Below are 922,746 nucleotides of genomic sequence, written 5' to 3'. Positions count from 1 at the left end.
TGGCGAACACACGACGCCCCTCTGGCGAATGCGCCAGACCGAGCTTCGCAATGCGATGCGAGTCGAGTCCGTCGATACGCTTCTCGCCGAGCGTGATTTCGCCCGACGAGGGTTTGATCATGCCGGACACGGCACGCATGGTGGTCGTCTTGCCCGCGCCGTTCGAGCCGATGAGCGTGACGACCTGACCGCCCGGCACATCGATGTCGATGCCGTGCAGCACCTGCACCTTGCCGTATCCTGCTTGCAGATTACGAATGGAAAGCATAGTGGTTCCGTTTGTCCGTCTATCCCGGTCAGTGCGCGGTCGATGCGCCGCCCAGATACGCCTCGATCACCTTCTCGTCGGCCTGAATCTGCGCGGGCAGCCCTTCGGCGATCTTCTGTCCGAAGTCCAGCACCGACACCGTCTGGCAGGTGCTCATCACCACGTCCATGTGGTGCTCGATCAGAATCACCGTGATGCCGTGATCGCGAATCTTGCGGATGATGGCGAGCAACTCGCGAATGTCGGGCGCCGTCAGACCGGCCGCCGGTTCGTCGAGCAATAGCAGACGCGGATCGAGCGCGAGCGCACGGGCGATTTCGAGCAGCCGCTGCTTGCCGTACGGCAGGTTGCGCGCCTCCTCGTCGGCCAGCGCCGCCAGCCCCACGAACTCCAGCAAACGCATCGCACGCGCACGCGCACCGTCTTCTTCGCGCGTGTAGCGCGGCAGACGCAGCGAGACGTCGACCAGCGTCGAATGGAACGTGTGGTGCAGACCGACCAGCACGTTTTCGAGCGCCGTCATTTCACCGAAGAGCTGCACGTTCTGGAAGGTACGTGCGACACCCGAGAGTGCGATGTCGGCGGACGTGCGTCCGGCCAACGACTCACCCGCAAACTCGATGCTCCCGGCCGTGGGCACGTAGATGCCCGTCAGCACGTTCATCATCGTGCTCTTGCCCGAGCCGTTCGGGCCGATCAGGCCGTGAATCGTGCCGCGCTTGACCGTCAGGTCCACCTGGTTAAGCGCCTTCAGGCCGTCGAATTGCATCAGCAACTGACGCACCTTGAGCAACTCCTCCGGACCGCTGGCCGCCGCCATGAGCACCGGGTCGTTGCTACTGGCAACCGTTTCGTCCACCTGCGTGGCCGACACCGTGAGCGTGCGGCGGCGATGCAGAACGCGTGAGCGCAGGAAACCGATGATGCCGTCCGGCAGGTAGTACACGACGAACAGGATCATCAGACCGAAGATCGTCAGACGCCAGTCGGTGATGCTGTCGCGCCACCAGGTCACACCGGCCAGTGCGATGGTGCCGATCACCGGTACGGCGGCCTTGGCGAGCGTGGTGCGCCCGCGTGCGACCGCTGCGACCGCCGCTACCGTCGTGACGGCAGCGATGGCCGACGCGACAATGCGGAAGATGTTGATGTCGTCGAGTAGCTGCGGCAGCAACACGATGATCGCCGCGCCCAGCAGCGAACCGCTGCGCGTCTTGCGTCCGCCCATGATGACGGCCAGCAGGAACAGAATCGTCAGCTCGAAGTTGTACGTGTTCGGCGAGATGTACTGCTCGGAGTAGGCGTAGAGGCTACCGGCCAGACCGGCAAACCCGGCGCTGATCACGAACGCATACACCTTGTAGCGATACACCGATACGCCCATACAATCCGACGCCACCGGCGAATCGCGCAACGCTTCGAAGGCGCGACCGAGGTGCGACTTCAGAATGCGGTGGGCCACGAGCATGCTCAACAGCAGCAGTACGGCGACGATCCAGTAGTACTCGACTTCGTCAATCGGATGTCCACCGATGACCGGCTTCGTGAGCTTGATGCCCATCGGACCGGACGTCAGGAAATCCATCTCGTTGATCAGGATCTGGATGATCGTGCCGAAGGCCAGCGTCACCATCGCCAGATACGGCCCGATCACGCGCAAGGCGGGCAACGCGAGCACGGCACCGAAGGCGGCGGTGACGAGCACTGCGGCAGGCAGCGCGAGCCAGAGCGAGAGTCCCAGCTTGGCGAAAAACACACCTGCAACGTAAGCGCCAATGCCGAACAGGCCCGCGTGGCCGAGCGACACCTGCCCCGTGTAACCCACGACGATATCCAGCCCGAAGAGCAGGATCGCGTAAATCATGATCGTCTCGATCATGTGGATGTAATACGGGTTGCCGATGGCCAGAGGAAAGCCGAATAGCGCGACGATGCCGAGCACGGCAGCGATCTTCGTCAATACGCGCGTGCCGCCGAGATCGCTGGCCCCGCGTGCAGTGGAGGTCTGTGCGGTCATGGTTACACCTTCTTGATGGCGGTCTTGCCGAACAGGCCTGCAGGCTTCACAGCCAGCACGAGCAGCAGCAGTACGAGACCCGGCACGTCTTTGTAGCCGGTCGAAATGTAGAACGCAGTCGTGGTTTCGGCCACACCGAGGATCACGCCGCCGACGAGCACGCCCATGCCGCTCGACAGACCGCCGATGATCGCCACGGCGAATGCCTTGAGGCCGAGTACTGCGCCCATCGTGGCACCTGTTAGCGTGAGCGGTGCGACCAGCACACCGGCAAACGCAGCGGCCATCGACGACAGCGCGTACGAGAACGTGATCACCAGACTGGTGTTGATGCCCATGAGCCCTGCCGCGTCGCGATCGTTCGCGGTGGCCACCACGGCCTTGCCGTAGATCGAGCGACGGTTGAAGAACTCGACGGCGGCCATCATGAGCAGCGCGCCCACGACCACGAGCAGTTCCATCGGCAGCACGTTCGCGCCGAGCAGACTGATCGGGGCTTCGGGCAGCGGCGACGGGAATTTGAGGTCGTCACGGCCCCAGAGGTTTTCCGCAACGTTCTTGAAGATGATGCCCAGCGCAATGGTGGACATGATCCAGCCGAATTCCGACTTGATCCGTAAGGCGGGTTTCACGCCGATGCGTTCGACGAACGCGCCTTGCACGAGACCGAACAGGCAGACGATGGGAATCATCAACCAGTAGTTCAGCCCGAGGGTGTCGACGAGCGTCAGGCCGACCAGTGCGCCGAGCATCAGCGCTTCGCCCTGGCCGAAGTTCAGTGTGCCGGATGTCGCAAACGTCAGTTGGTAACCGAAGGCGATCACGGCGTAAATCATCCCCAGCGCGATACCGCTGTAGATGAGTTGAATCAGGATGGTCATGCGGTCCTCTCTCGCGAGTGCGAGCCTACGAGCGATGCTCGGGAGGCATTCGGTACTTGTGCCCCACACCGGTCCCGAGTGCCGGTGGCAGGCGACAGTTGCGTGAAGACGGCACGCGCGCCTCGCCTGGAAACCCCGAAGCCAGTGGCTCGGGGCGCAGGCGTGGGAGGCGACGCGCGCCGTCGTTCACCCGTCATGGCTGCAACGGCAGCCTTGGGAGGAGGTACGGCTTACTTGGATGCCGTTGTGCCCGCCTTCTCGCGGACCTTGCTGCCCGCCTTCAGGTCGCTGTCGTAGGCATACACGACACGGCCGCCCTTCACTTCGCCGAACACCGGAATGTTGGCCGTGATGGCGTCGTGATCGTCATGCGTGAACGGACGATCGTAGGTCGTGACCACGCCTTCGACCGGTGCCTTCAGGTCTTCCAGTGCTGCGCGCACCTTCGGGCCGTCCGTGCTGCCCGCTTGCTTGATGGCGGCGGCCAGCAGGTAGATCGAGTCATAGCCTTGTGCAGCCGACACTGCCGAGTCGATGCGGTTGTTCTTCGGCTTGAACATGGCCACGTAGGCGTCGATGAAGGCCTTGCGCTTGGGCGTGTTGGGTTCCTGAATGAACGTCTGCGGCATACGCGCGCCTTCGCCGTTCGCACCCGAGTTGTCGATGTAGTTCGCCATCGCCAGCGTCCAGCTACCCACGATAGGCAGCTTCCAGCCGAGCTTGCCCATGCCGTTGGCGATCTGCGCCAGTTCCGGACCGATACCGTACGTGAGGATCACGTCGGCGCCAGCCTGCTTGGCCTTGAGCAACTGGGCCGTCATGTCGACGTCCTTGATGTTGAATTTCTCGACGGCGACCGGCGTGATGCCCTTGGCCTTGAGCGCTTTTTCGAGGTCTTCACGACCGAGCTGACCGTAGTTGGTCGAGTCCGCGAGAATGGCAGGCTTCTTGAAGCCACGACGCGTAATCGCTTCTTCCACGATCATCGGTGCCTGAATGCTGTCCTTGGCGGCGTTGCGGAAGACGTAGTTGTCCGGATACTGAGGCGGCTTGAACTGGTCGGTAATGACCGTGCCCGTAGCGACGTTGTTGAACACCGGAATTTTGGCGTCCTGATAGAAACGCTGCGACGCGAGCGCCACGCCGGTGTTGATGTAACCGACGGTGGCGACCACCTTTTCCTTGTTGATCAGTTCCTGCGCGACTTGCACGCCGCGCTCGTTCTTGGCTTCTTCGTCGCGCTCGACGAGTTGGATCTGACGGCCGAGCACGCCGCCCGACTTGTTGATCTCTGCAGCGGCGAGACGCACGCCGTCGCGCATGGAAACGCCCATCGACGACGAGCCGCCGGTGAACGGGCCGGACACGCCGATCTTGATCGGATCGGCCGCAATGGCCATCGAGGCGGACAGGGCGAACGCGACAGCGCCAGCCATGAGCTTGAATCGGAATTGCATAAGGGTCTCCTTCGGTGCGATGCGTTTCGATATGACGCTTTTTTGCTGCGATTTCCTTGGTGTCGCAGGCCCTGCCGTGGATGCGCGAATCCCGGGATGTCTCCCCCCCGTCGCACCGCCCCGGTCCTTGTATTTCGTGTCAGGGCGATACCGTCAAGCACGCGTCGAACGACCAACCTAGCGCGCCGATTATGTGATCGCTGAGTTTCGCCCGCAAAGGCGGGAATACCCCTACGGGGACGCGGGTTTGCGCCCCGTTATCGCCATTTGGCGCGGGTTTCCAAGGGGTTTTGTGTCACGCGCCCATGTACGGCGCGTGTCAGGAGAACGGCACGGAGTGCCAAAGAGTTCGACTCGTATGACGGGTCGTAAGCGAGTTGTAAGCGAAGGCGATTATTCAGCGCGCAGGCGACGCGCTATCGACGCGCCGGACGCGCCAGACACGCTATTCGCCCGGCGCGACCACTTCGCGGGTGCCGTTGCGGCCCATCGGCGTGACGAGTCCGGCCGCTTCCATCTGCTCGATCAGACGCGCCGCCCGGTTGTACCCGATGCGCAGTTGCCGCTGCACGGCGGAAATCGACGCACGACGTGAATTCAGCACGAAGGCCGCAGCTTCGTCGTACAGCGGATCGGCTTCGGCGTCTCCCGCCGTGTCGCCGAACAGATCGGCGGACGCTGCATCGGCCGGATCGCCCGCGAGGATGGCCTCGTCGTAATCCGGCTCGCCGTACTGCTGCCAGTGCTGCACCACGCGGTGCACCTCGTCATCGGCGACGAACGCACCGTGCACGCGTTGCGGATACCCCGTGCCCGGTGGTAGGAACAGCATGTCGCCCTGCCCCAGCAACGACTCTGCCCCCATTTGATCGAGGATCGTGCGCGAGTCGATTTTCGACGACACCTGGAAGGCAACCCGCGTCGGAATGTTCGCCTTGATGAGACCGGTGATGACATCGACCGACGGGCGCTGCGTCGCCAGAATCAGGTGGATACCGGCCGCACGCGCTTTCTGGGCCAGACGTGCGATCAGTTCCTCGATCTTCTTGCCTGCCACCATCATGAGATCGGCCAGTTCGTCGATGACCACGACGATGAACGGCAAACGGTCCAGCGGCTCGGGCGCGTCCGGCGTCAGCGAGAACGGGTTGCTGACTTTCTCGCCAGCAGCGCGCGCGGCGTCGATCTTGTCGTTGTAGCCCGCCAGATTACGCACGCCAAGCGCCGACATCAGCCGATAGCGTTTCTCCATTTCGCCGACGCACCAGTTCAGCGCATGCGCGGCTTGCTTCATGTCGGTGACGACCGGTGCAAGCAGATGCGGAATGCCGCCATAGACGGACAATTCCAGCATCTTCGGATCGATCATGATGAGGCGAACGTCGTCCGGCGTCGCCTTGTAAAGCAGCGACAGGATCATGGCATTCACCGCCACCGATTTGCCCGAGCCCGTCGTACCGGCCACGAGCAAGTGCGGCGCACGTGCCAGATCGGCGACGATCGGCTCGCCCGTGATGTCTTTGCCCATCGCCAGCGCGAGATGCGAGCGATGCGCATCGAAGACCGGCGCGGTCAGAATCTCCGAAAGACGGATCATCTGACGCTGAGCATTCGGCAATTCAAGCCCCATGCACGTCTTGCCGGGAATCGTCTCGACCACACGGATGGACGTGACGCCCAGCGCGCGCGCCAGATCCTTCATGAGACCGACGACCTGCGCGCCGCGCACACCGACCGCCGGTTCCACTTCGAAGCGCGTGATGACCGGTCCGGCGGATGCGCCGACGACCGTCACCGGCACCTTGAATTCGGAGAGGCGCTGCTCGATCAGTTGGCTCACTGCGGCGAGCGCTTCGTCCGAGACGACGTTGGCATGATCGCTGGCCGTGGCCGGCGCCAACAGGTCCACGGCAGGCAAGTCGTAGTCGACGGCGACACGCGGCGGCGGTAGCTCGTAAGGCGTGTCTGCGGTGAAGCTTGCCGTTTGCGACGCGGTGGACGGCGCTACGCCGAAGGGGGCAGACGGTGTCATGGATGCTGCACCGAACGACGGGATCGCGGGGATCACCGGCGTGGCAGGCGGCAGGTGTTCGGGTGTGGGCTGCGCGAGCGATGGCGTATCGTCCGACGTCAGCGGCAACCCATCCGCCCTCGCCCACGTGCCATCGGCGCGCAGCACGTAATGCGGCTTCGCGGAAGGCTCAAGGGCTTCGTCGATGTCCATCGGGACGACGCGCTCAGAGACGTCGAAAGTCTCCGCCCCGTCAGCCAATGTCGACGCCGCTTCATGGACCGGCGGCACGAACGCAGGAGCAACGTGGCCCACGTGCTCCGAAACGTCAGCAACGTCGATAACATCGATAGCGCCCGAAACGTCGAAAGGCGGAAGTGCATCGTCTTCACCCGATGCTTCAGCAATAATTTCTGCCGACGCGACAGCGGTTTCTGCGGCGACGGTTTGAGTTGCGGGTGCCGTGACGGTAGCGTCATACGCTTCGACACTCGCCAGCACGTCGGCAAAGACGAACGGACGCGGCGGCACAGCGGACGGCATCGCTGCGCCGTATGCCGGGGCGACCGGCTGCCGAAGTTGCATCAGCGGCGGCAAATTAAGGACTTCCGCAGGCGTGAGTGGGGCAACGGGTGGCGGCGTTAGCGGCCCAGCCACGACGACCTCGGGTGACGCCGCCAGTGCAGGAATTTCGGGGATTACGGTGTCGACATCGCTATCGAGCGACGTCGGCATGACGTCGTGCGCATCGACAGCGACAGCTTCAGACGGTAGCGGCAATGTCGGCGTCGGCGCACCACTTGCGTCTGACGACACAGGCGACGCCCAGTCTCGCAAGTCGCGCAGCAATGCCTCCGCTTCCTGACGCAGCGCAATCATCGCGTCGATCCTTGCCTGCTCGGCCGCGCGCGCGGCTTCTCGTGCAGCTTCCTGTTCGGCCAGCATCTCCGGGCTCGGGCCGTCGGGCACCGGCTCGGCGGACGGCTCCACGACGTCGTTGACCGACCAGTCGATGGGCGAAAACTCGGCAACGTCGGACGCCAGCGGGACAGCGGCATCGGCCGCCGACCATGAGGCTGCACCACGCATGACCGGCGTTGCGGGTGCAGAGGGTGTCGATGCAGCGGCATTCGTTGCACTCTGCGTTGCGGCCTCATCGCCCGCCACAGAAGTCGTTTGCGACGTCGGTGCTTGCGGACGCGGCGGCGCGCCACGCGGCGGAATATCTTCGAGACCCAACTGCGGCTTGCGGAACGGACTGTGCACGACCGTGCCGCGCAAGTGCGCCGGGGCCATGCCAACAGGGCGACGATAGCCGGTCGCGCCTGGCGTCGATGTGGAATCCAGCGGCTCGGTGGGCGAAGCGGTATTCGGTGTGGAGGTCGTGTTCGTCGATACCGAAGCGGGACGCTGCACGAACGGCGACGATGGCGACGCGGCCGGACGCGGCTCGCGAGGCGTCATGCCCGGCTCAGCGCGCACGAATTCCGTCGTCCGCAGCGCTTCGCCACGGCTCAGCTTTGCGGCATATGCACCACGCGGGAGGACGGCACGTGGCGTCGCACCCGTTGCAGCAGCAGCGCTTCCCGATGACGCGACCGCACCGGCAGCACCCACTGCCGCCGCAACCACTGGCGTTGTGCGTCCGACCGGAGTCCCCTTCCCTGCCGGACGCGTCGCCGCACTCGCGCCGAACGACGGCTCGGCACGCGGCGCACCGCGCGTGGTCAACGGCGGAGGTTGCATGGCATCCAGACGCGCACGCTCTTCGTCCGACAGCTTCCAGCGCGGTTGTGCCGCCAGGCCGCGACGACGCGGCACCGGCTCTTCGATCAGACTGCCGACGTTGTGGTGACCCTGTCCGACTGTCGGTGTGTAGCTGCCGCGCTCGCCACGATCCCCCGTGTCCAACGACATCTGCGACAGACCACGGACCGGCTCACGCGCGCTGGTGTCAAAACGGGATTCACGTGATTCCCGTGCATCGCGCGGCTCGAACGCAGGCGCGTCGTCCTCGTCGTCGGCCGATGGGCGACGCGAGAACATGCCCCACCAGGTGGTGCCAAAGACAAGCGGGAGAGAAAAGAGAAGGACGAAGCCGGAGAGTCCCATGGCCAGCGTGCCGCTGAGCGCGACGCTCAAACCGTGAGAGAGCGACTGGCCGATGCTGCCACCGGCAGTGTTGCCGTCGCCGCCCGTCAGGGCAGCCAGCGTGGCGCTGGACACCATCGCCAGCGGAACGCCAAGCAGCATACGGAGCGTGCCGGGGCCGAAGATTCGTATCTCACCGCCAAGCAGACCCCGTACGCCAGGCCAGCACAGTGCCAGCAACCAAAACGTCGACAGTCCGAACCAGCCAAACCCCATAATCGCTCATTGCTTCAGGAAAACCCGGAGAGCGATTGTAGCAGGTAGGCCACCGCGCGGCGGCCCTGCGCACGGACTTTTGCGCATCATGCGTGCCGCGGCGTGTGCCGCATCGCGCGCATGATGCGTCCGGCGATTGTCCGACGAATGTCAGGCGTGACCGTGCGTTCCCGTCGGACGCAGGGACGGCGCACCATCGGCGGCCACGCTGTCGAGCGTTGCGACCGGCAGCGCCTCGTCAGGCACGACCAGACTCAGATTCCGGCGACGCAGCGAACGCCAGTCGACCTTGGAGAAAATGTCCTCGCTCAGTGCACTCGTACTCGAGAGGTTCTCGACACGCACGCCACGTGCGCGCAAGACGTTAGCGGCCAGACGGAACGACGGCTCGATCAACGTCGAGAACTCGGCGTCCAGGCGCGTCGGCGCACGGGTTTGCATCGTCTCGTAAAAGCGCGGAGTCGCTGAGGCGTCGCGCAGATCCAGCCCGTGCATGTACATCTCGTTGAAACCCAGCCACGTCGCGACTTGCAGTGCAAAGTACGCGACCGTGCCGCCGTGGAAAAAGCCGTTGTCGATATCGAAGCTGAAACCCAGTCGGCTCTCGTCCCCGAAGAACGCCGCACTGGCCGAGACCTGTGCGTCTGCACGCAGCGTCTGCGTCGTGCGGGCCGCTTCAAACCCGCGCTTGAAAATGTCATCGACGAGGTAGAAGCGGCAGCCGAAGGCGGACATCGGGAACATGTCCAGCAAGCGGGCCAGCACGACCGGCGTGACGAACAGCACCAGATCACGCGCCACGATACGGCGCGCCAGATCGGGACGCTGGCGCACGAAGCCAGCGTCGAGAATGCAGTAGTAGTTGAATTTGACGGGCGCGCGCTCGGTCAGCGCGATGGCCCCGTTCACACCCATCACGTGATGCATCGGCAGCGCGTCGTAGTCGATGTCCGCGATGGAAGGACCGCTGGCGATGATGTGGCAAGGCAGTCGGCGCAGGCGTTGCAACTCGGCGCGACGCGCGAGCGGCACGTTGCGTCCGCGCCAGGTGAATCGTTCGATCGCCCCCATCGCATCTCGCGCAATCTGCGCGTGCGGCCACAGGCGTTCGTTATGCCGCCACTTCGCCGAATGACTATGGCGGTAGACGAGTTTGAGGAATGTCGAGAGCATTGTCGTTTTTTTGGTTAGGTGTTCTGGTTGCGCCACACTCACCTCGCAGTGGTGCGGTCCTAACCCCGTTCATATCGCGTGTCGGTCGATTGCCGAGCACCTGTGAGCCGACTGCAACCCCGCGACTCCCCCTGTCTCGCGGTATAGCTCACGATGGCATGGAGACCTGGCTCCATCACGTCGATGCACAAATTCTGCCATTCCAGCTTAATGCCGGACAAGATTTATTCCAGTTGGAATTCTTACGTCGAGTTACCTTTCTGCGTAGTTTTTAAATCACATGCTTGACAGCGAAATCCCCTGTTCATGCGGGTTTTCGTCGGATTGCATGTAACAAAACAGAGAAGGAAAGGAAATTTGCAGAGAAATAGAGCATTGCGAAAAATGCAGACAATGCTCAATGCCATTCGACGATTAATGCGTCGTCCGTAAGCGTCTTTGCGGGGAATGTGCGGGACGTCGGCGGGCCAATCACGCACTCGCGAATAGCCCGGACTTCAGCGAAACGATCAGTGCAGCGCCGAGCGGTTACCCGGGGAGCGATAGAAAGACTGCTCCAATTCACCGAGTAAAGTCGCCAGTTGCGGATCGCGAATGAAGCTTGCGGCGGAGTCGGCGGCGAGGATCGCTTCAGGCGTTTGCGGCCGGGCGATGAGAAAGCCCTGCACGTAGTCGACGCCTAGCTCGGAAAGCGCTTCCAGCGTTGCAGCGTCTTCGACCCACTCCGCCACGCTGCGGATGCCGAGGTTCTTGGCCAGCGCCACGATGGCCTCGACGATGGCCAGATTGGCCGGGTGCGCCGCCATGCTCTTGACGAACGCGCCGTCGATCTTGATCGCGTCGACCGCGAGGTCCTTAAGATAGGAAAACGAACTGAAGCCCGCGCCGAAGTCGTCGAGTGCGATGCGCCCGCCCAACTGGTGAATGCGGTCGACGAAGCGTCGTGTGTTGTCGAGGTCGTGCAACGCGACCGTCTCGGTGATTTCGATGCACAGCAGCCCCACCGACCGCTCATGCGCGGCCAGCGTCGCAAAGATATCCCGCACGAAATGCTCGTCGTTGAGCGATGCCCCAGAGAGATTGACGCAAACGAAACGCGTCTTGGACAACTGATCCCGATGCGTATCGATCCACGCCAACGTATTCGTGAGCACCCATTTGTCGATCATGCCGATGGTGCCGTTCTCTTCGGCCGCGCTGATAATGCGCGATGCAGGGACGATATTGCCGTCCGAATCGCGCATGCGCAGCAGCACCTCGAAGTTCAGCGAGTCACCCGGCGACGCCATCTCCATGATCGGCTGCATTTCCAGGAACAACGTGTTGGGCGTGAGACCAGCGTCGAGCGCGTCGATCAAACGCAACTCAGCCAGACGCTCCCGGAACGCCGCCGCCCCGCGTTCGTAGACAACCAGTTCGCGACGGCTCTTCTTCGCCTCGCGGCAGGCCCGGTCGGCGGACGAAATCGCGTCGGGCACCCGCATATCGGTCGTCAGCTCGATGACACCGGCCGACGCGCGTACCTGAAACGCCCGCTCGCCGATCTGATAAGGCTCCCCGGCGATGGCGTCCACCAGACGTCGTGCCACCGCCGCCGCCTCCTTGATAGTGGCATCGCGGAAGACCACGATGAACTCGTCTCCGCCGGTGCGTCCCACGCTCTGTTCCGTAGACAGCCGCGCACGCATCCGGTCGCAGGCCTGACGCAGCACCTCGTCGCCCGCCGCATGCCCGAACAGATCGTTGACGAGCTTGAAGCGGTCCAGATCGAGATACGCCAGCGCCGCCGGACGCGCGTCCGAGAGCGTGCGGATAGCTTCGCCCAGCGATTTTTCGATGCCACGCCGGTTCGAGACGCCCGTGAGCGGGTCGTTCTCCGCCAGATACCGCAGTTGCTCCATCGTGCGAGCGCGTTCCGTAATGTCCTGTAAGGACCCTTCGATTCGCCCGTCGGAGAAAATCGCCTTGACGAGGTAACGGCTGATACGCCCGTCGTCGCGAGGCAGCGAAAGGATTTCAAGTTCGGACTCATCGCTGTGCTGAGCGACGTCGAGCAGCATGCGCCATGTGCTCTGACCGAAATACTGATCCCAGCGGAAGATGCGTCCCTCGGTGTTGGGAATGCCGAGCATGGTGTGCAGCGCCGCGTTACCCCGGACGAACACCCCCTGATCGTTCAGCGTGAAGAGGCCGACCGGCGTCACGTCGTAGGCGTTGCGCAATTCGGTCTGGGCTTCGAGCTTGCCCTTGTGCTCCATACGCATCTGCTCGGCAATCGCCAGCGCGGCCATCAGGCTGGAGAACAGCGCCGCCGTCACGCTGTTAAGCGCCGACGACAACGCCCGCGCATTGAAGGCGGCGGCGATGACCTCGGAGAACGTCGCGAACAGAACGATGGCCAGTGACGCGCTGTACCAGACCGCCACGCGCGAGCGCGTGAGCACCAGAATTCGCACGAGCAGCACCAGCACAATCACGATGCCCAACGCCGCCACGGCCCACAGCACCGGAATGAAGTGCGCATACGGCAATGCAATTGCCGCGCAGCAAAGCACCACACCCGCCCATTGCAGCACCATCACCATCCAGCGCAGGCCGATCAGACGCAGTTCCTTCTTGAAGAGCTGCGTGAATAGCGAATAGGTCAGCACGTAATAGATGGCGAACGTCGCCTTGCGGACCAGTGCGTCCCACTCCATCGGAATGGCGCGCTCTAGTCACTGCGTGTCGGCGCCGAGCGAATTGGCGGCGAGTCGCAGATTGCCGATCAGCCAGGCGGCGAAGAGCACATACAACCATTCCTTGTTGATGATGGCGGTGACGAGCACGAACGCCGAGAGCGTCAGCAAACCGCCTTCGAGCAAACCGTTGCTGCGATGAAATTCCTTCTCGGAGATGCGCAACTCGGGCCCGGGCCATGCGACGAGCGACAGATGCGCCGGGCCTGAGAACGTGCCCTGACACAACAGCGTGACCGGCTCGACCAGATGACCGAGGTCGATGGCGAAGCCTGCCTTCGACACGCGAATCCCGCCACTGACATCGCCCCGGTCGGCGCGGCCGATGGCTGGGGTGTCGGGGCTTCGCCAGCAGGCAAGCGTCTGTGCATGCCGCGAGGGAAACTCGATGACGGTTCGCTCCTGCCCGCCCACCGGCGGCACCGAGAAGCGGAACCACACCGGCGCTTCGGACAGATGCGTGCTGAATTGCTGGACCAGCGGTGCACGCTCCAGCGCCCCCTGTGCCATCGGCGGATTGAACGTCGCAGGAAGATCGCCCTGCGCCTGAAAGCTCACCGGGGTGGCACCGCGCACGGCGTACTGACTTTCCTGGAACATGAGCACGATGCCAGAGAGCAGCATGATGGCTGCGGGCACCGCGTAAAGGGAAATGCTGCGAAAGAGTTCGTCGAGCCGGGCCGTGATGCGCCAACGGCGCCGCGTGCCGGTGAGTTCGCTCAACTCATCGGAGAAATCGTTCGTATTACGGCCGTCGTCGCGCTCGTTGCCGAGTTCCCCCGCCATATGACTTTTGTGCCCTTATCTCGTTGGTCGCCCCCGTGTTGGCCCCGGACAAGGCGAGCATCGAAGCTCGCCTCCCCGGCCGGGCCGGCCCTGTCCCGTGCGACCGTCTTCCGGCCGACACGGGCAGGTGTCTCTCGCCCGTCCTACGCGTTACCGCCGTCGTGCAAAACACTGCCTGTTGCAAACGACGGGATAACGTTATTTCGAATAACGGCATTACACCGCCAGGCTGTAGCCTGCTGCTACGCATCGTACCTCGTCGGCACCAAAAGATAAATCCCGCAAATGCGCGCCAACACTGGCTTCAACCGGCACTGGCCCGTCGTCATGCTGTACCTGCCCAAGCGTCCCTTCGCCCGGCATGCCGAGACGCAAGTCGGGGTGATGGGTGAGGCACATATAAGCGAACAACGGGTGACCTGCCGACTGCCAGCGCGTGCGTGCCTGCGCCACATCCAGCGCCAGCACCCGATGCCCGATTCCGCCGACATGCGCCATCGGGATCAGACCCTGCGACGGGAAGACGTCCGTAAACATCAGCGCTTCGTACTGCCGATGCAGCGGCGGGCGAGCCGTAATCACCATCCAGTCGATGCCCGAGACCAGACAGTACTGATAGAACGCCTTGAAAAGCGCCGTCTTGACGACGCGTCCCACCGGTCCCGCCACCACGCCAAGACGTATGGCTTCCGCAAGTGCCGCGCTGTCGAGCCATTCGGGCAACGGTGCGGAATCCTCGAGATGCAAGGCCTGATAGCGATTGGTCTGGATCCGCATCGTGCCGAGCACGGCGCTATCGAGCCGGGCGCGCGCCACCAGCACGACGGAGCCCGCTTCCCGGTCGCTGATCTCCGGCTCGCTCAGCGTTGCAGCAAGTTCAGGCAGATGACGGCCGTAGGCTGCCTGGCGCATCGCAACGGCGTCGCGCAACGACGACTCGTCGCTCGCGATGGTGATGACAAACGGCAGACGTTCTTCGCGCAGGGCGCCATTGCCGGACGTGGCTGATGCCGGGGCCCGGGCAGCTGCGGGTGACGATGCAGCACGAAGGTTTCCGGTCGGCCGGTCTGCATGGGTAATAGAGAGGACATCCGAAGCTTGTGCAAGGTCAAACATGATTGACACTCCTTAAGGTCAATGAAAGGGCTGGTGCCGTGCACGGGCATTGACGCCGGTGCATCGCACAATTCCTTTCTTGACCCGCCGAGGCGAAGTGTCAAGTGCTTATTTTCGTTAGGTTTTTCACAGTTTGACGGCACGGCTTCGCCCGCCCGTCGGTTCGTCGTGCCAACCGCCCGGGAACCCCCGTCGCACCGTATGAAACGCCCCACAACCCGGCGCCCCACCCTTTCCTTCCCATCCCCTTGTCACCTATTTGCGACAGTTGCCGTCCGAAGAAAGACTCTGGCAAAATGCTAAACCTGTTTACTAATTTACCGAGCCGACGCGACGTGCAGCTGTTCCGTTCGACGTCGGTCCGGTGATCGACCACGACATTCCAAGACATGCCGAAAATCGACTGGTCTTCCCGGTTTGGCACGCTGGTGCACGACACGGCACGGGTCTACTCGCGCCTGTTCGACCGGCGCGCCCGGGGTAATTTCGATCTGACACGCGCCCAATGCCGCGTGCTGGTGATGTTGCACCGCTATGGCGTGCAAACGCAGGCCGAACTCGCCGAGCGCATGGAACTCACGCCGATGGCGCTCGTGCGCCTCCTGGACCGCCTACGGGAAAAGGGGCTGGTGCGCCGCGAGCGAGATCCCAAGGACAAACGCGCCCATCTGCTTTATCTGACGGACGCCTCCGAAGCCAAGATCGACACCATCGTCGCCTTCGCCAACGTTGCAGAACGCGAAGCGCTGGCCGATCTCACGCCAGCGGAGCGCGCCGAACTGTCCCGACTGCTCGGCAAAGTGCTGGCCAATCTGACACGCGCCGAGGCGGAATGCCCGGCACCGGTGCGTCGACGTGAGGAGGCGGATCAGGAGTAAACGTCGGAGAACACGGCAGCAGGAGGAGACGAGCGCCATTTCGCGCTTAGCGACACATAACAACGTCGGGCACGACCAGAACGACGATCTACCAGAGGAATTACCGTGGCATCCCCCAAAATTGCTGACGATCCGGGCAAACATCGCGCCCTCGTCAGCGCGTCCGTCATGCTGGCAACGATCTTGCAGACGCTCGACAGCACTATCGCCAACGTTGCGCTGCCCCACATGCAAGGCAGTCTGGCGGCATCGCAGGACTCGATCACCTGGGTTCTGACGTCCTACATCGTGGCCGCCGCCATCGCCACGCCGCTCACCGGCACGCTGTGCGCGCGCTTTGGACGCCGACGCGTCTTCCTGTGGTCCGTCGCAGGCTTCACCATCGCCTCCGCGCTGTGCGGCATGGCCCACTCGCTCACGGAGATTGTCGCGGCGCGTCTGTTCCAGGGAATCTGCGGCGCAGCGCTGGTGCCGCTCTCGCAGGCGACCATGCTCGACATCAACCCGCTGAGCAAGCACGGCTCGGCAATGGCCGTTTTCGGGATGGGGGTGATGGTGGGACCGATTCTCGGGCCATCGCTCGGCGGCTGGCTCACTGACAGCTACAACTGGCGCTGGGTGTTCTACATCAACCTGCCCATTGGGCTGATCGCCTTCCTCGGGATTGCCGCCTATCTGAAGGAGCCGCCGGAACAGAAAGCGGGCAAGTTCGATGCGCTGGGCTTCGTCACGCTGGGTCTTGCCATCGGTCTGCTGCAACTCTTACTTGACCGGGGCGAACAGCAGGACTGGCTGAATTCGACGGAAATCTGGCTGGAAATGCTAGGCGCAATCATTTGCTTCGCGTACTTCATCGTCCACACATGGACGGCGGGCGAACACTCGTTCTTCAACCGCGCTTTGCTGCGCGACCGGAATTTCAACACGGGCGTCGTCTACATCTTCGTGGTCGGCATCATTCTCTATGCCACACGGGCGCTGCTCCCGCCGATGCTGCAAAGCCTGTTCGGCTACCCCGCAATCCTGACCGGGCTCGTCACGGCCCCTTCCGGCGCGGGCACGATGGCCGCCATGCTGATCGTCGGGCGACTGGTCGGCAAAGTCGACGTTCGCTATCTGCTTGGTTTCGGCTTCGCGCTGACTGCCTATTCGCTCCACATGATGGCCGGTTACTCGCTGACGCTGAGCCCGTCGGACATCGTCTGGCCGGGCGTGATTCAGGGCTTTGGACTGGGTTTCGTGTTCGTGCCGCTGACCACCGTCACGTTCGCCACGCTGCCCGGCCAGTTCCGCGCGGACGGTGCCGCGATCTACAGTCTGTCGCGCAACATCGGCAGCAGTATCGGCATCTCGGTCGTGCAGACACTCCTCACGCAGAACACGCAGGTCAACCACGCGGTACTTTCCGAGCGCATCACGCCGTTCACACAAGGCGTCGAGACTTACGTTCAGACGTACGGGGCGGCCGCGATGGCTGCGCTCAACGCGGAGGTGACGCGCCAGGCGGCGATGATCGCTTATCTCGACGACTTCCGTCTCATGCTGTTCCTGACGATTGTCGTCATGCCGCTATTGCTGTTCATCCGCATGAAGAAAAAGGCCCCCGGCGAAACCGAAGAGATGGTTCACGTCGCTGCCGACTAAAGCAATATTGGCAATACCGAAGCGCGCGAGTCATTAATAAATATCTTATAAATTCGACGCGCGCTTCTTTACGGATTTACGTGGCTTTCTAGGCTTTGGCTCAATGCTAATACGTGAATCTCCGGCAAGTACCAAATTCGTTACGCGCTCGACAACCGCTTCGAATTCAATTTTCGATTGCGGGATATAAAGCCATTTCCCCAGAACCGGATGCGGGCGTAACCCCGGCATCTCATCAATGAGCGACGCATGGTGTTCATGCGACGTGCACACCAGCAGGCCATCCCACGGCGGATCCCGATCGATCACCGCAACGCATTGGCGGCCATTCAGATACGCCGCCTCCGCCCCGAACATCCGCTTGTGCATGAAGGTATCGTCACGCTCGAACGCGTCGAAAATCCAGAGAAGCGAATTACGAATAGAGGATGGCATACGCTGTTCGCCTTAATAATCTTTAGAAGATCTAGATAACGGTAACAATTTCTTACAACTCACCGAAATACAACGGCGACATTTGTAATTATCGAGTTGAACATCTAATTTGAACTCACTCGAATTGCGCACGATGAATTAAAAACTCGCCACCCTCAGGAGTGCGATATGACAATCTCGCCACGTGCAGTTGAGTTCGTCCGGCGTTCGCCGTGTCAGTCGCCGCCTCTGCCACTCAAACCCCTGATTATCGCCCTGACGCTATGCATCACCGCTCAGGCACGCGCCGCATGCGATAACGTCGCACCCGCCAGTGGCACAACCGTGACCTGCACGGGCACCGACGGCGTGGTTGCTGCGCAAGCGGGCAGCACAGGCGTCAGCGTGAACGTACAGCAAGGGGCGACCATCAGTTCGGTCCGTACCACCGCCGACGTCGCCACCATCACCGTCGATTCATCGAGCACGATCACGAACTCGGGCACCGTCAGTATGACGGGGAGCAATTCGCCGCAGGCCGGACGCGGTGCCGCCATGCTCGGCGCACACGACAACAACACACTGATCAACACATCGACCGGCGTCATTTCGACATCGGGGTATGAGAACGACGGCATGGCCGTCAACGGCAACCACGGCTCGCTGACCAACAACGGGACAATCACAGTCAACGGCCCGATCGCCTTCGGCATGACCGCGGCCTGGGGGCAATCGTCCGGCCTCGGCCTGAATAGCACCTTCGTCAACACCGGCACGATCACCGCCAATGGCGGCGGCAGCCGTGCGATCAGCGTCGTGGGCGGACAAAGCACCGTGACGAACAGCGGTACGCTCATCACCACCGGCGGCACGGCATCGAACCGGTCATTCACCGTCTTCATGCAGGGCAACAACAATAACCTCACGAACAGCGGCTACATCGAAGCGCGTGGCGTCAACAGCGACGCCGTCGTATCGAACACCGCATCGGGCTTCACCTCGTCCATCGTGAACCAGTCGGGCGGTCAGATTATCAGTCGCCAGGGCTATGGCGTTCGCACGGTCAACGGCACGATCTCGATCACTAACGCCGGTTTGATCGAGAGCGATGTCGGCACCGCCATCGCTATGAACGCAGCGGCGAAATCCAATACCCTCACGCTGCAAACCGGTTCGCAAATTATCGGCACGGCGGATGGCGGCAACAGTGCGGTCAGCCGCGTCAACTTGCAGGGCACGGGCACGGCGAGCAACGCATTCGTGAACTTCGGCACGCTCAACATGCAAGGCGATAGCTGGACGTGGACCGGCAGCGGCAACTTCACGACCGCGCAGTTTCAAAGCGGCGTGTTCAATCTGAACAGCACGCTGGGCGGCGCGACGTCACAAGTCGCCGCCGGTGCCACACTCGCAGGCACCGGCACGCTCACGGGCAACCTGACCAACGCCGGGACCCTACACCCGGGCGACGGCAGCGGCAACGGCACACTGACCGTGACCGGCAACTACACCGGCAGCGGCGGCAAGCTCGCCATCGATACGGCGCTGGGCGACGACTCGTCCAAAGTCGCCCCGCTGACGGTCAGCGGCGGCACCATCGGCGGTAGCACGACGATTGCCGTCAACAATATGGGCGGCACCGGCGGACTCACGACCGGCAACGGCATTCCGATGGTCAACGCCGTGGGCGGCGCGACGTCGAGCGCGAGCGCGTTCGCCCTCGGCGGCACGGTCAGCCAGGGGGCATATACCTACTACCTGTATCGCGGGGGTACGACCCCCGGCTCGGAGAACAGCTGGTTCCTGCGCTCGACAGTGCCGGTGGCGACCGCCGTGACCTACGTCGACCCGGTGACCGGCCAGACAGTCACCACCGTGCTTTCACCTGTTGGCGCAGCGGGCAGCCCACCGACGGCCGCTGTAGGTTCGACGCCTATGCCCATCTATCGTGTGGAAGTCCCCGTCTATTCGGCGATGCCGGAAATCGCACGCGTCGCTGGCTTCGCGCAGATGGGCACGTTTCACGAACGACAGGGGCAACAGGGTTTGCTGACGGAGAACGGTGTGCTACCGGCTGGCTGGGCACGCGTCTGGGGGCAAACCGAACAGTTCCGCGCCAAGGGCGACGTGTCGCCGCAGTTCGACGGCAACATCGGCGGCGTGCAGGTCGGTCACGATCTCTTTTCGCGCAGCGCGGACAGCGGGCATCACGACCACATCGGCGTCATTGCGGGATGGACGCGTGCCTACGGCGACACGCAGGGCACTGCACTGGGATCGATGGACACGCACACCGGATCGCTGGGACTGGACATGTACAGCGCGGGTCTGTACTGGACCCATGTGATGCCCAACCTCGCCTACGTCGACGCGGTCGTCCTCGGCTCAGCGCTTCAATATGAATCGAAGCCCGTCAGCGGCATGAACACGAGCACGCATGGCAAGGCGGTGGCCGCGTCGCTCGAATCTGGCTGGCCGATTCGTCTGACGCCCGGCCTCATGCTGGAACCGCAGGCGCAGATCGTCTATCAGCATCAGTCGCTCAACGATCTGACGGATGCCGTCTCATCGGTGTCGTTCGCCAACACCAATAGCTGGCTTGCGCGCATCGGCGCACGTCTGGAGGGCAATTACGACGGCGCACGCGGATTGCTGCGACCTTACCTGCTGTTCAACCTGTTGCATACGTTCGGCAACGACGGCCGCGCCATCTTCGGCGGCACCACACCGATCGTCAGCAGCGCGAACACCACGGCGGCACAGTTCGGCATCGGCGTCGCCGGACGCTTCAACAAACACGCGAGCGTGTACGCCACGCTCGCCTACCTCACGCAAATCGACGATACCCGCCAGCAGAGCGTGTCGGCAACACTGGGATTGCGCTGGAGCTGGTAATCCCTTCGGAGGGGTGGATTGCCCCGCCCCTCCCTCTTCTGCGCTACCCCTGGGCCACGATGTCCTCCAGCTTCCAGCTTCGGTCGAACCACGCCTGAAGCGGTCCATAGAGCCGGAAGATCGTGAACCATGCCTTGCCGGGGATCGTCTGCATCCAGTTCTTCTCCTTGCCAGGCGGCGGTGTCGGTCCGAAGTAGACATCGACGGATCCGTCGGCATTTCTCAGCAGATCCTTCTCACTCGACAAACTCGGGAATGACTGGTCCGTTTGCAGCATCGAACGCGTTTGCGTGTCGTACACAACCACCGACCAGAAATCTTTGACGGGCACGTTCGGCGGCACGTGCAACACGTAATGCTTGCTGCCGTCGAACGCCTGCCCGTTGCGATCGGTATTGGTCGCCGCGTACTGCGAACCGATGCCTGGCATCGCAACGGCCATCGCCGGGGTATCGATGGTCGCGGCGTAGAAAAACATCGTACGGGCGTCAAAGTTCCGTGCCCCGTCGTTCAGCCACTGATAGCTGCCACCGATAAACGGTGTCGTCCACCGTCGGTCAGGATAGATGTATGCCGCCGGATTGCGATTCGCGAAGTCGATGGAGCGCGCCGTCGCGTTACCGACGGCCACCGCATCCGTCAGAATCTGCGTCATGCGAGCGTCGGGGGCAAAAGGTTTTCCCTTCTCCATGCCGATGGCGGCAAACAATCCCGTCATATCCGGCCCGTAGGCCCCGGCAGGCTCCTCTTGCACGATCTGATTGATCTCATGGTAGAACTCGATATTGTTCGCGTGCACCGTGTTCATGACACGGCCAGACAGGTCGATAAACTGTGTCGGCTGCGGATGGCTCGCCTGAGACAGCGGATAGACGCGCAGTCCGGCCTTGATGCTCGCCGTGGCAGGCTTCGGATCGCCGTGCTGCATGAACCCGCGGCCGAACAACAGATTGCCGTACGTCGGCGATTTCACGATGAAATAACCGCTCGCGGGCAGATCACCGGTGTACCCGGGCGGCACGAACAGATACTTGCCCCCTTTGCCCTTGTCCGGCCCGGCATTCCCCATGTCGGTCACATAGCGGAACCAGAAGTCGTCGACGACACCGAGAATGTTCGGCGGCGTCTCCACGACGACGGGACCTTGATTCAGATCCATCCAGTTGAAGAAATAGACGCTTTCCGTATTGGCCGTGAGGAACAGCGACTTCGAATCCATCAACGACTCGAAGATGCCGACCGTACTGCCTGTCGCGCCGGCGTCGCGCAGGCCCGCGCGAATCCCCGCCATCGACGCACCGGGCACGCCGTTGAGGAAGACTTCCACGCCGCGCAGGAAATCGAGATTGTCGTAGACGCGCGTAGCGGTCTGCGGTGTCGGTACGCCATCGAAATAGGTCAACGTGCCGATACGGGTGTCGACGGACGACGCTGTCGTGATCTTCGGCGGAATCGGCGTCGTCATCCGGTAGGAAGCATTGGGAGGCGTTCCTGCGCAAGCGCCGAGCGTCAGCGCGGCGAGCGCTGCGAAAATGCGAAGCGGAAATCTGTGGGTCGTCATGGTAGCTCCGTGCGGGAAGATCGGGACGGCAGCGGGAGCCAGCGCTCCCGCTCGATTCAACGTTCAGTGCAGTGTCATCGTCGTTCACTGACGAACGATGTCCCCCGGCTTCCATGACTTGTCGAACGCTGCCGCTTCCGGCCCGTAAATCCGGAAGTAGGCGAACCAGCCCCGGCCCGGCACCGTCTTGATCCAGTGCGACGCGTCGCCCTTCGGCGGTTTGGGGCCGAAGCTCAGCACTACCGGTTTCGTCGTATCGATATCCTTCAGCTCGAACAGTGAGCGCAACGCCGCCTTGTCCTGATCGGTCTGCACTTGTGAGCGCGTCTGCGCGTCATACAGCGTGACCGACCAGAAGAGCTTGCCCGGCACCGGCTGCGGCACCGTCAGCGTGTATTGCTTACCGCCGTCGAGATAAACGCCCTGACTGTCACGGGCGCTCAACCAATAGAGCGATCCTGCACCGGCGTCGCGACGGAACATCGCAGGCGATGTCACGATCGCCTGAGCGAACCAGCGGTCGCGAGCGTCAAGATCGATACCCGCAGGTGTTTCGAACTGTGCCGTGCCCGGCACCAGCCCAACCCACTCCCAATGGCGATCCTGCCAGTTCTTGATCTCAGGTCGCTGGCTGTCGAATGCCGAGACCAGCATCTGATCGCGTCCAAGCCGTGCTGCGCGGGTGAGAATGTCTTTCGTTGCTGCATTCGGCGCGAAGGGCTTCCCCTTCTGTATGCCCAACTCCTGCAACAGACCGTACATCGGCAAGAACTTTGGCTGGATGGGCTCTTCCTGAATGATCTTGTCGAGCTTCTCCCAGAACTGGATGTTGTCTTCCCACTTCAGGGAGGAGCTATCGAGCGCAAGCTTCGTCGTGTCGACCGCCTGCAATGCGGATCCGGTCATCCCCTGCGGCGTCCAACGCTGCACTTTGACACCGTCGAACGCTGCCATTGCCTTCGCCAGATTGCCGTCCAGCGGCAAAGAACGCAGCGCCAGAAGGTTTTTGAGCGATGGCGACTGCGCCACGTAGTAGCCCTCCGACTTGTCCGGCACCTTATCTTGATACCCCGGCGGCAGAATCAGATGTTTGCCGCCCTTGCCTGCGTCCGGCCCCGGCAATCCCATGTCCGTGACCCAGCCTTGATTGTGATCGTTGACAAGACCGATGAACGGTCCCGGCGGTATTTCGATGAGCACAGGCCCCTCCGAGAGATCGATGACCCCGGAACCGTAGGGTGTGTCGGAGTTAAGCGTGAACCCAATTTGTCTGGGCCCCGCCGCCGCAAGGCCCCATTGTTTTCCGTCCTCGATGCCAACCGATCGGTTGCCGTTAAAAATGCCTTCTATCGACACCGTCGGATACCAGAACCGGTAGGCCACGATGGCGCGCTGCAACACCTCGTCGGCACGGACATGCTGCGACGCAGCCTGTGTCGGATAGCCCTGCTTGAACGGGTACGGATTGGCATCGGCCGCATGCAACGGCGCGGCCGCGCCAAGCATTCCGATGGTCGCGAGCGCATAGACACAACGGTTCATTCGACTCATTGCAGATCCTCCGGCTTTTATCGGAACGTCAATTCAGAATAATATTTAAAGTAATTTAAATTACACTTTAAAATCTATTGCCCGCAACAATATTCTGACAACGCAAAATAAAAGTCAAACACCGCATTTGATAATTTTAATTATTACGCAACCATAAAATTTAAATAAGCATCGCAATTAATTATCAAAAAATCTAAAATTCGACTCCATCTGCATAGACAAAATCAGTCATTCACCGAATGGGGACCACGATGAAGCCAAGCCGTCGCTGCCTTGTTGCGGGAGGGTTGATGGTCGGCATGGCCGCTGCGCAAGCCCAGACCTCCGCAGAGGATGCCAACAAGAGCAATAACCCGCTGAATCTGGCGGCGTCGTTCAACGTGCAGAACTACTACACGCCGTCCCTCTTCGGGACCAACACGCATACGAACGACTTCCTTTTGCGTCCGACGGTGCCGCTTGGCCCGAATGGCATCGTGCCGGTGCCACAAATTCTGCGCGGCACGATTCCGATCAGTACCCGCCCCGATCCCAATGGGGGCTACAAGACCGGGCTCGGCGACATCAACCTGTTCGATATCTTCTTGTTGAACCCGGGAAGCGATGTGCAATTCGGCGTGGGTCCGCTGGTCACGATACCGACGGCGACGGACAAGTCTTTGGGGACGGGGAAGTGGCAGGCGGGTCTGGCCGCCGTGGGGATACATGCGAGCAAGGCGGGGTTGCTGGGTGCATTGGTGCAGTGGCAACACTCGTTCGCCGGTCAGGGCGACCGGCCGACGGTACAAACGCTCACCGGTCAGCCGTTCCTCATCTTTAACCTGCCCGAAGGCTGGTATCTGCGCTCGACCGGTATCTGGACATTCGATTTACAGCACGGGAGTTATTACATTCCCGTCGGTCTGGGCGCAGGCAAGGCATGGAAGATGGGGACGACTATCGTCAATGCCTTCATTGAACCGCAGTATTCCGTCGCGCATTCGGGCAACGTCCCCAAATGGCAGATCTTCGCAGGCGTGAACTTTACGTTCGGGCACTGAGCTAAGACGCCCCTCAACCACCTGCCGCTGCTTGCAACGACGTCGCCGCCACCTCGGCAGGTTCGGCACGGTCAGTACGGAAGGTTGACGGATCGACGACGGGCATGGCCGTCTCCGGTGTGTAACGCACACAGCGATTCCGTCCGGCAGCCTTGGCCTGATACAAGGCGCGATCCGCGCGTTGCACGAGCGACGACAGCTCACCCCGTGAGCGTTCGTCGCACGCGATGCCGATGCTCACAGTCGCGGCGACAGTCTCGCCCTGCACCATCCGTGCCGAACGCTCGAACGCTTCACGCACGCGCTCGGCAATCGTCTGCGCTTCGCTGGCACCCACGCCCGGCAGGAACAACGCAAACTCCTCACCGCCGTAACGTCCAAAGATATCGTCTGCCCGAAGCTGCTGCGACGCCGTGCGTGCGAACAGCAGCAGCACCGTGTCGCCGAACGGATGGCCGTAGGTGTCGTTGATGCGTTTGAAATGATCGAGATCGAGGAGCAGCAATGCGACGGGCGCACGGGCAGCGCCGTGACGTCGCAACTGCTCACGGGCAAGCCGCGTGAATTCCGGGCGGTTGAACGCCTGCGTCAATCCATCGCGAGTCGCCGCGCGGTGCAATGCAATCTCCGAGCGCTCCTTACCCAGCGACACCATCAGGAAGCTCGCCACGACGATCAGCACGAGCATCTCGGTGGTGGAGACCTGCGGTCCGAACCATGCGAGGAATTGCGAATCGGTCGGACCGAGCCACACGAGTGCGACGGCGCGCGCCGTGTAGAACGACCCGTGCAGTACTGCGACGACCGCCAGCACGATGCTGCTAGGCAGCCGCAGCCCCGAGGCCTGCCAGAACTCCCTGGCGGCCATCAGGCTGTAGAACGCCAGCAACGAGAAGAACAGCACGCCGCCGCTCCAGGCATCGAGCGGCCGCGCAAACAGCCACGTCCCCCAAAGCAGCACCGCTGGACCGCCGAAGACCGCAACCCACTGCACGCTTCGACCGTAAAAGCGCCGCGCACCGCTCCACACCATGGCGAACGCCAGTGTGGCGACGGCGTTGCCCAGTGGATAGAGCACCGCGAGCTGAGCGCTTCGGGATGCCAACAGATAGAGCACGGGGGAGAACGTTGCGAGCAGGAAAGCCAGACTCCACCATCGTGGCGATTCGGCTTCGTCGCGGCGTAAAGCGTCGAGCATGAACAGGATGCCTGTCGCAATGCTCAACAAGAAGGTCACAAACTGTAGCGTCGGCAGGTCTAGCGCCGGCAGCGACAAACCAAGAGCCATGGCTCCGTCCCCCGTACGCACGGCCGACGGGCGGTCATCACCGCCCCGGACACATGCGCAGTTTGAAATACGGGGGGTAAAACCTGACTGAATGATCAGCGGTTCGTTATTTTGGAGATGGCAAAACGTGGCAGCCGCTTGCGCGCCGTATGCGGCGCACCGTCTGGCCGCCCCGGTCCGGCCATCGGTTTCTCTAAGGAGTGTCCGTCGTCGCTGGCGTGTCTCGCGCTTCCCTGAAGCCCACACGGTCGTGGACCCGCTGTGTTTTTTGACGCGCGACGCCGGAATTCCCTGAATTCAGCACTGCTCCATGTCCATGCGGCGGGATTCTAGCACGCCAAATTGAGACGACAAGGCACGCTCAGCCCCGCCCGACAACGACATCTCAACCTTCCTTACACTGCCTCTCTTACATTTCCTGACGCCGCCGCGCCGACAATGCGCCTGCCGTCTGAATCACGAGATCGGCAAACCGGCGCTCGTCGCGCTCCGCATTCCAACGCACGCGCGGCACGGCGATGTTGATCGCGCCGATGGCCCGGCCATCCTGATTGACGACGGCCGCCGCCGTGGAGATGTCGCCCATGAAGAACTCGTCTTCGGTGTGGGCGTAGCCTTGCTTGCGGATGCGGGCGAGCCGCTCCTTGATCTTGCGCGGTTGGGACACCGTGGACGGCGTGAACTGGACGAGGTTGGTGCGCGCCAGAATATCGTCGATCTCTGCGTCATCGAGCGTGGCGAGCATCGCCAGCCCCGGCGCCGTGCAATACGCGGGCAGGCGCGAGCCGACGATGACGTTGGCGTTGAACACACTCCGGCTGACGATACGCAATACGAAAACGATATCCGTATCGAGACGCACGGTCAGATTGGTCGCCTCTTCCGTCTCTGCCGCCAACTGCTGCAAATAGGGTGCCGCGCGACTGACCAGTTCGTTCGAGACGAGATAGTGATACGTGAAGTCCAGGAGCTTCGGCGAAAGTTCGTACTTCTTGCTCTGCGGATCCTTCAGCAGATAACCCAGCGCCGAGAGCGTGAACGTGAAACGCTGCGCGGCGCTGATGTCGAGGCCGGTCGCCGCCGCAATTTCGGACAGCGACAGATGACGCTTCGAGCCATCGAACGCGGTGAGCACCTTCATCGCCTTTTCGACGGAATTGACGTACAGCGTAGACTCCGTCGACGACGCTGCCGACGGCGTCTCTGCTGAGACAGATGTCACGGCGGTCTTGTCTTTCGCGCGGCTGCGCGGGGTTTTGATGGTGGCCACAGTCAGATGGGTGTTTTGACGGATTTGGCTGGATTATCGCATAAAAATAGGACTCTATCTTTATGCGATAACTCTAAATCCACGTTCAGCCCTCGCGCACGCGCTGCCTCATTTCGTTGCGCCCCACTCCCACGCGCCTTGCGTGTCGCGCGACAACAAGTGCTTGCGGATTCGCTCCGATGGCGTTGTCTCGAACTGTGCGGTCTCGCGATAGTAGCGCGGCCGCTGATAGCTGGCGAGACGCTCTGCCGCCCACGTCGACAACGCAGTCCAGTCGACGGCCGATTCGCGGAACTGCACGTACAACATGACGTCCTGCTCGCCGATCTCGCTCGCCACGCCGATCGCCGCACATGCCGCCACGGCCGGATGTCGCGCAAACACCCGCTCGATCTCCCACGCCGAGACGTTCTCGCCCCGCACGCGCATGCTGTCCGTTCGACGTCCGATGAAAACCAGACTGCCGTCGGCACTGCGGCGCGCGCTGTCGCCCGTGTAAAGCTTGCCGTCGCGCAACGCTTTCGCCGTGGCGTCGGGATTATCGAGATACCCCGGTAAGAACACGCCCTCGACGTCGCTCGACAAGACGATTTCCCCCGGCTCCCCATCGACCACCGGCTGGCCCGCGTCGTCGAGCAACTCCAGCGTCAACCACGGCAACGCGTGACCGATGGAGCCGGGTTGATCGGCGTCGTTCAGCGTGGCAAAGCTTGAGCACTCGGTCATGCCGTAACACTCGCGAAGCACACAGCCCAGACGTTCGCGCGTTGCTTGCCAGGCGCTCGCCGAGACACCCGCGCCCCATGCCACACGCAGGGAATTCGTCGCCGGTTGCGCGTCGCGCGGCAACTGCATGAGGATGTCCAGAATGCCGCCAAGGTAGTGAAGATGCGTGGCCTGCGACTGCTCGCACTGCTGCCAGAAGCGGCTCGCCGAGAAGCGCTCGACCACGTGCATCTCGACATTGACGAGAAACGGGATCAACAACATTTGCGCGCCGCCAATGTGGCACAACGGCTCCCACAGGAACAAGCGGTCGCCGTCGCCTGCATCGGCCACGCGCAACGCCGCCTCGCTGGCAATGCGCATCATGCGGTGCGTGAACAAGACCCCCTTGGGCGCTCCCGTCGTCCCCGACGTGTAGATGATGCAAAGCACCGATGCCGGGGTGACGGCCGCCGCAACCGGCGCCTTCCCCGTATGCGCGGCGGCCTGCGCCATGACGTCCGACAGCCAGTGGCGCACGACTTGCGTGCCGTGGTGCCCCGGCTGCCCGACGGCCAGCGCGACGCCCGCGTCGAGTACGTCGGCGAACGACGGCTCGGCGATGAGCAGCTTCGGTTTGGCGTGCCCCAGCAGATACTCGATACCGTCGCCTTTCAGACGCGTATTAACCGGCACCCACACCAAGCCCGAGAGCATGAGCGCGTAGATCAAAGCGACTTGCGCGGCACTGTTACCCAGCATGACCGCCACGCGATCGCCCGGCACGAGTCCCTGCGCGGCAAACCACGCCTGCATCGCGCCGACGCGCGCGGCCATCTGCGCACGGTCGATGGCCTCCCCCTCGAACACAACGACCGGCTTCGGTGAAACTCCTTCACGCCGAGTAAGCCCTGCCATGAGCAGCGGCACGACGTCGAGCGAATCGCCCTCGGCCCGCTGCGGGAAGTACTGAAGATAGGGATGCGACGACATAGGTGATGCGTGTGACGATTCCGACGCCGAAGACGTCTGCGCACTCACCGGCGCAACTCGGGCAACGTTTGACATGGACATACGAGAATCCGCAGGTATCAGTAGCTCTTGCGTTTGAAGATGGAGGACAACCAGACGACGAACACCATCAGGAAGACCAGCGACGTGGCGACAGCGGCCAATGTCGGCGTGACGGCCAGTTGGATGTCGTCCCACATCTGCTTGGGCAGCGTGGTGTTGATCCCGCCGGAGACGAAGATGGCAATCGTCAGGTCGTCGAACGACACGATGAAAGCGAACAGGAACGCCGAACCAAGGCTTGCGGCGAGCAACGGCAACAACACGGTGCGTACGCGGGTGAAGGCCGACGCGCCGAGCATCTTGGCCGCGTCGTCGAGCCGCCAGTCGAAGCGCTTGAAGCTCGCAGACAACGTGACGACCACGTACGGAATCGCCAGCACGGTGTGACCGATGACGAGGCCCGCATTGGTGCCTGCCAGTTCCCACCGTGCAAACAGGTACAGCAGTCCGACGGCGACGACGATGCGCGGCACGATCAGCGGCGCGATGAACACGGCGAACAGCGGCTTACGCCAGCGCGACGGCAACCGGACGAGCGCCAGACTCGCCCCGAAGCCGAGCACGAGCGCGAGTGCGGCCGTTGCGAAGCCCACGCCCAGCGAGCGCCACAACGCTGCCTGCCAGACGCTGGATTCGAGGAATGCCACGAACCACTTGAAGGTGAAAAGCTCCGGCGGGAACGACACGAACGATTGCTTCGTGAACGCCAGCGGCACGACGAATGCAATGGGCAACACCAGCGCGAGCACGACCGCCCACGTATAGGCCTTCAGGCCCAGACCGCCCCCCGCCCGCTCGCCGCCTTGCGAGAACGACAACTTGCCCGCGAGACGTCCGACCGTCATCAGCACCGGCAACATCCGGCCGCCTGCCCCTGCGCGTCGCTCCGGCGCTTCCCCGGCCAACGACGACAGACCGACCACCCGGTCGTAAATAAAGAACACGACGATGGAGCACAGCAGCAGGACCGTCGAGAGCGCGCCCGCAAACCGCAGGTCGAACAATTCCAGCACGGACGAAATGACCAGTTGCGCCACCATCGACTCACGCGGCGAGCCCAGCAGTGCGGGCACGATAAAGAAGCCGAGACTGGTGATGAAGACGAGCAACCCGGCCGCCGCCGCGCCCGGTCCGGACAACGGCAGGAACACCGTGAAGAAGCCCGTCGAGCGATCCGCGCCGAGCGTTTGCGCCGCCTGCACGAGTTGCATGTTGATGCCGCGCATGATCGGCAGCATCGTCATGACGGCGAGCGGCAGCATCGCGTGCACCATGCCGATCAGCACGCCCGTCATCGACGGTGCGAGCGTGCCCGCGCTGTCGAGCAGACCGAGGTGCGTGGCGAGCGTCGTGAGCAGCCCTGTCTTGGAGAGCAGCAACATCCAGGCGTAGGTCTTGACGAGATAGCTCGTCCAGAACGGCAGCACAATCCACAACAGCCAGCGCTCGCGCGAGCGCGCCGACAGGCGAGCCAGCAGATACGCGACCGGATAGCCCAAGAGCACCGACAACGCGGCCGTCAGGAAGGCAATCCAGAAGGTCGAGCCGAGCACCTTGATATAGACGGCCGAGTGCGTCATGCGCGCGAATTGCGCGACGGACAGCACGCCGTCGGCATCGTAAAGGCCGCCCTGCAAGATCTCGACGACCGGCATGATGAAGAACACAGCGAGGAACAGCAAGGCGGGCAGCGCGGGCAACCACCGGGCCACGTGTTTCGGCCAGGCAATACGGGACCCCGCCTGGGGCAGGCGTTGAACAAGCCACATGGCAAATACTCCTGAAGCGGATGACTTGGGCGAAAGAGGACTCAGCGCGTGAGCAACGTGGCGCGGCCGTGATCCCACGCGAGCCCGACGCGCTCGCCTACGCGTGGCGTCAGCTCGCGCGGACAGCGCACAGTGAAATGCGCGCGCTCTGCATCGGCAGCGGAGCCGGATTCACCGCCCTGCCCCAGCGATACGATGGCGCGCGTGTCTGAGCCGAGAAAGACCACTTCGCGAATCGTCCCGGCAAGTGCACCGTCTTCCGGCGTCGTCAGCCGTGCTGCCTCCGGGCGTACGAGTAGACTCGCCGCACCTGCGGCTGGCAAATCGGGGCTCGGGCCAATGGGCACCAGACGCTCACCGACGCGCAGCGCGACGCGTCCGTCCGCCAGGCGCTCCACCACGCCGTCGAGCAGATTCGAATGCCCGAGGAAGTCGGCGGCAAAACGCGTGGCCGGACGGTCGTACAACTGCGCCGGTGTACCGATCTGTTCGATGCGCGCCTGATTCATCAGACAGATGCGATCGGACAGCGTGAGCGCCTCATCCTGATCGTGCGTCACGTAGATGAACGTTGCGCCCAGTTCCTGATGCAGACGCCGGATTTCCAGTTGCATGTGCTCACGCAACTTCTTGTCGAGCGCGCCGAGCGGCTCGTCGAGCAGGATGATCGACGGACGAAACGCGAAGCAGCGTGCCAGCGCGATACGTTGCTGCTGACCGCCCGACAGCTCCGACGGCAGACGTTGCGCGAACGCCTGCATCTTGACCATCGCGAGCGCCGAGTCGACGGCCGGTCCCAGCTCGGCGCGCGGCAGCTTGCGCATGCGCAACCCATACGCCACGTTCTCCCAGACAGTCATGTGCGGAAAGAGCGCATAGCTCTGGAACACCATCCCGATGCCACGTTTGCCCGGTGCGTCGTGCGTGGCGTCGCGCCCATCGATGAGCAACTGACCCGCGCTGGGTTCGACCAGCCCCGAGATCATTTGCAGCAGCGTGGTCTTGCCCGAGCCAGACGGCCCGAGCAACGTGAGAAATTCCCCTGCCGCGACGCGCAGATCCGTCGGCAGAAGCGCGGGCGTCTCGCGGTACGTCTTGGCAAGACCGATGGTTTCCAGTTTGGTGCTCATATTCGTGCTCATCCTGCTCCGGTATTCACAACACTTGCATCGATGCTTACGACAGCAGCCACGCGTTGAAACGCTCGGTCGCCTTCGTACGGTTCTCGGCCCACCACTGCGGGCTCGGCAGACGCATGCCCTTGAGGTTGGCAGGTGCGGTCGGCAGCAGTGGCGCGCGCTCCTTGGGAATGCCGTCGAATGCCTTGAGGTTGGTCGGACCGTACGCGAGATCCTGCGTGATGAGCGCTTGTCGGGCCGGATCGCCGCAGAAACGAACGAACTGCTTGGCGAACTCGGCGCGCGGCGTGCCCTTCGGAATCCCCCATCCTTCGATGGAATACAGCCCCTGATTCCAGACGATCTTCACCGGCGCTTTGTTGTCGATGGCCGCCTGCGCACGCCCGTTCCACGTCGACATCATGTCGACGTCGCCGCTCTGGATCGCCTGCATGGCCTGCGCCCCCGATGTCCACCAGAGGTTGATGTGCGGCTTGATCTTGTCGAGCGACTTGAAGGCGCGGTCGAGATCGAGCGGATACAGCTTGTCGATGGGCACGCCGTCGGCCATGAGCGCCTGTTCCAGCGTGTCGAGCGGGCTGCGGCGCAGCGAACGACGGCCAGGGAAACGCTTCACGTCCCAGAAATCGGCCCACGTCTGCGGCGCTTCCTTCTGAAACTTGTCGGTGCGATACGCCAGCACGGTCGAGTAGACGTCGACACCCAGCCAGTCGGCCGTCACGGCCTCGGGCATGATGCCGGGGAAGTCGGCGGCCTTCATGCCGATCGGCTCGAGAAAGCCCTTCGATTCGAGATACGGAATGTCAGCCGACAGCGTGAGCGTGGTGACGTCCCACACGAAGTTCTTCGTCTGCACCATCGCGGCGAACTGCGCCACCGGCTGCGAATCGCGCGCCACACTCACAACCTTGATGCCGGTCGCCTTCTCGAACGGGTCGTAGAACGCCCGGCGATAAGCGGCGGTGTACGGGCCACCCGGATCGGAGACGATCAACTGCTTGGCCTGAGCGAACACCGAGTGCGACGCGAGCATCGGCACCGAGCCAGCCAGTGCAGTGACACCGGCCATTTGAAGCAGACGGCGGCGGGACGGATTTTGCGGGTCGTGCGAGTGAGACATAAAGAACTCCGCTTGTGCGATGGACAGACGCAACACGCCTGCCCTGTGTGGGTTGCCGCCCGTCGCGCCGTTGTGACAATGTGTTCGCAGGCGGCGACGGGGGGTAACGCTTCAGTCGATGGCGATCTCTTGCGGATCGGCCGGGTGTGGCAGCGTCAGGCCTTTGCCGTTTCGGCCTTGGCAGCACGCTTGGCAAAGAACGCAGCCATCATGCGCGCCGGTTCGCCCGACTCGTACGACTCGCGTTGAATGCGCATGCCCGCTTCGATAGCGTCCTGGAACGTGCCTTCGGTCATTTCGCGGAAGCGCTGCTTGTCCAGACGCATCGCCACCGGCGGCTTCTCGGCGAGTTCCGTCGCGATTTCCAGCGCCTTGTCGAACACCTTGTCTTCCGGCACGAGGTGATGGATCAGGCCAAGACGATGGCTTTCGTCCGCGTCCATCAGACGGCCAGTAAGCGTCAGCTCGATCGTGCGCGACAGCCCCAGCATGTGATTCATGATCCACGGACCGGTCGTGCTCGCGATACCGGCGTTGATCTCCGGCTGCCCCATGCGCACGCCCGGGTGGCCGACGCGAATGTCGCCCAGCAGCGACACCTGGAAGGCCGAGCCTGCAGCCGTACCGTTTAGCGCCATGACCAGCGGCTTCTTCAGGCTACGAATCACGTCGTAGTAATGCTCCCAACCCTTGATCCACTCGATGGCCGTGTCGCCGTCGAAATGCTTTGCTTCTGCCAGATCCTGTCCAGCCGAGAACGCGCGACCGGCACCGGTCATGATCACGGCTGCCACGTTGTCGTCGGCATTGAAACGCTGGAGCGCGTCGATGATCAGTTCGCGCATGGCAATGGTCCAGGCGTTAAGCGCCTGCGGACGATTCAAGGTGATCACCGCCACCTTGCCAACCTGCGTGAAGAGGACTTCCTGCTCCGTTTGCTTTGCTGTCTCGCTCATTTGAACTCCAAGGGCACCGACGCGTGGACATCACGCGTGCATTGAGATGGCGACAATGCGATCAACGCATTTCTTGCTAAACAGTTATCTCAGTGCAATAACTGTTATCTGAAAGCAATATAGTTATTCCAAAAAAATGACGCAAGCGGAATCGCTTCAGGGTTTACCTCAAGCGGTTGCACCTTTGGGATCGGGGGGAGAAGCGCGGCGAGCGGTCCGGTGAGGACCGACTGGCTTTGACAGGCTGGAGGTCAGCCTAGGTGACGGTCGCCCGACGGGCGACCTGAAGACCAACTACGGTTACGGTTAATCGCCTTGCGCCCGCGACTTTTGTTTGCGTAGGCGGCGAATGGCTTGCAGTTGTGCCACGGCCTCGGCCAGTTCGGCCTGCGCCTTGGCGTAATCGATGTCGCCGGTCTGTTGCTCCAGCAATGCGGCCGCCGCTTCGCGGGCACGCTCGGCGCGCGCCTGATCGAGGCTGTCGGCACGCATGGCTGTGTCGGCGAGCACCGTCACCCGGTCGGGCTGGATCTCGACGAAGCCACCGGCGATGTACAGGAACGTCTCGGTACCGTCGGCGCCTTCGATGCGCACCGTTCCGGGACGCACCCCCGAGAGCAGCGGTGTGTGCCCCGGCAACACCCCCAGCTCACCTGCCGAGCCGGGGATTTCAACGAAGCGCGCCTCGCCCGAGAAAATCGCGCGCTCGGTACTGACCACGTCTACCTTGAGTAATGCCATGAATTTCACTTCTCCCTGCGACACGACTTCCATCGCCTGAGCCTGCTGCAGCGCTGTTGTCGCGCCGTGTCCTTCCTAAGGTCCGGCGAACCCGGACGCGAACCCTGTCGCGCCCCGAGTCCACCATGCACATCACAACGTTCGCGGCGTCGCGACACCGAGATCCGTCGACATCTTCAATAGCGACTCCCAAATCGGTGTCGTGAGGTCGATGTGATCATGGTGCTTCTTGCGGTTGTCTGCCTCATATTCGCCGGGATACTGCACGCGGTCGAAGCCAGGCTGCGGCGGGCATGACGTCAGATAGTCGATGAACGCCTCCACCTCGTGCGAGCGCCACGTCGCGGCGAAGTCGACTTGCGGGTTGAGCACGATGGCGAACATATTGTTCGTCGCCACACCCGCACGCGGGTGTTCCGGCTGTATCGTACCGCCGCCCGAGAGCACACCCGCCAGCAACTCCGTCACGATGCCCAGCGCGTAGCCCTTGTGCCCACCGAACGGCAGCAACGCACCGAACGGCTCAGTGAAGAGCGCGTTCGGATCGGTCGACGGATTGCCGTGACCGTCGATCAACGATCCCGGCGGCGCCTGTTTGCCTTCGGCCGCCAGCACACGCGCCTTGTTGATGGCGATGGCGCTCGTCGCCATGTCCACCACCAGCGGCGGACGGTTGTTCGGCAAAGGCCCCGCAAAGCACAACGGATTGGTCGTCAGGCGCGGCTCGCTGCCGCCGAACGGAGCGACCATCGGCTGGCGGTTCGTCACGTTCGTGAACGCCATGAACACCAGCCCTTGATGCGCCGCCATCTCGCCATACTGGCCCATGCGGCCCAGATGGTGACTGTTGCGCAGCGTCAGAATCGCCACGCCCTTGTCGAAGGCGCGCGCAATCGCATGCTCCACCACGAACTTGCCGACGTGCTGACCGAAGCCGCGATTGCCCTCGAACAACAACAGATTGCCGTGATCGGTGAGAACGGTCGGACGTCCAGTCGGATTGACCTGTCCGTCCTCAAGCACTTTGCGATAGGTCGGCAGAATCGACAGGCCGTGACTCGCATAGCCGACACGGTCCGATTCCACGAGATGCTCAGCGACGTCGAGCGCAATGTCGTCCGGCACGCCCTGCGCGAGCAGCAGTTGTTTGCCGAAATCGACGGCGTCTTTCAGGGGGATTCGCATAGTGACTCCTTATTCATCGAGCGCAGCAGGCGCGCATTACAACCAGCCCAGCCAGCGCCAGTACGTCGCGGCGAACACCAGCAGCAAGGCGTAACCCACGACAGTGACGATGATCCCCACCTTGGCGAATTGTTTCGCGGTGAACGTGTCGGTGCCCAGACACACCATGTTCTGCGGTGCGTTGATCGGCAGGATGAAACCGAAGCTGACCGTGAAGCCGAGCAACATGGTCATGCCCAGCCTGTTGAAGTCGCCCGGCAAGGTTTGCAGCACGGCAATCAGAATCGGCAGCATGGCCGAGGTCAGCGCCGTGGCGCTCGCGAAACCCAGGTGAATGAGGATGAGGAATGCGGCGAGTATCGCGAAGATCGACAACGTCGGCAGCGAATCGAGACCCGTTGCAGCCACCACGTGATTGCCCAGCCACTGCCCTGCCTGCGTCGTGAGCAATGCGGTGCCAAGACTGATACCGACCCCGAACACGATCACGGTGCCCCAGGGAATGCGCGACTGCACGTCCTTCCAGGTCATCACGCCAAAACGCGGCAGCATCAGCACCACCAGACCGACGTAGGTGACCGAGGTCGTATCGAAGCGGTGCAGCTTGCCTTCCGTCGCCCAGAACAGCAGCAGGCCGATCGACACGGCGAGCAAACGCTTTTGCGAACTCGTCATCGGCCCCATTTCGCGCAATTGCGCTTCCACGGCTTCTTTGCCGCCTGCAATGGCATCGGCCTCGGGCGGCATCAGCTTGAGCACGAGCACCACGAGCACCACCGACATGATGATCGCCCACGGTGCGCCAGCGACAAGCCACTCAGCCCACGTAATGCGGTCGCCGAGCATCTTGTCCATGAAGCCCACCGTCAGCAAGTTCTGTGCAGCGGCCGTCTGAATACCGACGTTCCAGATACTGGTCGCCTGCGCCACGATGATCATGATGCCCGCGGCAATGTTCGAGCGCTTGTCGACACCGAACGCGGCAATCACACCCATCATGATCGGCACCACACAGGCACTGCGGGCGGTGGCGCTCGGTACGACAAGCGAAAGCAGGATCGTGACGGCAACGGCGCCGATCATCACGCGGCGCGTGCTGGTCCCGATCTTGGAGAGGGTCACAAGTGCGATGCGACGGTCGAGCCCGGTGAGGGTCATCGCCGCAGCAATGAAGAGCGCACCGGCCACCAGCGCGAGGGCCGAGTTGGAGAACCCGGCAAGCGCCATGCTGATGGCACGCGACGTGCCGTACTCGACGCTCGGGTCCTGCACCGTGGGCGCGGTGCCCACGAGAAACGCCATCAGCGAAGTGATGATGATGGCGCTGGCCTCGTACGACACGGCCTCGGTAATCCACACCACCACGGCAAAGGCGAGAATAGCCAGCATGCGATGGCCAGCGACCGGCAGATCGTCGGGCATCGGAATAAAGAGCACGGCAATCATCACGATCACACCGGCAATTAGCCCGATGGGTATCGCTTTCTTCTGGGGAGGGCTTTGCACAGAAACGTCAGGCGTGCTCATAAGGGGGCTCCAGAACGGAATGGCATGCCGGCAGTCGGCATGTCTTGAGGAAATGCCACGCTTGAACTGCGGGTCAATCCTACCCGCATTGAACTTGGCGAGGCAAGCACGGGGCATGGGCGTGCACCGTCAACCGCAGGCCCCAACGTCGCGTGGGGCAAGACGGGCAAGGCATAGGCAAGCGTGGCGGGGAATGGGCGAAGTCCTGCAGTCCCGTGTGCATTCAGACGCACGGGACTGCGATCAACGCGGCGGTGAATGCGGCATGCGAGGCAGTCGGGGTGTACCGACCTATCAAAGGTCCGGACGCTCCGATTGCCTGAAATGCATCGCAAATGAAACGGTGACGCGATCAGCGCAGGCGGAACAGACAATACGACTCGCCGCGAAGCGCGAACGCCTAGAAATGCAGTCCGAAGTATTCCGGTGCACCGGCGAACAACTGGGTATTGAGGACGGGATTGGTCAACGCGCGATGCCAGAGCGTCTGATACAGCCCTGTGAGTCCGGCACGCGGTCCGGTCACCATGCCGTCCGTGCCCGACGTCAGCCCGGCATTGCCGAGCGTCCCACCTAACGTGCGACCGCTGACGATGACCGGATCTGCCGCCCACGCGCCCGCGTCCGCAAACACGTCGTGCCACGGCGCGGGGGCCGCGCCCACGAGCGCTGGCGGCGGTGAACCAGGCGGCGTATGGGGTGACACCCGGGCCGACGCCCGGGCCGCACGCTTCGAACGTGCGGCCCGTGTCGGCCGGGCGCCAGACTTGGCTTGCGCCGTTGCGGTCTTCGTCGCCGCGTGCACACCGGTGGAATTCACGGTCTGCGGCGGATTGGCGGCATGTGCCGATGCCACCATCCAGAAGCAACACAACAACGCCAGCGCCGAGCTGGCGCCCATGAGGCGGGTAAGCGACTTCGTCATGACATCCTCGTGTATCGGCGGTGATCCCCGCCTGTCTTAGGATAGTCAGAGCAAATTTCGGACCACGAGAGACAACTATTTGATTCTTATGCACTTCTTATTCCACCATTCGCAGATGTCCGAAGAATTCCCGAGATTTGTTTCACTTCAGAAACATCCGGTAACCGCGATTGATCATCGACGATACGTTTTGACCGCCTTATGGGCCAGTGTCCGCGCTCGCCGGTGAAGCATTGATCGACTTTCGACGCTTCGATTGTCGTCCTGCGTTTCGTCTGACGCATTGATGTGGATCAACAAAAGCGCACGACCGTGCGAAAACCCGAATTGACGCACGATGCGCCTTATGGCGAGGCACGGCGGGGTTTTAACGGCGGTCAATGGGGCGTTGACTGCCCCGGGACTCGGAGGCGTCCGAAAATCCCGGGGCCCTCCCGATGTAGGGAGCATGTCTCTGGCACAATCGCTCAACGCTAGCAGCACGGGGCCATCGACCGACTGTCCGGTGTGCCCAATGACAAAAAGGAGTCAGCAATGTCCCAGTTCGATGTGGATCTGTTCGTGATCGGTGCCGGTTCGGGCGGCGTGCGCGCCGCACGCGTCGCCGCGCAATACGGCGCGCGTGTGAAAGTCGCGGAAGAATTTCGCGTGGGTGGCACGTGCGTCATTCGTGGTTGCGTGCCGAAGAAGCTGCTGGTCTACGCCAGCCGGTTTGCCGACGAATTCGAAGATGCCGCAGGTTTCGGCTGGGAAGTGCCGTCCCCCAAGTTCGACTGGAAAACGCTGATCGCCCGCAAGGACACCGAGATTGCGCGACTCGAAGGCATCTACACGACCAACCTCGAACGCGCGGGGGCCGAACTCGTCGCCGCGCGCGCCGTGGTCGAAGGCCCGCACACCGTTGTGCTGCCCGCCACCGGTGAGCGCATTACCGCGCGCAACATCCTGATCGCGACAGGCGGCCGTCCGGCAGATCAGCCACACTTCGTCGGACGCGAGCACGCCATTTCGTCGAACGAAGTGTTTCATCTCGAATCGCTCCCCAAGCGCATCACGATCATCGGCGGCGGTTACATTGCACTGGAATTCGCGGGGGTTTTCGCCGGGCTTGGCTCGAAGGTGACCGTCGTACATCGCGGACCGCATCTGCTGCGTGGATTCGACGAGGAAGTCCGGACGTCGCTCGAAGCCGCATATCGCGAGCGAGGTATCGAGATCCTGCTGGAGCGTACGATCGAGCGCACAGAGAAGATGCAGGACGGCTTGCGTATTACGCTGTCGGACGGCACCGCACACGAAGCGGACGTGCTGTTGAGCGCTGCGGGGCGTGTGCCGTACACGCAAGGACTCGGGCTGGCGGCCAGTGGCGTGGCACTCAACGACAAGGGGGCGGTGATCGTCGACGAGTTCTCGCGCACGAATGTGCCGTCGATCTTTGCCGTTGGCGACGTCACCGATCGCGTCAACCTCACGCCGATGGCGATTCGCGAAGGCCAGGCGTTCGCAGATACGGTGTTCGGGGAGCGCACCACGCGCGTCGACCACAAACTGATTCCGACGGCAGTGTTCAGCACACCGGAGATCGGTGTGGTGGGACTGACTGAGAGTGAAGCCCGCGCACAATACCCACAGCTCAAGGTGTACAAGGCCACCTTCCGCCCGCTCAAGGCGACGCTGTCGGGCCGTCAGGAAAAGATGCTGATGAAGCTGCTCGTCGACGGTGCCACCGACAAGATCGTCGGCGCGCATATGGTCGGGGATCACGCAGGCGAACAGGTGCAGTTGCTGGGCGTCGCGCTGTCGATGGGCGCAACGAAGGCCGACTTCGATCGCACGCTGGCGGTACACCCGACAGCCGCCGAAGAATGGGTGACGATGCGCACGCCGGTCGCGTAAAGCGTCACCACCCGATGCGGGCGCTGACGCCACTGTCGTGGTCAGCGCCCGCGTCCAGCGATCCAAGTCGAAGCCTCAGAACGTCTGATACCAGACGCCGAAGATGGCAATCGGCGTGAGCACCAACAGCAGTACGCGCCATACCGGCACAAACCACTGCGTACGCGAACCTTCCAGCACAGTCCGCGCCTTGGGCCAGATGCACGCACCGACGAAGATCGCGATACAAAGCCCGCCGACCGGCATCAGCAGATTGACGGTGACGTAGTCCATCAGATCGAAGATCGTGCGGTCGAACAGTCGCACGTCCGACCAGATGCCGAACGAGAGCGCCGCCGGTGCACCGAACAGGAAGGTCGAGACGAACACGGCGAGGACTGCCGGACCACGCTGCCATTGATATTCGTCGATCAGAAAGGCCGCGACCGGCTCGTACAGCGAGACGGCCGAGGTCAGCGCGGCGAACAGCAACAGCAGGAAGAATGCGATGGCAATCGCGTGCCCGAACGGCATCTGCGCAAAGATGGCGGGCATGGTGATGAACGTGAGGCCGGGACCGGCGTCGGGCGGCACGCCGAACGCGAAAACGGCGGGCAAGATCATCAGACCGGCAAGGCAGCACGCCAGCGTCGCAAGCGTCGCGACCCAGACGGCCGAACCGGCGAGCCGTGCGTCGCGCGGCAGATAGGATCCGTACACCACGATCATCCCCGCCCCCAGCGACAACGAGAAGAACGCCAGTCCCAGTGCTTCGAGCAACGTGTCGCCGGAGATCATCGAAAAGTCGGGCGTAAGGAACCAGGCCACACCCGCCATCGCGCCGGGCAACGTGAGCGCGCGGGCAATGACCAGCAACATCAGCAGGAACAGCGCGGGCATGAGCCACTTGCCTGCCCGCTCGATGCCTTTCTGTACACCGGCTGCGACGATCAGTGCCGCCAGACCGAGAAACACCCCCATGCTTGCGAGTGACGCCACCGGATTCGCGGTGAACGCCGAGAACTCGGCGACTAGCCGCTGCGTATCGTTCGCGAGGATCGAGCCCGTGAACGCGCGCATCAGGTAAGTCACAGTCCAACCGCCGACCACGACGTAGAACGAGAGAATCGCGAATGCATTGAACGTGGCGACGCGCCCGACCCAGGCCCAGGCGCGTCCGCCGAGCGTGCGCATCGCGGTCGTGATGGACTGCCCCGTCAAACGGCCAACCGTCATCTCTGCCAGCAACAGCGCGACACCAAGCGTCAGCACACAGGCCAGATAGACAGCGAGGAAGGCACCACCGCCGTGCTGCCCGACGACGTACGGAAACTTCCAGACCGCGCCAAGACCAACGGCAGAGCCAGCGGCGGCCAGCACGAAACCCAGCCGCGATCCCCAGGTGGCACGGCTCGCTTCGCCCGAAGCGTCGGTTGCCGCGGGCGATGCCGCTGGGGCAGCAGGTGAGATGGGTAAATGGGACACGTGTCTCCTCCGGAAACGGACGTGCAGCCACCGGGTCCACGCGGCTTTGCACCGCGCGGGAGCGACACGTCACAGGTTCATGGAATGGCGTCAGGCAGATTACTGGCGCGGCACGGCATCGATATCGGAACGATGCGGCTCACGTGCGCCAGCGCCTGACACCACAAGGGTGGCCGGAGAGTCTACGCGGGAAAAGGTGCCTACCGGTTTAGGAAAGCACCCAAATTTGCGTCAGTGGCCGAGTTCAACCTCGCCTGCCGAGGCAGAACGGGTTCCCGGCTTGGGCGGATTGCTCTCGCCACGGTATGCGAACACGACCGAGAATTTGGTGGTGTCGCCTTCATTTCGGCCAGCTGCGTGAAACAGTCCGCTGTGGAACAGCACGACGTCGCCTTGTGCAAGCTCGACTTGCTTGCCGCGCGCCACGAGCGGTTGATTGTCCGGTTCGTCGGGACGCAGGAAATCCAGCGAATCGAGCTGATGCGGCTGAAGCTGCTCGCGGTGCGAACCCGGGATGAAACGAAGCGCGCCGTTGTCGCGCGTCTCCGGCCCCAGTGCCAGCCAGACCGAAACCAGTGAGTTCTCAGGGAACGACCAGTAGCGGATATCGCGATGCCAGCCGGTCGCCGTACCGAAGTGCGGATGTTTCGTCATCACGCAGTTGTGGTGCGCAAGCGTCAGCACCACGTCTTCGCCGAAGATCTGGGCAAGCGATTCGATCAGGTCCGGGCGCGTGGCCCAGTTGCGCAGTGCATCGCCGCGATCGTAAGCCTTGAGCAGACGGCGAACCGTCTGGCCACCCTCCGCATCACGCGATTGCGGCGCGCCCGCATAACCCACATCGGCTTCGAACTCGAGCGGTAGCGTGGCCGCCGCCAACTGCGCTCGCACATCGGCCAGAATCGCCTCGCAGTCGGCCTGCGCAACGTAGCGCGGGAGGATCAGATAACCGTCGTTACGGAAGGTTTCGAGTTGCGATGCGGTAAGCGCCATGATGGTCGGCGAAGCGGGCAATAAGCTGGCTGTTAATGGGAAATGACGAGGACTTGGAGTTTCGCTGTAACTGGATGAATCGGGAGGACTTGCAGGGTCATGTCCGTTGACGTCGTTGCTGCATCACATGACGTCGTGACGGCAATGGCGCTCAGGCGGCGCGTTTACGTCGTCGGGGCGGCAGATCGCTGGCCGTCTTGCGTTCGAGCTTGGGTTCGGGCTGTGGCACGTCGGTGCCGGGCAGCGACGCCTGCGGATTACCGGCGGGACGCGGCGTGTCGACCACGCTACGCAGACGGTCGAGCTCACGCGTGAGCTTCGCCAATTGGTATTCGAGCTGGCAGTTACGGCGATACAGCGTGCGCATTTTCTGGCTGAGCGCCTGCGTCTGTGTCCAGTATTCCGGATACATGACGAAACGCCCATCCGGGCGTTCGACGACGCCAAGCCCGCTCTGTCCCATCACGTCGATGGTTTCCAGCGCGTAGCGTCGAACTTTTTTTACCGTACCTGCCGCCATTTATTTCCTACAGTCCCAGCCTGAGAGAGTCAGGCGCGGCATTTTGCCACGAATTCGGCCCGCCCGGGCGGCAAACCCGCGTCGGACCGGAGATTTATTTTCTGCTGCTGCCCCGCCGGACGGGGCTGCGCTCGACTCACTTCGTCTCGCCAGGTCGCGACGCGGGAACCCGCTTCGGTTTGTCGACTTCGATGGACACGGGATCGCTCGCCGGAAACGTCTCCTCGAGCGCTTCGTCGAGATCGCGTTCCACGGCATCTTCCTTGTGAGGATGCTGTGGGCCGGGCTTGCGCGTGGGGGTATCGCTCATCAAGTCCTCCGCTGATAAAGCCGCGCCGGTGCGCGACCGTCACCCCTACTATACCGCGAGCTGCGTAGGCCCGCGCGACGCGTCAGGCCGCTGGCGTCAGGCGCGCTCGGTGGCGCGTCAGCGCTTCGCGCACGAGCGCGTGCATTTCCTCGCCGTCCGGGGTGTCGACGAGGGCGAGAATCTGCGAGCGCATGCGCGGATCCCAGAATTTATGCAGATGCGTGGCGACCTGATCCAGCGCTTCTTCGCGATCGGGCAACGAGTCGAAGAAGTCTGCAATGCGGTTGGCCATACGCACGAGGTTGTTGCCGTCCATCGAAAGTCTCCCGCTCCGTCAGGGTCAAGGCCGTCAGACGCGCTCGTCGAGCGCCGCCCCGCCGGTGTAAATCACGCACTGTTCGCCACGCACGAAGCCGACAAGCGCCACACCCGCCGCCTGCGCCGTACGCACCGCCAGCGCGGTGGCCGCCGACACGGCCGCCACCATCGGAATGCCGACCTGCGCCGCTTTCTGCACGATTTCCACGCTGGCGCGACTCGTCATCAGCACAAAGCCGCCGTCGAACGCACGCCCCTCGCGGGCCAGCGCCCCGATGAGCTTGTCGAGCGCGTTATGTCGGCCGACGTCTTCCCGCAGACAGACGATCTCGCCCTGCGGCGAGCACCAGGCCGCGCCGTGCACCGCACCGGTCACGCCGTTGAGCGCCTGATGTGCGGCGAGCCCCGCATGCGCCGCCGCTAGCGCCGCATGGGTCACACGCAACGGCTCGCCAGCGGACGGCAACGGCCGCAACACCTGATCGAGACTCTCCGTGCCGCAAAGCCCGCACCCAGTGCGCCCCGTCAGATTGCGACGCCGCTCCTTGAGCCCAACGAACGCGCGCGACGACACTTCGAGGTGCGCCGTAATGCCCAGCGAAGTCGCCGAGACGTCCACTCCGTAACACTCGCGCCGGTCGTTCAGAATGCCTTCCGACAACGCGAACCCCAGCGCGAAGTCTTCGATATCGGCCGGTGTCGCGAGCATCACCACATGCGAAATGCCGTTGAACTCCAGCGCGACGGGCACTTCCTCGGCGAGTTCGTCGCTCGCCGCCTGCCACGCGCCATGACGAAAACGCCGCACGGCGAATGTGGCGTGCGGCGAGAGGCTTTCGGGGTCGATGGCTGTCGGCGCGACGTCGCACACGGGGGCAGCGATGCCATCGATCTCATCGCCTGCCGACTCACTGGCTTCGCGGGCTTCAGCCACTTCAAGTAACGGGTTGGACATCGTCAAACACTGACTCCAGGTCATTCCAGGGTTCGCGCCCCCCTACTTCGCCGACACCGGTTCGGCAGGGTTGCGGGCCGCATCGAGCAATTCAAGCTGTGTGCGGTTGAAGGACGAATACTTGGCCTGCCATGCCGACGGCTGCACCACCGGCAGCACCTGCACGGCCGTCACCTTGTATTCCGGGCAATTCGTTGCCCAGTCCGAGTTATCCGTCGTGATGACGTTCGCGCCCGATTCCGGGAAATGGAACGTCGTATAAACCACGCCGGGTTGCATACGTTCGCTGAGCACCGCCCGCAGCACCGTCTCGCCCGCTCGGCTCCGGATACCGACCCAGTCGTCATCCTTGATGCCCCGCTCCTGCGCGTCGTGCGGGTGGATTTCGAGCCGATCTTCGTCGTGCCAGTGAACGTTGTGCGTGCGGCGCGTCTGCGCTCCGACATTGTATTGCGAGAGGATGCGACCCGTGGTGAGCAGCAGCGGATAGCGCGGCGTGACCTTCTCGTCCGTCGGCACGTAACGCGTGATGATGAAGCGTCCCTTACCGCGCACAAAGGCGTCGACGTGCATGATCGGCGTGCCATCGGGTGCTTCGTCGTTGCACGGCCATTGCAGACTGCCCGCTTCGTCCAGACGCGCATAGCTCACGCCGTGGAACGTCGGCGTAAGCCGTGCGATCTCGTCCATGATCTCGGACGGATGCGCGTACGGCATCTCGTAGCCCAGCCGCTTCGCCAATGCGATGGTGACTTCCCAGTCGGCCATGCCCGGCAACGGCGCCATCACCCGGCGCACGCGAGAAATGCGTCGCTCGGCGTTGGTGAACGTACCGTCCTTTTCGAGGAACGTCGTGCCCGGCAGCAGCACGTGTGCATACTTCGCGGTTTCATTCAGGAAGATGTCCTGCACGACGATGCACTCCATCGCCTCCATCGCCGCCGCCACGTGCTGGGTGTTGGGGTCGGACTGCACGATGTCCTCGCCCTGACAGTAAAGCCCCTTGAAGCTGCCGTGGATGGCCGCGTCGAACATGTTCGGGATACGCAGCCCCGGTTCGGCCTGTAACGTCACGCCCCACGCGGCTTCGAATTCCTCGCGCACCAGCGTATCGGAGACATGCCGGTAGCCCGGCAACTCGTGCGGGAACGAGCCCATGTCGCACGAACCCTGCACGTTGTTCTGTCCGCGCAACGGGTTCACGCCGACCCCTTCGCGCCCGACGTTGCCCGTCGCCATTGCCAGGTTCGCGATACCCATGACCGTGGTCGAGCCCTGCGCGTGCTCGGTCACGCCCAGCCCGTAGTAGATCGCCGCGTTGCCGCCCGTCGCATACAAACGCGCAGCACCGCGAATCTGCTCGGCAGGTACGCCCGTCACCACGGACACCGCCTCGGGCGAGTTCTCCGGCAGCGCCACGAAATCGCGCCACTGTGCAAACGCCCGGTCTTCGCACCGCTCGGCAATGAACGCCTCGGCCAGCAATCCCTCGGTGACAATCACGTGCGCCAGCGCATTGACCATCGCCACGTTGGTGCCGGGACGCAGCGGCAGATGGAATGCCGCCTTCACGTGCGGTCCGTCGACGATATCGATGCGGCGCGGATCGATCACGATGAGCTTCGCCCCCTCGCGCACACGACGCTTGAGTCGCGAGGCGAAGACGGGATGCCCGTCCGTCGGGTTCGCGCCCATCACGAGAATCACGTCGGCGTGTTCGATCGACTTGAAGGTCTGCGTACCGGCGGACTCGCCGAGCGTCTGCTTCAGCCCGTAGCCCGTCGGCGAATGACAGACGCGCGCGCAGGTATCCACGTTGTTATTGCCGAACGCGGCACGCACGAGCTTCTGCACGAGATACGTCTCTTCGTTCGTGCAGCGCGACGACGTGATGCCGCCAATGGCGTCGACACCATACTTCGCCTGCAGCCGACGGAACTCCGACGCCGCGTAGTCGAGCGCCTCGTCCCACGACACTTCGCGCCACGGATCGGTGATCTTGCTACGGATCATCGGCTTGGTGATGCGCTCCTTGTGCGTGGCGTAGCCCCAGGCGAAGCGTCCCTTGACGCAGGCATGGCCCTCGTTCGCGAGACCGTCCTTGTACGGGGTCATGCGCACGACCTCGCCACCCTTCATTTCCGCCTTGAAAGCACAGCCGACGCCGCAGTACGCGCACGTCGTCACGACCGCATGCTCGGGCTGCCCCATCTCGACGATGCTTTTTTCCTGCAACGTGGCCGTCGGGCATGCCGCCACGCAAGCGCCGCACGACACGCACTCCGAGTCCATGAATGGCTGATCCTGCCCGGCCGAGACGCGCGCCTCGAAGCCACGCCCGGAGATCGTCAGCGCAAACGTGCCCTGCGTCTCCTCACACGCCCGCACGCACCGGTTACATACGATGCATTTCGACGGGTCGTATGTGAAGTACGGATTCGACTCGTCTTTGGCGCTGTGAATGTGGTTATCGCCCTCGAAGCCGTAGCGGACTTCGCGCAGACCGGTCACACCGGCCATGTCCTGCAATTCGCAATCGCCGTTGGCCGCGCACGTCAGGCAGTCCAGCGGGTGATCGGAGATATACAGCTCCATCACGTTGCGCCGCAGGTCCTGCAACTTCGGCGATTGCGTGCGCACCTTCATGCCCGGCTCGACGGGCGTCGTGCACGAGGCGGGGAATCCACGCCGCCCCTCGATCTCGACCAGACACAGTCGGCACGACCCGAACGGTTCGAGGGAATCCGTCGCACAGAGCTTGGGGATGTTGACGTCGTTGCCCGCTGCGGCGCGCATGATCGAGGTGCCCGCCGGGACCGTCACGCTCAGCCCGTCGATCTCCAGCGTGACCTCGACTTCGCTCTCACGCCGCGGCGTGCCCATGTCCGGGCCGTGGCCCGGCGAGACTTGTGCATTCGGATGGATCATGTGTCGTTCTCCCATTCAGACGTGCAGGCTTCTGACGTTGACGTATCAAGCAGCTTCAAGCAGCTTCAGCGCATCCCGCGCCGTCGGGCAGACCGAAGTCCGCCGGGAAATGTTCGAGTGCAGAGCGCACGGGGAACGGCGTCATGCCGCCCATCGCGCAGAGCGAACCGGACACCATCGTGTCGCAAAGGTCATGCAGCAACTTCACCTGACGTGTGGACGTATCCCCGCGCCGGATCCGCTCGATCACCTCGACACCCCGCGTCGACCCGATCCGGCACGGCGTGCATTTGCCGCACGATTCGAGCGCGCAGAATTCCATCGCGTAGCTCGCCAGTCCGGCCATGTCGGCCGTATCATCGTGGACCACCACACCGCCGTGCCCGACCACAGCACCAAACGCCGCGTAGGCCTCGTAGTCCATCGGCACGTCCCATTGCGCGTCGGGCAGATAAGCGCCAAGCGGCCCGCCGACCTGGATGGCCTTCGCGGGACGCCCGCTCGCCGTGCCGCCACCGAAGTCGTCGAGCAGCGTGCGCAACGTCACGCCGAATGCCAGCTCCACCAGCCCACCACGACGGATATTGCCCGCCAGTTGCACCGGCAGCGTGCCCTGCGACCGGCCCATGCCGTACTCGCGATAGGCCTGCGCCCCATGCGCGAAGATGTACGGCACGCTCGCCAGCGTGATCACGTTGTTGATGAGCGTGGGCTGTCCGAAAAGACCGGACAGCGCCGGAATCGGCGGCTTGGCGCGCACAACTCCGCGCTTGCCTTCGAGGCTTTCGAGCAACGCCGTTTCCTCGCCGCAGATATAAGCGCCAGCGGCCTTCGCCACGCGCAATTCGCAGGCGCGTCCGGACCCGAGGACATCCGGCCCAAGCCAGCCCTCGCGGCGCGCTACGGCAATCGCCGCTTCGAGCGCCGCGATGGCGTGGGGATATTCGCTGCGCACGTAGACGATGCCTTCACTCGCGCCCACGCTCAGCGCCGCGATCACCATCCCTTCGATGAGCACGAACGGATCGCTTTCCATGATGAGACGGTCGGCGAACGTACCGGAGTCGCCTTCGTCCGCATTGCAGACGACGTACTTCTGCACGGATTCCGCACGACTCACCGTGCGCCACTTGATGCCTGCCGGGAATGCCGCACCGCCGCGTCCACGCAGCCCCGAGTCGAGCACCGTCTGACAGGCGGCCTCCGCGTCGAGCGCGAGACAGGCGCGAAGCCCCGCGAGGCCTCCGTTAGCCTCATAATCAGCCGGGTCCAGCGGGTCGGTCACGCCCACACGGGCAAACGTCAGACGTTGTTGGCGCGCCAGATAAGGAATCGCCTCGACGCGCCCCACACAGGCGGGCATGGCGGCCTCCCAGCTTCCGTCGGGGTCCTCTGCCGAGACGTCGCACTCAGCGTCCTTAGCCGCGCACGCGGGCCAACCGCCGTCGAACAGCGCTGCGATCTGCGACGGCTGCACGTTGCTGTATCCCACGCGCCCCGCAGGCGTCGCTACCTCGACGAGCGGCTCCAGCCAGAACAGGCCCCGCGAGCCATTACGAACGATATCGATGGCAACACCACGCCGGGTCGCCTCGGCGGCCACTGCCGCCGCAACTCTGTCCGCACCGAGCGCGAGCGCCGCGGAGTCACGCGGAATGTAGATACGGAAAGACTTCGACGCCTCAGTCATGACGACCCTCCTTGCTGGCGACGGCATCGGCGAGCAGCACGTCGAAGCGCGCCGGACTGACGCGCGCATGCAATTCGCCGTTGATCGTCACAGCAGGCGACAACGCACATTGACCAAGGCAGTAGACCGATTCGACGCCCACGCCATTGCATGCGTCGCCATCGATGTACGCGCCGGTACAAGCTTCGACATGGGCGACGAGCGCTTCGCCGTCGCGACTGCGACAAGCCTCCGCACGGCAGACCTGTACGATGGTCGACGGTGGCGGCGCGCTGCGAAAGTGGTGATAGAAGGTGATGACGCCGTGAACTTCGGCGCGAGAGAGATTCAGCGCGGCAGCGATGGCAGGCACGTGGGCGGGGTCGACATAGCCTTCGGTGTCCTGCAAGGCATGCAGCAACGGCAACAGCTCGTGTGCGCGGCCGGCGTGGCGAGCCAGCAGCGGCGCGAGCGTCGCATGAGGTGTGGGCACCATCTCGAATTGTCTCCTGGGGCAAGACCGCATCTCATATGTTCTTTATTGCATATGATGACAACAGGTCTTTCGGGGGCTCAGTCCTTACGACAGTAGACCAAACGCCCCGTCCCAACAAGCCTCGTGCAAATACCGATACCCTCACACGACCGTTCGCGCTGCATCGCAACATGATGCAGACATCCAGCCCATGCGGGCCGGGCATCAGTCATTGAAAAACATCCCGCATCGCATATGCATGCAAATACATATGAAACATCATCCCAGTGACGGGAATGCCTCGGACAGCGACGTCACTCGCCCCGTCGCTCCTTCGCTGTAGCCCGGGATGGCGTGAACGGCCTGCCGGTATTCACCACTCTGGAGAATCTCGAGCAAAGCCTGAAGATGCGGCGACTCGCTGCCGCTCTCCGGGAACATCAGGCAGTAACGCTCCGTGAGGATCGGGATGAAGTCGAGGCCGAACTGACTCGCGGCGGCTTCGATGGCGAGACCCGCGTCGGCGCGTCCGCTGGCAATGTAAGCAGCAACGGCGGCGTGCGTGAATTCGATGTTCTCGGCACCGGCCACCGTCGCGGGATCGATACCGTCCTGCGCCAGCAACAGGTCGTAAATGATGCGCGTGCCAGACCCACGCTCACGGTTCGCGAAGCGCGCGCCCGTGCGTGGCAGATCGGCCAGCGTGCGGATGCCGAGCGGGTTGCCGCGCGCGACGAGCAGACCGAGACGCCGCGACGCCACATCCGCGACGCGATACGACTTGCCCTTGAGCAGCGGCATGTACTGATCGAGCACCGGCTCGGCGAGCGCGCCAATCGGCACGTGAAAGCTCGCAACCTCACATTCGTGCTTGGCGAGCGCGGCAATCGCTTCAATGCTGCCGCGATAACTGACGTCGATGGGCAAACCGGCGCGTCCCGCGAAATCGACCAGCGCCGCCACTGCCAGGCCGTGACTCGCGAAGAGCCGCAACTGATCGGTTTCCTGAAGCAGCAAATCGTCGAGCTCGGTCTGCAGTTCGGACGCCATCGTCTCCAGCAACGGCCCGAGCCGGGCCTGCAGTCGCTTCTGCCCCCAGAGCAATCGTTGCGCCAGCGGCGTAAGGACCGCGCCGCGCCCACGCGCCATCGTGAGCAACGGCGCGCCCATCAGCGACTCCACTTCCTTCACGTGTCCCCATGCGCCACGGTACGACTGTCCCAGCACCTGACTGGCGGCTTGCAAGTTGCCGTGCGCCTGCACTTCCGTGAGCAGCGACAACACCTTGTCGAGCGGCAGGTCGTTGCCGTCATGGCGAAAACGAAGTTGCGGGGCAATGGAGATACGCTTCATGGGGCTCACCTTATATGCTATTCATTGCATAAATCAATTTATGCAAAATCCTGATAACATGCCTACAAACGTCGATTTAACGGGCACCTATCGCTCGACATTCGCACTCAGTTACGGGCGCAATGTTTCGCAATTATGCATCAATTTGCCTATGTGACGTCAACCGTTTCCGTTTCCTCCGGTCATTGCGCTCCCCCGAAGTTGGCGCAGTGCGCCGGTCACTCTTGCCAGAACTCGCGTCATGTCTGCCCCGAAAATTGCCCCGTACGATCGCCCCGCTGGCGGTTGGGGCGCGCTCAAGAACGTCGCCATCCAACTCGTCACGCAAGGCATCCCGCTCAAAGGCGCGCGAACGCTGCTTAGCGCGAACCAGCCCAGCGGTTTCGATTGCCCCGGCTGCGCCTGGCCGGACCGCGAACACGCGTCGACCTTCGAATTCTGTGAGAACGGCGCGAAGGCCGTCGCAGCCGAGGCGACCAAGCGTCGGGTGACGCCCGAGTTCTTCGCCGGGCGCACCGTCACCGAGCTGCTCGAGCTCGATGACTACACACTCGAAGGGTACGGCCGTCTCACGCACCCGATGCGCTACGACGCCGCTACCGACCGCTATTTGCCCATTGACTGGGATGCTGCGTTCGCCATGATCGGCGAGCATCTGCGTGCGTTGCCCAGCCCCGATCAGGCGGCGTTCTACACCTCGGGACGCACGAGTAACGAAGCGGCATTCCTGTATCAGCTGTTTGTCCGTCAGTACGGCACGAACAACTTCCCCGATTGCTCGAATATGTGCCACGAGCCGACCAGTGTCGGGTTGCCGCCGGTCGTCGGCCTCGGCAAAGGTACAGTCACACTCGAAGACTTCGAGCAGGCCGATACGTTGCTGTTGTTCGGGCAGAACCCAGGCACCAACCATCCGCGCATGCTCGGTGAGTTGCGCGAAGCGGCCAAACGCGGCGCGACCATCGTCTCGATCAACCTGTTGCATGAACGCGGTCTCGAGCGCTTCGCCGACCCGCAGAGTCCGGGCGAAATGCTGAGCATGGGCGGCACGGCCATTAGCGGCCATTACGTCACGCCAGCGAGCGGCGGCGACTTCGCTTTCGTGAAGGGCGTCATCAAACATGTGCTGGAGCGTGACGCCGAGGCTCGCGCCAACGGCGATCCCGCCTTGCTCGACGACGCCTTCATTGCCGAACATACGCACGGCTTCGACGACTTCGCCGCCGATGTGCGCGCCGAGCGCTGGGACGATCTGGAGCGCGCGTCCGGCGTGTCGCAGGCACAGATGTGCCAGATTGCCGACGTCTATCTGCGCGGCGAGCGGGTCATCGCGACCTGGGGCATGGGCATCACGCAGCACAAGCAGGCGGTGGCAACGATCCAGATGATCGTCAACCTCATGCTCCTGCGCGGCAACATCGGCCGTCCGGGGGCCGGACTTTGCCCCGTGCGCGGTCACAGCAACGTGCAGGGCGACCGCACCGTCGGCATCAACGAGAAGCCGACGGCCGCTTTCCTTGACCGGATCGGCCAGGTGTTCGACTTCACGCCACCGCGCCGCGAAGGCCTGGGCGTCGTCGACACGATCTCTGCGATGCTCGCCGGACAGATCCGGGTCTTCATCGGGATGGGGGGCAATTTCGCGATGGCCACGCCCGACACGCCACGCACGTGGGAAGGTCTGCGTCAGTGCGATCTGACCGTGCATGTGGCGACGAAACTCAACCGCAGCCATCTGGTGCACGGTCGCGACGCACTGATCCTGCCGTGCCTCGGCCGCACGGAAATCGATATGCAGAACGGTGCAGTGCAAGGCGTGACCGTCGAAGATTCGATGAGCATGGTGCACCTGTCGTACGGCATCAACGCCCCGGCGTCGGAACATCTGCGCTCGGAACCCGCGATTGTCGCGGGTATGGCGCAGGCGACGATGGGCCGCGCCGTCGGCGGCCATGACGACTGGCACTGGTACACCGAAGACTACGACCGCATTCGCGACGCCATCGCCGCCACGTTCGACGACTTCGCCGAATTCAACCGCCGCGTGCGCCACCCGGGCGGCTTCCGTCTGCCGGTGCCGCCGTCGGAACGACAATGGCTCACCGCCAACGGCCGCGCCAACTTCACCACGCACCCGCTGCCCGCCGAGTTACCCATCGACGTCGCCCGCAAACTGGCGGGAGATCGTGGCGCAGACGTGCTGCAACTCGCCACGATCCGCTCGCACGATCAGTACAACACCACGATCTACGGGTTGAACGACCGGTATCGCGGCGTGTTCGGTCAGCGTCGCGTCGTCTTTGCGAACATCGAGGATCTGGATGCGCGCGGGCTGCGTGCAGGCGAGCGCATCGACCTCGTCGGCGTATGGAACGACGGCATCGCCCGTCGCGCGGACGACTTCCTGCTGGTCGCCTACGACATTCCGCGCGGCAGCATCGCCGCGTACTACCCGGAGACGAACGGCCTCGTACCGCTCGACGCCATCGCCGATGGTGCAGGCACCCCGACCTCCAAGTCTGTGCCGGTGTTGCTGGAGCGCCGCCTTGGCTGACCTTTCCTCCCCCGCCGACGGCGAACTGGCACAGGCGGAGCAAGAACTCGCCCGCCTGCTGCAAACGCTCGCCGACGGGCGTCGCGAAGGCCGCGAGTCGATGTCACTCGCACGTCTGGCCAAGCGCAGCGCATTGCCCATGAGCGCGTTGCTGCGCTACCTCAGCGTGCTCACGGAGGCGGGGTGGGTTTCGCTGGAAGACGGCGAGCGCGGCCTGCAACTCGTCCGGCTGACGTCGGACGGCGCGGCGCAGCTCGATAGCCTTGGCAGTCCTCAGTAACCTGCCCGTGCGTTGAAAAAACTGACGCGTATGACGGAAATGCGACGAAAGTAAGGCGCTGCAATACGACTGACACATTTCCATCCCGGCACTCGGCATACACTCTCGTCGCTACGGGGCGGATCACCGCCCCGGGCGCTTACGCTGCCCGATGCGACCTGCGTGATCCAGCGATCTCCTCGACATCGGCGACGTCAAGCCACGTCATGTCCGCCATGCCCCGGAGACTTCATGGAGAACGTCGTTGCGCGCCCGGTCGAGATCGACGCCGCCACGCCCTGCGTCAGCGCCACCGTCGAGAGCGTTGCGACGCCCTCGCCCGCGCTATGGCGTCACGCGAGACCGTCGCGCTGGAACCCCGTGCTGATCGGCCTGACGACGCTTGCGGGACTTTGGCAATGGCTGGGGTTGGGATGGGCGCTGCGCCACTGGGGTGAGATGGCGTCGCTGACGCTACTGCCTGTGCTGCTCCTCACGCCGATGCACTGGGGACTGATTCACGAGTCCATCCACGGCCAGTTGCGCCTCAAGCCCCGCGCCAACGAACGCACTGGCCGCTCGCTCTCCCTGCTGCTCGGACTGCCCTTCGAGATCATGCGATTCGGGCATCTGATGCATCACCGGTTCACCCGCCAGCCCTACGACCGTCCCGACATCTCGACCTTGCCCGCCGACGCACCGTTCGCCGCGCGCGCCAAGCGCTGGCTCGGCTATCAGTCGCGCCTGTTGGGCGGCATGTGGTTCACGGAACTGTTCGCGCCGGTGATCGCCTGGCTGCCAGTCAAGCGCCTGCCCACGCTGGCCGTGAGCGCACTGGGTGCCGATCCGCAGGACGACGATGTGCGTCGTCGTGTGGTGATGTTCGCCTCCGATCCGGTGCGACGCCGCCGTATTCAGCGCGATTTCCTCCTGATGCTCCTCGCAATCGGCGCCGCGGTGTGGGCGTACGGTCCTTGGTGGCCGGTGTTCGCGGTGACGTTCGTCGCGCGCGGCGTCTGGCTGTCCATCGCCGACAACCTGCCGCATTACGGCGTGGCGATGGACGAACCCGCACGTTCGCGCAACTTCCGCTCGCCCGCGTGGGGACGTCTGCTCGTGCTCAATCATCATCTGCACCGCGTTCACCATCAGTACCCCACTGCACCCTGGCACCTTCTGCCGGAAATCAACGCCGCGCAACCTTCGTCCGGCCCCGTCATTCCCTACTGGCAAGCCATCCTTCGCCAGTTCCGCGGACCGTTGCCAGCCAGCAGCCTGACGGCCAACGTCCCCGCCGCGCACTAGCGCTTTCGCGCCTCAACGACAACGACGCCCCGTGCGTCGTTGTCTGCGCGCCACGCAAGACGTACGGCCTACTGTGGATTTCGGACCGATTCTTTCAGGATTTGTCCGAATCGTGCTATAAATGCGAATCGTTTTCGTTAACGTTTACATCATCATTCCGCTGAATGCTTGATCGTAACGAGCGACCGACACCGTCTGTGGATATGCGCTGCCAGCCACGTCGCCTCAGGGCGGCGTTTTCGTTTCCGTCGCGGCACAGCATGACAGCACGCGTAAGGCGCTCCGCTTGACGTCCGTATTCCAGCTTTTTGCGCTCACTTATCAGTTACTCGCGAGCATGTTGATTGCATTGGCCATTGCACTGGCATGGTTGGCAGGCGCTGCCTGCTACCTCACTTCGGAACACCAGCGATTGCGCGCGCAACGTCTGGCGGCACAGCCCGCGCGCGCGATAGCCCTGGTCGCGGCGATTGCAAGCCTCGTTTGCTGGTGGCTGGCCGCCGGGCCGTCGGCCGGTATCGCGTCCGCGTTCATGTCGCTGTGCTTTGGCCTACTGTTCTGGCCGTATGCGGCGGGTGGCTGGCACTGGCTGCGCGGAGACGCTCATGTGGAGTAGAACCTTCGCGGGCCTTGTGCTCGGCTTCTTCGCGGCCATCGCCTTGTGCGGTGCCATCGCGTACATGACACCGGCTGGCTGGCAAACCGCCGCGATCCCCGTCATCGCGCTCTTCCCGCTCGTGTGGCTGGGTCTGTTCGCCGTCGTCTATGCGAGCCGCACGGCGGCGCGTGCGTGGATCGGCATTGGCGCGACCACTGTCGTCGCATGGGCTGCGCTGCTGTTGGCGCGCACCGTCTGGTAAGGATCGCTCGATGCGCGCTCAAACGCTTCGTCAATACCTCAGTGTCCATACGTGGGCTGGCATCGTGGCCGGTTTCGCGTTGTTCGTCGCCATGCTCGGCGGCGCCCTGACCGTCTTTCATCACGAAATCGAACGCTGGGAGCAACCGGCGACGCGTCACGCGCCGCTCTCGCTCGCGCAGACGGAACAACTCGCCGAAATGGTTCGCGCGCAGTACCCTGCCGCTCGCGAGCAAATGGGTGTGGTGCTGCCCAGTCATTCGCCTATGCCTTTCGCCTACTGGCAACAGCCCGATGGCGAATGGATGCAGGCACGACTGCGTCTGAATGCGAACGGCACTGCATCGTCGCTCATCACGGGCGATGCGCGCCCCGGTCTGTCGAACACCGTCAATTCGCTGCATTACTCGCTCTCGATCCCGACCTACGGTCTGTATCTGATGGGCGTGGTGTCACTGTTCTACGGCATGGCACTGATTTCCGGCGTGATCGTGCACCTGCCGCGCGTCACGCGCGACATCTTCGCGTTGCGTCCGGGACGCAATCTGAAGCGCTTCTGGCAAGACGCGCACAACGCCATCGGCGTGCTGAGTCTGCCGTTTCATATCGTCTTTGCGCTGACGGGTGCGCTGCTGTGCCTGAGCTTGCCATTGATGATGGCGTTCAACGTGCTGACGTTCGAGAACAAGCTCGCCCCGCAGTTCTTGCAGATGACGGGCTCCGTGCCCGCCAAGATTGCACCGGTCGACGGCAGGCCGCTCGATCTTCAGGCAGTGCTGGCGCGTGCCGAACACGCCGCCCCTGATCTCGAGACGACGGCTGTCGCCTGGTCGCGCTACGGCAAACCGGACGCTGTGGCCGAAGTCTATGGCGAAGCGAACGACTCGCTGGGCGTCTTCGGTGCCGTGGCGGTCCGCCTGAACGACGGTGAGATCGTCGGCCAGCACAGCCCCGGAGTGCGCGACACGAATCACGCCGTGCTCAGCATGATCTACGGCGCGCACTTCGGTAATTTCGCGGGCGACGCCATGCGCTGGGTGTATTTCATCCTCGGTCTGATGGGTGCCGTGCTGGTGTACAGCGGCAATCTGCTCTGGCTCGAATCGCGTCGCAAGCGCAACACCACCATTCAGCCCGCAAATTTGCAATGGATGGCGAAGGCAACGGCGGGCGTATTCCTTGGCACCTGCCTCGGCATCGCCGTGGCGTTCGTTGCTGCCGTGGTCGCGCCGGGTGCGACGTCGCTGTCGATCTTTGTCGTCACGCTCGTGCTATCGATGCTCTTCGCCGCGCTGACCGTGCCTGCAGTGGCCGCGACCGGATTGCTCGTGGCGACCGCGCTTGCCTGCCTCGCGATTCCCGCCGTGGATGCGATGCTCACGTCCGACAATCTCGTGCGGACGCTGTCCAGTGGCGACTGGGTGCTCGCTGGCATCGATCTGATCGCCCTCGCCGGTGCCGCGATCTTCGCGCTGTTCGCACGCGCGACGTGGCGCCGTGCACGACGCGGCGCCCCGAACAGCGTCTGGGCGCGTCCGGCCGCGACCGCCCAAACTACGGCGCAAGTCATGCCGCAAACACCCCACAAATAAAAGATCGATTCACGACGGACGCGCTGGCACACGGCGCGTCATCTACAGGGAGATGTACCGATGTTGCAACACCGCCCGCTCGCAGGGCGCGGATTCGCTCGTCCTCGCGCCGCGCAAGACTTGACGCCTCACCACGTTCCCGCCCCCTCGCCCATCACACGTGCCATCGCTGGCGTGTTCGCGATCTGCGCCGCATCGCTGACCTTCGTGTCCGGTACGGCCTACGCACAGCAAGCGCCTCAAGCTTCGCAAGCGTCGGACGGACAACCCGCTGCAAAGGACACCGCGGCGTTGCCCACGACGACCGTGTCGAGCAATCGCGATGAAGACGTCAAGGTCGAACGGGTGACGAGCGGCGCACTCGGCACGCGGCGTGCCGTCAACACGCCGTTCTCGGTCGTCGGCGTGAACAGCGAGCAGATCAAGAATCAGATGGCGCAGACGGCGACGGATGCCTTCAAGTGGGACCCGGCCGTCACCACGCTCTCGGAAAACAAGCGCAACGAAAACTCGTACTTCGCGGTGCGCGGTATGCGCGTCGACATGCTCGACGGCACCAAGATCGACGGTCAAAACTTCGTCTCGTGGCAGGCCGACATTCCGCTCGAACCGTTCGAACAGGTCGAGCTGCTCAAGGGGCTGTCCGGCTTCATGTACGGCTTCGGTGCGCCGGGCGGCATCGTCAACTACGTGTTGAAGCGCCCGACGGACGAGCCGCTGCGTCAGTTCTCGGTTGGCTACGAAGCCAATAACGTGTGGAGCCAGAAGCTCGATCTGGGCGGACGCTTCGGTCCCGACAACCGCTTCGGCTATCGCCTGAACCTCGTCAACGAGGAAGGCAACACTGCCGAGCCGAACAATCACGTGCGCCGCAAGACGATCTCGTTCGCGACCGACTTCCGCATCACGCCAGATCTGACATGGTCGGCGGACATCGCCTACTGGAAGCGTCAGACGACGGGCACGCTGTTCGGCATGAGCTTCGGCGGCGCGACGGCAGTCGCCGACGCCAACAAGGTCGCACGCAATCTCGCCCAACCGTTCACATACTACGAAACCGATGCGCTGACGGCAGGCACCGCCCTGGACTACCGCATCAACGATCAGTGGAAAGCGAACTTCAAGTATCGCTTCGCCCGTCAGAATCGCCTGAACGGCGACAGCTTCCTCTTTGTCACGAACTCGGCAGGTGACTACACCGACACGCAGTACAAGTGGAAGACGGCGTACTACTACCAGGCATGGGACGCGATGGTCGAAGGCAAGTTTGCGACCGGCCCGTTCAAGCACAACGTGGTGTTCGGTGTGTCTTACCAAACGCAGGTGAAGCTCAACGACAACGGTCTGGGCGGCAACGGCATTTCGCTCGGCACGAGCAACATCTACAACCCGTCGCTGCTGCCGAATCAGGACATCGGCATGGATTACCAGCCGTATCGCAGCGAAAAGATCTCGCAACGTGCGATTTTCGCGAGCGACACCGTCGACATCACGTCGCGTATTTCGGCACTGGTCGGCCTGCGCTACACGCAGTTCAACGACGACCTGTACGACATCTCCGGGCAGACCGGCACGTCGTACAAGGCCAAGCCCGTCACGCCGACGCTCGCCTTGATGTACAAGACGGACAACGATTCGACTGCTTACGCGAGCTACGTCGAATCGCTGGAACCGGGCGGTTCCGCCAGCATTACCAACGTCAACTTCCCGACGACGTACGGCCCGCTCAAGAGTAAGCAGTATGAAGTGGGCTGGAAGGCCGACAAGACGTCATGGGGCGCAAATCTGGCACTGTTCCGTGTCGAGCGTGGCTACGGCTACACCAACGCGTCGAACTTCTATGTGCAGGACGGCACGCAGCGCTTCCAGGGGCTGGACGCCAGCGGCTGGGTGCGGCTGGCGCATGATTGGCGTGTGATGGGCGGCGTGCTGCTGCTCAACACCAAGGCGGTCGACGTGGACGATCCGACAGTTGCGGGCAAGCGCATCTTTGCCGCCCCGCGCTATGTGGTGACGGGCCGCGTGGAGTACGACACGCCGTTCGTGCGCGGCCTGACCCTTGCGGCGGGCGTCAAGGTGACCGGCCAGCAAGAAGTCGATGCCGCCAACACACTGTCGATTCCGTCGTTCACAACGATCGATCTGTCGGCCAAGTACGCAACGCGCATCTCGGGCAAGTCGGTGGTGTTCCGCGCCGCCATCAACAACCTGACGGACAAGCACTACTGGACGACGACGTACAACGGGTTCGTGCTGCCCGGCTCGACCCGCACGTTCCTCGCCAGCGCCACGATGGACTTCTGATCGATACGGCACTTTGGCCTCGCGCCGATGCCGGGAACGCCTCTCGATAATCTAAGGACCGAATTATCGGACGGTGTTCCCGGCGAGACATTTCATTTTCCGTCCGCCAGCAACACATGGCGTAGCCTTATGCGACGTCGGACCCACTCTCGATTTACCCTTCATTCGCTTCGAGAAGGCCCAATACATCTCGACTATCAAGACGCTGTGTAACGGGATGTGCCCGACCTTGAAACGCCATGACCTCGGCACTACGATTTTTTTAGCTTGACGGTAGCCATGCTTTCGTTCGCTTCTTACGGCCTTCGCCACGCTAAAGCGCGGGCGCTCAGTGCAACATTGATGGATTGAGTGCGGATACGCAGTCACCAATCAGTCAACTCAGTGGGGTCGAATATGCAAATAACGGTCAAGACGTTGACGGGCAAGGACATTGTTTTGGAAGTCAACCCGTCTGACACCATTGGGGGTGTTAAGCAAAAGCTTCAGGAAAAGGAGGGGGTTCCCCCGGAAAATCAAAGACTGATATTTTCGGGCAAACAACTCGAAGATAATTGGGCACTTGCCGACTACAACATCCAAGCGGGCAACACGCTTCACCTTGTCTTGCGCTAATGAGCCGTGATGAGCGCGAAAAACAAAAAGGTCGGATTCCATGAAAAGAACCCGACCTTTTGTCGAACCACCCGGTTTATCACGCCCGGGACAATCCAAATACCTTACGACAGCGACGCATGATGTATTGAATCAGCGCAAGTCGCCACCGCCGTCACACCATCGCTCGCCTTAACCGACGAACGCGCGCTCGACGAGGTAATGACCCGGCGCGTGGTTGTGACCTTCCACGAAGCCGCGCTTTTCGAGCAGTTCACGGGTGTCCTTCAGCATGGCCGGGCTGCCGCACAGCATGACGCGGTCGTGTTCCGGCGAAAACTCCGGCAGACCGATGTCCGAGAAGATCTTGCCCGACTCGACCAGCTCCGTAATACGGCCCTGGTTTTCGAAGTCTTCACGGGTGACCGTCGGGTAGTAGATCAGCTTGTCGCGGACATACTCGCCCAGATACTCGTGCTCCGGCAGATGCTGGGTAATCAGATCGCGGTAGGCCAGCTCGCTGGTGAAGCGGCAGCCGTGCACCAGAATGATGTGCTCGTAGCGATCGTAGACTTCCGGGTCGCGGATGATGCTCATGAACGGCGCGAGGCCCGTGCCCGTCGAGAGCAGGTACAGGTTCTTGCCCGGCAGGAGGTTGTCATCGATCAGCGTGCCCGTCGGCTTGCGGCCAACGATCACCTTATCGCCCGGCTTGATGTTTTGCAGACGCGAGGTCAGCGGACCATCCTGCACCTTGATGCTCAGGAACTCCAGCTCTTCCTCGTAATTGGCGCTCGCCATGCTATAGGCGCGCAGCAGCGGCTTGCCATCGACTTCCAGGCCGATCATCGTGAACTGGCCATTGACGTAACGGAACGAAGCGTCGCGAGTGGTCTTGAAGCTGAACAACGTGTCGGTCCAGTGGTGGACTTCCAGCACGGTCTGTTGATTCTGAATGCTCATATTGACTTGACGTTTAACGGAGGCGGCGGCACAGCGCTTCGGCACGACCACACGGGCAACTTCCCCACACGGCCAGACTTGCCTGAGTGACGCTTTCGCAGGCCATCCTTGACGGCCCTGATGCCAGAACTCCAGGCGCATCAGGTGTACGCACTATCGGTTATGGACGGGAAAACCCGATCATTTTACCCCAATTGGGAATTGCTTTCATTTGTCCCCAACGCCATTTAAGACATATCCATATGCCTGAGAGGCATATCGGACGGGGCTGCCCGATCAGCGATAGCCGTTCGGGTTCTGGTGCTGCCAGCGCCAGTGGTCGGTACACATGCGCGCCAGATCGTACTCGGTGCGCCAGCCCAGCAGCGCCTGCGCCCGCGCCGGATTGGCATAGGACACGCCGATATCGCCCGAGCGGCGCTCGACGATCTGGAACGGCACCTTACGGCCACTGGCGGCCTCGAAGGCCTGCACGACTTCCAGCACGCTGCGCCCTTCGCCCGTGCCTAAATTGACGGTGAACCCGGCGTCGAGCTTGCCCAGCCCGGCCAGCGCCGCCAGATGGCCGCGCGCCAGATCCACAACATGGATGTAATCGCGAATACCGGTGCCGTCCGGCGTGGGCCAATCGCCCCCATAGACCTTGAGGACCGGCTGCTTGCCGACGGCGACCTGCGCGACGAACGGCATCAGATTATTGGGCGTGACGCCCGGGTCTTCGCCGATCAACCCGCTTTCGTGCGCGCCGACCGGGTTGAAGTACCGCAAAACACCGATGCGCCAGCGCGGGTCAGATTGGGCCGTGTCGGTCAGCATCTGTTCGGCCATCAGCTTGGTATGACCGTACGGATTGGCGGTGGACAGCGCCGCCGTCTCCTCGACCGGGACGGACACCTGATTGCCGTACACCGCCGCCGACGAGCTGAACACCAGATGCCGCACGTTGTGACGGTCCATCGTCTCGATGAGCGTCAGCAGGCTGCCGAGGTTGTTCTTGTAGTAGAGGAACGGCTTCTGAAGCGACTCGCCGATAGACTTGAGTGCCGCGAAGTGGATCACGCCGTCGATGCGGTGACGGGCGAATACGTCTTCCATGACGCTCGCCGAGCAGGCGTCGCCCTCGACGAACACGGGCGCACGCCCGGCAATGCGTCCGATGCGCGCCACGGCGTCGCGGTGGCTGTTGCACAGGTTATCGAGAATGACGACGTCGTAGCCCGCCGCCAGAAGCTCGACGCACGTATGCGAGCCGATGTAACCGGCGCCGCCGGTAACGAGAATAGTGCCCAGATGGTTCATGAAGATGCCTTGGCAACGCCCGTGTGGCGTGGCCGATTCGCACAAATGTGCACGACGATTGCAATCGCGAGACCCGGCATCTTACTCCAGCCGTCCACGCCATGCCACTGGCGGTCGCTGTACCGGACCCCATAGACGTTCAGACGTTCGGCCCCATGTAAGTATCGTATTCGAGCGCCGCGAGTCGCCGCGTCAGCCGGTGTGCGCCGAGCGCCAGCACGCACAGCAGGGCCAGCGCAAATCCGTAGCCGTACAGCGCTGGCCCGTAGACCAGACTGACTCCGGTGAACAAGGCGTTCAGACACACCAGCATAGCCGTCAGGATCAGCACGTCGCGACGCCGGTCGAGATAGAACAGCACATTGAGCACACCGAGCAGGAGGACTTGCAAACCCGCCGAGACGACGTCGACACGCAACAGCGTCTGCCACCCGCCAGGCACGCCGACGAGCCGCAGCATGTCTTCACCGAACGCGAAGACGAGCAACGTCACGACGGCCTGCACCTTCAGGATCTCGTACAGACCTGTACGCACGGCACGCACCATCAGCACTCGCGACGCCGAAATCTGGCGCAGCGTGCCGCCGTGACGCACCGCATCGAAAAAGGCGGTGTAAGCCTCGGCGAAGTCGGTTTCGATGCGCAGCAGGAACACGGCCATCCCCGGGATCACACAAAGATAGGAAAGGAAGACGGGCAGATCGTAGAGGGGCGCGGCACGCAGCGGGCCGATCACCGTCATGCCGGTCGCGGGCCACGCCCAGAACATCAGCTTGTCGATCCACACGCCCAGCCCGAAGCAAACGCCGACCCCGACGAGCGAGAATCGCAGATTGCGCGGCACGAACACCGCCCATGAAAGCCACGTGGACGTGCGGTAATTGCGCGCGACGATGACAGTGAACCCGAGCAGCAGCGCCGTATGACCGATGACGAAGCCACCCAGCAGGCCCGTCAGGCCGAACCGTCCCAGTAGGACCGCACAGACGACGGTCAGGCTGTAGCCCGCGCAGAACACGCCCAGAATCGCCCGGTACTGCTTCACGCTCGTCAGAAACAGCACCACGATCCAGAGGTTACCCAGCAACACGAAGCCGATCCACATCAGCCAGCGATACGTCAGCGGCTGGTCGGCGAAGAGCGTTTGCGACAGCAAAAGGCCAATGCCGCCGAGCACGACCGTCGTCACCAGCGACACGGCGTTGAAAGACGGCATCACCGCCTGCGGTTCTCCGGCGAAGAGCCGGTCGCTCAGGTAACGCGTGAACGCGAGCTGGATCAGCCCGGTCACGATCACGCTCGACGCGATCAGGTGCGTCACCGACACCTGAAACTGCGTGAGGACGACCTGCGGATGCACGTGCGCGAGACTCATCAACCCGACCAGCACCACACCCACCATCGACAGCACCAGCGGCCCCGCACTGATGATCCCGGCGTAGCTGTAGGCCGCGAACGTGCCCGACAGCGTGTCGCTTCGCAGCAGACGCCGAAGCTCGAACCCGATCCCGGCCATCAGCGCTCGCCTCCCGGGGTGCCCGGCATGTCCGACGTAGGGTCTTCGTCCATCCAGCGCCGGTACAGCGTGCGATAGGCATCGCGAACGGTGTCGAGGCGATAGTGACGTTCAACGCGCGCGATACCGGCAGCGCTTGCAGCCTGCCATGCCGACGGCTCCATCACGTCGACGATGGCGGCGGCCAGTGCTTCGGGGTCGGCCATCGGCACAATGCGCCCCGACCGCCCGAGCGCGCGGTCTTCCGGATCAACGCCTTCGATCAGTTGACGGCATGCGCCGACGTCCGTCGCCACCACAGGCACCCCGGCGGCGGCCGCTTCGAGCATCACCAGCGGTAACGCCTCGGACACCGACGACAGCGCCAGTACGCCGATCTGCGGCAACACCGACTCGACGGCGCGATAGCCCATGAACCTCACCTGATACTCCATCCCCAGACTCGCCGCGAGGTCGCGGCACTCTTGCGCATACGCCCGATCCTCGGTGTCCGGGCCGACGATCCAACCCTGCACATCGGGCCGCGCGCGATAAGCGATGAAGAGCGCGCGCAGGAAGGTCTTGATGTCCTTGACCGGCACCACGCGCCCGATCAGCGCAACCACAGGTGGGATGTCGTCGTCCGCCGCGCCCCCCACACCTTTGACGCGTTTCTCCCGAAGCGCCGCGAAGCGTGCAATGTCGACGCCGTTGGCGATGCAGCGCGTCTTGTGCGCAGGCGCGCCATCGCCGATCTGGCGCAGCCGGTTGCCCTCGTAGAGCGACACGATCTCGTTTGCCGTGTCGTAGCAGACCCGCCCGATGGCTTCGAAGAACCGCATCCAGAGATTCTGGAAGTAACCCACACGCGAGATGTCGCGCTCGAAGGGCCCCCGGTTGTCGCGCAACCACTCGCTTTGCAGCAGGTCGAGCTTGCGCTCCTTCGTGTAGCTGCCATGTTCGGTCACCAGCAATGCTCGCCCGTTCGTCATGCGCAGCATGGCGCCGAGCAAACCCGCGTATCCCGTCGACACCGTGTGATACATGCGGGCAGGCGGCAACGCACTGGCGATGCGCGCAAGTTGCCAGATCGGACGATGCATCGCGCGAATCGTCCAGAAGTAGTCCGTGAACGACGGGTCATGGCAAAACCTTTCGTATCGCTCGGTGATGAATTCCCACGACCGTTCGCTGTGCAGGAACGCCGAGGGCGACAGCGGCTGGCCGTCACGCAGGAGCGGCAGGAGGTGCGCGAGCATGCTGCGCAGGCCATCGACTTTCATGTACCCCGCAGTGTCCGCCATCCCTGCATCAGCCACCCCGGCCACCCCGCCCGCCCCGCCCGACCGGCTCTCGTATCGCTGACGAAACAGATCGTGCATCCGGGCGATGCGGGCAAAGGCTTCGGCGTCGCCCGCGCTTTTCCGGGATGTGGTGCGCGCGCCCTCGACGTCTGTCGGCGTCGCGGACGACGCATCCGTCTCGTACAGGTAATGCGCTTCAAAATGTGTGACGTTCGCGGGCAACGGGTAGACCGGCGCGCCGTAATCCTCGCGACGGCTGCCGATGAACACGACGGAGAACGTCAGGTCGGGAAACGCGCGGATCAGTTGGTCGACCCAGGACGACACGCCGCCACGCACGTACGGAAAGGTGCCTTCGAGCAAGAGTGCAACGTCCGCCATCGCGGGCGTCGTTGCGAGGTCTGCCCCGATGCGGGACGACGGATCGGGCGTCGCGTGGAACGTGGACGAAGCCATGGGCGTCAGCGCGTCCAGAAGCGCACGGCGGGTTGAACGACCGGCGAGGCCGTGACATTGGACACGCCCTTCGCCCCGGTCACACCGGCGCCCAGCCCGCCCAGCAACAGCGAAACGCGGTCATAGCGACGCCGCTGGAACGCGGCTTCCGCCAGCCACGGCAACAGGCGCTCGGTCGGAAAGCTGTGGAACTGCGCCTGACGCAAATGCATTTCGGCCACGTCGGGGTTCTCACGCATCAGCGCACAGCGGCCCAGCAGATACCACATGGACGCATCGTCTTCGTGCTGCTCAAGTGCGTCGCGCGCAAACTTCTCCACGCGATCCAGCGTGAAGCGCAGCACCTCACCGCGCACGAGGTTCTGATAAATCAGTTCCCAATAGAGCTGCGCGAGACAGACGCAGGCATGTGCGCGTTCGTCGTCGTCCTCGGCCGACTCGTGCCGGTCGCGCATCACGAAGATCTGCTGCATGATCCGCTTCTCCATGCCGTCGAGAATGCCGTAGGCGAGCAGGCGCACCTCCTCCACCGGGTCCGCCAGCAGGTCGCGCGCAATCTCGCTCGTGACTCGCGAGGGCAGCGCCTGCACAGAGATCAGCGCGGCAACGCGGTCGTCCCGCTCGCCCTGCACGTTGCGCAGTCGGGCGCGCAGACGCATGCCCGCACCATGACGCACGCGCGCCACCAGGTGCGAGACGAAACCCGGTGTCTCGACGCGGCCCGCAGGCAGCGACTCGCGCGGCGGTGGGAACAGATAGCCCATCAGCAGCACGCCCATCACAACGACCATGCCCGCCACCGGGAGGAAAAAGGTCACCAGCGCGATATGCCCGAACACGCCACGACGGTCGCGATAGCTCGCAGGCAGCGCGCACGTCACGAACCCGCCCGCAAGCAGTGCCGCGATCGCTTGCCATGCCAGCACGGCGGGCATGGCATCGCGAACAAGGCCGGTGGCGGCTGGGGCGATGAACGGCGTGTCCCACGTTGCGGCTTGCAAAACAAGTCGCAGCACGTGCCACTGCGCTACGACGGCGAGCACCGCCAGGGTCAGCGTCAGCCCCCAGCGGATGACGCGCACACCACGTGCCGCGCCCCGTTGCCTGAGTCGCCAGACACCGCTTTCGGATCCGCTTGTCGAATGGCGCTCAGGCATGATCGACGCAACGCTCCATCAGCTTGAGCAGGCCGTCGCCGGGGGCGTCTGCATCGACGTGTGCGGTGTGCACCGCAATATGGCCGCTCTGAAAATCGACGTCGTACTGCTGACGCAGCAATGTCTCCACCCGCATCAGATACCCGTCGATGCCGTGCTCGTCCGTGATGGGCATGAGTGCGATGGCGATTTGGCGTCGCGGCGTGCCAATCGTCCACATGGCGTCGAGGGCCCGGCGCTGACGTACCGTCTGCTCGAACAACGAGTCGCCTCGTGCGCCCCGCGGAAACGCCAGCGCGACCAGCGACGACTCGATGCCGCTCGCGCGCTTTAGACGCGCGAGCCGTCCGAGTTCCAGCGCGAAGTCATACGGGGCTTGTGGCACCAATGCTCGGACGCTCGCCACGAGCGGCTGATGCGCGACACCATCGGCGTAGTACGCGAGCAGCACCAACAACAGTTGCAGGTTGTCGTGATTGAGCGCGAGGAACGGCATGCGTCGCACGATCAATACGCTGGTCAGCGCCCCTTCGGCGTCAAGCAGCGGCACACAGGCCAGATAAGGACTACCGTCGCTGGCGGCATCGTCGGCCTTCACGTGAGCCAGCGTGCCTTCGCGCAGACAGTGCCGCACCAACGGGTCGTCGACGTCCGGTTCGAACCCTTCCCCGACCCGTGCGATGGGCGTCGTCGTCAGCCGGTCGCCACGCACCGGGAACAAGGCGGCAACTTCGATCTGGCATGTCAGCGCAGCGAATTCGAGCATCGGTTGTGCGTTGGGCAGACCGCCGGGGGCGCCATGAACATCGCCCGAACGCCGTACGGTCAGATCGCGCAGACGCGTCAATGCATCGCGCAACGTGACGGGACGCGCCAGAAGATCGCGCTCCAGCCGCTCATGCGACACGCGCAGCAAATAGTGATTGTGGGTAATCGCGACGAGGCGGTCGCTGTAGTAAGCGTTGATGCCCTGCGATCTGAGCGCGCGATGAGACCAGATGTCGCAGAAGTGACCGGCAACGAGCGCCATCGTCATGCCGCCCGCAAAGTGCGCCATCGGAAACGGCGCGCCGGAAGGGCCGCACAGGACATGCCACGCCGCCATGAGCATGGCACCGCTTGCCGCCCCTGCCAGCGAGCCATAGCGCAAGGCACCAATGAGCGAAACGAGCCATAGCCACGGGAATTGCGTGGTGAGCAGCAATGGATCGTCGGGACGAAGGCGCCAGGCCACGAGCACCGCGATCAGCGTTGCGATCAAGACCTCCAGCAGCGCAAAGGGACGCGCCATGGCCGGTGCAACCCGCCGCCCCCAGCGTCCCAGATTTCCGAGCGGTTGCGATCGGCGTACGCGCGTCGTCGATGACGATGGCGACGATGATGACGTCGATGCGCCGGAAGCCGAAGAAGCGGAAGGAGATGACGAAGCACCGGCGCGATGGGCGCTCGCCGGTTCGGCATCGGTATGCATGATTCCCCGTTATCAGAAAGCGCCCTGCCCGGCCTTTTCATTCATGCCTGGGTCATGGGCCACGGATCGACAGTTCCTGTGAAAGACCCGTCGCTCCCGTCCCGCGAATCTTGCGCACCGGGACGGCCTTTGACTGCTGATCCGAACTGATCTCGTATGTTTGATGGAAAAGCACTTTACACACGCGCAGTCCTACTTTCGTCCCATTTCTTTCGCGCCGCCAACCCGCATGAATGCTCAGGATACCGATTTAAGCCCCCCCTTACTGCGGTTCACCATCGAACGAAAACGGTCCCTCGTGCGGACCGACGTATGCGAGATGCGTACGCACACCCGCGCCCGGTTGCCACAGGTGCATAGCGAAGCCCGGCGGCTCCAATGTGACCGATCCCGGCGCACCCGCGGCCAGCCCGAGCGTGATCTGATGCGCCGTCGACACACAGGTACTCGCCATGATCCCCGGCGCGCCCTCCACACTCGCATGAATGCTGCGATGCAGATGCCCGCAGATCACCCGCTCGATGTGACGATGCTGCGATACCACCTGAGCAAACCCTGCACGCCCCTGCGCCGAGAGGCCGTAGCCGTCCATGAACTCGATGCCCGTATCGAACGGCGGATGGTGCATGGCGATGATCGTCGGGCGTCCCTCGCAGGCGTGGAGCTGTGCGTCGAGCCATGCGAGTCGCGCCTCGCACAAATGACCGCCCGCGCTCGGCGGGTCTTGCGTGTCGAGGGTCAAAACAGTAAGCGGCCCGAGATCGACGCGGTATTGCACGAACGTATCGTTCGTATGCAGATAGGCATGTTCCGGAAAAGCATCGCGCAGCCCTTCGCGGTGATCGTGGTTGCCGACCACCAGGTAGAGCGGTATTTCAAGGTCCGCCAGGCACTCGCGAAGTACTTCGTATTCCGATAGATGCGGCGTGTCGATCAGGTCGCCCGTTGCGATGACGGCGTCAGGTCGTGGCGTCCAGCGATTGATGGTGGCGATCGCATTGCGCAAGGCGCGCGCGGTGTCGACACGTCCGCAAGCGAGCATGCCGGGACGCGTGATGTGGAGGTCGGTGATCTGACAGAGCAGCATGAAGCGATTCCTCAATGTCGAATGGCGGCGTCACGCTAGCCATCGTAAATGACACCCGAATGACCAACCAAAAGACGCCGGTCCGCGCAAGCCCTAAAACGCTAGGGAAACCCCCAAAGCCCGCCCAGCAAGGGATTGCGAGGGGGCATGACCGGAGATGCCCGCAGATACCGGGGTTTTGCCATCAAGAACAAGAAAGTACGCGGCATTGCACAACAAAATCGCCGCAAACCGTTGTCAGGACTGGCCCACAGCCCGCCGAAGGCTCTATAATGCGGCTGCCCGGCCAGTGCCGGCGCCCTCACGATGCGTGACGAAACCGGTCTTCGGATCAGGTTCGCGTAACGTGCCGCGAAGGCGACATTCTGGCGTGTGCCGCGTGCCTTATGGCGCGGATACAACACCGACACTCGTCAAATGGCGAAAGTGTTAGAGTTGTCGCCGGTATTCACCACCTCTCAAGGGAAACACACATGAACAAACAGGAACTGATCGACGCCGTCGCTGGTGTTACGGGTGCAAGCAAGGCTCAAACTGGCGAAACCATCGACGCTCTGCTCGAGACCGTCAAGAAGGCAGTCGCCAAGGGTGACTCGGTTCAGTTGATCGGCTTCGGCTCGTTCGGTTCGGGCAAGCGCGCTGCGCGTACCGGCCGCAACCCGAAGACTGGCGAAGCGATCAAGATCCCGGCAGCCAAGACCGTGAAGTTCACGGCTGGCAAGGCGTTCAAGGACGCTGTGAACAAGAAGTAAAACCAGTTGCGCGCAGGCCGGCCTCCGTGCCGGCCTATCTTTTTTGCTCGCATTCGGCCGTCGATTTCGACTGCGATTTCGACAGGATTCCTGTTGGATTCCGCACCAGAATCCCGATGTGCCAAGCGCAGCATTGAGAAGGCGTCACGTCATCCTCTCGCGAGGTCCACGACTGATGTGACGCTGCGTGCCTCGCGGGTGGCCTGTGCCCCGCTCTGCGGCAAAGCAGGCGCCCGCGACAAAGTGCTGCACCCGATTTGCCGCGTCATGCGCTCAGGCAACTATGCTATGTTGCGTAACATGACACGCGCGCCGCTAGCGGCTTCCGCCGCCTCTTCCGAAGTTTTCTCCGCTGCTGCCGACGCTCGTCAGGCAGAGGAAGTCGCACTGCCGTCGTCAGCCCAAATGCGGCGTATGTCGGCGTCTCGTCTGCTGGTCATGCATGTGGCGTCTGCTTTGGCGCAATGGCCCGCGCTGCCCGATGCGGCGGAAAGCGCGGCCAATACCGATACCATTCCCCCCGAAGCTGTTCATCAGTTGCGCATTGCGACGCGTCGTCTTCGTGCGCTGATCGACATCTACTCGCCGTGGCTCAAACCGCGCTGGCAGCGTCAACTCGTCGCCGAACTGCGTTGGCTCGGGCATTCGATGGGCCCCGTGCGCGACGCGGATGTTTTGACCACCGAGACACTCCCGGCCTTACGCCTCGAATATCCGGATGTCGACTGGATTGCGGTCGATGCGCATCTGTCGAAGGTGCGCAGCGACGCCCGGGCTCAAGCCGCCACCGCGCTGACCAGCGAACGCCAACGCGCGTTGCATGCGTTGCTGCGCGATGCCTTCGGTGTTCACGGCGACGGTACGGCCGATGCACGCGCAGCCAAAGCCCTGCGACGTCCGTCGCGTACGCCCGGCAAGCGGCCACGCGCACTGGCGAAGCACGCGCATAACGTGCTTCGCGAACGATACATTGGGTTATTTCCTGATTGTCGCCAGTTGGCCATGCTCGATACCGAGCAGTTGCACGCATTGCGCGTGAAGATCAAGAAGGCGCGCTACAGCGCCGAGGCGCTCACGCCGTGGTTGCGAAAGTCGGTTCGCTCGCCGTATCACGAAACATTGCGCACCGCGCAAACGTTGCTCGGGCATATCAACGACGCTGCGGTCGCGCAACGGGCGCTGGAAGACATGCCCATCTCGGCGAAACATCGCGAGACGCTGACGGGACGCCTCGACGCGATCATCGTCAACGCCACCAGCCGCGCCGCGCACGTGCTATGTCAATTGCCCGATGCCCATCGCCTTGAGCGCGGCATGCGCAAGGCGTAGGCATCACGCCACCCAACGTCACGCGAATCAGACGACCTTGGTGCGAAGCAGGCGCATGCCGTTGGCGATCACCAGCAGGCTCGCACCCACATCCGCAAATACAGCCATCCACAGCGACGCCAGCCCCATCACCGCGAGGGCAAAAAACACCGCCTTGATCGCGAGGGCGACAGCGATGTTTTGCTTGAGCACCGTCGCCGAGCGTTGCGAAAGCGCCAGAAACGCTGGCAATTTGCGCAAGTCGTCGTCCATCAACGTGACATCGGCGGTCTCGAGCGCGCTGTCCGTGCCCGTCACACCCATCGCGAAGCCAACGTCGGCCGCCGCCAGCGCGGGCGCATCGTTGATGCCATCGCCCACCATCCCTACGTGTCCGTACTTTTCACGCAGCGACGACACGGCTTGCCACTTGTCTTCCGGCAGCATCTCGGCACGCACATCGCTCACGCCGGATTGCTCGCCGATGACCTGAGCGGTGGCCCGGTTGTCGCCCGTCAGCATGACGGTGCGCACCCCCATTTTCGTCAACTGGGCAATGGCCTCTCGGCTTTCCTCACGCAGCGTATCGGCCACGGCCAGTACCGCCAGCGCCTGCGTTTCGCTCGCCAACACAATAGCGGTACGCGCCTGCGCCTCGAGACGCGTCAGTTCGGCTTCCACCTGGGCGTTGCACACGCCCAGCGATTCGATCAGACGATGGTTGCCGAGGTAGTAAAGCGTTTCGCCGACGCGCCCCTTCACCCCCATGCCCACCAGCGCCTCGAAATCAGTCACGGACGGCAACGCCCCAAGCCCCGCCTGCGCGTGACCGTCGACGACAGCGCGCGCAATCGGGTGAGTCGTCTGGGTGTCCAGTGCGGCGGCGAGCGTCAGGGCGTCGTCGCGAGACGTGCCGCGCAACGGCACGACATCGGTCAGACGCGGTTCGCCACGCGTGAGCGTGCCTGTCTTGTCGAGCGCGACCGCACGGATCAGGCGTCCACTCTCCAGAAACGCCCCGCCCTTGATCAGAATCCCGGCGCGCGCGGCGGCTGTCAGCCCGCTCACGACGGTGACCGGCGTGGAAATCACCAGCGCGCAGGGGCATGCGATGACCAGCATCACGAGCGCCTTGTAGATCCACGGCGACCAGGCCAGCCCGAACGCCAGCGGCGGCACGATCGCGACCAACAGCGCACAAAGCACCACAACCGGCGTGTAAATGCGTGAGAACTTGTCGACGAAGCGTTGTGTCGGCGAGCGTTGTTGCTGTGCCGTCTCAACAATGCGCACGATGCGCGCGAGCGTCGTATCGCCAGGGGCGACCGTCGTGCGATACACGATCAGACCGCTTTCGTTGATGCTGCCCGCGTAGACGTCGTCGCCAACCGTCTTGTCGACGGGCACGCTCTCACCGGTAATCGACGCCTGATTCAGTGCCGACGCACCCTCCTCGATCACGCCGTCGATGGCAATGCGCTCGCCCGGACGCGCCCGTACCCGTGCCCCCACAGCAAGCGTTGCAGCAGGGACATCCGCCCAGGTGCCGTCGACCTGCTGCACCGACGCCTGATCCGGCGCGAGACGCATCAACGCCTCGACGGCGCGACGCGCCCGGGTCAGCGATGCCGCCTCAAGCTTTTCGGACAACGCAAACAGCACGATCACCATGGCCGCTTCGGGCCACTGACCGATGAACATCGCGCCGATCACGGCAAGCGACATCAGGAAGTGGATGTTCAGTGTGAAGTGCCGCAGCGCAATCCAGCCCTTCTTGAGCGTCGGCAAGCCGCACGCGAGGATGGCTGCGACAACTATCGCACCCACCCACGGGCTGTGCTCAGGCACGCCGGACCAGACCGCGACTTCACTCGCGGCAGCCAGCACACCACCTGCCACGAGCCGGACGGCGTCGCTTGTCCGCTGGGCGGGCGGCGGTGCAACTGCACCTGCGTTCTCGCCGGAAAGCGGCACCGGCGTCATCCCCAGTTTGCGCAGCGTTTCCGCCACGGCATCGCGCTCACGGTCGACGTCGGACGCCGACGCGCGCTTGTCGAAAACGACGGTCAATTCACGCTTGAGCAGGTTGAAATACAACGTCTCGACGCCGGGACGACGCTCAAGCTGATCTCGAATCAGGCGCTCCTCCGTCGGACAGTCCATCTGATCGATGCGGAAGCGTGCCTGCGGGGCATCCGTCGTGGGGGCCGGTGCCGACGGCGCAAAACTCTCGCCGCCGGCACAGCACGACGCTTCGTCATGCGTATGCGCGGCGGTTGCACCGTGGCTGCCGTGGTCGTGGTCGTGGTCGTGGTCGTGGTCGTGGTCGTGGTCGTGAGCATGACCGTCGTGACGATGGCCGTGATCGTGGTCATGCCGATGCGCCTGTGACGGCGGCGTGTGCTCATGCGAATGCCCGTGACAGGTCTCGTGATCATGCCCGTGTGCTGGACCATTTCCATGGCCGGGCAACTCCCGATCCGTCGTCGCCGCGGTCGTCAGGCCCGCCAGACGGGCCGATTCCGAAGGGTTGGACATGTGAACTCCTGGTTACCTGATTCGTGTTACCCTTCATTCAAAACCCTGTAGTGACTACGGAGTCAAGCATGAAAATCGGAGAACTGGCCCGGGCGGCGGGCACCGATGTCGAAACCATCCGCTATTACGAGCGTGCAGGCCTGCTGCCACCGCCGCCGCGAACCGACGCGGGTTATCGCACCTACGGCGACGAACACCTGGAAGCCCTACGCTTCATCCGTCACTGCCGTTCGCTCGACATGCCGCTCGCCGACGCCAAACGACTCGGCGAACTGGCGCACGACACCCACGTGACGTGTGAAGACGCCAACCAACTGATCGAGGCACATCTGGCGCGCGTGCACGCGCGCATCCACGAATTGCAGGCGTTGGAGCAACAGCTTCTGCATCTGCAAGCGCAATGCCGCAGCCGCCATGAGACGAGCGACTGCGGTATCTTGCGCGCACTCATGCAAGGCGCACAGGGCGAAGCCTGCGCTTGCCACAACGAGACCGAGCCCATCGAAGTCGCTTGCGAGCACGACCACAAGCACGGTCACGCGCACGCATAAGCGGCAAACGTTCTCATTTCATTGCGCGTCGCATGACCCGCGACGCAAACCGATTCCGCACGTTACACAAGCGTTCCCGGGCATCACAAACGTGATGCCCGCGTCGACACACGCCCTGAACGTTTCACATTTGATCAAAACGTAAAAATTGTGAGAAATCGGCCTGTTTCCCGCGAAATTAGGGGCAAGTGAACGTAGAATGTCCCGCACGCTTCGTCACCGCCTTACACGGCGTGTGACGTGACGCTCGGGATACGCATCGATATGTCGTAATCCGTTTTAATTTTTGATCACTTGTCGGAGACCTTATGTCCAGCGATGTATCCGCGACGCCAGCACCCGCGACGGAGAGCAACGCCGACATCGTCATCATGGGTGCGGGGGCGGCTGGCATTTCAGTCGCAGCAAGCCTGCGCCGTCGCCGTCCGACGCTCTCGATCACGATCGTAGATCCGGCTGACACCCACTACTATCAGCCCGCCTGGACGCTCGTCGGTGCCGGTGAATTCGACGCTGCTCGCACGGCACGCTCCATGTCGAGCGTGATTCCCGAAGGCGTGAACTGGATCCAGGCCGCGGTCACGGCTTTCGCGCCGGAACGCCAGCAAGTGCTGCTCTCGGACGGACGTCGCCTCGGCTATCGCTTCCTCATTGTGGCCCCCGGGCTGCAACTGAATTGGGAGGCCATCGACGGCTTGAGCGAAACGCTCGGCCGCAATGGCGTGACCTCCAATTACCGCTTCGATCTCGCCCCGTACACGTGGTCGCTGGTTCGCGAATTCAAGGGCGGCAATGCTCTGTTCACGCAGCCGCCGATGCCGATCAAGTGCGCGGGCGCCCCGCAAAAAGCCATGTATCTCTCAGCCGATACGTGGCGTCAACGCGGTCTGCTGGACAAGACGAAGATCGAGTTTCATCTCGTGGCCCCCGCCCTGTTCGGCGTCAAAGACTACATCCCGGCGCTGATGGAGTACGTCCAGCGATATCGGATCTCGCTCAATCACCTCTCGCATCTGCGTGCGGTGGATGGCGAGCGCCGTGTGGCGCGTTTCGAGATTTTCGATGCGGACGGGCAATCGCAGTTCGTCGACAAGCCCTTCGATCTACTGCACGTAGTGCCGCCGCAAAGTGCACCGGACGTGTTACGCGCGAGCCCGCTGGCTGATGCCGCCGGTTGGTGTGAAGTCGACCCCGCGACGCTGCGCCACGCGCGTTACGCCAACGTCTTCGGTCTCGGCGACGCGATTTCTGCGCCCAACGCCAAAACCGCCGCCGCAGCGCGCAAGCAGGCCGTTGTCGTCGCCGAAAACTTGCTCGCTTCGATGGACGGCCGTCCCCTTTCGCTGCATTACGACGGGTACGGCGCTTGTCCGCTCACCGTGGAGCACGGCAAGATTGTGCTCGCGGAATTCGGCTATGGCGGGAAACTTCTCCCTACATTCCCCATCGACGGTACGCACGCGAACCGCTTTGCATGGGTCCTGAAGAAATACGTGCTGCCAAAGGTTTATTGGGACTTCATGCTTCGGGGCCGCGAATGGATGGCGCGCCCACGCTGAGCTGACCGTAGGTGAAACCCGCACTCAATTTTCAAACTTGGGTGCCGTTAAAGGTCAAAGGACCCGGTCTCGCGATCGGGAACGAGCTTCTAGTCGGGCCACGCCTTGCGCGCGGTCTGCCGCAACGCGAAGGAAAACGGCGCACCGGCCGGTGCGCACGATTCGCCCTCGCACGACGGCCGACACATTTACGCGTCTTATGCAGAACATGATTCAAGGGTTTTCTGGCGGCACGACCTGTTCGACGCGTGGGCTTTTCCTGCTGGATGGCCTCGCCAGCATTGAACGCGCCGGTGACAATCGCTCAACCGTTCAGGCGATGTTTGCCTGCCTGCAGAGATGAACGATACGAACGCGCTGCGACGGCAAGTCGTCCTCGCCGATTTGCTGCTGGATCGCCAGCGGCTTTTGCGCGCCCTCAGTCTTGAGCTGAGGACCCCGAGTCCGCCTAATAGTCACAGCGCGCTGGTCGTGCTGCATGTGGGCCGGGGCCAGCGTACGGCGTCCAGTCAACAAGCCATCTCCGACGCGGATCTGCTCGCGACGGTGGCATTTCGCATCGGCTCGCGCATTCGACGCCGCGACCTCATCGGCCGTGTTTCAGACCAGCAGGTAGCAATTCTGCTACGCGACCTGAGCAGCCGCGAGGCCGCCGTTCAGATCACACGCCGCTTCATTCGGGCTGGCGAATCGCCGGTGCCCTGCGGTAACGGGCTGCTCTATCCGATTGTCTCGGCGGGCATCACGCATCTTCCGCAGGTGCCCGTGTGGCCGGCCACCCTGCTTGAACATACGTCAGACGTCGCCGATCAGGCCATTCGCGAGAGCGCGTCGCGCTTTCTCGTCACCGAAGCTCCGGCTGCGCCGACCGAGGGTATTGCCCCGCCGGACGACGCAGGCAACGAGCATTACTGGCGCAGCGCCATCGGACGCGCGCTGTCGGACTCGGAATTCCGTCTGCACTATCAGCCGCAGATCGACATGCGCACGCATCGGCTGACGGGCCTCGAAGCCCTGATCCGCTGGCAACGGGATGACGAACTCATCATGCCGGGCGAGTTCATCCCGGCGGCCGAACGTTGCGACGTCATCGGTCCCATTGGCGACTGGACACTGCACGAAGCCTGCCGTCAGCTCGACAAGTGGCATACGGACGGCGAAGAGTACCCTCGCGTGGCCGTGAATCTCTCCGCTCAGCAAATGCGTGTGCAGACGCTGGAGACGGTTCGCTACGCCCTCAAACACCACCGCGTGCCGCCGGACAAACTGGAGATCGAAATCACCGAGTCGTCGCTGATCTCGCATCTCGACGAAGCCGCGACGCTGATGAACGAACTCGTCGCGATGGGCGTGCGTTTGTCGCTCGACGATTTCGGCACCGGCTATTCGAGCTTCGTACGGCTCAAGCGCTGGCCGTTCGGCACCGTCAAGATCGACTACCAGTTCGTGGCCGGGGTACTGCTCGGCGGCTACGACACCGAACTGATCCGCGCGATCATCGCCATCGCCCGCAAGCTCGAAATCGAAACGGTGGCCGAAGGCGTGGAGACCAGTGCGCAACGCGATGCGCTTGCATCGCTGGGCTGTCACGCGTGGCAGGGGTATCATTGCACGCGTCCCTTACCGCCCGGGCACATCGAAACGTTCATTCGAGAGTGGCACGGGCGCCTGTAAACGCGCCAGCAACCGCCTTTGCCGTTGGTCAACGCTCCTCTTTCCCGTCGACATGCCGCTACCGCCTTTCTGTGCGGCATCGTCGTCCTGCTGTGTGTCCTTATCGCCTGGGGTCTGGCGCGCTTCGCTGCCGACCAACTCGTGGCGAACCGCGCCGCGCGCCTGCTTTACGAGGAGCGCAGCATCGCCACGCGACTGGCTCACGGCACCGTTCATACGGTCAATCAGGACCTGATGCTCATTCGCGGCATCCCGCAGGTCCTCGCGCAGATCGAGCAGATTCAGTCCGCAGCCAACACGATTGCCACGCATCCTCTGACAGATGTTCCGCAGGACAAGGCACGCCAGATGCTGCTGGCAAATCCTGTCCTGAAGCCCGTCAATGAGCTGCTACGTTCCGCTCAGCTTTACTTCGGCGCGGATCTCGTCTGGTTAGGCACGCCCGACGGCATCACCATTGCGGCCAGCGATTTCAATACGACGAACCCGCTGATCGGCGACCGCTACGGCGACCGCAACTACTTCAACACAGCGGTGCTGGGCGGCGCGGGGCAGCAATACGTCACCGGCCGCAAGACCGGGATGCCCGGCATGTACTTCACCGCGCCGGTCTATCACGAGGGCATTCTGGTCGGTGTCGTTGTCGTCAAGCTCGGCATTCGCAGGTTGTCGCACTGGGTCGACAGCGGCGCGTCGTTCATCACGGACAAGAACGGCGTGATCGTGCTCGCCAACGACCCGACCTTCACCGGGCTCGCGGTGCCGGGTGCGGCGGTGTTCAATCTCACGCGCCCAGAGCGCCGCCACCTGTATTTGCAAGAAGACTTCACCGTCGTCCCCATCGAAAACTACGATCTTGCACCCGGCACCCCCAACTTCCTGCAAATGGGGCCGGACGACGAAGACACCAAACACACTGCGCGGCTGGTTCGCGTGCGCCCTGACAATCAGCCGTATTTGTTGGATGTCGAACCGTCGTCCGACGGCGACATGGTGATTTACACCATGAGCGAAGCACCAACGCTCGGCAGCCTCTCGATCGAACGACGACGCTATGCCTCGCTGGTGTTCGCGTTGCTGCTCAGCTCGGCGGGCGCGCTCTATCTGCTCGTGCGCTACCTGCGCCGCGAAAAGCTCCAGTTGACGGACACGCTGGCGAAAAATGCAGCCCTTGAACACGAGGTGAAGTACGATGCACTGACCGGTGCGCTCTCGCGCGGACACTTCCTCAAGCGCCTGCGTGCCGAAGTCGTGCAAGCGGATTCGGCGGACGTGCCGACGAGTGTCATCCTCGTCGACCTGGACCATTTCAAGCAGATCAACGACACCTGGGGACATGCGCTGGGCGACACGGTATTGGCCACCTTTGTCCGGCTTTGTCACGAATCGTTACGCGAAGATGACATCTGCGGTCGTTTGGGGGGCGAAGAATTCGCTATTATCCTGAGTGGCGCCACCGAGGCACGGGCGTTCGACGCCGCTGAACGCCTGCGTGAAGCCGTTCGCGAATCGCGCATCAACGTCGACGGACGAACGCTTCAGTTCACGATAAGTGCCGGTGTTGCCCAATGGCACACGGGTGACGACGACAACGCCTGGCTACAACGTGCCGACGCAGCGCTGTACCTTGCCAAATCTCGCGGACGCGATGGCTGCGCCCGCGAATCCGACCTCCGGGTACTCACCCGAGGCGGTTCTTAACCGGCTTCAGGCATCCCGGCCTGAAGTCGCCAACTCAGACCGGACCGATGCTCAAGACGAATCTCGCCACATTCGCCCCATCGCCGCTTCGCGCCATTCAGGTCGGCGCAGCCGCCCTCTGCCTGGCCCTGAGTAGCGCCGCACATGCGGATCTCTCGCTACTGCAACCGCCACGCGCCCTCACAGGCGGCGCGCCATTGCAGCTCATGCTGTTGGCCACACAGGATTCGCCAGGCAGCAAAACGATCCAGTTGCCGGAGGAAATCGTCGTTCGCATCTCTAACGACGACTTCAAGCCGACGCTGCTGCATCTGAAGCGGGCAGCCATCGTCCCCGCCCAGCTCACCCTGTCCAACGGACAGTTCCGTCGCGTCTCTTATTCAGCAGTCCTGCCGAAAGAGTTACGCGGCTCCGTCCGCATCGAGCCGGTCGACTGGGACGCCTCGATCACGACCGTGGTGCTGGATCGCGCCGCGCCTGCCGAACCGATGGTCGCCGCTGCGCCGATCTCGAATGAAAGTGGCGCGACCTCGGGCGCAGGGAATGGCACGGTAGCACCCGCGTCGGGCGCACTGGCGGCGGCACCCGCCGCCACATCATCCGAGGCCATTGCCCCGACGGCCGACACCGAGTTCGCCCGTATTTCGTCGAACGAGCCGATGTACATCGGGTTCGGCAAGAACGGCGACGCCAACGCGCGCTTTCAGCTCAGCTTCAAGTTCCACATCCTGAAGCCCGACAACCCCTCGTCGAAGTCCTTCCTCGACAATCTGTACTTCGGCTACACCCAGTTGTCGATTTGGGATCTGGAAGCCGAGTCCGCGCCGTTCCGTGACTCGAATTACCGTCCGAGCTTCTTCTAGTACGTTCCCGACACGGGCGTGCGTGCTGGCTGGTTCTCGTCGCTCGGTATCGCCGCCGGTATCGAACACGAGTCCAACGGCAAAGCAGGCGACGACTCGCGCAGCATTAACACTGTCTTCGTCAAACCGATCCTCACGTTCGGCAATCCGTCGGAGTATCACTGGACGATCGCGCCGAAGCTCTATGCCTATCTAGAGAAGAAGGACAACCCCGATATTCAGGACTATCGCGGCTACATGGACCTGCTCGTGTTGTGGGGCAAGCCCAATGGCTGGCAGATCGGTGCAACGCTTCGCAAGGGCATGAAGCGCAATTACGGCAGTGTGGACGTGCAGGTCACCTATCCGCTCGGCAAGCTGATTCCGGGCACCGGCGGCTACATCTGGCTCGGTTACTTCACAGGCTACGGCGAGGACATGCTCGACTACAACCGTCACTCGCCGTCGCAGGTGCGGATTGGTTACAGCGTGTTCCGCTGGTGAGGCGTCACAACACCAGCACGAGGGCACCGGCGACGATCAACGCGCCGCCGAGTGCCTCCTTAAGCGAAAACGGCTCACCGAGCACCACCCACCCGATCAGCATCGCCATCGCCACGCTGAGCTTGTCGAGCGGCGCGACACCCGACACCGGCCCCAGTTGCAACGCCCGGAAGTAACAGAGCCACGACAGCCCCGTGGCGACCCCCGAGAGGACGAGGAAGACCCACGTGTTGGCGCTCAGGCTTGTGGGCTTTTGCCACTCCCCGCGCATGCCGACGATGGCCAGCGTCACCCCGAAAATGATGACGGTACGAATCAACGTGGCCATGTTCGAGTTGACCTGCGCCACCCCGAGTTTGCCGAATATCGCCGTCAGTGCAGCGAAAAACGCTGAACCGAGCGCAAAGAGTTGCCAGCTACGCAGCATAACGATCGTCACCCATCAATGAATACCCTCGCCAACCTGAAACGGACGCAAATGTCCACCGTCCGCCCCCACCCGTAGGGGAATCAAAACCGCCCCGGCCATCGATGCGATAATGGCAACATCTTGTGTCACCCCCGCCATTCTTGGCCGAATTCTCCCTTATGTCCGAACTGCACGACCGCCCCGACAGCCCTTGCATTGGCGTTTGCTCGACACTTTTCGACGACGTCTGCAAAGGTTGCGGCCGCACCGCCTACGAAGTCTCCAACTGGGTGTTTTTCACCGAGGAGGAGAAGGCAGCGGTGTGGGAGCGCATCACCCGCGAAGGCACGGGGATGCGCTTTTGCGACAGCAGTTCTACGACTTCGCAGACTTGAACTGAAGCGACTTGTACTCCAGGAACTCCTCGAAGCCGTACACGCCGTTCTCCCGCCCGTGCCCCGATTGCTTGAATCCACCGAACGGGGCCTGCACATTGAACTCCCCGCCGTTGATGTCGACCTGTCCAGTGCGAATCTGACGCGCCACACGTACCGCACGCGCCTCGTCGCCTGACCACACGCCACCGCCCAACCCGTAGATCGAATCGTTGGCGATACGCACTGCGTCGGCTTCGTCCTGATAGGTAATGATCGACAGCACCGGGCCGAAGATCTCTTCCTGCGCCACCGTGGCGTCCGGCGTCACGCGCCCCAGCACCGTCGGTTGGACGAAGAAGCCTGCCTCGAAACCCTCGGGTACCGTGTCCCCGCCTGCGATCAACTCCGCGCCTTCCGACAAACCCTTGCGGATGTACGTCTGCACACGCTCGCGTTGCGCAGACGATGCAAGCGGCCCGAGACGCGTCGTTTCCTCACGCGGATCGCCCAGCGTAAAACGTGCCACCGCCTCTTTCGCCAGTGCCTTAACCTCGTCATAGCGCGACGCTGGCACAAGCATGCGCGTGTGCGCAGAACATGTCTGCCCTGAATTGAGGTAGCAGGCGTTGAGCGTGCCTTTAACTGCTGCGGCGAGGTCCGCATCGTCGAGCACCACCGAGGCCGACTTCCCACCCAACTCCAGCGCGACACGCTTGACGGTTTGCGACGCCACCTCCGACACGCGTTTGCCCGCGCGGGTCGATCCGGTGAACGACACCATGTCGACGTCCGCATGCCCTGCCAGCACTTCGCCAACGACCGGCCCAAGCCCCGTCACCAGATTGAACACACCCGGCGGCAGCCCGGCCTCTTCGATCACTTCGGCCAGAATGAAAGCGTTGAAGGGGGCCACTTCCGATGGTTTTAACACCACCGTGCAACCAGCTGCCAGCGCAGGCGCGACCTTGAGCGTGATCTGGTTCAGCGGGTAGTTCCACGGCGTGATCGCACCCACAACACCGACCGGTTCACGCACCACCAGTGAATTGCCGACGCGTGCCTCGAACTCGAACGATTCGGCCAGTTCGGCGTACTTATTCCAGTGATACACGGGACCGCCGACCTGAATAGCGCGCACGAGCTTGATCGGCATACCCGTCTCGCCCGTCATGACTTGCGCCAGCTCGTCGGTGCGCGCCTTCAGGCCCGCCGCAATCTTGCGCAGATAACCCGCGCGCTCGGCAGCCGGTGTGGCCGCCCATGCGTCGCGCGCCTTGCGAGCAGCGGCAATCGCAGCTTCCGTGTCGTCGGATGCCCCCTCGGGAATGCGCCCCATGAGCTTCGCGTCGGCGGAATGGAAGACGTCCAGCGTGCCACGCCCGAGCGGCGTCACCCACTGTCCGTCGATGAAAAACTTGTCGTACGTCTTCATGCATTGCCTCCTGCTGGCGTTGAGCAACGAAGGGTCATTGTAGTCCGCCCGCCGTCGTATCCTTCACCCTCACAAGGAAATCGGTCTGTTCCGATCGCTGACTTCACACATTCCGATAGCACTATCGGACGACACCGCCGATCCCGCAGCGCGCCGTAAACGCAAACAGGGCGCCTGTGATGCAAGCGCCCTGCTCCTGATACAACCGAGCGACTGAGTTGCCGAACGTCAGCGGACGTCGGCGAACGTCAGACTTCCACGCCCTGGCTGGCCAGGTACTCTTCGTAAGTGCCAGCGTAATCGACCAGCGTGCCGTCGTTCTTCACTTCGATGATGCGCGTGGCCAGACCCGACACGAACTCGCGGTCATGCGACACGAAAATCAGCGTGCCCGGATACTTGTCGAGCGCGATCTGAAGCGATTCGATCGATTCCATGTCCATGTGGTTGGTCGGCTCGTCCATCATCATGACGTTGTGGCGGCCCAGCATCAGCTTGCCCCAGATCATGCGGCCCTTTTCACCACCGGACAGCACGCGCACCGACTTGCCCACGTCGTCGCCACCGAACAGCAGACGGCCGAGCGAGCCACGGATCACCTGATCGTCGTCGCCTTCCTTGCCCCACTGCGTCATCCAGTCGGTGAGCGTCTGGTCATCCGGGAATGCTTCGGACGTATCCTGCGGGAAATAACCGATGTTCGCGTTTTCCGCCCACTTCACGTTGCCGCCGTCGACCGGCAGATCGGCCATCAGGCTACGCAGCAGCGTGGTTTTACCGGCACCGTTCTCACCGATGATCGCAACACGTTCGCCCGCGCGCACTGCGCCGGTGAAGTTCTTGAAAATCTGGCGGTCGTAGGCTTTCGAAATGCCATCGAATTCAAACGCGAGGTTGTGCAGCTTCTTCTCGAATTCGAAACGGATGAACGGGTTCTGACGCGACGACGGCTTGATGTCTTCCACCTTGATCTTGTCGATCTGCTTGAGACGGCTCGTTGCCTGACGTGCCTTCGACTTGTTCGCCGAGAAGCGGCGCACGAAGTCTTGCAGGTCGGTGATGCGTTCCTTCGCCTTGGTGTTCGCCGCCATCTGACGCTCACGGGCCTGTGCCGACGCCAGCATGTAGTCGTCGTAGTTACCCGGGTAAATCTTCAGCGTGCCGTAGTCCATGTCGGCCATGTGCGTGCACACGGCGTTCAGGAAGTGGCGATCGTGCGAAATGATGATCATGGTGGAGTTGCGCTCGTTGAGCACGTCTTCCAGCCAGCGGATCGTGTTGATGTCCAGGTTGTTGGTCGGTTCGTCGAGCAGCAGCACGTCCGGATTCGAGAACAGCGCCTGCGCCAGCAGCACACGCAGCTTCCAGCCCGGCGCGACGTTGCTCATCGGACCCTGATGCTGATCCGTCGGAATGCCCACGCCCAGCAGCAGCTCGCCCGCACGCGCTTCGGCGGTGTAGCCGTCGTACTCGGCGAACTTCGCTTCGAGTTCGGCCGCGTGCATGTAGTCGTCGTCGGTCGCTTCCGGATTCGCGTAGATCGCGTCGCGCTCGCTCATGGCGGCCCACATTTCGGTGTGGCCCATCATCACGACGTCGAGCACGCGCATGTCTTCATACGCGAACTGATCCTGCTTGAGCTTACCCAGACGCACGTTCGGTTCGAGCATGACGTTACCGGCGCTCGGCTCAAGGTCGCTGCCGAGGATCTTCATGAACGTCGATTTGCCGCAACCGTTGGCACCGATCAGGCCATAGCGGTTGCCCCCGCCAAACTTGACGGAGATGTTCTCGAAGAGCGGCTTGGCGCCGAATTGCATCGTGATATTGGCAGTAGACAGCACAGGCGGTATCCGGGGAGATAAGTTGCGGCGGCACGAAATTGCGCCACGAAACCTGACATTTTAACACCGATGCGTGTCACGCGCCCTGTGTACGGCGTCGCACCTTGTGAAGCTTCTTGAGCAGGGAGCGCCGGGCGACGGCTGGGCCGACGGATTCCCGTGACGGAAAATTGCATAAATTCCGAGTATCCATAAAAAAACCGCCAGCTTCGGCTGGCGGTTCTTTCATTGGCCTTGCCGCACGCAGCGGCGCAAACCATTACTGCTTCGGCAGCGAGCCCTCGACGCCTTCCACGAACCAGTTGATCTGGTGCTTTTCGTCGTCGTTGAGCGTCTTGCCCGCGGGCACGATTTCCTTGCCGTCCTGCCCCTTGAGCGGGCCGGTGAACGGGTCGTACTTGCCGTCGCGAATCGCGTCGTGACGCGCGGCCACCGCCTTGCGGGCAGCTTCCGACACGGCCTTGTCGTTGATGGCGACGAGGTTGATTTCGTCTTCCTTGATGCCACCCCAGACCGGCGTGTTCTTCCACGTGCCCTGCATGACTTCGTCGACCGTGCGGATGTAGTACTTGCTCCAGTCGATGGCGGCCGATGCCAGATGCGCGTTCGGGCCGAACTTGCTCATGTCCGAATCCCAGCCAAAGGCGTGGATCTTCTTCTCTTCGGCCACTTGCATGACCACGGCCGAGTCGACGTTCTGCATCAGCACGTCAGCACCCTGACCCACCAGCGATTCCGCGGCCTGACGCTCCTTGCCCGGATCGAACCAGCTATTGATCCAGACGACCTTCACCTTGACCTTCGGATTGACTTCGCGTGCGGCGATGGTGAACGCATCGATATTGCGGATCACCTCGGGAATCGGCACCGACGCCACATAACCGATCACGTTCGACTTCGTGGTGTAACCGCCGACGACACCCGCCAGATGCGCGCCTTCGTACGTGCGCACGTCGTACGTGCCCAGGTTCGGTGCCGACTTGAAGCCGGTGGCGTGCTCGAACGTCACGTCGGGGAAGTCGGCGGCCGTCTTGACCATCGAATCCATGTAACCGAACGACGTGCCGAAGATCAGCTTGTTGCCCTTGTTCGCCAGATCGCGGAACACGCGCTCCGAGTCCGCGCCTTCCGGCACGTTCTCCACGCGGGTCACGGTGACCTTGTCGCCGTACTTGGCTTCGACGGCCTTCGCGCCCTGCTCATGCGCGAAGGTCCAGCCTGCATCGCCCGGGTTGCCGATGTAGACAAACGCCACACCCATCGGGCCCTTGCCTGCCGATGCTGCGGATGCCTGCGCATCGGACGCTGCCGCCGGGGCGTTGGCGGTCGTGTTCTCCTGCTTGCCGCAGGCGGAGACCAGCATGGCGGCCGCCAGGCTTGCCATTGTGATCAGGACTTTACGTCGCATCGATTTTCTCCTCGTCATCGATTGTTTCAGTGAAATGCTTTTGTCGCTTACTGCATGCACCTTGTCGCCAACCCAGCATCAGGACCCGGCAAAGAACGGTTTACCCAGCGACGCCGGTGCGTTCAGTCGAATCGTCTGACGGTTGCGGGAAATGATCACCAGCACCACGATGGTCGCCAGATACGGCAGGCTTGCGAGCGCTTGCGACGGGATGCGAATGCCCATCGCCTGCGCCTGAAATTGCAGCGCCATGACAACGCCGAACAGTAGCGCGCCGAGCGCCGTGCGCCCGGGCCGCCATGTGGCGAAGACCACCAGTGCGAGCGCGATCCAGCCGCGTCCGGCTGTCAGGTTCTCCTGCCACAGACGCAAATAGCCGACGGAATAATAGGCACCGGCGAGTCCCGACATGGCACCACCGAACAGCGTCGCGAAGTAGCGAATCCGCACCACCGGATAGCCGATGGCATGGGCAACCGAAGGCGCTTCGCCAATCGAGCGCAGCACCAGACCGGCGCGGGTACGGTAAAGGAACCACGCAATCGCGGCGAGCAACGCGACCGAGAGATATCCCAGCGGATTGAGCGAGAAGATCGAAGCGCCCAGTACGGGAATCGACGACAACCCCGGAATCGGCATATCGCGCAGCATCGGAATCGTTGCGTCGGTGTACGGACGACCGACATACGCCGACAGGCCGATGCCGAAGATCGTCAGCGCCAGACCTGTGGCGACCTGATTGGCCATGAGCGAGAGCGTGAGCCATGCGAAAACGGCCGACATCACAACGCCCGACGCAATACCGGCGATAACACCCAGCCAGAGGCTGCCCGTCTGCACTGTGACGGCAAACGCGCCGATGGCGCCCATGAGCATCGTGCCTTCCACGCCGAGATTGAGCACGCCCGATTTCTCGGTGACCAGTTCGCCCAGCGCAGCGAGCATCAGGGGGATGGCGGCGATCACCGCACTTGCGGCCAGCGGCGTCAGCAGATTGATCCAGTCCATGCTGCGCTCCTCAGGCGTCGCGCGTCAGCGCACGAGCGCGCCGACGCAGTCGGTAGTTCACAAACACGTCGCAGCCCAGCAAGCTGAACAGCAGCAGCCCCTGGAACACGCCGCTGATGGCTTTGGGCAACTGGAGCGACGTCTGCACGGCTTCACCGCCGAGATACAGCAGCGCCATGAGCAGGCTCGCCAGCACAATACCCACCGGATGCAACCGGCCGACGAACGCGACGATGATGGCCGTGAAGCCATACCCCGGTGCCCACGTCGCCTGCAGTTGCCCCACAGGCCCGGCCACTTCGCCCGTCCCGGCAAGCCCGGCCGCCGCACCACCGATCAACAGTGCGAGCCAGACGGCGCGCGGTTCCGAATAACCGGCATAGCGTGCAGCGAGCGGTGCGAGTCCGCCGACTTCCATGCGGTATCCCGCGAAGCTCTTGCGCATGAAGAACCACGCGAGCGGCACCGCCGCCACGGCCATGAAGATCGAGGCATTCAGACGCGTGCCCCGCCACATCGCCCAATGCCAGTCGCCGAAGAAGCGCGGGAACAGCGCTTCGCGGCTGAAGTTGATGGATTGCGGGAAGTTCATCCCATGCGGGTCTTGCCACGGTCCGCTGACCAGATAGATCAGCAACTGCGTAGCGACGTAGGTGAGCATCAGGCTCACGAGAATCTCATTGGCGTTAAAGCGCACGCGCAGCAGCGCCGGAATCGCCGCCCACAGCATGCCGCCGAGTGCACCCGCCGCCATCATCAGCGGCAGTAGCCACGCACCGCCGTGACCGTCGAAATGGATCGCCACGCCAGACGCGAAGATCCCACCGAGCACCAACTGCCCTTCCGCGCCGATGTTCCAGACGTTCGCGCGATAGCCGATGGCGAGCCCCAACGCGATCAGGCACAGCGGCGACGCCTTGAGCAGCAACTCCGACCAGCCGTTCAGACTGCTGATCGGCGCGAGGAAGAACGCAGCCATCGCCTGCGCCGGATTCTTGCCGAGAAAGCTGAAGATGAGCACGCCGCCAGCCAACGTGATGAGCGTTGCCACCAGCGGCATAACGAGCCGCATGGTGCGGGAAGGACTTGGCCGTGGCTCAAGCGTGAGATCGAACATGGTGTCTGATAAATCGATGAAATCATTACGGTGTTCCGGCTGGCGAGCGGCCGCTCGTCACACACCGAAACACGTCGAAAACGGAAAATGCCGCGTTTGCCTGTCAGGCTGCCGCTGCGGTGCGTTCTCCCGGGCCACCGGGGAACATCCCCGCCATCCACAGACCGATCTCACGCGCGTCGGTCTGCTCGGGCTTACGCACGGGCGACAAACGTCCCTGTGCCAGCACGGTAATCCGGTCGCAAATCTCGAACAGCTCGTCGAGCTCCTCGGACAGCACCAGAACGGCCACGCCACGCGCCGACAGGTCCAGCAATTGCTGACGGATGAAAGCCGCAGCCCCGACATCTACGCCCCACGTCGGTTGCGCCACCACCAGCACCCGAGGCTCCTGCAAAATCTCGCGTCCGACAATGAACTTCTGCAAATTGCCGCCCGAGAGGCTTTGCGCAGCGGCGTCCGGGCCGCCCGCCTTCACGTTGAAGCGCTCGATGCACAACGTCGCGAACTTGCGCAACGTGCTACGACGAATCCATCCGCCGCGAAGCAAGCCAAGATGTGCCGTGCCCGACGCGCCCAGCAAGGCGTTGTCCGTGAGCGACATGCTCGGCACTGCGCCGCGCCCGAGACGCTCCTCCGGGACGAAGGCGAGTCCAAGCCGTCGCCGTGTGGCCGCGCCCATACGGCCGACCGCGCGGTCGTGCAGCACAATGGCGTCTGCATGCGGCGCGCGCGTCTCGCCCGAGAGCGCTGCCAACAACTCGGCCTGCCCATTACCGGACACACCCGCGATCCCCACGATTTCGCCCGCATGCACATCAAGACTGACGTCATGCAGCGAGGTCCCGAACGGATCTTCGCTCGTCATCGAGAGGTTCTTGAGAGACAGCAGCACGTCGCCCGGCTGATGCGCACGACGCTCGATCTGCGGCAATGCGCGCCCGATCATCATCTGCGCCAGCGTCTCGGCGGTTTCCTCGCGCGGCACGGCGTGACCGGAGACGCGTCCGCCACGCAGCACGGTCGCGCGGTCGCAGAGATCGCGAATTTCGTCGAGTTTGTGACTGATATAGACGATGCTGCATCCCTCGGCGGCGAGGCGGCGCAACGTTGTGAAGAGTTTCTGGACGGCCTGCGGCGTGAGCACCGAAGTCGGTTCGTCCATGATGAGCAGACGCGGATTCTGCAACAGGCAGCGCACGATCTCCACGCGCTGACGCTCGCCGACGGACAAACTGTGCACGTGGCGCACCGGATCGACCTCAAGCCCGTACTGGGTCGAGACCTCGCGGATGCGTTTGGCCAGCGCTTTGAGGTCGCGGCCTGCGTCGTCGAGCGCAAGAGAAATGTTCTCGGCGACGGTCAGCGTCTCGAACAATGAGAAATGCTGGAAGACCATGCCAATGCCGAGCTTGCGTGCCGCCGCCGGGCTATCGATGCGAACCGGCTGGCCTTCCCAGAGGATTTCCCCGGCGTCGGGACGCACGGCACCGTAGATGATCTTCATCAACGTGCTTTTACCTGCGCCGTTCTCACCCAGTACGGCGTGGATCTCGCCGGGTAATACTCTCAACGCGATGTCGTCGTTGGCCACCACGCTCGGATAGCGTTTGGTGATGCCGGTCAGCGCCAGACGTGGCGTCGATTGCATGGAAAGGGTCACTGGCGGAGTCTGACTGAGTCTGAGTTCGGGGCTTGGGCGGTCCGAAAATACCCAATTCGCGACGAAATGTCGAGTCTGTGTCATTAACAGGGACATCTAAGGCCACCTTACGAACGACGCGCGTTTGTTTTAGTGATAGGGACTTTCCGCTATAGAGGCCCCCGACCTTGTCCTTCATAATGATTTACTTATGCACTACAGGGTCCGACATATCCGGATCGTTATATTTCTCATGAGCCAAAACCGCGAACCGATTGACACCTATTTGCTGCGCGTTCTTCACACCCTGTTGATCGAGCGCAGCGTGACGCGTGCGGCCGTCAAACTGAATCAGTCGCAACCGGCGATCAGCGCTGCGCTGCGCCGTTTGCGCGACATTACCGGCGATCCGCTGCTGGTTCGCGGAAAATCGGGCATGGTACCGACCGAATACGGTCAGTCGTTGCTGGAGCCGACGCAAAACGCACTGCGCGAAATCGAGCGCATCACGGTGCAGCAATCGAATTTCGACCCGGCCACGACGGTGCGCACGTTCCGCATCGGCTCGCCCGACTATCTGAATACGCTATTCGTGCCGACGGTCGTCGAGCGTTTCCGCCAGCAAGCCCCCAACGCGCAACTGGAACTGCACTCGCTCGGCCCCGCCTTCGACTACGAACACGCGCTCGAAGACGGCAAGGTAGATATCGTCATCGGCAACTGGCCGGAACCGCCCGAGCAGCTTCACCTCTCGAATCTGTTCGTCGACCAGATCGTGTGTCTGGTCCGTAATACGCATCCGTACGCCAAGCGCGGGCTCACGCTGGAGCAATACCTCGGCAGCCCGCATCTCGCGCCGACGCCCTACTCCGTCGCCCAACGCGGCGCGATCGACATGCACCTCGCGCGCGAGCGCCTGAAGCGAAATGTGGTCGTCACGATTCCGTACTTCAATCTCGCGCCGTACGTTCTGCTGAAATCCGATCTGATCTTTACGACGACGCGTCTGTTTGCCGACCATTACGCGGAATTCTTGCCGCTCACGGTGCTGGAGACGCCCATCGATTTCCCGCCGATGCAGTACTACCAGTTGTGGCACGAGCGCACGCACTACTCGGACGAAGTGCGCTGGCTGCGCAGTGTGATTTCCGACGCAACGCGCACCCTGCTGGAATCGCGTACGCCGTCCTGATATCGAGTCAATCAAAGGGGCTGTGCCGTTTTTACCGGCGGAGCGGCCCCCACCGCCCCGCCGAACCGCACGGCAGCGTTCCCCATGCACAGGAACGCCACCCCGACTTCCCGCTTGCCCATCGCCACGCCGGAACCGGCTCACCCGAATCTGCCGATTAGGGTGAGCAGTCCCGCGGCCTCACACCATGAATGTGCGGCCGGTGTGGCAACGCCTTATCGGGAAGCCTCGGCCAGTTGCCGCGCCAACGTGTTGTGACGCGTGACGAGCGACGGCAGGTCGAGCGTCGTCAGACGCCCTTCTCGCACCACCACGCGTCCGTTCACCACGCTGTACGCAGCTTGTCCAGGATTACAGAAGACGAGCGCCGCCACGGGGTCGTGCAGACCGCCCGCCATGCCAACGCCACGCGTATCGAACGCGACGAAATCCGCCGCCATGCCTGCCGCGAGCACGCCGATGTCGTCGCGCCCCAGCACGCGTGCGCCGCCGACCGTCGCGATTTCCAGCGCTTCACGCGCCGTCATCGCGCTCGGGCCGAATCCCACCCGTTGCAGCAGCAGCGCCTGACGCGCTTCGTTGATCATGCTCGCCGCGTCGTTGGACGCCGAGCCGTCCACACCCAGTCCGACGGGCACACCGGCGTCGCGCATCCGGCGAATCGGGGCGATGCCCGACGCGAGCCGCATGTTCGAGCACGGGCAATGCGCCACGCCGGTACCGGTTTTCGCGAAGAGCGCGATACCCGCGTCGTCGAGCTGAACACAGTGGGCGTGCCAGACATCGTGACCGACCCAACCAAGATCCTGCGCGTACTCGGCCGGGGTCATGCCGAACTTCTCACGGCTGTAGGCGATGTCGTTGACGTTCTCGGCCAGATGGGTGTGCAACGACACGCCGTAGTGGCGCGCCATCGTGGCCGACTCGCGCATCAGATCGCGGCTCACCGAGAACGGCGAGCAAGGGGCGACGACCACACGCAGCATCGCGTAACGGCCTTCGTCGTGGTACGTCTCGATGAGACGCTGCGTGTCTTTGAGAATGTCGTCTTCACGCTCGACCACGCGATCGGGCGGCAGCCCGCCCTGACTCTGGCCGACGCTCATGCTGCCCCGGCTCGCGTGGAACCGCATGCCGATCTCAGCGGCGGCTTCGATGCTGTCGTCGAGCTTGCAGCCGTTCGGGTAGATATAGAGATGGTCGCTCGACGTGGTGCAGCCCGAGAGCAGCAGCTCGGCCATCGCCGTCTTCGTGGAGACGCGAATCATCTCCGGCGTGAGGTTGGCCCACACCGGATAGAGGTTCGTCAGCCAGTTGAACAGCTCACCGTCCTGCGCGGCCGGAATCGCCCGCGTGAGGCTCTGGTACATGTGGTGGTGCGTGTTGACCAGACCCGGAATGACGACGTGCCCCGTCAGATCGAGCACCTCGTCGGCGCTCGCCGGCAGCGTATCGCTGGTGCCGACGGCCACGATCCGGTTGTCTTCGATGTACAGCCCGCCGCGCGCGATTTCGCGGCGACCGGCGTCCATCGTGACCAGCACTTCGGCATTCTTGACGAGCAACGTTTTCATCAATGCGCCTCCAGGCCCATACCCGATCCGTTCTTCTCGCCGTGGCCGTTGCCATGCGTCACCGGCGCTTTGAAGCCGTTGAAGTAGGCGTTCAGGATCACGGCGGACAGCGTAGCGAGCAGAATCCCGCTATGCAGCAACGGTGCGAGCTGTTCCGGCATCTTCGCAAAGAACTTGTTCGACGCGACCGGAATCATCGCCATACCGATGCTGATGGCTACGATATACAGGTTGTAGCGGTTATGCGAGTAGTCGACCTTGGACAGGATCTTGATGCCTGTAGCGAGCACCATGCCGAACATGACGACACCCGCGCCGCCCAGCACGAACTGGGGAATGGACGCCACGATGACCGACATCTTCGGAATCAGGCCGAACACGAGCAGGATGACGCCTGCCGACGCACACACCCAGCGGCTCTTCACGCCCGTCACGCCAACGAGACCGATGTTCTGCGAGAACGAGGTATGCGGGAAGGTGTTGAACAGGCCGCCGATGACGGTAGCAACGCCGTCGACACGCAGACCAGCGACCAGTGCCTTCTCATCCACCGGTTTGCCGACGATCTCGCCCAGCGCGAGGAACATGCCCGTCGACTCGATGAACGTAATCAGAATCACGATGGTGAGCGTCACGATGGCCCACGGATCGAACACGGGCATGCCGAAGTGGAACGGCAGCACGACGTCGAACCATTTCACCTGATCGAGACCGTCGAAATTCACTTTGTGCAGCAACAGTGCAATGCCGAATCCGAAAAGGATGCCGAGCAGCACGGCGATGTTCGAGAAGAAGCCTTTCACGAAGCGCGTGATCAGCAAGATGAAAATGAGCACCGCGAACGACACACCGAGGTAGACGGGGTCACCGTAGTCGGGGTTGCCCACGCCACCGGCCGCCCAGTTGATGCCCACACCAATGATGGTCAGACCGATGGACGTAATGACAATGCCGGTCACGATCGGCGGGAAGAAGCGCAGCAGCTTGCCGACGAGCGGCGCGATCAGCGTGCCGATGATGCCGGAGGCAATGGTCGCCCCGAAGATGCCGGGCAGGCCTAGCGAGGGGTTCGTACCGATGGCGAGCATCGGTCCGACGGCGGCAAATGTGACCGCCATGATGACGGGCATACGGATACCGAAGCGGCCCACACCGACGCTTTGAATCAGCGTGGCGATGCCGCAGCACATCAGATCGGCGGAGATCAGAAACGCAATCTGATCTTTGGGCAGGCCCAGCGCGCCGCCAATGATGAGCGGCACGGCGACCGCGCCCGCGTACATCACCAGAACGTGTTGCAGGCCCAGCATGAACAATTTTCCGATCGGCAGTCGCTCATCGACCGGATCCACGGTATTGGTTGTCACACTCATTGCGTCTCCGTCCCTCGGGGGGCTGTTTAATGTCTATTTTTAGGGTGACTCAATGGTGCAGGTCGACGCACTTTGCGGCAAGACCACCGGAGGCTATAGTGTTTTTTTCATGGAACGTATGCATGAATGCTTATCTTGCGTCTCGGGTTTTCCCCAAGCATGCACGTAACCATTGGGCTTCCCGGGCGATCCGTCTCCTGTCGCGATAACAGCTCATACGTCATGCGTTATACGCTGGATAACAGAATCCAATAGTCCTCCAAAAAATCCCAATTCCGGTGCACGCGGCGTACGCTTCAGACGTCGGGAAGCCATATTGAAGCGCGTCATCTTTTTGTCCTGCATAACGGGGTATGTGCGCGTTTTTATCTTTGGTATTGCGCGCGTTACCGGGCCGCCATCTCCCTACAATGCACCCATCCATCACAGGAGACATCATGGGACGACTGACTACCCACGTACTAGATACATCGCACGGCAAGCCAGGCGCGGGCATCCGTGTCGAGCTGTGGCGCGTAGACGGCGAGCGCCGTTCGCTGCGCGACGTGCAGACGAATGCCGACGGCCGCTGCGACAAGCCGCTGCTCGAAGGTGAAGAGTTCGCCGCTGGCGAATACGAGCTGGTGTTCCACGCGGGCGACTATTTCGCCGCACAGGGCGTGGAAGTACCGTCGCCGCGCTTCGTGGATCGTGTGGTGCTGCGTTTTGGCATCGCGGAGCCTTCCCAGCATTACCACGTGCCCCTTCTGGTGTCGCCGTGGAGCTTTTCAACGTATCGCGGTAGCTAAATCGCGAACGTGAACGTCAGGCAGTTGAGGAGAACATAAGATGGAAGCGTTTATTACCGACTGGGTCAATCTGTTGCTGCGCTGGCTGCATGTGGTGGCGGCCATTGCCTGGATTGGCGAGTCGTTCTATTTCGTGATGCTGGACAATGGTCTGAAGCCGCCCAAAGCTGCCGAGGACAAGCAGAAAGGCGTGTTCGGCGAAATGTGGTCGGTGCACGGTGGCGGTTTTTACCACGCCCAGAAGTACCTGAATTCGCCGCCGCAGATGCCGGAAGATCTGCACTGGTCGAAGTGGAAGTCGTACACGACGTGGCTCTCGGGCTTCGCGCTGTTCTGCGTGCTGTACCTGCTGCAACCGCAGACGTATCTGATCGACAAGAACGTGATGGATCTGCAACCGGGTCAGGCCGTGGGCCTTGCAGTCGCGTTCCTGATCGGCGGCTGGTTCGTCTATGACTTCCTGTGCCGCATTCTGGGCAAGAGCGATCGTCTGCTGGGCATCGGTGTAGCGCTGTTCGTGGTGGCCGCAACGTATGCAACGACGCACATCTTCGCCGGTCGCGCTGCCTTCCTGATCGTTGGCGCAATGATGGCGACGTCGATGTCGGCGAACGTGTTCTTCTGGATCATTCCGGGCCAGCGCAAGAGCGTGGATGCGCTCTCGAAGGGCGAAGTCCCGAACCCGATCTGGGGCAAGCTCGGCAAGCAACGTTCGGTGCACAACACGTACTTCACGCTGCCGGTCGTGTTCATCATGATCAGCAACCACTACGCGTTCACGTACAGCAACCCGTACAACTGGGTGATCCTCACGATCATCATGGCCGCAGGCGCAATGATTCGTCAGTTCTTCGTGCTGCGTCACTCGGGCAAGAATCTGTACGCGCTGCCGGTTGCCGGTGCTGCACTGCTCGCCGGTGTTGCCGTGTTTGCCGCCCCGCGCCCCGCCCCGGCACCTGCCGCCGGTGCGCACGGTGAGGCTGCTGCCCCGGCCGTGAAGCTCTCGGAGATTCAGCCGATCCTGACGCAGCGCTGCGCCACCTGCCACTCGGCCAAGCCGACGATGATGGGTAGCGCACCGGCCGGTGTGATGCTCGATACGCCCGCCGAGATCTCGCAAAACGCACAACGCATTTATCAACAATCGGTCGCGCTCAAGTCGATGCCCCTGGGCAACGTGACGCAAATGACCGATGAAGAGCGCCAGAAGATTGCCGCGTGGTTTAACGGCGGCGCACAACAATAACGGCAATACCGTCTTTCTTGCTGGACCCATGTTGGGGCGCTTCGGCGCCCCTTTTTTCATGGTGACATTCCCATGATGTCAGCCATCGCTTGATCTCACTTGACCTCAAGCGAGGGAACTTCGGTGTGACACCGCCTGTCTGTCATACGCGCCCGGATTTCCGGGCCGAACGACAAACATCATGAATTTCCTCCTCTTCTGCTCCTCCCGGCAAGGCGTTGTCTGGGTGCATCTGCACCAGGCAATGTTCCCTCCGTCCGTCTGACTGCCTCGCTGACGTCCACCCGCCCGGGTGTCACGCAGCGGGGCGGAGCGCTTACGCCATCGCTTGCGCGTGAGCGACAACCCTCCCCATCCCGAAGTCTCTGAAGTTCTGAAGCCTTTGATGTGCAAGCCACGGTGAGCCGCGTCCCGACACGACGCGGTGCGAAGTCATCGGGGGGACCATGTCTCTTTCCACTTCTACCAATCATTGCAATCATTCGCAGGGCGCCCGGACGTCTCTGCTCAAGGAATTTACGTCTCTCGCGATTCCGACGATCCTCTCCGGCTGGGTCTACACGATCTACACGCTGATCGACGGGATCTTTATCGGCCGCTATGTCGGCCAACAAGCGCTGGCCGCGCTGAACCTAGTGGTGCCGTTGCTCTATGTGCCGTACGCAGTCAGCGTGATGGTCGGCGTCGGGGGCGCAACGCTCATCGCCCGTCTGCTGGGTGAGCAGCGTCATGCCGAGGCGCGGCGCGCGTTCTCACAGGTGCTGTGGGTGATGCTCGTCTCGGGCGTCGTGATGAGTGCTGCCGTGCTCATCTTCAAGCATGAGATCGCGGCCGCGCTGGGTGCGCAAGGCGCAATCACGGCGGATGTCGTCGCCTATCTGTCCGGCTGGGGCTGGTTCGTGCTGTTTGCCAACGGTCTCTACGCCATGGAGTTGTTCCTACGCGTGGAAGGCGCGCCCGCCGCCCGTTTCGGTCTGTATGCGATGTTCATGGGCGCACTCGCGAACGTGGCGCTCGACTATTGGTTCATCGTCGTTCGTGAGATGGGGATGCATGGTGCTGCGCTGGCCACCGGGTTGTCGATGATGGTGTCGAGCAGCGTGATGTTCGCGTATCACCTCTTCCTGGCGAAGCAAGTGGTGCCTGCCCGTCGCGCCTTCGGTGGTGGCGAAACACATGTGTGGCGCGCGATGTACAACGGCGCGTCGGAGTTCCTCGGCGCAATCGCACCGGCGGTGACGGTGTTCGTCTTCAACCGCGTGATTCTGGTGAGCTTCGGTGAGCCGGGGCTGGCCGCTTACGCCATCCTCGAATACATGACGCTCGGGGCCACGGTGACGATGGTCGCACTCGTGCAGAGCATGCAGCCGATGATCAGCTTTTATCGCGGCGCACAGAATGCGAAGGCGCTTCGGGGGTCGTTCCGTCTGGGTGTCATCGCGGTGATGGGATTCTCGCTGCTGGTCGCGCTGGCCATGGCGACGCTGGCGCGTCCGCTGACGTTCCTCTTCCTGCCCGCCGGTGGCGACGCGTGGTCGATTCTGGAACACGCCGTCATCTGGTACGCACTGGCGTTTCTGCCAGCGGCAGGCAATCTGATCGTTGCGGGCTATCTGACGGCGGTCGAAGCGCCGGGTCCGTCGGCGGCCATCGCGATGCTGCGCAGCTGGATTTTGCTGCTGGGCATTCTCTGGCTGCTCGACGCGCTCTTCGGCGGCGGCGCGATCTGGTACACGCTACTCGCCACGGAAGCGGCGACGCTCGCCGTCAGCGCATGGCTGTATCGGAAGCAACACCGCAATCTCGGGATGGCGTGATGGCTGCGCAGATGCGCGTCGTGCAAACGCCGACGCGCATCTGCATGCCGACGCTCAGGACGGCATCTTGAGCGATACGGTTTGCGCGAGCGACTGAACGCTTCCCGGCTCATCCGCACCGGGCATGCCTTCGGGCGGCTCGGCCCGCGGCGGCAACGACGCGGGCACGTTGGCCACGCTGGACGTCGCCCACTGCGGCTCGGGCAGTTCGTCGAACACCTGGCGCAGACGCGAGCCCCACGTGTCGTGGATCATCTTGTAGTAGACGTTCTCGTCGTCGAGCGACGCGAAGCGCGTCACGCGCAAACTATCTTCTTCGTAGACGAGCAGATCCAGCGGCAACCCGACGGAGACGTTCGAGCGCAGCGTGGAGTCCATTGAGATGAGGGCACATTTCGCGCCGTCGTCGAGCGACGTCGCGGGCGTGACCAGTCGGTCGATGATGGGCTTGCCATATTTCGACTCGCCGATCTGGAAGTACGGATTGACGGACGACGCCTCGATGAAATTACCTGCCGAGTACAACTGGAACAGACGGCTGCGCGCACCGGCGATTTGCCCGCCCAGCAGGAAGCTGCAATTGAAGTCGACGCCGAACGCTTCGAGCGACTTAGCGTCGCGCGTGTAGACGTCGCGAATGGCCTGCCCGACGACGCGCGCTACGTCGCTCATGGTCTTGGCGGTCCACAGCGTTTCGGTGTCGCGCGCCTCGACCAGTTGCTGGCGCACTGCCTGCGTCAACGCGAGATTCCCCGCCGAGAGCAGCACGATGACGCGTTCGCCCGGACGCTCGAAGACGAGCATCTTGCGGAATGTGCTCACATGGTCGACGCCCGCGTTGGTACGGGTGTCGGAAAGAAAGACCAGCCCGGCATCGAGCTTCATGGCCACGCAATACGTCATGTCGTTCCTGTCTTGCCGTGCAAGGCGCACTGCCTCGCTACGTTGAAAACTATTGTTGTTGATCGAGCGGTGTCGTATCGACACTGACCGATACGTGCAACTTCTCGGTCGCACCGCCGCTGCGCATCCCTCTGACGGGCGCTGCAGATTCGTAATCGCGTCCCACCGCCAGACGGCAGTAGTTGCCGCTGGCGAAGCAGGCATGCGTGACGTCGATACTGACCCACCCTGCCCCCTCCACCCACACGTCGACCCAGGCATGGCTGGCCGCGTGTGGCACGTCGCCCGGATCGATGTACCCGCTGACGTAGCGCGCTGGCACGCCACGCGCGCGGCAGACGGCCAGCATGAGGTGTGCGTGGTCCTGACAGACGCCGCGTCCCAGCGCGAGTGCCTGTGCGGCGGTGCTGGTCACGGCGGTGATCCCCGACTCGTAATCGACCTGCTCGCAAATGGCCGCCGCCAGCGCCAGCAACTCTCCCGGCGTGGCAACCCCGGCGTCGCCCGCCAGCGCGTCGATGCCGTCGCTGCGTCCCGTCAGGGGCGTAGGGCTGGCGAAGCATAACACTGGTACGGCATGGCTCGTTTCGCCCAGCCTGCCGTCGATGAGCGGTGTCGTTTCGACCTCGCCTTCGGCCAGCAGATGGATCTCATCGTGCGGTTGATGCAGCACGAGCGTATGCATGTCGTTGCCAAAGGCGTCACGCGCGGGCGTGAGCTTGCCCGGGGCGCTCAGTCGCCATTGCACGATGCGCTGCACTTCCGACGCACTCGGCGTGAGCCGAAGCTGCTGGATGGTGTAACGCACCGGCGTGTCGTAGCGGTAGGTCGTTTCGTGGCGGATGGTCAGGCGCATGGCATCAGGCGGCGAGCGGGATCAGGAAGGTCTGACTGATCTTGTTGCCGAGCACGGAAACTCGCTCGAGGAATTCGGTCAGCACGGGGTGCAAGCCTTGCTGTCGAATTTGCTGGATGTCGGTGTATTTGAGTTCGGACTGAAGTTTGCCCGCATAGCGTTCGACGTCGCCGGACTGGGCGTTGGAGAGCGTGGCGAGGTTCTCACACACGCCCGTGAGCGACGCGAGCAACGAGCGCGGCATGTGTGCGTTGAGCATCAGCAACTCGACCACACGCTCGGGTGTGATGACGTCGCGGTAGACCTTCCGGTAGATCTCGAAGCCGGAGACACTGCGCAGCACAGCGGACCAGTAGTAAAAGTCGGTCGGATGCGACGCATCGGGGCCCGCCTTGTCGGCACGCACGGCTTCGTGGAAACGGACGTCGAGAATGCGGGCGGTGTTGTCGGCGCGCTCAAGGAACAGGCCGAGCCGGGTGAAGTAGAACGCGTCGTCCTGAAACAAGGTGCCGAAGCTCACGCCTCGTGAGAGGTGCGAGCGCACTTTGACCCATTCGAAGAGGTGCGCGGGGTCGCGCTCCAGCAGATCGAGGATGCGCGGGAAATCCAGCCACGTGCTGTTGACGGTCTCCCATAGCTCGGTGGTCAATGTGCCGCGCACGGCGCGGGCGTTCTCCCGCGCGGCAGCTAGACAGCACGCGATGCTCGACGGATTCTCTGGGTCGCGCACGACGAAGTCGAGCACGTTGGCGCGCGTCGCGCGCCCATGTTTGCGATTGAACGCTGGCTCCAGCTCGGAGATGCGTAAGGTAGCGCGCCAGCCCGCTTCGTTGTCGATGCCGCCAGCGAGGACCTGCGTCATATCGGTGTCGTCTTCGTCGTCGATAGCATCCTGCGGGAGCAGGAGGTTTTGCAAATTGACGTCGAGCAGGCGAGCAGTGTTTTCGGCCCGCTCCATATAGCGGGCCATCCAGAACAAGTGGTCGGCGGTACGGCTGAGCATGATCTCTTCCCGATGATTTCGCTTACTTTTCCAATACCCAGGTGTCCTTCGTCCCCCCGCCCTGCGAGGAGTTGACGACCAGCGAACCCTCTGTGAGCGCCACACGTGTCAGGCCGCCCGGCACCATGGTCACGCCCTTGCCCGAGGACAACACGAACGGTCGCAAGTCGATGTGTCGCGGCGCGATACCGGCTTCTACGAACGTCGGGCATGCCGAGAGCGCCAACGTGGGTTGCGCGATGTAGCCGTCGGGTTTCGCGATAAGCCGCTGGCGGAAGGCTTCGATTTCGGCCTTGGTGGACGCCGGACCGACGAGCATGCCGTAGCCGCCCGCCCCATGCACCTCTTTGACGACTAGCTCGCCGAGGTTGTCGAGGGTGTACGCAAGGTCGTCGGGCCGACGGCACTGGTAGGTCGGCACGTTGTTCAGGATCGGCTTCTCTCCGAGGTAGAACTCGATCATGTCGGGGACGAACGGGTAGATGGATTTGTCGTCGGCCACGCCCGTACCGATGGCGTTGGCCAGCGTCACGCGTCCCGCACGATAGACGCTCAGCAACCCCGGCACGCCCAGCGTCGAGTCGGCACGGAAGGCCAAAGGATCAAGAAAGTCGTCGTCAATGCGACGATAGATAACGTCGACACGCTTGGGACCGTTGGTCGTGCGCATGTAGACGAGGTTGTCCTCAACGAACAGATCCTGTCCTTCGACCAGCTCGATCCCCATCTGCTGCGCCAGGAACGCGTGCTCGAAGTAAGCGGAGTTGTAGATGCCGGGCGTCATGACGACGACGGTTGGGTCATCCACGCCGATCGGTGCTACGGCTCGCAGACTGTCGAGCAATAAGTCCGGGTAATGCTCCACCGGTGCAATACGATTTCGCGCGAACAACTCCGGGAACAACCGCATCATCATCTTGCGATTCTCCAGCATGTACGACACGCCGGATGGCACCCGTAAGTTGTCTTCCAAGACGTAGAAGACACCGTCGTCCCCCGTCCCCGCTCTGACGACATCGACGCCCGCTATGTGCGAGTAGATATTGCCAGGAACGTCCACGCCCTGCATCTCCGGACGGTACTGTGCATTCTTCAACACCTGATCGGCCGGGATAACGCCCGCACGCAGGATGTTCTGGTCGTGATAAACGTCGTGGATGAACTTGTTGAGCGCCTCGACTCGCTGACGCAAACCCGTCTGCAAGGTCTGCCACTCATGCGCAGGAATGATCCGAGGGATCAGATCGAACGGAATCAGACGCTCCGTACCCGCCTCATTCCCATACACAGCAAAGGTGATCCCGACGCGCCGGAACGCCAGATCGGCCTCGGCTCGCTTATGGTGCAAGACATCGTCTGTCTGACATTTCAACCAGTCGTCAAACCGACGGTAGTGCGAACGCGTCGCACCCGTGATGCTCGCCATCTCGTTATAGCTCTCGACCATACGCTTCTCCGCAGATTGCTGTGTCGAGATCGAGCAATATCCATGCCCGAGCTGTTTTTCCGCCCTTTTTCTACCCTTTCCCCACCCTCTTCTAACCTTTTCCCCCTTTCCGCACGCTTTCGGTGCGCCCGCCCTCCTGCTCCACCCCCTACGCACCACATCGGTGTTTCGAAGTATAGGAGTTGGGTTTCGTCTCAGACTGTTGTGTTTACCCCCGGCCCCTAAAACCTCCCCCCTAACGGACCGGGGCCCCTTTCCGCCGCTCAGACATAAACCCAACTCGCTGCAGAAAGGGGCCCCGGTCCGTCTCCCTCATCGCACCCAGTGCCTCAACCGACACCGTCCGCTTCCCGCTTCCTATCTCGAAGCCACCGGTCCCGTCGACACCGCTCTACTCCAGCCCCATCGCGACGCCACACCCGCCCCGCACGTGCTCCGCAACTGCTGCGGGACGGCCGTGCCGTCGCCCACACGTTTTCAGTCCCTCTGCCCGCCTAACCGCTTTCCTCTGCGCCTCACTTCGCTTTCTCCCGCCCAATAAAAAACGCCGAGCAACGCCCGGCGTCTCTTGTTACCGCTTTCTTCTCTCTACTCACGCAGCTTTCTGCGCTCCCTGCACCGCATCCAACGCCGCCTGCGTCAGCAAATACACGCCCGGCAAATCCTGCTCGTCACAGTTGTGCCCGTCCCCACCACGATCCACCACCACGAAGTCGCTCACCTCATCCAACGCCAACAACGGGTGATGCCAAACGCCCTTCGCATAGTTCACACCCTGCCATCCATCCGAGACGAACGCACGCATCTTGCTCACGTCCAACTCGCCCGCCGGAGCCACAACCACCAGGTACGGCGTGGTCTTCAACGGGATGAACGCCTGACTGCCCAACGGATGACGCTCCAACATCTTCACTTCATACGGCAACTGTCTCGGCTGACCACGGAAGACGTTCACCAACGTGCGTCCGCCCTCCGGGCCCAGATCCACCGTCGCCAAATCATGGAAACGCTCGGTCGTCCCGCCGTTGATCGCGAAATGCTTCGCACCCTCCAACTCGATCACATCGCCAAACGGCGCAAACGCCTCTCGCGTCAACCGCTGGATCTTCAACGTCGGTCCCACCATGTCACGCTCCTTGTTCTCTCTGTTCGTTTCGCTCTGCTACTGCTAATCGATTACGCCTTCTTGTCGCTCAACCTTCCCCACAGACGCAGACGCGAGACGCCACCGTCCGGAATGATGTTGAAACGGATGTGCGTGATCGCCCCCAATTTCTGCACCTGCTCTTCGAAGTAGAACTGCTTGTCCATCGCCAACTTCTGCTCCGGCAACAACACCGGCCAGAACATCGATTGCGTAATCAGCGACTGTTCTGTGCCGCCCGTCACGTACGCGGCCTGGATGGAGCAGCGGTCCGGGAAGTTGCCCTTGAAGTGCGCGGTATCCACTTCGATCTTGCCAATCTCACCCGGCTGCGCCAACGCAATAATCGCCCAGTCATTACCCGGCTCACGACGACGGCGCGTTTCCCACCCATCGCCCATGTTCACGCCACGGCCCGGCATCAACAAGTTCGACGCCAAGCCGAAGTGCTGGTTGTTTGCCGCCACGACATAACCACCGTTTTCCATCGCGATCAGATCGATCAGCTCATCGCGCGAACGGCCCGCCCAGTCGCTCTGCGGCAACCCATACAAGCGCAGACGCGCCAGACCACCGTCCGGGTACAGGTTCACGCGCACGTGCGTCGCTGCGCGCTGCTGTGTGATGGCATGGTAGTGGTGCGAGTTGCCCTGCAACGTGGTCGACGGCAGCAGTTCGAACCATTCGGCCGACTCGTTCGGTGCGCCGTCCGGGCTGTAGCAACCCTCAAGCGACGCTGCAGGCGGGAAGTTGCCCGTGAAGTGGCTCGTGTCCAGATCGACGCCGAACAACACGCCCGGGCGCGCCAGCTTGACGATGCACCAGTCATAGCCGTTCACGCGCTTGCGACGTGTCTCCCACCCATCCATCCACTTGCCGTTCTCGTCGTACTTGCCCGGGATGAACACAGCCGGTTCTGGATTGAGCATGCGCTCTTTGGCCGCGAAGAATTCGTCGGTCGCGACGAGCGCTTCGGCACCCAGACGCGGGTCAGCCAGATTCACATAACGGCGCACGAAGTCCGGTGCGTTCGGGTCTTGCGGGACGAGGGCCATGCCAACTCCTTGATGCTCGGTAATGTCTGAAACTTGAGATATGACGGTGTCGTACGCTCAGTCGCGCACGAGGTCTTGCAGCCGGAAACCGGCGATACGGAAAATCTGGCGCAGGCATTCTTCGATTTCGTCCGCGCGGCTATTCTCCAGTCGCGTCGCGAAGTTCTCGATGATGCTGCTGCGGGTATGGCCACGCACGGCCAGAATGTACGGGAAGCCGAATTTGACTTTGTAAGCGTCGTTCAGCTCTGTCAGTCGCGCAAACTCTTCCGCACTGCACTGATCCAGTCCGGCACCTGCCTGCTCACGCGTCGATTCGGCAGTCAGTTCGCCACGCACGGCCGCTTTGCCAGCCAGCTCCGGGTGGGCACGGATGAGGTCGAGCTGCGGCGTCTCACCCGCATCGATCACGGCCTGGCACATGGCGTCATGCAGTGCATTGACGGTCGCGAACGGGCGATCTTCCCATGCCGCTTCGGCCACCCACGGGGAATGCTCGAAAATGCCGTCGAGCGCGGCAATGAACTCGGCGCGCGGGAGCGCCGACAGCTCGGCAACAGTACGTTGGGTCATAGGCAACGGGGCGTTCATTAACTGCTCTCCTGGAGAACAAAGGTGGCGCCCCGCCGCACGCTTCGCGCAGCCCGATGACGCCTGTCGGATTCGAATTCAATGTCGGGCGTCACGTCCCACCGGACATGACCACCCCATCAACGACCTGAGATGCGATTCAATCGCCTGCTCACGCCGCCACGAACGGATGGCGCTCTTGCCAATGGCGCGCCACGTCGATACGACGGCATACCCACACGCGATCGTGCTTTTCGATGTGATCGAGGAATCGCTGCAACGCCGCGAAACGGCCCGGGCGGCCCAGCAACCGGCAGTGCATACCGATCGACAGCATCTTCGGCGCTTCATCGCCCTCGGCGTACAAGACGTCGAACGCGTCGCGCAGGTAATGGAAGAAGTGGTCCGCCGTGTTGAAGCCTTGCGGTGCTGCAAAGCGCATGTCGTTGGTGTCGAGCGTGTACGGCACCACAAGGTGCGGCTTGACGTCGCCACTGCTGGTCTGCACCTGCGTCCAGAACGGCAGGTCGTCGCCATAGTTGTCGGAGTCGTACACGAAACCACCCTGCTCGACGACAAGACGGCGGGTGTTCGGACTGTCGCGGCCGGTATACCAACCCAGCGGCGCGCTGCCCGTCATCTCCTTGAAGATGTCGATGGCGATGCGCATGTGCTCACGCTCGGTCGCCTCGTCCATGTTCTGATAGTGAATCCAGCGCCAGCCGTGACACGCAATCTCGTGCCCAAGCGCCTGGAATGCAGCCGTCACTTCCGGATGACGCTGCATGGCCATCGCCACACCAAACACGGTCAGCGGCAAACCACGACGCTCGAACTCGCGCAAGATGCGCCATACGCCCGCGCGCGAACCGTACTCATAGATGGATTCCATGCTCATGTGACGGGCCTCGTAGGCGGCCGCGCCAATGATCTCGGACAGGAACTGCTCGGACGCCTTGTCACCGTGCAATACACAGTTCTCGCCGCCCTCTTCGTAATTCAGCACGAACTGGACGGCAATGCGCGCACGTCCCGGCCAGTCGGCAAACGGTACTTGACGGCCGTAGCCGATAAGGTCGCGGGGGTAATCCTTGGAATTCGTGTTGCTGCTGGCCATGATGTCTTGGCATCCTTCTGATGGCGGAACGATCGAAGAAGTTTAGCCAAATACATCCGCACGAAACATAGCCATATTCAGATATTCAGGCTGCGCTTAAACATATAGTCGCCCCCGCGACAGCACCGCCAACGCACCGGATCGCCATACTGAACGCACTCACAGCCCCCATTTCCCCGCTAATGCCCTGCGCCGCAACTCCACTCAATCCCCCGCCAAATCACCCTCAACATCAGCAAAATCACGGCGTTCTTCCGGACAACAAAAAAGCACGCCGGGCGACGAAGTCCTCCCGGCGTGCTTCTGTTTCCTGCGATTCCCGCATTTCCGGATGCCCGTGCACCCGGCGTTCATCCATCACCCGGCGATATAGGGATATCCCGTAAGCGTGAGCGCGACCTGCGCACCCGACGTCGACAATTTCACCTGCCCACCCACCGGCAAGGTCAGCTTGTCAGGGCAATGACCGAACGGCATACCGGTGACGATCGGGATGCCGATGACCCGGCGCATGCTCTCCACCATAGTCGCCATGTCATAACCGTTGTCGTAGTCGGTCAGACGATATTGCGAAAAATCGCCAAGCACCAATGCGCGCTGATGCGCCAGGATGCCCGACTGATGCAACTGGTACAGCATGCGCTCGACGCGGTACGGCGGTTCGTTCACATCCTCCACGAACAACACGCCACCGTCGATCTGCGGCAGGTATCGCGTGCCGATCAGGCTACACACCATCGCCAGATTGCCACCCCACAACGTACCCGATACATCAATGTCGCCGCTCGCACCGTCCCCCGCCCACTGGACGACGTGCGACTCGGACTGCAACACCGACTGGAACTGGGATACGGTGAACTCGCTTAGCGTCTCTGCCCCGAAGTCAGCCAGCAGCATCGGGCCCGCAAACGTCGTCACATGCGATTGCGACAACAACGCCAGTTGCAATGCCGTGAAATCGCTGTGCCCGACGATCGCGACGCGCTCGCCGCACAGGCGGTCATGCAGCGCCTTGTAGTCCAACTGGTCGAGCAGATGCACGGCGCCGTACCCCCCTCGCATCGCGAGCACGATGTCCGGCAGCGGATGATCACGGCGCGCAAGCGCGTTGATCTCCGCGACACGCTCGGCGTCGGTGCCCGCAAAACGCAGGAAGCGCCGCGATGTGACGTCGCGATTCCCGACGGTGTAGCCGAGTTGCTCCAGCGCCGCAATACCGCGCGTCGCAACGTCGGCATCCGGCGCATACCCGGACGGCGCAATCAGTTCGATAAGACGAGTCTGCGTCACTTAGAAGTTTCCGATGGGGGGACGGAAGTATCGCCAGCCACCTCGGCCGCCGACGACGACTGAGCCAGACGACGCGCTCTCGCTGCCGCACGACGCTCGCTGAAAAACGTTTGCAATATGCCGACGCACTCGTCGCGCATAACGCCACCGACGACGTCGGCATGATGGTTCAGACGCGGTTCCGCAAACAGGTCGACGACACTGCCGCACGCCCCCGTCTTGGGATCGGAAGCGCCGAACACGACCCGCTTGATGCGTGCGTGCATGATCGCGCCCGCACACATGACGCACGGCTCAAGCGTCACATACAACTCGCATTCGGGAAGACGGTAGTTGCCCAGCGCCTGCGCCGCAGCACGCAAGGCTTGCATCTCGGCATGGGCCGACGGATCGTGACCGCCCACCGGACAGTTGTGCCCGACGGCGACCACCTGCCCGTCACAGACGACCACGGCGCCGACCGGCACCTCTCCCTGCGCCATCGCGGCGCGGGCCTGCGCAAGCGCCAGCCCCATGTAGGTCTCGTCCGTCGCGGGTAAATCTCGGTTCATGAAACGTTTTGAAAATTGCGGAAGTTGCAGAAGCCCGGCGCAATGGGCCACAAGCGGCGATGCACTATTCTCGCACAGCGCCCGCTCGGGCAATGCACCGGACTCGCCGTATAGGTGATCGGCGTATATACGTCAGAACGACGCGCGCGACAGAAAGCTGAGATCTTCGCGGGCGAGCGCCTTGATCTCGTTGCGCGTTGTGAGGATGTGCGCTTCGAGCATCGATACGACGGCCGCCACATCTCGTCGACGACAGGCCGCAAGAATCTCGTAGTGATCGTGCTGCGGCTTTTCTTTGCCTGTCGCCTGAGACATCGCCAAATGCGAATATCGATCGGTATTCAAGCAATACTCTTCGATGAGGATCCGCAAACGGCGATTGTTCGCTGGTGCCGAAAGCGCCAGATGGAAACGGCGGTTGTATTCCGCCCATTCGGAGACGACCTCGGATGCCGAATACTCGGCCAGGATCTGCTCCATTAACTGGAAATCGCGCTCCGCCATATTCGGCACCGCCAACTTGGCGGCATGGCATTCGAGCGCCACGCGAATGTCGAGCATCTCCATAAGCTGTTCGAGATTCATGCTCGCAACCGTCGCGCCACGGTTCAGATGGTGCGTGACCAATCCCTCCGCTTCGAGCTGCCGCAGTGCTTCGCGCACAGGCACTCGGCTTGAACGAAAACGCTCGGCGAGCGCTTCCTGACGCAGTTGAAATCCACCCGGGAGCACGCCACTCAAGATCTCGTCTCGAAGCGTGTCGCGGATGGCCTGATGAAGTGCTTGGGGTCCGGGGGTTCGCATATGGCGCGATTAGAGCATATTTTTTACCCATATTGCGATTCTGGATCCAATCGTCTATCATTGGATCCAATATATTATTTTGGATCCAAATTAATCCTGTTTCGGCAGGTGCGAATGGGTTCCGCCAGAGGAGACAGTTCGCATGACGACGACGGTCATCATGCGGCGCTCACCTGAGCGTCGCCGTCGACATGTGGACGCACGGTCATCGGCTAAACGCTTTTTTCTGCAGGCTCAACTGACTTTTTTCGGGGGAAATTTATGTCATTGAAACTTCGCAAGTTGATCGTCCCGGCCGCTCTGGCACTCGCCTTTGCTTCGAATGTGCACGCAGCAGACGATACGGTCCGCATGGGGGCGGTACTTTCGCTGACCGGCGCAAACGCGACTGTGGGCGAAGATGTTCGCCGTGCCGTTGCGCTTGCCGTGGAAAAGGTCAACGCGCAAGGCGGCGTGATGGGTAAGAAGTTCGATGTCGTCGTCGAAGACTCCGGGGGCAATCCGACCACCGCCCTGAATGCCGCGCGCAAACTGGCCACCGTCGACAAAGTGCCAGTGGTCATCGGCGAATATTCGTCCGGCATTACGCTGCCGATGGCGCAGTATCTGGTGAAGGAAGGCGTAACGCACATCAACATCGCCAGCACGAGCGTGAAAGTTAAGGATCTCGGCGCGACGTCGTTCAACCTGATCGGTCTGGAGAACCTCGGCAACAAATTCTCCGCCAAGGACGCCTGGGATCTCGGTTATCGCAACATCGCCCTGATCGCGCCCAACAACGCCTATGGTCAGGGCGTGGCGCACGGCTTCCGCGACGAATTCGAAAAGCTTGGCGGCAAGGTCGCTACGGAACTGCTGTACACCGCTGGTCAATCCACGTATCGCCGCGAACTTCAGCAGGCGTCGCGTAGCAATCCGGACGCCTACATCTACACAGCGTACGGTCAGGAATCCGCCGTCCTCAATCGCGAAGCGTTCGAACTCGGCTTGCGTCAAAAGCCCTGGTACGCGATTTTGCTGTCGATGAGCCTCTCGGATACCCCCGCGAATATCGCCAACGGCCAACTCGGCATGGAAGTCGGCTCGGTTCAGGGGGCTGTCGGGAAGCAGTACATCGACGCATTCCAGGCGAAGTACGGTCAGGCACCGAAGACGTCGTACACGGGTTACGCCTACGACGCCGTCATGCTCACCGCCGCCGCCATCAACAAAGCAAAGTCGACCCAGCCTGCAGCCGTGCAAGCCGCATTGAAGAACGTCGGCAACAACTTTGCCGGGGTCACTGGCCCGATTTCGTTCGACGCGGATCGTCAACGTATCGACCCGCCGTACGCGAAGCTGAAGTACGACGGCAAGGTGGTGCCGCGCTAACTCGCTCCGCCTCTCGTTGGCCGAGTCAGCCACATCGGTTTGAACGTGATGCACATCGGCAACGCCATGACCGGCGTTGCCGATGCCGTATCCGGCGGCGTCGAACGACTGCCGCCCGTGCCCACGCTCCACTGCGAATTCATTTCATGCTCCAACTTCTTGTCGACACGCTGTTACGCGCGTCCGATCTGGCCCTGATCGCCCTCGGGCTATCCATGGTCTACGGACTCGTCAAGTTTCCGAATATCGCCCACGCGCAGTACGCCATGGCGGGTGCCTACCTGACCTATGCGATGGCGACTTTCGGTCTGCCGCTCTGGTCATCGCTCATGCTTGCGGCCCTCTTGACCGGCGCACTCACGCTGGTCATGCACCGACTCGTCTTTCGCAAACTGCTGCGCGGCGGACCGGCCATCGCCATGATCGGCTCGCTCGCCGTCTCGATGCTCGTGATCGCCTTCTGTCAGGGCGTCGCAGGCTCGTTCCCGAAAATGTTCAACTTGCCCCTCACACCACCGATGCTGATCGGCGACGCCCGCATCACGCAGTTGCAGCTCTATTCGGTGTCGACCACGGTTGTGTTGCTCGCTGTCTTTGCGCTGATCCTCTTTTACACACGCGCAGGACGCGCCATGCGCGCGCTCTCCACGAACCCGTCGCTCGCCGCCGCATCTGGCCTGAACGCAGAGTGGATCACACGAGGCGTCACCTTCGCATCAGGCGCGGTCGCCGGTCTGGGCGGCGGACTGCTGGCGCTGTCGGCCGGTGCCCACGTACAACTCGGCAACGACATGCTGCTTCCCGTGTTCGCCGCCGCGATTCTCGGCGGCCTGGGTAATCCTCTCGGTGCAGTGGCCGGAGCGGTGCTCATCGCGCTAACGGAAACGCTGGTGACGAACCTGAATTTCGGCCCATTGCTGGGCAAGACCGTCGCCTTCCTGCCGGTGGGCTACATCAATGCCGGTGCGTTTCTTATCCTGTTGCTGGCATTGCTCTTCAAGCCCTACGGGCTGTTCGATCGCGAGGTGCGTCGTGTTTGAGTTCATTGTTGCCACGCTCACAGTGGCGGGCATTTACGGGATCATGGCGCTTGGCCTGAACCTTCAGGCAGGCTACGCCGGGCTGCTCAACTTCGGTCACATTGCATTCGCCGGACTCGGGGCTTACGCCACCGCCATCACGATGCAGGCTGGCGGATCTCCGCTCCTCGGTATGGCGATCGGCGTCGTTGCCGCGGTCGCGCTCGGCGCGGGCATCGCGCGTCTCGGACGTCAGCTCGGTGCCGACTATTGGGGCATCGCCACCCTCGCGATTGCGGAAATCCTGCGCACCATCGCCACCAACGAAGGTTGGCTCACAGGGGGCGCAAATGGCATCAGCCCGATTCCGATGCTCTTCGAATCGCTGCCGCGCCCCTACGACACGCTGGCGTTTCTGGCCCTTGTGCTCGCAGTACTGGCAGCCTTCACGTGGCTCACTAAGCGCCTGGCCGACGGCCGTTTCGGTCGTGCCCTGCGCGTGATGCGCGAAGAGCCGAAGCTCGCCGCCTGCTTCGGCTACAACCTGCGCTCGCTCAAATCGCGCGCGGTGATGACCAGCGCCGCCGTCACCGCCGTCGCCGGTTCGCTTTACGCACACTTCATGAGCTTCACCGGCCCCGACTATCTGCTCTCCTCGGAGACGTTCGCGTTGTGGACGATCCTGATGATTGGCGGCATCGGCAATGTCTGGGGCGTCCTCGCAGGCACGGCCATCGTACAAGGGGCGTACACGCTGGTCCCATTTGCCAAGGACTACCTGCATTTCGGCTCAGACAGCGCTGGCGCGCTTCGACTGGGCGTCATCGGTCTGATCCTGCTGGCCTGTCTGATGTGGCGCAGCGAAGGGCTCGTGCCGGAAAAACTGAGGAAAATGGCATGACACATCCCGTCAAACTTCTGCTGGAAGTGCAAGGCGTCGCCAAAGCATTCGGCGGCAACAAGGTCCTCCAGGATGTGACGTTCGACGTCATGCCTGGCGAAATCGTCGGCCTGCTGGGCCCGAACGGGTCAGGAAAAAGCACACTGCTCAACACGATCACTGGCTTCGAAAGCCTCGATGCCGGACGCATTTCACTCGACACGGATCGCATCGATACGCTTCGGGCAGACCGCATCGTGGCGCAAGGCGTCGCACGAACGTTCCAGTTGCCTTCGATGCCCGCACGCATGTCGGTGATGGAAGTCGCCATGGCCGCCGCCACGGCGCACCACGGGGTGTTTTCGACGCTGCTCGGTACACGCGGCGCCCGCGAAGCGGAAGCCGCCGCGCGCGTCAGAGCAACGGCCCTGCTCGACGAACTGCTGCTCACCCATGTGCGCGACTTGCCGTCCAGCGCGCTGTCGGGCGGTCAAAAGAAGTTGTTGGGAATCGTCTGCGCTCTGATGGGCGCGCCCCGCATGCTGATGCTCGACGAACCGACGGCAGGCGTGCACCCGAATCTGCGACGCGACATCGTCGCGGCACTCAAGCGTCTGAACGCTCAGGGCATGACGCTCGTCGTGGTCGAGCACGACATGCACTTCATCCGGGAGCTTTGCACGCGCTGCATCGTGCTCGATCGAGGACACATCGTCGCCAGTTGCCATCCGGACGATCTATCGTCCAACGAACGAGTATTGCAGGCCTACCTCGGGGGTGGCGCTCAGACGGCCACGCCCGCAGCACGCATGAGAGAAACGGAGTCCGCATGATTCAGATCGACAATGTCGTCGCGGGATACACCGCCGAGGTCGACATACTCAAAGGGATGACGCTGCACGCAGCGTCCCACGAAATCGTCACACTGCTCGGCCCGAACGGTTGCGGCAAGTCGACGCTCCTGAAGACCATCGCAGGCTTCGTGCTGCCGCGTGAGGGCCGCATCGTTCTGGAAAACGCAGACGTGTCGCAGTTGCCGGTGCATCGCAAGATCCGCCAGTGCGGTGTTGGCTTCGTGCCACAGACGGATAACGTTTTCGGTACGCTGACGATTCGCGAAAATCTTCAGGTCGGCGGGCACTATCTGAGCGATCGCGAGCGCAGCCGACGCATCGATGAACTTTGCGAGCTCTATCCCGTGCTCGGTCGCAAGCGCAACGCCCCGGCGGCATCGATGTCCGGCGGCGAACGTCAGATTCTGGCGCTCGCGCGTGCACTGATGCCCCGGCCACGCTTGCTGTTGCTCGATGAGCCGTCTGCCGGTCTCTCGCCCAAAGTGCTGCACGAAGTCTTCGACGCCATCGTCCGTGTGCGGGATCAGGAGCAAGTCACCATTTTGATGGTCGAGCAAAACGCCATGGAAGCGCTCCGAATCTCGGATCGCGCCTATGTGTTGTCGATGGGAACGGTGGCGCTCACGGGCGCAGCGAACGCCCTGCTCGAAGATGAACAGGTACGAGAGTTGTATCTGGGAGGACGCGCCGCCTGACGCGGCAGGCATCGCAACGCACTGCGAAACGTGCGTTGCGATGCCGGTCGCCCGAGCTTACTTGCCCGAGCTTATTTGCCCGCGCGCGCTTCGGCCAGTGCGATGGTGAGATGGGCGACCTTCTTCTTGAGCGCGTCGCGCTCGGCCGTCATCGCTTTGAGTTCCTTCGACAACCGCGTCAACTCGTCGGACGGATCCACGCTTGTGTCCCACGGCGGTGTGCCGTCATCCTCCTCGGCAATCTCTTCCTCTTTCTTCTTGCGCGGCTTGACCGGACGCGCCTCACGCACCGAGCGCGCCAGCTCGCGCAACTCCTGCTTGCCCGCCACCACCGCAGCAACCTGCGCCGCCTGCGGCAAGGTCGACACGGCCGCGGCCGCATTGATCGACACTTCACCGCGCTTGACCGCGTCCACCAACTCCGGCGCCGCCGCATTGTGGATCTGCTCGATCTGCCCCAGCGTATTGCTCGACAGACGTGCCGCGCGGGCCAGCGCTGCACGCGTGAGCGCCATGGTGTGCGCCGGGATCGACGACTTCGATCCGTCCGCTTCCTGTGTCGATGCCTCACCCGCTACAGGAGGCGTCGGCTCAGACGCCGTTGCCGGTGCATCCGGGGTATCGCGTCCCTCAAGAATCGTCTTCTTGCGCAGCGCCAGCACGCCGCGCTGGTAATCGGAAACGCTGCGACGCCCCAGATGGTTGTCGATCATCCACAGATGCACATCGTCCATCGACTGGAACGTCGTGTTCTGGACAGTTCGGAATTCGATGTCGTGCTTGCGGCAGATCTCGTATCGATTGTGGCCGTCGACCAGCACGTCGCCCCACAGGACAAGCGCGTCGCGGCAACCTTCGGCAAGCAGACTCTGTTCTAGGGCAGCGTATTCGTCAGGCGTGAGCGGATCGATGTACGCCTTGAGTTCTTGGTTAATCTGGACTGTCATGGGTGTGTGTGACGATGCCGTCGCCCAAGGCAACGGCATGGAAAATCTGGGCAGGCGACATTATCGCCTGTCCGGCCGGGATTGACGAAATCGCCCGGCGCGCTCAGGACAGCACGCCGTGGTCCGTCAGGAATGCCTGAATCCGGGCAAGACGCGCCACCGGATCGGCAATGCCCAGCAGCGTCTCCTTCTCGTGCGCAGGCAATGGCAGCAGTTCGGCCCAACGGTCGGCGACCCAGCCGCATTCGTCCAGACGGTACGGCGGCGCCAGCGGCAGCTTGGCCGCACGGGCGGGATCGCGCTGCAACCCGGCAATCAGCTTGCCCAGCGTGTCCGCGCTGACTTGCAGCGTGTCGGGAATGGCGACGCTATCGTCGGCGGGTAACATCTCCGCCTCGCCCATCCACAACCCGTACTTGCCCAGTTCGACCGACGACAGCCGGAACTTGGTCGTGCCCCGGCACACCAGTTCGAGCAACGCGGGCATGGGCGCGCGCCAATCGTCGATCCGCGCCATGGTGCCGATCATCGCGGGCTCCTCGACGCTGTCCGGCAGCCTGACCTCGCTGCCCTGTCGCAGCACCACGACACCGAACTCGGTGCCGTCCGCCAGACATCGCTTGACCATGTCGAGATAGCGCACCTCGAAGATGCGCAAATGCAACACCCCGGAAGGGAACAAGGCGTTGCCGAGCGGGAAGAGCGGGATCTGTGCCATGCCATATGATGACATGAAGTTGTCCTCTGCAAGTGTCATGTCACGCGTCGCTGTGGCGCACCAGACAGACGTCCGGCAACGTGACCGACTCCTGCGCAAAACGCTCGATCAGGAAGTCGAGCAAGGCACGCACGCGCGGCACCATGTAGCGCGTGCGGTGCCGCACTGCATACACACCGGCCTCCTGCGCAACGAATGTCGGCAGCAGTATCTTGAGCCGACCGGCGCGGACGTCGTCGGCGGCGTCCCACAGCGTCTTGCGAACGATTCCCCGGCCATCGAGCGCCCAGCGGCGCGCAATCGTGCCGTCGTTCGTCTCCCAAGACTGCGCCATCGGCACCGAGAACTGCCACGTCGCCTCGCCCTTTTTGAAATGGAATTCGTTGAGCGGTCCCGAGGAAGTGACGAGCACAATGAACTGATGCGCCCCCAGCGCGTCCGGGGTTTCCGGCTCGCCGTAACGCGCCAGATAGTCGGGCGACGCACACAGCACACGGCACATCGGTGCGAGACGCCGTGCCACCAGCGTGCCGTCCTCCGGCTCGCTGAAGCGAATGGCGATATCGACATACTCCTGGACGAGATTGGAGATCGAGTCGGTCAGCGTCAGCGATAGCCGAATGTCCGGGTAACGCGCGACGAACGCATCCAGCCACGGCGAGAGCTTATGGGTACCGAAATCGGTCGACGCGGACAGTCGGATCTTCCCCCGAATCGCCTCACACCCCGCCTGAAGCGAGGCCTCGCCATCGTCGATGGCCTGCAATGCAATGAGGCAGTGCGACAAGTAGACGCGCCCTTCCTCCGTGAGCCGTAGCTGACGCGTCGTGCGGACGAAAAGACGGGTCTGCAACGACGCCTCCAGCTTCGCCAGCCGCGCACTCGCCGCCGCAGGCGACAACCCAAGCTTACGCCCCGCCGCCGAGAGGCTGCCCAGCGTCGCGGCCGTGGTGAACAGGCGCATGTCGCCCAGTTTGTCCGTCGCCATTTTCTATCTGGTTTTGAAAGTCATTCAAATTGGCGACAGATTATCAAATACAACGCGCATCGGCAGACTACGTCACATCGTCCCGCCGGGACACTCACGCTTAACGCCCGACCATGTCCGCTTCCTCGCCAGCCGTCCCACCTTCCTCTCCTCGAACGTCCGACAAGCAACAAAGCGACGCCACCGCTTGGGCATCACTTACGGCGCTAATGCTCGCGACCTTTGTCGCCGCCGCGAACGAGACCGTCCCCGCCGGATTGCTGCCGCAACTGGCGGACAGCTTTCACATTTCCGAATCGTGGGCCGGTCAGATGGTGACGCTGTGTGCGTTGGGCGCAGGCCTCGGTGCCGTGCCGCTCACTGTGCTGATGCATCGTTGGTCGCGTCGCACAGTCCTCGTTGTCGCCCTGCTCGGCTTCGTCGTGTGCAACGCCGTTACGGCGCTCTCGTCGAACTTTGTGCTGACGCTTGCCGCACGCTTCGTCGTCGGACTCGCGACGGGGCTCGCGTGGAGTGAAATCGCCACGTACGCGCGACGGCTCGTGAGCCCGTCACGGCAAGGTCGCGCGCTCGCATTCGCCATGCTTGGCGTGCCGCTGGCGCTGGCGGTCGGTGTTCCCGCCGCCACGACCCTCGGCCACCTGATCGGCTGGCGTTGGGTCTTCGGCGGCTTGTCGGCGTGCGCCCTGATCCTCGTCGGATGGATGCTGCTGATCGTGCCGGAGGTGACAGACGTGACAACTGGAAACGGCGACGCTACCAACGCCCCCGCAGCCCGCGCCTCCGTGATGGACGTATTGCGTTTGCCGGGGGTGCGTCCGGTGCTTGCGGTGGTCATGCTGTGGGTCGTCGCGCACTACACGCTTTACACGTACATCGCGCCGTTCCTTGCGTCGTCTGGCATGAGCGAACGGCTCGCGACAATGCTCTCGATGTTCGGCATCTTCACGCTCGTCGGGCTCTGGGGCGTTGGCCTGTGGGTCGACCGCTGGCTGCGTCGACTCGTATTGACGGCACTGGCAACGTTCGTGGTCGTGATCGTCGCCTTTGGCTGCTGGCCAACGTCGTGGTCCGTACTGATGGCGGGCGCTGTGCTCTGGGGACTGAGCTTCAGCGGTGCGCCGACGATCTTGCAGACCGCGTTAGGCAACGCCGCAGGCAAGCACGAGAACGTAGCGCAGTCGATGCTCGTGACCGTCTTTAATCTCTCGTTCGCCGCCAGCGGCGTGCTCGGCGGTGCAGTGCTGTCGACGTGGGGTGCCCCAGCACTGCCACATGTCCTCGTGACACTTGCCCTCGCCGCATGGGTCGTCGCGTTCGCTGCACGACGCCACGGATTTGCGACGCGCCCGTCGCACTAGTCCGCGACCACGCAACCAGCGCCCTCCTCAGCCTGCGGAAGCCGTCAGACGCTGTGCGAGGGCCATCGCCTCGTCGCGCGTGGCGACCGCTTCGTGCGGGATGCCGAAGGCCTTCACCGCCGTCTCCCCCATCGCGCGGACAGCCGCACGTCGCGTTTCATTCGGCTCGATACTCACCAGCGCTTTGCAGACCTCGGCCAGCGCCGCCTTGTGCTGCTTGAGCCAAATGGCGCGTTGCTTGCGATCTTCGTGGGTTTCGTCGCGCGTCAGTTGGTCATAGACGACCACGAATGGCTTGCCGTGCTTCAGTAATGCCGTCATCTCAACCTCCCAGTCACGCGCATAGCCCGGTTCGGCGGCCTCCTGATTGAAGAGGACGAACGGCAGTTCGCGGACGTCGTGGATCGAAAACAGATGGGGATCGAGTGTCATGAGGTTCGCTCCTAAGCGATGAAATCAAAGGGAAGCACGGGAAGCGGGTTGAGCGGGTGCCGTGTCCGGCGCCCACCCCGCGCCCAGTGCCTTGTAAAGCGCGATGGCGTTGAGCACTTCACCGCCCTGACTGATGGCAAGGGCGTCACGTGCGCGATTGGCGGCCCGTTGCGCCACCAGCACGGGGAGATAGGCACTCAAGCCGCGTTGGTAAAGACGCGTCGTGCGGGCCAGTGCCTGCTGGCTGTCGTCGACCGCCGAATGCAGCGCGACTTGCCGCACACGCTCGCCATGCAGGCCCGTGAGCGCGTCTTCCACGTCGCGCAACGCGAGCCGGACATCCCGTTCATATGCAAGCCGCGCCGCGTCGGTAGCGGCCTGCGCCATGGTGACACCGGCACGCGCCCGGCCGCCGTCGTAGAGCGTCTGGCTGCCGATCAACGCAGCGGACCACGCGACGCTCGCGCTGGAAAGCAAGTCGTGGATCAGGCTCGCCGTCGTGCCGAGACTCAATGGGATGCTGAAGTGCGGGAAGCGCTCGGCCTCCGCCACCCCGATCTGCGCCGTAGCGGCAGCAAGGCGACGCTCGGCCGCGCGAATGTCGGGACGCTGACGAATGACGTCGGACGGTAACGACAACGGTAGCGCTGGCATGACCGGCAATACGGCGGAGGGTACCGCCAACGTATCGCGCCATTGCGCAGGAAATCCGCCTGCCAGTACGCCTATCGCGTGACTCAACCGTTCAATGTCCGCCTGCAACCGTGGCGGCTCCGCCTGCGCGAGTTCGCGCTCTGCACGGGCCTGAGCAACTTCGGCGGATGTCCCAAGACCTTGCGCGAAGGCGCGTTGCGCCAGACGTTCCCCCTCGTACAGCGTACGTATGTTCTCCTGCGCGATGGACAACCTCGCTTGCGTAGTCCGCAACATAGCGTAGTCGGCAGCCAGCTCAGCAAGCAGGCTCACGCGCACTGCGTCCCGGTCGAACGCCACCGCCTCGACGTGCGCATCAGCCGATTCCACCGCCCTTCGCGTACCGCCGAAAACGTCGATTTCCCAGCTCGCGTCGAATCCCAATTGCCATGTGCGCGACTGCCCGATGCCCGGCGGCCAGTCCAGACGCTTGCTGGAGCGCAACGCCTGCGCCGTCCCGCCAGCCGAGATCGTCGGCCCCAGCCCGGACGCGATCTGCGTCCGCTGCGCGCGTGCCTGCACGAGATGCGCCTGGGCAATACCGAGATCGCGGTTGTTTTGCAGCGCTGTGTCGATGAGCTGGTCGAGCTCCGGATCTCCGAAAGACCGCCACCACTCGCGCAGCCGTGCGGCATCGGACGCAGGCGACGTATTGAACGTATCGCGTGCCTCATGCCACTGGGTAGGCACATCGGTCTGCGGCTCGCGGTAGTCGGGGCCGAGCGTCGTGCAGGCGGTGGCGGTCAGCAGCAGGCTCATCCCGCCCATCGAAATCGCTCGACGAAGCGCACGGCTCGACACCTTGGGAGATCCAGCTAACGCGGTTGAAGTCGCCAGCACGCCTGTTGGTTTCAATGCGAGTTTCATGACGTCACATCCATCGCATCAGCAGGCTGGCGAGACGTCCTTTCGGCAGGCCTGTGGCTTCGGGTTGGCCGACGTCTACGCTGCATGTCATGCCCGCAGACAACACCACCCCGGCAGGTACCCGGTCGATGGCGATGCGCACCGGAATGCGTTGCGCGAGACGCACCCAACTGAAGCTCGCTTCGACGCTGGGCAGCCCCTGTGCGTCGGCATGTTCGTTGGTGTCGGTGATGCCACGGCCGATGCCAGCGACATGACCATCGAGCATCTCCTCGAATCCCATCAACCGGATACGCGCAGGCGCACCGGTGCGAATGCCATGCAGTTTGGTCTCCTCGAAGTAGCCCGTCACCCAGAAGCTGTGCGCGTCGATCAGCGCGACATTGCCACGCCCCGCCACCGCGTAGTCGCCGGGACGCAGCCGCAAATGAGTGATGTACCCATCTGCGGGGGCCCGCAGCTCGGTGCGCGCCAGATCGAGACGGGCTACGTCGAGTGCGACCTGTGCGCGACGTTGCTCGGCCTGCGCGATAGCAACTGCGTGATTCGCGCGCTGAATGTCCTCACCGGGCACGAGATCGTCCATGCCGCGCCGACGCTTCGCGTCCTGCATCTTTTGCTGCATGACGGCCGTCGCCGCACTCAACTGCGCTTCGGCTTGTGCCACTGCATAACGGAAGCGCTCGGGGTCGATGCGATACAGCAACTCGCCGCGCTTCACGAGCTGGTTGTCAGCCACGGCGACGTCGAGCACCGTCCCCGACACTTCGGGCGCGATATGGACAACCTCTGCACTGACGCGACCGTCGCGCGTCCAGGGCGCGACGACATATGCCCGCCAGAGCGCCGCGACCAGCGCCACCGCGAGAGCTACCGCTACCAACGTACCTGCCGCTCTCGCAGCGGGACGCAACCAAATCATTCGATCAGACATAAATCACCAGCAGAGAAACCAGACAGAGAGAAACGGCGAACTCGAAGAGCGCCGCATGCCAGACGCGACGCATCACACCCGCGCGCGTCATGACGAAACGAAGACCTAGGAACACCGGCAAGGCAATGCAGGCGTAGACGAAGAACGGCGGCAGATAGATGCCCGCCACGGCAACTTCACTGAGCATGGGATTCGGGAGCTAAAGGTTGTGGTTGGCCGAAATAATCGGCGTGTGCGTCGAGCGTTGCAGCGATGTCGGCAAGCGCCGCCACGACACGCGTGAGATGGCTCTCCTGGGCTGGCGCTAGGTATAACGTCGTCTGAATTCCCGCAACCCGTCGCATAGCATTTCGTGCGTGGCGTGCCGCGAGCGCAGGTTTGGGGTGACGTGCCATCAAGCGGCGTTGCATCCGATCCAGCGCGTCGGCAACGATGCGCCTTACCTCCGCACACTGGGTATGACGACCCTCACCGGCCATCCACACGCGCACCCGCCACACCTCGCGCCCAAGATGAAGACTGGCCAGTGCGTCGGCGATATCGCGATGCATGGCGTCGGGCTGCGACTTGCGGAGTGCGCCCAACGATGCGATGCGGTGTTGCTGACGCCATTTCCATACGCGGGACGCAGTCAGCAGGCTGCGGAAAGACGCAGACGGCGTGGGTGAACGAAACGTACGCAGGGCTTCGTCGCGAATCCGCATCCGCAGCCGCATGACGTCCCGCGGCAATACCCGAGGCAGCAGCAAGCGGAACCCCATCCACGCAACGAGCGTCCCCACGATCCATGCGACCGACCAGTTGAGAAACAGCGGCAGGTTGTAGTGCATGGGATTGTCGGCCGCTGTGAGCGTATTGAAACCGACGAGGTACGCCAACGCCGCCAGGCCATGCTGCGGCAACGTCGTTGCGTAAATCCCGGGCAGCCAGAACAACGCCAGCACGACGAGCAGCAACGGCAGTCCGTCGATGTGCGGCAGAACGCCAAAGGCGCACACGAACGCGACAGGCACCGCAATCACCGACCCTTTGACGAACTGCCATGCACCGGCCGCAGGGTTCGGTGCAGCGGCAAGCAACGCACAGTACGGCGCGACGATCAGCAGCATCATGTCGCCGTGCGGCCAGCCGGTAACGATCCAGATGGCCCCCGCAGCGAACAAAGTCAGCGCGGAGCGCAGACCGTTCTGCCACGCAGCGCGCGGATCCCGGTGAAAGCTGACGACCGCCTTCGCGCCCGCCGGTCGCGGACGATGCAGCGATGCAAGTCCATCCAAAGCTGCGAGGTAATCGTCGATCTGATCGATCAGCAGGTCGATGGCGAGGTACGTTGCCGACGACGTGGCGGTAGCACTAACGCGCGCGTCGATGAGCCGCTGTCTCGCCGCACGCATCACACTCGCAGCGTGCTCAAGTCCCTGCGAACCGGTGCCGACGGCCTGCGCAGCTTCGCGCCATGCGGCGACCAGCATCGACGACACCCTCTTCCCGGGCGGTTCCCGCGAGCCACCGGCCAGTGCCGCAAAGAGCGACGCCATCGCATGCCGTACGGCATGTGCACGATGCGCGAGGTCTACCGACTCCGCCTTGCCGACGGCCAGCAGATCGTCCACGCCGTAGATCTCGGTCATCAACTGACGTTTGGCGTCGGTGGCAGCGGCGTGTGATTTCGCATCGTCGGCCACGTTGACGGCGGCCAACACCTCCGCAGCCCGCGCGGTCAGTCGCGTCAGCGCACCCTCCAACTTCCCCCGCACACTGCGGGCACTGAACAGCGCAGACACCAGAGACAGACACACTACCCCCACCATGACGGTCGAGGCACGACCGATGACGTGGTCGAACGTGAGATGCGGGTGTTGCAGTGCGCCGAATGTCGCCAGCCCGACGGTGTACCCCGCGACCACCACGCCCGACGCCCGGAAGTGCCTCAGCATCGTCATACCGGCAACGCACAACCCCAGCCAGACGGAGAATCCGAGGAGAAAGAGCCACGGCATTTGTCCGAAAGCGGACATCAGCAAGAACGACGCAACCATGCCCGCGAGCGTGCCGAGCACGCGCCATGCGCCTTTGCCGATCACGGCCCCCTGCACGGGGTTGATGACGAGCAGTACGGTCGTTGCGGCTGAGAACGGCATCTCCAGTTCGAGGAGATACGCGACGCACAACGCCAGCCATGCGGCGACGATGGACCGAAAGACATAGGTGGCGCGCGGCGACGTGAAGTCCGCGCGCGAGACGATGGCGGCAAGCCAGCCCAGCCGCGACGCTTTAGGCGCGACGGACCCGGTGACCGAAGCAGGTGTCGATGACACGATGACCCTTGAACACAGTGACGATGCTCATCACTGTAGGGTCGGGCTCTGCCATGCGAAAAGTGACTTGATTGGAATGAACGATTGCGTCTGACGCATCGATGACCGCATCAGTACATCTCGCAGATCCTGCGGACGGTGCGGCGCAGCCATTGGTGTGCCGGGTCCGCCTGAAAACGCGGATGCCATGCCTGCGTCAACACCACCGTCTCTAGCGGCACAGGAAAATCGAACTGACGCAGGCGCATCCCCGCTTCCAGCGCGCTCTGCGCAAGATGCGACGGCAGCGCGAGCAGCAAGTCGCTGCTAAACAACGCAAAAAGCGCTGCCGACGGCGTGGGGACGACCAGCGCCACGTGACGTCGCAACCCCAGCGCTTCCAGCGCATTGTCGATCGGTCCGGCGAACTTCCCGCGTCGCGACACCCCGATGTGTCCCCATCGGGTGATGCGCTCAGGCGTAATGTCCTCGTCGAAAATCGGATGATCGTGACGCGCCATGCCGACGAAACTGGTCGTGAACAGCGGTTGTACGCGAATCTCGGGGCCCAACGGTCGCGCTGCACTGATGAACAGATCGATCCGTCCGCTACGTAGTGCCTCGTCGTCCATATCGTCTTCTTCTGGCGAGAAGCGCAGCATGGCGCGCGGCATTTCGGCGGCCATCGCTTCGAGCAAGCGTCCCGAGTGCAGGCCGATGACGATATCGTTTGCGCGCACATTGAAGCGCCGGTCGAGTGTTTTGAGGTCGACGCCATCGCCGGGCGTGAGCACCTGTCGCGCCTGCTCGACCGCCAGCCGCACCTGCTCGCGCATCGCCAACGCGCGGGGCGTAGGCACCAGCTTGCGGCCCGCCTGCACGAAGACGGGATCGCCCAGCGTTTCGCGAATCCGGCTCAGCGTACGGCTCATCGCAGGCGGACTCAGATGCATGCGCCGTGCCGCACCGACAACGCTGCCCTCCTCCAGCAGGATATCGAGCGCGTGAAGCAGGTTGAGATCGGGAAGCGACATGGCGGCGTCCGTGGTCATTGCATAAAACGCAATGCTAACGCGTGTCGCGTGTCTCCCGCAAAAGCCACTCGTGGACGTCGGCGATTTGCGCGGCGTGCCGGGTACGACGGGGATAGACGATGTAGAAACCGGCACCGGTGCGGAGCTCGGTGTCGAATAGCTGCACAAGACGACCCGCCGCAATATCCGCTGCGACGAAGTCACGATGTGCGAGCGCCAGTCCTTGCCCTGCGACGGCAGCATCGATCGCCAGCGCCGTCTGGTTAAACCGTACGTTCTTCGCTTCCGACGTCTGAGCGTTGGGTAGCGTGAGATCGAGAAACTGCGGCCAGGCGTTGTGGGCATCGTGAAGCAAGGCATGACCTCGCAGGCGCCCCGGGTTACCTGAGCCATCCGTTTTGCCAGGATGACCGGCAGCCTCGATCACGGCAGGACTCGCGACCGCGACTTGCGCCTCCTCGAACAACGGCTCCACAACGAGGCCACCACCAAACGGCGGACGGCCGTAGCGGACGGCCAGATCGACGGCGTCTGCCTGAAAGTGTGACAACCGGTCCGTCGCGAGAATACGCAGATCGATGTCGGGATGCGTTTCGAGGAATGCGGGGAGTCGAGGGATCAGCCATTTCGATGCAAACGTCGGCGTCACGCTGATCGTCAGGCGCAGCGGTTCCGGGCGCAGCGCTTGCGTTGCTTCCGTCAGCATCTCGAAAGCGCGTCTCACGCCGCTTGCGTAGCGTCGGCCGTTCTCGGTCAGTGACAGCGCACGCGGATGCCGCTCGAACAACTTCATCCCCAACTCAGCTTCGAGGCCGCGCACTTGCTGTGCCACAGCACCTTGCGTCACGCCCAGCTCTTCCGCCGCGAGCCGGAAGTTGAGATGCCGACTCGCCGCTTCAAAAGCACGCAACGCGTTGAGCGACGGTAATCGGCCAATAGCATCCGTCATGGTGTAGTTTTTCTACTGAGTAAAGTGTCGAAATCTGATTCGTCGGCCGGTTCGCACGATGTTACGCTTTGGACACTTGAGAACAGTGTTAACCCGTCTGACGTGCCCATCGTGCGGCACCCGACGTCATCGGAGGATAGCAGCATGACAGTAGAAAAAGTGGCATTGATTACGGCTGGTGGCAGCGGCATGGGTGCGGCAGCGGCGCGACGTCTCGCAGCGGACGGCTTCAAGGTCGGCATTCTGTCGTCGTCCGGCAAGGGCGAGGCGCTGGCGGCCGAGCTGGGTGGCGTTGGCGTAACGGGCTCGAATCAGTCCAATGAATCGCTCCAGGAACTGGTCGATCTGGCAGTGCAACGCTGGGGACGTATCGATGTGCTCGTGAACAGCGCTGGCCACGGTCCGCGCGCCGCCATCCTGGAGATCAGTGACGAGGACTGGCATCGCGGCATGGATACGTATCTGATGAACGTGATCCGCCCGACGCGTCTTGTCACGCCGATCATGCAAAAGCAAGGTGCGGGCGCGATTATCAATATTTCGACGGCATGGGCCTTCGAGCCGAGCGAGATGTTCCCGACGTCGGCCGTGTTCCGTGCGGGGCTCGCATCGTTCACGAAGCTGTTTGCGGACAAGTACGCGAAGGACAACGTCCGCATGAACAACATTCTGCCGGGCTGGATCGACAGCCTGCCGCAGCAGGAGGTGCGCCGCGAAAGCGTGCCGATGCAGCGCTATGGCAAAGCCGAAGAAATTGCGGCGACGGTGGCCTTCCTCGCGTCCGAGGGGGGCGGTTACATCACGGGTCAGAACATTCGCGTGGATGGCGGTCTTACGCGTTCGGTGTGACGTCTAGCAGGAACGGGAGGACGTCGGCCAGCAGCACTTCCGGCGCTTCTTCCGCAATGTAATGGCCGCAAGGCAGCGGGTGCCCGCGCACGTCGGACGCCACCCGTTGCCACTCGTCGAGCGGCTTGAAGCAGCGGTGCACGACGCCCTGCTCACCCCATAACGCCAGCACCGGCATGGGCAATCGACGTCCGGCGTCGCGATCCGCACGGTCGTGATCGAGGTCGATCGTCGCTGCGGCCCGATAGTCCTCGCAGACACCGTGCGCTGTGCCCGGCAGGGACAAGCACCGCTGATACTCCGCCAGGGCGCGCGGATCGAACGGCGCCAATCCGGCACTCCGACGTCCCATGACATCGCGCAAATATGCCGCCGGATCGGCTTCGATCAGGCGTTCAGGCAACGGCGCGGGCTGAATCAGGAAGAACCAATGCCAGTAGGCGCGTGCGAAGGCATCGCTGGCTTGATCGTACATCGCAAGGGTTGGCGCGATGTCGAGCAGCACCATGCGCCGGACGATCTCCGGATGATCCGCCGCCAGCCGATGCGCGACGCGCGCCCCGCGGTCGTGCGCCAACACCGAAAACGTCGAATGCCCCAGCGCCTGCATGGCGGACACCATGTCCTGCGCCATGACGCGCTTGCTGTAGGCCACATGATCGGCGTCACCAGCGGGTTTGGCTGAGTCCCCATAGCCGCGCAGGTCGGCTAGTACCAAGGTGAAGTGCCGGGCCAGCGTCGGTGCGACCTTGTGCCAGATCGCGGACGTTTGCGGGTGCCCATGCAGCATCAGCAGCGCCGGGCCACTGCCACCCGTCCACGCGTGAATGTGCTGGCCATCGGGTGTCGGCAAACGATAAGCGGTGAAACCGGGGAACAGCGCTTGGGAAGTCATAGACCCTTTTACCTTTTTCTGCATTCGGGTTCGGTGCGATGCGCGCGATGCCTGTTCGGCATTTGCGCTCGGACGCGTGTCATGCACATCCTATATTTGATGCAAAACGACATAAAGTGACTCAGAATCACTTCATTGTTAATTGCAGGACACGAATCGCCATGTCAATCGACGGATTTTCCGATCTGCGCTTTTTCGCGACGCTCATGAAAGAAGGCAGCATGGCGGCCGCTGCCCAGCAAATGGGCATTACGCCACCGGCGGTGAGCCGTCGGCTCGCACAACTTGAGCATCGTCTTGGCGTGCGATTGCTGCATCGTACGACACGGCGCATCAGCCTCACGCCCGAGGGTGACATGTACTTGCAGGACGGTGCACGGATCCTCGGCGAGCTAGAAGCGCTGGAACATGCAGTGACCGGCGCACAGTCGTCGCCTCGCGGTTTGCTCCGGCTGGCGGCAACGCTCGGTTTCGGGCGGACGCACATCGCCCCGGCACTGTCCGCGTTTGCGCGCGAGTATCCGGAAGTGGAGGTGCAATTGCATCTGACGGACCGTCCGGTGAACCTCGTTGAACAAGGGTTCGATGCGGCGATCCGGTTTGGCGACTTGCCAGATTCGCGACTGACGGCGCGACAACTGATGCCGAACGCGCGAGTGTTGTGCGCGTCACCGGTGTATCTCGCCGCAGCGGGCGAGCCGGTGCAGCCGTCGGATCTGGCGGCGCATCAGTGCATTGTGATTCGGGAGAGCGACGAGACCTACGGCACGTGGCACTTCCGTCAGGCAGATCGCCAGGAGACGGTCAAAGTGCACGGCATGCTTAGTACGAACGACGGTGCCGCCGCGACGACATGGGCGTTGAACGGTCACGGCATGTTGATCCGGTCGATGTGGGATATCCGTCCGTATCTGGCTTCCGGGCAACTTCGCACCGTGATGTCTAACTGGACGTTACCGGCAGCCGATATCAAGCTCGTCTATCCGACGAAGAGTCACCTCTCCGCGAAGACGCGTGCGTTGGCGGATTTTTTGGTGGGGTGGTTCAGGGACGCAGTGACGTCGGCGGACTGATCGATTTCATCCGACGACAAAAAAGGACGGACGCCAACGCGTCCGCCCTTCACTCTTACGAGACTTTAACGAATGACCTCTGCGGTTTAACGCAGAGATTCGTCAATTACTCCCACTCAATCGTCGCAGGCGGCTTACCCGAGATGTCATAGACAACGCGGTTCAAACCACGGACTTCGTTGATGATGCGGTTCGAGACCTTGCCGAGCAATTCGTGCGGCAGATGTGCCCAGTGCGCCGTCATGAAGTCTTGCGTCTGGACAGCGCGCAGCGCGACAACCCACTCGTACGTGCGGCCATCGCCCATCACGCCAACGCTCTTGACCGGCAGGAACACCGCGAACGCCTGGCTCGTCAGTTCGTACCACGTCTTGCCGCTATTCGGCTCGACCGTGTTGCGCAGTTCCTCGATGAAGATCGCATCGGCGCGACGCAGCAAGTCCGCATACTCCTGCTTCACTTCACCCAAGATACGCACGCCCAGACCCGGGCCCGGGAACGGGTGACGGTAGACCATGTCGTGCGGCAAGCCGAGCGCCACGCCCAGTTCGCGCACTTCGTCCTTGAACAGATCGCGCAGCGGCTCCAGCAGCTTCAGACCCAGCGTCTCCGGCAGGCCACCCACGTTGTGGTGGCTCTTGATCGTCGTCGCCTTCTTCGTCTTCGCGCCGCCCGATTCGATCACGTCCGGATAAATCGTGCCTTGCGCCAGCCACTTCGCGTTCTTCAGCTTCTTTGCTTCCGCCTGGAACACTTCCACGAACTCGCGGCCGATGATCTTGCGCTTCTGTTCCGGATCCGTCACGCCCGTCAGGTGGCCCATGAACTGTGCCGTGGCATCGACGTGCACGACCTTCGCGTGCAGACGACCCTCGAACATTTCCATCACCATCTTGCCTTCGTTCAGACGCAGCAGACCGTGATCGACGAACACGCACGTCAGTTGATCGCCAATCGCGCGGTGAATCAGCGCCGCCGCAACGCTCGAATCCACGCCGCCCGACAGACCCAGAATCACTTCCTCGTCACCCACCTGCTCGCGGATCGCCTTGACGGCTTCCTCGATGTGGTCGCGCATGATCCAATCCGGCTTTGCGCCTGCAATCTCCAGCACGAAACGCTCAAGCAGTTCGCGGCCCTTCACGGTGTGCGTGACTTCCGGGTGGAACTGCACTGCGTAGTAATGACGCTTGACGTCGGCCATACCCGCGATCGGGCAGCTCGGCGTCGATGCCATCAGTGCAAAGCCTTCCGGCAGCTGCGTGACCTTGTCGCCGTGGCTCATCCACACCTTAAGCATGCCGTGACCGTCGTCGGTACGGAAATCTTCAAGGCCGTCGAGCAGCGGCGTATGGCCATGGGCGCGCACTTCGGCGTAACCGAATTCGCGATGGTTGCTGGCTTCGACCTGACCGCCCAACTGGACCGTCATCGCGAACATGCCGTAGCAGATGCCCAGCACCGGCACGCCCAGATCCCAGACAGCCTGCGGCGCACGCAGATCCTGATCCTCATACGTGCTCGCGTGGCTACCCGACAAAATGACGGCCTTCGGATTGAATTCGCGGATGAATTCGTCCGTGACGTCGTTCGGGTGGATCTCGCAGTAGACGTGCGCTTCGCGAACGCGGCGTCCAATGAGCTGGGTGACTTGCGAGCCGAAGTCAAGAATGAGGATTTTGTCGTGCATCGTGAGGTACGGATGAAGTGGATTCGTTGGACGTCGGCGCCGTGTCGGACGGCACGGGCGTGACAATGCCGGTGGCGCCCACAGGCGCGACCGGCGTGCTATTGACTGGTGCGGAGCCGCCGCGAGGCGTCTCCATGCGCGGCTCAGCGCGCGTGCCACGGGCCTCGTCGACGACCCGGGCATCGGCATAATCTCTCGGTGCATCGCGTCGCGTGTCGCTCACGACACCGCCACGCACCCGCTCGCCTGCCTGCTGCGCCGCCTGTACGCGCTCTTTTGTGCGCACACTCGACGCCAGCTTGACGAGAATCCCGCCCACTACCAGCAGGACAGCCCCGAGCATGGCAAGCATCCACTTGCCGCCGCTCGACACCACCAACTGGCCGGAGATCAGCCACCCCAGCACGAACGCACCGCTGATCCAGCTGATATGTCCCGTCACTTTCGCGACGGTCGACGTCAACTGGCCATTCACGGTGGCGTGCCATTGCAGCCAGGCCACGCCGATGAAGGCCACGCCAAGCACCTGTGCATACAGCACAGGCGATGGCGCAGGCACATCAATGGCCGCATACAGCGATGACCAGAACGACGCGATCAACAGCACGCCAAGTGCCAGATTCAACGCCGCATCGAGGAACAGTACCGTACGCAACATGGCCTTCATGGGCAATTACTCCACGTGGTAGTTGGGCGCTTCCTTCATGATCTGGACGTCGTGCACGTGCGATTCGCGCATGCCGGCGGCCGTGATTTCGACAAATTCTGCCTTCTCGTGCAAGTCCTTGATCGACGGGCAACCCAGATAGCCCATCGACGAGCGGATACCGCCGGTCAACTGGTGCAGGATCGCGTTCACGCTACCCTTGTAAGCCACGCGGCCTTCGATGCCTTCCGGCACGAGCTTATCGGCGTTGTTGGCCGGGTCCTGGAAGTAACGGTCTGCTGCACCATCCTTCATCGCGCCCACCGAACCCATGCCGCGATAGCTCTTGTACGAACGGCCCTGATACAGGAACACTTCGCCCGGCGCTTCTTCCGTGCCGGAGAACATGCTGCCCATCATCACGGTGTGCGCACCGGCGGCCAGCGCCTTGGCTACGTCGCCCGAGTAACGGATACCGCCGTCCGCGATCAGCGGAACGCCCGTTTCCTTCAGTGCCTCAGCCACATTCGCGATGGCCGTGATCTGCGGAACACCGACGCCTGCAACGATACGCGTCGTGCAGATCGAGCCCGGGCCGATACCGACCTTGACGGCGTCTGCACCGTGTTCGACCAGCGCCAGCGCGGCGCTTGCCGTCGCAATATTGCCGCCGACGACTTCAATCTGCGGGAAGTGCTTCTTGACCCACTGCACGCGGTCCAGCACGCCCTGGCTGTGACCGTGCGCCGTATCGACCACAATCACGTCGACGCCGGCTGCGACCAGCAGCTCGACGCGCTCTTCATTGTCCGCGCCCACGCCAACGGCAGCGCCGACACGCAGCTTGCCGTGTTCGTCCTTGCTGGCCAGCGGGTATTCCGTCGCCTTCGTAATGTCCTTGACCGTCATCAGGCCGCGCAGTTCGAACGCGTCGTTGACGACCAGCACGCGCTCGAGGCGGTGATCGTGCATCAGACGTTCGGCGTCGGCAGGCGATGCGCCTTCACGCACGGTGATGAGCTTTTCCTTCGGCGTCATGATCACGCGCACCGGCTCGTCCAGGCGGCTTTCGAAACGCAGGTCGCGGTTCGTCACGATACCGATGAGCTGCGCGCCCTCGACGACCGGGAAACCGGAAATGCCATGCTGGCGCGACAGCGCGATCACATCGCGCACCTTCATGTGCGGCGGAATCGTGATCGGGTCACGCAGAACGCCCGACTCAAAACGCTTGACCTTCGAGACTTCCCGCGCCTGCTCAGCCGGCTTCAGATTCTTGTGAATGATGCCGATACCGCCCTGTTGCGCCATGGCAATGGCCAGACGCGCTTCGGTCACCGTATCCATGGCGGCCGACAGCAAAGGCATGTTCAGGGTAATGTTGCGCGTGAGCTTGGTTTTCAGGCTGGTGTCGCGCGGGAGAACGGCAGAGTAGGCCGGGACGAGGAGCACGTCATCGAATGTGAGTGCTTTTTGGATCAGACGCATGGCAAATCCTATAGGCGCAAAACCGAATTATACAGAAATCGCGCGTTGCATGGCAGGTCTGCCCCACATGTCAAGGGGCTTTTTCCCCGAGGGACGGATTCGGCACCGACTGAGGGCAAAACGGGCCGTCTCCCGACCGGTCGTCACGACGCGGACCTCTCGCCCGCCAAGTGCCGGATTTCACAATAGGCCCGCGCGGAGCGAATGCTATTCTTGCGCCCTTTCCGGCCGGAATTCGACCGGACGCTTCCTGCATTAACCACCAATTAACCACCCATTAACCAAGCATTAACCACCAACCACGGGCTAGATTTCATGGGGAAAGGCATTTCGTACGGACTGGCGGCGGGCGCACTGTGGGGACTGGTGTTCCTCGCCCCGCGTCTGCTGCCCGGCTTCTCGCCGCTGGAGTTGTCGGCTGCGCGCTACGTCCTGTACGGGTTAGTCTCGGCGGTATTCCTCGCCCCGCTCTGGCCGCGCTTGCGGCATACCGTCACGAGTAACGACTGGCGGGCGTTATTCCGCCTGAGTCTCGTCGGCAATCTGATCTATTACCTGTTTGTCGCCGCGTCGGTACAGATGGCGGGCATCGCCCCGGCGTCGCTGATCGTGGGCGTGCTGCCCGTGACGGTCACACTGGTCGGCAGCCGCGATCACGGCGCCCTCCCGCTGTCGAAACTGGCGGGCCCGCTGGCGTTGGTCGTCGCAGGCATCGTCTGTATCAACGTCGACGTCTTCACGCACGCCGCCGCGAGCGGTGGCGACTGGCGGCTGACGCTTGCTGGCGTCGTTTGCGCGGTGGGGGCATTGGCAAGCTGGACATGGTATGCCGTCGCCAACGCCCGATATCTCGCGAAATTCGGACATTTCACGAGTCAAGAATGGTCATTACTGACCGGGGTGGCGACGGGGGTACTGGCGTGCGCACTGGCGATTGCCGCCTTGCTGCTGCCACATCCCGTGACAGCGGACGTGCCACGTGACTGGCAGATGTTTCTGATCGTGAATATCGCCGTGGCCATCGGCGCGTCGACCATCGGCAATGCCTTCTGGAATGCAGCGAGCCGGACGCTGCCGCTCACACTGTCAGGGCAACTGATCGTGTTTGAAACGCTGTTCGCGCTCGTCTACGGCTTTATCTATGAGCACCGGCTGCCGCGTCTGCTGGAGATCGCCGCGGTGGCGTTGTTGCTGGCAGGCGTCAGTGCGTCGGTGCGACTGCATTCGCGGGGATCGACACACTGATCGACGGCAGGCAGATCCGGGATGAAACGTCCGGCCCGCCTCAGCCAAGCGCCACAGGCCTTAGCTGCCCTTGCGGGCGCTGCCCAGCCACTTCTGCCCTTCGCGGCTGCCCTCGTTGCGGACTTTTTCGACGCGTCGCTGACGCGCCAGCTTCGGATCGGCCTTGAGCGTGCGGTAAATCTCGACACGATCGCCCGCCTCCACCGCAGCATCCAGCGCACGAATCTTACCGAACACGCCGACCTTCATGCGGTCGAGATCCAGCTCCGGAAACCGCTGCATCAGTCCGCTGCGCTCGATTGCGTCGCGCATCGTCGCGCCTTGTGCCAGCGTCAGGGGAACAATCGTTTGCTCGCTGGGCAGCGCATAGCAGACTTCGACGTTAAGCTCACTTGACATAAACCGTCTCCGCACGTTTCACGAAGGCGTCTACGAACGTGTTCGCAATGTGGCTGAACACCGGGCCGATGACCTTTTCGAGCAGGAAATTCGCAAACTCGTAGTGCAGACCGAATTCGATCTTGCAGGCGTTCTCGCGCAGGGCCGTAAACTTCCACGTGCCGTGAAAACGTTTGAAAGGCCCTTCGACGAAGGTCATCTGGATGGAGTGCGGACGCTCCTGGATATTGCGCGTCGCGAACGAATGCTTCAGGCCTTTGAAGTCGATGATCAGCGACGCTTCCATGCTGTGCTCGTCCTGATGCCGAATGTCGACACCGCCGCACCACGGCAGGAATTTAGGGTAATCGGCGACATTGGTCACCAGATCGTACATTTGCTCATCGGAGAAATGCACGAGAACGGTTTTACTGACTTCGGCCATCGTCTGTCGGGCTGTGAGTGCGAGCGAAACGTGCGCAGTCGATCCGCGTGTGTCGCAAGCCGCCTCTTGCCGAGACTCTTTGTTAAAATCGCTATTTTACCCGAGCCCGACTCACCGGGTCCGACCAAGTTACCCCGCCAAGGATCCATGAGCATCATTGACAACAGAAAGGCCTTCTTCGACTACTTCATCGAGGAGCGATTCGAAGCCGGGATCGCGCTCGAAGGGTGGGAAGTCAAGGCAATTCGCGCCGGGCGGGCGCAGATCAAGGAAGGCTATGTCGTCATCAAGAATGGCGAGATCTTTCTGATCGGCGCGCACATCAGCCCGCTGCAATCGGCATCGACGCACATTAACCCCGATCCGGTCCGCACCCGAAAACTGCTGCTCAAAGCCGATGAAATCAAGAAACTCATCGGCAAGGTCGAGCAACGCGGCTACACGATCGTCCCGCTTAACTTTCACTACAGCAAGGGCCTCGTGAAATGCGAGATCGGACTGGGCAAGGGCAAGAAGCTGCACGACAAGCGCGAGACGGAAAAGGAACGCGACTGGAATCGCGAGAAAGCGCGACTCATGCGTAACCCGACCTGAGATCGCCGCTGAACGACAAGCAAGGCGCGACAGCTCTCTTGCGCAAAAGAAAACGGCCCACTCGGGCCGTTTTCATTTCGTCAGTCATCTGCACGGCCTAGAGCGCCTCCCGCCCCCCCCACCCGCCAGCGCACGCTCAACGGCGTGGCGCAGAATTGCCGAAGCCGCCAGTGCTACCGTCGACGGGTGCATTCGAACCGCCCTCGGTGCCGCGCACGATCTTGAGCGCCGATGCAATCATGCCGCTCATGTCCGAAAAGTTGCCCGGCACGATCAGCGTGTTGCTCGTCTTGGCGACCTTGCTGAAGGCGTCGACATACTGCTCGGCGACCTTCAGGTTGACGGCTTCCATGCCGCCTTGCGTCTGAATCGCCGTGGCAATCTTGTGGATGGCTTCCGCGTTAGCTTCCGCCACCGCAAGAATGGCCGCCGCCTCACCCTGCGCCTGGTTGATCGCTGCCTGACGCTCACCTTCCGACTTCTGAATCGCCGCCTCACGCGCACCGGACGCCAGGTTGATCTGCTCCTGCTTCTTCCCTTCCGATGCCGCGATCAACGCACGCTTCTCACGCTCCGCGGTGATCTGCGCCTGCATGGCGTGCAGAATTTCCTTCGGCGGCGTCAGATCCTTGATCTCGTAGCGCAGGACCTTCACGCCCCAGTTCGCCGCCGCTTCGTCGAGCGCATTCACCACGCTGTGGTTAATGAACTCCCGCTCCTCGAACGTCTTGTCGAGTTCCAGCTTGCCGACCACGCTACGCAGGGTCGTCTGAGCGAGCTGCGTAATGGCCACGATGAAGTTGCTCGAGCCGTACGATGCCTTCATCGGATCCGTCACCTGGAAGTACAGAATGCCGTCCACCTGCAACTGCGTGTTGTCCTTGGTGATACAGATCTGGCTCGGCACGTCGAGCGGGATTTCCTTGAGTATGTGCTTGTACGCGACACGGTCGACAAACGGCACGACGATCGACAGACCCGGCGTAAGCGTCCCGTGATACTTACCGAGACGCTCCACCACCCACGCGTGCTGCTGCGGCACGATCTTGATCGACCGAGCCGCAATGATCACCGCGATGATGAAGAGAATGAATGCGACGTTGGATAACATGTTTTCCCCTGAAGCGCCGACCTTGATGGTCAGCTAGTTCCCCGATGCCCCGCATTGGCGGGACATGTCGTCAGACCGCAACGACGCCGAAGTGTTCTGCACACGAATCGACATCGGGCGAGAAGCTTCTGCATCGACCATCGAACCGTGCAATCCGTGCGATCTATGCCGCCACATGCGCGACGTACAACCGGCTACCGCGCACCTCTCGGATGACGAACCATCCGGCATCGGGCGCTTCTCCCGGCATCAATTCCACATCCCACTCAGCGCCCCGGTACATGGCACGCGCCTGACCGTCGGCACGCCATACATCGACATGCAAACGCTGACCGATATCGAGATTGGTGTTGGGATCGGCCGACGCGTCGACCTTGATGCGACGCTGCCCAAACCGGCTGCGTCTCAACAACCAGACCGCCACCCCGGCGACGATTGCCGCCACCACCCACTGCAACGGTGCGTCGGCACGCAGCAGCGCCGCAATGCCGCCAGCCGCCACACCAAGCGCCACCATCAGGAGATAGAACGTCCCGCTCGCTAGCTCCAGCACCACGATCAATCCGGCAACGCCGAACCAAAGCCAAGCCTGCTCCATCGCAACTCCCAGAAACGAAAAAACCCCGGTGTTATACCGGGGTTTATAGCACGAAACACACCGATCAGCGCACGCGTCCCAAAGGGGTCGCCCGGCATTTCAGTGGCGTCCGAGATGCCGCTCGGACGCTTCCCATTTCAGGTGTTTCTCGTGACGCTTACTTCGCCACCTTGGCGAGTTGTTGCCACGTTTCCACGACCGTGTCCGGGTTGAGGGACATCGAGACGATGCCTTCCTTGACCAGCCACTCGGCCAGATCCGGATGGTCCGACGGGCCCTGACCGCAGATGCCGACGTACTTGCCCTGCGCCAGGCAGGCCTTGATGGCACGGCTGAGCATGAACTGCACTGCCGGGTCACGCTCGTCGAAGTCCTTCGCCAGCAATTCCATACCCGAATCGCGGTCCAGACCCAGCGTGAGCTGCGTCAGATCGTTCGAGCCGATCGAGAAGCCATCGAAGTACTCGAGGAACTGGTCGGCCAGAATGGCGTTCGACGGCACCTCGCACATCATGATCAGCTTGAGGCCGTTTTCACCACGCTTCAGACCGTAGTCGGCGAGCATGTTGACCACGCGCTCCGCCTGACCCAGCGTACGCACGAACGGCACCATGATCTCAACGTTCGTCAGCCCCATTTCGTCGCGAACGCGCTTGAGCGCACGGCACTCCATCTCGAACGCTTCGGCGAAGTCTTCCGAGATGTAACGCGACGCGCCACGGAAGCCCAGCATCGGGTTTTCTTCATCCGGCTCATAACGCGAGCCGCCGATGAGCTTCTTGTACTCGTTGGACTTAAAGTCCGACAGACGCACGATCACTTGCTTCGGGTAGAAAGCCGCCGCAATCGTGGCGATCCCTTCAGCCAGCTTGTCGACGTAGAACGCACGCGGCGACGCATGACCGCGAGCCACCGACTCCACCGCCTTCTTCAGGTCGGCATCGATATTCGGGTACTCGAGAATCGCGCGCGGGTGCACGCCGATGTTGTTGTTGATGATGAATTCCAGGCGCGCCAGACCCACACCACTGTTCGGCAGTTGCGCGAAGTCGAAGGCCAGTTGCGGATTGCCCACGTTCATCGTGATCTTCACCGGGATCTTCGGCATTTCGCCACGCTGGATCTCGGTCACTTCGGTCTCGAGCAGACCGTCGTAGATCTTGCCTTCGTCGCCTTCTGCGCACGACACGGTCACGAGCGCGCCGTCCTTGAGCAGGTCAGTGGCGTCACCGCAGCCGACCACGGCCGGCACACCCAGCTCACGCGCGATGATGGCCGCGTGGCACGTACGGCCGCCGCGGTTCGTCACGATGGCCGAAGCGCGCTTCATCACCGGCTCCCAGTTCGGGTCGGTCATGTCGGCAACCAGGACATCGCCCGGCTGCACGCGTTCCATCTCGCTCGGATCCATGATCACGCGCACCGGACCTGCGCCGATCTTCTGACCGATCGCGCGGCCCGTGGTCAGCACCGGGGCGTCGCCCTTGAGCTTGAAGCGCTGTTCCGCCTTGCCGACCGACTGGCTCTTCACCGTCTCCGGACGTGCCTGGAGAATGTAGATCTTGCCGTCCTTGCCGTCCTTGCCCCACTCGATGTCCATCGGACGACCGTAGTGCTTCTCGATGATCAGCGCGAACTTGGCCAGCTCAACGCAATCGTCATCGGTGATCGAATAGCGGTTACGCAATTCCATCGGCACGTCGATGGTCTTCACACGACCCGGTTCGCCCGGTTGCGTGAATTCCATCTTGAGCAGCTTCGAGCCGAGCGTGCGGCGAATGATCGGGTACTTACCGGCGTTGAGCGTCGGCTTGAAGACGTAGAACTCGTCCGGATTCACCGCGCCCTGAACGACCGTCTCACCCAGGCCATAGCTGGCCGTGATGAACACCACGTCCTGGAAGCCCGACTCGGTGTCGATCGTGAACATCACGCCCGACGCGCCGCAGTCCGAGCGCACCATGCGCTGCACACCGGCCGACAACGCCACTTCGGCGTGCGTGAAGCCCTTGTGAACGCGGTACGAGATAGCACGGTCGTTATACAGCGACGCGAACACGTGCTTCATGCGATCCAGCACGTCTTCGATACCGACGACGTTCAGATAGCTTTCTTGCTGACCGGCGAACGAGGCGTCCGGCAGATCTTCGGCGGTTGCCGACGAACGCACGGCGAACGAAGCGTCCGGCTGGTCGGCCGTGATGCGTGCGAACTGTTCGCGGATGTCCTTCTCGAGCTGCGGTTGCAGCGGCGCGTCGACGATCCATTGACGGATCTCGGCACCGGCTTCTGCGAGCGCCTTGACGTTATCCACGTCGAGACCCTCGAGACGCTTGGCAACGCGCTCGGTCAGGTTGTTGTGCTGGAGGAACTCGCGGAATGCGAAAGACGTCGTGGCGAAGCCGCCCGGCACGCGAACCCCTGCGTTAGCCAGTTGGCTGATCATTTCGCCAAGCGATGCATTCTTGCCGCCGACCGACTCGACGTCGGTCATGCGCAGATGCTCAAACGGCACCACGTAGGCGCCGTCGTGTGCTGCGTTAGTCATAAAAGCCCCTAAGGTAAGAAAAAAAATTCTCGGCGGACCGGCTGGGACTGACGTGGGCCGGTCGACCTGTTGGATAAGAAATCGCGCCTTGGCAACGTCGAGTACCAGGGGCTAGCGCCCGACGTTCTGCATCGAACCACCGTCATTTCCCGGAGCGCCCCGTCAGGCGGGGCTGACATGGAACCGGGCCCGATGGCCGCGCAATTGCTTATCCAACAAGTTGCCGCTATTCTACCGTGCAATGCACCATTTTGCGATTCTGCGCATGAGCGACGCCCTCACTCCCGGAAATTCCCCTACACCCGCCCCTGAGGCCCCCGCTGCGCCGGTTAAACCGGTTGCCGCACGGCCCGTCTTCATCGTCTCCGATGGCACAGGGATTACGGCCGAAACGTTTGCGCACTCGATCCTCGCGCAATTCGAGATGCGTTTCCGTCAGATTCGCGTTCCGTTCGTGGATTCCGTCGATAAAGCCTATGAAACGGCCCAACGCATCAATGAAATGTATCGGACCGAAAACGTTCGTCCGATCATTTTCAGCACGTTGGTGGACGCCAGGGCCAACGAGATCCTGCGCAACTGCCAGGGCGTGATTCTCGACATGTTCCAGACGTTCATCGAGCCGCTGGAGCAAGAACTTAATCTCAAGTCGATGCATGCCATCGGCCGCGTGCACCAGAACGCGGACAGTGAGGCGTACAAGAACCGGATCGAGGCAGTGAACTTCTCGCTCGCCCACGATGACGGACAGTCCAACAAGAACCTGCAAAGCGCCGACGTGATTCTCGTGGGCGTGTCGCGCAGCGGTAAGACGCCGACAACGCTCTATCTCGCCATGCAATACGGCGTGAAAGCTGCCAACTATCCGCTAATCCCGGACGATTTCGAGCGCGAGAAACTGCCCTCCACGCTCGACCAGTACAAAGAAAAGATTTTCGGACTTTCCATCGATCCGCAACGGCTTTCGGAAATCCGCAACGAGCGTCGTCCGGGCAGCAAGTATGCGTCGCTCGAAAACTGCCGTTACGAGGTCAACGAAGCCGAGGCGATGATGCGTCGCGAAGGGATCAAGTGGCTCTCGTCGACGCACAAGTCGATTGAAGAAATCGCGACGACGATCCTTCAGGAAATCAAGCTGGAGCGCGACGTCTACTAACGTCGACCGACGCCCGCCTGATATCGATTCAGGACGATGGCAACGCAAAAGGGACGCATAAGCGTCCCTTTTTCATTCGCACCCGCCGCCGACTACGACAATCGCTGTCGTACCGCCTCAAACAAGCAAATCGCGGCGCACGCTGCGACATTCAACGACTCCATCCCGCCCGGCTGGGGAATGCGGATCGGCGTCTGCACGCGCTCGAGCCAATGGGGTGACACGCCCGCCCCTTCGTTACCGAACACCCACGCCACCGGACTACGTAAATCCTGCTCGTAGAGCGACGTACTCGCTTGCAAGCTTGTGGCCAGCAACGGCACCGACAGTCGCGGCGCCAGCGAATCCGGCGTGCAATGTTCGACGATGTTCAACGAGAAATGCGCACCCATGCCCGCACGCAACACCTTGCTCGACCACGTCAGCGCCGTGCCCGACATGCAGTAGACGTCGCGCACACCTGCGGCCGCAGCGCTGCGAAGGATGGAACCAACGTTGCCTGCGTCCTGCACGGCATCGAGAATCACGCAGTCGGTCGTTTGCGTCGCAGGCAGATGACCTGACGGCATCTCCACCACGAAGAGCACCGGCACACCGTTGACCAGCGTCGACAGCGGCTCGAACAGCGCCTCGGGCAAACAAACGCGTCGATCCGGATCGACCCGCGCCCAGATCCGCGCGACTTCGTCGTTATCCAGTGCCGATTCTGCCGCCACACAAACGAGCGGCTGTCCTAGCGCACCAAGATAAGCGTCTGCGAGATGCACGCCTTCGAGTAGCGTCTGACCGAGTTTGCGACGTTGCTGGTTCGATTGCGCCAGTTGCTTCAGGCGCTTATAGAACGGATTGTCTTTGGAACTGATGAGCTTCATGACGTACGGACCACGCGTGACACCGTCAACGTGCCGAAAATTTCAAACGCTTCGCGCACAGGCGCAAACGACTGGCGATGATGCGGACTCGGTCCATGCGTACGCAGCGCTTCAAGGTGCTTGGGCGTGCCGTATCCGACATGCTCGTCGAAACCGTACTGCGGAAACTCCTCGTGTAGTGCCACCAACTGACGGTCGCGCGTGACTTTCGCCAGAATCGACGCCGCCGAAATCGCGGGCACCTTGTCGTCCCCCTTGATCACGGCTTCGGCACGCATCGGCAATACGGGGCACCGATTGCCATCGATAAGTGCCAGTGCAGGCACACGCGAAAGTCCGTTCACCGCCCGCTGCATGGCGAGCATCGTCGCATGAAGGATGTTCAGGGAATCGATTTCGGCCACGCTCGCTTCGGCGATGCAAAATGCCAACGAACGCTCGACGATTTCCTCATAAAGCGCCTCGCGACGAAGTGCCGTGAGCTTCTTCGAGTCGGCTAGCCCTTTGATCGGGCGGGATGGGTCGAGAATCACTGCGGCCGTCACGACCGGACCGGCCAGCGGTCCGCGGCCGACTTCGTCCACGCCACACGTCAAATCGGCGGCGATATCCGCGAAAAGATCGAACGCCATCTGCGGAGGCGTCACTTTCGCCGTACGCGTTCGGGGCTTCACGGCGGGTGACGTCAAGCCATCGCTAACAGCAGTCTTGCGCGTCGTCCGACGCACTTTCACGTCGTCCGTCATAGCCGCCCCTTTTCGCGCAGTACACGCTCGATGACCTCCGCCGAACGGGCGGCCGTGTTCTGACGCAATTCCTCGTGAATCTTCGTGAAACGCGCTTGCAGCGATGCGCGCAGCGCCGGATCGGTCAATTGCTGCCAGACGGCATCGGCCAGCGCTTCGGGCGTTGCGAAATGCTGCAACAGCTCTGGCACGACGAATTCGCCGCACAGAATGTTCGGCAAGCCGACGTAAGGCAAGTAGCCCTGCCGCTTCATGATCTGCGCCGTCAGCCAGGGCACCTTGTACGAGATCACCATCGGCTTCTTATACAGCGCCGCTTCCAGCGTTGCTGTCCCGCTCGCAAGAAGCACGCTGTCTGCGGCTTCCAATGCCAGCGGCGCACGTCCGTCGATCACCGTCAGATTGAGGTCGCTATGCGCATCGAAAATCGGCTGCATCAGCACGCGCAGACGGGGCGTTGCAACCGGCAGGACGAATCGAATCGACGGCTCTCGCTTGGCCAGCAGACGCATCGCCGCGAAAAACACCGGCGTGAGACGCTGCACTTCAGACGTACGGCTGCCCGGCAGAATCGCCACGACAGGCCCGTCGCCCTGAAGCCCCAATGTGGCCCGCGCCCCTGCGACGTCGGGCACCATCGGAATCTTGTCCGCCATCGGATGACCGACGAACGTGGCGTCAATTCCGGCACGGTGATAGATCTCGGGCTCGAACGGGAACAGGCACAACATGTGATCGACGGCACGCTTGATCTTCTTGATGCGTCCGCCGCGCCACGCCCAGATCGACGGGCTCACGAAGTGAATCGTCGGAATGCCCGCTTCACGCAGCTTGATTTCGAGATCGAAGTTAAAGTCCGGCGCATCGAAGCCGACGAACGCGACCGGCTTTTCCGCCAGCCAGCGCTCGCGCAGTTGCTTTCGAATCGAGAGGATTTCGCGCAGATGCTTGATGACTTCGACGTAGCCCATGACGGAGAGCTTGTCGATCGGCCAATAGGCGTCGAAGCCCTCTTCCGCCATATGCGGACCACCGACACCCGCGTACGCGATGTCGGCCGGAAGACTCTGCTTGAGACCGGCAAGCACGTTGCCGGCAATGAGATCGCCTGACAGCTCCCCGGCCACCATCGCCAGGGTTCGCTGGCCGGCGCCGGGAAGGGTCGGCGACATAGGTCAGCGCACGATACCGCGCGTGCTTGCGTTGAGGAAATCGAGCAGTGCGCGCACTGCCTCGAAGACGTCCGGCGCACCGGCATTGCCGAAGGCTTCGATTTGCACCTTGGCTTCGTCCAACGTCAACCCGCTCTTGTAGAGCAGCTTGTACGCGTGACGCAGTGCCGTGATTGCATCAGCGGAAAAACCGCGACGACGCAACCCTTCGACGTTGATGCCGTACGGTACCGCGCGGTCACCCGACGCGATCACGAACGACGGCACGTCCTGCACCAGCACCGACGCACCGCCCACCATCGCGTGAGCACCGATGCGCACGAACTGATGTACACCGGTCATGCCGCCGATGATCGCCCAGTCGTCGACATGGACATGGCCCGCCAACTGAGCGTTGCTCGAGAACACCGTGTGATTGCCGACGTGACAATCGTGCGCGATGTGCACGTAAGCCATGATCCAGTTGTCGTTGCCGACACTCGTCAGGCCACCGTCCTGCACCGTGCCGGTGTGGATGGTCGTGAATTCGCGAATCGTGTTGCGGTCGCCGATGACGAGCTTGGTCGGCTCGCCCGCGTACTTCATATCCTGCGGACTGCCGCCGACCGATGCGAACGGGCCAATCTTGTTGCCCTCGCCCAGCGTCGTATGACCGTCGATCACCGTATGCGCAAGAATCTGCGTACCCGCGCCGACCGTCACGTTCGGGCCGACAATCGCGTACGGACCGACAACGACGTCGGCCGCCAGTTGCGCCTTCGGGTCGACGACGGCAGTGGAATGAATGTTCGTCATGAGCGTCTCAGTTCCGGTTATTCGCCGTTCTTCTTGACCATGCACATGAACTCGGCTTCGGCAGCCAGCTTGCCGTCCACCGTTGCCTCACCCTTGAACTTATAAAAGCCGCGCTTGTGGCTGATGAAGTCGACCGAGAGAATGAGCTGATCACCCGGTTCGACCGGACGCTTGAAGCGTACGTTCTCGATACCCACGAAATAATAGAGCGTGTTTTCGTCGTGCACCGCCTCTTCCGAGAAAGTGAGCAACGCTGCGGCCTGCGCCAACGCTTCAACGATCAGCACACCCGGCATCACCGGACGCTGCGGGTAATGGCCGGTGAAGTACGGCTCATTGATCGTGACGTTCTTGATGACCTTGATGTTCTTGTGCGGCTCCAGTCCGATCACGCGATCCACCATCAGCATCGGATACCGATGCGGCAGCAGCTTCATGATCTTGTGGATGTCGATAGTAATAGTGGTCTCGCTCATTTGTCTTGCAGGTCCTTGACCTTCGCTTCAAGTTGACGCACGCGGTCGCGCATCTTGTCCAGATTGCGCATGATCGCCGCGTTTTTATTCCATTCGGCGTTCGGGATCGCCGGAAACGCGCTGGTGTAAGTGCCCGGGCCGGGAATCGATTTCGATACACCCGACTTTGCCGTCACGATGACCTTGTCTCCAAGCGTCACATGGCCCGCGATGCCGACGTTGCCGCCCAGCATGCAGAACTTACCGATCGTGCTGCTACCGGCAATACCGGTGCATGCCGCAATGACCGTGAAGGCGCCGACACGCACGTTGTGCGCGATCTGCACCTGATTGTCGATCTTGCAGCCGCGCTCGATGACGGTATCTGCCATGGCGCCACGGTCGATGGTCGTCGACGCGCCGATCTCGACGTCGTCTTCGATCACCGCACGCCCCACCTGCGGAATCTTCACCCATTCGCCGCCTGTCGCGGAGAAATCGGGCGCGAAACCGAAACCGTCCGAACCGATAACGGTGCCCGCGTGAATCACGCAACGCGCACCGATCACACTCGTGTGATACAGCGTGGCATTCGGATAGACGAGTACATCGTCGCCCAACGTCGTGCCCCGGCCGACGAACACGTTCGCCATCAGACGGACACGCTCGCCCAGACGCGCCCCCGCTTCGATCACGACGTTCGGTCCGATCACGCACGAGGCCGGCACGACAGCCGAAGGATCGATGACGGCACTCGGATGGACGCCAGCAGGCGGCACCGGTGTCGCCGCGTCGGCGAACATCTGCGCCACACGGGCGAAGTACGCGTACGGATTCGGCGCGACGATCCACGCGCGGCCTTCATGCGAAGGCAGTTTGTCGAAGTCGGCTTTGGAGAGAATGACCGCAGCAGCGCCCGAGTTGGGTACTTCTGCGAGATAAAGCGGATTGGACAGGAAGGCCAGTTGCTTTGCATCGGCGCGATCAAGCGGCGCCAGGCCTTCCACGGCAACGTTGCCATCGCCCACCAGCTCGCCGCCAAAGCGTGCGACCAGTTGGGCTAGCGTGACGGAAGGAGTGGACGACGATCCCGACATGGAATGCCCGCCCGTCACTTGCCGCTGGTGCCGCCACCCGAACTTGCGTTCAGCGTCTTGAGCACCTTGTCCGTAATGTCGATACGCGGGCTGACGTAGACCGCTTCCTGCACGATCAGATCGTACTTGTCCGTCTCGGCAATCTGCTTGATGACGCGGTTCGCGCGATCGAGCACGGCCGCAAGTTCTTCGTTACGACGCTGGTTCAGGTCTTCACGGAACTCGCGTTGCTTGCGCTGAAACTCGGTGTCGGCAGCAGCCAGATCACGCTGACGCTTGGCGCGCTCGGCGTCGCTCAACGTCGGATTGTCCTTGTCGAGCTTGTCCGACATCGCCTTGAGACGTTGCGCCATGTCTTGCAGCGCCTTGTCTCGCGTGGAGAACTCGGCCTCAAGTTTGGCTTGTGCGGCCTTGGCCGGCGTGGAATCGCGCAAAATGCGATCCGAATTCACAGCGGCGATGCGCGCATCCTGAGCCGTGGCCGCAAAGGCCGCACCGGCCAGCAACGCCGCGGCGACGCCGCGAAGGCAATGCTTACGGATACCGTTCAATGTATTACCCCTTACAACGATGAAACGTTCGGAACCGGTCAATCTGCCGCTATTAGAACGACGTACCGACCTGGAACTGGAATTTCTGATACTGGTCGCCCGTCTTCTTGACGAGCGGGAAGCCCATCGAGAGCTTGAGCGGGCCAATCGGTGAAATCCACGACAGACCGAAACCGTAAGAATAGCGCAGGTTATTGAAGGTAATCGCCTGGCCGTTATCGAACACGTTACCGCCATCGAAGAACGTAAAGATACGCAGCGTACGATCGTAACCCGTGCCCGGCAGCGGGAACGTCAGTTCGACGTTACCGATCAGCTTCGATGCACCCCCCAGCGGCTCGCCATTGGTGTCCTTCGGACCCAGCGAGCTCGGCTCATAACCACGCACCGAACCGATACCGCCCGCGAAGTAGTTCTTGAAAATCGGGAACGGCTGACCGCCCATACCGTGGCCGTAACCCACTTCGCCGTTCAGTGCCAACGTGAAGCCACGGCTCACCGGGTAGTAGTACTGGTGCTGGTAGTACGCACGGAAGTACTTGGTCGTTCCGATCGGCGTACCGATTTCGATGTTCGCCTGTTGGTAATGACCGCGGTTCGGGATCAGCGCGCTGTCACGCGAGTCGCGCGACCAACCCACCGTCAGCGGATAGTTGTTGCTGACGTAACCGAACTGGTTGGCATAGTCGATGTAGCGTTGCGGCGTCGTGCCGTCGCTCGTCAGGTGCAGACGCGTCTGTTCGAAGCCCAGACCGAAGAAGACCGTGTCGACTTCCGAGAACGGCACGCCGAACTTCAAGTTACCGCCGAGCGTGTTGATACGGAAATCCGAATCGCTCGTCAGCAACAGCGGCTGATACGTACGGTAGTAGATGTCGGTAATACGGCTCACACCGTCAACCGTGAAATACGGGTCGACTTGCGTGACGGCCAACGTACGGTACGTCTTACCGGTGTTCACGTTCACGGACAGCGACGTACCCGAGCCGAACACGTTGTCCTGGCTGATACCGGCCTGCAACACCACCTTATCGGTCGAGGAGAAACCGGCACCGACGTTGATCGTGCCCGTCGGCTTTTCTTCCACCTTCACCTGGAGGTCGACCTGGTCGTTCGAACCGGCCACCGGCTCGGTCGTCACGTTCACGTCGGTGAAGTAGCCCAGACGGTTGATACGGTCCTGCGACAGCTTCAGGCGGTCGGCGTCGTACCACGAACTTTCGAGCTGACGCAGTTCGCGGCGAATCACTTCGTCACGCGTACGCGAGTTGCCCACGATATTGATCTTGCGCACGTACACACGGCGGCCCGGATCGATCGTCAGATTGAGCGCAACGGTGTGGTTGTTACGGTCGATGTTCGGCTGGGCGTTCACGTTCGCGAACGCGAAACCGTAGTTACCCAACAGGTCGGAGATAGCCTTCGTGCTCGCCTGCAGCTTGGCCGCCGAGAAGGTGTCGCCAGCCTTGAGCTGAATGAGCTTCTGGATGTCGTCCTGCTTGCCGAGCATTTCGCCCGTCAGCTTGACGTCCGACACCTTGTAGGGCTCGCCTTCGTGGATGTTGATCGTGAGGAACATCTCGTCCTTGTCCGGCGTGATCGAGACGTCGGTGGAGTCGATGTTGAATTCCAGATAACCGCGGTTCAGATAGAACGAACGCAGCTTTTCCAGATCGCCCGTGAGCTTGTCCTTCGAGTACAGGTCGTTCTTCGAGTACCACGACAGCCAATTCGGCGTGCCCAGTTCCATCTCGGCCGTCAGGTCGGACGACGAGAAGGCCTTGTTGCCCACGAAGTTGATCTGCTGAATCGTCGCCTTCGGGCCTTCCGTCACAGCGAACTGGATGCCCACGCGATTGCGCTCGAGCGGCGTGATCGTCGTCTTGACCTCAGCAGCGTAGTAACCGCGCGTAAGGTATTGACGCTTAAGTTCTTGCTCAGACTTGTCGAGCAGGTTGCGGTCGAAGGTGCGGCCTTCGGTCAGGCCGACCGAGCGCAGTGCCTTCTTCAGACCGTCTTTGTCGAATTCCTTGATGCCGAGGAAGTCGATGGAAGCAATTGCGGGACGCTCGTTGACGTGCACCACCAGCACGCTGCCCTGCGCTTCAACGCTCACGTCCGAGAACAGGCCCGTGGCATAAAGGGCACGAATTGCTTCGGTGCCCTTATCATCGTTGAACTTGTCACCGGGTTTGACCGGGAGGTACGAGAAGACGGTACCGGGTTCAATACGCTGCAAGCCCTCCACTCGGATATCCTTGACCACAAACGGCTCGACGGCCCGTGCCAGGAAACTGTGTGCCGCCAGAACCGCAATCACCAGGGTCTTCGGAACAAGGTGGTATTTATTCGACAACTTGCTTCCCCAAGAAACAATTGAATCGTAAAAAACTCGGATTTGCCTGCGACCGGCAGGCACGTGACGCTGTCCTAGTGCAACAACTTCGACAGGTCGTTGAAAAGTGCTACGGCAGAGAGCGCAAGGATGCAAACGATGCCCACTCGTTGCAGCGCGCCCTGCCACCGTTCGGAAACTGCCCGACCGGTTATCGCTTCGACCGCATAATATAACAGATAGCCACCGTCCAAAACCGGAATCGGCAATAGATTCAATACGCCAAGGCTAATGCTGACAAGCGCCAGAAAGGCGATGAAATAATCCAGACCGAGCCGGGCCGAACGCCCTGCGTAATCCGCAATCGTCACCGGACCGCTCAGATTCTTGAGCGATGCCTGCCCGGTGATCATCTTCCCAAACATGCGCACACTGAAGGCCGTCACATCCCACGTGCGCTGCGCCCCACGGCCAATCGCCTCGAACAGCCCGTAACGGACGGTCACCGAATCGACCTGACTGGCCAGCGCTGCGCCGATCTTGCCCACGCGCTCGCCGCCCGCCGTTGCCGAATCGACTTCCACATTAGGCGTCAGCGTGACGTTTCGAGGACTGCCCTCCCGTCTCACCGTCAAGGTCATCGGCTTGCCCGGGTGGGCGCGAACGGCATCGACGAGTGCCTTGGCCGAGGTCACGGGATTGCCATCCACCGCCGTAATCTCGTCGCCCACGCGCAACCCGGCGAGTCCCGCAGCACCGCCCGCGATGATCTGCCCCACCTTGACGCGCGCCGAGGGCACCAAGCCCAGACGCTGCATGAAGTCCTGTTCGCCGTCCGCATCGAAATGCTGCCCTGCCGCGTCCAGCGTGTATTCCGCACGGCCGTCGCGCGTGCGCGCCACCAGCGTCACACGCTGCCCTTCGATCATCGGGTCGACAAGCCGCCAGCGAAGATCTTCCCAGGAACGCACGGCCGCCTCTTCCCCGACGGCCTCATCGGGACTTCTGCCGTTTTCCCGAACCCCCGTGATCAGTTCACCGCCAGACAGCCCTGCACGGGCCGCGAGCGTGCCAGCCGCCGGCGGCGCGATGCGCGCGACAGGCTCCGTCACGCCAGCCAGATTCAGGCTCGCATAGAGGGCAATGGCAAGGAGGAAGTTGGCGACCGGACCGGCCGCCACAATAGCGAAGCGCTTGTAGACAGATTTTTGATTGAACGCACGCGCCCGGTCTTCCGGGGCGACGATCTGCGTTTCGTCGCGCTCATCGAGCATGCGGACGTAACCGCCGAGCGGCAATGCGCAGACCGTCCATTCGGTGCGGTCGCGCCCCATCGTCCATTTGAGGAGCGGCGTCCCGAAGCCCACGGAGAATCGCAGAACCTTCACGCCGCAAAGTCTTGCGACCGTGTAGTGGCCCAACTCATGGAACACCACCAGAACACCAATGGCGATGGCGAACGCTAGCAACGTGGTCAGCAGATTCATGAGCGAACGAGCCCCGGGGAAATTACGACATGGGCAGCGGCGTCAGGAACGCGCTGGTGCAGGCAAACCGGCAACGATCTCCGTCGCCAGTTCGCGGGCACGACGATCGGCTTCAAGCACGACCTCGAGCGAGGTGGCTTCACCCACGGCGACCGTATCGAGCACGCGCTCGACAACCTGCGCAATCGCGGTGAAACGGATGCGTCCTTCAAGGAACGCTGCGACAGCCACTTCGTTGGATGCATTGAGCAACGCACCCGCCGTACCGCCGCGATGCAGCGTGTCGAACGCCAGACGCAGACACGGGAAACGGCGCAGATCCGGCGCTTCGAACGTCAGCTTGCCAATGTCCGCGAGATTCAGTCCGGCAACGCCCGACGTGACCCGGTCCGGAAACGCCAGCGCGTGAGCAATCGGCGTGCGCATATCGGGGTTGCCGAGCTGCGCCAGTGTCGAGCCGTCGGTGTACGTGACCATCGAGTGAATCACGCTTTGCGGATGGATCAGTACCTCGATCTTCTCCGGCGGCATATTGAACAGCCAGTGCGCCTCGATCACTTCAAGGCCCTTGTTCATCATGCTCGCCGAATCCACCGAGATCTTGCGTCCCATCACCCAGTTCGGGTGCGCGCATGCCTCGTCCGGCGTCACGTTCTCGAGCGACGCCAGTTCGCGCTCGCGGAACGGGCCACCCGAAGCGGTCAGCACCAGTTTCTCGACGCCACGCGTCGAAATACGGCTTTCCCCGGCCACTTGCGGCAAGCATTGGAAAATGGCGTTGTGCTCGCTATCGAGCGGCAGCAACGTGGCGCCCGCGCGTTCGGCTGTCGCCATGAACAACGCACCGGAAAGCACCAGCGACTCTTTGTTCGCCAGCAGAATACGTTTGCCTGCGCGCGCCGCAGCAAGGGTCGACTGCAGACCTGCCGCACCCACAATGGCCGCCACGACCATCGTGACCTCGCCGACCTCGGCGATTTCGATCAGCGCTTGCGGACCGTACGTCACTTCGATCTTCAGGCCCGCCTCGACCAGACGCGCCGACAGCGCGCGTGCGCCATCCGCATCAGCCACGACCGCCACTTGCGGACGATGGGCAACACACTGCTCAAAAAGACGATCGAGATTACGGTGCGCCGACAGCGCGTAGACCGAGAAGCGATCCGGATGACGCCCCACGACATCGAGCGTGCTAACGCCGATGGAGCCAGTGGAGCCGAGAATGGAAAGACGTTGCGACATGATCAGACGAAGAGCATAGCCAGCGGGAGCGCCGGGAGCAGCGCGTCGATTCGATCGAGCACGCCACCATGACCTGGCAGCAGTGCGCTGGAATCCTTCACGCCCGCTTGCCGCTTGAGTTGAGATTCGAACAGATCGCCTACGACCGAGAAAGCGACCAGCACGGTCAACGCCAATGCGCCGAGTGCAAGGCCCAACGTGCTGGCGAGATGAGAAACGATGGTCGGCGCCTGCAATCCGCTGGCGAGCACTGCCGCAGCAATCGCGAGGACCAGCAGCCACCCGCCGACGGCACCTTCCCAGGACTTTCCGGGGCTGATGGACGGCGCGAGCTTGCGTTTGCCGAAAGCCCGCCCGGCGAAATAAGCGCCAGTGTCGGCGAGCCAGACGATGACGAGCACCGACAGCAGGAAGGCGACGCCGCGCTCACGTGCGAGACAAAGCGCCTGCCAGGCAGCAATCAGCAATACCGGCCCCGCCACCAGCAACAGACCGCGCCACGCCCCTTGCGTCGCAGGCTTACGTGCAAGCGTGTAGGGACCGGCGAGAATCCAGAAGATGGCGGCCGGTTTGAGCCACATTGACGACAGCGTCCAGCCGCCCACCCAAGTCAGCCCGACACCCAGCAGGGCCAGCGCACCATAAAAAACAGCGCCCGTGCCGTTCAGGCCGACCAGACGCCCCCACTCCCACCCGGCAGCCGCAACGATCACGGCCGCGAGCAACGCGAACTGCGCCGGCGTACCGACGAAGATCACGGGCAAAAGAATGGCGAGGAGTACGACAGCGGTAATAACGCGTGTCTTGAGCATCAGGCGGATTGTCCCGAGGGGTTCTGGACTTGCGCGCTGGTACGGCCGAAACGGCGTTCGCGCTGCTGAAACTCGGCGACTGCCCGCTTAAGCGTATTGGCGTTGAAGTCCGGCCAGAATTCTTCGGTGAAATACAGTTCAGTGTACGCCAGTTGCCAAAGCAGAAAATTACTGACGCGCTGATCGCCACCGGTGCGGATAAAGAGATCCGGCTCCGGCGCATAGGCCATGCTCAGATAGGGCGCGAGATCGTCTTCCGAAAACGATGTATCGAGCGCTGCAGCCCCCCCCTGCGCGACACGCACAGCGGCGAGCTTCTGAGCCGCCTGGAGAATGTCCCATCGCCCACCGTAATTGGCAGCAATGGTCAAGGTAAGACCCTTGTTGTCCTGCGTACGCTCTTCCGCACGCCTGACGAGTTCCTGAATGCGCGGCTCGAACGCTTCGAGCGCACCAATCACGCGAAGACGGATGCCGTTGCTATGCAGCTTCCCCACCTCGCGCTCGAGCGCAAGAATGAAAAGCTGCATGAGCGTCGAGACTTCATCCTGCGGACGACGCCAGTTCTCGGAACTGAACGCGAACAGGGTCAGGTACTCGACGCCAAGCTCGGCACATGCCGTCACGGCTTCACGCACGGCGTCAACACCACGCTTATGCCCCGCAACGCGAGGCAATTTACGACTGGTAGCCCAACGCCCGTTGCCGTCCATGACGATGGCAACGTGGCGCGGAATGCTCGCTGTCTCAGGAGCAGAAAGCGTAGAGCTGAGAAAACCCATTGAGTTACGGCGCAAAGTCGAGCGCGAAAGTCTGCGGAGATTGAGCGGTAAGTGCCGTGAGCACTTAAACCGTCATGATCTCGGCGTCCTTCTGCTTCACCAACTCGTCGATTTCGGCGACGAACTTGTCGGTGAATTTCTGGACATCGTCGCCACCACGGCGCTCGTCGTCTTCCGAAATTTCCTTGTCCTTCACCAGCTTCTTGAGTTGCTCATTGGCGTCGCGACGCAGGTTACGCACGGCAACCTTGGCGTTTTCGCCTTCCGACTTCACAAGCTTCGTCATTTCACGACGGCGCTCTTCGGTCAGTTGGGGCATCGGCACACGAATCAGATCACCCTGCGTCGCCGGGTTCAGGCCCAGATCCGACTCGCGGATGGCCTTTTCGACCTTGGGGACCATGTTCTTTTCCCACGCTTGCACGCCGATCGTACGCGCGTCGACGAGGCTCACGTTGGCAACTTGAGAGATGGGCACCATCGAACCGTAATAATCGACCTGGACGTGATCGAGCAGGCCAACGTGCGCGCGGCCGGTACGAATCTTCGCCAGGTTGTTCTTGAACGACTCGATCGAGCTCTTCATCTTTTGCTCGACATGCTTCTTGACGTCAGCAACGCTCATGGCAACCTCCAAACCTAAATTGTTACGCAAACATAAATGATACGGCGTCGACGCGCCAATGCGCGTGGACGCCGCAATTTGAACTCAAACGTGGACGAGCGTTCCCTCGTCTTCGCCGAGGATGACATGCTTGAGCGCGCCCGGCTTCACGATCGAGAAAACGCGCACCGGCATCTTCTGATCGCGGCACAGCGCGAAAGCCGTCGCGTCCATGACCTGCAGGTTCTTCGAGATCGCCTCGTCGAAGCTGATGGTCGAGTACTTCACTGCGTCCGGAACCTTCTTCGGGTCGGCCGAGTAAACGCCGTCGACCTTGGTCGCCTTCAGCACGACTTCGGCACCGACTTCCGAGCCACGCAGCGCAGCGGCCGTATCGGTCGTGAAGAACGGGTTGCCCGTACCAGCAGCGAAGATCACGACTTTACCCTCTTCGAGCTGACGAATCGCGCGGGGGCGGATGTACGGTTCAACGACCTGGTCCATACGCAGCGCGGATTGCACACGCGCTTCGATGCCAGCGTGACGCATCGCGTCCTGCAGCGCCAGGGCGTTCATCATCGTGGCGAGCATGCCCATGTAGTCGGCCGTCGCACGGTCCATACCTGCGGCACCGCCTGCCACACCCCGGAAAATATTGCCACCGCCGATCACGACGGCCAATTGCGTGCCCAGGCGAACGACTTCGGCAATGTCGCCAACCATCCGTTCGATGGTTGCGCGGTTGATACCGAACGAGTCGTCACCCATGAGGGCTTCACCAGAGAGCTTGAGAAGTACGCGTTTGTAAGGAGTAGACATGGCGGTCCTTAAGAAGTCTGGTCGGGCACTGTTGGGGTATTCTGGATGAAACAACGGGGACGGCACCGCCGCCCCCGGATACTACGGTACTGCGCGAATTACGACTGCTTGGCAGCGGCCACTTGAGCAGCGACTTCAGCAGCGAAGTCGTCTTGCTTCTTCTCGATGCCTTCGCCGACCACGAACATGGTGAATGCCTTGACCGTGGTGTTGTTGGCCTTGAGCATCTGCTCGACGGTTGCCTTGTCGTCCTTCACGTACGTCTGGTTGAACAGCGAGACTTCCTTCAGGAACTTCTGCACGCTGCCTTCCACCATCTTGGCGACGATCTCGGCCGGCTTGCCCGATTCCGCGGCCTTCTCGGCGGCAACCTTGCGTTCCTTCTCGATCAGATCTGCCGCGACCTGGTCGCCCGACACGGCAACCGGCTTCATGGCGGCGATGTGCATCGCGACGTTCTTGCCGACTTCAGCGTCAGCACCTTCGTACTCGACGATCACGCCGATACGCGTGCCGTGCAGGTACGAGGCCAGCTTGCCCGACGTTTCGTAACGCTGGAAGCGACGAATCGTCATGTTTTCGCCGATCTTGCCGATCAGGTCGGCACGGATCTGGTCAACGGTCTTGCCGTCGAGCGGCAGTGCCGACAGGGCCGCGACGTCAGCCGGGTTGTTCTCGGCGACCAGCTTGGCCAAGTTTTCTGCGAACTTCAGGAAGTCGTCATTCTTCGAAACGAAGTCGGTTTCGCAGTTGATTTCAACCACGGCACCCTTGCCGCCGTCGATGTAGGCCGAGATCACGCCTTCAGCCGTGATACGGCTTGCAGCCTTGCTGGCCTTGCTACCCAGCTTGACACGCAGGATTTCTTCAGCACGAACCATGTCGCCGTCGGCTTCGGTCAGCGCCTTCTTGCATTCCATCATCGGCGCATCGGTCTTGGCGCGCAGTTCGCCCACCATTGCTGCAGTAATTGCCGGCATATCGTTACTCCTGTATATCGAATCAGTCGGGAGAGGGTTTCACAAGAGCGGCCTCACTGCCCACCCTTGGCGCCCCACTCACCCGACGCGGGGAAATCGGACTAAAAAAAGGGGCGCCACAAGCAGCCCCTTTTGTTACGCAGCGGTGGCCGCTTACGCCTCTTCGTTCACTTCGACGAACTCGTCGCCTTCGCCGCGAACGGCTTCGACGACTTCCTTGACGGCGTTTGCACGGCCTTCGAGGATTGCGTCGGCGACGCCTTGCACGTACAGCTCGACAGCCTTGCTCGAGTCGTCGTTACCCGGGATCACGTAATCCACACCTTCCGGCGAGTGGTTCGTATCGACCACGGCGATCACCGGAATGCCCAGCTTGTTGGCTTCGGTGATGGCGATCTTGTGGTAGCCGACGTCGACGACGAAGATAGCGTCGGGCATGCCGCCCATTTCCTTCACGCCACCGATCGACTTTTGCAGCTTGGCCATTTCGCGATCGAACAGCAGCGCTTCCTTCTTGCTCATGCGCTCTTGCTCGCCGGCTTCCAGAGCCTGCTCCATGTCCTTGAGCTTCTTGATCGACGACTTCAGCGTCTTGAAGTTCGTCAGCATGCCGCCCAGCCAACGGTTGTTGACGTAAGGCATACCGGCACGTGCTGCGGCTTCCGCCACGATGTCACGCGCCTGACGCTTCGTGCCCACGAACAGGATCGTGCCGCGGTTTGCTGCCAGTTGACGCACGTACTTCAGTGCGTCCTGGTACATCGGCAACGTCTTTTCGAGGTTGATGATGTGAATCTTGTTGCGATGGCCGAAGATATAGGGGGCCATCTTGGGGTTCCAGAAACGGGTTTGGTGACCAAAGTGGACGCCCGCTTCCAGCATCTGACGCATCGTGACAGACATGTGATTCTCCGTGAGGGTTAGGTCTTAGACCGGCTGCCGTACCCGTTTCGTCAGACTGCCATACAGCTTTGCATGACCCGCCTGCGAAGATCGGGCACCCTGGGTGCGCCGGCCCGCGATTTCAAAATTTCCAAGCCGAGAAGACCGATCGTTGCCCGGCGAATCACCGAATTCGGCGCCTTTCAGCACCAACTTGGGGCTAAACACCCCAAAACTCCGGCGAATCGCACTAAAAACCAAGGGGAAACCCTTGACCATATTGACAACTCGTCCTCGACTTAGCCCGAGATTATAGCATCGCACTGCGCCATCACTCAAGAGGCTCGTGAACTTGCGATGACAGACCCCGAATGCCCGGTTTGCGCGGCATACCGGCCGGTTCGGCATCGCTTCCGACGACGCTATCGGAACCGCGGAAATTCACCGTCGGAATGCTCCGAAATCCACGCCGCGCAAGGCCGAAACCCGGCCAAAACCCTCCATTGGTGCGATAATGCGTCACTGTTTCCGCAATTTGTCCGATTCCGCAATGGCCATCACTCTCAAAAATGCCCACGACATTGAAATGATGCGCGTCGCTTGCCGCCTGGCGAGCGAAGTGCTCGATTTCATTACGCCGCACGTGCGCGCCGGCGTCACCACCGGGGAGCTCGACCGCCTCTGCCACGAATTCATGATCAAGGAACAGGGCACCGTCCCTGCGCCGCTGAACTACCAGCCGCCCGGCTACCCGCCCTACCCCAAGGCCACCTGCATCTCGGTCAACGACGTGATCTGCCATGGCATTCCCGGCGACAAGGCCCTCAAGAACGGCGACGCCCTGAACATTGACATCACTGTCATCAAGGACGGCTACTTCGGCGACACCAGTCGTATGTTCATCGTCGGCGATGGCACGATCCTGGCCAAACGTCTGGCGCAGGTTACCTATGAGTGCATGTGGCTCGGCATCAACCAGGTGCGCCCGGGCGCGCGTCTCGGCGACATCGGCCAGGCGATCCAGACGCACGCCGAGGCGCAGGGCTACAGTGTCGTGCGCGAGTATTGTGGGCACGGGATCGGCCAGGTGTTCCATGAAGATCCGCAAATCCTGCACTATGGACGTCAAGGCACCGGTCTGGAATTGCAGGCCGGCATGATCTTCACCATCGAACCGATGATCAACGCTGGCAAGCGCGAAATTCGGACGATGCCCGATCAGTGGACCGTCAAGACGCGAGACCGCAGCCTGTCGGCCCAGTGGGAACATACCGTGCTGGTGACGGAAACGGGCCACGAGGTGCTGACGCATTCAGCACAGACGCCTGCACCGCCGCCGGGCTCGTCGTACGTCACGTCGTTCGCAGCAGCGGCTTAACAACGTAAGAATCGTTAGATTCCAACGAAGCAGTAACGTCCGGCCGTCGGCAACTCTGACGGCCGCCCGGCCCGGCCTCGCAGCACTCCGCAGCGCGTTGCCGTGCCTGACTCGTTTATCCACCCCCTGGAAGCCGCCATGCACGCACGTGCACACGCCCCTTCTCCGCTACGTCAGGCCCTCAAGGACCGCAAGGCCGAACTCGTCGAACGATTTGTCGCAAACGGCAAGATCGACGGGCTTCTGCACGGTTTGTGCCACGCTGTCGATCAGGCCATGCGCGATGCGTGGGCCGAGTACCGGATGCCGGACGACTTCGCGCTCGTGGCGGTCGGCGGTTACGGACGCGGCGAGCTGTATCCGTATTCGGACGTGGACATTCTGTTGTTGCATCCAGGCACAGACGGCGAGGCGCTGACGTCGCACGTCGAGCCGTTCATCGGATTTCTTTGGGATATCGGCGTCGAGATCGGTTCATCGGTGCGCACTGTCGACGAGTGCATCTCCGAAGCACAGGCCGACATTACGGTGCAAACGAGCCTGCTGGAGGCGCGTCTGCTCACCGGCAATCAAGCGCTGTTCGACGAATTTCAACGACGTTTCGCCGACGACCTCGACCCGCTCGCGTTCTTCAGGAGCAAGCAACTCGAGATCCGTCAGCGCCACGCGAAGTATCAGGACACCCCGTACAGCCTGGAGCCGAACTGCAAGGAAAGCCCGGGCGGCCTGCGCGACCTGCAAGTGATTCTGTGGATGACGAAGGCGGCGGGGCTCGGTAATAGCTGGGCGGAGCTTTCCACGAGGGATCTGCTGACGGATCGCGAACTCAAGGAGCTGCGTCGAAACGAGCAATTCCTCAAGGGTTTGCGAGCGCGGCTCCATTTGCTGGCACGCCGTCGGCAGGACGTGCTGGTATTCGACCTTCAGACGGCCCTCGCGCAAAGCCTCGGCTTCGACGCCACGACGACGAAGCGCGCCAGCGAGCAACTCATGCGGCGCTACTACTGGGCTGCAAAGGCGGTCTCGCAGCTCAATACCGTGCTGCTGCTGAACGTTGAAGCCCGGCTGTTCCCGCAAACCAGCGGCGTCACTCGCGTGATCAACGAGCGCTTCGTCGAGAAGCAAGGGATGATCGAGATCGTCGACGACGAACTGTACACACGTCATCCGAATGCGATTCTCGAAACGTTCCTGCTGTACGAGCAAGTCGTCGGGGTAAAAGGGTTGTCTGCCAGAACCCTGCGAGCGCTCTACAACGCGCGCGAACTCATGAACGGACAGTGGCGTGCGGACCCTGAGAACCGTCGCACATTCCTCGAGATTTTGCAGCAGCCGCAGGGCATCACCCATGCATTGCGGCTGATGAACCAGACGAGTGTGCTGGGCCGCTACCTAATCAACTTCCGTCGCGTGGTCGGGCAGATGCAGCACGATCTGTATCACGTGTACACCGTCGATCAGCACATTCTGATGGTCGTGCGTAATATTCGCCGTTTCGCGGTCGCGGAACATACGCATGAGTACCCGTTCTGCAGTCAGTTGATCGCGAACTTCGACCGTCCGTGGGTGCTGACGATCGCCGCCCTCTTCCACGATATTGCGAAGGGCCGTGGCGGTGACCACTCGACGCTCGGCATGGTCGACGCGCGCACTTTCTGCACGCGTCACGGCATCTCGAAGGAAGACACCGATCTGATCGTCTGGCTGGTCGGTGAACATCTGACGATGAGCACCGTGGCACAGAAGCAGGACACCACCGATCCGGACGTCATCCGACGTTTTGCGGAGAAGGTCGAAAACGAGCGTCGCCTGACCGCGCTTTACCTGCTCACTGTGGCAGACATTCGCGGCACCAGTCCGAAAGTATGGAACGCATGGAAAGGCAAGCTGCTCGAAGACCTTTATCGTCTGACGTTGCAGGTACTGGGCGGTGCCAACCCGGACCCGCACGCGCAATTGAAGACGCGCAAGGAAGAAGCGCTCGGACTGCTGCGCCTGTACACCGTGCCGGAGCGCGCGCAGGAAGCGCTCTGGAACACGCTGGACGTCGCGTACTTTCTGCGCAACGACCCGGCAGACGTGGCGTGGCAAACGCGCCATCTGTGGCGACATGTCGACAGTGCATCGCCCATCGTCAAAGCGCGTCCGTCGCCCATCGGCGAAGGGTTACAGGTGTTGGTTTATGTGCGCGATCAGGTCGATCTGTTCGCGCGTATCTGTGGCTACTTCGAGCGCAAGGGACTGTCGATTCTCGATGCCAAAGTGCACACCACCAGCCAGGGCTTCGCGCTCGACAGCTTCTTGCTGACCGACCCGGGCCTCGACACCAGTTATCGCGACATCATCAATCTGGTGGAAAGCGAACTGGTGTCGTTGCTCACACGGGAAGAGCCTCTGGCAGAACCGAGCAAGGGGCGTCTGCCGCGCCGCTCGCGCAGCTTTCCGGTCACGCCTCGTGTCGATCTCCGGCCCGACGAACGTGGCCAGTACTACTTGCTATCGGTGTCGGCCAACGACCGCACCGGTTTGCTTTATGCGGTCGCTCGCGTGCTTGCGCGTCACGGCGTCAGCGTGCGAACCGCCCGCATCAATACCCTCGGCGAACGTGTCGAAGACACGTTCCTGCTCGACGGCAGCCGTTTGCAGGATAGTCGCCTGCAAATTGCCGTCGAGACCGAATTACTCGAAGCATTGGAACCATGAGCGATACCCCGCGCGCCAAACTGAGCGCCAAACACCCCCGCACCCTCGACAAGACGCGCGCCCCTGTGCGCTCGGCTGGCGCATTGAAGCGTCCGACCAAGTCCGTACCCGCGTCGATGCTCGATGCCAGCGGCGTGAAGAAACCTGCCGGAAAACCGGCACGTCCGCGTCCGGCGGACGATAACGCAACACCCGGTGGCGCTCGTCGCCCGGCCAGCAGCGGCACAGCACCGCGCAAGCCAGCAGGTGGCGGCGCGCCCTACGAAAAACGTCCGACGGGCGAACGTCCGCCCGCACGTGGTCAACGCGAACGCGTTGCCGGTGCACGCCCTGCCCGTTTTGACGACGAGTCCCGTGCACGTCGTGACTTCGATGATCGCGCGCCGCGTCGCTTCGACGAAGACCGTCCGCGTCGCAACACCGAAGGGGCTGCTCGTGGCGATTTCGCTCGCCCGGTGAAGCGTGATTTTGATAATCGTGCACCGCGCCGCTTTGACGAAGACCGTCCGCGTCGCAATAGTGAAGGTGGCGCACGTGGCGGCTTCGATGATCGCGCACCACGTCGCTTCGATGAAGATCGCCCGCGTCGCAATACCGAAGGTGGTGCACGTGGCGACTTCGCCCGTCCGGTGAAGCGTGACTTCGATAATCGTGCGCCGCGTCGTTTTGATGAAGACCGTCCGCGCCGCAATACCGAAGGTGGCGCTCGTGGCGATTTCGCTCGTCCTGTGAAGCGTGACTTCGATGATCGCGCACCGCGTCGCAACACCGAGAGCGGTGCACGTGGCGGCTTCGGTGATCACGCGCCGCGTCGCTTCGACGAAGACCGCCCGCGTCGTAATACCGAAGGTGGTGCACGTGGCGACTTCGCGCGTCCAGTGAAGCGTGACTCCGATAATCGCGCACCGCGTCGCTTTGACGAAGACCGTCCGCGTCGTAATACCGAAGGTGGTGCACGTGGCGACTTCGCACGTCCTGCCAAGCGCGACTTCGACGATCGTGCGCCGCGTCGCTTCGATGAAGACCGCCCCCGTCGCAATACCGAGGGCGGCGCACGTGGCGGCTTCGATGATCGCGCGCCGCGTCGCACGAACGAAGGGGCCCCGCGCGGCCGCTTCTCGCGCGACGATCGCGACAACCAAGCGAACCGCGCCGCACGTCCCTCGCGTGCACCGCGAGTCGAGCGCGACGACGATGACGACGATATCAAGATCCACCACGACGCCGAAGGCTCGCTGCGTTTGTCCAAGCGGATGTCCGAACTCGGCCTGTGCTCGCGTCGCGAAGCGGACGAGTGGATCGCCAAGGGCTGGGTCCGCGTCGACGGCAAGGTGGTGAAGGAGCTGGGCACGAAAATTCTGCCCACGCAGGAAATCACCGTCGTGCAAGCCGCGCAGAAGGAACAAGCCAATCGCGTCACGATCCTGCTGCACAAGCCGGTGGGTTACGTCTCGGGTCAGGCGGAAGACGGATACGATCCCGCTGTCGTACTGGTGACCAGCGAACATCACTGGGCCGAAGACGACGCCGGCGTGCGCTTCTCGCCGTCGCATCTGCGCAGCCTGGCACCTGCCGGACGTCTCGACATCGACTCCACGGGTCTGCTCGTCCTCACACAGGACGGCCGCATTGCCAAGCAGTTGATCGGCGAGGATTCGGACATCGAAAAGGAGTATCTCGTGCGCGTGTCGTACAACGAGCACTCGCAGAACGTTCAGGCGCACTTCCCGGCCGATCGCCTGGCGCTGCTGCGTCATGGACTTGAGCTTGACGATCAACCGCTCAAGCCCGCACAGGTCGACTGGCAGAACCCGGAGCAACTTCGCTTCGTGCTCAAGGAAGGCAAGAAGCGTCAGATTCGCCGCATGTGCGAACTGGTCGGTTTGCACGTGACGGGCCTCAAGCGAGTGCGCATGGGACAAATCACCCTAGGCAACCTGCCTGTGGGCGAATGGCGTTACCTGCGCACTGGCGAAGGGTTCTGATTCGGCGACGATTCACCCATCGCGGCCATGAAAAAGCCCGCCATTACGGCGGGCTTTTTTTGTGTCGTCTCCGGCAAGCGCCAGGGTGAAACGTCAATCGCAGATCAGCGATACATCAACCCCGGCGTCGCACTCAATCGTCACTATTCGGATCGAGCCCCGGGAAGAGGATCTCCGTAAAGCCGAATTTGCTGAAGTCGGTAATTCGCATTGGATAGAGCTTGCCGATCAGATGGTCGCACTCGTGCTGCACGACACGTGCATGAAATCCTTCTGCCACGCGGTCGATGGCGTGACCATGCTGGTCGAATCCTTCGTAGCGCAGCATCGAATAGCGGTTGACCATACCGCGCAGCCCCGGCACCGACAGGCAGCCTTCCCAGCCCTCTTCCATGTCCTGCGTCAACGGCGTAATGACCGGGTTGATCAGCACGGTTTCAGGCACTTCCGGGGCGTCCGGATAGCGCTCGTTGTGCTCGAAGCCGAAGATCACCACTTGCAGATCGACGCCGATCTGCGGTGCGGCAAGCCCGGCGCCGTTCGCATGCTTCATGGTCTCGAACATGTCGGCTATAAGCTCGTCCAACTCGGGCGTGCCGAACTGTTCGACGGGTTTGGCGATACGCAGCAAGCGCGGATCGCCCATCTTCAGAATGTCGCGAATCATCGGTTCGGTCCTCACATCAAAGCGCGGCCAACATCGCGCGCATAGCGTCCTCATCGAGCACGGGCACGCCCAGTGCCTCAGCCTTTGCCAACTTGCTGCCCGCCTCTGCGCCCGCGACCACGTAGTCCGTTTTCGCAGACACCGAGCCAGCAACCTTTGCTCCTTGCGCTTCGAGCATTGCCTTCGCGTCGTCACGCGAGAGCGTCGGCAATGTTCCGGTCAACACAAACGTCTTGCCCGCCAGCGGCAACGGTGCAACGGCCGCCGGTTCCGACTCCGGCCAGGTGACGCCCGCCGCCCGCAGTTGCTCGATCACTTCGACATTATGATCTTCGCAGAAGAAATTGTTGATCGACTCGGCCACAATCGGTCCGACGTCCGGAACGGCCAGCAGTTCCGTCAGATCGGAATCGCGTTTGCAGACGGCGATCAGGTTGTCGAGCTTGCCGAAGTGCCGCGCAAGATCCTTCGCCGTCGCTTCACCGACGTGGCGAATACCCAGCGCAAAGATAAAGCGCGCCAGCGTGGTGTGACGCGCTGTCTCCAGCGCCGTGACGAGATTGGCGGCCGATTTGTCGGCCATCCGGTCGAGCGCAGCGAGCTTTGCCACACCCAGCTTGAACAGGTCGGCCGGGGTCCGAATGATCTGCTGATCGACCAGTTGCTCCACCAGCTTGTCGCCGAGCCCCTCGATATCGAGTGCGCGACGCTGCGCGAAATGCAGCAGCGCCTGCTTGCGTTGTGCGGCGCAAATCAGCCCGCCGGTGCATCGTGCGATCGCTTCGTCCGGAAGCTTCTCGATGGCGGAACCGCACACCGGACACTCAGTGGGCATCACGAAAGCACGCGCGTCGTCGGGGCGACGGTCCAGCACCGATCCGACGACTTCGGGAATCACGTCGCCCGCGCGACGCACGATCACCGTGTCGCCGATCATCACGTCTTTGCGACGGATTTCGTCCTCGTTGTGCAGCGTGGCATTCGTCACTGTCGCGCCGCCGACGAACACTGGCGCGAGTCGCGCCACCGGTGTGATCGCCCCCGTACGTCCCACTTGCACTTCGATGTCGAGCAATGTCGTCAGCGCTTCCTGCGCCGGAAATTTGTGCGCCAATGCGAAGCGCGGGGCGCGCGAGACGAAGCCGAGACGATCCTGCTCGTCGCGACGGTTGACCTTGTAGACCACGCCGTCGATGTCGTAAGGCAACGACGCGCGCGCCTCACCGACTTCGCGGTAGAACTTCAGCAGTCCTTGCGCGCCCTGCACGACTTCCCGCTTGTCGTTGACCGGAATACCCAGCGTCACATACCAGTCGAGCAAGGCCGAATGCGTCTCGGGCATCGGCACACCGACCAGTTCCCCAACACCATAGGCGAAGAACGACAACGGACGCTTGGCCGTAATCTTCGAATCGAGTTGGCGCAGACTGCCCGCTGCCGCGTTGCGCGGATTGACGAAAACCTTCTCGCCAGCCGCCTCCTGCGCCTCGTTAAGCTTGTCGAAGTCTGCACGGAACATCAACACTTCGCCGCGCACTTCGAGCACTTCGGGCGGATTTTCGCTATCGAGTTTGAGGGGGATTTTCTTGATGGTACGGATGTTGGCGGTGACATCCTCGCCCGTCGTGCCGTCGCCGCGCGTCGCGGCTTGCACGAGCACACCCTGCTCGTAGCGCAATGCAATGGCCAGACCGTCGAACTTCAGCTCGGCGGCATACTCAACCGGCGCACCGAACAGATCGCCGGATGACGCATTACCCGCCCCCGCAGCACCCGCCGCATCGGGACGCAGTCCGTCGCTCACGCGCCGGTCGAACGCCTCGACGTCTTCATCGGCAAAGCCATTGTTCAACGAGAGCATCGGCACACGATGCACCACCGGTGCGAATCCGTCGACGGGCTTGCCCCCGACACGCTGGGTGGGCGAATCGGCCCGCTGCAACTCGGGATGCGCGCTTTCCAGCCCGACGAGTTCGCCAAAGAGACGGTCGTACTCGGCATCGGGAACGAGCGGCGCGTCGTCTTCGTAATATGCGCGGTTGTGGCGGGCTAGCTCGTTACGCAACTCGGCGGCACGTTGTGCGGCGGCCGTAGCATCGGCTGGCGTAGGGGCGTTCGCGCCCTGACCCGGAACGGAAGTTTGGGACATGCGTGCAAGACTCGGGATACGAGAAGTCAGAACATTATGCCTTCGACGTGCGCCATGCGCGCCGTCGATAGGAGCAATCCATCGGAACAAAAACGCCGCTCACCCGACGGTGAACGGCGTGCATCGAATGCGACGGCAGGCCACGTGAATCCGGCCTTGCCCGAACGCAGCAAATCGCCCTGAACTTACTGGCTGAACAGACGGCGCGTGACAGGCGAACCTGCCGGAAGACCACGCGCTTCAAGGCGCTCGTAAAGCTTGAGCAACTGTTTGTCGACGTTTTGCAGCGCAGCATCCGAGAGCGGACGGCGTTGATCGTCCACCACGCGGCCACCGATACGCTGCCCGATCGAACGCGCGTAATCGCACATCAGACGGAACGGCAGGAGGTCCTCGTCGGCCACTGGCACATCGAGCAGCATGGTGATCAGATCGCCGCCCTTGTACGTCAGGTCGTCGCGCAGGAAGTTGGTGTCGCCAAATTGCAGCATGAACACCGGGTTCTGACGCGAATCGAGTTTGACGAAACGCATGCCGTCGCGCGAAAGCAGCAAACCGTCTTGTGTCGCGACGGCTTGCACGTAGTTGGCCGACCACGGCGCGCCGTCCGACAGCACGTTGACCGACAACTGCGCGTCGCATTGCGCGGCAAAGCTGTCGAGTTCACGGCCACGGGCGACCGTTTCCATCATGTCGGGCAATTCAGGCAAGGCATCGACTGCATCCGCCAGCGTCTGCACGAGATTCGAGAACTCGGAGAACTCGACTTCGTTGAGAGCGCCTGCGCGATTGGCCAGTTGCACAGCCATGCGCAGTTGGTGATATCGGCCGCCCGTGCGAATCGGCTCCCATGCGGACGCTTCATCGACGCGGCCCTCCACGTTCACGGGCTTGCTGCCCGCACGACGCATGCGCACCGTCAGCGGCATCAGTCGTTCGGCGGCCACCACGTTCGCCAGCGGCAACTCGACGATGCAGTCGATGCGTTCGTCGATGATCGGCGGCGGACCGCTCGGCGCCGCCGGACGCGCGGCTGAAACCGGTGCTGCCGATGCTGCGGGTGCAGGCATCGCAGCGTCGTTGGATGTCGGGGCCGCATCGGCTTGCGGCGCCTGCGCTTCGGCATCGGGCGCCGCAGCGGCGTTAGCGGCAGCCCCCGCCGTGGCAGCGTCTACCGTGTCGTCGGCGGCCAGTTCGGCGTCGACGCGCGCGACTGCACTGGCCGCTGCCGCATCCTGCGCATCGCGGCGTTGCGCCTCATCGGCCTCATATGCGTCATGCGGCTGGACGGGCGCCGTGTCGGCAACCACGTCCGACTCGCCACCGTCCGCAGCCCGCGCAGCCGCTTCCTGCGCGGCACGCTTGCGCGCTGCCGGTGGAGCGTCCCAGGCATCTTCGTTGATGGCAAAGGCATCTTGCACCGACGTACCGGCGGCCGCCGGTCCAAGCGTCGGCTCGCGACGCTCGCCCGACTGTGCGGGCACGCGCGGCGGCGACAGCGTCGGTTCGATGAACGGGCGGTCGTCGTCGGCGTCGGGCGTGCCAGCGGTTGCATCGATACCCGCACCGTCGACCGGCATGCGACGCGGTATGCGCGCGCGTGCCTTGCTGCCTTGCCAGGCGTTATAGGCCACCACTCCCAGCAGTACCACTACCCCTGCGGCAATCAAGCTCAGCTGCAGTTCATTCATGCGCGGCGTTCCTCTCTCTTCTCCATCGTAGGCGCGGGGTCAGGCGATCTCGGCCAGATTGATCGCAGACTCCATGTCCACTGCCACGATCCGCGACACCCCTTGTTCCTGCATGGTGACGCCGATGAGCTGATTGGCCATTTCCATCGCGATTTTGTTATGCGAAATAAATACGAATTGGGTACGGTCCGACATGCGCGCCACCATCTTGGCGTAGCGCTCGGTGTTGGCGTCGTCGAGCGGCGCGTCCACCTCGTCAAGCAAACAGAACGGCGCGGGATTGAGCTGGAACATCCCGAACACCAGCGCAATGGCCGTGAGCGCCTTCTCTCCCCCTGACAGCAGATGGATCGTAGAGTTCTTCTTGCCCGGCGGTTGCGCCATGACCTGCACACCGGCGTCGAGAATTTCGTCGCCGGTCATGATGAGCTTCGCCTGGCCACCGCCGAACAGCATCGGGAAGAGTTCGCCGAAATGCTTGTTCACTTCGTCGAACGTGCCTTGCAGCAACACACGCGTCTCTTCGTCGATCTTGCGGATGGCACCTTCGAGGGTCTCGATGGCATCGTTCAGGTCAGCCGATTGCGCATCGAGGAAGACCTTGCGCTCGCGCGCCGTCTCCAGCTCTTCGAGCGCGGCCATGTTGACCGGTCCGAGCGCGTTGATCGCGTTGTTGATGCGCGTGACTTCGCCTTGCAGGTACGACGGCTTCATATCCGCCGTCAGCTTCGCGGAGAGCGCCTCTTCGTCCACTTCGGCCGTCGTCAGCTGCTCGACGAACTGCTCGCGATTCAGGCGCGCCGCCTGCTCCTTCAACTGCAATTCCGTGATGCGATCGCGCAGGGGCTGCAAACCCCGCTCTGCGGCCAGCCGCTCTTCGTCGCTTTGACGCAGTTTTTGCGTCAGTGCATCGAGTTCGATGCGGGCTGCCCCCAGAATCTCTTCCTTCTCGGCGCGCAGTTCGAGTGCGTCCTGCAAACCGTTTTCGGCGGTCTGCTCGGTGATCAGCGCGAGTTCTGCCTGCGCCTGCTCAATCGAGACGACGAGGCGCTCAGCCTGTTCGAGCGCCGTCTGAATGCTGCGGCGATGCTCGTCGATCTTGCTGGAGATGCCCTTCTGGCCGTACGACGCTTCCTGCGCCAGACGTTCCAGTTCACGGGCGCGATTCCGCGCATCGGACAACTGACTGTCGAGCGATTCGAATTCGAGCTGACCGTCTTCGAACGTAGCCTGCAACTCGGCCAAACGCGCGTCGCTTTGCTCGAAGTTCGCCTCCGACTCGGCGCGCATCGCCAGTTGCTCTTCGATCTGTGCGGCGATTTCACGCAGCTCTTCATCGATCTGCGTGCTGCGGGCGTTGTAGCGCTCGTAAGCCTGCGTGAGCTTGAGCACGTCCATCTGCAAGGCGTGAACGCGTTGCGTGGCGCGCTCGGCGCGGCCGCGCACTTCGCTGAGCGCCTGCGCAGCCTGACTGTAGGCCGCATCGGCACGTACGGCGGCCGACTTGGCTTCGTCGGAAAGCAATGCCTGCGCACGCAGTTGCTTACCCAGATTCTCGATTTCTTGCTGACGGGCGAGCAAACCGGCCTGTTCGGAGTCCGCCGCATAAAGCTGAACGCCGACACGCGTGACCTGATGGCCTGCCTTGACGACAATCGACGCGCCTTCCGGCAACTGCGCACGGGCGATCATGGCCTGCGCGAGATCGTCGGCAACGAACACGTGGCCGAGCCATTCCTGCAGTACAGCGCGCAGGCCCGGATCGTCGATGCGCAGCAACGACAGCAGCGGACGCAGCGACGCCGGCGCTTCCACCGGTCGCGCAGCCGGCGGCGGCGAATAGAACGCCAGCTTGGCTGGCGGCGCATCGCTCGCGAAGGCCTTCACCCAATCGAGATTGCTGATTTCGAGCGCAGCGAGACGTTCGCGCAGCACCGACTCGAGCGCCGGCTCCCAGCCCGGCTCGATATGCAGCTTCTTCCACAGACGCGGCAATTGCGCCAGCTCGTGCTTGTCGAGCCACGGCTGCACCTTGCCTTCCGTCTGGACACTTTCCTGGAGTTGCTTGAGGGCCGTCAGACGTGCCTCAAGCTGCGCGATCGTGGCCGCTTCCGACTGCACGCGCGCCTGTGCTTCGGCACGCTCGGCCTCGAGTCGCGGCAAACGCTCTTCGGCGTCGGCCAATTCGGCCTGCGCGTCTTCGAGCATCGCCTGATGTTCGGCGAGGTCGCCGCGCTGCAGCTCAAGCTCGGCTTCGTCGGGCTTGTCGAGCCCTCGCGCTTCGCCCTGCAAACGCTCCTGACGCTGCTGCAACTGCTGCAACGCCTGATCGGCATTGCGCTGATGCGCGGCTTCGAGTTTCAGACTCTGCTCGACCTGCGCGATCTCGCTGCGTTGCTCGTTGAGCAGGTTCTGCGCGTCGCGCCAGCCGGATTCGAGGGCGGGCAGCGCCTCGTTCTGATCGGCGGCCTGGTCCTGCGCAGTCGCCGCACGTTCCTCGGCGATGATGAGTTCTTCTTCGGCGAGTGCGAGTTCTTCTTCCGACTGCGCCGAACGGGCCTGCCACTGCTCGCGCTGCGAGGTCAGCGCCGCCAACTGGGCCTGCACGCGATTGCGCGACTCGACCACGTAACGAATTTCGGCTTCGAGACGGCTGACTTCCGAGTTCGCTTCGTACATGGCGCCTTGCGCGGCCTGTACGGCGTCGGTGGCCGTGTAGTGCGCGGCGCGCAGCGTTTCGAGATCGGACTCCGAGCCGCGCAGACGCGACATCTGCGCTTCCAGATCGACCTGCGCCGACTCGATGGCGCGCTGCTGGCGTTCCTGCTCGTTCTGCGCTTCGTTCTTGCGAAGCAGCCAGAGCAACTGCTGCTTTTCTTCACCGTCGCGCTGCAAGTCCTTGAATCGATTGGCGACGACTGCCTGCGATTCAAGCTTTTCGAGGTTGGTGCCGAGTTCGCGAAGAATGTCTTCCACGCGCGTCAGGTTTTCGCGCGTGTCTTGCAAACGGTTCTCGGTCTCGCGACGGCGCTCCTTGTACTTGGAGACGCCCGCGGCTTCTTCGAGAAACACGCGCAACTCTTCCGGCTTCGCTTCGATGATTCGCGAAATCATCCCCTGCCCGATGATGGCGTAGGCGCGTGGCCCAAGGCCCGTGCCGAGGAAGATGTCCTGAATGTCGCGGCGGCGTGCCGGCAGGTTATTGATGTAGTAACTGGAGGTGCCGTCGCGCGTGAGCACGCGCTTGACGGCGATTTCTGCGTATTGGCTCCACTGCCCGGCGGCGCGCCCGGCGCTGTTGTCGAACACCAGTTCGACGCTCGCGCGGCTCGCCTGCTTGCGGGCGGTCGATCCGTTGAAAATCACGTCCTGCATCGATTCGCCGCGCAGCTCGGAAGCGCGCGACTCGCCGAGCACCCAGCGCACGGCATCGATGATGTTGGATTTGCCGCACCCGTTCGGGCCGACGATCCCGACCAGTTGGCCGGGCACCGCGAAGTTCGTCGGGTCGACGAAAGATTTGAAGCCAGCGAGTTTGATGGAAGTCAGACGCACGGCAGGTTCGCTTTATCGGTCATTGAATGATAGGAAAGACGCAGACGCGCTAGCTGGTCCTGTCGGGCCTGCGCACGCTGGCGTGCACGGGCCACTTTTCTTGCTGCTGTCTTGCCGCATTTTTGCCGCTTTAGGCGTGCTTACGACGTTACAACGACGGTACGCATTATACCATCGCATCCCCCGCCGTCGCGGATTTACAACGTCGTGAATCGGGCAATATTCCGGACAGCACACCCGCCGCCACGATGCACAGCCCACCGGCGATTTCCCGCACCCCCAGGCCTTCGCTGGCCAGCCACCAGGACGATATCGCCGCCACCACGATTTCGAAGAGCATGATGAGCGCCGCCTGATTGGCCGGCACCCGCGCCAGACCGAATTGCACGATGACGTTAGTCACGGCGATGGTGCACCCCAGCGCCAGCGCGACCGCAGCTGTCGCCGCACCGGACGTGAGCGCCGAGACCGCCGCCTGCCCGGCCTGCGCCCCACCGTCGAACGGCAAGACCAGCAAGCCGCCCACGACGCAACCCAGATAGAGCGTCCAGCTGCGCATTTCGGCGGGAACGTCGGGCAACGCCTGGCTGACACGCCGCAACAGCACGTTATTGAGCGCAAACGCCGCCCCGGCGATAGCACCCGCCCACTCCCCCGGATTGTTCGGCACCGGCCAACCCAGCTCGGGCGACCAGAGCATCAGGCCCGCACCGCCCAGCGCCAGCGCAATCAGCCCCACACCGCGCAGGCCGACCCGCTCGCCCAGCAGCCAGTGGGCAAATAACGCCGTCCAGACCGGGGTCAGATAGAACAGCAGCAACACACGCATGACGTGGCCGTGCGTGGTGCCCCAGACAAAGGCGACGTTGGTCGTGCCCCCGGCGAACGCCACCCCCACAAGCAACCACGACCAGCGCAGCGTGCCGAGCGAGCGCCGATAGACGAGCGAGAGCAGCAGGATGGCCACGGTGGCCGTGCAGATCTGGGCTGGCACCGCTGCAACGCCCCACTGAGCCAGAACGCGATACGGGAACCAGGCCAGCCCCCAGACGGACGATCCGATGAGAATGGCCAGGGCAGGCGCTGCCCGAGTGCCGAAGGAAGTGCTGGAGGCACCGGATGCGGATTCCGGGCCGCCCGCGCCGTTACCGGCTACGGTCATACTCTTAACTCCTGAAAAACCTGAGATACTCCGCAGACTTGCCCCATTGGCGCCTCGGAATATGCTGAATTACGCGCTGGTCGCGCTTTGTGGGCGCCGTAACGGTATAATTTTCGCTTTGCCGATCTTGCCATTCTTGAACGCGTCCGGGAACCCCTTGGCGTGATGAAGCGGATAAGCGCCAGCCTATGCCCGGCCTGCGATCCGTCGAGTCTGAGGCAGGAAAGGCACGGCGTCGCGCAGCGCGCCGGTGCGTCCTGCCGGTGCGTCTTCTGTCTCGCCCAGCCGCCCTGTACGCTCCCGGGTGGCCCCGAATCCGCTCGACGACGCCTCGACTGGCGTTGCGAACCCTAGCCCTGAGTCTGTTTGAATCCAAGTGAACCCATTACTCGACAAGCTCCAGCCCTATCCCTTTGAACGCCTCAAGGCACTGGTGGCGGACGTCACGCCTGCCAACACCTACAAGGCCATCAGCTTCGGCATCGGTGAGCCCAAGCATCCGACGCCCCAGTTCATCAAGGAAGCCCTGATCGAAGGGCTGGGCGGTCTCTCGAACTATCCGGCCACGGCCGGTGGCGAGCCGCTGCGCGCGGCCATCGCCCAGTGGCTGGAACGCCGTTACGCGCTGCCCAATGTGAACCCGGCCACCGAAGTGCTGCCGGTCACGGGCTCGCGCGAAGCGCTCTTCTCGTTCGCCCAGGCCGTTGTCGACGGCAGCAAACCCGGCGCGCGCGTGCTGTGCCCGAACCCGTTCTATCAGATCTACGAAGGCGCGACGCTGCTCGCCGGGGCCACACCCTATTACGCCGACAGCGATCCGGCGCGCAACTTCGCGCCCAACTACGACGCCGTACCGGCCGACGTCTGGCGCGACGTTCAGCTTGTCTACCTTTGCTCGCCGGGTAACCCGACCGGGGCCGTGCTGAGTCTGGCCGACTGGAAGCGTTTGTTCGAGTTGTCGGACGAATACGGCTTCGTGATCGCGTCTGACGAGTGCTATTCCGAGATTTACTTCGACGAAGAGCGCGCACCGCTGGGCGGTCTGGCTGCAGCCCATCAACTGGGCCGTGGATTCGAGCGTCTGGTGGTCTTCTCGAGTCTTTCGAAGCGCTCGAACGTGCCGGGCATGCGCTCGGGCTTCGTGGCGGGCGACGCCGCCATTCTCAAGAAATTCCTGCTGTACCGCACCTACCACGGCTGCGCCATGAGCCCGGCCGTGCAGGCCGCAAGCATCGCCGCGTGGAACGACGAGGCGCACGTGCGCCTGAATCGCAGCAAGTACCTGAAGAAATTCCAGACGGTCACGCCGATGCTCGCCGAAGTGCTCGACGTGCGGCTACCCGACGCCGGTTTCTATCTGTGGGCCAAGGTCGACACGAAAACCGGCCTGTCGGACACGGAATTCACGCGCCAGTTGCTGGCGCAATACAATGTAGCCGTCCTGCCCGGATCCTATCTGGGACGTGCGGCGCACGGCGCCAATCCGGCAGAGAACTATGTCCGTATCGCCCTCGTGGCCGATGTGGACGAATGCACCGAAGGCGCCCAGCGCATCGTGCAGTTCTGCCAATCCCTTTAATTCCAACTGCAACTGATTCTCGCCATGTCGCAACAACTGCAAACCATCATCGATCAAGCCTGGGAAAACCGCGCCGAGATTTCGGCCAAGGCCGCGCCCGCCGACGTGCGTGAAGCCGTCTCCCACGTCATCGCCGAACTGGACAAGGGTGCGCTGCGCGTCGCCCAGAAGCAAGACGGTCAATGGATCGTCAACCAGTGGATCAAGAAGGCCGTGCTGCTGTCGTTCCGTCTGGAAGACAACGCCGTGATGCCCGCGGGCGGCTTCAGCCAGTTCTACGACAAGGTGCCGAGCAAGTTCGCCGACTACACCGCTGAAGACTTCGCCCGTGGCGGCTTCCGCGTCGTGCCGCCGGCCGTGGCTCGCCGTGGTTCGTTCATCGGCAAGAACGTCGTGCTGATGCCGTCGTACACCAACATCGGCGCGTACGTCGACGAAGGCACGATGGTCGACACGTGGGCCACCGTCGGTTCGTGCGCCCAGATCGGCAAGAACGTTCACCTGTCGGGTGGCGTCGGCATCGGCGGCGTGCTCGAGCCGCTGCAAGCCAACCCGGTCATCATCGAAGACAACTGCTTCATCGGCGCCCGCTCGGAAGTCGTGGAAGGTGTGATCGTCGAAGAGAACTCGGTGATCTCGATGGGCGTGTATCTGGGTCAGTCGACCAAGATCTACGACCGCGAAACGGGTGAAGTCCATTACGGTCGCGTGCCGGCCGGTTCGGTCGTCGTGCCGGGCAACCTGCCCTCGAAGGACGGCAAGTACAGCCTGTACTGCGCCGTGATCGTCAAGAAGGTAGACGCGCAAACGCGCGCCAAGACGGCCATCAACGATCTGCTGCGCGGCGAGTAATTCCACGCAAGCGCCAAGGAGCCAACGTCGCAGCGGGTGCTGCGGCGCTGGCTTTGGCCTTCGCGCTATGAAGTTCGCGTCGATGTTCGCATCGACGTTGTTGTATCTAATGTTTTGCAATCGCCATCTCAGGAGTACCGGCAATGACCGCTGTGCTGTACGGCATTCCCAACTGCGATACCGTGAAGAAGGCGCGCACGTGGCTCGACGAGCACGACGTGGCGTATGACTTCCACGACTTCAAGAAGGCGGGCGTGAACGACGCACTGCTGGGCACGTGGCTCGCACAAGTGCCGCTGTCCACGCTACTCAACCGCAAGGGCACGACGTGGCGCAAGCTCACGCCGGAGCAACAGGCGGCCGCCGCCGACGAGTCCGTCGCCCGCACCCTGATGATCGAAAACCCCTCGCTCATCAAGCGCCCCGTGCTGATGGCCGACGGCAAGGTTTCCGTGGGCTTTACGCCCGACAGTTACGCCTCACGATTCTGATTTCATGACTTCCTCCCAAGGCGCCACGCTGGCGCTTACCGAGCAACTGATCGCCCGTCATTCGGTGACGCCCGAAGACCGCGACTGCCAGGCCATTCTGGCGCGCCGCCTCTCGGCCATCGGCTTTGCCTGCGAAACCATCGCCTCGAACGGCGTGACCAACCTGTGGGCGGTCAAACGCGGCACACGCGGCACCGACGGCAAACTGCTCGTCTTTGCGGGCCATACCGACGTTGTGCCGACCGGCCCGGTCGAGCAGTGGCATTCCGATCCGTTTGCGCCCACGCATCGTGACGGCATGCTCTACGGTCGCGGCGCGGCCGATATGAAGACGTCGCTGGCCGCGTTCGTCGTCGCCTCGGAGGAATTCGTCGCGCAGCACCCGGATCACGCCGGTGCCATCGGCTTCCTGCTCACGAGCGACGAGGAAGGCCCCGCCACCGACGGCACGGTGAAAGTTGTCGAAGCCCTGACGGCCCGTGGCGAGCGTCTGGATTACTGCGTGGTCGGTGAACCGACGTCCAGCCAGCGCCTCGGCGACATGGTGAAGAACGGCCGTCGCGGCTCGATGTCCGGCAAGCTCGTCGTCAAAGGCGTGCAAGGCCACATCGCCTATCCGCATCTGGCCAAGAACCCCACGCATTTGTTTGCCCCGGCGCTCGCCGAGTTGACGCAGACCGTGTGGGACAATGGCAACGAATACTTCCCGCCCACGACGTGGCAAATCTCGAACATTCACGCAGGCACCGGCGCGACCAACGTCATTCCGGGCGAACTGACGGTGATGTTCAACTTTCGCTTCTCGACCGCCAGCACGTCCGACGGCCTTCAGCAACGCGTGCATGAGTTGCTTGACCGCCACGGCCTCACCTACACGCTCGACTGGTCGATCAGCGGCCAGCCGTTCCTCACGCCGCGCGGCGATCTGTCGGACGCGCTGTCGAGCGCCATCCGCGAAGAGACCGGTCTCGAGACGGAACTGTCGACCACGGGCGGCACTTCCGACGGTCGCTTCATCGCACGCATCTGCCCGCAGGTCATCGAATTCGGCCCGTGCAATGCCAGCATCCACAAGATCGACGAGCACATTGCGGTCGCCGACATCGAACCGCTGAAGAACGTCTATCGCGGCGTGTTGAAGCGTCTGGTGGCATAAGACACAGGCACACGAGGCGAATCCATCATGACGACTCAGAAGACACACCCATTCCAGACGTTGCGCGATCTGCTGCGCTACGCAGTCTCGCGCTTCACCGAGGCCGAGCTGGCCTTCGGACACGGCACCGCCACGGCGTACGACGAAGCGGCTTATCTGCTGCTGCACACGCTGCACCTGCCCATCGACACGCTCGATCCGTTCCTCGACGCCCGCTTGCTGCCGGAAGAAATCGAGCGGGCGTTGTCGGTCATCAACCGTCGCGCGGGCGAGCGCGTTCCCGCGTCGTACATCACGAACGAAGCGTGGATGCACGGTCATCAGTTCTATGTGGACGAACGGGTCATCGTGCCTCGCTCGTTCATCGGCGAATTGTTGGAAGACGCATTGCAGCCGTGGGTCAATCACCCCGACGACGTCGCCGACGTGCTCGAACTGTGCACCGGCTCCGGATGCCTGGCGATCCTCGCGGCCGAGACGTTCCCGGCCGCGCAGATCGACGCCGTCGATATTTCGCACGATGCGCTGGATGTGGCGAAGATCAACGTGGCCGACTATGGTCTCGACGACCGCGTCGCGTTGCATCTGGGCGACCTGTACGCGCCGCTGCCGGACGGCAAGCGCTACGAAGTCATCATCACCAACCCGCCTTACGTCAACGAAGGCTCGATGCAGGTGCTGCCAGCGGAGTATCGCCACGAGCCGCGCCTGGCGCTCGCCGGTGGCGACGACGGCATGGATGTCGTGCGACGGATCATCGCGGGAGCACGCGAACGCCTGACAGATAACGGCGTGCTGGTCGTGGAAATCGGTAACGAGCGTCACTTTGTCGAAGCGGCGTTCCCCGATTTGCCGATCACCTGGCTGGCCACCAGCGCTGGCGACGACATGGTCTTCCTGGTGCAAGCTGCGGATCTGCCGTAACGCTATTAACGCTACGCTACGTTTTGCCTCACGGGCTCGCGCGCCCTGACTTCAACGTCGATATTGTCGTCAGCGCCGCGAGCCCTCGCCTAAGTTCACGCACCCCGGTTACACTCAGGGTCCCGAGTCGGCGCGACTCACGGCATGGAGGTATTTGAACCGTCATGGTGCTCAACTGGCTCGACGTCGGCTTTGCCGTCGCCTGTCTCCATGCACTGGGGATCGCCGCCGCGATCCATGCCGTTCTGACGGTGCGCACTTCGCAGGGCGCCGTCGCCTGGGCCGTCTCGCTCGTGACGATGCCCTATCTCACGCTCATCCCCTATCTGTTTCTCGGACGCTCGAAGTTCATCGGCTATGTGGAAGCACGCCGAGCGCGCAATGAGGTGTTGCAGTCTCGAATGGGTGAGACGCAATGGAGCGGTGAGCCACCTGTCGCGATGGAAGCGCACCCGGAGTTTGCGGCACTCACAGCCATGACGGGGATGTCGTTCGTGGCAGGCAATCGCGTCAGATTACTCGTCAACGGACGCGCCACGTTCGACGCCATCTTCGCCGCGATCGACCGCGCGCGCGATTACGTCATCGTTCAGTTCTTCATCGTCAAGGACGACGCGCTCGGACGCGCCCTATCCGCTCGCCTGTTGGCGCGTGCTGCAACGGGCGTGAAGGTCTATCTCCTGTACGACAGCATCGGCAGCCACGACCTGCCGCGCAGCTATTGTCAGAAGCTACGCGAGGGTGGCGTGCAAGTGCATGAGTTCGCTGCCAAAAAGCGCGGCATCTTCGTCAATCGCTTTCAACTGAATTTCCGCAATCACCGCAAGATCGTGGTGATCGACGGCAACGAGGCGTTCATCGGAGGGCACAACGTCGGGGTGGAGTACCTCGGCGAGAAGCCGCCGCTCGCGCCGTGGCGCGACACACATATTTCAGTGCGTGGACCGGCAGTGGTGGGTATTCAGCGCGCCTTTGCCGAGGACTGGCACTGGTGTACGGGAATGGTGCCGGAACTCAATCGTCAACCCGTCGCGTCCGGCGAGGACATGCACTGTCAGGTGGTGCCGAGTGGCCCGGCGGATCGTCTGGAGACGTCCTCGCTCTTTTTCGTGACGGCAATCAATGCCGCACAAAAGCGTGTCTGGCTCACTACGCCCTACCTCGTCCCCGACGAAGCCGTATTCGCCGCGCTGCGCCTGGCGGTGCTACGCGGTGTCGATGTGCGCATATTGATTCCGGACCGAGCGGACCATTACGTGGTATTTGAGGCGACGACGTCGTATGCCTTTGAGGCGGCGCGCAGTGGCATCAACGTCTATCGCTATCACCACGGCTTTATCCATCAGAAGGTCGTACTGATCGACGACAACGCGGCAGCCGTCGGCAGCGCGAACCTCGACAACCGGTCGTTCCGCCTGAACTTCGAGCTCATGCTACTCACGGTGGACCGCGGTTTCGCCGATGACGTCGCCTTCATGCTCACGCATGACTTCGAACACGCCGGACTGATGGATAAAGACGACTTCCGGAAGATTCCGAGATGGCGACAGCTCGTGATGCGCGTTGCCAGGTTGTTTGCACCGATTCTCTAGGCGGCCGGGGGGGCTGCTCCCCCTTCCCCGTCATCGAGGTCGAAGCCCGTGATCGACGCCCCCCGCGCGCAAAACGGCGGAAGGATCTACGCAAGCCGTAGCACCCGACGCACGGCACTGTAAAATGTGCGTTTTCGCCGTGCGCGTGCGCTGGCCTCGTTCCATTACGCTTTTCGTCTGTCCCCAATTCCCCTTTCGCTGTGATCCGATTCGAACACCTCAGCCTCGCCCGCGGCACCAAGTCGCTCTTTGAAGACACGTCCGTGACGCTGAATCCGGGCGAGCGCGTCGGCCTCGTCGGCGCGAACGGCGCAGGCAAATCCACGCTCTTCGCGCTGCTGCGCGGCCAGTTGCACGCCGATAGCGGCGACGCCTTCGTGCCCAGCAGTTGGCGCGTCGCGCACGTCATGCAGGAGACGCCCGCCGTCGATCGCACAGCGCTCGACTACGTGCTCGATGGCGATACCCGGTTGCGGGAAATCGAAGCTAAGCTCGCCGCCGCCGAAGCCGCCCACGACGGGCACGCCCAGGGTGAAGCCCATGCAGCCTTCGCCGACGCCGACGGTTACACCGCCCCCGCACGCGGGGAGGCCTTGCTGCTCGGCCTCGGCTTCACGCTCGCACAAACGCAGTTGCCGGTTGCCAGCTTCTCCGGCGGTTGGCGCATGCGTCTGAATCTGGCGCAGGCGCTGATGTGCCCGTCAGATCTGCTGCTGCTCGACGAACCGACCAACCACCTGGATCTGGACGCCATCGTCTGGCTCGAAGACTGGCTCAAGCGCTACGCAGGCACGCTGATCGTGATTTCCCACGATCGCGAATTTCTGGACGAGGTCTGTAACGTCACCCTGCATCTCGAGAACCAGCAGATCAAGCGCTACGGCGGCAACTACAGCCAATTCGAAATCACGCGCGGCCAGCAACTGGCGCTGCAACAGAACGCCTTCGATAAACAGCAAAAGACGATTGCTCACCTCGAATCGTTCATCACGCGCTTCAAAGCCAAAGCGACCAAGGCACGTCAGGCGCAGAGCCGCATGAAGGCGCTAGAGAAGATGGAGCGCATCGCGCCCGCACACGTCGCGTCGCCGTTCACGTTCGAATTCCGACCGGCCGACAGCGCCCCGAATCCGATGCTCGTGCTCGAAGGCGTTCGCTGCGGCTATCACCTCGACGATGGCGGCGAAAAGGTCATCCTGCCGTACGTGACGATGTCGGTGCAGAACGAGCAACGCATCGGCCTCCTCGGCGCGAACGGACAAGGGAAATCGACACTGATCAAGACGCTGGCCGGTACGCTTGCAGCGCTTGCCGGAGACGTGAAGACGGGCAAGGGACTACAGATCGGCTACTTCGCGCAGCATCAGGTCGAAACCTTACGTCACGACGATTCGCCGTTGCAGCACTTGCAGCGTCTCGCGCCCGACACGCGCGAGCAGGAATTGCGCGACTTCCTCGGTGGATTCAACTTCCGGGGCGATATGGCGACGTCGTCCATCGCGCCCTTCTCCGGCGGCGAAAAGGCACGTCTCGCGCTCGCGCTGATCATCTGGCAAAAGCCGAACCTTCTGCTGCTGGACGAACCGACCAACCACCTGGATCTGGAAACGCGTCACGCGTTGACGATGGCGCTCGCACAGTTCGACGGCACGCTGATACTTGTCTCGCACGACCGACACCTGCTGCGCGCAACGACCGATCAGTTCCTGCTCGTCGCTGGCGGCGAAGTGAAGCCGTTCGACGGCGATCTCGACGATTACCGCGACTGGCTGCTGCAACACGCAGCCGATCAGCGCGCAGCTGCACGCGAAGCCAGCGGTGGCTCCAGCGATAGCGCGGGTGGCGACGACGGCGTCAATCGCCGCGATCAGAAGCGCGCCGAGGCGCAGGAACGCCAGCGTCTGTCGCAACTGCGCAAGCCGCTCCAGCGCAAGATCGAAAAACTCGAAGCGTCGATGAGCCAACTGTCAGACGAGAAGGCCCGGCTCGATGCCATCCTCGCCGACAGCGCTACGTACGAAGACGCGAAGAAATCGCTCCTGACCGACAGCCTCAAGCGGCAGGCCGATGTGACCGCCAGACTCGCCGACGTGGAAGCCGAATGGCTCGAAGCGCAGGAAGCCATGGAGCAGATCGTCTGACAGGTATCGTCGGCGATACCTTCTTCCGATCTGAAACTGAATTGAACACGATGTCGACATCGACAATTGATGCACGCATGGATGCGCTAAGCGCATCCATGACGGCGACCGAGACAGTGCTGACGACACTTGCTCAAACGGACCGCACGGCGCTTGGCCTCGCCCAGGCTGCACTGAGTGCGTCCAAGCCGCAGTCTGCGGGGAAGCCCACCAGCGCGGCCACGCTGGGTGAACTTGCCGGTGAAATGCACTTCTTGTCGCAAGTCTCAATGGATGACTTGCTCGACGAGTGGCGTCGCCTGTATGCGGAGGGCTCCACGACAGCGCCTCAAGCCGCCAACGATGTCGACTCAGCGCCACGGCTTGCCGAGCATCAGGCGATCTTCCGAGCGATGGTCGCGCATTTGAAAACAATGGCGACCGTGAGAAATCGGGAGGCAGACACCTTCCGCACTGCGTTCGCAACGCTGGCGGAACTGATCGGGCAAAACGCCCCTATCGAGAAGACGCTGATTGCGCGCATGCGTGCCGTCGGTACGCAGTTACTGCACAACGAAACGTGGCTAAGCGTTGGCACCGATGCTGGTGCTCAAGCGCGCAGCGTGACCTATCAATCGCTCCAGCGCGAGGGAATGACGTCCAATGCGCAAGCCGAGCAACTCGTGGAACTGATCCAGCTCGATTTGATGCGCTTGAAGTGGGTGAGCGAGTTCGAACCCGCCCTGAAGGCACAGACGGAGGCGCTTGCCTCCGCCAGCGCGGCACTCGGCGGCAGTTGATACCCTGAGACCGCTCACCTCGGCACGCGATGTTCCGAGGCGTCGTTCGACACTAAGGCGAACGTGAACTACAGTCCGGCCACGACCGAGATGGCTTGTTCCAGACGGTCGACGGCGTGGACTTCCAGTCCGTCGATCGGCTGCTTCGGCGCGTTCGCCTTCGGGATGACCGCAATCGAGAAGCCCAGCTTGGCCGCCTCCTTGAGACGATCCTGACCGCGCGGACTCGGCCGGATTTCCCCGGCAAGCCCCACTTCCCCGAACGCCACGATGCCGCGCGGCAGCGGTTTGTTGCGCAACGACGAATGGATCGCGAGCAACACCGCGAGGTCGGCAGCCGGTTCGGTAATCTTCACGCCGCCGACGGCATTCAGAAACACGTCCTGGTCGAAACACGCGATGCCCGCATGACGGTGCATCACCGCCAGCAACATGGCCAGACGGTTCTGTTCCAGACCCACGGCCAGACGTCGCGGATTCGGCACCTGCGCCGTATCGACCAGCGCCTGCACTTCGACGAGCAGTGGCCGTGTGCCCTCCTGCGTCACCAGCACGCACGAACCGGGCACGCTTTGCTCATGCTGCGAGAGGAATAGCGCCGACGGATTGGCTACGCCGCGCAGACCCTTTTCCGTCATCGCGAACACGCCCAACTCGTTCACAGCGCCGAAGCGGTTCTTGAACGCACGCACCAGACGGTACGACGAATGCGTATCGCCTTCGAAGTACAGCACCGTGTCCACGATGTGTTCCAACACGCGCGGCCCGGCGAGACTGCCTTCCTTCGTCACGTGACCGACCATGATGACCGTCACGCCACTCTGCTTGGCGGTGCGCGTCAGTTGCGCTGCGCACTCGCGCACTTGCGCGACCGATCCCGGGGCCGACGTCAGCGCTTCGGAATAGATCGTCTGAATCGAGTCGATGACGACGACGTCGGGCTTCTCCGATTCGATCGCACCGAGAATCTTCTCAAGCTGGATTTCGGCGAGCAGATCGAGTTCGCCACCGCCCTCGCCCGCCGCACCGAGACCGAGCCGCTGCGCACGCAACGCAATCTGCGCGCCGGACTCTTCCCCGCTCACATACAACGCACGGCGCTCACGCGCGAGATGCGCGAGCGATTGGAGCAGCAGCGTCGACTTGCCGATCCCCGGGTCGCCGCCGATCAGCACCACGCCGCCCGCAACCAGACCGCCGCCCAGCACGCGATCGAATTCACTCACGCCGCTGGAAAAACGCGGCACGTCAGAGGCTTCGCTTTCCGCCAGCTTGCGAATCGGCGTGCTCTTGGCAAGCGATTGGTAGCGATGACCGGTAGACGCTTCCGCCACCGATTCGACGAGCGTATTCCAGCCGTTGCAATTGGGACACTGGCCAGCCCACTTGGGGGTCTGGCCACCGCATTCGGTACAGATATAGACGGTCTTGGCTTTAGCCATGCAGGCAATCCTGTCGCGGGACTCAGACGGCGTGGATCGGCACGCGTCGCGCCACCGCACACATCAGTTCATAACCCAGCGTACCGGCCGAAGCGGCGACTTCGTCGATGCACAGGCCGCGGCCCCACAAGGTGACGGATGCACCCACGCGCGCCTGCGGCACCGGCGTGAGATCGACCGACAACATGTCCATCGATACGCGACCGAGGGTACGCGTGCGTACACCGTCCACCAGAATCGGCGTGCCCGTGGGTGCGACACGCGGATAGCCATCGGCATAACCGCATGCCACGGTACCTACGCGCATCGGCGTCTCCGCGACGAACGAACTGCCGTAGCCGACCGAACCACCGGCGGGCACGTCCTGAATGCCGATGAGTTCGGCTTCGAGCGTCTTCGTCGGCTGAAGGTCAAGTTGCGCGGCCGTCACTTCCAACCCCTTCGGCGACGAACCGTAGAGCATGATGCCAGGACGTACCCACGCACCATGCGCGGCCGGATGGAACAACGTGGCGGCCGAATTGGACAGGCTGCGCTCGCCCGGCACATCGCAGGCACCGCGCTCGAACGTCTCCATCTGATGCGCGATGCCGCGCTCGCCGTCGGCGTCGGAGAAGTGCGTCATCAGCACGATCTGGCTCACGCCAGCGATGGCACGTGCGCGTTCCCACGCGGCGCGAAAACGTTCCGGCGCGAAACCGAGACGGTTCATGCCGGAGTTCATCTTGAGCTGGATATTGAGCGGCTTGGTCAGACGCGTGGTCTCGAGCATGCGCAACTGTTCGTCGCTATGCACCGTGGTCGTCAGACCGTACTTGTCGACGATGGCGAGGTCTTCCGGCTTGAAGAACCCCTCGAGCAGCAGGATGGGACCGGCCCAGCCCAGCTCTCGCAGGCGCACGGCCTCTTCGAGGTCGAGCAGGCCGAAACCATCGGCGTCACGCAATCCGGGGTAAGCGTTTTCGATGCCATGTCCGTAGGCATTGGCCTTGACCACCGCCCAGACTTTGCTATTGGGGGCGTGACGGCGGGCGACATCGAGATTATGGGCGAGTGCTGCGGTATGAATCGAAGCTTTGATTGGACGAGGCATGTCAGGATCGAATCTTAGGAGAAGCTGCGCCAGCATGGGCCGGCGGCATAACGCATCGGCATATTTTCGTGTTATAAAGCCGTGCGCACAACTTGTTTTGCCGAAATCTTTTTCCCGATAACAATATCGGTCTCAGACCGAGGGCGACCGGGCGCCCGACACGGGGGCTTCAAGACCGAACATACGGTCCATTAGCGACTTTTGCATGGCCGATGAGCGCAGATACCCCTGTGTTTAAGCCCGGTTTCTTCCCGTATGGGTATCCCTGACGGGATACCGCGGATTCCGACAACCGAGACACGCAAGTTTTACGCCGCACGGGATCGACTCAAGTACCGATGAAGAAAGGCTTTTATACCATCATGGCCGCGCAGTTTTTTTCGTCGCTGGCCGACAATGCATTGCTGATTGCCGCAATCGCACTCCTGAAGGATCTGCATTCCCCGCAGTGGATGACACCACTGCTCAAACTCTTCTTCGTTCTCTCGTACGTCATTCTCGCCGCCTATGTGGGTGCGTTCGCCGACTCGATGCCCAAGGGCAAGGTCATGTTCATCAGCAACACGATCAAGGTCGTGGGCTGTCTGATGATGCTGTTCGGCTCGCATCCGTTGATCGCTTACGGCGTGGTGGGCTTCGGCGCAGCGGCATACTCGCCCGCGAAATACGGCATTCTCACGGAGCTATTGCCCGCCGAGAAACTCGTCGCAGCGAACGGCTGGATCGAAGGGTTGACCGTCAGTTCGATCATTCTCGGCACCGTACTCGGCGGCGCGCTCATCAGTCCGCACATATCCGCCTGGGTGCTGCATCACACCCCTGAGGTGATCAGCTCTCCGGCGATGGCCGCGATGATCATCACCATGGGCATTTACGTGATTGCCGCCCTGTTCAATCTGCGCATTCCCGATACCGGCGCACGTTATGCGCGTCAGGAACGCAACCCGATCAAGCTGATCTCCGACTTCGCCGATTGCTTCGTCACGCTGTGGCGCGACAAGCTCGGTCAGATCTCGCTTGCCGTCACCACGCTGTTCTGGGGCGCCGGTGCGACGCTCCAGTTCATCGTGCTGCGCTGGGCCGAAAAGGCCCTCGGCATGACACTCTCCGAAGGTGCGATCCTGCAAGCCGTGTCGGCGGTGGGCGTGGCCATTGGCGCGATCGTCGCCGCTTCGCGCATTCCGCTCAAGCGCTCGCTGTCGGTGCTGCCGGTCGGCATTGCAATGGGGATTGCCGTCATGGCCATGGCCTTCTTCTCGAAGGACTTGCTGCCCTGGGGCACCGAATGGAAGGTGCCGCTGTATCTGATCGTCTCGTATATCTTCCTGATCATCGTCGGCGCGCTCGCGGGTTTCTTCGTGGTGCCGATGAACGCCCTGCTCCAGCACCGTGGCCACGTGCTGCTCTCAGCCGGTCACTCCATTGCCGTGCAGAACTTCAACGAGAACCTGTCGGTGCTGATCATGCTGTGCCTCTACGCACTGCTGATCTGGTTCAACGTGCCGGTCGGGGTCGTGATCATTCTTTTCGGGGTGTTCGTGTCGGGCACGATGTGGCTCGTCATGAAGCGTCACCAGGCCAATCAGCGCGAATTCGATTCGGTCGCGCTCATTGGCGAAGTCAAGCATTGATATGAATTTGCGTCAGCCTTCCCAAGCACGTCAGTCGTCCATTCCTATCGCCCTCACCATCGCCGGTTCCGACTCCGGCGGTGGCGCAGGCATTCAGGCCGACCTCAAGACCTTCTCGGCCCTCGGTGCCTACGGTGCCAGCGTGATTACGGCGCTCACCGCGCAGAACACGCAGGGCGTAACGGGCATTCACACGCCGCCCGCGAGTTTTGTTACGGCGCAGATGGACGCCGTCTTTCAGGATCTGGAGGTCGACGCCGTCAAGCTCGGCATGCTCGCTAATGCGGATGTCGTGCGTGCCGTGGCCGCCGGGTTGCGTCAATACAAGCCGCGCTTTGTCGTCCTCGACACGGTCATGATCTCGAAGAGCGGCCACGCGCTACTGCAACCGGATGCGGTCGCCGCCTTGCGCGACGAACTGCTGCCGCTGGCCGATCTCATCACGCCCAATTTGCCGGAAGCGGCCGCATTGCTGGGGGTGGAAGCCGCCACGGACGAAGCCGAGATGGAGCGCCAGGCACAGGCACTGCGGGCGCTCGGCGCACGCAACGTCCTGGTCAAGGGGGGTCACCTGGCGGGGGATCTGAGCCCGGACTGGCTCGTGAGTGCGGCTGGCGTCGAGCGGTTCAACGCGCCGCGCATCGCAGCCCACAATACCCACGGCACGGGCTGCACGCTCTCCGCTGCGCTCGCCGCACTCCGCCCGCGCCGCAATGACTGGTCGGACACCGTGCGCGACGCGAAGGCGTATCTCAACGGCGCGCTTGCCGCCAGCGACGAACTTCGGATCGGCAAAGGCATTGGGCCGGTTCACCACTTCCACGCCGTCTGGCCGAAAGACTGAGCGATAGATCGGGAAGCGGATGCGCCACACGATCACGCCGCGGCCCCCGATCCGGCGTCAGATCGATGGCGCGTCGTCGGCACTCTGCGCCAGCGCGCGTCGCGCAGCGGCGTCTGCCCGCTCACTCAGTTCTTCGATGCGATGCCGCGCACGCGGCGCCCAAAAGTCAGGGACGATGAATCCCCGCTCGCATTCGAACCAGGCCTCGTCGGCCTCCGCGCCAGCGCCTCTTCTCAACGCAACGAGCAGCAGCGGCTCCGCCACGCCTCGCTCATGCCAGTGCGCCTCAATGCGTGCGCGCATGGCATCCAGTGAAAGCACCGCCGAATCTTCGACGCGCGCGGGCGCAAGCCAGCGCGCACGCGGCAGCATGGCCCACGCCTGATGCGGGGACGATTGCGCGTGCGACCACCACGCATCGGGTGTCGCCCACCAGCCTCTGCCATGCCCCTCGGACACCAGTTGCGGCAGTTGCCCCTGCTGTCCGAGCGGATGAAATAGCCATCCCTTGAGATACACCTGGGGCAGCCACGGCCCATCGGCAGGCAGCGCACTGCGCGCCGCCTCGAGCGTGGTCAGGCGCAATTGATGGCCGAGCAACCGCGCCACCTTGTCCGCGAGACTGTCGGCGAGATTAGGGCCCAGCCAACGGAACTGGAGCGCGCGCTCGTCGAGCGCACCTGACGTCTCCGGTGACTCTGGCGGCACGAACAGATACAGCTTCACGGCCAGTTCCCAGTGCAACAACCGGTGATCGGCGAGACGCGTCAGGAGAAAGTCGCACTCGCCAAGCGTCATGTTGCCGCGACGGGCGTCACGAACCTGCAACCCGGCAGCATGCAGATCGAAGTGCGGGCTATGCAGCAACGCGAAATGCAGCAGTTGCTCTGCATAGCGCCCCAGACGATGACTTTCTCCGCGCGCCAGCATCTCGTGCAGCGGCGCGGGATCGGCGTCACAGGCGAGCAGCCAGTCGTGAAGAATTTGGGAGGGGAAGACGGGTTCCGCACTGAAGTGCGCCAGTGCCGCCGGGAATCGGGCGGCACTGAGGAGATCGGCAGACAACAGTAACCACGCGAGGTCGCGCACCGGCGCCTCGCGCAGCGTTTCGATCAGTTCGCCGTAGGCTTGTGGTCCGGAGTCGTTTCGCACACGGCCTCATAGGTAGCCCGCGCCAGGCACCAATCCGTCCAGGCTTTGGCCTTGTCGGGCAGACTGCGCAACAGATAGGCCGGATGGTACGTCACGATCACCGGCACCCCTTCGTACTCATGCACACGTCCGCGCAAGCTGGCGATGCTCGCCTGCGTGCGCAAAATACTCTGCGCCGCAAAGCGCCCCATCACAACGATCACGCGCGGCTTGAGCAACGCAACCTGGCGCTTCAGATAAGGCTCGCAACTCGCCACTTCAGCCGGTTCCGGATCGCGATTGTTCGGCGGACGGCACTTGAGCACATTGGCGATGTACACGTTCTCGCCTCGCCGCAACGCCGACGCCCGCAGCATATTGTCGAGCAGCTTACCCGCCTGACCGACGAACGGCTCGCCCTGCAAGTCTTCCTGCTGCCCGGGCGCTTCGCCCACCAGCAGCCAGTCGGCCTCGCGATCACCAACGCCGAACACCGTCTGCGTGCGCTTCTCGCACAAGCCGCACAAACGGCAACCGGCAACGCGCTCCGTGAGCGCGTCCCAGTCCAGCGTCTCCACGCCCGGCAATGCAGGACGCGACGGCGCTTCGTCGCCCGCATCGCGCACGATCGACCACAGCGCGGCCTCGGCGGCGGCATCGCCATCGCCGTTGCCTTCACTGTCCAGCCACATCGGGATGTCGTCGGGCGGCATGTCGGAGGAGGCGCGACGTGAAGTCTCCCGTGCCACCGGCGTCGGCGCGAAGTCGCGCGGCGCGGGAGGTGTCGCAGACGCAGGACGCGCAGGCGCATCGTCGAACGCGGACGGACGTGCAGCGGGACGTGCAGCACTCACCGGCGCGCCTGATGGCACCGCCGACGGCGCGACATCCCACGGCGGCAAATCGTCGCTTTGCGCAGCACCCGGCGCATCGAGCATCGCCACGTCGCCGTGCTCGGCAGACGCCGCAGCCTCAGCACCGGCCACCTGCGCCGCATTCGCCACAGCGTCGTTGGACATCCATACCGGCCACAGCCCGAACTCTTCCAGAATCGCTTTAGGCCACGGCACGATCGGTCTCCCACGACAGACGCATCACAATGGCGTCTTCACGACGCCCACTCGCTGGATAGTATCCCTTGCGTCGGCCGATCTGCTCGAAACCGAAACGCTCGTAAATGCGCAACGCGCGCACATTGGACGGACGCACCTCCAGCAGCACCCCGCCCATGCCCTGCTCACGCGAAACGCGCACGATCTCCTGCAACAACTGCACGCCGAGCCCGTTGCCTTGCATTTCCGGCACGACACAGACATTGAGCAGATGCGATTCGTCGACGACCGGCATCAGCAAGAAATAGCCGAGCAACGTGCCATCGACAGCCCGCAGGCAAACGCCCTGATGCCCGGCATCAAGCGAATCCGCGAAGTTCTGGCGCGTCCACGGAAAGGGATACGCACGCACTTCGACCGCGACAACTTCATCGAGGTCTGCGGGCGTCATCGGCGAATAGTGGTTCGGTCCGGCCTGTCGCATCAGGACGCTCCCTTGCCGCTCGCCTGCGCCCCTGCCTGCTTGATGGCTTCGCGCTCGGCGGTCGTCTGCGCCACTTTGTTGCGGATGTAGACGGGCATGGCCTGATCGGCCGGAATGGCTTCGCCGCGAGCGAATGCACGGGCGGCGAGTTCCGCGACGTAACGAGCGCGCGGCATGGCGTCGGCCAGCACGGCCTGCGCCTGCACGCTCGCCTGAAGACGTTCACCAAAGGCCGTCACCGCGTTGCCTGCAATGACAAACTCGGCGTCCGGTGCGCGCACCTGTTCGGCCGCATCCAGTGAAGGGGCCTGCACTTCGCGCCAGTCGCCCGTCATGTCGTCCCAGACGTAATCGGCCCAGTAGGCCTCACTCATGCGCGCATCGAGCGCGACGAGCACGCGCTGCGTGCCCGCACGCATGGCGCGCGCCGCTTCTGCGCAGGCGACGAGCGTGCCGACGGGCACGACCGGCAACCCGGCACCGAACGCCAGCCCCTGCGCTACGCCACAGGCCGTACGCAGCCCGGTAAACGAGCCCGGCCCTGCGCCAAAGGCGATGGCGTCGCAATCGGCCAGCGTCAGACCGGCCTCGCGCAGAACGTCGCGAGCCGCGGGAAGAATGTGCGTACTGGAAACCGGGCCAGTGTCGAGATGGCGTTCGGCCACAAAGGCCGGTGCACCGCTGGCGGGATCATGGCGATACACGGCGACCGAACAGAACTCGGTCGAGGTATCGAGGGCAAGAAGCGTAATCGATGACATGGCGCTATTGTAATCGGCGGCGCGGCGCGCGATCCAGCGGGATGAACGGATTGCACGCAAGGAATACCGGGGCATGCCCGTGAGCACGCCTGGCGACGTCCCCGGCCGGTTTGCAGCGCATTTGCCCTGCCGTTGAACCCTCGTCTACGGACACCTCACCACTCCGTGCAAATCCGAACGTGCATTTTTTTTGAAATGGGTATATAATCCGCGCTTCGCTTCGCGGGGCACCAAGTGTTACCCCGTCTTGCGACGAAAAACTGCGTTTTGCCCCAATCCTGTGATAAGCCGCTGTAGTTCTTGCCGGTACTGGCGTTCTTAGGAACGACCCGCCACCGTCCCCCGGCTTACGATACGGATTTCGATCCGCTTTCTGCCCCATCCGCGATTTGCTTCCTGCTTGCGACGAATTGGGTTTGCCGATTGGCGCCAACGCCCCGACATAACCCTTAATCCGCAAGAGGATTCATGGAACAGCCTTCCAAGCTGTCTGCCATCGCGCAGACGTATTTCCCGTCGTCCGAAGAAAATGAAAACGGCGCTGCCGCATCTGTTGAAGTCGCAGTTGCCGACAACAACGACGGTAAGCCCACGTTCGCCGAACTCGGCCTGAACGAAGCCATTCTCTCGGCCCTGACCACCGCCGGTTACACCCACCCGACGCCTGTCCAGCAGCGTGCGATTCCCGCCGCACTGGCCGGTCGCGATCTGCTGGTGTCGAGCCCCACGGGTTCGGGCAAGACGGCCGCCTTCATGCTGCCGGCCATTCACCGCTTCGCAGAAATGCAAGCCAGCGGCGAGCTGAGCGCCCGCACCGCACCGGCCGCGCATCCGCGCAACCAGCCGGCCGCCCCGGGCGAGAAGCCCCGCAAGGGCCAGCGCGTGCGCCGTGTCGCCGCACAACCGCTGCTGCTCGTGCTCACGCCGACGCGTGAACTGGCACAACAGGTGTCGACCGCTGCCGATACGTACGGCAAGCAACTGCGCCGTCTGCGCACGGTGAGCATTCTGGGCGGTATGCCCTACCCGCGTCAGCTCGAAATGCTGGCGAAGCAGCCGGAGATCATCGTGGCGACGCCGGGTCGTCTGCTCGACCACATCTCCAGCGGCAAGATCGATCTGTCGCAACTGATGATGCTGGTGCTCGACGAAGCCGACCGCATGCTCGACATGGGCTTCATCGACGACATCCAGACCATCGTCGACGCCACGCCGGAAGCACGTCAAACGCTGCTGTTCTCGGCAACGATCGACGGCCGTATGGGTGAAATCACGCGTCGTCTGCTGCGCGATCCGGAAACCATCGAGATCACGCGCGGTAGCGACCAGCGCACCAACGAAAACATCGAGCAAACGCTGCACTATGTGGACGACCGCGCCCACAAGGATCGTCTGCTCACGCACCTGCTCGGCAACGATTCGCTCGACCAGGCCATCGTGTTTACGTCGACCAAGCGCGATGCCGACCTGCTGGCCGACCAGCTCGAACAAGCCGGTTTCGACAGCGCCGCACTGCACGGCGACATGCCGCAAGGCGTGCGTAACCGTACGCTGCGCGCTCTGCGCGAGCGTCGTGTTCGCGTGCTGGTGGCCACGGACGTCGCCGCTCGCGGCATCGACGTGCCGGGCATCACGCACGTGTTCAACTACGATCTGCCGAAGTTCGCAGAAGACTACGTCCACCGTATCGGCCGTACGGGCCGTGCCGGTCGTCGTGGCGTGGCCGTGAGCCTCGCCGCACACGCCGAAATCGGTGCAGTGAAGCGCATTGAACGCTACACGCGTCAGCCGCTGCCGGTGAACGTCGTGGCAGGCTTCGAGCCGCGCCGCTCGCCGCCGAAGGCTGGCGCTGGCGGTAAGCGTCCGGGCGGTCCGGGCCGTGGCGGTCCGCGCCATGGTCAGGGCAACGGCGGTGGCCGCTGGAGCAACAACGGTCCGCGTCAGGGTAATGGCGGCGGCTACGGTGGTGGCAACGGTGGCGGCTATCAAGGCGGTCAACGTTTCGGTGGCAACAAGCCGGCCGGTACGTTCGAGCGTCGTGAGAACACGGGCTACCAAGGTGGTTACCAGCAAGCCGAAGGTGGCAACACGGGCGGCAACGGTTTCTCGAACGGTAGCGCAACGGATCGCTTCGAGCGTCGCTCGCCGCGTCCGTTCGACGGCAACCGTCAGGAACGCGCCCCGCGCTCGTTCGAAGGTGGTCGTTCGTCTGAAGGCGGCTATCGCCAGGACCGTGGCACCCGCAGCTTCGACGGCCAACGTCAGGATCGCGGCTTCGGCGGCAATCGTGGCAACGGCGGTAACGGTGGCTACGGCGGCAACGGCGGCGGCTACAACAAGCGTCGCGGCGACTAAGCCAACGGATATCGGCGAGGCGGGCTAATCCCCGTCTTGCGCGAATCGACAAAACCCCGGCATTGACGGCTAACGTCATTTCCGGGGTTTTGTTTTATCTGCTGGCATGTCTTCCGAAGGCACCGTGACTTGTGCCACCGACATCTCCCCCGCTGCCTGCAGAATGTCCAGCACCAGTACACCTTCAATGAAATCGTCGGCACGCAGATTCCGGTGCATCGTCGGGTGAAGCCGACTTCCACGCGTTTGAAGCAACTCGACGGCCTCACCGCTGGCAACGTCGAATATCGCGTCACGTCCTGGCTCGCGCGCAGTCCTCACCAAGAGTCCCCATGCCTGGTTCTCGCGCGGATCGAAATCGTTGCGCAAGTACCGATCCTGCATATTGTCGAACCGGATCGAGGACCGATGCAGCGTCAGGCCCCCGGATTGCAATTGAATGCACCGCGCCCCGATCGCCGCGCGAACCTCATGATCGAGCCCGTCGCCTGCCACTAGCACGTCCGTGGTGACGCCACGCGCCTGACAGATCTCAGTCGCTGCAGACCGCATGGCCTCCGCCGTTTCCCGCCGATTCCACACATCGAATATCTGGTCGGCGAGCCGCCATCGTATCGCCGCAGCAAACAACCGCAGTTGCCGGTCTTCGAACATCTTGATGAGCTGCGCCCCCACTGCTTTTGCGGCGTCGATACTGCCAAAGGCCCGCAAACTGTCCAACGCAGCGTGGCAATTGATCGCAGCCATTCCCCAGGCATCTGCACGCAGTGCGGCCTCGCAACCGTCCCGAAACTCGTCGGCAGCGAATTCGTGACGTCCGGCCGCAGCGTAACGCACGCCCAACACCCAGGCCCAGTCCGCCATACTTCGAAGGTCCTCCGGCGCCGCACGCCCGGAGGCATTCGCGATGCTCTGACGAATCGTCTCGCCGGGCGCCACAAAGGTCTGCTGCAATCGCTCCATTTCCTCGGCGGTGACGCCCGCCTCGACGTCCCCGATACACGAAGGCATCAGTGCGAACCGCCATCGGGTGCCGGGAATGGTGAGCGAGATCAAACCGTAGCCGAAAGCGCTGGTCGATTTTGACGCCGTCCGCGCCGCGTCCTGCGTTTGGAGGAGCATTTCCGCTCTCGCCTCCGGCGTCAGACGCTGCAGCAACCGCAGGATGCGCTCTCCCGTCACGACAGGAAAATCCGGTACGCCAATCAAACGATGCATCAAGCTTTGCGACGATGTCCCAGGACGAAAATGACTGCCGATCGGAAAATTCCGTCCACCGTTGACCAGGTAGGCCTGCCCCACCGGAAACGAGGCAAGAAAACATTCGGCGAGCGCCACCCGGAACTCGCCCACCTCAAAATTGCCAGCGAGCAGCGGCTTCAGACCGCCCCAGCCGCCGATACGGGTCACGTCCGCGACGAACGCCTCGCAGGCATCCTCAAGCATTGCGCCGCTGAGTAGCTTCTCGTCAAGGCGATCGACACACGCGTGGAGCGACGACAAGTTGTCGTCCATGAACTGTTGTAACGCCGCGTTTTTCCATATCGCCGGTTGCGCTACCGCCCTTGTGTTCTGCTTTGCGACGTTCAGAATGTCGAGCATGAGCCGCCCGACATAGAAGTCACGTTTGCTCAATGTCTCACGGGTCAGCGGATGCAAACGATCCGACTCCTGACCGCCCGACGCGTAAAACCGACTCGCCGTTCGCGCCGAGACAACATCCAGTACGCCTTGCTGATCCGTGCTGCTCGGCAGACTTCGCATCAAACACCACTCGACCTCATCGTCCGCATCGGCATCGGCGTCGAAGCGGTCTCGTGTCCAGCGATCCTCCATGTCGTCGAAGCAGATGTCGTATGACGCGAACGTCAACCCGGATGCCGAGAATGCCGCCTTGCGCGCGGACAACGCATCTTGGATCACGTCAGCCGTTTGCCACCTGTCGCTCCCTGCCGGATCAGGCAACCCCGCAGCCTCGAGGCATTGCGTCGCCTGTTGACGAAGACATGCGGCGCTTTCCGCGAGTCCCAGAGGATCCAGGACATGCTCCGCTAACGCCCATGCTACCTCCGCCCCAGATAGCGTAAAGCCGCGCGCGTCGAACGCCTGCTTCAACCGGCTCCCCAGCGGCATTGCCAGGCTTGCGTCTGCACACACGTTGAGGCCACGCAGCGCCTCCTCGCAATACAGCACAGCCTCGCCCCAATCGTCGCCGCACATTGCTGCCTCACACGCCGATACGAACTCGGTGGCCGACAGATCGTGTCGGTCGGCGCGCGCGTACTTTTGCCCTTTGAACGCGTGCCAGTGCGCGAGCATTCGCCAGTCGTCCAATGTCAGTTCCGCTCGCAATCCTTCGATCGTTTGCACGACGGTCAATCCGTTGGCCAGCCGCCGTTGGAGCAGCGTCTGCATTTCGTGACGGGTCAGCGCACCGGCGGCGTCCGACACGCATTCCGGCATCAGTGGCAAAAGCCAGCGAGACTCCGGCAGTCTCACGATGACCGTGCCGTCGTAGTTCAGGCGGACGATCACCCACTTGGTTGCATCGGAGGGCGGTGTCAGGAGCGCAAGTCGCGACGTCGGACTCAAGTGCTGCAATACATGAAGACATTGCTGGCCGATATCGACGGGGAAGCTGCCCGGCACATCAGCAAGATAATGCCGACCTTCGGCGAACGACGCGACGTGGCAGTTCACCAACGCCCTGCGCAACGGGTCAGCATCTGCGCCCTCGGAGAAGAGACGCCCCGGTTGTGCCGAGTCCCCCCAATCGTCGATTTCCAGGAGGTCGTTGATGAAGTGCTCTATGGCTTGCGAATACGAGTCCTCGCAAGCGGCGAGTTCCGTTTCGAGGGTGTCGAAGCAAGACGCGAAGCGGGCGTCGGTTCGCGCAGGCGCTTCCCTTTCGGCATCCGACACAACGCTACAGGGAACCGTCTGGGTGGGCACTTCGGTGACTGAATTCATAGCGCAGGCCGCTGCGCACAGATGCTCGTTTGCATGGCAGGCGTGTCGTCGATCAGTGAGACGGTCCTACCATCTCACCGTGCGCACGCCTGTGATTGCAGATTTTGACGATCGGGGAAAATTCGCGTCTCGCTACCCCGCCGCAAACCGGTCCGTCGCCTCGATCAGCCAATGCTGGATCGTCGGCTCGCTGAAGGCGTGACCGGCATCCGGTGCCCAGTAGAAGTCGGCTTCAGGCCACGCCTTGTGAAGCTCCCACGCGGTGCGGGCGGGCGTCGCCATGTCGTAGCGTCCCTGCACGATCACACCGGGGACGTCGCACAACGCATGCGCGCCCCCGATCAGTTGGTTCGGCTTCAGGAAACCGTCGTGCACGAAGTAATGATTTTCGATGCGCGCAAACGCAAGCGCGTAATGTGGATCGCCGAACGCTTGGGCCAACTGATCGTCCGGCAGCAGCGTGATCGTGCTGCCCTCCCACATACTCCATGCGCGTGCCGCTTCGATACGCACCGACTCGTCGCGATGCGTGAGTCGCTTCTGATACGCGCGCATCAGATCGCCGCGCTCTTCGAGCGGAATCGGTGCAAGAAACTTTTCCCAACGGTCCGGGAACAGCCACGACGCACCCTTCTGGTAGTACCAGTGCAGCTCTTCGCGACGCACCGTAAAAATCCCGCGAACGACCAGTTCGCTCACACGGCTCACATGGGCCTGCGCGTAAGCCAACGCCAGCGTGCTGCCCCACGAGCCACCGAAGACGAGCCATTGCGCATAACCGAACTTCGTGCGCAAGGCTTCGATGTCGTCGACCAGATCCCATGTCGTGTTGTAGTCGAGACTCGCGTGCGGCAACGAGCGTCCGCAGCCACGCTGATCGAACAACGTGATGCAGTACTTCGAAGGATCGAACAAGCGCCGGCGCTCGGGCGAACAGCCGCCGCCGGGGCCGCCGTGCAGGAACACTGCGGGCTTGCCTTTGGGATTGCCGCAGCGCTCCCAATAAATGTTGTGACCGTTGCCAACGTCGAGCATGCCGGACTCGAAAGGCTCGATGTGGGGATACAAACCGCGTGGCGACGCAGGGATTTCCTCGACGATCTTGCCGGGTCCGCGAGGCGCGTGCGTCAGCGCTGCAGCATCGGAAGCATTGACGGAAGTCTCCGGAACCTCTGGAATATCGGGCGACATCGGCATCCTCTCAAAACGTGGACGAGTAGGACGAGGACCAGCACCTCAAAGTTCAGTGTAGCGCGGCGACTCAAACAAGACAAAGCACGTGTAAAACAAAATGGGACGATGTCACCATCGTCCCATTGCGTTACCTTTCTTCCGTTCCGGCGCCTGCGCGTCGCACCGTCACACCACCCGCGATCGGCTGAGCATGACGGCAGACGCGGCCATCAAACCTCTTCGTAAAGCGGCAGCGTGAGGAAGTCGACGAAGTTCTCGCTCGTGCTCATCGTCTCGAAAATCACGGCGGCGCGGTCGTACGTCGGTGCGACCTGTCCCACAAGTTCCTTGACGTTGGCGAGTTCCTGCGGAATCAGTTCGCGCACCAGTTCTGCGGTGACCTTGCGACCGTCGTCGAGCTTACCCTTCGGCGAACGGATCCATTGCCACACCTGCGAGCGCGAAATCTCGGCGGTGGCAGCGTCTTCCATCAGGTTGTGGATCGGCACGCAACCGTTGCCCGCCAGCCAGGCGCCCAGATAGTGGATGCCGACGTTGATGTTGTTACGCAGCCCGGCTTCCGTGATCGGCGCTTCCGGCTTGAACTCCAGCAGGTCGCGGCCCTTGACGCTTACGTCGTCGCGTTGCTTGTCGATCTGGTTCGGACGATCGCCCAGCACCTTCACGAACTCTTCCATCGCGACCGGCACCAGCCCCGGGTGCGCGACCCAGCCGCCGTCGTAACCGTCGGTCGCATCGCGCGCCTTATCGCCGCGAATGCCAGCCATCGCCTTTTCGTTCGCTTCCGGGTCGCCCTTGATCGGGATCAGCGCGCTCATGCCGCCAATCGCAGGCGCATTGCGACGGTGACACGTCTTGAGCAGCAGCAACGCGTAAGCGCGCATGAACGGCACCGTCATGTTGATGCGGCTGCGGTCGGCGAGACAGAAGTCGGCGTCGACCTTGAACTTCTTGATGCACGAGAAGATGTAGTCCCAACGGCCCGCGTTCAGGCCTGAGCTATGCTCGCGCAGCTCGTAGAGGATTTCGTCCATCTCGAACGCTGCGAGCACGGTCTCGACGAGCACCGTCGCCTTGATGGTCCCTTGCGGCACGCCCAGTTCGCTCTGTGCAAGCACGAACACGTCGTTCCACAGACGCGCTTCGAGATGGCTCTCCAGCTTCGGCAGGTAGTAGTAAGGACCGAAGCCGCGCTCAAGCGACGTCTTTACGTTGTGGAAGAAATGCAGGCCGAAGTCGAACAGGCTGCCCGACATGCGCACGCCGTCCACGCTCACGTGCTTTTCGTCGAGATGCCAGCCGCGCGGACGCACGATCAGCGTCGCGACCTTATCGTTCAATTGGTAGTGCTTGCCGTTCTGCTCAAGGCTGATGGTGCCGCGCACGGCATCGCGCACGTTGATCTGACCTTGCAGCTGGTTATGCCAGTTCGGGGTGTTCGAGTCCTCGAAGTCGGTCATGTAGCTGTCCGCGCCGGAGTTCAGCGCGTTGATGATCATCTTGCGCTCGACCGGCCCCGTGATCTCCACGCGACGGCATTGCAGCGCATCCGGCAGCGGCGCGATACGCCAGTCGCCGTCGCGGATGGCCTTCGTCTCAGGCAGAAAATCGGGCACTTCACCGGCATCCAGACGCGCCACGCGCGCTTCACGGGCGGCGAGCAACGTCTGACGTTGCGACTCGAAAGCGCGGTGCAGCTTCGCGACGAATGCCAGCGCTTCGGGCGTCAGAATGGATTCGTATTCGGGACGGATATCGGTGGCGTCGACATGCAGTTGCATGCCTGGGGGCAGACTCAAAGGCATCAGGGATCTCCAACAGCTTGTTTATGTTCGGAAGTACGCCGCAAGGAAGGGACTTCAGGGGCTTTGCACAGGGCCCTCACGCCTCATTGGGCGTGTAGGACGCGCACTTCCGTCAATGCCGGGGGATCACGCGATCCGGCAGCATCGCCCGCCGATTCTATTATTGATGCCGATCATCATAAAGATGCATAGAAATCACTTTATCTATGACTTTTTAGTACATAATCGGCGTCATGGATCGCTTCAAACAAATCGAAACGTTCGTTGCCGTGGCCGCCAGGGGCAGTTTGTCCGGGGCTGCGGCGCTGGAAGGCGTGGCCCCGGCCGTGATCGGGCGGCGTATCGACGCGCTCGAGTACCGGCTGGGCGTGAAGCTGCTCGTACGCACGACCCGGCGCGTGACGCTGACCTTCGAAGGCTCCGCCGTTCTGGAGGACTGCCAGCGCATTCTCAACGAGATGCACAACGCCGAAGCCGCCGTGTCGGCCGGTGGCGTGAAGGCCAGCGGGCATTTGCGACTGTCGGCCCCCGCCGGGTTCGGGCGACGTCATGTCGCCCCGTTGCTGCCGGTGTTCATCGCGTCGCATCCGGACGTCACCGTCACCCTCGATCTGTCGGACCGGCTTGTCGATCTGGTCAACGAGGGCTTCGACTGTGCGATCCGGCTCGGTGAGTTGCCCGACTCCAGCCTCGTCTCGCTGCGTCTCGGTGAGAACCGGCGCGTGTGCGTGGCGTCTCCCGAGTATCTTGCCGCGCACGGCCGTCTCGAGTCGCTCGATGACCTCGCCCGTCACAATTGCCTCGCGTTCGGCTCGACCGCCAACCAGCAGCGCGGCTGGACCTTTGCGCAGGACGGCAAGGTCGTTACCATCCGCGTGAACGGGACGATGGAATGCACCGACGGCGCGGTACTGCACGATTGGTGTCTGGAGGGCTACGGACTGGCGTGGCGCTCGTGGTGGGAGGTGGGCGACGACATTCGCGCCGGTCGGCTGACGACCGTGCTCGACGCATTCGCCGCGCCGCCCATCGGCATTCACGCCGTGTTTCCTCAGCGCCGCCACCTGCCGCTGCGAGTGCGCCTGTTCATCGACCATCTCAGGCATCACTACGGCAGTTCGGCGTACTGGCAAGATGACGCGTCTCAAAATTTGCACGAAAGCGTGCACCCAAGTGCGTAGCCATACGCGTCCACACGCGTCGATTTGACGCACGGCGTGAGACGCCCGGCCAGCACGGGCGCGGGCTGCAGGCCCCTCCTCGACGTAATGCGCGCGAGGAACGTTTGCTGCGGATAGCCCGTCTCAATATCGGGTTTGCCCCCGTTGTTGCGTCGCGCCGAAGCCATAAAATCGAAGCGAAGGGTCCGCAGGCGATGCCGGACAGGCATCGGAAGCTGCAAGACAGCGGACTGGGTGCAAGACCGTGATACCTGCGCGAGCCTGTGAACGCGTGTTCAGCAACGCCAACTGCGGGAGGTCATATGTTGTTTACCCACATCCTCATTCCGACCGACGGCTCGGAGCTATCCCAAAAGGCTGTGACGGGCGGGCTCGAACTGGCCCGCGCCCTGAACGCCAGAGTCACCGGCTACTGCTGTCTTGCCGAGTATCCCTACTCCCCATTTAGCGAATACGTGCTCGAAGCACCGGCCACGTTCAGTGAACGCATTGCCGAAGAAGCCTGCGCGCATCTCGACGATCTCGCACAGGCGGCCGCGGCAGCGGGCGTGCCCTTCGACCGCGACAGTTCGACCTTTCCCGCCCCTTATCTGGGCATCATCGACGCAGCGGAGCGTCACGGGTGCGACGTCATTCTGATGGCCTCGCACGGGCGGCGCGGTCTCACGAGTCTGCTGCTCGGCAGCGAGACGCAACGCGTGCTCGTGCACTCGAAGATTCCGGTCCTCGTCTACCGTTGATCGCGTTGATTGCGTTGACGAAGCGGATGACCTCGATGCCATCGACATCGTCGACACCATGAAAAAAGGCCCGTGAGCGGGATAAGCTCACGAGCCTTTTCTCGTTCAGGCGTGCAGCGCAGTCAAGACAGCGACGGGAACGCCGCCCCAACTGCCCCGGCCGGATAAGCCGGACGCGCGGTCCTGACGCGATACTGTTCCGCCAGCGTACGACGTGCCCCCACGCGCATCGCCGCTGACGGGCGCATCGCGCCCTCCCTCAGCCCTGTCAGGCTGCCTTGACCTGCGCCTTCTTTTCGTCGAAGAACTGTTCGTCCTCCGTCGACCCCTTCAGGGCCGTGGTCGATGCGTCGCGCTCAATCGTTTGCGTGACGGCATCGAAGTAGCCCGTACCCACCTCGCGCTGGTGCTTGACCGCCGTGAAGCCCTTGTCGGCGGCGGCGAATTCGGCTTCCTGCAACTCCACGAAGGCGCTCATCTGACGACGGGCGTAACCGTGTGCCAGGTTGAACATCGAGTAGTTCAGGCTGTGGAAGCCAGCCAGCGTGATGAACTGGAACTTGTAGCCCATCGCACCGAGTTCCTTCTGGAACTTGGCGATGGTCGCGTCGTCGAGGTTCTTCTTCCAGTTGAACGACGGCGAGCAGTTATACGAGAGCATCTTGCCCGGGAAGTGCTTGTGGATGCCTTCCGCGAATTGCTTGGCGAATTCGAGGTCCGGCTTGCCCGTTTCGCACCACACCAGATCGACGTACGGTGCGTACGCCAGACCGCGAGCGATGGCCTGATCCAGACCGTTACGCGTGCGGTAGAAGCCTTCGACGGTGCGCTCACCGGTGCAGAACGGCTGGTCGAGCGGGTCGACGTCGGCCGTGATCAGGTCGGCCGCTTCGGCATCGGTACGGGCGATGAGCACCGTCGGCACGCCGAGCACGTCGGCCGCCAGACGTGCCGCAACCAGCTTCGCGACGGCTTCACGCGTCGGCACGAGCACCTTGCCGCCCATGTGGCCGCATTTCTTGACCGAGGCAAGCTGGTCTTCGAAGTGAACGCCACCGGCGCCGGCTTCGATCATGGCCTTCATCAGTTCGAAGGCATTGAGCACGCCGCCGAAACCGGCTTCCGCGTCGGCCACGATCGGGGCGAAGTAATCGATATAGCCTTCATCGCCCGGGTTCTTGCCTTCCGACCATTGAATCTGGTCGGCACGCGTGAAGGTGTTGTTGATACGGCGCACGACTTGCGGCACCGAGTTGGCCGGGTACAGCGACTGGTCCGGGTACATTTCACCGGCGACGTTGGCGTCGCCAGCGACTTGCCAGCCCGACAGGTAGATGGCTTCGAGACCGGCCTTGACCTGCTGCATGGCCTGATTGCCCGTAAGCGCGCCGAGCGCGTTCACGAACGGCTTCTCGTTGATCATGCTCCACAGACGCTCGGCACCACGACGGGCCAGCGTTTGTTCCGGCTGGATCGAACCACGCAGGCGCACCACGTCTTCCGCCGAGTAGCCACGCTTGATGCCCTTCCAGCGCGGGTTGTTCGCCCAGTCCTGTTCGAGTTGCTTCACTTGCTCTTGGCGCGTCGTCATGATGATCTCTCCTGGTTTCTCGATACAAATAAAAGGGGGTGACTCTTTACTGCCATGTGATCGCCGGCCCTGCGGTTGACCGCGCTCGGCGTCTCCAAATCGGCAGGTCTTGTATAAGAGTTTAGGGATTTCTCACGCAACGCAACAGAACGAATCAGCGCTCAATCACATATTTTTTATTTATATAAATCAATTACATAACAAAATAATTTCTTGATGCGAAACGTTATTTTCCTTCCTGAAATCACCAAGTTGTGCCAAGCAGCGCAAATTTTTACGCACCGCAAAGACATTCCACATCATGAAAAAAGGCCGATGACACAGGTCATCGGCCTTCGGAAGCGGGATGCGGACAGGGTTTATGAGGCGGCGCGACTCGTCGACGGGAGCGCCTTCGGCGGCTTGCATACCAACCAGACGGCCATTGCAATGAAACATCCACCGAAGAAGTGAGCCATCGTGACGGCCTCGTTCAGGAACAATGCGCCCCAGAGCACACCGAACGGCGGAATCAGGAAGGTGACGGTCAGCGAGCGCAACGGTCCGAGATCAGCGATCAGACGGAAGAACAACATATAGGCGACGGCGCTGCACAGGAAGCCGAGCGCCGCCATAGCGGCCCATACACCGCTAGTTGCCGGTCCAGGAATACCGGACGTTGCCGAGACGTAACCGAAGAACGGCAGCAACACGATGGCCGCGCCGAGTTGGCTGCCGAACGCGACGAGCTTGGCGTCGAGACCACCGCGCTCGGTGATCCAGCGCTTGGTGAGGTAACCGGCAAGGCCGTAGCACGACGTGGCGACGAGACACGCGAGCGCCCCCATCACGACCGGGCCGGACATCGTGACCGGGCCGGTGCGCGTGAGCACGGCCACACCGATCAGCCCCAGCAGCACGCCCAGACTCTTCGCGCCCGTCAGACGCTCACGGAAAAACAGCGTGCCGATCACAACGCCCATCAGCGGCGTGGTGGCATTGAGAATCGCGGAGTATCCGGCGGGCAGCACGCGCGCGGCGAGGCAATACATGACGAACGGAATGCCCGAATTGATGACGCCGAGCACCATCGCGGCCCCGAGCAACCCTTTGAACTCCCACCGAACGCGCATCGCCAGCAGGATGACCGCGAGCCCGATGGCACCGAGCGTCACGCGAAAGAACGCGGTCGGTAGCGGCCCGAGCGCAGGCACGATGATGCGCATGAAAAGAAAGCTGGCTCCCCAGATGGCGGAGAGCGTCAACAAGCGAGCGATGTCGGATGAACGCATGGTCGGACAGACGGCACGAGTGGCCGTCATGAGAGGATCGGAATGCCTGAATCCTCCCACATCGGAACAGGGAGCGCTGGTCATAATCGGACATGGCGATGTCCATCCGACGAAGGTGCTGCGATGCGTCGGCCCGATCAAATGGTGAATCGCCCCATCCGCTTTTCGGAATCCGCGCATTGAAAGGCCAAAACGTCGTGCGATATGGTCGTGAGTCGAACCTCCGGAGCTTCACACGCTATGACGTATCGAAATTTGCAGGCGCTTTCTCATCGAACGACTCTCCACCCGATTCCCCGATCCCGTTTGCAGTGTCGCGCCCCCGCAAGCACAACTGTCCCGCGAGGATACGACTTGTGGAATCACTATGAAATCAGTTGGATGGACATGCATGAGCGCCCCCAGATCGCCGTCGTGGAACTGGTGATTCCGTGCGACTCGCCTTACACACTGGAGATGGCAGATGCGCAGCGCTATTTCCTCACGCTTCGAGAGTGCCGTTTCGAATCGTCGGAAGCACTGGAATCGCATATCGCGTCGGAATTATCGCGATGTCTTCAGGCCTATGTCCTCGTGCGTAGCACGCCGGTGCGCCAGGCGGTGCGAGCGACCGCCGCTTGTGGGCCGGTGGCGCGATCGCTGGATACTGAGTCCGTTGGCGTGATCCGAGGTGGCGTCGATGCCCATCTGTTGCGCATCCATCGCGACGCCAATATGTTGGAAGCGTCCTCGGCACGCGAATGTCTAACCTCGGATCTGTTGAGCGTACGGTGCCCCCTCAGCGGGGGCGTCGACTATGGCACGGTATGGTTTGACTACACGGGCCTGCCAATTTGCTCACGGTCGCTTATGGCGTACGTTCTCTCCTTTCGGGATAGCGAGATGTACATCGAGCAATGCGTGGAGACGCTCTTTGCCGACATCCTCACGCAATGCACGCCGTCACGTTTGTCCGTCGGGGCACGCTTTACCCGGCGCTACGGGCTCGACATCAATCCCGTACGCTCGACGCACGGCGTCGCCATCACCAATCAACGCACCATTCGCCAATGACCGTATGACTGATCTCGCTCCGACGCTATCTCCCGAGCGCCTCATCCCCTCGCAGCAGGCGACGCACATCACACCCGCCGTCATTGTGCTGGCCATCGGCTTTGTCAGCTTTCTCCTGATCTCGAATGCGCTGGGCGCGCGCGTGTGTGAAGTCACGCTGCCGTGGACCGTCGCGGGAGAGCCATTCCGGCTCACGTTTTCTGCCGCGCTGATCAGCTTCCCGTTTGCCTACGTCTTCTCGTCGGTACTGACCGAGGTCTACGGTTATCGCATCAGCCGGGTTGTGATCTGGAGCGGTCTTGCCGCAAATCTCGTGATGCTTGTCTTTCTATGGTTGATGGCCATGCTGCCAACCGATCCCACATGGGCCTCCGAAACCGGCTTCACCGACGAGGTGCAACGTCACTGGTTCGAGTCCATCGCACACATGTTTCTGGCGTCGGTGTCGGCGTGTCTCGTAGGAGAGTTCGCCAACGCGGCAACGCTGGCGCGCATGAAGGTCGCGATGCACGGCAGGCTGGCTAGCCTTCGATTCATCGTCGGCAGTGCACTGGCGGCGTTACTCGATTCCGTCGTCTTCGTGGTTGTGGCGTTCGCTTACGTGCTCGACATCGACGCCATGACGCGCATGGCCGGGCTCGAATTCGTCTTCAAATGTGCCCTGCAATGGCTGGTTCTGCCGATGACGGTCGGCCTCGCCCGATGGCTCAAACGCGCGGACGGTATCGATCATTACGACATCGGCACATCGCTGAACCCGTTCGGCTTTCGCCTGTCACGCGCGACAGCCTTGGGCGACCGTTAATAGCGACAGGTCCCGCCAACTACGCTGCGTCGGCGTCCCGTGTCTGGCGATAGGCGATCCAGTCGCCGTCGGGGATGCGGGGCAACTGGCTGACGGCTGCTGCGTCCACCGGATAGACGATGCATGTGTACGTGGCACCGTCGAACGCGACATCAAGCATCTCTCGCACGAATAGGCCTGCCTCGCCCGGATAGACGGCTTCGATTTCATCGAGCACCGGGATTAGCGCTGCATCTATCCGGTAGACGTCACCGGTCACGCTTCCCGCCTCAATCGCGCCAAGCACCATACCCGGATAGCTACCAAAGTCGTAAAGCTGCCCGCCTAGCGTCGAAGTGCCGACGTACGTCGGTGCCGCGATGCCGTGACGCTCCGCCGCACGCATCATGTCGTTGATCTCGCCCGCGCGCAGCGTGCCGTAGACGAAGACGTACACGGCATCGGGTCGCGCATCGACCGGAATGGATTCGACAGACACCGCTTGGGCAGCGGGCGCAACAGGCGCGAGGCTAGGCATGACTTGCATCCGGTTCGAAAGTGACTGACAACGAGTTTACACTTACAAAATTCCCATTGTCGCCATCACACGTCATGCCGACCCTCATGTCCGCGCAAGCCGATCCAACGGATGCCGAGCCGCCGGGCCTCGAACCCCTGCCCGCCGCTCAGGCCGAGTTCGACAATTACGTCGTACCGGACACCTTCATGCCGACACCGTCGCGCCCGGTGCGTCTGCGCGCCCGGCCGTTGCGCGATGGCATCCGTGTTCCGAATCATCGCCATGCGTGGGCGCAGGTGGCTTACACCCCGCGAGGCGTCATTCAGATCGCCGTGGCCGACGCCGCGTGGATCGTGCCGCCCTCACGTGCGATCTGGATTCCACCCGACATCGAACACAGCCTGCTGGTCAACGAGCCGTCGTATCTGCGCACGCTGTATGTGCATCCCGACGTGATCCCGTCGGGTCTCGATCAATGTCGTGTGGTGGAAGTCTCCGCGCTGCTGCGGGAATTGATCGCGGCCATCGACGTGCCCGGCCCCGATCTCGATCCGCCCCGCGAGCAATTGCTCGGCGCGCTGATTCTCGACGAACTGCGACGCGCCTCCCCGTTGCCACTGGAAGTCCCACTTCCCCGCGACAAGCGCCTGCTCACGTTATGTACGGCGATGCTCGCCGATCCGGCCCGCGCCTGGACGCTCGATCAATGGGCGCGCTTCGCCGGAGCCAGCCCGCGCACGATCGGACGTCTGTTTCGTCAGGAACTGAATATGAGTTTCGTGCAATGGCGTCAGCAGGCGTTGCTCGCGCAGGCGATTCCGCTGGCGTCCAAAGGCTATCCGCTTTCGCGTATCGCGCGCGAACTCGGCTATCGGAGTCAGAGCGCATTCTCCGCGATGTTCAAGCGCACCTTCGGACGTACGCCGACCGACTTCTTCGCCACCGCCCCCGACACTACATTTGTCGGAACAGATGAGCGTACTGACGACTGACCGCCACGCGGTCTTTGCGGCGTTTGAGTTTGAGTGTCAGACGTCCGAGCGGCGTATGTTGCGCGCTCACGACTTCCCCCACATTGACGACGGTGCTGCGATGCACCTGCCAGAATCGCGACGGATCGAGCTGCGGCAGTAGCTCGCGCAGACTCGTGCGGATGAGCAGGTCACCTTCGACCGTCGCCACAACAACATACTTGTCCGCCGCTTCGAAAAAGCAAATCTCCTCCACGGGCACGATCCGGATCTCGTCGCGCACCGATGCGCGCACGAACTGGAGATACTCGCGGGCATTCTGTCCGTTCTGATTCACCTGTCCCGCGGGCGCGGTCTGGGATGACGCAGACGGCTGCCCCTCTCGTCCTTCTCGTCCTTCTGCCGCCTCCAGATGCGTACGCAAGGTCGTCAACAACTTCGAGAGCGTATCGCCCGTCGGCGCTGCCAGCCGTTCGCGCACGCGCGCGACCGTGCGCGCCAGACGCTCCGGGGCCACCGGCTTGAGCAGGTAATCGACCGCCGCCGCGTCGAAGGCCTCAAGCGCAAACCGGTCGAACGCCGTCACGAACACGATTTGAGGCGGTCGGCTCAATCGCGCACACGCCTGCGCAACCTCGATGCCGGTCGCACCCGGCATTGAGATGTCGAGAAACACAACGTCCGGTTGCGACCGCGCGATCGCGGCAATCGCCGACGTGCCGTCGGGTGCTACGGGCAGCATCTGCAACTCGGGCCACGCCTGCGCGAGCATGGCGCGCAACGCGTCGGCGAGCAACGGTTCGTCTTCGGCGATCAGGGCGACGGGGGATGTCATGCACTCCACTCTCTGCGACTAGAAACCTCTGCCATTTGCGCTGCCCGCTTCGGCTCCCTGCCCGGGCGACGCCACAGGCAAGCGCAATGTTGCAACGACGCCTCGCGGTACGCCCTCGTTGAGCGTGAGTCGCGCGTCGTCGCCATAGAGCACCCGCAGGCGCTCCCGGATATTCGTCAAGCCGATGCCGAACGTACGTTCCGCCGCATCGCCGCTTGCATTCGCACCTGCGACGGGAAAGCCTGCACCGTCGTCTGTCACGCGCACCACGATCTGGTCCACGCCGGAGGTCGTCCGTTCGCACCACGCGCTTACCGCCACGCTCGCGCCACCCGACAGCGGTTCAACGCCGTGCTTCACCGCGTTCTCCACCAGCGGCTGCACGAGCATCGGGGGCACACGCACAGCGCGGCATTCGTCAGGCAAATCGAACGTGTAACGCAGACGCTCGCCGAAGCGCACCTGCTGGATGGCCAGTAATGCTTCAAGCAACGCGAACTCGTCTGCGAGCGGCGTGGTCTCCGAGCGGGTCGCCGCCAGCGACGCACGCAAGAAGCGATTCAAATGGCCGAGCAGTACACGCGCCCGGGCCGGGTCGCTCGCGATCAGCGAATCGAGATTCGCCAGCACGTTGAACAGAAAGTGCGGCTCCAGCTGTGCCTGAAGTGTCTGAAGTTGCGCGTACACCAGCTGACGGTCGGCCGCGGCTTCGCGCAACGCCTGATGCGCCGTCTCCTCACTCAACTGTGCGATACGCGCCCGCGACCAGCCGTGATAGCTGCCAATCGCCGTCGCGATGAGCGCGATCAGCAGGACGATGGGCATCGAATGGCCGTTGACCGGACGCCACATCGTGATCGGCAGGCCGAGCAATATCGTCCCCGTCGCAATGCCGAGCGCCAGGCCAGCTGCGCAACCGAATGCGACGAGCAGCAGGAACCCCACCATCGATGGCCGCGCATCGCGCCAGATCAACCGGCGTCCGCCGTCGATAAACACCGTAATGGCGATGCCGATGCACTGCGCAAACACCAGATTCTGGACGAACGAACCACCGAAACCGATGAACCAGAGTGCCAACGCGATGGCCGTGTTGAAAAGCAGCACACCCACGAGTTCACGTGCAAATCGAAGCCACAGGCCACGCGTCTCGATGACGCGGCCCGCCTGCGCGGCCTGAGCGGATTGCGATGATTTCATGGTCGACGTCATTGTTGTGCGCCTCCGGCTTCGCTCCAGCCCGATCCTGTGATCATGGCGAGCAGGCCCGGCCCTTTGTCCAGCGTCTCTGTCTGCGTCTGTTTTAATGTTCCTATTGGCCGTGCGTCATGTTGCCACATCTGCGCAAACGCGTTGCTGAGCGTGCGCCCGGGCACCGCCACCGCCGCGACGCCCGCGATGACCAGCCCGGTAAAGAGCCCCATCATCTGCCGCCGGTGCGCCATCACGTCGCCGCGCCGAATCGCCAGCACGGCAAGCGCCAGCCCGACCAGCACGTACACCGAAAGCGCATGCAGCCACGAAAAGTTGCCGTGCTCCAACTCCCGGATGCCGAAGCTCGTCGCGGCCGTCGCCGTCATCGCCGACACCCACACGCGTCCTGCCCACCGGTGCCGGGGTGTGCCGCGCCGCATGAACAAAATACCCGCGCCCAACAAGACGGCGGCCGTCGCTACGGCCACGTGGATCGCTACTATCGTCGTCATGACGTCCTCACAGGGTTCGAATCATGACCTGACGATAAGCCACGCACGGCGCGTCTCGCAGCCCGCTTGCGACGAACGGTTTGCCGTCGACGCCAACCGCAACCTCGTCGACGCGAATGGTGCGCGGTTTGTCACGCCACCACCCAGCCACCTGCAAGGCGATGCGGTGGTCGCGCATTTTCGCCGACGATTGTGACAGGACGACGCATCGCTTCACACACGAAAAAAATCCCCGCGCCTCTTGCGAAACGCGGGGATGGTTCGATCAGTCAGCCGGTCAGGCTTACTCGGCGGCAGCCTCGGTCGCCTTGCTCACCTGCGCGGCGGTCTCGCCATCGAAGGTGAAGCGGCCATTGCGCCAGTCGACCGGGATCGTGTCCTTCGGGCCGAACGTGCCTGCGAGCACCAGCTTGGCGACCGGGTTCTCGATCTCCTGCTGGATCGCGCGCTTGAGCGGTCGTGCCCCGAACACCGGGTCGAAACCTTCGCGCGCCACATGCGTGAGCGCCGCCTTGGTGACCTCGAGATTCATGTCGAGCTTAGCCAGACGCTGACGCAGGATCTCGATCTGGATAGTGGCAATCGACTCGATATGCTTCTGGTCGAGTCCGTGGAACACCACGACTTCGTCGATCCGGTTCAGGAACTCCGGACGGAAGTGATCCTTGATCTCCGTCCAGACGGCGTCCTTGATCCGTTCCTGCGGCTCACCCACCATCGACTGAATCATCGACGAACCGAGGTTCGACGTCATCACGATCACCGTGTTCTTGAAATCCACGGTACGTCCTTGCCCGTCGGTCATGCGGCCATCGTCCAGCACTTGCAGCAGCACATTGAAGACGTCCGGGTGAGCCTTCTCGACTTCGTCGAGCAGAATCACGCTGTACGGCTTACGACGTACGGCTTCCGTCAGATAACCGCCTTCTTCGTACCCGACGTAGCCCGGAGGCGCCCCGATCAGACGCGCCACGCTGTGCTTCTCCATGAACTCGCTCATGTCGATACGGATGAGGTGATCCTCCGAATCGAACAGGAACATCGCAAGCGCTTTGCACAGCTCGGTCTTACCCACACCGGTCGGCCCGAGGAACAGGAACGAACCGTACGGACGATTCGGATCCGCCAACCCGGCACGCGAACGACGAATAGCGTCGGCCACGGCCGTAATGGCCTCGTCCTGTCCGATGACGCGCTCGTGCAGCTTGTCTTCCATCTTGAGCAGCTTCTCGCGCTCGCCCTGCATCATCTTCGACACCGGAATGCCCGTGGCACGCGAGACGACGTCCGCAATCTCTTCCGTGCCCACTTGCGTGCGCAACAGACGCGGTTGCGACTGCTGACCCGCCGCTTCGGCGGCATCGGCATCCTTCAACTGCGCTTCGAGCTGCGGCAACTTGCCGTATTGCAACTCGGCCACCTTGTCGAGCTTGCCTTCGCGTTGCAGCTTGGCGATCTCGGCACGCACGCGATCGATCTCTTCCTTGACTTGCGCACTGCCCTGCACCGCCGCCTTCTCGGCCGTCCACACTTCTTCGAGGTCGGCGTACTCACGCTCCAGGCGCGAAATCTCTTCCTCGATCAGCGCCAGACGCTTCTGCGACGCTTCGTCCGTTTCCTTCTTGATGGCTTCGCGCTCGATCTTCAACTGGATGAGACGACGGTCGAGCTTGTCCATCACTTCCGGTTTCGAGTCGATTTCCATCTTGATCTTCGACGCAGCTTCGTCAATCAGATCGATGGCCTTGTCCGGCAGGAAGCGATCGGTGATGTAGCGCTGGCTGAGTTCAGCCGCCGCGACGATGGCCGGGTCGGTAATCTCCACACCGTGGTGCAGTTCGTACTTCTCCTGCAAGCCACGCAGAATCGCAATCGTCGCTTCGACGCTCGGCTCTTCGACCAGCACCTTCTGGAAGCGACGCTCCAGTGCAGCGTCCTTCTCGATGTACTTGCGATATTCGTCGAGCGTGGTGGCCCCGATGCAATGCAACTCGCCGCGCGCAAGCGCAGGCTTGAGCATGTTGCCCGCGTCCATCGCGCCTTCGGCCTTGCCCGCGCCGACCATCGTGTGAATTTCGTCGATGAACAGGATCGTGCGGCCTTCGTCCTTGGCAATGTCGTTGAGCACGCTCTTCAGACGCTCTTCGAACTCGCCGCGGAACTTCGCACCGGCCAGCAGCCCGGCCATGTCGAGCGCGAGCACACGCTTGTTCTTGAGCGACTCCGGCACTTCGCCGTTGACGATACGTTGGGCGAGCCCTTCCACAATGGCCGTCTTGCCCACCCCCGGCTCACCGATGAGCACAGGGTTGTTCTTGGTACGGCGTTGCAGGATCTGGATCGTGCGACGAATTTCGTCGTCGCGGCCGATCACCGGATCGAGCTTGCCGGACGCGGCGCGCTCAGTCAGATCGAGCGTGTATTTCTTGAGGGCTTCGCGCTGGTTTTCGGCATCCTGACTATCGACGGATGCGCCGCCGCGCACGCCTTCGATGGCGGCTTCCAGCGCTTTACGGGTGAGGCCACGGCCGCGGGCGAGCTTGCCCGTGTCGCCCTTGTCGTCGGCGAGCGCGAGCAGGAACATCTCGCTGGCGATGTAGCTGTCGCCATGCTTCTGCGCTTCCTTGTCGGCCTGATTGAGCAGGCCCGCGAGTTCGCGGCTGACCTGCACGTTGCCGTCGGTGCCCTGCACCTGCGGCAGCTTCGCGATGGCCGTTTCGATGTCGTGCGCCAGCGGCTGAACCTGCACGCCTGCGCGTTGCAACAACGAGCGCGCAGCGCCCTCGGGTTGTGCGATCAGCGCGGCGAGAAGGTGCAACGGCTCGATGTATTGCTGGTCGCGACCGACTGCCATGCTTTGGGCATCAGCCAGCGCTTCCAGGAACTGCGTGGTGAATTTGTCTTGTCGCATCTAGTGCTCCGGTAAGAAATCTCTCTGGATCGGATGTGCGGACAAGCCCCTGTGGTTTCAAGGGGCATTACAGCGCGACGTTTGACATTTCGCGCAACGCCGGACGAGACGCCGGCTTCAGGCTTGCCGGGCGGGGATGACGACGGGATCGTCGCCCTGCGCCGGACGCGTGATGCGTTGGGACAACCGCAGGACACGCCACGGTTTGAGGCTCATAATAGCTACTTTCAGCACGCCGCACCATGCGTCATCCGGCCATCGAAATGCGCCGAACGATACCGTTGCCGCCCCCTCACCCGACGAAATGTCAGCCGAATCCACGCTTTCCACGACGGCAAGATCCGCCAGCCAGCCCGCCATCGATCCGTTGGAATGGCCGACGGCCCGAATCGCTGAGATCGACGAGGACGCCGTGCGCCTGCTCGTCCACACGTTCTATGGACGCATTCGCGACGACAACCTGCTCGGCCCGGTATTCCGGCAAGCCCTCGAAGGCCGCTGGGACATGCATCTGGAAAAGATGGTCGCGTTCTGGTCGAGCATCGTGCTCGGGGCCAAACGGTATCGCGGCAATGTGACGCAGGCGCATCAGCCTTTCGGGCATCTCAGCGGCGAGCACTTCAGCCGCTGGCTCGCGCTCTTCTTCGATACGCTCGACAAGCTGTTTGAGCCGCAAGCGGCGTTCGCCTTCGCGGAACCGGCTATCCGCATCGCGGAGAGCCTTCAACTGAACCTGTTCGGTTGGGAGTACGCGTTGCCGCCCGCGCAGCGCGCCTTGCTCGAGAGCATCAAGCAAAGACGGCCGAATCGGCAGCACGATTGACACGATCGTCCAAAATTAGCGAATTTCGGCGACGTTGATTGAAATAAGCAGGAAATCGGAGGCTTGACAGCCTCCGAAGGCGAAATCAGGACTTCTCGCCGCTCGTCCAGCGCTCGCGGGCCGCCGTGTCGGTCTCGCGGGCATCGACCCAGCGCTCGCCTTGCGGCGTCGATTCCTTCTTCCAGAACGGCGCCTCGGTCTTCAAATAGTCCATGATGAACTCGCAAGCGGCAAAGGCGTCGCCCCGGTGCGCCGACGTGACCGCCACCAGCACAATCTGATCGCCCGGCCCGAGTTCGCCATAGCGGTGGATGACCAGCGCGTCGAACAAGCGCCAGCGCTCGCGCGCTTGCACGACAATCGCCTCCAGCGCCTTCTCCGTCATGCCCGGATAGTGCTCGAGCGTCATGCGCGAGACGTCCTTCCCGTCGTTCAGATCGCGCACCGTTCCGACGAATGTCGCCACCGCGCCGATGCGCAGATCGTCTGCACGCAAGCGCCGGACTTCCTCCGACAGGTCGAAATCCTCGGTCTGCACTCGAATCGGCATGGAATGACGTCTCCTTAGCTATGTACCGTGCGCGTGGTTCAACCGCCCGTCACCGGCGGGAAGAACGCGACTTCGCAGCCTTCCGTCAGGCGGGTGGACGCGGGCACCATCGTGTGATTCAGCGCCATGCGCAGCGAACGCTGCGGGCCGAGCGTCTCGGCCCAGACCGGGCCGCGCGCGCACAACCATTCCCGCACGTCTCCCACCGTAGCAATCCCAGCAGGCAGCGCGTCCACGCGCTCCTCGGCGACGTTGAGCGCCTCGCGGACGCTGGCGAAAAAGCGAAGATCGATCTGCATAGTCTGTCCGAGGCGCGGCCCGACACATCGGGCCACACATCTGTCTCTCAATATAGAAGGTCGGAGAACGGCAGGAACGCCACCGTCTGCCCCGCTTCGATGCGGTGTCCCGGCGGGTTGTCGATGAGGCCGTCGCCCCACACGGTCGACGTGAGGACCGCCGAGCTTTGGTTCGGGAAGGCGTCGAGGCCACCCTGATCGTTCAGTCGCGCCCGCACGAATTCGTTGCGACGATCCGCCTTCTTCTGCGTGAAATCGGCGCGCATCGCGATGCGACGCGGCGTCACGTCCGTCCCCCCCTGCAAACGCAGGATGAACGGCCGCACGAACAGCAGGAACGTCACGAAACTCGACACCGGATTGCCCGGCAAGCCGATGAAGTGCGCCGTACCGCCGCCCATGCGGTTGACATCACCGTACGCCAGCGGCTTGCCCGGCTTGAGTGCGATCTGCCACAGGTTCAGACGCCCCTCGGCTTCCACCGCAGGCTTGACGTGATCCTCCTCACCGACAGACACACCGCCGGATGTGATGATCAGATCGTTGCCGCGAGCGGCGTCGCGCAGAATCGCGCGCGTGGCCGCCAGGTTGTCGGGCACGATGCCGTAATCGGTCATCTCGCAGCCCAGATTCTCCAGCAGGCTGCGCAGCACGAAGCGGTTGGAGTTATAGATGCTGCCCGCACGCAACGGCTCACCAGGCATCGTCAGCTCGTCGCCCGTGAAGAACACGGCGACGCGCAAACGCCGGGCCACCTGAAGCTTCGCGATGCCGACGGACGCCGCCAGTCCCAGCGATTGCGCGCGCAGCCGGGTACCGGCCGCCAGCACCACACTGTCGCGACGAATGTCCGCGCCCTGACGGTTCACGAACTCGCCCGCTTCCGGGGTGTGACGAATCACAACCGTCCCATCCTCACGGGCCTCGCACTGCTCCTGCATCACAACGGCGTCGGCCCCCGGGGGCACCGGCGCCCCCGTGAAGATGCGCGCCGTAGTGCCGCTGGCGAGCGGCTCGGGCGCGTGCCCAGCGGGGATGCGTTGGGACACGGGCAACACGGTGGCGTCGCCCGTCAGATCGGCGGTGCGGACGGCGTACCCGTCCATCGCGCTCGTGTCCATCGGTGGGACGTCGAGCGTGGCGACGACGTCCGCCGCCAGCACGCGGCCGTTGGCCGCGAGCGTGTCGACCGTCTCACGTTCGTCGAGCGGACGCGCCGCCGCCAGCACGGCGTCGAGGGCTTCTTGTGTACTCAGCATGCAAATGGCCCGGGAGTCAGTCAATAAACGCAAAGGCGCGCAGAAAGCAACGCACCGTCTTACAGACCGGTGTGCTCGGCGATGTAGGCCTTCACGCGTTCGACGTCATTCGGCACGGTCTCAAAGCGCTGCGACAGCGATTCAAGTTGCTCGAAGCCTGCCGGACGCGGCGGCTCGCGATGCAGTGCCTCGCGAATCGTTTCAGCGAACTTCGCCGGTTGCGCCGTTTCCAGCACAACCATCGGCACGCCGGGTTCGAGCGCTTCGCGCGCGACCTTCACGCCGTCGGCGGTGTGGGTATCGATGACCACGTCGTAACGCTTGGCCACGTCCTGAATCGTCGCCAGACGATCCGCGTGCGTGCTGCGGCCCGACACGAAACCGAACTTTGCGACGCGCGCAAACGCCTCGCTGCCCGACAGATCGAAACCGCCTTCGCGCTCGACCTTCTTGAGCAAATCGGCCGTTGCCGTGGCATCGCGGCCCAGCAGATCGAACAGGAAACGCTCGAAGTTCGATGCCTTCGAGATGTCCATGCTCGGGCTGCTCGTGTGGAACGTCTCGGCCGACTTGCGCACGCGGTAACGGCCGGTGCGGAAGAACTCGTCGAGCACGTCGTTTTCGTTGGTTGCCACAACCAGCTTGCGGATCGGCAGACCCATCATGCGCGCGATGTGACCGGCGCAGACGTTGCCGAAGTTGCCCGACGGCACCGTGAACGACACTTCGCCATCCTGACCGGACTTGCCGCCCGTGGCCGCGAAATAGCCCTTGAAGTAGTACACGACCTGCGCCACGACGCGCGCCCAGTTGATCGAGTTGACCGTACCGATCTTGTAGCGCGCCTTGTAGGCGTGATCGTTCGAGACGGCCTTGACGATGTCCTGCGCGTCGTCGAACACGCCTTCGACCGCGAGGTTGAAGATGTTCGGGTCTTGCAGGCTATACATCTGCGCCGTCTGGAACGCGCTCATCTTGCCTGCCGGTGAGAGCATGAAGACGCGAATGCCTTCCTTGCCGCGCATGGCGTATTCCGCCGCGCTGCCGGTGTCGCCAGAGGTCGCACCGAGAATGTTGAGTGCGTCGCCGTGCTGCGCCAGCGCGTATTCGAACAGGTTGCCAAGCAGTTGCATGGCCATGTCCTTGAACGCGAGCGTCGGGCCGTTCGAGAGCGCGAGCAGCGACAACTGCGTGTCACCCTCAACGCCCAACGGCAGCAGCGGCGTGATGTCAGCAGCGTCTTCGCCCGGACGCACGTTGCGATACACCTCGGCGGTGTACGTACGCTTCGTCAGATCTGCCAGGATCTCGGCCGGAATGTCGCCCGCGAACTTGGCCAGCACCTTGGCGGCCAGTTCGGCGTACGACAGCTGACGCCAGGCGCGCAGCTCGTCGGCCGTCACCTGCGGGTACTCCGTCGGCAGATAAAGACCGCCGTCCGGGGCGAGGCCGCCGAGCAGAATGCTGGAGAACGACTGCGGTTCGCCAGAGGTCAGGCCCGCGCCGCGCGTGGAGATGTATTTCATGGGAATCGTGTCCTGTCGTATCGGTGACCTGTGCCGCTCAGCTCAGCGCTTCCATACGGATGCGCGTGACCTTGGACAGCACCGTGTCCATCGCTTCGATCTTCGCGATGGCCGAGTTGATGTGCTTCTCTAGCGTCTGGTGCGTCAGGATGATGATGTCGGTCTGGTGCTCGCCTTCGCGCGATTCCTTTTGCAGCAGCGCGTCGATGGAGATGTCGAGGTCCGCCAGAATGCGCGTGAGTTCCGCCATCACACCGGCACGATCCACCACGCGCAGACGCAGGTAGTAGCTCGTCGTCACTTCGTCGATCGGCAGCACCGGCGTATCGGACAGCGAGTCGTGCTGGAATGCCAGATGCGGCACGCGATGCTCCGGGTCGGCCGTCTGCAGACGGGTCACGTCGACGATGTCGGCCACCACAGCCGACGCCGTCGGCTCAGCGCCTGCGCCCTTGCCGTAGTAAAGCGTGGCACCCACGGCGTCGCCCTGCACCAGCACGGCGTTCATCGCGCCTTCCACATTGGCGATGAGGCGCTTGGCCGGGATCAGCGTCGGATGCACGCGCAGTTCGATGCCGTTTTCCGCGCGGCGCGTAATGCCCAGCAGCTTGATACGGTAGCCGAGTTCCTCGGCGTACTTGATGTCGAGCGCCGACAGCTTGGTGATGCCTTCGACATAGGCGCGGTCGAACTGCACCGGCACGCCGAACGCAATGGCACTCATCAGCGTGAGCTTGTGGGCGGCGTCGACGCCTTCGATGTCGAACGTCGGATCGGCTTCCGCGTAGCCCAGACGCTGTGCGTCGGCAAGCGCCACATCAAAGTCGATGCCCTTGTCGCGCATCTCCGAGAGAATGAAGTTCGTGGTGCCGTTGATGATCCCGGCAATCCACTGAATGCGGTTGGCCGTCAGGCCTTCGCGCAGCGCCTTGATGATGGGAATGCCACCGGCGACGGCGGCTTCGAACGCCACCATCACGTTGGCCTTGCGGGCGGCGGCGAAGATCTCGTTACCGTACACGGCCAGCAACGCCTTGTTGGCGGTGACCACGTGCTTGCCGTTCTCAATCGCCTTGAGGACCAGTTCCTTCGTGAGATCGTAGCCGCCGATGGTTTCGACCACGACGTCGATGGCCGGATCGTTCACGACCTCGAACGGGTCGCCCGTGACGACCGCCGCGTGGCCCACAAGCCCCTTGGCCCGTTCGACGTTACGCACTGCGACCTTCGTAATCTCGATACCCCGGCCGGCGCGACGTTGGATTTCTTCCTGGTTACGAGCCAGCACCTGGAAGGCGCCGTAGCCTACGGTGCCCAGGCCCAGCAGGCCCAATTTGATCGGTTTCATGCAGTTTTACTCAAAAGTCGGAATCGGTTGGCGCGCATCACTTGCTGTGGCGACGGCGATAACCGTCCAGGAAGCGGGCAATGCGACTCATGGCGTCTTTCAGGTCGCCCTCGTGAGGCAGGAACACTACGCGGAAATGGTCAGGGTGCATCCAGTTGAAGCCGCTGCCCTGCACCAGCAGGACCTTTTCTTCGAGCAGCAACTGGAGAATGAAGTCCTGATCGTTGGCGATGGGGTACACCGCCGGATCCAGACGCGGGAACAGATACAGCGCCGCCTTCGGCTTCACGCAGGTCACACCGGGGATGTCGGTGAGCATGCGGTAGGCGATCTCGCGCTGCTCGTACAGGCGTCCGCCCGGCACGATCAGGTCCTTGATGCTTTGATAGCCGCCCAGCGCCGTCTGAATGGCGTACTGACCCGGCACGTTCGGGCACAGGCGCATCGAGGCGAGAATGTTCAGCCCTTCGATATAGTCGCGCGCCGGACGCTTGTCGCCCGACACAACCATCCAGCCCGCGCGGTAGCCGCAGGCGCGATAGCTCTTGGACAGGCCGTTGAAGGTGATCGTGAGCACGTCTTCGGAAAGCGATCCGATGGACGTGTGCTCTTCGCCGTCATAGATGATCTTGTCGTAGATCTCGTCGGCGTAAATGATCAGCTTGTGTTCGCGGGCGAGCGAGACGATCTCCTTGAGGAGTTCGTCCGAATACAGTGCGCCGGTCGGATTGTTCGGATTGATGATGACGATCGCGCGCGTGTTGGGCGTGATCTTCTTGCGGATGTCAGCGAGATCCGGCTGCCAGTCGGCCTGCTCGTCGCAGATATAGTGCACCGGGGTGCCGCCCGAGAGGCTGACGGCGGCCGTCCACAGCGGATAGTCCGGCGCGGGCACGAGCACTTCGTCGCCGTCGTTGAGCAGCGCCTGCATGGCCATCACGATCAGTTCGGACGCCCCATTACCGAGGTAGATGTCGTCGAGCTGAACGTCTTTGATGCGCTTTTGCTGGCAGTAGTGCATGATCGCTTTGCGCGCCGCGAACACCCCCCGCGAGTCCGAGTATCCCGCCGAGTTCGGCAGATTGCTGATCATGTCCTGAACGATCTCGTCAGGCGGTTCGAAGCCGAACGGCGCCAGATTGCCGATGTTCAGCTTGATGATGCGATGACCTTCGTCTTCCATGCGCTTGGCATGTTCGAGCACGGGCCCACGAATGTCGTAGCAGACATTCTGCAATTTCTGCGATTTGAGGATCGGTTTCACGGCGATTGTGGTCTTGACGGGCGGCGCAGGGATCCGGACGGGCCGGCAACAGGCGGGATGAAGTGAAAAATGCCGCACTGCAACGGTTTTGCCCTGCTGCGTACGGCAAAAAGCTATAATTTAGCCAATTATGACAGACTTCGGCAATGCATCATTGACGGTTTGCGGCACGCAGGGCAAGATGCCCGCCCGTTACCCGATCTGCCGATCGCTCAGCCACCACTGGGTAGGGAATCTCCGAAAGTGAAACTGCATCAAGATCCGTCACAAGCGGCATTGAACACGGTCACCGGCTACGGCCCCGGCTATGTTGAAGTCAACAAGGTTCGTTACGACCACAGCGTGATGATTGCCCCCGAGGGCGATGTGACGCCGTGGCCGGTGTCGCGCTTCGATGCGCTCGACGCGTCCCACTTCGACCTGCTGCGCGCGCGCGAACCGGAAGTCGTCATCTTCGGCAGCGGCGAGCGTCTGCGCTTCGCCCACCCGCGTCTGACCACGGCGCTGACGAGCCAACGGGTCGGTGTCGATTCCATGGACACGCAGGCCGCATGCCGCACGTACAACATTCTGATGACCGAGGGACGCCGCGTTGTCCTCGCGGTGCTCATCGAAACCGAGGCGACTGAGTGAGCCGCCGCCCGCTCGCTCCCGGCCTGATGGCCGCAGACACAATCGCGCCGCCTCCTCCGCCTCCCGTGCCCACGCTTTCCGCCTCAGGCACACCGTCCACTGCCTATCCGCTATCCCCGGCCGCCTTCTGGCTGCTGCTCCTGGCGTTTGCGCTCGTCTGGTTCGGAGTGCTCGACTATCGCCACCTGATTTCCAGCGACGAAGGCCGCTACGCGGAGATGGCACGCGAGATGTGGACGACCGGCGACTGGATCACGCCGCGCTACAACGGCTACAAGTACTTCGAGAAGCCACCGCTGCAAACCTGGATGAACGCGCTCACCTTCGCCGCCTTCGGGCTGGGTGAGTGGCAGGCCCGGCTCTGGACGGTACTGACCGGCTTTGCAGGCGTGCTGATGGTCGGTTTCACGGGTCGGCGCCTATTCAATGCCCGCGTGGGCCTGTTCGCCGCCGCAGCACTGGCCGCAGCCCCCCTGTGGTCGCTGCTCGGGCACTTCAACGTGCTCGACATGGGCCTGTCGTTCTTCATGGGGCTGTCGTTGTGCGCCCTGCTGCTCGCGCAACGCCCCGGGCTGGAGCGCTCCGCCGTGCGCGGCTGGATGTGGCTGTGCTGGGCCGCCATGGCGCTCGCCGTGCTGAGCAAGGGCCTCGTCGGCATAGTGCTGCCGGGGGCCGTGCTCGTCCTGTATACGCTCGTCACGCGCGACTGGGCCTTGTGGCGACGTCTTTATCTGGGCAGCGGCCTGATCGTCTTCTTTGCCGTTGCTGCGCCGTGGTTCGTGCTCGTGCAGATGCGCAACCCCGAGTTCTTCGACTTCTTCTTCATCAACGAGCACTTCCGCCGCTTCGCGATGGAGGGCCACAACCGCGACGGCGCGCCGTGGTACTTCGTACCGGTCTTTATTGTCGGCTTCCTGCCGTGGCTGTCGATTCTGCCCGGCACGATTCGCGCCACACTGCGCATGCCGCGTCAGCCCAACGGATTCGCCCCGACGGCCATGCTGTGGGTGTGGTCGGTGTTCATCTTCGTGTTCTTCAGTGCGTCGCACTCGAAGCTGATTTCGTATTTGCTGCCGATCGCCCCGGCCATGGCGCTTCTGTTCGGGCTGTATCTCGCGCAATTGCGCCGCGACACCGTGCGCGTTCATATGGCGGGCTATGCCGTCTTCCTGATTGCCGCCCTCGTGATGGTCGCCATCTTTGCAGGACGCGCGGGCAGCGTGCGCAACCCCAATGAGTTGTACAAGGCCTTCCAGGTCTGGCTGTACTTCGCGGTGGGCGCGGGCCTCGTCGGCACGCTCGTTGCATGGCGACTCGCGCGCCACAGCGCCCGTCGCGCCCTGCTCGCGTTCTCCGCTGGCATGCTGCTGCTCGTGACCATCGGCGGCATGGGGCATGAAGTCTTCGGACGTCAAAGTACCGGCGTGCTGCTCGTGCCCGCAGTCAAGGCCGAGATGCAGCGCCTCGGGCCGAACGTGCCGTTCTATTCGGTGAATGTGCTCGATCACACCATGCCCTACTATCTGGGGCAGACGATGATCATGGTGCAACACCCGGACGAGCTGGAATTCGGCGTGAAGCAGGAACCACAGAAATGGGTGCCGACGCTCGACGACTTCTATGCGCGCTGGCGCGCCGATCCGAAGGCGCTCGCGCTGGTCGATCCGGACACGTTCAGTAAGCTCGAAGCGGCGCATTTGCCGATGCGTATCGTCGCGCGCGACGCCCGCCGGGTCGTAATCTCGAAACCGCAACCCGAAGACAACGTAAAATAGCGCGCTTGGGGTTTCCCGAGACTATTTGCGGTATCCATAATTATTCACAAACGTTCACAAACGTTCCATGAATCTCGCGACGTTTTCCCTTATTCTCACCGGCGTGCTGCTCAACGCGTGCGCCCAGCTGTTGCTCAAAGCGGGCGCCAACGCCATCGGCGCCCTGGAATTCACGCGCGCCAACATTGTGCCCATCGGTATCAAACTTGCCACGCAGGTGCCGATCATGGGCGGGCTCGTCTGCTATGCCATCAGCGTGGTCGTCTGGATTCTGGCGCTCTCGCGCGTCGAAGTCTCGATTGCCTACCCGATGCTCTCCCTGGGCTATGTCGTGAACGCGTTCGCCGCATGGTATCTGTTCGGCGAAACGCTTTCGATGCAGCGCGTGGTGGCCATCGGCATCATTCTTGTGGGTGTTTATATTCTGGCGCGCAGCTGAGTCTGCCGCCCGAGGAAATCGCCGTACGCGCACCCCACAGGGCTTGCGCGTTTTCCATGCACATTCGAGCTAATTTGAGGCTTAGTCATACATCATGAGCGACTCGGCAACCTCCCAACCGAATCAACCGTTCATCCCGTTCACGCGCCCGAGCATCGACGAGGCGACGATCGCCGGCGTGACCGAAGTGCTGCGCTCGGGGTGGATCACCTCGGGGCCGCAAGTCCAGGCTTTTGAAAAGGCGCTTTCCGAATATTTCGGCGGACGTCCGGTGCGCGTCTTCAATTCGGGCACCGCCACACTCGAAATCGGCCTGCGCATCGCTGGCGTGCAAAGCGGCGACGAAGTCATCACCACACCGCTGTCGTGGGTCGCCACGTCCAACGTCATTCTCGAAGTGGGCGCTACGCCGGTGTTCGTCGACGTCGATCCTGCCACGCGCAATATCGACCTCGACCTGCTTGAGAAGGCGATCACGCCCAAGACCCGCGCGATCATCCCCGTCTACCTCGCGGGCCTGCCGGTCGACATGGACCGCCTGTACGACATTGCGCGCCGCCACAAGCTGCGTGTGGTCGAAGACGCCGCTCAGGCGATGGGCGCGAGCTGGAACGGCAAGCGCATCGGCTCGATTGGCGATCTCGTCTCGTTCAGCTTCCACCCGAACAAGAACCTCACCTCCATCGAAGGCGGTGCGCTGGTGTTCAACACGGACGACGAAGCGCGTCTTGCCGAGAAGTACCGCCTGCAGGGCGTGACCCGTTTCGGCCTCGACGGCATGGATGTCGATGTGCTGGGCGGCAAGTACAACCTCACGGATGTGGCCGCACGTGTCGGCCTCGGCCAGATGCCGCATCTGGCGGCCTTCAACAACCGCCGCACCGAACTGGCACGCCAGTATTTCGACAAGCTCGCAGGCGGCGCCGCCGTCGCGCTGGGTGTAGGCCTGCCGCACGCCGATTTCACGAATTCGAACTGGCATATGTTCCAGATCGAACTGCCGCTGGCGCACCTCACGATCGACCGTGCGGGATTCATGGAACAGTTGAAGGCGCGCGGCATCGGCAGCGGCGTGCACTACCCTGCCATCCACCTGTTTACAATGTATCGTGCACTGGGTTTCAAGGAAGGCCAGTTCCCGCATACGGAACGTCTGGGCCGTGCCATCCTGACGCTCCCGCTGTACCCCGCCATGACGGATGCCGACGTTGCGCGCGTCTGCGAAGCCGTAAATGCTATTTGCGCTGATTACAAAAAATGAATCGACCACAACTCTCTGTCGTCATCCCGGTTTACAACGAAGAGGCTGGCCTCGCCGCCCTCTTCGCACGGCTTTACCCTGCGCTCGATAAGCTGGGTGTGACCTACGAAGTGGTGTTCGTCAACGATGGCAGCCGCGACCGTTCGGCGGCCATGCTTGCCGAGCAGTATCGCGCGCGCCCGGACGTGACGCGCGTGGTGCTGTTCAACGGCAACTACGGCCAGCACATGGCCATTCTGGCGGGCTTCGAGCACACACGCGGCGAATGGGTCGTCACGCTCGACGCCGACCTGCAGAACCCGCCGGAAGAAATCGGCAAGCTCGTGGCGCAACTGGCCGCCGGACACGACTACGTGGGCACGGTGCGCATGAACCGTCAGGACACGTGGTTCCGCCGTAACGCCTCGCGCGCCATGAACCGTCTGCGCGAGCGCATCACGCGCATTCGCATGACCGATCAGGGCTGCATGCTGCGCGGCTACAGCCGCCACATCGTCGATACGGTCAATCAGTGCCGTGAGATCAACACCTTCATTCCGGCGCTGGCTTATACGTTTGCCCAGAATCCGACCGAAGTGGATGTTGCCCACGAAGAGCGCTTTGCCGGAGAGTCGAAATACTCGCTCTATGCGCTCATTCGCTTGAACTTCGATCTGGTCACCGGCTTCTCGGTCGTCCCTCTGCAATGGCTCTCGGGCGTGGGTATCACGCTGTCGGCCGCCTCGGGTGTCCTGTTTGTCGTGCTGATGGCGCGACGCTTCCTGTTCGGCTCGGAAGTTCAGGGCGTGTTCACCCTGTTCGCCGTGACGTTCTGCCTGCTGGGTGTGATCCTGTTCGGCATGGGCCTGCTCGGCGAGTACATCGGCCGTATTTATCAGCAGGTTCGCCAGCGTCCCCGCTATCTGGTGCAGGCGGTATTGCAGGCCCACGAGTCGCATGACGCCCACCCCGTCGCCCATGGCGACAAGTCGGGCTCGCAGAGCGCCACGCTGAGCACCGGCGCGACCGAGCTGGGATCGCACACGTCATGAGCATCGGGTCCACAACGTCCGCAGCGAAGGCCGTTGTCTTCGCGTATCACAACGTTGGCGTTCGCTGCCTGCAGGTGCTGCTCGCACGCGGCGTCGACGTCGCGCTCGTGGTCACGCATCAGGACAACCCGAACGAGAACATCTGGTTCGGCAGCGTCGCGGGCGTCGCCGCCGAGCACGGCATCCCGGTCGTCACCCCCGACGATCCGGCCGATCCCGCGCTCGCCGAGCGTATCCGCGCCATCGCGCCGGACTTTATTTTCTCGTTCTACTACCGCCACATGATCCCGGTGGCCGTGCTGGATATCGCCCCGCGCGGCGCGTTCAACATGCACGGCTCGCTGCTGCCCAAGTATCGCGGACGCGTGCCTGTCAATTGGGCGGTTTTGCGAGGCGAAACCGAAACGGGTGCGACGCTGCACGAAATGGCGCTGAAGCCGGACGCCGGGGCGATCATCGACCAGACGTCGGTGCCGATCCTGCCGGACGACACGGCGGGTGAAGTGTTTGAGAAGGTCACGGTCGCAGCCGAACAGACGCTCTGGCGCTGCCTGCCGGGCCTGATCGCCGGGACCGCCCCTCGCCTGACCAACGATCTCACCGCCGGCAGCTACTTCGGGGGGCGCAAGCCCGAAGACGGCCGAATCGACTGGACGCAGTCGGCGCAAAGCGTCTACAACCTGATCCGGGCCGTCGCACCGCCCTATCCAGGGGCTTTTACCGACGTCGGCGAGCGCCGTTTCGTGGTCAATCGGGCCCGTCTGTCCCGCTCGCCCGCCCCCGCCGGTTTGCCCTGCGGACTGCAAGTAGTGGATAATGCGCTCCTCGGCATTTGCGGCGACGGAAATGCCATCGTCATTCATGAACTAACGCTGGACGGCAACCCCCTCGTGCCGGCACAGTTTTCCCAGCTCAATCACTGACCGTAATATGAAAAAAGTCCTGATTCTCGGTGTCAACGGGTTCATCGGCCACCATCTGTCGAAGCGCATCCTGGAGACGACCGACTGGGAAGTTTATGGCATGGACATGCTCACCGATCGCCTCGGCGATCTGGTCAACCACGAGCGCATGCACTTCTTCGAAGGCGACATCACGATCAACAAGGAATGGGTCGAGTACCACATTCGCAAGTGCGACGTGATCCTCCCGCTGGTCGCTATCGCAACGCCAGCCACCTACGTGAAGGCCCCGCTGCGCGTGTTCGAACTCGACTTCGAAGCGAACCTGCCGATCGTGCGCTCGGCCGTGAAGTACGGCAAGCACCTGGTGTTCCCGTCGACCTCCGAGGTCTACGGCATGTGCACCGACGGCGAATTCGATCCGGAAAACTCGCCGCTGATCTACGGCCCGATCAACAAGCCGCGCTGGATCTACGCTTGCTCGAAGCAGCTCATGGACCGTGTGATCTGGGGCTACGGCATGCAGGAAGGCCTGAACTTCTCGCTGTTCCGTCCGTTCAACTGGATCGGTGCCGGCCTCGACTCGATCTACACGCCGAAGGAAGGTTCGTCGCGCGTGGTCACGCAGTTCCTCGGCCACATCGCCCGCGGTGAGAACATCAGCCTGGTCGACGGTGGCAACCAGAAGCGCGCCTTTACCGACATCGACGACGGTATCGACGCCCTGGTTCGCATCATCGACAACAAGGACAATGTTGCGAGCGGCAAGATCTACAACATCGGCAATCCGACGAACAACTTCTCGGTGCGCGAACTCGCCAACATGATGCTCAAGCTGGCAAGCGAGTATCCGGAATACGCCGAGACGGCCAAGAAGGTTCAGCTCGTCGAAACGACGTCGGGCGCCTACTACGGCAACGGCTATCAGGACGTGCAGAACCGCGTGCCGAAGATCGAGAACACGATGCAGGAACTCGATTGGAAGCCGACGACGTCGATGGAAGATGCCCTGCGCAAGATTTTCGAAGCGTATCGCGGTCACGTCGCCGAAGCTCGTCGTCTGGTCGAGGGCGAATAACGCCAGTGCCCTGCGCCGGTTTGCCGCTGTGACGCGCTCGCGACATGGCGGCATGACTGGAACATTGCACGACACGCCCGGTGCGCCCTTGGCGCATCGGGCGTTTTTGACTCAGCAGTTTGACTCAGTAATTTGATTCGACATTCGAGACATCGCACACCTCGGCAGCGATGGCTTCGATGTACTACTCAAGGGCGGCTATGGCCAAGATTGTCCTGAAGATCGACGTCGACACGCTGCGCGGCACCCGCGAAGGCGTGCCCAATCTGCTCGCTGCGCTGGCCGAACACAAGGCGATGGCGACGTTCCTGTTCAGCCTCGGACCCGATCACACGGGTTGGGCGCTCAAGCGTGTCTTCCGCCCCGGCTTTCTGAAGAAAGTCTCGCGCACGTCGGTGGTCGAGCATTACGGCTTCAAGACGCTCATGTACGGCACGCTGCTGCCCGGCCCGGATATCGGCAAGCGCGCGGCTGACGTCATGCGCACCGTGCAAACTGCAGGCCACGAGACGGGTATCCACACGTGGGATCACACGTACTGGCAGGACAACGTGCGCACGCGCGACGCGGCATGGACGCAGCACCAGATGGCGCAGGCGCACGCACGCTTCGCACAGATCTTCGGTGCGCCCCCGCTCACACACGGCGCGGCTGGCTGGCAAATGAACAACCACGCGTTCCGTCAGATCGACGCCTGGGGCATGAAGTATTCGTCGGACGGACGCGGTGACGCCCCGCACTACCCGATCGTCGACGGCGTGCGACTGAACCATGTCCAGATGCCCACCACGCTGCCGACCGTCGACGAGCTGCTCGGCATCGATGGCCGCGACATCAACGGTGTGGCCGAGCATCTGCTTGCCCTGACCCGCGATCCGGCGCAAGATCACGTGTTCACGCTTCACGCCGAACTCGAAGGGCAGAAGTTGGCACCGCTGTTCCGTCAGTTGCTTGCCGGTTGGCGTCGACAGGGTCACGATCTGGTGACGATGGGCGACTATTACGCGACGCTGGATCTGACCGCACTGCCTGCACATCCGGTCGTGTGGGGCGAGATTCCGGGCCGCTCCGGCGACCTGATTCTGGAAGGCCAGGCCGCCTGAATCCCCTCCCCGTATTCGCAAGACTTTCCGAACCGGCCCTGCGAGGCCACCCAAGGAGACCATAGTGACGGTAGCCATCGACACTCCCGTGCCCGATTTCACCGCACCGGCCACCGGCGGCGATTTTTCGCTCAAGGCGCATCGCGGCCAGAAGGTGGTGATCTACTTTTACCCCAAGGACAACACGCCCGGCTGCACGACAGAAGGCATGAACTTCCGCGACAGCTACGACCAGTTTCAGGCGGCCGGAGCACAGATCGTCGGTGTGTCTCGCGACAGCCTGCGCTCGCACGAGAACTTCAAGAACAAGCTCGAACTGCCCTTCCCGCTGATCTCCGATGGCGATGAAGCGGTCTGCAAATTGTTCGGTGTCATCAAGCTGAAAAAACTGTATGGCAAAGAACATCTTGGGATCGAGCGCAGCACGTTTCTGATCGACGAGAAAGGGGTTCTGCGCCGCGAATGGCGTGGTGTGCGCGTACCCGATCACGTGGCGGACGTGCTGACCGCCGTGCAGGCGATCTGAGTCGACAAGCGTGCGCGACACTCGCATGAAGCGGGTCGTCGGGCACGCGTGCGAGCGCTATTCGGGCCGGTGTTGCGCAGGGGCCGATAGCGACCGCCAGTGAGGGCATTCGACGCTATACAAGCACGGCAAGAGACGTTATAGTCGGCCGTAATGATCAAGCGCATTGAACGAGACTATTGCAGGCGTCGCCACGGCGGCGCCTTCAGCCAAGCCGCCTCTCCGGTGCGTCCGGGCAGGCGGCTTTTTTGTTGCCGGGACGTGATGTATTGCCGTTTGTCCCGGCCGAGTAGTGTTGTGTTTTCTTGAACGGGAAATCTATGCCATTGCCATCGGCGCCGACCAAACCGGGCTCGCTGCTCGCCCCGGAACAATTCCCCACTCGCCTCAAACCTTCGCGCACGGAGGCCAAGAAACCGATCCCCTCGTCTGAACAACAAGCACTGGGCGATGCGTCCGGTGCCGCGGGAGCCGCCAGCGCGACTGAGTTGAAGGTCGTCCCCAAAACCGCTCCGGCGACGCAGACTGCACCACAGTCGTCGCCCGCTGCACGTTCGCCCCAGTCGCCGCCTTCGGCAGACTCCAGCGGCGCCAGCCCGTCCCTCAAGGCCGTGAAGTCGACGGCGACGGGCCAGGGTTCGAAACGTACACGCGGTAAAGATCAGGAACCGGCGAAACTTTTTGTGCTCGACACCAACGTGCTCATGCACGACCCGAGCAGCCTGTTCCGCTTCGAAGAGCACGACGTCTATCTCCCGATGATGACGTTGGAAGAGCTCGACAATCACAAGAAGGGCATGTCGGAAGTGGCGCGCAACGCGCGTCAGGTGAGCCGCACCCTCGACGGGCTGGTCGCAGAAAGCGGCACGAAGTCGATGGCCGAAGGCATTCCGCTCTCGCGACTCGGCAACAAGGACGCCACCGGGCGTCTGTACTTCCAGACCGATCTGCCCGACGTTCCGCCGCTCGAAGGTCTGCCGCAAGGCAAGGCCGACAACCAGATTCTGGGTGTCGTGCGCGCGCTGCAGGACAAGTTCCGCGATCGTCAGGTCGTGCTGGTGTCGAAGGACATCAACATGCGTGTCAAAGCGCATGCGCTCGGTCTGCCTGCGGAAGATTACTTCAACGACAAGGTGCTCGAGGACAGCGATCTGCTCTACTCGGGTGTGATGGCTCTGCCGCCGGACTTCTGGACGAAGCACGGCAAGGGCATGGAGAGCTGGCAGGACAACCGGACCGGCACCACGTTCTATCGCATCACCGGGCCGCTTTGCGCGAGTTTCCTCATCAATCAGTTCGTCTTTCTGGAGACGAACAACGGAGAGGCACCGTTCTACGCGCAAGTGCGGGAGATCAACGGCAAGACCGCGTTGCTGCAAACGCTGCGTGACTACGGCCATCACAAGAACAATGTGTGGGGCATCACGGCACGCAACCGCGAGCAGAACTTTGCGCTGAACCTGCTGATGAATCCGGAAGTGGACTTCATCACGCTGCTGGGTCAGGCAGGCACTGGCAAGACGCTGCTGGCGCTCGCCGCCGGTCTGGCACAGACGCTCGACGAGAAGCGTTACAACGAGATCATCATCACGCGCGCGACCGTGCCCGTCGGTGAAGATATCGGCTTCCTGCCGGGCACCGAGGAAGAGAAGATGCAACCGTGGATGGGCGCATTCGACGACAACCTCGAAGTGCTGCAAAAGACCGACGACTCCGCTGGCGAATGGGGCCGTGCCGCCACGCAGGAACTGATTCGCTCGCGACTCAAGGTCAAGAGCATGAACTTCATGCGCGGCCGTACGTTCGTGAACAAGTTCGTCATCATCGACGAGGCGCAGAACCTGACGCCGAAGCAGATGAAGACCCTCGTCACGCGCGCCGGTCCCGGCACCAAGTTGATCTGTCTGGGCAACATCGCGCAGATCGACACGCCGTACCTGACCGAAGGCAGCTCGGGCCTCACCTATGTGGTGGATCGTTTCAAGGGCTGGGGTCACAGCGGACACGTCACGCTCGCGCGCGGCGAACGTTCGCGTCTGGCGGACTACGCGGCGGAAATTCTCTGACGCCGGTCCATGCCATCGAGCGCTTCGACGCTCAACACGACGGCGCCTTCGGGCGCCGTTTTTTATGGTCGGGACACCGCGTGCGACACCCCATAAAGCATCGGCGCAAGATCGCGAAATCGTCCGGCAAGCAGCGAATTTGTGACGTCGATGCCACAGAACGCCTGGATTTGGGCACTTTTGCGATGCATTCGTGCGCTAAGCGTCGTAAACTCGGCGCATGCGAATCCAGCGCCCTCTGAGCATGTCTCGATCTCCGACTCGTCCGATGGCTCGATGCACGACGCAGCTCACAACGTCCGCCCAGACTTCATGGGTGCCGTGGCGCTCGGCAGGGATACTGGCGCTCACGCTGCTGGTCGCCGCATGCTCCTCTGGCCCGACGGTCCGGCAAGGCGGCAATGTGAACTTCGGTAATCGCACGGTCGGCCCCGAGCGCAGCGCCGGTCAGGAGGAAATCACGCTCGAAGCGATGAGCCTCGTTGGCATTCCTTACCGCTACGGCGGCAACACCCCCGACTCCGGATTCGATTGCAGTGGCCTCGTGCGCTATGTGGTGGCACGCGCTGCTGGCGTCAATCTGCCGCGCACGACCGCCGACATGAGTGGCATCGGCACCGTGCTCGAACGCGACGACCTCGCCTCAGGCGACCTCATCTTCTTCAACACAACGGGACGCGCCCACTCGCATGTGGGCATCTACGTGGGACAGGGGAAATTCGTGCACGCGCCGAATTCGGGCGGCACGGTGCGGCTGGAGAGCATCTTCATCCCGTACTGGGCGAAGCGTATCGACGGCGTACGTCGCGTCGCAGCCAATAAGGCACCGGCGGGCAACACGACCTACGTCAATCGCTCGGCACCCGATACGGTTGCGGCGGCGCCAGCAGTGGTCCCGGCACCGACGATCACGACAGCACCGATCAGCCCGGCGCCGAACCGTCCATTGACGGCAGCAACGCCCTCACCGCTCGGCACACCGCAGACCACGTCGCCGAGCAGCACGGCCAACCTCACGTCGTCGCCGTCGCAGGACGACGACCCGATCGCCCGCTTCGCCAACGGCGCGATGTAGTCACTGCCCCCCCGACGCGATATTACAGCCTCGGGGAATCAGCGCAGATGGGCCAGCAACGTTGCCGCACCGCCGATATTGATGGCCGCGCCCATCAGCATGCTCAACGGACGGTGGCGCAGGGATTGAATCAATGTCGTCATAGTAGCCTCCGGTGTGATTGAATAAAACACTATGACAAAATGATAATCAATCGCAATAAACTATTGAAATTGATTCTCCCGATGGCATCGATTGGCGCTTTCAATCCTCGAGACCCGCACTGAGCACAGACGTAAAAAAAGCGGCCGAAGCCGCTTTTTCTATTCGGTTGCCCGATCCGTCAGAGGATCTGCTTACCGACCCACCAGGCGATGGCGGAAATAAACGCCGATGCCGGGATCGTCAGCACCCAGGCCCAGACGATGTTGCCTGCCACGCCCCAGCGCACTGCCGACAGCTTGCGGGTCGCGCCCACGCCGACGATAGCGCCCGTGATGGTGTGCGTCGTCGAGACCGGCACGCCGAGCCACGATGCGAAGAAGAGCGTGAACGCCCCGCCCGTCTCGGCGCAGAAACCACCGACCGGCTTGAGCTTCGTGATCTTCTGACCCATCGTACGCACGATCCGCCAGCCACCGAACATGGTGCCCAGACCGATCGCCAGATAGCAGCCAATGATCACCCACAGCGGCGGCTCGGCAGCTTCCTGCGGCCACATGCCTGCAGCGATCAGCAGCATCCAGATAATGCCGATGGTCTTCTGTGCATCGTTACCGCCGTGTCCGAGGCTGTACATACCGGCGGACACCAGTTGCAGGCGACGGAACCAGCGGTCCACGCGTGCGGGTGGCGTGCGGAAGAACAGCCACGACACGAGCAGCATGAAGAACGAACCGAGCACGAAACCGAGCAGCGGCGAAACGAAAATGAATGCCACGGTTTGCAGCAGGCCGCTCGCCACGAGCGAGCCCGTGCCGGCCTTAGCCACCGCCGCGCCGACCAGACCACCGATCAGGGCGTGCGACGAACTCGACGGAATACCGTAGTACCAGGTGATGATGTTCCAGGCGATAGCGCCCACGAGCGCGCCAAAGATCACATAGTGATCGACGATCTCGGGGTGTACTGTGCCCTTGCCCACCGTCGCCGCGACTTTCAGGTGAAAGACGAACAGCGCGATGACGTTGAACATGGCGGCAAAAGCCACCGCCTGATGCGGTTTAAGCACGCCCGTCGAGACCACCGTAGCGATCGAGTTGGCGGCGTCGTGAAAACCGTTCATGAAGTCGAACAGGAGCGCCAGTGCGATCAATAGTCCGACCAGCCAAAGGCTGATGTGCAGCGTTGCCATCGAAAGTCTCCGCTCAGGCGTTTTCCAGCACAATGCCTTCGATGATGTTGGCAACGTCTTCGCATTTGTCGGTCACCGACTCGAGCAATTCGGACACAGCCTTCTGCTTGATCAGCTCTTTCACGTCAGCCTCTTCGCGGAAGAGCTTCGACAGCGATGCGCGCAGCAGGCGGTCGGCTTCCGATTCGAGACCGTCGATCTCTTCGCAGAACTTCAAGATTTCGCGGGCACGATCCATGTCGTTGAGCAGTGCGACGGTGCTTTGCACACGCTCGCAGCACTTCACGCAGATTTCGCCCAGCATGCGGGCCTCAGACGGCACGCTCTTGATGTCGTACATCCACACGGCCGTCGCCACGTCTTCCATCAGATCCAGGATGTCGTCCATCGTGCTGATCAGCTTATGGATCTCGTCGCGGTCGAAAGGCGTGATGAACGTCTTGTGCATCAAGTCGATGGTCTCGTGCGTGATGCGATCCGCTTTCTTCTCGTTGTTCTGCACGGCAACGGTACGTGCCTCGGCATTTGGCAAGTCGTTGAGCATGGCGGACAGCTCACGGCTGCCTGCGACCATGCACGCCGCGTGCTGGTTGAACAGGTCAAAGAACTTGCCCTCGGTGGGCATGAAGCGACCGAACATTATGGGGAAACTCCGGGTATTAATTGGGGACGGGGCGACACAAAAACGTCACATTCTACCTCGTCGGAGGCATGCGATGCCGCATGCCCATCCGAACAGATGGAAATCAGTGTGTCAGTATTGCGGACCGGCCAGATTGTCGAACTTCGTGTAGGCACCGATGAACGCCAGACGGACGTGGCCGATAGGACCGTTACGCTGCTTCGCGATAATGATTTCGGCCGTGCCTTTGTCTGGGGTGTCGGGGTTGTAGACTTCGTCGCGGTAGATGAACAGGATAATGTCGGCATCCTGTTCGATAGCGCCCGATTCGCGCAAATCCGACATGACCGGACGCTTGTTCGGGCGTTGTTCGAGACTTCGGTTGAGCTGCGAGAGCGCAATCACCGGCACGTTCAACTCTTTGGCAAGGCCTTTGAGCGAACGCGAAATTTCGGAAATTTCGGTTGCACGGTTTTCACCGCCGCCCGAGCCGCTCATCAGCTGCAAGTAATCGATGATGATCAGACCGAGCTTGCCGCACTGACGTGCCAGACGTCGCGCACGCGCACGCAGTTCCATCGGGTTGAGCGCAGGCGTTTCGTCGACGAACAGTTGCGTCTCGTTCATCTTCTGCATCGCGTGCGTGAGCTTCGGCCAGTCTTCGTCGACCAGCTTGCCGGTACGCAGACGATGCTGATCGAGACGCCCCACCGAACCCAGCATACGCATGGCTAGCTGCGTACCCGGCATTTCCATCGAGAACACGGCAACGGGCAAACCCTCTTCCACCGCGATGTGCTCGCCGATGTTCATCGAGAACGTCGTCTTACCCATCGACGGACGACCGGCCACGATGATCAGATCGCCGCCGTTGAAACCGGACGTCATGCGATCCAGATCGACGAAGCCCGTCGGAATACCGGTAATGTCGCTGCCACCCTCACGGTGGTACAGCTCGTCGATACGCTCGACCACTTGCGTGAGCAGCGGTTGCAGTTCGAGGAAGCCGTTGGTGCTGCGCGAGCCCTCTTCCGCAATCGCGAAGACCTTCGCCTCCGCTTCGTCGAGCATCTGACGCACTTCCTTGCCCTGCGGATTGAAAGCATCCGAAGCAATTTCGTCGGCCACGGTCACGAGCTTACGCAGCACGGCACGGTCGCGCACGATCTCCGCGTAACGGCGAATGTTCGCCGCACTCGGGGTGTTCTGCGCAAGGGCGTTCAGGTAGGCCAGACCACCCACGTCCTCCGCTTTGCCGGCGGAAGTGAGCGATTCGAAGACGGTGATGACGTCGGCAGGTCGGTCGCTGGAGATCAGACGCCCGATGTGCTGATAGATCTGACGATGGTCGTAGCGGTAGAAGTCCGACTCGGACAAGAAGTCGCCGATGCGATCCCAGGCGCTGTTATCGAGCAGCAAACCGCCGAGCACGGATTGTTCCGCCTCGATGGAGTGCGGTGGCACCTTGAGCGAATCGAGCTGGGGATCGGGCGCATTCATGCCGGGCATTATACCGTCCCCGCGATCCCGGTCAGCCCCGCCAAAATCACGCTTGCGCGACGACTTTTCAGGACGTTGTTTGTTCAGCAGTTTCCCTGGAGGCAGCATAAGGTGGCGCTATCGAACGATGACTTGGATGGAAGGGAGCGAGCAACCGGGAGGCGGTCGGCGTACGGCAATGCGAGACCGGCGACCGGATATTCCGGCAGCCAACACAACGGAACGGACAGACATAAAAAAACGGAAGCCGGTACTCCGACTTCCGTCTTTTATTCGCGTCGGGAAGCTGACGCGGGTACGACTTAGGCGTGCTCGCCCAGCACCGACACGGTGACATCGACCACGACGTCGGTGTGCAGCGCCACTTGGACCGGGAAATCACCCACGGTCTTGAGCGGGCCGTTCGGCAGACGCACTTGCATCTTCTCAACCTTGAAACCTTGGGTGCCCAGGGCTTCGGCGATGTCGAAGTTGGTGACCGAACCGAACAGACGGCCGTCAACACCAGCCTTCTGCGAGATTTGCACGGTCAGACCGGACAGCTTTTCGCCTTCGGCTTGAGCAGCGCCCAGCTTGTCGGCGGCAGCCTTTTCCAGTTCGGCGCGGCGAACTTCGAATTCGGCGATCGCGTCCTTCGTGGCGCGGCGAGCCTTCTTCGTCGGGATCAGGAAGTTACGTGCGAAACCATCCTTGACCTTCACGATGTCGCCCAGGTTACCCAGGTTGACGACCTTTTCCAGCAGAATCACTTGCATTATCTATTCTCCTTCGTCGACTGGCGATTAAGCACCGTGCAGATCGGTGTACGGCAGCAGCGCGAGGAAACGCGCACGCTTGATGGCCGTATCGAGCTGGCGCTGGTAGTGCGCCTTGGTGCCCGTCAGGCGAGCCGGGGTGATCTTGCCGTTGTCGCCGATGAAGTCCTTCAGCGTTTCGACATCCTTGTAATCGATCTGCTCGACACCAGCGACGGTGAAGCGGCAGAACTTCTTGCGCTTGAACAGCGGGTTTTGCTGTTGGCGGCGGCGATCAAACTTCTTGTTTTTACCGTTAGGACGCGGCATGTTCAACAATCCTTTTCAAATGCTTGCAATGCTGTGATGTGAAACACCAGGGTGCGGCTATTGCGATGCTTCTTAGCCAGAAACCCTGCCCACTGGGCCGGTTTCTCAAGTCCCAACGCCATAACTTTGGCACTGATGGGACCGATCGCAACTGCCGGTATCGAGAACTCGACCTGACGGGCCACGCCCGCCTCTTCGGCTGTTCCCTCGTGCGCCAGCGTGACATCGATCACGGGAAGCCCGGCCGGGGTATAGCGCAGCGTGCCGATTTCGACGATGCTGGCCTCGAGCCGTAAGCGATTCACGCGTTCAATGTTTCCGTTGGCACCCTGATGCGTTCCGGTGCGCTAATTACGAAGCGGCAGCTTCGGTCGCGGGCGTCGCGGCAGCCTTCTTGGCTTCTTCGCGGGCCACTTCCTTCATCATCGGCGACGGTGCGGTCTCAGCCTTCTTCATCTTGACGACGAGGTGGCGCAGAACGGCGTCGTTGAACTTGAATGCGTGTTCCAGCTCGTCCAGGGTTTCCTGGTCGCATTCGATGTTCATGCAAACGTAATGAGCCTTAGCCAGCTTCTCGATCATGTAGGCCAGTTGACGACGGCCCCAGTCTTCGACGCGGTGGATCTTGCCCTGACGGGTTTCGACCGTGCTGCGATAGCGCTCGATCATTGCAGGCACTTGCTCGCTCTGATCGGGGTGGACGATAAATACGATTTCATAATGACGCATAGGGTGCTCCTTATGGACAATGCTGCCTGGGCGTCAGAACCAGTGCAGCAAGGTTGCAGAACCCGCGATTCTAGCGGATTTCATCTCGAGCATCAACTCCTGCTCGATCAGCCGTTCTCCAGCCAGTAATTCGGACGCGCATAAATCTGCCGCAACTGCTCGATGAACAGCCGCACCCGCGCGGGCTGGAAGCGCTGCTGGGGGTACACGGCGAGGATGTCGTAATCGGGCAGTGCGTATTCATCCAGCACGGTCTCCAGCTCCCCGGACTGCAACTCCCGCTGGATTTCCCACGTCGAGCGCCAGCCGAGCCCCAGCCCTTCGAGCGCCCAGCGGTGCAGCAACTCGCCGTCATTGCAATCGAGACTGCCAGCCACACGAATCGTTACGAGCTTGCCCTGCCGCTTGAAGTACCACCCGCGCTGCTGTCCGCCCTGAAGGTTGAACGCCAGACAGTTGTGCTTCGCCAGGTCCTCCAGCGTTTTGGGACGGCCGTGGCGCGCGAAGTACGCCGGTGTGCCGCACACCACACGCCGGTTCTGCGCGAGTTTGACGGCCACGAAGTTCGGATCGACGGAGCCGCCGATGCGAATCCCCATGTCGTAACCCTCGCGCACGATATCCACCACACGATCCGTCAGATTGAAGGAGATCTGCACTTCGGGATGCAGACGCAGGAACGCCGGAGCGTGCGGGGCGACGTGCTTTCGACCGAACGCCGCCGGGGCCGAAACGATCAGGTGACCGGAGACGGCATGCCGACCGGCGCTGATTTCGTTCTCTGCCATTTCCCAGTCGCCGAGCAACTGCTTGCAGCGCTCCAGGAAAGCGCCGCCCTCTTCCGAGAGCGCCAGTCGGCGCGTCGAACGGTACATGAGCTTGATGCCGAGACGCTTTTCGAGCGCATCGATGCGCCGCCCGAGGATCACCGGGGAGACCCCCTCCTTGAGCGCCGCCGCGGCCAGACTGCCGGCCTCGGCCACCTGCACGAAGGTTTCGATCTGTTTGTAGCGGTCCATCACGTCTCCATTCGATACTTTTTGTTCTTAAAAAAACGATCTTTTGTGATCTTATCAAACAAATCGTACCGGCTTAAAGTGACCTCCAACAAGATTCATCCCTATAAGTCCCGTATTCGTCATTACCCATTGGAGGAGTCACATGGCCAAGATGACCGCCGTAGAGGCCGCCGTCCGCGTGCTGGAGAAGGAAGGCATCACTACCGCATTCGGCGTGCCCGGCGCCGCCATTAACCCGTTCTACTCGGCCCTGCGCAAGGCTGGCAGCGTCGAACACGTGCTCGCCCGCCACGTCGAAGGCGCGTCGCACATGGCCGAAGGCTATACCCGTGCAGAAGCTGGCAACATCGGCGTTTGTATCGGGACGTCGGGCCCCGCAGGCACGGACATGATCACCGGCCTGTACTCGGCACAAGCCGACTCCATCCCTATTCTGTGCATTACGGGTCAGGCGCCGCGCGCCCGTCTGTACAAGGAAGATTTCCAGGCCGTCGACATCGAGTCGATCGCCAAGCCGGTCACGAAATGGGCCGTGACGGTCCGTGAGCCGGCCCTCGTGCCGCGCGTGTTCCAGCAAGCGTTCCACCTGATGCGCTCGGGCCGTCCGGGTCCGGTGCTCATCGATCTGCCGTTCGACGTGCAGGTCGCCGAGATCGAATTCGATCCCGACACGTACGAACCGTTGCCGGTGTACAAGCCTGCCGCAACGCGTGCGCAGGCTGAGAAAGCCATTCAGATGCTGGTCGCCTCGGAGCGTCCGCTCATCGTGTCGGGTGGCGGTGTGATCAACGCCGACGCCGCCGAACTGCTCGTCGAATTTGCCGAGATCGTGAACGTGCCGGTCGTGCCCACGCTCATGGGTTGGGGCACCATCGCCGACGACCATCCGCTCATGGCGGGCATGGTCGGCCTGCAAACGTCGCATCGCTTCGGCAATGCCACGATGCTCGCGTCCGACTTCGTGATGGGCATCGGCAACCGCTGGGCGAACCGTCACACGGGTAGCGTGGATGTCTTCACGCAGGGTCGCAAGTTCGTGCACGTCGATATCGAGCCGACGCAAATCGGCCGCGTGTTCGGCCCGGACTACGGCATCGTCTCCGACGCCAAGGCTGCGCTGACGCTGTTTGTCGAAGTCGCCAAGGAACTGAAGGCCGCCGGTCGTCTGCCGGACCGTTCGCAATGGGTTGCCGACTGCCAGAAGCGCAAGCGCACCATGCTGCGACGCACGGACTTCGATCAGGTGCCGATCAAGCCGCAACGCGTGTATCAGGAAATGAACGCCTTCTTCGGCCGCGACGTGCGCTACGTCTCGACGATCGGTCTGTCGCAGATCGCTGCCGCACAGTTCCTGCACGTGAACAAGCCGCGTCACTGGATCAACTGCGGTCAGGCTGGCCCGCTGGGCTGGACCGTACCGGCCGCCATCGGTGCGAAGGTCGCATCGCCGTCGTCGGACGTTGTGGCCATCTCGGGCGACTACGACTTCCAGTTCATGATCGAAGAACTGGCCGTGGCCGCGCAGTTCAAGGTGCCGTACATCCACGTTGTCGTGAACAACTCGTACCTGGGTCTGATCCGTCAGGCACAGCGCAACTTCGACATGGACTACTGCGTGCAGCTCGCGTTCGAAAACGTGAACTCGCCTGAACTGAACGGTTACGGCGTCGATCACGTGAAGGTGGCTGAAGGCCTCGGCGTGAAGGCAATCCGTGTGTTCCAGCCGAACGACATTCAGCCTGCGTTCGCTCAGGCACGCAAGCTGATGGCCGAGTTCTCCGTGCCGGTGATCGTGGAAGTGATTCTCGAGCGTGTGACCAACATCGCGATGGGCACCGAAATCAACAACGTCAACGAGTTCGAAGAAATCGTCGACGTCGTGGAAGAAGACGACGCAGTGTCGGCATAAGCCTGCCAGCACTGCCAACGGCTTGCGGGGCGCGTGCGTCCCCTCCGCTTTCGGCTAGACCCCGTGAAACGGCCAAAGCATGCGCTCCGCAACCTTGCAGTACCCCGCGTGACCTTAGCTTCACCCTGCATTCACCCTTGCATCGAATCGTCGAAACCACCCCCTAAAAAGAGAGAGAGGAGTCAGCGCAATGCCGAAATTTGCCGCCAACCTGACCATGCTGTTCAACGAGGTGCCGTTCCTCGACCGCTTCAAGGCGGCCGCCGCAGCGGGCTTTCGCGGCGTGGAGTTCCTGTTCCCGTACGCGTTTCATCGCGACCAGATCGCCGACAAGCTGAACCAGTATCAGCTCGACCTCGTGCTGCACAACCTGCCCGCCGGTAACTGGGATGCAGGCGAGCGCGGCATCGCCATCTTCCCCGATCGCGTGGCCGAATTCCGCGACGGCGTGGGCGAAGCCATCACCTACGCCAAAGCGCTGGGTGTCAAGCAACTGAACTGCCTCGTGGGCAAGCAAGGCGCCGATCTGTCGACGCAAGCCGCCACCGAAACGCTCGTGGGCAACCTGCGCTTCGCCGCAGACGCTCTCAAGGCCGAGGGCATCCGCCTGCTGGTCGAGCCGATCAACACGTACGACATTCCGGGCTTCTTCCTGAACCGTACGAAACAGACGCTGGAAGTCTTCGACGCCGTCGGCTCGGACAACCTGTTCCTGCAGTACGACATCTATCACATGCAACGCATGGAAGGTGAGCTCGCCAAGACCATCGAGACGAATCTGGCGCGTATCGCTCACGTGCAGCTCGCCGACAACCCGGGCCGCAACGAGCCGGGCACAGGCGAGATCAATTACGCCTACCTGTTCGCGTTCCTCGACCGCATTGGCTACACGGGCTGGATCGGCTGCGAGTACAAGCCCGCAACGACCACCACCGACGGCCTCGGCTGGTTCAAGACCGCAGGCCTGCGCGAAGCCGCGTAAGCAGACGTAAGTCAGCGTAACCCTCGCAATAACCGACCGGGTTTCGACGAGGAAGGGCCCCGCCGGCCGCATGCAGGGGGCATGCGGCCGGAGCACGGGGGATGCGTGAACGCTCATTGCCTGTAGCACTCGCGCACTCATGCCCCACCCGTCCAACGGTCGGCAACAACAACTTCAAACTTTGGCAACAAGGAGTCTCGAAATGGCACAACTCGGTTTTATTGGTCTGGGCATCATGGGCGCGCCGATGGCGAAGCATCTGCAAAACGCCGGTCACAAGCTGTTCTTGTACGAGCGTCGTACGCCCCCGCAAGACCTGATCGACGGTCAGGCCACCGTTTGCACGTCGGCCAAGGAAGTCGCCAAGCGCGCCGATATCGTGTTCGTGATGGTGCCGGACACCCCTGACGTCGGTGCCGTGCTGTTCGGTCAGGACGGTCTGGCAGAAGGTCTGACGGCAGGCAAGATCGTCGTCGACATGAGCTCGATCTCGCCGATCGAAACGAAGGAATACGCCAAGAAGATCAAGGCGCTGGGCTGCGAATACCTCGACGCCCCGGTCTCGGGCGGCGAAGTCGGCGCGAAGGCCGCGTCGCTGTCGATCATGGTCGGTGGCTCGCAAGCTGCGTTCGACGACGTGAAGCCGTTCTTCGAACTGATGGGCAAGAACATCACGCTCGTGGGCGACAGCGGTGCCGGACAGACCTGCAAGGTCGCCAACCAGATCGTGGTCGCACTGACGATCGAAGCCGTGGGCGAAGCCCTGCTGTTCGCATCGAAGGCCGGTGCAGATCCTGCGAAGGTGCGTGCAGCCCTGATGGGTGGCTTCGCTTCGTCGCGCATTCTGGAAGTGCACGGCGAGCGCATGGTCAAGCGCAACTTCGAACCGGGCTTCCGCATCGCGCTGCACCAGAAGGATCTGAACCTGGCGCTGCAAACGGCGAAGGTCCTCGGCGTGTCGCTGCCGAATACGGCCACGGCGCAGGAACTGTTCAATGCCTGCGCAGCCAATGGCGGCGCAGCATGGGATCACTCGGGCATGGTGCGCGCGCTGGAAATGCTCGCGAACCACACCGTCGCCTGAGACTGAAAGACAGGCCCCGCCGCGACGTCACGTCATATCACGTTGCGGCGCGAGGCCCCACCGCGTATTTCGCGAGAAGACGAAGAAAGCGGCCAAAAGAAAAGCCGCAAGCAATAGCAGGGAGAGGTGAGAGATGGGGCGAGCGCGTCGACAGACGTCCCGCCGAGCGTCACGGCGCCAGTCAAGCGAAAGCGCGACTCGCGCCGTATTTTTTTCCGTCGATCAATACTCGTCGAACAGACTCTGCATGCGCTCACGCGGCACACCCGCTTGCAGCGCCAGCATCAGCAGCACGCGCGCCTTGTACGGATGCAGGTTGCCGGTGCTCACGAAGCCATACTGATCGTCCGGCGCAGCGCCGTTATGCATCACGTGTCCGCTACCCACACGCGACGCACGCACCACCGTCACACCGCGTTGCACCGCCTCGGCCAGCGCCTGCTGCAACAGCGAGTGCAGCGAGCCGTTGCCGGTACCGGCGACCACAATGCCCTGCACGCCCGCCTCCACCAACGCGTCGACCGCAATGCGCGACACGCCCGCGTAGCTCGATACCACTTCCACCGCAGGCAACTCACCGGACAGCCCGACGAATTCGCTCTCGACGGTGTGGTACTGGAGCGGCTCGCGCTGAAACGCCACGCGCTCGTCCTGCACCCAGCCGATCACGCCGATTTCCGGCGAATGGAAGGCGTCGACCTTGTAAGTGCTCGTCTTGACGACGTCGCGGGCGCAGTGGATTTGATTATTGATGGCGACCATCACACCGCGTCCGGCCGAAATCGGGTCGATCGCCACGCGCACGGCGTTGAGCAGATTGAGCGGGCCATCGGCCGAGAGTGCCGTCGCAGGCCGCATGGCGGCGGTCATGACGACCGGCTTGCGGCTGTTGATCGTGAGATGCAGGTAATACGCCGTCTCTTCGAGCGTATCGGTGCCGTGCGTAATCACGGCACCTGCCACATCGGGTTGCGACAGCAAGGCGTTCACGCGGGCGGCCAGCTTCTGCCACAGCGACACGCTCATGTCCTTGCTGTCGATCTGCGCGACCTGCTCGGCGTGAATGTGGGCCACGTTACCCAGCGCGGGCACGGCGGCGAGTAGATCCTGAACACCGAGCGCTCCGGCCTGATAACCGGCGGTACGCGTGGCGTCGGCCGCGCTGCCCGCAATCGTCCCGCCCGTGGCGAGCAGCGCAATGCGCGGCAATTCGCCCGAGGACACGGTGTAATGAGGAATCGGGTTGAATGAGGTCAATGTCATGCCAGCGATTGTATCCAATACTGCCCCGCTTCCCAATCCTCACAATCGCTGAAAACATCGATCCCGCCACCAGGGCGGGATCGGCTCAGCAGCACGCCAACATCCGACGGGAAACGTCAGGCCGCAAACTCCAGCGCCTCGCGCAACTGCGTCGAGATTTCCTGCTCCTTGAGCGCAGGCGCGAGCATTTCGATGAAACGATACGCGTACGAGCGCAGGAACGCACCGCGTCGCAAGCCGATGCGCGTCGTGCTCGGCTCGAACGCGTTCTCGAGATCCAGCACGGCCAGATCCTGATCCTTGCGCGGATCGACCGCCATTGCCGCCACAATGCCGATGCCCAGCCCCAGTTCGACGTACGTCTTGATGACGTCCGTATCGAGCGCGGTGAGCACGATGTCCGGCACCAGCCCCTGATCGGTGAACGCCTTGTCCACGTGCGAGCGGCCGGTGAAATCGCCGTCATACGTGATGATCGGGTATTCGGCGATGTCGGCCAGCGTCAGGTTCTCGCGCCCGACCAGCGGATGCTCTTTCGGCACGACGGCCACGTGATGCCATGAATAGCACGGGAACGTGACGATGTCGGGAAAGCGATCAAGCGCCTCGGTCGTAATGCCGATATCCGCTTCGCCGTCGATGACCATCTGCGCGATCTGACGCGGACTGCCCTGGCGCAATGCCAGATGCACCTTCGGGAAGACGCTCGTGAACTGCTTGATCACCTGCGGAAGCGCGTAGCGCGCCTGCGTGTGTGTGGTGGCGACCACAAGGTGCCCGCTGTCCTGATCGGCGAACTGACGCGCCACACGGCGCAGGTTCTCTGCGTCGAGCAGCATGCGCTCGATCAGTTGCAGCACCGCCTTGCCCGGTTCGGTCAGGCCCGTGAGACGTTTGCCGCGACGCACAAAGACGTCCACGCCGAGTTCGTCCTCCAGATCCTTGATCTGCTTGCTCACGCCCGATTGCGACGTGTACAGCGCACTGGCTGCTTCCGTCAGATTGAGGTTCTGCCGAACCGCTTCGCGCACGTAGCGCAATTGTTGGAAATTCATGATCTAACTCCGCCCTGTTGCTTGTCTGTCCGTGACGTCTATGGATGAAGTACCGCTTATAGTTTTGACGTGTACCGCCCCTACCGCTGGTTATGCCTGCGCCGAAAACACCCGCAACTGACGCGGCACCGCGCGCAAGGTCGTGCCCGCATCCGCGCCGAGTGCCTTCCAGCCCGAGCGCGTGAGTTCGGCCTCCCACACGGCGTCGCCGGGTGCGGCAAGCTCCACACGCACCGTACCGCCCAGTGGGATCGCGCGGCGCACCGCCACGTCGATGCCCGGGCCACCGTCGCCCGCTGGCACCAGTGCCAGATCGTGGGGACGCACATACGCAATCGCCCGCCTGTCCTGCGGCACAGCAGGCAGATCGTCCTTGTGTACGGTGACGCGATACTTGCCCGCATCCGCAATGAAGTCGTGCGTCTGCAACTCGCCCGACAGACGGTTCGCTGCGCCGAGAAACTCGTACACGAACGCACTCTCCGGGGTGTCGTAGACGTCCTGCGGTGCGCCGATCTGCTCAACCTTGCCGCGATTCATCAACACGATGCGATCGGCCACTTCGAGCGCTTCTTCCTGATCGTGCGTGACGAAAATCGTCGTGATGTGAAGCTCGTCGTGCAAACGGCGCAGCCAGCTGCGCAATTCCTTGCGCACCTTGGCATCGAGCGCGCCGAACGGCTCATCGAGCAACAGCACCTTCGGCTCGACGGCCAGTGCACGTGCAAGCGCAATACGCTGACGCTGCCCGCCCGACAGCTCGGCCGGATAGTGGTCGGCCAGCCAGTCCAGTTGCACGAGGCCCAGCAGCTCATGCACCTTGTTGCGAATCTGCGCGTCCGAGAGGCGATCGCGACGCGACTTCACGCGCAGGCCGAACGCCACGTTCTCGAACACCGTCATGTGACGGAACAACGCATAGTGCTGGAACACGAAACCGACCTGACGCTCGCGCGTACCCACCGAAGCGACGTCCTCGCCGTTGAGGACCACGCGTCCCGCGTCGGCAAACTCCAGCCCGGCGACGATGCGCAGCAGCGTCGTCTTGCCGCAGCCCGACGGTCCGAGCAGCGCGACCAGCTCCCCCGTGGGGAATTCGAGACTCACGTCGTCGAGTGCGGCGAAATCGCCGAAGTGTTTGGAAACCTGTTGTACCTGGATGCTCATTTGTCTTGCTCCTCGATGCTGTTCGACGCGACGCGTCTACCGTCCGTGGATACCTTCTCAGGCCTGCACGGCGTCTTCGCGACGCGCAGCTTTGTCCTGTGCCAGCTTGCGCTCCGCCCAGAGCTTCAGCCCCAGCGTGGCCAGTGCAAGCAGCGCGAGAATCGACGCCGCCGCGAATGCACCGACCGTGTGGTAGTCGTTGTATTCAATTTCAACGTGCAGCGGCAGCGTGTTCGTCTCGCCGCGAATGTGTCCCGAGACGACCGACACCGCCCCGAACTCGCCCATAGCGCGCGCGTTACAGAGAATCACGCCGTACAGCAGGCCCCATTTGATCTTCGGCAGCGTCACGCGCGTGAACACCTGCCAGCCGCTTGCGCCCAGTACACGGGCAGCCTCTTCTTCCTCGCTGCCCTGCGCCTGCATCAACGGAATCAGTTCGCGCGCCACGAACGGGAACGTGACGAATACCGTTGCAAGCACCAGTCCCGGCAATGCGAACACGATCTTCAGGTTGTGCGCGTCGAGGAAGTCCCACAGCGGACCCTGACGTCCGAAAATCAGCAGGAACGTGAGACCTGCGATGACCGGCGAGACCGAAAACGGCAAGTCGATGAGCGTCGTCAGCACACTCTTGCCCTTGAAATCGAAGCGCGCAATCGCCCACGACGCCGCCACCCCGAACACCAGATTGAGCGGCACGGCGATGAACGCGATGAGCATCGTCAGACGAATCGCGGAGAGCGCGTCGTCGTTCGTCAGTCCCTCCCAATAGGGCGCAAGTCCTTTGCCCAGCGCCGTCACGAAAACCGACGCGAGCGGCAGCACCAGAAACAACGCGAAAAACAGCAGCGCCACTCCGATCAGGAGGGCTTTGACGTACGCGGGCTCGTCGGTCGGATCGGCTTTGCGTGCCTTCACCGTTTGCGGCAGCGCCTGCGAGAGTGCGAGTGAATCGGACATGATCGAAACGTTCTCTTCGTGATTCTTAGGTCACACGCCGCTGGCGCGTCGGCCCGAATGACGGCGTTGCAGCCACCATTGCAGGGTATTGATGAGGAGCAACAGCACGAACGAAATCACCAACATCACCACGGCGAGCGCGGCCGCACCGGCATAGTCGAACTGTTCGAGCTTCGTCACGATCAGCAGCGACGTGATTTCCGACACCATCGGAATGTTGCCCGCGATGAAAATGACCGAGCCGTACTCACCGACCGCACGGGCGAACGCCAGCGCAAAGCCTGTGAGCAAGGCGGGCAGCACCGCCGGGAGAATCACGTGTCGCAGCGTCTGCCAGCGCGTCGCGCCGAGGCAAGCGGCCGCTTCCTCCTGCTCACGCTCAAACTCTTCGAGCACCGGTTGCAGCGTGCGCACCACGAACGGCAGGCCGATGAACGTGAGCGCCACGAAAATGCCCAGCGGCGTGAAGGCAATCTTGATGCCAAGCGGCTCGAACCAGCGTCCGATCCAGCCGTTCGGCGCGTAGATGGCGGCCAGCACGATGCCCGCAACCGATGTCGGCAAGGCGAAAGGCAGGTCGATCAGCGCGTCGACGATACGCTTGCCCGGGAACGTGTAGCGCACCAGCACCCACGCCAGGATGAAGCCGAAAAATGCGTTCAGCGTCGCCGCCGCGAGCGAGATGCCGAACGTGAGGCGGTACGACGCCAGCACACGCGGCGAACTCACTGCGGCGACAAAGCTCGCCCAGTCGAGCGAGCTTGCCTTGATGAAGACCATCAGCAACGGCACCAGCACCACAAGGCTCAGGTACGCGACGGTGTAGCCCATCGTCAGGCCAAAGCCCGGCAAGGCACTTGGCTTGCGCCACATTGGAAAGAGTGCGGTACTCATGCGATGGTCCCTGCCCTTACTTCTTGGTGTAGATCTGGTCGAAGATGCCGCCGTCGGCGAAGTGCTTCGCCTGCGTCTTCGTCCAGCCACCCAGATCGGCGTCCACCGTGTAGAGCTTGAGTTTCGGATACTGCGACTCGTACTTCTTGGCGATTTCCGGCGAGCGCGGACGATAGAAGTGCTTCGCGGCGATCTCCTGACCCTGCGGCGAGTACAGCCATTGCAGGTAGGCTTCGGCGGCCTTGCGCGTGCCGTGCTTGTCGACGTTCTTGTCGACGATGGCCACCGGCGGTTCCGTCAGGATCGACGACGACGGCACCACGATGTCGAACTTGTCCGGACCCAGGTCCTTCACCGACAGCAGCGCTTCGTTTTCCCAGGCGATCAGCACGTCGCCGATACCGCGTTCCACGAAGGTCGTGGTGGCACCACGCGCGCCCGAATCCAGCACGCCGACGTTTTTGTAAATGGCCTTCACGAAATCCTGCGCCTTCTGCTCGTTACCGCCCGGTTGCTTGAGCGCGTAAAGCCATGCGGCGAGGTAGTTCCAGCGGGCGCCGGCCGACGTCTTCGGGTTCGGCGTCACCACGCTGATGCCCGGCTTGGCGAGGTCGTTCCAGTCCTTGATGCCCTTGGGGTTGCCCTTGCGCACGAGCAACACGATGGTCGACGTGTACGGCGTGGCGTTGTCCGGCAGACGCTTCTGCCAATCCTTGTTCACGAGACCGGCGGCGGCCAGTTCGTCGATGTCGGCCGAAATACCGAGCGTGACGACGTCTGCGGGTGCGCCATCAAGCACGGTACGGGCCTGTTTGCCCGAGCCGCCGTGCGAAGCCTTCACCGTCACCGTGTCGCCAGCAACTTGCTTGTAGTGGGCCTCGAAGGCCTTGTTGTAGTCGGCGTAAAGCTCACGCGTCGGGTCGTACGACACGTTCAGCAGCGACAGGCTTGCGGCCTGCGCCTGAATCGTCATGCCAGCGGCCAGCGCCAGACCACCCAGCGCGACTGCCAGCTTCTTAGCTTTCCATCCCCGTGCTGCTTTGTTCATGACTTGCACTCCTTGTTTGCTTCTCGTGTGTAGGAGGCCAGTCTATGAGGGCGTCTAAATAATTAAAAATAATATTTTCGCTTTTGTTTATGCCGGAATAAGGATTAGAGAAATTGTGCTGACGGGGCCGCCATCAGACGTAGGGGGTGCCGGTTAGTGCGGCGGCAACACCTTCACACCCCCTGTCTACAAGGCTCAGGAAGGTTTTCTGTGCCGCAGCGGTGTCCTGTGTCAGACCGAATGTGCAATGGGCGTGAAGGAAAGCGACCGTACAGGCAGCGAGCAACAGACCAGCGGCCAGTTGGGCGTCGACGTCCGGCGCCGGCCGTTCGACGGTCTCGGCGAGCGCCTGCGCCACCACGTCGGCCAGTTCGTCCCGGATCGCCCGGGCGCGCGCCTTGAGCGTCTCACTGGCTTCGATCGTCTGGATGAAGCCCTGACTCTGAGCCGAAAAGTCCACGAAGGGGCTGTTCTGCGCCACCAGACGATGCGCCAGACGCCGCAGTGCCTCGACGGGCGAGACACCCGCCTCTCGCCCATGGATGGCTTGCCGAAGCGCATCACGCCCCTCCTCGTCCCGGTCGAAGAACATGTCTTCCTTACGGGGGAAGTGATTGAAGACGGTCATGCGCCCGACGTCGGCGGCTGCCGCGATCTGGTCGACCGTCACATGATCGAAGCCGTGTTCGTGGAAAAGCCGTGTCGCGGCATTGGAAATGCCCTGCCGGGTGGCAAGGCGCTTTCTCGATCTCAAATCGGTTGGCGTTGACATGAGGTTCCTGATGGCCTAGTTTACTTATACTCAGTACATATTTATACGAAGTATATGACAAACTCCATTGATGTTGTAGTGGCCGGTGCCGGTCCCGTCGGGCTACTCGCCGCCATCGAACTGACGCTCGGCGGCGCACGCGTGCTCGTGCTGGACCGGCTGGCGTCGCCCAGTCAGGCCATGAAGGCGCTCTCCTTCGGGCCGCTCGCAGGCGAAGCGCTGTTGCGTCGTGGCATGCGCACCGCCATTGACGAAGCGCAGCTACGCAGCGCACAGGCCATGCAGGCGTTCACCGAACAGACGGGGGCGGACCTGCGCGTCCGTGCTTCGAAGTTTAATGGCCATTTCGCCGGGCTTTCCCTCATTCGGCGCGACGCTCAGGTCGACCCCGACAGGCGGCCACGTCACGTCGATCAACCTGCACTGGAAGCCATGCTGGGCATACGGGCGCAGGCGCTTGGGATCGAGGTGCGGCGCGAGCATGAGATCACCGGGATCGAGGCGAATAGCGACGGCGTGGAAGTCTCGTGGATGTCGCCCGGCGGACAACGTCGAGTCAAGGCGGCATACCTCATCGGGTGCGATGGCGGACGTAGCACCGTGCGTAAGACGTGCGACTTCGCCTTCCCCGGCACCGAGCCGACGCTCACGTTCTATCAGGCGACGGCCGACATCGATTGTCCGGAGCGCTTGTTGCCTATCGGATGGAATCGCACGGAGCGGGGTGTGTTTTGCTACGGCCCCGTGCCGGGGCGCCTGTTCATGCTCGACTTTTCCGGGCCGCCTGAGGACCGGCAAGCCCCCGTCACGCGCGAAGAGATCGAAGCGGTCCTGCGTCGCACCAGCGGCCAGGAGGTGCGCGTGAACGCACTGCATGCCGCGAGTCGCTGGGCGGACAACACGCGCCTCGTCGACACCTACCAGCGGGGACGCGTGTTCCTCGCAGGCGACGCCGCACACGTTCACTCGCCCTTCGGCGGTCAGGGGCTGAGTCTTGGCCTGCTGGATGCGGCGAATCTCGGATGGAAGCTCGCCGCCGTCATTCGCGGCGATATGCCTGAAAGCCTGCTCGCCACTTACACGGCCGAGCGTCGCCCAGTCGCCGAAGCAGTGCTGGCGAACACGCGAGCGCAAGTCGCAATCCTGCGTCCGGACCCGCAATCGGGTGCGATGCGCGATCTCATCGCGAGGCTGATGGATTTCGACGACGTGAACCGCTACATCGGCGAGATGATGACCGGCGTGTCGATGCGTTATGACCTTGTGACGTCCGATGGCGCGCATCCGGATGTCGGTCGTCTGGCGGCCGATTGGCAACTCGCAGACGGCACGCACCTTTTCGACACCATGCAAGACGGTCGCGGTGTCTTGCTCGACGGCACCACTGATCGGCGTGCATCACAACGCGTGACGACGATGACGCATCAGGTGCGCTGCCTACCCGTTGCGGAAGGCCCTTCCTGGCTGTTGCGTCCAGACGCTTGCATTGCATGGTGCAGTGAGCCGAATGGCACCGACGAACTCGCCGGGCTCGAAAGTGCGTTGCGCCGATGGTTTGCCGCCTGAGTCTGGCACGCGGACGCGTGTAAGACGTACTTGGCGATACACGACGACGCACTCGGCGTTTCGATATTGGCGCTATACTCCGCGACGTGAAACTGCTCCGTCTCGTTCTCGTGCTGCTGTTGTGCGCCGTGCTTCCCCTTAGCGGGCTGGCGGCGAGCGGTATGGCGGGCGATTGTCCGATGCAGATGACCGCGATGTCGGACGATGCCTCCGACATCGCGGCCATGCCCATGATGGCGACGGCAGCACCTTCCACCATGGCCTCATTGGCAACGCCGACGCTGGCCATGGATCACTGCGACGGCATGTCGATGCCCGCCGGAGGAAAGCTCAAGGGCCCCTTCTGCAAGGTGACGGCGCAATGCAACCTCGGCAGCCTCTACCATCCGGCGATCACGCCTGAAGTTGCACGTCCGGTGAGCATCGCTCGCAAGACCGGCTTCCACTACACCGATTCCCTGCGCCTGCGCGCGCCTGACGGCCTCTGGCGGCCACCCACCTCGCTGTAACCCTCCGCAGGCGTCTGTCCATTTTGCTCGACCGTGTCACGCGCAGCCTCGACGGCTGACGCCACGCATGCGTTGACGCCATTGACAGCCCCTGCCCGGCTCCGGGTTCGTCGCATCAGCGACGAGATCGTCCTGATTAGGACGCGAATGCCACATGGCATTCGTACGCGTGGGGTTTCAAATGCATTCGATTTTCAACGTGCCGGGTTACCGGCACGCCGGCGCACGCACGTGCGCCGTCTTAGTTTTGCTATGCGTCACCGGCACGGTCAGTGCCGCCTCGGCGCAGGAAACGGGGTTATCGCTCGACGCGTCCCTGCAATCCGCGATGGACCATTCCGCCGCGCTGCGAGCAGCACAGGCATCTGTGCGTGCGAGCGCGCAAGCCGCAGTGCGCGCTGGCCAGTTGCCCGATCCCACCCTCAAGGCAGGCATCGACAACCTGCCGGTCAACGGCGATCAACGCTTCGCAGTGGGCAGCGACTTTATGACGATGCGCCGCATCGGCATCGAACAGGAGTGGGTATCGTCGGATAAACGTCGCTTGCGCTCCGACCTGGGCGAGCGCGTCGTCGACCGGCAGCGCTCCGGCTATCTGGCCCAAGTCGCCAATGTTCGTCAGCAGACCGCCGTCGCCTGGCTGAACGCCTTCTATGCCAAGCAGTCGGCAGCCGTCGCTCAGGCGTTGGTCGAGCACATGACGCACGAGCTCGACGCGACCACCGCGTCGTATCGCGGCGCAAAGACCACAGCTTCCGACGTCACGCAGGCGCGTCTCATGCTCGCGCAGGCTCAGGACCAGGCGCTCAAGGCACAGCAGGCCGAGCGCGCTGCGCTCATCGGCCTGACACGCTGGACGGTCACGCCGGTGAGCGATGTCTCCGGCGAGCCGCCGTCGCTCGACAGCACCGTCCCGTCGCTCCCCCCCGATCAACTGGCGCGCGTACAACCGATGCTCGTGACGGGGGCCGACGACATTGCCATGGCCGAAGCGGACACCGCCGTCGCCACCAGCAATCGCTCGTCGAACTGGACGTGGGAAGTGGCGTATCAGCAGCGAGGTCCACAGTTCTCGAACATGGTGTCCATCGGCGTCAGCATTCCCCTGCCGATCAACCGTTCGCAACGTCAGGACCGCGACGTCGCAGAGAAAACCGAACTCGCCGAGCGCGCTCGCCTGAGCTACCAGGACGCACAACGTCAGGTCGAAGCCGACATTCGCATGCTCGGCACCTCGCTCACGAACGGGCGCGAACGCATTGCGAATCTGCAAAGTTCGCTACTGCCCGCAGCCGCGCAACGCGTCGCGCTCGCGAATGCCGCCTATCGCGGCGGCACCGGCACCCTTGCCGACATCTTCGCCGCCCGCCGCAGCCTGCTCGAAGCCCAGTTGCAAGTTCTCGATCTCCAGCGCGATGTGTCGCTGGTCTGGGCGCAGCTTGAGTATCAGGTGCTCCCGCCTTCGATGGCCGCCCGTTGAGAGACATCCCCATGAAAAAGAAAACTGTGATTTACGCCGGTACCGCCCTCTTCGCCGCTTGCGGCTTGCTCGCATTGGGCTATGCCGGTGGACGGCATTTTGCGTCGGGCAACGTCGGCGTGAGCACATCCACCGCTTCCACCGCCTCCAGCAATGCCGACGGCTCTCCCGCCGCCGGTGAGCGTCGCGTGCTGTATTGGCACGACCCGATGATGCCAGCGCAGCACTTCGACAAGCCCGGAAAGTCGCCCTTCATGGACATGCAACTCATGCCCGTGTATGCCGACGAAGCCGGTGGTGACGGCGTCCGGATCGATCCCGGCCTGCAACAGAACCTCGGCATCCGTTACGCCAAAGTGCGACGCGCCGACGTCGCGCCGGGCTTTGATGTCGTCGGCACCACGCAGTTCGACGAATCGCAGGCCGACGTCGTGCAATCGCGCGTGACCGGCTACATCGACCGTCTGTACGCGAACGCCCCGATGCAGCATGTCTCGCAGGGTGCGCCGGTGGCCTCCCTGTTCGTCCCCGACTGGCTCGCACCGCAGGAGGAATACCTCGCGCTTATGCATAGCCAGATGAGCAGTGCTCTGCTCGACGCCGCACGCGCGCGCATGCGCGCTCTCTCCATACCGGACGCCCTGATTGCCAACCTTGCGCGCACCGGTCAACCGCAAACGCATGTCGTGCTGAGTGCACCACGCGCGGGTGTCGTGACGGAACTCAACGTGCGCAACGGCGCGATGGTCTCGCCGGGGCAGACACTGGCGAAGGTGGCGGGCCTGTCGAAGCTCTGGCTCGTCGTCGAGATTCCCGAGGCGATGGCGCTGCGCGTGCGTCCCGGTATGAAGGTCGACGCCACGCTCGCCGCCGACAACACGCAGCACATCGTCGGACGTGTGCGCGAAATCCTCCCTGGCATCAATCCCGGCAGCCGCACCTTGCAGGCGCGTCTCGAGCTGGACAACACCGGCGAACGTCTCACGCCGGGCATGCTCGTGCGCGCGCACATGAGCGATGCGAAGTCGGTATCGCAACTGCTCGTGCCGTCAGAAGCGGTGATCACCACCGGCAAGCGCAGCGTCGTCATCGTGCGCAATGCAGACGGCGCGCTGCAACCCGTCTCGGTGACGACTGGCAACGATGTCGGCGCAGACACCGTCGTCGTTCAGGGATTGACGCAAGATCAGGAAGTCGTCGCCTCGGGACAGTTCCTGATCGATTCAGAGGCCAGCCTGAAATCGGTGTTGCCGAAGATGAGCGCCAGCGGAGGCACCCAATGATCGCCCGCCTCATTCGCTGGTCGATACACAACCGGTTGCTGGTGCTACTCGCCTCGTTGCTCCTGGCGGTGTGGGGCGCCTACTCGCTCACACAGACGCCGCTGGACGCCCTGCCGGATCTCTCGGATACGCAGGTCATCATCAAGGCGTCGTATCCGGGCAAAGCGCCGCAGGTGGTCGAAGATCAGGTGACCTATCCGCTGACCACGACGCTGCTCGGCGTGCCCGGTGCGAAGTCGATCCGCGCGTATTCGTCGTTCGGCGATGCCTTCGTCTATGTGCTTTTCGACGACAAGACCGATCAGTACTGGGCGCGCTCACGCGTGCTCGAATATCTGAATCAGGTGCAGAGCCGTCTGCCGCAAGGCGCGAAGGTCTCGCTCGGGCCGGACGCCACGGGGGTCGGCTGGGTCTACGAGTACGCACTCGTCGATCGCACCGGGCGTCACGATCTCGGGCAACTGCGCGCGCTCAACGACTGGTTCCTGAAGTTCGAACTCAAGGCGGTGCCCGACGTCGCAGAAGTCGCCTCGATCGGCGGCATGGTGCGTCAGTACCAGATCGTGCTCGATCCGGACAAGCTGCGCGCGTTCGGCATTTCGCAGGCCACCGTCGCCGATGCGCTCTCGAAGGCAAACCAGGCGTCCGGCGGCTCGGTCGTCGAGATGGCGGAATCGGAATACATGGTGCGCTCGACGGCGTATCTGCACTCTCTGGACGACTTCCGTCGCGTGGTCATTCGCACGGATGCCAGCGGCACACCGGTGCTGCTCGGCGACGTTGCCCGCATCCAGATCGGCCCGGAAGCGCGCCGCGGCGTGGCAGAACTCAACGGTCAGGGTGAAGTGGCGGGCGGCGTCGTGGTGATGCGCTCGGGCAAGAATGCACTCACGACCATCGATGCGGTCAAGGCGAAGCTCGCCGACCTCAAGCGTTCGCTGCCGCCCGGCGTCGAGCTGGTCACGACGTACGACCGCTCGCAACTCATCGAGCGCGCCGTCGACAACCTGAAAGACAAACTCCTCGAAGAGTTCGTCATCGTCGGGATCGTGTGCGCCATCTTCCTGTTCCATCTGCGCAGTGCGCTGGTTGCCATCTTGTCGCTGCCGCTTGGCGTGCTCACCGCGTTCATCGTCATGCGGTATCAGGGCGTGAACGCCAACCTCATGTCGTTAGGCGGGATTGCCATTGCCATTGGCGCGATGATCGACGCGGCCATCGTCATGATCGAGAACGCACACAAGCACCTCGAAGCGTTCGCGCATGCACATCCCGGCGAGACCCTGAGCGCCTCGCGGCGTTGGACGCTCATTGCCGAATCGGCGGCGGAAGTCGGCCCGGCCCTGTTTTTCTCACTGCTCATCATTACGCTGTCGTTCATCCCGGTCTTCTCGCTGGAAGGACAGGAGGGCAAGTTGTTTTCTCCGCTGGCCTTCACGAAGACGTACACAATTGCCGCCGCCGCCGTGCTGTCGGTGACGTTGGTGCCGGTGCTGATGGGCTACCTGATTCGCGGACGCATTCCGGAAGAGGCGGCCAATCCGATCAACCGGGTACTGATGGCGATGTACCGACCGCTGCTCGACGCGACACTGCGGCGTCCGTGGACCGCGCTCGGTGTGGCACTCGTAGCGCTGGCGCTCACCGCGATTCCCATCTCCCGCCTTGGCGGCGAGTTCATGCCACCGCTCGACGAGGGCGATCTGCTTTACATGCCGACGGCGTTGCCGGGGATCTCGGCAGAGAAAGCCTCCGAGCTGTTGCAGCAGACCGACCGGCTCATCAAGACGGTGCCCGAAGTGGAAACGGTGTTTGGCAAGTCAGGACGCGCAGACTCCGCCACCGATCCCGCCCCGCTGGAAATGTTCGAGACGACCATCCGGTTCAAGCCGCGCAGTCAGTGGCGCGCCGGGATGACGCCGCAAAAGCTGATCGACGAACTCGACAGCCGCGTGAAGGTGCCGGGGTTATCGAACGTCTGGGTGCCGCCGATCCGCAACCGTCTGGACATGCTCTCGACCGGCATCAAGACGCCGGTCGGGGTGAAGATCTCCGGGCCCGATCTTGCGGGCATCGACAAGATCGCGTCACAGATCGAGGCGACTGTGAAGCATGCACCGGGCGTGACGTCCGCACTCGCAGAGCGACTGAACGGCGGTAGGTATGTCGACGTCGACATCGACCGACTTGCCGCGGCACGCTATGGACTGGCGATTGCCGACATTCAGGCGGTTGTCTCGTCGGCTGTGGGCGGCGACAACGTGGGCGAAGTCATTGCCGGACGCGAGCGCTTCCCGATCAGCTTGCGCTATCCACGCGAATTCCGTGACTCGGTAGAGAAACTGCGCGACTTGCCGATCGTGACGGATCGCGGCGCGCAGATTCGCCTTGGAGACGTGGCCACGCTGCGCGTCGAAGACGGGCCACCGATGATCCGAAGCGAAAACGCTCGGCTGTCCGGCTTCGTATACATGGATATCCGCGACACTGACTTGCAATCCGCCGTGACTGGCATGCAACGTCTCGTGGCCAACAAAGTCGTCGTCCCGGCAGGGTATTCGATTGCGTGGTCGGGGCAGTTCGAGTATCTCGAACGCGCGGCAGCGAAGTTGCGTACGGTGATTCCGATCACGCTCGCCGTGATCTTCGTGCTGCTCTTCCTGACATTCAACTCGGCGGTCGACGCGCTGATGCTGATGTCGACGATTCCCTTCGCGCTCGTTGGTGGCTTCTGGCTGATCTGGGGGCTGGGGCATGCCGTATCGGTGGCGACTTCCGTCGGGTTCATCGCGCTGGCGGGTGTGGCGGCGGAGTTCGGCGTCGTGATGCTGCTGTATTTACGCGGTGCGCTGGAACGACGAGTGGCCAACGGCGAGACGCTCGACGAAGCGCTGATAGTCGATGCGATTCGTGAAGGTGCCGTGCTGCGCGTGCGGCCCAAAGCGATGACGGTCGCGGTCATTCTCGCAGGCCTCATCCCGATCATGATCGGTCACGGCGCAGGCTCGGAAGTCATGCAGCGCATCGCCGCGCCGATGGTCGGCGGCATGATTACCGCGCCCCTGCTTTCCATGTTCGTCATTCCCGCTGCGTGGCTGCTGCTACAGCGGCGGCGTCTCAAACGCTCGGCGTCGGTCAATCCGGCTGATTTGCCGAATGCCCACGCGTCTGCGGTTGTCCCCCCTGTTGTTTCACACGGCACCGATGTGCCATCCACTTCCTTTGGAGAAAAGCAATGAAGCAAGTTCTTATCGTTTCCGGCGTTCTTTTGGCTGTCTCGGGTGCTGCGGCCTCGTCGGCGTTCGCGGCGGGTGACATGGGCAATATGGCGATGTCGGGCAAGCCTGCCGCTGACGTGAATGCCAACGTGGCACTGACTGACGCGACGGTCAAAAGCGTCGACACCTCGACCGGCATGGTCATGCTCGCGCACAGCGCGATGAGCAACATCGCCATGCCTGCCATGACGATGGCCTACAAGGCGAAGGACGCTGCCATGGCCAAAAGCGTGCATGCGGGCGACAAGGTCCGGGTACGCGTGGAGAACGTGGCCGGAACACTGACGATCGTTCGTATGGACAAGTAAGCGTTAGCGCTATGGCGCGATGGGCGGCAGGCTTCCCGTGACGGAAAGCCTGCCCTCCGGCCCACGACGACGGGCACGTGTGGCGGAAACTTCACGCAGTACATGAAGTTTTCCCTTGCGTTTTCGCAAACACTGTACAAAAATACAGCCACCTGTGCTTCCATACAGTGATGCCATGATCAAACTTACCGCCCGACAACAGCAGGTCTACGAACTGGTTCAGCAAGCGATCGAGCGCACCGGCTTTCCGCCGACGCGCGCGGAGATTGCCGCTGAACTGGGGTTCTCCTCCGCCAACGCCGCCGAGGAGCACCTTCGGGCGCTGGCGCGCAAAGGCGTGATCGAGCTGGCCGCCGGTCAATCGCGTGGCATTCGCCTCAAACGTCTTGACGACGCCGGTGGCACGCATCAGTTCACGCTGCCGCACATGGGCCTCATGCAGTTGTCGCTGCCGCTCGTCGGCCGTGTCGCTGCAGGCAGCCCGATCCTGGCGCAGGAACATATCGAGCGCAACTTCCAGTGCGATCCGAACATGTTTGCGCGTCAGCCCGATTACCTGCTGAAGGTGCGCGGCATGTCGATGCGCGACGCGGGCATTCTCGACGGCGACCTGCTTGCCGTGCAAAAGGCTGCCGACGCGCGCGAAGGTCAGATCGTCGTGGCACGCATCGGCGACGACGTGACCGTCAAACGTTTTCATCGCGTGAAGGGTGGCGTCGAACTGATCGCCGAAAACCCCGACTTCGAGAACATCAATGTCGACGAAGGCAGCGGCGATTTTGCACTGGAAGGGATTGCGGTCGGTCTGATCCGCAACAACGATCTATGAACGATCAATGAGCGGCCGCTGACGGTCGCCCATCGCGAACCGGGGCAGCGCGACACAGCGACTCGCCCCGCTCCCTGAAGATTTGCATTTGATTGCGCCGGGCTGGGTCCGGCGCCCGTGCCCTGCTGCGCCTGCGATTTGTGACACGAACGCGATTCGCAGCAAGACACGTCCCTCTGACCCGCTTTGAAAGAAGGATCGCATCATGGCTCGACTCTTTGGTTTGTTGCGTACGTCTCTCGGTCAATCGCCGGTTCGCGTGTCATCACAGACGCGACTCTCTGCGGTGTACGGTCTCTCGGCACTGTCCGGACCGTTCGCTTCGGCCCCCGCCGTTGCCCGCTCCTACACCGTGCCCACCCGCACTCGCACGACCACGCTGCCGCGCACGATTGCGGCTGCGGTGGCATCGGCCACGCGTCGGGGCTGCCCCGCGGGTAAAGCCGTGAAGGCATCGCGCAACGTTCGGGAACAGCAGGCACGCCATGAAGTGCATGACACGCAGGAAGGTCGCGATGTGCGTGTCTATCGCGACAGGTCGCACATCGTGATGGTCGGCACGTTCGCCGACATCTGCCGCAAACTCGATCAGGCCGTTGGCGAACAGTTCTGCCAGGCAGCGGTTTGATGTTTTGCGCTGGCCCTTTGGCTCGCTAGCGCGTCGTCACTGCCCCAGCGTAAGCAACGGATTATCGGCACTATGACGCTCGCCATCGAAGAAGCGCGCGACGTCTTCCGGCTTCACGGCTTCGATGTTCGCGTGCTGCCAGCGCGGCTTGTGGTCCTTGTCGATCACCATCGCACGAATGCCCTCGACGCCTTCGGCACCGGTGCGGCCGTCGAGATTGAAAACGCTGCGCATCATCAACCACTCTTCACGCAGTTCGTCCGCAAGTGACAACTTGCGGGCACGGCGCACCTGCTCAAGCGCCACGCATGTCATCAACGGCGACCGCTTGGCGCGCAACAGGTCTTCCGTCTCCTCCGCCCAGCCCGAGTACTCGCAACGCGCTTCGAGTTTGAGCCCCTTCAGAATCGCGGGCATGTCTGCGAGACCGAAGTGTTCATCGATCACGCTGCGCAACGGCGCGAGCTTACCGGGAGCGAGACCAGCAGGCGGCAGACTTTCGCGAGCGAACGTACGTGCGGCGTCAAGCACAGCATCGCTATCCTTCCAGTCGCCATTGGCCAGCCGGTCGCACAACTCGGGCAACGACGCGCGCGGCACAACCACGTCCGCCAGACCGATCTCACACGCATCGACTGCGCCGAACACGATGCCCGTGGTGCCGAGGTACTCACCGAGATGCCCCGCGAGATTCGCCAGGAAGAACCCGCCGCCGACATCCGGGAACAGACCGATGGCCGTCTCGGGCATCGCCATGCGCGTCGCCTCGGTGACGATGCGCAACGTCGCGCCTTGCGAGATGCCCATGCCACCGCCCATCACCACACCGTCCATCAGTGCGATGTACGGCTTCGGATAAGACGCGATCGTGTAGTTGAGCCGATACTCGTCGGTGAAGAAATCCATGATGTCCGTGCGGCCTGCGCTGATGGCTTCATGGAAGTAGCGAATATCACCACCCGCGCACAGCCCCTTCTCGCCCTCGCCTTGCAGCACGACACCCAGCACCTTGGGATCGTCGCGCCACTGATCGAGCGCAGCAGCCATCGCACGAATCATGTCGTGCGACAACGCATTGAGTGCCTTCGGGCGAGTCAGCGTGATGAAGCCGATACGGCCACGGATTTCGGTTCGAACAAAATCGGTCATGTCAGGCAAGGACTCCGGAAACGTCAACGGATTGGGGGGATTGAAAAACAAAAAAGCCGGCGCATGGCACCGGCTTTTCTTCCAACAGACAGATCCCGCAGCGCGACGGACTTTTCATCCGTTGCGCCGCGATTCCATCGCCGGCTTTACTTCTCTTCGCGCGAAGCGCGCTTGCGCTCGTGCTCGATCAGGTGACGCTTGCGCAGGCGAATCGTCTGCGGCGTGACTTCGACCAGTTCGTCGTCGTCGATGAATTCCACGGCGTATTCGAGGCTCATCGCGATCGGCGGCACCAGACGCACGGCTTCATCGGTACCCGACGCACGCACGTTCGTGAGCTGCTTGCCCTTGATCGGGTTGACCACGAGGTCGTTATCGCGGCTGTGAATACCGATGATCATGCCTTCGTAGAGGGCATCACCCGGCTTCACGAACATACGACCACGATCCTGCAGCTTCCACAGTGCGTAGGCCACGGCATCGCCGTTATCTTGCGAGATCAACACGCCGTTACGACGCTCACCCAGCGAACCATCCTTGACCGGTGCGTAAGCATCGAAAATGTGGCTCATCAGGCCCGTACCACGGGTCATCGACAGGAAATCGCCCTGGAAGCCGATCAGGCCGCGAGCCGGAATGCGGTATTCAAGACGCGTACGGCCACGACCGTCCGACACCATGTCCAGCATTTCGCCCTTGCGACGACCGATTTCTTCCATGACGCCGCCCTGGTGTTCGTCTTCCAGGTCGATGGTCAGCATTTCGTACGGCTCGTGCTTCACGCCGTCGATTTCCTTGATCACCACGCGCGGACGCGACACGGCCAGTTCATAGCCTTCGCGACGCATGTTCTCGATCAGAATCGTCAGGTGCAGTTCACCACGGCCCGACACTTCAAAGATCGAGTCGCTGTCGGTGTCCTTCACGCGCAGCGCCACGTTGTGATTCAGTTCCTTGTCCAGACGATCGCGGATCTGACGGCTCGTCACGAACTTGCCTTCACGGCCAGCCAGCGGCGACGTGTTCACGCAGAAGTTCATCGTGAGCGTCGGCTCGTCGACGGTCAGCAGCGGCAGCGCTTCCGGCGTATCTGCGTCGCAGATGGTCACGCCGATACCCACGTCTTCAATACCGTTGATCAGCACGATGTCGCCAGCTTCGGCGCCTTCGTCCGACATCACGCGCTCCAGACCCTTGAAGGTCAGGACTTGATTGATCTTGCGCTTGAGAATTTCACCGTCCGGACCCGAACGCATCACCACTTGCTGGCCGGGCTTGACGCGACCACGCGTGATACGGCCAATACCGATACGGCCGACGAACGTCGAGTAGTCGAGCGAGCTGATTTGCAGCTGCAGCGGCGCTTCCGGATCGGCGTCGCGAACCGGAACGTGTTCCAGGATCGCGTCGAACAGCGGCTTCATGGTGCCGTCGCGGACATCCGAATCGAGGCTTGCGAAACCGTTCAGGGCCGAAGCGTAGACCACCGGGAAGTCGAGCTGTTCGTTGGTGGCGCCAAGCTTGTCCATCAGGTCGAACGTCTGGTCGATGACCCAGTCCGGCCGTGCGCCCGGGCGGTCGATCTTGTTGACCACGACGATCGGCTTCAGACCGAGGCCCAGGGCCTTGCGGGTCACGAAGCGCGTTTGCGGCATCGGGCCTTCGACGGCGTCGACCACCAGCAGAACGCTGTCGACCATCGAGAGCACACGCTCCACTTCACCGCCGAAGTCCGCGTGTCCCGGGGTATCGACGATGTTGATGTGCGTGCCTTCGTATTCGACGGCGCAGTTTTTGGCGAGGATCGTGATGCCGCGCTCTTTTTCAATGTCGTTCGAGTCCATCACGCGTTCAGCGACTTGCTGGTTTTCGCGGAAGGTGCCCGACTGGCGCAGCAACTGGTCGACGAGCGTGGTTTTGCCGTGGTCGACGTGCGCGATGATGGCGATATTACGGAGAGCGCGGGTCATGAAAGGGTGCTCGAAAAAGCCTTTGAGGAATCCGCGATTCTACCACTTGCGCGTGTCTCACGTCATGGCCTTTCTGCATTGCAACAACGGCATGCGCCATTGATTCGACGATTGCCCCACATTTGTCACGAAGCAGACCGGCGATTTTCCTCCCCCCCCCTCCTCCCTCCCCGTCCCCGCGTTTTCGATGCTACGCACCAAATTAGAGCAATTCATCTAACTTCTACCGCAATATTTGCCTAGTCAACTATTGCATCGACTTGAAATTAATTAAGTAACCGCTATAATCGTGACAAGTCAACTATTGCAGCTGCACGAAAATGTCCGATCCTTCCGTCACATTCTCCGCGACCGCGCCGACGTCTCAGCCGGAAGCGCCGCAAGCCGATCCCCCGCGTAACGGTTACGACATCGACGATTCCCTCGGGTATCTCGTGGCGCGTGTGCGTCAGCTGATCCTGGCGGAACTGACGAAGGAAACCTCGCAGTACGGCCTCACCAGTACGCAGGCGACCATGCTTTACAAGGTGGCGACAGGCAAGAGCAAGACGGCAGCGGACCTCGCCCGTGACTACTGCATCGATGCGAGCGCGGTCACCCGCCTGCTCGACCGGCTCGAAGCGCATGGACTGCTCGTTCGCGAGCGCAGCAAGAGTGACCGCCGCACCGTGAACCTGAGTGCAACAGAGGCTGGCAATGCAATGGCCGACCGGATGCCCGACATCTTCACCCGCGCTGCCGACCATCTGATGGGCGGTTTCAGCGTCGAGGAAATCGGGTTTCTAAAGAGTTTGCTGCGACGGGTGATCGCCAACGGCGAAGGTGGATGACGGCGCGAGCGCCTGAGAAATCCATCCGAATTGCCTCGATTTCCGTTCAGAAAAGCTTGTCGAGTCCACTATTGCAAGTCCTCGTCAGCCCCTGATTCCCGATTATTGTCAGTACAAGACTTCACTCGTAAAGGTTTTGCGATGAAAGCGGCCTCACCTTTCCTCCCGCATCTGCGGGCCCGCTCAGCGATTTCCGCCCTCTGTCTGGCGGCTGTGACGCTGGGTTTTGCCGGTTGTGCGAACTTCGCCGGCATCCATAGCGACAAGCAGATCACCACGCCTGAGCACTATCAGACCCAGCGCAGCCTGCCCTCCGAGGGCGGCCAGTGGCCGGGCACCGATTGGGCTCAACGCTTCGGCGATCCGCAACTCGTCTCCCTGATCGACGAAGCCCTCGCGGGCAACCCCGATCTCGCCATGGCCGCCGCCCGACTGAAGGCTGCGCAGGCGCAGACGGAAGGTGCCGCTGCCGCGTTGCTGCCGTCGGTCAATTTCAACGGCGACGTGTATCGCGAGAAATTCACCGAAAACACCATCTACCCGCCGGGCTACGGCGGCACGTGGTTCACGCAGGGCGATCTGAATGCGTCGCTGTCGTGGGAACTCGATCTGTGGGGCAAGAACCGTTCGGCACGGGCGCAAGCCACGTCGGCCGAGCGCGCCGAAGAAGCCGAAGACCAGGAAGTGCGTCTCGCGCTGTCGACGGCCGTCGCCCGCTCTTATAACCAGCTCGCGCAGCAGTACGCGCTGCACGACGTGCTCGACCGTATCAGCAAGCAGCGCCAGAACCTTGGCAAGCTGACAGCCGATCGCGTGCGCGCCGGTCTCGACACGCAAGTCGAACAGAAGCAGGCCGACAGCAACAGCGCCGACATTCAGACGCAAATCGCACAGCTCGACGGCCAGATCCTGCTCACGCGTCACCAGCTCGGCGTGCTGCTGGGCAAAGGCCCGGATCGCGGTCTGGAAATCGCCCCGCCGAAGCTCGCGCAGCTCGCTACGCCAGCTCTGCCGGACAACCTGCCGCTCGCCCTGCTCGGCCGCCGCCCGGACATCGTCTCGGCCCGCTGGAGCGTGGAATCGCAACTGCAAGGTGTGGACGTCGCCAAGGCCCGTTTCTATCCGGACGTGAACCTGAACGCCGCATTCGGCTTCTCCACCTTCGGGCTGGGCAAGCTGATCGATCCGAGCAGCCAGAACATTCAGGCTGGTCCGGTGATTACGCTGCCGATCTTCGATGGTGGCCGCCTGCGTGCCAACCTGAAGGGTCAGTACGCCGCGTATGAAAGCGCCGTGGCGAACTACGACTCGACGCTTAACAAGGCGCTCGGCGACATCGCGGACCGCATGTCGTCGATCCGTTCGGCCGACAAGCAGATGGTGTCGCAACGCGTGGCTCAGGATGCCGCACAACGCGCCTACGACCTCGCCATCGACCGCTACAAGGCCGGGCTGACGCCGCAACTGACCGTGCTGACGGCCGAGTCGTCGCTGCTGGCGCAGGAACAAGCGCGTGTGAACATCGACAGCGCACGTCGTGACCAGCAAATCGGCCTGATCAAGGCGCTGGGCGGTGGTTTCGAAGCGCAGTCGGCGGGACTCGTCGTGGGGCAGGAACGCCCGGCGAAGACCGAAGGCGATGCCGCCAACGCGCAAACGCACTGAGCACACTGAACGTCACGCAAAACAAGACAAACGTCAAAAGCACATTGAGAGATTAGTACGGAGCAAATGATGAGCGACAACCAACAACAAGCGCCTGCCCAACCGGCACAGAACAATGGCAAGCGCCGCCGCATGATGCTGACGCTGACGGCCGTGATCGCGATTGCGGCCATCGGCTACGGCGCCTATTACGGCCTGTATGCGCGCTATTACGAGGACACCGACGACGCATATGTCGCCGGTAACGTGGTGCAGATCACGCCGCAAGTGGCCGGTACCGTCACCGGTGTGAAGGTCGACGACACGCAAATGGTCAAGGCGGGCCAGCCGCTGGTCACGCTGGATCAGACGGATGCACGCGTCGCCTTGCTGCAATCCGAAGCCAACCTCGCGCAGACCGTGCGTCAGGTCCGTACGTACTTCGTGAATAACGATGCGTACGCCGCCACGGTCGCCATGCGCCAGTCGGAACTCGCGAAGGCGCAGGCCGACGTGAAGCGCCGTGAAATGGCCATCGCCACGGGCGCAGTGTCGCGCGAAGAACTCGCCCACGCGCAAGACGCCGTAAAGTCGGCACAAGCCGCGCTCGAACAGGCACGTGCACAACTGGTGTCGAACAAGGCGCTGACGGACAAGACGTCGGTGACCACGCATCCGAACGTGCAACAGGCCGCCGCGAAGGTGCGCGCGTCGTATCTCGACTACGCCCGCACGACCATCCCGGCGCCGGTCGACGGCTACGTCGCCAAGCGCTCGGTGCAGGTCGGCCAGCGTGTCGCCACGGGCGCACCGCTCATGGCGCTCGTGCCGCTCAACGAAGTGTGGGTCGACGCCAACTTCAAGGAAGTGCAGATCTCGCACATGCGCGTTGGCCAGCCGGTCACGCTCACGGCAGACGTGTACGGCTCGTCGGTGGAATACAAGGGCACGGTCGCAGGCTTCTCGGCCGGTACGGGCAGCGCCTTCTCCCTGCTGCCTGCACAGAACGCCACGGGCAACTGGATCAAGGTGGTGCAACGTCTGCCGGTGCGTATCGCGCTCGACCCGAAGCAGTTGCAGCAGCATCCGCTGCGCGTGGGTCTGTCGATGCAGGTCAAGGTGAACGTGCGTAATACCGACGGCAAGGAACTGGGCGAAGCGCCGACCCTGCCAGTGTATTCGACCGACGTGTACGACAAGGTCGGTCACGACGCCGACGACATCGTCGCCAAGATCATCACCGAGAACGCCGGTGCCGCGGCTGCCAATGCAGGCGCGGGCGCAGGCGATGCCAACGACACGCGTAACCAGCCGGCCCGCGCTCGTCCCCTGTAAATCGGAGGGGGGTGCCCCCACCCCCTTTGACAACTCATGGCAACTCAAAACGCTCCTGCCCCGCTCTCGGGAGGGCAGCTGGTACTCGGCACCATCGCGTTGTCGCTCGCCACGTTCATGAACGTGCTCGACACTTCGATTGCCAACGTATCGATTCCCGCCATCTCCGGCGACCTCGGCGTCTCGTCGAGCCAGGGAACCTGGGTGATTACGTCGTTCGCCGTCGCCAACGCCATTTCGGTGCCGCTCACGGGCTGGCTGACCGAGCGCTTCGGTGCGGTGCGACTGTTCATCACGTCGATCCTGCTCTTCGTGCTGGCCTCGTGGCTGTGCGGCATGGCGCCCACGCTCGAAATTCTGCTGGCCGCCCGCGTGCTGCAAGGTGCCGTGGCCGGGCCGATGATTCCGCTGTCGCAGTCGTTGCTGCTCTCGAGCTATCCGCCCGCGAAGAGTTCGATGGCGCTCGCCTTATGGGGGATGACGACACTCGTCGCCCCGGTGATGGGCCCGATTCTCGGCGGCTGGATCTCGGACAACTACCACTGGCCGTGGATCTTCTACATCAACATTCCGGTGGGTATCGCGGCCGCTTACGTCACGTGGATGATCTACAAGAAGCGTGAGACGCCGACACAGCGCAAGCCTATCGACACCGTCGGTCTGGCCTTGCTCGTGTTGTGGGTCGGCTCGTTGCAGGTCATGCTCGACAAGGGTAAGGAACTCGACTGGTTCAATTCGTCGACGATTGTCATCCTCGCACTCGTTGCACTGGTGTCGTTCTGCTTCTTCGTCGTGTGGGAAATCACCGAGAAGCACCCGGTGGTCGATCTCACGCTGTTCAAGCGGGTCAACTTCACCGGTGGCGTGGTCGCTATCTCGGTCGGTTACGGGCTGTTCTTCGGCAACCTCGTGATTCTGCCGCAGTGGTTGCAGATCTATCTCGGCTACACAGCAACGGAAGCCGGTCTGGTGATGGCCCCGGTCGGGTTGTTCGCGATCATCTTGTCGCCGATCATCGGCAAGTTCCTGCCCAAGCTCGACGCCCGCTGGGTCGTGACCGTCTCGTTCCTGTTGTTTGCACTCGTGTTCCTGATGCGCTCGCACTTCAACACGCTCGTCGACACGCGCACCCTGATGATCCCGACATTCCTGCAAGGCGTGCCGATGTCGATGTTCTTCATCCCGCTGACAGCCATCATTCTGTCGGGTCTGCCGGGGCATCGCATTCCGGCGGCGGCGGGGTTGTCGAACTTCGTGCGGATTACGTGCGGCGCGGTCGGCACCTCGATTGCAACGACCGTGTGGGATAACCGCATCTCGCTGCACCACGCACAGCTGACGGAGAATCTGACGCCCTACGACGCCACGTTCAACGGCTCGGTCCAGTCGCTCAATCAGCTCGGCATGTCGACGCCGCAGGCCCACGGTTACATCGACCGACTGGTCACGCAACAGTCGGCGATGCTCGGTGCGAACGATATTTTCTGGATCTCGGCGGTGTTGTTCGTGCTGATGATCGCGATGGTGTGGATCACGCGACCGATTCGTGGTGGCGGTGGTGGCGGCGCAGATGCCGCAGCCGGCGCCCACTGAAGTCAAGGCTTCCCCCCGAGTGCCCGGCCCTGCTCTGTACTACCGGGCACTTCTTGAACCCCGCTGAAGTTAGCGGGGTTTTTTTATGGGCGCGGGGAGATGAGAAGACGAGGCGACGCGCAGTCCGCGCGCCGGGAGGAAGACAGCGATCAACCGACGAGATAGCGCAATGCCGCCGTCGCCACAATGCTGATGACGACGGTAGGCAACAGCGAAAAGCGCAGCGAGACGAGTAGCGTCACAGCCAGCGCCAGCAGATCGGCTGGGCGGTCCGATACGAAGGACGGCGCGATGACTGAGATCAGCACGCAACCCGGCAGGCATTCCATCACCGATCGCGTGCGCGGACTCAGCACGCGATCGCGCAACAACAGGAAGCCGACGATACGCGTGGCATAGGTGGTCGCCGCCATCAGCGCCACCGTCGCAATGGGCAGAAACACGGCGGTATCAATCATGGCGCGGCTCCATCAGCACGGCGGCCAGCAAGCCCGCGACCGCACCGGCGGCCACGTACCACGATCCCGGCACATACAAATACGTCAGTGCAGCAGCGACGAGACTCACCAGCCACGGCAGACTCTTGCGCATACCGCGCCACATCCCGCGAAGCAACACGAGGAAGACAGCGGTGAACGCCATATCGAAGCCGTACTGCTCGATGTCGCCGAGCACCGGCCCCAGTACCGCACCGAGCGCTGTAAAGGCAATCCATGCGAGCCAGAGATTGACGGCGACACCGAGGTAATACGGCAAGCTGATGCGGTCGGCCTTGCGCGCCTGCGTGTCGGCCAGCGCCATCGCCCAGGCCTCGTCACACATCAGAAACAACGACGGTAGCGCACGACGCAGCGGCACATGACGCAGCAACGGCGCGAACGCGGCCCCCATCAGAATGTGACGCGAATTGACGAGACACGACATGGCGACGATCAGCGCAAGATGCGGCGGCGAGGTCCACAAATGGACCGCCGTGAACTCGGAACCACCAGCGAAATTCATGCCGGTCATGAGTGGCACGAGCCACGCGGGCATGCCTTTCTGAGTGGCTTGTGCGCCGAGCACCATCGCGAATGGCACGAATCCCAACATCACCGGCAACGAAGCGCGCATCCCGCGCGCCACTTCAAGTTTGACATCGGACTGCGCTGTCGACGCAGCCGAAGAAGACATTCCAGACACAAACACTCCTGCAATAGCGACTAATAACCACTGATAACCACTGGCATCGCAGGATAGCGAACTCGGCTTGCCATCGTCTTGTATGTTCTTGCGCTTTTGGAACGGATGGCGCGGCGTTTGGGATCGTCAGCTATTAGGGAGAACAAATGTGTCGACGTGAACACTCTGAAGCGCCTCCGGATCTATGTCGCCACCGCCGCCAACGACTGCGTCGTCACCACCGCCGGCCTCTGCCTGCGCAGGCTTCACGAGCGACTCGGCGCTGGCCGCTGCCACTTTTGTCGCGGCCCCCACCTTCTCCAGCCATGTGTAGTAATCCAGCAGCCCTGCAGGTAGTGACACCGTGTCGCTGCTGAACGGCAAACGCGCAATCAGAATCACGAACGCAGCAGCAGATGCCTGGCGAATTTGCCTCGCGATGGACTTCTGCCATTCCGGATCGTCGTGATGCGCCAGCATTTTTCGAAGTTTGTCGAAGACCCCCGACAACGCGCGTTTGGGTAACGAGGTCTTTACGGGCACATCGTCTCCTGTGCTTTCATGCGCGCCCGGCCCCAACACATCCAGCACCTTCGCAAACCCGCCACGCGAATTGATCCATGCGATCAGATTCGCCAGACTGTCGCCTTGGAACGGCTGACTGCCGGGGTTCCGGAATTCCTTCCCCCAACAGACCAGATCGCCTAACGCGAGCACAGCAAAGTACGGCGCCACCATCATCCCCGGGGTAAATACCGCGTTGCCGACGCGCAGCACTTTGCAACTCGCCTCCCGGGTCACACTCGCCTTCCCCGGCCGCACCAGCTCACAAACCATGACGCTTGCCCATCGAGCGAACAGATCGGGCGCGATATACGGTGACAGGCAACTCAGCAGTTGACTGCCCAGATTAGCGACGTGGGTCGCCACCACAGCGATCCCGAGCAGCCTGGGATAGCGGGTCGGCATTGCGACGGGGGCGAGTTCGGATGGCCCGGTGGTCGCGAGGCCGTCTATGGGCGATGACAACGACGGTAGGGATACGCCCGTTACCGCCAATGGATGAGGCAGGTCCGAATCGGCTTCCTCGACTTTTGAATCGTTGCCGCCGCCATTGGTATGCAGGGCTTTGGCGGCAAACTGTCGCGCCTTCACTTCGCGCAGAATCTTGCTCATCCCGGCTTCGATGTCTGCCATTGAACTATCTTCGCCAAATGGCACATCGGACGTCGCAGGCACGCTCGTGTTGCGCGCGTAGTCGAAGTCGTTGAGCAAGGGAGCCGTTGAAGCGCCTTGCTCGTGCGGCGAGGTCTGCGTCTGCCGACACGCGATCTGAATGCAAACATGTGGCGAACTGCCTGGAGGCTGGATCATGACGCGCCGCCCTGCTCGTTGGATTCGGCCCTCACAAGCCTCGCAACGACCGAGGCCTGCGCTGGCACAACCGCAACACTCTGCGCCGCGCGTCATACCGGGCGCTTGCGGAATTCGCTCCCCGGTGGCGGGTCGGGAAAAGGTGGATCGGGCTGGGCATCGGCAGGTGTCACGCAATCGCAGTATCATTGCGCATCCCCCGGCCGGACGCCCCCACGGTCAGATACCGTTCGACGGCCGGGAAAGTACTATCCGTCAGCAAAAACAAAACACCATGAATACCCCGCAGAACCCGATCGAACGCTCCGAAGTCACTTTCCGCTTTCTGGCCGAACCGGCCGCCGTCAACTTCGGCGGCAAGGTGCACGGGGGCTCGTTGATGAAGTGGATCGACGAAGTGGCCTACGCTTGCGCCGCGACGTGGTCGGGCCGCTATTGCGTGACGGTCAGCGTCGGCAATATCCGCTTCCGTCGTCCGATTCTGGTGGGTAATCTGGTGGAACTGCGTGCACGTATCGTGGCCACGGGGCGCACGAGCATGCACATCCACGTGTCGGTGCATGCGGGCGACCCGAAGTGGGGCGAACTGCGTCAGACGACCGACTGCCTGATGGTGTTCGTCGCCGTCGACGAGAGCAATCACCCGGTGGGTGTGCCGTCCTTCGAGCCGAAAACCGACGAGCAGAAGGCATTGGCCAAGTACGCGATGGATGTGAAAGCCGCGCTCGATGCCATTGTCGAACTCAAGCCGGAAAACGTCGCCAGCTGACGCGTCCGATCAGGTCGTGCGGACGCCCCATCGTCCGCACGGAAGGTATGCCGCGCGTGGTGCGGCAATATCAGATTCAGGCATCGGGTTGCGATTTGTCGCTTCGAAGGAGAGCAAATCATGCCGCGCGGAACCGTCAAGGATTACTACCCGGAAAAGGGGTACGGATTCATCACGCCGCATGGGGGCGGTGAAATCGTTTTCGTCCATGAAAGCGAGATTTGCACTCCCGGCGCCTCCCAGCTTCAGACGGGTCAGGTCGTCGAGTACGAGACTACCCGCGGCGACGCCTATCTGCTTGCAACGAACGTTCGCAACGCGTCCGACTAAGGCCAGCGCGCCAGCTACCTGCCAACGTTGACAGTTACCGACGATTCGATCCAGTGCTGGAATGTCGCCGGTTACTGAGTCTTCAGCAACCGTTGCGGTGTGAGCAGAGCTTCACCATCCAGACGCGCGACGCCCAGCAGACGTGCGGCCGCATCGGCGGTGGCTTCCGCGTAGACCTTCACTTCGATGTCGTCATGCGACGCAGCGCACTCGCGCAGGGCTTGCGGGCATCGCACCTCGTCAAGACGCAGACGCTGGCCGTGACTGAACCGCTTGGCCAACGTTTCGTCGAGCGACACCACCGGCAGCGTCTTGAGTAACGCATCGACCGGCGCGAGCTTCTCCACGCGTTGTGCGTGATCGAGCGCGCTCAGGTCTTCGAGCGTCACCGCACCGTCGAGCGTCAGCGGACCGACCGCCGTGCGGCGCAACGCGCGCAGATGCGCGCCACATCCCAACGCTTCGCCGATGTCTTCCGCCAGCGTGCGCACATAGGTGCCCTTGCTGCACGTCACCCGGAAGGTGAACTCGTTCTCGTCCGGCAACGCGCATGCCGTCATCTCCAGCAGATGGATCGTGACGTTGCGGGCTTCACGTTCGAGGGTTTGCCCCGCACGCGCATATTCGTACAGCGGCTTGCCGTCGCGCTTGAGCGCGGAATACATCGGCGGGACCTGCGAAATCGGACCGGTAAAGCGCGGCAGTACCGCACGAATCGCCGCTTCGTCCACCGTCACTGGACGCGTTTGCAGCACCTCCCCTTCCGCATCGCCCGTCGTCGTCGTCTCACCCAGACGCACGCGTGCCTCGTAAGTCTTGTCGGCTTCGAGCAAGTCCTGCGAGAACTTCGTCGCCTCGCCGAAACACAACGGCAGCAAACCCGTCGCGAGCGGATCGAGCGTACCGGTATGGCCCGCCTTCAACGCCTGAAGCAGACGCTTGGCCTTGATCAGGGCGTCGTTGGACGACAGGCCCAGCGGCTTGTCGAGCAGCAACACGCCGTCGAGCGGGAAACGAGGGAGTTTTTGGCGGGGTGCCTGCGAACGCGGGTCCGTCATGTGCGGGAGTACTTGAGAAATTCTTGTGGGATGTTGCCAGGCCTCCGTCGCGGAGGCACAGGCATCGCAGGACTACCGGGCGCGCTTCGCGTTGGCCCGGTCGGTCCAGCAGGCGACGGTCGACGAGCGGCTTACTTGCCTTCGTCCTTGTTGACGTCCTTATTAACGCTGCCATCGTCGCTTTCGACGTCGTCACCGTCTTCGCCCTCGGCCGCTTCCGCGTCTTCCTTCGCCCGGGTCGCGTTGGCCGTGTCGATCAGACGCGACATCTCGATGGCACGCTCGATCGACTGATCGAAGTGGAAATGCAACGTCGGCACCGTATGGATGTGCAACCGCTTGAACAGCAGATTGCGCAAATAGCCGGCCGCTTCGTTGAGCGCTTCGCCGGTCGCTTTCGGATCGCCGGTGAGCGTCGTGTAAAACACTTTCGCATGCGCGTAGTCGGGCGTCACTTCCACGCTTTGCAGCGTGACCAGACCAATGCGCGGGTCCTTCACTTCGCGCTGAATCAACTCCGAAAGATCACGCTGGATCTGATCGTTGATGCGAAGATTTCGACCGGGAACGCCACGTTTCTTTGCCATAACAAACTCGCTAGTAAAGCAATGGCCCACGCCACCGGTTTCCCGGCTTGGTGGGCCATTCCACATCTGTTGTGCAAATCGCGTTACAGCGAGCGCGCAACTTCCGTGATTTCAAACGCTTCCAGTTGGTCGCCTTCCGTAATGTCGTTGAAGTTCTTCACCGACAGACCGCACTCGAAGCCTGACTTGACTTCCTTGACGTCATCCTTGAAGCGCTTGAGCGAATCGAGCTCGCCCGTGAAGATGACCACGTTGTCGCGCAACACACGCACGTGCGACGAACGCTTGACGAAGCCGTCGAGCACCATACAGCCGGCCACCGTACCGACCTTCGGCACCTTGAACGTCTGACGCACTTCGACCATACCCGTGATTTCTTCCTTCTTCTCCGGCGCCAGCATGCCCGACATTGCCGCCTTCACCTCATCCACTGCGTCGTAGATGATGTTGTAGTAGCGAATGTCGATACCGTTCGACTCGGCCAGCTTGCGGGCCAGTGCATCGGCACGCGTGTTGAAGCCGATGATGACTGCCTTCGAAGCCGTTGCCAGGTTGACGTCGCTTTCGCTGATGCCACCGACCGCAGCGTGCACGATCTGCACACGCACTTCCGGCGTCGAGAGCTTGTTGAGCGACTGGGCCAGTGCTTCCTGCGAACCCTGAACGTCTGCCTTGATGATGAGGGGCAGCGTCTTGACTTCGCCTTCGGCCATCTGCTCGAACATGTTCTCGAGCTTCGCGGCCTGTTGCTTGGCCAGCTTCACGTCGCGGAACTTGCCCTGACGGAACAGCGCGATTTCACGTGCCTTGCGTTCGTCCTGAACCACCAGCACTTCTTCACCGGCGCCCGGCACTTCCGAAAGACCCTGGATTTCCACCGGGATCGACGGACCTGCGTCCTTCGTGTTCTTGCCGGTTTCGTCCAGCATGGCGCGAACGCGACCGTAAGCCTGACCTGCCAGCACCATGTCGCCACGCTTGAGCGTGCCCGACTGCACCAGAATCGTCGCGACCGGACCCTTACCCTTGTCCAGCTTCGCTTCGATCACGATACCCTTGGCCGGGGCTTCCACCGGCGCCTTCAACTCCAGCACTTCGGCTTGCAGCAGCACGTTCTCGAGCAGATCGTCGATACCCGTACCCGTCTTGGCCGAAACCTCGACGAACGGCGAATCGCCACCGTACTCTTCCGGCACCACGCTCTCGGCCACGAGTTCCTGCTTCACGCGGTCCGGGTTCGCATCCGGCTTATCGATCTTGTTGATCGCCACCACGATCGGCACACCGGCCGACTTCGCGTGGGCAATCGCTTCCTTCGTCTGCGGCATCACACCGTCGTCCGCCGCGACCACGAGAATCACGATGTCCGTTGCCTGTGCACCGCGAGCACGCATGGCCGTAAAGGCCTCGTGACCCGGCGTGTCGAGGAACGTCACCGTACCGCGCGGCGTGTCGACGTGATACGCACCGATGTGCTGCGTAATGCCACCGGCTTCGCCCGACGCCACCTTGGCGCGACGGATGTAGTCCAGCAGCGAGGTCTTGCCGTGGTCGACGTGACCCATCACGGTCACCACCGGCGGACGCGGCAGCGCTTCGGCTTCCGTCACGTCGTTGCCGAGGTCCAGCAGCGTTTCCGGATCGTCCAGCTTGGCGGCGATTGCGCGGTGGCCGAGTTCCTCCACCACGATCATCGCCGTTTCCTGATCGAGCACCTGGTTGATGGTCACCATCTGGCCCATCTTCATCATCAGCTTGATGACTTCAGCAGCCTTGACCGACATCTTGTGCGCCAGATCGGCAACGCTGATCGTTTCCGGCACGTGCACGTCGCGCACCACCGGTTCGGTCGGTGCCTGGAATGCATTGCGATCGTCCTGCGAATGACGGTCGCCACGACGGCCGCCACGGCCACCGCCACGCCAGCCATCCGAACCGCCGCTCGCGTCGCCGCGGGTCTTCATGCCGCCACGCTTGTTGCGGTTGTCCGCATCCTTCTGCCACGCGCCCGGCTTCTTGTCCTTCTTGTCCGCTGCGCCAGCCGTCGTCGACGCCGGTGCGGCGGCCGGCTTCTTGTCTGCCGGTTTTGCTGCGGCACCTTCCGGCTTGGCCGGCTTGTGCAGCGTGCCCTTGGCGGCATCCGCCTTGGCCGGTGCGGCCGCAGCAGGCGCCGGCTCCGGTGCCTTCAGCACGCGGCGCGGGGCGTTCATCATTTCGCGAATAGCGCGCGCTTCGGCTTCCGCCGCAGCACGACGCTTGCGAATCGCTTCCTCTTCGGCGCGGGCCTTGTCCGCAGCAGCGCTCGCCTTTTCGGCGGCAGCGCGGGCTTCTTCGCTAGCCTTGCGGGCCTGCTCGCGCTCGGCGTCGGCCTTGGCCGCGGCCGCCTTGTCAGCTTCCGCTGCCTTTTCGGCGTCGGCCTTGGCAACCTTGTCGGCTTCTTCGCGGGTTTGCTGTGCCTGCTTCTCGGCTTCGGCGTCGGCCTTGGCTTCCGCCTTGGCCTTCTGTTCTTCCGCAGCCTTCGCAGCGGCAGCCGCGCGCTCAGCTTCCTCACGCACACGGCGCTCGGCAGCTTCCTTCTCTTCGCGCTCGCGACGCTCGACTTCTTCGCGTTCCAGTTGTTCCTGGCGACGCTTCAGCTCGGCCGCTTCCGCAGCCAGACGCTCCGCTTCGCGACGTGCGTCTTCCTCACGCAGACGAAGCGCTTCGTCTTCTGCTGCGGCGGCAGCGTTGTCCACGCCTTCGGCGACGTCGTCACGCTTGACGAAGGTGCGCTTCTTGCGCACTTCGACCTGAATCGTACGCGCCTTACCGGTCGCGTCGGCCTGCTTGATTTCCGAGGTCTGGCGACGCGTCAGAGTAATCTTCTTTTTGTCGCCGTCGCCAGCGCCGTGCGAACGGCGCAGGTGCTCCAGCAGACGGGCCTTGTCGGCTTCCGTCACGGAATCGTCGGCGCTGAGTTTGTCCACGCCGGCGGCTTTGAGTTGCTCCAGCAACACGCCGGCCGGCATTTTCAGTTCTTCAGCAAATTGGGCTACGTTGATGCTCGCCATTCAAACCTCTTCAAGCAAGGCCAGGCGCCTTGCGGTTAACTTCAAAGTTCACTGTTCCATATGCATGCCGGGGCAGGTCATCATTGGAACCAGTGCTCTCGCGCTTTCATGATCAGGGCCTTTGCGGCTTCCTCGTCGACGCCGGTCATCTCGGTCAGTTCGTCGACGGCCAGCTCGGCCAGATCATCGCGCGTCTGAATTTCATGCTCGGCCAGCTTGGCCAGCAACTCGGGCGTCATGCCGTCGAGGCTCTTCAGATCGAGTGCAACGCCCTCAACCTTCTCCTCGGTGGCAATCGCCTGCGTCAGCAGTGCGTCGCGTGCACGATTGCGCAGCTCATGGACCGTGTCCTCGTCGAACGCTTCGATTTCGAGCATTTCGTTCAGGGGCACGTAGGCGATCTCTTCCAGGCTCGAGAAACCTTCCTCGATCAGGATGTCCGCCACTTCTTCGTCCACATCAAGACGCTGCATGAACAACGTGCGCAGCGTGCCGCGCTCTTCGTTCTGCTTCTCGGCCGATTCGTCCGGCGTCATGATGTTGATCTGCCAGCCGGTCAGTTCCGACGCGAGACGCACGTTCTGACCGCTGCGACCGATCGCCACTGCCAGTTCGTTCTCGTCGACGACGACGTCCATGCTGTGCTTCTCTTCGTCCACGACGATCGACTGCACCGCCGCCGGCGCCAGCGCGCCGATCACGAATTGCGCGGGGTCTTCCGACCACAGCACGATGTCGACGTTCTCGCCGCCGAGTTCGTTACGCACAGCCTGCACACGCGTGCCGCGAATGCCCACGCAAGTGCCGATCGGATCGATACGCTTGTCGTAAGCCACCACTGCGATCTTGGCGCGCATGCCCGGGTCGCGAGCTGCCGACTTGATCTCCAGCAGACCCTGCTCGATTTCCGGCACTTCCATGCCGAACAGCTCGATCAGGAATTCCGGTGCCGTGCGCGAAAGTTCGATCTGCGGGCCACGTGCCGTGCGGTCCACCTTCACGATGTACGCACGAACGCGGTCACCGATACGCAGGTTTTCCTTCGGGATGAGTTGATCACGACGCAGCAGTGCTTCCACACGGCCCGACTCGACAATCAGGTTGCCCTTGTCGAGACGCTTGACCGTGCCGGTCATGATCTTCTCGCCGCGCTCCAGGAAGTCGGAGAGGATCTGCTCGCGTTCGGCATCGCGAATGCGTTGCAGAATCACTTGCTTGGCCGCTTGCGCGCCGATACGGCCGAATTCGACCGATTCCACCGCTTCTTCGACGAAGTCACCGACTTCGAGGGAGGGATCGTCTTCCTTGGCTTCGAACGACAGAATCTGCTTGTCCGGCTCCTGCAGACCCGCTTCGTCCGGCACTACCAACCAGCGACGAAAGCTCTCGTGCTCGCCCGACTCACGGTCGATGTGCACGCGAATGTCGACGTCTTCGCTGTAGCGCTTCTTCGTGGCCGAAGCCAATGCTGCTTCAAGCGCGCCGAACACGACATCCTTGTCGACGTTCTTTTCGCGCGCGAGCGCATCGACCAACAGCAATACTTCGCGACTCATCGTTTGCGACTCCTAAAATCAATCTGCGGCACAAGGCGCGCACGGTCAATATCCGCGAGGGTGAATTCGAGCAGCGCCGGGCCGCCCTTGCCTTCGAACTCAAGGCTCAAGTTTTCGCCTTGCGGTGCCTGCAAAATGCCGCGGAATTGCTTGCGGCCTTCGAGCGGCACACGCAACGTGAGACTTATTTCGACGCCGGCAAAACGCTCGAAGTCACGCAGCTTGCGCAGCGGACGGTCAAGCCCCGGCGACGACACTTCAAGTCGGTCGTAATTGACGTTCTCGACCATCAGGACGTGCGAGAGCTGACGGCTCACCGTCTCGCAGTCATCGATAGAGATGCCTTCCGGCTTATCGATATACACGCGCAGCAGTCCGCCGCCCGCGCGCTCAAGATCGACCAGCTCGTAACCCAGGCCTTCGACCGTGGTCTCGATCAGTTCTGGCAATTGCAACTTTGCTCACCCTAGAAAAACTCGCGCGCATCAGCAGCGCCCGACATGTCTGCGCGCCCCGCATGGGACGTCGCACGATACCTGCCTCGACCGTCCGGGCCGGTGTGCCTGAGTCGACACACCCACTCCCCGACGTGGCGGCATCGGCCGCGCTAAACGCTCGCGGCAAAAAAAAATGGGCGAAACGCCCATTTCTTACAGCCTCATTGCGCATGAGGTGCGCATCGCAGCAGAACGCCCGACACGCAAACCAGCTTATTCATTGATTTTATATGGTTTTGGGCCGATTTGCAACGCTTGACGCCCGAAATGCCTGAAGAACAGGCCACAGTGTCACATTGCCGCAATGCAAGATCGGCGCCCTTCAGCGAGACCGGTTGCCGCCGCGATTGCCACGGTTGCCCTGGCCTCCGCCGCCGCCCGTCCGGTTGCCGCCACGGCTGCGATTGCCGTTAGCGTTGCCGCCGCCATAACCGCCATTTCCGCCGCTGCCACCGTTGCCGCCGCTATTACCGCCGCGCGACTGACCACCGAAACCGCCCGTGCTGTTGCCACCGCCGAAGCGGCGACCTTCACCGCGCGGCGACGGCGTCTGAAAGCCGCCGCTCGGACCGACGAACGCGGTCAGCGGATTGGCACGCGGACGACGCGACTGCCCCGGCTCGCGAGCAAAAACACCCAGCGCCGTTTGCATCGGATCCGGCTGACGACGCGGCTCCTTCGCGGCACCGGCCTTCCCACCACGGCCACCGTTTGCGCCATTGCGCGCACCCTTTTCGTCCGAGGCTGCACCGGGCATCTTCATGCCGACAGCGGCGAACAGCGAGCGCACCTGCGCTTCGTCCATCTCTTCATAGCGACCGCGCTTGAGGCCACGCGGCAGCGTCAGCGGGCCGTATCGCGTACGGATCAGACGGCTCACCATCAATCCGGCCGCGTCGAACATACGACGCACTTCGCGGTTGCGGCCTTCGGCCAGCGCCACGTGATACCAGTGGTTCGAGCCTTCGCCGCCGCCATCTTTCAGGCGCAGGAAGTTCGCTTCGCCGTCGTCCAGCTTGATGCCGTGCAACAGTTGCTGACGCGACGCTTCGGTCAGTTGCCCCACGGTGCGCACGGCGTATTCACGCTCGATTTCGTAACGCGGGTGCATGAAACGGTTAGCCAGATCGCCCGACGTCGTCAGAATCAGCAGACCTTCCGTGTTGAAGTCCAGACGTCCGACGGCGAGCCACTTGGCCGTCTTCATCGGCGGAAGACGGTCGAACACCGAGGTGCGGCCTTCCGGATCGGCGTGACTGACGATTTCGCCAGCAGGCTTGTGATACAGCAGCACGCGCGGCGGCTTGCTGGTGATACGACGCTTGACGAGCTTGCCGTTGATGCGGACCTGATCGGTCGGCAAAATGCGCTGCCCGATGTGCGCCGGCTCGGAATTCACCGACACGCGACCCGCAAGAATCAGCTCTTCCATCTCGCGACGCGAGCCCATACCGGCCTCGGCCAGCACCTTGTGCAGCTTCGGTGCTTCGTCGTCGGGCGAAAGCACGCGACGATCGGCCGGACGGCGACCGCGCTTGGCGGCTGCGTTGTCGCCCTCGGCGTCTTCACCGTCGAAACCACCGGACGTCACGAAGGCGAACAGATCGCTATCGCCAGCATTCCCAGCGCCACCCTTGCCACCGGCACCGCTGCGAGCTCCGCCGCCTGCCGGGCCCTTGCGGCCACGACCCTGCGTCTTGCCTGCAGCACCCTGACCGGCTCGATCACCTCGATCACCTCGATCACCTTGGGCACCCTGAGCGCCGCGTTGCTGACGGCCACCCGGCGCAGCACCGCCGGCCTGCGCCGGTTGTGCGGCCTGCTGGGCGTCGTCACGCTTGCCGCCACGCGGCTTGCGCGTGTTGGCCCGGCCTCGCGTCTGCGCGGCAGACGGCGCAGCTTCGGCACCGGACGCCGGGCCTTGCTGAGCCTCGGGAGAAGGTTGACCTGACGAGGCGTCCGAGCCAGCGAATTCGCCGGTGTCGTCGCCTTCGCGCTTGGCTTGCTGAGCCGCACGGCGGCGAGCGATCAAACTGCGCGGGCCACGGCGTAAACCGCGGCGCGACGCCTTGTCATCGCCGCCCTCGCCTTCCGGCGAACGTGCTTCGGCACCGGCATCGCGTGCGTGCAGGTCCTGGGATTCTTCGTTTTGTTTCAACACAACCTCATTGGAAAACGGGATCGTCGTGAGCAGGCTTAGGTCGCTGCCCTGATCCGTGTTCGCACCATGAATGCGCGGCAAAAACTTGCCGCGACTTCGTTCTTATCGCTAACGGCCCCGAAGGTGTGCGCGGCGCAGAGCGCCGCCGCCTCAGGTACCGGTGACGAGATTCTTGTCGTCCCCGTCGTTCTCGTCGTCATCCATCGCACCGGGCGTAGGCTGCCCGGCGGCGGCTTCGTTCGCTGCCGGGTCGACAGCGTGCGGGGAAACCTCTTGCGTCAACGACGCTGCGGGATCTGCCGCCTGCGTCGCACCTTCTTGCGCGCCTTCTTCTATATCGACGCTCTGCACATCTTGCGGCGAATCGTCGCCGGCAGGAACCGCAGATTCCGATACTTCGGAAAATTCCTCGTGTTGCGCATCGGCATCGTCTTGCTCACTGACGTGCGCAGCGTCTCCGAGTTCCGCCACATCGGGCGAAATCTCAGCCGATGCATCGGCGTCGAGCGCCACAACATCGGTCGATGCCTGCACTTCGCCTTCGGCCAGCACGGCGTCAAGCAGCGCCTCTTCCGACAGCGCGTCGTCACCGACCGGCGCCGGACGTTGGTCCTCCGGCAGCCCCTGCGCAAGCGGCAGATCGTCGGCACGCGTTTGCGCCAGACGGGCCAGTGCCTCGGCATCGGCCACCGGCGCATCGTCCGTGGCTTCCGCTTCAACTTCTTCGCCCTCGGCACGCTCACCGAATTCGATGTTCTGCTGCGCCAGCAGATCGATCTGCGCCTGCGCGGCCGGGTCTTCCAACGGCGGCAACGCATCGAGCGCGCGTAGGCCGAGGTCGTCCAGGAAGTCCTTGGTCGTCACATACAGACCAGGGCGTCCCGGCACGTCGCGATGACCGATCACTTCAATCCAGCCACGATCTTCGAGCTGCTTGATGATCTGCGTATTGACCGTCACGCCGCGAATCTCTTCGATATCGCCACGCGTAACCGGTTGACGGTAAGCAATGATCGCCAGCGTCTCCATCACAGCGCGCGAGTACTTCGGCGGCTTCTCTGGATTGAGGCGGTCAAGGTATTCACGCATGCGCGGACGGCTTTGGAAACGCCAGCCGGTGGCCAGCGCCACCAATTCCACACCTCGGCCGTCCCATTGCACGCGGATTTCCTCGAGCAGCGCGCGCACCGTGTCACCAGACACGGCGTCATTGAAGAGCTTACGCAGATCGCCGACCTTGAGCGGCTCCTGCGCGCAAATCAACGCGGTCTCGAGGACGAGTTTCGCCTCTTGGGTATTCATGTGCGACTAAGCAGACCGGGGGCTTGGCGACCCGGTATCAGGAATAAATGGATGCTTGGAACCAGAAAACGGTCGTCGATGGAAGACTACCGTTTCGCATAAGCGCGCGCCCTATTGTGTTCGGTCGTAGTGACGGCGGCGCGACCAGAATGCTTCGAAACGACCTGCCGGGAAAACGCCCAGGCCGATAGTACGGCAAGACGGACGTCCGGTATGTGCGCAATTATTACTGAAACATCCACGTCCGTAAAGCGCCGTCACAAACCTTCGCGTCCCGGCTGTCGAAACGACGGGTCGACGCCTCATGGTAAACTCTCGAAATAACTTCAGGGGCCTCCATGACCACCGACATCGGTCGCATTCCCGGCAACCCCATCCCGGTTGCTCAGCCTCGTTGTTCCACGTGCTCGCTGGGGCAGTTCTGCCTGCCCGTCGGCATCCCTGAGCCGGAGCTGGAACGACTGGACGCACTCGTGAGCGAGCGCCGCCGCCTCAAGAAAGGCGAAGTGCTCTATCACGCCAACGATGACCTCACCGCCGTCTATGGCATTCGTTTCGGGTCGCTCAAAAGCTGCGTCACGGCCCCCGACGGCCGTGAACAGGTCGTCGGCTTCCACCTTCAGGGCGAGCTGATCGGCCTCGACGCCATAGCCGACAACCATCACCCGACCACTGCCGTGGCGCTCGAAGACAGCGAACTGTGCATCGCCCGTTTCGGCGAGCTGGAGACGCTTTCGCGCCAAGTGCCGTCGCTGCAACGCCAGTTGCATCGTCTGATGAGCCAGGAAATCCGCAACGAGCACCAGCAACTGCTCGCCCTGGGGACGATGCGCGCCGAGGAGCGTCTGGCTGTCTTCCTGCTGAATCTCTCCGAGCGCCTGTCCGCACGGGGTTACGCTGCCAACGAGTTCGTGCTGCGCATGAGCCGTGAGGAAATCGGCAGCTTCCTGGGTCTCAAACTGGAGACGGTCAGCCGCCTGTTCTCGCGTTTCGCACAGAATGGGATGATCGAAATCCGTCAACGCCACGTCAAGATCATCGACGGCGCCGCCCTGCGCGAACTCGCTGGCGTGCATCACTGCTGATCCGGCTTCCGGGGGCGCTGAGCGCCCCCGCTCATACGCCCCCGCCTGCTCGCTCACACTTCCCCACAGAACACCGTACCCTCTGCGCCGCGATTCTCCCGCGTTGCCGATCTGCCTCTAATGCGCTACTGATCCGTTACCGATAAGCTACCGGCCGGGCGCTCCCGGTGCCTTGCGCCAGATCAAAAGGACCGACGTTCGACAAGCCCCGGCAAAGGCTCCATAATCGGCGCGTTCGCCGCCCCGCCCGTCGGCCGAGGGCGACCACGCATACGACACGCGCTTGTCTCCGATGGAGGACGCCGTTATGCCCGCTGCCATATTTCTCAGTCCGGAAGACGCCGAACACGCGTTCTACGAAGCGCTGCGCGCTGGCGATACGGACTTGCTGATGGACGTCTGGTCGGAAGACGAGGAAGTCGTGTGCATTCACCCTGCGGGGCCACGGCACGTGGGCCCTGCGGCGGTCAGAACAAGCTGGCGGGAGGTTCTCGCCAAAGGCGGCCTGCAGGTGACGGCGAATCACCTTCAAGTGGCCCACAATCCGTTGTGCGCCGTTCACAACGTGCTTGAGCAGATTCAGGTCGAGAGCCAGCCGGAAGCGCGCTTCGCGTTCGTGCTCGCCACGAACGTCTATCTGAAAGAAGCCGACGGTTGGCGCCTGGTACTGCATCACGCCAGCCCGGCCATCGGCCACGAAGACACCGGCTCACAGATGCCGAGGACGCATCGGCTCCATTGAGCAAGCCTAAGTCGCCCGCCCGCCAGCACCCGTCGGCCACTGCGCCTCCCAGTACGGCACCGGGCTGAAGCGCGCCTGCAGGAACTCGATCATCGCCTGCGTCTTGGGCGGTACGAACACCCGGCTCGGATAGACAGCCCAGATGGCGACCTCCTCCGCGAGCGGATACGCCGGTAACACCGGCACCAGTTCCCCCCGCTGCAAGTGGGCCGCGACATCCCACGTCGACTTCAGCGCAATACCCAACCCCGCCAGCACCGCGTCGCGCAGCACCTCCCCGTTATCCGACACCAATCGCCCGGACACGCGCACGCTCATCGGGCCGCCCGGCGTCACAAACCGCCAGTCGCGCTGGTCGCCAAGCGTCAGACACTCGTGCTGCGCGAGATCGCCGGGGTGCTTCGGTGCGCCATGCGCCGCGAGATACGCGGGCGACGCGCAAAGCGTGCGCCGGTTCGCCGCGAGCTTCCGGGCGATCAGGGTCGAATCGCGCAATGCCCCGACGCGAATCGCCATGTCGACGCCCTCTTCCAACAGATCGACGACACGGTCCGTCAATCGGAAATCCAGCGAAATACCGGGATAGCGGGCCAGAAATTCGGGCAAAGCGGGTGAAATATGCTGACGCGCGAACGACGACGAACACGACACGCGCAACAGACCCTGCGGCGCGGCAAATCCCTGTCCAACGCTGGCCAGCGCCTGCGCCTCTGCCGCGAGCAACGTCTGCGCCTGCGCGAGGAATACCTCCCCCTCCTGCGTCAACGCCACGCGCCTTGTCGTCCGGTGCAACAGCCGGGCCCCCAGCACGCCCTCAAGCTGCACGAGCCGCGTACTCGCCGTCGCCGGTGACAGCCCCCGCTCGCGCCCCGCCGCCGACACATTCCCCAGCGCGGCAACCCGGACGAACAACGCTACGGTATCGAGGTCCAATGCCATTTGATGGATTTTCCAAAAAATCTTTTCCGCATTATGCGAATTATCAAAGCAATCGACTAGCCGTAGTCTCTCGCTATCGCATCCGGTGCGTCGCCAAATGACCCCACGCAGGCGCTGCACCCCACTTTCAGGAGAAAACGATGAAAGCCATTGCATTGACCCGATATCTGCCGATCGACGACCCGAAGTCGCTCGAAGACGTTGAACTGCCCACGCCGACCCCGGCCGGGCGCGATCTGCTGATCAAAGTCGAAGCTATTTCCGTGAATCCGGTCGACACCAAGGTGCGCGCCCCGAAGGACAAAGTCGAAGCGAGCCCGCGCGTGCTGGGCTGGGACGCCGCAGGCACCGTCGCGGCCGTCGGCCCCGACGTCACGCTCTTCAAGGTCGGCGATCCCGTGTACTACGCGGGTAGCATCACGCGCCCCGGCGCGAACAGCGAGTTCCATCTGGTGGACGAACGGATCACCGGCCATATGCCCGCGTCGCTCGACTTCGCGAACGCCGCTGCCCTGCCGCTCACGACAATCACCGCGTGGGAAGCCCTGTTCGATCGCCTCGGCGTGGCGCCCGATGGCAGCGACGAAGGTAAGTCGATTCTGATCGTCGGCGGTGCTGGCGGCGTGGGTTCCATCGCCATTCAGCTTGCGCGACGTCTGGCCAAGCTCACTGTCGTCGCCACGGCCTCGCGCCCGGAGTCTGCCGACTGGTGCCGTCAACTCGGCGCGCAACACGTCATCGACCACTATCAGGACATGCCGACGCAGCTCAAAGCAATCGGCCTTCCGCAAGTCGACTTCGTGCTGTGCCTGAACGACACCGATACGCACTTCCCGGCGATGGCCGAAGCCGTCGCACCGCAAGGCAAGATCTGCTCGATTGTGGAGAACGCCGGACCGCTGGAAATCGGTCTGCTCAAGAGCAAGAGCGCGACGTTCGTCTGGGAGTTCATGTTCACGCGCGCCATGTACGAGACGCCGGACATGATTGCGCAGCACAAGCTGCTGACCGAAGTCGCCCGTCTGGTGGACGCGGGCACGCTCCGCACGACGGTCGGCCAGGTCATCGGCCCGATCAATGCTACGAATCTGCGTCGCGCCCACGCGCAACTCGAGGGCGGACGCACCATCGGCAAGCTGGTGCTCGCCGGGTTCTGACCATCACTTGCCGGACGGCACCGTGCCCTCCGGCAACGCCACCGCCTCGGCGGGGTGGATGATTTCGCCGCCGAGCGCCTCCACCCCGGCGATCAGACGCTCGAAGGCCGCGCCGACCAGCGACGGGTCGCCCTTCACGCCGAGATCGATGTGGCGACGCGCATAGACCGCACCGCGCTCGGCATCGCCCACGCTCGGCAGGCTAAACACCTTGATGCCGTCGTACTCGGCTTCGATGGCTTCCATGAGCGGCGTGAGCGTCGATTCGGCCAGACCGAACACCAGCACCGAGCGTTCAGTGTGTTTCGTCAGGTGATGCAGATCCGCGTAGTACGTGTCGAGCGCCCACGCCATCATCGGCCACGCCATCACCGGAAACCCGGGCATGAAGTGGTGTTGCTCGACGGAGAACCCCGGAATCTTGTTGTACGGATTCGGCAGCACGCGCGCGCCGACCGGAAATTCGCCCATCTTCAGACGATGGCGATTGTCGGCCTGCGTCATGTCGGCGCGACCGTCCGGGCTCGTGTCGGCGATGCGCTCCATGATCAGCGCCTCGGCTTCCGGCGTGAGCACCAGCGGCACGTTGAGCGCCGCCGCCGCACATTGGCGTGTGTGATCGTCCGGCGTGGCGCCGATGCCGCCCGTCACGAAGACGATGTCGTCGCTCGCGAACGTACGGCGCAGCGTGGCGGTGATGCGCGCCGGATCGTCGCCCACATACTCCGCCCAGCCGAGTTGCATGCCGCGCTCGGCGAGCAATTCGATGAACTTGGGCAGATGCTTGTCGTGACGGCGTCCCGAGAGAATCTCGTCGCCGATGATGATGATGCCGACCGCCATGATGCTTCCTTTTCTCTTGTCGTCAGACCGTGGGGGCCCCGGGTGCCCCGGGTGATATTGCGGCGCTGCCCGGCGGCAGCGCGCAGTGTGACGATTGTGCCACTTTCAGGGCGAACCGTTCGGCGAGCCGGTCGACTCGGATGGCCCCGGCAGCAGCGGCGGCAAATCCTCGCTCTCCGGCGGCGGCGAACCCACTTCGGGCAGCACCGTCGCGGCGAAGGTCGGTTCCCGATGCGCGTCCTCAGCACGCATGCGCGACAGCGCGCGCAGGCAATAGTGGGCGAACCACAGCGCCGAGAACACGAAAATCACCACGTAGAGCCAGATCGCGAGCAGCGCAATGACCGGGAACAGCACGATCATGATGACGGACGAGACCCACAGCAGGGTCGGCAGCGAGCCGAGCAACCCGGTCGCCACGCCGATCACGAGCAACGGCAGACGCTTCTCGCGCACCAGCCGACGCCGCTCCTCCGGACTCGCGTGATACGCCAGCGCGTCGTACGTCATCACGCGGTACGTCAGCCAGCCCCACAGCAGCGGCGGCACGATGGCGAAGAACGGCGGCACGAGCCACAGCGGCAGCGTAATAAGCGCTGCAATCAGGAAGACCAGCGTAGCGCCGAGCGATTGCCCGAGGCTGCCCCAGAACGAGCCGCCCTGACGCGCCTCAAGATGAATGAAATGCCGCCGCGAGAGATGGCGCAACACCGCTGGCATCGACCATCCGGCAATGAGCAGCAGTGCAGTGACGACAATCAGTGGGACGAGCAGCGCCACGAGAATGAACGGCGCGAGTGCCATGCGCACGCTGTCGACGCCGAAATAGCCGAAGAAGCGGTAAATCCACTGCGTGAATTCCCACTGTTCGAGCCAGACGCGAAGGAAATCGGTGAACGGTTCCCATCCGAACCAGATCACAGCGCCCCAGAGAAGACCGGAGACGATGAAGGGCATTGCGGTGAGCCACAGCATGCGGGGATGCAGCAGGCTCACGAGCGCGCGGCCAAGCGCGCGAAGTATATCGTTCATGCAGGTGCGGTACGAACCGGTCCGGGTGTCTGCGCGACGCCCGGACGGTCAGGCCTTGGAAAGTAAGGTCTTGATGTTACAGCACCGGCGCGCGGTCGTAGAAATAGATACCGTGGGGGGAGCGTCCGACCGGAATGGTGTTGATCAGCTTGCGCGACGCCAGATCGATGATGCCGACCTTGCGCGCCCAACGGAACGTCACCCACAGTTGTTTCTTGTCGGCGGTCAGTTCCATATCGTCCGGCCCCGGCAGTAGCCCGGTGATGTTGCCGACGTTGGTCAGCGACTCCTGATCGATGATGCTGATCGTACTCGACACGCGGTTCGAGATCAGCACGTGCTTACCGTCGGCCAGCGAACGGAAGTTGTGCGCGCCCTTGCCCGTCGGAATCGTCTTGACGACCTTCTGGTTACGCCAGTCGACCACCGCCGCGTAGTCCGCACCGGTCATGCCCACGAGCAGGTACTTGTCGTTCGGCGTAAGCCACACACCGGCCGGGCTATCGCCCACCTTCATCTTCCAGATCACCTTTTGGGTCGCCAGATCGATGGCGGCGACTTCGTTCGATTCCTGCAACGAAATGAAGACGAGCTTGCTGTCCTGTGTGAACACCAGGTGGCTCGGCATCTTCTTGATGGGAATACGCTGCGCCACGCTCAGGTTCTTGCCGTCGAAACGGTACACGTCCACCCGGTCCAGACGCAGCGCGTTCGCTACGAACCACTTCTTGTCCGGCGAAAAACCGATCTGGTACGGATCTTCGATGTTCTCGATCTTGCGCTGAATCTGCCCCGTCTTCGGGTCGAGGAAGACGAGATTGTTACCGACCGAGTTGGCGACGATGAGCGACTGGTTGTCCGGCGTAGCCATCAGGTGATGCGGCTCTTTGCCGACCGGGAACGTCTGAATGACCTTCTGCGTGGCCTTGTCGATCAGGCTGACGCTCGCGTCGGCCGAATTGAGCACGACCACGACGCTGTCGGGCGTCGGCGTTGCAGCCCGCACGGGGCCGGCCAGCGCCGCCAGACCGAAGGAAGCCGCCAGACTGGCAGCGATCAGAAGTTTGCGCATTACGGAGTCTCTCGAAAATCGCTCGGAAAAGTCCCGCTATTGTAGGCTGGGAACGCCCTGCCAACCTGCATCCCGCGGACTTTTTTGATCAGGCGAAACACAATTCCAACACTTCATGACACAACGCAAACTGTCGCGAAGATCCGAGACGAATTGGATACAAAAATGGCGTCCGGCAAGACTGCCAGACGCCATCGAATGCTCACGTCACGCAACCCTCAGCGTTGCAACGCCTCCCAGACCTTGTGCAGACGCTTGACCGACACCGGCATGGGCGTGCGCAACTCCTGCGCGAAGAGCGACACCCGCAGCTCTTCGAGCAGCCACCGGAACTCATCGAGCCGCGCGTCGTGAGAGTCGCGGCGTTGCGAAGTCGCCCGTTGCCAGTTCTGAAGCAGCGGCCCGAGTTCGCTCATGGCGCGGGCGTCGCGCGTCGGATCGGCCTTGAGCTTGTCGATACGCCCCGCCATCGCCTTCAGATAACGCGGGAAGTGCGCCAGTTGCGCATACGGCGTGTCGATGAGAAAACGCTTGCCGATCAGACGTTGCAACTGCGCCGTCATATCGGCGTGCGCCTGCGCGAACGGCTTGGCCTGCGTCAGCTTCTTCTGGAGCGCGGCGTACTCGGTGAGGATCTGCCCCGCGAGCCGGGCAATTTCCTGCGCGAGCAACGTCAAACGGCCCCGCCCTTCGTCCTTGCGCGCGACGAACGACGCGTTATCGCCCGGCCAAGGCAGTTGCAGGCAGGCCCGCTCCAGCGACAGGTCGACGATCTGGTCGCGCAGTTCTTCCTGCGTCCCCAGGCCCATGTACTGCATCGCCATCTGCTGCAAGCCGGGGATGTTCTTCTCCAGATACTTCACCTGCTCGCGCAACTGAATGGCGAACAGACGTCGCAGCCCGGCGCGATGCTGGCGCTGCGCCTCGTCCGGATCGTCGAACACTTCGAGATCGCAATGGTCGCCACGGTCGACCAGCGCCGGGTAGCCGAACAGCGTCTGTCCGCCCCGACGAATTTCCAGCATCTCCGGCAACTCGCCAAAGCTCCAGGTCGTGAGGTTGTCGTAGCGGCCGGGTTCGACGGCGGCGGCCGGTGCAGCACCTTGCAGCGGCGACTTGCCACCGCCCTTGCCTGCCTTGCCCCCTTCGGAAGCCTGCCCACCCTTCGACACCCCGCCCGCTTGCGGCTCGGCGGCGACGTTGCCCGTGGGCGTCGCGCCGCTCTTGGCTGCGATTTGCTGGAACGTGCGTTGCGCCTGCTGGCCGAGTTCGGCCCGCAGTTGCGCCAGATTGCGTCCCATGCCGAGTTGACGGCCGTGTTCGTCGATGACCTTGAAGTTCATCGACAAGTGCGCCGGTAGCATTTCAAGCTTGAAGTCGCTCGACTTGAGCATGACGCCAGTCAGCTCGCGCGCGTCGGCCATCAGCGCATCGAGCAGCGCCCCCTGACCGAACGTCGCCCGGTCGAGGAAGCCCGCCGCGTATTCCGGCAGCGGCACGAAGTGGCGACGCAGCTTCTGCGGCAGCGACTTCATCAACTGATGCGCTTTCTCCTTGAGCATGCCGGGCACGAGCCATTCGCAGCGACGTGCGTCGACCTGATTGAGCGCGTAGAGCGGCACGGCGAGCGTCACGCCGTCGCGCGGCGAGCCCGGCTCGAAGTGGTACGTGAGCGCCATCTCTACGCCCGCGATGACCGTCTTCTTCGGGAACAGGTCGGTGGTGACGCCCGCCGCCTCGTGACGCATGAGATCGTCGCGCACGAGGTAGAGCAGCTTGGGCGAGCCCTTGGCCGTCTCCCGATACCAATGCTCGAAACTCGCGCCGTCGTACAAGTCGGCGGGCACGTGGGCGTCGTAGAACGCGTAGATCAGTTCGTCGTCGACGAGCACGTCCTGACGTCGCGACTTGTGTTCGAGCTGTTCGATGTCCGCAATGAGCTTGCGGTTGTGGGCGAAGAACGGGAGTTTCGTCTCCCACTCGCCTTCCACCAGCGCGCTTCGCAGGAAGATTTCCCGCGCACGACGCGGATCGCGCGGGCCGAAGTTCATGCGTCGACGCGCGTAAATCGTCAGGCCGTACAACGTGCCGCGCTCGTAGGCGGTGACCTGCGCGGGCTTTTTCTCCCAGTGCGCGTCGGACAGCGACGTCTTCACCAGATGCTTACCCACGCGCTCGATCCACTCGGGCTCGATGCGGGCGATGCAGCGCGCGTAGAGACGGCTCGTCTCCACCAGTTCGCCCGCCATCACCCAGCGTCCGGCCTTCTTCACTAGCGACGAGCCCGGCCAGATGTGGAACTTGATGCCGTGCGCACCGAGGAAGTGCGGATCGTCGTCGGCCTTGCAGCCGATGTTGCCGAGCAGGCCCGCGAGTAGCGCCAGATGCACCTGCTCATAGGTCGCTTCCGATTCGTTCAGACGCCAACCCTGCTCGCGCACCACGGTAAGCAACTGGCTATGGACGTCGCGCCATTCGCGCAGACGCAACTGCGACAGGAAGTTCTCCCGGCAGGCTTGCGCCAGCAGCCGGTTGGACTTCTTGTGCGCAATCGCTTCTTCGAACCACTTCCAGATCTTGATCCACGACAGGAACTCGGACTTTTCGTCGGCGAACTTCTTGTGCGCGTTGTCGGCGGCGTCCTGCGCTTCGATGGGACGGTCGCGCGGATCCTGCACCGCCAGACCGCTGGCGATGATCAGCACCTCGCGCAGCGACTGCTGATCGCGTGCGGCAAGGATCATGCGACCCACGCGCGGGTCGAGCGGCAGACGCGCCAGCTCGCGCCCAAGCGGCGTCAACTGGTTGGTGTCATCGACCGCGCCCAGTTCGTTGAGCAATTGGTAGCCGTCGGCGATGGCGCGTCCCGGCGGCGGTTCGATGAACGGGAATTCCTCGACCTTGGCCAGTCGCAGCGACTGCATGCGCAGAATGACCGCAGCCAGCGACGAGCGCAGGATTTCCGGGTCGGTGAAGCGCGCGCGCGACTGGAAGTCGGTTTCGTCATAGAGACGGATGCAAATGCCGTCGGCGACACGACCGCATCGCCCTGCACGCTGGTTGGCCGCCGCCTGCGAGATCGACTCGATCTGCAGTTGCTCGACCTTGTTGCGGTACGAGTAGCGCTTCACACGCGCCGTACCGGCGTCGACGACATAGCGGATGCCGGGCACGGTCAGCGACGTTTCCGCCACGTTGGTCGCGAGCACGATGCGTCGCGCGTTGGACGGCTTGAACACGCGCTCCTGATCGGTCGCGGACAGGCGCGCGAACAGCGGCAGGATTTCGGTGTGCGGCGGATGGTGCTTGCGCAGCGACTCGGCCGCTTCGCGAATCTCGCGCTCGCCGGGCAGGAAGACGAGCACGTCGCCAGACCCCTCGCGGCAAAGCTCGTCGACCGCGTCGACGATGCCGTCCATCAGATCGCGCTCACGGTCGCGCGCGCTGGCGCGACTCGTCTCGCGGCCCTCGGCGTTGGCGATACGGACGTCGTCCTGAATCGGGCGGTAACGCACTTCCACCGGATACAGACGGCCGCTCACTTCGATCACCGGCGCGGGACGCAGCGTCTCGCCCTCGCCAGTGCCGAAATGGCGGGCGAAGCGGTCGGCGTCGATAGTCGCCGAGGTGATGATCACCTTCAGATCCGGGCGACGCGGCAGCAGTTGCTTGAGGTAGCCGAGCAGAAAGTCGATGTTCAGACTGCGCTCGTGCGCCTCGTCGATGATGATGGTGTCGTACGCACGCAACAGCGGGTCGGTTTGCGTCTCGGCAAGCAGAATCCCGTCCGTCATCAATTTGACGGACGCGCCGTTGGAGAGCGTGTCGTTGAAGCGGACCTTGAAGCCGACGATTTCGCCTAGCGGCGTGTTCAGTTCGTCGGCAATGCGACGCGCGGTAGCCGATGCGGCAATCCGTCGCGGCTGGGTGTGCCCGATGAGCCCGGTGCCGCCTGCGCCCAGACCACGCCCGAGTTCGAGACAGATCTTGGGCAACTGGGTTGTTTTCCCCGAGCCGGTTTCCCCGCTGACGATCACGACCTGATGGCCAGCAATGGCGCGCGCGATCTCCTCGCGTCGGCCGGAGACCGGCAGCGCTTCGGGGAACTGGATCTCGGGCACGCGGTTGGCGGCGGCCTGACGGGCGGCAAGCCGCCCGGCGTCACGCGCCGCACGCTCTGCGGGCGACAGGCGCGGCCCGGCCGCTTTGCCCGGATTCTTGGGGTTATGAGTTTGCGAAGTGCCCGTTGTTTGGGCACGCGTCTGCCCCGGCGCCATCACTTTTGGCTTCGGGGGCTTAGATTGTCGATTTCGTTCATCACTTGCCATGGGCGCGCATTATATAATCTGCGCATGTTTGCGCACGTACACCCATGCTGACCGAACCCGACCCCGCCCTACAAGACGAAGAGACCGCCCATCAAGCCCAGTTCGTGGACTGGCTGCGCTCGGTCGCTCCTTACATCCATGCCTTCCGTGACAAGACCTTTGTGGTCGCCTTTGGCGGCGAACTGGTCGCAGCCGGTGGACTCGACTCCCTGATTCAGGACGTCGCGCTGCTGTGCGCCATGGGCATGCACATCGTGCTGGTGCACGGCTCGCGACCCCAGGTCGAGGAGCAGATGCGCCTGCGACATATCGAATCGCACTTCGCTCAGCAGTTGCGCATCACGGATGCCGCCGCGCTCGAAGCGGTGAAGGAAGCCGCTGGCGAACTGCGTCTGGATATCGAGGCATCGATCAGCCAGGGGCTGCCGAACACGCCGATGGGCAACGCGCGCATCAGCGTGGTGTCGGGCAACTTCGTGACCGGTCGTCCGGTCGGCATCGTCGACGGCGTGGACTTCCAGCACACAGGCGTGGTCCGCAAGGTCGATGCCGAGTCGATCCGACTGTCGCTCGCGAACGGCAAGATCGTGCTGCTCTCGCCGCTCGGCTTCTCGCCGACCGGCCAGTCGTTCAATCTGACGATGGAAGACGTGGCATCGTCCGCCGCCATCGCATTGCGCGCGGACAAGCTGATCTTCATCACCGAGACGCCCGGCGTTCTCAATGAATACAACGAGTTGCAGCGCGAACTGACGTTGGAAGACGCTCAGCGCATGCAGTCTCAGGGCACCATCGACCGCGACTCGGCCTTCTATCTGAAGTACGCGACGCGCGCCTGCCGCGCAGGCGTCGGTCGTGCGCACATCGTGCCCTTCTCGCTCGACGGCAGCATGCTGCTCGAACTCTTCTCGCACGATGGCGTGGGCACGATGATCTCGTATGAGAATCTGGAAAGCCTGCGCGAAGCGACGATCGACGACGTCGGCGGTATCCTGCAACTCATCGAACCGCTGGAATCGGACGGCACGCTCGTCCGCCGTGGCCGCCATCAGCTCGAACGCGACATCGACCACTTCTCGGTCATCGAGCACGATGGACGCCTCTTCGGTTGCGCAGCGCTCTATCCGTACCCCTCCGAGCGTATCGGCGAGATGGCCTGCCTGACGGTCGATCCGGAAGCGCAAGGCTCAGGCGACGGCGAACGTCTGCTCAAACACATCGAGCAACGCGCCCGCGCGCGCGGTCTGGAACGCCTGTTCGTGCTCACGACCCGCACGGAACACTGGTTCCTCAAACGCGGGTTCGTCAAAGCAGGCGTCGACGATCTGCCCGCCGACCGCCGCCGCCTCTACAACTGGCAGCGCCGCTCGCTGGTGCTCATCAAGAAACTGTAATCAGGGCGGGCAGGTCTCGCGTGACGCTCGGTCTCATCCCTTGCATCCCGCGCCCCTGCCCCCATATCCGGTTTTCGGCCGCCGCCGTTGGCCCTCGGGACGTGACTTTTGCGAGCTCCCCTCGCCCCCTCCCATCACCAACGCGCTGCCCCCCCATTCACACTACACTCGACGATCACGAAGGAGTTCCCACATGGCCCGCATGGTTCAATGCATCAAACTCGGCACCGAAGCCGAAGGTCTCGATTTCCCCCCGATGCCCGGCGAACTCGGCAAACGCCTCTGGGAAAGCGTCTCGAAAGAAGCCTGGGCCGGATGGCTCAAGCAACAAACCATGCTCATCAACGAGAACCGCCTGAACATGGCCGATCCTCGTGCGCGTCAGTACCTCGTGAAGCAAACCGAGAAGTACTTCTTCGGCGACGGTGCCGATGTTGCTCAAGGGTATGTGCCGCCGCCTTCCGAGTGAGCTAAAACCTCCCTCCGGGCAGATCGGCACCCTATTCCGGCGCTCAGACATAGACCCAACTCGCTCCAGAACAGGGCACCGATCCGCACCACATACGCCCTCAGTGCTTCTCCTCAGGACGTACGCCACAACGACAAAGGGCACATGCCATCACCCGGCATGTGCCCTTTGTCTATTCTGCTGACCGCCTGACTTACGGGGGCGGCGTTCCATCTCTTTATGCGGGATTCGCCTGCGATTGCGGATCGGCATTCACGCCCGTCGACCGCGCACCACATTGATGGCAAAAATGCGCAAACGCATTTTTGCGCGTCTTGCACGTGCCGCAATGGTCGAACAGACAGATGCCGCAGTGCACGCAGTAGTCCCGCGTCGGATCGTCCAGCTTCACCGCTCGCTCACATCCCGGACATACCGACTTCGCCAGCCTTGCCTGCGCCAGATCGTATGACAACGTCTTGCGACGCTGCTCGTCCGGCAATTGCTCTTCCGCTTTTTGTCGCGCGAGATAACGCTGCAACGACACTATGGCGTACCTGCCGATCAGCACCGTCAACACAATCCCGACGAGATACCGCACATAGCCGCCGTAATCCGGCAGGTACGGCACCAACTCGACGAAGAACGCGAACAGCGCGAAGAAGATGAAGCCCCAGACGAACGGCCACCACGTACTCTTGCGCTGACGCACGAACAACCAGCCGCCAATCGCCAGCAATGGCAATGTCAGCGCCAAGCGGATGCCGAAAACCTTAAGCTCCTGCGATCGCTGAATCGCTGCCAGTTGCTCTCCCGCAGTGACGTCGAGGGCGACGCGCGCTGTACGGGCCGCCTGCACAGCACGCTGCGCATCCAACTGCTTCGATTCGAGCGTGTCAACGGCCGTTTGTGCGTCGCGCTCTGCCGTCTTTAGCGTGTCGAGGGTGCGGGTGCGGGAAACGAGTTCGGCGTCCTGACTGGCCTGAGCCGTCGCGGTGCGCGTCGCCACCCAGTCGTTGAACGACTCGCGTGCATTGCGGTACGCAGTACTGCGTGCCTTGAGCTGTAAACGCGCGGTCTCCAACTTGGCGCCGACGTCTTCCTGCTGCGTCTGCGCCTGTTTGATCGCGGCGTCGGCACGTTCGGCCTGCGCCCGGTCAACGAAAGAATCGAGCGTCGGTGCGGGCGCAACACCCGGCAATTTGTCGACGACAAGACCGCCAAGCCCAATGAGGAACGCCGCGAACAACACGGCGATCAGCCACAGGCCACGACGGAACCAGGTTTCAGGGAGACGACGCGATCCAGCCATCCTGCCCTCCCGGGATCAGTTTTTATAGTCGATGGTGCGCACGCCTTCGGGTGTCCCCATGAGCGTAATGTCTGCGCCGCGTTGTGCGAACAAGCCAACCGTCACCACGCCGGGGATCTGGTTGATTTTGGTCTCGAACGTCACCGGGTCGAGAATCTGCAACCCATGCACGTCCAGAATAGCGCAACCGTTGTCGGTCATGTACGGGCTACCATCAGCACGCACGCGCGCCTGCGGCTTACCACCCAACGCTTCGAGCGCACGAGCGACGCTTGCCTGTGCCATCGGGATCACTTCGACCGGCAGCGGGAAGACGCCCAGCACAGCCACTTCCTTGGAGGCATCGACCACGCAGACGAATTCCTTCGCCACCGACGCGACGATCTTCTCGCGCGTCAGTGCACCGCCGCCGCCCTTGACCATGTGGCCGAGCGCATTGATTTCGTCGGCACCGTCGACGTAGACGGGCAGGCTGTCGATCTGGTTGAGATCGAACACTTCGATACCGTGCTTGCGCAGACGCTCGGTGCTCGCTTCGGAACTGGAGACCGCGCCGCGATACCGGCCCTTGTGGGCAGCGAGCGCATCGATGAAGCAGTTGGCGGTGGACCCGGTGCCCACGCCGATCACGCTGCCCTCGGGCACGTGTTGGTTCACATAGTCGGCAGCAGCCTGGCCGACCAGGCGTTTGAGTTCGTCCTGGGTCATGGGGAATTCCGGCAAAGTTTGGTAAAGTCGGAAGTTTACCGGAGTCGGGCGTGACGCGCCGTTTTTCGCTGTTTTTCATGTTGTACGTTGCCCCGTCCCCGTCTTGCTGTTCCGGCGACACGCCGGATGTCATGTCACGCAGTGCTTATCTCGCAAGGCCGCTCTCATGAATCTGCTCGATCAACTCAAGCGTCACACCATCGTCGTTGCCGACACCGGCGACTTTCAGGCGATGGATGCCTACAAGCCGCAAGACGCCACCACCAATCCCTCGCTGATCCTCGGCGCCGTCCAGAAAGACGCCTACCGCCCGATCCTCACGCGTGTGGTCGGCGAGCATCGCGCCGAGTCGACGGACGAGATCATCGACCGTCTGCTGATCGCCTTCGGCAAAGAGATTCTGGATATCGTGCCGGGCCGCGTCTCCACGGAAGTGGACGCCCGCCTGTCGTTCGATACGGCAGGCACCGTCGCGCGCGCCCGCAAGCTCATCGCGATGTACGAAGCCGAAGGCATCGAACGCGATCGCGTGCTGATCAAGATCGCCTCGACGTGGGAAGGCATTCGCGCCGCCGAGATTCTGGAACGCGACAAGATTCGCTGCAATATGACGCTGCTGTTTTCGCTGGTGCAGGCCGCCGCGTGCGCTGAAGCCGGTGCCCGGCTGATTTCGCCGTTCGTCGGGCGCATTTACGACTGGTACAAGAAGTCGGCTGGCGCTAACTGGGACGAAGCGGCGAACGCCGGTGTCAACGATCCGGGCGTTCGTTCGGTATCGGCCATCTATCGCTACTACAAGCACTTCGGCCACGACACGGAAGTGATGGGCGCGAGCTTCCGCTCCACCGGCCAGATTCTGGCGCTCTCCGGCTGCGATCTGCTGACGATCAGCCCTGCCCTGCTGGAACAACTGCGCACGACCGAAGGCGAGGTCAAACGTCAGCTCGATGTGAAGGACGCACGCTCGGCCGACATCGCACGCGTCAGAACGGACGAACCGTCGTTCCGCTTCGCCCTCAACGACGACGCGATGGCCACCGAAAAACTCGCAGAAGGCATTCGCGCGTTTGCGGCCGATGCCATCAAGCTCGAAGGGCTGATCGACTCAGCACGCTGAGGTCCGGCGGCCCCCCGGTCGACAAACGACCGCGGCCCGCCATCGCGACAGTCGGCGTTATTGGGCTGGCTCGAGGGGGTGTCTCGATGAGAGCGTGGAGCTGGGGGGGTCTGGGGCGCGCAACATCGCAAATCTTGTCTCAAGTTCGTTGGACGTTGGTAACCCGCTCAGCTCATTCAGTCTTTCCCGAAGCTCCACTTGTCTCGGATCTGCTCTCAAGGCTTTCAGCCGGGCATTCAGGCGATGGGTCTCTATTTCAGCCTTAGCGGCGGCCTCTTTTTTGGCGAACTCTCTCGCAAATTCCTGGGCAGATTGCTTCGCTTCTTTCGCCGCGGAATATCGGGCGTAGGCCGCTATGTCGATTCGAACCTGCGCTTCCACTTTCTTCTTCACCTCTTTACTTGCTTCGTTATAAGCGTGGAGCGATGCCGCTCTTGCTGCGTCCAGCGCCATGTTCTTTGCCTCACGTTCGGCGGCGTATTTCGCTGCGCTGCTCGATGCTTGCTCGGCCTGGGATTTGGCAGTTGTAGCCACTTCGCTTCGGGTCGCCTTCGCCGCCTCCTCGACTTGTTGTCGAACCTGTTGTTTGGCCAATGCGGTTTTCACGCTTTGCACCGCCTGACTTGCCGATGTCGTCAAGTTTTCCGACGCGGTATCGCTTGCTCCGGAAAGCACCGTCCGATACTCCTTGCGTGCCTCCCGGACCTGCGCATCGAACACGTCCTGAAGTACTTTCTGACTTGCGGAAGGATTGCGCTGTTGGAAATCGGCGTAGGCTGCGGTTCGCCGCGTGATGATCGCGTCAACAGCGGCTTTACGACCGTCGATGAGCGCACGTTCGTACCATGGACCGAGGTCCTCGATTAGGGTTTGGGCGATGTGTGACGGTGGCGCGGTGTCGGGAAGGACCTTGTGCCACTCCTCCTTCAAGGTGTCGTGAATCATCTCGCGAAACTCCCGCTGCTCCGCGATCGTTATCGTGGGCATAGCCTCTCGCAGTCGATTGGCCAGACGCTGGTTGTCTGCCTCGTCTAGCGCGGACAGGGAAAGCACTTCGCGTGCCTGGCTGAGGATCGCCTTGAGCGTAACGTGCTTGAAGTCAAGGCATTTCGCAGGCTGAATCTGAATGAGCAGACGCGTTGCCAATGTCAGCGTCCGATGCAAACTGACATAGTGCAGCAACTCCGTGATGCCCGGCACCAATTCGGCCTCGTCGAGCCACGCGACCAGCGAGTCGCGCCCATCGCGCGGCAAATGCGGGGCGCGCAATAGCTCTACGTAGAAGCAGCGTGCAGAGCCGCTCGGCTTGCTTAACAAGACTTCGAGCAGCGTGTCGCGAGGCACCCCGGCTTCCTTGAGTTCATGCAAGAGACTCGCCCATGCTCGGGCAAGCATGGGATTAGCGGCCACACGTCTTCCGAGCATCGACACATAAGCGCGACCTTCCGGGGATAGCAGCGCATCGGTGACACTGTCAGAGCGCACCACCTCCGTGCGCGTCAAAACCCCTAACAAGCGCAAGTAGTAGCTGTTGCCGTAGATTCCCAATTGCGCAGTGTTCGTGTAGCTGCCATTGGCCTCAAGAAGACTGTCCGTCAACGCACTCATCATCGCCGGTGTCGGCAGGCGACGGCCGATCTTGTACATCTGCGCAAAATTCCCCGTAATGAGATGTCCGTGAAGTTCGTTGATCGAGGCGCTGAATACCTGCAGGGCGCGGACTGCCGGATTCCGGCTGTTCGCGGTCGTGACGCCATAATCGCCGTGATAAACGACGCTGACCGGCTGCTGCGTTTTCGATTGCAGCCTCCCCAGCGCACCGGCGGACGAATCGCAGGTGTCGAGCAACGTGTTGAAATGGATGCTCCCCGTCACGGGATGCTCGCGCGCTTCGTATGCGATGACCGCAGCGAGAATCTGATCGGCGTCGTACCGGCGGTCGATGGTCGTGTTGCATTCGGGGTCCAGCACCGGCAAGTTCATCTGCACACCGGATTGACTCGATGTGTGCGAGGCCTCACGGGTGTACCTTTCCATACGGCGCTTGGCATCGATAAACGTGAGATGTTTGATACTGATCTCGTCGGCGTCGCCCATCGAATCGTGTATCGCGAGCTTCAGACCGTCTGCGCGAGCGCCCCCTGACAACGAGAAATAGACTTTTCGACCTGCGGCGGTATCGGCGGCGGCAAATGCAAAGTTGCTTTCGCGCAAACTCGCTTTCAGATCCGCAACCCCTGCGGGGTTCGCAATGTTCCACTCGCCATCGGTTTTAAACACCAAGTCGGTTCCGAGCACGGTTCGATAAACGGCCAGATCGAATGCGTCGCGCTCGGCGTCGAATACGTCACGGCGCGACATGCTGGCCTTGCCGCCATCGACGAATTTTCGCTGCGCTTGCTCCGAGGTAAATATCCGGTAGGCGTCGTCGGCAACGGCAGACGACGGCCGTGCTTTGCCTGAACGAACTTGTGCAGCCTCAAGCTGATGAACCACGTTGCGAAAGCCCTCCGAGCGATGGAGTGCCGTGGTGTCCGTTTTGATTTGATGCTTGATCTCCCGAAACTGGTCGATCAGACGTTCGTCTTCCGGGACGCCGGGATCCAGCCATTCGAAGGTCACCTGCCCAGCATGATCTTGCCGCATGCATGAGGCATGAAAGCGATCCGGCTCCACCTGGACAACCACTGTCGACGTTGTGCCCGGAATCCGCGCCCCAAAAATTTCCTTTTCGAATGGCACGCCCTGCACGATGTCGGAAAGCACGAGCGGCACCAATGAGGGCGCAGGACGCGACGCCCCTTCATCTCCCATCGGACCGGAACTGGCGGAACTCGGCATGGGGAGTTCGCTTGAAATCCTTCCTTTGATCGAATCATTGAAGGCCGGTGTTGGTGGAAGACCCATTGCGCTGGCGTCTTCCGAAGAGAATGCGCTAAGGCGAGAACCTGAGGGATTGACTCTGACGTATTGCTGATTGTTGACAAGCACCCCTATCGGACTCGCACGCTTGTCGCCACCGCCTACAACATGACGCGATGGGCCCGGCACTGGCTCCAGCGCACGCGACAGGGGCGACGCCGGGCTGACGCGCACACGCGATAACGCCGAGGTGATCTGGGTGCCGAGAGGCGACTGAAGGCGCTGACGCACCGCTTTGGGCGGCGCGCAAAAATCACTGACCTTTCGCGGAGACTTACTCGTGACCAGTTTCGGCCACTTGGGAGCGCGGGCGTGCGAGACGGCATCGCTAGGTGGCCGGACGAACTCCCTCGATTCCCGACGCGGCGTGGCGCGTTGCGGGGGATTGTCGAGCGTGTTGGCTGCCGCTAGCTGCGACGACGGGCCGACCACTGTGGAAGTTTGATCGATGGTAGGCAAAGTGTCAGCGCCGCTTTTCGGCTCTCGGGTGGACGTACTTGTGACACTAGAGTCGAGCGCGGCCGAGGCCTTCCATAAATCGCTGTGCGCCTCAGCGTGAGCGATTCGCTGCCGGACATCCAAGCCAATTTTGAAAGTCACCCATCGGGTCGAGGCGGACATTGGCGTTGTTCACAACTCATCAGGCGCCATGAAACTGCCCGGCGCGCAGCAAGCGGCTTGCGAGCAAGACTCGAAGCCAATCTGCCGCAGGGCGCTAAGCGCCAAGCCAATCATGCGCCTAAGTCCGATTGGAAACCCGCCGCCAACGCCCTTACACGGACGGACTTCAGATGAAGTCGACGCCTCCGCGCCCCGGACTCGCCTGAGCAGCGAATTCATTGCCTCAAGCGACTCATCGGGTGGCGAACATGCCTCGTCGCGGATCTGGCCGCCCCTTAAGGCAAGCAACTCGCACCCTCGGCTCGACGAGCTTATACACATGTGGGCAACGCCCACCGACCCCGATGTGGCCACCAGCAAGGAGGATCTTCCCGAGCGACTGTCCCGTGCCGGTTCGCCGGTCTCGGAAGTCAGAGTTGTCCCGGCCTCGTTACCCGAGCGGAAACGTCATGTGTCGGAGAGCGCGATAACGACAGACAAAAAGAAGCACACGGATCGCGCCTTCTTTGCCAACGAGGGACTGTTCGCCACGGTGTCGAAGGAGGACTTACGGCCGAGTGCCTTGTCCGCACACGGTGCACGACGTTTCGGACTGCCCCCCAAACCCCAATACCGCTCTCACATCACCGGCGTGGTCTCGGAGAGGAACCCCGCACCCGGCGAGGGGCAAGCCGATGCGACGCTCGTTCGCGTGGAATTGTCGGATATCGTCCACGGCGTGCCATATGAAAAATCAGTGGTCGGGGTCCAGCTCATGGATACCGGGAATATCGTCGTTTGTGCCGATGCGGACGTCTTTTACGCCACGAGTACGCTTCCCCCCGGCGCCACGCGGGTGCGCCTTCGACGACTGGACTCGAACGACCGGGACGACCAGCGAAAGGTCGAGAAGTACCTGGCGCTTAAGCGTCGGCTCAAAACTGACGCCATGATGGGGAACCCTCCGCTCACGGCAGTGAACGTGGCGCGCACGTTTACGCACCGCGCGGGCCCCCCCGACACGAATACGGTCCGCGAAGCGTTAAGCACACTCACATCCCCCGTCGATCTGATGAGCTATGTCGAGAGCTGTCGCGCACAGTTGCGTAGCCGTCAACGCTTTGACGCCTATTTCCACCAACGCGATCTGGAGATCTACAGGACCCTGTTGGGGGACGATCTGGTATTCCAGGAGAACGGCCAATGGAACTTATCCCACGATGCGGGCATTGCCGACGTACGCATGCATTTAATGCACGGCAACCTCGCGTTTGCGATCGTCGGCGCCGAGTCCGGCGTCAATGTTTACTTCGCTACTTCGGACAGCAAACGACTAGAAGGTTTGCGGCTGCACATCCATGAGGCCATGGGCGACGAGGATTCCGTCACTATCGGCGAAATCACTTTCATTGATGCAAAACGGCGACTCGCACGGATCGCGAAAACCCCCAACGCGTCGGGCCCCTCGCAGGCACGTGTCAATCTGCCCACCCTAACCCCGCCCGGCGCCCGGCAATCCGAGCGATGTCGTGACGCCGAGCAGATTATCGCGGCGGCCATCGAAGACAGTATGTCCGAGGACCCGATCATCACCGGCATTCACCTCAACAGCCTTCTCGATACTTGCGACTCTTGCTCAGTGGTCCTGCCCTTACTCGAATCGATCACTGGCCAGGAAATCAGCTTTGTCTATCACCGCGAATACGGTGTCATGAGTCCGAACAGCGAAGATCGTCGAATTCGTATGCTCAAGATGCTGGCCACATCCGCCAACCGGATGCGCGATGCACTCATCAACAACGATCACGCGACGCTACACGAAGTGTCGAAGACCCTACTAGCACCGGAGATGCTCGGCGTGATTGCGAGCACACTTCGTATCTCGTCGACGTCTCAAGCACATCCGAAAATCTACCCCATCGCCAACGCGCTGTACTTGCACTTGCTAGCGTCCCTCATCCGTGAGGACGCCACATTCGGTATCGATACCGTTGTCATGCTTCGTACCAATGAAGGCAAGATCTACGTCGCCCTGGTCGGCTATCGAATACGTAACGACCCGTACCTGGCACGCGCCTGGTGCACCTTGATGCGAGAACTCACGCTTTCGGGCGTCTCGGCCGAAACGTTGCAAGCGATTCTGCTTGCCAGGGCGAACCGGCACCTTAGCAGCTTCTGGTTGGAGCTGTTGAGTGCACGCTCGACCACGCGTGAGAATCATTTGGATCAGTTGTATCACCTTTTGAAGCAAGACGACCTGAACCCGTCGCTCACGAATGCGCGCCGCGTAAGCGGCTTTCTGGACGCACTGCGCCTTCGGGTGCAGCGTTATCTCAACGTCTCTCGTCGGGCTCCCGCTAACCTGGATCAATCGTTTAGGGCCCGAGATCCGATCCCCGAAGTGCTCGATGCGATCCGAAGGGTGATCTCCGAACGTAGCGTGATCGAGTTGGAGCAAGAACGTCTGCGGTGCGCGCTGAGTGAGGCGATGCCGACGATGACAGTCGGCGAACAGCGCAAGCTGAGAGAGATGATCGCAACAATGGTCAGCGAGGCCTGGCGAAAGGAGCTTCCCGGAGAATCGCCACCGTCCGATATTACGCAAAGCGTGCTTGCGAGCGTTGGGCCGAGTCTCGGCAGAAATCTAGCCGAACTCAGAGGGCCCGCCATTCGTGAAGTCATCGACGACACGATTCGGCACTACGGAAAGCATTTGTACCGATACCCCGATGCGACGGAAGAGCAGATGGCAGCGGCGTACCGTGAGCACCTGAAATCGGCGAACACCCGATATGCGGCTTTGCTCGCAGACGACGTGACGTACGACACCTCAAGCCCCAGTGGGGAACAGCCTGAAACGCAGTCTACCGTCAGCGTCGAGGCCCGTATCCTCAACGAAAGGCAGGCTCGCAAAGCAGCACGAACCGCCGAACATGCCGCCGCCCGGGCGCGAGCAGATGCGGCCACCAAGGCACGTGCAGACGCGGCTGAAAAGGCACGTGCAGACGCGGCCGCCCAAGCGTGTGCAGAGGCGCAGGCTTCCACATCGAATTACGCCAGATTACAGGCGCAGGCTCGCGCCAAAGAGGAAGTTCGCCAAGCCGCAATACGAGCGACGGCAGACGCAAATCGCAAAGTGATGGAGGACGCCCAAAAGGCGGCGCTCATCAAGAGTCAGCGCGACGCCCAGAAGGCAACAGAAAGAAGTGCGCGAGACCGTATCCAAGCGGCAACGGTCGATGCTAAACGACAAGCCCGCTTACGCGCGATAGCGGTTGTCAAACAGCGAGTCATCGACAGGCGGCGGGCTAAGGCCGACGCCGGGGCGAACCGCAGCCAACCGATGCACGCCCCGCTCACCGATTCGCATTTTGAAGCCAGGATGAGCATCTTGCGACACGGCGAGATTGGTGCGCTTAAGCGCCTCACCGTCCCATCGGGTCCCATCGGTGACACGGAAAAGGCCAAGGAGGCTTCCGGATCGCACTCAGGCGTGCCGCTAAGGTCGACGCAATGACTCAATACCCGCCCATCGCGGATTCGCCCTCGGCAGCCTCAACGCCTGCCGGAGGGCGATACAACGCTTACTTGCCCTTGACCGCGACCTTGCGCTGACGCACGGCCTCGTAAAGGCACACGGCGCTGGCCACCGACACGTTCAGGCTCTCACAACCGCCTGCCATCGGAATGCTCATGAGTTCGTCGCACGTCTCGCCCACGAGGCGGCGCATGCCCTCGCCTTCCGCGCCCATGACGATCGCCATCGGGCCGGTGAGTTTCGTGCCATAGATATCGGCCGGCGCGTCGTCGGAGGTGCCGACCACCCAGATGCCACGGTCTTTGAGTTCGCGCAACGTACGAGCGAGGTTCGTCACCATGATGTACGGGACCGTCTCAGCCGCACCGCTCGCGACCTTGGCCACGGTGGCATTCAGACCGACCGCGCGGTCCTTCGGGGCGATCACGGCGTGCGCACCCGCACCGTCGGCCACGCGCAGGCAGGCGCCGAGGTTGTGCGGATCGGTCACGCCGTCGAGGATGAGCAGCAGCGGGTCGCCCGAGATGCCGTCGAGCAGTTCGTCGAGGTTGAGGGCCAGCGAGATTTCTTCGGCCTGCGCCACCACGCCCTGGTGGCGCGACGTGCCGGTCATCCCGTCGAGACGTTTGCCGTCCGCCTGAACCAGCTTGATCTTAACGCCCGGTGCGTTCTTGTACGACTCCACGGCCTTGAGGAAGTCCGTCATACGACGGTCGCGACGGGTCGGATCGTAGTAGATCTCTTTGACGCTGGTGGCGTCGTGACGCAGGCGTGCGGTCACGGCATGGAAGCCGAACAGCATTTTCAATTTACTCATTTCATTTCCTCAAAATAGCGTGTGCCGTGGCGTCTGTTGCCGTGACGGGGAATGTTGCCGCTTGCCTCACGCACAACTGTCGTCGCCTAAAGCACGACGGCGGCGGGAGCCACATGGGCCGCCGCCGCCGCAATCCATCGCGGGTACCGGATGCCGGTGATTTCCGGCAAAGGCGCCCATCTTACTGCAAACCGCTCACTGCGCCGTCGTTCGATGCATCGTGGCGTGCGCAGCGCAGGGGCTGCGCACGCCACGCGTATCGATTAACGACGCGGCTTCTTCGTTTGACCACCGGGGCCGCCTTGCCCACCTTGTCCACCCTGTCGCTTTGCCGGTGCCTTGCCGCTGCCGCTGTGCTTCGCGGGGGCTGCACCGCGTTCGGCACGCGCGGCTTTCACCTTCGGGGACTTGGGCTTGGCGGGTCGTTTGCCAGCCGGTGCAGGTTGCACACCGTTGAGCAGCGCACCGCCCTTGGGCAGTTGACGGATGGTCGGCCCGGCGCTGGCGGAGCCTGCGACGCCGGGCGTACCGGCGGCGGGCGTCGGCACCGGGGCACCGCCGCGTTCGCTACGTCCGGACGTCTTCGCGAGCGAACGGGCGTTCGGTTCGCGCACGAGGCGGAAGTCGATCTTGCGGGCGTCCAGATCCACGCGGCTCACTTGCACGCGCACGCGGTCGGTGAGTCGATAGCGGATACCGGTGCGTTCGCCGCGCAGTTCGTGGCGGACTTCGTCGAACTGGAAATAATCGCTGCCCAGTTCCGTGACGTGCACGAGGCCTTCGATAAAGAGATCGTCGAGTTGCACGAAGATGCCGAACGACGTGACAGCGCTGACCGTGCCGCCGTACTCCTCGCCGAGCTTGTCGCGCATGAAGTAGCACTTGAGCCAGGCTTCGACGTCGCGGGACGCTTCGTCTGCGCGGCGTTCGTTCGCGGAGCAATGCAGGCCGAGTTCGTCCCAGATCACGTCGCGCTTTTTCGCGCTCGGCGACTTCTTGTTCTTCTCGTCGTCCTTTTGCAGCTTGCGTGCGTGGGGCGACAGACCCGTCGTCATTTCGACACCGGCCGGAATTTCCGGCTCGTACTTCTTGCCCGCGAGAATGGCCTTGATGGCGCGGTGCGTGAGCAGGTCCGGATAGCGACGAATCGGGCTGGTGAAGTGGGTATAGGCCGGGTAAGCGAGACCGAAGTGGCCGATGTTGTCCGGGCTGTAGACGGCCTGCTGCATCGAGCGCAGGAGCATCGTCTGGAGCATGGGCGCATCGGGCCGGGACTCGATTTGCGTCATCAGTTCCGAGTAATCGGACGTGGCCGGTTCGTCCCCGCCGCCGAGCGTGAGCCCGAGGGTCTTGAGGAAGGTACGCAGCACCTGAAGGCGTTCGCCCGAGGGTCCGGCGTGAATACGATACAGACCGGGTTGTTTGTGACGCTTGAGGAAGTCGGCTGCACAGACGTTGGCTGTGAGCATGCATTCCTCGATGAGGCGGTGGGCATCGTTGCGAGTACGCGGCAGTATCTGTTCGATCTTGCCTTGTGCGTTGCAGACGATGTACGTCTCCGTCGAATCGAACTCGATGGCGCCGCGCGACTTGCGTGCCTTGGCGAGGATCTTATAGAGGTCGTACAGGTTCTGCAGGTGCGGCAGCAGCGTTGCGCGGCGTTGCGCTTCGGCGCCCTTCGTATTGCCGAGGACGGCGGCGACTTCCGTGTAGGTCAGGCGTGCGGCGGAGTGGATAACGGCCGGATAGAACTGATAGGCCTTCACTTCGCCGTTCGGTGCGACGAGTGCGTCGCAGACGAGCACGCAGCGGTCGACGTCGGGGTTAAGGGAGCATAGGCCGTTCGAGAGCTTTTCCGGGAGCATCGGAATGACGCGTCGCGGGAAGTAGACGGAGGTGCTGCGCGTGAGGGCGTCGGCGTCGAGCGGGCCACCGGCGGCGACGTAATGCGAGACGTCGGCGATGGCGACGAGCAGGCGGAAGCCGTTCGTGCGGCCGATCTTGGCGGGTTCGCAGTAGACGGCGTCGTCGAAGTCACGAGCGTCTTCGCCGTCGATGGTGACGAGGGGGACGTCGCGCAGGTCGATGCGATGGCGCAGATCGGGGGCGCGGACTTCGTCGGGGAGTGCACCGGCGGCGGCGAGGGCTTCGGCGGAGAACTGGTGGGGCACGCCGTACTTGCGCACGGCGATTTCGATTTCCATGCCGGGGTCGTCGATATCGCCGAGGACTTCCGAGACGCGGCCGATGGGCTGGCTGTAGCGGCTGGGGTAATCGGTGAGTTCGACGGAGACGACCTGTCCGACCTTCGCTTTGCCTTGGGCGCGGGGTGGGATCAGGATGTCGTGGCTGATGCGTTTGTCTTCGGGCGCGACGACCATGACGCCGTTCTCGTTGAGGAGGCGGCCGATGACATGAGTGTTGGCGCGGCTGACGACTTCGACGATATGGCCTTCGGGGCGACCGCGGCGGTCATAGCCGGCGACGCGCAGGAGGACGCGGTCGTTGTGCATGACCTTCTTCATTTCCTCGGTGGGGAGGAAGAGGTCATCGCCGTCATCGTCGCGTACGGCGAAGCCGTAGCCATCGCGGTGGCCGATGACACGGCCTGCGATGAAGTTCGACGGGTGGGTCAATTGATAGTAGCCGCGGCGGTCGAGACGAATTTGGTCGTCACGTTCCATAGCGGCGAGGCGCTTGAAGAAGCCTTCGCGTTCCTGCTTCTTGATGGCGAGGGCTTCGGCGATATCGTTGGCGGACAGCGCGGAGTCTGCGGTGCGCAGGACACCGAGGATCTCTTCGCGACTCGGGATCGGATAGGGATATTTGCTCAAAGGTCGGTAGCGTTACTGTGCCGGTTGAGTCCGGCCGAGTGGCGCACCATGCGCCCGACGGTCCGTGGGGTTGTAAGGACGCGCGGATAGCGGCGTCTTACAGTCAGGGACAATCATACGGCAAACCTCACGAAAACTGCCACCTGTGCGGAATTTGAGCGTGGGGGTTGAGGTGGGTGAGAGAAACTAAATTTTTTTGCGCATAAGTGTTGACACTCCCGCGTCGTATCCGCATAATCTCACTTCTTCGCAGCGAGCAAGCAGTAAGCGAGCTGACGGGGCCCAGATGGCGGAATTGGTAGACGCACTAGTTTCAGGTACTAGCGGGTAACACCGTGGAGGTTCGAGTCCTCTTCTGGGCACCAAAAAAAATACAAAAAAGCCGATGATCGAGAGATCATCGGCTTTTTTCATACTTGCCCAGAAAGCAATGTGCTAATGCACATTGCGTGGGGACTCGAAAGGCATCGCTTGCAAGCGATGCCGGGGTCGCGGAACGTGACCGAGTCCTCTCGGCGCCGGGGGCGCCGTACGGGAATAAAGTGGCACTGCTGAGGCGGGGCCGTATCGACGGTTTTGCTTTCCCCTTCAGCCCCCCCCTACTCCTCCACAGTCTCTTTCAGCAAATCCCGCAGCCAGATCCCGAGTGGATTTCCTGAGCGTTTGCGGTGCCATCCCACTGCAGCGGCAAACGTTTCTGGCATCGAATCCAACTGCAGCGTGGTCAACCGAAATGCATCGGCGATGGCTGAGGGCACGAATGCGACCACGTCGTTAAATTCGAGAAACGGTTTAAGCGAGGTATAGCAGGCGAGCGTTGTGACGGGTTGAATCAGTGCGTCATGCGCGGCAAGAAATTGCGAGACTGCGTCATGCGAATAACTTGCACTGTCAGCAAAATCCACCCGAGGAAACGTAGCGACGTCGCTTACACAACGAAGCCCACCGCCAATCCCGGACCTCTCCCCGACCACGCAACAATACCGCTCATCTTTGAGCGAATTCCGCGCCAGAGAATCATCAAAAAACTTAGCAAACCCAACGGCGATATCCGCGTCCCCGCGCTCGAGTTGTTCCGAGTGCGTCTCCCGATAAAAATCCATCACCCGCACCGAAACCCTCGGCGCCTTTTCCCGGATCTTCGCAATAAACCTCGGCAATATCGAAAGCTGCGCGTACTCATTCGCAACAATCCCAATAGTTCTCTCCAGCGCGGCGGGATCAAAATCCGCGAGCACCACATCATCCACATCCGAGAGAATCCGCTCAAACTTCCGAGCAATATCCAGCGCGAAGTCCGTAGGCTCAATCCCGGTGCTATGCCGAACGAAGATCTCATGCGGCAGCGCCTCTCGAAGCCTCTTCAAATATCCGCTAATCGCTTGCTGCGACATACCCATTTCCGCAGCAACTCTGGAGGCACTTCTTTCACGCACCAGTCGCAGGAAAACGCGCATATGTTTGAGGTCGATACTGTGCACAACGAGTCCTTGTAACGGATACAACCGGCGCTTGATTTACGCGGGTGTCTGTCATTTTTAACATGCCACCTCATCTTCAAAAAACGAGGTAAGCAGAAATGAAAACTGTCATCGTCATAGGCGCCAGCGGCAAGATCGGTCAGGCGGCGATGAAGGGGCTTGGGAATCATCGGGTGATCACGGCCAGCCGTTCTGGCGAGGGTTGCGATTATCGCGTCGACACGACGGACAAGGCGTCGTTGCGCGCCCTGTTCGAATCCGTGGGCAAATTCGACGCCGTAATCAGCGCTGCGGGCCATTGCGAATACGCACCCTTCACTTCAATGACTGACGAGCAATGGGAAGCCACCATCCAGGGCAAACTTGTCGGCCAGATGAACATCGTAAAAGTTGGTCTCGACCATATCGAAGACGGCGGTTCGTTCACCTTGATTTCGGGCATTTTGAACGTCAAGCCGATGCCCGAGGGTATTGCGGATGCCACGACGAGCGGTGCGATCGATACGTTCGTGAAATGTGTCGCGTACGAATTACCGCGAGGCATTCGCATTAACGCTGTCAATCCGACGGTCATCGAAGAGGCCTGGTCGGTTTATGGCGAGATGATGCCGGGTTATCAGCCGGTGCCGGGTGCGCTGGTTGGCAAGGCATTCGAGCGATGCGTGGACAGCTTCATCACGGGACAGGTCATTTTCGTGGACGCTTAATCCGTCGTCCATTCCGCGCAAGAAAACAAGGGCGATTCCCAGCGGATCGCCCTTTTTGCGTTCCCGAACCCCATTGATCGACGACGTCCGCCTCGGCGGTGCTGCAGGCCGAAACACCCAGGTCAAAGCGTAGTGAGAATGTGTAGCGTTTCCGTCACGACGGCTATGGCGTCGTTCCAGAGCATAGGGAAATCTGTAGAATTTACCTCATAAAAAATTGAATATTGTTCAACGGACACTTAATTCGTTGAGCTTGTCGGGTGTTTTTGGTTTTTGTTGCTTGATACTTGTTGGGAAATACATGCCTGCCTTCACTCGCGGCGAGCTTGCCGATTTGAACGTGTTTGTCACCATCTGCCGCCGGCAGAGTTTCCGGGAGGCCGCCACTGAGTTGGGCGTGACGACCTCTGCCTTGAGTCATGCGATGCGCAATCTTGAGGCGCGTCTGGGCGTGAAGTTATTGAATCGCACGAGTCGTTCCGTGTCGCCGACGGCGGCGGGATCGGCATTGGCGAAGGAATTGGAGCAGGGGCTTGAGCAGATCGCATCGGCGATTGGTGCTTTGGACCGATACCGTGCGTCACCGGCGGGTCGGTTGCGTCTGAACGTGCCACGCGATGCGGCGCGATTGTTGCTGGACCCTATCCTGCCCCGCTTTGTCGCGTCTTATCCGGACATCGAGTTGGATGTCACGGTGGATGACCGGATGTTGGACATTGTGGCCGAGGGTTTCGACGCGGGGATGCGTTATGGCGACACGGTGCCTGGCGACATGATTGCGACGCCGTTGACGCCTGCGCTGAAGTGGATCGTGGTGGGTTCACCGGCGTACATTGCGCGTCATGGTCGGCCGAAGGTGCCGCAGGATTTGATGTCACACAATTGCATCCGGATGCGACTGGGTGATAACACGTTGTACAAGTGGGAGTTGGGCAATGGGTCGACGGCGGTGGAATTGGATGTGCCGGGGGCATTGAGCATCAACGAGAGTGACGGCGTGATTGCGGCGGCGGTGGGTGGTTTGGGGTTGGGATATGTGTTGGAGCGCAACGTGGCGGCCGAGTTGGCGAATGGCACGTTGGAGGCGGTGTTGACGGAATGGGCGGTGGATGGGCCGCCGTTGTCGATGTATTACCCGAGTCGGCGTCAGACGTTGCCGGGGTTACGGCATTTGATCGACATGATTCGTGCTGAGCATATGGGGCGAGCGGCTTGAGGTGTTTTGGGGGGTGAGTTGGGGGGGCTTTGAGGGATACGTGAAAGTTTTTTGAATATTTTGGCCCCCACATGTTGACAGCATGTAACACCCTCGGCATAATCTCACTTCTTCGCAGCGAGCGAGCAGTAAGCGAGCTGACGGGGCCCAGATGGCGGAATTGGTAGACGCACTAGTTTCAGGTACTAGCGGGTAACACCGTGGAGGTTCGAGTCCTCTTCTGGGCACCAAAAAAATACAAAAAAGCCGATGATCGAAAGATCATCGGCTTTTTTCATACTTGCCCAGAAAGCAATGTGCCAGTGCACATTGCGTGGGGACTCGAAAGGCATCGCTTGCAAGCGATGCCGGGGTCGCGGAACGTGACCGAGTCCTCTCGGCGCCGGGGGCGCCGTACGGGAATGTAGCGGTACTGCTGAGGCGAGGCCATATCGTTGGTTTGGGGTTTTCGACACGTCCATCTCCGGCGGCCTCTGCCTCCTCCCCCGTAGCCCCTGCATCACATCCCCCTGCCCCCCTCCCCATTCCCACCCAAGTAATAAGCATCCAACGAAAAAATAGTTGTCTGAGGGAATGTCGGTGGGGAGGATGAATGTTTTGCCGTTGAGGGCATGACAGCGTGGAGCGGGTTATGTTGCAGGGGGTGTTGGGAGCGAGCGAGACTGACCGCGTTGCCGACTGGTTGTTGGCGGGGTTGGAATTAAAGAGCACGTTATTCCACGTGGGCGAATACTGTGGTGTTTATCAGGCGTCGACGGGTGGTCATCAGCGGGCGAGCTTCCATGTGGTGTTGGATGGCGGGTGTTATTTGCACGTGGGTGCGGATGGGGGCCGTGAGGCGAGCACGACCGAATTAAACGCGGGGGACGCTGTTTTCTTGCTTTCGGACGTTCCACATGCGCTGACGCCATCGCCGACACCTCCGGCGGACCTAGCCGCCAGAATAGGCAAGATGACACCGCTGCCGCCTGAGCCTCGCGCAATCACCGCGACCACCCAGGCCTCAAAACCCTCCGTCGCCCTCGCCTGCGGCTTCTTCGAATTCCGCACCGATCTTGACACGCTGGTGTTGGGCTTGTTGCCGAACCCGATCATTGCGCGTCACGCGAGCGGTCGAATCGACGGCATGACGCAGGTTTTCGCGCTAATCCAGGCCGAAGCACGTCGCCCGGGCGACGCGCCCTCCCCGCTACTCGCCCGCCTCACCGACCTGCTTTTCTACTACGCGTTGCGCGAAGCGGTACATGCAGAGGACGTTGCTCCAGGGATGTGGCGTTTAATGCGCCGCGACGCTTTCGGGCGTCTTGCGGCAGCGATCATCGAGTCCCCGGGCGAGCGCTGGACGACGGATAGCATGGCGGACTTCGTGCACATGTCGCGCGCGCGATTTTGCAAACAATTTGCGGAGGTTGGCGGCCAACCGCCGGCGCACTTCGTGACGTTGGTTCGAATGAAGACGGCGGCGGCACTCCTGCGCGCGGGGGTTTCTCTGTCGGAGGCGGCCGAGCAGGTGGGTTACCAGTCGGAGTCGGCCTTTGCGCAGGCGTTCAAACGTGTAACTGGCATCCAGCCGGGGGCGTGGCGTCGTCAGGCCGCCAGCGCGGACGCTCAGTCCGCTGCCACCGCCTCAGCCGCATATCCAGTGCACTAACGCTAGCGAAGCCCCTCACCGGCAAACACTCACTCCGAGAGCACTCCCGCCCCTCCTAGGAATTCTCCGTCCCCCGATGAGACGAATCCGCAGAATTTCCAGACGGGCGCGCATTGAGCAAGTGCCCGGCCTTGCGCACAATGGAGGCTCGACTGTAAGGAGCCCGATATGAGCCGACTGCCATTGCACACTGTTGAGACCGCCCCGGAGGCGAGCCGTCCGTTTTTGGAGAAGTCACTGGCGGCGAATGGATTCCTGCCGAATCTGGTGGCGTCGCTGGCGAACGCACCGACGGCACTCGAAACGTATCTGACGGTGGGCGCGATCAATGGTCGCGCGAGCCTGACACTGGCCGAGCGCGAGGTCGTGCAGATCACGGCGGCCGGGATTCACGGCTGTGGCTTTTGCGTCGCCGGTCATACCGCTGTGGCGCTGAAGAAGGCACAACTTCCCGAAGCCCTCGTGAATGAAATCCGCGATCAGGCCAAACTCTCCGATGCCCGCCTCGACGCCGTCGCCGAATTCACGCGCGCAGTGATCGCAACGCGCGGCGCGGTGTCGGATGCCGAATTCACCGCGTTCAAATCAGCGGGTTTCGACGATGCCGCCGCCCTCGAAGTGGTGCTTGGCGTCTCGCTAGCCACGCTGTGCAACTTCGCGAACAATCTTTCGCAAAACGAACTGAACCCGCAACTGGCGGCTTATCGCTGGGAACCGAAGGCGCAAGCGGCATGAGCACCGTCGCCAGCCAGCAGGGTCTCACCGCCCGCGCACCGGCACTCGCAACGTGGCTCGACGCTCACGCGGAGACGCTCGACACGGACGCCACGCTTTGCGGTGAGGTGGTGCCGCAACTCGCCAGCGCCGGGTTACTCCGCGTTGGCGTTCCGGTTGAGCTGGGCGGCACTGGCGGCACGATTGCCGACGCGATCGACAGCGTTGCCGACGTAGCCGCGCATTCGTTCGCAGCCGCGTTCGTCCTGTGGGGACAACGCACGTTCATCGAATACCTGCTGCAAAGCCCGAATCAGGGGTTGCGCGATCGTCTCCTGCCTGCCTTGCTCTGTGGCGAACTCGCTGGCGCAACGGGCCTGTCGAACGCGATGAAATACCTGTCGGCCATCGAGCCGCTGCAAATCCGGGCGACGGACGTACGCGCCGCATCCTCGTCTGGCGTGGGTAGCGGCGGCACATCGTCGTGGCGCGTGAACGGTGGCTTGCCGTGGATCACGAACCTGCGCAAGCAAGGCTTCGTTGCCGCCGCGGCCGTCGATCACGAGGCAGGGGGTCCGCCGTCGATCTTCGCCATCGCGCATAATGCGCCGGGCGTACATCGCAGCGACGATCTGGATCTGATCGGTCTGCGCGGGACCAACACCGCCGCACTTCAGATGACCGACACGCCGTTGAGCGATGACGACCGCGTCACCGACAATGCGCCTGCGTGGCTCGTGCGCGTGCGCCCGGCCTTCCTGGGGCTGCAATGTGGCATGTCGCTGGGTCTTGCACAGCGTAGCCTCGACGCCACGAACGAAGGCGGCCCGGCAGCTCGTGCTGCGGTGGCGGACGACGTGGCCGCGCTGACCGATCATCTCGCGTCCCTCACGACGCGTCTGAAATCGGGCGTCCTGCAAGGCGAGTTTGTCGACACGCCCGCAAGCTTGTTTAAACTGCGCATCTCGCTCGCGGAACTCGTTCACGACGCCGCCACGCTGGAAGTGCAGACTGGGGGCGGACGCGGTTATCTGCGCGGACTCTCGGGCGTTGCCCGACGTCAGCGCGAGGCCGCTTTTGTGCCCATCGTGACGCCGAGTCTCGTGCAACTAAAGAACCAACTGGCGGCGCAACGCGCACAGCAACTCAAGACCGGAACGGTTACATGACCCAACCCACGGCGACGCAACGCGCGCACGCATCCGCACCCGAGCACGCACATTTCGCCGCAGCGCGCGAGGACACCTCGCGCGCGTCGCCATTCCTGACGCTTCGCAATATCGGCCTGTCCTACGGCGAACGGGCAATCCTTCGCGGCGTCGACCTTTCGGTCGCACCGGGCGAACTCGTCTCCGTTCTCGGGCCGAGCGGTTCAGGCAAATCCACGTTGTTGCGCATTGCTGCCGGACTGCTTGCGCCGAGCGATGGCACCGTCGACGTGGATGGCACACCGCTCATGGGTCCACGCCCCGACGTAGCCCTCGCCTTTCAGGACCCCTGTCTGCTGCCCTGGCTGTCGGTGGAGCGCAACGTGGCGTTCGGGCTCACGTTCTCACGCCAGCCCGCACTCTCGCGTGAGACACGGCGCGCGCGCATCGACGCCGCACTGACCGAAGTCGGCTTATCCCATGCGCATCATCTGCATCCTCGCCAGTTGTCTGGCGGCATGGCGCAGCGCGCGGCACTGGCGCGCTGTCTCGCGCGTCAGCCACGCGCACTGCTCCTCGACGAGCCGTTTGGCGCACTTGACGAAGTCACTCGCGCCGACATGCAGCGTCTGCTGGTGACCGTGGTGCGCGACACCGGCGCGGCGACGGTCCTTGTCACGCACGATATCGACGAGGCGTTGCTCGTCTCCGACCGGATCGTGCTGCTCGGCAATCAGGGGCGCACGCTTGCGCAATGGCAGATCGACGTACCCTCGCCGCGCGAAGCCCAGGTGCAGGCGCTCGGTGCGTTGCGCATCGAAATCCTGCAAGCGCTGCAACTTGCGATGTCCCGCGACACGACATCCACTTAGGCAGATCTTCACACAACACTTCACACCACACGTTAAATACCCACCTTCGGGGATTCTCAGACCATGTGCCAAATTTCCCGCCGCGAATGGCTCAAGCTCGCTTCGATGATGACCGTCGCAGGGGCGGCCCCGTTGCTCGCCTCGGCCGCCGCGCGCGCCGCCGCCGAGCCGGACGCACCGTTGCGCATCGGCTATCTGCCGATTACCGACGCCACGCCGCTGCTCGTCGCGCATAACAACGGCTACTTCGAACAAGCTGGCATCAAGGCGGAAAAGCCGACGTTGTTGCGCAGCTGGGCACAACTGATCGAAGCGTTTCTATCGGGACAGGTCAACGTCGTTCACCTGCTCTCGCCGATGACGGTCTGGGCGCGTTACGGCAGTCAGGCACAGGCCAAGGTCGTGGCCTGGAATCACGTCAACGGCAGCGCAATTACGGTGGCCAACGACATCAACAAGATTGGCGACCTGGGCGGCAAGACCTTTGCGGTGCCGTTCTGGTACTCGATTCATAACGTGGTGCTGCAAGGCTTGCTCGCCGCGAACGGTCTGACGCCCGTACTCAAGAAGAGCGGAACCCCCGCCGCCAACGAGGTCAATCTGATCGTGATGGCGCCGTCGGACATGCCGCCCGCTCTCGCCGCAAAACAGATCGCCGGCTATATCGTCGCCGAGCCGTTCAATGCGGCGGCCGAGAACCTCAAGGTCGGCAAGATACTGCGATTTACCGGCGACGTCTGGAAGAACCATGCGTGCTGTGTCGTGACGATGCACGAGCGTGATCTGACCTCGCGCCCGGAATGGTCGCAGAAGGTTGTCGACGCCATCGTCAAGGCGCAGGCCTGGACGCGCGAACACCCTGCAGATGCGGCTCGCCTGCTGTCCAAGGAAGGTCAGAACCGCTACACGCCGCACCCGTTCCAGGTGTTGCAGCGCGTGCTGGCGCCGGACGCGTCGGAGCAGGGCCGCTATCTCGCCGACAAGGCCATCGTGCATGCCGACTGGCACGAGAAGCGTATCGACTTCCAGCCCTATCCGTATCCGAGCTACACAGAAGCGCTTGTGCGTCACATGCAGAAGACGCAGGTCGAAGGGAATGCTCAGTTCCTCGCGAAGCTCGACCCGTCGTTTGTCGCACGCGATCTCGTCGACGACCGCTTCGTGAAGAAGAGCATTGCCGCTGCCGGTGGCATGAAGGCCTTCGGTTTGCCGGAAGGTTTCACCCGTCAGGAGGTGATCGTTGTCTGATCTCGCGTCCAGCCACGCGCAGCAACCGGTCAGCCCAGTGGAGGCTGCCTCCGGCACCGCAAACCCGTCCCCGTCGAGCACAGGCACGGTGACGCTTCGCCCTGCACGCCGCGCGTGGCTCGGCCTTGCGGGGCTAGCAGGCATCGTGCTGATCTGGTGGCTGGGCATTTCGCTATTCACGACGCCCGGCTCGCTGGCGTCGCAGTTCTCACCTGCGGCCGCACTGAACGCCCTGCCCGACCTGATTCGCGACGAACAGCTTGGCCTGCACATCCTCGCCAGCTTGCGACGTATTGCGGTCGGGCTGGCGTGGGCCGTGGTGCTGGGCGTACCGCTGGGCTTTCTGATCGGGCGCGTCCGATGGCTGGACAAGGCACTCACGCCATCGTTGCAGTTCCTGCGTATGGTGTCGCCGCTGTCGTGGATGCCGATTGCCGTCATGTCGCTCGGCGTAGGCGACCCCGCCGTGTATTTTCTGCTGGCCTTCGCCGCCCTGTGGCCACTGGTGATGAGCACGGCCGCAGGCGTGACGCATATCGATCGACGCTGGGTGCAACTCGGCGAAAGCCTTGCGGCGACGCGCTGGGAAATGCTTTGGCACGTCTATGTGCCAGGCATCGCGGCGCATGTCCTTACGGGCGTGCGGCTGGCCATCGGCATCTTGTGGATCGTGCTGGTGCCTGCGGAGATGCTGGGCGTGAACGCTGGTCTGGGGTATCTCATCCTCGACACGCGCGACCGGCTCGCGTACTCGGAACTCACCGCCGTCATTCTGGTGATCGGTGTGCTTGGGTTCGCGCTCGACTGGGCGGCACGCTTCATCTATCGGCGCTTCAGCGGCGCGATGCAGGACGAGTAAGCAAGGAATAAGCTCGAACGGGCATATGCGCGGACAGGCCGTTACAATAGCGGCCTGAATCCAGATGCCTGACGGAGACGCATCATCGAGCTAGATCGTTTACTGCAATCGCAGGGCTTCGGCAGTCGCAAGATGTGCCGCAAGCTCATCCAATCCGGTGCTTTCGCCATCGACGGCGTTGTGCACGACAACTTCCGGGAGTCGGTGGACCCGAAAGGCCTTCAGTTCACGCTGGACGGCGAGTCCTGGGACTACCGCGAGCACGTCTACATTCTGCTCAACAAGCCTGAAGGTTTCGAGTGCTCCACGAGCCCGACGCATCACGAGGGCGTGCATTCGCTGTTGCCGCTCCCGCTCGCCGTGCGTGGCGTGCAACCGGCCGGCCGTCTCGATCAGGACACCACCGGCATGCTGCTGCTCTCCGACGACGGCCCTTTCCTGCACGCCATGATGTCGCCGCGCCGCCACGTACCCAAACGGTATGTCGCGACGACAAAGCATCCCGTGACGGAAGAGATGTTGCAGGCACTGCGCGACGGCGTGCTACTGCGCGACGAGACCGAACCGCTCGCTGCAACCGACGTCATGAGCCCGTCATCCCACGAAATTGCACTCACGATCACGCAAGGTAAATACCATCAGGTCAAACGCATGGTCGCTGCTGCGGGCAATCGTGTGGAGGGTCTGGTGCGAACAGCCATCGGCGGCTTGCCGATGGGCACGCTCGAACTCGGCGAATGGCGTTATCTGTCGCCGGACGAATTGCTGTCGTTGCCGTACGAGATTCCGCTGACCGCCAAGTGAAAGTGATCGGAATCGGGGATGCGAACCATCCCCCGATCACGTCCAAACGCAAAAACGCCCAACGCCAGTATTGATGCCAGCGTTGGGCGTTTCCGTTCCGGCTCGCCGAAATCCGCGCTGATCGCCTCAGCTCTGCTTGCCTTCCAGCAAGAACTGCGCGCCCTTGTCCTGTCCGAGCGCCTTGACGAGATACGGCATCGTCGTCTTGAGCGTGTCCTGCAGCATGTACGGCGGGTTCACGATGAACATGCCGCTGCCGTGCAGGCCCATACCCCCCGGCACGGGATTGCAGACCGTCAGCGAAACGTGCAGCCAGTTCTTGATCGGCTTCTCGTCAATCGTCAGCCGCTTCATGCGCTCCGGCAGTTGCGCGGCTTCGCGACGTTGCACGAGCGGATACCACACGGCGTACATGCCGGTCGGGAAGCGATCGAGCCCTTCCTGCACCGTCTGCGTCGTGCGCGTGTAATCGCGCTTGTCCTCGTAGGACGGGTCGATGAGCGTGAACCCCCGGCGCGGTGCCGGCGGCAAAATCGTCTTGAGGCCTGCGAAACCGTCGGCCCCGAAAATCATCGTGCGACGTGCGACCGCACGCCCCTGCGCTTCGAAGTTCTCGCGCAGCACTTCCTGTTCGGTCGGATGTGCCTCGAACAAGCGCAGACGGTCGCGATCGCCCAGCAGTTGCAGCGCGAAGTACGGCGAGCCGGGGTAGTAACTCAGCTTGCCGTCCGGATTGAACTCCCGGACCAGCGCCACGTAGTCCGCCAGCGCAGGCGGCAGATCGTCACGCGTCCACAGACGGCCGATACCCGTCTCATACTCGCCCGTCTTGTCGGCCCACTTGCCGTCGAGCGCATAGCCGCCCGCGCCGGCGTGCGTGTCGATATACCAGAACGCCGTGTCTTTCTGGCGCATGTAATCGATGCATTCAACGGCGATGAAGTGTTTCAGTACGTCGGCATGGTTGCCGGCGTGGAATGCGTGGCGGTAGCTAAACATTAGGCAGATCCTGATTCGTCAGGCGCGATTGTAGCCGACGACGCCCCTGCCCGGCGTTTCCGGGCCGATGCGCCGCTGTTTTTAGCCTCGTTGGCCGCAAGCGTCTTCACCGCTTTATGACGCGGGCACGCGACCAGATGGTCGTTCACCATCCCGGCGGCCTGCATGAACGAATAGCAGATGGTGGAGCCCACAAACGTGAATCCCGCCTTCTTCAGCGCGCGACTCATGGCGTCCGACACGGCGGACGTTGCCGGGACTTCGCCAAGGGAAGTCCAGCGGTTTTGCAGCGTCTCACCGCCCACGAACTGCCAGACGAAGTCGCTGAAACGCGTTCCCGAGGCCTCCATCGCCAGATACGCCTTGGCCCCTTTGATGACGCCATTGACCTTCAGACGATTGCGCACGATGCCGGGATCGGCCATCAAACGTGCTTCGTCCTCCGGTCCGTACTTCGCAATACGCACCGGGTCGAAATTGTGGAAGGCCTTGCGATAGGTATCGCGCTTCTTGAGGATCGTGGACCACGACAACCCGGCCTGCGCCCCTTCGAGCATCAGCAATTCGAACAACTCGCGGGAGTCGCGCAACGGCACGCCCCACTCCTGATCGTGATACTGACGATATTGTTCGAAGCCTTCACTCCACGGACAGCGTTCCATTTGCCCCTCGATAGTTGTGCTCGCACCCCGATGTCACCGGGGTAAGCGGACGAATGGGGCAAGTGTGCCAGCAATTACCGAAGAAGCGAACCCGCAACCGCGTATCCCGGGCGAAATTGGGCCGCCAGGCAATGCCGATGCGGAACTTTCCGAGTCTCCGGCATCGGCCACACCTGCGTGTTACAGCATCAGTTGTCCGCCATTGACCTCGATGATCTGGCCGGTCACATAGCTCGCCAGCGTCTCCGAAGCGAGATACAGGAACGCCCCGGAACACTCGTCGGGTTCGCCAAGGCGTCCCATCGGAATGCTCTGACGGAAGGCGTCGATCTGCGCCTGCGTGCTGAACTGTTCGTGGAACGGCGTCATGATCACGCCCGGCGAGACGGCATTCACGCGAATACGGTCGGGCATCAACTCTTTGGCCATGCCTCGCGTGAGCGTGCTCACGAAGCCTTTCGCCGCAGCGTAAATCAGTGCACCGGGGCCGCCACCGTGACGCGCCGCAATCGACGTCACGTTGACGATCGCGCCGCCACCCTGCTTGCGCATCGCGGGTACGACAGCGCGCGAGAACGCGACGACGGAGCGCGCATTGACGTTGAGCACGTCGTCGAAATAGGCGTCCGTCACTTCCGTGAACGGCGTGCGTTTGACGAGACTGCCCGCGTTGTTGATCAGTATGTCGATACGGCCAAAGCCGTCGAGCACATGTGCCACGGCAGCATCGATGGCGCCGGTGTCCTGCACATCGGCCGCGACCGTCATGGCTTTCACGCCATGCGCGCGCACCGCTTCTGCCACTGCTTCCGCCTTGTCGGCCGAGCGGTTGTAATGCACCGCCACGTTCGCGCCCTGTGCGGCGAACGCCGTCGCCGCTGCCGCCCCGATGCCGGTACTCGCACCCGTGATCAGCACGAACTTGCCTTTCAAATCTTGCATGATGAATCGCTCCGAAGAATGTCGTCGATGTGTCGCCATCGCCCACTTCCATCAACTTACCGAATGGATGTGAAACGATTCGGACAGACGCTCAGTCGAGCAAGCGTGCGTCGTACGCGTGCACTTGCTGCGTCTGCTCGCCCAGCCCGTCGATGCCCAGTCGCATGACGTCGCCCGGCTTCAGGAAGACCGGCGGCTTCTGACCGAGTCCCACGCCCGGGGGCGTGCCCGTCGTCACGAGATCGCCCGGCTTGAGCGTCGTGAACTGGCTGAGGTAATGCACCAGATAGGCCACACTGAAAATCATGGTCGACGTGTTGCCCGTCTGGCGACGAACACCGTTGAGGTCGAGCCACAGGCCGAGTTGCTGCGGGTCGCGGACTTCGTCGGTCGTCACCAGCCACGGACCGACCGGACCGAAGGTGTCGAAACCTTTGCCCTTGTCCCACGTGCCGCCGCGCTCGATCTGGTACTCGCGCTCGGAGACATCGTTGACCACGCAATACCCGGCGACGTAATCGAGCGCGCGCTCCAGCGGTACGTAACGCGCCGTCGTGCCGATCACGAAGCCCAGTTCGACTTCCCAGTCGCCCTTGACCGAGTCCTTGGGCAGTACCACCGGGTCGTTCGGCCCCGTCAGGCAGTTGTCCCACTTCGTGAAGAGCACCGGCTCCGACGGCACAGCGAGTCCAGACTCCGCCGCGTGATCGCTGTAGTTCAGGCCGACGGCGAGAAACTTGCCCAGCCCCGAGAACGGCACGCCCAACCGGCCCGGTGACGCCACCACCGGCAACGCCTTCACATCGAGCGCCCGCAGCGCCGCCAGCCCCTGAGGGCTCAGCGCTTGCGGCGTAATGTCGGCCATCACACTGGAGAGATCACGCACCTGGCCGTCCGTATCGAGCAGGCCCGGCTTTTCCTGGCCCTTCGGGCCGTAACGCAGCAGTTTCAAAGCAAATCTCCTTGCGAAATCAGTTGGACCAGCCGCCGTCGATCAGATGGATGGCGCCGGTGGTGAACGAGGAATCGTCCGAACCCAGATAGACGGCGAGTGCCGCAATTTCTTCGGGCGTGCCCACACGCCCCATCGGCTGACGCGCCACGAACTGCTCGCGTACGGCCGTCAGACTTGTGCCCGCAGCATCGGCCTGCGTGGCAATGCGCTGACGCAGCGACGGCGACTCGACCGTGCCCGGGCAGATCGCGTTGCAGCGGATGCCGCGCGCGACGAAATCGGCCGCCACCGACTTCGTCAGCCCGATCACCGCCGCCTTGCTCGTGCCGTAGACGCAGCGATTGGCCACCCCCTTCACACTGGACGCCGCCGACGACATATTGATGATCACCCCGCCGCCTGCGGCCAGCATCGCGGGCAGAAACGCGCGCGTGGTGCGGTACATGCTCTTCACGTTCAGGTCGAACGAGAAGTCCCACGCGGCTTCGTCGCACTCGAGAATCGAGCCGTGATGTACGAAACCCGCGCAGTTGAACAGCACATCGATCGCGCCGAGTTCGCCCGCGAGCGTGGTCACGGCCGCGCCATCGGTCACGTCGAGTGCACGCCGCGTCAGGTTCGGGTGATCGTCCAGTTGCGCAAGCGCGTCGGCGTTCAGATCGGTGGCGATCACGTGTGCGCCTTCGCGCAGATAGGCCTCGGCGCAGGCGCGTCCGATGCCTTGTGCCGCAGCAGTAATGACGGCGGTTTTGCCCGTCAGTCGGCCAGTCATGAGTGTCTCCTCGTGAGCCTGTGGATAGTTGGGGATTTACGGAAGTGCCGGGTAAGCCGACTTAGATGTTCGTGGTAGCGTGCGCGGCCACAGCGGCGGCGTCGTCTCTTGCCGTCACGGTGGACGTCGCGGAAGCAGCATAGGCATCGCGCACGCGGCACAGATGCTGGCGCATTGCCTGCGCGGCCCGCTCGGGGTCTCTCGCATCCAGCGCGTCGAGAATGTGGCGATGGTCCTGCAAGCTGCGTTCGAGCACGCCATCGACTTGCGACGTGACACGGCGACTCTTCTTGCCCAGCAGATAGAGACTGTTCGCGATGCTTTGCAGGAAAGGGTTCTCGCAGGCGTCGATGATGGTCTCGTGGAAGGCCATGTCGGTCGCCGAGAACGTTTCGGGATTTCCTAGCAGCGCCTGTTCGTCATCGACGAGCGCGTGCAGACGTGCGATGTCCTCATCGCTGATGTGCGTGGCCGCCAACGCGGCGACGCCGGGCTCGATGACCAGACGCGCGTCGAACAGAGATTCCAGCGTGCCAGCGTTAAGCTCGATGACCAGTTCCAGCGGTTCGAGCAACTCCCGCATTTCGAGCGAACCGACGAAAGTCCCTTCGCCCTGACGAATCCGCAGCAACCCAAGCAGTGCCAGCCCGCGAATCGCCTCTCGCACGGCCGGGCGTCCGACGCCCAGCATGCTCGCGAGGTCACGCTCGGGCGGCAGTTGCTGGCCGGGCTTGAGCAGCCCGGTGCGGATCATCGTGAGCAAGCGCTGCGCGACCTGCTCCGAGACGGAAACCTGCACGATGGGATCGAATGACATGATGCCGCTCAGTGGTAAGACCAATGAACGGAATGTTGCGCCCGTCACCCATCGGGTGTCAACGCAAAATTTCGCCTAACCCACCAACGACATCACAGGCTTTCGATTCTTGGCCAAATCACAGGAATTAATCGATAGTTTCCGACTCGGAGTCAAACACGCGATCGCGCAAGATCGTTTGTTCATGCGGATCTCCGTAAATTTGCATCGCGAGATTGCACCGCGTCGCAAGTCAACGCCTTCTTGTTGTCTGGGTGTCACTTTTCTGCGACCATGATCTGTCGCTCCGAGGTTCTCATCGGGGCAATGTTCCCGCCGTCGCTTGATCTGCCGTACCCCTGGCTGCACCCGTTCCCCGAAATTCTGGAGTCTCCGACGATGTCCTCCTCAAAGACCGCCAAGCTGGGCCACTGGACGATGTACATGCCAATCCTGGCCCTCGTTGCCCTCGTCGTTGCCGCGTTTCTGCCGAACGCCGCAGCGCTCACGTTATGTGCAGCGGCACTCGCCGGGGCCGTGTTCTCGGCCGTGCACCATGCCGAGACCGTCGCCCACAAGGTCGGCGAGCCATTCGGCACGCTGGTCCTCGCCGTGGCCGTGACCATCATCGAAGTGGCACTGATCGTCTCAGTGATGCTCTCCGGAGGACCGGACAAAGCAGGGCTGGCGCGCGATACGGTGTTCGCCGCCATCATGATCGTCTCGACGGGGATCGTCGGCTTATGCCTGCTGTTCGGCGGGGTGCGTCACCACACGCAGGGCTTTCACGTAGAAGGCGCGAGCGCGGCGCTCGCCGTGCTGTGTGCGCTGTCCGTGCTTACGCTGGTCCTGCCGAACTACACGAATTCCGTGGTCGGCCCGGGGCTGACGGCGTCGCAACTGGCGTTCGAAGGCGTGATCTCGCTGGTGCTTTATATGGTGTTCGTGTTCGTCCAGACGGTGAGCCATCGCGATTACTTCCTGGCGAAAGCGCCGAGCGAGGAAGTTCACGTACCGCCGCCCTCGCGCCGTACGGCAGTGTTGAGTCTCGGCTTGCTGGTCGTGGCGCTGGTGGCCGTGGTGGGATTGGCGAAAAAGCTCTCGCCCGCCGTGGAACAGGCCGTGGCGACGGCAGGCGCGCCGAAGGCAGTGGTAGGGATTGTCATTGCTGCGTTGGTGCTGCTGCCCGAAGGGCTGGCCGCGCTGCGCGCCGCGCGTGCCAACAAGCTGCAGACCAGTCTGAATCTGGCGCTCGGTTCGGCGCTGGCCAGTATCGGCCTGACGATTCCGACGGTGGCTGCGGTGTCGCTGTTGCTCGATCAGCAGATCGAACTGGGACTCGCGCCGAAAGAGACGGTGCTGCTCGCCGTCACGCTGCTGGTTAGCGTGCTTACGCTGGGCACCGGACGCACGACCGTGCTGCAAGGTGCCGTCCACCTGGTGCTGTTCGCGGCGTTCCTGTTCCTGGCGATCGTGCCGTGATGCGTTGATGCGTTCGTGCCTGAAGCGTTGGCGTGTTAGCCCACCAGCGCTTCAGTACTGCAGTGCCCAAGTGCTTCAGGCCTTGGACGCCTTCTTGTCCGCCTTGGCGGCGTCATCCTTTACGTCATTGGTGTCGGTCGCTTCCGTCGCGTCCGACGGCGTGCCGAGCAGCGCACCCAGCAGCTTGCTGCCGCCAGCACCGCGCTTGCCCTGTGCGCCCACGCCCTTGCCCGTCGGCGGGCCGCGACGCACACCGGCGTCGATCTTCAGGCCGCGACGCTTCTGAATCTCAAATTTAGTCTGTGTCATGGTGTTGTCCGGGTGTTGTCCGTTACTTCAGGGATCGATGCCCAGGTCGCCCTCGGCCGCCAGCGCCTTGGCCAGCGCGTGCGCGGCTTCCAGCGCGTCGCTTGCCCAGCGGTAGGCGTCGGGCGTGGCGTGGGTGAGCGGCGGATCGAGCGATTCAATGACGTCGTCCACGTCTCGCCATCCGGTAAAGTGCACCACCCCGTAGAACTGTCCTTCCGGCGCGGGCGACGTCTCCGCCCAGTAATAAAAGTCTTCCGCCAGCAGGCAGCCTTCGAAACCCATAGCGATCTGTCGAGATCCCGTGAAAAGGCGGCATCGTAGCACGAGCCATGACGAGCGGCATACCGTCGCTACGCAGTAGAATACTGCGGCATAGCAACCTACGACTCTTTATACCGACATCACGATGTTCACCGGAATTGTTCAAGGCACGGCCACACTGTCGTCCATCGAAGATCGCGATGGCATGCGCACGCTCGAACTGGCGTTTCCCGAAGGCTTCTGCGAAGACCTGACCCTCGGCGCCAGCGTCTCGGTCGACGGCTGCTGCCTGACGGTCACGCAACTGCTCTCGCCCACCGCCGCGTCGTTCGACGTCATTCTCCAAAGTCTGAACGTGACAACCCTCGGCAGCTTCGGCGCGGGCGCACAGGTCAACGTGGAGCGCGCGGCCAAGGATGGCGCGGAAATCGGCGGCCATCCGCTCTCGGGCCACATCGACTTCTCGACCGAAATCCTCAGCGTACGCACCTCGGATACGAATCGCGTGCTGCGCATCGCGATTCCCGAAGCGTTCCGCAAGTATGTCTTCGCCAAGGGCTACATCGCGATCAACGGCGCGAGCCTGACGGTCTCTGAAGTGAACCGACAGGAAGGCTGGTTCGAGGTGTGGCTGATTCCGGAAACGCGCCGCATGACGACGTTCGAGGACAAGGGGGCCGGTTCGCGCGTCAATATCGAAATCGAACGTAGCACGCAGGTGGTCGTCGACACGGTCCGCGAAGCGGTGCAGGAAAGCCTCGGCCGCCTGCAACCGGTGCTCGAAGCCCTGCTCAAGGAAAAGGGACTCTCGCTCGACGACTTCGTCGCGGTGCCGAAGCTGCCCGCCGACAAGGCATAAGGCGGCTTAAGACCGCACAAGGGGTAAGACCCGAGCCCTGCGTTAACTTTCAAAGGATTTTCATGCAACTCGCCACCTGGAACGTCAATGCATGCTTCATGACGTTTCAGGGCGTCTTAAAAACGAACCTAAGCGACTGATTTTTAAAAACAATTAAAATCACACCGTCTCACAAAGTAGCAGGATAGCGCACCGGAAATTGGTAGCTAGACTGGTAGCTGGGCTTTTGATCGTGCCACTCACCACCACGAGAATATTCCGCGCTACCGTCTATCGGCTGATCAACGCCGAGAAGCTGAAGCTCGTCAAAATCGGCACCCGCTCCAGCGGCATCACCGCAGCAAGCATCGAAGCCCTTCTGGCCGGCAACGCGGCCTGCCCCATCTCGCCGAACGCCTGCGTTCGCCCCCTCCCCTGCTAGCATCCCGCGCAAGATTCATTGGGTTTTCCTCGCTCCCGCCGCACATTTGAGGTTTTCCCCATAGCCACCCAATAAGCCCTTCTGTATATGTACCCGCTTTCCACTCCAATACAAACGGTGAGGCGTGCGACGTTATTACTTGAGAAGAGGCGACAAATCAACCGCTGACGGGATCGTAATCGAAGGCGACTCGTCAATGAAGATATATGGCGTCGATGCGACATTCGTCGGTGCCAAAGTTTTCTGCCGAACCTGTAAATCAGACGGCAGAATTGTCGCTCATGGCCCACGCGTCAGCTCTATTGACTTGCATGGCCGCGAGGCAGCACTGGATGGAGACATCTGTGTATGCAAATGCCCCAGGCCGCCCAGCATGCTCGCGTCTCAGTCCTCGGCCTATATGCAGATGGATGGTGGCGCATTAATCCCGTCGTCCGGGAGTTCCGTCGCAGAACAGCTTCGCAAACCTATTGAGCGTCCGGAGCCAAAGCAACTGACACACTCTCGCCGCGTCTACGCTTGGAACAGTTCGACCGGCGAGCCGCTAGCGAATCAGAAATTCATCGCATACGTAGGCGGCGTTCAACAAATTGGGGAAACCGACGGTGAGGGGTACGCAACGATAGAGACCAGTGGCGCAAAGTCTTTCCGCATTCATTTCATCTTCTCAGCGCCCAAACGCCCCTTACGCGCCCAACAATCGGCCAAACAATGACGGACTATACGATCGAACATTGGACATCTGGGCAAACGACCGAGACTGGTGACAGTGAAGCGGCCATCTCCATCTCGGTAAATCATCGTGCTGCCACTCGACAAGCGATCATCGATCATGTTCGCCGCGCGGGCATGAACTTTGTAGAACGTTCTGACTGGGCTGCACATAAAGCAAGAACCCCGCGGATGCATTCCGATTGGAATTACACCAAGATTGCTATCCATCACGCAGGCAGAAGTTTCGCGTGCGGCCCTGGCGCGCTTCAGCTACAAGAAATCCAAGACATGCAGATGGGGAGACGTACCGCTGCAAGTGACGACATTGGCTACCACTACGCATTAGATTGCTTTGGAAACGTCTTCGAGGGACGCGACATTCGCTTCAAAGGCGAAAACGTTCACAACTACAACACTGGAGTTATCGGCATAGTCCTACTCGAAAACCTCGCTGACGTAGATGAAGGTCGTGATGCGGTCTCAATGGTTCGTAGGATGCTAGACAACTTAGGCTTGAAGCAAAAGCCCCCCCCTCCCGAGCGCCAAACGAAAGCGCTCTCGAAATTTGTGACGGTCCTGTGCGATTTCTTCGAGATACATACTCTCGGAGGACATCGAGAGTTCCCTAGACAGTTGGGGGAGGGAAAAATTTGCCCAGGCAACATCGGCATCGAAATCGTTAGTCAGCTGCGCACATCAACTGGGTTGAAGGCCCCATGATAAAGAAGCAACGAATACGGACAGCCGTGCTTGCCGTTAGTCTTCTGGCGGCTATCACCTGCTTCGCCTACGTTGGGGTTGTAAGGACGTATCTTGACGATGAGGTTCAAACCACGTTCTTTATTAAGCGGTATCCAACGTTCAAATTCGAATTTCATGACCCGTTTGGCAACGAGGGGGACGACTTACCAATCAATAGGCTACCTTCCCCACAACGTCAGGATTTTGCAGACTACTGCAAGTTTCGCTTCGGAATCGTCGGCGCAGACCTTACATCACTAAACGCCTGCAAGGCGCGAATTCCTAACTATTTGCGTTCGTCCTAATGAGTCAAAAAACAGAGTACATCGCCCCAGTATCGCTTTGGGTTGTAGTACGAAAGCGCTTCCTCGATACTGGCCGTTTTGTTGAACCAGCCTGGGTAGGCGGCGCGGATGAGAGGAGCGGACCTGCAATCTTCGTTTCACGGCTTCTCGCTGAACTGTACGCCCACCTACGCGACACATATCATGGCTCGGACGACACCAACAACTGGCGAGCAATTGCGCTGAGCGAATTCGATCTGCTAGGGCATGCCCATGCTCTAGACGACCCACTTCATTGCATGATGACCTTCGGATTCTCGATGGAAGATGCTCATAACGTCGTGTGCATCTCCGCTCCACGCATTAGGTACGTCCCCCTTACCTTCAACGTTTCCCGTGACGCAGGGGCGATAACGTTCTCATTCAACCAGTGGGTTTTCGACTTCGCACGAGAAGAGTGGGCGAGCATTGGCCTGTCGAATTACGAGGCGGAACTCGAATCGAGTGATGAGTTGGACGACACCAGCTTCAAACGCGTCTTTCAGATCGCGCTCGCACATCTCGGAGTGTGCAGGAACCCCACAAACGAACCAGGGCATTGGGGAGTTTTTAGCTCCCACCGGGGGAGCTGGGTGACAGGACGCGAAGAACTGACGACGGTGGACCGACACCTACACTAAACCGGTGAAAGCAGATATTCATAGGGCGGACCACCCGCCCTTTTTCATTTCTCCTGGTCTGGTTAGGTAGCGTTGCACGTTCTGCGCTACGATGCGTGCCACATTTGGTCGTTTTCTACCGCGCCCTCAATTGGTAGCTACACTGGTAGCCGGAGGGGTTAAAGCGACGGACAAACCCCGCAAACCCTTATCCAGAAAGGACAAAAGAATTTCATGCAACTCGCCACCTGGAACGTCAACTCGCTCAAGGTTCGTCTCGGACATGTGCAGGACTGGCTGCGCAGCAACCCCGTCGACGTGCTCTGCCTTCAGGAACTGAAGCTCACCGACGAGAACTTTCCGATTACGGAAATTGCCGCGCTCGGCTACACGTCGCACTTCACCGGACAAAAGACGTACAACGGTGTTGCGCTGCTCGTGAATCACGCCAAGGTCGGGGAAGCGACCGACCTCGTCAAGAACCTGCCGAATTTCCCCGATGAACAGCAACGTCTGATCTCGGCGACCATCGGCGGCGTGCGGGTCGTCTGCGGCTACTTCCCGAACGGCCAGTCGCTCGATTCCGACAAGTTCGTCTACAAGCTCAACTGGCTCGACGCCCTCACCCACTGGTTGTCGGACGAATTGCAACGTCACCCGCAGCTCGCGCTGCTCGGCGATTACAACATCGCGCCGGAAGACCGCGACGTGCACGATCCGGCGAAATGGGAAGGCAGCAATCTGGTGTCGCCTCAGGAACGTCAGGCGTTCGCGCGCCTGCAAGGTCTCGGTTTGCGCGACACCTTCCGCATGTTCGAGCAGCCGGAAAAGACGTTCAGTTGGTGGGATTACCGCATGGGCGCGTTCCGCCGCAACGCCGGACTGCGCATCGATCACGTGCTCGCTTCCGCCGCCCTGGCCGAGCGCTGCACCGGCTGCGAGATCGATCGCGTGCCGCGCACCTGGGAACAGCCGTCAGACCACACGCCGGTCGTCGCCACGTTCAAGGACTGACGAGGGGCTTGTCCGCGGTCGGGCAACGACCCGGCAGCATGGGCGGCAATGAAAAACGGCACCCGTGGGTGCCGTTTTCTTTAGCGCCGCGACGTGTTCCCTACTGACCCGCGCGCGGATCCGTGAGACGCGACTCATAGACGAAACAACGAATCGCGGCCTTGTTGCGCGTATCCATCTGCATGAATTCGAGACCGTAAGCCCACGTGCCATCGGCCCTTGGCCCCTCGACGCTGCGCACCGCCCCACGCCCGACGATCGGCACGATATCCGCCCCGATCGGCACCCGGAACTGCACTGCGACGTGAAGACAGCCCTCCGGCAACGGGGCCTTCGCCACGATGCCCGCACCGTCTGCACTGATGTCGCGCACCAGTACGAGCCACTCCGGTGTGTCCTGCGGATCGGCCAGCATGCGCGTAAGCGACGCACGCGACGTCTCGTCGATAGGCGACAGCCGCGCCACGAGTCGCGTGTCGACACGCGGCGTACGACGCACCGGCGTCTCCCTCACTTGCGACGGACGCGACAGCACCACGTAATCGAACGGGCCGTGGTGCACGCTATGTACGTCGCACGTAAATTCGTAGAGGTTGTCGCCCGGGAACGTCCAGAGCGCCAGCCGATCCCCCGCCACCATCGGCATGCGCGAGTCTCCCGCCATGGGAGGCGTGATGATCAGCATGCCATTGGGCGCCCGGCCGATCAGGCGGGCCCGCACGCGCGTCATCTCGGCGTCCGGTGCCACCCGCATCTGAATCCACGCACCGATCGGCAGCGGAACCGGCAAACCGTGCAAATAGACCGTCGATGCCCCCGCATCGAGCGGTGACGCCGAATTCGCTGCCTCCGTCCGACCGGCGGCCTCACCCGTTGTCGCGCCCTCAGGCAGCGGCCGGTGAGGCGCAAACATCGTGAAAAACCAGTCGAGATCGGCTTCGGACGGCAGGCGCTCACCCGCCGCCAGCAACGGTGTGCCATCAGCGTCGAACAGTGGCCAGGAGAGTGGGACGTGAGCGTCAAGCTCGCGACGATTGACCGCCACGAACCCCGGATAGCCTGACGCAATACAAGTCGAGTGCATGATGCCTGGAAGGGGTGTAACACCCCGGAAAGTCTCGGATTAAGGAGGCGCGGCTTACGAAATGTGGCGTCATGAAGCTCGGTGAGACGTCTCGCGACGCAATGTGACGCATGTCTGACGTAATGCAACGTAAGGCGCGTACGTATTTTTACCACGAAAGTGCGGTCGGGCTGATGGCGGAATATCAGGCAAAACGCCCCTCAATCCGCCGCAACGCTATCCGGGGATGAAGTACCGGCGTGAGTCGCCTCCGCGATGACGTGGGCAGGAAGCGGGAATCGGATGGCCCAGAACCATGGGAGCGTCTGGCGACAAGCCTCCGCCAGCCCGGGAAGTGCCATGATCTCAGGGCAGGTCAACCATTGCACCAATCGTTCGGCCAGATACCGCGACGCAACGGCATCGTCCGACAGGCAGGCCCTTAGCGCTATGGCCTGCGGCAACACGCGCCACGTGGTCTCCCCGGTCATCGTCTCGTTGAGCATCGCGAGTGCGTAGCGGTGGCAGACAAGGCGTACGCCGTCTGCGCTGGATCTGCTCACATCGATCGACGGAAGCGAGAGATACCACTCTGGTTGCGTCGCCAGCCAGGCTAGCCCGGCGGCGACGGAAACGAACCGGACACGGCGTGACAGGGAGATGTCCAACGTCACATGGGAGGCTGATGTCGAGAGCGGATGGTCGCGAAACACGTCGTCGATATCGACGCGGCCCGCTGAATGCAAGCGCACAAATGCGGGCGACTGTGACGTGCGAACCGTAGCGTCGAGACGCTCAGGTGGACTCAGTTCGGCATCTCGCGACAGCGGCACCGCGACGGGCAGTTCACTCACCGCGCTGGCTAGTGGGCTGACGGCGAGCGGCCAACCGCCCCCGCACGCGGCACTGGCGCGCACCTCCCCCGAATCGCCAAGCCACCGGCCAGTCAGCCGGACAAACGCGTCGAGCGGTCGCTCCACCGGCCAAAGGCCAGCGAGGCACCCAAACCCCCTCAGCAAACCCTGAAGTTGCCGCATGGTGCCGGGCACGTAGTCGCCGGGAGACGCCAAATCGCGCACGACCACTCTCGTACCTGCCCAGTGCCAGCCCGGGAGCGGGTGGCCCGCGAAGCCCACATCCCCCTCCTTCGGCTGGCTTGCACCCGCCGCGCCCCATACGCCCGCTGTCAACGCTTTCGGCAGACGCGCGGCCACCTCGCCGTCGGCCCGAATCCACACAAGGTAGGCCGGATCCAGCGCGTTGATGCCGTCCGCCGACAGCGCGACATGCACCTGCGCAGGCAGCGTGTTGACCCACGCCGTGCGCAAGGCCATCGTGCGCGAATCGCAGACACTGTCCAGCCCCTCCTCCGCCCAATAAAGCGTCTGGCAGATCGCGCCAGCATGCGACCAGACAGTCTCGGGAGACGCCGTCAGACACAAGCGGTGCAACGTCACCATCAGCGCGTCGGTCGCCCACGAAGCCTCGTCACGCGTCAAACGCACGTCGTTCAGCGTATCGACTTTGCGCGCCAGCCATTGCGCGCGCAGCGTCCCGAAACAATCATGTTCCGCCAGACCGCCCACCTCTCCCGGCGCAATCAGCAGACGGCCGAGCCAGTCGCTGCGCTGAACGGGCTCTGGTAAGCGATGTAACGGTGGCGCCATCTCGTCAGAGGCATCGGTGACGGCCGACAATGCAGACCGATGACGCAGCGCATTCAACAATTGCAGGAAGACATCCACGCGCGTTGCGGGTTGATCCACAGGAAAGGTCATCCATGATCGCACCACCGAATCCAGTTCGGATGGCATCAGCTGGCGTAGCCAAGCCCCATCCAGTCGAAGCCGGACGTCTTGCCATTGCGTCGCGCTCAGATCGCAGTCGCGCCCGATGCGCACCCGCTTGAGACTGGCACCGCAAAAACGCGCGCGGCGCATGTCGCACGACTCGAAGAACGCGCCATTGAGCTGCGCGCCTCGCGCATCCCACGCCACAAGGTCGCACTGACGAAACTCGGCATCCCGTAAGTCTGCGCCGGACGCCCGCCCGTGGCTCATCGTGACCGATGTCCATCTCGAACGTCTCGCCCGAGTGCCAACGAGCATCATGCGGCGCGCACTACCGTTCGTGAAGCATGCTCCGTCCATGCGCGCCCGGTGAAAGGACGCGTCATCGAGGCGCACCTTCTCGAACGTCACTCCCTGACAACGCGTCTCGCTCAGATCGGCTCCGCCCATCACGGTATGCAGAAATTCCGCGCCGCGAAGATCGGCCCCAACCACGCGGGCGCCGCTCAGCACCGCCGCGCGAAAACATGCCTCACGCAAATCCGTCCGTTCGAAGTCGGCATCCACCTGATTGGCGTAGGCGAACCCGGCGCGACGCAGCCGCGCACCCGACCAGTCTGTTCCGTTGAACTGGCCGCCGCAAAACTGCGCGCCCGGTGCGTGAACGCCTCGCAAGTCACTATTCGATAGCGACAGATCCGGCAGCGCACCATCCCTTAGATTCGTCAGCGTCAACGCCGTGCACAGGATGTCGGGTGGCCACTCGCGCAGCGGCAAGTCGGTCATTACCGCCGCCTCAAAGGGGACGGCATTCCCTGAGGGCAACCAATGCCACTGCTGCGCACGCGCACTGCCGTCGCGAGACGGCGAACACCACGCCACCATGTCGCGCGCGATCTCTGCGGGCCGCGCCCCGTGCAACAGATGCGAATAGCGCGTGCTCCATACCCGCGTCAACGCGGCTTTGTCGAAGGGTAAGTCGCCTCGTGCGGCGTCGGCTCTCGCACACAGACGTTCGATGCGGCCGCAGCCCGCTCGCCGACCTGCATCCTGCGCAAGTGCGTGCGTCAGCCACGAGACCAGCGATGCGATCGCACGACGCTCAGCCGGATCGGCCCGCAGAATCGCGCAACGCAGTGCCTCCGCGGGCGCTTCGCTTAAGGATGTCGGACGGGAAGACGGTAAGGCACCGTTGCCGTTTGCGCCGCCCTCGACGTGCTCCAAGGGGAACGAGGCTGTAGCGCCTGCCTGCGTGTGTTCGCCACGAGTGACAGCGGACTGTGACCACATGATGCGTCGCTCCTCGACACACGCTTGGGCGCGTGCGCAAAAAGCCACCATGTTGCCGAAAGAACCCGGGGCCGCGCGCTAAGGAATTTCCGAATTAGTCGCACAGCCCCGAAGGAGACAGTCGTCGCCTCAGGCGAGACAGAGTTGGAGAGCGTCGCGCCAGTCGGGCGCACGAACGCCGAAGTTGCGCGCGAGCTTGTCGTTGTCGAGCACGGAGAAGGCCGGACGCCTGGCCGGCAACGGATAGGCAGATGTCGGAATCGGCACAACGTTCGGACGCTTCTCCGGTGCCGTCAGATCGAGAATCGCTTCAGTGAAACCATGCCACGTCGTCTGGCCGGCAGCCGTCAGATGGTAGAGGCCACCGCGCTCGCGCCAGAAATCGGCATCGATGCCAGCCTCTCCTGCATTGCCCAGTCCCTGTACCAGCATCTGCGACGTGAGCTCGGCGATCGTGCGACACCAGGTCGGCGCACCATGCTGATCGGCGACGATACGCAGTTCGTCGCGCTCGCGGGCCAGACGCTGAACCGTCAGCAGAAAGTTCGCGCCACGCGCGCCGTACACCCAGCTCGTACGCAACACCAGATGGTTGGCGCCGCTTGCGGCAATAGCAGCTTCACCGGCGAGCTTGGTACGGCCGTAAGCGTTTTGCGGATTGGTCGGTTCGTCTTCGCGATACGGCGTGGATGACGTGCCGTCGAATACGTAGTCGGTGGAGTAGTGAACGACGAGCGCACCTAAACGCTTCGCCTCTTCCGCCATGATGCCGGGCACCACGGCGTTCACCTGATAGGCTGCCGCTTCTTCCGTCTCGGCACGGTCGACGGCCGTATAAGCGGCCGGATTGATGATCAGGTCGGGCGCGAAGTCGCGCACGGTCCGCACCACGCTGTCGGTGTCCAGCAGATCCATTTCGCTGCGTCCGGGGGCGTGCACGTCTCCCATGCCTTGCAGGCAACGTGCCAATTCCCAGCCCACTTGTCCGGTAGCGCCCGTCAACAGGATACGTCTTGCCATGATACGGCTCCCTTGTCGCGATGTGAGGAAACAAGGGAGCCTACCCGGTTTCGCTTCAGGTTTCTAGCCCGAGTTCCTGGATCTTGCGCGTGATCGTGTTGCGCCCGATCCCCAGACGACTTGCGGCTTCGACCTTGCGCCCGCGCGTGAAGTCCAGCGCTTCGTTGATCAGCGCGGTCTCGAAGCGGCGCGTGAGTTGGTCCATCACGTCCGGTGAGGCCGAGCGCAACAATCGCGCGACCTCGCGGCGCAGGATCGACTCCCAGCTCTCCACACCCTGTACGCCCGGGATACCCGCCACCTCGCCCGCGCTACCACCCATGCCACCAACCGGCACCGACGGCACCGCACCCACGCTGCCGTACCCCCCCGCCCCCTGCGTCGGGTCGACACTACCCGGCGTGGCGGCGCCGCCATGCGGCGCACCGTTCGCGTACGCAGGCATACCGGTCACCACCGCAGCGGGCGCGGTTGTCGTCTGAAATTCCGGCGGCAAATCCTTGATCTCGACGGTCTGCGCCGGTGCCATCACCGTCAGCCAGTTGCTAAGGTTTTCCAACTGACGCACGTTGCCCGGGAACGGGAAACGCGTCAGATGCGTGAGCGCCGCCTCGCTGATGCGTTTGGTTTCGACACCCAGTTCGCGTGCGCTCTTCTGCAGGAAGTGACGCACCAACAGCGGAATGTCCTCGTTACGCTCGCGCAATGACGGCAAGCGCAACCGGATCACGTTCAGGCGGTGATACAGGTCCTCGCGGAACAGCCCCTGACGCACGCGATCTTCCAGATTCTGGTGGGTCGCCGCGATCACGCGAACGTTCGCCTTGATCGGGCTGTGGCCGCCGACTCGGTAGTAGTTGCCGTCGGAGAGCACGCGCAACAGACGCGTCTGCAAATCCAGCGGCATATCGCCGATTTCGTCGAGAAACAGCGTGCCGCTCTCCGCTTGCTCGAAGCGTCCTCGACGCGTTGCCTGCGCCCCGGTGAACGCCCCACGCTCATGGCCGAACAGCTCGGATTCGAGCAAATCTTTCGGAATGGCCGCCGTGTTGAGTGCAATGAACGGCCCCGAAGCGCGCGGCGAATGTCGATGCAATGCGCGTGCGACCAGTTCCTTGCCCGAGCCCGATTCGCCGGTGATGAGTACCGTCGCGCTCGAATGCGACAAACGGCCGATGGCGCGAAAAACGTCCTGCATCGCACTCGCCTGGCCGAGAATCTCGGGCTCTTCGGTAATGCGCTCGTCGTCCGTCGCTTCGCGCAGGCTTTCTTCGACGGCGCGCAGAATCAGCTCGACGGCACGATCCACGTCGAATGGCTTGGCCAGATACTCGAACGCACCGCCCTGAAACGCGGCGACGGCGCTATCCAGATCCGAGAACGCCGTCATGATGATGACAGGCAGACCGGGATGCCGTTGCTTGGCCATTTGCAGCAATTCGAGGCCAGAGCCGCCCGCCATGCGGATGTCCGACACCAGCACTTGCGGCGAATCGTGTTCGAGTGCAGCGCTGGCTTCGCGCGGACCGGTAAAGCTGCGCACCGGCAGATTGGCTCGCGAGAGTGCTTTCTCCAGCACCCATCGGATGGATTGGTCGTCGTCTACTATCCAGATCGGCTTCATTGTTCACCGTGTAACGTCTATGCCCGGCCGCAGGTGTTACGGCCGACGGCGTGAGGGCCGCATCAGCCCAGGGGCAGCAGGATTCGGAAATCCGTCCGTCCGGGCCGGCTTTCGCATTCGATCAGACCGTCGTGGCGCTGAATGAACGATTGCGCCAGTGTGAGTCCCAGACCGCTTCCGCCCTCTCGCCCGGAGACGAGCGGATAGAAGATGCGATCTCGAATGTCGGCAGGTATGCCTGGCCCGTTGTCGATCACATGCAATTCCAATGCCAGCTTGTGCAATCGCTTGGCAATCGTGATCTTTCGCGCCACTCGCGTGCGCAATACGATGCGTGCATCGCCACGTGCGATCTGCTCGCGTAGCGCCTCGGCACCGTTGCGCACGATATTGAGTAGCGCTTGAATGAGTTGCTCTTTGTCGCCCCGAAAATCGGGCAGGCTGACGTCGTAGTCCCGCTCGATCGACAGGCCTTGCGGGAATTCGGCGAGTACCACCGAACGCACGCGCTCGCAGACTTCGTGGATATTCACGTCCGTCGCGATATACGGATGGCGATGCGGCTCCAGCAAGCGATCCACCAGCGTCTGAAGCCTGTCGGACTCCTTGATGATCACCTGCGTGTATTCGCGCAATTCGCGCTGATCCAGCTCAAACTCCAGCAACTGCGCCGCACCGCGAATGCCGCCGAGCGGGTTCTTGATCTCGTGCGCCAGGTTGCGGATGAGCTGCTTGTTCATCAACGCCTGATCGATGATCCGCTCTTCGCGCTCGTTCTTGAGCTTCTGCTCGTTCTCGATCAGCTCGACGATCACAAAATCGGGCGCAGCCTCGGGGGCGGCCACAATCGCGTGGGTGTGCAACGGCTCCTGCGCGGTGCGTTCCAGCACCAGATCGAGGCGCGTGGTCTGGAAGTGATTCGCGATGAGCTCAGTCATCGTCGATGACAACACTTCGCCGTTCGTGAACACATCGTTCCACGTCATCTGCGAGAGCGAGCGACGGGACAAGGCCAGCAACGCTTCGGCGGCCGGGTTTGCGAAGACCACGCGCAACGAGTGCTTTTCCAGCACCAGCAGCACGGTCGGCAACGCTTCCAGACCGGGCAGAATGCCGGTCGCGGCAAGCTTCACTTCCCAAGGGTCGACCACGGCATGCAACGCAGCCACGGGCGCGGAGACGCCTGCGGCGTCAGCCGTCAAATCGGCAGCAGCAACATCGGCGGCATCAGCGGAATGCGAGGCCCGCTTCGTCTGCCCTTTCTCACCAGCGCGGACACTTTTCATCAAGGATCTAGGCGTTAGGTTCGTGGCAGGCCGCTAGCACGATGCACTTCGGCGATGCATGGTGCGCGCGCTGCGGATAAAAAAGGGGACGGCCGCGGCCATCCCCTCGTGCTTGTCGAGCATGACGGTCGGCCGCAGGCGTTCCGTCATGCCGGCGCATTGCTGCGCAGCGACTCGATTACAGCGAGTAGTACATTTCGAACTCAAGCGGGTGCGTGGTCATGGCCACACGGCGCGCTTCGTCCGTCTTCAGTGCGATGTACGAATCGAGCATGCCGTCAGTGAACACGCCGCCACGGGTCAGGAACTCGCGGTCTTCGTTCAGGTATTCCAGCGCCTGTTCGAGGCTCGAGCACACGGTCGGGATCTTTGCATCCTCTTCCGGCGGCAGGTCGTACAGGTTCTTGTCGGCAGCTTCGCCCGGGTGGATCTTGTTCTGAACGCCATCCAGACCGGCCATCAGCATGGCGGCAAACGCCAGGTACGGGTTGGCCATCGGATCCGGGAAGCGCGCTTCGATGCGGCGGCCCTTCGGGTTGGCAACGTACGGGATACGGATCGATGCCGAACGGTTACGGGCCGAGTAGGCCAGCTTCACCGGGGCTTCGAAGTGCGGCACGAGACGCTTGTACGAGTTCGTCGACGGGTTCGTGATCGCGTTCAGGGCACGGGCGTGCTTGATGATGCCGCCGATGTAGTACAGCGCGAATTCCGACAGACCGCCGTAGCCGTTGCCTGCGAACAGGTTCTGACCGTCCTTCCAGACCGACTGGTGGATGTGCATGCCCGAACCGTTGTCACCAACGATCGGCTTCGGCATGAACGTGGCCGTCTTGCCGTAGCTGTGCGCCACGTTGTGCACGACGTACTTCAGGATCTGCGTCCAGTCGGCGCGCTCGACCAGCGTCGAGAACTTCGTGCCGATTTCGTTCTGGCCCTGGCCAGCCACTTCGTGGTGGTGCACTTCAACCGGCACGCCGAGTTGTTCGAGCAACAGGCACATTTCCGAGCGCATGTCCTGGAACGTGTCGACCGGTGCGACCGGGAAGTAGCCGCCCTTCGTGCCCGGACGGTGGCCGGTGTTGCCGCCGTCGAAGTCCTTCGACGAGGACCACGGGGCTTCTTCGGAGTTGATCTTCACGAAGGTGCCCGACATGTCCGTGTTCCACTGGACCGAGTCGAAAATGAAGAATTCCGGCTCCGGACCGAAGAAGGCGGTGTCGCCCAGGCCCGTGCTCTTCAGGTAGGCTTCAGCGCGCTTGGCGATGGAGCGCGGATCGCGGTCGTAGCCCTTGCCGTCGGCCGGCTCGATCACGTCGCAGGTCAGGACCAGCGTGTTTTCTTCGTAGAACGGGTCGATGTAAGCGGTGTTGGCGTCCGGCACCAGCAGCATGTCCGAGGCTTCGATGCCCTTCCAGCCAGCGATCGACGAACCGTCGAAAGCGTGACCGCTCTCGAACTTGTCGGCGTCGAAGTGCGACACGGGCACCGAGACGTGCTGCTCTTTGCCGCGCGTGTCCGTAAAGCGGAAGTCGACGAACTTGACGTCTTCTTCCTTAACCAGGTTCATCACATCTGCCACAGATTTGCTCATGCTATCTCCCGAAAGATTCAATCTGGCGCTGCTGGCGCTCATCGCCCGCGTCGCCGCACCCTCTTAACGAACTCCGTGTTCGGATTCGCCAGTGATAAGCAGGAAGCGTGCCAGCGCATCACTTCACTGTCGTGCCTCACCCTCGCCCACTGATTTCTAAGGAAATATTCGATGCTGGTGCGTCCAGTGCCGAATTCCCGCTCGTGGGCTTTAATTCTCCATTTCGGTGCGCACCGCACCAAAACATCACTAAATTGGTGCATTTTCCGATTATGCACCTTTTCAGTGCCAATTTGCCACGCCACTGATCCGAAGTTGTGCGCCATATTGCACCGTCGTCGGGCGAGCTGGATTCGGTCCACAAAATATCCAGACGACTCCCAATGCCGTGCGATGTCACTTAAAGCGCATCTTTGCGTGTGCTGCACGCTAGAATGAAGGACAACCATCGACTAACGAGATCACAGCAATATGACAAGCGCAAAAGCCATTCTCGACCAAGCAACGCAGCGTCGCGCCACGGGTCAGCTCGCCTACGCAGGCGCAGTCACGCCGGAAGAAGCGCTGGCATTGCTCAACGCCGACGCCAACGTTCGTCTGATCGACGTGCGTACGCGCGCTGAACTCGATTGGGTTGGCCGTCCGCAGGTGCCGGACGGGCAGTACGCCAACGTCGAATGGGTGCGCTATCCCGGTGGCGTGCCCAACGAACACTTCCTGGAACAACTGACGTCGCAGACGACGGACAAGACGACGCCGCTGCTGTTCCTGTGCCGCAGCGCCGCCCGTTCGAAGGCTGCCGCGAAGGTCGCTTATGAAGCCGGTTTCACGCAATCGTTCGACATCCTCGAAGGCTTCGAAGGCGACAAGGACGGCAGCGGTCACCGCAAGAATGTGAGCGGCTGGTGCTTCCGCGGCCTGCCCTGGCTCGGCGCATAACATCCGTGACACCGGATTACCGGTCATCGACGCGAGACCGCAATCGCGATAGTGACCGGTGACCGACCTGCAACGACTGCGCACCAACGACGTATCGACAAACACCGAACCACATCAACGCGGGGAGACGCCGAGATGGACTGGACTCACTTGCTGACTTTCGCGCTCGCGCTGTTCGTGGGCGCGGGCACACCGGGCCCCGGTATCGCAGCCATCGTCGCGCGCGTTCTCGGTCGCGGCACGCAAGGCGCGATTGCTTTCACCGCAGGCGTCGCGATTGGGGATGTTGTCTGGCTCACACTCGCCGTACTCGGTGTGGCTGCACTGGCGCATACGTTCTCCGGCGTGTTCCTCGCGATCAAGTACGCGGGCGCGGCTTACCTTCTCTATCTCGCCTGGAAGATGTGGAATGCCCCGGCCATCGCACCGACGGAGCCGCTGGCCGCCGCACCACGAGAGAAGTCCTGGCGTCTTTTTCTGGGCGGTCTCTCGGTCACGATGGGCAACCCGAAAGTCGTCGTGTTCTATTTCGCACTGCTGCCCAACTTGCTCGATCTGCAACGCGTAACGGCACTCGGTTATGTCGAAGTCGTCGGCGTCACACTGACGGTGCTCGCCATTGTGTTCGGCAGCTACATCGCGCTGGCGTCCCGCGCACGGCGACTGCTCAGCTCAGCACGCGCGGTCAAGCGCCTGAATCGTGCGACGGGTACCGTGATGGCCGGTGCGGCCGTTGCCATCGCCACACGCTGAACACCTCCGCATCGCCACACCAGGAACGCCACCTTCGGGTGGCGTTTTTCATTGATGCCGCGCCACCGAGCACCTCTCAACAGGCGAGAACGCACGTCGCATTGTTGCAGTTCGCGTAATGATTTATTCCCTTAATTGCCGTTTTTCCGTGATAGCCGGAGGCATAGACTGGCTTCACCGGTCGCGCACAACGCATACCGCGTCCTACCAACAGCCTCTCGGTACCGATGCATTGCGCGCCCCCGCAACACAGAAGAAAAGGAATTAACGTCATGAATCGCATCTTCAATCGCCAGCTCATTGCATCGGCACTGATCTCGGCCACGATGGCCACCGCAGCAGGTTCCGTTTTCGCGCAATCGCATCTGTCGAGCGACGCTTACCCCGACGGCTCGCCGTTCGGCTGGGTGTCCCAATCCTCTTCGGCGCCCCAGCTCACCCGCGCACAGGTGCGTGAGGAACTGATCGACGCACGCGCCAAGGGTCTGATTCCGCAGAACGACTACGACTACCCGGCGTTCAACACGATGAACAACGCCAACGTGCCGGGCAAGACGCGTGCACAGGTCTACGACGAACTCGTGCGTGCGCGCCAGAACGGCGAGATGAAGTACTCGAATCCGTAAGCTACCGAACCGGCCCTCGTCACGCTGCCTCCCTCGGGCAGCGTGACTGACGCACGCAGGCCGAACGGCATCTTCAGCCTGCGTTGCGTCACCTTATTACTTCGCTTGATTGCGTTGCTTTATGCCCGCTTAGTCCCGCCGACAGGCGCGCGCCCCCGCCCAACGACGTATTACCGGGCTATCTGTGGTGCGTCGGTCCAGTGCTTCCCCTCTGGCCCGGCAGTCACACACGGCTTCCCACGGGCGCCTCTCCTGTCGCCATGCGTTCCCCGTAATCGCATGGGACTTTCGCCCGCGCTCCCGCCCTGGAGCGCGGGCTTTTTTCATGGCGGCGTTGGTGGACGGCGGTGGACTGCGCAGGCTGCGTGCTACCATGCAGCCGTTTCAATTTGCATAGACAGGATCATCCGGTGAGTGACATCCAACTAGATATCGAGTGGACCGAGCGCGCAGCGAAGAAGGCCGAACGACTCGTTCCCAAGGACACCCCGCTCGGGTTGCCGCCGCTCGAATGCCTGCCGCAGGAAGGTGACGTGATGTTCCTCGGCAAGGGCGACAAGAAGCAACCGTTCGTTGTGGTGGAACGTCAGTACCACCACGAAGGCGAAGACGCCTGGACGATCATCCTGATCCTGGATCTTCCGGAATAACGACGACGTCCCCTGATGGGCATGCATGACGTTCGAAGCATCGGCAGCCGAAACGCCTGCCGGTGATTCGGACGGATCGCAGACCTGTCCGGAAAGCACGGCGCGGCCACTGGGGAAACCCCGGTTGTCGCGCCGCTTTGCTTGAGGGAAGCCGTTTTCTATACTTGAGACGCGACTTACCTCGTGCATCGCCTGGTGGCGACAGGGAGATCCAACATGATCGCGCCCCACCTTTCCAACGCTCAGCTGGTCTGCATGTTTGCGATTGCGGTATTCGGCGCAATCGTTGTCGGCGCAATGCCGTGCAAAGGGACCGTTCGAATGTGCTGGCGATCGCTGCTCGTGGTCGTGGGCGCCGTGCTCGCGGTACTGGCGTTTGAGATGGTTCCGCTTCTCGCCTGAGACCTTTTTTGCGGATTTTCACCATTAAGGGTTGACCCCATGCGGAAGAGCCGATATTATCTCGGTCTCGTTGGGGCGTTAGCTCAGTTGGTAGAGCAGCGGACTCTTAATCCGTAGGTCGAGTGTTCGAGTCACTCACGCCCCACCAAACGAATTTTTAAGAAAGGCTGCGATGCCGTGCAGCCTTTTTTATTCCCGGTAGCATCGGGGCGTTAGCTCAGTTGGTAGAGCAGCGGACTCTTAATCCGTAGGTCGAGTGTTCGAGTCACTCACGCCCCACCAAAGCATTACAGGAAGGCTGCGACGCTTGCAGCCTTTTTTGTTCCCGGTAGCACCGGGGCGTTAGCTCAGTTGGTAGAGCAGCGGACTCTTAATCCGTAGGTCGAGTGTTCGAGTCACTCACGCCCCACCAAGTATTGACGTAATGAAAAAGGGTCTGCGCTTGCAGACCCTTTTTCGTTACCGCTCGAAACTTCCCATGTCGTCCAATTCCTACAGCCAATTCAGTCGCTGCCGATAGTGCGCAAAACACCCGCGCACTAAGCTGAGGTCATGCTGCCGCGCGATGCGCGCCCGGCAATTGCTACAGGAGACGCATCATGAAAATGGCCAAGTCGATTCTCGTTGTCATCACCGCGCTTGCGATGGGTTCGTCCATCATCGGGTGCACGCTGGGTGGCGCAGCGGCAGGCGGCGTCATCGGTCACGAAGCCACCGGCGGCAGCACCGCCGGGACCATCGGCGGCGCCGTCGTCGGCGGCGTGATCGGCCACGAACTCGGCAAGTAATCCGAAGCAGTCCGCCGAAGCAACCCGCCAAATCAATCCACCGCCGAGCGCCGGATCGGCTACACCGTCATCGCCCTACGATGTATAGCGGGCCGTTGGCGGCGTAGCCGTACATGATCAGCACGTCACCCACCAACGTATCTCCCGCCGCCCTCGCCTGCGCCACGCTGGCGTAGCGCTTCGCGTGCGCCGTACAGGGTGCATAGTGACGCACGCCGCCTTTGAGCAAGCCCCGCGAATCGCGCGGTTCACGCGTATCACGCGCCCCGTCGTCGCGACCGATGAAGGCCGCCTGTCGCACGCTCCAGACGAAATGCCCCTCGCACTTCGCCAGCTCGGGTGGGCGCCGTACCGTCGGATCTTCCTTGGCCGACGGCTCTCCTTCCTTGTGCAAACGCCATTGACGCCTGGCCGCGTTATCCGACCAACGTCCTATCCCGATGTCCTTTCCTTTCGCTCTCGCCATTGTTTCCTCCTGGTTTCGGTGACGGCACCGCGCTCGCGGGCACTCCGATAATGGTGAAACATAACGGGGTGAATGGGGTTGGGGAGTGTCCGATATGCGAGGCCGCACCCTACGATCACGCTTCACGCGCTTCGAAACTCGTCGGCCGTCATGCAAAGGACACCAAATCGCGCCCCGCATGTCGCGCTCGTCCGCAACATGCGTTATTTCCCGGCATACATAGCGCGGCGCACACGCAACACTCGCGCACGAATCCGGGAGGCTCCCGCCGCAGATGATCCTCATTGTCTACACTGAAAGTCTCACTGCCGACGATTGACGGCCTCGCACCTCGAACATTCAGCGGCAGCAAGACAACGCACAAGCGAGCCACAACTCACAAAACATCCACAAACCCGACATGGCGACCGTCACCTTTGCGCCCGCAATACAGCGTCATGTATCCGTCGACGAGCAACACGTCGACGGCGCGAGCGTGCACGAAGCGCTGGCGCAATGTGTGGCGCAAGCCCCTGCCCTACGCGGTTATCTGTTCAACGATCAGGGACGTCTGCGCCCGCATGTCGCCGTCTTTGTAGACGGTCGGCTGATTCGCGATCGTCGCACCCTGGGCGATGCACTGACCGGCACGAGCAGCGTCTACGTCGCGCAGGCGCTTTCGGGCGGATGAGGAGAGACAACATGGAACACGTCATTGGCGCGACCCTTCTGGTCGCCACTCGCAAGGGATTGTTCACATGGCAGCGTGAAGGCGTCGAATGGCGATTGACGTCGAGCACACCGGACTTTCCCGGCGAGCCGGTCAGCATGGTGTTACACGACGCCCGCGACGGCACCGACTACGCCGCGCTCAACCTCGGTCACTTCGGCGTAAAGCTATGGTGTCGCGCGCGTGACGCAAGCACATGGACGGAACTTGCACCGCCCGCGTTCGCGCAAGCGTCCGATATGCAAGCCCCGCCATCCGAGCCTGCCGCATCAACGGCACAAGCGCCCTCGGTGGAGCTTCTCTGGTCACTCGAAGCGGCAGGCCCCGACGCGCCCGGCGTGCTGTGGGCGGGCACCATTCCCGGCGGCTTGTTTCGCTCCGGCGATCACGGGCAAAGCTGGCAACTGATCGAGAGCTTGTGGGATCGGCCGGAGCGTGCCGAATGGATGGGCGGCGGCTACGATCACGCGGGTATCCATTCGATCTGCATCGATCCGCACGACAGTCGACAGGTGATGGTCGCCGTGTCGACCGGCGGTGTCTGGCGCACGCGCGACGATGGCCAGTCATGGGCGCTCGCCGCGTCTGGGATGGAAGCCGACTACATGCCGCCCGAGCGACGACTCGATCCGAACGCGCAGGACGTTCACCGTCTCGTGCAGTGTCGCGACGCCCCCAACGCGCTATGGGCCCAGCATCACAATGGCATCTTCCGCACACTCGACTACGGCGCGACGTGGCGACGCATTCAGGCCGCACCGTCGAGTTTCGGCTTCGCGGTGGCGGTCGATCCGCATGACCCCGACGTCGCGTGGTTCGCCCCCGCGCAGCGCGATGCGTGCCGCATTCCCGTCGATGCGCGTCTCGTCGTCACACGCACACGCGATGGCGGCGAGTCGTTCACCGCGCTCTCGCACGGGTTGCCCGAGACCCCCTCCTACGATCTCATCTACCGGCACGGACTCGACATCGACGCCACCGGCCGCACGCTCGCGATGGGGTCGACCACCGGTGCGCTATGGATCAGCGACAACGCGGGCGAGCAATGGCAATCGCTATCGGCGCACTTGCCGCCGATCTATGCCGTACGTTTTGTCTGATCGCTCTAACTCGCACGCAGGTGCGCCGAAGCGCACGAATTCGGCGGCCACATCGCGTCGAGCCACCTGAATCGTTGCGTGCGACGTCATCGCGTGCGTCGCGCGCCGCGCGTCCCGATTTATTGCTCAACTCGTCGTTTACCCCTTCGCGCTAAAAGTAGCCTTCAGTTCGCATATTTCCGGTCGTATACGAAATCAGACGGACTGGCTTCATCGAATCCCCCCGTCACGCGTCGCCGGACATGTCACACGTGTCGCTCCCGGCGCGTGAGCTGCGTCGCGTCGCGCCTGATCCGGGCACCGATGCTTATACGCAGCCGACCGGCGACCACTCCTCGAAAACGCCGACAGTTACACGTCACCCGTGTTGTCCTGGCATCAAATCACTACAAGGAGTCTCTCCCTATGCGAATCGCCGACCTCAAGATCCGAACCCGACTGGCCATTGGCTTCGGCACCCTGCTGTTGCTGCTACTCACCATGCTGGTCATTGCGTTGGTGCGCTTCGTCGCCATCGAACGTTCTAACGAAGAGTTGCTCACCCGCGCGTGGGCGAAAGCCGACGCAGCGCACAGTATCGACGCCATGGTGCGCGGCAATGGCCGTCGCATGCTCGAAGTCGCGACCGCGCAGGACCCTGCGCAACGTAAAGCCTTCAACGAACGTATCGACGTCAATCTCGGCCGCATTGCAGCGGCGCAGGAAGTGCTCGACAAATATGTGACGTCGGGACGCGGCAAGGAATTGATTGCGAGTCTTCGCAAGCACAACGAGGCCTTCCAGGCGTCGCGCAACAAGGTCATCGCAGACCTGAACACCGACCAGCGCGCAGACGCCATCGGTCTCGTGGAACGCGAAGCGCTGCCCGCGCTCGACGCCATGCAGGCCGAAGCCGCCGATCTCGTCACGCTCCAGCAAAAGATCGTGGACGACACGGGGGCCGCCACGGCCGCCGACATCGCCTTCGCCAAATGGCTGCTGCTCGCGATTGGTGCTATCGCTGCCGTCGTCGGCATCGGCGCAGCGTACTCGGTCACGCGCAGTATCACGCGTCCGATCGCACGCGCCGTCGAAGTGGCCGAGCGCGTCGCGCAAGGCGATCTGACGAGCCGCATCGAAGTCACCAGCCGCGACGAAACCGGCCAACTGATGGCAGCCCTCAAACACATGAACGAAAGCCTCGATCAGATCGTGCGACGTGTGCGCAGCGGCACCGCCGCCATCGCCTCGGCCTCGGGCGAACTGCTCGCGGGCAACACCGACCTTTCGTCGCGCACGGAGGAGCAAGCCGCGTCGCTCGAAGAAACGGCGTCGTCCATGGAGCAGTTGACGGCCACCGTCAAACAGAACGCCGACAATGCGCGTCAGGCGAGCCAACTCGCAGCGAACGCCTCTGAGATTGCGGGCGAAGGCGGCCGCGTGGTCGAACGCGCCGTTAGCTCGATGCAGGAAATCGCCGCCAGCTCCACGAAGATCAACGACATCATCGGCGTGATCGACGGCATCGCATTCCAGACCAACATCCTCGCGCTGAATGCGGCCGTCGAAGCGGCGCGCGCCGGCGAACAGGGACGCGGTTTTGCCGTCGTCGCCGGTGAAGTGCGCACGCTCGCCCAACGCAGCGCCGCGGCGGCCAAGGAGATCAAGTCGCTCATCGAGACTTCTGTGGGCAAGGTCGAGGACGGATCGTCGCAAGTGCGCGATGCAGGCCGCACGATGACGGACATCGTGCAGGCGGTGCAGCGCGTGACGGACATCATGGGCGAAATCTCGGCCGCATCGAGCGAACAGTCGGGCGGTATCGAGCAGGTCAACACAGCCGTGATGCAGATGGATCAGGTCACGCAGCAAAATGCCGCACTGGTCGAAGAAGCGACGGCGGCCGCTGGCTCGCTCGAAGATCAAGCGCGCAATCTGCGTGAAGCGGTGGCGGTCTTCCGTCTGCCCGGTGGCGACACGGCAAACGCAGGTTACGACGACGATGCCGGTATCGCGTCCAATGGCCCGCGCGGTGCCGTGCTGGCATTTTCGCGTGAACGCCAGGTCGCTTGATGTTGTGCGCTTTGCGGCACACGTTGCCGCATTAGCGGTCGCTTAGACGTCAACCTGACCATCACCGCCAAAGCCCCGGCCTCCCCGCCGGGGCTTTGCTTTTTTTGCGCTCAGGCACTGTGCGACGCAAGGCCGCGCCCTCGCCGCAAAGCCCCGTCTGCGCTGGACTTGCGGACGATGTGACGCTCAGCGAGGTATCGGGACATTGGAGTATGATGGCTGCTCCTGTGCTTTTTCCTCACCGTCTGAAAAGAGGTGTACTGTGGCCCGAAAGACCCCCATCGAGCGCTACCGAAATATCGGCATCAGCGCTCACATCGACGCTGGCAAGACAACGACGACCGAGCGGATCCTGTTCTACACGGGCGTCAATCACAAGCTGGGCGAAGTCCACGAAGGCGCTGCCACGATGGACTGGATGGAGCAGGAACAAGAGCGCGGCATCACGATCACGTCCGCCGCGACGACCTGCTTCTGGCGCGGCATGGCTGGCAACTTCCCCGAACACCGCATCAACATCATCGACACGCCGGGACACGTCGACTTCACCATTGAAGTCGAGCGCTCGATGCGTGTGCTCGATGGTGCCTGTATGGTCTACGACTCGGTCGGCGGCGTGCAGCCGCAGTCGGAAACGGTCTGGCGTCAGGCCAACAAGTACAAGGTGCCGCGCATCGCGTTCGTCAACAAGATGGACCGCGTGGGCGCCGACTTCTTCCGCGTGCACAAGCAGATTCACGAACGTCTGCGTGGCAATGCCGTGCCGCTTCAGATCCCCATCGGCGCCGAAGATCATTTCCAGGGCGTCGTCGATCTCGTGAAGATGAAAGGCATCGTCTGGGACGAAGAATCGAAGGGTGTGAAGTTCGACTACATCGATATTCCCGACAACCTCAAGGACCTCGCGCAAGAGTGGCACGAGAAGATGATCGAGGCTGCCGCCGAAGCCGATGAGACGTTGCTCGAAAAGTATCTGGGCGGCGAAACGCTGACTGAGGACGAGATCAAGGCCGGACTGCGCAAGCGCACGGTCGCCGGTGAGATCGTGCCCATGCTGTGCGGCACGGCCTTCAAGAACAAAGGCGTGCAGGCCATGCTCGACGCCGTGATCGAGTACCTGCCCTCGCCGGTCGACGTGCCCGCCATCGCCGGTCACGACGAGGACGACAAGGAGATCGAGCGTCATCCGTCGGACGACGAGCCGTTCTCGGCACTCGCCTTCAAGATCATGACGGACCCGTTCGTCGGTCAGTTGATCTTCTTCCGCGTGTATTCCGGCGTGATCGAGTCGGGCGGCTCCGTGCTTAACCCGCTCAAGGGCAAGAAGGAACGTCTGGGCCGCATCTTGCAGATGCATGCGAACACGCGCCAGGAACTCAAGGAAGTGCGCGCAGGCGACATCGCCGCCGCCGTGGGCCTGAAGGAAGCGACGACCGGCGATACGCTGTGCGATCCGGACCACGTCATCATTCTGGAAAAGATGGAGTTTCCGGAGCCGGTGATCTCGCAGGCGGTCGAGCCGAAGACCAAGGCCGACCAGGAAAAGATGGGCCTCGCGCTCAACCGTCTGGCGCAGGAAGATCCGTCGTTCCGCGTGAAGACCGATGAAGAATCGGGCCAGACGATCATCTCCGGCATGGGCGAGCTGCACCTGGAAATTCTGGTCGACCGCATGCGACGCGAGTTCGGTGTGGAGGCGACCGTCGGTAAGCCGCAGGTCGCGTATCGCGAAACCGTCCGCAAGAAAGTCGAGGACGTTCAGGGCAAGTTCGTCAAGCAGTCGGGTGGACGCGGCCAGTACGGCGATGTGGTCATCACGCTCGAACCGGACAAGGAAAAGCCGTACGAATTCGTCGATGCCATCAAGGGTGGCGTGGTGCCCCGCGAGTACATCCCGGCGGTCGACAAGGGCATTCGCGAGACGCTCAACAACGGTGTCGTCGCGGGCTATCCGGTCGTGAACGTGAAGGTCACACTGACGTTCGGTTCGTACCACGACGTCGACTCGAACGAAAACGCGTTCCGTATGGCCGGTTCGATGGCCTTCAAGGAGGCCATGCGCCGCGCCGAGCCGGTGCTGCTCGAACCGATGATGGCGGTGGAAGTCGAGACCCCCGAGGACTTCATGGGCAACGTGATGGGCGACCTCTCCGGGCGTCGCGGCATCATGCAGGGCATGGACGACATCGTGGGCGGCGGCAAGATCGTACGCGCGGAGGTGCCGCTCTCCGAGATGTTCGGCTACTCGACGTCGCTGCGTTCGCTCACGCAAGGACGCGCCACGTACACCATGGAGTTCAAGCACTACGCCGAAGCCCCGAAGAATGTGGCCGAAGCGGTCATGACGTCGAAGAAGTAATCGACTAACGGCAAGGGCGATGGCCTCGCGCCACGCCCTTGCCGCCCTCTCATCCACATGAAAAACGTCCTCAGCATCCAGTCCCACGTCGTGTTCGGCCACGCAGGCAACAGCGCCGCCGAGTTTCCGATGCGACGTCTCGGCGTGAACGTCTGGCCGATCAACACCGTGCAGTTCTCGAATCACACGCAATACGGCAAATGGACGGGACAGGCGTTGCCGAGCGACGAGATCCTGCGACTCGTCGAGGGCATCGCCGACATCGGCGAACTGGGCAACTGCGACGCCGTGCTCTCGGGCTACCTCGGTGCGCCGGAACAGGCGGGCTTCGTGCGCGCGGCGGTGCAACGCGTCAAGCAGGCCAATCCGGCCGCAATTTATCTCTGCGACCCGGTGATGGGTCATCCGGAGAAAGGCTGTCAGGTCAAGCCGGGCATCGAACAGTATCTGGTCGAGCACATGCCCGAAATCGCGGACATCATGACGCCCAACCATCTCGAACTCGAAAAGCTCTCGCAACATCTCATCGATTCGTTCGACGACGCCGTCGCCGCCTGCCGTGCCCTGCTCGCGCGCGGACCGAAGATGGTGCTCGTCAAGCATCTGGAGTACGCCGGGAAACCTGCGGATCGCTTCGACATGCTGGTGGTGACGCGCGACGAAGCCTGGCACGGTTCGCGTCCGCTCTACCCTTTCTCACGTCACCCGGTCGGGGTCGGCGATCTGACGTCAGGCGTATTTCTGGCGCGCTTGCTCAAGGGCGATACGGTGCGCGCGGCGTTCGAACATACGCTCGCGGCCGTCGATGCGGTGCTGTCCGTCACGCACCTCGCGGGACGCTACGAACTCGAAATCGTGCGCGCGCAGGACGAGATCGTCACACCGCCGCGCCATTACGAAGCGCGGGCGGTGTGACGTCGCGGAACGAAGAAGGGAGAAAGGCGGATCAGTACGCGCGCAGATGCTCAGCGTGATGTGACAGATGATCTGCCATGAACGTCTGGATGAAGTAGTAGCCGTGATCGTAGCCGTTGTGACGGCGCAGATTCAGCGGCTGCCCCGCCTTCTGGCAAGCGCGCTCGAAGATGTCCGGATGCAACTGCGCTTCGAGGAACTGGTCGTTCAGGCCCTGATCGATCAGAATGCCGCCCGGGAACACCACAGTCCCCGCCTTCGCGATCAATTCGCTGGCATCGTACTGACACCACGTCTCGCGGTCCGTCCCCAGATAGCCGGTGAACGCCTTTTCACCCCACGGGCAATGCATCGGCGCGGCGATCGGTGCGAACGCCGACACCGAGCGGAATTTGTCGGGGTTGCGAAGCGCCAGCGTCAGCGCCCCATGACCGCCCATCGAGTGACCGAAGATGCCGATACGTTCGGCGTCAATGGGTAGCGACTGTGTGACGAGGCCGTACAGTTCGTCGACGATGTAGCTGTACATCCGGTAGTGCTTCGACCACGGGTCTTGCGTAGCGTCAAGATAGAAGCCTGCGCCGACGCCGAAATCCCAGTTATCGGTCTCGCCGGGCACGCCCGCGCCTCGCGGGCTGGTGTCAGGAGTGATGAGCGCCACCCCGTGTTCTGCGGCCAGCCACTGCGCGCCGCCCTTGATCATGAACGTTTCTTCCGTACACGTGAGGCCCGCGAGATAGAACAGCGCGGGCACGGCGCGTCCGTCACGCGCCTGCGGCGGCACAAACACCGAAAAGCGCATCGGCAGACCGATCACGGACGAAGTGTGGCGATAGAAGCGCTGCACGCCACCAAAGCAGCGGTGTTCGGAAATGAGTTCGAGCATGGCCAAATCCAGGAAATATGGCAGCTATCTTACCTCGCGATGTGACGCGTGACATTGGCTAGGCACTCGACGAGCGCATCTCGTCGATCAACGTACCTGACGGCGGTGGCTATGTCGCGCTTGTCGTCGCTTGTTGTCTTGCGACAGGTGAACCCGCGTCGCTACGGTGGGCCTCCCGTATTCGATACCAGGAGCACCCCATGCCGATGTCACCGTTCGACCTGGACGACGTCACCAATCTCGTACAACGCGACGGCATCGCCGCGCGCCTGTCGGAGCAGGAAAAGCGTTTGTTGGTCCTGCTCGCCGCCCGCGCAGGCACCGCGCTCGACAAGCATGCGCTGATGTCGGCCCTGTGGGGCAAGCGCGCGCAATGGATGGAAGACGCCGCGCTCGTGCAACTTGTCTCCCGTCTGCGTCGCTCGCTCGCCCCGCTCGGCCTGCAACGGGCCATCGTGACGGTGGCGCGCGTCGGCTATCGCTTCGACGTCCCGTCGTCCATGACCAAGACCGTTTCGGATACGAAGTCCCCGGATGTCGCAGCGCGCGACACCTCGCCGGTGTCCGTAGACAGCAGCCATGACGGTGTGACCGTCGTCGATGCAACGACATCCGCATCGTGCGCATCACCGCTCTCGCACGGAGTCGCATGCGATGGGCACGGCGAAGTGCGGCGACACGGCGTGACCGTCCGAATTCCGCAGATCGAGTACCGGCTGCTGTGTGCATTGCGCTCGCCCACCAACGTCGCGCATGACAAACGTACGTTGATCGCGATGCTGTGGCCGACGCGTCCCGATCAGGACGACACCAATCTGATGCAGGTGGTCTCGCGCCTTCGCCGCAAGCTGATTCCGCTCGGCTTGCATCGCCATATCGTCACGGTGCCGCGCATCGGCTATCGCTTCGAGCCTTGCATCGAGGCTGACACAACGCCCATGCCCGAGGCATCGGATACGTCATCGAGGTCAGCGACATCATCCACACCCTCCGCACCCCGCACGTCGACAGGCAGGCCCGACCGCCTTCGGGACTGGCTGCCGACGACTTTGCCGCGCGCCCTGCGCACGCTGACACGTCATTTGCGCTGGCGAAGCCGCTGAGCGAACGCGACGCTGGTCACGCCGATGTCGCCGCGAGCCTCATGTTTCATCGCCCGGCAACGGCACCTGTCCATTCACTCTCAGGAGCCACATCATGACTGCACCGCGCAATTCGTCTTCCGCTTCCGCCGCATCCCCTACCGACGCCACCGACGCCACTAGCGAACTCATCTACCCCACAGACCCGCTCGACGGCGCGACGGAGACCACCTACGCCCAGAACGGGTTCGATCCAGCGACGAGCACGACGCAACTGTCGTACACGTCGGCACGTGTCGCCAAGCGCGTCTACAACCGTTACGCGAAAAACGCGCTCGAAGTCTCCGGTTATTACACGGACTGGTCGCAATACGATGGACGCCTCGACGGCGACTTCAGCAACGACGCAGCCGGACGCGGCGTCGATCTGATGCTGCTCGATCCGTTTGCCTACGACCGGCTGATCATCGGTTTCGCGGGCATCGTGGGCGATCAGGGCGAGAAGGCGCAGACCATCGCCCGCGCGGCCACCGACTTCGTACGCAAGCCGGATCAGGCTACCTTCGTCGACAGTTGGGGGGACGTGCTCTCGTATCGCAATTGCGGCTTTCCCGGCTGGGTGAGCAACGACGTGATGCCGATGTTCCAACAGTCGCGGGCACAGGGCGTACTCGGCGGTTTGCGCCTGCTGCATGCAAAGAACCCGGCGTTGAAGCTCGCCATCGCCATCGGCGGCTGGACGATGAGCCAAGCCTTTCACGGGCTGGCGGGCAGCAGCGCGCGACGCAAGACGTTCTGCGCAAGCGTCGTCGATCTGCTGCGCCGCTTCCCGATGTTTACCGAGATCAACATCGACTGGGAGTATCCCGGCTCGCCGGGTGACGACGGCAACGTCTACGACGACTCGGACGGACCGAATTACGCGGCACTCGTGAGCGATCTGAAACAGGCACTCGTGGCTGCCGGTCGCAAGGATGTCGAAATCTCGATTGCGGCGTCGGCCAACGTGGCCGACATGCAGAAGGCCAACCTGCCGGGTCTGATCGCTGCGGGCGTGTCACGCCTGAATCTGATGACGTATGACTTCTTCGGCACGCCGTGGGCGCCCACGCTCGCCCATCACACGAATCTTCACGACACGGACCCGGCCGCGCCCGACGGCTTCTCGATCGATCGCGCCGTCAACTGGCTGCGTCAGGCAGGCGTCCCGCTTGCCAAGGTGCACATCGGTTATGCGGCGTACTCGCGTAATGCGCTTCAGGCGCAGATCGCGCAGGTCGCAGCCCTTTCCGGCACCTACTCCCCGGGCGACGACATCACCACCGGCACGTTCGAATCGGGGACAACGGAGTACTACGACGTGCTGCGCAATTACCTCGATCTGGAGCACGGTGCGGCGCGCAACGGCTTCGTTCTGTACACCGATACGGTGGCCGATGCCGATTTCCTGTACCAGCCGTCGACGGGTATGTTCATGTCGCTCGACACGCCACGCACCGTGCGGGCCAAGGGCGACTACGTCAAGCGTAACGGGCTGGGCGGCCTGTTCACCTGGACCATCGATCAGGACAACGGCGTGCTGGCGAATGCGGCACGTGAGGGGCTTGGGCAGAGGGCAACGGCCTCACATATCGACATGACGCCGTTCTACTTCAACGGGAAGACGTCGCTGGACGATTCGTCGACGGGAGACTGACCATGCGCTTCCTCTTGTCCCGGCTGCTGGAACCGTCGACGTGGGCGGGCCTCACGGGCCTCGCGGTCTCGCTCGGCACCTCGCCCGACGTCATGCATGAGCTGGCGCAGGCGGGGGCGGCACTGGCGTCGCTCGCGGCGATGGCATTGCCGGAGAATGCGGTACGCGCTCGCCAGAACGACGGCATTTCCCGGCAGCCGTGAGCGCTACCTTCCCTGCGTATGACGGGGTCGGCACGGGCCGAAGGCGCATCGCTGTCGTGCCATCGGCCCGTGTCGACAAAAAAATGTCACGATTTCTAAACTTTTCGCTGCGCGTGTCGCTATACGTTTCAAAGCGTGCTGCGCCGCTGCACGCCCTGAGTTTGGGAAGTCCGGGAAAGTTGTCACATTGACCGACTATGATGCCGTCGATGCGAGACGTCCCGAGGCCCCCGCCCCATCAGGCAGTTGCGGCACCGACGTACTACGACAAACAAAAGACAGACCAGATTCACCAGAGATTGACCGGGGGCTATATGAAACTGATCCTGCTGGCGCTTGCCGCCTCGTTGTTTACGCTCGTCATGATGGTACAGGCGCGCAGCGAAGCCAACGAGGTTGCCGCCTCCTCATCGCGCTCGCAGCCTGCGGGCATCAACGTCGGCGAACGCATCCGCACTCGCAAGGACATGGCGATGTGGAACGCACGTCGCAAGATGCACGCCGTTCGTCAGGAAGACTGAACAAGCGCAGCAACATGCTGCGTTGCACCAAATTTGGGCATCATCAAAGACCGTCCTATAGTGGAAAGGCACATAGGAGAGGAGATAAGAAAGATGCCCGCAATCCACTTCAATCTCTACGACCTGACCTTGTTCCTGCCGATGGCAGTGGCCGGTGCGCTACTCGTTGGCGGCATCCCCGTGGCCACGCGCTCGACCCGCTACGGTCTGCGTGCCGTCGGTGCGGTGGCTGGGGCGCTCGTCGCGTTCCTTGTGGTGGAGGCGTTGCCTGTGCTCGTGTAGTCGGCACACGCTTCAGTCGCTATCGAACGAGGTAGGGTGAAGGACGCGCGTTGCGCGCGCCCTCGGCCGAGCACGCGTGTGCGACGGTCATGGCACTGTCATCGCCACGATCTAATCTGAATTACGGCAACTTCGGTTGCGCTGTCACCCTCTCTGTTGCGCCGCCGACCCGCTCGGCGGCTTTTTTTATGGGAATGTCCGAGGGAATCGACGGTCTGTTTCCTCAGTGTTTCCACCGTCATCGTTTTGCCCCGACACGCGCCGCCCCATCGCCTACAATCACCGGAAGTGCAACGCCATGTGCATGCCTCCGACGTATGACGCCGGGGCATCGCGCCACGCAGACAGAGGAGGTTTCCGAATGTCCGACGCGTTCTCCCGCGCCTTTGCCGTTGTCGTCAATCAGTACCGTTCACCGCGTCAGTACACTGTCTCGGTCGAGCGGGCGAGTGAGATGATCGCCAAGAACATCGGCCTGTTTTCAGATGGCTTCGCTGCCGAACCGCATCTGATCGTGGGCCTGTTCGAGACCGAGGCCGAAGCCTGGGCACTGGCCCGGCGTCTCCAACGCACCCGCATCACCATGCAGACGCTGCTTCAGACGCCCGCGCGCGCCACATCCGTCTCACCGCCGGAGCTTGATCCGAGCGAGTAGCCTCTCTCCCCCAACGATTCCCCCAAACGGACGTCCACGGAAATAAACCGTGTCGACATCCGCCTTGAAGCGTAGAATTCGGAATTCCAGATATCACGGATACCGGCTGTCGCCGGAATGCCATGCCACACCCCGCTTCCGCTTCTGCCTCGCGCCCCACGGATACCATCGACGGCCCGACGACCGACGCGATGCCGTCACCCATTGCCCCGCATTCTCCGCTCGCCAGCACGCCGGTGCTCATCGATCAGGTGTACTCGAGGCTGCGCGACGCCATCGCCGACCTCACACTCCCGCCCGGCGAGCGCATCCGGCAGGCCGAACTGGCCGACTCGCTGGGCGTATCGCGCCAACCCGTGAGCCACGCATTGCAGTTACTCAAGCGCGACGGACTGGTGTGCGATAGCGGACGTCAGGGGCTCGAAGTAGCCCCGATCGATGCGGACCACCTGCGCCAGCTCTATCAGGTGCGCACGGCACTCGATAGTCTCGCCGCGCGACTGGCCGCCATGCGCCGCGCCGAAGGCACATTACCGGACGATGCCCTGCGTCGCCTGGAAGATGCCGTCACCGCGGGCATGGCGATGACGAAAGGGACGCCGGTGGCACGACAGGTCCGCATCGAAGTCGCCTTCCACACGGCCTTGCACGACGCGTCAGGCAACCCGCTGATCGCACAGACGGTGGCCCCACAGTGGCCGCACATCATGCGCGCGATGGCCGCCACGCTGGGCGCGATGCCGATGCAGGAAGTCGTCTGGCATGAGCACGGGGAAATCGTTGCGCGCATTGCGGCGGGTGACGCCAATGGTGCCGAAACCGCCGCCCGCGAACACACGGAAGCCGACGGCGGCAATGCGCGTCGCGAATGGCTGATCCGTCTCGCGCAATCAAACTGACGAACTGACGAAGCAACCCATGCAAGCCGTTATCTCTGCCGCCCTGCCCGTGTTCGGGCTGATCTTTCTGGGGTATCTGTGCGCCCGCCGGGCTTGGCTCGGCGATGCCGCGCTCGATGCGCTCAATCGCTTCGTCGTCTACCTTGCGTTGCCCGCCGTCCTGTTTCAGTCGATGGCACAGATCACGTGGGCTGAACTCGTCAATCCCGGATTTCTGGGCGCGTTCGGCGGCGGGATGGCTGCGACCTTCGCGCTGTCCTTCCTGCTCGACCGGACGGTGCGCGGACGCCTGACCGACGCGAGCATCGAGGGCATGGGCGCGGCGTACCCGAACGCGGGTTTCATGGGGCTGCCGCTGTGCCTCGTTGCGTTCGGCCCGGCGAGCGTCCCAGCCGTCGTCGTCGCCATGCTGCTCACGGCGACGGTGCTCTTCGCGATTTCCATCGGGATCATCGAAACGGATCTGCAAGCCACACCGAACTGGCGTCGCACGGCGGGCTTCGTTGCCCGTGCGCTCATTCGCAATCCGCTGGTCGTCTCGCCGTTCGCGGGTATGGCGTTCGCGGCGTTCGGCATCACACTGCCCGCCCCTGTGCTTCACTTCACGACGTTGCTCGGCGGTGCGGCCAGCCCGTGCGCACTGGTGGCCATCGGCATGTTCCTCGCCCAAAGCTCGGGCGCGGTGAAAGAGCCGCGGATCGCGCGCGCCGTGGGACGCCTCGTCGGCCTCAAGCTGATTTTCCAACCGGCCATTACCGCGTTTCTGGCGTTTCGCGTGTTCGATCTGCCGACGATCTGGGCACACAGTGCGCTGCTGCTCTCGGCACTGCCCATCGGCACCGGGCCGTTCATGCTGGCGCAGTTGTACGGACGTGAGGCGGCCGTCGCCTCACGCGCCATTCTGATATCGACGGTGCTGTCGGTGGTGACGGTGTCGTTGCTGATTGGTTGGTTCAGCGTGCGATAACAGCCCGGACTGACACGGCCCGGCTCGAATCGATGCAGGATCGGGTCGGCTAGCGCAAGCTCGCCGTCGGGGCGACGACCACGCGGTCGCGTCCCGAGCGCTTCGCGGCGTAGAGCGCGGCGTCGGCAGCGCCCAGCAGGCGCATGGGCAGCGATTCCGGATCGGCGATGTCACGCGGATCGACGCTGGCCAATCCAATCGAGATCGTAAGCGGCACGAGAATCCCGTCGTCGTCGGGCACCTCCAGCCGCGCTACCGCACGACGCACCCGCTCGGCCACCGTCCCCGCCCAGTTCTGCTCGGTCTGCACCAGGAGTGCGGCGAACTCTTCCCCGCCGTATCGCGCGAGGGTATCCGTCACCCGCAATTGCGCACGCATGCAGACACTTGCGGCACGCAATGCGCGATCGCCGGTCGCATGTCCGTGACTGTCGTTGACCCGCTTGAAATGGTCGATGTCGATGAGCAGGCACGCGAGCGGTGCGCCATAGCGCGCGCCCCGAATCACTTCCTCTCGCAGACGCTGATCGAAGTAGCGACGGTTCGACAAGCCCGTGAGCGGGTCCGTCAGACCGATACGCTTGAGGCGCTCGCGGTTCCACATGTTCTCGAGACACACGGCAACGACTGCACCGAACCGTTCGAGAAAATCGGTAGCCATGTCGGGGGCGAAGCGGCGTGCGTCGCGACTGCCCAGTGCGATCACACCGATGTAACGTCCGTTACGCGCGAGCGGCATGACGACTGCACTCGCCGGTGCACGCGCACCGAACAGCGCCGCGTGACGCTCACGCGGTGCGCCGATCCAGAGCTGACCGTTGCCGCAGACGGCGGCAAACGTCCCGGTGTCCTGCGCGATGCACAAACCGCCGTCGAGCGCGCGGATGCCCTCGGCCGTGTCGATCAGATCGCGAAGGGTATCGTCGACCTCGGCCAGCATCAGGCGGACACCCGACAGGTCGAAGTCGTGGCGCAGACGATTGAGCACCACCTCCAGGAATTGACCGAAGTCCGGCGCGCCCATGAGCGCCAGTTCGATGTCCTGAAAACGTTTTAGCGAGCGCTCGTTGCGCTGGACGGTCGCCAGCAGCGATTGCAAAGAGTCGAGCGTCGGTGCCTGATTGGTTGCCACGTAAGGTCTCGAAAGACACGCGGCACTGCGCGGCCGCCTAGCGTGTTTGCCCCACGATGATGGCCTCGCAAAATGCGCGTGTTGCAACGCCGTCGTGAGGCGACCATGAGGCCGTTAACGGCAGGCATTTACCAAAACTGAGGGTAATGAGAATCTATTTTGACGTCTCGAAAGCAAGCATTGGCGCGCGGTTTCTGTCTGACTAGGGAAAATACCTACGTTCTATGACGACCGTGTCGCGACGCACAAAACCCTCACTCGGCAGACATAGGATTGCCGGGCGGTCGGCAGACCGTCTTGCGTTCACCCCCTGTCTGATCGCCTCTTATCGGTCGGCTACGCCGGGGGCATAGCACGGTGACGACGCGGTGACACGTGGCGATGTCACTCCCCCGTTGTGCCCACGCCACATGCGCAATATCGGACGGGGGTATTCGTCGAAAGCTTAAGACGTTCAATGAAACGAAGGCAGACATCGACCGCTTCTCACTTCGCCATCACAACTTCCCGGCAAACGGGAACCCGTCACCCATCGACAATGCAAAACGCGTCGACTCGCAACCCAATGATTCAGAATCCGGATTACGGCAAAGCGAGGCAGCTGAACGTGGATCCCGGGAGGATAGGAAAGGACAGCGAACAGGATGACGTCCGGCCGTCCGGCATGACCGATTGCATGTCGCAACGCAGCGAAAATCGGCTGGAAACTGGCGTAGATCAACAATTCCACAGTTTCCCTGCTTGACACCTTCCCACCTTTCCCGTAAAAAAACGGGTGCATGAACGTTGTATGGCGAGTCTTGTGTCATCTAATGTCGCCCTCTGCGTCAACTCGGTTGTACCTGATCAGCTTTAATGTCATGCGCTCGCTGAGCATCTCGCTCGCTCATTTGAAAACTTTAAGGATTTAAGAAATGGCAACTGGTACCGTCAAGTGGTTCAACGACGCCAAGGGTTTTGGTTTTATTACGCCGGACGAAGGCGGTGAAGATCTCTTCGCCCACTTCTCGGAAATCCAATCGAAGGGTTTCAAGTCGCTGCAAGAAAACCAGAAGGTCAGCTTCGAAGTGAAGATGGGACCGAAGGGCCGTCAAGCCAGCAACATCCAGGCCATCTAAGGTCTGTGATTCGCTGAGCGGTCGCTAACGCGATCGACGCGCCTCGGGCAGTACGCTAAACCCTAGCGACTGCCCGAACTGAAAACCCCGCCAAGGCGGGGTTTTTTCGTTATGGCATGCAACCGGATGGACGCTCAGACAGCGCGCGGTTTCACCCGGCTCGCCGCTTCCACGGCGTTGCTACGCGCGACATCCAGATTCTCGTCGTACGCGAGCGCCACGCCCATACGACGCTTCACAAAGCTCTCCGGCTTGCCGAACAGGCGAATGTCCGTCTGCGGCACCTGCAAGGCCTGATCGACGCCATCGAACACGATGCCCTTGGCGTCCACGCCGCCATAGATCACGGCACTCGCACCCGGCGTCTTCAGCGTAGTGTTCACCGGCAGACCGAGAATCGCCCGCGCATGCAGTTCGAACTCGTTCTGCCACTGGGTGATCATCGTCACCATGCCCGTGTCGTGCGGACGCGGACTGACTTCGCTGAACCACACGTCGTCGCCCTTCACGAACAGCTCGACACCGAAGATGCCCTGGCCACCCAGGTTGTTCGTCACGTCGCGTGCAATGAGACGCGCACGTTCGAGTGCGACGGACGACATCGGATGCGGCTGCCAGCTCTCCACGTAATCACCACTCACCTGCTTGTGGCCGATCGGCGCGCAGAAGTGCGTTTCGACCTGTGCATCGGCGCCGCGTGCGCGCACGGTCAGCAGCGTGATCTCGTAATCGAAGTCGATGAAGCCTTCGACGATGATGCGGCCGTGACTCACGCGTCCGCCTGCCATCGCGTAGTCCCAGGCGGCTTTCACGTCGGCTGCGCTGTCGATCTTGCTCTGGCCCTTGCCTGAGCTGCTCATCACCGGCTTGACGATGCACGGATAGCCGATGCCGCCGTCGATGGCCGCTTGCAGTTCCTCCAGCGAATCGCAGAACTGATACGGGCTCGTCGGCAGGCCCAGCGTCTCGGCGGCCAGACGACGAATGCCCTCGCGATCCATCGTCAGACGTGCCGCGCGCGCCGTCGGAATCACACGCACCACACCGTCGGCTTCCAGCGCTTCGAGCATCGGCGTCGCGATGGCTTCGATTTCCGGGACGACGAGATCGGGCTTCTCGGCTTCGATCAGTGCTTTGAGCTGTTCGGGATCGGTCATCGCGATGGTGCGCGAATGATGCGCGACCTGCTGGCCGGGGGCGTTCTCGTAGCGATCGACGGCAATCGTCTCGACACCGAGACGCTGCAAGGCGATCAGCACTTCACGGCCGAGTTCGCCAGCGCCCAACAACATGACCTTCGTCGCGCTCGGCGACAGCGGGGTTCCGATAGTGGTCATTTGCGACCTTTGGAGAGTGAGAAATTAGGGAGAACGACGGGGGACGGCGAGCGCTCAGCCGCTTTATGGCCGTCGTACGTGAAAGCCGTATTGTAGCGAGCCATGCGCAAATCACATCAGCGCGCCGCGCAGCACGCGACGGCAGCTCGCCACCATGCACGCCTGCGTGTCCTGATAGCCCATGAGGACCCACGCCGTTCCCGCGTTGGTCATCGCGCCCACCAGCGCCAGCCCGACGATCCGGGCCTGTGCCTGCGCGTCGTCACCGGTCGGCGGCGGCGTCTCGGCCATGGCGAGGATCAGCTTCGCGAATTCGAAGATGTAGCGCTGATAGGTCAGATCCGTCTCCGGGCTCACGCCCATTACCTCAAGCAGCAGCACGCGGGCCGCATGTGGCTGACGCAGGAACGCGAAGAAGGCGTTCAGGCCAGCGTCGAGCCTCGCGTCGAGCGTCGGTGCGCTGTCGGCGATGGCCGTCTGCAACTGTTCGAGCAGCGTCTGCGCATGATGTGCGTACGTTGCCCGAAGCAGATGCTCCATGTTGTCGAACGCCGCGTAGAAGTACCTGTCGTTGAGCTTGGCAAGGCCGCACACCGAGCGCACTGTGGCGCGGCGAAACCCGACAGTACCGAACACCTCGGTGGCGGCGTCGATCAGCGCCGTGCGGCGCGCCTGTTCCCGCTGCGCTTGTGCCACGCCGCCATAGCGCCGCCCGCCCTCTCGGGCCGTTGGCGCGACATCCTTCGATTCGAGTGCTTGTTCCATTTCGCTATTTGACATCACCGGGACGAAAAACTAAAGTGGTGACACGCAACACCAAATTTGCGTGACCTCATTATAGGCAACGCGAGCGCCGCCGCAAGACGACTCAAAACCATAAATGGCGACGCGCGACAGGCATCCCCCAGGGGAGACAGGGAGACGGCACGATGAAGACGTTCACGGACAAGGTGGCGGCCATCACGGGTGCGGGATCGGGCATGGGACGCTCGCTCGCCCTTGAACTGGCACGCCGGGGTGCGCATCTCGCGTTATCCGACATCGACGAAGCCAGCGTCACACATACCGCCATCGCCTGTCGTACGCTCGGCGCGCGCGTGACGTCGCAGCGCCTCGACGTCGCCGATCGCGACGCCGTCTTTGCGTGGGCGCACGACACCGCCGCCGCACACGGCAAGATCAACCTCGTCTTCAACAACGCGGGCGTGTCGTTGTCCGTGCCGGTCGCGACCGCGCGTCTTGAAGACATCGAGTGGCTGATGAACATCAACTTCTGGGGCGTGGTGCACGGCACACAGGCGTTCCTCCCCTACCTCACCGCCTCCGGCGACGGTCACATCGTCAATACGTCGAGTCTCTTCGGCATCATCGCCATGCCGACGCAATCGGCCTACAACGCCAGCAAGTTCGCCGTGCGCGGTTTTACCGAAGCACTGCGTATGGAACTGGAACTTGCAGGCTCTCCGGTGTCGTGCACGTGCGTGCATCCGGGGGGCGTCGCCACCAATATCGTGACGGCATCGCGCATCGACGACAGCATTACCGCGTTCACCGGCATCGACGCGCAAACGCACCGCCGCCGCGCCAACAAGCTGATCGACGTGACGAGCGCCGATGCGGCCGCGCGCCAGATGCTCGCGGGAGTCCAGCGCAATGCGCGGCGCGTACTCGTCGGTGCCGACGCGCGCCGCGTCGACAAGCTTGCCCGCTTGCTCGGCGCAAGCTATCAGGCGATGGTCGTCTGGTTCTACCGGCGCTCGGCCATGTCGGGCAAACCGTCGGCGGCCGCTGCGAGCGCACGCGCCGCCGCGACCGAATCATCCACGAACTGAAGATCTCCGGCCGGAGGATTTCGTCATGACGGCAAATACAACCGTGTCCGATATCGCTAGCGCGTCCCGCACGCGCAAGGATCTGGACGTCATCATCGTAGGCGCGGGACTCTCGGGCATCGCCGCCGCGCACTATCTGCGCGAGCGCTGCCCCGGCACCCGATTCGCGATGCTCGAAGCCCGTCAGTCGCTGGGCGGCACGTGGGATCTGTTCCGCTACCCCGGCGTGCGCTCCGACTCCGACATGTACACGCTCGGCTTCAGTTTCCGGCCGTGGGCAAGCGATCAGGCCATCGCCGACGGCGGCAAGATTCTCGACTATCTCAAGGAGACGGCCCGCGCCGAAGGTCTCGACGAGGCGATCCGCTATGGACACAAGTTGAGCGAAGCGCGGTGGGACTCCGGCATCGCCCGATGGACGCTCGACGTCGAGCGCACGCATGAGGACGGTCATTGCGACACCGAGACGCTCACTTGCCGCTTCCTCTTCATGTGCAGCGGCTACTACGCCTACGACGCAGGCCACACGCCCACCTGGCCCGGCATGGAGACATTCGGCGGCACCGTGGTCCACCCGCAGCATTGGCCTGCCGATCTCGACTATCGCGACAAGCGCGTCGTCATCATCGGCAGCGGCGCGACGGCCGTCACCCTGCTGCCGAGCATGGCGACGAGTGCGTCGCACGTCACGATGTTGCAGCGCTCGCCGAGCTACATCCTGTCCATGCCGCAGCGCGACGGCGTCGCCGAACGTCTGCGTAAATGGCTGCCTGCAGGTGTCGCGCACCGGCTCGTGCGCACGAAGAACGTGCTGATCACACTCGGCTTCTACAATGCGGCGCGACGCTGGCCGAACGCCATCCGCCGCGTATTGATCAAACGCGCGGCACAACAGGCGCAGGGTCATGCCGACGTCGAGCGCGATCTCACGCCGCGCTACAACCCGTGGGATCAGCGGCTGTGCCTCGCGCCGAATGGCGACATCTTCAAGGCGTTGCGCAGCGGGCGGGCCGAGATCGTCACCGATGAAATCGCAACGTTCACTTCTGCCGGTCTCACGCTCAAGAGCGGCAAGACGCTCGATGCCGACATCGTGGTGACGGCAACCGGCCTGCGTGTGCAACTGATGGGCGGTGCGCGATTGCGGGTCGACGGCCAGCCCGTGACGCTCTCCGACACGGTCGCCTACAAGGGAATGATGTACAGCGGCGTGCCGAATCTCGCCTCTGTCTTCGGCTATACGAATGCTTCGTGGACACTCAAGGCGGAACTGATCGCGCAGTACGTCTGTCGTCTGATCAACCACATGAATGCACATGACGTCGACACGTGCGTGCCGCATTTGCGCGACGGTGAACACGGCGAGTTGCCCGCCATCGGTCTGACGTCGGGGTACATTCAACGCGCCGCCGGTGCACTGCCCCGGCAAGGCGGTCGCAAGCCGTGGGTGTTCTATCAGAACTATCTGCGCGACTTGCGACTGATGCGCTGGAGCAGCGTCGACGACGGCGCAATGCGTTTCGAGCGTCGCGCAACGCTGCGACGTGTCGTCGCATCGTCAGACCTCGCAACACCTTGATAGGATGCGTGCTGACGCGCGCGTCGCACACGTTTTATGCATCCCTCTTTGCCTGCTCTTCGGTTCGACACCATGCTCATCGTCTATTTGCTCGCCTGCCTCGTCATCGCCTTCGCCGCTGTGGTGCTCGTGCTGATGCGCTTTACGCGGCGCGTCGCCAAACGCGCCGAAGCGGCCGTGCCGCCGGACGGGCAGTTTCTCGACATCGACGGTGAACGACTGCATTACGTCGATTTCGGACACGGCCCGGCCATCGTGTTCATTCACGGGCTCTGCGGGCAGTTGCGCAACTTCGCTTATTTGCCGCTGGCCGCGCTGGCGCGCACGCATCGCGTCGTGCTCGTCGACCGCCCCGGCTCCGGCTATTCCATACGTGGACCGCGACACGACGCCGCCATCGCATGGCAGGCGAACGTCGTCGCACAACTGATCGATACGCTCGCACTGGACCGTCCGCTGGTGGTCGGGCATTCGCTGGGCGGTGCGGTATCGCTGGCGCTTGCGCTCGACCATCCGCAACGCGTGGGCGCGCTCGCGCTGATCGCGCCGCTGACACAGCCGGTGTCCGAAGTGCCTGCGCCCTTCCGTGCACTCGCCATTCGGAGTGCCTGGTGGCGTCGCTGGGTTGGACGCACGCTCGCCGTGCCGATCGGCATGATGACGGGACGCACAACGCTAGGGTATGTCTTCGGCCCTGAAGACGCGCCCAAGGACTTCCTCATTCGCGGCGGCGGCGTGCTGGGCTATCGTCCCGGCAACTTCGAAGCAAGCAGCGTCGACATCCTTGCCGCAGAGCACGACATGCCCGGGCTGGCGGCGAGATACGCCGATCTGGCGGTGCCCGTCGATGTGCTTTACGGCCGCAGCGACCGCGTACTCGACTACCGTCGGCACGGCGAGACCTTGCCGGTGGCGAGCCCGCGTGCACAACTCACGCTCGTCGACGGTGGCCACATGCTCCCCGTCACACAGCCCGAGCTGACCGCCCAGTGGCTGAGTGAGGTCGCTGCGCGCATGCCGTCTGCGCAGAACTATCGCCCTCGTCACGATGTGACGACGGTGTCGACGCACGCCGCGAACGACGCAGCCTGATACACACCACGCCGCAAGCTGGGGATCGCCCTGCCTACGGCGTCTCTATTCCGATGGCACACTAGGGACTTTCCGATATCGCGCGCCTCAGTGCGCACGTCTCATGGCAGATCGTCCCGAAGCGCAACCGTCTACGCCTGACGGCCAGCATCCCTCTCCTGCTCAGCCGCCCTCACTGCGCTCGCCAACGTCCCTGCGGATGGCGGCGAGTCTCGTTGTATTGCGCGAGCGCCCGAGTGGTCTGGAGGTGCTGCTGTTGCGGCGCGCCGTCCGGGCTGGTGACTTCAGCTCCGACGCCTACGTCTTTCCCGGCGGCGTCGTCGATGCGGCTGATCGGCATGGCCACGCCGTGTGCATCGGGCTGGACGACGCCACGGCGAGCGAACACCTCCAACTGACCGATCAAGGCCTCGACTATTACGTCGCGGCCATCCGCGAATGCTTCGAGGAAACGGGGGTGTTGTTCGCGGTCGATGCGGCGGGTCTGCCCATCGATCCCTCCACGCTCGACGACATGCGCGCGCAACGTGACGCGCTGCACGACGGCAAGATCGAAATCGCATCGCTTTGCCAGACGTTCAACGTTCGGCTCACGCCCGACCGTCTGCACTATCTGAGTCACTGGGTCACGCCGCTCGCGCTGCCGAAACGCTTCGACACACGCTTCTTTCTGGCGATGCTCCCCGAAGGTCAAACCGTCGAAGTCGATCAGATCGAGACCGCGGCACACCGCTGGATGCGTCCGCACTATGCGCTGACGCACGCGGACCAACTGCGTTTGCTGCCGCCCACACGCAAACTGCTCCAGTGGCTCGAAAGTATGGGCACTGCCGAGCGGGCGATGGCGACGGCATCGACGCTGGCAGCGCGGCATGAAATCCCGCGCATCCAGCCGCGCCTCGCCAACGGCAAACGCGGCCGCTGGCCCGTCACGCCGGACGAACCTGCGTGGGCCGAACTCACGCTGACCGATCCACAGGAGCAAGGCACCGGCAGCTACGACATCGTGCCGGGCAACGTCGTGACGCTCATGCCTGGCGTGCTTCGCGTCACCGCATCGAATCCGGGGATGATGACCGGCCCCGGCACCAACACCTATCTGGTTGGCGGCGGACCGCGGAACGAATGGGCGGTCATCGACCCCGGCCCCGACGATCCCGTGCACACCGAGACGATCCTGCGCGCAGCGCCAGGCGTCATCCGACAGATCCTCGTCACGCATACGCATCGGGATCATTCGCCCGGTGCTCGGTTGCTAAAGGCGAAGACCGGTGCCGTGACGTATGGCATGCAAGCACGTCATGACGAAGGGCAGGACACGGCATTCGTGCCGGACGTTGCCCTCTCCGACGACGACGAGGTACCGCTGCCGGATGGACGCATGCTGCGCACCATCCATACGCCGGGGCATGCGGCGAATCATCTGTGTTATTCGCTTGAGGACGCAAAGCTGGTCTTCACCGGCGATCACGTGATGCAAGGCTCGACGGTGGTGATCAACCCGCCGGATGGCCACATGGCGACCTATCTGGCGTCGCTCGAAAAGCTGGCGGCGTTAGCACCACAGTGGCTCGCGCCAGGGCATGGTTTCGTGATGGATCGTCCGGCGCAGCGCATCGCGCGGCTGGTGGCACATCGGCTTGCGCGGGAAGCGAGCACGCTGGCGGCGCTCGCAGACGTCGGTCCGGCTAGCATCGACACGCTCACGCCGGTGGTCTATGCGGACGTGCCAACGACGCGGCACGGTGTCGCGCGACGTTCGCTGCGCGCGCATCTGGATAAGCTCGCAGAAGACGGACGCGCCATCGTATCAGCGGACGGCGTATGGCGTTTGCGTGGCGAGGCGGAGGCGGGCTAAAGACGCGCGAAAGGTCACGCGTCCCCGTCACCCAGCAGCTCGTCGACGATGCGCTCACCGGCCTTGCGTCCGGCCATTTCGGCGTCGAGCCGGTTGTCGCGATGACCGTCTGGAGAGCGTACTTCCGGCCCTTCCGGCTTGTCGTGTCGCAGCACTTGCACCAGATAGTCCCACGGCCCGGCGTACTCGTTCTGAAACGCCTGAACGCGAATTCGATAGCCTGCGCGGTAATCGTAGACCTGCTCATGCGATGCGTAGCTCATGAAGGACTCCGTGTTTCCGGTTAGCGGGATGCCGCCTGTCCGGCGGCAAGGTGCTGCGACGTTCCGTATGAATATCAAACGCTCATTGCATGCCGACTTATTGCGTGCCGACTTCGATGGGCTCGACGTTAGCGCCCTGCGCAATCTCGCGCGCTGCGAGGTCGACGATTTCGTCTTCGAAGTCGACGAACTGATCGAATAGCGCTTCGCCCCCGGCATCGACGCCTGACAGGCGATTGAGCGCCGCGCGACCGATCTGGCACGTCCAGACCTTGCCGTCGACATGCACATTGAAACGCACGGACTCGCCGTCACTCCCCAAGCCGAGGCCACCGTGCAAAAAGGTACTCATTGCTGTCTCCACACTGTCCTGAAAGTCGAAAAACGCCCTGCGATGCCAAAAATCGTAGCACGTTCGAATTTCATAGGGGACATCGTAGCGTTACGCAAAGCGCACATTCCTGATCGCTCGGGACATAAAAAAAGCCCACCTGAGGGAGGTGGGCTTCAAAACCGGGACGCATGGGGCACCATGGGCACCGGGAAGACAGGGTCATGAAAACATGACGAATCCATTATGGGCGGCCCTGGCCGACCCGGTGGCCCCCATCGAGCGGGGAATTAGATGTAGATCAAACTTTGGCAGCATAAAAAGCGAATGACTGTCAATTTACGACGGGGCACTCAGGAATTATGGGAACTTGCACGCCTGCTAGAACGCCGTCACCTACGGCCCCGACGACCTTACGCGCCGCCCACTTGTGGCTGGGGCTTAAGTGCTCTCAACTCCGTTGGCGTCATGGCGTACGCAAGGGCGTCGCTTTGCGGCGCAATCGATTTGATATCGATCTTCACTTCGTATCGCTTCGCCAGCTTGGGAGGTGCGGCCGCCGCAAAGAATTCGCTATCGACGTCGGCTTGGAAAAATAGCGTACTGTCGGCTTGAGACCAATCCTCATAGTCCGTTTCGTGGTCCTCGACGACATCAAGTGATTTTGAGAAGTTGAACGTCTTTTTCAGGAGCGATGTCAGTTCAGTCTGAAGTAGGGTCCGCCCCGCTACGCTATCGAGATAGGTGAAAGGGTCCTGCTTCCAGAAGGTGTTAACGGCCTGAATGTCCCACGCGAATGTCGGAAGATAGTGGCGCTTGTAAATGTGACTCCATGTCTCGGACGGCACGCTTGCCGTCACCATAACCGGAACGTTGACCAGGGTCGGTCTGCTCCCGACCCGGGTCATGGATTTAACGGTGAAGGTGAACGTGAGATTGGTCCAGTCGTCCTGCTCCTCCACATCCTCCTGACCGATGTCCTCCGCCTCATCGCTTTCGCCCGTGAGCCACGTGGCACTCCGCTTCTTCACCCAACTTCCGTCGAATTGGTACCAATGCTCCTTCGTGTAAGACGAAATGGGGGCGGCATTGAGCTTGACCATTTGCGCGGTAGCCGCTTTCAGCAGCGTGACCAGATGATCCTCCACGTCTGAATCGTGATGCGTCGCCCTTTTCGAGTCGGCCACTTTCGTTGGCAGAAAATCGTGCACCACAAGCTGATTGATCTGACGTATCGCATCGTCGAGCTTACGCATCTCCAGGGAGAATGCCGTCTCCTGGACTGTCGCTCCCTTCCCACTCATTTCCGGATCGAAGAAGTTTTTTGCACCTTGCACCTGATTTGCCCGTCCCGGAACAATGTTTTCGGGAATGTTGATCAGGTGTTGCTCACTGAGTACCACGTGCGCTCCGGCGGTCTTGTTCGCCTCCGTTCTGAACGCCGCAAGTGCCGCTCCCAAGTCCACCCAACGACTGCTTCCATCAATCGTCATTGGCACTAGCGTCTTGGTTAGCGTTTCGCTGAATGTCCGCCAGCTCTCTTGCGACACCATATGGTCGAGCTGTACATCGTCCTTGTCGATGCCTTGCCCCCCCCCTGCGTTCGTCATTCACCGCATCGGGAAAATTGCCTTGCAGCACACGGGCCCCGCTCACGATTTCCCTGAGCGTAGAAGATGGCGCCTGCCCTTGCCCCATCGCCAGCGCCCCCATGCGGTCTGCTTCATGTTCGAGGGCGGGATCGTCGTTGATCTGCGTGGCTTGCAATTGCATGGTCGGCTGAACACGGCCCTGCGCCTGTTGCACGACGTGCCAGGCCTCATGCGGGAGATGCTGCTCTTGCCCAGGGGCCAGGTGGATGTCAGTGCCCTGCGCGTACGCGTGCGCATTGAGTTGCGCTGGCTGCGATGAGTTGTAGTGCACCTTCACCGTATCCATCGACATGCCGCTGAGGCTTTCGATGCCCGACTTTAGCGCGTCGGGAATACCGGTATTGTTCGCCCTTGCCTCGCGCTGAACGGCGGGATCGGCAGACGTACCGCCAGCCGTCAGTCCCTGAAGCGACTTCAGTTGCGCGGCACGGGGGCTATGGTGAGCGATCGTCTGGAGTTGTCGGAGCGCGGCCGTCGAAGGCCGGTTATCTGCCAATGGCGCGTCGGTGGCTTGCGCTTCGTCGCGCCCTTGGCTCGCTGCTTGCGTCCGATGATCTTCGTCCTTGCCCGAATCCGAATACGTTCTCATGAGTTCGCAATCTCAGGATTTCCGCGGTCAAACCACAAACAATCGTGAAGTACGACGCACTATCGACGCGATGGTCGATTGTGAAAATCATGGAGCGCTCAGCGCGATTCAGTCCCCGCCTTCGCCGCCTTTTGTGATTCTGATTGGCTGCGCGATATCTCGCGCAGACGGCAGCATAGCAGAGTTATTGGAATGTCCTGTGGACGCAAAACACGGGCATGGAATCTCTCGGAACGTTGCCGGAATAGTGTCCAAACGGGCGAGACGCCCCGGATTCCGCCCGCTTAACTTCAAAGGCTCTTGCGGTACATCACGAAGCCGGGCTTCTCGGCGACGTCATCGTAAAGGCGCATCGCCGTGCGATTCGTCTCGTGCGTGTGCCAGTACACCCGCGACGCATTGGATGCCCTCGCGTGCACGTAGACGGCCTCGATCAGCGCGCGTCCCACACCCTGCCCGCGCGCCGCTTCCACGGTGAACAAATCTTGTAGGTAGCAAGTCGGCCCGTCCATCGTCGTGCTGCGGTGATAGAGAAAGTGCACGAGCCCGAGCATGTGTTCGCCACGTTTGGCGATGATCGCGTGCATGGGCTCATACCCGTCGAAGAAGCGCGACCAGGTCGTGCGCGTGATGTGTTCCGGGAGCGCGGTTGCGTCGAAGCGCCCGTAGAAACGGTTGTAGCCGTCCCAAAGCGGTCGCCATGCGTCCAAATCTTCCGGTGTGACGGCACGGACTTCCAGCGTCGAAGAATCGGTCATGCGGTGTCTCCACTTGTCATCTGATTCAAGCCGTCAAGCGTAAGCGACACAGGGTCCCCGTGTTAGGCCCAGGAAAGTCAAAAACTGTGGAGCCAGGGCTGAAAATGGGGGATCCCTGTCCGACGACCGACGTGCCCATTCGCTACGCTCCTGCAATGGGTAACCACGCCCGGTTACCGTGCCCCTTGCAAGGGGCGTCTCAGGATCATTCAGGGCGAATCACGAGAGAGCAGCGCAATATGAAACGCGTCACAGCCTTTGCCTCACCTTCGTCATCCACACTCCCGGAAAGCAACCGTCGTCGCACCTTTTTACTGGGCCTCGGCGCTGCAGCCACAGCCGCCTACGTACCCACCATCGCCGCTGCCTCCGAGTCGCCAGGCACGCCCGCCCGTGGAAATGCGCCGCCGCCAAATCGCCTTGGCGTCAAAGCGCTGGTCTTCGACGTTTATGGCACATGCACCGATTATTGGTCGACGATTCTGGACAAGGGCAAGGCATTCAATCGTGTGAACGGTGTGGATGTCGATTGGGCGTCAGTAGCCAAGGCGTGGTACGGCCTGTACCCCGACACGTTCCGCGAGGTGGTTTCCGGGGCGCGTCCGTGGCAAAGTCCGTCGCTGCTGCGCGAAGAGGCGCTTGCGCGCGTATTGCAGCGTCAGGGCTATTCGCTCGCACCGACTCAGATCACCGAATTCAATACCCTCTGGAACGAACTGCGCCTGTGGGATGACGTGCTGCCCGGCCTTGAGCGTCTGCACCCCCGTTACCCACTCGCATGCCTTTCGAACGCCGACATGGCCAGCATGGTGGCGTTGTCGCGCCATCGCAAACTACCGTGGGATCTGGTGCTCACCGGAGAAATCGTAGAGAAGTTCAAGCCCGCCGCCGACGTGTACAAGCTGGCGCCGCGCTTCCTGAACCTGAAACCCGAAGAGATCCTGATGGTCGCCTGTCACAAGAACGACCTGACCGGTGCACAGGCCATCGGCATGCGCACCGCGTTCCTGCGTCGCCCGACGGAGCTGGGACCGGACGGGAAGCCGGACACCACGCCCGACAGCCGCTTCGACCTCAACGTCGACAACATGTTCGAACTCGACGAGGTGCTTCATAACGTCTGATCCAGCGATTACGGCGGCATACCGGGCGAAGAAGACTCGGGAATCCGCGCAGCAGACCCATACGATTTTGCTGCCCGGCAACCTGCATCGATGGCATCAGGCGCGTCCGTCGCGATCATTTGATAACTGCTTCGCTACGAATATCGAGACATTTGTAGTCGAATCGCAACAAGCATTTGATATCTCGACGCTAACCAAATAACGTCTACCCACACGGAATTCTTCTTCACCAAAGAGCACCGTACTGGGAGCAAGTCGATGAATGCCACGCCGCATCGTAGCCGTGCATGCCCTATCCCCCTGAAGCCCCTGTTCCTCGCGCTTTTATTTTGTGCCTTTGGCACAGCACGCGCTGCTTGCGACAACATCAATCCCGGCAGTAACACAACTGTCACATGTACCGGCACAGGTGGGCCCGTTCAGGCGCAAACCGGGAGCACCGGTGTCACGGTCAACGTCACCCCCGGCAGCACCGTCTCCCTGATTCGCGGCACGCCCAATCTAGCCGTAATTACAGTTGATACCTCCAGCACGATTTCCAACGCCGGCACGGTCAGCCTCGCCGGATCGTCGTCCACCGGTCGCGGTGCTGCCCTACTCGGTCAAAACAACGGCAACACCTTGATCAATACGTCGACCGGTACCATCACGACGAGCGGCGCCAATAACGACGCCATGGCGCTGAATGGCAACAACGGCTCGATCACGAACAACGGCACCATCTCGCTCTCTGGGCCCAACTCTTACGGCATGACGTCTTCGTGGGGACAGTCATCTTCTCTTGGGCAGTTCACGACGTTCGTGAATACGGGAACGATCACCGCAACAGGCTCCGGCAGCCGCGCAATGAGTTCCACCGGGGGACAAAGCACTCTCACCAATTCGGGAACCCTGATAACCACGGGCGGCACTGCATCGAACCGTTCGTTCACGGTGTACATGCAAGGGAACAACATCACCTTTACGAATAGTGGCTACGTCGAGGCGCAGGGTATCAACAGCGATGCCGTCGTCTCGAACACTGCCCTCGGCTTCACTGGGACCGTCGTCAATCAAGCTGGCGGGACGATTCTCAGCCAGCAAGGCTATGGCATCCGGACAGTCAACGGCACCGTCTCTATCACGAATGCCGGGCTGATCCAGAGCAACGCCGGAACCGCCATCGCGATGAATGCCGCCGCAAGATCGAACACGCTCACACTGCAAACTGGCTCGCAGATCATCGGTACGGCCGATGGAGGCGCCAGTGCCGTCAGCACCCTGATTCTTCAAGGGACCGGAACGGCCAGCAACCCGTTTGTAAATTTCGGCACGCTTCTCGCACAGGGAGACAACTGGATGTGGAGCGGCAGCGGCAACTTCAACACGGCTCAGTTGCAAACCGGCACATTCAATCTCACCGGCACATTGGGAGGCGCCACGACCACCGTGGCGTCCGGCGCCACGTTGACCGGCACCGGCACAATGACGGGCAATCTGACCAACCAAGGGACAGTCCATCCAGGTGACGGCAATGGCAACGGCACGCTGACCATTGCGGGCAATTACACGGGCCAGAACGGCACGTTGGCGGTCGATTCGGTACTCGGCGATGACAGCTCACGCGTCGCACCGCTGACAATTAGCGGCGGCACGATTGGCGGCAATACGTCGGTTGCTGTCCGAAATCTGGGTGGACTCGGGGCGCTGACCACAGGAAACGGTATCCCTGTCGTGCAAGCCATCAACGGTACGACCTCGTCCGCTTCGGCATTTGCCCTCGGTTCACCGGTCAATGCTGGCGCTTACACCTATTACTTGTACAAGGGCGGCACCACGGCCGACAGCACAAATAGCTGGTATCTCCGCTCAACCGTACCGGCCCCCACTGAAATCACAGTCATCGATCCGGTCACCGGCGAACCGGAAACCGAAATCCTCATGCCGACGGGGGCGGTCGGCACACCTCCGACGGCTACGCTTCATCCGGGCGATGCACCTCTCCCCATCTACCGCATCGAAGTGCCTGTCTACTCGATGATGCCCGAGCTTGGCAGGACAGCTGGCTTCGCTCAGTTGGCAACCTTTCATGAACGGCAAGGGCAGCAGGGATTGCTCGACGAGAAGGGATGGCTGACCGATGGCTGGGCTCGCGTCTGGGGACAGACCGAGCAACTCCGTGTCAAAGGTGATGCCACACCCCAGTTTGACGGCAACATCGGTGGCGTGCAGATCGGACACGACGTCTTCGCGCGTCGGGGTGAGTCGGGACACGCTGATCACGTCGGGATTCTTGGCGGCTGGACGCGCGCCTCCGGAGACGTTCAGGGGCTCGCACTCGGTATGCCGGATACGCACGCTGGCTCGCTTGGCTTGGACATGTACAGCGCCGGCCTCTACTGGACGCATTTGATGCCCGGTGGTGCCTATACCGACGCCGTCGTCCTGGCGTCCGCCATGCAGTATCAAGCGAAGCCATTGAGCGGTTTGAATCGGAACCTTAATGGCAAGGGCCTCGCGGCATCCGTCGAAACCGGATGGCCGATTCGACTGTCGGACATGCTCGCGCTTGAGCCGCAGGCACAACTCGTCTGGCAGCGGCAGAGCATCGACGATTTCAGCGACGGTATTTCCTCCGTGGGATTCAACAACGTCAACAGTTGGCTCGCGCGAGTCGGTGCCCGGCTGGAAGCCAATTATGATGGCGCCCGTGGATTGCTGCGCCCGTATCTGCTCTTCAATCTTCTTCACGCGTTCGGGAACGACGGGCGTGTCCTGTTCGGGGATACGACGCCGATCGTAACCGGTGCGAGTAGCACCGCCGCACAGTTTGGTATTGGCGTTGCGGGAAGATTCAACAGGTCGGCGAGCGTCTACGCGACGCTTTCCTATCTAACGCAGCTCGATGCGACGCGTCAGCAATCTGTCGCCGCAACACTGGGCGTGCGGCTAGTTTGGTGAGTAACAGACAAGAACCCGCACGCGGCGTCGCTTTAATTTTCTTCCCACGGCACCACAAAGTCCCCCCGCAGCTCTCAGAGGAAAAGAATGACCATTGCAAAGCGGTTCCTGTTCGACCAAATCTACGACGTTGCGCAGGCGAGCGGCGGCGTGGCGATGCCCGCAGGATTTCTTTATGCCCCCGGCATCTATCAGTTCAACGGCGTGAGCTACGACATGACCAAGTCGGGGGTTTATCGCTTTTTGGATCCGGCGTCAGGGTCGAATGCATGGCGTGCGGTCACTTGGAATGATCCGATGGAGATGTGTTCTGTGTTCGCGGAACTCTCGTGCCACGGCGGTGAAGACAATGCACAGCCGATCACGGCACTGAACCAAATCGCACGCAATCGCCGAGCCCGTATTACGTGCGGCGTTGTCGTACCCTGGGCGCAGTCCTGGCTCGCTTCTGCAGGTTTCCAATCGCGGATTGTTCGCTTCTTGACGATGACGACACCCAACGGCTTCGACGATGGCCACGTGTGCGTCGAAGTGAAATGGAATGGTTCGTGGGTGCTCGCCGATCTCGACTTGGGACGGTATTACACGACAGCGGGCAGTGCGTTGTCCGCGAAGGATTTCGTCGGTCTGGTGCCCAGTTTTGGCTTCACCATCGTCCCACTCGCACACGGGACGTCGAAACTCGATACATCACCGCTCTCGTCTGCGACGTTTAACTACGCGTCCTACAACGAGATCACATTCGCAACGCCGACGATGGCCCAACAGTGGGTTCAGCGAATCTGCCAGGCGGTGGGCATTGACGCGAGCGACGGCAACACTTACTGGCTCTTGCCAGCCGGTAGCCAATCGCGAGCGTCGTGGGTCACCGGACTCCAGTCCAATTACAAGGTGGATACCGATCCAGCAGTGTGGGCGGCACGCTTCTATCCGTAATGCCCTGAACTCGGCGGCAGGGTTGCACGAAGACGGCGACGATATCTGCGTTTCCAAAGGGGCCGTGGCTTCTCTGTCGATCAAAACTTACAAATCGCTCGACAACACATCGACACGACGGTCGACGCAAGACGAAGACCGCTTCCGCTACCGAATGAATTCCGAATTTTTGATTTTCGTTCCGAGTATTGCTTTGTGGAACGTAAGGTGTGCGCTGAGCACTTTGAACTACAAGGAGATTTTGGGGTGACCGATGGGACTCGAACCCACGACGACTGGAATCACAATCCAGGACTCTACCAACTGAGCTACGGCCACCGCCGTGATCAGCGCTTTGACTTGCTCGCTGAACAGAAACAAGATTATAGCGACGTTTTTATCGCGTTGCCAACTCTTTTTTCATTTCTTCGAAATATTTCTTCTCTCACGTGCACGATCGATGCGCGACATCGTCATCTCACGCGGCGAACGCTCGTCACCGAACGTCGCCACTTACACGCGACACGTCACGCCGCAATGATCGATTGCGCTTCGTCACGTTCGGAGAATGCGCCTGCACGCAGTTGAGCGCGCGCGTCTTCGAACGCACTCACGCCAGCCTTCAAACGCTTCGGATCCGACAGCACGCGACGCCATCCGCGCGCGCCCGGCACGCCTCGATACAGGCCCAGCGCGTGACGTGTGATCGCGCCGAGATACTGCCCCTTCTCCAGTTGCGACGCCGCGTATTCGATCAGCGCATCTTCCACTTCCTCACGCGACTTCACCGGCGACGCGTCACCATAAAAGCGCGCGTCGACCTCAGCGAGTACATAGGGGTTGTGATATGCCTCGCGGCCCAGCATCACGCCATCGACGTGCTGCAAGTGCAGCTCGACTTCATCGAGTGTTTTGACGCCACCGTTAATCAGGATTTCAAGCTGCGGGAACACTTGCTTGAGGCGGTAAGCATAGTCGTACTTCAGCGGAGGAATCTCGCGGTTCTCTTTCGGGCTTAGACCTTTGAGAATCGCGTTGCGCGCGTGGACGATGAAAGTCGAGCATCCGGCTTCAGCGATCTTGCCCACGAAGTCCTCGACGAACGAGAACGACTCGACGTCGTCGATGCCAATGCGATGCTTGACTGTCACCGGCACCTGCACCACGTCGCGCATCGCCTTCACGCAATCCGCGACCAACGTCGGCTCAGCCATCAGACACGCACCGAATGCGCCGCGCTGCACGCGCTCCGACGGACAGCCGCAATTCAGGTTGATCTCGTCGTACCCCCACTGCTCGCCCAACTTCGCCGCGCGCGCCAGATCCTGCGGCTCACTCCCGCCCAGTTGCAACGCGACGGGATGCTCCACAGCATCGAAATCGAGATGACGCGCGACGTCGCCGTGCAACAGCGCACCGGTCGTGACCATCTCGGTGTACAGCCACGTGTGACGCGAAAGCTGACGGTGAAAGACGCGACAGTGCTTATCCGTCCAATCCATCATCGGTGCGACGCTGACGCGGCGGGCAGGCAAGTTCATGCAAGTTCCTCAGATACGGCAAACGCCGCCTCGCGCGCCAAACACCGCTTGGGCAACTGAGACGACGTCTCTTAATAATCGAAACCCAAAGTATACGTCATGGCCTCATCGGCCGCCGGGACCGGGGGCACCGGGGAACGCACGTCCATCGTCCGACCAGCAAGCCTTCCGACAGGTTTTTCCTCACGACAGGTCGACGCACCGGGAGTACACTTTCGCCTTCCGTCGATAACAAATTAACTATTCGGCAACAGGAGACGCCATCATGGCACCGAAGGACCTCTTGCAGGCTCTGATCGTCGTACTCGCCTGGGGCGTGAACTTCGTCGTCATCAAAGTCGGCCTGCATGGCGTTCCGCCCATGTTGCTCGGCGCACTCCGATTTTTGCTTGCGGCGTTTCCCGCGATCTTCTTCGTCAAACGCCCGCAAGTGTCCCTCGGATGGCTGATCGCCTACGGTGCGACCATCTCGTTCGGCCAGTTCGCCCTCTTGTTTACTGCGATGTACGTCGGCATGCCCGCCGGACTCGCGTCGCTCGGGCTCGCTGCAATGTGCCTCGGCGAACGCTTTCGCGCGCAGAACGTCATCGGCCTGTTGATTGCGGCGGCGGGGCTCGCCGTCATCGGCATGCAAGGCGGCGGCGCCATGACACTCATCGGCTTCGTGCTGACGTTGTGCGCTTCGCTCAGTTGGGCCACCGGCAACATCGTCACGAAGAAAATCGGCAAGGTCGATCTCGTCGGACTCGTCGTGTGGGCCAGCCTGATTCCGCCGATTCCGTTCGTCCTGCTCTCGTACTGGTTCGAAGGTCCGCAGCAGATCGCACAATCGCTCGAGCACATCTCGGCGTCGTCGATCTTCGCAATCGCCTATCTCGCCTTCATCGCCACACTCGTCGGCTACTCGCTTTGGGGCCGCCTCATGACGCGCTACCCCGCCAGCCAGGTCGCTCCGTTCTCGCTGCTGGTGCCGATCATCGGACTGGCGTCGGCAGCATTGCTGCTGGACGAACAATTGACGACCCCGCAAATCGCCGGTGCCGTGCTAGTCATGACGGGTCTCGTGGTGAACGTCTTCGGCGCGAAGATCAAACAGCGTCTGCTGCCGGCGTCGCAGTAGATGCAGTAGGCGCAGGCGGCGCAACGGTTTTTGCCGTTGCAAGTCGCATATGCAAGATCGGGAACGGTCGCCCCTGACCATCGAGTTCGGAGCGTCCCGTCACCTCGAAGCCCTCGCGACGATAGAACGCCAGCGCCTGCGGATTCTGTTCGTTGACATCGACACCGACACAGTCCAACTCACGCACCGCATACGCGAGCAACGTTGCGCCGATCCCCTGTCGACGCGCCTCAGGGGCGACGAACAACATCTCCACATTGCCCGGCGACACGCCAAGAAAACCGCGAACGATGCCGTCGTCATCGCGGAACACGCGCAACGTCACCGCGCCGAGATACTCGTTGCGAATGCGTGGACGCAACCACGCAATATCGTCATCGCTCAGGAAGTCGTGCGTGGCACGCACGGACGCCTCCCAGAGTTCGGTGATAGTGTCGAATTCGTTTTCGCCGGGAGTAGAGATGCCAGACATAGAGACCCGTGGTTGGATTTCGTTAGCATGAGCGTTCGCGCTGCACCGTTTTGCAAACGATCCCTGGCGCAATCACAGGACCAAGCGCGGACATCGTGCAAAGCAGCAGCCGAAACGCAAAAAGCCTGATTTCTTGTGGAAATCAGGCTTTCGAATTTGGTTGCGGGGACAGGATTTGAACCTGTGACCTTCGGGTTATGAGCCCGACGAGCTGCCAGACTGCTCCACCCCGCGTCTGAAGAATTAGATTATATGACAATTGCCATCGCAGTGCAACATGAAGGGCCGAATATTTTTCCTGTGATGCGTTCGCCCGTCCCGCGCGCATCGTTGCAATCCGCCGTACATCGCCAATACCGGGGTTATCCCGGCACCCGGTGTGCGTCGCCGCACAGCGCGCGCCGCCGGTGATACACTCGCAGCAACCATGAACCGACGTCCTCCCATCCAATTCTGTTCCGCCTGCGGCCATACGGTCGAGTTGCGCATTCCGCCCGGTGATAACCGCGAGCGGCACGTGTGCACCAATTGCGGCACCATCCACTATCAGAACCCGCGCAACGTGCTCGGCACGGTGCCTGTGTGGGGCGATCAGGTGTTGCTGTGCAAGCGCGCCATCGAGCCGCGCCTCGGATACTGGACACTGCCCGCGGGCTTCATGGAAATCGGAGAGACGACGTCGCAAGCCGCCGCACGCGAGACGCTGGAAGAAGCTGGCGCCGTCGTCGAAGTCGGTGCGCTGTTCTCGCTGCTCAACGTACCGCACGTCAATCAGGTGCACATCTTCTATCTGGCACAGATGCGCGAGCCGCAGTTTGCCGCCGGTGAAGAGAGCCTGGAAGTCGCCCTCTTCTCTGAAGACGAAATCCCGTGGGACGACATCGCGTTCCCGACCGTCGCCAAGACACTGCGCTTCTTCTTCGAAGATCGCCGTGCGGGTGCCTTCGGCGTGCACGTCGAAGCTTCGGCAGACGCTGCCGTTCCGGGCGCGCCAGTACCCTCGCTGCCCGTTCACACGGCGCACACCGAGGACATCCTCACGCCGATGCTGCGTGTCTGAACGCACCGTCGCCCGCTGCGTCGACATCTGCGCCTGCCCTGTGATGTCGACGAAACCCCCGCAAGGTTGACGTCGTCATGGTCGTCTGGCTCGAAGCAAACGATCCCTTCCCTTCTGTAGACGAAGCGCTCGACGCATCGAGCGACGCGCCGGGATTGCTCGCGGCCGGACTCGACCTCTCACCGCAACGCCTGCTTGCCGCGTATCGGCAAGGCATCTTCCCGTGGTACTCGCAAGGCCAGCCAGTCCTCTGGTGGAGCCCCGATCCGCGCATGGTGCTGCGGCCCGAGCACTTCGTCGTCAGTCACAACTTCCGAAAATTGCTGCGCCGCGTGCTGCGCGACGACGCCTGGGAGATTCGCCTCGACGTCGACTTTCCTGCCGTCATGCAGGCGTGCGCCGAAGCGCCACGTCGCGGTCAGGACGGCACGTGGATCACCCCCGCCATCGTCAACGCCTACCGCGCGCTGCACGACGCCGGACTCGCGCACAGCGTGGAGACGTACTACGAAGGCGAGCGCGTCGGCGGCCTGTATGGTGTCGCGCTCGGGCGCATGTTCTACGGCGAATCGATGTTTGCCAAACGCACCGACGCCTCGAAAATCGCGCTGGCCGCGCTCGTCTCGTTTGCACGCACACACGCAATAGAGGTGATAGACTGCCAGCAAAGTACCGCGCACTTGGCGTCACTTGGCGGCGGTGAAATCCCGCGTCAGGCCTTTCTGGCGCATGTGCAAAAGGCGGTCGTGGCCCCCGCGCCGGTCTGGCGTCTGGACAAACAGATGCTCAGCGCACTGGCCTACGGTAACGCAGCAGACAAGGCTCACGAGGTTTCGCAGTGACCCATCCGAACGAACTGCCGCTCTCCCCGCTGTCCGCCCTTCAGTTCTACGCAACGGCGCCGTACCCCTGCAGCTATCTCGACAATCACACCGCACGCTCGCAGGTCGCCACCCCCAGCCACCTGATCAATTCGGACGTCTATAGCGAACTCGTGCGCTCCGGCTTTCGTCGTAGCGGCGTGTTCACGTACCGCCCGTATTGCGATGGCTGCCGCGCCTGCGTTCCCGTGCGTGTGCCGATCGCCCGCTTCGTCCCCAACCGCACGCAACGTCGTATCTGGAAGCGCCACGCGGCGCTTGCTGTCAACGTCTCCGGACTGCACTACACCGAAGAGCACTACCAGCTCTACATGCGCTACCAGTCGCGACGCCACGCTGGCGGCGGCATGGATCACGACAGCCGGGAGCAGTACGAGCAGTTCCTGCTGCAAAGCCGTGTGAACTCGCGTCTGGTGGAATTTCGCGAGCCGCCGGGCCATCAGGGGGCGGGCACGCTGCGCATGATCAGCATGGTCGACATCCTGAGCGACGGCCTGTCGTCGGTCTACACGTTCTTCGATCCGGATGTCGAAGGAGCGTCCTACGGCACGTACAACATCCTGTGGCAGATCGAACAGGCGCGCGCACTCGGACTGCCTCACGTCTATCTCGGCTACTGGATTCAGCAGAGCCGCAAAATGGTCTACAAGGCCAATTTCCGCCCGCTGCAAGGCCTGCTCGACGGCCAATGGCAAGACATGCCCGAGGCCATGCTCGACGCCGCCGGGCAGTCACCGGGTCAATAGTCTGCCCGCCCGTCGCACTGGCCGCGTCGCGTGAGTGCGCATCGCGCTCATCCGCCATCCGCAACTACGCAAAACAGGAGTACGCAGAGCGTAGAAAAAGACGCGCTCCGCGCCCGGGATACCGGTAAAATGGCGACTTTCCGATTCTGCCGAACCCGACATCGTGCTTGCGCCTCTCTACCCTCTGGCCCGTCGCGCCCTGTTCTGCCTTGACGCCGAACAAGCCCACCATCTGACGCTGGCTACGCTGCGCGGCGCTGCCTCGCTCGGCCTGGCCGGTCTCGTCGGTCAGACGCTCCCCGAATCGCCGCGCACGGTCATGGGTATCCGCTTCCCGAACCCCGTCGGCCTCGCGGCCGGTCTCGACAAGGACGGCAGTTGCATCGACGGTCTTGCCGCCCTCGGCTTCGGTTTCGTCGAAGTGGGCACGGTGACGCCGCGTCCGCAAGCGGGTAATCCAAAGCCGCGCATCTTCCGTCTGCCGCAAGCCGAAGCCATCATCAACCGCATGGGCTTCAACAACGGCGGCGTCGAGCAATTCCTGCAGAACGTGCAGTCCGCGCGCTACAAGGGGCCCCTGGGCCTGAACATCGGCAAGAACGCCGATACGCCCATCGAGCGCGCCGTCGACGACTATCTGATCTGCCTCGAGAAGGTTTATCCGTACGCCACCTATGTGACGGTGAACATCTCGTCGCCGAACACCAAGAACCTGCGTCAACTGCAAGGCGGCGACGAACTCGACGCCCTGCTCGGCAAGCTCAAGGACAAGCAGCGCGCGCTGTCCGACCGTCACGGCAAGTACGTGCCGATCGCCTTGAAGATTGCTCCGGATCTCGACGACGAGCAGATCAAGGTGATCGCCGGAACGCTCACGCGCCACGGCTTCGACGGCGTAATCGCAACGAACACTACGCTTTCGCGCGAGGCCGTCGCAGGCCTGCCGTACGCCAACGAAACGGGTGGACTATCGGGACGTCCGGTGTTCGACGCGTCCAACCGCGTCATCCGCGCACTAGCCACCGAGCTGGGCGGCGCACTGCCGATCATCGGTGTCGGCGGCATTCTGTCGGGTGCGGACGCACAGGCGAAGCTCGATGCAGGCGCCAGTCTGGTCCAGGTGTACAGTGGCCTGATTTACCGCGGCCCCGAGCTGGTGCGAGAATGCGTGCAAGCGCTGCGTACGGTCTGACAGGCCGAACGTCAGCGTCCCCTTCATTTGACACAGGGATAACCAGACATCATGAAATCCTGGCTCAAGACGCTTTGCCTCGTACCGCTGGCCGCCGCCGCCCTCATCGGCACGTCGCCCGCTCGCGCCGCTGACCTGCTCGACACCGTGAAGTCCGCGGGCGTGCTGAAGATCGGTATCGAAGGCACCTACCCACCGTTCAACTATCGCGACAAGTCCGGTCAGCTCGACGGTTTCGACGTCGATGTCGCCAAAGCCGTCGCTCAGCGTCTCGGCGTGAAGCCCCAGTTCGTCACGACCGAATGGAGCGGCATCATCGGCGGTCTTCAGGCAGGCAAGTTCGACGTCATCGTCAATCAGGTCGCCATCACCGACGAGCGCAAGCAGTCGCTCGACTTCAGCGAGCCCTACACGTACTCGGCGGCGCAACTGATTCGTCGCAAAGACGACAAGCGGGAGTTCAAGACGCTTGAAGATCTCAAGGGCCACAAGCTCGGCGTAAGCCTTGGCAGCAACTACGACAAGATGGCGAAGGCAGTGGCCGGTATCGACGTGCGCACCTACCCTGGCGCGCCCGAGTACCTCGCCGATCTCGCCGCAGGCCGTGTCGACGCCGCGCTCAATGACCAGTTGATGATGGCGTATCTGCTTCAGAACGCTAAGCTGCCGCTCCAGGCAGGCGCAGTGCTGCCGGGCACGAATCAGGCGGTCGGCATTCCGTTCCGCAAGGGTAATCCGGCGTTCACCAAGGCCATCGACGGCGCGCTGAACGGCATGAAGCAGGACGGCTCGCTCGCCAAGATTGCGCAGAAGTGGTTCGGCAAGGACACGTCCAAACCGGCGCAGTAATACGGTAACGACGGCGATAGAGACGATAATCGCGTCGGACTCACGGCCGGCATCACGCCCACGTTGCGGATGCCGGCCGTTGTCTATCCGTCGCAAGACATCCCCCTAAGACACTCCCCCCATGAATCCATTCGAACTCGCGGCCCAATCCTTGCCAGTGCTGTTGCAAGGCACCGTGCTTACCATCAAGTTCGCGTTGATGTCGATGGTGTTCGGTCTGGCGATCGGCATCATCGTGGCGGTCATGGGCATCGGCAAGGTGCGCGTGTTCCGGGCCATTGCGCGTGCCTACGTCAGCATCATGCGCGGCACGCCACTGCTGGTGCAGATCTTCGTCATCTATTACGGTCTGCCGGGCGTCGGCATCTCGCTTGAGCCGACGGCCGCGGGCGTGCTCACGCTCAGTCTGAACGTCGGCGCGTATCTTTCGGAGAGCATGCGCGGTGCGCTCGAAGGCATGCCGCGCGGACAATGGCTCGCCGCGTACAGTCTCGGACTCTCGTACTGGCAAACGCTGCGTTACATCATCGGGCCGCAAGCGCTGCGCATCGCTGTGCCGAGTCTCGGCAACAGCCTGATCAGCCTGATCAAGGACACATCACTGGTCTCCGTGATTACGGTGACGGAGTTGCTGCGTTCGGCACAGGAAGTCATCGCGTCGACGTATCAGCCGCTGCCGTTGTACCTCGCATGCGCCGCCATCTACTGGGTGCTGTCGACGGGACTGTCGGCATTGCAACGTCGCATTGAAAAGCGCCTTGCCCTGCCCTCACGTACCTGAGCGGAACTGAGCTAAGCCGACCAACGCCGACTTCGGTGGCACGTAAAAAAAGCTGGCACTCCGCAGGGAGGCCAGCTTTTTTATTGGCTGTCGACGCGATCAGCGCGGCGCGCGACGTTCGCGATACATCGCGCGGAAAGTCTTGCCGCTCGGCGCAGGCATCTCGCGCGTATCCGTCCATCCGCCAGCGAAGGGCAGCTTGGAAATACTCCCGCGATCGCGGCCCATACGCTTCAACGCCCACGAACCGAGGCTCGACAGCGTGGCGTACAGACGCGGTCGACGCGCAGTAAAGGCCCATGCCGCCAGCGCCGCCCGCTCGCGCCACGGACGCAGCCCCCGATCCACCTGACGCTCGCGCAACTTGCGCAGCAAATCAGAAATCGGAATCCCCACCGGACAAACGCGATTGCACTCACCACACAGGGTCGCAGCTTGCGGCAGATCGAGCGTCTTCTCCAGCCCGACGTAGCTCGGCGTGAGCACCGAACCCATCGGCCCCGGATACACCCATCCGTATGCGTGGCCGCCGATCTTCTGATACACCGGGCAGTGGTTCATGCAAGCACCGCAGCGAATGCAGCGCAGCATCTCCTGAAACGCGCTACCGATCAGACCGGAACGTCCACCGTCAACGATCACGAAGTACATGTGATCCGGCCCGTCGACCTCCCCCTCGGCACGCGTACCAGTGAGCAACGAGAAGTAGTTCGACGTGCCCTGCCCCGTGGCCGAGCGCGGCAACAGGCGCATCGCCGTGGCGAGATCCTCCAGCGTCGGCAGCACCTTCTCGATACCCGTGACAGCCACGTGCACGCGCGGCATGATCGTGCACATGCCTTCGTTGCCCTCGTTGGTCACCACCGCCACCGAACCGGTTTCTGCGATAAGGAAGTTACCGCCCGTCACGCCCATGTCCGCCGACAGGAACTGCGGACGCAGCATCTCGCGCGCTTCGCGGGTCATCAGCGGGATTTCGGTCAGACGCGGCTTCTGGTGCACACGCGCGAACAGGTCGGCGACCTCGTCCTTATCCTTGTGCACGACCGGCGCGATGATGTGCGACGGCGGCTCGTTGTCGTTGATCTGAAGAATGTACTCGCCAAGGTCGGTCTCGACCGACTGTACGCCCATATCGGCGAGCACCTTGTTAAGTTGCAGCTCTTCGGTGACCATCGATTTCGATTTGATCACCTTCTTGACGTCGTGCTTACGCGCGATCTCGGCGATCAGACGCGCTGCATCCTGCGTCGATTCGGCAAACAGGACGGTCGCGCCGCGTCGCGTGGCTTCGCGCTCGAAGATCTCCAGCCAGACGTCGAGATTCTCGATCCCGCGATTTCGACGCTCCTTGAGCGCCTCACGCGTCGACTCGAAATCGATCTCTTCCATGGCGCTCGCGCGCGCCGTCACAAACTTGGTCGAGAGCTTCTTGAGGTTGGCTTGCAGACGCTGGTCGGCAAGCTTCTGCCCGGCACGCGCCTTGAATTGCATCGATTGAACTTGCATCGCGACTCACGTGAAGTGATGACGGCCTGCGCGCGCAACGCTGTCGGCGCGCACAAGCCTGAAGGTCGGGAAGATGGCGGCGCGCTCAGGCATCGCCAGCGAGCACCTGCGCAATGTGCAGCACGCGCGTGCGCGTGTCGCCGGTACGGCGCAGTCGCCCTTCGATGTTGAGCATGCACCCGAGATCGCCCAGCACAACGGCCGGTGCGCCGCTGGCAGCAATGTTGGCGCACTTCTCATCGACGATGGCCGTCGAAATGTTGCCGTACTTGAGCGCGAAGGTCCCACCGAAACCGCAGCACGCCTGACAGTCCTTCATCTCCGTCATCTTCACGCCGGGCATTTTGGCGAGCAGCGCGCGCGGTTGCGTCTTCACGCCGAGTTCGCGCAGACCGGAGCAGGAGTCGTGATACGTCACCTCGCCGTTGTAGTCGCCGGGCACGGTGTCGACGTGCAGTACGTTGACGAGGAAGTCCGTGAGTTCATATACGCGCGGACGCAGACGCTCGTAACGGCCCATGAGTTCGGGATCGTCGGCAAAAAGATCGCCGTAATGCGCTTTGACCATGCCGCCGCATGAGCCGGACGGCACGACGACGTAATCGAACGATTCGAATTCGTCGAGGAATTTTTGGGCGAGGTCGCGAGCGATGGCGCGCTCACCCGAGTTGTAGCCCGGCTGACCACAGCAGGTCTGGGAATCGGGAATCACGACCTCGCAACCGGCTGTCTCGAGCAGCTTGAGCGTAGAAAAGCCAATCTCCGGCCGCATCATGTCGATCAGACACGTGACAAACAGTCCGACGCGCATTGGGGGAATCCTCTTTTCGGGAATAATGCGCCATTATAAGTCGCCGGGCCGTACCGGCCCAGCGTGGATTCCCGTATTCACCGCTCGCAGTCGGTGGCGCTTCACGCTCTGGGTTGCCCCGGTTTCTGCCGTGGGCGGAACGTTTCGAGCGACATGGCCCGCTCCATTGGGGCACGGGGTGGCACTTCGTCATGATCACACGCCACGGGCCTTCCCTCAGGAATCCCCGGTTGGCGAGACGATTTATCAAACAGGATCGTGTTGCGCAACGCCTCAAAATCCTTGCGCAACGTCGAGAAGTCGCCACGCAGCGACGTTGCAGTTTGCGCGAGCTCCTGCCTGATCGAACTGAATTCCCCTTTCATGCTACGCAGATCTTCTGAGTGCTGCTTTAGCGTCGCCGAATTTTGCTTTAGCGTCGCTGAATTTTGCTGGAGTGTCGCCCAGTTTTTTTGCAGTTGCTGCCACGCCAATCGGTCCTGATCGGCCTGCACCGTCGATATTTGTCCAGCTAACGTTGTGTACATAGCGGTCTCCTGATTATTAATGAACTCCTTCGTCTGATCGAGAAGGCCTTCTACGGCCTTCCAGCCCTTTTCTCTATCGAAACCTCGAATACTCCCCAAGCTCACACACCGAATCACCATGGTGACGCAAAAGCCAATGATCGCCACCACCCAGCCCGAAACGAGCAAAGCGACCCCCGAGACGATCGCCCCAGCAGCGTAGAGTCCCCCGTTGATCCCTTCACGCTTGCCGTGATGTTTCCTGTCCGGCTTCACACTTGAGCGCGCTACATCCACTGCGCGCCGCATGTGTTCGATAAACGGTGCCGTTTGCGCGCGAAACGTCATGCACCTACGCTTCAAGTCTTCCAACGCCTCCCAGTTGGCAACGACACCGTCAATCGCGTCACTCTGAAGATCACCGGTCTTTGACACGAGCGACGCATACTCGCGCAACATCGTTTGCTCGTGCTCAAGCGCCTCGCTAAGCGACGTCAGAATCGACAGCAACCGCCTGGCCGATGACGTCATGCGCTCCACACACGGTTCATCGAGCTGATCCGCGACCATCGAGCAAAAGAATCCTGGCGAATCCGGCACAGTGAGGCATCGCCAAAATGGATCCCGCAGGCCACCACGCCAGTATCCGGACGTTGCCTTGGTGTACGACTTCTCGAACGCCGATGACAGCCTGTCAACCGCATAGGTGCTCCCCCCCATGGCCAGCTGTGCGTTTCGAATTTGCGTGAGTTGCGAGGCAATTTCCTGGCGCTTCTGTGCGATAGATGCGCCCTTCTTGTACACCCTCACCGGCAGCGCCGATTGGTCGGCCGCCATCGAGAACATCGAATACCCCGAGTAACTTAAATATTCGCCATACATGCACTCCCCTCCTTGTTGGTGTCGGCCCCCTCCCTTGCTGCGACCAAGGGCGTGACATCGTCGCGGAACTGAAGTGCATGGTAATGAGGCGAACGCCCGCCCACTTTAGATTTCTGTCACCGAATGAACGCTACTCGTCACTCAACGCATGTTGTGGAGGGAGGCACCTTGTGTGTGTGGTAGCCGGTGAACGCCCGGCTTTTTACAGGAATCGTCTACCCGAAACCTGCGAATTTTTCACCATATGATATAGAATCGACGCTATACGAAACTCGGCCCTACCTCATGAAAGACGACACCAGTCAAGGCGCGGAGTCGCGCACGTCCATTCAGGTGATCGAGCGCATGATGCGTTTGCTCGACGCCCTTGCCGGACATGCCGATCCCGTGAGTCTCAAAGAGTTGGCGCAAGCCACCGAACTTCACCCGTCGACCGCGCACCGCATCCTGAACGACATGGTGGCGTGCCGCTTCGTCGATCGCTGCGATCCCGGCACCTACCGTCTCGGCATGCGCTTGCTGGAACTCGGCAATCTGGTCAAAGCGCGCCTGTCGGTGCGCGACGCCGCGCTCACGCCCATGCGCGGACTGCACCGTATTACCGGACAGACGGTCAATCTGTCAGTGCGTCAGGGCGACGAAATCGTCTATATCGAACGCGCTTACAGCGAGCGCTCCGGCATGCAGGTGGTGCGCGCTATCGGTGGTCACGCGCCGCTGCACCTCACGTCGGTCGGCAAGCTGTTCCTGGCGGCCGACGAAGCATCGCGCGTGCGCGCTTATGCCACGCGCACCGGACTCTCGGGCCACACGCGTAACAGCATCACCGATTTGCAAAAACTCGAACGCGAGCTGACGCACGTGCGCAAGTCAGGCTATGCGCGTGACAACGAAGAGCTTGAGTTAGGGGTGCGATGCATCGCTGCAGGGATCTATGACGACAGCGGCAAGCTCGTGGCAGGCCTCTCGCTCTCTGCCCCGGCAGACCGTCTGCAAGACGCCTGGCTGGCGAATCTGAACGAGACGGCGCTGCAAATCTCGTCGTCGCTCGGCTTTCATTCGCCGAACCCGGATGTGGGCGGCGGTATGTCGCACGTCGCAACGGCGGAGTGATTCGCCGCAGGGTATAGGGCGCGATCTTGTTGCGCCCTGCCGCCGACGCTCATCCCGTCGCACAAAACAAAAGGCGCTCCCGAGGGAGCGCCTTTCTTTTACATCTGCGGTGTGGCGCGAATTACAGCGCGTGTCCGTTGTTAGTCGCGACTTGAGCCGTCGGCGTTGTGCCCGCCGTACGTTGCGGCGTAGCGCCGCCGCCTTCCAGCAGCCACTTGCGAACGCGCGTGGCGTCGGCGAAGCGCGAATACTTGCCGGTCGAGTCCAGCAGAATCATGATCACCGGACGGCCTTCGACGTTGGCTTGCATCACGAGGCACTGCCCGGCTTCGTTGATGTAACCCGTCTTTTGCAGGCCGATCTCCCAGCCCGAATGACCGATCAGGTGGTTCGTGCTCACGTAGTGCAGTTCGCGACGACCGGTGTTCACATCGTAATTGCTGTCCGTCGAGAAACGACGAATCATCGGGTACTGATAAGCCGCCTTGACCATCTTCACGAGGTCACGCGCGCTCGACACGTTCTGGCTCGACAGACCCGTCGGATCGTTGAAGTGCGTGTCGTTCATGCCCAGTTGCTTCGCCTTGGCGTTCATCGCGGCGAGGAACGCCGGACGGCCACCCGGGAAGTAACGCGACAGCGCTGCGGCCGCACGGTTCTCCGACGACATCAGCGCGATATGCAGCATGTCTTCACGCGACAGACGCGAGCCGACCGACAGGCGCGAACCCGTGCCCTTCTCGTAGTCGCGATCTTCGTCGGTCACTTCCATGACGTCGGTCATCGGCACGCCGGCGTCGAGCGACACCATCGCCGTCATCAGCTTCGAGATCGAGGCGATCGGCAGCACGGCTTGCGAGTTCTTGTCGAACAGCGATTCGCCGGTGCGCTCGTCGACCACATAAGCGACCGAGGAACGCAGCGCAAGCGCGTCCGGCGTTTCATGCAGACCGAAAGCACGGCCCGTCGAGAGACGCTCCGGGGCTTGCGGCGCAAAGTTGACGGTGCGATACGACGTCACGACACGGCGCTTGCCGTTCTTGTAGACGACGCGCTTGACGGCGACCTTCTTCGCTGCGGCTCCGTCATCCTCGACGGCAGCGAGCTTACGGGCTTTGCCGCCAGCCTTGGCGCTCTTCGTTTCGCGAGCGGCAGGTGTGGCGGCAGCGCGTTTAGCACCGGATTTGGACGTGGCGACGGCTTTCGTCGCCTTGGGATTCGCGCACGCGCGTTTCTGAGCGGCAGTCTTGGCCGTCTTCGGCGAGCATTCGCTCGTCTTACCGGCGGCGTGAACGACTGCCGGGGCACCGGCGGCGAGCGAGATCGCCACGACGGCAGCACCCCAGAGACGGGAGCGGCACAGACGCGCAAGGGTGGTGATCGCGTACATAGATTGGGGGTAGCTTAAGGTTGGCAGGCAACGAGTTTGGGAGAAGTTTAGTAACTTCCGAAAAAATAAGCAATATGAATGACTTAGCTGAAATACTTAAACCGGCATCTGGCAGTTTTGTGCAGCGCAACGCGCCAAATTACACATCCGCCAAATTTTGCCAAATAACGCCAACCTCTTGATATACGTTAGGTCAAAAAGTGCGTCCACTCGTCGAGCGGCGCGCGTTCGGTAACGAGACCGTTTTCCACGGCGGCAGGGTCCGCATAGCCCATCGCCATGCCGCACACGACCATTCGGGTCTCCGGCAGATGCAGTTCCGCAGCAATGACCTGATGAAACGTGGCAAATGCCGCCTGCGGACAGGTGTCCAGACCCCGCGCCCGCGCCGCGACCATCACGCTTTGAAGGAACATGCCGTAATCCAGCCAACTCCCCTGCTCCAGATGGCGGTCGATCGTGAAGAGCAACCCGACCGGCGCGTCGAAGAACGTGAAGTTGCGAGCGTGCTGACCATGCATGCGCGCCTTGTCGGCGCGACCGATGCCCAGCAAGCCGTAAAGATCCCAGCCCACCTTGCGACGCCGCGCCTGATACGGCTCGGTCCATTCGCGCGGGTAGTACGCGTACTCCTCCTGATGCATCAACCGCTGCGCCGGATCGTTGAACGCGTCTAGCAGACGCGACGTCAACCGATTCAACGCCTGGCCGGTGAGCACATAGGTTTGCCACGGTTGGATGTTGCTGCCGGAGGGCGCTCGCGACGCCACCGACAGGATGTCCGCGATGGTGGCTTGCGGCACCGGCGTCGGCAAATAGGCTCGGATCGAACGTCGACTACGAATCGCCTCGTCGACATATTTCACGCGCAGCCCGGCGTTCTCGTTGACAGCCGAGGGATGCGTACTTTCCCCAGCAAGGTGTGTCGGCGCCGATGTCGCGGCTGGCGCGCCGTCGGCACGCGGATGGTGATGCTTCATAGCCAATACGCTCACTACAAATCGTGAATGGAAGGCGACGCCCTGCCCCGAACGATTGCGGCAGGGACGAGGCTCATGTCCTCGACGACGTCGCTGCGGCCGTCGTCGCACGCCGCTCGATGACGAGCGCGACGCCAAGGGCTGCTACGACCATACCGGCCGCGCTCAGTGGCGAGAGGGTCTCGCCGAACAACATCCACGCTATGACGGCGGTGGTCGGGGGCGTCAGATACATCAGACTGGAGACTTTGGTCGCCGCGCCATGACGGATCAGCAGGAAAAGCAGCGAAATCGCGCCGATCGACAGCGCCAGCACCGACCAGGCGAGCGCCCCGATCATCTCGAAATTCCATCGCACCTGCATCGTCTCCAGCGCCCACGCGGCGGGCAGCGTCACCACGAAGGCCGCGCCGAACTGCACGACGGTGCCCACACGCAAATCGAAATGCGCACAGAAACGCTTCTGGTAGAGCGTGCCCGCCGTAATCGCGAACAGGCTCAGCACGCACAACATTACGGCGCCAGCGCCGACGCCGCGAACGCCCACCTTGTTCGCCACCACCAGGCCGACGCCGATGAAGCCGCAAAGCAGCCCCAGCCACTGGCGACGCGACACCGGCTCGCCGACAACGCGCGCGAAAATCGCCGTCAGAAGTGGCTGAATGCCGACCACCAGCGCCGCTAATCCAGCGGGTGCGCCTTGTTTGATCGCCGCCCAGACGCCGCCGAGGTACACCGCCTGAATCAGGATGCCGGAGACAGCCAGGTGTGCGAGCAGCGGCCAGTCGATGCGTCGGTGGTGAGTCGCCGTCGTCGCAGACGCGCGCGTTACGTCACCGTCCGTCGCGACCGGACGCATCGGCCACGGCGTGCGCGTCAGCAGCGCAATCGGCAACATAACGACCAATGTGAAGCCGAAGCGCCACGCGAGGAACGTCAGCGGTTCGGCATTCGGCATGCCGTACTTCGCGACGATGAATCCGGTGCTCCAGATCAGCACGAACCACCACGGCATGGTCGCGCTCCAGATCGCCATGGCCGAGCCGGTCGATGCTATCGGTGCGTGTGCTGAACGCGATGCTGAAGTGGCCGACGAGGGCTGCGCAGGCGGAGCCGTTCGATGCTCGCTCATACGAGAACACCGCCAGCGCTTGCGTGAAATCTGCCGCGAGCGGTCCGATGGAACCGACTGGCGAGACGAATCGTGGCGAAATGCGCGGCAACCGTCTGGTCGATATCGCGACCGTACCCTCCCGCCATCGCAATCGCCACCGGCAACCCGCGCTCGGCGCAAGCCGTCAGCACACGGTGGTCACGTGCGAGCAGGCCATCGTGCGTCAGTGAAAGACGGCCGAGCCTGTCGTTTTCCAGCGGATCGGCGCCCGCAAGGTAAATGACGAGCGTCGGGGTGAATTGCGCGAACAGATCCGTCAGCGCATGACCGAGCGCGACGAGATATTCGTCGTCACCGCAACCGTCGGGCAACGCCACATCGAGGTCGCCGGTCACCTTATGAAACGGGTAATTGTGTTCGCCATGTAGCGAGAGCGTGAAGACGCTCGGATCGTGCTCGAAAATGGCTGCGGTGCCGTTGCCCTGATGCACGTCGAGGTCGATGATTGCCACGCGCGTCCCCGTCCCCAGCTCGGCTTGCATCGTTCGCGCCGCGACGGCGGCGTCATTGAAGACGCAGAAGCCCTCCCCGCGATCGGCGTAGGCATGGTGCGTACCGCCAGCCAGATTGGCCGCCACGCCGTCGCTCAACGCCGCGCGGCACGCCGCCACCGTCGCCCCAGCGGAGCGTCGGGAGCGCTCGACCATCTGCGGCGACCACGGAAACCCGATGCTGCGCTGTTCTTTCGGATCCAGCTCGCCTGCACTCACGCGGTCGACATACTCCCGCGAGTGCACTCGCCCGAGCATCACGTCATCTGCGGGCAGCGCCTCCGTCAATTCGACGTGCGGCAGCTCACCGGCGACGCGTTCGCGCAGCCGAGCGTACTTTTCCATCGGGAAACGGTGTCCGGGGGGAAGCGGCAGAACGAAGTGATCGCTGTAAAACGCTTGCATCGATGCGAGAGGCCGACGAAACGGCGCGCGAAAAAGCGTTGAATGACAGCGGCACTGGAGAACGGTAGTCGCGAGGCATTCCTCTAAACGCAGGTATGCCAGACGCAGGTGACCGCTCCGCCAGTGCCGGAACGAATCGATATTACCATCGGCCGTCGAGCGCCGCCCGAGCGCCAAAGTGGTGCAAAACCCGATGTCGGATACGGTGCAAAGCCGCACCAACACAGGATTTGCGCTTTGACGGGCGTTCGCCGCAACGCGGTGTCATCAATCCTTCACGGGATCCCAAGTCGCTGATTTTGTAAGCTTTTGTTGAATTTGTGCAACGCACAAAAATGACTTGACAGTCACAAAAATATCTCTAAACTTGCATTTGTGCGATGCACAAAAGAGATCGCACTTACTGAGAAGGCCCCAACCGTGTTTTCACCGGTATAAGGTGAGAACCAACGAGCGAACACGGAGTGGGTCGATATGTTGTGTATGACACCATAGGAGAACGCCATGTCGTTTCTGACCCCCGAGCAACTCGCCGCCGCACACAAAGCCAATCTGGAAACCCTGTTTGGTCTGACCAACAAAGCCTTTGAAGGCGTTGAAAAGCTGGTCGAACTGAACCTGCAAGCCGTGAAGGCATCGCTGGCCGAGTCCGCATCGACCGCACAAAAGGCTTTCGCTGTGAAGGACGCGCAAGAGCTGCTCGCCCTGCAAGCCAACCTGGTTCAGCCGGCTGCCGAAAAGGCACTCGCGTATGGCCGTCACCTGTATGAAATCGCTTCGTCGACGCAAGCCGAAGTGACCAAGGTGGCTGAAGCCCAACTGGCCGAAGGCTCGCAAAACGTGCAAGCGCTGTTCGACAACCTGGCCAAGAATGCCCCGGCCGGTTCGGAGTCCGCCGTTGCACTGGCCAAGTCGGCTCTGTCCGCTGCCAACAGCGCGTTCGACAGCGTCCAGAAGGCTACCAAGCAAGCCGTCGAAATCGCTGAGACGAACTTCGCTGCTGCGACGAACGTCGCCTCGAAGGCTGCGGCTCAGGCTTCGCGTGCTGCCACCGCCAAGAAGTAATCGATAGCGTCCTGCCAGTCGTTACCCGGGACGCCAACCGTTTGTCGCTGCACCCCAAGTTGTAGCAACACCCAGTTGTCTCCTCGGTACCGCAGGTACCTTTCGAACCCGGCCTTGAGCCGGGTTTTCTTTTTGTGTCGCCGCATTCGCGAACGCACGAGGCACGCCCACCCGCTTGCGACGTCCAATAAAAAACCGCCACTCCCAAGGGAATGGCGGTTTTTTGTTCCTGCGCGCTTGCGTACGCAGGATGCCGAGTGCGCAGTCTTACTTCTTGCGCGGCGGCGGAACGTCGGTGCAAACACCTTCGTAGATTTCGGCGGCCATACCGACCGACTCAGCCAACGTCGGGTGCGGGTGAATGGTCTTGCCGATATCGACAGCGTCCGCGCCCATCTCGACGGCCAGGCAAAGTTCGCCGATCAGGTCGCCCGCATGCGTGCCGACGATAGCGCCGCCGAGAATGCGGTGCGTCTCTTCGTCGAACAGCAGCTTGGTGAAACCTTCGTCGCGACCGTTTGCAATCGCGCGGCCCGATGCGGCCCACGGGAACACAGCCTTGCCGAACTTGACGCCCTCGGCCTTGAGCTGATCTTCCGTCTTACCGGCCCAAGCCACTTCCGGATCGGTGTAAGCCACCGACGGGATCTGGATCGCGTCGAAGTAAGCCTTCTCGCCATGTGCGGCTTCGGCAGCGACGTGCGCCTCGTGTACGGCCTTGTGTGCCAGCATCGGCTGACCGACGATGTCGCCGATCGCGAAGATGTTCGGTACGTTGGTGCGCATCTGGTTATCGACCGAGATGAACCCGCGATCGCCCACCACCACGCCTGCCTTCTCGGCGCTGATCTTCTTGCCGTTCGGGCTACGACCCACAGCCACCAGCACCAGGTCATAACGCTGCGGCTCTGCCGGAGCAGCTTCGCCCTCGAACTTCACGTAGATGCCGTCGGCCTTGGCTTCTGCACCCACCGTCTTGGTCTTGAGCATGACGTGACCAAAACGCTTTTCGTTCATCTTTTGCCAGACCTTGACCAGATCGCGGTCAGCGCCCTGCATCAGACCGTCGAGCATTTCGACGACGTCGATCTCCGCGCCCAGCGCGCTGTAGACCGTGGCCATTTCCAGACCGATGATGCCGCCACCGATCACCAGCATCTTCTTCGGAATCTGGCGCAGTTCAAGCGCGCCGGTCGAATCGACGATGCGCGGATCTTCCGGCAGGAACGGCAGCTTCACGGCTTGCGAGCCCGCTGCGATGATGGCCTGTGCGAACTTCACGACCTTCTTCTTGCCTTCCTTGTCGACGACTTCGACGTGATTCGCGTCGAGGAACGCACCGACGCCAGTCACGACTTCGACCTTGCGCATCTTCGCCATACCGGCCAAACCACCGGTCAGCTTGCCAACGACGCTTTCCTTGTAAGCACGCAGCTTGTCGAGATCGACCTCAGGCTTCGCGAACGAAATGCCGTGGTGACCCAGCGACTGCGCTTCTTCAAGCACGGCAGCCGTGTGCAGCAAGGCCTTCGACGGAATGCAACCCACGTTCAGGCAGACACCGCCAAGCGTTGCGTAGCGTTCGACGAGCACCGTCTTGCGCCCCAGGTCCGCGCTGCGGAATGCAGCCGAGTATCCGCCCGGGCCTGCGCCCAGCACGAGCACTTCACATTCGATGTCGGCGCTGCCGCTGTGCTTGGCAGCAACCGGGGCCGGTGCGCTCGCTGCAGCAGCAGGTGCCGCTGCCGGTGCCGGCGCTGCGGCCGGAGCGGCTGCGGGCGCGGCGGCCTTGGCGGCGCCTGCATCTTCCGCTTCCACGATGGCGATCAACGTCCCTTCGCTGGCCTTGTCGCCCACTTTGATCTTCACTTCCTTGACCGTGCCCGCCACTTCGGACGGCACTTCCATGGAAGCCTTGTCGGATTCGAGCGTGATCAGCGACGCATCCTTGGCAATCTTGTCGCCGGGCTTGATCATCACTTCGATGACGTCTACGCCCTCTGCGCCGATATCCGGCACTTTGACTTCAATGAGACTCATGCGGGGTCTCCCTGTCGCATTTATGACTTGATGGTGGTATCGATCGGAAACTCATGTACCTGAAACGGACCGGCCGAACTCTTGTCGAATTCCGCCCCCGCCTTCACGCCGGCTTCGGCGATGGCACGTGCGCTCAGATCCTGGTCGTAGAGGGCATACATGGCACCGAGCGCGAAATTGCGCCCCGAGCCGATCCCCCAGAACCGATCGAAAACAAACACTTCCCGGTAGGAATAAACCCCGTAGATCCCAGTCGGATTCGCAATCACACTCGTGATCTGCGACGACTCGTACGGGTCGTCTTCCTCTTCCTTGGTGTTGAGGAAATACTCTTCCTTGAGCTTCTGATGGACCCGGCAGAACGTGCGGAAAACTTCGTCTCGCGAATGGAGACGGCATTCATCCGCCATACCGGAAAGAATGGCGCGCATGACCGGAAAATGTGCCGTCGTGCCAGCCAGACCGACATAGGAATCCCCCACGAGAAAAACCTTGCGGTTCTCTTCGTAGGATTGCGACAGCCGGGTATCGCCGAACGTGACGAGCGAATCGGCGGCAATGGCGATTTCCCCTGCCTTCTTGACGACTACCACGGTGGTCATGATGCCCTCCCCGTCCAGAATCCTGAAGCTTGCGCGAATGCCGCCGGTGCGCTCACGCGACACCGGCGGCAAAAGCCATTACAGCATCGCGCGACGGAAGTCCGCCAACAGTTGACCCAGGTAGGCGTTGAAGCGAGCAGCTTCTGCGCCATCGATCACGCGGTGATCGTAGGACAGCGACAGCGGCAGCGTCAGTTGCGGCAGGAACTGCTGCTTACGCTCATCCCAAACCGGCTTCTGATACGAACGCGACAGACCCAGAATGGCCACTTCCGGTGCGTTGATGATCGGCGTGAAGGTCGTGCCACCGATGCCGCCGAGCGACGAAATCGAGAAGCAGCCACCTTGCATCTGATCCGGCTTAAGCTTGCCTTCGCGGGCGAGCTTTGCCAGTTCCGACGTTTCGCGAGCGATCTCGAACACACCCTTCTTGTCCGCGTCGCGAACGACCGGCACCACGAGGCCGTTCGGCGTGTCAGCAGCGAAACCGATGTGGAAGTACTGCTTGAAGACCAGATTGTCGCCGTCGAGGCTGGCGTTGAACGTCGGGAATTTCTTCAGGGCCAGCACGCAGGCCTTGATGACGAACGCAAGCATCGTGACCTTGATGCCAGCCTTTTCGTTTTCCTTGTTCAACTGCACGCGGAACGCTTCGAGTTCACCGATATCCGCTTCGTCGTTGTTCGTGACGTGCGGGATCATGACCCAGTTGCGATGCAGGTTCGCGCCGGAGATCTTCTTGATGCGCGAGAGCGCCTTCGGCTCGACCGGACCGTACTTCGCAAAATCAACCTTCGGCCACGGCAGCAGATTCAACTCGCCACCACCTGCCGGCGCTGCGCCTGCAGCGGCCGGACGGTTGCCGGAAAGCGCGCTCTTGACGAAGTTGCGCACGTCGTCGACAACCACTCGGCCCTTCGGACCCGTGCCCTTGACCTGCGTGACATCCACCCCCAGTTCGCGTGCGAACTTACGCACCGACGGGCTGGCGTGGCTGATCGGCTGGCTGCCTTGTGCTGCCACAGGCGCTGCGGCCGGTGCCGGTGCTGCCGCCGGAGCCGGTGCCGGAGCGGGCGCTGCAGCGGCGGGTGCCGGTGCGGCGGCCGGGGCTTCTGCCTTGGCGGGTGCTGCAGCCGGAGCGGCAGCCGCGCCTTCGAGCACGAGGATCAGCGAACCTTCGGAGACCTTGTCACCGACGTTCACCTTCAGTTCCTTCACCACACCTGCGGCCGGGCTCGGCACATCCATCGAGGCCTTGTCCGATTCCAGCGTCACGAGCGATTGCTCCGCGGTGACGGTGTCGCCCACCTTCACCAGCACTTCGATCACGGGCACGTCGTCATAACCACCGATATCCGGCACCTTGACGTCGATCTTGCTGGTACCGCCGCTAGCGGCCGGGGCAGCAGGCGCTGCCGAGGCGGCTGCCGGAGCAGCGGCAGGTGCAGCAGCTTGCGGTGCGGCAGCCGGAGCGGCCGTTGCAGCCGCACCATTGGCCTGTGCACCCGAGCCGTTGGCGGTCTCGAGCGTCAGAATCACAGAACCTTCGGACACTTCGTCGCCAACCTTCAGGCTCAGCGCTTTGATGACACCTGCGGCCGGGCTCGGCACGTCCATCGTGGCCTTATCCGACTCCAGCGTGATCAGGGCCTGCTCGGCGTCGATCTTGTCGCCCGCCTTCACCAGCACTTCAATTACGGGCAAGTCCTTGAAGTCACCGATATCCGGGACTTTCACTTCGATCACTTGACTCATTTTCCACAGTCTCCTCGAGGCTGCGCTTGACGTGCGGCACACGCCGGTCTGTCGCTGGGGGGCGACTCACCGGTGCGCTCACCGCACGCAGCGGCCTTTAGACGGTCATCGGGTTGGGTTTGTTCGGATCCAGGTTGTACTTGGCAATCGCCTCGGCAACCTTGCTGGCCGGCAGCGTACCTTCGTCGGCCAGCGCCTTGAGCGCAGCAACCGTGACCCAGTTACGATCCACCTCGAAGAAGTGACGCAGCTTTTCGCGCGTATCCGAACGGCCATAACCGTCGGTGCCGAGCACGACATAGCGGCCACGAACGAACGGACGGATCTGATCGGCATACGTACGAATGTAGTCGGTCGATGCGATGACCGGACCACGCGTATCGTTCAGGCACTTCTCAACGTGCGACAGGCGAGCCGTCTCGGTCGGGTGCAGCAGATTGTGGCGTGCCACGTCGTTGCCTTCGCGAGCCAGTTCCGTGAAGCTCGGGCAGCTCCACAGATCCGATTCGACGCCCCAGTCGTTCTTGAGCATTTCGGCAGCGGCGATCACTTCGTTGAAGATCGTGCCCGAACCCAGCAATTGCACGCGCGGTGCCTTGCTGTTGTCCGTGCCGCGACGGAACGCGTACATGCCCTTCAGGATGTCGTTCTCCACGCCTTCCGGCATCGCCGGGTGTGCGTAGTTTTCGTTCATCACGGTGAGGTAGTAGTACACGTCTTCCTGATCCTGCACCATACGGCGCAGACCGTCCTGAACGATCACGGCGAGTTCAAACGCGAATGTCGGATCGTACGGCAGGCAGTTCGGAATCGACGACGCCCACAGCAGCGAGTGACCGTCTTCGTGCTGGAGACCTTCGCCGTTAAGCGTCGTACGACCGGCCGTACCACCCACCAGGAAACCGCGCGCGCGCATGTCGCCAGCGGCCCAGGCCAGATCGCCGATACGCTGGAAACCGAACATCGAATAGAAGATGTAGAACGGGATCATCGTTTCGCCGTGCGTCGAATACGACGTTGCGGCAGCGATCCAGTCGCACATACCGCCGGCTTCGTTGATGCCTTCCTGCAGAATCTGACCGCTCTCAGATTCCTTGTAGAACATCAGTTGATCCTGATCTTGCGGGATGTAGCGCTGGCCGACCTGGCTCCAGATACCGATCTGGCGGAACAAGCCTTCCATACCGAACGTGCGCGACTCATCGGGCACGATCGGCACGATGCGCTGCCCCAGCGCCTTGTCCTTGAGCAACACGTTGAGAATACGCACGAACGCCATCGTCGTCGAAATCTCACGGCCTTCGGCGGTCGCCTTGAGCAGTGCATCGAATGCGTTCAGCGCGGGCACCGGCAGCGAAGCGGCCTTGGTGCGGCGTTGCGGCAGGTAGCCACCCAGTTCCATGCGGCGAGCGCGCATGTATTCCAGTTCCTTCGAACCTTCCTCGAACTTGATGTACGGCACGTCGGCGATCTGATCGTCCGAGATCGGCAGCTTGAACTGGTCGCGGAATTTCTTGAGCGACTCCACCGGCATCTTCTTCTGCTGGTGGGTGATGTTCATGGCCTGACCGGCCTCGCCCATGCCATAGCCCTTGATGGTCTTGGCCAGGATGACGGTCGGCTGACCCTTGTGCGTCGTGGCCGAGTGATAGGCTGCGTAGATCTTGTGCGGATCGTGGCCGCCACGGTTCAGCGCCCAGATGTCCTCATCCGACCAGTCGGCAACCATCGCCTTCAGTGCCGGCGTGTTGAAGAAGTTCTCGCGAACAAACGCGCCGTCCTTCGACTTGTACGTCTGATATTCGCCGTCCACGCATTCCATCATGCGCTTCATCAGCAAGCCCTGCTTGTCGCGGGCAAGCAGCGAATCCCAACGGCTGCCCCAGACCACCTTGATGACGTTCCAGCCAGCACCACGGAATTCGGATTCGAGTTCCTGGATGATCTTGCCGTTACCACGCACCGGACCGTCCAGGCGCTGCAGGTTGCAGTTGATCACGAACACGAGGTTGTCGAGCTGTTCACGCCCGGCCATGCCGATCGCACCCAGCGATTCCGGTTCATCCGTCTCGCCGTCGCCGAGGAATGCCCAGACCTTACGGCCTTCGGTCTTCACGATGTTGCGCGACTCGAGGTACTTCATGAAGCGAGCCTGATAGATCGCCATGATCGGGCCCAGACCCATCGAGACCGTCGGGAACTGCCAGAAGTCCGGCATCAGCCACGGGTGCGGGTACGACGACAGACCGCCACCGTCCACTTCCTGGCGGAAGTTCTCGAGCTGCGTCATTTCCAGACGGCCCAGCAGGAACGCGCGGCTGTACACGCCCGGCGACGAGTGGCCCTGCACGAAGATCAGATCGCCGCCATGCTTGTCGGACGGGGCGTGCCAGAAGTGGTTGAAACCAACGTCGTAGAGGGTTGCGGCCGAGGCAAACGAGGCGATGTGACCGCCGACGTTCGTGTCCTTACCGGCACGCAGCACCATCGCGATCGCATTCCAGCGGGTGTACGAGCGGATCTTGTGCTCGACGTCCTGATCGCCCGGAATACGGGCCTGCTGGTCGACGGGGATGGTGTTGATGTAGGGGGTATTTGCCGAGAAAGGCAGATGCTCGCCGTTGATGCGGGCGAATTCGATCAGCTTTTCGAGCAGGTAATGCGCGCGCTCCGGGCCTTCGGCAGCCAGCACGCCTTCGAGCGAGGCCAGCCATTCTTGCGTTTCTTGGGGATCGGCGTCCGCAGGGGATACGATCTTCAGGGCTTCTTCAGGTACGGCGGACATGGTGTCTCCTTGTCTGTCGTTAGCGGGTTGGCGTAATTGGTCGTAACCCGCTTCATGGACGGGCCTACCGGCATTTTTACCGGGGCATTGTACGAAGGTTATTCCCGCCTTCGCAAGCGAAATTTCAGATTACGATAGCAATTTTCATAATGCGGAAATCTGCTGCACTGCACATAAAATCAATGGGTTGCCGACACCATCAGATCATGATTATTGGACGTACCGATCGGTCTCAAGGGTGATTTAAGCGGCCGTCTTACCAAAAAGATCGGACGCTTCCGAAAAGCAGCGCCTGACAGACTCCGACAGCGGGAAACCGGTCGGCCTGCGCTACAATCTCGCCATGCTTTCGCCACGCCTCGCAAACTCATCCCCGCCGTCCCGGTCCGCTGCTACGCCAGCCCGCTCCAACCGTTGGTTGCAGGGGTTTGCGGAGTCGCACTACTACTTGCTGGTACCGCTCGTCTCCATTGTGATCTTCCTGGTGGTGATGAGCTTGATTCTGTGGAGCCTGAACCGTCGCGAAACGGAGCAGCAGCAGGACACGCTTTATCGAAACGTCGCGTGGGCGCAGCAGCAGATCCGCCTCAATATGCTGGCCATTCAGGACCAGATCAGTTCCCTTGCGCGCGATACGGCGGCTAAACCGCAGGACGTGGCGCACTTCCAGAACACGGCAAGCGAGCTGATGCAAAATCATGCAGACATCGTCTTCATGAACTGGCTCGATGCGTCGCAACGGCCTAAGTGGGCCGTTCCGGCGGACTCCCCTTTCGCGTCGCGGCTACAAGGCTCGGCCCAGCATCCCATGGAGGACGAGCTGTTGGTGGCGTTTCGCGCAGCGCGCGACTCGCGTCGCTCTGCCTACTCCACGCTGATCTACGACGCCTCGGGGGCCAGCTACATCGTCGTTCAGGTGCCGGTACTGCGCGAGCGCGAGTTCCTCGGCACGATCAGTGCGGTGTATTCGGTCGAGGGCCTGCTGATTCACGAGTTGCCTCAGGAACTCGGTGACAAATTCAAGGTGTCGTTCATCGACACGCACAACAACGAACTGGCGACGACATCCACGCGACCACCGCTGCCACGCGACGTGTCGTACGAGTTGTTACTTGATCCGCCCGGCCACAGCCTTGCCGTGCGCATCTACTCGTATCCGGCGGTCGGCAATTTCGTCAACAACACGCTGGTCTGGCTGATCGCCGGGTTGTCCTGCTTCGTACTCTGGAGTCTCTGGAGTTTGTGGCGCCACACGCGCCAGCGCTTCGAAGCACAGCAGGCGCTGTTTAATGAGACGTCGTTCCGCCGGGCGATGGAGAACTCCATCGTGATCGGTATGCGAGTCCTCGACCTGCAGGGCCACATCACCTATGTGAATCCCGCGTTTTGTCGGATGACGGGCTGGGACGAGCCGGATCTCATGAACCGTGCGCCGCCCTACCCGTACTGGCCGAAGGACGATATTCACGAAATGCAGCGCCGCATCGATATGACGCTGCGCGGCAAAGCCCCGTCGCACGGTTTCGAAATTCGGGTGCAGCGCAAGGACGGCACGATTTTCTACGCGCGCATGTTCGTCTCGCCGCTGGTCGATGCTCACGGCCGCCAGACTGGCTGGATGTCCTCGCTGACGGACATCAGCGAGCCCAAACGCGCCCGTGAAGAGCTCGCCGCTGCGCACGAACGGTTCACGACGGTGCTCGAAAGCCTCGACGCTTCGGTATCGGTGCTCGCCGTCGACAAGGCAGAGTTACTCTTCGCCAACCGCTATTACCGGCAACTGTTCGGCACGCGCCCGGAAGGCCACCTCGAGCTGTCGGGTGGGGGCGAGCTGTCGCCAACGTCGCTCGATCACATCGACATGGTCGATGCTTTTGCCGGACTGCCCGCAGCGTCGCTGACCGATACGGCGGCGGAAACGCAGGAAATTTACCTGCCAACGCACCAGAAATGGTTCGAAGTCCGACGTCAGTACATTCAGTGGGTGGACGGCCATCTGGCGCAATTGCAGGTGGCGACGGACATTACCGCGCGCCGTCATGCGGAAGAGTTGGCCCGTCAGGAAGAGGAGCGCCTGCAATTCACCGGCCGTCTGACGACGATGGGTGAAATGGCATCGTCGCTGGCTCACGAACTGAATCAGCCGCTCGCGGCCATCAACAACTACTGCATGGGCACGGCCGCGCTGGTGCGGGCTGGTCGCACGTCCCCTGAAACACTGTTGCCAGCGCTGGAAAAGACGTCTCAACAGGCGGTGCGGGCCGGGATGATCATTAAGCGGATTCGCGCCTTCGTGAAACGAAGCGAGCCGAAGCGACAACCGTCATCCATTTATGAGATCGTGGCAGACGCCGTCGGCCTTGCGGAGATCGAGGCACGTAAGCGTCGTATCCGTATCGTCACGGAGCTTCCGGCAGGACTGCCACAGATTAACGTCGACCCGGTGTTGATCGAACAGGTCCTCATGAACCTGCTGAAGAACGCCGCCGAAGCGATGCACGGCTATACGCCCCCGCCGGGACAACGACGCGACCCGACGGTGCGTTTGCATGTGGAACGGCGGGATAAATCTGTTGAATTCCAGGTATCCGATCACGGGCCTGGGGTTGACGAAGCGACTATCGAACGATTGTTTGAACCGTTCTTTAGTACCAAGTCGGACGGCATGGGCATGGGCCTGAACATCTGCCGTTCGATCATCGAATCGCACCACGGCCGTCTATGGGTAGAAAACAATGAAATCGACGGCGTGCGGAATGGTTGTACTTTTTGTATTCTGTTACCGTTAGAAAGCGATACGACATCCGGATCCGGGGGAGGACTATGACGACACCCAATATCAATACCGATCAAGAAACCGTCTTTGTTGTCGATGACGACGAAGCTGTCCGCGACTCGCTTCGCTGGCTTCTAGAAGCCAATGGATATCACGTGCGAGGGTTTGGCAGTGCAGACGATTTTCTGCAGTTTTGCGCAGACGTTACGCAAAGCAACCGCCCGAACAACCTGATTGGCTGCCTGATTCTCGACGTCCGCATGCCGGGCATGAGCGGACTGGAGCTTCAGGACGCCCTGATCGAGCGCGGCATCAACCTGCCGATCATCTTCGTGACGGGCCACGGTGACGTGCCGATGGCTGTCGAAACGATGAAGAAAGGTGCTACGGACTTCATCGAAAAGCCGTTCGACGAGGGCGAACTGCGCAAGCAGGTCGAAAACATGCTGAGAACCGCTCGCGAGGAAGCTGGCCGCCATCGCGAACAGCAAGCTGCGGAAGAACTGCTCAGGAAGTTGACGAGCCGTGAGCATCAGGTGCTCGAGCGCATCATCGCCGGTCGCCTGAACAAGCAGATTGCCGACGATCTCGGCATCAGCATCAAGACAGTCGAAGCGCACCGCGCCAACATCATGGAGAAGCTCAACGTTAACACCGTTGCCGATCTGCTCCGTCTGGCACTGTCCAAGCGATAAATCGGATGGCCCTGCACCTTAGGGTGCAGGGTATCGAGCCTTCGGGTACTGTACTGATTTCAAGTCCGGTGCCCCACCGCCCCCTTGCGCCGACCGACCACCGGTCGCGCCCGTCGGGTTGCGTCCTTCTTTCCCCTCCCCAACGGCACTTGCGCTAACGCAGGCTAACGCAGGCATTAACGCGTTACACCGCATGCCCCGCTCCCGTGAGCCCCAGCGCGCCGGTATAATACGGTCTTTGCGCTCGTCGCCCGCCCGACCCGCGTCGCTGTATACGGCTCCCTTGGGCCAGCCCCCTTCCTTCATACGATATCCACGCATCATGACCGCCACCCTCATCGACGGCAACGCCCTCGCCAAACGTATTCGTGCCGAAGTCGCCACGCGCGCCGCCGCACTCTCCGCTCGCGGCCATCAACCCGGCCTCGCCGTGGTTCTCGTCGGCGAAGACCCAGCCAGCCAGGTCTATGTGCGCAACAAAGTTAAGGCTTGCGAAGACAATGGCCTGTATTCGTCGCTCGATCGCTACCCGGCGGACCTGGCCGAGAGCGATTTGCTCGCTCGAATCGATGAGCTGAATCGCGATCCGAAGATCAACGGCATTCTCGTGCAACTGCCGCTGCCCAAGCACATCGACAGCCACAAGGTGCTCGAAGCCATTGCGCCAGAAAAGGATGTCGACGGCTTCCACGTCTCGAACGCCGGGGCACTCATGACGGGCGCTCCGCTGTTCCGTCCCTGCACGCCTTATGGCTGCATGAAGATGCTCGAATCGGTGGAGTTCCCGCTGCGTGGCGCCGTTGCAGTCGTGATCGGCGCGTCGAACATCGTCGGCAAGCCCATGGCCATGATGCTGCTTCAGGCCGGTGCCACCGTCACCATCTGCAACAGCAAGACGCGCGATCTGGCGGCGCACACGCGCAATGCCGACGTGATCGTTGCCGCCGTGGGCAAGCGCAATATCGTCACGGCCGATATGGTCAAGCCGGGTGCTGCGGTGATCGACGTCGGCATGAATCGTGACGACGAAGGCAAGCTCTGCGGCGACGTCGATTTCCACGGCGTCAAGGAAGTCGCTGGCTTTATCACACCGGTGCCCGGTGGCGTGGGCCCGATGACCATTACCATGTTGCTGGTCAACACGATCGAAGCGGCGGAGCGCGCGCTTGGCTGATCGCCAGGCGGACAGCTGACCAGAAGCAACGGTTTTTCCCGCAGCAACGCCTTATGGGGCGCGCACGGCCAACAGGTCGTACGCGCCCTCTTCATTTGTGCGCCAAGTCAATCCCACCAAGGCTTCGTGTGCAATTCCCGGTTGGTGACGTCAATGACATCAGTTGAAAAAAACGACTGGAAAATTCGACAGGTTGCCCCCACACTCTTCGTAAGCCCCTTCAAGTGGATAACGAACGCATGAATACGCCGAAAAGCAATCCTCTTCTCGACATCGAGGGACTCCCCCGTTTTTCCGAAATTCGCCCTGAGCATGTGACGCCAGCCGTCGACGTGCTGCTGGAGCAGGCACGCGCGGCCGTCGATCGTGCAGCCGACCCCGCAACACCCGCGACATGGGCCAATATCCTCGACGCTGTCGAAGACGGCACGGAAGGCCTTGGACGCGCCTGGGAAATCATCGGACACCTGAACGCAGTTGCCGACACTCCTGAACTGCGCGCCGCCTATAGCGAAAATCTGCCGCGCGTCACCGAGTTTTCGGCCAGCGTCGGCCAGAATCTCGCGCTGTTCGACAAGTACAAGTCGATTGCCGCCGGACCGGAATTTGCCGGACTGTCCACCGCTCGCAAGAAGATCCTGGACAATGAAATGCGCGGCTTCCGCCTGGGCGGCGCAGAACTCCCAGAAGATCAGAAGCCACGATTTGCCGAGATTCAAGAAGAACAGGCCAGCCTCGCGAAGAGCTTCTCCGATCACGTCCTTGATGCCACCAACAAGTTCTCCCTCGTCGTGACCGACGAAACGGAGATCGCGGGTCTGCCTGACGACGACAAGGCGGCCGCACGCGCCGCTGCCGATCGCGATGGCGTGGAAGGCTGGAAGTTCACGCTGCACTTCCCCTCGTACTTCCCCGTACTCCAGTACGCGGACAATCGCGCGCTGCGCGAAAAGCTGTATCGGGCGAACGTGACACGCGCATCCGAACTCGGACCGAAATTCGGCGATGGCGACGCGGGTTGGGACAACACCGGTATCGTTGTGGAGCAACTCGCGCTGCGTCGCGAAGAAGCGCAAATGCTGGGCTTCAAGAACTACGCAGAAGTCTCACTCGAGCCGAAGATGGCCGAATCGCCCGCGCAAGTGCTCGAATTCCTCGAAGACCTCGCGCGCCGTGCTCGTCCGTATGCAGAACAGGACTGGGAAGAGCTTCAGGCATTTGCGGCCAAGTCGCTCGGCATCGACAAGTTGCTGCCCTGGGATACGGCATACGCGTCTGAAAAGCTGCGCCAGCAACGGTACGCTTTTTCCGAAACGGAAGTGCGTCAGTATTTCCCGCTCCCGAAGGTACTCGACGGCTTGTTCCGTGTTGCAGGCACCTTGTTCGATGTGACGATTCGTCCGCAAGAGGCCGAGACGTGGCATCCCGACGTGCGCTTCTTCCGCATCGAACGCAATGGCGAACTGGTCGCGCAGTTCTACATGGACCTCTTCGCTCGCGAAGGCAAACGCGGCGGGGCATGGATGGATAGCGCGCGCACGCGCAAGCGTCTGCACGACGGCGCGCTGCAAACCCCGGTCGCCTACCTCGTCTGCAACTTCCCCGCCCCGGTCGGAGAAAAGCCCGCCCTGCTGCCGCACGACGATGTCATCACGCTGTTCCACGAGTTCGGCCACGGCTTGCACCACATGCTGACGCAAGTCGAAGACGCCGGTGTTGCTGGCATCAATGGCGTCGAATGGGACGCCGTGGAATTGCCCTCGCAGTTCATGGAGAACTTCTGCTGGGAGTGGGACGTCCTTGAGCACATGACGGCGCACGTCGATACGGGGGCCACCCTGCCGCGCGCGCTGTTCGACAAGATGATCGCCGCTAGAAATTTCCAGAGCGGCCTGATGATGCTGCGCCAACTGGTCTTCTCGGACTTTGACATGCACCTGCATTACGACTTCGATCCGCGTGGGCCGGAGTCGGTGCTTGAAGTGTCGCGACGCATCAACGATCGTCTGCACGTCACCCCGCAAGTGGATTTCTCGCGCTGGCCGAACACGTTTAGCCATATCTTCGCGGGCGGATACGCGGCGGGCTATTACAGCTACAAGTGGGCTGAAGTGCTGTCGGCCGATGCCTATGCCGCTTTCGAGGAAGCGGCCAAGGTGAGTGGCACGGTGCTGGATACGGCGACGGGTAAGCGTTATCGCGACGAGATTCTCGCCGTGGGAGGCAGCCGTGAGGCGATGGAATCGTTCATCGCATTCCGGGGTCGCGCGCCGCAAGTCGATGCATTGCTGCGCCACAGCGGAATGTCAGCGAGCTGACGGCTTACATCACATGAGGAATGGGGGCTGACGGGCGTCGGCCCTCACCCTTCAGCCCTCAGCTATCGTCGTCGCAACCGTTCGGTCGCCACGTATAGCTGTGCGTTTCCTTATCGAGGCAACGCGCGGCTTGAAAGCGAATGGTGCAGCCGTTCTCATACGTCCGCGTGCACTCACCGTTGATGCATTGAGTGCGCATTCGGACGACCTGTCCAGTGGGTATCCTGCACTGAGCCGGGGTTGCCTGGGCGGCCTGCGGTGGCGGCAAGCGCTTCCCTGGACGCTGACCACTGTCGAACCACACTTGCGCGCCGTCCGTCGAGCATTGTCCACCGCGCTGGCAAACGACAAACGCATCCTGCAACGCAGAATCCTGCGTGTCGCCTAGCGCTACCCCAACCTCTCCATTGCTGGCATGCACGACCGCCCAGTAGGCCGGTCCATTTCCCGCCATCAGGACTTCGCATCGCCCTCCTCGACTTCCCGATGCAAGTTGCGTTCTGCATCGGTTCACCGCGGCAATTTTGGCCTTCGCCATCGACGTCTGATTGGTGACGTAGACATATCGAAGCCCACTTGCCGTGTGGACGCCCGCCACCGCAGACGCCGCGAGACTCGACGGGCTCACCGAGGCCAGGAGGCCTGCAAGCACAATCGCGCACGTTGCGGGAAAGAGGCGAAACAACCTGATCATGGCAAGACGGCGAGAATAACGCTGCAAGGGATGGTGAGAGCCCCCATCAGAACACAGGGCGAAACGGACACAAGCGGCAATCAAAGGGGGAATTGCCCGCTTATTGCGCCTGAGGTGGGGGCTTCAGCCTAGGACCAAGGCGAATCAAAGGGAGACCAACGGCGGATGCAGCGATCCAAACAAAACAGGCGGTGCATCTTTCGATGTCACCGCCTGTATCGCCCGAAGTCTCCCCCGGGCGGGGCGTCACCTCACGGCGCGCCAAATGCATCGGAACGACTTAGGTGCCGCGCTTGATCCAAGCCGCCAGATTGTGCGGACGCAGCGTGTCGTACTCTTCGAACGGCTGGTGAATCCACGGATTCGTCGGCAGGAAATCGACCGCGTAATCCGGTGCCACCTTCGAACAGGCCTTATGCCACAGCACGGCCGAGCGCACGTCCGTCACCTTGGTGAAACGCTCCTTCAGGTGCTTGCCGACGCGCTCGAGCGTCACACCCGAATCGACCAGATCGTCGACCAGCAGCACACGGCCTTCCAGCTCGCCGCGCGTGATAGTGATGTACTGAGCGATATCGAGGTCGCCACGAATGGTGCCTTCGGCTTCGCGATACGAACTCGTCGCCAGGATCGCAAGCGGCACGTCGTAAATGCGTGCGAGCTGGTCGCCCACACGCAAGCCACCTCGGGCCAGACACAGGATCTTGTCGAACTTCCAGTTGGACTCATGGACCTTGAGCGCCAGGCGCTCGATCAGTCGATGATATTCGTCCCACGAGACCCAGAGGTTCTTATCGTCGTTTTGGGGCAGATTCATGGTGTGTCTTGCTTGTCGTGCTGTTTTTAGTTCTTGAAGGGGTGGCGCAGCAGGATCGTTTCGTCACGATCCGGGCCGGTCGACACCATATCGATCGGAATACCGCTCACTTCCTCGATACGCTTCAGATAGTTCTGAGCCTCAACCGGCAGTTGATCCCACTTCGTCACGCCAACGGTGCTCTGCGTCCAGCCCGGGAAATCTTCGTAGACCGGCTCGCAGCGCGCCACATCGACAGCGCCGCGCGGCAGAATGTCGATCGCCTTGCCGTCGATCTTGTAACCGACGCACAGACGCACCGTTTCGAGACCGTCGAGCACGTCGAGCTTCGTCATGCACAGACCGGTCACACCGTTGATCTGAATCGAACGCTTAAGCGCTGCGGCATCCATCCAACCCGTGCGGCGCGGACGGCCCGTGACCGAACCGAATTCCTTACCCACCGTCGCGAGTTGCAGACCAATGGCTTCCTGACGGGCGGGGTTATCCGCGTCGTACAGTTCGCTCGGGAACGGACCGGCGCCAACACGCGTGCAATACGCCTTGGTAATGCCGAGCACGTAGTGGAGTTGTTGCGGACCGACACCCGCGCCAGCCGAAGCGGCACCTGCCACGCAGTTGCTGCTGGTGACGAACGGATACGTGCCGTGATCGATGTCGAGCAGCGTGCCTTGCGCACCTTCGAACAGCAGCGCCTTGCCTTCACGATTGACGGCGTAAAGCTCTTGCGACACGTCGGCAATCATCGGACGCAGGCGTTCGGCGTAGCTGAGCATCTTGTCCAGCGTTTCCTGGAAGTCGACAGCCGGCGCGCCCAGATACTGTGTCAGGACGAAGTTGTGATAGTCGAGGTTTTCGCGCAGACGCTCGGCGAATGCCTTCGGATCGAACAGATCCTGCACGCGCAGTGCACGACGGCCAACCTTGTCCTCGTAGGCCGGGCCAATGCCGCGACCGGTCGTGCCGATCTTGCTCGCGCCACGACGTGCTTCGCGCGCCTGGTCGATGGCAACGTGGTACGGGAGGATCAGGGTACAGGCTTCGGAAATGCGCAGACGGCCGCAAACGTTCAGGCCAGCGCTTTCGAGTTCTTCGATTTCCTTGAACAGGGCTTCGGGCGACAACACCACACCGTTACCGATGTAGCACGTGACGCTCTTGTGCATGATGCCCGACGGGATCAGGCGCAGAATCGTCTTCTTGCCACCGATGATGAGCGTATGTCCGGCATTGTGGCCACCCTGGAAACGCACCACGCCTTGCGCGTGATCGGTCAGCCAGTCGACGACCTTACCCTTACCTTCGTCGCCCCATTGGGTTCCGATAACGACGACGTTGCGTCCCTGATTCAAAGCATTGCCGGACATAACAATAGTTGGTTTGGTTAAAAACGTATTCTACCCGTGTTGGCGCAGGGGAGTGCCGCTTTTTTCAGCGAATTCACCGGGGCGTCACAACCCATTGGCCATTTTTCTCGACAAGGACACGGTCCCCCGTGAACTCCTCGAAATCCTGATCGTGCCCCGGCAGCATGCGGATCACGACCTCGCCCGCGTCGCGCAGGCTGTCGATCTTGGCGCGCAGACCCGGCACATCGTCGGCCGGGGCCAAAATCGCGTTACTACGCGCTTCCACTGGCGAAATTGCCGCCAATTCACGCAAATCGAGCGAAAATCCGGTCGCCGGGCGGTCACGTCCGAACGCCTGCCCGACCTTGTCGTAGCGCCCGCCGCGCGCAATCGCGTTGGGAATGCCGTCGACATACGCCGCGAACATCACGCCGCTGTGGTACTGGTAGCCGCGCAGGTCCGCAAGATCGATCGACAGCACGGCCGGACCGTCCTTGCTTTGCGACGCCGCCAGATAGGCCAGATCGTCCAGCGCAGCCTTCACGCCCGGCAGATCCGGCAGAACCTTGCGGGCACGCTCCAGCGTATCCGCCGGGTCCCCGTACAACGTGGTCAGACTCAGCAAAGCGTCGCGCACGTGTGCCGGTAGGTCGCGTGTCAATTCCTGCAACTGAGGCACGTCCTTCGTCGCCAGTGCACCGAACAACTGGCTTTCGATGGCTTCGGCAGCCGGCACGCCTTCCAGCAGCGCCTCGAGCACGCCAGCATGGCAAAGATCGATACGAATCTGCTTCAGTCCAGCGAGTTGCAGGCAGAACAGCAGCAATTCCTGGATTTCGAGATCCGCCTCGAGACCGCTATGACCGAAGATTTCGGCGCCGATCTGGAACGGCTCACGGGTCGCCAGCAAATTACGCGGACGAGTGAACAGCACGCTACCGGCATAGCACAGACGCGTCACGCCCTTTCGGTTGAGCAAATGGGCGTCGATACGGGCGATCTGCGGGGTGATGTCGGCACGCAGACCGATCGTGCGGCCCGAGAGCTGATCGACGAGCTTGAACGTGCGCAGGTCGAGGTCGTGGCCGGTGCCGGTCAGCAGCGACTCGACATACTCGAGCATGGGCGGCATGACGAGCTCATAGCCGTACGTACGGAAACGATCGAGCATCAGTCGGCGCAGATCTTCGATCTTGCGCGCCTCGGACGGCAGCACGTCGGCGATATTTTCGGGAAGTAGCCAGTTCGGCATGGGTATTTCGGAATTCAGACGGCGCGTGAAAGCGCCTTTTAGTAATCGGCCAGCAGCATCAGAATCAGCCCCAGCAGGACGGCGGCCAGGCCGAAGAAGCGAATCTGGCCGGACGGCATTTCCGTTATTTTACGAAAACTTTGCCGCCACCGTTCCGGCGCGGCAAACGGAAACAATCCCTCCACGATCAGCATGAGGGCGAAAGCGAGAATTATCGTGCTGCTGGTCACAGGAGGGCTCGGCCAAAACGCCACCGCCCGCGTTGACGCGGGCGGTGGCAGCTACTCGGATGTCAGAAGGGCTATTTTCCCGCTTTTCCGGCTGACGCGCCAGCACCACCGGAACCACGCATAAATCGGAAGAAGTCGCTGTTCGGGTCGGCGATGATGACGTCCTTCTTGTCACGGAAGGTCGCCTTGTACGCTTCGAGGCTCTGATAGAACTGGGCAAACTGCGGATCGCGGCCAAACGCCTGAGCGTAGATACCCGCGGCAACGGCGTCGCCCTCACCCTTGACCTGCTGTGCCTTGGCATAGGCCTCGGCGACCACCACATCACGTTGACGGTCGGCGTCGGCACGAATCTGCTCGGCCTCGGCAGCACCCGTCGAACGCAGTTCGTTCGCCACACGCTTACGCTCGGCGGCCATCCGGCTATACACCGAATCGCTGATACCGGCTGCCAGATCCACGCGGCGCATACGCACGTCGACAATCTCGATACCGACTTGCGCGGCTTCGTCGCCCACCTTCTGCTTCACCCATTGCATGACCTGATCACGCTGCGTCGAGACCACTTCGGTCACGGTGCGCTTGGTGAACGCTTCCTGCAATGCCGAGCGAATCTGCTGCGTCAGACGATCCTGTGCGAGGCGGTTGTCACCCTTGAAGCTCACATAGAACTTGCGCGGGTCGATGATGCGCCACTTCACATACGAGTCGACGATCAGGTTCTTCTTCTCGGCCGTGATGAAGCGCTCAGGCTCCGGGTTGTCGATGGTCATGATGCGCTTGTCCAGATACAGCACAGTCTGGAGCGGCGGCGGCAACTTGAATTTCAGGCCGGGTTGGTTGTAGACATCCTTGATCTCGCCAAGCGAGAACACCACGGCAAAACGGCGCTGGTCCACCACGAACATGGTCGAGGCGAGCACGATCAGCAAAACGATCAGCGCGACGATAACGGTTCCAATACGGTTCATGCGCTTATCCCCTTAGCGTGAATCGCGGTCGCGGTTGCGCAGTGCCGCACGCGATCGATCATGGTCGACATCACTGCTGTCGCTCGCAGCAGGCGCACCTGCCGCAGCCCCCGTGCCTGCACCGGATGCCGGTGCCGGGGTCGATGCGTCGCTACGCGAACGCTCCATGATCTTGTCCAACGGCAGATACAACAGGCTGTTGTTCTTCGAATCCACCATGATCTTCGTGGTGCGCGAGTAGATCTGCTGCATCGTATCGAGATACATACGCTCGCGGATCACACCCGGCGCCTTGGCGTAGGCTTCCTGCACCGACTTGAAGCGATCGGCATCCCCTTGCGCCTGCGACACGACACGCGCCTTGTAACCGGCCGCCTCTTCCGTCAGACGCGACGCCGTACCCTTGGCACGCGGAATCACGTCATTGGCATAGGCTTGCGCTTCGTTCTTCGCACGTTCGAGATCCTGCCCGGCCTTCACGGCGTCGTCGAACGCGGCCTGCACCTGCTCAGGCGGCTGAACGCTTTGCATCGTTACGCTCGTGACGAGAATGCCCGTCTTGTAGCTATCCAGAATGCGTTGGATCGACGTGACGAGTTCGTTCGCGATTTCTTCGCGACCGGCATAGAGCACGAAGTCCATCTTGCTCTTGCCGACGATCTCACGCACGGCCGTCTGCGCAGCCAGATTCACCGACGATTCGGCGTCCACGTTATTGAACAGGAATTCGGTCGCGTCCTTGATGCGGTACTGCACAGCGAAGCGAACATCGATGATGTTCTCGTCGCCCGTGAGCATCGACGAATCCTTCAGATCGGTATCGCGAATCGTGTTCGAGCGGCCAATTTCCACCGATCGGATCTGCGACATGTTGACGATCTCGACCGACTGGAACGGGTACGGCAAGCGCCATTGAATACCCGAGGTGGTCGTGTACTTGTACTTGCCGAACTGGGTGACGACACCGACCTGACCTTCCTGGACGATGAAGACGCCCGTGGCCAGCCAGATCAGGAAGGCCAGCGCGACGACAACGCCCACGCCGATACCCGAACCACGCGAGCCACCGGAGAAATTGTTCGAGCCGCCATTGTTGCCGCCTCCGCCGTTCTTACGGCCGAAGATACGGTTCAGACGACGATTGAAATCGCGCCACAGTTCGTCGAGATCGGGAGGGCCATCCTGCTGCGGGCCTTGCGGTCCGCGCTGCGGCTCCTTCTGATCCTGCGAATTCGGATTGTTCGCACGATCGGGGCGGTTCGGCTCCTGATTGCCGGACGGCGAATCGCCGCCGCCGTCCCGCCCCCAGCGCGGGTCGTTCAGGGAGAAAATCAAGCCAACTCGTCGCATCAAAGCTCTTGGAAGCATAGGTAGAAGCGTGGTGACTGAAGCGGGTTGGGCGTTGCGACCGGCGCGCCTCATATCGGAGCGCGCATGCTGCCGGTTCGCGCGTGTTTCCCGAATCTGGTTTGCCGATCGGCGGCCTTACCCGGCCTCCGTCTAGTCTCTTGCCAGTTCGTCACCCGAGTCGAAGCGTGCTGCCGGTGTTCCCCGTGGCAACGCGCCCTTCACGGTGCGACGTCTCGTGTTATCTGTCTTCTGCGCGCGGCACATCGTCCCAACGGTCGATGAGCCGGACATCGGGCGCTTCGTGCTGCGATTGTAACCCACCAGTGCCAGCCACAACCGCCTCGCTGATGGCCTCGCGCAGCAGGTCGAGGCCCTGACCGGTGCGCGCGCTCAAGAAGACTCGCGTAATGCGCCCGGCCTCATCCCGTTCGATTCTCGGCCCTTGTGCGGCCAGTTCCGGCACCGCGTCGATCTTGTTCCAGACGAGAATCTGCGGGATATCGGCCGCGTCGATCTCCGCCAAAACGGCATTGACCTCGGCCATCTGCTCCTTGCGCACCTGACTCGACGCGTCCACCACATGCAGCAGCATGTCGGCGTGCACCGTCTCCTCAAGCGTCGCCCGGAATGCCGCCACCAACTGGTGAGGCAACTCGCGGATGAATCCGACAGTATCAGACAGCACGATGTTCCCGAGTTCACCAAGATAAACACGACGCGAGGTCGTATCGAGCGTGGCGAACAACTGATCCGCGGCGTAGGCGTTGGCTTTCGTCATCGCATTGAACAGCGTGGATTTTCCCGCGTTCGTATAGCCCACCAGCGAGATCGACATCGTGCCGCTGCGCTGACGCGCCCGGCGTTGCGTATCGTGTTGACGCTGAAGTTTTTCGAGTCGAATCTTGAGCGACTTCACGCGTTCGCCCAACAAACGACGGTCAGTTTCCAACTGCGTTTCACCCGGACCACGCAGACCGATACCACCCTTCTGACGTTCAAGGTGAGTCCAGGCGCGCACGAGGCGCGTGGACAGGTACTGCAGCTGTGCGAGTTCGACCTGCAGCTTGCCTTCATGACTCTTCGCACGTTGGGCAAAGATATCGAGGATCAAGCTGGTACGGTCCACCACGCGGCATTGCAGGAGGTGTTCGAGGTTACGCTGCTGGCCAGGTGTCAGCGCGTGATTGAAAATCACCAGTTCGACGTCGAATTCGGCGATGGCTTCGCGCAATTCTTCTGCCTTGCCGCTGCCGATGAACAACTTGGCATCCGGGCTATGGCGACGGCCGGTGATGGTCACGACAGGCTTGGCGCCTGCGGATTGCGTCAGAAGGTCGAGTTCTTCGAGACTGGCTTCGAAATCGAGTTTGCCGAAATCGACGCCGACGAGCGCGGCATTGATGGTCAAGCTACGCTGGGATTGGGAATTGGGACTGTTGGACAAGAGCGGGCGGTGGGGAAGAGAAATTCGCCCGGCCGGAGACTCCCGGTCGGGCGAGCCTGAATCAGGACTGCTCGGCTTCCGGATGGAAATTCACCGGACGCGCAGGCACGACCGTCGAAATGGCATGCTTGTAAACCATTTGGGTGACCGTGTTACGCAGCAGGACGACATACTGGTCGAACGACTCGATGTTTCCCTGCAGCTTGATACCGTTGACCAGATAGATCGAGACGGGAACATGCTCCTTACGCAAGGCGTTCAGAAACGGGTCTTGTAGAAGTTGCCCTTTGTTGCTCATAAGTTACTCCATTGTATTTTTAGCAAATGACCGTAAGCCAGGGCGTGTGCGCGCTTCCCACCCTGACCTCCACACTATAGCCGATTTTGCTAGCGTCGCCAGCAAAACCCCGCCCCAGGCGGGCTTTCACTCGCCCTTGGCGTAAGGGTTCGCGCTGTTGCGGAACTCTATGCGTAATGGAGTGCCCTTCAACTTAAAAGTTTCGCGGAAACGGTTCTCAAGGTAACGGCGATAACTATCGGTCACGCCATCCAGACTGTTCCCGTGAATGACGATGATCGGCGGATTCGAGCCGCCCTGGTGGGCATAGCGCAGTTTCGGACGCGAGAAGCCCGCACGCCGCGGCTGCTGGTGCTCCACAGCCTCGATCAGCGCCTTCGTGAGCTTCGGCGTCGGCAACTTCGTCATCGCCGCGGCGAACGCTTCGTCCACCGAACGCATCAACGGACCGATGCCCGTCGCCTTCGTGGCCGAAATGAAGTGGAAGTTTGCAAAACCGAGGAATTTGAGCTTTCTCTCCAATTCCTGTTTCGCCTGGTCGCGGGTGTATTCGTCCAGTCCGTCCCACTTGTTCACGCCCACGACCACCGCACGCCCCGACTCCAGAATAAAGCCGGCAATATGCGCGTCCTGATCGGAAATATCCTGACGGGCGTCGAGCATGAGGATCACGACGTTCGCATCGGCAATCGATTGCAGCGTTTTCACGACCGAGAACTTCTCGATCGCTTCGAACACTTTGCCGCGACGACGCAGACCCGCCGTATCGATCAGCGTGTAGTTCTTGCCCTGACGCTCGAAGTCGATGTGAATCGAATCGCGCGTTGTGCCCGGCATGTCGAACGCGATCACGCGCTCCTCACCCAGTAGCGTGTTGACCAGCGTCGACTTCCCGACGTTCGGACGACCGACGATGGCGATCTTCACACGGCCATCGTGCTTGTCGTCGTCCTCGCTCTCGTCCTGATTCGCATAGAACGGCGCGAGGGCTTCGTCGATGACTTCCTTCACACCGTCGCCGTGCGCGGACGAAATCGCCAGCGGATCGCCCAGACCGAGTTCGTAGAAGTCATTCGCGACCGCGGAGTACTTCATGCCCTCGGCCTTGTTGACCACGAGCATGATCTTGCGCCCCGTCTTGCGCAGATAGTCGGCGATGATCTGGTCTTGCGGCGTCAAGCCCTGACGGCCGTCCACGATGTAGATCACCACGTCGGCTTCGACCACGGCCTGACGCGTCTGCTTGGCCATCTCGTGGAAGATGCCTTCCTTGGCCACGGGTTCGAAGCCGCCGGTATCGATCACCAGATACGGATGCTCGCCAACACGCCCCTCGCCATAGTGACGGTCGCGCGTGAGCCCGGGCATGTCGGCGACGAGTGCGTCGCGCGAGCGGGTCAAACGGTTGAATAGCGTCGATTTGCCGACGTTGGGGCGCCCTACGAGCGCGATCACGGGTTTCATGAATAAGCCCTAAAAACGAAGACGGCCGGCGCGCTGCCGGCCGTTCCCGGAAAATGCCCGGGTGCTTGCCGGTTACCGGTTATTCCGGACGGAAGCCATAAATGTTGCCGTCGCGGGTTTGCACAACCAGCGTCTGACCGGCGATAACCGGCTGTGCGCTGATGGCTCCGCTCAGCTTGACGCGGGCGAGGAACTCGCCGTTGTCGCGAGACAGGAAATGCAGATAGCCCTGCTTGTCGCCCACGACCACCACACGGCCGAGCGCCAGCGGCGCCGACAGGTCGCGGTACTTGAGCTTGTCGTTCTGCCACAGTGTACTGCCATCGGCAGCGTTGAACGCGTACACGGCGCCATCGGTATTGACCGCAGCCACCACACGCTCGTCCTGCGACACACCGTTCGGCGACGAGAAATCACGCGCCCACAGACCGTTGCCGGTCTGCACGTCGGCGCAACCCACGCGACCCTGGAACGTCGCGCCGCACACCTGACGACCGAACACGACCGGCGAGCCCGTGACGTCATTCACACGCTCGACTTCCGTCACACCCTTCGGGTACGACAGCGGCGTGATCCACTGCGGATTGCCGGTATTGGCGTCGAGCGCCACCAGCTTGCCGCCCGGGAAGCCCGTGATGACCGAACGGTCACCCACGAACGCCATGCCGGTGCCAGTGCGCAGCGTAAGCGACGTGGCCGGCTGCGAGTACGACCAGCGCACCGAACCCGTGCCCGAATCGAACGCGGTCACACGGTTGTTGATGGCACGCACCACCACCAGACCACGCCCCACCAGCGGTGCCGTCAGCACTTCGCTGCCGGCGTTCGCCTTCCACGACTGCTTGCCGTCGTGATCGAAGGCGATCACATCGCCCTTGTGCGTGGCGACCACCGTCGTCTCACCATCGCTGCCCGGACCTGCGGTGATGTTCGTATCCGCCTTGGCCGACCAGGTCGACGCTCCCGTTTCCGCATCCACGCGCACGATGCCGCCGTTCGCGCCAGCCGCGAAGACGGCATTGCCCACCGCAACCGGCGCAAAGCTGTAGGCGCCTGCCTTACCGACGCTCGCCGTCCACATCTGCTTGACGGTCAGCGCCTGCTTGATCTCCGTGAGCGGCGTGGGCTCATGCGCCGGCTTGCTGCCGAACAGCCCGCAACCACCCAGCGTGCCCAACACTGCCAGCGTCAGCACAGCGGTGCTCGCGCGCTTGAAAATGCCACGGCGCGGCGAATCCGACTGGGTGACCTGCACGGACTGTGACATGGCCATCGTTTGCGGCATCGATCGACGGAAGTCGTTAAGGATCATCATGTACCCGGTTATGCGTTATGGGAGGGTAATACTTGCCAACGGAATGCCGACGCGCGTCAGGCCCCCAGCGCGTCGAGCTTGAATTGCACGAACTGGCGCATGCCCGAATCCTGCTTGTCGAGCTTGTCGAGCGCCAGCTTGTAAGCGGTCCGTGCGTCGGCCACCTTGCTCTGGGCGACGAGCACATCGCCGCGGCGATCGGCAAACAGCGCAGCGTACGGTGCCGGCGGGTTGTCGAGCATCTTGAGCGCTTCGTCGTAAGCCTTCTCGTCGAGCAGCACACCCGCCAGACGCAGCTTGGCCAGTTGCTTGTACTCATCGTCCTTGGCGTTCGACGCAGCCCATTGCAGTTGTGCCTTCGCGCCTGCCGTATCGCCGGCATCGGCCAACGTCTTGGCGGCGAGCAGCGCGGTCATCTGCGCATACGGCGTGCCGCTGAACTTGCTTTCCATGTCAGACGCGATACGGGCAACCTTCGCCTTGTCGTTCGCATTGACCGCCGTTTCCAGTTCGCCATACAGCACGCCGGCTTCTACCGCCTGCTTGCGCTCGTAATAGCGCCACAGGTTCCAGCCGCCATAGGCCAGCATGATGACGACGAGCGTCCAGATAACGTAATTGCCGTACTGCTTCCACCAGGCCTTTACGTTCTCGATCTGTTCCTGTTCCTCGTGATAGCTGCTCATTCGCCGGGGTTCTCCGTGTCTGGCGTCTTGGATTAATGAAGCGTTTCGTTGCCTGCGCCGGCATCGGCCAGGCTTTCGTTCACGCTCTCGTCTGCACTGGCGACGATCGCGTCGATCAGATACTCGGCGAGGCCTTCAAACGGCACGCTTGTCTGGTTGTTCGTCTGCTCGGCGGCACGCAGATGCTTGACTTCGGCAGTGCCCGACGCCACTTCGTTCTCACCGATGATGACGGCGAAGTTGGCACCGCTGGCGTTCGCGCGCTTCATTTGCGACTTGAAGCTGCTGCCGTTGCCGTCCGGGCTGCAATGGAACACGACGTTCAGACCGGCATCGCGCATGCGCTCCGCTGCAATCAGCGCCGGCGCCACGGCCGATTCGCCCTGGTGCACAACGTAGACGTCAGCGCCTTCGGCCTGCGGCACGAGATCGTCTTCGCGCAGCAGTTCAAGAATACGTTCAACGCCCATCGCCCAACCACACGCCGGCGTAGCATCGCCACCCAGTTGCTCGATCAGCGGGTCGTAACGACCGCCACCGGCGACCGTACCCTGCGCACCCAGCTTGTCCGTCACCCACTCGAACACGGTCAGATTGTAGTAATCCAGACCGCGCACGAGGCGCGGATTGATCGTGAACGGGATGTTGTTCGCCTTGAGCAGCGACTGCACACCTTCGAAGTGCTTGATCGACGCTTCGCCGAGATAGTCGATGAGCTTCGGCGCACCTTCGACCATTTCCTGCATCGCCGGGTTCTTAGTATCGAGCACACGCAGCGGATTGGTGTAGAGGCGACGCTTGCCGTCCTCATCCAGCAGATCGACGTGCTTTTCGAGATAGGCGATCAGATCGGCACGGTGACGCGCGCGCTCTTCACCCTGCCCCAGCGAGTTCAACTGGAGATGGATACCGGTCAGACCGAGATCGTCCCACAGACGCTGGCACATCAGAATGATTTCGACGTCGGCATCCGGACCCGCCAGGCCAAGCGCTTCCACGCCGACCTGATGGAACTGACGATAGCGGCCGCGCTGCGGCTTCTCGTGACGGAACATCGGGCCGAAGTACCACAGACGCTTCGGGCCACCGTACAGCAGATTGTGTTCGAGCGTTGCGCGAACCGCTGCCGCCGTACCTTCCGGACGCATCGTGAGTTGTTCGCCGTTGAGCGAGTCGGTGAAGCTGTACATCTCTTTCTCGACGATGTCCGTCACTTCACCGATACCGCGCGTGAACAGTTGAGTCTGTTCGAGGATCGGCGTACGGATCTGCTGATAGCCGTAGGCGCGCAACATGGCGCGCACCGATTCCTCGAAAAACTCCCACAGGGCTTCGTCCTGCGGGAGGATGTCGTTCATACCTTTGACCCCGGCCAGTTTGGCGGGGCGATTCTTCTTTGCGTCAGTCATATTCTCTTGTGTTCTGTCTGCGTCCCTGCGACGTGCTGCTCACGGTGTGTCGGCGCGCTTGGTGCAAGCCGTGCATGCCGACTCAGGCGCCGACTTAGGCGGCCACTGCACCTTCCGCCTGACCGTAATGCGACTTCACGTAATCGTCGACGATCTGCTGGAATTCCTCAGCAATGTGATCGCCACGCAGCGTGCGCACCTTTTCGCCATCGACGAAAACCGGCGCAGCCGGCGATTCGCCCGAACCCGGCAGGCTGATGCCGATGTTCGCGTGTTTCGATTCACCCGGACCGTTCACGATGCAGCCCATGACCGCGACGTTCATGTTCTCGACGCCCGGATATTGAGCCTTCCACACCGGCATTTGTTCACGCAGGTATGTCTGAATATTCGACGCCAGTTCCTGGAACACCGTGCTCGTCGTACGGCCGCAACCCGGGCAGGCAATCACCATCGGCGCGAACGCACGCAGGCCCATCGTCTGCAGGATTTCCTGCGCCACGACGACTTCACCCGTACGCGCGCCGCCGGGTTCCGGCGTCAGCGAAATACGGATCGTGTCGCCAATGCCTTCTTGCAGCAGCACCGACAGCGCGGCCGTCGAGGCGACGATACCCTTCGAGCCCATGCCTGCCTCGGTCAACCCGAGGTGCAGCGCATAGTCGCAACGCTTGGCCAGCTCGCGGTACACCGCGATCAGGTCCTGCACTGCGCTGACCTTGCACGACAGCAAAATCTTGTCGGCCGCGAGACCCACACGCTGCGCCAGTTCGGCCGATTCGAGCGCCGAGGTGATCAGCGCTTCGTACATCACGCTCTGCGCGTCCCACGGCGTGGCACGTGCGGCGTTTTCGTCCATGATCCGCGCGAGCAACGACTGATCCAGGCTGCCCCAGTTCACACCGATACGCACCGGCTTGTCGTACTTGATCGCCATCTCGATCATTTGCGCGAACTGCGTGTCGCGCTTGGCGCCCTGCCCGACGTTGCCCGGGTTGATGCGGTACTTCGACAGCGTCTCAGCGCATTCCGGATAGTCGGCGAGCAGCTTGTGGCCGTTGTAATGGAAGTCGCCCACCAGCGGCACCATCACACCCATGCGATCGAGTTGCTCACGGATATGCGGCACGGCAGCCGCCGCTTCCGGCGTATTCACCGTGATTCGCACGAGTTCGGAGCCAGCCTGCGCCAGCTCCTTGACCTGAATGGCCGTACCGATCACGTCTGCCGTGTCGGTGTTGGTCATCGATTGCACGCGAATCGGCGAATCGCCGCCAACCGTCACCAGTTGACCGCCCCAACGAATCCCGACTTTGCGGGACTGACGGCGGGGTGCCGGACCACCGATGATCGGCATGCATTCTACAGAAGCCATGATTACCCTCTTTCGGTCTTACTGGAGCGTCAGACGCGCCACGTTGCCCGCATTGCGGGACTTGATCTCGACCGGTTGACCGTTGAATTCCAGCGATTCGACGCCCGCGACGTTACCCACAACGATCTTGAGCGGCGCATCGCCCGTAATTTCTTGTTCGGCACCTGCACGCATCAGTTGGGAGAACAGCACCTTGCCGTCCTTCGAACGCACTTCCACCCAGCTGTCCGCCTTCAGATGCAACGCAATCTTGCCATTACCCGGCGCACCGACGCTCGACGCCTTCGTCTCAGCCGGTGCCGCAGGGGCGGCCACGCTCGTCGCGGCCGCAGCACTCGCGATCCCGGCGACCACGTGCGTCGGATCGACGGCAGCGATCAGGCCCGGGCCTGCAGCGGCGGCACTGGCCGATGCGTTATTGACCGTACTTTCGGTATTGCCGTTGTTCGTCGCATTAGCAACGTTCGTGGCGGCACCGCCCTCTGCCCCCGGCGGCGTGCCATTGGCATCGGCGACCACCGGCTGGCTTGCCGGCTCGGCAGCATCCACGGCACCTTGTGCCGACGCACCGCTTGCCAGGTCAGCCGCCTCGATGTTGCCGCGCCCGGCTTTGTGGGCATTGCCGAAGTACCATGCAGCGCCCGCGATGACGACCAGCGCAGCCAGTGCCCAGGGCCACTTGGCCTGAGACGCTGCGACCGGCGAGCGGAAACGCACCGGGCTCTTCGGGATGCTCGGCTGTCCCGACTGCGGTTGCGGAATATCGATGGGGGCCGTCGCCGTACCGCTCACACGACGCAGCGATTCGATCATCGGCTCGGGGTCACCCCCGACCATGCGAGCGTAGCTACGCACCACACCCTGAATAAACGGCATTTCCGGCAAGGCATCCCACTCGCCGGCTTCGAGACGCTTGAGCTTCTGCACCGAGACCTTCAAACGCGCCGACACGTCCTCAATGGACATGCCGCGCTTCTCGCGCAAAGCGGCCAGTTGCGCACCCACTTGCGCGCCCAGCTCAGCCCATCCGGCAGGTGCTCCCTGCGGCAAGCCCTGGCCTTGAGCCCCGGTTTGCCCGCCTGCATCCGCCTGATTCTGGTTATCCATCGATACGCCCCCGTTCGTAAGCAGCCGCCCGCAGCGGCTGAGGATATGCTCGCGACAGTTTCGCTACATCGTCCCCCGTGCGCGCGGCGTGCAGATCTGCGCGGCGCATCGGGCGATTTTGCATGTCACTGACGAAATTGCGCGGAACGCGAAACGCGCCCCGCGCAAGGAATGCTTTAGTGCACGACTGATCCGACGGAAGGCATGGCACGTGCGGGGCCGACGGCCCTCGCCACGGTCCACGCCCGCCCATGCGCAGCCTCATACGCTACGCACCTCGACCGCGATTTTCCCGAATTTGCCGCGCTGTGCAAGCCGCGTGCGATCCTGCACTTCGCCAGCCAGCTGACCACAGGCGGCGTCGATGTCGTCACCGCGCGTCTTGCGCACCGTCGTGACGAGGCCTGCGTCGAGCAAAATCTGGGCAAATCGCTTGATTTGCGGATCCTTCGAGCGCAGCAGGCCGGATTCGGGGAACGGATTGAAAGGGATCAGATTGAATTTGCACGGCACGTCGCGCGTCAATGCGACAAGCTCGCGCGCATGCGCTTCAGTGTCGTTCACACCGTCGAGCATGCAGTACTCGAACGTGATGAAATCGCGCGGCGCCACTTCCAGGTAACGCTCGCACGCGCCCATCAGTTCGCGTAACGGATATTTTTTGTTGAGCGGCACGAGCACATCGCGCAGCGCATCGTTTGGCGCGTGCAGCGAGACGGCAAGCGCCACGGGCAACTCCTGGCCCAGGCGATCCATCATCGGCACCACACCGGACGTCGACAAGGTCACGCGACGACGCGACAGCCCATAGGCGTTATCGTCGAGCATCAGGCGCATGGCGCCAACCACGTTGTCGAAATTGAGCAGCGGCTCGCCCATGCCCATCATCACCACGTTGGTGATAACGCGCTCGTTCTTACCTTCGCGCCCCAGATCGCGGCGCAATGCGAACTCGGCCATCCACAACTGACCGATGATTTCGCCAAGCGACAGATTGCGCGAGAAACCCTGCTTACCGGTCGAACAGAACCGGCAATTGACAGCGCAGCCCGCTTGCGACGAAACGCAAAGCGTGCCACGCGTCTCCTCAGGGATGTAGACGGTCTCGACGGCATTGCCGTTGCCCACGTCCAGCAGCCATTTGCGCGTACCGTCCGCCGACAGATGGTCGGTGATAGCGGCAGGCGCGGCGATGTGCGCGCGCGTTTTTAACTTCTCGCGCAGCGACTTGGCCAGATCGGTCATGCCGTCGAAATCGGCGGCGCCCATCTGGTGGATCCAACGCTGGAGCTGGCGAGCACGGAACGGCTTTTCGCCGAGCGTGCCGCAATAGGCGGCCAGACCGTCCGGATCGTAATCAAGCAGATTCGTAAGGTTGGTCATGGCCCTGGTCCGTCAACATCCCTTCGGTAACTTCCTGCGATTGAGCGACTATACGCGGCTTAGCGCGAGTAGACGTTCATGCCCGGGAAGAAGAAAGCCACTTCAGCAGCGGCCGTTTCAGCGGCGTCCGAGCCGTGCACGGCGTTGGCGTCGATGCTGTCGGCGAAGTCGGCGCGGATCGTGCCCTTCTCTGCCTTCTTCGGGTCGGTGGCGCCCATCAGTTCGCGGTTCTTCGCGATGGCGCTTTCACCTTCCAGAGCTTGGATCATCACCGGACCCGAGATCATGAAGTCGACCAGATCCTTGAAGAACGGGCGCTCCTTGTGCACGGCGTAGAACTGCTCGGCATCGGCGCGCGACAGGTGCACGAGCTTGGCAGCGGCGATCTTCAGGCCGGCGGCTTCGAAGCGGCTGTAAATCTGGCCGATCACGTTCTTAGCAACGGCATCGGGCTTGATAATCGACAAAGTGCGTTCGACTGCCATGAAAAACTCCAAAAAATTAAGCAGTTATATAACCAACATGAACCCGTAATTGTAGCACGAAGGCTGTTATGATGGGGACGGAACCTACAGTGCGCGTACCGCTCAAACGCAGGACGGCCGGGACGATCCGGCTTTTCGCGAAGTTGACACAAGGGTGTGATTCCGGTGCCTTCCCTCGATGGGAGGGTTTGCGGGCGTAACGACCGATTGAAATTGGGACTTTTGCCCCGAGATTTCAAGAATCGTCCGAGCGCTTTGCGCAGGAGATTTCGATATCCTTGCACTTCGACGACAAGCCAGACCAACGGCTGCGGGGGATTCGCCGGCAAGGGTTGCCGGTCATCGTATGCGTCATCAGGCGCCTGCCGGCCCCGCCAACAGGCACAACGACCACGGAGAACACTATATATGAACCAGGATTTCCAACGCTTCGGCTACGGCGGAACGGGGGGCGTCTCGACCGCACAGGTGCGCAACAAGGTGCTGCGCAATACGTATTGGCTGCTCGCACTGTCGATGCTGCCGACGATTGCGGGTGCCTGGCTGGGTGTGACCTACGGCTTCGCGCTGTTCGCGGGCAGCCCGGTGGTCAGCATGATCCTGTTCCTCGCGGTCGCTTTCGGCTTCATGTTCGCGATCGAGCGCTTCAAGAATAGCGGCGTCGGCGTGGCACTGCTGCTCGGCTTCACGTTCTTCATGGGCCTGATGCTCACGCGCCTGCTGAGTTTCGTGCTGGGCTTTTCGAACGGCGCATCGCTCATCATGCTGGCGTTCGGCGGCACGGCCGTGATCTTCACCGTGATGGCAACGGTGGCCACGGTCAGCAAGCGCGACTTCAGCGGCCTGGGCAAGTGGCTGTTCATGGGCGTGATCGTGATCTTGCTCGCCTCGGTCGCCAACATCTGGCTGCATCTGCCGGCACTGATGCTGACGGTCTCGGTCCTCGCCATCGCTATCTTCTCGGCGTACATCCTGTTCGACGTGCAGCGCGTGGTGAACGGCGGCGAAACGAACTACGTCACGGCGACGCTCGCGATCTACCTCGATCTGTACAACATCTTCACCAACCTGCTCGCCATCCTGGGCGTGCTGGGCGGCAACCGCAACTAAGCGGAGAGGCCAACGACCGGCGGTCAGCCCGATCGCCAGCGCCGCTGGCCAGCAGCAATAAAAAAGCCAGTCCTTCGGGACTGGCTTTTTTCTTTGGGGGACTCGAATTCGCGGTGAACCGTCTCCCACCCAGCGCGGGATATCCCGGCTTATCCGGCCGGGCCCGTCTGCGCCGCCCACGAATACTCAGGTGCCCTCGTGGATCACACCCTCACCACCGACCGCACCGGCAATCGCTTCGACGCCCTCGTCGGCAACCCCCTCGACGACATCCTCCGCGTCCTCCGACATGCGCACGCGCGGCACCCACGGCTGCCCGATGCTCTCGTGCTCGAAAACGGCCATCGATTCCACGTGCGAAGTGTGCGGGAACATGTTGACGACACCCGCAAGCGTCAACCGATATCCAGCCTCATGCACCAGCAAACCGGCGTCGCGCGCCAGGGTTGCCGGGCTGCAAGAAACATACACGATACGCTTGGGCAGACCTTCGTACCCTTGCTGTGCCAGTTCCGCCAACGCCTTCGACACCGCCAGCGCCCCTTCGCGCGGAGGATCGATCAGATAGCGGTCGAACGCGCCGAGCGCACGCATATCGTCCGCCGTGATATCGAACAGATTGCGGCACGCGAACTCCGTCCGCTCGGCCACGCCGTTGCGTTGCGCGTTGGCCAACGCGCGCTCGGTCAATGCCGTGCTGCCCTCAATGCCCATCACCGTGCCAGCACGACGCGCCAGCGGCAACGTGAAGTTACCCAGCCCGCAGAACAGATCGAGCACGCGCTCGTTCGACTGAGGCGCGAGCAGACGCAGGGCACGATGCACGAGCACGCGGTTGATCTGATGATTGACCTGCGTGAAGTCCGTCGGCTTGAACGGCATCCGGATCTGGTATTCCGGCAGCGTGTAATGGAGTTCCGGTTCGAGCGGATAGAACGGCACGGCCGTGTCCGGCCCCTTCGTCTGAACCCAGAACTGGACGTGATTTGCATCCGCGAACGCACGGAGAATATCTTCGTCCGCAGGCGTCAGCGGTTCGAGAATGCGCAGCACGAGCGCCGTGACATCGGCACCGATCGCCAGCTCGATCTGCGGCAGACGCTCACGAATCGACAGTGATTCGACCAGACGACGCAGCGGTACCAGCATGTCCGACACATGACGCGGCAACACTTCGCACGAATCCATATCGGCGACGTAGCTGCTCTTGCGCTCATGGAAACCGATCAGCACACCGCCCTTCTTGGGCACGTAGCGCACCGTCAGACGAGCGCGGAAGCGGTAGCCCCAGTCCGGACCCTGAATCGGACGAAGCATCGCCTCGGCTTTCACTTTCCCGAGTCGGGCGAGGTTGTCCTCAAGAACACGTTGTTTGATGGCGATCTGCGCGCGCGGCTCCAGATGCTGCATCGAGCATCCGCCGCACTTGCCGAAATGCGGGCATTGCGGCTTGGCGCGCATCGGACTCGACCGAAGCACGCTCACCGTTTCCGCTTGCTCGAATTTGGGCTTGCGGCGATAGCTCAGATACGTGACGCGCTCGCCGGGCAGTGCGCCTTCGACGAAAATGACCTTGCCGGGCTTGAATTCCGGCGTACCCGGCTCGCCCTCAGGAGCGGTGCGGCCAACGCCGCGCGCTTCCATGTCGAGCGATTCGATATCGATGATGCCGGGCTCGGCACTGGGCCGGCCGCGCGAGGAGTTTCGGGAGGAGCGGGTCACGTCTTTGTTCTCATATGCGACAGCAAACCCGGCATTTTAATCGATTCGTCCGCAAGTGAGACACGGCGAATTGTTGCTGCCCCGCCCAAATCGCCAAAATGGACGAAAGTGCGGGACGAAAGTACGACGGATTATCCCCAGGCGCCGAGATACTCCTTCCAGTGTGCGGCAGGCTCCTGCTCAAGCGAGCGCTTCACAAATTCGATCTCCTGTTCGTACTCAGCCTGACGCAGGCCGCCTCGCATCAACTGATACCGGCAATAGACCAGATACGTATTCACCACGTCGGTCTCGCAATAATTGCGAATCTCTTCGAGTTTGCCGCCGCGATACGCCTCCCACACCTTACTGCCGTCCATGCCTAGCTTGCCCGGGAAACCGCACAGCTTGGCGAGATCGTCCAGCGGCGCGTTTGCGCGTGCCTGATACATGGCGAGCACGTCCATCAGGTCCAGATGGCGCTGGTGATAGCGGCTGATGTAGTTATTCCATTTGAACTCGCGGTCGTCCTCGCCCAGATCCCAGTATCGCGGCGCCGAAATCCCGTGAATCATGGCGCGATAGTGCAGCACCGGCAGGTCGAAACCACCGCCGTTCCACGACACGAGTTGCGGGGCGTATTTTTCGATGGTGCGGTAGAAACCGGTTACCAGCGCACCCTCCCCGTCCTCCAGCGTGCCCAGCGACTTCACACGAAAACCGTCGCGGTCGCGAAAGACGCAGGAGATCGCCGCCACGCGCTGCAAATGCAGCGGCAAAAAATCGTGCCCCACTTTTTCGCGACGGGCAGCAAATGCCGCCTCAGCGACGGCGTCGCCCGACAGCCCGGCGTACGCGGGCTCGAGCCTGCGAAGGCCATCGACATCGGGGATCGTTTCAATATCGAAGACGAGAACGGGAGATGGCATGATGAAAATCAGAAGAAAAATCAGAAAACATCGGCAATCGACGCCGATGCATCAGAGAAATGAGCAGCAAGTAACGGCCACGCACGCGACGGCGTTGCACCGGATATCAGAGCACCGCGTCCTTGCGCACGCCGTTCGAGGCGAAATAGCGCTTGAGCTTCACGAGTGCCTCTTGCTGGATCTGACGCACGCGCTCACGCGTGAGGCCCATTTCGTCGGCCAGTTCTTCCAGTGTCGCAGGCTCGACACGGTTGAGTCCGAACCGGCGCTCGATGACATAGCGATGTTTGGTCGACAAACGCGACAACCATAGCCGCATGAGATCTTCCAGCTCACGATGCTGAACCTCGTGTTCCGGCGCCTCACTGCGATCGTCGGAAAGCAGATCGAGCAGACTGCTACCGGGGTCGATTTCAAGCGGGGCGTCGAGCGACGCCACATGCTCGTTGAGCGCAAGGATGTCGGTGATTTCCTCGGGCGTCTTCCCCGTCAGATCGGCGATGTCTTCGATACGCGCGTCGCGCTGCTCGCCACCATCGGCATAAGCGGCACTCTTCTCAAGGTGACGCTTCGCGCGCAACACCTGATTGAGTTCACGAATGACGTGCACCGGCAAACGCACCGTACGCGCCTGATTCATGATGGCGCGCTCGATGCTTTGTCGGATCCACCAGGTAGCGTACGTCGAGAAACGGAAACCGCGCCCCGGATCGAACTTTTCGATGGCGTGCATCAGACCGAGGTTGCCCTCTTCGATCAGGTCGAGCAACGGCACACCGCGATTGAGGTATCCCTTGGCGATGCTCACGACGAGCCTCAGATTGCGCTCGATCATGACCTGCCGTGCCGCGAATTCGCCTGCTTGCGCGCGCGTGGAGTAGTCGAGCTCCTCCGCAGGCGTTAGCAGCGGTTTGACACTGATGCGATTGAGATAGTGCTGAACGGTGTCGGCCGTGAGTTCGGCCTGCAGCACGGTGCCGAAGTCGTCGCCATCGGCGGATTTGCGCTTGCGTCCGGTGGCGGGAGAGGACGAGCCCTCTTCACCGCCCTCGGATGACGAGGCGTCGTCATCCTCCGCCTCGCGCTCGTCGAAAGCGTCGTCCACGTCCTCGTCCTGCCGGGACTGCCGATCGTCTGCTTCCTGATCGGACTCCGGGACAGCGAGGTCTTCCTCTTGCGAAGTGCGACGCTTTCTCTTGAGCATTCGACCCTGCCTATTTTATCGAGGCGGCAAATACTTCTCCGGATCCACAGGCTTGCCATCTTTACGTACCTCGAAGTGCAGCATCACGCGATCTGCATCCGAGTTACCCATTTCGGCAATTTTCTGACCCCGTGTCACGGAGTCGCCTTCCTTGACCAACAGTTTGCTGTTGTGCGCATACGCCGTCAAGAAGGTGCCGTCGTGTTTAATGATGACGAGGTTGCCATAGCCGCGCAGACCCGCCCCCGAATACACGACTTTGCCCGCACCTGCGGCAAAGACGGCGTCGCCGACCTTGCCACCGATATTCACGCCCTTGTTCTTCGAGTCGTCGAAGTGGCCAATGACGGTACCGGCGGCCGGCCACGACAATTGCAGCGCGCCGCTGGAGACGGCCGAAGGCGCGGTAGCGTTCGACGACGTCGCAGGCGGCGGCACCACGGCAGGCGGCACGGCGGCCGGGCTGCTGCTATTGCTCGGCGGCGTGCTGGCCACCGGCGGCGGCAGCGGCGTACCGGTATCGCCCGCAGGCGGCTTCACGCGCAATACCTGGCCGACCTCGATCTGGTCCGGGTTCTGGATGTTGTTCCAGCGCGCAATATCGCGGTAGTTCTGCCCGTTCTCCAGCGCGATGCGATACAGGCGGTCGCCCGGCTTGACGCGATAGAAACCCGGCGGCACCGGCGTATTGTCGATCACCGGCGCAGTCGCGCCCGGCAGACTGCTGTCGGTCGTCGTACCGCCTACGGTACGGTCGACGACCGGCGCCCCGACTTGTCGCGATGCGCACGCTGCCAGCATGCTCAGCAACAGGACACTGGCGACGCGTTGTTGGAAACCCGCTCGCAAATTCACTCAATTCCTCCGCAGAATAGACCCGACGGGCTCAAATAATGCCCGATTTTAGGGGGACGAATAACACCCTATCAAGCTGCGTCTCGCGCCACTGGCGCGCACCGATGCGCTCGATGAGGGTCAAAATTTGTTGCTCGCCGCCCACCGGGGCGACAAGCCGTGCGCCGACGGCCAACTGATCGACCAGCGCGTCCGGAATTTCCAGGCCGGCGGCAGCAATCACGATGCCGTCAAACGGCGCGACTGCAGGCAATCCAAGCCGCCCATCGCCGTAATGCAGGCGAATATTCGGCACGCGCAACGGACGCAAATTGGCTTTGGCACGTTCATGTAACGGACGAACCCGCTCAATGGAGTACACGTCCCGCGCAACACACGACAACACGGCCGCCTGATACCCACATCCGGTGCCGATTTCCAGCACCTTTTCCAGTGGACGTCCGCTCGCGAGCAGCAGCTCGATCATGCGCCCCACGACCGACGGCTTCGAGATCGTCTGCCCATGACCGATGGGAAGCGCCGCGTCCTCGTAAGCCTGATTGGCAAGCCCGGCGTCGACGAAGCCATGACGTGGCACGGTGGCCAGCGCCGCCAGCACGCCCGGGTGTTTGACGCCCGATGCCGCGACGCGTTCGGCCATGCGTGCACGCACGCGCTCCGACGTCAGTCCGATGCCTTCCGGCGAATTCAGGACCGATGCGGTATTCGTACGAACGATGGCCCCCGCGCCAACGCCCGCTGAAGGCTTGGCCTTCCCGACTGGCGTCGTGGCCGCCTTCGTCATCGTCTTGACTGTGGCTTTGCCCACGACACTGCCAACGGCACCGCCCTTCTGGCCGACACCCGCGCCGTGCGCCTTGGCTACCGCCTTCGGCGCGTGCTTAGCGACATGTGAGCCGTGCGGTGCCGGTTGCGCATGCGGCGCGACGGCCGGCCGCGCCAACCCCTTTGGCACGACCGCGTGTGAGGTCTGCGCACCAGTGGGTCGCGCGGACGCGCCCGACATTGGCGTCGACGCCACCCGCAAATTGTTAGGGTTACCGCCGGTCGGCGTCTTCCCACTTCCCTGATTCGCTTGCGACGGACCCCGCGTCATCGCGGCGGGCGGCGCACCGGCCGGGCTCGCACGCGACGCCTTGTCAAGCACCGGCGCTTTGCGCTGCCGGCGGGTCATCACTTCGGCCAGAGGGAGAGGAAAACGCTTCGGCGGTGTCGTCATCGTTGGGCCACCCCTGCGCTGGCCAGCCAATCGTGCACGACGCCAAGTCGTGCGGTATGCGTGAGATCCAGTTGCAAGGGGGTGACCGAGACGTAATCGTGCGCCACGGCATGGAAGTCGGTGCCTTCGCTGCTGTCGCGCGCGTCGCCAGCCGGACCGATCCAGTAAATCGCTTCGCCGCGCGGATTCACCTGACGGATGACCGGCTGCGATTGATGTCGTTTCCCAAGACGCGTCGACAGTGCACCTTTGAGGCGCTCGTACGGCAAATTGGGAATGTTCACGTTCAACAGGAAGGGCGCGCCCAGCGGCCGCTCCATATAGCGCTCGACCACCTCACGCGCCACACGAGCCGCGCTGTCGAGATGATCCCAGCCTTTATTGACTTGCGAGAAGGCGAACGAGGGGATCCCGAACAGGAAACCCTCGGTCGCCGCTGCCACCGTACCGGAGTACAGCGTGTCTTCGCCCATGTTCTGACCGTTGTTGATGCCGGAGACCACGATATCGGGCAACTCGTCGAGTAGCCCGGTCAACGCCACGTGGACGCAATCGGTCGGCGTGCCGTTGATGAAGGTGAAGTCATTGGGCGCTTTGAAGACAGAAAGCGGCCGTTGCAGGGTCAGAGAATTGGACGCACCGCTACAGTTCTGTTCGGGCGCCACCACGGTAATGTCGCCAAGCGGCGCCAACGCTTCGTAAAGCGCGGCCAGGCCTGGCGCCTGATACCCATCGTCGTTGCTGAGCAGGATTCGCATGCGGCAATTGTAACCGAGGAAAGGTGCTCTGATATGACGCCATCAAGGCATCGGTGGCGTTGCGCCCCGTCCGCTTCATGGCGCCATTCCGTCACATCCGGTTACATCTTTTCAGTCTCTCCGGCTTGCGGTTGCCAGACCAGCAGACGCCGCTCCACGACGCCGACAAGCCCATCGAGCACCAGCGCAAAGGCCGTGAGGATCAGCACCCCGGCGATCACCGCATTGATATCGAACGTGCCTTCGGCCTGCAAGATCAGATAGCCGACGCCACGCGACGACCCCAGATACTCACCGACCACCGCACCGACGAACGCGAGTCCGACCGAGTTGTGGAGACTGGAGAACACCCAACTGGTTGCACTGGGCAAATACACACGGCGCAACAACTGACGTTGATTGGCCCCCAGCATCCGCGCGTTGGCGAGCACCACCGGGCTGACTTCCTTCACGCCCTGATAGACGTTAAAGAAGACGATGAAGAACACCAGCGTCACGCCTAGCGCCACCTTCGACCAGATCCCGAGCCCGAACCACACGCCGAAGATCGGCGCGAGAATCACGCGAGGCATCGAATTGGCCGCCTTGATGTACGGGTCGAGCAAAGCGCCCGCGCTCGGCGAAAGCGCCAGCCAGAGCCCCACACCGAGCCCGAACACGGTGCCGATGGCGAACGCCAGCACCGTCTCGAGCAACGTCACGCCCAGATGCAGATAGATCTCTCCGCTGGCGAACCATTGCCAGACCTGGAGCAGCACCTTCTGCGGCTCCCCGAAGAAGAAAGCCGCCTTATCGGGGCTATCGAAATAGAACGCGGGCAGCAGCGTCGGGCTGGTGAGGACATACCAGACGAGAAATGCCACGACGAGCAGCAGCCATTGCCACAGGCGCAGGTGCCGCATGATGGAACGATTACGCATGACGAACGAATTCCGGGAATATCAGACGTGCGGCCGGACCGGTCATCAGACCAGCCAGTCGAACAGGCCAAAGCCGTCCGGCAAATCGAACCAGTCCATCCAGTCGAGCCACCCCGGCCAGTTCAGCCAGTTCAGCGAGACCGTGAGAATGCCGGCGATTTGCCACATGACCACTCAGACCGCCTTTAACTGTTGTGCGTAGCCCTTGAGGACTTCCTCGCGAAGCACATCCCATATCTGGGCGTGCAACTCGGTGAAGCGCGGATGGTTACGAATTTCCGCCACATCGCGCGGACGCGGCAGATCGATCCGGAACTCCCCTATCGGATGCGTGCCCGGTCCTGCAGCCAGCACCACCACCCGGTCGGACAACGCAATTGCCTCGTCGAGGTCGTGCGTGATGAACAGCACGGCGCGGCGCTTTGCGGCCCACAGCTCCAGCAACTCGTTTTCCATGAGCTGACGCGTCTGGATGTCGAGTGCAGAGAACGGCTCGTCCATCAGAATGATGTCGGGATCGAGGATCAGCGTCTGCGCCATGGCCACACGCTTGCGCATGCCACCGGAGAGCTGATGCGGATATCGATCGCCGAAACCGCCCAGCCCCACGCGCTTGAGCCATTCATGTCCACGCGCCTTCGCCTCCTCCGGTGCAACACCGCGAAACTCCAGCCCCGCAGTCACGTTGTCGATCGCGTTGCGCCAGGGCATCAGCGCTTCGGCCTGGAACATGTATCCGGCACGCGAATTGATGCCTTTGAGCGGCTCGCCGAAGACCTTGATCGATCCGGAGGACGGGGTGAGCAAACCTGCGGCCACATTGAGCAACGTGGATTTGCCGCACCCGGTCGGCCCGACGACCGACACGAACTCACCCGGCGCGATGTCGAGCGACGTGTCGGCCACGGCCGTATAACGCTTCGCGCGATCGTCGCGAGCGACGAAGGTGCACGTAATGCCGTCGAAACTCAGAGCCGGCGCAGTCATCATTTGTACTTGGCGTCGGCCTTCTTCGTGAACTCGTTCGTGAACGTCTTCGACAGATCGATCGTCTTGCCCTTCACCGTCTCGTCAAACGCCTGCAAGGTGCGCAGCGCCGTCGCCGGACCATCTGCCGGAATCAGACCGTCCGGAGAGATCGCCTCTTTCACGCGGCTCCATGCATCGAGATACAACGCGCGGTCGCCCAGAAGATACGCTTCAGGCACCGTCTTGATCAGGTCGGCCTGTCCGGCAGTCTGCAGCCAGCGCAGCGCACGCACCATCGCGTTGGTCAGGGCCTGCGTCGTATTCGGATTCTTCTGGATAAACGACTCGTTCGTGTAGAGGCAACCTGCGGGCATATTGCCGCCGAACACCGACACCGTCTCCTTGAGCGTGCGCGTATCCGAGATCACGCGGATCTCCTTGTCGCGCTCCAGCATGGTGATGACCGGGTCGAGGTTGACGATGGCATCGATGTTGCCCGAACGAATCGCAGCCAGCGCGCCGGACGACGCGCCCACACCGACGAAAGCGACCTCATTGGGCTTGATACCGCCCTTGGCCAGCACGAAGTTCGCCATGATGTTGGTCGACGACCCCGGTGCCGTCACACCGATCTTCTTGCCGCGCAAGTCGGCAATCGACTTGTAGTTCGGCATCGTCTTGTTCGACACGCCGAACACGATCTGCGGCGCGCGGCCTTGCAGCACGAACGCACGGATGTACTGGTTCTTCGCCTGCAACAGGATCGTGTGCTCGTAAGCGCCCGACACCACATCCGCACTGCCGCCGACCAGCGCCTGCAGTGCTTTGGAGCCACCGGCAAAGTCCGAAATTTCGACGTCGAGCCCTTCGTCCTTGAAGTAGTTCAGGCGCTCGGCAATGGTGAGCGGCAGGTAATAAAACAGGTTCTTGCCGCCGACCGCAATCGCGACCTTGGTCTTCTCAAGCTTGTTTTGCGCGAAGCCGGGGCGAATGCCTGCGCCGATCAGGCCGGTCGCGGCCAGTGCCGTGACGAATTGACGTCTTTGCATGGTGTTGTTGTCTCCGTGGTTGCAGCGTTCTTTCTTTGTAAGTTCGACGTGCTTTATGACGGGACGCGGTCGTTGCCGCGCCCGTGGCGCTTTGCGCGTAGTGCCGTGTCAGATGACACCGTTCTCGCGCAATGCTTTGATTTGCCCGGCATCATAACCCAGTTGCCCAAGCACTTCGTCCGTGTGTGCGCCGAGTTCCGGGCCGAGCCACTGGGTCTGTCCGGGGGTCTCCGAGAGCTTCGGCGAGATGTTCGGCAAATCGATCGGCGTGCCATCCGGGAAGGTATGACGCTGGATCATCTGGCGCGCGATGAATTGCGGATCCTTGAACATGTCGGCCACGGTGTAGATGCGGCTCGCGGGCACGTCGGCACCCTGCAGCACCGCCAGCGCTTCATCGATGGGACGCGTTTGCGTCCAGCCGCCGATGGCGTCGTCGATCTCCTGCGTGCGCGGCACGCGACCGTCGTTATGCGCCAGCCCTGGATCTTCGGCCAGATCGGCACGACCAATGGCATGCATCAGCCGCTTGAAAATCGGATCGCTGTTGCCGCCCACGACGATCATGCCGTCAGCGCACGGATAGGTGTTCGACGGCACGATCCCCGGTAGCGACGCCCCGGTGCGCTCGCGCACCATCCCGGCGACGCTGTACTCGGGTACCACGCTCTCCATCAGGTTGAAGACGGCTTCGTAAAGCGCAACGTCGACGACCTGCCCTCGCCCGCCATTCACGTTGCGGTGATGCAGCGCCATCATCGCGCCGATCACCCCGTGCAGCGCGGCAATCGAGTCGCCGATGGAAATGCCGATGCGCGGCGGCGGCAACTCCGGATAGCCCGTGATATGCCGCAATCCCCCCATCGACTCGGCAATGGCGCCAAACCCCGGCCGGTCGCGATACGGGCCGGTCTGACCGTAACCCGACAGGCGCACCATCACCAGCCCGGGATTGTCGGCGGACAACTGTTCGTAGCCCAATCCGAAACGCTCCAGCAACCCGGGGCGGAAGTTCTCGACGACGATGTCCGCCTGCGCGGCCAGCTTGCGCACGATGGCCTGACCTTCCGGCGACTTGAGGTTGATCGTCACCGACTTCTTGTTACGCGCCTGCACGGCCCACCACAGCGACGTGCCGCCCGCGTCGGGGTGCAGCTTGCGCCATTTGCGCAACGGATCGCCGTGCTGCGGATCTTCGATCTTGATGACCTCGGCGCCAAACTCGCCCAGCATGCGAGCCGCGAACGGACCGGCGATGAGCGTGCCGAGTTCGAGTACCTTCACGCCAGCGAGCGCGCCGAAGCCGGGCATACCGGTCGATGGCTTTGCTGCGTTGGCCGATTCGGAAGTTTGACGGGATGCGTCGGAAGACTGATTGGCGGGTGCCGCAGACGCATTGGCGCCCTGTGGCGAAGTGGATGCGAACGGCGTAGACGACTTGGACAACGCTTGGACTCCTGAGCCTCGTCGACGGCCATCACCGTCGAGTTCGGGACGCTGCCGTGAAGGCGGCATCCGTGCAAATGGGTGGCAAATGAAGTTCGTATAGTAATTCGGCAGTCGGGGATCGGCCAATAGCCTCAAGGGCAATCCCGGACGATTCCGATGCAGTTCGTCGTCGATTCCGAAGATTGCGCCGAATCTGGGTCAGCGGTCGATCACGTCTCGAACAGATGACGCGCGCCACGTTGCGCTGCAATATAAATGGCCTCGCCGCGATTGCGCGCCCCCAGACGCCGGTAAAGCGCTGAGACGTGCGTCTTCGCTGTGCCTTCCGAGATCACGAGCTGCTGGCAAATGGTCTTGATGGACAGCCCTCGGGAGAGCAGCGCCAGAATTTCGTATTGCCGTTGGGAGATGCCGAGCAACGCGGACTCGGCCAGTTGCGTCGCCTTGTCCCCGCCGAGCGGAAACACCGGCAGTCGGGAAAGCGGCAGCGCCTCGCCCAAAGCCTCCTGGCGCCACAACACCAGCAACGCCGAGAGCGCCTCCTCCGGCACGAAGCGTCCGCCGGAGAACGCCAGATCGAACACCGAACGAATACGCGCCACCGAGTTCGGCCACGGCAGACACGCCGTGACGCCAGCTTGTAGCCAGCGGATGATCTCATCGGGAAAACCCGCATCGCCGACGACGATGACCGGCACGGGCGGAACACACTCGGCGGCCGCCGAGCACAAGGTGTCGAGCGCGGGCGTACGCGCCACGGACTCATCGAGTACGAGCGCACGACGCGAAGGCAACTCGCGCAGCCATACCCAGTCCTGCGTCGCCACGCTATCGACGTGACGCAAGACCGGTGGCGTCGCGTTCGCTTCGGTTTGCAACGCGACCTGGAGGCCGCTCAGCCAGGCGGCAACCTCACCTAGGACCAGCACACGCATGATTTCCCCTGTCATTCCGGTCGGCATCCCCATGCCGCCGCCCCGCTTTCTTCTCGAACGTGCTGCGCCTTTGGCGTTGTTTTTAGCAGGACGAAATTGAAAAAAATCCGAAGAAATCCTCCAACCTTCGTCGCGGTTTACGCATAAGGCGTCATCTTGCTTTCAAGCCAGTTTATGCGCTAAGCCCGCATGGCGGCGAATACGTTTCTCGCGGAGCCTTATCCCTGTTGCCTCAGCGCGACAATCCGCGATTTGCGTAAATTATTTACTCAAATTTCGGAAATTCCGCTATTACTTTTTCCCCTTTCTTTTCTCATCCGACGCAATAAAATACAAAAAGTCTGAGAGGACAGTCAGCGGAGGCCGGGGGGCACGCCATGTTCAAAATTTCCGTCAGCACGACGCGCAGAGCGGTGTTTTGTCTTGCCGCCGCGTGCTTTGCGAGTACCGCGCAGGCCGACATCGTCGGCATCGGCGGTATGCCGGCGACAGTGAGCGACGCCTTGCTCGCCAGCACGCACGCCGCCAACGTTTCGCGAAGCCTGGTCACCAGCATCGGCAGCGCCGGTCCGACCACCATCGCACCCGTCAATTCAACGACCGTCGCCAATAACGTTCGACTCTGGGACGAAGTGATTCCACCCGCCCCGTCGCCCAAACCGACTCAGGCATCGCTGCCTGCCACCGCGCAGCCGCGCACGACGATTGCCGTTTCCTCGATGCCGCAGACGACCGGCATGATGGCCACCAACTTCAAGATCAACGCAAGCGGCCGCATGGGATCTGCGGCCGCTCGCTGATTTCGCTTACCCGATCAAGCCTCAGAACGTGTACGGGAAACGAACCCCGATCACGTAGTTCGGGGCGTCCGGCGACATACCGGCATTGACGTACCCGTTGACCGTCCAATGCTTGTTGATGGCGTAGTTAATGCCGAAGTTGAGCGAAGCGGCGTTGGTCGTACTTCCCGCCACCGTCGTCCACGGTCCGCCCGGCGTAGCCGTCTTCGTTGCACGCGAGATCGCGGTCGAGTACGAGATCGACAGCGCCGTCTTGTCATTGAGCGCCAATGCCATCCCCGCCCCGACCTGCACGATGTCGCCAAGCTTGACCTTGGCAGGCTGCGTCGTGCCTTCGATCGTGGAGATGTCGTCGAACGACTTCGCGATGTTGTACGTGTAAGCCACGTTCGCGAACAGCACGATCGGGTCGTAGGTGCGCAGGAACGACAAGCCGGCCGTGACCGCCCAGATGCCGTTACCCGTCGGGAGCCGCGACGGCGTGGTCAGGTTGTTGTTCGTCGGGTCGGGCGTCCCCAGCTTGATACCGAACGGCGACGTACCCGTCGGTGCGGTCACGCGCAACGACGCCACGATATCGGGCCAGTTGGCGTTTTCCTTGACGATCTGGTAGTACAACGACGCGTTCACGTCGCCGATATTCGCCGAGTTCTTGCTGATGTCGCTGATCGACGACGCCGCGCCACCCACCCCGCCGGAGATGAAGTCCGAATTGCGGTACAGGTACGGCACGTCGAACGCCACGCTCAACCGGTCGGTCACCCCGTAACGCGTGTTGACGTCGAACGTCCACACGTTGGCCTTGGTCTGGCCGAGGTTCAACTGACCGAGGAAGATGGCGTCGAGGGCGAGAAAGCCGCTCAGCACCAGTTGGCGCCGGTCGTAGTAGCTGTAGCTGATACCGGCATCGATGGTGAGCTTGCGGTCGAACAACGGCGCGTGCTGCGCCTGAACGACGGCTTCTTCGGCAGGTGTGCGTTGCGAGTCGGTCTCGCTCTTCTGCATCTGCTGCGTCTCGCCGATGGGCGTGGCCGAGGTCGGTCCGGCCGCCCCGGCAGCGCCGCCGCCAGGTGTGCCTGCAGAACCGGCGGCTGAGCCATCGCCCGGCGAGACTTGCGCGATCTGCGCGGTATCCCACGCGGTCAGACCTCGACCGCGTTGCGCCATCTCGATATCCGTGAGGCGCTGCTTCAGAGAAGAAATTTCCCGCTGCTGCCGGTCAACCATGTCCATCAACATCTGGAGACGGTTATCCGGCGATGGGTCCGTATGCTCCTGAGCCTGGGCCGATAGCGTGAAAAGCAGTACCCCCAACGGAATAGCGGCAACGGGAAAAAAGCGGTGAGTGTTCATGATCCCCCCCGGGTGATTAAGCGGACGGATGTCCGCGCGCAATCCAACAAACACGTGTTGCAACAACGGTTGTCCTTGCTGCTCGACTGCGGGGTGATGCGTACGGAACACGAGACAGAGATCGAAAGCGTCAACAGCATCGCAGATGCACCCTGCCCGGGCCCTGCCGACATCACCTTCTTGTACGCCGCGAGTGTTTTGCGGCGGCGCCCCACGTCTAGTTGTCATGGCGTCCGGCAAAGACCTGCCGGACGTTGCTGCCGGCGTCGCGTCGAATGCATCGACCACGACGCCGTCACTGCGCTTGCTATGCCTTACCTGTCACTTCACTTCGAATGCGTTCACACGCGCTTGATGCGCTCAATGTCGAATGGCCACCATGTTCGCCATCGCGTTCTGAATACCGAGCTGACGCAGTCCGCCCGACGTCAGCGCACTCGTCTGGAGGTTCAGCGTCATGGTGTTCATCACCTGCTGCGCATTCCCTGCCACCTGGACGACCTGCATGATCTGATTCATCGCCCCGCCCGCGCCGCCTGCGACGCTCTGACCGAGATTGCCGTTCGGGGTATTGAGCGAGAGCTGCATGCCAGCCGAACTGATCGCCACGTTCGCGCTCAGGTTGCCGACCGTCGTACTCGAATTACTGGTCGACTGGTTACTAATGGGCACCAGCAGCGCGAGCGACACGCCCGGACCGTACTGGATGATGGCCTTGTTCAGCGCGTTGTTGGCATCGCCCGCAACCTGCGTAATCTGTGCGACGCCGTTGACCAGTGCGTTGGCGGCGCCGGTCACCGCTTGCGTGGTCGGCGCGGTGGCATTCACCACGCCCGGGATGACGGTCGTCGACGAGCCGGTCTGCACCTGGCCCTGGTTCACGCCAAGCACACCGGTGGCGAGCAGGCTCGCGCCGGTGGGCATCTGCCATTGCGACTGCATCACGAGCTGAAAGCCCGAGATCATGTTCTGTTGTGCGTACTTGCCGGTCGCGTGCGAGAGCACTTCATCGCTCACAGGCGTCCAGCCCTCAGGCATCACGTTCGAAGCGAACGCCGGCACGGCGCTTGCAAACAACGGGATGGCCAGCATCGGGACGTATCGATTCATGATGGTCTGGTCTCAAAACAGGTCCGCCCGGATGATGCCGAAGTCCACCATCGGGGTCGGTGACGTCCCGGTCGCCAGCGCGCCATCGCGCAACTTGGCAGCCAGGGATTCGTTTCCTTTGAGCAGCGGTGAGTCCTCCAGGAACGGCTTGCCGATGACCGCCAGCACCAAGCCATTCCACTGCTTGGCAAAATCGGCCTGCTCGATGATGCGATTGCCCAGCGCCGGATCGGACACGAACACACGTCCGTCCTTCGCTGCCTTGACGACCACAAAGTGCTGATAGCCGTTGACGTCGATAAGCGCGATGACCGGGATCTTCAGGTCGTAAAGCGCACTCACGTCGACTTTGAATCCGCGCCCCTCGAGTCCGAGCGTCTCCACGAATTTCTTCATGTCGAGCATCGAGAACCCGTTTTTAATGACGGTGTCCGGGTTGGAGAACGCCATCATTCGCTGAATCATTTCGGTCTCGGGAATGTTGATCCCGTACCCATAACGCAGCAGCGTTGCCAGTGCTGCGGAACCACAACTGAAGTCGTATTCCTGCTGGACCAGATTCACGTAGTGCATCGATTTGAACGAGCGCATCTTCTTGACCGCCGGTACACCAGTCGAAGACTCCAGGTTCACCGAAGCAAACTGCGCGTGCCCGGCCACGCTTGCGCACGCCAGAGCGCAAACAGTAGCGATCCTCACTGCGGCACGACGCGCATCATTCATGACACACCTCATGAAAAAACCGGTCCGGAAGATTCTCCGGACCGGTTAGCTACATCACTTGATTGCCGAGATGGCGAGGTTGTTGGACTGAACGTTGCCGATACCGGCTGCCACGTTCACGCCCACGTTGCCGCTAGCCCATGCCAAGGCATTGGTGCCGAGCGAAGCGTTGGCAACGAAGTCACCCGCAGCGTGCATACCCGCCGACTGATCGGTCTGCACCGTCGAGTTGGCTGCGCCACCCGTGTACCAGCCCTTCGCACCTTGCGAGACTGCTGCTGCCAGGCTGTTGCCCTGCACGTTGCCGACACCCGAAGCCACGTTCACACCGACGTTACCCGTCGCACCGGCAAGGGCGTTGTCACCCACGCTGGCGTTGACCATGAACTGCGAGATGCTTGCCGAGCCCGCCGACGACTGGTTCGAGAACACCTGAGCCGAGGCATACACCGGCTGGGCGTTGAGCGAAGCGATCGCGACGTTGTTGGCCTGCGCGTTGTCGGCACCTGCTGCCACGTTCACGCCGACGTTGCCGTTGGCGTTACCCAGCGCGCCAGTACCGAGCGTTGCGCCCATCGTCTGGTATTGCGCCGTGTTGACATGCAGGGTGATCGCACCCTTCTGCCACGTGGTGGACTTCATGTACGTATCCTGGAAGCCCCACAGTGCGCCAGCAGCGATCGACTCGCTCGACACCGAAGCCTGACCTTCGTTGAACACGCCATGGAAGGCTGCATCGAAGCTCTTCTGGGTATTCAGGAAGCCAGCGGCGAGGAAGCCAGCCGCTTGTTGCGACTGCTGACCGTAGGCATAGCCGCCCCAAGCCGAGCCCTGACCTGCACCGAAGTTGCCGACCAGGTAGCCGCCATAGAGAGCCAGACCGCCAGGAAGCGGAATCACGCCGCCACCGATGATGCCTCCGCCACCGGCGATGTTCGAGTATTGATACCCGCCACCAGCGATGAAGCCGCCCGAGCCGGAGCTCGATTGACCTGCCACATACCCGGCACCGGCCTGGAAGGACTGGCTGGTGTTCAGGTGACCGTTGGCTTCTGCATTGACCCACGACGTCGTATTGTTAAACGACGTGGTGGTGGCGCCGCCGATCAGGTACGCGCTACCGGTATTCGAGACGGTGGTGGTCTTCGAATCGACACCCGTCGTCACGTGCCCCGTGTAGTAGGTACCCATCAGCGGTCCCTTGAGGCTCACTTCACTTACGTTGACGCTCTGATTGCTTTGCACGACGGCGTTGCCGGTGTTATCCACCGTGACGCAGCCGCGAATGCCGATCAGACCGAAAATGCCGACCAGGTTCAGAACGTTGGTCTCGTTGCCGATGAACGAGAAGCTATATTGCTGGTGATTGGGTGACGCCATGGCGGTACCCGTTGCTACCAGCAGTGCAGCCGCTGCAATTGCTTTCGTTTTCATGACCATCTCCTTGACGAGAGAGTTACCCAGTTAAAAAGATGTGCCCGCCGGGGGACGGAGCACAAAAACATTTGCGGTTACATTGCCTATCCCAGCCGACTGGTTCACCTGCAACACACCGCTCACCCCGCGGAAGGCGTCACCGGAAATCGACGCCGTGCGGAACTGATCGTTGAGGTTGTTGTGGCCAGTCGGGCCACCCTTGGAGATCGCAGCGGATAGTGCCGTATCCGATACGCTCGCCACTCCAGACGCATCGCCACTCACAATGACGGTCGCGTTGCGTTGAAGATTGCCGGCACCGCTCGCCTGGTTGACTTGCGTCACCCCCGAGGTGCCTGAAAATGCATTGCCCTGAATTGCGGCGCTTGCTGCACCCGTCGTCGTGGTGACGAGTGCCTGTTGATTCGTGCTCGACGAGCCAGCCGTCAGACCGCCACCGTTGGAAATCACAGTGCTGTTGGCCTGCGCGTTGTTCACGCCCGCTGCCTGGTTCACACCGACGGCACCGACAGCGCCGACGGCGACGCCGTTCTCGATAGTGGCGTGCGTGCCGGTCAGTTCACCGTTTGTGATCCAGATGTCCTGTGCCTGCGACACGCCGCTGATGACAGTCAAAGCCGTCGTCGCGGCCAGCGCGATGGCGCGCAAGGCATTGCGTTGTGCGCTCATTTCGCCGCTCCTGCTGCACCGATCGACGTGAGCGGCGCAAGCGCCGAACTGATCACCGACGGAACCAGCGTGCCGATGCCACCGATACCGCCGCCACCGCCCGCACCTGCGCCGAAGCCGCCGCCGACACCGTTGGAGGTGTTCAGCGCGTTGCCACCGCGAGCGTTTCCGACGAGCACCCCCATCACCGGGTTGATGCCCGACTGCACGGCGCTTGTGATGAGACCGGCGTTGCCACGAGCGTTAAGCTCGCCATCCGTCACCTGAGTGACCGCGCCCATCGCCGTATTGAACGGTCCGGTCGGGAAGGCCGGAACGGCGATGCCGATCGGGTTCTCCACACGCGGCAGGCCGCGATACGCGATTTCCGGGCCGATGTTGCGCTCGATCACCAGATCGCCCGGCGTTGCCGGTTCGGCCTTGGCCTGGCCGGGGAGCACTGCCGGTGTGAGCGCCACGAGCAACGTGGCGAACACAGCGGGCGAGAATGAAAGATGGGTCATGTCGTTCACCGCGTGGTGTAGGTCACACGCGTCACCTGGACATTGCCCACGCCGTTCGACAGTTGCTGCGGACGCGGCGTCGGCGTCACACCGCCGGGCAGTTCGTCCCACAACGTCACACCATTGGCGAGTGCCATGCCGGGCGACTTGACCATCGCGGCGCCCTGCAGATTGCGGCCGCGCTGGCTTCCCAGTTGTTCGTCGTCGATACGGGCGGCGGCGAGCGGCATACCCGACGCGCCGATGGTCTGGCTGTCGTCGTTGCCTGCCACTGCGGGGACTTGCTCCGGCGCTACAGCGGTGGCGTCGGCGACCGGGGCCGCAATGGCGGCATCCGCATCGGAAATCGGGGCGGTGGGCATCGACGACGTCGTGAACGACGCAGGTACCATCGAGCCGGTAAGCATTGCCAGCTGCATGAGCGGCGAGCGCGAGATGTTGTCCTGCGCTTGTGCCGGTGCAGCACACAGTCCGAGTGCCACAACGATGGCTGCACTCAGTGCGCCTGCGCCGTGTCGTACGCGGTACTGCATTTCGGTGGTGAGAATTCGCATCGCTGTGTCCTCCTTGCCCGGACCAATAAAGCGACTTCCGTGCCACCCCGCTTAAGTGATTGAAAACATTGACGTTAAATTTTCTGCCCTGCTGGCACACGAGGACGAGTGGCCGAAAACGTTTCAGCATTGATACGTGGGGGGTGCCAGGCGGGGTTTGTCACGTCATCGACGCACATCTCAAACATTCCGAACTACGAACGATATCGGCGCGAGCAGCGACGCATGCCGCAAACGCCCTGTTTACAAGGGTCTCGCGTGACAGATTTGCGGCAGATTGCTGGGGTCGGAACGAAACGACACGGGTCCGTCACAGTCGCCCGATTTTTTCGACGCCGCGTTTTTCACCCCGGATGTTTCATCTTTGATGTGTGTTCGGGACAACCCTCGCAGGCGATATTTCGAAACTTGAGGCAACGCAAAGCGTATGAAACGGCGGCGTCGAAAGACACCATGGGAATGCCCGGAATCGCCCGTCGTTATTGGCGATGGCAGCGGTCGCGAAATGCGACGATGGGGAAAAACGGGAGGGGGAAATGCGTTTGACGCGTGATGTTTTCACGCCTTGCGGACGCATCGGTCGACGCATCGCGCAGTACATTGCATAGCACATCGAGCGCGCAATATTCAGGACCCCAAAAAGAAACGACCGCCCTGCTCATCACAGGACGGTCGCCCTCTCTTCGCCAGAAGATATCAGGCCGGCACGCCCGATTCGTCACCGCGCAATCCGTACCGGCACATGAGGCGGTACAGCGTAATGCGCGAGATTCCCAACTCTGCGGCCACTTCCGTCAGACGGTGACAGTGGCGCAGCAACGCCTGCTCGATGGCCGTTTTTTCGGCCTCCGCGCGAATTTCCTCTAGCGTGCGCACCAGCGTGGGTACCCACGGCAGAAGATCGAGATCCTTGGCCGAAATCATGCGGCTATCGGCCATCACGATGGCCCTGCGCACGCGGTTGATCAACTCGCGCACGTTGCCCGGCCAGTGATATTCGTACATCGCCTGCACCGCGCACTGCGTGAAGCCGCGGATCTTGCGATGGTTATCGCCTTTGAAACGCTGGAGCACGTGATGGGCAAGAATTTCGATGTCCTGCCCGCGCGCGCGCAGCGGCGGTTCGTCCACACGCAGCACGCACAGACGATGGAACAGGTCCATGCGGAAGCGCCCTTCTTTCACTGCCGTCTCGAGATCGACGTGCGTCGCAGAAATGATGCGCACATTGACCGGAATGACTTCGTGGCCGCCCAGACGCTCGATTGCGCCCTGCTGCAGGAAACGCAGCAGACTCGCCTGACTCTCGATGGGCAGGTCGCCGATTTCGTCGAGGAACAGCGTGCCGCCGTTGGCGGACTCGACGCGACCGACTTTACGCGCGTTGGCGCCGGTAAAGGCACCACGCTCGTAGCCAAATAGTTCGGACTGCATCAAATGTGGAGGAATCGCGCCACAGTTGATGGCGACGAAGGGCCCCTTCGCACGCAACGAGCGCTCGTGGATCGCCACCGCGCTCAGTTCCTTGCCCGTGCCCGACTCGCCCGAGATGAAGACGGGGGCATCGGTATTGGCCACCTTGCGAATCGTGCGAAAGAGTTGCTGCATCGCTTCACACGTGCCGACCATTTCCTGGTCGCCGCCGACTTGCGGCGTGATGATCGGCACTTCACACAGCGATGCCATGCCCCATGCATGGCCGATCGAATGCGCGAGCTGATCGTTCGTGCAGGGCACGTTGACGTAGTCGAAGCAATAGTCGCGAATGAGGCGACGGATCGACGTCGTCGAAAGTTGTTCGGGATTTGTCGCGGCAACCCAGCCGACCGTGGCCGGTTGCATGCAGGACTCGAACGCGCCCATCTCGCGGTCGCTATAACCGCTCGCCAGGTCGATGAGTGCTGCGCTGGTGACCCCCGGATTGAGAATGCGACCGACGTCGCTGGCGCTCTTGGCCGGCACGACTTGCCAGCCTTGCTCTCCCAAAAACGACAGCAAGCCATCGTTGTGCTTTCGGGAAGCGTAAATCAGGGTGCGCCCGGTATCGTTAGCCATACCTTAACTCCCTGCCTAAGCAGTGCCTGCGCGCAAATTATTGGGTCTTAGACCGGGATATGCGCAACAGGTTAAACGGCCCCACGCCGCTCGGGAGTAATGGTGTTCCCCGTGTTGTTGGGTCCCCAAGTCGGCAGGTTCAGAATAGAGGACGGGGATATGCGCAGATATAGCGAATAACAGCTAATCCGATTGGATGAGAGTACGAGTACCTACGCGCAAAGGCGGACGGCGTCACGTCCGCGTCATGCTCAGAGCGTATGTCTGTCGAGGACGGCTCGGGCGATTGTCCCGGCGTCTACATACTCCAGTTCGCCCCCGACCGGCACGCCTCGCGCGAGTCGGCTGACGCGCAAACCGCGCGCCTTGAGCGTCTGTCCAATGTAATGGGCGGTGGCTTCGCCTTCGTTGGTGAAGTTGGTGGCCAGCACCACTTCTTTCACCACGCCGTCGGTGGCGCGGCGAATCAGTTGCTCGAAATGGATCTCGCCCGGCCCCACGCCGTCGAGCGGCGACAGATGGCCCATCAGGACGAAATACAGACCCTTGAAGGTCATCGTCTGCTCAAGCATGTTCTGATCGGCGGGCGTTTCCACCACGCACAGCAGGCTTGTGTCGCGCTCGGGATCGAGACACGTCTCGCAGATTTCCACCTCGGTGAAGGTGTTGCAGCGCGCGCAATGGCGGATCTGCTCGGAGGCATGCACCAGCGCCTCGCCCAGCCGCACCGCGCCTTTGCGGTCACGTTGCAGCAGATGGTAGGCGATACGTTGGGCGGACTTCGGGCCGACACCCGGCAACGCGCGCAAGGCGTCGACAAGTTCCTGAAGGCTCGAGAGCTGGAGCTGGGGCATGCGTCGTCTTTCTATGGAAGCTGACCGGTCAGGCTCAGAACGGCATCTTGAAGCCCGGCGGCAGCGGCAGACCGGCGGTCAGGCCACCCATCTTTTCTTCAGCCGTTGCTTTAGCCTTGCGCGTGGCGTCGTTGATCGCCGCCGTCACGAGGTCTTCCAGCATGTCTTTGTCGTCGGCCAGCAGGCTCGGATCGATGGTCACGCGACGCGCTTCGTTCGCACAGGTCATCACGATCTTCACCAGACCCGCACCCGACTGACCCTCAACTTCGATCTGAGCCAGTTGCTCTTGCGCCTTCTTCATGTTTTCCTGCATTTGCTGAGCCTGTTTCATCAGACCCGCGATGTTTCCTTTCAGCATCTTGACTCCTGAGTAAATCGTGTGGGGTGCCTGTTGGGGGCTTTCACGCAACGCGTTCATGGCCTGTCGCGTCGACAGGAAGACACCAAACGCGCGTTTAGGGAGAAGGATTCGAAAACCCGTCGCCCATTTCCGAAAGCGAACTTGCTTATTGTACCGGGCGAATGCTTCCCGGAAGGATCTGAGCGTCGAATTCCTCGATCAGTTCTCGCATGAGCGGATCGTCGGCAATCGCCTGTTCGGCGGCCCGTTGACGCGCTGCTGCCGCTTCCGCAGCCAACGAGGCGGCCGTCGTGCCGACCTGCCCCAGTTCGACGTGCAATTGCACGTCGCCGCCGAAGTGCTCCGAAAGCACCTGACGCAGTTTGTCGGTGGTCGCCGCGTCCGCCAATTGGCGCAGCGGCACGCGCAAGTGCAAGGCGCGCCCCGCCACTTCCGTCAGCTCGCTCTGGAAGGCCAATTGCTGTGCGAGACCCCGTGCCGGGATCTCTGCGGCCAGTGCCGGCCATTCGCCCGTAAAGACCGGGGCGACGCCGTCGGCTTCGCGATAGACGCAGGCGCGCGGTGCTGCCGCCGGTGTGGGTGCTGCGGCTGACGCCTCCGCAGATGCGGCAGGCTCGGGCTCCGGATCGGCACCGGCCGGTGCTTCGTCCGACGCCCTCGCCGTGCCAGCGCGATTGGCGTTGGTTGCACCGCCGGTGCGCCCTGCCGTGCCCTTACGTCCCGCGTTCAGCGCAGCGAGCGCGGCACGTGCAGGCGACATCGGGGCACCGTCGGTCGGTGCGCTACTGCGTGCGGCCGGGGCTCGGCGCGCTTCCGGTTGTGCTGCCGGTGCCGCCGATGCGGCTGCTGGTGCGGACGGCGCAGCCGATGCGCGCGGTACCGGATCGCCGCCCATCGGGGCACGCGAAGGTGCTGGCGCGGCGGACGCGCTGGCAGGCATCGCTCGCGCAGCGCCTGCAGCCTGTGGCGTCGGCGGCTCGGCGAGCGTGCCGCCCGCGAGCAGCGGCGTGAACGCCGCCATGCGCAACAGCGCCATCGAGAAACCGGTGTATTCGTCGGGTGCCAGACCGAGTTCGCCACGCGCGCGCGTGGCGATCTGGTAATAGAGCTGAACCGCTTCAAGCGACAGCGCTTCGGCCAGACGTCGCACGTCCGCCGCTTCGGGCCAGTCGTCGGACACGGCCTGCGGGGCATATTGCGCCAGCGCGATCTTGTGGAGCAGGCTGCCGAGATCCTGCAGCCCCGACGCGAACGAGAAACTGCGCTCGGCCATTTCGTCGGCAATCGCGAGCAGATCGGTGCGCGACTCGTCTTTGAGCGCGTCCAGCAAACGCACCAACACGCTCTGGTCGATTGCACCGAGCATACCGCGCACGGCCGTCTCGGTGAGCGGTCCGGCAGCGTAGGCGATGGCCTGATCGGTGAGCGATAGCGCATCGCGCATGCTGCCGCCCGCCGCTTTGGCGAGCAGACGCAACGCCTGCGGTTCGTTCTCGATCCCTTCTTCGCCGAGGATGTTCGTGAGGTGCGACACGATGTGCCCTGCCGGCATCTGCTTCAGATTGAATTGCAGACAACGGGAAAGCACGGTGACCGGAATCTTCTGGGGATCGGTCGTCGCGAGAATGAATTTGACGTGCGCAGGCGGCTCTTCGAGCGTCTTGAGCATCGCGTTGAAGGCGTGCCCGGTGAGCATGTGCACTTCGTCGATCATGTAGACCTTGAAGCGCGCGTCCGCCGGTGCATAGACCGCCTTTTCGAGCAGCGACGTCATTTCGTCGACGCCACGGTTCGAGGCCGCATCCATTTCGACGTAATCGACGAAGCGCCCTTCGTCGATGGCCTTGCACGCCTTACAAACGCCGCAAGGTTCCGCCGTAATCCCCGTCTCGCAATTGAGCGCCTTGGCCAGAATGCGCGAAAGCGTCGTCTTGCCGACGCCGCGCGTGCCGGTAAACAGATAGGCGTGATGCAGGCGCTGTTGCTCGAGCGCGTGCGTCAACGCACGCACGACATGCTCCTGGCCCACCAGGGTCGAGAAGCCTTTGGGGCGCCATTTGCGCGCGAGTACTTGATAGGTCATGCCAAATTGTAACAGTTCGGCGTTGGGCTTCAGCACCGATGTCAACGCCCGATCGGACGTCGATCGAGCACGATTTCCCCGCCAGATTCGGCAGGCTATCGATGCGATAGAAAAAAATGTTGGGCGATTCTACCAAGCCCGTCGAGACCACGCGAGACGCGGGACAAGATGCGCGCCGCCATCGCAAGCGACATGGCACATACCGACGACGAACGCATCCCGTCCATCGACAATGAGGGCAACGCGACGAGGCTTCAAGGGGAATCGAGAGTGCGCAGAACGCGCGAGGAACATCGGTAAAACAAGGAGGTAGGTGACGAGCCTGACCCTCGGCACTGGTAGAAAACGGCTGTGGCTGCTTCGTTCCCGACCTGACCAGATTGGCCGCGCCACCATGCGAGGAGGCCCGTCAGGGAGAGATTCTATCAGAGTCGACGCGTCAACAGAAGCCCAACGCGCAAGAAAGTGGGACGACAAGCGCTCGCGGGCGCGTCGCCGCGTGCGGGAGCAGCGCGCGCAAGCCTCGGCAATTTCCGCTAAGATGAGCACAAACTGCATTGGCGAACGCTATTGAAGCCCGCGATTGCAGCCTCCATATGGAGAATGCACGCCCGCGAAAGCTGGGTGACATCTCCAGCGTCGGTGAAAACAAACGGCGTATGGCGCCATTTTCATCGGACGTTTCCGAATAGTCAGACGAGGCAACAATACTCATGAGCGAAACTATCAAGCACATCACCGACGCCAGCTTCGACGCGGACGTTTTGAAATCCGACAAGCCGGTGCTGCTCGACTTTTGGGCAGAATGGTGCGGCCCCTGCAAGATGATCGCCCCGATCCTCGACGAAGTGTCGAAGGAATACGGCGACAAGGTGCAGATCGCCAAGATCAACGTGGACGAGCACCAGGGCGTGCCGGCCAAGTTCGGCATTCGCGGCATCCCGACGCTGATTCTGTTCAAGAACGGCGCTGTCGCCGCTCAGAAGGTCGGCGCCCTGTCGAAGTCGCAACTGACCTCGTTCCTCGACGGCAATCTGTAAAACGTCGACGGCAAGTGCCGGGGCCTTTGTCGCCACAGTGCGACACCCCGGTACGGGCCAAGTGGCTCAGTGCTTGCGCCTGACGCTGCTTGCTATATAATCCGCCCAAAAGCACCCCAAAGTTCTTCGAGCGTTCGCTCACTTTTCCCTGATCATTCACTTGTCGTCCAGCGGACGGCACCTCCGTATGCATTTATCCGAACTAAAGTCCCAGCACGTCTCCGAGCTGCTAGAAATGGCGAACGGTCTCGAAATCGAGAACGCCAACCGCCTTCGCAAGCAGGAGCTGATGTTCGCCATTCTTAAGAAGCGCGCAAAGTCCGGCGAAACCATCTTTGGCGACGGTACGCTCGAAGTGCTGCCGGACGGCTTCGGTTTCCTGCGCTCGCCCGAGACGTCGTATCTGGCCAGCACGGACGATATCTACATCAGCCCGTCGCAGATCCGCCGCTTCAACCTGCATACCGGCGACACGATCGAAGGGGAAGTGCGTACGCCGAAAGACGGCGAGCGTTATTTCGCGCTGGTGAAGGTCGACAAAGTCAACGGTCACCCGCCCGAGGCCTCGAAACATAAGATCATGTTCGAGAACCTCACGCCGCTGCACCCGAACAAGCCGCTGCTGCTCGAGCGCGACATTCGTGGTGAAGAGAACGTGACGGGCCGCATCATCGACATGATCGCCCCCATCGGTAAGGGCCAGCGTGGTCTGCTCGTCGCTTCACCGAAGTCCGGTAAGACCGTGATGCTCCAGCACATCGCCCACGCGATCACGGCCAACCACCCGGAAGCCAAGCTCTTCGTGCTGCTGATCGACGAGCGCCCGGAAGAAGTGACGGAAATGCAGCGCTCGGTGCGCGGCGAAGTGATCGCGTCGACGTTCGACGAACCGGCCACGCGTCACGTCCAGGTCGCTGAAATGGTCATCGAGAAGGCCAAGCGCCTGATCGAAATGAAAGAAGACGTGGTGATTCTGCTGGACTCGATCACGCGTCTGGCCCGCGCCTACAACACCGTGATCCCGGCATCGGGCAAGGTGCTGACCGGCGGTGTGGACGCCAACGCCCTGCAACGCCCGAAGCGCTTCTTCGGTGCGGCGCGTAACGTCGAAGAAGGTGGCTCGCTCACGATCATCGCCACGGCGCTGATCGAAACCGGCAGCCGCATGGACGACGTGATCTACGAAGAATTCAAGGGCACGGGCAACATGGAAGTGCACCTTGAGCGTCGCCTGGCGGAAAAGCGCGTCTATCCGTCGATCAACCTGAACAAGTCGGGTACGCGTCGCGAAGAGTTGCTGATCAAGCCGGAAATCCTGCAAAAGATCTGGGTGCTGCGCAAGCTCATCTACGATATGGACGAAGCCGAAGCAATGGAATTCCTGCTTGGCAAGATCAAGCAGACGAAGAACAACGCCGAGTTCTTCGACCTGATGCGCCGCGGCGGCTGATCGTTACGATCCCTCTCCCGCGCATCACGAAAAAAGCCGCGACACCCCGTCGCGGCTTTTTCATTGCACCGCTACGGCGCGTGCCTCCCCTGCCCCGAACACCCCACCGTGCCACCCACGCATTGCCCCGCGCTGCGACGATGCTGGCTGTCACGATGCCTGTTATATGATGGGACGATACCGCGCGCTCGCTGCCGGTACGCCTTCCCCCAAAGCGGTTCCCGAAGGAGAAATTGCAATGTCCGAGAAAGACGAATTGATGGCGGAAGCCTTCGCCCACCTGGAAGCCGGAGACCCCGAAACGGCCCTGGAGATCGGCAAACGGCTTGAGTCGATGCAGTACTCGGGCGCCTATGAGGTGCAGGCCATGGCCTACGCCGACATGGACGAAATGGAACAGGCCGTGACGGTACTCGAAGCCGGTGTCGCCCACGCACCTGGCGTCTGGCTGCTCTGGCAGTTGCTCGGCAACTATCGCTCCGATCTCGGACGCTTCCCCGCCGCCATCGAAGCCTACGAGGCCGCAGGTAATTGCGCGCCGGACGAAGACCTCGTCATCGTCGACTTCAATCACGCCAACGCGCTCACCCGTCAGGGCGATTTCGCAGCCGCACAAACGCGCCTCGACCGTACGCTCGAAAGCCCGCATCTGGCGCAAACCGGACGCGCTTTCATCGAGAACGCGATTGCACTTCGCATGCACCTGTTCAACGCTCAGGGCGAGCCAAAGGCGGCCATCGCCACGTACGAAGCGCTGCGCACGCAGGAGCACGGCGAAGAAGGCAGCAATGTCTCGATGGCCGACGTGCTGGCCGAGCTCTCGCACGCGTACAAGCAGTCCGGCGACCACGACAAGGCGCTCTCGACCGCGCTGGAAGCTGTGCAACTCTACAAGTGGAGCGACGCCGCCCTGTGGGCCCTGCGCGCCGCGCGCAACGAACAGTCGGACACCGCCCGCGCGATGCATCTGATTGTGGAAGGCCAATGGTACGAGCCGCTGGAAGACGAAGATCCGGATGGCCCCGCCCCTGAGTTCGTGACTACCTACGACGTCGTGGCGGACGACGAAACCGAGGCGCTGCGTCTGATCGCCGAATGCGAGCCGCCGCAGGTGCGCGAGTCGCTTCGCATTGCCGAGACGCACCCCATCGAGACCGATGACGCCGAGGATGCCGAAGCCGCCTCGTCGACGGCCTACAAGGGCGTCTACGCCACCGGCGATTACCACATGTATCAGCCGGGCGAAGAAGGCGACTTGCTCGAAGAGTGAGCCGACATGACGTCATCGGGCATCGCACGATCGACGTCATGAGCGAGCGACACCCCAAACGAAAACGGGCGCCGGAATCTCTCCGGCGCCCGTTTTTTTCAGGACGTCGTCACTTCACGACGCCCTTCCCATCACTTCATCACTTATAGCCGGCACGATCCAGAATGCGCTGCGCTTCCGGCAGATTCTTGGCGATCGTGCCGATGGGCACGTCTTCCGCCTTGAACTCGCCGAGGGCGGCGAGCGCCGCGTTGTCGACCTTGGTCGTCGGCACGGCCGGCCATTCGTTGTTGCCGTTGGCGAAGTATTGCTGCGCTTCGTCGCTCGCCAGATATTCGAGGAACTTGACCGCATTCGCATGATTCGGTGCGTGCTTGGCAATGCCCGCCCCCGCCACGTTCACGTGCGTGCCCTTGCCCGCCTGATCCGGCCAGATGAAACCGACCTTCGACATCAGCGCCTTGTCTTCCGGCTTGTCCGAGCGCGCCATGCGCACGTAGTAATAGGAGTTGGCGAGCGCTACGCCGCACTCGCCCGTCGCCACGGCCTTGATCTGATCGGTGTCACCACCGCGCGGCGCGCGAGCGAAGTTCGCCACCATGCCTTCCGCCCACTTCTGCGTCGCCTGAGCGCCTTCACGCGCGACCAGCGCGCCGACCAGCGAGAGCATGTACGGGTGCGATCCCGAGCGCGTGCAGACTTGTCCCTTGTGGGACGGATCGGCCAGCGACGCGTACGTCTGCACCGTCTTCGGATCGACCTTGTCCTTGTTGTAGACGATCACGCGCGCACGCGTGGAGAAACCGTACCAGTCGGTGCCTGCCTTCGAACTCGCGGCGTGCAGCTTGGCCGGAATACGCGCATCGAGCGTAGCCGACTTGGTCGACTGGAACAGCCCGGCTTCGTCCGCCTTCGCCAGACGTGCCGCGTCGACCATGAGGATGACGTCCGCCGGGCTCTTCGCCCCTTCGCTCTTCAGGCGCTCCAGCAGCGCCGCGTCGTCCGCCTCGATACGATTGATCTTGATGCCGGTCTGCTTGGTGAATGTGCCGTAAAGCTGCTCGTCGGTCTGGTAGTGACGTGCCGAGTACAGATTCAACACGCCTTGGGTGTCCGCTTGCGCGCCGAATGCCGCGGCCATCGTGGTGCCGAGCACCGTCAGTCGCGCCAGTTTGCCGATCGTCTTCGCCTTCATGGGCTATTCCCCTCGCAGTCATGGTTTTACAGAGAGGAACAGGATAATGAAAAATCATTATTAACGCAAATGATTCCCATTCGCGTTTATTCACATATTCACTATCGGGGACGGAAAAATCGAGAGAGGGAGGAAAGATGCCGAACGGCGATGAGGGATGGAGCGAAACCACGCAGGTAACGGCAGATAAGACGAGGCACCGCGCCAAAGGTTCCGCGTCAGGTCACCTTCCATTGATGACACCCTCGAAAAGTGAACTGATGAGTGTCTTCAACGCTCCAATCGCCGTAAAATTGCGCGTCGACGCACCGGCCACCCCATCACAACGATTCAAGGTGCCGCGAGCGTCTGTCCTGCCCTGCCGGAGTTTCCCCTTGTTGTCGTTGATCCCAAATCTGCGTCGCGCACGCACCCCGTTCGCCGCGCTCGCCGTGGCCGCCCTGATCGCCGGGTGCGCCAGCGCACCTCCGATGAATTCGCAAGGCCCGTCGGCCTCGGCGCCGACTACGGTCCCGCCGGTCGCCCAGACGCCGACGACACCCGTCACGCCCATCACCCCGCCCAAGATCATCCGTCCGCTGAAGATCGGTCTGGCGCTCGGCGGCGGTGCCGCGCGCGGCTTCGCGCACGTCGGCGTCATCAAGGCGCTCGAAGCCCGTGGCATTCATGCCGACATCGTCGTCGGCACCAGCGCCGGGAGCGTCGTGGGGGCGATGTACGCCTCGGGCCTGAACGGCTTCCAGTTGAACCGTCTGGCATCGACGATGGACGAGGCCTCGATCAGCGACTGGACGATGCCGTTCCGCTCGCGTGGCATGTTGCGCGGCGAGGCGCTTCAGTCGTACGTCAACAAGGTGCTCAAGGACCGCACGATCGAGCAGATGCCGCGTCAGTTGGGCATCGTCGCCACCGACTTGCAGAGCGGCGCACCGATTCTGTTCCGTCGCGGTAACACTGGGCAGGCCGTGCGCGCATCGAGCAGCGTGCCGGGCGTGTTCGAGCCGGTGCATATCGGCAATCGCGATTACGTCGACGGCGGTCTGGTCGCACCGGTGCCCGCGGAATATGCGCGTCAGATGGGGGCGGACTTTGTCATTGCCGTCGACATCTCGCCCAATCCGACGGCGCAAGCTACACAAGGCCAGTTCGACATCCTGATGCAGACGTTCACGATCATGGGACAGTCGATCAAGCAGTACGAGCTGGAGAAGAATGCGGACATCGTCATTCGTCCGTCGCTGGCGAAGATGGGCGCCTCGGACTTCCAGGGGCGCAACCGCGCGATTCTGGCGGGCGAGGAAGCCGTCGCCAAGATGTGGCCGGAGATCCAGCGCAAACTGGCCGACGCCCAGTCGGAAGCGCCTAAAGGCATGCCGCAGGCATCACGCTAAGCCGGTACGCCGCACACGCCCCTCGCCCCAAACAAAAATGCCGCCCAATGGGCGGCATTTTTTCTGCATCGAACCCCGCACTGTTCGCGGGGATCGACGACTTACATCGGGTGGTCGTTCTTGAAGAGCTGCTCGACGCGCGTGAGTTCGGCGCTGGCCTTGAGCGTCTCGACACGGCGAGCGCCGTTGTAGCGAGCCGACCAGTACGATTCGCGCAGGTCTTCCACGCGGATCTTGCCGCCCGTTGCCGGGGCGTGCACGAACTTGTCGCCGCCAATATAGATACCGACGTGGGAGAAGCTACGACGCATGGTATTGAAGAACACCAGATCGCCCGGCTTCAGATCGGTCTTGGCAATGCGCTCGCCCACCTGGCTCATTTCTTCCGAGCGGCGCGGCAGCATGAAATTGAGCGTGTCCTGGAACACGTAGCGCACGAAGCCGCTGCAATCCAGACCGCTGTCCGGCGTGTTGCCACCGTACTTGTAACGAACGCCGATGTAGTTCAGCGCGCCAAGTACGACGTCCGACGCCTTGTCAGTCACATTCGACAGCAGCTTCTGCGCACGTTGCACACGCGACTCTTCGACGACCGGCTGAGCGGCGTCGGCGGACACAGTGGTGACGTTTGCGGTGTTCGGGGAAGCGTTGCTGGCTTGAATGGCCGCTGCGGCAGCGCGGGCTGCGGCGGTCGGGCCATTGTTGTAGTCGTCAGCCTTCGCCGTCAACGAGGCGGTGACGAGGCCAGCGGCAGTGAACGCGAGAAGGAGTGTCTTGCGGGTGCGCGGAGGTTTCGTCTGCATTGGTCGCCGGGTTGGTTGAGTCGGATGGCCGATGAGTAGCTCGTCAGTTGCAACAGGATGCTGCTGTGTTGAAAACCTTCGAGTCACGCCCGGCTGACCCACCGCCGAACTTGTTGTCTTAACCGACCTCTGACGAGACCGGTTAACTCGTTGAATAATCAACTTAATTGGTACGCGATAGTAATGTGAACGTCACATGATGTCAAAAGGTAATAGAAAAAAACAATCAGCGCAATCAGGAAATTTTCATTAACAATCAAGCGTTTGCAATTTAGCCGATGTTCTGCGACGTTATATGACGTTTCACGGCAATGTCACGGACCTACAGCATGGCCGCCGCGACCAGTTCCCGGGTGTAGGCGTTCTGCGGATCAAAAAATACCGATTCCGTATCGCCCTGCTCCACCAGATGCCCGTCCTTGAACACCAGAACCCGGTGTGCCATCGCCCGCATGACCGCCAGATCGTGGCTGATGAAGAGGTAACTCAGGTTGTACTTGATCTGCAATTGGGCCAGCAGATGGAGCACCTGCTGCTGAATCGACACGTCGAGCGCGCTCGTCGGCTCATCGAGCACGAGAATTTGTGGATCGACGATGAGCGCCCGGGCAATGGCAATCCGTTGCCGTTGACCACCGGAAAACTCATGCGGGTAACGCGACATGGCACGCGCGTCGATGCCGACCTCGCGCAACGTTTCCGCCACTTTGGTCCGCCGCTCGTCCTCGCTCATCTGCGGGCGGTGTAACGCCAACCCCTCGCCCACGATTTCCTCGATCGTCATGCGCGGCGACAACGAGCCGAACGGATCCTGAAACACGATCTGCATGCGTGAGCGCAAGGTGCGCTGCTTCGTGCCGCGATACGACGCAAGCGGTTCGCCCTGAAACTCGACTTGCCCCGCGCTCGTGTGCTGAAGACCGAGCATGGCCATCGCCAGCGTCGTCTTGCCCGAACCCGACTCACCGACCACCCCGAGCGTCTCGCCCTGACGCAGCGACAAATCGACCGGATGCACGGCCCGGAAGCGACCGCGCCGGAACCAGCCGCGTACGCCCGGCTGCGCCGTCGCATAGTCGACGGTCACGCCCCGCCCTTCGAGCAACACCGGCGCAATCGGAAGCACCGGATGAATCTCCCGCTGCGGACGGCTGTCGATGAGCTTGCGCGTGTACGGATGCTGCGGATTCGTGAATAGCGTCTCGGTGTCGGCGCACTCGACCAGCACGCCCTTCTCCATCACCGCCACGCGCTGCGCGAAGCGTCGCACCAGATTCAGATCGTGCGTGATGAGCAGCACTGCCATACCGCGCTTCTCGGCGGCGTCGCGCTGCAACTCGAGCAGCAATTCGATGATCTGCGCGCGGATGGTGACGTCGAGCGCCGTGGTCGGCTCGTCCGCCAGCAACAGCTTGGGACGGCAGGCAAGCGCCATCGCGATCATGGCACGCTGACGCTGGCCGCCCGACAGCTCATGCGGGAAATGCGACACGCGACGCTCCGGCTCGGGAATGCCCGTGCGGCGCAGCAGTTCGATGGCGCGCGACTTGGCGTCCTTCTTGGACAGCCCTTCGTGCAGCTCCAGCGCCTCGGCAATCTGCTCACCGATCGGATAGAGCGGGTTGAGCGCCGTCATCGGCTCCTGGAAGATCATGGCGACGTCGTTGCCGCGCAGCCCGCGCATTTCGCGCTCGCTCACCGAGGCGAGATCCACGCCGTCGAGCAGAATGCGCCCCTGAATCTGCGCGTCCTGCAACAGACGCAGAATGGCGAGCGCCGTCACGCTCTTGCCCGAGCCCGATTCGCCGACGAGCGCGACCCGCTCGCCGCGCTCGATGGCAAGGCTCACATCCTTGACGGCTTCGGTGTCGCCGAAGCGCACCGAGAGGTTTTCGATACTGAGGAGCGGCGCGTTCACATCGCCCCCCCGGCCGCGGCCTGCTTGTCCGCGACACGCGTGTCGAGCGCATTACGCAAGGCGTCTCCCATGAACGTGAGCAACAACAACGTGAGCACGAGCACGACGAACGTCGCCAGCGAAATCCACCAGGCGTCGAGGTTCGCCTTGCCTTGATTGAGCAGCTCGCCAAGACTCGGTGTCGGCGGCGGCACACCGAGCCCGAGGAAGTCCAGACTGGTGAGCGCCAGAATCGCCCCGCTCATACGGAACGGCAGGAACGTGATGACGGGCGTCATGCTGTTGGGCAACACGTGACGTCGAATGATCTGCCAGTTCGACAGCCCCATCGCCCGCGCCGCGCGCACGTAATCCAGTTGACGGTTACGCAGGAATTCGGCCCGCACGTAGTCGGACAGGCCGATCCAGCCGAACAGCGACAGCAGCACGAACAACAACCACAAATGCGGCTCGAAGATCGACGCGAAGATGATGAGCAGATACAGCTCGGGCAACGATCCCCAGATTTCGATCAGCCGCTGCAAGGTGAGGTCGATGCGTCCGCCGTAAAAGCCCTGCACCGCACCCGCGAGCATGCCGAGCAGCGTGCCCGAGACGGTGAGCGCTAACGCAAAGATCACCGACAGGCGGAAGCCGTAAAGCAGCCGCGCAAAGACGTCACGACCTCGGTCGTCCGTCCCCAGCCAGTTCTCCGACGACGGCGGTGCCGGGTTCGGCACCTTCGCAAAGTAGTTGATGGTGTCGTAGCTGTAGCGCACCGGCGGATAGATCGCGAAGTTTTCGCCCGCGCGAATACGGTCTTCGATGAAAGGATCGAGATAGTCCGTCGGCGTCGGGAAGTCACCGCCGAAGGTCGCTTCGGGGTACGTCTTCACCAGCGGGAAGTACCACTGCCCTTCATAGCGCACGACCCATGGTTTGTCGTTGGCAATGACCTCCGCAAACAGGCTGATGCCAAACAACACGACGAAAGCGACGAGGCTCCAGTAACCGAGCCGATGGCTGCGAAAGCGCCGCCAGACACGCCAGCGTGGCGAGCGCGATGCGGCAAAGGACGTCGGGCGTTGCGATGGCGTGGCGGATCGGGTCACGTCAGTGCTCCACTCGATCGAATTGAATACGCGGATCGACCAGCACGTAGCAGAGGTCGGAGATGAGCTTGGTCACCAGCCCGATGAGCGTGAACAGATACAGCGAACCGAGCACGACCGGATAGTCGCGGCGCTGCACCGATTCGTACGACAGACGGCCGAGCCCGTCGAGCGAGAACAGCGTCTCGATCAGCAGACTGCCCGCAAAGAACGCGCCAATGAACGCCGCCGGAAAGCCGGTGATGAGCGGAATCAGCGCATTGCGGAACACGTGCTTGAACAACACCTTGCGTTCGGACAACCCTTTGGCGCGCGCCGTCAGCACGTACTGACGACGGATTTCGTCGAGGAATGCGTTTTTCGTCAGCATGGTGATGACGGCAAAACTACCGACCACGGACGCCGTCACCGGCAACGTGATGTGCCACAGATAGTCCATGATCTTCGCTGGCCACGACAGATCGCTCCAGTTGTCCGAGACGAGTTCGCGCAACGGGAACAGTTGCCAGAAGGTGCCGCCGCCAAACAACACCAGCAACAACACGCCGAGCACGAAGCCCGGGATGGCATAGCCCACCAGCACCACCAGACTCGTGAGCGTGTCGAAGCGAGACCCGTTGCGCACCGCCTTGGCGATACCCAACGGCACCGATATCAGGTAAGTGAGGAAGAACGTCCATAGCCCCAGCGAAATCGACACTGGCAGCTTCGAGACGATCAGCGACCACACGCTCTGATGATGGAAATAGCTCTGCCCGAGATCGAAGCGCGCGAAGCGTTTGAGCATGAGCCAGTAGCGCTCCATCGGCGTCTTGTCGAAGCCGTAAAGTGCTTTGATCTGGGCGAGTTGCTGGGCGTCGATGCCACGACGTCCCCGATAGTCGCTGCCGCCTCCGCCACCACTCGCCTCACCACCGCCGCCACGCCCTTTGAGTTCGAGCATCACCTGCTCGACGGGGCCGCCGGGCACGAATTGAATCACCGCGAAGGTCAGCGTAATCACGCCGAGCAACGTCGGAATCATGATCAGCAGTCGTTTGAGAATGTAGGACCACATGATTAACGGGTCACTCCTTGCGAAGCTGCTGAGGCTGCTGAATCTGCTGAAGTTGCCGGGGCGGGCGTGCCTTGCGGTTCACCCTTCGCCCCCTTCTCGCCACCGTCCCACCACATCGCCACGAGCCAGCCTTCGGCGGTGAAGTACAAAGGCAATTTTTCAGGGAATTGCAGATTGCGTTTGTACGCCATGCGATGCGTCGACGAGAACCAGTGCGGCACGATGTAATAACCGTGCATCAGCACCCGGTCGAGCGCACGCGCAGCGGCGACGAGATCGTCGTAGGAGTGCGCACGCACGAGGCTACCAAGCAGCGAATCGACCGCAGGATCCTTCAGGCCGATCACGTTATCCGACCCATCCACGTTCGCCGATTGGCTGCCGAAACGGTCGAGCAGTTCGGTGCCGGGGATCTGCGAGTCGGGATAGCGCAGCGAGATCATGTCGAAGTCGAATGTCTCGATGCGCTTTTGATAGAGCGCGAAATCGCTCTGACGGAAGTTGAGTGTGATGCCGAGCTTCGCGAGATTGCGGGCATACGCCGACGCCACCGGTCCCATCGCCCCACCATCGTCGAGAAACTCGAAAACGAACGGTTCGCCCTTCGCGTTACGCAGTGCGCCGTCGCGATACGTCCAGCCCGCCTGCGCCAGCAGTTCGCGCGCCTCGCGCAGGTTGTCGCGCAGGCTCGCGGGAGGCGTCGTCGTCGGTTGCACGACCATCGGCCCGAACACGGCAGGGTCGAGCTTCTTGCGCAGCGGTTCGAGCAGCTTCAACTCCGCCTCGCTGGGCATACCGCGCGCGGCGAGGTCGCTGTTCGTGAAGTAGCTGTAGATACGCTGATACTGGTTGTAGAACAGTTGACGGTTCAACCACTGATAGTCGAGCGCGAGATCAAGCGCCTTTCGCACGCGCACATCTTTGAACAAGTCGCGGCGCGTGTTCACAATGAAGCCTTGCATGCCCGCCGCGTTGTGATGCGAGAACTCGCGCTTGATCAGTTCACCATCCTTGAAGCGCTTGCCGACGTAACTGCGCACCCAACTGCGGGCACGGTATTCGGTGATTGCGTCGAACTCACCCGCCTTGAAGCCTTCGAGCCGCACGATGTCGTCGGAGTACAGCTTGTAGACGATGCGCTCGAAGTTGTACGTGCCGCGTCGCACCGGCAGGTCGTTACCCCAGTACTTCGGATCGCGCCGGAAGGTGATGCGACGCCCGCCGTCGTACGATTCGATCAGATAGGGGCCACTCGCCACCGGACGCTCGAAGGTCAGCGCATCGAACGCCTTCTTCTTGCCGTCCGCCCCCACGATCCACTTGGGCGAGAAGACCGGCACCGACGCCACGAGCAACGGCAGATCGGGGCTCACGCGTTTGAAGTCGAACCGCACACGACGGTTGTCGAGCACGCTCACGCTCTTCACATCGGCCAGCATCACCTTGAAGCCGGGGGCCGACTGCGGACTCATCAGCGTATCGAAGGAATATTTGACGTCCTGCGCCGTGACCGGGTCGCCGTTGTTGAAGCGCGCCGCCGGGTTGAGGTGGAACGTGACGGAGGCGCCGTCGGGCGCGACGGCGATGTCATCGGCAAGCAGACCGTAGACCGTCGCGGGCTCGTCGGCGCTGCCGATGCCGAGCGTCTCGAACATGAGACCGGACACGCCGGGCGCTGACGTGCCGCGCAACGTGAACGGATTGAACTTATCGAAGCTGGTGCGACGGTCGGGGTTCGCGAGCGTCAACGTGCCGCCGCGCGGCGCATCGGGATTGACGTAATCGAAGTGCGTGAACCCCTGCGGATACTTCGGCTCGCCGTACTGGGCGATGGCGTATTTCGCGTGCGCCGCGGACGTCGCCAGCAGACCGGCAACCAGTGCCGCCGCGACGGGCGCAGTGCGCGACACCGTCAGTACTCGAGAAATGCGCCGGAAACCGAAGCGTACGGCACGAACGGAAGAGACAGCGAGATCGGCGCGCGGCGTCGGGAGAATCGATGACGCCAGAGAGGTCACGAAACTGCGGAGCGAGCCCCGCGTCGTGTGTGGATGCCGTGTTGTGCGCGCGTTCATGCGTCTCCTGTGTTGGTCGGCCAGCGCCAGCCTGCCCCGGGGTCCGGACGCATCCAGCCCCACCCCTTCGGTCCGCCCGAAACATCCCGTAACCACTCCCTCACGCACATTTCCCGCATGAGGCTTGGCGTCACGGCCGGACCGCGCGACAATTGTACCCAAAAGCCCGGCGTTCACCGCACTGAAAGACACAGGTTCGCCGGCCCGGTTCCCTCATTTCCGCCCTGGAGGCCGACGTTGAGTGCCACACGATCGCCCGTGCAGAACCCCAACCGTACCCTGCCCCGCTGGCTCGCCAAATTTTTCTTTCAGTGTGTGGAAGCGGCGCAACGCAGTATTGCCCGTCACTCGCTGGTTGGCGACAAGCCCATCTTCGATAACGCCCAGTTCCCCTGGGTCGAAGCGATCGAGGCACAGGCACCGGCCATCGCCCGCGAACTCGAAGCCGTACTCGCCACACCAGGACGTCTGCCCGCGTTCCACGAGATCTCTCCCGACGTCGCCACCATCACGCAAGACCATCAATGGCAGACGTTCGTCTTCCTCGGCTACGGCATGCGTGCCGAGCGCAACCTCGCCCGCTGCCCGGCGACGGCCGCCGCACTCGATGGCATTCCCGGCCTTCGCACGGCCTTCTTCTCGATCCTGTCGCCAGGCAAGAAGATTCCGCTGCATCGCGGCCCGTATAACGGCGTGCTGCGGCTGCATCTGGCTTTGAAAGTGCCGCGCGAGCGCGAGAAGTGCTGGATCGAGGTCGACGGACAACGCTATGTCTGGCAAGCGAATCGCGCTGTGATCTTCGACGACGCCTACGAGCATCAGGTGCATAACGACACCGACGAGACGCGCGTGGTGCTGTTCGTCGACTTCGAGCGTCCTTGCAAAGCGCCCGTCTCGTGGCTCAACAAACTGCTGCTATCGTTTGCCCCGCTCACGCCGGAGTTGCAGCAGGCCAAGACCAATCACGAGAAGTGGGAGCGCGACTACTACGCGACGCCCGCGCCAGCGGCACCGACGTCAACATCGACGGCCGTGCCGCCATCGAGTGCGCCATCCGCCAACGCGCCGACCCAGAGCGGCGCAGCGACGGACACGCATGCAGAAACGGTGGCCGACGAACGCGCGCATGGCTGATCGCAAGCCTTAACGACAAATCCGTCGCCCATAAAAAACGCCAGCGAATCGTCTTCGCTGGCGTTTTTCATTGCGACGAATGAAACCGTCGTGCTACGTCGGCATTACCTGAGCCTCACGCCTTTCGCGCGGGCTGCGCGAGCACGTCCTGCGCAGGCGGCGGAACGAAATTCGCCGCGAGCACCGCAACAAGCGCCGCCGCCAGCATCGCACCGATGCCAAGCGCGGCATCGCCGAAATGCAGGTAGGCGAACTTCACCGCTTCGATCACGGCTACGGCAACGACGATGGTGATCATGCTGAGCATGCCTGCGACCGTCGCCCGATTGGGACTATCGACAGCGAACAGCGACTGGCGATACACCACGCCGTAGCACATACCCATACCGAACGCGTGCAGCGTCGTGCCGATGAGCAACGCCGGATAGCCCGGTGCCAGGATGGCCGTACCGATGAGCGACACCGCTGCTCCGATCAGCATGGCCGCCACGCCTGTCGCCAGCAGACGCCCGTTCGACCAGCGCCCCACCTGACGCGCGAGTAGCACGTTGCCGAGAATCAGCGCCGCGAACACCGGCACTTGCAGCATGGCGTACTGCATCTGCGACAGCCCGGCACGCTCGATCAGGAACACCGGGCCTAGCGCGATCCAGGAGAGCAACGGCGTCACCGCCAGCCCCGTGAGCACCGCGCCGCGCCAGAATCGTCCACTGGACAGCGGCAGCTTATAGCCCGCCCACAACTGCTTTGCGTTCAGCGCATTCCGATCGTGACGCGACAGCTCGGGCATCGTGCGATACAACCCGACGAACGAGAACACCGCGACAATGGCGATGAGCCAAAAGATGCTGCGCCACGGCCAGAACGACACGACAGCGGCACCGGCGAGCGGCCCGAACAGCGGCGAGAGCAGCGACACGTTCGCCATGAGCGCCATCACACGCACAGCGGTCTTCTCTTCGAACGCCTCATGCACCGTCGGATACCCCACCGTCAGCACGAAGCAGCAGCCCATGCCTTGCAGGAAGCGCAGCGCAATGAACTGCGGCATCGTCTGCACGTAATGCACCGCCAGACACGCGACGATGAACATGGTGAGGCCGGAGAGCAGCACACGACGGCGACCGAAGCGGTCGGCGAGCGGACCGAGCAGCCATTGCAGACTTGCGTTGCCGAGCATGGCGGCGGTCAGCGCCAGCGTGGTCATTTCCGCAGACGCGCCGAACTCGCGCGTAACGAGCGGCATGCCGGGCATGATCATGTCGTTCGAGATGTAGACCGCGAACTCGAAGAGCACCAGCGAGAAGGGGAACCAGAATCGCGAGACGGGGGACCTGGGGGAAAGCGGACTTACAGAGTGAGACACCTCGTAAAGGCTCCTTTGTGCAACCCACGCTCGTGACGTCGGCACACATGTATTTGAACTCCAAAAGACAACACCCCCGGCGCCTGCGAGGCACCGGGGGTGTCTGTTGCTTCGACTGTGCCGCCTCAGTGTGGTTCGGGCGGCGTTTCGATGCTTCAGACGTCCAACAGATCAACCTCGAAGACCAGGGTGGCGTTCGGCGGAATCACGCCGCCTGCACCGCGTGCACCGTAGCCGAGTTCGGCCGGAATAATGAGTTTGCGCTTGCCGCCGACCTTCATGCCGGCAACGCCTTCGTCCCAACCGCGAATGACCATGCCGCCGCCAAGCACGAAGGCGAACGGATCGTTACGGTCTTTGCTGGAATCGAATTTCTTGCCGTCGGTGAGCCAGCCCGTGTAATGCACGGTCACGGTCTTGCCCGGGGTGGCTTCTGCGCCATCGCCCATTTGCAGGTCTTCGTATTGCAGGCCGGAATCGGTAGTGACAGTCGACATGGTTGTTCTCGCTCGAAGAAGAGAGGATATCGACGCGCGAGGTATCGCCAACGCGCGAACTCGGGAAAGAAAAAACCCCCGGCTCTCCGCGAAGAGCCGGGGGTGTTCCGCCAAGGCGACTTGGCGGAGACGGAGGGATTCGAACCCTCGATCCAGGTTTTGGCCCAGATGCTCCCTTAGCAGGGGAGTGCCTTCGACCTCTCGGCCACGTCTCCCAAACTTGTCGTCGCACCAGGGAGGTGATGCGACGAGACCGTGATACTACCGGCTGTTCTCGATGCCGTCAAACATTATCCGCATCGAAACCCAACTTTTTTTGCGTACCTGTCATGCACCCGACACGTACACGGGAATTTTCCCGCATCGCTGCCCGAAAATTCCGTTGCGCGCCGCATGCATCACGCTCACATACGGCACGTCTTTTTGCCGTCCGAAGCGACGGCAAGTAATCAATGACGATCGCTACGATCGCCAACCGTCACTTACGCCTGATCGAGTTCGAACGCCTTATGCAGCGCGCGCACGGCGAGCTCCATGTACTTCTCGTCGATGAGCACCGAGATCTTGATTTCGGACGTGGAGATCAGCTGGATGTTGATGCCCTCTTCCGACAGCGTGCGGAACGCCTTGCTGGCGATACCCACGTGCGAGCGCATGCCCACGCCGACGATCGACACCTTCGACACCTTCGGGTCGCCGATGACTTCGGCAGCGCCGATATGGCCTTGCACGTCGCTTTGCAGCAGCGTCATGGCGCGCTGGTAGTCGCCACGCGGCACGGTGAACGTGAAGTCGGTCTTACCTTCGACGCTCAGGTTCTGGATGATCATGTCGACATCGATGTTCGCGTCGGCGATCGGGCCGAGAATCTGGTACGCAATGCCTGGGCGATCCGGCACGCCACGCACGGTGATCTTGGCCTCGTCGCGCTGGAATGCGATACCCGAGATGATGGCCTTTTCCATTTGTTCGTCTTCCTCAAAAGTAATCAGCGTGCCCGAGCGCGCTTCTTCGTCGAGCGCGATCATCGGGTCAGTCAGGCTCGACAACACGCGAGTCTTGACTTGGTACTTGCCGGCGAATTCCACCGAGCGGATCTGCAGCACCTTGGAACCGAGGCTGGCCATTTCCAGCATCTCTTCGAAGGTCACCTTGTCGAGGCGGCGAGCCTCGTCGACCACACGCGGGTCCGTCGTGTACACGCCATCGACGTCGGTGTAAATCAGGCACTCGTCGGCCTTGAGTGCGGCAGCGACTGCCACCGCCGAGGTGTCCGAGCCACCGCGACCGAGCGTGGTCACGTTGCCGTTCGGATCGATCCCCTGGAAACCGGTGATGACGACCACGCGACCCGCATTGAGATCGGCCATGACGCGCTTGTCGTCGATTTCCGAAATGCGAGCCTTGGTGAAAGCGCTGTCGGTCTTGATCGGTACTTGCCAGCCGGCGTAGCTCACGGCATCGACGCCAGCCTCTTTGAGGGCCATTGCGAGCAGGCCAACGCTCACTTGCTCGCCCGTGGCGGCAATGGCGTCGAGTTCGCGCGGATCCGGATTGGCCGAAATCTCTTTGGCCAGGCCCAGCAGACGATTGGTCTCGCCGGACATCGCCGACGGCACCACCACCATCTTGTGACCGGCTTTATGCCACTTGGCCACGCGCTTGGCGACATTCTTGATGCGCTCCACCGAGCCCATCGACGTGCCGCCGTATTTGTGTACGATCAGAGCCATAACATTGCTAACACATTGATTTAAAACCGTTTATGAATCCTGCGCGGATACCCCTTCATGGGTATCGGTGACGTTTCGATTCGCGGAACTTTTGATTATCGCACGAATGTATCGCGTTGGCGTCGGTTTGACGCACATTGCGCTGCGATGAACCCATGAAGCCGCATCCGGCAGCAGGTTATGCTGAATTTCGCGGAAGTTTTAGTTGGCGGTGCCTCGTTGTTACTTAGGCTCCGCTCAATTCCCTTGAGCCCGAGGTACACCCAGGTTTGTCGCTTCGGCCAATTCCCGCTCAGCCCTCTCAACCTTCCGGGCCGCGGGGACTGGCAGCACCCCGCTAGGCTCCATTGAATGCCTGAACACGCAGGGCGGTCGCTCCGGCCGTCTCCCGCCCAGCTCTCTCAACCTTCCGGGCAGCGGGGATTGGCAGCACCCGGCTAGGCTCCACTGAAAGTCGCTACGCCAGGGTGCCACCAATCCCCGCCACTCAAACTTCCGAATCCCACTTCACGCCTCGTCGCGCCACGCCATCACCCATCGCGTGCCACCCTCTTCCCGCTGCGCTGCGCCGTCGACGCCAAGCCTCGGGACGAAGACGATCGCGCCCGCCTGCCACACGATCGGCACATTTCTCAACCACGCCGCAACACCACGGCTCTGATACCAATGCTTCAACGACCGCGAATGTCCCTGCGCATGCTCCCGCCAACGCTCGCCACCCACCCTCGCCTTCGCCACCAACGCGGATGCGCGCAATACCTGCTCGCCGATGCTTCCTGACGTCTCTTCGTCTTCGCTCACCGGCGTGAAAACGATGCTGCCCTTCCACTGCGGCAAATGCCACTCTCGCTCACCCGCCCAACGCAGCACGACGTCGGACACCACATCGTCCGGATCCGCCATCTCGTAGATCGCCGTCCACTGCAATTCGTCGCGATACAACCGCAGCACCGCTTCGCCATGCGGCAATTCGAGCGACGCTTCCGCCTGCGCATCGCGAATCTGACGCACCCACTCATCAAGACGCGCTTCCGGTGGCGTCGCCAAGCCACGACGTGCCGTCCAGTAACGCAGCAGGTTCGCCAGACGCGCAGCATCGAGGCCCTGCAAGCGCGTTCGCTGCAAACGCTCCTCGTCGCCCACATTCGGCACACGCGCCATTTCGAAGTCGAGCTGCGCCAATTGATCGAGCAATGTCTGCGCCTGCGCAGCATGACGCGCAAATCGCGCCAACGTCTCGCGATATGCAGGCACATGCGACGCAATCGCAGGCATCACGTCGTGACGCAACGCGTTGCGCAAATAGTGACGATCTTCGTTGGACGGATCTTCGACCCACGTCAGCGATCGCGCCTTGGCGTACGCACGCATCGTTTCGCGCGAAACGTCGAGCAACGGACGCAACAGACGCACACGATCCGCGCTACGCCCGACGACCGGCAGCGCCCCTTCCAACGCCATCGCGGCGACGCCCGGCAACCCGGCACCGCGCAACATCTGCAAGAGCACGGTCTCCGCCTGGTCGTTGGCATGATGCGCCGTCAGCAACCAGCCGACGTCATGCGTCAGACAGGTCGACGCCAGCGCGTCGTAGCGCGCCGCACGCGCCGCACCTTCGATGCCCTGTCGCGCATCGCTCGGCACACTCACATGCCGCGCCTCGAAGGCGAACCCACGCAAGCGCGCCTCGCGCTCGCACACGGCGAGCCACTCGTCGGCATGTTCGGAAAGTCCGTGATGGATGTGGATGGCCAGCGGCTGCGGCATCGGCTCGACCGCTTCGCCCGACGGCCCGGTTTCGCGGCGCTTTTGCACCCAATGCGCCAACGCATCGAGCAGCACCATCGAATCGAGGCCGCCACTGAGCGCGATGGCCAGACGTGGCGGTGACGCGGGGGAATCGCGATGAGGTAGGACGTGCGCCGTCAATGCAAGACGCAAAGCGACGTCTACATGTGCAACTGCCGCGTCGCATCGGACAGATGCGAACGCGGCAGCAGAAGATTCGTGATGAGGCATCGGATTCGGCGTCATCGCCACGACAGGCGACGACGCATCGGCATGCGCTTTACTTCGCGCCGGCTTCCTTGAATTTGCCATAGCTCATCAGGCGCTCGAAACGACGCTCAAGCAGCTCCTTGTGGCTCATGCCCTGGAACTGACGCAGCGAATCGGCCAACGCACGCTTGAGCATACCCGCCATACCGAGCGGATCGCGTTGCGCGCCACCCAGCGGCTCGTTGACGATCTTGTCGATCAGACCCAGCGCCTTCAGACGATGTGCCGTCAAGCCCAGCGCCTCTGCAGCCTCAGGGGCCTTCGCTGCGCTCTTCCACAGAATCGACGCGCAACCTTCCGGCGAAATCACCGAATACGTCGAGAACTGCAACATCATGACCGTATCGGCGACAGCCACGGCCAACGCGCCGCCCGAACCACCCTCACCGATGATCGTGGTGATGATCGGCGTTTTGAGTTCGGTCATCGCGTACAGGTTGTGACCGATGGCTTCCGACTGACCGCGCTCTTCGGCATCGATGCCCGGATAGGCACCCGGCGTGTCGACGAACGTGAAGAGCGGAAGGCCGAACTTCTCGGCCATCTTCATCAGACGCAAGGCCTTGCGATAGCCCTCCGGACGCGGCATCCCGAAGTTGCGCATGGCGCGCTCTTTGGTGTCGCGCCCCTTCTGATGACCGATGACCATGCAGGCCTGGCCGTTAAAGCGTGCCATACCGCCCACAATGGCGTGATCGTCCGAGAAGGTACGATCGCCATGAAGCTCATGAAAGTCGGTGAAGATGTCGCGGACGTAATCGAGCGTGTAAGGACGCTGCGGATGACGTGCGATCTGCGAAACCTGCCAAGGCGACAGGTTTGCGTAAATGTCCTTGGTGAGCTGCTGGCTCTTCTTGGAGAGGCGCTCGATCTCTTCGGAAATATCGACGGCTGAATCGTCTTGCACGAAGCGCAACTCTTCAATCTTCGCGTCGAGTTCGGCGATCGGCTGTTCAAAATCCAAAAAGGTGTTCTTCATCAGGTTTCCCCGGAAATGCGGCAGCGTATTGTACCGCCGGTAACGTCTACCCGGATGAGATAGGCAACTTTCATCGCCTGTCGACCCGCAATAGCCGTCAAAAATGACTGGATGAGACAGAATGGACGCGGATTATACGTCCTCGCGTCTATAGAAACCGTAAATGATCGGTATCGATCAATATTCGACCGGCACCGGTTCGAGACTCCGCCACATGTACCACGTGGCGACGGAGCGCCAGGGCTCCCAGTTGGCAGCGACTTCACGTGCTTCGCTGCGCGTGACAGGCTCGCCGCTGAAATAGTTGACGCTGATGGCGTTGATCAGCCCGACATCGTCGAGCGGCAGGACGTCGGGACGCAACAGATTGAACATCAGGAACATTTCGGCCGTCCACCGGCCGATGCCGCGGATACCGGTCAGCTCGGCAATGACCGCCTCGTCGTCCATGCTCGCCCACGCATCGACGTGCAGCGCACCGGACTTGAAATGCGTCGCCAGATCGAGAATGTACTCGGCCTTGCGACGCGACAGCCCACAACCGGCGAGCGCATCGTGCCCCGCCTTGATGAACTGCGACGGCGAAAGCTTCGGACAGATCGCCACGACGCGATCCCACACCGCCTGCGCCGCCTTCACGGAAATCTGCTGACCGACGATCGAGCGCGCGAGCGTAACGAACGGCTCGCCACGTCCGGTCAGATGCGCCGGGCCAAACTGAGGAATCAGCTTCTTGAGAATTCGGTCGCGCTTCATGAGATCCGCACACGCCTGATCCCAGAAGTCGGGACGCGTTGCACCCGGCGCAACCGGCAAGGGCACAACGCCCGTCACCGCCTGCTCGACCACCTCTTGTTCGAGACGCTCGATCTCCGGCGTGACGATGCGCGTCTCGCCATCGCGCTTGGCGATAACGCGCCGCGTGGTGGCCGCGCTGGACGCGTCCGGCTTTGCGTTCGGTTTCGCGTCCGATTTAGCGGTAGTCTTGCGCGGCGTCTTCACAGGCGGCTTCGAAGCGGCCTTCTTTGCGACGACCGGCCCGGTCTTCGGCACCGACGCCTTGCGGGCTGCGCCCACGCCGGACGACTTCGCAGGCGCCTTCGCAGTCTTGCCCGCCGCTGTCTTTCCGGTTGGCTTGGTAGTCGGCTTGACAGCCGCCGTTCGCGTTGCGGTCGACGCAATCGAGCCGGTCGACTTCAGCGGACTGCGACGCGCGCCGTCGACCGGTGCCGACACCGGCTTCGCCGTCGTCGAACCTTTTGCCGAACGCTTGGGCGCCGGGGTCCCGGTTGCGACCTTCGCGGCTACGGATTTACGAGTCACCATGAGTGTTTTGCCTCGATGCGTCGCGCTCAGGCACGACGCCATTCGGTGGCGCCTCCGGGACGGTCTTCCAGCACGATCCCCTCGGCCAGCAATTCGGCACGAATGCGATCGGCTTCCGCAAAATTACGATCACGTTTGGCCTGAGCACGCGCTTCGATGCGCGCCTCGACCGACGCGCGCAGCGCATCACCATCGCCTGCACCCTCGTCGCCCGCCGCCCCTTGAAGGAACGACTGCGGATCGCGGCCGAGCAAGCCCAAGGTCGCCGCCAGCCCCTGCAACTGGCGCACCAGCACAGGATCGCGCTGCTTGTTGATTTCGCCTGCCAGCTCGAACAACACCGCAATGGCGACCGGCGTGTTGAAGTCGTCGCTCATCGCTGCGGCAAATCGCTGCGCGAATGGCTCGTTCCAGTCCAACGGCGCGCCGTCGCTCGCCGCATCCTTGAGCGCCGTGTACAGACGCGTCAGACCGCCGCGAGCATCGTCCAGATGGACATCGCTGTAGTTGAGCGGGCTGCGATACTGGGCGCGCAAGATGAAGAAGCGCACGACTTCCGCGTCGAACTTCGCCAGCACTTCACGAATGGTGAAGAAGTTGCCGAGCGACTTGGACATCTTCTCGTTGTCCACGCGCACGAAACCGTTGTGCATCCAGTAATTGACGAACGTCTCGCCCGTCGCCCCTTCGCTCTGCGCGATCTCGTTCTCGTGATGCGGGAATTGCAGATCCGCACCACCGCCGTGAATGTCGAAATGGTTGCCGAGCAACTGGCAGCTCATGGCCGAGCACTCGATGTGCCAGCCCGGACGGCCAGCGCCCCAAGGCGACGCCCACTTCGACTCTTCCGGCTCGGTGTCCTTCGCGCGCTTCCACAGCACGAAGTCGAGCGGATCCTGCTTCGCCGTATTGGCCGCCACGCGCTCACCTGCGCGCAGGTCTTCGATGGACTTGCCCGACAGCTGGCCGTACGTCGAGAACTTGCGCACGGCATAGTTCACGTCGCCGTCTTCGGCCTGGTAGGCGTAACCGTTGCGTTGCAACGTGCCGATCATGTCGACCATCTGCGGAATGAAGTCGGTGGCACGCGGCTCATGGTCGGGACGCTGAACGCCGAGCGCATCGGCATCTTCATGCATCGCAGCAATGAAACGCGTGGTCAGTTCGCGCATGGTCTCGCCATTCTCGACCGCGCGTTTGATGATCTTGTCGTCGATATCCGTGATGTTGCGCACGTACGTGACGCGATAGCCGAGCGTGCGCAACCAGCGCTGCACCATGTCGAACACCACCATCACGCGCGCATGACCAATGTGACAGTAGTCGTACACCGTCATCCCACAGACATACATGCGAACTTCGCCGGGAACGAGGGGTGCGAACGACTGTTTATCTCGCGCGAGCGAGTTGTAGACACGGAGTGAATCCATAGATATGCGCTTGACCGGGCGGCAACAGCGCTGGACGCTGCGACGATATCCCCGCGTGAAACGAGAGCGATATCGCGAGGCGGGCTGCGCGCCGTGCGGTAGAAAAAACGAACCTGCGAACCGCCTCCACCGCCACATCGAGAAATGGCGCGGGCCGGGCGCAGGTGTTTTGTTAGAATGCGGCCGAGTATAGCATCTCTTGCGCACCTCTCAGGTATCCCAAGCACCCACTATGACGCAACGAAGCCGGTCACTTTTGTCTCCCCTGACGCACGTTCCTTCGCGCCTTCTTTCTCATGTGCGCCCGCTCGCCGCTGTCTCGCGCAGCGCACGCGCACTCTCGCTCGCGGCCGCAACGCTCGGCGTGGCCAGTGCGCTGTTCGCACTGCCCGCCGGTGCGCAGGCCATCACCGATCCGCCCCCGCCCAAACCGCTGCAAACGCCGCAGCAAGCGAGCGAATCGGCCATTAACAAGCTGGTCGATGCGGACAAGTTCAACGACGCCCTGACCAAGATCGACGAGCATCTGAAGCAATACCCGCGCGACGCGCAGGTGCGCTTCACGCGCGGTCGCGTGCTGATGGAAATGGGCCGTAATGCGGAAGCCATCGACGTCTTCACGGCGCTCACGCAGGACTTCCCGGAACTGCCCGAGCCGTTCAACAACCTGGCCGCGCTCTACGCGCAGGCGGGCGAGTACGACAAGGCCCGCGCCGCACTCGAGAGCGCGATTCGCAACAACCCGAACTTCGCGGTCGCGTATTCGAATCTGGGCGACGTCTACGCCAAGCTCGCGCAGCAGGCATATCAGAAATCTCTGAAGCTCGCGCCGACGGCTCGCGTGTCGAACCGAGAAAAGCTGCTGTCCAATATGCTGACCCCGCAACGCGCCGCGCCGGTCAGCCAGACGCCGTCGCCGCAAAAGCCCAGCGAGGACGCCGCCGTGAAAAACATCGGCAAGTCGGGCAACTAAGCCCGGGGCAGCGACTCGAACTCCGTTCCACCTTCCCCCTTCATATCGATACAGGGAGACACGTATGTCCTTTCCGAATCGCCTGCGTCGCGCCATGCTCGGCGGCGTTGCCACCGTGGTGGCGGCCGCAGCCCTAACGGGCGCGAGCCTGCCGGCCTTTGCGCAAAACGCGCAGCCCCAGGTGCAATTCAAGACGTCGCTCGGCAATTTCGTGGTCGAAGTCAACCCGAAGGCAGCACCGAAGACGGTCGAGAACTTCCTTCAGTACGTCAACGATGGTTTCTACAATGGCACGATCTTTCATCGCGTGATCAACAGCTTCATGATTCAGGGCGGCGGTTTTACCCCGAACATGGACCAGAAACCCACGCGCGCCGCGATTCCCAGCGAATCGAAGAACGGCCTGAAGAACACCATCGGCACCATCGCCATGGCCCGCACCTCCGATCCGAACTCCGCGACCGCGCAATTCTTTATCAATGTGAAGGATAATGCGTCACTGGATTACCCCAACCCGGATGGCTTCGGCTATACGGTATTCGGCAAGGTGGTGTCCGGCATGGACACCGTCGAGAAGATCAAGGGTGTGGCCACGACCCGCAAAGGCATGTATTCCGACGTGCCCGCCACGACGGTCGTGATCGAATCGGCCAGCGTCGTCAAACGCTGAAAATCCTCCGGCCCGCCGGGATCATTTCATTAGAAGGAAAGCATCATGGTTGAACTGCACACCAATCACGGCGTCATTCGCATCGAACTCGACGCAGCCAAGGCACCGAAGACGGTCGAGAACTTCCTGAACTACGTCAAGAACGGTTTCTATGACGGCACGGTGTTCCACCGCGTCATCAACGGCTTCATGGTCCAGGGTGGCGGTTTCGAAGCCGGTATGAAGCAAAAGGCGACCGAAGCGACCATCGAGAACGAAGCCAACAACGGCCTGAAGAACGACAAGTACACGCTGGCCATGGCCCGCACGAACGATCCGCACTCGGCCACGGCCCAGTTCTTCATCAACGTGAACGACAACGACTTCCTGAACCACAGCTCGCCGACGCCGCAAGGCTGGGGTTACGCCGTGTTCGGCAAGGTCGTCGAAGGCCAGGAAGTGGTCGACGCCATCAAGGGCGTGAAGACCGGTTCGAAGGGCTTCCACCAGGACGTGCCGGTTGAGGACGTCGTGATCGAGAAGGCTGTGATCGTCGCGTAAGCGCCCTCACGCGAACTGCGACACTCGATGCCAGTATCGACTGCGCGGTGCCCGCAATGCCCCGTGATACCACGGGGCGACGGGCCCGCGCTTTTCATTTCCGATCTTCACCTCTCGCCGGCCCTGCCGCAGACGGTGCAAGTCTTCGAAGACTTCCTGCGCGGTCCCGCGCGTGAAGCGTCCATCCTTTTCGTCCTCGGCGATCTGTTCGAATACTGGATCGGCGACGACATGCTCGATGCCGACCGCGACGCCGAAAACGTGCCCGCCTCGGCCACGCCGGTCAACGAACCGCTCGGTGTATTCGCACGCCGCATGACGGCCGCGATGGCGGAACTCTCGGCCAGCGGCGTGCCCATCGCGGTGATGCGCGGCAATCGCGACTTCCTGCTCGGCAAGCGCTTCGCACGGGCGGCGGGCGCGGTCATGCTCGACGATCCCTGCGTGTTCTCGTTCCTCGGTCAGGCGCTTGTGCTCAGCCACGGCGACCAGTTGTGCACCGACGACGTGGGTTATCAGCGCTTTCGCCGCGTCGCGCATTCGCCGCTCGGTAAGGCTTTTTTCCTGACGTTGCCGCTGCGCGTGCGCATGGGGATTGCGGATCGCATCCGCCGACGCAGCGCCGCCAAGGGCGCACATCGCATGGCCTACGCCGACGCCGACGCCAACGCCCATGCCATCGCCGCGCTGCTCGAAGCCGCCGGCGAGCGCACGCTGGTGCACGGTCACACGCATCGTCCGGCACGTCACGTCGACGGACGACGCGTACGCTGGGTCCTGCCAGACTGGGAATTCGATGTGGATCCGCCACGCGGCGGCTATCTGCAATGGGACACGCACGGCTTACGCGCCGTCGACCTGGCACCCTCCGCGACATAAGCGTTGCGATGTAAAAACGGCTCGTTGCTAAACGAGCCGTTTTTGTTTGAATCCGTGACGACGACGATTCGCTGCCGTCGCCCCACCACGTCACATGTCCTGAATTTCCTTGCCTAACTTGCGCAACTCGGCCGTATCGATCTTGCTTGCGCCGAGCGCTTCGAGATGCGCGCCGAGCTGGTTAAGCGCCGCCACCATGACATCGATCTTGTGCGACTGATCCGTCGCGTTCTCGATCAGGCCATGAATCGCGAGTGAGACCGGGTCATCGGCGTTGGGCGTAATGCCGTAGGCCGAGAACTCCGGCACTTCCGGCGTATTCGGTTTATTGGGCTGATTCGGCTTACACTCGCCTTCGCCAGCCTGTGCGTCTTCGCGCGGCGCACCGGGACGCACGACGCGCGCCGGATTGCCCACCGCCGTGCCACCCGCCGGGACCGGTTTGACGACCACCGCGTTCGAACCGATCTTCGCGCCCTCACCCACCGTAAAGCCGCCGAGCACCTTCGCCCCCGCACCGACGATCACGCCTGCCTCCAAGGTCGGGTGACGCTTCGCGCCGCGTGTGAGCGACGTACCGCCGAGCGTCACGCCCTGATAGATCGTGCAATCGTCGCCAATCACCGCTGTCTCACCGATCACCACGCCCATGCCGTGATCGATGAACACGCGACGGCCGAGCGTCGCCCCCGGATGAATCTCGATGCCGGTCAGAAAGCGAGCGTATTGCGAGATGTAGCGTCCGCTCCATTTGAAACCCGACGTCCAGCAGCGATGCGCCACCCGATGCAACATCACGGCATGCAGGCCGGGATAGCAAGTGAAGACTTCCCAGTTGCTACGGGCAGCGGGGTCTTTTTGCCGGATGGCGGCGATATCTTCGCGAAGACGAGTGAACATAAGCCTGAGTTCTGTCCTGTCGTGCGGCGTCCGACCGTCTTGGGGACGGATCGTCGCGTATTAGCGGGTGATTCCGGGAGTGCTGGAATGCAGCGATGTGCGCTGCGGCGGCCGTGGTAGGCGCCGCATTGCGAAATGGCGAAGCGGTGACGCGCGCCGACGAGGCAACGCATCACGCAGGTCAGCGCATGGCTAACAACAGTGGACGTGGTAAGGCAGAGAGGCGGCGCAACGCTGGCGCAAACGATTCATATCCGCGAAAGGCGTATAAGCATATGACAGCCGATTGTAGGACCTTTTCGCGATATTTGCAGCAATCAGCGGCGCACCTTGCGCTCCAGAATGTGCTTCGAGATGCCGCGCAGGATGTTGACCTCCTCGCGCTCAAGATGGCTCTTCGCGAACAGACGACGCAGTCGCGTCATCAACTTCTTGGGATTGTCGGGGTCGAGAAAATCGAGCTCGACGAGCGCGCGCTCCAGATGCGTGAGCATGCCTTCGACGTCATCGCGTGTCGCCAGCGCGTCATGCGAAGCGGCATCGGCGACCGGCGTCGCCACCGTCACGACCTGAGGCGCATCACCGCGCGCCTGCGCCAGACACGCCATGCGCATTTCCCAGGCGATCAGCTGCACGGCCTGCGAAAGGTTGAGCGAGCTATAGACCGGGTTCGCGGGAATGTGCACGAGCGCGTTGCACCGGTCCACGTCCGCATTCGACAAACCGGTGCGCTCGCTGCCGAACACGAACGCCACCGCTTCGCCCTGCCCCGCATGTTGGACAGCGATGGCCGCACTCTCGCGCGGCTCGGCGTTCGGCGGTCCGTACTCACGTGAGCGCGCGGAGAGCGCTACTGCCCAGCTCACGCCCTGCAATGCCGTGACGAGATCCGGCACGATCAGCGTGTTGGCGAGTACGTCGTCGGCACCGCTGGCGAGCGCGATCGCTTCCGGATCACGCAGCACGTCCGCCCCGGCACGCGGCGCTGCCAGCACCAGTCGGCCAAAACCCATCGTCTTGATCGCTCGCGCGGCCGAGCCGACGTTACCCGGATGACTCGTCTCGTTGAGCACGAAACGCACCTGATCGAACAACGGCGACGGGGAATGGGGAGCGGACGAAGCAGACTGGGACATGAGACGGCGATAGAGGGGAATCGGGAGCGGGACCGGAAACGACAGCGGACAGCGCAGCGCAGGAGCCTGCGACAGCGCACAACGGCGCTATTTTGCCTGATTCGGCGCGGCGGAGGGCTAACGCCGGACGCAACGCCGCCGAAATGTCCGGCAAACACCCGCCGACCGCGCGGCTAAAAGTGCATGGCATGGGGCAAAAGCCGAAAAAAGGGTCGGAACATACAGGTTCCGAAGCGCACCCGCCGCATTTTTGCTAAAATACGCGTTTTCGCCCCTGCAAACGAGCCGCCACACAGTGCGCGGCGCTTGTCGGGGCATCGCTCTTGCTCAATTTGTTCGCTTTGTCTGCCACGCTTGCCGACCGACCCAATGGGGGTCGCGCGTCTCGCCAGCGATGGCCTTAACAGGAATCTGTCATGCAGCATCCCATGCTCAATATCGCGGTGAAAGCCGCGCGCCGCGCCGGCTCCATCATCAGCCGAGGCTCCCTGGACATCGAGAAGGTTCAGGTCAGCAAGAAACAGCACAACGACTTCGTGACGGAAGTGGACAAAGCGGCAGAGCAAGCGATCATCAGCGTCCTCCTTGAAGCCTATCCCGACCACGCCATCCTCGCCGAAGAATCGGGCGAAGAGCACGGCAATTCCGGCTCGGAATTCCAGTGGATCATCGATCCGCTCGACGGCACCACCAACTTCATCCACGGCCTGCCCTACTACTGCACGTCGATTGCCCTCGCACACAAGGGCGTCGTCTCGCAAGCCGTGATCTACGATCCGACCCGCAACGAACTGTTCACCGCCTCGCGCGGCCGCGGTGCGTTCCTCGACGGCAAGCGTATTCGCGTCTCGCGCCGTGATCGTCTGGCCGACGGCCTGATCGGCACCGGCTTCCCGTTCCGCGATCTGCAAGGCGTGGAAAACTACCTGAAGATGTTCGGCACGATGACCGAGCATTGCGCTGGCATCCGTCGCCCGGGCGCTGCCGCGCTGGATCTGGCCAACGTCGCCGCCGGCCGCATGGACGGTTTCTTCGAGCAAGGCCTGAACCCGTGGGACATGGCCGCAGGCAGCCTGCTGATCACCGAAGCCGGTGGTCTGGTCGGCAACTACACGGGCGAATCCGACTTCCTGTTCGAAGGCGAAATCCTCGCGGGCAACCCGAAGATCTACGCACAGATGGTCAAGCTTCTCGAAGGCTATTCGCTCACGAAGCGCCCGGCCCCGTCGGCCAAGTCGGGCACGCTCTCCGTCTCCGCGGAAGGCAGCTCGCAGGCGTAAGTCACTGCAAGGCCTCAGGGACGCGGCACTCGCGGCGTCCCCAACAAAAAACCCCGGCAATGCTCACGCATCCCGGGGTTTTTTGTGTCCGGCGCCGCCGTAGCTGTACCGGAATCTCGTGCCTTGACGTCGAACCGGTCAGGCGGCCAGACGCGCCAGCACTGCGTCGCGGCCCAGCAGTTCCAGCACCGCATCGATGGCTGGCGTGTGCGTGGTGCCCACGACGAGCAGACGCACCGGCATCGCGAGTTGCGGCATCTTCATGCCGTGCTGCGCGAGCGTCGCCTTGAACGCCGGTGAAATGGCTTCCTTCTTCCATTCGGGCAACGCGGTCAGCGCAGTTGCCAGATCCTTCACGGCGGCGCGTGCGGCATCGGTCATGTGCTGCTTCATGTCTTCAGCCGACGGGGCGGGTGCACGGTAGAACATCTCGGCGCTCGCTGCGATGTCTTTGATCGTGTTGGCGCGATCCTTGAACAGACCAACGACACCGGCCAGCGACGGGCCACCCTCGATCGACACGCCCGCCTTTTGCAGGAACGGCTCGGTCAGCCCGGCCAGACGGTCGTTGTCCGCCTGCTTCAGATACTGGTTGTTCAGCCACTGAAGCTTTTCCGGGTTGTGCTGTGCGGGCGACTTACCGAGATGCTCCAGATCGAACCACGCCACGAACTGCTCGCGCGAGAACACTTCCGCGTCGCCGTGTGCCCAGCCCAGACGCGCCAGATAGTTCACCACGGCTTCCGGCAGATAGCCTTCTTCACGGTACTGCACGACACTCATCGCGCCGTTGCGCTTCGACATCTTCTCGCCCTGGTCGTTGAGCACCGTGGGCAAGTGCGCGTACACGGGCCACTTCTTGCCCAGCGCTTCGAAGATGTTGATCTGACGCGGCGTGTTGTTCACGTGGTCGTCGCCACGAATCACGTGCGTGATGTCCATGTCGATGTCGTCGACGACCACGCAGAAGTTATACGTCGGCGTGCCATCGGGACGCGCGATCACCAGATCGTCGAGTTCTTCGTTCGAGATTTCGATGCGGCCCTTGACCGCGTCTTCCCACACGACGCTGCCGGTCAGCGGGTTCTTGAAGCGCAGCACCGGCTGCACACCGGCCGGCGGCTCGGGCAACACCTTGCCCGGCTCCGGACGCCAGCGGCCGTCGTAACGCGGCTTCTCGCCACGCACGCGTTGCTGCTCGCGCAGTTCGTCCAGTTCTTCCATGCTCATGTAGCACGGATAAACGTGACCGCCCGCCTTCAGTTGCTCCAGCACTTCGCGATAGCGATCCATGCGCTGCATCTGATAGAACGGACCTTCGTCGTAATCGAGGCCGAGCCATTCCATGCCTTCCAGAATGACGTCCACGGCCTGCTGCGAGGAGCGCTCGAGGTCGGTGTCTTCGATGCGCAGCACGAACGCGCCGTTGTTGTGACGCGCGAAGGCCCACGGATAGAGAGCGGAACGGATGTTGCCCAGATGGATGAAACCGGTCGGGCTAGGCGCAAAGCGGGTGCGGACAGTGGTCATGGTTTGGCTTCGGTGCATCGCGTCGGCGACAAACAAAAACGCCCGCAGCGGAGGGATTCGCGCAGGCGGGTCGCCAACATTTGGAAGCCGTCATTATATCAGCCGAGTGCGTGCATTCGCGGCACAGTCCGAGACGGGACTCGGAATTTCCTGAAACCTGCATCGGACGTCGCCCCCGCGCGCGCCCGATGCAGGCTGACTTCTCAGGAAAAGCGGGACGGACAGCCCGTCAAAGTTTGGCGAGCGACACCTCGGTGGCTTTGACCAGCGCCACGACCTCGGAGCCGATATCCAGACGCAGTTCGTCGATCGAGCGCGTGGTGATGACCGACGTGACGATGCCGCTCGGCGTCTCGACGTCCACTTCCGAGAGCACAGGGCCGCGCAGGATCTCGCGAATACGGCCCTTGAACTGGTTACGCACGTTGATGGCAGTGATACCCATGATGAACTCCTGTGTTCGAAAAGATGTGATCGAGAGGTTGTTGAAAAGTGTGTCGACGCGCGACTAGATCGCCCACCGCACCGCGGCCGCTGGCCACAGCGGCTCGGACACCGGCACATGCGACGACGGCGCGACTTCGGTTTGCAGCACGCGTGCGAGCACCTGAGCTTCGAGTCCGGCAAATTCGACGCTGCCGCGCGCTCGCGGGCGTGCCAGCGATACTGATTGATCGAGCCCCAGTTGCCCTTCCTCGATGAGCACCACGCGATCCGCCAGCGCTACCGCCTCCTGCACGTCATGCGTGACGAGCAGCGCCGTGAAACCGTGTGCGCGCCACAGGCGCTCGATCAGCGCATGCATTTCGATGCGGGTGAGCGCGTCGAGCGCACCGAGCGGCTCATCCAGCAGCAACAGATCGGGCTGATGCACCAGCGCACGCGCCAGCGCCACTCGCTGACGCTGACCGCCCGAGAGCTGACTCGGCCAGTCGTCGGCACGCTCGGCCAGCCCCACTTCGCGCAGCACGTCGAGCGCCTTCGCATGCGAAGACTTCGGCAAACCGATGGCGACGTTCTCCAGCACGGTGCGCCACGGCAGCAGACGCGCGTCCTGGAACATGATGCGCGTGGCCACCTTGCCGGATGCGTCGCCCAGCGCATGCCCATCGAGCGTGATGCGCCCGGCGTCCGGCGTCTCCAGCCCGGCAATCAGACGCAGCAGCGTCGACTTACCGCAACCGCTACGCCCCACGATGGCCGCGAATCCGCCGCGCGGAATCGTCAGCGAGAAGTCCGACAGCACCGAACGTGCGCCGTAACGTTTGCCCACGGCGTCGACACGCAACCCGCCGGACGCTTGCGCGTCACTCGCCGGATGCACCACTTTAAGATTCGTCCCCACCGCGCCACGTTGCGCAGCCACGTTTGCTCCGAGCGGCAATCGTGTACCGAACGGATCGACCTGCGGATCGAGCGTCAGCCGGTGCGCGTGGCCGGTGGCCCGCTGTTCGGCCGTCCATCCGGCTTCGATGTCGGCACCCGCGACCGGGGCCAGTTGTTGTGCGCTCATGCGGCGGCTCCTCGTTGAAAGGCCGGATGCCAGCGCAACCAGCGAAATTCCAGTTCCTTGGCCAGCACGTCGGCCAGCTTGCCCAGCAGCGCGTAAAGCAGAATCCCCACGAGTACGATGTCCGTTTGCAGGAACTCGCGAGCGTTCATCGTCAGATAGCCGATGCCCGATTGCGCCGAGATGGTTTCCGCCACGATCAACGTCACCCACATCAGGCCGAGCGAAAAGCGCACGCCCACCAGAATCGACGGCAACGCCCCGGGCAGAATCACGTCGCGATACAGCGCCCAGCCGCGCAATCCGTAGCTGCGCGCCATCTCGACCAGGGCCGGATCGACGGCACGAATCCCCGCGTACGTATTGAGATACATCGGGAAGAACACCCCGATGGAGACGAGGAACAGCTTGGCTTTCTCGTCGATGCCGAACCACAGAATCACCAGCGGTATCAGCGCCAGGTGCGGGATGTTGCGCAGCATCTGGAACGACGAGTCGAGTGCCGTTTCCGCCACGCGCGACAGCCCTGTCAGCATGCCCAGCAGCAGCCCGAGACCGCCGCCGATGAGAAAGCCGATGACGGCGCGTCCGGTCGATACACCGATATCGCGCCAGATCTGCCCCGTAATCGCGAGTTGCCACGCAGCTTCCACGACGGCGGACGGTGCGGGCAGCACCCGCGTCGACAGCCAGCCCTGCTCGGCGGCGAGTTGCCAAAGCGCAACAAGAACGACAGGCACGGCCCACGGCGCAAGGCGTCGGGCAGCGACGCGCCCGTAGCGTTGCAACGCGCCGGGTGTTGCCGCACGCGTAGTAGCGTCGGTGGGCGAAGTCGTCAGCGTAGATTCGGTCATGCGAATTTCCCCCGGGGCATCGCGGCCCCGATTCCGTTCAATCCAATGAAATCGATGTGTATCGGCGCTCAGGTGCGCGAATCAGCTTTGCGACGCCTGCGGCACGATGTTGTTGGCCATCACTTCGCCAATCGGCCCGGACAACGGACCGTGACCGTTCCCAAGCTTCTCGCGCACCTCGCGCGGCAGATGCGGGAACACCAGTTCGGCAAAGCGATACGCCTCTTCGAGGTGCGGATAGCCCGACAGAATGAACGTGTCGATACCCAGATCCGCGTATTCGCGCAGACGCTGCGCCACGGTCGGGCCATCGCCCACGAGCGCCGTGCCAGCGCCGCCGCGCACGAGTCCCACACCGGCCCACAGGTTCGGTGCGATCACGAGCTTGTCGCGGCGCCCGCCATGCAACGCGGCCATGCGTCGCTGCCCTTCCGAATCCATCTTCGCGAACTGTGTCTGCACGCGCGCGATGGTCTCGTCGTCGAGCTTGCTGATGAGCGAGTCGGCGGCACGCCACGCTTCGTCTTCCGTCTCGCGCACGATCACATGCAAGCGCAGACCGAAGCGCAACGTGCGCCCGAGTTTGGCGGCGCGCGCACGCACGTCTGCGATCTTCTCGGCGACATCGGCCAGCGGTTCGCCCCACGTCAGATAGACGTCGAGCTGCTCGGCCGCAATCTGACGCGCCGCCTCCGAAGATCCGCCGAAATACAGCGGCGGATGCGGCGTCTGCACCGGCGGATACAGCAGCTTTGCGCCCTTCGCGCGCAGATGCTCACCGTCGAAATCGACGCTCTCGCCGCGATGCGATTTCTCCAGAATCGAACGCCAGATGCGAAGGAATTCATCCGTCACTTCGTAGCGCTGCGCATGGTCGGCGAAGAAGCCGTCGCCTTCGAGTTCACCGGCATCACCGCCCGTGACGACGTTGATCAATAGCCTGCCGCCCGAGAGGCGATCGAACGTCGCCGCCATGCGCGCGGTGAGCGCAGGCGATGCGATGCCGGGGCGAATGGCGACGAGAAACTTCAGGTGACGGGTCGCACCGATGAGGCTCGACGCCGTCACCCAGGCGTCTTCGCAGGAACGCCCCGTGGGCAGCAGAACGCCCTCGTAGCCGAGCGTGTCGACTGCACTCGCGATCTGTCGTGCGTAGTCGAAATCGAACACGCGCCCGCCGTCGGATGTGCCGAGATAACGGGCGTCACCGTGCGTCGGAATAAACCAGAAGACTTGCATACGGACTCCGGCACTCAGGCAGCGAGTGTGGCGCTGGCGGCGCCCACACCGAGCGCTCCGCGTGCGTTCCGGATGCCTTCGGCCACCTTGCCCGGCCACTGACGGATCACCTCGCGCTCATGCAGCCATTGCGAGAGCTGATCGACGGTCGCGCCCAGACGTTCGGCGATGGCGGCGTCAAGCGTTGCGCCCTCTTCCTTCGGTACTTGCAGATCGACGGCAAACACGCCACGCAGAATGTGCTGCGCACCGAGCGCCGAAAGCACCGGCTTGAGCGCGTAGTCGAGCGCGAGCAGATGCGCGGGGCTGCCGCCGGTCGCGAACGGGGCGACGAGCTTGTCCGCGAGGCCGTCTTGCGGCAGCACGTCGAGGAAGGCTTTCAGCAAGCCGCTATAAGCCGCCTTGTAGACCGGCGTAGCGACGACAACCGCCTGTGCACCGGCCACTTGGGCAAGCGCATGACGCAGATCGTCGTGCGAGGTGTCGGCGGCGAGCAGCGCGGCGGGCGAGAGTGCACGGATGTCGATGCGGCGCACCTCGATACCGGCCGAAGCCAGATCGGATTCGACGAAACGCAACAACCGGGCGCTGCGTGAGGCGGCCGACGGGCTGCCCGAGATCGTGACGGCGTATGTCATACTTCCCTGCCTAAGACGGGCCGCAGCCCTGTGGAATCGAAGCGCGCCACAGGCACCTGAGCGGTGCCCGCGATGCCAGCCGGGACGCCGATGAGTACGCGCCGTCGGCCACTGGTGAACCAGTGTAGCGAGGCGTCCCGCGCGCCCGAACCAATCAATCCGGGATAGCTTTGCGCGTTTTCTCATAACCTGAAGTCATGCACCTTTGCCGCCTTATTCCATCCGGCGGTGATAATCGCGCCACCTCATTGCCATGTCCGCCCCGATCCTCGAATTTCGCGAGTACCGTCCCACCGATAGCACCGACACACACGACTTCCATCAGGTCGTGATCGGACTGTCGGGACGCATGTCGCTCTCGCTCGACGGCGACGCCACCCAGCACGGACGCGTGGGCGCGCGCAACGGCGTGGTCATTCCGGCGGGCGTACGGCATGGCTATCGAGGCGACGGGCCGAACCGGCAAATCGTGCTGGATGTCCCTGCCGCGATTGCGAACGCCACCGGCACGTCGCGCGCCTTCGCGCGGGAGGCGTTCTTCGCGCTGGATGCCGGGCTGCTGGCGCTGGTCCATCGGGTGAGCGCCAGCGTGGATGACGGACGCCCACTCGATGCCGACGACCCCGTCGTGCGGGAATGGCTCGCCGCGCTCGCGCCCCGACTGGCACCGGCACGTCATGCCTCGCGCACTGTGCGGCTGGATCTGTCGCAGGTCGACGCGCGTCTGCAAGCCGACCTCGCCACACCGCTCGACACCGCCACGCTCGCGCGGGAAGCGGGCATGAGCGTGCGGCATTTCCACGACTGCTTCGTGGCGATGACCGGCGAGACGCCTCACCGGCATCTCATGCGCCTGCGGCTCGCCCGCGCCGCTTCGCTGCTGCTCGATGAGGACGCACCGCTCGCCGACATCGCACTCGACGTCGGCTTCAACGATCAAAGCGCCCTCACCCATGCCTTCCGTCAGCACTTCGGCCTGACGCCCGCCGCCTGGCGACGTGCCCGGACGGCCAACTGACAGACGCGTCGGACTGTCTGCCGTATTTCACAAGCCTCTTCCACGCGCGACGCGTTACGCTCTCCCGTTCCTTCCCTATCTCATCGCGAACGGAGCAGCAAATGACGGATTCCGAGCACAAGACCGAGACCCCGAGCACCATCGAATGGCAGGACTTCGAGAAGATCGAGCTGCGTGTGGGCACGGTCGTGTCGGCACGCGTCAATGAAAAAGCGAAGAAGCCCGCATACGTGCTGGAAGTCGATCTCGGCGAGTTGGGCGTAAAGACATCGAGCGCGCAGATCACGGTGCACTACACGCCAGAGGCCCTCGTCGGCCGACAGGTCCTGTGCGTGTGCAACTTCGGGCCGAAGCGCATCGCGGGCATCGTGTCAGAGGTGCTGGTGACAGGCTTTGCCGACGCCGACGGGGCCATCGTCCTGGCCAGCGTGGAGCGCAAGGTACCCAACGGCGCACGCTTGCACTGAGCTTCAGCGACCTTCGCCGCAACAAGTTCCTGAGTTATTTCGGAATACCGAACGGCATTCGTCCCAAAAATAACGTCCCCACGACACCAAATACGCGAACTACGGTCGAAGCTGCGATGCAATTGCTGCCATGAACGGACGGGCCATCCAAGCCCCCCCTCGGCAGCGATCGACAGACACGCCCTGACGTGTCGGCAGCTTTGGGGGACGACCATCTTGAAATCACTGTTTTATCGCCTCGGGCTCGGGCTCGGCGGACTCGCCCTGTTCTGGGCGCTCGGTATGCTCAGCGTGAACGAGTTCGGCAAGAGCGCGGCGATCATGGCAACGGCCCTGCCGGGACTCGGTGGCCTGTGTCTTCTGCTACGCGCAAGACCTGCGTGGCTCAGCGCCACCACGCTGAGCGTCATCGCCGTGTTCTTTCTCGATGCGGCAACCAAAGGATTCCTGCGCGATTATTTCGGCCTGCGTCCGAATCACCTGCTTGTGTTGCAGGCGGTGTTCAACACCAATCCGGCCGAGACGGGTGAATTCTTTCGCCATAACTGGCGCGACGTGACCGAAGCCAGTGCCGTCTTCACGATGTTGATGACGGCAGTGGTCGTGCTGGAGCGCCGCCTGTCGCGCGCGGAGGCTCACGGCCCGCTTCGCCCGCTGCGACGCCGCAGCAAGGTCGCCGTGGCCACGCTCTTCACCGGCTTCGTCGCGCTGCATCTGAACCCGACGATGGCCAAGGAAAATCCCGTCCTCTACTGGCCGCTTCGTTACCTCGACTACAAGGGACAGTTGGCGCACGCCGACGAATTGCAGCGTCAGCTCGATCGCAACATGGCGCTGCGTGCCGACTGGCAGGTGCGGTATCGCGGACCGACGCAAAAGACGGTGGTGTGGGTGATCGGCGAGAGTTCGAACCGCAACAACATGTCGCTTTACGGCTACGCACGCAACACCACACCGATGCTCGACACGATGCGCGACGACCTCATTGTGTTCCGCGATGTCGTGTCCTCGGAACCGGCGACGATGGCTTCGCTCATGAAGATGCTCACACCCGCTCACCTCGACGACCCCGACGCCTGGACGAGCAAACCCGACCTCGTGATGCTCGCCAAAGAGGCCGGATTCCGCACCTACTGGATCTCGAATCAGATGCCCAATGACGGTTGGCTCGGGTTGGTCGCCAACCGCGCGGACGAACGTGTCTTCATCAACAAGGGTGCCGGACGCGGCGAGAACAACTTCGACGGCAATCTGCTGCCGGACTTCGAAGCGGCGCTGGCGAGCGACGCGCCACGCAAGCTCATCGTCGTGCACTTGCTGGGCGCGCACCCGACCTACGATATGCGCTACCCCGACGAGTTCGCGCGTTTCGACAATACCGAAGACAGCGTGATGGCCACGCTCGAAGCGCAGGGGCGCTCGCCCTGGGTACGTCATGCGCGCAACGACTACGACAACGCTATCGCCTACAACGACTTCGTCGTCTCAAGTCTGATTCGCAAGACGATGTCGGCGACCGGATCGTCGGACGCGAGTCTGCTGTTCAGCTCGGATCACGCGCAAGAGGTCGGCCACACACGCAATCACTCGGGCCAGTCGGTGGCCGACGCCTCCGGTTACGAGATTCCGATGCTGGTCTGGTCACGCGGCGCCATCAATGCCGTCGATGCGAAAACACGCGCCGCGCTGGAGCAACGTCCCTACCAGACCGACCGTCTGGACCACACGATGCTCGGCCTGCTCGACATCGACACGCCGTACTACAACGCGTCGCACGACGTACTGAGCGATGCGTTCGTGCCCACGCCCCGCCGCATCAACGGCCGAGCCTATGTGCCGTCTGAGGTGCCTTCAGAGGTACCGCCAAGGCACGCATCCCCATCGGCCGAGGCGAGCTGACCGCAGGAAACGTCAATTCAATAGCAAGAACCGGAGCGTCTGCGAACCGGGATCTGCCTAGACTCCCTTCGTGATATCGATCTCGAAGGGACTCCCATGTCAGACGCTCGCCCGCCGCTCTCGCCCTGCCCGACCGCCGCCACAGCCAAGGCGGATACGCCCATCGCATCCGACACTGTGTCGCCCGAAGCACGCGTCGTGTCGCTCGTCACGTCGCTGTCGCGTGCGAGTCTCGCCGCACAGTTCAGCGAACAGATGACGTTGGCCGTCATTCCGATTGTGGCGGTGATTGCATTGCAGGCGTCCGCAGAACAGACGGCCTCGTTGCAAGCCGCCACGACGCTGCCCTTCTTGCTGCTCTCACTGCCTGCGGGCGTGCTCGCCGACCGGTACCGACGCAAACCGCTGATGATCGCCACGGAACTGCTGCGTGCCGTCGCATTACTGCTCCTGTTCGCGCTGTTCCAGATGAAGTGGCTGTCGCTCACAGCCCTCGGTGCGTTGGGCTTCGCGATGGCCTCGGGGACGGTCGTCTTCGGGGCGGCTGCGCCGTCGCTCGTGGCCATGCTCGTCGGCCCGGCGCATCTGCTCGCCACGAACCGGCGGCTCGAAACTGCACGCAGCATCGCCTTCACCGCAGGGCCAGCGATTGGCGGTGTACTCGCCGGGGTAGCTTCGGGGATGTTTGCGTTTGCGTCGGCCTTCGCGTTATCGCTTGGCAGCGCGTTCTGGCTGTCGCGTCTGCCTCAAGAAACGCCCCGCGCGCCATCGCATCGCGATTTCAAGCGCGAACTCGCCGAAGGCATTCGCTTCATCGCGACAAATGCCTATCTGCGATCGATCGTCGCTACGGCTTTCGTGTTCAACACGTCGTGGTATCTGCTGCTGGCGATCTTCGCGTACTACGCCATCGACGCGCTCGCATTTTCTGCGCAGGCCGTCGGCGCAGCGTTGGGCGTGTACGGCTTCGGGATGGTGTGCGGCGCGATGGGTTACGCGCGCATTGCGCAACGTCTGTCGTTCGGACGACAGATCCTTTTGGGGCCGGTTTGCGCGGCGGTCGCGGCGATATTGATGGCATCGACATCGGTGCTGGCCGTCGGCGATAAGCACGGCGTTGGCCACGCGCTGGTCTTCGTCGCGTTCTTTCTGTTCGGCTTCGGCCCGATTGTGTGGACGATCTCGACGACGTCGCTGCGCCAAGTGGTCACGCCAGGCGGCCTGATCGCACGTGTGTCGGCCGCGACTATGACGGCGACCTTCGGCGCACGTCCGCTCGGCGCGTTTCTGGGGGCGTGGGTCGCATCGTCGCTCGGCATCAAAGCGTGCCTGATCGCGATGGCCTTGGGCTTCGCGCTGCAACTCACGATCATCCTCCGCTCGCCCGCGGCGCGCTTGAGATCGCTCACCTCACCGGTCAGCGTTGCCAGCGGATCGAACTGATCGCCGTGATGCTTGGCCGCCTGGCGTATGGCACGCCGAAAGGCAAATGGGGGAAGGATGCGACATCGCATCCTTCCCCCATCATTTCGTGCAGACAACCATTGCACCGTCGCACGGATGTGCGCTTATGGCGCTGATCGCTTACGTGCCGAGCACTTCCTTCAATGCGTCCGTCAACGCCTGACACTCGCTCTCCGTCCCCACCGTAATCCGCAGGAACTGGGCGATGCGCGCGTGTTTGAAGTGACGCACGATGATCGAACGCTCACGCAACGACGCTGCCAGTTGTGCCGCATCATGCGACGGATGACGCACAAACACGAAGTTTGCCGTCGACGGCAACACGTCGAAGCCGAGTGCCGACAGCCGCACTGTGAGCGCATCGCGGCTCGCGATCACAGCCTGACGCGTCTCGTTGAAATACGCCTCGTCTTCGATGGCCGCAACGCCTGCCGCTTGCGCAAGTCGGTCGAGCGGATACGAGTTGAAGCTGTTCTTCACGCGCTCCAGCGCTTCGATCAGGTCCGGATGACCGATGGCGAAACCCAGACGCAACCCCGCCAGCGAACGCGACTTCGAAAGCGTTTGCACGACGAGCAGATTCGGATATTTCGCGATCAGCGACGCCGCCGTCTCGCCACCGAAGTCGATGTAAGCCTCGTCGATCACCACCACCGAATCCGGGTTGCCTGCCAACAGACGCTCGATCTCGCCCGACGCCAGCGCGCGCCCGGTCGGCGCGTTCGGATTCGGGAAAATGATGCCGCCGTTCGGCTTGAGGTAAGCGTCGACGTCGATCTCGAACGTGTCGGTCAGCGGCACGTTCTCGAACGCCACGCCGTACAACCCGCAGTACACCGGGTAGAAGCTATACGTGATGTCCGGATACAAGATCGGCTTGTCGTGCTTGAGCAGGCCCTGAAACACGTTGGCCAGCACTTCGTCCGAACCGTTGCCCACGTGAACGTTGGCCACTTCCAGACCGAAGCGCTTGGCGATGGCCTGCTTGAAGCGACGTGCATCCGGGTCCGGATACAGCTTAAGGGCATCGGCATCCGCGCCGAGCGCGTCGCGAATGGCGGCAAGCACGCGCGGCGACGGGCCGTACGGATTCTCGTTGGTATTGAGTTTGATGAGCCGCTGCATCTGCGGCTGCTCACCGGGGACATAGGGCGTCAGATCGGCGACGCCCGCACTCCAGAATTTGCTCATGACGTGTTCGACCCGCTCAGCTCACGAAACCGCGCGCCAGATCGGCCTGAATGTCGGCAGGCGACTCCAGACCAACGGCCAGACGAATCAACCCTTCGGTGATGCCCGCTGCAGCACGCGCTTCCGGCGTGATGCGGCCGTGCGTCGTGCTCGCCGGATGCGTGATGGTCGTACGCGTATCGCCGAGGTTGCCGGTGATCGAGCACACACGCGTGTTGTCGATCAGACGCCATGCGTTCTCGCGCTGCTCGGCAGGCGTTGCACCCTTGAGTTCGAAGGCGACAATCGCGCCGCCCGCTTTTTGCTGACGCTTCGCGAGTTCGTATTGCGGATGCGACGGCAGGCCCGGGTAGTACACACGGCCGATCTGCGGCTGCTTCTCCAGCCATTGCGCGAGTTCCAACGCGTTGGCCGATTGCTTCTCGACGCGCAGCGACAGCGTTTCCATGCCCTTGAGCAACACCCATGCGTTGAACGCCGAGAGCGTCGGGCCCGCGCTGCGCACGAACGTGAAGACCTTGCCCATGATGAAGTCCTTCTTGCCGACGATCGCACCGCCCAGCACACGACCCTGACCGTCGAGGTACTTCGTTGCCGAGTGCACCACAACGTCTGCACCGTACTCGATCGGACGCTGCAACACCGGCGTGCAGAAACAGTTGTCGACGACGAACAGTGCGCCCGCTTCCTTCGCGATTTTGCCGATGGCTTCGATGTCGGCGATGTCGGTGAGCGGGTTGGACGGCGTCTCGAGGAAGAACATCTTCGTGTTCGGACGGATCGCGGCGCGCCAGGCATCGAGGTCGGTCGGGTCGACGAAGGTTGTCTCGACACCGAAGCGGCTAAATATCTGCGAGAACACGTTCAGCGTCGAGCCGAAGATGCTCTGCGAGCTGACGAGGTGATCACCGGCGGAAAGTGCCGTCATCACCACCGAGACGATGGCGCTCATGCCCGACGCCGTCGCCATGCAGGCCTCACCGCCTTCGAGCGCAGCCAGACGGTCCTGGAACATCGATACGGTCGGGTTGGTGAAGCGCGAGTACGTAAACCCTTCTTCCGAATGGGCGAAGCGCTCGGCGGCCTCGGCAGCGCTCTTGAAAACGAAGCTCGAGGTCAGGAACAGCGCCTCGGAGTGTTCACCAAACTCGGAGCGTTGCGTGCCCGCGCGCACCGCCAGGGTATCGAAGTCGAAGGAATCCATCGTGTGTCTCGTCATTGGGTCGGCGCACTCGCCAGCCAAAAAAAGAAAAGCCCGTTTCGCTTGTCAGCAAAACGGGCTCGAAATCCATCTGTCTAGGCCTCGCTTTAGCTGTTTCGGGGATGTTCCCCCACGTCCGCAAGCTGAAATCAAATCGACGTGAGAAGCAGTGTAGCACGTTGCCGGAGGAGAAGGAAAAACTCCACCGACCGCTCCGGCGGCCTCGGCAGCCCCGGCCCGACAAGCCTTCCGGCCATGTCAGACCCGGCTGTGCAAGGCTTACAGGCCCAGTTGCGCGCCGCGCGGCTCGCCTTCATCGCCTTCGCTCGCTTCCACGGCCGACGCCTTCGGCGCCTTGCGCTGCTGCTCCAGACGGTTCAGGTACTCGGGCGTGATGTCGCCGGTGACGTAGTTACCGTCGAAGCACGAAGCATCGAAGTCGGAGAGCGCCGGGTTGATGTCGCGCACTGCGGCCTTCATGTCCTCGACGTCCTGATAAATCAGTTCGTCCGCACCGATGATGCGAGCCACTTCCTCGTCGCTGCGATCATGGGCGACCAGTTCGCTGCGCGTGGGCATGTCGATGCCGTACACGTTCGGGAACTTCACGGGCGGCGCCGCCGACGCGAAGATCACCTTGCGGGCACCGGCGTCGCGCGCCATCTGCACGATTTCCTGGCTGGTCGTGCCGCGCACGATCGAGTCGTCGACGATCAGCACGTTCTTGTCCTTGAACTCGACGCGCATTGCATTGAGCTTCTGACGCACCGACTTCTTGCGCATCGCCTGGCCGGGCATGATGAAGGTACGGCCGACGTAACGGTTCTTGAAGAAGCCTTCGCGATAGTTCAGACCCAGACGCTTGGCGACTTGCATCGCAGCGGGACGGCTGGAATCCGGAATCGGCATGACGACGTCGATGTCCTTGTAATCGATCTCGCGGCGAATCTTCTCGGCGAGGTAGTCGCCCATGCGCAGACGGGCGTCGTAGACGGGCACGCCGTCGAGCACCGAATCCGGACGCGCCAGATACACGAGTTCGAAAATGCAGGGATGCATCGACGATGCCGGGGCACATTGCCTCGACTCCAGGTCGCCATCGTTGCTGATGAAGATCGCCTCGCCCGGCTTGACGTCGCGCTCGAACGCGAAGCCCATGCCTTCGAGTGCCACCGATTCCGATGCAATCATCCACTCCGTGCCGTTCGGGCCGTCGAAGCGGCCGATACACAGCGGACGAATGCCGTGCGGGTCGCGGAAGGCGAGCAGACCGAAACCGGAGATGATGGAGACGATGGCGTAAGAGCCGCGCAGGCGCTTGTGCACCTTGCCCACGGCCTGGAACAGCGAGTCGACGGACAGGCCGTCGCGCGAGCTTTCCTGCAGTTCGTGCGCGAGCACGTTGAGCAGGACTTCAGAGTCAGACGTGGTGTTGATGTGGCGACGATCGACACGGAACATCTCGTCCTTGAGCTGTTCCCAGTTCGTCAGGTTGCCGTTGTGGGCGAGCACGATCCCGTACGGGGCATTCACGTAGAACGGCTGAGCTTGTGCGGCGCTCGACGAGCCTGCCGTCGGATAACGCACCTGACCGATGCCCACCGTGCCCGGCAAGTCGCGCATGTTACGCGTGCGGAACACGTCGCGCACCATGCCGTTGCCCTTGTGCATGTAGAAGGACTGGCCATCCGTCGTCGCGATACCAGCGGCGTCCTGGCCGCGGTGCTGCAACAGCAGCAGACTATCGTAGATGAACTGGTTGACCGGGGATTTGGAGACTACACCGACGATGCCACACATGGCATGAATCCTTCAAAAAACATCGAAATCTGCATCAAACGGACTGTATTATCCGTCATTCGGAAACCTTGTGCAGGCCGGTCGATGGCGTGGGCGATCCGTTCGATCCGCCACTGCGCATTCCCCATCCCTGCTGCTGACCATTCGCCGCGTCGGCAGTACCCTGCGCGCTCAATCCCGTCCCCGCGCCGCCCATCAGGTTCGACAATCGGGTCGAGACAGCCTTCGTAGCGCCTGCCTTCACTTCGTTCACCACTTCGGCGGTCACGCCGCGCGTCACCTGATCGACGACGCCATTCGCCGCGCCGCTCTGCCCATTCTGTCCGCCCGACGGCTGCCCCGGAGTGCCGGGCTGCGCGCCTTGGCCACCCTGCCCGCCCTGACCACCTGACTCAGGTGCGCCGCGATAAGGTTCCATCTGTGGCAAGGGAATCGTCTTTCCCAATGGATTGGCGCTCGGCACGGCGGCGTCCGGCTTGCGCAGGTAGTACTGCACGGGCTCGGGCAGATACGGCATCAACCGCTCCAGACCGGCCTCGACCCACGGACGTGTCACCGAGTGCTGCCAGACCGGTTGTTGCGGCAACGTCGTAAACTTGGCGGCGACCATCAACAACATCAAGAGCAGAACGCCGCGAACAATGCCAAAAAGCATGCCCAACCCGCGATCGGCCGGACGCAGGCCGATCATGTCGGTCATGCGTCCCACGAGCGCGCTGACGATCCCGGCACCGAACACCACGGCCACCAGCACCAGCAGAAAGCCCAGCGCCCCTTGCGTCAGTTCGCCGCCCGGCAGATCGGCCGGAAGCCAGTGAGCGACACTCGGACCGAAGGCGCGCGCAACGAAGAACGCCACCACCCAGCCCACGAGGTTGAACAACTCGCGCACCAGACCGCGCAACATGCCCAGCAACATCGAGCCGACCAGAATGGCAATGGCTGCGTAATCCACTACGGTCAACAGACCGCTATGCACCGTATCGCCCAACTCAGCCCGCCTCGGCGACCTGCGCCGTCAGACCGGCGTCGCGAATCTTCTTGCCAGCCGCTTCGGCCGACGTGCGATCCGGGAATGGGCCTGCCCGCAGCAAATACAACTCACGGCCGTCGACCGAACTCTTGACCATGTAGCTCGGCACGTTCACCAGCTTGAGTTTGACGAGCCATGCCTGCGCACGATCCTGCGTCGAGAACGCGCCGATACGCACCAGGAACTTACCGTTCGAGGCGGTCTTCTGCGCGGTGTCGTGATTGTCCGGCTTGGCGGCGGGTTTGGCGGCCGTGTTGTTCTGCGCGAACTGCGCGATCGGATCGGCAACGTTGTTGTTGGCTTGCGCAGGCTTGGTCTGCGCCTTGGCCGTGTCATGCGAGTCCGGCTTCGTTGCGGGCTTCGCGTCGGCGTGCTGTTCCGGCTTCTTGACGTCGGGCTTGGCGTCCGGCTTGTGCTCCGGCTTGGCCTGCGCCACTTGCGGCTCAGGCACCACGCTCGGCGCGGGCGTCGGGGCGGGTGTCGGCACAGCGGCAGACGGCGGCACGGCGGTCGGTGCCGGTGCGGGCTTGGCGTTGTTCGCCAGCGTGGTGCTGTCGACCGCCTCCTCACCCTTGTCGAGCGATGCATCGGACGGCGGCACGGCAGCCGCTTGCGGCTTCACGCGCACGGGCGGCGAGTTGGCGTCCTTACCGGGAATCTGAATGGCAATGTCGTCGGCCGTCGGCTTCGGCTCGGGCGCGAGCACCATCGGCAAAATGATGACGGCCGCGAGCACCAGCGCTAATGCGCCGACCAGACGGCGGCGCGCGCGTTGCTTTTCAGGCAGCAGCGGGTCGAGTTGCTCGTGCTCGCTGTACTCGCCCCCTCCTCCCGCCGTACGGGTGCCGGTGCGGCCGCTCCTGCGGCTACCGCGCTTCGGGGGAACGGCTTCGGCGTCTTTCTTGCGGAAGGAAAACAATCCCATAGGCCCTTGGCTCAGGTCGAAACTTGCGTCGTTGGATTGATCATCGCGCATCCGGTGCGTCATGCGCATGACATTTCTCGTAAGCAAATGTCACGGCATGCGCGCTTTTGCGCTCAATGGCGTTGCAATTTGCGGTGCGACATCACACCTGCCACCGTAAAGAACGATCCAAAAACCACAATTCTATCATTCTCGCCGCACTGCTCGAGCGCGGCAGCATAGGCTTTCTCAGGGGATTCGAAGGTTTCGACCGAATGATCGGCATCTTCGACAAATCCGACCGCACGAAGCTTCTCTTCGAGCAGCGCCGGACTCGCGGCCCGCTCCGTCGGCAGCGCGCACAAACGCCAGTGATCGACCTTGTCGACCAGATGCCGCAGCACGCCTTCGATATCCTTGTCGGCCATCGCCCCGAACACGGCATACGTGTACGGAAAGAAGCCCATGCCGTCGAGGTTGTGACCCAGCGCTGCGGCGGCGTGCGGGTTGTGTGCGACATCGAGCACCACGGCCGGACGCCCCGGCAGCACCTGAAAACGTCCCGGCAGCTCGACCGATGCGAGCCCGAGTCGAATGTCCTGCGCTGAGACCGGCAGCACGTCGCGCAACGATTCGAGCGCTGCGAGCGCCGCCGACGCATTGAGCAACTGATTCGCGCCGCGAAGCGCCGGATAAGCGAGCGCTGGACGACGCATCTGACGTCCGCCATAGCTCCACTGCTGCTTGTCGCCCTGATAGTTGAAGTCGCGACCGAACAGCCACAGATCGGCACCGATGCGCTCAGCTTCGGCTAGCAGCGTCGCGGGCGGCATCGGGTCGCCGCAAACCGCCGGTTTGCCCGCACGGAAGATGCCCGCCTTCTCGATGGCGATCGCTTCGCGCGTGTTACCGAGATATTGCTGGTGATCGATGTCGATGCTTGTGATGACGGCGCAATCGGCATCGATGATGTTCACGGCGTCCAGTCGGCCGCCCAGGCCCACTTCGAGAATGACGGCATCGAGACCGGCCGTCGCGAACAGATGCATGATCGCGAGCGTGGTGAATTCGAAGTACGTGAGCGAGATCGGTTCGTCGAAACTCGTGCGGGCTTTCTCCACCGCTTCGAAATGCGGCAGCAGCGTGGCGTCGTCGACGATCTCACCGTTCACGCGCGCACGCTCGTTGAACGAGATCAGATGCGGCGATGTATGGCAGCCTACGCGGTAACCCGCCGACAGCAGAATGGCTTCGATGATGGCGCAGGTTGAGCCCTTGCCGTTCGTGCCCCCGACCGTGAAGACGGGACACGGAAATTTCAGGCCGAGGGCGTCTTTCACGCGACCAATGCGCGTAAGGCCCATGTCGATGCCCACAGGGTGAGCGGTTTCAAGATGGGCGAGCCAGGCGTCGAGAGTGGAATATGTCGGCATGATGTGCGGGCAGAAAAACAAAAACGCGGACGTCACGAACGTCCGCGCTTCATATCCTGCTAAGTGATGCTTTCAGGCGCCGCTGGTGCAGCGCTTGCGTGGCGTTGCGTCATTCTACGCCGTTGCACCGCCCTTTGGGGCACCGCAACCGCGCGCCTAACGTCATCGCCAGAGTGAGCACGCGCAAGTCATGTGCGACTCGCGCGCGTCGGGCATCCAGTATCAGGCAACGGCATCCGCCGGCTGACGCTGCATCAGTGCGATCAGGCGCGCGATCTCGTCACGCATGTCGCGACGATTGACGATCATGTCGATCGCGCCCTTCTGCAACAGGAACTCCGAACGCTGGAAGCCTTCCGGCAGCTTCTCGCGCACAGTCTGCTCGATGACGCGCGGGCCCGCGAAGCCGATCAGCGCCTTCGGCTCTGCAATCACCACGTCGCCCAGGAAGGCGAAGCTGGCCGACACACCGCCCATCGTCGGATCGGTCAGCACGGAGATGAACGGCAGCTTGGCATCGGACAGCTTGGTCAGCATGGCCGTGGTCTTCGCCATCTGCATCAGCGACAGCAAGCTTTCCTGCATACGTGCGCCGCCCGAAGCGGTCACGCAGATGAACGGTACGCCCTGCTCCAGTGCGTTCTGCGCACCGCGCACGAAGCGCTCGCCGACCACCGAGCCCATCGAGCCAGCCATGAACGAGAACTCGAAGCACGCCACGACGACCGGCAGCGTGTGAATCGCGCCGCCCATCACCACCATCGCGTCGGTCTCGCCGGTGTCGTCCATCGCTTCCTTGATGCGATCCGGATACTTGCGGCTGTCCTTGAACTTCAGTGCGTCGACCGGCACGATTTCCTGGCCCAGCTCATAGCGGCCTTCGGGATCGAGCAGCGCATTCAGACGCGCGCGCGAGCCGATACGCATGTGATGGTCGCACTTCGGGCAGACATGCAGATTCGCTTCGACGTCGGCGCGATACAGCACGGCTTCGCACGACGGGCACTTGATCCACAGCCCTTCCGGGATGCTCTTGTTGCGCTGCGTCGGATCGGTTTGCTTGATCTTCGGGGGCAGCAGCTTGTCGAGCCAGCTCATAGTTTCTCCTTGCCAAACGCCCGCCCCACAAGGGGACGGGCGTTTCCGGGGCATTTCAAGGCGACCGTGTAATACGGTCGTTTCAATTCAGCGTTTCACCGAGCGGATCTGCGTCGTGCAGCGCCATTCGGGCAAATTTCTGCCGCGAATTTACGCCGATTTGGCGCCCGAGTCGAGCGCCTGACGGATACCGCCGATAAATTCAGCCAGCGATTTTACCGCGTTCTGACCCTCCAGATCACGCGGCGTGTTTTCCAGACGCTGCACGATGGCACTACCGATCACCACGGCATCGGCCACACTCGCCACCGCGCGGGCCGTTTCGGCATCGCGAATACCGAAGCCCACGCCCACCGGCAGGTCGGCGACCGCCTTGATTTGGGGGATCTTCGACGCCACGCTCTCGAGATCCAGACTCGCTGCCCCCGTCACGCCTTTCAGCGAGACGTAATACAGATAGCCGCTGGCCTGACGCGCCACCGCAGCAATACGCGCATCGGTCGACGTCGGCGCCAGCAGGAAGATCGGATCGATGCCCTGCGCGCGCACGGCACCGGCGAAGCCTTCGGCCTCCTCGGGCGGGTAATCGACGACTAGCACGCCGTCCACGCCAGCCTTGGCGGCGCGCTCGGCAAAGGCCTCGAGCCCCATCGCTTCGATCGGATTGGCGTAGCCCATGAGCACGATCGGCGTGCGATCGTTGGTCTGACGGAAGACGGCGACATAGCCCAGCACTTCGGCCAGGCTCACGCCACGGGCGAGTGCGCGCTCGGAGGCGCGTTGAATGACGGGACCGTCGGCCATCGGGTCCGAAAACGGCACGCCGAGTTCGATGACGTCGGCGCCGTTGTCGGCCAGTGCATGCATCAACTTGACCGTCCACCCCGGCTCCGGGTCACCGGCGGTAATGAACGGAATGAGGCCCTTTTTACCCTGCGCTTGCAAGGCTTGGAACGTCGCTTGAATGCGGGACATGATCGGAAAGTCTCTGAAGTCGTTGGTTTGCGAGCGCGTGGTAGTGCGCGTTCAGCTCGTAGCCGACAAAACGTCGGCCGTGCAGCGCGCAAGCCACGGCAGTCGTGCCGCTGCCCATGAACGGGTCGAGCACGAGACCGCCGGGCGGGCAACTGGCCAGCACCATGCGCTCGATGATATGCAGCGGTTTCTGCGTCGGATGATCGACGCGTTCGGGGTCTTGCCGGTGCAATCGCGAGATCGACCACAGATCCTTGGGGTTATAGCCCAGCTCCAGCCACTTGCTGCCTTCGAAGATGCGGCGCGAGCGCGCCTTCTTCGTGGCGGCGTCGTACGGCACGCGCACGGCGTCGAGGTCGAAGTAATAGTCCTTCGAGATCGCGAAAAAGCCGATATTGTCGTGCACGGACGAGAATCGCCGCGTACTGCCGCCCATGCTGGGCACGCGGCGATCCCAGATGATCTCGTTGATCATCAGCATGCGCTGCTTGAGGAAGACGAACAGTTCCGGGGCGTACTGCCACGTGCAGAACAGGTAGAGCGAGCCGCGCGGCGCGAGCTTCGGAATCGCCGCTTCGAGCCAGCCGTACGTCCAGCCGAGGAAGTCCTCGCCGGAGCGTTTGTCGGAGTCGTTGCCGTAGTCCTTGCCGAGCCCGTAAGGCGGGTCGGCAAGGATCAGGTCGACGCTGCCGTCTTCCAGTTCGTGCAGATGTTGCAGGAAGTCCGCATGACGCAACGTGATGTCGCCCGGCGCCCAACGCGCGCGCAACTCACCGGCCGCTTCCATGGCCTCGAGACGTGCGGCGGCGGCTTCGGTGGCGTCCACGGGACGCTCGGTCCCGAGGACGTCATTCTGTGCCTTGCGATCAGTCAGATCGGTCATGCTGGTTCTGTTGTCCTTAACCTTAGGATCGATGGAGTCTCGCCGCGCCGCTCAGGTGCCCGAGGGTTCCGGCTTGGCCAGCGCCATCACGGTGTGCATGTCCTTGTCGCCACGCCCCGAGAGATTGACCAGAACGATCTGATCCTTCGGCAGCGTCGGTGCAAGCTTGCACGCGTAAGCGAGCGCATGGCTCGACTCCAGCGCGGGGATAATGCCCTCGATCCGGCAGCAATTGTGGAAGGCCTGCAGCGCCTCGTCGTCGGTAATGCCCACGTATTCGGCGCGCTTGATGTCGTGCAACCAGGCGTGCTCGGGACCGACACCGGGGTAGTCCAGACCGGCCGAGATCGAATGCGTCTCGGTGATCTGACCGTTGGCGTCCTGCAGCAGATAGGTACGGTTGCCGTGCAGCACGCCGGGCGTGCCGCCGATGATCGACGCCGCGTGACGACCGGTCTCGATGCCGTCGCCAGCCGCTTCCACGCCCACGAGCTTCACGTCCGGCACGTCGATGTACGGATAGAAAATCCCCATCGCGTTCGAACCGCCGCCCACGCAGGCCAGCACGTAGTCCGGCTGGCGACCCGCAAGTTCAGGCATCTGCACCTTGCACTCTTCGCCGATCACGCTCTGGAAGTCGCGCACGAGCATCGGGTACGGGTGCGGGCCCGCCACGGTGCCGATGATGTAGAACGTGTTTTCGACGTTCGTCACCCAGTCGCGCATGGCTTCGTTCAGGGCGTCCTTGAGCGTCTTGGAGCCGGATTCCACCGGCACGACGGTCGCGCCGAGCAGTTGCATGCGATACACGTTGGCGGCCTGACGCTTGACGTCTTCCGCGCCCATGTACACCACGCACTCCATGCCGAAGCGCGCCGCGATGGTCGCCGTGGCCACGCCGTGCTGCCCTGCGCCGGTCTCGGCGATCACACGGGGCTTGCCCATGCGACGCGCGAGCAGCGCCTGCCCGATCACGTTGTTCACCTTGTGCGCGCCCGTGTGGTTCAGGTCCTCGCGCTTGAGGTACACCTGCGCGCCACCCAGTTCCTGGCTCCAGCGCTTGGCGTGATAGATCGGCGACGGACGGCCGACGTAGTGCTTCAGTTCGTAATGGAATTCTTCGAGGAAGGCCGGATCGTGCTGATACTTGGCATAAGCCGCACGCAGTTCGTCGAGCGCGTGGATCAGCGTCTCGGCCACAAAGACACCGCCGTATTGGCCGAAATGGCCGCTGGCGTCAGGTAAATCGTACATGGTCGTCACTCATCGGTTGCCGGAGGGCGGGAGAGCGGGAGAACGGCCCCTGTGCCCACCCCGGCGGGTTGCTTCACTGTGCGTCGGCAGCGAGAACCGCTTGCACGAACGCCGTCATGCGGGCGTGATCCTTCACGCCCCGCGACGCCTCCACACCGCTCGACACGTCGACGGCATAGGGCGCCACCCGGCGGATGGCTTCAGCAACGTTGTGTGCGTTCAAGCCACCACTCAAAACGGCCCGACGCGCGATGTCTTTTGGAATAAGTGACCAATCGAAAACCTTTCCTCCACCGCCGTAGCCCTCGACCAGGGCATCGAGCAAGATGCCTTGCGCGGCGGTGTATGTATTGGCGAATTGTAGCAAATCGCCACTGTCTTTCGTGTCCGGGCCAATACGCATAGCGCGCATGTACGGACGGTTGCCCGCCGCCGCCGACAACGCCGCGCATTGCTCAGGCGATTCGTCGCCGTGGAATTGCAGCGCGGTGAGCGGAACGGCGTCCACCGTGCGGGCGATCTCGTCGGCGCTCGCGTTGACGAACAGCCCCACGAGGCTCACATACGACGGCACCCGGCGCGCCAGTTCAGCCGCTCGCGCGAGGTCCAGGTAACGCGGGCTCGGCGGATAGAAGACGAAACCGATGGCGTCGACCCCCAGCGCCACGGCGTGGTCGATGTCGGCGGCCTGCGACAGGCCACAGATCTTGATACGCGTACGAGACTTCACGGCATTCGGGGATTTCATGACTTGGCCCACGGCATCGGGAACGGCCACGCAGCCCAATTGGGCTCGGGTACGTCGAATCGCTCAGGATACCCGACGCGCGCCAGGTACAGGCCGTCCGGCATGAACGTCGGGGCGGCCTGACGGCGGTCGCCGCTCGCGAGCACGTGCGTCATCCAGCTGGCAGGCTGACGCCCACGCCCGACCGCCACCAGACATCCCATGATGTTGCGCACCATGTGATGCAGGAAGGCGCTTGCGCGAAAGCGGAAGAGGAAGAAGTCGCCGTGCTGTTCGATATCGATGGCGTACAGATGTTTTACCGGTGTCTTGGCCTGACATTCGGACGAACGAAACGCCGAGAAATCATGCTCGCCGACCAGCACCTGACTCGCCTCGCGCATGGCCGCCAGATCGAGCGGCGTATGCAGCCAGCCGCAACGACCTTCGAGTAACGGCGAGCGCACCGGATTCGCGTACAGGACGTAGAAGTACGTGCGCTCGAAAGCGGCGAAACGGGAGTGGAAATCGTCCGGCATAGCCTTCGCCCACTGCACGGCGACGGTCTTCGGCAGGAAGGCGTTCACGCCGCGCACCCACGAGAACATCGCGCGATCCAGATCGGTATCGAAATGCACCACCTGACCGATGCCATGCACGCCGGTGTCGGTGCGGCCCGCGACCGTGGTCGGCAGCGCTACACCGCCGAATTCCCGCAGCGCGGCTTCGAGCGTCTGCTGCACGGTGTTGCCATGCGGCTGCGATTGCCAGCCGGAGAACGCCGTGCCGTCGTAGTGGATGCCCAGTGCGATTCGCATATGAAAAAGAAAAACGGGCGCTCAACCAACGAGCGCCCCAAACTACGGTCAATCAGTCTTGTTCGGGTCGAGTCTCGCGACTCACCGATAGGCACGTTGCGAGACGTGAGGAACAGGGATTACTTGCCCAGCTCAGCCAGTCGCGAGCGTGCGACGGACTGCTGTGCGGCGTCGCCGCCTGCAATCACTTCTTCGAGCAACTCGCGCGCGCCGTCGTCGTCACCAATCGTCTGGTAAGCCGTCGCCAGTTCGAGCTTCGTGTGGAACTCGTCGGGCACACTCGGATCGGTCTCAGCCGCAGCGCTCGGCCGGGTCTCGACTTGGTGCGGGACGATCGCTTCCGGCGCGTGCGCCGATGCCTCGGGTGCGGCCGCTTGATGCTGCGGCGCTGCGGGCACTTCGGCGTAAGGCGTCTGCGGTGCCGACGTATCCAGCGTCTCGTGTTCGACCAGCGCTTCCTCGCCAGTCACGTCCGGGAGCGTCGGGGCGCTGACGAATGCGGGTGCGGCGGCCTGGGCGTCGTCGCCCTTCAAATCGAGACTGAAGTCCGACAGATCGAACGACATCGGACGCAGCGACGGGGCTTCATGCGCCGCATCGGTGTAGCTGCGCGGCGCTTCCGTGGCGCTGGCGGCCTGCTGCATCGCGGCGTCGAAGTCTGCGTCGCTCAGCTCGCCGTCGAGATCTTCCGGCTCGTCGCCAATATCGGCCATGTCCGTCATATCGCCGGAATCCGCCGTGTGGGCAGCCTCCAGACGCGGGTCGCCCGGAGGCGCCATCGTGAACTGTACCGAGCCGATGCCCTTGCTCAGTGACGGCAAGGCTTCACTCGAAATCGTGCCGACATTCGCGGGCTGGCCCGGAATGCCCAAATCGAGATCGCCGAGCATGCCCGCCACACCGCCTTCGGGGGTGGCATCCACATGCTCCACATGCTCGACATGCGACAGCGTCTCGGCGGCGACACCACCCGTCGCGGCAGCCGCGCCCAGCGCTTCGAGCGATGTCAGGGCATCGTCAGCGTGCGCATCGTGGGAATCCTGCGGGGCAGACGTCTGACCGGCTTCTTCGGCAAATGCCGCGTCCCAATCGATTTCCGGCTCGCTGGCGGCGTCCGCCACCGGTTCCGACTCGTGGGTCGGCGCGTCATCCATCACCGGCTCAGCGGGCGCGTCGAAGGCTTCGGACGCGGCTTGCTCAGCGTGCACTGCGTCCTGCGACTCGCCGAGGCCTTCGGCATGCGCCGTTTCAGCCAGTTCGTCGGTCACGGGGGCTTGCTCGGCGTCCCACGCATCCAGCTCGTTCGACGCAGCGGCCGTGGAATCCAGAGCGACTTCGTCGTGTGCAGCCGCTTCGGTCTCCGGCTCCGACCACGCTGCGTCGGCTTCCGGATGCAGATGTTCGTCAGCCTCAGCCTGATTCGCGGCATACAGCGCGGCAGCCCCGGCAGCACCCGCAGCGGCGACACCGGCGGCCGTCGCAACGCCATGCGACGGCTCGACGGCATCAGCCGCTTGTGGCTTGTCTTGCGAGGATGTGGGCTCGACGTTGCCACCCTGACTGTCACGACCGTCGTCGTAAGGTCCCGGCTGGCCGACCGGCGGCTCAGCGCGGCGACGACGCATCAGCCACCACAGGCCGAGCAACACCACCAGCACACCGGCGCCTGGCAGCACATACGGATTCTGCGTGACCGCGCGCCAGTTCATGGCGGCATTCGGCGTCGGCTTCGATTCGGCCACCGGTGCGCTGGCCGCTGCCGCAGACGCTGCGGCTGCATCGCTTGCCGGTGCAGCCACCGCCGTTGCCTCGGAGGCGTTCGCGTCAGCCGATGCGGCCGAGGCGGCATCACCCGCCGCAGCGCCGGACGCAGCCGCCGCCGTCGCATTGCTCGCGGCGGCATCTCCCGGTTTAGCGTCGGCATTTGCAACTGCATTCGTCGCCGGTTGGGTGCTTGCGGCCGCAGGTGCGGTCGTCTTGCCATCGGCGGATTTCGCCGTCTTCTCTTGCGCAGACGCCCCGGAAGCGGTGGCGGCCTGCTGCTCCAGATTAGCGACGGCCTGATTCTTCATCGCCAACAGCTTCTGGAGATCTGCTACGTTCTTCTGCAACTCATTCACCCTGCCCTGAGCCTCGGTCTGGGCCTTGCCCTGGGCGATTTGCTCTTCTTCGTTGCCGCCGGCACGGCCCGCCGTGCCTCCCTTGCCGGGTCGCGACAACTTCAACTCATCGCGTGTGGCGGGGGCGGCAGCTTCCGGTGCCTTGCCCGCCTCGATCGCGCCCTGTGCACTGCGGCCACCGGCCGGTGCTGCCTGCTGCGCCGTGGAATCGGCCAGCCGCGCGCGATACGCGTCAAACTGTTCCCGCGCAGCCGACACGAACTTGCGTGCCTGCGCAGGCGGAATGCTCTGCACTTGCGCATCGGCGGGACGATTCAACGTCGCCCCCTGGCGCAAACGGTTGGGATCGTTGCCGATGAACGCCGAACGATTCGATTCGAACAGCGCGGTCATCATCTGGGCCAGCGTCGTGCCGCCTTCCCCGCCCGTGTACTCCCGGGCAATCGACGACAGCGAGTCGCCGCGCGTCACCGTGCGGGCATTCTCGCCCGAGGCCGCGGCGCGTTGCTCCGCGCCGTTACCAGCGGGTGCGGGCGCGGCAGGCGTAGCAGCGACGGCTGAGCGAGATGTGGAAGCCGATGCGTCGGCAGTGGCGGCAGAATTAGCCGCAGCGGCAGGCACAACAGCCTGCGGCTGTGCAGCGCTGGCTTCCGGAATGGCGGACAGCGTCACGGCATTCGACTGACGACCCGTGCGCCATTCGAGGACCAGCAACAAATCGAGGAACGACGTGCTGACAGGCTCGGCCGAATCGACGTGCACGAGATACGTGCCGCTGTACCCGGCGTCTCGACCGCCCGTGGGCGTCACCGACACGGACAGCTTGTCGAGCGTGGGATCGTAGCGCAGCCCGGCCTGCTTGAAGGCATCGCGCGGCGCGAGCTTCACCGACAATCCGTCGGCCTCGGCCTGCGAGACATTGCCCAGCACGATCACGGCGCGCAACGGCTGGCCCGGACCCGAGCGAACCTGTTGCGGACCGAACTCGGCCGCGCCGGCGTTCAGGAGCCCGAGGCTCCACAAGACAGCCGCCGCCGCACTCAAGCGAAACGAATTGCGGGACGAATTTGCGCGCTTGCCGGTCGAGTATTTCCGCACTGTGTCTTGTCTAGCCTGTCAGTCGTTTTTCACTGGTCACTCATGCAATACGAGTGACCTCCCAAAGCGCGGACGGCGGCCTCGCGGGCCGCCGTTCTTCACGCCTTACCGATACGCTGCAACGCTTACGCGTCGAGCAGGATCCGCAGCATGCGGCGCAGCGGTTCTGCCGCGCCCCACAACAGTTGATCGCCCACCGTAAATGCCGACAGGTACTCCGGACCCATCGACATCTTGCGCAAGCGCCCCACCGGGATCGACATCGTGCCGGTCACAGCCGCAGGCGTCAAATCGGTCATCGACGCTTCGCGCGTGTTCGGCACCACCTTCACCCAGTCGTTCGCCTGGCCGATGATGTCGGTCAGTTCGTCTAACGGCACATCTTTCGTAAGCTTGATGGTCAGCGCCTGGCTGTGGCAACGCATCGCACCGATACGCACGCACAGACCGTCGACCGGAATGGCACGCGTGCCCGGGAAGCCGTCGCCCAGACCCAGAATCTTGTTCGTCTCGGCACCGCCCTTCCACTCTTCCTTCGACTGACCATTGCCCAGATCCTTGTCGATCCAAGGAATCAGGTTACCGCCCAGCGGCACGCCGAATTGCTTCGTTTCGTCAGCCGTCAGCGCGTGTTGCTTGGCGAGCACCTTGCGGTCGATCTCGAGGATCGCCGAGTGCGGATCGTCGAGCAGCGCCTTGACTTCGGCGTTGATCGTGCCGAACTGCGTGAGCAGTTCGCGCATGTGCTGCGCACCGCCACCCGATGCTGCCTGATACGTCATCGACGTCAGCCAGTCGACAAGACCGTGCTGGAACAGACCGCCCAGGCCCATCAGCATGCAGCTGACCGTGCAATTGCCGCCGACGAAGTTCTTCGTGCCCTTGGTGAGCGCGTTCTTGATGACGTCGAGGTTGACCGGATCGAGCACGATGATCGCGTCGTCCTTCATGCGCAGCGTCGACGCGGCATCCACCCAGTAACCGTTCCAACCCGCTGCACGCAGCTTCGGGAAGATTTCTGTTGTGTAGTCACCGCCCTGGCAGGTAATGATGATGTCGCATTTTTTCAGCTCGTTGACATCATTGGCGTCTTTCAGCGAAGTTTCGTTCTTCGCCATCGACGGGGCTTTGCCGCCCGCGTTGCTGGTGCTGAAAAACACCGGCTCGATCAAGGCAAAGTCGTTCTCCTGCTGCATACGCTGCATCAGAACCGAACCGACCATGCCCCGCCAACCTACCAGACCTACGGTTTTCATTTATCCACTCTCTTATCGTTGCAATTGCGCCGAGGGGCGTCTCCCGACGCCCCGTCAACGTTACAGCGCAGCAACCACTGCTGCGCCCATTTCGCGCGTACCGACCTTGGTCGCGCCTTCCTGCCAGATGTCGGGCGTGCGCAACCCCTGCGCCAGCACCTTCTTCACCGCGTTTTCGATACGGTCGGCCTGTTCGGCACGACCCAGCGTGTAACGCAGCATCATGGCAGCCGACAGGATCGTTGCCAACGGATTGGCCACGCCCTTACCGGCGATATCGGGGGCCGAACCATGCGACGGCTCGTACAACCCCTTGTTATTGGCATCCAGCGAAGCCGACGGCAGCATGCCGATCGAACCCGTGAGCATCGCAGCCTCGTCCGACAGGATATCGCCGAACATGTTACCCGTCACCACCACGTCGAAGTTCTTAGGTGCCTTGACCAGTTGCATCGCGGCATTGTCGACGTACATATGCGACAGTTCGACCTCAGGATACTGCTTCGCGACCTCGATCATCGTGTCGCGCCACAGTTGCGACGTCTCCAGCACGTTGGCCTTGTCCACCGAGCAAAGACGCTTGTCGCGCTTGGCTGCGGCCTGGAAAGCCACGTGGGCGATACGCTCCACTTCGGGCACGCTATAACGCATGGTATCAAAACCTTCGCGTGCACCTTCGAAAGCCCCATCCGGCGATTGACGGAAGCCCTTGGGCTGACCGAAGTAAATGTCGCCGTTCAGCTCGCGAATGATCAGGATATCAAGACCGGCGACGATCTCCGGCTTCAGGCTCGACGCGTCGGCCAGTTCCTTGTACAGAATGGCCGGACGGAAGTTGGCGAACAGTTGAAGGTGCTTGCGCAGCCCCAGAATCGCCTGCTCGGGACGCAGTGCGCGCTCCAGCGAGTCGTACTTCCAGTCGCCCACGGCGCCGAACAGGATGGCGTCGGCTTCCTTGGCCAGCTTGAGCGTGGCGTCCGGCAGCGGATGCCCCGCCGCCTCATAGCCCGCACCGCCCACCGGCGCTTCTTCCAGCTCGAACTTCTCGCCAAGCGCGTTCAGCACATTGACGGCTTCCGTCACAATTTCCGGACCAATGCCGTCACCCGGCAACACAGCGATTTTCATGCAATCTCCTTGGATGTGTGCTCAGCAGCGCGGGGCTCAGCCCGGCAGACGCGTTGCGAGCCACGGCTGCTTGGCGAGCCGCTCAGCCTCATAGGCGCGAATCTTGTCGGCGTGACGCAGTGTCAGGCCAATGTCGTCGAAACCGTTCAACAGGCAGTACTTGCGGAACGGCGCGATGTCGAACTCATAAGCGCGACCGTCGGCCGTCACGACCGCCTGCTTGTCCAGATCGATGGTCAACTGATAGCCGTTGAACGCGGCCGTCTCGTTGAACAGATGGTCGACCTGCATCTCGGACAGCGCGATCGGCAGCAGCCCGTTCTTGTAGCAGTTGTTGAAGAAGATGTCGGCGAAGCTCGGCGCAATCACGGCACGGAAACCGTATTGCTGCAACGCCCACGGAGCGTGCTCACGCGAGCTGCCGCAGCCGAAGTTCTTGCGTGCGAGCAGCACGGTCGCGCCCTGGAAGCGCGGCTGGTTCAGCACGAAATTCGGGTTGAGCGGACGCGTGCTGCAGTCCTGCCCCGGCTGACCGACATCGAGATAACGCCACTCGTCGAACAGGTTCGGGCCGAAACCCGTGCGCTTGATCGACTTCAGGAATTGCTTGGGGATGATCGCGTCGGTATCGACGTTTTCGCGATCCAGCGGTGCCACCAACCCCGTATGGACGGTAAATTTTTCCATCACGAACCACCTGATCAAAACAGTTCGGCCACGGCCTGCCGCTTGCGTGCAGCGACCGTCAAACCGGAAATTTGTAGGTGTGCGTGCGGGGCTCCTGCCCGCGCGACGCACACCGTCGCATCACTTCTTCGCGGCGTTTTCGAGCGCCGAGCCAGCGGCTTGCGTATCTTTGCCGAGGCCCGCCATCGTGTTGCAACCCGCCACGCCCAACAGCAGCACCGCACCGATCAGCATCCACAGTTTCTTCATGGTCTTGTCTCTATCAAAGAAAATGTCCAACAACGGATAAATCGATGCTTGCCCGTCAGACGAGACGACGCACGTCGACGAAATGGCCCTCGATGGCGGCAGCCGCCGCCATCGCCGGGCTCACCAGGTGAGTACGTCCACCCGCGCCCTGACGGCCTTCGAAGTTACGGTTCGACGTGGAAGCGCAACGCTCGCCCGACTCCAGACGGTCGGCATTCATCGCCAGACACATCGAGCAGCCCGGCTCACGCCATTCGAAACCGGCCGCCTTGAAGACCTGATCCAGCCCTTCCTGCTCGGCCTGATGCTTGACCAGCCCCGAGCCCGGCACCACCATCGCCAGACGCACGTTCGACGCCACGCGTCGGCCGAGCTTCTTCACGACGTAAGCCGCCGCACGAATGTCTTCGATGCGCGAGTTGGTACACGAGCCGATGAACACCTTGTCGACATTGATGCTCGACATCGGGGTGTCCGGCGTGAGCGCCATGTACTCGAGCGCGCGCTCCATGGCGCTGCGCTTGACCGGGTCTTTTTCCTTCTCGGGATCCGGCACGCGATCTTCGATGCTCACGACCATTTCCGGCGACGTCCCCCAGCTCACCTGCGGACGCAGCGTGTTGGCGTCGATCTCGACCACGTGGTCGAACACGGCACCGGCATCGGTATGGAAACCGCGCCAGTAGGCTTCGGCCTGCTGGAACTCCACACCGGTCGGCGCAAACGGACGGCCCTTCACGTAGTTGATGGTCGTATCGTCAACGCCCACCAGACCCGCGCGCGCACCGGCTTCGATTGCCATGTTGCACACCGTCATGCGGCCTTCCATCGTGAGCGAGCGAATCGCCGAACCAGCGAACTCGATCGTGTAGCCCGTGCCGCCGGCCGTGCCGATCTTGCCGATGACGGCCAGCACGATGTCCTTCGCCGAGCAGCCACGCGGCAGCGTGCCTTCGACCTTCACGAGCATGTTCTTGCTCTTCTTCATGAGCAAGGTCTGCGTCGCGAGCGTGTGTTCGACTTCCGACGTACCGATACCGAACGCCAGTGCGCCGAAAGCGCCGTGCGTGGACGTATGCGAGTCGCCGCACACCACCGTCATGCCCGGCAACGTCGCGCCCTGCTCCGGCCCGATCACGTGCACGATGCCCTGACGGACGTCGTTCATCTTGAATTGGGTGATGCCGAAGTTATCGCAGTTCGCGTCGAGCGTATCGACCTGCAAACGCGAGATCGGATCGGCAATGCCTTGCGTGCGATCGGTGGTCGGCACGTTGTGGTCCGACACCGCGAGGTTGGCGGACAAACGCCAGACCGGACGCTGCGCGAGTTTTAGACCCTCAAACGCCTGCGGACTGGTCACCTCATGCAACAGATGACGGTCGATGTAAAGCACAGTCGTGCCATCGTCCTCGGTATGCACGACGTGTGCATCCCACAACTTGTCATACAGCGTCTTGGCCATGATAAAAAACTCGGGGGCGCAATATAGTTCTGAGAACGCAAATTACGGTTCTGTGAACTTTTGATTATGCCATAGCGCTTTCGCGCCGGCGGAATACGAAATCCCCGGGAAACCGGGCGGTAAACGCACGATGAACCGGGGATTTGTGCGAATCACGGCAGCTTGTGCCGTTGATTCGAATATAGCGCAACGAGGGCTCGTTGCGGGCCGCACGGCCTTGCCGTTTCGGCAAGGTTGCGGTGCCGGCACGGCAAGCGGGGGCCGTGCCGGACGCCTCGACAGGCTTAGCGCTTGTCGATCGGCGCGACTTCGCGCGGCGTGTGGCCGATGAACAGCTGACGCGGACGGCCGATCTTCTGATCCGGCTCGCCGATCATTTCGTTCCACTGCGCGATCCAGCCCACGGTACGGGCCAGCGCGAAGATGCAGGTGAACATCGACGTCGGGATGCCCAGCGCGCGCTGAACGATGCCCGAGTAGAAGTCGACGTTCGGGTACAGCTTGCGCGACACGAAGTATTCGTCTTCCAGGGCGATCTTCTCGAGCTGCATGGCCAGCTTGAACAGCGGGTCGTCGTGCAGGCCCAGTTCGTTGAGCACTTCGTAGCACGTCTCGCGCATCAGCTTGGCACGCGGGTCGTAGTTCTTGTACACGCGGTGACCGAAGCCCATCAGCTTCACGCCCGAGTTCTTGTCCTTCACCTGCTTGATGAATTCGGGGATCTTGTCCGGCGAACCGATCTGCTCGAGCATGTTCAGCGCGGCTTCGTTCGCACCACCGTGCGCCGGGCCCCACAGACATGCGATACCGGCAGCGATACAGGCGAACGGGTTCGCACCCGACGAACCGGCCAGACGGACGGTCGACGTCGAAGCGTTCTGCTCGTGATCTGCGTGCAGGATCAGGATACGGTCGAGCGCGCGCACCAGCACGTCGTTGACCTTGTACTCTTCGCACGGGTTGGCGAACATCATGCGCATGAAGTTCGCGCTGTACGACAGGTCGTTGCTCGGGTACACGAACGGCTGACCGATGCTGTACTTGTACGCCATGGCGACGAGCGTCGGCAGCTTGGCGATCAGACGAATCGCCGAGACTTCGCGGTGGTTCGGGTTATTGATGTCCAGCGAGTCGTGGTAGAACGCCGACAGAGCACCCACCGAACCCGTCAGCACGGCCATCGGGTGAGCGTCGCGACGGAAGCCACGGAAGAAGAAGTTCATCTGCTCGTGAACCATCGTGTGACGGGTCACCGTGTCGACGAAATCCTTCTTTTGTTCGGCATTCGGGAGTTCGCCCTTGAGCAGCAGGTACGAGGTCTCGAGGAAGTCGCAGTTAGTGGCCAACTGCTCGATCGGGTAGCCGCGGTACAGCAACTCACCCTTGTCGCCATCGATGTAGGTGATGGCCGAATTGCACGACGCCGTCGACATAAAGCCGGGGTCATACGTGAACTTGCCGGTCTGGCCGTACAGCTTGCGGATGTCAATCACATCCGGGCCCATCGTTCCCTGATAAATCGGCAGCTCTACGCTGGGCGAATCGTCGGAGAAAGATAGGGTGGCTTTAACATCAGACGGAGTCATATCGCTTCCTCAAAAAAATTCCAAAACCCCTACACGGCACGCAAAAGCGCCAGCAGGCGCTGCACGTCCGGCCCGTCCAGATCCGCCTCGGGCTCTTTACGCGCTAGCAGCAGATCCATCAAATCGTTGTCGCTCAAATCGAGCAGCTTTGTGAGGGCGCCCACATCCTCGTCAGTCAGCGAAGCTTCGTACTTGGCGAAGAATCGTTCGAGGATGAGGTCGTTTTCCAGCAAACCGCGGCGTGCCCGCCAGCGCAGGCGGGCACGTTTTACCGGATCGGACTGGTGATTGATATCCGGCATGATCGTTGGGTCAGACGGCGCGACGCACCATCAGCTCCTTGATCTTGCCGATGGCCTTCGTCGGGTTCAGACCCTTCGGGCACACATCCACGCAGTTCATGATCGTGTGGCAGCGGAATAGGCGGTACGGATCTTCCAGATTGTCCAGACGCTCGCTGGTCGCCGTGTCGCGGCTGTCCGCGATGAAGCGGTAAGCCTGGAGCAGACCGGCCGGGCCGACGAACTTGTCCGGGTTCCACCAGAAGCTCGGGCACGACGTCGAGCACGATGCGCACAGAATACACTCGTACAGACCATCGAGCTCATCACGCTGTTCGGGCGACTGCAGACGCTCCTTCTCCGGTGCCGGCTCGGGGTTGATCAGGTACGGCTTGATCGAGTGGTACTGGTTGAAGAAGTGCGTCATGTCGACGATCAGGTCGCGAATGACGGGCAGACCCGGCAACGGCTTCAGCACGATCTTGTGCGGCAGATCGTTCATGTTGGTCAGGCAGGCCAGACCGTTCTTGCCGTTGATGTTCATGGCGTCCGAACCGCACACGCCTTCGCGGCACGAGCGGCGGAAAGCGATGCCTTCGTCGATCTTCTTGAGCTTCACCAGTGCGTCGAGCAGCATGCGCTCGTGACCGTCGAGTTCGACCTCGTAGGTCTGCATGTACGGTGCGGCATCCTTGTCCGGATCGTAGCGGTAGACTTCAAAAATGCGTTTCATGATCTTGCGAATCCCTTAGAACGTCCGCGCCTTGGGCGGAACCGAGTCGACGGTCAGCGGCTTCATCTGCACCGGCTTGTAATCCAGACGGTTGCCTTCGCTGAAGAACAGCGAGTGGCGCATCCAGTTGGCGTCGTCGCGCTCCGGGTAGTCGCTGTGCGCGTGCGCACCGCGGCTTTCCTTACGGGCTTCCGCTGCGATCATGGTGGCCTTGGCCACTTCGATCAGGTTGTCGACTTCCAGCGCTTCCATACGCGCCGTGTTGAAGACCTTCGACTTGTCCTTCAGGTGGACGTGCGACACGCGCTCGGCCACTTGCTTGATCTCGTCCACGCCTTCCTTGAGCAGGTCCGACGTACGGAACACGCCAGCGTGCTTCTGCATCGTCGCGCGGATGTCGTTGGCGATGTCCTGTGCGTACTCGCCCGAGCTCGAAGCTTCCAGACGGCCGAGGCGTGCCAGCGCGTTGTCGCCGGCATCGGCAGGCAGCGGCTTGTGGTCGCCGTGGTTCTTGACGAAGTCGACGATGTGGTTACCGGCAGCACGGCCGAACACCACGAGGTCGAGCAGCGAGTTCGTACCCAGACGGTTGGCACCGTGGACCGACACGCACGAGCACTCGCCCACAGCGTAGAAGCCGTTGACGGGCACCGACGAGCCGTCCTTCTGGAGCACGACCTGACCGTTGTAGTTCGTCGGAATACCGCCCATCTGATAGTGGATGGTCGGCACGACGGGGATCGGTTCCTTGATCGCGTCGACGTTGGCGAACTTCAGTGCGATTTCGCGAATCGACGGCAGGCGCTTCATGATCGTCTCGGCACCGATGTGCGAGAGGTCGAGCAGCACGTAGTCGCCGTTCGGGCCGCAGCCACGGCCTTCCTTGATTTCCTGGTCCATCGAACGCGACACGAAGTCACGCGGCGCCAGATCCTTCAGCGTCGGAGCGTAACGCTCCATGAAACGCTCGCCGTTCGAGTTACGCAGAATACCGCCTTCGCCGCGCACACCTTCGGTGATCAGCACGCCCGCACCGGCCACGCCGGTCGGGTGGAATTGCCAGAATTCCATGTCTTCGAGCGGAATGCCTGCACGTGCAGCCATGCCCAGACCGTCACCGGTGTTGATGAACGCGTTGGTCGAAGCGGCGTACACACGGCCGGCACCGCCGGTCGCGAACAACGTGCACTTGCCTTCGAGCAGGTAGACTTCGCCGGTTTCGAGTTCCAGTGCCGACACGCCGAGGACATCGCCCTCTTCGTTGCGGATCAGGTCGAGCGCCATCCACTCCACGAAGAAGTGGGTCTTGGCAGCGACGTTTTGCTGGTACAGCGTGTGCAGCAGGGCGTGACCGGTACGGTCAGCGGCCGCGCAAGCGCGCTGGACGGGCTTCTCGCCGTAGTTGGCCGTGTGGCCACCGAACGGACGCTGGTAAATCGTGCCGTCCGGGTTACGGTCGAACGGCATGCCGAAGTGTTCCAGCTCGTAGACGGCGTTCGGTGCCTGACGGCACATGAACTCGATCGCATCCTGGTCGCCGAGCCAGTCGGAGCCCTTGATGGTGTCGTAGAAGTGGTAATGCCAGTTGTCTTCGCTCATGTTGCCGAGCGAAGCGCCAATGCCGCCTTGAGCAGCAACGGTATGCGAACGGGTGGGGAACACCTTGGACAGCACTGCCACCGACAGACCGGCCTTGGCCAGTTGCAGCGAAGCGCGCATGCCCGAACCACCTGCGCCCACGATGACTACGTCAAAGCGGCGGCGCGGCAGCGAATTTTTAATTGCAGCCATTCTTTACACTCTCCACAAAATCTGCGCGGCATAGCCGGCACAAGCCAGCAGCCAGACGATCGTCAGCGCGTACAGCGCCAGTCGCACACTGACGGGCTTGACGTAGTCCATCCAGATGTCGCGAATGCCGACCCACGCGTGATAGAACAGCGAGAGCAGCGTAACGAACGTGGCCAACTTCATCCATTGATGCGAGAAGATGCCGGCCCAGCCTTCGTAGGAGAAGTTCTTGGCGGTGAAGAACCACACCAGCAGGATCACCGTGTACACGGCCATGATCACTGCGGTCATGCGCTGCGCAATCCAGTCGCGCAGGCCGTAGTGGGCGCCGACGACCAGGCGCTTGGAACCGATATTGTTCTGTGCCATCTTAGAACGCTCCGAACAGCTTGAGGGCGACGGCCAGCGTCAGCACCAGCGACACGGCCAGTACGACCACAGCCGAATTCTTGCCGCCTTCCTTGCTCACTGCGTCGTGATTGAAGTCCATGCGCAGGTGGCGCACGCCAGCACAGAAGTGGTGCAGGAAGCCCCACGACAACGCCAGGATGACGAGTTTGACAAACCAGTTGGAGGCAACGCTTCGAAGAGTTTCGAAGGTCAGTTCCGACGTGAGGCTCTGTTCGAACAGATACAGCGCGAACGGCAACAGAAGGAACAAGATGACACCGCTAATACGGTGCAGGATCGAAACGATACCAGCCGGCGGGAGACGGTACGAGACAATCTGTCCGATACCGATATTCCTGTAGACTGGCCGCTCTTTTTTTACCACTTCAGCCATGCTAGACCCCATGTAGTTACATCAGCCCCGGATTTTAGCGCCGATTCTAGTGCATTGCACCATACCGGTTCCAACGCTCCGGAAATTCCTGCCAACGGCGCACGACACGCCGCCCCCAAGCCTCGACTTTCAGGCACTTGCCGGCCACGACACCGGCGCATCCCTGGGGAAAGTCGCCCTACCCTCTCAACAATTTCACGTCAGACTCGACTTCGTCTTCAACTTAGTTCGTTCTGATAATGATGTTCCGTGGTGACATACCAACCCCGGCGCACTTCCACCGGTTTGTCTCCATAAGTGTAGGAAACGCGCTCCACACTCAGAAGAGGAAAACCCTTCGGCACCTTCAGCAGATCCGCCGTCATGTCGTCTGCGGCCACGGCGCGGACTTTCTCCACGGCGCGAATCATGCGCGTACCGAATTCGTCTTCGAACAGGCCATACATCGGCCCCTTGTATTCATTGAGCTTTTCCGCCGTCAACCCACGGAACAACGACCCGGGCAGCCAGATTTCGTCGAGCACCGTCGGACGGTCCGAGAAATCCATCATGCGACGGATCAGAATCACGCCGTCACCCGCACGCAGATCCAGCTGACGTGCGATTTCCGCCGGTGCGCGCATACGGCGGCACTCGATCAGGCGGCTGGGCGGGTGATGGGGTTCGCCCGAGTCGGGCGCAAGACGCAGAAACCGGAATTGCACCCGGTCTTCATGATGGGTGGCGACGAACGTGCCGCGGCCCTGACGGCGCACCAACAGGTTCTCGGCCGCCAGCTCGTCGATGGCTTTACGCACCGTTCCCTGACTGACCTTGTAACGGCCTGCCAGATCGACTTCGCTGGGAATGATTTCGCCGGGCTTCCACTCGCCGGCTTGCAGGCTCTGGGTAATGAGCCCCTTGATCTGCTGGTACAGCGGGCTGAAGGTCGGCGACGCTCCAGCGGTCACGCCACCCTGCACGGCCTGTGCAGACGGGGAGACCTGAGCGACATCGCGCGCGCTGTCCGATCGCTGCGGCGCGTCGACAGGCGGCGTGGTGTTGGATGTGTCGCGAACGTTCGCATTCATGGCGGGGATTTGACCACAAATCAAGACCTTCGTCCATCGAATAACAGCAATAATCCTATGTCTTATATAAGACATAAGATAGAGTTGACATTCGTTCTGGCGACTCCTACACTGGCGCGGGCTAACAGGGGCCTGCAGCCGCAGCACGGCTATCTTATAAGATAAGAGAGTCCGGTGCTTCGCACATGTCGACGGCAGCACTCCCCGCGCAGCCCGCAAGCTTCCGTAGGTCAAGGAATTTTAGAAGCTTCATGTGACGCGGCGCTGTCAGCCTGGCAAAAATTTGCCCCCCGGACGGTGAGCCCATCCTGAGCTTCGCAGGATTATTTGTACACGTCTGGAGAGATTCTCATGGCAAAACCCGCAATGCGTGTCGCCGTCACCGGCGCCGCTGGCCAAATCGGCTACTCCCTGCTGTTCCGTATCGCCAATGGCGACATGCTCGGCAAGGATCAGCCCGTCATCCTGCAACTGCTCGACCTCCCGCAAGCTCAAGCCGCCGTCAAGGGCGTCGTGATGGAGCTCGAAGACTGCGCGTTCCCGCTGCTGGCCGGCGTGGTCGTGACCGACGACCCGAAGGTCGCCTTCAAGGATGCCGACGTCGCCCTGCTGGTTGGCGCCCGTCCGCGCTCGAAGGGCATGGAACGTAAGGATCTGCTCGAAGCGAACGGCGCGATCTTCACGGTGCAGGGCAAGGCCCTGGACGAAGTCGCCAGCCGCAACGTCAAGGTGCTGGTCGTCGGCAACCCGGCGAACACCAACGCCTACATCGCCATGAAGTCGGCCCCGAATCTGCCGAAGGAAAACTTCACCGCGATGCTGCGCCTGGATCACAACCGTGCTCTGTCGCAACTCGCCGCCAAGACCGGCAAGCCGGTCGCGAGCATCGAAAAGCTGGCCGTGTGGGGCAACCACTCGCCGACGATGTACGCCGACTACCGCTTCGCCACGATCGACGGTCAGGGCGTGAAGGCCATGATCAACGACGACGTGTGGAACAACGACGTGTTCCTGCCGACCGTCGGCAAGCGCGGCGCCGCCATCATCGAAGCCCGTGGTCTGTCGTCGGCTGCTTCGGCTGCCAACGCTGCCATCGATCACATCCATGACTGGGTGCTGGGCTCGAACGGCAAGTGGGTCACGATGGGTATCCCGTCGGACGGCTCGTACGGCATCCCGGAAGACGTGATCTACGGCGTGCCGGTGATCTGCGAAAACGGCAAGTACAAGCGCGTGGAAGGCCTCGAGATCGACGCTTACTCGCGTGAAAAGATGGACTTCACGCTCAAGGAGCTCGAAGAAGAGCGCGCTGGCGTGGCCCATCTGTTGGGCTGATTTCCCAGGAATACCCCGGGATCCGGCCCCGCGTGACGCCAAAAGCGTCGCAACGGGCCGAAACTGCGCCGGCGGCTACCCCCAGTGCCGGCGCAACTCCCCCGCTTCACCAGCAGCACCCGTAAGTTCCTTGAATCCAGAGTGACGACATATCGCACCCGGTAGCACGCTAAGTTGCTACGGCGTTATGATCCCGCCACTCCCTCACGCATCATCGAGCGATTTCTTGGCCAAGCGAATGCAGCGTCCGATTGCCGCAAGCAGCACACTGCGCCGGATCTCCGGCGTCGGCGTAATGCCCGCGGCGAACGCAGTGAACGCCCTGCCGCACGCGCTGCGGAACGCCGTCCCCCGCACACCCTTGCGTTCGTTTCGCCAAGCACTCCACCCGCAGCGCTTTCCGTTTTCCGAACGGAACGGTTTCCGACCGATGCGCTGTCAGATTCGGTCAGACGGCGATTTGGCCAACCTCTCAGCTTTCCGCACCGCAACACAATCCATCGCGACGCCGGTTTTGACCGCCGTCGCTTGTCGCGCTTGCGTGAAAGGAATTGAAAAAATTTGTGTGGTGACGTCGAACGACGCAGACTTCGTACGATAATCTGCGCTTTTGCAAACGACGGTTCTTACCCTCTGGAGAGACTCACCATGAAGAAGCTTTGTCTGACTGCGCTGGTTGCCCTGTGCTCCGTTGCCCTCGTCCCGACGGCATTTGCCGCTGAGTCGACCACCACGACCAAGAAGGCTGCTCCGAAGAAGAAGGCCCCGGCCAAGAAGAAGGCCGCTGTCGCTGCAGCCCCCGCGCAACCGGACGAAGGCTCGGAACTCTGGAGCTGCAAAGAGAACAATAAGTTGTACATCAAGGGTGACATGAAGCGCGACCAGATCCTGACGATGTTCTGGGAAGGTCGCAACTACCGACTGCCGCGTCAGCAAACGACGACCGGCGCGGACCGTTTCTATGACGCAGCAAGCGGCATGGATCTGGTCGTGATTCCGACCAAGGCCATGCTCTTTACGCACCGCGATGGTGGCAACCGTCTGGCTGACGAGTGCATGACGCAAGCGATGGCGGAACAGAACAAGGCAGCACCGACGCAATCGAACGAGTTGATCAAGGTGACCAACTGAGCTGGCGCCGGGTCGACACCGGCGCAGTTCACGTGATGCGCCAGCCGCTTTCCTGATGCACTGCTTCACTGCTGCACATTTGGTTTTACCGGTAATTTTCGGAAGTCTTCGCAGTACCCGGCACGCCGGACGCATGACCTACCGGCATCGTAGCGGGCACCCAGGCAGGTGCCTGCGCGATACCGGCCCCCACTAATAGCTTCACCACGCTTTGTTTTTCTGTATCACTCGAGGAAAGATCATGGCCCACAACCTCCACAAAACGCTTAAAGAGTTCAAGCTCGGCGGCAACAAGAAAGGCAAGTTCTACTCGCTGCCCCAACTGGGCAAGGCCCTGGGTGTGAATGTCGAACGCCTGCCGGTGTCGATCCGCCTCGTGCTCGAGTCCGTGCTGCGCAATTGCGACGGCAAGAAGGTGACCGAAGAGCACGTCAAACAACTGGCCAACTGGAAACCGAACGCCGAGCGCACCGACGAAATTCCGTTCGTCGTCGCGCGTGTCGTGCTGCAGGATTTCACGGGCGTGCCGCTGCTGGCCGACCTGGCTGCCATGCGTAACGTCGCCGAGCGTCAGGGCACGAACCCGAAGCGCATCGAGCCGCTGGTGCCGGTGGATCTGGTGGTCGACCACTCGGTCACGATCGATCACTTCCGCGAGAAGAAGGCGCTCGATCTGAACATGAAGCTGGAATTCCAGCGCAACAACGAGCGCTACCAGTTCATGAAGTGGGGGATGCAGGCGTTCGACACGTTCGGCGTCGTGCAACCGGGCTATGGCATCGTCCACCAGGTGAACCTGGAATATCTGGCACGCGGCGTGCACAAGAAGGACGATGTGTTCTATCCGGACACGCTCGTCGGCACGGACAGCCACACGACCATGATCAACGGTATCGGCGTGGTGGGCTGGGGTGTGGGCGGCATTGAAGCCGAAGCTGGCATGCTGGGTCAGCCGGTGTACTTCCTGACGCCGGACGTCGTCGGTGTGGAACTGACGGGCCGTCTGCGCGAAGGCGTGACCGCCACCGACCTGGTGCTGACGATCACGGAAATGCTGCGTCGCGAGAAGGTCGTGGGCAAGTTCGTCGAATTCTTCGGCGAAGGCACGTCGAGCCTCGCATTGCCGGACCGCGCCACCATCGCCAACATGGCACCGGAATACGGCGCGACGATGGGCTTCTTCCCGGTCGACGAAAAGACGATCGATTACTTCAAGGGCACGGGTCGCACGAAGTCGGAAATCGATGCGTTCGAATCGTACTTCAAGGCCCAGAACCTCTTCGGCGTGCCGAAGACGGACAGCATCGATTACACCAAGACGCTCAAGCTGGACCTCGGCACGGTCGCACCGTCGCTGGCCGGTCCGAAGCGTCCGCAAGACCGCATCGAAATCGGCAACGTGAAGTCGACGTTCAAGGACCTGTTCACGAAGCCGGTCGCCGAGAACGGTTTCAACCTGACGCAAGAGCAGCTCGACGCCACGTACAAGACGGCCAGCGGCATCGACGTGAACAACGGCGATGTGCTCATCGCTGCCATCACGTCGTGCACGAACACGTCGAACCCGAGCGTGCTGCTCGCCGCCGGTCTGCTGGCGAAGAAAGCCGTGGAAGCCGGTCTGAAGGTCGCGCCGCACATCAAGACGTCGCTCGCCCCGGGAAGCCGTGTGGTCACTGAGTATCTGCACGCAGCTGGCCTGCTGGGGTATCTCGAGAAGCTCGGCTTCGGCGTGACGGCTTACGGCTGCACGACCTGTATCGGTAACGCTGGCGATCTGACGGCCGAACTGAACGAGACGATCACGAAGAACGATATGGTCGCGGCCGCCGTGCTGTCGGGCAACCGTAACTTCGAAGCGCGTATTCACCCGAACATCCGCGCCAACTTCCTCGCCTCGCCCCCACTGGTCGTTGCCTACGCCATCGCAGGCAACGTCACGCGCGACCTGATGACCGAACCGGTCGGCAAGGGCAAGGGTGGCCGCGATATCTTCCTGGGCGACATCTGGCCGACCAGCGAAGAAATCCACAAGCTGATGAAGTTCGCCATGAACGCGAAGGTGTTCAAGGCGAACTACGACTCGGTGAAGGAACCGAGCCCGCTGTGGGCGAAGGTCAAGGGCTCGAAGGGTCAGGTCTACGACTGGCCGACGTCGACGTACATCGCCGAGCCGCCGTTCTTCGACGGCTTCTCGATGGAACCGAACGCCGACATCAAGCCGATCCAGGGCGCACGCGCACTGGGCGTGTTCGGTGACTCGGTGACGACGGACCACATCAGCCCGGCAGGCTCGATCAAGGAAACGTCGCCTGCTGGCAAGTGGCTGCTGGAAAACGGCGTGCTCAAGGCCGACTTCAACAGCTACGGTTCGCGCCGCGGTAACCACGAAGTGATGATGCGCGGCACGTTCGCCAACGTCCGTATCAAGAACCTGATGATCCCCGCAAAGGCCGACGGCTCGCGCGTGGAAGGTGGCCTGACGATTCACCAGCCGAGCGGCGAACAGCTCTCGATCTACGACGCCGCCATGAAGTACGTCGGCGAGAACACCCCGACGGTGGTGTTCGGTGGCGAAGAGTACGGCACGGGTTCGTCGCGCGACTGGGCAGCCAAGGGCACGCAGTTGCTGGGCGTGAAGGCGGTCATCACCCGTTCGTTCGAACGCATCCACCGCTCCAACCTGGTCGGCATGGGCGTTCTGCCCCTGCAATTCAAGGGCTCGGACAGCGTGGAATCGCTCGGCATCACGGGCGAAGAAACGTACGACATCGAAGGTCTGACGGCCGACATCAAGCCGCAGCAAGACGTCACGCTGGTGATCCATCGCAAGAACGGCGAAACGCAAAAGGTGCAGGTCCTGCTGCGTATCGACACGCCGATCGAAGTGGATTACTACAAGCACGGCGGCATCCTGCCGTTCGTGCTGCGTCAATTGCTTGCAGCTGCTTGAGTTCGGTAGCGCTGTTGTGACGCAAGGGGCTGGATGGCGATGTTTTTGTCCTCCAGCGCCCCGAAAGACGAAACCCGGCCTCCGTGCCGGGTTTTTTCTTGGGTTTTCGATCTCTCACACTCTCCCTTGAAAACCCTCTCGCCCTCACCGCCTCCCCCCTCCCACAACGCAGCGGGACAGACGCAAGGGAGCCCTTCCCGGCGCTCCACTGAAAGTCGCTTCGGTAAGCGCTCCCTTGCGTCTGCCTGTATTGCCCAGGGCCGCAAACCTACCCCTAATCCGCTTTTCCCCTGCGTGCTGTCATGTCCGAAAATGACTAGCCGGACGTCCGGCTCGCGCGTAGAGTGACATCATGTTTTCCCCTCCCCCAAACTCCATGAAGCTCGATCCGGATGTCTGCTACAAAGCAGTCTCAGCACGCGACCGACGCTTCGACGGCTGGTTCTTCGTCGGCGTCTCCTCGACCGGTATCTACTGCCGCCCCGTCTGCAACGTTCGCACACCCCGCTTCGAGAACTGCTCGTTCTACGGGAGCGCCGCCGCCGCAGAAAAGGCCGGATACCGCCCCTGCCTCAAGTGCCGCCCCGAACTCGCGCCCGGCGGCGCACGCTTCGACGCCTCACGCGAACTCGCCGACGCTGCCGCCGCCATGATCGACGAAGGCTTCCTCAATCACGCCCCACTCCCCGATCTCGCCGCCCGCATCGGCATCACGGAGCGCCACCTGCGCCGCATCTTTGCCGACGAATTCGGTGTCTCCCCCGTCGAATACGCGCAGACGCAGCGACTGCTGCTCGCCAAACGTCTGCTCACCGACACCGCGCTACCCGTGACGGAAGTGGCGCTTGCCGCTGGCTTCGGTAGCGTCAGACGCTTCAACGGACTCTTCAAGTCACGCTATGGCTTCGCCCCCGGACGCCTGCGCCTGAGTGCGCACAACGCCCGCATGGCCGCCATTCCCGACGGAGATCTGGTTTTTCAACTCGCCTATCGCCCACCCCTCGCATGGCACGCCCTCCTCGACTTTCTCGGCGATCGCGCTATCGACGGCGTCGAGTCCCGTGAGGGCGACGTCTATACCCGCACCCTGAGCCTTCAACGGCAGGACGGGCAGACGGTCGCAGGCTGGTGCCGCATCTCGCCGCTCACGAATCGCCACGCCTTGCAGGTGACGCTCCCTCCCGCCCTCGCAGGCAGCGTGCCGCAAGTGCTCGGCAAACTCCGTCATCTGTTCGACCTCGGTGCGCGCCCCGATGTCATCGACGCCCACCTCGGCCCCCTCGCCCTCGCCACGCCCGGCCTTCGCGTGCCCGGAACGGTGGATGGCTTCGAGATCGCCGTGCGTGCCATCGTCGGCCAGCAAATCACCGTCAAGGGCGCACGTCGTCTGCTCGGGCGACTCGCCGAGCGATTCGGCACGCCACTGCCGACACCCGTCCACGGTCTGACGCACACGTTTCCGAGTGCCGCACAAATGCTCGCCGTCCCCGTCGACGCCCTCGGCGAAGCCGGTATCATTCGTAGTCGTATCGCCGCAATTCACGGTGTTGCTCAAGCGATTGTGGACGGCAAGCTGCGGCTCGATCCACTCGCGCCGCTGGACGCGACGATGGCGTCGCTCCTCGCCATCAAAGGCGTCGGCCCGTGGACAGCGCAATACATCGCGATGCGCGCCCTCGGCTCGCCCGACGCCATGCCGGTGGACGATCTGGTTCTGCGTCAGGCGCTCGGCGTGCCCAACGGCCGCGCCGTCGCGACGCGCGCCGCTCAGTGGGCACCGTGGCGCGCGTACGCCGCATTGCACGTCTGGCGTGCTGCGGCACAAGGACCGGCTGGCCAGCCGGTCATGAATTTGCAGGAGGTGGTTGCATGACCCGCACAACGACACGCACGACAACGCATTACGAAGCCTTTTACGACAGCCCGCTGGGTCAGATGCTCCTCGTCGCCAATGGCGACGCGCTGACCGGTGTCTATTTCAACCAGCAGAAGTACTTCCCGGGAGATGGCGAAACGCGTCGCGACGGCGCAGGCATCAAGGTACTCGACGCCGCCAAGGAACAGCTCAACGAGTATTTCCACGACGGACGCCGCCTGTTCGAACTGGATCTCGCACCGGACGGCACGCCGTTCCAGAAAAGCGTCTGGGAGGAACTGCGCCGCATCCCGTTCGGCGAGACGCGCAGCTACGGCGATCTTGCCCACTCACTTGGCGATGCGAACAAGTCGCGCGCCGTGGGCGCCGCCAACGGGCGCAATCCGATAACGCTGATCGTGCCCTGCCACCGGGTGATCGGCGCAGACGGCACGCTGACAGGCTACGCAAGCGGCGTAGAGCGCAAGCTCGCCCTGCTCTCTCTCGAAGGCGCAGCACTCGCTCCCGTCACCGGCGCAAGCGCCGCCACGACGCGTCACACGCGCCTGTCCGCCCCGGCGAATCTGGCATTCGACTTCTGATTCGACGTCAAACGCCGTCGGCACGCTGCCCGTTTGGCACCGGCTCATGGATGGCGATCCCCCCCATCGCCATCGGAGTCGACGCGTTTGGTGACAGCGTCCCATCTATCGCGTTCACGCATGCCGTACAATCGTGAGTTCATGTGTTTCTGCTTTGCACGACTATGCGCTCACGCACCGCCAAACGACTGACCCCCGACGCCGAGAAGCTGGTCGGCCACGCGCTCGCGCTGGCCGCCTCGGGTAGCCGCATCGAAGACCGTTTCTGGGAAGCCCAGCTCGACACGCTGCTCACGCGCGTGCTGCGCACCGGCAACCAGCCGGCCATCGACGCCGCGCTCGACCATCTCCAGGCCAACCATAGCGAAGCCTATGGCGCACTTGCCGATCTGATCGAGTCGCAAAGCGAATCCGCCGAACCCGAGGCCGACGGCCAGACGTGGGACGGCCTGCTCGTCGCGATTCCGATCCTCGCCTGGACGCGTTACGCCATTCCGTCCGGCGCAGTAAAGGCCGACGCGCTCATGCCGGTTCGCGCCCATCTGCACGCGCATGTCCTCGCCGAATCGGCACGCGTGGCCATTTCGCCGTACCTCTACAGCATCGACCAGCTCCCGCGTACGCACTGCGAATCGTGGAAGGTGACGCAACAACTCGTGCAGGCCGCCGTCAGCAATGCAGAGGTCAAGCATCCCGGCAACGACCTGCCGGAGACGGCCCCTATCCTCGCCGATCCGCGTTTCCTGCTGGCCGCCGTCGCCGTGCCCAAGGGTGCCGCCATGTTCCGCTGGCAGGAAGACGGTCCGCGTCACGCAGAACGCGGCCAATGCCAGGAAGCTTGGTCAGCGCAAGGCGGGCCGAATCTGAATGCGCTGCTGCCCGGCTGCGAGATCGAATGCCTGCTGCCCGACGCTTACTACGCCAGTTGCCGCGAAGCCGACGAACGCATTCGTCCACACACGATTCGCACGGCCCTGCGCTATCTGGAAGACGTCCTCACACTCACGCCGCCGGAATTGCGCGCCGTGGTGGCTGGCTTCGGCGAACAGAATATCGACGAGTACCGCATCGGCTTCACGCAACGCGGCAGCAACGACGTGATCTACGGTGTGGTGTGGCCGCTCTACGGGCGCGAGAACGGTGAAGTCGAAGGCGGTGCACTCGACGAAGTCACCGACCTGCTGAAGGCTTGCGGCGTGACCGAGATTCGCAAGCATCCGGGCCGCTTCGATCCCGAATATTGCGACGACTGCGGCGTGCCGCTCTATCCGGACCCCGTGGGGGAAGTCGTCCATGCGGAAATGCCGGAAGACGCCGAACCGAGCCGTCCGCACTTCCATTGATCGTGCATCAAAATAAATCGGCCGTGCGTGATGAGCGCACGGCCGATTTGTTTTTTGCGATGCTCAGCGAGGTGCCAGCGTCACCACGCAACGATGCAACGTATGCCCTGACGCCAGATACTTGCGCTCGAACGGCGTCATGGTCGCAGCACTGTCTTCCGGCACCCACGCCTCCACCTGAGCAGCCACACCGCTCAGCCATTCGACGGCAAGCGCGAATTCCTCGATGTAGATACCCCAGTTGCTGCGGCATTCGAGCACACCACCGAGCGCGACGACCGTCGGAAACACGGCGTGCGCATGCCAGCGACGCGAGAGCTGTCCGATCTTCGGCCACGGATTCGGATAGAGGATGTAGTGACGCGCAGGGCGAATGCCCGCGTCGTGCAGTTGCCGCCAGAAGTCGACGAGATCGGCGCGTACCCACACAAAGTTCTCGGGCCATTCGCCGTCCCACCAGTCCTTGCCGCGCACAATGCGGCTCTCCGACTGATCGATGCCGATGATGAAGTGATCGGGATATTGCGCCGCGAGCCGCAGCGTGCTTTCACCGACACCACATCCGGCGTCGATGATCAGCGGTGCTTCGCCCGCGCTGCGCCATGCAGCGATCGCCGCGTCGAAGGCCGCGGCGCTGTAGGCTGCGAGTGGCTTGCGAAAAGCAGCGTCGCGATGACGGTTCACCAGCTCCGCCAATTTGTCGTGTGGACCGGTCTGAGTACTGCCAACCGTGCGTGAATTTGCAAACATGCCGAATAAAAAAATCGCGAATGCACAGCGGGCGATGCACGAATGCATAGCGCATGAACGGCACGATCCGCGTGAAAACCCCCGAAATGTGCCGCTGTTCGAGCGATTGCGTCAACGCCTGCGATGACACAATGCGCCCCCTGTTACCGCATCACCGCGTTAGAAGCTGCGAGAAACCTGCAAAAACGAGAAGCGATTTCCACGCCGATGTTCGTGTCGAGAAACGTCACTACGCAGCGTGGATGGCCCGCATTGTAGCGCGCTGTAACTTTCACGCGCGGCGCAATGAGGTCTACGGGCTTACCCGGCGGGCGTGAGCGGCTTTTTTTCGGTTAAGATGGATGCCGCTTCGCCGCTGTCTTTCAAAATGCGGTCAAGCTTCTTCGCGAGCGGCGCATGCCAGCGACTCATAAGATGAGGGAAACGCATGCCCGCATTGCTCTGCAATGCTCAGGGCCGGTTCATATACACGGCTCTTACGCCCCCGAGAATACGTCAAGCAATGTCGAATCGATTTTTCCAACGCGCCGCAGGCGTCGTGATGCGTGCCGTGCGCCAGGTCGCAGGCATCGCATCCATCGCTGCGCCGCTCTGCCTGTCGGCCTTCACGGCCCCGGCACAGGCCTTCACGCTCGAACAGCATCGTGCGCTGGTCGAGCAATTTGTCAACACGCGTCACGCCGATCCGATGGTGGCCGACTGCGCTGCGCACGCGAGTTTCGTCGTCGCCACGCTCCCCGGCTATGAGAGTGTCGAGTACGGCGAGACAGCACTCGATCCCGAACACGCGAAAATCGAACCCTGGAATGGCCCGTTCGACGATCGCAAGCAACGGGTCGACGTCACGCAGATGGTCGAACTCGATGGCGTCGGCAAGCGCACGACCGGCCAGACCGACAACATCCACATTCGCTGCGGATACGCCGACGGCCGCATGATGGGCTTCGACTACACGTCGCCGCTCTCTCAGGTCGAGCAACCGGTGAAGCGCGCTGCACGCGGCAACACGCGCGGCAAGGCCGCTCACGCCACCGCGAAGTCGGGCAAGAAAGGCACGACGGCCAAGTCGTCGGCAAAAGCCTCGTCTTCGAAGTCGAGCAGCACGAAGAAGAGCACGACGAAAAAGAAGAACTGATCGCCACGCGCGGACTCGTTGGCGCGAAGTGGTTTCAGTGAATGTCGGAACGCGTAGCGCGAGAAATCGCGCTACGCGCCGTCACGCCTGTTCGCGCGCATTCGAGAGGCCGTCACTGTCGCGTGGTGCGTGCAATGCGCCGACGTTGTTCGACTCAAATCGCGCCATCGTGATGCGTCCCGGATGTTTCAATTTTCCGCTGAACGTGACGTAGTGCCTCAGAATGTGCGGCGCAACGCCTCGTTTGCTCGCCAGGGCATCCAGTCCGCCCTCGGACGCGATGCCCTGCTTGCCCAGCGTCTGGATCTCCCTGAGCAGCGTCGGCGTGACTTTGGTGGTGTGGGACGGATCGACGCCGTAGAGTCTGACCCGCCCGAGGGGGGTCAACTGGCCTCGGCAGTCGATGTAGCTTCTTAACGTATCAAACGCTACGTGGTTCGCCCTCGCCACGGCGGCAAGTCCGCCCGCCGCCTTGATGCCTCGCGGACCCGACACCTCGATATCGCGCAACAGTTCGTTAGATATCTTAAAAATGCGCGCGCGCCGCCCGACCTTCATCACCCGCTTTCCGAGGTGTCCCAACACGCCTTTGCCATTGATGTGACTTCTCAGGCTGCTCAGGAAGACGTTATGCCGGTCAGCCAGAACACGCAGTCCGCCTGCAGCGCGAATACCGCTCGCGCCAAGCCGCAGAATGATACGCAGCAATTCCGGCGTCACTGGCACTTTGGTGGCGCGGCGAGTGGGATCACCGTCGTCAAGAATTCTTTCGCTCCCCAAATCCGTCGGCTTGCCGTGCCGGTCGACATAACTCTTCAGGATGCGGAACGGAATCCCCTCGTTCCGGGCAATGACACGAAGGCCGCCCCTCGACTTGATACGATGAGTCCCCATCTTTTCAAGGGCCCGTAACAAACCGACGGTCACCTTCCCAGTGCGGAACTTACCGGTTTCGGCCGCCCGGTCGCGCGCCTCCGAGTACAGCTTGCCGCATTCGGAGACATAGGTTCTCAGCGTGCTTCGCGCGATGCCATGCTCGTCCGCTATCCGACCGATTCCGCCCTCGGTCGCGATACCGCTCGCACCCAAGGCCTCAATGCGGAGCAAGAGCTCGCCTGTCACTTTGGGGCCGCGCCTTCTACGCGTGTCAGTTGGCGCTGCACTACGAGGTTGGTCGGATACGGTCCCGGCGTCCGTGCCAGACATCCGCGGTGGCCCTGAGGGGGTCGTCGCAGGGCCTACGAGGCGATCGCCTGCATGGACCATTCGCTGTTCACACAAGCGCGCCACGATCCCATGAATGTCGGCGGGCGCCAGAATCCGTCCTGCGCGCGGGACGTGAGGCGACGTCGTTGACCGTGAAGCACCGTCGGAACGCAACGCTCTGGCCTCGTGAGCTGCACGGACATTGGCCATGATTTGCGTGAACTCCACAGGCGTGGCGACCGGCGGCGGCCTCTCATGCGCCGCACGGACTTCGGCCATGATTTGCGTGAACTCCACCGGCGTGGCGACCGGTGGCGGCCTCTCATGCGCCGCACGGACTTCGGCCATGATTTGCGTGAACTCCACCGGTGTAGCGACCGGGGGCGGCCTCAACGGAAGGTCGTGCGACAGATTGGGTGCGTAAGAAAGCGCGTAATGGTCTTCCCACGTACCCCCTTCGAGGCGCTCGATGTGTGCATCGGCTTGACGCAGACCTTGCCAGGCCGATGAGAATGTGGAGAACAAAGTCGCGGGCGCTTCAGACGCCCCTTGAACGGACGGAGCGAGGAAATGCCCGTTGCCCGCGTCGAATCCGATACGCATGCTGCCCCCTGACCCAATGAAATGGGAACGCACTGCGTCCCCGTCATCTGTCAGATTCTAGTAACGCCAAGGACACGTCCTCGGCGTTACATCACGCGTTTTGGGCGTTTCGACTGCTTTTTACGCCTGATCGGCTTGCATCTGTGCCCAGATCGCGGCGAGCATCGACGCGCCGAGCGCCGCACTTCGCGCACCGCTCCAGCCGACTTGCGAATCGGGCCGGTTGGCGTTGTCCTTGAACGGCATCTCTAGTGTGAGCGACAGGCAGCCAAAGCGATGCGCCACCCACTTCGACGCCAGCTTGAGCGACTCCATGCCGTGCTTGCCCGGGGGATAGCCGAACTTGTCCTGGAAGTCGAGACTGGCCGCCTTGAAGCGCTCGCTGAACGCCTTCTCGCGCGCCAGCACCGCCTCCGTGCCCCACTCGACACCGTCGTTACCCGCCAGGAAGACATAGGGCAGCGCTTCGTCGCCGTGGATGTCGAAGAACATGTCGCAACCGGTCGCCTCGATGGCCGCGCGCACGTGATGCACTTCGGGACTACGCACGAGGTCCGGCTCAAGCCATTCGCGGTTGAGGTTCGCGCCCGTCGCGTTGGTGCGCAGATTGCCGCGCGCCGAACCGTCGGGATTCATGTTCGGCACGACGTGGAACACTGCTTCGTCGAGCAACGCCGTCGCGAGCGGATCACCGGCCCAATCACCCGCACCGAGCAAACGACGCAGCATGCCTTCCACGAACCACTCCGCCATCGTCTCGCCGGGATGCTGACGCGCAATCACCCAGATATTGCGCTTGCCCGCGCGCGGCTCGCCCACCGTGAGCAACGTCATGTCGCGCCCGTCGACGGTCTGCCCCAGTGAGCGCGAACTCACGCGCGACGAATTCTGTGCGGTGCCGAGCAACGCCAGATGACGCTCCTCCGCATACGGCTCGAAATACGCGAGATAGACGCTGTCGTGTTCAGGCGTGAAGGCCACCGTCATCACTTGACCGTCGTAAGACGTCGGCACGCGGAACCACGTCACGCGGTCGTACGATGCCACCGCGCGATAGTTCTCCCAGCCGCGCGGATAGGACGTTTGCCCCGCGTTGTCGAAAACGATGCGGCAAGGCACACCGCCCACGCCCTGCACACGGAAATGGAACCACTGCGCGAACTCGGCCGCGCCGTCTTGCGCGATGCGCACATGGATGTCGTCGGCGCGCTCGGCGCTCACCACATGGATGGCACCGCTGTCGAATCGGCTGCTGATTTGGACGGTCATGACGGATCTCGCTGGCGAATATGAAAAACCCCGGGATCTTGTCCGGGGCGGGGGGCTGTCTGGCGTCAGGCCACGCGGCGGCGGAACACCCAGAGCGAATCGTTCGACACGCTGTCGTCGAACGCGTAGCCCTCGGTATCGAACGCCTTGAGTTGCTGCACGTCGGTTACACCACGCTCGATGGCGTAACGAGCCATCAGTCCGCGCGCGCGCTTGGCGTAAAAGCTGATGATCTTGTACTTGCCGCTCTTCCAGTCTTCGAACACCGGCGTGATGACCGGCGCATTGACCAGACGGCGTTTGACGACCTTGAAGTACTCCTCGGACGCCAGATTCACGAGCACACGGCGCGTTTCGTTATGCTCGGCGAGCGACGCGTTGATCGTCTGCGTGACACGCTCGCCCCAGAACGCATACAGGTCGCGGCCGCGCTTGTTCACGAAGCGCGTGCCCATCTCGAGACGGTACGGTTGGAGCAGATCGAGCGGACGCAACACGCCGTACAGGCCCGACAGGATACGCAGATGCTTCTGGGCGAAGTCGAGCTGCGTGGCGTCGAGCGTGCGGGCGGAGAGGCCTTCGTAGACGTCGCCGTTAAAGGCGAGCACGGCTTGCTTGGCGTTGGAGGTATCGAAGCGCGGCGACCATTCGGCGTAGCGCGTAGCGTTGAGCGCGGCGAGCGGGTCGGAAATGCTCATCAGCGAGCCGACCTGTGCCGGGCTCAGTTCGCGCAGGCCTTCGATCAATTCGGCCGCGTCGTCGACGAACTGAGGCACGGTGTGCGTGCTCACGTGCGGCGGCGTTTCGTAGTCGAGCGATTTGGCCGGCGAGAGAACAATTATCATATCGGGTGAGGCGTTCCTGCCTGCGCAGGAAATTAACGTAAAACCGTCATTCTATCCAATGCTTCAAAACGCTGTTGCCACGCCCGCCGAGCGGGCCTTCGCCGAGCATCTCGACACCCTCGCCACGCCGCCGCGCGTGGTGCTCGACACCAATGTCTGGATCGATCTGCTCGTCTTCGACGACCCGATTGCCCGCCCCGTGCGCGATGCGCTCGTCGAGCACCGTCTCATGGCCCTCATGGCTCAGCGGTGCCGCGACGAACTGGCTGTCGTGCTGACCTACCCCCAATTCGCCTCGCGTGAGATCGACAACGACGCCGCCCTCGCCTGGGTCGATGCGCACACGCACCGGATCGTTGTCCCGGAAGATGCCGCGCCGCCCGCACAACTACCGCTGTGCCGCGACCGGGACGATCAGAAATTCCTCGAAGCAGCGCGCGACGGACACGCGCACTGGCTCGTCAGCAAGGATAAGGCGGTACTGAAGCTGCGTAGCCGCGTGACGCGTCAGTTCGGCTTTCGCATCGTGACGGCGAGCGCGTTTACGTCATTGCTCGTGGTTGGCGGTTAAGCGTTCGCCACCGCAGGCCGGGCGCGACGGCGGTAGAATGGCGGCCTGATCACTGCTTCGTCCACCCACGAAATGAACGCGCCTCACACTGGATCCACCACGCCTGCGCTGGTTGCCCCGCCGCTCGCGTCGCGTCTGCCGAACGTCGGCACCACTATTTTCACCGTCATGTCGGCGCTCGCTGCCGAGAAGCAGGCGGTGAATCTGGGTCAGGGCTTCCCCGATTTTTCGTGCGATCCGAAGATCGTCGACGCCGTGGCACGCGCCATGCGCGAAGACCACAACCAATACCCGCCGATGGCAGGCGTGCCCGCGCTGCGTCAGGCCATCGCCGACAAGATCGGCAAGCTTTACGGGCAGCACTACGACTGGAACACCGAGATCACGGTGACGGCCGGGGCGACGCAGGCGTTGCTCACCGCGATTCTCGCCACCGTGCACCCTGGCGACGAAGTGATCGTGTTCGAGCCGACGTACGACAGCTATGTGCCGTCGATCGAGCTGGCTGGCGGCAAGCCGGTGTTCATCACACTCGAAGCGCCCGAGTTCCGTATTCCGTTCGACAAGCTGGCTGCGGCCATCACGCCGCGTACGCGTCTGATCCTGTTCAACACGCCGCACAACCCGAGCGGGACGGTGTGGCATGAGCAGGACCTCGTGAAGTTGTCCGAGATCGTGGCGGGCACCGACATTCTGCTGATCTCGGACGAGGTCTACGAACACATGGTGTACGACGGCAAGCGTCACGAGAGCGTGGCGCGCCACCCGGAACTCGCACGCCGCAGCTTCATCGTGTCGAGCTTCGGCAAGACGTATCACGTCACGGGCTGGAAGGTCGGTTTCGTGGCCGCACCGGCAGCCTTGTCCGCAGAATTTCGCAAGGTACATCAATTCAACGTGTTCACCGTGAACACGCCGATGCAGGTCGGTCTGGCCGACTACATGCGCGATCCGTCGCCGTATCTCGAACTGGCGGGCTTTTATCAGAAGAAGCGCGATCTGTTCCGCGAAGGTCTGGCCGGTACGCGCTTCAAGCTGCTGCCCTGCGAAGGCACCTACTTCCAGTGCGTGGACTACAGCGCGATCAGCGATATGAGCGAAGCCGACTTCGCGCTGTGGCTGACGGGCGAAATCGGTGTGGCCGCGATTCCGGTCTCGGCGTTCTATCACGAGCCGCATGAATCCGGCGTGGTGCGTTTCTGCTTCGCGAAGCAGGACGACACGCTGCGTGAAGCACTCACGCGTCTGGCGAAGATCTAAGCACGCCGGGTCGCTCAAACCATCCCAAACGAAAACGGCCGCCATCCCTCGGATGGCGGCCGTCTCGTTTTACGGGCCAACAAACTTACCCGGCTTTCTTCGCCTGCTGATAAGCCTTCTGTTCGGCGCGCATACGCTGGAACGATTCACGTTCGGCAAGCCGCTTCGTGTACGCCTTCCAGTCGATATCGGCGGCTTGCAGGAAGTCCTCGCCATAGACGGCTTGCGTCGCCATCCCGAGAATCGGCAGATGGATGCCTGCCGCGATGTCGGCCATCGTGAACGTGTCGCCCGCGACGAACGGTGCAAATTTCGCGAGTCGCTTGAAGGCGACGATGTTCCGGCGCAGCAGCTTCTCCGTACGGCTGCGCGTGCCTTCCGACGCCGTGCCGCCAAAGAACGCCTGCCCGTAAATTTCACGTACCACGAGTTCCAGGTGCAGCTCCAGCATCGTGAGCAACTCACGTTCCTTCGCCTGTCGCCACGGATCGCTGGAGAAAAGCGCGGGCGTCGGATGCGTCACCTCAAGGTAATCGCAGATCACCTGCGACTCCGACAGGAAACCTTGTTCCGTTTGCAGATACGGCACCTTGCCGAGCGGCGAGCATTGCAGCAGCGGCTCGTCCTGACACGGAATGGATTCGGACTCTTCGAAGGGCACGCCCTTCTCGTAAAGCACAACCTTAACCTTGTTGTAATAGTTGCTTACCGGAAAGCCGTACAGCTTCAACATGATGTCTCCCATGTGAGTGAGCCGGTGGACGCGTCCACCGGGTACCGGAAGTGTACCGGCACGCCCCTGCCATGCGTGAATTGAATTCAACCGCAGGCGTCCCGAATTCCGGCGCTCGGCCAGTGCGCACGCCCTTTCCGTCCACCGGACAGGCATCCACGTCAACGACCGCCCAGCGGAACAAGCGCTGGCAACGGCGGCGAGATCGGCGACAATAGCCGCAACGCGTTTTGGGCATCGGTTTGCATCGACTCGCAATTCGGTAGGAAATTCATTTCCCGACCGACCGGTCGGACGATAGAATGACAAGTCGTGCGCAAGCTCTTAGCGCCCACAAAATACCGATCGACGACATCGACACCAACTTCGAGACACTCCGAATGACTGCATCCCCCTCGTCTTCCTCGTCTAACGTGGCGGCCGCTGCCAGCAAAGCCATCGACGTTCTGGGCATCGTCGGTGCCGGCGCCATGGGGCGTGGCATCGCTCAGATCGCCGCGCAAGCCGGTCTGAAGGTCAAGCTGTACGACACCAACGCCGCCGCCGTACAAGCCGCACTGGGTGCCCTGCGCGACACGCTGGACAAGCTCGCCTCCAAGGGCAAGATCGACGCAGCGAGCGTTGAAGCGACGATGGGACGCCTGCACGCGTGCAACGCGCTGGAGGATCTGGCGGACTGCCAACTCGTCGTCGAGGCAATCATCGAAAAAATCGAGATCAAGCGCGACCTCTTCCGCGCGCTCGAAGGCATCGTTGCCGCCGACGCGATTCTGGCGTCCAACACGTCGTCGCTGTCGATTACGGCGATTGCGGCGGCGTGCGAGCGTCCCGAACGCGTGGCGGGCTATCACTTCTTCAACCCGGTGCCGCTCATGAAGGTGGTCGAAGTCATCGACGGCCTGCGCACCGCACCGGAAGTCGGCGACGCCCTGCTCGCCCTCGGCCAGCGCATGGGCCACACGGCCGTGCGTTGCAAGGACATGCCGGGCTTCATCGTCAACCACGCCGGGCGCGGCATGAACACCGAAGGCCTGCGTGTCGCGAGCGAAGGCGTGGCGAGTTTTGCAGACATCGACCGCATCTTGCGCGAGCAGGCAGGCTTCCGCCTCGGCACGTTCGAACTCCTCGACCTCACGGCGCTCGATGTCTCGCACCCCGTGATGGAGTCGATCTATCACCAGTTTTACGAAGAAGCCCGCTTCCGTCCGTCGCCGATCACCGCCGTGCGCTTCGCGGGCGGACTGCTCGGCCGCAAGGTCGGCGAAGGCTTCTATCGCTATGTCGACGGCAAGCAGCAGGTGCCGCCCGAAGCGCCCGCGCCGGATGCGCTGCCCGCAAGCGTCTGGGTGAGCCGTGCGGATACGCGCGGCTTTGCGGCGGTCGTCGAGCTGCTGGGTGCGACAGGGGTCACCATCGAGAACGGCGAGAAGCCGTCTGAGACGGCCCTGATCGTCGTCACGCCGCTCGGCTTCGACGCCACGACGTGCGCCGTCGAACAGGGTCTGGACGCGACGCGCACCGTCGCCATCGACACGCTCCTGCCGCTCGCGGGCGCGAAGCGTCACACGCTGATGACTACGCCCGTGACGACGGCCGACGCACGCAACGCCGCCCACGCGTTGTTCGCCCACGGCGGCACGCCGGTGACGGTGATCCGCGATTCGGCCGGGTTCGTCGCACAACGCGTGATCGCCACCATCGTGAACATCGGTGCCGATATCGCGCAGCAACGCATCGCGACGCCGGGCGACATCGACCGCGCCGTCACGCTGGGGCTCGGTTACGCCAAGGGGCCGCTTGCACTGGGCGACGCCGTCGGCGCACGCCAGTTGCTCACCGTCCTGCGTAATCTGCAATCGTTCTACGGCGACCAGCGTTATCGTCCGTCGCCGTGGCTTACGCGTCGCGCGCAACTCGGCGTGTCGCTGCTCACCGAAGAAGCGTGATCCGGAGACCGACTCATGGCTGCTGAACTGCTCGCCGAACGCGTCGACCAGACGCTGGTGCTGACGCTGTCCAATCCCGGCGCACGTAACGCCTTGCATCCGGACATGTACGCCGCCGGTGTCGAGGCGCTGGCTACGGCCGAGCGCGACGCATCCGTACGCGCCGTCGTGATCACAGGGGCCGACAACTTCTTCTGCGCTGGCGGGAATCTGAACCGCCTGCTGGACAATCGTCAGAAGGACCCGTCGGTGCAGGCCGCCAGCATCGACGCGCTGGCCGAATGGATCGAGGCGCTGCGTGCGTGCCCGAAGCCGATCATCGCCGCCGTCGAAGGCGCGGCCGCCGGGGCGGGCTTCTCGCTCGCGCTCGCCTGCGATCTGCTCGTCGCCGCCGACAACGCCAAGTTCGTGATGGCGTATGTCAAAGTCGGTCTCACGCCCGACGGTGGCGGTTCGTGGTTCCTCTCGCAGGCCCTGCCCCGACCGCTGGCCACCGAGATCCTGCTCGAAGGCAAGCCGGTGTCGGCCGCGCGACTCGCCACCGCAGGACTCGTCAACCGGGTCGTCGCCCCCGGACAAGCCCGCGCCGAAGCGCTGAACTGGGCGACGGATCTGGCGCAACTGTCGCCGAACGCCGTCGGCCGCATCAAGTCGCTCATCGACAGCGGTGCCAGCGAGACGCTGACCTCGCAACTCGGTGCCGAGCGCGACAATTTCGTCGCCTCGCTGCACCATGCCGACGGTCTGGAAGGAATCAGTGCCTTCCTTGAAAAACGTCCGGCAAAATACCCCTGAAACGCGTACCCGCAGAGGGCGTACCCGAACCATCGGCGTGCGCCCCTCTCTATGCCCTGCCGCAGCACCTGGCCACCAAGGCTCGCTAGCCTGCTAGTCCGCTGCCCGCATTCGTTCAGGAGAACCCTCGCATGAGCTCACTCGGCCAACTCGGTGCCCAGACCGGTCCGCTGACCTTCACGCCGTCGTCACGCCGCCGCATCTATCTGATGCGTCACGGCGACGTCACGTATTTCGACGACAGCGGCCACCCGATCGATGCCGACACCGTCCCGCTCAACGAACTGGGACGCACGCAGGCCAGCGCCGCCGGACGCGCCTTCGCGGCCGAGAGCATCCGCTTCGACCGGGTCATCGTGAGCGGCCTGCCGCGTACGCGCGAGACCGCCGAGCGTGTGCTCGCAGAAACGGGGCAGGACATCGAAATCGAGACGTGGCCGTGCTGGCAGGAAATTCGTGCGGGCAAGATCTCCGACCTGCCGCCCGCCGAACTGGCACAAGCGTTTCTCAGCGCGTTCGACGGTCTGGTGCCGGAAGACACACGCTTCATGAACGGCGAATCGGTGCGAGAACTGCTCGATCGCGTCGTACCGCCGCTTGCGGAGCTGCGCGAAGATAAGTCGTGGGACACCGTACTGCTGGTGTTGCACGGCGGCGTGAATCGCGCGATTCTGTCGCATGCCCTGCATCCGCTTGGACGCCTCTTCCTCGGTCAACTCGCCCAGACGCCCGCGTGCATCAATGCGCTCGACGTCGGCGACAAACCGCAGGACTGGGTGGTGCGTCTGATGAACTATGCCCCGCCGCAGCCGCTGCATCGCGATAACCGGCTCACCGTCATGGAGAAGATTTTCGCGTCGTTCGTCCGTACGCGCCAACGCAGCTAAACGACACGCGTCACCGTCATACCGGGCCGGGATCTCCCCGGCCCATCACGTTTTATCGAACGTCGCCGTACAACAGCAAAAAGCCGAACTCACGAATCAGTCTCGATCAACGCAGCACCGGAAATGCAGGAGACAGCATGGCCGAGGAGCTTGTACAGGACTTTTCCGCATTCGCAGGCGAACGGGCGCTGGGCAGTCGCGCGCCGTTCGACACCGCCGCGCTGGAGCGCTGGCTGACCGCTAACGTCGAGGGCTTCTCCGGGCCGCTGACGCTCACGCAGTTCAACGGCGGCCAGTCCAACCCCACCTACCGTCTCACCACGCCGTCAGCCGCTTACGTGCTGCGCACCAAACCGGCCCCTGCGGCGAAGCTTCTCCCCTCAGCGCACGCCATCGAACGCGAATACCGCGTGATGGATGCACTCGCCGGGACCGACGTCCCTGTGGCCCGCATGCGGGGTCTGTGCGAGGACGAAAGCGTGATCGGACTGGCGTTCTACGTCATGGATTTCGTGGACGGGCGCGTGCTGTGGGATCCGTCGTTGCCGGGCATGACGGCGACGCAGCGCGGTGAGATCTACGACGAAATGAATCGCGTCATCGCAGCGCTGCATCGTGTCGATTACCGCGCCGCCGGTCTCGAATCGTATGGCAAGCCGGGGGACTACATCGCGCGTCAGATCGCGCGCTGGAGCAAACAGTACCGTGCGTCGGAGACGGAACCCATCGACGCGATGGACCGGCTCATCGAGTGGCTGCCCGCCCATCTGCCGGTCAGCACGCCGGACGCGCCCGAACGCACGACCATCGTCCACGGCGACTTCCGTCTCGACAACCTGATCTTCCATCCATGCGAGCCGCGCGTGCTCGCCGTCCTCGACTGGGAACTGTCGACGCTGGGCGACCCGATTGCGGACTTCAGCTATCACTGCATGGCTTGGCACGTGAGCCCCGGGGTGTTTCGCGGCATCGCCGGGCTCGACCGGAAAGCGCTCGGCATTCCGGATGAAGACGTCTACATCCGTCGATACAGCGAGCGCACGGGCATCGTTCCGCCTGCGCAATGGCACTTCTATCTCGCGTACAACATGTTCCGCATCGCCGCGATTCTGCAAGGGATCATGAAGCGCGTGAGCGACGGCACGGCCGCCAGCCAACAGGCGCTCGACGCAGGCAAACGGGCTCGCCCGATGGCAGAGCTCGCCTGGACGTATGCGCAGCGCGCAACGGACGCGACGCGCTCGCGCGATGCCTGACCCCGCGCCGACGCGCCCCGACTCAGCAGACAGTCACCGCACGGAGACCTCATGAACTTCAGCTACAGCCCGAAAGTCGACGCGTTGCGCTCGCGTCTTTCATCGTTCTTCGACGAGCACATCTTCCCGAACGAGCAGCGTTATCTCGAAGAGATCGAGATCGCCCGTCGTAACGGTGATGCATGGCAGCCCTCGCAAGTCATCGAACGTCTCAAGCCGCTCGCGCAGCAAGCCGGACTGTGGAACCTGTTTCTGCCCGACTCCGGGCGTGGCGCGGGCCTGACCAACGTCGAATACGCGCCGTTGTGCGAGATCATGGGACAGGTGCCCTGGGCCCCGGAGGTCTTCAACTGCAATGCGCCCGACACCGGCAACATGGAGACGCTCGAGCGCTACGCCACCGACGCGCAAAAGGCGCAATGGCTGGAGCCGCTGCTGCGCGGCGACATCCGTTCGGCGTTTCTGATGACTGAGCCGGACGTCGCATCGAGCGACGCCACCAACGTGCAATGCCGTATCCGTCGCGACGGTGACGACTATGTCGTCAACGGCCGCAAGTGGTGGTCGACCGGTGCAGGCGATCCGCGCTGCGCGCTCTACATCGTGATGGGCAAGACCGACCCCGACGCCCCGAAACACGCCCAGCAGTCGATGATCCTGATCCCGGCCGACGCGAAAGGCGTCTCGCGCGTGCGTCCGCTCACGGTCTTCGGTTACGACGACGCACCGCATGGCCACATGGAGATCGTGCTCGACGACGTGCGCGTCCCCGCAAGCAGTCTGCTGCTCGGCGAAGGGCGCGGCTTCGAGATCGCACAGGGACGTCTCGGCCCGGGCCGCATCCACCACTGCATGCGACTCATCGGACTGGCGGAGCGTGCCCTGTCGCTGATGTGTCAGCGCACACTGTCGCGTGTGGCGTTCGGCAAACCGATTGCGGCGCAGGGCGTCACGCGTGAGCGCATCGGCGAGGCGCGATGCCTGATCGAACAGGCCCGTCTGCTCACGCTCAAGGCGGCCTACATGATGGACACGGTCGGCAACAAGGCCGCGCGCGCGGAAATCGCGATGATCAAGGTCGTCGCACCGAACATGGCGTGTCAGGTCATCGACTGGGCGATTCAGGCCCACGGGGCGGCCGGGCTTTCCGGCGATTTTCCGCTCGCGTATGCGTACGCCAGCGCCCGCACGCTGCGTTTTGCGGACGGCCCCGACGAAGTCCATCGCAACGCCATCGCTAAGTTGGAACTGGCGAAGTATCTGGACATCGCCGCCGAGTGACGGCGACCGCCCGGTTGCACCGGGCGAGGCCCGCCGGACACCGCTGAGCGGGCGTCCGGCAGGGAAAAACGTTCTGTGGTGTAATTTCCCGGCAGTTTTCCCCGGGGGGACGATGCCGCCCTCCCGGCCCGTTTGCCATTTGCGCCATCACCGTGCCTCCGGAGCCGCCTGAGCGACCCACGCACGACGTGATCCGCCGGCGTCGCTCGACGCCTCCCTGAGGAGCCGCAATTGATTCAGGTCTACTCCTGGGCCACGCCCAACGGCCACAAAGTCCACATCATGCTCGAAGAATGCGGGCTGGCTTATCACGCACACGCCGTCGATATCGGTGCGGGCGACCAGTTCAAGGACGCATTTCTCGCCATCTCGCCTAACAACAAGATCCCGGCCATCGTCGACGAGGACGGCCCGGACGGCAAGCCGATCTCCCTGTTCGAATCCGGCGCCATCCTGCTGTACCTCGCGGGCAAGACCGGCCGTTTCCTGCCGGAGGACGTGCGCGGTAAATACGAAACGCTCGAATGGCTGATGTTCCAGATGGGCGGCGTGGGGCCGATGCTCGGTCAGGCGCACCACTTCCGGATCTATGCGCCCGAGAAGATCGACTATGCGATCAAGCGCTACACCAACGAAGCGCGACGTCTGTACGGCGTGCTCGACAAGCGTCTTGGCGATCATCCGTACGTCGCGGGCGACATGTACACCGTGGCGGACATCGCCATCTGGCCGTGGCTGCGCTCGTGGAAGAATCAAGGCGTGGAGTTGTCGGACTTCCCGAACGTGCAGAAGTGGTTCGAAGCCATTGAAGCGCGCCCGGCTGTGCAACGCGGTATCAAGGTGCTTGCAGACGCCCGCAAGCCGCTTCAGGACGACAAAGCCCGCGAAATGCTGTTCGGCGCGACGCAATACGCGCGCCGCTGAGCGCTGAATAACCGTCGAACGGCGGCGTCCCGGGCCGTTCGGCGGACCGTCACTCAAAGTGGTTTACACTTCGAAACAAAGTGCGGTTTCGCCAAAGCGCTGGCGGTGCTAATCTAGGCGCATTCTTCGACGCGACACTCTGTCGTCGTCACTTGCAGTTCGCAGTCCCTCGCCGCTGGCCATTGGAAGATCCGGGAGATCCACAAATGTCAGGCAAGTTCGAACTCAAGCGCAGCCCCAATGGTGAATTCCACTTTCATCTGCTGGGCGACAGCGGGCATACCATCCTTTCCTCCGAGACGTACAAGGCGCGCGCGTCTGCGCAGAACGGCATCGAGTCCGTTCGCAAGAATTCCGCCGAAGATCACCGGTTCGAGCGTAAGACGTCGACTTCCGGGCGCCCTTACTTCGTGCTCAAGGCGCGCAACGGCGAGATCATCGGCCAGAGCCAGATGTTCTCGACCGCCGAGCAAATGGAGGACGGGATTTCCCAGGTCAAGCGAGATGCGCCAGCGGCGTCGGTGAGCGATTTGTCGCATTGACGATTTGTGCGCCAAACCTGCGTGACGCGTAAGTGCGAGGGGCATCACATTGTCACGTCGTCACGCCACGTCGGCCCGATCATGACGCCCCTCGTCCCCATCACTCCTTGGTGAATATCGCCTCGTCACGCGCGCTGTCAGATGCATCGACGATCGGATGCCGTGTCATTGGGTGTCACGCAAGGGCACCCGCTCCCGGATAAACACTTCGTCATCTGGAACTGAACCTGAACAATCTCGCGTGAAAAGCGAAGCCGGGGCGTGGGCAAACACGCAGTTGATTTGGTATCGGAAGCGCCCATCACTGCCGAATTCAAGCGGCCTGACCTGCCTGTCCGGCGTGACTCGCACACGCAACACATCACTAAACTGCGCATCCAGACCAAGTGCCGGAGTGAACGTCTTGGTACGCGGAATCCACGCCGCATAGATTATCGGTGTGCCTGAGGAAAGCGTGCTGTAGAAGGCTGCTGTCGGGTCATCGCAATTGCCCAGGTGCACCGTCAAAAAGTTGGTGAGGGATCCGTTGAGCACACATTTGTCCGGAATCGTCTTCGAGCGATACCGGAACGGCCCGTCGGGCAGTAGCTGCCCCACCTTCACGCACGACACCGCGCCCTGCAAGTTGCTGCTGCCGCGCCAACCGTCTGCCAGCAGGTAGGGCTTGCCTTCGCCATCGAGCAGACGCGTGCCCACATCCTTTTGCTGCGAGAGCTGCACTTCGGTCTTGCCGATGTCGCCGGTCTGCTGGTCCTGAAACGACACCTTGTAGAACGCGTACGACTCGTTGTTGCCGCAATCCGGGTTGTTCTGAATCTCTAGCCACATCCCTTCATGCGCCCCCAGGATGCTGAAGAAGTAGTGCTCGTCGTTCGGACACGACGAACTGTCCTTGAAATTGATCTTTTCTCCGTCGTACAAGCTGAACGAGCACGGCTTGTCGGCGTTCTTCTGCCACATCGTGATCTTGGGTAAGGCATGGTCGTGCTGCGGCACCGCCGCAACCTCCGACGTCGCCGCCGCGCCGGTGATTGCACCGGTCACGGCCCCCGACGCCGAGTCGGCCGCAATCGCCACGCCCTGGTACGCCGTCAACAACCACGCGCCCACCACAAACATCGAAACGGCCCGCAAAATCCGAGGCCAACGCTTGTTTTGGATTCCTCGCATCACACACCTCCGTCCTTGACCCAATCCCTTCAAGATCTCCCTGCTCGCAACATCACATCGTCTTGCGTGCCGGGTTGATCACCTCGAACGACACACGCCATCCGTCCTGTCGCCCCTGATCGTGGAATCCGACCTGATAGTTGATGCTCAGGCGCGAGCCGTGGGCCAGTGGCGCGAGCCACGATGCCGGAATGCGTTCGTCGAAGCCCGTCTGCGCCTCCATCGCCGTGACGCGATGTCCGTCCTTGAGGAAATACTGGTACGTCTGGCCAGGCCGATCCTCGTGTTCACCCTCGCACCAAAGCCATAACTGCTGACGCTCGAAGGCGAGGTACCAGGGCTGAAGCTGCACCTGGGCACCGTTCGGCAGCTTGTCGGGCTCGATGCGATCGCTGCCCGCGAGATCCGGCAATTGCGGCACCCGCATGTCGGTCGGCTTGAACGGCAGCACACTCAGCGACAGCACCGGACTCGTCTGATCGCCACCCGAGCGCGACACCACGTAGCTCACGTTCGACGACAAGCCGACATTGGCCGCAATCACCGCCGGGGCAATGTCGAACGAAAGGAATTCGGGCACGGGCTCGGGGACCGTCTCGAAAGCCGTCTCGATCGTGCCGTCGCCAACCGTGCCATGCCAGCGAACTTGTACCCGGTGGCCCGCCTGCATACCCTGATAGCGCACCTGCACCCGGGCACCTTGCAGCGCGAGCATCGGGTTCAGGAAACCGTCGAGCCCGTTTTCGACTTGCGGGGCTAAAAGCGTGAGCGTCGGCGTGAGATCAACAAGGATCGACTTGTCCGCTGACACACCGATGACCTCGCCGTTCGGACGCTCACATCGATACGTGAACACATACTCGCCCGGTGCCAGCGCTCGCAGGACCTCGCCCGGGAAATTGACGACGATCGCTTTCCCGACGTCGTCGGCAGTCAGGGGGCGTGTCATCGACACGATGTCGACGCCATTGATCGTGCAGAACAACATGTCGCCAGACGCGGAAAACGGCGGGAACATCTGCGTATCTGCAGGCAACGCGTCACCGTGATGTGCCAGATACTCGTCGGTGACGCCGTTCGCTTCGACCTCGACATCGACGCGAAATGCAAGGTACGGTAGCGCTGCATCGGGCGCCGTCCGGTGATGGTCGATCTTCATTTCAATACCTCGCTATCCCGATTGCCGCGATTGGAAAGGGCGTAACGCGCGTGGGGTGCACGAACTGGGCTGTTTGCCGTTGGCACGCTTGAGCTCACAACCGAGTCTCTTCCACCGAATCAGCTCGCCGCACAGACAGTGGACGGTCAGACGAGCGGGAACGCACGCTTCTCGCTTGCGAGTTTCTCCCGCTCGCCCCGGAATCAGGCCGGGACCCCGACTGTGAGCGGACTAATGGCCCCACAAAATGACCCGCAGACCGGGCCGTCATGAAGGAGTTGGATGCGTTGAATATTGGCGGGGGCGACATCGAGGATCGCCCGCTCGATACGACCGAACCACTGCCGAACGACACGTCGCTACGGACCTCGCTAATCACACTCAAACCGGAAGGCGGGCGACCGCCAGGCGAAGAGCTTCGTACGCTGCGAGACCCCCTTGCCGCCGTGCCGCCAGGACCACCTATCGGCGTATTCCGCCCGCTTCCAGCAAGGTCCAGCATCGAATCGGGTCTCGTCAAGCTGCCTCGTGCGCCCTCCATGCCAGCATTCATCGCACGCGCCGCAATGCGTGCATTAGCGACGGCAAACCCGAAACCCGACGCAATGTCGATAGCACCGAGTACGCTGGCGGCGATGCCAAATCCGGCCGCAAGATCGTCATCCCCTCCGGCCGCCGCAATCGCGCTCCCCGTGGCGGTTACGAAAACCGCTGCATTGATGCTTACGGTGCTGACGAACGACGCCTGCCCCACCGTGCCCAGCGCGGCGAAGTTCGCGGATATGCTGGCGATCGAAATGCCCGATGTCGCCACAGTTGCCGCCGATGTTCCCGTCGCCACAGCGACGCCTCCCGACACCGCTCCCGCCGTCGTTGTTACCATTGCACCGCTTACCGGCGCTAACAGCCCCGCCGAATACACCGTGGCCAGGATGCCTATCACGGCGGTCACCGCCGTGATAAGCCCGCCCAGCCATGACGGGATGTGTCCCGACGGATCGATCGAGTTGAGCGGATCAAGACGCGCATAGGCGTTAAAGCCACCGCCATCGAACGGAACATAGGTGTCGGGCACAAGAAAGCGACACAGCACCGGGGAATACAATCGTGCATTGCCCAGCCAGAGGCCTTGTGTCGCCGGATCGACAAGCTCGCCATCCTGACCGGGAACGCTATCCTGCACGTCTGCACGGCGATACCCGCTTGGGGAGTATGTAATGCCCCGCGTCGCGTCGCTGCCCGAATGCACTTCGAGAACGCTCGACTTGGCATCGGTGGCGTACGCGAGAAACTGTCCCGCGGAGTCCAGCGTGCCCCCGGTGCCATCGAGATAACTGCGGGTGATCGTGCCCTCCACTTCCACGGCCAACCGGTTGCGACGGAAGGTCCGTCGACGCGTCGGCCGCCCCGCCTGCACGACGACCGCCTGCTCATCGAGCGGGTTGTAGCCGTACTCGGTCTTTGCCTCTCCACCACGCTGGGCAGACATCATCTGGTCCTGCGCGTTGTACGTGTAGGTGTTGCCCAAGCCGTCGTCGATCACGCGACCGGCCGCATCGTAGCCGAGCGTGAAACGCCCATCCCCAGCGCCATAACCGCGCCGCTCGAACGCCGTGAGCTGAGTGGGATCGTCGTCGTTATCGAAGTGATATGTGACTGTGGCGGGCGTGCTCGTGCCGTCGTGCCACGTCAGGATTTCGGTCACGTTGTCGAACGCGTCATGCGCCCACTGCTGCAACGAAATCCGTCGTGAAGGATCGTGTGGATCGGGAGGACTTTCGGGTCCATCGGTATAGTAGGCATCGAGCCGGTCACGCCTGTCGTAGGCCATCCCCTCCATCAATCGCAACGTGCCGCCCTCGGAACGCGTGCGATTGATCAGCAAATCGAGGGCGTTGTACCCCTGAGTCAGCACGAGCGCAGCGCGCCCCGGCGCGATCGTCTCACGCGACGTCTCGCGACCGAAGTCGTCGTATCCGAGCGTTGTCGTCAGACGTAACACACCGGCCTGCCACACGGTCTGTTTGCACAATCGGCCAAGCGGGTTCCACGAATATTCCACAACAACATCGCCGCAGGTGTACTCCATCAACTGACCGGTGGAAAGGTTGTAGCGATATTGATGGATGTTCCCCGCCGCATCCTTATACGAGGCAGGCAGACCCTGCAACGTCCATTCGTACGTCGACTGACGCTCGCCCGCGTCGTCCGTCCACGTTTCGATATGAGGAAAACCGGTTGCGTAACGCTCGCAACCATAGGTGGCTCCTGCAAGCGATGCCCCCACGAGCAACCCAGTGTTCGGGTCATGCTCGTAATCGGTTTGCACAGTTCCCGCCACACGCTGTCGAGGCACCTCGGTCAGCGAGGGATTGAGCGTGAATGTCAGCGACTGTCCGGCGGCGTTGGTCTGTTCGGTCGGATGCCTGCGATCGAGCTGGAACGACCAGACGGTGGTGCGCCCCCCTACCGTCTGGTCGGTAACGCGCATCTGACCATCAAACGTGCGAGCCCCGACCTCGGTGCCGTTCACGCACACTTGTGTCGCGCTGTTGTCGAGCGAATGCGGTACGTAGGCGTAGTCGAACGTATCACCGTTGCCGAGATCGACGTGACTCGTACGGTCCGCAAAGTCGTAGGTGTACGTCGTCTCTCTTTGTGACGAGTCGACCGCACTGACGCGACGGCCCAATCCGTCGTAGGCAAAGGTCCACTGACTCACCAACCTTTGCGCCGTATCGGTGCGTGTTTCCTTTTCGATCTCGGCAAATCTGTTGTACGTACGCGCTGTGACCCCAGAGCGTTCCTCGCCGCCCTCGAGCCAACGTCTCTCCGTTTGCGTCACGGCATTCCACTCGTCGTGTTCGATCACACCGTCCGGTCGCGTCACGGCGCAGCAACGTCCCCATCCGTCGTAGGTGAAGTGCATGGTGGTGACCAGCGACGCGTCCTCGATGCGATCGGTCGTCGTGCTTTTTATCTTGCGTGCGCGCGTATCGAACTCGTACCGCATCACCTCCAGCACATCACCTCCGGCGATGTCGGGGTCGCTTCGTGTGGTACGCACGGTCAACCCGGTGCCATCGAAGTAGGCGGTATCGACGATGCCCGAATCGCGGGTGGTCTGTTGCGACACCGCGCCACCGGTTTCGCCCATGAGCGTATAGACATGCCGCAACGTGGCAGTGTAGGTGGTATCTCCCGATGTCGGCGTCGTCGACTCCTCGACCACGCGGCCAAGCACGTCATATCGCGTCACGACGATCGCGTCGTTGCCCTGCACAAGGGTGTCCAGCCCGGTGTGAATCGACGTATGCGTGATGGTCGTGCTGTCGGTGTCGTCGAAATCGGTATGCTGCCTGCGCGTTGTCACCAGTTCATCGTTCGCCTTCGCATAGGTGTAGTCGGTCGTGGTCGTGTTCGCGGCGAGGGTCTGCACTCGCTGGCGTGCGCGCCCATGCAATAGTGCCGACGCCGGATCATTGATGTACGCGAACGTCACCTCGTCGAAAACATCTCCCTCCGCCAACTGTCGTTGCTCACTCACGGCCAGAAAATCGGCCGCACCGGATACGAGCGACGGATAGCTCGCGTACCGATATTCCTGAACCCGCGTCGGCGCCAGTGCTGTCGGCTTCATGCCGGGGGCGCGGGGCGTCGGTTCACCCGGCACCATCGTGCGCGACTTCACAGAGCGCGGCGTCTTCCACACGGGGTCGGGCGGGCATCCGTCCTCGCCAGCAGGATCGTAGTACTCGGTCAGCTCACTAACACGGTCCGGCATAACGAGCTCGATGGGGTTGCCCCACGTGTCATACCGGTGAGTCGTGATCTCGTCACGCGCCACCCCGTCGCGACGCCAGCGCACGATCTCCTCTTTCGGCAATTGCACGATGGCAGGCTGTTCGTCATAGGGCGCGCCCGTCACGTCGTGATAGGTATTCAAGGTGGTTTGCTCGCAGCCGTCCTCTTCGCGCCGTTCCTCCATGAGCAGGTGAAAGCGGTTGAACTCGCGGTACACCGTGCCCAGCACCTGCGGTGGCGCGACGGTTTCGTCGATCTGCGATTCGGTCGACCAATAGCGATAATCCGTCCTGACCTTGTAAAGCGCGTCGGCGGCATCTTCCCAGTCGACACCCGCGCCATAACCCAGGAAATTGTTCGTCGAGAAGGCGTACGTCGTCACGCGCGAGGGTTGATCGGCACCCGGGTCGATCTCATGGCGCACCACATAAGGAAGATGGGCCGGTGGCGTACCCGGCGCTTCGTTCGAGCGCGACGGAAAGCGATGCCCGTCCGTTCTGTAAGCCATCCGCTCCACACTTCCGGTCGGCGACCTCACCTCGGTGAGGAACGCGAGATCGGCATCGGTCAGACGTTCATAGTCGAAGACCCATCTGGGCTGACCGGGGAGCGGGAGGCGGATCGAAGACACGAGGTCGCCGCTGAGCGTCATCTCGTAGACGACCGGTACCGGCCCGGCCACCGTGATGGAAACGGCCAGCCCCGTGCGTGTCACGTGCAGCAACTCTCCGCGGTCTTGATCGCGCATCGTCGCTAGTGCCGGTTCTCCCTCGAACGCCTGCCACGTCAGGAACACCGAGCGACCGTGCGGTGACACGATTTCCACCGGCACCCAGGGGGTGAGCGGATCCGACGGCTGGAAGGGTTCCAGAATCTCGCGTTGCCCCGAACGATAGGTCACCACCACGCGCGTAGCCTGCTTCTCTACGATTGCGGTGGGCAGCTTCTGGTCGGGGAGCGTGATGCTCGCATCCGTCATGATCGCGAGGTGCGTCTCGCCGTCCGACAGGCGCAAACGCTTGGCAGCGGGTTGCAGTTGCGAGAAGCCCCAGCTCCAGCCGCGACCAAGTCCGATGTCGACGTTCTGCAACGGATCAAAGCCGAGCGAGAGCTTCAGTTCCGGTCCGGCCAACGCATTCATGGACATGGGCGGCAACGCAACGCGAACGGTGTATATACCGGTTCGCGGGTCCACGCCCTTTTCGAGGAAGCTCAGAAAACTTTGTGCCCCGGAATACAGCGCGTTGTGGTCCGCCTGAGAGCGTTCACGTACTGGCTCGTCCATATCTGACTCCTTGCGATTGCAAGTGCGAGGTGAGGATCGCAATGTGAGGCCCGGTCCTGTCACACAGGAATACCGGACATCGCCACGTCCTCAGGCTTGCGTCAGATCCATTTGGTCGAGCGACGTCAGAATGTTGACGCGCAAACGATGGGTCGTTCCGTATTGGTCGCGCACGATGTAAATGGAGCCCATGTTGTTGACCGCCCCCGCCCACGGGAGCCCACCTACGCGTGAGACGAACGCCACCGACGCGCAGTCGGTGCGGGCGTAATTGTTGGTGTCGGGCCGGTAATCTCCCATGTGCTGTGTATGGGAGTAGATGAAACGCTGCTGCTGCGTCTGCTCGTCGGGGGGCGGCGCGTAACCGCAGAATGCGCCGGTCGATGAGTTGGGAGACAACCATCGGAACGTGCTTGCCCAGCTGTCTGGCGCAACATCGATGGTGCGGACTGCATAGCGCCGACCGTTATCGACCATGCCAAGATGGTAGATCGTCACCTTGATATTAGGGCCAACTTCAAATCTGTTCGGGTTGTCCCATTCCACTTTCCAAGCAGCCAAACCCGGCCGCTCAAACTGCACCGGCACGACGTCGACTATCCCCTTGTCACCCGTCTTGTCCATCGAGTACACATCGATATTGGACACCGTAATACGTGCCCCGACGGACTTGCGAGTATTGGCAAAGTCGGCTGTCTGCAGGTACTGATGGAGCGTCTCGGACGCCACCGGCTCTGGCCCCACCGCCCCTGGCGGGCAAAAGTCGTAGTCGTTTTTCTTCGTGGATGCACCCCAGCCGTCGGTGACCGGCACGTTCGAATCAGTGACCACAGGAATCAACTGACGTGTGCCAGCATCGACCAATCGCAGACTACCTCTTTCCTCTGGCGTCAGCGCGACATCGGACTCGATCGTGATCTCGATCCCTACCTGACTCAACCCATTGTTGTAGAGACGCTCGGTGCCGGATGTGATTTTCAGCTCGAAGGTCTCTATGGCCGACGCTCGGGTGCTTGCATTCATCTCAACCTCCGACACAAGAAGTGTGGAATGAATGTTAGGCGTCATACTCGCTGGCCACACCTGTCAACCTTGACAGTCGACGCCCGCGCTGCGGGCCATCGACACTGGCGGAGCGAGGGAAAATCGAAGAGACAAAAAAGCGGCGACACTTGGTCGCCGCTTATTCACACCGATTGGCTGCGTCGCTCAGGCCGGACGTTTGAGATACAGCCCGGTCCCGCGAAAACGACACACTTCTTCGCCATGCTGATTCGTTGCGGTCCACAACTGACGCACGATGCCGCGATCCGGACGGCTCTTCGACGCACGCACTTCGAGCGTGCTGCTCGTGACCGTCACCGTGTCGCCGGGACGCACCGGTTTGAGCCATTCAATCTGCTCCACCCCCGGCGAACCCATGCTCGACGAGCGCGACAGCAACTTGTCGACATTCATTCGCATCATGATGCTACACGTATGCCAACCGCTCGCGACCAACCCGCCGAAGTGCGATTCGCGTCCTGCGGCTTCGTCGACGTGAAAGGGCTGCGGGTCGAACTGACGCGCGAATTGGACGATCTCGTCGGCTGTAAATGTGTATTCGCCGAGATCGAAGGTGTCACCGACTGCGAAGTCCTCAAAGTAGTACTCAAGCGTTGCCATGCCAACCTCCCGCTGTACGAATAGTCCGAGTGGATTCGAGCAATTTCGGCCATTCCTGTGATGCGATAGGCACTGAAAATCGCCGCGCGTGAGGGACATTATGCATGACCGCACGACGCTCCCCCTGGCACACTTTTCACGTCGCACCTCCCCCTGAAGCCGCCCGGCAATCGACAAGCGATATCTGAAAGTGCGTGCGCTATTGGCGCATTCACCATGAACGCCATTGCCATCAGCGCTCGCAGCCCTACCCTAGCGGCAGCACCCCCCTCTCACAGGCAGGAGCCGTCGAAAAATGATCCGCTCGACTCAGTTTCCGTTAGCGCCCGTCTCACTCCCCACCGTAACGGAACCCCCGCACCCTGCCTGCACCGCAACGGCATTCCCCCCCGATCGGTCACCCACGCTGCAAACGCTGCTCACCGCATCGCTGCCCTTCGATGCCCCGTACTGGGCCGACAAGATGACGCAAATCTGCGAGGACCATCCGGCACTGAGCACGAGCCTTCGATGGTTTCTCGGCAACGTCCCGCTCGCCGAGATCGCGCAGTTTCTCGACAGCGGCATCGAGGTGCTTGCCGACGCACTCGATGACTTGCCCGATCTGGCGCACGGCATCCTGATCTCATGGGAGAACGCGTTGGCGAGACGGCATCCCGCCGAGTCTCTCGAAGCGATTTGCCTGCGTGTGACGTCGCCCTCGAATCTGCGAGACGTCAGACGGTCGATGACCCGGGCCGCCGCGCGCGATGGCCAGCCCGAGAATCTTCACGTGGCGGTCTGCGGTAAAAGCTGGGCGCAGAGCGTATCGGACACATTCCAATGGTTGCGAATGGCGGGCAGCGGATTCGATCCGAACCTCCGTGAGGTCGATTACGAACGACGTGCGCGCGAACTGGCGCACGAAGTGAGTTGCGCGAGGCCGACGCTCCGCTTCTACAGACGCGGTGCCATCGGCACGTTGACCGGTTTGCTTTACGCCTACGCGAGCGCCTCGTGCCTCGTGAGAGACATCGGCATCACAAGCCACTTGAGCGCACCTCACCGTGTCCCGCCCGACGACAGCGGGAGTCCCTCCTTTCGAGAAGTCATCGGCGATGTTGTCGATGCCTGTCTGAATGCGATCTCCGAGGGCACCGACCGACTGACGAACGCCGTGCCGATTTACGATCCACTTCGCTTTCCGGCAACCGCAAGCGCAGCGATCCCGACCACGCCCCGTGATATCCCGAATCCCGCGCATGAGGGTGTGGATCCCCCGCATCATGTGCGCCATGCGTCGCATCATCCGAGCGAGAAGCCACCGCCGAAACTGTCACCGCTAGACAATTCACCCGCGATGCAACGGGTTGTCTCGCTCGCCAACGCTCAGGAAAATCGCGCCCTGACCCGGGAAGCCGTGATCGACGCAATTTCCCCCATTTTGGATCTACGGCAATTCATCGATCGTGAACTGATCTCGGCCCTCGCCGACGTCGGCATCACGCGACATCCCGATCTTCTCTATCTGAATCGATTCAAATACTTCGGTCGCCCCTCCAAAATGGCGCTACCGCCGGGCACCCTCGCGCGTAGCGGCCTGATCGAATCGCTGACGCTGAGCGAGGCTGCACGACAGTTTGCGACCAAGCAGAACGCCATCAAGGAGACCCCGCTCGCCTATGGCATCTATCGACATAACCGCACGCTGGGAAATCACTTTGTCCCCGAGGACGAGGTCGACGAGATAACGATCCCGGCGTTCGAGCGGATGATCGACGCTTGCAGGCAGCGCTGGCTTGACCATCTGAATCGGCTGGAAGGCCCTCGCGTCGAGGCCGATTACGTTGAGGCGCTTTACGAGCGTGCGCGCACGGCACTCGAGCAGCAGGCTGCCATCGAATACAACGCCGGACGAATCTCCGGGGACGGTCTCGTCCTGGCCCAGATCGTGGCGTATGCGTCCGATACCAGACACCGTCGATTGAACCGCGACGCGTACCTCGGCAACATCCGAGGACACGAGATCATCATCGACATCAACGGTAGAGGCCACGTCCGACCTGCGGGTGCGTTTGCGATTTCTGAGTATCCCGCACGGATGACACGTCATCCGGGAAGGGTACTTGTCGCCGTGCTGGGAAGTGGTTTTCCGCTGAGGGAATACGAATCGGAACTGAGTCTCGAACGGGATCTGGCCAGAGGTGAAGGCTCGGTCATCTACCGGGAACTGGTCGGTCGGCTTCCTCTCGATATGCAGCCCGCGTGCTTCGCCAACGTCCCGTGCCAGGTCATGCTACCGGCTACGCGGGACGACGTGATCCGTCGCGCACTGAGAGCGAGCTTCAGCGTCATTCATCACGACTTCGACCACGGTGGCAGTGCGCTGTTCGACGGGCGGCGGAGCGCCGTCTGGACAACATGGCTGGCCGGCGCAAACGCCACCGACTTCGACACGGGAATTCGGGAAGCCGCGCCCGGCAATACGGGCTTTCCTGCCGGGTTCCCCCCCGACACGCTGCCCCGCGAACGGCGTCTGCACATCGACCGCTGCGCTATCGAAGCGGTTCACGAGGTCGGCCGACTGCGAGTCCATGTCGCTGCGGCCCTGCCCGATTTACCACGCGCGACCGAGGATTACATGACCGCGCTGATCAAGACCTTGAGCGGTCAACGGGTCGCCACATCGCAGACTTACCTTCATGTCTACCGGCAGCGTGTGAGCACCGCGCTCGATTTTCCGACCATCGACTGGACCGGCCCGGAGACCCCGATCGAAACGTTGTCGCTGGCGCAATACCTGGCGAACCGGGTCAGCGGCGCAAAAACCGAGGCGCTCTCACCCGGCACCCGAACCATCCTCTCGAACGATGCAAACCCCGTCGGCGCGCGCGAACTGAATATTCCGAACCTGACACCGGAGGATTTGCTTAACGCCATCGATACCGAATCTTTCATCGATCAGCAAACCGATGCTTTCGATACCTTCTGGCAAGACCAATTGCAGAACATGTACGTATCGCTCAAGGGCGCCTTCATCATCGAGGCCTTTGTACAGCAGCAGGAACGTCGCTTGCCTTCCGCAGCGGCGGACATCGCGCGCCGCGTCGCCGGATGCGCCAGCATTTATTCACTGGATCTCGAACCGATGCACATACCGTCGATTCCGGATGCGGGTATTCGCATGTCATGGCTACACATCGGCGGCGCGAAATCGGACATTCAAATCTTCGAGGATGTCGGCACCGGTTGGCTGCTCGTTTATGCGCCTCGCGTGCTGTCGGATCATCTGGTCGCGTTTCATCGGCACGCGGCGTTGCACAGCTGGCTCACCGAACAGCTCGGTGATACGAGTACCCGCGAACGGCTGGTGAGCGCGTTCTCCGCAGCCGATCGCGACAATGCGGTACGCACCGGACTCATCGGTGTGCCAGCGCCCCGCAGGGGAATCATCCCCGCTTTGGCATTCTCGACGTCACTCATTTCCGGCGACCCCTTCACCGCATACCTCGATCTGTTCAGGGCGCGCGTACAGGAAGAAACGCATAGCCGGACGCCGAGCCACCCCGGTAGCGTCGTCGCCCCGCTACTCGACACGCTTGCCGCCACCAACTTTGTATTTGGCCTGACGTCCATCGCCGGGGCCGCGTTGCCGGGCATCGGCGTGACTTCGAGCACGCTCTCCGCAATTACCTTCACGATGGGCGCCACCGCCGTTGCCTTCGGCGACCCCCCTGTTCGAAGTGCGGGCTGGAATGCCATGCTTTCCGGAGCGGCCGGGCTGCCCATCGGCTGGTTTACGAATGCAGCCGCTACGGTTAGCGCGCAATTGCGGCCCTTTCTGGCGTCCGCCTCCACACAGCGGTTGCATCCACTGATGCCGAATCTTTATCGCGGCGAACAAGGCATGGTGGTGCGCTCAGGGGACCTTTACTTCAATGTCGATTATTTTCCCGAGCGCGGAACCTGGAACGTGATCGATCATGCCAGGCCCGGCTCGCCCGGGCCGTCGATCTCGCAAACCGCGAATTACGACTGGATTCTCGAAAGCACCAGCGTGCACGCCACGCCCGATGGCTTAGTCGGTGCAACGGTGTTCCATGACGATGTGAGCCTGAATTTCATCGAGGTCGAATACCGCTCGAAGCTTTCGGCGCAGCGTCATGCGGCGTCGGCCGAGCGTCGGAAAGCCTTCCTGGCAGGCCGAAGCGAAGCGGGGAAAAGCCCCTTGAACCTGCCACCGGAAGCGCGACCGTCGGCGCTGCTCAAGCTGGATTTCATCGATTCGGCGACCCGCGATCCCCGACTGCTCGGCATCCTCTCGCGCCGCGTCGAAGAAGTCATGCGCGTCGAAGCTACGGCACGCGCTGCGCTCAACGCACGGCTCATTGCAGGCGACATTCGCGCCGCATCGGGAGAATTCAGACCCCTGCCGCAAATGGCCTATACGGCAAGCAATGCCGATGGGCGGACCGGATTCTGCTTGCCTCTGGTGCGCATGATGGCGGTCGCCCAACATCGAGGGGACATCACGTCGTTCATCCAGACGATAGAAGGTGCCGTTCAATGGCCTCAATCCCCTCAAGCACTTTCGCTTCGAGAGCAGCTCGTACGATTGCATTCCAGTGTGGAAGCCAGCGCGGCGGAAACGCATCTCGGGCTGCTCGACCTCAACAGGCTCGAACAGACGATCGAGGGCGGTCCCGCCAGTGCGACGTATCTCGTCACCACGCGGAGTCATTCCATGTCCATATCGGTCGAGCTTGCCGGCACCGTTGTCTACGATCCGAATTTCGGCGTTGCCGAATTTCGCTCGACCGGCGATGCGCTCAAGGCGTTTGGGGCGTTGATGCGTCGAGGCGATCTGGCGCGTCTCTACGGGGCGTTCGACGGCTTGGGCGAGATGCAGTTCATCCTCAAGCGAGTGGACGTAGACAGACTCGCCCGGGTCGACGTGGGGGGAACGGAGGTGGCCGAGATGGCGATTTCGACGTGGGGGTGAAATCGGCGCAAAGCGATGACCGCCGAAACGCCCCCCCCGATGACCCCCTATTGGAGGGTTTCCTTGACACCGTCAGGCAGCGGCAACGACATGATGTCGATACCTTCGTCGGCGAGCGCCTCGGCTTCCTCTCGCGACGTCGTGCCGCGAATATTGCGCTCCGGGGCTTCCTGATAGTGAATCTTGCGAGCTTCCTCGGCGAATTGGTTGCCGACGTCTTCCGTGTTCGCCATGACGTGGCGCACGGCCTTCATCCACAACGTCTGCAATTGACGCTGCGCTTGCGCAACTTCCGGAGGCAGGGCATCGGTACTTACCGGCGAGCCGCCCGCCTGCATCGTCGAGGTCTCGGCGCGCGACGTCGTCCCCGACAGATTCAGACGCGGTGCGGACGGCATGCGCGCGACCGCCGTATCGCCGCAGACCGGGCAACTGACCAGCCCGCGGGACTGTTGCGAGAGGTAATCGTCCTCCGAGCCGAACCAGCCCTCGAAGGTGTGCTCATGGGCACAACGCAGATCAAAAACCTTCATGATGCAACGGATATGTCCCTGCCCCGCCGTTCGAATACGTCAGCGGGACTGGGATCGAATAATGACCGTTAGACGGCGAATCAGCGCATCGGCGTACGTTCACCGGGCTGCCAGACTCCCGATAATATCTTTTCCAGCCAAAACGCGCCGATAACCGATTTCACGTCCGTGACGCGCCCTTCGCGCACCCACTGAAGCAATTCCGTCGCAGGCATCTTGAAGACATCCAGAAACTCGCCTTCATCCAGCTTCTGCTCGCCCTTCGTCAGATCGCGTGCCAGCCAGATGTCGATGAACTCCGTCGAGTACGAAATCACCGGGTGAATGCGGGTCAGGTAGTCCCAGCGCTCGGCCCGATAGCCTGTCTCTTCCAGCAACTCGCGCTGACCGCACACCAGACCACCCTCGGCCTCGTCGAGCTTACCCGCGGGCAGCTCCGTCATCACGCGCTTCAACGGATAGCGATACTGACGCTCCATGAGCACCTGGCCGTCTTCGAACAGCGGAATCACCATCACCGCGCCCGGATGGGTCGTGTACTCGCGAATCGCCGTCTTGCCGTCGGGCAGACGCACGCGATCGCGCTTGATGGTGAGGAACGCGCCTTCGTAGACGGTATCGCTCTCGATGCCGGTCTCAATCAGGTGCTGGTCGTCTTGCTGTTGGGTCATAAGCCCTCCACGGCTGAAAATTGGCGAACCCAGAATACAAAACGCCGCCTCAGGGGCGGCGTCTTGCGAAGCATCCATCTCATGCGGCAGCCGCCGGTCGATGGCGCCACAAATACCGGTAGACGAAGCCCGGAAACGCGAACACGACAAACAGGCTCGCCGTCACGGCATAGAACTCCCAGCCCTGCGCGAACACATTACCGATGCCCGACTCGATCAGATAACCCAGCGCACCCACGACAAAGTACGCCACAACCATCTCGATCAGGCGAAGCCACAGCGGTTTGACCGCCGACTTGCGTCCGAGAATACCGAACAACCGTTGGTTCACGAACGGCAGGTTCGCGCCCAGCACGGCAAGCAGAATAACTAGCGTACCGCCTGCGGACATCCCCATCGTTCGTCTCCCCTATTCACCTTGCGGTGTCTGTCAAACGGCAAGGCAGATCGTGTCGATCTGCCCTGTCCGCGTTTCCCTTCACTACTATGGCTTCCCGACTGGCGAATCAGCTCGCCAGCGTCAGCTTGATCGTGCGCAGGCACCAGTCCATCAACGAACCCGGCATCAGGCCGAGATACAGCATGGCCAGACCGTTGATCGACAGCACGAAGCGCATCGTACCGCTGCCTTCAATCGCATTGGTGTCGTCGGCTTTGTCGAAGTACATCAGCTTCACGACACGCAGGTAGTAGAACGCACCGATCAGCGAAGCGATCACCGCGACCACTGCCAGCCAGACCATACCGGCGTTCACGACGGCTTGCAGCACGGCCAGCTTGGCGTAGAAGCCTGCCAGCGGCGGAATGCCGGCCAGCGAGAACATCAACATCAGCATGACGAAGGCAAACCACGGGCTGCGCTGGTTCAGACCCTTCAGATCCGAGAGGTTCTCGGCTTCGAAGCCCTTACGCGAGAGCAGCAGCACGATACCGAACGTGCCCAGCGTCGTCAGCAGATAGATCACGCTGTAGAACAGCGACGAACCGTACGCGTCGGCGATGCCGTCGATCTTGCCGCCCACCACGCCCGAGAGCATGCCCAGCAGCACGAAGCCCATGTGCGAGATCGTCGAGTACGCCAGCAGACGCTTGACGTTGGTCTGCACGATAGCCGTCAGGTTACCGATCACCAGCGAGAGCACCGCCAGGATGATCAGCATCTGTTGCCAGTCGATCGCCAGCGGCAGCATGCCTTCCACCAGCAAGCGCAGCAGCAGCGCGAAGGCACCCAGCTTCGGTGCGCCACCGATGAGCAGCGTGACCGGGGTCGGTGCGCCTTGATAGACGTCCGGCACCCACATGTGGAACGGTGCAGCACCCAGCTTGAAGGCCAGACCGGCGACCACGAAGACCACGCCGAACACCAGCACGATCTTGTTCACGGCGCCCGAGGCGATCACTTCGAAGACCTTGGCGAGTTCGAGCGAGCCCGTCGCGCCGTACATCATCGACATACCGTACAGCAGGAAGCCCGAAGCCAGCGCGCCCAGCACGTAGTACTTCATGGCCGACTCGGTCGCGTTCGTCGAATCGCGCCACACGGCAGCGAGCGCATACAGCGACAGCGACATCAGTTCCAGACCCAGATACAGCGTCAGGAAGCTGTTGCCCGAGATCATCACCGACAAGCCCAGCAGCGAGAACAAGCTGAGGACATAGAAGTCGCCACGGGCAAGACCGCGGGCTTCCAGATACTTCTGGCCGTAGATGAACGTGACGAACGTTGCCAGACCACCGAAGGCCTTGAGCAGGTTCGACATCGGGTCGGCGACGAACACGTTACCGAACAAGTAGTGCGAAGCCGGGTCGGCGGCGTTACAAGCCCACAGCACCGACACGACAGCCGACGTAATGCACGCCAGCACGTAGTTAAGCTTGCGCGTCTGGCCGAGGAACGCGTCGCACATCATGATCACGAGGATCATGAGTAGCAGGATGGCCTCCGGCAATGCAGGCAGCAGATTAATGTTTTGCATGATCTAGATGTCCTCCCCGATTACGGCAGCTTGGTCTGCGCCACGTGGGCGAGGAGGTTAACCACGGAGGTATGCATCAGGTCCGTAAAAGGCTTCGGATAGATACCCATGAACAACGTGAGCGCTGCCAGCACTGCCAGCATGAAGAACTCGCGCTTGTTGATGTCGACCAGTTCGCGCACATGATCGTTGGCGATGGCGCCGAAAATCACGCGCTTGTACATCCACAGCGAGTAGGCCGCACCGGTGATCAGCGAGGTGGCCGCCAGCAGGCCCACCCAGAAGTTCAGCTTCACAGCGCCCAGAATCACCAGGAACTCACCCACGAAGCCCGACGTTGCCGGCAGACCGCTGTTGGCCATCGCAAACAGCATCAGGAACGCGGCGAACTTCGGCATCGTGTTCACGACACCGCCGTAGTCGGCGATGTTGCGCGAGTGCATGCGGTCATACAGCACACCGATACACAGGAACATGGCGCCCGACACGAAACCGTGCGAGATCATCTGCACCAGCGCGCCCTGCATGCCGATTTCGCTGAACATAAAGAAGCCGAGGATCGCGAAGCCCATGTGAGCGATCGACGAGTAAGCCACCAGTTTCTTCATATCCGTCTGCACCAGCGCCACGAGGCCGATGTAGACGACGGCGATCAGCGCAAGCGCGATCATGAAGCCCGACAGATAGTGACTGGCGTCCGGAGCGATCGGCAGCGAGAAGCGCAGGAAACCGTACGCACCGAGCTTCAGCATGATGGCGGCCAGCACGACCGAGCCACCCGTCGGCGCTTCCACGTGGGCGTCCGGCAGCCAGGTGTGCACCGGCCACATCGGCACCTTCACGGCGAAGGCCATGAAGAAGGCCACGAACAGCAGTATCTGCACGTTCATCGGCAGCTTCGCGGCGTACCAGTCGGTCAGCGTGAACGAACCCGTCGCGTTGTACAGATAGATCAGCGCGACCAGCATCAGCAGCGAGCCGAGCAGCGTGTACAGGAAGAACTTGAACGCGGCGTACACGCGGTTCTGGCCACCCCAGATACCGATGATCAGATACATCGGGATCAGCGTGGCTTCGAAGAACACGTAGAACAGCAAGCCGTCCTGTGCCGAGAACACGCCGATCATCAGACCGGAGAGGATCAGGAACGCGGCCATGTACTGCGCCACACGTTCGGTAATCACTTCCCAGCCCGCGATCACCACGATCACCGTAATGAGGGCGGTCAGCACGACAAGCCACAGCGAGATGCCGTCGATGCCGAGGAAGTAGTTGATGTGGAAGCGTTCGATCCAGCTCGATTTCTCGACGAACTGGAACGAAGAGGCCTTGGCGTCGAAGTTCGAGATCAGCGGCAGCGTGACCAGGAAGCTCAGCAGCGAGCCGATGAGCGACAGCGCGCGTGCGACGCCCGGATTGCGGTCGTTACCCACCGCGAGGATAACGATCCCCGAGACGATGGGCAGCCAGATGGCCAGACTCAGAAGCGGTAGCGATTGCATTGTTATTGGCTCCCCCTATTACTTGCCGTTCAACGTCACAAACAGCGTCAGGAGCCCGAGCATGCCGATGATCATGGCGAACGCGTAGTGATAGATGTAACCGGATTGTGCGAAGCGGATGACACCGGCGAACCAGCCCACCAGACGCGCGCTGCCATTGACGACGGCGCCGTCGATGAGACCCTGATCGCCCGCCTTCCACAGGCCGCGACCAATCTTGAGCGCGCCCTTGGCGAAGACCACTTCGTTGATCTTGTCCATGTAGTACTTGTTATCGAGCAGGTTGTAGACGCCCGAGAACCGGTTCTTCAGCGCTTCCGGAATGTCCGGACGCTTGAGGTAGAAGAACGCCGCCAGAATGATGCCCAGTGCCGACAGTGCGATCGGCAGCGTGCCGAACGAGTGCAGCGCCATCGCCACCCAGCCGTGGAACTCGTGGCCGATCTCTTCCATCGCCGGGTGATTCTCGCCGACGAAGATCACGTCCTTGAACGCCACGCCTTGCTTGAAGAACTCGCCGAAGAGCATCGGAGCAATCGCGATGGCACCGATGATGACCGACGGGATCGCCAGCAGGATCAGCGGAATCGTGACGACAGCCGGCGACTCGTGCGGCTTCTGACCCGGGGCCAGACCGTGGTGCTCGTCGTGCGAATCCTCTTCTTCCTCGTGGTGCGCGTCGTGATGATCATGCGCATGCGCCTGACCGAAACGCTCCTTGCCGTGGAAGACCAGGAAGTACATACGGAACGAGTAGAACGCCGTGACGAACACGCTCGCGACCACTGCGAAGTAGGCGAAACCCGAACCCGGCAGATGCGAGGCGGCGACCGCTTCGATGATCGAGTCTTTCGAGTAGAAGCCTGCGAAGAACGGCGTGCCGATCAGCGCCAGCGAACCCAGCAGCGACGTGATCCACGTGATCGGCATGTACTTCCACAGGCCGCCCATGTTGCGCATGTCCTGATCGTGGTGCATACCCATGATGACCGAGCCGGCACCGAGGAACAGCAGCGCCTTGAAGAACGCGTGCGTCATCAGGTGGAAGATAGCGACCGGGTAGGCCGACACGCCGAGCGCGACCGTCATGTAACCGAGCTGCGAGAGCGTCGAGTAGGCCACGACACGCTTGATGTCGTTCTGGATCATGCCCAGGAAGCCCATGAACAACGCCGTGATCGCACCGATGATCGTGATGAACGACAGCGCGGTGTCCGACAGTTCGAACAGCGGCGACATACGGCTCACCATGAAGATACCCGCCGTCACCATCGTGGCCGCGTGAATCAGTGCCGAGATCGGGGTCGGGCCTTCCATCGAGTCCGGCAGCCAGACGTGCAGCGGGAACTGCGCCGACTTACCCATCGCGCCGATGAACAGGCAGATACAAGCCACCGTAATCAGACGCCAGTCGGTGCCCGGGAACGACAGGGCCGCAAAGTCGTTGGCCTTGGCGAACACTTCGCTGTAGTTCAGCGTGCCGGTGAACGCCAGAATCAGGCCGATACCGAGCAGGAAGCCGAAGTCACCGACGCGGTTGACCAGGAACGCCTTCATGTTGGCGTAGATCGCGGTCGGGCGCGTGTACCAGAAACCGATCAGCAGGTACGAGACCAGACCCACCGCTTCCCAGCCGAAGAACAGTTGCAGGAAGTTGTTGCTCATCACGAGCATCAACATCGAGAACGTGAACAGCGAGATGTACGAGAAGAAGCGCTGGTAGCCAGGATCTTCCGCCATGTAGCCGATGGTGTAGATGTGCACCATGAGCGAGACGGAGGTGACCACGCACATCATCGTGACGGTGAGCGTGTCGACGAGGAAACCGATCTCGAGCTTGAGTTCGCCGATGCGCGCCCATTCGTAGACCGTGGCGTTGAAGCTCGCCCCGTTCAACACGTCGATAAAGGTCATGACCGACAGGACAAACGCGACCAGCACGCCGAGGATCGTGACCGTGTGGGCGCCCGCGCGTCCGACTTGCTTGCCGAACAGGCCGGCAATCATGGAGCCGACGAGCGGCGCCAGCGGAATCGCGAGCAGCAGGTTGGGATTCAATGTGGATGCCATAACAGCGTTCGCTTTAACCCTTGAGGCGGTCGAGATCTTCGACGTTGACCGTTTCGAGCTTACGGAACAGCGTGACCAGAATAGCCAGACCGATCGCAGCTTCTGCGGCGGCCACCGTAAGAATGAAGAACACGAATACCTGGCCGGCAATGTCGCCCAGGTAATGCGAGAACGCGACGAAGTTCAGATTGACCGCGAGCAACATCAGCTCGATGGCCATCAGCAGCACAATCACATTTCTGCGGTTGAGGAAGATACCGGTAATGCTGATCGCGAACAGAATCGCGCCCAACACCAGGTAATGCGCTAGCGACAACGACATCATGCTGTCTCCTTATTCCGCCGCCGGCTTGTCAGTGCCGGTGGATTGCTGCCGGGCTTCGGCGGGCATCGACACCAGACGCACGCGGTCGCGTTTCTTCACGCGCACCTGCTTGCTCGGGTCGGTCTGTTTGTGGTCCTTACGGGTACGCATCGTGAGCGCAACGGCTGCCACGACGGCCACCAGCAGGATCAGACCTGCCACTTCGAAGGCGAAGATGTAGTCGGTGTAGAGTGCAACGCCAAGGGCCTTGGTGTTCGACACGTCCGGTGCCGACACGGCCTTGACCGGGGCACGCGTGGCGCCGTAGCCGCGCATCAGCACGAGTGCTGCTTCGACGATCATGATCGCGCCGACGGCACTCGCCAGCGGAATGAACTTACCGAAGCCGCGACGCAGTTCGTCGAGATTGATGTCGATCATCATCACCACGAACAGGAACAGCACCATCACCGCGCCGACGTAGACGAGCACCAGCATGATTGCCAGAAACTCGGCTTCGAGCAGCATCCAGATCGCCGCAGCATTGAAGAACGCCAGCACCAGGAACAGTGCCGACTGTACGGGGTTGCGCGAGGTCACGACCTTCAGGCCGGAGATCACGAGGATCAGCGCAAACACGTAAAAAAGAAAAGTTGTGAATTCCATAATCACCGGGTGTGCCGAGAATTAGCCAACGTCTGTTGCCGTACCGGGCGCGCTACCCAAGCACCGCGCCCTGCCCTGCTTTAACGGTACGGCGCATCGGCCGCCTTGGCCGCCGCGATTTCGTTTTCGTAACGATCGCCCACCGCGAGCAGCATCTCCTTGGTGAAGTACAGATCGCCACGCTTCTCACCGTGATACTCGAGAATGTGCGTTTCGACGATCGAGTCCACCGGGCAGCTTTCTTCGCAGAAGCCGCAGAAGATGCACTTGGTCAGATCGATGTCATAGCGCGTGGTACGACGGGTATTGTCTTCACGCACATCCGATTCGATCGTGATTGCCATTGCCGGGCACACGGCTTCGCACAACTTGCAAGCGATGCAACGTTCTTCGCCGTTCGGATAACGGCGCAGTGCGTGCAGCCCGCGAAAACGCGGCGACAGCGGCGTCTTCTCTTCCGGAAACTGCACCGTCACCTTGCGTGCGAACGTGTAGCGCCCTGTGAGCGCCATGCCCTTGAGCAGTTCCAACAACAGGAAACTGCCGAAAAAGTCTTTGATTGCCCTTACCATGGGATTCCTCTACTCCGTTCGCCTCAGCCCCAGATGTTCCAGGGAGACATGATCCAGCCCCCAACCACGATCACCCAGAGGATCGTCAACGGCAGGAACACCTTCCAGCCCAGACGCATGATCTGGTCGTAGCGGTAGCGCGGGAACGTCGCACGCACCCAGATGAACACCGACAGCAGCAGGAACACCTTGAAAGCCAGCCAGAACACACCCGGGATGAACGACAGGAAGCCGAACGGCGCACTCCAGCCACCCAGGAACAGCACCGAGGCCAGCGCCGAGATGATGATCATGTTGATGTACTCGGCCAAGAAGAACAGGGCGAAGCCCATGCCCGAGTATTCGATCATGTGACCGGCCACGATTTCCGACTCGCCTTCCACCACGTCGAACGGGTGGCGGTTCGTTTCCGCAATGCCCGAGATGAAGTAGACGACGAACATCGGCAGCAGCGGAAGCCAGTTCCACGACAGCAGGTTCAGCCCCATGCCCGCGAACATGCCGTGCTCTTGCGAGCGCACGATGTCCGACAGGTTGAGCGAGCCGGCCGTCATCAGCACCGTAACCAGCGCAAAGCCCATGGCGATTTCGTACGAAATCATCTGAGCCGATGCGCGCATGGCACCGAGGAAAGCGTACTTCGAGTTCGAGGCCCAGCCGGCGAGAATCACGCCGTAGACACCGATCGACGAAATGGCCATCGCGTAGAGCAGACCGGCGTTCACGTCGGCCAGCACTGCGCCCGGCTGGAACGGGATCACCGCCCAGATCGCAAACGCGGGCAGCACGGCCATCACCGGAGCGATGGCGTAAATGCCCTTGCTGACTTGCGACGGCGTGATCACTTCCTTGAGCAACAGCTTCAACACGTCGGCGATCGGCTGGAGCAAACCTGCCGGACCCACGCGATTCGGACCGAGACGCACGTGCATCCAGCCGATGAGCTTACGCTCCCACAGAATCAGATACGCCACGCACAGCAGCAGAATCACGGCGACGACGAGAATGCGGACCAGCGCCCACACCGTCGGCCAGGCAACGCCCAGCAGCTGCGTGCCGTATTGATTGATGACTTCGTTCAGGCTCATTTACGCCTTCTCCACCGAGATTTCACCGAACATCGCGCCAAGCGCGGCGGACGCCGGCGTGGCTGCCGGTACGCGGACCACGTTGGCGGGCAGCGTTTCCGAGCGAGCGGCCGGCAGCGTGACCACGGCGTCGCCCTGACGCACGCGAACCGCGTCGCCCTTGGCAAGACCCAGGCTGTCGAACAGCGCAGCCGGCAGCGTTGCGCGCAGCGCAGCCTTGGCATCGTTGGTCAGTTGCAGCGACGGTGCGCGGCGCACGAGCGCGTCGGCAGCGTAGATCGGCACATCGGCCAGACGCTCCAGACCCTGACCTGCGGCCTTCGGTGCTACCGGTGCCGACTTCGCGCGGTTGTCGAGCGACGCAGCCGAGAAACCGGCCAGCGCTTCGTCACGCACTTGCTCTGCGGTGTCTTGCTCGAAACCTTGCAGCTTGAGCAGGTTGCCCAGCACGCGCAGCACCTTCCAGCCCGGACGCGTTTCGCCCAGCGCACGCACCACACCGTTGAAGTGTTGCGGCAGACCTTCGGCGTTGACGAACGTACCGGCCGTTTCCGTGAACGGAGCGATCGGCAGCAGCACGTCGGCGTATTCGAGGCCGTGCTTGAACGGCGAGAGCGAGACGACCATCTTCGCGGCGGTCAATGCCGTGAGTGCTTGCTTCGCGTCGGCCGAGTCGAACTCCGGCTCAGCGTTGAGCAGCAGATAAGCCTGACGCGGTTGTGCGAACAGTGCCGCAGCGCCCTTCGCGTTCGTGGCCTTCACGGCATAACCGCCCACCGTGTTCGCGCCTTCCGTCAGGAAGCCCAGCTTCGCACCGGTGATGTCAGCGATCACTTGCGCGATGGCGTGCAGTTGAGCGAATTGCGGATGCTGGACAACAGCGTTACCCAGCAGAATCGCACGACGCTCGCCGTTGATCAGCGAAGCGGCGATCGCCTTGGCGGCGTCGCTGGCGTTCACACCGGCCAGCTCTGCCGGGGCGGCAACGCCCTTGGCAGCGGCGGCGGCGACAGCAATACCTGCCAGTTCGCTCACCCAGGCGCTCGGCGCAGCGATGATCTTGTTGGCGAGCTTCACCAGCAGATCGTCGTCCGAGGCGTGCAGCAGATTCAGTTGACCACCGGCCTTCACAGCCGAGCGCAGACGCGAGGCGAACAGCGGATGATCCTTACGCAGGAACGAGCCGACGACCAGCGTGCTTTGCAGCGTATCGAGTTCGGCGATCGGCAGGCCGAGCCACGGGGCACCCTGGGTGCCGCCCGACACATCCGTCTGACGCAGACGGAAGTCGACGTTGTCGCTACCCAGTGCACGCACGAACTTCTGCAGCAGATGCAGTTCTTCGATCGTGGCGTGCGGCGAGGCCAGCGCGGCAACGGCGTCGGCGCCGAAGTCGCGGATGATGTCCGTCAGACCGTGACCGACGTACTCAAGCGCCGTCTGCCAGTCGACTTCGTGCCACTCGCCGCCCTGCTTGAGCATCGGCTTGGTGAGACGTTCGTCGCTGTTCAGGCCTTCGTACGAGAAGCGATCCTTGTCCGAGATCCAGCACTCGTTGACCGCTTCGTTTTCGAGCGGCACAACGCGCATGACCTTGTTGTTCTTCACTTGCACCACGAGATTCGCACCCACGCCGTCGTGAGGGCTCACCGACTTGCGGCGCGACAGTTCCCACGTACGGGCGCTGTAGCGGAACGGCTTCGAGGTGAGTGCGCCGACCGGGCACAGGTCGATCATGTTGCCCGAGAGTTCGGAGTCGACCGTCTTGCCGACGAACGACGTGATTTCCGAGTGCTCGCCACGACCCAGCATGCCGAATTCCATGACGCCGGCCACTTCCTGGCCGAAACGCACGCAACGGGTGCAGTGGATGCAGCGCGACATCTCTTCCATCGAGATGAGCGGGCCCACGTTCTTGTGGAACACCACGCGCTTTTCTTCCTGATAGCGCGAAGCCGACTTACCGTAACCCACTGCCAGATCTTGCAGTTGGCACTCACCGCCCTGATCGCAGATCGGGCAGTCGAGCGGGTGGTTGATCAGCAGGAACTCCATCACCGATTGCTGTGCCTTCACAGCCTTCTCGGAGTTCGTACGCACGATCATGCCGTTGGCCACCGGCGTAGCGCATGCCGGCACAGCCTTCGGGGCCTTCTCGACCTCGACCAGGCACATGCGGCAGTTCGCAGCGATGGACAGCTTCTTGTGGTAACAGAAGTGGGGAATATAGGTGCCGTTCTTCTTGGCAGCCTGTATCACCATGCTGCCTTCGGGCACCTCGACCTTTTGGCCGTCAATTTCGATTTCAACCATAGCGGTTCAATGCCAAGCGTCAAAAGGGATTAGTGAGCGCCGACCAAGCAATGCTTGTGCTCGACGTGGTAGGCGAACTCGTCCCAGAAGTGTTTGAGCATGCCGCGCACCGGCATCGCTGCGGCATCGCCCAGCGCGCAAATGGTACGGCCCATGATGTTCTCGGCCACCGAGTTGAGCAGGTCCAGATCTTCCTTGCGGCCTTCACCATGCTCGATACGATTGACCACGCGCCACAGCCAGCCAGTACCTTCACGGCACGGCGTGCACTGACCGCACGATTCTTCGTAGTAGAAGTACGACAGACGCAGCAGCGACTTCACCATGCAGCGCGTTTCGTCCATGACGATCACCGCGCCCGAACCCAGCATCGAGCCAGCCTTGGCGATGCTGTCGTAGTCCATGGTGGTTTCCATCATCAGCCCGGCCGGCACGACAGGTGCCGACGAACCGCCAGGAATCACTGCCTTCAACTTCTTGCCACCGCGCATACCACCGGCCAGTTCGAGCAGTTCGCCGAACGGCGTGCCCAGCGGCACTTCGTAGTTACCCGGCAGCTCGACGTCGCCCGACACCGAGAAGATCTTGGTGCCGCCGTTGTTCGGCTTGCCCATTTCCAGATACTGCTGCGGGCCCGTGGCCAGCAGGAACGGAACGGCTGCGAACGTTTCGGTGTTGTTGATGGTCGTAGGCTTACCGTACAGACCGAAGCTCGCCGGGAAAGGCGGCTTGAAACGCGGCTGCCCCTTCTTGCCTTCGAGCGATTCGAGCAACGCCGTCTCTTCGCCGCAGATGTACGCACCGTAACCGTGGTGAGCGTGCAACTCGAACGAGAAGTCCGTACCCAGAATGTTGTTGCCCAGATAACCGGCTGCGCGCGCTTCGTCCAGTGCCTCTTCGAAGCGTTCGTACACTTCGTAGATTTCACCGTGGATGTAGTTATAGCCGACCGAAATGCCCATGGCGTAAGCACCGATGGCCATCCCTTCGATCAACGAATGCGGGTTGTAGCGCATGATGTCGCGGTCTTTGAACGTACCCGGCTCGCCTTCGTCCGAATTGCAGACGAGGTACTTCTGACCCGGGAACGCACGCGGCATGAAGCTCCACTTCAGACCGGTCGGGAAGCCTGCGCCTCCACGACCACGCAGGCCCGACGCCTTGACGTCGGCAATCACCTGCTCAGGCGTGATGCCCTCTTTCAGAATGCGTGCGAGCTGCTGGTAACCACCGCGCTTGACGTAATCTTCGAGGTGCCAGTTCTCGCCGTTCAGATCGGCAAGAATCAGCGGCTTGATGTGACGGTTGTGCAGCGACGTCATGCTTTCTCTCCTGCAGCGCCCTTGGCCGTCAGCTCGTTGATGAGCGCGTCGACCTTTTCTTCGTTCATGAAGCCGCACATGCGATGGTTATTCACCAGCATGACGGGAGCGTCGCCACAAGCGCCCATGCACTCGCCTTCCTTGACCGTGAAGAGGCCGTCGGGCGTGATGTCGCCATACTCGACGCCCAACTTCTCCTTCAGGTACTTGGCCATTTCTTCGCCACGCGTGAGCTGGCAAGGCAGGTTCGTGCACACGGTCAACTTGAACTTGCCCGTCGGGCTCGTGTTGAACATGGTGTAGAAGGTTGCGACCTCTTGCACCGCGACTGCGGGCATCTCGAGGTAGTCCGCCACGAATTGCATCACTTCGGGCGACAACCAGCCTTTTTCGACCTGCGCTACGGCAAGGGCGTGCATCACTGCCGACTGCTTCTGCTCGGCAGGGTATTTGGCAACGGCACGGTCGATTTTCTTCAGGGCTTCGGGAGAAAGCATTTCCGATCCGACTGTTCTCTAAAACGTTATCCCCGCTCGTGCCAGCGCGGGCGCGCCGATTTTGTCGACTGCCCACGCACAACTGGCACGGCTACTGGAACGGCAACGGTATCGACCTGCGAAACCCTGCCGAAAAAACTCGCGGACGCACAAGGCGCCCGCTGCGCACTTAGCGATCGATCTCGCCGAACACGATGTCCTGGGTACCGATGATCGCCACAGCATCGGCAATCATGTGACCCTTCGCCATCTCATTGAGCGCCGAAAGGTGGGCAAAGCCCGGCGCACGGATCTTCAGGCGATACGGCTTGTTGGCACCGTCCGACACCAGATAGATACCGAACTCGCCCTTCGGGTGCTCGACAGCGGCATACGTCTCGCCGGCGGGCACGTGGAAGCCTTCCGTGAAGAGCTTGAAGTGGTGAATCAGCTCTTCCATGTTCGACTTCATTTCGACGCGCGACGGCGGAGCCACCTTGTGGTTGTCGGTGATCACCGGACCCGGATTCTCACGCAGCCACTTCACGCACTGGCGGATCAGGCTGGCCGACTGGCGCATTTCTTCCACGCGCACCAGATAACGGTCATAGCAATCGCCTTCCTTACCCACCGGAATTTCGAAATCGAGGCGGTCGTACACTTCGTACGGCTGCTTCTTGCGCAAGTCCCAGGCAATGCCCGAACCGCGCAGCATCGCGCCGGAGAAGCCGAGCTGCATCGCGCGCTCAGGCGACACCACGCCAATACCCACCAGACGCTGCTTCCAGATACGGTTGTCGGTGAGCAGCGTTTCGTACTCGTCGACACACTTCGGGAAACGGATGGCGAAATCTTCGATGAAGTCGAGCAGCGAGCCTTCGCGTGCTTCGTTCATCTTCTTGATCGCGCGCTCGTTGTGCATCTTCGACGCACGATATTTCGGCATCGTGTCCGGCAGGTCGCGATACACGCCGCCCGGACGATAATAGGCCGCGTGCATACGTGCACCCGAGACGGCTTCGTACACGTCGAACAGATCTTCGCGCTCACGGAAGGCGTACAGGAACACGGCCATCGCGCCCACGTCGAGGGCGTGCGAGCCGATCCACATCAGGTGGTTCAGCACGCGCGTGATCTCGTCGAACATCACACGGATGTATTGTGCGCGAATCGGCACGTCGACGCCGAGCAGCTTTTCGATCGCCATGACGTATGCGTGCTCATTGCACATCATCGACACATAATCGAGACGATCCATGTACGGCACGGATTGCAGGAACGTCTTCGATTCGGCGAGTTTTTCGGTCGCACGGTGCAACAGGCCGATGTGCGGATCGGCGCGCTGGATGACTTCGCCGTCCAGCTCGAGCACCAGGCGCAGCACGCCGTGCGCTGCCGGGTGCTGCGGACCGAAGTTCAGGGTGTAGTTCTTGATGTCTGCCACAAGGCCACCTTAATGTTTCAGACCGGCGTAATGCTCTTCGCGGATGATGCGCGGCGTAATTTCGCGCGGCTCGATCGTCACCGGCTGATAGATCACTCGCTTCTGCTCCGGGTCGTAACGCATCTCGACATAACCCGACGTCGGGAAGTCCTTGCGGAACGGGTGACCGATGAAACCGTAGTCCGTGAGAATACGGCGCAGGTCCGGGTGACCTTCGAACACGATACCGACCAGATCGAATGCTTCGCGCTCGAACCAGTCGGCCGAGCTCCAAAGATCGATCAGCGATGCCACGACCGGCAGATCGTCTTCCGGTGCGAACACGCGCACACGCAGACGCCAGTTGTGGGTGAGCGAGAGCAGATGCGACACGGCGGCGTAACGCGGACCGTCGTAGGCGCCATCGCCGTAAGCCGAATAGTCGAGACCGGCAACGTCCATCAGTTGCTCGAACTTCAGCTCGGGATGATCGCGCAGCGTACGCGCCACTTCGAGATAGTCGCTAGCCTTGACGGTGAGCGTGAGCTCGTCGAGGGCTTCCACCAACTGCTCGGCCCGGGGGCCAAGCACGTTTTGCAGGGTGGTCTTGAGTTTTTCTAGTGTAGACATGGGCGGTAGCGGTTATTTACGCGCGATCGTCGCAGTCCGCTTGATCTTCGACTGCAACTGGATGATGCCGTAGACCAGCGCCTCGGCCGTCGGCGGACAGCCCGGCACGTAGACGTCGACCGGCACGATGCGATCGCAACCGCGCACCACCGAGTAGGAATAGTGATAGTAGCCGCCGCCGTTAGCGCACGACCCCATCGAGATCACCCAACGCGGCTCGGCCATCTGGTCGTAGACCTTGCGCAGCGCAGGCGCCATCTTGTTGCACAGCGTACCGGCCACGATCATCACGTCCGACTGACGCGGGCTGGGGCGGAACACCACGCCAAACCGGTCCAGATCGTAACGCGCCGCGCCGGCGTGCATCATTTCGACCGCACAGCACGCGAGACCGAACGTCATCGGCCAAAGCGAACCCGTACGCGTCCAGTTGATGAGTTTGTCAGCCGTGGTGGTGACGAACCCTTCGCGCAAAACCCCTTCGATGCTCATATGCTTACCCTGAATCCTTCTGCAATGCTGCCAGTTACGTTGACGGTCTTATTCCCAGTCGAGCGCACCGCGCTTCCACAGGAAAACGAAACCGACCAGCAGTTCAAGCAGGAAACCCATCATGGAGATAAAGCCCACCCAGCCGATATCGCGCAGGGCGACGCCCCACGGAAACAGAAATGCCGTTTCGAGATCGAACAGGATGAAAAGGATGGCGACGAGATAGTAGCGCACATCAAACTTCATGCGCGCGTCTTCGAATGCCTCGAAGCCGCACTCGTACGGAGAGAGTTTTTCGCTGTCGGGATTGTTGGGGCCGAGGAATTTACCGACGCCAATCAGTACCGCCCCAAGACCGCCACCTACCAGAATAAACAGCAGGACGGGATAATAGGTTCCGAGGTTCAACTCTACCCTCTTTCGGTTAGTTCAAAGAACCGCTCTCGTCGATGGTGTGGGGACCGGAAAGCGGATGAACGGTGAGCACAAAATAAAATGCCAGCCAAAGCATAAACGCAAGGCTGGCATCGTAGAACTGTGGTGCCGACGGCGAGACTCGAACTCGCACAGCTTTCGCCACTACCCCCTCAAGATAGCGTGTCTACCAATTTCACCACGTCGGCATTCATAGTCTGCAATCCGCTGTCACTTACGAATCGCTTCAAGACCGCTATATTAGCGCCCTTCGGCATTTTGTTCAATGCACAAATCGATTTTTTTTCAACTTTCTTTACAACGTATTACTTGTCACAAACGCAATGCGAATTACTTCGGCACGTCTTGCGGATTCGCAGCCGAAGCGGGTGCCGGAGCACTTGCTGCAGCGGGTGCGGAAGCCGTTGCCGGCACAGTCGCCGCAGGCAAATTACCAAGGACACCGATGTTTGATGCCGGCTTGTACGAACCCATGTAAGTCAGGCCCAGCGTGGTCACGAAGAACACTGCAGCCAGTGCAGCCGTGGTGCGCGACAGGAAGTTGGCCGAGCCCGATGCGCCGAAAAGACTACCCGACGAACCGCTGCCGAATGCCGCGCCCATGTCGGCGCCCTTGCCATGCTGCAACAACACCAGACCGATGATGCCCAGCGCGGAAAGCACCTGCACCACGATCAACAACGTTTTCAACAACCCCATCTCACCACCCGTATAGAAGAATCCAATTCATCCGATTCGCAGCGAAATTGATGCACTGCGTCATGACTATTTCATACCGTTACAACAAACGGTATTGGCATTAGCGCGACAGACCTGCCTCGCAAATCGCCAGAAAATCTGCCGCCTTCAATGCCGCACCGCCGATCAAACCCCCATCGACGTCCGCCATCGAGAACAGCTCGGCCGCGTTGTCCGGCTTCACACTGCCGCCATACAACACCGCCACATCCACAACCGCCTCACCCTTCGCACGCAGCAGCGAACGCAGATGCGCATGCACTTCCTGCGCTTGCGCCGACGTCGCCGTCTTGCCCGTGCCGATCGCCCAGACCGGTTCGTAGGCAACGACGATCTGCGCAGCCTGCTCGACGGTCAGTGCCGCAAGCACCGTTTCGAGCTGACGCGTGACGACTGCCGTCGTCTCACCGGCTTCGCGCTCGGTCAGCGTTTCACCAATGCACACGATCGGCGTCATACCGGCGTCGAGCACGCGCAGCGTCTTGGCCGCCACGCTCGCATCCGTCTCGCCGTGATACGCACGACGCTCCGAGTGGCCGACGATCACGAACTTCGCGCCGAACTCGGCGATCATCTGCGCGGCGACTTCGCCGGTGAACGCGCCGTTCACTTGCGCCGATACGTCCTGCGCGCCGAAGCCCAGCACCTGCCCCGAGAGACGGGTCTGGCATTGTGCGAGATAGGGGAACGGCACACAAACGGCTGCGGTCACGCCCGGTGCGCTCAGCACAGGCGAAGCCAGCAGGTCGCCCAGCAGCGCCTCATTGCCGGCCAGACTGCCGTGCAGTTTCCAATTGCCCACGACGAGCTTGCCAGCCTTACGGCTGATGGTGCGAGCCGAAGCTGCGGTACCAGTTGTCACGCCTTATCCCCCAATGCGTAGAGACGAAAAACCTCTCATTCTAGTGCGTCCGGGGCATAGGGGTCAATTTCGCCGGTTTTCCGACGTGCGAATCCGCATAAAATGGGGCATTCACGCGGATTCACAGCATCGCCCCCGGCGAATCGGGCAGAACGTGCTTACCAGGTCAGCACGATCTTGCCGACGTGCGTGCTCGTTTCCATCAACGCATGGGCTTTGTCCGCCTGCTCGGCCGGAAACGTCTGATAAATCACGGGACGAATCTTGCCTGCGGCGAGCAACGGCCAGACCTTGTCGTGCAGGTTCTTGGCAATGGCCGCCTTAAAGGCCACCGAGCGCGGACGCAGCGTCGAGCCCGTCACAGTGAGACGGCGACGCAGTAGCGCCCCCATATCCAGCGTCGCCTTGCTGCCGCCCAGTAGCGCGATGATGGCGATACGTCCATCGAACGCCAGCGCCTGCACTTCGCGCGGCAAATAATCACCGCCCACCATATCGAGGACGACGTCCACGCCGCGGTCCTTAGTGAGCTCCTTCGTCACGGCGACAAAGTCTTCCGTCTTGTAGTTGATGCCGCGCTCGGCACCCAGCGTCTCGCAGGCACGCGCCTTGTCTTCGGAGCCTGCGGTGGCGAACACGCGATGGCCGAGCGCCACAGCCAGTTGAATCGCCGTCACACCGATCCCGCTCGTGCCGCCCTGCACCAGCAGCGTTTCCTTCTCACCCGCTTCTGTCTCGCCGAGACGCGCGCGATCGAAGACATTGCTCCAGACCGTAAAGAACGTCTCAGGCAACGACGCCGCCTCGACATCCGACAGCCCATCGGGCACCGGCAGCACCTGCGCCAGCGGCGCGGTGCAGTACTCGGCGTAACCACCACCCTGCACCAGCGCGCACACCCGCGAGCCAACCTTCAGGCCCCAGCGGTTGTCCGCGCCTTCGAGCACGCCTTGCGCGCCTTCCACGATTTCGCCCGCCACTTCCAGCCCCGGCAGGTCCGATGCGCCCGGCGGGACCGGGTACTGCCCGATGCGCTGAAGCACGTCCGGGCGGTTCACGCCCGAGGCGCTCACCTTGATGAGCACCTCACCCGGTTTGAGTTCGGGACGCGCACGCTCGGTGAGCTTGAGCACTTCCGGTGCGCCGTACTGGGTGATCTCGATGGCCTTCATCGTGTCTGTCCTCGATTCCTGGAGCGGTCTCGCCACGCAAGCAAAGCGCCGCCCCTTCTTGTTGGGGTGTCGACGGTGACGCACAAACATTCGGACCGACGCTTCGCGCGCGGCTCGTCCGTCATGACACGCACCTTCCGTGAAAATTTTGTTGAGCCTGCACCATATCACCGACTGCAAAATCGCGTCGGCTGTGAATGCACGCGCAGCGTGACGGCCAAGTCATTCCGAATTAATCGGGACGTGGGATGCGATGTCGAACGAACGGAAGACGGCGCGGGCATAACGAAAGCAACGACAACACAAAGGAAGCGCCCCGCAGATACCGATGTGACGGGCGCGCCGTAACGATCATGACGACCGTTGGCGACGCGCCGGGTTGACTTGCCATGTGAGGGCCCGCTTCGCACCGAATACACCTCAGGCGACGCCCTCGCTCCCCTCATCGATCAGACCGTGCCGGATGGCGTAGCCGATCAGTTCCGCGCTGTCGCCAAGCGCGAGCTTATCCAGAATATGGGCGACGTGTGATGCGACCGTCCGCTCGCTCAGATGCAGCGCGTGGGCGACCTCGTTGACGGCCAGGCCGTCGACCAGCATATGAAACACTTCGTTTTCACGAACCGACAGACTGCAATGTCTCGCATCGTTGTCCTGCGCGTCGGTCTCCGAGCGCGCTCGTGGTCTGCGATGCAAGGCCCGCGGTGGATCATGGCGCGCACCCTCACCGGCCGCCTTGCCTGTCCGGCCGGCGTCGCGCCACCCTGCGTCGGAAGCCGCCCGCGTGACTGCACGGCCTCGTCCGCTTTCCAGTTTCATGCCCGCCTCCTTTTACGAAGACTTTCGAAACCTCCTGAAGACATCCCCACACCCGACCGGCAGCGGCGTCGAAAACGGCCACCGAGCGCATCGCCGACGACGGGCGTCGCTCATTGTGCGTCAGACAATCGACGCTCGTAACTTCAGGGAAGATGATCGCTGACGCGCTTTCGATTGCCTGCGCCTAACGCAAGGAAGCCGTCGACGCAACGACGCGCCGCCCCCAGTGAGCGCCCGCTTACAGCATCTGATTAGGGCATTTGCTTAGGGCACCTGCTAGGCAACTGCTTACGGTGCGCGTTCGGCGTTGCCGTTGCTGAGGACGAACCGCCCACGTCCACCGTGCTTCGCCTCGTAGAGGGCGCGATCGGCTGCTTCGAACAGCATGTCGGGCGTCTTGTCCTCGTTGCGCGCGACCATCGCCACGCCGACGCAAGCGCCCACTGACACTTCACCGACCGAGAGCATCATCGGTCGCGACGCCGCATCGAGAATGGCCATCGCTGCGCGCTCGACGTCGAGCAAGTCCTGCACGTCGCGCATGATCACGGCGAATTCGTCGCCCCCGAAGCGGGCAATCACATCCCCCTCGCGCACGCTCGCGAGCAGTCGTTTGGCGAGACGCCGAAGCAACTCATCACCCAGCGAATGGCCCCACGTATCGTTGACCACCTTGAAGCGATCCAGATCGACGAACAGCAGCGCCTGTGCGCCCGCCCCTTCACGCGCGCGGCGCACCGCTCCCGACAACGCCTGATCGAAGCCCTTGCGATTGAGCAGCCCCGTCAGGTGGTCCGTGTGCGACTCGCGACGCCAGCGCCGCTCGTTTGAACGCTCGACGGTGATATCGCGCACAAACACGTGAACACCGGCCAGCACGTTATGCGTCGCCCACTCCGGCTGATAACTCACTTCAAAGCATCGATAGGCCGAGTCTTCACCGAAGTCCCAGACGAACGTGGCCACCTCACCAGCAAAGGCGCGCGCGAGATGCGGCGCGAACTCGCGATACAGCGACGGCCCGAGCAACTCGCGCGCCGTCACGCCAAGAATGCGGTCTCGCGAACGCCGCAGACGCACTTCGCATGCGCGGTTCACAAAGGCAAACCGCTCGTCGCCGTCCAGAAACGCGACGAGATACGGCACGCGATCCGCCACTTCCTGCATCCTTCGCACGTTCGCGCGCGCCGCCTCACGCGACATCTCAAGCGCTTCCGTGCGTTCGCTCAGCTGCTCCATCATGGTGCGGAACGTGTTCGCGAGCGCCCCGATTTCGTCGGCGCGCTGCACGGGCAACGACTGCACCGCCCGCATGTCGCCAGCGCTGCGCTCGACCAGGTCGCGCAGCGTGTCGAGCGGACGCAGCAAGCGCCGCGCCACCCACCACATCACGAGTGCCGCAATGCCGATCGCGGCGATGGCCAGCAGCACCACTTGACGCCGAACGTGCGAAATCGGATCGAACGCTTCCGCACCCGGCAGCACCGCCACAACGTTCCAACCGGTTGTCGTCATCGGGGCACGCGCCACCAGCGGATGCATATGGACGATGTCGTTCGAGCCGGGATCGCGCACGCCGCACATCGTCTGCACCGGACCGACGGGCGTAAGAATCTTGGTGACGTCCGCCTGAATGACGTAGCGCGGCGGATTCTCGTTCGTGATCAGGCAGTAGCGCCCTGTCTCACCGACACTGTTGCTGGCGAGATCGACGATGAAGTTCTGACGCAACAGATTGACCGCGCCGCCGACGACGGCGATCACCTTGCCCTGCGCGTTCGTGACGGGCACCGCGAGGACAATACCCGGTGAGGCGGTGATCTTGCCCGCAATCACGCTGGACGCCGATTGCGGCGCGCCCGCCAGCAACTGCCGGAAATAGTCGCGGTCGGCGATATTGATGGGTGTTGCAGCGAAGGTGGAATCGTAGAAAAGATGACCGTCGGGCGCGGCCACGAAGATCGTATTGAACGTCTCGGGCATCGACACCGAGAGACCCACGAAGGTCTCGAACTGCGCGGGCGTCATGGCGGCCGGGTCGCCGATATTGCGGGCCATGCGGTGCAGTTCGATGAACTTGGCGCGCAACTTGTCGTCGAGCTGATCGGCCGCGAGCTTGACGTGCGTGTCGAGCTGCGCCTGCATCGAGCTTCGCAACTCTCCATAGACGAAAAACTCGATCCCGACGGCCAATCCGACGATCAATATCATCGAGACGAGTGCCGTCGCCGCTGCGACCCGTCCCTTCAACGACTTCACCATGCTGGCCCGTACGAGAGTAGCTTTTGTCTTGCTTTCGCTTATTTTTGCGAGAGATTACCACCCGAAACGGCACATTTTCAGGAAACTTGAGAAATATTCGATGCCCGATTGACGCCTGTAAGCAACATCTTCATCGGTGCCAATGAGTGACATCCATAAGGGATGGATAACGGCGCAACCCGAACCCGTCGTAAAATTGCGCATCCAACGCGCCACGATGGTGCAAAACGGCAGGACCGACGAAATTCTCCCTGCCGCCTCACCGAGAGATGCGCCGGGCGGAAATCCCCGCCGACGCACATCGTGACCCGACTTGCCCGACCCGAATTCATTCATGACGAGCACCCAAGCGACTCCCGCGGCACCGGCCGCAGCCCCTGCGACACCCGCCATGACGCCGATGATGCAGCAGTACACGCGCATCAAGGCCGAGCATCCGAACATGCTGGTGTTCTACCGCATGGGCGATTTCTACGAACTCTTCCACGACGACGCCGCCAAGGCCGCGCGCCTGCTCGACCTCACGCTCACCGCTCGCGGGCAATCCGGCGGCCAGCCGATCCGCATGGCTGGCGTGCCGCATCACGCCGTCGAGCAATATCTCGGCAAGCTGGTCAAGCTCGGCGAATCCGTCGCCATCTGCGAACAGATCGGCGACCCGGCGACCTCCAAAGGCCCGGTTGAGCGCAAGGTCGTACGTATCGTCACCCCCGGCACGCTCACGGATGCCGCGCTGCTCAGCGACAAGGTCGATCAGTACCTGCTCGCCGTGCAGATACCGCCTGCAAGACGCGCTAGCGAACGCGTGGCCGGTCTGGCATGGCTGTCGCTGGCCAGCGGTGAGCTGCGCCTGATGGAAGTGGCCGCCGACAAACTGCCGCGCGAACTCGAACGCATCCGTCCGGCGGAAACGCTGGTGCCCGACAGCGCCGTCGAAGCCTTCGGCAACTTCTCCCTCGGCACCACGACGCGTGTGCCCGATTGGCATTTCGACACCGCCGCGGGCACACAACGACTGCGCGACCAACTGGGCGTTGCCAGCCTGACCGCGTTCGGTTGCGACGGTCTCGATCCCGCGCTGGGCGCAGCAGGTGCGTTGTTGCAGTACGCAGCCGCGACGCAAGGTCAGTCGCTGCGACATGTGCAAAGTCTGAACGTAGAGCGAGAAGCGGCCTATATTGGCCTCGACGCCGCCACACGCCGCAATCTGGAGCTCACGGAGACGCTGCGCGGCACCGAATCGCCCACCTTGCTCTCGCTGCTCGACACCTGCGGTACGACGATGGGCAGCCGCCTGATGCGTCACTGGCTGCACCACCCGATGCGCGATCAGCAAGTGCCGCAGTCGCGTCAGTTGGCGATTGCGACGCTGCTCGAAGGCCCCGGCACGTGGCGCGCGCTCAATAGCGAACTGCGTCACGTCGCCGACGTCGAGCGGATTACCGCGCGTCTGGCATTGCTGACAGCGCGTCCGCGCGATCTGTCGAGCCTGCGCGATGCGCTGCGCCGTCTGCCTGAGTTGCACACCACCTTGCGTGCCGTCGAAGCGCGTTCGCCGCTGCTGGCGATCCTGCATGAAGACCTCGCGATTCCGGACGATGCGCTCGCCCTGCTGACGAGTGCCGTCGCCGAAGAACCTGCGGCCATGCTGCGCGACGGCGGTGTCATCGCGCGCGGTCACGACACCGACCTCGACGAGCTGCGCGACATTTCCGAGAACTGCGGCCAGTTCCTCGTCGATCTGGAAACGCGCGAACGTGCGCGCACCGGCATTAACAATCTGCGCGTCGAGTTCAACAAGGTGCACGGCTTCTATATCGAAGTCACGCGCGGTCAGACCGACAAGGTGCCGGACGACTATCGCCGCCGTCAGACGCTCAAGAACGCCGAGCGCTACATCACGCCGGAACTGAAGACGTTTGAAGATAAGGCGCTGTCGGCGCAGGAGCGCTCACTCGCGCGCGAGAAGATGCTCTACGACGCGCTGCTGCAGTCGCTGCTGCCGCACATCACCGAGTTCAAACGCATTGCGCAGGCGCTCGCACAGCTCGACGTGCTGGCGTCGCTCGCCGAGCGCGCCGAAACGCTCGGCTGGGTCAAGCCCGAACTGGTGCAGGACCGTGTGGTCGACATTCGTCAGGGCCGCCACCCCGTCGTCGAACAGCAAGTCGAGCGCTTCATCGCCAACGATTGCTCGTTGGGCGATCCGCGTCGGTTGCTGCTGATCACCGGCCCGAACATGGGCGGTAAGTCGACGTTCATGCGTCAGACCGCACTCATCGCGTTGCTGGCGTACGTCGGTTGCTACGTGCCTGCCGAAGCCGTGCGACTCGGGCCGCTCGACGCGATCTTCACGCGTATCGGCGCGTCGGACGACCTCGCGGGCGGTCGCTCGACGTTTATGGTCGAGATGACCGAATCGGCGGCGATTCTGCACACGGCCACGGATCAGAGCCTTGTGCTGATGGATGAAATCGGACGCGGCACGTCGACCTTCGACGGTCTCGCGCTCGCCTGGGCTATCGCCCGTCACCTGCTCGGCCACAACCGTTGCTACACCCTCTTCGCCACGCACTATTTCGAACTGACGCAATTGCCCGACGAGTTCCCGCAATGCGCGAACGTGCACCTGTCGGCGGTAGAACACGGCGAAGGGATCGTGTTCCTGCATGCCGTACAGGACGGCCCAGCGAGCCAGAGCTACGGCTTGCAAGTGGCGCAACTCGCGGGCGTTCCGATGCCGGTCATTCGCGCGGCACGCAAGCATCTCGCGCTGCTCGAACAGCAGGCACTCGACCCCGCCGCGCCGCAGCTCGATCTTTTTGCGCCGCGTGCGGCCGTTGAGCTTGCCGGAGAGGACGCGGACGACGACGCCATCGCACCGGGCGCAAACGGCGCGGGAGCGCACAGCGCCCCTGCCCTCGACGCCGCGTCGGAAGCGGCGCTGGCACGTCTGGCGGAAATCGATCCGGACGATCTGCGTCCGCGCGAAGCGCTCGATCTGCTGTATGAACTGCGCGGCCTGATGCGCGGCCGCACGCACGACTGACGCCACGGCCGCCCCCGCCCATATGTCGAGCCTTCGTCGCCCACACGTCACGCATGACACCTGCATCGGCCTGCTGGCCGCGTGTCTCGTGACGTTGGCACTCGCGCTTGGCCCGACATCGGCGGTTGCGACGTCTAGCAGCGCGAAGGCTTCGACCCGTACCGCAGCGAAGGCACAACCCAAGGCACCGGCGAAACCGCCGCCTTTCGAGTTCGCAGTGCTCGGCAATACGCCGTTCAACAGCACCGAGGTGCCCGTCACGCGCAGTGTGCTGGCGAGCATCGGCGATACGCCGGCGGCGTTCGTCGTCCACGCAGGCAATCTGAAAAGCGTTTCGGAATCGTGCCGCGACGACCTCGTCACGCAGCGTCTGAGTCTTCTGGCCAGTTCGCCCAAGCCGATGATCTACGTGCCCGGCGCGAACGACTGGGCCGATTGCGAGCGCGCAACGGACGGCAGCTACAACCCGGTGGAGCGGCTCGACTTCCTGCGCGATCACGCCTTCGACGACGACGCGTTACTGGGCCCCGGCCCGGTCGGCTACGCGCAGTTCGACCTCACGCGTCAGAGCGACATGGCGCGCTTTCGGCAGTATCACGAGAACGTGCGATGGTTTTATCGCGGCGTGGTTTTCGTCGGCGTGAATCTTCCGGGCAACAACAATAACTATCGCTCGGCTGGCGGACGAAACGGCGAGTTTGAAGATCGGGTGATCGCGACGCGCGTCTGGCTGCAACACGCGCTCGTCTACGCGCAGCAGAAGGACGCGCTCGGTATGGTCGTCATCGCGCAGGCCGACCCGGAGTTCGAGCCAGCGCGCGGCGGCGGACTGGGCGGCATCTTCTCGGATCGTGCGGGGCGTCGCGGCGTGGATGGCTATAAGGATTTCCGCACGCAATTGCAACGTCTGGCGGCCCGCTTCAAAGAGCCGATTCTGCTGATCGACAGCGGCAAGACCATGCATCACTCGCAACCTTTGCGCGACACTCATGGCGCACCGGTGAAGACGTTCACGCAGCTAAGCACCTTCGGGTCTCCCACGAGCAATCGATGGGTGCGCGTACACGTCGATCCCCGAACGTCTCAGCTATTCCGCTTCGAAAGCGCACTCCTGCCGCCGAACAGCACCGCCGCGCCAACGGCCAGCGGTCAGCGCAGTAGCGGTGCGACAGCCACACAAGGTGCAGCCTCGGGAGCGGACGCGGGGCGAGCGACGACAGGAGGCGGCGTGTTTCCACCGGCTGCGGTGCCTGCGCCGCCCACAGGCCATGTAACGCCATCGGCCACACCTGCATCGACGTCCACCGCAACACCCACCTCCGTGCCTTATGCGGTGCTCTACCCAACCTCCGGACTGACAACCAACACCGCCATCAGCCTGGACCCGAACGAGGGTGTCATGCCGATCGGCCCCGCGATGCTCCCGAAAGCCTCGTCTCGCAGTACGGCGCACGGCAATTGAATTGAAGCGATTCGCGTCGCAGATTCGGATCAGGCCCGCGCTTCGGCTCTTGTAAGCCGACCACTTATTACGCAAATACACGTCCGGAAAATGCAAACGCCGGACAGGCGCATCGCATATCACGATGCACCTGTCCGGCGCTTTTGCTCATACTGCTCACGGGCTTCGCGTCACGAGTGACGCTCAGCGTGTCCCGCGATTAATGCAGCGTGGGCGCGTCGTCTTCGTCCTCGTCGACGATCTCGAGACCCGACGCGCCGTGCGCGTGCTGGTGCTCGATTTCCTCTTCGGTGGCCTGACGCACGTCAGTCACCTTCAGTTCGAAGCGCAGTGCCATGCCCGCGAGCGGGTGGTTGCCGTCGAGCACGACCTTGTCGTCGGCCACGTCGGTCACCGTGTAAATCAGCGCGTCGGCCTCTTCGTCGCCATCTTCCGGCGTGCCTTCGAACTGCATGCCGACTTCGAGCGGGTCCGGGAAACGGCCACGCTCTTCGATCTTGATCAGCTCGGAATCGTAGTCGCCGAAGGCGTCCGTCGGTTCCAGTTGCAGTTGGGTCTCAAAGCCGACGTCCTGACCATCGAGCGCTTCCTCGATCTTGGGGAACGTGCCATCATAGCCGCCGTGCAGATAGACCATCGGCTCGGCGCCGCTTTCTTCGATCAGGTTGCCCTGAGCGTCCGACAACTTGTAAGTCACCGAGACGACGGTATTCTTTTCGATCTTCATCAAACTCTCCGAAAAACAGCCCGCATTATACGCGCAGCCGTATGACAGCGCCCCGGCTCCTACGCATGACGACATCTCGCTCCCCACTGCCGTTGCTCGGCGACCTCGCTCCCGACGCTTTCATGAAGCGCTACTGGCACAAGCGCCCGTTGCTCATTCGCCAGGCGATCCCGGGCTTTTCCGCACCGCTCTCGCGTGAGGCGCTGTTCGCCCTTGCTGCGCAGGACGATGTCGAATCCCGCCTCATCACCCATGCGCGCAAACGCTGGCAACTCGATCACGGCCCGTTCGACACCGACGATCTGCCGCCGCTCACGCGCAAGCAATGGACGCTTCTCGTGCAGGGCGTGAACCTTCACGCGCCCGCGGTCGACGCCCTTATGCAACAGTTTCGCTTCATTCCCGACGCGCGTCTCGACGACGTGATGATCAGCTACGCGACCGATGGCGGCGGCGTCGGCCCCCACCTCGATTCGTACGACGTGTTTCTGCTGCAAGCGCACGGCAAGCGACGCTGGCGTATCGGACCGCAACGCGACACGACATGGCTGGAAGACGTGCCGCTGCGCATCCTGAAAAACTTCGAAGCCGAAGAGGAATGGGTACTGGAGCCAGGTGACATGCTGTATCTGCCGCCGGGCTACGCACACGATGGCGTAGCCGAGGGCGAGTGCATGACGTACTCCATCGGATTCCGCGCGCCGCTCGAACAGGAGATGCTTCAGAACTTCCTGTATTACCTTGCGGAAAATGCAGCCGACCTGCCGTTTGCGCGTCATTTCGCTGGGCGATACGCGGATCCGAAGCAACCCGCCGTCAAACATCCGGCTGCATTGCCCGATGCGATGATCGACACGCTCATTTCGCAGCTCGAACGTGTGCGCTGGGGGCAAAAGGAAGTCGAAGATTTCCTGGGACGCTGGCTCAGCGAACCGAAGTCGCACGTGTTCTTCGATCCGCCTGAGAAGCCGCTTTCGATGTCACGTTTCGTGCACGAAGTATCTTCACGAGGCCTGACGCTCTCCCCGAAGACGCAATTGTTGTATCGACGCAACCGCTACTTCGTCAACGGCGAACCACTTGAAGTGCCTGTCACTGCGCGCTCTACGTTACGAACCCTTGCAGATCGGCGCGAGCTGAATGCAGCGGAATGTGCGAATTTCGAGCAAAAAGGCCAAGAAATCGTTGAAATTCTGTACGATTGGTATGCTTCGGGATGGCTGCTGCTTGGACCCGACGCGAAAGGCGTGCGAAAGTTGCGCGCCGTAAGGAAAAAAGCGGGGTAAAACCGCGAGATTGACGTGACGCGTTGGGGAAAACCCAATATAATTTCTCGCCAAGCAGCTTGCATGACCAAGGGTAATCCTCAATTGCCAATGTCTCGCAATCGGCTTTGCGCTGGCAAGAGCGTATTACCGTAACTAATATTCAATTCGCTTGTCTTCTACCATAAAAGGACGTGATCATGAAGAAGTCTCTCCTCGTCGCTTCGTTGTTGGCTATCGCCCTGACCGCCTGCGGCAAGAAGGAAGAAGCCGCTGCTCCGGCTGCTGACGCTGCCGCTTCGGCTGCTACGGCTGCTTCGGACGCCGCTTCGGCTGCTGGCGCTGCTGCTGATTCGGCTGCTTCGGCTGCTGGTGCTGCTGCTGACACGGCCGCTTCGGCTGCTGGTGCTGCTGCTGACGCCGTTGCTTCGGCTGCTGACGCTGCTGCCAGCAAGTAAGCTCTCACTGCCGCAAGGCAGTTGAGCAAAAAAAGCCGGTCTTCTGACCGGCTTTTTTACGTCTGTACACTTCGTACACCTCGCTAGCACGTCAGCCAGTCGAATCCCCCTGTCTGCGTCGCCACGAGGATCTCCGTCGCCTCTGTGCCGATGACAGCCGTCATCGCCGCCATCGCCAGCTCTGGCGTATTGTTCTGCTCGCTCAAATGCGCACAGACCACACGCTGAAGTTTTGCCCGGTCGATCGCCCCGAGAATCTCCGCAGCCGCGTCGTTCGCCAGATGGCCATAGGTGCCACCAATGCGCGCTTTGAGCGACGGCGGATACTTGCTGTTGGCCAGCATCTCGCGATCGTGATTGCATTCGAGCACCAACGCATCGCAGCCGCCCAGCGTGGCGATGACGTGCGCCGTTGGACACCCGGCATCGGTCAGCACACCCAAGCGGCGAGCACCATCGGAAAACACGAATTGGAGAGGCTCACGCGCGTCGTGGGGCACGGTATAAGGATGCAGCTCCAGACCGCCCACCGTCAGCCGTTCGTCGGAACGACACCATCGCACGAGCGCATGGCTGTCTTCGACAGAGAGCGTCGTGGCGACCTTGACGGCCAGCCCCGTTCCCCAGCTCATGATGAGCGGGATTCGGTACTTGCGAGTGAGGGAAAGTGCACTGCCGATGTGATCGGCGTGTTCATGCGTGATGACGATGGCGTCGAGTGACGCCACGTCGATCGAGCGCGCCGTGAGGCGACGCTCGACCTCTCGCATCGAGAAACCGCAATCGAGGAGAATGCGTGTCGTGGAGGCGCCTTCCGACGCCTCCACCAGCAGGGCATTGCCTTCGCTGCCGCTGCCTAGACTGGCGAACCGCACGCCCCGCCTTAACGGAGCTGGTTGCCGATCACGCTGATGATCGTCTGAGCGATCTGCGAGTTGTCGACGTTACCCTTGTCGTCGAGCACCTGCACGCGAGTCTGGCTGTCGCCGCGACCCTGCACGTTCACGCTGTACTTCTTGGCCTTCTTCTGATCCTGCACTTCCTTCGCATGGAACAGGCTGTAGAAGAAACCGTTGTCCTTCGCCAGCGATGCCGGATCGACATAGCTCACGAAGTACAGACCCTTCGCGCGGTCACGGTCGTCCACGGTGAAGTTACCGCGGTCGAGCGCCACGCCCACACGACGCCATGCGCGGTCGAACGGCTCGTTGATGTCGAGGTACGAAGCATCGGCCGTCTTCACGACCTGGCTGGTCGGTCCGCCCGCCTTCGCGCTTTCGACTTGCGCCTTGGCCTGATCGGCCTGCGCACCGAAGCGCTGCATCAGCTTCGTGAGCATGATGGCTTCGAGACCCGGATCGTTCGGTGCCGGTTCCCACTTGGTCGTGTCCTTCTGCGAGTTCGTGAACACTTCCACCATGCGACGATGCGTGATGTAGATGTCCGTGCCGCCATTCGGATCACGTTCGACGCGCGTACGGAAACGATCGCGCTCGCCCGTCGAATACAGACCGTCGAGCACCTTGCCCAGCAGATCGCGGATGATGTCCTGATTCAGCTTGGCGCGGTTCTCTGCCCAGTCGGTTTCCATCACACCGGTATCGGACGAGTCGATCGTCAACACGAAGCCGTTTTCCTGCCAGAACTCGCGCAGCGTCGGCCACAGTTCACCGGCCGGCTTCTGAATCACGAGCCAACGCTCGTTGCCGTCGCGCACGACCTTCATGCCCGGCACGTCCGGCAGCACCGTATCCGTCGGGTTGGCGGCAACGACCTTCTGCTGCGTCTCGTAGGTCGACAGCGTGGCGGTACCGCCCGGCGTCACGTACTTGCGATCAGCGGCCTGAACGTTCGTCAGATCCGGCGGGACGTCGAGCGAGGGGCCGGTCTTCGAGCTCTTGTAGTCGACCTTGTCCGAAGACAAGGCACTCGACAGCGAGCTACATCCGGCGACGAGGGCCAACGAGGCAATAGCGGCCCATGCCAGCACGGGACGAGCTACGGAATTACTGACGATTCGTTTCATGAGTCGCAAAAAAATGGGTGGGCAATCGAACCCGGGTGCCTGAACGACAGCTTAGACAACGGCGATGTTGGCCGACTTGAGGGCTTCGAGCACCGTGTCCTGATACGGCTGCGCAAGCGGCGTGAGCGGCAGGCGGATGCCCGACGCGATCATGCCCATCTTTTGCAGCGCCCACTTCACGGGGATCGGATTGGCTTCGACGAACATGGCACGATGCAGTTCGAACAGCTTGAATTGCAGTTCACGTGCCTTGGTCACGTCGCCGGCCAGCGCAGCCACGCACAGATCGTGCATTGCACGCGGTGCCACGTTGGCGGTGACCGAGATATTACCCTGACCGCCCATGAGCATGAGCGCAACAGCCGTCAGGTCGTCGCCGCTATACACGGCGAAGCTCTTCGGGGCGCGCCGGATCAGGTCGATGCCGCGATCCAGGTTGCCCGTGGCGTCTTTCACGCCAACGATGCCAGGCACTTGCGCCAGACGCAGCAGCGTATCGTTGCTGGCGTCTGCCACGGTACGGCCGGGCACATTATAGAGGATGACCGGAAGCTCAACGGCTTCGGCAATGGCGCGGAAGTGCTGGTACTGGCCTTCCTGCGTGGGCTTGTTGTAGTACGGCACGACTTGCAGCGACGCATCCGCACCGACCTTCTTGGCATGCCGGGTCAGTTCGATAGCTTCGGCCGTCGAATTACCGCCGGTGCCGGCGATCACGGGCACCTTGCGTCCACGCGACTGGCCAGCTTCTGCGGTTTGCTGCACGGCGATCTCGATGAGTTCGCAGTGCTCTTCCACGTTCACCGTCGGGGACTCGCCCGACGTGCCGACGATCACGATGCCGTCCGTGCCTTCGTCGACGTGCCAGTTGATCAGGTTACGCAGTGCTTCACGGTCAAGGCTGCCGTCCTCTGCCATCGGGGTGACAATCGCGACGATACTGCCTTGAATCGGAGTTTGGGTAGTCATGGTTGATCGAACAATTCAGCGATAAGGGTGGATTGTAGCGGATTACGCTGTCGCCTCGTACAGGGCGGCGATGCCGGGGTTTTCCCCGGGGACGGCGGCACGTGTCGCGCACAGTCGCTGCACACACGCCGCACGCGGCGCAGGCAGCGTGACATCCTCGTAAGCCGTGACACGCAGGCCCGCTGTATGCGCGACGTCGAGCAACTCGCCCGGCCCCAGCAGAAACAGCGGATTGGACGGTTTCCCGTGCCTTTCGTTTCCTTGGGCAAAGGTTTCGTAAATCAGCACGCCGCCCGGCGCCACGCTCGCGGCGATCTGCGCAAACAGCGGTCGATGCAGATAGTTTGTGACGATGACGGCGTCGAACGGCGCGTGCGCCGTCAGCGGCCACGGCGCACCTTCCAGATCGGCGCTGAGCGTCGTCACGTTTGCGAGCGTTGCCATCGTGGCAAGCGCCGCCTCGTCGCGATCGACAGCCGTCACATGCACACCCCGCCCGGCGAGCCAGCGGGTGTGACGTCCGTGCCCGCACGCAAGATCGAGCACGCGCGCACCCGGCGCGATGAGATGTGCCCAGCGCACCAGCCACGCAGACGGCGCACCTGTGCCATGCACAGCACCCGACGCAGCGACAGTCACGACGTCAGCCGTCATGAATACTGGAGCCCCATGGCTTCACGCACGTCGCGCATGATTTCCTGCGCCGACTTGCGGGCCTTCTCGCAGCCGTCGGCCACGATGGCGCGCAGCAGCGACGGATCGTCCATGTACTTTTGCGCGCGCTCAAGCATCGGCTGTTGTTCACGCAGGATGCCCTCGATGACCGGCTGCTTGCATTCGATGCAACCGATGCCCGCACTGCGACAGCCCTTCTGGACCCACTCGCGCGTATCGTCGTCGCTATAGACCTGATGCAACTGCCACACCGGGCACTTGTCGGGATCGCCCGGGTCGGTGCGACGCACACGCGCCGGATCCGTCGGCATCGTGCGCACCTTCTTGGTGATCGATTCCGCGTCTTCGCGCAAGCCGATGGTGTTGTTATAGGACTTCGACATCTTCTGACCGTCGAGCCCCGGCATACGCGACGCAGGCGTCAACAGCGCTTGCGGCTCCACCAGAATCAGTTTGCGTGCGCCTTCGAGGTAACCGAAAAGACGCTCGCGATCGCCCATCGACAACGACTGCGATTCGGACAGCATGGCACGCGCCTGTTCGAGCGCCTCGTCGTCGCCCTTCTCCTGATACGCATTGCGCAATTCGAGATAGAGCTTCGAGCGCTTGCCGCCGAGCTTGCGTGCGGCCGCCAGCGCCTTCTCTTCGAAGCCCGCCTCGCGACCGTACAGATAGTTAAAGCGCCGTGCGATCTCGCGGGTCATTTCCACGTGCGGCACCTGATCTTCACCCACCGGCACATGCAGCGCGCGATACAGGAGAATGTCCGCCGCCATGAGCACCGGATAGCCAAGGAAGCCGTACGTCGACAGGTCCTTTTCCTTGAGCTTTTCGATCTGCTCCTTGTACGTCGGCACACGTTCGAGCCAGCCCAGCGGCGTGCTCATACCGATGAGCAGCGCCAGTTCGGCATGCTCGGGCACCTTGCTCTGGATGAAGAGCGTGGCTTGATTCGGATCGATCCCTGCGGCCAGCCAGTCGATCAGTACGTCCCATACGTTCTGTTCGATGACGTCGGGCGTCTCGTAGTGCGTGGTGAGCGCATGCCAGTCGACCACGCAGAAGTAGCACGGATACTCCGACTGGAGCTGAATCCAGTTCTTGAGCACGCCGTGATAGTGGCCGAGGTGCAGACGACCGGTCGGTCGCATGCCGGAGAAAACGCGTTCGGGGTACATGGTCTAGTTATAAGTCTGCAAAAACTTCAGGAAGCCAGCGACAGCAGCGGCGTGAGCATCCACACGATCAAGTCACGCCCCCACTGAATCAGCGGCCACAGCCAGACACGGCCGAGCACACCACTGACAACCAACGCCATCACAATGAAAAAGCCGTAAGGCTCGATGCGTGAGAGCGTATAGGCCGCACGCGCAGGCAGCAGCGAGACCAGCACGCGTCCGCCGTCGAGCGGCGGCACCGGAAACAGGTTGAACATGCACATCACGAGGTTCACCACGAGACCGGCCTGCGCCATCATCAGGAAGAACGGTTCGCGAACCTCCGCGATCTGGAGCCCGACGGTGACCAGGGCCCAGAGAATCGCCTGCGCGAAGTTGCACAGCGGACCGGCCAGCGCGACCCAGATCGTATCGATGCGCGGATTGCGCAAGCTGCCGAACGCGACCGGCACCGGCTTCGCGTAACCGAACAGGAAAGCCCCGCTCGTCATGAAGTAAAGCGCCAGCGGCACGAGGATCGTGCCGATCGGATCGATGTGTTTGAGGGGATTGAGTGTGACGCGCCCCATCAGAAATGCCGTGGGGTCGCCGAAATGCTTGGCGACATAGCCGTGCGCCGCCTCGTGCAACGTAATCGCGAAGAGGACTGGGAGCGCGTAGACCGCGATGGTCTGGATCAGGTCTGCATTCATAGCCGACTATTGTAACAAGCAGACCTGCACGCCAGTATTACCCACCCTTACAAAGATTTTGGGGCCACGGCGGGCAGGCACAGCGACATCCACGCCATCACGACAGACCGAACGGTGTCAGCGACCCGCGTCCGCGACGCAAGACTTCCGGCGGCGTCACCGTCAGATCGACCACCGTCGACGGCTCCTTGGGGCACGCCCCGCCGTCGATGACGAGGTCCAGTTGCTTCTCGAGCCGCTCCCGGATTTCCTCCGGGTCGTTCAGCGGCTCGGTTTCATCGGGCAGAATCAGCGTCGTGGCCAGCAGCGGCTGGCCTAGTTCTTCGAGCAGCGCCAGCGTAATGGCATGTTCCGGCACCCGCAGGCCGATCGTCTTTCGCGACGGGTGCGACAGGCGTCGCGGCACCTCTTTCGTCGCTTCCAGAATGAAAACGTACGGCCCCGGCGTCGTCGCCTTGATCAGCCGGTACTGCCGGTTGTCGACGATGGCAAATTCGGCCAGCTCGGACAAATCACGCACGAGCAGCGAGAGCATCTGCTTCTCGTCAAGGCCGCGAATACGCCGCAGCCGGTCGACGGCCTGCTTGTCGTCGATATGACAGGCAATCGCGTAGCTCGAATCGGTCGGCAACGCCACGATGCCGCCTTTGTCGATGATCTGTGCCGCTTGTTTGATGAGACGTGGCTGAGGATTTTCCGGGTGAATCTGGAAGAATTGCGACATGTTGGCGGTAAGTTACTGCCAGCGGCTCCAGACCGGGGTGAGATCGTCGGGCAACGGTGGCAGCTTGCCGAGCAGCGCACGGCTCTCGGTCGGTCCATGGAAATCCGAGCCGCGCGACGCCAGAAAACCGTACTGACGCGCGACATCGGCATACTCGCGGTACTGATCCGGCGTATGGCTGCCGGTCACTACTTCAATCGCTTCGCCGCCCAGTTCGCGGAACTGATCGAACAGCGCGCCGAATTCCAGCTGCGTGAATTTATAGCGCCCGGGGTGGGCCACAACGGCAATGCCACCCGCGCCGCGAATCCACTTGACGGACTCCTCGAGCGTCGCCCATCGATGCGGCACGTAGCCCGGACGTCCCTCCGAAAGATACTTCGCAAAAACGTCGGAGACCGACGCGCATTTGCCGATTTCTACCAGAAAGCGCGCGAAGTGCGTGCGGGAGATCAGGTCGGGATTGCCGACGAAGCGCAGCGCGCCTTCGTATGCGTCGGGAATGCCAGCGGCCGCCAGTTGCTCGCTCATCAGTTGCGCCCGAGCGGCACGACCGCCGCGCGTCGCCGCGAGGCCGTCGATCAGCGCCGGGTTGTCGGGGTCGATGTTCAGTCCGACGATATGCACCGTGCGGTTCGCCCACGTAATCGAGATTTCGACGCCGCTCACGTAACGCATGCCCAGCGCTTCGGCCGCCGCCCGCGCTTCGCGCTGGCCGCCGATTTCATCGTGGTCCGTCAGCGCCCATAGGTCGACACCGGCCTCGAAAGCGACCTGCGCCACTTCGGACGGCGTCAGCGTGCCGTCCGACACCTTGGAATGACAATGAAGATCCGCGTTGAGCATGATGAGCCGCCGGGCGATGGCGCGATACCGGATTTCAGGGGCTTCGGCAGCCCTGCTGCCCCTTCAGCCCCCTCGCCCCGTGATCGCCCTCCAGACACTGGCGTATGACGTGGTAATGACGCCCTCATTCTACCGCTCAAGTGCACGCGACGCGAGTTGCCGCGTGCTGCCCGAACTTGTCCCGCTGCGCTGGACCGCCCCTAGTTGCGGCAGAAATCCTCAATCAGGCGCGCGACAACTTCCGGCTGGTCGTGATGCAGCATATGCCCCACATCGTCGACGAACGCCTCCGTCAAATTCGGAAAGACCTCGAAGCGTTCGCGAAAGACCTCCTTACCCTGCGCCCCGGAGAAATGTTGCAGCACGTCCGAATCCGTCGCCTCGACATGCAGGACGGGTGCGCTTACGTTGCTCCACACCGCCATCGCTTCGTCCAGCCGGTACGGATAGGGGTTGGCCATCTTGTGAGCGGCATCGGCAAGCAAATGCCACTGACCGTCGCTCGCCTGACGTGCCCAGCGCGGCGCAAGCCACGCCGCCCGTTCGGGCGTGAGGCGCGGGTTTGTCTTGCGCAGGCGCGCCGCCACGTCGTCGAGCGACGCGTAGGGACGCAGCGTCGGCTGCGTCTGCACATCGTCCAGCCAGCGACTCAGTTGACGAATTGCCGCAGCCGGTGGCGACGGCGGCAGGCCGAAGCCTTCGAGATTCACAAGACGCCGCACCCGCGCCGGACGTACACCGGCGTACAGGCAGGCCACGTTACCGCCCATGCTGTGGCCGATCAGATTGATGGCTTCGCCGGGTTCCGTGTAGACATCGACGAGCGCGTCGAGATCGGCAATGTAGTCCGGGAACCAATAGCTGCCAGCGCGTCCGTCGGCGACGGGCCAGTCGGTGAGGCCGAAGCCTCGCCAGTCGGGCGCGAGCACGTGCCAACGCTGCGCGAGCGTCTGAGCGACAAACTGGAACGATGCAGACACGTCCATCCAGCCATGCAGCGCAAACAGCTTGGGCGCGCCGGGCGTGCCCCACTGGCGAACGTGGTGGCGCAGGCCGCGCACCGTCAGAAACTCGGATCGGGAATCGGTCATTTCGGTCACATCAGTCATGACGCAGGCAGAAAGTGAATATCTGAACGAATGGAGAACGTCGAGTATATCGACGGACGTCGCCACCTCGGAAGCAGCGTCAAAAATGCGGATCGCGCTTTCATGCGCTTTCACGAGTACGCCGCCCTCATTCACCGGCCTGAAGGGCCGCGAGTTCGGCATCGTCGAATCCGGCGGCCCTGCGCGCTTCGAGATTGAACGGTCCGCGCAGGCGTGGCGCGCCGTACTGTGTAGCCAGGCGCGCGTACGTCTCGACCGGCTCGCAGCCCGCGCGCTCGCAGCCCCAGCGATACCAGCGGTTGCCGATGGCGACATGTCCGATCTCGTCGCGCAGGATGATGTCGAGAATCGCCGCACCGGCCTTGTCGCCCGCGCTGGAGAGTTTTGCCTTGATGGGCGGACTGGCGTCCAGGCCGCGCGCTTCCAGCGTTCGCGGCACAAGCGCCAGACGCGCCAGCCAGTCGCCGGACGTGCGTCGCGCCATATCCCAGAGCCCATCGTGCGCCGGGAAGCAGCCGTAGTCGTACTGATCGCCCAGCGTTCGCAGATGCGAGACGAGCAGCGAGAAGTGATACGCCTCCTCCGCCGCGACCTGAAGCCAGTCGTCGTAATAGGCGCTCGGCAGGCCGTCGAAGCGCCACAAGGCGTCCAGTGCGAGATTGATGGCGTTGAATTCGATGTGAGCAAGCGCGTGCAACAGCGCGGCACGCCCGTCGATCGACGTCACAGCCCGCTGCTTCAACTCCCTGGGCGAAACCAGTCGCGGTGTTGCCGGACGCCCCGGAATCCCGGCCTCGTGCTCACCGTCCGCAGACAGGAATTGACGTGCCGGATACCAATGCGCCGCCCCGTCGCGAACGGCGTCGCGCAGCGCCGTGACCCCCGTAGCCTTCTCGAACGGATCGCAGACGCGCAGCAGTTCGAGCGCACGTTCGCGCGCGCAGCCAGACACATCGGCCGACGACGGCACAGCAGCGGAAGCAGAGGAAATTTCGACGGATTTGCCGGAAACGGCGTGGCGCGCGGCATCGGCGCCGGGGGCAGGAGTGAAATCGGCCATGACGTTACAATAGCGGTTTCGTCGATTTTAACCGCGAACCGAAGCCGCCATGCCGATCTATAAACTTGGAGACAAGACCCCGCAGATCCACGAGAGTGCTTTCGTGGCCGACACCGCCACCATCATCGGTGAGGTGGTACTCGCGGAGAACAGCAGCGTGTGGCCGGGCGTGGCGATTCGCGGCGATAACGAGCCGATCAAGGTCGGCGTCGGCACCAACGTGCAGGAAGGCGCTGTGCTGCATGCCGATCCGGGCTATCCGCTCACGCTGGCCGATGGCGTCAGTGTCGGCCATCAGGCCATGCTGCACGGCTGCACCGTCGGCGAGAACTCGCTGATCGGCATTCAGGCCGTGCTGCTCAACGGCGCCGTCATCGGCCGCGACAGCCTGGTCGGCGCAGGCGCGCTGGTCACCGAGCGCAAGACATTTCCGGATCGTTCGCTGATTCTCGGCGTGCCCGCCAAGGTCGTGCGCGAACTGACCGATGAAGAGGTCGCCAATCTCAAGCGCAATGCCGACGTCTATGCAACGCGCCGGCAGGTTTTCAAGGAACAGCTGGTGCGCATCGGCTGAACGCACGTCCGGCAGTGGCGCGCGCGGCCAGTCGGGAGCGCGAGCGTGCGCTGCCGACGTGTTGAAAATGCGGCGCGCGCCCCCAGATATCGCAACATTGACGCGCCAATCATCGGCAATTGCGCGCTGATGGGTCAGCCAGAACGAGCGAATGCAGAAGGACTTGTGCGCTTATTGCACTAGAGAGCAATAGGCGTCCTCAAGGCATATCTCGCCCGTCGGGCCCGTCCGTACCGACCGCCGTTGCCGCATTTTTCAGGAATTCGACCGTGTCCGACCAACTTCAGAAATTCATGTTCGACGCCGCCCCCGTGCGCGGCGAATACGTCAGCCTCGACGCTACCTGGCGCGCTGTGCTGGAACGTCACGACTACCCGACCCCCGTACGCAACCTGCTCGGCGAAATGATGGCTGCGGCCGCGCTGCTGACGGCGAACGTCAAATTCGACGGCGCGCTGATCCTGCAACTGCACGGTGACGGCCCTGTCAGCATGGTGGTCGTGGAATGCAATGCCGACCTCACGATGCGCGCCACGGCGAAGTACAGCGGCGAGATCCCGGAAGACGCGTCGCTCAAGTCGATGGTCAACGTGAACGGCCGCGCCAGCTTCGCCATCACGCTCGATCCGCGCGTGAAGCAGCCCGGCCAGCAGCCGTATCAGGGCGTGGTGCCGTTGTCGGACGAACACGGCCCGCTGCCTGATATGGCGTCGGTGCTTGAGCATTACATGCACCATTCGGAGCAGCTCGACACGCGTCTTTGGCTGGCCTCAGACGAAAACCACGCAGTCGGCGTTCTGCTGCAAAAGCTACCGGGCCACGGCGGCACGGCTGGTAGCGGCGCCGAACGTGCGCCCGAGGAAGACGAGGACACGTGGAATCGCGTCTGCCATCTCGGCAACACGCTCAAACGCGATGAAATGCTGAGCACGGACCGCGAGGAAATGCTGCATCGCCTGTTCTGGGAAGAAACGGTCCGTGTGTTCGACCCGCTGCCGACGGCGTTTCGCTGCACATGCTCGCGTGAACGCGTATCGAACATGCTGCGCACGCTGGGCGAAGCCGAAGTCATGAGCGTGTTCGACGAGCGCCCCAGTGTCGAAGTCGCTTGCGAGTTCTGCCGTCAGACCTATCATTTCGACAAGGTCGACGCGGCCCAACTCTTCACCGAGCAGTCTCACGCAGCCCCGGCCGGGCAGCACTGAAACACGGATTTCCTGCGGCCCGCGGAACACCCCGCGCGCCGGGGACTCTGAGTTCACATCCGGCGAGATGCGGGACCGCCCCGCATCGGATGCCATTGCCCTCCGTCCACGGATAGGATGGAACCACACCGGGTTATCGCGCCATCATGCCCCGAGCCACTGCCGAAGCCTCCCCCGATTTCGCCGCACACACTGCCCGCCTATGGCGAGCCCCAGCTTGCGCAATGGCGCTGCTCGCGCTGACGTTGGCCACCGGCTGTGCGCAACTGCAGTTGCCGCCGCCCGACGCCCCTTCGGCACGGCTTCCAGAATCGCAGGAAGGGGAGCCAGCCATGACGGACGCGCAAAAGCAGGACCTGACGCGGCTGAACAAGCGCATCTACGACGAGCAGGAATCCACGATCGAGCGTGAGCGCGCCCAACGCGCACTGGACGATGCCATCCGCAGCTACAACAGCAACGCCTACTTCTATGGCGGCTGGGGTGGCCCTGGTTGGTACGGCCCCGGCTGGTACGGGCCGGGATGGTACGGTCCCGGCGGGTATGGCCCGCGATCCTCGGTTGGCATCGGCATCGGCTTCTGAAGGCCGGATTCCGACGGTCAAAAAAAAGGCACTCCTGAGGGAGTGCCTTTTTTGTGCTACGTCTGCGCGAGATTGCCGGGGACGGCAGCAGCGGTCAGTGAGGATCAGTGATGCTGCGCCTTGTGCGCCGACTGCGTCTTGCCCTTCGTCTGCGACGGTGGGGGCGGCGGCGCGGCGGCGACCGTCTTGTGAGCCGGCTCGGTCGACGAGACGAGCGGCGCGTCGGCACCGGATGCGCCTTGCGGCGCGCCAGCCCCATCCGCACCGACGAATTGCACGAACAATTCGCCGTCCTTGACCATCCCCAACTCGAAACGAGCGCGTTCTTCGATCGCCGACGTGCCGTCCTGCAGATCCTGCACTTCGCCGGCAAGGCGATCGTTACGCTCTTTCAACTGCTCGTTTTTCTGCTGTTCGGCGCTCAGCTCGTCGCGCAGTTCGTGCACGTACAACCAACCACCGTGGCCGAACCAGAGCGGATACTGGATGACAACCAACAACGCCACCAGTACCAAGGTCACCATTCGCATGCTTTCGCCTGGCAAGAATTCCGGGAAGGCGGGCCTGACGACCATCAGGCCCTAACTGCCCGGGGAAACGGAATTAGCGCAGATTGTAGAACGTTTCCTTGCCCGGGTACGAAGCGATATCGCCGAGATCTTCTTCGATGCGCAGAAGCTGGTTGTACTTGGCGATACGATCGCTGCGCGAGAGCGAGCCGGTCTTGATCTGACCTGCATTGGTGCCCACAGCGATATCGGCAATCGTCGAGTCTTCGGTTTCGCCCGAACGGTGCGACACAACAGCCGTGTAACCCGCGCGCTTGGCCATTTCGATGGCGGCGAACGTCTCCGTCAGCGTACCGATCTGGTTGATCTTGATGAGGATCGAGTTGGCCACGCCTTGATCGATACCTTGCTTCAGGATCTTGGTGTTGGTCACGAACAGATCGTCGCCGACGAGTTGCACCTTCTTGCCCAGCTTGTCCGTCAGGATCTTCCAGCCAGCCCAGTCGTCTTCCGACATGCCGTCTTCGATCGAGACGATCGGGAACTTGTCGCACAGGTTGGCGAGGTAGTCGGCGAACTCTTCCGAGGTCAGCGACAGGCCTTCACCGGCCAGTTCGTACTTGCCGTTCTTGTAGAACTCGGTCGACGCGCAGTCCAGCGCGAGCAGCACGTCGTCGCCCAGGCGATAGCCGGCCTTTTCGACGGCTTCCTGAATGGTGGCGAGGCACTGTTCGTTCGATTCGAAGTTCGGTGCAAAGCCGCCTTCGTCGCCCACAGCCGTGCTCCAGCCCTTCTCGGCGATCAGCGACTTGAGTGCGTGGAAGATTTCCGTGCCGCAGCGCAGGGCTTCACGGAAGCTCGACTGGCCGACCGGCATCACCATGAATTCCTGGATGTCCAGGCTGTTGTTGGCGTGCGCGCCACCGTTGACGATGTTCATCATCGGCACCGGCATTTGCATCGCGCCCGAACCGCCGAAATAGCGGTACAGCGGCAGGCCCGCTTCTTCGGCGGCTGCCTTCGCGACGGCCATCGACACGGCCAGCATGGCGTTCGCACCGAGGCGCGACTTGTTGTCCGTGCCGTCGAGTTCGATCAGGGTCTTGTCCAGGAAGGCCTGCTCGGCAGCATCCAGGCCCATGATGGCTTCCGAAATCTCGGTGTTGATGTGCTCCACAGCCTTCTGCACACCCTTGCCGAGATAGCGCGACTTGTCGCCATCACGCAGTTCGATCGCTTCGCGCGAGCCGGTCGATGCACCCGACGGCACTGCCGCGCGGCCCATCACACCCGACTCCAGCAGCACGTCGCACTCGACCGTCGGATTACCGCGCGAGTCCAGCACTTCGCGCCCGATGATATCTACGATTGCACTCATGTATTCCTCGGTATCTATAAGACAAAAACGCTAAAGGGAACCAGCTGCGCGCCGCGATCCTGCCTGCCACCTGCCGCTTCCACGCCGGGCGCTGACCGCAAACCGACAGCGCGCCGAATCCTGACGTGGAGGCCGATGCCGCGCTTGCGCGCGCACCGGTGGGCAATACGTAGACGGGGGAACAACGGCGCCTCGAAATGAGGCACGGCGGCCTGTGGGGTGACTTCGATGTCGACGGTGCACTCGGCGTGCTGCACGCGGACCTCTCCTCCGAGGACTCGCCTTCGCGGCGGCCATTGACGACCGCTGCGCGACAAGCTTAACGACTCGACGCCATGCTGCCAAGGCGTCCGGCCGCTATACCCGTCCTGTGGGCGTGCTGATAGTGGCCCCAGGACGGTGTGTCTCATTTCAGTTGAAATTGTTTTCCAGGAACTCGCCCTGCTTCACCGCCATGTCAATCGTCTTGAGCGTGGTGAGCAGTTCGCGCATGCGTCCCAGCGGCACAGCGTTCGGACCATCCGAGAGTGCGCACGCCGGATCCGGGTGCGTCTCCATGAAGAGGCCCGAGACGCCGACGGCCACGGCGGCACGCGAGAGCACCGGCACGAATTCGCGCTGACCGCCCGAACTGGTGCCTTGTCCGCCCGGCAGTTGCACCGAGTGCGTGGCGTCGAACACCACTGGCGCACCGGTCTCACGCATGATCGCCAGCGAGCGCATGTCCGAGACCAGGTTGTTGTAGCCGAACGAAACACCCCGCTCGCAGGCCATGAAGACGTCATCGGGAAGGCCGGCTTCGCGCGCAGCGTCGCGGGCCTTGTCGATGACGTTGATCATGTCGTGCGGCGCGAGAAACTGCCCCTTCTTAATGTTCACCGGCTTGCCCGACTGGGCGCAGGCGCGGATGAAATCGGTCTGGCGGCACAGGAAAGCCGGCGTTTGCAGCACGTCGACGATCGGCGCGGCAACCGCCACATCCTCTTCGGTGTGCACGTCGGTGAGCACCGGCACGCCGAGCTGGCGACGCACTTCTTCGAGGATCTTCAGGCCTTGCTCGCGACCCGGGCCGCGATACGACTTGCCCGAGCTACGGTTCGCCTTGTCGAACGACGACTTGTAGATGAACGGAATGCCGAGCGCGCTCGTGATTTCCTTGAGCTGCCCCGCGACGTCGATCGTCATTTGCTCCGACTCGACGACGCAGGTACCCGCGATCAGGAAAAACGGCTTGTCCAGGCCAACATCGAAACCGCACAGTTTCATGGGAACTCCTTGTTTCTCGCTCGCTGCGCGTCTTAGGCGGCCTTCTTACGCGCTTGCTGACCAGCCAGCGCTGCTTCAACGTAAGCCTTGAAGAGCGGGTGGCCATCGCGCGGCGTCGAGGTGAACTCGGGGTGGAACTGAACGCCCACGAACCACGGGTGCACCTGTTGCGGCAGCTCCATCATTTCCGGCAGATTCTCGGTCGGCGTGCGTGCCGAGATCACCAGACCGGCGGCTTCGAGCTGCGGGACGTAATGATTGTTGACTTCGTAACGGTGGCGGTGACGCTCGTTGACCGTCTCGCCATAAATGCGCGAGGCCATCGTATCGGCCTTGATCGGCACGCGTTGCGAGCCCAGGCGCATCGTGCCGCCCAGATCCGAGTCTTCGGTACGCTGCTCGACCTTGCCATCGCGATCTTGCCACTCGGTAATGAGTGCAACGACCGGATGCGGCGTCGCCGGCTCGAATTCCGTGCTGTTGGCGTCGGCCAGATTGGCGACGTCGCGCGCGAATTCGATCACGGCCAGTTGCATACCGAGGCAGATGCCCAGATACGGCACGCGGTTTTCGCGAGCGTAACGGATCGCCTTGATCTTGCCTTCCGTACCCCGACGGCCGAAACCGCCCGGCACGAGAATCGCGTCCAGATGCTTGAGGGCATCCGTGCCGTCCTTCTCGATCTGCTCGGAATCGATGTACTCGATATTCACGCGCGTTTCCGTGTGGATGGCAGCGTGACGCAGCGCTTCGATCAGCGACTTGTACGACTCGGTCAGATCGACGTACTTGCCGACCATGCCGATCGTGACATCGTGCTTGGGATTCTCGACGGCATGCACCAGACGCGTCCACATGGACAGGTCAGCCGGCTTGGCTTCGATCTTCAGCTCGTCGCAGATGATCTTGTCCATGCCCTGGTCGTGCAGCATTTGCGGAATCTTGTAAATCGTGTCGACGTCCCACACCGAAATCACGGCGTCTTGCGGGATGTTCGCGAACAGCGAAATCTTGGCGCACTCGTCTTCCGGAATCTGACGGTCGGCGCGGCACAGCAGCACGTCCGGCGAGATACCGATTTCGCGCAGCTTCTGCACACTGTGTTGCGTCGGCTTGGTCTTGAGTTCACCGGCCGTCGCAATGTACGGCACGAGCGTCAGGTGCACGAAGGCCACGCTGTTGCGGCCCAGGCGCAGGTTCATCTGACGCGCAGCTTCGAGGAACGGGAGCGACTCGATGTCACCGACCGTGCCGCCGATTTCGACGATGGCGACGTCGGGATGGCCGTCCCACGTCGAACGCGCACCGCGCTCGACGAAGGCCTGAATTTCATTGGTGATGTGCGGAATGACCTGAACGGTCTTGCCGAGGTACTCGCCACGGCGTTCCTTACGGATCACCGACTCGTAGATCTGGCCCGTCGTGAAGTTGTTCGCACGACGCATCTTCGCGCTGATGAAGCGCTCATAGTGACCCAGATCGAGGTCGGTTTCCGCACCGTCCTCGGTCACAAACACCTCGCCGTGCTGGAACGGGCTCATCGTGCCCGGGTCGACGTTGATGTAGGGGTCAAGCTTGAGGAGGGTGACTTTGAGGCCACGCGATTCGAGAATCGCGGCCAGAGATGCGGCAGCAATTCCCTTACCAAGAGAGGAAACCACGCCGCCCGTGACAAAAACGAATTTGGTCATCGCAGTAATTGCTCGCGGGAAAGCCGGATTATACCCGAAACCCGCCCCGTCCTCGAGGGGCTGCGCGGCAAATTTTGGCCTTGACAGGCACCCGGCGCGGCGTCCCGTCACGACCGGCGCGCCCCGGCACGAATCTCTGCGATCGCAGACCCCGCTCAGCACAAACCACTGCCGGTGCCGACGGACAGACGCTTTGGCGAGCCCCCGACCCTCAGGCTGCCAGCGGACGGCGATGCTCGCCGCGCAATTCCGCGAGCATGTCGCTGATGGCTGCTGCCGTGTCCAGCGGACGCTCCATCGGGAAAAGATGGGTGCCGGGGACATAACGCAGATGCGTGCCGACAATCCGGCGCGTCGCCCCGATCCCGGCCTGACGCAATTCACGAGACTCGGTCCCCGCGAGGAAGCCGACCGGCACCGGCACGCCTCGCATTGCGCGCACGGCGAGCAACGGCGGCAACGTCAGATAGATCCGGTACTCGATCTCGCGCGCAAAGGCGAGACGCCGCGCTTCGCCCTCCCCCGTCGGCAAGGTCCCGCAATCGATGTAATCGCGCAGCACGTCCGGATCCCAACTCGCGAACGCCGGTTTGCTCGCAAAATGCTGCCACGCACTTTCCCAGTCCGGCCATTGGTCGCGACGCTTCTTGGTCACCCCTGCGGGCGACATCCGTTCGTAAAGTCCCGTCAGCATGCCAAGACGAAGCATCTGCGTGCGCCAGCCCGGCGTCACGATCGGCGAGTCCACCATCACGACACCACGCACGCACTGCGGGGCTTTGAGTGCCGCCATGAGACTCAGGAAGCCGCCAAGCGAATGTCCGACAAGCCAGACCGGCTCGCCCTGATACTGACGCACCAGCGTGTCGACCAGTTCGTTGCGCAGATACCGCCAACCCGGCGTCACCGGATAGCGCGGGTCATGCCCGATACGGTCGATGGCACGCACGTCGTACTCGTCGGCCAGCGCACCGAGCATCTTGCGATAGACCCCGGCGGGAAAGCCGTTGCCGTGCGAAAAATGGATGATGTCTCTAGTCATGGAATTCGTTGTCTTGGCGAGCGTGCGTCATGCGCCTCAGGGAGGCAGTGCACGTTGGTGCACGGCAGTGCATTCGGCACGAGGATCAGGCCGCATGACATTCGCCAGACCATTCTAGCTAACCGCTGCTTGAGTATCCGTAGAGGTTTCCGTCGAATTGCCGCGCGGTGTCATCCCGAAACGGGCGCACACACAGCACAAGCCGCCACCGCTTTTCAGGACGCACCCGGCGACAACGCGTGCCAGTAACGCCGATAACTCGCACGGTAAGCTTGGGCCGTCATGCCGTCCGGCGTGCTGGAAAACCGAATCCCGCCGTGCGTCACGCTGTGCCAGATCGTCGCGCCCGCTGATCGATAGCGGGCGACCACGGCCGGCCTCGGATGCCCGAAGCGGTTGCGATACCCCGCTTGAAACACCACGTGGGATGGCGATATCGCCGTCACGAACGCCGAGGTCGACGACGTCAGGCTGCCGTGATGCGGAGCAAGCAGCACGTCCGAGCGCAGGGCTCGCCCATAGCGGGCCACCATCGTGCGTTCCTGTGCACTTTCCGCGTCGGCCGCGAGTAGTGCACTGTGCCGTCCGTTTGCAATTCGCAGGACACAGCTCACGCTGTTCGGCCCCGCCCTCCCGTTCCGTCCGTCACGCAAGGCTGCCTTGTCCGGGTGCAGAAACCGGAATGTGACGCCCTCCCACTGCCATTGCTGCCCGGCAAGACAGGTGCGATGCGTTGCCGACGCGCGCCGAACCCGATGCCCATCAGGCAAGGACGACAGGACTTGCGCCTCCGGAAATGCCCGTAACACACTCAACGCGCCGCCGAAGTGATCGTCGTGCGCGTGGCTGATAACCATCCGATCGAGCCGTGTTATCCCCATCGAGCGCAAGTAGGGAACGATGACACGCCGTCCCGCATCGCTGCGCCGCCCCAGCGGCGGGCCGCTGTCGAACAGCAGCGTTCGTGTTGCAGTTTCGACCAGCACAGCGTTGCCCTGACCGATGTCGAGCATGGTCACGCGAAACTCGCCCACCGCCGGGCGCTGCGGGGACGCCAGGGCCGCCGGCCCCATCAGCGCCACACCAGCGAGCCGTATGCCGAACACCCATCGCTTCGTTGCGGGAACCCACTGCGGCAACGGCACGAGACACACCACTACACCGACGACGGCCGCCATCTGCGCCCAAACCGGTGCGACCGGCGCGCGCCAGACAGCCCAGGGCATCGCCGCAAGTGTGCCCAGCCAGTCTGCCAGCCAGACAACCACCGTGTGTGCAGCAACGAGCGCCCAGTGCGCAAGACCGGAAGGCAACAATAGGCTTGCGAGTGCGAGCGGCGTCACGATCAACGTCATCACCGGAATGGCGACGGCGTTCGCCAATGGTCCCAGCAATGGCACCGCGCCGAACCACGCGAGCGTCAACGGAATCAGACCGATGGTGACCGCATACTGTGCGCGAGCAGCAGGTGCCAATCTGCGGCCTAACTCGACGCCCCACCGCCCCATCCACTCGACGACGCGCCAACCGGCCGGGGTACCGCCCGTCGCATCATGCTTCAGCGCATCCGCAGCAACCCGCGCACCGTCTGCGCGCCCACTCGACTTCGAGCGCGCCCTGTCACCCCGCCTCGCGGCCAACACGAGCGCCGCCACTGCACCGAACGACAACCACAAACCGGGTGTGACGACGGCCCACGGATCCAGCGCAACGATAATCGCCAGCGCCCACGCCAACACATAAGACGGCGCGGCGATTCGTCCCGTGAGTAGCGCCAGCACTACGATCGCGACCATGCCAACGGCTCGTCTCACAGGCACGCCCCAGCCCGCAATCGCGCCATACGCCACCGCCGCCAGCAACCCTGCGACAGCCGCCGCCTTCGGCGCTGGCCACCACAATGGCAAGCGCAATCGCGCAAAGCTCGCTCGACGCCACAGCCCGCCCACCATCGCAGCCAGCGCCCCGGCGACAAGCGAGACGTGTAACCCCGAGATCGCCAGCAAATGACTCACGCCGGTGTCGGCAAACATTTGCCAGTCGTCATCCGCGATATCGCCGCGCTCTCCCAGCGCCAACGCCATCAGCACGCCGCCATATCTCGCCGACGGGTCCAGGGCGGCCCGAAAATCGTCTCGCAATCGCTCGCGCCACGCTGCGAATCCGTACCCTGGCAACGGCCCCGCATGCAGGCGACTTGGGCGAACCGCGCTCGCAAGCGCACCTTTGCCAAACGACGTCCGTACATATCCTGAGGCCCGAATGCCCCGAACCAGCGCCAACAATTCCGCATCGAATCCATGCCAGTTCGCGAAGCCACGCGGCGCCTTGAGACGAACCGGCATTCGCCATCGCTCACCTGCGCGAGGCAGTTGCCGCCCTGCCACCACCACAGCGCTCTGCCATGCATCCCCCGAGCCGACGCCGACGGCGCTGCGCGCATCGCGTTTCGCACGGAAGGGCGAGCGCATTGGCCAAACCAACTCGATGCGCTTCGGCACGCGCACCGCACCGCATACCGAGCCATCGCCGCCCGTGTGCCGTGTCGGCAAAAGCGATACCCCTTCGCCATCCCCTTCTCCGCACACCAACGACGCGCCACACGCATCGCATCCGCCGAGGCCCACATCGCCCCGCGCAATGGCGTGCGCGCTTTCGACATCGAAGACGAACCGCACACCATCGCCCGTGGTGATAGGCAGTCCCGCCACCACGCCGGTCACCAGCACGTCCTGCCCCTCAAGCGCAGCGGGCAAGCTGTCCCCGAGCCGCAGGTCCGCCCGGTAGGCCGCCCAGGCGTATCCTCCAACACCGGCACTCAACGCGAATACCGTCACCGCAAGCCATCGCAGCCAGCTTTGATTCGCAGACGCTCCGGCACTGAATGGAGGGCAATCGACACCGCTACCGATAAGTACTGCCCTGCCCTCACAATCGCCACGCCCGCGCTTCGCCCCCCACCGCCGTGCGTATGACCTAGGGCGCCCTGCCACCCAAATCACGCGCAGCGCACCCACGACGAATACACACCCGGCAATGGCGACCGCCACCGAAAATCCGTGTCCCGAGGGCAGCACCGAGGCTTGTTGCAGCCACCAGACGCCCGCCACCCAGGCGAGCAGCTCCATTCTCATGACGTCACCACGTCATGTTTCGACAGTCGCGCGACGCCTCGGCGTCAGCGCGATTGCCCGGAAGGGTTGGGGGAAATCAGAGAGAAGTTCGTGGCAGGACCGTCACCCGGCGCCATCGCCATGGCACCCGACAAGCGCGGCAGCACGCGCCAGGCGTTGGCGGACGTCGCAAGAGACAACATCTCAGGGGCGACGCCGCGCAGCTCCGCCAACACCTGTGCGATGCGCGGCAATTCCACGGGGCTATTGCGTTGTTTGTAGCGCCATTCCGGCGCAATGTCGGGCGCATCCGTCTCCAGCACAATAGATTCCAGCGGCATATCCACAGCCAGACGACGAATCTGCAAAGCGCGATCAAACGTCATCTGTCCGCCGAACCCGAGGCAAAAGCCGCGCTCGACGAATATGTCCGCCTGCTGCCGACTGCCATTGAATGCGTGGGCGATGCCGCCACGCGGCGTGAAGATCCGAAGCTGTTTGAGCAGGGCGTCCTGAGAGCGACGCACATGAAGAATGACCGGCAGATCGAAATCGCGTGCGATCTTGAGTTGCTCGACGTAGAAGAACTGCTGACGCTCGGGGTCAAGCGTTCTGACGAAGAAATCCAGCCCGATCTCGCCAATGCCGACGAAGCGCGGATCCCCCATGGCAAGCTCGACCGCCCGGCGCAGGGTCGCGATGTCCTCGTCGCGTGCGCGCGGCGTGTAGAGCGGATGAATGCCCAACGCGTACGCGCCGCCCGGAATGGCGCGAGCGGCCGCACGCGCCGCGTCGAACGTCGCACATTCGACCGCCGGCACAACAAGCCCGGCCACCCCCGCAGCGACGGCGTCGGAAATCACGGTGGTGCGGTCGGCGTCAAACTCGGCCGCATCGAGATGGCAATGGGTATCGATCCACATGGTCAGGTGTCCTTAAGCGTCAATTCTACGGGGCGATGACAAGGCTCGCACGTCGTCGTTGTCGTGACCATCGGACAACACCGCATCATGGTCTAGGACGTTGCCGAAAAACGCATGCGCGCGGCGTCCCGAAAATGCAAAACGCCGGGGAAATCCCCGGCGCTTCTCCGTCAGTCATGACGAGCAACCACCCGCCTTACACGGCCTTGCACGACCTTAGGCGGACTCCAGAATCCCTTCGCGAAGACGCAAGGCGCGGTCGCAGCGACGTGCCAGATCGATATCGTGCGTGACGATCACGAAGCTGGTCTTGAGCGTCTCCGACAACTCCAACATGAGCTCGAACACGGTCTCGGCCGTGTGCCCATCGAGGTTACCGGTCGGCTCGTCTGCCAGCACGCATGCGGGTTGCGTGACCAGCGCTCGCGCCATCGCCACTCGCTGACGCTCACCGCCCGACAGTTCCGACGGACGATGCTTCATCCGCGAACCCAAACCGACGCGCTCAAGCATCACCTGCGCGGCGGCCCGTGCCTGCTCGGTCGGCAGACGGCGGATACGCAGCGGCATGGCCACGTTATCCAGCGCGGAGAACTCGGCCAGCAGATGGTGAAACTGATAGACGAAGCCGAGCGACTGATTGCGCTGCGCCGTCTTGTCGCGCTCGCGCAGCGACGAAAACGGCTTGCCGAGCAACGACACCTCTCCGCGCGAAGGATCGTCGAGCCCGCCCAGCACATGAAGCAAAGTGCTCTTGCCGGAGCCCGACGCGCCGACGATCGCCACTTTTTCGCCCGGCGCAACGTCAAGACTCGCCCCGTTGAGCACTGTCACATTCAACTGACCTTGCTTGAACGTCTTATGCAGATCGCGAGCCCGCAACACAGGGCCGTCGTACGCCAGATTCGGCACCGGGGCCATCGATTGATTTGCGTTACTCATAGCGCAGGGCCTCCGCCGGTTTGACGCGCGAGGCACGCCAGCTCGGATAGATCGTCGCAAGCGCCGAGAGGATGAAGGAGATCACCCCGATACGGATCACATCGGACGATTGCAGATCCGAGGGCAATTCGGAAATGAAGTAAATGTCTTGCGGCAGGAAGTGAATTCCCAGCAAACGCTCGATGAACGGCACAATCGTCCCGATATTCACCGAAATCAGACAGCCGAGGCCGACACCGAGCAACGCCCCGGCAAAGCCAATTGTCACGCCCTGCACGATGAAGATCTTCATGATCGAGCCGGGCTGCGCACCCAGCGTTCGCAGAATGGCGATGTCCGCATACTTGTCGGTCACCGTCATCACCAACGAGGACACCAGGTTGAACGCAGCGACCGCGATGATGAGCGTCAGGATGATGAACATCATGCGCTTTTCGGTCTGCACCGCCACGAACCAGTTCTTGTTCTGCTGGGTCCAGTCGCGCACCCACATGTTGCCGGAGAGCGTCTTGGCCAGTTCGCGCGCCACGAGCGGCGCCTGCTCCATATCTTGAATTTTCAGTCGCACGCCCGTCGGGCCGTCGAGTCTGAATAGCGTTTCCGCGTCATGCAAGTCGATCAGCGCCAGCGAACTGTCGTATTCGTAATGCCCTGCCGTGAAGATCGCGACCACGGTGAACTGCTTCACGCGCGGTAACACGCCTGCGGGCGTGATCGTCCCCTGAGGCGCCACCAGCGTGATCTTGTCGCCGATGCTAACGCCCAGCGCCCGCGCCAGTTCGCGGCCGAGCACGATGCCGAAGCTGCCCGGCGTCAGGTTAGTCAGGGTGCCGTCCGTAATCTGCTTGCCGAGGTCGGAGACCTTCGCTTCCTCACTCGGCACGATGCCGCGCAGCACCACGCCGCGCACGTTGTCGTCGCGCGTGAGCATGGCCTGCTCGCCCACATAAGGTGCCGCCGCAATAACGTTCTTGTTTTGCAGCGCCTCAGCGGCCGTGCGCTGCCAGTCCGGCAGGTTGCCGTCGACCGCGAAGACCTCGATGTGCGCCAGCACGGAGAGCATGCGGTCCCGAACTTCCTTCTGAAAGCCGTTCATCACCGAGAGCACCACAATGAGCGCTGCCACGCCCAGCGCAATGCCGGCCATGGAGATGAAAGAGATGAAGGAAATGAAACCGTTGCCGGATGATCGCTTGCCGGTGCGCGTATAGCGCCAGCCGATCTGCCATTCGTATGGGAATTTCAAACGGATTCCTGATTCTTGATAAGGATCGATCGGAGCGTACCGGCGCCGGTTTGCACCCGCGCGGGTCCAGTACCCAAACTCCGCCCCCGGCCCCTGCCCGGCGCGGTGAATGGTACGTTCCGTACCTGACGTCAGGGTCACCCAACTGCCAGCGCGAAGTTTGCCATACAATTCGCCTCGACATGGATACACCTGCCCTGCACTTTCTCTTGCCGTTCGCGCTCCCCGCGTCGGCCCATTTGCCCGCACTGCTGGCCGAATTGGAGTTGCCCGCGCTCGAAAAGTTGCTCGCGCGCGGCGTTCAGTCGGCGCAGGACGTGCCTGAAGACCCGTTTGTCCCCACGCTGCCGCACGAACGCTGGCTCGCCGACGCTTTCGGGCTGCCCGGCGGCCCCGCGCGCGCGCCACTCGCGCCGTTCATGCTGTTTGACGACAGCGGCGCACTCGACACCCGGTTCTGGTACTGCGCGCAACCCGCCCACATCCACATCGCCACCGACCATCTCGTGCTGACGGACCCGGCCGAACTGGAATTGAGCGCGGAGGAATCTGCCGCCCTTTTCGCGACGGCTCACGCGCTGTTCGCCGAAGAAGGCGGCGAGTTGATCGCACCACGCCCCGACCGGTGGTATCTGAGCGCCCCGGCGCTGGGCGACCTTCTCACGGCGTCGCCTGCGCGCGCCGCCGGGCGTAACGTCGACATCTGGCTGCCGCAAGGCAAGGCCGAACTGACGTGGCGCAAGTGGCAAAACGAAGTGCAGATGGCCTGGTACGACCATCCGGCCAATCAGGCCCGCGAAGCGCGTGGCTTGCCGCCCGTGAACGCGATCTGGCTATTCGGCGGCGGGCAGCGCATTGCCGCGCCCCGCATGAATCGTCCGTGCGTCACGGTCTTGGCTGACGCCCCCGCCACGCGCGGACTGGCGAACCATATGCAGATCGCACTGCACCCCACGTCGGCGGGTATCGACTCGGCCGACGGCCGCACGCTGTTGCAGATCGACACCCTGACATCGTATTTCCTGGTGGAAGACTGGGCACGTTGGCGCGACGCCCTCGTCGACTTAGACCGTCGCTGGCTGGCCCCTGCGTTGGAGCGCCTGCAAAAGGGGCAAGCGCGTGAAGTCGCGCTCACGCTGTGTGGCGACAGCCACTCCGTGACCCTTCGCGCCCGTAGCGGCGACCTGCGCAAGTTCTGGCGGCGCCAAGGGCTCACTGCACGCATGGTGCCGCTGGCCCGGCTGGGTGAGGAAGTGGCATGACCGATATCGTCACCCGTCTCGTCGACGAGACGACCGCCGACACCCTCTCGCGTGACGGCGTCCACCCCGTGCTGGCGCGTCTGTTCGCCTCGCGCGGCGTGGTCGAGAGCACCGAGACCGAAACAGCCCTCGCTCGCCTGATCCCGCCCACGCAGCTCAAGGGGGCGCAAGAGGCGGCCGCGTTCCTCGCGGACGCCATCGCCGCCGGTAAGCGCATGCTCGTCGTGGCCGACTATGACTGCGATGGAGCGACGGCCTGCGCCGTGGCCGTACGCGGGCTGCGCATGTTTGGCGCGAACGTCGAGTATCTGGTGCCGAACCGCTTCGAATACGGTTACGGACTCACACCGGAGATCGTGACGCTCGCCGCACGCGGCAAACAAGGTCCGCCCGATGTCCTGATTACCGTCGACAACGGCATCGCCAGCCTCGATGGCGTGGCCGCCGCACAATTGCTTGGCATCGAAGTCGTGGTCACCGACCACCACTTGCCGGGTAGCGAACTGCCCAACGCACGCTGCATCGTCAACCCGAATCAGCCCGGCTGCGAGTTCCCCAGCAAGAATCTGGCGGGCGTCGGCGTGATGTTTTACGTGTTGCTGGCGCTGCGTGCCGAGTTGCGCGGACGTGGCGCTTTCGACGCGCGCGAACAACCGCGACTGGATACGTTGCTGGACCTCGTCGCGCTGGGCACCGTTGCCGACGTGGTCAAGCTCGACACCAACAATCGCATTCTGGTGGCACAGGGCCTGTCGCGTATGCGCGCCGGGCGGATGCACCCCGGCATCAACGCCCTCTTTCGTGCGGCCGCCCGCAATGCGCGGCAGGCCGGAAGTTTCGATCTCGGCTTCGGTCTGGGCCCGCGCCTGAACGCCGCCGGACGTCTCGCGGATATGTCGCTCGGCATCGAATGCCTGCTGACGGACGACGACGCCCGCGCCTGGACCCTTGCGCAGGAACTCGACGCGATGAATCGCGAGCGTCGCGAAATCGAAGCAGGCATGCAGCAGGAAGCGCTGGCCGATCTGGCGCGCTTCGATCCACGCGCCGCAACTACACTTTGCGCGTTTAACGAAACGTGGCATCAGGGCGTGATCGGTATCGTGGCGGCCCGCCTCAAAGAGAAGTTCTACCGTCCGACCATCGTGTTCGCCCCGGGAGACGACGGCCAGATCAAAGGATCCGGCCGCTCGATCCCCGGCTTCCACTTGCGCGACGCGCTCGACCTCGTCACCAAACGTGAGCCTGGTCTGATCGGCAAGTTCGGCGGTCACGCGATGGCCGCCGGTCTCACGATCGCGGCCGACGCATTACCGCGTTTTCAGGCCGCGTTCGAAGCTGTCGGACAGGAATGGCTCGACGAGAAGACGCTTTCCCGCGTGATCGAAACCGACGGCGACATCGGTGACGATTGCTTCGTCCCGCCCTTCGTCGCCATGCTCGACGCGCAAGTCTGGGGACAGGGCTTTCCGCCCCCGGTGTTCTCCGGCGAGTTCGACGTGCTCTCGCAGGCCATCCTGAAAGACAAGCACCTGAAGCTGCAACTCGGACGGGGTCGCATGCGCTTCAACGCGATCTGGTTCAATCACGCCGACACGCTGCCAAGCCGCGCGCAATTCGCGTATCGCTTAGCTGCGGACACCTTTAATGGCGTATCGCGTGTGCAGATGATCATCGAGCACGCTCAGGGCTGAGCACCAGCTTCGCCGAGACGTGCTTCGGCCCCATCACACGCTGGCCTGTCAGCACGATCGTGCGCATGGCCTCCGCCCACCCCTGCATCGACGCAAGCGCCAGCTCGGCATGAACGACACTCGTTCCCGCCGAGCTGGCGCGCTGCGGAGCCTTGCCCGTCGGCCACGCGCGACGCAACTCGTCGTCGACCGGCGTGTCGTGAAATCCACCGCTCATCGTGACGTCGAACGCCAGCGTATCGTTCGCCTTGCCTGTGCAGTACGCCATCCCCGTCACCCCGAATCGATGCTCACCCTCGGCGATCAGTCCGGTGACCTGAAACAGTCGTGACGGCGTCCCCTCGCGTGACGTCAGCACCAGTTCAATGGGCAACGCCCCTTCCCCCGCCAGTTGGTACGTACCCCGCAATACGGTGTTCGCGGATGTCTGATGGCACACGTTTTGCACCGCAACCTGCGCTGCTTGAGTGGGTACATGCGTGGGTACCTGCGCGGGCACCTGTGCCGACGCCGTCGGCAAGCCGATTAGCCACGCACCCGCAGCGAGCGTAGCCGCCCACGTCAATTTGTGGAGAGTGCGCATCGGGGTTGTCGAGTGAGTCATGAAATGCTCCTTAGTAGTCGGCACGCAAGGTCAGCATGACGCTACGCGGTGTGCCGTAATGGTTGTTCCAGCTCGTGTTCGAGAGGCTCTGGTAATAGCGGCGATCGAATACGTTGCTCACGTTCAGCGCGGCCGAAAGATGCTTGTTGTAGCGATAGCCCGCGCGCAGATTCACGGTGGCGTAGCCGCCCTGACGCAGGCGAATGCCGTTGGACGTGGCCGACGTCTCGCTCTGCACATCGACGCCGCCCCCCACGCTCCAGCGGCGACCGTCGAACGGCAGGTCATAGTTCGTCCACAACCGGAACAGGTGACGCGGTGCAAAGTCGGCGAACGACTGACCTTGCGAGGTGGCGTCGGTCAGATATTTCGTCGTGTTGAAGGTGTAGCCCGCGAATACGTTCCATGCGTCCGTGATCTGGCCGCTCGCCTGCATCTCGACGCCCTGACTCTGCACCTCGCCGGACGCGATGTAGCGACATGTCGTGCCTACGCAAGGAACGCTGGGGTCGGTCTGGGCACGGTTCTTCTGACGAATGCGGAAAACGGCGAGCGAGACGTCCATCGCGCCATCAAACAGTTGGCCTTTAACCCCCGCCTCGTAGCTCGCGCCGGTGATCGGCTTGAGCAGGTTGTTGCCTGCATCGAGCACGGTCTGCGGCTGGAAGATGTCGGCGTAGCTTGCGTAGAGAGACCACGTGTCGTTCAGGTCGAACACCACGCCACCGTACGGTGTCGCCTTCGCGCCAGTACGGTAGCTGCTTGCTGGCGCGTGCTGATCCCACCACGAAACGCGTGCGCCCAGCACAAGCGTGAGCGGCTGTGCAAGACGGATGCGGCCCATCGCATAGGCACCGTTTTGTACGGTGCGCGTCGGTGTCACGTTCGAGAATGGCCCTGTGGCAGGTTCGGCAACGCTGTTGGGGTCCCATCGGAAGATGTTGACGGGCCTGCCGTTGATCGAGGGGACCAACGCTGCACTGCGTTGCTGCGTTGTCGCCTCCAGCCGTTGCAAGCCGAATAGCAGATGATGCTCACGCCCCAGCAACCGGACGGGGCCGTCGACCTGGAGATCCACGCCCGTCTGCGTGTTGTCGAACCGGTACGCGGCCCCGGTCAGTTGACTGCCTGCCCCGGTCGCCGGGTTGATCGCCCCGAACGCCACGCCGTACTTCAGATCGCCACCGGCATCGAGATAGTTCGCGGAAAGCTTCGCCGCCCAGCCGTCGCCGAGCTGCTGCTCCAACGTACCGAATACGCGAGTCTCGGACCAGTCGAAGGTGTCCCACGACGAGCCGAGGAACGTTGAACGCGGCAGATTGAGATCGCCGCCGGTGGTCGAGAAAGGCACTCCCGCAAGATTCGGTGTCGACGTCGTACGTTGATACTGAACGCCAACACGCAGCAACGTCGTCGACGAGAGGTCGGCTTCCGTCACGCCATAAACAGTCGTCGCATGCTGACGGCCAACGTCGTAGTACATGCGTTGCCGGTCATCGGACACCGCAACCCGCGCACGAAGTGATCCGCTCGGATTCAGCGGCCCGCCAATATCGACTTCCTCGCGATAACGATCCCAACTGCCGAGCGTCACGGCCGCCGAGGCCGCGAATGCCTTGCCGGGCCGTTTGTGCACCAGGTTGACCAACCCGCCCGGGTTGCCCGTGCCGTGAAACAGGCCAGTGGACCCGCGAATGATCTCCACGCGCTCGTAAGGGGTCATATCCTGCGGACCCGCCGCCGTGTTGGCCATGAGTACGGGGACACTGTCCTGCTCGAAGGCGTCGAGTTTGAAGCCGCGCGAATAGTAGGCGGTCGTCAGCAGGACATAAGGCTGGACGGTGATGCCGGGCACCTTTTGCAGTACGTCCTCAACGGTGTGCGCACCCTGCTGCTCGATGAGCTTTTCGTCGACGACGGTCACTGTTTGCGGAATATCGCGCACCGACGGCGCAACGCGCCCTAGCAACGAACCTTGCGTAGCTGCAGCGCGCGCATCACGCTCGGCGGTGTCAGTGACTTGCGTCACCGGCAACGCAGCGACGTCGTGCGTCCCTTGATCGGATGCTTGCGCCGCGGGTGGCAACGCCGCAGACGCAGCAGACGCCACTTGCGCATACGCTGGCGCCGTCCCTGCTGCCACGGCAAACGCCGCGACCGCAACGGCGCGCCTGACCCCGGGCGTCACCGTCAAAAGCGTAGTTGACGGGTATTGCGCCTCATCGGCGCTGAAACGATTTGTTTTTTTGGAAGACATCGGCAACACACCAACGAGACTGAAATTCAATCTCGTTATCGTGCCGACGACCGCACTACGTCACTCGCGTTTGCATCACCAACGGTGCCGATGGCATCACAAAGTGACGCGAGCGTGCTTAGCCGCGCAGCGTTGCGGTTTCGCGGGTCAGCGTGTTGGGCAACATACCGAAACGCGCGCGAAAGACCTTGGCGAAGTGCGAGTCCGTGTAACCGCACTGCCACGCGGCTTCGCTCACACTGATGCGCCGCGCGCTCAGCAATTCAAATGCCGTCGCAAGCCGACGCTCACGTACGTAGCCGTGCACCGTCGTGCCGAACTGCTGACGAAAACCCGCACACAACTTGTTGACGTTGATCCCCACTTCTCGAGCCAGCAAGGGCAGCGATGGTGGCGCTTGAAGGCGCTCGTTGAGGACGTCGCGAGCCGCGAACACGGCACGACGCGTGACCCGGTCGCGAGGGGATTCGATGTCATACGCCATGGCGTGCGACGCGACATGCGCGACGCCAGTTGCGGAGGAAGTGATAGGTACGCTCGCTGCGCTGACCGCATTCGGCGTATTCGAAATACCTGGCACTCGGGAAGTATCGGGCGCCCCCGACGCCCCCGGCGTATAGGCAGCACATCGCGCCAACGCGTCGAACGTCTGTCCGATCAGCGCAAGGCGCTGCCAGCACGTGTCGTCATCGTTGCCGTCTGCGTGCAGCGACGTCATCGCACTCGCCCAACGCCATTCGTCTGCACTCATCGCACGCGTCAACACGGCGCTCGTCCCACACCAGTCACCTTGCACGCCGCTCATTTCCGACGTGTTGGCAGCGCTCTCGCGCCAGCCTCGCGTAAGCGCGTGTGCGTCCAGCCCGCAGGCTGCGATGAGATAGCGCTCGGAGAGCCGCAAGCTGAAGTACCGCAATGCGCTCGATTCGCCGTAGAGGTTATCGATGTCGAGTGGCGCGTCGCCAAAGCAAACATTGACGCTCCCCGCCCCCGCGTCGAGTAGCGGCGTGCCGCCAGCGGCCCACTGCAATGCGCCGTCGAGCAAAAACACGACCTTGATATCTCCGCCCGCCAGCGACTCGCGCACCGAAGCGCCTGCCTGCGCCTGTTGTATGCCACGCACCACCGACAACCCGTCGAGATCGACGGCACGCCGCCACGGCTGAGAAGTGACCATTTGCGAAATGTCCAAATCAAATGTTAATGAGACACATTATCATTTGAGCATTCGCTTTGCGCAATTGGCGTGACCACACTTCCCGTATCGCGAGAAGTGCACCAGGTTACGTATCTACGCGGGCTGCGCCTCTGCGACGTATTCACGCATCACGCGCAGGAACGCTTCGCGTGCCGGATGCACCTCGACGCCCCGATGGCGAACGAAGAAGTTCGGTACCGCCGCGAGGTCTTCCATCGCATGACCGACGATGTTCGCCTCCTGACGATAGCGCAGGTAAATCCCGCGCGGCACCAGCGAATAGCCGACGCCTGCACCGACACACGCCACGATGGTTGCGTAGCTGCCATAGCTGAGGATGCGCCCCGGTGTGACCGCATTCGCGGCGAGCCACTGCTCCATCGTGCCGCGGTATGGGCACCCTTGCGGCCACATGAGCAACGTAGCGCCCGAGAGATCGGCCGCTTCGTGAACCCGCCCTGCGCGTGCTGGCGCGACCAGCACGATTGGCTCCCGGTAGATCTCGTCGGCCACGACCGACATTTGCGCCTGTGCCTCCAGACACGCGGTGCCCGCAATCAACGCAGCGTCGACGCGACCGTGCTGAATTTCGTCGAGCAGATTCAGCGACGTATCCGTCACCAGATTGAGGCGCACTTTCGGATAGGCCGCGTGGAACCGTGCGAGCACGGCAGGCAGTCGCGAGGTGGCGGACGATTCGATCGCGCCCAGCGAAAAGTCGCCGGCCGGCTCGTTTGCCGGATTGAGCGCCGCGCTCGCCTCGCGCGACAACGCCAGAATCCGGTCGGCGTAACCGAGCAGCGTACGTCCGCTTGGCGTGAGTTGCAGACGGCGTCCCTGACGATGGAACAGCTTCACGCCGACCGTGTGTTCGAGCGAGCGGATGCGGGCCGTCACGTTCGACTGAACGCAGTGCAATGCCTCAGCGGCTCCCAGCACGCTGCCTTCGTCGACGATGGCCTTGAAGGTCTGAAGTTGCAGAAAGTCCATGAGGAAGCTCCGATCACACGATGCCGAATGTTAAGCGAGCCGCGACGCCACTTCAATAATAGTGAACAAAATCAGCTAAACAATTCACTTTTTTAGCGCATTGGAAAGGAATAAGCTTCGGGTTATCCCTAATGCGACGTCTGCCATGACATCCCGTCTCCGGTCAGCACACCGCGCCCTGTGAAGGAAATCACATCATGTACCGCCCTCTGTCCGCCGCTGCCAATCTGAACGCTACCGCTCCGGTCGTTGTTGCGGCGCCGGTCACGCCGCTCGGCCTGTTCTTCCGCGCCGTCGATCAATGGCGTCTGCACTACGAGCAAAAACTTCAGGTCGAAGCGCTCGCCACGTTCGACGATACGTCGCTCGCGGATGTCGGTTATGCGCGCGATGCGTTCGGTCTGCGTCAGACGTCGCACTAAGCCATCGTCCGAAAGTCGTTAAAAGCCCCCGAAAAATGGGGGAAACGGGGGCTTCGCTGCGTTATAATTCCGGTTTTCCCGAATTTGCAAACGCCCTAGCTCATGGAAGCCGAACGCCTCAACGCCCTCGAATCCCTGCTCGCCGACCTGCGCACTCGCGTTGGCGAGCTCAGGGGGTATCTTTGACTTCGATGTCAAGCAAGCTCGCCTGACGGAAGTCAACAAGGAACTCGAAGATCCCAACATCTGGAACGATTCCAAGCGCGCCCAGGCACTGGGCAAGGAAAAGAAGGCGCTCGACAGCGTGGTCACCAACCTGACCGAGCTCGACACCGGCCTTTCCGACACGCAGGAATTGTTCGATATGGCCCGCGACGAGGGCGATGAAGACTCGCTGCTGGCGCTCGAAAGCGACACGCAGGGTCTCGCCGCACGCGTGGGTGACATGGAGTTCCGCCGGATGTTCAACAATCCGGCCGACCCGAACAACTGCTTCATCGACATCCAGGCCGGCGCTGGCGGCACCGAAGCCAACGACTGGGCCGGCATGCTGCTGCGCCAATACCTCCGTTATTGCGAACGCAAGGGCTTCAAGGCCGAAGTGCTCGAAGTGTCGGACGGTGACGTCGCTGGCATCAAAAGCGCCTCGCTCAAGGTCACGGGCGACTACGCCTACGGCTATCTGCGTACCGAGACCGGCGTCCACCGTCTGGTGCGCAAGTCGCCGTTCGACTCGTCGGGCGGTCGTCACACCTCGTTTGCCAGCCTGTTCGTCTATCCGGAAGTGGATGACTCGATCGAAATCGACATCAATCCGGCCGACGTCCGTACCGACACGTATCGTGCTTCGGGCGCGGGTGGTCAGCACATCAACAAGACCGACTCCGCTGTGCGTCTGACGCACATTCCGACGGGCATCGTCGTCGCCTGCCAGAACGACCGTTCGCAGCACCGCAACCGCGCCGAAGCGTGGGACATGCTCCGCTCGCGTCTGTTCGAACACGAAATGCGCAAGCGTCGTGCCGAGCAGGACAAGCTCGAATCGAGCAAGACCGATGTGGGTTGGGGTCACCAGATTCGCTCGTACGTGCTCGACCAGTCGCGCGTGAAGGATTTGCGTACCAGCGTGGAAACCGGCAACACCGGTAAGGTGCTCGACGGCGACCTGGACGACTTCATCTCGGCGAGCCTCAAGCAGGGAGTGTAAGGAATGGCGTTTGTCCGCACGCTAGCCGTGTGGGTGGTGAGTGCGCTGTGTCTGCAGCGCGCCGCCGTGGCTGCCCCGGCGAGTACGCCGGGTGCACCGGGTGCGAGTCCGGAGACGGGACCGTATCTGCATGAACTGCTCAAGCGCCCGGATTTCTCGGGCGCTTATGCACGCATCGTTGCACCGCGCAATGTGCCCGCGTGGGTGCGTCAGGGGGGAACCTCGACGCCGTCGCAACGGGTGAGCGTCGCCGGCAAGCCCTGGTTGCTGGTGCAGAGCTGCAAGCCGCACGACTGCCCTAGCGAGTACGTCCACATTTTGTATGAGCCGCGCTCGCAGTCGATCGCGGCGCTGTTTGTGCGGGACCCGAGTGCTGCGGCCAATGCCAGCCCGCATCAGGATCGCACCGAACTGATCTGGCTGGGCGCGCCCGATGGCTCGCTCAAGAATGCGCTGCTCCACACGCTGCGTTTTACCGAATAACTTCATCGTTCGCATCATGACCGATCAAAACACTCCGGCCGACTCGGCCAATCAGGCCAACGACCTGCCGCAGGACGACAACAAGCTCATCGCCGAGCGTCGCGAGAAGCTGACGGCGATCCGCGCGGGCGGCGTCGCGTTTCCGAACGACTTCCGTCCCGAACAGCACGCTGGCGATCTGCAAGCTCGCTATGAAGGCGTGGAGAACGAAGCGCTCGAGGCCGAACCCGTCCCCGTGTCGGTCGCCGGTCGCATGATGCTCAAGCGCGTGATGGGCAAGGCGGCTTTCGCCACCGTGCAGGACGGCAGCGGTCAGATCCAGTTCTTCGTGAGCCGTGACGACGTCGGCGTCGACTCGATGACCGCCTTCAAGGGCTGGGACATCGGCGACATCATCGCTGCCACCGGCACGCTGTTCCGCACCCGCACCGGCGAACTGTCGGTCAAGGTCAAGGAACTGCGACTGCTCGCCAAGGCGTTGCGTCCCCTGCCGGACAAGTTCCACGGTCTGGCCGATCAGGAAACGAAGTACCGTCAACGCTACGTCGACCTGATCACGTCGCCGGAAACGCGCAACACCTTCCGCGCCCGCGCGAAGGCCATCGCATCGATGCGTCAGTACATGACGAACGCCGACTTCATGGAAGTCGAAACGCCAATGCTCCACCCGATCCCGGGTGGTGCGGCGGCCAAGCCGTTCATCACGCACCACAACGCGCTCGACATGCAGATGTATCTGCGTATCGCGCCTGAGCTGTACTTGAAGCGCCTGATCGTCGGTGGCTTCGAGCGTGTGTTCGAAATCAACCGTAACTTCCGTAATGAAGGCGTGTCGCCGCGTCACAATCCGGAATTCACGATGATGGAGTTTTACGCAGCCTACACGGATTACCGTTGGCTGATGGACTTCACTGAAGCGCTGATTCGCCAGGCGGCGACCGACGCACGCGGTACCGCGACCATCGAATACCAGGGCCGCGAACTCGACCTGTCCAAACCGTTCCATCGCCTGACGATCGTCGAAGCGATCCGCAAGTACGCACCGGAGTACACCGACGCGCAACTCGCCGATATCGATTTCGTACGCGGCGCACTGGGCAAGTACGGCGTGAAGGTCGATGCCCCGCAATTCAAGAACGCAGGCCTCGGCGCGCTGCAACTGGCGCTGTTCGAAGAGACCGCCGAGAGCCAACTGTGGGAACCGACGTTCATCGTCGATTACCCGGTGGAAGTTTCGCCGCTGGCGCGCGCTTCGGATACGCAGCCGGGCATCACCGAGCGTTTCGAACTGTTCATCACGGGCCGTGAAATCGCCAACGGTTTCTCGGAGTTGAACGATCCGGAAGATCAAGCCGCACGCTTCCGTGCCCAGGTCGAGCAGAAGGATGCAGGCGACGAAGAAGCCATGTACTACGATGCCGACTATATTCGTGCACTCGAGTACGGCATGCCCCCGACGGGTGGCTGCGGCATCGGCATCGATCGTCTGATCATGTTGCTCACCGACAGCCCGAACATTCGCGACGTGCTGCTGTTCCCGCACTTGCGCCGCGAAGACTGATCGGAGGACGCATCGCGTTGGCGCGGTATCATGCGTCAACGTCCGCCTCAAACCGAGCAGCAACGAAAAAGCCGCAGCCCTTTCGGGGCTGCGGCTTTTTTTATCGCCACGCGTAATTTAAGCGCTGCGAGATCCACGAATGTTCATCGTTTTCCAACGTCCGGCCATCCGATTCGCTTGTGGTCTCTGCCTCCGCAGGCGCCACCGTCGTAGAGATGTTCGTTGCCGCCTCTGCGCAGGCTTCACGACGACGTGTCAATGCATCCTCCCCCTCCCGCCCGATCAATGATTTCCGCCAGTCGGTGCCCCCACATTCGACGAGAAAGTCGTTGATCTCGATGGCCGCCACGCGTGCAGCTTCGCCATCCTTCCCCATGCGCTCGACCGATCGGGTCACGTTCGCCAGACAGTCGACAAGCCCGCCTGCATGCATGTGGAACGCCACGATGCGTGCGCAGATGGTGTCCGCGACGTTCCCCGCCTCGCGGGTGGCAAGATGTGGCAGGACAGCGCGGCCGACGGCACAAAAGAGCTCCGTATTCGGATCAGCGGACCACACGGCTTCGTCGATCATCGGCATGACTGCGCGCCACGACGGGGCCAACGCACGCCACCCCAGGTCGTACTCAAGCGCTGCCATCGTTCCCGGCTCGAACCCCGGCTCACGGATGTACACCGACGGTAGCGATAACGCCTCGACGGTTGCAAATTCACTGGCGTCCACGTTTGGACTCGAGGCCCGAGGCAAGTCCGAGACCACTGCGAAATTGGCCTCCAAAGGCGAATGGACATCGGTGCGCCCCCGCCCCCCCGAGCCAACGCCCAGGCACGCCATGCGTGCCGAAATATCCGACGGCACATCGCCCGCGTGAACGTCGGCCGGACATCCATCCGCAGCACGCGTCGCGTCGAGCATTTCCATCCAGAGCGCGCCGACCCGGTTCTCGTCCAGAAATGCCACGCGATCCGGCTCGGAATGCAAATGCATGATGGTGCGACCATCGACCTGAACCTCCACTGGGGACGCTTGTGGCAGGAGCGTCCGGCATGGTGCCCGCAACACAGGTTTTACGACGGCACGCAGGATGCGAGCGCCATCGAAATCGGTCGTCAGGGCGGAATGCGAAAGACGCTCGGAGGCGATCGGCGAAACGGCGGGAACCCCACCACCTCCGATTGAATTGAGCGTCGGAGCGGCATAGGCGCTTGCAGCATGGCCAGGTACTGATGACAAGGCTGGCATACGTAGTCTCCGGTGATGGCAGCGAAATGTGCCGTCAATGAGTCTAGGTAGCCCTCGATGTCACGTTTTGGGGTCGAGAGCGGCAGCTATGTGAAACGAGTCAATACGAAAGTCCGGTTTTAGAAAGCCGGACTTCCGCGATAGGCGGACGGCCAGTCCCCATCGAGACGCAACCAGCTACGCGAGATGGGGAGCACCGCACCGTTCGCTGCGCCCTCGATCAATTGGCGCAGCGCCAGCGACGAAAGGGTCTTCGTGTCGGTGGGAAACGCCACGACGAAGGTTCGGTTCACGGCGATGGCTGCGAATTCCGTCGTCTCAAAATGCTCGACCATCGACTGGTACAGATTGCCCAGCACGAGCGCACCGGCGGGTGCCATCCAGTTGCCTCGAGAGCCGCCGACCATCGTGCCGTCGTCCAGGCGCGCAATACCGAATTCGAAGTGACGCGCCGTCCATGCCCGCGAGAGATTGGAGGCCGCTTGCGCGAATGCCGCCTCAAAGGTCAGGTCAGCCGCCTGCAGATCGTTGCCGCGCAGGCGTCGAAGTCCCGTCGAACTGTCGAGCACGAGCGTGACGAAGACGTCGTCGGAAAATGGCTCGGTGACATCTCCCTCCGGATCGTGCGTGTCAACCCACGCACGTTGCACGACGTACGGATAGATATGCGGATGGCTGGCCGCATCGAGCGGCGTTTCAAGAGCAGGTAGCGTATCGATCATGACGGTGGGACAGGTCGAAGGGAATGACGTTCACAGACAATGCGTGCCATTATGCGCGCGTCACGTCAGGCGCGGATGCCTCCATCGACGCGCGCGCACCACGATCAATAGCATCAACGCAGGCAGTATCCACACGCCCCACTGCCCCATCGGCGTCCACAGCACAGCGAGATACGCTTGCAGCGGCAGCACCCAGGCGAGGGCCAGCAGCAAGTCACCCAGCCTGTTCCACTGCCCGCGCGGCACATCGGGGTGACGCGAATCTGCTGGGGCCGGATCTGTTGGCACGGCAAGGCATAGCAACGGCACGATCAACCACGCAAGCTCGTAATAGAGCAAATACGGCTGAATGAGAAGCGTGGCGATCATGGCGGCAGCTACGCGCAGTGGCAGCGGTGCCTGTTTCACCCACAGCCACGCCGTGAAGAGCACGGACGGTACCGCTACGAGCCCGTACACCACGTACGCCGTAGGTAGCGTCGCGCCCTGCAATCGCGCCATCGCAAACACCGTAGGCATTGCATGCCAGATGTCTCCCGCACCTTGCTGAACGATTTCTGCGTTGAACGTTGCCACGGCCGCAAAAAACGCCTCCCACAACGACCATCCGCCCCACAGCAGCGCGAGGACGCAACAAACACCCCCGGTCAGCACCATCGTGCCTAGCGCTCGCCACTGTTTGCCGCATAGCCACCACAACGGCAACAGCAGCGCGAATTGCGGCTTGATGACGAGCAAACCGGCGCATACGCCCGCTAACAACGGGCGCCCCCCCGACTGAGTCAGTGCGACGGTCATCAGCAACAACGTCATGATGGAGTTCTGACCAACCATCACGGCCACCCAAAGGCCGGGAAAAGCCATCACCATGAGCCACGGCCAACCGGCCCATCGTCGCCATTGCATCACTGCCAACGCAAACAACGCGACGCTCGCGGCGAAGTAAATCGCATACGTCCGCGGATAAGGCAACCAGGAGAGCGGCTGGATCAGCCATTGGAATGTCGGGGGGTAGAGCCAATGCCCGAGTTCGGTGTACGCAGGAAAGAACTGGAGTTGTGCGGCGTCGAGCATGTCCGGGTGAAATGCCGACATCGCACCGAGATGCGTCGTCATCCAGGACACCGTCCAGTAGACACGCAGATCGTGTCCGAGCGGCGGCATGCTGTTCTCGCCGCTGCCGTCGCTCGTCAACCAACTGGCGGCCCACGCGCCCAGTGCAAGCCATTGCACCAGCAAAACGACGACGGCGGCGATGACGACCCCGCGTGGCAGCGTGGTAGCCCGTGAAGCCGTGCTCCGTTGCCGGAGTGCTCCACTTGACGTCACCGTCTGTCGATTCACGTCTTGCCTCCCCCACGACTTGTTTCTTTTGTTAAGTCCGCCCCGTCAGACTTACGGGGCGCGCGCTGTCACAGGAAAAGAAATATTCATATTTTTCATTAACTTAGGACAACTCCAAGGGTCCATCAATACACGTCACAGCGATGCACATCTTACATCGCGTTACAAAATGAAACGGATGCCGCGCTTGCCGTGACGGAAACTTTTCTCATGCGAAATCGCCCGTGCACGCCAGCACGCAGAAGGGGATTCGCACTTACCGCACGATGGAGAAAACAACATGGATAACGATCTGCAACCGCGCCGCATGCATCCCTTGGTCGCTGCCGCTGCTGGCAGTATCGTCGTAGTCAGTCTGCTGGGTGTCGCCGCCATTACCGGCGTGCTGCCCGTGGCCAAGAGTACGGACGGCCCCGCGCCGTCGGGCAACAGTTCGCAATATGCGCTGACGTCGCCGCAACCGCCGTCGCTCTCGGCACAATCGCAATCACAACCGTCCGCGACAACCGCGCAGCAGCAAGCGCAATACGCGGCGCAGCAACAAGCGGCAGAGCGCGCTCCGGCTCCGCAGCCCTCGCAGCCGACGTATGCGCAACAAACGGCGGCCCCGGCACAACCGACACAACAACAAGCCGCGGCTTGCTCTACGTGCGGTACGGTGCAATCGGTGCAGCCGATCCGCACGGAAGGCCACGCCTCGGGCTTGGGTGCCGTGGGTGGTGCTGTGGCCGGTGGTCTGCTCGGCAATCAATTCGGCGCAGGTAACGGCCGTACGGCCATGACGGTGGTCGGCGCGCTCGGCGGGGGGCTGGCCGGTAACGAAGTCGAAAAGCGTGTGCGCTCCGACACCGTGTATCGCGTCTATGTCCGCATGGATACCGGCAAGACGCGCTACTGGACCTATCAGTCCGCACCGGGCGTACAACCGGGTGACCGCGTGCGTCTGGAAAACAACGGACTCGTCCGCGCAAGCTGAGGCTTCGGCGGCAAGTCGGCATGTCGCCGCCCGCTCGCGTATTCGTCTCGCAGAAACACAAAAGCCGCTCTCCCGAGCGGCTTTTGTTTTGGGATGCGATGACTGCCAGCGCATCCTTTCGTCTCTTACGACATCCCGACTCAGTCGGCTTCGTCGATCCATGCCAGTTGAATGGCTTCCAGGATCTTCTCGCCGGAACGATCCGGTGCATCGTCGAAACCATCGAGCGCGACCACCCACTTGTGCAGGTCGGTGAACCGCACATATTGCGGGTCGACATCGGGATGCGCTTCGGTCAGCGCAATCGCGATTTCCAGGCTGTCGGTCCATTTCATGGGGAAGCTCCTTTGTTATCTCGTCACTGCGCGAGGCCGGACGGCGTCGATCAGTGATTTTCCTTGGCGTGGTTGATCGTGTACTTCGGAATTTCGACGACCAGATCGGTGTCGTCGGGCATCAACGTCTGGCACGACAGTCGCGACGTCGGCTCCAGACCCCAGGCCTTGTCGAGCAGATCTTCCTCTTCGTCTTCTGCGGCTTCCAGCGATTCGAAACCTTCGCGCACGATCACGTGGCACGTCGTACACGCGCACGACAGTTCGCAGGCATGCTCGATCTCGATGTGGTTATCGAGCAGCGCACGGCACACGGACGTGCCCGGCGCAACCTCCAGCACAGCGCCCTCCGGGCACAACTCTTCGTGAGGCAATACAACGATTTGCGGCATGGCTTTGAATTCCGTGTGTGTCTTACAGTTTGTCGATATCCGCAACGCGTCGGCCGGCCAGCGCGGCACGGATACTCTTGTCCATGCGGCGTGCGGCGAACTCGTCGGTGGCGTGCGAAAGCGTTTCGGTGGCCGTCTTGATGGCGACCTGATCGTCGCCGCCAGCCTTCTGGCGCAGATCGGCCAGCAGAGCGTCGATCTGCGTACGCTCCTCGGCATTGAGCAGTTCCGGATCGGCTTGCAGCGCGCTGTCGATGGCGACCAGCAGACGTTCGGCTTCTACCTGCTGCTCACGCAGCGCGCGGGCACGCATGTCCTGCTCGGCCGAGCCGAAGCTGTCCTGCAACATGCGCGAGATGTCCTCGTCGGCCAGTCCGTAAGACGGCTTGACCTCGATGGACGCCGCCACGCCGGAGTGCATTTCCTGCGCGAACACGGACAGCAACCCGTCGGCATCGACCTGATACGTCACACGAATGCGTGCCGCGCCAGCCGTCATCGGCGGAATGCCGCGCAGCTCGAAGCGCGCCAGCGAACGGCAGTCCGATACCAGTTCACGCTCGCCTTGCAGCACGTGAATGGCCATGGCCGTCTGACCGTCCTTGAACGTCGTGAATTCTTGCGCGCGCGCCACCGGAATCGTGGCATTACGCGGAATGATCTTCTCGACCAGGCCGCCCATCGTCTCGACACCGAGCGAGAGCGGAATCACATCGAGCAGCAGCCAGTCGTCGCCTTCGGCCTGATTGCCTGCCAGCAGATTTGCCTGCACGGCGGCACCCAATGCAACGACCTGATCCGGATCGAGGTCGACCAGCGGTTCACGACCGAAGAAGCTCGCCACAGCGGCCCGCACTTGCGGCATGCGCGTCGCGCCGCCCACAAGGACAACGCCCTTGACGTCTTCCTGTCCCATCCCCGCGTCACGCAGCGCCTTGCGCATCGGGCCGATCGTGCGTTGCACGAGCGGTGCGCCCAACGCCGTGAACTGTTCACGCGTGAGTTCCAACGACAGGTTGCGGTCCCCGGACAGCGTCACGCTGAGGGTGGCTTGCTCGGCATCCGTGAGCGCTTCCTTCACCGTACGTGCGTGGTCCAGCAAACTGCGAACGTCTTCGGGCGTCAGCGACGCCGTTTCGATACCGGCGCTCTGCACGGCCCAGCGATAGATGGCCAGGTCGAAGTCGTCGCCACCCAGCGCCGAATCGCCACCGGCCGCGAGCACTTCGAACACGCCCTTCGTCAGACGAAGGACGGAAATGTCGAACGTACCGCCGCCAAGGTCGTAGACCGCGTAGAGTCCTTCCGCTGCGTTGTCCAGACCGTACGCAATCGCAGCCGCCGTCGGCTCGTTGAGCAGGCGCAGGACATTGAGACCGGCCAGACGCGCGGCGTCCTTGGTCGCTTGCCGTTGCGCATCGTCAAAGTACGCAGGCACCGTAATCACAGCACCGACGAGATCGTCACCAAGGGTATCTTCGGCGCGCTGACGCAGCGTCGCGAGAATCTCGGCAGACACTTCCACGGGGCTCTTCACGCCACCGGCGGTGTTCATCTGCACCATGCCCGGCGCATCGACGAAGTCATACGGGGCGTTGTCTGCGTGGGCGACGTCCGCGAGACCACGGCCCATGAATCGCTTGACGGAGACAATGGTGTTGCGCGGATCGGTGGCGGCAGCCGTCTTGGCGTCGTACCCGATCTGCGTGCGGTGACCGCCCAGATAACGGACGACGGACGGCAGCAACACGCGGCCCTGATCGTCGGGGAGGACTTCGGCCACACCGCTGCGCACGGAGGCCACGAGCGAATGCGTCGTGCCCAGGTCGATGCCCACGGCGAGTCGCCGCTGGTGCGGCGCGGGGGACATGCCGGGTTCGGAAATTTGCAGAAGGGCCATGACTTTGCAATACGGGCGACGCGTGAGCGCGTCCACCCTGTTCTCAAGCAGTTCTCAATGACATGTGACGGCGCCGCACCGGGCCGTCACGCGTTTTCCAGCATTTCGATGCGCTGCGCGATATCTTCCTCAGCGCGCGCAATGAACATCAGTTGTCGCACGGCTTCCGCCGCAGGCTGCCAGGCCGCGCTGCCCAGCCAGTCGCCCAGCTTCGTCAGCCGCACACGACGGTCGTCGCGCAACGACTTGGCGAGCGCGTCGAGTGCGCCAACATTGCGCGCCGCGACGGCGTCGTCGATCGCTTCGCGCCACTCCATCTGCTGCATCAGGAAATCGGGGGCCATCGCGGTATTGTTCTCCGCGCCCACGTCGATGCCCTGCAGCGTCAGCAAATAAGTCGCGCGCTGCAACGGATCACGCAGCGTGCGGTACGCCGCATTCGCCTGCGCGGCCCATTGCATGGCCACGCGACGCTCCGCATCGCTCGCACTGGCAAACCGATCCGGATGCACGCGCGATTGCACCGCACGATAGGCTGCCTCCAGCGCTTCGGCATCGAGCGCGAAGCCCTGCGGCAGATCGAACAGCGTGAAATAGTTGTCAGTCAATGCACTCATCGCGCTTCGGGCTTACATTGGGCCCGTAAAAAAAGCGGCTCGCGCCGCCTTGTTGCCTACGCTACTACGCCCCGCTTGCCAGACCGACCCTGCTTCACTCGTCGACTGGCTCGCCGCGCTCGCACTTGCGGCACGGCAACTCGCTACCCACCATCGCTTCGCGGCCTTCAGGGCTTTGCGTCCATGTCCGGATCTGCCACGGGGGAAGATGCCGGACATGTTGCCGATGCCCGCATGCGAGTCGCGCGACCCACTGGCCTTCGTCGTCTTGCCGAAAACCGATGATCTCGCGCAGCGGTACAGCGTCAGACGCGGAACGACTCACCGCAACCGCACTCGTCCTTGACGTTCGGATTGTGGAAGCGGAATCCTTCGTTCAGGCCTTCGCGCGCGAAGTCCAGCTCGGTGCCATCGATGTACGGCAGACTCTTCGGATCGACGATCACCTTCACGCCGTGGCTTTCGAAGACCGTGTCTTCACCCGCCACGTCGTCGGCGTACTCCAGCTTGTAGGCCAGGCCCGAGCAGCCGGTCGTCTTCACGCCCAGCCGCAGGCCCACGCCCTTGCCGCGCCGCGTCAGATAACGCGTAACGTGCTGCGCGGCCTTCTCGGTCAATGTAACGGCCATCTTGCCTGATTCCTTATTCGTCGCGCTGCTTAGGCAGCCTGAGCTGCATCGGCCGACTGGCCGTGCTTCTGCTTGTAGTCGGCAACCGCCGCCTTGATGGCGTCTTCAGCCAGAATCGAGCAGTGAATCTTCACCGGCGGCAGGGCCAGTTCTTGCGCGATTTCGGTGTTTTTGATGTCGAGCGCCTGATCCAGCGTCTTGCCCTTGACCCACTCGGTCACCAGCGACGACGACGCAATCGCCGAGCCGCAACCGTAGGTCTTGAACTTGGCGTCTTCGATCACGCCGGCTTCGTTCACGCGGATCTGCAGCTTCATCACGTCGCCGCAGGCCGGTGCGCCGACCATGCCCGTACCAACGGCGTCGTCGCCCTTCTCGAACGAACCGACGTTACGCGGGTTTTCGTAGTGATCCAGAACTTCTTTGCTGTACGACATGGCTAACTCCTTGAATACTCAGTGTGCGGCCCATTGGATCGAATTGAGATCGACCCCGTCCTTGTACATTTCCCACAGCGGCGACAGATCGCGCAGCTTGCCGATCTTGCCCTTGAGCAGTTCGATCACATAGTCGACTTCCTGCTCGGTCGTGAAACGACCCACCGTGAAGCGAATCGAGCTGTGCGCCAGTTCGTCGTTGCGGCCCAGAGCGCGCAGTACGTACGAAGGCTCGAGCGAGGCCGACGTGCACGCCGAACCCGACGACACCGCCACGTCCTTGATCGCCATGATCAGCGACTCGCCTTCGACAAAATTGAAGCTGATGTTCAGGTTGTGCGGGACACGTTGTTCCATGTCGCCGTTCACATACACTTCTTCCATCTCCGTCAGGCCCTTGAGCAGACGGTCGCGCAGCATACGCACGCGCTCGTTCTCGACGGCCATCTCTTCACGGGCCAGACGGAACGCCTCGCCCATGCCGACGATCTGGTGCGTAGCGAGCGTACCCGAACGCATACCGCGCTCATGACCGCCACCGTGAATCTGTGCTTCGATACGCACGCGCGGCTTACGACGCACGTACAACGCACCGATACCCTTCGGGCCATACGTCTTGTGCGCCGAGAACGACATCAGGTCGACCTTCAGTGCGGCCAGATCGATCGGCATCTTGCCGGTCGCTTGCGCAGCGTCAACGTGGAAAATGATGCCCTTTTCGCGGCAGATTTCGCCGAGCGTGGCGATGTCCTGAATCACGCCGATCTCGTTGTTCACGGCCATGATCGACACGAGAATCGTGTCCGGACGCAGCGCCGCCTTGAAGACTTCCAGATCCAGCAGGCCGTCGTCCTTGACGTCCAGATAGGTCACTTCGAAGCCTTCACGCTCCAGTTCACGCATCGTGTCGAGCACAGCCTTGTGCTCGGTCTTCACGGTGATGAGGTGCTTGCCCTTGCCTTGATAGAAGTGCGCCGCGCCCTTGATGGCGAGGTTGTTCGACTCAGTCGCGCCCGACGTCCACACGATTTCGCGCGGATCGGCATTCACCAGCTTGGCAACTTCCTCGCGTGCCTCTTCCACCGCCTGCTCCGCGGCCCAGCCGAACGAGTGGCTGCGCGATGCCGGGTTGCCGAACTGCTCACGCAGGAAAGGCAACATCTTGTCCACGACGCGCGGGTCAATCGGCGTCGTGGCGCTGTAATCCATGTAGATGGGGAGGTTGAGGGTGTCGTTTTTCATGGGGTGCTCCAGGATCGTGCCGTGGCGCCTGTTATGAACGGGCCATATCAAAGACCGAATTGGGGATACGCGTCGTCACCGTCTGGCTGTTGTTGCCAGACTCGCGCGTGTCGCGCAGCACGGCCTGTTGGGCCTGCTTGCTGCGCTGCTGCTCGACGAGGTCACGCAGGGAAACTGAATCGAGATACTCAACCATCTTCTGATTGAGCGTCGCCCACAGCTCATGCGTCATGCAGTGGCCGCGATGGCCGTCCTGGCCCTTCTCGCAATTGCCCTTGCTGCCGCACTGTGTGGCGTCGAGCGGTTCGTCGACCGCAATGATGATGTCAGCGACCGTCACCTCTTCTGCGCGGCGCGCAAGGCTGTAACCACCGCCCGGACCGCGCACGCTCTCCACGATTTCGTGGCGGCGAAGCTTTCCGAACAGTTGCTCCAGATAAGAGAGCGAAATTCGCTGACGCTGACTAATGCCCGCAAGCGTCACGGGACCCGCGTCCTGGCGCATGGCCAGGTCGATCATCGCCGTGACGGCGAAACGGCCTTTCGTGGTAAGTCTCATGATGATGCAGGGGATTAATCTCGACTATTTTCGTCAAGTATAAATTCCCTACGAATTTAGTCAAGTACTTCTGGCCCATTTTTTGCGGAAGTTCCGTCGTCCGCTTGTGAAATTTCTTATTTTTCGGGACGAGCTTCCGGCCGGGGCGAGCCCAGAGGAAACAGCAGCACCAGGGGATTGCGCAGCACGGCGCGCCAGATGGCACGGTGGATTTGCCGACGGTCGCCCAATCGCAGTGGACGCGATCGAAGCGCCATGTGGAATGCTAACGCAAAACTGACACCGACGTTGAGCAGCCCCATGGTCGCCACACCGGCGAACGCCAGCCACAGCGCCGGGTCGCGAAGCACCGAACCGCCCAACACGCCGATCGAGGTCGCAATCGCCCCGGTCGACAGGGTCACGTGACGGACCTCGAACGGCAAAGCAAATGCCGTCAGCACAGCAGGCACAAGTCCCAGCATGAAACCGAGCATGAGATTGCCCAGCACCGGCGCGATGTGGCGTCGGCACCAGTCGGCGAGCCGCGCCGCCCCCTGACGCCCAAAAACGAAACGTAGACGACGGTTGTACGCAAGGACGTCGCCGATGCCATGCAAGGCGAACCAGTTATCCGCCCACCCGGAAATCAGGCTGGAGCACCACAAGAGCACACCGGTCAGCGCCGCAAAGAACGGCGTCACGCCGAGAATCGAGAACGAATTCAGCGTCGCGTGCGCTTTTTCCGGCGAGATGGTGTTTGCGCCAAGCGCCGCCGACACCGCCCACTGCACCAACAGACAGAACGGGAAGACCATCGCCAGATTGCCGAAGATGGCGGCCGCCTGAGTACGCACCAGCGCAATCACCTCACCGACGAAAGCATCCATCCCCGCGGGCGTATCGACATCGTCGAGCTTGCTGGCGATGGCGGGTGCCGTCATGGCCGGTTGCTTGGTGGCCAGCGTGAAGTGGCAAAAGTGCATGAACAGGAAGCACAACGCGTAGTTGGCCCCGGCAAAGAAACCTTCCACCACAGTCGGAAAGTGGGCCCCGGCAATCATGAACTTGATATAGACGGTCACGACCGTGACCAGTCCGCCGCCGCAGGCCATCTTCAACATCGAGAAATACTCGCTGCGATTGCGCGCGATGTAATGCTCGCCGGTTTCCGCACTGCGTTCGACGACCTTGCGCGCCAGCAAGCCAAACGACGTACGCGCCAGTTCGCCCACGCTTTGGCTCGCCCGGTTGGCCCTTACCAGGTCCGCGAGCAACTGGACGCGCGCTACGGCCCTATCGCCGCGATCCCCGTAGGTCAGCCACGCCTCCAGCAAACGTTCGAGACGACGAATCCGTGCCTTCGCACGCTCGACCTGAAACACGATATCGACACTGACACCGTTCTCGTCGAGGTGCGCATACACGTCGCGCACCGCGCGGCCACAGTCGTCCAGCAGTGCGCGGAATACGTTGATCTGCTGCACGAACAATTGCGACGGCGGCGCGCCGTGCGCGAACTCCTGACCGGCATCCTCAAGCGCCTGCATCGCGCGCCCGAGCCGGTAAAAGGGCGAATCGGTCGCGCGGGAATACGAAAGACGCGAGCGGACGGCCTGCGAGAGCCCCGTCGACGCGATCTGGTCGACAAGGTGATGCATCGCGGCAAGCAGATCCTCGGCGAACGGATTCCAGTCCACGTCGGCGTCGTCCACCTCGCCGTGATGAAGCAGCGCAATCAGATCGCCCAGCAACTCGGCGGGTAAGGCAGCGATCCAGTCGGCAGCGTCCCCGTCGGGAAACATCAGGGAACACAACGCGGAGAGGTCCCGCCGAGTCGGCGGCGGCGGAATCAGTGCCTTTTCGATGCGCTCGACCAATGCGCCCCAAAAGCCGGGCCGCACGGGCATGCCGGTGTCGCAGAGCAGCGAAATGGCGTCGCTCTCGTTGATGACGCTACGCAGCGTGCGCGCGACCGACAGTCTCCACTGCGGATTGCGCTCCAGCATTTGCAGCAAAAAGCGTAGACGGGTATGCGGCCGGTATCGAGCGGCCTCCCCCTCCCCGCGCACTTCGTTGGCAATCGCGCCGCGCTTTTGCACCCAATGCGCCAACTCGATCAACCATTGATTGCGTACGGCCAGCGGCGCTGCCGGATCCGCGTGCGCGAGCAGTTCGTCGAGTTGATGGCCAGCATGGCGCGAGGCGCGCCATTTGCGCCAGTACAAAGTGAGCGAATTGAACATGGATCGGAAAGTGCGTAGTCAGCTACAGCGTCAGCGACAGGAACAGAAACAGAAGGGACACGGGAGTCACCGGCAAGTCTGGCGTACGAAAAATCGCACGGCCCGGCCTCATCCCGTCAAAGAGGGCCGAATGATAGCCTTGTTGGGGCAACTCGCGAAGCGATCTCGTCACCGATCGCGACGCACCCGCCATTCCCGGGGAGGATACGCGCGCCGACGACCGATCAGTCGGCCTGCCCCAAACGCACGAGCAGGCCGTCAAGACCGTCTTCAATATAGTCGAGCACCGTCTCGAACCCTTGCGCGCCGCCGTAATAGGGATCGGGCACTTCAGTCGCGTCATGACGCGTCGCAAAATCCATCAACCGGACGATCTTGTGACGAAACGCTGCGGGGCTGCGTGCCGTGAGCTCCGAGACGTTTGCGTCGTCCATGGCCACGATCCATTCGAAGCGCTCGAAATCGCTCGCTTCGACGCGACGCGCCCGAAGCTCACTCAGATCGTACCCGCGCCGCTCGGCCGCCGCCTGCGTACGCGCATCCGGGGCGTGACCGATGTGATAACTGTGCGTCCCCGCCGAATCGACCTCGACGAGATCGGACAAACCCGCTTTAGCGAGTCGGTCGCGAAAGATGCCGTCGGCGCTCGGGGAGCGGCAAATGTTGCCCATGCAGACGAACAAGACGGAGGTTTTCTTCATTTGAATTCAGTCCATCGAAGGCCCGAGGCATCGATTTGCCTCGCCGCCATCATCTTCAGGCCTTCGGCCCCAATTCCGCCTCGCTGGCACCATCGGTACCGAACACCAGCGCCTTGACGTGCAGCAACTGGTCCCGCACCTTGGCCGCCTTCTCGAACTCCAGATTGCGGGCGTGTTCCTGCATCTGCTTTTCGAGTTTCTTGATCTCGCGCGCAAGTTGCTTCTCGGACATGTCCTGATAGTGCGCCTGCTCTTTCGCCTCGGCCATTTCCGCCTTGGCATCTTCCGGATCGTAGACACCGTCGATGATGTCCTTGATGCGCTTCTTCACGCCTTGCGGCACGATCCCGTGCGCTTCGTTGTGCGCCATCTGCTTGGCGCGGCGACGATCCGTCTCGCTAATCGCCCGCTTCATCGATTCGGTCATCTTGTCTGCGTACAAGATGGCGGTACCGTTCACGTTACGTGCGGCCCGCCCGATCGTCTGAATCAGCGAACGCTCGGCGCGAAGGAAGCCTTCTTTGTCCGCGTCCAGAATCGCGACCAACGACACTTCCGGAATATCCAGCCCCTCGCGCAGCAAGTTGATGCCGACGAGTACGTCGAACGCGCCCAAACGCAGGTCACGGATGATTTCTACGCGTTCAACGGTGTCGATATCGCTGTGCAGATAACGGACCTTCACCCCGTTATCAGATAAGTACTCGGTCAATTGCTCGGCCATTCGCTTCGTGAGCGTCGTCACGAGGACGCGCTCCCCCACCGCCACGCGCTTGTTGATTTCCGAGAGTACATCATCGACCTGCGTACGGGCCGGACGCACATCGATCGTCGGATCGATCAGCCCCGTCGGACGCACCACCTGCTCCACAATCTGACCGGTACGCTTGGCCTCGTAATCTGCGGGCGTCGCAGAGACGAAGATCGCCTGACGCATCTTGCGTTCGTACTCGGCGAACTTCAGCGGACGGTTATCCAGCGCCGACGGCAGACGGAAGCCGTAATTGACCAGATTTTCCTTACGCGCGCGGTCGCCGTTGTACATGCCGTTGAACTGGCCGATGAGCACGTGCGACTCGTCGAGGAACATCAAAGCGTCCGGCGGCAAATAGTCGACGAGCGTCGGCGGCGGCTCGCCGGGCGCTGCGCCCGACAGATGTCGCGAGTAGTTCTCGATGCCCTTACAGAACCCCAACTCCTGCAACATCTCCAGATCGAAGCGGGTACGCTGTTCGAGGCGTTGCGCTTCGACCAGCTTGCCATCCTTATAGAAGAAGTCGAGTCGCTCGCGCAGTTCGTCCTTGATCGTTTCGATCGCGCGCAGCACCGTCTCTCGCGGGGTCACGTAATGTGAGGACGGATACACCGTGAATCGCGGCACCTTCTGACGCACGCGCCCCGTGAGCGGATCGAAGAGTTGCAACGTGTCGACTTCGTCGTCGAACAACTCCACGCGCAGCGCCAGCTCGGCGTGTTCCGCCGGGAAGATGTCGATGGTGTCGCCGCGCACACGGAACGTGCCGCGCCCGAAGTCGGTCTCGTTGCGCGTGTACTGCATCGCGATCAGTCTTGCGATGATCTCGCGCTGCCCCAGCTTGTCGCCCTGACGCACGGTCAGAATCATCTGGTGGTACTCACTCGGATTCCCGATACCGTAGATGGCGGATACGGTAGCGACGATCACGACATCGCGGCGTTCCAACAGGCTTTTCGTCGCCGACAGCCGCATCTGCTCGATGTGCTCGTTGACCGACGAGTCCTTCTCGATGAACAGATCGCGCTGCGGCACGTACGCTTCCGGCTGGTAATAGTCGTAGTACGAGACGAAGTACTCCACCGCATTTCGCGGGAAGAACTCCCGAAACTCGGAATACAACTGTGCCGCCAGGGTTTTGTTCGGTGCGAACACAATGGCCGGACGTCCCATGCGGGCAATCACATTCGCCATGGTGAACGTCTTGCCCGAGCCGGTCACGCCCAGCAGCGTCTGGAACGCGAGCCCGTCGTCGATCCCCTCGGTCAACTGAGTGATCGCCGTGGGCTGATCGCCTGCCGCAGGAAACGGGCAATAGAGCTGATAAGGCGAGTCGGGGAACGTCAGGAACTTGCTTTCGTCGAGATCGGTGTCAGCCGCAGGGGTCATGGCGGGGGCGCGAGCATGAGGGACGTAATCCGGCATTTTAGCGCGTCGGACGATTCCCTGAGTCCGATGGGTGACAGCCATCCCATCGGGCCACCGCAAGCAACGCAGACACAGCCTGCGGGAGGTGCGCGCGCGTCGCGTACCCGGCGATTTCGTCAAATTCTGGCAATACGTGGCAGTTTTCGTGCCGAAAAGGCACGATTTCGTGCACAGCGGGCCGGTGTTTACCACAAGCGCGGGTAATCTTCGCTAAAATAGCCCGCTGGGCCGAACCTGCGTAAGTTGCGGCCGACCCGCTGCATTTTCCTACTACCTGCCTCGAGCCGTCGAAATGACTCTCTTTTCCGCTGTCGAACTCGCCCCGCGCGACCCCATTCTTGGTCTGAACGAAGCCTACAACGCCGACCACCGCACCGATAAGGTGAACCTGGGTGTTGGCGTGTATTTCAATGCAGAAGGCAAGCTGCCCCTGCTCAAGGCCGTGAAGGCAGCGGAAGAACAACGCGTGGCGGCTGGCCTGCCGCGCGGCTATCTGCCGATCGAAGGCATTGCTGCGTACGACAAGGCCGTCCAGGAAATGCTGTTCGGCAAGGAATCGCCGGTGCTGGCCGAAGGCCGCGTGATCACCGCTCAGGCACTGGGCGGTACGGGCGCACTGAAGATCGGCGCCGATTTTCTGAAGCAACTGAACCCGAACGCCACGGTCGCCATCAGCGATCCGAGCTGGGAAAACCACCGTGCCCTGTTCACGACGGCTGGCTTTAACGTCGTGTCGTACCCGTACTACGACGCCGAATCGCACGGTGTGAACATCGCTGGCATGCTGGACATGCTCGGCAAAGAACCGGAAGGCACGATCGTCGTGTTGCACGCTTGCTGCCACAACCCGACCGGCGTCGATCTGACGATGGATCAGTGGGCGCAAGTTGTGGAAGTCGTGAAGGCCCGCAAGCTGGTGCCGTTCCTCGACATCGCCTATCAGGGCTTCGGTGACGGCATTGACGCGGACGCCGCCGTGGTGCGCCTGTTCGCCTCCACCGGCCTGAACTTCTTTGTCTCGAGCTCGTTCTCCAAGTCGTTCTCGCTGTACGGCGAACGCGTTGGTGCCCTGTCGATCGTGACGGGCAGCAAGGACGAATCGACCCGCGTGCTCTCGCAGCTCAAGCGCGTGATCCGCACCAACTACTCGAACCCGCCGACGCATGGCGGCTCGGTCGTCGCCGCTGTGCTGGGCAACGCCGAACTGCGCGCCCTGTGGGAAGAAGAGCTGGCTGAAATGCGTGAGCGTATCCGCGCGATGCGTCTGGCACTGGTCGAAAAGCTGCGTGCCCACGGTGTGGAACGCGACTTCTCGTTCGTGATCAAGCAACGCGGCATGTTCTCGTACTCCGGTCTGACGGCCGATCAGGTCGAGCGTCTGCGCGAAGAGTTCGGTATCTATGCCGTGAGCACCGGCCGTATCTGCGTGGCCGCGCTCAACGACAAGAACATCGACACCGTGGCGTCCGCCATCGCACAAGTGCTGCGCTGATCGATTGACGGTTTGCCGCGATCAGTGATCGCGGCTGCCGTTGCAACAAGAAAGGCCCGCCCACCAGCGGGCTTTTTTTGCACCCCGAATTGTTGCATCGCAGCAACGATAGTTAATAACAATGGTCCGAATAAGCTAAGACTATCGACCTGATGCAGAAATGCCATATATCAGGGTTATGCTGCGTTGCACACCCGCGATAAACGGTTGCATAATTCCCCCATCATCCGCCTCTGGGCACACAACATGCTGTATCAGATTCATGAGTACAACCGTGCGTGGCTGAATCCTCTCACCACGTGGGCAAAGGCGGCGGCGACGACTTTCGTCAACCCGGGCAGCCTGCTTGCCATGATGCCGGGCGCGCCCCGCATCGCCGCCGGATACGAATTGCTCTACCGGCTTGGCAAGGACTACGAAAAGCCCGAATTCAACATCAAGGCAGTCGAAGTGGACGGTCACAACATCCCGGTCGTGGAAATGACCGCGATGGAGAAGCCGTTCTGCCGTCTGCTGCGTTTCAAGCGATATGCCGACGACGCGAGCGCCGTGGGGCAACTCAAGGACGACCCGGTCGTGCTGGTCGTGGCCCCGCTCTCGGGTCACCATGCCACGTTGCTGCGCGACACTGTCTCCACGTTGCTGAAGGACCACAAGGTGTACATCACCGACTGGGTCGATGCGCGCATGGTGCCGCTCGATGCGGGGTCGTTCCATCTGGACGACTACGTTGCGTACATCCAGGAATTCATCCGCCACATCGGCGCTGAAAATCTGCACGTCATTTCGGTGTGCCAGCCGACGGTGCCTGTGCTCGGCGCGATCTCGTTGATGGCGTCGAACGGCGAGAAGACACCCAAGACCATGACGATGATGGGTGGCCCGATCGACGCTCGCAAGAGCCCGACGTCGGTCAACTCGCTCGCCACGAACAAGTCGTACGAATGGTTCGAGAACCACGTGATTCATGCGGTGCCCTCGAACTACCCCGGCGCGGGACGCCTCGTGTATCCGGGCTTCCTGCAGCACGCCGGTTTCGTCGCCATGAATCCGGACCGTCACCTGAAGTCGCACTGGGACTTCTATCTGGATCTGATGCGCGGCGACAGCGATGACGCCGACTCGCACCGCCGTTTTTACGACGAGTACAACGCGGTGCTGGATATGGCGGCCGAGTACTATCTCGACACCATCAAGACCGTGTTTCAGGACTTCAGTCTTGCAAGCGGTACGTGGGATGTGTCCGGTCAACGTGTGCGTCCCCAGGACATCAAGACCACGGCGCTCTTCACGATCGAAGGCGAGCTGGACGACATCTCCGGTAGCGGGCAAACGCAAGCCGCACACGAGCTTTGCACCGGTATCCCGGCCAAACGTCGCGCGCATTTCACCGCGCCGAAGTGCGGACACTACGGGATTTTCTCCGGCAGCCGCTGGCGTAACGTGATCTATCCGCAGATCCGCGACTTCATCGCGAAGAACGCCTGACCGTCATTCGATCACCCTGACGGACATACGAAAACCGCCGCGAGGGCTTCGGCTCTCGCGGCGGTTTCGTTTTGCAGCCTTCGGATCGGACGCCGCAGATCGCGGCCATCCACTTGTCACGTTGTTTATCGCGTACGCAGCGAATCCAGCAGCATCTGCGTATTGAACGACGAGTACGTCTTTCGCGACTCGTCGCTCATGACATCGCGCCCCATCACGATGGAAAGCGTATGTCGATTCGACATCACGTAATACCCCATCGCCGAGATCGTCACGTACAGATCGACCGGATCGACGCCCTGACGAATTTCGCCACTGGCCTGGCCGCGCTTGAGCGTCTGCGCGAGCAGCTCAACGATCGGCGAGACCTGCTGACGAATTTCCGTCGACTGACGCATCGACTTGGCTTCGTACAGATTTTCGTTATTGATGAGCTGGATCAGCTCCGGGTGATCGGCGTAGTAATCCCACACGAAGTGGGCGAGTTCCGCCACGGCGTCGAGCGGCGCAAGCAGATCGAGCTTGAGCGCGTGTTCGGCGCGATTGAACTCGCCATAGACCTCTTCGAGCACGGCCAGGTAAAGCTGATCCTTGTTGCCGAAGTAGTAATAGAGCATTCGCTCATTGATGTCGGCTCGGCGTGCGATGCTGTCCACGCGAGCACCACTGGAACCACGTTCCGCAAATTCCTCGATCGCAGCGGCAAGAATGCGCTGGCGGGTGCGTTCCGGGTCACGTTTGATCTTGGTTTCTGATGTTGTCATGATCGGCCGGTCGTTCTCATCGGGCGGAATTATGGCACAACGGTTTCAGTGTTTCTGCAAAATGCAGGATAATTCTAGTTTCCGCCGAATCCCCCACAAAAGACGTGTCCGAAGTCAGCGCGCTCGCTCAGCGCATCGATGCCCTATTGCCCCAGACGCAATGCACCAAATGCGGTTACGCAGGTTGCCGTCCGTACGCCGACGCTATCGCGAGCGGGCAAGCCAGCTATAAACAATGCCCGCCGGGCGGGGCCGAAGGTGTCGAGCGCCTTGCGAAGCTGCTCGGCCGCCCCGTCATTGCACTGAATCCGGAGAACGGCGTTGAACGCCCGCGGCCCCGAGCCGTGATCGACGAATCGCTCTGCATCGGCTGCACCTTGTGCATTCAGGCCTGCCCGGTCGACGCCATCGTCGGCGCGGCCAAGTTGATGCATACGGTCATCGAAGACCGCTGCACGGGCTGCGATCTCTGCGTACCGCCCTGCCCCGTCGACTGCATCGACATGGTGCCGGTGACCGGGGAGCGTACCGGATGGGACGCCTGGTCGCAAACGCAAGCCGACGAGGCTCGCATCCACTTTGAGGTCCATCAGGCGCGTCTGGAAAAGGATAAGGCGCAGCGTGAAGCCCGTCTCGCGGCACGCGCGGCGCGCGTTGCACCGGGACCGCAAAGTACACCCACCGCCGATAACGTCCAGCCGCAGATCGCGACACCTCACACGGAGGTATCGCCGGTTTCGAATGACGGAACCGCAGGCGCTGCGCCCGCTGCCGACGAAGCGGCAACAGCCGCGGCACGCAAACAAGCGATCATTCAGGCTGCGCTCGAGCGTGCCCGCCAGAAGAAGGCCGCGTTGGCCGCCGAGGGACTCGGCCCCAAGAACACCGAGAATGTGTCTGCGTCGGTGCAGGCGCAGATCGACGAAGCGGAAGCTCGCCGTAAGCGGCTGGGACTTAAGGCAGGCAGCGACGCTCCGGGTACCGGAAACGCTAAAGATAACGATTGATGTAGGGCCTGTTCGCAAGAAGTGCGAAGCCCGGACGCTTCGAACGGGCGGCTAACCGGCCACCAACGGGCTTTCCAGCTTCTCCCATAACAAGACAAGCGCCACGCCACACGCGCCCCCGCCATGAACGACGCCAAACGCCGTGCCCTGTTCGAGACGCTGCAAGAGCTCAATCCCACGCCGACGACGGAGTTGGAATACACGTCGCCCTTCGAGTTGCTGATCGCGGTGCTGCTCTCCGCACAGGCGACTGACGTCTCGGTGAACAAAGCGACCCGCAAGCTTTACGCCGCGGCAAATACGCCCGCAAAAATGATTGCGCTCGGCGAGGCAGGCGTGTCCGATTTCATCAAGACGATCGGGCTGTATCGCACGAAGGCCAAGAACGTCATCGCCACCTGCCACTTGCTGCTCGACAAGCACGGCGGGGAAGTGCCGCGATCGCGTGAGGCGCTCGAAGCGTTGCCGGGGGTTGGCCGCAAAACCGCGAACGTCGTACTCAATACTGCGTTCGGCGAGGACACGATTGCCGTCGACACGCACATTTTCCGTGTCGCTAACCGCACGGGACTGGCCCCCGGCAAAGATCCGCTGGCCGTCGAACTGGCCCTGGAACGCGTGACACCTCGCGAGTTCAAACACGACGCGCATCATTGGCTCATCCTGCACGGCCGCTATGTATGCAAGGCACGCAAGCCGGAGTGCTGGCATTGCGCCCTCGAGCCGCTCTGCGACTTCCGGCCGAAGACGCCCGCGCCGAAAGCGTGACACGCCATTAACGCTCGCCCGCGTCAGCCGAGGCGGCAGCACAAAACAAAACGGGCGGCCCGATATCGGGACCGCCCGTTTTGTTTGTACGCTTCACACATCGGATGATGCCGTGAAGCGTCACCGAATTTGCGTTAGATGATGCGCGCAGCTTCGTCGAACGACAAACGCGGATTGCGGGGGAACAGCTTGTCCTGATCGCCGTAACCCAGATTGCAGATGAAGTTCACACGCCATTCGGTGCCCGCAAAGAACGTATCGTTGACCTTCTGAGCGTCGAAACCGGCCATCGGACCGCAATCCAGACCCAGCGCGCGTGCAGCCAGAATGAAGTAGCCGCCTTGCAGCGAGCTGTTCATGTGCGCTGCGCCTGCGGCCTTGGCGGCATCCCCCGAGAACATCGGCACCATCTTCTCCGCACCGTTCGGGAACAGCTTGGGCAGGTGCTCGTAGAACTTCAGGTCATACGCAATGATCGCCGTCACCGGTGCCGTACGCGTCTTGTCCACGTTACCGGGTGCCATGCATTCAATCAGTTTCGCCTTCGCTTCCGGGCTCTTCACGAAGACAATCCGGGCGGGCGTCGTGTTGGCCGACGTCGGGCCCCACTTCACCAGATCGTAGAGTTCGCGCAGCGTCTCGTCGCTGACCGGCTTGTCGAGCCACACGTTGTGCGTGCGGGCATCGGTGAACAACTGGGCGATGGCTTCTTTGGCAATGATGCTCATGACGAATGACCTCGGGTGTTGAATAGCGAACGAAGGGCGATTGTACCGTTGCCGCCCGGTGGGCGCAGGCGCGCCAAAAATGCACGTGAAATCAGGTGTTTGCCGATGTCCCACGCGCGGACAGCCAGAGCACGCCCGCCAGAATGAGTGCCCCGCCCGCCCACTGTCCCGCCGTGAGCGTTTCACCGAGCAGCATGGCTGCAAGCAGCACCGTCACGACGGGTTCCAGCGTCGAGAGCATCGAGGCGCGTCCCGCGCCAAGACGCTGCAAACCGGCAAAGAAGGTCAGAATCGCAATAACGGTAGAACAGACAGCAATTGCGGTGAGCGCCGCCCATCCACCGATCTCTGCGGGCCAACGCAACGGCAGTCCCTGTGAGCTGCGTAACACCGCCAAGACGCCGAAGGATACCGTCGCTGCGAGACAAACGAGCGTTGCCGTCGCCCGTGCGTCAACGCCCCGCGTTAATCGTGCGCCCACGATGATGTATCCCGAATAGATCAACGCAGCGGCAACGGCCAGTGCCATGCCCAGCGGCTGTCCCTGACCGCCGCCGACGGTCAGCGCCGTCCCCAGCGAACAAAGCACCAGCGCACCGAGCTTTACCGGCGTTAGGCGTTCATGCAGAAAAACAGCCGCCAGAAGCGTGACGAATACCGGGTAAAGGTAAAGCAGCAACGCGACGAGCGACGCCTGTGCATACTGCAACGCACCGAAGAAACACAGCGATTGGCCGACGTAGCCGATGCCCCCCATCAGCGCGATATGCAACGACTGGCGGCGCGACGGAAAGCGGACCCGCTGTATGCGGCACCAGATAAGCAGCAGCGTGGCCGCAACGAAAAAGCGAAACAGCAGCATGGCAAACATGTCTGCCCCGGAGGCCGTGGCCGCGCGCGCGAAGATCGCCATCGCCCCGAACGCCGACGCCGAGATGGCGATCAACGCGATGCCGCCCCAGGCCGACGGCGGGGTGTGAGGCGCGGCGGGAACGCCGCCCGGTGCAGTGCTTGCGCTGGGGGTACGGGGGCTTTGCGACATGATTACGCGATTTGGGGGACAATACGACGTGTTTTACATGCGTTACTGGCGCGTTCCGTCCATCACCGGCACGCCCGACGTCTTTCGGTATCGTGCGAACGGATTCGCCATTGTAGCCACGGCAAGGCGCGCCGCAAGACGCCTCAAAAGAACCCCACGGAGTCCCCATGTTCAATCCGAGCCGTGACGAAGTCCGGCAATTCTTCTGCACCACCTGGCAAAAGCAGCGTGACGGCAATATCCTGACGCCGCTCGAAACGATTGCCGCCGACTGGATCAACGAACACCCCGAGTACCACGACGCGCTCGCCGATACCGAAGATGCCAGCGCCCGTGATTATTCGCCGGAAGCGGGCCAGACCAACCCGTTCCTGCATTTGTCCATGCACCTGGCGATCAGCGAGCAGGTCTCCATCGATCAGCCGCCCGGTATCCGCGCCGCGTACGAAAAGCTGACGAATCGCCTTGACTCGCCGCACGAAGCGCAGCACCGCATCATGGACTGTCTGGGGCAGACGCTGTGGGAAGCCCAGCGCAGCGGTCAGCCACCCGACTCGGACGCCTACCTCCAGCGTATCGAGCAGCAGGCATCGCGCTAAGCGCCGTCCGGTGGATACGGCGGCACGCACGTTACAACGAGCGCACGAAAGCAAACGACGGTTGCCTTGACAGCAACCGTCGTTTTTTCATGCAGACGTCGAAGCGCTTACTTTTTCGTCACGAGATCGCCGGGCAGCGACTCGATGTAAGCGGAGATGTCCTTGAGCTCCTGCGACGTGAACGGACGCGGCTTGCCATCCTTGTCGAGCGTCGCCGGATTCGACATGACCTGCGTCTTCATGATCGCGTTGCTGCGGCCATAAACGAGGCTCGTCTCATTCTGGTACGCACGCAGCGCGTTATAGATGTAGTCGGCGTACTGCCCGGCCAGCTTCGGGTATTCCGGGGTGATTGGCGCGTTCAGGTTGGCGCCGTGGCAACTGACGCACATGCCTTTGTCGACGAGTGCCTTACCGTTGGCGATATTGCCCGCGGCGACGGCATTGCCGCTCGTTACGGCGAGCATCGCGCCCAGCGTCAGGGACACCGCCGCAGCGGCCTTTGCCATCGAATGCATCGAATGCTTCATCGTGTTCTCCTCAGCCACGCACGTTTTACTTCTGGGGATTGACCGGCGTCGACGCCGTCTGCGCCGCGTAGTACGCGGCGATATCGACGATGTCCTGTTCGGTCAACGTGGCTGCGATGCCATGCATCGTCTGGAACTTGCGATCGCCCTTCGCGTATTCCTTCAGGGCGTTTTCGATGTACTTCGCGTTCTGTCCACCGATCTTGGGGACGTGATACACCTCGGGGAACGCGGTGCGATAGTCGGCAATGCCGTGGCAGCCGATGCACATGGCCACCTTGCTCTTTGCCGCCTCCATATCAGGCTTGAGTTCGGCCGCATGAAGGGCGCTGACCGACATGAACGACGTGCTGCCAAGCGCCAGCGCCATCATCGTGAGGAACTTTTTCATGGTCTTCTTGGGAACGTTTTTGGTTGGAATACCGGCCCGCAACACGCAGATCGACGTCCCGGCTCCAAGGCGGTCGACCTGTGAAAAAAGCAATCGATTGTAACCCACACCCTCCGAGGCGCAAACTCGGTGCTGACCCGCACAGTTCTCCGAAGTTTTTTCGCAAGCCATTGATGTCAATGCACATTTTCAACGTGTGAGCGAGCCATATGCGCAATGTCTTATACTGAACTTTTTCCCTGCCCGGCCGGTTGGCCGGCTGTTTGCGGACGGCTCTGACAATGCGCTTTGAAGGCTCTTCCCAATACGTCGCCACCGACGACCTCAAGCTCGCCGTGAACGCGGCGGCCACGCTGCAACGACCGCTGCTCATCAAGGGCGAACCCGGCACCGGCAAGACCATGCTCGCCGAGGAAGTGGCCGCAGCCCTCGACATGCCGCTGCTGCAATGGCACGTGAAGTCCACGACCAAAGCGCAGCAGGGGCTCTACGAATACGACGCCGTCTCGCGGCTGCGCGATTCGCAACTGGGTGACGAGCGCGTTCGCGACATCGCCAACTACATCGTCAAGGGCGTGCTCTGGCAAGCGTTCGAGGCCGACCAGCCGGTCGTGTTGCTGATCGACGAGATCGACAAGGCCGACATCGAATTCCCCAACGACTTGCTGCGTGAGCTCGATCGCATGGAGTTCTACGTCTACGAGACGCGAGAACTGGTGAAGGCCCGCCACCGTCCGCTCGTCATCATCACGTCGAACAACGAGAAGGAACTGCCCGACGCCTTCCTGCGCCGCTGCTTCTTCCATTACATCAAGTTCCCGGAACCGTCGACGATGCAGTCGATCATCGACGTCCACTTCCCGAACATCCGTCGCGAACTGGTCAACGCCGCGATGGCGACGTTCTTCGAAGTGCGCGAGATCCCGGGCCTGAAGAAGAAGCCGTCGACATCGGAGCTGATCGACTGGCTCAAGTTGCTGATGGCCGAGGAAATCGGCCCTGAAGCGCTTCGCAGCGCCGACAACAAACTGGCCATTCCGCCGCTCGCGGGCGCTTTGCTCAAGAATGAGCAGGACATGCACCTGTTCGAGCGGCTCGTCTTCATGAATCGCGCCAACCGATAAGCGCGCCCACGTCATGCTGATCGACTTCTTCTACACCTTGCGCGCAGCAAAACTGCCGGTCTCGGTCAAGGAATATCTGACGCTGCTCGAAGCGCTGCAGCGTCAGGTGATCGCGCCCTCGCTCGACGAGTTCTACTATCTGGCGCGCCTCTCGCTCATCAAGGACGAGAAGCACTACGACAAGTTCGATCAGGCGTTCGGTGCGTACTTCAAAGGCGTGCAGCAAATCGTCGACGCCTCCGGCGAAGTGCCGCTCGACTGGCTCAAGAAGCGGATGCAACGCGAGTTGTCCCCCGAAGACAAGGCGCGTATTCAGGCGCTAGGCGGACTCGACGAGCTCATGGAACGTCTGAAGCAACTGTTCGACGAGCAGAAGGGACGACATGAAGGTGGCAGCAAGTGGATCGGCACGGGCGGCACATCGCCGTTCGGCAATGGCGGCTTCAACCCCGAAGGCATTCGTATCGGCGGCGAGAGCAACGGCAACCGAACCGCAGTCAAAGTATGGGACCAACGTACGTACCGCGACTACGACGACACCGTAGAGCTAGGCACGCGCAACATCAAGGTGGCACTACGCCGTCTGCGAAAGTTCGCGCGCGAAGGGGCGGCCGAGGAACTCGATCTCGACGACACGATTCGCTCCACTGCGGCCAATGCTGGCTGGCTCGATCTGAAGCTGGTGCCCGAGCGTCACAACAACGTGAAGGTGCTGATGCTGCTCGACGTGGGCGGGTCGATGGACGATCACATCGCGCGCACGGAAGAGCTTTTTTCGGCCGCGAAGTCGGAATTCAAGCATCTCGAGTTCTACTATTTCCACAACTGCGTGTACGACTATCTCTGGCGGCAGAACCGCCGCCGTCACAACGAGCGATTCGAGACGTGGGACGTGTTGCGCAAATACCCGGCCGACTACAAGCTGATCTTCGTGGGCGACGCGACGATGAGTCCGTACGAGGTGCTGCAAGCGGGTGGCTCCGTCGAGTACAACAACAAGGAAGCGGGTGCGGTCTGGCTGCGTCGCTTCATCGACCGGTACCCGCATCACGCGTGGCTCAACCCCGAGCCGGAAGCCATTTGGCAATATCGTCAGTCGATTTCGGTGATCCGCCAGCTCTTCGCGAATCGTATGTATCCGATTACGCTTGCGGGGCTGGAATCGGCCATGCGGGTGCTAAGCAAATAACCACGAAGTCCCCGCATCACGGCAGATACACCACAGATTCACTGCATAGAGCGCGCCGTCCGCACACAACGGCGCGCCGCACAACGCGGCACGCAGCACAACGCGGCACGCAGCACATCACAACAACAACGTAACCAAAGAGACAGCACGCCATCATGACGTCGAGTACCACTCCCCTGCCCCCGCTGCGCCCGCTGGCGGACACGTCGCCGTCGGCCATCGTGGCCGGCTTCGTGGCGATGATGACCGGCTACACCAGCTCGCTCATCCTCATGTTCCAGGCCGGACAGGCCGCCCATCTCACGCCGGCGCAAATTTCGTCGTGGATCTGGGCGCTGTCCATCGGCATGGGATTGACGACCATCGGGCTATCGCTTCGCTACCGCACACCCGTCGTTATCGCGTGGTCGACGCCGGGTGCCGCCCTGCTGATTACGTCGCTGCCGGGTGTGCCGTACGGTGAGGCCATCGGCGCGTTCATCGTCTGCAATGCGCTCATCGCAATCTGCGGACTGACGGGGGGCTTCGAGACGATCATGCGGCGTGTGCCGCCCGCGTTGGCGTCCGCGCTGCTGGCGGGCATTCTGTTTCGCATCGGACTGGAGATTTTCGTCGCGGCGCAGCACCAGACGGCACTCGTGCTCTCCATGTTCTTCACGTACCTCATCGTCAAACGACTCGCCTCGCGCTACGCCATCTTGTTGGCGCTGATCGTGGGCACGGCCGTTGCGGGCGGACTGGGTCTGCTCGATTTCAGCCACTTCAATGTGTCGCTGGCAAAGCCGGTATGGACCACGCCGTCGTTCTCGTTGTCGGCAACGATCAGCATCGCGATCCCGCTGTTCGTGGTGGCGATGGCGTCGCAGAACGTACCCGGACTCGCGGTCCTGCGTGCGGACGGTTACAACGTCCCCGCATCGCCGTTGATTTCGACGACCGGTATCGCGTCGGTGCTGCTCGCGCCGTTCGGCTCGCACGGCATCCATCTGGCGGCCATCACAGCGGCCATCTGCACGGGACGCGAAGCGCATGAAGACCCCGCAAAGCGTTACACCGCAGCAGTGTGGTCGGGCGTCTTTTACCTGATTGCCGGGACGTTCGGCGCGACCATCGCCGCATTGTTTGCGGCGTTTCCGAAGGCACTGGTCGTCTCCATTGCAGCACTGGCCTTGTTCGGCTCGATCATGAACGGGCTGGCGAACGCCATGCACGACACGAAGCAGCGCGAAGCGGCGCTCATCACGTTCATGGTGACCGCCTCCGGCCTGACGTTGCTCTCCATCGGGTCCGCCTTCTGGGGACTGATCGCCGGGGTGGTGACGCTGGCGATTCTGCAATGGCGACGCGCCTGATCCCGCCCGGGCCGGAGTGATAACATTCGGCCCGCAACGATTTCAATTCATCTGACGTAACCGCAGGAGCAGTACAACCATGGCAGTCATCGAACCGACCCCGGTGTTCAAGGAAAACCTCGCCCGGATGGCCTCCATCGGCAGCATCGAAGGCATCGCGCGCATCGACCTGCGCAATGCTGACGGCGCCGTCGTGGGCACTATCGAAAATGCACCGGGCAAGCAAGGCTCGCTCGCCGTCTACCACTACCTCAAGCAAGCCTTCGGTACGCTCGACGCCAAGGCTGCCGAGCATGCACTGGCCGTCTTCGGCGAGCACACCGCCGATGCACGCAACCGTCCGGGCGCGCACCCGAACGTCGACCGCCTGCTGGCGATCGCCGCCGGTGGCGAAGCGCTGACGATCGACGAAGTCGCCGCCTGACGCAGGCGGGCGCACGGTCCCCACGCTTCGGGACCGCACGTCGCGCAAAAGAAAAAGCCAGCCTCTCGGCTGGCTTTTTTGCGTCTGCCGCAAACTGCGGCTTCTGCGATACAAAGGTGCGTAGCTACGCGAACAACGTTAGACCGTCAGTACCGGACCGCCGTCGCCATTCTTCTCGCGAAGCTGCTTGACCCAACGCTTTGCAGGCAGGCCGGTCGCGGCTTCCACCACCTTGGCGCGCGCTTCCACGTCCTTCCATTCCACCGACAGCAGCGGACCGTTGAAGGCCAGCACGATGACGTTGCCGTCATGCACTTCCGGGAACTCGATCACGCGGTTGTCGAACGCCTGACGCAGACGACGGATGTTCTTCGGATAGCTGTCGTGATCGCCGAAGAGGTTCATCGTCAGCATGCCCGGCTCGCGCAACGTGGCACGGCATGCCTTGTAGAACGCCGGGGTGTCATGGACCGGGCCACGCGCGGTGGCGTCGTACAGGTCGATTTGGAGGACGTCGACAGTACCGTTATTTGCGGTATCGGTGACGTAGTCCCACGCATCCGCTTCCAGCACCTTCAATCGACGCGAATCGCTCGGCAGATCGAACATCGTGCGGGCGGCGACGACCACCGCCGGGTTCAGTTCAACCGCCGTCACTTGCGTGCGCGGGAACTGCTTGGCCGAGAACTTCGTGATCGAGCCGGTGCCAAGGCCCAGTTGCACCACGTGCCTCGGTGCACGCATGAACAGCAACCAAGCCATCATCTGCTGCGCGTATTCCAGCTCGATACGATCCGGCTTCGACAGACGCATCGCCCCTTGCACCCATTCCGTGCCGAAATGCAGGTAACGCACGCCACCGATTTCAGAGAACGTCACCGGAGCGAAACGCGGCTTGTACGTGGGACGCGGTGAACGGGCGGCACGGTCGTCGGCGACGAACGCTTCGGCTTCGATGGATTTGCGTTTGATCAGGGTCATGTGTCCTTCAGTATTGCTCGGGATATTCCGATGGGTTCGCATTGTACCGGGTTCACGCGCTTCGCCTGTCGGCGACACGGTTCTCCCCTACGCTCTCCGACGCAAGCGCGACGTTTCAGGCCGTCTTCAGGGTACAGATGAGACGTCCGGAGCGCCCAGCCAGTCACGCAGTACTAGCCAGGCGTCACGTTTGATCGCGAACGGGATCGTATAGGCGGGGCTGCTCGACGGTAGCAGCACGACCGGCAACGGCACATTGCCCTGGGCGAGTGCACGCTGGCCGATGCGCGCAGCCGTGCCGCCATTGAAAGCGACCGCTCGCAGCGACGGCAAGGTGCCGATCAGGCCCGCGAGGTCGCTGCCCGCATGCAAGCGGATGTTGCTATCGAGACTGCCCTCTCGACGCGCCTCTGCCACCACATCCCAGAGCCCCACGCCGTGCGCGCGCAGCACGTCGAGGCGGGCATCGTAGGGCAGCGTCGGCAGGGATTCGCCCAGGACCTCGCCCACCAGATGCCAGAAACGATTCTGTGGATGTGCGTAGTACTGCTGGTGCGCGAGCGAAACCTCGCCGGGCAGACTGCCGAGGATCAGGACACGCGTGTTGGCGTCCACCACCGGCGGGAAGTTGCGTTTGAGTTGGGGCACGGACGGCGTCGGCATGGCGCTCAATCGCTCACCGTCTCGCCATGCAAGGCTTGCAAACGACGCCAGAAGCGCGGCAGAAACGCCTCAGTGACGAGCAGCGGTGCACCGTGACGCAAGAATACCGAACGACGCGCCCACAACCGCGCGCGCGGGTTGGCACCGACGAGTGGGTCGCGAGCATCGCGTCGCGCACGACTGTGCAACAGATGGCGTGGACCGAGCGGACTGGACACCAGTACGGAACGCGTGACCGTGGGATCGTGATAGAGCAGGTCGGCGAGCGGACGGGTACGCAGACGACGCATCGCCTGCCAGATCGAACGGCTATGCGTGAGCGGTGTGACGCTGTGCGCCACAACGACCGGCTCGTCGTCGACCAGCAGGATGACGTCGCGCGCCCACATCGGCGTACGCAGCGGCACACCAATCGCACGGCATTGATCGGCGTCGGCGGGCATTACCCGTTCGGCCACCACCCGCACGCTCACCCGGCCGAGCGTGGACAAATGGTGCGTGAGCGCACCACCCCGGGTCAGCCAGTCCTTGTGACGACGCGACAGCGCCGGTGCCGGGACAGCCTGCCAGCGCCGCCCGCTTACATCGAATCGGAAAGTCATGGCTCGGCATTATAAGGGCGCAACGTGTCGGCGCGCCGCTCACGCGGCCACCGTCTGCGGCGCGCTGTGGCCCCCGCCTCAACGACCGTTGCCGGATTCCATCTGACAAGAAAAAGCCCCCGCGACATTTCGTCACGGGGGCCTTCGTCGCTACGAGAACAACACTACGCAATCAACGTGCGGACAGCAGCAACGCGTTGGTACGCTTCACGAACGCCGCCGGATCTTCCAGATTGCCGCCTTCGGCCAGCAACGCCTGCTCGAACAGGAGCTGCGTCCAGTCGGAAAGGTCTGCGCTCTCTGCCGTGAGACGCTTGATCAGCGCATGCTCCGGGTTGATCTCGAGAATCGGACGGAACTCCGGCATCTTCTGACCAGCCGCCTTCATCAGGCGTTGAAGCGTGCCGCTCATGTCGTTCTCGTCGGACACCAGACACGACGGCGAATCGGTCAGACGGAACGTCACCCGCACATCCTTGGCCTTGTCGGCGAGCACTTCCTTCATCTTTTCGACGAGCGGCTTGAGGTCGTCGCTGGTCTTCTCCTGCGCTTCCTTCTCGCTGGCGTCTTCCAGCGAACCCAGGTCGAGATCGCCACGCGCCACGCTCACGAGCGCCTTGCCGTCGAACTCGTGGACGTAGGAGAGCATCCATTCGTCGACACGATCGGTCAGCAGCAGCACTTCCACGCCCTTCTTGCGGAACACCTCAAGATGCGGGCTGTGACTTGCGGCCACCCAGTTCTCTGCCGTCACGTAGTAAATCTTGTCCTGCCCTTCCTTCATGCGGCTGACGTAATCGGCCAGCGAAACCGTCTGCTCGGCCGAATCGTTGTGCGTGCTCGCGAAACGCAGCAGCTTCGCGATGCGTTCGCGGTTGGCCTGATCTTCGCCCGTGCCTTCCTTGAGTACCTGACCGAATGCGCCCCAGAACTGCGTGTACTTATCCTGCTGGTTCTCTGCCAGATCTTCCAGCAGACCGAGCACGCGTTTCGCGCACCCTTCGCGGATGGCCTTCACGTCGCGGCTTTCCTGAAGAATTTCGCGCGAAACGTTCAACGGCAAATCGGCCGAATCGACCACCCCACGCACAAAGCGGAGGTAGTTCGGGAGGAGTTGCTCCGCGTCGTCCATGATGAAGACGCGCTTCACGTACAGCTTCAGGCCACCTTGCGAATTGCGATCCCACAGGTCATACGGCGCGTGGCCGGGCACGTACAGCAGTTGCGTGTATTCGCTGCGACCCTCTACGCGGTTGTGCGTCCATGCCAGCGGCGCTTGCATGTCATGCGCGATGTGCTGGTAGAACTGCGTGTACTGCTCGTCGGTAATCTCGCTCTTGCTGCGGGTCCACAACGCGCTCGCCTGATTGACGGTCTCGTCCGTCTCAGCGGGGACCATCGCCTGCTTTTCTTCGTCCCACGACTCGCCGCGCATCACGATCGGCAGCGAAATATGGTCCGAATACTTGCGGATGATCGATTGCAGTTGCCACGACGACAGCAGCTCGTCTTCGCCCTCACGCAGATGCAGCGTGATCGCAGTGCCGCGCGGCGCGCGTTCGATGGTCTCGACGGAGAAGTCGCCCTCGCCTGCCGACGACCAACGCACGCCCTCTGCGGCGGGCAGCCCGGCGCGACGCGATTCGACCGTCATGCGGTCGGCGACGATGAAGCCCGAGTAGAAACCCACACCGAACTGACCGATGAGGGCCGCGTCCTTCTGCTGATCGCCGGACAGGTTCGAGAAAAATTCTTTGGTGCCGGACTTGGCGATGGTGCCGAGGTGTGCGACGGCTTCATCGCGGCTCATGCCGATGCCGTTGTCCTCGATGGTGACGGTGCGGGCGTCCTTGTCGAACGACACGCGAATCTTGAGTTCCGGATCCTGCTCGTACAGCGCTGCGTTGTTGATCGCTTCGAAGCGCAGCTTGTCGGCGGCGTCCGAGGCGTTGGAGACCAGCTCGCGCAGGAAGATTTCCTTGTTGCTGTACAGCGAATGAATCATCAGTTGCAGAAGCTGTTTGACTTCTGCCTGAAAGCTCATGGTTTCTTGCGCCATGGTCGGGAACCCTCATGAATCGGTGAGATGAATGGAATGTCCGGCGTGTCCGCCTGGACCGCCGCCGGGCGCACTTGCGCGCGCGCTGCCGCAACGGCGGTACAGGTCGGAACATAGGGACGGGCGGCGCGCATTTCAAGGCCGCCAGCAAGGTTATTTCGCAGCTATTTTGCTGACGAATGGGCCAAGTTCGCGAAAAAAGCGACAAGACCCGGCAAAAGCCCAAAGCAAGGGGACGAATACGAGCGTACCGGCCACCGTCGCTACCGGCTCACTCAGCCTTATGCCGCCAACTCCAATTGCCGCGACAGGAACGACAACATAGACGGATCGCTGCAACACGCGATGTTCATGCGCATCCATGTGCTGGGCGCCTGACGCGGCGAGAACAACGCCCCCGGCGCAAACAGGAAACCGGCCTCGTGCCCTGCGGCCGCAATGGCGTTGGTGTCCATGCCGGTGTCCGCCCAGAAGAACATGCCTGAGGTCGGTTCGCCGAACATGCGCAACCCCATACGCTCCAGATTGCGACGCGCGCCGTCGCGGACCTCGTCCAGACGGTTGCGCAACCGCTCCACGTGACGCCGGTAATGCCCTTCGGTCAGCGCTTTGTAGACGATGCGTTCGTTGATTTCCGGCGTGGTCGATCCCGACAACATCTTGTGGTCGACGAACGTCTTCGCCAACTCGGGTGAGCAGGCGACGAACGCCACACGCAGATTCGCCGCGAGGGTCTTCGAAAAGCTCCCCAGGTAGATCACGCGCTTTAGCTGATCGAGACTCGCCAGACGCGCCACTGGCTGATGCGGCGGACACAAATCGCAATAAATGTCGTCCTCCAGCACCATGAAGTCGTACTGCTCGGCGAGACGGAGAATCTGGAATGCACGAGCGGGCGTCAGCGAGGTGCCTGTCGGATTCTGCAGAATCGAATTCAGAATGAGCAACTTAGGACGGTGCTGCTGCACGAGCCGTTCCAGCGCCTGCATGTCGAGACCGTCCGGCGTATAAGGCACGCCGATCGTATTGGCGCCCTGTGACGCGATACGGCCGAACACGACGAACCACGCCGGATCGCCGACGAGTACCGTATCGCCAGCATGTACGTACAGACGCAACAGGAAGTCCACGGCCTGCGTAATCCCTGACGTCAACACGATCTGGTCGGGACGCGCGCCGATTTCAAGCTCCGCGAGTTGCGTCTGGAGTTGAACGCGCAGCGGCAGAAAGCCAAGCGGATTGCCCGTCTGGAGCAGATGCGCGCTCGACTGTCGACTCATCGAACGCATCGCGGACGTCATCATGTCTGCATCGAGCCACGTCGCAGGCAGATACCCCATGCCCGGGCCACGCTCGGGGGCTACCTGGTGCAGCATGCTGCGCACGAGCCAGGCGACGTCGAGCGGCCCCTGCGTGACCATCGGAGCAGCCGCATTTTGCGGCGGCATAACCGGTCGCTCGCGTACGTAGAAACCGGACCCGCGTCGGGCTTCGAGATACCCCTGTGCCACCAGTCGCTCGTACGCTTCGACAACGGAGAAACGCGAAACGCGTTTGTCTTCCGCCAGTGAGCGGATCGACGGCATACGCATGCCAGGCAGGAAAACCCGCTCCTCGATACGCAGCCTTGCCCAGTGCACCAACTGATCGACAAGCGTCATTCGCGCGGTGTCCAGCGCGGCGTTGTCCGCAAGAATCAGCGGAGAAATGCGGTTCGTTGTCGTCATTGTCATTCACCTGTGTCGCGCTCCGGCAGGCCACGCGAGATGCGCATCACGCGCCGGTCGTGCCCGCGCGTGCAGTGCTTTGGGAAGCAGCGATCGGCGCTCCCCACTCGGTTGACAGCCCCATTCGTATCGAAGTGTCTGCCCCTGCCGCTCATGGATCGCCACTCTACGCCAGCCAGTTTCCCTGTCAACTCATAACTGTACCGAGAATTACATCACCATCTGTATCGGTACTGTACCGGAGTTAACCGATAAAGTGTCCTCTCAACTGGAGACCGCCATGCGTGAAATCCGACTCTTCGAACTGGACCGGGAACAGACTGTCGTCTGGCAGCGCCCGGCTGCCGAACCGCCGCAGTCGCTGCAAGTGTTGCAGGGCCTGCTCTGGCTCACCGTGGAAGGCGAGCCGCACGACCATTGGCTGCGTGCAGGCGAGAGCTTCGAGATTCGCGGCGGGCAGCGCGTGTGGCTGGGCACCTGGCAGGATGGCGCGCGCATGCGTGTGAGTCAGCCTGCGAAGACGCTTTCTGCGTCTGGCAGCGGACGCATGCTGGGTACCGGATTGCGGCTGGTGTGGCGCAACCTTGCGATGCGCCTGGCGAATCGTACGAAGCGGTCCGATGGGACGGTAGCGCGACTCTCTCGCGGGTAACCCAGGTAACACTGGACGCACAAGTCGTGCTGCGGACCGTTCCTGCCGAACTTACCGATGCAGGTCTCGGAAGACGCGGCATCGGCGCGCAGGCAGAGTAAGCTATCGTTTTTTGTCGCCCGTCTTTGCTGCCCGAATCGAACATGACCGCACCTCACGCCCTGAAACTGGACCACCTTGTCGTTGCCGCAGAAACGCTGGAAGCGGGCGAAGCGCACGTCATCGAGCAACTTGGCCTCACGGACGTCGTGCCGCAACGCGGCGGTAAGCACGCGCGCATGGGGACGCATAACAGTTTGCTGGGCCTGTGGGGCGGTGCCTATCTGGAGATCATCGCCATCGATCCGGAAGCCCCTGCACCGGGCCGTGCGCGCTGGTTCGGACTCGACGACGAAACCGTTCGAGCGCGCCTCGCACGCGGTCCGTACCTTGCGCACTGGGTGGCGCGCGTCGATCGTCCGCGTTCGCTGCCGCGCTGGCAGGCGCAGTATCCGCAACGTCTGGCACCGGTCGTGGCGATGCAGCGCGGCGCACTGACGTGGCAGATCGGCGTGCCCGACGACGGTAGCCTGCCGTCGTGGCAAGGTGCGGGGCAGGGTCTGCTGCCTACGCTGATCCAGTGGGATTCGCCGCAACATCCGGCAGATGCGTTGCCGTCCGCCGATTGCGCCGTCACCACGCTGCGTGGATTCCATCCGCAGGCGACGGTGATCGCAGAACAATTGCAGTGGTTGGGTGCCGATGCCCTCGTCAACGTCGAAGCGACGCTGGTCGAGCCGTCGCTCGCCGCAGAAATCGAAACCCCCAACGGCCCGCGCACCTTGCGTTAGGCCACAACCGATCCAAACGCCCGGCACAGTGCATGGCGGGCGGACAACATAGCAACAGAGAACTACGAGGCGACACCATGAATTCGCGCGAATCCCGGGGCATGCTGATCGGATTGATCGGCGTGCTCATCTTCAGTCTGACGTTGCCCATGACGCGCATCGTCGTGGCGGAGGTCAATCCGCTGCTTAACGGACTGGGACGCGCGTTGGTGGCGGCCGTCTTCGCGGGCGCGCTGCTCTGGTGGCGCAAGGAACCGTGGCCGACGTGGCCGCAGGTCAAGAGTCTCGCCATCACCTCGCTCGGCGTGATCATCGCCTTCCCCGTCTTCTCCGCGTGGGCGATGAAAACCATCCCCGCGTCTCACGGGGCCGTGGTCAACGGCCTGCAGCCCTTCTTCGTCGCGATCTACGCTTATTGGCTGGGTGGGGAACGTCCTTCGCGTGGCTTCTGGGTGTTTGCCCTGCTCGGCAGCGCCCTCGTCATTGCGTTCGCGCTTCGTGCCGGTGGCGGTAGCCTGCATGCGGCGGACGGACTGATGTTGCTTGCCGTCGTCATTGGCGCACTGGGTTATGCGGAGGGCGGCAAGCTCGCACGCGACATGGGCGGCTGGCAAGTGATCTGCTGGGCACTCGTCGTCTCCGCACCGGTGTTGCTGGTGCCGGTCGGCTGGCTTGCGTGGCAGCAACCGTGGCCGGTGAGCGGCAAGGCCTGGGGCGCGTTCGCCTACGTCACCCTCTTCTCGCAGTTCATCGGCTTCTTCGCCTGGTATGCCGGTCTCGCCATGGGCGGAATCGCGCGTGTAGGCCAAGTACAATTGCTTCAGATTTTCTTCACGATTGCGTTGTCCGCGCTCTTTTTCGGCGAACAAGTCGATGCGGTCACCTGGCTGTTTGCCGCTGGTGTCGTACTGACCATCGCACTCGGCAAAAACATGAAGATCGGCGCCTCGCGACTCACGGGCAAACCGGTCTGACGACACGTCGCGGCGCATGCGATCCCTGCGCCGCGATGGGTCAGCCCCCTGACGTTGCGCCTGCCTCCACGCGCCCGGCACTCGCAACGCTCGATACTCGCGGCCGCTCAGAAAAGGCCGCACTCTCAAAGCGAGACCATCATGCACGATTGGCAATATTCCGAACGCGCCCGCAATCTGACCAGCTCGGCCATTCGCGAAATTCTCAAGGTCACCGAGCGCCCGGACGTCATTTCCTTTGCTGGCGGCCTGCCCTCGCCCGCCACGTTTCCCGTCGCACAAATGCGGGCTGCCGCTGATCGCGTCCTGACCGAATCGCCGCAAGCGGCGTTGCAATACAGTGCCACGGAAGGCTTCGCGCCCCTGCGCGAATGGGTCGCCAAACGTTACTCACGCGACGGTCTGACGGTTGCACCTGAGAACGTACTGATCACCACCGGCTCGCAGCAAGGTCTCGATCTGATCGGCAAGATCTTCATCGACGAAGGTAGCCGCGTCCTCGTCGAGGCACCGAGCTATCTGGGCGCACTGCAATCGTTTTCGCTGTTCGCACCGAAGTACGTGCCAGTGCCGACCGATGATCATGGCTTGCTGCCCGAGGCACTGACGCCGGAAATGGTGGCAGGCGCGCGCTTTCTGTACGCCATGCCGAACTTCCAGAATCCGACGGGACGACGTCTGCCGATGGCACGACGCGAGGCGCTGGCCGCCATCGCCAAACGCGACGGCCTGGCCATCATCGAAGACGATCCCTACGGCGAACTCGACTACGAAGGCCAGCGTTTGCCGAGCCTTATGTCGCTCGCGCCGGAGCACGTGTTGTACATGGGATCGTTCTCCAAGGTGCTCGCGCCCGGATTGCGACTCGGTTTCATCATTGGCCCGAAGGCAGTGATCGCCAAGCTCGTGCAGGCCAAGCAGGCCGCCGATCTGCATACGCCCAGCCTGACACAACGCATCGCATACGAAGTGGTCAAGGACGGCTTTCTCGACACGCACATCCCGTCGATCCGCACGCTCTACGCCGCACAGGCGCAGGCCATGCTCGCTTCGCTGAAGAAGCACATGCCAGCCGACGCCACATGGACCACACCCGCAGGCGGCATGTTCATCTGGTTGACATTGCCCGCAGGCATCGACACCATGCAGTTGCTGCAAAAAGCGATCGCACAGAATGTCGCGTTCGTGCCCGGCGCGCCCTTCTATGTGGGGACGCCGCAATCGAACACGCTTCGACTGTCGTTCGTCACGGTGCCGCCCGAGAAAATCGAAATCGGTGTCGCGCGTCTTGGCGCGCTGATCGCCGACGCGCTCACGCGCCGCGCCGCCTGACCCGCCATCGGAATCGATTGATCCGCGATTTTGTTCCATTAACGAATTTGCAAGGAAGCCGTACATGTCCGTCTACGACAAACTGAAGCAACTGGGTATCGAACTGCCGTCGTCCGCCGCCCCCGCCGCCGCTTACGTGATGGCCGCACAGACCGGCAACACCGTGTTCCTCTCGGGCCACCTGCCCAAGAAGGACGGCAAGATCTGGACCGGCAAGCTCGGTCAGGACGTCAGCGTCGAAGATGGCAAGGCTGCGGCACGCGCCACCGCCATCGAGCTGATCGCCACGTTGCACGCCCACACGGGCGACCTGAACAAGGTCAAGCGCATTGTGAAGCTGATGAGCCTCGTGAACTCGACGCAGGAATTCACCGAGCAGCATCTGGTGACGAACGGTGCATCGGAACTGTTCGGCGAAGTCTTTGGCGACGCAGGCAAGCACGCCCGTTCGGCCTTCGGCGTGGCGCAGATTCCGCTGGGCGCGTGTGTCGAAATCGAACTGATCGCCGAACTTGCCTGACGGCATCTCGGCATCGCAGCATACGACAACAGCCACCCTCGGGTGGCTGTTGTTTTATGTGGATGCAGGTGAAGCGTAACGGTTACGCGATGGCGGCCGGTTTTCCCGTCCCGTACGCACGGCGCATGGCGATCGCCACGCCCAGCGACAGCACCACAGCCACCGACAGCAACGCGACCACGCCATGCCAGCCATGCGACTTGAGCATGACGCCCGAGAAGCTGCCCAGCAGGCTGGACCCCAGATAGTAGAAGAACAGATACAGCGCGGAAGCAATCGCTCGCCCTTCCGTGGCGCGCCGTCCGACCCAGCTACTGGCCACGGTGTGCGCACCGAAAAAGCCGAACGTGAAGATCGCCAGACCGATCACCACCCCGGACACTTGCGACGCGAGCATCGTGAAAAGCCCCACCATCGCCAGCGCAACGAGCGCCCACAACAGACGGGGGCGTCCCACACGATCCGACAGCGGCCCCGCGATGAACGAACCGACGACGCCGATCAGATACATGGTGAAAATCGCGCCGATGGCAGCATGCGGCAGATGAAACGGCGGTGCCGACAGATAGAACCCGAGATAGTTGTAGACGCTGACAAAGCTGCCCATCATCAGGCCAGCGAACAGGTACAGACCGAGCAACGCCGGGTCGCCCAAATGTCGGCGTGCATGCCCCAGCGCTTCACGCACCGTCATATGACGCGGGGTAAAGCGACGCGAATGCGGCAGACTCCGGGCAAATTCGAGGCCCATTGCGAGACACACAAGGCCGATCAGCCCCACCGACACGCGCCACGAGAACATGTCGGCGACAAATGCCGCCATCACTCGACCGGCCATCCCACCGAGGATGTTGCCGCCGATATAGAGTCCCATCGACATGCCGAGCGAGCGCTGATCGATTTCCTCGCTCAGATACGCCATGGCGATTGCCGGTAATCCGGACAAAGCCAGCCCCTTGAGCGCCGCCAGAATCACGATGGTCTCGAAGTTCGTCGAGAATGCGCTGGCCAGTGTCAGAACGGAAGAACTGAGCAGCGCAATCGTCATCATCCGCTTGCGACTCACGCGATCGGCCGCGACACACGTCACGAGCAAACCGAGCGCCATCATCATCGTGGCCGCAGACACGGACCAACTGGCCTGCGCCGGGCTAATGCCGAACGTGGTCGTCAGCAAGGGCAACAGCGATTGCATGCAGTAGAGCTGCGCGAACGTCGAAAAACCACCGAAGAACAGCGCCCGGCTGATGACCGCGTATTCGCGCGTGCCGCGCGCAACGCCCGCCGGGAGTTTGGGGGCAGACGCACTAGCGGCGGACGCGCCGCCGGAAGACAAAGGTAGGGAGTTGGTTGATGCCATGACGCTGGCTCGCCTCGCGCGAACCAAGGGTGAAATGTATACAACGAATGATAGGTTTGCCGTTACCTCGCGTCCAATATATATTTAAGCCTCATTTCTATATATAAAACAGATCAATCGAGGCCCGAGGTATGGAACTGCGTCACCTTCGCTACTTCGTGACCGTTGCCGAGGAGCTGCATTTCAGCCGGGCCGCGCAGCGCCTTAACATCGGGCAGCCGCCGTTGTCGATGCAGATCCGGGCGCTTGAGGATGAATTGGGCGTGCCGCTTTTCGAACGCTCACAACGACGCGTCTTCCTGACACCGGCCGGTCGCGCGTTTCTCGTGCGTGCGCGACAGATTCTTGCCGACGCCGAAGCGGCGCGACTCGAAGTGCAACAAATCGCCGGGCTCGATGCCGGGGAGTTGCGTATCGCGTTCACGACCTCGGCGCCCATGACGAACCTGATGAAACGCGTGCTGACAACCTACCGTCAGCGGTATCCGCGTGTGACGCTGACGCTCAGCGAGGCACCATCGGAGCACCAACGGGAAGCCCTCATCGAACGGACGCTGGACATCGGTTTGCTCCGTCAGGCAGAGAACGCGCCACCCGTGGCAGGACTCAGTTTCGAGACGTTGATCGACGAAGCGCTGGTTGTTGTCATGCATCAGGGACATGCGTTGGCCAAGCACGCCAGCGTGTCGATTGCCGATCTGGCAAACGAAGCGTTCATCATGCATCCCAACGGCGTGGGCACGGCAGTCGACGGACAGATTCGGAGGATGTGCGAGCGCGCGGGTTTTACACCGCGTGTCGTTCAGGAGGCGCGCGAGTCGACGACTATCGTCGCCCTCGCGGCAAGTGGATTGGGTGTTGCCGTGCTACCGGCCGCCGTGCGTTGCATTCAGATCGAAGGCGCGCACTTCATGGACTTCAGCGAACCGGATGCGCACTCGGCGCTGCTACTCGGCAAGCGCCGCGATGACAACAGCCCTCTCGTGCAAGCGTTTGTCACGCTGTGTCATGAGGTGGCCGGGAACGTCGACAACGAAACCCGGCCAGTCTGAATCACGTCAATCGCCAAGATCAGCCGCGAAGCGACGCCGCCAATCCGATCACGACGATCCCGAGCACGAGATTCAGAATCACGAGACGACGGATACCGTTGACGGCCGCCGCACCGTCCGGCCACGACTGCGCCTGCACGGCCCGTTGCAAACGGGGGAACAGTGCGAAGCGAATGTGACCGAAGACGAGCATCATCAGCACGCCGATCCCCGCCATGGCATGCACAGGCCAACGGGCATGCAGACCACCCATGCCCATCATCATGTGCCCGCCAGATAGCAGGATCAGCACGATGGCAACGCCCACCCAAGTGAAGAAGCGCGTGAGTGCCGCCTCCCACAACGGCAGACGCTGCTGCGGCGACAGCTCCGACGACGCTGGCCGCAGACAGGCCAGCGCAAAGAACATCCCACCGATCCAGACGGCCACGCTGACCAGATGCAGGAACAGACTGAAGGCGTAAACGCTCATGCGGGACTCCGTCAGGATGCCTTCGGCGCGGCCGGCAACACCGGCTCGAGCGAACGCGGTTTGAACGTCGCAAACTTCACATTCGGCGAACGGCCCTTGCGCGCACGCTTGCCGATGTTCGGTGCGAGCGATGTGCCCGACAGCGTCTCGGACTGAATCTTGCCGCCGCGCACCTCGCCGTACACCGTCACGCCCGCCTCGCTGATCGGCACGGCCGACACCAGCGTCTGCTTGGCTTCGAGACCGATCAATGTCACGCCGCGTCCACCGCCCGTCAGCGCCTTCATTTCGTCCATGCCGAACACGAGCAGCCGCCCGTCGCTCGACAGACACGCGACCGCACTGGCGCCCTGCCAGATCGGCGTCGGTGCGAGCGGTTCAGCCCCGTCGTCGATGGTCATGAACGACTTGCCCGCCTTCACGCGGCTCACCATATCGCCGAGCTTGGTCGTGAAACCGAAGCCGGACGACGTTGCGAGCAGCAGCGGTTGATCGCCGGACGCTGCGTAGTAATGCATCAGACGCGAACCCGACTCCAGTTCGATCAGCGACGTCAGCGGCACGCCGTCGCCACGGCCGCCCGGCAGCAGGCCCACTGCCACCGAATAGACGCGCCCGTTGCTACCCCATGCGATCAGCGGGTCGACGGTGCGGCATTCGAACGCGCCGTACAAGGCGTCGCCTTGCTTGAACGAGAAACCTTGTGCATCCAGTCCGTGCCCCTTGAGCGCACGTACCCAGCCCTTGGCCGACACCACGACCGTCACCGGCTCATCGACCACACGAGCTTCTGCAACCGCACGCTTCTCTTCCTGAATCAGCGTGCGACGATCGTCACCGAATTGCTTCGCGTCGGCTTCGATTTCCTTGATGATCAGACGCTTCATCGCGCTGTCGTTGGCGAGCAGATCTTCGAGTTTCGCCTTCTCGTCGCGCAACGACGCCAGTTCCTGCTCGATCTTGATCGCTTCCAGACGTGCCAACTGACGCAGACGAATTTCCAGAATGTCTTCTGCCTGACGCTCGCTCAGCTTGAACGCACTCATCAGCGCAGCCTTCGGCTCGTCGGACTCGCGAATGATGCGAATGACTTCGTCGATATTCAGGAAGACGATCATCCGGCCTTCGAGAATATGGATACGGTCGTCGACCTTGCCCAGACGGTGACGCGTACGACGCGTGACTGTCTCGAAGCGGAAGCCGATCCACTCGGTGATGATGTCGCGCAGCGACTTCTGGCCCGGACGGCCGTCGGCACCCACCATCACGAGGTTCACCGATGCGCTCGACTCCAGGCTCGTATGCGCGAGCAGCATCGTGATGAATTCTTGCTGATCGATGCGGCTCGACTTCGGCTCGAACACCAGACGAACGGGTGCGTCTTTACCGGACTCGTCGCGCACGGCGTCGAGCATGGCCAGCATCGACTGCTTGAGGTTCTGTTGCTCCGGTGTGAGCGACTTCTTGCCGAGCTTGACCTTCGGGTTGGTCAGTTCCTCGATCTCTTCGAGCACCTTCTGGCCCGACGTATTCGGCGGCAACTCATACACCACTGCCTGCCACTGGCCGCGCGCCATTTCTTCGATCTTCCAGCGCGCACGCATCTTGAGGCTGCCGCGTCCGCTCTCATACGCGGCGCGAATCTCGGCTGCGCTCGAAATCAGTTGCCCGCCGCCAGGGAAGTCCGGTCCCTGAACGTGAGTCATCAACTCAGCGTCGTCCATCTTGGGATTGCGGATCAGCGCCACGGCCGCCGAGGCCACCTCGCGCAAGTTGTGCGACGGAATTTCCGTGGCGAGACCCACGGCAATGCCCGACGCGCCGTTGAGCAGCACGAACGGCAAGCGCGCGGGCAACAGGCGCGGCTCTTCGGTCGAACCGTCGTAGTTCGGCACGAAGTCGACGGTGCCCGCATCGATTTCGTCGAGCAGCAGCTTGGCGATCGGCGTCAGACGGGCTTCCGTGTAACGCATGGCCGCCGCGCCGTCGCCGTCGCGTGAGCCGAAATTGCCCTGACCGTCGATGAGCGGATAGCGCATCGAGAAGTCCTGCGCGAGACGCACCAGCGCGTCGTACGCGGACTGGTCGCCGTGCGGGTGGAACTTGCCGAGCACGTCGCCGACGACGCGCGCCGACTTGACCGGCTTGGCATCGGACGCGAGGCCCATTTCGTTCATCGCGAACAGAATGCGGCGCTGTACCGGCTTCTGGCCGTCGCAGACGTCCGGCAGTGCCCGGCCCTTGACCACGCTGATCGCGTAGTCCAAATAAGCGCGCTCGGCATACGCGCCGAGCGTTAGCGTGTCGTCATCCGACGGTTGCGTAAAGAGATCTTCTACTTGTTCCATAAAACCTGTGGGTTTGCTGCGAACGTTTGACGAGAGTTCGGGTGGACGTTGACCGCGAGATCATACCAAGCTCACCGGCACATTTCGGCAAAAACGCGTCCGAATGGCAAAGCAAGACGTGATTTCAGCGCGACGGCCATCGAAATTGCCGACATTCCGCGCGGATTTCAGAGAATTCTGAGCCGACCAACGGAAGACGCGCGGGACTTCGGCTTCGGAGGCGATTCCGAAGACGCCACCAAGCGGCGTCAACCGATGCCTCAGTCCGTGGCCGGCGGCGCGGACAGTGTCGACGCAGCCGAGTCGCGTATCGAAGCGTTCGGCATGGTAGCAGGCACGACGGGCAGGCCCTGCGGTGCGCCCAGAATGACGTGGATGCGGCCGTCGCGCGAGCCGTTGACACGCGCGTTACCAATCTTCCCGCCGTCTCCGCTCGCGCGGATGACGCCATTGCCCGGCGCGGCGTCAGCACCGTCCGGGTTGAAGCGTCGGTAGAGTTCAAGCACGGCTGCGACGTAATCGCGCGTCTCTGCATATGGCGGGATCTGGTCGGCGTGACGTGCCACAGCCCCCTCACCCGCGTTGTACGAGGCGAGTACGAGTTCGAGACGATCGGGATAACGCGCTTGCAGATCACGCAGATAACGGGCGCCTGTCAGCACATTGGTACGCGGATCGGTGAGTTTGTCGGCGACGGTGCGGCGCGCATCGGCCCGCAAGCCATAGCGCTCCCCGGTCGTCGGCAACACCTGCATCAGACCGACGGCGCCTTTGGGCGATACCGCATTGCTATCGAAACCCGACTCGGCCGCGATGACCGCTTTGAGCAAGGCCGCGTCGACATGAAACTTCTGCGCTGCCTGCGCAATGACGGGTGCGAGCTTTTTGAGATTGGGATGTCGGGCCAGCGCATCGTAGAGACGCGAGCGGTCTGCACCGGTGACGACCGCGCCCTGCTGCTGCGCACGCAGGTCGACGTTGCCGCCGTTACCGCCGTTACCCACCACGAGCCGATAGCGCGCATCGAGCTTGCGTGCCGCGAGATGCGCGACACCGTTCTCGTCGACGTAACCGTAGAGTTCGGCGTGCGCGAGCGGCGTCGCGACAAGCAGCGCGGCTGCCAGCGCGGGCCCTGCGAGTTGCCGCAGAGAGAGCTTTCGGCGCAGCGCCTGGAGGCACTGCGCCGTCGAAACCTGTTTATTGCTGACCTTTGACACGCACCTTGATCGTCTGGCTCATGGCCGGACCGTATGAGCGATGGGCACCGTCAGCGAATTGCATCGTCAACGTGTGATCGCCCGGCGTCAGATTGACGCTCGTTTCGGTCTGACCTTTGCCGAAATGCAGGTGGCTGTCGTCGGTAGGAACGACCTGACCTGCCGGAATCGAATCGCCGTCGATGATGAGATGGTGATGACCGGTATTGGGCGATATCTCGCCCGCCGGTTTGATCGTCATGCCTTCGACGCCGAACTGGACCTTTACCGGATTGGACACCGTTGCGCCGTCCGCAGGGGCAACGAAGAAGACGCGCGGCTGGGCCGACTGTGCCAAGACGGTGGCGCTTGCGCTGGCAAGCAACATCGGCACGAAAATGCAACGCATAGAACGCAACATAACGCGACTCCCGGAAGGGTGAAGGGTGGATTATCCCACTATGTGAGCGCTCACGCTGGTTTGCCCTGCGTGAGCGCGACTTCGCTACGATTCAAGTGCTGTATCTGCAGTGCCGACGCCGCGCCTGCGGTCCTTCCTGTGTTGTCAGGCTCAGATGTCGGCTTCCACTTCATTGCCCTTGGCTTCAAGCCAGCTACGGCGTTGCGCCGCCTCGCCCTTGCCCATGAGCATGTTCATGCGCGCTACGGTCGTGTCGAAATCCAGATGGCCGAGCGCCACCGGGCTCAGGCGGCGAGTGTCGGGATTCATCGTCGTTTCCCAAAGCTGTGCGGCACTCATTTCGCCCAGGCCCTTGAAGCGGCTGATGGACCATGCGGTTTCGCGCACGCCGTCCTTGCGGAGCTTGTCGAGAATGGCTTCGAGTTCGCCTTCGTCCAGCGCATAGAGCTTCTGTGCGGGCTTCTTGCCGCGCGCAGGCGCATCGACGCGATACAGCGGCGGACGCGCCACGTACACGTGCCCCGTAGCGATGAGTTGCGGGAAGTGACGGAAGAACAACGTCAGCAGCAGCACCTGAATGTGCGAACCGTCGACGTCGGCATCGGAGAGGATACAGATCTTGCCGTAACGCAGATTGGACAGATCGGGCGTGTCGTTCGCACCGTGCGGGTCGACGCCGATCGCCACCGCGATGTCGTGCACTTCATTGTTGGCAAACAGGCGATCGCGCTCGGTCTCCCACGTATTGAGGACCTTGCCGCGCAGCGGCAGAATCGCCTGAAATTCCTTGTCGCGGCCCATCTTCGCCGAGCCGCCTGCCGAGTCGCCCTCGACCAGGAACAGTTCGTTGCGGGTGATGTCTTCCGTCTCGCAATCGGTCAGTTTGCCCGGCAAAACGGCCACGCCCGAACTCTTCTTCTTCTCGATCTTCTGGCCAGCACGCGTACGGGCTTGTGCCTGACGAATCACGAGTTCGGCGAGCTTCTTGCCGTGCTCGACGTGATGATTGAGCCACAGCTCCAACGCAGGACGCGTGAACGACGACACGAGCCGCACGGCGTCGCGACTGTTCAGACGTTCTTTGATCTGCCCCTGGAACTGCGGATCGAGCACCTTCGCGGAGAGCACGAACGACACGCGGGAAAACACATCTTCCGGCAACAACTTCACGCCCTTGGGCTGAAGGTTGTGCAATTCGATGAAGCCGCGCACCGCCTGGAACAAGCCTTCACGCAGCCCCGATTCGTGGGTGCCGCCAGCAGGCGTGGGAATCAGGTTGACGTACGACTCGCGGACCTGCGCGCCATCCTCCGTCCAGGCTACGACCCACGCAGCGCCTTCGCCTTCGGCAAAGCTGTCTTCGTCGCCCTCGGCAAAGCGCTCGCCTTCGAAGAGCGGAATCAGCGGCTCTGCACCGCCCAGCGATTCCACGAGATAGCCGCGCAGGCCGTGCTCGTAGAACCACGTCTGTTCTTCGCCGTTCTTTTCCTGACGCAGCGTGACGCGCACGCCCGGCAGCAGCACCGCCTTCGAGCGCAGCAGACGTTGCAGTTCGCCCAGCGGCAATGCCGGGCTGTCGAAGTATTTGGCGTCCGGCCAGACAGTCACGCGCGTGCCGCTCTTCTTCTCGCCGCGTTGCGACGCACGCGAGTGAAGCGCCACGTTGACGTTGCCGCCGTCTGCGAATTCGAGTTCCGAGACCTGACCGTCGCGCCAGACGGTCACGGCCAGCCGGGTCGCCAGGGCGTTCGTCACCGACACGCCAACGCCGTGCAAGCCGCCGGAGAAGGTGTAAGCGCCGCCAGCGGCCTTATCGAACTTGCCGCCTGCGTGCAGGCGCGTGAACACGATTTCAACCACCGGCACACCCTCTTCCGGGTGAATGCCGACGGGAATACCACGGCCATCGTCCTCGACGCTGACCGAACCGTCTTTGTTCAGGGTGACGAGAATCTGCTTGCCGTAACCGCCCAGCGCTTCGTCCGAAGCGTTGTCGATGACTTCCTGAATGATGTGCAGCGGATTCTCGGTGCGGGTGTACATGCCCGGGCGCTGCTTGACCGGCTCAAGGCCCTTCAGGACCTTGATGGACGCTTCGCTGTACTGGGCAGGCGTATTTTTTTTCGACATAGCGTGACTGAATTGGGGTACGACGCCCGGCGCTTATCCACATTTCCTGTGGACAACCACGGGGAAAACCCATTAACACATGACAAAAGTGACGCCGGATCAACGACTTGTGTTGCGGCGCCCACATAATGGGCACTTCGAATAGGCACTTCGGGTGCGCGATGCCTGCCGACGGACTGGCAGGCCCATCGCGTCCGATGAATCGCGGCCTATTGTACTGTCACTCGCACTGCACTCGAATGACATGGACCATTGGCCCAATGAAACGCGGCCGGAAAACCGGCCGCCAACGACGTTGTCACGACGAGAGCGTACTCACGCGTTCTCGCCGCGCTGCTTGGCTTCAAGCACTTCCCAGCGTTCGAGCGCTTCGAGCAATTCCAGTTCAATCGCTTCGAAACGTTCAGACAGCGCCGCACCCGCAGCCGGATCTTTCACAAAGATCGAACCGTCTTCGATCTTCGCTGCGGCGTCCTTCTGCTCGTTTTCCAACGAGGCAATGCGCTCCGGCAGTCCGTCCAGTTCACGCTGCTCTTTGTAGCTGAGCTTGACGGTGCGGTTCGTGCCGCGCTTGGGCGCTGCCGCCGATTCCTTCGGTGCTTCGTCCACCGGTGCACGCTGCGCAGCCAGCGCAGCCGAGCGCTCGCTCTGTACTTGCCAGTCGGTGAAACCACCGACGTATTCGCGCCAGTTACCGTCGCCTTCGGCTGCGATCACCGACGTCACCACGTTGTCGAGGAATGTCCGGTCGTGGCTCACGAGGAACACGGTGCCGGTGTATTCCTCCAGCAGCTCTTCGAGCAGTTCGAGTGTCGGGATGTCGAGATCGTTGGTCGGTTCGTCGAGCACCAGCACATTGGCAGGACGCGCGAACAGACGAGCGAGCAACAGACGATTTCGCTCGCCGCCCGACAGCGATTTCACCGGAGAGCGCGCGCGCTCGGGGGAGAAAAGGAAGTCACCGAGATAGCTCATGACGTGCTTGCGCGCGCCATTGATTTCGATCCAGTCGCTGCCCGGGCTGATGGTATCGAGCAGACTGCGTTCGGGATCGAGCTGTGCGCGCATCTGATCGAAGTACGCCACCTGTAGGTTCGTGCCGACGCGAATTTGCCCGCTGTCCGGCGTGATTTCGCCGAGGATCAGCTTGAGCATCGTCGTCTTGCCTACGCCGTTCGGGCCGACCAGGCCGACCTTGTCACCGCGCATGAGCGTCGCGGAGAAGTCACGCACGATGGTGCGTCCACCGTACGCCTTCGTCACGTTGGTGAGTTCGGCCACGATCTTGCCGGACTTCTCGGCCTGCGACACGTCCATGCGCACATTGCCCTGCTGCTCACGACGTTCAGCGCGATCGTTGCGCATCGTCTTCAGACGCTCGATACGTGACACGCTGCGCGTGCGGCGAGCCTCGACGCCCTTTCGGATCCACACCTCTTCCTGCGCGAGCAGCTTGTCGAACTTCGCATTCTCTACGCGTTCGATTTCAAGCTGTTCGGCCTTGCGCTCCTGATACTGCGTGAAATTGCCGGGATAGGAGAGCAGACGCCCGCGATCGAGTTCGACGATGCGCGTGGCCACCCGGTCGAGGAAGCTCCGATCGTGGGTGATGAACAGTAGCGCGCCGCGATAGCCGACGAGCAGTTCTTCAAGCCAGCGGATGGCGTCGAAATCCAGGTGGTTGGTCGGTTCGTCGAGCAGCAACACCTCGGGTTTCGCAACCCACGCCTGCGCGAGCGAGACGCGCTTTTGCATCCCGCCGGACAGCGCGCCTACGCGTGCATGGCCGTCGAGTCCGAGTTGCGCGATCGTCGTCTCCACGCGGGTCTTCAACTGCCACGCATCGGCAGCATCCAGCGACGATTGCAAGGTGTTCAGGCGGGCGAGCAGCGCGTCATGTTCTGCGCCTTCCGGTGCTACCGACAGCGCTTCCGCGGTGCGGTCGTACTCGGAGAGCAAGACGTGCGACTCACCAAGGCCGAGCGCCACGGCATCGAACACGGACTGTTCGGGATCGAACTCGGGCTCCTGCTGCACGTAGACAGTGTGCAAACCGGCCTGACGGGCCACCAGGCCATCGTCCGGCGTGGTGAGGCCCGCCACGATCTTGAGCAGCGAGGACTTACCGGCGCCATTGCGTCCGATAAGCCCGACGCGCTCACCGGCTTCGAGCGAAAAATCGGCATTGTCGAGCAATGCCAGGTGACCGAACGCCAATTGGGCGCCGGTGATGGAATACAAGGCCATGTGTCGGGAAACGCGTGAACTACGATGGGAGATATTGTAGTGCCGGGCGCGATGGCCCGGCCGATATTGCATTTTGCTGCTTGGCTCAGCGTGCGATTGCGCGATTCGCAAACGCGCCGTCGGCCACTACTGCGGCTGCACTGCGGGGCGCACCATTTCGATATGCATGATGCCGTCTTCGTCATACGGCTCACTCGCCTTGACGAAGCCGAACCCGCCATAAAACGCCTCGAGATGCGCCTGCGCGCCGATGCGCACCGCAGCGGTCGGCCATTGCGCTTCGGCAATCTCCACTGCGCGTGCCAACAGCTCTCGACCGAGGCCGGTGCCGCGATGCGAAGCGGCGGTGATCACGCGTCCGATCGACGCTTCGTCATAGGCCAACCCGGGCGGCAGAAGTCGCAAATACGCTGCGATTCGCAGGTCGCTTGCCGGGTTCGCGCTGTCGCGCACTTGCGCGACCAGATGCAGGCTGTACGGATCGCGACCGTCGATGTCCTGATACGGGCACGCCTGCTCGACCACGAATACCGCGTTGCGTGCGGCGAGGACTCGGTAAAGCAGCGCGCTGCCCAGTTCATCGAACGACTTGCACATCCATTCCATTACCGACTCTCCAGCCAATGCAGTGCGAAAGGCCGGACTATAGCACCGTCGCAAAGCGACGATGCCAGCATCGCGCACATCAGGTATGGGGGAATAAGCGGGAAAAACGGGGACGAGGTAATGCGGAAGCGGCCGTCGACCTTATTGGTAGTAGACGATGCCCTGTTCGATATCCGCGCGAGCGTTGCGTTCGGCGTCGTCGAGGGCGTTACCTTGCGTGGCAAAACCGTAGGCGCTCTGAACCTGATAGGCACCCACTTTTTCCATGCCGCGCTGTGTCGGGCGGTGAATCTCGTAGAACGCGTCCCAACGGGCGTTGTCTCGCTCGACTGCATGGACGCTGTACTGGAATTCTTGGTATTGCGATGTTTTCATTTTGTATCCTTCTTTACTGCAAAAAATTTGACTAATAACTATCCCTCTCGAATCGGCTTACGGTGATGAGAGTGCAATTTTGCACAAATGTTTCCGTGAAGTGCACGCAGCCTATCTGCCCAATATGACGGTAATGCGACATAAGCATGACTGACATACGACAGACGACGCTGCTGAACGTCGCACACGGCAAAAAGACCGGGTGCGTTCCGTCATGCGCACGCAAGGCGCAATTCCGGTGTTCTGTACGACTTCCTGTTTCGGGGATCGATGGCCAGCCGTTTTGTCGTAACGGCGGCGTGAACGTCTAAGCGTTCAAGGTGACATGTGTCGGCACATCGTGCGACACATCTGTAGTGATTTTCGTGCCACACGTTGGCTGATGATGCCGGGCGGGTGGAACACCTGCCGGGCGCTTCATGCCACGGGAAACTGCCTTCAGCACATCCGAAGATGACGGACGGACGAATGCAGTTGACGCATCATAACAGAAAAATATGTTATTTGCACCAAAGTGCGTTCACCCGACATATTGACCGACCGACGGCATCACGCGCGGACGCCCGTCAGTCGAGTGAAGGCCCCGTCCCGCAAGGGTTTCCGGGGCATTCATGAGGCGTTCAGGCGGTCTCTGCCCGTTCCTCCATCTGACGCAGCACCCAGTACATATACCCCGCGAACGCACCGAAGATGATGTGCCCGGCCAGCATCGTCCAGCCACGCGACTCGGTGAACCACGGGAACATCTGTGTCATGACGTAGAAATTGACGACGTACACGATCAGCCCGAAGACGCCACCGGCAACCGAGACCGTGACGACATCCGAATCCAGCCGGAACGGCGCAATGATGGCCCCGAGAACCACGCCGAGCACGACACCGATGGCCGCATGCACCATCAGCGCCATGGCCACGATCGACACGTCGAACGTCGCGGGCTGCGACAGGATGCCGGGGCCAAGCACGATGGCCGCCACCATGCGGGGCGGCACCCACGGGCTCTGTCCCGAAACGAGCAGCACCATGAGCATTTCGACAGCGGAAAAGAAAGCGCAGGCGACAAAGCCTGCGACGGCGGCCGCCGCCCAGTCCGGCGAGCGGTGCGTATAGCGATGCGAGCTGAGATGCAGTTCCATGACTTCCTCCCATGAGGGGGGCCGAAGCACGATTGGTACGATTGGCCCCACCGGCGCGACCGGCAGTGTTTTCAGGATAGGACACAATCCGGGAACCGTTGGGAAGGCGGGAAAAGCCCCCCTGCCCGTCTGCCTATACTGCCGGTACGCCCTGCAATGGGTGGGGCGCTTCGGGAGACATCTCATGGCTAACTCGTCAGGCTTGCTTGCTCTGCTCGTCAGCATCGTGCTCATCGGCTTCCCCGTTTGGCGGATTCTCACCCGGCTCGGCTTCTCCCCCTGGTTCACGGTGCTGGCGTTCATTCCGGTCGTGAATGTCGTCTCTCTGTGGCTGCTGTCGTACGCCAACTGGCCGATCCAGCGCACCACGGTGCAGACGACCTGATCAGGGCCCCGCGCGGTCCCGGATCCATCGAATGTGAACCACGACGACCGGCATCACGGTGTGATGCCGCGTCGACGCCCGATCAGACGCTCGCCCGTGGTGCAATGCGGTACGGTAGAATATTCGCCAAACTCCGAACACTGGACAGGCATGAGCACAGAGCTGAACGCGGCATCCAATTTCATCCGCAACATCATTGACGAAGACAACCGCTCGGGCAAATGGGGCCAGCGCGTGGAAACGCGCTTCCCGCCAGAGCCCAACGGCTATCTGCACATCGGTCACGCCAAGGCGATCTGCGTGAACTTCGGCATGGCGCGTGATTACGGTGGCGTGTGCCACCTGCGCTTTGACGACACCAACCCCGAGAAGGAAGAGACCGAATACGTCGACTCGATCATCGACATGGTCAAGTGGCTCGGCTTCAGCTACCAGACGCCGCAGAAGGAACACCTCTATTTCGCCAGCGACTACTTCGAGCAGCTTTATCAGGCAGCCGAAATCCTGATCCAGCGTGGCAGCGCCTACGTCGACAGCCAAAGCGCCGACGACATGCGCGCCAACCGCGGCACGCTCGTGGAGCCGGGGAAGGATTCGCCGTTCCGCAATCGCACGGTCGAGGAAAACCTGGACCTGTTCCGTCGCATGCGTGCGGGCGAATTCGCCGACGGCACGCACGTGCTGCGCGCGAAGATCGACATGGCATCGCCGAACATCAACCTGCGCGATCCTGCGATCTACCGTATCCGTCACGCACATCACCACCGCACGGGCGACGCATGGTGCATCTATCCGATGTACACGTACGCGCACCCGCTCGAAGACGCCATCGAGAACATCACGCACAGTCTCTGTACGCTGGAGTTCGAAGATCAGCGTCCGTTCTACGACTGGGTGCTCGGCCAGTTGGCTGACGCGGGCATGTTCTCGCGCCCGACCCCGCAGCAGATCGAATTCGCCCGCCTGCAACTGACGTACGCCATCACGAGCAAGCGCAAGCTGCGTCAGCTGGTCGACGAAAAGTACGTCGACGGCTGGGACGATCCACGTATGCCGACGCTGGTCGGCCTGCGCCGCCGTGGCTTCACGCCCGAGAGTCTGCAATTGTTCTGCGACCGCATTGGCGTGGCCAAGTCGGCGTCGTGGATCGACATGAGCATTCTCGAGCAAGCCCTGCGCGACGACCTCGATCCGAAGGCCCCGCGCGCCACGGCCGTGCTCGACCCGCTCAAGCTCATCATCGACAACTATCCGGAAGGCCAGCAGGAAGATTGCCACGCCCCGGTGCACCCGCACTTTCCGGAGCGCGGCATGCGCACGTTCCCCATCTCGCGCGAGCTGTGGATCGAACGTGAGGACTTCCAGGCAGAACCGGTCAAGGGCTTCTTCCGTCTGTTCCCGGGTAACAAGGTGCGCCTGCGCTACGGTTACGTCGTGGAATGCACGGGCTTCGATACGGACGCAGACGGCAACGTCACAGCCGTGCATTGCAACTACTTCGAAGACAGCCGTTCGGGCACGCCGGGCGCAGACACCTACAAGGTCAAGGGCAACATTCACTGGGTCAGTGCGTCGCACGCGCTGGCGGCAGAAGTGCGCATCTACGACCGTCTGTTCCTCGATCCGAATCCGGACGCTGGCGAAAAGAACTTCCTCGACGCCCTCAACCCGAACGCCAAGCGCGTGACGCAAGCCTATGTCGAGCCGGGCATGCTGAACTTCGCGCCGGACGATCGCGTGCAGTTCGAGCGTCACGGCTATTTCGTGGCCGATCGTCACGATTCGGCCCCGGGCAAACCGGTGTTCAACCGTATCGTCTCGCTCAAGGACAGCTGGGCAGTGAAGCCAGCCAAGGGCGGCGGCAAGTAAGCCGCTCCCCTGTCGTCCGCAAAAGCCCGCGCCATCAAGCGCGGGCTTTTTGCATTTTGGCGGGCAACGGGGCGAGGCGTCCCTTGGCCCGTCGAAATCTGCAATACCGACTATAACGAGTCCGCGCGCCCGCTCATCGGGGTTCGGCGTAACCTCGCGCCCTAGGCTCTGCGCCACGCTACGTGCGCTATGACGCGACGGACAGTGGTCGCTTGTGAGCCGGTCATCCGACTCGCCCGATCCATCGTCACCCTCATGTCCCTGCCTCATCCGTCGTCAGTTCCGGCATCGCCTGCGTCGATGACCACGCCATCGCCTACCGATCAACCGCATGGGTTGATCGACGAACTGCGTGGAACGATGGCCAACTTCGCCCAAATCTATTTCATTCCGTCGGCCGGTATCGGTGCTTTGCTGCTGGCCGTGCTAGCCCTCTCGGATCTGGCCGCTGCCGTGACCGGACTGGCTGCCAGCGTCACGGCATCCGGAGTCGCCATCGTGATGCGCTTGCCGCAGGCGCAACGTCACACGGGCTTGTTCGGCTACAACGGGGCGCTGACAGGGATTGCCTTCGGTGCCCTGTGGCATCCGGACGCAATATTTGCCGCGTGGCTGGCCGTTTGCGTCGCCCTGACGGTCGTGGCAACGGCGGCCCTCGTCCGACGCGGACTTCCCGCGCTAACGGGGCCGTTCGTCGCCGTCATGGCCCTTTCGTGGGCCATGTTGCCGTGGCTCGAACTCTCGTCGCGTGTGGGTTCGCTCGCTTGCGACGTGGGTTCGCCAGGCTTCGTGTTCTGCTCCGTGGGACAAGTCGTCTTCGTGGCACCGCTGGTGCTGGGCTTGCTGACGTGGTACTTGCTGGCGCTCTGGAACGCTCGCGCCACCGTTTGGGCGCTAGCTGCCGGGGCGGCGGTCTGGGCGATTTTGGTCGTGCTGGCTTCACGTTGGCCGTCAATGGCGGCTCAGGCAGGCGGTGTCGGAATCAATGCTTTCCTTGCCGCGCTGGGTCTTGGCGTTTTCGGACGCCGCCCCACAATGCGACTCACCGGTGCCGCGCTCGCGGCTGTGATTTGCGTGATTCTGGGTGGTTGGCTAACGCCGCGCGGATGGCCGTACTTCACGTTGCCGTTCAATCTGGCCGTGTGGATCGTACTGGGTGTGACGACCAAGGATCGGCAGGGGCGACGCGCAGGCGACGCATAAAAAAATACCCGGAACGCTGCCGTTCCGGGCACTCGCTCAACGCGAACCCCGTGGTTCGAAGCTGCCGTCTGTGCGGCGAAGGATTTTCTCCAAGCTTCCCCGTGTGGTTTTGGCCTGCCCTTGCTCATTTCAGAGCATTTTGAGCACATCGCTATTGTTTTACTGCTTCCTCCCTGACGCCCACTAACGCCCCCCGACGTTGCGAACCGATACCGAAGCCCAGGCCTCTTGCGTGCCATAACCGTATAAACGGCCGATAACGGAAAAAGTTGACCGGGGTATACACGTATCGGGGTAAACCGGGGACCTAGTCCTCTTCGTCGCTGCCTGCAGGCCGGGATGAGACCGCTGGCGTCTTGACGACCGCGTACCTCGCCAGCGTCTCCTTGCGCGCCACGTCGTGGGCCACCACCGGTTGCGGGTAATCGCGTCCGAGCGTCACGTTGGCGTCGGCCAGCGTCTGTGCGTCGGCGCGCCAGGGCGCGTGGATAGCCTTGTCGGACAGGTTCGCCAGCTCAGGCACGTACTTCCGGATAAAGCGCCCCTCCGGGTCAAACTTTTCGGACTGGGTAATCGGATTGAAGATGCGGAAGTACGGTTGGGCGTCGCACCCGGTGGAAGCGGCCCATTGCCATCCGCCGTTGTTCGCGGACAAATCGAAATCGTTCAGTTGACGCGCGAAATACGCCTCGCCGCGGCGCCAGTCGATGCCGAGATCCTTGACCAGAAAGCTGGCCGTCACCATGCGCAGCCTGTTGTGCATATAGCCGGTCTGGTTGATCTGGCGCATGGCCGCGTCGACCAGCGGATAGCCCGTACGGCCCTCGCACCACGCCTTGAAATCGGCATCCGCCGCATCACCCGTGGCCCACTCAATGGCGTCGTATGCCGGTTTGAACGCGTTACCGACGACCGCCGGGTGATGATGCAGGATCATGAAATAGAACTCGCGCCAGATCAGCTCGCTCAGCCATGTTTTCGCGCCGTTGCCCGCGTCCCCGCCCTTGAGCATCGCAGCGTGCGCCTCCCGGGCTAAAGTCCGGATCGACACCGTGCCGAAGCGCAGATGCACGGACAAATAGCTCGGACCGCGCACCGCAGGGTAATCGCGCCGTTCGTGATAGTGCGCCATGCGCGGCAGGAAATCGTCCAGCAACTGCTTTGCGCCGGACTCGCCCGCAGCAATGGCCATGCGGCGTGTGTCCGGCACGTCGAAGCCCAGCGATGCCATCGACGGCACCTCTCCAGCGCCATGCGACGGCTTTGCAAGCCGGTGCCAATCCGCCTTCCGTCCGTGGGGCGCGAGGTCGACCAGACGCACCTGCTTCAGCCAGGCGCGCGAGTACGGTGTGAAGACACTGTACGGCTCACCCTGCGCCGTCAGAATCTCGCTCATGTCGAAAATCACCTGATCCTTGACCGTCTCGAAGGCAACGTCCAGGGCCTCCAGCGAGCGTGCGACCGAACGGTCCCGTTTGACCGCGTCCGGCTCGTAATCCCGCCCGGTAAAGACAGCCTGCACGCCGAGCGACTTCGCCAGTGCGGGAATCTCCTCGGTCGGGTCGCCGTGCCGGACGATCAGCCCGCCCCCCATGTCCGCCAACGTTTGCGCCAATTCGCTCACGCTATCGTGGATGAACGCGACGCGTCGGTCGTCTCGCGGTAATCCGCCAAGAACTGTCGTATCGAAGACGAACACGACGGACACTTCACCGCAGGTCGCAAACGCCTGTGCCAGCGTCGCGTTGTCGGTACAGCGCAGATCGCGCCGCAGCCATACCAACCCTTTTTGAAATTCGCTCATGTCTGATTGGCGCCGCAGGGACGCGCCGGATCCGTCAAATCCCGTACCATAGCGAGATCGTGGACTTTACGCCATCGGCCTCGATTACCTCATGACTCGGAAGTTTCCGATTTTGGCTTTTCCCCGCCGCGCAGCCCCGGTGCTGTGTTCCCTTGCCATCGTTGCGATGCTCGCTGCTTGTGCCGCCCCCTCGGGCCCTCGTGCGAACGCGAACACCTCGTCGGCACAACGCCCCGCGGCTGTCGATCCAGCCACGTTGCGCGAGCGTCATCTGGCCGCTGCAGACGCGGCTGCGGATCAGTACCGCACCTGTCTGTATGGCCACGTCGCGCGCTACGTGAATCTGGTACCCGACCCGATTCGACTGGCCGACGAAGCCGCCACTGAATGCGCCCCGATTACCCAACGCTTCCATCGCGAACGTCAGGCGGCCATCGTGACGTACACCTCCCCTGCAGATGCCGCACAGCAAGCCGACGCTGCGACGCTCTCCCTACAGGCTGACGGATTGCGGGTGGCCCGTGCCAGGGCGACGGAGTTGCGTGCGCTTCAATGACGCAACGCGCGTGGCGTCACGCTTCAAACGCCTGGAAGAAAGTTGGTCGCTAGAGTGGGCGTCGATTACGTAGTCACCCGAACGTGCTTTCCCTAATCGGGCAAGCCCCGATTGGCGAAAGATGTTCCGGTGACCAAAATGAAATCGCCCTCTTACGTCCTTTTGGGGGTACTGCGACAACGTCATTTGCCCGCTTCGGCGGGCATTTTTCTTCGGTATCCGCAGGAATTTGCCCTATGACGTCGAGGGCGAGGAGGCAACGATGTGTGTCTTCTGTATCAACCACGTGGATGTCACTTGCCGTCGTGCCCATGCTGCGCCGACGCGTCCTCGTCCTTCGAGTCCTTCGCCGGTTCGTCGTGCCCCAGCCAGCGGTGCGCGAGCGATTCGATACGCCCGCCGATTGCCAGCACGATAAGTAGCAAGACCATCGCGACAAGGGCGATATGCCAGCGGCCCAGCCCACAGATGATGCCGATGCCTGTGGTGCTCCACAGCGCTGCCGCCGTGGTGAAGCCATGCACCGAGGAACCGCGACTCGGTCGGATGATGCACCCAGCCCCAAGGAACCCGATCCCCGCCACAATGCCCTGCACAACCCGGCCCACGGACGAGCCGTCGTAAGTCAGAGTTGTTCCCGGAAACGGCACGACGGCAAGCACGAACAACGCGGATCCGAACGACACAATGGCGAGCGTTCGCAAACCGACCGACTTGTGGTGCAAATTGCGATTGAGCCCGACCAGTCCGCCGAGAATCAATGCCGCCGTGAGCCGTAATGTGACTTCGATGATCTCCGCCATCCCTCACCTCGCTCGTCTATGCGATCTAAGTTTCCGATGACGCATTATCGCCTGATGCGGGCGATGTGAGGGAGGCCCCGTCATCCCAGTCGTCGAACAGGCGCAACTGACGTGTCGCCTGCGCTTCGAGCAACCGCACCCCAACGCCCATCAATCGCACCGCACGCCGCTTGCGTCCCACGGCTTCCGCTAGCAGCTCACGGCATTGCGCCGGATCGACGCCCAATGCGCCTGCCTCGGCCGTCGTCCGTGAGAAATCGGCAAATCGTATCTTCACGAAGACCTTCGCGATCGCCAACGGCTCGCTACGGCGCGCGCGCCCGATTCGCTCGGACAACTGATGAAGCAGAGGCTCCAGCGCCGTTTCGCACTCCGCCAGCGTGCGCAGGTCGCGCGTGTAGGTCGTCTCGACGCTGATCGATTTTCGCTCGCGATCCGGGCTGACCTCGCGGGTGTCGATGCCACGACAGCGCTCGAACAGCCGCTGCCCGAACACGCCGAAACGCTCGGTCAGATCGGCCATCGAATGGCTGCGTAGGTCACCGCAGGAATCGACGCCCAGCGCCCGCAACTTTTCCGCCGTCACCTTGCCCACGCCAAACAAACGCTCGACCGGCAGTACGGCGACAAAGGCATCGACCTCGGCAGGCCTCACGACGAACATGCCGTCAGGTTTGCGCCAGTCGCTGGCGATTTTGGCGATGAACTTGTTGGGCGCGACGCCAGCCGACACGGTCAACCCGACTTCATCCGCGATACGCGCACGGATCTCACGCGCAATCAACGTGGCCGAACCACCGCAGTGTTCACTGTCGGTAACGTCGAGGTAGGCCTCGTCGAGCGACAACGGCTCGACCAGATCGGTGTAATCGCGATAGATCGCCATGATCCGCTTCGACGCTTCCTGATACCGATGCATCGACGGCGGAATGATGCGCAAGTCGGGACACAATTTCACGGCCTGCGCGGACGGCATGGCCGAACGCACCCCAAAGGCACGCGCTTCGTAATTACATGTCGCCACTACACCGCGCTGATCCGGCTGGCCGCCGACGGCCAGTGGTATCCCGCGCAACGACGGATCGTCCCGCATCTCGACGGAGGCGTAGAAACAATCGGCGTCGCAGTGGATGATCTTGCGCTGAGAGGAGGTCATGGTGGCAGGTGAAAACACTGTGCAAATATACAGCATTCGCGCATTTTTCGCGTTCTATCCGTAACACCACCGCACACCACATCAACGCACTGGCAAAAACTGAAGGAACTGTGCCCCCAGCAAGTTCTGCACATAGCCGATCCCTGCCCGTCGATATTTCTCGTCCAGCATCTCCGCCAACAGATCCAGTCGCCCGATGATTTTGCCGAACTCCCGTTCGAAGCTCACGTTGCGCACGTCGGCCATTTCGTTGGCCAACAGCAACGGCTTGCCTGCCATGTCCCGGCGACTCCCCAGCAGCCACGCCGCGATCTCCACGTTGCGCGCCGCGTTGTAGATACGCTGCCCATCGAGACCGTCGCTCAGATAGAACACCGTCGTGCCGCCATGCGCCGCGATGATCGTGTCCGAGAGACTGAAGACGAAGGCTGCAACACGGTCGCCGGTGAATGTCGGATCCAGCGACAACGACAGGGCGCGGACATCGCGCAAGTCTTTCAGATCCGCCAAAGTGCGACGCCCCTCAATCGCCGCACGCAACTGCGCCATGGCTTCGGCTTGCGTCGCCGCGCCACCCTTTCGCCATTCGCGGGGATTGCGCTTATAGAGCTTGTCGGCCAGAAGATACAAGCTCTCCAGATTCGCCCGCATGCCCAGCGTCGCCATGCGATTGATATCCGTTTGCGCGAGATCCGCCGTCGTCATCGACGTGGAGCGGACCTTTCCATGATCCACGGGGGCGTCCTGATACGACACGCATCCGGTCAGGATCGCGAGCGTCGGCACGGCGCAGAGAACGGCAACCGTCGCGAGCCGTCGTCGCACGAGTGGGTGAATCTGAGTCGGTGATTGGGGCAAGTCGAACCGTCGGGTCATGAGCATGTCGTTATCGATCAGCAACGACTCTACGCGATGGGCCTCCGGACTTCGCGTCTCCCGACGTCGAAAAATTGTGACATTCGGTAACGTGCCCGCAGTCGTCGAGTCATCCGCCTGGCGACCATCGATGTCATGGCAGCAGCGCCTCGCGCAATTGCGCAAACAGCGGATGCATCATCGCCTCCTCCAATCGGAGCACCGGCGTCACGCAGCAATCGGCATCGGCGAAACGCGCGACCCAGTCGGCTTGCGTCGCGCCCGCAAACACCGCCATCAGTTCAGCACGCAATGCGAGCGCGTCGTCTCCCCCGACCTCCTGTCCAAGCGACCAGTGCCGAGTCTTCCATTCGCTGCGGCCAAGCACATCGCACAACGATTCCCAGAACTTCAGTTCAAGCGCACCGACCGCCATGTACCGGCCGTCCTTCGTGCGATAGACCTGATAGCAGGGCACGCCGCCGTTAAGGAGATCCTTTCCGGCGCGCGACACATGCCCCTGACGATGCATCGCCACCGCAGGTACGACATTCGAGCGAAACACCTCGTGCGTCATCGAAATGTCCAGCCAGCGCCCGCACCCGGTGCGCTGCGCGGCGACCAGCGCGGCCAGCACCTCCTGAACCGCAGCCTGAGCGCCGCCGTACAGATCGCCGATCTGAAAGTTGGGGACGATGGGGGCGTCCCCCGCATCGCAAAGCTGATCGAGTACGCCCGCGTACCCGATGTAGTTGATGTCGTGTCCGGCTGCTTGCGCCATCAACCCTTGCTGGCCGTAACCGGAAATCGACGCCATCACCAGCGACGGCCGCACACGTGCCAGCGCCTCGTACCCGAAACCCAGACGCGCCATCACGCCCGGGCGAAACCCCTCAAGCAGTACATCGGCATGCGTAACGTGGTCGAGGAACGTCTTCCGATCCGCGTCGCTTTTGAGGTCGAGGCGCTCGACAGTCTTACCGCGATTGAGCAGTCGCCAGAAAGCGCTGGGGGGCGCTTCGCCATCGCCCAGCATCATTTCCCGGGCGTAGTCGCCTGCGCCCTTGTCTTCGATCTTGATGACGTGTGCCCCCATTTCCGCAAGACGCAACCCGGCGAGCGGACCGGGCAGCAGACGTGTGAGATCGAGCACCGTCACGCCCGATAACGGCCTATCGGGCTGTTGGGACGGCGACGACAATGGAGACAAGGAAGACGAAGCAGACAATGCAGACGTTTCGCGTGAGTGGGCAGCGTCGAGCGGTTCAGTCATGACAGTCCGGGTGGCGTGTTGGCGGTAGACGTTCATACCGTACCGCGCCCCACCCGGTACCCGCAAGCAGACAACACGCCGACTTCCTTCGGAAAACTCTTATTTCAGCGCGTCCCGCGTTGATTTGCGCTGCCCTTCCAAAAAACGGGACCGGCGGTATCGCCCGCGCCGGATGCATCGTCCGGCGTCGATCCGTCCTCCGGTCCCGCCACCACCCCCTCGTTCAACAGGCGCTCGATCTGGTTATCGGGATACCCCAGATCTCTCAGAATTTCGCTTGTGTGCTCACCCGCCACCGGCAACGCACGCCGCGCGGGCAACCGTTGCCCTGCCATCGTAATCGGCAGCAACGGCACTTGCGTTTGTTCACCCGTTTCCGTCATCAGGTCGCCCAAGCCACCGCTGGCGAGCAAATGCGGGTCGTCGAACAACGCGGCAGGCTGCACGATCGGCGCAAAAGGCAAACCATGACGCTCGAACGCCGCCGCAAGATAGCTGGCGTCGAAACCCTGCATCATTTCGCGCAACAACGGGAGCAACCAGTCACGTGCCCTCACGCGGTCATTGTTCGTGGACAGTCGCGGGTCGTCCGCCAGATCGTGACGGCCAAATACGTCGCAGAAAATGCGCCACTGCGTATCGCTGACGACGGCGAGGAAAATCTGCACACCGTCGCGCGCAGCAAAGACGTCGTAAATACCCCACGCGGATACACGCGCGGGCATCGGGTCGGGCGCCACCCCCGTCACTGCGTACTGTTGCATGTGCTGTGCCGCGAGCAGTACGCAATTCTCGAAGAGCGCGCCTTGCACTTCCTGCCCGCGTCCCGTGGACTTTCGCTCGTAGAGTGCGGCCAACGCAGCCAGCGCACCGAACACACCGCCCATGATGTCGTTGACCGATGTCCCCGCACGCAACGGTTGGCCCGGGGGGCCCGTCATGTACGCAAGTCCCGCCATCATCTGCACGACCTCGTCCAACGCAGTGCGCGTAGCGTAAGGCCCTGGCAGAAAACCCTTCAGCGAAACGTAGACCAGCGCCGGATTCAACCGTGACAGCGTGGCGTAGTCGAGTCCGATTTGCCGCATCCGCCCGGGCTTGAAATTCTCCGTCACCACGTCCGAAGTACTGATGAGCCGCAGTATCAACTCTCGCCCTTCGGGCCGCGTGACGTCCACGACCAGGCTCCGCTTGTTGCGATTGAAGGCACGGAAAAAGCCCGCACCGGTTCCCAGCAGATGACGCGTGGCGTCGCCACCGATGGGCTCCACTTTGATGACATCGGCCCCGAGGTCGCCCAGCACCATGCCGCACGCCGGCCCCATGACCATGTGTGAGAATTCCACGACACGAATACCTTGTAACGGCGTCGGTGCCGCAGAGGTGACATCCGGCATCTGCTACCCTCCCCTGCCCGCGTGCGACGCCCCTCCGCCCCCCCGGCCCGGCGCAGCAAGCGTGCCGGGGTGAGAGACCGGATGAGACGTAAATCCATCGCGTTGTAATTGATCGAAACCCACGATATATCCCGCCAAAGCGCTCGCGGCCACGGTAGCCGGGCTGCCGAGCCACATCTGGCCGGGTCCGGAACGACCGGGGAAATTGCGATTCTGGGCGCTGATGACCACCTCGTCCGACGTTTTGGAAACGCCCGGCCCCGCGTTGACACATGCACCGCAACCAGGCGAGAGCATCGTCACACCTGCCGCCTTGAAAACGTCCGCATACCCCTGCGCCTCGCACCATGCGCGCACGTCTTCGCTGCCGTATTGCAGGTAGAAGCGCACGCCGTCCGCGACGCGATGCCCTTGCGTCAATCCCCACGCAAGGACGTCATGACAGGCCCGCAGATCGTCGCGCTTGCTGCCGGTGCACGACCCGCCGTAAGCAATATCGATAGCGACCTCTGCAGACAAATCCGCCAGCGCGATGCCGTTGCCCGGATCTCCGGGACTCGCCACCATCGCGCCCAGCGACGCGCAATCGATCTCAATGACATGGGCGTACGATGCTTGCGGATCACTGTCCATCCACGCGTCGAGCGTGAAGTCGATGCCGCGCCGCTCACGCAGGTAACGGACAGTCTCTGCGTCCGGCACCACCAGTCCGGTGAGTCCGCCGATTTCGGCGACCATGTTGGTGAGCGTCGCACGCTCGTCGGTCGACAGGTGCGCAACGGCTTCACCAGCGAACTCGATGATCTGCCCGATGGCACGTCCGTCGCGAATGTAGGGAAGGTGAAGAAGGTGCAACGCAAGATCTTTCGCGCCGACGCCCGCAGGCAAGCGCGAGCGCAGATGCACAAGGCACGTGCCAGGCACAGCAAGTCGTGCGTCCCCGGTGAGCCATGCATTCGCCATTTCGGTCGCACCGACACCGAAGGCGAACGCACCGATGGCACCACAATGCGGTGTGTGCGAATCGGTACCGACAATCACCTGTCCCGGCAACGCATAGCGCTCAAGCATCAACGCGTGGCAGATGCCCTCCGAACCTCCCGCTGCGGCGCGGCCGTGCAGGCGCAGTCCGTGCTGGGCGCAAAACTCGCGCTGTACCGTGCCAAGACGTCGTGCGGCGTCCAAGATTTGCGGGGGCCGACTGCCATCGGCGGAGACGGCATCGAGATGCGTCAGATGATCTTCAAAGCACAGCACCGAAGCGACGTCGCGTAGCGCAGGTATCTCGTCGCCATAGGCGTGGCGCAGGAAACTCACCGCCATCGGCGTCACGTATTCATGAGAGAAGCGCCAGTCTGCGGGGACGAACACTGCGTCTCCCGCCCGTACGCGCGCAACGCCCAGCGCTCGCGCGATAATCTTTTCTCCGTAAGTCATCGCGCCGGGGGCATGCGCAGGCTGCGGCGGTACGAGATCTCCGGACAACCTTCTCTGCGTATAACCGAATAGCCCACCGCTACGCACGATGGCTTCGGCCAGTGGATCGCAATCTTCGAGAAACGCTTCGATGGGGATCGCCTCGCCGTCCTGCAAACGCTCAGCCAACGTCAGATCGGTCGACATCAGCAGACCGAGGTTCTGACAGTTCTGCGCGTAGATGCGCTCGAAGCTCTCGGCGATCACGATGCGGATACCGGCGCACCGTTCCGCGAACGGGCTGGCTTCACGCGACGACCCCTTACCACGTCGCAGCCCTGCCACGGACAACGCGAAACCGCCTTCGCGCACCGCCTTCTGCGTGACAGGAAACACGCCTGCTGCATCGCTCGAATCGTCATGGCATCGCAACCCTACGTAGACGTAGTCGCCAAGCGATTCGTCGAACGCCAGACAAGCGCGCGCCGGTGTCATTTCGTCGGTGGAAATCTGGTCGCGCAGTGTTCCGGCTTCGGCGCGCGTCAGCGTTTCCCCCGTCAATTGACGGGTCATGGCTTCGGCGCTTGCGCTCAACCACAACACACGGCCGTTCAGTCGCACGGTGGCTTGCATGAGATCGCTCCTCGAATGTTCCCGCATGGGTTCACCCATTTCGATCGCAAGTTACGTGCCGACGCAGCATGCGGCAGCGTGGAAAAAGTGAAGTCATTTCGTCCAAACGCACGTTCGTCGGATAGCGCTCAGGGATATTGGCGATTCGCCTGCGTGGCGAACGCGTTGGTCCAGGTGTCGCCCAACCGGATCTGCGACGGCTTGACCTCCGGCGTGAACGACGCCAGCGCTTTCAATGCAGTCGCAGGGCCATCGGCGGGCATCATGCCGTCCGGGGAAAAGGCTTCGCGACAGTTCGCGAACGCCTTCAGATAGAGCGTCTTGTCACCAAGGAGATAGGGCTCCGGCACCGTTTTGAGCAATTGCGCTGCCGTTGCGTGTTGCAGCCATTTGTCCGCACGCACGATCGCGTTGGCCAGTGCCTGCACCGTACGCGGGTTCTTCTGGATGAAGCTCTGCGGTGCGTACATCACTGCCGCAGGCATCGGACCGCCGAACATTGCGCGGGTACCAGCCTGCGTACGCGTGTCGATGAGTACTTTCACGTCACCCGACTCCTGCAACAACGTCATCATCGGGTCTACGTTGGAAACGGCATCGATCTGTCCGTTGCGGGTCGCCGCGATCACCGTTGCGTTGCTACCCACCCCGACGATGGAGACGTCGGTGGGTTTGAGGCCCGCTTTGGTCAGGGCCACGCTCACCAACATATGCGTACTCGATCCCGGCGCGCTGACACCGACACGCATCCCTTTCAGATCCTTTACAGACTTCACTTCGCTCGCCTTGCTCTTGACGACGCCAAGCACCAGTTGCGGCGCAGCGCCCAGCACAACGAACGATTGGTAAGTCAACCCTTTGGTCTGCATGAGCAGCGTGTGTTCGAACGCCCCAGTGCCGACATCCGCGCTTCCGCCAACGACCGCTTGCAGCGCTTTGGAGCCCCCGGCGAAGTCGTCGATCGTGACGTCCAGGCCTTCGTCCCTGAAGTAACCGAGTTGTTCGGCAATCGTCAGGGGCAGATAGTAGAGGCCGGGCTTTCCGCCCACGGCGATGGTGATCTTCGGTTTTTCGAGAGGTTGAGCCGGTGCAGCGGAGGCTCCCCCGCTCAGGCTGAGTGCTATGAGGCCCAGCGCCATCAGCGTGAGAACGAGAATCAGACGTCCCACGGCTTCGCGCACACGGCGCGCTTCGGCATGTGTCATCGCGTGTCTCCTCCCGCACAATGCGAGATACGGCGCGCCCCGGCTCGTCGGCCGGAATCGCTATCGGCCCCCAGAGCATCCGTCGGCCTAGCGGCGACGGCAAGAGGTGTTTCGGCATGCCAGACATCGCGGTTCACGATGTTTGCCGCGTCAACGTCCCCTTTGACACGGTCTGATGAGGGTTTGCACCCACCAACGAGCGCGTCGTCGTCGCGAGGAAGCTCAGGCGTTTTCCGCCCCCTGGGCGCGTCCGCAATCGTCCGCTATCTCCGTTCCCCCCGGTGTTCCCGTTACGTTACGTGCGCACAAGTGATCGACCAGCATGCGCGACGCAACGGGTAACGCATCGTACCGACGGACGCACACGACCAGTCGCCGCTCGGCCCAGGGATCTGTCAGCGGTACGATGCGCAGCGCCTCCCCGTCCGGCACCTGAGAATAGATGCCTACCGCCTCGCGCGGCGCGATCGCGAGGCCAAGCTGCGCCCTCACCATGCGGCACACCGCTTCGAACGTTGAGACGTGGATTCGGAATTTGACCGTCTTGCCCTGTTCGGCGGCAAGGCGCCGGAAGACGGTGTACATCGCGCTGTCCGGATGCACGCCGATCTGATCGAAGTCGAGCGTTTCGATGAACGCGAGCTGCTCGGCGCAGGCGAGCGGATGATCCCGATGAAGGACCGTGACGATCTGATCGTGGCGATAGGGGAAGACTTCGACGTCGCGGGTGTCGACCGCGTCCCAGCAGATACCGATGTCGGTCGCCCCGTCCGCCACACCGCGTACCACTTGCGCGCTCGTGTGTTCCTCAAGGTCGACCTTCACCCCTTCGTGGCGACGCAGAAAGGCGCCCAGTTCGTCGGGTAATGTTTCGACAATCGAGGAAACGTTGGCAAAGATGCGAATGTGGCCACGTACGCCACTTGTGTACTCGGACAGATCGCCCTGCATCTTCTCAAGACTGCGGAGTACGTTGCGTGCGTGATGCAGCAGCGCCTCGCCCGCCGGCGTCGCCCGCACCCCCCACTTGTGGCGTTGGAGGAGCGCCGAACCGACCAGCGACTCGAGATCGTTGATCCGTTTGCTGACGGCCGACGGCGCAATGAACTCACGCTCGGCTGCCCGGGCAATGCTGCTCTCTTCACAGACAGCGACAAACAGCCGCAACGAGACAAGATCGATCCGCCATAGCGCCATGCCGGTCTCCCGAAGGCACTGCATTGCCAGCGATTTTGCGGCGCGGGTGACAAAAACGCCACTCCGGGCCGCCCCTGACGACACCGGAAAACAACACTTATCCGGCGACCAACGTCCGCCAATCTACGTCTACCTACGTCAACTGATGCCGTCGACGCCATCAAGGCGAATGCCGAAGCGTCCAATAGGGTGCGTAAAGCCTCTGGGGGAAAGGGTTTCGGGCATGCGAGGGTGCGTGACGTCGATGACACGAAACCGACACCGGACCAACAGGTTGCACGCCACCATCGGACGTCTTGCGTCCGGTGAAATGTCCTCGCGTCGGTCCCTCCCAGGACAACCGCCTAGCGCATCGCTCCGGTCAGCAACACGGCACTCCAGCCGCCGTCAGCCGTATTGAGCGGTGCCACCTCGGGCGGTGGTGCCAACGCCAAGGCCATGAACAGCCAACATTTGCAAATGACGATCGCAATCATTTTTGTTGACGCTCAATCATCCCGGCTTAGTTGCCGGGATGATTTGACTATAGTGCGGCGCTATCGGGGCGGCAACTGTGAAACGTCTCTAGATTTGATAAAACGCACGGCGGATGATCGTTCCGCCCCTGTCTTCGATGCGGAATTTTGCGTGAAGAAACCGGCAGACCGATCGCCCCTCAGGCGCGTCGGGCAATGGCCCGGGCCAGCACCAACACCGGTAGCAAGCCCACCAGCACCAGCGTCAGCGCCGGGACAGCGGCTTCGGCGAGCCGTTCGTCAGCGGCGAGATGGCTGGTGACGACGGCGAGCGTATCCATGTTGAACGGCCGCAACGCGAGCGTGGCCGGTAGTTCCTTCATGACGTCGACGAACACCAGCAGGGCTGCCGTCAATACGCTGCCTCGCAACAGCGGTAAATGCACGCGACGCAGCATCGACCAACCGCCCACGCCGAGACTGCGTGCGCTGGCGTCAAGATTGGGCGCGATACGGGCAAATCCCGCGTCGACGCTTTGCAGTGCCGCAGGCAGGAAGCGTACGAGGTACGCATAGATCAGAACGCCGCCCGTACCGGCTAATACCAGCCCGTTTGCCCCGAGCACGTTCCCCATCCATGTATCGAGATGCAGCACAGGGGTGAGAATGCCCAGCGCAATGACCGCCCCTGGAATCGCGTAGCCCACCCCTACGAGGCGTACGGCAATACGCGTGATACGTCCGGGCGCAAGTCGCTGCGCGTAGCCAAGCACGATGGCGAACGCGCACGCGACCACCGCCGCCACCGCCGCCAACCGCACCGTGTTGTAAACCCACTCACCATAGCGTGGCCAAGGCACCTGATCCAGTTCCGAGACAGCCAGGCGCAGCATGATGATCGCAGGCAACGCAAACCCCACGATCAACGGCAGAGCACAACCCGCGGCAGCCAGTACGCCCCGCCACCCGCGCAGTGTCGTTCGGCGTGACGTCGTCAGTGCACGCCCCGGTGCCCCGTAATACCGCAATCGCGTACGGCTACGCGCTTCTGCCATCAGCAAAAGCAGAACAGCGAATAGCAGACATGCCGACAGTTGCGCCGCCGCGACGCGGTCGCCCATCGACAACCAAGCACGGTAGATGCCGGTTGTGAACGTCGGTACCCCGAAGTAGGCCACTGCGCCGTAGTCGGCCAGCGTCTCCATGAGCACGAGCGCGATGCCCGCCACCAGCGCGGGACGCGCTAGCGGCAGCGCCACGCGAAAGAACGCTTGCAACGGTGTGCACCCCAGCGTACGTGCCGCCTCAAAGAAGCGCTGGCTGTGTTCCGCAAATGCCGTACGCGCCAACAGATAGACGTACGGATAAAACGCTCCCGCGAAGACCCATGCCGCGCCGTACCACGAACGAATCTCGGGAAACCACGTCACGCGATCGACGGCCAGCGCTCGACGAAGCGCGCTTTGCACCGGTCCGGCGAATTGAAGGAAATCTGTGTACGCGTAGGCGGTGACATATGCGGGCATGGCGAGCGGCAGAATCAGCGCCCACTCCAGCACGCGACGGCCGGGAAATGCATAGTGAACGACCAGCCACGCAGTACCGACGCCCATCACCAGCACCCCGCCGCTCACGGCCAGCGAGATGCGTAGTGAGTTCAGCGCGTATTCAGGCAGCACCGTATCGAGCATGTGGACAAGCACGGCGCGCGTGTCGGCATCGCCCGCCCCCAGCGCCACCACGATGCCGAACATGGGCACAAGCACGATCAGCGCGGGAATCCATGCCACGAGCCGCCAGCCCAAGACGCTGGCAGAGCGCCAGCCTCGTCTACGATTGCCGAGGTTCGACCATGGGCCAGAAGACAAGTCGGGAGGAACAGAATCGGTGGCGGCGCGTGACTGGGGCGTCGATGACATCGGAACGGTTAAAGTACGTATTGCCTGAGGGAACCGAGAGGTATTCTCCGGTCTAAAGCGTTGCAAATACGTTGTAAATTATACGCATTCGCAACTGCGACTCTGACGCGGCCACTCACGGAAAGTGCCCGCACTTTGCGCAAAGCCGCCGTTCGCTCACCTGACTTCCTCCGCGACCCAGTCCTGACCTACGTTCGTTCCGACGCCAATGCCACTGCCCTATCTGCTGCTCGACCACATCTCCGTCAGTTACGACACCACCGGCCAGACGCATATCGCAGTCCGCGATCTGTCGCTGTCCTTGGCTCGCGGTGAGATCGGCTGCCTGCTGGGTCCGTCGGGATGCGGGAAGACGACCGTGCTTCGTGCGGTGTGTGGTTTCGAGCCGCTGGCTGGCGGCCGGATCGTGCTTGACGGCCACGAAGTCGCCAACGCGCAGTTGAGCGAGCCGCCTGAGCGGCGTCACGTCGGCGTGGTGTTTCAGGACTACGCGTTGTTTCCGCACCTGAACGTCGCGCAAAACATCGGCTTTGGCATTAGCCGCATGGCGCGGGCGGAGCGTCAGACTCGCGTCGAGATGCTGGCCGAGCGGGTCGGTCTGGCGGGCACGTTGAAGAAGTACCCGCATGAACTGTCCGGGGGGCAACAACAACGCGTCGCGCTTGCCCGTGCCTTGGCACCCGCGCCTGCATTGCTTCTCCTTGACGAGCCTTTCTCGAACCTCGACCTCGACCTGCGCGAGCGTCTGGCGGTAGAGGTTCGGGAGATCATTCGTGCCAGCGGTGCGACGGCGATCCTCGTCACGCACGATCAGCACGAAGCCTTCGCGATGGCCGACCGCATTGGCGTCATGCATGCGGGTGCCATCGCACAGTGGTCTCCGGCACGTGAACTCTGGCGGTCCCCGGCCAATCGGGTCGTTGCAGACTTTATCGGGCGCGGCGCGCTCATTCCCGGCACCTTCCGGGGCAACGCGGACGGTGGCGGCATCTCGCTTGAAATTGGAGAAATCTCCGTCTCGCCCACGCTCGCGGACAAGCTGATCCGAAGCGCCGCCCGCGATACCTATCCCGTGAGCGTCGACGTCCTGCTTCGCGCAGACGACATTGCTCACGACCCCGCCAGTCCGTTCGAAGCCACACTCGTACGTCGTGCATTTCGCGGGGCCGATCAGTTGTACACGCTGCGTCTCGCGTCCGGCATCGAAGTAGTCGCGCGGGTCGATGGCGAACTGGGGCACGAGGCGGGCGACCGCGTCGGACTGCGACTGACGGTGCAACATCCGGTGGCATTCGCCGCCGCTCAGGCCGCCATCTGACGGCGGGCGAGTACCACGTCACTCAGAGGCTGGTAAAATCCCGCAAAACGGATGGGCCTATGAAACAGTACCTAGACTTCATGCGCCATGTACTCGAACATGGCACAGACAAAACCGATCGCACGGGCACGGGCACGCGCTCGGTGTTCGGCTATCAGATGCGCTTCGACCTGCAGGAAGGGTTCCCGCTCGTCACCACGAAAAAAGTGCACATCAAATCGATCGTGCACGAATTGCTGTGGTTCCTGCAAGGCAGCACCAACGTGCGCTATTTGCAGGAGAACGGCGTCTCCATCTGGAACGAATGGGCGGATGCCGAGGGTGAACTCGGCCCGGTCTACGGCGCGCAATGGCGCTCGTGGCCGACACCCGATGGCGGTCACATCGACCAGATCACGCAGATCGTGGACCAGATCCGCTCGACACCGGACTCGCGCCGCCTGATCGTGTCCGCATGGAACGTCGGCGAGATTCCGCGTATGGCACTGCCCCCGTGCCATGCGTTCTTCCAGTTCTACGTTGCCGACGGCAAGTTGTCCTGCCAGCTCTATCAGCGTAGTGCGGACATCTTCCTCGGGGTGCCGTTCAACATCGCCAGCTACGCATTGTTGACGCACATGGTGGCGCAGCAAACGGGCCTGGACGTGGGCGACTTCATCTGGACCGGTGGCGACTGCCATCTGTACAACAATCACCTCGAACAGGTGCAGACGCAGCTCGCGCGCGCGCCGTTCCCGCTGCCGAAACTGGAGATCGCGCGTAAGCCCGATTCGATCTTCGATTACAAGTTCGAGGACTTCCATATCACCGGATACGAAGCGCATCCGCACATCAAGGCGCCGGTGGCCGTATGACGATTCTGACGCTTGTGGTCGCCCGCGCCGAGAACGGCGTGATCGGGCGTGACAATCAGTTGCCGTGGCGTCTGCCGGAAGACCTTGCGCACTTCAAGCGCACCACGCTGGGCAAGCCCATCGTCATGGGACGCAAGACGTTCGACTCGATCGGCCGTCCACTGCCCGGACGTCGCAACATTGTGGTGTCCCGCAATCCCGACCTGAAAATCGACGGCTGCGAAGTCGCTGGCTCGCTGGTGGATGCCATGCGGCTGTGCGTCGGTGTGGAGGAAATTTGCCTGATCGGCGGTGCGCAGCTGTATGCCGAATCGCTTGCCAGTGCGGACAAGGTCGTCGTGACGGAGATCGCCAAGGCATTCGAGGGCGACGCGCACTTCCCCGACCTCCCCGCCGCCCAATGGCGTGAGACGACACGTGAAACGCATCACTCCCCTGCCCCGAACGATTTCGACTATTCGTTCGTGACTTACGAGCGCGTCTGACGCTGCTCGCTTCGCGGTGTCTGTGCCGATCGGCTCAGACACCTACCCACGCACTAGCTCACGCACTCAGATTGGCGCGCGGCGCATCGGCTGCCGCGCCGCTAACGTCCTCACTATCGGACGGCAATCCCTGCGCAACTTGAACACGATCGCGGCCAAGACGCTTGGCTGCGTAGAGTGCCTCGTCCGCTAGCGCAATCAACCGGTCAGCCGTGTCTCTGGCGTTCCCCTGCTGCGGTACGTGGGTTGCGCATCCGACACTGACGGTGACACATCCTTGCGGCCCCGGGCCGGGCTTCGCCAACGCGCGTACGCTCTCTGTGACCCGCGTCGCCACGAATAGCGCGCCGCGCTCATCCGTATCGGGCAATACGATCACGAACTCCTCGCCGCCGTAGCGGGCGACGAGATCGGCCGGCCGATGCGTCGCCCGCATCAGCGCAAGCGCGACGTGCTCAAGGCACTCGTCGCCCACCGGGTGACCGTAGGCGTCGTTGTAGCGTTTGAAATGGTCGACGTCGATCATCAGCAGCGAAAGCGGTCGCCCCGCACGGCGCGCCTGCTCGTAATCGCTGGGAAATCGGTCGTTGAAATACCGACGGTTGTAGATGCCGGTCAGCGCGTCACGATTGCTGTATTCGATAAGGCGCAGGTGCGCCCGGGTGAGTTCGCGATACAGCCGCGTCACTTCCCACACGAGCACGCAGACCAGCAGGCCCGGTGCCGACATACTGAAGAAGCGTGCGAGATACCAACCCAGCGAGAAGCGAACCGTACTCATCAAACTAAGTACCGTATCCGTCACACAGGCGAGCACGGCGAGCGCCACCCAGAGGTCGAGTACCGTGCGCAGCCTTCCGATGCCCAGCACGGCACCCAGCGCAACGAGGTTCAGCACCAACAGCACGATACCGACACCACCACTGGAGAAATCGCCAGGGGACGTGGCAGGCGAGAGCGCGGGTGGGAGAGGGGCAGTCAATGCTGCCAGACAAAGCAGGACACCCACGGCAAGCGGAATGCCGATATAGAGGCCGATGCCCTTACCCGGTGAGGGCAATTGCGTGATGGATTGGGGCGCAAACAGGCGTCGCGAGATCATGGCGATCAGGACGAGCGTAGGAAAGCCCGCGTGCCAGAAAACCCAGATCCACCCGGAGGTCGTTGGCCTTGCGCCGAATAGCCCGCCCGGCGCGAAAAGCCCCGGAAAGGTGAGCAACTGCATGGCGACGGTGAGCGCTGTAAAAGCGTAGGCGCCAGCCAGCAGGCCGAAGACCGGCAGACGTGCCACCTGGAACTGCCCGCAGAGCAAGTACGCCACGATAGTGGCCGTCGTGAACACCGTCAGCCCGCACATGGGCAGGAACGGTGCTACGGCGGGCAGCACAGCCGTGGCTTGCGGTGCCGCGAGTATCAAGGCAGAGAGGATGGCGATCGCCAGACAACCGGCAAACGCCCGTTGCCCTCGCGATGCACGCTCCATCAGAAAGCCGTCCATGGAATCCCTCTTGCTGTGCCGAACAGGATGCCGGTATGGCATCTCCTAAAACGACGCCGCGCAGACGTCTCGCGGGCAATTAGCGGCAGCATGCACCAATTCCGACTGACTGCCAATCTGCGGCCGCAACAGCACCCGTGCCGTCCGCATGAAGCCCGTGATACACCACATCGAGCACCAACAAAAATCGGCGTCGACGAGGCATCCGCAGATCCCCCGTCGACGCCGTTAGCGTCACATCGTCTGGTGTCACGACGGCGTCTCATCTCAAACCCGCGTACGTTCGTACGCGCGTTTCAAAGACACCGTTGCGTGGAACTCAACCGCCCAGATACGCCTCCAGCACTCGCGGATTGCCCAACAGATTCCGGCCGGTGTCGTCGAGCACAACTTTGCCCGTCTCCAGCACATAGCCGTGCTGCGCAATCTTCAGCGCCTGACGCACGTTCTGCTCGACCAGGAAGATGGTCAGGCCGTCAGCGTTAATCTCTTTGAGCGTAGCGAAAATGCCCTGAACGATGATCGGCGCGAGGCCCATCGACGGTTCATCGAGCAGCAACAGTTTCGGGCGCGCCATCAACGCGCGACCGATCGCCAGCATCTGCTGCTCGCCACCCGACAGGTTCCCGGCCATCTGGTCGATCCGCTCGGCGAGTCGCGGAAAACGCTCCAGCACCTTGTCCAGATCGGGCTTCACGTTCTGCTTGTCGCGGCGCGTGTAGGCTCCGAGTTCAAGGTTTTCGCGAACGGACATCGTCGTGAGCGTCGCGCGCCCCTCGGCCACCTGCACCAGCCCGCGTTGCACGATCTTGTTGGGGGCCAGCCCGCCAATGTCTTCACCTTCGAAGAGAATCGTGCCAGCCTGCTTCTTGATGAGGCCGGACAACGCCAGTAGCGTGGTGGACTTACCCGCGCCGTTCGCGCCCACGAGCGAGGTGATTTCGTGCTCGCGCAATGCAAAATCGACGCCCTTCACAGCCTCGATATGCCCATAGGCCACTTTCAGGCCCTTCACTTCGAGCAGCGCGCTCATGCCTTGTCCTCCGCGCCAGCCGCCAACGCAGCCACATCGTCGTCGTCATCGCGGCCCAGATAGGCTTCGATAACCTGCGGGTTGTTCTTGATCTCGTCCGGCTTGCCTTCGGCGATGATGCGTCCGAAGTTCAGCACCGCGATACGCTCGCACAAGCCCATCACGAAACGCATGTCGTGCTCGATCATGAAGATCGTGTAACCGCGTGCCTTGATGTTCTCGATCTCGCTCATGAGATCGACTTTCTCGCCGGTGTTCATGCCCGCGACCGGCTCGTCGAGCAGCAGCAGCTTGGGCTCGGTCGCCAGCGCACGCGCCAGTTCGAGCTTGCGCTGATCGCCGTACGAAAGATTGTCGGCAATGTCGTACGCCTTGTGGTCGAGCTTGACCCACGACAGCAGTTCGTGGGCGCGCTCGCGCGAACGCTTCTCCATGTCGCGGAAGCCCGGCAGCGAAAGCAGCAAGCCCGCCGGACCATACGAGAGGTGACGGTGCATGCCGACCACCACGTTCTCGATCAGCGTCATCTCTTTGAAGATGCGGATGTTCTGGAACGTGCGGGCAATACCGCGCTGCGTAATCCGGTGCGGCTTTTCGCCGATCAAACTCTCACCGTTGAACGTGATGCTGCCGCCCGTAGGCTGCAACAATCCCGTGATCAGGTTGAAGACGGTCGTCTTGCCCGCACCGTTCGGGCCAATCAGGCCGAAGATGGTGCCCTGCGGCACCTCGATGTTGACGTCCTGCAGCACGTGCAGACCGCCGAATCGCTTGGAAATATTGGAAAGCTTAAGCATGTCGTGTTCCCCGTCCGCTTACGTGGAAGACGCCGAACGCGTCTTGTCGGCACGGAACCAACGGCGAAAACGCATCGGATCCCAGATGCCCTTGGGCAGGAACAACACGATCAGCACCAGAATCAGGCCGTTGACCACCAGACGGAAGTCGTTGAATGCGCGCAGCAATTCGGGCAGGAGCGTCAGAATCGTGCTGCCGAGCACCGGACCCACGAGGCCGTTGATGCCGCCGAGGATCGCCATCGTCAGAATCTCGACGCCGCGATCGAATCCGAATTCGTTCGGTCCGATGAAGAACGTCAGATGCGCATTGAGGGCCCCGGCAAGACCGGCCAGCACCGCACCGAGCACGAACGCGAGCATCTTGTAACCCGTCACGTTGATGCCCATCAGCCCTGCGGCCGTCTCGTCCTCCTTGATCGCCTCGAACGCACGGCCAACCTTGGAGCGACGCAGACGCCACAACACGGCAAGCGCGATCACGACTGCACCAGCCACATGCCACCACTGCGTGAGTTGCGGGATGCCGTTCAGACCGAGCGCGCCGCCCGTCAGATCTTCCGTATTGAGGATGAGCACGCGCACGACTTCGCCGAAACCGAGCGTCGCCATCGCCAGATACACCCCCGACAGACGCAGCGTCGGCTTGCCGATGATGAACGCGACCAGCGCAGGTGCGGCCATGCCGCCTGCCAACGACACCGCAAACGGTGTGTCGTAGTTCATCGTCAGCAATGCCGCGGTGTACGCACCGATTCCCATGAACGCGGCATTGGCCATCGCCAGCATGCCGCACGAGAGCGTGAGATAAATCGACAGGGCCAGCAGCGCATTGGTGCCGAGAGTCAGCACCAGATTGCTATATACCGCCCAGAAATTATTGAACCAGTCCATTGCGCCCCCGTGATTACGCTTTGCGTTCGAGCACTTTGCCGAACAACCCCTGCGGACGCACCAGCAGGATCAGGAACAAGAGGCCGAACGCCACGGCGTCGCGCATGTTCGAGCCGATGTATGCCACCGACAACACTTCGGCGAAGCCGAGGAACAAGCCGCCGATCATCGCGCCGCGAATATCGCCCATGCCGCCGAGAATGATCACCGCAATGCCCTTGTGCAGCATGGGTTGCCCCATGAGCGGGAACACGGCGTTGGAGTACAGACCGATCAGCACACCGGCCATACCGCCCAGACCCGCTGCCGCGAACGACGTGGCGAGGAACAGGCCTTCGACGTTGATGCCGAGCAGATACGCCGCCTTCGGCGACTCCGCGATTGCGCGCAGCGCGCGTCCCAGCTGCGTCTTCTTGATCGTGGTGATGAGCACGGCCATCAGCGCGAACGAAATGAAGATGATCGCAAGTTCGAGTACCGTCATATGGACGCCCGCCACCGTCAGGGTGTCCTGCGAGACGAGGTCGTACGGGAAGCGCAGGTTTTCTGCACCGAAGATGCCCTGCACACCGTTGTTGAGCAAAATGCCCACGCCAATGGTGGCGATCATCGGAATCAGGTGAGGCGCACCGCGCTTGCGCAACGGTTTGAGCACGAGCACGTCGATGACCAGGCCGAGCAGACCCGACACGATCACGGCCGTCACGATGGCCGCCCACAGCGGCAGATGCAGATGCACGACGGCTTGCAGTGCCGCGTAGGCACCGACCATGAAGACCGCGCCGTGCGAGAGATTGATAACGCCGAGGATGCCGAACACGAGTGTGAACCCGAGCGCGAACAAGGCGTACACGCACCCGAGGGAGAGCGCGTTGACGAGTTGCTGTTCCAGCATGGTGTGTATTCCAGCCTGAGGGACGGAGGCACGCGTCGCAAGGGGGTGCGACGTGTACCAGAAACGCCGATGGGCGTAGCGCCTTTCGGCCCTACGCCCATGCGGACTTCTTCAAGTACTGCCGGGCTTACTTCTCGATGACGTACTTGCCGCCCTTCGTCACGCTGACGATCGGCGCTTGTTGTGCATCGTAGCCAGCCGGCTTGCCGCCCTTGCCCATTGCCTGACGGAACGCAAACTTACCGGTCGCGCCATCATGCGTGACCTTCGGCAGCGCATCGCGCAGTGCCTTACGGTCGGCGTCGAGGTTGCCGGAGATCTTCACGTTCTTGATCGCGCCCGCAGCGATGTACATCGCATCGTACGACTGTGCCGCGAACTGATCCGGCGCCACGTTGTACTTCGCCTTGTAGGAAGCGATGAACTTCGTGTTGGCCGGCGTGTTGTTCTCGATCGACCACGGGCTACCCACCCACAGGCCGTCCGAGCTGCCCTTGGCCAGATCGAAGATCTTGACCGAGTTCATGCCGTTGCCGCCGATGAACGGCACATTGATACCCAGTTGACGCGCTTGCACCATGATCGGTGCGCCTTCGGCGATCAGCGCCGACAGCACGATGGCGTCCGGGTTCGAGGCCTTGATCTTCGTGAGCTGTGCCTTGAAGTCCACGTCGCCCTTGGCGAACGTTTCGGTCGTCGTGACCGGGATCTTCAGGTCTTCGAGCGCCTTCTTGAAGTTGTCGTAGCCGCTCTTGGTGAAGACATCGTCGTTACCGTACAGCACGGCAACCTTCTTGATACCCGTGTGCTTGGCCGCGACCTTGATGGTCTCCGGCAGCACGTCGGCTTCGGTCACCGAGTTGCGGAAGATGAAATCGCCGATGGAGGTAATGCCGTCAGCCGTGTTGGACGTACCGAACGCGACCGTCTTGCCGGCTTGCGCGATCGGATCGGCTGCTTGCGCCGAGTTCGACAGCGTCGGGCCGAAGACCATGAGCACCTTGTCCTGGAAGATCAGCTTCTTGAAGACGTTGATCGCCTCTTCCTTCTTGCCCTGCTCGTCTTCGATCTGAAGCACGAGCTTGTTGCCGTTGATGCCACCTGCGGCATTGATCTCGTCAGCGGCAAGCTGGAAACCGTTCTTGATGGCCGCGCCGTATTGCGCAGCGCCACCCGACAGTGCTTCGGCCACACCGATCTTCAGATCGGCTGCGTGGGCCGCAGCCACCATCCCCGTCGCGACAAGTGCGCTCAGCAACTTGGTCATGGTGCTTTTCATGAGTCCTCTTCCTCCAATACCTAGTCTCTAGTTATGAGAAGGCGCGCCTTATGAGCGCGCCCATTACCCTAACTACCGTGTCCGTTCTTAAGCCACGGCTTAAGAAAACTCCTAAGCATATCGCAAACGGCTTGTGACGGACACGATAATTGAGCATTTGCCCCGCAATGGCGCACAAATGCAACGCGTTTGTGGCGCCATAACGGATTTTGGCAGCATCAATGACCGGCGATGGTCATTTGTTCAATCAGGATTGACCCGACCTCCTTCGTGCCACGCACCAGCGTGTCCGCGCCGATGGCCACGATCTGTCGGAACATGTCGTTCAGGTTACCTGCGAGCGTGATTTCCTCGACCGGGTACTGAATCTCGCCGTTCTCGACCCAGAAACCGGACGCACCACGCGAATAGTCGCCCGTCACGTAGTTCACGCCCTGCCCCATCAGCTCGGTCACCAGCAGGCCGGTGCCGAGCTTGCGCAGCATGGCGCGGAAGTCGTCCGTCGGCGCCGTGAGCTTGCTGTACATGCGCAGGTTGTGCGAGCCGCCCGCGTTACCGGTGGTCTGCATGCCGAGCTTGCGAGCCGAGTAGGTCGACAGGAAGTAGCCTTGCACCACGCCGTCGCTGACGACGTCGCGAGCACGCGTCTTCACGCCCTCCTCGTCGTACGGCGCACTGCCCATGGCGCGCGCCACGTGCGGGTCTTCATGGATACCGACGTGATCGGCAAACACCGGCTTGCCCAGCGTGTCGACGAGGAACGTCGCCTTGCGGTACAACGCGCCACCGCTAACACCCTGCACGAATGCACCGAGCAGCCCGGCCGCCAGCGGCGCTTCGAACAGCACCGCGCACTTGCGCGTCGACAGCTTGCGGGCGTGCAGGCGCGCCAGAGAGCGCTCCGCCGCGTATCGGCCTACGGCCTCGGGCGACGCGAGGTCGCCAGCTGCGCGCTTCGACGAATACCAGTCGTCGCGCTGCATGTGGCTGCCCGAACCCGCGATAGGCGAAACGGAGAGGTAATGGCGCGAATACGGGTACCCGGAGAGGAAGCCACGGGTCGTACCGAGCAGGAATTGGGAATGCTGGGCGGAGACACCCGCGCCCTCGGAATTCTTGATCATCGGGCTGACGTCCAGCGCCGCTTTCTCAGCGCGACGGGCCAGCTCGACGGCTTCGTCGGCAGTGATATCCCACGGATGGAAGAGCGACAGGTCCTGCGGGTGCATTTCGAGCAGTTCGGACTCCGCAAGCCCTGCGCAGTCGTCTTCCGCCGTGAAACGGGCAATGTTGTAGGCCGCGTCGACCGTGTCGTGCAGCGCCTTGCGGGAGAAGTCGGACGTGCTTGCGTTGCCACGGCGCTGGCCGATGAAAACCGTCACGCCGACCAGCTTGTCGCGATTGCGCTCGATGGTCTCGACCTTGCCGCGCCGCACCGAGACCGACAGACCGTCGCCCTCGGAGATCTCCGCTGCTGCGTCCGTTGCGCCGAGCGAACGGGCGTACTGCAACACGTCGCTGACGATTTCCTTGAGTTGATCCTGGGTATGCGTGAAGTGCTGGGTCGCTTGGGACATCGGCGCGATTCGGTCAGTGGCTAAATAGGAACCGCCATCTTAGCGCGAGTTGCGCACCGTCGTGCGGAGGTCCGGCAACTATTTGGACGCCGCGCGTCGCGTTACAATAGCGGCTATGACGCACATCAACCGCTTTAACCATATCGCCCACGCCGAGCTTTCCGACGAAGGCCCGAGCAAATCCCAGCGCAAGCGCGAGTCGCATGCCTTGCAGGATCTGGGAGAAGAACTGGTCAACCTGGCCAAGGACGCGCTCGCCCGCGTGCCGATGCCCGAAAACCTCGAACGCGCCGTCCGGGACTGCCGCACGATCACTGCCCACGAAGGCCGACGCCGTCAAATGCAGTACGTGGGCAAGCAAATGCGCACGTTGGATGAGCAGGAAATCGAGGCCATTCAACGCGCGCTGGACGTGATCAAGGGCGTCTCGAAGGCGGAAACGGCCAAGCTGCACGCTCTGGAACGCTGGCGCGAACGCCTGTTGGCCAAGGACGAGGCACTGACCGAGCTGCTCACCCAGCATCCGGATGCCGACGGCCAGCAGCTTCGCACGCTCATTCGCAATGCGCGCCGCGAACAGGCTACACAAAAGCCGCCCAAGGCCTTCCGCGAACTGTTCCAGGTGCTCAAGGATCTGCTCGGCACGGGATCGGCTGCTTCCGAGACTTCGGACGATGCCGATAACGATCTGCCGGAATTCCCAACCCGTGAGGATTATTGATGGTCGCCCGCGCACATCCGGACGAACTTCGCGTAGGTCTCGTCTCGATCAGCGATCGGGCGAGCCAGGGCACCTATGAGGATCAGGGCATTCCGGCCCTTGAGGCCTGGCTGGGCAGCGCGCTCACCTCGCCTTGGGTGACGGAAACACGCCTGATTCCCGACGACGCCGAGGGCATCACCGCCACGTTGATCGAACTTGTCGACACGATGCAGTGCGATCTGGTGCTCACGACCGGCGGAACGGGTCCGGCGCGCCGCGACGTCACGCCGGAAGCGACGTTGCGCGCGGGCACCAAGGAAATGCCGGGATTTGGCGAGCAGATGCGTCAGATCAGCCTGCGCTTCGTGCCGACGGCGATTCTGTCCCGTCAAGTGGCCGTGATTCGTGAGACGCCGGATCATGCCGCGCTCATCATCAATCTCCCTGGCCAACCGAAGTCGATCAAGGAAACGCTCGAAGGTCTGCGCGACGCCGATGGCAAGTCGATCGTCCCCGGCATCTTTGCCGCCGTGCCGTACTGCGTCGATCTGATCGGCGGTCCGTACATCGAGACCAACGAAGCCGTCTGCAAGGCTTTCCGCCCCAAGAACGCGATTCGAGCGCCGAAATCCGCTTAATCGGCGTCCTCTGCCAGAGTGGTCGCCCCCCTTCTTTCTACGAGTCAAAACAAAACGCCAGCGAATTCGCTGGCGTTTGCGTTTGGATACCGCAGAACTTATGCAGCAGCGCCCGGCACCGCCGTCTTCAGGAAGTGCTCGCGGTAGTACACGAGTTCGTCGATCGACTCGTGAATATCCGCCAGTGCCGTGTGCGCGGCGCGCTTGGTGAAGCCCTTGTACACCGTGGGCTCCCAGCGACGGCACAACTCCTTGAGCGTGCTGACGTCCAGATTCCGGTAGTGGAAGAACGCTTCGAGCTTGGGCATGTAGCGCGCCATGAAACGGCGATCCTGGCAAATCGAATTGCCGCACATCGGCGACTTGTTCGGCGGCACGTACTGGTTCAGAAACTCGATCAGTTGCGTCTCGGCGGACGCCTCGTCCACCGGCGATGCCTTCACGCGGTCGATCAGTCCCGAGCGGCCATGGGTCGATTTGTTCCAGTCGTCCATGCCGTCGAGCACGGCGTCCGACTGGTGGATGGCGAAGACCGGGCCCTCGATACGACGCGTCAGCGCCGAATCGGTGACCACGACCGCCACTTCGATGATGCGGTCGCTGTCAGGCTGCAAACCGGTCATTTCCATGTCGAGCCAGACCAAATTGAATTCGGCGCGCGCGAGCGTCTTCTCGGCGTCGGCAGGCGTGGGATTTTGGGATGGAATGGAGGACATGATCGGAAGACTCTGGAAAACGCATCGGATGGCGACCGGTACGGCGCCCCGCCGGTCGAAAGAACTTATAATTCTCGCATACTTCAGATTCCTCATAAGCGCATGTTCACTTATCTCTTCGTGATCTTCCTGCTGGCAATGGTCATGACCAAGCTCTGGCTGGCGGCCCGGCAGGTCCGCTATGTGGTCGCCCATCGCGCCGCCGTCCCCGAGCGCTTCGCCGATACGATCACGCTGACCGATCACCAGCGTGCGGCCGATTACACCGTCGCCCGCACCCGCCTCGGCATGGCGGAGATCTTCGCCCAGGCGGTGCTGCTGGTCGCCTTTACGTTGCTCGGCGGCCTGAATCTGCTGCACATCGGCATCTCCGAATGGCTTGGCGAAGGCTACGTCGGGCAAATTGCCCTGATCGCTGCCGTACTGCTCATCTCGGGCATCGTCGACCTGCCCTTCACCTACATTCGTCAGTTCGTCATCGAGCAACGTTTTGGCTTTAACCGTATGTCGCTCGGGCTGTTCATTGCCGATATGGCCAAGGGCACTGCCGTGGGTGTGGCGCTGGGATTGCCGCTGCTGTTCGTCGTGCTGTGGCTGATGGACCGTGCCGGCCCGTTGTGGTGGGTGTACACGTGGGTCGTGTGGGTCGCGTTCAATTTGTTCGTCCAGTTCATCTTCCCGCACGTGATCGCGCCGATTTTCAACAAATTCGAACCGCTGTCCGATGCCTCACTGGCACAACGAATCGAAGGGCTGATGCAGCGTTGCGGTTTCGCGGCGCGCGGTCTTTTTGTGATGGACGGGTCGAAGCGTTCGGCGCACGGCAACGCCTATTTCAGCGGTTTTGGCCGCGCCAAGCGCATCGTCTTCTTCGATACGCTGATCGAGCGTCTCTCCCCGGCCGAGATCGAAGCCGTGCTGGCGCACGAATTGGGGCACTTCAAGCGCCGTCACATCACCAAGCGTCTGGTCGTCGCCTTCGCGCTGTCGCTTGCCTTCCTCGCGTTACTTGGCTGGCTCATAGGACGCACCTGGTTCTACACCGAACTGGGCGTCATGCCGTCGATGACCGGCAGCAACAATGCGCTCGCGCTTGTGCTCTTCTTCCTGGTGCTGCCCGTATTCGGGTTCTTTGCCAGTCCACTGAACAGCCTGACGTCGCGCAAGCATGAGTTCGAGGCCGACGCCTTCGCTGCGAGCCAAACGCAAGCAGGCGATCTGGTGAATGCCCTCGTGAAGCTGTATCAGGACAACGCGTCAACGCTTACGCCAGACCCCGTCTACACGGCGTTTTACTACTCGCATCCGCCCGCGTCGCAACGCATCGATCGTTTGCTGGGGCATGCATGAAGCGCGGCGTGAAAGGTAAGGCTGCGCCCGTCGAGACGACTACGCAGGAACGACGCCACGGCCGTGTTGCCGCAGCGCACGGCCGCCACTACGTCGTTGAAGCCGACGATGGCGAAACGGTGCTGTGTTTCCCGCGCGGCAAGAAGAGCGAGATCGCCGTTGGTGATGAGGTGGCTTGGGCGCGCACAGGCGATCAGGGTGTCATCGAGGAGATTCTGCCGCGTCGCAACCTGCTCTACCGTTCGGACCAGTTCAAGAGCAAGCTGTTCGCCGCCAATATCGATCAGTTGGTGATCATGCTGGCGACGGAGCCCTATTTCAGCGAAGACCTGCTCGGGCGCGCGCTCGTAGCCGCCGAAGCGAACGAATTGCGTCCGCTCATCGTGCTGAACAAGACGGATGTGACAGCGGCATTGCCCGCCGCGCGGGAACGTCTTGCGCCGTATCGCGCACTTGGCTACGAAGTGCTGGAACTCTCCGTTCGCGCTGACCCCGACGCCGCCACCGCGCTTCTGTTGCCGCGACTGGCCCATCAGTCGTCGTTGCTGCTCGGTCAGTCCGGCATGGGGAAGTCGAGCCTTGTGAACCTCGTCGTCCCCAATGCCGACGCTGCGACACGCGAAATCTCTACGGTGTTGAACTCGGGCAAGCACACGACGACGTTCACGCGCATCTTCCATCTGCCCGAAGGCGGATTGCTCATCGACTCGCCGGGCTTTCAGGAGTTTGGACTGCATCACCTGAAGGAAGGCGCACTTGAACGTGCGTTTCCCGAGTTTCGTCCGCTGCTCACCGGGTGCCGATTCTACAACTGCCATCACCTGAAAGAACCGGGCTGTGCGATTCTCGAGGCCGTGGAGGACGGGCGCATTTCTCGTCAGCGTCACGCACTCTATGCGCAACTCGTTCACGAGTCGGAGCAGGAGATCCCTTATTGAAACGGCGTGCCGACGCGTGCCGTATCTCGCAGCAACAAAAAACCCCGCCTCGGCGGGGTTTTCTTTTGCGCTATCGCAATTCGCGCCTAAACATCGGCGCAATCGACCCGATCAGCCCAGCCATACGGCGAGCGTCAGCAGAAGCAACAACAGCATCCACAGCAGCACCGCCCGCCAGACCAGTCCGACGGCGGCCTGCAAGGTCCGCGGCGTGCATTCGCTGCCGACCGGCAGAACAGCGTCATCCCCCTGATTGAGCGCGTCGACGCTAGAGACTTCGGCGAGCGGGCCCGTCAGTCGTGCGCCGAGCGCGCCACTACCTGCCGCCAGCAAAATGCCTTCGTTCTCGTTCGGCCACTGCTTGGCATAGTGACGCCAGGCGTAGATGGCATCTTCGAAGTTACCGACAATCGCGAAGCCGATGGCCGTCAGACGCGCCGGCACCCAATCAATCACATAGAACGCCTTACGTGCAAACGCACCGAAAGCCGGGCTGCGATCGGGTGCCGCTTCCGTCCACCGGCGCGAGAGATACTCGGCGAGACGATACAGCACCGCTCCGGCGGGGCCCACGGGCATCAGGAACCAGAAAAACACACCGAACACGTGACGATGCGAGGCGATCACAGCATGCAGCAGCGTGTGACGCACAATCTCGTCCACCGGCATATCGACGGTGTCGATGCCAATCCACTGACGCAGAATTTCGCGCGCTTCGTTGACGTTGTCGTTATTCAGCGCAACGTGGATATCGGTGAAATAGTGGCTGAACTGTCGAAACCCCATCGTCAGGTAGACGATGAGCACGTTCCAGGCGAAGCCAAGGAAAATATTGACCCGCATGAGCAGGTAATAGACGACGCCGACAACCAGGACGAACGGCACCACTACGACCAGCCACGCAAGGACACCGTGACGCGGCTGCCCGGCGTCAAACGACTGCGAGGTATGGGTCGCGTGGGAGCGGATCAGGTTGTAGATCGGGTTTTGCGTGGAGAGGGCACGCACCTGCTCAAAGATCAGCGCGAGGAGTACCGAGAAGAATGTCATGCGTGCGATCAGATCACCGGACGGAATGGTGTAACGATAGCACAGCTTCTCGCAAATGCCCGCCCCGCATGCCTTCGCGACGCACTTGCCTGTCATTTCAAGCAGGCAATCTGCAGAATCGAATCGACTTTCGCATTGCGTCCGCAGCTAAGTCTGCTGTTGGGTCCCCGGCTAAGCCCGCAGAAGTCGATAGAAATTTCTGAGCATGCCCGCCGTCGCGCCCCAGATGAAATACTCGCCACCCGCGGCCTTCGGATAGGGCATCGCATAAAAACGACGCTCACCGACCTGATAGTTGAAGACGCGAATCTGATGGTGTGCGGGATTCATCAGGAAATCGAGCGGCACCTCGAAGATTTCGTCCACCTCGCCCGTATCCGCGACCAGATCGAACGGCGGCTTGACCAGCCCAACGACCGGTGCGACGCGAAACCCCGTACCCGTCACATAATCCGGCAGGCTACCGATGACCTCGACCGCTCCGGCGTCCAGCCCGATTTCCTCGCGCGATTCGCGCAACGCGGTCGCAATCGGCGTCGGATCGTCGGGCTCACGACTCCCGCCCGGAAAACTGACTTGTCCGGCGTGCGTACTCAAATGCTGCGTGCGCTTCGTGAGCAGCACAGTGGTGCCGTGCGGACGCATCACCAACGGCACCAGCACCGCTGCGGCTCGTGGCGTGAACATCGAGGGGGAGACCAGGTCGCCAACACCCGACTCGGGCGTCCAGATGGGCGGACTGGCAAGACGGTCGCGTAACGCTGAGGGGGTCAACCGCTCTGCCGGCACCGGCTCCCCTTCCCCCGTCGAGACGATGGGTAAGGCTTCAGGATGCAGGATGAGAGGTGGCGCCACGTAGACCTTTGGAGATAAAGAATCTCGCTATTTTAGCGAGGATGCGCAAAGCGCGTGCGCACGAAGAAAATGCCATTCCCCCGGCAATTCGCGGCATACCGTCGTTATGACGCAGCGCCGCATCTCAATCGAGGCACGGCACTGAAATGAAAAAAGCACCCCGAGGGGTGCTTTTTCCATGCGGCTTTGCTGCGCCCGGCCACGAGGTCGCCAGGCGAAGCGGCGTCCGACTTACTCGGCAGCAGCGACGGTCTTGCTCTTGAACGTGAGCTTTTCCTTGATACGTGCCGACTTGCCCGAACGCTCACGCAGGTAGTACAGCTTAGCGCGACGAACGTCACCACGACGCTTGACTTCGATGCTGGCGATCAGCGGCGAGTACGTCTGGAACGTACGCTCAACGCCTTCACCCGACGAAATCTTACGAACGATGAAGCCCGAGTTCAGACCACGGTTACGCTTGGCGATCACGACGCCTTCGTAAGCCTGAACACGCTTGCGGGTACCTTCAACCACGTTCACGTTAACGATCACGGTGTCGCCCGGGGCGAAGTCGGGGATCGTCTTGTTCGCGGTCAAACGCGCGATTTCTTCCTGCTCGATCTTAGCGATCAGATTCATTTACCACTCCTTGTGCCATCGTGTCGACGTTATATACCGGCGAGCCGGCCCCGACAGAGGATGGGTTCAAACCGAATGCCGTCCCCATGACGACATCCGCCGCCTACTTGGCCGACGTATCGGCCCGCAGGCTTGTCAGCCACGCCTCGTCGGCACGGCTGAGCAATCCGTTGGCACGTGCACTCTCGATCAGATCGGGACGCTTGTGCCAGGTATTGGCCAACGCCTCACGGCGTCGCCACTTTTCAATCTCTGCGTGATGCCCGCCCAACAGCACATCGGGCACACGCACGCCTTCATATTCTTCGGGCCGCGTGTAGTGCGGGCAATCCAGCAAGCCATTCACGAAGCTGTCTTGCTCTGCCGACTGTTCGTCGTTCAGCGCGCCCGGCAGCAGCCGGATCAGCGAATCCATCAGCGCCATAGCGGGCAACTCTCCACCCGACAGCACGAAATCGCCGACGCTGACTTCTTCGTCGACCACGCGATCGATCAAGCGCTGATCGATTGCCTCATAACGGCCGCAGAGCAGAATCAAGCCTTGCTCCTGCTCACGCAGCTCGACCACCCGGCGATGCGTCAACGGCTTACCTTGCGGCGACATCAGCAACACGCGACCGCGCGAGACACCCGCTTGCGCCTGAGCGGCCTTTGCGGCGGTAATCGCATCATCCAGCGGCTTGGCCAGCATCACCATGCCCGGACCGCCGCCGTAGGGGCGATCGTCGATCGTGCGGTAATTGTTATGCGTGAAGTCACGCGGATTCCAAAACCGCAGATCGTAGCGCGACTGCTTAAGCGCCCGGCTGGTGACGCCCCAGTCGGTCAGTGCCCGAAACATCTCGGGAAAGAGCGTGACGACGTCAAACTGCATCAGACCGGTTCCGTCCAGAGGTGCCCGGACGCAATAACGACCAGGCGGTCAATCGGTATCTCAGTAATCGAGACCCCAGTCAGCCACAATGCGTCCTGCCTCGGTGTCGACGGTCTGGACGTACTGGCCAACAAACGGGATCAACCGCTCAGCGGTCTTCGCCGGATTGCCATCGGTAGCAGGTACGTCGTACACCACGCGCAAAACGGTGTGTACGCCGTTGTCCAGCAGACCGACAACCTTGCCGAGCGATTCATCCTGCAAATTCGTCACCTGGGCGCCGATCAGGTCGACCCAGTAAAACTCGTCTTCGCCGGCCGACGGGAATGCACTGCGCGGCACCCAGACCTGAAGGCCCTTGAGCGCCTCGGCGGCCGACCGGTTCTCGCTGCCACGCAATTGCGCGACAACCGTTCCCGAATGCCCCCGACTGTGCAGCACGTTGGCCTTGGTGTAGGCCGACTCGCCGGGACGACGGAAATACCAGCAATCTGCGGATAACAGGCCTTCGCCGTCACCCGTGTGCGGCTGCACCTTGATCCAGCCGCGAATCCCGTAGGCATCGCCGATATAACCGAGCTCGACGAGATCGTCGGGCACCTCGGTTACCGGGGCGAGCACCTGCTCGGCGCGCATGCCGGAGGCGCGACGCGCTTCTGCACCGATTTTCAGCGGTACACGCTCACGTGCGGAACGAACCATGCAATCCAACCTTGTGACGAACACACGGCGATGCTTGCCCCAGATTGCTCGGGAGCATGCACCGCCGTTCAATTCTCATGCCATCGGCAAACCGACAGCAATGCGTACCACTCGACTATCTGAAAGCTTAGGCAGCAGCCTTGGCGCCTTGCTTGATCAGACGAGCCACGGTCGGCGACAGTTGTGCGCCAACGCCTTGCCAGTACGTCAGACGGTCTTGAGCAATACGCAGACCTTCCGTGCCTTCGGCAGCGACCGGGTTGTAGAAGCCAATACGCTCGATGAAGCGACCATCGCGACGGTTACGCGAGTCGGTTGCAACGATGTTGTAGAACGGGCGCTTCTTCGCGCCGCCGCGAGCCAGGCGGATAACGACCATATTAAATCCTTGTGAATCCAGAAGTGTTCGGACAGAAAACGCGTGATTATAGCGCAAAACCCTCGTCAAAACAAACACTTCGCCAAAGGGAAAGTACACTCCATTTAGGCACGCCTATATTAGAGGGCTTGTGCGGCGGTGCCGCGCCCCAATAACCGCTGGTCTACAATGCACGCATCCTTGGTGTGAAGCGAGCCCTGCATGCGACGATTTCCCGATGGATACTCATTCTCCTTCCTCCTGACATGGCCCATGCGGATTGCCGCGCGGGTGGTCATCCTAATCGGCACCGCGCTGGTCTGCACCCCACAATTGGCGACGGCGCGCGACGCCCTGCCCATCGAGCGCCTCTCGCTACCTCAGGGCTTCTACGTCGAAGTCCTTTCCGATCAGGTCCCCGGGGCCCGGGGCATGGCGCTAGGCCCAAAAGGCACGTTGTTCGTCGGTAGCCGGGCGCAAGGCAACGTCTACGCCATCACGCTCGATCCATCGCGCGCCTACGCGGCCAAAGTCCGTACAGTGGCGTCAGGCCTGAACATGCCCGTTGGCGTCGCGATGCGCAATGGCGCTTTATATGTCTCGGCCGTGTCGCGCATCGTCAGACTGGACGACATCGAGAACCATCTCGACAACCCCGGCAAACCGGCCGTCGTCTACGACAAGCTTCCCACCGAAAGCCACCACGGCTGGCGTTACATCGCCTTCGGTCCGGACCAGCGTCTGTATGTGGGGGTCGGCGCACCTTGCAATGTTTGCAAGCGCGACGAAAATCGTTACGCGATGATCGGCAGCATGAAGCCCGACGGTACGGACTGGCGGGTCGTCGCCCGCGGCGTGCGCAACACCGTGGGATTCGACTGGCAGCCTGGCACCAATACGCTATGGTTCACCGATAACGGTCGCGATCTGCTCGGCGACGATGTTCCCGACGACGAACTCAACCGGTTGACGCGCATGGGGGAGCATTTTGGGTTCCCGTACTGCCACGCCGGCGACGTCCCCGACCCCGACTTCGGTCGCGAAAAGCCGTGCCGCACTTTTTCGCCGCCCATGGCCAAACTGGGTGCCCACGTGGCCGCCCTCGGCATGCGCTTCTATACAGGCAAGCAGTTCCCGGACGATTTTCGCGGCAGCATCTTTATTGCTGAGCACGGTTCGTGGAATCGGAGCAGCAAAGTGGGATACCGGGTCGTTCGCGTGGTTCTGGACGCGAAAGGCAACGTCAGCAAGCAGGAAGTTTTTGCGCAGGGGTGGTTGGGGGACGACGAGGCCGTGTGGGGTCGCCCTGTCGACCTGCTAACCCTGCCGGACGGATCGCTCCTGATTAGCGACGACCATGCCGGAGCCATATATCGAATCACGTACCGAAAGCCATGAGGTCCCTCGATGACACATTTCATGCCAACGGGAAATATCATCAGAACTACGCAAGGAACTGACCCCTGGCCTGCCCGGTCAACAATGAATGGTACTCACGGCACCGCTAGAACACATCGCCCCACGTTCAGCGCGACGTTTTCGCCGTCCCTGCCCTCTCCGCAACTACGCCCATACAACATCATGACTCAACGCCTACTCTCGTTCCTGCCCTCATCGTTGACTTCGTATCTGGTGACGCTCCTCGTGCCTGCCGCCATGCTGGCCGGTTGTGCAGCGCCATCCGGTGGCGGTGCCAATCCCGCATCGGGTACGCCGGATAACACCGCAGCAGCGACCGCCCCTGCCGACATTCTCGGCACCTGGCAGTTGATGAAATGGGAAGGCACGAGCGACGCGCCGAACCTGCCGGAAGGCCGCACCATCAATCTGACGTTCAACGACAAAGGGGCTTATTCCGGCACCGGCGGCTGCAATCGCATCTTTGGGCAATATACGATCGGCCCCGGCAAGGGACAGCTCAGCATCCAATCCCCGGCGGCCACGCGCATGGCCTGCCCGGATTCGATGGCTTTCGAAGACCGCTATCTCAAGACGCTCGCGAGCATGACCCGCTTCGAACGCCGTGACACGCAATTGATCCTGAGCGCGCCGAACGGCCAGACACTCACCTATGCATCCCAAACGTTGCTCAATCGCACGGTGGCAGGTGCGAGCGGGGCGGCGAAGACGGAAGATCGCGTTCTCGACGTCGATTCGCAGATGGCGGACTGTGTCGGCGTGGCACCGCGCAAGTGCTTGCGTGTGCGCACCGCCGACGACTCCGGCAAATCGCAATGGGAACTCTGGTATGCCCACATCGATGGCTTCGAGTGGAAGCCCGGCGTAGAATACCGCGTGAAAATTCACGGTGAACCTGTCGCCAATCCGCCCGCTGACGCGTCGAGCATGCGCTGGACGCTCGTCGAAGTCATTCGGGAAACGCCTGCTCGATAACCATTCCAAATGAACGCAGTCGCTTACAAGTCCAAAACTCTGACCGCCGGTCTCGCCATGCTGTTCGGCACGCTCGGCCTGCATCGCTTCTATCTGTATGGCATGCGCGACCGCTTCGGCTGGGCCCACATTGTGGGCTCGGCATGCGGCGTAGCCGGCTGGGGACTTCTGGTGACGAGCGAACTGCATTCCCTCGCGGGATGGATACTCACGATTCTGGGTGCCATTTCGCTGTTTTCGGCGTTTCTCGCCGCGATCGTCTACGGCTTGCGTCCGGACGAGCGCTGGAACGCGCAGTTCAACACCCACGTCTCGAACAAGTCGCAGTCGGGATGGATCGCGGTCATCATCGTCAGCGTGTCGCTGTTTGTGGGCGCCATGCTGATGATGGTCGGTTTGGCCGTCGCATTTCAGACTTACTTTGAAATCCACGACACGCCGAATCGCTTGTCGCAGTAAAAACCGATCGTGACGCCCACTCCCACCGCCCCCTCCCATCGACCGACGCTGGGCTTCATCGGTGCCGGACGTGTGGCTCGCGCGCTCGCACAAGCCGCGACCCGCGCCGGATACGAAGTGACGATCGTTGCTAGCCGCCATATCGAAAGTGCGAGACGCATTGCGACGACCTTGCCCAATTGCGAGGCCCTCGCCATTGAACGTTCGGAGGACACGGGCGACGTCGTTTCGCGAGCCGATCTGGTCTTCCTCACGGTGCCTGACGACGCCATAGCGACTTGCGCTGCGCACCTCACGCCGCGAGCGGGACAGGCGCTGGTGCATTGCAGCGGCGCGTCCGAGGTTGGGTTGCTCGCGCCTGCGACGCGCGACGGCGGGCAAATTGGCGGCTTCCATCCGCTGTTTCTTTTTGCCGGACTCGACGACGATGCGAGCCGCCTGCAAGGGTGCGCCATCACCATCGAGGCCGAAGCGCCGCTGAACGACCTGCTTCAGCGTCTCGCGAGCGATATTGGCTGCCGCCCCTTGTCGATTCCGGCAGGCGAGCGCATGCGATACCACGCGGGCGCCAACTACGCCGCCAGTTTTCTGCTCTGCCTGCTCGACGAGGCGACTCACCTCTGGAATTCCATCGGCATGCCGGAGGGCGATGCGCAAGACGCTATGTGGCCGCTGGTCATGGGCACGCTCAACGCTGCGCGCGAACGCGGGCTCTCGGGCGCGCTTGCCGGACCGGTGTCGCGCGGCGACGCCAATATCGTTGCCCGCCACGTCGAAGCGCTCGCCACCATGGGCGGTAACCATGCAACGCTCTACTCGCTGCTGACCCTTCGCGCCATTCATCTGGCGCGTCAGCGTCCGAACCCGGACAACGCTGCCCTTGACGACATCGCACGGGCGATCGCGCCCTTTATCCCGCCGGTCTCCCCCGGAAGTCACACATAGCTTCAGCCACGCCTCGCAAAAGGCCCACCCTATCGCCGCGGCCCGGATCGTCAGCGCCGCCGGGCCGACCAGCGCCAGCGGAATACCGCTCACCCCATTCCCTCCATTCGCCATATCTCTCCTCCGCTCAAATACTGTATAAAAACACAGTATAATGACAAGCATTCCCTGCGGCTGCCCGATGGCCGTGACAGGGACAGCTCTTCAGGAGATGAGTCATGGCATCCTCATTCGCGCCGCCCCCGTCGCGTAAGGGCCGAGGCGCCACCGCCAATCTCGAATCGCGCTTTTCAGCGTTCCGTCGCGAGAGCGATGAGACCCGTCATGAATCGGACGCTGCCCAAGAATGCGAAGTCAAATTCGTGACCCAGGTCGCACTGGAAAATGCGAGAACGATCATCTCCCGCAACACTTCGGCGGACATCCCCTTCGATCGCTCGATCAATCCCTACCGTGGATGCGAGCACGGCTGCACCTATTGCTTTGCGCGCCCCACGCACGCCTACCTGGGACTCTCTCCGGGTCTGGACTTCGAGACCCGTTTGTACGCGAAACACAATGCGGCAGAGCGTCTTGACGTTGAGTTGCGCAAGCGCGGTTACCAACCCGCTTTACTTGCGCTCGGCGCAAACACGGACCCTTATCAGCCAATCGAGAGGGAATACGGGATCACGCGCAGCGTCCTGGAAGTGCTGGAGCGTTTTGGGCACCCTGTCGGCATCACCACCAAGTCGGCGCTCGTCACGCGCGATATCGACATTCTTTCGCGCATGGCCGAGCGAGGTCTTGCACGGGTCTTCATTTCGGTGGGAACGCTCGATGCGGATATCGCCCGCAAGATGGAACCGCGCGCGAATACGCCGTCGCGACGCATCGACGCCATCCGTAAGCTGACGGATGCGGGTATTCCGACAGGTGTCATCGTCGCGCCGATCGTGCCTGCGCTGACCGATTTCGATATCGAACGCGTGCTGACGACCGCAGCCGAAGCCGGCGCAACTTACGCTGCGTATGTGATGTTGCGGCTTCCCCGAGAAGTGCACGACGTCTTCGTCGAATGGCTGGAAGCCAATTACCCGTTGCGGGCACGCCACGTCATGAGTCTGATCGAGCAAGTGCGTGACGGAAAGCACAATAGCTCGGAGTTCGGTACACGGATGAAAGGCACCGGATTACACGCCGAATTGATTCGGCAGCGCTTTCACCTGGCGGCGCGCAAGTTGGGACTCAATCAGGCCAGACCGCCATTGAGAAACGATCAGTTCTGCGTCCCGGAATTGCCGTCACAGGCCGGTGACGGGAACGGGGCGAATCAAGGTCGGCGTGCGCGTCCTGACCGGCAAACCGCGAACAGCGGACCGGCGAACGCGGCAGATCCGCAAATGCCGCTTTTCTAGGCAATACGCTCACTCATCAACATGAACGGTGAGCGTTTCCTTGATCTCCTCCATGACGACGTAGCTTTTCGACTGCACGGCACCTGGCAGTTGAAGAAGAATGTCGCCCAGCAACTTCCGGTACTCGGACATCTCGCGGATGCGCGCCTTGATCAGATAGTCGAAATCCCCGGAAATCAGATGACATTCCATGACCTCCGGAATACGCAGCACCTCCCTGCGGAACTGATCGAACATGTTGCCGGATTTGTGATCGAGCGTGATTTCGACGAACACCAGCAGTGCCGCGCCCAAAGCCGCCGGATTGACGCGGGCGAAGTAGCCCATGATCACGCCGTCCCGCTCCATGCGTTTCACGCGCTCGATGCACGGCGTGATGGACAAACCGACCTGCTCCGACAGGTCCTTCATCGACATCCGTCCGTCCTGTTGGAGCAGCGTCAGGATACGTCGGTCGAGCCGGTCCAGTGTCCGGACGGATTGCTGCTGAACCCTCATGATTTTTTCCTGAATTCAGGCCATATACATTAACTAAACCTACGATTCCGAGAATAGCATGCGAATTATTACTGCATAACTATGGTTTTACAGGAGTCAACGCAATGAAGGTCATCGTTCTCGGCAGCGGCGTCATCGGCGTAACCAGCGCCTACTACCTGGCAAAGGCCGGGCATGACGTCACGGTGCTCGACCGTCAGGCAGGACCGGCGCTCGAAACCAGCTTCGGCAACGCTGGTCAGATTTCGCCCGGATACGCGTCCCCGTGGGCCGCACCGGGGATTCCGGCAAAGGCCGTCAAGTGGCTGTTCCAGAAACATGCACCGCTCGCCATTCGTCCGGACGGCACCCTCACGCAACTGAAGTGGCTCTATCAGATGCTGCGCAATTGCACGCCCGAGCGCTATTCCGTCAACAAGGAACGCATGGTGCGGATCGCCGAATACAGCCGCGACTGCTTCCGTGAGCTGCGCGCCGAGACCGGCATCGCCTACGAAGGCCGTCAGGCGGGCACGCTCCAATTGTTCCGGACCGACGATCAACTCGAGAACGCAGCACGCGATATCGCTGTGCTCGAAGAGGCTGGCGTGCCGTTCGAACTCCTGGACAGCAAAGCGCTCGCGACTGCAGAACCGGCGTTGGCGGCCGTGTCACACAAGCTGACCGGCGGCCTGCGTCTGCCGAACGACGAGACCGGCGACTGCCAGATGTTCACGACGCGTCTCGCGGCCATGGCCGAAGCGCTGGGCGTGAAATTCCGCTACGACATGCCGATCGACGGCCTGAACGTGGTCGGCGACAAGATTGAGGGCGTGGTTTGCGCCGGTTCGCTGCAACGTGCGGACGCGTATGTCGTTGCGCTGGGCTCGTACTCCACGCCGTTCCTGCGCGGGATCGTCGATATTCCGGTGTATCCGCTCAAGGGCTACTCGATTACCGTACCGATCGTCGATGCGTCGCGCGCCCCGGTTTCCACCATCCTGGATGAAACCTACAAGATCGCTGTGACGCGCTTCGACGACCGTATCCGCGTCGGCGGGATGGCAGAAGTCGTGGGTTACAACAAGCGCCTTAACCCGGCGCGCCGCGCCACGCTGGAGATGGTCGTGAACGATCTGTACCCGGGCGCAGGCAACACGGCGGAAGCGTCTTTCTGGACGGGCCTGCGTCCGATGACACCGGACGGCACGCCGATCGTCGGCGCGACGGCGTTGCGCAACCTGTTCCTGAATACCGGACACGGCACGCTCGGCTGGACGATGTCCTGCGGTTCGGGCCAACTGCTGGCCGACCTGATGTCGGGACGCCGCCCGGCCATTCTGGCCGACGATCTATCGGTGGCGCGCTACAGTGGCGCGTCCCATGCGCAGGCCGAACCGGCCTTCGCCTGATCTTCCAGACGGCACCTTCGGGTGCCGTTTTTGTTTGGGCATCACGTGTTGTCGAATTCGCTGTTCGTAGTCACATCACAACAAAGGAGACGCATCATGAAGATCGGTGTACCCAAGGAGATCAAGAACCACGAGTATCGCGTAGGCATGACGCCCGCAGCTGTACGCGAAGTGGTGGCACGCGGGCATGAGGTGTGGATCGAGACGCAAGCCGGTGAAGGCATCGGGATGGACGACACGGTCTATGCCGCCGCGGGTGCCCGCATCGCTGCCAACGCCGTAGACGTTTTCGATCGCGCCGAACTCATCGTCAAGGTCAAAGAGCCGCAGGCTGTCGAGCGCGCCAGACTGCGGCCTCATCACACGCTTTTCACGTATCTTCACCTCGCTCCCGATCCCGAGCAAACCAACGATTTGATCAAGAGCGGTGCCACGTGCATCGCGTACGAAACCGTGACGTCCGCAAATGGCGGCCTCCCGCTGCTCGCGCCCATGTCCGAAGTCGCAGGACGCATGTCCATCCAGGCTGGCGCAACCGCGCTTGAAAAAACGCACGGCGGGCTTGGCCTGCTGCTTTCGGGTGTGCCCGGCGTCGAGGCGGGCAAGGTCGTCATTCTCGGCGGCGGTGTCGTGGGTACGAATGCCGCGACCGTGGCCGTCGGCATCGGGGCGCAGGTCACGGTCATCGACAAGTCGGTAGACGCTTTACGACGCCTGAGCGCCCAGTTCGGGGGACGTGTGCAAACGGTCTATTCGACGCAGCACGCGATCGAAACGCATTTGCGCGATGCCGACCTGGTCATCGGTGGCGTCCTGATCCCGGGCGCCGCCGCACCCAAGCTCATCACACGGGCGATGCTGGGTCTGATGCGTAAGGGTGCCGTGATCGTGGACGTCGCCATCGATCAGGGCGGTTGCTGCGAGACGTCGCATGCGACGACACACGCTGACCCGGTCTACGTGGTGGAAGGCGTGGTGCACTACTGCGTCGCCAACATGCCGGGGGGCGTGCCGCGCACGTCGACCTTTGCACTCAACAACGTGACACTTCCGTTCATCCTGCAACTGGCCGATCACGGTGCCGTGGCCGCCATGCGCGCCGATCCGCATCTGCTGGCAGGACTGAACGTAGCACGTGGCATGGTGACGAACCACGGGGTAGCGGACGCGCTCGGACTCGTGTACCACGACCCACACGCCGTATTGGCGAACCTGCCGGCCGCCGCCTGAGCTTAGGCCGGACGGTGAGCGCCGTCGGGGTGACACGCGATGCTCGTCATCGGGCGTCACCCCGGCCCGACGCAACTCCACCGTCTGACCGCGCGCCGTACACCCCCGCCACGCCTTGCGCTTTGGACATGGGCGCACTCACTTCGTTATACTTCCTCCATCTCGACGGCGCCCGCCGACCAACCGGCATGGAGGGCACGCCCAGCCACTCGGCATTCCGCCTGCCCGAGCCGTCAACGTCTATGAGCAAGTGATGAACGCCGACCCGCAAGAACTCAATAAATTCAGTGAATTGGCCCACCGCTGGTGGGATCCGCACAGCGAATTCAAGCCGCTGCACGAGATCAACCCGTTGCGCCTCGACTGGATCGAACAGCACGTCCAACTGCAGGGCAAGCGCGTGCTCGACATCGGCTGCGGCGGCGGCATTCTGTCGGAATCGATGGCGCGTCAGGGTGCGCGCGTCAAAGGCATCGATCTGTCGAAAAAGGCGCTCGGGGTTGCCGATTTGCATAGCCTCGAAGCTGGCCTTTCCATCGAGTACGAAGAAATCGCCGCCGAAGCACTCGCTGCGCGTGACGCGGGTACGTATGACGTGGTGACCTGCATGGAAATGCTCGAACACGTGCCGTCGCCTGCGTCCATCGTCGCTGCGTGCGCGACGCTCGTGAAACCGGGCGGTCATGTGTTCTTTTCCACGCTCAATCGCAATCCGAAGGCATGGCTGCTCGCCGTGGTTGGCGCAGAGTACGTACTGCGGATGCTGCCGCGCGGCACGCATGATTACGCCAAGTTCATCCGCCCGTCGGAGCTGGCATCGTTCACCCGTGCGAGCGGCCTGACAATCCGCGACATGCGTGGCCTGACCTACAATCCGATCAGCAAACGTTACGCGATCAATCGCGATACCGACGTCAACTACATGGTCGCTTGCACCCGCGACGCCTGATATGTTCGAGCCCCCCGTCCGCGCCCCTTCCCCTCTCGACGCCACGTCAACGCTGTTGCACGGCGAGATTCGCGCTGTCCTGTTCGATCTGGACGGCACACTCGCCGACACGGCCCCCGATCTCGTCGCGGCGGTCAACAAGGTGCGTACCGATCGCGGTCTGCCGCCGGGCCCTTACGAGACGTTGCGCCTGCAAGCGTCACACGGTGCTCGCGGATTGATCGGCAGTGCGTTCGGCGTGCCCCCCGACGATGCCGCCTTCCCTGCCCTGAGAGACGCATTCCTTGCCAACTACGAAGCCGCGTTGTGCGTGCAAAGCCGCTTGTTCGAAGGCATTCCGGACTTGCTCGCTGCCTTGCGCGAACGTGGCATGCCGTGGGGCATTGTGACGAACAAGGCCGCGCGCCTGACCAATCCGCTAGTCAAGCTGATCGGACTCGCGGACGGCGCAGCCTGCGTTGTCTCGGGCGACACAACGCCGCATAGCAAGCCGCACCCTGCGCCCCTGCTCTACGCAGCCGAGTGTATTGGCATTGCGCCTGCCCATATCGTGTACGTTGGCGACGACCTTCGCGATGTGCAGGCTGGCAAGGCCGCCGGTATGGCGACGATTGCTGCGGCCTACGGTTATTGCGGCGACTCGCTCGCGCCTGCTCAGTGGCAGGCGGATGCTGTCGTCGAACGCGCGGGCGCGATCGCCCCGCTGGTGATGTCGCTGGCGTAAGCCATCGAACCTTCGCCCGCCAGGACGTCGCCGCGACACTCGCGGCGCGTTCTGGGAATGTCCCGCCGCGCCCCCGTGGCGTTGCGTATGCTTCACAGGCTACTTACGGGAGACCGCATGGCCGAGCAAGCGAACGATCGCGAATCCTCAAAAAATACCCCCGCAGGCGGCACCCGCCTGCAGCAAGGCCTCGCCCGCGCGCAAGCGCTTGGACGCGACCCGGACGTGCGCCGCCGCGCGCGCAAGACCGGGCTGTGGGCCGCAGGGATCATCGCCGTATTTGGTGTGGTCGGCTACTTCACGGTGCCGGCCGTACTTAAGCATTACGCCGTCGACAAGCTCTCCGCTTATCTCGAACGGCCGGTGAGCGTCGGCGACGTCAGTTTCAATCCCTATACGCTGCGTCTCGATCTGCGTCAGGTGCATATCGGCGACAAGACACCCGGCCAGCCGTTCGTCGATATCGGCGAATTGCGGGTGAACGCCTCGTGGAGCTCGCTGTTCCGCTTTGCCCCGGTAATCGGCGAGTTGTACGTCGACACCCCCGTCGTGAACATCGTGCGCACCGCGCCGCAGCGGTTCAACTTCTCGGACATCATCGATCGCGCGACGTCCGGTCCGCCCTCGCCCGAACCATCGAAGCCTGCGCGCTTTGCACTGAACAACGTGCAGATCAAGAACGGCACGATTCGCATCGACGACGCCTACCAGAACGAAAAGCACGTTGTCGACAACCTGCAGGTCGGCGTGCCATTCATTGCCAATCTGCCTGCCGACACCGATATCTTCGTACAGCCGCTGCTGCAGGCGTCCATCGACGGCTCGCCGCTGCACATCTCCGGACAGACCAAACCGTTTGCCGACTCACTCGAGTCGACCGTCGACATCAAACTCGACCGGCTCGACGTGCCGAAGTACCTCGGTTACGCCCCCATGACCGTTCCCGCGCAAATCAAGAGCGGTGCGGTCAGTACCGATCTGAAACTGCGATTTACGCGAGACAAGGACGGCAACCACGTAGTCCTGACGGGCACTGCGGGGTTGGCTGATGCGGTGATCAACGAAGCTAACGGCTCGCCGCTCGTTGCGGTCAAACAAATCGACGTCAAGCTGGGCAAAGTCGAGCCGCTGAGCAACATCTACCACGTCGACAGCGTACGGATCGATGGACTTGACCAGCACGTCACGATGGAAAAGGACGGATCGATCAACGTCGTAAAAGCCCTGCTGCCGCAACGGCCCGTGTTGAAGGCTGTCGGCAAAGCGGTCGACGAAGCGGCGGCATCGCCCAAGGCGAGCGAAGCGGCCAAGTCCGCACCGAAGGTCGCTGCCGAACAAACGGCCCGCCCCGCCACGCCCGCGTCGGCCGCTGAAGCGGCACAGGCGAAGGCTGCGGCCGCCGAGCAACCGTTGCCGCTCGACCTGCTCGTCGGCGAGGTTTCGCTGGTGAACAGCAAGCTGCGTTTCACCGATGAACGCGGTGCGAAACCCGCGAGCATTGCGCTGGAAAACGTCCAACTCGGCGTGAAACAGTTTTCGACGCTGGGTAAGGACCCCGCAACTTACGATGCGTCGCTAGGTATCCAAAGCGGTGGCTCGCTCAAGGCCCACGGTCAGTTCAGCCTGCCTGCGTATAACGCCAGCGGCGAACTGGACGCACAGTCGATTGCGCTCGCGCCGCTGCTGCCGTTTGCACAAGGCGCGCTCGCAGGCGACTTGAAGAGCGGCACGGTCGGTGCGCAAGCAACGTTCAATGCGGCGTTCGCCCCCGACAAGCAGCCCAATGTGCAGATCGCACCGGCGACAGCAACGCTTGAGAAGATCGAATGGCTGACCGGTCAGAAGGGCGATGCCCCGCTGAAGCTGGCCAAGGCACAGGCGAAGCTCTCGCACTTCGACCTCGGCGCCCGTCAGGCGGTCGTGGACGAAGTGACGGTCAGCGGATTGGACGTAGCCGCACGCCGCGACAAGGATGGCAAGATCAACCTGCTGGCGCTGACCGGCGACGGCCAGCCGAAGGCGTCCGCAAGCAACGGCAACGGGATCAACGCTCGTGTCGGCACCGAACGCGGTCGACGTACGTCTGCCAAAGCCCCCACATCGAGCACGCAAGCCGCGGCCGGATGGCAGTGGAAGGTCGGCAAGGTCTCGGTCGAGAACGCGAGCATCGGGTTTGAAGATCGCGCGGTCAAAGGCCGTCCGATCAATGCGAAGTTCGCGCCGCTCAACATCAAGGTCCAGGGCGCGTCGCAAGACATGACCAAGCCGTTGCAGCTTGAGGTGAACGGCACGCTTAACAAGAAGGGCTCGCTCAACGCGACGGGTAACGTCACGCCGCAGCCGTTGTCGGGCGATCTTCAAGTCAAAACCCAGCAGCTCGATCTCGCTGCGTTCGATTCGTACATGAGCGACGAACTGAACGCGAGCATCGCGAGCGCTCTGCTCTCCAGCAACGGACGCGCCACCTTCGCGATGAAGGGCGACACCCCGCAAGCGACGTATCGCGGTGATGCCACGCTTGGTAACGTACGCCTGCTCGACAAGGTGACGACAGACGACTTCGTGCGCTGGAATGCGTTGGCGGTGCAGCAGATCAATCTGGCGGTGGGCAGCGGCAAACCGAGCGTCCAGTTGGGCAGCATTGCGCTGTCGCGCTTTTACGCGCGTCTGATCATCAATGCGAACGGCCGCCTGAATCTGGCCGACGTGGTGGGCAATAACCAGGCGCCCCGCTCGCTCACCCGCGCCAATGAAGGCATACCGCTGGATGCGGCGTCCGCAGCAAAACCCCCGCTAGATGCGGCGGCTTCAGCCGTAGAGGCAGGACAGCCGACGGAGGTCGAGAAGAAGGAGCAATCGCCCGGCAAGACGACGGCCGAACGTGGCCCAGGCTACGGAACGGGCAAGGCGCTACCTGCGGACGTCCACATCGGACGTATCACCCTGCAAGGCGGCAACATCAACTTCACGGATAACTTCGTCAAGCCGAACTACACGGCCAATCTGACGGATATCGGCGGACGGATCGGTGCTTTTGGCACCGCCACCACCGAGCCTGCCGAAGTGGCGTTGCAGGGCAAGGTGAACCGCAACGCGCCGATCAATATCAACGGCAAGATCAACCCGCTGGCGCCGATGGCGTTCGTGGATCTCGGCGCGAAAGCGGACGGCATCGAGCTGACCAACCTCACGCCGTATTCCACGAAATACGCGGGCTACCCCATCGAAAAGGGCAAGCTCACGGTCGACGTGCACTATCTGCTCGATCAGGCGAAGCTCACGGCGAACAACCACATCTTCATCGACCAGTTGACGTTCGGTGACCGCGTGGAAAGCCCGACGGCGACCAACCTGCCGGTGCGTCTGGCCGTGTCGTTGCTAAAGAATTCGCGCGGTGAAATCGACGTCGACATTCCGATTTCCGGCTCGCTGGACGATCCGCAGTTCAGCCTCGGCGGCGTGATTTTCAGGGCGTTCGTGAATCTGATCGTCAAGGCAGCCACGGCACCGTTCAGCTTGTTGGCGTCCGCATTCGGCGGTGGCGAGCAGGAGCTGGGGTACGTTGAATTCGCCCCGGGGAGTGCACGGCTGTCGCCTGCCGACGAAAAGCGCCTCGAAACGCTGGTCAAGGCGCTGACCGATCGCGAAGCGCTGAAGCTAGACATCGTAGGTCGCGTAGACCCTGCCAAGGACACCGACGGCTTGCGTAGCGTGGCGGTCGAGCGCGCCATCAAGGCACAGAAGGTCAAGGCGATGGTCGGCAAGGGTGAGAGCATCGACGTCGACAGCATGACGGTGACGCCGGAGGAACGTAGCAAGTACCTCACTGCTGCCTACAAGGCGGCCGACTTCGCGAAGCCGCGCAACATGATCGGACTTACCAAGTCGCTGCCGGATGACGAGATGGAGAAGCTCATGGAGACGAACGTCAAGGTGAGCGACGACGATTTACGGGCGCTGGCAGAGCGTCGCGCCCAGCGGGTGCGGTCTTGGCTGGACGGCAAGATCGCGTCCGACCGGCTGTTTGTGGTGGCGCCGAAGCTGAACGCGGACGGCATCAAGGACAAGGGGGCTACGACACGTGTCGACTTCGCACTGAAGTGAGGCATTTGTGTCATAATCGACCATTCCACTGGGGCCGACATGGTTTCGACGTGGGTATAAAGCGATGCAGGGCATACCGAGGACCCGTCACCTCGTTAATCAATGGGAAAATCGTAACTGCAAACGACGATACGTTCGCACTGGCAGCCTAAGGGCCGCCGTCCTCTACCTAGTTCACTGACGGACTAGTGTCGCAAGACCGGTAGCAATACCGCCAGAGGTCATATACGTCAGTTAAGCCTTTGCGGCGTCACGACGCCAAGGTCGAAAATTTAGTGAATCGCTGTTGCGTAGCGTGTTCGTCCGCGACAAAACAGTTAAATCAAATGACTGAACTAAGTATGTAGAACTGGTCGTAGAGTGCTTGCGGACGCGGGTTCGATCCCCGCCGGCTCCACCAATATTCTGACTGTCGACGACAACGAAAGACGGTCAAACCCAAATGAAAACGGGCCTTCGGGCCCGTTTTTCATTTCTACCATCACCTAATCGGGTTTCACCCCGCCTTCCCCGACTTCAACCCAAGGAACGGGAACGGCGGTGCGACCTTGAAGCTGGCCGAGACTTCCCCGCTGAACGTGTTTCGCTGATCTTTCCCGAGATCCAAACGCTTGACTGGCGCACCAGCCGAAAAGTCGACCTTGTTGAGATCCACCCAGAACGTATTCGGCGTGAGCGCCGACTCGAAGAAATAGAGCATGCGCTTGTGATCGACGACCGTTCGCCAGCGCGTCGACGAGATATTCGGCTGGCCCGGCGTCGTAATGCCGAACGGCACCGACGCATTGCGAATCACGCCAAACATGCTCGCCAGCGCCTCCACCGGATCTTCGCTCTTCGGAATCGCATTGACGTAAAACGACGCCCGCGCAAAACGGTCCGACGCGCGGTTGGTCCCCGGCAGGAACGTCGTGCCGCCGATTTGCGTCCAGTACGCATTCAACGCAAGCTGCTCGTCGAACGTCGGCGAGTTTGTCATCACCTGATACTGCTTGCCGTGATGAATCACCTGCCGACCATTGATGTATTCGACGATGGCGCTATCCCCGGTCTTGTCCGACATCGACAGATGCAGTGTCGTGAGCCGATCCTCGCCCGGCACGTTATCCGACACAACCGTGAACGGCTCCTTCTCCAACGCCGAGACGGCCTCGGCGACCGTCGCGAAATTGTCCAGGACGTACTGCGCCCACGCGGCAATCGTCAAACCGGGTTTGGAATCCTTGTCGAACTTCGGATATTGCGACTCTACAAGCCACAACAGTTGCGCAGACAAACCCTTCTCGTTGACCCCATCGGTCGTCGACACGTCGTAACCGGTCGCCACGACACTGCCGTACTTCGCCGTCCAGCGGATGGAGTTGGGCCCGGCCTCCCCCGTACGTGCGATGCCCCGGGGCAGCACATACAGATTGGTCGCGACGTCCTGCTTCCAGTCCATCGAACGGGCAGTAATGACGTCGTCGTTCGCACCGAGATAGACCACACGGGTACAGGCCAGCGACGACAGGGGAGACAAGGCGAGCGTTGCCGCAGCAACGAGAGACGGCAACGTCCTGACGAACTTACGGGGCATGGCGATACCTCACATTGGGGGAAGGGTACGCAAGAACCGTCAGTATAACGATGGAATTAGCGACGGAATTACCGATGAAATCCCGTCACTCCACCAGAATCGGATACAACGAAGCGACGAGCAGCGCCGCGGCCACGCCGTTGAAGATACGCACTGAACGCGCGTCGGTCAGCACACGGCGCATCGCCACGCCGAATCCTGCCCACAGCCCGATGCAGGGCGCGCCGAGCATGCCGTAGATCACGGCGAGCAAAGCGACGTCGGGCAAATGCGACGCGTTGGGGAGATACGTGCTGATCGCGCCCACGGCCATCACCCACGCCTTCGGGTTCACCCACTGGAACGCCGCCGCGCCGATGAAGCCCATCGGGCGCTCGCGACCGCGCCGCTCGTCGTCCATCGGCCCCGAGCGCGCCAGATGCCATGCCAGCCACAGCAGATACGCCGCGCCAACGTACTTCAACACCGTATGGATGAGGGGGAAACGCACGAAAACCGTATGCAGACCGGCACCGGTCAGGAACACCATCAGCGCAAAGCCGAAGGCGATACCCGCGAGATGCGGCAGCGTGCGCACGAAGCCGTAATTCAGCCCCGAGGCGAGCACCATCATATTGTTGGGTCCGGGTGTCACCAAGGTGATGACAGCGAAGGCGCAGAAGGCCAGAAGTTGTTCGGTCGTCATAGTCGTCAATCTGAAACGCCGCGCCGGCGCCGCATTCTGCGAACACGCGAAAAAGACACGGTGTAACAGCATAGTCACGCGTACCACCGCACGCCCGATACACTTCACCGAATCCGCACGGGCCTGTACCGGTCGTACACCATGACAGTTGAGCCACGCGGCGCATGGCAATAGATTGCTCGACGTCACGCGACACCGTGAAATTCCGGCAAACGCCCCACACGCGGCAACGTCGTGCGAAAATCGACGGCATCCGAACGACCTCTCGAAGCCGTCGCCCTACGCCTCAGGCGCGTCAGGGCACCATCGAACGCTCGACACTGATTCCATGCCGCCACGTCTGCCACCGTTGTCCGCCCTGCGCCTGTTCGAAGCGGCGGGACGTCATCAGAGTTTCAAACGTGCCGCCGCCGAATTGCATCTCACCCCGAGTGCGGTCAGCCACGGCATCGTCGGACTGGAGCAGACGCTGGGCGTGGCGCTCTTCACGCGCTCGCCCCAAGGACTGACGCTCACGCCGGAGGGCGTGGACTATCTCGCGTACGTGACCGAGGCGTTCTCCCTGCTGCTCACCGGCACGCGACGTCTGCCAACCCCGGACGCCTCCCGCGCCATCGCCATCACCTGCGCCCCCACCCTCGCCTCACGCTGGCTGCTGCCGCGTCTGGACATGTTCATGCGTCGCATGCCGGGCGTCGACATCACGGTCGACACCTCGCGCCGTCAGGTCGGCTTTCCCACCGACGGCTTCGACTTCGCCATCCGTCTCTCTCGCGCGCCCGTCGCCAGCGACACGTGGCACCGCCTGTTCGGCGAACGGTTCGTTCCCGTGTGCAGCCCGGCCTATCTCGCGATGCACGCGCGTGAGGACGGCACCATCGATCTGCGCGAGGCGACGCGCATACATGTGAGCAGCGCAAGCGAAGACTGGCAGGTCTGGGTCGAAGGCGCAGGCATCGACGACTTCGACACCCGTGGTGGGCTGAGTTTCGACAGCATCCAACTGGCATTCGAAGCCGCCATGGCGGGCCTCGGCATCGTGATCGGGCGCCGCCCGCTGGTCGACGAATATCTCGCGAACGGCATCCTCGTTCCCGCCCACAACGTCACCACGCAATCGCAAGGCGCGTACTGGCTGATCAGCGCCCCCGACATCGAGCCGCACCCCGAATGTGTGGCGTTCCGCAACTGGGTCATCGAGCAGGCAGGCACCCATCAAGGTGAATAAAATTCACCTGTACGCTCACACAACTCCTTTGCCAGACGGAGACTTCATTGCGACACTTCGGTGAGGAGGATTCACCATCATGTCGCAAATTACCCCACCCGCATCGGCGTCGCTACAGGGACGCGTCACCCTCATCATCCTCGCAGGCGCGCTCGTACTCAGTGCCGCGATGGGTACGCGTCAGACGTTCGGTCTCTTCATCAATCCGTTTTCCTACGACCGCGGCGTGCCCGTCACGCTAGTCGCGTTCGCCATCGCCCTGCACAACCTCGTATGGGGCTTCGCGCAGCCGTTCGCGGGTGCGATGGCGGACCGTCATGGTCCGGCCCCTGTCGTCGCGTTCGGCGCTTTTGCCTTCGCCGCCGGACTCGCGATGGCTGCACTCGCACCATCCGGTGTCTGGCTCGTGATCGGGCTGGGTGTGCTCGTCGGCCTCGGCATCAGTTGCACGACGTTCGGTGTGATACTGCCTGCCGTGAGCCGTGCCGTCACGCCCGAGCGGCGCACGATGGCCATGGGACTCGTCAGCGCGGGCGGCTCGCTCGGACAGGTCGCCCTCGTGCCCGTCGCACAGGGGCTGCGCGAAACGTACGGTGTCTCCACGTCGCTCTTCGTCCTCGCCCTGGTGTTGTGCTGCGCCGCGCCGCTCGGCTTGTTCATGACGATGTCCCGTCGCAGCAAGCCCACGCCCGGCAACACCGCCCCCACCCCAACGGCCCAACCGACCAAATCGGACGACGGCGAGCACCTGTCGCTGCGCGAAGTCCTTCGGCAGGCCCGCTCGCATCGCGGTTACCAACTACTGACGCTCGGCTTCTTCACCTGCGGCTTCCAGCTCGCGTTCATCGCAACGCACTTGCCCGGCTATCTGCTGATGTGCCACATGCCCGTCGGGCTCGGCGCGACGGCGCTCGCGCTGATCGGTCTGTTCAACATGCTGGGAAGTTGGGCCTGCGGCTGGCTCGGCGGACGGTACCGTCAGCACCATGTGCTCGGCTGGCTCTATCTCGTGCGTGGCGCGGCCATCGCCCTCTTTTTCGTGCTGCCGAAAACCGATACAAGTGTCGTGATCTTTGCGGCCGTCATGGGCCTGACGTGGCTGGGCACCGTGCCGCTCACCAGCGGTCTGGTGGCAAAGGTGTTCGGCACGCGGCATCTGGGTACGCTCTTCGGCGTGTGCTTCATGAGCCATCAGGTCGGCTCGTTTCTCGGCGCGTGGCTGGGCGGATTCGTGCTCGACGTCACCGGGTCCTACAACCTAATCTGGGCCGCAACGGCGATTCTCGGTGCGGTCGCCGCGGCGCTTCACTTCCCGATCAACGACGAAAGTATTGTGCCGCCGCTTCGCCAGCCGATGCCCGCGAACGCATAAGCGCCCGCGCGAAGCCTTAGAGCCGGTGCGCGTTCGCGAGACGGAAAATCTTCGTCCAGCGTTGCGCGAGCGCGCGGCCCGGCATCGGCACACGCCAACTCGGCTGCGCGTTGTGCGCGAGTTCGAGCGTCAGCGACCAACGTCCGCCCTCGTTCACCGGATGGGCGGACGTCACATCCGAAAACACGAAGCGCGTCTCGTGACCGTCCACGCGTAGCGTCCCCATCTTGCGGTCAGCGTCGAGCGTGAGTTCACCCCACTCGCCCGACACGCTCACCAGACGCTTGCCGTCACGCCGCACACCATGCACCGCGCGATAGCGGCGCACCGCGTCGACCATCAGCCACACCACGATCAGTACGCAGACGACGATCGTCGCCACCGCCGCGAGCGTACCGAAGCGCAACGCCACAGCCGCGTACAGACGCACTGCGCCATACACAATGCCCGCCAGTACGACGAGCGCCAATAGAATGAACGGCACGCGTGCCTCCCTGCATCCAGAAAGAAAAGCCCCGCCGACAGACTTGCCCGGCGGGGCTTCATTTCATCACAAGCGCGGTATCCGTGCCGACGTGAATCGGCACGTCACCGCAACCCGCACCACCTGAACGATCAACGCTGCGGTTGCGGCGCGGCGGCGACGTCCTTACGCACCTTGGCCACTTGCGCGGACGTCACAGCCGGGGCCTTGTTACCCCAGCTCGAACGCACGAACGTGAGCACGTCGGCCACATCCTGGTCGGTCAGACGGTCGTCGAAGCCCGGCATCGCGTAGTGCGTCGGGGCCGACTTCGTCGAGGGCATCTCCGCCCCGCGCAGCACGATGTGGATGAGCGAAGTCGGATCGACCGAGTTCACCGTCGAGCTGAGCGCCAGCGTCGGGAAGGTCTGCGTGTAGCCCTTGCCCGTGCTGCGGTGGCACGCCGCACAGTTGTCGAGGAACGTGAGCGCACCGTTGCTCTTGTCCGACCCCACACGCAACGCCTTTGCAGCGGTGTCGTCGTACGCGAGCGCCTTGGCGTTCGGATCGACCGGCTTAAGCGTCTTCAGATACTTCGCAATCGCTGCGAGATCGTCGTCGCTCATGTGCTGAGTGCTGTGCTGCACCACGTCCGTCATGCCGCCGAACACGGCGGAATGGTCGTTACGTCCCGACTTGAGGAACGCCGTGATGTCGCCTTCGCTCCAGTTGCCCAGACCGTCCGTCACATCGCCACGCAGATTCTTCGCGAGGAAGTTGTCGACCACGCCGCCCGACAGAAACGCCGTGCTGTCGTCGGTCAGCGCCTTCTCCTGCAGCGCAAAGCCGCGCGGCGTGTGGCAGGCACTGCAATGCGCGAGGCCTTCGACGAGATAGCGTCCGCGCGAGATTGGATCGTTATCGGTCGATGCCACATCGGCGACTACAGCGGGGGCGAACATCTTGCGCCAGAGCGACAACGGCCAGCGCATCGACATCGGCCACGGGATATCCGTCGCCTTGTTCGCCTGCGCGACCGGCTGCACGCCGTTCATGAAGTACGCGTACAGCGCCTTCACATCTGCCGGACGCACCTTCGCATACGACGTGTACGGCATGGCGGGATACAACGTCGAGCCATTCTTCGCGATCCCGTGACGCACCGCTTTGTCGAAGTCTTCGAGGCTGTAGTTGCCGATACCGGTGTCTTTGTCCGGTGTGATGTTCGTCGAGTAGATCGTGCCGATCGGCGACGCAATCGGCAGACCACCCGCGAACGGCTTGCCCTTGGGTGCCGTGTGACATGCCGCGCAATCTGCGGCGCGCGCAAGGTATTCGCCCTGCTTGAGCAATTGCGCCTGCGGGTCGTTGGCGGCCGGTGTCTGCGGCGCGCTACCGCCTTCCACTGCCACGGCGGGCACAGCAGGCGTGGGCACCGGGGAGACGGCAGCGCCGGAGGGCGCGGCCGCGTTCTGCGCCCAGACAGCAACGGCCGCGAGCGCCAGCGCACCGGCAGCGACCACGCCAGCGGAGCGTTTCATCATCGTTTTGCGGATCATGGTTGCGCTCCTCAGGCCTGAACCAGCGGGCCGGCGTTCTTGAGGTACTGCTCGCGAATTGCCTTCGCGGACCAGTACGCCAGCGCCGCCACCACGCCCGTGGGGTTGTAACCCATGTTCTGCGGGAACGCCGAAGCTCCCATCACGAACACGTTGGAGACGTCCCAGCTCTGCAGATACTTGTTGACCACGCTGTTCGACGGGTTCGTGCCCATGATGGCGCCGCCCGTGGTGTGCGTGCTCTGATAGATCCGCGTGTCGTAATGCGTGCCCTTCTTGCGAATGGCGCGGAATACCTTCTCGGGATTCATCGCGCGGCCGACTTCTTCCATCCGGTCGCCCATGTAGCCGAGCATGTTGTATTCGTTGTCGTGCCAGTCGAATGTCATGCGCAGCAGCGGCACACCATAGGCGTCCTTGTAGGTCGGGTCGAGATCGAGACACGCATCGCGATACGACATGACCGAACCGGAAATGCCGATCGTCATGTAACGCTGATATGCGTCGGCAATCCCCGCCTTCCATTTGCTGCCCCACGCCGGTGTGCCCGGCACGGTCGGCGTCATCTTGATCGGACGTCCACCGTAACGAATGTGACGAATGCTCGCCCCGCCGACGAAGCCGAGCGGTCCGTGATCGAACTGGTCGCCGTTCAGGTCGTCCATCGACACGCCGCCTGCGCCCGTGCCGACGAACGGGTTGAGCTGCGTGCCCTTGGGCAGCAGCACGTTCACCGCGCCGTTCATCTGGTACGCGTAGTTCTTGCCGACCACGCCCTCGCCCGTCTTCGGGTCGTACGGCTTGCCGATGCCCGAGAGCAACAGCAAACGCACGTTGTGCATCTGATACGCCGCCATGATCACGAGGTCGGCAGGCTGCTCGACTTCACGGCCTTGCGCGTCGATGTAGGTAACGCCGGTCGCCTTCTTGCCGTCGCTGTCGAGATTGACCTTGATGACGTACGAATGCGTACGCAACTCGAAATTCGGCTTCTTGAGCAGCACCGGCAGAATGGTCGTCTGCGGCGATGCCTTCGAATACATGTAGCAACCGTAGTTCTCGCAGAACCCGCAGAAGTTGCACGGCCCGAGGCGCACGCCGTACGGATTCGTGTACGGCTCGGACGTGTTCGCGGCCGGTGCGGGGTACGGATTGAAACCCACTTCGCGTGCGGCCTTCTCGAAAAGCTGCGCACCGTAGGTGTTTTGTAGCGGCGGCGTCGGAAACTCGCTCGAACGCGCGCCTTCGCGCGGATTGCCGCCCGGCACGATCTTGCCGTTCAGGTTGCCCGCCTTACCCGACGTACCGAACACTTTTTCGGCGAAGTCGAAGTGCGGCTCCAGTTCTTCGTAGCTCACGCCGAAGTCCTGAATCGTCATGCCTTCGGGGATGAACTTCTTGCCGTAGCGCTCTTCGTAATGACTGCGCAGCTTCAGCTCTTCCGGCAGGATCCGGTAATGCATGCCGTTCCAGTGAAAGCCTGCGCCGCCCACACCGTTGCCCAGCAGGAACGAGCCGTTTTGACGGTACGGCACTGCGAGATCGTCGGGTGTGTGGCGAATCGTGACGGTCTCACGCGCAAGCTCCTGAAAGAGCTTGCCGCGCACGGAATATTCGAGTTCGTCGATGACTTTGGGGTACTGCGCGTCGGTAGGCGTGTCGCGCATCGCGCCACGCTCAAGGGCGACGACATTGAGTCCGGCGTCGGTCAGTTCCTGGCCGAGAATAGCCCCGGTCCAGCCGAAGCCCACGATGACGGCGTCGACCTTATCTTTCTTGATTGCCATGAGTTAGCCCCGCTTTCCGGAAATCGACACGGGCCCGTACGGGTATTTGACGTTGGGCTGATCCGCCCAGTCCATGAAGTCGGCGCGTGCGCCCGGGAAGCCCACAAGCTTCCAGCCGACCATGTCCTTGTTGCCGCCGTGGATCGGGTCCGAGAGGAACCCTTCCTTCGTGTTGGCCAGCAAGTAGGAGAAGAACGTGCGCGCGGGCACTGCGTCGAATTCGATCTTCGCGTGCTCCAGATCGCCGAGTACGGCTTCCTGCGTCGTGTGATCGAGATCGGCAAACGCTTTGTTGTACTGCTTCTTGCAGTGCGCGTCGCAGGCGGCAATGCCGTGGCGATAGATGTCGCGCGGCACAAGGCTCAGTTGGTAGCCCATCTCGGGCGGCTGGTCGGTGTGGAACGGCCCCTGCATGTACCAGAGCTTGCCGTGACCGAACGGCGTTTCCATCTGGCCGTCGATAAACTTCGGCACGTCGGCCTGCAACGCGCCCGGACCGAGATCGTCAGCAGGAATCAGACGGTCGACGGCAGCGTTGACGAAACGCCATTCGTCGGCAGTGAAGTATTTGGGTTCGTAAGCTTGGCCTGAGGCGGCGGGCGCAGCGGACTGGCTGCTGCAGGCGGACTGTGTGAGCGTCGCACCGGTGGCGAGGGTCGTGGCAGGCACGATCGCCAGCACCTGGCGCAAAAAGCGCCGGCGCGGTTCCTTGTCCTGTGACATGGAGTTCTCCGTTTTGTGGGGGACGAATCACGCATGACAGTCAAGCGGGGGCGAGCCATGCGTGAAGAAAACCTGACAGGCTATTCACCTCGCGTAGCGCTATTAACAACGCGGCCATTCTACTGACAAGTTCCCTACATGGCAAAGAAAGAGATTGTTGCGTCAATCGCGCAACTTATTGATTAAAAAGGCTTGCGGATAATTAAAATATTTACTATTACGCGTGCGCGCAGGGTTTCGCCAAGCAAAATATGCGGCGAAATTTGCATGCGATCCGAGAGGATTTGCGAGGCCCGAAATTCGGTGAATACGATGCGTGCACGCAAAAAAAAGCCACCAGAGTCCGGTGGCGTTGGGTCGTACATTGATGACCGGGAGGTGACTTATTCCTGGTCGGGCGGCGGCGTCATGGGCAGCGGAGGCGCCTGCGTATCCGACGGGTCCGCAACGGGTGGCAGCCCACGATAGGTCTTCGGACGCGCGCCCGTTCGCAAGGCCATTTGCTCAGGCGTTTCGTTGATCCAGTCCACCGTCGGACCGGCAGGACGATGGACCGACCGCGACATCGAAGGCCCCACCTCCCCCGAAAGGCGTCGCACGCGGGGATGGGCGCGCTGGGTTTCGCGATCCCGGTCGTCCTGCTGCTCGGCCAGCCGCTCGACCGACTGGCTATGTTCGAGGATGACGCTCAGACGTCCGGCACGTCCCGGATGGGCACCGATGAACTGCTCGACAAAGTGTTCGCGGCGGGAGGTCGACTGCGCCTTCGGCCCCGCGGATTTCGTGGCAGGGTCTGTCGGGGGCACCTGGTGCGTATCGAGGCGCTTCGGTGTCGTCTCATTCAGCGGACCATCGATGGGCGCTAGCCCGGACACGCCTTGCGGCGAATCGACTTCGTCGAACTGCGCGTCGTCATGCGCCGACTCGGACGGTGCACCGATCATCCGGCCGCCATCCGTATGCTGAAGGTCGTCCCGCAACTCGCGCGCGGCAAGCTTCCATTGATCGATCTCCAGCGCACGCGCGCCAAGCCACGACGCCGTCGTCCCCTCTGGCGAGCCTTTGGCATCCGCGAGCACCGCCGAATACTCGTACAAGCCAAGCCCTTTCGCGCGAATGTCGTTCAACGTCACCGGTCGGTCGGCCGGATAGCCGAGCAGCAACGCGAGCCGCGCCGCATCATTGCGCGCACGAATGTGGTTCTTCTGGAAGCGCGATTTCGACGTCGCCGGTTTGAGCACCACCTTATCGCCACGAATCTTCAGTCGAAGCGGGACATCGGCACCACCTCGGGACATTTCGCGTTGCGCTTCACGCGCCATGTCGTTCAGCGCGATCAGCAGATTGCGCTCGGCCGTCAGTTCGTTGAATTTCCGGTCGTGGATGTTGACGGTGAGTGAGAGCATGGTGTCGCGCATCCTCGCCATATCGGCGAGGTGTTGTAGCCCCATCGCCTTTGCCGAGCCCTTCGACAAGCGACCCGTTGCACGCGCCATTCGGTCAAGTTCGTCGTTCACATGCGCGATTTCGACCAACTGATCGACAACCGGCGTTGAGTCGAAGGTGCGCACGAACGCCCTGTTTTCCGGTGGGACGCCGTAGCGCACCTGCTGCATGGCTTCGGTGCGTTTATCTTCGAATGAAATGTCGCGCTCGATGCAGCGCTGAAACTGCGTGTGCCAATTTTCGATGCGCGTCTTCATGGCTTCGGCGACCAGCGGCTGGGCCATCAGATCGTCGGCCTTCAGTCTCTCGATCTCGCGATACGCCTGCCAGCGACCGATCGGTACACCCCCGCTGTCTTCAACCGTTCTGGTGCGCTGCGGATAGGTCTGCCATGACTTGCCGAGCGAACCCGCCACTGTCGGCGGCGCAGCGCCCAGCCGCCTGAAGTCCGAACCGAAGCTGTGACCGCATTCGCATGCGAGCGGTCGGCCTGAAAGCAGCAAAGGCACGGACGACGCCCGCTGCGAATAGTCCCCGAAAGGTGTTCCCATCATTCATCTCCCGTTAGTAAGGTGATTAAGGCGAGTAAGGCCGGATGACCTTCGGGCACGGAGACTAGACGGGATGACTGCGAACGGATTTCGATTCCGTGGGAAAACTTCGCTTTGTGGCACCTATTGAGAGTGCGCCGGTACGCGACTATCGTCGTCGGCGACGCACCATACGTGATCAACGCAGGATCAGCGTATGAAGCCGACCGTCAGAATCGCGCGAGCAACTGGCCGAGCAACGCGGCCCCTTCTTTGCCCTTGGCGGAATCGGCCCACAGACGGTCGATCATGGCGCGATACATGCCCACGCCATCGGGCGACGTAGTAATCGTGGCGATACCGGTACGCAGGTTTGGCAACTCGCCGAGACGGAACGGCGACACCGCAACGTACGCCTCGCCCTGCGCTTCGAAAATCTGGAAGGTTTCGTTGGGCATGTTGTCGCTAACGATGCCGATCTGCACGCCCGCCGTATCGGCTTCGAGGAATTCGACGATACGCGCCACTTCGCGTCGCGCTGCCATCTTGCGCTCCAGTTGCACGCCCGGCGGCAGCCCCAGTCGCCCGACCAGCCCGTGATGCAGGAACTGTTCGATCTGGCGCAGGCCGATCAGACTGGTCACGGCCAGACGCTGACGCGAGAAGCTCGACTTACGCTCCTGCAAGATGCCCAGCACGCGATCGATCGTGTTTTCCCAATGGCGGTCGACGAGCGTCGGCGGAATGCTCTCGTCGAGCATGTGACGCAGCCAGACGTCGTAGTCGTCGGACGTCAGCAGAAACGAAATCGGATCGAAGTGCGCGACGATGCGCTCGGAACGGCTTTCCAACTGACGCATGCGCTCGAAGTAGCTCACGGCCGAGTCGTGGTACTCGACTTCCACCCCGAGCAGGTTCGCGAGCGATACGCCCAGCAATGCGGCCAGCCGCTCCAGCGTATCGATCTTGACGATCTCGCCACGCTCCAGCTTGTAGATGGCGGCGCGCGAGATATCGAGTTGCTCGGCGACATCCTCACTACGTAATTCCGCTGCCAGCCGATAGGCGCGCAAGCGTTCGCCGATGGCGCGGAAATTGAAGCGCGCGCCTCGTGGCGCCCGGGATGTCGTTGCAGCTCGAGTCAAATCGCCCCCTGTTGGATACCTCGTGAAACCGCCTTCGTGCGAGACATTGCGGCACATTGCGAAACGTTGAAATGCCGCAGATCGCGTCGTGCCGCGTGGCAGTGCCGGGATTATACCGGTCGCCTCGCGCGCCTGAAGGACTGTGCATCGGACGTCGATACGAAATCCTTCCCTGAGCAATTCGCCCTTGCCGTGCCGCCTACGCCACACATCGACCGGTCGAATATTTTTCCGATTGTCTAATTTTTTAGATTTACGCACGATTCGGGACACGGCGCCCCCATGCCGTGAGAATGCCGTCACTCGCAGGCGGCCTGACAGCTTTCCGGGGATGACCCAACGCGCTGGCGGTGATAGCCTGCGCGCCGTCCAGAAATTTATACAAACAAAGAGGGAATGATGAAGACCTGGCAAAAGGTGTTTGGGACGACTCAGGTAGCGCGCAAGGCCAGCGCCATCGCGTTGGGTTCTGTTGCCTTGGGTGCTGCGGCACTCGCAAGCACGGCACATGCGCAGTCGAGCGTGAGCTTCTACGGCCTGGCGGATGCCTACGTCGGCTCAGTGAAGAACCCCGGCGGCAACGCGGCCGCGGTGCAGCAGGGCGGCGGCATGACCACGTCGTACTGGGGCTTGTCGGGCACGGAAGACCTTGGCGGCGGAAATAGCGCGCTCTTCGTGCTGGAAAGCTACTTCCAGCCGAACAACGGCACCTACGGCCGCTTCGCGGGCGATAGCTTCTTCTCGCGCAACGCCTACGTCGGTCTGTCCAACACGCGACTGGGCACCTTCCGGATCGGCCGCATCACCACGCCGATGTACCTGGCAACGATCCAGTTCAACCCGTTCAACAACTCGTACACCTTCTCGCCGATGATCTTCCACACCTACAAGGGTCTGGGAACGCAAGGCGTCGTGGGTGACTCGGCCTGGAACAACGCGGTGGCCTACACCACGCCGTCCTACGCAGGACTGGCGGGCACGCTGCTCTACGCCACCGGCAACAGCGCCACGGACCACAGCGCGAAGAAGTGGGCCGCTGCGCTCACGTACGCCAACGGCCCGTTCGCCGCCGCCGTGAACTATCAGTACGTGAATTTCAGCGCTACGCCGGGCGACTTCGGCGCGCAACTGCCGGGTGTGACTGGGCTGACGAATCAGAACACGGTGCAGGTCGGCCTCTCATACGATCTGGCTGTTGTGAAGTTCTTCGCGCAGTACATGCTCGTCGCGAGTCAGGCCGCCAGCGGCAACTTCCATGCGAACACGGGGCAGCTCGGCGCGTCGGTGCCGCTCGGTCTGGGCAGCGTGCTGGCGTCCGTGGCCTACACCGGCTCGAACGGCTCGGGCGACAACCAGCGCCGCACCACGTGGGCCCTCGGCTACGACTACCCGCTGTCCAAGCGGACCGACGTCTACGTCGCGTACAAGTACGATCACATGAGCGATATGTCGACGGGCCAGACGTACGGCGCAGGCATGCGCGTGCGCTTCTAAAGCGTCGCAGCGAAACTGTCGGCACTGTCGAGCCCCCGCTCGTCAGTGCCGCCCTTCCTCCGCCAGGCGAGCAAACGACTCACGTGCCGTCGCCGGATCTCCCCTTCGTCTCAGGGTTAGCCCCGATTATTTTCGTCTTGCCTGCCTTTTGATGTTCGATTAGTCTAAATATTTAGACAGATGGAGAGCACGATGGATCTGCAACTCGCATGCGCCTGGTTACAGCGCGACACGGTCGGTCTGTCCGACATCGAAGATTTCGCGGCACGGTGCCTGAATGCATCGCGCACCGCCACGCGCGAATCCGCCGCGTTGCTGCTGCTCGCACAGGCCGCTCAGGCTTTCGTAGAAAGGCAGTCCGGCATTGCTACCAACGGCGAAACGTTCCACGCCTTTCTGACCCGCAGTAAAACGTACGCGACGATGTTGCGCGACGCTGCCGCCACTTCCGACGCCAGCTTTCTCGCTACGCTCAACCAGTTCGCGGCTCAGCTGACGACCGAGGTCTACGCGTGACGTCACGCGTTTTTTTCACCTGATCGTCTAAAAATATAGACACTTTGACGAATGCGACGGCGCAATCGATCGCCACGGCATTCGCCTCCCACGGGAACCGATCATGGAAGCCAACTTGAATTCATCGCGTAGACAACACGCGAGCGCCTCGCCCAACGCCGGTGACGACACCGTCACCCCTTACGCATGGAAGGCGTTGGCGGGCTCTGCCATCGGCTATGCGATGGACGGCTTCGATCTGCTGATTCTCGGCTTCATGTTGCCAGCGATCACGATCGGCCTGCACCTCACGGCGGGGCAAGCCGGTGCGCTCGTTACATGGACGCTGATCGGCGCTGTGGCAGGCGGCATTCTGTTCGGCGCGCTCTCGGATCGTTACGGCCGCGTGCGCATGCTGACGTGGACGATTCTCCTGTTCGCGGTCTTCACCGGCCTGTGTGCGCTGGCGCAGGGCTTCTGGGATCTGCTGGTCTATCGCACGATTGCAGGCATCGGCCTCGGCGGCGAGTTCGGTATCGGCATGGCGCTCGCAGCAGAAGCATGGCCCGCGTCCAAGCGGGCACGCGTGTCGTCCTACGTCGCACTCGGCTGGCAGACGGGCGTGCTTGCTGCTGCGTTGCTCACGCCGCTGCTGCTGATGTACATCGGCTGGCGCGGCATGTTCCTCGTGGGTGTGCTGCCTGCGCTCGTCGCCTGGGTGTTGCGCAACAAGCTGCACGAGCCGGAAGTGTTCGTGCGCCGCACGGACAAGACGCAAAAGCACAGCAGCTCGAATGCGTTTCGTCTGCTCGTGAAGGATGCCCGCACCACGCGGGTGAGCCTCGGCATCGTCATTCTGTGTTCGGTTCAGAACTTCGGCTACTACGGCATCATGATCTGGCTGCCGACGTTCCTCTCGCAGAAGCTCGGCTTCTCGCTGACGAAGTCCGGCCTTTGGACCGCCGCAACGGTCATCGGCATGATGTTCGGCGTATGGGCCTTCGGGCAACTGGCCGACCGCATCGGACGCCGTCCCACGTTCTTGCTGTATCAGGCGGGCGCGGTGGTCATGGTGATCGTCTATTCGCAACTGACCGATCCGGGCGTGATGCTCTTCGCCGGGGCGTTCATGGGGATGTTCGTCAACGGGATGGTCGGCGGCTACGGCACGCTGATGTCCGAGGCATACCCCACGGCAGCACGCGCGACCGCACAAAACGTGCTGTGGAACATCGGACGCGCCATCGGCGGTCTCGGCCCGCTCGTGGTCGGTGCGCTCGCCGCACGCTACTCCTTCCAGATCGCCATCGCGCTGCTCGCGAGCCTGTACGTGCTCGACATGATCGCCACGCGCTTCCTGATTCCCGAACTCAAAGGCACCGAACTCGAATAACGCATGCGTCGCGACGCACGCTCTCATACGCGCTTCGTACTCGGCAAGCCCTCGCCCCCACTATCCGGAGCCCCCATCCATGTCCGTCGTCTCTCTGACGCCCAACAACGTCACCCGCCCATTGGCGCGGGTGCCTTCGCCGACGTGTCATTCGCATGATGCGCATGAAGCTCATGAAGCGCAGCCAGACACTGCCACGTGCGCATCGCCCGCCGGGCACATCGTCGCTACGCATCACTGCCGCGTGCTCACGCATCACGCCGTCAACGCGCGCTATCGCTATCTGCGGTTGCAGGCCGATGCCGCCGTCGCGCTCACCACGCGCCCCGGGCAGTTCTATCAACTGAAGTGTCCGGTGACGGAGAGCGAAGCGCCGTTCCTGCTGCGTCCGATGAGCGTCTACGGCACAGGCCCCGAGCCGGACACCATCGAGTTTCTCTACAACGTGACGGGCGTCGGCACCCGCGCACTCGCCACGCTGACCGAAGGCGCATCGCTCGACATCGTCGGCCCGCTCGGCAATACGTTCACATTGGACACGCAATGGCAGCGCGTGATGGTCGTCGCCCGTGGCGTCGGTCTGGCGACGATGGCCCCGCTGGTGCAACGCGCCGCTGCGGCCGGTCTTCGTCTGACGGTCGTCATGTCGGCGCGCAGCGAAGCCGATCTGATGCGCGACGAATTTCTGCGCTCGCCCGAAGCCCGTGCACTGGCCGACGTGCATTGCGTGTTCGACAGCGACGGTTCATCGGCGGTCGAGGCGCTTGAGCCGCGCATCCGCGCCCTGCTCGCCGCAGCCCCCCACGACGCGGTGTACACCTGCGGCTCGCATCGTCTGCTGATGCTGCTTCAGCGTGTGCTGACAGCGCACCCGGAGATCACGGGCGAAGTCGCAATGGAGCAGCGCATGGCTTGCGGCATGGGCGTGTGCCTGTCGTGTGTGCGCCTGTTCGATTGCGACGGTGACAAGCAATTCCTGCGCGTGTGCCGCGAAGGCCCTGTGTTTGCCATTCGCGACGTTGTCGGGGAGGTGGATTTTGGCTGATCTTTCCGTTCGCATCGGGTCGCTCACACTGCGCAATCCCGTGATGCCCGCGTCGGGCTGCTTCGCTGTCGAGTATGCCGAAGCGCTCGATCTGAATCGTCTTGGCGCACTCGTCGTCAAGAGCGTGTCGCCCGACGCGCGGGCAGGCAACCCGACGCCGCGCGTGGCCGAGACAGCCAGCGGCATGCTCAACTCCATCGGCATTCCGAGCAAGGGGCTCGACGCATACCGTCGCGACGTGCTGCCCGCCTACACGCGCTTCGACACACCGGTCGTGGTCTCGGTGTCGGCCGACACGGCCGAGTCGTTCGGCGAAGCGTGCGAGACGCTATCGCTGCCGGAAGTCGCAGCCATCGAAGCCAACATCTCGTGCCCGAATCTCGAAGCGGACGGCATGGCCTTCGCGATGCAGGCCGAGAGCACGTACAAAGCCGTGAGCGCGATCCGGCGTCGCACCTCGCACCCGCTGTGGGTGAAGCTCACACCGAACGCCGGTCAGATCGCGTTAATCGCGCGTGCCGCCGAAGATGCCGGAGCCGACGCCATCGTCATGGGCAACACAGTCCTCGGCATGGCCATCGACGTGCGCACGCGCAAACCGAAGCTCGGCAACGTGATGGGCGGCCTCTCCGGCCCGGCGATCAAACCGCTCGCCGTGCGACTCGTGCATCAGTGCCACCGCGCCGTGCGCATCCCGATCATCGGCTGTGGTGGCATCGAGACGGCCGACGACGCCGTGGAATTCATGCTTGCCGGTGCGACGGCGGTTCAGGTCGGAACGGCCTCGTTCCGCGATCCGGCGGTCATGGGTCGCATCGTCGACGGGCTTGCCGCGTATTGCGACGCGAACGACGTCGAACGCATCGCAACACTCACCGGCGCTGTCGCGCTCGACACACAACTGTCCGACCGCTGGCTGCGCTTTGCGCAGCAGTCCGGCTGATTTATTCCGTAACTCCCCCTCGCATTGCATCACGCGAAAAGAAGCACACTCATGGAACTGAACGCGCTGGCCCCGCTGGCCGAGCAACTTTTCACCGACCTGCGCCGTCTCGGCAACGACGGCGTCGGCATCACCCGCGACAGCTATGGCGACGGCGAGAACGCCGCCGCAGCGTACCTGACGGAATGGGCTGGCCACCAAGGCCTGACCGTCACACGCGACCGCGCCGCCAATCTCGTCTTCGCGTTGCCGGAGGACGACGGCAACACCCCAGCTACATGGATCGGCTCGCACCTCGACTCCGTCCCACAAGGTGGCAACTACGACGGACTTGCCGGTATCGTCGCCGGGCTGCTGTGCCTCGTCGAACAACAGCGCAGCCAGCGTCACACCACAACGCCGGTGCGCGTACTCGCACTGCGTGGCGAAGAAAGCGCGTGGTTCGGCCGCGCCTACATGGGATCGAGCGCGCTGTTCGGTAAGCTGACCGACGCCGATCTCGCCATGCCGCATCGCAGCCACGGCCGCTCGCTGGGCGACTGCATGGCGCAGGCCGGTGCGGACGTCGACGCCATTCGCGAAGGCGAGATGCTCTTCGACGCGTCACGCGCGAAGGCATGGCTTGAGCTTCACATCGAACAAGGTCCAGTGATGATTGCGCGCAACATGCCGGTGGCGATCGTGCCGGGCATTCGCGGCAACGTGCGTCACAACCGCGTGACGTGTGTCGGCGAGGCCGGACACTCGGGCGCGGTGCCGCGCTGGCTGCGCCACGATGCGATGTTTGCCGTAGCCGACCTCATCACGCGGCTCGACGAGCACTGGCGTGCGTTGCTGGAGCGCGGTATCGACATGGTGGTCACGGCCGGCATCGTCGGCACCGATCCCGCCGAGCACGCGATCTCGCGTATCCCGGGCAAGGTCGATTTCAGCTTGGAAGTGCGCAGCCAGAGTCTCGATACGCTCGACGTCTTCTATGAGCTGATGCGCACCGAATGCCGCGCCATCGAGCGCGACCGGGGCGTGAAGTTCGTCTTCGACCGACGGTTGGCGTCGGCACCGGCCGTCATGGACAAGCATGTGTCCTCGCTGCTCGAAGACGCCTGCCGGTCGTTCGATCTGCCGCAAGAACGTGTGCCGAGCGGTGCCGGACACGACGCCGCCATCTTCGCCAACGCAGGTATCCCAAGCGGCATGGTGTTCGTGCGCAACGCCAACGGTTCGCACAATCCCGCCGAGCGCATGGAACTCGACGACTTCATGCGCGGCGTTCAGGTGATGGAAGCGGCAACGCACCGGATCTGACGACGCGTCACACCCATAAAAAAACGGGTCGCTTGATGCGACCCGTTTTGCCTTTCGCGCGAGCTGTGCGGACGACTTACGGCGCCAGCGCAATCACCTCGGCCACGGCGGCCGTCAGCTTCTTCGCGTACGGCACGTGCAGGAACTCGTTCGGTCCGTGCGCGTTGGACTTCGGTCCGAGCACACCGCACACCATGAACTGCGCCGTCGGGAAACCGGCTTGCAGCGTGTTCATCAGCGGGATCGTGCCGCCCTGCCCGATGTAGGCGACATCCTCACCATAGTGGCGTTGCGACGCCGTATTCAGCGCCGACGTGAGCCACGGTGCGACATCGGGCGCGTTCCAGCCGGAGGCCGCGCCCGCGTCGGACTTGAACGTCACCTTCGCGTTGTACGGCGGGTCGACTTCGAGCAGCGCCTTGAGCTCTTGCACCGCCTGCGCGGCATCGATGAGCGGCGGCAGGCGCAGCGACAGCTTGAAGGCCGTGCGCGGACGCAGCACGTTACCGGCGTCGGCCAGCGCGGGCAGACCGGCCGCGCCTGTCACCGACAGCGACGGACGCCACGTCGAATTGAGCAGCGCCTCCTTCGGATCGGTCGTGGTCGGCAGCACGGACAGGCCGTCCTGACCGCAGGCCCACGGCATCTTCTTCCAGACGTCGTCGCCGAGAATGTGCGCGGTGGCTTCGGCTTCTTTCAGACGTTGCAGAGGGATCGGGCTATGGAAGCCCTTCGGCAGAACATTGCCGCTGCCTGCATCTTCGAGCCGTTCGAACAACTGACGCATGATGCGGAAGCTCGACGGCGCGATGCCACCGTACCCCCCCGAGTGGATGCCTTCATCCAGCACCTGCACTTCGAGACTGCCGGAGATCAGGCCGCGCAGCGACGTCGTGAGCCAAAGTTGGTCGTAGTTGCCTGCGCCGGAGTCCAGACAGACGACGAGACTCACGCGGCCGAGGCGGTCGCGCAGCGCGTCGACATACGGCAGCAAATCGTAGCTGCCCGATTCTTCGCAGGTCTCGATGAGACCGACGCAACGCGGACGCTCCACGCCCTGCGCGTCGAGCGCGGCGAGTGCCGTCACGCTGGAATAGATGGCGTAGCCGTCGTCAGCACCGCCACGGCCGTAGAGCTTGCCGTCTTCAAACTTGGGCGTCCACGGCCCGAGATCCTTGCGCCAGCCGTCGAACTCGGGCTGCTTGTCGAGGTGACCGTACAGCACGATGGTGTCGGTACTGCCCGACCGTGTGGCGGGCACTTCGAAGAAGATCACCGGCGTGCGACCTTCCAGACGAATCACTTCGAGCTTGAGGCCCTTGACCGGCTGACGCTCCGCCCACTGCGCGGCGTCGCGCACCACGCGGTCGATGTAGCCGTTGCGCGCCCAGTCGGCGTCGAAGCCGGGGCTTTTGGCCGGCACTGCAATGTAGTCGGTGAGCGCATGCAGAATTTCGTCGTTCCATTTACGTTCGACGAATTCACGCAGTGCGGCCGTGTCGAGCGACGGCTGAGTCGGGGTGACGATGTCGTTCATGGGGGAGTCCTTGGGGATGTCGTGTGTCAGTGACGCGCCGCGCCACATCGCGGCAATCGGGCGGCCCGTCAGTGCAGCCAGATCCGGCGCCGTGAATTCAAGACAATAGGAAATCAGTCGGGCGCGTGCTGACCGTATGGCGTCATGATAGCCATTCCGGGCCGCTTCGGTAGCCGAAGTTCACGCCATTCAGTTGCCCGAGCCTGGCGGCCCGAACCGGAACACGATCTCGCCCGCTGCACCGCTCGCCTTCACGCAAGCGACCGATTGCTGGCCTCTGCCCGGCACGTCGACCGAATGCTCGGTATCGGCCGCACTGCAACGCCAGTAATAGGTCACCTGGCGCTCGCAGCGATTCGTGACTTCGTAGCGGTAGTCTGTGACGTTGGCGGGCAGCGCGCGAATCGCGCCGCACGGCTGACCGCTGTTGTCGAGCGGCTCCGTGGGCATTGCAGATGTTTGCGCGTGCGCCGTGCCGCTCGCCGCGAAGGCGAGAAGCACCAGCAAGCCTGAAATCCCCGAGTGCCGCTTTCCGTGGGTCGACATCAGATCCAACGCCATGCAATGGCGATGGCGCCAATGGCGACACCAATGGAGATGACCACCCCGAACCATGCCAGCTGCGCACGCCGCGCACGGCGACGGCTGGATTCCGACGTGTCGTAGAAACGACCCAATCCGCCCGAATACAGCTTTTCCCAGCGAATTTCCATGGCGCACCTCACAAATCGATCAAACCGGCCCGCACTGCTTGTTCTTTTCTTCTTTATCGAAAGTTTTGAGGCGCAAGACAATTCGGATAAATCCGGGCACATTCCATAGCATGAAATACCGTGGAATCTTCCTAAAATTCCGACACTGCGCCGTCGCTTCAAGATCGCACTATTCTTTAGGAATTGCAATAGCGTGAACTCGCAGAATACGACGCCAAAGCCACGAGAGACCACGTCATCGACGATGGTTATCAACGTGCAAACGGATCTTTGGCGCGCTTTATCGCAGCGCACAGAATAGATTTAACGGGGAATTGCGAAGACTTTGGAGAATTGTGCCGGAACGGCTTTTACGCAGACACTGCGCGCTTGTAACAAAACGTTTCAATGAGGGGACAAGCGGCTGTTCGAATCGGGTGATTGAACGCGCGCGTCAAAACGCAGCGGCGAGTGGTAAAGCGCCGCGACAATGGTGGAGAAAACCGGAGGCCCGTCAGCTCACATGGCTGAAGGCAACGTAGCGCGGCGATCCGCCGGAGGCGGCGCCGCGCACGAAAAGGAAGGGGATGTGACTTTAGCGTCCCAGGAAGGCCGCCCCTACTGACAACAGCACGAATCCGCCGACACTACAGGCGATCGCGATTGCCAACAGGCGTTGAAAGAGTTGCTCGCGCTCACTCGCGCTGCGATGGGAACGGGGTGCATCGTGATGAATCGTTCCCCACCCACTCGAATACACTTTTTTCCAACGGATGTGCATAAGTTACCTCGCGTTGTTTAGTGCTCGTAGCCTTGCCGGTCATCGATTCTCGCTATCGGAATCGACGAGACGCAGGGCTAGTATGCGCTTTGTCTGCGAACGGTAAACCCCTCATCCGTGCTGCGTCGCCGCAAGCCAAACGGTTGATTCGTATGGTTTTCGAGACGGGAAAGTGCGACACCGAATACCGTCACAATGACGCGATTCGAGATTTTTGGCTGGATGTGTCAATGCGACAGAATGTCGCAGGTGCGACAAGTTGTCGCGCAAGCCGCATGAACCGTGGAATCCATCGATTTAGTGGCTGCGACACACGCTGGCATGTCGCAGGTCGCACTCGGGCGATCAGGGCCGCAGCGACAGACGACTCGCTGGGGAAAAGGCATCGCGCACCGCGTTTCGTGCGGCGCAACATCGATTTTTTAAATAAACGACAAATCTGGGGTAAATCCGGGGGAAGCGATCTGACCGGGGCGTGACTTCCCCCATTCCCGTCAAGATTCAAACGGGTTTTTGACTTGTTTCGCGGTCGTCCCGGCGGGCGTTTCGGCCGCCGTGTCGGCATGCGCGGGCAAGTCCGCGTCGGCAAGCTCGCTCACCACGGCATCCAGCACCGCTTTAAGCACCTTCGCGTGACGCAACCCTTCGGCGTCGCGGCGCAACTCCAGATTGCCGAAGATCACAACGTGATCCGTGTGGTTTTCGACGTTCAACTCGCCGAGCGAGAGGGCATCGGCATCGTTGGCGAACGGCGAGAAGCGGTCATTGGCGGAAGACGATGACGTCATGAGGACTCCTGAATCGGGGGGGAAATCAGTCGTAAAACCGGTTTGGGGGGGGGGCGGCGCACGGCAGCATCCGAGGGATATCCCAGATGCTGCCTGTGAGCTTAACGGATGATCGTACGCAAGAAGTCGAGCACCGTCTGCACTTCGCGGTACGTCGGCACGTCCTGCTCGCGTTTTCGCTTGCTGCCACCGCCCGCCGCCTTGGGTTTAGGCAGCGACATCGCCGTGCTCTTGACGCTCGCGGGCATACCGGGGAAGAAGTCGATGCCAGCGAGCTTTTCGAGTTCGGCCACGCTCACGACCGAATAGTCGCCCGTCGCCTCGTTCGCCACCAGATACGCGCCCGCCTGCTTGCGCTTCGGGTCGTAGACGACCTTGAAGAGCTGCGTGGGCACCATCACCCGGTCACCCACCTGCGTGATCGTCTTGCCCTTGAAAAGCGGCCCGGTGATCACGAACAACTCGCCCCGGTCCTGCGCGAGCTTGCGCACGCTCGACTCGATGCCCGCCCACAGGTAGCGATTGTTCTCGCTGTTCTGCGGCACCATGTTCGACAGCGAAAAACTTTCGGACTGTGCCTGCGAGTCCGGCATGTCGGCGGAAGGTGCCATGTGCCCACGGTCGTAGCCCGAGCGCAGGTAATCGCGCAACTCGGCACGCTCGCTCGCGGGCAGTTGCGACTCGGCGTGGAAGTTGTTCACGCGCGAGATCTGACGAGCGTCGCTCAGCCCGGCGCGCGTGAGATGTTCCGCAGACCAGAGCGGCGTGCGCGTCAAACCCGAGTGCATCACGCCGAACGCACTGAAGCACACCTCGCGTGCGGCACGCGTCATGGCGCTATTGGTGATGTCGGGGGCCGTACCGGACCAGTAGTGATCGCCACAGGCCGATGCCGCAGCATTGGCCGCGTTCGGGAACGCTGCGACCGCAGCGACAGCCCCGACGGCGAGTACGGAAGAAAGGGAAAGAGAGATTGCCAACTGCCCGGCCATCGCGCGCAAGCGGCTTGCGCGCACTGCGGTGACCGTCCATCGAGACTGCTTCATCGCACTGCTTTGGGGAAGACGTAAGGGGGTGCGATTGTAGCGGATGAACGACTATTCGGGGACGACGTTCCCCGCGCCGTAAGCGGCGCATTGCAATGTCTGGGCAGGACCGAGATTGTCACACTCGTCCGCCTGCGCGCTCGGCATCCAGGCCTGCTCAAGGAAGAGCAGGCAGAGCATCAACGCGAGCATGAGAAGCAGCGTCTTCATTGCGGCATCCGGGTTGGGTTGCCGCATTGTATGCGGGGATGTCCGCACAAAACCCATCCCCGAGGCACTGAATTGTTTCGTTTCGTTACCGGACGTGAATGAAGTTGGCGACGCGAGCGCGCCGCCGTGCGCGCCCGATCAGGCGTCAGGCACATCGCCACGCTGCGCGACGAGCGCCGCCAATGCCTCGCCGTCCGGCCCCAGCGAGCGCAGACCGTTCACCACACCGACGCGGTCGGGCATCGCGCGGTTCTGCGACATCTTGAATTTGCCTTCGATGCGACGAATCGGAATCTCCACACCCACAATGGCGCGCAGCATGCCGTCGATGAAGTCCTCCGGGGCATCCTCGACCGCCCACGGCGCGGGCAGGCGCAGTTCCTGCGAGTTCGTCAGGTCGCCCACCAGACGCCGCAGCCAGGCCGCGTCGTCGATCACGCGCGGCTTGCCCCACACGTGCACGGCCGCGTAGTTCCACGTCGGTACGACCTTGCCGTGCTCGGCCTTGGCCGCGTACCACGACGGCGTGATGTACCCTTGCGGCCCCGTGAACGCGATCAGGCAATCGTCCACATCGCGCAACGCCGGTCCATGCGGATTGGCGCGCGCCAGATGTCCGCGCAGCGTCCCGAACTCGCCTTCGTCGGCGTACATCAGAAACGGAATCGAATCGGCGATCAGTCCCTGCGCACCGGCGCTCACGAGCAACCCGAGCGGATGCGTACGAATGAGATCGTGCAGGACTTCAGGGCGATCTTCGGTGAAGGCGGCGGGCTGATACATCGATGACTCCGGACTTGGCGGTGGGGTTGGAATAACGCTAAGCGTACGTCCGCGCGTGGCTCTGGGCCAAGACCCAATATCGATGATTTTTTTGATGCCACGCTTAGGCTTCGACAAGCGACCTGACGGAGGGCACTTGCCGCCCGTCAGGCATCAGTACCGCACTTTCAGAGGAACGGTCAAAGGAACGACTTGGCCTGATCGAGCACCTTGTCGCAAACCTTACGAGTCAGTTGTTCCTTGAGGCCGCCGCCGTTCAGATCGACGGTCTTGCCGTCGGGTGACGACAGCAGTCCCTTCGCGCCGTCGAGATAGCCGGGGCTGGCGGCCGGTGAGCCGGACTGCGTGCCGATCTTGCCGAGCAGCTTGTCCTTCACGTCCGTCGCCGAATTCAGATTCGCACCGCCGAGATAGTTGTTCTTGATGCAGAACTGGAGAACACCGGTCGCGTTGCCGATGCTGCTCGACGTGAGCGAGCCGCTCCCGCCCGACGCCAGGCCGCCCAGGCTGCCCGCGAGACCGCCCGTATTGCCACCGCCCGAGTTGCCACCGCCGACGGCGTCCATCAGGTTGCCGATTTGCGCATAGGCGGCCATCGGCATGCCAGTTGCCACCACCAGTGCGACGCTCGCAGCGCCGACACTGGCCCATCGTTTCAGGCCCGCTGTCGTTACGGGGCTTGCCTTGCATTCCATGCGTCGGGACATACGATCCTCCGGGATGTGAATGACGTGGGGTCAGGTCGAGCCACTATAACAGGCCGTCTCCCACGGTCTTTCACACGTCCCGCGCGCCTCAGAACAGCGCCGCAGTCGTATCCACGGTTTCCGGCACGACGACACTGGCGTCGACACCGGCATTTTCCTTGAGCAGGAAGACGAGATGATGTCCGGAGAGCAACTCGATGCGACGGTCGCGCGCGAACTCCTCCACGCCGTCGTCGAACTCGCCGGTGGTGATCAGCATGCCGCGTGCGGCGCCGATCTGTTGCATCTCGGAGAGCATCGCGCGCGCCGCCGTCAGTTCCAGCCGCGCGTTGCGATCCATCTCGCGGAAGATGTGGACGACGACGTCGCCGCCGAAAATCGGATGCGGGTCCCATGCGCGGCACGTCAGCATGCCTTCCTGCTCGCCGGGCACCAGCGGCGGGCCTTCGAAACCATGCGAGCGCAGCAGATGGAACATCACCTGCGTGAAGTCCTTGTCGCTGAGCGTCATCAGATTGAAGCGGCGGTCGACGGCCACATCGGCATCGGTGATGACTTGCGTCATATCGACACCGGCCACCGGCGTTACCGACTGCAGTGCGTCGGGTCGCGCCGATACGCGCGCACCAAGCGCAGCCAGATGCGTGGCGGCGTCGCCTTCGGTCAGTACGAGCGCCGCGAAATCGGCGCGGGCTGCGTGCACGCTCGCAAGACAGATGCGCGCGTCGCCGTCATTCGCATAGAGGTTGAGGACGATGGCCCCCACGTGACGCAGCGGATCGGCGGCGAACAGTTCGTGCAGCGAACGTAACACGATCTGTTGCAGCGCACCGGCATAGGCCTGTGCGCGGATGGCGTCACCCGCGGGCGCACCTTGCACGGCGTCTTCCGCCGCGTTGTAGTGATAGTCGAGCGCCGTCGGCACGGCAGCGTCGAGCGTCGGCACGTCGTACCCGATGGCCAACAGCTTGAGGTTCTCGACGTAATGTGCGGCGAGCGTTTGCTGGAACGCTTCCGGATACGGACTGCGGCTGAGCACGATGCGCGCATACCCCGTCACCGCAGCGGCCTCGCCGCGTAGCAGTGCGCCTTCGAAATCGGCCACGGCCGCGTTTTGACGGGCGCTCTCCGCACGCGCCGCTTCCGTCGCCTTTTGCTGCGCGATCTGAAGGATCATCGACCCTTGGGTCCGGCGAATCTTCGACGCCTCGTATTCGCGCTCGGTGTGGACGAACTCGCTGCGCGCCTTGGCGACGGCTTGCTCATAGCGTCCGGATGCACCGGGCATCGCCAGCGCCAGTCGCCCCGGCTTCTCCGGTGCGAACGTCTCCCACTCGGGCTTCGCCAGAATCTTCGGCAAATGCCGCGTATCGAGCACGGGGGGCGTATTGCGCGCGCGCAGATCGGCCGGAGGAATGCGCAGGTCGCGGGTGAGTCCATCGGTAAGCAGACGCGCCAGTCGCGCCACTTCGAACTTCGCGCGTGCGCCCTGCGCGGCGGCTTCCGCCTGTCGCCATGCCAGCCGCAAGCGCTCGCTCGCGACCGGATCGGCGGCCGGCGCCTCTTCCCAGGCGCGTTGCGCCTGATCCAGCGCGCGGACTTCCGCCAGCGAGCGTGACTGCGATTGTGCGTGCTGCTGTTCGCGCGTGTGTGCTGCGCGCCAGAACTCGCGCGCAAGACGATCGATGATGCTCTCGAATCCCCGATTCACTACTGCCCCCGCATGCAATTTTGATTTTGTTTTGACGAGCGAATTGACTGCCATACCTCGACCATGCTCAGACCGTGGCCGAGCTGCGCCGGACGGTCTGTCGTTCTCTCGGTATCGTCATGCGGTCAAGCCATCCACCGCCGACCATTTCCAACCCATTTCCAACCATTACGTAGGGGACGATTGTAGGACGTTGCCCCGGTTCGCCGCAAAAAAATCTTTGATTCTCAAGAGATCGGAGCATGTCACGGTTGCAACGCCAGCATACTGATCGTCATCAAACCGCCATCGCTTCCGGGCAAGCTCAGCGGTCAGGCCTCGCCATCGCTGCCTCCCTGGACAGACGGCCGCCGCGCCGGTCGCCTGCACCAACGGCCTTCGATGACCTACCTCGTCGAGTTCGCGTACCGAACGCCGCTCAACGCCGCGTGAATATCCCGCTTTTGGGACGAGCCCGTCTCCGGGACACCAATGGCGACTACCATGGCGCGATCTCGCCGAACGTCGCTCAGTGCTCTTTGCTCACGACGTCCGGCGGTTGCCCCCTCTTCTCCGAAATCGCGTCATGACCGAACTCGCTCCGAACGCCGCCCCCGCCACCCCGCCCGCCCCTGCCACTTCGACGCCCTGTCTGCGCACCGCATGGTTCAGCGCGCTGGCCTGCCTGCTGCTCGCCCTCGTCGCGATTCCGTGGATCGACCGCCCTGTCGTCGACTTCGCGCATGCGCACACGCAAGGCACTCGCTGGATTCAGCACATCGCAGAGTTGCCCTCGCCGCTGTTCGTGTTGGCGTGGCCGACGTTTCTGATCGTCGGCGCGGTGTTGTTCTTCCGCCGCAAGCTGCCGTCGTGGGCGGTCACGTTGTGGCTCGCGGCGGGCGCTGTCGGCGTTGGCAGTCTGGCCAAGCAAGCACTGAAATTCGTCTTCGGACGTACCTGGCCCGCCACGTGGATCCATGAGAATCCGTCGTATTTGCGCGACGGCGTTTTCGAATTCCGGTTCTTCGGTGGCAGCAGCGCGGCCTATGCGTCGTTCCCCTCTGGCCACCTCACCGTGATTCTCGCGTTCACCACCGTGCTCGCCTTGCGTCATCGCGTGCTTCGCGTGCCGTGTGCCATCGCCATTGCACTGACGGCCTTCGGGCAACTCGCCGCCGCCTATCACTGGACGAGCGACGCGCTCGCCGGGGCCGCACTCGGTATCGCCGTCGGCTCGCTCTTCGTCATGGCCTGGCAGCACTGGCAGGCCAGCCATCACGCCTGAACGGCGCTTACGACGCGAACGACAGTCCGACCAGCGCATAGCGCACTACCTCCCGCACGCCACGATCCCGTGCATCTGCGCACGGGATCGCCGCATAATGTCGGCGGAAAACTAAAAATATGACCGCCGATCCACTGCTTCCCCTCCTCCCGCTCATCGCCGGTGCCTGTATCGGCGGCTTTGTCCAAGGCTTGTCCGGCTTTGCGTTCAGTCTGGTAGCGCTGTCGTTCTGGGCGTGGTCTCTGCCGCCCACGCTCGCAGGTCCGCTCGCCGCCTTCTGCTCGCTCGTCGGCCAGATCCTCGCGCTGCGGACGGTGCGGCGGGCCGTGCCGCTGGCCCGTCTTGCGCCGTTCGTGTTGTGCGGACTGGTAGGCGTGCCGGTTGGCGTTTGGATTCTGCGCTACCTCGATCCGGTGTGGTTTCGGGCGGGTATCGGCGCCATCCTCGTCGTCTATTGTTCGATCCTGCTGCTCGCGGCGCACCTGCCACGCATTGCGCACGGCGGCCGTGCGGCCGACGGCGTCGTCGGTTTCATTGGCGGTGTGATGGGTGGCATCGGGGGTCTCGTCGGTGTGGTGCCTACGCTGTGGTGCACGCTGCGTGGATGGGACAAGGACATGCAGCGCGCCGTCATGCAGATCTTCTTCATCGTCATGCACACGCTCACCATCACGCTGTATGCCGTGCACGGCGTGATCACTGCGCAGACGCTGCACGTGTTCGCGATTGCCGTACCGTCGATGATCCTGCCGACGCTCGCGGGCGCGTGGGCTTACAAATTCCTCTCCGATCACATGTTCCGGCGCATGGTGCTGGCGCTGCTGGCCTGCTCCGGTGTGACGTTGCTCGTCGGCACGGTGCCCGAACTGCTGGCGCGTTAAGACGTCGCAGCAAGGACAAGCGAAGACAAGCACGTCCAAAGCACGTCCGATGCAAACGAGCATCAGGCCACGGCGTTACGATGGGATGATTCCCGTCGCCTGCCGGGTTCGCCCCCGCGCCCTTGCCATGTCTGCCGTAGCCTCGTTTCTCGATCGTGCCGCCGCGGGCAATGCGCTGGCCGAAGTGCTCGCCACGAACGCGTTGCTGGCGAGCTGTGCGCCTCCCCTCGTGCTCGCCATCCCGCGTGGCGGCGTGCCGGTCGCCATGCCGATCGCGCGCCAGTTGAACGGCACGCTCGACGTGTTGCTCGCGCACAAGCTGCGCGCCCCCCATCAGGCCGAACTCGCGGTCGGCGCAGTCGACGAATTCGGTGGCATCTTTCTCGCCGACCATGCACTCTCGCTCGGTGCAACCGGCACGTATCTCTCGCATGAGAGCGCCCGTCAGCGGGCGCTGATTCAGCAGCGGCGTCAGGCCTATACGCCGGGACGCGGCGCACCGCACGTGACGGGACGCCCCGTCGTTATCGTCGACGACGGCATTGCGACGGGAGCGACGATGACGGCCGCATTGCGCGCCATGCGACGACTGGGCGCGACGCCGCTCGTCGCTTGCGCACCGGTCGGCGCACGCGACGCCATCGCCCGTCTGAGCGCGCTGGCCGACGCCGTCGTCTGTCTGGAAACGCCGCAGCCGTTCTATGCGGTCAGCGTGGCGTACAGCGACTTCGCACAGACGGACGACGCCACCGTCGTGGCGCTACTGGCGATGGCGGCGGATCGTCCTTGATTCGTGAGCCTCATCGATCCGGTAGCGCCCGCCAGCGTCCATCGGACACCGTCGCACGATCCTCTCCGACGACGCCCGCGCATCCGGCGTTGCCCGCCGTAGCGGCGCACCCCGCGATTGCACTACACTTGAGCCTGCTGCGCGTAACGTATCGGTCGACTCACCTTGAGTGACTGATACATCCCGAATCACGAGCGCGCGGCATGCGCCGCCTCTTGCCCCTCAGTGTCGATGGAGCCTGTGATGACGACGTCCCTGATTCTCAACGTGATCGGTCCGGATCGCCCGGGTCTGGTCAATGCGATCGCCGATCGCGCCACTGCCGCCGGTGCCAACTGGCTGGAAAGCCGTCTCGCCAATCTTGCGGGCCAGTTCGCGGGCATCATCCATCTTCAGGTTCCCGACGAGCACACCGCAGCGCTCACCCAAGCGCTGCACGCGCTTCAGACGCACGGCCTGCAAATCTCCGTCACCCACGCGCAAAGCGCCGCCGCCGATCCGGGCGCGCGCGCACTTCAGCTCGATCTGGTCGGACAGGACCATCCGGGCATCGTCAAGGAAATCTCGCACGTCCTGTTCACGCGCGGCATCTCCATCGACGAACTCGCCACTGAGTGTGTCGAGGGCTCGATGTCCGGCGGCACACTGTTTCGTGCGACGGCGCGCCTGCACGTGCCCGCGAGCGTGAGTACCGACGCATTGCGCGAGGTTCTGGAAAGCCTGGCCGACGACCTGATGGTCGATGTCGAACTCGATTCGCCTCCCGGTGCGTGAGCGCGTGCCGATGAAGCGAGTCTTCCTGTTCCTGCTCGGGGCGGTGGCCATCGTCGCCCTGCTGTCTTTGTTGCCCCTGCCGTTCGGGCGCCAGACGCATGTCGTCAACGTGGTCACGCTGCGTGCGCCGCCGCAAGACGTCTACAACTACGTGACGACGCCTGCGAACTGGCCGAAATGGCATCCGGCATCGCTCGCCGTGCAAGGCATGACCGATCATCCGCTGACGGTCGGGGAAGAAGTGGCAGAAGAATTCCGGCTCGCGGGGCGTCACGGCATCCTTCACTGGAAGGTCGTGGAGGCAAAGCCGCCGTTCGAGTGGCGCATCGAAGGCGAGGTCAACCGGCGGCCGTCGGGCGCAGTGCGCTACACGCTGACGCCGGACGGCACGGGCACGCGCTTCAAGCGCGACTTTATGTATCGCACCCCGAATCTGCTGTTTTTGATCCTGGATCCGGTCTTTATCGGCCCGCGCATGCGTGCCGAGTCGGCGCAGGGGGCCAAGCAGCTGGAGCAGATGTTCGAGGCGCTCGCGCCGGGCGTGCCGTCACCGGCCTCTGTGCCGGACGCCGCCAGCAGCGCAGGGCAAGCAGGGCAGTAGACGACGCCCTGCCCTCCCTGCACGCGGATGATTACTCGTTGAAGGTCGCCGCCATGGTCTCGGCAGCATTCTGAAGTTCAGGCAGGAATGTCATGAGCTTTTCGAGCGTGCAGTGTTGCGCGCTGGCCTGCACGGCGATGGCCGCACACGCGCGGTTGCGGTCGAGCATCACCGGCACCGCGACGGCGATCATGCCCGGCACGTGCTCTTCGTTATTCGTGCCCACACGGCGCTTGCGCGTCTCGACGAGTTCCTCACGCAAATCTTCCAGATCGGTGATGGTGTTCTCGGCGCGCGGACGCAGCGGCAAGTGCGCGATCAGCTTCTCGCGCCGTGCTCTCGGCAGGAACGCCAGCAACAGCTTGCCGCTCGCCGTGCAGTGCAGCGGCACGCGCGAGCCGGGCGAGAGCTTGAGCTGACGCGACCAGTCGGTCTCCACGCGATCGAGATAGACGAGGTCGTCGCCCGACAGCATCGACAGATTGCAGGTCTCGCCCAGCTTGTCGACCAGTTGCTGAAGCACGGCATGGCGCGCCGCCGCTGGCCCCACATGCATCAGGGCATTGATGGCCATGGCACGCACACGCGACGACGGTTCGTAGTGTCGGCTGCCCGCTTCACGGGTCACGAGCCACGCGGCTTCGAGTTGTTTGAGGATGCGATGCACTGTCTGCTTGGGCAGACCGATCGCGGCGACGATCTCCGCGAGTGTCATCGGGGCGCCTGAGGCGCTGAGGATTTCGAGAATACGAAATGCGCGGACGGCCGCGGCGTTCGACTGATTGCTCATGCCGGTTGGGTCTCGGGTTCGAGTTGTGTTCTAGATCGTTATCGCTCGCGGCGGCTCCCTCCAGTCCCACATCGACACGCCACCGCGCCAGCCCGCTCCCAAGCTTCCACGTCGCCGTGCCGTCGCGCCGCGACGTCCCGTTTTCCGCATTCTAGTGCCAATCGTCTATTCAGACGATTGGAGATAAACCCGGAGAGATGTCTGATATTTCATACCAACGGCCGGAGACCGGAGGACGGCACTTCCGGAACGGCCTGCGACCGGCGTCACAAACCGTCCCCACAGTAGCCCAATAGCGCTACAGCGCCGGACGCCCGATCCCGGACGCCCTGACCCGCTGACAGTTACGCCTTGCCCGACAACACACGCAGACGGTGGATCAGGCTGGACGTGTCCCAGCGCGAACCGCCCAGCGCCTGAACGTCGCCATAGAACTGGTCGACGAGCGCCGTGACCGGAAGCGTTACGCCGTTGCGCTGCGCTTCGGCCAGACACAGTCCGAGGTCCTTGCGCATCCAGTCGACCGCGAAGCCGTAATCGAACTTGCCGTCGATCATCGTCTGGCCGCGATTGTCCATCTGCCAACTGGCTGCTGCGCCCTTATTAATAACGTCGAGCACGAGCGGCATGTCCAGACCGGCGCGCTGACCGAAGTTGATGGCTTCCGACAGCCCTTGCACGAGGCCAGCGATACAAATCTGGTTGACCATTTTGGCCAACTGACCGGCCCCGGCTTCGCCGATGCGCGTGACGGCACGGCCATAAGCCCCGAGCGTGGCGGACACGCGGTCGAACGCTGGCGCATCGCCACCGCACATGATCGTGAGCACGCCGTTCTTGGCGCCCGCTTCGCCGCCGGAGACCGGGGCGTCGACGAAATGCAGGCCCTTCTCGCGCGCGACGGCATACAACTCGCGCGCCACATCGGCCGAGGCGGTGGTGTGGTCGACAAAGACAGCATCCGCCTTCATACCCGCGAATGCGCCGTGCTCGCCGAGCACGATGCTGCGCAGGTCGTCGTCGTTGCCCACGCAGGCAGCGACGATGTCGGCGTCGCGCACGGCCTCGGCAGGCGTGGCCGCCGCATTGCCGCCGTGCTCCTTGGCCCATTGCTGCGCCTTGGCCGCCGTACGGTTATAGACCGTCACCGAGTGACCGGCACGTTGCAGATGGCCAGCCATCGGGTATCCCATCACGCCCAGACCGAGGAAGGCGACGCGAAGGGATGCGGCGGGAGATTGCGTTGTGGGGGAAGTCAATTCAAGGGCCTCGCAGGTTGGTTCACTATGAGCGACCGGAGGGCACGCAGTGCAGGCGTGCGCATACGGCGGTCTTGTCTGAAATACAGGGGGCTTGCGAGCCGTCATTATAGAGACGGCCGCCGCCCGCACGCCAGCGCCATCCCCCGTCGCACGGGGCATCGCGACGATTTCGCCCCAGTTTGGTGCTCGCCCGGACGGTCCGGACGCCTTTCAATAATCGCTCGTAACAATCCGGGGTTCCGGCCTGTTTGAAAAATTGTGTTTCCGTGACTGGCGTTACCGCTCCGTTCCGATACAATGCGCGGCATGGCTGATTTTGATACCTGTTGGTCAATTCGCGTTTACTACGAGGACACGGACGCCGGAGGCGTCGTCTTCTACGCCAACTATCTGAAATTCTTCGAACGGGCCCGAACCGAGTGGCTCCGTTCGCTCGGCATCGAGCAACTTGAACTGGCCCGCAATACCGGAATGATCTTTATTGTGCGCGCCACGGCACTCGATTACCTGAGCCCTGCCCGGCTCGACGATCTCGTCGTCATCAAAAGCCGCATCGAACGTATTGGCGGCGCCTCCGTCGACTTCCTTCAGGAAGCCTGGCGCGACGCCCCCGACGGTAGCAGCGAACTGTTGGCGCGCGGTAGCATCAAAATCGGCTGCGTGGCCGCAGACACGTTGCGCCCGGGCAAGATTCCCGCGCACGTGCGTCTCGCCATGCAATCGGCAGCCAGGACGGCTCAAGCCTTAGCGGACGCAGCTGCCCAATCGGCAGCCGCCTGAAGCCAAGACAATAATTCCGGTCAGTCAATAACCACACCATGCCCGATCAAGACCTTTCCATCATTTCGCTGGTCATGCATGCCAGCGTGCTCGCCCAGGCAGTCATGGGCCTGCTGCTGCTGCTCTCGCTGCTCTCGTGGACGCACATCTTCCGCAAGATCTTCGCGATCCGCCGCGCGCGCGCCCAGACCGAGCGCTTCGAGCGCGACTTCTGGTCCGGCGGCGATCTTCAGGCGCTGTATCAAAGCGCACTGAACAACCGTCACCAGACCGGCGCGCTGGAGCGCATCTTCGAATCGGGCATGCGCGAATACATCAAGGCGAGCGAGAAAGGTCTGAACGATCCGCACGCGATTCTTGACGGTGCGCGCCGCGCCATGCGGGCTTGCTATCAACGTGAAATGGACTCGCTCGAAGCGAATTTGCCGTTCCTCGCGTCGGTCGGTTCGGTCAGCCCGTACATTGGTCTGTTCGGTACGGTGTGGGGTATCATGAACGCATTCCGCGGCCTCTCGAACGTGCAACAGGCAACGCTCGCCAACGTGGCGCCGGGTATCGCGGAAGCGCTGGTGGCCACGGCCATCGGTCTGTTCGCCGCTATCCCTGCCGTGGTTGCCTACAACCGCTTCGCCACCGACATCGACCGGCTGTCGATCCGCTTCGAGAGTTTCGTCGAAGAATTCTCCAACATCCTGCAACGGCAGATTCACTAAGCATTCCGGGAGCGCCGAGACATGGCAGGTTCTATGCGCAACGCTCGCCGCGGCCGTCGCGCCATGGCGGACATCAACGTCGTACCGTACATCGACGTGATGCTGGTGCTGCTCGTCATCTTCATGGTGGCCGCCCCGCTGGTCGCGCCGTCGATCGTCAATCTGCCGAGCGTCGCCAACGCGAGCCCGCAGCAGCAGACGCCGCCGGTGGTCGTCAATATCGAAGCGGACAATCGCATGCTGGTGCGTTACAAGGATGGTGAAAACACCATCGAGCAACGCATGAGCGCGGGCGATCTGACCGGTTTCCTGCAAGGCCGTCAGGCGGCGAATCCGGATCAGCCGGTCGTCATCGCCGCCGACAAGTCGGTGCGGTATGAAATCGTCATGAACGTGATGTCCGATCTCAAGGCTCAAGGCGTGAAGCGCGTGGGCCTGCTCGTCAAGCAGAAATGAGTCGCACTGTAGCTCGCTCCGACCTTCCCATCGGTCCGCGCAAGGATGAGCGCGGCACGGGACGGGCATTCCTTCTCGCGCTGTTCATGCATGCGCTGCTGTTCGCCCTGCTCTTCTATGGCATGCGCTGGCAGAACAGCTCGCCCGCCGGTTCCGAAGCGGAATTGTGGACGCCGACCGAAGTGGCCGAGCCCACGCCGCCCGTCGTGACGCCACCGCCCACACCGGCCCCGCCGGCCGTGGCAGCCCCCACGCCGCCGGCCGAAGACGCCGACATCGCCCTCCAGCAAAAGAAACGCAAGCAGGAACAGCAAGCCGCCGAACAGGCACGCCTGCTCGAAGCGCAGCAGGAGAAGGCGCGTCAGGAAGCTCTCAAGCAGAAGCAACTTGCCGAGCAGCAGGCGGCTGCCGAAATCGCGCGCAAGAAGGCGGCAGACGATGCGGCGCGCCAGCAAAAGCTGGCCGATCAGAAGAAAGCTGACGAACAGAAACGTCAGAAGGAAGAAGACGCCAAGAAGGCCGAACAATTGAAGCAGCAACAATTGGCAGACGCGCAGAAGAAAGCGGATGCCGAGAAGAAGGCTGCGGAAGACAAGGCTGCCAAGGCCAAGGCGGCGAAGGAAGCCGCTGCGCAGAAGGCGGCGGATGCGGCGCGAGCCGATCGTCTGGCTTCGTTGCGCGGCATGGCGGGTGGCACTCCGGGCGCGACCGGCAACGGTCTGGGCTCGCAGGCGGGCGGTACCGGCTCGGGCGCCGGCGGCACGGCATCGGCGGGTTACGCCGACCGGGTGCGCGCCAAGGTCAAGCCGAATATCGCTTATGGTGGCGACACCGAGGGCAATCCCACGGCGGTCGTGACGGTACGTCTGGCACCGGATGGCAGCGTACTGTCGATGCAGTTGGCCAAGTCGAGCGGCAACCCCGCGTGGGACGCCGCCGTACAGGCCGCCATCACCAAATCCGACCCGTTGCCGCGCGACACGAACGGCAAAGCCCCCCCGACCGTCAACCTGCGCTTCAGTCCAAAAAACTGAGTGTGTTGTCAAACGGGAACGAAAACCGAGCGATGCGAGTCCATTTTCATTCGAATGTGGTAAAAATGGCCCTTGCAACGCGTAACTGACCAATCGAACGCATGCGAATCTCCAGTCAATATGCATGGCGTGCGCTGGTGGCCACCTGGCTCACCGCGGCTTGCACGATCGCCCATGCGCAGACACCGCTGACCGTCGACATTACGGGTGTCGGCTCCAACCGATACCCGATCGCCGTGTCGAACTTCAAAGGCACGGCGCCGACGGATATCGTCGCCGTCGTCAAGGCCGACCTGAGCAATAGCGGTCGCTTCAACCAGATCGATACGGGTGGTGCCACCGTGGGTGTGGACGATTCGGTCGATCTCGGCACGTGGCGCGCCAAGGGCGCGAATGCTTTCGTCTCCGGCACCATCACGCCATCGGGCAACGGCAACTTCCAGGTCAGCTTCCGTCTTTACGATGCCGTGAACGGCCAGCCGCTCGGCGGTCTGGCGCTGACGTCGTCGCAAGCCAACCTGCGTCTGACCGCACATAAGATCGCCGACTACATCTACCAGAAGTTGCTGGGCGATCGCGGCGTGTTCGCCACGCGTCTGTCGTACGTGCTGCACAACGGCCCGAACTACCAGCTTCAGATTTCCGACTCCGACGGTCAGGACGCACGCGTCGCCCTGAACAGCCGCGAGCCGATCATCTCGCCGGCCTGGTCACCGGACGGCACGAAGGTCGCTTACGTCTCCTTCGAGAAGCGCAAGCCGGTCGTGTACATCCACGATCTGCCGAGCGGCCGCCGTGCTGTGCTCGCGAACGAGAAAGGCAACAACTCGGCACCGTCGTGGGCGCCGGACGGCAGCAAGCTGGCCGTGGCCCTCTCGCGCGACGGCAACACGCAGATCTATCAGGTCAACGCCAATGGCGGTGGCCTCAAGCGTCTGACGCGCAGCGGCGCGATCGACACCGAACCGCAGTATTCCCCGGACGGCAAATGGATTTACTTCACGAGCGATCGTGGAGGTGGTCCGCAGATCTACAAGATGCCGGCCGGTGGCGAGAGTGAAGGTGGCGCGCAGCGCGTGACCTTCAAGGGGAGTTACAACGTCAGCCCGCGAATCAGTCCCGACGGCAAGTTGCTCGCGTTCATCGCGCGTCAGGGTGGCGGATTCAAGCTGAGCGTGCAGGATATGAGCACTGGCGATGTTACGGCTCTGACCGACACCAGCCACGACGAGTCACCGAGTTTTGCCGCGAACGGCAAGTACATTCTTTATGCAACGCAGTCCGGGGGCCGGAAGGTTCTCGCGGCAGTCTCGGTGGACGGGCAAACCCGGCAGATTCTTCAGGTTCGAGGAGGGGAAGTTCGCGAACCCTCCTGGGGCCCTTTCATGCAATAACATCAACAGCAACATCAAACGGAGGCTCATATGAGTTCCCTGCTTCGTAATATCCTCGCCATCTCTTCGCTGGCCGCTCTGGCCGCTTGCTCGTCGGGCGTGAAGCTCGACGACCAGGCTAACGCCAACAAGGGTCAGACCACGACCGACGCACGCGCCGTCGCCCCCGTCGACGCATCGGCTGACGAACTGAACAACCCGAACGGCCCGCTCGCCAAGCGCAGCGTGTACTTCGGTTTCGATTCGTACAGCGTCGATTCGCAATACACCCCGCTGCTCCAGGCTCACTCGGCCTTCCTGTCGAAGTACTCGCAACGTCACGTGCTGCTGCAAGGCAACACCGACCCGCGCGGTACGAGCGAGTACAACCTGGCCCTGGGTCAGAAGCGTGCTGAAGCCGTCCTGAAGACCATGACGGCACTGGGCGCCAACGCCGGCCAGATGGAAGCCGTGTCGCTGGGCAAGGAAAAGGCTACGGGTACCGACGAAGCCACCTGGGCCCAAGACCGTCGCGTCGACCTGGCTTATTGATTGAATCGTCATGACGTCTCGTTTGCTTAAAAACATGATCTGCGCGGTGACGCTCGGCACTTCGGTGCTGAGCCCGCTCGCGCATGCCGGATTGTTCGACGACGACGAGGCGCGCAAAGCGATCCTCGATATCCGCAGCCGTCTGGATTCGGACAAGCAGCGGATCGAGGGGCTCACGCGCAACGTGCTGGATTTGAACAACCAGATCCAGCAGTTGCAACGTGATCTGGCCGATCAACGCGGCCAGAACGAAGATCTGAAGAACCAGCTTGCGAACCTGCAACAGAGTCAAAAGGATTTCTACAACGACCTCGACGGCCGTCTGAAGAAATTCGAACCGCAGCAGATGACCGTCGGCGGCGTGACCGGCACCGTCCAACCGGGCGAGAAGGAAGTTTTCGACGCCGCGCTGACGAAATTCCGCAACGGTGACTACAAGGGTGCGCAAACGGATTTCCGGACCTTCACGGCGAAGTATCCTGCCAGCCCGTATCAACCCGAAGCTCAGTTCTGGCTTGGCAATGCGCAGTACGCCAACAAGGATCTGAAGGGTTCGACTGCGACGTTGCAAGGGATCGTGACGAAGTACCCGACGAGCCCGAAGGCTGCCGAGGCCATGCTGGCAATTGCCAGCAACCAGGCGGAATCCGGGCAGACTGCGGCAGCAAAGAAAACGTTGCAGGATCTGGTGGCCAAGTACCCGGACACCGAATCGGCAGCGGAGGCCAAGAAGCGCTCGGCCAAGCTGAAGTAAGACGCCCCCTGGGAGGTTGAGCGAACCAACCTTCCGTGTGAGGTCACTCGTCAAACGAACGACGCCGCCCCTGGGCGGCGTTGTCGTTTCCGGCGCGCACTTTGCAAGCGATGGGCATGACCTCAAGTAGAATACGGACTTTCCAAACGTTCGAGGCGCGGCGTCTCAGGGGATGCGTGTGGACCGTCAGTGTCCTGCACGTCATGGCGACCGTACCCGCGATGTGATCGTGCACAGGTTGCGCATCACGTCTGATAACAACACTGCCGGCCGCGCCCCGTGGCTCGCGTCAACGTATCGAACGGCCAGCCCGGCCGCTATCGTCTTCTCGCCTCATGACCGACGTCGATCTGAACGCCCTCTCCCACACTGTCGTGTGGCTCACCTTTGGCCTGGCCTTCGTGTTTGGTGCTGTGCTCCAACGCACGCATTTCTGCACGATGGGCGCACTCTCCGACATCGTGAACATCGGCGACTGGAATCGCATGCGGATGTGGTGGCTCGCCATCGGCGTCGCGACCATCGGCACGGGGGTGCTCGCATCGCTGGGCATCGTCGATCCGGTCAAGGCGATTTACACGACGCCGCGCTTCACCTGGCTCTCGTATCTCGTCGGCGGCTGGTTCTTCGGCTTCGGCATGGTGCTCGCGTCCGGATGTGGCAGCAAGACACTCGTGCGCATCGGCGGTGGCAATCTGAAATCGTTGCTCGTCTTCGTGATGATCGGCGTCTCGGCATACATGACGCTCAAGGGCTTGTTCGCCGTCTTCCGCGTGGCCGCGCTCGATAGCGTGCAGACGACGTTTGCGACGTCGCAGGATCTGCCCACACTCCTTGGCGGTCTGTTCGGCGGCGACGTGCACCGTGCGCAACTCGTGCTCGGCCTGATCGTTGGCGGTGCATTCGTGATTGCCGCCGTTGTCCGGCGCGAATTCTGGACGTTCGACAATCTGCTCGGCGGGCTCGTGGTGGGCGCGATCATCGTGGCGCTCTGGTACGTCTCGGGCAAGATCGGTTACGTCGCCGAGAATCCGAACACGCTCGAAGAGAGTTTCGTTGCGACGAACTCCGGCAAGATGGAAGCGCTGTCGTTCGTCTCGCCGCTGGCTTACACGCTGTATTGGCTGATGATGTGGAGCGACACGAGCAACGTCATCACGCTGGGGATTTCGAGCGTGCTGGGCGTGATCGCCGGTTCGTTTGTGTACGCCCTCGTATCGCGCAACTTCCGCTGGGAAGGTTTCCACGGGACGGAAGACACGGCGAATCACATGGTCGGCGGCGCGTTGATGGGGTTCGGCGGCGTGACGGCGCTGGGTTGCACGGTCGGACAGGGGCTGTCGGGTGTGTCGACGCTGGCGGTCGGCTCGTTCGTCGCCATCGCGGCGATTCTGGTGGGCGGCGTCTGTGCGTTCAAGTATCAGATGTGGCGCATTGAGCGCAGTGTTTGAGCGTAATTCGCGCGCAACTACGAGAAATAGCCCTGAAATGGACACATCCGCGTCACAGAAGTCTTGACACTATAACGACCGCAACGCTATAATCTTTTTCTTCGTTGGGTCGTTAGCTCAGCTGGTAGAGCAGCGGACTTTTAATCCGTTGGTCGCAGGTTCGAATCCCGCACGGCCTACCAAACGAATTCGAAGGGCTGCACACTGTGCAGCCCTTTTTCTTTTGCGGTCGGAAATGTCGCGGGCTTGCTTACCGCGCCGACCCTGATGCGTTCGGCGCAGTGCCTGCGATCACCGGACACAACGTCGGCAACGCGCGACCGAACAACACAGCGAGACCGCAGGCGGATGTGAACATGCCAAGTCCGTCATGTCCGACGCCGGGCACTTCTACGACCTTCTGCGCGAGGCCATCCGGATGCCGCTGCTTCAGGTAGTCGAAATAGGCCAACCCTCGCGCGAGCCGGTACGGGCCCTGCGCCATTCCAGCACATGAACGATCGATGAAGTGCGTGTACGGATTCGTGTCGGCCTGCCCGAGCAGGTACACGACATCGCGTGATACGTAACGCGCTTCCAGGTCGCGCACGTCCTGTGACGCAACGTAGGGAGGCGCGGACTTCAAACCGTACTTCCATTGCGTCGCACGCGGACAACTGCCGTTCGCCATCGCCTGCTTGTTCGGCCGCTCGTCGTCGAAATACAGATAGCTCGACGGATTCGCCACCACATAGCGCAGCGCAATGCCGACACGTGCGAGTGAATCCCCCTCCCGCCCCGTCACGGCATAGCGCTGCAACAACTGCGCCCCCGCAGAGTGCCCCATCATGACGACGGTCGATAACGACGGATACAAGCGACGGTCGGCGAAATGCGCGAGCAACGCGTCGAGCGCCTCGAACGAGCTGATAGGGCCCGGAGTGCGTGCGGGCTCGCCGCCTTTCCATCCTTCCTGAGACCACGCGAGTGTTGAGGCGGGCAATGAAAACGCCCGCGTATCGGCGGGCGTCAGAAACTGGGGTGCTACGACCATCGTGCTCTTGCGGTCCTCGTCAGCCTTCTCGACAACTTGTAGCCCCGAGGCGTAGTACACGTCGGCATTGCGCAGTGTGCCGTGAATGACGATGAACACACGCGTGACGTCGGGTGCAGGCTGATCCACCGGATGGTCCGCATAGACGGGCAACGTACCGTTACCGTGCGACGTATCGACGGCAATACGCTGATCCGCGACCGCTTTGACGGGCGCCTCAAGACGCGCCTTCTCGCTGGACGTCGCCGCCTGAACAGGCTGTGCGAAGACCACCACACCAATGACTGCGACGGCAACAGAAATGAATGACATGGTGACGGACCGGATGAGTTGATTGGACGAAACACGAGAGACACGGTTCAAGCACCCGCGTAGCTTACTCCGGCGGTTGCTCCGTCGCTCGCCCGCCCACCATCAGTCACTGCATCGTCCGGCTATAACGCTCCAACTTCGGCAACATCTGCGCATACACCGCCGGGTTGCCCGCGACGATTTCGCCTAGGCGCAGGAAATCGCCACCGCCCGCGTAATCGCCCACCCGGCCGCCTGCCTCGGTGATCAGCAGACTCCCGGCGGCCATGTCCCATGCGTTCACGCCCTGCTCGAAGAAGCCGTCCAACCGCCCAGCGGCAACGTTCGCGAGATCCAGCGCGCAAGCCCCCGGGCGGCGCAATCCAGCGCACGCACCGCTCATCTCGACGAACAAGCGCGTGTAGGTCTCGACGTCGTCCGTCTCCCGGAACGGGAAGCCAGTGCCGATCAGCCCATCGGCCAGTTCCGCCCGCGCGCCCACCCGGATCGGACGCTCGTTCAGAAACGCCCCGCCACCACGCGTCGCCGTGAACAGCTCGTTTGCGTTCGGGTCGTAGACCACCGCCTGAACCACCTCGCCCCGATACGCCAGCGCAATCGACACGCAGTAATAGGGAAAACCGTGGATGAAGTTCGTCGTACCGTCCAGCGGATCGATGATCCATTCGAAATCGGAACCGCCCGCCTCACGCCCTGATTCTTCCGCCAGAATCGCGTGATCCGGATAGGCCCGCCGAAGCATCTCGATAATCGCCGCCTCCGACGCCTTGTCGACCTCCGTCACGAAATCGTTGTGCTGCTTCTTGCTGACGGTCAGCCGGTTGAGATCGCCCGAGGCGCGATGGATGATCTGTGCCGCGCCGAGCGCAGCATGGATCGCGACATTAAGCATGGGATGCATGGAACGAAATCCTGATGAAGAACGGCGACAACAGCCGCCCGAGGGATAAAACGAAACACAAGCGCGCGTGACGGAGCATCACGCCTCCATTGAACGCGGGGCATCGTCGACATCCGACGAGTCACGCCGCCAGCGCACGTTTCGCGCCACCAGCTCACGCACCAGCGCCCAATCCGCGTGCTCGCAGAAATCGACCATCATCGTGCCGCACGCCCCGTCGAACACGGTCAGCCGCGCGCTCAGCATGTCGTTGATGCCGCGTTGATCGGGCCTGACACCGCCACAAGCCACGCGATACGGATTCGCGCCCATGCCGGTACCGCTGCAAAAACTGACCACCCAACGCTCAGCCGCAAGCGCATCGCTGCGAGCCAGCAGCGCATCGATCCTCTGCCACTTGAAATCGATGGACGCTTCCACCGGCACACGGTACTCATCCTGAATCGTGAACGACGCACCGGCCCGCTCAATATCGAACGTCGCGTTATCCAGCCACGCCGTGAGATCGATCCCCATCGGCGCAATCGCTGTCGGCGCACAGGCAAAGCGCCGCAACAACACAATCGCCCCGCGCACGTCCCCCAGACGAGGAATCGTGTCGCCCAGATACCAGCGGACATGCGCCGCGTAGCGCTCGACGTACGACGCAAAGGTCTGCGCGAAACTGCGCGAACAGTGCCGGTCGCCGCACTCGTCCTTCACCGACATCACGATGCATTCGCCCGGATGGCGCACGAAAAACGCCGCACATGTTGCGATGACGTCGTCGAACATCAGCCCCAACGCAATGCGCTGATGATTGATGTGAAACACATCGTCTTCGTGACGACAGCGAATATCGAGCACCCGCACGCCGCGCGCCAGTTGAACGGCGAGACTCGCACGCTGCGTCCGGGCAAGCGCGTCGTCCACGGTGTAGGCGCATGTGTCGTGACTGCCGGGCATCGTCAGGCAGTTGAGTGGGATGTCGTCACGCAGATCCGTCATCCAGGCGGCCGGTGCGACACGTGCTACCGTTGCATCTTGTTCGTTCGTCATCTTCTTGCCCTTTTCGTCGTGCACGCTGCGCGAAGCAAGCTTTGCGTCCCCTTACTCGCCACGCCATGCCGAAGAAACAAACGTCCTGGGTCACCGCCGCCGACGTCGCCCGCCGCGCGGGAGTGTCGCGCTCCGCCGTCTCGCGCGCGTTCTCGCCGACCGCCAGCATCGCCCCGGAGACCCGAGAGCGCGTCATGGAAGCCGCACGCTCGCTCGGCTATCAGGTCAACCTGATCGCCCGCGAAATGATCATGCAGCGCAGCAGCATGGTCGGCGTTGTCACCGCAGGCTTCGAAAACCCGTTCCGCGCGAAGCTCCTCGCACAAATCATTGCCGCCCTTGGTCGTCACAAACTCACCCCCATCGTGGTGAACGCGGAAGATCCCGTGCAAATCCAGCAGTCGCTCGACATGCTGCTGAGCTACCGGATCGGCGGCATCATCATGACGTCGGCCTCTCCCCCGCTCGGACTCGCCCGCCAGTACCTCGAAGGCGAGATTCCCGTGGTGATGATCAACCGCGCGTCGAACCTGCCCGGTGCAGACGTGGCAGTGAGCGACAACGCCGAAGGCGCCGCACTCGCGGCCCGGCTCCTGATCGACGCCGGCGCGACACGCCTCGCCTTTGTCGGTCCGACCAAACCCAGTTACAACGGTCGCGCCCGCTGCGCTGGCTTCCTTCGCGCGACGCAACTCATCGCCAAGGAAGACCCGAAGCTCGCTCATCCGGTCGAAACCCACAGCACGCCGGGCGACACCTACGAATGCGGCGTCGCCGCTGCGCACGCCCTGCTCGCGCCGCTCGACTGGCAAGCCCCACGCCCCGACGGCGTGTTCTGCTCGTCCGATCTGCTCGCGCTCGGCTTCATCGACACGGCGCGCCTGCACTTCGGCATGCGCGTACCGGAGGACATCCGCATCGTCGGCTTCGACGACATTCCCGCCGCGAGCTACGACAACTACCAGCTCACGACCATCGTTCAGGACACGCATGCGCTGGCGGACACCGCCATCGAACTGCTCATCGACCGCATGAACGCGTTCTCAGGTGTCTCGCGAACGCGCATCGTCCCGGTCACGAGCGTCGTGCGGAAAACCTGCGCCTGACGACCTCGACCTCGACCTCGCCCATCACTTGAGTCCACCGGAGAACCCGTGCAGCAAATAGCGCTGCACGTATCCCGCAACAGCCAACGTCGGCAGCGATGCGATCATGCCCACGCTCATCAGATCGCCCCAATCGATGCCGTTCTCCGTGACGTAGCCCGCCACCGCGAGCGGCAACGTGAACTTGCTCGGCGACGAGACGAACAGCAGCGCAAGCAGAAACTCGTTCCACGCGGCGATCAGCACGAAGATCGCCGTCGCCACCAATCCCGGCGCACACAGCGGCAACATGATGTCCACCAGCCGACGGAACAGCCCTGCCCCATCGATACACGCCGCTTCGTCGTAATCGACGGGAATCTCACGCACGAACGACAGCAGCATCCAGATCGACAGCGGCAGCGTGTACACCTGATAAGCGAGCATCAGCCCGACTTCCGAGTCGAGCAGATGCAACGTCTTCGCCAGCGAAAACAGCGGCACGGCGACGGTAATCGGCGGCATCAGCTTGACCGCCAGCACCAGCATCAGAAAAACCACGTCGAGCCGCCCCGGAAAGCGCAAACGCACGAGCGCGTAGGCCGCCGGAAACGCCAGCGTCAGCGACAGCAGCGTCGTGCCGCAGCTCACCAGCAGGGAATTGAGCACCTGACGGCCGATGCCGCTCTCCCATACCGTCTGAAAGTGCTGCAAGGTCGGTGTCTGCGGCCACAGCGCCAGCGGATGATCGAGACGCTCCAGCGTCGGCGTGAACGCCGCGCCGAGCATCCAGACACACGGCAGCAACAACATCGCCAGCGCAGTGATGCGCAACGTCCAGAGCAGCGTTTGCTGCCCCGACCGGCGGAACGTAAGCGACGCGGGCGACCTGGGAGACGACGTACCTGCACTCATCGCGCCCCCCGCTTACGAATCGACATCCAGACATTGACCGAGACGAGCACAGACGCGACGAGCAACATCAGCACCGACGCCGCACTCGCGGGCCCCACGCTGAAAAAGCGAAATCCGGTGTCGTAGACATAGGTCGACAGTGTCTGCGTCGCATTGCCGGGGCCACCGCCGGTAAGCGCGTAGACCTTGTCGAACAACTTGAACGTATCGATCGAGCGCAACAGCATGGCCAGCACGAACTGCGGCACGAGCAGCGGCAGCGTGATGTCGCGCAGACATTGCCACTCGCTCGCGCCGTCGGTGCGGGCCGCCTCGAACAACTCCGGATCGATGGACTGAATACCTGCGAGCACGATCAGGAAGGCCATGGGCGTCCATTGCCAGACGTCCACAAGAATCAGCGACCAGATCGCCAGCCCCGGATCGGACAACCATTGCACGCCCGGCAGACCGAACTTCGCGAGCAACGCGTTCAGGAACCCGCTGAAATTCAGCCAGTTGCGCCAGATGGCCGAGCACACCAGCGTGGAAAGCATCATCGGCAGGATCAACAGCGGCATGACGAAACGCCGCCCGCGAAACGCACGGGAGAACAGCAACGCCAGCGCTGCGCCGAGCACCACCTCGCACACCGATGCCACGATCGTAAAGTGCACCGTGTTGAAAAAGCTCGCGGTGAAGTTGTCGTCGGCGAGCACCGTCCGATAGTTCTTCAGCCCGGTGAACGCCCGGTGCCCCGACGCGTAGTCGACCTGGAAGAACGAATCGAACAGCACTTGCAGTACCGGATACAGCGCCAGCACAGCGATAACAAGGAAGGCTGGCCCCACCAGCCAGATCAGGGGCCACCAGCGACGTGCAGCATGCATGGAATCGTCGGGACGTTAGTTGGCCGCAGTCGTGAGCACCGGCGCGATCTTCTGCGACGCCTGACGCAGCGCAGCTTCCGGCGTGAGTTGCCCCGTAATCACGAGTTGCAGGGCGTCGCCCAGCAAGCTCTCGATCTGCTCCCAGTTCTTCACGCGCGGACGCGCACGTCCGGCTTCAAGCGCCTTCAATTGATCCGGATACCAGCGGAATTGCTTCACGAGCGCGGGATCTTCGAACACGCTCTTGCGCGTGGGCGGAATGCCCATGACGGCCAGACGCGTCTGCGTATCGCGCGACGTCAGATACGCCAGGAATTCCTGTGCGAGCGCGGCATGCTGCGCGTCTTTCGGAATGGCCATCTGCCAGATGCCGAGCATCGGCGCCGGCCCCTTGACCTGTCCCGGCGGCGCCTGCAATGCGACCTCGCCAACGACTCGCGACTGCTTCGGATCGTCCAGCGCGGGCACCCACGCAGGCCACACTTCGATGGCTTGCGCCGCCGCGCCCTTTTGCAAGGCATCGCGCACTTCGGCTGCGCCGTAGACCGCGACATCCTTCGGGGCATGCGCCTTGAGCGCGACGAACATCTTCAGTGCGGCAAGCGCCTGCGGCGAATCGATGGCAGCCTTCCCATTCGCGTCGATCACGTCGCCGCCATACGCCCATAGAATCGGCAGGAACCCCGTCACGACGGGATTACCCTTCGTGCCGCGAAACACCACGCCGGACACGCTAGCGTCGGTGCCGGTCGTCTGAGCGATCTTCAGCACGTCGTCCCAGTTGCGCGGTGCTTGCAGCTTGTGCTTCGCGAGCAGATCGCGACGATACGCAAACATCTCGACGTTACCGACCACCGGCAGCGCGTACAGATTGCCGTTCGGCGCACGGCCGAGCGCTACGGTCGAAGCCACCATGTCGGCGTCGACCAGCGTCGCAGGCAGCGGTTTGAGCCAGCCGTTCGCCATGAATTCGGGCGACCACGTGTCGTCCATCATCACGAGATCGTAGGCACCCGTGCCTTCGCGCATCGACAGCTTCAGCTTCTGATAGAGGTTCGCGTTCGGCAGCTTCAACAGCTCGATGTCTGCGGACGGATGAGACTTCTTGAAGCTCGCGACGGCCTCGGCAAGGCCCTTGCCGTAGATATCGTCACGCCCGGCGATCACGAGATCGGCCGCGCTCACGCTCGTCGCCACGACGAACAGGCCAACGGCGGCGGCAACAGCGGCTGACAAAGCGCGCAGACGGATAGACAGTTTCATGCGATCTCTCACTGGGTTGACGATGGCATCGAGCGTTGTTTGCACACGTGTGCAAACTCATCACTGAAAAATGCCACTTGCATGGCATGACCGTCATTCTGGCGAGGGATCGTTAAAGAATTGTGGCAAGCGAGACGCCCGCCCTCGCTAAAGTTTTCGGCTCAGGTGCCGAAGAGAGATTTCATGCCCCGAAAAGTTGAGCATTGACGTCGCCCCCTCCGAGGTTAGCGATGAAATACCCGACTTCGGGGTACACGGGGAAAGGCAGCGGTACGCCTTGGAAGTCAGATGTCGAGGAGAAAAATTATATGTGGGTGAAAGCAGTGCTGGGCACGCTTGCCGGTGTGGTGATGATGCAGGCGGCGCATGCCGACGACGCGGGAGACTGGATGACGGTGGCGGAAACGCCGAAGTTGGTCTGGCAGGGAAAGCGCGGTAGCGGCTCGATGACCAATGTCGACGGCAAGAAGAACAACGGTTACAAGTACCTCTATCAGAAGAAGAATAAGGCCAACAATACGTACGATTACGGTCAGGCCGTGGTGTTGCTCGAAGCGTGCCGCAAGGGTTACGGGTTCGTGTACTACAACGGCATGGAAGGCCAGTACGTGAGCAAAGACCAATTCGTGCGATTCGGTCCGACGGTGGCCGACAATATCGGCACGATGGCCTGCCTGAGCTGGGACAACGAGACCGGGCACGTCTCGCTTGCCGAGAAGAAAGATGCGTGGGAGTTCATCGTCTCGGTCAAGGACTCGGGCAACAAGGTCTATCTGAAGAACGATACCGCACGCAAGCGTGCATTCAAGGGCAAGCCGTCGGTGTCGATGCTGTCGCGCTTCGACAATCTGCGTGAGAACAGTTTCGACTACAACGAAGTCATCATCGCGTCGTCAGATTGCGAGCGCGGTTACGGCACGCTTTACGAACTGAATTTCGACGGCAGTGTTACTGACAAGTGGGACATCGCGCTGAACGGCAAGTCAGTCGCTTCAGCGATCGGCGACGCCGTTTGTGGCAAACGATGAGCCATTGATTCGTGAGCGGCGAATAAAAAATGGGCGCTTCATAGCGCCCATTTTTATTGAGTCACGACGGATTACGCATCCGGTCGCGCGCCCTTCACCACCACGGCCGCGTGTCCTGCAGCATCACCGTGGCGACGCCCTGCCATCTCGCTGCTGCCAGGATCGCCAGCAGGCAAACGGTGATTTTCGATGTCCTGCACGACCTGAATCGCCGTAGCGTCGATGCCATCGGTCAGCGGCTTCGGATCGAGGCCGATGCCCAGCACCATCACGGCCATTGCGCCGAGCAGCGCGAACTCACGGCGGCTCACGTCCTTGAGCGACGCCACGCGGGCGTTGCCCACACGACCGAAGATCACGCGCTTGTACATCCACAGCGTGTAAGCCGCGCTCAGCACCAGCGTGAGCGACGCGAGCGCGCCGATCCAGAAGTTCGCCTTGATCGCGCCCATCAGCACGAGAAACTCGCCAACAAAGCCCGACGTGCCCGGCATACCGACGTTCGCCATCGAGAACAGCATTGCGAAGGTCGCAAAGCGCGGCATCGTCGCGGCCACACCGCCATAGGCATCGATGGACGAGCTACCGGTGCGGTCATACAACATGCCCGTGCACAACAGCATGGCGCCCGACACGATGCCGTACGAAATCATCTGCATCACGGCGCCGTCGGTCCCCATCTCGGAGAATAGGAACAAGCCGAGCGTCACCAGCCCCATGTGCGCCACCGCCGAGTACGCCAGCAGCTTGCGCAAATCGGTCTGCACCAGCGCCACCAGACTCGCGTAGATCACCGCGACCAGCGAGAGCACCACCATCAGTGGCGCGAGGAAATGGCTGGCGTCCGGCAACAGCGGCAGGTTAAAGCGCAGCAGCCCGTAACCGCCCAGCTTCAGCATGCCGAGCATGACAGCCGCACCGGTCGGTCCGTCGAGGTGCACCTCGGGCAGCCACGTGTGGACCGGCCACATCGGAACCTTGACCGAGAACGCCCCGAGAAAGCCGATGAACAGCATCACCTGAATCGCGAGCGGCAGATGTAGCGCCTGCCAACGTGCAATGTCGAAGCTCTGCGTCTGCATGTACAGATAGAGCATCGAGACCAGCATCATCAGCGAACCGGTCAGTGAAAAGAAGAAGAACTTCACCGCTACGCGCGTGCTGTTAGCCCGGCCGTAGACACCGATCAGCAGGTACAGCGGCAACAGCGTGGCTTCGAAGAAGACGAAGAACAGCATGCCGTCCTGCGCCGTGAACACGCCCTGCATCAGGCCGGAGAGCACGAGGAAGCTACCGAAGTACGAACTCATGCGCGTGGTCACGGCGCGCCACGATGCGAGCACGACGATGATCGTCGTCACACCGGTCAGCGCCACAAGCCACAGCGAGATGCCGTCGATGCCCACATGCCACGACGCGTCGAACGAGTCGATCCAACGGAAGCGCTCGACGAATTGCAAACTGGACACACTGGTCCGGAATCCGCGCACGAGCGACACGAGCGGCGCAGCCGAGATGACGGCGGCGACGAGCGACGCCCAGCGAACGGTATTGGGGAATCGATCCTGGCCGAGCAGCATGACGAGCGCGCCAGCCACGATGGGAAGCCAGATCAGAAGGGACAGGATGGGAAACATTGGGGGGTCCTGGTGTGCCGCAACAAAAAACGAGCGCAAATGCGCTACGTTGACGGCGCCAGGGACGAACCTACTCCGCGCGTGTCGCGAGAGCGAAACGCGCAAATCGAGGCTGTTCAATGCCTGCGGGAGGGGACGCCGGGCGCAGGGGCGTCAACGAAGGTGGCAAGCATACGCGTCCGAAATACATTTTGCATCGCAGCAAATTTTACAAATGATTGCGAGCGCTATGTCCGACCGGCCGGTCGGGGATTACCGCATCGACGAGAACACCGCGTGACAAAGGGCCGGAGTCCGGATGCGCACGCACATGACAAAGTCAATCGATGCGCGCGCCGATTTCGTCAATAACGCATTGTGGAATTTGAGGACAGTGCGGCGAGTTGCTCAGGCCTTCGGACGACGCAGATCGAACATCGGCCCGATCTCGGCATAGTCGCCGAGATAACCCGCGCGCATGACCGGATGTGCTTTGGCCGTATCGAAGAGCCCGTCTTCGCGCAGGAACTCGCGACGGATGTGCACGCCGACCACCTGCCCCAGTGCAAGCCAGTTGTTCATCGGCTTGCCTTCCAGATCGTGCATGCGCACGATCTGCAGCAACTTGCATTCGAGCGACGCGGGCGACTCGGCCACGTGCGGCACGTCCACATTGACGCCGGGGGCTTTGGTCAAGCCCGCCAGTTCGAATTCGTCGACCTCATGCGGCACGGGGGCGGACGTCCGATTCATCTGCTCGACGAGCGACTTGCTCGTCAGATTCCAGACGAACTCGCGCGTGGCTTCAATGTTTGCGATGGAGTCTTTGTAGCCCTCGCTGCAAAACCCGATGATGGCCGGGAACGACGCGAAAGCACCGAAGAAGCTGTACGGCGCGAGATTGACGCGACCTTGCGCGTCGCGGCTCGAAATCCAGCCGATCACGCGCGGCGCGACAATCGCCTTGAACGGATCGTGGGACAGGCCGTGGCCTTTGGCCGGGTCGTAGAAGTGAACGTCGTCGGGATGGGACATGGGGGTCAGTCATCAGCTGTGTTGCGGGATTGCGTCGATGCTATCGCACTCTGCGAGGTTGCGTCGGCAGACCGTTACACCATTCCAACGTTACACCGATGCGCCGCGCCCAAGTCGCGCAATCAGTTCGCCGTACGCTGGCCACTGCGCGGCGAGCGCCGTCGGGTCGGCCATCTCGAAGTCCTCGAAGGCGAAGCCCGGCGCGACGGTGCATCCGACCAGCGCAAAACTTGTCGACGGTGCGGGCTGTGCCGCGAACCAGTGGCCTGCGGGAACCACGTGCTGCAACTGCTCGCCGTTCTCAACATCGTGTCCGAGACACGTTGTCGTGAGCCGACCGGACGAATCGATCTCGTGAATCCAGAGCGTGCCGCCGAGATGAAAGTGCCAGACTTCGTCACTGCGAATGCGATGAAACGCGGAAAAGTCGTTCGCTTCGAGCAAATAGAGAATCGCAGTGGAAATGCTGCGCGGACCGGAGAAGCCACCGGGCAGCGCGTCGGCGGCGACCGTGCCAGCGGCGCGATACGTCTCGCGATAATGCCCCCCCTCGGGATGTGGCATAAGGCCCAGCGAGGCGACGAGATCGGCGGCAGACGGCATATCGGACTCCTTGTAGGTCATTCGGGGGGAAACAATGGAGGTGCTCACGATGCCGATTCACCAGCCGAAACAATCATTCCGACGATCAAAACATCCATCGACATCACGCGCCCCCGTCACATTAGCCCAAAATGCGCGCGGGTAAAGGGTTCTGCACATGACGGTGCGGGAATCGGCGAGATTTATCGATTTGTGCGACGATTGCCATGTTGCGTCGCGCAAGGCGACGCGTTTTTCATTGCACGCGCCGCGTTGGCGCCGTCAGATCATGCCTGCCACTCTCAAGATTGACTTTGTCTCCGATGTCGCCTGCCCGTGGTGCGCCATCGGTCTTGCCTCATTGAAGACGGCGCTCGCCCGTCTGGGCAACGAGGTCGAAGCCGACCTGCACTTCAGCCCATTCGAACTGAATCCGGACATGCCTGTCGAGGGCGTGCCGCTTGCCGACTACATGTCGCGCAAGTACGGTCTCTCGCCGGAGCAAATGGCGCAGAACCGAGCGAACATCAGCGCCCGTGCTGCCGCCGAAGGTTTCCCGATGCGCATGGAGTTGCGCACGCACGCCTACAACACGTTCGATGCGCATCGTCTGTTGCACTGGGCGCAGACCGTGGGCAACGACAAACAGCTCGCCCTCAAGGAAGCGCTGTTCCGCGCGTACTTTGTCGACGGCAAGCGCACGAGCGATCCCGAAGTACTCGTCGATGCCGTGCAACAGGCCGGACTCGACGCCACTCGCGCGCGCGAGATTCTGTCGACGGACGAGTATGCCGATCAGGTGCGTGCGCTGGAGCGCCACTATCAGAATCTCGGCATCAGCTCGGTACCGGCGATCATCTTCAACAACCGCCATCTCGTGAGCGGCGGTCAGCCGCCGGAAGTCTTCGAGCAAGCCATCCGTCAGATTCTGGCCGAGGGCTGATCCGTCATGTCGTCGTTGCCTCCGACCGCCGACACGTCGACGGTAAGCGCGCCGCCCGCCCCTGCCGCGGCGCAATTGCACGAGCCTCCTGCCACCGGACGCGGGCTCGCCATGACGGCGATTCTGCTCGCCGTATCGCTCGCCAGTCTCGATACCGCCATCGCCAACACGGCCTTGCCGCAGATGGCGCTCGATCTGAATACGACGCCGTCCGCCTCGGTCTGGATCGTCAACGCCTACCAGTTGGCGATGGTCGCAACGCTGCTGCCCTTCGCATCGCTGGGTGAACGCGTCGGCCACAAGCGCGTGTTCATGTGGGGCGTGGCCGTGTTTCTCGCAGCGTCGCTGCTGTGCGCGCTCTCGCCGTCGCTCGGCTTCCTTGCGGGGGCACGTGTGCTGCAAGGCGTGGGCGCTGCGGCGGTCATGAGCGTGAACATTGCGCTGATCCGCTTTCTGTATCCGGCGGCGCAGTTGGGACGCGGGGTCGGGCTAAACGCGTTGATCGTCGGCATTTCGTTCGCCATCGGGCCGACGGTCGCGTCGCTCGTGCTGGCATTCGCGAGCTGGCCGTGGCTGTTCCTGATCAACGTGCCGACGGGATTGCTGGCGCTGGCATTCTCGCGCCGCAACCTGCCCGACACGCCGCGCAGCGAACACAAGCCGGACATGATCGCGGCATTGCTCAACGTGCTGACGTTCTCGTTGCTGATCTTTGCGCTGAGCCAAAGTGCGCAACAAGCCGACTGGCATCTGACGCTGACCTGCTTCATCGGCGCGCTCGTCTTCGGCTGGGCGTTGATCCGACGCGAGCGCGGCCATCGTGCGCCGATGCTACCGGTCGATCTGATGCGTCTGCCTGCGTTTGCGTTGTCGACGCTCACAGCCATCTGCGCCTTCGCGACGCAAGGGTTGGGACTGGTCTCGCTGCCCTTCTACTTCGAGAACGTGCTGCATCGCAGCCCTATCGAGACGGGTTTCCTGATGACGCCGTGGCCGTTCTTCGTGGCCGCGATTGCGCCGGTCGCCGGACGTCTGTCGGACAAGTATCCGCCGGGGGCGCTGGGGGCTATCGGTCTGGCAATGCTGAGTGCGGGTATGGCGTTGCTGGCGATCATGCCGGAGCACGCGCAGTTGTGGGATATCGGCTGGCGCATGGGCCTGTGTGGGCTGGGCTTTGGCTTCTTCCAGTCGCCGAACCTGAAGGCATTCATGCACAGCGCACCGCCGGAGCGCAGCGGCGGCGCGAGCGGCATGGTCGGAACGTCGCGTCTGCTGGGGCAAGCGACGGGCGCCGCGCTCGTCGCACTGGCGCTGGGCCTGTTCGGTACGCACGGTTCGACGTGGGCGCTGGCATGGGGCGCAGCGTTTTCGGCGGCCGGGTGTCTGGCGAGTGGGTTACGACTAGTAGGAAAGCGCGCGCACTGATTTCGTTTGCTCGCATCGCAAAGCAAAGCCCCGCCAAGCGCGGGGCTTTGTCGTTTCTGAGCCTCCCTTGTTGACAGGTCGAGATGAGAACCATTAGCATCACGACTGATCAATTGATCAGTCCACTAATTGATTAGTTAAGTTCTCATCACTGAATGACACCCTAGCCATTCGCCGGTCATCGCAGGACAGGCATCGCAGCCATGGGATTCCCGTGTGGGATCGTTCAACACATTCAAGGAACACCATGCTTACGCCGACTCTGTGCGGGCCTCGCGCTGCGCAGACCCTGCTCCCGTCCAGCATTGCCCTGGCGGTCATTGCCGTCTTGATGGCGAGCCCCGCCCCAGCTCACGCGGAAGACAACCTGCAGAACGATTCGGCAGACACTGCCAACGCAGCCGCCCTGGCCGCCACCGCACTCCCCGCCGTCACCGTCACCGCGCGCAAGCGCGAGGAATCGGCACAGGACGTACCGATCAGCATCAAAGTCCTCGACAGCAAAGCCGTCAAGGAAGCGGCATCACCGTCTGACGGCAACGGTGGTCTCGCCCGCTCCGCACCCAACGTCTCGTTCGTCGACAGCGGCGGGTTGTTCGGCAACCTGTTCGTGATTCGTGGCGTCGGCGCATTCGCTCCGCTCTCTTCGGATGACACGTCGGTCGTCATGTACTTCGACGAAGTCCCGCGCTCGGTCTACGGCGCGCCGCCCACGCTCTTCGACATCAACCGTGTCGAGATCCTGCGCGGCCCGCAGGGAACGCTGTTCGGCCGCAACACGCAAGGCGGGGCCATCAACGTGATTCCGAACACGCCTACCTTCAAGCGCGCGTTCTCTGTCAACGCCGAAGTCGGCTCGCATGGGCATCGTGTGGGGGAAGCCGTCGCCAATGGCGCGCTGTCGGAAACGGTGGCCGGTCGCGTGGCAGTGCGCTACTCGAATCTGGACGGCACCGTGCCGAATCTCGCGGCGGGCGGCAAGGATGGACGCGTGCAGGTCGGCGCCGTTCGCGGCTCGCTGCTGTGGTTGCCAGGGGACGACACCACCGTCACGTTCACCGGCTTTTATGACGACCGGAAGTCGGATGCCGCGCGCTTCCTCTGGTATCAGAATCCCGACTTCCCGCAAAGCGCTGTCAATCCGCGCAGCGACATTCGCTGGCGTGACACGGGTGCATCGTTGAAGGTCGAGCACGAGTTTTCAGCCATGCGTTTGACCTCGCTGACCAGTTTCCTGAACAGCCGCTCGACGCAGCCGTTCGATCTGACCGACGGACTGATTTACTCTGCGATGACGGGTCGGCCTCAGAGCGTTTACAACGTCCCCAACGCCGACCTCGCAGACATCCATTTCAGGGAAAACACAGTACAGCAGGAATTCCGTCTGTCGTCGCTGGACGGTGGCCCGTTCGCGTGGACCACGGGCGTCAATCTGTTCCACTCGAACTTCAGCAACGAAACGACGGCGGTCGCCTCGCCCGCCGCATTCAATTTCCAGACGCAAAACGGCGCGCAGAACAACCGCATCCGGACCACCAGCGCCGCCGTTTTCGGTGAAGGCACGCTGGCGCTTACGGAACGTCTCAAAGCGACGCTTGGCCTGCGTTACACGTACGAACGAAAGAACGCCGACTTCGAATTCACGGGCAACGGCAACCCCGCAGTGGTGCCCTACTCCGACCACAACCAGTCTCTGTCCGACAGCTTCCTCACCGGTCGCGCCGGGCTCTCCTATGCGTGGACACCGAACGCCATGACCTACGCGACCGTGTCGCGTGGTGCAGTGGGCGCAGGCTTTCCGAACACGCAAACGAACGGACAGACGGGCAAACCCGAGACGCCTTACGACACCTCCACGAGCTGGACGTACGAGGCAGGATTCAAGACCTTGTGGCTCGACCGCCGACTCGGCCTGAACGGTTCGGTCTTCTACAACGACGTGAAGAATGGGCACATGATCGTCTTCGATCCGACTCGGGCGCTGTTCACCACTGCGTCGCTCGACTATCGCAGCAAGGGTGCGGAGCTGGAGGCCATCGTCGGCATCACGCCGCACCTGCAACTCACGGCGAATGTCGGCTACACCCAGTCGGAGTTGGTCAATGTGCCGTCGGGCAGTTCAACTGGTGCGAAGAACGGCAACCGCGTTCCGAACATGCCGGAGGTCACTGGATCATTAGGGTTGCAGTACGACGCACCGATGCACATCGGCAGCATGTTCGGACATCTGAAGGGATCCGTGGCGTGGCAATACGTCGGGCGACGCTCCGTCGATGTGAAGGAAAGTTTCGACCTGCCCGCGTACGGCGTCCTCAATGCACGCGTGGGATGGCAGCAAGGCGATTGGGAAGTCTATGCATTCGCCTGGAACCTGCTGAACAAGCAGTATCTGGTGGCCGGGCAGGCATGGACGCCCACGGTCAGCTCTGTGCGCATCGGGCAGCCGCGCATTGTCGGCGTCGGTGCGACCGTGCGCTTCTGAGCGAGGTGATGCACCATGCGAGCGACTGATCTTTCGTCAGATACGAATGCAACGACGCGCGGCGAGGGGCGATTGATGCTCCTGGCCATCGCGTTGGCGTACGTATCGCTGGGCACTATTCTCGGCTTCGTGCAGGGCGGCGTCGCGCCCATCATGCGTGCGCAGGGCATGGAGTTGTCTGCCCTGCGGTGGGTGTACGCGCTTTACCTGCCGTTCGGCCTCGCCTTTCTGTGGGCACCCGTGGTCGACTCCCTGCGCTGGCCGTGGCTCGGTCGACGTACCGGCTGGATAATCCCGATGCAGGGCGTCTGCGTGGTGGCCATTGTCGTCATGGCATTCGTCCTGCCGGAAGCTAGCGGCTGGGGCGTACTGCTGGCGCTGGGCTTCACCGCCACCGTCGCTGCCGCTACGATGGACGTCGCCCTCGACGCGCTGACAGTCGAAACGATGCCAGCGGATCTGCGCGCCGCAGCCGCCGGTGCCAAGATGGGCGGCATCTCACTGGGCGCCGTGATCGGCGGCGGCGTGCTGGTCGCGTGGTATCCGCAACTGGGATGGCACGGCACGCTTCTCGTCATCGCACTCGCCACGGCACTCTCGTGCCTGCCGGTGCTGACGCTGGTGACGAAGGAGCGCGAATCGTCGGCTCGCACATTGCCAACGTCGGCCAGCCTGATACAGACGCTACGTAAGCCCGACATGCCCCGGCGGTTCCTGCGCCTGACGCTGCTGGTGTGCACGCTACTGGCCTTGTTCAGCTTCAATCGCCTGCTGCTGGTGGATATGGGCGTGTCGCTGGAGCGCATCGGCAGCATTCTCGGCGTAGTTGCACCGCTCGCCAACGCTGCGGCCTGCTTTCTTGCAACGGTGTTGATGCGCGCAATCCCTGTTCGACGAGTGGCGTGGTTCATGACGGGGATATGCGTCACGAGCGCATCTGTGGTGTGGTTGGGCCACGTTCAGGCCAACGTCACCATGGTGATTGCAGGCAGTATCGTGACGACAGCAGGTGCTGCTGGACTCTATGTCGTGTTGGGCGGTCTGATGCTGGAGTGGGCCTCCGGTCGGCAAGCCGCCACCGACTACGCCCTGCTCTACGGCACAGGCCGATTCATCGGGACCGCGGCCTTGATGATCCTGCCGGGACTCATTCAGCAGATGGGCTGGTCGGCTTTTCTCGGTCTTATTATTCTGGCGTTCATGCTTTGTGCCATAAGCTTCCTCCGCCTGTTCAGGAAAAGTGACGCGCTCTCCTCGGCTGGACTATGATGCGCAGTTGACCATACGATCAGCCGACTGATCGTATGTCGCTGAGTCCATCATCTATCGGGAGTCTTGCATGTCCGAGTTGCGCCGAATCTATACCACTGTCGATACCCGTGACCGCATTCTTGAGGCGGCACTTGCGGTGTTCGCGCGACGGGGTTTCGACGGGGCAACGACGCGTGAGATCGCAAAGGAAGGCGGCTTCTCGGCAGCGTTGATCCACCATCACTTCACGGACAAGGAAAATCTGTGGAACCTCGTGGGTCAACGCATTTCGGAAGAGTTCGTTGAAGCGATCACGTCGTCCATTGCGCCCGAACTCAAAGGCACCGGCGAAGGTGCGCGGCAAATGGTGGCGGCATACATGCGCTACTGGCGCGAGCATCCGCAGGCGCTTCGCTTCCAGCTCTGGCGCGTGCTGGGTGCGCCGGAGGACGAACGCAAAGCGCGCTCAAAACAGCTCAACAAGATGTTCGTGCCCGTGATGAAAGCCGCTCAGGACGCTGGCGATATCCGTGGTGACGTGCCCGCCGGTTTACTCATGGTGACGATGGGCGGTCTGATCCAGTACTTCCTGCACAGCAACATGGAAACCAACGATGCGCTGGCCGTCACCGGCGCGCCCCCGATGACCGACGATCAGGCGCTGGATTATCTGTGGGGACTGGTGACGACGACGCCGTATGAAAAGGCGTCTGCGCCAAAGAAACCTCGGACCTCAGCGAAGGTAAAAAAGGGCTAGACGCCGCGAGTACTTCTATCGCTTTGCACCCAATTGGGTTAAAACGTCTTCGCATCTGACTATCGTCAGTGCGGCGTCCTCGCGTACACGCTTGTTATGGTATCCGGAGATCTTCGCCACTCTGTCGTCTTCTGCAATCAAACCCCGAGCGTAGGATATCGTTTCACGGCACGATTTGATTGCCTCGTTGTTTTGAGCGCGCTTGTATTCGTCAGATTTCAGATAGGCGGCTTGCGCCTCCGCCGCTTCGTGTCGCGCTCGGGCAACCTTCATATATTCCTCCGCACGCGCACTACCGAGGGGAGCACTTGCGATGAACTTGCTAAGTGCGGCCCACACGATATCGTCCTTTCCGCTCGAGACTTCGAGCGCTCGCACCGTCGACGGACCAAGGGAGCGCATGACAACGGTCCGCGCCACGTAGTACTCAGTGCCTGTGGCATCTATCCGTCGATCAATCAACACCCGCCCACAGAAATAACTGCCCAAAGCCAACTCAGGAAGACTCTTTCGATCTGTGGGTACGGGAAGAAGCCTGTTAACGCACCATCCCATTGATTCAAACGACGGAAGGCGTTTGGCTACTTTGGATGCTCTATCGCGCTCCGGAAAAGCATCTTCACAAGAGATTCCGACTGAGCTCACATCATCCAAACAAGCATTTTGGATTTGATATCGATCCGCCAAAAGCATACGCTCCGCTGTCTCTGAGTCCGCAGCCACTTCGGGACTGGCGACTGACGCGCACCCAGACACCACTGCTACGATAAGCAAGAGCCAAAGTATTCTCAGCATTGATTACCCTCGAATTTTCGGGACGCCTTGGATTAATGACTTATTGCCCGCCTGAAGCCCGACGAATATATCACCTCAACTGCAATCTGTAGATGCGCTAGACCATCTGCTGGACGCCCTCGTCGGCACCTACTCCACCGTCACCGACTTGGCCAGATTCCTCGGCTTGTCCACATCCGTGCCACGCGCGACGGCTGCGTGATACGCCAGCAACTGCATCGGGATGGTGTGGAGAATCGGGGACAGCAAGCCGTAGTGTTCAGTCAAACGAATCACTTCAATGTCCGGTCCCGGCGATAGCCCGCAATCGCTGTCGGCGAAGACGTAGAGCTTGCCGTTACGCGCGCTCACTTCATGCATGTTCGACTTCAGCTTCTCCAGCAGACGGTCGTTCGGTGCGACTGCCACCACCGGCATCTCGTCGCTGACCAATGCGAGCGGCCCGTGCTTGAGTTCCCCCGCCGGATAAGCCTCCGCGTGGATGTACGAAATCTCCTTCATCTTCAGCGCCCCTTCCATCGCGACCGGAAAGTGCAGGCCGCGTCCTAGGAAGAGAATGTCCTGACGCCGCGTCAGTTGCTCCGCCCACGCGATGATCTGCGGCTCCAGCGCCAGCACCTTGGCAATCGCATCCGGCAAGTGACGCAGTGCTTTCAAATGCTGCTGCTCGTCCTCGTCCGACAACCGGTTACGACTCTGCGCCAGCGTCAGCGCCAGAATGAACAGCGACACCAGTTGCGTCGTGAATGCCTTGGTCGACGCCACGCCAATCTCTACCCCCGCCCGCGTGAAGAACGTCAGCGCACACTCGCGCGCCAGTGCGCTCGTCGCTACGTTGCAGATCGCCAGCGTGTGCAACATGCCGCGTTGCTTCGCGACGTGGACCGCGCCGAGCACGTCTGCCGTCTCCCCGCTCTGTGAGACCGCGACGACCAGCGTCTTCGGATTCGCCACGCTGTCTCGGTAGCGATACTCGCTCGCGATCTCCACATTCACCGGCACCTGCGCGAGACTCTCGATCCAGTACTTCGCTGTGAGCGCCGCGTGGTAGCTCCCACCGCAAGCCAGTAGCAACACCGAGTCCACCGCGTTGAACACGCGCCACGCGTTATCGCCGAACAATTCCGGCATGATCGACGTCACGTCCAGCAGCGTGTCGGCCACGGCGCGCGGCTGCTCGAAGATCTCCTTCTGCATGTAATAGCGATACGGTCCGAGATCCGCCGCACCGCTATGCGCCGCCACGCGATTCACCGCCCGCTCGACGCGCTGCCCCTGCGCATCCACTATCCAGTAGCGATGCAGTTGCACGTCCGCGACATCGCCGTTCTCCAGATACACGATCTGATCGGTGACGTTGGCTAGCGCGATGGCGTCGGACGCGATGAAGTTCTCCCCCTCGCCCACGCCGAGAATCAGCGGCATGCCGTCACGCGCACCGACGAGACGATGCGGCTCGTCGCGACAGATCACCGCAATCGCGTAGCTGCCGCACAGCCGGGCGGCCGCAGACTTCACCGCTTCGAACAGGTCGCCGTCGTACAGATGATCGATCAGATGCGCGATGACCTCGCTATCCGTCTGGCTCGCAAAGACATAACCTTGCGCCTCAAGCACCGAGCGCAGTTCCTCGTGGTTCTCGATGATGCCGTTGTGGGAGAGCGCAATGCGCGGCGTTTCGGCGTTCGGCGAGAAGTGCGGATGCGCGTTGTCCGTGACCGGCTTGCCGTGTGTCGCCCAGCGCGTGTGCGCGATGCCGGTGTATCCCGTCAGACCGAGTCGGCCGACCTCGTCCTGAAGATTCGCCACGCGCTCCACGCTGCGTGCACGCACCAGTTCACGCTCGCGATACAGCGCGACGCCACAAGAGTCGTACCCGCGATACTCCAAACGCTTCAGACCGTCGACCAGGTTCGGAACGATGTCCCGCTGCGCGACCGCGCCGATGATTCCACACATAACGCCTCTCCGAAATGATTCGTTGCCAGCCAGTGAAGCGATGGTAGAGTTGACGCATTGAAATTAATCGTCAATTTTTCATATTCAGTGAAATTTAAATTCATTCACATACACATATGAAATTAAATTTCACATCTTCTCACTCGCCCGACAATCCCATGACAAGCCTCACCCTCGACGATCTGGACTTGCGAATCCTCGGCGCACTGCAAACGGACGCGTCGATCTCGAACCTGGAACTGTCGCGGCGGGTGCACGCGTCCGCCCCCACCTGCCTGCGACGTGTGCGCGCGCTACGGGAAGCGGGTGTCATCGCCCGTCAGATCGCTATCGTCGACGCTGCGAAGCTCGGCCCGACACTGACGGCCGTCGTCGAAGTGAGCCTCGACCGGCAGACCGCCGAGGATTACGACACCTTTGAGACCTACATCTGCGACGAACCGGCCGTCACGCAGTGCTATCGCGTCTCACCGGGGCCGGACTTCGTCGTCATTGCCGAAATCCGCGACATGGCCGCCTATGACGAACTCGCCCGGCGGCTCTTCAAAAGCTCAGCCAACATTCGCAACGTGCGCACCTTCTTTTCCACGCGCTGCGCGAAGTTCGAAGCGAATGCGCCTGTGACGCCCGCTCATCCGAACCTTTCCCGCTGAACGAAAATGTTCATTTGAACATTCGAGATCGTCATTTGAATGTCACTCTCGGCTGTCAAAGTGGCGCCCATTCCAGAACGAATGTGCACATCACGACCGCCCGATGGACCTTTCAGACCGCCAGACCCGCATCGTCGCCCTCTTCCGCCAGCACGGCGAAATGAGTGTCGACGCCCTCGCCGAGCACTTCAGCGTTGCCACGCAGACGATTCGTCGCGACGTGAATGCGCTATGCGACGCGAATGTGCTGCGCCGCTATCACGGCGGTGCGCGTCTGATGACGCCGGGTGCCAACCAGCCCTATGAAGTGCGTCGCGTGCGCAACCTCGAAGGCAAGCTGCGCATCGGGCACGCCGCGGCCGAACGCATTCCGGACGGTGCGACCGTTCTGCTCGGCATCGGCACCACGCCGGAACAGGTGGCCGTGGCGCTCGTGCATCGCAAACGTCTGTGCGTCATCACGAACAATCTTCGTGCCGCACTGGTGCTGGCGAGCAACCCGGAACATCGTGTGATCGTCCCCGGCGGCGAACTGCGCTCGCCCAACCCCGAGATTCTGGGCGACGAAGCCGACCGACTGTTTCGCGCCTATCGTGCCGACGTGGGCGTGTACAGCGTGGGCGGCATCGACGACGATGGCACGCTCCTCGATTACGACCGCGTTGAAGCGGCCTCACGCGAAGCGCTGCGCGACGCCAGCCGCTATCGCATTCTCGTTGCGGACGCCTACAAGTTCACCCGCAGGCCCAGCGTGCGCGGCGGGCAACTCGACGAGCAGGATCTCGTCATTACCGACGCCCCGCTGCCCGACCCGCTGAGCCATCGCGTTTGCGGGGACTCGCCCGAAATTCTCGTCGTTTGATCAGACCGCTTCGAACGCCCCGACACTCATCGCTCACGCCCTCGCCAGAGACCGCACATCATGTCATCCGCTTCGTTTCGCGCTTCCACCGTCCGCCTCGCCGCCATTAGCGTGGCCGCCTTCGCCTGCGTCTTCGGTGCACTTGCATCGTCTGCCGCCAGCGCCGCCCCGTTGATCGTCGCGCATCGCGGCGGTACCGGCGACACCCCCGAAAATACCGTGCAAGCCTTCACCAACGCGCTGCAAAACGGCGCGCAGGCGTTGTGGATGACGGTGCAGGTCACGCACGACGGCGTCCCCGTGATGTACCGACCGGCCGATGTCTCGGCACTGACTGACGGTCGCGGCAAGCTCGCCGATCTCGACTACGCCGACGTGAAGAAGCTCAACGCCGGTTACACCTTCTCCCGCAAGGACGCCAACGGCCAGACCGTCTACCCCTTCCGCGACCACCCATTGCCGATCCCCACGCTGCGCGAAGCGCTGGCCGCCGTGCCCGCCAACGTGCCCGTGCTGCTCGACATGAAGCAGACGCCTGCCGCACCGCTGGTCGAAGCCGTCATCAAGGTGCTCGACGACACGAACGCCTGGTCCCGCGTGCGTCTCTACTCGACGGAAGCGGAGGCGACGGACCGCATGCGCGCCCGCCGTCCGCAAGCGCAACTCTTCGAGTCGCGCGACGCCACACGCAATCGTCTGGTCGCCGCCGCCCTCGCGGGCCAGTGCACCACGCCACCCGCCCCGGGCACGTGGGCAGGCATCGAATTTCATCGTCAGGTCGAAGTGGTGGAGCGCTTCACACTCGGCGAAGGCGTGTCGAAGATCGTCGCAAACTGGTGGACACCGGCCGCCGTGCAGTGCTTCAAGTCGCGTGGCGACGTGCACCTCGTCGCCTTCGGTGTCGAGACGCCGCAAGACTTCGAAGCCGCATCGCAATTGGGCTTCGACGCCGTGATGACGGACTCCCCGGCGCGTTTGCGCGCCGCGCTGGCGAATCAGGGGAAAGACGCCGCGAAGTAATACGCGCATTCAAGACAGAACAACGCAACAACGTAACGCCCGGGTTGCGCGTCGATATCTGACGCGCGATCCGACTTCCCGCTGATCCTTCGTCTTACGCATGCGGAAAGTCGAGCTTCATATTTTTAGGATTCCTAATTTCTCATGTGACGCGAAATCCCGGGACACGACACCGGGACGCGCCTCACCCTTTAGCCTTACCTCGCTCAGGAAACACGCCATGAAGGTTTTCGTCCACTCGCCCCTCGCCCGTGCCGTCGCACTGGTCATCGGCTGCGGCGCCGCTACGCTCGCGCACGCCCAGTCCAACATCACGCTTTATGGCATTGTCGACGGCGGCGTCGGCTACGCCAGCAATGTCGCCACCGTCACCCGCGCAGGCGCAGCCGGTCGCCCGGCCACCATGACCGGCGCATCGAACTACGCGTTCCAGAGCGGCACTTGGCAAGGCAGCCGCTGGGGCATGCAGGGCACGGAAGATCTCGGCGGCGGCCTGAAGGCGCTGTTCCGTCTCGAGAACGGCTTCAACCTCGGCAACGGCACGGCCAGTCAGGGTGGCGCAGAGTTCGGCCGTCACGCTTATGTCGGCTTGCAGGACAAAGCGTACGGCACCGTTACGCTCGGCCGTCAGTACGATCCGCTGATCGATCTCGTCGGCTCCGTCGGCGGCACCGCGCTGCTCTCGGGCGTTGCCGCACACCCGGGCGACGTCGACAACCTCGACCACAGCTCGCGCGTGAACAACAGCGTCAAGTACCGCTCGCCGACATGGGGCGGCTTCACGTTCGGGGCGATGTACGGCTTCGGCGGGCAGCCCGGCACGATGGGACGTCAGAACACCTGGGGCCTCGCAGGTCAGTACGCGAACGGCCCGCTGACGTGGGGCGTCGGCTTCTCGCACGCCAACAACGACAAGGCGAGCGCCACGGACACGACCATCGGTAGCTGGGCAGGTTCGTCCGAGTCGGCTTTCGCCTCGTCGATCAACGCCGGTTACGCCAGCGCCAAAGCGCGCGACGTGATCGCCACGTCGATGACCTACCAGATCGGCGACACCACGCTGGGCGCGAATTACAGCCACACCGAATACTCGGCGGGCACGTACTCGCGCTTCACACGCACGGCGAAGTTCGACACGGTCGGCGTGCTGGGGATGTATCGCTTTACGAACGCCTTCCGTCTGGGCGGCGGCTATAGCTTCACGAACGTGAACGCCCCGGCGGCGAACGCTTCGGGCGCGAAGTATCACCAGTTCAACCTCGCGGCGTTCTACAACCTGTCCAAGCGCACGGAGCTGTATGCGCTGGCGGGCTACCAGAAGGCCTCGGGCAGCACGCTCGACGCCTTCGGCAACGTGATCGACGCGACGGCCTCGGTCGGCGACGCCGCAAACGGCATGTCGTCCGCCACCAACTCGCAGACGGTGGTGCGGTTGGGCGTGAGCCACGTCTTCTAAAGCGGGAAGGTTTGTTGAGCGCAACGGCCGGGATGGTCCCGGCCGTTGCCAGGCAGAGCAAATCGCATCCTGCCCCGTCCGATGCCTCTCGCCTTGCGCAAAGGGGCACCCATCGGACATCGCCGGAAAACAGCCGCAAAGAATGAGCGGCGCCAGCGTCCGGACTAAGCCGCCTGCGCAGGCAGCGCGGGCACAATCTCTACGCGCGGACGCGGCAACGTCGTGACTGCGTGCATCTGCGCACGCAGCCAGTCGCGCGGACTGCAGCCGGTCTTGCGACGGAAGGCGCGCGCGAGCGCCGACGCGCTGTCGTACCCGACCTCCTCCGCCACGCGAGCAATCGGCTGACCGTCGCGCAGACGCTTTTGCGCCAGACCGATGCGCCAGTCCAGCAGATAGTCTGCAGGCGACTGCCCAACCACTTCACGAAATTGCGCCGCGAAATTCGCGCGCGACATGTTGGCAGTGCTCGCCAGCGACTCGACCGTCCACGCTTCGCCAGGTTGGTTGTGGATGACATTCAGGGCGCGCGCGAGACGCGGATCACCCAGCCCGGCCAGCATGCCGAAGCTCACCAGGCGATGCTCAAGCACGTGGCGCAGCAACTGAATCACGAGCAGCTCAAACAGGCGGTCCATGACGGCCAGCCGTCCGCAGCTCTGCCCGAACGCTTCTGCGAACAGCCAGTTCAGTGTGAGTTCGAGCGTGGAGAGCGATTTCGTCGGCAGAACGAGGAACTCAGGCAGTGCCGCGACGAGCGGATTGTTGTGGCCACCGTCGAACGACAACGACCCGCACACCAGTTCCGTGCGGTCCGCTTCGCCTGAGAGCAGTTGATGATGGTTGCGGCGCGGGAAGAAAATCAGCGACGGCTCGGCAATCTGCTGCCGCACACCGTCTTCCGTCACCAGCGCAACTTCGCCCGAACGCAGCAAATGCAGGTGACCGCCATCGTGGGCGTCGACACCATAGCTGGCAATGCCGCACATGCCGCCGCTATGAAACACACCGGCGCGAACGCCGAAATTCGAAATCAGGGTGGAGAGCCGGTCCATGGCGCACTCATCGAAATAACCCGGTGCGCCGATTATGGAGGATTTATGCAACCCTTGCTTGGACCGTCCCTCGCCTTGCTCCTTGCCCTTGTTATGCCTTGGCAGAAGCTCAACTAACTTGTTCACCCGACACGCGATCAGGCGCGGTTGTCGGCGGCAGCGGCAACCGGCGTAGCCGTCCCGATTTCCGAACGCACTTCAGCGCGCGAGCGGCCAACGGACGCCCCTTGTTGCAGCAGCGACGGATACGTTTGCAGCGATTGATCCAGTTGGCCCGATGCGCGTGCTACACGCAATTCTTCAAGCACTTGCGCGCGGGTCACACCTTGCGAAGCAACGGGTTGACCGGCGTCTGCGGTCTGGGTTTCGGCAAAAGCCGAAGCGGAAGTCAGCGATGCGGTGGCGATAAGGGCGGCGGCAAAAATACGAGCGTTCATGATGAAACTCCTTTCGGTCGGCAGCGTGTGCCGTAAGTCGTTTTCCCTTGTGCGTCCATCCGAATCACCGGGGGAGCGCTAGCGGGCATGACTAGAGATTACGAAAGGACAGCGCGGCTTGCACGGCAGGACGTCTGCAAGATGCGACCATTCGTCCAGTTCTGACGAACGTGATTGGCGCGCGCTATAGCATCGATAGCGAACGCTGATCGGATGGCCGAAAAAGGGGGGATTGTGGCGCTCGCGCAGCGTCTTAGACGCTGGTGGTCCGCCGTCTGACTTTGATGTCCGAGACCGGGACGACCGCCGCCGCTGCGTCACCGAGAAGACGGCGCAACACATTGGGTTGGTTGACGAGATCGGCCAGCGTGTAGCGGTCGAGCACCGCAAAATACGAACGCAGCGCCTCGCCCAGCACGCCGCGCAGATGGCACGCCGACGTGATGACGCATGCGTTATCGCCCTGATGGAAGCATTCCACCATCGCAAAATCGGGTTCCATCGCGCGCACCACTTCCCCGAGGCCGATGCGCTCCGGCGCGCGGCCCAGACGAATGCCGCCCGAGCGTCCGCGCACGGTGTGCAGAAAGCCCAACTGGCCGAGCTTCTGCACGATCTTCACGAGGTGATTCTTGGGAATGTCGAAGGCGTCCGCCACGGACTGCACGTGCACAAGCTCGTCGGGATGAACCGCGACGTAGATCAGGGTGCGCAGACTGTAATCGGTATGGTCGGTAAGTCGCATCGACGGCGGACGTAGGCGAAAAGCGGATTGGAAGCGGAAACGAATCAGGCGGCGCACAGTGCGCCGCCTCTGATGATTTTGCGAGCCAGTTTAACATGGCATCGGCATGCATCTTATGTCCCGCACTCGCCGTACGTCACCCGATTTTTACAGAATGTTCGGACGCGTACGGCGCGCAAATTCCCCTGTCGCCAGAAGGACTTACCGTCAAGCGCTTACCAACGCATCGTCAGCCCGCCCATCCACGAATAGTCGTAGGTTTGCGGGTTCAGACCGCGTCGATAGCCGACGTCGAGATCCATCCATGACGTCGGGCTGTAAATGGCCCCGAGGATCATGAAGGCCGGGTTCGTCTTCTGCGCAAAGTCGGGGTTTTGCGACGTGCCAACGTCCAGAATCAGTTGCGTCGACGGCAATACGCGATACAGCACTGCAGCGGACGCCTTCCACACCCCCTGCCGCTGCCCCTGACGGTTCGCCTGATAAGCGCCGCCAGCGTTAGCCAGGAAGGTCCAGTCGTCGATCTGATATTGGGCGAGCAACGTTGCACCGGCGTTCACCCGGCCCGTGCCCAGTCCGCGCTGATCGTTGCCCGTCGGGAAGCTCAGATACGGCTTGAGGCCGATGCTGAACGCTCCGTCGTCGTACATGCGCCACTTGGCCCCCGCCTCCACGTCGCCAACGCCGCTACCCGCGCTCTCGGAGCGGTTCTGGATATTCGTGTAAGGCACGTTGACGTACAGATCGAGCGCCTCGCCGACACCGCGCGTGAGCGTGCTGTTCCAGAGCGTCTGACGGCCGATGTCCTCCTGCTTCGAAGTGACTTCGCCGTTCGTCTCGAACTGCCAGTTGCCGTCGCCCTGCGTGCCCGTGTCGTCGGAGGTCAGCGGGTGTGCCGCGAACGCGCTGAGCGGGCAGAACAGCGCGAGATACATCAGTTGCTTCTTCATGAGTCGTTCTCTTTTTTCGTATGCCGTCCGGGCGGCACGCCAACGCATGCGCCAGGACCAAAGTGTGTGGGAGCAGCGCCCCCGCCCCAGTGGGACGGGAGGCATTGCAACTGCAATGTGTGAGGCGAGCTTTCAGACTTCGCTCATGAATCAGAACCAGCGGCCGAAGCGGCGGATGTAGACCGTCTTCACCATCTGCGCCAGCGCGATGTACCCAAGCATCGTTGCCACGAGCCAGTAGAAGTACGAGAACGGCAGGCTGACGAAGCCGAACGCCTCGGCAAACGGCGAGTACGGCAGCCAGCAAGCGATCGCAATGGCGACGGACGTCGAGAGCATGATCGGCAGCGCAGGCGTGCTTTGCAGGAACGGAATCTTCTGCGTGCGCAGCAAGTGCACGACCAACGTCTGCGAAACGAGCCCTTCGATGAACCAGCCCGAATTCATGATGACCTGACCGGCATCGCCACCATGCGCGTGATACAGCGCACCCGCGCCGAAGACCGTCCACATCAGCGCATAGGTCGTGATGTCGAACACCGAGGAGGTCGGCCCGATCCACAGCATGAAGCGGCGGATGTTGCTGGCGTCCCATTTGCGGGGTTTCTTCAGGAACTCCGGATCCATGCGATCCCACGGCAGGAACATCTGCGAGATGTCGTAGATCAGGTTCTGGATGAGCAACTGCATCGCCAGCATCGGCTCCCACGGCAGGAACGCGCTCGCCACCAGCACCGAGAACACGTTGCCGAAGTTCGAGCTGGCCGTCATGTTCAGATACTTGAGGATGTTGCCGAACGTCTCGCGGCCCTTGATCACGCCCGCTTCGAGCACCATCAGGCTCTTTTCCAGCAGGATGATGTCGGCCGTTTCCTTGGCGATGTCCGCACCGGTGTCCACCGAGATCCCCACGTCGGCATCGCGCAGCGCCGGGGCGTCGTTGATGCCGTCGCCCAGGAAGCCCACGGTGTGGCCGTTGGCCTGCAACGCCTTGACCACACGCGCCTTGTGCAGCGGGGCGAGCTTGGCGAACACTGTCGTGCGTCCCACGACTTCGCGCAGCGTGGCGTCGTCCATCGGCTCGATGTCGGCCCCGAGCAGCGGCGTGCCCGGTTCCAGTCCGACCTGACGGCACACCTTGATCGTGACAATGGGGTTGTCACCCGTGAGCACCTTGACCGTCACCCCATGCTCGCGCAGCGCGGCAATCGCCGGGGCTGCGGAGTCCTTGGGCGGATCGAGGAAGGTCAGGAAACCGCACACCGTCAGTTCGCGCTCGTCGGACGTCTTGTACTGCGTCTTCGTCTCGCCCGCAGGAATGTCGCGGGTGGCCACGACCAGCACGCGGAAGCCGTCTTCGTTGTAAGCCTCGGCGCGCGCAATCAGCATGGCGCGTGCCGTGTCGTCGAGCGCACGCACACCCTGCGGGGTCTTCACGTGTGTGGCCACCGACAGCATTTCTTCGACGGCACCCTTCGTGATCATCTGATGCTCACCGCGGTCGTTCGCGACCACGACCGACAGACGGCGACGCACGAAGTCGAACGGCAGTTCGTCGATCTTGGCAAACGCGCGCGGCTGTACCGATTCGCCGATCTCGTTCGCGCGTCGAATGATCGCCACGTCGATCAGATTGCGCTGGCCGCTCTGGTGATAGCTGTTGAGCCAGCCCAGACGCAGCACATCTTCCTGCTCGTCGCCCGCCACATCCAGATGCTGTTCGAGAATGATGCGGTCCTGCGTGAGCGTGCCGGTCTTGTCGGTGCACAGCACGTCCATCGCACCGAAGTTCTGCACCGAGTTCAGACGCTTGACCACCACCTTGCGGCGCGACATCGCCAAAGCACCGCGTGCGAGGTTGGCGCTCACGATCATCGGCAGCATTTCGGGCGTCAGGCCCACGGCCACCGCCAGCGCAAACGTCAGGGCGCTGACCCAGTCGCCTTTGGTCAGGCCGTTGATCATGAAGACGATCGGCACCATCACCAGCATGAAGCGAATCAGCAGCCAGCTCACGCTGTTCACGCCACGGTCGAAGCTCGTCTCCACACGCTTGTGGCTCACGACGTTCTTCGCCAGCGCACCGAAATACGTGTCGCCACCGGTAGCAACGACCACGCCCACGGCCGTGCCGCTCACGACGTTCGTCCCCATGAAGCAGACGTTGGACAGGTCGAGCAGGCTGGCATTCGCCTCACCCGCTGCGATGGACGCCGACTTCTGCGCCACGGCACCGAGCGTGTCGTACTTCTCGACGGGCAGCGCCTCGCCGGTGAGCACCGCCTGACTGATGAACAGGTCACGCGATTCGATCAGACGCAGATCGGCCGGAATCATGTCCCCTGCCTGAAGCGTCACGATGTCGCCCACGACCAACTCACGCATGGCGACCTCGTGACGCTCAGACTTGCCCGACGCCGACAGACGGCGGCGCACGCTGGCCGTGGTGCGCACCATCGCCTTGAGCTTCTCGGCCGCCTGCAGCGAGCGGAACTCGGAGAAGAAGCGCAGCAGGCCGCTGATCGTCACCATCGTCGAGAGGATGATGATGCCCTTGTAATCCCGATCGCCCGGATCGGCGAAGTAGACGTCGGTAAAGAAGCTGATCGTGACGAGCGCGAGCAGCACGAAGACAAACGGATTGTTGAAGGCGCTGACGAGTTGGCGCGTCCAGTGCGGCGGCTTGTCGTGCGCGATTTCGTTGGGGCCGTAGCGCGTCTGGCGCTGACCGACGTCGGCGAGCGGCAGGCCGCTGACATCGGTGCCGAGCGTATGCAGGACCTGGTGCAGCGGTTCAGTCGCGAGACGTGCGACGACTTCAGGGCCCGAGAGCGGCAGGTCGGACGCTGTTGCGTTATCGACGAAGCCGCGCTGCTTATGGCGGGAGCGGTGGTTATTTGTCATGACGATTTCCTGGCGCGACTGACGCTTGCCCTTGATGGGCAGTGCGGCCGGCCGGTCTCGTCAGTCGCTACCGAAGATCATCTCTTCGGAAAAAAAGCGCGAACGCACCCAGCCGCGCCGCGCAGCGCGCGGTCGGTGAAAGCAAAAAAATAGGTAGTTCTGGCATCGGATCGCCCGCCGGGAAGCCATACGTCAAAGGTACGGTCCCGACGGGCCACATTCGGCTACTTCCGTCTTCCATTTCGGACTCCTTATATTTGTTGATTCGGTACGCCGAAAAACACGCGTTGCGTTATCCGGCAGTGACGGGGCGGCCCGGTCAGCCGCGCGGCACTAAGCGTGCGCGGGCATGCCCTTGGTAGCCGCGCGACGCGAGGCGTCGTCGGACCAGAACACGCGGCGCACGCTGTGCTCGCCCGACAGGCGCATGACGAGCGACGTGAGCGAAGCGCGCGAACCCTGCGGGCAGTCGAGCGTGACGGTGGCGGACGCCTCGTCGCGGTCGCTCCAGCGGGTGATGCTGACGTGCGTGGCGCGCAGTCCGAGCGCGGTGAGATCGATGAACATCTGCTTGCGCAAGGCCCCGAGGGCCTCGGCCAGGCAAACGATGGTCAGATGCGACACCGGTGTGGTGCGCGTCGGTTGGCTCTGGAAAGCCTGAAAGGTTTGAAAAGCTCGCATGATTTCCTCGCATGGCTGCGAAGTGTCGGTGCCGCATGTGAGCGCGCGGCACGGACGGTCGGCTCGCGAGAACGCATCGTTGCAACGCACGGCACAAAACGCATGCGCAAGACGACAACGCCCATCACAGGCACGACAGTGGAAACTTTTGCGGGAATGGCGCCGGAAACATACGCTCAGGGCGAGCGTTCAAGTGGCGCGAGACACCGCATCCTGCATGAGGACGCGGCACAGGGAAGGCTGTGGATCCTCAGGCAATCAATCGATCAAAGATCGAGGACTACTGGCATCGGAATTCACGGACAACCCCTTAAATTGAAGACAGGGCGGATGGTAACTGAGGCCAAATTGGAGCGTCAAGCAATAAATGCTGCATCGCAAACATCTTCAGAATTCTCCTTAATACAACACAGACGTCGACCGCTCGCGCCCATCCCACGGCCCTGAGCGACGACACCCCGAATTCGGCACTCCGATGTTTTGTCTACGCCAAAAGCACTTCCGATTGACAGGGATATTTCCCATAAGTTATTAATAATGATTATCATTAACAAATTATTGGCATTTGTCTCACCTGCTGCATGACCGTTGTCGGCGTTCGCGCCGGTCCTGGGCGTCGTGAGTAGACCGAGCATCAGGCTGGATCATGCAAATCCCGGGCACCCTCCCCTCTACCGTCGAGATGTTGTACAGCCATCACCATTCGTGGTTGAGGGGCTGGTTGCATCGACGTCTGGGCAGTGCCGAACAAGCGGCCGACATAGCGCACGACACCTTCGTGCGATTGCTCGGCAGCGAGCGGGTCCCTGCCTCGTTCGACGAACCGCGCGCGTATCTCACGACGGTTGCACAGAATCTCGTCTCGAATCACTGGCGACGTCAGAAGCTCGAACGCGCCTATCTCGAAGCGCTCGCACAGGTGCCGCGCGACGTCGAATGGTCGCCTGAAACGCGCGCCATCATGCTTGAGACGCTGCTCGAACTGGATCGACTCCTGGACGGCTTGCCGACCATCGTGCGGCAGGCGTTTCTGTATTCGCAACTGGACGGACAAACGCACGCCCAGATCGCGGCCACGCTCGGCATCTCGATTCCGACGGTCAAGCGCTATCTCGCGAAAGCCTTGCAGCGCTGCTATTTCGCCGACCTGTCGTTTCTCGACTGATGCCGACACGTCAACCACGGCCGTCCCGGCAACCCGACAACACCATGCCTGCCATTCGCTCAAGCTGGTACGACGCCACCACCGACGCCGCCAATCTACCGGCGGACGTGGCCGAGCGCGCAGTCGAATGGCTTATCGAGTTGCAGGGCGACGACGTTTCACCGCAGACCGTCGCCGACTGGCACGCGTGGCGCAACGCGCACCCCGATCACGAACGTGCGTGGCAGCGCATCGAGTCCGTCAAAGGCAAGCTCGCGCCGCTCGCCGCGCCCGTGAAAGCGGGCGTCGCAACGGCCGCGCTGGCACCGCCCGCCTCACCTCAACGTCGCCGCGCAGTGAAGTCGCTGGCGGTGCTGCTATTCGCTGGCGCGGGCACATGGAGCGTGCTGCATTCGTCGCCGTGGCAACACTGGTCGGCCGACGTGCAAACCGCCGTGGGCGAGCGTCGCAAGTTGCAACTGGATGACGGCACTCAGCTCGTGCTCAACACCGATAGCGCCATCGACATCGTCTATCGCGACGACGAACGCCGCGTCAGGCTGATCGGGGGCGAAGTGCTGATCACGACCGCGCCTGACAACCACTTGCCGCCGCGTCCGTTCCTCGTCGAAACATCGCAGGGCACGGCACGCGCGCTCGGAACGCGTTACACCGTGCGTCAGTTCGACGACGGCACGCATGTCAGCGTGTTCAAGGGCGCAGTGGAGATTCGTCCGCGCGCGACGTCTGAAAAGTCGCTGATCGTGCAGGCAGGACACCATGCGAGCTACACGATGGACAGCATCTCCGAGGCGACCGAGACGCCGACGGACGACGCAACGTGGGCCGAAGGCTTCATCGTCGCGCGTAGCATGCGGCTCGGGGATTTCGTCGCCGAGCTGGCGCGTTACAGCAATGCATCGCTCTCGTGCGACGCCAGCGTGGCCAACTTACGTGTGTCGGGCACGTTTCCGCTCGACGACGTCGGCAAGGTGCTCGACACACTAGGCACCACGCTCGCAGTGCGCACGGAAGCGGTCACCCGCTTCTGGGGCACCCGGGAAATCCGGCTCGTTCCGGCCTGAAGCAAAGGTACTGAACGACCCAATCCAGCCGCATTCCAGCGGCTCAACAAATTTTTTTGAAAAAGGTGATCCGTTTCTGTTTTTCGCGGGTCATGGAAGTCGAGCACCACCGCTCTACTTCCACACGAAAGGTCAGATCATGGGTCACGTCCGTGGGCAGCAACAGCGCCCCAGCCAACCAAATTGGGTCCATCGCCGCACGCGGATGGCCTGCGCATTGGGCCGCATCGCCCTTGGCGCAGCCGTTGCCGCACCCACGGGCGCGGTCCTCGCAGTCGTCCTCACGCCGCTCACCGCGCAGGCCCAGAACGCGGCTGCACCGGGCGCACGCGCCTTCGACGTTCCCGCTGGCTCGCTCGAAGACGCACTGAGCCGCTTCGGGCGCGACGCAGGCATCATGCTGTCGTTCAAGCCCGAAGTCACGGCCGGACGTCACAGCAATGGCCTCAAAGGCACCTATACGCCGCGTAACGGCCTCGACGCGCTCGTCGCAGGTACAGGCGTGGAAGTCGTCCCGCAATCGAACGGCAGCTTTCTCATTCAGCCTGCAAGCAGCGCGGCGAGTATGGACGGCGCAGTCGCCCTGCCGACGACCCACGTCACCGCCACGTACGACAACGGTCTGCAACCGGCCTACGCGGGCGGCCAGATCGCGCGCGGCGGCAGCCTCGGCATGCTCGGCTCGGCCGACGCCATGGACGTGCCGTTCAGCACGATGAACTACACCGAGCAAATGGTGCGCGACCAGCAGGCGCGCACGCTGGCCGACGTCGTCGTCAACGAGTCGTCGGTGCGCATGCTGACCTCCAGCGGCGGCTTCGGCGAAGACTTCCAGATTCGCGGCTACACCGTCTCGAGCAGCGACGTGGGCCTGAACGGCCTGTACGGCATGGCGTCCGCAAGCCGGGTGCCCGCGGCCATCGTCGAGCGCATCGAAGTGCTGAAAGGTCCGGGCACGCTGATGAACGGCATCGGCCCGAGCGGCAGTATCGGCGGCGCGATCAACGTGGTGACCAAGCGCGCCACGAGCGAGCCGATTACGCGTCTGACAACCACCTTCCAGAGCAAATCGGAACTCGGCGTCGAAGCCGACGTGGGGCGTCGCTTCGGCGAAAACCAGGAATGGGGCGTGCGTCTGAACGGCGTATTCCGTGGCGGCAACACCACGCTCGACAACGGCAAGCAGAACATCGGCTTCGGCTCGGTCGGCCTCGACTACACCACACAACGTCTGCGCTGGACGCTCGACGCCTACACGCAGCACGAAGGCGACGACAACTTCCGTCCGCAGATCGGCTTCCAGTCGTCCGTCAAGAAGATTCCGGACGCCCCCTCGGGCTACCGCAACTTCTACCCCGGCAGCGAGCTGCATCTGCATGACTCGGCCGTGACCACGCGCCTCGAATACGACGTGCTGCGCAACGTGACGGTGTGGGGTGCCGTGGGCTATCACTACGCCACGGCCTATCAGACGTTCCCGAGCGGCCCCGCCGACGCGCTCGGCAACTTCACCGTCATGAATTCGTATTACGACTCGTACACGCGCTCGCGCACGGGCGAAGTGGGCGCACGCGTGAACTTCAAGACGTTCGACGTCGGCCACACCGTGACGGTACAGGCGTCGCGTCTGGAGCAGGACTCGGGCAATGCCTATGTGCCGGGCTCGACGTCGGTCGCTTCGAACATCTACAACCCGTCGCCGCTGCCGGGCATTAGTGCTGCGCGCACCGAAGCCAAGAAGGCGTCGGAATCGGCGCTGACCAGTATCGCCGTGACCGACACCCTGTCGTTCTTTAACGACCGCGTGCTGCTCACCGGTGGTCTGCGTCACCAGCGCGTTGCGCTCGACAACTACAGCACCGCCACCGGCGCGCTGACCGGAACTTACAACCAGAGCGCCGTTTCACCGCTCGCGGGCATCGTCGTCAAGCCGCTCCAGAACGTGTCGGTGTATGCGAACTTCACCTCGGGTCTGTCGCGTGGCGGCACCGCGCCCGTCGGCACCGTCAACGCCGGACAAGTGTTCCCGCCGTACAAGTCGAAGCAGTACGAAGCCGGTGTGAAGACCGACTGGGGTCCGGTGACGACGACTGTGTCGGTGTTCCAGGTACAGCGCCCGAACGCCGTGACCGATCCGTCGACCAACCTCTATAGCTTCGACGGCGAACAGCGCAATCGCGGCATCGAACTGTCGGCGTACGGCGAGGTGGTCAAGGGTCTGCGCCTGATGGCCAGCGCCACGTTCTACGACGCCAAGCTCACCAAGACCGCAGGCGGCACCAACGACGGCAACGATGCAAACGGCGTGCCCAAGCGCGCGTTCAACCTCGGCGTCGACTGGGATACGCCGTGGGTGCCGGGCCTCTCGCTCAACGGTCGCATCATCAACACGTCGCGCATGTACTTCAACGCCGCCAACACGCTCGAATTGCCTGCGTGGACGCGCTACGACATCGGCGCACGTTATCGCACGCGCGTCGCGGGCAAATCGGTGGTGTTCCGCGCCAACATCGAGAACCTTTTCAACTCGAACTACTGGCTCATGAGCGGCACCTACGCCACCGTGGCCGCACCGCGCACGTTCCTGCTCTCCGCGCAAATCGACTTCTGAAGACGAACGAGATGCCGATGAGCCTCCCTCCATTCTTTACGTTCCGCCACCTCTCCAAGGAGACCGCAATGAAGACGACTGCCACCCACCGTTTGAAGCGACTGCCCCAGTTGGCCAAGCTCACCGCCGGTGCCCTCATCGCCTTCGCCGGTGCTGCGCAAGCACACCAGATCTGGATCGAGCAGCCTGCCGGTCAGAACGCCGTGATCCGCTTCGGCGAATTCGGCGAGAACCTGCGTGAAGCGTCGCCGGGCCTGCTCGACAAGTTCGTCGCGCCCACCGGCACGCTCACCTCGGCACAGGGCGAGAAGACGGCCGCCGCCACCAAGACGGCCAACGGCTTCGCACTCCCGTTCAAGGCAACCGCCGGTGAATCGTTGATCGCCGAAGAAGCGAAATACCCGCTCTTCACGTCCAAGCGCGACGGTCAGGAAGTCACGAACTGGTACCGCCCTGCCGCGCGTCTGGCGACCGACTTCTCGAAGCAGAAGCCGCAACTGACGCTCGACCTCGTGCCCGCAGGCAAGCAAGGCGAGTTCCAACTGTTCTTCCAGGGCAAGCCGTTGCCCAAGGCGAAGGTCTCGCTCGTCACGCAATCGGGCTGGGCCAAGGAAGCGCATACGAACGAACAGGGACTCGTGACGTTCGACATGCCGTGGAAGGGTGTGTATGTTGCCGAAGTCAGTCACAAGGACATGACGCCGGGTGAGCGCCCGGGTGCCAAGGGTGCCGAGCGCTATCAAGGCGTGAGCTATGTGACGACGACGACCGTCATGCAGGCCGACGGTATCGAACCTCTCCCGGCGGGCCCCGCCGCCACGCCCAACAAGTAAGCGACACGCATCATGGCTCAGGCTCGTCGTGCCTCGTCCGGAAAGGTCGGCAACACTGGACTTTCCGGACGCATCGTCAACATCGGGGCGCTCCTCTCGCGCATCGTAGCGGCCATCGGCGGCGGTTACGCCGTGGCCGCGCTTGCGAGCGTTGCCGTACTCGCACTGCCGATGAACAAAGCGCAGGCGGTCATCACCGGCGAGTTGGCGAGCTTCGCCATCTATGCCGGTGCGGTCGTCTGGGTGTTCGCCGTGCGCAGTGCGTGGCGCGCCTGGGCCGGTCTGCTGATCGTTGCCGCACCGCTCGCGCTGGCCGCGTGGGCGGTGGCTTCGGGCCACCTGACGGGAGGTGCGGCATGACGTCCACGCCTACACCGAAAGCAAAGCCACAAGCACGCGGCATCCGTCAGACGATGTCGGACCTGCACACATGGTCCGGCCTGCTTGTCGGCTGGCTGCTATACGCCATGTTCCTCACGGGCACAGTGAGTTACTTCAAGGACGAACTGTCGCAATGGATGCGCCCCGAGGTGCCGCATCAGCAATCGTTGCCCGATCCGGCCGTGGTCGCTCAGAACGTCGGCGATCAACTCGTGACACTCGCTGCGGGCAGCCCGCAGTGGAGTATTTATCTGCCGACCGAGCGCAATCCGGTCGCGGGCGTCTTCTGGCGCAATCCGCCTGCGCCGAAGGGCGACGTCAAAGGTGGCGCAAGCGCCCCGCGTCGCACGTTCGAAGAAGCGACGTTCGACCCGTCGACCGGTCAGACGCTCAAAGCGCGTGAGACCCTCGGCGGCGACTTCTTCTACCGGTTTCACTTCCAGTTTCACCCGCTGCCAGTCCTGTGGGGACGCTGGCTCGCGGGCTTCTGCGCGATGTTCATGCTGGTGGCAATCGTCAGCGGCGTGATCACGCACAAGAAAATCTTCATCGACTTCTTCACCTTCCGATGGGGCAAGGGGCAACGCTCGTGGCTCGACGCGCACAATGCGCTCTCGGTCTTCGGCCTGCCCTTCCATCTGATGATCACCTACACGGGCCTCGTCACCCTCATGGCGATGTACATGCCGTGGGGTGCACAAACCGCGATCAAGACACCGATGGACCGCGCGCAACTCAGCGCGCAGCTCAGCGCCTTCCCGCCGCCGGGCAAGGCCACCGGCGAGAAAGCGACGCTGGCACCGATTGCGCCGATGGTGCGCGAGGCGCAGGCGCGCTGGGGTGCACGCGATGTCGGCCGCGTGACCGTCACCAATGCCGGTGACGCGGCGGCACGCGTGGCCGTCACACGCGGCGAAAGCACGCGTGTCTCGATGAGTCCGCAATACCTGCTGTTCGACGGCACGACCGGCAAGCTGATCGACGTTCACGACGGCGTCGGCCCGGCGGCCGAAACGCGTGGCGTGATGTACGCCCTGCACCTCGGGCGCTTCAGCGATCTGCATCTGCGCTGGCTGTACTTCCTCGTCAGTCTCGGCGGCACCGCAATGGTCGGCTCGGGCTTGGTGATGTGGACGGTCAAGCGTCGCAGCAAGCTGCCCGATCCGACACGTCCTCACTTTGGCTTTCACGTGGTCGAACGTCTGAACATCGCAGCGATTGCGGGGCTCTCGATTGCCATGACGGCTTTCCTCTGGGGCAATCGCCTGATTCCGGCCGATGCGCTCAAGCGCAGCGTCACCGAAGTCGACGTGTTCTATTGGGTATGGGCGGCGACGTTGCTCTATGCGCTGGTGCGCCCGGCCAAACGTGCGTGGGTGGAATTACTGTGGTTCGGCGCTGCCGTGCTCGCGCTGCTGCCGGTGCTTAACGCCGTCACGACGACGCGCGGCCTCTGGCATAGCCTCACGACCGGCGACTGGGTGTACACAGGCGTGGATCTGATGCTCTGGGCCTTCGCGGCGCTGCATGCGTGGCTCGCGATTCGCACCGCGCGTCACAAGCCGAAGACGAAGCCCGCACGCGTTACGGCACCGGCCCGCACGACGGCCAGTCCGGCGATCAATGCCCCGTTGAACGAGGACCGCGCATGAGTCATTTCGTCACTTTCGCGCTCTGCCTCGCAGGCTTTGCGGCGCTGGCAATGTCGACGGAGCGTCAGCAGGAAGCGCTCTTCAAGAGTGTTTCAACGGCGCGCACGCGCAATGGCCGGATCGTCGGATGGACGGCACTAGCCGTGGCGCTCGGCGCAACGGTCACGGATCAGGGATGGGGATTCGGTCTGGTGAACTACAGCGGACAGACCAGCACGGCCGCCGGTCTGGTGTATCTGACGCTCATTCTGGCGGAGCGCCGCCGCCAGTCTCGCTAAGAGACTGGCCGACAGGTATCGGGGAATCGTCGAGTGATCGTCAGACGACGATCACTCGTTCTCTTCGAAGTAGTGTCCGAACTTGGCCTGCTTGGTGCGGATATAGCGTTCGTTCTCTTCGCGCATCGGAATGTCGAGCGTAACGCGCTCGCTCACGGGGATGCCGTGCTTGATGAGCGTGTCGAACTTCTTCGGATTGTTGCTCATGAGGCGCACCGAACCCACACCGAGAATGCGCAGGATGGCGGCGGCGGAGTCGTACTCGCGCGCGTCGTCGGGCAGGCCGAGATCGAGGTTGGCTTCGACCGTGTCGCGCCCCTGCTCTTGCAGCAGATACGCACGAATCTTGTTGCTTAGCCCAATGCCGCGCCCTTCATGGCCGCGCAGATACAGCATCACGCCACGCCCTTCTTCGGCGATCTTGCGCATGCCCACGTCCAACTGCTCGCCGCAATCGCAGCGGTAGGAACCGAAGACGTCCCCCGTCAGACATTCCGAGTGCAAACGCACGAGCGGAGGCAGTTCGCCGCCCGCGCCCGACACGTCGCCCATCACCAGCGCAAGGTGCTCATTGGCGCTGTCTTTGACGCGAAACGCGTGGGAAGTGAAGGTGCCGTAACGAGTGGGCAGCGTTGCCGTAGCGACAAGCTCGACGCATTCGCCAGCGTCGCAATTGAGCGTGGCAGAGGCAGTACCAGGGGACTTCATGTTGACGTTCGAACGGGCTGAAATTGGAGTTGCGTGCCACCGCACAACGATGGCGTGTGCTCGGAGTGTAACGCCATTTCCGAATTTCAGCCGACAGCGCCATGCAACAGACTGTTGCACGACGCTGTCCAATCGGCCGGACGCCGCGCCGACGGGGACTTGACGATACCTCCCCCGTCAGCCCCGACTGGCCGATTCCCGCCGATTCCCGTAGCGATCAGTAGTCGGCGCGCAGCGTGAGCATCACGTTACGACGGTCGCCGTAGGTGCCGAAGAACGTCGACGGCACGCGTTCGTAGTAGTCGCGGTTGAACACGTTGTTCACGTTCAACTGCGCTTCCAGACGGCGATTGAAGCGGTACGCCACCATCGCGTCCCACACCGCATAGCCCCCTTGTGCCGAGCCAGCCGTGCGATACGTCGAACTCTGGATGCGCACGCCGCCGCCCACGCGCAGGCCGTCGAGCCAGCCACCGAGCAGGTTCGGCGAGAACTTGTACGTCGTGTACAGCTTGAACAGATGCTGCGGCTCCTCGCCGTCGAGCGCCTGACCGGCCAATGACGGGTCGTTGTCGTAACGCGTATTGAGCAGCGTGTAGCCCGCGTAGACGTTCCAGTTGCTCGTGAGTTGGCCCGTCAGCTCCGCTTCCCAGCCCTGACTACGCGCTGCCCCCGCCGCGACGGAGCCCAGCGGGTGGAACGGATCGGCCACCGCGCGGTTGGTGTCCGTCATGCGGAAGGCCGCGACATTCGCCGTCAGGCGGCCGTCGAGGAATTCGCCCTTCACACCGAGTTCGTATTGCTGGCCATCGCGCGGCGGCAGCCCTTGCCCGTCGAACGTGGTCGCCGTTTGCGGCGAGAAGATCTTCGCGTAGTTGAAGTACGCGTTGATCTGCTTCGTCAGCGCGAGGACGACGCCGCCGTACGGGATGAACTTGTGGTTCGCGCTCGACGACGTGCTCCATGGCGTCGCGGTCGGCAGCGTGTTCTGCGCCTGCTGCTGATACCACGCTTCGCGTCCGCCCAGCACGACGGTCAGCGGGTCCAGCACCCGCACGCGCGCCTGTGCGTAGGCGCCGAACTGCTGCGTATTCAGGTTATCGCCCGAGGTCAGCGCCAGCGGCGGCTGGATCGACGGCGGCGAGAAGATATTGAACACACCCATCGTCTGGCCGCCCGAGAGGCTGCGCTTCTGCGTGAGCTGATAGTTCATGCCGACCATCCACTCATGCTTGCGGCCAAACGCTTCCACCGGACCGGACACGTGCGAATCGACACCCAGCATGTTCTGCTCGACACGCTGAATCTGCGCGAAATATCGGGCGTTGTACGTGGTCGGATCGATCCCCGGGCCGAGGTAGGCGTAGCGGCTGTTGTTCAGAATGTGACGGTAGTTGACGGTCGTCGTCGACGTAATGCCGCCGTCAAAGCGATGGTCGAGGCGCGCGTTGACCTCCTGCATCGACGTCCACGTGTGGTTCCAGTCCGGCGCGAAGTTGCTGTTGTTCGGCGCGTTCAGGAAACGGCGGTTGGTCAGCAGCGACTGGCCGTAGTCGAACCCGTTGAGCGAGTTGACCTGATACGAACCCGAGAGCGACAACAGCGTGCGCGGCGTGATGTCGAACTCCAGCGCGCCGTACGCGAGGAAGTTGCTGTTGTTGGTGCGCGTTACCGACGCGTTGCTCGTGTCCCCCGTCAGCACAGCGCGGCCGCGAATCGTACCGCTCTGATTCAGCGGGCCAGTCACGTCGATCATCTGACGGTAATGCGCCCACGAACCGAAGCCCGTCTCGCTACGCAGTGCAAACGTATCGCCCGGACGCTTGCGCACCAGATTCACAGTGCCACCCGGTTCACCCGTCCCGTCGAGCAACCCCGCCGGGCCACGGAACACTTCCACGCGGTCGTACATCGACAGATCGAACTGCGGCTGGTACTGGATGCCGCTCAGGATCGACACGCCGTCGAACTCCACGCCGACAGGATAGCCACGCGCATTGAAGTAGTACGAGCCGTCGCCGTATTTCAGCGCGGAAATTCCGGTGGTGTACTTCAACGCGTCGGTGACGGACTCCATGCCCTGATCGTCCATGCGTTGACGCGTGACGACCGACACCGAATTCGGAATGTCCTTCAACGCCTGAGGCGTCCTGCCGATGGTCGTCATGCTCGAACCGTACGAGCCGGAGCCTTCGGTTTGCACGATGTCGCGCTGGCCGGAGACATTCGCGGCCGGAAGCGCGGCAGCGGGTGCGACTGCATTAGCGTCCGTCGCCGCTGCGGCGGCAGTCTGAGCATGGGCCGCTGCGGCGCTCAGCATCAGCATGGCGACGGCGGCGGACGTCAGTGCATAGTGAAACTTCGGCGACTTCAGCGACTGCCCTGCGCGCGTTACGTCGAACATGCGGCCCCGTGCGGCTTGCGTCCGGCAAGAATTCTGATTCGTTTGCATCGTTGACAACACTTCCCCTTGTTGCCGGGTTCTACCGGCGATCCAAAATTAACGTTCGTATGCTTTGTGTGGCGTCCGTCCAATTCCCGCTACACTGGCGGAAATATCGCAAATGAGACTCATTACTAAATTTGCATGTGATCCGGCACAACACATTGATAGCTATGGAGAATATCGGGTTCGAAAAAGGTAAGGACGACAATAAATGTCGATTTTTTGACAATCTTCATCCGATTGGCGACATCCTGACGCGAGACCCGCATTACCCCCATGAGTGACTTCCTGCGCAAACGATTTCCCAATGCAGTGCGGCCCTTACCGCGCGATGTCTTTGCTCAGGTCACGCCCTTTCGTCATGGCGAACGGCTGATCTGGCATCGCCATCGACACGGCCAACTGGTGTTTCCGGTGCGCGGTATCGTGCGCGTGCTGACGCCGTCCGCCATCTGGACGTTGCCGCCCTCGCGCGCGCTCTGGCTGCCGTCGGACATCGAGCACGAACTGCATGCCGTGGGCGACGGACAGATGGGCAACATCTACATGGAGCCGCGCGCGTTCCCCTGGGACTGGACCAGCCCGACGGTCATCCTCGTTACGCCGCTGATTCGTGAACTGGCGGTGACCGTCAGCCGCGACGGCGATACCTACGGCCCCACGAGCCGTGCAGCGCTCTCGGTGCCGCCATTGATGGGTGTGCTGCACGACGCAGCCCCTGTGCCCGAACGTGGCGTGCCGGTGCCGAGGGACGAGCGCTTACAGGCAATCTGCGAGCATCTGATGAACGAGCCTGCCAGCAAGCTGACGCTCGACTTCTGGGGGGAACAGTTCGGGGTTAGCGGGCGCACGCTCGCGCGTCAGTTCCAGACGGAGACGGGCATGACGTTCGTGACGTGGCGTCAGCATCTGCGCGTGTCCGAAGCGATTTCGACGCTGGCGCAGGGCGCATCGGTCGCGGCGACGGCGGACGCCTTCGGCTATGCCAGCCCCAGCGCCTTCATCGCCATGTTCAAACAGGTCACGGGACGCTCCCCGCAACGCTATCTCGCAGACGCCTGAGCCGGACGCGGGCGTCTGCCTTCACGGCACTCAGCGCGCGACGTCAGCGTGCATAACTCACCGGCATCCCGCCATCGGGATTGGGCAAGACGCCCATCGGCACGCCATAGATGGTCTGCAACGTGTCGGGCGACATCAGTTCCGCAGGCGTGCCACGCGCAATCGGTTTGCCTTGCTTGAGCGCGAGCAGTGCGTCGCAAAAGCGCGCGGCCATGTTGACGTCGTGAAGCACGATCACGACGCCAAGGCCATGCGTATCGGCCAGTTCGCGCACGAGTTTGAGGACATCCAACTGATGCGCCACGTCGAGCGCCGAGGTCGGTTCGTCCAGCAGCAGACACTGCGCCTGCTGCGCCACGAGCATGGCCAGCCACACGCGCTGACGCTCCCCGCCCGAGAGCGACTCCACGAGACGGTCGGCAAAGCCGAGCACATCCGTCTGCGCCATCGCGTGTTGTGCGGCGTCGTGATCATGGACGTCGAAGCGTCCGAGCGCGCCGTGCCACGGGTAACGACCGAGCGCGACCAGTTCGGACACCGTCATCCCGGCTGCGGCGGGCGGCTGCTGCGGCAGATACGCCACACGCCGCGCAAACTCGCGTGCGCCCCAGGACGCCAGCGCCCGTCCCTCGAACGCAATGTTGCCGCTCACCGGCTGGAGCTGGCGTGCGAGCAACTTGATCAGGCTCGACTTGCCCGAGCCGTTGTGGCCGATCAGTCCGTGCACCTGTCCGGCCGCGAGTTCCAGCGTCAGCGGCGCGAGCAGCGTGCGCCCTTCTACCGCAAACGAAACGTCTTGCAAAGCGAACATCGGGATATCAGTCATGAGTATTCGGTGAATCTGGTTCGGCAGGTTCATTGGGGGCCTCGACGTCGGTTTGCGGCTCGCGTGATTGACGCAGCTGACCGTAGTCGAGACGAATCAGACGGTCCGCCAGATCGAAATAGCGGTCGTCGTGGGTAATGACCAGCACGCTCTTGCCGCGCGCCTTGAGCGCGGGCAGCATCTGGCGGTAGAAAACATCCTTGAACAGCGGGTCCTGATCCGCAGCCCATTCGTCGAAGACGTAGAACGGCCGGTCTTCCAGATACGCCACCAGCAACGCGAGACGCTTGCGCTGTCCCTGCGACAGATCGAGCGTGGAGAAGCGTCCGTCCGAGATCGTCACCTTGTGATCGAGTTGCAGCGACTTGAGCAGCGCGTGCGCCTGCGCGTCGAGTCCTTCCGGCGGCAAGCCGAGCAGATGTTCGAACAGGAAGAAGTCGCTGAACACCACGGAGAACAGTTGACGGTAGTGGTCGCGCTCGGCGTCGCCCACGGGCACGCCGTCGACCATGATACGACCGTCCTCGGGGGCATACAGACCGACGATCAGCTTGGCCAGCGTGGTCTTGCCGCTCCCGTTACCGCCGACCAGATAGACGAGTTCGCCGGGACGGAACGTGAGCGTCACCGGCCCCAGCGTGAACACTTCGTTTTCCTGCTCGCGGAAGTAGCGATGCGTGACGCCTTCGAGCACGATCTCGTGGAACGCCGGTGCCTCGTGCTTGGCCCGAGCAGGCAGCAGTTCGCGCGGCAGTTCGTTCTCGACCTGCGCGATGCGCTCCAGCGCGACGCGCGCACTACCCAGCGACGGCATCGCCGAGAGCACGCCCTCGATCGGCATGATCATGTAGAGGAACACGAGCGCGTAGCCGGACACCACCTGCGGCGGCAGGTCGACGTGACGCAGTACCACGAACAGCGTGAGGCCGATGAAGGCGAACAGAATGAAGCTGCCCCAACTGGCCGCTGCCGCATACAGCACGTAACCGCGCGTGCGCTGCACACGCACCGCCTCGACATTGCTCGCGAGACGGTCTTCGATGAAGGCGTCGCGACGGGCGCGATGCAGCTTGAGCTCCTTCGCCCCGTCGAATAACGCGCGGAAGTCCTTCACCAAGGATTCCTCACGCTTGCGCGAGCTGCGCAGATGCAGCAGCGCGCGCTGGTTGGCAAAACGAAATCCCGCCGCGCCGATGAAGATCGTCACCACAGCGAACACCAGAATCTGCCACGACAGATAGCCGAGATACGCAAGACAGCCCACGATCACCGCACCCTGCATCGCCAGCACCGGCAAACTCACGAACAGAACGACAATCGTGTCGAGGTCCTGCGTGAGCACCGCAATCGCGCGCGCGATGCCGTGACGCTCCAGACTCGCATACGGCGCTGCGCCGATGCGGCGCACGACTTGCATGCGCAACGTGGCTTTCGCACGCTGACCGAGCGACATGAAGAGCGTTTGCGACAACGCGCGCGTGACCAGCACGATCACGCCGAGGCCGAGGAATTGCATGCCGAGCACACCCAGATGCTCGCGCGGCGTTGTCAGCGCGCGATTGATCAGCGCGACGAGACCCGCGTTGCCGAAACCGCTGATAAGACTGCCCGCGAACGCGATGGCCAACGGCCATCGGGATGCACGTACCAGTTGCCAGAACAAGGACATAAGAGATCTCTGTTTTTATGGGGATGTCGGTAACTTCAGGCCACCTGACGACGCAGGTGCCATAGCAAATAAGGTGCGGCAATCAACATGGCGAGCACGCCCGCCGGAAGCTGTTGCGGGAAGAGCAGATTGCGTCCGAGCCAGTCGGCGGCGATCATCAGCAACGCACCGGACACGGCTGACGCCACGGCTTGCGAGCGTCCCTTGCCGAACCCGGCCATGCGCGCCAGATGCGGTGCGAGCAGGCCGACGAACGACAGCGGGCCGATGACGAGCGTCGCCACGGCGCTGAGCGTTGCGGCCAAACACCACATCCACAGCCGCGCACGCCGCACGTTCACGCCAACGGCGGTCGCCGTTGCGTCGCCCATCGGCAGCAGATCCAGCCAGCGCGATGCCAGACACGTCAACAGCAGCCCCGCCAACGAAGCGACGACAGCGCCCAAGGCAATGCCGGGACCGACGATGTACGTGAGGCCAAGCATCAGCGAGCGCAGCAGGAAGGCATTCGCCGTGCCGCTCGCGCTCCCGATGGCCACCAGCGACTGCGCCATGCCGGAGATCGCCACGCCCGCGAGCAACATTCGCGTGGGCGAGAAACCGCCTTTGCGCGAGAGCGTGAGCATGACCGCGAGACTAAGCGCAGCGCCTGCAAAGGCGGCGATGAACAGGGCCGACGCCGACGGACCGGCCATCGCGAACGTCACGATCAGTACGCCCAGCATCGCGCCGCCGCTCACGCCCAGCAATTCGGGACTGGCCATCGGGTTGCCGCTGATCCGTTGCAACAACGTGCCCGCCAGCGCCAGCGCGACCCCGGCCGCTGCCGACGCCAGCATGCGCGGCAAGCGCCAATGCGAAATCGATACCCATGACGCGTCCGTCGCCCATTCCCAGCCGTCGAACGAACGTCCGAGATGCTGCGTCAACCAAACGAGCGCGACGCCGAACACGAGCGCCGACGCGAGCCATCGGAACGGATGACGCGCGCGGGCGGGCGGCGCAGCATCGGCGGTCGCCACTTCTCCGGCACGCGTGCGCCGCAAGAGCCACAGCAACAGCGGTCCGCCGAACAACGCGGCGGCAGCCCCCGTCGGCAACGACGCGCCGTCGAACAGCGGCAGCCATTGCACGAGCTGGTCGGTGAGCAGCAGCATGAGTGCGCCGATGAACGGTGCCCAGATCAACTGATCGCGCAGACGTCGCGCACCGGCAAGCCGCACCAGTTGCGGTCCGGCCAGACCGACGAAACCGATGATGCCGACGACGCTGATGATGCACGCCGAAAGCGCCACGGCCACCACCAGTCCGGCGGTGCGAATCCATGCAACACGCGCGCCGAGCTGGGTCATGCTGCGGTCGTCGAGCGTGAATAGCGTCAGCGGTCTGAGCAGCAGCGCAGCCGCAACGACAGCCACGACCACGCGGGGCAACAGCCATCCGAAGTCGTGCCAGCCGTTTTGCACCAGCGACCCGGCGCCCCATGCGAAGACACCGACGAGTGCGCGCTCATGCGTCATCGACACCATGATCGACAGGCCGCTGCAATACAGGTTGACGATCATGCCCGCGAGAATCACCGGGATGGGGGCGAAGCGGCTACGCCACGTCAGTGCCATCACCACGGCGATGGCCGCCGCCGAGCCGAACAACGCGACGCCTGAGCGCCACGCGAAGGCCACCGCAGGCAGCCAGATCGTGGCCGCCGATAGCGCGAGCGACGCGCCTGACGCCACGCCGAGCGTCAGCGGCTCGGCGAGCGGATTGCGCAGCACCTGCTGGAACATCACGCCCGCGAGCGCAAGCCCGGCACCGGCCAGCACCGACATCGCCAGTCGCGGCAGCCACGCGAAGTTCACTAGCAGGCCCGACATCGCAGCGGCCGAAGCCAACGCATTCGGGTCCAGCGTCGGATGTGTGACTGCGTGCCAGACGGCAGCGAGGAACGTGCCGCTGTCGACGCCCGCCGGGCGTAGCGACAGCAGCGTGACGACGGTCAGCACCAGCGTGGGCACGCCGACAATCGTCGCGAGACGCCAGAGATGACGCGGCTCAGTTGACGTCGCGGCCCCATGCGTGTTGCCTGCCGTCATCGGTTGAAGCGGATTTCCCGTGCTCATGCCGCCGCTCCCGTCAGTGCAACGCTCAGCGCGTCAGCGAGCTTCACCGCCGTGGGCGTGCCGCCCGTCGGCAACATGATCGGCAACTGGCCGACACGCGCGCCGCGCACGAACGGCAGCGCCTGCCACAGCGGGCTCTGCCCGAGCATGCCCAGCAAGCCGGGACGCGCACCGATCAGCATCGCGCGCGCCGAGGCATCTGCCCCGAGTTGCGTGTAGTCGATCTGCGCCATGCCCTCCGTATCGCTCGGACGTCGCCACGCGTTGGTCAGCCCCACAGCGGCCAGCGTCCCGCCAAACACACTCTCACGACCAAAGACGTTCGTCAGACGCGTGTCGATAGGGCTCATCAGATACACCGGACGTTTCGTGACGTCGTGATTCGTCAGACGGTCGCGCACCTCGTTCAGATGCGCGTCCGTCGCCGCCAGCAACTGCGACGTTTGCGTCGGACGCCCCAGCGCATCGCCCAGTGCCCGCGCCCGACGCAACGCAAGTTGATAGCCGTCTTCATGCGGATGAGGCTTCGGCGCGACGAATAGCGGCGCAATGCGTGCAAGCGAATCGGCGAGCGCAGCGTGCGCTGGCGTGATGACGATCAGATCGGGACGCAGCGCCTGCACCACTTCGAAATTCGGTTGAAAGAGGAGACCGACGTCGACGACGTCGTCGGGCATCGAGGGCGTGCCCGAGAGCAGTCGATACCAGAACGGACGCGACGCGCCCACAGGCGTCACGCCCAGCGCCAGCACCTGCGCTGCCAGCCCCCAGTCGAGCACTACCACGCGCGGCTGACGGCCCGAGGCCGTGGAAGACGCAGCCGATGAGGCCCGGACAGGCGACGCAAGCACGCCCCCCGCCCCCATGAACGGTGCCAGCGCACCAACGCCAAACGCCGCCAGAAGGCGGCGTCGTGCGGCAAACGATTGTCGTTGCATCACCATTGATATCGGGCTGTCCCCAGAACGGTTCGTGTCGCGCCCCAGTAGCACAGCGATGACGATGTGCAGTACGAGAGGTATTCGCGGTTGAAGAGGTTGCTGACGTTCACGGCGAAGCGCCATTGCTGCCAGTCGTAGTGCACGGCGGCGTCGACCAGCGTGCGGCTCGGCACTTCGAACGTGTTGGCGGCGTCGCCCGCCGACGAACTCATGTAACGCACACCGGCACCGAACCCGAGATTACGCAACGCGCCTTCGTGCAGCGTGTAATCGGCCCAGAGCGCGACGCTGTTACGCGGCGTGATCTGCGGACGCTTGTCCTGCGCCGTCGTGCTTTGCAGGTTGACCTGGTTGATGTACGTGTACGACGCGATCACCTTCAGATCGCGGGTGACGTTGGCACGCGCTTCGGCTTCGAACCCGCGCGAACGGATTTCGCCCGTCTGCGTCGGGAAGGTCGGATGTGCCGGATCGACCACGCTCACGTTTTCCTGACGCAGGTCGAAGGCCGACAGGCGCAGCGACGCGTCGTAGTTCTTCGGCTGATAACGCACGCCGACTTCGTATTGCTTGCCTTGGGTCGGCGAAAGCGCATCGCCTGCGAAGTTCGTCCCCAGCACCGGCGCGAACGACTTCGCATAGCTCACGTAAGGCGCGACGCCGTTGTCAAAGGCATACGACAGCCCGGTGCGCCAGGTGAACGCGCTGTTATCTGCCGAGCGCTGCACGCCGTTCGTGGTCGAGCGCGTCGTCGCCCAGTCTTCACGCACGCCGAGCGTGAGCACCCAGCGGTTGTACCGAAGTTCGTCCTGCGCATACAGCCCCGCCTGACTCAGCGAGTAGTCCAGTCGCGTGTTCGGACTCACGCCTGCCAACGCGCCGTAGTTCGGATTGAACAGATCCAGCTGACCGACGACCGCACCGCCGTAGTTATCGCCTTCGAGCACGCGGCGATAGTCGAAGCCGAAGAGCATCGTGTGTTCGACCGGACCGGTCGCGAACTTCGCCTGCGCGTTCGTATCGATCTGCCACTGACTCACGTGCTCGAAGTCGGTGTTGCCCCACATCGCCACCGTGCGTTGGTCGGCCGCAAACGGACTCGTGACCGACGTCTGGTAGTAGTTCTGGTCGATGTGAAGATAACGCGCATTCTGCGAAATGCGCCACGTGTCGTTCAACTGCTTCGCGAACTGATAACCGAACCAGTATTGCGTGCGCTGCATGCCGTCGCGATTCGGGTCACCGAAGTACTGATCCGGGCCGAGACGGCCGTTCGGATTGACGAACAGCGTGCCGCTGGCGGGCACCGGATTGAACATCCCGCCCGCCGGGTCGCGTTGATATCCTGCGAGCAAGGTCAGCGACGTGTCGCGATCCGGCTTGAACGTGATCGAAGGCGCAATCGCCAGTCGCTGATCCTTGATGGCGCTGACCTGCGTCTTGGCGTCCCGCGCCAGACCCACGACGCGATAGAGGATCGTGCCGTCGGGTGTCAGCGATCCACCGAGATCGAATCCGGTCTGATACGTGTCGTGATTGCCGATCTGGAGCATCACTTCGCGCACCGGCTGGTCCGTCGGCAACTTGCTGCTGTAGTTGACGATGCCACCGGGATTGCCCTGCCCGTACAGCACGGAGGACGGGCCGAACATCACGTCGATGCGTTCGAGCAGATACGGGTCGACACGGGCGGTCGCGAAGCGCGGCGACGGGAAGATGCCGAGGCCGTCGAGATACGCGTCGATATCGAAGCCACGGGCGCGAAGCTGGTCGAAGCGCACGTCGGTCCCGTCCTGCGTATTGACACCGGTCGTGTAGCGCAATGCCTGATCGATTGTGATCGCGCCCTGATCGTCCATTTGTGCGCGCGTGACCGTTGAGGTCGCTTGCGGCGCGGTCAGTGTCGATGCGTCGGTCTTGGTGACGGTCGTCATGCGTTTGGCGACGTAACCCCGGCCCGGCCCGTTCGGGTTCTCGGCAAGCGCGCTGTCGCGCACTTGCGTTGCGGGCAGCGTCACCGCGCCCGCTGCATTCGCTGCATTCACTGCCCCCGATGCATTCGTTGCACCGGCCGACGACGTCTCGTTTGCGTCCGCCGCCATCGCGGCGTGCTGCCCAAATATCGCTGCGGCGAGCACTGCCGCCATGACCGTCATTCGTCGCCCACTGTTCGAATGGGTCGCCTTCCCCGTGTGATTTCGTTTCACTTTACGTCCGCTTCCCGCGTCAGAGCCATTCCAAAGGAATGAATTAAAATAAATGAGACGCATTACTATTATCACTTGTATCTGCCACCTGAACCCCGATGGCTGTTGGTAGAATACCGGGGATGCTTTTGCTGTGAATCGCAAAAAATGTTGAGAAAAGGACAACTTTTGTCCTTTTCTCTATGCTTTGGCGTGTCGGGTCCACCTCACAAGGGGTGACGGGACAAACGGCACGTCATCTGACCGAATAGATCGGTCCGGTTGGGAAGTCGTCATGAAGGAATTGCTGCTGCGCCGCTATCCGGAAACGCGCCGTCATTTGCCGCGCGACGTCACGCTTAGCGGTATGGAATGTGAGGATGGTGAGCGTCAGCCGTGGCATCAGCACCAGCACGGTCACGTGGTGATGGCGCTGCGCGGTGTGGTGCGCGTGCTCACGCCTGCGCACACGTGGACACTGCCCGCGTCGCGTGCGCTCTGGCTGCCGCCGAATACGCCGCACGAACTGCACGCCGTCGGACGCATGCAGTTCTGCACGATCAGCGTCGAGCCGGGCACGGTGTCGTGGTTGTGGCCGAACGCGCTCGTGCTGACCGTCGGCCCGCTCCTGCGCGAGCTGGCCGTCGACATGTTGTCCGACGGTTTCCACTACGCCCCCGACAGCCGCACCGCCCTCTCCATCCCTCTGCTACTGCGTTTGCTTCGTGAGGCGGCTGCACCCGGCGAGCACGGCCTGCCCCTGCCCAGTTCCGCGAAGCTGCTAGCGATTTGCGAGCACATGATGATGGCCCCCGCGACCGATTACTCGCTGGAGCGCTGGGGAGAAGAACTGGGGCGAGCGGCAAGACGCTCGCGCGCCGCTTCAAGGACGAGACGGGGATGACCTTCGGGCGCTGGTGCCAGCATATGCGGGCGTCCGAGGCGATTACGCGGCTGGCGCTCGGGGCGTCGGTCGGCGACGTGGCGCTCGCGCTCGGCTATCAGAGCCCGAGCGCTTTCATCGTGATGTTCAAGCGGCTGTTCGGCCGCGCACCGCAACAGTATCTGGCCGTGGCGGAACGCTGAGCCGAATCAGCATCGCCCGATCAGGAGACGCCGAGCGGCGTCGCGCGCGACGCAAACGTATCGCGAATCGACGCGATGGCCGCGATGGTTTCGTCGATATCCTCGTCGCCGATATGGCGATGCGTCACAAGCCGCAGCATCGCCGTGCCGCTCGCGCGCGCCAGAATGCCGTACTCCGCCAGCGCGGCTTCCCACGCACGAGGATTCGCCTCGTGTTGCTCGCCGACACGCAGACGCACGATGTTGCTCGTGGACGGTACCGCATCGACCAGTTGCGGATCGATCTGCGCGAGTCCGTCCCACAGACGTTGCGCACGCGCGTTGTCGTCGGCCAGTCGCGCAACCATCGTCTCCATCGCCACCTTCCCCGCTGCCGCCATGATGCCCGCCTGACGCAAACCACCGCCCGTCATGCGACGGAACGTGCGCGCCTGTTCGATCATGGCGTGCGAGCCGACGAGCATCGCGCCCATCGGGGCAGACAGCCCTTTCGAGAGGCAGAACGTCAGACTATCGCAATGCGCGGTGATCTGGCCGACATCGACACCCAGCGCCGCCGCCGCGTTGAACACGCGGGCACCGTCCATATGGACCGGCACACCCGCACGCGACGCGAGCGCATGAACGTCCGCCAGATACGACAGCGACGGCACATAGCCGCCGGAGTGGTTGTGCGTGGACTCAACCGCGACCATCGCCGTCGGTTGCCCATAACGCGAAAAGCCGGGACGCAACGCCCCGGCCAACTGATCGAGATCCATCTCGCCGCGCGCCGATGGAATGAGCACCGGATACAGATGCGCGAGCCGCGACATGCCGCCCGCCTCCGACTTCGCCATGTGGGCCTGCGCGTCGAGCACCGCTTCGCCGCCACGTGTGGCGTGGCACAGCGAAGCGATCAGATTCCCCATCGTGCCGGAGACGACGAACATCGCCTCCTCTTTGCCGGTGACGACCGCTGCGAGATGTTCCAGCGCGCGTACGGTCGGATCGCCTTCGAGGGTGTCGTCACCCAGCGACGCGGTTTGCATCGCCTCCCACATCAGTGCGGTGGGCCGGGTGACGGTATCGCTTCGCAGATCGACGAAGCGTTCGGTATTGCCTGAAGTCATGCGAACTCCTGACCGTGGGCATGGCTGCCATTGCTCGCGGATTGCGCGGTTTGCGACTCGGCGGCGAGCGCCGCTTGCACGGCTTCGGGCGATTCGTACGGAATACCGGCGAGCTTCATGACGAGCTTGATGGCCACGGTGTTGCTGAAAACGTTGATGGCGGTACGGCCCATGTCGAGGAAGGCATCGACACCGGCAATGATGGCGAGCGCTTCGATGGGCACGCCGATCGTCGTGAGCACCATCGCAATCGCCACGAGACCGCCCGAAGGCACGTTCGCGCTGCCCTTGCTGGCGAGCGTGGTAACGAGCACGATCGAAAGCAGCGTCGGCATGTCGAGCGGCACGTGGTAGGCATCGGCAAGGAAGCCGACGGCCAGCGCGAAGTACATGATCGAGCCGTCGCGATTGAACGCGTAGCCCAACGGCAGCACGACCGATGCGATGGCCTTCGGCACGCCCATCGCGATGAGCTTTTCCATGTGCAGCGGCAGCGTGGCTTCAGACGAACGCGTGGCGAACGCGAGAATCACCGGCTCACCGATGGCGCGCGTGGTCGCCCACGGCTTTTCGCCAATCGCCTTGAGCAGAATCCAGAACAGCACCAGCAGCACGCCGAGGCCGAGGTACATCGTGCCGACGAGCTTCACGAGCGCGAGAATCGTGCCGATGCCCTGCGTGGCGAACAGCCACGAGATGATCGCGAAGATCGCCAGCGGCGAGAGCGAGATGATCCAGTCGGTGAGCTTGAACACGGCGCCCATGAGCGCGTCGAGCACACCGACGAGCGGCTTCGCGCGCTCACCGATGGACGACAGCGCCAGTCCGAGCAGCACGGCAAAGACCAGCACCGGCAGCAGATTGCTGCCACTCATCGCCGCAAAGATGTTCGACGGAATCATCTCCAGGAAGAACTTAGTCCAGTCCACCGAGGCGGCAATCGGCTTGGCCGACGCGTGCGCCGCCGCGAGATTCGCGCCGAGCCCGGGGTGGAAGATCGCGTTCAGGCCGAGTCCGATTACGATCGACACGAGCGTCGCGATGAAGAAGTAGATCAGGCTGATGGCCGAGACACGGCCGAGGGCGCGCGCGTTGTGTCCCATCTGATAGATGCCGAGCGTGATCGCCGTGAAGACGAGGGGCACGACGATCATCTTCACGGCTTGCACGAAGGCAGTGCCCACAGGCATGAGCTTTGTGGCGAGCGCCGGGGCGACCATGCCGCAGCCGATGCCCAGCGCCAGACCGATCAGCATCTGGATGGGTAACGGAAGGAGGCGCTTCTTCTTGCTGGCAGTGCTTGACGACATGACGACTATCTCCGGAAATTACGTGGCGTTGCGGCGCATCTGAACTGGCACGACATCACACGCCGCGGTGCATTCACCGCTTGCGGCTTTTGCCTGCGGGTGCCGCAGTGGGTGTCACCGCCGACAGCGCGGCGGGCACCACGGACGGCGCCGCAGGAGGAACGAGCGCCTGCAAGCGAGCCTGCATGGCGTGCGTGAGGTGGTCCCAGACATGACGCTGAGCCTCCTCGGGACGCCCGGCGGCGATGGCATCGAAGATCGCGAGGTGTTCGCGAACGGCGGTGCGGGTGCGCTCGGCGTCGTAATGCGGAATGCGTTGCAGCGCCAGACCGTTCTGAGTGCGCAACGCGTGATAGGTCTCGGTGAGCCGCACGTTGTCGGCCGCAGCGAACATCGCTTCGTGGAACTGCCAGCCCACACGCTGGGTGATGTCGACGTCGAGTTCGATGCCTTCGATCCCCTGCGCGTCGAGCGCGCGCAGGCGCACGGCGACTTCTTCCAGTGCAGGCGTCACGCCCTTTTGCGCCGCCAGCCATGCCGCCATGCCTTCGAGGGCCAGCCGCACCTCGTGAATTTCGCTCAGATCCCGCACCGACAACTGACGCACGAAGGTGCCGCGCATGGGCACGATCTCCAGCAGGCCGTCGTTGGCGAGCGCGCGAATCGCTTCGCGCACGGGCGTACGGCTGATGCCGAAGCGCTCCGAGAGCGCGCGCTCGGACAGCGCCTCGCCCGCGCGGATTTCGCCGGAAACGATCAGGTTGCGAATGGCGCTGTAAGCCGATTCGCTCAGGGCCGGGGTGCGTTGGGTCTGGTTCATAACTGGTATACCAGCAAAAAACAATTTGCCGGTCAACGACAAAAACTGTGGGATGGGGGTGTTTGCGGGTAAACGATGAGGCGGAGCTGGGCGCTCCGCCTCCGGCTAAACCATTGCCTCAGTTATCGAGGAAATGCGTGATTGCGAAGTTGAACATCTTTGGATCCTGAATGAACGCGAAGTGGCTCACGCCCGGCAGGATCATCAGTTGCGCGCCCGGGATCGTGTGCGCCATGTAGATGTTGTGTTCAAGCTTGATGCCTTCGTCATGCTCGCCGTCGAGGATCAGCACCTTCGACTTGATCGTCTTCAGTTGGGCGTCGGTCCAGTTCGGTTGTCCTTCCCACATCTTGCCGATCTGGTTCAGGAAGGCGTCGTACTCCTTCGGCGTGGACGAGAGCTTCGCGTAGTCGTTGGCCGCACGCTTGATGAACTCGGCGAACACCGGGTTCTTGTCGAAGTCCGGCTTCAGGCCGTCCGTGTTGGTGTTCACGCCGAATGCCACGATCTTGCCCACACGGTCCGGATAGCGGATCGCGAGGTCGATGCCCTGAATCGCGCCATCGCTCCACCCCACGACGTCGGCCTTCTTGATGTGCAGTTGATCGAGCAGCGCGATGACGTCGTCGGCCATCAGGTCATAACCGTAGGGACGGTCGTCACGCGTGCTGCGCCCGTGCCCGCGCGTGTCGACGGCGATCACGAGGTGATGCGCCTTGAGCGCTTCGACCTGTTTGGCGAGATAGTCCGAGTTCGCCAGACCGCCGTGCAGCAGCAACACCGGGCTGCCCTTGCCGACCTCGGCGTTGTACAAGCGAATGCCGTTCACATTGGCGAAGCCGGTGCGGTCGAATTTGGCCGGGGCCGGAGTCGGCGGCAACGTCTGCCATAGCTCGGCGGCCATGGATGGCGCGGCTTGCAGGGCGGCCACTGCGGCAACTACGCCCAGCATGGTCAGTAACGGTTTGAAGGAAGACTTGATGATTTTCATGGTGAAGAATGGGGGGGTGAGATGCCCGGCCACTGTATCCCGATTCCTGCTTGCGAAGGTGCGAGGAAAGGGCGTACACGGACGCCTGACATTCAACGCTGCGTTGCGATGGCACTTGAGAGTTGAGCATTCGTCCGAAAACACTCACGCATGTCTGAACCGACGACGTACCCGGTGTTACGATGCCCCTCTATCCGTCTCGCGTATTCCGGCATGATCGACCTCCACGTACTGCCCTTCTTTCTCGCCACCGTGCTCATCATGGTGGTGATTCCCGGTCCGACGACCATTTACATCTCGACGACGAGCGCCAGTCAGGGCTTTCGCTTCGGCCTCGCATCCTGTTTCGGCGTGATGCTCGCCACGCTCGTGCACGTGAGCTTCGCCGCGGCCGGTCTCACGGCGCTGCTGCTGGCGTCGCCGTGGCTGTTCAATGCCATCAAGTTGCTGGGTGCGGGCTACCTGGTGTATCTGGGCATCAAAGTCATTCGCAGCAAGCCGTCGACGGCGGGGACGACTGCCGCACCGCAATCGCAATCCCGTGCGCTCGGCGAGACGATCAAGAAAGGCTTCCTCGTCAATCTGCTCAATCCGAAGACCGGCCTCTTCATCGCGGCGTTTCTGCCGCAGTTCGTCACGCCTTCGCTCGGTCATGTGCCGCTGCAAATTGTCACGCTGGGCCTGTTGCTGGTCCTCGTAGGCGGTATGAGCGACACGACCTACGCTGCCCTCGCGCGCACCATCGGCCGCGCACTCGCCAACCGCAGCAAGAAGCCCGGGATCGGCAAGTACATCGCGGGCCTGCTATATATGGGGCTGGGCATCGCAGCGCTGGCAACGTCGAACGGCACGTCGAAGTAACCGCCCCCCGCTCCCCCCTAAAACCCGCTTCGGCGGGTTTTTTCTTATTCGTCGCCTCGCGTCCCATGTCTTCGGCCGATGAGACGGGACGTTCAGGGTCTCAGGGTTTTCACGCATCACAAAATAAACACATGTGCTATACGCTTTCGAAAATTGAACAATTGTTCAATTCAATGTTCAGCTTTCCGTTCAGTCGTCTTTCCGCCCTACCGTCTTACCGCCCCCGAGCCCCCTGACATCATGAGTCAAGCTTCTTCCAGTCACGTCTTCCATCGTCACCTGCGTCACCAGCCGCCTATCGCCGTCGGCGGCCAGGGCGTCAATCTCAGGGACGCCGAAGGTCGCGAGTACATCGACGCCTCCGGTGGCGCCGCCGTCTCGTGTCTCGGCCATGGCCATCCCGACGTCATCGCCGCCATGCACGCGCAGATCGACAAGCTGGCCTATGCGCACACCGGCTTCTTCAGTTCCGAAGTCGCCGAAGCGCTGGCCGACAACCTGATCCGCAACACGCCCGCCGACTCGGACCTGAGCCACGTGTATTACGTGAGCGGTGGCTCAGAGGCCGTCGAAGCCGCGCTCAAGATGGCTCGCCAGTACTTCGTCGAGATCGGTCAGCCGCAGCGCCGCCGCTTCATCGCGCGCCGTCAGAGCTATCACGGCAATACACTCGGCGCATTGGCCATCGGTGGCAATCGCTGGCGACGCGCGCAGTTCGAGCCGCTGCTGATCGACGTCACACACGTCTCGCCCTGCTACGCCTACCGCGATCAGCGCGATCAGGAAACCGAGGTGGAATACGGTCAGCGTCTGGCCAAAGAACTGGAAGCCACGATTCTCGAACAGGGTGCCGATTCGATCATCGCCTTCGTCGCCGAGACGATTGGCGGGGCCACCGCTGGGGTAATCACGCCGGTGGCCGGGTACTTCAAGGCGGTGCGCGAGGTGTGCGACCGCTACGGCATTCTGCTGATTCTCGACGAAGTGATGTGCGGCATGGGTCGCACCGGCACGCTGCATGCCTGGGAGCAGGAAGGTGTCGCGCCGGACATCCAGACCATCGCCAAGGGCCTTGGCGGCGGCTATCAGCCGATCGGTGCAGTGCTCGCGAGCAAGCGCATCGTCGAGACCATGAGCGCCGGTAGCGGCTTCTTCCATCACGGCCACACCTACCTCGCGCACCCGACCGCCTGCGCTGCCGCGCTGGCCGTGCAACAGGTTATCGAGCGCGACGGTCTGCTCGCGCAAGTGCGTGCACGCGGTCAATACCTCATGGACCAACTGAACGATCGGTTTGCGCAGAACCCGTACATCGGCGACGTGCGTGGCCGTGGCCTGTTCGCCGGTATCGAACTGGTGGCAGATCGCGCCTCGAAGGCCCCGTTCGACCCGTGCTTCTCGGTCCATACGGCCGTGAAGCGTGAAGCGATGGCACGCGGGCTCGCCTGCTATCCGGCGGGCGGCACCATCGACGGCAAGCAAGGCGATCACATCATGCTCGCGCCGCCATTCGTCATCAGCGAGGCGGAAATCGATCAGGTCGTCGAGCGTCTCGACGGCGCCATTCAGGCGGCCATCGCCCCCGCGTTGCGCTGACATCCCCCCACGTGACACGAGGCACCGACGGAGACAACGGTGCCCGGTCGCGTCGCTGTCATCGACATCGCACTGTCGTCCCATAAACCTTACACAACAGGGAATTCGACCATGCAGCAGAACTCGCTGAGTCAAAGCCTTAAACAGCGACACATCACCATGATTGCCTTGGGTGGTGTGATCGGTGCCGGTCTATTCGTCGGCTCGGGCGCCATCATCGCCACCGCTGGCCCAGCGGCCATCCTCTCTTATCTTGTCGGCGGGCTGATCGTCACGTTCGTGATGTTCATGCTCGGCGAGATGGCCTCGCGCAACCCTGACGCAGGCTCGTTCTCGACGTATGCCAGCACCTATCTCGGCGAGTGGGCGGGCTTCGCCGTCGGCTGGCTGTACTGGTTCAAGTCGCTCATGACGATCACCATCGAGGCGATCCTGCTCGGCGCGATTCTCAACGAGTTTCTGCCCTGGCTGCCGGTCTGGGGCGGGGCGGTCGTCATGCTCATGACGCTGATCGTGAGCAACGCCTACTCGGTGCGCTCGTTCGGTGAAGCGGAGTACTGGCTCTCATTCGCCAAAGTCGCGACCATCGTGATCTTCATGCTGTTCGGCCTGTCGATCCTGCTCGGTTTCCAAGCGAAGATTCCCGCACCCGGCTTCGTCAACCTTACGGGCAACGGCGGCTTCATGCCGAACGGTCTTTCGCCGGTCATTGCGGGCATTATGGTCGTGATCTTTTCGCTGGGTGGCAGCGAGATCGCCGCCGTCGCGGCCGGGGAGTCAGAGAATCCGCGCCAGAATGTGGTGCGCGCAATTCGCAGCGTGATCTTCCGCGTGCTGGTGTTCTATATCGGCTCGGTGTCGATCATCATCCTGTGCCTGCCGTGGACGGATAAGGCCAACCTCGCGTCGCCGTACGTTTCGCTCTTCAGCATGGCTGGCTTCCCGAATGCTGCGCTGGCGATGAAGGCGGTCCTGTTCGTGTCGTTCATGTCGGTGATGAACTCGTTCCTGTTCTCCAACTCGCGCATGCTGTACTCGCTGAGCCAGCGCGGTTATGCGCCGCCGATGTTCGCCCGCACAAACGCGCGCGGTGTACCGATCAATGCGCTGGCGTTCAGCTTCGCGATCTGTCTGGGCATTCTGGCGGTGCACTTCGTGAGCGGCGGCGACCTGTTCCTCATGCTCGCCAAGAGCAGCGGCGCGTTCGTCATGACCGTGTGGATCTTCATCATCGTGGCCCACTTCGTCATGCGTCGCAAAATGGCGCGTCAACCGGTGCAGCAGCAGGAAGCGTCGAGCTTCAAGGCGTGGTTCTACCCGTACTCGAACGCGATTGCCTTCCTCACGCTGGTGGCTGTGCTGCTCTCGCAGGCGTTCAATCCGGATTCGCGCTTCCAGTTCTGGTTTATGGTCGCGACGGCGGTGATGATCGTGGGGCTGTACTTCGTGCTGCGCCGACGCCCGAACTTCGGGCTGATCAAAGGCGCTCAGAGCGCTCAGTCGTCGGCGGTGTAGATGTTGAACTCGTGCAGTTGCGCGGCGCTGTTCGCCACTTCGGCCAGCGTCTCTTCGCCGCCGTGGGCGATGAGCAACTGCGCGAGCGTCTGCGCCACGGCGAGCGCGGGCAGAATCGACGGGAACAGCGACAGGCTCGTATTCGGTGCCACGATGCACGTATGGGCCTGCGTCGCGACGGGCGACAACGCACTGTCGCTCACGGCGATAACGGTCGCTCCGCGTTGCCGGGCGAACCGGGTGGTCTCCACGCTCGCCACGGTATAGGGACGCGCCGTGAAGCACAGCAGGACATCGGTCTTGCCGATACGTCGCATGTCGTCGATCAGCGCCCCGCCCTCGCCTGAGATCAGCGTGACGTTGTCCTGAAAGGTCGACAGCACGTAGTGCAGGTAAAACGCGGGCGGGTACAGGCTTCGCAGACCCAACACGTAAATGCGGCTGGCGCTACGCAGCAGATTGACGGCATCGTGAAAGGCCTTCTCATTGCGCTTTGACAGCGTAGCTTCGAGATTCCCGTATTCGTTGGCCAGCGAATCGGCGAGCATCCGGTCGTCGCCCGACGCACGCGAATGCTCGCGCACCTGTTCCGCACGCTCCAGTATCCCCGACGGGCCGGACGGCCCGGCCGAGAGCCAGTCGATATAGACGGAACGGAAATCCTCGTAACTCGAAAATCCCAGCTCCCGCGCGAGACGCAGCATCGACGCCGGTTGCAGTTGCGCGCGCGCCGCGACGGTACGCATGGATTGCAGCGCGACTTCCTTCGGGGAATCGAGCACATACCGGGCCGCCTGACGAAGCTTCGGCGGCATCTCCTGGAAACGCATCGAGATGGCCTTTTCCAGTTCGTCTTTGGTCATCGTTGTGACTCGGCGTGGGAAACAATAGAGAGGACGCAGGGAACGCCGTGCGTTACCACGGCGCGCTGCCATCTGGCCGCAGCGCAGAAGGAATTTCCGATTTTATCGCTATCTGCGGCATTCCTGCGTACTCTTTCCTGCCCTCAGAACTGGAACGTCTTCCCGAACACCGAAATCGCGATCGGCTGCGTCAGATCGAAGTTGCCGGTGTGGTACAGCGTGATCATGGCGTCAGCGCGACCGACTGATTTCTGCCATTCGGCGGCCGAAGCGGTGTTGGCGGGACTGAGCAGATCGGCACGACGCATCTGCAAGAAGGTGAGCAACCAGGTTCGCTCGTCGACGCCAGCGGCCGGGGCGCCGCCCGCCTGCGCCGACGCGCGCTCGGCAATCTTCTTCACCGAGTCCGGGTCGTTGCCGTAGCCGTGCTGAATGCCAGCTTCGTACAAGGCGGCGCGCGAGAGCGGCAGCACGAGACCCAACTTATTTGCGAGTTTGTGTGCGGGCACGCGATAGAGCTGATCGTTGACGGCGTCCTGCGCGGCGATCATCTGCGGATCGGCAGCGCTGGCGCGCCACGCTTCGGGAAAACCGCCGAGTCCGGACGTCGAGTCGCTGCCGTTCACTGCGCGCAGTGCGCTCAGGTACGACGCCAGCGCATTATCCGGCTTGCGCACCGTGTATTCCTGTACCACCTGCAGCAAATCGTCCGTGCCGGACGTGAAGCCCGCGCGCCCCGCCGTGAATCCCCGACCGTCGTTCAGATTCTCGATGTAGTCGTAACGGATTCGGAGCGTGAGATTCTCGAAGATGCTGACCAACGCGTCTTCGACCTGTGTCTGGCGGTCCACAGCGGCCGCAGTGGCACTTTCCGCAGCATTGGCAGCCTGCGCCAGGCCAACACCAGCGTATCCGCAGGACAATGCCGCAGCCATCAGACACGATATCGTGAGCTTTTTCATCAGGGTCCTTCCTTACGAGCGATTCGAATGGGGGGGCTGCCGAAATTCACTTTGAAAGTATTGGTAAGCATTCCTTATCAAATGCCCCGCCAATACCCGGCGAAAAAATTCTGATCGAACCGCATGGATTCCCGCAATCGCGCGAGTTGAGTAAGTTGAGGATCCTGCGTGAAACTTAACGTGTCCCGAAGGCCTTCCCCATCGGTGGAAGCCACACCAGGGAAGGCGCGCAGCGATGTTGGCGCATTCGTGTTTCAGCAAACGAAATCATCAGGTCGTTGAAGGCAGGGCCTACGCTTTGAGTGCGATGCGCGCCAACGCCTCGAAGACATCTCGCCCTGCACCGAAGGCCGGGTCGAATTGCAGCGCATCGCGCGCGCATTTCGCCGTGATTTCGGGCGCGATGGCCAGCGACGGCCCCATCATGCTCGTCGCCAGTTGAATCTCGCAGGCACGGTTCAGCGTCCAGAGATAGGTGAACGCTTCCGAAATGCTGCCGCCCCACGAGAGCAGGCCGTGGTTTCTCAGAATCACCGCTTTCCTGTCGCCGATGCTCCGAAGCAGTCGCGGCCCTTCGTCGGCATGCACCGTCACGCCTTCGAAATCGTGATACGCCACGCGCTCCTGCAATTGCGCGCTGTAGAAATTGTCGCTGCGCAGACCCGCAGCAGAACATGCGACGGCAACGCCCGCTGTCGTGTGCGTGTGCATCACGCAGTGCGCCCCCGGCAACCCCTGGTGCAGCGCCGCGTGCACGGTGAATCCGGCCGGATTGATCGGGTAGTCGCTGCCGCCGAGAATATTGCCCTGCCCGTCCACTTTGACGAGATTGCGCGGCGTCACTTCCGAGTAATGCAGACCGAACGGGTTGATCAGGAACGCAGGCGGACTGGCGTCCGTCACACGAAGCGTGATGTGGTTGTAGATAAGCTCCGTCCAGCCGAGATAGTCGAAAACGCGGTAGCAGGCGGCCAGTTCGCGTCGCGCCGTCCATTCGGCGTCGCTCATACCGTCCGGTCGTGCCAGCGATGCGAAAGCGGAATATGGGGAATGTTCGTTTTTCATGGTTCTGCGTGTCTCCTGATCACCCGGAGGAGTCTACGCGGCCCCACTGCCCGCTTCGCGATTTCTACTTAGGCATTCGTTAAGGGCGCTTACGAATGTGTAACCCCGGCGCAAATCCGGCACATCACCGTGTCAGCGCCCGATACCAGTCATCGACCCAGCAACAAGGAAGGTGTGGAACCCTGCCGCCGCTGGCGACAACTCACGCTCTTTGGCGTGATAGAGACAGATCTGCCGGATCGTTTCCGGTTTGCCGGTGCGCCGCATGACCAGTTCCTGACTGCGGGCAAAGCCCTGCACATAGTCGGGTGCCAGCGTCACCGACAGTCCGGCACGCGCCATACCGAATGCCGTGGTGACGTTCTCGACGATCTCGACGGGAAATACACGGTTGTCCTCGGGCTGATCGCTGAGCATGCGCGTGACACTGTACTCGTGGTCGCGTCCGGTGGCGACGATGGCCGTCTCACGCAACACCTCCCACGGCACGACGTCGTACCGCGCGAGCGCGTGTCGGGGCGAACACCAGACAACCCACGGACTATCGAACAGCGGCGTCGCACTCACGCGATCGCCCAGCGGCTGATTGGGACCGAGCGCGATATCGATTTCCCCGTCGGCAACCGACGACACGAGATGCTCGACTTCGACGTCCGTCGGTCGAATGGTCACCTTCGGATGAAGGTCGCGGTACGCCGCGATGGCATCGGGCAACACGGCCGCACACAATACGAGTGGCGCACCGACACGGATAACGCCGGACGCACGGTCCCGGATATTCTTCGCAGATCGCTCCGCCGCGTGGAGCTGCGTCATGGCGGCGGTGGCGGCGGGTAGAAAGTCAGCACCCGCGACGGTCAGCGTAACGCGTCGCGTCGTCCGGTCGAAGAGTCGAAAGCCGACTTCGCGCTCCAGTTCGCCGAGCAACTGACTCACGGCAGACGGTGTCAGACACACCCGATCCGCTGCACGCGCGATGCTCCCGCAATCCACAATCGCGAGAAACGTTTCCAATTGACGCGCATTCAGTCGACTAAGCGGCATAAGCGAAACAGATACCTACAAATCCATGAAAATCGATTCGGAGTGCTCATTTACCGACAACGCCTAACATGTTAATGTGTCGAAATAATGACAAAAATACAATAACCTCTTCAATATTTTGCAATGCTGACGAAACTGAATCACGGGGAACCCGAGGACCCAGCGGTCCCTCAATGGGTGCATCAGATCATCGCTCAATGGCGCATTTTGTACCGCTCACCATCGTGTTTGCCGCCGCTGCATACATCGCCGGACATACCTTTGGTTATTCCTACGAGAGTAAGGGCTTTATAAGCCTGCATCGCGACGTTTCGCAATACAACGCGCAACGGCCTGCATTTTACGATGTCGCGCAATTGCGCCGTTTTCTCGAGCATAAGAACAAGCTGAACACACCGGAAGGTGCGTTCTTGATGAATTCACTGAACGTAGCGTTCATTGCGAAAAATGTCGTTCTGACGATGCCGTATGGCAAGGACGATGTCCGATATTTGGGCGACAAAGATAAATTGCCTTCGGTGTCGACGGGCCTGGAACTCACCATGAGAAGCAAAGACTCGGGCGAACAGGCGGCAGCAAGCATGAAGCTGCTCACCGACTTTGTCATCGATCAGATGTTGAAGCAGACACTCACATCGGAGTTTCGCAACAAGCTGCTTTCCGCGAAGGGCAAACGCCAAACGTTGGACAACCAGTTGATCGGCATCGATCAGAATCTCGTCGAATTGACGGCGCGACTTGACGATACGCGTCAGATCGCTGCGCGCTATCCGGAAGCGGCGCGCCTGAATGAGCGTCAATTGCTGACGACCACGGGGGAGTCTGGACGCTTCCTCTCGCCAATGGCACAGATGATCGGATTGGAAGCGGATATCGCCGCACTGAAGACATCCCAACAGCGGTTGAAGCGCACCGAACAAGCCAATACGATCACCTTGGAGTTCTACGAAAGTCTGAATAAGCGCCTTCCGACCAACCCGACCGGGGATCAACTTCTGAACGGCCTGATTGCCGAGATCAAAACGCATTTCGGTGAAACGCCGCCTGAGGACGATGTCACGCGCGAGGTCTACAACAACGAATTGTTGCTCGTGCAAAGCATGCGCACGCAAGGGCTCGCACAACCAAGATTCACGTCAGGGCCGACGGTGCCGTCGAACAGGCAGGGGTTGCCCCGCCACCTTCTGCTGGCGCTGTCGCTCGCGTTGGGTGTGGGCGTCGCTGGCGTCACCACGCTGCTCTACGCGATTGTCAAAGCGTCGCGCGCAACGTCGAAGTCCCCTTTCGACGGCCCCACTGGCGGTGCTGAGTTCGCACCGATCTCGGGGATTGACGGTTCGGCAGGTGAGCCAGCCAATCAACAACGGCGCGCCTGACACGCACAGATAGACAGACTCCGGCAGCCAGACGCAAGAAATATGGCGGAAAGCAGCCGGAGTCGAACCGACCTGGGAGCGTCTGACGCCCCCAACCGGGTTTGAAGCCCGGCCGCATCACCGGATACGGATGCCTTCCTTCAGACGAAGCAATTTCACTTGCTCGATGATGAGGTGGATGTCCACGCACCGCGCGAAACCGTCACCTTTGATGCCGCGACCGGCCAACATCGCGAATCGTTTATCGTTACGATGCGCCCCACTCCACACCGGGACGCCGCACATGCCGGTCACCAACGCGGCGAGTATATCCCGCACGGTCGAAGAACTCCAGAATCTGAATCGCGCGCTTGCGCCCCAGCCCCGTCGCATCCCGAAACGCTCCGGCCTCGACCCGACCGTCGCCCTGCGCAACGATGTCCGCGAGCGTCTGCACACACGCATCGTCGTAGAACAGATCCTTCACGATCTGATGCACCCGCCCCTGACGCGCAAGCTTACGCAGCACGGCACGCACGCGCTCCTCAGGCACATTCAGGTCGCGCCCCATATCGCGCACCCACGGCGGATCGAAACGGCCCTGCGCCACCTTCGGCAACAAGGCCTCGGCCAACATCGTCTCCTCGGCCGTCATTTCGACACGATGGGTCGGCAGATGCCACCACGCGCCCGTGCGCGCCACCGCGCCCTCGCTTAGCAGCGCCTGCACGACGATGCGCCAGCGGCTCGCATCCAGCGACGGCCACGTCATGCGCCCAAGCCGCGCCGCATCGAGCCCCGGCTCGTCAGGCACGCGTGCGTGATAGTCGCCAAGCGACGCCAACACACGGGCACGCATCGCCTCCCACGCTTGCGGCGAGAAGGCCAGCGATTCACCCTCACCGCCCGACAGCACAACGGCGTCCGGCGGCCACGACCATTGCGACGCAGGCAAACCGCTGATCGCCACGACCTGCTGACTCGTCAGACCGAACGGTGCCTGTGCCAGCAGCGCGTCGAAGCCATCTCCATCGAGATACTGCGCCACGGCGTCCAGCCACGCCAGACGTCCCGCAGAGCGACGCTTACGCTCAGGTGCCGCCGGATCGAGCACGCGCCCACCGCCAACGGTTGCCGTTGCCTGTGGATTGCGCACGATGAAGCGATCGCCCGGCATCGTGCACACCGGCGTGTCGAAGACCAGTTGCACGCGCATCGACGTGCCCGGGGCTAGCGTGTCGCCCCCCAGCAGTACGGTGCGGGCCTGCACATGCGTCGTGCCTAAATGCACGTGCAGCGGAAACCATTGTGTGAGCGGCGCGCTGCCGTCCAGCCAGTGCATGTCGACGTCCACATGCGTGGAGGGCGACGACAATCCCGACGCGACGATCCAGTCGCCACGACTCAGCTGATCGCGCTCAATACCCGCCAGGTTCAGCGCACATCGCTCGCCCGCCCTGCCCGCCTCGACCGGCCGGTTCTGCGCATGGATGCTGCGCACGCGCACCGGCAAGCCCTGCGGCATGACCGTGAGGCTGTCGCCCACGCGTACCGTACCGGCGAACGCAGTGCCCGTCACGACCGTGCCATGCCCCGCCAGCGTGAAGACGCGATCGACGGCCAGACGGAACAACGCATCGTCGCGACGCGTCGCATTGCCAGACTCACGCAATGCGTGGGCCGCCTGTGTCAGATGCTCACGCAACGTCGCCACACCGGCGTCGCCGGGCGTGGTCGCCGACACCGGCACCACGTCGGCCTGCGCGAGCGGCGTATTCGCGAGCCATTGCGAAATCTCTTGCGTCACGGCGTCCAGACGCGCCGCGTCCACACGATCAGCCTTCGACAAAGCCACCACACCGCGCTTCACACCGAGCATCGTCAGAATGGCCAGATGCTCGCGCGTTTGCGGCATGATGCCGTCGTCGGCGGCAATGACCAGCAGCGCGAAGTCGATGCCGACCGCTCCCGCCGCCATCGTATGAATCAGTTTCTCGTGCCCGGGAACGTCGATGAAGCCCAGCACCTCGCCATCCGGCAAAGGTGTGTAGGCATAGCCCAGTTCGATGGAAATGCCGCGCGCTTTCTCTTCCTTGAGACGATCGGTGTCGACACCGGTCAGTGCGCGAACGAGGCTCGTCTTGCCGTGGTCGATGTGACCCGCGGTGCCGACGATCATGCGCGCAACTCCGCAAACTGCCGCGAAAGACGCATTTCGTCATGCGCTTCGAGACAGCGCAGGTCGAGCCAGAGTGTCTGATCGGCAATGCGCCCGATCACCGGATACGGCAGACCTCGCAGTGCCGCTTCGAGCGTCGCGAGCGCACGACCACTGCCGCGCTTGCCGCCACCCGCCGGGGCAATCGCCAACCCGTAGCTCGGCAACTGCTCGACCGGCAAGGCACCGCTGCCGATCTGGCTGACCATCGGCGCGGCGGTGACGGTGTAGGCGTCGCCCAGCGACTTCGCCAGTACCGGCACCAACCGTTCCGCCTGCGCGGCCATCTCGGCGCGCGTGCGTGTCAGCAAGCGCAACGTCGTCAACCGCTCCGGCAGATGGTCCGGATCGCGATACAGACGCAGCACCGGCTCCAGCGCCGCAAGCGTCAGCTTGCCAACGCGAAGCGCGCGTTTCAACGGATGCTTCTTGATCTTCGCGATGAGATCGCGGCGACCGACGATCATGCCCGCCTGCGGCCCGCCGAGCAGCTTGTCGCCGGAGAACGTGACGAGATCGGCACCGGCCGCAATCGTCTCCTGCACGGTCGTCTCATGCGGCAATCCCCAGCGCTCCAACGGCGTGAGCGTGCCGCTGCCAAGATCGACGGCCACCGGCACGCTATGCGGCTTCGCGATCTCCACGACTTCCGACACGTCGACGCTCTTGGTAAAACCCGTCACTTCGTAGTTACTGCAATGCACCTTCATTAGCAGCGCCGTCTTCTCGCCGATGGCGTTGCGATAGTCGGCCGCATGCGTGCGGTTCGTCGTGCCGATCTCGACGAGCTTCGCCCCCGCGTGCGTCATGATGTCGGGGATGCGAAACGCCCCGCCGATTTCCACCAGTTCGCCGCGCGAGACCACCACTTCGCGACGCTTCGCCAGCGTCGCCAGCATCAGCAGCACGGCCGCAGCGTTGTTATTGACGACCGTGGCCGCTTCGCCGCCGGTCAGTTCACAGAGCAACGGGGAGATGAGGTCGTCGCGATCGCCGCGTCCGCCCGTCGCCAGATCGAATTCGAGATTGGCCGGTGTCGTGAGCGCCTGCACGACAGATTCGATGGCCGCCTCGGGCAGCAACGCGCGCCCGAGATTCGTGTGCAACACCGTGCCGGTGAGATTGAAGACGGGACGCAGCGTCGCGCGATTGCGCTCGGTCAGTCCCGTTTTGATGCGCTCGCCGAAGGCCGCCGGGCGCAACGCGTCGTGCGAAAGCGTGCCCGCGAGCGCCGCGACACGGCATTCGTCGAGATCGCGACGCAACGCCGCCGTCACCTGAGTGCGTCCGAAGTCGGCCACGGCCGCGTGCAGCTCGGACATCCCCAACAGGCGGTCGAGCGACGGGAGATCCGCAGCGCCCGCGCGCGAGCTACCTTCGTCGGCCACTGGCATTGCCCCGCTTGCGTCTTTCATCAGGCTTCCTCGGCGTTTTGCCAGAGCAACGGATTGCCGTTGGCGCGTGCGTATCCCGCCTCGCCCATCAGCACGTCGAGCGCAAGGCTCGCGAGATCGTCGGCGACCGGTTCCACGAACGGGTCTTTGTCCTGATAGAAGATCTTGCGGTAGCTATGGCAGTCGTCGCACGACTCGGCCCGGATGGGCTCCGATGCCACGCGCTTGGCGGCTTCGTCGAGCTTCGGCCGTCCGTCCTTACCCTTGAGAAGGCCGCCCTCGACTGCCGCCACGTCTTCGCCCGAGGCAGAGGCATCGCCCGCCGTGTCGACGACGTGATACGCCACATGCTCGCTCGCTTCGCAGTGCGTGCACTTCACCCGCACCATGTGCCACTCGGTCGAGCACAGACCGCAGGCCAGATAGCGATAGCCCTCGTGCGCGCCACCAATGCGAACCACGCTCGCCACCGGCAAGGTGCCGCACACAGGGCACACATTGGGCACGTCGAGCATCGGTACTTCGCCTGCGTCGAACGTGCTGGCCACGCCCGTCCAGAGCACTTGCAGCGCCGCCATGAGGAACGGCGCACTCGCTGCATCCACGCCCTTGCCGTGACCGGCCAGCAGCGCCTGCGCGCCCGCTTCGAGCGACGCCGGGTCGGCCGCGCGCACGCGATCGATCACCGCCTTCACCGCCGGGGACACCCCGGGCTGCGACGCCACCGCGTCGAGCAGCGGCGTGAGCAGCGGCTGCCAGCGACCGGCATCGTAGCCGCCGCTCGCGGGGACGAGCGGCATGCAGTGCTGCTGTGCCTGTTCAATCGATTCGGGGGACGGGCGCTCGGCCTGAAAGTTGTCGAGCACACGTTGCTGCGCGTCGACCAGTGCGGCCATCAGTCGCAGGTAATCGCCCAGTGGATGGCCGTCGGCCAGTTGACGCAGACGTGCTGCACGGGCCGAAAAGACTTCGGCGCGTTGCGGCATGCGCAGACGGGGGATGGAGGTGCGATCGAGCGACTCGATCTGTCCGGGTTCGAGAATGCGTTGCAAGGTGGCCGGCCTCGTAAGAGCGTCCGGCCACCAGCAGGGCCGGACTTATTTGTTGAGCTGCTTGTACCAGGCGCGATGGTGTTTCCACGCCCAGCCGCGGGTGACGGTGCCGCGCGTCATGGCTTGCACGGAACCCTTGATCCAGATCGCCGCGTAGATGTGCGTAATGATGCCGCAAATCAACACGAATGCACACACCGCGTGCACGTCGGAGGCGAGACGGATCACCCAGATCGGGAAGTAGAACGCGAAGTACGCGCGCCAGATCACGATACCCGAGAGCAACAACCCGAGCATGCACAGCACCATCACGTAGAACAACAGCTTCTGCCCGGCGTTATAACGCCCGACTTCCGGCAGATTTTCTTCGCGATTGTTGAGCACGTCGCCGATGTTCTTCATCCACTCGGTGTCGCGCTGTTCGAACTTGTTGTAGCGCGCAAGCCGCATGGCGAGCCACACAAAAGCCACGAACATCACCAGACCGACGAACGGATGCAGAATCCGCGTCCACGGCCCGCCGCCGAACAGATTGGTGAGCCAGAACATCGACGGGTGGAACAACGCCAGCCCGGACAGCGCGAGCAGAATGAACGTGCCCGCGACGATCCAGTGGTTGATGCGTTCCGCCGCGTTGTAGCGCTCGATCAGTTCGTCCTTGCCGTGCTTGTGATCACTACTCGAATCAATCGACATGGTCAGACCTCCTCGTGCGTGACAACGCCCTTCTGGCCGTCGGGACCGTCTCCCTTGCGGGAGGCATCGTACCGGCGCGCTTCCTCTTCATCTTCCTCGGTCGTTTCGTTCGGACCGGTCTTGATGTAGTGGAAGAAACCGGCAATCGCCGTGAGCGCCATCGCTGCCACGCCCAGCGGTTTGGCGATGCCCTTCCAGAACGTCACCATCGGACTGATGCGCGGGTTGTCCGGCAGACCGTGATACAGCGACGGCTTGTCGGCATGATGCAGCACATACATCACGTGCGTGCCGCCCACGCCCGCCGGGTCGTACAGCCCGGCATTGTCGAAGCCCCGCGACTTCAGGTCTTCGATGCGCTCGGCCGCCTGATCCTTCATGGCGTCCTTGGTGCCGAACATGATCGCGCCCGTCGGGCACGTTTTCACGCAGGCTGGCTCAAGACCCACCGACACGCGATCGGAGCAAAGCGTGCACTTGTATGCCTTGTGATCCTTCTGCGAGATGCGCGGGATGTTGAACGGGCACCCGGTAATGCAGTACCCGCAACCGATGCAGGCCTCTTCGTGGAAGTCGACGATGCCGTTCGCGTACTGCACGATCGCACCCGGCGACGGGCACGCCTTCAGGCAGCCCGGGTCCTCGCAGTGCATACAGCCATCCTTGCGGATGAGCCATTCGAGGTCGCCCTTCGGGTTCTCGTACTCGGTGAAACGCATGAGCGTCCACGAGTCCGCCGTCAGGTCGGCCGGGTTGTCGTACACGCCGACGTTGGTCCCGACTTCGTCGCGCAGGTCGTTCCACTCCATGCACGCCGTCTGGCAGGCCTTGCAGCCGATGCACTTCGAGACGTCGATGAGTTTGGCGACATCGCCCGTGTGCGCTTCACGCACCGAGGGCGACGGCAAGGTCGTTGCCGAGCGCCGTTTGATATCCAGTGATTGCAATGCCATGGCGCCTCCTTATGCCTTCTCGACCTTCACGAGGAACGACTTCACCTCGGGTGTCTGCGAATTCGCGTCGCCCACAATCGGCGTGAGCGTATTCGCGAGGAACCCGGGCTTGGTCAACCCCTTGAAGCCCCAGTGAATCGGAATCCCCACATGGTGAACCGTCTTGCCGTCGATCTTCAGCGCACGCAGGCGCTTCGTGACGACCGCCTTGGCCTTGATGTAGCCCCGGTTGGACGACACCTTGACCATGTCGCCCGCCACCACCCCGACTTCCTTCGCAAGCGCTTCGCCGATTTCGACGAACTGCTCGGGCTGGATGATCGAGTTCAGCAACGCGTGCTTGGTCCAGTAGTGGAAATGCTCGGTCAGGCGATAAGTCGTTGCCACGTGCGGGAAGTGCTCGGCCGTCCCCATCGTCGCCAGATCGTCCGGGAACACTCGGGCACCCGGGTTTCGAGTCGCCTTGGGTTGCTTCGGATGGAACGGGTTGTAGCCCAGCGGCGTCTCGAACGGCTCGTAATGCTCGGGGAACGGGCCCTCTGCCATCGCCCCCTTGGCGAAGAAACGCGCCACGCCCTCGGGGTTCATGATGAACGGACTCATGCCACCGGCCGGATCCTCGTCGACCTTGAAGTCGGGCACGTCGGCACCGGTCCACGCCTTACCGTTCCAATAGACCAGTTTGCGCTTCGGGTTGAACGGCTTGCCCGCGAGGTCGGACGACGCACGGTTGTACAAGATGCGACGGTTCGCGGGCCACGCCCACGCCCAGTTCAGCGTCTGACCGATGCCGGTCGGGTCGCTGTTATCGCGGCGCGCCATCTGGTTGCCTGCCTGCGTCCATGCACCGGCGAAGATCCAGCAACCGGACGAAGTACTGCCATCGTCCTTGAGTTCCGCAAACCCGGACAACTGCTCGCCTGCCTTGCGCGTGACCTTGGTCGGATCCTTCGGATCGACGATGTCCTTGAGCGCACGGCCGTTGTACTCCTTGGCGAGTTCTTCGGGGGACGGGCTCTCCGGCTGGGCGTACGGCCATGACAGATTGACGATCGGGTCGGGATACTTGCCGCCCTCCGTCTTGTACATCTCGCGAAGGCGCAGGAATAGCGCCGACATGATTTCGATGTCGGTACGCGCCTCGCCCGGCGGCTCGCCGCCCTTCCAGTGCCATTGCAGCCAGCGCCCGGAGTTGACCAGTGCGCCGTCTTCTTCGGCGAAGCAGGTCGTCGGCAGACGGAACACTTCCGTCTGAATCTTGCTGGAGTCGACGTTGTTGTGCTCGCCGAAATTCCGCCAGAACTCCGACGTCTCCGTCGCCAGCGGGTCCATGATGACGAGGAACTTGAGCTGGGCGAGCGCCTTATCCCACTTGACCTTGGCCGGTGTCGCCGCGATGGGGTTGAAACCCTGCGCGATGTAGCCGGTCATCTTGCCCTTGCTCATCAGCTCCTGCACTTGCAGCATGTCGTACGGCTTGTCGAGCTTGGGCAGATAGTCGTAGCCCCAGTTGTTCTCGGCAGTGGCGGCATCGCCCCACCACGCCTTCATCAGGCTCACGTAGAACTTCGGATAGTTCTGCCAGTAGCTCAACTGATTCGGACGCAGCGGCTTTTGCGTGCGGGCCGTCAGATATTGCTCGACGGTCTGCTCCGCCTGCTTGGGCAGCGACATATAGCCCGGCAGCAGATCGGTCATCAGCCCCAGATCGGTCAGCCCCTGGATGTTCGAGTGACCGCGCAGCGCGTTCATGCCGCCGCCCACCGCACCGATATTGCCCAGCAGCAACTGCACCATGGCGCCGGTACGAATGATCTGCGAGCCGATCGAGTGCTGCGTCCAGCCGAGCGCATACAGGATCGTCATGGTGCGCGTCGGGGTGGAGCACTCGGCGATCTGCTTGTAGATGTACTCGACCTTGTCGGCCGGTGTGCCGCACACGCGCTCCACCATATCGATGGTGTAACGCGAGTAGTGCTGCTTCATCAGCTGGAACACCGTACGCGGGTGTTGCAACGTCGGGTCGGTGAGGACGTAACCGTCCGCGCCCTTCTGGTAATCCCAGGAGGACTTGTCGTAGGTATGTTTCTCTTCGTTGTAGCCCGAGTAAATGCCGTCTTCGAACGAGAACTCGTCTTTCACCAGGAAGGTGAAGTCGGTGTAGTTCTTGACGTACTCGTGCTGGATCTTGTCGTTCGTGAGCAGGTAGTTGATCAACCCGCCGAGGAACGCAATGTCCGTGCCGGTACGGATCGGCGCGTAATAGTCCGCGACCGATGCCGAACGGTTAAAGCGCGGGTCGACGACGATCAGGCGCGCCTTGTTGTGCGCCTTCGCCTCGGTCACCCATTTGAAACCGCACGGGTGTGCCTCGGCTGCGTTGCCGCCCATGATGAGTACCAGATCCGCGTTCTTGATGTCGACCCAATGGTTCGTCATCGCTCCACGGCCAAACGTCGGGGCAAGACCTGCCACCGTCGGGCCGTGTCAGACACGTGCCTGGTTATCGAATCCCAGCATCCCGGTACTGCGGATGACTTTGTGCGTGATGTACCCGACTTCGTTGCTCGACGCCGACGCGGCCAGCATGCCGGTGGTAAGCCAACGGTTGACCGTGAGACCGTCGTCCGTCTTTTCGACGAAGTTGGCATCTCGGTCGGCCTTCATCAGCTTGGCGATGCGATCGAGCGCGTCGTCCCACGAAATGCGTTCCCACTTGTCGGACCCCGGCTTGCGGTACTCTGGATGCGTGAGACGGTTCGGGCTGTGGATGAAGTCGATGAGGCTGGCGCCCTTGGGGCACAACGTGCCGCGGTTGACCGGGTGGTCGGGGTCGCCTTCGATGTGAAAGATGCTCTTCTTCGCATTCTTCGCACCGTCGCCGTAGCTGTACATGAGCAACCCGCAGGCGACAGAACAGTACGGACAGGTATTACGGGTCTCGGTCGCTCGCGCGAGCTTGAACTGACGGACTTCCGCCAGCGCCGCGTCGGGCGCAAACCCGAGCATTGCCAGGCTGGACCCTGCCAGCGTTGCGCCACTCACTTTGAGGAACTGGCGCCTGGACATATTAAGCATGGGGGAATTCTCCTCAAATTTTGGGTAACTTTGCGGGAGTGTGTTGAGTATAGAGCAAAGAAGTAATGATTTCCGTGACTTAGCACAAACCATGCCGCATATTGCGTTGAGCGCCATTACGGCTGATTTCGTGGGAACTTCCTTGACAGTTTGGTATTCTGAGCGTCACTCTGGTCACCGTCCCCGGTAATGGACACATTGCCCCCTGAAGATGACGTGACGAACCTGATCGCATGTCCGAATTGCGATACGCTCCACCGTCGCATGGACCTGCCGCCGCGCGAGACTGCTCGCTGCGTGCGTTGCCACTCGGTTCTTTACCGCTCCCCCGACCTGCGTCTGTCGCGCGTGCTCGCGCTCACCCTGACGTGCCTGATCGTGTTCGCCATCGCCAACGCGTTCCCCATCGTCGAGATCGAGGTGCAGGGCATCTATACCGAGACGACGCTCGTGGGTGCCGCCTGGGCGCTGTATCGCGAGGGCATGTGGCTCGTCGCACTGCTCGTGTTCGCCACGACCGTGCTGTTTCCCCTGTCGCAACTGCTCGCGCTGATCCACCTGGTGACGCCGCTCTCGCTCGGCCGACGGCCCTATGCGGTCTTTCAGGTGATGCGCGCCATCGAGTTCTGCCGCCCCTGGGGCATGATCGAAGTATTCATGCTTGGCGTACTGGTTTCGCTGGTCAAACTCTCGGCCATGGCGAGCGTGTTGCCCGGCATTGCACTGTGGGCGTTCAGTGCGCTGACGGTGTTGCTCGCGCTGGTGCTGTCGTACGATCTGCGCAATCTGTGGATCGTGATCGACCGCACGCCCGATCCGGCGGTAGAAGCGCTGAAGGCGCAGAAGGCCAACGAATCCCGGACGGTGACGCGATGAAATATCTCACGGCCAAAGCGGCGGGACTGGTCGCCTGCCACGTCTGCGGGCGTTTGTCGCGCGAAGTGCAAACCGTCGAAAAGGAGCGTTGCCCGCGATGCGGCGCGGTGCTTCATCAGCGCAAAGTCGACAGCCTCACGCGCACGTGGGCCTTGCTGATCGCGGCGGCGATCCTGTACATTCCCGCCAATGTCCTGCCCATGATGCAGACGCGCTCGCTGTTGGGTAACTCCAGCGACACGATCATGAGCGGCGTGATCTATTTCTGGACGAGCGGCGAGTACGATCTGGCCATCGTCGTCTTCACAGCGAGCATTCTCGTCCCGATGCTCAAGCTCATTGCCTTATCGCTGCTGTGCTTTACCGCGCAGCGCGGCACTCGCTGGAAACCGCACCAACGCACCAAGCTGTATCACATGGTCGAGTTCATTGGACGATGGTCCATGCTCGACGTCTTCGTCGTCGCGCTGATGGTGGCGCTCGTGAACATTCAGTCGCTGGCCGTGATTCAGGCCGGTCCGGGCATCGTGGCTTTCGGCACCGTGGTCGTGCTCACGATGGTGGCCTCCATGCAGTTCGACCCTCGCCTGATCTGGGATCAGATTCGCGACGACGATACCGAACAGGACGATCATGACTGACCCGAAAGACGCGCAAGACCCGAAGGCCGTGCCCCCCCCCGGAGCAGGCAATCTGCCGACACCGGCCATCGAACCGCGTAAGCGCTGGGCGCCCTCGCTCGTCTGGCTGATTCCCCTGGTCGCCGCTGTGATCGGGCTGTCGCTGGTGGCCAAGGTGCTCATCGAGCGCGGGCCGAGCGTGACCATCGACTTCAAGACGGCCGAGGGACTCGAAGCGGGCAAGACCAAGGTCAAGTACAAGGAAGTCGATATCGGCACGGTCAAGAGCATCGAACTGTCGGAAGACCTCTCGCATGTGCGTGTTACCGTCGATCTCACCAAGAACGCGAAGAACTTCGCCGTAAAGGATTCGCGCTGGTGGGTCGTGCGCCCGCGCGTGGCCGGTGGCAGTGTCTCCGGCTTGTCGACGCTGCTCTCCGGGGCCTACATCGGGGCAGATGCGGGCAAGGCGAAGGACTCCGCGAGCCACTTTATCGGGCTGGAAGTGCCGCCGGTCGTCTCAAGCGGCCAACCCGGCAAGCAGTTCGTGCTGCATGCGAGCGATATCGGCTCGCTCGATATCGGCTCACCGATTTACTACCGGCGCATTCAGGTCGGTCAGGTCGAAGCGTACTCGCTCGATTCGGATGGCAAGGGCGTGACGCTGCGCGTGTTCGTGCAGGCACCGTACGACCAGTACGTCGGGTCCAATACGCGCTTCTGGCACGCCAGCGGCATCGATCTGCGACTCGATTCGAGCGGCTTCCAGGTCAATACGCAGTCACTCGCGTCGGTGGTCATCGGCGGTATCGCCTTCCAGGCCCCGAGCGACTCGGGCGCTGGCGTCATGGCCAAGGCCGGGCAGGAATTCCGTCTGGCCCCCGACGAATCCACGGCCATGAAGGCCCCCGACACCCATCCGGTGCGGGTCGTGTTCCGCTTCCAGCAGTCGCTGCGCGGGCTGGTCGTGGGTGCACCGGTCGACTTCCGTGGCATTACGCTGGGTGAAGTGACGTCGATCGGCGTGGAGTTCGATCAGGCCACCAAGCAGATCAACATGCCGGTGACGGTCGACGTCTATCCGGATCGTCTGCGCCGTCGCGATCCGAAGAACAGCGTGCCGCCGACGGAACTGAACAGTCACAGGATTCTCGACGCACTCGTGCAGCGCGGTCTGCGTGGCCAGTTGCGCACCGGCAACCTGCTGACCGGTCAGTTGTACGTGGCACTCGACTTCTTCCCGAACGCGAAGCCCGCCAAGGCCGAGATGGTCGACGACGTGCTGACCATGCCGACGGTACCTAACACGCTCGACCAGTTGCAGCTTCAGATCGCCGACATCGCGAGCAAGCTCGACAAGATTCCGTTCGACAGCATCGGACAGAATCTGGACTCGACGCTGCGCAAGCTCGACAAGACGATGGATAGCGCACAAGGGCTGTTCCGTCAGCTCGACGGCGAGATCGCGCCGGAAGCCAAGGCCACGCTGGGTGAAGCGAAGAAGAGCTTCGGTGCGGCCGAGCGCACGCTCTCCGAAGACGCGCCTGTACAGCAGGACGTGCGTCAGGCCATGCAGGAACTGACGAAGACGCTGCGCTCCCTCAACACCCTCGCCGACTACTTGCAACAGCATCCCGAAGCGTTGCTGCGCGGCAAACCGAAGGACCCGCAACCATGACGAGGCCGACCGACATGACCCGTAGCCCGCGCCCGCGTGCAACGCCGATGGACGGCGACATCTCTGCCCCGCCCGTACTCGCCGGGAAAGCAGGACTCGCGGTAGCGGCAGCCCTCGTGCTGACGCTTGCTGGCTGTGCCTCGCCGTCGTCCACGTTCTACACGCTGACGGATGCGACCACCGGGACGGGCAGCGCCGCCGCCAACGCCACCACTGGCGCAGCGGCTCCGGCAACGCCGTACGCTTTGGAAGTGTCGCCCGTGGCCGTGCCCGAACAGGTCGACCGGCCGCAGATCGTCGTCACCCGGGGGGGCGGACGCGTCGATATTCTCGAGGAATCCCGCTGGGCAGCCCCGCTCAAGACCGAGCTGACGTCGACGATCTCTCGCGACCTGACGCAACGTTTGGGCGCGATGGACGTCTATGGCTTGCCCCGTGCCGACGGTCTTGCGGTCTACCGCGTGTCGACGTCCGTCCAACGGTTCGAATCGACGCCGGGCGAACAAGCGGCGCTCACGGCCGTCTGGAGTGTGCGAAAGGTGCCGGGCGATATCGTGCTGACGTGCCGCTTCTCGGGGACGGAGCCCGCCGCGTCGGGCATCGCAGACGTTGTCGCGGCGCAGCGCAAGCTTGTCGACCGTCTGGCCGACGGCATCGGCAACGCCATCACCACCAGTGCACAGGGCGCTACGCCCCGCTGCCAGAACTAAGCCCGATCGCAACCGGCATCGGGCATTCGATTAACGGAATGCCTGCCGGATGCCCAGCGCGATCATGAGCCCGCCACAGGTCAGGTCGATCCACGCCTTGGCGCGGCGATACGCCGTCGCAATCGATGCGTGCGACAGCACGAGCGCGACGGCCCCGTACCAGCAAGTCGCCGATGTACCGACAGTCGCCAGCATGGCGAAGAACGTCGGCGTGGACACGTGGGTCGGCACCGCAGAAGAAAACACCGCCGCATAGAAGGCGATGGATTTCGGGTTGGCAATATTGGTCGCGACACCTTGCAGGAACGCACCGCGAAACAGAGGCGCCTTCGGTGAATGACTTTCGGCCGAAGCGGTCGCCCGCGCCGACACGACGAGCCGCAGCCCGAACCAGACCAGATAGGCCGCGCCGACCAACTTGACGCCGACGGCGAGCCACGGGAAAACCGCGAACACCGCGCTGAGACCCAGCATGGCACACGTCGCCCAAAACAGATTCACCGTCACGATGCCAGCGACGAGCGCGAGCGCGTCGACACGTCTGCCGGTCACCGCCTTGTGGGTGATGGCGACGAAGTTTGGTCCGGGGATGACCACTGCGGCCACATAGATACCCAAGACCGTCACAACAGCAGACCAATCAACCATTTGTCACCCCAAGTGGGTTGTAGTTGCGCAACACGCGCAGACGCTTGCCTAGTCAGCATTCTGCGGCAATTCGCGGATGACCGCGCTTAGTAGAAAAAATTACGCATAGATTCCGATCATTACGGATTGCGCAATCGATTACGTGATGTTTAAGATGTTCGAGACTCGCCGCACACGTCCTCCGGCAGAGATGGGCGGCAGCGGGTCGTCATAACTCGAACATTGGAGACAAGCCATGTCCAGCATTACCGGCCTTAGCGGTCATTTGCGCCGCACGATTGCCGTCGCCGCGTCGTTTGCCGTTGCATCCCTCATCGCCCTTCCCTCCCCGGCACAAGCGGCCGCGATCTCCGACGGTGTCGTGAAGATCGGCGTGCTCACCGACCTCTCGGGCGTGTCGAGCGACAACGCGGGCAAAGGCAGCGTGCTCGCCGCCACCATGGCCATCGACGACTTCTCGCACGATCACAAAGTCCTCGGCGCGCCCATCGAACTGGTGTCCGCCGACTCGCAAGGCAAGACCGACACCGGCGCGACCATCGCCCGCGAGTGGTACGACCGGGGCAAGGTGGACATGATCACCGACCTCACGTTCTCGAACGTGGCGCTGGCCGTCGACCGGATCGCCGACGAAAAGAAGAAGATCGCACTCGTGACCGGCGCGGGGTCGTCCGCCATCAGCAACGAGCAATGCACGGCACATAGCGTGCAGTGGATGTACGACACGTACGCGCTGGCGAACTCGACCTCGCAGGCGTTGCTGCGTCGTGGCCTGAAGTCGTGGTACTTCATCACTGCCGACTACGCGTTCGGGCAGGCGCTGGAAAAAGATGCGAGCGAGATCCTGACGCGTCAGGGCGGCAAAGTCGTCGGCTCGGTGAAGCACCCGGTGAACTCGCCGGACCTGTCGTCGTATCTGCTGCGCGCCCAGACGTCCGGCGCACAGGTGATCGCGCTGGCCAATTCCGGCACCGACACGCTCAACACCGTCAAACAGGCCTCGCAGTTCAACATCATTCAAGGCGGCAAGCAGGTGTTCACGCCGCTGCTCTCGCTCATCACCGAAATCCACGGCATGGGCCTGAAGAACGCGCAGGGCATGATCCTCACGAACGGCTTCTATTGGGATCAGGACGACCGCTCGCGCGCCTTCGCGCAACGCTTCTACGCGCAGCACAAGAAAATGCCGACGATGATGCAGGCCGCCGTGTATTCGGCGGTGCTCAACTATCTGAAGGCGGTTCAGGCGGCGGGCACCGACGAAGCGGACGCCGTGATGGCCAAGCTCAAGTCGATGAAGATCGACGACCCGGTGATTCGCAACGGCCAGATTCGCGCCGACGGCAAGCTCGTGCACGACATGCTGCTGGTGCAGGTGAAGACGCCCGCCGAGTCGAAGTCGGAATGGGATCTGTACAAGATTCTGGAGACGATTCCCGCCGACAAGGCCTTCGCCCCGCTGGCCGACTCGAAGTGTGCGCTGGTGAAGAAGTAAGTGGCAACCGAGCGTCAGCCAACGTGATGGGGTGGCTTGACGCTCAGCGCTTGAGATCGGTGGCCGACGCGGCCCGCGTCTGACCACCGTCGTGCGACGGCCCCGCCGCCGGATCTTCCACGCGACGGAACACCAGCGCCGAGGCCAGCGTAATCAGCCCGACGCACACGAACGTCATGCGAAAGCCTGCGACGGTGCCGCCTACGCCCAGCTCGCCCGCCTGTCCCGCCAGATGACCGAACAGCGCCAGCAACTGGCCGCCGATGGTCACGCCCAGCCCAAGGGCGAGCATCTGCGCCATCGAGAACAGCCCGTTGCCCGCACTTGCGCGACGCGTGCCGAGATCCTTCAGCGTCACACTGTTCATCGCCGCGAACTGCATTGAGTTCGCCCCACCGAACACCGCCAGTTGCACGAGCCCCAGCCAGATCGGCCAACCCGGCCCGAACAGCGCGAAGCTCGCAATCGAGCCGCCGACGACCGCCGTATTCACCATCAGAAAACGCGTATAACCGAAGCGCACCACAAGCGGCGTGACCATACGCTTGACGACGATCCCCGCGAGGGCCACCGGCAACATCATCAATCCGGACGCCAGCGGGCTGTAACCCATCGCCACCTGAAGCAGCAGTGGCAGCAGGAACGGCACCGCACTGCTGCCGATCCGCGCGACGAGATTGCCCAGTAAGCCGAGACTGAAACTGCGCGTCTCGAACAACTCCAGCGGGAACAACGGCGCAGCGCGACGGCGCGCATAAGGCCAGTAGCCGAGCGTCGTTGCAACGCAAAGCAGCGCGAGGACGGCAGACGGCACCCATCCGGCCTCCGAGAACGGATGATCCAACGCGAGCGTGAACGACACCATCGCCACCGACAGCAACGCGAACCCACCCCAGTCGAAACCGGTATCGATGACTTCGTCCTTCGCGGGACGCGGCAGGTAATGACGCACGGCGAGGCTGCCGATCAGGCCGATGGGCACGTTGATGAGGAAGATCCAGTGCCACGACGCCACCTGCACCAGCCAGCCGCCCAGCACCGGGCCGATCATCGGACCGACCTGCCCCGCAATCGAGACGAAGGCGAGCGCCGCCAGATACTCGCCCGCAGGGAACGTCCGCAGCACAGCAAGACGTCCGATGGGCAGCAGCATCGAACCGCCCGCGCCTTGCAGCACCCGCGCGACCACGAGTTGCGGCAGCGTGTGCGCCATCGCACAGGCAATCGAGCCGAGCACGAACAGCAGGATCGCCACGAAGTACACGCGTCGCGTGCCGAAGCGGTCGGCCAGCCATCCCGACGCGGGCGTCAGCATGGCCATCGTGAGCGAGTAGGAAACAACCACCGGCTGCATACGCAGCGGGTTCTCGCCAAGGCTCGCAGCCATGGCGGGCAGCGCCGTATTGACGATGGTCGTATCGAGCGCCTGCATGAAAAAGCCCGCCGCGACGATCCATAGCAGGGCGGTGAGCGTCTTGTCTTGCTTCATGCGGCACGGGGACGAGGCGCAGCCGTCAGCCGGGCCTCGGGGATGAATTAAGCGAGAGCAGAATTTTAGCGCGCTTCGGGCACGCGGATCGTTGCATGTTTTGCAGCAATCGATCCGTCCGGCGCATCACTGCGGTGAGAAAGATGCACAGCGATGCGTCGGACGATGGGGGCGATCCCGGCGTCAGGCGGTCGTGTTGACGTTGTTGCCGGTGGGCTTGGCCGGTCCCATCAGTGCAAGAATCTGGGCCTGAATCGACATCGCCTGCGAGGACAGGAGCGTCATTTGCTGAAGCTTGTCTTCCGGCGGGAGACGGTCGTTGGTGCGCACGGCATCCAACTGCTTCATCACCTTCGCGAGCATTTCCTTGAGCTTCTTGATGGTCTGCGCAACGATTTCGTTACCGGAACCGGCGCCGTCGGTCTCGGTGATTGCCTGCCCTTGCTGCTTGGCGCTTTGATTCGCCGAGCGCAAGTCCACCAGCGTCTTGTCGCCCAACTTGTTCACGCCGTTGCTTTCAGTGGCATCGGTGGTGGTGTCAGTGTTGGACTGCGTCGGCTTGGCCGCGTCGTCGGCACCGGCCGACTTCGTCGAGGCCGCCTGATTGACAGTGCCCGTAGCAGCTGCCGTCTTGGCCGCCGCCTGCGCCTTGTCCGCCTGCTGTTGCTGGATATGCGACTGCCAGATCTCGAGCATGCTGGACGTCGCGTTGCCCTTGGTCGGAATAATGATCGTCATGGAGCGAGGGGGTCTCCGTGGAATGAGAAAATGAGAGAAAGTAAGGATTCGAAAGTATTACGGCATATTTCACGAAATCCTTTAATTCCCTACATTCCCCCTACCTCGCACCGCCGCAATGCGATTCAGACAAGATAGCCGGAGATGCCGTCCCACAGCAGCTTGATCGCCGTGACAACTAGCAGTCCGTAGCAAGCGCGGTAAATCTGGCGTTGATCCAGACGCGCGTGTAGACGCCAGCCCGAGAACACACCCGCAGGAATGGCGAACAGACAAATCCCCATGAGTGCCCATACCGGTCCCGTCGGACGCACCAGCAGAAGCCACGGCACCGCTTTCGTCGCATTGCCGACGGTGAAGAACAGGCTGGTGGTCCCGGCATACACCTCCTTGCTCAAACCGAGAGGCAGCAGATACATCGCCAGCGGCGGTCCGCCTGAGTGCGCAACCATCGTCGTCACCCCGGACGCCACGCCCGCCGTAATCGCCTTCGGTGTCGACCGTTCGCGCACCCCCTGCTTCGCGCCCGAGATCAACCACAACCCCACGAACGCCAACGTGATCAGCGCCATGACGATGGAGATGGCGCGATGGTCGAGTACCCGGAAGAGCAAGTAGCCCATTGCAATCCCCGCGAGCAATCCGGGCACCAGCCGCGCAAGGTCGGGGCGCGACCACGTTGACGGCTTCCAGTAGCGCAGCGCAAACAGATCCATCGCGATGAACAACGGTGCGAGCAGACCACCCGCGCTCACCGGGTCCATGACAAACGACAGCAACGGAATGCCGACGATGGAGAAGCCGCCGCCGAACGCCCCCTTCATGAAGGAAATCAGGAACACGGCGACGAATGCCACAACGATGGTGGCAAGCGTCAGTTCAGGGACGAATGGCAGTACAGACACGGAGCCTCTCCAAAGCGATCAAACATGCGGCGTGAAGGTCATCGCCGGGATCAGGTGCAATCAGAATGCTCCGATGTTAGAGTCGGTGCAATTGAAACATTGCTCTCGGTGCAATATATGACGAAGGCCGAATATCTGACGCTTGCCGACCGGATTGCGACGGACATTGCGCAGGGTGCGCTCAAGCCCGGCGACCGGCTCCCGCCTCAGCGCGACTTTGCCGATCTGCACGGCATTGCGGCATCGACAGCAAGCCGCGTCTACGCCGAATTGCTCCGGCGCGGGCTGGTCGTCGGTGAGGTCGGACGGGGAACGTTTGTGTCGGGAGAGGCGAAGCGCGGCGTCGCGGCACCTGGCGAGCCGCGTGGCGTTCGCATCGATCTGGAATTCAATTTCCCGATCCTCCCGGAACAATCGGCACTGATCGCGAAGAGTCTTGCGGGGCTGGAACGGCCGGTGGATCTCGAACTGGCACTGCGCCCGGCGACCAGTGGTGGCTCGCTTGCCGTGCGCAACACGGCGGCGGCGTTTCTCGCGGCAGGACCGTGGACGCCCTCCCCGGAGCAACTCGTCTTCACCGGTGCAGGACGGCAAAGCATCGCCGCAGCACTCACCGCCGTCGTGCCGCCGGGCGGGCGATGCGGCGTCGAGATGCTGACCTACCCGTTTATCAAAGGCATTGCGGCGCGACTGGGCATCGCATTGGTGCCGCTGGCGATGGATGGGTCCGGCGTGCGCCCCGAGGCGATTCAGCGCGCCCACCGGGAAGGCAATCTCTCGGCGATCTACCTTCAGCCGTCGATACAAAGTCCGCTGGGGATGACCGATGCCTCCGGTGCGACGTGCCGAGCTGCTGCGCATCGTAGAAAGACTGAACATCACGGTGATCGAAGACAACGTCTACGGTTTTCTCGACGACGCAACGCCGCTCGCGGCAGATGCGCCCGATCATTGCATCGTGGTCGACAGTCTGTCGAAGAAGGTTGCACCTGGGCTCAATCTGGGATTTCTGGTGACGCCACCGAGGCTCCGGGATAGCGTGATGGCCGCCGTGCGCTCAGGGGGATGGACAGCGTCGGGCTACGCTTTCGCCGCCGCGCAACGCATGATGAGCGACGGCACCATCGATACGCTCGTGCAGCTCAAACGCAGCGACGCACGCGCACGCCAGCAAATCGCTGCCGCATGCCTCTCGGGATTCGATGTGCGTACCAGCGGCAAGAGCTACCACCTCTGGCTGACGCTGCCCGCGCACTGGCGCTCGCAGGCGCTGGTGGCCGCGGCCGCCCGACATGACATCGGGCTGACGCCGTCGACCACGTTTGCCGTCTCACACGGTCATGCGCCCAACGCCGTGCGACTGGCGCTGGCCGGACCGTCCATCGAATTGCTCGATACAGGATTGCGCATGCTCGCCGACATTCTGAACGCGAAGGAAGATGATTTCGATCTGACCGAATAAGGCGTCAGGCTCTGACCGCCTTATCCGCGCGATAGCCCACGTGCTCGTAACGCGCTTCGTCGTCGGTCTCTTGTGCATCGGCGTCGACAGCCCGGTCGTCATCGGCAAGCGCATCGAGACGAATCGCCGCATGCACGAGCGCGATATGCGAGAACGCCTGCGGGAAGTTGCCGACCTGACGCTCATGCGTCGTGTCGTACTCCTCGGCCAGCAGACCGACGTCGTTGCGCAACGACAGCAAGCGCTCGAACAACGCCCGGGCATCGCGATGACGGCCGATCATCACGAGGCAATCGACCATCCAGAAGCTGCACGCGAGGAACGCGCCCTCGCCCGCTGGCAACCCGTCGTCGACGCGGCTCGTGCGGTAGCGCTGCACCAGCCCGTCGCGCATCAACTCGCGCTCGACGGCCTCGATAGTGCCGATTACGCGCGGATCGTCCGGAGGCAAGAACCCCACGAGCGGAATCATCAGCACGCTCGCATCCATCTCCGACGAGCCGTATGCCTGCATGAACGCGTTGCGCTGCTTGTCGAACCCGTTGGCGCAGACGTCTGCGTGAATCTCCTTGCACAATCGACGCCAGTGATCCACCGGCCCCGGCAAACCGAAACGCTCGGCGGACTTGATCGCGCGATCGAACGCGACCCACGCCATCACCTTCGAATACGTGAAGTGCTGACGGCCACCACGCACTTCCCAAATGCCCTCGTCCGGCTCGCGCCACACGGTTTCGAGATGCGCGACGAGCTTCGTCTGCACCTCCCAGGTGGCGTCGACCGGCGGCAATCCGCCGAGACGGGACTGATGCAGCGCGTCCATCACTTCACCGTAGACGTCCAACTGCAACTGGCCCACCGCACCGTTACCGACTCTCACCGGCTTCGCGCCTTCGTAGCCCGGCAACCAGTCGACTTCCCACTCAGGCAGACGTCGCTCGCCGGACAAGCCATACATGATCTGCACTTGCGACGGCGCACCGGCCACCGCACGCACGAGCCAGTGACTCCAGTCGTTCGCCTCGGTGTAATAGCCCCCGAGCATAAGCGCCTGTAACGTGAGCGTGGCGTCGCGCAGCCAGCAATAGCGATAGTCCCAGTTACGCTCGCCGCCCAATTGCTCCGGCAGCGATGTCGTGGGCGCCGCGACCACGCCGCCCGTCGGCACGAACGTGAGTGCCTTGAGCACGATGAGGGAGCGACGAATCGCCGACGACCATCGCCCGTCCAGTTGGCAACGATTGGCCCAGGTGCGCCAGTAGCGTTCGGTATCGGTAAGTGCTGCGAGCGGATCGATCTCGCGGGGATCGGCGTGATGCGAGGGCACGCGCGACAGCACGAACGGCACCGTCTCGCCAGCCTTCACCTCGAAGCGTGCGCGCAGGCTGCCCGGTACATCCTGAATCTCGACGGGCGTGCGCATCACGACCTTGTCCGGACCGGCGATAAGGCGCATGCCGGGGCCAGTCGGGTCGTCGGCATCGAGCGGACGCGACCACGGCACCGATGCGCCGTAATCGAAGCGCAGGATCAGTTCCATCGACATCGTCACGGTGCCGTGCACGCCTTTCACCAGACGCACAAGATCCGCCGCGCCATCGCGCAACGGCATGAAGTCGATCACGGCGACGCAACCTTCCACCGTCTCGAAACGGGTCTCGAGAATCAGCGTGTCGTCGTGATAACGGCGTGTGGATGTGGCGTGCGGATCTTCGGGGGCGATTCGCCAGCGGCCATGCTCGGGGCCGCCGAGCAATGCGGCGAAGCACGCCGGGGAATCGAAGTATGGCCAGCAGAGCCAGTCGATGGAGCCGTCGCGCGCCACCAGCGCGGCGCTTCGGCAGTCGCCAATCATTGCGTAGTCTTCAATACGTGCCGGCATGCTCACCTCGCGAACAGGAGAGGACCAACGCCCCCGATGCCGTCACGGTGCGCGACGTCGTCGCCAGTGACCGGGGGAGCGCAAGCGTATGAGGCTCAATGGTACGCGTCTCGCGGACGCAGGACCACCGTTCGGGCGATGCAATGAGCGAATTGCCGGGGATTCTGCCAGGGGTCATGCCTTCCCTCCTTACGACGTTGCGTCGGATCGGATTGATAGGGACTGGCGACCGCCTCCACTTCGCGCGCGTCGTCGAGAAATGAAGCTATCGCCGGCCAGTTCAAAAACCGACCGGCGACCGGAAGGGAAGTTCGCTGAAATTACGGCTCGGTGACGTTTCGCGAGTCAACTCGCGGAGAATCCGCACTGCGGCAGCAAGACATACATCATGCCGTCACCGTAGCGCCCTCTTCCAGCGCATGCACCGCTCCTTGCGCGATCAGGTCGCGAACGTACGCGGCATCGAAGCCATATTCGGCCAACACCTCGGAAGTGTGCTCACCCAGACGCGGAGCAGGACCGCCCGTGCACTTAGGCGTCTCCGAGAATCGAATTGGCAGGCCGATGCTGCGCGTGGGGCCATCGAGCGGATGCTGCGTTTCCACCACCATCTCGCGCGCCACGATCTGCGGATGCGACACGGCCTCGGAAATCGGCAGCACCGGCCCGACCGGCAGACCGACCGCGTCGAGTCGCTCTACCCAGCGTTGCGTCGTATCGCGCATCAGATAGGCGGTGAGGCGCTCGACGAGTTCGTCGCGATGGGAGGTGCGTCCCGCATTGGTAGCGAAGCGCGGATCACTGGAAATTTCCGGCGCGTCGAGCACGTGCAGCAGACGTTCGTAATTGGCCTGATTCGCGGCACCGATGTTGATCCAGCCGTCCTGCGTGCGAAACGCCTGATACGGCGTGCTCGTCGGATTGGCGGAGCCGAACTTCGGCGGATTCTCGCCGCTGGCAAAGAAGTTCGCGGCGGCCCAGTACATCTGCTGAAAACCCGCTTCGAGCAGCGATGTGTCCACGATCTGCCCCTGCCCGGTGCGCAACCGGTGCGCGTAAGCGGCCGAGATGCCGAGCGCCGCCAGAATGCCCGCGTTGATGTCGGCAATCGGCGAACCGGCCTTGATGGGCGCTTGCCCCGGTTCGCCCGTCACGCTCATCAACCCCGACAGGCCCTGCGCGATCAGATCGAATCCGCCTTTGTCCGCATGAGGCCCCGTGCGTCCGTAGCCCGAGATGGAGCAGTAGATCAGCCCCGGGTTGGCTTCGCGCAACGTTTCATAGCCGAGGCCCAGCTTTTCCATCGTGCCCTTGCGATAGTTCTCGGTGACGACGTCGGCACTCGCGAGCATCTTGCGCAACACGGCCTTGCCGCCCTCGGTCTTGAGATTGAGCGCGATGCCGCGCTTGTTGCGGTTGAGCATCATGAACGACGCCGACTCGCCATGCGAGAGGATCGGCGCGAAACGCCGCGCATCGTCGCCTTCCATCTTCTCGACCTTGATGACGTCGGCGCCCATGTCCGCGAGCATCATCCCGCACACCGGGCCGGACATGATGTGCGACAACTCGATCACCTTGACGCCCTGTAACGGCCCACCCTTTTTTGCCGTGTCTGCTTTCGTATCGGTCATCTCAGCGGCCCTCGAATACCGGCATCGTCTTCGCAAGGAACGCACGATAGCCCGCCTGAAAATCGGCGGTGCCGAAGCACGCGAACCCTTCGTCGATCTGCGCGGGCGTGAGGGGCTTGCCGCTCATCAGCTCACGCACGAAGCGCTTGTGCCAACGCGCGACGAGCGGCGCACCGGCGGCAACGCGATCGGCCGTTGCGAGTGCTTCGCGGGTGACGTCGCTATCCGCCACCACACGCGTGACAGCGCCAATGCGCAGTGCTTCCTGCGCGTCGAAGATGCGGCCTTCGAGCAGAATCTCCAGCGCCTTGGTCGGGCCGAGCAAGCGCACGAGGCCGGACAGCTCCGCGTGTGCCATCACCAGACCGAGTTTGTTGATCGGTGCGCCGAAGCGGCTCGACTCGCCGCAAATGCGGATGTCGCACGACGCCGCAATCTCCATGCCGCCCCCCACGCAGATGCCATGAATCATGGCGACGAGCGGCACCGGGCAGTTCGTCAGCGCATCGAGTGTGCGATGCATGAGCGCGCCGTACGTTCGCGCCTGCTCCACGTTGGCGCGATCGGTCTCGAACTCGGCAATGTCGTTGCCCGGCGCAAAGGCCTTTTCACCAGCACCGCGCAACACGATGCAGCGCACGTCGGGCGACTCGGACAGCGTCAGAATCGTGTCGCCCAACGCCTGCCACATCGGCTTGGTCAATGCATTGAGCTTTTCGGGACGGTTGAGCGTAACCAGCGCAATCGCGCCGTGTCGCTCGGTCAGAACGGTCGATGTCACATTGCCTCCTGGAGTCGCCGACAGGTGTGTGACGTCGGCGGATAACGATTTTTGGTATACCAATTTTTCGTTAACGATAGAAGCAGACACCGTCGATTGACAAGCATCAATCGAATAAATCAGGGTTAACGTTGAAAATCAGGCGATTGCCGATTGACGCCTTTGGCCATCACCATCAAAATTGGCATTCCAATTTCACCCCCTCCCGCACATGAGCACCACCGCTTCGCTGAACGTCGCCGCGTATGACGCCCTCAAGGCGCGCATCGTGCGCGGCGACCTGCGCCCTGGCGCACCGCTGTCCGAGCGCGCGCTATGCGATGAACTCGCGGTGTCGCGCACGCCGCTGCGCGAGGCGCTCAAGCGGCTGGCCAACGAAGGGCTGGTGGAAATCTCAGAGACGCGGCGGGCGCGTGTGGCGCGAGTGAGCGTCGACGAAGTCGTGAACCTGCTGGCGGTGATGGCAGTGTTGGAAGGACTCTCCGGAGAGCAGGCTTGCGAGAAAGCCTCGGAGGCGGATCTCGACGAACTCGCCCGGCTACAGGACGAGATGGAGTCAGCATACGCACGCACCGATCACGCCGCCTACTTCGCGCTCAATCAGCAGATCCACCTCAGCATTCTGCGCATGGCTGACAACGGACCGCTGGCCGAGTACTTCCACAATCTCAACGCGCGCTTGCGCCATGTACGGGAGCGTCTGACACCGACGCCCGAACGGTGGCGTCAGGCCGTGCACGAGCATGCGGAGATGCTGGCGTTGCTGCGCCGACGCGATGGAAAGCGGCTGCGCCCATTGATGGAAGCGCACTTGCGCAGCAAGACGGACGCCTATGTGGCGGCCATGCTCAACGAAGGGCTCGTGAGCATGAGTCGCGCCGCGTGATAGTAGATCAGGCAGCTACGCGCTTATTGGCAAGTACCGCCGCGCACTTCGCCATCAGATGTGCGCGCAGCAGTCGGCCGAGCGCGGCGCCGTCGCGTTGACGCAAGGCATGCAGTATCTCGACGTGCTCTTCGATAGCGCGATCCCATTTCCCTGCGTGCAGGTTGGAGCGAAAGCGGAGCGCCTGAAGCCGGTGATTGACCGACTGATACATCTGCGTGAGGGCCGGATTGCGCGCCGCCGCGTTGATGCGGTCGTGAATGCGCTGGTTGCAATCGAAATAACCCGGCAGATCGCCATTGGCATGACAGGCGTCCATCGCACTATGAAGCTCCTGAATCTCGTCGATCTCAGCTTGCGTGATGCGCTGGCATGCCAGCTCACCGGCCAGTGCTTCCAGACCGCTCAGGAGTTCGAAGGCATCGGAAATATCGCTCGCGGACAACGTCACGACGCGCGCCCCGCGATTCGGCAGCAGATCGATCAGACGCTCGACGGCAAGCATCTTCAGCGCCTCGCGCAACGGCGTGCGCGACACCCCCAACTGCTCGCACAGCGCGCGCTCGTTCAGATGGGAGCCGGGCGGCAGAACGCCCTCGGTGATCATCTTGCGCAGCCTGTCCATCACGGCAAGATGCAGCGCCTGACGGCTGATGGGTTGACTCCCGCCCGTGTCTGGCGGATGAATCGCGGGGTCGCGTACGGCGTTCAAGGTCACGGAGTGCATAAGCTTGCCCTGGTCATTCGTTTTAGGAAGAAAGACAGCGACTGCCTGCAAAGCACCTTCGCGGACGACGGCATACCCGACCGAAGTCTCGTCACACGAAATATTTCGGTTTGCGATGAAATATTACGAAATATTACGAAGCCCGATTCTCGCAGATCGATGCAGTTTTGACTACGTTATGTGGTGTTTTCACTGAGTACGCGACATGTTTGCGCCGCACCGCAACATCGCTCTGATTTTGGATACGATGTGGATAACGGTCGTCGGCCATCCACTGACGCCGCGCCCTTCCCTCTGGAGATTTGCAAGATGTTCGAGACCCAACCCGCCGTCGAGTCGCTGGCTCGCCTGCTCGCCGACACGCGTCGTGGCGACACGCCCATCGAATCGCCTGCCGCGGCGCTGCTGCCGGTCGACGCCAACGCCGCGTACGCAGTGCAACTGCGCACCCTCGATCTGCTCGGCGATACGATTGCGGCATGGAAAGTCGGCGCGAAAGCCCCGATGGACCTGCCCAATTGCGCGCCGATTCCGGCGTCGGTGGTCAGCAACGCTGGCGGTGCGCTGGCACTGAACGACTTCTTCCGCCCCGGGCTCGAACTGGAAATCGCCTTCCGCCTGTCGCGCGACATCAAGCCGGGTCGCTATGACGAACGCGAAGCCATGATGTACGTGGACGACATGCTTGCCACCATCGAAATCACGGACAGCCGTTTCGCGGAGAAAGGTCTCGATAGTCGCTATGCGCTGGCCGATCTTCAGAACAACGGGGCGCTCGTGATCGGCAGCGGTCGCGGATACGAGGCACGTTTCGATTACTCGCGCCCGAAGGCTGTCTTCTCGCTCGACGGTCGCGACATCACGCCCGCCAAGGTCTTCAACACGGGCGGCGACCCGCGCACGCTCCTCACGTGGCTCGTCAATCACAACGGCAAGCGCGGCATCACGATGCGCGCGGGCGCGATCGTGACCTGCGGTTCGTACGTCGGCATGATTCCCGCCACCGGTCCGGGTGAGCTGCGCGGCGTGATCGACGGCGTGGGCGAAGTCGCCGTGACGTTGAAGTAACTAGTATCGGCAGCGCGTTGCGAAGCGTCGATGCTTCGCAACGTACCGCCTCGCCAGTAGAAGCAATGCGAGGCGCCTGACTCAGTGTCGCGCGGTGCGTCCGTCCACACCGGCCAGCATCTTCGGCGCGAGCAACGCGATAGGCACAATGCACAGCAGCCCCGCGCCGAGTGCGAACGGCAGGCTGATGCCGTGTGCGATGGCACCGATCAGCACCGGGCCGATCAGCAGCCCGAGATAAGCGAGCTTCGCCATGACGGCAATCGCTTCCGCGCTGGCCATTCCGGCACCGCGCGCCACTTCGCCCGACGCCGCAAACATCACCGGCATCACGTTCGACAAACCGAGCCCAGCGAGCGCAAAGCCCGCCACAACTGCCGCCGGTTCGCGCCAGAACAGCGCGAGTAACACCCCACCGACACACAGCAAACTGCTCACGCGCAGCAAACGCGCGCCGCCCATACGTGCACGCACGGGATCACCGCCGAAGCGACCGGCGGCCATGCCGACGGAAAACGCCGCATAGCCCGCGCCGATCCACGCGCCCTGCGCCAGGACCACCTCGCGCATGTACACGGCCGTCCAGTCGTACATTGCGCCCTCTACCACCAAGCCGAGGAACGCGAGGATGCCGAAGCCCGTCAGTTTGCGATGCAGCTTGCGACGCGACGCCTCGTCCAGCGCGGGCGGCGGCGTGTGCTTGTGTGCCGCGCCACCTGACTCGCCCGTGTTTGCCTGCGTCACCGGCGCCTCACCCGGCATCATGTCTCGTTGCATGAAGCGCGCGCCGACGACGATCACCACTGCGCAGCCGAGCGCCGCCAGTCCGATATGCCACTGCGGCGAGCCGTGATGCGCGAGCCACGCGCCACCGACGAGCGCGCCCGACATGCCACCGAGACTGAAACAGCCGTGCAGCGACGCCATGATCGGCTTGCGATAACGCGCTTCGAGCGTTGCGGCCTGCGCATTGACGGCAACGTCGTACGTCGCGTTCGCCGCGCCGTAGAGCGCCAGCCAACCTACAAGCCCCCAGTAGCTGGGCATCGACAGAATGAACGCGCTCGTGAGGGCCAGCGCAATGCCGGAATGCAAGCTCGCGCGCTGGCTACCGGCGCGTCCAACCCAGCGGGCCATGCGCGACATCGTGACGATGGCGCCGCCCGCCACGGCGAACATCGCCACCGACAGGCTCGCGTCATTCAGGTCGAACATCGCCTTGACGGTGGGCACATGCACGCCCCACGTCGCATACAGGAATCCACTGCAAAACAGCAATGCCATCGTTGCAGCGCGCGCAGGCCAAAAGCCCGTGCGCGGCTTCGCGATTTCAGAAGTCATGGGAATTGAAGAAGTGCGGGAATGTCCGAGCAGAGAACACTGCCAGGCCGTAATGAACGTTTCGATGCGGTCGACGAGCGTCCGGCGTTGCGGATCTCGCAATCGATGTTGAGAATTCTAACGCACTCTATGTGACAGCACAGTGCACTTTCGGCAACGTCGTCGCGAACCCCGCTCAATGGGGGCGCGCGCGCACCGTCAAGGCGACGGCGAAAAAAGCTGGCCGCCGCGCCACACCGGTCAAGTATGCGGGCGGCAGCCAGCAGGGGAAATCGACGCCCGGATGCTTCGTTCACCGATCCAGTGAATGCCTCGCGGTCAGTGGACCACGCGTCGATGGCATTTCGGTGACGTTCGGGCAGGCGACTCCACTACTGTCGGCGGACGAGGCAGCGCTGACAAGGCGACCTCCCACGTCGTGAGAAGACGAGGCGTGCATTCGTTAGCGGGCGCACGACCGCGCATGACTTATCCACCGTTTTTGTTCACAAGGCTGTGGACAACGAACGGAGACAACGTGCCAAGCACTTGATCGATATGGAGTTTTCGACGGAGGCGATCAGACGGCGGCACCCGCAGGCAAACGACAGGCAGGCACCGCCGATTTATCCACAGATTTTGTGTTCAAGTCTGTGGACAAGTCCTTAATGAGAGGACCCAAGTGGTTGATTCAGTTCAGAGATTCATTCGGCCGCGAGCGTCGAAGCAGCGCTGATCTGCTCCGGCGTCAGCGCAAATCCCTTGTTGCGCTCGCGCACTACGCGGTGAATCAACTCCCACACCGTATGCGCGACGGGCGAAAGCGAGCGGTTCTTGCGACGCACGAGCACGATGTTGCGCTCGAAGGCCGGTAGCAGCGGGCGCACGGCAAGCGTGGAATTCTCCGGCAGCGGCAACGCCAGCGGCGGCAGCACGCTCACACCCAGTCCTTCCTGCACCATGCGGAAAATCGTGCTCACGTGCCCGAGCTCCTGCGTGATAGTCCCCTGCACCTTCTGCGTGGTGAGCGCACGGTCGATCAGCGGACGGCTGCCGGAACTCTGATTGAGCAGCACGAGGTTCTCGCCCGACAACTCCGACCAGTGCACAGCGCCTTGCGATGCGAGCGGGTGATCGTTGCGGCACACCAGACAGAACGGCTCGCTCATCAGATGCTCGGTCGTCAGATCGTCGGCGCCTTGCGGGGCCACCACGATGCCGAAGTCCACATCGCCCGCGCGCACGCTATCGAGCACCGCGCGTTGCATCTGGTCGACGAGTGCGAGCGCGATGTCCGGATAGGTGGCCTGCGAAGCGAGCAACACACGCGGCATGAGCGTCGCGGAGATGGTCGGTGCTGCGCCAATGCGCACACGACCGGTGGTGCGCGCCTCCGCCCCGTGGGTCTGGAGCAACGCGATTTCGAGTTCGTCCAGCACGCGGTCGAGGTTGGTAGCGAGCGTGACACCCGCGTCGGTGAGCGCGACCTCTCGCGTCGTGCGGTCGACGAGGCGCAGGCCGAGTTGTCCTTCGAGTTCGTTGATGCAACGGCTGATGGCCGGTTGTGTCAGGCCGATCTCGGCGCCCGCGCGGCTGAAGTTCTTGCTGCGCGCTACGACCATGAAGACCTTGAGTTGTCTCAGCGATACGTTCATAAAGCCTGCCCGTAAGTGTTCGAACTAGCCACAAATGACTCAGGCGCGCCGCCCACGGCGGCGCGCCTGAGTACGTGCTTCGATCAAGCCGCTGCCTTGACCATTTCCTCGATCACCTTCTTCGCATCGCCGAAGACCATCATGGTCTTGTCGAGATAGAAGAGATCGTTATCCAGCCCGGCGTAGCCCGCCGCCATCGAACGCTTGTTGACGATGATCGTCTTGGCCTTGTAAGCCTCGATGATCGGCATGCCAGCAATCGGCGATTGCGGATCGTTCTTCGCGGCCGGATTCACCACGTCGTTGGCACCCAGCACCAGCACCACGTCCGTCTGACCGAATTCGCCGTTGATTTCGTCCATCTCCAGCACTTGGTCGTACGGCACTTCGGCCTCGGCGAGCAGCACGTTCATGTGACCCGGCATACGACCCGCTACCGGGTGAATCGCATAACGCACGCTCACGCCCTTCTCGATCAGCTTGTCCGTCAGTTCCTTGAGGGCATGCTGGGCACGCGCCACGGCCAGACCGTAACCCGGCACGATCACCAGCGATTCGGCATTGCTCATGAGGAACGCTGCGTCGTCGGGCGAGCCGGACTTCACCGGACGTTGTTGCTGTTCGCCCGCCGCAGCACCTGCGGCCGGGGTCGCACCGAAGCCACCGAGAATCACGTTGAAGAACGAGCGGTTCATCGCCTTGCACATGATGTACGACAGAATCGCACCGGACGAACCGACCAGCGAACCGGCGATGATCAGCATCGGATTGTTCAGCGAGAAGCCAATGCCTGCCGCCGCCCAGCCCGAGTACGAGTTCAACATCGACACCACGACCGGCATATCTGCACCGCCAATCGGGATGATGATGAGCACGCCGAGTACGAAAGCGATGGCGGTCATGATGACGAACGGCGTCCAGCTCAGCGTCGTGAAGAACGCAATGCCGAAGCCGAGCATCGCAATCGCGAGCGCCAGGTTCACGAAGTGCTGGCCCTTGAACACGACCGGCGCGCCCTGGAACAGACGGAACTTGTACTTGCCCGAGAGCTTGCCGAACGCAATGACCGACCCCGAGAACGTGATCGCGCCGACGAACGTGCCGATGAACAGTTCGATACGGTTGCCCGGCGGCAGCGCCTCACCTGCGGCGACGATGCCGAATGCAGCCGGTTCAGCGACCGCAGCCACCGCGATACACACCGCCGCCAGACCGATCAGCGAGTGCATGGCCGCTACGAGTTCCGGCATCTTCGTCATCTCGACCTTGCGAGCGACGTAGGCACCGATACCGCCACCGACAACGAGACCCGCGAGGATCAGCCCCAGACCGGAGAAGTTGCCGCCCGAGAGCTTACGCAACTCGAAGATCAGCGCCACGGTCGTCACGGCCGCAATCGTCATGCCGATCATGCCGAAGGCATTGCCGCGACGCGCCATGCGCGGGTTCGACAAGCCCTTGAGCGCCTGAATGAAACAGATCGACGCGACCAGATACAACAGCGTCACAAGATTCATGCTCATGTCAGTGCGCTCCCTTTGCTGCCGCTTCGTCATTGGCCGCCTTGGCAGGGGCCTTATCCTTTTTCTTGAACATCTCCAGCATGCGCTGCGTGACGAGGAAGCCCCCGAACACGTTCACCGCTGCGAGCGCCACCGCCACGACACCCATCGTCTTGCCGAGGTTGCCTTCGGTGAGACCAGCGGCGAGCATCGCCCCCACGATCACGATGGCCGAGATCGCGTTGGTCACCGCCATCAGCGGCGTATGCAGTGCCGGTGTGACGTTCCACACCACGTGATAGCCGACGTACACCGCCAGCACGAAGATGATCAGGTTGATCACCGTGTGATTAATCAATTCCATGGCAGAGCCTCCCCTTATGCCGCACGCAGCACTTGACCGTCGCGGCACATCAGGCACGCGCTGACGATGTCGTCGTTGGTATCGATGACGAACTGACCTTCCTTGTCGATCACGAGCTTCAGGAAGTCGAGCACGTTACGGGCATAAAGCGCGGAAGCGTCCGCAGCGACCATACCGGCGAGGTTGGTGTAACCCGCGATGGTCACACCGTGGACTTTGACGACCTCGTCGGCCACCGACAGCGGGCAGTTGCCGCCGCCGTTGGCACCGCGTCCAGCCGCCAGATCGATGATCACCGAGCCGGGCTTCATGGCCTTGACGGTGTCTTCGCTGATGAGCGTCGGCGCAGCGCGCCCCGGGATCAGCGCGGTGGAGATCACGATGTCGGCCTGCGTCAGACGCGTGTGCACCAGTTGGGCTTGACGAGCGAGCCACGCAGCAGGCATCGGACGCGCATAGCCGCCCACGCCCTTGGCAATCTCGCGTTCTTCGTCGGTCTCGAACGGCACGTCGATGAACTTCGCGCCGAGCGATTCGATCTGCTCACGCACCGCCGGACGCACGTCCGACGCTTCGATCACCGCGCCCAGACGCTTGGCCGTCGCAATGGCTTGCAGGCCAGCAACGCCAGCACCGAGCACAACCAGACGCGCAGCCTTCACCGTACCGGCGGCCGTCATCAGCATCGGCATGAAGCGTTGATAGAGGTTCGCAGCGAGCATCACGGCCTTGTAACCGGCGATGTTGGCCTGCGAGGACAGCACGTCCATGCTTTGCGCACGCGTGGTGCGCGGCGCGGCTTCGAGCGCAAAGCCGATGATCCCGGCCGCCGCCATACGCGCATTGTTCTCGGCATCGAACGGATTGAGCATGCCGACGACCACCGCACCGCGACGCATCTGCGCGATCTCGGCCACCGACGGCGCGCGGACCTTCAGCACCATCTCGGCACCGAACGCCTCGGCAGCGCTGCCGGTCGATGCACCCGCTGCGACATACGCCGCATCCGGTACGCTCGCCGCCTCGCCTGCGCTCTGCTCCACGGTGACGCGATGTCCTGCGCTCACCAGCTTCTTCACCGTTTCCGGTGTGGCCGCGACGCGGGATTCGCCGTCGGCCGTCTCCTTTGGAATGCCAATATGCATAGTTATTGTCTCGGGGTCTGAGCCCCTGTCGTGTTGTGAAACTCAGGCCGCAGCCATATCTCTGTTGCGCGGCGCCTGCATCGAACGACCTTCGTTGGCCGCTTCGAAGCAACGCACTTTGGTGCAGTGAATCAGATCGCACAGGAATTCCGGCTCGTAAGCGCGCAGCAGGTGCGGCTGATGTCCGTCGAGGTAGGCCCCGATCATCACCAGCTCGGCCATGCGCAACGCTTGCGCCGAAACGCCTTCGAGATAAGCCAGCGGCAAATCTTGATTGCCAGTGGTGTGCAACAAACGGGTGTAGGTGTGGTTATCCCAATACCAGTCCAGACCCAGTTCGACGAATGCGTTGTTGAACGCATGCAGATGAGCGTTGGCAACCGGTGCCAGGGCGGCGGGTTTGATATGCGACTCGATGACCGACATGATGGCGTCTCCCAAAATAGTGATCGTCCAAACCCGCGTGCTTCTCTGGCGTGACGCGTCCTCCAACGCTTTGCTGTCACACCGCCTTCATGCGGGCTGCCATTGCAGATTACGCAGCCCGACATATAAAAGACAGTTAAAGTTAATTATGCAAACCATCAACGATTACTTATACTTCGCGAAGCACATCATGCACATCGATCAAACATGAGACACGCCACACTCCGTCAGCTGAAAGTCTTCGAAGCCGTGGCGCGCCATCTGAGCTTTTCGCGCGCCGCCGAAGAACTTCACCTCACCCAACCGGCTGTCTCGACGCAGGTCAAGCAACTTGAGACACACGCCGGACTGCCGCTCTTCGAGCAACTGGGCAAGAAGATCTTCCTGACGCCGGCGGGCGCGGAGATGCTGCATTACAGCCGCGCGATCATTGCGCTCTTTCGCGAAACCGAAGAGGCGATGGATCACCTCAAAGGCATTACCGGCGGCAAGCTCAACGTGGCCGTCATCAGCGCGGGCGACTACTTCTTCCCGCGTCTGCTGGCAGCGTTCACTGCGCGCTATCCCGGCGTCACGCTCAACCTCACGGTGCATAACCGCGAGGAACTGCTGCACCAACTCACCGAAAACCTGACCGATCTGGCGGTGATGGTGCGTCCGCCTCACGAGATCGACACGATCAACGAAGCGTTCGCGCCGCACCCTTACATCATCGTGGCCCCGCCCGGCCATGCGCTGGCCGGTCAGAAGCAGATTCCGTTCTCACGGCTGACGCAAGAGCCGTTCATCAGTCGCGAGCGCGGCTCCGATACCTGGAACTCCTTGCAGGACGCTTTCGGTCATCGCACACAGCAACTGAAAATTGCGATGGAAATATCCAGCACGGAAACCATCAAGCAAGCGGTGATTGCGGGCATGGGGATCAGCTTCCTGTCCGCGCACACCGTCGGCATGGAGTTGCAGACGGGGCAATTGACGGTGCTCGACGTGCAGGGCTTTCCGGCATGGCAAAGCTGGTACGTCGTGCATCGCCGTAGCAAACGACTACCGCCGGTCGCGCTCGCCTTCCGTCAGTTCCTGCTCTCGGAAGGCGCGGCGCTGATCGACGGGATGATGGCCTACAAAAGCACTGTGCCGCCGCCCTCGGGCAGCGACACGAAATAAGCCACCAACGTCCTCACTACTCCCACGCCCTGGCAGATCGCGAGATCTGCTGAATGAAAAAGGGCGATCGGCTCAGGCCATTGCCACCCCGGCCGACCACCGTGAAATCGCTTGCGAGGTGCCGGTCAGCCGCCCATGCGGTTGGCCAGCGTGCCGAGTCCGTCGATGCTCACTTCCACCAGCGCGCCCTCTTTCATCGAGCCCACGCCAATCGACGTGCCCACCGCGATTACATCGCCGGGCAGCAACGTCATGTCCTGCGACAGACGCGCAACGAGCTGCCACGGATTGAAGATCATGTCGGCGAGCGGGTAGCGCTGGCGCTCCGTGCCGTCGAGCGTCGTGATCAGTTCGGCCTCGCGCCAGTCGAAGTCCTCGGCAATGAACGGGCCGAGGCAGCCGAAGGTGTCGAAGCCCTTGGCGCGCGTCCACTGTGCGAAGTTTCCGTCCTGCTCGATGATCTCAGCGGCCGTCACGTCGTTGACCAGCGTGTAGCCGAGGATGTAGTCGCGCGCGGCTTCCTCGCTGACGTTGCTCGCCGCCTTGCCGATGACGATGCCCAGCTCGCCCTCGAAGACGATCTTCCCGGCATACGACGCCGGGCGACGAATCACCGCGTCGGGCCCGTTGAGCGTGGTCGCAGGCTTGATGAGGAAGAGCGGATGCGACGGCGCGGCTTTGCCGAGCTTCGCGCCGAGCGCGTGATAGTTGTTCCAGAGCGCCACGATTTTCGAGGGCTCGCACGGGCACAGCAGATCGACCGCGTCGCGCGCAATCGTCGCGCCCGTGGCGACCGGCTGATCGTAGAGATCGCCGCGATGTTCGAGAATCTGATCGCCCTGCAGCAGGCCGAAGCCGATGCGGCCATGTGAGGTCTTGAAACGGGTCCAGAGCTTCATGCGTTTGCCATTCCTGTAGCGGCCCGGCAGCACGGCAACGTTTGCCATGTGCGCGCCGGGCACGATGTCTTGAAGTCATTCACATCTGCCTCTTGCAGACACTGGGGCGCTTGCTACACGCTTTGCACCCATTCGGCCCATTCGGCCCATTCAGATCTGTCAGACCGCGCCGACTTCGCGCAGCGCCGCGATCTGTTGCAGGCTGTAGCCGAATTCGCCGAGCACGTCGTCCGTGTGTTCACCCAGCAGCGGCGAACGCTCCACATGCGTGGGGCTGTCGGAGAGCTTGATCGGGTTGCCGACGGTGAGGTACTTGCCGCGCTTCGGATGGTCGACTTCGACGATGGTGCCGGTCTCACGCAGCGACATGTCTTCGGCGATTTCCTTCATCGACAGAATCGGACCACACGGAATGTCGTACTCGTTGAGAATGCCCATGACCTCGAACTTGGTCTTCGTCATGGTCCATTGCTCGACGGTGTCGAAGATCTCGCGCAGACGCGGCAGACGCGCACGCGGCGTGGCGTACTCGGGATGCTCGACCCACTCGGGCTTGCCGATCACCTTGCAGATCGAGCCCCACACGGGTGCCTGCGTGATGAAGTAGATGTACGCGTTCGGATCCGTCTCCCAGCCCTGGCACTTGAGAATCCAGCCCGGCTGACCGCCGCCCGAGGCATTGCCCGCACGCGGCACCGCATCGCCGAACTGGCCGTTCGGGAACTGCGGATACTCTTCCATCACGCGCGCTCGCTCAAGGCGCTGCTGGTCGCGCAGCTTCACGCGGCACAGGTTCAGCACGCCGTCTTGCATGGCAGCCAGCACGCGCTGGCCCTGTCCGGTCATGGTGCGCTGATACAGCGCCGTCACAATGCCCAGCGCCAGATGCAAGCCCGTGCCCGAGTCGCCGATCTGCGCACCCGTCACCATCGGCGGGCCGTCGTCGAAACCGGTGGTGGAGGCTGCGCCGCCCACGCACTGCGCCACGTTCTCGTAGACCTTGCAGTCCTGATACGGACCGGGGCCGAAGCCCTTCACGGAGGCCACGATCATGCGCGGGTTCAGCGAGTGAATGTGCTCCCAGGTGAAACCCATGCGGTCGAGCGCACCGGGTGCGAAGTTCTCCACGAGCACGTCGCAGTCGCGGATCATGCGCTCAAGCACCGCCTTGCCTTCCGGATGCTTCGTATCGAGCGTGATCGAACGCTTGTTGCTGTTGAGCATCGTGAAGTAGAGGCTGTCCGCGTCAGGAATGTCGCGCAGCTGATCGCGCGTCACGTCTCCGTGCCCCGCGCGTTCGATCTTGATCACGTCTGCGCCGAACCAGGCCAGCAATTGCGTACACGTTGGCCCGGACTGCACGTGCGTGAAGTCGAGAATGCGCACACCTTCGAGTGCCTTTCCCATGGTTTGTCTCCTCCTGATGCGACGGCGTTTATGTAATGGGTGCGCGAGAGTCCCCCGATAGCCGTTCTGAATGCAGCCTCACACGTGGGTCTCACCGGATCTAACGGCGGTTGTCGCCTCTTCGGGCGCCATCCCTTTCATCGATCCAATCTTGTGATATACGGTATTTCATACACGATATTTTATCAACGGCTTTTTGTTGCCGATACGATTTGCTGTGTCGCGGCATTTCGTCGCCAGAATCCCTCAAATCCCTATGAATAAAGGGACTCCGCATTGCAACATCGTCCGACTTCTCCCAGCGGAATACGGGTTTACAGGCATGTGTCACGCAGATGAATCGGGGCGATGGAAGGGTTGGATTTGTATTGCATCGCTTTAAATATATTGAATACAAAATACTTGTCGATTGATGCCCTCACCTTTCACCGTCGCGAAAAACAAAAAAGCACCGGTGCGCATGGCGCATCGGTGCTTCGTTTGCAGCGTGGGAAGATAGGCGTCGACGTTATGCCGACGGTCTCTCCCCAACGGTTATCAGTCCATCAACTTGCCGTAGCGGCGAGTTTGGCTTCCAGTTCGGCCACGCGCTTGCGCAGCTGACGGTCCTCCTGAAAACGAGCGGTCTCGTCGCGGATCACGGCAACGATGCCGGTCACTTCGCCACCGTCACCGTGCAGCAGTGCGACGGTGAAGGCAATCGACATGGCGCGGCCGTCCTTGTGCGCAGCGGGCACCTTGAGCAGATCGCTGCCGTATTTGGTCTGACCGGTCTCCATCGTCTTGGCATAGCCTTCGTTGTGACGTGCCCGCAGCCGATCCGGAATGATGATGTCCAGCGGCTGACCGACTGCCTCTTCGGCCGAGAAACCGAACATCTTCTGCGCACCGGAATTCCAGAGCGTGATGATGTTGTCCGGGTCGGCCACGACAATGGCGTCGCCCACCACTTCTACCAACTGCCCGACGTCGACGGATGCGCTCATGATGTCTCCAATAATTTTGTGGGGAATGCGGTTGGCATCGTTGATTGACAAAGTCGCCAAACATGCCAATAAAGTACATCAATTAGAGGACAACACGGTCCCGAAAATAAAGATGGGTGCCGACTCCGCAGGGAGCCGCACCCATGAACACCTTGCCTGCTTGCGAGATGCCCGCACCGCCGCCGCCCGCAGGCGGCGACGGCACGTGCGACATCGCAATGTTGCGTGACGGTCTTAGACCGAGCGCGACGTGTGCAGGTTAGCGATCTGGTCCTTGCTGTAACCCAGCTCGGCCAGGATCTCGTCGGTGTGCTCACCCAGCAGCGGCGAACCCGTGATTTCCGGCTTCAGACCCGAGAACTTGATCGGGCTGCCGACGGTCAGGTACGAACCACGTTCCTTGTGCGGCACTTCCACGATCGTGCCCGATGCGCGCAGCGACGGATCGTTGGCGATTTCCTTCATCGAGAGCACCGGAGCGCACGGGATGTCGAACTTACGCAGGATGTCGACCGCTTCGTACTTCGTCTTGTCGGCCAGCCAGGCTTCGATGGTCGCGAAGATGTCGAAGATGTGCGGTTGACGGGCTTGCGGCGTTGCGTAGTTCGGATCGCTGATCCACTCCGGCTTGCCCAGCGCGCGGCAGATCGGTTCCCAGGCGTGACCCTGAATCGTGAAGTAGATGTAAGCGTTCGGGTCCGTTTCCCAGCCCTTGCACTTGAGCACCCAGCCCGGCTGACCGCCACCGCCGGCGTTACCGCCGCGCGGCACGACGTCGCTGAACTCACCATGCGGGTACTGCGGATACTCTTCGAGGTAGCCGATACGGTCCAGACGCTGCTGGTCGCGCAGCTTCACGCGGCACAGGTTGATCACCGAATCCTGCATCGAGACAGCGACCTTCTGGCCACGGCCCGTCTGACCACGGCCGATGATGGCCGTCAGAATACCGATCGCGAGGTGCATACCCGTGTTGCTGTCGCCCAGTGCTGCGGCCGACACCGTGGGGGGACCGTCCCAGAAGCCCGTCGTCGACGCTGCACCGCCTGCGCATTGCGCCACGTTCTCATACACCTTCAGGTCGTCGTAGTGGTGACCGTCCGAGAAGCCCTTCACCGAGGCCATGATCAGCTTCGGGTTGAGTTCGTTCAGACGCTCCCACGAGAAGCCCATGCGGTCGAGGGCGCCCGGGCCGAAGTTCTCCACCAGCACGTCGGATTCGCGCACCAGCTTTTCGAGCACTTCCTTGCCTTCCTGCGTCTTCGTGTCCAGCGTCAACGAGCGCTTGTTGCTGTTGAGCATCGTGAAGTACAAGGCATCGGCGTCGGGGATGTCGCGCAGTTGGTTACGCGTGACGTCGCCCGAACCCGGGCGTTCCACCTTGATCACGTCAGCGCCGAACCAGGCCAGCAGCTGGGTACAAGCCGGGCCGGCCTGCACGTGCGTGAAGTCGATGATCTTGATTCCTTCGAGGGGTTTGCTCATGTCATGTCTCCTTGATTGACTCGGCTCTTACTTTTTCATCGCCGCGCTTTGCGGATTCAGGTTCGTCAGACGACCGCTTTCGGTGCCTGCGGATTCATCGATCACGGCGTTGATCAGGACCGGCTTGCCCGAAGCAATCGATTCTTCGAGGGCCTTCGTCAGCTCGGCCGGCGTGGTCACGTTGCAACCAATGCCACCGAATGCTTCGATCATCTTGTCGTAGCGCGCGCCCTTGACGAACACCGTCGGGGCCACGTCCTTGCCGCCCGTCGGGTTGACGTCGGTGCCGCGATACACACCGTTGTTGTTGAAGATGATGGTGGTGATCGGCAGCTCGTAACGGCAGATGGTTTCGAGTTCCATGCCGCTGAAGCCGAAAGCGCTGTCGCCTTCGATTGCCACGACCGGCAGGCCGCTCGTGACCGCTGCGCCGATGGCGAAGCCCATGCCGATACCCATCACGCCCCACGTACCCGAGTCGAAGCGCTTGCGCGGCTGGTACTGGTCGATGATGCTGCGCGCATAGTCCAGCGTGTTCGCGCCTTCGTTGACGAGGTTGATGTCCGGGTGCTTCTTGAGCACGTCGCGGATCGCGCCGAGTGCGCTGTGGAAGTTCATCGGCGACGGATTCTGCGCGAGCGTCTGCGCCATCTTCGTCAGGTTCTTGTTCTTGCGCTCGGCGATAGCGCCAGTCCATTCAGCCGACGGCTTGCCGAAGTTGGCATCCACACCGGCGAGCAGTGCCTTGACGCACGAACCGATGTCACCGATCACCGGCGCGGCGATCGCGACGTTGCTGTCGATTTCCGTCGGCGAGATATCGATCTGCACGAACTTCTTCGGTGCGGCGCCCCAGGTCTTGCCCTTGCCGTGCGCGAGCAGCCAGTTCAGGCGTGCGCCGATCAGCACGACAACGTCGGCTTCTTGCAGCACGAACGAACGTGCAGCGGCCGCCGATTGCTCGTGCGTGTCGGGCAGCAGGCCCTTGGCCATCGACATCGGCAGGTACGGAATGCCGGTCTTTTCGACCAGCGCACGGATGTCTTCGTCGGCCTGGGCGTACGAAGCGCCCTTGCCCAGCAGAATCAGCGGACGCTTGGCGCCCTTGATCACGTCGAGTGCACGTTGGACTGCGTCCTGTGCCGGGATCTGACGCGGTGCGGCGTCGATCACACGGATCAGCGAATCCTTGGCTTTCTGTGCGTCGATGGTCTGCGACAGCAGCTTGGCCGGCAGATCCAGGTAGACGCCGCCGGGGCGACCCGACACGGCTGCGCGGATTGCGCGGGCCAGGCCCACGCCGATGTCTTCGGCGTGCAGCACGCGGTAAGCCGCCTTGCAATACGGCTTGGCCGCATTGAGCTGATCCATTTCTTCGTAGTCGCCCTGTTGCAGGTCGACGATTTCACGCTCGCTCGAACCGCTGATGAGAATCATCGGGAAGCAGTTCGTGGTGGCGTTGGCGAGTGCCGTCAGGCCGTTCAGGAAGCCAGGTGCGGACACCGTCAGGCAGATGCCCGGCTTTTGCGTCATGTAGCCAGCGATCGCGGCGGCGTGGCCGGCGTGCTGTTCGTGACGGAAGCCGATGAAGCGCAGGCCTTCGGCTTGCGCCAGGCGGGCCAGATCGGTGATGGGAATCCCCACCAGACCGAAGATGGTGTCGATGTCGTTCGCTTTCAGAGCATCGATAACCAGATGGAAGCCATCGGTCGTTGCTCCCTCGGACACGATGTTCGCGTGTCGGCTGTTGTCTTCGAGCGTCTCGTTTTCCGCCTTGCCGACTGGCACGGTCATCGCAATGGACATAATTCTCTCCTCCAATTTTTCCGGTTTCAGTGTTGCGTCGTCTTGTCTGACGATTAGTGGGTATTCCTGTACTGCTTCTCTACTTGCTCACCCGGCCGTGCAACCGAACCCGCGAGAGCCCGGGTTGCACGCCGGTTAAACATGTTGCTAATCAAGCCAGCCAATCTGCCTCTAATTAGTACTGCTTAACGTCACGATGACGTATCGAACTCGCTTTACGTGGTGCTGCGGCTCAGGTCCGCGGCTTTCACGACCGGCTCGCTCGACTCTGCCTTGTAGTCGCTGGCGTAACGCTGTGCCAGACGGGCACGCATCGGCTTCAAGACAAACAAGGCAAGGAAGGCGGCGAAGGCGTTCATGGCGCAAGCGACCATGAATACCGCCTGCCAGCTACCCGTCATCGAGGTGATGACACTGGAGAACGGCACCAGCAAGGCGGCGGTCCCCTTCGCGGTGTACAACATCCCCGCATTGGTCGCGGCATACTTCGAGCCGTACGTATCGGCGCAGGTTGCCGGGAACAAGCTGTAGATCTCACCCCAGGCGAAGAACACCAGGCCGGTCAGCAGCACGAAGGCCACCGGATGCTGGCCGTACTTTGCCAGTGCGTAGATCCCCACGGCTTCCATCGCGAAGGCGATGAACATCGTGTTCTCGCGACCGATCTTGTCCGATATCCAGCCGAACACCGGACGCGTCACCCCGTTGAGCACACGGTCGATGGCCAGTGCGAAGGTGAGTGCGGGCAGTGTGAGACCGAGAAGCGAGACAGGTGCCTGATCCAGACCGTAGTCCTTGGCAATCGGGCCGAGCTGTGCCGTTGCCATCAGACCGCCAGCGGCCATCAGCACGAACATCAGATACATCAGCCAGAACACCGGGGAGCGCATGACTTCCGTCGGCTTGGCGTTGTAGCGCATTGCGCCCGGTGCCAGCTTCTTGAGCGCTTCGATCGACGCAGGCGGACTGGCGAGCGCCAGACCCAGCACCAGCACGATGATCCCCTGTCCCAGACCGAAGGTCAGGAAGGTGTTCTCATAGCCGCTGGACTTGATCATGTTGGCGATCGGTACCACGGTCAGGGCCGAACCGGCGCCGAAACCGGCGGCGGTAATACCTGCGGCAAGACCACGGCGGTCCGGGAACCACTTCAGCGCGTTACCCACGCAGGTGCCATACACCGCACCGGCGCCGACCCCGCCCACCGCTGCTGCGAAATACAGCATCGGCAGCGACGAAGCATAGGCATTGAGCACCCATGCGATACCGCACAACAGACCACCACCGACCACGACCGGGCGCGGGCCGAACTTGTCGACCAGATACCCTTCGATCGGCACCAGCCAGGTTTCCGTCACGACGAAAATCGTGAACGCCACCTGAATGGCCGTACGGCCCCAGTGATACTTCTCATCGATCGGGTTGACGAACAGCGTCCACCCATATTGCAAGTTGGCGATCATCGCCATGCAAATCACGCCGAACACGAGCTGGGCCCACGGGCTCGCGAACACGGATTGCTTACCGTGTTGATTTGTCGTCTCCACTTGTACCTCCTCCATCGGTTTTCAGTTGTTTGGCAGCTTCACAACAACAACACCTTCCGGATGGGGTCTGTGCCCCCTGGGTATGCTTTACGAGGTCTATGCCTCGTCGACTTGTCTCTGATGCTTACGGGAGTCCATTGCGTTCCCCGTAAATATACCGAACGAAATATACGATATATCAGATATAAGTCAACACTAATTTATTGCTGTCCTCGTTTTCCACCTCGCGTGCCGAAGTCGTTTTCGTCCATTGCATCGAAAACAACTACGGCACGCGAGGCACTGTCCTAAGTGGCGGCTAGATACAGTAACGCAACTGTAGGACGGAGCGGCGCAACAACGCAATGCGAAAACACTAAGGAGTTAACCTGATCCAAGAACCTTGCCCAACAAGGCGCTCAGGCCTTTTATATCGGGCTCCTTGCGATTTTTTAAAACGGGCACAAGGCGATATTTTTGCTAATTTCCCTCACAACACAACATCCCCCTCCATCCGCCCCACCCTCTGTAACACACCGTAATAATTCACTCGCACGCAGTCCCCGGACATTTCATAAGTGCAGTTCATGACCGCAAAGCTCACACATGCGGAAGCCCTTTTTTCGGGCCTGTGCGGGGAAACCATGAGGGCAAAAGGGCCAGGAAGGCTTGGCGCTATTCTTCTTGTGATATACGATATACAACATTTGGTATTAGAAGAATCAGAAGAATAAAGCGGCCAGTACCAGGCCCGGGTTTCGATTGACCTTTGGAGGGAGAGACTTCATGAAGATTTGCATCTATGGCGCCGGTGCCATCGGTGGCTATCTCGGCGTGCAACTCGCGCGCGCCGGAGCCGATGTCAGTCTGGTGGCACGTGGACCGCACCTCGCGGCCATGCGCGAGCACGGACTCAAGCTGCTCATCGATGGCGAAGAGCGCGTCGCCCACTTGCGTTGCACCGACGATGCGCGCGAACTCGGGCATCAGGATTACGTGATCATCGCCCTGAAAGCGCACTCGGTACCGTCGGTACTCGACGCGACGCAGCCGCTGATCGGCCCGAACACGGCCGTCGTCACGGCCGTGAACGGCATCCCCTACTGGTACTTCTATAAGCACGGCGGCGCGCTCGAAGGCACGACGCTGGAGAGCATCGACCCGGGTGGCCGTCAGTGGCGCGAACTCGGCCCGGAGCGTGCGATCGGCTGCGTGGTGTATCCGGCCACGGAAGTGGTCGCGCCGGGTGTGATTCAACACGTCTACGGCAACAAGTTTCCGCTGGGCGAAGCCAGCGGCGAGCGCACCGAGCGGGTGGAGAAGCTCTCGCAGATCATGATCGCCGGTGGGCTCGACGCCCCGATTCGCGAGAACATCCGCGACGAGATCTGGCTCAAGCTCTGGGGCAACCTCTGCTTCAACCCCATTTCGGCCCTCACCCACGGCACGCTCGACATCATCGCCAGCGATCCGGGCACACGCGCCATTGCGCGCGCCATGATGCTAGAAGCGAAGGCCATCGGCGACAAGTTCGGTGTGCACTTCCGCGTGGACGTCGAACGTCGCATTAATGGTGCAGGCGCGGTTGGCGCACACAAGACGTCGATGCTGCAGGATCTTGAGCGCGACCGCGCGATGGAGATCGACCCGCTCGTCTCCGTCGTGCAGGAGATGGGACGACTGGCCAACGTGCCGACACCCACGCTCGACGTCGTGCTCGCACTGATCAAGCAACGTGAGTTCATGACGAAGCCGGATGCCGTGGCGGCCGCGCAGGAACGTCTGGCTAAAGCGGCATAACAAGCCCGCATGCCGTAAGCGTTGTTTGTTTGAAACACCCGATCGCAGGGCACCGTGGTGTGCCCCGCCCGAATCGGCACTGACTATTTATATAGAGGGCAATGCGACGGGTCTGAAAAACGCGTCGTCGGCCCCGCCCCGCAAGCGCTTATCCGTGCCGCCACCGGACCTCCGGTCGCGGCCGATTTTTTGCCGGAAACCTCGGCGCTGTATGGCCGATGCAGGGAATAACGGCTGTGGTTTCGCGGCAACGCAATAACGTCCGTTTGGCCCACCCCGAAAGCAGCACCCGAATCACTGAAAACTGCGTGCGCCACTGGCGTCCCGAAATCCGCACCATTGCAAGCCAGACGGACATCCGAGGAGGTTCATCGCCATCATCGATCCCACAAGCACTATCGGAAAAAGAGACAAATCCGAGACGTGTAAGTGCAGTGAGACCTAAAGAACGTCCCGAAAAACGATAAATTTTGATATTCGGTATGTGGTATATCTTGAGACTTGTTGCGGCGCGACATACAATGCAAAGCAAGTTCTCCCCCACATTACGACCCGTCAACCTTTATCTGGAGTCTCACCATGTTAGTCGCTGCCCTTACGCTTCTCGCCCTGGCTTCTGCCCTCGCCGCCGGTGTTGCAATGGTTCATCTGTTCGTCGCCCTGCCCGCCAAAATGCTCGAAAAGGCTGAAACCAACGGCCGTTTCGCCTATCTGGCAGAAACCACGCAGGCAAACGAATCGGGTAAACTCGTCACGAAGCCGGCAACCATCGTGGGGCAGCAAGCATTGCGCCTCTGAAGGGGCCGTAATACCTAGGAGACTATTGCATGTCCCTGATCACCCCAACTCCGGTGCGCGTGACGCCACTCGCACTGGAGCCGATCGACACCACCACGAGTTTTCGTAATCAGGCGTATGCGCTGCTGAAAAAAGCCATCGCCGATGCCGATATTTATAACCAGAAGGACGAAATTCGCCTGGACGAGCGTCAGCTCATCCAGGTGCTTGGCGTTTCGCGCACCCCGATTCGCGAAGCCATGACCTTGCTGGAACAGGAAGGTTTTCTGCGCACGGTGCCGCGCCGGGGCATCTTCATCATCCGCAAGACCAAGCGTGAAATCGTGGAAATGATTCAGATGTGGGCCGCCCTGGAAGGGATGTCTGCACGTCTGGCCACGCTGAATGCGAGCGACGAAGAAATCGCCAAGCTGCGTCATTTGTTCGACGAGTTCGTGAATGCACCGCCGACGGATCACATCGAAGAGTATTCGGACGCGAACATCGACTTCCACCAGGCCCTGATCAATCTTGGCGGCTCACAAGCCATCGCCAACACGATCAAGAACCTGTTCATTCACGTGCGCGCCATCCGTAAGGTGACGATTGCTCAGAACGACCGGGCAGCGCGCTCGATTGTCGATCACCTGAAGATCATCACCGCGCTCGAAAAGCGCGATACGGAACTCGCCGAGAAGCTCGCGCGCGACCACACCCTCGGTTTGGCCGCGTTCGTCGAAGAGCACTGCGACTTCCTCGAATAAGCGCTTGATCGGGATTTGATCCGCGTTTGACGTCTCCACGACGCGCTCATCGCGCGTCTGCGAAAAAGCCAGTGATATGGAAGTGTCACTGGCTTTTTTTCTACCCCCTCCTCCCGCCTGTCACGCCCACCGGCATTGCCTTTCCGGATTCGGGTAAACGATCCCGCGAAACCGCTTGCCTCGGTATTGCACGTATACCGTATATGATATATCGTGTTTCACATACTGACCGAAGGTTGACGAAGTAAGCACCGGGCGAGAGGCCGAGCCCGTGCGGCATATGGTGGGGGCTATGTGTCGCACGCTCATCCGGCATCACGCTGATCGACTAGACCCGAAAAGCATCGTCGTATGCGACCAATGGGTCTCTCGCCCCCGGGGCAGGACAAGAACATATAACCACCCTCAGGCGCGCCGTTCCCCACAGTGCGCCAAACAGGAGACATCAGCCATGCGCGAGGCTTATTCCATCGCGACGGTGCAAGCGATTCTGGACAATCATGCTGCTCAGGAAGGCCCCCTTCTGCCGATCCTCCATGATGTTCAGGAAGCTTTCGGCTACGTTCCCCCGGATGCCGTGTCCGTCATTGCCAACGCCCTCAACCTGTCACGCGCCGAAGTGCATGGCGTGATCACGTTCTATCACCATTTCCGCACCACCCCGCCGCCGCGACACGTCATTCAGATCTGTCGCGCGGAGGCCTGTCAGAGCATGGGGGCCGACGCCCTTGTGGCGCACGCAGAACGCGCGCTGGGTTGCGCGATGCACAGCCACAGCGGCGACGTCGCGCTCGAACCGGTGTTCTGTCTGGGTCAGTGCGCCACGTCCCCCGCGATCACGATCGACGACAAGCTGCACGCGCGCGTCACCCCCGAGAAATTCGACCGTCTGGTCGCCCGCGCCAAGGAAGCCGTATGAGCCAGTCCACCACTTCCGCCAAGGCAGCTGTGCGCCTCTACTTGCCGCGTGACTCCGCCGCACTCGCCCTCGGTGCCGACGAAGTCGCGGATGCCATCGCCACCGAGGCCGCCAAACGCGGCATTGAAATCGAGCTGGTCCGCAACGGCACGCGCGGCATGCTCTGGCTCGAACCGTTGCTCGAAGTCGTGACCCCGGCGGGTCGCGTCGCCTATGGGCCTGTCGAAGTCGACGACGTCGCCGCTCTGTTCGATGCGAACGTCACCGCAGGCGGCGATCACCCGCTCGCGCTCGGTCTGACCGAAGAGATTCCGTATTTCAAGAAGCAGGAACGCCTGACGTTTGCACGCGTGGGCATCATCGATCCCGTTTCGGTCGACGACTACGTCGCGCACGACGGCTATCGCGGCCTGCGCAACGCCCTCGCGCTGGACGCCGCAACCATCGTCGCGCAAGTGACCGAATCGGGTTTGCGCGGACGCGGCGGCGCAGCGTTCCCGACTGGCATCAAGTGGAAGACGGTGCTCAACACGCCCGCCGCGCAGAAGTACATCGTCTGCAACGCCGACGAAGGCGACTCGGGCACGTTTGCCGACCGCATGCTGATGGAGGGCGACCCGCTCGTGCTCGTCGAAGGCATGACGATTGCTGGCATCGCGGTGGGTGCCACGCGTGGCTACATCTACGTGCGCAGCGAATACCCGCATTCGATCGATGTGCTCAACGAAGCCATCGTCAACGCGAACAAGGCGGGCTATCTCGGCGAGAACATTCTCGGCTCTGGCCACGCGTTCCACCTCGAAGTGCGCAAGGCCGCCGGGGCTTACGTCTGCGGCGAAGAAACGGCGCTGCTCGAAAGCCTCGAAGGCAAGCGCGGTGTGGTGCGGGCGAAACCGCCGCTGCCCGCCATCGAAGGTCTCTTCGGCTTGCCGACGGTCATCAACAACGTGATCTCGCTCGCTTCCGTGCCGATCATCATGGACCGTGGTGCGGAGTTCTATAAGAACTTCGGTATGGGACGCTCGCGCGGCACCCTGCCGATCCAGCTCGCGGGCAACATCAAGTACGGCGGCCTCATCGAGAAAGCCTTCGGCGTGACGCTGCGCGAGATCCTGTACGACTACGGCGGCGGCGCCATCACCGGTCGCCCGCTGCGTGCGGTGCAGGTCGGTGGCCCGCTCGGCTCGTACCTGCCGGAATCGCAGTGGGATACCCCGCTCGACTACGAAGCGTTCGCCGCGCACTGGGCCGTACTGGGTCACGGCGGCATCGTGGCGCACGACGACACCGTCGATCTCGCCAAGCTCGCCCGTTACGCGATGGAGTTCTGCACCATCGAATCGTGCGGCAAGTGCACGCCGTGCCGCATCGGATCGACGCGCGGCGTCGAAGTGATGGACAAGATCATCGACGGTCGCGACCGTCCCAAGCAAATCAAGCTGCTGCGCGACCTGTGCGACACGATGCTCAACGGCTCGCTGTGCGCCATGGGCGGCATGACGCCCTACCCCGTGCTGTCTGCGCTGAATCATTTCCCAGAAGACTTCGGCGCGGCCGAATCGTCGAACTTGCCGACCAAGGCCGCCTAGGAGACCCCCGATCATGATGGATCCGATGTTTGAGAAGGATTACGGCACCCCGCGCCGCGAATCGACGAAGGAAGTCACGCTGGAGATCGACGGCGAACAGGTCACCGTGCCTGCGGGCACGTCGATCATGCGTGCTGCGTCCGAGGGCGGCGTGAACGTGCCCAAGCTGTGCGCAACTGACTCGCTGGAGCCGTTCGGCTCGTGCCGTCTGTGCCTGGTGGAAATCGAAGGCCGTCGCGGCTTCCCTGCATCATGCACGACGCCGGTCGAACCCGGCATGAAGGTCCGCACGCAATCGCCGAAGCTGCAAGAGCTGCGTAAGGGCGTGATGGAACTGTACATCTCCGATCACCCGCTTGACTGCCTGACGTGCGCCGCTAACGGTGACTGCGAGTTGCAGGACATGGCCGGGGTGACGGGCCTGCGCGAAGTGCGTTACGGCTTCGACGGCGCGAACCACTTCGACAGCGAGAAGGACGAATCGAACCCCTACTTCACGTACGACGCCTCGAAGTGCATCGTCTGCAACCGCTGCGTGCGCGCCTGTGAAGAAACGCAGGGCACGTTTGCGCTGACGATCTCGGGACGCGGCTTCGAAGCCCGCGTGTCGCCGGGTCAGGACCAGCCGTTCATGGATTCGGAGTGCGTGTCGTGCGGCGCCTGCGTGGCCGCATGCCCGACCGCAACGCTTCAAGAGAAGTCCGTCATCCATCTCGGTCAGGCCGAGCACGCCAAGATCACGACCTGCGCCTATTGCGGCGTGGGCTGCTCGTTCAAGGCGGAAATGAAGGGCAACGAAGTCGTGCGCATGGTGCCGCACAAGGACGGTCAGGCCAACGAAGGCCACGCCTGCGTGAAGGGCCGCTTCGCCTGGGGCTATGCCACGCACAAGGACCGTATCCTCACGCCGAAGATTCGCAAGAAAATCACCGATCCGTGGCAGGAAGTGTCGTGGGACGAGGCGCTCGATTACGCCGCGTCCGAGTTCAAGCGCATTCAGGCCAAGTACGGCCGTGACTCCATCGGCGGTCTGGTGTCCTCGCGCTGCACGAACGAAGAAGACTACCTCGTGCAGAAGCTCGTGCGCGCCGCGTTCGGCAATAACAACGTCGACACCTGCGCCCGCGTGTGCCACTCGCCGACCGGCTATGGTCTGAAGGCGACGCTCGGCGAATCGGCCGGTACGCAGACGTTCAAGTCGGTCGAGCATTCGGACGTGATTCTCGTGATGGGTGCGAACCCGACCGACGGTCACCCGGTGTTCGGCTCGCGTATGAAGAAGCGTCTGCGCGAAGGCGCGAAGCTGATCGTGATCGACCCGCGTCGTATCGACCTGGTGAAGAGCCCGCACATCCAGGCCCAGTATCACCTGCAACTGCGTCCGGGCACGAACGTGGCCATGGTCAACGCACTGGCGCACGTGATCGTCACCGAAGGTCTGATGGCCGACGACTTCATCGCCGAGCGTTGCGAAGATCGCGCGTTCCAGCAATGGCGTGAGTTCATCGCCCGTGCCGAGAATTCGCCGGAAGCGACCGAAGCCCACACGGGTGTGCCTGCCCACCTCGTGCGCGGCGCAGCCCGTCTGTACGCGACCGGCGGCAACGCGGCGATCTACTACGGTCTGGGCGTGACGGAACACGCACAAGGCTCGACCACGGTCATCGGCATCGCCAACCTCTCGATGGTCACTGGCAACATCGGCCGCGAAGGCGTGGGCGTGAACCCGCTGCGCGGTCAGAACAACGTGCAGGGCTCCTGCGACATGGGCGCGTTCCCGCACGAACTGCCGGGCTATCGTCACGTGTCGGACGCGAGCGCCCGTGCACTGTTCGAAGCCGAATGGGGCGTCGAGCTGCAATCGGAGCCGGGCCTGCGCATTCCGAACATGTTCGATGCGGCGCTCGCGGGCACCTTCATGGGCCTGTACTGCCAGGGCGAGGACATCGTCCAGTCGGACCCGAACACGCAACACGTCACGCATGCGCTGGAGCAAATGGAGTGCATCGTGGTGCAGGACATCTTCCTGAACGAAACCGCGAAGTACGCCCACGTGCTGCTGCCGGGTTCGTCGTTCCTGGAGAAGGACGGCACGTTCACCAACGCCGAGCGTCGTATCTCGCGCGTGCGTCAGGTCATGCCGCCGCGCGCCGGTTACGCCGATTGGGAAGTGACGATCCAGCTGGCGAAGCGTCTGGGCTACGAGATGAACTACTCGCACCCGTCGGAAATCATGGACGAAATCGCGCGTCTCACGCCGACGTTCACCGGCGTGAGCTACGAGAAGCTCGATCGTATGGGCAGCGTGCAGTGGCCGTGTAACGAAGAAGCGCCGGACGGCACGCCCGTCATGCACATCGACGAGTTCGTGCGCGGCAAGGGCAAGTTCCTCATCACGCAATACGTGCCGACGGACGAAAAGGTCACGCGCCGCTTCCCGCTCATCCTCACGACCGGGCGGATTCTGTCGCAGTACAACGTCGGTGCACAGACGCGTCGTACGGACAACAACTACTGGCACGGTGAAGACCGTCTGGAAGTGCATCCGCACGATGCCGAAGAACGCGGCATCAAGGACGGCGACTGGGTCGGCATTCAGAGCCGGGCAGGCGAGACGGTGCTGCGCGCGATCGTCAGCGACCGCATGCAGCCGGGCGTGGTGTACACGACGTTCCACTTCCCGGAGTCGGGCGCGAACGTGATCACGACCGACAACTCGGATTGGGCGACGAACTGCCCCGAGTACAAGGTGACGGCGGTGCAGGTCACGCCGGTGGCGCAACCGTCGGAATGGCAGCGTCAGTATTCGGACTTCAACCGTCAGCAGGAAGCGTTCCTCGGACACGACCAGACGACGGCGGCCAGCGCAAGCTGAGTCGGCAATCAGGCACGCGACGGCGCAGGTCGAACGACCGCACCGCCGTGTGCCGCCACGGACAATCCGCGTCCATCGTCGGAAACGCATCGTGCCGACGAGCTTCGCCGTCTATTGCCAACAGACGGCGCGGCGGACGCGAGATTGGCCAAGCGAACCGGTGCAACGCATCGACAGAGAACGATCACAGGGGACAAGACAGATCATGGACACCGACAATCTGGTCAAGATGGCCAATCAGATCGGGGATTTCTTCGAGACGATGCCCGATCGCGGCGAAGCGCTCGAGAACATCGCGGGTCATCTGCGTCGCTTCTGGGCGCCGCGCATGCGCATGACGATTCTGGAGCATCTGGAGACGACGGACGGGCATGGCATGCGCGAGATCGTCGTGGCCGCCATCACCGCGCATCGCGCCGAACTCTGGCCGCGCAGCTGACATTCATCAAGACCTCAAGGCTTATGGGCGGGACGCAAGGTCCGGCCGTGACATCAGGCGCAGTTGTGGAAACGATTGCGCCTGATGTCGTTGGCAGACGCCAACACCGCTTCAGGCACCCAGCTTGATCAGCACCGCACCGCCGACGACCAGACTGCATGCCACGAGACGCCGCGCGTTCAACTTCTCCCGCATGAACAGCCAGCCCAGCAGCACCGCAAAGATGGCGCTCGATTCGCGCAACGCCGACACCACACCCATCGGCAGAAATTGCAGCGCGAAGACCACCATGCCGTAGGCGCATTGCGCAACCACGCCAGCCCCCAGCGCTTCCGCTACCCGACGGCGCGGCGCGAGGAACATGCCGCGCCATCCGCCCCGCCATTTCCACACCGCCCCGACCAGCGGCACGCTCGCAAACAAGTACGCCCAGGCGATGTATGCGAAACCGTTCCCGCCACTGCTGTTCGTCAGGCGAATGCCGAAGCCATCCACAATCGTATAGGCCGCAATGAACACGCCGGTGAGCAAGGCGGCAGGCACGCTGTCGCCGGACAGACGCCGCCCACGCAACGCGAGCGTCAGAATGCCGATACAGATGCACGCGATGCCGACCACCGCAATCCAGCGCGGCAGTTCGCCCGCGAGCAACAGCGCCGCCCCTGAGATCAGCAGCGGCGAGATACCACGCGCAATCGGATAGATCTGTCCGAACTCGCCCACGCGATAGGCGCGGATGAGCGCCGCCGTGTACGCCACCTGCGCACAGGCCGAAAGCAAGATGAGCGGCCAGACCTCGACCGGCGGTATCGGCAGCACCGCAATGCCGACGACGGCCGTGAGCAACTGCGGCACAGCCATCATGCCGACTTGCCAGAGACGATCGGGACTCGCGTGAAGGAAAGCGTTCCAGGTGGCGTGCATCAGCGCCGAGAGCAGCACGAGAAGCACGATGGGGGTGGTGGTCATGTCAATCGGACGCAGCGGCGGTGTGTCGGAAATGGGATGACAAGGGTGCGCCGACGGCATGGGGGTCGGCAACCAAAAAGTTGTCCACACCCTTTGTGGATAACCCACTGGATAACCTGACGTCGACTTCCGAATCGCCCCGTGAACAGGGGCTGTCAAGAGCCTTGCTCAAAAAACGATCAGAGAAGGAACAAATATTCGGCTTGACGGTCTGCCCCCTCCCTGCTCAACGGCCCGCCTCCTCGTTTGCCGACACATGAGACGACATCTCGGCATCCTTCTCAGTTTGGGTCGGCGGGTGCGCTGCGCTTTCAGGCGTCGGGAGCAGGCGACTGCGGCGTAGCACGCAACGCGGTCATCACCTGGCTCTGGCCCATGCCAGCTTCCGGCGACTTCTGTAGCGCCAGCAGATAGCGCTCGCCGAACTCGTCTTCCGCGCCACCGGTACGACGGAACAGTCTCGCGGCTTCGTCGGCCAGTGCAATACCCGCCTCAGCCTGCGGCGGCTCCTGCTCCTGCCATTCGTCGAGTGCGACGATCAGGCGCGAGACCGGATCGAGCCAGCGAAACCAGGGGTCTTCGGTGAACAACTGGACGAAGCGACCGGTCGGCACCGCGCCGAAAACCGCTTCGTATTGCTGACGGTCGTAGTCGATCAGCACCTTGTGCTGGGCAAGCAGCGCGGCGCGCAACGCCTTCAGTGCAGCGATCTGGGCGGCACTGGCCGGTGTGGTTTCGGTCGGTTCGGTCATCTCTGGCAACGGGTTACGTCAGAAAGGATAGGAAACAGAATTGGAAAGCGTCTGACATGCACTTTAGGACTTAGCCCATAGCCAACAGACGTCTGGATCACGATACTACACGGGTCTCGCAAACACCTCGCGAGACCAGGCTTTCACTTCCCCGTGAGAGGCCTGCTTCCTCACCCGCCAACCCGGCGGGTTTTTTTTTGCCCGGAAGCTTCATCCGCGCACTTCGTTTATCATCGGCAGCGCCCTGACCTCCCCCACTCTGCGTGGCTCACGTTCCGATATGACCCTTCCCCTGCATCCCAAGACGATTGGCGTGATGGGGTCCGGCAAACAGCCGTGGCCCGAACTTGCCGTGCCGCTCGGCCGTGCGCTGGCGCTCGCTGGCTTTCACTTGCTTACCGGCGGTGGACAAGGGGTAATGATGAGCGTGAGCGAAGCGTTCTGCGCTGTGCCGCAACGCATCGGTCGTAGCATCGGCATCGTGCCGACGGAGGCCGTGGGTGGCGCGGAGGATGCCGACGATGAGCAGACTGGCGTACCTCTCACCTTCCGCGCAGTGCCCGGCTATCCGAACCCGTTCGTCGAAGTGCCGATCCTCAGCCCGCTGCCGCGCCATCTGCCCGACGCGCCGCCCGGGACCCTTTCGCGCAATCACATCAACGTGTTGTCGAGCGACGCCATCGTCGCCCTGCCCGGCAATCACGGCACGCGTAACGAAGTCGGGCTCGCCGTGCACTACGGCAAGCCCGTGATTCTGTTCGGGGAGAGCGAGCACTTCGCGGACATGCCCGCGTCGCTCGTGAGAACGGTATCGCTCGATACCGTAATGGACTTCGTCAGAACGGTACGGTGAGCTTCGCGTCGATGGACTGGAAGCGGTAGGACCATCCCGGCGGGCCGCTCGCTGCGGGCATCCACGGCGCATTCAGACGCTGCATCACCGACAAGTCGAGCTTCGACGTCCCCAGATAATGCGTGTGACTCAGCCCCACCTCGGCGTAACTGTCGTAGGTGTGGATCGCGTTCGGATCTTCGGTGCGACTGCGGTTGTAGCGCAGCTCGACGCCGGTCGTCCCGTTGGACGTCACATCGAACGCGCGGCGCACACGCCATTGGAGCGTCTGCGTCTGCGTGGTGCCCGTCGCAATCTGATCCGTGGCGGCATTGGTGGAGCCAGTGATGCCGACGGTCCAGTCGGCGTCGATGGGTAACGAATAGTTAGCCGTCAGATCGCGGTTGGTCGCGTCACGCCGCGCATTCTGCAAGTCCTGACTGAGCTTCGTATCGAGCTTGCCGTACATCCCCAGCGGGTTGTTCATCAGCAGATTGGCGGTGCCCTGCATCTTGCCGGTGGTCGTCATGCCGCTGTTGTTCATACCGACATTGAACTGATACGGACGGTCGTTGAGTACCTGAAGCCCGATAGCCCCCTCGCCCGGCGTGCGGCTGCGAGTCGCGACAAAAGGCAGTTGGTCGTCGCGCACCACGAGTCCGCGACGCATCAGCATGCGGATGTTGCGGTTCGCCAGACTCTCGTGGCGTGGCATGCCGCGCAGGCACGACGCGCGTGCGAGGAACGCGTTGGGCGGTGCGACGTCGGGCAATGGCTGCGGCTCGGCGGTGGCGGCCGTAGCACCCGAGGCCACCGCATCGATATCGACGGCATGGATCGCGGTGCCGTCCGCGCTCAACTCGGGTGCGACGGCAAACTCGCCTGCGGGCAGCGGCGGCGAAGGTGGTGTCGGGGAGACGACCGGTGCCGCGTCCGCAGTCTCGGCAGATGCGGCACTCGCGCCGTCTGCTGCGACCGTTTGCGAAGGATCGGATGACGTAGATGCGCCGCCAGCGGTTGCCGCAGTGTTTGAAGCTGCTGCGGCTGCGGCTGCATCGGCCGCACGCTTTGCGGCGTCGCGATCCACGGCCGCAGCAACCGCATTCGGGTCGTCGCCCGCGAACAGTGCAATGGGATCGGTGGCTACACCCGGGTCCTGCACCAATGGCGGTGCAGGCGGTGGTGGGGGCGGCAAAAAATACTGAGGCGCCAGTCCGCGGTCCCACAGTCCGTAGGACACAGCATTCTGCTCAGTGAAACATGGCGGATTAGGATCCGAGAAGAGAGATTGTGCGTGCGTGCCCACCGGTATTCCGGCACTCAGACACGCGGCCAGCAGGAGGCGACTCCGCACGACCGGCTTTACCGACATTCGACACCTGAAAATCCCACCCGCACCGTTGCCGTCCGCAAGCGTCGTGCGCCACTTTCGACATGAGGGGGGTGATGTAGCGACAAGGGGCTATTTTACGTCGATCGGGTGACGCTCTGCCAGTCACGAAACGCCCAGAATCTCCGGGAACTCTTTCATGAGATTGCCACTCATACCGCGTGACTTCCCCTGTAGTGATTTTTGCCCGCCTCGTGCGGGCGTTTTATTTTGCGATTCCACATCGCAAAAAAAGCCCGGGAAGTGGGTTCCCGGGCAATGGTCGATCGCCATGGAGGGGCGACCGAGGGGGGGCCAGCCGATGCCGCGTCCCGGTCAGGACGCAGCACCGTTGTCATCCCGTCAATTACTTCTTCTTCCCACCTTTTCCGCCAGCGAGGAAGCGCTCGTTGTACTCGTCCATAAGCTTGCGCACCGTGGCACCGATCTGGATGTAGTCCGGTTCGTTGAGGTTCGCGAGCGACACGCGGCCTGAGGGGTGCAACGTACCGAAGCCACGTCCCGGCAGCAGCACGACGCCGCTTTCCTTGGCCAGACGGAACAGCACCTCCGACGGATCGATGTTCTTCATGAACCAGTCGACGAACGCCTTGCCGTAGATCTTCGTACCCAACACCTCCAGATCGAGGATGTTGTAGTAGTCGACGGTGTTCGGCCCGCTTTCTTCCGAGATCCCCGCTGCGCGATACATCACGGCCTTGCGGCGGCGGATGATGCGCTTCACGGCATGCTTGTACGCATCCGGCTCGTCCATCAGGCAGAACAGCGAGAAGAGCGCCATCTGCACCTGCTGCGGCGTCGACAGGCCTGCCGTGTGGTTGAGTGCCACTGCGCGGCTGTCGGCCACAAGACGGTCGATGAACTTGAGCTTTTCCGGCTCCGTCGTGATCGACGAATAGCGTGCATTGAGCCCTTCACGCTGCGCCTTGGGCAATTTGGCGATCTTGTCGTCGAAGACATTCTTCTCGTGCGTGGCAATCGCGCCGAGACGCCAGCCCGTCGCCCCGAAATACTTCGAGTACGAATACACGAGGATGGTGTTGTACGGCGCAATCGCGAACAGCGAGCGGAAGTCGTCGGCAAACGTGCCGTAGACGTCGTCGGTCAGGATGATCAGGTCCGGGCGCTTCTTGACGATAGCGGCGAGATGTTCGAGCGAAGCGTCGTCCATCTTCACCGACGGCGGGTTGCTCGGATTCACGAGGAAGAACGCCTTGATCTTCGGATCGAGCAGCTTGTCGAGTTCCTTCTTCGAGTACTGCCAGCCCAGATCCGGATCGGCATTCAGATTCACTTCGTGAAGCTGATAGTCGGCTAGTTCCGGAATCTCGATGTACGGCGTGAAGATCGGCATGCCCAGCGCAATCGAATCGCCCGCTTGCAGCAGATGGTTCGTCTTGAGCGTGTTGAACAGATACGTCATGGCCGCAGTGCCGCCTTCGACCGCGAACAGGTCGAAGTTGCCCACGAACGGGTGACGTCCGACCATCTCGCGACGCAGATACTTCGCCGAGATCTTCTCGGTATTGCGCAGCATGCGGTCCGGCACCGGATAGTTACAACCCAGAATGCCGTGCACCATCTCCGTGAGGAAATCCTCGACGACGAGCCCCATCTGATCGCGTACGTACGAGATCGATTTCTCGAGGAACTTCACGCCCGGTGCGTGCTGGTTCTCACGGGCGAAATCTTGCCAGCGAGCTTCCACGCCCTTGCCCGGCGGAATGCCGCCCACGCCTTCCGGCATGTACGTGAACTGGCGCTCGGCTTCGGACAGCGCGAACAGGCCCAGTTGGAAGAAGCCGTGACGCGGTTCGAGCGCCAGGAAGTTCGGGTTGCCGCGACCGGCGTTGAGCATCGAGCGCTGTGCGCCATTTTCCTGCGCGAGTTCGATCAGCGTGTCCTTGAATTCGAACGGGCTGAGTTTGGCGAGTGCGTCGAGTTCCTTCGATTTCATAGCAATTTCTCCATGAACAACCACTTACAACCCATAGCGATGCCGTCTTGCGGGGGCAGCGACGGACGATCGGGACGAATGCATCAATCAGATAAACGTAATAAGGGACGGACGAGGCCTCAGGTCAACGACACCACCAGCGGTCCGAGCAGCGTGAGCAGCACGTTGGCGATGGCGTAGGTGATGGCGAACGGCACGGTCGGCACGTTGCTCTCGGCCTTGTCCAGGATTTCGCCGAAGGCCGGGTTCGCACTGCGCGAGCCGGACAGCGCACCCGCCAGAATGGCGACGTTGTCGTAGCGCAGCACATAGCGTCCGAACAGATACGTGAGCAACAACGGCACGATGGTGACGATCACCCCGGCGAGGAAGATCGAGATGCCGCTTTGCTGCAACGTCTGCCAGGCCTGCGCACCGGCGGAGAGCCCCACGCAGGTCACGAACGTCGCCAGCCCTAACTCCTTGAGCAGCGAACTTGCGGCGAGCGGCATTGCACCGAACGTCGGGTGCTTGCCTCGCAGCCAGCCGAACACCAGCCCCGCGAGCAGCGCACCGCCACCGCTGCCCAGCGTGAGCGGAATGCCACCGACCTTGACCACGATGTAGCCGATCAGCAAGCCGACGACGATGCCGATGCCCATGTACACGTAGTCGGTCTTCACCGAGTACGCGACCGGATAACCGGCTTCCTTGGCGGCACGTTGCACGTCGCTGTCGGCGCCGTACAGCGTGACCACGTCGCCGTGATAGATGATGGTGTCGTCGAGAATCGGCAGGGGCTGGCCCATCCGCATGATCTTCGCGATGTACACGCCATGCTTGACGTCGCGCTCCACACCGGCCTTGAGTTCGCCGAGCGTCTTGCCGTTGCCGCCCTTGCGCGCGAACACGACTTCCTGCATGCGCAATGCGATGTCGAGATCGGCTGACGGACGTTGTTCGTCGCCGAGCAGACGCCAGGCCTCGGTGGCCGCTTCACGTCGACCGATGAGCATGACGTCGTCGCCCGCTTCGAGCACGAGATCGTCGGTCGCGATGATGATTTTGCCCTTGCGGCGCAGCCGTTCGATGGTCACACCATCGGTCAGTTGCTTCTCGATCTCGATCACGCGCTTGCCCGCGCCGGTCGTCACGCGATAGACGCGGCCCACGAGCGCAGGCAGCGAGTCGACCTGATCGGCGGAAAGGACCGCGCGGCCACCGGCCATTTCAAGTTCGGCCTTCTTCGAATCTTCCTTGAGCGTGCGCCCCATGAGCTTCGGCACGAGCGACGCGCACACGATGATCGCGCCCAGACTACCGAAAATGTACGTCACCGCGTAGCCGATGGCGACTTCGGACTGCAGGCGCTTCACTTCGTCCGCAGGCAAGCCGAGGCGCGAAATGGCGTCGCCTGCCGTGCCGATGATGGCGGACTGCGTGAGACCGCCACCCGCCACACCGGCCGCGAGGCCCTTGTCGAAGCCGAAGATCTTTGCGCAGATCAGCACCGTCACCAGCCCGGACGCAGCAAGAAACACAGCCATGCCGATCTCACGCAGCGTTTTGCGCGAGAGCGAGCTGAAGAACTGCGGACCGCTTTCGTAACCCACGGCGTAGATGAACAGCGCGAACATGATGCTCTTCACGCCAGCGTCGACCGAAATACCGATTTGGGAGACGACCACGGCCACCAGCAGCGAGCCACCCACGCCCCCTAGCTGGAACGAACCGAACTTGATCGCCCCGATGGCGTACCCGATGGCGAGCGATAGGAAAATCGCGACCTCCGGGACATGATTAAGAATCGTATGCACCAGTTCCACGGCAGAACCTCCGTCAAAAAGATGAATGCGGCCACTGGCGGGGGAGCCAGCGCCGACTCGCTAACGCGAAAACTGATGGGCGACGAAAACCACCGCCGGTCCCATAAGCGGCAGCAGCACGTTCGACAGGGCGTACGTCACCGTGTACCCCACGACCGGCAATGCGCTGTTCGCGGTTTGCACCACTGCGCTGATGGCAGGCGTGCTTGCCTGCTGACCTGCGATGGCGCCGATCAGAATCGGGCCATCGATGCGCAGCAACTTGTGGCCCACCCACAGCGACACGAGCGCCGGAATGAGCGAAACGCAGATCCCCACGACCGGCAACGCCATGCCGTGTTCGCGCAGCAGCACCGCCGCCTGCGGCCCGGCCGACAGGCCGACGCACACCACGAACACCGCCAGTCCAAGGTCTTTGAGCAATTCGTAAGCGGCCGGGGGGAACGTGCCCCACGTCGGCCGACGCGACAGCAGCCAACCGCTCGCCAGCCCCGAGACCAGCGCGCCACCGCCCGAGCCGAGCGTCATCGGCGCACCGCCGATGTGCACCGACAAGTGCCCGATGCAAAGGCCGACGATCAGCGCGAGGCCCACGAAGATCAGGCTTGTCTTGTTGCCGTACGGCACGGGCTTGCCCATGACGGCACCCGCGCGTTCGACATCCTCTTGAAGACCTTGCAGCGTCACCACGTCGCCGCGTTGCAGCGGAATCTTGTTGAGCGACGGCAACTGCATGCCCATACGTTTGACGGCTTTGACGAACACACCGTGGCGCAGCTCGACCGGCGCTTCACGTCGCAGATCGGCTACGGTGCGCCCTTCGGCTTCCTTGTTCGTCATGATGAAATCGCGCTCCACGAGCACGATGTCGCTCGTCTCGGTGCCCGCGACTTCCGGGCCGATGAGCGCGTGTGCTTCGAGCATGGCGTCGCGACGGCCAACGAGCAGCAGCTCGTCGTTCACCTCCAGCGTGAGATTTTGTGCGACCGCCACTTGCGTCGCGGCGCGGCGTACCCGCTCGATGGCGACACGGCCGTCCAGCGCGGCTTCGAGCGCAGCGACGGTGAATCCGGGGTGCGCCACGCGATAGCTGCGCCCAACCAGATCGGGCGCGGCCGGTGCGCCAAGTTCGTCACCGTTCTCGTCCTCCATCTCCTTCGCGAGACGTGCACTGTCGGCTTTCAGATCGATGCCGAGCAAACGCGGGGCGAGCAGATTGGTGAACAGGACGATGGTGATGAGGCCGAACACATAGGTCAGCGTGTAAGCCGTGACGACGTTGGCCTGCAACGCCTTGAAGGCTTCGGGATCGAGTCCGAGGCGTCCCAGCGCTTCGATGGCCGTGCCGACCATCGCCGACTCCGTTGCCGCACCGGCTGCAAGGCCACCCGCCGTGCCCGGATCGAGACTGAGGAAGTTCACGGCCAGCATGACAATGCCGAACACGAACACCACTTCGATGATGGAGAGCACACCGAAGCGCAGGCCGCGCAGGTTCAGGTTCTCAACGAACTGCGGACCGGCGGAAAAGCCCATCGCGAAAATGAACAGCGCAAAGGCGAAATCCTTGAGCGAGCCTTCGACCATGCAGCCGGTCTGTCCCACGAGCAATGCGACAAGCAGCGCGCCGCACACGCCACCGAGCTGAATAGGGCCGAACTTGATTCGCCCGAGCAGTTGGCCCAGGACGACGCAGACAAACACGGTGATCAACGGCACGGCATCGAACAGCGGAACTGAACACTGCATACAGGCTCCTGCCACATGTCGCGCTTCGGCGACGGGCTACCGCACTTGGCGGCATACGTCCGGCATACGAGACTTCAGAAAACGACAGATCGTCGTGGCAGTGACCACGCCGATCGAGAGACAGCAGACCGTGTATCGGTCGTACGTTTTGCACCTGTGCGGGAACCGCCAGGCGTTTATGTAGGGAGGGCGCACACGGCGCACTTATTACCCGCGCAAATTGCACGATCGTCGCGCAATCGGGTAGCACAAGTAATTAAAATTACGCTATCTGCGACTGTTCCGCATTTCGAGGCGACGCGGTGTGGGCATAGTGTTGTTCAACGTTCCGGACGTGTCAACAGGTTTCGCGTAAGGTCTCCACCTTGTGCGCGTCAAGCCCACAATTCCACCCACTATGTCGGAATCCTGATTAATAGTCGACGAACGTCGGCCACACGGGCGGCACGTCGACAGCGCCCGCGAAATCGCGTGATCGCGCCGTCTGGCGTGAGGAAAATCGCGGAGAGGATAGATGAAAATTTTTCAAGTTCCGCGACAGGATGCCGCGGGGGTACGGCAGCCGAAACGCGCGCGCGGAGTCGCCATCGCGTGACGGATGGCGCATGACGTCGTAGGACGATGGACGAGGGCGTTACTTCGGTGCGCGGATTTCGTGGATGGTGCCCGGCCCCCAGCCGGTGGCGTCCCACTTGCCGTCGCGCAGCGTCCATTCATGGACACCGGTCTCTTCCCAGTGCGGCGGGGTATAGCGCATGCCGGGGCGCTTGGCTTCCATGTGTCCATCCACCCAGTCGTAGCGGCCGTCCTTCCATTGCCAGTAGCCCGGCACCCAGAACTCGCCCGTGGGCGCGGCGTGCGGATCTTCGAAGCGCGGCGGCGGCGGACCGCGTTGCAGCGTCACGTCGGCCAGCGCAGGCAGGCTTGCCAGACACAGTGCGGCCGCAAGCACATGACGGCGATGTGTGGCGAGGAAGGTCATGACGGACGTGACAGGCGAGACGATTGAAAGCGACGAAGACGACATTGCGCGGACTTTCAGTGAAGACAGAGAAGTGACACATTGTACCGTCCGCTTCCCCGCATCTTCAGTCCACATTGCGCGGGATGCGCGGCATAACGTCACGAAACCTTATAATCGGCGCACTCACAACCTGCCGCCCCGTGCGGATACCGACGGTGCCGCCATGAACGGTTGCCGCAACGCTCACTCATGAACCCTGCCCCTGCGGCCGCCGGTCACCGGCAATTGCTTCGTCTGGCGGTGCCGATCGTGCTCGCCAATCTCACCCAGCCCCTGCTCTCGGCCGTGGACACCGCCGTGGCTGGTCATCTTCCCGGCCCGGCCTATCTGGGCGGCGTCGCGCTCGGCGGTCTGTTGCTCAACCTGATCTTCTGGGGCTTCTCGTTCCTGCGCATGGGCACGACCGGTCTCGCGGCGCAGGCCTTCGGCGCACGGGACGCACAACGCCTTCGCGACACGCTCGCCCGTGCGCTGGCGCTGGCCTTCGCCATCGGTGCGGTGTTGCTCGTGTTGCGCGTGCCGCTGGTGTCGCTCGGCGTCTCGTGGCTCGGCGGCAGCGAGCAAGTGCAAGCGCTTGCACGGGAGTACGCCAGCATCCGTATCCTCGCTGCGCCCTTCGCGCTCGGCAATTACGTGGTGCTGGGGTACCTGCTCGCGTGTCAGCGTGTGCGTCAGGGACTGGCGGTGCAAGTGTTCATCAATGTGGTGAACATTGTCGCCGTACTCGCTTTCGTGCGCGGCTTCGACTGGGGTGTAGCGGGCATTGCGTGGGCGACAGCGCTGGCCGATCTGCTCGGGTTCGTGCTGGGCGCGTGGCTGCTCTGGCTAGCGCGCACGCCGGGTCTGCCGCCGCTGCGCGTAGCCACGCTCGTCGAGCGCACGGCGCTCTGGCGTCTGCTGCGCCTGAATCTCGACATCTTCCTGCGCACACTGTTTCTGCAACTCGCGTTCGCATGGTTTGCACGCGTGGGTGCACGTCTGGGTGACACCACGCTCGCCGCCAACGCCTTGCTACTCAACTTCCAGACGTTCATGGCTTATGGCCTCGACGGCTTCGCGCATGCCGCCGAAGCACTCGTAGGCGCTTACATCGGGGCGCGGCAACGGCAGGCGCTCTTGCATGCGATCCGGCTCTCGCTGGGATGGGCGCTCGGATGCGCTGTGGCGTTCGCGCTCGTCTACGCGATAGCAGGTGGCGCGATCATCGACGCACTCACCGATCAGGCAACGCTGCGCGAAACCGCACGCGAATTCCTGCCATGGGCGGTGCTCTCGCCCATCGTCGCCGTCTGGTGTTTTCAGTTGGATGGTGTCTTCATCGGCGCGACGCGTACGCGCGAATTGCTCACGTCGTCGCTGATCGGTCTGCTGGTGTTTGGCACCGTCATGCCCTTCACGCTGGCGGCGTGGGGCAATCACGGCTTGTGGGTCGCGCTGATGGCGTTCCTCGCCACGCGCGGTGTCGTGCTGGGTGTGCTGCTGCCGCGCATCTGGCGCGGCATGCCCCGTCAGGCGGCTTGATTCAGATGATCTGAACGGGACGAGCCTCCGAGGCCCGTCCGTTCACAGCGCGGCCTGCTGCGGCCTCAGCCGCGAATGCAAGCCAGCGCCGCCGCGTGCAGTTCGGCGTTGGCGGCCGCCAGCACCTGTCCCTGCGACGTGAGCGTCAGCGGCTTGCCTTCCCAATCGGTAATGACACCACCGGCCGCCTCAACCACAGGCGCTACCGCCAGATAGTCGTACGTCTGCAAGCCCGCTTCCATCACCAGTTCGATATGCCCACTCGCGAGCAGCCCGTAGGCGTAGCAATCGCCACCGAAACGACGACGGCTGACCGCCTTCGTCAGGCGTTCGAACTGGGCATACTCCGCCGTATCGAAAATGTCGGGCGACGTGGCATAGACAGTCGCGTCGGCCAGCGTCGTGACCGGGCTCGTCGCGCACAGCTCGCCACCGAAGCGCGCTTCGCGCACGCCCGCAGCGACGTCGTTCACTCCCACCCAGCGCTCGCCCGTGGCAGGCATATCGATCACACCGACGACCGGGTTGCCGTTCTGCAGCAGCGCGAGCAACGTGCCCCACAGCGGATGCCCCGTGATGAAGCTGCGCGTGCCGTCGATCGGGTCGACCGACCAGACAAACTCGGCGTCCACGCCGGTCTTACCGAATTCCTCGCCCCAGATGCCGTGCGACGGATAACGTGCGGCGATCTTCTCGCGCAGCGCCGTTTCGACTTCGCGGTCGGCAATCGTGACGGGGCTTTCGTCGGCCTTGTCGTCGACCGCAAGACGGCGGCGGAACCAGCCCATCGACAGCGGGCGGACGGCGTCGGCAAGCGAGGCGGCAAACGCCGCATATTCGGCAACAGCGGAAACGGACGACATGCACGAATCTCCTGCAAAGGTGCCGCACGGTGCGGCAAATGGTGAAAACACTCAATGAATCGCGATGATACGCGTTCGCCAGTGACGCCGCGACGACATTCCGCGCACAAATATACCTGGCGGCCCGTGTACCGGGAGCGCCCAATACTGGTGCAAATTTGCTATGCTCGCGGCCTGATTTGCCCCCTCTCACAGGACTCCCATGCTTTCCGGTCGCGGCGTGATGCTTTCCGTATCGGCGTCGGTCATGTTTTCCGTCATGCCCGCGCTCGTGGCGCAATTGTCGCCCCTCTCGGGACTGGACGTCTTTGCATGGCGCATCCTGCTCACCCTGCCCGGCACGCTGGTCATCGTCACGGCGTTGCGCCGCTGGGAAGTCGTCGGCAGCACGTTCTCGCACGTCTTTCACCGCCCTGCACTGCTCGGCGCAGTCCTGTTGTGCGCCGCGATGCTGGCCGTTCAGCTCTGGCTGTTCGTCTGGGCACCGCTGCAACAGCGCATGCTCGACGCCTCACTCGGCTACTTCCTGCTACCGCTCACGATGGTGCTGGCGGGTCGCACCGTCTACAAGGAACGCCTGAGCCCGTTGCAGACGGCCGCCGTTGTCTTCGCCGCAGTCGGTGTTGCGCATGAACTGTGGGCGACGCGGGCGCTGTCGTGGGTGACGGCCGTGATCATGTTCGGCTACCCGCCCTACTTCCTGCTGCGTCGTCGCCTGCATCTGGACGCCCTGAGCGGCTTCATTCTGGAGATGCTCGCGATGGCGCCGGTCGCCGTCTTCCTGGTCTGGCACGCGTGGGCGCAAAACGCGCCGGTGCTCGCAGAGCCGCGTTTCTGGTTCTGGCTGCCCGCGCTGGGGCTGCTCAGCGCAAGCGCGCTCGCCAGCACGTTCGCCGCCGCACGCGTGTTGCCTATCGGGCTTTACGGCATTCTCGGTTACGTGGAGCCGGTGCTGCTGTTCGCCGTCTCGATCACGCTGTTGGGTGAGCCCTTCACCGAGCGCGGGCTATGGACGTACGTGCCGATCTGGATCGGTGTGGCGCTCATCGTGTTCGACAGCGTGCGCACGCTGCGCCGCCAGCGGTTGCGCCGCCCCACAGACGAAGCGGCACCTCTGTAAGGCTCACTGTCGGGCTGGCTGTAGGTTGTTAGGCACGACGTCCTGCAAGGCAACATCGGCGCGCTATACTCGCGAAAGCTTGTACGACAACGACTATGAAAAATCTCGCCAGAACCGCCATTCTGCTTTCCTCGGGGCTTCTCACGGTGACGCTGTCCGCCTGCGGCACGTCGGCACCGCTATTCACCTCCGACGGACGCCCCACACAACAAATCCAGTGCTCTGCGACCAATTCGGGCGACTGCGACCAACGCGCCCGCACGCAGTGCGCGCAAAAGGGATACGACATCCTCACGCGCGACGTGAACGGTGGCGTCGCCAATCTCGTGATCGCCTGTCGCCCCAACTAAGGCGCACTTCCTACGACGTTTCGACTACCGGCACCGCGCCCCACACAGGCGCGCGCTGGCCGTTGGCATTCCGATGGGTTCTTGCGTGCGATCAAAGTCCCTCCCCGAGTCTGGGATGACATTCGCCGCACGCGGTGCGAGAATGGGCTGAGTTTTCCCGATTGCCGCACGAATTTTCAGCCCCAAGAGGACACCATCATGTACGAACGCATTCTGGTTTCGATCGACGGCAGCACGCCTTCGAACCGCGCCATCGACGAAGCGGTCAAGCTCGTTGCACTCAGCCAGGGCAAGATTCGCCTGGTCTCGGTCGTGCCGTCCCTCGCCAACGCTTACGCTGCCGGAGCCTACAGCGGCTTCGTGCCCCTGGAGAGCCAGGAGTCGTTCGAGAAGGAAACGGACGAGATTCTGGCAAACGCCAAGGCCGAACTGCAAAAGCGCGGCGTCGATGCCGAGACGAAGATGATCACGCTCGAAGCAGGCACCGACGAAATCGCCGACGCCGTGCTGCGCGAAGCGCAAGAATGGAACGCCGATGTGATCGTGCTCGGCACTCACGGACGTCGCGGCATCAACCGTCTGCTGCTGGGCAGCGTGGCCGAGACACTGCTGCGCATCACCACGGTGCCGGTGCTGCTGGTCAAGGCCGCCGACAAATAACTTCGAAAACGCATCCTCCCTCGCGCTGACGTCCGCCCTTCTGGCTCGTTGAACGCAGTCCGGAAAGGTCGCTACGTCAGGCGACGATAGGTCAGACAACAAAACGGCACGCGCCCCCGCGTGCCGTTTTGCTTTCAGCGCGGGTTTTAGCGAATACCTGCGCGCATGAACGACTGCACGAACTGACGCTGAAACAGCAGGAATGCGATGAACAGCGGTGCTGCGGTCATGAGCGTCGCGGCGGTGATCAGCGACCAGTCGATGCCCTGATCGGTCGCCGCGAAGACTTGCAAACCGACCGTCAGCGGACGCGTCTCCACCGAGTTCGTCACGATCAGCGGCCACAGGAAGTTGTTCCAGTGGTGACTGATCGACACGAGCGCATACGCCACGTACACCGGCCGCGCGAGCGGCACGTACACGCGCCACAGCACCTGCCACGCGTTAGCACCCTCCACGCGCGCCGCATCGTCCAGCTCGCGCGGCACCGTCTTGAACGCTTGCCGCAGCAAGAAGATACCGAACGCCGACGCGAAGTACGGCAGCGCAATCCCCAGAATCGTGTCGCGCAGCCCCATCCATGCGATGGTGCGGTAGTTCTCGACGATCAGCACGTCCGGCATGACCATCAGTTGCAGCAGCACGATCATGAACGCCACTTCGCTGCCCCGGAACGTGAAGCGTGCGAACGCGTAGGCGGCCAGCGTGGCGAGTACGATTTGCGCGGCGAGGATCACCGTCACCAGCACGAACGTATTGATGAGATAGCGTCCGAACGGCGCAGCCTGCCACGCGTGGACGAAGTTCTCCAGCGTGAGCGGCGCGTCGAGCACGAAGCGCGTGGCGTAGGCGGATGGATGGATCGCGCTCCAGACACCATAGAGCAGCGGCAGTAACCACAGCAGGCCGAGCAGCCAAGCGCCGGTCACGTCCAGCAGGTTCGCATGCCCCGTTGCGGAGAAGGCAGGAAGCGACCCAGACGATTTGCCCGCACGGGCAGATGCGTCCGACGTCTCCGTCACGGAAGAGGGATTGGCAGAGGTGGTCATTGGTAATGCGTCCGTGAGTCGAGCAGACGGAATTTCACGAAAGCGACGATGGCGAGCAGCGTGAGCAGCACCACCGTGAGCGCCGCCGCGTACGACGTATCCCAGAAACTGAAAGCCACCTGATAGATGTAGTACAGCAGCAACTGCGTGGCGTTGTCGGGACCGCCACGTGTCATCACCACCACGTGATCGACCAGACGGAACGCGTTGATGATCGCATTGATCACCACGAACACGGTCGTGGGCATCAGCAGCGGCCACTGCACGCGACGGAAGAACTGCCAGCGCGACGCCCCTTCGAGCGCTGCTGCTTCGGCGAGCGTCGGCGAGATCTGCTGCAACGCGGCCAGATAGAAGATCATGAAGAAACCGGCTTCCTTCCAGATCGTGACGACCATGAGCGCAGGTAGCGCGGTGCCCGGCTGTCCGAGCCAGTTGTGATCGCCCCAGCCGAACGCCTGCGTTATCTGCGCGATGAGTCCGTACTGCGGTGTGTAGAAGAAGAGCCAGATGTTCGCGACAGCAATCATCGGCAAGATCGCGGGCGTGAAGTACGCCAGACGCAGCAGCGCGCGACCGGGCACCTGACGATGCACCCACAGCGCCATGACGATCGACAGCACGATCGCCACCGGCACCGTGATCAGTGCGAACAGCAGGTTATTGCGCAGCGCCTGCCAGAAGACGGGATCGTCGACGAGCGCCTGATAGTTCTCGGCACCGACATACACGGACGATGCACCGGCGCGCGCCGTCGAGAACACGCTATGCCATAGCGTCGCAACGGCAGGATAGTGGGTGAACGCGACCAGCAGCACCAACGCCGGTAACAACAGCAGCCAGGGCACCCATGAGGCGGAAGAACGGTTCATCGTCGGTCCATCGGTTCAGCACCCGGGGCCAGGCCCCGGGCTTCTACAGACTAATTCACTTCCAACATCGACACAGGATCAGCGAGCGTACGGACGCAGAATACGATCCGCTTCACGCTGCGCATCGTCCAGCGCTTGCTTGGGCGACTTGGTGCCGGTGAGCGCAGCTTGCAGGCCGTCGCTCAGCGCCTTCGTCACGCGTTGGTTGTCGTGGGTCGAGAACTCGGCAACGCTCACGCCGAGCTGATCGCGCGCCACTGCCGCAGCAGGCACCTTCTGCACGTAGGCCTTCATTGCCGGGGTTTCCCAGGCAGCAGGCGTCACAGCGACGTAACCCGTGTCGATACCGAACTGGGCAGCACGCTCAGGCGTGGTGGCCCACTTGATGAACGTCATGGCCGCCTGCTTTTCTTCCGGCGTCGACTTCTTGAAGACGTAGAAGTTGCCGCCACCCGTCGGGCTGCCGCCGCGCACCTTCGTCGGCATCTTGCCCACGCCGAACGGGAACGACGCATTGGTGCGGATGTTGGTGAGGTTGCCGGTCGTCGTGTAGATGATCGCGGTCTTCTTTTCGAGGAAGTCCTTCGGCGTGGTGCCCCACTCGATGGCGCCCGTCGGCATGACCTTGTACTTGGTCGTGAGGTCGACCCAGTATTGCAGCGACTGCACGGCTTGCGGCGCGTTGAGGAATGTCTTCGTACCGGCCGGGTTCATCAGCTCGATACCTGCGGGCGTGGTGAATGCCTGGAACAGCCAGTAGGCGAAGCCGACGGACGGCACCTTGATGCCCCACTGCGTCACGTTGCCCGAGGCATCGCGCTTGGTCAGCTTCTGCGCGTAGCTCACGAGTTCGTCCCAGTTCGCCGGGGCGCGGTCCGGATCGAGACCGGCTTCCTTGAAGGCGTCCTTGTTCCAGTACATGACGATGGTCGAGCGCTGGAACGGCACGCCCCAGGTGTGACCGTTGATGCGCGAGTTCAGCATCAGCGCCGGGTAGAAGCTGTCGAGCCACTGCTTGTCGGCAGCCGTGTTGGCAATGCTGTCGATGGGTACGACGGCGTCTTCGTCGATCAGCGTGAAGACGTCGGCGGCGGCGAGCACGGCCAATTGCGGCGGCGTACCGGCCTTCGCGGCGGTCAGTGCCTTGACGACCGAATCCTGATACGAACCGGCGTACACGGGCTTGATCTTGATGGTCGGGTGGTCCTTCTCGAAATCCGCCACCAGATCGTTGATGATCTTCGTGACCGGGCCGCCCACGGCGACCGGGTAATAGAACTGGAGCTCAACCGGCTTCTGTTGCGCGATGGCGTGGGTCGTCAGACCGCTGAATGCCAGCGTGGCCAGACTGGCCGCAAACGTTTTCAGAATCGTGCGTCGCATGTTCCTGGGTTCCCCATGAAAGCGTAGTGGTGATGTGACTGGTAGTGAAGATTGGCCGCCCAACCGTGTGTCCGGTCGATGCTGGCCCCCGCCCTGATTCAGGCGTGTTGTTCCGGCGTCAGTGCCATGGCCTGCATGGTTTGCGGGGCTTGTGGCGACGTGGCGTCCGGTGTCTGTGTCGCGACGGGCGATGCAGGCAACGGCGCCGACGGTGCGATCTGCGAGGTTGCGTTCAGCAACGCATCGGCCAAACGCTCGCCCGACGTCGCGTCGAACAAATGCTGATCGGCGGCATCCCACTGCAAGCCGATGGCGTCGCCCGGCAGGAACGGCCGATGGCCCGGCACGCGCGTGGCGATCTCGCCCGCGTCGCCGAGCGCGCACGCAACAAGTGTGTCGGCGCCCAGATACTCGACGGCACTCACCGTCGCGAGCACCGCGCCCACGGCGGTCGGCGCGACAGCGCGAACGTGTTCAGGACGCAGCCCGAGCAGCGCGGCGTCGCGCGAACCGGCGGTCGCGAGCGCGGGACCGGTTTGCCCGGCGGGCACGAGGGCGTCTCCATGACGCACCAGCTTGAGCAGATGCATCGGCGGCGTACCGATGAAGCTCGCGGCGAACCGCGTCGACGGCGTGGCGTACAGCGTGTGCGGTGCGCCGTGCTGTTCGATCCGGCCGTGGCGCAGCAGCACGACCTGATCGGCCATGCTCATCGCTTCGGTCTGATCGTGGGTGACGTAGATGAGCGTCATGCCGAGCTGCTGTTGCAGCGCGCGGATTTCACGACGCATTTCCTGACGCAGTTGCGCGTCGAGATTCGAGAGCGGTTCGTCCATCAGACACACGGACGTCTCCGCGATGACCGCACGCCCCAACGCAACACGCTGTTGCTGACCGCCCGACAACTGCGACGGCTTGCGGTCCAGATACGGTTCTAGCCCGAGCAATGACGCCACGCGGGCGAGGCGCTGCGGGTAATCGCGGGTCGGCTCGCGGCGCACGCGCAGGCCGAACAGCAGGTTTTCGCGCACGGAAAGATGCGGGAACAGCGCGTAGGACTGGAACACCATCGAGAGCTTGCGACGCGCAGGCGGGAGCGCTGTGACGTCATCGCCGCCCAGCAGGATGCGGCCGCTCGTCGGCGTATCGAGACCGGCGATCATGCGCAACAGTGTCGACTTGCCGCAGCCCGACGGGCCGAGCAGGACGACTAGCGAACCCGCGTCGGCCGAGAAACTCACATCCTGGAGCGCGTGTGCGTCGCCCCACTGCTTGCTGACGGATTCGATGACGAGCGATGACATTTGCGGATATGCGCTGGCCGCATTAGGTGCACGTATTAAGTGCATTAAGGCGGCTGGATCTGAAAAACCCGACCTTAACCGGCTATCGATGGCAGTTTGATGACATCGTGTGCACTAGCACTGGCGCGGCTCTCACGGGACAGGAATGTCAGGCATCCGATCAGATGTGTGCAGACACACGCAGGCCCAATACCGCTCCCGCCACATGAGAATTCAGGTATCCGAACGAAGGCCGCACACGCTTGCGAATGCGTGTGCGATTTCATGAACTTCAGGGATGTCGGGCGTCAGGAGACGACGCCCGAGCGATGGCGATCAGGCTGCGGCCTGACGACGCTTGGCGCGCAGCAGCGCCTTGGAGATGATGCGGGTCTCGGAAGTGGCAGCGCCGGTGCGACGCGCCACGGCATCGCGGAAGAAACGGCGCGTCTCGTCGGCGACGGTCTCGCGTTCGTTGTCCATCGTGAGGATGTGATAGCTCTCGCCGAGCAGGCATTTCTGCTTCACTTCCGACGACACGCCGTTGTACACGATGCGCGCGTTATGCGGGCTGGCCGTATCGTCGTCCACCGCATGGACGATCAGGCAGTCCGCCGTCACACGATCGAGACGGTTGCGCACGTGAGAGGCAAGGCGTCGCGCGTTATACAAATGCTCGATGGGCAGCGACGCCGAGCCGATTTCCGAGGCGTCGTGCATCGACATGGATTTCTCCACACGCGCACGCAGCCGTTCGTTCTTCAGTCCGAACGGCGCTTTTTCGTGGTAGCGGTAGCGATTGCCGAACGGCAGGTGATACAGCAAATCGAGCAGCGGGTACGCGAGCGGAATGGTCCAGCCGTCGTACACGAGCGTGACGGCCAGCACCGAGATCGCCGTGACGTCCGGCTCCTCTTCGGCCACGGCCAGACTGAGCGTTGCGCCCATGCTCAGCCCGCAAAGCGAGACGGTTTCGTGCGTGTCACGCAACTCGCGATACTTCGCGCGCGCGGCAGCGATCCACTCGCGCCAGTGCGTGCACGGCGAGCCGAGGCCGTAGCCTTCGATGTGGGGCACCGACACGGTGTACCCGTCGCGATGCAACGCCTTGGCGACCGGACGCATCTCGAGCGGTGTGCTCGAGAGTCCCGGTAACAGCAGCACGGCGTGTTCGCCGCCCTTGTAGAAAATATCTTCTTGAAACATCGTTAAACCCCGCCGGAGACGACAGGCGCCTCCGAAACTTCGGTCACTCCGCGCCGTTCAGGCGAACTGGTCTTCGATTCATTCGTATTGCTGGTCGTGCTATCGGAACGGTTGGCCATCGACGCCTGCGACAGCGTATGCAGCGACGTCACCGGGCGCACCGTCGGCCCCGAGTGCAGTCGCAGAATCACATAGGTCCCCACGTGCGCGCGGAAATGCTGAAGCTCGCAGTGGATCAGATCGTAGCCACCGTCACGCGTACGCACGCGCAAGTTGTAAGCGCCATGCGGCGGCGGCTCGACGTCGAGCGAGAAAAGGCCCGCCATGCGCTTCGCGTCGTCCGGATGCAGCAGTGCGCGCAGGCCCTCGCGCTTGGCGACTTCCGGCGCCACGCCCGTCTCGCGACGGAAATGCTCATCGATGAAGACGTAATGCGAGGCCGGGTTCGCTAGATAGAAGATAGAGTCCAGGTGCTTCGTCAGGTACGTCATCAGGGCGTTGCCCAGTTGCACCGAATCGGTCAGCACCATGCGCTCGTTCTCGGCACGCAGCAGCATTTCGTAACGCGTCTGCGCCACTTCGGCGATCAGCTCGGCGCGATATTGCGCGCGACGCAGCCGCTCGATCAGCGCCACGGCGAGCGGCGTGATCATGAGGAAGCCGGTGACGATGAGCACATCGCGACGATCCAGTTGGGCAACGTCGCGAAACGGCGGCACAAAGAAGAAATCGAAAATCGGGATGCTGATGACCATCGCCATGATCGCGGGTCCCAGACCCCAGACGAACTCGACGATGATGGCCGCGCAGACGAAAAAGAGACCTGGCATCGAGTGATCGAGCACCGGATGCAGGAGGCTGCGAACAAGAAACGCAGCAAGTACCACCATTAATGCACCGACATACCGCTTGGCGCCGGGCTCCGCCCAACGTCGGGCGTTTCTGATTTCCATGATTCACCGCCGACGTTTGCCGACGCTCAATAATCCGAGGTTGTGCACTAAAGAGCGGCACACCTGTTACAAAATATTACGGATTATCGCACGTCCGCTCTCGGCGTTCGGGGGCATCAAACCCTAATTCAGTCGCGCCTTAACAACGTGAAAACGGCGGATCCAGCACTGGCGCGGCTGTGCGGCCAGTGCCGGTTCGGTTGACAGGGAAAAACCGGTGACAAAACTCGACAAAACCCTGCAAATCAAAAGGATACGGGGCCTTTTGGGGGACGCATTTTGCGGATTTCGACGCCTTCAGCGCAACATGGAAGACATTGCGGAGAGGCAGTTGAGCATACGAACGGCCGCCTCGACGGTGGGTGCTTCGAACTGCAGCGTCACGCCGTCGACGCGCTCCAGCGTCGGCCATTGACAGAAGAGATCGGCCAGCGCCGTGGTTTGCGTTTGCAGACGCACTTCGACCGGTGTTTCCACCTTGAACGTATGCCACTTGCGCGAGTCGGCCAGCGACATCTTGGCCGCTTCGCGAATCAGTTCGCACGACTGCGCCGGGTTGAGCGTCATGCCGCTGCCCTGCCCCCACGCCGACTTCGTCTGCACGAAATGGGCGGACGGGAAAATCGGTTGCGTCTCCTCGACGAACACGTCGTCGCCGCTGGCCATGACCACCGGCACGCCACGCTCGCCTGCAAGCGCGCCGTAAATCATCGCTTCGCCCGCTTCCACACCGCCCAGCCACACGCGTGCGAAGGCGAAGCTGTTGATGGTGTGAGCCAGAATGCCAGCGCTCTGTGCCTTGCCGTGAAAACCGATCATGAACATCGCGTCGCACCCGGCTTCCACGCCAGCGGCCATGCTCAGATAGCGCGGCTTGCCCAGTACCAGACGGGCGCGCGGGTCGAGTTCGTCCGGCAGCAGATTGCGGAAGCTTCCGTGTGAGTCGTTGACCATCACTTCGGTCGCGCCGCCCGCAAATGCGCCTTCGACGGCGGCATTGGCCTCGCGCGTCATCCAGCGGCGGGCAAGTTCGTACTCGCCGTTACCGGCGCGCGTTTGTTCGGCGTGAAAGACGCCCGCGACGCCTTCGATGTCTGTGGAAATCAGGATACGCATAGTGTCATCAATATCTCAGCAATGTCTCGGCAGTTTCATCGATGGGGTTCCCCGGGCTCGCCGGACTGCACCGGGCTGTATTCAAAGCGTCGCCCAGTCGGGCAGTACGTCGGCCAGCGCGCGTCGCACGTGACCATCGCGTCCAAGGACCGACTCGGCGGCAAACAATGCGTGCAGGATGGCCTGCTCAGTGGCGTCGGCCGTCGCCTGGAAAATCGGATCGAGTAACGCATCGGGCACCAGCGCTGCGGGCGCGACACGCCCCAGCGCGTCGTGCGGCACCGTGTAACCGGTGGTGAAGGCGAGTGCGACGTCGCCGCTGCCGTGACCGTAGACGGAGCCGGTGCGGGCAAGCCCTGCCCCGGTGCGGGTCGCGACGCGGCGCAACTGGCGCGCGTCGAGCGGCGCATCGGTGGCGACGAGCATGATGATCGAGCCGCGCTCGGGCGCAGCACTCTGCTCAGGCTGGGCAAGGCGTTCGTCGAGCACCGGGCCGACGTGGCGTCCATCAATCGTCAGTTGCGAGGGACGTCCGAAGTTCGACAGCACCAGCACGCCGACGGTAAACGTCGCCCCGGCCGTCGCCACCACGCGCGACGCCGAACCAATCCCGCCCTTGAGGCCAAAGCTGGACATGCCTCGCCCGGCCCCCACTGCGCCCTGTTCGAACACCGGCGACGCATTCGCCAGCGCCTGCGCGTAATGGGCATCCGAGACGGCGAACGCCTGCATATCGTTGAGGTAGCCGTCGTTGCATTCGAACACAGTCGGGTTCAGCGACGGACCGCCGCGTCCGATGTCGGGGTTCGCGGCAATAGCGGCGCGCAGTTGCCCCAGCACGACCTGACTGACGGAGAAGGTGTTGGTGAGTGCCAGCGGCGCTTCGATCACGCCGAGCTCTTCGATCTGCATGAGACCGACGCTCTTGCCGAAGCCGTTGATCACGGCGGCGGCAGCGGGAATCTTGTTACGGAACGGGTCCCAGCGGGCGTGGGGAGCGGAGGCGTCGGGTGCGCCGCCCACGTCAGCCGTGGAGGCCGGTGTCGGGCACACGACGGTGACGCCGGTCTGCACCGGACCGTCCTCAAGGGTGACCTGCCCGACGAACACGCCGGGCACATCGGTGATCGCGTCGCGCGCCCCGGCGGGCAGTTGCCCCACGTGAGGCGCGCCGAACAGGGCTTCGCGAAATTCTGACGGGGGCATGGCTTCGCGCTCCTGCGGGAATATCAGTGCCGGTCGAGCTTCGGATCGAGCGCGTCGCGCAGACCGTCGCCCAGCAAGTTGAAAGCGAGCACGGTCAGGAAGATGGCCAGGCTCGGGAAGATGGCGATGTGCGGTGCGTTGACCATGTCGGCGCGCGCTTCGTTGAGCATTGCGCCCCACTCAGGTGTCGGCGGCTGTGCGCCCAGACCGAGGAACGACAGGCTCGCGGCCGTGATGATCGAGGTTCCGATACGCATCGAGAAGTACACGACGATGGACGACACCGTGCCCGGCAGAATGTGCCGCATGATGATCGTCCAGTCGGACGCCCCGATGGAGCGCGCCGCTTCGATATACGTCAGATGCTTGAGCACCAGCGTGTTACCGCGCACGAGGCGGGCGAACGCCGGAATCGAGAAGATGGCCACTGCCACGATCACGTTGATCATGCCGTTACCCAGCACTGCCACCACACCGATAGCCAGCAGAATGCCCGGGAATGCGAACAGCACGTCGGAAATACGCATGACGATGCGATCCCACCAGCCTTCGTAGTAACCGGCCAGCAGGCCGAGCACCGTCCCGATAACCGCGCCGAGCGCGACCGAGCCGAAGCCTGCGGCGAGCGAGATACGTGAACCGGCGAGCACACGGCTGAAGATGTCGCGGCCGAGCGAGTCGACACCGAACCAGTGTTTCGACGACGGTCCGGCATTCAGCGCGTCGTAGTCGAAGAAGTTCTCAGGGTCGAACGGCACGAGGTGCGGCGCGAGAATCGCAACGATGACCAGTGCCAGCACAAACGCCCCGGCGACCATCGCGATGTGTTGTTTCTTGAACTTGCGCCAGAATTCGCGCCACGGCGTGCGTACGCGGGTGTTGCTGGCGGCAGCCGCGTTCGCGGCCGTTGTCGGTTGGCTTGCGCTCATTGTGCTTGCCTCACTTGTAGCGAATGGTCGGGTTGATGACGGCGTACAGCACGTCGACCACGAGGTTGATCAGAATGAACTCAAGCGAGAACAGCAGCACCAGCGCCTGAATCACCGGGTAGTCGCGCATCTCGACCGAGTCGATCAGCAGGCGTCCGAGTCCGGGCCAGTTGAACACCACCTCGACGACGATCGAGCCGCCGAGCAGAAAACCGAACTGCAACCCCATCATCGTGACGACGGGGATCATGGCGTTACGCAGCGCGTGCTTGAACACCACGCGCATTTCGTTGAGGCCCTTCGCACGCGCAGTGCGCACGAAGTCTTCATGCAGCACTTCGACGAAGGCCGAGCGTGTGAAGCGTGCCATCACGGCGGCCACGGCCGCGCCCAGCGTAATCGAGGGCAGGATGTAACTCTTCCACGAGTCGGCGCCGATGGTCGGCAACCAGCCGAGTTGCACCGAGAAAATCTGCATCAGCAACATGCCCAGCGCGAACGCCGGGAACGAGATGCCGGAGACGGCAAAGGTCATGCCCAACCGGTCGGGCCAGCGATTGCGCCACACCGCCGAGGCCACACCCAGCCCCATGCCGATCACCACCGACCACACCATGCTCACCAGTGTGAGCCACAGCGTCGGCAGGAAGCGGCTGGAGATCTCTTGCGAGACCGGCTGCTTGCTGCGCATCGACAGACCGAAATCGCCGCGCACGGCGTTCGTGATGAACGATGTGAACTGCGTGAGCAGCGGCTTATCGAGGCCGAGATCCTGACGCACGAGCGCCACGGTCGCCTCGTCCGCCTGCGGACCGGCCGCCAGTCGCGCCGGATCACCCGGCAACATATGCACGAAGGCGAACACCAGCACTGCCACGATCAGCAGCGTGGGGATCAGGCCGAGCAGGCGTTTGAGAAAGTAATTGAGCATCGCAGTCTTGCCGAACGTCTTGCCGAAACCATGTCTTGCGGTAGACCGCGCCGCCAGCGTCGAAGCTTCTTCGCTGGACCGGGCGGCGCGGGGAACATCACACTCGCATCGCACGCGCGCCGCCCCGGCATTCCGGAGCGCACACGCGCCACGCGATTACTTCATCGAGATGTCGGTGAAGTTGAACGAACCGTCAGGCATCGTGTACACGCCGGTCAGGTTCTTGTTACGTGCGTACAGCAGCTTTTCCGTCACGAGGAACGCCCAGGGCGCGTCGTTCCAGATCTTCTGTTGTGCGTCCGTGTACAGCTTCGTCTTCTCGGCACGGTCCGTCGTGAGCAGCGCCTTGTTGAAGTCCGCGTCGACCGCGTCATTCTTGTAGTACGCCGTGTTGAACAGCTTCGGCGGGAACGATTCCGAGCTCAGCAGCGGGCGCAGTGCCCAGTCGGCTTCACCCGTCGACGACGACCAGCCCACGTAGTACATGCGCACCGGGGCCTTGTCGGGGTCCGGTGCGGACTCGACCAGTTCGACACGCTGACCGGCTTCGAGCGCGCGCACTTGCGCCTTGATGCCGACCTGCGCCAGTTGCTGCTGCACAAACTGGATCACCTTCTGCGCCGTCGTGTACGTGTAGGCGGACCAGAGCACCGTCTCGAAACCGTTCGGGTAACCGGCTTCCTTGAGCAGTTCCTTGGCCTTGGCCGGGTTGTACGGCCACGGGCCGGTCTTGACCGCGTAGTCGACGCCCTTCGGCACCACACCGTCGGCCGGGGTGGCGTAGCCTGCGAAGGCCACCTTCACCAGCGCTTCCTTGTTGATGGCGTAGTTGATGGCCTGACGCACACGCACGTCGTCGAACGGCTTCTGCTTCGTGTTGAAGCTCACGTAGCGCTGGATGATCGACGGACCGGCGATTACGTCCACCTTGCCGCCCGACTTGAGACCTTCGGCCTGCTCATACGGCACCGGGAAAGCAAAACCGGCTTCGCCCGTCTGCATGACGGCCGCGCGCGTGTTGTTGTCCACCACCGGCTTGAAGGTGATCGTGTCGACCTTCGGGTAGCCCTTCTTCCAGTATCCATCGAACTTCTTCACCTTCACGTAATCGGTGCGGTTCCATTCGACGAATTCGAACGGGCCAGTGCCGACCGGGTGCGAAGCGATGTCCTTACCGTACTTCTTGAGGGCTTCGGGCGAGATGATCACAGCCGACGGGTGCGCCAGCGTGTTGATGAACGGCGAGAACGGCTCCTTGAGCGTGAACTTCACCGTGTGCGCGTCGACGGCTTCCGTCTTGGCGATTTCCTTGTACAGGTTGTAGCGCTTGAGCTTGTTGTCCGGGTTCGTCACGCGGTCGAAGTTCGCCTTCACGGCGGCGGCGTCGAAGTTCGTGCCGTCCTGGAACTTCACGCCCGACTTGAGCTTGATCGTGTAGACGAGACCGTCCGGCGAGACCGTGTAGCTATCGGCCAGCACGTTGATGAGCTTCATGTCCTTGTCGAAACCGAACATGCCCTCGTAGAACGACTTGGCGATGGCTTGCGACAGCGTATCGTTCGCGTCGTACGGATCCATCGTCGTGAAGGTCGACTGCACGGCCATCACGACATCCTTGGCGGCGAACGCCGGGGCTGCACCGAACACGGCGGACGCCACAGCGACGGACGCGAGCGCGGTTTTCCAGCGAGCGCCCAACAAAACGTTTTTCGACATCTGTCTTTCTCCTTCTGGTCTGACGGGTTCGCCTTGAGCGAGTCGTAGGACTGCGCCACTTGGCGGGCATTATGGTGACAACATGAACAGCAAAAGGTACCGCCTGAAACTGCTTGAAACTACCGGGAGCGAAGCCATCGCTCCCGGGAAAACGGGTTCGGCTTATGACGTCCGCGTCATGCGAATCAGTAAGCCCCGGCCACGCGATGACGCGCGACAAAGTGCCCCGCGCCGACTTCGACCAGCGGCTGCACCTGCGGCTCGTCGCCCAGCGCACGGATCGGGCTCGGAATCTCTTCCGTGAGCAGTTCGCGTTTGGCGTGACGACGCGCCGGATCGGCAATCGGCACCGCCGACATCAGCTTCTTCGTATACGGGTGTTGCGGGTTCTCGAAGATCGCACGACGCGGACCGATCTCGACGATCTGGCCGAGGAACATCACCGCCACACGGTGGCTGATGCGCTCCACGACCGCCATGTCGTGCGAGATGAACAGGAACGCGATGCCGAACTCCTTTTGCAGGTCGAGCATCAGGTTGATGATCTGGGCCTGCACGGAGACGTCGAGCGCCGAGACGGATTCGTCGGCGATCACGACCTTGGGTTTGAGCGCCAGTGCACGCGCAATGGCGATACGTTGACGCTGACCGCCCGAGAATTCATGCGGATAACGCTGGGCGTACTCGGCGGGCAAGCCCACGCGCTCCAGCAATTCCGCCACGCGCTTTTCGGCTTCGGCACCGGTCGCGACGCCATGCACCAGCAGCGGCTCCATGATCGAGAAGCCCACCGTCAGACGCGGATCGAGCGACGCGAACGGGTCCTGGAAGATGAACTGGATATCGCGGCGAAGGGTCTGCAAGGCGCGGCCTGCAAGATCGTGAATCGGCTTGCCGCCGAACTCGATGGAGCCGCCCTGACTAGCGACCAGACGCAGCAGCGCACGGCCGGTCGTCGACTTGCCGCAACCCGATTCGCCCACGAGCCCCAGCGTCTCGCCGGGGTACAGATCGAAACTCACTCGCTCGACCGCATGCACGCGTTGCTTCACGCGACCGAAGAGGCCCGACGGCACGTCGAAGCGCGCGACGAGATCCTTCACGCGCAGGATCGGACCGGCATCGGTCTTGACGGTCGGCTGCGGCGTCTCAGCTGCGGGCTTAGCGTCCGGCGGTGCGTCGTAGCGCAGTAGCGGGAAGCGCGCGGGCAGATCGGTGCCGTGCATCGAACCGAGACGCGGCACGGCCGAGAGCAATGCCTGCGTGTAGCGCTCGCGCGGCGCACCGAAGATTTCCGCCGACTTGCCTTCTTCGACCTTGTCGCCACGATGCATGACCAGCACGCGGTCGGCCACCTCGGCGACCACCCCCATGTCGTGCGTGATGAACACCACGCCCATCTGCATCTCATCTTGCAGCGCGCGAATCAGTTGCAGGATCTGCGCCTGAATGGTCACGTCGAGGGCGGTGGTCGGTTCGTCGGCAATCAGCAAGCCCGGCTTGCACGAGAGCGCCATCGCGATCATCACCCGCTGACGCATGCCGCCCGAGAGCTGGTGCGGGAAACGACCGAGCACGCGACGCGCTTCTGGAATGCGGACGAGTTCGAGCATGCGCAGGGCTTCCGCGCGCGCGGCGGCGGCATCCTTCCCCTGGTGCAGACGAATCGACTCGGCGATCTGCTCGCCGACCGGGAACACCGGGTTGAGCGACGTCATCGGCTCCTGGAAGATCATCGCCATGTCGGCACCCCGAATGCTGCGCATGGTGTGGCCGCTCGCACGCGTGAGGTCGACCAGCTTGCCGTTGCGACGGCGCATGATCATCGTGCCCTGCGTGATGCGTCCGCCGCCGTTTTCCACGAGGCGCATGGCGGCCAGCGACGTCACCGACTTGCCCGAGCCGGATTCGCCAACGATGGCGAGCGTCTCGCCCCGGTCGACATGGAAGGACAGGTCGCGCACGGCCGTGACCACGCGCTCGGAGGTCGCGAACTGCACGGAGATGCCGCTCACGTCGAGCACGCGCTCGTCGGGCAACGAAATGGTTGGGGTTGTCTTACGCTCAGCCACGCCTGTCCTCGCTAATCTTCACTTGCCGAATCTGTTGCCAAGGGCGTTGCCGTCTCCGGTGCCGCCCTGTCCTGCCTGTCGTCCGGGGACGTCAGGCGTTATTCATGAACGTCATTCGTGAATGGCCGTCACCGGCGTCTCGCCGACACGGGCCACACCGCGATACATCCCTTCCGTGTTGAACGGCAGCGCCACGTTGCCCTGTGCGTCCACGGCGATCAGACCGCCGCGGCCGTCCACGCGCGGCAGACGCTCGCGAATGACACGCTCCGCGGCATCGGCCAGTGACAGGCCCGCATAGGCCATCAGCGCGCCCACTTCGTAACATGCGACGGCGCGAATGAACGCCTCGCCGGTGCCCGTCGCCGAAACGGCGGCCGTGGCGTCGTTCGCGTAACAGCCCGCGCCGATCAGCGGCGAGTCGCCCACTCGGCCGATGGCCTTGTTCGTCATGCCGCCCGTGGAGGTCGCGGCCGCTATATGGCCGTGCATGTCGCAGGCGACTGCGCCGACCGTGCCGAACTTCGTGTCCGGATCGATGGGCTCTTTCTTGAGCGGCATGTCGTGATCGAGCGACACGGCGGCACTCGCCAGCGCGCGCTGCAACTGGGCGTAGCGCGCTTCGGTAAAGAAGTACTCGGGATCGACCAGTTCGGCGCCGTTCGCCGCAGCGAAGGCTTCCGCGCCCGCGCCCACGAGCAGCACGTGCGGGCTGTGCTCCAGGACCGAGCGGGCCGCCAGAATCGGGTTGCGCACACGGTGAACGCAGGCGATGGCGCCGGCGTCGAGCGTCGTGCCATTCATGATCGCGGCGTCTAGCTCGTGCGTGCCTTCGTGGGTGAAGACCGCACCCCGTCCGGCATTGAAGCGCGGGCAATCTTCGAGGTGCTGCACAGCCACGGTGACGGCGTCGAGCGCCGAGCCACCGGCTGCCAGTACTGCCTGACCGGCGCGCAGCACTTCAGCCAGAGCCTCGTGATACGCCTTGAGTTCTTCGGGCGACGTGTCGCGGCTGATTGTTCCGGCACCGCCGTGAATGGCGATGACCGCGCGTTGGGCGTGGCTCATGATGCTTTGTCCTTTCTGTCCAGACTGACAGGCGTCGCGCTGGACGCCGTGCTGGCATGACTCGAATGTCGGGATGCGGTCTGATGGACCGGATTCGGTGCGCCCTGCGTGCTGGCTGTCGCCGCTGCGGCGGCGTTCGACAGCGACTTCACGGTGTTGGTGGTGGTTGCGGTGGCGGCAGTAGTCGCGACGCGTCCCACGACGGGCGACGGCGCTCGGGCCACCGCTCTGGCCACATTGACCGGCGCGTTCGACGGACTCTGCGACGCCGAGTCGATCCACGGCAGCAGGAAGTCGGTCAGTTCGGTGGCGCGGTCCACAGCGTGTTTCGCGCGTTGTGCAACGGCGTCGCAGATGGCGTCGATCATCGCCAGCACGCTCGCTTCGGAGTTGCTCGACAGACGCGGCTTGCTACGCACGAAGATGACGATATCGCCCAGCGGCGCCAGCGGCGACGTCGGACTGTCTGTCAGCACCATCACCGACACGCCGCGCCCGCGCAGGCGACGGCACAGCGTCACGGTGTCGGAGACGTAGCGCGGGAAGCCAAGCGCGATCACCAGATCGCCCTCGCGCAATTTAAACAGTTGACGTGCGGCATGCGTCGATCCGCCTGCGCCGACGACAGACTGCACGTTTTCACAATAGGGGTCGAGACCGTGATGGAGCAGACCGGCGAGATAACCGCTCGCCCCCAGTCCCAGCACGTAAATACGGTGCGCTTGCAGAATCGACTCGATGGCGCGCTCGCAAGTCCCGGCGTCGAGCGCGCGACGCGTCCAGTCCAGATTCTCGATGGCCTGCGCAAGGGACGCGGCCATCACGTCCGCGCTGTCGCTCGCCTGCGCCTTGCTCGTGCGCAGGCTTTCGATAGGGGCCAGCGTCGCCTCATAGCCGCGCACCATGGCCGCACGACATTGCGGGTAGCCATCGAAGCCGAGTGCGCGGGCGAAACGGTTGACGGTCGCGAGCGACACGCCAACGGCGTCGGCAAATTCGTCGATGCGCATGGTCGCGGCACGAAACGTATTGTCGAGCACGAACGCCGCCATGCGCTGCTGCGCGGGCGTCAGTTCGGGCATGGCTCGCACGATGCGCTCAGTGAGCGGCAAGTCGGCGGGCAACGAATCGGCGTCGATCATGAAATTGAAATGCATCCTTCCTTCGGAGTGAAGGAAAGTATATTTTCATCAGCACCCCGTCAAAAGAAAAAAAATAGTTCAAATGCTGCCAGCCGAGCTTCCAACACGCCCGCATTTCCCCCTCACAGTCCGCAAACCCTGTCAAAACAAGGGGGCATGACCTCCGTCATACGCAAAAAGCGGGCATACTAGGGGAAACCCGAATGCACGAACTTGCCGGCGGCTTTGCGATCCGACGCTGGAGTACGGTTTCACTGCGCGCCGGTGCAAAAGCGTCGCGCAGCGTCACTCAGATATCGCTTCGATATCACTCAATCGTCAGGTAACAGATTCACAGGAAGTCACTGGACCGCCTGGGGAGGCTTGGTCGGAGGCGAGTCGTAACGTGCAGTAAACATGGCGTAGTCGCGGGCTTACATTCGTCCGTTACTGTGATCGAACGAATCGTGCCGACGTGAACGCCATAGCCTCAAGGAGCATGACCATGCTGAGCCCGCATGAAATCGCCACACTGTTGCTGGCGGCCGCATCTCTAGGCCCCATCGATGCCGACGCGCTTGAACCGCCCGACCTCGCCGCGCTGGAGCAAGCGCGTCTGGTGCATGTGGCAGTGGACGAAGGACAAACGAAAGTGAGCGTGACCGAAGACGGCCACAGCGTGTTGCGTCGTCTTGGATTGGAACGTTCGGGCGGAGAGCGCATGGAAGCGCCGCGTCTGGCGACGACTGCCGCGCGACGCGCGGAGCCCGGCATGAGCGAGTTTGCGAGTGAGGGAACGGTGACGCCTGAGGCATCCTAAGTGCCGCAGGCAGCAACGCTGCCCGCGAACACGAACATCAATGCGTCAGAGCATCGCGAAGAACAAGCTTAAGCGCGCAAGGACGATCAGCAGAATCTGCATCAGCAGGAACAGCGCCAGCGGCGAGAGATCGAAGCCGCCGACCATCGGAATGACACGGCGAAGCGGGCGCAGTAGCGGGTCAAGCAAGTGCTGGAGAATCGGCATCGCCGTGGCACGCGGATTGACCCACGACAGCACGGCCATCAGCAGCGTGAGCCACATCACCAGATTCGCGCCCCACTTGGCGACGAGCACCAGCGCCACCAGCAAGCCACGCGGGAACACCGTGACCGGCGACACCCCCACCACGGCCGTGATCAGCACCAGATAGAGAATCGCCGCGATCCACGCGCCGATTACACACGCCCAGTCGATCCCGCCAACGCCCGGCACGACACGCCGCAGCGGCAACACGATCCAGTTAGTGAACTGGAACACCCCTTGAGAGAGCGGATTACGCGGGGGCAGTCGTGTCGCCTGCATCCACACACGCAAAAGCAATAAAGCGCCGAATAGCGAGAAAACAAGGTCTAGCAGCAGACGGGCGATTTCGACGAGCATCTGGACTCCAACGGATTGTGCGGTCCCCCGCAAAACCGGCATTGTCGCACGCGTTTGCCCGACTTCAATCCCTGCCTAACGCATTCAGTGGATGCTGCCCTTCCGGCCACGGTGAAACGAAGAAGGCATCCACCTCGGTCGTCGGCACGTCGTCCAATGTGGGGAAGCGCCAACGGGGTTGCTTGTCCTTGTCGATCAACAACGCACGGACGCCCTCGACGAAATCTCCGGACGCGAATGCGTGATAACCAAGCACCAGCTCCATCCTGAAAGCGTCGGCCAGATCGAGGCGTCGCCCCTTCTGTAATTGCCTGTCGGTGACGCACAGACTGAGCGGGGAGCGTTGGCCAAGCAGCGCCAGTGTCTCGGTTGCCCAGGGGTTGTCGGCGGCGGCCGTCAGCGAAGCCACGATGCCCGGCACGTCAAGGGCGCTGAAATGCCGGTCGAGCGACGCTCTCACGTCCGCAAGCGGCGCGGCGTCCGACGACGTACGCCCCAGCGGCAGAATGGCGGCGCGCAGACGCGCGAGCAACGCGTCGTTACCGTGATCTTCTGCGCTCGGGTCGTCCTTGGTCCACTCGAACTTCAGCAGCACTTCACGCAGTTGCGCCAATGCATCGCCTTCGAGCCAGACATCGGCGAGTCCACAGTAGAGCGTATCGGCCGCTGCAATGGTGGCCCCGGTCAGGCCGAGATAGCGCGCCAGCGTCGGCGCGAGATGCCCGAGGAACCAGCTTGCGCCGACGTCCGGGAACAAGCCGATGGCCGTCTCCGGCATCGCCAGCTTCGTTCTGTCGGTCACGATGCGCAGCGCAGCACCCTGCGCGACACCCATGCCACCGCCCATGACGATGCCGTCGAGCAAGGCGATATATGGCTTCGGATATCGGTGAATCAGATAATCGAGCTGGTACTCGTCGACGAAGAACGCCTGATGCGCGTCAGCGTTATTCACCCGGCTGTCGTATAGCGCGCGGACATCGCCGCCAGCGCAGAAGGCCTTCTCCCCCGCCCCTTCGATCAGCACCGCGCGCACGGTGGGGTCATCTTTCCCGCCATGAGCTGCCGCCACATCGCACGCACCATACCGTGGGTGATGGCGTTCAGCGCCTTCGGCCGGTTAAGCGTGATCACACCGAACCCGTTGATCACGGCGAACAACACTTCGTCTTGCGCCTCGACAGCGCCATCGTGCAGATTCACTTGCCCTCCTCTTCAATCCAGTGCGCGGGCGATCACCTGCCGTTGGACTTCGCTGGTGCCTTCGTAGATTTGCGTGATGCGCGCATCGCGGTAGAAGCGCTCGACCGGATAGTCCTCCAGATACCCATAGCCGCCATGAATCTGAATGGCGTGCGTGCACACCCACTCCGCCAGTTCCGACGCGAAGAGCTTGGCCTGCGACGCCTCCGTCAGGCAGGGCAAGCCCTGTGTGCGCAGGGCTGCC

At 62.5% G+C, this 922,746-nt stretch carries 798 protein-coding genes, 11 tRNA genes, 2 other RNA genes and 6 pseudogenes (2 of these 817 running past the window's edge); 307 read left to right on the top strand and 510 right to left on the bottom strand.

Annotated elements, in window-relative coordinates; all coding sequences use genetic code 11:
- The 9 genes from ACIQWO_RS04255 to ACIQWO_RS04215 form a co-directional block, all read right to left on the bottom strand.
- Nucleotides 1-268 carry the 5' end (the start) of an ABC transporter ATP-binding protein gene (locus ACIQWO_RS04255; RefSeq protein ID WP_039398548.1) on the bottom strand. The gene continues 455 nt to the left of window position 1, outside the view, so 268 of the gene's 723 nt are visible here — the first part of the coding sequence; the start codon lies at nt 266-268; its stop codon lies beyond the left edge, outside the window.
- Between the two features lie 28 nt (nt 269-296).
- Complete coding sequence (locus ACIQWO_RS04250; protein WP_402819583.1) at nt 297-2,285, bottom strand: ATP-binding cassette domain-containing protein; 1,989 nt, start codon at nt 2,283-2,285, stop codon at nt 297-299.
- Between the two features lie 2 nt (nt 2,286-2,287).
- Nucleotides 2,288-3,166 (bottom strand): branched-chain amino acid ABC transporter permease, encoded by an 879-nt coding sequence (locus tag ACIQWO_RS04245; protein ID WP_242561325.1) that lies wholly within the window; start codon nt 3,164-3,166, stop codon nt 2,288-2,290.
- 230 nt (nt 3,167-3,396) lie between these two features.
- Nucleotides 3,397-4,623, bottom strand: a complete 1,227-nt coding sequence (locus tag ACIQWO_RS04240) for an ABC transporter substrate-binding protein (protein ID WP_402819578.1) — start codon at nt 4,621-4,623, stop codon at nt 3,397-3,399.
- A 445-nt stretch (nt 4,624-5,068) separates the two neighbouring features.
- Nucleotides 5,069-8,887 carry a DNA translocase FtsK gene (locus ACIQWO_RS04235; RefSeq protein ID WP_402819575.1) on the bottom strand — a complete coding sequence of 1,273 codons (3,819 nt, stop codon included), beginning with the start codon at nt 8,885-8,887 and terminating at the stop codon, nt 5,069-5,071.
- Between the two features lie 264 nt (nt 8,888-9,151).
- Complete coding sequence (locus ACIQWO_RS04230) at nt 9,152-10,174, bottom strand: hypothetical protein (RefSeq protein WP_402819572.1); 1,023 nt, start codon at nt 10,172-10,174, stop codon at nt 9,152-9,154.
- Between the two features lie 509 nt (nt 10,175-10,683).
- Nucleotides 10,684-12,873 carry a putative bifunctional diguanylate cyclase/phosphodiesterase gene (locus tag ACIQWO_RS04225; RefSeq protein WP_402819569.1) on the bottom strand — a complete coding sequence of 730 codons (2,190 nt, stop codon included), beginning with the start codon at nt 12,871-12,873 and terminating at the stop codon, nt 10,684-10,686.
- An 18-nt stretch (nt 12,874-12,891) separates the two neighbouring features.
- Complete coding sequence (locus ACIQWO_RS04220) at nt 12,892-13,698, bottom strand: hypothetical protein (RefSeq protein WP_402819566.1); 807 nt, start codon at nt 13,696-13,698, stop codon at nt 12,892-12,894.
- Nucleotides 13,699-13,914: 216 nt separating this feature from the next.
- Nucleotides 13,915-14,814, bottom strand: coding sequence for a hypothetical protein (locus ACIQWO_RS04215; protein WP_402819563.1), 900 nt, complete (start codon nt 14,812-14,814; stop codon nt 13,915-13,917).
- Nucleotides 14,815-15,203: 389 nt separating this feature from the next.
- Between ACIQWO_RS04215 and ACIQWO_RS04210 the strand changes: the two genes are divergently transcribed.
- Both ACIQWO_RS04210 and ACIQWO_RS04205 read left to right on the top strand, forming a co-directional pair.
- Nucleotides 15,204-15,692 (top strand): MarR family winged helix-turn-helix transcriptional regulator, encoded by a 489-nt coding sequence (locus tag ACIQWO_RS04210; RefSeq protein WP_402819560.1) that lies wholly within the window; start codon nt 15,204-15,206, stop codon nt 15,690-15,692.
- 168 nt (nt 15,693-15,860) lie between these two features.
- Complete coding sequence (locus ACIQWO_RS04205; protein ID WP_402821809.1) at nt 15,861-17,336, top strand: DHA2 family efflux MFS transporter permease subunit; 1,476 nt, start codon at nt 15,861-15,863, stop codon at nt 17,334-17,336.
- A 45-nt stretch (nt 17,337-17,381) separates the two neighbouring features.
- Here ACIQWO_RS04205 and ACIQWO_RS04200 read toward each other — a convergent pair whose 3' ends face one another.
- On the bottom strand, nt 17,382-17,771 hold the full coding sequence (locus ACIQWO_RS04200; RefSeq protein WP_402819557.1) for a hypothetical protein: 390 nt from the start codon (nt 17,769-17,771) through the stop codon (nt 17,382-17,384).
- Nucleotides 17,772-17,939: 168 nt separating this feature from the next.
- Between ACIQWO_RS04200 and ACIQWO_RS04195 the strand changes: the two genes are divergently transcribed.
- Nucleotides 17,940-20,645, top strand: a complete 2,706-nt coding sequence (locus tag ACIQWO_RS04195) for an autotransporter outer membrane beta-barrel domain-containing protein (protein ID WP_402819554.1) — start codon at nt 17,940-17,942, stop codon at nt 20,643-20,645.
- Nucleotides 20,646-20,688: 43 nt separating this feature from the next.
- On the opposite strand, the gene ACIQWO_RS04190 is transcribed toward ACIQWO_RS04195, so the two are convergent.
- On the bottom strand, nt 20,689-22,206 hold the full coding sequence (locus ACIQWO_RS04190; RefSeq protein WP_402819551.1) for a DUF1254 domain-containing protein: 1,518 nt from the start codon (nt 22,204-22,206) through the stop codon (nt 20,689-20,691).
- Between the two features lie 84 nt (nt 22,207-22,290).
- Entirely contained in the window at nt 22,291-23,757 is a 1,467-nt protein-coding gene (locus ACIQWO_RS04185) for a DUF1254 domain-containing protein (RefSeq protein WP_402819548.1), read from the bottom strand.
- 251 nt (nt 23,758-24,008) lie between these two features.
- On the opposite strand from ACIQWO_RS04185, the gene ACIQWO_RS04180 reads away from it, so the two are divergent.
- On the top strand, nt 24,009-24,797 hold the full coding sequence (locus tag ACIQWO_RS04180) for a hypothetical protein (RefSeq protein WP_402819545.1): 789 nt from the start codon (nt 24,009-24,011) through the stop codon (nt 24,795-24,797).
- 13 nt (nt 24,798-24,810) lie between these two features.
- Here ACIQWO_RS04180 and ACIQWO_RS04175 read toward each other — a convergent pair whose 3' ends face one another.
- The 11 genes from ACIQWO_RS04175 to ACIQWO_RS04125 all read right to left on the bottom strand — a co-directional run bounded on the left by ACIQWO_RS04175 (nt 24,811) and on the right by ACIQWO_RS04125 (nt 38,496).
- A complete protein-coding gene (locus ACIQWO_RS04175) occupies nt 24,811-26,085 on the bottom strand; it encodes a GGDEF domain-containing protein (protein ID WP_402819542.1) in 1,275 nt (424 codons plus the stop codon).
- Nucleotides 26,086-26,494: 409 nt separating this feature from the next.
- Complete coding sequence (locus ACIQWO_RS04170) at nt 26,495-27,307, bottom strand: IclR family transcriptional regulator (RefSeq protein WP_402819539.1); 813 nt, start codon at nt 27,305-27,307, stop codon at nt 26,495-26,497.
- Between the two features lie 156 nt (nt 27,308-27,463).
- A complete protein-coding gene (locus tag ACIQWO_RS04165) occupies nt 27,464-29,053 on the bottom strand; it encodes an AMP-binding protein (protein ID WP_402819536.1) in 1,590 nt (529 codons plus the stop codon).
- A gap of 98 nt (nt 29,054-29,151) precedes the next feature.
- A complete protein-coding gene (locus ACIQWO_RS04160) occupies nt 29,152-30,903 on the bottom strand; it encodes an ABC transporter permease subunit (protein WP_402819533.1) in 1,752 nt (583 codons plus the stop codon).
- 41 nt (nt 30,904-30,944) lie between these two features.
- Nucleotides 30,945-32,033, bottom strand: a complete 1,089-nt coding sequence (locus tag ACIQWO_RS04155) for an ABC transporter ATP-binding protein (RefSeq protein ID WP_402819530.1) — start codon at nt 32,031-32,033, stop codon at nt 30,945-30,947.
- Between the two features lie 46 nt (nt 32,034-32,079).
- A complete protein-coding gene (locus ACIQWO_RS04150; RefSeq protein ID WP_402819527.1) occupies nt 32,080-33,162 on the bottom strand; it encodes an ABC transporter substrate-binding protein in 1,083 nt (360 codons plus the stop codon).
- Nucleotides 33,163-33,317: 155 nt separating this feature from the next.
- A complete protein-coding gene (locus tag ACIQWO_RS04145; RefSeq protein WP_039398566.1) occupies nt 33,318-34,118 on the bottom strand; it encodes an enoyl-CoA hydratase/isomerase family protein in 801 nt (266 codons plus the stop codon).
- Between the two features lie 306 nt (nt 34,119-34,424).
- Nucleotides 34,425-34,859 carry a F0F1 ATP synthase subunit epsilon gene (locus ACIQWO_RS04140; protein ID WP_402819523.1) on the bottom strand — a complete coding sequence of 145 codons (435 nt, stop codon included), beginning with the start codon at nt 34,857-34,859 and terminating at the stop codon, nt 34,425-34,427.
- A 132-nt stretch (nt 34,860-34,991) separates the two neighbouring features.
- On the bottom strand, nt 34,992-36,044 hold the full coding sequence (locus ACIQWO_RS04135) for an Ldh family oxidoreductase (RefSeq protein WP_402819520.1): 1,053 nt from the start codon (nt 36,042-36,044) through the stop codon (nt 34,992-34,994).
- 36 nt (nt 36,045-36,080) lie between these two features.
- Nucleotides 36,081-37,571, bottom strand: a complete 1,491-nt coding sequence (locus ACIQWO_RS04130; protein ID WP_150738012.1) for a DASS family sodium-coupled anion symporter — start codon at nt 37,569-37,571, stop codon at nt 36,081-36,083.
- A gap of 400 nt (nt 37,572-37,971) precedes the next feature.
- Nucleotides 37,972-38,496, bottom strand: a complete 525-nt coding sequence (locus ACIQWO_RS04125; protein WP_402819516.1) for a hypothetical protein — start codon at nt 38,494-38,496, stop codon at nt 37,972-37,974.
- Between the two features lie 534 nt (nt 38,497-39,030).
- Between ACIQWO_RS04125 and gor the strand changes: the two genes are divergently transcribed.
- Nucleotides 39,031-40,392, top strand: coding sequence for a glutathione-disulfide reductase (gene gor, locus ACIQWO_RS04120; RefSeq protein WP_402819513.1), 1,362 nt, complete (start codon nt 39,031-39,033; stop codon nt 40,390-40,392).
- A 75-nt stretch (nt 40,393-40,467) separates the two neighbouring features.
- Here gor and ACIQWO_RS04115 read toward each other — a convergent pair whose 3' ends face one another.
- The 10 genes from ACIQWO_RS04115 to ACIQWO_RS04070 form a co-directional block, all read right to left on the bottom strand.
- On the bottom strand, nt 40,468-41,856 hold the full coding sequence (locus ACIQWO_RS04115; protein ID WP_402819510.1) for a sodium-dependent transporter: 1,389 nt from the start codon (nt 41,854-41,856) through the stop codon (nt 40,468-40,470).
- A gap of 231 nt (nt 41,857-42,087) precedes the next feature.
- On the bottom strand, nt 42,088-42,849 hold the full coding sequence (locus tag ACIQWO_RS04110; RefSeq protein ID WP_402819507.1) for a phytanoyl-CoA dioxygenase family protein: 762 nt from the start codon (nt 42,847-42,849) through the stop codon (nt 42,088-42,090).
- Nucleotides 42,850-43,000: 151 nt separating this feature from the next.
- Nucleotides 43,001-43,369, bottom strand: a complete 369-nt coding sequence (locus ACIQWO_RS04105; protein WP_402819504.1) for a hypothetical protein — start codon at nt 43,367-43,369, stop codon at nt 43,001-43,003.
- A 136-nt stretch (nt 43,370-43,505) separates the two neighbouring features.
- Nucleotides 43,506-43,679, bottom strand: coding sequence for a hypothetical protein (locus ACIQWO_RS04100; protein WP_233325616.1), 174 nt, complete (start codon nt 43,677-43,679; stop codon nt 43,506-43,508).
- Between the two features lie 82 nt (nt 43,680-43,761).
- Nucleotides 43,762-43,995, bottom strand: a complete 234-nt coding sequence (locus tag ACIQWO_RS04095) for a formate dehydrogenase subunit delta (RefSeq protein WP_150738017.1) — start codon at nt 43,993-43,995, stop codon at nt 43,762-43,764.
- Nucleotides 43,996-44,028: 33 nt separating this feature from the next.
- Nucleotides 44,029-44,952 (bottom strand): formate dehydrogenase accessory sulfurtransferase FdhD, encoded by a 924-nt coding sequence (gene fdhD / locus ACIQWO_RS04090; protein WP_402819499.1) that lies wholly within the window; start codon nt 44,950-44,952, stop codon nt 44,029-44,031.
- A 42-nt stretch (nt 44,953-44,994) separates the two neighbouring features.
- Nucleotides 44,995-47,880 carry a formate dehydrogenase subunit alpha gene (fdhF, locus tag ACIQWO_RS04085; RefSeq protein ID WP_402819496.1) on the bottom strand — a complete coding sequence of 962 codons (2,886 nt, stop codon included), beginning with the start codon at nt 47,878-47,880 and terminating at the stop codon, nt 44,995-44,997.
- Between the two features lie 55 nt (nt 47,881-47,935).
- Complete coding sequence (locus ACIQWO_RS04080) at nt 47,936-49,570, bottom strand: formate dehydrogenase beta subunit (RefSeq protein ID WP_402819493.1); 1,635 nt, start codon at nt 49,568-49,570, stop codon at nt 47,936-47,938.
- Nucleotides 49,563-50,045 carry an NAD(P)H-dependent oxidoreductase subunit E gene (locus tag ACIQWO_RS04075; protein WP_402819490.1) on the bottom strand — a complete coding sequence of 161 codons (483 nt, stop codon included), beginning with the start codon at nt 50,043-50,045 and terminating at the stop codon, nt 49,563-49,565. Before ACIQWO_RS04075 ends, ACIQWO_RS04080 begins: the two co-directional genes overlap by 8 nt.
- A gap of 258 nt (nt 50,046-50,303) precedes the next feature.
- Complete coding sequence (locus ACIQWO_RS04070) at nt 50,304-51,377, bottom strand: substrate-binding domain-containing protein (protein WP_402819488.1); 1,074 nt, start codon at nt 51,375-51,377, stop codon at nt 50,304-50,306.
- Nucleotides 51,378-51,618: 241 nt separating this feature from the next.
- Here ACIQWO_RS04070 and ACIQWO_RS04065 point away from each other — a divergent pair, with 241 nt between their 5' ends.
- The 8 genes from ACIQWO_RS04065 (at nt 51,619) to ACIQWO_RS04030 (ending at nt 60,865) form a co-directional block, all read left to right on the top strand.
- Complete coding sequence (locus ACIQWO_RS04065; protein WP_402819485.1) at nt 51,619-53,931, top strand: FdhF/YdeP family oxidoreductase; 2,313 nt, start codon at nt 51,619-51,621, stop codon at nt 53,929-53,931.
- Complete coding sequence (locus ACIQWO_RS04060; RefSeq protein WP_402819482.1) at nt 53,924-54,211, top strand: helix-turn-helix domain-containing protein; 288 nt, start codon at nt 53,924-53,926, stop codon at nt 54,209-54,211. Before ACIQWO_RS04065 ends, ACIQWO_RS04060 begins: the two co-directional genes overlap by 8 nt.
- 231 nt (nt 54,212-54,442) lie before the next feature.
- Nucleotides 54,443-55,495 carry a fatty acid desaturase family protein gene (locus tag ACIQWO_RS04055; protein WP_402819479.1) on the top strand — a complete coding sequence of 351 codons (1,053 nt, stop codon included), beginning with the start codon at nt 54,443-54,445 and terminating at the stop codon, nt 55,493-55,495.
- A 286-nt stretch (nt 55,496-55,781) separates the two neighbouring features.
- Nucleotides 55,782-56,111, top strand: coding sequence for a hypothetical protein (locus ACIQWO_RS04050; protein ID WP_402819476.1), 330 nt, complete (start codon nt 55,782-55,784; stop codon nt 56,109-56,111).
- The gene (locus ACIQWO_RS04045) at nt 56,101-56,355 is read left to right on the top strand and encodes a hypothetical protein (RefSeq protein WP_150573939.1); all 255 of its coding nucleotides are present in this window, start codon (nt 56,101-56,103) and stop codon (nt 56,353-56,355) included. The genes ACIQWO_RS04050 and ACIQWO_RS04045 overlap by 11 nt, the downstream gene beginning before the upstream one ends.
- A 10-nt stretch (nt 56,356-56,365) precedes the next feature.
- The gene (locus tag ACIQWO_RS04040) at nt 56,366-57,946 is read left to right on the top strand and encodes a PepSY-associated TM helix domain-containing protein (protein WP_402819473.1); all 1,581 of its coding nucleotides are present in this window, start codon (nt 56,366-56,368) and stop codon (nt 57,944-57,946) included.
- A gap of 60 nt (nt 57,947-58,006) precedes the next feature.
- Nucleotides 58,007-60,250 carry a TonB-dependent siderophore receptor gene (locus tag ACIQWO_RS04035; protein WP_402819470.1) on the top strand — a complete coding sequence of 748 codons (2,244 nt, stop codon included), beginning with the start codon at nt 58,007-58,009 and terminating at the stop codon, nt 60,248-60,250.
- A gap of 396 nt (nt 60,251-60,646) precedes the next feature.
- Nucleotides 60,647-60,865 (top strand): ubiquitin-like protein, encoded by a 219-nt coding sequence (locus ACIQWO_RS04030; protein ID WP_402819467.1) that lies wholly within the window; start codon nt 60,647-60,649, stop codon nt 60,863-60,865.
- A 171-nt stretch (nt 60,866-61,036) separates the two neighbouring features.
- Here ACIQWO_RS04030 and ACIQWO_RS04025 read toward each other — a convergent pair whose 3' ends face one another.
- From ACIQWO_RS04025 to ACIQWO_RS03995, 7 genes are all read right to left on the bottom strand, one after another.
- On the bottom strand, nt 61,037-61,807 hold the full coding sequence (locus tag ACIQWO_RS04025; protein WP_402819464.1) for a ferredoxin--NADP reductase: 771 nt from the start codon (nt 61,805-61,807) through the stop codon (nt 61,037-61,039).
- A 276-nt stretch (nt 61,808-62,083) separates the two neighbouring features.
- The gene (gene galE / locus ACIQWO_RS04020) at nt 62,084-63,106 is read right to left on the bottom strand and encodes a UDP-glucose 4-epimerase GalE (RefSeq protein ID WP_402819461.1); all 1,023 of its coding nucleotides are present in this window, start codon (nt 63,104-63,106) and stop codon (nt 62,084-62,086) included.
- A 139-nt stretch (nt 63,107-63,245) separates the two neighbouring features.
- A complete protein-coding gene (gene pelG, locus ACIQWO_RS04015) occupies nt 63,246-64,622 on the bottom strand; it encodes an exopolysaccharide Pel transporter PelG (protein ID WP_402819458.1) in 1,377 nt (458 codons plus the stop codon).
- The gene (gene pelF, locus ACIQWO_RS04010; RefSeq protein WP_402819455.1) at nt 64,622-66,361 is read right to left on the bottom strand and encodes a GT4 family glycosyltransferase PelF; all 1,740 of its coding nucleotides are present in this window, start codon (nt 66,359-66,361) and stop codon (nt 64,622-64,624) included. The genes pelG and pelF overlap by 1 nt, the downstream gene beginning before the upstream one ends.
- A 5-nt stretch (nt 66,362-66,366) precedes the next feature.
- The gene (locus ACIQWO_RS04005) at nt 66,367-67,518 is read right to left on the bottom strand and encodes a lipopolysaccharide N-acetylglucosaminyl transferase (RefSeq protein ID WP_402819452.1); all 1,152 of its coding nucleotides are present in this window, start codon (nt 67,516-67,518) and stop codon (nt 66,367-66,369) included.
- Nucleotides 67,511-68,809 carry a PelD GGDEF domain-containing protein gene (locus ACIQWO_RS04000; RefSeq protein ID WP_402819449.1) on the bottom strand — a complete coding sequence of 433 codons (1,299 nt, stop codon included), beginning with the start codon at nt 68,807-68,809 and terminating at the stop codon, nt 67,511-67,513. The genes ACIQWO_RS04005 and ACIQWO_RS04000 overlap by 8 nt, the downstream gene beginning before the upstream one ends.
- Before the next feature lie 442 nt (nt 68,810-69,251).
- Nucleotides 69,252-70,076 (bottom strand): phosphodiesterase, encoded by an 825-nt coding sequence (locus ACIQWO_RS03995; protein WP_402819446.1) that lies wholly within the window; start codon nt 70,074-70,076, stop codon nt 69,252-69,254.
- 473 nt (nt 70,077-70,549) lie between these two features.
- Here ACIQWO_RS03995 and ACIQWO_RS03990 point away from each other — a divergent pair, with 473 nt between their 5' ends.
- Both ACIQWO_RS03990 and ACIQWO_RS03985 read left to right on the top strand, forming a co-directional pair.
- Nucleotides 70,550-70,828: an HU family DNA-binding protein gene (locus ACIQWO_RS03990; protein ID WP_039398613.1), complete on the top strand. Its 279-nt coding sequence runs from the start codon at nt 70,550-70,552 to the stop codon at nt 70,826-70,828.
- A gap of 288 nt (nt 70,829-71,116) precedes the next feature.
- Nucleotides 71,117-72,157 carry a CHAD domain-containing protein gene (locus tag ACIQWO_RS03985; protein WP_402819442.1) on the top strand — a complete coding sequence of 347 codons (1,041 nt, stop codon included), beginning with the start codon at nt 71,117-71,119 and terminating at the stop codon, nt 72,155-72,157.
- A gap of 27 nt (nt 72,158-72,184) precedes the next feature.
- On the opposite strand, the gene ACIQWO_RS03980 is transcribed toward ACIQWO_RS03985, so the two are convergent.
- Nucleotides 72,185-74,674: a heavy metal translocating P-type ATPase gene (locus ACIQWO_RS03980; protein WP_402819439.1), complete on the bottom strand. Its 2,490-nt coding sequence runs from the start codon at nt 74,672-74,674 to the stop codon at nt 72,185-72,187.
- 68 nt (nt 74,675-74,742) lie between these two features.
- Here ACIQWO_RS03980 and ACIQWO_RS03975 point away from each other — a divergent pair, with 68 nt between their 5' ends.
- The 6 genes and pseudogenes from ACIQWO_RS03975 (at nt 74,743) to ACIQWO_RS03950 (ending at nt 81,505) form a co-directional block, all read left to right on the top strand.
- On the top strand, nt 74,743-75,225 hold the full coding sequence (locus ACIQWO_RS03975) for a Cd(II)/Pb(II)-responsive transcriptional regulator (protein ID WP_402819436.1): 483 nt from the start codon (nt 74,743-74,745) through the stop codon (nt 75,223-75,225).
- Between the two features lie 308 nt (nt 75,226-75,533).
- Nucleotides 75,534-76,784, top strand: a complete 1,251-nt coding sequence (locus ACIQWO_RS03970) for an FAD/NAD(P)-binding oxidoreductase (protein WP_402819433.1) — start codon at nt 75,534-75,536, stop codon at nt 76,782-76,784.
- Between the two features lie 199 nt (nt 76,785-76,983).
- Complete coding sequence (locus ACIQWO_RS03965; protein ID WP_402819430.1) at nt 76,984-77,127, top strand: hypothetical protein; 144 nt, start codon at nt 76,984-76,986, stop codon at nt 77,125-77,127.
- Nucleotides 77,124-78,458: a putative bifunctional diguanylate cyclase/phosphodiesterase gene (locus ACIQWO_RS03960; protein WP_402819427.1), complete on the top strand. Its 1,335-nt coding sequence runs from the start codon at nt 77,124-77,126 to the stop codon at nt 78,456-78,458. The genes ACIQWO_RS03965 and ACIQWO_RS03960 overlap by 4 nt, the downstream gene beginning before the upstream one ends.
- A gap of 24 nt (nt 78,459-78,482) precedes the next feature.
- The gene (locus ACIQWO_RS03955) at nt 78,483-80,159 is read left to right on the top strand and encodes a GGDEF domain-containing protein (protein ID WP_402819424.1); all 1,677 of its coding nucleotides are present in this window, start codon (nt 78,483-78,485) and stop codon (nt 80,157-80,159) included.
- Between the two features lie 47 nt (nt 80,160-80,206).
- Nucleotides 80,207-81,505 (top strand): annotated as a pseudogene (locus ACIQWO_RS03950) (phospholipase A).
- Nucleotides 81,506-81,509: 4 nt separating this feature from the next.
- Here ACIQWO_RS03950 and ACIQWO_RS03945 read toward each other — a convergent pair.
- Entirely contained in the window at nt 81,510-81,932 is a 423-nt protein-coding gene (locus ACIQWO_RS03945; protein ID WP_174989817.1) for an EamA family transporter, read from the bottom strand.
- Between the two features lie 161 nt (nt 81,933-82,093).
- Here ACIQWO_RS03945 and ACIQWO_RS03940 point away from each other — a divergent pair, with 161 nt between their 5' ends.
- Nucleotides 82,094-82,309 carry a DUF1289 domain-containing protein gene (locus tag ACIQWO_RS03940; RefSeq protein ID WP_150662452.1) on the top strand — a complete coding sequence of 72 codons (216 nt, stop codon included), beginning with the start codon at nt 82,094-82,096 and terminating at the stop codon, nt 82,307-82,309.
- On the opposite strand, the gene ACIQWO_RS03935 is transcribed toward ACIQWO_RS03940, so the two are convergent.
- The 6 genes from ACIQWO_RS03935 to ACIQWO_RS03910 form a co-directional block, all read right to left on the bottom strand.
- A complete protein-coding gene (locus tag ACIQWO_RS03935) occupies nt 82,290-83,723 on the bottom strand; it encodes an aldehyde dehydrogenase family protein (protein WP_402819419.1) in 1,434 nt (477 codons plus the stop codon). The two genes, ACIQWO_RS03940 and ACIQWO_RS03935, sit on opposite strands and share 20 nt — an antisense overlap.
- Before the next feature lie 248 nt (nt 83,724-83,971).
- Entirely contained in the window at nt 83,972-85,567 is a 1,596-nt protein-coding gene (locus ACIQWO_RS03930) for an ABC-F family ATPase (protein WP_402819416.1), read from the bottom strand.
- A gap of 259 nt (nt 85,568-85,826) precedes the next feature.
- A complete protein-coding gene (locus tag ACIQWO_RS03925; protein ID WP_402819413.1) occupies nt 85,827-86,975 on the bottom strand; it encodes a BMP family ABC transporter substrate-binding protein in 1,149 nt (382 codons plus the stop codon).
- A 78-nt stretch (nt 86,976-87,053) separates the two neighbouring features.
- Complete coding sequence (locus ACIQWO_RS03920) at nt 87,054-87,983, bottom strand: ABC transporter permease (protein ID WP_150573919.1); 930 nt, start codon at nt 87,981-87,983, stop codon at nt 87,054-87,056.
- Nucleotides 87,984-87,993: 10 nt separating this feature from the next.
- Complete coding sequence (locus tag ACIQWO_RS03915; protein ID WP_402819408.1) at nt 87,994-89,100, bottom strand: ABC transporter permease; 1,107 nt, start codon at nt 89,098-89,100, stop codon at nt 87,994-87,996.
- A 103-nt stretch (nt 89,101-89,203) separates the two neighbouring features.
- On the bottom strand, nt 89,204-90,751 hold the full coding sequence (locus ACIQWO_RS03910) for an ABC transporter ATP-binding protein (RefSeq protein WP_402819405.1): 1,548 nt from the start codon (nt 90,749-90,751) through the stop codon (nt 89,204-89,206).
- 244 nt (nt 90,752-90,995) lie between these two features.
- Here ACIQWO_RS03910 and ACIQWO_RS03905 point away from each other — a divergent pair, with 244 nt between their 5' ends.
- A complete protein-coding gene (locus ACIQWO_RS03905; protein ID WP_039398644.1) occupies nt 90,996-91,934 on the top strand; it encodes a LysR substrate-binding domain-containing protein in 939 nt (312 codons plus the stop codon).
- Nucleotides 91,935-92,149: 215 nt separating this feature from the next.
- Here the strand turns inward: ACIQWO_RS03905 and ACIQWO_RS03900 are convergent, their stop codons facing one another.
- Nucleotides 92,150-93,508, bottom strand: coding sequence for an 8-oxoguanine deaminase (locus ACIQWO_RS03900; protein ID WP_402819401.1), 1,359 nt, complete (start codon nt 93,506-93,508; stop codon nt 92,150-92,152).
- The gene (locus ACIQWO_RS03895; RefSeq protein ID WP_402819398.1) at nt 93,508-94,881 is read right to left on the bottom strand and encodes a nucleobase:cation symporter-2 family protein; all 1,374 of its coding nucleotides are present in this window, start codon (nt 94,879-94,881) and stop codon (nt 93,508-93,510) included. Before ACIQWO_RS03895 ends, ACIQWO_RS03900 begins: the two co-directional genes overlap by 1 nt.
- A gap of 437 nt (nt 94,882-95,318) precedes the next feature.
- On the opposite strand from ACIQWO_RS03895, the gene uraH reads away from it, so the two are divergent.
- The 3 genes from uraH to ACIQWO_RS03880 all read left to right on the top strand — a co-directional run bounded on the left by uraH (nt 95,319) and on the right by ACIQWO_RS03880 (nt 98,732).
- Nucleotides 95,319-95,669: a hydroxyisourate hydrolase gene (uraH, locus tag ACIQWO_RS03890; RefSeq protein WP_039398651.1), complete on the top strand. Its 351-nt coding sequence runs from the start codon at nt 95,319-95,321 to the stop codon at nt 95,667-95,669.
- Between the two features lie 40 nt (nt 95,670-95,709).
- Entirely contained in the window at nt 95,710-96,915 is a 1,206-nt protein-coding gene (locus tag ACIQWO_RS03885; protein ID WP_402819393.1) for a urate hydroxylase PuuD, read from the top strand.
- Nucleotides 96,916-97,361: 446 nt separating this feature from the next.
- A complete protein-coding gene (locus ACIQWO_RS03880) occupies nt 97,362-98,732 on the top strand; it encodes an MATE family efflux transporter (protein WP_402819390.1) in 1,371 nt (456 codons plus the stop codon).
- Nucleotides 98,733-98,786: 54 nt separating this feature from the next.
- Here the strand turns inward: ACIQWO_RS03880 and ACIQWO_RS03875 are convergent, their stop codons facing one another.
- The 11 genes from ACIQWO_RS03875 to ACIQWO_RS03825 form a co-directional block, all read right to left on the bottom strand.
- Complete coding sequence (locus ACIQWO_RS03875; RefSeq protein ID WP_402819387.1) at nt 98,787-99,635, bottom strand: peptidase; 849 nt, start codon at nt 99,633-99,635, stop codon at nt 98,787-98,789.
- Nucleotides 99,636-99,684: 49 nt separating this feature from the next.
- Nucleotides 99,685-100,491 (bottom strand): transglutaminase domain-containing protein, encoded by an 807-nt coding sequence (locus ACIQWO_RS03870; protein WP_402819384.1) that lies wholly within the window; start codon nt 100,489-100,491, stop codon nt 99,685-99,687.
- 4 nt (nt 100,492-100,495) lie between these two features.
- Complete coding sequence (locus ACIQWO_RS03865) at nt 100,496-101,494, bottom strand: alpha-E domain-containing protein (protein ID WP_233325583.1); 999 nt, start codon at nt 101,492-101,494, stop codon at nt 100,496-100,498.
- 22 nt (nt 101,495-101,516) lie between these two features.
- Nucleotides 101,517-102,941, bottom strand: coding sequence for a circularly permuted type 2 ATP-grasp protein (locus tag ACIQWO_RS03860; protein WP_402819380.1), 1,425 nt, complete (start codon nt 102,939-102,941; stop codon nt 101,517-101,519).
- Nucleotides 102,942-103,533: 592 nt separating this feature from the next.
- Nucleotides 103,534-104,067, bottom strand: a complete 534-nt coding sequence (locus ACIQWO_RS03855; RefSeq protein WP_402819377.1) for an ureidoglycolate lyase — start codon at nt 104,065-104,067, stop codon at nt 103,534-103,536.
- Between the two features lie 50 nt (nt 104,068-104,117).
- Entirely contained in the window at nt 104,118-105,140 is a 1,023-nt protein-coding gene (gene alc, locus ACIQWO_RS03850) for an allantoicase (protein ID WP_039397131.1), read from the bottom strand.
- A 57-nt stretch (nt 105,141-105,197) separates the two neighbouring features.
- Entirely contained in the window at nt 105,198-105,713 is a 516-nt protein-coding gene (gene uraD / locus ACIQWO_RS03845; RefSeq protein ID WP_150666443.1) for a 2-oxo-4-hydroxy-4-carboxy-5-ureidoimidazoline decarboxylase, read from the bottom strand.
- A gap of 169 nt (nt 105,714-105,882) precedes the next feature.
- Nucleotides 105,883-106,827, bottom strand: coding sequence for an allantoinase PuuE (gene puuE, locus ACIQWO_RS03840; RefSeq protein WP_402819371.1), 945 nt, complete (start codon nt 106,825-106,827; stop codon nt 105,883-105,885).
- A gap of 357 nt (nt 106,828-107,184) precedes the next feature.
- Nucleotides 107,185-108,117: a muramoyltetrapeptide carboxypeptidase gene (gene ldcA / locus ACIQWO_RS03835; RefSeq protein WP_402819368.1), complete on the bottom strand. Its 933-nt coding sequence runs from the start codon at nt 108,115-108,117 to the stop codon at nt 107,185-107,187.
- Nucleotides 108,114-108,668, bottom strand: coding sequence for a tRNA adenosine(34) deaminase TadA (gene tadA / locus ACIQWO_RS03830; RefSeq protein WP_402819365.1), 555 nt, complete (start codon nt 108,666-108,668; stop codon nt 108,114-108,116). The genes ldcA and tadA overlap by 4 nt, the downstream gene beginning before the upstream one ends.
- 132 nt (nt 108,669-108,800) lie before the next feature.
- On the bottom strand, nt 108,801-109,472 hold the full coding sequence (locus ACIQWO_RS03825; RefSeq protein ID WP_039398668.1) for a GntR family transcriptional regulator: 672 nt from the start codon (nt 109,470-109,472) through the stop codon (nt 108,801-108,803).
- Between the two features lie 261 nt (nt 109,473-109,733).
- Here ACIQWO_RS03825 and ACIQWO_RS03820 point away from each other — a divergent pair, with 261 nt between their 5' ends.
- Nucleotides 109,734-110,843, top strand: a complete 1,110-nt coding sequence (locus tag ACIQWO_RS03820; RefSeq protein ID WP_402819362.1) for an ABC transporter substrate-binding protein — start codon at nt 109,734-109,736, stop codon at nt 110,841-110,843.
- Here ACIQWO_RS03820 and ACIQWO_RS03815 read toward each other — a convergent pair.
- Entirely contained in the window at nt 110,840-110,986 is a 147-nt protein-coding gene (locus tag ACIQWO_RS03815) for a hypothetical protein (RefSeq protein WP_402819359.1), read from the bottom strand. The genes ACIQWO_RS03820 and ACIQWO_RS03815 overlap by 4 nt on opposite strands.
- Nucleotides 110,987-110,989: 3 nt before the next feature.
- Between ACIQWO_RS03815 and ACIQWO_RS03810 the strand changes: the two genes are divergently transcribed.
- The 4 genes from ACIQWO_RS03810 to ACIQWO_RS03795 are packed head-to-tail and all read left to right on the top strand — an operon-like array spanning nt 110,990 to nt 114,291.
- Nucleotides 110,990-111,883 (top strand): branched-chain amino acid ABC transporter permease, encoded by an 894-nt coding sequence (locus ACIQWO_RS03810; protein ID WP_402819356.1) that lies wholly within the window; start codon nt 110,990-110,992, stop codon nt 111,881-111,883.
- Nucleotides 111,876-112,763 carry a branched-chain amino acid ABC transporter permease gene (locus tag ACIQWO_RS03805; protein ID WP_402819353.1) on the top strand — a complete coding sequence of 296 codons (888 nt, stop codon included), beginning with the start codon at nt 111,876-111,878 and terminating at the stop codon, nt 112,761-112,763. Before ACIQWO_RS03810 ends, ACIQWO_RS03805 begins: the two co-directional genes overlap by 8 nt.
- Complete coding sequence (locus ACIQWO_RS03800; protein ID WP_402819350.1) at nt 112,760-113,575, top strand: ABC transporter ATP-binding protein; 816 nt, start codon at nt 112,760-112,762, stop codon at nt 113,573-113,575. Before ACIQWO_RS03805 ends, ACIQWO_RS03800 begins: the two co-directional genes overlap by 4 nt.
- Nucleotides 113,572-114,291 (top strand): ABC transporter ATP-binding protein, encoded by a 720-nt coding sequence (locus ACIQWO_RS03795; protein ID WP_402819347.1) that lies wholly within the window; start codon nt 113,572-113,574, stop codon nt 114,289-114,291. The genes ACIQWO_RS03800 and ACIQWO_RS03795 overlap by 4 nt, the downstream gene beginning before the upstream one ends.
- Before the next feature lie 71 nt (nt 114,292-114,362).
- Here the strand turns inward: ACIQWO_RS03795 and ACIQWO_RS03790 are convergent, their stop codons facing one another.
- The 3 genes from ACIQWO_RS03790 to ACIQWO_RS03780 form a co-directional block, all read right to left on the bottom strand.
- Nucleotides 114,363-115,238, bottom strand: a complete 876-nt coding sequence (locus tag ACIQWO_RS03790; RefSeq protein WP_402819344.1) for a hypothetical protein — start codon at nt 115,236-115,238, stop codon at nt 114,363-114,365.
- 103 nt (nt 115,239-115,341) lie between these two features.
- Nucleotides 115,342-115,956, bottom strand: a complete 615-nt coding sequence (locus tag ACIQWO_RS03785; RefSeq protein ID WP_402821805.1) for an LON peptidase substrate-binding domain-containing protein — start codon at nt 115,954-115,956, stop codon at nt 115,342-115,344.
- A gap of 40 nt (nt 115,957-115,996) precedes the next feature.
- A complete protein-coding gene (locus ACIQWO_RS03780; RefSeq protein WP_402819341.1) occupies nt 115,997-116,944 on the bottom strand; it encodes a LysR family transcriptional regulator in 948 nt (315 codons plus the stop codon).
- A gap of 209 nt (nt 116,945-117,153) precedes the next feature.
- Here ACIQWO_RS03780 and ACIQWO_RS03775 point away from each other — a divergent pair, with 209 nt between their 5' ends.
- Nucleotides 117,154-118,305 (top strand): MFS transporter, encoded by a 1,152-nt coding sequence (locus ACIQWO_RS03775; RefSeq protein WP_402819338.1) that lies wholly within the window; start codon nt 117,154-117,156, stop codon nt 118,303-118,305.
- A gap of 27 nt (nt 118,306-118,332) precedes the next feature.
- Here the strand turns inward: ACIQWO_RS03775 and ACIQWO_RS03770 are convergent, their stop codons facing one another.
- The 7 genes from ACIQWO_RS03770 to gcvA all read right to left on the bottom strand — a co-directional run bounded on the left by ACIQWO_RS03770 (nt 118,333) and on the right by gcvA (nt 125,511).
- The gene (locus ACIQWO_RS03770) at nt 118,333-118,737 is read right to left on the bottom strand and encodes a hypothetical protein (RefSeq protein ID WP_402819335.1); all 405 of its coding nucleotides are present in this window, start codon (nt 118,735-118,737) and stop codon (nt 118,333-118,335) included.
- Between the two features lie 24 nt (nt 118,738-118,761).
- Complete coding sequence (locus ACIQWO_RS03765; protein ID WP_402819332.1) at nt 118,762-120,297, bottom strand: efflux transporter outer membrane subunit; 1,536 nt, start codon at nt 120,295-120,297, stop codon at nt 118,762-118,764.
- 4 nt (nt 120,298-120,301) lie between these two features.
- The gene (locus ACIQWO_RS03760) at nt 120,302-121,231 is read right to left on the bottom strand and encodes an efflux RND transporter periplasmic adaptor subunit (protein WP_402819329.1); all 930 of its coding nucleotides are present in this window, start codon (nt 121,229-121,231) and stop codon (nt 120,302-120,304) included.
- Nucleotides 121,224-121,418, bottom strand: coding sequence for a DUF1656 domain-containing protein (locus ACIQWO_RS03755; RefSeq protein WP_402819326.1), 195 nt, complete (start codon nt 121,416-121,418; stop codon nt 121,224-121,226). The genes ACIQWO_RS03760 and ACIQWO_RS03755 overlap by 8 nt, the downstream gene beginning before the upstream one ends.
- Nucleotides 121,408-123,549 carry an FUSC family protein gene (locus ACIQWO_RS03750; RefSeq protein WP_402819323.1) on the bottom strand — a complete coding sequence of 714 codons (2,142 nt, stop codon included), beginning with the start codon at nt 123,547-123,549 and terminating at the stop codon, nt 121,408-121,410. The genes ACIQWO_RS03755 and ACIQWO_RS03750 overlap by 11 nt, the downstream gene beginning before the upstream one ends.
- Nucleotides 123,550-123,659: 110 nt before the next feature.
- Nucleotides 123,660-124,562: a LysR family transcriptional regulator gene (locus ACIQWO_RS03745; RefSeq protein WP_402819320.1), complete on the bottom strand. Its 903-nt coding sequence runs from the start codon at nt 124,560-124,562 to the stop codon at nt 123,660-123,662.
- A 34-nt stretch (nt 124,563-124,596) separates the two neighbouring features.
- Complete coding sequence (gene gcvA, locus ACIQWO_RS03740) at nt 124,597-125,511, bottom strand: transcriptional regulator GcvA (protein ID WP_402819317.1); 915 nt, start codon at nt 125,509-125,511, stop codon at nt 124,597-124,599.
- A 144-nt stretch (nt 125,512-125,655) separates the two neighbouring features.
- On the opposite strand from gcvA, the gene ACIQWO_RS03735 reads away from it, so the two are divergent.
- Entirely contained in the window at nt 125,656-126,360 is a 705-nt protein-coding gene (locus ACIQWO_RS03735) for an SDR family oxidoreductase (protein WP_402819314.1), read from the top strand.
- Here ACIQWO_RS03735 and ACIQWO_RS03730 read toward each other — a convergent pair.
- Complete coding sequence (locus ACIQWO_RS03730) at nt 126,344-127,255, bottom strand: alpha/beta fold hydrolase (protein WP_402819309.1); 912 nt, start codon at nt 127,253-127,255, stop codon at nt 126,344-126,346. The two genes, ACIQWO_RS03735 and ACIQWO_RS03730, sit on opposite strands and share 17 nt — an antisense overlap.
- A 167-nt stretch (nt 127,256-127,422) precedes the next feature.
- Here ACIQWO_RS03730 and ACIQWO_RS03725 point away from each other — a divergent pair, with 167 nt between their 5' ends.
- Nucleotides 127,423-128,328 (top strand): LysR family transcriptional regulator, encoded by a 906-nt coding sequence (locus ACIQWO_RS03725; RefSeq protein ID WP_402821802.1) that lies wholly within the window; start codon nt 127,423-127,425, stop codon nt 128,326-128,328.
- 106 nt (nt 128,329-128,434) lie between these two features.
- On the opposite strand, the gene guaA is transcribed toward ACIQWO_RS03725, so the two are convergent.
- From guaA to guaB, 3 genes are read right to left on the bottom strand one after another with little or no spacing between them, the layout of a single operon-like run.
- On the bottom strand, nt 128,435-130,018 hold the full coding sequence (guaA, locus tag ACIQWO_RS03720) for a glutamine-hydrolyzing GMP synthase (RefSeq protein ID WP_039398693.1): 1,584 nt from the start codon (nt 130,016-130,018) through the stop codon (nt 128,435-128,437).
- Nucleotides 129,993-130,685 carry a hypothetical protein gene (locus ACIQWO_RS03715; RefSeq protein ID WP_150666419.1) on the bottom strand — a complete coding sequence of 231 codons (693 nt, stop codon included), beginning with the start codon at nt 130,683-130,685 and terminating at the stop codon, nt 129,993-129,995. Before ACIQWO_RS03715 ends, guaA begins: the two co-directional genes overlap by 26 nt.
- Before the next feature lie 6 nt (nt 130,686-130,691).
- Nucleotides 130,692-132,152, bottom strand: a complete 1,461-nt coding sequence (gene guaB / locus ACIQWO_RS03710) for an IMP dehydrogenase (RefSeq protein WP_150666418.1) — start codon at nt 132,150-132,152, stop codon at nt 130,692-130,694.
- A 315-nt stretch (nt 132,153-132,467) separates the two neighbouring features.
- On the opposite strand from guaB, the gene ACIQWO_RS03705 reads away from it, so the two are divergent.
- Entirely contained in the window at nt 132,468-133,397 is a 930-nt protein-coding gene (locus ACIQWO_RS03705) for a DMT family transporter (protein WP_402819304.1), read from the top strand.
- A gap of 60 nt (nt 133,398-133,457) precedes the next feature.
- On the opposite strand, the gene ACIQWO_RS03700 is transcribed toward ACIQWO_RS03705, so the two are convergent.
- Complete coding sequence (locus ACIQWO_RS03700; RefSeq protein ID WP_402819301.1) at nt 133,458-133,796, bottom strand: RnfH family protein; 339 nt, start codon at nt 133,794-133,796, stop codon at nt 133,458-133,460.
- Complete coding sequence (locus ACIQWO_RS03695) at nt 133,786-134,220, bottom strand: type II toxin-antitoxin system RatA family toxin (protein WP_402819298.1); 435 nt, start codon at nt 134,218-134,220, stop codon at nt 133,786-133,788. The genes ACIQWO_RS03700 and ACIQWO_RS03695 overlap by 11 nt, the downstream gene beginning before the upstream one ends.
- A 147-nt stretch (nt 134,221-134,367) precedes the next feature.
- Here ACIQWO_RS03695 and smpB point away from each other — a divergent pair, with 147 nt between their 5' ends.
- On the top strand, nt 134,368-134,814 hold the full coding sequence (gene smpB, locus ACIQWO_RS03690; RefSeq protein WP_039398704.1) for an SsrA-binding protein SmpB: 447 nt from the start codon (nt 134,368-134,370) through the stop codon (nt 134,812-134,814).
- Between the two features lie 136 nt (nt 134,815-134,950).
- Here the strand turns inward: smpB and ACIQWO_RS03685 are convergent, their stop codons facing one another.
- From ACIQWO_RS03685 to ppsA, 3 genes are all read right to left on the bottom strand, one after another.
- The gene (locus ACIQWO_RS03685; RefSeq protein ID WP_402819294.1) at nt 134,951-135,925 is read right to left on the bottom strand and encodes an SPFH domain-containing protein; all 975 of its coding nucleotides are present in this window, start codon (nt 135,923-135,925) and stop codon (nt 134,951-134,953) included.
- 163 nt (nt 135,926-136,088) lie between these two features.
- A complete protein-coding gene (locus ACIQWO_RS03680; protein ID WP_402819291.1) occupies nt 136,089-136,523 on the bottom strand; it encodes an NfeD family protein in 435 nt (144 codons plus the stop codon).
- Nucleotides 136,524-136,680: 157 nt separating this feature from the next.
- Nucleotides 136,681-139,071: a phosphoenolpyruvate synthase gene (gene ppsA, locus ACIQWO_RS03675; RefSeq protein WP_402819288.1), complete on the bottom strand. Its 2,391-nt coding sequence runs from the start codon at nt 139,069-139,071 to the stop codon at nt 136,681-136,683.
- Nucleotides 139,072-139,336: 265 nt separating this feature from the next.
- Between ppsA and ACIQWO_RS03670 the strand changes: the two genes are divergently transcribed.
- Nucleotides 139,337-140,227 carry a pyruvate, water dikinase regulatory protein gene (locus ACIQWO_RS03670; protein ID WP_150659244.1) on the top strand — a complete coding sequence of 297 codons (891 nt, stop codon included), beginning with the start codon at nt 139,337-139,339 and terminating at the stop codon, nt 140,225-140,227.
- A gap of 92 nt (nt 140,228-140,319) precedes the next feature.
- Here the strand turns inward: ACIQWO_RS03670 and ACIQWO_RS03665 are convergent, their stop codons facing one another.
- From ACIQWO_RS03665 to rpsB, 16 genes are all read right to left on the bottom strand, one after another.
- A complete protein-coding gene (locus tag ACIQWO_RS03665) occupies nt 140,320-141,099 on the bottom strand; it encodes a TrmH family RNA methyltransferase (protein WP_402819284.1) in 780 nt (259 codons plus the stop codon).
- Nucleotides 141,096-141,731 (bottom strand): ribonuclease HII, encoded by a 636-nt coding sequence (gene rnhB, locus ACIQWO_RS03660; RefSeq protein WP_402819281.1) that lies wholly within the window; start codon nt 141,729-141,731, stop codon nt 141,096-141,098. The genes ACIQWO_RS03665 and rnhB overlap by 4 nt, the downstream gene beginning before the upstream one ends.
- Nucleotides 141,732-141,841: 110 nt before the next feature.
- Nucleotides 141,842-143,017 (bottom strand): lipid-A-disaccharide synthase, encoded by a 1,176-nt coding sequence (gene lpxB / locus ACIQWO_RS03655; RefSeq protein ID WP_402819278.1) that lies wholly within the window; start codon nt 143,015-143,017, stop codon nt 141,842-141,844.
- Nucleotides 143,018-143,020: 3 nt separating this feature from the next.
- The gene (lpxA, locus tag ACIQWO_RS03650) at nt 143,021-143,812 is read right to left on the bottom strand and encodes an acyl-ACP--UDP-N-acetylglucosamine O-acyltransferase (RefSeq protein ID WP_039398718.1); all 792 of its coding nucleotides are present in this window, start codon (nt 143,810-143,812) and stop codon (nt 143,021-143,023) included.
- Between the two features lie 17 nt (nt 143,813-143,829).
- On the bottom strand, nt 143,830-144,288 hold the full coding sequence (gene fabZ / locus ACIQWO_RS03645; RefSeq protein ID WP_039398720.1) for a 3-hydroxyacyl-ACP dehydratase FabZ: 459 nt from the start codon (nt 144,286-144,288) through the stop codon (nt 143,830-143,832).
- A complete protein-coding gene (gene lpxD / locus ACIQWO_RS03640) occupies nt 144,285-145,364 on the bottom strand; it encodes a UDP-3-O-(3-hydroxymyristoyl)glucosamine N-acyltransferase (protein WP_402819273.1) in 1,080 nt (359 codons plus the stop codon). The genes fabZ and lpxD overlap by 4 nt, the downstream gene beginning before the upstream one ends.
- 14 nt (nt 145,365-145,378) lie before the next feature.
- Nucleotides 145,379-145,915 (bottom strand): OmpH family outer membrane protein, encoded by a 537-nt coding sequence (locus ACIQWO_RS03635; protein WP_267919674.1) that lies wholly within the window; start codon nt 145,913-145,915, stop codon nt 145,379-145,381.
- 52 nt (nt 145,916-145,967) lie between these two features.
- Entirely contained in the window at nt 145,968-148,271 is a 2,304-nt protein-coding gene (gene bamA / locus ACIQWO_RS03630; RefSeq protein ID WP_191625777.1) for an outer membrane protein assembly factor BamA, read from the bottom strand.
- Between the two features lie 74 nt (nt 148,272-148,345).
- Nucleotides 148,346-149,737: an RIP metalloprotease RseP gene (gene rseP, locus ACIQWO_RS03625; RefSeq protein ID WP_402819265.1), complete on the bottom strand. Its 1,392-nt coding sequence runs from the start codon at nt 149,735-149,737 to the stop codon at nt 148,346-148,348.
- A gap of 42 nt (nt 149,738-149,779) precedes the next feature.
- On the bottom strand, nt 149,780-150,979 hold the full coding sequence (gene ispC, locus ACIQWO_RS03620) for a 1-deoxy-D-xylulose-5-phosphate reductoisomerase (protein WP_402819262.1): 1,200 nt from the start codon (nt 150,977-150,979) through the stop codon (nt 149,780-149,782).
- 2 nt (nt 150,980-150,981) lie between these two features.
- Nucleotides 150,982-151,791 (bottom strand): phosphatidate cytidylyltransferase, encoded by an 810-nt coding sequence (locus ACIQWO_RS03615; RefSeq protein ID WP_402819259.1) that lies wholly within the window; start codon nt 151,789-151,791, stop codon nt 150,982-150,984.
- Complete coding sequence (gene uppS / locus ACIQWO_RS03610; protein WP_402819256.1) at nt 151,791-152,573, bottom strand: polyprenyl diphosphate synthase; 783 nt, start codon at nt 152,571-152,573, stop codon at nt 151,791-151,793. Before uppS ends, ACIQWO_RS03615 begins: the two co-directional genes overlap by 1 nt.
- A gap of 64 nt (nt 152,574-152,637) precedes the next feature.
- Entirely contained in the window at nt 152,638-153,198 is a 561-nt protein-coding gene (gene frr, locus ACIQWO_RS03605) for a ribosome recycling factor (RefSeq protein WP_402819253.1), read from the bottom strand.
- A gap of 84 nt (nt 153,199-153,282) precedes the next feature.
- Nucleotides 153,283-153,996 (bottom strand): UMP kinase, encoded by a 714-nt coding sequence (gene pyrH / locus ACIQWO_RS03600; protein ID WP_039398734.1) that lies wholly within the window; start codon nt 153,994-153,996, stop codon nt 153,283-153,285.
- Nucleotides 153,997-154,094: 98 nt separating this feature from the next.
- A complete protein-coding gene (tsf, locus tag ACIQWO_RS03595) occupies nt 154,095-154,976 on the bottom strand; it encodes a translation elongation factor Ts (RefSeq protein ID WP_402819248.1) in 882 nt (293 codons plus the stop codon).
- 153 nt (nt 154,977-155,129) lie between these two features.
- Nucleotides 155,130-155,879: a 30S ribosomal protein S2 gene (gene rpsB, locus ACIQWO_RS03590; protein ID WP_039398738.1), complete on the bottom strand. Its 750-nt coding sequence runs from the start codon at nt 155,877-155,879 to the stop codon at nt 155,130-155,132.
- A gap of 493 nt (nt 155,880-156,372) precedes the next feature.
- Between rpsB and map the strand changes: the two genes are divergently transcribed.
- From map to ACIQWO_RS03575, 3 genes are all read left to right on the top strand, one after another.
- Nucleotides 156,373-157,236: a type I methionyl aminopeptidase gene (gene map / locus ACIQWO_RS03585; protein WP_402819245.1), complete on the top strand. Its 864-nt coding sequence runs from the start codon at nt 156,373-156,375 to the stop codon at nt 157,234-157,236.
- 138 nt (nt 157,237-157,374) lie between these two features.
- Nucleotides 157,375-159,939, top strand: a complete 2,565-nt coding sequence (locus tag ACIQWO_RS03580; RefSeq protein ID WP_402819242.1) for a [protein-PII] uridylyltransferase — start codon at nt 157,375-157,377, stop codon at nt 159,937-159,939.
- Nucleotides 159,936-161,924, top strand: a complete 1,989-nt coding sequence (locus tag ACIQWO_RS03575) for a pseudouridine synthase (RefSeq protein ID WP_402819239.1) — start codon at nt 159,936-159,938, stop codon at nt 161,922-161,924. Before ACIQWO_RS03580 ends, ACIQWO_RS03575 begins: the two co-directional genes overlap by 4 nt.
- A gap of 133 nt (nt 161,925-162,057) precedes the next feature.
- On the opposite strand, the gene def is transcribed toward ACIQWO_RS03575, so the two are convergent.
- The 5 genes from def to ACIQWO_RS03550 all read right to left on the bottom strand — a co-directional run bounded on the left by def (nt 162,058) and on the right by ACIQWO_RS03550 (nt 171,148).
- The gene (def, locus tag ACIQWO_RS03570; RefSeq protein WP_039398748.1) at nt 162,058-162,591 is read right to left on the bottom strand and encodes a peptide deformylase; all 534 of its coding nucleotides are present in this window, start codon (nt 162,589-162,591) and stop codon (nt 162,058-162,060) included.
- Between the two features lie 16 nt (nt 162,592-162,607).
- Nucleotides 162,608-164,740 carry an NAD-dependent DNA ligase LigA gene (ligA, locus tag ACIQWO_RS03565; RefSeq protein WP_402819235.1) on the bottom strand — a complete coding sequence of 711 codons (2,133 nt, stop codon included), beginning with the start codon at nt 164,738-164,740 and terminating at the stop codon, nt 162,608-162,610.
- Between the two features lie 185 nt (nt 164,741-164,925).
- Nucleotides 164,926-166,431, bottom strand: a complete 1,506-nt coding sequence (locus tag ACIQWO_RS03560) for a cell division protein ZipA C-terminal FtsZ-binding domain-containing protein (protein ID WP_402819232.1) — start codon at nt 166,429-166,431, stop codon at nt 164,926-164,928.
- A gap of 39 nt (nt 166,432-166,470) precedes the next feature.
- Nucleotides 166,471-169,986, bottom strand: a complete 3,516-nt coding sequence (gene smc, locus ACIQWO_RS03555) for a chromosome segregation protein SMC (RefSeq protein ID WP_402819229.1) — start codon at nt 169,984-169,986, stop codon at nt 166,471-166,473.
- Between the two features lie 166 nt (nt 169,987-170,152).
- The gene (locus tag ACIQWO_RS03550; protein ID WP_402819226.1) at nt 170,153-171,148 is read right to left on the bottom strand and encodes a DMT family transporter; all 996 of its coding nucleotides are present in this window, start codon (nt 171,146-171,148) and stop codon (nt 170,153-170,155) included.
- 376 nt (nt 171,149-171,524) lie between these two features.
- Here ACIQWO_RS03550 and dapC point away from each other — a divergent pair, with 376 nt between their 5' ends.
- The 8 genes from dapC (at nt 171,525) to ACIQWO_RS03510 (ending at nt 180,662) form a co-directional block, all read left to right on the top strand.
- Entirely contained in the window at nt 171,525-172,727 is a 1,203-nt protein-coding gene (dapC, locus tag ACIQWO_RS03545) for a succinyldiaminopimelate transaminase (RefSeq protein WP_402819223.1), read from the top strand.
- 24 nt (nt 172,728-172,751) lie between these two features.
- The gene (dapD, locus tag ACIQWO_RS03540; RefSeq protein WP_150577870.1) at nt 172,752-173,579 is read left to right on the top strand and encodes a 2,3,4,5-tetrahydropyridine-2,6-dicarboxylate N-succinyltransferase; all 828 of its coding nucleotides are present in this window, start codon (nt 172,752-172,754) and stop codon (nt 173,577-173,579) included.
- A 143-nt stretch (nt 173,580-173,722) separates the two neighbouring features.
- Nucleotides 173,723-174,070: an ArsC family reductase gene (locus tag ACIQWO_RS03535; RefSeq protein WP_233325537.1), complete on the top strand. Its 348-nt coding sequence runs from the start codon at nt 173,723-173,725 to the stop codon at nt 174,068-174,070.
- 4 nt (nt 174,071-174,074) lie between these two features.
- Complete coding sequence (gene dapE / locus ACIQWO_RS03530; RefSeq protein WP_150577868.1) at nt 174,075-175,226, top strand: succinyl-diaminopimelate desuccinylase; 1,152 nt, start codon at nt 174,075-174,077, stop codon at nt 175,224-175,226.
- Nucleotides 175,227-175,253: 27 nt separating this feature from the next.
- Nucleotides 175,254-176,150 (top strand): 50S ribosomal protein L3 N(5)-glutamine methyltransferase, encoded by an 897-nt coding sequence (gene prmB, locus ACIQWO_RS03525; protein WP_402819218.1) that lies wholly within the window; start codon nt 175,254-175,256, stop codon nt 176,148-176,150.
- Between the two features lie 164 nt (nt 176,151-176,314).
- Complete coding sequence (cls, locus tag ACIQWO_RS03520; protein WP_402819215.1) at nt 176,315-177,742, top strand: cardiolipin synthase; 1,428 nt, start codon at nt 176,315-176,317, stop codon at nt 177,740-177,742.
- 200 nt (nt 177,743-177,942) lie between these two features.
- Entirely contained in the window at nt 177,943-179,883 is a 1,941-nt protein-coding gene (locus ACIQWO_RS03515) for an ATP-binding cassette domain-containing protein (RefSeq protein WP_402819212.1), read from the top strand.
- Nucleotides 179,884-179,933: 50 nt separating this feature from the next.
- Complete coding sequence (locus ACIQWO_RS03510; RefSeq protein ID WP_402819209.1) at nt 179,934-180,662, top strand: hypothetical protein; 729 nt, start codon at nt 179,934-179,936, stop codon at nt 180,660-180,662.
- 68 nt (nt 180,663-180,730) lie between these two features.
- Here the strand turns inward: ACIQWO_RS03510 and radA are convergent, their stop codons facing one another.
- Together radA and alr are read right to left on the bottom strand one after the other, a co-directional pair.
- Nucleotides 180,731-182,104 carry a DNA repair protein RadA gene (gene radA / locus ACIQWO_RS03505; RefSeq protein WP_402819206.1) on the bottom strand — a complete coding sequence of 458 codons (1,374 nt, stop codon included), beginning with the start codon at nt 182,102-182,104 and terminating at the stop codon, nt 180,731-180,733.
- A gap of 22 nt (nt 182,105-182,126) precedes the next feature.
- Complete coding sequence (alr, locus tag ACIQWO_RS03500) at nt 182,127-183,197, bottom strand: alanine racemase (protein ID WP_402819203.1); 1,071 nt, start codon at nt 183,195-183,197, stop codon at nt 182,127-182,129.
- Nucleotides 183,198-183,535: 338 nt separating this feature from the next.
- Here alr and lplT point away from each other — a divergent pair, with 338 nt between their 5' ends.
- Both lplT and thiD read left to right on the top strand, forming a co-directional pair.
- Complete coding sequence (gene lplT, locus ACIQWO_RS03495; protein WP_402819200.1) at nt 183,536-184,828, top strand: lysophospholipid transporter LplT; 1,293 nt, start codon at nt 183,536-183,538, stop codon at nt 184,826-184,828.
- A 1-nt stretch (nt 184,829) separates the two neighbouring features.
- Complete coding sequence (gene thiD / locus ACIQWO_RS03490) at nt 184,830-185,672, top strand: bifunctional hydroxymethylpyrimidine kinase/phosphomethylpyrimidine kinase (RefSeq protein WP_402819197.1); 843 nt, start codon at nt 184,830-184,832, stop codon at nt 185,670-185,672.
- Nucleotides 185,673-185,729: 57 nt separating this feature from the next.
- Here the strand turns inward: thiD and ACIQWO_RS03485 are convergent, their stop codons facing one another.
- From ACIQWO_RS03485 to tsaB, 4 genes are read right to left on the bottom strand one after another with little or no spacing between them, the layout of a single operon-like run.
- On the bottom strand, nt 185,730-186,824 hold the full coding sequence (locus ACIQWO_RS03485; RefSeq protein WP_402819194.1) for a DUF1853 family protein: 1,095 nt from the start codon (nt 186,822-186,824) through the stop codon (nt 185,730-185,732).
- Nucleotides 186,785-187,822, bottom strand: coding sequence for a uracil-DNA glycosylase family protein (locus ACIQWO_RS03480; RefSeq protein ID WP_402821799.1), 1,038 nt, complete (start codon nt 187,820-187,822; stop codon nt 186,785-186,787). Before ACIQWO_RS03480 ends, ACIQWO_RS03485 begins: the two co-directional genes overlap by 40 nt.
- A 37-nt stretch (nt 187,823-187,859) precedes the next feature.
- Nucleotides 187,860-188,339, bottom strand: coding sequence for a ribosomal protein S18-alanine N-acetyltransferase (rimI, locus tag ACIQWO_RS03475; RefSeq protein WP_150577857.1), 480 nt, complete (start codon nt 188,337-188,339; stop codon nt 187,860-187,862).
- Nucleotides 188,339-189,100 (bottom strand): tRNA (adenosine(37)-N6)-threonylcarbamoyltransferase complex dimerization subunit type 1 TsaB, encoded by a 762-nt coding sequence (gene tsaB, locus ACIQWO_RS03470; RefSeq protein WP_402819189.1) that lies wholly within the window; start codon nt 189,098-189,100, stop codon nt 188,339-188,341. The genes rimI and tsaB overlap by 1 nt, the downstream gene beginning before the upstream one ends.
- A 468-nt stretch (nt 189,101-189,568) precedes the next feature.
- On the opposite strand from tsaB, the gene ACIQWO_RS03465 reads away from it, so the two are divergent.
- Nucleotides 189,569-191,455 carry a DEAD/DEAH box helicase gene (locus ACIQWO_RS03465; protein WP_402819186.1) on the top strand — a complete coding sequence of 629 codons (1,887 nt, stop codon included), beginning with the start codon at nt 189,569-189,571 and terminating at the stop codon, nt 191,453-191,455.
- A 75-nt stretch (nt 191,456-191,530) separates the two neighbouring features.
- Here ACIQWO_RS03465 and ACIQWO_RS03460 read toward each other — a convergent pair whose 3' ends face one another.
- The 3 genes from ACIQWO_RS03460 to aceB all read right to left on the bottom strand — a co-directional run bounded on the left by ACIQWO_RS03460 (nt 191,531) and on the right by aceB (nt 197,424).
- A complete protein-coding gene (locus tag ACIQWO_RS03460) occupies nt 191,531-194,425 on the bottom strand; it encodes a hypothetical protein (protein ID WP_402819183.1) in 2,895 nt (964 codons plus the stop codon).
- A gap of 132 nt (nt 194,426-194,557) precedes the next feature.
- Nucleotides 194,558-195,493 carry a prolyl aminopeptidase gene (gene pip, locus ACIQWO_RS03455; RefSeq protein ID WP_402821796.1) on the bottom strand — a complete coding sequence of 312 codons (936 nt, stop codon included), beginning with the start codon at nt 195,491-195,493 and terminating at the stop codon, nt 194,558-194,560.
- 335 nt (nt 195,494-195,828) lie between these two features.
- Complete coding sequence (gene aceB / locus ACIQWO_RS03450) at nt 195,829-197,424, bottom strand: malate synthase A (RefSeq protein WP_402819180.1); 1,596 nt, start codon at nt 197,422-197,424, stop codon at nt 195,829-195,831.
- A gap of 233 nt (nt 197,425-197,657) precedes the next feature.
- Here aceB and ACIQWO_RS03445 point away from each other — a divergent pair, with 233 nt between their 5' ends.
- Together ACIQWO_RS03445 and ACIQWO_RS03440 are read left to right on the top strand one after the other, a co-directional pair.
- Nucleotides 197,658-198,605: a LysR family transcriptional regulator gene (locus ACIQWO_RS03445; protein WP_402819177.1), complete on the top strand. Its 948-nt coding sequence runs from the start codon at nt 197,658-197,660 to the stop codon at nt 198,603-198,605.
- 305 nt (nt 198,606-198,910) lie between these two features.
- Entirely contained in the window at nt 198,911-199,345 is a 435-nt protein-coding gene (locus ACIQWO_RS03440) for a universal stress protein (RefSeq protein WP_174985109.1), read from the top strand.
- A 268-nt stretch (nt 199,346-199,613) separates the two neighbouring features.
- Here ACIQWO_RS03440 and aceA read toward each other — a convergent pair whose 3' ends face one another.
- The gene (gene aceA, locus ACIQWO_RS03435; RefSeq protein ID WP_150577848.1) at nt 199,614-200,936 is read right to left on the bottom strand and encodes an isocitrate lyase; all 1,323 of its coding nucleotides are present in this window, start codon (nt 200,934-200,936) and stop codon (nt 199,614-199,616) included.
- Between the two features lie 359 nt (nt 200,937-201,295).
- Nucleotides 201,296-202,207, bottom strand: a complete 912-nt coding sequence (locus ACIQWO_RS03430) for a DMT family transporter (protein WP_402821791.1) — start codon at nt 202,205-202,207, stop codon at nt 201,296-201,298.
- Nucleotides 202,208-202,411: 204 nt separating this feature from the next.
- On the opposite strand from ACIQWO_RS03430, the gene ACIQWO_RS03425 reads away from it, so the two are divergent.
- Nucleotides 202,412-203,260: an NADPH-dependent 7-cyano-7-deazaguanine reductase QueF gene (locus ACIQWO_RS03425; RefSeq protein WP_402819174.1), complete on the top strand. Its 849-nt coding sequence runs from the start codon at nt 202,412-202,414 to the stop codon at nt 203,258-203,260.
- 4 nt (nt 203,261-203,264) lie between these two features.
- Nucleotides 203,265-204,065, top strand: a complete 801-nt coding sequence (locus tag ACIQWO_RS03420) for a VUT family protein (protein ID WP_402819171.1) — start codon at nt 203,265-203,267, stop codon at nt 204,063-204,065.
- A gap of 19 nt (nt 204,066-204,084) precedes the next feature.
- Here ACIQWO_RS03420 and ACIQWO_RS03415 read toward each other — a convergent pair whose 3' ends face one another.
- On the bottom strand, nt 204,085-204,582 hold the full coding sequence (locus ACIQWO_RS03415) for a gamma-glutamylcyclotransferase (protein ID WP_402819168.1): 498 nt from the start codon (nt 204,580-204,582) through the stop codon (nt 204,085-204,087).
- 86 nt (nt 204,583-204,668) lie between these two features.
- Here ACIQWO_RS03415 and ACIQWO_RS03410 point away from each other — a divergent pair, with 86 nt between their 5' ends.
- Nucleotides 204,669-205,556, top strand: coding sequence for an AraC family transcriptional regulator (locus tag ACIQWO_RS03410; protein WP_402819165.1), 888 nt, complete (start codon nt 204,669-204,671; stop codon nt 205,554-205,556).
- On the opposite strand, the gene ACIQWO_RS03405 is transcribed toward ACIQWO_RS03410, so the two are convergent.
- The 5 genes from ACIQWO_RS03405 to clpB form a co-directional block, all read right to left on the bottom strand.
- Entirely contained in the window at nt 205,519-206,370 is an 852-nt protein-coding gene (locus tag ACIQWO_RS03405) for a LytR/AlgR family response regulator transcription factor (protein ID WP_402819162.1), read from the bottom strand. The genes ACIQWO_RS03410 and ACIQWO_RS03405 overlap by 38 nt on opposite strands.
- 18 nt (nt 206,371-206,388) lie before the next feature.
- On the bottom strand, nt 206,389-207,570 hold the full coding sequence (locus ACIQWO_RS03400; protein ID WP_402819159.1) for a sensor histidine kinase: 1,182 nt from the start codon (nt 207,568-207,570) through the stop codon (nt 206,389-206,391).
- An 8-nt stretch (nt 207,571-207,578) separates the two neighbouring features.
- A complete protein-coding gene (locus ACIQWO_RS03395) occupies nt 207,579-208,076 on the bottom strand; it encodes a DUF2306 domain-containing protein (RefSeq protein ID WP_402819156.1) in 498 nt (165 codons plus the stop codon).
- A gap of 7 nt (nt 208,077-208,083) precedes the next feature.
- Complete coding sequence (locus ACIQWO_RS03390; protein ID WP_402819153.1) at nt 208,084-208,254, bottom strand: hypothetical protein; 171 nt, start codon at nt 208,252-208,254, stop codon at nt 208,084-208,086.
- A gap of 105 nt (nt 208,255-208,359) precedes the next feature.
- Entirely contained in the window at nt 208,360-210,987 is a 2,628-nt protein-coding gene (clpB, locus tag ACIQWO_RS03385) for an ATP-dependent chaperone ClpB (protein WP_402819151.1), read from the bottom strand.
- Between the two features lie 304 nt (nt 210,988-211,291).
- Here clpB and ACIQWO_RS03380 point away from each other — a divergent pair, with 304 nt between their 5' ends.
- Entirely contained in the window at nt 211,292-211,810 is a 519-nt protein-coding gene (locus ACIQWO_RS03380; protein ID WP_402819148.1) for a group III truncated hemoglobin, read from the top strand.
- An 85-nt stretch (nt 211,811-211,895) separates the two neighbouring features.
- Here ACIQWO_RS03380 and moaE read toward each other — a convergent pair whose 3' ends face one another.
- From moaE to ACIQWO_RS03350, 6 genes are read right to left on the bottom strand one after another with little or no spacing between them, the layout of a single operon-like run.
- A complete protein-coding gene (gene moaE, locus ACIQWO_RS03375) occupies nt 211,896-212,360 on the bottom strand; it encodes a molybdopterin synthase catalytic subunit MoaE (protein WP_402819146.1) in 465 nt (154 codons plus the stop codon).
- A 38-nt stretch (nt 212,361-212,398) separates the two neighbouring features.
- Nucleotides 212,399-212,659 carry a molybdopterin converting factor subunit 1 gene (gene moaD, locus ACIQWO_RS03370; protein WP_039398793.1) on the bottom strand — a complete coding sequence of 87 codons (261 nt, stop codon included), beginning with the start codon at nt 212,657-212,659 and terminating at the stop codon, nt 212,399-212,401.
- Nucleotides 212,660-212,706: 47 nt separating this feature from the next.
- Nucleotides 212,707-213,918 (bottom strand): gephyrin-like molybdotransferase Glp, encoded by a 1,212-nt coding sequence (gene glp / locus ACIQWO_RS03365; protein WP_402819143.1) that lies wholly within the window; start codon nt 213,916-213,918, stop codon nt 212,707-212,709.
- Between the two features lie 59 nt (nt 213,919-213,977).
- The gene (gene thrC / locus ACIQWO_RS03360; protein ID WP_402819140.1) at nt 213,978-215,444 is read right to left on the bottom strand and encodes a threonine synthase; all 1,467 of its coding nucleotides are present in this window, start codon (nt 215,442-215,444) and stop codon (nt 213,978-213,980) included.
- Between the two features lie 37 nt (nt 215,445-215,481).
- Nucleotides 215,482-216,792: a homoserine dehydrogenase gene (locus tag ACIQWO_RS03355; protein ID WP_150577838.1), complete on the bottom strand. Its 1,311-nt coding sequence runs from the start codon at nt 216,790-216,792 to the stop codon at nt 215,482-215,484.
- 37 nt (nt 216,793-216,829) lie between these two features.
- Entirely contained in the window at nt 216,830-218,056 is a 1,227-nt protein-coding gene (locus ACIQWO_RS03350; protein ID WP_402819136.1) for a pyridoxal phosphate-dependent aminotransferase, read from the bottom strand.
- A 243-nt stretch (nt 218,057-218,299) separates the two neighbouring features.
- Between ACIQWO_RS03350 and ACIQWO_RS03345 the strand changes: the two genes are divergently transcribed.
- The 11 genes from ACIQWO_RS03345 (at nt 218,300) to ACIQWO_RS03295 (ending at nt 229,945) form a co-directional block, all read left to right on the top strand.
- Complete coding sequence (locus tag ACIQWO_RS03345) at nt 218,300-218,689, top strand: Mth938-like domain-containing protein (RefSeq protein ID WP_402819134.1); 390 nt, start codon at nt 218,300-218,302, stop codon at nt 218,687-218,689.
- The gene (locus ACIQWO_RS03340) at nt 218,686-220,464 is read left to right on the top strand and encodes a glycosyltransferase family 39 protein (RefSeq protein ID WP_402819131.1); all 1,779 of its coding nucleotides are present in this window, start codon (nt 218,686-218,688) and stop codon (nt 220,462-220,464) included. Before ACIQWO_RS03345 ends, ACIQWO_RS03340 begins: the two co-directional genes overlap by 4 nt.
- Before the next feature lie 67 nt (nt 220,465-220,531).
- Nucleotides 220,532-220,903 (top strand): SMR family transporter, encoded by a 372-nt coding sequence (locus ACIQWO_RS03335; protein WP_039398805.1) that lies wholly within the window; start codon nt 220,532-220,534, stop codon nt 220,901-220,903.
- Between the two features lie 94 nt (nt 220,904-220,997).
- Complete coding sequence (locus ACIQWO_RS03330) at nt 220,998-222,164, top strand: DegT/DnrJ/EryC1/StrS family aminotransferase (protein WP_402819128.1); 1,167 nt, start codon at nt 220,998-221,000, stop codon at nt 222,162-222,164.
- Complete coding sequence (locus ACIQWO_RS03325; RefSeq protein ID WP_150659211.1) at nt 222,161-223,195, top strand: glycosyltransferase; 1,035 nt, start codon at nt 222,161-222,163, stop codon at nt 223,193-223,195. Before ACIQWO_RS03330 ends, ACIQWO_RS03325 begins: the two co-directional genes overlap by 4 nt.
- On the top strand, nt 223,192-224,118 hold the full coding sequence (locus ACIQWO_RS03320; protein ID WP_402819124.1) for a formyltransferase: 927 nt from the start codon (nt 223,192-223,194) through the stop codon (nt 224,116-224,118). The genes ACIQWO_RS03325 and ACIQWO_RS03320 overlap by 4 nt, the downstream gene beginning before the upstream one ends.
- 7 nt (nt 224,119-224,125) lie before the next feature.
- Nucleotides 224,126-225,175: a bifunctional UDP-4-keto-pentose/UDP-xylose synthase gene (locus ACIQWO_RS03315; protein ID WP_402819121.1), complete on the top strand. Its 1,050-nt coding sequence runs from the start codon at nt 224,126-224,128 to the stop codon at nt 225,173-225,175.
- Nucleotides 225,176-225,375: 200 nt separating this feature from the next.
- Nucleotides 225,376-226,278, top strand: a complete 903-nt coding sequence (locus ACIQWO_RS03310; protein ID WP_402819118.1) for a polysaccharide deacetylase family protein — start codon at nt 225,376-225,378, stop codon at nt 226,276-226,278.
- Nucleotides 226,279-226,342: 64 nt separating this feature from the next.
- Nucleotides 226,343-226,804 carry a peroxiredoxin gene (locus ACIQWO_RS03305; protein WP_402819115.1) on the top strand — a complete coding sequence of 154 codons (462 nt, stop codon included), beginning with the start codon at nt 226,343-226,345 and terminating at the stop codon, nt 226,802-226,804.
- A 320-nt stretch (nt 226,805-227,124) separates the two neighbouring features.
- Entirely contained in the window at nt 227,125-228,870 is a 1,746-nt protein-coding gene (locus ACIQWO_RS03300; protein ID WP_402819112.1) for a PhoH family protein, read from the top strand.
- A 268-nt stretch (nt 228,871-229,138) separates the two neighbouring features.
- Nucleotides 229,139-229,945 carry a C40 family peptidase gene (locus ACIQWO_RS03295; protein ID WP_402819109.1) on the top strand — a complete coding sequence of 269 codons (807 nt, stop codon included), beginning with the start codon at nt 229,139-229,141 and terminating at the stop codon, nt 229,943-229,945.
- Nucleotides 229,946-230,267: 322 nt separating this feature from the next.
- Here the strand turns inward: ACIQWO_RS03295 and ACIQWO_RS03290 are convergent, their stop codons facing one another.
- The 8 genes from ACIQWO_RS03290 to ACIQWO_RS03255 form a co-directional block, all read right to left on the bottom strand.
- The gene (locus ACIQWO_RS03290) at nt 230,268-231,278 is read right to left on the bottom strand and encodes an anion permease (protein ID WP_402819106.1); all 1,011 of its coding nucleotides are present in this window, start codon (nt 231,276-231,278) and stop codon (nt 230,268-230,270) included.
- Between the two features lie 13 nt (nt 231,279-231,291).
- The gene (locus tag ACIQWO_RS03285) at nt 231,292-231,918 is read right to left on the bottom strand and encodes a DUF47 domain-containing protein (protein WP_150666357.1); all 627 of its coding nucleotides are present in this window, start codon (nt 231,916-231,918) and stop codon (nt 231,292-231,294) included.
- 114 nt (nt 231,919-232,032) lie between these two features.
- Nucleotides 232,033-233,400, bottom strand: coding sequence for a replicative DNA helicase (locus ACIQWO_RS03280; protein ID WP_046293642.1), 1,368 nt, complete (start codon nt 233,398-233,400; stop codon nt 232,033-232,035).
- Between the two features lie 302 nt (nt 233,401-233,702).
- A complete protein-coding gene (gene rplI, locus ACIQWO_RS03275) occupies nt 233,703-234,155 on the bottom strand; it encodes a 50S ribosomal protein L9 (protein ID WP_402819103.1) in 453 nt (150 codons plus the stop codon).
- 27 nt (nt 234,156-234,182) lie between these two features.
- Nucleotides 234,183-234,464: a 30S ribosomal protein S18 gene (gene rpsR, locus ACIQWO_RS03270; RefSeq protein ID WP_010803800.1), complete on the bottom strand. Its 282-nt coding sequence runs from the start codon at nt 234,462-234,464 to the stop codon at nt 234,183-234,185.
- Nucleotides 234,465-234,466: 2 nt separating this feature from the next.
- Nucleotides 234,467-234,769, bottom strand: a complete 303-nt coding sequence (gene priB / locus ACIQWO_RS03265) for a primosomal replication protein N (protein WP_044455532.1) — start codon at nt 234,767-234,769, stop codon at nt 234,467-234,469.
- Between the two features lie 46 nt (nt 234,770-234,815).
- On the bottom strand, nt 234,816-235,193 hold the full coding sequence (rpsF, locus tag ACIQWO_RS03260) for a 30S ribosomal protein S6 (protein WP_150577828.1): 378 nt from the start codon (nt 235,191-235,193) through the stop codon (nt 234,816-234,818).
- Between the two features lie 107 nt (nt 235,194-235,300).
- Complete coding sequence (locus tag ACIQWO_RS03255; protein WP_039398832.1) at nt 235,301-236,212, bottom strand: LysR family transcriptional regulator; 912 nt, start codon at nt 236,210-236,212, stop codon at nt 235,301-235,303.
- A 142-nt stretch (nt 236,213-236,354) separates the two neighbouring features.
- Here ACIQWO_RS03255 and gcl point away from each other — a divergent pair, with 142 nt between their 5' ends.
- The 3 genes from gcl to ACIQWO_RS03240 all read left to right on the top strand — a co-directional run bounded on the left by gcl (nt 236,355) and on the right by ACIQWO_RS03240 (nt 240,187).
- A complete protein-coding gene (gene gcl / locus ACIQWO_RS03250) occupies nt 236,355-238,121 on the top strand; it encodes a glyoxylate carboligase (RefSeq protein ID WP_402819096.1) in 1,767 nt (588 codons plus the stop codon).
- A 190-nt stretch (nt 238,122-238,311) separates the two neighbouring features.
- Nucleotides 238,312-239,103 (top strand): hydroxypyruvate isomerase, encoded by a 792-nt coding sequence (hyi, locus tag ACIQWO_RS03245; protein WP_402819093.1) that lies wholly within the window; start codon nt 238,312-238,314, stop codon nt 239,101-239,103.
- 139 nt (nt 239,104-239,242) lie between these two features.
- A complete protein-coding gene (locus ACIQWO_RS03240) occupies nt 239,243-240,187 on the top strand; it encodes a 2-hydroxy-3-oxopropionate reductase (protein ID WP_402819090.1) in 945 nt (314 codons plus the stop codon).
- Nucleotides 240,188-240,409: 222 nt separating this feature from the next.
- Here the strand turns inward: ACIQWO_RS03240 and ACIQWO_RS03235 are convergent, their stop codons facing one another.
- The 8 genes and pseudogenes from ACIQWO_RS03235 to ACIQWO_RS03200 form a co-directional block, all read right to left on the bottom strand.
- A complete protein-coding gene (locus ACIQWO_RS03235) occupies nt 240,410-241,450 on the bottom strand; it encodes an asparaginase (protein ID WP_402819087.1) in 1,041 nt (346 codons plus the stop codon).
- Between the two features lie 116 nt (nt 241,451-241,566).
- Complete coding sequence (locus ACIQWO_RS03230) at nt 241,567-242,505, bottom strand: CysB family HTH-type transcriptional regulator (RefSeq protein ID WP_402819084.1); 939 nt, start codon at nt 242,503-242,505, stop codon at nt 241,567-241,569.
- Between the two features lie 90 nt (nt 242,506-242,595).
- On the bottom strand, nt 242,596-242,808 hold the full coding sequence (locus tag ACIQWO_RS03225) for a TOBE-like domain-containing protein (protein WP_370855776.1): 213 nt from the start codon (nt 242,806-242,808) through the stop codon (nt 242,596-242,598).
- 128 nt (nt 242,809-242,936) lie between these two features.
- Nucleotides 242,937-243,672 (bottom strand): annotated as a pseudogene (locus tag ACIQWO_RS03220) (sulfate/molybdate ABC transporter ATP-binding protein); the annotation flags it as partial.
- 57 nt (nt 243,673-243,729) lie between these two features.
- Nucleotides 243,730-244,635, bottom strand: coding sequence for a sulfate ABC transporter permease subunit CysW (cysW, locus tag ACIQWO_RS03215; protein ID WP_402819081.1), 906 nt, complete (start codon nt 244,633-244,635; stop codon nt 243,730-243,732).
- Nucleotides 244,636-244,665: 30 nt separating this feature from the next.
- The gene (cysT, locus tag ACIQWO_RS03210; protein ID WP_402819078.1) at nt 244,666-245,529 is read right to left on the bottom strand and encodes a sulfate ABC transporter permease subunit CysT; all 864 of its coding nucleotides are present in this window, start codon (nt 245,527-245,529) and stop codon (nt 244,666-244,668) included.
- A 16-nt stretch (nt 245,530-245,545) separates the two neighbouring features.
- Entirely contained in the window at nt 245,546-246,577 is a 1,032-nt protein-coding gene (locus ACIQWO_RS03205) for a sulfate ABC transporter substrate-binding protein (RefSeq protein WP_039398846.1), read from the bottom strand.
- Nucleotides 246,578-246,710: 133 nt separating this feature from the next.
- Complete coding sequence (locus ACIQWO_RS03200; RefSeq protein ID WP_402819074.1) at nt 246,711-247,349, bottom strand: TetR/AcrR family transcriptional regulator; 639 nt, start codon at nt 247,347-247,349, stop codon at nt 246,711-246,713.
- A 54-nt stretch (nt 247,350-247,403) separates the two neighbouring features.
- On the opposite strand from ACIQWO_RS03200, the gene ACIQWO_RS03195 reads away from it, so the two are divergent.
- From ACIQWO_RS03195 to ACIQWO_RS03160, 8 genes and pseudogenes are all read left to right on the top strand, one after another.
- Nucleotides 247,404-248,915 (top strand): FAD-dependent monooxygenase, encoded by a 1,512-nt coding sequence (locus tag ACIQWO_RS03195; RefSeq protein WP_402819071.1) that lies wholly within the window; start codon nt 247,404-247,406, stop codon nt 248,913-248,915.
- An 86-nt stretch (nt 248,916-249,001) separates the two neighbouring features.
- Nucleotides 249,002-249,424, top strand: coding sequence for a hypothetical protein (locus tag ACIQWO_RS03190; protein WP_402819068.1), 423 nt, complete (start codon nt 249,002-249,004; stop codon nt 249,422-249,424).
- Nucleotides 249,425-249,605: 181 nt separating this feature from the next.
- Nucleotides 249,606-250,904, top strand: coding sequence for a TolC family protein (locus ACIQWO_RS03185; RefSeq protein WP_402819065.1), 1,299 nt, complete (start codon nt 249,606-249,608; stop codon nt 250,902-250,904).
- An 11-nt stretch (nt 250,905-250,915) separates the two neighbouring features.
- Nucleotides 250,916-252,178 (top strand): annotated as a pseudogene (locus tag ACIQWO_RS03180) (efflux RND transporter periplasmic adaptor subunit); the annotation flags it as partial.
- Between the two features lie 5 nt (nt 252,179-252,183).
- Nucleotides 252,184-255,426, top strand: coding sequence for an efflux RND transporter permease subunit (locus ACIQWO_RS03175; RefSeq protein WP_402819062.1), 3,243 nt, complete (start codon nt 252,184-252,186; stop codon nt 255,424-255,426).
- The gene (locus ACIQWO_RS03170; protein ID WP_402819059.1) at nt 255,423-255,773 is read left to right on the top strand and encodes a copper-binding protein; all 351 of its coding nucleotides are present in this window, start codon (nt 255,423-255,425) and stop codon (nt 255,771-255,773) included. The genes ACIQWO_RS03175 and ACIQWO_RS03170 overlap by 4 nt, the downstream gene beginning before the upstream one ends.
- Nucleotides 255,774-255,948: 175 nt before the next feature.
- Complete coding sequence (lexA, locus tag ACIQWO_RS03165; protein ID WP_039398858.1) at nt 255,949-256,602, top strand: transcriptional repressor LexA; 654 nt, start codon at nt 255,949-255,951, stop codon at nt 256,600-256,602.
- A gap of 205 nt (nt 256,603-256,807) precedes the next feature.
- Nucleotides 256,808-257,230, top strand: coding sequence for a hypothetical protein (locus ACIQWO_RS03160; RefSeq protein WP_402819055.1), 423 nt, complete (start codon nt 256,808-256,810; stop codon nt 257,228-257,230).
- A gap of 36 nt (nt 257,231-257,266) precedes the next feature.
- Here the strand turns inward: ACIQWO_RS03160 and ACIQWO_RS03155 are convergent, their stop codons facing one another.
- Complete coding sequence (locus ACIQWO_RS03155) at nt 257,267-258,379, bottom strand: enoyl-CoA hydratase/isomerase family protein (protein ID WP_402819052.1); 1,113 nt, start codon at nt 258,377-258,379, stop codon at nt 257,267-257,269.
- A gap of 146 nt (nt 258,380-258,525) precedes the next feature.
- Entirely contained in the window at nt 258,526-260,349 is a 1,824-nt protein-coding gene (typA, locus tag ACIQWO_RS03150; RefSeq protein WP_402819049.1) for a translational GTPase TypA, read from the bottom strand.
- A 320-nt stretch (nt 260,350-260,669) separates the two neighbouring features.
- Between typA and ACIQWO_RS03145 the strand changes: the two genes are divergently transcribed.
- From ACIQWO_RS03145 to ACIQWO_RS03130, 4 genes are all read left to right on the top strand, one after another.
- Complete coding sequence (locus ACIQWO_RS03145; RefSeq protein ID WP_150666343.1) at nt 260,670-261,179, top strand: MarR family winged helix-turn-helix transcriptional regulator; 510 nt, start codon at nt 260,670-260,672, stop codon at nt 261,177-261,179.
- A 141-nt stretch (nt 261,180-261,320) separates the two neighbouring features.
- Nucleotides 261,321-262,844: an efflux transporter outer membrane subunit gene (locus ACIQWO_RS03140; RefSeq protein ID WP_402819045.1), complete on the top strand. Its 1,524-nt coding sequence runs from the start codon at nt 261,321-261,323 to the stop codon at nt 262,842-262,844.
- Nucleotides 262,845-262,913: 69 nt separating this feature from the next.
- Nucleotides 262,914-264,158 (top strand): HlyD family efflux transporter periplasmic adaptor subunit, encoded by a 1,245-nt coding sequence (locus ACIQWO_RS03135; protein WP_402819042.1) that lies wholly within the window; start codon nt 262,914-262,916, stop codon nt 264,156-264,158.
- Nucleotides 264,159-264,194: 36 nt separating this feature from the next.
- The gene (locus tag ACIQWO_RS03130; RefSeq protein WP_150666341.1) at nt 264,195-265,751 is read left to right on the top strand and encodes a DHA2 family efflux MFS transporter permease subunit; all 1,557 of its coding nucleotides are present in this window, start codon (nt 264,195-264,197) and stop codon (nt 265,749-265,751) included.
- A gap of 149 nt (nt 265,752-265,900) precedes the next feature.
- Here the strand turns inward: ACIQWO_RS03130 and ACIQWO_RS03125 are convergent, their stop codons facing one another.
- From ACIQWO_RS03125 to ACIQWO_RS03115, 3 genes are all read right to left on the bottom strand, one after another.
- A complete protein-coding gene (locus tag ACIQWO_RS03125; RefSeq protein WP_402819037.1) occupies nt 265,901-266,209 on the bottom strand; it encodes an AzlD family protein in 309 nt (102 codons plus the stop codon).
- Nucleotides 266,202-266,924, bottom strand: a complete 723-nt coding sequence (locus ACIQWO_RS03120) for an AzlC family ABC transporter permease (protein WP_402819034.1) — start codon at nt 266,922-266,924, stop codon at nt 266,202-266,204. The genes ACIQWO_RS03125 and ACIQWO_RS03120 overlap by 8 nt, the downstream gene beginning before the upstream one ends.
- A gap of 135 nt (nt 266,925-267,059) precedes the next feature.
- On the bottom strand, nt 267,060-268,187 hold the full coding sequence (locus tag ACIQWO_RS03115; RefSeq protein ID WP_402819031.1) for a hypothetical protein: 1,128 nt from the start codon (nt 268,185-268,187) through the stop codon (nt 267,060-267,062).
- 373 nt (nt 268,188-268,560) lie between these two features.
- Here ACIQWO_RS03115 and ACIQWO_RS03110 point away from each other — a divergent pair, with 373 nt between their 5' ends.
- Nucleotides 268,561-269,055, top strand: a complete 495-nt coding sequence (locus ACIQWO_RS03110) for an acyl-CoA thioesterase (protein ID WP_039398880.1) — start codon at nt 268,561-268,563, stop codon at nt 269,053-269,055.
- A 120-nt stretch (nt 269,056-269,175) separates the two neighbouring features.
- Nucleotides 269,176-269,385, top strand: a complete 210-nt coding sequence (locus tag ACIQWO_RS03105; RefSeq protein WP_402819027.1) for a cold-shock protein — start codon at nt 269,176-269,178, stop codon at nt 269,383-269,385.
- 71 nt (nt 269,386-269,456) lie between these two features.
- Here ACIQWO_RS03105 and truB read toward each other — a convergent pair whose 3' ends face one another.
- From truB to scpB, 7 genes are all read right to left on the bottom strand, one after another.
- On the bottom strand, nt 269,457-270,443 hold the full coding sequence (gene truB / locus ACIQWO_RS03100) for a tRNA pseudouridine(55) synthase TruB (RefSeq protein WP_402819024.1): 987 nt from the start codon (nt 270,441-270,443) through the stop codon (nt 269,457-269,459).
- A gap of 131 nt (nt 270,444-270,574) precedes the next feature.
- Nucleotides 270,575-271,030: a 30S ribosome-binding factor RbfA gene (gene rbfA, locus ACIQWO_RS03095; protein ID WP_402819021.1), complete on the bottom strand. Its 456-nt coding sequence runs from the start codon at nt 271,028-271,030 to the stop codon at nt 270,575-270,577.
- An 83-nt stretch (nt 271,031-271,113) separates the two neighbouring features.
- Complete coding sequence (infB, locus tag ACIQWO_RS03090; RefSeq protein ID WP_402819018.1) at nt 271,114-274,080, bottom strand: translation initiation factor IF-2; 2,967 nt, start codon at nt 274,078-274,080, stop codon at nt 271,114-271,116.
- A gap of 80 nt (nt 274,081-274,160) precedes the next feature.
- On the bottom strand, nt 274,161-275,636 hold the full coding sequence (gene nusA, locus ACIQWO_RS03085; RefSeq protein ID WP_150577792.1) for a transcription termination factor NusA: 1,476 nt from the start codon (nt 275,634-275,636) through the stop codon (nt 274,161-274,163).
- Nucleotides 275,633-276,091, bottom strand: coding sequence for a ribosome maturation factor RimP (gene rimP / locus ACIQWO_RS03080; protein WP_039398892.1), 459 nt, complete (start codon nt 276,089-276,091; stop codon nt 275,633-275,635). Before rimP ends, nusA begins: the two co-directional genes overlap by 4 nt.
- A 364-nt stretch (nt 276,092-276,455) precedes the next feature.
- Nucleotides 276,456-278,264 carry a pseudouridine synthase gene (locus ACIQWO_RS03075; RefSeq protein ID WP_402821786.1) on the bottom strand — a complete coding sequence of 603 codons (1,809 nt, stop codon included), beginning with the start codon at nt 278,262-278,264 and terminating at the stop codon, nt 276,456-276,458.
- Nucleotides 278,265-278,444: 180 nt separating this feature from the next.
- Nucleotides 278,445-279,596, bottom strand: coding sequence for an SMC-Scp complex subunit ScpB (gene scpB, locus ACIQWO_RS03070; RefSeq protein ID WP_402819012.1), 1,152 nt, complete (start codon nt 279,594-279,596; stop codon nt 278,445-278,447).
- Nucleotides 279,597-279,934: 338 nt separating this feature from the next.
- Here scpB and fnr point away from each other — a divergent pair, with 338 nt between their 5' ends.
- Both fnr and ACIQWO_RS03060 read left to right on the top strand, forming a co-directional pair.
- Nucleotides 279,935-280,681: a fumarate/nitrate reduction transcriptional regulator Fnr gene (fnr, locus tag ACIQWO_RS03065; protein ID WP_402819009.1), complete on the top strand. Its 747-nt coding sequence runs from the start codon at nt 279,935-279,937 to the stop codon at nt 280,679-280,681.
- Between the two features lie 307 nt (nt 280,682-280,988).
- A complete protein-coding gene (locus ACIQWO_RS03060; RefSeq protein WP_402819006.1) occupies nt 280,989-281,423 on the top strand; it encodes a YybH family protein in 435 nt (144 codons plus the stop codon).
- A gap of 6 nt (nt 281,424-281,429) precedes the next feature.
- On the opposite strand, the gene ACIQWO_RS03055 is transcribed toward ACIQWO_RS03060, so the two are convergent.
- Nucleotides 281,430-282,362 carry a LysR family transcriptional regulator gene (locus ACIQWO_RS03055; RefSeq protein ID WP_402819003.1) on the bottom strand — a complete coding sequence of 311 codons (933 nt, stop codon included), beginning with the start codon at nt 282,360-282,362 and terminating at the stop codon, nt 281,430-281,432.
- 140 nt (nt 282,363-282,502) lie between these two features.
- On the opposite strand from ACIQWO_RS03055, the gene ACIQWO_RS03050 reads away from it, so the two are divergent.
- Nucleotides 282,503-283,519: a zinc-binding alcohol dehydrogenase family protein gene (locus ACIQWO_RS03050; protein WP_402819000.1), complete on the top strand. Its 1,017-nt coding sequence runs from the start codon at nt 282,503-282,505 to the stop codon at nt 283,517-283,519.
- Between the two features lie 3 nt (nt 283,520-283,522).
- On the opposite strand, the gene ACIQWO_RS03045 is transcribed toward ACIQWO_RS03050, so the two are convergent.
- The 4 genes from ACIQWO_RS03045 to hrpA all read right to left on the bottom strand — a co-directional run bounded on the left by ACIQWO_RS03045 (nt 283,523) and on the right by hrpA (nt 290,743).
- On the bottom strand, nt 283,523-284,362 hold the full coding sequence (locus ACIQWO_RS03045) for a competence/damage-inducible protein A (RefSeq protein ID WP_402818997.1): 840 nt from the start codon (nt 284,360-284,362) through the stop codon (nt 283,523-283,525).
- Between the two features lie 105 nt (nt 284,363-284,467).
- Nucleotides 284,468-285,394 carry an EI24 domain-containing protein gene (locus ACIQWO_RS03040; RefSeq protein ID WP_402818994.1) on the bottom strand — a complete coding sequence of 309 codons (927 nt, stop codon included), beginning with the start codon at nt 285,392-285,394 and terminating at the stop codon, nt 284,468-284,470.
- Between the two features lie 76 nt (nt 285,395-285,470).
- Entirely contained in the window at nt 285,471-286,466 is a 996-nt protein-coding gene (locus ACIQWO_RS03035) for a beta-propeller fold lactonase family protein (protein ID WP_402818991.1), read from the bottom strand.
- 218 nt (nt 286,467-286,684) lie between these two features.
- A complete protein-coding gene (gene hrpA / locus ACIQWO_RS03030; protein ID WP_402818988.1) occupies nt 286,685-290,743 on the bottom strand; it encodes an ATP-dependent RNA helicase HrpA in 4,059 nt (1,352 codons plus the stop codon).
- Between the two features lie 95 nt (nt 290,744-290,838).
- Here hrpA and argA point away from each other — a divergent pair, with 95 nt between their 5' ends.
- Both argA and ACIQWO_RS03020 read left to right on the top strand, forming a co-directional pair.
- Complete coding sequence (gene argA, locus ACIQWO_RS03025) at nt 290,839-292,188, top strand: amino-acid N-acetyltransferase (RefSeq protein ID WP_039398905.1); 1,350 nt, start codon at nt 290,839-290,841, stop codon at nt 292,186-292,188.
- Nucleotides 292,189-292,381: 193 nt separating this feature from the next.
- Nucleotides 292,382-292,657, top strand: coding sequence for an oxidative damage protection protein (locus tag ACIQWO_RS03020; RefSeq protein WP_039398907.1), 276 nt, complete (start codon nt 292,382-292,384; stop codon nt 292,655-292,657).
- A gap of 217 nt (nt 292,658-292,874) precedes the next feature.
- On the opposite strand, the gene ACIQWO_RS03015 is transcribed toward ACIQWO_RS03020, so the two are convergent.
- Nucleotides 292,875-293,948: a serine endopeptidase gene (locus ACIQWO_RS03015; protein WP_402818983.1), complete on the bottom strand. Its 1,074-nt coding sequence runs from the start codon at nt 293,946-293,948 to the stop codon at nt 292,875-292,877.
- Nucleotides 293,949-293,963: 15 nt separating this feature from the next.
- Nucleotides 293,964-294,656 carry a ribose-5-phosphate isomerase RpiA gene (gene rpiA, locus ACIQWO_RS03010; protein WP_402818980.1) on the bottom strand — a complete coding sequence of 231 codons (693 nt, stop codon included), beginning with the start codon at nt 294,654-294,656 and terminating at the stop codon, nt 293,964-293,966.
- A 166-nt stretch (nt 294,657-294,822) separates the two neighbouring features.
- Between rpiA and tal the strand changes: the two genes are divergently transcribed.
- Nucleotides 294,823-295,773 (top strand): transaldolase, encoded by a 951-nt coding sequence (gene tal, locus ACIQWO_RS03005; protein WP_402818977.1) that lies wholly within the window; start codon nt 294,823-294,825, stop codon nt 295,771-295,773.
- A 57-nt stretch (nt 295,774-295,830) separates the two neighbouring features.
- On the opposite strand, the gene ACIQWO_RS03000 is transcribed toward tal, so the two are convergent.
- The gene (locus ACIQWO_RS03000; protein WP_402818974.1) at nt 295,831-299,316 is read right to left on the bottom strand and encodes a hypothetical protein; all 3,486 of its coding nucleotides are present in this window, start codon (nt 299,314-299,316) and stop codon (nt 295,831-295,833) included.
- Nucleotides 299,317-299,635: 319 nt separating this feature from the next.
- Here ACIQWO_RS03000 and ACIQWO_RS02995 point away from each other — a divergent pair, with 319 nt between their 5' ends.
- A complete protein-coding gene (locus ACIQWO_RS02995; protein WP_402818971.1) occupies nt 299,636-302,812 on the top strand; it encodes a hypothetical protein in 3,177 nt (1,058 codons plus the stop codon).
- A 67-nt stretch (nt 302,813-302,879) separates the two neighbouring features.
- Here ACIQWO_RS02995 and rlmB read toward each other — a convergent pair whose 3' ends face one another.
- Together rlmB and rnr are read right to left on the bottom strand one after the other, a co-directional pair.
- Complete coding sequence (gene rlmB / locus ACIQWO_RS02990) at nt 302,880-303,650, bottom strand: 23S rRNA (guanosine(2251)-2'-O)-methyltransferase RlmB (RefSeq protein WP_046291687.1); 771 nt, start codon at nt 303,648-303,650, stop codon at nt 302,880-302,882.
- Nucleotides 303,651-303,913: 263 nt separating this feature from the next.
- Nucleotides 303,914-306,484, bottom strand: coding sequence for a ribonuclease R (gene rnr, locus ACIQWO_RS02985; RefSeq protein WP_402818966.1), 2,571 nt, complete (start codon nt 306,482-306,484; stop codon nt 303,914-303,916).
- A 280-nt stretch (nt 306,485-306,764) separates the two neighbouring features.
- On the opposite strand from rnr, the gene ACIQWO_RS02980 reads away from it, so the two are divergent.
- Nucleotides 306,765-306,849: transfer RNA gene (locus ACIQWO_RS02980), tRNA-Leu, on the top strand.
- Nucleotides 306,850-307,083: 234 nt separating this feature from the next.
- Here the strand turns inward: ACIQWO_RS02980 and ACIQWO_RS02975 are convergent.
- Entirely contained in the window at nt 307,084-307,941 is an 858-nt protein-coding gene (locus ACIQWO_RS02975) for a LysR family transcriptional regulator (protein ID WP_402821783.1), read from the bottom strand.
- 122 nt (nt 307,942-308,063) lie between these two features.
- Here ACIQWO_RS02975 and ACIQWO_RS02970 point away from each other — a divergent pair, with 122 nt between their 5' ends.
- The 10 genes from ACIQWO_RS02970 to ACIQWO_RS02925 all read left to right on the top strand — a co-directional run bounded on the left by ACIQWO_RS02970 (nt 308,064) and on the right by ACIQWO_RS02925 (nt 317,184).
- Complete coding sequence (locus ACIQWO_RS02970) at nt 308,064-308,672, top strand: short chain dehydrogenase (RefSeq protein WP_402818963.1); 609 nt, start codon at nt 308,064-308,066, stop codon at nt 308,670-308,672.
- A 301-nt stretch (nt 308,673-308,973) separates the two neighbouring features.
- Nucleotides 308,974-309,888: a LysR family transcriptional regulator gene (locus ACIQWO_RS02965; RefSeq protein WP_150577920.1), complete on the top strand. Its 915-nt coding sequence runs from the start codon at nt 308,974-308,976 to the stop codon at nt 309,886-309,888.
- A 145-nt stretch (nt 309,889-310,033) separates the two neighbouring features.
- Nucleotides 310,034-310,118: transfer RNA gene (locus tag ACIQWO_RS02960), tRNA-Leu, on the top strand.
- Between the two features lie 401 nt (nt 310,119-310,519).
- Complete coding sequence (locus tag ACIQWO_RS02955) at nt 310,520-311,539, top strand: AraC family transcriptional regulator (RefSeq protein WP_402818960.1); 1,020 nt, start codon at nt 310,520-310,522, stop codon at nt 311,537-311,539.
- 168 nt (nt 311,540-311,707) lie between these two features.
- On the top strand, nt 311,708-312,274 hold the full coding sequence (locus ACIQWO_RS02950; RefSeq protein WP_402818957.1) for a carboxymuconolactone decarboxylase family protein: 567 nt from the start codon (nt 311,708-311,710) through the stop codon (nt 312,272-312,274).
- On the top strand, nt 312,271-313,422 hold the full coding sequence (locus tag ACIQWO_RS02945) for an acyl-CoA dehydrogenase family protein (RefSeq protein WP_402818955.1): 1,152 nt from the start codon (nt 312,271-312,273) through the stop codon (nt 313,420-313,422). Before ACIQWO_RS02950 ends, ACIQWO_RS02945 begins: the two co-directional genes overlap by 4 nt.
- Complete coding sequence (locus tag ACIQWO_RS02940; protein WP_402818952.1) at nt 313,419-314,273, top strand: ABC transporter ATP-binding protein; 855 nt, start codon at nt 313,419-313,421, stop codon at nt 314,271-314,273. Before ACIQWO_RS02945 ends, ACIQWO_RS02940 begins: the two co-directional genes overlap by 4 nt.
- 63 nt (nt 314,274-314,336) lie before the next feature.
- The gene (locus ACIQWO_RS02935; protein ID WP_402818949.1) at nt 314,337-315,521 is read left to right on the top strand and encodes an ABC transporter substrate-binding protein; all 1,185 of its coding nucleotides are present in this window, start codon (nt 314,337-314,339) and stop codon (nt 315,519-315,521) included.
- A gap of 88 nt (nt 315,522-315,609) precedes the next feature.
- Nucleotides 315,610-316,380, top strand: coding sequence for an ABC transporter permease (locus ACIQWO_RS02930; RefSeq protein WP_402821778.1), 771 nt, complete (start codon nt 315,610-315,612; stop codon nt 316,378-316,380).
- A gap of 132 nt (nt 316,381-316,512) precedes the next feature.
- Nucleotides 316,513-317,184, top strand: a complete 672-nt coding sequence (locus tag ACIQWO_RS02925) for a pseudouridine synthase (RefSeq protein ID WP_402818946.1) — start codon at nt 316,513-316,515, stop codon at nt 317,182-317,184.
- 126 nt (nt 317,185-317,310) lie between these two features.
- Here the strand turns inward: ACIQWO_RS02925 and ACIQWO_RS02920 are convergent, their stop codons facing one another.
- The 6 genes from ACIQWO_RS02920 to ACIQWO_RS02895 form a co-directional block, all read right to left on the bottom strand.
- Nucleotides 317,311-318,183 carry a 23S rRNA (adenine(2030)-N(6))-methyltransferase RlmJ gene (locus tag ACIQWO_RS02920; protein ID WP_402818943.1) on the bottom strand — a complete coding sequence of 291 codons (873 nt, stop codon included), beginning with the start codon at nt 318,181-318,183 and terminating at the stop codon, nt 317,311-317,313.
- Nucleotides 318,183-318,845: a DNA-3-methyladenine glycosylase I gene (locus ACIQWO_RS02915; RefSeq protein ID WP_402818941.1), complete on the bottom strand. Its 663-nt coding sequence runs from the start codon at nt 318,843-318,845 to the stop codon at nt 318,183-318,185. The genes ACIQWO_RS02920 and ACIQWO_RS02915 overlap by 1 nt, the downstream gene beginning before the upstream one ends.
- Nucleotides 318,846-319,025: 180 nt before the next feature.
- Nucleotides 319,026-319,787, bottom strand: coding sequence for an SDR family NAD(P)-dependent oxidoreductase (locus tag ACIQWO_RS02910; RefSeq protein ID WP_402818938.1), 762 nt, complete (start codon nt 319,785-319,787; stop codon nt 319,026-319,028).
- 91 nt (nt 319,788-319,878) lie between these two features.
- Entirely contained in the window at nt 319,879-320,739 is an 861-nt protein-coding gene (locus ACIQWO_RS02905; RefSeq protein ID WP_402818935.1) for a fumarylacetoacetate hydrolase family protein, read from the bottom strand.
- Nucleotides 320,740-320,758: 19 nt separating this feature from the next.
- Nucleotides 320,759-321,514 (bottom strand): SDR family oxidoreductase, encoded by a 756-nt coding sequence (locus ACIQWO_RS02900; RefSeq protein ID WP_402818932.1) that lies wholly within the window; start codon nt 321,512-321,514, stop codon nt 320,759-320,761.
- 61 nt (nt 321,515-321,575) lie between these two features.
- A complete protein-coding gene (locus ACIQWO_RS02895; RefSeq protein ID WP_402818929.1) occupies nt 321,576-322,331 on the bottom strand; it encodes a FadR/GntR family transcriptional regulator in 756 nt (251 codons plus the stop codon).
- A 378-nt stretch (nt 322,332-322,709) separates the two neighbouring features.
- Between ACIQWO_RS02895 and ACIQWO_RS02890 the strand changes: the two genes are divergently transcribed.
- Nucleotides 322,710-323,792, top strand: a complete 1,083-nt coding sequence (locus ACIQWO_RS02890) for a calcium:proton antiporter (protein ID WP_402818926.1) — start codon at nt 322,710-322,712, stop codon at nt 323,790-323,792.
- Between the two features lie 75 nt (nt 323,793-323,867).
- Here ACIQWO_RS02890 and ACIQWO_RS02885 read toward each other — a convergent pair whose 3' ends face one another.
- Together ACIQWO_RS02885 and ACIQWO_RS02880 are read right to left on the bottom strand one after the other, a co-directional pair.
- Complete coding sequence (locus ACIQWO_RS02885) at nt 323,868-324,101, bottom strand: hypothetical protein (RefSeq protein WP_402818923.1); 234 nt, start codon at nt 324,099-324,101, stop codon at nt 323,868-323,870.
- Nucleotides 324,102-324,128: 27 nt separating this feature from the next.
- Entirely contained in the window at nt 324,129-324,383 is a 255-nt protein-coding gene (locus tag ACIQWO_RS02880) for a hypothetical protein (RefSeq protein WP_402818920.1), read from the bottom strand.
- 124 nt (nt 324,384-324,507) lie between these two features.
- On the opposite strand from ACIQWO_RS02880, the gene ACIQWO_RS02875 reads away from it, so the two are divergent.
- The 5 genes from ACIQWO_RS02875 (at nt 324,508) to xth (ending at nt 329,054) form a co-directional block, all read left to right on the top strand.
- The gene (locus tag ACIQWO_RS02875; protein WP_150659162.1) at nt 324,508-325,221 is read left to right on the top strand and encodes a riboflavin synthase subunit alpha; all 714 of its coding nucleotides are present in this window, start codon (nt 324,508-324,510) and stop codon (nt 325,219-325,221) included.
- Nucleotides 325,222-325,453: 232 nt separating this feature from the next.
- On the top strand, nt 325,454-325,642 hold the full coding sequence (locus tag ACIQWO_RS02870; RefSeq protein WP_402818915.1) for a helix-turn-helix transcriptional regulator: 189 nt from the start codon (nt 325,454-325,456) through the stop codon (nt 325,640-325,642).
- A 124-nt stretch (nt 325,643-325,766) separates the two neighbouring features.
- Complete coding sequence (locus ACIQWO_RS02865; RefSeq protein ID WP_402818912.1) at nt 325,767-326,357, top strand: PAAR domain-containing protein; 591 nt, start codon at nt 325,767-325,769, stop codon at nt 326,355-326,357.
- A complete protein-coding gene (locus tag ACIQWO_RS02860; RefSeq protein WP_402818909.1) occupies nt 326,354-327,076 on the top strand; it encodes a peptidoglycan recognition family protein in 723 nt (240 codons plus the stop codon). The genes ACIQWO_RS02865 and ACIQWO_RS02860 overlap by 4 nt, the downstream gene beginning before the upstream one ends.
- A 1,198-nt stretch (nt 327,077-328,274) precedes the next feature.
- Nucleotides 328,275-329,054, top strand: coding sequence for an exodeoxyribonuclease III (xth, locus tag ACIQWO_RS02855; protein WP_402818906.1), 780 nt, complete (start codon nt 328,275-328,277; stop codon nt 329,052-329,054).
- Nucleotides 329,055-329,154: 100 nt separating this feature from the next.
- Here the strand turns inward: xth and ACIQWO_RS02850 are convergent, their stop codons facing one another.
- From ACIQWO_RS02850 to glnA, 6 genes are all read right to left on the bottom strand, one after another.
- The gene (locus ACIQWO_RS02850) at nt 329,155-330,138 is read right to left on the bottom strand and encodes a flagellar brake protein (protein WP_402818903.1); all 984 of its coding nucleotides are present in this window, start codon (nt 330,136-330,138) and stop codon (nt 329,155-329,157) included.
- A 200-nt stretch (nt 330,139-330,338) separates the two neighbouring features.
- Nucleotides 330,339-333,197: a pentapeptide repeat-containing protein gene (locus ACIQWO_RS02845; RefSeq protein WP_402818900.1), complete on the bottom strand. Its 2,859-nt coding sequence runs from the start codon at nt 333,195-333,197 to the stop codon at nt 330,339-330,341.
- Between the two features lie 129 nt (nt 333,198-333,326).
- Entirely contained in the window at nt 333,327-334,217 is an 891-nt protein-coding gene (gene rfbD / locus ACIQWO_RS02840) for a dTDP-4-dehydrorhamnose reductase (RefSeq protein WP_402818897.1), read from the bottom strand.
- Nucleotides 334,218-334,272: 55 nt separating this feature from the next.
- Complete coding sequence (gene ntrC / locus ACIQWO_RS02835) at nt 334,273-335,841, bottom strand: nitrogen regulation protein NR(I) (RefSeq protein WP_402818894.1); 1,569 nt, start codon at nt 335,839-335,841, stop codon at nt 334,273-334,275.
- A 62-nt stretch (nt 335,842-335,903) separates the two neighbouring features.
- Nucleotides 335,904-337,127 carry a nitrogen regulation protein NR(II) gene (gene glnL / locus ACIQWO_RS02830; protein ID WP_402818891.1) on the bottom strand — a complete coding sequence of 408 codons (1,224 nt, stop codon included), beginning with the start codon at nt 337,125-337,127 and terminating at the stop codon, nt 335,904-335,906.
- A gap of 178 nt (nt 337,128-337,305) precedes the next feature.
- Nucleotides 337,306-338,721: a type I glutamate--ammonia ligase gene (glnA, locus tag ACIQWO_RS02825; RefSeq protein ID WP_402818888.1), complete on the bottom strand. Its 1,416-nt coding sequence runs from the start codon at nt 338,719-338,721 to the stop codon at nt 337,306-337,308.
- 471 nt (nt 338,722-339,192) lie between these two features.
- On the opposite strand from glnA, the gene ACIQWO_RS02820 reads away from it, so the two are divergent.
- From ACIQWO_RS02820 to ACIQWO_RS02780, 9 genes are all read left to right on the top strand, one after another.
- On the top strand, nt 339,193-339,660 hold the full coding sequence (locus ACIQWO_RS02820; RefSeq protein WP_402818885.1) for a rhodanese-like domain-containing protein: 468 nt from the start codon (nt 339,193-339,195) through the stop codon (nt 339,658-339,660).
- A gap of 135 nt (nt 339,661-339,795) precedes the next feature.
- Nucleotides 339,796-340,413: a LysE family translocator gene (locus tag ACIQWO_RS02815; protein ID WP_402818882.1), complete on the top strand. Its 618-nt coding sequence runs from the start codon at nt 339,796-339,798 to the stop codon at nt 340,411-340,413.
- Between the two features lie 272 nt (nt 340,414-340,685).
- A complete protein-coding gene (locus tag ACIQWO_RS02810; protein WP_402818879.1) occupies nt 340,686-341,039 on the top strand; it encodes a DUF4148 domain-containing protein in 354 nt (117 codons plus the stop codon).
- A 410-nt stretch (nt 341,040-341,449) separates the two neighbouring features.
- Nucleotides 341,450-341,689: a hypothetical protein gene (locus ACIQWO_RS02805; protein WP_039398969.1), complete on the top strand. Its 240-nt coding sequence runs from the start codon at nt 341,450-341,452 to the stop codon at nt 341,687-341,689.
- Nucleotides 341,690-341,905: 216 nt separating this feature from the next.
- Complete coding sequence (locus ACIQWO_RS02800) at nt 341,906-342,091, top strand: hypothetical protein (RefSeq protein ID WP_039398971.1); 186 nt, start codon at nt 341,906-341,908, stop codon at nt 342,089-342,091.
- A 72-nt stretch (nt 342,092-342,163) separates the two neighbouring features.
- Nucleotides 342,164-342,239: transfer RNA gene (locus ACIQWO_RS02795), tRNA-Lys, on the top strand.
- Nucleotides 342,240-342,297: 58 nt separating this feature from the next.
- Nucleotides 342,298-342,373, top strand: a tRNA-Lys gene (locus tag ACIQWO_RS02790).
- 54 nt (nt 342,374-342,427) lie between these two features.
- Nucleotides 342,428-342,503, top strand: a tRNA-Lys gene (locus ACIQWO_RS02785).
- A 187-nt stretch (nt 342,504-342,690) separates the two neighbouring features.
- Complete coding sequence (locus ACIQWO_RS02780) at nt 342,691-342,879, top strand: glycine zipper 2TM domain-containing protein (protein ID WP_044455446.1); 189 nt, start codon at nt 342,691-342,693, stop codon at nt 342,877-342,879.
- A gap of 67 nt (nt 342,880-342,946) precedes the next feature.
- Here the strand turns inward: ACIQWO_RS02780 and ACIQWO_RS02775 are convergent, their stop codons facing one another.
- Nucleotides 342,947-343,345, bottom strand: a complete 399-nt coding sequence (locus ACIQWO_RS02775; RefSeq protein WP_402818874.1) for a hypothetical protein — start codon at nt 343,343-343,345, stop codon at nt 342,947-342,949.
- 400 nt (nt 343,346-343,745) lie between these two features.
- Between ACIQWO_RS02775 and ACIQWO_RS02770 the strand changes: the two genes are divergently transcribed.
- From ACIQWO_RS02770 to pdxY, 5 genes are all read left to right on the top strand, one after another.
- Nucleotides 343,746-344,015, top strand: coding sequence for a MoaD/ThiS family protein (locus ACIQWO_RS02770; protein ID WP_402818872.1), 270 nt, complete (start codon nt 343,746-343,748; stop codon nt 344,013-344,015).
- Between the two features lie 11 nt (nt 344,016-344,026).
- Nucleotides 344,027-345,154 carry an exo-alpha-sialidase gene (locus ACIQWO_RS02765; protein WP_402818869.1) on the top strand — a complete coding sequence of 376 codons (1,128 nt, stop codon included), beginning with the start codon at nt 344,027-344,029 and terminating at the stop codon, nt 345,152-345,154.
- Between the two features lie 405 nt (nt 345,155-345,559).
- Nucleotides 345,560-347,206 carry a methyl-accepting chemotaxis protein gene (locus tag ACIQWO_RS02760; protein WP_402818866.1) on the top strand — a complete coding sequence of 549 codons (1,647 nt, stop codon included), beginning with the start codon at nt 345,560-345,562 and terminating at the stop codon, nt 347,204-347,206.
- Nucleotides 347,207-347,468: 262 nt separating this feature from the next.
- Nucleotides 347,469-349,565 (top strand): elongation factor G, encoded by a 2,097-nt coding sequence (fusA, locus tag ACIQWO_RS02755; protein WP_402818863.1) that lies wholly within the window; start codon nt 347,469-347,471, stop codon nt 349,563-349,565.
- A gap of 57 nt (nt 349,566-349,622) precedes the next feature.
- Nucleotides 349,623-350,480, top strand: a complete 858-nt coding sequence (gene pdxY, locus ACIQWO_RS02750; protein WP_402818860.1) for a pyridoxal kinase PdxY — start codon at nt 349,623-349,625, stop codon at nt 350,478-350,480.
- A gap of 31 nt (nt 350,481-350,511) precedes the next feature.
- Here the strand turns inward: pdxY and fghA are convergent, their stop codons facing one another.
- Nucleotides 350,512-351,366, bottom strand: a complete 855-nt coding sequence (fghA, locus tag ACIQWO_RS02745) for an S-formylglutathione hydrolase (RefSeq protein ID WP_402818857.1) — start codon at nt 351,364-351,366, stop codon at nt 350,512-350,514.
- Nucleotides 351,367-351,566: 200 nt separating this feature from the next.
- Between fghA and ACIQWO_RS02740 the strand changes: the two genes are divergently transcribed.
- The 8 genes from ACIQWO_RS02740 to ACIQWO_RS02705 all read left to right on the top strand — a co-directional run bounded on the left by ACIQWO_RS02740 (nt 351,567) and on the right by ACIQWO_RS02705 (nt 357,671).
- Entirely contained in the window at nt 351,567-352,469 is a 903-nt protein-coding gene (locus tag ACIQWO_RS02740; RefSeq protein ID WP_402818854.1) for a winged helix-turn-helix domain-containing protein, read from the top strand.
- 94 nt (nt 352,470-352,563) lie between these two features.
- Complete coding sequence (locus tag ACIQWO_RS02735) at nt 352,564-354,144, top strand: glycoside hydrolase family 18 protein (protein WP_402818852.1); 1,581 nt, start codon at nt 352,564-352,566, stop codon at nt 354,142-354,144.
- A gap of 2 nt (nt 354,145-354,146) precedes the next feature.
- Nucleotides 354,147-354,347: a hypothetical protein gene (locus ACIQWO_RS02730; RefSeq protein WP_402818850.1), complete on the top strand. Its 201-nt coding sequence runs from the start codon at nt 354,147-354,149 to the stop codon at nt 354,345-354,347.
- 314 nt (nt 354,348-354,661) lie between these two features.
- Nucleotides 354,662-354,868, top strand: coding sequence for a hypothetical protein (locus ACIQWO_RS02725; protein ID WP_039398991.1), 207 nt, complete (start codon nt 354,662-354,664; stop codon nt 354,866-354,868).
- A gap of 93 nt (nt 354,869-354,961) precedes the next feature.
- Nucleotides 354,962-355,150: a hypothetical protein gene (locus ACIQWO_RS02720; RefSeq protein ID WP_150576908.1), complete on the top strand. Its 189-nt coding sequence runs from the start codon at nt 354,962-354,964 to the stop codon at nt 355,148-355,150.
- Nucleotides 355,151-355,511: 361 nt separating this feature from the next.
- Nucleotides 355,512-355,805: a hypothetical protein gene (locus ACIQWO_RS02715; RefSeq protein WP_039398995.1), complete on the top strand. Its 294-nt coding sequence runs from the start codon at nt 355,512-355,514 to the stop codon at nt 355,803-355,805.
- Nucleotides 355,806-355,927: 122 nt separating this feature from the next.
- Nucleotides 355,928-356,704 carry a GntR family transcriptional regulator gene (locus ACIQWO_RS02710; RefSeq protein ID WP_402818845.1) on the top strand — a complete coding sequence of 259 codons (777 nt, stop codon included), beginning with the start codon at nt 355,928-355,930 and terminating at the stop codon, nt 356,702-356,704.
- A gap of 19 nt (nt 356,705-356,723) precedes the next feature.
- Nucleotides 356,724-357,671, top strand: a complete 948-nt coding sequence (locus ACIQWO_RS02705; RefSeq protein WP_402818842.1) for an AEC family transporter — start codon at nt 356,724-356,726, stop codon at nt 357,669-357,671.
- A gap of 49 nt (nt 357,672-357,720) precedes the next feature.
- Here the strand turns inward: ACIQWO_RS02705 and ACIQWO_RS02700 are convergent, their stop codons facing one another.
- Nucleotides 357,721-358,803, bottom strand: a complete 1,083-nt coding sequence (locus tag ACIQWO_RS02700; RefSeq protein WP_402818839.1) for a DUF484 family protein — start codon at nt 358,801-358,803, stop codon at nt 357,721-357,723.
- 914 nt (nt 358,804-359,717) lie between these two features.
- Between ACIQWO_RS02700 and ACIQWO_RS02695 the strand changes: the two genes are divergently transcribed.
- Entirely contained in the window at nt 359,718-359,921 is a 204-nt protein-coding gene (locus ACIQWO_RS02695) for a cold-shock protein (RefSeq protein ID WP_150664962.1), read from the top strand.
- 134 nt (nt 359,922-360,055) lie between these two features.
- Here the strand turns inward: ACIQWO_RS02695 and purT are convergent, their stop codons facing one another.
- Together purT and ACIQWO_RS02685 are read right to left on the bottom strand one after the other, a co-directional pair.
- On the bottom strand, nt 360,056-361,258 hold the full coding sequence (purT, locus tag ACIQWO_RS02690) for a formate-dependent phosphoribosylglycinamide formyltransferase (RefSeq protein WP_402818836.1): 1,203 nt from the start codon (nt 361,256-361,258) through the stop codon (nt 360,056-360,058).
- A 111-nt stretch (nt 361,259-361,369) separates the two neighbouring features.
- Nucleotides 361,370-362,023, bottom strand: coding sequence for a TetR/AcrR family transcriptional regulator (locus ACIQWO_RS02685; protein WP_402818833.1), 654 nt, complete (start codon nt 362,021-362,023; stop codon nt 361,370-361,372).
- Nucleotides 362,024-362,187: 164 nt separating this feature from the next.
- On the opposite strand from ACIQWO_RS02685, the gene ACIQWO_RS02680 reads away from it, so the two are divergent.
- The 4 genes from ACIQWO_RS02680 to ACIQWO_RS02665 all read left to right on the top strand — a co-directional run bounded on the left by ACIQWO_RS02680 (nt 362,188) and on the right by ACIQWO_RS02665 (nt 367,619).
- Nucleotides 362,188-363,090 carry an SDR family NAD(P)-dependent oxidoreductase gene (locus tag ACIQWO_RS02680; protein WP_402818831.1) on the top strand — a complete coding sequence of 301 codons (903 nt, stop codon included), beginning with the start codon at nt 362,188-362,190 and terminating at the stop codon, nt 363,088-363,090.
- A 25-nt stretch (nt 363,091-363,115) separates the two neighbouring features.
- Nucleotides 363,116-364,669: a flavin-containing monooxygenase gene (locus tag ACIQWO_RS02675; RefSeq protein WP_402818828.1), complete on the top strand. Its 1,554-nt coding sequence runs from the start codon at nt 363,116-363,118 to the stop codon at nt 364,667-364,669.
- 72 nt (nt 364,670-364,741) lie between these two features.
- Nucleotides 364,742-365,761 (top strand): alpha/beta fold hydrolase, encoded by a 1,020-nt coding sequence (locus tag ACIQWO_RS02670; RefSeq protein ID WP_402818825.1) that lies wholly within the window; start codon nt 364,742-364,744, stop codon nt 365,759-365,761.
- A gap of 103 nt (nt 365,762-365,864) precedes the next feature.
- Nucleotides 365,865-367,619 (top strand): MBL fold metallo-hydrolase, encoded by a 1,755-nt coding sequence (locus ACIQWO_RS02665; RefSeq protein WP_402818822.1) that lies wholly within the window; start codon nt 365,865-365,867, stop codon nt 367,617-367,619.
- Nucleotides 367,620-367,633: 14 nt separating this feature from the next.
- Here ACIQWO_RS02665 and ACIQWO_RS02660 read toward each other — a convergent pair whose 3' ends face one another.
- The 5 genes from ACIQWO_RS02660 to ACIQWO_RS02640 all read right to left on the bottom strand — a co-directional run bounded on the left by ACIQWO_RS02660 (nt 367,634) and on the right by ACIQWO_RS02640 (nt 371,212).
- A complete protein-coding gene (locus ACIQWO_RS02660) occupies nt 367,634-367,882 on the bottom strand; it encodes a hypothetical protein (RefSeq protein WP_039399007.1) in 249 nt (82 codons plus the stop codon).
- A 97-nt stretch (nt 367,883-367,979) separates the two neighbouring features.
- Entirely contained in the window at nt 367,980-368,234 is a 255-nt protein-coding gene (locus ACIQWO_RS02655; protein WP_402818818.1) for a DUF1488 family protein, read from the bottom strand.
- 392 nt (nt 368,235-368,626) lie between these two features.
- Nucleotides 368,627-369,706, bottom strand: coding sequence for a hypothetical protein (locus tag ACIQWO_RS02650; protein ID WP_402818815.1), 1,080 nt, complete (start codon nt 369,704-369,706; stop codon nt 368,627-368,629).
- Nucleotides 369,696-370,454, bottom strand: coding sequence for a DUF4157 domain-containing protein (locus ACIQWO_RS02645; RefSeq protein WP_402818812.1), 759 nt, complete (start codon nt 370,452-370,454; stop codon nt 369,696-369,698). The genes ACIQWO_RS02650 and ACIQWO_RS02645 overlap by 11 nt, the downstream gene beginning before the upstream one ends.
- Before the next feature lie 290 nt (nt 370,455-370,744).
- Nucleotides 370,745-371,212: a GNAT family N-acetyltransferase gene (locus ACIQWO_RS02640; RefSeq protein ID WP_402818809.1), complete on the bottom strand. Its 468-nt coding sequence runs from the start codon at nt 371,210-371,212 to the stop codon at nt 370,745-370,747.
- Between the two features lie 239 nt (nt 371,213-371,451).
- Between ACIQWO_RS02640 and ACIQWO_RS02635 the strand changes: the two genes are divergently transcribed.
- From ACIQWO_RS02635 to ACIQWO_RS02625, 3 genes are all read left to right on the top strand, one after another.
- Nucleotides 371,452-372,336, top strand: coding sequence for a haloacid dehalogenase type II (locus tag ACIQWO_RS02635; protein ID WP_402818806.1), 885 nt, complete (start codon nt 371,452-371,454; stop codon nt 372,334-372,336).
- 258 nt (nt 372,337-372,594) lie between these two features.
- On the top strand, nt 372,595-375,276 hold the full coding sequence (locus ACIQWO_RS02630) for an autotransporter outer membrane beta-barrel domain-containing protein (protein ID WP_402818803.1): 2,682 nt from the start codon (nt 372,595-372,597) through the stop codon (nt 375,274-375,276).
- A gap of 87 nt (nt 375,277-375,363) precedes the next feature.
- Entirely contained in the window at nt 375,364-376,212 is an 849-nt protein-coding gene (locus ACIQWO_RS02625) for a hypothetical protein (protein WP_402818800.1), read from the top strand.
- 242 nt (nt 376,213-376,454) lie between these two features.
- On the opposite strand, the gene ACIQWO_RS02620 is transcribed toward ACIQWO_RS02625, so the two are convergent.
- Nucleotides 376,455-376,530 (bottom strand) — tRNA-His (locus ACIQWO_RS02620).
- Nucleotides 376,531-376,718: 188 nt separating this feature from the next.
- The gene (gene dusA, locus ACIQWO_RS02615; protein WP_402818797.1) at nt 376,719-377,732 is read right to left on the bottom strand and encodes a tRNA dihydrouridine(20/20a) synthase DusA; all 1,014 of its coding nucleotides are present in this window, start codon (nt 377,730-377,732) and stop codon (nt 376,719-376,721) included.
- A gap of 265 nt (nt 377,733-377,997) precedes the next feature.
- On the opposite strand from dusA, the gene ACIQWO_RS02610 reads away from it, so the two are divergent.
- Entirely contained in the window at nt 377,998-378,852 is an 855-nt protein-coding gene (locus ACIQWO_RS02610) for an EamA family transporter (RefSeq protein ID WP_402818794.1), read from the top strand.
- On the opposite strand, the gene ACIQWO_RS02605 is transcribed toward ACIQWO_RS02610, so the two are convergent.
- Complete coding sequence (locus ACIQWO_RS02605) at nt 378,821-379,324, bottom strand: GNAT family N-acetyltransferase (RefSeq protein WP_402818791.1); 504 nt, start codon at nt 379,322-379,324, stop codon at nt 378,821-378,823. The genes ACIQWO_RS02610 and ACIQWO_RS02605 overlap by 32 nt on opposite strands.
- Nucleotides 379,325-379,481: 157 nt before the next feature.
- Nucleotides 379,482-379,558: transfer RNA gene (locus ACIQWO_RS02600), tRNA-Met, on the bottom strand.
- Between the two features lie 211 nt (nt 379,559-379,769).
- On the opposite strand from ACIQWO_RS02600, the gene ACIQWO_RS02595 reads away from it, so the two are divergent.
- The 6 genes from ACIQWO_RS02595 to ACIQWO_RS02570 all read left to right on the top strand — a co-directional run bounded on the left by ACIQWO_RS02595 (nt 379,770) and on the right by ACIQWO_RS02570 (nt 384,833).
- Complete coding sequence (locus ACIQWO_RS02595) at nt 379,770-380,384, top strand: NUDIX hydrolase (protein ID WP_402821775.1); 615 nt, start codon at nt 379,770-379,772, stop codon at nt 380,382-380,384.
- Between the two features lie 77 nt (nt 380,385-380,461).
- Nucleotides 380,462-381,226 carry a leucyl/phenylalanyl-tRNA--protein transferase gene (aat, locus tag ACIQWO_RS02590; protein WP_402818788.1) on the top strand — a complete coding sequence of 255 codons (765 nt, stop codon included), beginning with the start codon at nt 380,462-380,464 and terminating at the stop codon, nt 381,224-381,226.
- Entirely contained in the window at nt 381,223-382,011 is a 789-nt protein-coding gene (locus ACIQWO_RS02585; protein ID WP_150664947.1) for an arginyltransferase, read from the top strand. The genes aat and ACIQWO_RS02585 overlap by 4 nt, the downstream gene beginning before the upstream one ends.
- Before the next feature lie 163 nt (nt 382,012-382,174).
- Entirely contained in the window at nt 382,175-383,203 is a 1,029-nt protein-coding gene (locus ACIQWO_RS02580) for a quinone-dependent dihydroorotate dehydrogenase (RefSeq protein WP_150811583.1), read from the top strand.
- A 51-nt stretch (nt 383,204-383,254) separates the two neighbouring features.
- On the top strand, nt 383,255-384,052 hold the full coding sequence (locus tag ACIQWO_RS02575) for a transporter substrate-binding domain-containing protein (RefSeq protein WP_402818782.1): 798 nt from the start codon (nt 383,255-383,257) through the stop codon (nt 384,050-384,052).
- Between the two features lie 121 nt (nt 384,053-384,173).
- Nucleotides 384,174-384,833 carry an amino acid ABC transporter permease gene (locus ACIQWO_RS02570; RefSeq protein ID WP_039399031.1) on the top strand — a complete coding sequence of 220 codons (660 nt, stop codon included), beginning with the start codon at nt 384,174-384,176 and terminating at the stop codon, nt 384,831-384,833.
- 99 nt (nt 384,834-384,932) lie between these two features.
- Here the strand turns inward: ACIQWO_RS02570 and ACIQWO_RS02565 are convergent, their stop codons facing one another.
- From ACIQWO_RS02565 to ACIQWO_RS02555, 3 genes are all read right to left on the bottom strand, one after another.
- Entirely contained in the window at nt 384,933-386,342 is a 1,410-nt protein-coding gene (locus ACIQWO_RS02565) for a LutB/LldF family L-lactate oxidation iron-sulfur protein (RefSeq protein ID WP_402818778.1), read from the bottom strand.
- Between the two features lie 85 nt (nt 386,343-386,427).
- A complete protein-coding gene (locus tag ACIQWO_RS02560; RefSeq protein ID WP_039399035.1) occupies nt 386,428-387,153 on the bottom strand; it encodes a (Fe-S)-binding protein in 726 nt (241 codons plus the stop codon).
- 101 nt (nt 387,154-387,254) lie between these two features.
- The gene (locus ACIQWO_RS02555) at nt 387,255-388,541 is read right to left on the bottom strand and encodes a hypothetical protein (protein ID WP_402818774.1); all 1,287 of its coding nucleotides are present in this window, start codon (nt 388,539-388,541) and stop codon (nt 387,255-387,257) included.
- Nucleotides 388,542-388,826: 285 nt separating this feature from the next.
- On the opposite strand from ACIQWO_RS02555, the gene ACIQWO_RS02550 reads away from it, so the two are divergent.
- A complete protein-coding gene (locus ACIQWO_RS02550) occupies nt 388,827-389,654 on the top strand; it encodes an IclR family transcriptional regulator (protein WP_402818771.1) in 828 nt (275 codons plus the stop codon).
- Between the two features lie 121 nt (nt 389,655-389,775).
- On the opposite strand, the gene pbpG is transcribed toward ACIQWO_RS02550, so the two are convergent.
- The 4 genes from pbpG to ACIQWO_RS02530 all read right to left on the bottom strand — a co-directional run bounded on the left by pbpG (nt 389,776) and on the right by ACIQWO_RS02530 (nt 394,094).
- The gene (pbpG, locus tag ACIQWO_RS02545; protein WP_402818768.1) at nt 389,776-391,044 is read right to left on the bottom strand and encodes a D-alanyl-D-alanine endopeptidase; all 1,269 of its coding nucleotides are present in this window, start codon (nt 391,042-391,044) and stop codon (nt 389,776-389,778) included.
- Between the two features lie 188 nt (nt 391,045-391,232).
- A complete protein-coding gene (locus tag ACIQWO_RS02540) occupies nt 391,233-392,039 on the bottom strand; it encodes a nitroreductase (RefSeq protein WP_402818765.1) in 807 nt (268 codons plus the stop codon).
- Between the two features lie 58 nt (nt 392,040-392,097).
- Nucleotides 392,098-393,060: a DMT family transporter gene (locus ACIQWO_RS02535; RefSeq protein WP_402818762.1), complete on the bottom strand. Its 963-nt coding sequence runs from the start codon at nt 393,058-393,060 to the stop codon at nt 392,098-392,100.
- A gap of 92 nt (nt 393,061-393,152) precedes the next feature.
- Nucleotides 393,153-394,094, bottom strand: coding sequence for a histone deacetylase (locus tag ACIQWO_RS02530; RefSeq protein ID WP_402818759.1), 942 nt, complete (start codon nt 394,092-394,094; stop codon nt 393,153-393,155).
- Between the two features lie 504 nt (nt 394,095-394,598).
- On the opposite strand from ACIQWO_RS02530, the gene ACIQWO_RS02525 reads away from it, so the two are divergent.
- The gene (locus ACIQWO_RS02525; RefSeq protein WP_150576875.1) at nt 394,599-395,159 is read left to right on the top strand and encodes a phasin family protein; all 561 of its coding nucleotides are present in this window, start codon (nt 394,599-394,601) and stop codon (nt 395,157-395,159) included.
- 267 nt (nt 395,160-395,426) lie between these two features.
- Here the strand turns inward: ACIQWO_RS02525 and lpdA are convergent, their stop codons facing one another.
- The 4 genes from lpdA to aceE all read right to left on the bottom strand — a co-directional run bounded on the left by lpdA (nt 395,427) and on the right by aceE (nt 402,341).
- Nucleotides 395,427-397,199, bottom strand: a complete 1,773-nt coding sequence (gene lpdA, locus ACIQWO_RS02520; RefSeq protein WP_402818756.1) for a dihydrolipoyl dehydrogenase — start codon at nt 397,197-397,199, stop codon at nt 395,427-395,429.
- A 20-nt stretch (nt 397,200-397,219) separates the two neighbouring features.
- Entirely contained in the window at nt 397,220-397,801 is a 582-nt protein-coding gene (locus ACIQWO_RS02515; RefSeq protein ID WP_039403532.1) for an MFS transporter, read from the bottom strand.
- Between the two features lie 78 nt (nt 397,802-397,879).
- The gene (aceF, locus tag ACIQWO_RS02510; RefSeq protein ID WP_402818753.1) at nt 397,880-399,556 is read right to left on the bottom strand and encodes a dihydrolipoyllysine-residue acetyltransferase; all 1,677 of its coding nucleotides are present in this window, start codon (nt 399,554-399,556) and stop codon (nt 397,880-397,882) included.
- A gap of 97 nt (nt 399,557-399,653) precedes the next feature.
- A complete protein-coding gene (gene aceE / locus ACIQWO_RS02505) occupies nt 399,654-402,341 on the bottom strand; it encodes a pyruvate dehydrogenase (acetyl-transferring), homodimeric type (RefSeq protein ID WP_402818750.1) in 2,688 nt (895 codons plus the stop codon).
- Between the two features lie 343 nt (nt 402,342-402,684).
- Between aceE and ACIQWO_RS02500 the strand changes: the two genes are divergently transcribed.
- From ACIQWO_RS02500 to ACIQWO_RS02485, 4 genes are all read left to right on the top strand, one after another.
- Nucleotides 402,685-405,168, top strand: a complete 2,484-nt coding sequence (locus ACIQWO_RS02500) for a PAS domain S-box protein (protein ID WP_224786829.1) — start codon at nt 402,685-402,687, stop codon at nt 405,166-405,168.
- The gene (locus tag ACIQWO_RS02495; protein WP_039399048.1) at nt 405,165-405,812 is read left to right on the top strand and encodes a response regulator transcription factor; all 648 of its coding nucleotides are present in this window, start codon (nt 405,165-405,167) and stop codon (nt 405,810-405,812) included. Before ACIQWO_RS02500 ends, ACIQWO_RS02495 begins: the two co-directional genes overlap by 4 nt.
- 322 nt (nt 405,813-406,134) lie before the next feature.
- A complete protein-coding gene (gene folD / locus ACIQWO_RS02490) occupies nt 406,135-406,986 on the top strand; it encodes a bifunctional methylenetetrahydrofolate dehydrogenase/methenyltetrahydrofolate cyclohydrolase FolD (RefSeq protein WP_402818746.1) in 852 nt (283 codons plus the stop codon).
- Nucleotides 406,987-407,225: 239 nt separating this feature from the next.
- Nucleotides 407,226-409,304 carry a M3 family metallopeptidase gene (locus ACIQWO_RS02485; RefSeq protein WP_402818744.1) on the top strand — a complete coding sequence of 693 codons (2,079 nt, stop codon included), beginning with the start codon at nt 407,226-407,228 and terminating at the stop codon, nt 409,302-409,304.
- A gap of 58 nt (nt 409,305-409,362) precedes the next feature.
- On the opposite strand, the gene ACIQWO_RS02480 is transcribed toward ACIQWO_RS02485, so the two are convergent.
- From ACIQWO_RS02480 to ndk, 17 genes and pseudogenes are all read right to left on the bottom strand, one after another.
- Nucleotides 409,363-409,998, bottom strand: coding sequence for a DUF4189 domain-containing protein (locus ACIQWO_RS02480; RefSeq protein ID WP_402821771.1), 636 nt, complete (start codon nt 409,996-409,998; stop codon nt 409,363-409,365).
- Nucleotides 409,999-410,278: 280 nt separating this feature from the next.
- Nucleotides 410,279-410,815 carry a phosphoribosyltransferase gene (locus tag ACIQWO_RS02475; protein WP_046291611.1) on the bottom strand — a complete coding sequence of 179 codons (537 nt, stop codon included), beginning with the start codon at nt 410,813-410,815 and terminating at the stop codon, nt 410,279-410,281.
- A 26-nt stretch (nt 410,816-410,841) separates the two neighbouring features.
- Nucleotides 410,842-412,182, bottom strand: coding sequence for an adenylosuccinate synthase (locus ACIQWO_RS02470; protein WP_402818740.1), 1,341 nt, complete (start codon nt 412,180-412,182; stop codon nt 410,842-410,844).
- Nucleotides 412,183-412,255: 73 nt separating this feature from the next.
- Nucleotides 412,256-413,416: an ATP phosphoribosyltransferase regulatory subunit gene (locus ACIQWO_RS02465; protein WP_402818737.1), complete on the bottom strand. Its 1,161-nt coding sequence runs from the start codon at nt 413,414-413,416 to the stop codon at nt 412,256-412,258.
- A 38-nt stretch (nt 413,417-413,454) separates the two neighbouring features.
- Nucleotides 413,455-413,646 (bottom strand): DUF2065 domain-containing protein, encoded by a 192-nt coding sequence (locus ACIQWO_RS02460; RefSeq protein ID WP_052252941.1) that lies wholly within the window; start codon nt 413,644-413,646, stop codon nt 413,455-413,457.
- 71 nt (nt 413,647-413,717) lie between these two features.
- Nucleotides 413,718-414,617, bottom strand: a complete 900-nt coding sequence (gene hflC / locus ACIQWO_RS02455) for a protease modulator HflC (protein WP_402818734.1) — start codon at nt 414,615-414,617, stop codon at nt 413,718-413,720.
- Between the two features lie 12 nt (nt 414,618-414,629).
- A complete protein-coding gene (hflK, locus tag ACIQWO_RS02450) occupies nt 414,630-415,952 on the bottom strand; it encodes an FtsH protease activity modulator HflK (RefSeq protein ID WP_084009692.1) in 1,323 nt (440 codons plus the stop codon).
- A 343-nt stretch (nt 415,953-416,295) separates the two neighbouring features.
- Nucleotides 416,296-417,375: pseudogene (hflX, locus tag ACIQWO_RS02445) on the bottom strand (GTPase HflX); the annotation flags it as partial.
- 97 nt (nt 417,376-417,472) lie between these two features.
- Nucleotides 417,473-417,709 (bottom strand): RNA chaperone Hfq, encoded by a 237-nt coding sequence (hfq, locus tag ACIQWO_RS02440; protein WP_010807283.1) that lies wholly within the window; start codon nt 417,707-417,709, stop codon nt 417,473-417,475.
- Nucleotides 417,710-417,835: 126 nt separating this feature from the next.
- On the bottom strand, nt 417,836-419,173 hold the full coding sequence (gene der / locus ACIQWO_RS02435) for a ribosome biogenesis GTPase Der (protein ID WP_402818729.1): 1,338 nt from the start codon (nt 419,171-419,173) through the stop codon (nt 417,836-417,838).
- 79 nt (nt 419,174-419,252) lie between these two features.
- The gene (gene bamB / locus ACIQWO_RS02430; RefSeq protein ID WP_402818726.1) at nt 419,253-420,440 is read right to left on the bottom strand and encodes an outer membrane protein assembly factor BamB; all 1,188 of its coding nucleotides are present in this window, start codon (nt 420,438-420,440) and stop codon (nt 419,253-419,255) included.
- Between the two features lie 104 nt (nt 420,441-420,544).
- The gene (locus ACIQWO_RS02425) at nt 420,545-421,174 is read right to left on the bottom strand and encodes a tetratricopeptide repeat protein (RefSeq protein ID WP_150664928.1); all 630 of its coding nucleotides are present in this window, start codon (nt 421,172-421,174) and stop codon (nt 420,545-420,547) included.
- 32 nt (nt 421,175-421,206) lie between these two features.
- Complete coding sequence (gene hisS, locus ACIQWO_RS02420; protein WP_402818723.1) at nt 421,207-422,583, bottom strand: histidine--tRNA ligase; 1,377 nt, start codon at nt 422,581-422,583, stop codon at nt 421,207-421,209.
- Nucleotides 422,584-422,677: 94 nt separating this feature from the next.
- The gene (gene ispG, locus ACIQWO_RS02415; protein ID WP_402818720.1) at nt 422,678-423,958 is read right to left on the bottom strand and encodes a flavodoxin-dependent (E)-4-hydroxy-3-methylbut-2-enyl-diphosphate synthase; all 1,281 of its coding nucleotides are present in this window, start codon (nt 423,956-423,958) and stop codon (nt 422,678-422,680) included.
- Nucleotides 423,959-423,976: 18 nt separating this feature from the next.
- Nucleotides 423,977-425,065 (bottom strand): helix-turn-helix domain-containing protein, encoded by a 1,089-nt coding sequence (locus ACIQWO_RS02410; RefSeq protein WP_402818717.1) that lies wholly within the window; start codon nt 425,063-425,065, stop codon nt 423,977-423,979.
- A 261-nt stretch (nt 425,066-425,326) separates the two neighbouring features.
- Nucleotides 425,327-426,448, bottom strand: a complete 1,122-nt coding sequence (rlmN, locus tag ACIQWO_RS02405) for a 23S rRNA (adenine(2503)-C(2))-methyltransferase RlmN (RefSeq protein ID WP_039399078.1) — start codon at nt 426,446-426,448, stop codon at nt 425,327-425,329.
- Between the two features lie 59 nt (nt 426,449-426,507).
- Nucleotides 426,508-426,933, bottom strand: coding sequence for a nucleoside-diphosphate kinase (gene ndk, locus ACIQWO_RS02400; RefSeq protein WP_402818713.1), 426 nt, complete (start codon nt 426,931-426,933; stop codon nt 426,508-426,510).
- Nucleotides 426,934-427,341: 408 nt separating this feature from the next.
- Between ndk and ACIQWO_RS02395 the strand changes: the two genes are divergently transcribed.
- Nucleotides 427,342-428,043, top strand: coding sequence for a Bax inhibitor-1/YccA family protein (locus tag ACIQWO_RS02395; protein WP_402818710.1), 702 nt, complete (start codon nt 427,342-427,344; stop codon nt 428,041-428,043).
- Between the two features lie 186 nt (nt 428,044-428,229).
- Here ACIQWO_RS02395 and rlmD read toward each other — a convergent pair whose 3' ends face one another.
- The 12 genes from rlmD to ACIQWO_RS02335 all read right to left on the bottom strand — a co-directional run bounded on the left by rlmD (nt 428,230) and on the right by ACIQWO_RS02335 (nt 440,031).
- Nucleotides 428,230-429,765, bottom strand: a complete 1,536-nt coding sequence (rlmD, locus tag ACIQWO_RS02390) for a 23S rRNA (uracil(1939)-C(5))-methyltransferase RlmD (RefSeq protein ID WP_402818707.1) — start codon at nt 429,763-429,765, stop codon at nt 428,230-428,232.
- 131 nt (nt 429,766-429,896) lie between these two features.
- On the bottom strand, nt 429,897-430,673 hold the full coding sequence (locus ACIQWO_RS02385; protein WP_402818704.1) for a 3'-5' exonuclease: 777 nt from the start codon (nt 430,671-430,673) through the stop codon (nt 429,897-429,899).
- A 106-nt stretch (nt 430,674-430,779) separates the two neighbouring features.
- Nucleotides 430,780-431,877: an RNA polymerase sigma factor RpoS gene (rpoS, locus tag ACIQWO_RS02380; RefSeq protein WP_402818701.1), complete on the bottom strand. Its 1,098-nt coding sequence runs from the start codon at nt 431,875-431,877 to the stop codon at nt 430,780-430,782.
- Between the two features lie 15 nt (nt 431,878-431,892).
- Entirely contained in the window at nt 431,893-432,678 is a 786-nt protein-coding gene (locus ACIQWO_RS02375) for a peptidoglycan DD-metalloendopeptidase family protein (RefSeq protein ID WP_402821769.1), read from the bottom strand.
- Between the two features lie 85 nt (nt 432,679-432,763).
- On the bottom strand, nt 432,764-433,951 hold the full coding sequence (locus ACIQWO_RS02370; RefSeq protein ID WP_402818698.1) for a protein-L-isoaspartate(D-aspartate) O-methyltransferase: 1,188 nt from the start codon (nt 433,949-433,951) through the stop codon (nt 432,764-432,766).
- A complete protein-coding gene (gene surE / locus ACIQWO_RS02365; RefSeq protein WP_402818695.1) occupies nt 433,948-434,709 on the bottom strand; it encodes a 5'/3'-nucleotidase SurE in 762 nt (253 codons plus the stop codon). The genes ACIQWO_RS02370 and surE overlap by 4 nt, the downstream gene beginning before the upstream one ends.
- Before the next feature lie 101 nt (nt 434,710-434,810).
- The gene (locus ACIQWO_RS02360; protein WP_150576853.1) at nt 434,811-435,629 is read right to left on the bottom strand and encodes an ABC transporter permease; all 819 of its coding nucleotides are present in this window, start codon (nt 435,627-435,629) and stop codon (nt 434,811-434,813) included.
- A 45-nt stretch (nt 435,630-435,674) separates the two neighbouring features.
- On the bottom strand, nt 435,675-435,797 hold the full coding sequence (locus ACIQWO_RS02355) for a hypothetical protein (RefSeq protein ID WP_257125701.1): 123 nt from the start codon (nt 435,795-435,797) through the stop codon (nt 435,675-435,677).
- Nucleotides 435,798-435,803: 6 nt separating this feature from the next.
- Nucleotides 435,804-436,616: an ABC transporter ATP-binding protein gene (locus ACIQWO_RS02350; RefSeq protein ID WP_402821766.1), complete on the bottom strand. Its 813-nt coding sequence runs from the start codon at nt 436,614-436,616 to the stop codon at nt 435,804-435,806.
- The gene (locus tag ACIQWO_RS02345; RefSeq protein WP_150576852.1) at nt 436,616-437,647 is read right to left on the bottom strand and encodes an ABC transporter substrate-binding protein; all 1,032 of its coding nucleotides are present in this window, start codon (nt 437,645-437,647) and stop codon (nt 436,616-436,618) included. Before ACIQWO_RS02345 ends, ACIQWO_RS02350 begins: the two co-directional genes overlap by 1 nt.
- Before the next feature lie 108 nt (nt 437,648-437,755).
- Nucleotides 437,756-438,958: a CaiB/BaiF CoA transferase family protein gene (locus ACIQWO_RS02340; protein ID WP_402821763.1), complete on the bottom strand. Its 1,203-nt coding sequence runs from the start codon at nt 438,956-438,958 to the stop codon at nt 437,756-437,758.
- A 347-nt stretch (nt 438,959-439,305) separates the two neighbouring features.
- Nucleotides 439,306-440,031: a response regulator transcription factor gene (locus ACIQWO_RS02335; protein ID WP_402818688.1), complete on the bottom strand. Its 726-nt coding sequence runs from the start codon at nt 440,029-440,031 to the stop codon at nt 439,306-439,308.
- 377 nt (nt 440,032-440,408) lie between these two features.
- Here ACIQWO_RS02335 and ACIQWO_RS02330 point away from each other — a divergent pair, with 377 nt between their 5' ends.
- Entirely contained in the window at nt 440,409-440,831 is a 423-nt protein-coding gene (locus ACIQWO_RS02330) for a hypothetical protein (RefSeq protein WP_402818685.1), read from the top strand.
- Between the two features lie 21 nt (nt 440,832-440,852).
- Here the strand turns inward: ACIQWO_RS02330 and ACIQWO_RS02325 are convergent, their stop codons facing one another.
- The 12 genes from ACIQWO_RS02325 to ffs all read right to left on the bottom strand — a co-directional run bounded on the left by ACIQWO_RS02325 (nt 440,853) and on the right by ffs (nt 452,947).
- Complete coding sequence (locus ACIQWO_RS02325) at nt 440,853-442,184, bottom strand: hypothetical protein (protein ID WP_402818682.1); 1,332 nt, start codon at nt 442,182-442,184, stop codon at nt 440,853-440,855.
- A gap of 360 nt (nt 442,185-442,544) precedes the next feature.
- Entirely contained in the window at nt 442,545-443,294 is a 750-nt protein-coding gene (locus ACIQWO_RS02320; RefSeq protein ID WP_402818679.1) for a hypothetical protein, read from the bottom strand.
- Nucleotides 443,295-443,306: 12 nt separating this feature from the next.
- Nucleotides 443,307-444,017, bottom strand: coding sequence for a C39 family peptidase (locus ACIQWO_RS02315; RefSeq protein WP_402818676.1), 711 nt, complete (start codon nt 444,015-444,017; stop codon nt 443,307-443,309).
- Nucleotides 444,018-444,071: 54 nt separating this feature from the next.
- Complete coding sequence (locus ACIQWO_RS02310; protein WP_402818673.1) at nt 444,072-445,451, bottom strand: hypothetical protein; 1,380 nt, start codon at nt 445,449-445,451, stop codon at nt 444,072-444,074.
- A 30-nt stretch (nt 445,452-445,481) separates the two neighbouring features.
- Nucleotides 445,482-446,123 (bottom strand): hypothetical protein, encoded by a 642-nt coding sequence (locus ACIQWO_RS02305; protein WP_233325388.1) that lies wholly within the window; start codon nt 446,121-446,123, stop codon nt 445,482-445,484.
- Nucleotides 446,120-446,626, bottom strand: coding sequence for a hypothetical protein (locus ACIQWO_RS02300; RefSeq protein WP_402818670.1), 507 nt, complete (start codon nt 446,624-446,626; stop codon nt 446,120-446,122). The genes ACIQWO_RS02305 and ACIQWO_RS02300 overlap by 4 nt, the downstream gene beginning before the upstream one ends.
- A gap of 5 nt (nt 446,627-446,631) precedes the next feature.
- Nucleotides 446,632-447,180 carry a hypothetical protein gene (locus ACIQWO_RS02295; protein WP_402818668.1) on the bottom strand — a complete coding sequence of 183 codons (549 nt, stop codon included), beginning with the start codon at nt 447,178-447,180 and terminating at the stop codon, nt 446,632-446,634.
- Between the two features lie 696 nt (nt 447,181-447,876).
- Nucleotides 447,877-449,235 carry a sigma-54 dependent transcriptional regulator gene (locus ACIQWO_RS02290; protein WP_039399105.1) on the bottom strand — a complete coding sequence of 453 codons (1,359 nt, stop codon included), beginning with the start codon at nt 449,233-449,235 and terminating at the stop codon, nt 447,877-447,879.
- Between the two features lie 251 nt (nt 449,236-449,486).
- Complete coding sequence (recR, locus tag ACIQWO_RS02285; RefSeq protein WP_039399107.1) at nt 449,487-450,089, bottom strand: recombination mediator RecR; 603 nt, start codon at nt 450,087-450,089, stop codon at nt 449,487-449,489.
- A 34-nt stretch (nt 450,090-450,123) separates the two neighbouring features.
- On the bottom strand, nt 450,124-450,450 hold the full coding sequence (locus tag ACIQWO_RS02280; RefSeq protein ID WP_150738606.1) for a YbaB/EbfC family nucleoid-associated protein: 327 nt from the start codon (nt 450,448-450,450) through the stop codon (nt 450,124-450,126).
- A gap of 148 nt (nt 450,451-450,598) precedes the next feature.
- On the bottom strand, nt 450,599-452,536 hold the full coding sequence (gene dnaX, locus ACIQWO_RS02275; protein ID WP_402818663.1) for a DNA polymerase III subunit gamma/tau: 1,938 nt from the start codon (nt 452,534-452,536) through the stop codon (nt 450,599-450,601).
- Nucleotides 452,537-452,848: 312 nt separating this feature from the next.
- Nucleotides 452,849-452,947: signal recognition particle sRNA small type (gene ffs / locus ACIQWO_RS02270), an RNA gene on the bottom strand.
- Between the two features lie 302 nt (nt 452,948-453,249).
- On the opposite strand from ffs, the gene trxA reads away from it, so the two are divergent.
- The 3 genes from trxA (at nt 453,250) to ACIQWO_RS02255 (ending at nt 456,296) form a co-directional block, all read left to right on the top strand.
- The gene (gene trxA, locus ACIQWO_RS02265; protein ID WP_039399110.1) at nt 453,250-453,576 is read left to right on the top strand and encodes a thioredoxin TrxA; all 327 of its coding nucleotides are present in this window, start codon (nt 453,250-453,252) and stop codon (nt 453,574-453,576) included.
- A 187-nt stretch (nt 453,577-453,763) separates the two neighbouring features.
- Complete coding sequence (gene rho, locus ACIQWO_RS02260; RefSeq protein WP_039399112.1) at nt 453,764-455,026, top strand: transcription termination factor Rho; 1,263 nt, start codon at nt 453,764-453,766, stop codon at nt 455,024-455,026.
- 238 nt (nt 455,027-455,264) lie between these two features.
- Nucleotides 455,265-456,296, top strand: a complete 1,032-nt coding sequence (locus ACIQWO_RS02255; RefSeq protein WP_402818658.1) for a hypothetical protein — start codon at nt 455,265-455,267, stop codon at nt 456,294-456,296.
- Between the two features lie 139 nt (nt 456,297-456,435).
- On the opposite strand, the gene ACIQWO_RS02250 is transcribed toward ACIQWO_RS02255, so the two are convergent.
- Nucleotides 456,436-457,491 carry an extracellular solute-binding protein gene (locus ACIQWO_RS02250; RefSeq protein WP_402818655.1) on the bottom strand — a complete coding sequence of 352 codons (1,056 nt, stop codon included), beginning with the start codon at nt 457,489-457,491 and terminating at the stop codon, nt 456,436-456,438.
- Between the two features lie 374 nt (nt 457,492-457,865).
- On the opposite strand from ACIQWO_RS02250, the gene ACIQWO_RS02245 reads away from it, so the two are divergent.
- Nucleotides 457,866-458,882 (top strand): patatin-like phospholipase family protein, encoded by a 1,017-nt coding sequence (locus ACIQWO_RS02245; RefSeq protein WP_402818652.1) that lies wholly within the window; start codon nt 457,866-457,868, stop codon nt 458,880-458,882.
- A gap of 101 nt (nt 458,883-458,983) precedes the next feature.
- Here the strand turns inward: ACIQWO_RS02245 and ACIQWO_RS02240 are convergent, their stop codons facing one another.
- The 5 genes from ACIQWO_RS02240 to ACIQWO_RS02220 form a co-directional block, all read right to left on the bottom strand.
- Complete coding sequence (locus ACIQWO_RS02240) at nt 458,984-459,685, bottom strand: C40 family peptidase (RefSeq protein WP_402818649.1); 702 nt, start codon at nt 459,683-459,685, stop codon at nt 458,984-458,986.
- A 322-nt stretch (nt 459,686-460,007) separates the two neighbouring features.
- Nucleotides 460,008-461,603, bottom strand: a complete 1,596-nt coding sequence (locus tag ACIQWO_RS02235) for an ABC transporter ATP-binding protein (protein ID WP_402818646.1) — start codon at nt 461,601-461,603, stop codon at nt 460,008-460,010.
- Entirely contained in the window at nt 461,600-462,694 is a 1,095-nt protein-coding gene (locus ACIQWO_RS02230) for an ABC transporter permease (RefSeq protein ID WP_402818643.1), read from the bottom strand. The genes ACIQWO_RS02235 and ACIQWO_RS02230 overlap by 4 nt, the downstream gene beginning before the upstream one ends.
- Before the next feature lies 1 nt (nt 462,695).
- The gene (locus ACIQWO_RS02225) at nt 462,696-463,751 is read right to left on the bottom strand and encodes a microcin C ABC transporter permease YejB (protein WP_046291582.1); all 1,056 of its coding nucleotides are present in this window, start codon (nt 463,749-463,751) and stop codon (nt 462,696-462,698) included.
- A 2-nt stretch (nt 463,752-463,753) separates the two neighbouring features.
- Nucleotides 463,754-465,826, bottom strand: coding sequence for an extracellular solute-binding protein (locus tag ACIQWO_RS02220; RefSeq protein ID WP_402818639.1), 2,073 nt, complete (start codon nt 465,824-465,826; stop codon nt 463,754-463,756).
- A gap of 237 nt (nt 465,827-466,063) precedes the next feature.
- On the opposite strand from ACIQWO_RS02220, the gene ACIQWO_RS02215 reads away from it, so the two are divergent.
- A complete protein-coding gene (locus tag ACIQWO_RS02215; RefSeq protein ID WP_402818636.1) occupies nt 466,064-466,960 on the top strand; it encodes an aspartyl/asparaginyl beta-hydroxylase domain-containing protein in 897 nt (298 codons plus the stop codon).
- Between the two features lie 115 nt (nt 466,961-467,075).
- On the opposite strand, the gene ACIQWO_RS02210 is transcribed toward ACIQWO_RS02215, so the two are convergent.
- From ACIQWO_RS02210 to cysS, 8 genes are all read right to left on the bottom strand, one after another.
- Complete coding sequence (locus ACIQWO_RS02210) at nt 467,076-468,326, bottom strand: MFS transporter (RefSeq protein ID WP_402818633.1); 1,251 nt, start codon at nt 468,324-468,326, stop codon at nt 467,076-467,078.
- A gap of 155 nt (nt 468,327-468,481) precedes the next feature.
- Entirely contained in the window at nt 468,482-468,823 is a 342-nt protein-coding gene (locus tag ACIQWO_RS02205; RefSeq protein WP_402818630.1) for an FKBP-type peptidyl-prolyl cis-trans isomerase, read from the bottom strand.
- A 121-nt stretch (nt 468,824-468,944) separates the two neighbouring features.
- Nucleotides 468,945-469,038: transfer RNA gene (locus ACIQWO_RS02200), tRNA-Ser, on the bottom strand.
- 267 nt (nt 469,039-469,305) lie between these two features.
- A complete protein-coding gene (locus ACIQWO_RS02195) occupies nt 469,306-470,556 on the bottom strand; it encodes an aspartate kinase (RefSeq protein ID WP_039399126.1) in 1,251 nt (416 codons plus the stop codon).
- A 507-nt stretch (nt 470,557-471,063) separates the two neighbouring features.
- On the bottom strand, nt 471,064-472,485 hold the full coding sequence (gene tilS / locus ACIQWO_RS02190; protein ID WP_402818626.1) for a tRNA lysidine(34) synthetase TilS: 1,422 nt from the start codon (nt 472,483-472,485) through the stop codon (nt 471,064-471,066).
- Nucleotides 472,486-472,624: 139 nt separating this feature from the next.
- Nucleotides 472,625-473,593, bottom strand: a complete 969-nt coding sequence (locus ACIQWO_RS02185; protein WP_150576830.1) for an acetyl-CoA carboxylase carboxyltransferase subunit alpha — start codon at nt 473,591-473,593, stop codon at nt 472,625-472,627.
- A 177-nt stretch (nt 473,594-473,770) separates the two neighbouring features.
- Nucleotides 473,771-474,919 carry a hypothetical protein gene (locus ACIQWO_RS02180; RefSeq protein WP_402818622.1) on the bottom strand — a complete coding sequence of 383 codons (1,149 nt, stop codon included), beginning with the start codon at nt 474,917-474,919 and terminating at the stop codon, nt 473,771-473,773.
- Nucleotides 474,920-474,945: 26 nt separating this feature from the next.
- Nucleotides 474,946-476,349: a cysteine--tRNA ligase gene (cysS, locus tag ACIQWO_RS02175; RefSeq protein ID WP_402818619.1), complete on the bottom strand. Its 1,404-nt coding sequence runs from the start codon at nt 476,347-476,349 to the stop codon at nt 474,946-474,948.
- 298 nt (nt 476,350-476,647) lie between these two features.
- Between cysS and ACIQWO_RS02170 the strand changes: the two genes are divergently transcribed.
- From ACIQWO_RS02170 to ACIQWO_RS02155, 4 genes are all read left to right on the top strand, one after another.
- Entirely contained in the window at nt 476,648-477,322 is a 675-nt protein-coding gene (locus ACIQWO_RS02170; protein ID WP_402818616.1) for a tetratricopeptide repeat protein, read from the top strand.
- Between the two features lie 94 nt (nt 477,323-477,416).
- Complete coding sequence (locus ACIQWO_RS02165; protein WP_402821760.1) at nt 477,417-477,992, top strand: peptidylprolyl isomerase; 576 nt, start codon at nt 477,417-477,419, stop codon at nt 477,990-477,992.
- Between the two features lie 45 nt (nt 477,993-478,037).
- A complete protein-coding gene (locus ACIQWO_RS02160; protein ID WP_150576826.1) occupies nt 478,038-478,532 on the top strand; it encodes a peptidylprolyl isomerase in 495 nt (164 codons plus the stop codon).
- Between the two features lie 27 nt (nt 478,533-478,559).
- Nucleotides 478,560-479,411 (top strand): UDP-2,3-diacylglucosamine diphosphatase, encoded by an 852-nt coding sequence (locus tag ACIQWO_RS02155; protein ID WP_402818612.1) that lies wholly within the window; start codon nt 478,560-478,562, stop codon nt 479,409-479,411.
- 90 nt (nt 479,412-479,501) lie between these two features.
- On the opposite strand, the gene cysE is transcribed toward ACIQWO_RS02155, so the two are convergent.
- Together cysE and ACIQWO_RS02145 are read right to left on the bottom strand one after the other, a co-directional pair.
- Nucleotides 479,502-480,311: a serine O-acetyltransferase gene (gene cysE, locus ACIQWO_RS02150; RefSeq protein ID WP_402818609.1), complete on the bottom strand. Its 810-nt coding sequence runs from the start codon at nt 480,309-480,311 to the stop codon at nt 479,502-479,504.
- 317 nt (nt 480,312-480,628) lie between these two features.
- Entirely contained in the window at nt 480,629-481,447 is an 819-nt protein-coding gene (locus ACIQWO_RS02145) for an RNA methyltransferase (RefSeq protein ID WP_402818606.1), read from the bottom strand.
- A gap of 416 nt (nt 481,448-481,863) precedes the next feature.
- Between ACIQWO_RS02145 and ACIQWO_RS02140 the strand changes: the two genes are divergently transcribed.
- Complete coding sequence (locus tag ACIQWO_RS02140; protein ID WP_402818603.1) at nt 481,864-482,727, top strand: inositol monophosphatase family protein; 864 nt, start codon at nt 481,864-481,866, stop codon at nt 482,725-482,727.
- A gap of 138 nt (nt 482,728-482,865) precedes the next feature.
- Here the strand turns inward: ACIQWO_RS02140 and gltX are convergent, their stop codons facing one another.
- The 6 genes from gltX to ssuE all read right to left on the bottom strand — a co-directional run bounded on the left by gltX (nt 482,866) and on the right by ssuE (nt 488,498).
- Nucleotides 482,866-484,257 carry a glutamate--tRNA ligase gene (gene gltX / locus ACIQWO_RS02135; protein ID WP_402818600.1) on the bottom strand — a complete coding sequence of 464 codons (1,392 nt, stop codon included), beginning with the start codon at nt 484,255-484,257 and terminating at the stop codon, nt 482,866-482,868.
- Nucleotides 484,258-484,486: 229 nt separating this feature from the next.
- Nucleotides 484,487-484,702 carry a molybdopterin-binding protein gene (locus ACIQWO_RS02130; protein WP_039399140.1) on the bottom strand — a complete coding sequence of 72 codons (216 nt, stop codon included), beginning with the start codon at nt 484,700-484,702 and terminating at the stop codon, nt 484,487-484,489.
- Between the two features lie 63 nt (nt 484,703-484,765).
- Entirely contained in the window at nt 484,766-485,770 is a 1,005-nt protein-coding gene (locus ACIQWO_RS02125) for an ATP-binding cassette domain-containing protein (protein WP_402818596.1), read from the bottom strand.
- Nucleotides 485,767-486,621: an aliphatic sulfonate ABC transporter permease SsuC gene (ssuC, locus tag ACIQWO_RS02120; protein ID WP_402818593.1), complete on the bottom strand. Its 855-nt coding sequence runs from the start codon at nt 486,619-486,621 to the stop codon at nt 485,767-485,769. Before ssuC ends, ACIQWO_RS02125 begins: the two co-directional genes overlap by 4 nt.
- Before the next feature lie 81 nt (nt 486,622-486,702).
- Nucleotides 486,703-487,860 carry an FMNH2-dependent alkanesulfonate monooxygenase gene (gene ssuD / locus ACIQWO_RS02115; protein ID WP_402818590.1) on the bottom strand — a complete coding sequence of 386 codons (1,158 nt, stop codon included), beginning with the start codon at nt 487,858-487,860 and terminating at the stop codon, nt 486,703-486,705.
- A gap of 14 nt (nt 487,861-487,874) precedes the next feature.
- The gene (ssuE, locus tag ACIQWO_RS02110; protein ID WP_402818587.1) at nt 487,875-488,498 is read right to left on the bottom strand and encodes an NADPH-dependent FMN reductase; all 624 of its coding nucleotides are present in this window, start codon (nt 488,496-488,498) and stop codon (nt 487,875-487,877) included.
- Nucleotides 488,499-488,751: 253 nt separating this feature from the next.
- Here ssuE and ACIQWO_RS02105 point away from each other — a divergent pair, with 253 nt between their 5' ends.
- The 4 genes from ACIQWO_RS02105 to ACIQWO_RS02090 all read left to right on the top strand — a co-directional run bounded on the left by ACIQWO_RS02105 (nt 488,752) and on the right by ACIQWO_RS02090 (nt 493,325).
- Nucleotides 488,752-489,516, top strand: a complete 765-nt coding sequence (locus ACIQWO_RS02105) for a helix-turn-helix domain-containing protein (RefSeq protein ID WP_402818584.1) — start codon at nt 488,752-488,754, stop codon at nt 489,514-489,516.
- Between the two features lie 101 nt (nt 489,517-489,617).
- Nucleotides 489,618-489,983 (top strand): tRNA-binding protein, encoded by a 366-nt coding sequence (locus ACIQWO_RS02100; protein WP_402818581.1) that lies wholly within the window; start codon nt 489,618-489,620, stop codon nt 489,981-489,983.
- Nucleotides 489,984-490,199: 216 nt separating this feature from the next.
- Nucleotides 490,200-491,882: a phosphoethanolamine transferase gene (locus ACIQWO_RS02095; RefSeq protein ID WP_402818578.1), complete on the top strand. Its 1,683-nt coding sequence runs from the start codon at nt 490,200-490,202 to the stop codon at nt 491,880-491,882.
- Nucleotides 491,883-491,978: 96 nt separating this feature from the next.
- Entirely contained in the window at nt 491,979-493,325 is a 1,347-nt protein-coding gene (locus ACIQWO_RS02090) for an MFS transporter (RefSeq protein ID WP_402818575.1), read from the top strand.
- Between the two features lie 141 nt (nt 493,326-493,466).
- On the opposite strand, the gene hisC is transcribed toward ACIQWO_RS02090, so the two are convergent.
- From hisC to ACIQWO_RS01965, 25 genes are all read right to left on the bottom strand, one after another.
- A complete protein-coding gene (gene hisC / locus ACIQWO_RS02085) occupies nt 493,467-494,537 on the bottom strand; it encodes a histidinol-phosphate transaminase (protein ID WP_402818572.1) in 1,071 nt (356 codons plus the stop codon).
- Between the two features lie 16 nt (nt 494,538-494,553).
- Nucleotides 494,554-495,741 carry an O-succinylhomoserine sulfhydrylase gene (locus ACIQWO_RS02080; protein WP_052252956.1) on the bottom strand — a complete coding sequence of 396 codons (1,188 nt, stop codon included), beginning with the start codon at nt 495,739-495,741 and terminating at the stop codon, nt 494,554-494,556.
- 276 nt (nt 495,742-496,017) lie between these two features.
- On the bottom strand, nt 496,018-497,538 hold the full coding sequence (purF, locus tag ACIQWO_RS02075) for an amidophosphoribosyltransferase (RefSeq protein ID WP_402818568.1): 1,521 nt from the start codon (nt 497,536-497,538) through the stop codon (nt 496,018-496,020).
- A 55-nt stretch (nt 497,539-497,593) separates the two neighbouring features.
- Nucleotides 497,594-498,529, bottom strand: a complete 936-nt coding sequence (locus tag ACIQWO_RS02070; protein WP_402818565.1) for a CvpA family protein — start codon at nt 498,527-498,529, stop codon at nt 497,594-497,596.
- A gap of 1 nt (nt 498,530) precedes the next feature.
- Entirely contained in the window at nt 498,531-499,496 is a 966-nt protein-coding gene (locus ACIQWO_RS02065) for an SPOR domain-containing protein (RefSeq protein ID WP_402818562.1), read from the bottom strand.
- A gap of 113 nt (nt 499,497-499,609) precedes the next feature.
- Nucleotides 499,610-500,908 carry a bifunctional tetrahydrofolate synthase/dihydrofolate synthase gene (gene folC, locus ACIQWO_RS02060; protein ID WP_402818559.1) on the bottom strand — a complete coding sequence of 433 codons (1,299 nt, stop codon included), beginning with the start codon at nt 500,906-500,908 and terminating at the stop codon, nt 499,610-499,612.
- Between the two features lie 222 nt (nt 500,909-501,130).
- Nucleotides 501,131-502,006 (bottom strand): acetyl-CoA carboxylase, carboxyltransferase subunit beta, encoded by an 876-nt coding sequence (accD, locus tag ACIQWO_RS02055; protein ID WP_150664879.1) that lies wholly within the window; start codon nt 502,004-502,006, stop codon nt 501,131-501,133.
- Nucleotides 502,007-502,156: 150 nt separating this feature from the next.
- Nucleotides 502,157-502,981, bottom strand: a complete 825-nt coding sequence (gene trpA, locus ACIQWO_RS02050) for a tryptophan synthase subunit alpha (protein WP_402818556.1) — start codon at nt 502,979-502,981, stop codon at nt 502,157-502,159.
- Nucleotides 502,935-503,768 (bottom strand): site-specific DNA-methyltransferase, encoded by an 834-nt coding sequence (locus tag ACIQWO_RS02045; protein WP_095178547.1) that lies wholly within the window; start codon nt 503,766-503,768, stop codon nt 502,935-502,937. Before ACIQWO_RS02045 ends, trpA begins: the two co-directional genes overlap by 47 nt.
- A gap of 147 nt (nt 503,769-503,915) precedes the next feature.
- On the bottom strand, nt 503,916-505,118 hold the full coding sequence (gene trpB / locus ACIQWO_RS02040; RefSeq protein ID WP_402818553.1) for a tryptophan synthase subunit beta: 1,203 nt from the start codon (nt 505,116-505,118) through the stop codon (nt 503,916-503,918).
- Between the two features lie 73 nt (nt 505,119-505,191).
- Nucleotides 505,192-505,866 (bottom strand): phosphoribosylanthranilate isomerase, encoded by a 675-nt coding sequence (locus tag ACIQWO_RS02035; RefSeq protein WP_402818550.1) that lies wholly within the window; start codon nt 505,864-505,866, stop codon nt 505,192-505,194.
- Complete coding sequence (truA, locus tag ACIQWO_RS02030; RefSeq protein ID WP_402818547.1) at nt 505,863-506,663, bottom strand: tRNA pseudouridine(38-40) synthase TruA; 801 nt, start codon at nt 506,661-506,663, stop codon at nt 505,863-505,865. The genes ACIQWO_RS02035 and truA overlap by 4 nt, the downstream gene beginning before the upstream one ends.
- Before the next feature lie 119 nt (nt 506,664-506,782).
- Nucleotides 506,783-509,806: a FimV/HubP family polar landmark protein gene (locus tag ACIQWO_RS02025; RefSeq protein WP_402818544.1), complete on the bottom strand. Its 3,024-nt coding sequence runs from the start codon at nt 509,804-509,806 to the stop codon at nt 506,783-506,785.
- A gap of 200 nt (nt 509,807-510,006) precedes the next feature.
- Nucleotides 510,007-511,137, bottom strand: a complete 1,131-nt coding sequence (gene asd, locus ACIQWO_RS02020) for an aspartate-semialdehyde dehydrogenase (protein ID WP_233325354.1) — start codon at nt 511,135-511,137, stop codon at nt 510,007-510,009.
- Nucleotides 511,138-511,197: 60 nt separating this feature from the next.
- The gene (leuB, locus tag ACIQWO_RS02015; RefSeq protein WP_150576797.1) at nt 511,198-512,265 is read right to left on the bottom strand and encodes a 3-isopropylmalate dehydrogenase; all 1,068 of its coding nucleotides are present in this window, start codon (nt 512,263-512,265) and stop codon (nt 511,198-511,200) included.
- A gap of 36 nt (nt 512,266-512,301) precedes the next feature.
- Nucleotides 512,302-512,952, bottom strand: a complete 651-nt coding sequence (gene leuD, locus ACIQWO_RS02010; RefSeq protein ID WP_402818539.1) for a 3-isopropylmalate dehydratase small subunit — start codon at nt 512,950-512,952, stop codon at nt 512,302-512,304.
- Between the two features lie 120 nt (nt 512,953-513,072).
- Nucleotides 513,073-513,201, bottom strand: coding sequence for an entericidin A/B family lipoprotein (locus ACIQWO_RS02005; protein WP_023596599.1), 129 nt, complete (start codon nt 513,199-513,201; stop codon nt 513,073-513,075).
- A 55-nt stretch (nt 513,202-513,256) separates the two neighbouring features.
- A complete protein-coding gene (gene leuC, locus ACIQWO_RS02000; RefSeq protein WP_402818536.1) occupies nt 513,257-514,666 on the bottom strand; it encodes a 3-isopropylmalate dehydratase large subunit in 1,410 nt (469 codons plus the stop codon).
- A 284-nt stretch (nt 514,667-514,950) separates the two neighbouring features.
- Entirely contained in the window at nt 514,951-516,252 is a 1,302-nt protein-coding gene (gltA, locus tag ACIQWO_RS01995; protein ID WP_150576794.1) for a citrate synthase, read from the bottom strand.
- A gap of 29 nt (nt 516,253-516,281) precedes the next feature.
- Nucleotides 516,282-516,554: a succinate dehydrogenase assembly factor 2 gene (locus ACIQWO_RS01990; protein WP_046291553.1), complete on the bottom strand. Its 273-nt coding sequence runs from the start codon at nt 516,552-516,554 to the stop codon at nt 516,282-516,284.
- Nucleotides 516,555-516,564: 10 nt separating this feature from the next.
- Nucleotides 516,565-517,269 (bottom strand): succinate dehydrogenase iron-sulfur subunit, encoded by a 705-nt coding sequence (locus ACIQWO_RS01985; protein ID WP_150664872.1) that lies wholly within the window; start codon nt 517,267-517,269, stop codon nt 516,565-516,567.
- A 12-nt stretch (nt 517,270-517,281) separates the two neighbouring features.
- A complete protein-coding gene (gene sdhA, locus ACIQWO_RS01980; protein ID WP_150664871.1) occupies nt 517,282-519,057 on the bottom strand; it encodes a succinate dehydrogenase flavoprotein subunit in 1,776 nt (591 codons plus the stop codon).
- 3 nt (nt 519,058-519,060) lie between these two features.
- Complete coding sequence (gene sdhD / locus ACIQWO_RS01975) at nt 519,061-519,426, bottom strand: succinate dehydrogenase, hydrophobic membrane anchor protein (protein WP_150576792.1); 366 nt, start codon at nt 519,424-519,426, stop codon at nt 519,061-519,063.
- A gap of 1 nt (nt 519,427) precedes the next feature.
- Nucleotides 519,428-519,841 carry a succinate dehydrogenase, cytochrome b556 subunit gene (sdhC, locus tag ACIQWO_RS01970; protein WP_039399176.1) on the bottom strand — a complete coding sequence of 138 codons (414 nt, stop codon included), beginning with the start codon at nt 519,839-519,841 and terminating at the stop codon, nt 519,428-519,430.
- A gap of 218 nt (nt 519,842-520,059) precedes the next feature.
- A complete protein-coding gene (locus tag ACIQWO_RS01965; protein ID WP_402818528.1) occupies nt 520,060-520,911 on the bottom strand; it encodes a GntR family transcriptional regulator in 852 nt (283 codons plus the stop codon).
- Nucleotides 520,912-521,262: 351 nt separating this feature from the next.
- Here ACIQWO_RS01965 and ACIQWO_RS01960 point away from each other — a divergent pair, with 351 nt between their 5' ends.
- The 7 genes from ACIQWO_RS01960 to ACIQWO_RS01930 all read left to right on the top strand — a co-directional run bounded on the left by ACIQWO_RS01960 (nt 521,263) and on the right by ACIQWO_RS01930 (nt 530,127).
- Complete coding sequence (locus ACIQWO_RS01960) at nt 521,263-522,246, top strand: malate dehydrogenase (protein ID WP_233325351.1); 984 nt, start codon at nt 521,263-521,265, stop codon at nt 522,244-522,246.
- A 226-nt stretch (nt 522,247-522,472) separates the two neighbouring features.
- A complete protein-coding gene (locus tag ACIQWO_RS01955; protein ID WP_402818524.1) occupies nt 522,473-522,847 on the top strand; it encodes a hypothetical protein in 375 nt (124 codons plus the stop codon).
- Nucleotides 522,848-522,894: 47 nt separating this feature from the next.
- Nucleotides 522,895-523,377, top strand: a complete 483-nt coding sequence (locus tag ACIQWO_RS01950) for a hypothetical protein (protein ID WP_402818521.1) — start codon at nt 522,895-522,897, stop codon at nt 523,375-523,377.
- A 241-nt stretch (nt 523,378-523,618) separates the two neighbouring features.
- Nucleotides 523,619-526,327, top strand: coding sequence for an aconitate hydratase AcnA (gene acnA / locus ACIQWO_RS01945; RefSeq protein WP_402818518.1), 2,709 nt, complete (start codon nt 523,619-523,621; stop codon nt 526,325-526,327).
- A 376-nt stretch (nt 526,328-526,703) separates the two neighbouring features.
- Complete coding sequence (locus ACIQWO_RS01940; protein ID WP_402821756.1) at nt 526,704-528,200, top strand: AlkA N-terminal domain-containing protein; 1,497 nt, start codon at nt 526,704-526,706, stop codon at nt 528,198-528,200.
- Entirely contained in the window at nt 528,197-528,784 is a 588-nt protein-coding gene (locus ACIQWO_RS01935) for a methylated-DNA--[protein]-cysteine S-methyltransferase (protein ID WP_402818515.1), read from the top strand. Before ACIQWO_RS01940 ends, ACIQWO_RS01935 begins: the two co-directional genes overlap by 4 nt.
- A gap of 164 nt (nt 528,785-528,948) precedes the next feature.
- The gene (locus ACIQWO_RS01930; protein WP_402818513.1) at nt 528,949-530,127 is read left to right on the top strand and encodes a DUF2863 family protein; all 1,179 of its coding nucleotides are present in this window, start codon (nt 528,949-528,951) and stop codon (nt 530,125-530,127) included.
- A gap of 63 nt (nt 530,128-530,190) precedes the next feature.
- On the opposite strand, the gene ACIQWO_RS01925 is transcribed toward ACIQWO_RS01930, so the two are convergent.
- Nucleotides 530,191-530,877 carry a tRNA (guanine(46)-N(7))-methyltransferase TrmB gene (locus ACIQWO_RS01925; RefSeq protein WP_402818510.1) on the bottom strand — a complete coding sequence of 229 codons (687 nt, stop codon included), beginning with the start codon at nt 530,875-530,877 and terminating at the stop codon, nt 530,191-530,193.
- A gap of 502 nt (nt 530,878-531,379) precedes the next feature.
- Between ACIQWO_RS01925 and ACIQWO_RS01920 the strand changes: the two genes are divergently transcribed.
- On the top strand, nt 531,380-532,012 hold the full coding sequence (locus ACIQWO_RS01920; RefSeq protein ID WP_402818507.1) for a BspC domain-containing protein: 633 nt from the start codon (nt 531,380-531,382) through the stop codon (nt 532,010-532,012).
- Nucleotides 532,013-532,093: 81 nt separating this feature from the next.
- On the opposite strand, the gene ACIQWO_RS01915 is transcribed toward ACIQWO_RS01920, so the two are convergent.
- The 3 genes from ACIQWO_RS01915 to yaaA all read right to left on the bottom strand — a co-directional run bounded on the left by ACIQWO_RS01915 (nt 532,094) and on the right by yaaA (nt 535,935).
- Nucleotides 532,094-533,119, bottom strand: a complete 1,026-nt coding sequence (locus ACIQWO_RS01915) for a hypothetical protein (protein ID WP_402818504.1) — start codon at nt 533,117-533,119, stop codon at nt 532,094-532,096.
- An 822-nt stretch (nt 533,120-533,941) separates the two neighbouring features.
- Nucleotides 533,942-535,090, bottom strand: coding sequence for a M14-type cytosolic carboxypeptidase (locus tag ACIQWO_RS01910; protein WP_402818501.1), 1,149 nt, complete (start codon nt 535,088-535,090; stop codon nt 533,942-533,944).
- A 65-nt stretch (nt 535,091-535,155) separates the two neighbouring features.
- Nucleotides 535,156-535,935, bottom strand: a complete 780-nt coding sequence (yaaA, locus tag ACIQWO_RS01905; protein WP_402818498.1) for a peroxide stress protein YaaA — start codon at nt 535,933-535,935, stop codon at nt 535,156-535,158.
- Nucleotides 535,936-535,993: 58 nt separating this feature from the next.
- Here yaaA and ACIQWO_RS01900 point away from each other — a divergent pair, with 58 nt between their 5' ends.
- Both ACIQWO_RS01900 and ACIQWO_RS01895 read left to right on the top strand, forming a co-directional pair.
- Nucleotides 535,994-536,506 carry a putative toxin-antitoxin system toxin component, PIN family gene (locus tag ACIQWO_RS01900; RefSeq protein WP_402818495.1) on the top strand — a complete coding sequence of 171 codons (513 nt, stop codon included), beginning with the start codon at nt 535,994-535,996 and terminating at the stop codon, nt 536,504-536,506.
- Between the two features lie 72 nt (nt 536,507-536,578).
- Nucleotides 536,579-537,766, top strand: coding sequence for a pyridoxal phosphate-dependent aminotransferase (locus ACIQWO_RS01895; RefSeq protein ID WP_402818492.1), 1,188 nt, complete (start codon nt 536,579-536,581; stop codon nt 537,764-537,766).
- An 85-nt stretch (nt 537,767-537,851) separates the two neighbouring features.
- Here ACIQWO_RS01895 and ACIQWO_RS01890 read toward each other — a convergent pair whose 3' ends face one another.
- Complete coding sequence (locus tag ACIQWO_RS01890) at nt 537,852-538,499, bottom strand: glutathione S-transferase (RefSeq protein ID WP_402818489.1); 648 nt, start codon at nt 538,497-538,499, stop codon at nt 537,852-537,854.
- A gap of 380 nt (nt 538,500-538,879) precedes the next feature.
- Between ACIQWO_RS01890 and ACIQWO_RS01885 the strand changes: the two genes are divergently transcribed.
- The 7 genes from ACIQWO_RS01885 to ACIQWO_RS01855 all read left to right on the top strand — a co-directional run bounded on the left by ACIQWO_RS01885 (nt 538,880) and on the right by ACIQWO_RS01855 (nt 546,130).
- Nucleotides 538,880-540,445 (top strand): 3-hydroxyacyl-CoA dehydrogenase, encoded by a 1,566-nt coding sequence (locus ACIQWO_RS01885; RefSeq protein WP_402818486.1) that lies wholly within the window; start codon nt 538,880-538,882, stop codon nt 540,443-540,445.
- A gap of 15 nt (nt 540,446-540,460) precedes the next feature.
- Nucleotides 540,461-541,240, top strand: coding sequence for an oxepin-CoA hydrolase, alternative type (locus tag ACIQWO_RS01880; protein ID WP_402818483.1), 780 nt, complete (start codon nt 540,461-540,463; stop codon nt 541,238-541,240).
- A gap of 170 nt (nt 541,241-541,410) precedes the next feature.
- Nucleotides 541,411-542,127: a histidine phosphatase family protein gene (locus ACIQWO_RS01875; protein ID WP_402821753.1), complete on the top strand. Its 717-nt coding sequence runs from the start codon at nt 541,411-541,413 to the stop codon at nt 542,125-542,127.
- A 137-nt stretch (nt 542,128-542,264) separates the two neighbouring features.
- Nucleotides 542,265-543,383 carry a phosphotransferase gene (locus ACIQWO_RS01870; RefSeq protein ID WP_402818480.1) on the top strand — a complete coding sequence of 373 codons (1,119 nt, stop codon included), beginning with the start codon at nt 542,265-542,267 and terminating at the stop codon, nt 543,381-543,383.
- 51 nt (nt 543,384-543,434) lie between these two features.
- A complete protein-coding gene (locus ACIQWO_RS01865; RefSeq protein WP_402818477.1) occupies nt 543,435-544,664 on the top strand; it encodes an acyl-CoA dehydrogenase family protein in 1,230 nt (409 codons plus the stop codon).
- Between the two features lie 231 nt (nt 544,665-544,895).
- Complete coding sequence (locus tag ACIQWO_RS01860; protein ID WP_150664847.1) at nt 544,896-545,588, top strand: glutathione binding-like protein; 693 nt, start codon at nt 544,896-544,898, stop codon at nt 545,586-545,588.
- A 206-nt stretch (nt 545,589-545,794) separates the two neighbouring features.
- Complete coding sequence (locus ACIQWO_RS01855; RefSeq protein ID WP_402818472.1) at nt 545,795-546,130, top strand: YegP family protein; 336 nt, start codon at nt 545,795-545,797, stop codon at nt 546,128-546,130.
- A 165-nt stretch (nt 546,131-546,295) separates the two neighbouring features.
- Here ACIQWO_RS01855 and ACIQWO_RS01850 read toward each other — a convergent pair whose 3' ends face one another.
- The 5 genes from ACIQWO_RS01850 to ACIQWO_RS01830 all read right to left on the bottom strand — a co-directional run bounded on the left by ACIQWO_RS01850 (nt 546,296) and on the right by ACIQWO_RS01830 (nt 555,213).
- On the bottom strand, nt 546,296-547,207 hold the full coding sequence (locus ACIQWO_RS01850; protein ID WP_402818469.1) for a hypothetical protein: 912 nt from the start codon (nt 547,205-547,207) through the stop codon (nt 546,296-546,298).
- Between the two features lie 145 nt (nt 547,208-547,352).
- Nucleotides 547,353-548,459, bottom strand: coding sequence for a hypothetical protein (locus tag ACIQWO_RS01845; protein WP_402818466.1), 1,107 nt, complete (start codon nt 548,457-548,459; stop codon nt 547,353-547,355).
- A gap of 94 nt (nt 548,460-548,553) precedes the next feature.
- Nucleotides 548,554-553,548, bottom strand: coding sequence for a hypothetical protein (locus ACIQWO_RS01840; protein WP_402818463.1), 4,995 nt, complete (start codon nt 553,546-553,548; stop codon nt 548,554-548,556).
- Between the two features lie 90 nt (nt 553,549-553,638).
- Nucleotides 553,639-554,571 carry a hypothetical protein gene (locus tag ACIQWO_RS01835; RefSeq protein ID WP_402818460.1) on the bottom strand — a complete coding sequence of 311 codons (933 nt, stop codon included), beginning with the start codon at nt 554,569-554,571 and terminating at the stop codon, nt 553,639-553,641.
- Between the two features lie 186 nt (nt 554,572-554,757).
- Nucleotides 554,758-555,213, bottom strand: coding sequence for a MaoC family dehydratase (locus ACIQWO_RS01830; RefSeq protein ID WP_402818457.1), 456 nt, complete (start codon nt 555,211-555,213; stop codon nt 554,758-554,760).
- Between the two features lie 295 nt (nt 555,214-555,508).
- Here ACIQWO_RS01830 and ACIQWO_RS01825 point away from each other — a divergent pair, with 295 nt between their 5' ends.
- Nucleotides 555,509-560,194 (top strand): dermonecrotic toxin domain-containing protein, encoded by a 4,686-nt coding sequence (locus ACIQWO_RS01825; RefSeq protein WP_402818454.1) that lies wholly within the window; start codon nt 555,509-555,511, stop codon nt 560,192-560,194.
- Between the two features lie 47 nt (nt 560,195-560,241).
- Here ACIQWO_RS01825 and ACIQWO_RS01820 read toward each other — a convergent pair whose 3' ends face one another.
- From ACIQWO_RS01820 to ACIQWO_RS01710, 23 genes are all read right to left on the bottom strand, one after another.
- Entirely contained in the window at nt 560,242-560,727 is a 486-nt protein-coding gene (locus tag ACIQWO_RS01820; RefSeq protein ID WP_402818451.1) for a DUF1178 family protein, read from the bottom strand.
- An 80-nt stretch (nt 560,728-560,807) separates the two neighbouring features.
- Nucleotides 560,808-561,398 carry an NUDIX domain-containing protein gene (locus ACIQWO_RS01815; protein ID WP_402818448.1) on the bottom strand — a complete coding sequence of 197 codons (591 nt, stop codon included), beginning with the start codon at nt 561,396-561,398 and terminating at the stop codon, nt 560,808-560,810.
- A 79-nt stretch (nt 561,399-561,477) separates the two neighbouring features.
- Entirely contained in the window at nt 561,478-561,789 is a 312-nt protein-coding gene (locus ACIQWO_RS01810; protein ID WP_039403639.1) for a DUF2818 family protein, read from the bottom strand.
- Between the two features lie 115 nt (nt 561,790-561,904).
- On the bottom strand, nt 561,905-563,374 hold the full coding sequence (gene nuoN, locus ACIQWO_RS01805) for an NADH-quinone oxidoreductase subunit NuoN (RefSeq protein ID WP_402818446.1): 1,470 nt from the start codon (nt 563,372-563,374) through the stop codon (nt 561,905-561,907).
- Nucleotides 563,375-563,394: 20 nt separating this feature from the next.
- Nucleotides 563,395-564,876: an NADH-quinone oxidoreductase subunit M gene (locus tag ACIQWO_RS01800; protein ID WP_402818443.1), complete on the bottom strand. Its 1,482-nt coding sequence runs from the start codon at nt 564,874-564,876 to the stop codon at nt 563,395-563,397.
- An 18-nt stretch (nt 564,877-564,894) separates the two neighbouring features.
- Nucleotides 564,895-566,946: an NADH-quinone oxidoreductase subunit L gene (gene nuoL / locus ACIQWO_RS01795; RefSeq protein ID WP_402818440.1), complete on the bottom strand. Its 2,052-nt coding sequence runs from the start codon at nt 566,944-566,946 to the stop codon at nt 564,895-564,897.
- Between the two features lie 13 nt (nt 566,947-566,959).
- The gene (nuoK, locus tag ACIQWO_RS01790; RefSeq protein ID WP_023596640.1) at nt 566,960-567,271 is read right to left on the bottom strand and encodes an NADH-quinone oxidoreductase subunit NuoK; all 312 of its coding nucleotides are present in this window, start codon (nt 567,269-567,271) and stop codon (nt 566,960-566,962) included.
- Between the two features lie 9 nt (nt 567,272-567,280).
- Nucleotides 567,281-567,916, bottom strand: a complete 636-nt coding sequence (locus ACIQWO_RS01785; protein ID WP_039399233.1) for an NADH-quinone oxidoreductase subunit J — start codon at nt 567,914-567,916, stop codon at nt 567,281-567,283.
- An 80-nt stretch (nt 567,917-567,996) separates the two neighbouring features.
- Complete coding sequence (nuoI, locus tag ACIQWO_RS01780; protein ID WP_039399235.1) at nt 567,997-568,488, bottom strand: NADH-quinone oxidoreductase subunit NuoI; 492 nt, start codon at nt 568,486-568,488, stop codon at nt 567,997-567,999.
- A 23-nt stretch (nt 568,489-568,511) separates the two neighbouring features.
- A complete protein-coding gene (gene nuoH, locus ACIQWO_RS01775; protein ID WP_402818435.1) occupies nt 568,512-569,576 on the bottom strand; it encodes an NADH-quinone oxidoreductase subunit NuoH in 1,065 nt (354 codons plus the stop codon).
- Nucleotides 569,577-571,889, bottom strand: coding sequence for an NADH-quinone oxidoreductase subunit NuoG (gene nuoG, locus ACIQWO_RS01770; protein ID WP_402818432.1), 2,313 nt, complete (start codon nt 571,887-571,889; stop codon nt 569,577-569,579).
- A gap of 29 nt (nt 571,890-571,918) precedes the next feature.
- Entirely contained in the window at nt 571,919-573,211 is a 1,293-nt protein-coding gene (gene nuoF / locus ACIQWO_RS01765) for an NADH-quinone oxidoreductase subunit NuoF (RefSeq protein WP_039399241.1), read from the bottom strand.
- Nucleotides 573,208-573,708, bottom strand: a complete 501-nt coding sequence (gene nuoE / locus ACIQWO_RS01760) for an NADH-quinone oxidoreductase subunit NuoE (RefSeq protein ID WP_039399242.1) — start codon at nt 573,706-573,708, stop codon at nt 573,208-573,210. Before nuoE ends, nuoF begins: the two co-directional genes overlap by 4 nt.
- 169 nt (nt 573,709-573,877) lie before the next feature.
- Nucleotides 573,878-575,131 carry an NADH-quinone oxidoreductase subunit D gene (locus ACIQWO_RS01755; RefSeq protein WP_150664831.1) on the bottom strand — a complete coding sequence of 418 codons (1,254 nt, stop codon included), beginning with the start codon at nt 575,129-575,131 and terminating at the stop codon, nt 573,878-573,880.
- Nucleotides 575,132-575,140: 9 nt separating this feature from the next.
- A complete protein-coding gene (locus ACIQWO_RS01750) occupies nt 575,141-575,740 on the bottom strand; it encodes an NADH-quinone oxidoreductase subunit C (protein ID WP_150576757.1) in 600 nt (199 codons plus the stop codon).
- Between the two features lie 12 nt (nt 575,741-575,752).
- Nucleotides 575,753-576,232, bottom strand: a complete 480-nt coding sequence (locus ACIQWO_RS01745; RefSeq protein WP_010807413.1) for an NADH-quinone oxidoreductase subunit B family protein — start codon at nt 576,230-576,232, stop codon at nt 575,753-575,755.
- A 48-nt stretch (nt 576,233-576,280) separates the two neighbouring features.
- Nucleotides 576,281-576,640 (bottom strand): NADH-quinone oxidoreductase subunit A, encoded by a 360-nt coding sequence (locus tag ACIQWO_RS01740; RefSeq protein ID WP_150576756.1) that lies wholly within the window; start codon nt 576,638-576,640, stop codon nt 576,281-576,283.
- A gap of 130 nt (nt 576,641-576,770) precedes the next feature.
- A tRNA-Leu gene (locus ACIQWO_RS01735) sits at nt 576,771-576,855 on the bottom strand.
- A gap of 142 nt (nt 576,856-576,997) precedes the next feature.
- Nucleotides 576,998-577,366, bottom strand: coding sequence for a preprotein translocase subunit SecG (gene secG / locus ACIQWO_RS01730; RefSeq protein WP_402818422.1), 369 nt, complete (start codon nt 577,364-577,366; stop codon nt 576,998-577,000).
- A gap of 100 nt (nt 577,367-577,466) precedes the next feature.
- A complete protein-coding gene (gene tpiA, locus ACIQWO_RS01725) occupies nt 577,467-578,234 on the bottom strand; it encodes a triose-phosphate isomerase (RefSeq protein ID WP_402821749.1) in 768 nt (255 codons plus the stop codon).
- 191 nt (nt 578,235-578,425) lie between these two features.
- Complete coding sequence (locus ACIQWO_RS01720) at nt 578,426-579,439, bottom strand: NAD(P)H-quinone oxidoreductase (protein ID WP_039399251.1); 1,014 nt, start codon at nt 579,437-579,439, stop codon at nt 578,426-578,428.
- 420 nt (nt 579,440-579,859) lie between these two features.
- A complete protein-coding gene (locus tag ACIQWO_RS01715; RefSeq protein ID WP_402818417.1) occupies nt 579,860-580,258 on the bottom strand; it encodes a response regulator transcription factor in 399 nt (132 codons plus the stop codon).
- Between the two features lie 288 nt (nt 580,259-580,546).
- On the bottom strand, nt 580,547-582,520 hold the full coding sequence (locus tag ACIQWO_RS01710; RefSeq protein WP_402818414.1) for a diguanylate cyclase domain-containing protein: 1,974 nt from the start codon (nt 582,518-582,520) through the stop codon (nt 580,547-580,549).
- A gap of 334 nt (nt 582,521-582,854) precedes the next feature.
- On the opposite strand from ACIQWO_RS01710, the gene mutS reads away from it, so the two are divergent.
- Both mutS and ACIQWO_RS01700 read left to right on the top strand, forming a co-directional pair.
- On the top strand, nt 582,855-585,569 hold the full coding sequence (gene mutS, locus ACIQWO_RS01705) for a DNA mismatch repair protein MutS (protein ID WP_402818411.1): 2,715 nt from the start codon (nt 582,855-582,857) through the stop codon (nt 585,567-585,569).
- Nucleotides 585,570-585,591: 22 nt separating this feature from the next.
- On the top strand, nt 585,592-587,031 hold the full coding sequence (locus tag ACIQWO_RS01700; protein ID WP_402818408.1) for a hypothetical protein: 1,440 nt from the start codon (nt 585,592-585,594) through the stop codon (nt 587,029-587,031).
- A 199-nt stretch (nt 587,032-587,230) separates the two neighbouring features.
- Here the strand turns inward: ACIQWO_RS01700 and ACIQWO_RS01695 are convergent, their stop codons facing one another.
- On the bottom strand, nt 587,231-587,758 hold the full coding sequence (locus ACIQWO_RS01695; RefSeq protein WP_402818405.1) for a peptidylprolyl isomerase: 528 nt from the start codon (nt 587,756-587,758) through the stop codon (nt 587,231-587,233).
- Between the two features lie 65 nt (nt 587,759-587,823).
- Between ACIQWO_RS01695 and ACIQWO_RS01690 the strand changes: the two genes are divergently transcribed.
- Both ACIQWO_RS01690 and ACIQWO_RS01685 read left to right on the top strand, forming a co-directional pair.
- Nucleotides 587,824-589,044, top strand: coding sequence for a JmjC domain-containing protein (locus ACIQWO_RS01690; protein ID WP_402818401.1), 1,221 nt, complete (start codon nt 587,824-587,826; stop codon nt 589,042-589,044).
- 179 nt (nt 589,045-589,223) lie between these two features.
- A complete protein-coding gene (locus ACIQWO_RS01685; protein WP_072617452.1) occupies nt 589,224-589,481 on the top strand; it encodes a hypothetical protein in 258 nt (85 codons plus the stop codon).
- 83 nt (nt 589,482-589,564) lie between these two features.
- Here ACIQWO_RS01685 and ACIQWO_RS01680 read toward each other — a convergent pair whose 3' ends face one another.
- The 10 genes from ACIQWO_RS01680 to ACIQWO_RS01635 all read right to left on the bottom strand — a co-directional run bounded on the left by ACIQWO_RS01680 (nt 589,565) and on the right by ACIQWO_RS01635 (nt 598,760).
- Complete coding sequence (locus ACIQWO_RS01680; protein ID WP_402818398.1) at nt 589,565-590,356, bottom strand: MBL fold metallo-hydrolase; 792 nt, start codon at nt 590,354-590,356, stop codon at nt 589,565-589,567.
- Between the two features lie 8 nt (nt 590,357-590,364).
- Nucleotides 590,365-591,507: an outer membrane protein assembly factor BamC gene (gene bamC, locus ACIQWO_RS01675; RefSeq protein WP_402818395.1), complete on the bottom strand. Its 1,143-nt coding sequence runs from the start codon at nt 591,505-591,507 to the stop codon at nt 590,365-590,367.
- 51 nt (nt 591,508-591,558) lie between these two features.
- Complete coding sequence (dapA, locus tag ACIQWO_RS01670) at nt 591,559-592,476, bottom strand: 4-hydroxy-tetrahydrodipicolinate synthase (RefSeq protein WP_150576746.1); 918 nt, start codon at nt 592,474-592,476, stop codon at nt 591,559-591,561.
- Nucleotides 592,477-592,518: 42 nt separating this feature from the next.
- Complete coding sequence (locus ACIQWO_RS01665; RefSeq protein ID WP_402818390.1) at nt 592,519-593,130, bottom strand: class I SAM-dependent methyltransferase; 612 nt, start codon at nt 593,128-593,130, stop codon at nt 592,519-592,521.
- Nucleotides 593,127-594,329: a tryptophan--tRNA ligase gene (locus ACIQWO_RS01660; protein WP_046291512.1), complete on the bottom strand. Its 1,203-nt coding sequence runs from the start codon at nt 594,327-594,329 to the stop codon at nt 593,127-593,129. The genes ACIQWO_RS01665 and ACIQWO_RS01660 overlap by 4 nt, the downstream gene beginning before the upstream one ends.
- 26 nt (nt 594,330-594,355) lie before the next feature.
- The gene (locus tag ACIQWO_RS01655) at nt 594,356-595,021 is read right to left on the bottom strand and encodes a site-2 protease family protein (RefSeq protein WP_402818387.1); all 666 of its coding nucleotides are present in this window, start codon (nt 595,019-595,021) and stop codon (nt 594,356-594,358) included.
- A gap of 97 nt (nt 595,022-595,118) precedes the next feature.
- Nucleotides 595,119-595,745, bottom strand: coding sequence for an L-threonylcarbamoyladenylate synthase (locus ACIQWO_RS01650; protein ID WP_150660574.1), 627 nt, complete (start codon nt 595,743-595,745; stop codon nt 595,119-595,121).
- Between the two features lie 12 nt (nt 595,746-595,757).
- The gene (locus tag ACIQWO_RS01645; RefSeq protein WP_402818381.1) at nt 595,758-596,591 is read right to left on the bottom strand and encodes a 3',5'-nucleoside bisphosphate phosphatase; all 834 of its coding nucleotides are present in this window, start codon (nt 596,589-596,591) and stop codon (nt 595,758-595,760) included.
- 200 nt (nt 596,592-596,791) lie between these two features.
- Complete coding sequence (locus tag ACIQWO_RS01640) at nt 596,792-597,682, bottom strand: alpha/beta fold hydrolase (protein WP_402818378.1); 891 nt, start codon at nt 597,680-597,682, stop codon at nt 596,792-596,794.
- 145 nt (nt 597,683-597,827) lie between these two features.
- Nucleotides 597,828-598,760 (bottom strand): ferritin-like domain-containing protein, encoded by a 933-nt coding sequence (locus tag ACIQWO_RS01635; protein ID WP_402818375.1) that lies wholly within the window; start codon nt 598,758-598,760, stop codon nt 597,828-597,830.
- A 49-nt stretch (nt 598,761-598,809) separates the two neighbouring features.
- Between ACIQWO_RS01635 and ACIQWO_RS01630 the strand changes: the two genes are divergently transcribed.
- From ACIQWO_RS01630 to ACIQWO_RS01620, 3 genes are all read left to right on the top strand, one after another.
- The gene (locus ACIQWO_RS01630; protein WP_150738520.1) at nt 598,810-599,334 is read left to right on the top strand and encodes a gamma carbonic anhydrase family protein; all 525 of its coding nucleotides are present in this window, start codon (nt 598,810-598,812) and stop codon (nt 599,332-599,334) included.
- A 269-nt stretch (nt 599,335-599,603) separates the two neighbouring features.
- A complete protein-coding gene (gene hslO, locus ACIQWO_RS01625) occupies nt 599,604-600,539 on the top strand; it encodes an Hsp33 family molecular chaperone HslO (protein WP_402818370.1) in 936 nt (311 codons plus the stop codon).
- 146 nt (nt 600,540-600,685) lie between these two features.
- Entirely contained in the window at nt 600,686-601,123 is a 438-nt protein-coding gene (locus ACIQWO_RS01620) for a hypothetical protein (protein WP_402818367.1), read from the top strand.
- Between the two features lie 104 nt (nt 601,124-601,227).
- Here the strand turns inward: ACIQWO_RS01620 and ftsB are convergent, their stop codons facing one another.
- The 9 genes from ftsB to ACIQWO_RS01575 all read right to left on the bottom strand — a co-directional run bounded on the left by ftsB (nt 601,228) and on the right by ACIQWO_RS01575 (nt 613,233).
- Entirely contained in the window at nt 601,228-601,653 is a 426-nt protein-coding gene (ftsB, locus tag ACIQWO_RS01615) for a cell division protein FtsB (RefSeq protein WP_150664814.1), read from the bottom strand.
- Nucleotides 601,654-601,726: 73 nt separating this feature from the next.
- Nucleotides 601,727-603,010, bottom strand: coding sequence for a phosphopyruvate hydratase (gene eno, locus ACIQWO_RS01610; protein ID WP_039399287.1), 1,284 nt, complete (start codon nt 603,008-603,010; stop codon nt 601,727-601,729).
- Nucleotides 603,011-603,421: 411 nt separating this feature from the next.
- Nucleotides 603,422-604,276, bottom strand: coding sequence for a 3-deoxy-8-phosphooctulonate synthase (kdsA, locus tag ACIQWO_RS01605; protein WP_402818362.1), 855 nt, complete (start codon nt 604,274-604,276; stop codon nt 603,422-603,424).
- 32 nt (nt 604,277-604,308) lie between these two features.
- The gene (locus ACIQWO_RS01600; protein ID WP_402818359.1) at nt 604,309-605,967 is read right to left on the bottom strand and encodes a CTP synthase; all 1,659 of its coding nucleotides are present in this window, start codon (nt 605,965-605,967) and stop codon (nt 604,309-604,311) included.
- Between the two features lie 211 nt (nt 605,968-606,178).
- Nucleotides 606,179-607,009 carry an alpha/beta fold hydrolase gene (locus ACIQWO_RS01595; RefSeq protein WP_402818356.1) on the bottom strand — a complete coding sequence of 277 codons (831 nt, stop codon included), beginning with the start codon at nt 607,007-607,009 and terminating at the stop codon, nt 606,179-606,181.
- A 215-nt stretch (nt 607,010-607,224) separates the two neighbouring features.
- Nucleotides 607,225-610,143 (bottom strand): DNA internalization-related competence protein ComEC/Rec2, encoded by a 2,919-nt coding sequence (locus ACIQWO_RS01590; RefSeq protein WP_402818353.1) that lies wholly within the window; start codon nt 610,141-610,143, stop codon nt 607,225-607,227.
- Nucleotides 610,144-610,187: 44 nt separating this feature from the next.
- Entirely contained in the window at nt 610,188-611,045 is an 858-nt protein-coding gene (locus ACIQWO_RS01585) for a TatD family hydrolase (protein ID WP_402818350.1), read from the bottom strand.
- A gap of 216 nt (nt 611,046-611,261) precedes the next feature.
- The gene (lolD, locus tag ACIQWO_RS01580) at nt 611,262-611,987 is read right to left on the bottom strand and encodes a lipoprotein-releasing ABC transporter ATP-binding protein LolD (protein ID WP_402818347.1); all 726 of its coding nucleotides are present in this window, start codon (nt 611,985-611,987) and stop codon (nt 611,262-611,264) included.
- A complete protein-coding gene (locus ACIQWO_RS01575) occupies nt 611,980-613,233 on the bottom strand; it encodes a lipoprotein-releasing ABC transporter permease subunit (protein ID WP_150576734.1) in 1,254 nt (417 codons plus the stop codon). The genes lolD and ACIQWO_RS01575 overlap by 8 nt, the downstream gene beginning before the upstream one ends.
- Before the next feature lie 182 nt (nt 613,234-613,415).
- On the opposite strand from ACIQWO_RS01575, the gene ACIQWO_RS01570 reads away from it, so the two are divergent.
- Nucleotides 613,416-614,495, top strand: coding sequence for a regulator (locus tag ACIQWO_RS01570; RefSeq protein ID WP_402818343.1), 1,080 nt, complete (start codon nt 613,416-613,418; stop codon nt 614,493-614,495).
- Nucleotides 614,492-616,189: a single-stranded-DNA-specific exonuclease RecJ gene (recJ, locus tag ACIQWO_RS01565; RefSeq protein WP_402818340.1), complete on the top strand. Its 1,698-nt coding sequence runs from the start codon at nt 614,492-614,494 to the stop codon at nt 616,187-616,189. Before ACIQWO_RS01570 ends, recJ begins: the two co-directional genes overlap by 4 nt.
- Here recJ and ACIQWO_RS01560 read toward each other — a convergent pair.
- From ACIQWO_RS01560 to ACIQWO_RS01545, 4 genes are all read right to left on the bottom strand, one after another.
- A complete protein-coding gene (locus ACIQWO_RS01560) occupies nt 616,167-616,793 on the bottom strand; it encodes a hypothetical protein (protein ID WP_402818337.1) in 627 nt (208 codons plus the stop codon). The two genes, recJ and ACIQWO_RS01560, sit on opposite strands and share 23 nt — an antisense overlap.
- Nucleotides 616,794-616,803: 10 nt before the next feature.
- The gene (locus ACIQWO_RS01555) at nt 616,804-618,936 is read right to left on the bottom strand and encodes a TonB-dependent siderophore receptor (protein ID WP_402818334.1); all 2,133 of its coding nucleotides are present in this window, start codon (nt 618,934-618,936) and stop codon (nt 616,804-616,806) included.
- Between the two features lie 232 nt (nt 618,937-619,168).
- On the bottom strand, nt 619,169-620,227 hold the full coding sequence (locus ACIQWO_RS01550) for a helix-turn-helix transcriptional regulator (protein WP_402818331.1): 1,059 nt from the start codon (nt 620,225-620,227) through the stop codon (nt 619,169-619,171).
- A 114-nt stretch (nt 620,228-620,341) separates the two neighbouring features.
- Complete coding sequence (locus ACIQWO_RS01545) at nt 620,342-621,238, bottom strand: LysR family transcriptional regulator (protein ID WP_402818328.1); 897 nt, start codon at nt 621,236-621,238, stop codon at nt 620,342-620,344.
- A gap of 197 nt (nt 621,239-621,435) precedes the next feature.
- Here ACIQWO_RS01545 and ACIQWO_RS01540 point away from each other — a divergent pair, with 197 nt between their 5' ends.
- The 4 genes from ACIQWO_RS01540 to lysS all read left to right on the top strand — a co-directional run bounded on the left by ACIQWO_RS01540 (nt 621,436) and on the right by lysS (nt 624,911).
- Nucleotides 621,436-621,660: a hypothetical protein gene (locus ACIQWO_RS01540; protein ID WP_402818325.1), complete on the top strand. Its 225-nt coding sequence runs from the start codon at nt 621,436-621,438 to the stop codon at nt 621,658-621,660.
- A gap of 102 nt (nt 621,661-621,762) precedes the next feature.
- Nucleotides 621,763-622,867 (top strand): peptide chain release factor 2 gene (gene prfB / locus ACIQWO_RS01535; RefSeq protein WP_402818322.1). Its coding sequence is split into 2 segments (ribosomal slippage): nt 621,763-621,834 and nt 621,836-622,867, totalling 1,104 coding nucleotides; the frame shifts between segments, so codons are not numbered across the junction.
- Between the two features lie 3 nt (nt 622,868-622,870).
- Entirely contained in the window at nt 622,871-623,350 is a 480-nt protein-coding gene (locus tag ACIQWO_RS01530) for an Ivy family c-type lysozyme inhibitor (protein WP_052252973.1), read from the top strand.
- Nucleotides 623,351-623,366: 16 nt separating this feature from the next.
- Nucleotides 623,367-624,911: a lysine--tRNA ligase gene (gene lysS, locus ACIQWO_RS01525; protein ID WP_402818317.1), complete on the top strand. Its 1,545-nt coding sequence runs from the start codon at nt 623,367-623,369 to the stop codon at nt 624,909-624,911.
- Between the two features lie 100 nt (nt 624,912-625,011).
- Here lysS and ACIQWO_RS01520 read toward each other — a convergent pair whose 3' ends face one another.
- The 3 genes from ACIQWO_RS01520 to ACIQWO_RS01510 all read right to left on the bottom strand — a co-directional run bounded on the left by ACIQWO_RS01520 (nt 625,012) and on the right by ACIQWO_RS01510 (nt 628,220).
- Complete coding sequence (locus tag ACIQWO_RS01520; protein WP_402818314.1) at nt 625,012-626,154, bottom strand: hypothetical protein; 1,143 nt, start codon at nt 626,152-626,154, stop codon at nt 625,012-625,014.
- Between the two features lie 119 nt (nt 626,155-626,273).
- Nucleotides 626,274-626,876, bottom strand: coding sequence for a hypothetical protein (locus ACIQWO_RS01515; RefSeq protein ID WP_402818311.1), 603 nt, complete (start codon nt 626,874-626,876; stop codon nt 626,274-626,276).
- A gap of 60 nt (nt 626,877-626,936) precedes the next feature.
- Nucleotides 626,937-628,220: a glycosyltransferase family 87 protein gene (locus ACIQWO_RS01510; protein WP_402818308.1), complete on the bottom strand. Its 1,284-nt coding sequence runs from the start codon at nt 628,218-628,220 to the stop codon at nt 626,937-626,939.
- Nucleotides 628,221-628,500: 280 nt separating this feature from the next.
- Between ACIQWO_RS01510 and ACIQWO_RS01505 the strand changes: the two genes are divergently transcribed.
- Nucleotides 628,501-629,196 carry a glycine zipper 2TM domain-containing protein gene (locus tag ACIQWO_RS01505; protein WP_402818305.1) on the top strand — a complete coding sequence of 232 codons (696 nt, stop codon included), beginning with the start codon at nt 628,501-628,503 and terminating at the stop codon, nt 629,194-629,196.
- Nucleotides 629,197-629,336: 140 nt separating this feature from the next.
- Here the strand turns inward: ACIQWO_RS01505 and iscX are convergent, their stop codons facing one another.
- The 12 genes from iscX to uvrB all read right to left on the bottom strand — a co-directional run bounded on the left by iscX (nt 629,337) and on the right by uvrB (nt 640,376).
- A complete protein-coding gene (iscX, locus tag ACIQWO_RS01500; RefSeq protein WP_039399317.1) occupies nt 629,337-629,531 on the bottom strand; it encodes a Fe-S cluster assembly protein IscX in 195 nt (64 codons plus the stop codon).
- Nucleotides 629,532-629,581: 50 nt separating this feature from the next.
- Nucleotides 629,582-629,923: an ISC system 2Fe-2S type ferredoxin gene (gene fdx / locus ACIQWO_RS01495; RefSeq protein WP_150740374.1), complete on the bottom strand. Its 342-nt coding sequence runs from the start codon at nt 629,921-629,923 to the stop codon at nt 629,582-629,584.
- A 22-nt stretch (nt 629,924-629,945) separates the two neighbouring features.
- On the bottom strand, nt 629,946-631,823 hold the full coding sequence (hscA, locus tag ACIQWO_RS01490; protein ID WP_402818300.1) for a Fe-S protein assembly chaperone HscA: 1,878 nt from the start codon (nt 631,821-631,823) through the stop codon (nt 629,946-629,948).
- Between the two features lie 86 nt (nt 631,824-631,909).
- Nucleotides 631,910-632,440 (bottom strand): Fe-S protein assembly co-chaperone HscB, encoded by a 531-nt coding sequence (gene hscB, locus ACIQWO_RS01485; RefSeq protein WP_402818297.1) that lies wholly within the window; start codon nt 632,438-632,440, stop codon nt 631,910-631,912.
- A gap of 94 nt (nt 632,441-632,534) precedes the next feature.
- Nucleotides 632,535-632,765: a DUF3565 domain-containing protein gene (locus tag ACIQWO_RS01480; protein WP_402818294.1), complete on the bottom strand. Its 231-nt coding sequence runs from the start codon at nt 632,763-632,765 to the stop codon at nt 632,535-632,537.
- Nucleotides 632,746-633,069, bottom strand: a complete 324-nt coding sequence (gene iscA, locus ACIQWO_RS01475; protein WP_150664794.1) for an iron-sulfur cluster assembly protein IscA — start codon at nt 633,067-633,069, stop codon at nt 632,746-632,748. The genes ACIQWO_RS01480 and iscA overlap by 20 nt, the downstream gene beginning before the upstream one ends.
- A 29-nt stretch (nt 633,070-633,098) precedes the next feature.
- Nucleotides 633,099-633,506, bottom strand: a complete 408-nt coding sequence (iscU, locus tag ACIQWO_RS01470; protein ID WP_150576717.1) for a Fe-S cluster assembly scaffold IscU — start codon at nt 633,504-633,506, stop codon at nt 633,099-633,101.
- Between the two features lie 18 nt (nt 633,507-633,524).
- Nucleotides 633,525-634,748, bottom strand: a complete 1,224-nt coding sequence (locus ACIQWO_RS01465) for an IscS subfamily cysteine desulfurase (RefSeq protein ID WP_402818289.1) — start codon at nt 634,746-634,748, stop codon at nt 633,525-633,527.
- Nucleotides 634,749-634,779: 31 nt separating this feature from the next.
- Complete coding sequence (gene iscR, locus ACIQWO_RS01460; protein WP_402818286.1) at nt 634,780-635,307, bottom strand: Fe-S cluster assembly transcriptional regulator IscR; 528 nt, start codon at nt 635,305-635,307, stop codon at nt 634,780-634,782.
- Nucleotides 635,308-635,423: 116 nt separating this feature from the next.
- On the bottom strand, nt 635,424-637,532 hold the full coding sequence (locus ACIQWO_RS01455) for a site-specific recombinase (protein ID WP_402818283.1): 2,109 nt from the start codon (nt 637,530-637,532) through the stop codon (nt 635,424-635,426).
- A gap of 224 nt (nt 637,533-637,756) precedes the next feature.
- Nucleotides 637,757-638,233 (bottom strand): low molecular weight protein-tyrosine-phosphatase, encoded by a 477-nt coding sequence (locus ACIQWO_RS01450; RefSeq protein WP_402818280.1) that lies wholly within the window; start codon nt 638,231-638,233, stop codon nt 637,757-637,759.
- A gap of 55 nt (nt 638,234-638,288) precedes the next feature.
- Nucleotides 638,289-640,376: an excinuclease ABC subunit UvrB gene (uvrB, locus tag ACIQWO_RS01445; protein WP_402818277.1), complete on the bottom strand. Its 2,088-nt coding sequence runs from the start codon at nt 640,374-640,376 to the stop codon at nt 638,289-638,291.
- 331 nt (nt 640,377-640,707) lie between these two features.
- Between uvrB and ACIQWO_RS01440 the strand changes: the two genes are divergently transcribed.
- Both ACIQWO_RS01440 and ACIQWO_RS01435 read left to right on the top strand, forming a co-directional pair.
- Complete coding sequence (locus tag ACIQWO_RS01440; protein ID WP_046291481.1) at nt 640,708-641,907, top strand: amino acid aminotransferase; 1,200 nt, start codon at nt 640,708-640,710, stop codon at nt 641,905-641,907.
- Between the two features lie 246 nt (nt 641,908-642,153).
- A complete protein-coding gene (locus ACIQWO_RS01435; protein ID WP_402818273.1) occupies nt 642,154-643,395 on the top strand; it encodes a polyhydroxyalkanoate depolymerase in 1,242 nt (413 codons plus the stop codon).
- 125 nt (nt 643,396-643,520) lie between these two features.
- On the opposite strand, the gene ACIQWO_RS01430 is transcribed toward ACIQWO_RS01435, so the two are convergent.
- Nucleotides 643,521-644,159, bottom strand: a complete 639-nt coding sequence (locus ACIQWO_RS01430; RefSeq protein WP_402818270.1) for a TetR family transcriptional regulator — start codon at nt 644,157-644,159, stop codon at nt 643,521-643,523.
- Nucleotides 644,160-644,263: 104 nt separating this feature from the next.
- Between ACIQWO_RS01430 and rsxB the strand changes: the two genes are divergently transcribed.
- Both rsxB and nth read left to right on the top strand, forming a co-directional pair.
- Complete coding sequence (gene rsxB / locus ACIQWO_RS01425) at nt 644,264-645,166, top strand: electron transport complex subunit RsxB (RefSeq protein ID WP_402818267.1); 903 nt, start codon at nt 644,264-644,266, stop codon at nt 645,164-645,166.
- Nucleotides 645,167-645,289: 123 nt separating this feature from the next.
- Nucleotides 645,290-645,934: an endonuclease III gene (gene nth / locus ACIQWO_RS01420; RefSeq protein ID WP_402818258.1), complete on the top strand. Its 645-nt coding sequence runs from the start codon at nt 645,290-645,292 to the stop codon at nt 645,932-645,934.
- Between the two features lie 134 nt (nt 645,935-646,068).
- Here the strand turns inward: nth and ACIQWO_RS01415 are convergent, their stop codons facing one another.
- Nucleotides 646,069-646,662 (bottom strand): malonic semialdehyde reductase, encoded by a 594-nt coding sequence (locus tag ACIQWO_RS01415; RefSeq protein ID WP_039399349.1) that lies wholly within the window; start codon nt 646,660-646,662, stop codon nt 646,069-646,071.
- 91 nt (nt 646,663-646,753) lie between these two features.
- Nucleotides 646,754-647,704, bottom strand: coding sequence for a DMT family transporter (locus ACIQWO_RS01410; RefSeq protein ID WP_402818255.1), 951 nt, complete (start codon nt 647,702-647,704; stop codon nt 646,754-646,756).
- Nucleotides 647,705-647,871: 167 nt separating this feature from the next.
- Here ACIQWO_RS01410 and ACIQWO_RS01405 point away from each other — a divergent pair, with 167 nt between their 5' ends.
- Nucleotides 647,872-648,303, top strand: a complete 432-nt coding sequence (locus ACIQWO_RS01405) for a DUF1841 family protein (protein ID WP_402818252.1) — start codon at nt 647,872-647,874, stop codon at nt 648,301-648,303.
- Nucleotides 648,304-648,410: 107 nt separating this feature from the next.
- Here the strand turns inward: ACIQWO_RS01405 and ACIQWO_RS01400 are convergent, their stop codons facing one another.
- Complete coding sequence (locus tag ACIQWO_RS01400) at nt 648,411-648,812, bottom strand: c-type cytochrome (RefSeq protein WP_402821746.1); 402 nt, start codon at nt 648,810-648,812, stop codon at nt 648,411-648,413.
- A 46-nt stretch (nt 648,813-648,858) separates the two neighbouring features.
- Complete coding sequence (locus ACIQWO_RS01395; RefSeq protein WP_370855785.1) at nt 648,859-649,173, bottom strand: cytochrome c; 315 nt, start codon at nt 649,171-649,173, stop codon at nt 648,859-648,861.
- A gap of 332 nt (nt 649,174-649,505) precedes the next feature.
- Here ACIQWO_RS01395 and ACIQWO_RS01390 point away from each other — a divergent pair, with 332 nt between their 5' ends.
- From ACIQWO_RS01390 to ACIQWO_RS01375, 4 genes are all read left to right on the top strand, one after another.
- On the top strand, nt 649,506-650,348 hold the full coding sequence (locus ACIQWO_RS01390; protein ID WP_402818249.1) for an AAA family ATPase: 843 nt from the start codon (nt 649,506-649,508) through the stop codon (nt 650,346-650,348).
- Nucleotides 650,349-650,361: 13 nt separating this feature from the next.
- On the top strand, nt 650,362-651,537 hold the full coding sequence (locus tag ACIQWO_RS01385; RefSeq protein ID WP_402818246.1) for a VWA domain-containing protein: 1,176 nt from the start codon (nt 650,362-650,364) through the stop codon (nt 651,535-651,537).
- Between the two features lie 155 nt (nt 651,538-651,692).
- On the top strand, nt 651,693-652,889 hold the full coding sequence (locus ACIQWO_RS01380; RefSeq protein ID WP_233325286.1) for a benzoate/H(+) symporter BenE family transporter: 1,197 nt from the start codon (nt 651,693-651,695) through the stop codon (nt 652,887-652,889).
- Nucleotides 652,890-652,968: 79 nt separating this feature from the next.
- Nucleotides 652,969-653,313 (top strand): DUF2322 family protein, encoded by a 345-nt coding sequence (locus ACIQWO_RS01375; RefSeq protein ID WP_402818243.1) that lies wholly within the window; start codon nt 652,969-652,971, stop codon nt 653,311-653,313.
- A gap of 138 nt (nt 653,314-653,451) precedes the next feature.
- Here the strand turns inward: ACIQWO_RS01375 and ACIQWO_RS01370 are convergent, their stop codons facing one another.
- The 5 genes from ACIQWO_RS01370 to ACIQWO_RS01350 form a co-directional block, all read right to left on the bottom strand.
- Nucleotides 653,452-654,294: a spermidine synthase gene (locus ACIQWO_RS01370; protein ID WP_402818240.1), complete on the bottom strand. Its 843-nt coding sequence runs from the start codon at nt 654,292-654,294 to the stop codon at nt 653,452-653,454.
- Nucleotides 654,295-654,420: 126 nt separating this feature from the next.
- Nucleotides 654,421-654,957, bottom strand: coding sequence for a DNA-deoxyinosine glycosylase (locus ACIQWO_RS01365; RefSeq protein ID WP_402818237.1), 537 nt, complete (start codon nt 654,955-654,957; stop codon nt 654,421-654,423).
- Between the two features lie 5 nt (nt 654,958-654,962).
- On the bottom strand, nt 654,963-655,559 hold the full coding sequence (locus ACIQWO_RS01360; protein ID WP_402818235.1) for a chorismate--pyruvate lyase family protein: 597 nt from the start codon (nt 655,557-655,559) through the stop codon (nt 654,963-654,965).
- Between the two features lie 172 nt (nt 655,560-655,731).
- Nucleotides 655,732-657,618 carry a molecular chaperone HtpG gene (gene htpG / locus ACIQWO_RS01355; protein ID WP_402818232.1) on the bottom strand — a complete coding sequence of 629 codons (1,887 nt, stop codon included), beginning with the start codon at nt 657,616-657,618 and terminating at the stop codon, nt 655,732-655,734.
- Nucleotides 657,619-657,899: 281 nt separating this feature from the next.
- Nucleotides 657,900-659,345, bottom strand: a complete 1,446-nt coding sequence (locus ACIQWO_RS01350) for a PLP-dependent aminotransferase family protein (RefSeq protein WP_402818229.1) — start codon at nt 659,343-659,345, stop codon at nt 657,900-657,902.
- A 280-nt stretch (nt 659,346-659,625) separates the two neighbouring features.
- On the opposite strand from ACIQWO_RS01350, the gene ACIQWO_RS01345 reads away from it, so the two are divergent.
- The 5 genes from ACIQWO_RS01345 (at nt 659,626) to ACIQWO_RS01325 (ending at nt 663,653) form a co-directional block, all read left to right on the top strand.
- Nucleotides 659,626-659,997, top strand: coding sequence for a DUF2917 domain-containing protein (locus tag ACIQWO_RS01345; RefSeq protein ID WP_402818226.1), 372 nt, complete (start codon nt 659,626-659,628; stop codon nt 659,995-659,997).
- Between the two features lie 143 nt (nt 659,998-660,140).
- Nucleotides 660,141-660,827, top strand: coding sequence for a VOC family protein (locus ACIQWO_RS01340; protein ID WP_402818223.1), 687 nt, complete (start codon nt 660,141-660,143; stop codon nt 660,825-660,827).
- A gap of 77 nt (nt 660,828-660,904) precedes the next feature.
- Complete coding sequence (locus tag ACIQWO_RS01335; RefSeq protein WP_402818220.1) at nt 660,905-661,801, top strand: DMT family transporter; 897 nt, start codon at nt 660,905-660,907, stop codon at nt 661,799-661,801.
- 141 nt (nt 661,802-661,942) lie between these two features.
- A complete protein-coding gene (locus ACIQWO_RS01330) occupies nt 661,943-663,133 on the top strand; it encodes a PLP-dependent aminotransferase family protein (RefSeq protein ID WP_402818217.1) in 1,191 nt (396 codons plus the stop codon).
- 64 nt (nt 663,134-663,197) lie between these two features.
- Nucleotides 663,198-663,653, top strand: coding sequence for a RidA family protein (locus tag ACIQWO_RS01325; protein WP_039399369.1), 456 nt, complete (start codon nt 663,198-663,200; stop codon nt 663,651-663,653).
- Nucleotides 663,654-663,735: 82 nt separating this feature from the next.
- On the opposite strand, the gene ACIQWO_RS01320 is transcribed toward ACIQWO_RS01325, so the two are convergent.
- Nucleotides 663,736-665,013, bottom strand: a complete 1,278-nt coding sequence (locus ACIQWO_RS01320; RefSeq protein WP_233325277.1) for an MFS transporter — start codon at nt 665,011-665,013, stop codon at nt 663,736-663,738.
- Between the two features lie 131 nt (nt 665,014-665,144).
- On the opposite strand from ACIQWO_RS01320, the gene ACIQWO_RS01315 reads away from it, so the two are divergent.
- Nucleotides 665,145-666,065, top strand: a complete 921-nt coding sequence (locus tag ACIQWO_RS01315) for a LysR substrate-binding domain-containing protein (protein WP_402818211.1) — start codon at nt 665,145-665,147, stop codon at nt 666,063-666,065.
- A gap of 19 nt (nt 666,066-666,084) precedes the next feature.
- Here the strand turns inward: ACIQWO_RS01315 and ACIQWO_RS01310 are convergent, their stop codons facing one another.
- The 9 genes from ACIQWO_RS01310 to ACIQWO_RS01270 all read right to left on the bottom strand — a co-directional run bounded on the left by ACIQWO_RS01310 (nt 666,085) and on the right by ACIQWO_RS01270 (nt 676,996).
- Entirely contained in the window at nt 666,085-666,537 is a 453-nt protein-coding gene (locus ACIQWO_RS01310) for a CopD family protein (protein ID WP_150664773.1), read from the bottom strand.
- 11 nt (nt 666,538-666,548) lie between these two features.
- Nucleotides 666,549-668,885 carry a DNA topoisomerase IV subunit A gene (gene parC, locus ACIQWO_RS01305; RefSeq protein WP_402818207.1) on the bottom strand — a complete coding sequence of 779 codons (2,337 nt, stop codon included), beginning with the start codon at nt 668,883-668,885 and terminating at the stop codon, nt 666,549-666,551.
- A gap of 260 nt (nt 668,886-669,145) precedes the next feature.
- On the bottom strand, nt 669,146-670,102 hold the full coding sequence (locus tag ACIQWO_RS01300) for a lytic transglycosylase domain-containing protein (RefSeq protein WP_402818204.1): 957 nt from the start codon (nt 670,100-670,102) through the stop codon (nt 669,146-669,148).
- Nucleotides 670,083-670,502: a DUF4399 domain-containing protein gene (locus ACIQWO_RS01295; protein WP_402818201.1), complete on the bottom strand. Its 420-nt coding sequence runs from the start codon at nt 670,500-670,502 to the stop codon at nt 670,083-670,085. The genes ACIQWO_RS01300 and ACIQWO_RS01295 overlap by 20 nt, the downstream gene beginning before the upstream one ends.
- Nucleotides 670,503-670,652: 150 nt before the next feature.
- Complete coding sequence (locus tag ACIQWO_RS01290; protein WP_402818199.1) at nt 670,653-672,632, bottom strand: DNA topoisomerase IV subunit B; 1,980 nt, start codon at nt 672,630-672,632, stop codon at nt 670,653-670,655.
- A gap of 315 nt (nt 672,633-672,947) precedes the next feature.
- Entirely contained in the window at nt 672,948-674,879 is a 1,932-nt protein-coding gene (locus ACIQWO_RS01285; protein ID WP_402818197.1) for an ATP-binding cassette domain-containing protein, read from the bottom strand.
- Nucleotides 674,880-675,005: 126 nt separating this feature from the next.
- Entirely contained in the window at nt 675,006-675,485 is a 480-nt protein-coding gene (locus ACIQWO_RS01280) for a GNAT family N-acetyltransferase (RefSeq protein WP_402818194.1), read from the bottom strand.
- Between the two features lie 141 nt (nt 675,486-675,626).
- Nucleotides 675,627-675,860: a hypothetical protein gene (locus tag ACIQWO_RS01275; protein ID WP_046291456.1), complete on the bottom strand. Its 234-nt coding sequence runs from the start codon at nt 675,858-675,860 to the stop codon at nt 675,627-675,629.
- A gap of 620 nt (nt 675,861-676,480) precedes the next feature.
- Complete coding sequence (locus ACIQWO_RS01270; protein ID WP_046291455.1) at nt 676,481-676,996, bottom strand: membrane protein; 516 nt, start codon at nt 676,994-676,996, stop codon at nt 676,481-676,483.
- A gap of 184 nt (nt 676,997-677,180) precedes the next feature.
- On the opposite strand from ACIQWO_RS01270, the gene ACIQWO_RS01265 reads away from it, so the two are divergent.
- The 3 genes from ACIQWO_RS01265 (at nt 677,181) to ACIQWO_RS01255 (ending at nt 680,453) form a co-directional block, all read left to right on the top strand.
- Nucleotides 677,181-677,381 (top strand): hypothetical protein, encoded by a 201-nt coding sequence (locus tag ACIQWO_RS01265; protein ID WP_402818189.1) that lies wholly within the window; start codon nt 677,181-677,183, stop codon nt 677,379-677,381.
- 150 nt (nt 677,382-677,531) lie between these two features.
- Complete coding sequence (locus tag ACIQWO_RS01260; protein ID WP_402818186.1) at nt 677,532-679,250, top strand: glutamine--tRNA ligase/YqeY domain fusion protein; 1,719 nt, start codon at nt 677,532-677,534, stop codon at nt 679,248-679,250.
- 255 nt (nt 679,251-679,505) lie between these two features.
- Nucleotides 679,506-680,453, top strand: coding sequence for an urea transporter (locus ACIQWO_RS01255; protein WP_402818183.1), 948 nt, complete (start codon nt 679,506-679,508; stop codon nt 680,451-680,453).
- A gap of 307 nt (nt 680,454-680,760) precedes the next feature.
- Here ACIQWO_RS01255 and ACIQWO_RS01250 read toward each other — a convergent pair whose 3' ends face one another.
- Complete coding sequence (locus ACIQWO_RS01250; RefSeq protein WP_402818180.1) at nt 680,761-682,257, bottom strand: cryptochrome/photolyase family protein; 1,497 nt, start codon at nt 682,255-682,257, stop codon at nt 680,761-680,763.
- 91 nt (nt 682,258-682,348) lie between these two features.
- Between ACIQWO_RS01250 and ACIQWO_RS01245 the strand changes: the two genes are divergently transcribed.
- A complete protein-coding gene (locus tag ACIQWO_RS01245; RefSeq protein WP_402818177.1) occupies nt 682,349-682,813 on the top strand; it encodes a hypothetical protein in 465 nt (154 codons plus the stop codon).
- A gap of 293 nt (nt 682,814-683,106) precedes the next feature.
- Here ACIQWO_RS01245 and ACIQWO_RS01240 read toward each other — a convergent pair whose 3' ends face one another.
- The 9 genes from ACIQWO_RS01240 to ACIQWO_RS01200 all read right to left on the bottom strand — a co-directional run bounded on the left by ACIQWO_RS01240 (nt 683,107) and on the right by ACIQWO_RS01200 (nt 694,993).
- On the bottom strand, nt 683,107-683,616 hold the full coding sequence (locus ACIQWO_RS01240) for an MgtC/SapB family protein (protein ID WP_402818174.1): 510 nt from the start codon (nt 683,614-683,616) through the stop codon (nt 683,107-683,109).
- A gap of 25 nt (nt 683,617-683,641) precedes the next feature.
- The gene (dinB, locus tag ACIQWO_RS01235) at nt 683,642-684,772 is read right to left on the bottom strand and encodes a DNA polymerase IV (protein ID WP_402818171.1); all 1,131 of its coding nucleotides are present in this window, start codon (nt 684,770-684,772) and stop codon (nt 683,642-683,644) included.
- 81 nt (nt 684,773-684,853) lie between these two features.
- Nucleotides 684,854-685,648 carry a hypothetical protein gene (locus ACIQWO_RS01230; RefSeq protein WP_402818168.1) on the bottom strand — a complete coding sequence of 265 codons (795 nt, stop codon included), beginning with the start codon at nt 685,646-685,648 and terminating at the stop codon, nt 684,854-684,856.
- 133 nt (nt 685,649-685,781) lie between these two features.
- Nucleotides 685,782-686,786: a CaiB/BaiF CoA transferase family protein gene (locus tag ACIQWO_RS01225; protein ID WP_402818165.1), complete on the bottom strand. Its 1,005-nt coding sequence runs from the start codon at nt 686,784-686,786 to the stop codon at nt 685,782-685,784.
- 218 nt (nt 686,787-687,004) lie between these two features.
- Nucleotides 687,005-688,297 carry a CaiB/BaiF CoA transferase family protein gene (locus ACIQWO_RS01220; protein WP_402818162.1) on the bottom strand — a complete coding sequence of 431 codons (1,293 nt, stop codon included), beginning with the start codon at nt 688,295-688,297 and terminating at the stop codon, nt 687,005-687,007.
- Nucleotides 688,298-688,300: 3 nt separating this feature from the next.
- Nucleotides 688,301-690,346 carry an aconitase family protein gene (locus tag ACIQWO_RS01215; protein WP_402818159.1) on the bottom strand — a complete coding sequence of 682 codons (2,046 nt, stop codon included), beginning with the start codon at nt 690,344-690,346 and terminating at the stop codon, nt 688,301-688,303.
- A 128-nt stretch (nt 690,347-690,474) separates the two neighbouring features.
- On the bottom strand, nt 690,475-691,551 hold the full coding sequence (locus tag ACIQWO_RS01210) for an ABC transporter substrate-binding protein (RefSeq protein WP_402818156.1): 1,077 nt from the start codon (nt 691,549-691,551) through the stop codon (nt 690,475-690,477).
- A gap of 222 nt (nt 691,552-691,773) precedes the next feature.
- Nucleotides 691,774-692,748: a LysR substrate-binding domain-containing protein gene (locus tag ACIQWO_RS01205; protein ID WP_402818153.1), complete on the bottom strand. Its 975-nt coding sequence runs from the start codon at nt 692,746-692,748 to the stop codon at nt 691,774-691,776.
- 655 nt (nt 692,749-693,403) lie between these two features.
- Nucleotides 693,404-694,993, bottom strand: a complete 1,590-nt coding sequence (locus tag ACIQWO_RS01200; RefSeq protein ID WP_402818150.1) for an ABC transporter permease — start codon at nt 694,991-694,993, stop codon at nt 693,404-693,406.
- A 337-nt stretch (nt 694,994-695,330) separates the two neighbouring features.
- On the opposite strand from ACIQWO_RS01200, the gene ACIQWO_RS01195 reads away from it, so the two are divergent.
- Genes ACIQWO_RS01195 through ACIQWO_RS01185 form a run of 3 tightly spaced genes read left to right on the top strand, consistent with a single transcriptional unit; the run spans nt 695,331 to nt 697,779 of the window.
- Entirely contained in the window at nt 695,331-696,440 is a 1,110-nt protein-coding gene (locus ACIQWO_RS01195; protein ID WP_402818147.1) for an ABC transporter ATP-binding protein, read from the top strand.
- A gap of 59 nt (nt 696,441-696,499) precedes the next feature.
- A complete protein-coding gene (locus ACIQWO_RS01190) occupies nt 696,500-697,294 on the top strand; it encodes a thymidylate synthase (RefSeq protein ID WP_150664752.1) in 795 nt (264 codons plus the stop codon).
- On the top strand, nt 697,291-697,779 hold the full coding sequence (locus tag ACIQWO_RS01185; RefSeq protein WP_402818142.1) for a dihydrofolate reductase: 489 nt from the start codon (nt 697,291-697,293) through the stop codon (nt 697,777-697,779). Before ACIQWO_RS01190 ends, ACIQWO_RS01185 begins: the two co-directional genes overlap by 4 nt.
- 58 nt (nt 697,780-697,837) lie before the next feature.
- Here the strand turns inward: ACIQWO_RS01185 and ACIQWO_RS01180 are convergent, their stop codons facing one another.
- The 7 genes from ACIQWO_RS01180 to pmbA form a co-directional block, all read right to left on the bottom strand.
- Nucleotides 697,838-699,277, bottom strand: a complete 1,440-nt coding sequence (locus ACIQWO_RS01180; protein WP_402818139.1) for a GGDEF domain-containing protein — start codon at nt 699,275-699,277, stop codon at nt 697,838-697,840.
- A gap of 319 nt (nt 699,278-699,596) precedes the next feature.
- On the bottom strand, nt 699,597-700,310 hold the full coding sequence (locus ACIQWO_RS01175) for an ABC transporter ATP-binding protein (RefSeq protein ID WP_039399416.1): 714 nt from the start codon (nt 700,308-700,310) through the stop codon (nt 699,597-699,599).
- Complete coding sequence (locus ACIQWO_RS01170) at nt 700,307-701,107, bottom strand: ABC transporter ATP-binding protein (protein ID WP_039399418.1); 801 nt, start codon at nt 701,105-701,107, stop codon at nt 700,307-700,309. Before ACIQWO_RS01170 ends, ACIQWO_RS01175 begins: the two co-directional genes overlap by 4 nt.
- Before the next feature lie 18 nt (nt 701,108-701,125).
- Nucleotides 701,126-702,001, bottom strand: a complete 876-nt coding sequence (locus ACIQWO_RS01165; RefSeq protein WP_402818134.1) for a branched-chain amino acid ABC transporter permease — start codon at nt 701,999-702,001, stop codon at nt 701,126-701,128.
- 13 nt (nt 702,002-702,014) lie between these two features.
- Nucleotides 702,015-702,896, bottom strand: coding sequence for a branched-chain amino acid ABC transporter permease (locus ACIQWO_RS01160; protein WP_039399422.1), 882 nt, complete (start codon nt 702,894-702,896; stop codon nt 702,015-702,017).
- Nucleotides 702,897-703,023: 127 nt separating this feature from the next.
- Complete coding sequence (locus ACIQWO_RS01155; protein WP_402818131.1) at nt 703,024-704,175, bottom strand: ABC transporter substrate-binding protein; 1,152 nt, start codon at nt 704,173-704,175, stop codon at nt 703,024-703,026.
- Between the two features lie 218 nt (nt 704,176-704,393).
- A complete protein-coding gene (gene pmbA / locus ACIQWO_RS01150) occupies nt 704,394-705,752 on the bottom strand; it encodes a metalloprotease PmbA (protein ID WP_402818128.1) in 1,359 nt (452 codons plus the stop codon).
- Between the two features lie 115 nt (nt 705,753-705,867).
- Between pmbA and yjgA the strand changes: the two genes are divergently transcribed.
- Nucleotides 705,868-706,473, top strand: coding sequence for a ribosome biogenesis factor YjgA (gene yjgA, locus ACIQWO_RS01145; RefSeq protein WP_402821741.1), 606 nt, complete (start codon nt 705,868-705,870; stop codon nt 706,471-706,473).
- Nucleotides 706,473-707,093: a molybdopterin adenylyltransferase gene (mog, locus tag ACIQWO_RS01140; protein WP_402818125.1), complete on the top strand. Its 621-nt coding sequence runs from the start codon at nt 706,473-706,475 to the stop codon at nt 707,091-707,093. The genes yjgA and mog overlap by 1 nt, the downstream gene beginning before the upstream one ends.
- 98 nt (nt 707,094-707,191) lie before the next feature.
- Here the strand turns inward: mog and orn are convergent, their stop codons facing one another.
- Complete coding sequence (gene orn / locus ACIQWO_RS01135) at nt 707,192-707,809, bottom strand: oligoribonuclease (RefSeq protein ID WP_402818122.1); 618 nt, start codon at nt 707,807-707,809, stop codon at nt 707,192-707,194.
- 102 nt (nt 707,810-707,911) lie between these two features.
- Here orn and ACIQWO_RS01130 point away from each other — a divergent pair, with 102 nt between their 5' ends.
- Together ACIQWO_RS01130 and rsgA are read left to right on the top strand one after the other, a co-directional pair.
- The gene (locus tag ACIQWO_RS01130; protein ID WP_402818119.1) at nt 707,912-709,159 is read left to right on the top strand and encodes a M48 family metallopeptidase; all 1,248 of its coding nucleotides are present in this window, start codon (nt 707,912-707,914) and stop codon (nt 709,157-709,159) included.
- Nucleotides 709,156-710,097, top strand: a complete 942-nt coding sequence (gene rsgA / locus ACIQWO_RS01125) for a ribosome small subunit-dependent GTPase A (RefSeq protein ID WP_402818116.1) — start codon at nt 709,156-709,158, stop codon at nt 710,095-710,097. The genes ACIQWO_RS01130 and rsgA overlap by 4 nt, the downstream gene beginning before the upstream one ends.
- Before the next feature lie 111 nt (nt 710,098-710,208).
- Here the strand turns inward: rsgA and ACIQWO_RS01120 are convergent, their stop codons facing one another.
- The 6 genes from ACIQWO_RS01120 to rpsP form a co-directional block, all read right to left on the bottom strand.
- Entirely contained in the window at nt 710,209-711,147 is a 939-nt protein-coding gene (locus tag ACIQWO_RS01120) for a CobD/CbiB family protein (RefSeq protein WP_039403714.1), read from the bottom strand.
- A gap of 171 nt (nt 711,148-711,318) precedes the next feature.
- Nucleotides 711,319-712,002, bottom strand: coding sequence for a CoA pyrophosphatase (locus tag ACIQWO_RS01115; RefSeq protein ID WP_402818113.1), 684 nt, complete (start codon nt 712,000-712,002; stop codon nt 711,319-711,321).
- 231 nt (nt 712,003-712,233) lie between these two features.
- Nucleotides 712,234-712,623, bottom strand: coding sequence for a 50S ribosomal protein L19 (gene rplS / locus ACIQWO_RS01110; RefSeq protein ID WP_402818110.1), 390 nt, complete (start codon nt 712,621-712,623; stop codon nt 712,234-712,236).
- Nucleotides 712,624-712,726: 103 nt separating this feature from the next.
- Nucleotides 712,727-713,497: a tRNA (guanosine(37)-N1)-methyltransferase TrmD gene (gene trmD / locus ACIQWO_RS01105; protein ID WP_402818107.1), complete on the bottom strand. Its 771-nt coding sequence runs from the start codon at nt 713,495-713,497 to the stop codon at nt 712,727-712,729.
- Nucleotides 713,498-713,557: 60 nt separating this feature from the next.
- Nucleotides 713,558-714,199 (bottom strand): ribosome maturation factor RimM, encoded by a 642-nt coding sequence (gene rimM / locus ACIQWO_RS01100; RefSeq protein WP_402818104.1) that lies wholly within the window; start codon nt 714,197-714,199, stop codon nt 713,558-713,560.
- A gap of 127 nt (nt 714,200-714,326) precedes the next feature.
- Complete coding sequence (rpsP, locus tag ACIQWO_RS01095) at nt 714,327-714,578, bottom strand: 30S ribosomal protein S16 (RefSeq protein ID WP_017234865.1); 252 nt, start codon at nt 714,576-714,578, stop codon at nt 714,327-714,329.
- Between the two features lie 252 nt (nt 714,579-714,830).
- Here rpsP and ACIQWO_RS01090 point away from each other — a divergent pair, with 252 nt between their 5' ends.
- The 5 genes from ACIQWO_RS01090 (at nt 714,831) to ACIQWO_RS01070 (ending at nt 719,752) form a co-directional block, all read left to right on the top strand.
- Nucleotides 714,831-715,955 (top strand): PQQ-dependent sugar dehydrogenase, encoded by a 1,125-nt coding sequence (locus ACIQWO_RS01090; protein WP_402821736.1) that lies wholly within the window; start codon nt 714,831-714,833, stop codon nt 715,953-715,955.
- Between the two features lie 183 nt (nt 715,956-716,138).
- The gene (locus ACIQWO_RS01085; protein WP_402818090.1) at nt 716,139-716,951 is read left to right on the top strand and encodes a DUF4377 domain-containing protein; all 813 of its coding nucleotides are present in this window, start codon (nt 716,139-716,141) and stop codon (nt 716,949-716,951) included.
- A gap of 9 nt (nt 716,952-716,960) precedes the next feature.
- The gene (locus ACIQWO_RS01080; RefSeq protein WP_402818087.1) at nt 716,961-717,410 is read left to right on the top strand and encodes a hypothetical protein; all 450 of its coding nucleotides are present in this window, start codon (nt 716,961-716,963) and stop codon (nt 717,408-717,410) included.
- Between the two features lie 9 nt (nt 717,411-717,419).
- A complete protein-coding gene (locus ACIQWO_RS01075; protein WP_402818084.1) occupies nt 717,420-718,355 on the top strand; it encodes a Rossmann-like and DUF2520 domain-containing protein in 936 nt (311 codons plus the stop codon).
- A 218-nt stretch (nt 718,356-718,573) separates the two neighbouring features.
- Nucleotides 718,574-719,752 (top strand): PA0069 family radical SAM protein, encoded by a 1,179-nt coding sequence (locus ACIQWO_RS01070; RefSeq protein WP_402818081.1) that lies wholly within the window; start codon nt 718,574-718,576, stop codon nt 719,750-719,752.
- A gap of 9 nt (nt 719,753-719,761) precedes the next feature.
- On the opposite strand, the gene ACIQWO_RS01065 is transcribed toward ACIQWO_RS01070, so the two are convergent.
- A complete protein-coding gene (locus tag ACIQWO_RS01065) occupies nt 719,762-720,250 on the bottom strand; it encodes an Lrp/AsnC ligand binding domain-containing protein (protein ID WP_039399452.1) in 489 nt (162 codons plus the stop codon).
- Nucleotides 720,251-720,354: 104 nt separating this feature from the next.
- Here ACIQWO_RS01065 and ACIQWO_RS01060 point away from each other — a divergent pair, with 104 nt between their 5' ends.
- The 6 genes from ACIQWO_RS01060 to ssrA all read left to right on the top strand — a co-directional run bounded on the left by ACIQWO_RS01060 (nt 720,355) and on the right by ssrA (nt 729,048).
- Complete coding sequence (locus tag ACIQWO_RS01060) at nt 720,355-721,641, top strand: D-amino acid dehydrogenase (protein WP_402818077.1); 1,287 nt, start codon at nt 720,355-720,357, stop codon at nt 721,639-721,641.
- Between the two features lie 96 nt (nt 721,642-721,737).
- A complete protein-coding gene (ald, locus tag ACIQWO_RS01055) occupies nt 721,738-722,871 on the top strand; it encodes an alanine dehydrogenase (protein ID WP_402818074.1) in 1,134 nt (377 codons plus the stop codon).
- 253 nt (nt 722,872-723,124) lie between these two features.
- Nucleotides 723,125-723,820 (top strand): bifunctional 2-polyprenyl-6-hydroxyphenol methylase/3-demethylubiquinol 3-O-methyltransferase UbiG, encoded by a 696-nt coding sequence (ubiG, locus tag ACIQWO_RS01050; protein ID WP_039399458.1) that lies wholly within the window; start codon nt 723,125-723,127, stop codon nt 723,818-723,820.
- A gap of 1 nt (nt 723,821) precedes the next feature.
- On the top strand, nt 723,822-724,544 hold the full coding sequence (locus ACIQWO_RS01045; protein WP_402818071.1) for an HAD-IA family hydrolase: 723 nt from the start codon (nt 723,822-723,824) through the stop codon (nt 724,542-724,544).
- A 117-nt stretch (nt 724,545-724,661) separates the two neighbouring features.
- Nucleotides 724,662-728,648 carry a DUF748 domain-containing protein gene (locus ACIQWO_RS01040; protein WP_402818068.1) on the top strand — a complete coding sequence of 1,329 codons (3,987 nt, stop codon included), beginning with the start codon at nt 724,662-724,664 and terminating at the stop codon, nt 728,646-728,648.
- Between the two features lie 30 nt (nt 728,649-728,678).
- Nucleotides 728,679-729,048: a transfer-messenger RNA gene (ssrA, locus tag ACIQWO_RS01035) on the top strand.
- 96 nt (nt 729,049-729,144) lie between these two features.
- On the opposite strand, the gene ACIQWO_RS01030 is transcribed toward ssrA, so the two are convergent.
- Together ACIQWO_RS01030 and ACIQWO_RS01025 are read right to left on the bottom strand one after the other, a co-directional pair.
- Nucleotides 729,145-730,224 (bottom strand): linear amide C-N hydrolase, encoded by a 1,080-nt coding sequence (locus tag ACIQWO_RS01030; RefSeq protein ID WP_402818065.1) that lies wholly within the window; start codon nt 730,222-730,224, stop codon nt 729,145-729,147.
- A gap of 85 nt (nt 730,225-730,309) precedes the next feature.
- Nucleotides 730,310-730,909, bottom strand: a complete 600-nt coding sequence (locus tag ACIQWO_RS01025) for a LysE family translocator (protein WP_402818062.1) — start codon at nt 730,907-730,909, stop codon at nt 730,310-730,312.
- A 328-nt stretch (nt 730,910-731,237) separates the two neighbouring features.
- Here ACIQWO_RS01025 and ACIQWO_RS01020 point away from each other — a divergent pair, with 328 nt between their 5' ends.
- Together ACIQWO_RS01020 and ACIQWO_RS01015 are read left to right on the top strand one after the other, a co-directional pair.
- Nucleotides 731,238-732,137, top strand: coding sequence for a LysR substrate-binding domain-containing protein (locus ACIQWO_RS01020; protein WP_402818059.1), 900 nt, complete (start codon nt 731,238-731,240; stop codon nt 732,135-732,137).
- 79 nt (nt 732,138-732,216) lie between these two features.
- Complete coding sequence (locus tag ACIQWO_RS01015) at nt 732,217-733,509, top strand: MFS transporter (RefSeq protein ID WP_402818056.1); 1,293 nt, start codon at nt 732,217-732,219, stop codon at nt 733,507-733,509.
- 16 nt (nt 733,510-733,525) lie between these two features.
- Here the strand turns inward: ACIQWO_RS01015 and ACIQWO_RS01010 are convergent, their stop codons facing one another.
- The 6 genes from ACIQWO_RS01010 to ACIQWO_RS00985 form a co-directional block, all read right to left on the bottom strand.
- On the bottom strand, nt 733,526-733,993 hold the full coding sequence (locus ACIQWO_RS01010; protein WP_402818053.1) for a hypothetical protein: 468 nt from the start codon (nt 733,991-733,993) through the stop codon (nt 733,526-733,528).
- 131 nt (nt 733,994-734,124) lie between these two features.
- On the bottom strand, nt 734,125-735,531 hold the full coding sequence (locus ACIQWO_RS01005; RefSeq protein WP_402818050.1) for a c-type cytochrome: 1,407 nt from the start codon (nt 735,529-735,531) through the stop codon (nt 734,125-734,127).
- Nucleotides 735,532-735,542: 11 nt separating this feature from the next.
- Entirely contained in the window at nt 735,543-737,318 is a 1,776-nt protein-coding gene (locus ACIQWO_RS01000; protein ID WP_039399470.1) for a GMC family oxidoreductase, read from the bottom strand.
- A gap of 3 nt (nt 737,319-737,321) precedes the next feature.
- Nucleotides 737,322-738,041, bottom strand: a complete 720-nt coding sequence (locus ACIQWO_RS00995) for a gluconate 2-dehydrogenase subunit 3 family protein (RefSeq protein WP_402818045.1) — start codon at nt 738,039-738,041, stop codon at nt 737,322-737,324.
- A 383-nt stretch (nt 738,042-738,424) separates the two neighbouring features.
- Entirely contained in the window at nt 738,425-739,996 is a 1,572-nt protein-coding gene (locus ACIQWO_RS00990; protein ID WP_402818042.1) for a hypothetical protein, read from the bottom strand.
- A gap of 251 nt (nt 739,997-740,247) precedes the next feature.
- A complete protein-coding gene (locus tag ACIQWO_RS00985; protein WP_046293556.1) occupies nt 740,248-741,162 on the bottom strand; it encodes a helix-turn-helix domain-containing protein in 915 nt (304 codons plus the stop codon).
- A gap of 396 nt (nt 741,163-741,558) precedes the next feature.
- On the opposite strand from ACIQWO_RS00985, the gene ACIQWO_RS00980 reads away from it, so the two are divergent.
- From ACIQWO_RS00980 to ACIQWO_RS00955, 6 genes are all read left to right on the top strand, one after another.
- A complete protein-coding gene (locus tag ACIQWO_RS00980; protein ID WP_402818036.1) occupies nt 741,559-742,656 on the top strand; it encodes a porin in 1,098 nt (365 codons plus the stop codon).
- A 192-nt stretch (nt 742,657-742,848) separates the two neighbouring features.
- Entirely contained in the window at nt 742,849-743,172 is a 324-nt protein-coding gene (locus tag ACIQWO_RS00975) for a hypothetical protein (RefSeq protein ID WP_402818033.1), read from the top strand.
- A gap of 103 nt (nt 743,173-743,275) precedes the next feature.
- Nucleotides 743,276-744,544 (top strand): MFS transporter, encoded by a 1,269-nt coding sequence (locus tag ACIQWO_RS00970; protein ID WP_402818030.1) that lies wholly within the window; start codon nt 743,276-743,278, stop codon nt 744,542-744,544.
- A gap of 79 nt (nt 744,545-744,623) precedes the next feature.
- A complete protein-coding gene (locus tag ACIQWO_RS00965; protein ID WP_402818027.1) occupies nt 744,624-745,589 on the top strand; it encodes a dihydroorotate dehydrogenase electron transfer subunit in 966 nt (321 codons plus the stop codon).
- On the top strand, nt 745,582-746,532 hold the full coding sequence (locus ACIQWO_RS00960; RefSeq protein WP_402818024.1) for a dihydroorotate dehydrogenase: 951 nt from the start codon (nt 745,582-745,584) through the stop codon (nt 746,530-746,532). Before ACIQWO_RS00965 ends, ACIQWO_RS00960 begins: the two co-directional genes overlap by 8 nt.
- A 51-nt stretch (nt 746,533-746,583) precedes the next feature.
- A complete protein-coding gene (locus ACIQWO_RS00955; RefSeq protein WP_402818021.1) occupies nt 746,584-747,837 on the top strand; it encodes a hydantoinase/carbamoylase family amidase in 1,254 nt (417 codons plus the stop codon).
- A gap of 76 nt (nt 747,838-747,913) precedes the next feature.
- On the opposite strand, the gene ACIQWO_RS00950 is transcribed toward ACIQWO_RS00955, so the two are convergent.
- From ACIQWO_RS00950 to ACIQWO_RS00910, 9 genes are all read right to left on the bottom strand, one after another.
- Nucleotides 747,914-749,374, bottom strand: a complete 1,461-nt coding sequence (locus ACIQWO_RS00950; RefSeq protein WP_402818018.1) for a M20 family metallopeptidase — start codon at nt 749,372-749,374, stop codon at nt 747,914-747,916.
- A 189-nt stretch (nt 749,375-749,563) separates the two neighbouring features.
- Nucleotides 749,564-749,920, bottom strand: a complete 357-nt coding sequence (locus ACIQWO_RS00945; RefSeq protein WP_402818015.1) for a hypothetical protein — start codon at nt 749,918-749,920, stop codon at nt 749,564-749,566.
- The gene (locus tag ACIQWO_RS00940; protein WP_157112269.1) at nt 749,920-750,087 is read right to left on the bottom strand and encodes a hypothetical protein; all 168 of its coding nucleotides are present in this window, start codon (nt 750,085-750,087) and stop codon (nt 749,920-749,922) included. Before ACIQWO_RS00940 ends, ACIQWO_RS00945 begins: the two co-directional genes overlap by 1 nt.
- Before the next feature lie 1,254 nt (nt 750,088-751,341).
- Nucleotides 751,342-751,635: a hypothetical protein gene (locus ACIQWO_RS00935; protein WP_402818011.1), complete on the bottom strand. Its 294-nt coding sequence runs from the start codon at nt 751,633-751,635 to the stop codon at nt 751,342-751,344.
- 101 nt (nt 751,636-751,736) lie between these two features.
- On the bottom strand, nt 751,737-752,681 hold the full coding sequence (locus tag ACIQWO_RS00930; protein ID WP_402818008.1) for a DNA/RNA non-specific endonuclease: 945 nt from the start codon (nt 752,679-752,681) through the stop codon (nt 751,737-751,739).
- 51 nt (nt 752,682-752,732) lie between these two features.
- Complete coding sequence (locus ACIQWO_RS00925; protein ID WP_157127412.1) at nt 752,733-752,891, bottom strand: hypothetical protein; 159 nt, start codon at nt 752,889-752,891, stop codon at nt 752,733-752,735.
- A 138-nt stretch (nt 752,892-753,029) separates the two neighbouring features.
- Nucleotides 753,030-753,674: an FMN-binding negative transcriptional regulator gene (locus ACIQWO_RS00920; protein ID WP_402818005.1), complete on the bottom strand. Its 645-nt coding sequence runs from the start codon at nt 753,672-753,674 to the stop codon at nt 753,030-753,032.
- A 179-nt stretch (nt 753,675-753,853) separates the two neighbouring features.
- Nucleotides 753,854-754,381 carry a DUF2501 domain-containing protein gene (locus ACIQWO_RS00915; protein WP_402818002.1) on the bottom strand — a complete coding sequence of 176 codons (528 nt, stop codon included), beginning with the start codon at nt 754,379-754,381 and terminating at the stop codon, nt 753,854-753,856.
- An 88-nt stretch (nt 754,382-754,469) separates the two neighbouring features.
- Nucleotides 754,470-756,092, bottom strand: a complete 1,623-nt coding sequence (locus ACIQWO_RS00910; RefSeq protein ID WP_402817999.1) for a restriction endonuclease — start codon at nt 756,090-756,092, stop codon at nt 754,470-754,472.
- A 565-nt stretch (nt 756,093-756,657) separates the two neighbouring features.
- Between ACIQWO_RS00910 and ACIQWO_RS00905 the strand changes: the two genes are divergently transcribed.
- The 5 genes from ACIQWO_RS00905 to ACIQWO_RS00885 all read left to right on the top strand — a co-directional run bounded on the left by ACIQWO_RS00905 (nt 756,658) and on the right by ACIQWO_RS00885 (nt 760,402).
- Nucleotides 756,658-757,356, top strand: coding sequence for a phosphatase PAP2 family protein (locus ACIQWO_RS00905; protein WP_402817996.1), 699 nt, complete (start codon nt 756,658-756,660; stop codon nt 757,354-757,356).
- 119 nt (nt 757,357-757,475) lie between these two features.
- Entirely contained in the window at nt 757,476-758,237 is a 762-nt protein-coding gene (locus ACIQWO_RS00900) for a sulfite exporter TauE/SafE family protein (protein WP_233325216.1), read from the top strand.
- 127 nt (nt 758,238-758,364) lie between these two features.
- Nucleotides 758,365-759,027 carry a phosphoribosyltransferase gene (locus ACIQWO_RS00895; protein WP_402817992.1) on the top strand — a complete coding sequence of 221 codons (663 nt, stop codon included), beginning with the start codon at nt 758,365-758,367 and terminating at the stop codon, nt 759,025-759,027.
- 243 nt (nt 759,028-759,270) lie between these two features.
- Nucleotides 759,271-759,801, top strand: coding sequence for a glycine cleavage system protein R (locus ACIQWO_RS00890; RefSeq protein WP_402817989.1), 531 nt, complete (start codon nt 759,271-759,273; stop codon nt 759,799-759,801).
- The gene (locus ACIQWO_RS00885) at nt 759,770-760,402 is read left to right on the top strand and encodes an SRPBCC family protein (RefSeq protein ID WP_402817986.1); all 633 of its coding nucleotides are present in this window, start codon (nt 759,770-759,772) and stop codon (nt 760,400-760,402) included. The genes ACIQWO_RS00890 and ACIQWO_RS00885 overlap by 32 nt, the downstream gene beginning before the upstream one ends.
- 31 nt (nt 760,403-760,433) lie before the next feature.
- On the opposite strand, the gene ACIQWO_RS00880 is transcribed toward ACIQWO_RS00885, so the two are convergent.
- A complete protein-coding gene (locus tag ACIQWO_RS00880) occupies nt 760,434-761,192 on the bottom strand; it encodes an IclR family transcriptional regulator (RefSeq protein ID WP_402817983.1) in 759 nt (252 codons plus the stop codon).
- Nucleotides 761,193-761,536: 344 nt separating this feature from the next.
- A complete protein-coding gene (locus tag ACIQWO_RS00875) occupies nt 761,537-762,451 on the bottom strand; it encodes an NAD(P)-dependent oxidoreductase (protein ID WP_402817980.1) in 915 nt (304 codons plus the stop codon).
- Between the two features lie 300 nt (nt 762,452-762,751).
- Here ACIQWO_RS00875 and ybgC point away from each other — a divergent pair, with 300 nt between their 5' ends.
- The 9 genes from ybgC (at nt 762,752) to ACIQWO_RS00830 (ending at nt 769,749) form a co-directional block, all read left to right on the top strand.
- Nucleotides 762,752-763,234, top strand: coding sequence for a tol-pal system-associated acyl-CoA thioesterase (gene ybgC / locus ACIQWO_RS00870; protein WP_402817978.1), 483 nt, complete (start codon nt 762,752-762,754; stop codon nt 763,232-763,234).
- A 38-nt stretch (nt 763,235-763,272) separates the two neighbouring features.
- Nucleotides 763,273-763,947 (top strand): protein TolQ, encoded by a 675-nt coding sequence (tolQ, locus tag ACIQWO_RS00865; RefSeq protein ID WP_039399508.1) that lies wholly within the window; start codon nt 763,273-763,275, stop codon nt 763,945-763,947.
- Nucleotides 763,948-763,968: 21 nt separating this feature from the next.
- Nucleotides 763,969-764,403: a protein TolR gene (gene tolR / locus ACIQWO_RS00860; RefSeq protein ID WP_046291400.1), complete on the top strand. Its 435-nt coding sequence runs from the start codon at nt 763,969-763,971 to the stop codon at nt 764,401-764,403.
- Nucleotides 764,400-765,437, top strand: a complete 1,038-nt coding sequence (gene tolA, locus ACIQWO_RS00855) for a cell envelope integrity protein TolA (RefSeq protein ID WP_402817970.1) — start codon at nt 764,400-764,402, stop codon at nt 765,435-765,437. The genes tolR and tolA overlap by 4 nt, the downstream gene beginning before the upstream one ends.
- Before the next feature lie 101 nt (nt 765,438-765,538).
- Nucleotides 765,539-766,831 carry a Tol-Pal system beta propeller repeat protein TolB gene (gene tolB / locus ACIQWO_RS00850; RefSeq protein ID WP_402817967.1) on the top strand — a complete coding sequence of 431 codons (1,293 nt, stop codon included), beginning with the start codon at nt 765,539-765,541 and terminating at the stop codon, nt 766,829-766,831.
- A gap of 30 nt (nt 766,832-766,861) precedes the next feature.
- On the top strand, nt 766,862-767,362 hold the full coding sequence (locus ACIQWO_RS00845; protein ID WP_233325209.1) for an OmpA family protein: 501 nt from the start codon (nt 766,862-766,864) through the stop codon (nt 767,360-767,362).
- Nucleotides 767,363-767,372: 10 nt separating this feature from the next.
- Nucleotides 767,373-768,116, top strand: a complete 744-nt coding sequence (gene ybgF / locus ACIQWO_RS00840; protein WP_246184598.1) for a tol-pal system protein YbgF — start codon at nt 767,373-767,375, stop codon at nt 768,114-768,116.
- 335 nt (nt 768,117-768,451) lie between these two features.
- Nucleotides 768,452-769,567: a YeeE/YedE family protein gene (locus tag ACIQWO_RS00835; RefSeq protein WP_402817963.1), complete on the top strand. Its 1,116-nt coding sequence runs from the start codon at nt 768,452-768,454 to the stop codon at nt 769,565-769,567.
- Between the two features lie 106 nt (nt 769,568-769,673).
- A tRNA-Lys gene (locus ACIQWO_RS00830) sits at nt 769,674-769,749 on the top strand.
- A gap of 68 nt (nt 769,750-769,817) precedes the next feature.
- Here ACIQWO_RS00830 and ACIQWO_RS00825 read toward each other — a convergent pair.
- The 3 genes from ACIQWO_RS00825 to ACIQWO_RS00815 form a co-directional block, all read right to left on the bottom strand.
- Nucleotides 769,818-770,912, bottom strand: coding sequence for an alpha/beta hydrolase (locus ACIQWO_RS00825; RefSeq protein WP_402817960.1), 1,095 nt, complete (start codon nt 770,910-770,912; stop codon nt 769,818-769,820).
- A 106-nt stretch (nt 770,913-771,018) separates the two neighbouring features.
- On the bottom strand, nt 771,019-771,813 hold the full coding sequence (locus ACIQWO_RS00820) for an inositol monophosphatase family protein (RefSeq protein ID WP_402817957.1): 795 nt from the start codon (nt 771,811-771,813) through the stop codon (nt 771,019-771,021).
- A 78-nt stretch (nt 771,814-771,891) separates the two neighbouring features.
- Entirely contained in the window at nt 771,892-772,851 is a 960-nt protein-coding gene (locus ACIQWO_RS00815) for a phosphatidylinositol-specific phospholipase C (RefSeq protein ID WP_402817954.1), read from the bottom strand.
- Nucleotides 772,852-772,916: 65 nt separating this feature from the next.
- Between ACIQWO_RS00815 and ACIQWO_RS00810 the strand changes: the two genes are divergently transcribed.
- Nucleotides 772,917-773,957 carry a LacI family DNA-binding transcriptional regulator gene (locus tag ACIQWO_RS00810; RefSeq protein WP_402817951.1) on the top strand — a complete coding sequence of 347 codons (1,041 nt, stop codon included), beginning with the start codon at nt 772,917-772,919 and terminating at the stop codon, nt 773,955-773,957.
- A 24-nt stretch (nt 773,958-773,981) separates the two neighbouring features.
- Here the strand turns inward: ACIQWO_RS00810 and ACIQWO_RS00805 are convergent, their stop codons facing one another.
- From ACIQWO_RS00805 to ACIQWO_RS00795, 3 genes are read right to left on the bottom strand one after another with little or no spacing between them, the layout of a single operon-like run.
- Nucleotides 773,982-774,851, bottom strand: a complete 870-nt coding sequence (locus ACIQWO_RS00805) for a carbohydrate ABC transporter permease (protein WP_402817948.1) — start codon at nt 774,849-774,851, stop codon at nt 773,982-773,984.
- Nucleotides 774,848-775,720: a carbohydrate ABC transporter permease gene (locus tag ACIQWO_RS00800; protein WP_402817945.1), complete on the bottom strand. Its 873-nt coding sequence runs from the start codon at nt 775,718-775,720 to the stop codon at nt 774,848-774,850. The genes ACIQWO_RS00805 and ACIQWO_RS00800 overlap by 4 nt, the downstream gene beginning before the upstream one ends.
- A gap of 15 nt (nt 775,721-775,735) precedes the next feature.
- Entirely contained in the window at nt 775,736-776,983 is a 1,248-nt protein-coding gene (locus ACIQWO_RS00795; protein ID WP_402817942.1) for an ABC transporter substrate-binding protein, read from the bottom strand.
- A gap of 308 nt (nt 776,984-777,291) precedes the next feature.
- On the opposite strand from ACIQWO_RS00795, the gene ACIQWO_RS00790 reads away from it, so the two are divergent.
- Nucleotides 777,292-778,011 carry a hypothetical protein gene (locus tag ACIQWO_RS00790; RefSeq protein WP_402817939.1) on the top strand — a complete coding sequence of 240 codons (720 nt, stop codon included), beginning with the start codon at nt 777,292-777,294 and terminating at the stop codon, nt 778,009-778,011.
- A 71-nt stretch (nt 778,012-778,082) separates the two neighbouring features.
- On the opposite strand, the gene ACIQWO_RS00785 is transcribed toward ACIQWO_RS00790, so the two are convergent.
- The 3 genes from ACIQWO_RS00785 to ACIQWO_RS00775 all read right to left on the bottom strand — a co-directional run bounded on the left by ACIQWO_RS00785 (nt 778,083) and on the right by ACIQWO_RS00775 (nt 781,265).
- Nucleotides 778,083-779,648 carry a NuoM family protein gene (locus tag ACIQWO_RS00785; RefSeq protein ID WP_402817936.1) on the bottom strand — a complete coding sequence of 522 codons (1,566 nt, stop codon included), beginning with the start codon at nt 779,646-779,648 and terminating at the stop codon, nt 778,083-778,085.
- Nucleotides 779,649-780,035: 387 nt separating this feature from the next.
- Nucleotides 780,036-780,662, bottom strand: coding sequence for a flavin reductase family protein (locus tag ACIQWO_RS00780; RefSeq protein WP_402817933.1), 627 nt, complete (start codon nt 780,660-780,662; stop codon nt 780,036-780,038).
- Nucleotides 780,663-780,752: 90 nt separating this feature from the next.
- Entirely contained in the window at nt 780,753-781,265 is a 513-nt protein-coding gene (locus ACIQWO_RS00775; protein WP_402817930.1) for a cupin domain-containing protein, read from the bottom strand.
- Between the two features lie 268 nt (nt 781,266-781,533).
- Here ACIQWO_RS00775 and ACIQWO_RS00770 point away from each other — a divergent pair, with 268 nt between their 5' ends.
- The 5 genes from ACIQWO_RS00770 (at nt 781,534) to ACIQWO_RS00750 (ending at nt 788,102) form a co-directional block, all read left to right on the top strand.
- Nucleotides 781,534-782,187 carry a DsbA family oxidoreductase gene (locus ACIQWO_RS00770; RefSeq protein ID WP_402817928.1) on the top strand — a complete coding sequence of 218 codons (654 nt, stop codon included), beginning with the start codon at nt 781,534-781,536 and terminating at the stop codon, nt 782,185-782,187.
- 6 nt (nt 782,188-782,193) lie between these two features.
- On the top strand, nt 782,194-783,612 hold the full coding sequence (locus ACIQWO_RS00765) for an MFS transporter (RefSeq protein WP_402817925.1): 1,419 nt from the start codon (nt 782,194-782,196) through the stop codon (nt 783,610-783,612).
- Nucleotides 783,613-783,859: 247 nt separating this feature from the next.
- Nucleotides 783,860-786,094, top strand: a complete 2,235-nt coding sequence (locus tag ACIQWO_RS00760) for a TonB-dependent receptor (RefSeq protein WP_402817922.1) — start codon at nt 783,860-783,862, stop codon at nt 786,092-786,094.
- A gap of 75 nt (nt 786,095-786,169) precedes the next feature.
- A complete protein-coding gene (locus ACIQWO_RS00755; protein ID WP_402817919.1) occupies nt 786,170-787,363 on the top strand; it encodes an MFS transporter in 1,194 nt (397 codons plus the stop codon).
- Between the two features lie 70 nt (nt 787,364-787,433).
- Entirely contained in the window at nt 787,434-788,102 is a 669-nt protein-coding gene (locus tag ACIQWO_RS00750) for a TetR/AcrR family transcriptional regulator (protein ID WP_402817916.1), read from the top strand.
- 924 nt (nt 788,103-789,026) lie between these two features.
- On the opposite strand, the gene glmS is transcribed toward ACIQWO_RS00750, so the two are convergent.
- A complete protein-coding gene (gene glmS, locus ACIQWO_RS00745; protein ID WP_402817913.1) occupies nt 789,027-790,856 on the bottom strand; it encodes a glutamine--fructose-6-phosphate transaminase (isomerizing) in 1,830 nt (609 codons plus the stop codon).
- Nucleotides 790,857-791,014: 158 nt separating this feature from the next.
- Between glmS and ACIQWO_RS00740 the strand changes: the two genes are divergently transcribed.
- The 4 genes from ACIQWO_RS00740 to ACIQWO_RS00725 all read left to right on the top strand — a co-directional run bounded on the left by ACIQWO_RS00740 (nt 791,015) and on the right by ACIQWO_RS00725 (nt 794,847).
- A complete protein-coding gene (locus ACIQWO_RS00740; protein ID WP_402817910.1) occupies nt 791,015-791,509 on the top strand; it encodes an Lrp/AsnC family transcriptional regulator in 495 nt (164 codons plus the stop codon).
- A 103-nt stretch (nt 791,510-791,612) separates the two neighbouring features.
- Nucleotides 791,613-792,371 (top strand): DeoR/GlpR family DNA-binding transcription regulator, encoded by a 759-nt coding sequence (locus ACIQWO_RS00735; protein WP_402817907.1) that lies wholly within the window; start codon nt 791,613-791,615, stop codon nt 792,369-792,371.
- Nucleotides 792,372-792,431: 60 nt separating this feature from the next.
- Entirely contained in the window at nt 792,432-793,391 is a 960-nt protein-coding gene (locus ACIQWO_RS00730; protein ID WP_402817904.1) for a glycerophosphodiester phosphodiesterase family protein, read from the top strand.
- Nucleotides 793,392-793,611: 220 nt separating this feature from the next.
- Nucleotides 793,612-794,847, top strand: a complete 1,236-nt coding sequence (locus tag ACIQWO_RS00725; protein WP_402817901.1) for a porin — start codon at nt 793,612-793,614, stop codon at nt 794,845-794,847.
- A gap of 164 nt (nt 794,848-795,011) precedes the next feature.
- On the opposite strand, the gene ACIQWO_RS00720 is transcribed toward ACIQWO_RS00725, so the two are convergent.
- From ACIQWO_RS00720 to ACIQWO_RS00695, 6 genes are all read right to left on the bottom strand, one after another.
- On the bottom strand, nt 795,012-795,902 hold the full coding sequence (locus ACIQWO_RS00720; protein ID WP_402817898.1) for a cupin domain-containing protein: 891 nt from the start codon (nt 795,900-795,902) through the stop codon (nt 795,012-795,014).
- 137 nt (nt 795,903-796,039) lie between these two features.
- The gene (locus ACIQWO_RS00715) at nt 796,040-796,339 is read right to left on the bottom strand and encodes a DUF4148 domain-containing protein (protein WP_402817895.1); all 300 of its coding nucleotides are present in this window, start codon (nt 796,337-796,339) and stop codon (nt 796,040-796,042) included.
- A gap of 253 nt (nt 796,340-796,592) precedes the next feature.
- Nucleotides 796,593-797,084: an Rrf2 family transcriptional regulator gene (locus ACIQWO_RS00710; RefSeq protein ID WP_402817892.1), complete on the bottom strand. Its 492-nt coding sequence runs from the start codon at nt 797,082-797,084 to the stop codon at nt 796,593-796,595.
- Between the two features lie 215 nt (nt 797,085-797,299).
- Nucleotides 797,300-798,034, bottom strand: a complete 735-nt coding sequence (locus tag ACIQWO_RS00705; RefSeq protein WP_402817889.1) for a transporter — start codon at nt 798,032-798,034, stop codon at nt 797,300-797,302.
- A gap of 150 nt (nt 798,035-798,184) precedes the next feature.
- On the bottom strand, nt 798,185-800,938 hold the full coding sequence (gene mgtA, locus ACIQWO_RS00700; protein ID WP_402817886.1) for a magnesium-translocating P-type ATPase: 2,754 nt from the start codon (nt 800,936-800,938) through the stop codon (nt 798,185-798,187).
- Between the two features lie 333 nt (nt 800,939-801,271).
- Nucleotides 801,272-801,619, bottom strand: coding sequence for a hypothetical protein (locus tag ACIQWO_RS00695; protein ID WP_402817883.1), 348 nt, complete (start codon nt 801,617-801,619; stop codon nt 801,272-801,274).
- Nucleotides 801,620-802,265: 646 nt separating this feature from the next.
- Here ACIQWO_RS00695 and ACIQWO_RS00690 point away from each other — a divergent pair.
- From ACIQWO_RS00690 to ACIQWO_RS00660, 7 genes are all read left to right on the top strand, one after another.
- Entirely contained in the window at nt 802,266-802,784 is a 519-nt protein-coding gene (locus tag ACIQWO_RS00690) for a sigma-70 family RNA polymerase sigma factor (protein WP_402817880.1), read from the top strand.
- Nucleotides 802,785-802,828: 44 nt separating this feature from the next.
- Nucleotides 802,829-803,848 (top strand): FecR domain-containing protein, encoded by a 1,020-nt coding sequence (locus tag ACIQWO_RS00685; protein WP_402817877.1) that lies wholly within the window; start codon nt 802,829-802,831, stop codon nt 803,846-803,848.
- A gap of 139 nt (nt 803,849-803,987) precedes the next feature.
- Nucleotides 803,988-806,459: a TonB-dependent siderophore receptor gene (locus tag ACIQWO_RS00680; RefSeq protein WP_402817874.1), complete on the top strand. Its 2,472-nt coding sequence runs from the start codon at nt 803,988-803,990 to the stop codon at nt 806,457-806,459.
- A gap of 68 nt (nt 806,460-806,527) precedes the next feature.
- Entirely contained in the window at nt 806,528-807,292 is a 765-nt protein-coding gene (locus ACIQWO_RS00675) for a DUF4198 domain-containing protein (RefSeq protein WP_402817871.1), read from the top strand.
- A gap of 12 nt (nt 807,293-807,304) precedes the next feature.
- Nucleotides 807,305-807,652: a DUF3649 domain-containing protein gene (locus ACIQWO_RS00670; RefSeq protein ID WP_402817868.1), complete on the top strand. Its 348-nt coding sequence runs from the start codon at nt 807,305-807,307 to the stop codon at nt 807,650-807,652.
- Complete coding sequence (locus ACIQWO_RS00665; protein ID WP_402817865.1) at nt 807,649-809,325, top strand: PepSY-associated TM helix domain-containing protein; 1,677 nt, start codon at nt 807,649-807,651, stop codon at nt 809,323-809,325. Before ACIQWO_RS00670 ends, ACIQWO_RS00665 begins: the two co-directional genes overlap by 4 nt.
- Nucleotides 809,322-809,603, top strand: coding sequence for a DUF3325 domain-containing protein (locus ACIQWO_RS00660; RefSeq protein WP_402817862.1), 282 nt, complete (start codon nt 809,322-809,324; stop codon nt 809,601-809,603). Before ACIQWO_RS00665 ends, ACIQWO_RS00660 begins: the two co-directional genes overlap by 4 nt.
- 51 nt (nt 809,604-809,654) lie before the next feature.
- On the opposite strand, the gene ribA is transcribed toward ACIQWO_RS00660, so the two are convergent.
- The gene (gene ribA, locus ACIQWO_RS00655; protein ID WP_402817859.1) at nt 809,655-810,311 is read right to left on the bottom strand and encodes a GTP cyclohydrolase II; all 657 of its coding nucleotides are present in this window, start codon (nt 810,309-810,311) and stop codon (nt 809,655-809,657) included.
- A gap of 217 nt (nt 810,312-810,528) precedes the next feature.
- A complete protein-coding gene (locus ACIQWO_RS00650; protein ID WP_402817856.1) occupies nt 810,529-812,715 on the bottom strand; it encodes a TonB-dependent siderophore receptor in 2,187 nt (728 codons plus the stop codon).
- A 318-nt stretch (nt 812,716-813,033) separates the two neighbouring features.
- Between ACIQWO_RS00650 and ACIQWO_RS00645 the strand changes: the two genes are divergently transcribed.
- A complete protein-coding gene (locus ACIQWO_RS00645; RefSeq protein WP_039399585.1) occupies nt 813,034-813,819 on the top strand; it encodes a helix-turn-helix domain-containing protein in 786 nt (261 codons plus the stop codon).
- Nucleotides 813,820-813,862: 43 nt separating this feature from the next.
- On the opposite strand, the gene ACIQWO_RS00640 is transcribed toward ACIQWO_RS00645, so the two are convergent.
- Genes ACIQWO_RS00640 through ACIQWO_RS00620 form a run of 5 tightly spaced genes read right to left on the bottom strand, consistent with a single transcriptional unit; the run spans nt 813,863 to nt 821,522 of the window.
- Nucleotides 813,863-814,645 (bottom strand): ATP-binding cassette domain-containing protein, encoded by a 783-nt coding sequence (locus ACIQWO_RS00640; RefSeq protein WP_402817850.1) that lies wholly within the window; start codon nt 814,643-814,645, stop codon nt 813,863-813,865.
- A complete protein-coding gene (locus ACIQWO_RS00635) occupies nt 814,638-816,314 on the bottom strand; it encodes a cyclic peptide export ABC transporter (RefSeq protein WP_402817847.1) in 1,677 nt (558 codons plus the stop codon). The genes ACIQWO_RS00640 and ACIQWO_RS00635 overlap by 8 nt, the downstream gene beginning before the upstream one ends.
- Nucleotides 816,315-816,349: 35 nt before the next feature.
- Nucleotides 816,350-818,434: a Fe(3+)-hydroxamate ABC transporter permease FhuB gene (gene fhuB / locus ACIQWO_RS00630; RefSeq protein WP_402817844.1), complete on the bottom strand. Its 2,085-nt coding sequence runs from the start codon at nt 818,432-818,434 to the stop codon at nt 816,350-816,352.
- Nucleotides 818,431-819,372: an ABC transporter substrate-binding protein gene (locus ACIQWO_RS00625; RefSeq protein WP_402817841.1), complete on the bottom strand. Its 942-nt coding sequence runs from the start codon at nt 819,370-819,372 to the stop codon at nt 818,431-818,433. Before ACIQWO_RS00625 ends, fhuB begins: the two co-directional genes overlap by 4 nt.
- The gene (locus tag ACIQWO_RS00620; RefSeq protein ID WP_402817838.1) at nt 819,372-821,522 is read right to left on the bottom strand and encodes a TonB-dependent siderophore receptor; all 2,151 of its coding nucleotides are present in this window, start codon (nt 821,520-821,522) and stop codon (nt 819,372-819,374) included. The genes ACIQWO_RS00625 and ACIQWO_RS00620 overlap by 1 nt, the downstream gene beginning before the upstream one ends.
- 334 nt (nt 821,523-821,856) lie before the next feature.
- Between ACIQWO_RS00620 and ACIQWO_RS00615 the strand changes: the two genes are divergently transcribed.
- Nucleotides 821,857-822,465 (top strand): AraC family ligand binding domain-containing protein, encoded by a 609-nt coding sequence (locus ACIQWO_RS00615; RefSeq protein WP_402817836.1) that lies wholly within the window; start codon nt 821,857-821,859, stop codon nt 822,463-822,465.
- Nucleotides 822,462-822,647 (top strand): helix-turn-helix domain-containing protein, encoded by a 186-nt coding sequence (locus ACIQWO_RS00610; protein WP_402817833.1) that lies wholly within the window; start codon nt 822,462-822,464, stop codon nt 822,645-822,647. Before ACIQWO_RS00615 ends, ACIQWO_RS00610 begins: the two co-directional genes overlap by 4 nt.
- Nucleotides 822,648-822,667: 20 nt before the next feature.
- On the opposite strand, the gene ACIQWO_RS00605 is transcribed toward ACIQWO_RS00610, so the two are convergent.
- The 4 genes from ACIQWO_RS00605 to ACIQWO_RS00590 all read right to left on the bottom strand — a co-directional run bounded on the left by ACIQWO_RS00605 (nt 822,668) and on the right by ACIQWO_RS00590 (nt 826,880).
- Complete coding sequence (locus ACIQWO_RS00605; RefSeq protein WP_402817830.1) at nt 822,668-823,759, bottom strand: threonine aldolase family protein; 1,092 nt, start codon at nt 823,757-823,759, stop codon at nt 822,668-822,670.
- Complete coding sequence (locus ACIQWO_RS00600) at nt 823,756-825,069, bottom strand: dicarboxylate/amino acid:cation symporter (protein ID WP_402817827.1); 1,314 nt, start codon at nt 825,067-825,069, stop codon at nt 823,756-823,758. Before ACIQWO_RS00600 ends, ACIQWO_RS00605 begins: the two co-directional genes overlap by 4 nt.
- A 73-nt stretch (nt 825,070-825,142) precedes the next feature.
- Nucleotides 825,143-825,889, bottom strand: coding sequence for a GntR family transcriptional regulator (locus tag ACIQWO_RS00595; RefSeq protein WP_402817824.1), 747 nt, complete (start codon nt 825,887-825,889; stop codon nt 825,143-825,145).
- Nucleotides 825,890-826,007: 118 nt separating this feature from the next.
- Nucleotides 826,008-826,880: an alpha/beta fold hydrolase gene (locus ACIQWO_RS00590; RefSeq protein ID WP_402817821.1), complete on the bottom strand. Its 873-nt coding sequence runs from the start codon at nt 826,878-826,880 to the stop codon at nt 826,008-826,010.
- Between the two features lie 150 nt (nt 826,881-827,030).
- Here ACIQWO_RS00590 and ACIQWO_RS00585 point away from each other — a divergent pair, with 150 nt between their 5' ends.
- The 3 genes from ACIQWO_RS00585 to ACIQWO_RS00575 all read left to right on the top strand — a co-directional run bounded on the left by ACIQWO_RS00585 (nt 827,031) and on the right by ACIQWO_RS00575 (nt 830,852).
- Entirely contained in the window at nt 827,031-827,741 is a 711-nt protein-coding gene (locus ACIQWO_RS00585; protein ID WP_402817818.1) for a LysE family translocator, read from the top strand.
- A 240-nt stretch (nt 827,742-827,981) separates the two neighbouring features.
- Entirely contained in the window at nt 827,982-829,337 is a 1,356-nt protein-coding gene (locus tag ACIQWO_RS00580; RefSeq protein WP_402817815.1) for an aspartate aminotransferase family protein, read from the top strand.
- A gap of 111 nt (nt 829,338-829,448) precedes the next feature.
- Complete coding sequence (locus tag ACIQWO_RS00575; protein ID WP_402817813.1) at nt 829,449-830,852, top strand: amino acid permease; 1,404 nt, start codon at nt 829,449-829,451, stop codon at nt 830,850-830,852.
- On the opposite strand, the gene ACIQWO_RS00570 is transcribed toward ACIQWO_RS00575, so the two are convergent.
- The 4 genes from ACIQWO_RS00570 to ACIQWO_RS00555 all read right to left on the bottom strand — a co-directional run bounded on the left by ACIQWO_RS00570 (nt 830,834) and on the right by ACIQWO_RS00555 (nt 834,756).
- Nucleotides 830,834-831,715, bottom strand: coding sequence for a MurR/RpiR family transcriptional regulator (locus tag ACIQWO_RS00570; protein WP_402817810.1), 882 nt, complete (start codon nt 831,713-831,715; stop codon nt 830,834-830,836). The two genes, ACIQWO_RS00575 and ACIQWO_RS00570, sit on opposite strands and share 19 nt — an antisense overlap.
- Before the next feature lie 143 nt (nt 831,716-831,858).
- On the bottom strand, nt 831,859-832,677 hold the full coding sequence (locus ACIQWO_RS00565) for a chitosanase (RefSeq protein ID WP_402817807.1): 819 nt from the start codon (nt 832,675-832,677) through the stop codon (nt 831,859-831,861).
- A 291-nt stretch (nt 832,678-832,968) separates the two neighbouring features.
- Nucleotides 832,969-833,742 (bottom strand): class II aldolase/adducin family protein, encoded by a 774-nt coding sequence (locus ACIQWO_RS00560; protein WP_402817804.1) that lies wholly within the window; start codon nt 833,740-833,742, stop codon nt 832,969-832,971.
- Between the two features lie 132 nt (nt 833,743-833,874).
- On the bottom strand, nt 833,875-834,756 hold the full coding sequence (locus tag ACIQWO_RS00555; RefSeq protein ID WP_402817801.1) for a LysR family transcriptional regulator: 882 nt from the start codon (nt 834,754-834,756) through the stop codon (nt 833,875-833,877).
- A 98-nt stretch (nt 834,757-834,854) separates the two neighbouring features.
- Between ACIQWO_RS00555 and ACIQWO_RS00550 the strand changes: the two genes are divergently transcribed.
- Entirely contained in the window at nt 834,855-836,162 is a 1,308-nt protein-coding gene (locus tag ACIQWO_RS00550; protein WP_402817798.1) for a hypothetical protein, read from the top strand.
- A 43-nt stretch (nt 836,163-836,205) separates the two neighbouring features.
- Here ACIQWO_RS00550 and ACIQWO_RS00545 read toward each other — a convergent pair.
- From ACIQWO_RS00545 to fdnG, 7 genes are all read right to left on the bottom strand, one after another.
- Nucleotides 836,206-836,301: transfer RNA gene (locus ACIQWO_RS00545), tRNA-Sec, on the bottom strand.
- Between the two features lie 108 nt (nt 836,302-836,409).
- Entirely contained in the window at nt 836,410-838,320 is a 1,911-nt protein-coding gene (gene selB / locus ACIQWO_RS00540) for a selenocysteine-specific translation elongation factor (RefSeq protein ID WP_402817795.1), read from the bottom strand.
- On the bottom strand, nt 838,317-839,774 hold the full coding sequence (gene selA, locus ACIQWO_RS00535) for an L-seryl-tRNA(Sec) selenium transferase (protein WP_402817792.1): 1,458 nt from the start codon (nt 839,772-839,774) through the stop codon (nt 838,317-838,319). Before selA ends, selB begins: the two co-directional genes overlap by 4 nt.
- Complete coding sequence (gene fdhE / locus ACIQWO_RS00530; protein ID WP_402817789.1) at nt 839,774-840,805, bottom strand: formate dehydrogenase accessory protein FdhE; 1,032 nt, start codon at nt 840,803-840,805, stop codon at nt 839,774-839,776. The genes selA and fdhE overlap by 1 nt, the downstream gene beginning before the upstream one ends.
- A 45-nt stretch (nt 840,806-840,850) precedes the next feature.
- Nucleotides 840,851-841,501, bottom strand: coding sequence for a formate dehydrogenase subunit gamma (locus ACIQWO_RS00525; protein WP_402817786.1), 651 nt, complete (start codon nt 841,499-841,501; stop codon nt 840,851-840,853).
- A gap of 2 nt (nt 841,502-841,503) precedes the next feature.
- Nucleotides 841,504-842,454 carry a formate dehydrogenase subunit beta gene (gene fdxH / locus ACIQWO_RS00520; RefSeq protein ID WP_046291355.1) on the bottom strand — a complete coding sequence of 317 codons (951 nt, stop codon included), beginning with the start codon at nt 842,452-842,454 and terminating at the stop codon, nt 841,504-841,506.
- Nucleotides 842,455-842,463: 9 nt separating this feature from the next.
- Nucleotides 842,464-845,532, bottom strand: coding sequence for a formate dehydrogenase-N subunit alpha (gene fdnG / locus ACIQWO_RS00515; RefSeq protein WP_150739038.1), 3,069 nt, complete (start codon nt 845,530-845,532; stop codon nt 842,464-842,466).
- Between the two features lie 216 nt (nt 845,533-845,748).
- Between fdnG and ACIQWO_RS00510 the strand changes: the two genes are divergently transcribed.
- Genes ACIQWO_RS00510 through ACIQWO_RS00495 form a run of 4 tightly spaced genes read left to right on the top strand, consistent with a single transcriptional unit; the run spans nt 845,749 to nt 849,416 of the window.
- Nucleotides 845,749-846,408, top strand: coding sequence for a paraquat-inducible protein A (locus tag ACIQWO_RS00510; protein ID WP_402817781.1), 660 nt, complete (start codon nt 845,749-845,751; stop codon nt 846,406-846,408).
- Nucleotides 846,405-847,049 carry a paraquat-inducible protein A gene (locus ACIQWO_RS00505; RefSeq protein WP_402817778.1) on the top strand — a complete coding sequence of 215 codons (645 nt, stop codon included), beginning with the start codon at nt 846,405-846,407 and terminating at the stop codon, nt 847,047-847,049. The genes ACIQWO_RS00510 and ACIQWO_RS00505 overlap by 4 nt, the downstream gene beginning before the upstream one ends.
- Entirely contained in the window at nt 847,042-848,706 is a 1,665-nt protein-coding gene (locus ACIQWO_RS00500) for an intermembrane transport protein PqiB (protein WP_402817775.1), read from the top strand. The genes ACIQWO_RS00505 and ACIQWO_RS00500 overlap by 8 nt, the downstream gene beginning before the upstream one ends.
- A gap of 14 nt (nt 848,707-848,720) precedes the next feature.
- Nucleotides 848,721-849,416 carry a membrane integrity-associated transporter subunit PqiC gene (locus ACIQWO_RS00495; RefSeq protein ID WP_402817772.1) on the top strand — a complete coding sequence of 232 codons (696 nt, stop codon included), beginning with the start codon at nt 848,721-848,723 and terminating at the stop codon, nt 849,414-849,416.
- 30 nt (nt 849,417-849,446) lie between these two features.
- On the opposite strand, the gene ACIQWO_RS00490 is transcribed toward ACIQWO_RS00495, so the two are convergent.
- Complete coding sequence (locus ACIQWO_RS00490; RefSeq protein WP_402817769.1) at nt 849,447-850,064, bottom strand: LysE family translocator; 618 nt, start codon at nt 850,062-850,064, stop codon at nt 849,447-849,449.
- A gap of 235 nt (nt 850,065-850,299) precedes the next feature.
- Between ACIQWO_RS00490 and ACIQWO_RS00485 the strand changes: the two genes are divergently transcribed.
- Nucleotides 850,300-851,559 carry an ABC transporter substrate-binding protein gene (locus ACIQWO_RS00485; protein ID WP_402817766.1) on the top strand — a complete coding sequence of 420 codons (1,260 nt, stop codon included), beginning with the start codon at nt 850,300-850,302 and terminating at the stop codon, nt 851,557-851,559.
- 43 nt (nt 851,560-851,602) lie between these two features.
- Here the strand turns inward: ACIQWO_RS00485 and mdtD are convergent, their stop codons facing one another.
- From mdtD to ACIQWO_RS00470, 3 genes are all read right to left on the bottom strand, one after another.
- The gene (mdtD, locus tag ACIQWO_RS00480) at nt 851,603-853,096 is read right to left on the bottom strand and encodes a multidrug transporter subunit MdtD (RefSeq protein ID WP_402821733.1); all 1,494 of its coding nucleotides are present in this window, start codon (nt 853,094-853,096) and stop codon (nt 851,603-851,605) included.
- 135 nt (nt 853,097-853,231) lie between these two features.
- Nucleotides 853,232-853,786 carry a hypothetical protein gene (locus tag ACIQWO_RS00475; RefSeq protein ID WP_402817763.1) on the bottom strand — a complete coding sequence of 185 codons (555 nt, stop codon included), beginning with the start codon at nt 853,784-853,786 and terminating at the stop codon, nt 853,232-853,234.
- Nucleotides 853,787-853,911: 125 nt separating this feature from the next.
- Nucleotides 853,912-854,691 carry a sulfite exporter TauE/SafE family protein gene (locus ACIQWO_RS00470; RefSeq protein WP_402817760.1) on the bottom strand — a complete coding sequence of 260 codons (780 nt, stop codon included), beginning with the start codon at nt 854,689-854,691 and terminating at the stop codon, nt 853,912-853,914.
- 24 nt (nt 854,692-854,715) lie between these two features.
- Between ACIQWO_RS00470 and ACIQWO_RS00465 the strand changes: the two are divergent.
- Both ACIQWO_RS00465 and ACIQWO_RS00460 read left to right on the top strand, forming a co-directional pair.
- A pseudogene (locus tag ACIQWO_RS00465) lies at nt 854,716-854,952 on the top strand (GntR family transcriptional regulator); the annotation flags it as partial.
- Nucleotides 854,953-855,517: 565 nt separating this feature from the next.
- A complete protein-coding gene (locus ACIQWO_RS00460) occupies nt 855,518-856,153 on the top strand; it encodes an aminotransferase class I/II-fold pyridoxal phosphate-dependent enzyme (RefSeq protein WP_402817757.1) in 636 nt (211 codons plus the stop codon).
- Nucleotides 856,154-856,157: 4 nt separating this feature from the next.
- On the opposite strand, the gene ACIQWO_RS00455 is transcribed toward ACIQWO_RS00460, so the two are convergent.
- From ACIQWO_RS00455 to ACIQWO_RS00445, 3 genes are all read right to left on the bottom strand, one after another.
- Complete coding sequence (locus ACIQWO_RS00455; protein ID WP_402817754.1) at nt 856,158-858,035, bottom strand: glycoside hydrolase family 15 protein; 1,878 nt, start codon at nt 858,033-858,035, stop codon at nt 856,158-856,160.
- 386 nt (nt 858,036-858,421) lie between these two features.
- Nucleotides 858,422-859,669, bottom strand: coding sequence for a CaiB/BaiF CoA transferase family protein (locus ACIQWO_RS00450; protein WP_402817751.1), 1,248 nt, complete (start codon nt 859,667-859,669; stop codon nt 858,422-858,424).
- Between the two features lies 1 nt (nt 859,670).
- Nucleotides 859,671-860,450, bottom strand: coding sequence for an enoyl-CoA hydratase/isomerase family protein (locus ACIQWO_RS00445; protein WP_402817748.1), 780 nt, complete (start codon nt 860,448-860,450; stop codon nt 859,671-859,673).
- Nucleotides 860,451-860,661: 211 nt separating this feature from the next.
- Between ACIQWO_RS00445 and ACIQWO_RS00440 the strand changes: the two genes are divergently transcribed.
- Nucleotides 860,662-861,336 (top strand): GntR family transcriptional regulator, encoded by a 675-nt coding sequence (locus tag ACIQWO_RS00440; protein ID WP_402817745.1) that lies wholly within the window; start codon nt 860,662-860,664, stop codon nt 861,334-861,336.
- A 7-nt stretch (nt 861,337-861,343) separates the two neighbouring features.
- Here the strand turns inward: ACIQWO_RS00440 and ACIQWO_RS00435 are convergent, their stop codons facing one another.
- Nucleotides 861,344-862,063, bottom strand: a complete 720-nt coding sequence (locus ACIQWO_RS00435; protein ID WP_402817742.1) for a GntR family transcriptional regulator — start codon at nt 862,061-862,063, stop codon at nt 861,344-861,346.
- Between the two features lie 309 nt (nt 862,064-862,372).
- Here ACIQWO_RS00435 and ACIQWO_RS00430 point away from each other — a divergent pair, with 309 nt between their 5' ends.
- Nucleotides 862,373-863,131, top strand: a complete 759-nt coding sequence (locus tag ACIQWO_RS00430; protein ID WP_402817739.1) for a 2-keto-4-pentenoate hydratase — start codon at nt 862,373-862,375, stop codon at nt 863,129-863,131.
- Nucleotides 863,132-863,212: 81 nt separating this feature from the next.
- On the opposite strand, the gene ACIQWO_RS00425 is transcribed toward ACIQWO_RS00430, so the two are convergent.
- From ACIQWO_RS00425 to ACIQWO_RS00400, 6 genes are all read right to left on the bottom strand, one after another.
- Nucleotides 863,213-864,472, bottom strand: coding sequence for an MFS transporter (locus ACIQWO_RS00425; RefSeq protein ID WP_402817736.1), 1,260 nt, complete (start codon nt 864,470-864,472; stop codon nt 863,213-863,215).
- A gap of 683 nt (nt 864,473-865,155) precedes the next feature.
- Nucleotides 865,156-866,106, bottom strand: coding sequence for a LysR substrate-binding domain-containing protein (locus ACIQWO_RS00420; RefSeq protein ID WP_402817733.1), 951 nt, complete (start codon nt 866,104-866,106; stop codon nt 865,156-865,158).
- Between the two features lie 83 nt (nt 866,107-866,189).
- Nucleotides 866,190-867,629, bottom strand: coding sequence for an NAD(P)(+) transhydrogenase (Re/Si-specific) subunit beta (locus ACIQWO_RS00415; protein ID WP_150576535.1), 1,440 nt, complete (start codon nt 867,627-867,629; stop codon nt 866,190-866,192).
- Between the two features lies 1 nt (nt 867,630).
- Nucleotides 867,631-867,972: an NAD(P) transhydrogenase subunit alpha gene (locus tag ACIQWO_RS00410; RefSeq protein ID WP_402817729.1), complete on the bottom strand. Its 342-nt coding sequence runs from the start codon at nt 867,970-867,972 to the stop codon at nt 867,631-867,633.
- A gap of 14 nt (nt 867,973-867,986) precedes the next feature.
- A complete protein-coding gene (locus ACIQWO_RS00405) occupies nt 867,987-869,117 on the bottom strand; it encodes a Re/Si-specific NAD(P)(+) transhydrogenase subunit alpha (RefSeq protein WP_039399634.1) in 1,131 nt (376 codons plus the stop codon).
- 42 nt (nt 869,118-869,159) lie between these two features.
- Nucleotides 869,160-869,543: a hypothetical protein gene (locus tag ACIQWO_RS00400; protein WP_150739057.1), complete on the bottom strand. Its 384-nt coding sequence runs from the start codon at nt 869,541-869,543 to the stop codon at nt 869,160-869,162.
- A 207-nt stretch (nt 869,544-869,750) separates the two neighbouring features.
- On the opposite strand from ACIQWO_RS00400, the gene ACIQWO_RS00395 reads away from it, so the two are divergent.
- The gene (locus ACIQWO_RS00395) at nt 869,751-870,707 is read left to right on the top strand and encodes a LysR family transcriptional regulator (RefSeq protein WP_402817723.1); all 957 of its coding nucleotides are present in this window, start codon (nt 869,751-869,753) and stop codon (nt 870,705-870,707) included.
- Nucleotides 870,708-870,832: 125 nt separating this feature from the next.
- On the opposite strand, the gene ACIQWO_RS00390 is transcribed toward ACIQWO_RS00395, so the two are convergent.
- The 6 genes from ACIQWO_RS00390 to oxlT all read right to left on the bottom strand — a co-directional run bounded on the left by ACIQWO_RS00390 (nt 870,833) and on the right by oxlT (nt 878,852).
- Complete coding sequence (locus tag ACIQWO_RS00390) at nt 870,833-871,606, bottom strand: fumarylacetoacetate hydrolase family protein (RefSeq protein ID WP_402821730.1); 774 nt, start codon at nt 871,604-871,606, stop codon at nt 870,833-870,835.
- A 159-nt stretch (nt 871,607-871,765) separates the two neighbouring features.
- Nucleotides 871,766-873,013, bottom strand: a complete 1,248-nt coding sequence (gene frc / locus ACIQWO_RS00385; protein WP_150576530.1) for a formyl-CoA transferase — start codon at nt 873,011-873,013, stop codon at nt 871,766-871,768.
- A 545-nt stretch (nt 873,014-873,558) separates the two neighbouring features.
- Nucleotides 873,559-873,999, bottom strand: coding sequence for a PAS domain-containing protein (locus ACIQWO_RS00380; RefSeq protein WP_402817720.1), 441 nt, complete (start codon nt 873,997-873,999; stop codon nt 873,559-873,561).
- Nucleotides 874,000-874,233: 234 nt separating this feature from the next.
- Entirely contained in the window at nt 874,234-875,484 is a 1,251-nt protein-coding gene (gene frc / locus ACIQWO_RS00375; protein WP_150576527.1) for a formyl-CoA transferase, read from the bottom strand.
- 27 nt (nt 875,485-875,511) lie between these two features.
- Nucleotides 875,512-877,290 (bottom strand): oxalyl-CoA decarboxylase, encoded by a 1,779-nt coding sequence (gene oxc, locus ACIQWO_RS00370; RefSeq protein WP_402817715.1) that lies wholly within the window; start codon nt 877,288-877,290, stop codon nt 875,512-875,514.
- Nucleotides 877,291-877,505: 215 nt separating this feature from the next.
- On the bottom strand, nt 877,506-878,852 hold the full coding sequence (oxlT, locus tag ACIQWO_RS00365) for an oxalate/formate MFS antiporter (RefSeq protein WP_402817712.1): 1,347 nt from the start codon (nt 878,850-878,852) through the stop codon (nt 877,506-877,508).
- 750 nt (nt 878,853-879,602) lie between these two features.
- On the opposite strand from oxlT, the gene ACIQWO_RS00360 reads away from it, so the two are divergent.
- The 7 genes from ACIQWO_RS00360 (at nt 879,603) to ACIQWO_RS00330 (ending at nt 887,979) form a co-directional block, all read left to right on the top strand.
- The gene (locus ACIQWO_RS00360) at nt 879,603-880,616 is read left to right on the top strand and encodes a 2-dehydropantoate 2-reductase (RefSeq protein WP_402817709.1); all 1,014 of its coding nucleotides are present in this window, start codon (nt 879,603-879,605) and stop codon (nt 880,614-880,616) included.
- 579 nt (nt 880,617-881,195) lie between these two features.
- Nucleotides 881,196-881,414 (top strand): hypothetical protein, encoded by a 219-nt coding sequence (locus ACIQWO_RS00355; RefSeq protein ID WP_069343425.1) that lies wholly within the window; start codon nt 881,196-881,198, stop codon nt 881,412-881,414.
- Between the two features lie 29 nt (nt 881,415-881,443).
- Complete coding sequence (locus ACIQWO_RS00350) at nt 881,444-882,157, top strand: GntR family transcriptional regulator (RefSeq protein WP_039399646.1); 714 nt, start codon at nt 881,444-881,446, stop codon at nt 882,155-882,157.
- Between the two features lie 451 nt (nt 882,158-882,608).
- Nucleotides 882,609-883,076 carry a formate dehydrogenase subunit gamma gene (locus ACIQWO_RS00345; protein WP_150576523.1) on the top strand — a complete coding sequence of 156 codons (468 nt, stop codon included), beginning with the start codon at nt 882,609-882,611 and terminating at the stop codon, nt 883,074-883,076.
- On the top strand, nt 883,073-884,665 hold the full coding sequence (locus ACIQWO_RS00340) for a formate dehydrogenase beta subunit (RefSeq protein WP_402817703.1): 1,593 nt from the start codon (nt 883,073-883,075) through the stop codon (nt 884,663-884,665). The genes ACIQWO_RS00345 and ACIQWO_RS00340 overlap by 4 nt, the downstream gene beginning before the upstream one ends.
- A gap of 13 nt (nt 884,666-884,678) precedes the next feature.
- Nucleotides 884,679-887,540, top strand: coding sequence for a formate dehydrogenase subunit alpha (gene fdhF, locus ACIQWO_RS00335; RefSeq protein WP_402817700.1), 2,862 nt, complete (start codon nt 884,679-884,681; stop codon nt 887,538-887,540).
- 205 nt (nt 887,541-887,745) lie between these two features.
- The gene (locus ACIQWO_RS00330; RefSeq protein ID WP_150576520.1) at nt 887,746-887,979 is read left to right on the top strand and encodes a formate dehydrogenase subunit delta; all 234 of its coding nucleotides are present in this window, start codon (nt 887,746-887,748) and stop codon (nt 887,977-887,979) included.
- Between the two features lie 111 nt (nt 887,980-888,090).
- Here ACIQWO_RS00330 and ACIQWO_RS00325 read toward each other — a convergent pair whose 3' ends face one another.
- Both ACIQWO_RS00325 and ACIQWO_RS00320 read right to left on the bottom strand, forming a co-directional pair.
- Entirely contained in the window at nt 888,091-888,948 is an 858-nt protein-coding gene (locus ACIQWO_RS00325) for an EamA family transporter (RefSeq protein ID WP_233325105.1), read from the bottom strand.
- Nucleotides 888,949-889,259: 311 nt separating this feature from the next.
- Nucleotides 889,260-889,700 (bottom strand): hypothetical protein, encoded by a 441-nt coding sequence (locus tag ACIQWO_RS00320; protein ID WP_402817695.1) that lies wholly within the window; start codon nt 889,698-889,700, stop codon nt 889,260-889,262.
- Between the two features lie 280 nt (nt 889,701-889,980).
- On the opposite strand from ACIQWO_RS00320, the gene ACIQWO_RS00315 reads away from it, so the two are divergent.
- Nucleotides 889,981-890,553, top strand: a complete 573-nt coding sequence (locus ACIQWO_RS00315; RefSeq protein WP_402817692.1) for a DNA-binding protein — start codon at nt 889,981-889,983, stop codon at nt 890,551-890,553.
- Here the strand turns inward: ACIQWO_RS00315 and ACIQWO_RS00310 are convergent.
- From ACIQWO_RS00310 to ACIQWO_RS00290, 5 genes are all read right to left on the bottom strand, one after another.
- Nucleotides 890,537-891,772, bottom strand: coding sequence for a ShlB/FhaC/HecB family hemolysin secretion/activation protein (locus ACIQWO_RS00310; RefSeq protein WP_402817689.1), 1,236 nt, complete (start codon nt 891,770-891,772; stop codon nt 890,537-890,539). The two genes, ACIQWO_RS00315 and ACIQWO_RS00310, sit on opposite strands and share 17 nt — an antisense overlap.
- A 496-nt stretch (nt 891,773-892,268) precedes the next feature.
- Nucleotides 892,269-893,879: a bifunctional aspartate transaminase/aspartate 4-decarboxylase gene (locus ACIQWO_RS00305; RefSeq protein ID WP_150576516.1), complete on the bottom strand. Its 1,611-nt coding sequence runs from the start codon at nt 893,877-893,879 to the stop codon at nt 892,269-892,271.
- A 119-nt stretch (nt 893,880-893,998) separates the two neighbouring features.
- Complete coding sequence (aspT, locus tag ACIQWO_RS00300) at nt 893,999-895,684, bottom strand: aspartate-alanine antiporter (protein ID WP_402817685.1); 1,686 nt, start codon at nt 895,682-895,684, stop codon at nt 893,999-894,001.
- Nucleotides 895,685-895,744: 60 nt separating this feature from the next.
- The gene (gene aspT / locus ACIQWO_RS00295; RefSeq protein WP_402817682.1) at nt 895,745-897,433 is read right to left on the bottom strand and encodes an aspartate-alanine antiporter; all 1,689 of its coding nucleotides are present in this window, start codon (nt 897,431-897,433) and stop codon (nt 895,745-895,747) included.
- Nucleotides 897,434-898,067: 634 nt separating this feature from the next.
- Nucleotides 898,068-898,460, bottom strand: a complete 393-nt coding sequence (locus tag ACIQWO_RS00290) for a hypothetical protein (RefSeq protein ID WP_402817679.1) — start codon at nt 898,458-898,460, stop codon at nt 898,068-898,070.
- 186 nt (nt 898,461-898,646) lie between these two features.
- Here ACIQWO_RS00290 and ACIQWO_RS00285 point away from each other — a divergent pair, with 186 nt between their 5' ends.
- Nucleotides 898,647-899,978, top strand: coding sequence for an MATE family efflux transporter (locus tag ACIQWO_RS00285; protein WP_402817676.1), 1,332 nt, complete (start codon nt 898,647-898,649; stop codon nt 899,976-899,978).
- Between the two features lie 65 nt (nt 899,979-900,043).
- Here ACIQWO_RS00285 and hisN read toward each other — a convergent pair whose 3' ends face one another.
- Complete coding sequence (gene hisN, locus ACIQWO_RS00280; protein ID WP_402817673.1) at nt 900,044-900,841, bottom strand: histidinol-phosphatase; 798 nt, start codon at nt 900,839-900,841, stop codon at nt 900,044-900,046.
- A gap of 202 nt (nt 900,842-901,043) precedes the next feature.
- On the opposite strand from hisN, the gene rarD reads away from it, so the two are divergent.
- The 3 genes from rarD to ACIQWO_RS00265 all read left to right on the top strand — a co-directional run bounded on the left by rarD (nt 901,044) and on the right by ACIQWO_RS00265 (nt 902,971).
- The gene (gene rarD / locus ACIQWO_RS00275; RefSeq protein ID WP_402817670.1) at nt 901,044-901,961 is read left to right on the top strand and encodes an EamA family transporter RarD; all 918 of its coding nucleotides are present in this window, start codon (nt 901,044-901,046) and stop codon (nt 901,959-901,961) included.
- Between the two features lie 95 nt (nt 901,962-902,056).
- A complete protein-coding gene (locus ACIQWO_RS00270; protein WP_402817667.1) occupies nt 902,057-902,311 on the top strand; it encodes a hypothetical protein in 255 nt (84 codons plus the stop codon).
- A gap of 198 nt (nt 902,312-902,509) precedes the next feature.
- On the top strand, nt 902,510-902,971 hold the full coding sequence (locus tag ACIQWO_RS00265; protein WP_402817664.1) for a universal stress protein: 462 nt from the start codon (nt 902,510-902,512) through the stop codon (nt 902,969-902,971).
- Nucleotides 902,972-903,117: 146 nt separating this feature from the next.
- On the opposite strand, the gene ACIQWO_RS00260 is transcribed toward ACIQWO_RS00265, so the two are convergent.
- The 14 genes from ACIQWO_RS00260 to ACIQWO_RS00195 all read right to left on the bottom strand — a co-directional run bounded on the left by ACIQWO_RS00260 (nt 903,118) and on the right by ACIQWO_RS00195 (nt 919,912).
- Nucleotides 903,118-904,020, bottom strand: a complete 903-nt coding sequence (locus ACIQWO_RS00260; protein ID WP_402817661.1) for a carbohydrate ABC transporter permease — start codon at nt 904,018-904,020, stop codon at nt 903,118-903,120.
- Nucleotides 904,017-904,892: a carbohydrate ABC transporter permease gene (locus ACIQWO_RS00255; protein ID WP_402817658.1), complete on the bottom strand. Its 876-nt coding sequence runs from the start codon at nt 904,890-904,892 to the stop codon at nt 904,017-904,019. Before ACIQWO_RS00255 ends, ACIQWO_RS00260 begins: the two co-directional genes overlap by 4 nt.
- A 78-nt stretch (nt 904,893-904,970) precedes the next feature.
- The gene (locus tag ACIQWO_RS00250; RefSeq protein ID WP_402817655.1) at nt 904,971-906,275 is read right to left on the bottom strand and encodes an ABC transporter substrate-binding protein; all 1,305 of its coding nucleotides are present in this window, start codon (nt 906,273-906,275) and stop codon (nt 904,971-904,973) included.
- Between the two features lie 98 nt (nt 906,276-906,373).
- The gene (locus tag ACIQWO_RS00245; RefSeq protein WP_402817652.1) at nt 906,374-907,579 is read right to left on the bottom strand and encodes an ABC transporter ATP-binding protein; all 1,206 of its coding nucleotides are present in this window, start codon (nt 907,577-907,579) and stop codon (nt 906,374-906,376) included.
- A gap of 315 nt (nt 907,580-907,894) precedes the next feature.
- Nucleotides 907,895-908,764: an alpha/beta hydrolase gene (locus ACIQWO_RS00240; protein ID WP_402817649.1), complete on the bottom strand. Its 870-nt coding sequence runs from the start codon at nt 908,762-908,764 to the stop codon at nt 907,895-907,897.
- Nucleotides 908,765-908,766: 2 nt separating this feature from the next.
- Nucleotides 908,767-909,717 (bottom strand): DUF4118 domain-containing protein, encoded by a 951-nt coding sequence (locus tag ACIQWO_RS00235; RefSeq protein WP_402817646.1) that lies wholly within the window; start codon nt 909,715-909,717, stop codon nt 908,767-908,769.
- Nucleotides 909,718-910,014: 297 nt separating this feature from the next.
- On the bottom strand, nt 910,015-910,833 hold the full coding sequence (locus tag ACIQWO_RS00230) for a M55 family metallopeptidase (RefSeq protein ID WP_402817643.1): 819 nt from the start codon (nt 910,831-910,833) through the stop codon (nt 910,015-910,017).
- A gap of 81 nt (nt 910,834-910,914) precedes the next feature.
- Nucleotides 910,915-912,039: a P1 family peptidase gene (locus ACIQWO_RS00225; protein WP_402817640.1), complete on the bottom strand. Its 1,125-nt coding sequence runs from the start codon at nt 912,037-912,039 to the stop codon at nt 910,915-910,917.
- 23 nt (nt 912,040-912,062) lie between these two features.
- Nucleotides 912,063-912,968, bottom strand: coding sequence for a glutathione ABC transporter permease GsiD (gsiD, locus tag ACIQWO_RS00220; protein WP_402817637.1), 906 nt, complete (start codon nt 912,966-912,968; stop codon nt 912,063-912,065).
- A gap of 10 nt (nt 912,969-912,978) precedes the next feature.
- Nucleotides 912,979-913,899 carry a glutathione ABC transporter permease GsiC gene (gsiC, locus tag ACIQWO_RS00215; protein WP_039399676.1) on the bottom strand — a complete coding sequence of 307 codons (921 nt, stop codon included), beginning with the start codon at nt 913,897-913,899 and terminating at the stop codon, nt 912,979-912,981.
- A 156-nt stretch (nt 913,900-914,055) separates the two neighbouring features.
- A complete protein-coding gene (gsiB, locus tag ACIQWO_RS00210; protein WP_233325087.1) occupies nt 914,056-915,615 on the bottom strand; it encodes a glutathione ABC transporter substrate-binding protein GsiB in 1,560 nt (519 codons plus the stop codon).
- A gap of 185 nt (nt 915,616-915,800) precedes the next feature.
- Nucleotides 915,801-917,687 carry a dipeptide ABC transporter ATP-binding protein gene (locus ACIQWO_RS00205; protein WP_402817630.1) on the bottom strand — a complete coding sequence of 629 codons (1,887 nt, stop codon included), beginning with the start codon at nt 917,685-917,687 and terminating at the stop codon, nt 915,801-915,803.
- Between the two features lie 111 nt (nt 917,688-917,798).
- Nucleotides 917,799-918,755, bottom strand: coding sequence for an isoaspartyl peptidase/L-asparaginase family protein (locus ACIQWO_RS00200; RefSeq protein ID WP_402817627.1), 957 nt, complete (start codon nt 918,753-918,755; stop codon nt 917,799-917,801).
- Complete coding sequence (locus ACIQWO_RS00195; protein ID WP_402817624.1) at nt 918,752-919,912, bottom strand: MurR/RpiR family transcriptional regulator; 1,161 nt, start codon at nt 919,910-919,912, stop codon at nt 918,752-918,754. Before ACIQWO_RS00195 ends, ACIQWO_RS00200 begins: the two co-directional genes overlap by 4 nt.
- A gap of 469 nt (nt 919,913-920,381) precedes the next feature.
- Between ACIQWO_RS00195 and ACIQWO_RS00190 the strand changes: the two genes are divergently transcribed.
- Nucleotides 920,382-920,696: a hypothetical protein gene (locus ACIQWO_RS00190; RefSeq protein WP_402817621.1), complete on the top strand. Its 315-nt coding sequence runs from the start codon at nt 920,382-920,384 to the stop codon at nt 920,694-920,696.
- Between the two features lie 45 nt (nt 920,697-920,741).
- On the opposite strand, the gene ACIQWO_RS00185 is transcribed toward ACIQWO_RS00190, so the two are convergent.
- The 3 genes and pseudogenes from ACIQWO_RS00185 to ACIQWO_RS00175 form a co-directional block, all read right to left on the bottom strand.
- Nucleotides 920,742-921,299: a YggT family protein gene (locus tag ACIQWO_RS00185; RefSeq protein WP_039399685.1), complete on the bottom strand. Its 558-nt coding sequence runs from the start codon at nt 921,297-921,299 to the stop codon at nt 920,742-920,744.
- A 64-nt stretch (nt 921,300-921,363) separates the two neighbouring features.
- Nucleotides 921,364-922,385, bottom strand: a pseudogene (locus ACIQWO_RS00180) (enoyl-CoA hydratase/isomerase family protein).
- A gap of 129 nt (nt 922,386-922,514) precedes the next feature.
- On the bottom strand, nt 922,515-922,746 hold the final stretch of the coding sequence (locus tag ACIQWO_RS00175; protein WP_402817616.1) for an acyl-CoA dehydrogenase family protein. Its footprint extends 902 nt past the window's final position; the window shows 232 of its 1,134 coding nt (coding positions 903-1,134); its start codon lies off the right edge, out of view — the gene reads right to left on this strand; its stop codon occupies nt 922,515-922,517.

It is taken from the genome of Pandoraea sp. NPDC090278, from assembly GCF_044772185.1.
Lineage (GTDB): Bacteria > Pseudomonadota > Gammaproteobacteria > Burkholderiales > Burkholderiaceae > Pandoraea.
Note: the sequence above shows the minus strand (reverse complement) of the source record. Positions and strands in the feature narration are given on the sequence as shown.

Excerpts from the sequence above, each read along its gene's own strand:
- ACIQWO_RS04250 (WP_402819583.1), bottom strand. The coding sequence starts at position 2,285 with ATGACCGCACAGACCTCCACTGCACGCGGGGCCAGCGATCTCGGCGGC.
- ACIQWO_RS04245 (WP_242561325.1), bottom strand. The coding sequence starts at position 3,166 with ATGACCATCCTGATTCAACTCATCTACAGCGGTATCGCGCTGGGGATG.
- ACIQWO_RS04240 (WP_402819578.1), bottom strand. The coding sequence starts at position 4,623 with ATGCAATTCCGATTCAAGCTCATGGCTGGCGCTGTCGCGTTCGCCCTG.
- ACIQWO_RS04235 (WP_402819575.1), bottom strand. The coding sequence starts at position 8,887 with ATGCTGCTTGGCGTTCCGCTGGCGATGGTGTCCAGCGCCACGCTGGCT.
- ACIQWO_RS04230 (WP_402819572.1), bottom strand. The coding sequence starts at position 10,174 with ATGCTCTCGACATTCCTCAAACTCGTCTACCGCCATAGTCATTCGGCG.
- ACIQWO_RS04225 (WP_402819569.1), bottom strand. The coding sequence starts at position 12,873 with ATGGAGTGGGACGCACTGGTCCGCAAGGCGACGTTCGCCATCTATTAC.
- ACIQWO_RS04220 (WP_402819566.1), bottom strand. The coding sequence starts at position 13,698 with ATGGCGGGGGAACTCGGCAACGAGCGCGACGACGGCCGTAATACGAAC.
- ACIQWO_RS04215 (WP_402819563.1), bottom strand. The coding sequence starts at position 14,814 with ATGTTTGACCTTGCACAAGCTTCGGATGTCCTCTCTATTACCCATGCA.
- ACIQWO_RS04210 (WP_402819560.1), top strand. The coding sequence starts at position 15,204 with ATGCCGAAAATCGACTGGTCTTCCCGGTTTGGCACGCTGGTGCACGAC.
- ACIQWO_RS04205 (WP_402821809.1), top strand. The coding sequence starts at position 15,861 with ATGCTGGCAACGATCTTGCAGACGCTCGACAGCACTATCGCCAACGTT.
- ACIQWO_RS04200 (WP_402819557.1), bottom strand. The coding sequence starts at position 17,771 with ATGCCATCCTCTATTCGTAATTCGCTTCTCTGGATTTTCGACGCGTTC.
- ACIQWO_RS04195 (WP_402819554.1), top strand. The coding sequence starts at position 17,940 with ATGACAATCTCGCCACGTGCAGTTGAGTTCGTCCGGCGTTCGCCGTGT.
- ACIQWO_RS04190 (WP_402819551.1), bottom strand. The coding sequence starts at position 22,206 with ATGACGACCCACAGATTTCCGCTTCGCATTTTCGCAGCGCTCGCCGCG.
- ACIQWO_RS04185 (WP_402819548.1), bottom strand. The coding sequence starts at position 23,757 with ATGAGTCGAATGAACCGTTGTGTCTATGCGCTCGCGACCATCGGAATG.
- ACIQWO_RS04180 (WP_402819545.1), top strand. The coding sequence starts at position 24,009 with ATGAAGCCAAGCCGTCGCTGCCTTGTTGCGGGAGGGTTGATGGTCGGC.
- ACIQWO_RS04175 (WP_402819542.1), bottom strand. The coding sequence starts at position 26,085 with ATGGCTCTTGGTTTGTCGCTGCCGGCGCTAGACCTGCCGACGCTACAG.
- ACIQWO_RS04165 (WP_402819536.1), bottom strand. The coding sequence starts at position 29,053 with ATGTCGTCGCATCCCTATCTTCAGTACTTCCCGCAGCGGGCCGAGGGC.
- ACIQWO_RS04160 (WP_402819533.1), bottom strand. The coding sequence starts at position 30,903 with ATGTGGCTTGTTCAACGCCTGCCCCAGGCGGGGTCCCGTATTGCCTGG.
- ACIQWO_RS04155 (WP_402819530.1), bottom strand. The coding sequence starts at position 32,033 with ATGAGCACCAAACTGGAAACCATCGGTCTTGCCAAGACGTACCGCGAG.
- ACIQWO_RS04150 (WP_402819527.1), bottom strand. The coding sequence starts at position 33,162 with ATGTCTCACTCGCACGACCCGCAAAATCCGTCCCGCCGCCGTCTGCTT.
- ACIQWO_RS04145 (WP_039398566.1), bottom strand. The coding sequence starts at position 34,118 with ATGAGCGAGACAGCAAAGCAAACGGAGCAGGAAGTCCTCTTCACGCAG.
- ACIQWO_RS04140 (WP_402819523.1), bottom strand. The coding sequence starts at position 34,859 with ATGGCATTACTCAAGGTAGACGTGGTCAGTACCGAGCGCGCGATTTTC.
- ACIQWO_RS04135 (WP_402819520.1), bottom strand. The coding sequence starts at position 36,044 with ATGCGAATCCCCCTGAAAGACGCCGTCGATTTCGGCAAACAACTGCTG.
- ACIQWO_RS04130 (WP_150738012.1), bottom strand. The coding sequence starts at position 37,571 with ATGAGCACGCCTGACGTTTCTGTGCAAAGCCCTCCCCAGAAGAAAGCG.
- ACIQWO_RS04125 (WP_402819516.1), bottom strand. The coding sequence starts at position 38,496 with ATGACGAAGTCGCTTACCCGCCTCATGGGCGCCAGCTCGGCGCTGGCG.
- gor (WP_402819513.1), top strand. The coding sequence starts at position 39,031 with ATGTCCCAGTTCGATGTGGATCTGTTCGTGATCGGTGCCGGTTCGGGC.
- ACIQWO_RS04110 (WP_402819507.1), bottom strand. The coding sequence starts at position 42,849 with ATGGCGCTTACCGCATCGCAACTCGAAACCTTCCGTAACGACGGTTAT.
- ACIQWO_RS04105 (WP_402819504.1), bottom strand. The coding sequence starts at position 43,369 with ATGGCGGCAGGTACGGTAAAAAAAGTTCGACGCTACGCGCTGGAAACC.
- ACIQWO_RS04100 (WP_233325616.1), bottom strand. The coding sequence starts at position 43,679 with ATGAGCGATACCCCCACGCGCAAGCCCGGCCCACAGCATCCTCACAAG.
- ACIQWO_RS04095 (WP_150738017.1), bottom strand. The coding sequence starts at position 43,995 with ATGGACGGCAACAACCTCGTGCGTATGGCCAACCGCATTGCAGACTTC.
- fdhD (WP_402819499.1), bottom strand. The coding sequence starts at position 44,952 with ATGTCCAACCCGTTACTTGAAGTGGCTGAAGCCCGCGAAGCCAGTGAG.
- fdhF (WP_402819496.1), bottom strand. The coding sequence starts at position 47,880 with ATGATCCATCCGAATGCACAAGTCTCGCCGGGCCACGGCCCGGACATG.
- ACIQWO_RS04080 (WP_402819493.1), bottom strand. The coding sequence starts at position 49,570 with ATGACTGAGGCGTCGAAGTCTTTCCGTATCTACATTCCGCGTGACTCC.
- ACIQWO_RS04075 (WP_402819490.1), bottom strand. The coding sequence starts at position 50,045 with ATGGTGCCCACACCTCATGCGACGCTCGCGCCGCTGCTGGCTCGCCAC.
- ACIQWO_RS04070 (WP_402819488.1), bottom strand. The coding sequence starts at position 51,377 with ATGAAGCGTATCTCCATTGCCCCGCAACTTCGTTTTCGCCATGACGGC.
- ACIQWO_RS04065 (WP_402819485.1), top strand. The coding sequence starts at position 51,619 with ATGTCTGCCCCGAAAATTGCCCCGTACGATCGCCCCGCTGGCGGTTGG.
- ACIQWO_RS04055 (WP_402819479.1), top strand. The coding sequence starts at position 54,443 with ATGGAGAACGTCGTTGCGCGCCCGGTCGAGATCGACGCCGCCACGCCC.
- ACIQWO_RS04045 (WP_150573939.1), top strand. The coding sequence starts at position 56,101 with ATGTGGAGTAGAACCTTCGCGGGCCTTGTGCTCGGCTTCTTCGCGGCC.
- ACIQWO_RS04040 (WP_402819473.1), top strand. The coding sequence starts at position 56,366 with ATGCGCGCTCAAACGCTTCGTCAATACCTCAGTGTCCATACGTGGGCT.
- ACIQWO_RS04035 (WP_402819470.1), top strand. The coding sequence starts at position 58,007 with ATGTTGCAACACCGCCCGCTCGCAGGGCGCGGATTCGCTCGTCCTCGC.
- ACIQWO_RS04030 (WP_402819467.1), top strand. The coding sequence starts at position 60,647 with ATGCAAATAACGGTCAAGACGTTGACGGGCAAGGACATTGTTTTGGAA.
- ACIQWO_RS04025 (WP_402819464.1), bottom strand. The coding sequence starts at position 61,807 with ATGAGCATTCAGAATCAACAGACCGTGCTGGAAGTCCACCACTGGACC.
- galE (WP_402819461.1), bottom strand. The coding sequence starts at position 63,106 with ATGAACCATCTGGGCACTATTCTCGTTACCGGCGGCGCCGGTTACATC.
- pelG (WP_402819458.1), bottom strand. The coding sequence starts at position 64,622 with ATGGCCGGGATCGGGTTCGAGCTTCGGCGTCTGCTGCGAAGCGACACG.
- pelF (WP_402819455.1), bottom strand. The coding sequence starts at position 66,361 with ATGGCTTCGTCCACGTTCCACGCGACGCCCGATCCGTCGTCCCGCATC.
- ACIQWO_RS04005 (WP_402819452.1), bottom strand. The coding sequence starts at position 67,518 with ATGCCTGAGCGCCATTCGACAAGCGGATCCGAAAGCGGTGTCTGGCGA.
- ACIQWO_RS04000 (WP_402819449.1), bottom strand. The coding sequence starts at position 68,809 with ATGGCGCGTCCCTTTGCGCTGCTGGAGGTCTTGATCGCAACGCTGATC.
- ACIQWO_RS03995 (WP_402819446.1), bottom strand. The coding sequence starts at position 70,076 with ATGCTGCTCTGTCAGATCACCGACCTCCACATCACGCGTCCCGGCATG.
- ACIQWO_RS03990 (WP_039398613.1), top strand. The coding sequence starts at position 70,550 with ATGAACAAACAGGAACTGATCGACGCCGTCGCTGGTGTTACGGGTGCA.
- ACIQWO_RS03985 (WP_402819442.1), top strand. The coding sequence starts at position 71,117 with ATGTTGCGTAACATGACACGCGCGCCGCTAGCGGCTTCCGCCGCCTCT.
- ACIQWO_RS03980 (WP_402819439.1), bottom strand. The coding sequence starts at position 74,674 with ATGTCCAACCCTTCGGAATCGGCCCGTCTGGCGGGCCTGACGACCGCG.
- ACIQWO_RS03975 (WP_402819436.1), top strand. The coding sequence starts at position 74,743 with ATGAAAATCGGAGAACTGGCCCGGGCGGCGGGCACCGATGTCGAAACC.
- ACIQWO_RS03970 (WP_402819433.1), top strand. The coding sequence starts at position 75,534 with ATGTCCAGCGATGTATCCGCGACGCCAGCACCCGCGACGGAGAGCAAC.
- ACIQWO_RS03965 (WP_402819430.1), top strand. The coding sequence starts at position 76,984 with ATGCAGAACATGATTCAAGGGTTTTCTGGCGGCACGACCTGTTCGACG.
- ACIQWO_RS03960 (WP_402819427.1), top strand. The coding sequence starts at position 77,124 with ATGAACGATACGAACGCGCTGCGACGGCAAGTCGTCCTCGCCGATTTG.
- ACIQWO_RS03945 (WP_174989817.1), bottom strand. The coding sequence starts at position 81,932 with ATGCTGCGTAGCTGGCAACTCTTTGCGCTCGGTTCAGCGTTTTTCGCT.
- ACIQWO_RS03940 (WP_150662452.1), top strand. The coding sequence starts at position 82,094 with ATGTCCGAACTGCACGACCGCCCCGACAGCCCTTGCATTGGCGTTTGC.
- ACIQWO_RS03935 (WP_402819419.1), bottom strand. The coding sequence starts at position 83,723 with ATGAAGACGTACGACAAGTTTTTCATCGACGGACAGTGGGTGACGCCG.
- ACIQWO_RS03925 (WP_402819413.1), bottom strand. The coding sequence starts at position 86,975 with ATGCGACGTAAAGTCCTGATCACAATGGCAAGCCTGGCGGCCGCCATG.
- ACIQWO_RS03920 (WP_150573919.1), bottom strand. The coding sequence starts at position 87,983 with ATGGACTGGATCAATCTGCTGACGCCGCTGGCCGCAAGTGCGGTGATC.
- ACIQWO_RS03915 (WP_402819408.1), bottom strand. The coding sequence starts at position 89,100 with ATGTTCGATCTCACGCTTGAGCCACGGCCAAGTCCTTCCCGCACCATG.
- ACIQWO_RS03910 (WP_402819405.1), bottom strand. The coding sequence starts at position 90,751 with ATGCAATCGACGCCACGTCTGGCGCTGACCGGCATCACCAAACGCTAT.
- ACIQWO_RS03905 (WP_039398644.1), top strand. The coding sequence starts at position 90,996 with ATGAGCCAAAACCGCGAACCGATTGACACCTATTTGCTGCGCGTTCTT.
- ACIQWO_RS03900 (WP_402819401.1), bottom strand. The coding sequence starts at position 93,508 with ATGAAAACGTTGCTCGTCAAGAATGCCGAAGTGCTGGTCACGATGGAC.
- ACIQWO_RS03895 (WP_402819398.1), bottom strand. The coding sequence starts at position 94,881 with ATGAGTGTGACAACCAATACCGTGGATCCGGTCGATGAGCGACTGCCG.
- uraH (WP_039398651.1), top strand. The coding sequence starts at position 95,319 with ATGGGACGACTGACTACCCACGTACTAGATACATCGCACGGCAAGCCA.
- ACIQWO_RS03885 (WP_402819393.1), top strand. The coding sequence starts at position 95,710 with ATGGAAGCGTTTATTACCGACTGGGTCAATCTGTTGCTGCGCTGGCTG.
- ACIQWO_RS03880 (WP_402819390.1), top strand. The coding sequence starts at position 97,362 with ATGTCTCTTTCCACTTCTACCAATCATTGCAATCATTCGCAGGGCGCC.
- ACIQWO_RS03875 (WP_402819387.1), bottom strand. The coding sequence starts at position 99,635 with ATGACGTATTGCGTGGCCATGAAGCTCGATGCCGGGCTGGTCTTTCTT.
- ACIQWO_RS03870 (WP_402819384.1), bottom strand. The coding sequence starts at position 100,491 with ATGCGCCTGACCATCCGCCACGAAACGACCTACCGCTACGACACGCCG.
- ACIQWO_RS03865 (WP_233325583.1), bottom strand. The coding sequence starts at position 101,494 with ATGCTCAGCCGTACCGCCGACCACTTGTTCTGGATGGCCCGCTATATG.
- ACIQWO_RS03860 (WP_402819380.1), bottom strand. The coding sequence starts at position 102,941 with ATGGTCGAGAGCTATAACGAGATGGCGAGCATCACGGGTGCGACGCGT.
- ACIQWO_RS03855 (WP_402819377.1), bottom strand. The coding sequence starts at position 104,067 with ATGGTGGGACCGACGTTGAAGATCCAGCGGTTGACGCGAGAGGCGTTT.
- alc (WP_039397131.1), bottom strand. The coding sequence starts at position 105,140 with ATGGCCCTCGTCCCGCAAGACCCGAACGCACCGGACTTCGTGCGCCGT.
- uraD (WP_150666443.1), bottom strand. The coding sequence starts at position 105,713 with ATGACCCAACGTACTGTTGCCGAGCTGTCGGCGCTCCCGCGCGCCGAG.
- puuE (WP_402819371.1), bottom strand. The coding sequence starts at position 106,827 with ATGGCCAGCAGCAACACGAATTCCAAGGATTACCCCCGCGACCTTATC.
- tadA (WP_402819365.1), bottom strand. The coding sequence starts at position 108,668 with ATGAACCGAGATTTACCCGCGACGGACGAGACCTACATGGGGCTGGCG.
- ACIQWO_RS03825 (WP_039398668.1), bottom strand. The coding sequence starts at position 109,472 with ATGCGAACCCCCGGACCCCAAGCACTTCATCAGGCCATCCGCGACACG.
- ACIQWO_RS03820 (WP_402819362.1), top strand. The coding sequence starts at position 109,734 with ATGTCATTGAAACTTCGCAAGTTGATCGTCCCGGCCGCTCTGGCACTC.
- ACIQWO_RS03815 (WP_402819359.1), bottom strand. The coding sequence starts at position 110,986 with ATGAATTCGCAGTGGAGCGTGGGCACGGGCGGCAGTCGTTCGACGCCG.
- ACIQWO_RS03810 (WP_402819356.1), top strand. The coding sequence starts at position 110,990 with ATGCTCCAACTTCTTGTCGACACGCTGTTACGCGCGTCCGATCTGGCC.
- ACIQWO_RS03800 (WP_402819350.1), top strand. The coding sequence starts at position 112,760 with ATGACACATCCCGTCAAACTTCTGCTGGAAGTGCAAGGCGTCGCCAAA.
- ACIQWO_RS03795 (WP_402819347.1), top strand. The coding sequence starts at position 113,572 with ATGATTCAGATCGACAATGTCGTCGCGGGATACACCGCCGAGGTCGAC.
- ACIQWO_RS03790 (WP_402819344.1), bottom strand. The coding sequence starts at position 115,238 with ATGACAGTCCAGATTAACCAAGAACTCAAGGCGTACATCGATCCGCTC.
- ACIQWO_RS03785 (WP_402821805.1), bottom strand. The coding sequence starts at position 115,956 with ATGGCACAGATCCCGCTCTTCCCGCTCGGCAACGCCTTGTTCCCTTCC.
- ACIQWO_RS03780 (WP_402819341.1), bottom strand. The coding sequence starts at position 116,944 with ATGGCGACGGACAAACTGGGCGACATGCGCCTGTTCACCACGGCCGCG.
- ACIQWO_RS03775 (WP_402819338.1), top strand. The coding sequence starts at position 117,154 with ATGCTCGCGACCTTTGTCGCCGCCGCGAACGAGACCGTCCCCGCCGGA.
- ACIQWO_RS03770 (WP_402819335.1), bottom strand. The coding sequence starts at position 118,737 with ATGACACTCGATCCCCATCTGTTTTCGATCCACGACGTCCGCGAACTG.
- ACIQWO_RS03765 (WP_402819332.1), bottom strand. The coding sequence starts at position 120,297 with ATGAAACTCGCATTGAAACCAACAGGCGTGCTGGCGACTTCAACCGCG.
- ACIQWO_RS03760 (WP_402819329.1), bottom strand. The coding sequence starts at position 121,231 with ATGTCTGATCGAATGATTTGGTTGCGTCCCGCTGCGAGAGCGGCAGGT.
- ACIQWO_RS03755 (WP_402819326.1), bottom strand. The coding sequence starts at position 121,418 with ATGCTCAGTGAAGTTGCCGTGGCGGGCATCTATCTGCCGCCGTTCTTC.
- ACIQWO_RS03745 (WP_402819320.1), bottom strand. The coding sequence starts at position 124,562 with ATGTCGCTTCCCGATCTCAACCTGCTTCACGCGCTCGATATCCTGCTG.
- gcvA (WP_402819317.1), bottom strand. The coding sequence starts at position 125,511 with ATGACGGATGCTATTGGCCGATTACCGTCGCTCAACGCGTTGCGTGCT.
- ACIQWO_RS03735 (WP_402819314.1), top strand. The coding sequence starts at position 125,656 with ATGACAGTAGAAAAAGTGGCATTGATTACGGCTGGTGGCAGCGGCATG.
- ACIQWO_RS03730 (WP_402819309.1), bottom strand. The coding sequence starts at position 127,255 with ATGACTTCCCAAGCGCTGTTCCCCGGTTTCACCGCTTATCGTTTGCCG.
- guaA (WP_039398693.1), bottom strand. The coding sequence starts at position 130,018 with ATGCACGACAAAATCCTCATTCTTGACTTCGGCTCGCAAGTCACCCAG.
- ACIQWO_RS03715 (WP_150666419.1), bottom strand. The coding sequence starts at position 130,685 with ATGAAGGCCATGTTGCGTACGGTACTGTTCCTCGATGCGGCGTTGAAT.
- guaB (WP_150666418.1), bottom strand. The coding sequence starts at position 132,152 with ATGCGTCTGATCCAAAAAGCACTCACATTCGATGACGTGCTCCTCGTC.
- ACIQWO_RS03705 (WP_402819304.1), top strand. The coding sequence starts at position 132,468 with ATGGGGAAAGGCATTTCGTACGGACTGGCGGCGGGCGCACTGTGGGGA.
- ACIQWO_RS03700 (WP_402819301.1), bottom strand. The coding sequence starts at position 133,796 with ATGTCAAGTGAGCTTAACGTCGAAGTCTGCTATGCGCTGCCCAGCGAG.
- ACIQWO_RS03695 (WP_402819298.1), bottom strand. The coding sequence starts at position 134,220 with ATGGCCGAAGTCAGTAAAACCGTTCTCGTGCATTTCTCCGATGAGCAA.
- smpB (WP_039398704.1), top strand. The coding sequence starts at position 134,368 with ATGAGCATCATTGACAACAGAAAGGCCTTCTTCGACTACTTCATCGAG.
- ACIQWO_RS03685 (WP_402819294.1), bottom strand. The coding sequence starts at position 135,925 with ATGTTATCCAACGTCGCATTCATTCTCTTCATCATCGCGGTGATCATT.
- ACIQWO_RS03680 (WP_402819291.1), bottom strand. The coding sequence starts at position 136,523 with ATGGAGCAGGCTTGGCTTTGGTTCGGCGTTGCCGGATTGATCGTGGTG.
- ppsA (WP_402819288.1), bottom strand. The coding sequence starts at position 139,071 with ATGACTAACGCAGCACACGACGGCGCCTACGTGGTGCCGTTTGAGCAT.
- ACIQWO_RS03670 (WP_150659244.1), top strand. The coding sequence starts at position 139,337 with ATGAGCGACGCCCTCACTCCCGGAAATTCCCCTACACCCGCCCCTGAG.
- ACIQWO_RS03665 (WP_402819284.1), bottom strand. The coding sequence starts at position 141,099 with ATGAAGCTCATCAGTTCCAAAGACAATCCGTTCTATAAGCGCCTGAAG.
- rnhB (WP_402819281.1), bottom strand. The coding sequence starts at position 141,731 with ATGGCGTTCGATCTTTTCGCGGATATCGCCGCCGATTTGACGTGTGGC.
- lpxB (WP_402819278.1), bottom strand. The coding sequence starts at position 143,017 with ATGTCGCCGACCCTTCCCGGCGCCGGCCAGCGAACCCTGGCGATGGTG.
- lpxA (WP_039398718.1), bottom strand. The coding sequence starts at position 143,812 with ATGACGAACATTCATTCCACTGCCGTCGTCGACCCGAAGGCGCAACTG.
- fabZ (WP_039398720.1), bottom strand. The coding sequence starts at position 144,288 with ATGAGCGAGACCACTATTACTATCGACATCCACAAGATCATGAAGCTG.
- lpxD (WP_402819273.1), bottom strand. The coding sequence starts at position 145,364 with ATGTCGGGATCGTCGTCCACTCCTTCCGTCACGCTAGCCCAACTGGTC.
- rseP (WP_402819265.1), bottom strand. The coding sequence starts at position 149,737 with ATGAATCTGCTGACCACGTTGCTAGCGTTCGCCATCGCCATTGGTGTT.
- ispC (WP_402819262.1), bottom strand. The coding sequence starts at position 150,979 with ATGTCGCAACGTCTTTCCATTCTCGGCTCCACTGGCTCCATCGGCGTT.
- ACIQWO_RS03615 (WP_402819259.1), bottom strand. The coding sequence starts at position 151,791 with ATGCTCAAGACACGCGTTATTACCGCTGTCGTACTCCTCGCCATTCTT.
- uppS (WP_402819256.1), bottom strand. The coding sequence starts at position 152,573 with ATGGGTTTTCTCAGCTCTACGCTTTCTGCTCCTGAGACAGCGAGCATT.
- frr (WP_402819253.1), bottom strand. The coding sequence starts at position 153,198 with ATGAGCGTTGCTGACGTCAAGAAGCATGTCGAGCAAAAGATGAAGAGC.
- pyrH (WP_039398734.1), bottom strand. The coding sequence starts at position 153,996 with ATGTCTACTCCTTACAAACGCGTACTTCTCAAGCTCTCTGGTGAAGCC.
- tsf (WP_402819248.1), bottom strand. The coding sequence starts at position 154,976 with ATGCCGGCAATTACTGCAGCAATGGTGGGCGAACTGCGCGCCAAGACC.
- rpsB (WP_039398738.1), bottom strand. The coding sequence starts at position 155,879 with ATGTCTGTCACGATGCGTCAGATGCTGGAAGCGGGCGTCCACTTTGGT.
- map (WP_402819245.1), top strand. The coding sequence starts at position 156,373 with ATGCGTCACTGTTTCCGCAATTTGTCCGATTCCGCAATGGCCATCACT.
- ACIQWO_RS03580 (WP_402819242.1), top strand. The coding sequence starts at position 157,375 with ATGCACGCACGTGCACACGCCCCTTCTCCGCTACGTCAGGCCCTCAAG.
- ACIQWO_RS03575 (WP_402819239.1), top strand. The coding sequence starts at position 159,936 with ATGAGCGATACCCCGCGCGCCAAACTGAGCGCCAAACACCCCCGCACC.
- def (WP_039398748.1), bottom strand. The coding sequence starts at position 162,591 with ATGATTCGCGACATTCTGAAGATGGGCGATCCGCGCTTGCTGCGTATC.
- ligA (WP_402819235.1), bottom strand. The coding sequence starts at position 164,740 with ATGTCCCAAACTTCCGTTCCGGGTCAGGGCGCGAACGCCCCTACGCCA.
- ACIQWO_RS03560 (WP_402819232.1), bottom strand. The coding sequence starts at position 166,431 with ATGAATGAACTGCAGCTGAGCTTGATTGCCGCAGGGGTAGTGGTACTG.
- ACIQWO_RS03550 (WP_402819226.1), bottom strand. The coding sequence starts at position 171,148 with ATGACCGTAGCCGGTAACGGCGCGGGCGGCCCGGAATCCGCATCCGGT.
- dapD (WP_150577870.1), top strand. The coding sequence starts at position 172,752 with ATGTCGCAACAACTGCAAACCATCATCGATCAAGCCTGGGAAAACCGC.
- ACIQWO_RS03535 (WP_233325537.1), top strand. The coding sequence starts at position 173,723 with ATGACCGCTGTGCTGTACGGCATTCCCAACTGCGATACCGTGAAGAAG.
- dapE (WP_150577868.1), top strand. The coding sequence starts at position 174,075 with ATGACTTCCTCCCAAGGCGCCACGCTGGCGCTTACCGAGCAACTGATC.
- prmB (WP_402819218.1), top strand. The coding sequence starts at position 175,254 with ATGACGACTCAGAAGACACACCCATTCCAGACGTTGCGCGATCTGCTG.
- cls (WP_402819215.1), top strand. The coding sequence starts at position 176,315 with ATGGTGCTCAACTGGCTCGACGTCGGCTTTGCCGTCGCCTGTCTCCAT.
- ACIQWO_RS03510 (WP_402819209.1), top strand. The coding sequence starts at position 179,934 with ATGTCGACATCGACAATTGATGCACGCATGGATGCGCTAAGCGCATCC.
- radA (WP_402819206.1), bottom strand. The coding sequence starts at position 182,104 with ATGGCTAAAGCCAAGACCGTCTATATCTGTACCGAATGCGGTGGCCAG.
- alr (WP_402819203.1), bottom strand. The coding sequence starts at position 183,197 with ATGCCTCGTCCAATCAAAGCTTCGATTCATACCGCAGCACTCGCCCAT.
- lplT (WP_402819200.1), top strand. The coding sequence starts at position 183,536 with ATGAAGAAAGGCTTTTATACCATCATGGCCGCGCAGTTTTTTTCGTCG.
- thiD (WP_402819197.1), top strand. The coding sequence starts at position 184,830 with ATGAATTTGCGTCAGCCTTCCCAAGCACGTCAGTCGTCCATTCCTATC.
- ACIQWO_RS03480 (WP_402821799.1), bottom strand. The coding sequence starts at position 187,822 with ATGTCCAACGACGCTGTGGCGAATGCGGCGCAGGTGGCCGGTGCTGAG.
- rimI (WP_150577857.1), bottom strand. The coding sequence starts at position 188,339 with ATGCGACAGGCCGGACCGAACCACTATTCGCCGATGACGCCCGCAGAC.
- tsaB (WP_402819189.1), bottom strand. The coding sequence starts at position 189,100 with ATGTCATCGATTACGCTTCTTGCCCTCGATACCTCGACCGAGTTCTGT.
- ACIQWO_RS03465 (WP_402819186.1), top strand. The coding sequence starts at position 189,569 with ATGGAACAGCCTTCCAAGCTGTCTGCCATCGCGCAGACGTATTTCCCG.
- ACIQWO_RS03460 (WP_402819183.1), bottom strand. The coding sequence starts at position 194,425 with ATGAATTCAGTCACCGAAGTGCCCACCCAGACGGTTCCCTGTAGCGTT.
- aceB (WP_402819180.1), bottom strand. The coding sequence starts at position 197,424 with ATGCCTTTGAGTCTGCCCCCAGGCATGCAACTGCATGTCGACGCCACC.
- ACIQWO_RS03445 (WP_402819177.1), top strand. The coding sequence starts at position 197,658 with ATGGATCGCTTCAAACAAATCGAAACGTTCGTTGCCGTGGCCGCCAGG.
- aceA (WP_150577848.1), bottom strand. The coding sequence starts at position 200,936 with ATGACGACGCGCCAAGAGCAAGTGAAGCAACTCGAACAGGACTGGGCG.
- ACIQWO_RS03430 (WP_402821791.1), bottom strand. The coding sequence starts at position 202,207 with ATGCGTTCATCCGACATCGCTCGCTTGTTGACGCTCTCCGCCATCTGG.
- ACIQWO_RS03425 (WP_402819174.1), top strand. The coding sequence starts at position 202,412 with ATGGTCGTGAGTCGAACCTCCGGAGCTTCACACGCTATGACGTATCGA.
- ACIQWO_RS03420 (WP_402819171.1), top strand. The coding sequence starts at position 203,265 with ATGACTGATCTCGCTCCGACGCTATCTCCCGAGCGCCTCATCCCCTCG.
- ACIQWO_RS03415 (WP_402819168.1), bottom strand. The coding sequence starts at position 204,582 with ATGCCTAGCCTCGCGCCTGTTGCGCCCGCTGCCCAAGCGGTGTCTGTC.
- ACIQWO_RS03410 (WP_402819165.1), top strand. The coding sequence starts at position 204,669 with ATGTCCGCGCAAGCCGATCCAACGGATGCCGAGCCGCCGGGCCTCGAA.
- ACIQWO_RS03405 (WP_402819162.1), bottom strand. The coding sequence starts at position 206,370 with ATGACATCCCCCGTCGCCCTGATCGCCGAAGACGAACCGTTGCTCGCC.
- ACIQWO_RS03400 (WP_402819159.1), bottom strand. The coding sequence starts at position 207,570 with ATGAAATCATCGCAATCCGCTCAGGCCGCGCAGGCGGGCCGCGTCATC.
- ACIQWO_RS03395 (WP_402819156.1), bottom strand. The coding sequence starts at position 208,076 with ATGACGACGATAGTAGCGATCCACGTGGCCGTAGCGACGGCCGCCGTC.
- ACIQWO_RS03390 (WP_402819153.1), bottom strand. The coding sequence starts at position 208,254 with ATGCGCGACCACCGCATCGCCTTGCAGGTGGCTGGGTGGTGGCGTGAC.
- clpB (WP_402819151.1), bottom strand. The coding sequence starts at position 210,987 with ATGCGACAAGACAAATTCACCACGCAGTTCCTGGAAGCGCTGGCTGAT.
- ACIQWO_RS03380 (WP_402819148.1), top strand. The coding sequence starts at position 211,292 with ATGTCAGCCGAATCCACGCTTTCCACGACGGCAAGATCCGCCAGCCAG.
- moaE (WP_402819146.1), bottom strand. The coding sequence starts at position 212,360 with ATGCCGATTCGAGTGCAGACCGAGGATTTCGACCTGTCGGAGGAAGTC.
- moaD (WP_039398793.1), bottom strand. The coding sequence starts at position 212,659 with ATGCAGATCGATCTTCGCTTTTTCGCCAGCGTCCGCGAGGCGCTCAAC.
- glp (WP_402819143.1), bottom strand. The coding sequence starts at position 213,918 with ATGCTGAGTACACAAGAAGCCCTCGACGCCGTGCTGGCGGCGGCGCGT.
- thrC (WP_402819140.1), bottom strand. The coding sequence starts at position 215,444 with ATGAAATACATCTCCACGCGCGGCGCGGGCCTGACCTCTGGCGAACCG.
- ACIQWO_RS03355 (WP_150577838.1), bottom strand. The coding sequence starts at position 216,792 with ATGAAACCGATCAAATTGGGCCTGCTGGGCCTGGGCACCGTAGGCTAC.
- ACIQWO_RS03335 (WP_039398805.1), top strand. The coding sequence starts at position 220,532 with ATGAATCTCGCGACGTTTTCCCTTATTCTCACCGGCGTGCTGCTCAAC.
- ACIQWO_RS03330 (WP_402819128.1), top strand. The coding sequence starts at position 220,998 with ATGAGCGACTCGGCAACCTCCCAACCGAATCAACCGTTCATCCCGTTC.
- ACIQWO_RS03325 (WP_150659211.1), top strand. The coding sequence starts at position 222,161 with ATGAATCGACCACAACTCTCTGTCGTCATCCCGGTTTACAACGAAGAG.
- ACIQWO_RS03320 (WP_402819124.1), top strand. The coding sequence starts at position 223,192 with ATGAGCATCGGGTCCACAACGTCCGCAGCGAAGGCCGTTGTCTTCGCG.
- ACIQWO_RS03315 (WP_402819121.1), top strand. The coding sequence starts at position 224,126 with ATGAAAAAAGTCCTGATTCTCGGTGTCAACGGGTTCATCGGCCACCAT.
- ACIQWO_RS03310 (WP_402819118.1), top strand. The coding sequence starts at position 225,376 with ATGGCCAAGATTGTCCTGAAGATCGACGTCGACACGCTGCGCGGCACC.
- ACIQWO_RS03300 (WP_402819112.1), top strand. The coding sequence starts at position 227,125 with ATGCCATTGCCATCGGCGCCGACCAAACCGGGCTCGCTGCTCGCCCCG.
- ACIQWO_RS03295 (WP_402819109.1), top strand. The coding sequence starts at position 229,139 with ATGGCTCGATGCACGACGCAGCTCACAACGTCCGCCCAGACTTCATGG.
- ACIQWO_RS03290 (WP_402819106.1), bottom strand. The coding sequence starts at position 231,278 with ATGGCAACGCTGCACATCAGCCTTTGGCTGGTCGGACTATTGATCGCA.
- ACIQWO_RS03285 (WP_150666357.1), bottom strand. The coding sequence starts at position 231,918 with ATGTTCGGTCGCTTCATGCCCACCGAGGGCAAGTTCTTTGACCTGTTC.
- ACIQWO_RS03280 (WP_046293642.1), bottom strand. The coding sequence starts at position 233,400 with ATGAATGCGCCCGATCCCCAGCTCGATTCGCTCAAGGTGCCACCGCAC.
- rplI (WP_402819103.1), bottom strand. The coding sequence starts at position 234,155 with ATGCAAGTGATTCTGCTGGAAAAGGTCGTCAACCTGGGTAACCTGGGC.
- rpsR (WP_010803800.1), bottom strand. The coding sequence starts at position 234,464 with ATGCCGCGTCCTAACGGTAAAAACAAGAAGTTTGATCGCCGCCGCCAA.
- rpsF (WP_150577828.1), bottom strand. The coding sequence starts at position 235,193 with ATGCGTCATTATGAAATCGTATTTATCGTCCACCCCGATCAGAGCGAG.
- ACIQWO_RS03255 (WP_039398832.1), bottom strand. The coding sequence starts at position 236,212 with ATGGACCGCTACAAACAGATCGAAACCTTCGTGCAGGTGGCCGAGGCC.
- gcl (WP_402819096.1), top strand. The coding sequence starts at position 236,355 with ATGGCCAAGATGACCGCCGTAGAGGCCGCCGTCCGCGTGCTGGAGAAG.
- hyi (WP_402819093.1), top strand. The coding sequence starts at position 238,312 with ATGCCGAAATTTGCCGCCAACCTGACCATGCTGTTCAACGAGGTGCCG.
- ACIQWO_RS03240 (WP_402819090.1), top strand. The coding sequence starts at position 239,243 with ATGCCCCACCCGTCCAACGGTCGGCAACAACAACTTCAAACTTTGGCA.
- ACIQWO_RS03235 (WP_402819087.1), bottom strand. The coding sequence starts at position 241,450 with ATGACATTGACCTCATTCAACCCGATTCCTCATTACACCGTGTCCTCG.
- ACIQWO_RS03230 (WP_402819084.1), bottom strand. The coding sequence starts at position 242,505 with ATGAATTTCCAACAATTGCGCTACGTGCGCGAAGCGGTTCGGCAGAAC.
- cysW (WP_402819081.1), bottom strand. The coding sequence starts at position 244,635 with ATGTCCGATTCACTCGCACTCTCGCAGGCGCTGCCGCAAACGGTGAAG.
- cysT (WP_402819078.1), bottom strand. The coding sequence starts at position 245,529 with ATGAGTACCGCACTCTTTCCAATGTGGCGCAAGCCAAGTGCCTTGCCG.
- ACIQWO_RS03205 (WP_039398846.1), bottom strand. The coding sequence starts at position 246,577 with ATGAACAAAGCAGCACGGGGATGGAAAGCTAAGAAGCTGGCAGTCGCG.
- ACIQWO_RS03200 (WP_402819074.1), bottom strand. The coding sequence starts at position 247,349 with ATGTCAACGCCAACCGATTTGAGATCGAGAAAGCGCCTTGCCACCCGG.
- ACIQWO_RS03195 (WP_402819071.1), top strand. The coding sequence starts at position 247,404 with ATGACAAACTCCATTGATGTTGTAGTGGCCGGTGCCGGTCCCGTCGGG.
- ACIQWO_RS03185 (WP_402819065.1), top strand. The coding sequence starts at position 249,606 with ATGCATTCGATTTTCAACGTGCCGGGTTACCGGCACGCCGGCGCACGC.
- ACIQWO_RS03175 (WP_402819062.1), top strand. The coding sequence starts at position 252,184 with ATGATCGCCCGCCTCATTCGCTGGTCGATACACAACCGGTTGCTGGTG.
- ACIQWO_RS03170 (WP_402819059.1), top strand. The coding sequence starts at position 255,423 with ATGAAGCAAGTTCTTATCGTTTCCGGCGTTCTTTTGGCTGTCTCGGGT.
- lexA (WP_039398858.1), top strand. The coding sequence starts at position 255,949 with ATGATCAAACTTACCGCCCGACAACAGCAGGTCTACGAACTGGTTCAG.
- ACIQWO_RS03160 (WP_402819055.1), top strand. The coding sequence starts at position 256,808 with ATGGCTCGACTCTTTGGTTTGTTGCGTACGTCTCTCGGTCAATCGCCG.
- ACIQWO_RS03155 (WP_402819052.1), bottom strand. The coding sequence starts at position 258,379 with ATGACCGATTTTGTTCGAACCGAAATCCGTGGCCGTATCGGCTTCATC.
- typA (WP_402819049.1), bottom strand. The coding sequence starts at position 260,349 with ATGACCCGCGCTCTCCGTAATATCGCCATCATCGCGCACGTCGACCAC.
- ACIQWO_RS03145 (WP_150666343.1), top strand. The coding sequence starts at position 260,670 with ATGTCCGATCCTTCCGTCACATTCTCCGCGACCGCGCCGACGTCTCAG.
- ACIQWO_RS03140 (WP_402819045.1), top strand. The coding sequence starts at position 261,321 with ATGAAAGCGGCCTCACCTTTCCTCCCGCATCTGCGGGCCCGCTCAGCG.
- ACIQWO_RS03135 (WP_402819042.1), top strand. The coding sequence starts at position 262,914 with ATGAGCGACAACCAACAACAAGCGCCTGCCCAACCGGCACAGAACAAT.
- ACIQWO_RS03130 (WP_150666341.1), top strand. The coding sequence starts at position 264,195 with ATGGCAACTCAAAACGCTCCTGCCCCGCTCTCGGGAGGGCAGCTGGTA.
- ACIQWO_RS03125 (WP_402819037.1), bottom strand. The coding sequence starts at position 266,209 with ATGATTGATACCGCCGTGTTTCTGCCCATTGCGACGGTGGCGCTGATG.
- ACIQWO_RS03120 (WP_402819034.1), bottom strand. The coding sequence starts at position 266,924 with ATGTCTTCTTCGGCTGCGTCGACAGCGCAGTCCGATGTCAAACTTGAA.
- ACIQWO_RS03110 (WP_039398880.1), top strand. The coding sequence starts at position 268,561 with ATGAATACCCCGCAGAACCCGATCGAACGCTCCGAAGTCACTTTCCGC.
- ACIQWO_RS03105 (WP_402819027.1), top strand. The coding sequence starts at position 269,176 with ATGCCGCGCGGAACCGTCAAGGATTACTACCCGGAAAAGGGGTACGGA.
- truB (WP_402819024.1), bottom strand. The coding sequence starts at position 270,443 with ATGACGGACCCGCGTTCGCAGGCACCCCGCCAAAAACTCCCTCGTTTC.
- rbfA (WP_402819021.1), bottom strand. The coding sequence starts at position 271,030 with ATGGCAAAGAAACGTGGCGTTCCCGGTCGAAATCTTCGCATCAACGAT.
- infB (WP_402819018.1), bottom strand. The coding sequence starts at position 274,080 with ATGGCGAGCATCAACGTAGCCCAATTTGCTGAAGAACTGAAAATGCCG.
- nusA (WP_150577792.1), bottom strand. The coding sequence starts at position 275,636 with ATGAGTCGCGAAGTATTGCTGTTGGTCGATGCGCTCGCGCGCGAAAAG.
- scpB (WP_402819012.1), bottom strand. The coding sequence starts at position 279,596 with ATGAATACCCAAGAGGCGAAACTCGTCCTCGAGACCGCGTTGATTTGC.
- fnr (WP_402819009.1), top strand. The coding sequence starts at position 279,935 with ATGACCACCGACATCGGTCGCATTCCCGGCAACCCCATCCCGGTTGCT.
- ACIQWO_RS03060 (WP_402819006.1), top strand. The coding sequence starts at position 280,989 with ATGCCCGCTGCCATATTTCTCAGTCCGGAAGACGCCGAACACGCGTTC.
- ACIQWO_RS03055 (WP_402819003.1), bottom strand. The coding sequence starts at position 282,362 with ATGGCATTGGACCTCGATACCGTAGCGTTGTTCGTCCGGGTTGCCGCG.
- ACIQWO_RS03050 (WP_402819000.1), top strand. The coding sequence starts at position 282,503 with ATGAAAGCCATTGCATTGACCCGATATCTGCCGATCGACGACCCGAAG.
- ACIQWO_RS03045 (WP_402818997.1), bottom strand. The coding sequence starts at position 284,362 with ATGGCGGTCGGCATCATCATCATCGGCGACGAGATTCTCTCGGGACGC.
- ACIQWO_RS03040 (WP_402818994.1), bottom strand. The coding sequence starts at position 285,394 with ATGAACGATATACTTCGCGCGCTTGGCCGCGCGCTCGTGAGCCTGCTG.
- ACIQWO_RS03035 (WP_402818991.1), bottom strand. The coding sequence starts at position 286,466 with ATGCGCAAACTTCTGATCGCTGCCAGTCTGGCGGCTTCCTTCGGTCTG.
- hrpA (WP_402818988.1), bottom strand. The coding sequence starts at position 290,743 with ATGGCGCCGGGGCAGACGCGTGCCCAAACAACGGGCACTTCGCAAACT.
- argA (WP_039398905.1), top strand. The coding sequence starts at position 290,839 with ATGCTGACCGAACCCGACCCCGCCCTACAAGACGAAGAGACCGCCCAT.
- ACIQWO_RS03020 (WP_039398907.1), top strand. The coding sequence starts at position 292,382 with ATGGCCCGCATGGTTCAATGCATCAAACTCGGCACCGAAGCCGAAGGT.
- ACIQWO_RS03015 (WP_402818983.1), bottom strand. The coding sequence starts at position 293,948 with ATGGCTGGATCGCGTCGTCTCCCTGAAACCTGGTTCCGTCGTGGCCTG.
- rpiA (WP_402818980.1), bottom strand. The coding sequence starts at position 294,656 with ATGACCCAGGACGAACTCAAACGCCTGGTCGGCCAGGCTGCTGCCGAC.
- tal (WP_402818977.1), top strand. The coding sequence starts at position 294,823 with ATGAATCTGCTCGATCAACTCAAGCGTCACACCATCGTCGTTGCCGAC.
- ACIQWO_RS03000 (WP_402818974.1), bottom strand. The coding sequence starts at position 299,316 with ATGTCCGCCTCGACCCGATGGGTGACTTTCAAAATTGGCTTGGATGTC.
- ACIQWO_RS02995 (WP_402818971.1), top strand. The coding sequence starts at position 299,636 with ATGTGGGCAACGCCCACCGACCCCGATGTGGCCACCAGCAAGGAGGAT.
- rlmB (WP_046291687.1), bottom strand. The coding sequence starts at position 303,650 with ATGAGTAAATTGAAAATGCTGTTCGGCTTCCATGCCGTGACCGCACGC.
- ACIQWO_RS02975 (WP_402821783.1), bottom strand. The coding sequence starts at position 307,941 with ATGCGCGTTTTCCTGCGACTGGTGCGTGAAAGAAGTGCCTCCAGAGTT.
- ACIQWO_RS02970 (WP_402818963.1), top strand. The coding sequence starts at position 308,064 with ATGAAAACTGTCATCGTCATAGGCGCCAGCGGCAAGATCGGTCAGGCG.
- ACIQWO_RS02965 (WP_150577920.1), top strand. The coding sequence starts at position 308,974 with ATGCCTGCCTTCACTCGCGGCGAGCTTGCCGATTTGAACGTGTTTGTC.
- ACIQWO_RS02955 (WP_402818960.1), top strand. The coding sequence starts at position 310,520 with ATGTTGCAGGGGGTGTTGGGAGCGAGCGAGACTGACCGCGTTGCCGAC.
- ACIQWO_RS02950 (WP_402818957.1), top strand. The coding sequence starts at position 311,708 with ATGAGCCGACTGCCATTGCACACTGTTGAGACCGCCCCGGAGGCGAGC.
- ACIQWO_RS02945 (WP_402818955.1), top strand. The coding sequence starts at position 312,271 with ATGAGCACCGTCGCCAGCCAGCAGGGTCTCACCGCCCGCGCACCGGCA.
- ACIQWO_RS02940 (WP_402818952.1), top strand. The coding sequence starts at position 313,419 with ATGACCCAACCCACGGCGACGCAACGCGCGCACGCATCCGCACCCGAG.
- ACIQWO_RS02935 (WP_402818949.1), top strand. The coding sequence starts at position 314,337 with ATGTGCCAAATTTCCCGCCGCGAATGGCTCAAGCTCGCTTCGATGATG.
- ACIQWO_RS02925 (WP_402818946.1), top strand. The coding sequence starts at position 316,513 with ATGTGCCGCAAGCTCATCCAATCCGGTGCTTTCGCCATCGACGGCGTT.
- ACIQWO_RS02920 (WP_402818943.1), bottom strand. The coding sequence starts at position 318,183 with ATGTTTAGCTACCGCCACGCATTCCACGCCGGCAACCATGCCGACGTA.
- ACIQWO_RS02915 (WP_402818941.1), bottom strand. The coding sequence starts at position 318,845 with ATGGAACGCTGTCCGTGGAGTGAAGGCTTCGAACAATATCGTCAGTAT.
- ACIQWO_RS02910 (WP_402818938.1), bottom strand. The coding sequence starts at position 319,787 with ATGCAAGATTTGAAAGGCAAGTTCGTGCTGATCACGGGTGCGAGTACC.
- ACIQWO_RS02900 (WP_402818932.1), bottom strand. The coding sequence starts at position 321,514 with ATGACTGGCCGACTGACGGGCAAAACCGCCGTCATTACTGCTGCGGCA.
- ACIQWO_RS02895 (WP_402818929.1), bottom strand. The coding sequence starts at position 322,331 with ATGTCATTCGATCCCATCGTGCAGGTTTCCGTCTCGGAGCAGGTCGCG.
- ACIQWO_RS02890 (WP_402818926.1), top strand. The coding sequence starts at position 322,710 with ATGTCCTCCTCAAAGACCGCCAAGCTGGGCCACTGGACGATGTACATG.
- ACIQWO_RS02885 (WP_402818923.1), bottom strand. The coding sequence starts at position 324,101 with ATGACACAGACTAAATTTGAGATTCAGAAGCGTCGCGGCCTGAAGATC.
- ACIQWO_RS02880 (WP_402818920.1), bottom strand. The coding sequence starts at position 324,383 with ATGGGTTTCGAAGGCTGCCTGCTGGCGGAAGACTTTTATTACTGGGCG.
- ACIQWO_RS02875 (WP_150659162.1), top strand. The coding sequence starts at position 324,508 with ATGTTCACCGGAATTGTTCAAGGCACGGCCACACTGTCGTCCATCGAA.
- ACIQWO_RS02860 (WP_402818909.1), top strand. The coding sequence starts at position 326,354 with ATGACGGACTATACGATCGAACATTGGACATCTGGGCAAACGACCGAG.
- xth (WP_402818906.1), top strand. The coding sequence starts at position 328,275 with ATGCAACTCGCCACCTGGAACGTCAACTCGCTCAAGGTTCGTCTCGGA.
- ACIQWO_RS02850 (WP_402818903.1), bottom strand. The coding sequence starts at position 330,138 with ATGCACTCGACTTGTATTGCGTCAGGCTATCCGGGGTTCGTGGCGGTC.
- ACIQWO_RS02845 (WP_402818900.1), bottom strand. The coding sequence starts at position 333,197 with ATGTGGTCACAGTCCGCTGTCACTCGTGGCGAACACACGCAGGCAGGC.
- rfbD (WP_402818897.1), bottom strand. The coding sequence starts at position 334,217 with ATGGCAAGACGTATCCTGTTGACGGGCGCTACCGGACAAGTGGGCTGG.
- ntrC (WP_402818894.1), bottom strand. The coding sequence starts at position 335,841 with ATGAAGCCGATCTGGATAGTAGACGACGACCAATCCATCCGATGGGTG.
- glnL (WP_402818891.1), bottom strand. The coding sequence starts at position 337,127 with ATGAAAAGTGTCCGCGCTGGTGAGAAAGGGCAGACGAAGCGGGCCTCG.
- glnA (WP_402818888.1), bottom strand. The coding sequence starts at position 338,721 with ATGAGCAAATCTGTGGCAGATGTGATGAACCTGGTTAAGGAAGAAGAC.
- ACIQWO_RS02820 (WP_402818885.1), top strand. The coding sequence starts at position 339,193 with ATGACAAGCGCAAAAGCCATTCTCGACCAAGCAACGCAGCGTCGCGCC.
- ACIQWO_RS02815 (WP_402818882.1), top strand. The coding sequence starts at position 339,796 with ATGGACTGGACTCACTTGCTGACTTTCGCGCTCGCGCTGTTCGTGGGC.
- ACIQWO_RS02810 (WP_402818879.1), top strand. The coding sequence starts at position 340,686 with ATGAATCGCATCTTCAATCGCCAGCTCATTGCATCGGCACTGATCTCG.
- ACIQWO_RS02800 (WP_039398971.1), top strand. The coding sequence starts at position 341,906 with ATGATCGCGCCCCACCTTTCCAACGCTCAGCTGGTCTGCATGTTTGCG.
- ACIQWO_RS02780 (WP_044455446.1), top strand. The coding sequence starts at position 342,691 with ATGAAAATGGCCAAGTCGATTCTCGTTGTCATCACCGCGCTTGCGATG.
- ACIQWO_RS02775 (WP_402818874.1), bottom strand. The coding sequence starts at position 343,345 with ATGGCGAGAGCGAAAGGAAAGGACATCGGGATAGGACGTTGGTCGGAT.
- ACIQWO_RS02770 (WP_402818872.1), top strand. The coding sequence starts at position 343,746 with ATGGCGACCGTCACCTTTGCGCCCGCAATACAGCGTCATGTATCCGTC.
- ACIQWO_RS02765 (WP_402818869.1), top strand. The coding sequence starts at position 344,027 with ATGGAACACGTCATTGGCGCGACCCTTCTGGTCGCCACTCGCAAGGGA.
- ACIQWO_RS02760 (WP_402818866.1), top strand. The coding sequence starts at position 345,560 with ATGCGAATCGCCGACCTCAAGATCCGAACCCGACTGGCCATTGGCTTC.
- pdxY (WP_402818860.1), top strand. The coding sequence starts at position 349,623 with ATGAAAAACGTCCTCAGCATCCAGTCCCACGTCGTGTTCGGCCACGCA.
- fghA (WP_402818857.1), bottom strand. The coding sequence starts at position 351,366 with ATGCTCGAACTCATTTCCGAACACCGCTGCTTTGGTGGCGTGCAGCGC.
- ACIQWO_RS02740 (WP_402818854.1), top strand. The coding sequence starts at position 351,567 with ATGCCGATGTCACCGTTCGACCTGGACGACGTCACCAATCTCGTACAA.
- ACIQWO_RS02735 (WP_402818852.1), top strand. The coding sequence starts at position 352,564 with ATGACTGCACCGCGCAATTCGTCTTCCGCTTCCGCCGCATCCCCTACC.
- ACIQWO_RS02730 (WP_402818850.1), top strand. The coding sequence starts at position 354,147 with ATGCGCTTCCTCTTGTCCCGGCTGCTGGAACCGTCGACGTGGGCGGGC.
- ACIQWO_RS02725 (WP_039398991.1), top strand. The coding sequence starts at position 354,662 with ATGAAACTGATCCTGCTGGCGCTTGCCGCCTCGTTGTTTACGCTCGTC.
- ACIQWO_RS02720 (WP_150576908.1), top strand. The coding sequence starts at position 354,962 with ATGCCCGCAATCCACTTCAATCTCTACGACCTGACCTTGTTCCTGCCG.
- ACIQWO_RS02715 (WP_039398995.1), top strand. The coding sequence starts at position 355,512 with ATGTCCGACGCGTTCTCCCGCGCCTTTGCCGTTGTCGTCAATCAGTAC.
- ACIQWO_RS02710 (WP_402818845.1), top strand. The coding sequence starts at position 355,928 with ATGCCACACCCCGCTTCCGCTTCTGCCTCGCGCCCCACGGATACCATC.
- ACIQWO_RS02705 (WP_402818842.1), top strand. The coding sequence starts at position 356,724 with ATGCAAGCCGTTATCTCTGCCGCCCTGCCCGTGTTCGGGCTGATCTTT.
- ACIQWO_RS02695 (WP_150664962.1), top strand. The coding sequence starts at position 359,718 with ATGGCAACTGGTACCGTCAAGTGGTTCAACGACGCCAAGGGTTTTGGT.
- purT (WP_402818836.1), bottom strand. The coding sequence starts at position 361,258 with ATGACCACTATCGGAACCCCGCTGTCGCCGAGCGCGACGAAGGTCATG.
- ACIQWO_RS02685 (WP_402818833.1), bottom strand. The coding sequence starts at position 362,023 with ATGGAACAAGCACTCGAATCGAAGGATGTCGCGCCAACGGCCCGAGAG.
- ACIQWO_RS02680 (WP_402818831.1), top strand. The coding sequence starts at position 362,188 with ATGAAGACGTTCACGGACAAGGTGGCGGCCATCACGGGTGCGGGATCG.
- ACIQWO_RS02675 (WP_402818828.1), top strand. The coding sequence starts at position 363,116 with ATGACGGCAAATACAACCGTGTCCGATATCGCTAGCGCGTCCCGCACG.
- ACIQWO_RS02670 (WP_402818825.1), top strand. The coding sequence starts at position 364,742 with ATGCTCATCGTCTATTTGCTCGCCTGCCTCGTCATCGCCTTCGCCGCT.
- ACIQWO_RS02665 (WP_402818822.1), top strand. The coding sequence starts at position 365,865 with ATGGCAGATCGTCCCGAAGCGCAACCGTCTACGCCTGACGGCCAGCAT.
- ACIQWO_RS02660 (WP_039399007.1), bottom strand. The coding sequence starts at position 367,882 with ATGAGCTACGCATCGCATGAGCAGGTCTACGATTACCGCGCAGGCTAT.
- ACIQWO_RS02655 (WP_402818818.1), bottom strand. The coding sequence starts at position 368,234 with ATGAGTACCTTTTTGCACGGTGGCCTCGGCTTGGGGAGTGACGGCGAG.
- ACIQWO_RS02650 (WP_402818815.1), bottom strand. The coding sequence starts at position 369,706 with ATGACGATTGATGGAAGCAGTCGTTGGGTGGACTTGGGAGCGGCACTT.
- ACIQWO_RS02645 (WP_402818812.1), bottom strand. The coding sequence starts at position 370,454 with ATGAGAACGTATTCGGATTCGGGCAAGGACGAAGATCATCGGACGCAA.
- ACIQWO_RS02640 (WP_402818809.1), bottom strand. The coding sequence starts at position 371,212 with ATGACCGATTCTTCGACGCTGGAAGTCCGTGCCGTCACACCGGAAGAT.
- ACIQWO_RS02635 (WP_402818806.1), top strand. The coding sequence starts at position 371,452 with ATGAAACGCGTCACAGCCTTTGCCTCACCTTCGTCATCCACACTCCCG.
- ACIQWO_RS02630 (WP_402818803.1), top strand. The coding sequence starts at position 372,595 with ATGAATGCCACGCCGCATCGTAGCCGTGCATGCCCTATCCCCCTGAAG.
- ACIQWO_RS02625 (WP_402818800.1), top strand. The coding sequence starts at position 375,364 with ATGACCATTGCAAAGCGGTTCCTGTTCGACCAAATCTACGACGTTGCG.
- dusA (WP_402818797.1), bottom strand. The coding sequence starts at position 377,732 with ATGAACTTGCCTGCCCGCCGCGTCAGCGTCGCACCGATGATGGATTGG.
- ACIQWO_RS02610 (WP_402818794.1), top strand. The coding sequence starts at position 377,998 with ATGGCACCGAAGGACCTCTTGCAGGCTCTGATCGTCGTACTCGCCTGG.
- ACIQWO_RS02605 (WP_402818791.1), bottom strand. The coding sequence starts at position 379,324 with ATGTCTGGCATCTCTACTCCCGGCGAAAACGAATTCGACACTATCACC.
- aat (WP_402818788.1), top strand. The coding sequence starts at position 380,462 with ATGGTCGTCTGGCTCGAAGCAAACGATCCCTTCCCTTCTGTAGACGAA.
- ACIQWO_RS02575 (WP_402818782.1), top strand. The coding sequence starts at position 383,255 with ATGAAATCCTGGCTCAAGACGCTTTGCCTCGTACCGCTGGCCGCCGCC.
- ACIQWO_RS02570 (WP_039399031.1), top strand. The coding sequence starts at position 384,174 with ATGAATCCATTCGAACTCGCGGCCCAATCCTTGCCAGTGCTGTTGCAA.
- ACIQWO_RS02565 (WP_402818778.1), bottom strand. The coding sequence starts at position 386,342 with ATGCAAGTTCAATCGATGCAATTCAAGGCGCGTGCCGGGCAGAAGCTT.
- ACIQWO_RS02560 (WP_039399035.1), bottom strand. The coding sequence starts at position 387,153 with ATGCGCGTCGGACTGTTTGTCACGTGTCTGATCGACATGATGCGGCCG.
- ACIQWO_RS02555 (WP_402818774.1), bottom strand. The coding sequence starts at position 388,541 with ATGTATGGCGAATATTTAAGTTACTCGGGGTATTCGATGTTCTCGATG.
- ACIQWO_RS02550 (WP_402818771.1), top strand. The coding sequence starts at position 388,827 with ATGAAAGACGACACCAGTCAAGGCGCGGAGTCGCGCACGTCCATTCAG.
- pbpG (WP_402818768.1), bottom strand. The coding sequence starts at position 391,044 with ATGTACGCGATCACCACCCTTGCGCGTCTGTGCCGCTCCCGTCTCTGG.
- ACIQWO_RS02535 (WP_402818762.1), bottom strand. The coding sequence starts at position 393,060 with ATGGCGATCTGGAGCGCGACCATGCCGTGGTGGTTCGTGCTGATCTGG.
- ACIQWO_RS02530 (WP_402818759.1), bottom strand. The coding sequence starts at position 394,094 with ATGCAAGCGTTTTACAGCGATCACTTCGTTCTGCCGCTTCCCCCCGGA.
- ACIQWO_RS02525 (WP_150576875.1), top strand. The coding sequence starts at position 394,599 with ATGTCGTTTCTGACCCCCGAGCAACTCGCCGCCGCACACAAAGCCAAT.
- lpdA (WP_402818756.1), bottom strand. The coding sequence starts at position 397,199 with ATGAGTCTCATTGAAGTCAAAGTGCCGGATATCGGCGCAGAGGGCGTA.
- ACIQWO_RS02515 (WP_039403532.1), bottom strand. The coding sequence starts at position 397,801 with ATGACCACCGTGGTAGTCGTCAAGAAGGCAGGGGAAATCGCCATTGCC.
- aceF (WP_402818753.1), bottom strand. The coding sequence starts at position 399,556 with ATGAGTCAAGTGATCGAAGTGAAAGTCCCGGATATCGGTGACTTCAAG.
- aceE (WP_402818750.1), bottom strand. The coding sequence starts at position 402,341 with ATGTCCGCCGTACCTGAAGAAGCCCTGAAGATCGTATCCCCTGCGGAC.
- ACIQWO_RS02500 (WP_224786829.1), top strand. The coding sequence starts at position 402,685 with ATGCTTTCGCCACGCCTCGCAAACTCATCCCCGCCGTCCCGGTCCGCT.
- ACIQWO_RS02495 (WP_039399048.1), top strand. The coding sequence starts at position 405,165 with ATGACGACACCCAATATCAATACCGATCAAGAAACCGTCTTTGTTGTC.
- folD (WP_402818746.1), top strand. The coding sequence starts at position 406,135 with ATGACCGCCACCCTCATCGACGGCAACGCCCTCGCCAAACGTATTCGT.
- ACIQWO_RS02485 (WP_402818744.1), top strand. The coding sequence starts at position 407,226 with ATGAATACGCCGAAAAGCAATCCTCTTCTCGACATCGAGGGACTCCCC.
- ACIQWO_RS02480 (WP_402821771.1), bottom strand. The coding sequence starts at position 409,998 with ATGATCAGGTTGTTTCGCCTCTTTCCCGCAACGTGCGCGATTGTGCTT.
- ACIQWO_RS02475 (WP_046291611.1), bottom strand. The coding sequence starts at position 410,815 with ATGAATCTGCCCCAAAACGACGATAAGAACCTCTGGGTCTCGTGGGAC.
- ACIQWO_RS02470 (WP_402818740.1), bottom strand. The coding sequence starts at position 412,182 with ATGTCCGGCAATGCTTTGAATCAGGGACGCAACGTCGTCGTTATCGGA.
- ACIQWO_RS02465 (WP_402818737.1), bottom strand. The coding sequence starts at position 413,416 with ATGCCGAACTGGCTACTTCCCGAAAATATCGCCGACGTGCTGCCGTCC.
- hflC (WP_402818734.1), bottom strand. The coding sequence starts at position 414,617 with ATGAACCGTATTGGAACCGTTATCGTCGCGCTGATCGTTTTGCTGATC.
- hfq (WP_010807283.1), bottom strand. The coding sequence starts at position 417,709 with ATGAGCAACAAAGGGCAACTTCTACAAGACCCGTTTCTGAACGCCTTG.
- der (WP_402818729.1), bottom strand. The coding sequence starts at position 419,173 with ATGAAACCCGTGATCGCGCTCGTAGGGCGCCCCAACGTCGGCAAATCG.
- bamB (WP_402818726.1), bottom strand. The coding sequence starts at position 420,440 with ATGTCACAGTCCGTGCAGGTCACCCAGTCGGATTCGCCGCGCCGTGGC.
- ACIQWO_RS02425 (WP_150664928.1), bottom strand. The coding sequence starts at position 421,174 with ATGAGCAGCTATCACGAGGAACAGGAACAGATCGAGAACGTAAAGGCC.
- hisS (WP_402818723.1), bottom strand. The coding sequence starts at position 422,583 with ATGACTGACGCAAAGAAGAATCGCCCCGCCAAACTGGCCGGGGTCAAA.
- ispG (WP_402818720.1), bottom strand. The coding sequence starts at position 423,958 with ATGGCTTCTGTAGAATGCATGCCGATCATCGGTGGTCCGGCACCCCGC.
- ACIQWO_RS02410 (WP_402818717.1), bottom strand. The coding sequence starts at position 425,065 with ATGGATAACCAGAATCAGGCGGATGCAGGCGGGCAAACCGGGGCTCAA.
- rlmN (WP_039399078.1), bottom strand. The coding sequence starts at position 426,448 with ATGACCAACCTTACGAATCTGCTTGATTACGATCCGGACGGTCTGGCC.
- ndk (WP_402818713.1), bottom strand. The coding sequence starts at position 426,933 with ATGGCAGTCGAACGCACTTTGTCGATTATCAAGCCCGATGCCGTTGCT.
- ACIQWO_RS02395 (WP_402818710.1), top strand. The coding sequence starts at position 427,342 with ATGAACCAGGATTTCCAACGCTTCGGCTACGGCGGAACGGGGGGCGTC.
- ACIQWO_RS02385 (WP_402818704.1), bottom strand. The coding sequence starts at position 430,673 with ATGCCATCTCCCGTTCTCGTCTTCGATATTGAAACGATCCCCGATGTC.
- rpoS (WP_402818701.1), bottom strand. The coding sequence starts at position 431,877 with ATGCTCAAGAGAAAGCGTCGCACTTCGCAAGAGGAAGACCTCGCTGTC.
- ACIQWO_RS02375 (WP_402821769.1), bottom strand. The coding sequence starts at position 432,678 with ATGCTGGCAGCGTGCGCATCGCGACAAGTCGGGGCGCCGGTCGTCGAC.
- ACIQWO_RS02370 (WP_402818698.1), bottom strand. The coding sequence starts at position 433,951 with ATGACGACACCGCCGAAGCGTTTTCCTCTCCCTCTGGCCGAAGTGATG.
- surE (WP_402818695.1), bottom strand. The coding sequence starts at position 434,709 with ATGCGAATCCTGCTCAGCAACGACGATGGGTATCAGGCGCCAGGCCTG.
- ACIQWO_RS02360 (WP_150576853.1), bottom strand. The coding sequence starts at position 435,629 with ATGCGTAATCGTTCCATCATGCGGCACCTGCGCCTGTGGCAATGGCTG.
- ACIQWO_RS02355 (WP_257125701.1), bottom strand. The coding sequence starts at position 435,797 with ATGTGGCAAATCGCCGGCATTCTCACGGTCTCGCTGAACTGGCTGAAC.
- ACIQWO_RS02350 (WP_402821766.1), bottom strand. The coding sequence starts at position 436,616 with ATGACTGCGCCGGCTCTGAGTTTCGACGGCATTACGTGCACCTTCGTC.
- ACIQWO_RS02345 (WP_150576852.1), bottom strand. The coding sequence starts at position 437,647 with ATGCAAAGACGTCAATTCGTCACGGCACTGGCCGCGACCGGCCTGATC.
- ACIQWO_RS02340 (WP_402821763.1), bottom strand. The coding sequence starts at position 438,958 with ATGCCCGGCTTCGGCGCGCTCGCTGGCGTGAAGGTACTCGAACTCGGC.
- ACIQWO_RS02335 (WP_402818688.1), bottom strand. The coding sequence starts at position 440,031 with ATGCGTGTGCTGGTCCTAGGTGAGGTTGCCGCCTGGCTGAGCGGCCTC.
- ACIQWO_RS02330 (WP_402818685.1), top strand. The coding sequence starts at position 440,409 with ATGTTCAAAATTTCCGTCAGCACGACGCGCAGAGCGGTGTTTTGTCTT.
- ACIQWO_RS02325 (WP_402818682.1), bottom strand. The coding sequence starts at position 442,184 with ATGAACACTCACCGCTTTTTTCCCGTTGCCGCTATTCCGTTGGGGGTA.
- ACIQWO_RS02320 (WP_402818679.1), bottom strand. The coding sequence starts at position 443,294 with ATGAATCGATACGTCCCGATGCTGGCCATCCCGTTGTTTGCAAGCGCC.
- ACIQWO_RS02315 (WP_402818676.1), bottom strand. The coding sequence starts at position 444,017 with ATGAATGATGCGCGTCGTGCCGCAGTGAGGATCGCTACTGTTTGCGCT.
- ACIQWO_RS02310 (WP_402818673.1), bottom strand. The coding sequence starts at position 445,451 with ATGAAAACGAAAGCAATTGCAGCGGCTGCACTGCTGGTAGCAACGGGT.
- ACIQWO_RS02305 (WP_233325388.1), bottom strand. The coding sequence starts at position 446,123 with ATGAGCGCACAACGCAATGCCTTGCGCGCCATCGCGCTGGCCGCGACG.
- ACIQWO_RS02300 (WP_402818670.1), bottom strand. The coding sequence starts at position 446,626 with ATGACCCATCTTTCATTCTCGCCCGCTGTGTTCGCCACGTTGCTCGTG.
- ACIQWO_RS02295 (WP_402818668.1), bottom strand. The coding sequence starts at position 447,180 with ATGCGAATTCTCACCACCGAAATGCAGTACCGCGTACGACACGGCGCA.
- ACIQWO_RS02290 (WP_039399105.1), bottom strand. The coding sequence starts at position 449,235 with ATGGCTAACGATACCGGGCGCACCCTGATTTACGCTTCCCGAAAGCAC.
- recR (WP_039399107.1), bottom strand. The coding sequence starts at position 450,089 with ATGCCCCAGCTCCAGCTCTCGAGCCTTCAGGAACTTGTCGACGCCTTG.
- ACIQWO_RS02280 (WP_150738606.1), bottom strand. The coding sequence starts at position 450,450 with ATGCTGAAAGGAAACATCGCGGGTCTGATGAAACAGGCTCAGCAAATG.
- dnaX (WP_402818663.1), bottom strand. The coding sequence starts at position 452,536 with ATGACCTATCAAGTACTCGCGCGCAAATGGCGCCCCAAAGGCTTCTCG.
- trxA (WP_039399110.1), top strand. The coding sequence starts at position 453,250 with ATGAGCGAAACTATCAAGCACATCACCGACGCCAGCTTCGACGCGGAC.
- rho (WP_039399112.1), top strand. The coding sequence starts at position 453,764 with ATGCATTTATCCGAACTAAAGTCCCAGCACGTCTCCGAGCTGCTAGAA.
- ACIQWO_RS02255 (WP_402818658.1), top strand. The coding sequence starts at position 455,265 with ATGTCCGAGAAAGACGAATTGATGGCGGAAGCCTTCGCCCACCTGGAA.
- ACIQWO_RS02250 (WP_402818655.1), bottom strand. The coding sequence starts at position 457,491 with ATGAAGGCGAAGACGATCGGCAAACTGGCGCGACTGACGGTGCTCGGC.
- ACIQWO_RS02240 (WP_402818649.1), bottom strand. The coding sequence starts at position 459,685 with ATGCAGACGAAACCTCCGCGCACCCGCAAGACACTCCTTCTCGCGTTC.
- ACIQWO_RS02225 (WP_046291582.1), bottom strand. The coding sequence starts at position 463,751 with ATGTGGTCCTACATTCTCAAACGACTGCTGATCATGATTCCGACGTTG.
- ACIQWO_RS02220 (WP_402818639.1), bottom strand. The coding sequence starts at position 465,826 with ATGAACGCGCGCACAACACGGCATCCACACACGACGCGGGGCTCGCTC.
- ACIQWO_RS02205 (WP_402818630.1), bottom strand. The coding sequence starts at position 468,823 with ATGTCGACTGTCACTACCGATTCCGGCCTGCAATACGAAGACCTGCAA.
- ACIQWO_RS02195 (WP_039399126.1), bottom strand. The coding sequence starts at position 470,556 with ATGGCTCTGATCGTACACAAATACGGCGGCACGTCGATGGGCTCGGTG.
- ACIQWO_RS02185 (WP_150576830.1), bottom strand. The coding sequence starts at position 473,593 with ATGAAGAACACCTTTTTGGATTTTGAACAGCCGATCGCCGAACTCGAC.
- ACIQWO_RS02180 (WP_402818622.1), bottom strand. The coding sequence starts at position 474,919 with ATGGTGACTCGTAAATCCGTAGCCGCGAAGGTCGCAACCGGGACCCCG.
- cysS (WP_402818619.1), bottom strand. The coding sequence starts at position 476,349 with ATGGATTCACTCCGTGTCTACAACTCGCTCGCGCGAGATAAACAGTCG.
- ACIQWO_RS02165 (WP_402821760.1), top strand. The coding sequence starts at position 477,417 with ATGCTCGGCGGCGTTGCCACCGTGGTGGCGGCCGCAGCCCTAACGGGC.
- ACIQWO_RS02160 (WP_150576826.1), top strand. The coding sequence starts at position 478,038 with ATGGTTGAACTGCACACCAATCACGGCGTCATTCGCATCGAACTCGAC.
- ACIQWO_RS02155 (WP_402818612.1), top strand. The coding sequence starts at position 478,560 with ATGCCAGTATCGACTGCGCGGTGCCCGCAATGCCCCGTGATACCACGG.
- cysE (WP_402818609.1), bottom strand. The coding sequence starts at position 480,311 with ATGTTCACTCGTCTTCGCGAAGATATCGCCGCCATCCGGCAAAAAGAC.
- ACIQWO_RS02145 (WP_402818606.1), bottom strand. The coding sequence starts at position 481,447 with ATGTCCCAGTCTGCTTCGTCCGCTCCCCATTCCCCGTCGCCGTTGTTC.
- ACIQWO_RS02140 (WP_402818603.1), top strand. The coding sequence starts at position 481,864 with ATGCAGCATCCCATGCTCAATATCGCGGTGAAAGCCGCGCGCCGCGCC.
- gltX (WP_402818600.1), bottom strand. The coding sequence starts at position 484,257 with ATGACCACTGTCCGCACCCGCTTTGCGCCTAGCCCGACCGGTTTCATC.
- ACIQWO_RS02130 (WP_039399140.1), bottom strand. The coding sequence starts at position 484,702 with ATGGGTATCACTGCCATCAACGTGCGTAACCAGTTCAAGGGCCGTATT.
- ACIQWO_RS02125 (WP_402818596.1), bottom strand. The coding sequence starts at position 485,770 with ATGAGCGCACAACAACTGGCCCCGGTCGCGGGTGCCGACATCGAAGCC.
- ssuC (WP_402818593.1), bottom strand. The coding sequence starts at position 486,621 with ATGACCGAATCTACGCTGACGACTTCGCCCACCGACGCTACTACGCGT.
- ssuD (WP_402818590.1), bottom strand. The coding sequence starts at position 487,860 with ATGCAAGTCTTCTGGTTTATTCCGACGCACGGTGACGCCCGTTATCTC.
- ssuE (WP_402818587.1), bottom strand. The coding sequence starts at position 488,498 with ATGACATACGCCGTCACGATCTCGGGCAGCCCGTCGGCCGCCTCACGC.
- ACIQWO_RS02105 (WP_402818584.1), top strand. The coding sequence starts at position 488,752 with ATGTCCGCCCCGATCCTCGAATTTCGCGAGTACCGTCCCACCGATAGC.
- ACIQWO_RS02100 (WP_402818581.1), top strand. The coding sequence starts at position 489,618 with ATGACGGATTCCGAGCACAAGACCGAGACCCCGAGCACCATCGAATGG.
- ACIQWO_RS02090 (WP_402818575.1), top strand. The coding sequence starts at position 491,979 with ATGTCAGACGCTCGCCCGCCGCTCTCGCCCTGCCCGACCGCCGCCACA.
- hisC (WP_402818572.1), bottom strand. The coding sequence starts at position 494,537 with ATGAGCAAATTCTGGAGTGCGGGCGTCGCCGATCTGACGCCCTATGTC.
- ACIQWO_RS02080 (WP_052252956.1), bottom strand. The coding sequence starts at position 495,741 with ATGGATTCCTTCGACTTCGATACCCTGGCGGTGCGCGCGGGCACGCAA.
- purF (WP_402818568.1), bottom strand. The coding sequence starts at position 497,538 with ATGTGTGGCATCGTCGGTGTAGTCTCCAAATCCCCGGTCAACCAGTTC.
- ACIQWO_RS02065 (WP_402818562.1), bottom strand. The coding sequence starts at position 499,496 with ATGGGATTGTTTTCCTTCCGCAAGAAAGACGCCGAAGCCGTTCCCCCG.
- folC (WP_402818559.1), bottom strand. The coding sequence starts at position 500,908 with ATGCCGACATATTCCACTCTCGACGCCTGGCTCGCCCATCTTGAAACC.
- accD (WP_150664879.1), bottom strand. The coding sequence starts at position 502,006 with ATGAGCTGGCTCGACAAGCTGCTGCCCCCGAAGATCAAGCAAACCGAT.
- trpA (WP_402818556.1), bottom strand. The coding sequence starts at position 502,981 with ATGTCCCGCATTCAAGCGACGTTCCAAGCCTTGCAAGCGCAGGGTAAA.
- ACIQWO_RS02045 (WP_095178547.1), bottom strand. The coding sequence starts at position 503,768 with ATGGAAGCGGCCGGTGAGTTGCGCGCGCGTTGGGCGCCGGGCGACATC.
- trpB (WP_402818553.1), bottom strand. The coding sequence starts at position 505,118 with ATGTACGATTTACCTGACGCCAGCGGCCATTTCGGCCAATACGGCGGT.
- ACIQWO_RS02035 (WP_402818550.1), bottom strand. The coding sequence starts at position 505,866 with ATGAAATCCCCGAATGCCGTGAAGTCTCGTACGCGTATCAAGATCTGT.
- truA (WP_402818547.1), bottom strand. The coding sequence starts at position 506,663 with ATGCGAATCGCACTGGGCATCCACTACGACGGCACGGCGTTCTCCGGC.
- asd (WP_233325354.1), bottom strand. The coding sequence starts at position 511,137 with ATGAAAACCGTAGGTCTGGTAGGTTGGCGGGGCATGGTCGGTTCGGTT.
- leuB (WP_150576797.1), bottom strand. The coding sequence starts at position 512,265 with ATGAAAATCGCTGTGTTGCCGGGTGACGGCATTGGTCCGGAAATTGTG.
- leuD (WP_402818539.1), bottom strand. The coding sequence starts at position 512,952 with ATGGAAAAATTTACCGTCCATACGGGGTTGGTGGCACCGCTGGATCGC.
- ACIQWO_RS02005 (WP_023596599.1), bottom strand. The coding sequence starts at position 513,201 with ATGAAGAAACTGTGGATGCTGATCGGTGCGGTGCTGCTGTTGGGCGTG.
- leuC (WP_402818536.1), bottom strand. The coding sequence starts at position 514,666 with ATGGCCAAGACGCTGTATGACAAGTTGTGGGATGCACACGTCGTGCAT.
- gltA (WP_150576794.1), bottom strand. The coding sequence starts at position 516,252 with ATGACTCCGTCTGATGTTAAAGCCACCCTATCTTTCTCCGACGATTCG.
- ACIQWO_RS01990 (WP_046291553.1), bottom strand. The coding sequence starts at position 516,554 with ATGCCGGATATCAATCACCAGTCCGATCCGGTAAAACGTGCCCGCCTG.
- sdhA (WP_150664871.1), bottom strand. The coding sequence starts at position 519,057 with ATGGCTGCAATTAAAAATTCGCTGCCGCGCCGCCGCTTTGACGTAGTC.
- sdhD (WP_150576792.1), bottom strand. The coding sequence starts at position 519,426 with ATGGCACAGAACAATATCGGTTCCAAGCGCCTGGTCGTCGGCGCCCAC.
- sdhC (WP_039399176.1), bottom strand. The coding sequence starts at position 519,841 with ATGGCTGAAGTGGTAAAAAAAGAGCGGCCAGTCTACAGGAATATCGGT.
- ACIQWO_RS01965 (WP_402818528.1), bottom strand. The coding sequence starts at position 520,911 with ATGAATGCGAACGTTCGCGACACATCCAACACCACGCCGCCTGTCGAC.
- ACIQWO_RS01960 (WP_233325351.1), top strand. The coding sequence starts at position 521,263 with ATGGCAAAACCCGCAATGCGTGTCGCCGTCACCGGCGCCGCTGGCCAA.
- ACIQWO_RS01950 (WP_402818521.1), top strand. The coding sequence starts at position 522,895 with ATGAAGAAGCTTTGTCTGACTGCGCTGGTTGCCCTGTGCTCCGTTGCC.
- acnA (WP_402818518.1), top strand. The coding sequence starts at position 523,619 with ATGGCCCACAACCTCCACAAAACGCTTAAAGAGTTCAAGCTCGGCGGC.
- ACIQWO_RS01940 (WP_402821756.1), top strand. The coding sequence starts at position 526,704 with ATGAAGCTCGATCCGGATGTCTGCTACAAAGCAGTCTCAGCACGCGAC.
- ACIQWO_RS01935 (WP_402818515.1), top strand. The coding sequence starts at position 528,197 with ATGACCCGCACAACGACACGCACGACAACGCATTACGAAGCCTTTTAC.
- ACIQWO_RS01930 (WP_402818513.1), top strand. The coding sequence starts at position 528,949 with ATGCGCTCACGCACCGCCAAACGACTGACCCCCGACGCCGAGAAGCTG.
- ACIQWO_RS01925 (WP_402818510.1), bottom strand. The coding sequence starts at position 530,877 with ATGTTTGCAAATTCACGCACGGTTGGCAGTACTCAGACCGGTCCACAC.
- ACIQWO_RS01920 (WP_402818507.1), top strand. The coding sequence starts at position 531,380 with ATGTCGAATCGATTTTTCCAACGCGCCGCAGGCGTCGTGATGCGTGCC.
- ACIQWO_RS01910 (WP_402818501.1), bottom strand. The coding sequence starts at position 535,090 with ATGACCGTCCAAATCAGCAGCCGATTCGACAGCGGTGCCATCCATGTG.
- yaaA (WP_402818498.1), bottom strand. The coding sequence starts at position 535,935 with ATGATAATTGTTCTCTCGCCGGCCAAATCGCTCGACTACGAAACGCCG.
- ACIQWO_RS01900 (WP_402818495.1), top strand. The coding sequence starts at position 535,994 with ATGCTTCAAAACGCTGTTGCCACGCCCGCCGAGCGGGCCTTCGCCGAG.
- ACIQWO_RS01895 (WP_402818492.1), top strand. The coding sequence starts at position 536,579 with ATGAACGCGCCTCACACTGGATCCACCACGCCTGCGCTGGTTGCCCCG.
- ACIQWO_RS01890 (WP_402818489.1), bottom strand. The coding sequence starts at position 538,499 with ATGTTGAAGCTGTACGGCTTTCCGGTAAGCAACTATTACAACAAGGTT.
- ACIQWO_RS01885 (WP_402818486.1), top strand. The coding sequence starts at position 538,880 with ATGACTGCATCCCCCTCGTCTTCCTCGTCTAACGTGGCGGCCGCTGCC.
- ACIQWO_RS01880 (WP_402818483.1), top strand. The coding sequence starts at position 540,461 with ATGGCTGCTGAACTGCTCGCCGAACGCGTCGACCAGACGCTGGTGCTG.
- ACIQWO_RS01870 (WP_402818480.1), top strand. The coding sequence starts at position 542,265 with ATGGCCGAGGAGCTTGTACAGGACTTTTCCGCATTCGCAGGCGAACGG.
- ACIQWO_RS01865 (WP_402818477.1), top strand. The coding sequence starts at position 543,435 with ATGAACTTCAGCTACAGCCCGAAAGTCGACGCGTTGCGCTCGCGTCTT.
- ACIQWO_RS01855 (WP_402818472.1), top strand. The coding sequence starts at position 545,795 with ATGTCAGGCAAGTTCGAACTCAAGCGCAGCCCCAATGGTGAATTCCAC.
- ACIQWO_RS01845 (WP_402818466.1), bottom strand. The coding sequence starts at position 548,459 with ATGAAGATCGACCATCACCGGACGGCGCCCGATGCAGCGCTACCGTAC.
- ACIQWO_RS01840 (WP_402818463.1), bottom strand. The coding sequence starts at position 553,548 with ATGGACGAGCCAGTACGTGAACGCTCTCAGGCGGACCACAACGCGCTG.
- ACIQWO_RS01835 (WP_402818460.1), bottom strand. The coding sequence starts at position 554,571 with ATGAATGCAAGCACCCGAGCGTCGGCCATAGAGACCTTCGAGCTGAAA.
- ACIQWO_RS01830 (WP_402818457.1), bottom strand. The coding sequence starts at position 555,213 with ATGGCAACGCTTGAGTACTACTTTGAGGACTTCGCAGTCGGTGACACC.
- ACIQWO_RS01825 (WP_402818454.1), top strand. The coding sequence starts at position 555,509 with ATGATCCGCTCGACTCAGTTTCCGTTAGCGCCCGTCTCACTCCCCACC.
- ACIQWO_RS01820 (WP_402818451.1), bottom strand. The coding sequence starts at position 560,727 with ATGAAGGTTTTTGATCTGCGTTGTGCCCATGAGCACACCTTCGAGGGC.
- ACIQWO_RS01815 (WP_402818448.1), bottom strand. The coding sequence starts at position 561,398 with ATGACCCAACAGCAAGACGACCAGCACCTGATTGAGACCGGCATCGAG.
- ACIQWO_RS01810 (WP_039403639.1), bottom strand. The coding sequence starts at position 561,789 with ATGTCCGCAGGCGGTACGCTAGTTATTCTGCTTGCCGTGCTGGGCGCG.
- nuoN (WP_402818446.1), bottom strand. The coding sequence starts at position 563,374 with ATGCAAAACATTAATCTGCTGCCTGCATTGCCGGAGGCCATCCTGCTA.
- ACIQWO_RS01800 (WP_402818443.1), bottom strand. The coding sequence starts at position 564,876 with ATGCAATCGCTACCGCTTCTGAGTCTGGCCATCTGGCTGCCCATCGTC.
- nuoL (WP_402818440.1), bottom strand. The coding sequence starts at position 566,946 with ATGGCATCCACATTGAATCCCAACCTGCTGCTCGCGATTCCGCTGGCG.
- nuoK (WP_023596640.1), bottom strand. The coding sequence starts at position 567,271 with ATGATGTCGTTGTCGCTAGCGCATTACCTGGTGTTGGGCGCGATTCTG.
- ACIQWO_RS01785 (WP_039399233.1), bottom strand. The coding sequence starts at position 567,916 with ATGGAATTCACAACTTTTCTTTTTTACGTGTTTGCGCTGATCCTCGTG.
- nuoI (WP_039399235.1), bottom strand. The coding sequence starts at position 568,488 with ATGGTAAGGGCAATCAAAGACTTTTTCGGCAGTTTCCTGTTGTTGGAA.
- nuoH (WP_402818435.1), bottom strand. The coding sequence starts at position 569,576 with ATGAGCCTGAACGAAGTCATCAATCAATACGGCACGCAGCTGCTGGGC.
- nuoG (WP_402818432.1), bottom strand. The coding sequence starts at position 571,889 with ATGGTTGAAATCGAAATTGACGGCCAAAAGGTCGAGGTGCCCGAAGGC.
- nuoF (WP_039399241.1), bottom strand. The coding sequence starts at position 573,211 with ATGACGTCGCTGCACAACCGTCACATCAAGCCGCTGATTCTTGCCGAT.
- nuoE (WP_039399242.1), bottom strand. The coding sequence starts at position 573,708 with ATGCTTTCTCCCGAAGCCCTGAAGAAAATCGACCGTGCCGTTGCCAAA.
- ACIQWO_RS01750 (WP_150576757.1), bottom strand. The coding sequence starts at position 575,740 with ATGTCTACACTAGAAAAACTCAAGACCACCCTGCAAAACGTGCTTGGC.
- ACIQWO_RS01745 (WP_010807413.1), bottom strand. The coding sequence starts at position 576,232 with ATGAGCATCGAAGGGGTTTTGCGCGAAGGGTTCGTCACCACCACGGCT.
- secG (WP_402818422.1), bottom strand. The coding sequence starts at position 577,366 with ATGGGGTTGTTGAAAACGTTGTTGATCGTGGTGCAGGTGCTTTCCGCG.
- ACIQWO_RS01720 (WP_039399251.1), bottom strand. The coding sequence starts at position 579,439 with ATGAAGGCCATCGAGATCACCCAGTACGGCGCACCGGAAGTGCTCAAG.
- ACIQWO_RS01715 (WP_402818417.1), bottom strand. The coding sequence starts at position 580,258 with ATGAAACTGGAAAGCGGACGAGGCCGTGCAGTCACGCGGGCGGCTTCC.
- ACIQWO_RS01710 (WP_402818414.1), bottom strand. The coding sequence starts at position 582,520 with ATGGTGAAGTCGTTGAAGGGACGGGTCGCAGCGGCGACGGCACTCGTC.
- mutS (WP_402818411.1), top strand. The coding sequence starts at position 582,855 with ATGACGAGCACCCAAGCGACTCCCGCGGCACCGGCCGCAGCCCCTGCG.
- ACIQWO_RS01700 (WP_402818408.1), top strand. The coding sequence starts at position 585,592 with ATGTCGAGCCTTCGTCGCCCACACGTCACGCATGACACCTGCATCGGC.
- ACIQWO_RS01695 (WP_402818405.1), bottom strand. The coding sequence starts at position 587,758 with ATGAAGATCGAAAAGAATACCGTCGTCTCGGTGACTTACAAGTTGTCG.
- ACIQWO_RS01690 (WP_402818401.1), top strand. The coding sequence starts at position 587,824 with ATGACGACATCTCGCTCCCCACTGCCGTTGCTCGGCGACCTCGCTCCC.
- ACIQWO_RS01685 (WP_072617452.1), top strand. The coding sequence starts at position 589,224 with ATGAAGAAGTCTCTCCTCGTCGCTTCGTTGTTGGCTATCGCCCTGACC.
- bamC (WP_402818395.1), bottom strand. The coding sequence starts at position 591,507 with ATGAAACGAATCGTCAGTAATTCCGTAGCTCGTCCCGTGCTGGCATGG.
- dapA (WP_150576746.1), bottom strand. The coding sequence starts at position 592,476 with ATGACTACCCAAACTCCGATTCAAGGCAGTATCGTCGCGATTGTCACC.
- ACIQWO_RS01665 (WP_402818390.1), bottom strand. The coding sequence starts at position 593,130 with ATGACGGCTGACGTCGTGACTGTCGCTGCGTCGGGTGCTGTGCATGGC.
- ACIQWO_RS01660 (WP_046291512.1), bottom strand. The coding sequence starts at position 594,329 with ATGTACCCCGAACGCGTTTTCTCCGGCATGCGACCGACCGGTCGTCTG.
- ACIQWO_RS01655 (WP_402818387.1), bottom strand. The coding sequence starts at position 595,021 with ATGAATGCAGACCTGATCCAGACCATCGCGGTCTACGCGCTCCCAGTC.
- ACIQWO_RS01650 (WP_150660574.1), bottom strand. The coding sequence starts at position 595,745 with ATGTCGCAATTCTTCCAGATTCACCCGGAAAATCCTCAGCCACGTCTC.
- ACIQWO_RS01645 (WP_402818381.1), bottom strand. The coding sequence starts at position 596,591 with ATGCTCAACGCGGATCTTCATTGTCATTCCAAGGTGTCGGACGGCACG.
- ACIQWO_RS01640 (WP_402818378.1), bottom strand. The coding sequence starts at position 597,682 with ATGACCGATTCCCGATCCGAGTTTCTGACGGTGCGCGGCCTGCGCCAC.
- ACIQWO_RS01635 (WP_402818375.1), bottom strand. The coding sequence starts at position 598,760 with ATGGCCGATTTCACTCCTGCCCCCGGCGCCGATGCCGCGCGCCACGCC.
- ACIQWO_RS01630 (WP_150738520.1), top strand. The coding sequence starts at position 598,810 with ATGCCGATCTATAAACTTGGAGACAAGACCCCGCAGATCCACGAGAGT.
- ACIQWO_RS01620 (WP_402818367.1), top strand. The coding sequence starts at position 600,686 with ATGCCCCGAGCCACTGCCGAAGCCTCCCCCGATTTCGCCGCACACACT.
- ftsB (WP_150664814.1), bottom strand. The coding sequence starts at position 601,653 with ATGCGAATGGTGACCTTGGTACTGGTGGCGTTGTTGGTTGTCATCCAG.
- eno (WP_039399287.1), bottom strand. The coding sequence starts at position 603,010 with ATGAGTGCAATCGTAGATATCATCGGGCGCGAAGTGCTGGACTCGCGC.
- kdsA (WP_402818362.1), bottom strand. The coding sequence starts at position 604,276 with ATGAAACTGTGCGGTTTCGATGTTGGCCTGGACAAGCCGTTTTTCCTG.
- ACIQWO_RS01600 (WP_402818359.1), bottom strand. The coding sequence starts at position 605,967 with ATGACCAAATTCGTTTTTGTCACGGGCGGCGTGGTTTCCTCTCTTGGT.
- ACIQWO_RS01595 (WP_402818356.1), bottom strand. The coding sequence starts at position 607,009 with ATGACTAGAGACATCATCCATTTTTCGCACGGCAACGGCTTTCCCGCC.
- ACIQWO_RS01590 (WP_402818353.1), bottom strand. The coding sequence starts at position 610,143 with ATGAGAATGGAGCTGCTCGCCTGGGTGGCGGGCGTCTGGTGGCTGCAA.
- ACIQWO_RS01585 (WP_402818350.1), bottom strand. The coding sequence starts at position 611,045 with ATGTGGATCGATACCCATTGCCATCTCGATGCGGCCGAGTTTGACGCC.
- lolD (WP_402818347.1), bottom strand. The coding sequence starts at position 611,987 with ATGAGTAACGCAAATCAATCGATGGCCCCGGTGCCGAATCTGGCGTAC.
- ACIQWO_RS01570 (WP_402818343.1), top strand. The coding sequence starts at position 613,416 with ATGGATACACCTGCCCTGCACTTTCTCTTGCCGTTCGCGCTCCCCGCG.
- recJ (WP_402818340.1), top strand. The coding sequence starts at position 614,492 with ATGACCGATATCGTCACCCGTCTCGTCGACGAGACGACCGCCGACACC.
- ACIQWO_RS01560 (WP_402818337.1), bottom strand. The coding sequence starts at position 616,793 with ATGACTCACTCGACAACCCCGATGCGCACTCTCCACAAATTGACGTGG.
- ACIQWO_RS01550 (WP_402818331.1), bottom strand. The coding sequence starts at position 620,227 with ATGGTCACTTCTCAGCCGTGGCGGCGTGCCGTCGATCTCGACGGGTTG.
- ACIQWO_RS01545 (WP_402818328.1), bottom strand. The coding sequence starts at position 621,238 with ATGGACTTTCTGCAACTTCAGACCTTCAAGGCCATCGTCGACGAAGGC.
- ACIQWO_RS01540 (WP_402818325.1), top strand. The coding sequence starts at position 621,436 with ATGTACCGCCCTCTGTCCGCCGCTGCCAATCTGAACGCTACCGCTCCG.
- ACIQWO_RS01530 (WP_052252973.1), top strand. The coding sequence starts at position 622,871 with ATGGCGTTTGTCCGCACGCTAGCCGTGTGGGTGGTGAGTGCGCTGTGT.
- lysS (WP_402818317.1), top strand. The coding sequence starts at position 623,367 with ATGACCGATCAAAACACTCCGGCCGACTCGGCCAATCAGGCCAACGAC.
- ACIQWO_RS01520 (WP_402818314.1), bottom strand. The coding sequence starts at position 626,154 with ATGCCAGCCTTGTCATCAGTACCTGGCCATGCTGCAAGCGCCTATGCC.
- ACIQWO_RS01515 (WP_402818311.1), bottom strand. The coding sequence starts at position 626,876 with ATGATCGATACGCTACCTGCTCTTGAAACGCCGCTCGATGCGGCCAGC.
- ACIQWO_RS01505 (WP_402818305.1), top strand. The coding sequence starts at position 628,501 with ATGGATAACGATCTGCAACCGCGCCGCATGCATCCCTTGGTCGCTGCC.
- iscX (WP_039399317.1), bottom strand. The coding sequence starts at position 629,531 with ATGAAATGGACCGACAGCCTGGAAATCGCGATTGCGCTGACCGAAGCG.
- fdx (WP_150740374.1), bottom strand. The coding sequence starts at position 629,923 with ATGCCGCAAATCGTTGTATTGCCTCACGAAGAGTTGTGCCCGGAGGGC.
- hscA (WP_402818300.1), bottom strand. The coding sequence starts at position 631,823 with ATGGCCCTTCTGCAAATTTCCGAACCCGGCATGTCCCCCGCGCCGCAC.
- hscB (WP_402818297.1), bottom strand. The coding sequence starts at position 632,440 with ATGAGTGCATTGACTGACAACTATTTCACGCTGTTCGATCTGCCGCAG.
- iscA (WP_150664794.1), bottom strand. The coding sequence starts at position 633,069 with ATGGCCGTTACATTGACCGAGAAGGCCGCGCAGCACGTTACGCGTTAT.
- iscU (WP_150576717.1), bottom strand. The coding sequence starts at position 633,506 with ATGTCGTACAGCAAAGAAGTTCTGGATCACTACGAAAACCCGCGTAAC.
- ACIQWO_RS01465 (WP_402818289.1), bottom strand. The coding sequence starts at position 634,748 with ATGAAAAACGACACCCTCAACCTCCCCATCTACATGGATTACAGCGCC.
- iscR (WP_402818286.1), bottom strand. The coding sequence starts at position 635,307 with ATGAGACTTACCACGAAAGGCCGTTTCGCCGTCACGGCGATGATCGAC.
- ACIQWO_RS01455 (WP_402818283.1), bottom strand. The coding sequence starts at position 637,532 with ATGTTCAATTCGCTCACTTTGTACTGGCGCAAATGGCGCGCCTCGCGC.
- ACIQWO_RS01450 (WP_402818280.1), bottom strand. The coding sequence starts at position 638,233 with ATGAAGAAAACCTCCGTCTTGTTCGTCTGCATGGGCAACATTTGCCGC.
- uvrB (WP_402818277.1), bottom strand. The coding sequence starts at position 640,376 with ATGACCCCTGCGGCTGACACCGATCTCGACGAAAGCAAGTTCCTGACG.
- ACIQWO_RS01440 (WP_046291481.1), top strand. The coding sequence starts at position 640,708 with ATGACTCTCTTTTCCGCTGTCGAACTCGCCCCGCGCGACCCCATTCTT.
- ACIQWO_RS01435 (WP_402818273.1), top strand. The coding sequence starts at position 642,154 with ATGCTGTATCAGATTCATGAGTACAACCGTGCGTGGCTGAATCCTCTC.
- ACIQWO_RS01430 (WP_402818270.1), bottom strand. The coding sequence starts at position 644,159 with ATGACAACATCAGAAACCAAGATCAAACGTGACCCGGAACGCACCCGC.
- nth (WP_402818258.1), top strand. The coding sequence starts at position 645,290 with ATGAACGACGCCAAACGCCGTGCCCTGTTCGAGACGCTGCAAGAGCTC.
- ACIQWO_RS01415 (WP_039399349.1), bottom strand. The coding sequence starts at position 646,662 with ATGAGCATCATTGCCAAAGAAGCCATCGCCCAGTTGTTCACCGATGCC.
- ACIQWO_RS01410 (WP_402818255.1), bottom strand. The coding sequence starts at position 647,704 with ATGTCGCAAAGCCCCCGTACCCCCAGCGCAAGCACTGCACCGGGCGGC.
- ACIQWO_RS01405 (WP_402818252.1), top strand. The coding sequence starts at position 647,872 with ATGTTCAATCCGAGCCGTGACGAAGTCCGGCAATTCTTCTGCACCACC.
- ACIQWO_RS01400 (WP_402821746.1), bottom strand. The coding sequence starts at position 648,812 with ATGGCAAAGGCCGCTGCGGCGGTGTCCCTGACGCTGGGCGCGATGCTC.
- ACIQWO_RS01395 (WP_370855785.1), bottom strand. The coding sequence starts at position 649,173 with ATGTCGGTCAGCGCCCTTCATGCGGCCGAACTCAAGCCTGATATGGAG.
- ACIQWO_RS01390 (WP_402818249.1), top strand. The coding sequence starts at position 649,506 with ATGCGCTTTGAAGGCTCTTCCCAATACGTCGCCACCGACGACCTCAAG.
- ACIQWO_RS01385 (WP_402818246.1), top strand. The coding sequence starts at position 650,362 with ATGCTGATCGACTTCTTCTACACCTTGCGCGCAGCAAAACTGCCGGTC.
- ACIQWO_RS01380 (WP_233325286.1), top strand. The coding sequence starts at position 651,693 with ATGACGTCGAGTACCACTCCCCTGCCCCCGCTGCGCCCGCTGGCGGAC.
- ACIQWO_RS01375 (WP_402818243.1), top strand. The coding sequence starts at position 652,969 with ATGGCAGTCATCGAACCGACCCCGGTGTTCAAGGAAAACCTCGCCCGG.
- ACIQWO_RS01370 (WP_402818240.1), bottom strand. The coding sequence starts at position 654,294 with ATGACCCTGATCAAACGCAAATCCATCGAAGCCGAAGCGTTCGTCGCC.
- ACIQWO_RS01365 (WP_402818237.1), bottom strand. The coding sequence starts at position 654,957 with ATGCCGACGCCGTCCGTGCCCCAACTCAAACGCAACTTCCCGCCGGTG.
- ACIQWO_RS01360 (WP_402818235.1), bottom strand. The coding sequence starts at position 655,559 with ATGACTTTCCGATTCGATGTAAGCGGGCGGCGCTGGCAGGCTGTCCCG.
- htpG (WP_402818232.1), bottom strand. The coding sequence starts at position 657,618 with ATGGCGCAAGAAACCATGAGCTTTCAGGCAGAAGTCAAACAGCTTCTG.
- ACIQWO_RS01350 (WP_402818229.1), bottom strand. The coding sequence starts at position 659,345 with ATGACGACAACGAACCGCATTTCTCCGCTGATTCTTGCGGACAACGCC.
- ACIQWO_RS01345 (WP_402818226.1), top strand. The coding sequence starts at position 659,626 with ATGCGTGAAATCCGACTCTTCGAACTGGACCGGGAACAGACTGTCGTC.
- ACIQWO_RS01340 (WP_402818223.1), top strand. The coding sequence starts at position 660,141 with ATGACCGCACCTCACGCCCTGAAACTGGACCACCTTGTCGTTGCCGCA.
- ACIQWO_RS01335 (WP_402818220.1), top strand. The coding sequence starts at position 660,905 with ATGAATTCGCGCGAATCCCGGGGCATGCTGATCGGATTGATCGGCGTG.
- ACIQWO_RS01330 (WP_402818217.1), top strand. The coding sequence starts at position 661,943 with ATGCACGATTGGCAATATTCCGAACGCGCCCGCAATCTGACCAGCTCG.
- ACIQWO_RS01325 (WP_039399369.1), top strand. The coding sequence starts at position 663,198 with ATGTCCGTCTACGACAAACTGAAGCAACTGGGTATCGAACTGCCGTCG.
- ACIQWO_RS01320 (WP_233325277.1), bottom strand. The coding sequence starts at position 665,013 with ATGGCATCAACCAACTCCCTACCTTTGTCTTCCGGCGGCGCGTCCGCC.
- ACIQWO_RS01315 (WP_402818211.1), top strand. The coding sequence starts at position 665,145 with ATGGAACTGCGTCACCTTCGCTACTTCGTGACCGTTGCCGAGGAGCTG.
- ACIQWO_RS01310 (WP_150664773.1), bottom strand. The coding sequence starts at position 666,537 with ATGAGCGTTTACGCCTTCAGTCTGTTCCTGCATCTGGTCAGCGTGGCC.
- parC (WP_402818207.1), bottom strand. The coding sequence starts at position 668,885 with ATGGAACAAGTAGAAGATCTCTTTACGCAACCGTCGGATGACGACACG.
- ACIQWO_RS01295 (WP_402818201.1), bottom strand. The coding sequence starts at position 670,502 with ATGTTGCGTTCTATGCGTTGCATTTTCGTGCCGATGTTGCTTGCCAGC.
- ACIQWO_RS01290 (WP_402818199.1), bottom strand. The coding sequence starts at position 672,632 with ATGTCGAAAAAAAATACGCCTGCCCAGTACAGCGAAGCGTCCATCAAG.
- ACIQWO_RS01285 (WP_402818197.1), bottom strand. The coding sequence starts at position 674,879 with ATGGCCTTGTATTCCATCACCGGCGCCCAATTGGCGTTCGGTCACCTG.
- ACIQWO_RS01280 (WP_402818194.1), bottom strand. The coding sequence starts at position 675,485 with ATGGAATGGATGTGCAAGTCGTTCGATGAACTGGGCAGCGCGCTGCTT.
- ACIQWO_RS01275 (WP_046291456.1), bottom strand. The coding sequence starts at position 675,860 with ATGAAAACATCGCAATACCAAGAATTCCAGTACAGCGTCCATGCAGTC.
- ACIQWO_RS01270 (WP_046291455.1), bottom strand. The coding sequence starts at position 676,996 with ATGGAACTGCATCTCAGCTCGCATCGCTATACGCACCGCTCGCCGGAC.
- ACIQWO_RS01265 (WP_402818189.1), top strand. The coding sequence starts at position 677,181 with ATGGCTAACTCGTCAGGCTTGCTTGCTCTGCTCGTCAGCATCGTGCTC.
- ACIQWO_RS01260 (WP_402818186.1), top strand. The coding sequence starts at position 677,532 with ATGAGCACAGAGCTGAACGCGGCATCCAATTTCATCCGCAACATCATT.
- ACIQWO_RS01255 (WP_402818183.1), top strand. The coding sequence starts at position 679,506 with ATGTCCCTGCCTCATCCGTCGTCAGTTCCGGCATCGCCTGCGTCGATG.
- ACIQWO_RS01250 (WP_402818180.1), bottom strand. The coding sequence starts at position 682,257 with ATGAGCGAATTTCAAAAAGGGTTGGTATGGCTGCGGCGCGATCTGCGC.
- ACIQWO_RS01245 (WP_402818177.1), top strand. The coding sequence starts at position 682,349 with ATGACTCGGAAGTTTCCGATTTTGGCTTTTCCCCGCCGCGCAGCCCCG.
- ACIQWO_RS01240 (WP_402818174.1), bottom strand. The coding sequence starts at position 683,616 with ATGGCGGAGATCATCGAAGTCACATTACGGCTCACGGCGGCATTGATT.
- dinB (WP_402818171.1), bottom strand. The coding sequence starts at position 684,772 with ATGACCTCCTCTCAGCGCAAGATCATCCACTGCGACGCCGATTGTTTC.
- ACIQWO_RS01230 (WP_402818168.1), bottom strand. The coding sequence starts at position 685,648 with ATGACCCGACGGTTCGACTTGCCCCAATCACCGACTCAGATTCACCCA.
- ACIQWO_RS01220 (WP_402818162.1), bottom strand. The coding sequence starts at position 688,297 with ATGCCGGATGTCACCTCTGCGGCACCGACGCCGTTACAAGGTATTCGT.
- ACIQWO_RS01215 (WP_402818159.1), bottom strand. The coding sequence starts at position 690,346 with ATGCAAGCCACCGTGCGACTGAACGGCCGTGTGTTGTGGTTGAGCGCA.
- ACIQWO_RS01210 (WP_402818156.1), bottom strand. The coding sequence starts at position 691,551 with ATGACACATGCCGAAGCGCGCCGTGTGCGCGAAGCCGTGGGACGTCTG.
- ACIQWO_RS01205 (WP_402818153.1), bottom strand. The coding sequence starts at position 692,748 with ATGGCGCTATGGCGGATCGATCTTGTCTCGTTGCGGCTGTTTGTCGCT.
- ACIQWO_RS01195 (WP_402818147.1), top strand. The coding sequence starts at position 695,331 with ATGCCACTGCCCTATCTGCTGCTCGACCACATCTCCGTCAGTTACGAC.
- ACIQWO_RS01190 (WP_150664752.1), top strand. The coding sequence starts at position 696,500 with ATGAAACAGTACCTAGACTTCATGCGCCATGTACTCGAACATGGCACA.
- ACIQWO_RS01185 (WP_402818142.1), top strand. The coding sequence starts at position 697,291 with ATGACGATTCTGACGCTTGTGGTCGCCCGCGCCGAGAACGGCGTGATC.
- ACIQWO_RS01180 (WP_402818139.1), bottom strand. The coding sequence starts at position 699,277 with ATGGACGGCTTTCTGATGGAGCGTGCATCGCGAGGGCAACGGGCGTTT.
- ACIQWO_RS01175 (WP_039399416.1), bottom strand. The coding sequence starts at position 700,310 with ATGAGCGCGCTGCTCGAAGTGAAGGGCCTGAAAGTGGCCTATGGGCAT.
- ACIQWO_RS01170 (WP_039399418.1), bottom strand. The coding sequence starts at position 701,107 with ATGCTTAAGCTTTCCAATATTTCCAAGCGATTCGGCGGTCTGCACGTG.
- ACIQWO_RS01165 (WP_402818134.1), bottom strand. The coding sequence starts at position 702,001 with ATGGACTGGTTCAATAATTTCTGGGCGGTATATAGCAATCTGGTGCTG.
- ACIQWO_RS01160 (WP_039399422.1), bottom strand. The coding sequence starts at position 702,896 with ATGCTGGAACAGCAACTCGTCAACGCGCTCTCCCTCGGGTGCGTGTAC.
- ACIQWO_RS01155 (WP_402818131.1), bottom strand. The coding sequence starts at position 704,175 with ATGAAAAGCACCATGACCAAGTTGCTGAGCGCACTTGTCGCGACGGGG.
- pmbA (WP_402818128.1), bottom strand. The coding sequence starts at position 705,752 with ATGTCCCAAGCGACCCAGCACTTCACGCATACCCAGGATCAACTCAAG.
- yjgA (WP_402821741.1), top strand. The coding sequence starts at position 705,868 with ATGACGCACATCAACCGCTTTAACCATATCGCCCACGCCGAGCTTTCC.
- mog (WP_402818125.1), top strand. The coding sequence starts at position 706,473 with ATGGTCGCCCGCGCACATCCGGACGAACTTCGCGTAGGTCTCGTCTCG.
- orn (WP_402818122.1), bottom strand. The coding sequence starts at position 707,809 with ATGTCCTCCATTCCATCCCAAAATCCCACGCCTGCCGACGCCGAGAAG.
- ACIQWO_RS01130 (WP_402818119.1), top strand. The coding sequence starts at position 707,912 with ATGTTCACTTATCTCTTCGTGATCTTCCTGCTGGCAATGGTCATGACC.
- rsgA (WP_402818116.1), top strand. The coding sequence starts at position 709,156 with ATGAAGCGCGGCGTGAAAGGTAAGGCTGCGCCCGTCGAGACGACTACG.
- ACIQWO_RS01120 (WP_039403714.1), bottom strand. The coding sequence starts at position 711,147 with ATGACATTCTTCTCGGTACTCCTCGCGCTGATCTTTGAGCAGGTGCGT.
- rplS (WP_402818110.1), bottom strand. The coding sequence starts at position 712,623 with ATGAATCTGATCGCTAAGATCGAGCAGGAAGAAATCGCGCGTTTGACC.
- trmD (WP_402818107.1), bottom strand. The coding sequence starts at position 713,497 with ATGCAGTTTGACGTCGTCACGCTCTTTCCCGAGATGTTTCGGGCACTG.
- rimM (WP_402818104.1), bottom strand. The coding sequence starts at position 714,199 with ATGGTTCGTTCCGCACGTGAGCGTGTACCGCTGAAAATCGGTGCAGAA.
- rpsP (WP_017234865.1), bottom strand. The coding sequence starts at position 714,578 with ATGGTCGTTATCCGCCTGGCTCGCGGCGGCGCGAAGAAGCGCCCGTTC.
- ACIQWO_RS01090 (WP_402821736.1), top strand. The coding sequence starts at position 714,831 with ATGCGGATTGCCGCGCGGGTGGTCATCCTAATCGGCACCGCGCTGGTC.
- ACIQWO_RS01085 (WP_402818090.1), top strand. The coding sequence starts at position 716,139 with ATGACTCAACGCCTACTCTCGTTCCTGCCCTCATCGTTGACTTCGTAT.
- ACIQWO_RS01080 (WP_402818087.1), top strand. The coding sequence starts at position 716,961 with ATGAACGCAGTCGCTTACAAGTCCAAAACTCTGACCGCCGGTCTCGCC.
- ACIQWO_RS01070 (WP_402818081.1), top strand. The coding sequence starts at position 718,574 with ATGGCATCCTCATTCGCGCCGCCCCCGTCGCGTAAGGGCCGAGGCGCC.
- ACIQWO_RS01065 (WP_039399452.1), bottom strand. The coding sequence starts at position 720,250 with ATGAGGGTTCAGCAGCAATCCGTCCGGACACTGGACCGGCTCGACCGA.
- ACIQWO_RS01060 (WP_402818077.1), top strand. The coding sequence starts at position 720,355 with ATGAAGGTCATCGTTCTCGGCAGCGGCGTCATCGGCGTAACCAGCGCC.
- ald (WP_402818074.1), top strand. The coding sequence starts at position 721,738 with ATGAAGATCGGTGTACCCAAGGAGATCAAGAACCACGAGTATCGCGTA.
- ubiG (WP_039399458.1), top strand. The coding sequence starts at position 723,125 with ATGAACGCCGACCCGCAAGAACTCAATAAATTCAGTGAATTGGCCCAC.
- ACIQWO_RS01045 (WP_402818071.1), top strand. The coding sequence starts at position 723,822 with ATGTTCGAGCCCCCCGTCCGCGCCCCTTCCCCTCTCGACGCCACGTCA.
- ACIQWO_RS01040 (WP_402818068.1), top strand. The coding sequence starts at position 724,662 with ATGGCCGAGCAAGCGAACGATCGCGAATCCTCAAAAAATACCCCCGCA.
- ACIQWO_RS01030 (WP_402818065.1), bottom strand. The coding sequence starts at position 730,224 with ATGCCCCGTAAGTTCGTCAGGACGTTGCCGTCTCTCGTTGCTGCGGCA.
- ACIQWO_RS01025 (WP_402818062.1), bottom strand. The coding sequence starts at position 730,909 with ATGACGACCGAACAACTTCTGGCCTTCTGCGCCTTCGCTGTCATCACC.
- ACIQWO_RS01020 (WP_402818059.1), top strand. The coding sequence starts at position 731,238 with ATGCCGCCACGTCTGCCACCGTTGTCCGCCCTGCGCCTGTTCGAAGCG.
- ACIQWO_RS01015 (WP_402818056.1), top strand. The coding sequence starts at position 732,217 with ATGTCGCAAATTACCCCACCCGCATCGGCGTCGCTACAGGGACGCGTC.
- ACIQWO_RS01005 (WP_402818050.1), bottom strand. The coding sequence starts at position 735,531 with ATGATCCGCAAAACGATGATGAAACGCTCCGCTGGCGTGGTCGCTGCC.
- ACIQWO_RS01000 (WP_039399470.1), bottom strand. The coding sequence starts at position 737,318 with ATGGCAATCAAGAAAGATAAGGTCGACGCCGTCATCGTGGGCTTCGGC.
- ACIQWO_RS00995 (WP_402818045.1), bottom strand. The coding sequence starts at position 738,041 with ATGTCACAGGACAAGGAACCGCGCCGGCGCTTTTTGCGCCAGGTGCTG.
- ACIQWO_RS00980 (WP_402818036.1), top strand. The coding sequence starts at position 741,559 with ATGATGAAGACCTGGCAAAAGGTGTTTGGGACGACTCAGGTAGCGCGC.
- ACIQWO_RS00975 (WP_402818033.1), top strand. The coding sequence starts at position 742,849 with ATGGATCTGCAACTCGCATGCGCCTGGTTACAGCGCGACACGGTCGGT.
- ACIQWO_RS00970 (WP_402818030.1), top strand. The coding sequence starts at position 743,276 with ATGGAAGCCAACTTGAATTCATCGCGTAGACAACACGCGAGCGCCTCG.
- ACIQWO_RS00965 (WP_402818027.1), top strand. The coding sequence starts at position 744,624 with ATGTCCGTCGTCTCTCTGACGCCCAACAACGTCACCCGCCCATTGGCG.
- ACIQWO_RS00955 (WP_402818021.1), top strand. The coding sequence starts at position 746,584 with ATGGAACTGAACGCGCTGGCCCCGCTGGCCGAGCAACTTTTCACCGAC.
- ACIQWO_RS00950 (WP_402818018.1), bottom strand. The coding sequence starts at position 749,374 with ATGAACGACATCGTCACCCCGACTCAGCCGTCGCTCGACACGGCCGCA.
- ACIQWO_RS00945 (WP_402818015.1), bottom strand. The coding sequence starts at position 749,920 with ATGTCGACCCACGGAAAGCGGCACTCGGGGATTTCAGGCTTGCTGGTG.
- ACIQWO_RS00940 (WP_157112269.1), bottom strand. The coding sequence starts at position 750,087 with ATGGAAATTCGCTGGGAAAAGCTGTATTCGGGCGGATTGGGTCGTTTC.
- ACIQWO_RS00935 (WP_402818011.1), bottom strand. The coding sequence starts at position 751,635 with ATGACGTCATCGTCTTCCGCCAATGACCGCTTCTCGCCGTTCGCCAAC.
- ACIQWO_RS00930 (WP_402818008.1), bottom strand. The coding sequence starts at position 752,681 with ATGAAGCAGTCTCGATGGACGGTCACCGCAGTGCGCGCAAGCCGCTTG.
- ACIQWO_RS00925 (WP_157127412.1), bottom strand. The coding sequence starts at position 752,891 with ATGAAGACGCTGCTTCTCATGCTCGCGTTGATGCTCTGCCTGCTCTTC.
- ACIQWO_RS00920 (WP_402818005.1), bottom strand. The coding sequence starts at position 753,674 with ATGTATCAGCCCGCCGCCTTCACCGAAGATCGCCCTGAAGTCCTGCAC.
- ACIQWO_RS00915 (WP_402818002.1), bottom strand. The coding sequence starts at position 754,381 with ATGTCCCGACGCATGGAATGCAAGGCAAGCCCCGTAACGACAGCGGGC.
- ACIQWO_RS00905 (WP_402817996.1), top strand. The coding sequence starts at position 756,658 with ATGACCGAACTCGCTCCGAACGCCGCCCCCGCCACCCCGCCCGCCCCT.
- ACIQWO_RS00900 (WP_233325216.1), top strand. The coding sequence starts at position 757,476 with ATGACCGCCGATCCACTGCTTCCCCTCCTCCCGCTCATCGCCGGTGCC.
- ACIQWO_RS00895 (WP_402817992.1), top strand. The coding sequence starts at position 758,365 with ATGTCTGCCGTAGCCTCGTTTCTCGATCGTGCCGCCGCGGGCAATGCG.
- ACIQWO_RS00890 (WP_402817989.1), top strand. The coding sequence starts at position 759,271 with ATGACGACGTCCCTGATTCTCAACGTGATCGGTCCGGATCGCCCGGGT.
- ACIQWO_RS00885 (WP_402817986.1), top strand. The coding sequence starts at position 759,770 with ATGTCGAACTCGATTCGCCTCCCGGTGCGTGAGCGCGTGCCGATGAAG.
- ACIQWO_RS00880 (WP_402817983.1), bottom strand. The coding sequence starts at position 761,192 with ATGAGCAATCAGTCGAACGCCGCGGCCGTCCGCGCATTTCGTATTCTC.
- ybgC (WP_402817978.1), top strand. The coding sequence starts at position 762,752 with ATGCGCGGCATGGCTGATTTTGATACCTGTTGGTCAATTCGCGTTTAC.
- tolQ (WP_039399508.1), top strand. The coding sequence starts at position 763,273 with ATGCCCGATCAAGACCTTTCCATCATTTCGCTGGTCATGCATGCCAGC.
- tolR (WP_046291400.1), top strand. The coding sequence starts at position 763,969 with ATGGCAGGTTCTATGCGCAACGCTCGCCGCGGCCGTCGCGCCATGGCG.
- tolA (WP_402817970.1), top strand. The coding sequence starts at position 764,400 with ATGAGTCGCACTGTAGCTCGCTCCGACCTTCCCATCGGTCCGCGCAAG.
- tolB (WP_402817967.1), top strand. The coding sequence starts at position 765,539 with ATGCGAATCTCCAGTCAATATGCATGGCGTGCGCTGGTGGCCACCTGG.
- ACIQWO_RS00845 (WP_233325209.1), top strand. The coding sequence starts at position 766,862 with ATGAGTTCCCTGCTTCGTAATATCCTCGCCATCTCTTCGCTGGCCGCT.
- ybgF (WP_246184598.1), top strand. The coding sequence starts at position 767,373 with ATGACGTCTCGTTTGCTTAAAAACATGATCTGCGCGGTGACGCTCGGC.
- ACIQWO_RS00835 (WP_402817963.1), top strand. The coding sequence starts at position 768,452 with ATGACCGACGTCGATCTGAACGCCCTCTCCCACACTGTCGTGTGGCTC.
- ACIQWO_RS00825 (WP_402817960.1), bottom strand. The coding sequence starts at position 770,912 with ATGTCATTCATTTCTGTTGCCGTCGCAGTCATTGGTGTGGTGGTCTTC.
- ACIQWO_RS00820 (WP_402817957.1), bottom strand. The coding sequence starts at position 771,813 with ATGCATCCCATGCTTAATGTCGCGATCCATGCTGCGCTCGGCGCGGCA.
- ACIQWO_RS00815 (WP_402817954.1), bottom strand. The coding sequence starts at position 772,851 with ATGACGAACGAACAAGATGCAACGGTAGCACGTGTCGCACCGGCCGCC.
- ACIQWO_RS00810 (WP_402817951.1), top strand. The coding sequence starts at position 772,917 with ATGCCGAAGAAACAAACGTCCTGGGTCACCGCCGCCGACGTCGCCCGC.
- ACIQWO_RS00805 (WP_402817948.1), bottom strand. The coding sequence starts at position 774,851 with ATGAGTGCAGGTACGTCGTCTCCCAGGTCGCCCGCGTCGCTTACGTTC.
- ACIQWO_RS00800 (WP_402817945.1), bottom strand. The coding sequence starts at position 775,720 with ATGCATGCTGCACGTCGCTGGTGGCCCCTGATCTGGCTGGTGGGGCCA.
- ACIQWO_RS00795 (WP_402817942.1), bottom strand. The coding sequence starts at position 776,983 with ATGAAACTGTCTATCCGTCTGCGCGCTTTGTCAGCCGCTGTTGCCGCC.
- ACIQWO_RS00790 (WP_402817939.1), top strand. The coding sequence starts at position 777,292 with ATGTGGGTGAAAGCAGTGCTGGGCACGCTTGCCGGTGTGGTGATGATG.
- ACIQWO_RS00785 (WP_402817936.1), bottom strand. The coding sequence starts at position 779,648 with ATGTTTCCCATCCTGTCCCTTCTGATCTGGCTTCCCATCGTGGCTGGC.
- ACIQWO_RS00780 (WP_402817933.1), bottom strand. The coding sequence starts at position 780,662 with ATGTCCCATCCCGACGACGTTCACTTCTACGACCCGGCCAAAGGCCAC.
- ACIQWO_RS00775 (WP_402817930.1), bottom strand. The coding sequence starts at position 781,265 with ATGCCGTCTGCCGCCGATCTCGTCGCCTCGCTGGGCCTTATGCCACAT.
- ACIQWO_RS00770 (WP_402817928.1), top strand. The coding sequence starts at position 781,534 with ATGCCTGCCACTCTCAAGATTGACTTTGTCTCCGATGTCGCCTGCCCG.
- ACIQWO_RS00765 (WP_402817925.1), top strand. The coding sequence starts at position 782,194 with ATGTCGTCGTTGCCTCCGACCGCCGACACGTCGACGGTAAGCGCGCCG.
- ACIQWO_RS00760 (WP_402817922.1), top strand. The coding sequence starts at position 783,860 with ATGCTTACGCCGACTCTGTGCGGGCCTCGCGCTGCGCAGACCCTGCTC.
- ACIQWO_RS00755 (WP_402817919.1), top strand. The coding sequence starts at position 786,170 with ATGCTCCTGGCCATCGCGTTGGCGTACGTATCGCTGGGCACTATTCTC.
- ACIQWO_RS00750 (WP_402817916.1), top strand. The coding sequence starts at position 787,434 with ATGTCCGAGTTGCGCCGAATCTATACCACTGTCGATACCCGTGACCGC.
- glmS (WP_402817913.1), bottom strand. The coding sequence starts at position 790,856 with ATGTGTGGAATCATCGGCGCGGTCGCGCAGCGGGACATCGTTCCGAAC.
- ACIQWO_RS00740 (WP_402817910.1), top strand. The coding sequence starts at position 791,015 with ATGACAAGCCTCACCCTCGACGATCTGGACTTGCGAATCCTCGGCGCA.
- ACIQWO_RS00735 (WP_402817907.1), top strand. The coding sequence starts at position 791,613 with ATGGACCTTTCAGACCGCCAGACCCGCATCGTCGCCCTCTTCCGCCAG.
- ACIQWO_RS00730 (WP_402817904.1), top strand. The coding sequence starts at position 792,432 with ATGTCATCCGCTTCGTTTCGCGCTTCCACCGTCCGCCTCGCCGCCATT.
- ACIQWO_RS00725 (WP_402817901.1), top strand. The coding sequence starts at position 793,612 with ATGAAGGTTTTCGTCCACTCGCCCCTCGCCCGTGCCGTCGCACTGGTC.
- ACIQWO_RS00720 (WP_402817898.1), bottom strand. The coding sequence starts at position 795,902 with ATGGACCGGCTCTCCACCCTGATTTCGAATTTCGGCGTTCGCGCCGGT.
- ACIQWO_RS00715 (WP_402817895.1), bottom strand. The coding sequence starts at position 796,339 with ATGAACGCTCGTATTTTTGCCGCCGCCCTTATCGCCACCGCATCGCTG.
- ACIQWO_RS00710 (WP_402817892.1), bottom strand. The coding sequence starts at position 797,084 with ATGCGACTTACCGACCATACCGATTACAGTCTGCGCACCCTGATCTAC.
- ACIQWO_RS00705 (WP_402817889.1), bottom strand. The coding sequence starts at position 798,034 with ATGAAGAAGCAACTGATGTATCTCGCGCTGTTCTGCCCGCTCAGCGCG.
- mgtA (WP_402817886.1), bottom strand. The coding sequence starts at position 800,938 with ATGACAAATAACCACCGCTCCCGCCATAAGCAGCGCGGCTTCGTCGAT.
- ACIQWO_RS00695 (WP_402817883.1), bottom strand. The coding sequence starts at position 801,619 with ATGCGAGCTTTTCAAACCTTTCAGGCTTTCCAGAGCCAACCGACGCGC.
- ACIQWO_RS00690 (WP_402817880.1), top strand. The coding sequence starts at position 802,266 with ATGCAAATCCCGGGCACCCTCCCCTCTACCGTCGAGATGTTGTACAGC.
- ACIQWO_RS00685 (WP_402817877.1), top strand. The coding sequence starts at position 802,829 with ATGCCTGCCATTCGCTCAAGCTGGTACGACGCCACCACCGACGCCGCC.
- ACIQWO_RS00680 (WP_402817874.1), top strand. The coding sequence starts at position 803,988 with ATGGGTCACGTCCGTGGGCAGCAACAGCGCCCCAGCCAACCAAATTGG.
- ACIQWO_RS00675 (WP_402817871.1), top strand. The coding sequence starts at position 806,528 with ATGAAGACGACTGCCACCCACCGTTTGAAGCGACTGCCCCAGTTGGCC.
- ACIQWO_RS00670 (WP_402817868.1), top strand. The coding sequence starts at position 807,305 with ATGGCTCAGGCTCGTCGTGCCTCGTCCGGAAAGGTCGGCAACACTGGA.
- ACIQWO_RS00665 (WP_402817865.1), top strand. The coding sequence starts at position 807,649 with ATGACGTCCACGCCTACACCGAAAGCAAAGCCACAAGCACGCGGCATC.
- ACIQWO_RS00660 (WP_402817862.1), top strand. The coding sequence starts at position 809,322 with ATGAGTCATTTCGTCACTTTCGCGCTCTGCCTCGCAGGCTTTGCGGCG.
- ribA (WP_402817859.1), bottom strand. The coding sequence starts at position 810,311 with ATGAAGTCCCCTGGTACTGCCTCTGCCACGCTCAATTGCGACGCTGGC.
- ACIQWO_RS00650 (WP_402817856.1), bottom strand. The coding sequence starts at position 812,715 with ATGTTCGACGTAACGCGCGCAGGGCAGTCGCTGAAGTCGCCGAAGTTT.
- ACIQWO_RS00645 (WP_039399585.1), top strand. The coding sequence starts at position 813,034 with ATGAGTGACTTCCTGCGCAAACGATTTCCCAATGCAGTGCGGCCCTTA.
- ACIQWO_RS00640 (WP_402817850.1), bottom strand. The coding sequence starts at position 814,645 with ATGACTGATATCCCGATGTTCGCTTTGCAAGACGTTTCGTTTGCGGTA.
- ACIQWO_RS00635 (WP_402817847.1), bottom strand. The coding sequence starts at position 816,314 with ATGTCCTTGTTCTGGCAACTGGTACGTGCATCCCGATGGCCGTTGGCC.
- fhuB (WP_402817844.1), bottom strand. The coding sequence starts at position 818,434 with ATGAGCACGGGAAATCCGCTTCAACCGATGACGGCAGGCAACACGCAT.
- ACIQWO_RS00625 (WP_402817841.1), bottom strand. The coding sequence starts at position 819,372 with ATGCAACGACAATCGTTTGCCGCACGACGCCGCCTTCTGGCGGCGTTT.
- ACIQWO_RS00620 (WP_402817838.1), bottom strand. The coding sequence starts at position 821,522 with ATGGCGGCAGTGCTCGCCGCAGCGATATTTGGGCAGCACGCCGCGATG.
- ACIQWO_RS00615 (WP_402817836.1), top strand. The coding sequence starts at position 821,857 with ATGAAGGAATTGCTGCTGCGCCGCTATCCGGAAACGCGCCGTCATTTG.
- ACIQWO_RS00610 (WP_402817833.1), top strand. The coding sequence starts at position 822,462 with ATGACCTTCGGGCGCTGGTGCCAGCATATGCGGGCGTCCGAGGCGATT.
- ACIQWO_RS00605 (WP_402817830.1), bottom strand. The coding sequence starts at position 823,759 with ATGACTTCAGGCAATACCGAACGCTTCGTCGATCTGCGAAGCGATACC.
- ACIQWO_RS00600 (WP_402817827.1), bottom strand. The coding sequence starts at position 825,069 with ATGTCGTCAAGCACTGCCAGCAAGAAGAAGCGCCTCCTTCCGTTACCC.
- ACIQWO_RS00595 (WP_402817824.1), bottom strand. The coding sequence starts at position 825,889 with ATGAACCAGACCCAACGCACCCCGGCCCTGAGCGAATCGGCTTACAGC.
- ACIQWO_RS00590 (WP_402817821.1), bottom strand. The coding sequence starts at position 826,880 with ATGAAAATCATCAAGTCTTCCTTCAAACCGTTACTGACCATGCTGGGC.
- ACIQWO_RS00585 (WP_402817818.1), top strand. The coding sequence starts at position 827,031 with ATGTCTGAACCGACGACGTACCCGGTGTTACGATGCCCCTCTATCCGT.
- ACIQWO_RS00580 (WP_402817815.1), top strand. The coding sequence starts at position 827,982 with ATGAGTCAAGCTTCTTCCAGTCACGTCTTCCATCGTCACCTGCGTCAC.
- ACIQWO_RS00575 (WP_402817813.1), top strand. The coding sequence starts at position 829,449 with ATGCAGCAGAACTCGCTGAGTCAAAGCCTTAAACAGCGACACATCACC.
- ACIQWO_RS00570 (WP_402817810.1), bottom strand. The coding sequence starts at position 831,715 with ATGACCAAAGACGAACTGGAAAAGGCCATCTCGATGCGTTTCCAGGAG.
- ACIQWO_RS00565 (WP_402817807.1), bottom strand. The coding sequence starts at position 832,677 with ATGAAAAAGCTCACGATATCGTGTCTGATGGCTGCGGCATTGTCCTGC.
- ACIQWO_RS00560 (WP_402817804.1), bottom strand. The coding sequence starts at position 833,742 with ATGAAAAACGAACATTCCCCATATTCCGCTTTCGCATCGCTGGCACGA.
- ACIQWO_RS00550 (WP_402817798.1), top strand. The coding sequence starts at position 834,855 with ATGTTAATGTGTCGAAATAATGACAAAAATACAATAACCTCTTCAATA.
- selB (WP_402817795.1), bottom strand. The coding sequence starts at position 838,320 with ATGATCGTCGGCACCGCGGGTCACATCGACCACGGCAAGACGAGCCTC.
- selA (WP_402817792.1), bottom strand. The coding sequence starts at position 839,774 with ATGAAAGACGCAAGCGGGGCAATGCCAGTGGCCGACGAAGGTAGCTCG.
- ACIQWO_RS00525 (WP_402817786.1), bottom strand. The coding sequence starts at position 841,501 with ATGTCGATTGATTCGAGTAGTGATCACAAGCACGGCAAGGACGAACTG.
- fdxH (WP_046291355.1), bottom strand. The coding sequence starts at position 842,454 with ATGGCATTGCAATCACTGGATATCAAACGGCGCTCGGCAACGACCTTG.
- ACIQWO_RS00505 (WP_402817778.1), top strand. The coding sequence starts at position 846,405 with ATGAAATATCTCACGGCCAAAGCGGCGGGACTGGTCGCCTGCCACGTC.
- ACIQWO_RS00500 (WP_402817775.1), top strand. The coding sequence starts at position 847,042 with ATGACTGACCCGAAAGACGCGCAAGACCCGAAGGCCGTGCCCCCCCCC.
- ACIQWO_RS00495 (WP_402817772.1), top strand. The coding sequence starts at position 848,721 with ATGACCCGTAGCCCGCGCCCGCGTGCAACGCCGATGGACGGCGACATC.
- ACIQWO_RS00490 (WP_402817769.1), bottom strand. The coding sequence starts at position 850,064 with ATGGTTGATTGGTCTGCTGTTGTGACGGTCTTGGGTATCTATGTGGCC.
- ACIQWO_RS00485 (WP_402817766.1), top strand. The coding sequence starts at position 850,300 with ATGTCCAGCATTACCGGCCTTAGCGGTCATTTGCGCCGCACGATTGCC.
- ACIQWO_RS00475 (WP_402817763.1), bottom strand. The coding sequence starts at position 853,786 with ATGACGATCATTATTCCGACCAAGGGCAACGCGACGTCCAGCATGCTC.
- ACIQWO_RS00460 (WP_402817757.1), top strand. The coding sequence starts at position 855,518 with ATGCCTCCGGTGCGACGTGCCGAGCTGCTGCGCATCGTAGAAAGACTG.
- ACIQWO_RS00455 (WP_402817754.1), bottom strand. The coding sequence starts at position 858,035 with ATGCCGGCACGTATTGAAGACTACGCAATGATTGGCGACTGCCGAAGC.
- ACIQWO_RS00450 (WP_402817751.1), bottom strand. The coding sequence starts at position 859,669 with ATGACCGATACGAAAGCAGACACGGCAAAAAAGGGTGGGCCGTTACAG.
- ACIQWO_RS00440 (WP_402817745.1), top strand. The coding sequence starts at position 860,662 with ATGAGCACCACCGCTTCGCTGAACGTCGCCGCGTATGACGCCCTCAAG.
- ACIQWO_RS00435 (WP_402817742.1), bottom strand. The coding sequence starts at position 862,063 with ATGCACTCCGTGACCTTGAACGCCGTACGCGACCCCGCGATTCATCCG.
- ACIQWO_RS00430 (WP_402817739.1), top strand. The coding sequence starts at position 862,373 with ATGTTCGAGACCCAACCCGCCGTCGAGTCGCTGGCTCGCCTGCTCGCC.
- ACIQWO_RS00425 (WP_402817736.1), bottom strand. The coding sequence starts at position 864,472 with ATGACTTCTGAAATCGCGAAGCCGCGCACGGGCTTTTGGCCTGCGCGC.
- ACIQWO_RS00420 (WP_402817733.1), bottom strand. The coding sequence starts at position 866,106 with ATGAACGTATCGCTGAGACAACTCAAGGTCTTCATGGTCGTAGCGCGC.
- ACIQWO_RS00415 (WP_150576535.1), bottom strand. The coding sequence starts at position 867,629 with ATGAGCATGAATCTTGTGACGCTGTTGTATCTGGTCGCGTCGATCTGT.
- ACIQWO_RS00410 (WP_402817729.1), bottom strand. The coding sequence starts at position 867,972 with ATGGAATTGATTAATCACACGGTGATCAACCTGATCATCTTCGTGCTG.
- ACIQWO_RS00405 (WP_039399634.1), bottom strand. The coding sequence starts at position 869,117 with ATGCATATTGGCATTCCAAAGGAGACGGCCGACGGCGAATCCCGCGTC.
- ACIQWO_RS00400 (WP_150739057.1), bottom strand. The coding sequence starts at position 869,543 with ATGTCGGTCATCGAGTCGCATATCAAACCCGCCGCCCTGGCACCGGTT.
- ACIQWO_RS00395 (WP_402817723.1), top strand. The coding sequence starts at position 869,751 with ATGAGACACGCCACACTCCGTCAGCTGAAAGTCTTCGAAGCCGTGGCG.
- ACIQWO_RS00390 (WP_402821730.1), bottom strand. The coding sequence starts at position 871,606 with ATGAAGCTCTGGACCCGTTTCAAGACCTCACATGGCCGCATCGGCTTC.
- frc (WP_150576530.1), bottom strand. The coding sequence starts at position 873,013 with ATGGGAAAGGCACTCGAAGGTGTGCGCATTCTCGACTTCACGCACGTG.
- ACIQWO_RS00380 (WP_402817720.1), bottom strand. The coding sequence starts at position 873,999 with ATGAGCGCATCCGTCGACGTCGGGCAGTTGGTAGAAGTGGTGGGCGAC.
- frc (WP_150576527.1), bottom strand. The coding sequence starts at position 875,484 with ATGAGCAAACCCCTCGAAGGAATCAAGATCATCGACTTCACGCACGTG.
- oxc (WP_402817715.1), bottom strand. The coding sequence starts at position 877,290 with ATGTCCATTGCGATGACCGTGCCAGTCGGCAAGGCGGAAAACGAGACG.
- oxlT (WP_402817712.1), bottom strand. The coding sequence starts at position 878,852 with ATGGAGGAGGTACAAGTGGAGACGACAAATCAACACGGTAAGCAATCC.
- ACIQWO_RS00360 (WP_402817709.1), top strand. The coding sequence starts at position 879,603 with ATGAAGATTTGCATCTATGGCGCCGGTGCCATCGGTGGCTATCTCGGC.
- ACIQWO_RS00355 (WP_069343425.1), top strand. The coding sequence starts at position 881,196 with ATGTTAGTCGCTGCCCTTACGCTTCTCGCCCTGGCTTCTGCCCTCGCC.
- ACIQWO_RS00350 (WP_039399646.1), top strand. The coding sequence starts at position 881,444 with ATGTCCCTGATCACCCCAACTCCGGTGCGCGTGACGCCACTCGCACTG.
- ACIQWO_RS00345 (WP_150576523.1), top strand. The coding sequence starts at position 882,609 with ATGCGCGAGGCTTATTCCATCGCGACGGTGCAAGCGATTCTGGACAAT.
- ACIQWO_RS00340 (WP_402817703.1), top strand. The coding sequence starts at position 883,073 with ATGAGCCAGTCCACCACTTCCGCCAAGGCAGCTGTGCGCCTCTACTTG.
- fdhF (WP_402817700.1), top strand. The coding sequence starts at position 884,679 with ATGATGGATCCGATGTTTGAGAAGGATTACGGCACCCCGCGCCGCGAA.
- ACIQWO_RS00330 (WP_150576520.1), top strand. The coding sequence starts at position 887,746 with ATGGACACCGACAATCTGGTCAAGATGGCCAATCAGATCGGGGATTTC.
- ACIQWO_RS00325 (WP_233325105.1), bottom strand. The coding sequence starts at position 888,948 with ATGACCACCACCCCCATCGTGCTTCTCGTGCTGCTCTCGGCGCTGATG.
- ACIQWO_RS00320 (WP_402817695.1), bottom strand. The coding sequence starts at position 889,700 with ATGACCGAACCGACCGAAACCACACCGGCCAGTGCCGCCCAGATCGCT.
- ACIQWO_RS00315 (WP_402817692.1), top strand. The coding sequence starts at position 889,981 with ATGACCCTTCCCCTGCATCCCAAGACGATTGGCGTGATGGGGTCCGGC.
- ACIQWO_RS00305 (WP_150576516.1), bottom strand. The coding sequence starts at position 893,879 with ATGAAATCGAAGGAACTCGACGCACTCGCCAAACTCAGCCCGTTCGAA.
- aspT (WP_402817682.1), bottom strand. The coding sequence starts at position 897,433 with ATGCAGTGTTCAGTTCCGCTGTTCGATGCCGTGCCGTTGATCACCGTG.
- ACIQWO_RS00290 (WP_402817679.1), bottom strand. The coding sequence starts at position 898,460 with ATGTCGTCTTCGTCGCTTTCAATCGTCTCGCCTGTCACGTCCGTCATG.
- ACIQWO_RS00285 (WP_402817676.1), top strand. The coding sequence starts at position 898,647 with ATGAACCCTGCCCCTGCGGCCGCCGGTCACCGGCAATTGCTTCGTCTG.
- hisN (WP_402817673.1), bottom strand. The coding sequence starts at position 900,841 with ATGTCGTCCGTTTCCGCTGTTGCCGAATATGCGGCGTTTGCCGCCTCG.
- rarD (WP_402817670.1), top strand. The coding sequence starts at position 901,044 with ATGCTTTCCGGTCGCGGCGTGATGCTTTCCGTATCGGCGTCGGTCATG.
- ACIQWO_RS00270 (WP_402817667.1), top strand. The coding sequence starts at position 902,057 with ATGAAAAATCTCGCCAGAACCGCCATTCTGCTTTCCTCGGGGCTTCTC.
- ACIQWO_RS00265 (WP_402817664.1), top strand. The coding sequence starts at position 902,510 with ATGTACGAACGCATTCTGGTTTCGATCGACGGCAGCACGCCTTCGAAC.
- ACIQWO_RS00260 (WP_402817661.1), bottom strand. The coding sequence starts at position 904,020 with ATGACCACCTCTGCCAATCCCTCTTCCGTGACGGAGACGTCGGACGCA.
- ACIQWO_RS00255 (WP_402817658.1), bottom strand. The coding sequence starts at position 904,892 with ATGAACCGTTCTTCCGCCTCATGGGTGCCCTGGCTGCTGTTGTTACCG.
- ACIQWO_RS00250 (WP_402817655.1), bottom strand. The coding sequence starts at position 906,275 with ATGCGACGCACGATTCTGAAAACGTTTGCGGCCAGTCTGGCCACGCTG.
- ACIQWO_RS00245 (WP_402817652.1), bottom strand. The coding sequence starts at position 907,579 with ATGTCATCGCTCGTCATCGAATCCGTCAGCAAGCAGTGGGGCGACGCA.
- ACIQWO_RS00240 (WP_402817649.1), bottom strand. The coding sequence starts at position 908,764 with ATGTTTCAAGAAGATATTTTCTACAAGGGCGGCGAACACGCCGTGCTG.
- ACIQWO_RS00235 (WP_402817646.1), bottom strand. The coding sequence starts at position 909,717 with ATGGAAATCAGAAACGCCCGACGTTGGGCGGAGCCCGGCGCCAAGCGG.
- ACIQWO_RS00230 (WP_402817643.1), bottom strand. The coding sequence starts at position 910,833 with ATGCGTATCCTGATTTCCACAGACATCGAAGGCGTCGCGGGCGTCTTT.
- ACIQWO_RS00225 (WP_402817640.1), bottom strand. The coding sequence starts at position 912,039 with ATGCCCCCGTCAGAATTTCGCGAAGCCCTGTTCGGCGCGCCTCACGTG.
- gsiD (WP_402817637.1), bottom strand. The coding sequence starts at position 912,968 with ATGAGCGCAAGCCAACCGACAACGGCCGCGAACGCGGCTGCCGCCAGC.
- gsiC (WP_039399676.1), bottom strand. The coding sequence starts at position 913,899 with ATGCTCAATTACTTTCTCAAACGCCTGCTCGGCCTGATCCCCACGCTG.
- gsiB (WP_233325087.1), bottom strand. The coding sequence starts at position 915,615 with ATGTCGAAAAACGTTTTGTTGGGCGCTCGCTGGAAAACCGCGCTCGCG.
- ACIQWO_RS00200 (WP_402817627.1), bottom strand. The coding sequence starts at position 918,755 with ATGAGCCACGCCCAACGCGCGGTCATCGCCATTCACGGCGGTGCCGGA.
- ACIQWO_RS00195 (WP_402817624.1), bottom strand. The coding sequence starts at position 919,912 with ATGCATTTCAATTTCATGATCGACGCCGATTCGTTGCCCGCCGACTTG.
- ACIQWO_RS00190 (WP_402817621.1), top strand. The coding sequence starts at position 920,382 with ATGCTGAGCCCGCATGAAATCGCCACACTGTTGCTGGCGGCCGCATCT.
- ACIQWO_RS00185 (WP_039399685.1), bottom strand. The coding sequence starts at position 921,299 with ATGCTCGTCGAAATCGCCCGTCTGCTGCTAGACCTTGTTTTCTCGCTA.